Source organism: Thermaerobacter nagasakiensis, assembly GCF_055396825.1.
This window is the reverse complement of the sequence record NZ_AP043740.1, coordinates 1,672,049-2,594,794: the sequence shown is the minus strand read 5'-3', so window position 1 is coordinate 2,594,794 and position 922,746 is coordinate 1,672,049. Positions and strand designations below refer to the sequence as shown.

757 protein-coding genes, 8 tRNA genes, 1 other RNA gene, 12 pseudogenes and 4 riboswitches (2 of these 782 only partly in view) are annotated in these 922,746 nt (G+C 72.8%); of the genes and pseudogenes, 474 read left to right on the top strand and 304 right to left on the bottom strand.

Annotated features, from left to right (window positions below; translation table 11 throughout):
• Nucleotides 1-779: the final stretch of an asparagine synthase (glutamine-hydrolyzing) gene (gene asnB, locus ACZ5T9_RS10985; RefSeq protein WP_464833118.1), read on the top strand. 1,069 nt of this gene lie to the left of the window's left edge; 779 of the gene's 1,848 nt are visible here — the last part of the coding sequence; the start codon falls outside the window, past its left edge; it ends in the stop codon at nt 777-779.
• A gap of 339 nt (nt 780-1,118) precedes the next feature.
• On the opposite strand, the gene ACZ5T9_RS10980 is transcribed toward asnB, so the two are convergent.
• Nucleotides 1,119-1,685, bottom strand: coding sequence for a YceI family protein (locus ACZ5T9_RS10980; RefSeq protein WP_464833116.1), 567 nt, complete (start codon nt 1,683-1,685; stop codon nt 1,119-1,121).
• A 438-nt stretch (nt 1,686-2,123) separates the two neighbouring features.
• Here ACZ5T9_RS10980 and ACZ5T9_RS10975 point away from each other — a divergent pair.
• Together ACZ5T9_RS10975 and ACZ5T9_RS10970 are read left to right on the top strand one after the other, a co-directional pair.
• Nucleotides 2,124-2,426: pseudogene (locus tag ACZ5T9_RS10975) on the top strand (winged helix-turn-helix transcriptional regulator); the annotation flags it as partial.
• Between the two features lie 465 nt (nt 2,427-2,891).
• On the top strand, nt 2,892-4,415 hold the full coding sequence (locus tag ACZ5T9_RS10970) for a carboxylesterase/lipase family protein (RefSeq protein ID WP_464833115.1): 1,524 nt from the start codon (nt 2,892-2,894) through the stop codon (nt 4,413-4,415).
• A gap of 171 nt (nt 4,416-4,586) precedes the next feature.
• On the opposite strand, the gene ACZ5T9_RS10965 is transcribed toward ACZ5T9_RS10970, so the two are convergent.
• Both ACZ5T9_RS10965 and ACZ5T9_RS10960 read right to left on the bottom strand, forming a co-directional pair.
• Nucleotides 4,587-9,539, bottom strand: a complete 4,953-nt coding sequence (locus tag ACZ5T9_RS10965; RefSeq protein WP_464833113.1) for a glutamate synthase-related protein — start codon at nt 9,537-9,539, stop codon at nt 4,587-4,589.
• An 858-nt stretch (nt 9,540-10,397) separates the two neighbouring features.
• The gene (locus tag ACZ5T9_RS10960; protein WP_464833112.1) at nt 10,398-12,416 is read right to left on the bottom strand and encodes a spore coat protein; all 2,019 of its coding nucleotides are present in this window, start codon (nt 12,414-12,416) and stop codon (nt 10,398-10,400) included.
• A 578-nt stretch (nt 12,417-12,994) separates the two neighbouring features.
• On the opposite strand from ACZ5T9_RS10960, the gene ACZ5T9_RS10955 reads away from it, so the two are divergent.
• The 13 genes and pseudogenes from ACZ5T9_RS10955 to ACZ5T9_RS10895 all read left to right on the top strand — a co-directional run bounded on the left by ACZ5T9_RS10955 (nt 12,995) and on the right by ACZ5T9_RS10895 (nt 30,290).
• On the top strand, nt 12,995-14,290 hold the full coding sequence (locus ACZ5T9_RS10955; RefSeq protein ID WP_464833110.1) for an MFS transporter: 1,296 nt from the start codon (nt 12,995-12,997) through the stop codon (nt 14,288-14,290).
• 396 nt (nt 14,291-14,686) lie between these two features.
• A complete protein-coding gene (locus ACZ5T9_RS10950; RefSeq protein WP_464833108.1) occupies nt 14,687-16,294 on the top strand; it encodes a nucleotide sugar dehydrogenase in 1,608 nt (535 codons plus the stop codon).
• Nucleotides 16,295-16,387: 93 nt separating this feature from the next.
• A complete protein-coding gene (locus ACZ5T9_RS10945) occupies nt 16,388-17,668 on the top strand; it encodes a glycosyltransferase (RefSeq protein ID WP_464833107.1) in 1,281 nt (426 codons plus the stop codon).
• A 29-nt stretch (nt 17,669-17,697) separates the two neighbouring features.
• On the top strand, nt 17,698-18,471 hold the full coding sequence (locus ACZ5T9_RS10940) for a WecB/TagA/CpsF family glycosyltransferase (RefSeq protein WP_464833106.1): 774 nt from the start codon (nt 17,698-17,700) through the stop codon (nt 18,469-18,471).
• Between the two features lie 836 nt (nt 18,472-19,307).
• Nucleotides 19,308-21,002: an N-acetylmuramoyl-L-alanine amidase gene (locus ACZ5T9_RS10935; protein ID WP_464833105.1), complete on the top strand. Its 1,695-nt coding sequence runs from the start codon at nt 19,308-19,310 to the stop codon at nt 21,000-21,002.
• A gap of 102 nt (nt 21,003-21,104) precedes the next feature.
• Nucleotides 21,105-23,054 carry a polysaccharide pyruvyl transferase family protein gene (locus tag ACZ5T9_RS10930; protein WP_464833103.1) on the top strand — a complete coding sequence of 650 codons (1,950 nt, stop codon included), beginning with the start codon at nt 21,105-21,107 and terminating at the stop codon, nt 23,052-23,054.
• Nucleotides 23,055-23,858: 804 nt separating this feature from the next.
• Nucleotides 23,859-24,158, top strand: coding sequence for a helix-turn-helix domain-containing protein (locus ACZ5T9_RS10925; RefSeq protein WP_464833101.1), 300 nt, complete (start codon nt 23,859-23,861; stop codon nt 24,156-24,158).
• Nucleotides 24,159-24,321: 163 nt separating this feature from the next.
• Complete coding sequence (locus ACZ5T9_RS10920) at nt 24,322-25,539, top strand: S-layer homology domain-containing protein (protein WP_464833099.1); 1,218 nt, start codon at nt 24,322-24,324, stop codon at nt 25,537-25,539.
• Between the two features lie 38 nt (nt 25,540-25,577).
• Complete coding sequence (locus ACZ5T9_RS10915) at nt 25,578-25,868, top strand: hypothetical protein (RefSeq protein ID WP_464833098.1); 291 nt, start codon at nt 25,578-25,580, stop codon at nt 25,866-25,868.
• Nucleotides 25,869-25,884: 16 nt separating this feature from the next.
• Nucleotides 25,885-26,844, top strand: a complete 960-nt coding sequence (locus tag ACZ5T9_RS10910; protein WP_464833097.1) for an Ig-like domain-containing protein — start codon at nt 25,885-25,887, stop codon at nt 26,842-26,844.
• A 585-nt stretch (nt 26,845-27,429) separates the two neighbouring features.
• Nucleotides 27,430-28,585: pseudogene (locus ACZ5T9_RS10905) on the top strand (IS110 family RNA-guided transposase).
• 286 nt (nt 28,586-28,871) lie between these two features.
• The gene (locus ACZ5T9_RS10900; protein ID WP_464833095.1) at nt 28,872-29,282 is read left to right on the top strand and encodes a hypothetical protein; all 411 of its coding nucleotides are present in this window, start codon (nt 28,872-28,874) and stop codon (nt 29,280-29,282) included.
• 807 nt (nt 29,283-30,089) lie between these two features.
• The gene (locus ACZ5T9_RS10895) at nt 30,090-30,290 is read left to right on the top strand and encodes an ATP-binding protein (protein WP_464833093.1); all 201 of its coding nucleotides are present in this window, start codon (nt 30,090-30,092) and stop codon (nt 30,288-30,290) included.
• Between the two features lie 147 nt (nt 30,291-30,437).
• Here the strand turns inward: ACZ5T9_RS10895 and ACZ5T9_RS10890 are convergent, their stop codons facing one another.
• A complete protein-coding gene (locus ACZ5T9_RS10890) occupies nt 30,438-30,911 on the bottom strand; it encodes a hypothetical protein (protein ID WP_464833092.1) in 474 nt (157 codons plus the stop codon).
• Between the two features lie 485 nt (nt 30,912-31,396).
• Here ACZ5T9_RS10890 and ACZ5T9_RS10885 point away from each other — a divergent pair, with 485 nt between their 5' ends.
• From ACZ5T9_RS10885 to ACZ5T9_RS10840, 10 genes are all read left to right on the top strand, one after another.
• Nucleotides 31,397-31,678 (top strand): hypothetical protein, encoded by a 282-nt coding sequence (locus ACZ5T9_RS10885; RefSeq protein WP_464833091.1) that lies wholly within the window; start codon nt 31,397-31,399, stop codon nt 31,676-31,678.
• A gap of 625 nt (nt 31,679-32,303) precedes the next feature.
• The gene (locus tag ACZ5T9_RS10880; RefSeq protein ID WP_464833090.1) at nt 32,304-34,616 is read left to right on the top strand and encodes a SpoIID/LytB domain-containing protein; all 2,313 of its coding nucleotides are present in this window, start codon (nt 32,304-32,306) and stop codon (nt 34,614-34,616) included.
• A 276-nt stretch (nt 34,617-34,892) separates the two neighbouring features.
• Nucleotides 34,893-36,173 (top strand): glycosyltransferase family 4 protein, encoded by a 1,281-nt coding sequence (locus ACZ5T9_RS10875; RefSeq protein WP_464833088.1) that lies wholly within the window; start codon nt 34,893-34,895, stop codon nt 36,171-36,173.
• A 122-nt stretch (nt 36,174-36,295) separates the two neighbouring features.
• A complete protein-coding gene (locus ACZ5T9_RS10870) occupies nt 36,296-36,754 on the top strand; it encodes a DUF4330 domain-containing protein (protein ID WP_464833087.1) in 459 nt (152 codons plus the stop codon).
• Between the two features lie 21 nt (nt 36,755-36,775).
• On the top strand, nt 36,776-38,509 hold the full coding sequence (locus ACZ5T9_RS10865; RefSeq protein ID WP_464833086.1) for an O-antigen ligase family protein: 1,734 nt from the start codon (nt 36,776-36,778) through the stop codon (nt 38,507-38,509).
• Between the two features lie 50 nt (nt 38,510-38,559).
• Nucleotides 38,560-40,017 carry a glycosyltransferase gene (locus ACZ5T9_RS10860; protein WP_464833085.1) on the top strand — a complete coding sequence of 486 codons (1,458 nt, stop codon included), beginning with the start codon at nt 38,560-38,562 and terminating at the stop codon, nt 40,015-40,017.
• A gap of 87 nt (nt 40,018-40,104) precedes the next feature.
• On the top strand, nt 40,105-41,715 hold the full coding sequence (murJ, locus tag ACZ5T9_RS10855) for a murein biosynthesis integral membrane protein MurJ (protein ID WP_464833083.1): 1,611 nt from the start codon (nt 40,105-40,107) through the stop codon (nt 41,713-41,715).
• Nucleotides 41,716-41,766: 51 nt separating this feature from the next.
• Nucleotides 41,767-42,942 (top strand): glycosyltransferase family 4 protein, encoded by a 1,176-nt coding sequence (locus ACZ5T9_RS10850; RefSeq protein WP_464833081.1) that lies wholly within the window; start codon nt 41,767-41,769, stop codon nt 42,940-42,942.
• A gap of 182 nt (nt 42,943-43,124) precedes the next feature.
• Nucleotides 43,125-44,270 (top strand): NAD(P)/FAD-dependent oxidoreductase, encoded by a 1,146-nt coding sequence (locus tag ACZ5T9_RS10845; protein WP_464833080.1) that lies wholly within the window; start codon nt 43,125-43,127, stop codon nt 44,268-44,270.
• A 33-nt stretch (nt 44,271-44,303) separates the two neighbouring features.
• The gene (locus ACZ5T9_RS10840; protein ID WP_464833079.1) at nt 44,304-44,843 is read left to right on the top strand and encodes an NUDIX hydrolase; all 540 of its coding nucleotides are present in this window, start codon (nt 44,304-44,306) and stop codon (nt 44,841-44,843) included.
• 111 nt (nt 44,844-44,954) lie between these two features.
• Here ACZ5T9_RS10840 and ACZ5T9_RS10835 read toward each other — a convergent pair whose 3' ends face one another.
• The 5 genes from ACZ5T9_RS10835 to ACZ5T9_RS10815 form a co-directional block, all read right to left on the bottom strand.
• Nucleotides 44,955-45,668, bottom strand: coding sequence for an ABC transporter ATP-binding protein (locus ACZ5T9_RS10835; protein WP_006904176.1), 714 nt, complete (start codon nt 45,666-45,668; stop codon nt 44,955-44,957).
• The gene (locus tag ACZ5T9_RS10830; RefSeq protein ID WP_464833078.1) at nt 45,668-46,435 is read right to left on the bottom strand and encodes an ABC transporter ATP-binding protein; all 768 of its coding nucleotides are present in this window, start codon (nt 46,433-46,435) and stop codon (nt 45,668-45,670) included. Before ACZ5T9_RS10830 ends, ACZ5T9_RS10835 begins: the two co-directional genes overlap by 1 nt.
• Nucleotides 46,435-47,475, bottom strand: coding sequence for a branched-chain amino acid ABC transporter permease (locus ACZ5T9_RS10825; RefSeq protein WP_464833077.1), 1,041 nt, complete (start codon nt 47,473-47,475; stop codon nt 46,435-46,437). Before ACZ5T9_RS10825 ends, ACZ5T9_RS10830 begins: the two co-directional genes overlap by 1 nt.
• An 18-nt stretch (nt 47,476-47,493) precedes the next feature.
• Nucleotides 47,494-48,372 carry a branched-chain amino acid ABC transporter permease gene (locus ACZ5T9_RS10820; RefSeq protein WP_006904173.1) on the bottom strand — a complete coding sequence of 293 codons (879 nt, stop codon included), beginning with the start codon at nt 48,370-48,372 and terminating at the stop codon, nt 47,494-47,496.
• Between the two features lie 357 nt (nt 48,373-48,729).
• On the bottom strand, nt 48,730-49,932 hold the full coding sequence (locus ACZ5T9_RS10815; protein WP_464834443.1) for an ABC transporter substrate-binding protein: 1,203 nt from the start codon (nt 49,930-49,932) through the stop codon (nt 48,730-48,732).
• 347 nt (nt 49,933-50,279) lie between these two features.
• Here ACZ5T9_RS10815 and hutU point away from each other — a divergent pair, with 347 nt between their 5' ends.
• Nucleotides 50,280-51,974 (top strand): urocanate hydratase, encoded by a 1,695-nt coding sequence (hutU, locus tag ACZ5T9_RS10810; protein ID WP_464833075.1) that lies wholly within the window; start codon nt 50,280-50,282, stop codon nt 51,972-51,974.
• A gap of 47 nt (nt 51,975-52,021) precedes the next feature.
• Nucleotides 52,022-53,662, top strand: coding sequence for an imidazolonepropionase (locus tag ACZ5T9_RS10805; protein ID WP_464833074.1), 1,641 nt, complete (start codon nt 52,022-52,024; stop codon nt 53,660-53,662).
• A gap of 44 nt (nt 53,663-53,706) precedes the next feature.
• Here ACZ5T9_RS10805 and ACZ5T9_RS10800 read toward each other — a convergent pair whose 3' ends face one another.
• Entirely contained in the window at nt 53,707-54,183 is a 477-nt protein-coding gene (locus tag ACZ5T9_RS10800; RefSeq protein ID WP_464833072.1) for a PIN domain-containing protein, read from the bottom strand.
• A 3-nt stretch (nt 54,184-54,186) separates the two neighbouring features.
• Nucleotides 54,187-54,486, bottom strand: a complete 300-nt coding sequence (locus tag ACZ5T9_RS10795; protein ID WP_242823280.1) for an AbrB/MazE/SpoVT family DNA-binding domain-containing protein — start codon at nt 54,484-54,486, stop codon at nt 54,187-54,189.
• 160 nt (nt 54,487-54,646) lie between these two features.
• On the opposite strand from ACZ5T9_RS10795, the gene ACZ5T9_RS10790 reads away from it, so the two are divergent.
• From ACZ5T9_RS10790 to ACZ5T9_RS10780, 3 genes are all read left to right on the top strand, one after another.
• Nucleotides 54,647-55,948: an arginase family protein gene (locus ACZ5T9_RS10790; RefSeq protein WP_464833071.1), complete on the top strand. Its 1,302-nt coding sequence runs from the start codon at nt 54,647-54,649 to the stop codon at nt 55,946-55,948.
• Nucleotides 55,949-56,076: 128 nt separating this feature from the next.
• Nucleotides 56,077-56,865: an SIR2 family NAD-dependent protein deacylase gene (locus ACZ5T9_RS10785; RefSeq protein ID WP_464833070.1), complete on the top strand. Its 789-nt coding sequence runs from the start codon at nt 56,077-56,079 to the stop codon at nt 56,863-56,865.
• On the top strand, nt 56,862-57,368 hold the full coding sequence (locus ACZ5T9_RS10780; protein WP_464833069.1) for a DinB family protein: 507 nt from the start codon (nt 56,862-56,864) through the stop codon (nt 57,366-57,368). Before ACZ5T9_RS10785 ends, ACZ5T9_RS10780 begins: the two co-directional genes overlap by 4 nt.
• A 394-nt stretch (nt 57,369-57,762) precedes the next feature.
• Here the strand turns inward: ACZ5T9_RS10780 and tnpB are convergent, their stop codons facing one another.
• Nucleotides 57,763-59,031: an IS607 family element RNA-guided endonuclease TnpB gene (gene tnpB / locus ACZ5T9_RS10775; protein ID WP_464833068.1), complete on the bottom strand. Its 1,269-nt coding sequence runs from the start codon at nt 59,029-59,031 to the stop codon at nt 57,763-57,765.
• Nucleotides 59,032-59,174: 143 nt separating this feature from the next.
• Nucleotides 59,175-60,068, bottom strand: coding sequence for a polysaccharide deacetylase family protein (locus ACZ5T9_RS10770; RefSeq protein WP_464833066.1), 894 nt, complete (start codon nt 60,066-60,068; stop codon nt 59,175-59,177).
• A 202-nt stretch (nt 60,069-60,270) separates the two neighbouring features.
• On the opposite strand from ACZ5T9_RS10770, the gene ACZ5T9_RS10765 reads away from it, so the two are divergent.
• The 17 genes from ACZ5T9_RS10765 (at nt 60,271) to ACZ5T9_RS10685 (ending at nt 78,978) form a co-directional block, all read left to right on the top strand.
• Entirely contained in the window at nt 60,271-60,528 is a 258-nt protein-coding gene (locus ACZ5T9_RS10765) for a MoaD/ThiS family protein (protein WP_464833065.1), read from the top strand.
• Nucleotides 60,529-60,557: 29 nt separating this feature from the next.
• A complete protein-coding gene (locus tag ACZ5T9_RS10760; RefSeq protein ID WP_464833064.1) occupies nt 60,558-61,874 on the top strand; it encodes an acetamidase/formamidase family protein in 1,317 nt (438 codons plus the stop codon).
• A gap of 419 nt (nt 61,875-62,293) precedes the next feature.
• Nucleotides 62,294-63,334: a type IV pilus twitching motility protein PilT gene (locus ACZ5T9_RS10755; RefSeq protein WP_464833063.1), complete on the top strand. Its 1,041-nt coding sequence runs from the start codon at nt 62,294-62,296 to the stop codon at nt 63,332-63,334.
• Between the two features lie 76 nt (nt 63,335-63,410).
• Entirely contained in the window at nt 63,411-64,574 is a 1,164-nt protein-coding gene (locus tag ACZ5T9_RS10750) for a prepilin peptidase (RefSeq protein WP_464833062.1), read from the top strand.
• A 27-nt stretch (nt 64,575-64,601) separates the two neighbouring features.
• Entirely contained in the window at nt 64,602-67,037 is a 2,436-nt protein-coding gene (locus tag ACZ5T9_RS10745) for a GspE/PulE family protein (RefSeq protein ID WP_464833061.1), read from the top strand.
• 82 nt (nt 67,038-67,119) lie between these two features.
• Nucleotides 67,120-68,346, top strand: a complete 1,227-nt coding sequence (locus ACZ5T9_RS10740) for a type II secretion system F family protein (RefSeq protein ID WP_464833060.1) — start codon at nt 67,120-67,122, stop codon at nt 68,344-68,346.
• A 176-nt stretch (nt 68,347-68,522) separates the two neighbouring features.
• On the top strand, nt 68,523-68,945 hold the full coding sequence (locus tag ACZ5T9_RS10735) for a type IV pilin protein (RefSeq protein ID WP_464833058.1): 423 nt from the start codon (nt 68,523-68,525) through the stop codon (nt 68,943-68,945).
• A gap of 214 nt (nt 68,946-69,159) precedes the next feature.
• A complete protein-coding gene (locus tag ACZ5T9_RS10730) occupies nt 69,160-69,600 on the top strand; it encodes a hypothetical protein (protein ID WP_464833057.1) in 441 nt (146 codons plus the stop codon).
• A 7-nt stretch (nt 69,601-69,607) separates the two neighbouring features.
• Nucleotides 69,608-70,219 (top strand): PilW family protein, encoded by a 612-nt coding sequence (locus ACZ5T9_RS10725; protein WP_464833056.1) that lies wholly within the window; start codon nt 69,608-69,610, stop codon nt 70,217-70,219.
• A gap of 141 nt (nt 70,220-70,360) precedes the next feature.
• Nucleotides 70,361-71,872 (top strand): hypothetical protein, encoded by a 1,512-nt coding sequence (locus ACZ5T9_RS10720; RefSeq protein WP_464833055.1) that lies wholly within the window; start codon nt 70,361-70,363, stop codon nt 71,870-71,872.
• Nucleotides 71,873-71,907: 35 nt separating this feature from the next.
• On the top strand, nt 71,908-73,017 hold the full coding sequence (locus ACZ5T9_RS10715) for a hypothetical protein (protein WP_464833053.1): 1,110 nt from the start codon (nt 71,908-71,910) through the stop codon (nt 73,015-73,017).
• A gap of 221 nt (nt 73,018-73,238) precedes the next feature.
• Nucleotides 73,239-73,859 carry a PilN domain-containing protein gene (locus ACZ5T9_RS10710; protein WP_464833052.1) on the top strand — a complete coding sequence of 207 codons (621 nt, stop codon included), beginning with the start codon at nt 73,239-73,241 and terminating at the stop codon, nt 73,857-73,859.
• Nucleotides 73,859-74,764 (top strand): hypothetical protein, encoded by a 906-nt coding sequence (locus ACZ5T9_RS10705; protein WP_464833051.1) that lies wholly within the window; start codon nt 73,859-73,861, stop codon nt 74,762-74,764. Before ACZ5T9_RS10710 ends, ACZ5T9_RS10705 begins: the two co-directional genes overlap by 1 nt.
• 217 nt (nt 74,765-74,981) lie before the next feature.
• The gene (locus ACZ5T9_RS10700; protein WP_464833050.1) at nt 74,982-76,136 is read left to right on the top strand and encodes a mannose-1-phosphate guanylyltransferase; all 1,155 of its coding nucleotides are present in this window, start codon (nt 74,982-74,984) and stop codon (nt 76,134-76,136) included.
• Nucleotides 76,137-76,475: 339 nt separating this feature from the next.
• On the top strand, nt 76,476-77,429 hold the full coding sequence (gene galU, locus ACZ5T9_RS10695) for a UTP--glucose-1-phosphate uridylyltransferase GalU (RefSeq protein WP_464833049.1): 954 nt from the start codon (nt 76,476-76,478) through the stop codon (nt 77,427-77,429).
• Between the two features lie 140 nt (nt 77,430-77,569).
• Nucleotides 77,570-77,791, top strand: coding sequence for a hypothetical protein (locus ACZ5T9_RS10690; RefSeq protein WP_464833048.1), 222 nt, complete (start codon nt 77,570-77,572; stop codon nt 77,789-77,791).
• A gap of 164 nt (nt 77,792-77,955) precedes the next feature.
• Entirely contained in the window at nt 77,956-78,978 is a 1,023-nt protein-coding gene (locus ACZ5T9_RS10685) for a S66 peptidase family protein (RefSeq protein ID WP_464833047.1), read from the top strand.
• Nucleotides 78,979-79,136: 158 nt separating this feature from the next.
• Here ACZ5T9_RS10685 and ACZ5T9_RS10680 read toward each other — a convergent pair whose 3' ends face one another.
• Nucleotides 79,137-80,219, bottom strand: a complete 1,083-nt coding sequence (locus tag ACZ5T9_RS10680; protein WP_464833046.1) for a pyridoxal-phosphate dependent enzyme — start codon at nt 80,217-80,219, stop codon at nt 79,137-79,139.
• A 236-nt stretch (nt 80,220-80,455) separates the two neighbouring features.
• On the opposite strand from ACZ5T9_RS10680, the pseudogene ACZ5T9_RS10675 reads away from it, so the two are divergent.
• The 4 genes and pseudogenes from ACZ5T9_RS10675 to ACZ5T9_RS10660 all read left to right on the top strand — a co-directional run.
• Nucleotides 80,456-80,557, top strand: a pseudogene (locus ACZ5T9_RS10675) (hypothetical protein); the annotation flags it as partial.
• 9 nt (nt 80,558-80,566) lie between these two features.
• Complete coding sequence (locus ACZ5T9_RS10670; protein WP_242823275.1) at nt 80,567-80,794, top strand: hypothetical protein; 228 nt, start codon at nt 80,567-80,569, stop codon at nt 80,792-80,794.
• A complete protein-coding gene (locus ACZ5T9_RS10665) occupies nt 80,791-81,198 on the top strand; it encodes a PIN domain-containing protein (protein ID WP_006904144.1) in 408 nt (135 codons plus the stop codon). The genes ACZ5T9_RS10670 and ACZ5T9_RS10665 overlap by 4 nt, the downstream gene beginning before the upstream one ends.
• A complete protein-coding gene (locus ACZ5T9_RS10660; RefSeq protein WP_464833044.1) occupies nt 81,089-81,418 on the top strand; it encodes an AbrB/MazE/SpoVT family DNA-binding domain-containing protein in 330 nt (109 codons plus the stop codon). Before ACZ5T9_RS10665 ends, ACZ5T9_RS10660 begins: the two co-directional genes overlap by 110 nt.
• On the opposite strand, the gene ACZ5T9_RS10655 is transcribed toward ACZ5T9_RS10660, so the two are convergent.
• Nucleotides 81,315-81,566 carry a tyrosine-type recombinase/integrase gene (locus ACZ5T9_RS10655; protein ID WP_464833043.1) on the bottom strand — a complete coding sequence of 84 codons (252 nt, stop codon included), beginning with the start codon at nt 81,564-81,566 and terminating at the stop codon, nt 81,315-81,317. The two genes, ACZ5T9_RS10660 and ACZ5T9_RS10655, sit on opposite strands and share 104 nt — an antisense overlap.
• Before the next feature lie 159 nt (nt 81,567-81,725).
• Between ACZ5T9_RS10655 and ACZ5T9_RS10650 the strand changes: the two are divergent.
• Nucleotides 81,726-82,286: pseudogene (locus ACZ5T9_RS10650) on the top strand (transposase); the annotation flags it as partial.
• Nucleotides 82,287-82,478: 192 nt separating this feature from the next.
• Here ACZ5T9_RS10650 and ACZ5T9_RS10645 read toward each other — a convergent pair.
• Both ACZ5T9_RS10645 and ACZ5T9_RS10640 read right to left on the bottom strand, forming a co-directional pair.
• The gene (locus tag ACZ5T9_RS10645) at nt 82,479-83,738 is read right to left on the bottom strand and encodes a dipeptidase (RefSeq protein ID WP_242823273.1); all 1,260 of its coding nucleotides are present in this window, start codon (nt 83,736-83,738) and stop codon (nt 82,479-82,481) included.
• A gap of 146 nt (nt 83,739-83,884) precedes the next feature.
• The gene (locus tag ACZ5T9_RS10640; protein WP_464833041.1) at nt 83,885-84,730 is read right to left on the bottom strand and encodes an alpha/beta fold hydrolase; all 846 of its coding nucleotides are present in this window, start codon (nt 84,728-84,730) and stop codon (nt 83,885-83,887) included.
• A gap of 281 nt (nt 84,731-85,011) precedes the next feature.
• Between ACZ5T9_RS10640 and ACZ5T9_RS10635 the strand changes: the two genes are divergently transcribed.
• From ACZ5T9_RS10635 to ACZ5T9_RS10610, 6 genes are all read left to right on the top strand, one after another.
• On the top strand, nt 85,012-85,953 hold the full coding sequence (locus ACZ5T9_RS10635) for an IclR family transcriptional regulator (RefSeq protein WP_464833040.1): 942 nt from the start codon (nt 85,012-85,014) through the stop codon (nt 85,951-85,953).
• Nucleotides 85,954-86,093: 140 nt separating this feature from the next.
• Nucleotides 86,094-87,845, top strand: coding sequence for an ABC transporter substrate-binding protein (locus ACZ5T9_RS10630; RefSeq protein WP_464833039.1), 1,752 nt, complete (start codon nt 86,094-86,096; stop codon nt 87,843-87,845).
• Nucleotides 87,846-88,071: 226 nt separating this feature from the next.
• The gene (locus ACZ5T9_RS10625; RefSeq protein ID WP_464833038.1) at nt 88,072-89,031 is read left to right on the top strand and encodes an ABC transporter permease; all 960 of its coding nucleotides are present in this window, start codon (nt 88,072-88,074) and stop codon (nt 89,029-89,031) included.
• A 12-nt stretch (nt 89,032-89,043) separates the two neighbouring features.
• Complete coding sequence (locus ACZ5T9_RS10620) at nt 89,044-90,021, top strand: ABC transporter permease (RefSeq protein ID WP_464833036.1); 978 nt, start codon at nt 89,044-89,046, stop codon at nt 90,019-90,021.
• A gap of 305 nt (nt 90,022-90,326) precedes the next feature.
• The gene (locus tag ACZ5T9_RS10615; protein ID WP_464833035.1) at nt 90,327-91,424 is read left to right on the top strand and encodes an ABC transporter ATP-binding protein; all 1,098 of its coding nucleotides are present in this window, start codon (nt 90,327-90,329) and stop codon (nt 91,422-91,424) included.
• Complete coding sequence (locus tag ACZ5T9_RS10610) at nt 91,421-92,611, top strand: ABC transporter ATP-binding protein (RefSeq protein ID WP_464833033.1); 1,191 nt, start codon at nt 91,421-91,423, stop codon at nt 92,609-92,611. Before ACZ5T9_RS10615 ends, ACZ5T9_RS10610 begins: the two co-directional genes overlap by 4 nt.
• A gap of 135 nt (nt 92,612-92,746) precedes the next feature.
• Here ACZ5T9_RS10610 and murJ (ACZ5T9_RS10605) read toward each other — a convergent pair whose 3' ends face one another.
• Nucleotides 92,747-94,429 carry a murein biosynthesis integral membrane protein MurJ gene (murJ, locus tag ACZ5T9_RS10605; protein WP_464833031.1) on the bottom strand — a complete coding sequence of 561 codons (1,683 nt, stop codon included), beginning with the start codon at nt 94,427-94,429 and terminating at the stop codon, nt 92,747-92,749.
• A gap of 187 nt (nt 94,430-94,616) precedes the next feature.
• On the opposite strand from murJ (ACZ5T9_RS10605), the gene ACZ5T9_RS10600 reads away from it, so the two are divergent.
• The 17 genes and pseudogenes from ACZ5T9_RS10600 (at nt 94,617) to ACZ5T9_RS10520 (ending at nt 117,584) form a co-directional block, all read left to right on the top strand.
• Nucleotides 94,617-95,471 (top strand): flagellar motor protein, encoded by an 855-nt coding sequence (locus tag ACZ5T9_RS10600; RefSeq protein ID WP_464833030.1) that lies wholly within the window; start codon nt 94,617-94,619, stop codon nt 95,469-95,471.
• Nucleotides 95,471-96,565, top strand: a complete 1,095-nt coding sequence (locus tag ACZ5T9_RS10595; RefSeq protein WP_464833028.1) for a flagellar motor protein MotB — start codon at nt 95,471-95,473, stop codon at nt 96,563-96,565. The genes ACZ5T9_RS10600 and ACZ5T9_RS10595 overlap by 1 nt, the downstream gene beginning before the upstream one ends.
• Before the next feature lie 250 nt (nt 96,566-96,815).
• Nucleotides 96,816-97,679, top strand: coding sequence for an HD-GYP domain-containing protein (locus ACZ5T9_RS10590; protein WP_464833027.1), 864 nt, complete (start codon nt 96,816-96,818; stop codon nt 97,677-97,679).
• A 166-nt stretch (nt 97,680-97,845) separates the two neighbouring features.
• Entirely contained in the window at nt 97,846-98,091 is a 246-nt protein-coding gene (locus ACZ5T9_RS10585; RefSeq protein ID WP_464833025.1) for a hypothetical protein, read from the top strand.
• Between the two features lie 99 nt (nt 98,092-98,190).
• Complete coding sequence (locus ACZ5T9_RS10580; protein WP_464833024.1) at nt 98,191-100,806, top strand: SpoIIE family protein phosphatase; 2,616 nt, start codon at nt 98,191-98,193, stop codon at nt 100,804-100,806.
• Nucleotides 100,745-101,596, top strand: coding sequence for an ATP-binding protein (locus ACZ5T9_RS10575; protein WP_464833023.1), 852 nt, complete (start codon nt 100,745-100,747; stop codon nt 101,594-101,596). Before ACZ5T9_RS10580 ends, ACZ5T9_RS10575 begins: the two co-directional genes overlap by 62 nt.
• Before the next feature lie 26 nt (nt 101,597-101,622).
• Entirely contained in the window at nt 101,623-101,955 is a 333-nt protein-coding gene (locus ACZ5T9_RS10570; protein WP_464833022.1) for an STAS domain-containing protein, read from the top strand.
• 116 nt (nt 101,956-102,071) lie between these two features.
• Entirely contained in the window at nt 102,072-104,501 is a 2,430-nt protein-coding gene (locus ACZ5T9_RS10565) for a flagellar assembly protein A (RefSeq protein ID WP_464833020.1), read from the top strand.
• 153 nt (nt 104,502-104,654) lie between these two features.
• Nucleotides 104,655-106,385, top strand: a complete 1,731-nt coding sequence (gene murJ, locus ACZ5T9_RS10560) for a murein biosynthesis integral membrane protein MurJ (protein ID WP_464833019.1) — start codon at nt 104,655-104,657, stop codon at nt 106,383-106,385.
• A gap of 833 nt (nt 106,386-107,218) precedes the next feature.
• Nucleotides 107,219-109,081 carry a S8 family serine peptidase gene (locus ACZ5T9_RS10555; RefSeq protein ID WP_464833018.1) on the top strand — a complete coding sequence of 621 codons (1,863 nt, stop codon included), beginning with the start codon at nt 107,219-107,221 and terminating at the stop codon, nt 109,079-109,081.
• 108 nt (nt 109,082-109,189) lie between these two features.
• Nucleotides 109,190-109,621 (top strand): hypothetical protein, encoded by a 432-nt coding sequence (locus ACZ5T9_RS10550; protein ID WP_464833017.1) that lies wholly within the window; start codon nt 109,190-109,192, stop codon nt 109,619-109,621.
• A gap of 132 nt (nt 109,622-109,753) precedes the next feature.
• On the top strand, nt 109,754-112,564 hold the full coding sequence (locus ACZ5T9_RS10545) for a MinD/ParA family ATP-binding protein (protein WP_464833016.1): 2,811 nt from the start codon (nt 109,754-109,756) through the stop codon (nt 112,562-112,564).
• A 388-nt stretch (nt 112,565-112,952) separates the two neighbouring features.
• Nucleotides 112,953-114,386, top strand: coding sequence for a glycosyltransferase (locus tag ACZ5T9_RS10540; protein ID WP_464833015.1), 1,434 nt, complete (start codon nt 112,953-112,955; stop codon nt 114,384-114,386).
• A complete protein-coding gene (locus ACZ5T9_RS10535) occupies nt 114,322-115,149 on the top strand; it encodes an ABC transporter ATP-binding protein (RefSeq protein WP_464833013.1) in 828 nt (275 codons plus the stop codon). The genes ACZ5T9_RS10540 and ACZ5T9_RS10535 overlap by 65 nt, the downstream gene beginning before the upstream one ends.
• Nucleotides 115,092-115,900: pseudogene (locus ACZ5T9_RS10530) on the top strand (ABC transporter permease). Before ACZ5T9_RS10535 ends, ACZ5T9_RS10530 begins: the two are co-directional and overlap by 58 nt.
• A gap of 209 nt (nt 115,901-116,109) precedes the next feature.
• Nucleotides 116,110-116,979 (top strand): hypothetical protein, encoded by an 870-nt coding sequence (locus tag ACZ5T9_RS10525; protein ID WP_464833012.1) that lies wholly within the window; start codon nt 116,110-116,112, stop codon nt 116,977-116,979.
• A gap of 293 nt (nt 116,980-117,272) precedes the next feature.
• Nucleotides 117,273-117,584: an AbrB/MazE/SpoVT family DNA-binding domain-containing protein gene (locus ACZ5T9_RS10520; protein WP_464833010.1), complete on the top strand. Its 312-nt coding sequence runs from the start codon at nt 117,273-117,275 to the stop codon at nt 117,582-117,584.
• Here the strand turns inward: ACZ5T9_RS10520 and ACZ5T9_RS10515 are convergent.
• Complete coding sequence (locus ACZ5T9_RS10515; RefSeq protein WP_464833009.1) at nt 117,556-118,194, bottom strand: hypothetical protein; 639 nt, start codon at nt 118,192-118,194, stop codon at nt 117,556-117,558. The two genes, ACZ5T9_RS10520 and ACZ5T9_RS10515, sit on opposite strands and share 29 nt — an antisense overlap.
• Nucleotides 118,195-118,458: 264 nt before the next feature.
• Here ACZ5T9_RS10515 and ACZ5T9_RS10510 point away from each other — a divergent pair, with 264 nt between their 5' ends.
• From ACZ5T9_RS10510 to ACZ5T9_RS10430, 17 genes are all read left to right on the top strand, one after another.
• Nucleotides 118,459-118,809, top strand: coding sequence for a hypothetical protein (locus tag ACZ5T9_RS10510; RefSeq protein WP_464833008.1), 351 nt, complete (start codon nt 118,459-118,461; stop codon nt 118,807-118,809).
• Between the two features lie 164 nt (nt 118,810-118,973).
• Nucleotides 118,974-124,058: a sugar transferase gene (locus ACZ5T9_RS10505; protein ID WP_464833007.1), complete on the top strand. Its 5,085-nt coding sequence runs from the start codon at nt 118,974-118,976 to the stop codon at nt 124,056-124,058.
• Nucleotides 124,059-124,339: 281 nt separating this feature from the next.
• Nucleotides 124,340-125,842: a glycosyltransferase family 4 protein gene (locus tag ACZ5T9_RS10500; RefSeq protein ID WP_464834442.1), complete on the top strand. Its 1,503-nt coding sequence runs from the start codon at nt 124,340-124,342 to the stop codon at nt 125,840-125,842.
• Between the two features lie 361 nt (nt 125,843-126,203).
• Nucleotides 126,204-127,721, top strand: a complete 1,518-nt coding sequence (locus ACZ5T9_RS10495) for a sugar transferase (RefSeq protein WP_464833006.1) — start codon at nt 126,204-126,206, stop codon at nt 127,719-127,721.
• Between the two features lie 161 nt (nt 127,722-127,882).
• On the top strand, nt 127,883-128,971 hold the full coding sequence (locus tag ACZ5T9_RS10490; RefSeq protein ID WP_464833004.1) for a polysialyltransferase family glycosyltransferase: 1,089 nt from the start codon (nt 127,883-127,885) through the stop codon (nt 128,969-128,971).
• A gap of 32 nt (nt 128,972-129,003) precedes the next feature.
• Nucleotides 129,004-129,621, top strand: coding sequence for an acetyltransferase (locus ACZ5T9_RS10485; protein ID WP_464833003.1), 618 nt, complete (start codon nt 129,004-129,006; stop codon nt 129,619-129,621).
• The gene (locus ACZ5T9_RS10480; RefSeq protein WP_464833002.1) at nt 129,618-130,733 is read left to right on the top strand and encodes a DegT/DnrJ/EryC1/StrS family aminotransferase; all 1,116 of its coding nucleotides are present in this window, start codon (nt 129,618-129,620) and stop codon (nt 130,731-130,733) included. Before ACZ5T9_RS10485 ends, ACZ5T9_RS10480 begins: the two co-directional genes overlap by 4 nt.
• Nucleotides 130,709-131,458 (top strand): acylneuraminate cytidylyltransferase family protein, encoded by a 750-nt coding sequence (locus tag ACZ5T9_RS10475; RefSeq protein ID WP_464833001.1) that lies wholly within the window; start codon nt 130,709-130,711, stop codon nt 131,456-131,458. The genes ACZ5T9_RS10480 and ACZ5T9_RS10475 overlap by 25 nt, the downstream gene beginning before the upstream one ends.
• 14 nt (nt 131,459-131,472) lie before the next feature.
• Nucleotides 131,473-132,531 carry an N-acetylneuraminate synthase family protein gene (locus tag ACZ5T9_RS10470; protein ID WP_464833000.1) on the top strand — a complete coding sequence of 353 codons (1,059 nt, stop codon included), beginning with the start codon at nt 131,473-131,475 and terminating at the stop codon, nt 132,529-132,531.
• A gap of 66 nt (nt 132,532-132,597) precedes the next feature.
• Nucleotides 132,598-133,695 (top strand): UDP-N-acetylglucosamine 2-epimerase, encoded by a 1,098-nt coding sequence (gene neuC / locus ACZ5T9_RS10465; RefSeq protein WP_464834441.1) that lies wholly within the window; start codon nt 132,598-132,600, stop codon nt 133,693-133,695.
• Between the two features lie 57 nt (nt 133,696-133,752).
• Nucleotides 133,753-134,814: an SDR family NAD(P)-dependent oxidoreductase gene (locus ACZ5T9_RS10460; protein ID WP_464832999.1), complete on the top strand. Its 1,062-nt coding sequence runs from the start codon at nt 133,753-133,755 to the stop codon at nt 134,812-134,814.
• 168 nt (nt 134,815-134,982) lie between these two features.
• Nucleotides 134,983-135,882 carry a glycosyltransferase family 2 protein gene (locus ACZ5T9_RS10455; protein WP_464832997.1) on the top strand — a complete coding sequence of 300 codons (900 nt, stop codon included), beginning with the start codon at nt 134,983-134,985 and terminating at the stop codon, nt 135,880-135,882.
• An 8-nt stretch (nt 135,883-135,890) separates the two neighbouring features.
• Nucleotides 135,891-137,114: an O-antigen ligase family protein gene (locus tag ACZ5T9_RS10450; protein ID WP_464832995.1), complete on the top strand. Its 1,224-nt coding sequence runs from the start codon at nt 135,891-135,893 to the stop codon at nt 137,112-137,114.
• A 112-nt stretch (nt 137,115-137,226) separates the two neighbouring features.
• Nucleotides 137,227-137,961: a glycosyltransferase gene (locus ACZ5T9_RS10445; protein WP_464832994.1), complete on the top strand. Its 735-nt coding sequence runs from the start codon at nt 137,227-137,229 to the stop codon at nt 137,959-137,961.
• Between the two features lie 200 nt (nt 137,962-138,161).
• Nucleotides 138,162-139,547 (top strand): UDP-glucose 4-epimerase GalE, encoded by a 1,386-nt coding sequence (gene galE, locus ACZ5T9_RS10440; RefSeq protein WP_464834440.1) that lies wholly within the window; start codon nt 138,162-138,164, stop codon nt 139,545-139,547.
• 131 nt (nt 139,548-139,678) lie between these two features.
• The gene (locus ACZ5T9_RS10435) at nt 139,679-140,356 is read left to right on the top strand and encodes a YveK family protein (RefSeq protein WP_464832993.1); all 678 of its coding nucleotides are present in this window, start codon (nt 139,679-139,681) and stop codon (nt 140,354-140,356) included.
• A gap of 203 nt (nt 140,357-140,559) precedes the next feature.
• Entirely contained in the window at nt 140,560-141,141 is a 582-nt protein-coding gene (locus tag ACZ5T9_RS10430; RefSeq protein ID WP_464832992.1) for a CpsD/CapB family tyrosine-protein kinase, read from the top strand.
• 177 nt (nt 141,142-141,318) lie between these two features.
• On the opposite strand, the gene ACZ5T9_RS10425 is transcribed toward ACZ5T9_RS10430, so the two are convergent.
• The gene (locus ACZ5T9_RS10425; protein ID WP_464832990.1) at nt 141,319-141,510 is read right to left on the bottom strand and encodes a hypothetical protein; all 192 of its coding nucleotides are present in this window, start codon (nt 141,508-141,510) and stop codon (nt 141,319-141,321) included.
• A gap of 184 nt (nt 141,511-141,694) precedes the next feature.
• Between ACZ5T9_RS10425 and ACZ5T9_RS10420 the strand changes: the two genes are divergently transcribed.
• The 9 genes from ACZ5T9_RS10420 (at nt 141,695) to ACZ5T9_RS10380 (ending at nt 155,446) form a co-directional block, all read left to right on the top strand.
• Nucleotides 141,695-143,410, top strand: a complete 1,716-nt coding sequence (locus tag ACZ5T9_RS10420; RefSeq protein WP_464832989.1) for a CocE/NonD family hydrolase — start codon at nt 141,695-141,697, stop codon at nt 143,408-143,410.
• Between the two features lie 272 nt (nt 143,411-143,682).
• Nucleotides 143,683-145,035 (top strand): ROK family transcriptional regulator, encoded by a 1,353-nt coding sequence (locus ACZ5T9_RS10415; protein WP_464832988.1) that lies wholly within the window; start codon nt 143,683-143,685, stop codon nt 145,033-145,035.
• Complete coding sequence (locus ACZ5T9_RS10410) at nt 145,035-146,129, top strand: extracellular solute-binding protein (protein ID WP_464834439.1); 1,095 nt, start codon at nt 145,035-145,037, stop codon at nt 146,127-146,129. Before ACZ5T9_RS10415 ends, ACZ5T9_RS10410 begins: the two co-directional genes overlap by 1 nt.
• A gap of 107 nt (nt 146,130-146,236) precedes the next feature.
• Entirely contained in the window at nt 146,237-147,346 is a 1,110-nt protein-coding gene (locus ACZ5T9_RS10405) for an ABC transporter ATP-binding protein (protein ID WP_464832987.1), read from the top strand.
• Nucleotides 147,347-147,544: 198 nt separating this feature from the next.
• On the top strand, nt 147,545-149,221 hold the full coding sequence (locus tag ACZ5T9_RS10400; RefSeq protein ID WP_464832985.1) for an ABC transporter permease: 1,677 nt from the start codon (nt 147,545-147,547) through the stop codon (nt 149,219-149,221).
• Between the two features lie 153 nt (nt 149,222-149,374).
• Complete coding sequence (locus ACZ5T9_RS10395; RefSeq protein WP_464832983.1) at nt 149,375-150,253, top strand: creatininase family protein; 879 nt, start codon at nt 149,375-149,377, stop codon at nt 150,251-150,253.
• 279 nt (nt 150,254-150,532) lie between these two features.
• Entirely contained in the window at nt 150,533-152,092 is a 1,560-nt protein-coding gene (gene argH / locus ACZ5T9_RS10390; protein WP_464832982.1) for an argininosuccinate lyase, read from the top strand.
• A gap of 541 nt (nt 152,093-152,633) precedes the next feature.
• Entirely contained in the window at nt 152,634-154,181 is a 1,548-nt protein-coding gene (locus tag ACZ5T9_RS10385) for a UDP-glucose dehydrogenase family protein (RefSeq protein ID WP_464832981.1), read from the top strand.
• Nucleotides 154,182-154,417: 236 nt separating this feature from the next.
• Nucleotides 154,418-155,446: an NAD-dependent epimerase/dehydratase family protein gene (locus ACZ5T9_RS10380; RefSeq protein WP_464832980.1), complete on the top strand. Its 1,029-nt coding sequence runs from the start codon at nt 154,418-154,420 to the stop codon at nt 155,444-155,446.
• Between the two features lie 92 nt (nt 155,447-155,538).
• Here the strand turns inward: ACZ5T9_RS10380 and ACZ5T9_RS10375 are convergent, their stop codons facing one another.
• From ACZ5T9_RS10375 to ACZ5T9_RS10350, 6 genes are all read right to left on the bottom strand, one after another.
• Complete coding sequence (locus ACZ5T9_RS10375) at nt 155,539-155,733, bottom strand: hypothetical protein (RefSeq protein WP_464832979.1); 195 nt, start codon at nt 155,731-155,733, stop codon at nt 155,539-155,541.
• Between the two features lie 296 nt (nt 155,734-156,029).
• A complete protein-coding gene (locus ACZ5T9_RS10370; protein ID WP_464832978.1) occupies nt 156,030-156,395 on the bottom strand; it encodes a hypothetical protein in 366 nt (121 codons plus the stop codon).
• Nucleotides 156,376-156,864, bottom strand: a complete 489-nt coding sequence (locus ACZ5T9_RS10365) for a type II toxin-antitoxin system HicB family antitoxin (RefSeq protein ID WP_464832976.1) — start codon at nt 156,862-156,864, stop codon at nt 156,376-156,378. Before ACZ5T9_RS10365 ends, ACZ5T9_RS10370 begins: the two co-directional genes overlap by 20 nt.
• Nucleotides 156,857-157,132: a hypothetical protein gene (locus ACZ5T9_RS10360; protein ID WP_464832974.1), complete on the bottom strand. Its 276-nt coding sequence runs from the start codon at nt 157,130-157,132 to the stop codon at nt 156,857-156,859. The genes ACZ5T9_RS10365 and ACZ5T9_RS10360 overlap by 8 nt, the downstream gene beginning before the upstream one ends.
• A 156-nt stretch (nt 157,133-157,288) precedes the next feature.
• A complete protein-coding gene (locus tag ACZ5T9_RS10355; RefSeq protein WP_464832973.1) occupies nt 157,289-157,768 on the bottom strand; it encodes an N-acetyltransferase family protein in 480 nt (159 codons plus the stop codon).
• Nucleotides 157,769-158,190: 422 nt separating this feature from the next.
• On the bottom strand, nt 158,191-159,423 hold the full coding sequence (locus ACZ5T9_RS10350) for a pyridoxal-phosphate-dependent aminotransferase family protein (RefSeq protein WP_464832972.1): 1,233 nt from the start codon (nt 159,421-159,423) through the stop codon (nt 158,191-158,193).
• Nucleotides 159,424-160,008: 585 nt separating this feature from the next.
• Between ACZ5T9_RS10350 and ACZ5T9_RS10345 the strand changes: the two genes are divergently transcribed.
• From ACZ5T9_RS10345 to ACZ5T9_RS10335, 3 genes are all read left to right on the top strand, one after another.
• Complete coding sequence (locus ACZ5T9_RS10345; protein WP_464832971.1) at nt 160,009-160,533, top strand: hypothetical protein; 525 nt, start codon at nt 160,009-160,011, stop codon at nt 160,531-160,533.
• 426 nt (nt 160,534-160,959) lie between these two features.
• Entirely contained in the window at nt 160,960-162,261 is a 1,302-nt protein-coding gene (locus ACZ5T9_RS10340; protein ID WP_464832970.1) for a hypothetical protein, read from the top strand.
• Between the two features lie 362 nt (nt 162,262-162,623).
• Nucleotides 162,624-163,784, top strand: coding sequence for an acyl-CoA dehydrogenase family protein (locus tag ACZ5T9_RS10335; protein ID WP_464832969.1), 1,161 nt, complete (start codon nt 162,624-162,626; stop codon nt 163,782-163,784).
• A gap of 106 nt (nt 163,785-163,890) precedes the next feature.
• Here ACZ5T9_RS10335 and ACZ5T9_RS10330 read toward each other — a convergent pair whose 3' ends face one another.
• Entirely contained in the window at nt 163,891-165,018 is a 1,128-nt protein-coding gene (locus ACZ5T9_RS10330) for a hypothetical protein (protein ID WP_464832968.1), read from the bottom strand.
• 467 nt (nt 165,019-165,485) lie between these two features.
• Between ACZ5T9_RS10330 and ACZ5T9_RS10325 the strand changes: the two genes are divergently transcribed.
• The 3 genes from ACZ5T9_RS10325 to ACZ5T9_RS10315 all read left to right on the top strand — a co-directional run bounded on the left by ACZ5T9_RS10325 (nt 165,486) and on the right by ACZ5T9_RS10315 (nt 169,836).
• Nucleotides 165,486-166,637 (top strand): HAD family hydrolase, encoded by a 1,152-nt coding sequence (locus tag ACZ5T9_RS10325; protein WP_464832967.1) that lies wholly within the window; start codon nt 165,486-165,488, stop codon nt 166,635-166,637.
• 492 nt (nt 166,638-167,129) lie between these two features.
• Nucleotides 167,130-168,635 (top strand): cytochrome ubiquinol oxidase subunit I, encoded by a 1,506-nt coding sequence (locus tag ACZ5T9_RS10320; protein ID WP_464832966.1) that lies wholly within the window; start codon nt 167,130-167,132, stop codon nt 168,633-168,635.
• Complete coding sequence (locus ACZ5T9_RS10315; RefSeq protein ID WP_464832965.1) at nt 168,610-169,836, top strand: cytochrome d ubiquinol oxidase subunit II; 1,227 nt, start codon at nt 168,610-168,612, stop codon at nt 169,834-169,836. Before ACZ5T9_RS10320 ends, ACZ5T9_RS10315 begins: the two co-directional genes overlap by 26 nt.
• Before the next feature lie 135 nt (nt 169,837-169,971).
• On the opposite strand, the gene ACZ5T9_RS10310 is transcribed toward ACZ5T9_RS10315, so the two are convergent.
• Entirely contained in the window at nt 169,972-171,039 is a 1,068-nt protein-coding gene (locus tag ACZ5T9_RS10310) for an LCP family protein (protein ID WP_464832964.1), read from the bottom strand.
• 474 nt (nt 171,040-171,513) lie between these two features.
• Here ACZ5T9_RS10310 and ACZ5T9_RS10305 point away from each other — a divergent pair, with 474 nt between their 5' ends.
• The 12 genes from ACZ5T9_RS10305 (at nt 171,514) to ACZ5T9_RS10250 (ending at nt 186,613) form a co-directional block, all read left to right on the top strand.
• Nucleotides 171,514-173,253: a sensor domain-containing diguanylate cyclase gene (locus ACZ5T9_RS10305; protein ID WP_464832962.1), complete on the top strand. Its 1,740-nt coding sequence runs from the start codon at nt 171,514-171,516 to the stop codon at nt 173,251-173,253.
• The gene (ytxJ, locus tag ACZ5T9_RS10300) at nt 173,250-173,813 is read left to right on the top strand and encodes a bacillithiol system redox-active protein YtxJ (protein WP_464832961.1); all 564 of its coding nucleotides are present in this window, start codon (nt 173,250-173,252) and stop codon (nt 173,811-173,813) included. The genes ACZ5T9_RS10305 and ytxJ overlap by 4 nt, the downstream gene beginning before the upstream one ends.
• 360 nt (nt 173,814-174,173) lie before the next feature.
• On the top strand, nt 174,174-174,971 hold the full coding sequence (locus ACZ5T9_RS10295; protein ID WP_464832960.1) for an SDR family oxidoreductase: 798 nt from the start codon (nt 174,174-174,176) through the stop codon (nt 174,969-174,971).
• Nucleotides 174,972-175,087: 116 nt separating this feature from the next.
• Nucleotides 175,088-175,903, top strand: coding sequence for a ZIP family metal transporter (locus tag ACZ5T9_RS10290; protein WP_464832959.1), 816 nt, complete (start codon nt 175,088-175,090; stop codon nt 175,901-175,903).
• Between the two features lie 445 nt (nt 175,904-176,348).
• Entirely contained in the window at nt 176,349-177,764 is a 1,416-nt protein-coding gene (locus ACZ5T9_RS10285) for an alanine/glycine:cation symporter family protein (RefSeq protein ID WP_464832957.1), read from the top strand.
• Nucleotides 177,765-178,457: 693 nt separating this feature from the next.
• On the top strand, nt 178,458-180,026 hold the full coding sequence (locus tag ACZ5T9_RS10280; RefSeq protein WP_464832955.1) for an acyclic terpene utilization AtuA family protein: 1,569 nt from the start codon (nt 178,458-178,460) through the stop codon (nt 180,024-180,026).
• On the top strand, nt 180,013-180,471 hold the full coding sequence (locus tag ACZ5T9_RS10275) for a DUF4387 domain-containing protein (RefSeq protein ID WP_006904074.1): 459 nt from the start codon (nt 180,013-180,015) through the stop codon (nt 180,469-180,471). The genes ACZ5T9_RS10280 and ACZ5T9_RS10275 overlap by 14 nt, the downstream gene beginning before the upstream one ends.
• Nucleotides 180,472-180,615: 144 nt before the next feature.
• The gene (locus ACZ5T9_RS10270) at nt 180,616-182,238 is read left to right on the top strand and encodes an ABC transporter substrate-binding protein (RefSeq protein WP_464832954.1); all 1,623 of its coding nucleotides are present in this window, start codon (nt 180,616-180,618) and stop codon (nt 182,236-182,238) included.
• A gap of 252 nt (nt 182,239-182,490) precedes the next feature.
• On the top strand, nt 182,491-183,510 hold the full coding sequence (locus ACZ5T9_RS10265) for an ABC transporter permease (protein WP_464832952.1): 1,020 nt from the start codon (nt 182,491-182,493) through the stop codon (nt 183,508-183,510).
• Between the two features lie 46 nt (nt 183,511-183,556).
• Entirely contained in the window at nt 183,557-184,624 is a 1,068-nt protein-coding gene (locus tag ACZ5T9_RS10260; RefSeq protein WP_464832951.1) for an ABC transporter permease, read from the top strand.
• Nucleotides 184,625-184,726: 102 nt separating this feature from the next.
• Nucleotides 184,727-185,698 (top strand): gamma-glutamyl-gamma-aminobutyrate hydrolase family protein, encoded by a 972-nt coding sequence (locus tag ACZ5T9_RS10255; RefSeq protein ID WP_464832950.1) that lies wholly within the window; start codon nt 184,727-184,729, stop codon nt 185,696-185,698.
• Between the two features lie 21 nt (nt 185,699-185,719).
• Nucleotides 185,720-186,613 (top strand): aldo/keto reductase, encoded by an 894-nt coding sequence (locus ACZ5T9_RS10250; protein WP_464832948.1) that lies wholly within the window; start codon nt 185,720-185,722, stop codon nt 186,611-186,613.
• A gap of 244 nt (nt 186,614-186,857) precedes the next feature.
• On the opposite strand, the gene ACZ5T9_RS10245 is transcribed toward ACZ5T9_RS10250, so the two are convergent.
• On the bottom strand, nt 186,858-188,783 hold the full coding sequence (locus ACZ5T9_RS10245; protein ID WP_464832947.1) for a hypothetical protein: 1,926 nt from the start codon (nt 188,781-188,783) through the stop codon (nt 186,858-186,860).
• A 563-nt stretch (nt 188,784-189,346) separates the two neighbouring features.
• Here ACZ5T9_RS10245 and ACZ5T9_RS10240 point away from each other — a divergent pair.
• From ACZ5T9_RS10240 to ACZ5T9_RS10220, 5 genes are all read left to right on the top strand, one after another.
• Nucleotides 189,347-190,510, top strand: a complete 1,164-nt coding sequence (locus ACZ5T9_RS10240; protein WP_464834438.1) for an amidohydrolase — start codon at nt 189,347-189,349, stop codon at nt 190,508-190,510.
• A 118-nt stretch (nt 190,511-190,628) separates the two neighbouring features.
• A complete protein-coding gene (locus ACZ5T9_RS10235) occupies nt 190,629-190,751 on the top strand; it encodes a hypothetical protein (RefSeq protein ID WP_464832946.1) in 123 nt (40 codons plus the stop codon).
• 492 nt (nt 190,752-191,243) lie between these two features.
• Nucleotides 191,244-191,507 (top strand): hypothetical protein, encoded by a 264-nt coding sequence (locus tag ACZ5T9_RS10230; protein ID WP_006904065.1) that lies wholly within the window; start codon nt 191,244-191,246, stop codon nt 191,505-191,507.
• A gap of 222 nt (nt 191,508-191,729) precedes the next feature.
• On the top strand, nt 191,730-193,769 hold the full coding sequence (locus ACZ5T9_RS10225; protein WP_464832945.1) for a monovalent cation:proton antiporter family protein: 2,040 nt from the start codon (nt 191,730-191,732) through the stop codon (nt 193,767-193,769).
• Between the two features lie 61 nt (nt 193,770-193,830).
• Nucleotides 193,831-194,085 (top strand): hypothetical protein, encoded by a 255-nt coding sequence (locus ACZ5T9_RS10220; protein WP_464832943.1) that lies wholly within the window; start codon nt 193,831-193,833, stop codon nt 194,083-194,085.
• Here the strand turns inward: ACZ5T9_RS10220 and ACZ5T9_RS10215 are convergent.
• Together ACZ5T9_RS10215 and ACZ5T9_RS10210 are read right to left on the bottom strand one after the other, a co-directional pair.
• Nucleotides 194,078-194,425, bottom strand: a complete 348-nt coding sequence (locus tag ACZ5T9_RS10215; RefSeq protein ID WP_464832942.1) for a hypothetical protein — start codon at nt 194,423-194,425, stop codon at nt 194,078-194,080. The genes ACZ5T9_RS10220 and ACZ5T9_RS10215 overlap by 8 nt on opposite strands.
• Entirely contained in the window at nt 194,406-194,891 is a 486-nt protein-coding gene (locus ACZ5T9_RS10210; protein WP_464834437.1) for an NADH-quinone oxidoreductase subunit B, read from the bottom strand. Before ACZ5T9_RS10210 ends, ACZ5T9_RS10215 begins: the two co-directional genes overlap by 20 nt.
• A 1,036-nt stretch (nt 194,892-195,927) precedes the next feature.
• On the opposite strand from ACZ5T9_RS10210, the gene ACZ5T9_RS10205 reads away from it, so the two are divergent.
• A complete protein-coding gene (locus tag ACZ5T9_RS10205; RefSeq protein WP_040827211.1) occupies nt 195,928-196,254 on the top strand; it encodes a YnfA family protein in 327 nt (108 codons plus the stop codon).
• A 111-nt stretch (nt 196,255-196,365) separates the two neighbouring features.
• Nucleotides 196,366-196,632: an AbrB/MazE/SpoVT family DNA-binding domain-containing protein gene (locus tag ACZ5T9_RS10200; RefSeq protein WP_156821746.1), complete on the top strand. Its 267-nt coding sequence runs from the start codon at nt 196,366-196,368 to the stop codon at nt 196,630-196,632.
• A gap of 249 nt (nt 196,633-196,881) precedes the next feature.
• Here the strand turns inward: ACZ5T9_RS10200 and ACZ5T9_RS10195 are convergent, their stop codons facing one another.
• A complete protein-coding gene (locus ACZ5T9_RS10195; RefSeq protein WP_464832941.1) occupies nt 196,882-198,033 on the bottom strand; it encodes an LLM class flavin-dependent oxidoreductase in 1,152 nt (383 codons plus the stop codon).
• Nucleotides 198,034-198,557: 524 nt separating this feature from the next.
• On the opposite strand from ACZ5T9_RS10195, the gene ACZ5T9_RS10190 reads away from it, so the two are divergent.
• The 3 genes from ACZ5T9_RS10190 to ACZ5T9_RS10180 all read left to right on the top strand — a co-directional run bounded on the left by ACZ5T9_RS10190 (nt 198,558) and on the right by ACZ5T9_RS10180 (nt 201,493).
• Entirely contained in the window at nt 198,558-199,862 is a 1,305-nt protein-coding gene (locus ACZ5T9_RS10190; protein ID WP_464832940.1) for a serine hydroxymethyltransferase, read from the top strand.
• A 304-nt stretch (nt 199,863-200,166) separates the two neighbouring features.
• On the top strand, nt 200,167-201,033 hold the full coding sequence (locus ACZ5T9_RS10185; RefSeq protein WP_464832939.1) for a tyrosine-protein phosphatase: 867 nt from the start codon (nt 200,167-200,169) through the stop codon (nt 201,031-201,033).
• 43 nt (nt 201,034-201,076) lie between these two features.
• Nucleotides 201,077-201,493 carry an EVE domain-containing protein gene (locus tag ACZ5T9_RS10180; protein ID WP_006904055.1) on the top strand — a complete coding sequence of 139 codons (417 nt, stop codon included), beginning with the start codon at nt 201,077-201,079 and terminating at the stop codon, nt 201,491-201,493.
• A gap of 267 nt (nt 201,494-201,760) precedes the next feature.
• On the opposite strand, the gene ACZ5T9_RS10175 is transcribed toward ACZ5T9_RS10180, so the two are convergent.
• Nucleotides 201,761-202,747 carry a 4-hydroxy-3-methylbut-2-enyl diphosphate reductase gene (locus tag ACZ5T9_RS10175; protein WP_464832938.1) on the bottom strand — a complete coding sequence of 329 codons (987 nt, stop codon included), beginning with the start codon at nt 202,745-202,747 and terminating at the stop codon, nt 201,761-201,763.
• A gap of 436 nt (nt 202,748-203,183) precedes the next feature.
• Between ACZ5T9_RS10175 and ACZ5T9_RS10170 the strand changes: the two genes are divergently transcribed.
• From ACZ5T9_RS10170 to hemG, 5 genes are all read left to right on the top strand, one after another.
• Nucleotides 203,184-204,536, top strand: a complete 1,353-nt coding sequence (locus ACZ5T9_RS10170; protein WP_006904053.1) for a quaternary amine ABC transporter ATP-binding protein — start codon at nt 203,184-203,186, stop codon at nt 204,534-204,536.
• Nucleotides 204,520-205,410, top strand: a complete 891-nt coding sequence (locus ACZ5T9_RS10165) for an ABC transporter permease (protein WP_464832937.1) — start codon at nt 204,520-204,522, stop codon at nt 205,408-205,410. The genes ACZ5T9_RS10170 and ACZ5T9_RS10165 overlap by 17 nt, the downstream gene beginning before the upstream one ends.
• Before the next feature lie 175 nt (nt 205,411-205,585).
• Nucleotides 205,586-206,506 carry a glycine betaine ABC transporter substrate-binding protein gene (locus ACZ5T9_RS10160; protein ID WP_464832936.1) on the top strand — a complete coding sequence of 307 codons (921 nt, stop codon included), beginning with the start codon at nt 205,586-205,588 and terminating at the stop codon, nt 206,504-206,506.
• A 270-nt stretch (nt 206,507-206,776) separates the two neighbouring features.
• Nucleotides 206,777-207,829, top strand: coding sequence for a ferrochelatase (hemH, locus tag ACZ5T9_RS10155; protein ID WP_464832935.1), 1,053 nt, complete (start codon nt 206,777-206,779; stop codon nt 207,827-207,829).
• 4 nt (nt 207,830-207,833) lie between these two features.
• Nucleotides 207,834-209,663, top strand: coding sequence for a protoporphyrinogen oxidase (gene hemG / locus ACZ5T9_RS10150; RefSeq protein ID WP_464832934.1), 1,830 nt, complete (start codon nt 207,834-207,836; stop codon nt 209,661-209,663).
• 1,043 nt (nt 209,664-210,706) lie between these two features.
• On the opposite strand, the gene ACZ5T9_RS10145 is transcribed toward hemG, so the two are convergent.
• Together ACZ5T9_RS10145 and ACZ5T9_RS10140 are read right to left on the bottom strand one after the other, a co-directional pair.
• Nucleotides 210,707-210,958 carry a recombinase family protein gene (locus ACZ5T9_RS10145; RefSeq protein WP_464832933.1) on the bottom strand — a complete coding sequence of 84 codons (252 nt, stop codon included), beginning with the start codon at nt 210,956-210,958 and terminating at the stop codon, nt 210,707-210,709.
• A gap of 34 nt (nt 210,959-210,992) precedes the next feature.
• Nucleotides 210,993-211,046: pseudogene (locus ACZ5T9_RS10140) on the bottom strand (hypothetical protein); the annotation flags it as partial.
• A gap of 279 nt (nt 211,047-211,325) precedes the next feature.
• Between ACZ5T9_RS10140 and ACZ5T9_RS10135 the strand changes: the two are divergent.
• From ACZ5T9_RS10135 to ACZ5T9_RS10115, 5 genes are all read left to right on the top strand, one after another.
• Nucleotides 211,326-212,801, top strand: coding sequence for a DNA cytosine methyltransferase (locus tag ACZ5T9_RS10135; RefSeq protein ID WP_464832931.1), 1,476 nt, complete (start codon nt 211,326-211,328; stop codon nt 212,799-212,801).
• An 8-nt stretch (nt 212,802-212,809) separates the two neighbouring features.
• Entirely contained in the window at nt 212,810-213,280 is a 471-nt protein-coding gene (locus ACZ5T9_RS10130; protein ID WP_464834436.1) for a very short patch repair endonuclease, read from the top strand.
• Nucleotides 213,277-215,346, top strand: coding sequence for a sensor histidine kinase (locus ACZ5T9_RS10125; RefSeq protein WP_464832929.1), 2,070 nt, complete (start codon nt 213,277-213,279; stop codon nt 215,344-215,346). Before ACZ5T9_RS10130 ends, ACZ5T9_RS10125 begins: the two co-directional genes overlap by 4 nt.
• The gene (locus ACZ5T9_RS10120) at nt 215,343-216,497 is read left to right on the top strand and encodes a response regulator transcription factor (RefSeq protein WP_464832928.1); all 1,155 of its coding nucleotides are present in this window, start codon (nt 215,343-215,345) and stop codon (nt 216,495-216,497) included. Before ACZ5T9_RS10125 ends, ACZ5T9_RS10120 begins: the two co-directional genes overlap by 4 nt.
• A 114-nt stretch (nt 216,498-216,611) precedes the next feature.
• Nucleotides 216,612-216,734 carry a hypothetical protein gene (locus tag ACZ5T9_RS10115; RefSeq protein WP_464832927.1) on the top strand — a complete coding sequence of 41 codons (123 nt, stop codon included), beginning with the start codon at nt 216,612-216,614 and terminating at the stop codon, nt 216,732-216,734.
• Between the two features lie 118 nt (nt 216,735-216,852).
• Here ACZ5T9_RS10115 and ACZ5T9_RS10110 read toward each other — a convergent pair whose 3' ends face one another.
• Nucleotides 216,853-216,969 carry a hypothetical protein gene (locus tag ACZ5T9_RS10110; RefSeq protein WP_464832926.1) on the bottom strand — a complete coding sequence of 39 codons (117 nt, stop codon included), beginning with the start codon at nt 216,967-216,969 and terminating at the stop codon, nt 216,853-216,855.
• Between the two features lie 379 nt (nt 216,970-217,348).
• Between ACZ5T9_RS10110 and ACZ5T9_RS10105 the strand changes: the two genes are divergently transcribed.
• The gene (locus ACZ5T9_RS10105; RefSeq protein WP_464832925.1) at nt 217,349-218,965 is read left to right on the top strand and encodes an IS1634 family transposase; all 1,617 of its coding nucleotides are present in this window, start codon (nt 217,349-217,351) and stop codon (nt 218,963-218,965) included.
• 220 nt (nt 218,966-219,185) lie between these two features.
• Here the strand turns inward: ACZ5T9_RS10105 and ACZ5T9_RS10100 are convergent, their stop codons facing one another.
• From ACZ5T9_RS10100 to ACZ5T9_RS10090, 3 genes are all read right to left on the bottom strand, one after another.
• Complete coding sequence (locus tag ACZ5T9_RS10100) at nt 219,186-219,779, bottom strand: hypothetical protein (RefSeq protein WP_464832924.1); 594 nt, start codon at nt 219,777-219,779, stop codon at nt 219,186-219,188.
• A 207-nt stretch (nt 219,780-219,986) separates the two neighbouring features.
• Entirely contained in the window at nt 219,987-221,375 is a 1,389-nt protein-coding gene (locus tag ACZ5T9_RS10095) for a PQQ-dependent sugar dehydrogenase (RefSeq protein ID WP_464832923.1), read from the bottom strand.
• A gap of 353 nt (nt 221,376-221,728) precedes the next feature.
• Nucleotides 221,729-222,310, bottom strand: a complete 582-nt coding sequence (locus ACZ5T9_RS10090) for a Fur family transcriptional regulator (protein ID WP_464832922.1) — start codon at nt 222,308-222,310, stop codon at nt 221,729-221,731.
• A gap of 444 nt (nt 222,311-222,754) precedes the next feature.
• Between ACZ5T9_RS10090 and ACZ5T9_RS10085 the strand changes: the two genes are divergently transcribed.
• The 4 genes from ACZ5T9_RS10085 (at nt 222,755) to ACZ5T9_RS10070 (ending at nt 227,251) form a co-directional block, all read left to right on the top strand.
• A complete protein-coding gene (locus ACZ5T9_RS10085; RefSeq protein ID WP_006904044.1) occupies nt 222,755-223,366 on the top strand; it encodes a DoxX family protein in 612 nt (203 codons plus the stop codon).
• 398 nt (nt 223,367-223,764) lie between these two features.
• A complete protein-coding gene (locus tag ACZ5T9_RS10080; protein ID WP_464832921.1) occupies nt 223,765-224,439 on the top strand; it encodes a response regulator transcription factor in 675 nt (224 codons plus the stop codon).
• Nucleotides 224,440-224,463: 24 nt separating this feature from the next.
• Nucleotides 224,464-225,864 (top strand): sensor histidine kinase, encoded by a 1,401-nt coding sequence (locus ACZ5T9_RS10075; RefSeq protein ID WP_464832920.1) that lies wholly within the window; start codon nt 224,464-224,466, stop codon nt 225,862-225,864.
• 226 nt (nt 225,865-226,090) lie between these two features.
• Nucleotides 226,091-227,251 carry an NAD(P)/FAD-dependent oxidoreductase gene (locus ACZ5T9_RS10070; RefSeq protein WP_464832919.1) on the top strand — a complete coding sequence of 387 codons (1,161 nt, stop codon included), beginning with the start codon at nt 226,091-226,093 and terminating at the stop codon, nt 227,249-227,251.
• A gap of 247 nt (nt 227,252-227,498) precedes the next feature.
• Here ACZ5T9_RS10070 and ACZ5T9_RS10065 read toward each other — a convergent pair whose 3' ends face one another.
• Nucleotides 227,499-228,932: an FMN-binding glutamate synthase family protein gene (locus ACZ5T9_RS10065; RefSeq protein WP_464832918.1), complete on the bottom strand. Its 1,434-nt coding sequence runs from the start codon at nt 228,930-228,932 to the stop codon at nt 227,499-227,501.
• Nucleotides 228,933-229,687: 755 nt separating this feature from the next.
• Here ACZ5T9_RS10065 and ACZ5T9_RS10060 point away from each other — a divergent pair.
• A complete protein-coding gene (locus ACZ5T9_RS10060; protein WP_464832917.1) occupies nt 229,688-230,374 on the top strand; it encodes a hypothetical protein in 687 nt (228 codons plus the stop codon).
• Between the two features lie 670 nt (nt 230,375-231,044).
• Complete coding sequence (gene nth, locus ACZ5T9_RS10055; protein ID WP_464834435.1) at nt 231,045-231,725, top strand: endonuclease III; 681 nt, start codon at nt 231,045-231,047, stop codon at nt 231,723-231,725.
• Nucleotides 231,726-231,966: 241 nt separating this feature from the next.
• Here nth and ACZ5T9_RS10050 read toward each other — a convergent pair whose 3' ends face one another.
• A complete protein-coding gene (locus ACZ5T9_RS10050) occupies nt 231,967-232,833 on the bottom strand; it encodes a helix-turn-helix transcriptional regulator (RefSeq protein WP_464832915.1) in 867 nt (288 codons plus the stop codon).
• 455 nt (nt 232,834-233,288) lie between these two features.
• Between ACZ5T9_RS10050 and ACZ5T9_RS10045 the strand changes: the two genes are divergently transcribed.
• From ACZ5T9_RS10045 to ACZ5T9_RS10025, 5 genes are all read left to right on the top strand, one after another.
• On the top strand, nt 233,289-234,284 hold the full coding sequence (locus ACZ5T9_RS10045) for a hemerythrin domain-containing protein (protein WP_464832914.1): 996 nt from the start codon (nt 233,289-233,291) through the stop codon (nt 234,282-234,284).
• A 257-nt stretch (nt 234,285-234,541) separates the two neighbouring features.
• Nucleotides 234,542-235,702: a tripartite tricarboxylate transporter substrate binding protein gene (locus ACZ5T9_RS10040; RefSeq protein ID WP_464832913.1), complete on the top strand. Its 1,161-nt coding sequence runs from the start codon at nt 234,542-234,544 to the stop codon at nt 235,700-235,702.
• Nucleotides 235,703-235,891: 189 nt separating this feature from the next.
• Nucleotides 235,892-236,614 carry a tripartite tricarboxylate transporter TctB family protein gene (locus ACZ5T9_RS10035; protein WP_464832912.1) on the top strand — a complete coding sequence of 241 codons (723 nt, stop codon included), beginning with the start codon at nt 235,892-235,894 and terminating at the stop codon, nt 236,612-236,614.
• Nucleotides 236,611-238,128, top strand: coding sequence for a tripartite tricarboxylate transporter permease (locus tag ACZ5T9_RS10030; RefSeq protein WP_464832911.1), 1,518 nt, complete (start codon nt 236,611-236,613; stop codon nt 238,126-238,128). The genes ACZ5T9_RS10035 and ACZ5T9_RS10030 overlap by 4 nt, the downstream gene beginning before the upstream one ends.
• A 460-nt stretch (nt 238,129-238,588) precedes the next feature.
• The gene (locus ACZ5T9_RS10025; RefSeq protein ID WP_464832910.1) at nt 238,589-239,437 is read left to right on the top strand and encodes an inositol monophosphatase family protein; all 849 of its coding nucleotides are present in this window, start codon (nt 238,589-238,591) and stop codon (nt 239,435-239,437) included.
• A gap of 50 nt (nt 239,438-239,487) precedes the next feature.
• Here the strand turns inward: ACZ5T9_RS10025 and ACZ5T9_RS10020 are convergent, their stop codons facing one another.
• Nucleotides 239,488-239,943 carry an NUDIX hydrolase gene (locus ACZ5T9_RS10020; protein WP_278199612.1) on the bottom strand — a complete coding sequence of 152 codons (456 nt, stop codon included), beginning with the start codon at nt 239,941-239,943 and terminating at the stop codon, nt 239,488-239,490.
• A 400-nt stretch (nt 239,944-240,343) separates the two neighbouring features.
• Between ACZ5T9_RS10020 and ACZ5T9_RS10015 the strand changes: the two genes are divergently transcribed.
• From ACZ5T9_RS10015 to ACZ5T9_RS09980, 8 genes are all read left to right on the top strand, one after another.
• Nucleotides 240,344-241,303, top strand: a complete 960-nt coding sequence (locus ACZ5T9_RS10015) for a hypothetical protein (protein WP_464832909.1) — start codon at nt 240,344-240,346, stop codon at nt 241,301-241,303.
• 538 nt (nt 241,304-241,841) lie between these two features.
• Nucleotides 241,842-243,308: a hemolysin family protein gene (locus tag ACZ5T9_RS10010; protein WP_464832907.1), complete on the top strand. Its 1,467-nt coding sequence runs from the start codon at nt 241,842-241,844 to the stop codon at nt 243,306-243,308.
• Between the two features lie 108 nt (nt 243,309-243,416).
• A complete protein-coding gene (locus ACZ5T9_RS10005; RefSeq protein WP_464832906.1) occupies nt 243,417-244,031 on the top strand; it encodes a glycerol-3-phosphate acyltransferase in 615 nt (204 codons plus the stop codon).
• 262 nt (nt 244,032-244,293) lie between these two features.
• On the top strand, nt 244,294-245,433 hold the full coding sequence (locus ACZ5T9_RS10000; RefSeq protein WP_464832905.1) for a metallophosphoesterase family protein: 1,140 nt from the start codon (nt 244,294-244,296) through the stop codon (nt 245,431-245,433).
• A complete protein-coding gene (locus ACZ5T9_RS09995; protein ID WP_464832904.1) occupies nt 245,430-249,155 on the top strand; it encodes an AAA family ATPase in 3,726 nt (1,241 codons plus the stop codon). The genes ACZ5T9_RS10000 and ACZ5T9_RS09995 overlap by 4 nt, the downstream gene beginning before the upstream one ends.
• The gene (locus ACZ5T9_RS09990) at nt 249,152-252,805 is read left to right on the top strand and encodes a PD-(D/E)XK nuclease family protein (protein WP_464832902.1); all 3,654 of its coding nucleotides are present in this window, start codon (nt 249,152-249,154) and stop codon (nt 252,803-252,805) included. Before ACZ5T9_RS09995 ends, ACZ5T9_RS09990 begins: the two co-directional genes overlap by 4 nt.
• Nucleotides 252,802-257,268: a UvrD-helicase domain-containing protein gene (locus tag ACZ5T9_RS09985; protein ID WP_464832901.1), complete on the top strand. Its 4,467-nt coding sequence runs from the start codon at nt 252,802-252,804 to the stop codon at nt 257,266-257,268. Before ACZ5T9_RS09990 ends, ACZ5T9_RS09985 begins: the two co-directional genes overlap by 4 nt.
• Before the next feature lie 119 nt (nt 257,269-257,387).
• Nucleotides 257,388-257,738 (top strand): hypothetical protein, encoded by a 351-nt coding sequence (locus ACZ5T9_RS09980; RefSeq protein ID WP_464832899.1) that lies wholly within the window; start codon nt 257,388-257,390, stop codon nt 257,736-257,738.
• Between the two features lie 233 nt (nt 257,739-257,971).
• Here the strand turns inward: ACZ5T9_RS09980 and ACZ5T9_RS09975 are convergent, their stop codons facing one another.
• The gene (locus tag ACZ5T9_RS09975; protein WP_464832898.1) at nt 257,972-259,597 is read right to left on the bottom strand and encodes a hypothetical protein; all 1,626 of its coding nucleotides are present in this window, start codon (nt 259,595-259,597) and stop codon (nt 257,972-257,974) included.
• Nucleotides 259,598-260,272: 675 nt separating this feature from the next.
• Between ACZ5T9_RS09975 and ACZ5T9_RS09970 the strand changes: the two genes are divergently transcribed.
• Together ACZ5T9_RS09970 and ACZ5T9_RS09965 are read left to right on the top strand one after the other, a co-directional pair.
• A complete protein-coding gene (locus tag ACZ5T9_RS09970) occupies nt 260,273-260,995 on the top strand; it encodes an SDR family oxidoreductase (RefSeq protein WP_464832897.1) in 723 nt (240 codons plus the stop codon).
• Between the two features lie 43 nt (nt 260,996-261,038).
• On the top strand, nt 261,039-262,229 hold the full coding sequence (locus ACZ5T9_RS09965; protein WP_464832896.1) for an NAD(P)-binding domain-containing protein: 1,191 nt from the start codon (nt 261,039-261,041) through the stop codon (nt 262,227-262,229).
• 12 nt (nt 262,230-262,241) lie between these two features.
• Here ACZ5T9_RS09965 and ACZ5T9_RS09960 read toward each other — a convergent pair whose 3' ends face one another.
• Nucleotides 262,242-262,589 carry an ASCH domain-containing protein gene (locus tag ACZ5T9_RS09960; RefSeq protein WP_006904018.1) on the bottom strand — a complete coding sequence of 116 codons (348 nt, stop codon included), beginning with the start codon at nt 262,587-262,589 and terminating at the stop codon, nt 262,242-262,244.
• Between the two features lie 566 nt (nt 262,590-263,155).
• Nucleotides 263,156-263,401 carry an alpha/beta-type small acid-soluble spore protein gene (locus ACZ5T9_RS09955; protein ID WP_006904017.1) on the bottom strand — a complete coding sequence of 82 codons (246 nt, stop codon included), beginning with the start codon at nt 263,399-263,401 and terminating at the stop codon, nt 263,156-263,158.
• A gap of 869 nt (nt 263,402-264,270) precedes the next feature.
• Between ACZ5T9_RS09955 and ACZ5T9_RS09950 the strand changes: the two genes are divergently transcribed.
• On the top strand, nt 264,271-265,683 hold the full coding sequence (locus ACZ5T9_RS09950; RefSeq protein ID WP_464832895.1) for an NCS2 family permease: 1,413 nt from the start codon (nt 264,271-264,273) through the stop codon (nt 265,681-265,683).
• 317 nt (nt 265,684-266,000) lie between these two features.
• Here ACZ5T9_RS09950 and ACZ5T9_RS09945 read toward each other — a convergent pair whose 3' ends face one another.
• Nucleotides 266,001-266,561, bottom strand: a complete 561-nt coding sequence (locus tag ACZ5T9_RS09945; protein ID WP_464832894.1) for a gamma carbonic anhydrase family protein — start codon at nt 266,559-266,561, stop codon at nt 266,001-266,003.
• Nucleotides 266,562-266,725: 164 nt separating this feature from the next.
• Between ACZ5T9_RS09945 and ACZ5T9_RS09940 the strand changes: the two genes are divergently transcribed.
• From ACZ5T9_RS09940 to ACZ5T9_RS09885, 12 genes are all read left to right on the top strand, one after another.
• Entirely contained in the window at nt 266,726-267,205 is a 480-nt protein-coding gene (locus tag ACZ5T9_RS09940; protein ID WP_464832892.1) for a GNAT family N-acetyltransferase, read from the top strand.
• A gap of 104 nt (nt 267,206-267,309) precedes the next feature.
• On the top strand, nt 267,310-268,359 hold the full coding sequence (selD, locus tag ACZ5T9_RS09935; RefSeq protein WP_464832891.1) for a selenide, water dikinase SelD: 1,050 nt from the start codon (nt 267,310-267,312) through the stop codon (nt 268,357-268,359).
• A gap of 388 nt (nt 268,360-268,747) precedes the next feature.
• Nucleotides 268,748-269,701 carry a hypothetical protein gene (locus tag ACZ5T9_RS09930; RefSeq protein ID WP_464832890.1) on the top strand — a complete coding sequence of 318 codons (954 nt, stop codon included), beginning with the start codon at nt 268,748-268,750 and terminating at the stop codon, nt 269,699-269,701.
• Nucleotides 269,702-269,966: 265 nt separating this feature from the next.
• Nucleotides 269,967-270,635, top strand: a complete 669-nt coding sequence (locus ACZ5T9_RS09925) for a response regulator transcription factor (protein WP_464832889.1) — start codon at nt 269,967-269,969, stop codon at nt 270,633-270,635.
• 267 nt (nt 270,636-270,902) lie between these two features.
• Nucleotides 270,903-272,462: a Y-family DNA polymerase gene (locus ACZ5T9_RS09920; RefSeq protein WP_464832888.1), complete on the top strand. Its 1,560-nt coding sequence runs from the start codon at nt 270,903-270,905 to the stop codon at nt 272,460-272,462.
• Nucleotides 272,463-272,561: 99 nt separating this feature from the next.
• Nucleotides 272,562-272,804, top strand: a complete 243-nt coding sequence (locus ACZ5T9_RS09915; protein WP_006904008.1) for a DUF6504 family protein — start codon at nt 272,562-272,564, stop codon at nt 272,802-272,804.
• A 174-nt stretch (nt 272,805-272,978) separates the two neighbouring features.
• The gene (locus ACZ5T9_RS09910; RefSeq protein ID WP_464832887.1) at nt 272,979-276,467 is read left to right on the top strand and encodes a DNA polymerase III subunit alpha; all 3,489 of its coding nucleotides are present in this window, start codon (nt 272,979-272,981) and stop codon (nt 276,465-276,467) included.
• A complete protein-coding gene (locus ACZ5T9_RS09905; protein WP_464832886.1) occupies nt 276,383-277,078 on the top strand; it encodes a thiol-disulfide oxidoreductase DCC family protein in 696 nt (231 codons plus the stop codon). The genes ACZ5T9_RS09910 and ACZ5T9_RS09905 overlap by 85 nt, the downstream gene beginning before the upstream one ends.
• 10 nt (nt 277,079-277,088) lie before the next feature.
• Nucleotides 277,089-277,550, top strand: a complete 462-nt coding sequence (locus tag ACZ5T9_RS09900; protein ID WP_464832885.1) for a tRNA (cytidine(34)-2'-O)-methyltransferase — start codon at nt 277,089-277,091, stop codon at nt 277,548-277,550.
• 50 nt (nt 277,551-277,600) lie between these two features.
• Nucleotides 277,601-279,325: a carbon-nitrogen hydrolase family protein gene (locus ACZ5T9_RS09895; RefSeq protein ID WP_464832884.1), complete on the top strand. Its 1,725-nt coding sequence runs from the start codon at nt 277,601-277,603 to the stop codon at nt 279,323-279,325.
• 3 nt (nt 279,326-279,328) lie between these two features.
• The gene (locus tag ACZ5T9_RS09890) at nt 279,329-280,447 is read left to right on the top strand and encodes a nitrilase-related carbon-nitrogen hydrolase (protein ID WP_464832883.1); all 1,119 of its coding nucleotides are present in this window, start codon (nt 279,329-279,331) and stop codon (nt 280,445-280,447) included.
• A gap of 530 nt (nt 280,448-280,977) precedes the next feature.
• Nucleotides 280,978-281,511, top strand: coding sequence for a hypothetical protein (locus tag ACZ5T9_RS09885; RefSeq protein WP_006904001.1), 534 nt, complete (start codon nt 280,978-280,980; stop codon nt 281,509-281,511).
• Between the two features lie 153 nt (nt 281,512-281,664).
• Here the strand turns inward: ACZ5T9_RS09885 and ACZ5T9_RS09880 are convergent, their stop codons facing one another.
• Both ACZ5T9_RS09880 and ACZ5T9_RS09875 read right to left on the bottom strand, forming a co-directional pair.
• Nucleotides 281,665-282,213 (bottom strand): cell division protein FtsI, encoded by a 549-nt coding sequence (locus ACZ5T9_RS09880; protein ID WP_464832882.1) that lies wholly within the window; start codon nt 282,211-282,213, stop codon nt 281,665-281,667.
• Between the two features lie 297 nt (nt 282,214-282,510).
• The gene (locus ACZ5T9_RS09875) at nt 282,511-282,831 is read right to left on the bottom strand and encodes an acylphosphatase (RefSeq protein WP_006903999.1); all 321 of its coding nucleotides are present in this window, start codon (nt 282,829-282,831) and stop codon (nt 282,511-282,513) included.
• A 250-nt stretch (nt 282,832-283,081) separates the two neighbouring features.
• Between ACZ5T9_RS09875 and ACZ5T9_RS09870 the strand changes: the two genes are divergently transcribed.
• On the top strand, nt 283,082-283,480 hold the full coding sequence (locus tag ACZ5T9_RS09870) for a sulfite exporter TauE/SafE family protein (protein WP_242823264.1): 399 nt from the start codon (nt 283,082-283,084) through the stop codon (nt 283,478-283,480).
• A 3-nt stretch (nt 283,481-283,483) separates the two neighbouring features.
• A pseudogene (locus ACZ5T9_RS09865) lies at nt 283,484-283,918 on the top strand (TSUP family transporter); the annotation flags it as partial.
• Between the two features lie 165 nt (nt 283,919-284,083).
• Here the strand turns inward: ACZ5T9_RS09865 and ACZ5T9_RS09860 are convergent.
• On the bottom strand, nt 284,084-284,554 hold the full coding sequence (locus tag ACZ5T9_RS09860; protein WP_464832881.1) for a DUF441 domain-containing protein: 471 nt from the start codon (nt 284,552-284,554) through the stop codon (nt 284,084-284,086).
• A 366-nt stretch (nt 284,555-284,920) separates the two neighbouring features.
• Nucleotides 284,921-285,526 carry a hypothetical protein gene (locus tag ACZ5T9_RS09855; RefSeq protein ID WP_464832880.1) on the bottom strand — a complete coding sequence of 202 codons (606 nt, stop codon included), beginning with the start codon at nt 285,524-285,526 and terminating at the stop codon, nt 284,921-284,923.
• A gap of 301 nt (nt 285,527-285,827) precedes the next feature.
• Here ACZ5T9_RS09855 and ACZ5T9_RS09850 point away from each other — a divergent pair, with 301 nt between their 5' ends.
• From ACZ5T9_RS09850 to ACZ5T9_RS09825, 6 genes are all read left to right on the top strand, one after another.
• Nucleotides 285,828-286,049, top strand: a complete 222-nt coding sequence (locus tag ACZ5T9_RS09850; RefSeq protein WP_006903995.1) for a NifU family protein — start codon at nt 285,828-285,830, stop codon at nt 286,047-286,049.
• A gap of 28 nt (nt 286,050-286,077) precedes the next feature.
• Nucleotides 286,078-286,776, top strand: a complete 699-nt coding sequence (locus ACZ5T9_RS09845; protein ID WP_464832878.1) for a hypothetical protein — start codon at nt 286,078-286,080, stop codon at nt 286,774-286,776.
• An 89-nt stretch (nt 286,777-286,865) separates the two neighbouring features.
• Entirely contained in the window at nt 286,866-287,297 is a 432-nt protein-coding gene (locus ACZ5T9_RS09840; RefSeq protein WP_464832877.1) for a PPC domain-containing DNA-binding protein, read from the top strand.
• A 287-nt stretch (nt 287,298-287,584) separates the two neighbouring features.
• Nucleotides 287,585-287,656 (top strand) — tRNA-Val (locus ACZ5T9_RS09835).
• Nucleotides 287,657-287,840: 184 nt separating this feature from the next.
• A tRNA-Phe gene (locus ACZ5T9_RS09830) sits at nt 287,841-287,913 on the top strand.
• Between the two features lie 341 nt (nt 287,914-288,254).
• On the top strand, nt 288,255-288,482 hold the full coding sequence (locus ACZ5T9_RS09825; RefSeq protein ID WP_006903992.1) for a DUF1540 domain-containing protein: 228 nt from the start codon (nt 288,255-288,257) through the stop codon (nt 288,480-288,482).
• A gap of 93 nt (nt 288,483-288,575) precedes the next feature.
• Here the strand turns inward: ACZ5T9_RS09825 and ACZ5T9_RS09820 are convergent, their stop codons facing one another.
• Complete coding sequence (locus tag ACZ5T9_RS09820; protein ID WP_464832876.1) at nt 288,576-290,381, bottom strand: M3 family oligoendopeptidase; 1,806 nt, start codon at nt 290,379-290,381, stop codon at nt 288,576-288,578.
• A gap of 367 nt (nt 290,382-290,748) precedes the next feature.
• Between ACZ5T9_RS09820 and ACZ5T9_RS09815 the strand changes: the two genes are divergently transcribed.
• From ACZ5T9_RS09815 to ACZ5T9_RS09730, 18 genes are all read left to right on the top strand, one after another.
• Nucleotides 290,749-290,820, top strand: a tRNA-Gly gene (locus tag ACZ5T9_RS09815).
• A 363-nt stretch (nt 290,821-291,183) separates the two neighbouring features.
• Nucleotides 291,184-291,255: transfer RNA gene (locus ACZ5T9_RS09810), tRNA-Cys, on the top strand.
• 228 nt (nt 291,256-291,483) lie between these two features.
• Nucleotides 291,484-291,556 (top strand) — tRNA-Val (locus tag ACZ5T9_RS09805).
• Between the two features lie 305 nt (nt 291,557-291,861).
• Nucleotides 291,862-292,830 carry a S1C family serine protease gene (locus ACZ5T9_RS09800; RefSeq protein WP_006903989.1) on the top strand — a complete coding sequence of 323 codons (969 nt, stop codon included), beginning with the start codon at nt 291,862-291,864 and terminating at the stop codon, nt 292,828-292,830.
• A gap of 337 nt (nt 292,831-293,167) precedes the next feature.
• Nucleotides 293,168-293,707, top strand: a complete 540-nt coding sequence (locus tag ACZ5T9_RS09795; RefSeq protein WP_464832875.1) for a YwhD family protein — start codon at nt 293,168-293,170, stop codon at nt 293,705-293,707.
• A 449-nt stretch (nt 293,708-294,156) separates the two neighbouring features.
• Nucleotides 294,157-295,701, top strand: a complete 1,545-nt coding sequence (ytxC, locus tag ACZ5T9_RS09790) for a sporulation protein YtxC (RefSeq protein ID WP_464832874.1) — start codon at nt 294,157-294,159, stop codon at nt 295,699-295,701.
• A gap of 100 nt (nt 295,702-295,801) precedes the next feature.
• Entirely contained in the window at nt 295,802-296,401 is a 600-nt protein-coding gene (locus tag ACZ5T9_RS09785) for a DUF445 domain-containing protein (RefSeq protein WP_040826344.1), read from the top strand.
• Between the two features lie 757 nt (nt 296,402-297,158).
• Entirely contained in the window at nt 297,159-299,075 is a 1,917-nt protein-coding gene (thrS, locus tag ACZ5T9_RS09780; RefSeq protein ID WP_464834434.1) for a threonine--tRNA ligase, read from the top strand.
• 151 nt (nt 299,076-299,226) lie between these two features.
• The gene (locus ACZ5T9_RS09775; protein WP_464832873.1) at nt 299,227-300,876 is read left to right on the top strand and encodes an ABC transporter substrate-binding protein; all 1,650 of its coding nucleotides are present in this window, start codon (nt 299,227-299,229) and stop codon (nt 300,874-300,876) included.
• A gap of 233 nt (nt 300,877-301,109) precedes the next feature.
• Nucleotides 301,110-302,120 (top strand): ABC transporter permease, encoded by a 1,011-nt coding sequence (locus ACZ5T9_RS09770; protein WP_006903984.1) that lies wholly within the window; start codon nt 301,110-301,112, stop codon nt 302,118-302,120.
• A 39-nt stretch (nt 302,121-302,159) separates the two neighbouring features.
• Nucleotides 302,160-303,062, top strand: coding sequence for a nickel transporter permease (gene nikC, locus ACZ5T9_RS09765; RefSeq protein ID WP_006903983.1), 903 nt, complete (start codon nt 302,160-302,162; stop codon nt 303,060-303,062).
• Between the two features lie 452 nt (nt 303,063-303,514).
• Nucleotides 303,515-304,081: a translation initiation factor IF-3 gene (gene infC, locus ACZ5T9_RS09760; protein WP_464832872.1), complete on the top strand. Its 567-nt coding sequence runs from the start codon at nt 303,515-303,517 to the stop codon at nt 304,079-304,081.
• A gap of 166 nt (nt 304,082-304,247) precedes the next feature.
• Nucleotides 304,248-304,445, top strand: a complete 198-nt coding sequence (gene rpmI, locus ACZ5T9_RS09755) for a 50S ribosomal protein L35 (protein WP_006903981.1) — start codon at nt 304,248-304,250, stop codon at nt 304,443-304,445.
• Nucleotides 304,446-304,604: 159 nt separating this feature from the next.
• Nucleotides 304,605-304,964 (top strand): 50S ribosomal protein L20, encoded by a 360-nt coding sequence (gene rplT, locus ACZ5T9_RS09750; protein ID WP_006903980.1) that lies wholly within the window; start codon nt 304,605-304,607, stop codon nt 304,962-304,964.
• Between the two features lie 608 nt (nt 304,965-305,572).
• Nucleotides 305,573-306,865, top strand: a complete 1,293-nt coding sequence (gene ltrA / locus ACZ5T9_RS09745) for a group II intron reverse transcriptase/maturase (RefSeq protein WP_464834381.1) — start codon at nt 305,573-305,575, stop codon at nt 306,863-306,865.
• An 83-nt stretch (nt 306,866-306,948) separates the two neighbouring features.
• Nucleotides 306,949-308,379 carry a TrkH family potassium uptake protein gene (locus ACZ5T9_RS09740; RefSeq protein WP_464832870.1) on the top strand — a complete coding sequence of 477 codons (1,431 nt, stop codon included), beginning with the start codon at nt 306,949-306,951 and terminating at the stop codon, nt 308,377-308,379.
• Between the two features lie 130 nt (nt 308,380-308,509).
• A complete protein-coding gene (locus ACZ5T9_RS09735) occupies nt 308,510-309,169 on the top strand; it encodes a potassium channel family protein (RefSeq protein WP_006903978.1) in 660 nt (219 codons plus the stop codon).
• A 117-nt stretch (nt 309,170-309,286) separates the two neighbouring features.
• Complete coding sequence (locus ACZ5T9_RS09730) at nt 309,287-310,147, top strand: TrmH family RNA methyltransferase (RefSeq protein ID WP_464832869.1); 861 nt, start codon at nt 309,287-309,289, stop codon at nt 310,145-310,147.
• Nucleotides 310,148-310,210: 63 nt separating this feature from the next.
• On the opposite strand, the gene ACZ5T9_RS09725 is transcribed toward ACZ5T9_RS09730, so the two are convergent.
• On the bottom strand, nt 310,211-310,486 hold the full coding sequence (locus ACZ5T9_RS09725; protein ID WP_006903976.1) for a TFIIB-type zinc ribbon-containing protein: 276 nt from the start codon (nt 310,484-310,486) through the stop codon (nt 310,211-310,213).
• A 990-nt stretch (nt 310,487-311,476) separates the two neighbouring features.
• On the opposite strand from ACZ5T9_RS09725, the gene pheS reads away from it, so the two are divergent.
• From pheS to ACZ5T9_RS09695, 6 genes are all read left to right on the top strand, one after another.
• A complete protein-coding gene (pheS, locus tag ACZ5T9_RS09720) occupies nt 311,477-312,601 on the top strand; it encodes a phenylalanine--tRNA ligase subunit alpha (protein ID WP_464832868.1) in 1,125 nt (374 codons plus the stop codon).
• A gap of 209 nt (nt 312,602-312,810) precedes the next feature.
• Nucleotides 312,811-315,378, top strand: a complete 2,568-nt coding sequence (pheT, locus tag ACZ5T9_RS09715) for a phenylalanine--tRNA ligase subunit beta (RefSeq protein WP_464832867.1) — start codon at nt 312,811-312,813, stop codon at nt 315,376-315,378.
• A 270-nt stretch (nt 315,379-315,648) separates the two neighbouring features.
• Complete coding sequence (locus ACZ5T9_RS09710; RefSeq protein ID WP_006903968.1) at nt 315,649-316,179, top strand: cell division protein ZapA; 531 nt, start codon at nt 315,649-315,651, stop codon at nt 316,177-316,179.
• 155 nt (nt 316,180-316,334) lie between these two features.
• The gene (locus ACZ5T9_RS09705) at nt 316,335-318,209 is read left to right on the top strand and encodes a PHP domain-containing protein (RefSeq protein WP_464832865.1); all 1,875 of its coding nucleotides are present in this window, start codon (nt 316,335-316,337) and stop codon (nt 318,207-318,209) included.
• Nucleotides 318,210-318,345: 136 nt separating this feature from the next.
• Nucleotides 318,346-318,984, top strand: coding sequence for an FMN-binding negative transcriptional regulator (locus ACZ5T9_RS09700; protein ID WP_464832864.1), 639 nt, complete (start codon nt 318,346-318,348; stop codon nt 318,982-318,984).
• Nucleotides 318,985-319,407: 423 nt separating this feature from the next.
• A complete protein-coding gene (locus tag ACZ5T9_RS09695) occupies nt 319,408-322,053 on the top strand; it encodes an endonuclease MutS2 (protein ID WP_464832863.1) in 2,646 nt (881 codons plus the stop codon).
• 194 nt (nt 322,054-322,247) lie between these two features.
• Here ACZ5T9_RS09695 and ACZ5T9_RS09690 read toward each other — a convergent pair whose 3' ends face one another.
• The gene (locus tag ACZ5T9_RS09690) at nt 322,248-325,466 is read right to left on the bottom strand and encodes a transglycosylase domain-containing protein (RefSeq protein WP_464832862.1); all 3,219 of its coding nucleotides are present in this window, start codon (nt 325,464-325,466) and stop codon (nt 322,248-322,250) included.
• Between the two features lie 236 nt (nt 325,467-325,702).
• Between ACZ5T9_RS09690 and tyrS the strand changes: the two genes are divergently transcribed.
• The 53 genes from tyrS to pyrR all read left to right on the top strand — a co-directional run bounded on the left by tyrS (nt 325,703) and on the right by pyrR (nt 385,113).
• Nucleotides 325,703-326,941 (top strand): tyrosine--tRNA ligase, encoded by a 1,239-nt coding sequence (tyrS, locus tag ACZ5T9_RS09685; protein ID WP_203530711.1) that lies wholly within the window; start codon nt 325,703-325,705, stop codon nt 326,939-326,941.
• 217 nt (nt 326,942-327,158) lie between these two features.
• Complete coding sequence (gene yunB, locus ACZ5T9_RS09680) at nt 327,159-327,842, top strand: sporulation protein YunB (RefSeq protein ID WP_464834433.1); 684 nt, start codon at nt 327,159-327,161, stop codon at nt 327,840-327,842.
• Between the two features lie 239 nt (nt 327,843-328,081).
• Entirely contained in the window at nt 328,082-329,047 is a 966-nt protein-coding gene (gene cysK / locus ACZ5T9_RS09675; RefSeq protein WP_464832861.1) for a cysteine synthase A, read from the top strand.
• Nucleotides 329,048-329,292: 245 nt separating this feature from the next.
• Nucleotides 329,293-330,039 (top strand): YebC/PmpR family DNA-binding transcriptional regulator, encoded by a 747-nt coding sequence (locus ACZ5T9_RS09670; RefSeq protein ID WP_464832859.1) that lies wholly within the window; start codon nt 329,293-329,295, stop codon nt 330,037-330,039.
• A gap of 208 nt (nt 330,040-330,247) precedes the next feature.
• Nucleotides 330,248-330,832 (top strand): hypothetical protein, encoded by a 585-nt coding sequence (locus ACZ5T9_RS09665; protein ID WP_464832857.1) that lies wholly within the window; start codon nt 330,248-330,250, stop codon nt 330,830-330,832.
• 455 nt (nt 330,833-331,287) lie between these two features.
• Complete coding sequence (ruvC, locus tag ACZ5T9_RS09660; protein WP_464832855.1) at nt 331,288-331,851, top strand: crossover junction endodeoxyribonuclease RuvC; 564 nt, start codon at nt 331,288-331,290, stop codon at nt 331,849-331,851.
• Nucleotides 331,848-332,513 carry a Holliday junction branch migration protein RuvA gene (ruvA, locus tag ACZ5T9_RS09655; RefSeq protein WP_464832854.1) on the top strand — a complete coding sequence of 222 codons (666 nt, stop codon included), beginning with the start codon at nt 331,848-331,850 and terminating at the stop codon, nt 332,511-332,513. Before ruvC ends, ruvA begins: the two co-directional genes overlap by 4 nt.
• Entirely contained in the window at nt 332,510-333,652 is a 1,143-nt protein-coding gene (gene ruvB, locus ACZ5T9_RS09650; RefSeq protein ID WP_464832853.1) for a Holliday junction branch migration DNA helicase RuvB, read from the top strand. The genes ruvA and ruvB overlap by 4 nt, the downstream gene beginning before the upstream one ends.
• An 88-nt stretch (nt 333,653-333,740) precedes the next feature.
• Nucleotides 333,741-333,971 carry a DUF2905 family protein gene (locus ACZ5T9_RS09645; protein ID WP_006903953.1) on the top strand — a complete coding sequence of 77 codons (231 nt, stop codon included), beginning with the start codon at nt 333,741-333,743 and terminating at the stop codon, nt 333,969-333,971.
• A gap of 192 nt (nt 333,972-334,163) precedes the next feature.
• The gene (sigI, locus tag ACZ5T9_RS09640) at nt 334,164-334,886 is read left to right on the top strand and encodes an RNA polymerase sigma factor SigI (RefSeq protein ID WP_464832852.1); all 723 of its coding nucleotides are present in this window, start codon (nt 334,164-334,166) and stop codon (nt 334,884-334,886) included.
• Nucleotides 334,887-335,026: 140 nt separating this feature from the next.
• Entirely contained in the window at nt 335,027-336,862 is a 1,836-nt protein-coding gene (locus tag ACZ5T9_RS09635; RefSeq protein WP_464832850.1) for an anti-sigma factor domain-containing protein, read from the top strand.
• A 281-nt stretch (nt 336,863-337,143) separates the two neighbouring features.
• Entirely contained in the window at nt 337,144-338,220 is a 1,077-nt protein-coding gene (gene queA, locus ACZ5T9_RS09630; RefSeq protein ID WP_464832848.1) for a tRNA preQ1(34) S-adenosylmethionine ribosyltransferase-isomerase QueA, read from the top strand.
• 125 nt (nt 338,221-338,345) lie between these two features.
• Complete coding sequence (tgt, locus tag ACZ5T9_RS09625; RefSeq protein ID WP_464832846.1) at nt 338,346-339,521, top strand: tRNA guanosine(34) transglycosylase Tgt; 1,176 nt, start codon at nt 338,346-338,348, stop codon at nt 339,519-339,521.
• Between the two features lie 141 nt (nt 339,522-339,662).
• Complete coding sequence (yajC, locus tag ACZ5T9_RS09620; protein ID WP_464832844.1) at nt 339,663-339,944, top strand: preprotein translocase subunit YajC; 282 nt, start codon at nt 339,663-339,665, stop codon at nt 339,942-339,944.
• A 317-nt stretch (nt 339,945-340,261) separates the two neighbouring features.
• Nucleotides 340,262-341,935, top strand: coding sequence for a Glu/Leu/Phe/Val family dehydrogenase (locus ACZ5T9_RS09615; protein ID WP_464832842.1), 1,674 nt, complete (start codon nt 340,262-340,264; stop codon nt 341,933-341,935).
• 410 nt (nt 341,936-342,345) lie between these two features.
• The gene (locus ACZ5T9_RS09610; RefSeq protein ID WP_464834432.1) at nt 342,346-343,890 is read left to right on the top strand and encodes an acyl-CoA carboxylase subunit beta; all 1,545 of its coding nucleotides are present in this window, start codon (nt 342,346-342,348) and stop codon (nt 343,888-343,890) included.
• A gap of 146 nt (nt 343,891-344,036) precedes the next feature.
• A complete protein-coding gene (locus ACZ5T9_RS09605) occupies nt 344,037-344,411 on the top strand; it encodes a hypothetical protein (RefSeq protein WP_464832840.1) in 375 nt (124 codons plus the stop codon).
• Nucleotides 344,408-345,232: an acyl-CoA carboxylase biotin carboxyl carrier protein subunit gene (locus tag ACZ5T9_RS09600; protein ID WP_464832838.1), complete on the top strand. Its 825-nt coding sequence runs from the start codon at nt 344,408-344,410 to the stop codon at nt 345,230-345,232. Before ACZ5T9_RS09605 ends, ACZ5T9_RS09600 begins: the two co-directional genes overlap by 4 nt.
• Nucleotides 345,233-345,238: 6 nt before the next feature.
• Nucleotides 345,239-345,982 carry a 5-formyltetrahydrofolate cyclo-ligase gene (locus ACZ5T9_RS09595; RefSeq protein ID WP_464832836.1) on the top strand — a complete coding sequence of 248 codons (744 nt, stop codon included), beginning with the start codon at nt 345,239-345,241 and terminating at the stop codon, nt 345,980-345,982.
• A gap of 257 nt (nt 345,983-346,239) precedes the next feature.
• A tRNA-Ala gene (locus tag ACZ5T9_RS09590) sits at nt 346,240-346,315 on the top strand.
• 358 nt (nt 346,316-346,673) lie between these two features.
• Nucleotides 346,674-347,105, top strand: a complete 432-nt coding sequence (mraZ, locus tag ACZ5T9_RS09585; RefSeq protein WP_464832834.1) for a division/cell wall cluster transcriptional repressor MraZ — start codon at nt 346,674-346,676, stop codon at nt 347,103-347,105.
• Nucleotides 347,106-347,140: 35 nt separating this feature from the next.
• Nucleotides 347,141-348,292 (top strand): 16S rRNA (cytosine(1402)-N(4))-methyltransferase RsmH, encoded by a 1,152-nt coding sequence (rsmH, locus tag ACZ5T9_RS09580; protein WP_464832832.1) that lies wholly within the window; start codon nt 347,141-347,143, stop codon nt 348,290-348,292.
• A gap of 28 nt (nt 348,293-348,320) precedes the next feature.
• On the top strand, nt 348,321-349,019 hold the full coding sequence (locus ACZ5T9_RS09575) for a septum formation initiator (RefSeq protein WP_464832830.1): 699 nt from the start codon (nt 348,321-348,323) through the stop codon (nt 349,017-349,019).
• Nucleotides 349,020-349,360: 341 nt separating this feature from the next.
• Nucleotides 349,361-351,517, top strand: a complete 2,157-nt coding sequence (locus ACZ5T9_RS09570; protein ID WP_464832828.1) for a penicillin-binding transpeptidase domain-containing protein — start codon at nt 349,361-349,363, stop codon at nt 351,515-351,517.
• A gap of 344 nt (nt 351,518-351,861) precedes the next feature.
• On the top strand, nt 351,862-353,364 hold the full coding sequence (locus ACZ5T9_RS09565) for a UDP-N-acetylmuramoyl-L-alanyl-D-glutamate--2,6-diaminopimelate ligase (RefSeq protein WP_464832826.1): 1,503 nt from the start codon (nt 351,862-351,864) through the stop codon (nt 353,362-353,364).
• A 26-nt stretch (nt 353,365-353,390) separates the two neighbouring features.
• Complete coding sequence (locus ACZ5T9_RS09560) at nt 353,391-354,818, top strand: UDP-N-acetylmuramoyl-tripeptide--D-alanyl-D-alanine ligase (protein WP_464832824.1); 1,428 nt, start codon at nt 353,391-353,393, stop codon at nt 354,816-354,818.
• 34 nt (nt 354,819-354,852) lie between these two features.
• The gene (gene mraY / locus ACZ5T9_RS09555) at nt 354,853-355,848 is read left to right on the top strand and encodes a phospho-N-acetylmuramoyl-pentapeptide-transferase (RefSeq protein ID WP_464832822.1); all 996 of its coding nucleotides are present in this window, start codon (nt 354,853-354,855) and stop codon (nt 355,846-355,848) included.
• Nucleotides 355,845-356,999 carry a putative lipid II flippase FtsW gene (gene ftsW, locus ACZ5T9_RS09550; RefSeq protein ID WP_464832820.1) on the top strand — a complete coding sequence of 385 codons (1,155 nt, stop codon included), beginning with the start codon at nt 355,845-355,847 and terminating at the stop codon, nt 356,997-356,999. Before mraY ends, ftsW begins: the two co-directional genes overlap by 4 nt.
• Before the next feature lie 155 nt (nt 357,000-357,154).
• Nucleotides 357,155-358,288, top strand: coding sequence for an undecaprenyldiphospho-muramoylpentapeptide beta-N-acetylglucosaminyltransferase (murG, locus tag ACZ5T9_RS09545; RefSeq protein ID WP_464832818.1), 1,134 nt, complete (start codon nt 357,155-357,157; stop codon nt 358,286-358,288).
• A 362-nt stretch (nt 358,289-358,650) separates the two neighbouring features.
• Nucleotides 358,651-359,622, top strand: a complete 972-nt coding sequence (gene murB, locus ACZ5T9_RS09540) for a UDP-N-acetylmuramate dehydrogenase (RefSeq protein WP_156821739.1) — start codon at nt 358,651-358,653, stop codon at nt 359,620-359,622.
• Between the two features lie 40 nt (nt 359,623-359,662).
• On the top strand, nt 359,663-360,592 hold the full coding sequence (locus tag ACZ5T9_RS09535; RefSeq protein ID WP_464832816.1) for a cell division protein FtsQ/DivIB: 930 nt from the start codon (nt 359,663-359,665) through the stop codon (nt 360,590-360,592).
• 191 nt (nt 360,593-360,783) lie between these two features.
• Nucleotides 360,784-361,845 carry a cell division protein FtsZ gene (gene ftsZ / locus ACZ5T9_RS09530; protein WP_006903930.1) on the top strand — a complete coding sequence of 354 codons (1,062 nt, stop codon included), beginning with the start codon at nt 360,784-360,786 and terminating at the stop codon, nt 361,843-361,845.
• Between the two features lie 186 nt (nt 361,846-362,031).
• A complete protein-coding gene (locus ACZ5T9_RS09525; protein ID WP_464832814.1) occupies nt 362,032-363,243 on the top strand; it encodes a sigma-E processing peptidase SpoIIGA in 1,212 nt (403 codons plus the stop codon).
• Between the two features lie 28 nt (nt 363,244-363,271).
• Complete coding sequence (gene sigE, locus ACZ5T9_RS09520) at nt 363,272-364,006, top strand: RNA polymerase sporulation sigma factor SigE (RefSeq protein WP_006903928.1); 735 nt, start codon at nt 363,272-363,274, stop codon at nt 364,004-364,006.
• Between the two features lie 122 nt (nt 364,007-364,128).
• Nucleotides 364,129-364,467: a hypothetical protein gene (locus ACZ5T9_RS09515; protein ID WP_006903927.1), complete on the top strand. Its 339-nt coding sequence runs from the start codon at nt 364,129-364,131 to the stop codon at nt 364,465-364,467.
• A gap of 613 nt (nt 364,468-365,080) precedes the next feature.
• Nucleotides 365,081-366,334 carry a group II intron reverse transcriptase/maturase gene (gene ltrA, locus ACZ5T9_RS09510; RefSeq protein WP_464834431.1) on the top strand — a complete coding sequence of 418 codons (1,254 nt, stop codon included), beginning with the start codon at nt 365,081-365,083 and terminating at the stop codon, nt 366,332-366,334.
• 380 nt (nt 366,335-366,714) lie between these two features.
• On the top strand, nt 366,715-367,494 hold the full coding sequence (gene sigG / locus ACZ5T9_RS09505; RefSeq protein WP_242823362.1) for an RNA polymerase sporulation sigma factor SigG: 780 nt from the start codon (nt 366,715-366,717) through the stop codon (nt 367,492-367,494).
• A gap of 169 nt (nt 367,495-367,663) precedes the next feature.
• Nucleotides 367,664-368,575: a stage II sporulation protein R gene (locus tag ACZ5T9_RS09500; RefSeq protein WP_464832811.1), complete on the top strand. Its 912-nt coding sequence runs from the start codon at nt 367,664-367,666 to the stop codon at nt 368,573-368,575.
• Nucleotides 368,576-368,843: 268 nt separating this feature from the next.
• A complete protein-coding gene (locus ACZ5T9_RS09495) occupies nt 368,844-369,140 on the top strand; it encodes a YlmC/YmxH family sporulation protein (protein WP_006903924.1) in 297 nt (98 codons plus the stop codon).
• A 178-nt stretch (nt 369,141-369,318) separates the two neighbouring features.
• The gene (pgeF, locus tag ACZ5T9_RS09490; protein ID WP_464832809.1) at nt 369,319-370,191 is read left to right on the top strand and encodes a peptidoglycan editing factor PgeF; all 873 of its coding nucleotides are present in this window, start codon (nt 369,319-369,321) and stop codon (nt 370,189-370,191) included.
• A gap of 531 nt (nt 370,192-370,722) precedes the next feature.
• Nucleotides 370,723-371,415, top strand: a complete 693-nt coding sequence (locus tag ACZ5T9_RS09485; RefSeq protein ID WP_006903922.1) for a YggS family pyridoxal phosphate-dependent enzyme — start codon at nt 370,723-370,725, stop codon at nt 371,413-371,415.
• A 12-nt stretch (nt 371,416-371,427) separates the two neighbouring features.
• On the top strand, nt 371,428-371,883 hold the full coding sequence (locus ACZ5T9_RS09480) for a cell division protein SepF (protein ID WP_464832807.1): 456 nt from the start codon (nt 371,428-371,430) through the stop codon (nt 371,881-371,883).
• A gap of 63 nt (nt 371,884-371,946) precedes the next feature.
• Nucleotides 371,947-372,240, top strand: a complete 294-nt coding sequence (locus ACZ5T9_RS09475; RefSeq protein WP_464832805.1) for a YggT family protein — start codon at nt 371,947-371,949, stop codon at nt 372,238-372,240.
• Between the two features lie 64 nt (nt 372,241-372,304).
• Complete coding sequence (locus ACZ5T9_RS09470) at nt 372,305-372,997, top strand: DivIVA domain-containing protein (RefSeq protein WP_464832803.1); 693 nt, start codon at nt 372,305-372,307, stop codon at nt 372,995-372,997.
• 637 nt (nt 372,998-373,634) lie between these two features.
• Nucleotides 373,635-376,454: an isoleucine--tRNA ligase gene (gene ileS / locus ACZ5T9_RS09465; protein ID WP_464832802.1), complete on the top strand. Its 2,820-nt coding sequence runs from the start codon at nt 373,635-373,637 to the stop codon at nt 376,452-376,454.
• A 345-nt stretch (nt 376,455-376,799) separates the two neighbouring features.
• On the top strand, nt 376,800-377,729 hold the full coding sequence (gene cuyB / locus ACZ5T9_RS09460) for a cysteate racemase (RefSeq protein ID WP_464832801.1): 930 nt from the start codon (nt 376,800-376,802) through the stop codon (nt 377,727-377,729).
• A 48-nt stretch (nt 377,730-377,777) separates the two neighbouring features.
• The gene (locus ACZ5T9_RS09455; RefSeq protein ID WP_464832799.1) at nt 377,778-379,448 is read left to right on the top strand and encodes an amidohydrolase; all 1,671 of its coding nucleotides are present in this window, start codon (nt 377,778-377,780) and stop codon (nt 379,446-379,448) included.
• A 239-nt stretch (nt 379,449-379,687) separates the two neighbouring features.
• Nucleotides 379,688-380,800, top strand: coding sequence for a fructose-1,6-bisphosphate aldolase/phosphatase (fbp, locus tag ACZ5T9_RS09450; RefSeq protein WP_464832798.1), 1,113 nt, complete (start codon nt 379,688-379,690; stop codon nt 380,798-380,800).
• Between the two features lie 683 nt (nt 380,801-381,483).
• Nucleotides 381,484-381,960: a DUF5665 domain-containing protein gene (locus ACZ5T9_RS09445; protein WP_464832797.1), complete on the top strand. Its 477-nt coding sequence runs from the start codon at nt 381,484-381,486 to the stop codon at nt 381,958-381,960.
• 32 nt (nt 381,961-381,992) lie between these two features.
• Complete coding sequence (locus ACZ5T9_RS09440; RefSeq protein WP_464832796.1) at nt 381,993-382,739, top strand: TraR/DksA C4-type zinc finger protein; 747 nt, start codon at nt 381,993-381,995, stop codon at nt 382,737-382,739.
• A gap of 255 nt (nt 382,740-382,994) precedes the next feature.
• Nucleotides 382,995-383,486 (top strand): signal peptidase II, encoded by a 492-nt coding sequence (gene lspA, locus ACZ5T9_RS09435; protein WP_006903912.1) that lies wholly within the window; start codon nt 382,995-382,997, stop codon nt 383,484-383,486.
• Nucleotides 383,487-383,492: 6 nt separating this feature from the next.
• Entirely contained in the window at nt 383,493-384,458 is a 966-nt protein-coding gene (locus tag ACZ5T9_RS09430; RefSeq protein WP_006903911.1) for an RluA family pseudouridine synthase, read from the top strand.
• A gap of 103 nt (nt 384,459-384,561) precedes the next feature.
• Nucleotides 384,562-385,113 carry a bifunctional pyr operon transcriptional regulator/uracil phosphoribosyltransferase PyrR gene (gene pyrR / locus ACZ5T9_RS09425; RefSeq protein ID WP_006903910.1) on the top strand — a complete coding sequence of 184 codons (552 nt, stop codon included), beginning with the start codon at nt 384,562-384,564 and terminating at the stop codon, nt 385,111-385,113.
• 178 nt (nt 385,114-385,291) lie between these two features.
• On the opposite strand, the gene ACZ5T9_RS09420 is transcribed toward pyrR, so the two are convergent.
• Entirely contained in the window at nt 385,292-386,542 is a 1,251-nt protein-coding gene (locus ACZ5T9_RS09420; RefSeq protein WP_464832793.1) for a glycerate kinase, read from the bottom strand.
• Nucleotides 386,543-386,696: 154 nt separating this feature from the next.
• Nucleotides 386,697-388,787, bottom strand: coding sequence for an Rqc2 family fibronectin-binding protein (locus tag ACZ5T9_RS09415; protein ID WP_464832792.1), 2,091 nt, complete (start codon nt 388,785-388,787; stop codon nt 386,697-386,699).
• 342 nt (nt 388,788-389,129) lie between these two features.
• On the opposite strand from ACZ5T9_RS09415, the gene ACZ5T9_RS09410 reads away from it, so the two are divergent.
• The 4 genes from ACZ5T9_RS09410 to ACZ5T9_RS09395 all read left to right on the top strand — a co-directional run bounded on the left by ACZ5T9_RS09410 (nt 389,130) and on the right by ACZ5T9_RS09395 (nt 396,094).
• Nucleotides 389,130-391,532, top strand: coding sequence for a 3-hydroxyacyl-CoA dehydrogenase/enoyl-CoA hydratase family protein (locus tag ACZ5T9_RS09410; RefSeq protein ID WP_464832790.1), 2,403 nt, complete (start codon nt 389,130-389,132; stop codon nt 391,530-391,532).
• A gap of 28 nt (nt 391,533-391,560) precedes the next feature.
• The gene (locus tag ACZ5T9_RS09405) at nt 391,561-392,739 is read left to right on the top strand and encodes a thiolase family protein (protein ID WP_464832789.1); all 1,179 of its coding nucleotides are present in this window, start codon (nt 391,561-391,563) and stop codon (nt 392,737-392,739) included.
• A 55-nt stretch (nt 392,740-392,794) separates the two neighbouring features.
• The gene (locus ACZ5T9_RS09400; protein ID WP_464832788.1) at nt 392,795-394,609 is read left to right on the top strand and encodes an acyl-CoA dehydrogenase family protein; all 1,815 of its coding nucleotides are present in this window, start codon (nt 392,795-392,797) and stop codon (nt 394,607-394,609) included.
• Between the two features lie 432 nt (nt 394,610-395,041).
• Nucleotides 395,042-396,094 (top strand): MBL fold metallo-hydrolase, encoded by a 1,053-nt coding sequence (locus tag ACZ5T9_RS09395; RefSeq protein ID WP_464832787.1) that lies wholly within the window; start codon nt 395,042-395,044, stop codon nt 396,092-396,094.
• A gap of 42 nt (nt 396,095-396,136) precedes the next feature.
• On the opposite strand, the gene ACZ5T9_RS09390 is transcribed toward ACZ5T9_RS09395, so the two are convergent.
• From ACZ5T9_RS09390 to ACZ5T9_RS09380, 3 genes are all read right to left on the bottom strand, one after another.
• Complete coding sequence (locus ACZ5T9_RS09390) at nt 396,137-399,115, bottom strand: bifunctional acetate--CoA ligase family protein/GNAT family N-acetyltransferase (RefSeq protein WP_006905048.1); 2,979 nt, start codon at nt 399,113-399,115, stop codon at nt 396,137-396,139.
• A gap of 257 nt (nt 399,116-399,372) precedes the next feature.
• Complete coding sequence (locus ACZ5T9_RS09385) at nt 399,373-400,575, bottom strand: hypothetical protein (protein ID WP_464832786.1); 1,203 nt, start codon at nt 400,573-400,575, stop codon at nt 399,373-399,375.
• Nucleotides 400,576-402,505: 1,930 nt separating this feature from the next.
• A complete protein-coding gene (locus tag ACZ5T9_RS09380) occupies nt 402,506-402,775 on the bottom strand; it encodes a hypothetical protein (RefSeq protein WP_156821940.1) in 270 nt (89 codons plus the stop codon).
• Between the two features lie 549 nt (nt 402,776-403,324).
• On the opposite strand from ACZ5T9_RS09380, the gene ACZ5T9_RS09375 reads away from it, so the two are divergent.
• The 3 genes from ACZ5T9_RS09375 (at nt 403,325) to ACZ5T9_RS09365 (ending at nt 407,453) form a co-directional block, all read left to right on the top strand.
• Nucleotides 403,325-403,828 carry a hypothetical protein gene (locus ACZ5T9_RS09375; protein WP_464832785.1) on the top strand — a complete coding sequence of 168 codons (504 nt, stop codon included), beginning with the start codon at nt 403,325-403,327 and terminating at the stop codon, nt 403,826-403,828.
• Nucleotides 403,829-404,555: 727 nt separating this feature from the next.
• Nucleotides 404,556-405,662 (top strand): NAD/NADP octopine/nopaline dehydrogenase family protein, encoded by a 1,107-nt coding sequence (locus tag ACZ5T9_RS09370; protein ID WP_006905045.1) that lies wholly within the window; start codon nt 404,556-404,558, stop codon nt 405,660-405,662.
• A gap of 108 nt (nt 405,663-405,770) precedes the next feature.
• The gene (locus ACZ5T9_RS09365) at nt 405,771-407,453 is read left to right on the top strand and encodes a methionine synthase (protein WP_464832784.1); all 1,683 of its coding nucleotides are present in this window, start codon (nt 405,771-405,773) and stop codon (nt 407,451-407,453) included.
• A gap of 135 nt (nt 407,454-407,588) precedes the next feature.
• Here the strand turns inward: ACZ5T9_RS09365 and ACZ5T9_RS09360 are convergent, their stop codons facing one another.
• Nucleotides 407,589-408,143 carry a hypothetical protein gene (locus ACZ5T9_RS09360; RefSeq protein WP_006905043.1) on the bottom strand — a complete coding sequence of 185 codons (555 nt, stop codon included), beginning with the start codon at nt 408,141-408,143 and terminating at the stop codon, nt 407,589-407,591.
• Nucleotides 408,144-408,393: 250 nt separating this feature from the next.
• On the opposite strand from ACZ5T9_RS09360, the gene ACZ5T9_RS09355 reads away from it, so the two are divergent.
• The 19 genes from ACZ5T9_RS09355 to hslO all read left to right on the top strand — a co-directional run bounded on the left by ACZ5T9_RS09355 (nt 408,394) and on the right by hslO (nt 433,580).
• A complete protein-coding gene (locus tag ACZ5T9_RS09355; RefSeq protein WP_464832783.1) occupies nt 408,394-411,438 on the top strand; it encodes a cation-translocating P-type ATPase in 3,045 nt (1,014 codons plus the stop codon).
• Between the two features lie 429 nt (nt 411,439-411,867).
• Nucleotides 411,868-412,731, top strand: coding sequence for a diaminopimelate epimerase (gene dapF, locus ACZ5T9_RS09350; protein WP_464834430.1), 864 nt, complete (start codon nt 411,868-411,870; stop codon nt 412,729-412,731).
• 27 nt (nt 412,732-412,758) lie between these two features.
• Complete coding sequence (locus ACZ5T9_RS09345; protein WP_464832782.1) at nt 412,759-413,928, top strand: LL-diaminopimelate aminotransferase; 1,170 nt, start codon at nt 412,759-412,761, stop codon at nt 413,926-413,928.
• Between the two features lie 47 nt (nt 413,929-413,975).
• The gene (locus tag ACZ5T9_RS09340; protein WP_464832780.1) at nt 413,976-414,896 is read left to right on the top strand and encodes a ribonuclease FAU-1 family protein; all 921 of its coding nucleotides are present in this window, start codon (nt 413,976-413,978) and stop codon (nt 414,894-414,896) included.
• A 30-nt stretch (nt 414,897-414,926) separates the two neighbouring features.
• The gene (locus ACZ5T9_RS09335) at nt 414,927-415,802 is read left to right on the top strand and encodes a YicC/YloC family endoribonuclease (RefSeq protein ID WP_006905038.1); all 876 of its coding nucleotides are present in this window, start codon (nt 414,927-414,929) and stop codon (nt 415,800-415,802) included.
• 82 nt (nt 415,803-415,884) lie between these two features.
• Entirely contained in the window at nt 415,885-416,139 is a 255-nt protein-coding gene (gene remA, locus ACZ5T9_RS09330; protein WP_006905037.1) for an extracellular matrix/biofilm regulator RemA, read from the top strand.
• Between the two features lie 8 nt (nt 416,140-416,147).
• Nucleotides 416,148-416,837, top strand: coding sequence for a guanylate kinase (gmk, locus tag ACZ5T9_RS09325; protein WP_006905036.1), 690 nt, complete (start codon nt 416,148-416,150; stop codon nt 416,835-416,837).
• A 47-nt stretch (nt 416,838-416,884) separates the two neighbouring features.
• A complete protein-coding gene (gene rpoZ, locus ACZ5T9_RS09320) occupies nt 416,885-417,115 on the top strand; it encodes a DNA-directed RNA polymerase subunit omega (RefSeq protein ID WP_006905035.1) in 231 nt (76 codons plus the stop codon).
• 1 nt (nt 417,116) lies between these two features.
• Nucleotides 417,117-418,508: a bifunctional phosphopantothenoylcysteine decarboxylase/phosphopantothenate--cysteine ligase CoaBC gene (gene coaBC, locus ACZ5T9_RS09315; RefSeq protein ID WP_006905034.1), complete on the top strand. Its 1,392-nt coding sequence runs from the start codon at nt 417,117-417,119 to the stop codon at nt 418,506-418,508.
• Nucleotides 418,505-421,051, top strand: coding sequence for a replication restart helicase PriA (priA, locus tag ACZ5T9_RS09310; protein WP_464832778.1), 2,547 nt, complete (start codon nt 418,505-418,507; stop codon nt 421,049-421,051). The genes coaBC and priA overlap by 4 nt, the downstream gene beginning before the upstream one ends.
• Nucleotides 421,052-421,309: 258 nt before the next feature.
• Entirely contained in the window at nt 421,310-422,932 is a 1,623-nt protein-coding gene (gene fmt / locus ACZ5T9_RS09305) for a methionyl-tRNA formyltransferase (RefSeq protein WP_464832776.1), read from the top strand.
• 131 nt (nt 422,933-423,063) lie between these two features.
• Nucleotides 423,064-423,747, top strand: a complete 684-nt coding sequence (locus tag ACZ5T9_RS09300) for a zinc metallopeptidase (RefSeq protein WP_464832775.1) — start codon at nt 423,064-423,066, stop codon at nt 423,745-423,747.
• A 57-nt stretch (nt 423,748-423,804) separates the two neighbouring features.
• Complete coding sequence (gene rsmB, locus ACZ5T9_RS09295) at nt 423,805-425,217, top strand: 16S rRNA (cytosine(967)-C(5))-methyltransferase RsmB (protein ID WP_464832774.1); 1,413 nt, start codon at nt 423,805-423,807, stop codon at nt 425,215-425,217.
• A gap of 20 nt (nt 425,218-425,237) precedes the next feature.
• On the top strand, nt 425,238-426,299 hold the full coding sequence (gene rlmN / locus ACZ5T9_RS09290; protein ID WP_464832773.1) for a dual-specificity RNA methyltransferase RlmN: 1,062 nt from the start codon (nt 425,238-425,240) through the stop codon (nt 426,297-426,299).
• 377 nt (nt 426,300-426,676) lie between these two features.
• Nucleotides 426,677-427,411, top strand: coding sequence for a Stp1/IreP family PP2C-type Ser/Thr phosphatase (locus ACZ5T9_RS09285; RefSeq protein ID WP_464832772.1), 735 nt, complete (start codon nt 426,677-426,679; stop codon nt 427,409-427,411).
• The gene (locus tag ACZ5T9_RS09280; RefSeq protein WP_464832770.1) at nt 427,408-430,140 is read left to right on the top strand and encodes a protein kinase domain-containing protein; all 2,733 of its coding nucleotides are present in this window, start codon (nt 427,408-427,410) and stop codon (nt 430,138-430,140) included. The genes ACZ5T9_RS09285 and ACZ5T9_RS09280 overlap by 4 nt, the downstream gene beginning before the upstream one ends.
• Before the next feature lie 36 nt (nt 430,141-430,176).
• The gene (gene rsgA, locus ACZ5T9_RS09275) at nt 430,177-431,091 is read left to right on the top strand and encodes a ribosome small subunit-dependent GTPase A (protein WP_464832768.1); all 915 of its coding nucleotides are present in this window, start codon (nt 430,177-430,179) and stop codon (nt 431,089-431,091) included.
• A gap of 152 nt (nt 431,092-431,243) precedes the next feature.
• Nucleotides 431,244-432,104 carry a ribulose-phosphate 3-epimerase gene (rpe, locus tag ACZ5T9_RS09270; protein ID WP_464832766.1) on the top strand — a complete coding sequence of 287 codons (861 nt, stop codon included), beginning with the start codon at nt 431,244-431,246 and terminating at the stop codon, nt 432,102-432,104.
• Nucleotides 432,105-432,578: 474 nt separating this feature from the next.
• Nucleotides 432,579-433,580: an Hsp33 family molecular chaperone HslO gene (hslO, locus tag ACZ5T9_RS09265; protein WP_464832764.1), complete on the top strand. Its 1,002-nt coding sequence runs from the start codon at nt 432,579-432,581 to the stop codon at nt 433,578-433,580.
• A 148-nt stretch (nt 433,581-433,728) separates the two neighbouring features.
• On the opposite strand, the gene rpmB is transcribed toward hslO, so the two are convergent.
• Nucleotides 433,729-433,920 (bottom strand): 50S ribosomal protein L28, encoded by a 192-nt coding sequence (rpmB, locus tag ACZ5T9_RS09260; protein ID WP_116901576.1) that lies wholly within the window; start codon nt 433,918-433,920, stop codon nt 433,729-433,731.
• A gap of 391 nt (nt 433,921-434,311) precedes the next feature.
• Between rpmB and ACZ5T9_RS09255 the strand changes: the two genes are divergently transcribed.
• Entirely contained in the window at nt 434,312-434,797 is a 486-nt protein-coding gene (locus ACZ5T9_RS09255; protein WP_464832763.1) for an Asp23/Gls24 family envelope stress response protein, read from the top strand.
• Between the two features lie 292 nt (nt 434,798-435,089).
• Nucleotides 435,090-437,675: an ATP-dependent DNA helicase RecG gene (gene recG / locus ACZ5T9_RS09250; RefSeq protein ID WP_464834429.1), complete on the top strand. Its 2,586-nt coding sequence runs from the start codon at nt 435,090-435,092 to the stop codon at nt 437,673-437,675.
• Nucleotides 437,676-437,718: 43 nt separating this feature from the next.
• On the opposite strand, the gene ACZ5T9_RS09245 is transcribed toward recG, so the two are convergent.
• Both ACZ5T9_RS09245 and gpr read right to left on the bottom strand, forming a co-directional pair.
• A complete protein-coding gene (locus tag ACZ5T9_RS09245) occupies nt 437,719-439,149 on the bottom strand; it encodes an MFS transporter (RefSeq protein ID WP_464832761.1) in 1,431 nt (476 codons plus the stop codon).
• Nucleotides 439,150-439,360: 211 nt separating this feature from the next.
• Complete coding sequence (gpr, locus tag ACZ5T9_RS09240; protein WP_464832759.1) at nt 439,361-440,566, bottom strand: GPR endopeptidase; 1,206 nt, start codon at nt 440,564-440,566, stop codon at nt 439,361-439,363.
• Between the two features lie 593 nt (nt 440,567-441,159).
• Here gpr and ACZ5T9_RS09235 point away from each other — a divergent pair.
• The 6 genes from ACZ5T9_RS09235 (at nt 441,160) to ACZ5T9_RS09210 (ending at nt 445,417) form a co-directional block, all read left to right on the top strand.
• Entirely contained in the window at nt 441,160-442,746 is a 1,587-nt protein-coding gene (locus tag ACZ5T9_RS09235; RefSeq protein ID WP_464832757.1) for an MFS transporter, read from the top strand.
• A gap of 53 nt (nt 442,747-442,799) precedes the next feature.
• Nucleotides 442,800-442,934, top strand: coding sequence for a hypothetical protein (locus ACZ5T9_RS09230; RefSeq protein WP_464832755.1), 135 nt, complete (start codon nt 442,800-442,802; stop codon nt 442,932-442,934).
• 33 nt (nt 442,935-442,967) lie between these two features.
• Entirely contained in the window at nt 442,968-443,417 is a 450-nt protein-coding gene (locus ACZ5T9_RS09225) for a spore coat protein (RefSeq protein WP_464832753.1), read from the top strand.
• Between the two features lie 347 nt (nt 443,418-443,764).
• Complete coding sequence (gene rsmD, locus ACZ5T9_RS09220; RefSeq protein WP_464832752.1) at nt 443,765-444,364, top strand: 16S rRNA (guanine(966)-N(2))-methyltransferase RsmD; 600 nt, start codon at nt 443,765-443,767, stop codon at nt 444,362-444,364.
• Nucleotides 444,333-444,824: a pantetheine-phosphate adenylyltransferase gene (coaD, locus tag ACZ5T9_RS09215; protein WP_464832750.1), complete on the top strand. Its 492-nt coding sequence runs from the start codon at nt 444,333-444,335 to the stop codon at nt 444,822-444,824. Before rsmD ends, coaD begins: the two co-directional genes overlap by 32 nt.
• On the top strand, nt 444,821-445,417 hold the full coding sequence (locus ACZ5T9_RS09210) for an ATP synthase subunit B family protein (protein WP_464832748.1): 597 nt from the start codon (nt 444,821-444,823) through the stop codon (nt 445,415-445,417). The genes coaD and ACZ5T9_RS09210 overlap by 4 nt, the downstream gene beginning before the upstream one ends.
• Nucleotides 445,418-445,520: 103 nt before the next feature.
• On the opposite strand, the gene ylbJ is transcribed toward ACZ5T9_RS09210, so the two are convergent.
• Entirely contained in the window at nt 445,521-446,738 is a 1,218-nt protein-coding gene (gene ylbJ, locus ACZ5T9_RS09205) for a sporulation integral membrane protein YlbJ (RefSeq protein ID WP_464832746.1), read from the bottom strand.
• Between the two features lie 534 nt (nt 446,739-447,272).
• Here ylbJ and ACZ5T9_RS09200 point away from each other — a divergent pair.
• The 25 genes from ACZ5T9_RS09200 (at nt 447,273) to ACZ5T9_RS09080 (ending at nt 470,203) form a co-directional block, all read left to right on the top strand.
• Nucleotides 447,273-448,001, top strand: coding sequence for a S16 family serine protease (locus ACZ5T9_RS09200; protein ID WP_006905009.1), 729 nt, complete (start codon nt 447,273-447,275; stop codon nt 447,999-448,001).
• A 158-nt stretch (nt 448,002-448,159) separates the two neighbouring features.
• Nucleotides 448,160-448,744 (top strand): YceD family protein, encoded by a 585-nt coding sequence (locus tag ACZ5T9_RS09195; protein WP_006905008.1) that lies wholly within the window; start codon nt 448,160-448,162, stop codon nt 448,742-448,744.
• Complete coding sequence (rpmF, locus tag ACZ5T9_RS09190; protein WP_006905007.1) at nt 448,725-448,904, top strand: 50S ribosomal protein L32; 180 nt, start codon at nt 448,725-448,727, stop codon at nt 448,902-448,904. The genes ACZ5T9_RS09195 and rpmF overlap by 20 nt, the downstream gene beginning before the upstream one ends.
• Nucleotides 448,905-449,326: 422 nt before the next feature.
• Nucleotides 449,327-449,944: a transcription factor FapR gene (gene fapR / locus ACZ5T9_RS09185; protein ID WP_242823410.1), complete on the top strand. Its 618-nt coding sequence runs from the start codon at nt 449,327-449,329 to the stop codon at nt 449,942-449,944.
• Nucleotides 449,941-450,996 (top strand): phosphate acyltransferase PlsX, encoded by a 1,056-nt coding sequence (gene plsX / locus ACZ5T9_RS09180; RefSeq protein ID WP_464832743.1) that lies wholly within the window; start codon nt 449,941-449,943, stop codon nt 450,994-450,996. The genes fapR and plsX overlap by 4 nt, the downstream gene beginning before the upstream one ends.
• Nucleotides 450,971-452,206: a beta-ketoacyl-ACP synthase III gene (locus ACZ5T9_RS09175; protein ID WP_464832741.1), complete on the top strand. Its 1,236-nt coding sequence runs from the start codon at nt 450,971-450,973 to the stop codon at nt 452,204-452,206. Before plsX ends, ACZ5T9_RS09175 begins: the two co-directional genes overlap by 26 nt.
• Nucleotides 452,203-453,156, top strand: coding sequence for an ACP S-malonyltransferase (gene fabD, locus ACZ5T9_RS09170; protein ID WP_464832739.1), 954 nt, complete (start codon nt 452,203-452,205; stop codon nt 453,154-453,156). Before ACZ5T9_RS09175 ends, fabD begins: the two co-directional genes overlap by 4 nt.
• On the top strand, nt 453,153-453,902 hold the full coding sequence (gene fabG, locus ACZ5T9_RS09165) for a 3-oxoacyl-[acyl-carrier-protein] reductase (RefSeq protein ID WP_464832737.1): 750 nt from the start codon (nt 453,153-453,155) through the stop codon (nt 453,900-453,902). The genes fabD and fabG overlap by 4 nt, the downstream gene beginning before the upstream one ends.
• A gap of 112 nt (nt 453,903-454,014) precedes the next feature.
• A complete protein-coding gene (gene acpP, locus ACZ5T9_RS09160; protein WP_006905001.1) occupies nt 454,015-454,254 on the top strand; it encodes an acyl carrier protein in 240 nt (79 codons plus the stop codon).
• Nucleotides 454,255-454,344: 90 nt separating this feature from the next.
• Nucleotides 454,345-455,607, top strand: coding sequence for a beta-ketoacyl-ACP synthase II (gene fabF / locus ACZ5T9_RS09155; RefSeq protein WP_006905000.1), 1,263 nt, complete (start codon nt 454,345-454,347; stop codon nt 455,605-455,607).
• Nucleotides 455,597-456,481 carry a ribonuclease III gene (gene rnc, locus ACZ5T9_RS09150; RefSeq protein ID WP_464832734.1) on the top strand — a complete coding sequence of 295 codons (885 nt, stop codon included), beginning with the start codon at nt 455,597-455,599 and terminating at the stop codon, nt 456,479-456,481. Before fabF ends, rnc begins: the two co-directional genes overlap by 11 nt.
• 279 nt (nt 456,482-456,760) lie before the next feature.
• Nucleotides 456,761-457,021: a stage V sporulation protein S gene (locus tag ACZ5T9_RS09145; protein ID WP_040827856.1), complete on the top strand. Its 261-nt coding sequence runs from the start codon at nt 456,761-456,763 to the stop codon at nt 457,019-457,021.
• 103 nt (nt 457,022-457,124) lie between these two features.
• On the top strand, nt 457,125-460,853 hold the full coding sequence (smc, locus tag ACZ5T9_RS09140; RefSeq protein WP_464832732.1) for a chromosome segregation protein SMC: 3,729 nt from the start codon (nt 457,125-457,127) through the stop codon (nt 460,851-460,853).
• 28 nt (nt 460,854-460,881) lie between these two features.
• A complete protein-coding gene (gene ftsY / locus ACZ5T9_RS09135; RefSeq protein WP_006904996.1) occupies nt 460,882-461,817 on the top strand; it encodes a signal recognition particle-docking protein FtsY in 936 nt (311 codons plus the stop codon).
• Between the two features lie 236 nt (nt 461,818-462,053).
• Nucleotides 462,054-462,671, top strand: coding sequence for a sigma factor-like helix-turn-helix DNA-binding protein (locus ACZ5T9_RS09130; protein WP_464832729.1), 618 nt, complete (start codon nt 462,054-462,056; stop codon nt 462,669-462,671).
• 9 nt (nt 462,672-462,680) lie between these two features.
• Entirely contained in the window at nt 462,681-464,018 is a 1,338-nt protein-coding gene (gene ffh, locus ACZ5T9_RS09125) for a signal recognition particle protein (protein WP_464832727.1), read from the top strand.
• A gap of 157 nt (nt 464,019-464,175) precedes the next feature.
• Nucleotides 464,176-464,448: a 30S ribosomal protein S16 gene (gene rpsP / locus ACZ5T9_RS09120; RefSeq protein WP_006904993.1), complete on the top strand. Its 273-nt coding sequence runs from the start codon at nt 464,176-464,178 to the stop codon at nt 464,446-464,448.
• Between the two features lie 118 nt (nt 464,449-464,566).
• Nucleotides 464,567-464,824 carry a KH domain-containing protein gene (locus tag ACZ5T9_RS09115; RefSeq protein ID WP_006904992.1) on the top strand — a complete coding sequence of 86 codons (258 nt, stop codon included), beginning with the start codon at nt 464,567-464,569 and terminating at the stop codon, nt 464,822-464,824.
• A 2-nt stretch (nt 464,825-464,826) separates the two neighbouring features.
• On the top strand, nt 464,827-465,324 hold the full coding sequence (rimM, locus tag ACZ5T9_RS09110; protein WP_040827851.1) for a ribosome maturation factor RimM: 498 nt from the start codon (nt 464,827-464,829) through the stop codon (nt 465,322-465,324).
• 44 nt (nt 465,325-465,368) lie between these two features.
• A complete protein-coding gene (gene trmD / locus ACZ5T9_RS09105; RefSeq protein ID WP_464832724.1) occupies nt 465,369-466,136 on the top strand; it encodes a tRNA (guanosine(37)-N1)-methyltransferase TrmD in 768 nt (255 codons plus the stop codon).
• Nucleotides 466,137-466,234: 98 nt separating this feature from the next.
• Nucleotides 466,235-466,576 carry a 50S ribosomal protein L19 gene (rplS, locus tag ACZ5T9_RS09100; RefSeq protein WP_006904989.1) on the top strand — a complete coding sequence of 114 codons (342 nt, stop codon included), beginning with the start codon at nt 466,235-466,237 and terminating at the stop codon, nt 466,574-466,576.
• Between the two features lie 123 nt (nt 466,577-466,699).
• Nucleotides 466,700-467,221, top strand: a complete 522-nt coding sequence (gene lepB, locus ACZ5T9_RS09095) for a signal peptidase I (protein ID WP_006904988.1) — start codon at nt 466,700-466,702, stop codon at nt 467,219-467,221.
• A 289-nt stretch (nt 467,222-467,510) separates the two neighbouring features.
• The gene (locus ACZ5T9_RS09090) at nt 467,511-468,494 is read left to right on the top strand and encodes a YlqF/YawG family GTPase (protein WP_464832721.1); all 984 of its coding nucleotides are present in this window, start codon (nt 467,511-467,513) and stop codon (nt 468,492-468,494) included.
• Nucleotides 468,495-468,743: 249 nt separating this feature from the next.
• The gene (locus ACZ5T9_RS09085; RefSeq protein ID WP_464832719.1) at nt 468,744-469,559 is read left to right on the top strand and encodes a ribonuclease HII; all 816 of its coding nucleotides are present in this window, start codon (nt 468,744-468,746) and stop codon (nt 469,557-469,559) included.
• 242 nt (nt 469,560-469,801) lie between these two features.
• The gene (locus tag ACZ5T9_RS09080; RefSeq protein WP_464832717.1) at nt 469,802-470,203 is read left to right on the top strand and encodes a YraN family protein; all 402 of its coding nucleotides are present in this window, start codon (nt 469,802-469,804) and stop codon (nt 470,201-470,203) included.
• Between the two features lie 148 nt (nt 470,204-470,351).
• Here the strand turns inward: ACZ5T9_RS09080 and ACZ5T9_RS09075 are convergent, their stop codons facing one another.
• A complete protein-coding gene (locus ACZ5T9_RS09075) occupies nt 470,352-471,989 on the bottom strand; it encodes a YifB family Mg chelatase-like AAA ATPase (RefSeq protein ID WP_464832715.1) in 1,638 nt (545 codons plus the stop codon).
• Nucleotides 471,990-472,141: 152 nt separating this feature from the next.
• On the opposite strand from ACZ5T9_RS09075, the gene ACZ5T9_RS09070 reads away from it, so the two are divergent.
• From ACZ5T9_RS09070 to ACZ5T9_RS08695, 76 genes and pseudogenes are all read left to right on the top strand, one after another.
• Nucleotides 472,142-473,737, top strand: coding sequence for an ABC transporter substrate-binding protein (locus tag ACZ5T9_RS09070; RefSeq protein ID WP_464832713.1), 1,596 nt, complete (start codon nt 472,142-472,144; stop codon nt 473,735-473,737).
• Between the two features lie 133 nt (nt 473,738-473,870).
• Entirely contained in the window at nt 473,871-474,785 is a 915-nt protein-coding gene (dprA, locus tag ACZ5T9_RS09065) for a DNA-processing protein DprA (RefSeq protein ID WP_464832712.1), read from the top strand.
• A 95-nt stretch (nt 474,786-474,880) separates the two neighbouring features.
• Entirely contained in the window at nt 474,881-477,013 is a 2,133-nt protein-coding gene (topA, locus tag ACZ5T9_RS09060) for a type I DNA topoisomerase (protein WP_464832711.1), read from the top strand.
• A gap of 2 nt (nt 477,014-477,015) precedes the next feature.
• Nucleotides 477,016-478,389 (top strand): FADH(2)-oxidizing methylenetetrahydrofolate--tRNA-(uracil(54)-C(5))-methyltransferase TrmFO, encoded by a 1,374-nt coding sequence (gene trmFO, locus ACZ5T9_RS09055; protein WP_006904980.1) that lies wholly within the window; start codon nt 477,016-477,018, stop codon nt 478,387-478,389.
• A 4-nt stretch (nt 478,390-478,393) separates the two neighbouring features.
• A complete protein-coding gene (locus ACZ5T9_RS09050) occupies nt 478,394-479,503 on the top strand; it encodes a tyrosine recombinase (protein ID WP_464832709.1) in 1,110 nt (369 codons plus the stop codon).
• A gap of 153 nt (nt 479,504-479,656) precedes the next feature.
• Nucleotides 479,657-480,205, top strand: coding sequence for an ATP-dependent protease subunit HslV (gene hslV / locus ACZ5T9_RS09045; protein WP_464832707.1), 549 nt, complete (start codon nt 479,657-479,659; stop codon nt 480,203-480,205).
• Between the two features lie 118 nt (nt 480,206-480,323).
• Nucleotides 480,324-481,766 carry an ATP-dependent protease ATPase subunit HslU gene (gene hslU, locus ACZ5T9_RS09040; RefSeq protein ID WP_116901551.1) on the top strand — a complete coding sequence of 481 codons (1,443 nt, stop codon included), beginning with the start codon at nt 480,324-480,326 and terminating at the stop codon, nt 481,764-481,766.
• Nucleotides 481,767-482,114: 348 nt separating this feature from the next.
• Nucleotides 482,115-482,207: riboswitch (cyclic di-GMP riboswitch) on the top strand.
• A gap of 97 nt (nt 482,208-482,304) precedes the next feature.
• Nucleotides 482,305-482,868 carry a flagellar basal body rod protein FlgB gene (locus ACZ5T9_RS09035; protein WP_464832705.1) on the top strand — a complete coding sequence of 188 codons (564 nt, stop codon included), beginning with the start codon at nt 482,305-482,307 and terminating at the stop codon, nt 482,866-482,868.
• Nucleotides 482,869-482,871: 3 nt separating this feature from the next.
• Nucleotides 482,872-483,438 carry a flagellar basal body rod protein FlgC gene (gene flgC / locus ACZ5T9_RS09030; protein WP_464832704.1) on the top strand — a complete coding sequence of 189 codons (567 nt, stop codon included), beginning with the start codon at nt 482,872-482,874 and terminating at the stop codon, nt 483,436-483,438.
• An 80-nt stretch (nt 483,439-483,518) separates the two neighbouring features.
• Nucleotides 483,519-483,896, top strand: coding sequence for a flagellar hook-basal body complex protein FliE (gene fliE / locus ACZ5T9_RS09025; RefSeq protein WP_006904974.1), 378 nt, complete (start codon nt 483,519-483,521; stop codon nt 483,894-483,896).
• Nucleotides 483,897-483,985: 89 nt separating this feature from the next.
• Nucleotides 483,986-485,641, top strand: a complete 1,656-nt coding sequence (gene fliF, locus ACZ5T9_RS09020; protein ID WP_464832703.1) for a flagellar basal-body MS-ring/collar protein FliF — start codon at nt 483,986-483,988, stop codon at nt 485,639-485,641.
• 302 nt (nt 485,642-485,943) lie between these two features.
• On the top strand, nt 485,944-486,909 hold the full coding sequence (gene fliG / locus ACZ5T9_RS09015) for a flagellar motor switch protein FliG (RefSeq protein WP_464834428.1): 966 nt from the start codon (nt 485,944-485,946) through the stop codon (nt 486,907-486,909).
• On the top strand, nt 486,893-487,777 hold the full coding sequence (locus ACZ5T9_RS09010; protein ID WP_464832702.1) for a FliH/SctL family protein: 885 nt from the start codon (nt 486,893-486,895) through the stop codon (nt 487,775-487,777). The genes fliG and ACZ5T9_RS09010 overlap by 17 nt, the downstream gene beginning before the upstream one ends.
• Entirely contained in the window at nt 487,774-489,204 is a 1,431-nt protein-coding gene (locus ACZ5T9_RS09005) for a FliI/YscN family ATPase (protein ID WP_464832701.1), read from the top strand. Before ACZ5T9_RS09010 ends, ACZ5T9_RS09005 begins: the two co-directional genes overlap by 4 nt.
• A 35-nt stretch (nt 489,205-489,239) precedes the next feature.
• On the top strand, nt 489,240-489,704 hold the full coding sequence (locus tag ACZ5T9_RS09000; protein WP_464834427.1) for a flagellar FliJ family protein: 465 nt from the start codon (nt 489,240-489,242) through the stop codon (nt 489,702-489,704).
• A 1,297-nt stretch (nt 489,705-491,001) separates the two neighbouring features.
• Nucleotides 491,002-491,718 carry a flagellar hook-length control protein FliK gene (locus tag ACZ5T9_RS08995; RefSeq protein ID WP_464832700.1) on the top strand — a complete coding sequence of 239 codons (717 nt, stop codon included), beginning with the start codon at nt 491,002-491,004 and terminating at the stop codon, nt 491,716-491,718.
• Nucleotides 491,719-491,746: 28 nt separating this feature from the next.
• Nucleotides 491,747-492,217 carry a flagellar hook capping FlgD N-terminal domain-containing protein gene (locus ACZ5T9_RS08990; RefSeq protein WP_464834426.1) on the top strand — a complete coding sequence of 157 codons (471 nt, stop codon included), beginning with the start codon at nt 491,747-491,749 and terminating at the stop codon, nt 492,215-492,217.
• Between the two features lie 150 nt (nt 492,218-492,367).
• Nucleotides 492,368-493,588 carry a flagellar hook protein FlgE gene (locus tag ACZ5T9_RS08985; protein ID WP_464832699.1) on the top strand — a complete coding sequence of 407 codons (1,221 nt, stop codon included), beginning with the start codon at nt 492,368-492,370 and terminating at the stop codon, nt 493,586-493,588.
• Nucleotides 493,589-493,671: 83 nt separating this feature from the next.
• Complete coding sequence (locus tag ACZ5T9_RS08980) at nt 493,672-493,950, top strand: flagellar FlbD family protein (RefSeq protein WP_464832698.1); 279 nt, start codon at nt 493,672-493,674, stop codon at nt 493,948-493,950.
• On the top strand, nt 493,947-494,441 hold the full coding sequence (locus ACZ5T9_RS08975; RefSeq protein ID WP_464832696.1) for a flagellar basal body-associated FliL family protein: 495 nt from the start codon (nt 493,947-493,949) through the stop codon (nt 494,439-494,441). Before ACZ5T9_RS08980 ends, ACZ5T9_RS08975 begins: the two co-directional genes overlap by 4 nt.
• 36 nt (nt 494,442-494,477) lie before the next feature.
• Complete coding sequence (gene fliM, locus ACZ5T9_RS08970) at nt 494,478-495,443, top strand: flagellar motor switch protein FliM (protein ID WP_464832694.1); 966 nt, start codon at nt 494,478-494,480, stop codon at nt 495,441-495,443.
• Between the two features lie 511 nt (nt 495,444-495,954).
• Nucleotides 495,955-496,209: pseudogene (gene fliN / locus ACZ5T9_RS08965) on the top strand (flagellar motor switch protein FliN); the annotation flags it as partial.
• Nucleotides 496,210-496,252: 43 nt separating this feature from the next.
• Nucleotides 496,253-496,750, top strand: coding sequence for a DNA-binding transcriptional response regulator (locus tag ACZ5T9_RS08960; RefSeq protein ID WP_006904962.1), 498 nt, complete (start codon nt 496,253-496,255; stop codon nt 496,748-496,750).
• Nucleotides 496,735-496,995 carry a FliO/MopB family protein gene (locus ACZ5T9_RS08955; protein ID WP_158556089.1) on the top strand — a complete coding sequence of 87 codons (261 nt, stop codon included), beginning with the start codon at nt 496,735-496,737 and terminating at the stop codon, nt 496,993-496,995. The genes ACZ5T9_RS08960 and ACZ5T9_RS08955 overlap by 16 nt, the downstream gene beginning before the upstream one ends.
• A complete protein-coding gene (fliP, locus tag ACZ5T9_RS08950) occupies nt 496,992-497,675 on the top strand; it encodes a flagellar type III secretion system pore protein FliP (protein ID WP_006904960.1) in 684 nt (227 codons plus the stop codon). Before ACZ5T9_RS08955 ends, fliP begins: the two co-directional genes overlap by 4 nt.
• Before the next feature lie 109 nt (nt 497,676-497,784).
• On the top strand, nt 497,785-498,057 hold the full coding sequence (fliQ, locus tag ACZ5T9_RS08945) for a flagellar biosynthesis protein FliQ (protein WP_006904959.1): 273 nt from the start codon (nt 497,785-497,787) through the stop codon (nt 498,055-498,057).
• Nucleotides 498,058-498,215: 158 nt separating this feature from the next.
• Nucleotides 498,216-498,989, top strand: a complete 774-nt coding sequence (gene fliR / locus ACZ5T9_RS08940; RefSeq protein ID WP_006904958.1) for a flagellar biosynthetic protein FliR — start codon at nt 498,216-498,218, stop codon at nt 498,987-498,989.
• A complete protein-coding gene (locus ACZ5T9_RS08935; RefSeq protein ID WP_464832692.1) occupies nt 498,986-500,434 on the top strand; it encodes an EscU/YscU/HrcU family type III secretion system export apparatus switch protein in 1,449 nt (482 codons plus the stop codon). Before fliR ends, ACZ5T9_RS08935 begins: the two co-directional genes overlap by 4 nt.
• 1 nt (nt 500,435) lies before the next feature.
• Nucleotides 500,436-502,520 (top strand): flagellar biosynthesis protein FlhA, encoded by a 2,085-nt coding sequence (gene flhA, locus ACZ5T9_RS08930; RefSeq protein ID WP_464832691.1) that lies wholly within the window; start codon nt 500,436-500,438, stop codon nt 502,518-502,520.
• On the top strand, nt 502,517-503,899 hold the full coding sequence (locus tag ACZ5T9_RS08925; RefSeq protein WP_464832689.1) for a flagellar biosynthesis protein FlhF: 1,383 nt from the start codon (nt 502,517-502,519) through the stop codon (nt 503,897-503,899). Before flhA ends, ACZ5T9_RS08925 begins: the two co-directional genes overlap by 4 nt.
• Nucleotides 503,871-504,740 carry a MinD/ParA family protein gene (locus ACZ5T9_RS08920; RefSeq protein WP_464832688.1) on the top strand — a complete coding sequence of 290 codons (870 nt, stop codon included), beginning with the start codon at nt 503,871-503,873 and terminating at the stop codon, nt 504,738-504,740. Before ACZ5T9_RS08925 ends, ACZ5T9_RS08920 begins: the two co-directional genes overlap by 29 nt.
• Before the next feature lie 53 nt (nt 504,741-504,793).
• Complete coding sequence (locus ACZ5T9_RS08915) at nt 504,794-505,456, top strand: flagellar brake protein (protein WP_464832687.1); 663 nt, start codon at nt 504,794-504,796, stop codon at nt 505,454-505,456.
• Between the two features lie 65 nt (nt 505,457-505,521).
• A complete protein-coding gene (locus ACZ5T9_RS08910) occupies nt 505,522-506,298 on the top strand; it encodes a FliA/WhiG family RNA polymerase sigma factor (protein WP_006904952.1) in 777 nt (258 codons plus the stop codon).
• Between the two features lie 4 nt (nt 506,299-506,302).
• The gene (locus ACZ5T9_RS08905) at nt 506,303-506,833 is read left to right on the top strand and encodes a hypothetical protein (RefSeq protein ID WP_006904951.1); all 531 of its coding nucleotides are present in this window, start codon (nt 506,303-506,305) and stop codon (nt 506,831-506,833) included.
• Nucleotides 506,834-506,987: 154 nt separating this feature from the next.
• The gene (locus ACZ5T9_RS08900; protein ID WP_006904950.1) at nt 506,988-507,722 is read left to right on the top strand and encodes a hypothetical protein; all 735 of its coding nucleotides are present in this window, start codon (nt 506,988-506,990) and stop codon (nt 507,720-507,722) included.
• 251 nt (nt 507,723-507,973) lie between these two features.
• Entirely contained in the window at nt 507,974-508,675 is a 702-nt protein-coding gene (gene rpsB / locus ACZ5T9_RS08895; protein WP_006904949.1) for a 30S ribosomal protein S2, read from the top strand.
• A gap of 237 nt (nt 508,676-508,912) precedes the next feature.
• Nucleotides 508,913-509,509 carry a translation elongation factor Ts gene (gene tsf, locus ACZ5T9_RS08890; protein ID WP_006904948.1) on the top strand — a complete coding sequence of 199 codons (597 nt, stop codon included), beginning with the start codon at nt 508,913-508,915 and terminating at the stop codon, nt 509,507-509,509.
• Between the two features lie 197 nt (nt 509,510-509,706).
• Nucleotides 509,707-510,429 (top strand): UMP kinase, encoded by a 723-nt coding sequence (pyrH, locus tag ACZ5T9_RS08885; protein ID WP_464834425.1) that lies wholly within the window; start codon nt 509,707-509,709, stop codon nt 510,427-510,429.
• A complete protein-coding gene (frr, locus tag ACZ5T9_RS08880) occupies nt 510,426-510,980 on the top strand; it encodes a ribosome recycling factor (RefSeq protein ID WP_464832686.1) in 555 nt (184 codons plus the stop codon). Before pyrH ends, frr begins: the two co-directional genes overlap by 4 nt.
• Nucleotides 510,977-511,513, top strand: a complete 537-nt coding sequence (locus ACZ5T9_RS08875) for a PASTA domain-containing protein (RefSeq protein ID WP_464832685.1) — start codon at nt 510,977-510,979, stop codon at nt 511,511-511,513. Before frr ends, ACZ5T9_RS08875 begins: the two co-directional genes overlap by 4 nt.
• Nucleotides 511,497-512,696: an isoprenyl transferase gene (locus tag ACZ5T9_RS08870; protein WP_464832684.1), complete on the top strand. Its 1,200-nt coding sequence runs from the start codon at nt 511,497-511,499 to the stop codon at nt 512,694-512,696. Before ACZ5T9_RS08875 ends, ACZ5T9_RS08870 begins: the two co-directional genes overlap by 17 nt.
• Nucleotides 512,690-513,637, top strand: a complete 948-nt coding sequence (locus tag ACZ5T9_RS08865) for a phosphatidate cytidylyltransferase (protein WP_464832683.1) — start codon at nt 512,690-512,692, stop codon at nt 513,635-513,637. Before ACZ5T9_RS08870 ends, ACZ5T9_RS08865 begins: the two co-directional genes overlap by 7 nt.
• 462 nt (nt 513,638-514,099) lie before the next feature.
• Entirely contained in the window at nt 514,100-515,266 is a 1,167-nt protein-coding gene (locus tag ACZ5T9_RS08860) for a 1-deoxy-D-xylulose-5-phosphate reductoisomerase (RefSeq protein ID WP_464834424.1), read from the top strand.
• Nucleotides 515,267-515,365: 99 nt separating this feature from the next.
• A complete protein-coding gene (rseP, locus tag ACZ5T9_RS08855; RefSeq protein WP_464834423.1) occupies nt 515,366-516,397 on the top strand; it encodes an RIP metalloprotease RseP in 1,032 nt (343 codons plus the stop codon).
• A 191-nt stretch (nt 516,398-516,588) separates the two neighbouring features.
• Nucleotides 516,589-517,995, top strand: a complete 1,407-nt coding sequence (gene ispG, locus ACZ5T9_RS08850) for a flavodoxin-dependent (E)-4-hydroxy-3-methylbut-2-enyl-diphosphate synthase (RefSeq protein WP_464832682.1) — start codon at nt 516,589-516,591, stop codon at nt 517,993-517,995.
• A 367-nt stretch (nt 517,996-518,362) separates the two neighbouring features.
• The gene (locus ACZ5T9_RS08845; protein WP_464832681.1) at nt 518,363-520,123 is read left to right on the top strand and encodes a proline--tRNA ligase; all 1,761 of its coding nucleotides are present in this window, start codon (nt 518,363-518,365) and stop codon (nt 520,121-520,123) included.
• A gap of 88 nt (nt 520,124-520,211) precedes the next feature.
• Nucleotides 520,212-521,483, top strand: coding sequence for an MgtC/SapB family protein (locus ACZ5T9_RS08840; RefSeq protein ID WP_006904938.1), 1,272 nt, complete (start codon nt 520,212-520,214; stop codon nt 521,481-521,483).
• A gap of 530 nt (nt 521,484-522,013) precedes the next feature.
• Nucleotides 522,014-522,475 carry a ribosome maturation factor RimP gene (locus tag ACZ5T9_RS08835; protein ID WP_464832679.1) on the top strand — a complete coding sequence of 154 codons (462 nt, stop codon included), beginning with the start codon at nt 522,014-522,016 and terminating at the stop codon, nt 522,473-522,475.
• 80 nt (nt 522,476-522,555) lie between these two features.
• Entirely contained in the window at nt 522,556-523,977 is a 1,422-nt protein-coding gene (gene nusA, locus ACZ5T9_RS08830; protein WP_464832678.1) for a transcription termination factor NusA, read from the top strand.
• Nucleotides 523,978-523,983: 6 nt separating this feature from the next.
• Nucleotides 523,984-524,277: an RNase P modulator RnpM gene (rnpM, locus tag ACZ5T9_RS08825; protein ID WP_006904935.1), complete on the top strand. Its 294-nt coding sequence runs from the start codon at nt 523,984-523,986 to the stop codon at nt 524,275-524,277.
• Nucleotides 524,264-524,638, top strand: a complete 375-nt coding sequence (locus ACZ5T9_RS08820) for a L7Ae/L30e/S12e/Gadd45 family ribosomal protein (RefSeq protein WP_006904934.1) — start codon at nt 524,264-524,266, stop codon at nt 524,636-524,638. Before rnpM ends, ACZ5T9_RS08820 begins: the two co-directional genes overlap by 14 nt.
• Nucleotides 524,604-524,705: pseudogene (locus tag ACZ5T9_RS08815) on the top strand (translation initiation factor IF-2 N-terminal domain-containing protein); the annotation flags it as partial. The gene ACZ5T9_RS08820 and the pseudogene ACZ5T9_RS08815, both read left to right, overlap by 35 nt.
• A gap of 870 nt (nt 524,706-525,575) precedes the next feature.
• Nucleotides 525,576-527,903, top strand: a complete 2,328-nt coding sequence (infB, locus tag ACZ5T9_RS08810) for a translation initiation factor IF-2 (RefSeq protein ID WP_464834422.1) — start codon at nt 525,576-525,578, stop codon at nt 527,901-527,903.
• A gap of 79 nt (nt 527,904-527,982) precedes the next feature.
• Complete coding sequence (locus ACZ5T9_RS08805) at nt 527,983-528,270, top strand: DUF503 domain-containing protein (RefSeq protein ID WP_006904932.1); 288 nt, start codon at nt 527,983-527,985, stop codon at nt 528,268-528,270.
• Nucleotides 528,271-528,418: 148 nt separating this feature from the next.
• On the top strand, nt 528,419-528,826 hold the full coding sequence (rbfA, locus tag ACZ5T9_RS08800) for a 30S ribosome-binding factor RbfA (RefSeq protein ID WP_156821958.1): 408 nt from the start codon (nt 528,419-528,421) through the stop codon (nt 528,824-528,826).
• The gene (locus tag ACZ5T9_RS08795) at nt 528,826-529,929 is read left to right on the top strand and encodes a DHH family phosphoesterase (RefSeq protein ID WP_006904930.1); all 1,104 of its coding nucleotides are present in this window, start codon (nt 528,826-528,828) and stop codon (nt 529,927-529,929) included. Before rbfA ends, ACZ5T9_RS08795 begins: the two co-directional genes overlap by 1 nt.
• Nucleotides 529,926-531,173, top strand: a complete 1,248-nt coding sequence (truB, locus tag ACZ5T9_RS08790; RefSeq protein ID WP_464832675.1) for a tRNA pseudouridine(55) synthase TruB — start codon at nt 529,926-529,928, stop codon at nt 531,171-531,173. The genes ACZ5T9_RS08795 and truB overlap by 4 nt, the downstream gene beginning before the upstream one ends.
• A gap of 132 nt (nt 531,174-531,305) precedes the next feature.
• Nucleotides 531,306-532,310 (top strand): bifunctional riboflavin kinase/FAD synthetase, encoded by a 1,005-nt coding sequence (locus ACZ5T9_RS08785; protein ID WP_464832673.1) that lies wholly within the window; start codon nt 531,306-531,308, stop codon nt 532,308-532,310.
• Between the two features lie 216 nt (nt 532,311-532,526).
• Nucleotides 532,527-532,796 (top strand): 30S ribosomal protein S15, encoded by a 270-nt coding sequence (gene rpsO / locus ACZ5T9_RS08780; RefSeq protein WP_006904927.1) that lies wholly within the window; start codon nt 532,527-532,529, stop codon nt 532,794-532,796.
• 70 nt (nt 532,797-532,866) lie between these two features.
• Nucleotides 532,867-535,149 carry a polyribonucleotide nucleotidyltransferase gene (locus tag ACZ5T9_RS08775; RefSeq protein WP_464834421.1) on the top strand — a complete coding sequence of 761 codons (2,283 nt, stop codon included), beginning with the start codon at nt 532,867-532,869 and terminating at the stop codon, nt 535,147-535,149.
• 120 nt (nt 535,150-535,269) lie between these two features.
• A complete protein-coding gene (locus ACZ5T9_RS08770; protein ID WP_006904925.1) occupies nt 535,270-536,568 on the top strand; it encodes a M16 family metallopeptidase in 1,299 nt (432 codons plus the stop codon).
• Nucleotides 536,565-537,041, top strand: coding sequence for a dUTP diphosphatase (gene dut / locus ACZ5T9_RS08765; protein WP_464832672.1), 477 nt, complete (start codon nt 536,565-536,567; stop codon nt 537,039-537,041). The genes ACZ5T9_RS08770 and dut overlap by 4 nt, the downstream gene beginning before the upstream one ends.
• Nucleotides 537,042-537,080: 39 nt before the next feature.
• Complete coding sequence (locus tag ACZ5T9_RS08760; protein ID WP_040827807.1) at nt 537,081-537,359, top strand: YlmC/YmxH family sporulation protein; 279 nt, start codon at nt 537,081-537,083, stop codon at nt 537,357-537,359.
• Between the two features lie 66 nt (nt 537,360-537,425).
• Nucleotides 537,426-537,920 (top strand): DUF1269 domain-containing protein, encoded by a 495-nt coding sequence (locus tag ACZ5T9_RS08755; protein WP_006904922.1) that lies wholly within the window; start codon nt 537,426-537,428, stop codon nt 537,918-537,920.
• Nucleotides 537,921-538,138: 218 nt separating this feature from the next.
• Nucleotides 538,139-538,924 (top strand): 4-hydroxy-tetrahydrodipicolinate reductase, encoded by a 786-nt coding sequence (gene dapB / locus ACZ5T9_RS08750; RefSeq protein ID WP_464832670.1) that lies wholly within the window; start codon nt 538,139-538,141, stop codon nt 538,922-538,924.
• A 20-nt stretch (nt 538,925-538,944) separates the two neighbouring features.
• On the top strand, nt 538,945-539,787 hold the full coding sequence (locus tag ACZ5T9_RS08745; protein ID WP_464832669.1) for an NAD(P)-dependent oxidoreductase: 843 nt from the start codon (nt 538,945-538,947) through the stop codon (nt 539,785-539,787).
• Nucleotides 539,788-539,912: 125 nt separating this feature from the next.
• Nucleotides 539,913-540,497 (top strand): dipicolinate synthase subunit B, encoded by a 585-nt coding sequence (locus tag ACZ5T9_RS08740; protein WP_006904919.1) that lies wholly within the window; start codon nt 539,913-539,915, stop codon nt 540,495-540,497.
• 91 nt (nt 540,498-540,588) lie between these two features.
• Nucleotides 540,589-541,608, top strand: coding sequence for an aspartate-semialdehyde dehydrogenase (locus tag ACZ5T9_RS08735; protein ID WP_006904918.1), 1,020 nt, complete (start codon nt 540,589-540,591; stop codon nt 541,606-541,608).
• A gap of 96 nt (nt 541,609-541,704) precedes the next feature.
• Entirely contained in the window at nt 541,705-543,042 is a 1,338-nt protein-coding gene (gene dapG / locus ACZ5T9_RS08730; protein WP_464832668.1) for an aspartate kinase, read from the top strand.
• A gap of 40 nt (nt 543,043-543,082) precedes the next feature.
• Nucleotides 543,083-543,973, top strand: a complete 891-nt coding sequence (gene dapA / locus ACZ5T9_RS08725) for a 4-hydroxy-tetrahydrodipicolinate synthase (RefSeq protein ID WP_006904916.1) — start codon at nt 543,083-543,085, stop codon at nt 543,971-543,973.
• A 315-nt stretch (nt 543,974-544,288) separates the two neighbouring features.
• On the top strand, nt 544,289-545,929 hold the full coding sequence (locus tag ACZ5T9_RS08720; protein ID WP_464832666.1) for a ribonuclease J: 1,641 nt from the start codon (nt 544,289-544,291) through the stop codon (nt 545,927-545,929).
• A 359-nt stretch (nt 545,930-546,288) separates the two neighbouring features.
• Nucleotides 546,289-546,936 (top strand): annotated as a pseudogene (locus ACZ5T9_RS08715) (ClpP family protease); the annotation flags it as partial.
• A 516-nt stretch (nt 546,937-547,452) separates the two neighbouring features.
• Nucleotides 547,453-547,674: a YlzJ-like family protein gene (locus ACZ5T9_RS08710; protein ID WP_006904913.1), complete on the top strand. Its 222-nt coding sequence runs from the start codon at nt 547,453-547,455 to the stop codon at nt 547,672-547,674.
• Nucleotides 547,675-547,730: 56 nt separating this feature from the next.
• Nucleotides 547,731-548,582, top strand: coding sequence for an undecaprenyl-diphosphate phosphatase (locus ACZ5T9_RS08705; protein ID WP_006904912.1), 852 nt, complete (start codon nt 547,731-547,733; stop codon nt 548,580-548,582).
• A 99-nt stretch (nt 548,583-548,681) separates the two neighbouring features.
• Nucleotides 548,682-551,417 (top strand): DNA translocase FtsK, encoded by a 2,736-nt coding sequence (locus tag ACZ5T9_RS08700; RefSeq protein WP_464832665.1) that lies wholly within the window; start codon nt 548,682-548,684, stop codon nt 551,415-551,417.
• Between the two features lie 207 nt (nt 551,418-551,624).
• Nucleotides 551,625-552,857: a glycosyl hydrolase family 18 protein gene (locus tag ACZ5T9_RS08695; RefSeq protein WP_464832664.1), complete on the top strand. Its 1,233-nt coding sequence runs from the start codon at nt 551,625-551,627 to the stop codon at nt 552,855-552,857.
• A gap of 90 nt (nt 552,858-552,947) precedes the next feature.
• On the opposite strand, the gene ACZ5T9_RS08690 is transcribed toward ACZ5T9_RS08695, so the two are convergent.
• The 3 genes from ACZ5T9_RS08690 to comA are packed head-to-tail and all read right to left on the bottom strand — an operon-like array spanning nt 552,948 to nt 554,960.
• The gene (locus ACZ5T9_RS08690; protein WP_158556088.1) at nt 552,948-553,091 is read right to left on the bottom strand and encodes a hypothetical protein; all 144 of its coding nucleotides are present in this window, start codon (nt 553,089-553,091) and stop codon (nt 552,948-552,950) included.
• A 1-nt stretch (nt 553,092) separates the two neighbouring features.
• Nucleotides 553,093-554,121, bottom strand: coding sequence for a hydroxyacid dehydrogenase (locus tag ACZ5T9_RS08685; protein ID WP_464832662.1), 1,029 nt, complete (start codon nt 554,119-554,121; stop codon nt 553,093-553,095).
• A 5-nt stretch (nt 554,122-554,126) separates the two neighbouring features.
• Complete coding sequence (gene comA / locus ACZ5T9_RS08680) at nt 554,127-554,960, bottom strand: phosphosulfolactate synthase (protein WP_464832660.1); 834 nt, start codon at nt 554,958-554,960, stop codon at nt 554,127-554,129.
• Nucleotides 554,961-555,128: 168 nt separating this feature from the next.
• Between comA and ACZ5T9_RS08675 the strand changes: the two genes are divergently transcribed.
• The 9 genes from ACZ5T9_RS08675 (at nt 555,129) to ACZ5T9_RS08635 (ending at nt 566,917) form a co-directional block, all read left to right on the top strand.
• Nucleotides 555,129-555,971 carry an SDH family Clp fold serine proteinase gene (locus ACZ5T9_RS08675; RefSeq protein ID WP_464832659.1) on the top strand — a complete coding sequence of 281 codons (843 nt, stop codon included), beginning with the start codon at nt 555,129-555,131 and terminating at the stop codon, nt 555,969-555,971.
• A gap of 78 nt (nt 555,972-556,049) precedes the next feature.
• Nucleotides 556,050-557,588, top strand: a complete 1,539-nt coding sequence (locus ACZ5T9_RS08670; RefSeq protein WP_464832657.1) for a glycosyl hydrolase family 18 protein — start codon at nt 556,050-556,052, stop codon at nt 557,586-557,588.
• A 222-nt stretch (nt 557,589-557,810) separates the two neighbouring features.
• Nucleotides 557,811-558,950, top strand: coding sequence for an acyl-CoA dehydrogenase (locus ACZ5T9_RS08665; RefSeq protein WP_464834420.1), 1,140 nt, complete (start codon nt 557,811-557,813; stop codon nt 558,948-558,950).
• 87 nt (nt 558,951-559,037) lie between these two features.
• The gene (locus tag ACZ5T9_RS08660) at nt 559,038-559,988 is read left to right on the top strand and encodes a hydroxymethylglutaryl-CoA lyase (protein WP_464832656.1); all 951 of its coding nucleotides are present in this window, start codon (nt 559,038-559,040) and stop codon (nt 559,986-559,988) included.
• Nucleotides 559,989-560,086: 98 nt separating this feature from the next.
• Entirely contained in the window at nt 560,087-561,364 is a 1,278-nt protein-coding gene (locus tag ACZ5T9_RS08655) for a D-alanyl-D-alanine carboxypeptidase family protein (RefSeq protein WP_464832655.1), read from the top strand.
• A gap of 78 nt (nt 561,365-561,442) precedes the next feature.
• Entirely contained in the window at nt 561,443-562,741 is a 1,299-nt protein-coding gene (gene asnS, locus ACZ5T9_RS08650) for an asparagine--tRNA ligase (protein WP_464832654.1), read from the top strand.
• 197 nt (nt 562,742-562,938) lie between these two features.
• On the top strand, nt 562,939-564,231 hold the full coding sequence (locus ACZ5T9_RS08645; RefSeq protein ID WP_464832653.1) for a helix-turn-helix domain-containing protein: 1,293 nt from the start codon (nt 562,939-562,941) through the stop codon (nt 564,229-564,231).
• A gap of 162 nt (nt 564,232-564,393) precedes the next feature.
• Nucleotides 564,394-565,995: a D-alanyl-D-alanine carboxypeptidase family protein gene (locus ACZ5T9_RS08640; RefSeq protein WP_464832652.1), complete on the top strand. Its 1,602-nt coding sequence runs from the start codon at nt 564,394-564,396 to the stop codon at nt 565,993-565,995.
• Between the two features lie 73 nt (nt 565,996-566,068).
• The gene (locus ACZ5T9_RS08635; protein WP_464832651.1) at nt 566,069-566,917 is read left to right on the top strand and encodes a polysaccharide deacetylase family protein; all 849 of its coding nucleotides are present in this window, start codon (nt 566,069-566,071) and stop codon (nt 566,915-566,917) included.
• A 22-nt stretch (nt 566,918-566,939) separates the two neighbouring features.
• Here the strand turns inward: ACZ5T9_RS08635 and ACZ5T9_RS08630 are convergent, their stop codons facing one another.
• Both ACZ5T9_RS08630 and ACZ5T9_RS08625 read right to left on the bottom strand, forming a co-directional pair.
• Nucleotides 566,940-568,640, bottom strand: coding sequence for a ribonuclease H-like domain-containing protein (locus tag ACZ5T9_RS08630; protein WP_464832650.1), 1,701 nt, complete (start codon nt 568,638-568,640; stop codon nt 566,940-566,942).
• Nucleotides 568,637-570,904 (bottom strand): DEAD/DEAH box helicase, encoded by a 2,268-nt coding sequence (locus ACZ5T9_RS08625; RefSeq protein WP_464832649.1) that lies wholly within the window; start codon nt 570,902-570,904, stop codon nt 568,637-568,639. Before ACZ5T9_RS08625 ends, ACZ5T9_RS08630 begins: the two co-directional genes overlap by 4 nt.
• A 201-nt stretch (nt 570,905-571,105) precedes the next feature.
• On the opposite strand from ACZ5T9_RS08625, the gene bshC reads away from it, so the two are divergent.
• From bshC to ACZ5T9_RS08545, 16 genes are all read left to right on the top strand, one after another.
• Nucleotides 571,106-573,022 (top strand): bacillithiol biosynthesis cysteine-adding enzyme BshC, encoded by a 1,917-nt coding sequence (bshC, locus tag ACZ5T9_RS08620; protein WP_464832647.1) that lies wholly within the window; start codon nt 571,106-571,108, stop codon nt 573,020-573,022.
• Nucleotides 573,019-573,720: an IMPACT family protein gene (locus ACZ5T9_RS08615; protein ID WP_464832646.1), complete on the top strand. Its 702-nt coding sequence runs from the start codon at nt 573,019-573,021 to the stop codon at nt 573,718-573,720. The genes bshC and ACZ5T9_RS08615 overlap by 4 nt, the downstream gene beginning before the upstream one ends.
• Nucleotides 573,721-574,226: 506 nt before the next feature.
• Complete coding sequence (locus ACZ5T9_RS08610; RefSeq protein ID WP_464832644.1) at nt 574,227-574,778, top strand: hypothetical protein; 552 nt, start codon at nt 574,227-574,229, stop codon at nt 574,776-574,778.
• Nucleotides 574,775-576,448, top strand: a complete 1,674-nt coding sequence (locus ACZ5T9_RS08605) for an AAA family ATPase (RefSeq protein WP_464832642.1) — start codon at nt 574,775-574,777, stop codon at nt 576,446-576,448. Before ACZ5T9_RS08610 ends, ACZ5T9_RS08605 begins: the two co-directional genes overlap by 4 nt.
• A 67-nt stretch (nt 576,449-576,515) precedes the next feature.
• Nucleotides 576,516-577,970, top strand: coding sequence for a competence/damage-inducible protein A (locus ACZ5T9_RS08600; protein ID WP_464832641.1), 1,455 nt, complete (start codon nt 576,516-576,518; stop codon nt 577,968-577,970).
• Between the two features lie 232 nt (nt 577,971-578,202).
• Nucleotides 578,203-578,601: a zinc ribbon domain-containing protein gene (locus ACZ5T9_RS08595; protein ID WP_464834419.1), complete on the top strand. Its 399-nt coding sequence runs from the start codon at nt 578,203-578,205 to the stop codon at nt 578,599-578,601.
• A 335-nt stretch (nt 578,602-578,936) separates the two neighbouring features.
• Nucleotides 578,937-580,457, top strand: a complete 1,521-nt coding sequence (locus tag ACZ5T9_RS08590) for a metallophosphoesterase family protein (RefSeq protein WP_464832639.1) — start codon at nt 578,937-578,939, stop codon at nt 580,455-580,457.
• 171 nt (nt 580,458-580,628) lie between these two features.
• Entirely contained in the window at nt 580,629-581,444 is an 816-nt protein-coding gene (gene thpR / locus ACZ5T9_RS08585; RefSeq protein WP_464832638.1) for an RNA 2',3'-cyclic phosphodiesterase, read from the top strand.
• A gap of 82 nt (nt 581,445-581,526) precedes the next feature.
• Complete coding sequence (gene recA, locus ACZ5T9_RS08580; RefSeq protein ID WP_006904887.1) at nt 581,527-582,549, top strand: recombinase RecA; 1,023 nt, start codon at nt 581,527-581,529, stop codon at nt 582,547-582,549.
• 64 nt (nt 582,550-582,613) lie between these two features.
• Nucleotides 582,614-583,309, top strand: a complete 696-nt coding sequence (locus ACZ5T9_RS08575; protein ID WP_464832637.1) for a regulatory protein RecX — start codon at nt 582,614-582,616, stop codon at nt 583,307-583,309.
• 571 nt (nt 583,310-583,880) lie between these two features.
• Nucleotides 583,881-585,425, top strand: a complete 1,545-nt coding sequence (gene rny, locus ACZ5T9_RS08570) for a ribonuclease Y (protein WP_116901476.1) — start codon at nt 583,881-583,883, stop codon at nt 585,423-585,425.
• A gap of 149 nt (nt 585,426-585,574) precedes the next feature.
• Nucleotides 585,575-586,363, top strand: a complete 789-nt coding sequence (locus ACZ5T9_RS08565; RefSeq protein ID WP_464832634.1) for a TIGR00282 family metallophosphoesterase — start codon at nt 585,575-585,577, stop codon at nt 586,361-586,363.
• 317 nt (nt 586,364-586,680) lie between these two features.
• On the top strand, nt 586,681-587,694 hold the full coding sequence (locus ACZ5T9_RS08560; RefSeq protein WP_006904883.1) for a dipeptidase: 1,014 nt from the start codon (nt 586,681-586,683) through the stop codon (nt 587,692-587,694).
• A gap of 47 nt (nt 587,695-587,741) precedes the next feature.
• On the top strand, nt 587,742-589,541 hold the full coding sequence (locus ACZ5T9_RS08555) for a leucyl aminopeptidase family protein (protein WP_464832633.1): 1,800 nt from the start codon (nt 587,742-587,744) through the stop codon (nt 589,539-589,541).
• Nucleotides 589,538-590,404, top strand: coding sequence for a PHP domain-containing protein (locus tag ACZ5T9_RS08550; RefSeq protein WP_464832632.1), 867 nt, complete (start codon nt 589,538-589,540; stop codon nt 590,402-590,404). Before ACZ5T9_RS08555 ends, ACZ5T9_RS08550 begins: the two co-directional genes overlap by 4 nt.
• A gap of 205 nt (nt 590,405-590,609) precedes the next feature.
• The gene (locus tag ACZ5T9_RS08545; protein WP_006904880.1) at nt 590,610-591,056 is read left to right on the top strand and encodes a hypothetical protein; all 447 of its coding nucleotides are present in this window, start codon (nt 590,610-590,612) and stop codon (nt 591,054-591,056) included.
• Here the strand turns inward: ACZ5T9_RS08545 and ACZ5T9_RS08540 are convergent.
• Nucleotides 590,995-591,426, bottom strand: coding sequence for an acyl transferase (locus tag ACZ5T9_RS08540; protein WP_464832630.1), 432 nt, complete (start codon nt 591,424-591,426; stop codon nt 590,995-590,997). The two genes, ACZ5T9_RS08545 and ACZ5T9_RS08540, sit on opposite strands and share 62 nt — an antisense overlap.
• Before the next feature lie 254 nt (nt 591,427-591,680).
• Between ACZ5T9_RS08540 and miaB the strand changes: the two genes are divergently transcribed.
• From miaB to miaA, 4 genes are all read left to right on the top strand, one after another.
• A complete protein-coding gene (miaB, locus tag ACZ5T9_RS08535) occupies nt 591,681-593,237 on the top strand; it encodes a tRNA (N6-isopentenyl adenosine(37)-C2)-methylthiotransferase MiaB (RefSeq protein WP_464832629.1) in 1,557 nt (518 codons plus the stop codon).
• 226 nt (nt 593,238-593,463) lie between these two features.
• Entirely contained in the window at nt 593,464-596,577 is a 3,114-nt protein-coding gene (gene mutS / locus ACZ5T9_RS08530) for a DNA mismatch repair protein MutS (protein ID WP_464832628.1), read from the top strand.
• 10 nt (nt 596,578-596,587) lie between these two features.
• The gene (gene mutL, locus ACZ5T9_RS08525; RefSeq protein WP_464832627.1) at nt 596,588-598,726 is read left to right on the top strand and encodes a DNA mismatch repair endonuclease MutL; all 2,139 of its coding nucleotides are present in this window, start codon (nt 596,588-596,590) and stop codon (nt 598,724-598,726) included.
• Nucleotides 598,727-598,732: 6 nt separating this feature from the next.
• Nucleotides 598,733-599,728 (top strand): tRNA (adenosine(37)-N6)-dimethylallyltransferase MiaA, encoded by a 996-nt coding sequence (gene miaA / locus ACZ5T9_RS08520; protein WP_464832625.1) that lies wholly within the window; start codon nt 598,733-598,735, stop codon nt 599,726-599,728.
• Here miaA and ACZ5T9_RS08515 read toward each other — a convergent pair.
• Genes ACZ5T9_RS08515 through ACZ5T9_RS08500 form a run of 4 tightly spaced genes read right to left on the bottom strand, consistent with a single transcriptional unit; the run spans nt 599,712 to nt 602,410 of the window.
• Complete coding sequence (locus tag ACZ5T9_RS08515; protein ID WP_464832624.1) at nt 599,712-599,981, bottom strand: hypothetical protein; 270 nt, start codon at nt 599,979-599,981, stop codon at nt 599,712-599,714. The two genes, miaA and ACZ5T9_RS08515, sit on opposite strands and share 17 nt — an antisense overlap.
• Nucleotides 599,978-600,796 carry a hypothetical protein gene (locus tag ACZ5T9_RS08510; protein WP_464832623.1) on the bottom strand — a complete coding sequence of 273 codons (819 nt, stop codon included), beginning with the start codon at nt 600,794-600,796 and terminating at the stop codon, nt 599,978-599,980. The genes ACZ5T9_RS08515 and ACZ5T9_RS08510 overlap by 4 nt, the downstream gene beginning before the upstream one ends.
• Entirely contained in the window at nt 600,777-601,382 is a 606-nt protein-coding gene (locus tag ACZ5T9_RS08505) for a GTPase domain-containing protein (protein WP_006904872.1), read from the bottom strand. The genes ACZ5T9_RS08510 and ACZ5T9_RS08505 overlap by 20 nt, the downstream gene beginning before the upstream one ends.
• On the bottom strand, nt 601,379-602,410 hold the full coding sequence (locus ACZ5T9_RS08500) for an AAA family ATPase (RefSeq protein ID WP_464832622.1): 1,032 nt from the start codon (nt 602,408-602,410) through the stop codon (nt 601,379-601,381). The genes ACZ5T9_RS08505 and ACZ5T9_RS08500 overlap by 4 nt, the downstream gene beginning before the upstream one ends.
• Nucleotides 602,411-602,616: 206 nt before the next feature.
• Here ACZ5T9_RS08500 and hflX point away from each other — a divergent pair, with 206 nt between their 5' ends.
• Both hflX and ACZ5T9_RS08490 read left to right on the top strand, forming a co-directional pair.
• Nucleotides 602,617-604,200, top strand: coding sequence for a GTPase HflX (hflX, locus tag ACZ5T9_RS08495; RefSeq protein WP_464832620.1), 1,584 nt, complete (start codon nt 602,617-602,619; stop codon nt 604,198-604,200).
• Between the two features lie 72 nt (nt 604,201-604,272).
• A complete protein-coding gene (locus ACZ5T9_RS08490; protein ID WP_464832619.1) occupies nt 604,273-604,794 on the top strand; it encodes a DUF456 domain-containing protein in 522 nt (173 codons plus the stop codon).
• A 71-nt stretch (nt 604,795-604,865) separates the two neighbouring features.
• On the opposite strand, the gene lexA is transcribed toward ACZ5T9_RS08490, so the two are convergent.
• On the bottom strand, nt 604,866-605,471 hold the full coding sequence (gene lexA / locus ACZ5T9_RS08485) for a transcriptional repressor LexA (protein WP_006904868.1): 606 nt from the start codon (nt 605,469-605,471) through the stop codon (nt 604,866-604,868).
• A 659-nt stretch (nt 605,472-606,130) separates the two neighbouring features.
• Here lexA and ACZ5T9_RS08480 point away from each other — a divergent pair.
• Entirely contained in the window at nt 606,131-606,313 is a 183-nt protein-coding gene (locus tag ACZ5T9_RS08480; RefSeq protein ID WP_464832618.1) for a LysM peptidoglycan-binding domain-containing protein, read from the top strand.
• A gap of 880 nt (nt 606,314-607,193) precedes the next feature.
• On the opposite strand, the gene ACZ5T9_RS08475 is transcribed toward ACZ5T9_RS08480, so the two are convergent.
• Both ACZ5T9_RS08475 and ACZ5T9_RS08470 read right to left on the bottom strand, forming a co-directional pair.
• Nucleotides 607,194-608,009 carry an enoyl-CoA hydratase/isomerase family protein gene (locus ACZ5T9_RS08475; protein ID WP_464832617.1) on the bottom strand — a complete coding sequence of 272 codons (816 nt, stop codon included), beginning with the start codon at nt 608,007-608,009 and terminating at the stop codon, nt 607,194-607,196.
• 217 nt (nt 608,010-608,226) lie between these two features.
• Nucleotides 608,227-609,222, bottom strand: a complete 996-nt coding sequence (locus ACZ5T9_RS08470) for a zinc-dependent alcohol dehydrogenase family protein (RefSeq protein ID WP_464832615.1) — start codon at nt 609,220-609,222, stop codon at nt 608,227-608,229.
• Nucleotides 609,223-609,512: 290 nt separating this feature from the next.
• On the opposite strand from ACZ5T9_RS08470, the gene ACZ5T9_RS08465 reads away from it, so the two are divergent.
• Together ACZ5T9_RS08465 and ACZ5T9_RS08460 are read left to right on the top strand one after the other, a co-directional pair.
• Nucleotides 609,513-611,216: an MFS transporter gene (locus ACZ5T9_RS08465; RefSeq protein ID WP_464832614.1), complete on the top strand. Its 1,704-nt coding sequence runs from the start codon at nt 609,513-609,515 to the stop codon at nt 611,214-611,216.
• 70 nt (nt 611,217-611,286) lie between these two features.
• Nucleotides 611,287-612,111, top strand: coding sequence for a metallophosphoesterase family protein (locus ACZ5T9_RS08460; protein ID WP_006904862.1), 825 nt, complete (start codon nt 611,287-611,289; stop codon nt 612,109-612,111).
• Nucleotides 612,112-612,235: 124 nt separating this feature from the next.
• On the opposite strand, the gene ACZ5T9_RS08455 is transcribed toward ACZ5T9_RS08460, so the two are convergent.
• From ACZ5T9_RS08455 to ACZ5T9_RS08430, 6 genes are all read right to left on the bottom strand, one after another.
• Nucleotides 612,236-613,726: an aldehyde dehydrogenase family protein gene (locus ACZ5T9_RS08455; RefSeq protein ID WP_006904861.1), complete on the bottom strand. Its 1,491-nt coding sequence runs from the start codon at nt 613,724-613,726 to the stop codon at nt 612,236-612,238.
• 112 nt (nt 613,727-613,838) lie between these two features.
• The gene (locus ACZ5T9_RS08450) at nt 613,839-614,939 is read right to left on the bottom strand and encodes a polysaccharide deacetylase family protein (protein ID WP_464832613.1); all 1,101 of its coding nucleotides are present in this window, start codon (nt 614,937-614,939) and stop codon (nt 613,839-613,841) included.
• An 815-nt stretch (nt 614,940-615,754) separates the two neighbouring features.
• Nucleotides 615,755-616,159 (bottom strand): TIGR04086 family membrane protein, encoded by a 405-nt coding sequence (locus tag ACZ5T9_RS08445; RefSeq protein WP_006904859.1) that lies wholly within the window; start codon nt 616,157-616,159, stop codon nt 615,755-615,757.
• 524 nt (nt 616,160-616,683) lie between these two features.
• Nucleotides 616,684-617,517 (bottom strand): 5'/3'-nucleotidase SurE, encoded by an 834-nt coding sequence (surE, locus tag ACZ5T9_RS08440; protein ID WP_464832612.1) that lies wholly within the window; start codon nt 617,515-617,517, stop codon nt 616,684-616,686.
• A 307-nt stretch (nt 617,518-617,824) separates the two neighbouring features.
• Nucleotides 617,825-620,413 carry an ATP-dependent DNA helicase gene (locus tag ACZ5T9_RS08435; RefSeq protein WP_464832611.1) on the bottom strand — a complete coding sequence of 863 codons (2,589 nt, stop codon included), beginning with the start codon at nt 620,411-620,413 and terminating at the stop codon, nt 617,825-617,827.
• A gap of 48 nt (nt 620,414-620,461) precedes the next feature.
• Nucleotides 620,462-621,109, bottom strand: coding sequence for a histidine phosphatase family protein (locus ACZ5T9_RS08430; protein ID WP_006904856.1), 648 nt, complete (start codon nt 621,107-621,109; stop codon nt 620,462-620,464).
• Between the two features lie 255 nt (nt 621,110-621,364).
• On the opposite strand from ACZ5T9_RS08430, the gene ACZ5T9_RS08425 reads away from it, so the two are divergent.
• Nucleotides 621,365-622,324 (top strand): D-2-hydroxyacid dehydrogenase, encoded by a 960-nt coding sequence (locus ACZ5T9_RS08425; RefSeq protein WP_464834418.1) that lies wholly within the window; start codon nt 621,365-621,367, stop codon nt 622,322-622,324.
• Between the two features lie 6 nt (nt 622,325-622,330).
• Here ACZ5T9_RS08425 and ACZ5T9_RS08420 read toward each other — a convergent pair whose 3' ends face one another.
• From ACZ5T9_RS08420 to ACZ5T9_RS08385, 8 genes and pseudogenes are all read right to left on the bottom strand, one after another.
• Complete coding sequence (locus tag ACZ5T9_RS08420; protein ID WP_464832610.1) at nt 622,331-623,731, bottom strand: amidohydrolase; 1,401 nt, start codon at nt 623,729-623,731, stop codon at nt 622,331-622,333.
• A 36-nt stretch (nt 623,732-623,767) separates the two neighbouring features.
• Nucleotides 623,768-625,039 carry an adenosylhomocysteinase gene (locus ACZ5T9_RS08415; RefSeq protein ID WP_464832609.1) on the bottom strand — a complete coding sequence of 424 codons (1,272 nt, stop codon included), beginning with the start codon at nt 625,037-625,039 and terminating at the stop codon, nt 623,768-623,770.
• Nucleotides 625,036-625,854 (bottom strand): S-methyl-5'-thioadenosine phosphorylase, encoded by an 819-nt coding sequence (gene mtnP, locus ACZ5T9_RS08410; protein ID WP_051009345.1) that lies wholly within the window; start codon nt 625,852-625,854, stop codon nt 625,036-625,038. The genes ACZ5T9_RS08415 and mtnP overlap by 4 nt, the downstream gene beginning before the upstream one ends.
• 396 nt (nt 625,855-626,250) lie before the next feature.
• Nucleotides 626,251-626,328: pseudogene (locus ACZ5T9_RS08405) on the bottom strand (MarR family transcriptional regulator); the annotation flags it as partial.
• A 267-nt stretch (nt 626,329-626,595) separates the two neighbouring features.
• Entirely contained in the window at nt 626,596-627,051 is a 456-nt protein-coding gene (gene ndk / locus ACZ5T9_RS08400; RefSeq protein ID WP_006904851.1) for a nucleoside-diphosphate kinase, read from the bottom strand.
• Between the two features lie 236 nt (nt 627,052-627,287).
• Nucleotides 627,288-627,692, bottom strand: coding sequence for an adenosylmethionine decarboxylase (speD, locus tag ACZ5T9_RS08395; protein WP_006904850.1), 405 nt, complete (start codon nt 627,690-627,692; stop codon nt 627,288-627,290).
• 315 nt (nt 627,693-628,007) lie between these two features.
• Nucleotides 628,008-630,827: a hypothetical protein gene (locus ACZ5T9_RS08390; RefSeq protein WP_464832608.1), complete on the bottom strand. Its 2,820-nt coding sequence runs from the start codon at nt 630,825-630,827 to the stop codon at nt 628,008-628,010.
• A 173-nt stretch (nt 630,828-631,000) separates the two neighbouring features.
• The gene (locus ACZ5T9_RS08385) at nt 631,001-632,143 is read right to left on the bottom strand and encodes a glycosyltransferase (protein WP_464832607.1); all 1,143 of its coding nucleotides are present in this window, start codon (nt 632,141-632,143) and stop codon (nt 631,001-631,003) included.
• A gap of 306 nt (nt 632,144-632,449) precedes the next feature.
• Here ACZ5T9_RS08385 and ACZ5T9_RS08380 point away from each other — a divergent pair.
• From ACZ5T9_RS08380 to ACZ5T9_RS08370, 3 genes are all read left to right on the top strand, one after another.
• Nucleotides 632,450-632,524, top strand: a tRNA-Pro gene (locus tag ACZ5T9_RS08380).
• 148 nt (nt 632,525-632,672) lie between these two features.
• On the top strand, nt 632,673-634,322 hold the full coding sequence (moeB, locus tag ACZ5T9_RS08375) for a molybdopterin-synthase adenylyltransferase MoeB (protein ID WP_464834417.1): 1,650 nt from the start codon (nt 632,673-632,675) through the stop codon (nt 634,320-634,322).
• Nucleotides 634,319-634,801 (top strand): M67 family metallopeptidase, encoded by a 483-nt coding sequence (locus tag ACZ5T9_RS08370; RefSeq protein ID WP_464832606.1) that lies wholly within the window; start codon nt 634,319-634,321, stop codon nt 634,799-634,801. The genes moeB and ACZ5T9_RS08370 overlap by 4 nt, the downstream gene beginning before the upstream one ends.
• A gap of 60 nt (nt 634,802-634,861) precedes the next feature.
• Here ACZ5T9_RS08370 and ACZ5T9_RS08365 read toward each other — a convergent pair whose 3' ends face one another.
• The 31 genes from ACZ5T9_RS08365 to ACZ5T9_RS08215 all read right to left on the bottom strand — a co-directional run bounded on the left by ACZ5T9_RS08365 (nt 634,862) and on the right by ACZ5T9_RS08215 (nt 666,216).
• On the bottom strand, nt 634,862-635,116 hold the full coding sequence (locus ACZ5T9_RS08365; RefSeq protein WP_242823405.1) for a hypothetical protein: 255 nt from the start codon (nt 635,114-635,116) through the stop codon (nt 634,862-634,864).
• 23 nt (nt 635,117-635,139) lie between these two features.
• The gene (gene spoIVA, locus ACZ5T9_RS08360; protein WP_464832605.1) at nt 635,140-636,618 is read right to left on the bottom strand and encodes a stage IV sporulation protein A; all 1,479 of its coding nucleotides are present in this window, start codon (nt 636,616-636,618) and stop codon (nt 635,140-635,142) included.
• Nucleotides 636,619-636,938: 320 nt separating this feature from the next.
• Nucleotides 636,939-638,138: a ketopantoate reductase family protein gene (locus ACZ5T9_RS08355; RefSeq protein ID WP_464832604.1), complete on the bottom strand. Its 1,200-nt coding sequence runs from the start codon at nt 638,136-638,138 to the stop codon at nt 636,939-636,941.
• Between the two features lies 1 nt (nt 638,139).
• Nucleotides 638,140-638,730 carry a glycerol-3-phosphate 1-O-acyltransferase PlsY gene (gene plsY, locus ACZ5T9_RS08350; RefSeq protein ID WP_207635465.1) on the bottom strand — a complete coding sequence of 197 codons (591 nt, stop codon included), beginning with the start codon at nt 638,728-638,730 and terminating at the stop codon, nt 638,140-638,142.
• 100 nt (nt 638,731-638,830) lie between these two features.
• Entirely contained in the window at nt 638,831-640,195 is a 1,365-nt protein-coding gene (gene der, locus ACZ5T9_RS08345) for a ribosome biogenesis GTPase Der (protein ID WP_464832602.1), read from the bottom strand.
• 170 nt (nt 640,196-640,365) lie between these two features.
• Entirely contained in the window at nt 640,366-641,628 is a 1,263-nt protein-coding gene (locus ACZ5T9_RS08340) for a DUF3189 family protein (RefSeq protein ID WP_464832600.1), read from the bottom strand.
• Complete coding sequence (locus ACZ5T9_RS08335; protein WP_464832599.1) at nt 641,625-642,275, bottom strand: hypothetical protein; 651 nt, start codon at nt 642,273-642,275, stop codon at nt 641,625-641,627. Before ACZ5T9_RS08335 ends, ACZ5T9_RS08340 begins: the two co-directional genes overlap by 4 nt.
• A 195-nt stretch (nt 642,276-642,470) precedes the next feature.
• A complete protein-coding gene (gene rpsA, locus ACZ5T9_RS08330) occupies nt 642,471-644,147 on the bottom strand; it encodes a 30S ribosomal protein S1 (protein WP_464832598.1) in 1,677 nt (558 codons plus the stop codon).
• A 31-nt stretch (nt 644,148-644,178) separates the two neighbouring features.
• Nucleotides 644,179-644,781, bottom strand: a complete 603-nt coding sequence (locus ACZ5T9_RS08325; protein WP_464832596.1) for a lysophospholipid acyltransferase family protein — start codon at nt 644,779-644,781, stop codon at nt 644,179-644,181.
• A complete protein-coding gene (cmk, locus tag ACZ5T9_RS08320; protein WP_464832595.1) occupies nt 644,782-645,450 on the bottom strand; it encodes a (d)CMP kinase in 669 nt (222 codons plus the stop codon).
• Between the two features lie 191 nt (nt 645,451-645,641).
• Nucleotides 645,642-646,193, bottom strand: coding sequence for a hypothetical protein (locus ACZ5T9_RS08315; protein ID WP_464832594.1), 552 nt, complete (start codon nt 646,191-646,193; stop codon nt 645,642-645,644).
• A 420-nt stretch (nt 646,194-646,613) separates the two neighbouring features.
• Nucleotides 646,614-646,967, bottom strand: coding sequence for a gamma-glutamylcyclotransferase family protein (locus ACZ5T9_RS08310; protein WP_464832592.1), 354 nt, complete (start codon nt 646,965-646,967; stop codon nt 646,614-646,616).
• Complete coding sequence (locus ACZ5T9_RS08305) at nt 646,964-647,842, bottom strand: hypothetical protein (RefSeq protein WP_464832590.1); 879 nt, start codon at nt 647,840-647,842, stop codon at nt 646,964-646,966. Before ACZ5T9_RS08305 ends, ACZ5T9_RS08310 begins: the two co-directional genes overlap by 4 nt.
• 179 nt (nt 647,843-648,021) lie before the next feature.
• Nucleotides 648,022-648,303: a ferredoxin family protein gene (locus tag ACZ5T9_RS08300; protein ID WP_464834416.1), complete on the bottom strand. Its 282-nt coding sequence runs from the start codon at nt 648,301-648,303 to the stop codon at nt 648,022-648,024.
• A gap of 89 nt (nt 648,304-648,392) precedes the next feature.
• Nucleotides 648,393-649,691 (bottom strand): FAD-dependent oxidoreductase, encoded by a 1,299-nt coding sequence (locus tag ACZ5T9_RS08295; RefSeq protein ID WP_464832589.1) that lies wholly within the window; start codon nt 649,689-649,691, stop codon nt 648,393-648,395.
• Nucleotides 649,692-649,704: 13 nt separating this feature from the next.
• Complete coding sequence (locus ACZ5T9_RS08290; RefSeq protein ID WP_464832587.1) at nt 649,705-651,009, bottom strand: electron transfer flavoprotein subunit alpha/FixB family protein; 1,305 nt, start codon at nt 651,007-651,009, stop codon at nt 649,705-649,707.
• Between the two features lie 28 nt (nt 651,010-651,037).
• Entirely contained in the window at nt 651,038-651,940 is a 903-nt protein-coding gene (locus ACZ5T9_RS08285) for an electron transfer flavoprotein subunit beta/FixA family protein (protein WP_040827649.1), read from the bottom strand.
• A 577-nt stretch (nt 651,941-652,517) separates the two neighbouring features.
• Complete coding sequence (locus ACZ5T9_RS08280) at nt 652,518-653,747, bottom strand: nicotinate phosphoribosyltransferase (protein WP_006904827.1); 1,230 nt, start codon at nt 653,745-653,747, stop codon at nt 652,518-652,520.
• On the bottom strand, nt 653,737-654,720 hold the full coding sequence (locus ACZ5T9_RS08275) for a pseudouridine synthase (RefSeq protein WP_464832586.1): 984 nt from the start codon (nt 654,718-654,720) through the stop codon (nt 653,737-653,739). The genes ACZ5T9_RS08280 and ACZ5T9_RS08275 overlap by 11 nt, the downstream gene beginning before the upstream one ends.
• Before the next feature lie 3 nt (nt 654,721-654,723).
• A complete protein-coding gene (locus tag ACZ5T9_RS08270) occupies nt 654,724-655,185 on the bottom strand; it encodes a RidA family protein (protein ID WP_464832585.1) in 462 nt (153 codons plus the stop codon).
• A 126-nt stretch (nt 655,186-655,311) separates the two neighbouring features.
• Nucleotides 655,312-655,848 carry a spore maturation protein gene (locus ACZ5T9_RS08265; protein WP_006904824.1) on the bottom strand — a complete coding sequence of 179 codons (537 nt, stop codon included), beginning with the start codon at nt 655,846-655,848 and terminating at the stop codon, nt 655,312-655,314.
• A gap of 25 nt (nt 655,849-655,873) precedes the next feature.
• Nucleotides 655,874-656,698 carry a nucleoside recognition domain-containing protein gene (locus ACZ5T9_RS08260; protein WP_464832584.1) on the bottom strand — a complete coding sequence of 275 codons (825 nt, stop codon included), beginning with the start codon at nt 656,696-656,698 and terminating at the stop codon, nt 655,874-655,876.
• 171 nt (nt 656,699-656,869) lie between these two features.
• Nucleotides 656,870-658,453, bottom strand: coding sequence for a DEAD/DEAH box helicase (locus ACZ5T9_RS08255; protein WP_464832583.1), 1,584 nt, complete (start codon nt 658,451-658,453; stop codon nt 656,870-656,872).
• 31 nt (nt 658,454-658,484) lie between these two features.
• Nucleotides 658,485-659,501: a non-homologous end-joining DNA ligase gene (gene ligD, locus ACZ5T9_RS08250; protein WP_464832582.1), complete on the bottom strand. Its 1,017-nt coding sequence runs from the start codon at nt 659,499-659,501 to the stop codon at nt 658,485-658,487.
• Between the two features lie 27 nt (nt 659,502-659,528).
• On the bottom strand, nt 659,529-660,830 hold the full coding sequence (locus ACZ5T9_RS08245; protein WP_464832581.1) for an ATP-dependent DNA ligase: 1,302 nt from the start codon (nt 660,828-660,830) through the stop codon (nt 659,529-659,531).
• 23 nt (nt 660,831-660,853) lie between these two features.
• Entirely contained in the window at nt 660,854-662,026 is a 1,173-nt protein-coding gene (ku, locus tag ACZ5T9_RS08240; RefSeq protein ID WP_464832580.1) for a non-homologous end joining protein Ku, read from the bottom strand.
• An 80-nt stretch (nt 662,027-662,106) separates the two neighbouring features.
• Complete coding sequence (ytfJ, locus tag ACZ5T9_RS08235) at nt 662,107-662,724, bottom strand: GerW family sporulation protein (RefSeq protein ID WP_464832579.1); 618 nt, start codon at nt 662,722-662,724, stop codon at nt 662,107-662,109.
• Between the two features lie 15 nt (nt 662,725-662,739).
• Entirely contained in the window at nt 662,740-663,648 is a 909-nt protein-coding gene (locus tag ACZ5T9_RS08230) for a hypothetical protein (RefSeq protein ID WP_464832577.1), read from the bottom strand.
• 298 nt (nt 663,649-663,946) lie between these two features.
• A complete protein-coding gene (gene scpB / locus ACZ5T9_RS08225; RefSeq protein ID WP_464832576.1) occupies nt 663,947-664,579 on the bottom strand; it encodes an SMC-Scp complex subunit ScpB in 633 nt (210 codons plus the stop codon).
• Nucleotides 664,576-665,388, bottom strand: a complete 813-nt coding sequence (locus ACZ5T9_RS08220) for a segregation and condensation protein A (protein WP_464832575.1) — start codon at nt 665,386-665,388, stop codon at nt 664,576-664,578. Before ACZ5T9_RS08220 ends, scpB begins: the two co-directional genes overlap by 4 nt.
• 207 nt (nt 665,389-665,595) lie before the next feature.
• Nucleotides 665,596-666,216 carry a site-2 protease family protein gene (locus ACZ5T9_RS08215; RefSeq protein WP_006904814.1) on the bottom strand — a complete coding sequence of 207 codons (621 nt, stop codon included), beginning with the start codon at nt 666,214-666,216 and terminating at the stop codon, nt 665,596-665,598.
• A 577-nt stretch (nt 666,217-666,793) separates the two neighbouring features.
• On the opposite strand from ACZ5T9_RS08215, the gene ACZ5T9_RS08210 reads away from it, so the two are divergent.
• On the top strand, nt 666,794-667,024 hold the full coding sequence (locus tag ACZ5T9_RS08210) for a hypothetical protein (protein WP_464832574.1): 231 nt from the start codon (nt 666,794-666,796) through the stop codon (nt 667,022-667,024).
• A gap of 230 nt (nt 667,025-667,254) precedes the next feature.
• Here ACZ5T9_RS08210 and ACZ5T9_RS08205 read toward each other — a convergent pair whose 3' ends face one another.
• The 57 genes and pseudogenes from ACZ5T9_RS08205 to ACZ5T9_RS07925 all read right to left on the bottom strand — a co-directional run bounded on the left by ACZ5T9_RS08205 (nt 667,255) and on the right by ACZ5T9_RS07925 (nt 724,927).
• Nucleotides 667,255-668,841, bottom strand: a complete 1,587-nt coding sequence (locus tag ACZ5T9_RS08205) for a spore germination protein (RefSeq protein ID WP_464832572.1) — start codon at nt 668,839-668,841, stop codon at nt 667,255-667,257.
• A 208-nt stretch (nt 668,842-669,049) separates the two neighbouring features.
• A complete protein-coding gene (locus ACZ5T9_RS08200; RefSeq protein WP_006904811.1) occupies nt 669,050-669,403 on the bottom strand; it encodes a SpoVA/SpoVAEb family sporulation membrane protein in 354 nt (117 codons plus the stop codon).
• Nucleotides 669,400-670,770 (bottom strand): stage V sporulation protein AD, encoded by a 1,371-nt coding sequence (locus ACZ5T9_RS08195; RefSeq protein WP_464832571.1) that lies wholly within the window; start codon nt 670,768-670,770, stop codon nt 669,400-669,402. Before ACZ5T9_RS08195 ends, ACZ5T9_RS08200 begins: the two co-directional genes overlap by 4 nt.
• Nucleotides 670,771-670,941: 171 nt before the next feature.
• Entirely contained in the window at nt 670,942-671,418 is a 477-nt protein-coding gene (locus ACZ5T9_RS08190; RefSeq protein ID WP_006904809.1) for a SpoVA/SpoVAEb family sporulation membrane protein, read from the bottom strand.
• Between the two features lie 32 nt (nt 671,419-671,450).
• Nucleotides 671,451-671,672: a dodecin family protein gene (locus tag ACZ5T9_RS08185; protein ID WP_006904808.1), complete on the bottom strand. Its 222-nt coding sequence runs from the start codon at nt 671,670-671,672 to the stop codon at nt 671,451-671,453.
• Nucleotides 671,673-672,123: 451 nt separating this feature from the next.
• Complete coding sequence (locus ACZ5T9_RS08180; RefSeq protein ID WP_464832570.1) at nt 672,124-672,879, bottom strand: sigma-70 family RNA polymerase sigma factor; 756 nt, start codon at nt 672,877-672,879, stop codon at nt 672,124-672,126.
• A 180-nt stretch (nt 672,880-673,059) separates the two neighbouring features.
• A pseudogene (spoIIAB, locus tag ACZ5T9_RS08175) lies at nt 673,060-673,479 on the bottom strand (anti-sigma F factor); the annotation flags it as partial.
• 71 nt (nt 673,480-673,550) lie between these two features.
• Nucleotides 673,551-673,904 carry an STAS domain-containing protein gene (locus tag ACZ5T9_RS08170; protein ID WP_006904805.1) on the bottom strand — a complete coding sequence of 118 codons (354 nt, stop codon included), beginning with the start codon at nt 673,902-673,904 and terminating at the stop codon, nt 673,551-673,553.
• Nucleotides 673,905-674,020: 116 nt separating this feature from the next.
• Nucleotides 674,021-675,334 (bottom strand): D-alanyl-D-alanine carboxypeptidase family protein, encoded by a 1,314-nt coding sequence (locus tag ACZ5T9_RS08165; RefSeq protein WP_464832569.1) that lies wholly within the window; start codon nt 675,332-675,334, stop codon nt 674,021-674,023.
• 62 nt (nt 675,335-675,396) lie between these two features.
• Nucleotides 675,397-676,827, bottom strand: coding sequence for an L-seryl-tRNA(Sec) selenium transferase (selA, locus tag ACZ5T9_RS08160; protein ID WP_464832567.1), 1,431 nt, complete (start codon nt 676,825-676,827; stop codon nt 675,397-675,399).
• Nucleotides 676,827-677,792 (bottom strand): site-specific tyrosine recombinase XerD, encoded by a 966-nt coding sequence (gene xerD, locus ACZ5T9_RS08155; protein ID WP_464832566.1) that lies wholly within the window; start codon nt 677,790-677,792, stop codon nt 676,827-676,829. Before xerD ends, selA begins: the two co-directional genes overlap by 1 nt.
• Before the next feature lie 62 nt (nt 677,793-677,854).
• On the bottom strand, nt 677,855-679,009 hold the full coding sequence (gene ald / locus ACZ5T9_RS08150; protein WP_006904801.1) for an alanine dehydrogenase: 1,155 nt from the start codon (nt 679,007-679,009) through the stop codon (nt 677,855-677,857).
• Between the two features lie 478 nt (nt 679,010-679,487).
• Entirely contained in the window at nt 679,488-680,195 is a 708-nt protein-coding gene (locus ACZ5T9_RS08145; protein WP_006904800.1) for a stage II sporulation protein M, read from the bottom strand.
• A gap of 216 nt (nt 680,196-680,411) precedes the next feature.
• On the bottom strand, nt 680,412-680,963 hold the full coding sequence (locus tag ACZ5T9_RS08140) for an NUDIX hydrolase (RefSeq protein ID WP_006904799.1): 552 nt from the start codon (nt 680,961-680,963) through the stop codon (nt 680,412-680,414).
• Nucleotides 680,914-682,053 (bottom strand): DUF3866 family protein, encoded by a 1,140-nt coding sequence (locus ACZ5T9_RS08135; RefSeq protein ID WP_006904798.1) that lies wholly within the window; start codon nt 682,051-682,053, stop codon nt 680,914-680,916. The genes ACZ5T9_RS08140 and ACZ5T9_RS08135 overlap by 50 nt, the downstream gene beginning before the upstream one ends.
• A gap of 269 nt (nt 682,054-682,322) precedes the next feature.
• Nucleotides 682,323-683,387: a hypothetical protein gene (locus ACZ5T9_RS08130; protein WP_464832564.1), complete on the bottom strand. Its 1,065-nt coding sequence runs from the start codon at nt 683,385-683,387 to the stop codon at nt 682,323-682,325.
• A gap of 147 nt (nt 683,388-683,534) precedes the next feature.
• Nucleotides 683,535-684,611, bottom strand: a complete 1,077-nt coding sequence (locus ACZ5T9_RS08125) for a Glu/Leu/Phe/Val dehydrogenase dimerization domain-containing protein (protein WP_006904796.1) — start codon at nt 684,609-684,611, stop codon at nt 683,535-683,537.
• 25 nt (nt 684,612-684,636) lie between these two features.
• Nucleotides 684,637-685,758, bottom strand: coding sequence for a Leu/Phe/Val dehydrogenase (locus ACZ5T9_RS08120; RefSeq protein WP_464832563.1), 1,122 nt, complete (start codon nt 685,756-685,758; stop codon nt 684,637-684,639).
• A gap of 245 nt (nt 685,759-686,003) precedes the next feature.
• Complete coding sequence (locus ACZ5T9_RS08115) at nt 686,004-687,071, bottom strand: hypothetical protein (protein ID WP_051009335.1); 1,068 nt, start codon at nt 687,069-687,071, stop codon at nt 686,004-686,006.
• Nucleotides 687,068-687,808, bottom strand: a complete 741-nt coding sequence (locus tag ACZ5T9_RS08110) for a glycosyltransferase family 2 protein (protein ID WP_006904793.1) — start codon at nt 687,806-687,808, stop codon at nt 687,068-687,070. Before ACZ5T9_RS08110 ends, ACZ5T9_RS08115 begins: the two co-directional genes overlap by 4 nt.
• Entirely contained in the window at nt 687,805-688,674 is an 870-nt protein-coding gene (locus ACZ5T9_RS08105; protein WP_464832562.1) for a copper transporter, read from the bottom strand. Before ACZ5T9_RS08105 ends, ACZ5T9_RS08110 begins: the two co-directional genes overlap by 4 nt.
• 92 nt (nt 688,675-688,766) lie before the next feature.
• Nucleotides 688,767-689,888: a putative cytokinetic ring protein SteA gene (gene steA / locus ACZ5T9_RS08100; protein WP_006904791.1), complete on the bottom strand. Its 1,122-nt coding sequence runs from the start codon at nt 689,886-689,888 to the stop codon at nt 688,767-688,769.
• 174 nt (nt 689,889-690,062) lie between these two features.
• Nucleotides 690,063-690,875, bottom strand: coding sequence for a sporulation transcription factor Spo0A (spo0A, locus tag ACZ5T9_RS08095; protein WP_006904790.1), 813 nt, complete (start codon nt 690,873-690,875; stop codon nt 690,063-690,065).
• Between the two features lie 17 nt (nt 690,876-690,892).
• A complete protein-coding gene (gene spoIVB / locus ACZ5T9_RS08090) occupies nt 690,893-692,575 on the bottom strand; it encodes a SpoIVB peptidase (RefSeq protein WP_464832561.1) in 1,683 nt (560 codons plus the stop codon).
• Nucleotides 692,576-693,287: 712 nt separating this feature from the next.
• The gene (gene recN, locus ACZ5T9_RS08085) at nt 693,288-695,018 is read right to left on the bottom strand and encodes a DNA repair protein RecN (RefSeq protein ID WP_464832559.1); all 1,731 of its coding nucleotides are present in this window, start codon (nt 695,016-695,018) and stop codon (nt 693,288-693,290) included.
• A gap of 45 nt (nt 695,019-695,063) precedes the next feature.
• Nucleotides 695,064-695,510, bottom strand: coding sequence for an arginine repressor (gene argR / locus ACZ5T9_RS08080; protein ID WP_006904787.1), 447 nt, complete (start codon nt 695,508-695,510; stop codon nt 695,064-695,066).
• Complete coding sequence (locus tag ACZ5T9_RS08075; protein WP_006904786.1) at nt 695,507-696,367, bottom strand: NAD(+)/NADH kinase; 861 nt, start codon at nt 696,365-696,367, stop codon at nt 695,507-695,509. Before ACZ5T9_RS08075 ends, argR begins: the two co-directional genes overlap by 4 nt.
• Complete coding sequence (locus ACZ5T9_RS08070; protein ID WP_464832557.1) at nt 696,364-697,845, bottom strand: M20 family metallopeptidase; 1,482 nt, start codon at nt 697,843-697,845, stop codon at nt 696,364-696,366. Before ACZ5T9_RS08070 ends, ACZ5T9_RS08075 begins: the two co-directional genes overlap by 4 nt.
• A gap of 62 nt (nt 697,846-697,907) precedes the next feature.
• Nucleotides 697,908-698,804 (bottom strand): dihydrodipicolinate synthase family protein, encoded by an 897-nt coding sequence (locus tag ACZ5T9_RS08065; RefSeq protein ID WP_006904784.1) that lies wholly within the window; start codon nt 698,802-698,804, stop codon nt 697,908-697,910.
• 237 nt (nt 698,805-699,041) lie between these two features.
• Nucleotides 699,042-699,968 (bottom strand): TlyA family RNA methyltransferase, encoded by a 927-nt coding sequence (locus tag ACZ5T9_RS08060; RefSeq protein WP_464832556.1) that lies wholly within the window; start codon nt 699,966-699,968, stop codon nt 699,042-699,044.
• A gap of 40 nt (nt 699,969-700,008) precedes the next feature.
• On the bottom strand, nt 700,009-701,868 hold the full coding sequence (gene dxs, locus ACZ5T9_RS08055; RefSeq protein WP_051009334.1) for a 1-deoxy-D-xylulose-5-phosphate synthase: 1,860 nt from the start codon (nt 701,866-701,868) through the stop codon (nt 700,009-700,011).
• Nucleotides 701,869-701,922: 54 nt separating this feature from the next.
• Nucleotides 701,923-702,591 (bottom strand): hypothetical protein, encoded by a 669-nt coding sequence (locus tag ACZ5T9_RS08050; protein WP_464832555.1) that lies wholly within the window; start codon nt 702,589-702,591, stop codon nt 701,923-701,925.
• A 1,072-nt stretch (nt 702,592-703,663) separates the two neighbouring features.
• Nucleotides 703,664-704,650, bottom strand: a complete 987-nt coding sequence (locus ACZ5T9_RS08045; protein WP_464832554.1) for a polyprenyl synthetase family protein — start codon at nt 704,648-704,650, stop codon at nt 703,664-703,666.
• Nucleotides 704,650-705,195 carry an exodeoxyribonuclease VII small subunit gene (gene xseB, locus ACZ5T9_RS08040; RefSeq protein ID WP_464832553.1) on the bottom strand — a complete coding sequence of 182 codons (546 nt, stop codon included), beginning with the start codon at nt 705,193-705,195 and terminating at the stop codon, nt 704,650-704,652. Before xseB ends, ACZ5T9_RS08045 begins: the two co-directional genes overlap by 1 nt.
• On the bottom strand, nt 705,195-706,694 hold the full coding sequence (xseA, locus tag ACZ5T9_RS08035) for an exodeoxyribonuclease VII large subunit (RefSeq protein ID WP_464832552.1): 1,500 nt from the start codon (nt 706,692-706,694) through the stop codon (nt 705,195-705,197). The genes xseB and xseA overlap by 1 nt, the downstream gene beginning before the upstream one ends.
• Nucleotides 706,691-707,599: a bifunctional methylenetetrahydrofolate dehydrogenase/methenyltetrahydrofolate cyclohydrolase FolD gene (gene folD / locus ACZ5T9_RS08030; protein ID WP_006904776.1), complete on the bottom strand. Its 909-nt coding sequence runs from the start codon at nt 707,597-707,599 to the stop codon at nt 706,691-706,693. Before folD ends, xseA begins: the two co-directional genes overlap by 4 nt.
• The gene (gene nusB, locus ACZ5T9_RS08025; RefSeq protein WP_242823400.1) at nt 707,596-708,252 is read right to left on the bottom strand and encodes a transcription antitermination factor NusB; all 657 of its coding nucleotides are present in this window, start codon (nt 708,250-708,252) and stop codon (nt 707,596-707,598) included. The genes folD and nusB overlap by 4 nt, the downstream gene beginning before the upstream one ends.
• 52 nt (nt 708,253-708,304) lie before the next feature.
• Complete coding sequence (locus ACZ5T9_RS08020; RefSeq protein WP_006904774.1) at nt 708,305-708,532, bottom strand: DUF2273 domain-containing protein; 228 nt, start codon at nt 708,530-708,532, stop codon at nt 708,305-708,307.
• 67 nt (nt 708,533-708,599) lie between these two features.
• A complete protein-coding gene (gene amaP, locus ACZ5T9_RS08015) occupies nt 708,600-709,142 on the bottom strand; it encodes an alkaline shock response membrane anchor protein AmaP (protein ID WP_464832551.1) in 543 nt (180 codons plus the stop codon).
• A 215-nt stretch (nt 709,143-709,357) separates the two neighbouring features.
• Nucleotides 709,358-709,765 (bottom strand): Asp23/Gls24 family envelope stress response protein, encoded by a 408-nt coding sequence (locus tag ACZ5T9_RS08010; protein WP_006904772.1) that lies wholly within the window; start codon nt 709,763-709,765, stop codon nt 709,358-709,360.
• Between the two features lie 200 nt (nt 709,766-709,965).
• Entirely contained in the window at nt 709,966-710,592 is a 627-nt protein-coding gene (locus ACZ5T9_RS08005) for a SpoIIIAH-like family protein (protein WP_464832549.1), read from the bottom strand.
• A gap of 13 nt (nt 710,593-710,605) precedes the next feature.
• Entirely contained in the window at nt 710,606-711,229 is a 624-nt protein-coding gene (locus ACZ5T9_RS08000; RefSeq protein WP_464832547.1) for a stage III sporulation protein AG, read from the bottom strand.
• Nucleotides 711,210-712,064, bottom strand: coding sequence for a stage III sporulation protein AF (locus ACZ5T9_RS07995; RefSeq protein WP_464832546.1), 855 nt, complete (start codon nt 712,062-712,064; stop codon nt 711,210-711,212). Before ACZ5T9_RS07995 ends, ACZ5T9_RS08000 begins: the two co-directional genes overlap by 20 nt.
• Before the next feature lie 10 nt (nt 712,065-712,074).
• Nucleotides 712,075-713,667 (bottom strand): stage III sporulation protein AE, encoded by a 1,593-nt coding sequence (spoIIIAE, locus tag ACZ5T9_RS07990; protein WP_464832545.1) that lies wholly within the window; start codon nt 713,665-713,667, stop codon nt 712,075-712,077.
• 27 nt (nt 713,668-713,694) lie between these two features.
• Nucleotides 713,695-714,084, bottom strand: coding sequence for a stage III sporulation protein AD (gene spoIIIAD / locus ACZ5T9_RS07985; protein ID WP_464832544.1), 390 nt, complete (start codon nt 714,082-714,084; stop codon nt 713,695-713,697).
• 5 nt (nt 714,085-714,089) lie between these two features.
• The gene (gene spoIIIAC / locus ACZ5T9_RS07980) at nt 714,090-714,290 is read right to left on the bottom strand and encodes a stage III sporulation protein AC (protein WP_006904766.1); all 201 of its coding nucleotides are present in this window, start codon (nt 714,288-714,290) and stop codon (nt 714,090-714,092) included.
• Between the two features lie 25 nt (nt 714,291-714,315).
• Complete coding sequence (locus ACZ5T9_RS07975) at nt 714,316-714,831, bottom strand: stage III sporulation protein AB (protein ID WP_464832543.1); 516 nt, start codon at nt 714,829-714,831, stop codon at nt 714,316-714,318.
• A gap of 5 nt (nt 714,832-714,836) precedes the next feature.
• Nucleotides 714,837-716,069 carry an AAA family ATPase gene (locus ACZ5T9_RS07970; RefSeq protein ID WP_464832542.1) on the bottom strand — a complete coding sequence of 411 codons (1,233 nt, stop codon included), beginning with the start codon at nt 716,067-716,069 and terminating at the stop codon, nt 714,837-714,839.
• 158 nt (nt 716,070-716,227) lie between these two features.
• The gene (locus ACZ5T9_RS07965; protein ID WP_464832540.1) at nt 716,228-717,004 is read right to left on the bottom strand and encodes a CD1247 N-terminal domain-containing protein; all 777 of its coding nucleotides are present in this window, start codon (nt 717,002-717,004) and stop codon (nt 716,228-716,230) included.
• Between the two features lie 94 nt (nt 717,005-717,098).
• Nucleotides 717,099-717,659 carry an elongation factor P gene (gene efp / locus ACZ5T9_RS07960; protein WP_464832539.1) on the bottom strand — a complete coding sequence of 187 codons (561 nt, stop codon included), beginning with the start codon at nt 717,657-717,659 and terminating at the stop codon, nt 717,099-717,101.
• A gap of 45 nt (nt 717,660-717,704) precedes the next feature.
• Nucleotides 717,705-718,823 carry a M24 family metallopeptidase gene (locus ACZ5T9_RS07955; RefSeq protein WP_006904761.1) on the bottom strand — a complete coding sequence of 373 codons (1,119 nt, stop codon included), beginning with the start codon at nt 718,821-718,823 and terminating at the stop codon, nt 717,705-717,707.
• Between the two features lie 117 nt (nt 718,824-718,940).
• A complete protein-coding gene (locus ACZ5T9_RS07950; protein ID WP_040827726.1) occupies nt 718,941-719,459 on the bottom strand; it encodes an adenine phosphoribosyltransferase in 519 nt (172 codons plus the stop codon).
• 128 nt (nt 719,460-719,587) lie between these two features.
• Nucleotides 719,588-721,114, bottom strand: coding sequence for an aminomethyl-transferring glycine dehydrogenase subunit GcvPB (gcvPB, locus tag ACZ5T9_RS07945; protein WP_464834415.1), 1,527 nt, complete (start codon nt 721,112-721,114; stop codon nt 719,588-719,590).
• Nucleotides 721,115-721,257: 143 nt separating this feature from the next.
• Nucleotides 721,258-722,610 (bottom strand): aminomethyl-transferring glycine dehydrogenase subunit GcvPA, encoded by a 1,353-nt coding sequence (gene gcvPA / locus ACZ5T9_RS07940; RefSeq protein ID WP_464832538.1) that lies wholly within the window; start codon nt 722,608-722,610, stop codon nt 721,258-721,260.
• A 16-nt stretch (nt 722,611-722,626) separates the two neighbouring features.
• Nucleotides 722,627-723,010: a glycine cleavage system protein GcvH gene (gene gcvH / locus ACZ5T9_RS07935; protein WP_006904757.1), complete on the bottom strand. Its 384-nt coding sequence runs from the start codon at nt 723,008-723,010 to the stop codon at nt 722,627-722,629.
• Between the two features lie 5 nt (nt 723,011-723,015).
• On the bottom strand, nt 723,016-724,134 hold the full coding sequence (gene gcvT, locus ACZ5T9_RS07930) for a glycine cleavage system aminomethyltransferase GcvT (RefSeq protein ID WP_464832537.1): 1,119 nt from the start codon (nt 724,132-724,134) through the stop codon (nt 723,016-723,018).
• A gap of 289 nt (nt 724,135-724,423) precedes the next feature.
• The gene (locus tag ACZ5T9_RS07925) at nt 724,424-724,927 is read right to left on the bottom strand and encodes an NUDIX hydrolase (protein ID WP_006904755.1); all 504 of its coding nucleotides are present in this window, start codon (nt 724,925-724,927) and stop codon (nt 724,424-724,426) included.
• A 55-nt stretch (nt 724,928-724,982) separates the two neighbouring features.
• Here ACZ5T9_RS07925 and ACZ5T9_RS07920 point away from each other — a divergent pair, with 55 nt between their 5' ends.
• Nucleotides 724,983-725,549, top strand: a complete 567-nt coding sequence (locus ACZ5T9_RS07920) for a hypothetical protein (RefSeq protein WP_464832535.1) — start codon at nt 724,983-724,985, stop codon at nt 725,547-725,549.
• Between the two features lie 288 nt (nt 725,550-725,837).
• Here the strand turns inward: ACZ5T9_RS07920 and ACZ5T9_RS07915 are convergent, their stop codons facing one another.
• The 10 genes from ACZ5T9_RS07915 to cpaB (ACZ5T9_RS07870) form a co-directional block, all read right to left on the bottom strand.
• Nucleotides 725,838-727,034, bottom strand: a complete 1,197-nt coding sequence (locus ACZ5T9_RS07915) for a glycosyltransferase (RefSeq protein WP_464832534.1) — start codon at nt 727,032-727,034, stop codon at nt 725,838-725,840.
• Nucleotides 727,035-727,679: 645 nt separating this feature from the next.
• Entirely contained in the window at nt 727,680-728,078 is a 399-nt protein-coding gene (locus tag ACZ5T9_RS07910; RefSeq protein WP_464832532.1) for a hypothetical protein, read from the bottom strand.
• A gap of 973 nt (nt 728,079-729,051) precedes the next feature.
• Nucleotides 729,052-729,564, bottom strand: a complete 513-nt coding sequence (locus tag ACZ5T9_RS07905) for a Tad domain-containing protein (RefSeq protein WP_006904751.1) — start codon at nt 729,562-729,564, stop codon at nt 729,052-729,054.
• Between the two features lie 335 nt (nt 729,565-729,899).
• Nucleotides 729,900-730,331, bottom strand: a complete 432-nt coding sequence (locus ACZ5T9_RS07900) for a TadE/TadG family type IV pilus assembly protein (RefSeq protein WP_464832530.1) — start codon at nt 730,329-730,331, stop codon at nt 729,900-729,902.
• Between the two features lie 17 nt (nt 730,332-730,348).
• Nucleotides 730,349-730,567 (bottom strand): Flp family type IVb pilin, encoded by a 219-nt coding sequence (locus ACZ5T9_RS07895; protein ID WP_464834414.1) that lies wholly within the window; start codon nt 730,565-730,567, stop codon nt 730,349-730,351.
• A gap of 275 nt (nt 730,568-730,842) precedes the next feature.
• The gene (locus tag ACZ5T9_RS07890) at nt 730,843-731,745 is read right to left on the bottom strand and encodes a type II secretion system F family protein (protein WP_464832529.1); all 903 of its coding nucleotides are present in this window, start codon (nt 731,743-731,745) and stop codon (nt 730,843-730,845) included.
• 4 nt (nt 731,746-731,749) lie between these two features.
• Nucleotides 731,750-732,532, bottom strand: a complete 783-nt coding sequence (locus ACZ5T9_RS07885) for a type II secretion system F family protein (RefSeq protein WP_464832528.1) — start codon at nt 732,530-732,532, stop codon at nt 731,750-731,752.
• Nucleotides 732,513-733,772 (bottom strand): CpaF family protein, encoded by a 1,260-nt coding sequence (locus tag ACZ5T9_RS07880; RefSeq protein ID WP_464832527.1) that lies wholly within the window; start codon nt 733,770-733,772, stop codon nt 732,513-732,515. The genes ACZ5T9_RS07885 and ACZ5T9_RS07880 overlap by 20 nt, the downstream gene beginning before the upstream one ends.
• Nucleotides 733,762-735,423, bottom strand: coding sequence for an AAA family ATPase (locus ACZ5T9_RS07875; protein ID WP_464832525.1), 1,662 nt, complete (start codon nt 735,421-735,423; stop codon nt 733,762-733,764). The genes ACZ5T9_RS07880 and ACZ5T9_RS07875 overlap by 11 nt, the downstream gene beginning before the upstream one ends.
• Nucleotides 735,420-736,319, bottom strand: coding sequence for a Flp pilus assembly protein CpaB (cpaB, locus tag ACZ5T9_RS07870; protein WP_464834413.1), 900 nt, complete (start codon nt 736,317-736,319; stop codon nt 735,420-735,422). The genes ACZ5T9_RS07875 and cpaB (ACZ5T9_RS07870) overlap by 4 nt, the downstream gene beginning before the upstream one ends.
• A gap of 456 nt (nt 736,320-736,775) precedes the next feature.
• Here cpaB (ACZ5T9_RS07870) and ACZ5T9_RS07865 point away from each other — a divergent pair, with 456 nt between their 5' ends.
• The gene (locus ACZ5T9_RS07865) at nt 736,776-738,209 is read left to right on the top strand and encodes an S-layer homology domain-containing protein (protein ID WP_464832524.1); all 1,434 of its coding nucleotides are present in this window, start codon (nt 736,776-736,778) and stop codon (nt 738,207-738,209) included.
• Nucleotides 738,210-738,315: 106 nt separating this feature from the next.
• On the opposite strand, the gene ACZ5T9_RS07860 is transcribed toward ACZ5T9_RS07865, so the two are convergent.
• The 15 genes from ACZ5T9_RS07860 to ACZ5T9_RS07790 form a co-directional block, all read right to left on the bottom strand.
• Entirely contained in the window at nt 738,316-739,296 is a 981-nt protein-coding gene (locus ACZ5T9_RS07860) for a type II secretion system F family protein (protein WP_006904742.1), read from the bottom strand.
• Between the two features lie 29 nt (nt 739,297-739,325).
• The gene (locus ACZ5T9_RS07855) at nt 739,326-740,429 is read right to left on the bottom strand and encodes a type II secretion system F family protein (RefSeq protein WP_464832523.1); all 1,104 of its coding nucleotides are present in this window, start codon (nt 740,427-740,429) and stop codon (nt 739,326-739,328) included.
• Between the two features lie 74 nt (nt 740,430-740,503).
• Entirely contained in the window at nt 740,504-741,880 is a 1,377-nt protein-coding gene (locus tag ACZ5T9_RS07850) for a CpaF family protein (RefSeq protein WP_464832522.1), read from the bottom strand.
• 57 nt (nt 741,881-741,937) lie between these two features.
• Nucleotides 741,938-743,344 carry a response regulator gene (locus ACZ5T9_RS07845; protein WP_464832521.1) on the bottom strand — a complete coding sequence of 469 codons (1,407 nt, stop codon included), beginning with the start codon at nt 743,342-743,344 and terminating at the stop codon, nt 741,938-741,940.
• A gap of 144 nt (nt 743,345-743,488) precedes the next feature.
• Complete coding sequence (gene cpaB / locus ACZ5T9_RS07840; protein ID WP_116901341.1) at nt 743,489-744,199, bottom strand: Flp pilus assembly protein CpaB; 711 nt, start codon at nt 744,197-744,199, stop codon at nt 743,489-743,491.
• A 232-nt stretch (nt 744,200-744,431) separates the two neighbouring features.
• Nucleotides 744,432-745,358, bottom strand: coding sequence for a pilus assembly protein TadG-related protein (locus ACZ5T9_RS07835; protein WP_464832520.1), 927 nt, complete (start codon nt 745,356-745,358; stop codon nt 744,432-744,434).
• A gap of 77 nt (nt 745,359-745,435) precedes the next feature.
• Nucleotides 745,436-745,789 (bottom strand): TadE family protein, encoded by a 354-nt coding sequence (locus tag ACZ5T9_RS07830; protein ID WP_464832519.1) that lies wholly within the window; start codon nt 745,787-745,789, stop codon nt 745,436-745,438.
• Between the two features lie 244 nt (nt 745,790-746,033).
• Nucleotides 746,034-746,291: a Flp family type IVb pilin gene (locus tag ACZ5T9_RS07825; protein ID WP_464832518.1), complete on the bottom strand. Its 258-nt coding sequence runs from the start codon at nt 746,289-746,291 to the stop codon at nt 746,034-746,036.
• A gap of 298 nt (nt 746,292-746,589) precedes the next feature.
• On the bottom strand, nt 746,590-747,246 hold the full coding sequence (locus tag ACZ5T9_RS07820; RefSeq protein WP_464832517.1) for a response regulator: 657 nt from the start codon (nt 747,244-747,246) through the stop codon (nt 746,590-746,592).
• On the bottom strand, nt 747,221-748,405 hold the full coding sequence (locus ACZ5T9_RS07815; protein ID WP_464832516.1) for a sensor histidine kinase: 1,185 nt from the start codon (nt 748,403-748,405) through the stop codon (nt 747,221-747,223). The genes ACZ5T9_RS07820 and ACZ5T9_RS07815 overlap by 26 nt, the downstream gene beginning before the upstream one ends.
• A 138-nt stretch (nt 748,406-748,543) precedes the next feature.
• Complete coding sequence (locus ACZ5T9_RS07810; RefSeq protein WP_006904731.1) at nt 748,544-749,062, bottom strand: YqeG family HAD IIIA-type phosphatase; 519 nt, start codon at nt 749,060-749,062, stop codon at nt 748,544-748,546.
• A gap of 45 nt (nt 749,063-749,107) precedes the next feature.
• Nucleotides 749,108-749,851, bottom strand: a complete 744-nt coding sequence (sigK, locus tag ACZ5T9_RS07805; protein ID WP_464832515.1) for an RNA polymerase sporulation sigma factor SigK — start codon at nt 749,849-749,851, stop codon at nt 749,108-749,110.
• Nucleotides 749,852-750,035: 184 nt separating this feature from the next.
• Nucleotides 750,036-751,142, bottom strand: coding sequence for an endolytic transglycosylase MltG (gene mltG, locus ACZ5T9_RS07800; protein WP_464832514.1), 1,107 nt, complete (start codon nt 751,140-751,142; stop codon nt 750,036-750,038).
• A gap of 175 nt (nt 751,143-751,317) precedes the next feature.
• Entirely contained in the window at nt 751,318-752,310 is a 993-nt protein-coding gene (gene ruvX / locus ACZ5T9_RS07795; protein WP_464832513.1) for a Holliday junction resolvase RuvX, read from the bottom strand.
• A 32-nt stretch (nt 752,311-752,342) separates the two neighbouring features.
• Nucleotides 752,343-753,038 (bottom strand): rhomboid family intramembrane serine protease, encoded by a 696-nt coding sequence (locus ACZ5T9_RS07790; protein ID WP_006904727.1) that lies wholly within the window; start codon nt 753,036-753,038, stop codon nt 752,343-752,345.
• A 285-nt stretch (nt 753,039-753,323) separates the two neighbouring features.
• Between ACZ5T9_RS07790 and ACZ5T9_RS07785 the strand changes: the two genes are divergently transcribed.
• Nucleotides 753,324-753,500, top strand: coding sequence for a hypothetical protein (locus ACZ5T9_RS07785; RefSeq protein WP_242823397.1), 177 nt, complete (start codon nt 753,324-753,326; stop codon nt 753,498-753,500).
• A 75-nt stretch (nt 753,501-753,575) separates the two neighbouring features.
• Here the strand turns inward: ACZ5T9_RS07785 and ACZ5T9_RS07780 are convergent, their stop codons facing one another.
• Both ACZ5T9_RS07780 and alaS read right to left on the bottom strand, forming a co-directional pair.
• On the bottom strand, nt 753,576-753,851 hold the full coding sequence (locus ACZ5T9_RS07780) for an IreB family regulatory phosphoprotein (RefSeq protein WP_051009342.1): 276 nt from the start codon (nt 753,849-753,851) through the stop codon (nt 753,576-753,578).
• Nucleotides 753,852-754,005: 154 nt separating this feature from the next.
• Nucleotides 754,006-756,678 (bottom strand): alanine--tRNA ligase, encoded by a 2,673-nt coding sequence (gene alaS / locus ACZ5T9_RS07775; RefSeq protein ID WP_464834412.1) that lies wholly within the window; start codon nt 756,676-756,678, stop codon nt 754,006-754,008.
• 646 nt (nt 756,679-757,324) lie between these two features.
• On the opposite strand from alaS, the gene ACZ5T9_RS07770 reads away from it, so the two are divergent.
• The gene (locus tag ACZ5T9_RS07770) at nt 757,325-757,756 is read left to right on the top strand and encodes a thioesterase family protein (RefSeq protein ID WP_464834411.1); all 432 of its coding nucleotides are present in this window, start codon (nt 757,325-757,327) and stop codon (nt 757,754-757,756) included.
• Nucleotides 757,757-757,909: 153 nt separating this feature from the next.
• Here the strand turns inward: ACZ5T9_RS07770 and ACZ5T9_RS07765 are convergent, their stop codons facing one another.
• The 22 genes from ACZ5T9_RS07765 to secD form a co-directional block, all read right to left on the bottom strand.
• A complete protein-coding gene (locus tag ACZ5T9_RS07765) occupies nt 757,910-759,178 on the bottom strand; it encodes an AI-2E family transporter (protein WP_464832512.1) in 1,269 nt (422 codons plus the stop codon).
• A gap of 9 nt (nt 759,179-759,187) precedes the next feature.
• A complete protein-coding gene (locus ACZ5T9_RS07760; protein WP_464832511.1) occupies nt 759,188-759,400 on the bottom strand; it encodes a hypothetical protein in 213 nt (70 codons plus the stop codon).
• A 5-nt stretch (nt 759,401-759,405) separates the two neighbouring features.
• Nucleotides 759,406-759,597, bottom strand: a complete 192-nt coding sequence (locus ACZ5T9_RS07755) for a hypothetical protein (protein ID WP_006904720.1) — start codon at nt 759,595-759,597, stop codon at nt 759,406-759,408.
• A 208-nt stretch (nt 759,598-759,805) separates the two neighbouring features.
• Nucleotides 759,806-761,020 (bottom strand): tRNA 2-thiouridine(34) synthase MnmA, encoded by a 1,215-nt coding sequence (gene mnmA, locus ACZ5T9_RS07750; protein ID WP_464832510.1) that lies wholly within the window; start codon nt 761,018-761,020, stop codon nt 759,806-759,808.
• 94 nt (nt 761,021-761,114) lie between these two features.
• Entirely contained in the window at nt 761,115-762,287 is a 1,173-nt protein-coding gene (locus tag ACZ5T9_RS07745) for a cysteine desulfurase family protein (protein WP_464832509.1), read from the bottom strand.
• 64 nt (nt 762,288-762,351) lie between these two features.
• Nucleotides 762,352-762,777 carry an RrF2 family transcriptional regulator gene (locus tag ACZ5T9_RS07740; protein ID WP_006904717.1) on the bottom strand — a complete coding sequence of 142 codons (426 nt, stop codon included), beginning with the start codon at nt 762,775-762,777 and terminating at the stop codon, nt 762,352-762,354.
• A 328-nt stretch (nt 762,778-763,105) separates the two neighbouring features.
• A complete protein-coding gene (locus ACZ5T9_RS07735; protein ID WP_464832508.1) occupies nt 763,106-764,992 on the bottom strand; it encodes a pyrimidine-nucleoside phosphorylase in 1,887 nt (628 codons plus the stop codon).
• A 96-nt stretch (nt 764,993-765,088) separates the two neighbouring features.
• On the bottom strand, nt 765,089-765,811 hold the full coding sequence (deoC, locus tag ACZ5T9_RS07730) for a deoxyribose-phosphate aldolase (RefSeq protein WP_464832506.1): 723 nt from the start codon (nt 765,809-765,811) through the stop codon (nt 765,089-765,091).
• A 151-nt stretch (nt 765,812-765,962) separates the two neighbouring features.
• The gene (locus ACZ5T9_RS07725; RefSeq protein WP_464832505.1) at nt 765,963-766,613 is read right to left on the bottom strand and encodes a thymidine kinase; all 651 of its coding nucleotides are present in this window, start codon (nt 766,611-766,613) and stop codon (nt 765,963-765,965) included.
• 67 nt (nt 766,614-766,680) lie between these two features.
• The gene (locus ACZ5T9_RS07720; RefSeq protein ID WP_464832504.1) at nt 766,681-768,222 is read right to left on the bottom strand and encodes a replication-associated recombination protein A; all 1,542 of its coding nucleotides are present in this window, start codon (nt 768,220-768,222) and stop codon (nt 766,681-766,683) included.
• Between the two features lie 47 nt (nt 768,223-768,269).
• Nucleotides 768,270-769,310 carry a threonine aldolase family protein gene (locus ACZ5T9_RS07715; RefSeq protein WP_464832503.1) on the bottom strand — a complete coding sequence of 347 codons (1,041 nt, stop codon included), beginning with the start codon at nt 769,308-769,310 and terminating at the stop codon, nt 768,270-768,272.
• Between the two features lie 431 nt (nt 769,311-769,741).
• Nucleotides 769,742-770,071, bottom strand: coding sequence for a thioredoxin (gene trxA / locus ACZ5T9_RS07710; protein ID WP_006904711.1), 330 nt, complete (start codon nt 770,069-770,071; stop codon nt 769,742-769,744).
• Nucleotides 770,072-770,379: 308 nt separating this feature from the next.
• A non-coding RNA gene (gene ssrS, locus ACZ5T9_RS07705) (6S RNA) lies at nt 770,380-770,566 on the bottom strand.
• 94 nt (nt 770,567-770,660) lie between these two features.
• On the bottom strand, nt 770,661-772,508 hold the full coding sequence (gene aspS, locus ACZ5T9_RS07700) for an aspartate--tRNA ligase (protein ID WP_464832502.1): 1,848 nt from the start codon (nt 772,506-772,508) through the stop codon (nt 770,661-770,663).
• A complete protein-coding gene (hisS, locus tag ACZ5T9_RS07695) occupies nt 772,505-773,818 on the bottom strand; it encodes a histidine--tRNA ligase (protein ID WP_464832501.1) in 1,314 nt (437 codons plus the stop codon). Before hisS ends, aspS begins: the two co-directional genes overlap by 4 nt.
• 66 nt (nt 773,819-773,884) lie before the next feature.
• Nucleotides 773,885-774,340, bottom strand: a complete 456-nt coding sequence (gene dtd, locus ACZ5T9_RS07690; protein ID WP_464832500.1) for a D-aminoacyl-tRNA deacylase — start codon at nt 774,338-774,340, stop codon at nt 773,885-773,887.
• Between the two features lie 61 nt (nt 774,341-774,401).
• The gene (locus ACZ5T9_RS07685) at nt 774,402-776,600 is read right to left on the bottom strand and encodes a RelA/SpoT family protein (RefSeq protein WP_464832499.1); all 2,199 of its coding nucleotides are present in this window, start codon (nt 776,598-776,600) and stop codon (nt 774,402-774,404) included.
• 61 nt (nt 776,601-776,661) lie between these two features.
• Nucleotides 776,662-779,028 (bottom strand): single-stranded-DNA-specific exonuclease RecJ, encoded by a 2,367-nt coding sequence (recJ, locus tag ACZ5T9_RS07680; protein WP_464832498.1) that lies wholly within the window; start codon nt 779,026-779,028, stop codon nt 776,662-776,664.
• A 212-nt stretch (nt 779,029-779,240) separates the two neighbouring features.
• A complete protein-coding gene (locus tag ACZ5T9_RS07675) occupies nt 779,241-781,928 on the bottom strand; it encodes a vWA domain-containing protein (RefSeq protein WP_464832496.1) in 2,688 nt (895 codons plus the stop codon).
• Nucleotides 781,925-784,138 (bottom strand): AAA family ATPase, encoded by a 2,214-nt coding sequence (locus ACZ5T9_RS07670; RefSeq protein WP_464832495.1) that lies wholly within the window; start codon nt 784,136-784,138, stop codon nt 781,925-781,927. The genes ACZ5T9_RS07675 and ACZ5T9_RS07670 overlap by 4 nt, the downstream gene beginning before the upstream one ends.
• Before the next feature lie 538 nt (nt 784,139-784,676).
• Nucleotides 784,677-785,564 carry a protein translocase subunit SecF gene (gene secF, locus ACZ5T9_RS07665; protein ID WP_464832494.1) on the bottom strand — a complete coding sequence of 296 codons (888 nt, stop codon included), beginning with the start codon at nt 785,562-785,564 and terminating at the stop codon, nt 784,677-784,679.
• Nucleotides 785,561-786,808: a protein translocase subunit SecD gene (gene secD / locus ACZ5T9_RS07660; RefSeq protein ID WP_464832493.1), complete on the bottom strand. Its 1,248-nt coding sequence runs from the start codon at nt 786,806-786,808 to the stop codon at nt 785,561-785,563. The genes secF and secD overlap by 4 nt, the downstream gene beginning before the upstream one ends.
• Before the next feature lie 629 nt (nt 786,809-787,437).
• Between secD and ACZ5T9_RS07655 the strand changes: the two genes are divergently transcribed.
• Entirely contained in the window at nt 787,438-787,875 is a 438-nt protein-coding gene (locus ACZ5T9_RS07655) for a hypothetical protein (protein ID WP_464832492.1), read from the top strand.
• 30 nt (nt 787,876-787,905) lie between these two features.
• Here ACZ5T9_RS07655 and ACZ5T9_RS07650 read toward each other — a convergent pair whose 3' ends face one another.
• A complete protein-coding gene (locus tag ACZ5T9_RS07650; RefSeq protein ID WP_242823263.1) occupies nt 787,906-789,180 on the bottom strand; it encodes an MFS transporter in 1,275 nt (424 codons plus the stop codon).
• Nucleotides 789,181-789,277: 97 nt separating this feature from the next.
• Nucleotides 789,278-791,320 (bottom strand): selenocysteine-specific translation elongation factor, encoded by a 2,043-nt coding sequence (gene selB, locus ACZ5T9_RS07645; RefSeq protein ID WP_464832491.1) that lies wholly within the window; start codon nt 791,318-791,320, stop codon nt 789,278-789,280.
• Between the two features lie 119 nt (nt 791,321-791,439).
• On the opposite strand from selB, the gene ACZ5T9_RS07640 reads away from it, so the two are divergent.
• Nucleotides 791,440-791,514, top strand: a tRNA-Pro gene (locus ACZ5T9_RS07640).
• A 188-nt stretch (nt 791,515-791,702) separates the two neighbouring features.
• Here the strand turns inward: ACZ5T9_RS07640 and ACZ5T9_RS07635 are convergent.
• On the bottom strand, nt 791,703-792,524 hold the full coding sequence (locus ACZ5T9_RS07635) for an NUDIX hydrolase (RefSeq protein WP_464832489.1): 822 nt from the start codon (nt 792,522-792,524) through the stop codon (nt 791,703-791,705).
• Nucleotides 792,525-792,627: 103 nt separating this feature from the next.
• On the opposite strand from ACZ5T9_RS07635, the gene ACZ5T9_RS07630 reads away from it, so the two are divergent.
• Complete coding sequence (locus ACZ5T9_RS07630) at nt 792,628-793,278, top strand: helix-turn-helix domain-containing protein (RefSeq protein WP_006903896.1); 651 nt, start codon at nt 792,628-792,630, stop codon at nt 793,276-793,278.
• Here ACZ5T9_RS07630 and ACZ5T9_RS07625 read toward each other — a convergent pair.
• From ACZ5T9_RS07625 to ACZ5T9_RS07510, 24 genes are all read right to left on the bottom strand, one after another.
• Nucleotides 793,217-794,122, bottom strand: coding sequence for a TetR/AcrR family transcriptional regulator (locus tag ACZ5T9_RS07625; RefSeq protein WP_464832488.1), 906 nt, complete (start codon nt 794,120-794,122; stop codon nt 793,217-793,219). The two genes, ACZ5T9_RS07630 and ACZ5T9_RS07625, sit on opposite strands and share 62 nt — an antisense overlap.
• Nucleotides 794,119-795,309, bottom strand: a complete 1,191-nt coding sequence (locus tag ACZ5T9_RS07620; RefSeq protein WP_464832487.1) for an acyl-CoA dehydrogenase — start codon at nt 795,307-795,309, stop codon at nt 794,119-794,121. The genes ACZ5T9_RS07625 and ACZ5T9_RS07620 overlap by 4 nt, the downstream gene beginning before the upstream one ends.
• Nucleotides 795,310-795,321: 12 nt before the next feature.
• Nucleotides 795,322-796,338, bottom strand: a complete 1,017-nt coding sequence (gene meaB, locus ACZ5T9_RS07615) for a methylmalonyl Co-A mutase-associated GTPase MeaB (RefSeq protein WP_464832486.1) — start codon at nt 796,336-796,338, stop codon at nt 795,322-795,324.
• A complete protein-coding gene (locus ACZ5T9_RS07610) occupies nt 796,335-796,787 on the bottom strand; it encodes a cobalamin B12-binding domain-containing protein (protein WP_464834410.1) in 453 nt (150 codons plus the stop codon). The genes meaB and ACZ5T9_RS07610 overlap by 4 nt, the downstream gene beginning before the upstream one ends.
• Nucleotides 796,788-796,804: 17 nt before the next feature.
• Nucleotides 796,805-798,448, bottom strand: coding sequence for an acyl-CoA mutase large subunit family protein (locus ACZ5T9_RS07605; protein WP_464832485.1), 1,644 nt, complete (start codon nt 798,446-798,448; stop codon nt 796,805-796,807).
• 258 nt (nt 798,449-798,706) lie between these two features.
• Nucleotides 798,707-799,681 (bottom strand): porphobilinogen synthase, encoded by a 975-nt coding sequence (gene hemB / locus ACZ5T9_RS07600; RefSeq protein WP_464832484.1) that lies wholly within the window; start codon nt 799,679-799,681, stop codon nt 798,707-798,709.
• Between the two features lie 131 nt (nt 799,682-799,812).
• The gene (locus ACZ5T9_RS07595; RefSeq protein WP_464832483.1) at nt 799,813-801,417 is read right to left on the bottom strand and encodes a uroporphyrinogen-III synthase; all 1,605 of its coding nucleotides are present in this window, start codon (nt 801,415-801,417) and stop codon (nt 799,813-799,815) included.
• The gene (gene hemC, locus ACZ5T9_RS07590; protein ID WP_464832482.1) at nt 801,398-802,486 is read right to left on the bottom strand and encodes a hydroxymethylbilane synthase; all 1,089 of its coding nucleotides are present in this window, start codon (nt 802,484-802,486) and stop codon (nt 801,398-801,400) included. Before hemC ends, ACZ5T9_RS07595 begins: the two co-directional genes overlap by 20 nt.
• Before the next feature lie 40 nt (nt 802,487-802,526).
• A complete protein-coding gene (locus ACZ5T9_RS07585) occupies nt 802,527-803,450 on the bottom strand; it encodes a cytochrome C assembly family protein (protein WP_464832480.1) in 924 nt (307 codons plus the stop codon).
• A 17-nt stretch (nt 803,451-803,467) separates the two neighbouring features.
• Complete coding sequence (gene hemA / locus ACZ5T9_RS07580) at nt 803,468-804,970, bottom strand: glutamyl-tRNA reductase (protein ID WP_464832479.1); 1,503 nt, start codon at nt 804,968-804,970, stop codon at nt 803,468-803,470.
• On the bottom strand, nt 804,970-805,725 hold the full coding sequence (locus ACZ5T9_RS07575) for a class I SAM-dependent methyltransferase (protein ID WP_464832478.1): 756 nt from the start codon (nt 805,723-805,725) through the stop codon (nt 804,970-804,972). Before ACZ5T9_RS07575 ends, hemA begins: the two co-directional genes overlap by 1 nt.
• Nucleotides 805,726-805,780: 55 nt before the next feature.
• Entirely contained in the window at nt 805,781-806,647 is an 867-nt protein-coding gene (sucD, locus tag ACZ5T9_RS07570; RefSeq protein ID WP_464832477.1) for a succinate--CoA ligase subunit alpha, read from the bottom strand.
• Complete coding sequence (gene sucC, locus ACZ5T9_RS07565; RefSeq protein ID WP_006903882.1) at nt 806,648-807,769, bottom strand: ADP-forming succinate--CoA ligase subunit beta; 1,122 nt, start codon at nt 807,767-807,769, stop codon at nt 806,648-806,650.
• A 6-nt stretch (nt 807,770-807,775) separates the two neighbouring features.
• Complete coding sequence (locus tag ACZ5T9_RS07560) at nt 807,776-809,080, bottom strand: NAD(P)-dependent malic enzyme (protein ID WP_464832475.1); 1,305 nt, start codon at nt 809,078-809,080, stop codon at nt 807,776-807,778.
• A gap of 102 nt (nt 809,081-809,182) precedes the next feature.
• Nucleotides 809,183-810,112, bottom strand: coding sequence for a malate dehydrogenase (gene mdh / locus ACZ5T9_RS07555; RefSeq protein WP_006903880.1), 930 nt, complete (start codon nt 810,110-810,112; stop codon nt 809,183-809,185).
• A 115-nt stretch (nt 810,113-810,227) separates the two neighbouring features.
• Complete coding sequence (locus ACZ5T9_RS07550) at nt 810,228-810,428, bottom strand: CcmD family protein (protein WP_006903879.1); 201 nt, start codon at nt 810,426-810,428, stop codon at nt 810,228-810,230.
• A gap of 1 nt (nt 810,429) precedes the next feature.
• Nucleotides 810,430-811,104 carry a cytochrome c biogenesis protein gene (locus tag ACZ5T9_RS07545; RefSeq protein WP_006903878.1) on the bottom strand — a complete coding sequence of 225 codons (675 nt, stop codon included), beginning with the start codon at nt 811,102-811,104 and terminating at the stop codon, nt 810,430-810,432.
• A gap of 10 nt (nt 811,105-811,114) precedes the next feature.
• A complete protein-coding gene (gene ccmA, locus ACZ5T9_RS07540) occupies nt 811,115-812,794 on the bottom strand; it encodes a heme ABC exporter ATP-binding protein CcmA (RefSeq protein ID WP_464832473.1) in 1,680 nt (559 codons plus the stop codon).
• Nucleotides 812,791-814,062, bottom strand: coding sequence for a hypothetical protein (locus ACZ5T9_RS07535; RefSeq protein WP_156821736.1), 1,272 nt, complete (start codon nt 814,060-814,062; stop codon nt 812,791-812,793). The genes ccmA and ACZ5T9_RS07535 overlap by 4 nt, the downstream gene beginning before the upstream one ends.
• Nucleotides 814,063-814,151: 89 nt before the next feature.
• Complete coding sequence (locus tag ACZ5T9_RS07530) at nt 814,152-814,559, bottom strand: cytochrome c maturation protein CcmE (RefSeq protein ID WP_464832472.1); 408 nt, start codon at nt 814,557-814,559, stop codon at nt 814,152-814,154.
• Nucleotides 814,560-814,723: 164 nt separating this feature from the next.
• Nucleotides 814,724-816,172 (bottom strand): PKD domain-containing protein, encoded by a 1,449-nt coding sequence (locus ACZ5T9_RS07525; protein WP_464832471.1) that lies wholly within the window; start codon nt 816,170-816,172, stop codon nt 814,724-814,726.
• A gap of 638 nt (nt 816,173-816,810) precedes the next feature.
• Complete coding sequence (locus tag ACZ5T9_RS07520; protein ID WP_464832470.1) at nt 816,811-817,371, bottom strand: stage V sporulation T C-terminal domain-containing protein; 561 nt, start codon at nt 817,369-817,371, stop codon at nt 816,811-816,813.
• Nucleotides 817,372-817,846: 475 nt separating this feature from the next.
• Nucleotides 817,847-818,332 (bottom strand): IreB family regulatory phosphoprotein, encoded by a 486-nt coding sequence (locus tag ACZ5T9_RS07515; RefSeq protein ID WP_464832468.1) that lies wholly within the window; start codon nt 818,330-818,332, stop codon nt 817,847-817,849.
• A 41-nt stretch (nt 818,333-818,373) separates the two neighbouring features.
• Nucleotides 818,374-818,964 (bottom strand): hypothetical protein, encoded by a 591-nt coding sequence (locus ACZ5T9_RS07510; protein WP_006903870.1) that lies wholly within the window; start codon nt 818,962-818,964, stop codon nt 818,374-818,376.
• A gap of 145 nt (nt 818,965-819,109) precedes the next feature.
• Here ACZ5T9_RS07510 and ACZ5T9_RS07505 point away from each other — a divergent pair, with 145 nt between their 5' ends.
• Nucleotides 819,110-820,309, top strand: a complete 1,200-nt coding sequence (locus tag ACZ5T9_RS07505; RefSeq protein WP_464832466.1) for a cysteine desulfurase family protein — start codon at nt 819,110-819,112, stop codon at nt 820,307-820,309.
• Nucleotides 820,310-820,348: 39 nt separating this feature from the next.
• On the top strand, nt 820,349-821,563 hold the full coding sequence (thiI, locus tag ACZ5T9_RS07500) for a tRNA uracil 4-sulfurtransferase ThiI (protein WP_464832465.1): 1,215 nt from the start codon (nt 820,349-820,351) through the stop codon (nt 821,561-821,563).
• A gap of 84 nt (nt 821,564-821,647) precedes the next feature.
• Here thiI and ACZ5T9_RS07495 read toward each other — a convergent pair whose 3' ends face one another.
• The 4 genes from ACZ5T9_RS07495 to ACZ5T9_RS07480 all read right to left on the bottom strand — a co-directional run bounded on the left by ACZ5T9_RS07495 (nt 821,648) and on the right by ACZ5T9_RS07480 (nt 825,755).
• Entirely contained in the window at nt 821,648-822,184 is a 537-nt protein-coding gene (locus ACZ5T9_RS07495) for a hypothetical protein (protein WP_243149653.1), read from the bottom strand.
• A gap of 375 nt (nt 822,185-822,559) precedes the next feature.
• Nucleotides 822,560-823,786 carry a tRNA epoxyqueuosine(34) reductase QueG gene (gene queG, locus ACZ5T9_RS07490; protein ID WP_464832464.1) on the bottom strand — a complete coding sequence of 409 codons (1,227 nt, stop codon included), beginning with the start codon at nt 823,784-823,786 and terminating at the stop codon, nt 822,560-822,562.
• Between the two features lie 133 nt (nt 823,787-823,919).
• The gene (locus ACZ5T9_RS07485; RefSeq protein ID WP_006903865.1) at nt 823,920-824,273 is read right to left on the bottom strand and encodes an alpha/beta-type small acid-soluble spore protein; all 354 of its coding nucleotides are present in this window, start codon (nt 824,271-824,273) and stop codon (nt 823,920-823,922) included.
• A 156-nt stretch (nt 824,274-824,429) separates the two neighbouring features.
• Nucleotides 824,430-825,755 (bottom strand): D-alanyl-D-alanine carboxypeptidase family protein, encoded by a 1,326-nt coding sequence (locus tag ACZ5T9_RS07480; RefSeq protein ID WP_464832462.1) that lies wholly within the window; start codon nt 825,753-825,755, stop codon nt 824,430-824,432.
• Nucleotides 825,756-826,491: 736 nt separating this feature from the next.
• Here ACZ5T9_RS07480 and ACZ5T9_RS07475 point away from each other — a divergent pair.
• Complete coding sequence (locus ACZ5T9_RS07475; protein WP_006903863.1) at nt 826,492-827,244, top strand: hypothetical protein; 753 nt, start codon at nt 826,492-826,494, stop codon at nt 827,242-827,244.
• Between the two features lie 219 nt (nt 827,245-827,463).
• Here ACZ5T9_RS07475 and ACZ5T9_RS07470 read toward each other — a convergent pair whose 3' ends face one another.
• From ACZ5T9_RS07470 to ACZ5T9_RS07455, 4 genes are all read right to left on the bottom strand, one after another.
• A complete protein-coding gene (locus ACZ5T9_RS07470; RefSeq protein ID WP_006903862.1) occupies nt 827,464-827,898 on the bottom strand; it encodes a hypothetical protein in 435 nt (144 codons plus the stop codon).
• A 56-nt stretch (nt 827,899-827,954) separates the two neighbouring features.
• Nucleotides 827,955-829,082, bottom strand: a complete 1,128-nt coding sequence (locus ACZ5T9_RS07465) for a homoserine dehydrogenase (protein WP_464832460.1) — start codon at nt 829,080-829,082, stop codon at nt 827,955-827,957.
• A complete protein-coding gene (gene metX / locus ACZ5T9_RS07460; RefSeq protein ID WP_006903860.1) occupies nt 829,079-830,269 on the bottom strand; it encodes a homoserine O-acetyltransferase MetX in 1,191 nt (396 codons plus the stop codon). Before metX ends, ACZ5T9_RS07465 begins: the two co-directional genes overlap by 4 nt.
• Nucleotides 830,270-830,364: 95 nt before the next feature.
• Nucleotides 830,365-830,483: riboswitch (SAM riboswitch) on the bottom strand.
• A gap of 102 nt (nt 830,484-830,585) precedes the next feature.
• Nucleotides 830,586-831,542 (bottom strand): YgjP family zinc-dependent metalloprotease, encoded by a 957-nt coding sequence (locus ACZ5T9_RS07455; protein WP_464832458.1) that lies wholly within the window; start codon nt 831,540-831,542, stop codon nt 830,586-830,588.
• A gap of 309 nt (nt 831,543-831,851) precedes the next feature.
• On the opposite strand from ACZ5T9_RS07455, the gene ACZ5T9_RS07450 reads away from it, so the two are divergent.
• Genes ACZ5T9_RS07450 through sfsA form a run of 3 tightly spaced genes read left to right on the top strand, consistent with a single transcriptional unit; the run spans nt 831,852 to nt 834,426 of the window.
• The gene (locus tag ACZ5T9_RS07450) at nt 831,852-832,289 is read left to right on the top strand and encodes a cupredoxin domain-containing protein (protein WP_006903858.1); all 438 of its coding nucleotides are present in this window, start codon (nt 831,852-831,854) and stop codon (nt 832,287-832,289) included.
• A gap of 59 nt (nt 832,290-832,348) precedes the next feature.
• On the top strand, nt 832,349-833,407 hold the full coding sequence (locus ACZ5T9_RS07445) for a biotin--[acetyl-CoA-carboxylase] ligase (protein WP_464832457.1): 1,059 nt from the start codon (nt 832,349-832,351) through the stop codon (nt 833,405-833,407).
• A gap of 8 nt (nt 833,408-833,415) precedes the next feature.
• Nucleotides 833,416-834,426 (top strand): DNA/RNA nuclease SfsA, encoded by a 1,011-nt coding sequence (gene sfsA / locus ACZ5T9_RS07440; protein ID WP_464832456.1) that lies wholly within the window; start codon nt 833,416-833,418, stop codon nt 834,424-834,426.
• 109 nt (nt 834,427-834,535) lie between these two features.
• On the opposite strand, the gene ACZ5T9_RS07435 is transcribed toward sfsA, so the two are convergent.
• The 3 genes from ACZ5T9_RS07435 to ACZ5T9_RS07425 all read right to left on the bottom strand — a co-directional run bounded on the left by ACZ5T9_RS07435 (nt 834,536) and on the right by ACZ5T9_RS07425 (nt 839,132).
• The gene (locus ACZ5T9_RS07435) at nt 834,536-835,444 is read right to left on the bottom strand and encodes a MurR/RpiR family transcriptional regulator (RefSeq protein WP_006903855.1); all 909 of its coding nucleotides are present in this window, start codon (nt 835,442-835,444) and stop codon (nt 834,536-834,538) included.
• A gap of 75 nt (nt 835,445-835,519) precedes the next feature.
• Nucleotides 835,520-836,854, bottom strand: coding sequence for a Glu/Leu/Phe/Val family dehydrogenase (locus tag ACZ5T9_RS07430; RefSeq protein WP_006903854.1), 1,335 nt, complete (start codon nt 836,852-836,854; stop codon nt 835,520-835,522).
• A gap of 190 nt (nt 836,855-837,044) precedes the next feature.
• Complete coding sequence (locus ACZ5T9_RS07425; RefSeq protein ID WP_464832455.1) at nt 837,045-839,132, bottom strand: ABC-F family ATP-binding cassette domain-containing protein; 2,088 nt, start codon at nt 839,130-839,132, stop codon at nt 837,045-837,047.
• Nucleotides 839,133-839,267: 135 nt separating this feature from the next.
• Between ACZ5T9_RS07425 and ACZ5T9_RS07420 the strand changes: the two genes are divergently transcribed.
• Entirely contained in the window at nt 839,268-840,959 is a 1,692-nt protein-coding gene (locus tag ACZ5T9_RS07420) for an acyl-CoA synthetase (protein ID WP_464832454.1), read from the top strand.
• Nucleotides 840,960-841,094: 135 nt separating this feature from the next.
• Here ACZ5T9_RS07420 and ACZ5T9_RS07415 read toward each other — a convergent pair whose 3' ends face one another.
• Complete coding sequence (locus ACZ5T9_RS07415) at nt 841,095-842,063, bottom strand: patatin-like phospholipase family protein (protein ID WP_464832452.1); 969 nt, start codon at nt 842,061-842,063, stop codon at nt 841,095-841,097.
• 288 nt (nt 842,064-842,351) lie between these two features.
• Here ACZ5T9_RS07415 and ACZ5T9_RS07410 point away from each other — a divergent pair, with 288 nt between their 5' ends.
• The 5 genes from ACZ5T9_RS07410 to ACZ5T9_RS07390 all read left to right on the top strand — a co-directional run bounded on the left by ACZ5T9_RS07410 (nt 842,352) and on the right by ACZ5T9_RS07390 (nt 849,860).
• The gene (locus tag ACZ5T9_RS07410) at nt 842,352-844,394 is read left to right on the top strand and encodes a spore germination protein (RefSeq protein ID WP_464832451.1); all 2,043 of its coding nucleotides are present in this window, start codon (nt 842,352-842,354) and stop codon (nt 844,392-844,394) included.
• 60 nt (nt 844,395-844,454) lie between these two features.
• The gene (locus tag ACZ5T9_RS07405; protein ID WP_464832450.1) at nt 844,455-845,681 is read left to right on the top strand and encodes a GerAB/ArcD/ProY family transporter; all 1,227 of its coding nucleotides are present in this window, start codon (nt 844,455-844,457) and stop codon (nt 845,679-845,681) included.
• Nucleotides 845,678-846,802, top strand: a complete 1,125-nt coding sequence (locus tag ACZ5T9_RS07400) for a Ger(x)C family spore germination protein (protein WP_464832448.1) — start codon at nt 845,678-845,680, stop codon at nt 846,800-846,802. Before ACZ5T9_RS07405 ends, ACZ5T9_RS07400 begins: the two co-directional genes overlap by 4 nt.
• A gap of 175 nt (nt 846,803-846,977) precedes the next feature.
• Nucleotides 846,978-848,396 (top strand): MFS transporter, encoded by a 1,419-nt coding sequence (locus tag ACZ5T9_RS07395; protein WP_464832447.1) that lies wholly within the window; start codon nt 846,978-846,980, stop codon nt 848,394-848,396.
• A 339-nt stretch (nt 848,397-848,735) separates the two neighbouring features.
• On the top strand, nt 848,736-849,860 hold the full coding sequence (locus ACZ5T9_RS07390) for a citrate synthase (protein WP_006903846.1): 1,125 nt from the start codon (nt 848,736-848,738) through the stop codon (nt 849,858-849,860).
• A 105-nt stretch (nt 849,861-849,965) separates the two neighbouring features.
• Here the strand turns inward: ACZ5T9_RS07390 and ACZ5T9_RS07385 are convergent, their stop codons facing one another.
• The 4 genes from ACZ5T9_RS07385 to ACZ5T9_RS07370 all read right to left on the bottom strand — a co-directional run bounded on the left by ACZ5T9_RS07385 (nt 849,966) and on the right by ACZ5T9_RS07370 (nt 855,045).
• Complete coding sequence (locus tag ACZ5T9_RS07385; protein ID WP_464832446.1) at nt 849,966-850,814, bottom strand: ABC transporter ATP-binding protein; 849 nt, start codon at nt 850,812-850,814, stop codon at nt 849,966-849,968.
• Nucleotides 850,815-850,836: 22 nt separating this feature from the next.
• Nucleotides 850,837-851,934: a FecCD family ABC transporter permease gene (locus ACZ5T9_RS07380; RefSeq protein ID WP_464832444.1), complete on the bottom strand. Its 1,098-nt coding sequence runs from the start codon at nt 851,932-851,934 to the stop codon at nt 850,837-850,839.
• Between the two features lie 404 nt (nt 851,935-852,338).
• Nucleotides 852,339-853,388, bottom strand: a complete 1,050-nt coding sequence (locus ACZ5T9_RS07375; protein ID WP_464832443.1) for an ABC transporter substrate-binding protein — start codon at nt 853,386-853,388, stop codon at nt 852,339-852,341.
• Between the two features lie 130 nt (nt 853,389-853,518).
• Nucleotides 853,519-853,726, bottom strand: a riboswitch (cobalamin riboswitch).
• Nucleotides 853,727-854,001: 275 nt separating this feature from the next.
• Nucleotides 854,002-855,045 carry an NADH:flavin oxidoreductase/NADH oxidase gene (locus ACZ5T9_RS07370; RefSeq protein WP_464832442.1) on the bottom strand — a complete coding sequence of 348 codons (1,044 nt, stop codon included), beginning with the start codon at nt 855,043-855,045 and terminating at the stop codon, nt 854,002-854,004.
• 146 nt (nt 855,046-855,191) lie between these two features.
• On the opposite strand from ACZ5T9_RS07370, the gene ACZ5T9_RS07365 reads away from it, so the two are divergent.
• Entirely contained in the window at nt 855,192-856,436 is a 1,245-nt protein-coding gene (locus ACZ5T9_RS07365; protein WP_464832441.1) for a M24 family metallopeptidase, read from the top strand.
• An 18-nt stretch (nt 856,437-856,454) separates the two neighbouring features.
• Nucleotides 856,455-857,252 carry an enoyl-ACP reductase FabI gene (locus ACZ5T9_RS07360; protein WP_464832439.1) on the top strand — a complete coding sequence of 266 codons (798 nt, stop codon included), beginning with the start codon at nt 856,455-856,457 and terminating at the stop codon, nt 857,250-857,252.
• 268 nt (nt 857,253-857,520) lie between these two features.
• Here ACZ5T9_RS07360 and ACZ5T9_RS07355 read toward each other — a convergent pair whose 3' ends face one another.
• From ACZ5T9_RS07355 to ACZ5T9_RS07340, 4 genes are all read right to left on the bottom strand, one after another.
• The gene (locus ACZ5T9_RS07355) at nt 857,521-860,646 is read right to left on the bottom strand and encodes an efflux RND transporter permease subunit (protein WP_464832438.1); all 3,126 of its coding nucleotides are present in this window, start codon (nt 860,644-860,646) and stop codon (nt 857,521-857,523) included.
• A complete protein-coding gene (locus ACZ5T9_RS07350) occupies nt 860,643-862,073 on the bottom strand; it encodes an efflux RND transporter periplasmic adaptor subunit (RefSeq protein ID WP_464832437.1) in 1,431 nt (476 codons plus the stop codon). Before ACZ5T9_RS07350 ends, ACZ5T9_RS07355 begins: the two co-directional genes overlap by 4 nt.
• Nucleotides 862,074-862,384: 311 nt before the next feature.
• The gene (locus tag ACZ5T9_RS07345) at nt 862,385-863,119 is read right to left on the bottom strand and encodes a TetR/AcrR family transcriptional regulator (protein ID WP_464832436.1); all 735 of its coding nucleotides are present in this window, start codon (nt 863,117-863,119) and stop codon (nt 862,385-862,387) included.
• A gap of 373 nt (nt 863,120-863,492) precedes the next feature.
• Complete coding sequence (locus tag ACZ5T9_RS07340) at nt 863,493-864,704, bottom strand: NADH-quinone oxidoreductase subunit D (protein WP_464832435.1); 1,212 nt, start codon at nt 864,702-864,704, stop codon at nt 863,493-863,495.
• 322 nt (nt 864,705-865,026) lie between these two features.
• Between ACZ5T9_RS07340 and ACZ5T9_RS07335 the strand changes: the two genes are divergently transcribed.
• From ACZ5T9_RS07335 to ACZ5T9_RS07300, 8 genes are all read left to right on the top strand, one after another.
• Nucleotides 865,027-865,659: a DNA-3-methyladenine glycosylase gene (locus tag ACZ5T9_RS07335; protein WP_006903835.1), complete on the top strand. Its 633-nt coding sequence runs from the start codon at nt 865,027-865,029 to the stop codon at nt 865,657-865,659.
• A gap of 316 nt (nt 865,660-865,975) precedes the next feature.
• Nucleotides 865,976-867,052 (top strand): BMP family lipoprotein, encoded by a 1,077-nt coding sequence (locus tag ACZ5T9_RS07330; protein ID WP_464832434.1) that lies wholly within the window; start codon nt 865,976-865,978, stop codon nt 867,050-867,052.
• A gap of 141 nt (nt 867,053-867,193) precedes the next feature.
• Nucleotides 867,194-868,723, top strand: a complete 1,530-nt coding sequence (locus ACZ5T9_RS07325; RefSeq protein ID WP_006903833.1) for an ABC transporter ATP-binding protein — start codon at nt 867,194-867,196, stop codon at nt 868,721-868,723.
• A complete protein-coding gene (locus ACZ5T9_RS07320; RefSeq protein ID WP_464832432.1) occupies nt 868,720-869,964 on the top strand; it encodes an ABC transporter permease in 1,245 nt (414 codons plus the stop codon). Before ACZ5T9_RS07325 ends, ACZ5T9_RS07320 begins: the two co-directional genes overlap by 4 nt.
• Nucleotides 869,951-870,865, top strand: coding sequence for an ABC transporter permease (locus tag ACZ5T9_RS07315; protein ID WP_006903831.1), 915 nt, complete (start codon nt 869,951-869,953; stop codon nt 870,863-870,865). The genes ACZ5T9_RS07320 and ACZ5T9_RS07315 overlap by 14 nt, the downstream gene beginning before the upstream one ends.
• A gap of 368 nt (nt 870,866-871,233) precedes the next feature.
• Nucleotides 871,234-872,985, top strand: coding sequence for an ABC transporter ATP-binding protein (locus tag ACZ5T9_RS07310; protein WP_464832431.1), 1,752 nt, complete (start codon nt 871,234-871,236; stop codon nt 872,983-872,985).
• A gap of 118 nt (nt 872,986-873,103) precedes the next feature.
• Nucleotides 873,104-875,287, top strand: coding sequence for an ABC transporter ATP-binding protein (locus ACZ5T9_RS07305; RefSeq protein WP_464832430.1), 2,184 nt, complete (start codon nt 873,104-873,106; stop codon nt 875,285-875,287).
• 18 nt (nt 875,288-875,305) lie between these two features.
• Nucleotides 875,306-875,980: a TIGR00725 family protein gene (locus ACZ5T9_RS07300; RefSeq protein ID WP_464832429.1), complete on the top strand. Its 675-nt coding sequence runs from the start codon at nt 875,306-875,308 to the stop codon at nt 875,978-875,980.
• A 225-nt stretch (nt 875,981-876,205) separates the two neighbouring features.
• Here the strand turns inward: ACZ5T9_RS07300 and ACZ5T9_RS07295 are convergent, their stop codons facing one another.
• A complete protein-coding gene (locus ACZ5T9_RS07295) occupies nt 876,206-876,544 on the bottom strand; it encodes a hypothetical protein (RefSeq protein ID WP_006903827.1) in 339 nt (112 codons plus the stop codon).
• Between the two features lie 188 nt (nt 876,545-876,732).
• Between ACZ5T9_RS07295 and ACZ5T9_RS07290 the strand changes: the two genes are divergently transcribed.
• Complete coding sequence (locus ACZ5T9_RS07290; RefSeq protein ID WP_464832428.1) at nt 876,733-877,536, top strand: methylated-DNA--[protein]-cysteine S-methyltransferase; 804 nt, start codon at nt 876,733-876,735, stop codon at nt 877,534-877,536.
• Nucleotides 877,533-878,666, top strand: coding sequence for a metallophosphoesterase (locus ACZ5T9_RS07285; protein ID WP_464832427.1), 1,134 nt, complete (start codon nt 877,533-877,535; stop codon nt 878,664-878,666). Before ACZ5T9_RS07290 ends, ACZ5T9_RS07285 begins: the two co-directional genes overlap by 4 nt.
• A 90-nt stretch (nt 878,667-878,756) precedes the next feature.
• Here the strand turns inward: ACZ5T9_RS07285 and ACZ5T9_RS07280 are convergent, their stop codons facing one another.
• The 4 genes from ACZ5T9_RS07280 to ACZ5T9_RS07265 form a co-directional block, all read right to left on the bottom strand.
• Nucleotides 878,757-879,410, bottom strand: a complete 654-nt coding sequence (locus ACZ5T9_RS07280; RefSeq protein WP_207635421.1) for a TenA family protein — start codon at nt 879,408-879,410, stop codon at nt 878,757-878,759.
• Nucleotides 879,411-879,549: 139 nt separating this feature from the next.
• On the bottom strand, nt 879,550-882,345 hold the full coding sequence (locus ACZ5T9_RS07275; protein WP_464832425.1) for an ATP-binding cassette domain-containing protein: 2,796 nt from the start codon (nt 882,343-882,345) through the stop codon (nt 879,550-879,552).
• A 1-nt stretch (nt 882,346) separates the two neighbouring features.
• A complete protein-coding gene (locus ACZ5T9_RS07270) occupies nt 882,347-882,943 on the bottom strand; it encodes an ECF transporter S component (RefSeq protein ID WP_006903822.1) in 597 nt (198 codons plus the stop codon).
• A 166-nt stretch (nt 882,944-883,109) separates the two neighbouring features.
• Nucleotides 883,110-883,229: riboswitch (TPP riboswitch) on the bottom strand.
• A 268-nt stretch (nt 883,230-883,497) separates the two neighbouring features.
• Entirely contained in the window at nt 883,498-884,274 is a 777-nt protein-coding gene (locus ACZ5T9_RS07265; RefSeq protein WP_006903821.1) for an SDR family oxidoreductase, read from the bottom strand.
• A gap of 177 nt (nt 884,275-884,451) precedes the next feature.
• Here ACZ5T9_RS07265 and ACZ5T9_RS07260 point away from each other — a divergent pair, with 177 nt between their 5' ends.
• The 3 genes from ACZ5T9_RS07260 to ACZ5T9_RS07250 all read left to right on the top strand — a co-directional run bounded on the left by ACZ5T9_RS07260 (nt 884,452) and on the right by ACZ5T9_RS07250 (nt 887,348).
• Nucleotides 884,452-885,645, top strand: a complete 1,194-nt coding sequence (locus tag ACZ5T9_RS07260; RefSeq protein WP_464834409.1) for an acyl-CoA dehydrogenase family protein — start codon at nt 884,452-884,454, stop codon at nt 885,643-885,645.
• The gene (locus ACZ5T9_RS07255; RefSeq protein ID WP_464832424.1) at nt 885,642-886,760 is read left to right on the top strand and encodes a phosphotransferase family protein; all 1,119 of its coding nucleotides are present in this window, start codon (nt 885,642-885,644) and stop codon (nt 886,758-886,760) included. Before ACZ5T9_RS07260 ends, ACZ5T9_RS07255 begins: the two co-directional genes overlap by 4 nt.
• Nucleotides 886,761-886,847: 87 nt before the next feature.
• On the top strand, nt 886,848-887,348 hold the full coding sequence (locus ACZ5T9_RS07250; RefSeq protein WP_464832422.1) for a DinB family protein: 501 nt from the start codon (nt 886,848-886,850) through the stop codon (nt 887,346-887,348).
• A gap of 52 nt (nt 887,349-887,400) precedes the next feature.
• On the opposite strand, the gene ACZ5T9_RS07245 is transcribed toward ACZ5T9_RS07250, so the two are convergent.
• From ACZ5T9_RS07245 to ACZ5T9_RS07170, 16 genes are all read right to left on the bottom strand, one after another.
• Nucleotides 887,401-888,432, bottom strand: coding sequence for a 5-oxoprolinase subunit C family protein (locus tag ACZ5T9_RS07245; RefSeq protein WP_464832421.1), 1,032 nt, complete (start codon nt 888,430-888,432; stop codon nt 887,401-887,403).
• Nucleotides 888,429-889,232: a 5-oxoprolinase subunit PxpB gene (pxpB, locus tag ACZ5T9_RS07240; protein WP_464832420.1), complete on the bottom strand. Its 804-nt coding sequence runs from the start codon at nt 889,230-889,232 to the stop codon at nt 888,429-888,431. The genes ACZ5T9_RS07245 and pxpB overlap by 4 nt, the downstream gene beginning before the upstream one ends.
• 81 nt (nt 889,233-889,313) lie before the next feature.
• Entirely contained in the window at nt 889,314-890,096 is a 783-nt protein-coding gene (locus ACZ5T9_RS07235; RefSeq protein ID WP_006903815.1) for a LamB/YcsF family protein, read from the bottom strand.
• Nucleotides 890,093-893,791 carry a M14 family zinc carboxypeptidase gene (locus ACZ5T9_RS07230; protein WP_464832419.1) on the bottom strand — a complete coding sequence of 1,233 codons (3,699 nt, stop codon included), beginning with the start codon at nt 893,789-893,791 and terminating at the stop codon, nt 890,093-890,095. Before ACZ5T9_RS07230 ends, ACZ5T9_RS07235 begins: the two co-directional genes overlap by 4 nt.
• A gap of 111 nt (nt 893,792-893,902) precedes the next feature.
• Nucleotides 893,903-894,802 (bottom strand): ABC transporter permease, encoded by a 900-nt coding sequence (locus ACZ5T9_RS07225; protein WP_464832418.1) that lies wholly within the window; start codon nt 894,800-894,802, stop codon nt 893,903-893,905.
• Nucleotides 894,799-895,737 (bottom strand): nickel ABC transporter permease, encoded by a 939-nt coding sequence (gene nikB / locus ACZ5T9_RS07220; protein WP_464832417.1) that lies wholly within the window; start codon nt 895,735-895,737, stop codon nt 894,799-894,801. The genes ACZ5T9_RS07225 and nikB overlap by 4 nt, the downstream gene beginning before the upstream one ends.
• A 99-nt stretch (nt 895,738-895,836) precedes the next feature.
• Nucleotides 895,837-897,267: an ABC transporter substrate-binding protein gene (locus tag ACZ5T9_RS07215; protein WP_464832416.1), complete on the bottom strand. Its 1,431-nt coding sequence runs from the start codon at nt 897,265-897,267 to the stop codon at nt 895,837-895,839.
• A gap of 303 nt (nt 897,268-897,570) precedes the next feature.
• Nucleotides 897,571-898,602, bottom strand: coding sequence for an ABC transporter ATP-binding protein (locus ACZ5T9_RS07210; protein WP_464832415.1), 1,032 nt, complete (start codon nt 898,600-898,602; stop codon nt 897,571-897,573).
• Entirely contained in the window at nt 898,599-899,585 is a 987-nt protein-coding gene (locus ACZ5T9_RS07205) for an ABC transporter ATP-binding protein (protein WP_464832414.1), read from the bottom strand. Before ACZ5T9_RS07205 ends, ACZ5T9_RS07210 begins: the two co-directional genes overlap by 4 nt.
• Nucleotides 899,560-900,456: an IclR family transcriptional regulator gene (locus tag ACZ5T9_RS07200; protein WP_464832413.1), complete on the bottom strand. Its 897-nt coding sequence runs from the start codon at nt 900,454-900,456 to the stop codon at nt 899,560-899,562. The genes ACZ5T9_RS07205 and ACZ5T9_RS07200 overlap by 26 nt, the downstream gene beginning before the upstream one ends.
• Before the next feature lie 245 nt (nt 900,457-900,701).
• Entirely contained in the window at nt 900,702-902,345 is a 1,644-nt protein-coding gene (locus ACZ5T9_RS07195) for a thiamine pyrophosphate-binding protein (protein WP_464832412.1), read from the bottom strand.
• Nucleotides 902,346-902,438: 93 nt separating this feature from the next.
• Entirely contained in the window at nt 902,439-904,100 is a 1,662-nt protein-coding gene (locus tag ACZ5T9_RS07190; RefSeq protein WP_464832411.1) for a long-chain-fatty-acid--CoA ligase, read from the bottom strand.
• Nucleotides 904,101-904,187: 87 nt separating this feature from the next.
• Nucleotides 904,188-904,994: a coenzyme F420-0:L-glutamate ligase gene (locus ACZ5T9_RS07185; protein ID WP_464832410.1), complete on the bottom strand. Its 807-nt coding sequence runs from the start codon at nt 904,992-904,994 to the stop codon at nt 904,188-904,190.
• Nucleotides 904,982-905,794: a hypothetical protein gene (locus ACZ5T9_RS07180; protein WP_006903804.1), complete on the bottom strand. Its 813-nt coding sequence runs from the start codon at nt 905,792-905,794 to the stop codon at nt 904,982-904,984. Before ACZ5T9_RS07180 ends, ACZ5T9_RS07185 begins: the two co-directional genes overlap by 13 nt.
• Nucleotides 905,795-906,005: 211 nt before the next feature.
• A complete protein-coding gene (locus ACZ5T9_RS07175; RefSeq protein WP_464832409.1) occupies nt 906,006-906,668 on the bottom strand; it encodes an N-acetylmuramoyl-L-alanine amidase family protein in 663 nt (220 codons plus the stop codon).
• A 680-nt stretch (nt 906,669-907,348) separates the two neighbouring features.
• Entirely contained in the window at nt 907,349-907,816 is a 468-nt protein-coding gene (locus tag ACZ5T9_RS07170; RefSeq protein ID WP_006903802.1) for a pyruvoyl-dependent arginine decarboxylase, read from the bottom strand.
• A 596-nt stretch (nt 907,817-908,412) separates the two neighbouring features.
• On the opposite strand from ACZ5T9_RS07170, the gene ACZ5T9_RS07165 reads away from it, so the two are divergent.
• The 3 genes from ACZ5T9_RS07165 to ACZ5T9_RS07155 all read left to right on the top strand — a co-directional run bounded on the left by ACZ5T9_RS07165 (nt 908,413) and on the right by ACZ5T9_RS07155 (nt 911,757).
• A complete protein-coding gene (locus tag ACZ5T9_RS07165) occupies nt 908,413-908,643 on the top strand; it encodes a Spo0E family sporulation regulatory protein-aspartic acid phosphatase (protein WP_464832407.1) in 231 nt (76 codons plus the stop codon).
• Nucleotides 908,644-908,719: 76 nt separating this feature from the next.
• Nucleotides 908,720-909,604 carry a Cof-type HAD-IIB family hydrolase gene (locus tag ACZ5T9_RS07160; RefSeq protein ID WP_464832406.1) on the top strand — a complete coding sequence of 295 codons (885 nt, stop codon included), beginning with the start codon at nt 908,720-908,722 and terminating at the stop codon, nt 909,602-909,604.
• 65 nt (nt 909,605-909,669) lie between these two features.
• Nucleotides 909,670-911,757, top strand: a complete 2,088-nt coding sequence (locus ACZ5T9_RS07155) for an adenine deaminase C-terminal domain-containing protein (RefSeq protein ID WP_464832405.1) — start codon at nt 909,670-909,672, stop codon at nt 911,755-911,757.
• Here ACZ5T9_RS07155 and ACZ5T9_RS07150 read toward each other — a convergent pair.
• The 3 genes from ACZ5T9_RS07150 to ACZ5T9_RS07140 form a co-directional block, all read right to left on the bottom strand.
• Nucleotides 911,717-912,694 (bottom strand): ketopantoate reductase family protein, encoded by a 978-nt coding sequence (locus ACZ5T9_RS07150; RefSeq protein ID WP_464832404.1) that lies wholly within the window; start codon nt 912,692-912,694, stop codon nt 911,717-911,719. The genes ACZ5T9_RS07155 and ACZ5T9_RS07150 overlap by 41 nt on opposite strands.
• A 169-nt stretch (nt 912,695-912,863) precedes the next feature.
• Nucleotides 912,864-913,802 carry a fumarylacetoacetate hydrolase family protein gene (locus tag ACZ5T9_RS07145; RefSeq protein WP_006903797.1) on the bottom strand — a complete coding sequence of 313 codons (939 nt, stop codon included), beginning with the start codon at nt 913,800-913,802 and terminating at the stop codon, nt 912,864-912,866.
• A 329-nt stretch (nt 913,803-914,131) separates the two neighbouring features.
• A complete protein-coding gene (locus tag ACZ5T9_RS07140; RefSeq protein ID WP_464832403.1) occupies nt 914,132-915,739 on the bottom strand; it encodes a hypothetical protein in 1,608 nt (535 codons plus the stop codon).
• 429 nt (nt 915,740-916,168) lie between these two features.
• On the opposite strand from ACZ5T9_RS07140, the gene ACZ5T9_RS07135 reads away from it, so the two are divergent.
• Nucleotides 916,169-917,362 carry a YeeE/YedE family protein gene (locus tag ACZ5T9_RS07135; protein ID WP_006903795.1) on the top strand — a complete coding sequence of 398 codons (1,194 nt, stop codon included), beginning with the start codon at nt 916,169-916,171 and terminating at the stop codon, nt 917,360-917,362.
• 32 nt (nt 917,363-917,394) lie between these two features.
• Nucleotides 917,395-917,727, top strand: coding sequence for a sulfurtransferase TusA family protein (locus ACZ5T9_RS07130; RefSeq protein WP_006903794.1), 333 nt, complete (start codon nt 917,395-917,397; stop codon nt 917,725-917,727).
• 342 nt (nt 917,728-918,069) lie between these two features.
• Here ACZ5T9_RS07130 and ACZ5T9_RS07125 read toward each other — a convergent pair whose 3' ends face one another.
• From ACZ5T9_RS07125 to ACZ5T9_RS07115, 3 genes are read right to left on the bottom strand one after another with little or no spacing between them, the layout of a single operon-like run.
• Entirely contained in the window at nt 918,070-919,635 is a 1,566-nt protein-coding gene (locus ACZ5T9_RS07125) for a sensor histidine kinase (RefSeq protein ID WP_464832401.1), read from the bottom strand.
• 1 nt (nt 919,636) lies between these two features.
• Nucleotides 919,637-920,335, bottom strand: coding sequence for a winged helix-turn-helix domain-containing protein (locus ACZ5T9_RS07120; RefSeq protein WP_464832400.1), 699 nt, complete (start codon nt 920,333-920,335; stop codon nt 919,637-919,639).
• A 60-nt stretch (nt 920,336-920,395) separates the two neighbouring features.
• A complete protein-coding gene (locus ACZ5T9_RS07115; protein ID WP_464832399.1) occupies nt 920,396-920,899 on the bottom strand; it encodes a molybdopterin-dependent oxidoreductase in 504 nt (167 codons plus the stop codon).
• Between the two features lie 244 nt (nt 920,900-921,143).
• On the opposite strand from ACZ5T9_RS07115, the gene ACZ5T9_RS07110 reads away from it, so the two are divergent.
• On the top strand, nt 921,144-921,932 hold the full coding sequence (locus ACZ5T9_RS07110) for a CBS domain-containing protein (RefSeq protein WP_464832397.1): 789 nt from the start codon (nt 921,144-921,146) through the stop codon (nt 921,930-921,932).
• Between the two features lie 147 nt (nt 921,933-922,079).
• Here ACZ5T9_RS07110 and ACZ5T9_RS07105 read toward each other — a convergent pair whose 3' ends face one another.
• A complete protein-coding gene (locus ACZ5T9_RS07105) occupies nt 922,080-922,385 on the bottom strand; it encodes a hypothetical protein (protein ID WP_006903789.1) in 306 nt (101 codons plus the stop codon).
• Nucleotides 922,386-922,435: 50 nt separating this feature from the next.
• Nucleotides 922,436-922,746, bottom strand: the final stretch of a protein-coding gene (locus ACZ5T9_RS07100) for an ABC1 kinase family protein (RefSeq protein WP_464832395.1). The gene runs 1,552 nt beyond the window's last position; the window shows 311 of its 1,863 coding nt (coding positions 1,553-1,863); its start codon lies beyond the right edge, outside the window; the stop codon is at nt 922,436-922,438.

Sequence of the window (922,746 nt, the reverse complement as noted above, 5' to 3'; positions counted from 1 at the left end):
ACATCGACGCCTCGCTGCTGCTCTTCTGCCAGGAGATCAAGCGCGACGTCACCGTCGCCCTCTCGGGGGAGTGCGCCGACGAGGTGTTCTGCGGGTATCCCTGGTTCTACCGCCAGGACGCGCTGGAGGCCGGGACCTTCCCCTGGTCCCTGAAGGTGAACGCCCGCCTGCAGGTGCTGAACCCGGAGCTGCGGACCCGGCTCCGCCCCGAGGAGTACCTGGCCGAACGGTACCGGGAGGCCCTGGCGGAGGTGCCGCGCCTGGAGGGGGAAGAACCGGCCGCCGCCCGCCGCCGGGAGATCGCCTACCTGACCCTCACCCGCTGGATGCCGGTGCTGCTCGACCGCAACGACCGGATGAGCATGGCCGTGGGCCTGGAGGTGCGGGTACCCTTCTGCGATCCCCGCCTGGTGGAGTACGTTTGGAACGTGCCTTGGGAACTCAAGACGATGAGTGGCCGCGAGAAGGGGCTGCTGCGACACGCCCTGGAGGGGATCCTGCCGCCGGAGGTGCTCTGGCGCAAGAAGAGCCCGTACCCCAAGACCTTCAACCCCGCCTACCTGGCGGCCATGCAGGCCTGGATGCGCTCCGTCCTGGACGATTCTGCCTCGCCCCTGCGGCCGCTGATCGATGAGGCGGCGGTGCGGCAGCTGGTGGAGGCGGAAGGGGAGTTCGACATCCCCTGGTTCGGCCAGCTGATGCGCCGGCCGCAGATGCTGGCCTACCTGGCCCAGGTGGACCTGTGGCTCCGCAAGTACAAGGTCCGGATCGAGGTCTGAGCGCGGGGCGGTGGCCATGCGGCTGCCACGGCGGTGGTGTGAGGGCGGGTCGGACGGCCGTGGCGGGCAGAGGACTCCTTCTCAGGCGGCCGGACGGGCTACAACGGCCGGGTCGATCCTGGCGGCCGGATCGACCGCAGCGGCGCGGCCGGCAGGAGCGACGGCGTGCGGCCCGGTAGGCAGGGCGAACATGGACCCCGGAGCGCGAAGGGGAAGGACGGCGGGAGAGGCTCAAGGCGCGAGGGATGACGATAGGGCGGCCCGGGATGTCCCGGGTCGCCCTATCGTGGTTCGGGTTCCGGTTCGACTTCCGCTTGGTGCTCCTCTTGGGCTGCGACCTCAGCCCTGGTTCGCGCCCTGCTGGACCAGCTCGACGTCCACCGACACGCGGACCTCGTCGCCCACCAGGACGCCGCCCGACTCCAGCAGCATGTTCCACTGCAGGCCGAAGTCCTTGCGGTTGACCTTGGTCTCGGCGTGGAAGGCCACCCGCTGGTTGCCCCACGGGTCCTTGCCGCCGCCTTCGTAGGTCAGGTCCCAGGTGACCTCCTTGGTCACGCCGCGGATGGAGAGGTCGCCCGTGACCTTGTAGCGGTTCTCGCCGGTCTTCTCGATGCGGGTGCTGCGGAACTCGATATGCGGATAGTTGGCCACGTCGAAGAAGTCCGCCGAACGCAGGTGCTCGTCCCGCTGGGGCTCGCGGGTGTCCACGGTGGAGGCGTCGATGCGCACCTCCAGCCGGGCGCCCTGGCTCAGGTCGTTGATGTCCGGCGCGTCGAGGTAGCCCTCGATCTTGCCGAAGTGCCCCTTCACCGTGGAGATCATCATGTGCCGGACGGCGAACTCCACGGTGCTGTGGGAAGCGTCGATGGTCCACCGCGTGGCGGTGGCTGCAGCTTCGGCCACGATCCCGACCTCCTGTCGTCCCTGGGCCGGGTTCGTCCGCAAGGGATAGTAACGAACCGGACGGCCCATTACTTATTTTAATGAAGCAACTCTATCCTATAGTGTCGCTTCCCAGGTCGTCAATGGGAGTGCTACGATGGAGATGGCCGTGACACCGGTCATCCCTGTTTCCCGGCGCCACCGGGTCGCCCAGGATGATGCCGGTCCCCCGGCAGGTCCCGGGGCAGCCTACCGGCAGGGGCCGGCCCTTATCGGCGTCCGCTACCGGGTGGTCCGGTGCAGGGTGGCCTGGAGGGCGTCCTGCGCCGCCCCCGGGGCAAGCCGCCGGCCGGACGGATCCGGAAGACCGGGCGGATCCGGAAGAGGTGCCGCGCGCCCGCCAGGCCAGCGAGGCCATCGTGCGCGAGGCGGCCCAGCGAAAGGAGGTGGCCACCGCCCGTGGATCCCGTCAAAGTGTGCCCGCGCTACGAGCAGGCCGTGCAGATCCTGGGCAAGAAGTGGACGGGCCTGATCCTGCGCATCCTCCTCAACGGGAAGAAGCGCTTCTGCGACTTCAAGGCCAGCCTGCCCGAGATGAGCGACCGCATGCTCTCGGAGCGGCTCAAGGAACTGGAGGAAGCCGGGATCGTCGCCCGCCACGTGCGGGACACGCGGCCCGTGCTGATCGAGTACGAGCTGACCGAGAAGGGGCGGGCCTTGGAGCCGGTGGTGGCCGCGATCCAGGCCTGGGCCGACCGGTGGTGCGACGGGGTGACCGCCGAACCCGCTGACGTACAGACGGGTGAGGGGGGTGGTGGCGACGGCGGCGGCGGGGACGGGGACGCCGCTCCCGCCGGGCACGGACAGGCCGGTCCGGACCCCGGCCGCGGTGGCGGCTCCGGCTCCGAGTGAAGGCGGCGGCATGAAGGGCTACCTGCCCCCCGGTGCTCCTTGCCAGGCCCGCCGGCGGCAGGTCTTGCCATGGATCCCCCCATCCGGCAGTGATCTGAGATGCCGTTCCTGCCTTCGGCAGCGAGCCTCCCCCGGCCACCGCGCGGGACACTCCTGCCCCGCGTGCAACCGGGCGTGGAACCGCGCGCCGGCCCTGCCAGCCCCCCCTAGCGCACACGCCGGGCGATATCGATGCAGGCAGGCCTTTCCCGACCGGCTGCCGAAGGAAACCCCGCCTGTCAACACCTGCCGCCCACGACGAGGGGGGAGAGGCCCGTGACCGGTGCCCATGGGCTCCAGGAGGTCATCGTCGAGACCCGCTACGGCGCCCTGCGGGGCCAGACCGACGGCACGGTGTGCGTGTGGAAGGGCGTTCCCTTTGCCCGGCCGCCGGTGGGCGAGCTGCGCTTCCGGCCGCCGGAGCCGCCCGAACCCTGGCAGGGCGTGCGCGACGCCACCCGCTTCGGCCCCGCCGCCGTCCAGCCCGACGACCGCCTGATCAGCAACATCACCGGCGGCGGCACCCTGCCCCAGGATGAAGACTGCCTCTACCTCAACATCTGGTCTCCTTCGCCCCAGGGCCGGCGGCCCGTGCTGGTGTGGATCCACGGCGGCGCCTACCTGACGGGGGCCGGGTTCATCCCCTGGTATGACGGCAGTTCCTTCGCCCGGGAAGGCGACGTGGTGGTGGTCACCATTAACTACCGCCTGGGCGCCCTGGGCTTCTTGTACCTGGAGGAGGCCTTCGGCCCCGATTTCGCCGGCTCGGGCAACCTGGGCATCCTGGACCAGGTGGCCGCCCTGCGCTGGGTGAAGGAGAACATCGCCGCCTTCGGCGGGGATCCCGACCGGGTGACCATCTTCGGCGAGTCGGCGGGGGCGGGCAGCGTGGGGGTGCTGATGGCGGTGCCCGCGGCCCGCGGCCTGTTCCACCGGGCCATCCTGCAGAGCGGCTCGGGCGCCCTGGGGGTGCGTAGCCCCGAATCGGCCGCCCGGGTGGCGGCCCGGGTGCTGCAAAATGCCGGGGTCGAACCCGGCCGGCGGGAGGCCCTCTACACCCTGCCCGCCCGCGCCTGGGTCGACGCCCTGGCGGCTCTGGGGCCGGGCCTGCCCGTGGGGCCGGTGATCGACGGCACGGTGCTGCCCGAGCACCCGCTGGCCGCCCTGGCGCGCGGGGCGGCGCGGGACGTGGCCACCCTGATCGGCGTCAACCGGGACGAGTACAACCTGTTCGCCCTGATGGACCCCGTGTGGCTGGGGGATGACGAAGCCGCCCTGCGCCGGCAGGTGGAGGCCGTGGTGGGCGCCGCCGCCGGGCCGCTGATGGATTTTTACCGGAGCCGCGGGGAGGGGCCCCTGGGCCGGCGGCTGCTGCCCCTCATGAGCTACGCCGTGTTCGTCCGCGGGATGCTGGCCACCGCCGATGCCCAGGCGCGGGTGGGGGCGCCCGTCTGGGCATACCGGTTCGACTACGCCACGCCGATCCTGGGCGGCGTCCTGGGCGCCTGCCACGCCCTGGAGATTCCCTTCGTGTTCAACACCCTGGACCGGGCCGGCGCCGACCGCTTCACCGGCACGGCGCCCGAGCGGCATGCCATCGCCCAGACCATGCACCGGGCCTGGATCGCCTTTGCCCGGGACGGCAACCCCCAGCACGAGGGCCTGCCTTCCTGGCCGCCCTACGACCTGGAAGACCGGGCGGTCATGGTCTTCGGGCCGGGGCCGGAGGCCCACGTGGAGCGCGATCCCTGGCGGGCGGAACGCCAGGTCTGGGCGGAGGTGGCGGGGGCGGCGTCGTGAGCGGGCCACCCCACCGCGTGCCGGCATCGTGCCATGTCTGGCACCGTACCGCGAGGTGCCCCGTCGGGCGGTGGGGCCGCAGGAGAGCGCTGTCCAACGGCAGCGGGCCGGGGACGAACCCGGCCCGCTGCCGTGCATCGGGGGGTGTGGCGTGCCCGTAAGCAGGCCGCCTCAGTCCAGGCCGGCGGCCACCGCCGGCAGGACCAATGCTGTCTCTTCCAGGATCCGCTCTCGCGAGGCCCGGGGGACCACCCACCAGAAGTGGGGAAGAACCCGGTCCCACTGGGCCAGCAGCTCCCGGGCCCGGGCGCTGCCGGTGCGGCGGGCGTGGAGCACCACCAGGCCGTGCAGGGTTTCCCGGGCCGCCTCCAGGGCGGCGGGGCTGGGCACCTCGGGCAGCCGGAACAGCTCCACCGACGGGGCGTGGTGGCGCGTGGCCAGGGCGCCGTGGGGATCGTAGACGAAGGCGGTGCCCCCCGTCATGCCGGCGCCCAGGTTGCGGCCGGTGGGGCCCAGGATCACCACCGTGCCGCCCGTCATGTACTCGCAGGCGTGATCGCCCGCCCCCTCCACCACGGCCACGGCGCCGCTGTTGCGCACTGCCAGCCGCTCGCCCGCCGCCCCGGCGCAGAAGAGGGCGCCGCCCGTGGCCCCGTAGAGCACGGTGTTGCCCACCACCACGTTGCGGGCGGGGTCGGCGGGGGTGCCGGGTTCCGGCCGGATGACGATCTCGCCGCCCGCCATGCCCTTGCCCACGTAGTCGTTGGCCAGGCCCGTCAGCTCCAGGTGCAGGCCGCTGATGCAGAAGGCGCCGAAGGACTGGCCCGCCACGCCCCGGAAGGACAGGTGCAGCGTGCCGGGCGGCAGCCCCTGGTCGCCGTAGCGGCGGGCGATGGCCCAGGCCACGGTGGCACCCACCGTGCGGTCCGTGTTGCGGATGGTGTAGCTGCGCCGGACCGGGCGCCGCCGCTCGATGTAGGGTTCCAGTTCCGCGGCGATGCGGCGGCCCAGGTTGTCGTCCTCCGGCAGGGGGTTCCGCAGCTGGAGCCGCCGCAGCGCGGGAGCCGGTTCGTCCGCGGCCGCGGTCCCCGGAGCACCGGCCGGCCGTGCCGGCGCGGATGTACCCGCGGCCGGTGCCGCCCCCGCGGCCCCGTTGGCTGCCGCCACCGGCGCTGCCGGCACCAGCAGCCCCGACAGGTCGATCCGCTCCGCCCGGGGCAGGGAAGCTGGCTTCTGCACCAGCAGGTCCGCCCGGCCGATCACCTCGTCCAGGGACCGGTACCCGAGCCCCGCCAAAAGTTCGCGCACCTCCTGGGCCATGTAGAGGAAGTAGTTCATCACGTGCTCCGGCGTGCCGGGGAACCGCTGGCGCAGCCGCTCCGCCTGGGTGGCGATGCCCACCGGGCAGGTGTTGGTGTGGCAGGCCCGGGCCATGACGCAGCCCTCGGCCACCAGCGCCGACGTGCCGAAGGAGTACTCGTCGGCCCCCAGCAGCGCCGCCACCAGCACGTCCCGGCCCGTCTTCAGGCCCCCGTCGACCCGCACCGTCACCCGGCTCCGCAGGCCGCTGGCCACCAGCATCCGCTGGGTCTCGACCAGTCCCAGCTCCCACGGCAGGCCGGCGTGCTTGATCGAGCTCAGGGGGGACGAGCCGGTCCCGCCGCTGTGCCCGCTGATGACGATGATGTCCGCGTACCCCTTGGCCACACCGGCGGCGATGATGCCCACGCCCGTCTCCGCCACCAACTTGACCGAGATCAGGGCCTCGGGGTTGGCCTGCTTGAGGTCGTAGATCAGCTGGGCCAAGTCTTCGATGGAATAGATGTCGTGGTGCGGCGGCGGGGAGATCAGGGGCACCCCCGGCACCGTGTGCCGCAAGCGGGCGATGAGCTCCGTGACCTTGTGGCCGGGGATCTGCCCGCCCTCGCCGGGCTTGGAGCCCTGGGCCATCTTGATCTGGATCTCCACCGCCGACGCCAGGTAGGCGGGGGTGACGCCGAAGCGCCCCGAGGCCACCTGCTTCACCGCGCTGTTGCGCTCCGTGCCGTAGCGGGCCGGGTCCTCGCCCCCCTCGCCGGAGTTGGAGCGGCCGCCCAGGCGGTTCATGGCGATGGCCAGGTTCTCGTGGGCCTCGGGCGAGAGGGCGCCCACCGACATGGCGCCCGTGGAGAACCGGCGCACGATGGCCTCCACCGGCTCCACCTCATCCAGAGGAACCGGCGGCCGGTCCGGGCGCAACTCCAGCAGGTCCCGCAGCTGGCTGGGCGGCCGGTCGTGGACCAGCCGGCTGAAGCGGCGGTAGTGCTCGTAGGAGGCCAGGAAGTCGCCGTCCAGCACCCCTGGCCGGGGCTTGGCCGCCGCCCGCACCGCCTCGTGCAGGGCGCGGACCACCTCCGGGTTGAACTCGTGAAATTCGCCATCCTTCTTGAACTTGAAGAACCCGTACCCGTCGGCGGTGGTGGCGGCCAGCTCGTGGCCGCGGGCGGTCTCGCCCGGGGCGGCCCCGGGCGGCGACCCTGCACCTGGCTGGGCCTCGGTGCCTGCCCGGGACCCGCCCGCCTTCCGGACCCCGGCGCCTGCCTGGGCCCCGCTCGCGGCCTGGATCCCGGCGCCTTCCTCAAGCCCGCCTGCGGCGGTGGCCTGGGCCCCGGCGGCCGGGTACCCCTGCCGGTGCCAGTAGAGCACGTCCTCCGCCAGCTCCCTGAGCCCGTTGCCACCCACCGCGCAAGGCGTGCCGGTGAAGCAGCGTTCGACCACCGCCCGGTCCAAGCCGATGGCCTCGAAAATCTGGGCCCCCTGGTAGGCGTCCAGGGTGGAGATGCCCATCTTGGACATGACCTTCTTGAGGCCGGCCTCCACCGCCCGGATGAACCGCAGGGCGCCCTCGTCGCCTCCCATCTCCCGGGCCACGGCCAGCGCCAGGTACGGGTGGACCGCCGAGGCCCCGTACCCGACCAGGGCGGCGAAGTGGTGGACGTCCCGCGGCTCGCCGCTTTCCACCACCAGGGAGGCCAGGGCCCGCTTGCCCGCCCGCAGCAGGTGATGGTGGACCGCCCCCACGGCCAGCAGGGCGGGGATGGGCGCCTGGTCCGGCCCCACGCCCCGGTCCGTCAGGATCAGGATGGACGAACCGGCGTCCACCGCCGCCTCGGCCTGGCGGCAGAGGGCGTCCAGGGCCGGCTCCAGGGCCGCCGGGCCGGTGGCGGGGAAGAGCATGGAAAGCTCGGCCATCCGGAACCCTCCCGCGCCGGGGGCCAGGGAGCCCACCTGCCGCAGCCAGGCCATCTGGGACTCGGTCAGCACGGGCCCGGGCAGCTCGATGACCCGCGCCTGGGCCGGTTCCTCCACTAGGAGGTTGGGGTGGCGGCCCAGCCGCACCGCCAGGGAGAAAACCAGCTCCTCCCGCAGGTGGTCGATGGGCGGGTTGGTCACCTGGGCGAAGCGCTGGCGGAAGTAGTGGTGGAGCGGCCGGTGCACCAGGGAGAGGACGGCGTGGGGCGTGTCGTCGCCCATGGAGCCGTCGGGCTCCTTGCCGGTCTCCACCATGGGCCGGACGACCACCGTCAGCTCCTCCCGCGTCCAGCCGAAGGCGGCCAGGGGCGGCAGGGGAGCGGGGGACGGGTCGCCGGGAGCCGCGGCCGCCGCGGGTGCGGGGGCGAGGGCCGGGGTCGCGCCGGGGACCGGAGCTGGGGCCGCCCCGGGTGCCCGATCCGGGCTGGCCCCGGCCGGGGCCAGCCCGGGCACCGGAGCCGCTCCGGCCGCGGGAGCCGCCGCCGGCGCCGTCACGATCTGCTCCGTCCAGCGCCCGTAGGGGCGGCGGGCGGCCACCTCCGCCTTGACCTCCTCATCGCGGAGGAACCGGCCCGTCACCAGGTCGACGGCGATGATCTGGCCGGGCCCCAGCTTGCCGTGTTCGTCCACGTCCGCCGGGTCGGCGTCCAGCACCCCCGCCTCGGAAGCCGCCACCACCAGCCCGCTCTTCAGCACGGTGTAGCGCATGGGCCGCAGCCCGTTACGGTCGAGCCGCGCCCCCACCCAGCGGCCGTCACTGAACACCAGCGCCGCCGGTCCGTCCCACGGCTCGGTCAGGCAGGCGTGGAACCGGTAGAAGTCCCGCAGCACGGGGGACAGGTCGCCCACCTTCTCCCAGGCCTCGGGGACCAGCATCATCAGGGCGTGGCGGGCGTCGCGGCCGGCCAGGACCAAAAGCTCCAGCACGTTGTCCAGCATGGCCGAGTCCGAGCCCGAGGGGTCGATCACCGGCGCCACCGCCTCCGGCGCTAGTTCCGGCCAATCCGGCACCGCCAGCCACGGCTCCCGGGCCGCGATGCCGTTGACGTTGCCCTGGAGGGTGTTGATCTCCCCGTTGTGCCCCAGCAGGCGGAAGGGCTGGGCCCGCTCCCAGGTGGGGGTGGTGTTGGTGCTGTAGCGCTGGTGGAAGATCACGAACCGCGTGGCGAAGTCCGGATCCTGCAGGTCCAGGTAGAACCGGTCCAGGTCGGAAGCCATCAGGAGCCCCTTGTACACCACGGTCCGCGAAGACATCGAGGCCACGTACGGCCGCGGATCGAACCCGGCCACCCTGCGCTCGAAGGCGCGCCGGGCCAGGTACAGGGCCCGGTCGAAGGGGAGGCCCGGAGCCACGCCCCGGCCGGGCACGATCACCGCGTGCCAGATGGACGGCTGGCTGGCGGCGGCGATGGGTCCCAGCACCCGGGGGTTCACCGGCACGGCACGCCAGGTCAGGACCTCCAGGCCCTGGTCGCGGCAGCTGGCCTCCAGCAGCGACCGGGCTCGTGCCGCCGCCGCGGGGTCCCGGGGGAGGAAGCAGGCGGCCAGGGCGAAGAGGTCGCCGGCCGGAAGGCGCAGGCCCCGCCCGGCCAGCTCCCGGGCCAGCAGGCGGCGGGGGATCTCCGTCATCACGCCCGCCCCGTCGCCGGTGATGCCGTCGGCGGCCACGCCGCCCCGGTGCCGCAGCCGGTGGAGCGCCTCGAGGCCCAGCTTTACCAGGGACGGCTCCGGGCGGCCGGACAGGGTGGCGATGAAACCGACGCCGCAGGCGTCGTGCTCGGGCAGCCTGGGCCGGGCCGGGTGGGGGGTCGGATCGGGCGGTTGCCGGTGCATCGGGATCCCTCCTTTGCCCGCCGGTCCGCCGGAAGGGCAGGCCCGCCGGCCGGGGGACGGTGCATGTTGCAAGTTTTCTTTCGCGGATCTTGCGGACGAACCGCGCCATGGCGCGGGGACTCACCCGGACCCTTTCACCGGTTATACACCCTATTGTATGAACCCTGTGGCCCGGGCGGGTCCAATCGTTCAGGATAAGCGCCCACGTTATGCCGGGTGTGTCCGCATGTTTTGGGATGAGTCGTCCGGCACTGCGGGGCGGGTCCACGAAGCGATTCGCTCGGTGAAGATTGGAAACGAATATTTAGGCATGATTATACGGGGCGCGGGGACCCCGTCAAGGGATCGTTAAGAAAGTTTATGATGTGGAACTTGCAGATTGCGCCCGCGGCTGGCGGAAGAGTTGCCCCGGGCCGGCCAGCGGCCGGTGGGGCGGGGTGAACAGCAGCGAGTCGCGGTGAACGGTGACCGGCGGTGAAGGGTTGCCGCGGTGAAGGGTTGCTGGCGGTGAGCGGTGACCGGTGGTGAACGGTTACCGGCGGTGAACCGGGGGTTACAGGATGCGGCCCGCAACCCATCGCGGGCGGCGGCACCACACCAGGGGATCCCGGTACCGCATCCCCGCCGGCGCCCGCGCAGGGTGCCCGACGGCGCCCGTGCACGGTGCCCGCCGGTGCCCGTGTAGGGTGCCGGTAGGCAAGGCGGGCCGTTCCGGTACGCACCGTACCGGAACGGCCCGCCGTTCGAACGGCCGCACGGCCGCACGCGCCAACGGCCCAGCGCCAGGGCCCGCCGCGCACGAAGGGCTCGCTGCGATGGGCCCACCGCGAACGGCCCACCGGTGCCCCATGCCTCCGGCTAGTTGCGGATCTGCTGGCCGCCGAAGGCTCCCTTCAGGCCGCCCGAAGGATAACCGGCCAGGCTGGTGTTGACGGCGCCCCCGGGCGTACCGTGGGCCATGGTGCCAAGGGCCCCGTCGCCGGTGGTGCCGTCCATGGCCGGCGCCACCTTGAGGGCCTCTTCGGTCCGCCGGATGTCGTCCTCCAGGTGGCGGATCAGTTCGACGGGCGCAGGGGGCACGGTGTAGAGTCCCCGCCGCCGCAGCCACTCGTAGTGCTGTCCCGCCATCTCCAGGTGCTGGCCTGCCATCTGGTACAAGGTCCGGCGCAGGTGCCGGTCGGCCGCCTCGGTGGCGGCGATCATCATCCGGACGGCCATGTGCTTGCAATCCTGCAGGCAGTCCGCCACGGCCAGGGCATCGGGATCGGCCAGGCGGACGCCGGCGGCCTGAGCCGGCCCCTGCTGCGCCGCCTCCGGCATCCAGGCGGATGGGGGCGCGGTGTAGCCCACGACCTGCTGGGGGCCGTGGCCCGGCCGGGCATCTAGGTGCGCCGGGGTCGAACCGGCCGCCGGGCCGCTCCATGGGGCGGCTGCCCAGTCGGGCGCAAACTCCACCCGGGGCGAGTCGAAGCGGATCCCTGCGGTGCCGGTGCCGCCCTCCGGCCCACCCTGGGCCGTCCAGTGACCGCGGAAGCCGGGCCCTGCCTCGGCCACCGGGACTGGACTGCCGGCCACCTGGGCCGCGGCCCCGGGGCCATACCCCACGGGCCGCACGGCGGTGAAGGCCTCGGCTTCGGGGGCGCCGGCGGCCCGAGCCCCACCCGGGCGCAGGCCGGCATCATCCCGCCCGGCGCCGCCCGCCTCCGCGGCCCTGCGGGCGGCCGGCCCGCCGAGGGAGCCAGCCTCCATCCGGGCGCCGCCCGCGGCGTCACCGTGGGCACCCAGGGCGCCGTCGTAGCCGCCCGCAGGGCCGCCGTAGCCGCCTGCGACACCACGGTAGCCGCGCGCGGCGCCACTGAAGCCGCCCCCGTCGCCGTAGCCGCCCACCCCGGGCTCCCGGGCTCCCGCCAGCCCGGCCCGCCAGTAAGCCGCCTGGCCCAGGGCCTCCGCCCGGCCGGCGCCCGGACGGTCGAAGGCGGTGACGCTCCCCGGCGCCACAGGGGCGCTGACGCTCCCCGGCGCCACGGGCGCCACGGATGCCTGGGCCCGGGTCACGGTACCGCCGCCACTTGCCCCTGCCCGGGCCTCCAGGCCCGCCGGTTCCCGCCGCGCTCCGGCCTGCCAGCCCTCGTTGTTGCCGGCCCCGGGTTCCCAGCCCACCAGCTCAGGCCGGTGCCGCAGGGCTTGGTGGGTCGTGCGGGCGCCCTCCCCCTGGGGGCCCAGCTCCGGGCTGCCGCCGCGGATGGGCCGCAGGCCGTCGCCGGCCGGGTCGCCCGCCCGGTAGCGGTGATCAGGGGTCGCCGCGGCGGGCCGGTAGCTGTAGGTACCCGGACCGGTGGGCGGGTAACCCGGCGCACCGCCGGCCTCCGCCGGATGAACGGGCCGCGGGGCCGCCCCCGGACCGCCGGCCGGACCGCTCACCGGTACGGCGCCCGGACCGGCAGAGCCGTACGCCCCGGTTCCCGGGCCCGCCCCGAAGGGGGCCGTCCCTGGCCCCGCGCCGAAGCCTGCAGCCGCCTCGGGGCTCCCCGGGGCACCGAAGACCCCCATGGCGGGGCCACCCCGGCCACTGGCATCTCCCGGGTCGCCGCCGAAAGCCTCCGGGCCGAAGGCGGCCGTCGCCGGGCCCGTAGCCGGCGCCGCGAAGCCGGTTCCACCGTCGCGGGCGGTCCCTAGCCCGTACAGCCCGCCCTCGCCGGCCAGCGCCTGCTTGAGCTGCTGGCACTGCTGTCGGAAGGTCCGCTGGTGCGCCCCCAGCATCTGGACCACGTCGGCGTCCCGGGCCGTGCTGGCGGCGTGGAGCAGCTTGTTGGCCGCCGCATCGCAGGCGACGATCAGGTCCCGCAGCTCCAGGACCTCGTGGACGGTGCGCTGCACCCTTCCCCCTCCTTGCGTGCCGCCCCAGGTGGCCTTGCGTGCTGCCCCGGACGGCGTTGGCTGCGTGATATCAGGCGCTGCGGCATGATGCCATTCAAGAGGAAGCGTGTTCGCGGCCGCGGGCGGCTAGAATAGCAGTTTCTGGTATCCGGGTGGGGCCGGTTGTCTCCCCGGGAAACCGGCGTTCGGCAGGGGAAACCGGCTCCGAGCAGGGGAAACGGCAGGGGAAGCGGGAGGGGAAACGGGAGGGGAAACAGGAGGCGAAAGGGACGTCACCCAGGGGGAACCGAACCATTGCCGGGGAAATAATCCCATCGATACACGGGCGAGCCAGGGCGGGTCCTGCCGAAGACGGCCGCTTACGGTGTCGAACCGGCCCCCGGCGCCGGGCGAAGCGGCAGCCAGCGGCCGCCGGCGTCGAGGACGAGGGGCCCCGGGGCCGAATCGGCCCGCGATGCCGAACCGGCCCATGATGCCGGTGATGCCGTTGATACCGAACCAGCGGCCCTCGCCGGCATCCCGCCGGCGGGCGGGGCCGGGGATTCGCCCGGATCGCGGGGAAGGGGAGAGGGGTCGCGGTGGCTGCCAACCCGGCGTACACGGCGGGCCGCACCGGCAGCCCGGGGGACGAGCCCTGGGCCGGCTGGTGGCGAGTGGTGGTACTGGGAACCGGCTACCTGGGCATCCAGGTGGTCTGGACCCTCTACAACGCGTACCTGCCCAACTTCTACGGGCAGTACCTGGCCAGCAACTTCCTCATCGGCCTGATCATGATCCTGGACAACGTGGCCGCCGCCACGATCCAGCCCTACTTCGGCGCGCTGAGCGACCGGGTGTCCACCCGCCTGGGCCGGCGCATGCCCTTCATATTTATAGGCGTTCCCCTGACGGCCCTGGGGCTCGTCCTGATCCCCCGGGAGCACAGCCTGGCCTTCCTGCTGCTGGCCACGGTGATCATGAACGTGGGCATCAGCGTCTACTCCAGCCCCGCCGTCGCCCTGATGCCCGACGTCACCCCGCCGGACAAGCGGGCCCGGGCCAACGGGATCATCATGCTGATGGGTGGGCTGGGGGCCATCCTGGCCATCTTCGTCCTCTCGCCCAGCTTCGACCGGGGCCGGACCCTGCCCTTCGACCAGGCGGCCCTGGTGGTGCTGGCGTCGCTGGCCCTGGTGGCCCTTCTGGTGCCCGAGCGGCGCCTGGCCCGGTTCGCCGGCAGCCAGGGGGACGAACCGGCCGCCGCGCCGGCGGGGGACGGCGCCCCGGCCCAGCGCGGCCATTTGCTGGTGGCCCTGCGGGCGGTGGCCCGCTCGGACGACCGCCGGGCCTTCTGGCTTCTTCTTGCGGCCCTGGCCTGGGTGGCCGCCGTCAACGGCGCCCAGAACATGTTCACCCGCTACGGCACCGAGGCCCTGGGCCTGAGCCAGGTGCAGGCCACCTTCATGCTGGGCTACTTCGCCGGGCCCTTCATCCTGCTCTCGATCCCCGCCGGCATCCTGGGCGACCGCATCGGCCGGCTGCGGGCCACCCGCCTGGGCAGCGTGGGCATCGTCCTGGCCTTCTTGGCCCTGGCCCTGCAGCCGCCGGGCGCCCTGGTCCCGGTGCTCTTCGCCCTGGCGGGCCTGTGCTGGGCGCTGCTGATGACCAATTCCTATCCGATCCTGATCAACCTGGCGCCGCCCGGCACCCTGGGCACCTACACGGGGCTCTGGAACCTGGCCATCGCCGTGGCGGGGCTCATCTCGCCGCCCCCCTACGGCGCCGTGGTCGACCTTCTGGGCTGGGCGGCCTTCTTCCCTGTGGGGCTGGTCTTCCTGGTGCTGGGGACGTGGTTCATCCTGCGGGTGCGAGCGACGGCCGGGACCGCCTCGTGAAGGGGGTGGCCGCGGGGAGCGGGGGTGGGATACGGCGGTGGGGTACGGGGTGCCGCCGGGTCGGGCGGGTGGCGCCCGAGGGCACCCGGGGTTCGGCTGCAGCATACCGGCCCCGCCGGAGCGATCGGATGCCGTCGCGGGCAGGTGGGTGACGCCCTGGTCCTCCGGGGGTTGTGGTGGCGGGGTGCGGGGTGCCGCGGTGTCCGGATGGCGCCGGGGGATGCGGGCTCAGGGCGCGGCATGCGGGGCGCGCCGCGGCATGGGGGCCCCGCCCACACGCCCCCACCGGCCCCTTGCCGCCGGGCCGCCCGTGTGCAAGGAATTAATAAGGTTTGGACCGTGCGGCCGTTTCCGGCACCGCGCATCCGTAACCCTATGGCCAGGGAGGACGATGAGATGCCCGAACGGATTGCCGTCATCGGCCTGGGGTACGTGGGCCTGCCCACGGCGCTGCTCTTCGCCGGCGCCGGGGTCGACGTGCTGGGCGTCGACATCAACCCGGAGCTGGTGGCGGCCCTGAACGCTGGCCAATGCCCTGTGGAAGAACCCGGCCTGCCCGAGCTGCTCCAGGAGGTCCGCGCCACGGGCCGCTTTCGCGTGACCCGGCAGCTGGAGAGCCGGGACGTGTACATCATCACCGTGCCGACGCCCCTGGACCGGGAGACGGGCGGTTCCGACCTGACGGCGGTACGCAAGGCCGCCGAGGCGGTGGCCGAGGTGGCGCAGCCGGGCCAGATGGTGATCCTGGAGTCCACGGTGCCGCCGGGGACGCTGGAGCGGCTGGTTCGTCCCATCATCGAGAGCCGGGTGGAAGGGCTGGATTACGTCTTCTCGCCCGAGCGGGTCCTGCCGGGCCGGATCCTGATCGAGCTGCCGGGCAACCCGCGCCTTATCGGGGCCGCCTCGCCCCGGGCCGCCGAGCGCGCCCGGGTCCTCTACGCCACCTTCGTCCGAGGCGAGATCCGCATCACCGACCCCACCACCGCCGAGCTGGTCAAGCTGATGGAGAACACCTACCGGGACGTGAACATCGCCCTGGCCAACGAGTTCGCCCTGGCCGCCGAGCGGGTGGGCGTCAACGTCTGGGAGGCCATCGAGCTGGCCAACCTGCACCCGCGGGTGAACATCCACCGGCCGGGGCCGGGGGTGGGCGGCCACTGCATCGCCGTCGACCCCTGGTTCATCGTGGAACGGGCGCCCCTGGCCACCGCCCTGATCCGCCAGGCCCGCACCACCAACGACCGGATGCCCGTGGTGGTGGCCGAGCGGGTGGAGGAGCTGACGGTGGGCCGGGGGCCGGGTCGCGGTCCCGCAGGGGGCGAAGCCGGCGACGAGTTCCGGGCGGCGGCCGGTGACGGGTTCCGCGCTGCGGCTGGCCACGGGGCCGGCGACGGCGCGGGCAACGCTGGGGCTGCCCCCGGCGGGGAAGCGGGGCTAGCACCCGCTGCAGCCGCCGCTGCCTACGGCGCCCCCGGCGCTGCCAACGGTGCCCCGGGCGCCCTGCGCTCGGGCGGGATCCGGCCCAGTAGCATCAAGGTGGGCCTGCTGGGCCTGGCCTACAAGGGCAACTCCGACGACAGCCGGGAATCGCCGGCCTACGTGCTGGCCCGGATCCTGCGCAGCCGCGGCTTCGACGTGGTGGCCTACGATCCCCTGGTGCGGCGGGGCCCGCTGCCCAGCGCCACCCTGGAGGAGGCGGCCCGCGGCGCCCACATCCTGGTGCTGGTCACCGACCACGACCGGTTCCGGGAGATCGACCCGGCGGCCGTCCGGGAGCTGGTGGCCCGGCCCGTGCTGCTGGACACCCGCAACCACCTGGATCACCAGCGCTGGCGAGCCGCCGGCTTCGAGGTCCATGTGCTGGGCGACGGCAAGGCGCGGTGGGCCTGGGCCGAGGCCGCTGGCGCCGCCGGCCCTGCGGCCGCCGGTGCCGGGGTCGCCGGTGCCGCCGGCCGCCTGGCCGGGACGGACAGCCCGGGCAGCGGCACGCTGCACCGCGGGTGAGGACCCATGGCCGGCAGCCCGCCGCCCGCACCGGCGCCCGCACCGCGGCCTGTACCGGCGTCCGCCGCTACCCCCGCACCGGCACTGACACCAGTGCCCAAGCCGGGGCGCACGCCGGCTGAGGAGGCGCCGCCCGCCACCGGCCAGGGCGCCGGCGAAGGGGAAGGCCGCCGGTCCCGCCCGGACCTGGCCCGCCGGGACCCGCCCGGCCCGGACCCGGCCCGCCCGGACTCAGCCGGTCCCGGCTCGGATCGTCACCCCCGGTCCGCCGGGCGCCCCCTGCGCGTCCTCGTCATCACCAACATGTACCCCAACCCGGACGAACCGGCCTTCGGCCTCTTCGTCCACGGCCAGGTGGAGGCCCTGCGGGCGGCCGGGGCGGAGGTCGACGTGCTGGCCATGCCCCGCCGTGGCCGGGGCCTGCGGGGCCGGCTGGCCTACGCCGGCTGGTTCCTCCGGGGCCTGGCGCGGCTGCCCCGCCGCTACGACGCCGTCCACGCCCATTACGCCGTGCCCAGCGGCGTGGTGGGGATGTTGTTCCGGCGCTGGGCGCGGCGGCCGCTGGTGGTGACGGTCCACGGCTCGGACGTGCTGGTCCTTCCCGAGCGGTACCCGCGGCTGGAGCCCGTGGTCCGGCGGGTGCTGCAGGGGGCCGACCATGTCATCGCCGTCTCCCGCTTCCTGCGCGACCGGGTGGTCCACCACTTCGGCGTGCCGCCCGAGCGGGTGATGGTGCAAAGTGCGGGCATCGATACCCGGGTTTTTCGGCCCGAGGCGCCGGGATGGGAGGCGGTCCGCGCCCGTTACGGCCAGGAGCCCCTGGTGCTGTTCACCGGGAACCTGATCCCTCGCAAGGGCGTCGACCAGCTGGTGCAGGCCTTCGCCCGGGTACGGGAGCGCAAGGGGGCCGGCCACCTGCTGCTGGTGGGGCCGGCCGTCGACCCGCCCTACCGGGAGCTCCTGGAGGCCCGGATCGCCGCCCTGGGGATCCAGGACCACGTCACCTTCACCGGCGCCCAGCCGCCGGAGCAGGTGGCCGCCGCCATGGCCGCCGCCGACGTGTTCGTCCTGCCGTCCCTGGAGGAAGGGCTCGGCCTGGTGGTGCTGGAGGCCCTGGCCTGCGGGACCCCGGTGGTGGCCAGCCGGGCCGGCGGGATCCCGGAGGTGGTCCAGGACGGCGACTACGGGCTGCTGGTGCCGTCGGGGGACGTGACCGCCCTGGCCGCCGCCGTCCGCCGCGTGCTGGACGAACCCCGCTTCCGCGAGCGGGCCCGCCGCTACGGCCCCCAGCTGGCCGCCCGGCACGACCGCTGGCGCCAGGCGGCGGAACTGGTGGTGCTGTACCGGTCCCTGAGCCAGCGGGCCGGCCGATGACCGGTGACCGATTCCGTCCGTTGGGGAGGGTGCCTTCCCTGCGCATCGAGCTGCTTGGGCTGCCCCTGGATGCGCTGACCTTCGACGAGACGGTGCGGCTCATCGTCGACCGCATCGCCCGGGGCGAGCCCACCCTCCAGGTTTCCCTCAACGCCGCCAAGTACGTCCGGGCGGCGGAAGACCCCTTGCTGCGCGGCTTCATCCGCCGCGCCCACGTGGTCAGCCCCGACGGGGCCGGCCCCCTCTGGGCGGCCCGCCGCCTGGGCCTGGAGGTTCCCGAGCGGGTCCCGGGGGTCGACCTGATGCTGGCCCTCCTGCCTGAGGCCGCCCGCCACGGCTGGCCGGTCTTCCTGCTGGGCGCCCGCCCGGAGGTGGTGGAACGGGCCGCCGCCGAGGCGACCCGCCGCTGGCCGGGCCTGCAGGTGGCGGGCACCCACCACGGCTACTTCCGCGCCGATGAGGAGGCGGCGGTGGTGGAGCAGGTCCGCCAGAGCGGGGCACGGCTGCTCTTCGTCGCCCTGGGCAGCCCCCGTCAGGAGCGGTTCCTCGACCGGTGGTTTGCGAAAACGGGCGTGACCTACGCCCAGGGTGTGGGGGGCGGGTTCGACGTGCTGGCCGGTGTCGCCCGCCGGGCCCCGGAGTGGATCCAGCGGGCCGGCTTGGAGGGGGTCTACCGGATGATGCTGGAGCCCCGCAAGCGCTGGCGGCGGGTGGTGGTCGACAACGCTCGCTTCATCGCCCTGGTCCTGCGGGCCGTTCGGCGCCATGGGGGCGGTGGCACCCGGCCGGGGCCGGTCCCGTGATGAGAGCAGGATGAGCCGGTCCCGTGAGGGGGCCGGTCCAGAGGGGAGCCGGCAAGCCCGCCGATCCCGGCCGCCCCGCTTCCCTGTCTCCCGGGAGCGGTGACCGTCGACGGGAGCGGTGACCGTCGACCTGATGGTGGCCCACGACCGTTGTCGTTCGGCCACCGGCACCCTGGCAATCGCGGGTACCCGGCCATCCTAGCCACCTGCGACCAGCGCAATTTATCTCCACCCCTCGCCGCCGTTCCTGCCCTTTCGCCACCTTCCAGCCCAATTCCATGCCATGTCAGGGCGCCGCTGCCAGAATCCCCCTGGGGACGGGCAGGACATGCCGCTCCGGGGACGAACCAACCTGTCCGTGTGACAAATTTGTCAAATCGATGACACCCCCTGGCCGCGGCGCCACCGCCGTTCGACAACCGGGGGAGAGGGCCGGTGGAGCCGTTGGCGCCGGGACGATGGGGTCCTGTGCCGCCGGCGAGAGGTGCCGGCTGAGCGGGACTGGCGGGTTCGACCCCTGGCAGGGGCCGGTCCCGGCCTGTGCGGCGGCTTGAAAGTGGAGGTGGAGGGAGATGGTCGCAAGGGAGCCGGAGGGAGCAACCCCAACGCAGAGAGACTCGCGGGAGGCGGAGCCATCGGGCGGCGGGCCCTGGGCAAGCGGGTCCGCCGAGGGGCGAGGGAAAGGCATGGCTTGCGAGCGGTCAGCCGCCGGCGGGAGCCCGGGACGGTCCGGAAGCCGCCGCCGATCCGGCTGGGGACGCTGGCGCCCCCACTGGCGCCCCAATTGGCGCCCCCTTCGCCGCCGTGCCCTGTCCATCCTGGCCGTGGCGTCGCTCATGGTACTGGTGGCGGGGGCCGGCGCCGGCCTGCGGCCGGCCGAGGCGGCGGGCCCGGTCCCGGCGCGGGCCATCGTCACCGGTACGCTGCTCAACGTGCGGTCGGGGCCCGGCACGGGGTTTGACGTCATCGACCGGCTGCCCGAAGGCACCGTGGTGACCCTGCGGACCAAGCAGGGCGGCTGGTTCGAGGTCCAGGCGCCCAGCGGTACCGTGGGCTGGGTGGCGGGCGATTACATCACCGCCGACCTGACGGGCGTGCGGATCGTGGTCGACCCCGGCCACGGCGGCATCGACGGGGGCGCCTATGCCAATGGCGTGGTGGAGCGGGAGGCAAACCTGGCCATCGCCCTGCCCCTCCGCGACATCCTGGTGGCCCGGGGCGCGGAGGTGCGCATGACCCGGGAGGCGCGGGAGCCCAATCTGCCCCTCTGGAACCGGGACAATCCGTACGATCCTGGCACCCGCACCGGCATGGCCAACAGCTGGCCGGCGGACATGCTGATCAGCGTCCACAACAACGCCAGCGCCAACACCGGCACCCGCGGCCTCATGGCCATCTGGGGCAACGCCCCCGAATCGCAGATCCTGGCCCAGGCCATCCACGACCGGACCCTCTACTGGACCGCCACCCGCCAGGGCTTCGACCACCGGAGCGCGGGCCAGGGGGTGTACCGGGATACCGCCATCCGCGGCCACACCCTGGCCATCACCAACCGGTCCCTGGTGCCCGCCGTCATCGTCGAAGTGGCCTTCGTCACCAATAAGGACGACGCGGCCCTGCTGAAGGACGCGAGCTTCCTGCGGGCGGCCGCCAGGGGCATCGCCGACGGCGCGGGCGCGTTCCTCCTGGCCCGGCTGCCCGACGGGCCCGTGGTCCCCGGCCGCCAGCCGGCGGACGGTGGCACCGGAAACCCCGCGAACCCGGGCGGCGATCCCTCGGCACCCGGCGACGGAGGAACCCAGCCTCCGGGCGACGGCACCGGCGGAAGCCCTGCCCCGGGCACCGGCGACGGTACCTCCCCGGCCCCCGGCTCACCGGGTGACGGCAGCGGCAGCACCCCGGACACCCCCGGTGGGACGCCCGGTTCCGAGGATCCGGGAGGGGCTCCGGTGCCTGCTCCCAACCCGCCGGCACCCCAGGCTCCGCCGGTGGCGGGTCCGCCCTTCCGGGACGTCAGCGGCACCCTGGCCGGCGAGGTCGAGCAGGCCCGCCAGCTGGGGCTGGTGAAGGGCTATGACGGCAACCTGTTCCGGCCCAGGGAGCCCGTGTCCCGGGCAGAATTCGCGGCCATGGTGGTCCGGGCCGTGGAGGCGGCCCGGGGCCAGCAGTTGCCGCTGCCCGAGGGCAAGGGCTTCCCGGACGTGTCGCCGCGCCAGGCGCTCTATGAATACGTGCTCAAGGCGGCCGGGCAAGGGTACATCCGGGGAACGCCGGCCGGCACCTTCGAACCCGACCGGCCCATCCGCCGGGAAGAAGCGGCGGCCATCGTGTGGCGGGCGGGGCAGCTGCAGCCCGCAGGTGTCCGCTTCCCCGACGTTCCTCGGGACAGTGCCTTTTCGGACGCCATCGGTGCGGTTGCCGCAGCGCAGATCATGGTAGGCTACTCGGAGGAGCGCTTCGGATACGGTCAAGCTATCCAGCGGGATCAGGCCGCAGCTACCGTGGTCCGGTTGTATGAGTACCTGCGATAGTTCGCTCAGCGGTCACGCCGTATCCGTACCCTTGCGCGGGTGGCGCTGCGGTGGTCAAACCTGAGTTGCAGAGGGTGTAGCACGCCAGAGGATGGTTACGTCGTGAGGCTTCGAGCAGACCTACAGGGTTCGCGGAAGGGCAGCTTCCGGAACCGATGGTTCGCCGATTCGATCAACCTGGTGGAAGCGGCGGTGGTCCTGGTGACCGCCGCCGCTTTATGGGCACGTCTCTCCGGGCGGCCGCTGCATATTGAGCCGGGGCTGGCGGGCTGGGTCGTATATGCCCTGCTGCGCCGGTGGCGTCCCCAAGCACCCGGGTCTCCCCAGGAGCCCGTACCCGCCCCCTCACCCTGGTTGGGGGCCGGTGCCACGGGTGTTATGATGCTGTGCCTCCTGCTGGTTCTGGTGGCTGCCGCTGCGCCGGTGTGGGAGGTGGGGGTGGGAGTCTCGCCGGACCCGGGCAACGTGGCCGCTCTCACCTATGGCGCACTCCCGGCCGCCGCCGGCCAGGACCAGCAGGTGGTTGCGCCGGTTTTACGCTGGGGGATGGCCTGGCCTCTCGCCGGGGCTACAGCCCTGGCTCTCTGGCAAATGGCCCGCCGGGACGGCCGGTTGCGGCCTGCCGCCTGGCGGCTGCTCCTGGCCACCTTCTTTCTGGTGATCGCCGGAGTCCTGAGGGAACAGCGCACCGGTGGTGAATGGCACGACGCCAGTCTAGGGCAATGGTTCGACTTTGGGGTTCTTGTTGCCCTGTGGGGTTACCAGCTCACCCTGGCCCGCCTCTCCGCCTATGCCTCTGCCCGCTGGCGGCTCGAACCGGCGGCCGTCCACCGCGCCGGCCCGGAGGTTCCTCCCCGACCGGGGTGCCGGCCGCCGGTGGTTCTTTCCGGCTTCTACGGGGCGGGCAACGCAGGGGATGAGGCGATTCTGACCGCGGTCCTGGGGCAGCTGCGCCAGCGGGGTTATGAGGATATCACGGTCTTCTCCATCCGCCCGGAAGAAACAGCTCGTACCCACGGAGTGAAGAGTGCGTACCGGGGCTGGCGAAGGGATCTCCTGGCCAAGGCACGGGCACTAGCCCGGGCGGGCGTGTTCATCTCGGGCGGCGGCGGCCTTTTGCAGGATACCACCCGCACCTTCCTGCTGCGCGGTCCCGTTCCTTACTACTTAATGATTGCCACCTGGGCGCGCTTGGCAGGTTGCTGGGTGCTGTTCCTGGGGCATGGCGTCGGGCCGTTGCGGGGCCGCTGGGCTCGTTTGTTGACCCGCTGGCTGGCGTCCCAGGCTGATGTCATCACCACCCGGGACGAGGGCTCCCTCCACCTTCTCGAGCAGGTGGGGGTCCGCCGCCCGGTGCGGGAGCTGCTGGCGGACTGCGTCTTCAGCCTGCCGCGGCCCGGGGCGGGCGCGAAGCCCTTCTCCCAAACCTTCGATCAACCCTTCGATGCGGCCGAACCCCGCCGGGGGGCGGGGCCTGCCAGGCGCCTGATCACCGTGTCGGTGCGCAGCTGGCCCGGCCAGGATCGCTTCTTCCCCGAGCTGGCGGCCTTCCTGGGCCACGTGCTGGCCACCCGCCCGGATGTGGAGGTGGTCCTGGTGCCCATGGAAGGCCGGCTCGATCACGAGGCCTCCCAGCGCCTGGCTGACCTGATCGAAGAAGGCGCTACACGTGGCCATGGCCCTCGCGTCGGCATCCTGCCTGCCACCCTGACTCCGGCTGAGATTGAGGCGGTTGTCGCCCGCTCATGGCTGGCCGTGGGCATGCGGCTGCATTTCTTGATCTTCGCCGTCCGGGCGGGCGTGCCCGTCCTGGCCTTGAACTACGATCCCAAGGTGGCGGGCGTTCTGGGCCGGCTGGGGCTGGACAGGTACGTGTATGACCTGGAGACCGTGACCGCGAAGGATCTGGAGGCCGGCCTGGAGGCGGTCGAAGCCGGGTACGACGACCTCCGCCGCCAGATCGCCGAAGCCACCCGCCCCATGGCTATCCTGGCATCTGCCCATCTGGACTACGCCGACGCCGCCAGTCGCCGCTGGTCCGGGGAGCTCTGAAAACCCAGGCCCTGCTTTCCGGATGTCCCCTCTTCAGCCCCACACAAATCAGGTCGGGTCCAAGGGCCCGGAACCCCGCCGGGCCCTTCGACGCCCGTTCCGCGTCTTGCCGTGGTACGTCCCTTCCATGGAAAATGGACGAGGGCGATTGGAAGAGCGAGAGCGAGCTGCGGCAGGAAAGTTGCTAGAAGAAGCCAATTATACCGGTGTCATACGGTTTGAAGCATCCCAACAAAGTTGCCGAAAATACAGCTTGGGCGTCTTTAGCCGGGTTGGACAATTCTAACGTAGGACAGGAGGAATGGACGAATCGGCGGAGAAAACACCATGCTGCAAGCCGATTCGACACTCTTCGAACCCTACAAATTAGCTTTCCTATAAGGATTGTTCAATTCAGACTGTATGCAAGAAGTAGCCATTGATCCCACACAACACAAATTGGTCAGTTTGAACAGTTTGGACGTTTATTCAGTTTTGCCGGGTGCATCCATGGAAACGTCCCTTGGGCGCTGGTAAGGCGGCTGGGAATCCCGAAGGGCCAACGGGATGCCCCGGAACCCGGCAAGGGGGGTGACAGGGCCGCCGGCCCGTCGGACGGTGGGATGGGCGGGGCGGCAGGAAGGGGTTGGACCACGCGCCGATCCAGCCGTCAGCGAGCGGCTGGCCCTTCCGGTACCCCAAGGGGTGTCGGATCCCGGTGCGCGGCCCGCAAAGGGTCGCCCCGCGGCCGAGGAGGCCCGTTCCCCAGCGGAACAGGTCGAAGGCCGCTGAGCCAAGGCGCACCGCCGGATGGAGGGGGGGGAGGTGAGTGAGTATCTAACCAGCTCGCAGGCGGCACGCCTCCTCGGCGTATCACGCAGTACCTTTCTGAACTGGCAATCATCCGGCAAGCTGGCGGAGTACGGTGTGCATCCGATCCAGACGCTGGGTGGCCAGTACAGGTACAGGCGCGACGAGATAGAGGAGCTCCTGCGGATGCTGACTGCCGGTGGTCACCCGGAAGGGGTGCCGCGCGGCAACGGCCGCCCGGCCGGCTCGGTTCCGGACGAACCGGATCCGGACGAGCCGGATCCCGAAGGGGATGACGCGGCGGATTCGCTTTAGCGCCGCGGGGACCACGGAAGGCCGATACATACGGGTCCCGTTGGCCGTCCCGGCGCGATACCCGCGGAAGCCACCGATCCTTTCGGGGCCCGGTGGATGCCGCGGGCGTGGGTGCAGAGCCCACAAGTCCCCGTCCATTAGGGACAGAGGAGGAGGTCCGGAGTTGAGTACCGCTTATTTGCAGTACTCGCGCAAGACGGCGGCCATCCTGGTGGTGCTGGCCATGGTGCTGGCGCTGTTCCCGATGGCCGCGTTTGCCGGCCACGGCCAGTTCCCGGACGTGAGCGGCACGCTGGCGGACGAGATCCTGGCGGCCCACAATGCGGGTCTCGTGGACGGTTACGAAGACGGCTCCTTCCGGCCCAATGAGAATGTGACTCGGGCTGCCTTCGCCAAGATGGTGGTCCTGGCACTGGAGAAGGCTTCAGGCCAGGAGCTGCAGGGCGGTAGCGAACCCTTCAGCGACGTCAACTCCAGCCAGGCCCTGTACAGCTACGTGGTGAAGGCCTACAACGCGAATCTGATCAACGGTTACGCCGATGGGACATTCGGCTACGACAAGCCGATCAACCGCCAGGAGGCCGCGGCCATCCTGCAGCGGGCCCTGAATCTGGCCGATGCCGCAGAGAACTTCGCCGACGTCCCCGACAACAGCGCCTTCGCTAAGGCCATCGGTGCCGTGGCCGCTGCCGGCATCATGAACGGCTACAACAGCACCACCTTTGGCCCGGCGGACAACATCACCCGTGGCCAGGCGGCCGCGACGGCGCACCGGGCTCACACCCATCTGGCGAACCAGCCGTTGTCGGTCAAGTCCATGACTGCTCTGAACCTCAAGCAGCTGCAGATTGTGTTTAGTAAGGCGGTTGATAAGACGACCGCAGAAGATGAGACTAAGTACCTTGAAAATGGCACGCCCATTGGCACGAATGCGACTGCTGCCCTCGTGAACGACCGCACAGTTGTCCTAACGTTCCAGACTGAGAAGCCTCAAAACTCGACTTACGGCTACAAGGTTGCGGGCGTCAAGGACAAGAGCGGCGCGGAGACGGTCAACAGTGAAAGCTTCTCTGTTACCTTCTCGGACAACACGCCTCCCACGGTCGCTAAGGTCGAGTACGATGCGGCCAACACGAAGGTGGTTGTCACGTTCTCGGAGCCGCTTAAGACGGCGCCGACGGTCGCGCGGTTTAATGGTGCTCCAGTCACGTTAGACACCTTCACCGCGGCGACACCCAGGTCCGTTTCTCCGCTCAACTGGCCGCGAACACATCGGCGACCGTCTATTTGGCGGGTGCTACGGACTACGCCGGCCTTGAGATGCCGCTGTTTAACGGGACCGTTACGGCTCCCCCGGCCGATACGAACAAGCCGTACCTGACGTCCGCAGTGCAGGCCGCCCACAATCAGATTCGACTGGTGTTCAGCGAGCCGACACCGTCGAACCAACTGGATGCCTCCGAGGTCAAGGTGGTCAAGGGCGCTGCTGTATATGACAACAACAACGGTGTTGCGGTGGCGGCCGACGCCGGTACCGAAGAGAACGACTACATCGTAACTCTTAATCTGGGCAGCGCGCCGAACTACGGCATTTACGATGACTCAGGTGCCAGCCAGGTCCTCACGGTGCTCATTCCGCGCGGCGCCGTGGCGGATGCTGCGGGCAATGTCAATGATGATATCTTCAGTTACTGTAACCATGACTCCTGACAGGACGGGGCCTGCGTTGGCTTCCGCGGCCGTTAAGTCGGACAAGAGCGGGTTCGAGTTAACCTTCTCGGAGGACCTGGGTGCCACCGTCGATGTGAATCAAATTGTGGTTACGAATGCCGATGGCGTCCGCTACACCGTCGCTAATAGTCCATCCGTCAATGGCAAGGTCCTTACGATTGCGTTGCAGGGTGTGAATCCGATCCCGAACGGGTCGTACACCATTAAGGTGAATGCTGGCGCGGTTACGGACGCTCTAGGTAACGCCAATAGCGCTACGAGCGTTACTGTTACCGTCGGGGATCCGTCCGATACCACAAAGCCGACCGTCACAATTGGTAACAAGGCCGGTGCCAAGAACGTGTTCCAAGTTACCTTCAGTGAAGAGGTCACGTCGGGCACTGCCTTGAACCTGGCGAACTATAGCCTGGATGGTAAGTCGCTGCCGAGCGGTACCGACATCTACTTTACGGACGCGACGAAGACCGTGGTGGAGATTGTACTGCCAGCCAACTCCATCAACATTGGTGACCAGACCAACGGTGCGCCGGCGATCCTTCGCGTGAGCGGCGTCAGCGATAAGGCCGGCAACGTGATCGATCCTACCTCCGCCACGGTTCAGGTGTACGATAACACGGCGGCGGTTCTGCAGAGCGCACGGCTTCTGGGAGATACCCTGGCGCTCACATTCGACGAGGCATTGGGTTCGGTTGCGGTCGACATCAACACGTTGGTAAACAACTTCGTGATCGTCGGGGATGGCACGGCCTTCAACGCAGCACCGGACACCAGTGCGACCGGTCAGGTTGATGGGAAGACCATCATATTTACGATCACGGGTGGCTCGAGCAATTGGAACGCCGTCAAGCAGGCGAGCAACCTTACCGTCGAAACGAAGGGTGGCCCTGCCGCAACCCTAAAGGATGCTAACGGTTACCCGGTGAAGGCTGGGGTTAAGGTCTCCGTTAGCCGGTAATTCGCGGCCGCTAATCCAAGACAAGACAGAGGGGGGATCCGACGGGATCCCCCCTCTGTCTTTAACATTGCCATGACTGGTCCGCCGGTTCCGAAAATGGATGAATCGCCACGGGTGATCCAGTCAATGTTCGATTCCTTCCTCTTTCAGCCGGTTAATTCTAGTGCTCTTGGTTGTTGACGCGCATTTCAACGCCCATTTCACAGCTGGCGGTATGGTAAAGAATGGGCGTATACCCGCCAGGGCGACACGTATTGATCGCAGTGCGTATGGTCGGCGCTTGGGGATCTGTGTCAAGGCCGGTTGAATATTGTCGGCATGATCGAAGTACAAGCCCCCAGCGGGCGGCAGTACAAGCGAGGCCGCCTCGGTAAGGGGGTGTCCAGATCCGTAGGCGGCGTCTTGGCGGGGCGTAGGCAGGGGGGCGGCCGTAGTGGGTCGTGGGCCTTGAGCTCCAAATTTTGTCTGGTCAGCCGCCTCCTGCGAACCGCCTCCATAGGCGCGGCTTCGGCCGATAGCCCGGACAGGTGAGTGCGCTGCGATCGCCGTCTGCCGCCATAAGCCCGGGACAGGGGGAACAACACCGTGCCCCGGTATTTCGGGCTGGATCTTCAGAAACGGTACATTCGCGGCTGCAAATGGAAGGTGGACCAACAAGTGGACCAACAAGAGGGAAGGCATTTCCGGTTCCCCAATACCGATGCAGGGTGGGCGACCTTCGTGGAGCACCTGCGTGCGGATGACGAGATCACCCTCGAGGTCACCGGGAACGCCTTCGACGTGCACGATGTGCTTTCATATACCGGAAAGGTCCTGCTGGCCAACCCTTTGGAGCTGAAGCGCCTGGGTGCCGGTCGGCACACGGATCGCGTGGATGCCGAACGGCTGGCCAAGATGCTGGCCCTGGGGATGGTGCCGGCCGTGTGGGTACCACCGCCGGCGGTACGCGAGGTTCTGTACCTGTTGTAATACCGGGACCGGTTGGTCCGGAACCGGCGGCGGTACCTGATCCAGGCCAAGTCCGTGCTCCAGCGACACGGGCTGCCCATCCCGCGGAAGGTGAACCCCCGGAAGTGCCTGGACCGAGAAGCCCTGAGTCAGTTGCCGCAGGCCGAACGCGTCATCCTCCTCAGCACGCTCCGGCAGCTGGAGGGGGTGGACGCCGACCTCCAGGCCGTGAAAGCGGAGATCGCGCGGCAGGTGGCCGACCAGCCGGCCGTTCAGCTTTTGCTGGTGATCACCGGGGTGGGCCTTATCACCGCCGCGCCGACCTGGGCGTCCCTTGGGGATCCAACCCACTTTCGTACGGCCAAGCAGGTGACGCGGTACGCCGGCCTCGATGCGTCAGTCCACCAGTCCGGCGAGCAGGACCACCGGGGACGGATCAGCCGGAATGGATGCAAACTTTTGCGCACCGTCCTCGTCGAGGCCGCTCTCGCGGTGGCGTGTCACGATCAGGGCCCCCTTAGGTGCGTTCTGCCACCGGAAGCAGCAGCAAATCGGGCATCCCAAGGCGGTCGTGGCCTTGGCCCGGAAGCTCCTCATCGTCGCCTGACGCATGCTCCTTTCGGGCCAGCCCTACGAAGCAGCGAAGCCCAAGCTTATGGCGCAAAAGCAGCGGCGCCTCGTTGAGGTCGCCCAAGCCGTGACCGACTGGGGCGGGGTCGCCGAGGTCCTTTGGCCTGACATCCATGAGGAACCCCACTGTCGTCGAAGAGTGGCTCGATTGCTGGGGGCTTGAATTCGATCACAGGTGCCCACCGGAGGCCTCTGTGCTAACTGAAAAGTTATCCACCCCGAGACCTACCCCCTGTAGGCTGGGAGGGTGTCCAGACCTTCCAGGGACAGGAGGCCGACGGAGTGCTCGGGATGGTTGATATCGAGTTTATCCGACAGCGCCACTGCGTCGATGGCTGGTCCATCCGGAAGATCAGCCGGCAGCTCGCCCTTGCCGGCCAGACGATTCGCAAGGCCCTGGCGAGTGCCGCCCCCCTCGGTACCGGCTCAAGTCGCTGCGCCCTAGCCCCGTGCTCGACCCCTACCGGGACGTTATCCTGACGTGGCTGGAGCAGGATGCCCCGGCGCCACGCAAGCAATGCTACACCGCCCGCCGGATCGATCAGTGGTTTGTTGAAGAGTACGAGTTTCAAGGCGCCCAGTCCACGGTGCGACGGTTCGTCGCCCAGGTACACGGCCAGTACCCTGAACCGTTCCGCCCTCTGGCGGCCGCGTGGGGCCAGACGGCCCAGGTCGACTGGGGCGAAGCGTTGGTGGTGCTCGGAGGCCGCCGCACGGTCGCCCACCTGTTCGTCCTTCGCCTGCGGGCCAGCGGCGTGATCTTCGCCTGGGCGTCGCCAACGGAGCGGCTTGAGACCTTCCTGGAAGGCCTGCCGGGCCTTTGCCTGGCTCGGTGGCGTCCCCCACGAATGCATCTTTGACAACGCCAAGACGGCGGTCACGAAGATCCTTGCCGGCAAGGCCCGCGAAGAACACACCTTCTTTGGCAGCCTCCGTGCGCACCAGCTGTTCGACAGCGCCGTCTGCCGCCCCGGGGAGGCCCACGAGAAGGGGGCGGTTCCCGACTGGGAGGCGCTGAACGCCACTTGCTCGCCCGATGTGAGCGGAAGCGCCAGCGGCAGTGGGAGGAATGAGAACAAGAGCGGGCGGCGCTGCGGCCCCTGCCGGACTGGCCCTTCAGCGCCGCCCGCCCCCTCGTCGCGGTCGACAAGCTGAGCCTCGTGACCTTGGCTTTGGAGGAGGCCGCATCCCAGGGGCTGCTGGCGGCGCAACCCATTCGCCAGCTGATCCTCAACAGTCTGGCCCGTCCTGCACCGGAGCGGGTGCCCGTTCCGGACCGGTCAGCCGCCCATCGGGTCCGGGCTTCCGATCCGGCCTGTTATGACACCCTGCCGGGAGGGAATCGCCGATGAGCGCCGCTAAGGCGACCCAGGAAGCGCTCATCGACCTCTATGCCCGGGAGTTACCGCTCCCGGTGCTCCGCAAAGCCTACCACGACTGGCCAGGGACGCCGCCCCGATCAGCCAGGACCACCCGGCCTACCTGGCCGCCTGCCTCACGGCCGGAGTCGAGTCACGGCGCCAGAGCCGCCTGAACCACCGGTTGGTGATGGCCCGGTTTCGCGCCTGAAAACGCTGGAGTCTTTCGACTTCACGGCCCTTCCCGACCTGCCCAAGGCCCGGGCGCTTGAGCTGGCGTAAGGGAGCCTCGTCAAGGCTCGGGAGAACGTGGCCTGCCTGGGTCCGACGGGAACGGCGACGACCCACACGGCCATCGCCCTCGGGATGGCCGCCATCCATGCCGGCTGGCGGGTCCGGTTGACCACGGCCGTGTCGCTGGGACTAGAGCTACTCCCAGGCCCACACCGAGGTCCGCCTGCCCAAAGCCCTCAAGGGGCAAGCCGTACTCGGGTACCCAGGGGCTGCTAAGGCTCCCCCAGTCCTGGCACGACCTTCGCCGTGCTTACGAACCACCTGGTGCGGACCCCTGCGCCGCGCGGGGATAGAGGAGGGCTCTTCACCGCCCCCCTTACGCAATTCCGCCGGTTTGTTCATCAACCATCGTACAGCAAGAATCTATTCCTTCAGTTCTAAATATGCTATTTGGAACAACAAAGAAGTAATTAGGCTTATGACAACTCCTGTAAGAATTGTTGCGACAACAATTGCCGTATGCATCAAATTTTCTGATACACCTATAGCGGCATCGATTCCTAAAGTAAAAAGGCACACCAGTGAGACGAGCATACCAAAGGGAACGAATGCCACTGTGGTGAAGATCCTCAGAATCCCTCGCACTCTTCGATCCAATGCCCGGCCCTTCTTACCTTCACCCCAATTGACCGTCAAGGCAGTCACTGCAAGAGGTGTGATCCAACCTGTTAATTGGGCAGTGAATGTAAGGAACATGCGTCCCTGTGTCAGATTGGTGTTTGGTTCAAACATCCAGAATATGATGCTTGGACATATAACACTAATAGCAACGAATCCTAGCGACAGTGCCATCGCCCAATCAACTCGTTGCTTAACTGATTTAGGCTTCATGGCCATCACCTCCATATCACATCATCGGTCGCAGGCGTGCGTTTGTTTACCCTCAGAAACAGAGGGTTGAAGTAATACGAGTTGCCCCATGGTGGTGTGTTCGGGGGTTTGCTTGTCTATCAAATATGACTGAGGTGGTTTTATCGCTATCTACGGCAAGGTGCAGACTGCTGTACATTCTATTGTTGGATCGGTTCCCGGAATCCCATCGGGTTCCTCCACACCTACGATTACGGCCGGTTGCCCTGGAGTGTGATGGCCGGGCCGGCCGCCGGTACGTGTCCCGGGAGCGGGTGCACCGGTACGGCGGGGGCCATGAGAGCCGCCTGCAGGGACTGTTGGAAGCGCGCAAGGGCCTGGGCATCGGGAGCGACGGGCAGCGGGTGCGCCTCGCAATCCCGTTCTCGGCTCCGTGCGGAGCCCTTGCTGAGCACGGGTTGGTGGTGGCCCGGGAGGCGTTGTTCCGGGATCGGCAGTGTTGGGCGCCTGGGATGGATCAGTCCATCGAGGAAGACCTAACCACCAACAAGTGGTATACGCCCGACGGCACCCTGACCAAGCTGCCCTGGTTCGTGGAGCCCTTCACCCGCAGGCTACGGCGGGCGCCTCGTGGACTCGCAAGAAGAGCGGACCCTGAAGAGAAGGCCCTAGAGCGGTACGCCGAAACCAGGGAACGCCACTTCCATGACCTGTTCCTGAATGCCGTGGCCGTCCTCCACGCGAGTCGGGACCCCGACCTGGGGCTCTTGGCGTGGTGGCCGCCGTCTCCATGACGGTGCAGCATCACCGGCGCGGCCCACCCGGATCCACGACCCCGAGTCATGGAGCGCACCACACCACGGTGGCCTTCGCCAGCTGCTCGGAGGTCTGCCATCGCCGGAAACTCCGTGACACCGTGATTTCCCTCTTACGGAGGGTCTCGGATCGTCCTGGGATGCAGGCGGAGATGACAGCGCACTTGCCTGTCCGGGCATGCCCCAGGACGCTCCGAGAGCCCCCGTATGTTCGTAATGCGGCAGGACCTTCTTGTCGAAGGGTGGAAAGAAAGGAGGAACAGTGCTGGGCAGGCGCACTGGGTGCGCCGGAACGGGTCACGGAGGGTATAGGATGAGCGTTGTGCAGACAAGGCGGCACGGCCCGCTGGGCTCCCAGCGGCAACGTCCTTCGGGCGGAAGGCTTGCCTGGCTTGCGTCTGCAGTCTCGGTGTCCCTCATGCTCAGTTTCGGTCCTCTCGCGGCCGCCAGCTCGAATGGTTCCCTAACTTTCGCCAAGGTATCCCCGAAGGCGGTGGGTGGGCCCGTCAGCCAAGCCGACGGATTGGTGTGGACGGGGCAGTCCTGGGAACTTACGGCCCCCGAGGGCCGCATGAGGGTGGCCCTGCCTGAGGGGGCGCAGGCTATGCGGTTCGTGGTTCCGCAGGGTGGGCCCGTTCTTCAGGCACCACAGGGGGCCGAGGTTCGGATCGTGGATGTGGTGCCGGGCGGGCTGGTACATGAGGTGGCCGTGCCGCCCGGGACGGCGGAGGTCACCTTGACCTTCGAAGAAGTACCCGGCGAAACGAGCCAGCCTCGGGTCGGGCCGGTCGTGGTGGGGACCGCCGGGGGTTCCTCGGCGAAGGCCGCCGGTTTTACCCTTCAGGCGAGCGGCGACTTCCAGGTCACGGGCACCAATGGGGATGCGGCGTCGAGCAGCGGTGGCAGTGATTCCGGGACAAATCTGGATAGTGGCGGGGACGCGGCGGCCGGTTCGGGGACCACCGCAGAATTGGGTACCACTGCCGATTCGGGTACCACCGCCGCGGGTGCATCGGGCGAGGCGGCGGGTGTAACGGCCACGGGGAGTGACGCATCGGCGGCTGGGGCGTCCGCCACGGCGACGTCGACCCAGCCGAATCCCATTACCGACTGGGTCCGGTTCTTCGGCGGGGGGTACGGCCACCGGACCGGGATGTCTCAGCGGGGGGCCGAAGGGCTGGGCCGGCTGGGTGTGCCCTACCGTGACATCCTGGCCCACTACTACCCGGGTGCACAGCTGGTGAAGCGGGGTACGGCTGACACCGGCCAGCAGGTCCGGGTGGGACTCTCCCTGGATGAAAACGGCGTTCAGAACAGTGCCCCCCAGCCCCGCCTGATGTGGGTGGTCGACGTACCCGACGGCGCGGTGCTGGAGGGGGCCACCACACAATCGTTGCCGGCGGGCAGCTACCGGGTGACCTTCGACACCACCGTAGGGTTCCGCTGGCAGTCGCTGACTACCGGCGGGCCGGTGATCGAAGTTCATGGCAAGCCCACGGCCGCCGGTTCGACCACCGAACAGCTGGATCTGGTGATCCCTCAGGGGAAGACGGCTCAGTTGCATTATCCCCAGACCACCTGCGATCCCAGTTCCGACCATGCCTTCCGTGGCTGCCGGGACTACGAAGGGCGCCTGGAGTTCGAGGCGCCAAAGGCGATTGCGGGAAGCAACGCGGGCATCACCGTGAGGAACAAGGTAAACCTCTTCGACTACCTGGTCGGGGTGGTACCCCACGAATCGCCGGCGTCCTGGTCCGTCGAGGCCCTGAAGGCGCAGGCGGTGGCGGCCCGTACGTACGCCGCCCGGCAGAACTTCGGCCTGACCACGAACCTGGTCGATTCTACCTATGATCAGGTGTTTTATGGCCGGTACAGCGACAAGACCTACCGGCCGAAGATCGAACAGGTCGTGAAGGCCACCGACGCCCAGGTGCTGATGTACAACGGGGTGCTGATCTCCGCCAACTTCACGGCGGGCAACGGTGGGTACGTGGCGTCGAACAGGGAGGCCTTCGCCGATGGGACGGGAGAGCCCGAGCCCTACCTGCGCGGCCGGGAGGACCGGTTCGTGCTGCGCGACGGAACCGCCATCACGCCGGAGTTCTATGACTACAACGGGACGCGCTACGAGGACACCTACTTCCGCTGGCGCCGGGACGTCTCCCGCACGGTCATTGAAAAGCTGTGGCCTGAGATTGGTACGCTCCAGTCCATCGAGGCGGTGGAACGAAACCCTGACAGCATGACGCCGAGGGTTATCCGGATCAGCGGTACGGCGGGGCAAGTGGACGTCTTGGCGCGGGTCTTCCGCTCGCGGGTGGGCCTGCCTTCGGCCTTCCTTTTGCCGGACAAGCTCTACCCCCGGCAGTTCCCCGACGTGACCACGGGGGACCTGGCGCAGGATGTCAACCGCGCCTACCAGGCGGGCCTGGTGGACGGTGACCTGTGGGCGCGGTTCTATCCCAACGAGACCCTGACCCGTGGCGCATTTGCCAAGATGATCGTGGAAGCACTGGAGCGGCTGAAGGGAGGGCCCCTGGCTGCGGACCAGGTCCCCGCGTTCCCCGACGTGAAGCCCGATCAGGCGTTCTATCTTTACATTGTCAAGGCTTACACCGCGGGGATCATCAGCGGCTATCCCGACGGGACCTTCGGGTACGAGAAGCCCATCAAGCGCCAGGAAGCAGCGCTCATCCTGCAGCGGGCCTTCAAGCTACCAAGCCAGCCGGAGACCTTCCCCGATGTGCCCGACAACAGCGACTTTGCCGGGGCCATCGGTGCCGTGTCGGCGGCCGGGATCATGAAGGGGATCAGCACCACCCGCTTTGCACCGGGTGACCCGATGACGCGGGCCATGGCGGCCGCGGTGGCGGTACGAGGTTTTGAGTACTGCTGGGCGGGTAACTGTCAGCCGTAACGGGATGCGGCCGCGAGGTTCGCTCCGGACCGCCGTCTGAGAAGAGGCGCTGTTGACAAGGGAGGCCGGGTGCGGCCTCCCTTTGTGCGGATTGAAACCGCCGTATAATGGGGAAGGGTTGTCCGCCCCGAGTGCCTTGCGGGTTGCCGCGCCGGGGCGCGGTGCGCCGGCAGGACACCAGTGGCGTGCACCCGATGCCCGCCCGGTGCGGGACGAGAGGGTGCCGATCACGCCGGTCGACCGGACGCAGGGGCCGGCTGGTGGGAGGAACATGGCTTGCGCATCTTGCTGGTCACGGGGAACCGGTTCCCCCACGCCGGCGGGCTCTCGACCCACATGGACCTGCTGCGCAGGGGGCTGGAAGCGCTGGGACATGCCGTGCGCATCCGCTCCTTTGCCGATTTCAGCCCTGCAGCCAAGGTTCTGACCCGCGGCCCGTCCTGGGCCCTCAACCGGGTCCGGTGGGGTTGGGGGGCCATGTGGACGGCCACCATGCGGGTGCATTTTCTGAGCCGGACCCTGCGGGTCGAGGCGCCGTGGGTTCAGGCCCTCAACGTGGAGGACCCCATGGCCGCCGCCGCGGCCCAGCGAGCGGGGCTGCCTTACGTCTACACCGCCCACGGCTATCCCACCGATGAGCACGTGGCCGCCGGCCGGGTTCGGCCCGGGACCGCGGCCCACCGCTGGTTGCTGGAGCTGGAGCGGCGGGGGCTGGCGGGGGCGCGCCATGTGGTGGCCGTGGACTCTCGCATTGCAGCCCATGTGCGGCGGCTGGCAGGCCATGACCGGGTGACGGTGGTCCAGAACTTCATCGACCTGGACTGGCCGGGACGGGTTCCGTCTCGGGCCGCGGCGCGTACCGCCCTGGGCATCCCGCAGGACGCCTTCGTCATCCTGTGCCCGCGGCGACTGACCGCCAAGAACGGCGTGCTGTACGCCATCCAGGCCCTGGAGGGCCTGATCCGGCCGGAGCGGGGCATGGGAGGAGCGGTCGGTGGAGCGGGGGTCGTCGCCGGACCGGTGGTCCAGGAGCTGGCGGCCGGCGCGGAAACCCTTCGCCCGTTGCTGGTCATTGTCGGGAGCGGAGAGCAGGATGCGCTGGTCCGCCGGTTCGTCCGGGAAAGGGGCCTCGAGCCCTACTGCCGAATTGAGGGCGAGCGGCCCCATGCCGCCATGGGGCAGTATCTCAGGGCGGCCGATGTCGTGGTCGTCCCCTCGGTGCACGAGGCCGGGGTCGAAGAGGCGACCTCCATCAGTGCCCTGGAGGCCATGGCCTTCCGCGTGCCCCTGGTGGCGTCGGCGATCGGCGGGCTGCGCGAGATCGTTCGGGATGGGGAAACCGGCCTGCTCGTTCCCCAGCGCGACCCGGAGGCGCTGGCCCGGGCGCTGTGGAAGGTGGCATTGGACCGCCCGCTGGCCGAGCGCATGGCCGAATCAGCCTACCAGTACGTGCTCCAGCACCACTCCCACCTGGCGGCGGCCCGCCGGTTCCTCCAGATTTATCAAGAGCACCTGGTGGTCAAACCGGCACGGGCGGGGTCAACCGGTACGCGCTGACCAGTGAGCGAGTGCCAGGGGCCGCTAGGTGAAGCCGGAACCGGGAAAGGCTGTCGCCGGCGCGACAAGACGGCCGGAGCTGGCAGGGGAGCGGGCAGGGACAGAGGGGAGAGCCGGATCGGATGGAGAAGCGCTTTCGCTTCAATCTTCTGGACTTGCTGGTCATCGTGGTGTTGCTGGCGGTGGGGTTCGTGGTGTATACGCGCATCGGGCCGGAGAGCGCGGAGCGGGCCGAGGCGCGGGACGTCACCTTCACCGTGCTGGTCAGCAGGGTGCCTGAAGTGCAGGCCCGCAACATGTTCAGCGTCGGCGATGTCCTTTACAGTCCCAGCGCCCAGCCGGCGGCGGAAATCGTGGACGTGACCCTGCGGCCGAGCCCCATCGTGCTGGAAAACGGCGGATTCTTGCGGGAGGGCGAGTCGCGTTATTTTCAGGACGTGCTGGTGACGGCGCGCGGCCGCGCCGTGAAGGTGCAGAACCATTACGAGCTGCGTGGCCAATCGCTGCAGATCGGGCGCGAATTTTCTCTGGCGACGCCGCGCACGGTGGTCAGGGGCACGGTGGTCGACGTTCGCTGGTAACGCGGGGAAGGAGGAGTGGGCTTGCTGGAGGCCATCCGCCGGGCATGGGGAGAGAGCTGGATCGCGGCCTTCTGGAGGGGGCTCAAGCGGGCCTGGCGTGACCTGCTCAGCGGCAGCTTCCTCTGGCGGTGGCTGACGTCCCCTCTGCCCGTCCCCCGCGATTGGTGGGGGGCCTCGGCCCTCGGGTGGCTGGTTGCGAGCGCCCGGAACCGGCTCGCGGCCGCGTGGGCGGCGGTCGATCCGCGCGGGGCCGTGCCCCGGGCGGCCGGTGGGGCGGCGGCCTGGGGCCTGGTGGTGATCGCCTTTCTGGTGGCCCTCGTCCCATTCCGGCGCCAGGTCGGCCCCATTCCGGTCACCGTGGAGGTGCTCCTGATCCCCCTGGTCGCCGTGGCGTGGCTTGTCCACTGGGCTCTCCGCCCGGCCCCGGACCCTGCGGCGCCGGGCCGCGAGCGGCCGGCCAGGTCCCTCACGGGCCTACCCCTGACGGCCTTCGATCTGCCCTTTGTCCTTTACCTCACGATCCTGGCCGTGTCTCTGCTCAACGCCCGGTCCCTGGTCGAAGGATTGCAGACCCTGGCGCGCCAGGCCTCGTTCTTCGTGTTGTTCTACATGACGGTCGACCTGGTGCGGGGGCGCCGGCGCCTGGGCCACTGGATCGTCGACGCCATACTGGCCGGTGGGCTTTTGGTGGCCTTGATCGGCCTGGTCCAGTACGCCCTGGGCGTCGACCTGACGGTGTCGGGGTTGGCCGGTGCCGGGGCCGGAGCCATTCGCGGCCGCGTGGGCTCGACCCAGGAGAACCCCAACTTTCTTTCGGAGTATCTCATCCTGCTCATCCCCGTGGCCCTGGGGCGCCTGTTGGGAACCCTGCGCGGATCGGTAGGCGGGCAGCAGCCCCGTGGCGCAGCAGGCGCAGAGCGGGAGCAAGGCACGGGTGGAGGCGTGGGCGGGGAGGCTGCCGCTCAGGGCGCGCCGGCGGCGCCCCGGCCGTGGCACCGCGCCTTCTATGTCACCGCCATCGTTGCCATGCTGGCGGCAGAGTTCTTGACCTACACCCGGGGTGGGTGGCTCGGGCTCGCCCTGGCGGTGGCGGTGTTCGTCCTGCTTGTTGATTCCCGCTACCTGGTGGTGGCGGCTGCTGCGGGGGCCGCGGCCGTGTTCGTGATCCCGGGGATGCTGGAGCGCCTGGCTGGGCTTCTGGACTTTTCCGAGGGGTCCGGGGCATTCCGCCTGAATCTCTACCGGGCGGCCCTGCTGATGTGGAGCCGGTCGCCCTGGCTCGGGGTCGGGGCCGGGAACTACCTGGCCTACTACCCCGACGTCATTCGCGATTACCCCTTGCTGGACCAGCGGTTTGCCACGTATTCGTCCCACAACGCTTTCCTGACCGTGGCAGCCGAGACCGGGCTGCTGGGGCTTCTAGTGTTCCTGGTCATCGTGCTGCTGGCGCTGCGGGCTGCTTTTGCCGGCTGGCGGCACTGTGCCGGGCCCGGCGACCGGCTGCTGTTCCTGGGTGCCGGTTGTGGTATGATTGCGTTCCTGGTGCAGAGCCTGTCCAACATCACCTTTTTCCACCCGCGGGTGGTGCTGTACTACTGGTTGCTCCTGGCGGTGCTGGTGGGCCTGTCGCCGGCTCCCGCACCCCGCGGCCCGCTGCCGCCGGCCTGTGAGGGCCGGGCACAGACCCGCAGAGGCACCAGGGGCGAGGTGGCGGGGGCCGGCGAGTCCAGGGAGGTCCGCATCGGCGCGCTATGAGCCAGGTAACGAGCAACCGTCCCGGAGGGCCCATGCCTCCGGCAGGGCGCATGGCGTCCGGCCCTGCCGGCCTCCAGCACGGCAACGGGCTGAAGAACCTCTTGATGGTCGCCTGCTACTTCCCGCCCATCGGCGGTGGTGGGGTGCAGCGAGCCCTCAAGATGGCGAAATACCTCCCGCAGTTCGGCTGGCGACCTTTAGTGCTGGCCATGGATCCGGTCTGGCACGTGTCGCTGGATCCCACCCTGCTGGACCAGCTTCCTCCGGAAGTGGTGGTGCACCGGGTCCGCGAGTGGCGGCCGCGGGTGCTGGCCGGTCCTATGGCGGCAGCAGCGCCGCAGGCCGGCCGGCCGGGGACCGCATCCCCCGGGACGGGGCGCCCCGGAGCCACGGCCGCGGCGGCCCCGGCCGCAGGAGAACGGGGGGGCGGTCGCTCGCTGGCTTCAGGCGGGGAGCCCGGAGGCTGGCGGCGCCGGTTCGTCCAGTGGATGAAGCGGGCGCGGATGTACGTGCTGATTCCCGACGACCGCATCCTCTGGTACGTGCCGGCGGTGCGGGAAGGGCGGCGGATGCTGGCCCGGTACGGCGCGCAAGCGCTGCTTTCGACGTCGGGACCGTACACCGATCACCTGGTGGGCCTGGCGCTGCACCGGCAGGTGGGCCTTCCCTGGGTGGCCGACTTCCGGGATCCCTGGACCCAGAACGTGCACCGCAGCGGGATCGGCTGGCGCGACGCGCTGGAGGAGCGGATGGAGCGGGCGGTGATGCGGGAAGCCGACGTGGTGCTGACGGTGACCCGTTCCTTTGCCGAGGGTTTCCGGTCCAAGTACGGGGATGTGATTCGCCGGCTCGAGGTGATCCACAACGGGTTTGACGCCGCCGACTTCGCGGGGATCGAGCCCGAGCGGGTGGAAGGGCGCTGTACCTTCGTCTATACGGGGATCTTCTACAAGGAGCGGAACCCGCGCCGCCTGCTGCGTGCTGTTCGGCGCCTGATCGACCGGGGGGCCGTGGACCCGACGCGGCTGCGCCTGCGCTTTGCGGGCGTGTTCGACTACCCCGGGTACTCCGAGAATGCCCGGGCCGTGCGGGACCTGGGGCTGGGCGACGTGGTGGAGGTGCTTGGTCATGTGCCGCACCGCCGGGCCGTGGCCCTCTTGAAGGGTGCCGATGTGCTCCTGCTGATCAACGACGTCGACCCTGTTTTCGGCGGCACCTTCATCCCCGGCAAGCTGTTCGAATACATGGCCGCCCAGCGCCCCATCCTGGCCCTCAGCATGCCCGGTGAGGCTGCTGCCGTGGTAGAGCGGTTCGGACTGGGAGAGGTGGTCGCTCCCGAGGACGATGCGGCCATCGAGGCGGCGGTGCTGCGCTTCTACCGCCGGTGGGAGCGGGGGGAGCTGGCCGGACCGCAAGCTCTTCCACCGGAGGCGTACCGCCGCTACGAGCGCCGGGAACAGGCCCGGGCTCTGGCGGAGCTTCTGGACGAACTGGTGGCGGGCCGGTAAGCGGCATGACGGGGACGATCCGGCGGAGATGATCCAGCGGGCATGATGCAGGGGGGAGGCCGGCAGCGGCACAAGGGGGCAGGGGGAGTGGGCGCTCGCCTGGCCCGATCGGCGGCAGCCGTTTTCTTGCTGGCGGTCGCCAGCCGGGTGCTGGGGTTCGTCCGGGAGATGGTGCTGGCGGCCGTGTTCGGCGCCGGCCGGGTGACCGACGCATATACCATCACCTTCGCCATCCCCTCGGTGCTGTTTCAGGCGGTGGGCAGCGCCATCACCACCATCGTCATCCCCATGCTCACCCGCTACCGCGCCACCGGGCGGGACGAGGACTTCCGCGAGGTGGCGTGGACCCTGTTCCACGGGCTGTTGCTGGCGCTGCTGGCGATCCTGGCCGCGGCCATGATCCTGGTCGATCCCCTGGTCCGGCTGTTTGCTCCAGGGTTTGCCGGCGAACAGCTTGAGCTCGCCCGGCGCCTGGCCCTGATCATGCTCCCAGGGATTGTCTTCATGGGGATCAATGGCTGGATGCAGGGCGTGCTCAACAGCTGCGGCAACGTGGTGACGCCCGCGGCGGTGGGCATCCCGCAAAACCTGGTGCTCATTGCCGGAACGTATTTTCTCGGCCGGGCCTACGGTATCGAGGCGGTCGCCTGGGCGTCCCTGGTGGCGCTGGCCGCCCAGGTGATTCTCCAGTGGAGCGCCCTCCGGCGTGTGGGCTTGCCGTATCGCCCGGTGTTCCGGTGGAACCACCCGGACCTGCGGGCCGCCCTGCGCCGGACGGGCCCGGTGGTGGCGGCCACGGGCACGGGCCAGATCAGCCAGACGGTGGAACGGGCCCTGGCTTCGGGTTTGCCCGAAGGGAGCGCGGCGTCGCTGTCCTTTGCACAGCGGATCACGGGGTTGCCCCAGGGCCTGCTGATGTACCCGGTTTCCACGGTGCTCTATCCGGAGCTGACGCGCCGGATCAGTCAGGGCGACCGGACAGGCTTCCTGGCCCTGCTCCGCCGGGGGTTACGCCTGCATCTGTTTCTCATGTTGCCCATCACCGCCGGGATGCTGGCGCTCCGGTCGGAGCTGGTGCGCCTGGTGTTCGAGCGCGGCCGGTTCGACGCCCACGACACGCAGATGACGGCCTTTGCCCTGGCCTTTCTCTGCCTGGGGCTCACGGGATTTGCCTGGCGGGACCTGATGAGCAGGGCGATGTACAGTACGGGTGACACCTGGACACCCGCCAGCACCGGGATCGTGGCGCTGACCATGCACATCGTGCTCAGCCTCCTGCTGGTGCGTTACCTGGCCCACGGCGGAATTGCCCTGTCCTGGTCCATCTCCTTGTGGTGGAGCGCCCTGGTCCTGCTGGTGAGGCTTCGGCGGCGGCTCGGGCGGGTGGGAGGCCGGTCGCTGCTCGGGGGTGCGGTGCAGGCGGCGGTGGCCTCGGTCGTGATGGTGGTGGTGGTTGAAGTATTGCGCCGGGGGCCTCTGGCGTCGCTGGTGGCTCCCGATGCTCGGACGGTCGCTCAGGCGGCCGGCTTGCTCCTGCTGGTGGCCGCTGGGGCCGCCGTGTACGGGGCCGTGCTGGCCCTGTTCCGGGTGGAGGAACTGGCCCTCTTGCGTGGCCTGGCCCGGAAAGCCCTGGCCCGCCTGGGGGGCGCCGGACGGAACGGGAAGGGTCCGGCCGAGCGCAACGCCGGCCAAGCATGATCCCTGAGGCGCGGGGCCCGGATGGGGCCGGGGCCCGGTGGAGGGTGCGGGATGAACCAGCTGAACCAGCCGGTAATGAGTGGGGGCGGGCCAGGCCTGCGGGTCTGGATGCTGCCCGACTACAGTTCGAGCAACCCCTACCAGCGGCTGCTGGCCGATGCCCTGACGAGCCTGGGTGTGCAGGTCACCCTGGCCAGGCGCCTGGCCGATGTGCCGCCGGCGGCCGTCGCCCGGCGGTCCGGGGATGATGCGGCTGTGATCCACCTGCACTGGACCCACGGGTACATGCTCGACCGCCGGGCATGGATGACGGCGGTCAAGGGGATGCGGCTTCTCGCCTGGCTTCGGGCCATGCGCCGGCGCGGTGCTGCCCTGGTCTGGACGGTCCACAACCTCCACGATCACGACCGGCGCCAGCCTCAGCTGGAGCGTTTCTTTCACCGCCGGCTGGTCAGGCTCTGTGACGCCCTCATCGTGCATTGCGACTATGCCCGCCAGGCGACGGCCGGCGCCTTCGCCGTCCCGGAGCGCCTGCGCCGCCGGATCTTCGTCATGCCCCACGGTCACTACTTGGGGGTGTACGGTGAGCCCTGGGACCGGCAGCAAGCCCGGTCCCGGCTGGACATCGACCCGGACGCCGTCACGTTCCTCTATCTTGGGGCCATTCGGCCGTACAAAGGCGTTCCCCGGCTGGTCCGGGCCTTCCGGGAACTTCCGGAGGAAGGGGTTCGCCTAGTGGTCGCCGGGCAACCCGCCACGGACGCTCTGCGGGACGAGATCGAGGCGGCCGCGGCCGGTGATAGGCGGATCCGGCTGGTGCTGGAGCGGGTACCGGACGAGGACATCCCCCTCTTCATGGGCGCGGCGGACGCCGTGGTCATGCCCTATGAGGACATTTTCACGTCCGGCACCGTGATCCTCGCCATGTCCTTCGGGCGCCCGGTCGTTGCTCCGCGTTGCGGTTGCCTGACTGAAGTGGTGGATGACCAGGGCGGGTTCCTCTACCCGCCTGACGCTCCTGCGGGTCTGGTACAAGCTTTGCGCGAGGCCTTGGCCCGCCGCCACCGGCTGGCGGACATGGGACGGCACAACCGGCGGCGGGTGGAGGTCTGGACGTGGCAGGCTGTGGCGCTTGAGACCCGGCGGGCGTACGAAGCTGCGGTGGCCGCGAGGCACCGGGGTGCAGCCGGGCCTGACCCGGCGGGACCGGACCGAGGCACGTCCTGACGTGGATAAGGGGTCTTACCGCAGCGCTGCGTCCGGTGGCGGAAAACCCAGGATGGGCAAACTGGTCAACGTAACGAACAGATTCACCGGCAGGCTTCCATGCCGGCTGCACTGGCACCCAAGGGGGCGGCGAAGAGTCAGCGGTTCTGACACAGCGGAAACTGTGCCGGGGAGTTGAGGGTGTGAACCTGTACGACGTGGTCGTGGTGGGTGCCGGGCTGGCGGGGCTGCAGAGCGCCCGCTTGCTGGCGGGTCGAGGCCTCAAGGTCCTGCTGGTCGACTGCAAACCCCGGGTGGACCGGTTCGTCCACACCACAGGCATTTTCGTGCGGAAGACGCTGGAGAGCTTTGACCTGCCCGCCGATTGCCTCGGGCCGGTGGTGCGGGACGTGGTGCTGTATTCCCCGGCGGGGCGGGCCCTTCACCTGTCGAGTCCCCACGACGAGTTCCGCGTGGGCCGGCTGCGGCGCCTCTACGCCCGGTGGCTCGACGAGGCGGTGGCGGCCGGCGCCCACTGGGCCGGCGGTACCAGGTTTCTGGGCTCCGAACCGGGTCGAACCAGCCGGGTCTACCTGGAGACGGGAGGGCGCCGCTGGGCGGTGCAGGCCCAGTTTCTCATTGGCGCCGACGGCTGCCAGTCGGCGGTGGCCCGGGACCTGGGGCTTGACGTGAACCGGGAGTGGATCGTGGGCGCGGAGGAAGTCTACCGGGGCGTACCGCTGGACGGCCCGCCCGCTTTCCACTGCTACCTCGACCCGCGGCTGGCGCCCGGGTACCTGGCCTGGGTGGTCCACGACGGGGAGGAGGTCCACGTGGGCACGGGGGGCTATCCCGACCGGTTCCACGTCACCACCGCCCTGGCCGCCTTCAAACAGCGGGTGGCCTCGCGTTTCGGTCTCCAGCGGGGGCGGCTGGTGGAGCGGCGGGGCGGCCGCATCCCCGTGGGCGGCGTTTTGCGGCGCATCGCCTGCCCCCGGGGGCTTCTGGTGGGCGATGCCGCCGGTGCCGTGTCGCCCCTGACGGCCGGCGGTCTCGATCCGTGCCTGCGGCTTTCCGACCTGGCGTCCCACGTGGTGGCTGCTTACCTCGACCGGGGCGACCCCCGCATCCTGGAGCACTACCGCGGCGGTGCCTTCCAGCCCCGCTTCCTCTCCCGGCGCTGGATGCGGCGGGCCCTGGCGGCCTTCCGGCATCCCCTGTGGTATGAACTGGCCTGCGCTGCCTTCCGTGGCACGCCTTTGCGCCGGCTGGCCTGGCAGGTGTTCTTCGGCCGCGGTTCGTTCCCCGATGTGGAGCCGGTGAAGGCGGCGCTGGGGGTAGGGGTGTGAGGCTCGGGGATGGCGATGCAGGAGGCGAGGGTGATGGAGAAGAACCGGCAAGCCATTGTCGCCGTTTCAGCCTACATTACGAATGACAAGGGAGAGGTTTTGCTCGTAAAAAGTCATGCCCGCTCAGGCACGTGGGAGTTGCCGGGCGGGCAAGTCGAGGCGGGGGAGGCGCTCGACCAGGCCATTCAACGCGAGGTGCTTGAAGAGACTGGGGTTGACATCCGCCTCATCGGGATCAGCGGTGTATACTACAACGAGACCAAAAATATCATCAACATTGTATTCCGAGCGAAATATGTCAACGGGAGCATTTGTCCCCAGCCCGATGAGGTTCAAACGTCACGGTTTGTGCTGCTCGACGAGTCAAACGTTGAAGAATATGTCACATGGCCGCACTTGAAATCGCGGGTGCTCGATGCAATGAACGGTGCATGGGTCGTTCCGTACGAAACGTGGGCCATGGAGCCGAGCCGCCGCCTCGCGAGAGTGGAGCGGTGGAGCGGTAACCAGCGCCAGACCCCACCACCAGTCCACAGCACCGGCTCACAGTACCCGCCCACTGCACCAGCTTAGGGGCCCTTGCTGCCAACGACACCGCCTGCCGGCGGGACCGGACCGATCTTACCGCCGGACCAACCTCACCGTTGCAAGGGCGCCGGAGGCCGGTCACGCTCCTTCCGGTCGTCACCCCGCCTTGCCGCCCAGGTACGCCGCCCGGATCGCCTCGCTCTGGCGAAGTTCGTCCGCCGGTCCGGCCAGCACGATGCGGCCCGTCTCCAGCACGTAGGCGCGGTGGGCGATGGACAGGGCCATGTGGGCGTTCTGCTCGACCAGCAGGATCGTGGTACCCTGGCTGTTGATCTCCCGGATCACGTCGAAGATGGTCCGCACCAGCAGGGGCGCCAGGCCGAGGGAGGGCTCGTCCAGCAGCAGGAGGCGGGGCCGGGCCATGAGGGCGCGGCCGATGGCCAGCATCTGCTGCTCGCCGCCGGAGAGGGTCCCGGCGACCTGGTGAAGTCGCTCCTTGAGCCGGGGGAACAGGTCGAAGACCCGCTCCAGGTCCCGGGCCTGCTCGGCCCGGTCCCGGCGCAGGAAGGCACCCAGTTCCAGGTTCTCCTGGACCGTGAGGTTGGCGAAGATGCGGCGGCCCTCGGGCACGTGGGAGATGCCCAGGCGGACGATGTCTTCGGGCAGTTGCCGCAAAAGGGAGCGGCCCTGGAAGGTGATGTCCCCCCGGCGGGCGGGCGCCAGCCCGGAGATGGCCCGCAGCAGGGTGGTCTTGCCGGCCCCGTTGGCCCCGATCAGCGTGACGATCTCGCCCTCGTTGACGGACAGGGAGATGCCCTTGAGGGCGTGGATGGGACCGTAATAGACGTGCAGGTCGCGGACTTCCAGCATCACGATGCCTCCTCCCCCAGGTAGGCCTCGATCACCCGAGGGTTGCGGCGGATCTCCGCCGGGGTCCCGGTGGCAATGAGCACGCCGTGGTCGAGGACATAGATCCGCTCGCAGATGCCCATCACCACCGACATGTCGTGCTCGATCAGAAGCACCGTCAGGTCGAAGTCCCGCCGCACGGCGGCGATCAGCTCCATGAGCTGGCGGGACTCCTGGGGGTTCATGCCGGCGGCCGGTTCGTCCAGAAGGAGGAGCCGGGGCTTGAGGGCCAGGGCCCGGGCGATCTCCAGGCGCCGCTGCAGGCCGTAGGGCAGGTTGCGGGCCAGCTCGTCCTTGTGGGCCAGGAGGCCCAGGCGCCCGAGCAGCTCCAGGCTCTCCTCGGCCATGCGGCTCTCTTCCGCAAAGAAGCGGGGCAGCCGCAGGATGGAGTCCAGCGGCGTGTGGCGGGTGTTGACCTGGTAGGCCACCCGCACGTTATCGAAGACCGTCAGGTTGGGGAACAGCCGGATGTTCTGGAAGGTCCGGGCGATGCCCAGCCGGGCCAGAACGTGGGGCTTGAGCCCGTTGATGCGCCGGCCGGCGTAGGTGATGGTCCCCTCGGTGGGCGTGTAGACGCCCGTCAGCAGGTTGAACACGGTGGTCTTGCCCGCGCCGTTGGGGCCGATCAGGCCCACCAACTCGCCGGGTTCGACCGCCAGATCGAGCCCGTCCACGGCCTTGAGGCCGCCGAAGCGGATTCCCACCTTCTCCATCTGCAGCAGCGGCATCAGCGGGCACCTCCCTGGCCGGGGGTCGAACCGGTCCCGATCCCGGTCCCCAGCCCGACCCCGGCCCCCGCAGCGGCCTCCGCCGCGGTTTCCTCCGTGGCTCCGTCGTCCTCGCCGCGGAACCCGGGGAAGAACCCGGTAATGGACCGGGTCCCCCAAAGCCCCTGGGGCCGGAACAGCATGACCAGGATCAGCACCAGGCTGTAGAGGATCATCCGCACCTCGGGGTACGCCTGCAGGCCGATGGAGACCAGGGTGAGGAAGGTGGCCGCCAGGATTGCCCCGGGCAGGCTGCCGATGCCGCCCAGGACCACGAACACCAGGATCTCGAAGGACTTGAGGAACCCGAAGTTGCTGGGCTGGATGACGTAGAAGTTGTGGGCGTGCAGCCCCCCTGCCAGCCCGCCGAAGAAGGCGCTCAGGGCAAAGGCCATGACCTTGTAGGTCGTGGTGTTGACGCCCATGGCCGCGGCGGCGATCTCGTCTTCCCGCAGGGCCAGGGTGGCCCGGCCGTGGGCGGAGCGGGTGAAGTGGACGGTGACCAGGATGGCGGCCACCACGCTGGCGTACAGGGCCGTCCAGCTGGTCAGGTGGGAGACCCGCATGCCCGCGGCGCCCCCCACGTACTCCACGTTGAGCAGGATGATGCGGACGATCTCGGCAAAGCCCAGGGTGACGATGGCCAGGTAGTCGCCCCGCAGCCGCAGGGACGGGATGCCGACCACCAGGCCCACCAGCAGGGCGGCCAGGGCCCCCGCCAGCAGGGCCACGGCGAAGGGCATGTCCAGCTTCTGGGTCAGCACCGCCGAGGTGTACGCCCCCACGGCTAGGAAGCCCGCATGGCCGATGGAGAACTGCCCGGCCAGGCCCAGCACGATGTGCAGGCTGACGGCCGCCAGCACGTTGATGCCGATGTTCATCAACACGTTCTCGTAGAACCGGTCCAGGATGCGCGCCGTGAGCAGGAACTGCACCACGGCGTAGATCAGGATCAGGCCGGCCGCCACGGCAGCCGCCCGCCGGGGTTGGGGTTTGACCATGCTGCCCCTCCTTGCCGCTCAGACCTTTTCCGTGGTGTGCCGCCCGAAGAGGCCCTCCGGCCGGAACAGCAGGATGAGGATCAGGATGAGGAACGCGGCGGCGTCACGGAACAGGGAGAGGCCGGCTGCGCTGACCAGGGTTTCGACCATGCCGATGACCAGGCCCCCCACCATGGCCCCCGGGATGGAGCCGATGCCGCCCACCACGGCGGCCACGAAGGCCTTGAGTCCCGGCAGCACGCCCATCAGGGGGTCGATGCGGGTGTAGTAGAGCCCATAGACCACCCCCGCCGCACCACCCAGCGCCGAGCCGATGGCGAAAGTGATGGAGATGGTGCGGTTCACCGGAATGCCCATGAGCCGGGCCGCCTCCAGGTCGAAGCTGACCGCCCGCATCGCCTTGCCGGTGCGGGTCTTCTGCACGATGAACTGGAGGATGGCCATCAGCGCCACGGACACGGCCAGGATCACCAGGGCGTCCAGGTTGATGCCCGCGCCCAGGATCTCCAGCCGCCGGTTGGGGAAGAGGCTGGGATAAGCCTCCGACTGGGCCCCCCGCAGGTAGATCGTGGTGTACTGGATGAACAGGGAGACGCCGATGGCGGTGGTCAGGGCCGCCAGCCGGGGAAAGTTGCGCAGCCGCCGGTAGGCCACCCGCTCGATGGTGACCCCCAGCAGGGCCGAGACCCCCATGGCCAGGAGCAGGGCGGGAATGAAACCGAGCCCCCAGGCGGTGAGGGCGTAGTACCCGGTGAAGGCCCCGATCATGAAGACCTCCCCGTGGGCGAAGTTGATGAGCTTGATGATGCCGTAGACCATGGTGTAGCCCAGGGCGATCAGGGCGTAGATGGTGCCCACGGAAAGGCCGATCAAAAGCTGCTGGAGCCAGATGTCCATGGCTGTGGTATCCCCTTGTGGTGGCCGGTGCCGCCTGGGCGCCGCCTCAAGGTTGCCCGGCGTGCCGGAGCCGCCCCGGCGGCCGGCGATAGGCCTTGGAGGACGGCTCTTACGGCAAGCGGTCGCGGCTGGAGGTGCCGGCGGCGCCTCATGCCATGGCCGGCCGCGGCAGGAGGGCAGAACCTCCTCCTGCCGCGGGACCGGCTGGTATCGGGCTGTTCTTCAACGCTCGCCGGGTGGTAACTTGGCGGTGTCTTGGTTACGGTCTTGACGCCCCGGGCCCGGGTCGCTGAGCGGGCTTGGCAGCCGGGTGATCCGTGCGGCTCGCGCCGGGCCGCCCGCGCTGACGGCCGGGCTTTACGGGTTCACCTTGGTCCGGAAGACCTGCTGGCCGTCCTTGAACTCGATGACCACGGCGGCCTTGACCGGGTTGTGCTGCTCGTTGATCGAGATGGTGCCCGTGACCAGCTGGACGTCCTTCGACTGCTCCAGGGCGTCCTTGATGGCCACCGGGTCGGACGAACCGGCCCGCTTGATGGCGTCCGCCAGGAGCATCACGGCATCGTAGCCCAGGGCGGCGAAGCCGTCGGGCACCTTGTTGTACTCGGCCTGGAAGGCCTTGATGAACTCCTGGATCTTGGGGTCGGGGTCGCCGGCGGAGTAGTGGTTGGTGAAGAAGGTGTTGTTCAAGTTCTCCGCACCGGCCAGTTCGACCATCTTGGGCGAATCCCAACCGTCGCCGCCCATCATCGGGATGGTGAGGCCCGCGTCTTCCCGGGCCTGCTTGACGATCAGGCCGACCTCCTCATAGTAGCCGGGGATGAACAGGAAGTCGGGGTTGGCCGCCTTGATCCGGGTGAGCTGGGCCTTGAAGTCGGTGTCGTCCTTGACGTAGGACTCTTCCGCCACGATCTGGCCGCCGCCGGCGGTGAACGCCTCCTTGAAGGCCGCAGCCAGGCCCTTGGCGTAGTCGCTGGACGAATCGGCGAAGATGGCCGCCCGCTGGGCGCCGAGTTCTTCCAGCGCGAACTTGGCCGCCACCTGGCCCTGGAACGGGTCGATGAAGCACACGCGGAAGATGAATTCGTGGGTCTCACCGGTCTCCGGATCGACGGTCACGAGGGGGCTGGTGGCTGTGGGCGCGATGACGGGGATCTGGTTCTCGTTGGCCAGGTCGACCATGGCCAGGGTGTTGCCCGAGGTGGCGGCGCCGATGATGGCCACCACCTGGTCCTGGGTCATCAGCTTGAGGGCGGCGTTGGTCGACTCCGCGGCGTCGGACTTGTTGTCAGCCTTGACGAACTCGATCTTCCGACCGTCCAGCAGCCCGCCTTCCTCGTTGATCTTGGCGGCGGCCAGCTCCGCACCCTGGACGAAGGACTGGCCGTAGGAGGCCACATCGCCGGAGAGCTCGGCGTTGATGCCCACCTTGATGACCCCGCCGTCACCGCCCCCGGTGCCGGAGCCGGCGCCCGAGCCGGTGCCGGCGGGCCCACAGGCAGACAGCGACAGGCCGAGAATCAGAAGAAGGGAAGCAAAAACTGATTTGGAACGAAACACGGCCATACCTCCTCTTGCGATACTGGCTGAATGCGCCAGGTAGCTCCTATTCTAACGCCTTGTTTGGGGATGTCCAGGTAGTTTTGTGCCCTTGTGTAGAAGAATTCGTACGGGGTTGGAAAAGAGGGATCGGTTGACAATTGAGATTCGATACCAGATTGGAGCGGGATAGGCGTTGCCCGGGCGGTTGACGCCCCCGCCCCGTGGGGCTGGATCGGGAAGGCCGTGGGGAACGCTCGTTGTGAATACTTGTTTACGAAGGAAGTGCCGGTGTGCCTTGCGAAGCCACAGCCCGTGGACGGATCTACAGGCCGGAGCCCGGCCGAGCCCCCTGGGGAGGTGCCGCCATGTCCGCCGTCCGCACGGTCCGTGCCCCCCGCGGCACGACGCTGTCCTGCCGGGGCTGGCAGCAAGAGGCCGCCCTGCGCATGCTGATGAACAACCTCGACCCCGAGGTGGCGGAGAACCCCGACCAGCTCATCGTCTACGGTGGAACCGGCAAGGCCGCCCGCAACTGGGAGGCCTTCGAGTGGATCGTGGAAACCCTCAAGGTCCTGCGGGACGATGAGACCTTGCTGGTGCAGTCGGGCAAGCCGGTGGCGGTCTTCGAAACCCACGAGAAGGCGCCCCGGGTGCTGATCGCCAACTCGCTGCTGGTGCCCAAGTGGGCGACCTGGGAGCACTTCTGGGAGCTGGAGGGCAAGGGGCTCATCATGTTCGGCCAGATGACCGCCGGCTCGTGGATCTACATCGGCTCCCAGGGCATCATCCAGGGCACCTACGAGACCCTGGCCGCCGTGGCCCGCCAGCACTTCGGCGGCTCCCTGGAGGGCCGGGTCGTCCTGACCGGGGGCCTGGGCGGCATGGGCGGGGCCCAGCCGCTGGCCATCACCATGAACGGCGGCGTGGGGCTGATCATCGAGGTCGACGAGCGGCGCATCCGCCGCCGGGTCGAGATGGGCTACTGCGACCGCTGGACGGCGGACCTGGACGAGGCCCTGCGCTGGGTCGAAGAGGCCCGGCGCAAGAAGGAGCCGCTGTCCGTGGCCCTGCTGGGCAACTGCGCCGAGGTGGAACCGGAGCTGGTCCGCCGCGGGTGGATCCCCGACGTGGTGACGGACCAGACCTCCGCCCACGACCCGCTGGGGGGCTACGTGCCGGCGGGGCTGACCGTGGCCGAGGCGGAGCGGCTGCGTTCGTCCGACCCGGAGGAGTACGTGCGCCGGTCCATGGCCAGCATGGCGGCCCACTGCGAGGCCATGGTGGCGTTCCAGAAGGCGGGGGCCGTGGTCTTCGACTACGGGAACAACCTGCGGGGCCAGGCGAAGGCGGCCGGGTTCGCCGAGGCCTTCAGCTATCCCGGGTTCGTCCCGGCGTACATCCGGCCCCTGTTCGAGGAGGGCAAGGGACCCTCCCGCTGGGTCGCCCTCTCGGGGGACCCCGAGGACATCTACAAGACGGACCGGGTGATCCTGGAGGAGTTCGGGCGCGAAAACGAGGGCCTGGCGCGGTGGCTGCGGCTGGCGGGGGAGAAGATCCCCTTCCAGGGGCTGCCGGCGCGGATCTGCTGGCTGGGCTACGGCGAGCGGGACCGGGCGGGGCTCCTGTTCAACCATATGGTGAAGAAGGGCGAGCTCAAGGCGCCCATCGTGATCGGCCGCGACCATCTGGACGCGGGGTCCGTCGCCTCGCCCTACCGGGAGACCGAGGGGATGAAGGACGGCTCCGATGCCATCGCCGACTGGCCGATCCTGAACGCCCTGCTGAACACGGCGGCGGGGGCCTCCTGGGTGTCGGTCCACCACGGCGGTGGGGTGGGCATCGGCTACTCCATCCACGCCGGGCAGGCGGTGGTGGCCGACGGCAGCGAGAACGCCGAATGGCGCCTGGCCCACGTGCTGCGGACGGACCCGGGGATGGGCGTGGTGCGGCACGCCGACGCGGGTTACGAGCGGGCCCAGCAGGTGGCCCGGGAGCGGGGCATCAAGATGCCGGCGCTGGGGACCGGCATGGACGCCGGCAATGGGCGCCAGGGCGGCTGACGGGGCCTGCAAGGGAAACGGCAGCAAGCGATGGAGGGGCTCTGATCGTGCATGGATCGCGGGAAGCTGTCGACCTGCTGATTGGACCGGCGGCCCAGGTGGCGACGCCCCGGGCGGCCGAGCGGCCGCCGGCCGGACCCGAGCAGGGTCGCCTGCAGGTGATCCCGGAGGGCGCCGTGGCCGTCCGGGACGGGCGGATCGTGGCCGTGGGGCCTTACGCCGACCTGGCGCGGCGATTCGACCCGGCCGAGGTGCTGGACGCATCGGGCTGCACCGTGTTGCCGGGGTTCGTCGACCCCCACACCCACCTCTGCTTTGCCGGCTGGCGGGCGGAGGAGTTCGAGCGGCGCCTGGCCGGGGCCAGCTACCAAGAGATCCTGGCGGCGGGGGGCGGCATCCTCGACACGGTGCGAAAGACCCGGACCGCGTCGGAGGTCGAGCTCGCCGTCGCCCTGCGCCGGCGGCTCCTCGAGGTGCTTCGGATGGGCACGACGACCGTGGAAGTCAAGAGCGGCTACGGCCTGACCACCGCCGACGAGCTGAAGATGCTGCGGGCCATCCGCCGGGCCGCCGATCCGGCCGACGACCTGGACGGCACCTGGCCCCTGGGGGCCGGGGCAGGCGAGCCTGCTCATGGCCCGCGGCTCCGAACGAACCGGCCCGGCGCCACAGGAAGCGGGGGGCCGGGTAGGGGCAGCGACGTTCACGCCGGCGACGGCGCGGCTGGCGCTGGATTCACTGGTGGCGGAACTGCTGGTCGCGGGGCAGCTGCCGGCACGGCCGCTGCGGCCGCAACCTGGACCGCTGCCGGTCCGGGCCATGCCCGACCGACTACCGGCACCCCCCGGGCACGTGCGGCTGCCGGATCTGCCGCCCCCGTAGCCGCTCCTGCCGCTGGACCCGTGGCCGCCGGACCGGCTGCCGCCCGGGTGCCCGGTACCGGCTGCGCCGGGGGGCTGGTTCTTCCCGAGGTGGTGGCCACCTTCCTGGGGGCCCACGCGGTGCCCCCGGAGTACCGGGGCCGTCCGGACGAGTACGTCGACCGGATCGTGGAGGAGATGCTGCCCGCGGTGGCGCGGGAAGGCCTGGCCGAGTATGCCGACGTCTTCTGCGAGCAGGGCGTGTTCGACCTGGAACAGACCCGGCGGATCGTGGAGGCTGCCCGGCGGCTGGGCTTCCGCATCCGCCTCCACGTGGATGAGCTCACACCCTTGGGCGGAGCGGGGCTTGCGGCCGAAGTGGGGGCGGTATCGGCGGACCACCTGCTTCACGTGCGGGACGAGGACATCCCCCGGCTGCGGGAGGCGGGGACGGTGGCCACCCTGCTGCCGGGTACGGCTTTCTTTTTGCGGGAGCCGTACGCCCCCGCCCGCAAGCTCATCGAGGCGGGCGTTCCCGTCGCCCTGGCCACGGACTACAATCCGGGCAGCCACCCGGCCGGCAGCATGCCTCTGGTGATGGCCATCGCCTGCGTGGGGATGGGGATGACCCCTGCCGAGGCCCTGGTGGCATCGACCCTGGGCGGCGCCTGGGCGGTGGAACGGGCCCAGCGCCTGGGAAGCCTGGAGCCCGGGAAGCAGGCCGACCTGGTGGTGATCGAGGCGTCGTCGTACCAGCACCTGGCCTACCGGCTGGGGACGGTGCCGGTGGTGGCGGTGGTCAAGGCGGGGCGGGTGGTGGGGGTGTAGTGGCAGGGACGGGCCGGATGCCAAGGCGGGGTGGAAGTAGGCCCCTACCCACCGATCAATTCTCGCAGGAGGACGGACTTTTGCCCCATCGCCTCGTGCAGCCGCCGATCGTTGGTCAACAGGTGCACTTCGTCCTCCTGCGTACGGCAGGCGAGATAGGCGTCGGGGAACGGCTCCTCGCCGGAGGCCTGGCGCCCCAGGGCGACCACGATGCACTCCCGTTCCTCGCACTCAAGCTCTCGGGCTTGCACCAGTGCGAGAACGGCTTGTGCAGCCTCCTGAGCCTGAAGCCCGAAGACTTCGGAGTACTGCAAGACGTTCAGCGTCTCCTGGATGACCACAGGGGTCAGGACGAACCGGTCCCCGGCGGCAAGCCGGTCTGCGATGAATTGATCAAGGGCAGTGTAAAGAGCACGCAGGTGGGCTTCTGCCTCGGACCCGCGTCGGCGCGCCTTCTCAAGCTGATCTTGGCGGGTGAGGAGATATAGCACGATGTTGGTATCAAGCAACCAAGTCGCCATGACCTATGAGGACGGCTCCTGCGGGCCCGTCGAAGACAACTTCACTCGGGCACGGTCGTGGCCGGCTCCCCGCCGGCCCTCCTCGATAGCCCGGCGCACGACGCCGTCATCCAGCAGCCGCTGCGCGCGGACGAGTTGGCCGACGTCGAGGAGGGTGGTGCGCCTGGGAAGCGCACGAAGACGCACTTCCCGGTCGTCCACGATTTCGAGGAGGACGTGGTCGCCTTTGGCGATGCCCAGCCGATCCCGGACCATCTTCGGCAGGGTAATCTGTCCCTTCGGGAGGACTTTGACGAGGGCCACCCGAGAGCCACCTCCTGGCTTCATGGTACCCTCCTCCTTCTCGAGTTGTCGAGTCCTACGACTCACAGGCAGTAGGAGACTATGCTTAGCGTGTTACCACCATACGCTACGCAGCCCGGCGGTAGCGGGGTGAGGGCAAGCAGAGGAGGGGGGAGCGGCGATGCAGGTGCCGCAGCAGCCAAGGGCCGGAATGCCCTTCACCGGCATTGCCACCTTTGCCCGGGCGCCCTACGTGCCCCCCGAGGCGCTGCAAGCCGGCCAGGTCGATTTTGCCGTCATCGGAGTCCCCTTCGACGCGGCCGTAGGCTTCCGCCCGGGCCAGCGGCTGGCGCCCCGGGCCATCCGCGATCTTTCCACCCGTTACGCCCTCCCCTGGGGGCCGGACAACCCCGGCTACTGGGACATCCAGGACGACCGCTGGTATCTTGAGGGCTGCCGGTTGGTCGACCTGGGTGACTGCGATCCGCTCTACACCGACCTGGAGCACCTGGACCGCAGCGTCGCCGCCCTGGTGGGGGCTGCCCTGCGGGCCGGCGCCGTCCCGGTGGTGCTGGGGGGTGACCATTCCATCACCTATCCGGTGTTGCGGGCGTACGGCGAGCTGCTGCAGGCTTCGGCCGGTCCGGGGTCGGCGGCGCGGTACGGGGATGAAGGGGGCGGCCTGGGGAGCAGCCAAGGGAACGGCGGGGGACGGCTGCACATCCTCCAGATTGATGCTCACCTGGATTTCTCCGCCGATGTGGCCGGGTTCCTCCGGTCCAACTCGAGCCCCTTCCGCCGGGCGGCCGAACTGCCGTACGTGGGGACCATCACCGTCATCGGCGTCCGCGGCATCCGCACCAGCCCCGAGGCGTATGCTGCCGCCGCCCGGCGGGGCAACCGCATCGTGACCATGGGGGAGTGGCGGGCGGCGTGGGCCCGGCGAGCGGCCATCCCCGCGGGGGTGGGGCCGAGTGGTGGGCCGCACCCGGGTACCGCGGCGGACTCTGGCGCCGGGGCGAGGGTGGGCGGAGCGACAGGCTCTGGCGCCGGGGCCGGCCCGGCCGGAGGGACAGGGTCACACGGCCGGACCAGCCCGGGCGGAGGGGAGCCGGCCGGCAGCCGGCTGGGTCGGCCACCCGCACCAGGCGACGACGCGAACCCGCTGATGCCCTTCCTGGCGGCCATTCCCCCCGGCGAGCCGCTCTACATCAGCCTGGACATCGACGGCCTGGATCCGGCGGTCGCCCCGGGCACGTCAAGCCCCGAACCGGGCGGCTTGACCTATGAAGAGGTCCGCGAGATCCTGCGCCTGGCGGCGAGCCGCGCCCGGGTGGTGGGCATCGACATCGTGGAGGTCAACCCGTACCTGGACCCTGGGGGCATGACGGCTCTCCTGGCGGCTCGCCTGGCCATCGAAGCCATGGCGTTCAGCCATGGTGCGCTGGCGTCACCGGGGTCCTGGGTTTTCCCCCACGGGTGACCAGGCCGGGGTCGAGCCGCCCGGACGGGATTCCGGACGGGGGTAGGGGGCGTGCGGTGGGAGGCGGTGGGCGGATGGACGGAGGCAACGGGGCAGCGTGCGGGTCTGGGCACAGCGGAGGGCAGGCCGTGGCTTCTTCCGGTGACATCCAGCGCCTGGCGACCCTCGTCCGGAGGGCGCGCTACATGGTGGCCTTCACCGGCGCCGGGGCCAGCACCGAATCGGGCCTGCCCGACTTCCGCTCTTCGCAGGGCCTGTGGCGGCGGGTTCCCCAGCACATGGCCAGCCTGGCGTTCATGGAACGCCACTTCGACGAGTTTGCCGCCTTTTACCGCCAGCGGATCGAGGCCCTGAAGGGGGTGCAACCCAGCCGGGTCCACCGGATTCTGGCCCGCTGGGAGGCGGCCGGATGGCTGAAGGCGGTGATCACCCAGAACGTCGACGGCCTCCACCAGCAGGCCGGATCGCGCCGGGTGCTGCCGCTGCACGGCGACCTGCGGACGTGCCGCTGCCAGCGCTGCGGACGAACCCAGCCCTCGGAGGCCTTCCTCAGCCGGCCCTACTGCGAATGCGGGGGGCGTGTGCGGCCCAACGTGGTGCTTTTCGGCGAGTCCCTGCCGGCGGCGGTGTGGCAGCAGGCCCGCGACGAGGCGCTTCGCTGCGACTTGATGCTGGTGGTGGGTTCGTCCCTTGAGGTTTATCCCGCCGCGTCGCTGCCCGAGCTGGTGGTACGCCGGGCGGCCGCCGGCGAGGCTCTGCTGGCCATCGTCAACCGCGACCCGACGCCCCTGGATGAGCAGGCGGGACTCGTCCTCCGCGGAGTGGCCGGGGACATTCTGGAACAGGTCGACCAGGAACTGGCCCGCCTGCGGTCGAACGACGAAGCGGGTGAATCAGGAAGGGAGTGGAACTCGTGACGGGAGCAGGCCAGGACGACCGCCGTAACAACGGAACCCTGCTTGATCCTGCTGGCTTTCTTGACATTCTGGAGAGCAACCGCCGCCTCACCCTGCGGGTCATCCAGGCGTTCCCCGAGGATGCCCTCTTTCATTACAAGCCCGTGGAGATCCTGCGCCCCTTTGGCGAGATGGTCCAGGAGATCCTCAACATTGAAGACGATTACATCCGCGGGATCGCCCTGGGCGAGTGGTCCTTCGGCAAGGTGGCGGACAACACCCGCACGAAGGCCGATCTCCTGGCCGTTTGCGAGCAGGTCCGCGCCCGAACGCGGGAACTGTGGCCCAGCATCACGACCGAGCGCCTCTTGCAGGTCGAACCGGATCCCTTCTTCGGTGGCCCGCCCCAGAGCCACTTTGAGCGGCTGGTGTATGCCCTGGAGAACGAGATCCACCACCGCGGGCAGGGGTACGTGTATTTGCGGGAGCTGGGCATTGAGCCGCCGCTGTTTTATGAGCGCTAAAGGCGGACGACCAGCCAGGGTACGTACCAGGATGTGTTTATTACTACGGACGGAGCCGGGTTGCCGACCTGTTGTTACAGGTACCCCGGCTCCGTCTCGCCCCGTACCCGTCTGCCTGACGTTTACCTCGACGGAACGATGTACTTGATGCCGATCCGCAGCCAGCGCCTGGCCAGTTCGACGGCACGCGCTTGTGACGGAATCTTACCCGTCTGGACCCAGTATTGGGTCTTTATTTGGGGATGGGGGCTGACGTACATCCGGTAGCCCGTCCGGCGGGTGAACCGCTGGGCGGCTTTCAGGGCCTCGGCCTTGGACCGGTAGAGACCGCCGTTACCTGAAACATCGTCATCTGTTTCGGGCAGCCGATCCTTGCGGATCGGCGGTGCCGGTCTTACCCGGCCATGCGCCGGTGCCGGCTTCCCGCTTCCTTCGGGATCGCCTGCCTTGCGGCAGGTCTTCCATCCCGTCCACGGGCGTTTTCCGTCTCCGGGCCACTCCCGGCGACGGCGGCCGCCAGGGCCGCGAGATTGCGGGCGGCGTTCTCGTCCCGGTCGAGCACGAGCCCGCATTCCTCACAGCAGAAAACGCGCTGCGAAAGCGGCAGCGACGGCTTGACCGCACCGCACCGCGAGCAGCGCTTGCTGCTGGGATCGAAGGGCGGCGCTTCGACCAGAACCGCCCCGTGCCAGGGACACTTATACCTGAGCTGGCGGCGGATCTCCGCCAGGGCCGCATCGGCCAGCACCCGGGCCAGCCGCCGGTTCTTCAGCATGCCCGCCACGTGCAGTTGTTCAACCACCACCACGCCGTAGGTGCTCGCGAGGTGGTGTGTCAGCTTGTGAAGGGCATCCTGGCGGAGGTTGCGGGCCCGCGCATGGAGCCGGGCCAGCCGGCGGCGGGCCTTTTGCCACCCCCGGCTGCCCTTCTGGCGGCGGGCCAGGGCGCGGTTCCACCGGGCGATCTTTCGGAGCGCTTTTTCAAGGGACCGGGGGTTCGGCCACTTCTCGCCCGTCGAAAGGACCGCCAGGTGCTTGACGCCCGCATCGACGCCGACGACCTTCCAGGGTAACCGGGGCCGGCCCGGCGGCCGCTCCACCTCGCAGGTGAAGCTGACGAACCACCGGCCCCCTTCCCGTGACACCGTGGCGGACAGGATGCGGGCCGTTCCCGCTTCGATGCGCCGGAGCAGGGCCGTGGCCGGCTCATGGGTCTTCACCCGCCCGATCCGGGGCAGGACGACGTGGCTTTGGTCGTCCACCCGGATCGCGCCGGTAGTGAACCGCACCGACTCCCGCCCTCGGCCCTTTTTCCGGAACCGGGGGAACCCCACCCGGCGCCCCTTGCGTTCACCCTTGCGGCTTTTGGACCAGTTCTGCAGGGCCCGGGCCAGCCCGTCCAGCCCGGAGGAATAGGCTTCCTTCGAGTTCTCCCGCCACCAGGGGGCGACGAGGTGCTTTTGCCGGTTCCACTCCCGCCGCAGGGCCGGAAGGGTCCATGGCACCTCCACATCCTCGCCCTGGTCGCGGGCTTCCAGGCGCTCCTTCACCAGCGCCAGACCCCAGTTGAAGGCGAAGCGGCGGGCGCCTACGTGGGAGGCCAGCGCCCGTTCCTGGCGGGGTGTGGGGTCGAGGGCGAAGCGGTACGCCTGCAACACACGCACGGGCAGGCCCCCCCAAAATCATCCAAGGACAGCATATCAGAACATATGTTCCGTGTCAAAGAGTGCGGCCGAGGAGCGGAGGGAGGAGATGCGAAGATTTGATGACGTTGGGCGAGAAATGATAAGAAACGCATTAGCTGTTCTCAGCCCCCGACGACATAGCGGCTCGGTTTGGGTTGTTGGGTGGTGGGAGCGGCCGGGGCCGGTGCATAACGCCGGAGAAGGTCCACCACCTGCTTTCCCGTCATGCCTCGAACCCCCGCGTTGAAGCGTGGAATTTCCATGTCGGGGGTTATTCGGGAGACAAGCCCGGTGCGGGTGGTGAAACCGAACCGGATGCCCTCCGACCGGGCGGCTTGCATGAGCGTGGCATTGTATGACCCGTACGGATAGGCCAGCATGTCGGGCTCATTGGCGAGGATCTCCTGGTGGCGCTGGCGGGCCTGGGCCATGTCCAAGCGGACGGCCGCCTCGTCCATGACCCACAGGACCGCGACGTCGGCACCGTCCCCGGCACGGATCACGCGATGATGCATGTTGTAGGTGTGGGACTGGACCTCCAGGCCCCCTGCGACCAGTTCTTCCACAGCGCCGCTGCTCAGGGTGTTGGGATCCAGGTCGATGCGGCGGTAGACGACGAAGGCCACCGCCGGCACCTCGTACTTTTGCAAGAGGGGCAAGGCCACCGAATGGACTTCCTTCAAGCCGTCGTCAATGGTGAGCAACACGGCATTGGCGGGAACAGACCCCTTACCGGATTTCCACTGGCGGAACTGCTCTGCGGAGATGAACCGGAAGCCCGCTTCCGCCAAGGACCGCAGGTGCTCTTCGAATTGCTGGGCGGTCACCGTGATCGAGCCGCCTTGTGGATGCTCGAAACCGTGATACATCAGGACGGCAACCCGGTCGGTGTAGTACGCCGGCACCGAGCCGGCCAATGCGGGTCCCGCGGGCAATGCTGCAAGCGACGTCAGGACCGCCAGCCAAGCGCTGAGACCCACCCTCAACAGCCGCCATTGCACGATCCGCAACCGCACCGTCAGAGACTCCTTCCCGCTGGTGGCCGCCCGGTAGGCGTTGCCGGTCCCTGGTTCCCCGATGCTTCCAGGCACCGTTCCGATATTAACCACAAGCGACGGCAGCCAGCGAGTGGAAGGTTCAGCCTACAGGATGTCCCGCGGGCCGCGCCGAACATCACCCTCGCTGGCCAGAGCGAGGGCCGGTACGAGGAGGGATGCCATGCAGATCCGGGTGCGCCTAGGCCCCGACCTGGCCAGGGCGGCCGGGGTGCCGTTGGCGGTCGTCGAAACGCCCATGGAGGTCACCGTTGAACAGCTCCTGCTGCGGTTGGGCGAGGACTATCCGGCCCTGCGGGAGGCCCTGTCGACGGCTTTGCTGGTTGCCGGCGGGCGCGTGTTGAGCCGCCGGGAAGTGGTGCCGGCGGGGGTTGACCTGGCCCTGCTCCAGCCCATGGCGGGCGGGCAGGGCGAAAGGTAGCCTGCAACATCCAACAGGGGGCGAGACCCATGGCGTTGCCCTTGCGTACCGCGGACGAGACCGTGTTCGTCGACCGCTTTACCGATGGTGTGCTGGACCCCGAGCAGCCCATGCTGGGCCCGGTCCGCGACGGCGGGCACATCGTCGCCAACACCGCACCCGGCTGCTGGGGTCCCATGATCACGCCCCACCTCAAGGGCGGCCACGAGGTGACGGTGCCCGTGGCCGTGGAGGGGGCGGAAGTCGGGGACGCCGTCGCCATCCGGATCAAGGACATCACGGTGACCTCCATCGCCACGGCCTCGGGCAACGACCGCCCCATGGAGGGGCGTTTCGTCGACGATCCCTACTGCGCCGCCCGCTGTCCCCAATGCGGCACGATGTACCCGGCGACGCGGCTCGAGGGCATCGGCCAGCAGTCGGTCCGCTGCGCCAACTGCGGTGCCGATGCGACGCCCTTCACCTTCACCCACGGCTACACCATCGTCTTCGATCCCACACGGCGGGTGGGGGTCACCCTTCACCGGGAGGCGGCCGAGGCCATCGCCCGGGATGCGGCCCGCTACGCCGCCCTGCCGGCCCGTTCGACCCAGAACCCGATCCTGCGCTTCGCTCCCCACGACCTGGTGGGGGTGGTGGCTCGGCTGCGCCCCTTCCTGGGCCAACTGGGTACCGTACCGGCCATTCGCATGCCCGACTCGCATAACGCCGGCGACTTCGGCTCGGCCCTGATCGGCAAGCGGCACGAGTTCGCCCTGACGCCGGAGGAACTGGCCCACCGCACCGACGGGCACATGGACTGCGATGCGGTGCGGGCCGGGGCCATCGTCATTGCGCCGGTCAAGGTGCCGGGGGCCGGGGTCTACCTGGGCGACATGCATGCTCTGCAGGGCGACGGGGAGATCGCCGGCCACACCTGCGACGTCTCGGGCACGGTCACCCTGCAGGTCGAGGTCATCAAGGGCCTGAACATCGACGGCCCGATCCTGCTGCCGGTGCCGGAAGACCTTCCCTACCTGGCCCGGCCTTTCACCGAGGAAGAACTGGCCCGGGCGCGGGCGCTGGCGGAGCAGTGGGGGCTGCGGGACCTGGAGCGGACGGCCCCCATCTCGGTGATCGGCACCGGGCCCGACCTCAACGCGGCCACCGACAACGGCCTGGAGCGGGCGGCTCGCCTGCTGGGCATGAGCGTCCCCGAGGTGAAGAACCGGGCCACCATCACGGGGGCCATCGAGATCGCCCGGCATCCCGGGGTGGTGCAGGTGACCTTCCTGGCGCCGGTCGACCGCCTGGCCCGCATCGGCCTTGGGCCCTACATCGAGGCCCAGTACGGGATCCGGGTCTGAAAGGGCAGGGCGCAGCACCGGGCGGGGAGCAACACGCCGGCGCCTGCGAAGCCCACTGCGAGAGGTCAAGGGGGAAGCGGTCCCGCGGGGGAAGCGGGTCCCGCCGGGGCGGTCGCCGGGCCGGCCCGCGCGGGCCTGCTTCCCCCGTTGTCTCACCGCCGTCTCCCGCCCGTGCATTCTGGGTGCTCCCTGGCAGGGCGCACATGCCCCGGCTTGCCCGGCAACAAGGGACTCGCAGGCTTGCCGCGCAACAGCCAGGCCCGCTACAAATCCTTCCATTAAGGCACTGCCGGTGCCGCGTTATGGCGTGCCGGCAAGGGCCGGGGAGCCGGGACTTACCCGATTCGACAGGAATCCCCTCGGCCGCGGGCGAACTGGTAACCGCTAGATTCGCTGGCGGCACGCTGGGGTGAGGCATGGTGCAGGAACCCGAACTGGCCCTGTGGTTGCGTCAGGCCGCCGAATACGGTGCCTCGGACCTCCACCTGACCGTGGAGTCGCCGCCCGTGCTGCGCGTCCACGGCGAGCTGCACGACCTGCCCGGCCCGCGGCTGCGGCCGGAGCAGATCGAGGCGCTGGTTCTTCCGATCCTGGACGGGCGGTTGCAGGAGCGCCTGGCCCGCGAGGGGCAGGTGGACTTCGCCTACAGCCTGCCCGGCGTCGGCCGCTTCCGGGCGAACATCTACCGCCAGCGGGGCAGCCTGGCGGCCGCCTTCCGGCTCATCCCCATGTCGGTTCCCGATCTGGACGAACTCGGCCTGCCGCCGGCGGTGGCCGGTCTCTGCGAGCTCTCCCAGGGGCTGGTCCTGGTGACGGGGCCGACGGGGAGCGGCAAGTCGACCACCCTGGCGGCCATGATCGACCGGATCAACCGCACCCGGCGGGTCCACATCGTGACCCTGGAGGATCCCATCGAGTACCTGCACCGCCACCGCCTGAGCCTGGTCAACCAGCGGGAGGTGGGGCTCGACGTGCCCACCTTCGCCACCGGGCTGCGGGCGGCGCTGCGGGAAGACCCCGACGTCATCATGGTCGGGGAGATGCGGGACCTGGAGACCATCGCCACCGCCCTGACGGCCGCGGAGACGGGGCACCTGGTGCTGGCCACGCTGCACACCCCCAACGCCCCCCAGGCCGTCGACCGGATCATCGACGTCTTCCCCGCGGAGCAGCAGAACCAGGTGCGGGTCCAGCTGGCCGGGGTGCTGGAAGGGGTGATCGCCCAGCGGCTGGTCCCGGCCGCCGACGGGCGGGGCCGGTTGGTCGTGGCGGAGTTGCTGGTGGGGACCGCGGCGGTGCGGAACCTGATCCGGGAGGGCAAGACGGCCCAGCTGGTGGCGGTGATGGAGACCTCCCGCCAGTACGGCATGGTCACCCTGCGGGAGAGTGCGGGCCAGTTGCTCTCCCGGGGGCTGGTGACGCGGGAGACGCTGCTGCGGGTGGGTGTCGGGGTGCGGTAGGGGGCCGCACGGCCTGCGGGGGAAGGGCCGTCGTTTCCGGGCGCCGCCAGGGCGCCGCGCAGGGGTGGGAGCAGGGTTGGGACCAGCCGTCGCCGTGGTGGCCGGGCTTGCCGGCCTGGCGGTGGGGAGTTTTCTTAATACCTTCATCGACCGGTGGCCGCGGGAAGAACCGGTCACCTTCCCGCCGTCCCGCTGCGAGCACTGCGGCCGGCGCCTTGCCCTCTGGGAGATGGTGCCCGTGGCCAGCTGGGTGGCCCTGCGGGGCCGGTGCCGGACCTGCGGCGGGGCCATCGGCTGGCAGGCGCCCCTGGTCGAGGCCGTCACCGGCCTGCTCTTCGCCGCCGTGGCCGCCGTGGCGGGAACGCCGGCCCAGCTCCTGCTCGGCCTCGGCTTCGTTTCCGTTCTGGTGGCCGTCACCGGGGTCGACCTGCGCTGCCAGCTCATCCCTAACGTGGCCTTGCTGACGGGGCTGGGGTGGGCGGCGCTGGTGGTCGCCGGGGTGGTGGTGCCGGGGCCGTGGGCGTCCTGGCTGGTGACACCGGCCGGGCCGGCTGCGGCCCCGACGGCCGCTGCGGACCCATCCGGACCGGCAGGGGCCCTGGTGGGGCCTGCGGACCAGGGTGGTCCGGCAACGGTACCGGTAGGGCCTGCGGACCCGCAGGGGCCGGCAGGGTCCCCGGTGGGTCCTGCGGACCCGGGTGGGGCGGCAGGGTTCCCGGCGGGTGCTGCGGACCGGGGTGGGTCGGCAGGGGCCCCGCCGCATGCTGCGGACCGCGGTGGGGCGGCAGGGTCCCCGGCACCTGCTGAGGGCCCGGGTGGACCGGCAAGTCCCCCGTTGGGCCCGGCTGGCTTGCACGGACCCCCGGTTGCCTTGCACGGACCGGGGCTCGCTCGCCCGCCGGCGGCCGGACCGGGATGGGGGTTCCTGGCGGGGTCCCTGGCGGCTGCCGCAGCTGGAGGCCTGGTCTTCCAGCTCCTGCGCTGGGGCTCCCGGGGCGGCCTTGGTTTCGGCGACGTCAAGCTGGCGGCCTGGCTCGGGTTTTACCTGGGCCCGCGGGCCCTGGCGGTGGCCCTCTTCACCGCCGCCCTGGCGGGCGGGCTGGTGGCCGCCTTCCTGCTGCTTTCTGGCCGGCGGGACCGCCGGGACTTGATCCCCTTCGGGCCCTTCCTGGCAGCGGGGGGGCTGGTGGGCTGGTTTTTCGGCGAAGGCCTGTGGGCGCTTTACCTCGGGTTGTTGTGAGGGTGGGGAGGGGAAGGGGGGAGGACCATGGCCCGCTGGCTCTATCGCGGCCAGCTGGGTGATTACCTGGTCGAACACGGGTGGATCAGCCCGTCCCAGCTCGAAGCGGCCCTCAGGGAGCAGCGGCAGACGGGCCAGCGGCTGGGCCAGATCCTGTTGCGCCACGGCTGGATCACCCGCGCCCAGCTCCAGGAGGCCCTGGCTGCCCAGCTGGCCGTGCGGGTCTGGGATCTTCGCCGTTTTCCGCCGGACCCGGCGGTAGCCCGCCGGATTCCCGACTGGGTGGCCCGCCGTTACCAGGTGTTGCCTGTGGCCGATGACGGCCGCCGCCTGCTGGTGGCCATGGCGGATCCCACGGATCTTGAGGCCCTGGACCAGGTTCGGCTGGTCACGGGCAGGGAGATCGAACCGGTCCTGGCCGACGAGGACGACCTCAAGGCCGCGGTGGGCGGGATCTTCGGGTTGTTGGAGGTCGCCGAGCGGGCCCTGCGGGCAGCCCGGGGGGCCGGAGCCGGGGCCGGCGGGCCGGGATCCGGCCCTTTAGGGGATGAGCCGGCCGGAGCGGCCGGCGTAACTGGCGGCGTCGCGTTCCACGCTGGTGCCGGTGCGGCCGGTGGCCTTGTGGCGGGGGCTGTCGCCGGCCCCGCCACAGGCGGCGCCTCCGGTGGCGCTTATGGCGTTGCTCCCGGTGACACGGTGGGCGGTACCGCTGGCGATGCAGCCGGTGATGCTACTGGCTCTGCCGCGGGGACTGTCGATGGCCCCACAGCGGGTGGTGTCGCCGGCGGCCCAACCGGCGTTGCCCCTGGCACCGCAGCCGGTTCCACCGCCGGTGGTGCCGCCGGCCCCGCCCCCGGTGCTGTGGCCGGCCCTGCTCCCGGTGTTGGGGCCCGCCATGCTGCCGGTGTTACCGCTGACCCTGCTGCCGGTGCGGCCGCCGGTCCTGCTGCGGGTTCCGGCGCCGCCTCCGGTCCGGCCGCGGCCACCTCGGCCACCGCGGCCCCCGGGGGCAGGGGAGCCGTCCCTACGGTGCCTGCGGGGCCTGCCGCCGCAACCCCCGGCCGCCGGCCGAGCGGCCTTGCCGTACCCACCACAGCCCCCTCCCTTGGACCGGCCGTCCCCGGCACGGCGGTCCTGGCCGGGACGGCCCCCCAGCCCGGCGTGATGGTGGCCGGCGCCCCGGCGGGTCCCGGGGGGCCGGTTCGTCCGGAAAAGGGTGGCCTCGACCGGGGCGGCGTGGCCGAGGCCCAGGCGCCCGTGGTGGAGTTCGTCCAGAACCTGCTGGAGCAGGCGGTGCGGCAGAAGGCCTCGGACGTCCACCTGGAGCCCGGGGACGGCACCTTCACCATCCGCTTCCGCATCGACGGCACCCTCCATACGGCGATGAACCCGCCGGTCGCGCTCCACGGGGCGGTGATCACCCGCCTGAAGGTGATGGCGGGGATGGACATCGCCGAGCGGCGCCTGCCCCAAGACGGCCGGTTCCGCCTGTTCGTCGAGGGCCGGGAGTTCGACTGTCGCTGCTCGTCCATGCCCACGGTCCACGGGGAGAAGATGGTGATCCGCCTGCTGGACAAGGCCATGGGCGGGGCACAGCTGGACGCCCTGGGGCTGCCCGCGCCGATGGTGGCCCAGCTGCGGGAGCTGGTGCACCGGCCTTATGGGCTGGTGCTGGTGACGGGGCCCACGGGCAGCGGCAAGTCGACCACCCTGGCCGCCCTGCTGCGGGAGGTCGACCGCAGCCGCCTCAACGTGGTGACCATCGAGGACCCCGTAGAGTACGAGATCCCGGGCGCCAGCCAGAGCCAGGTGAACCTGCGGGCGGGCCTGACCTTCGAGGTGGCCCTGCGGCACTTCCTGCGGCAGGATCCCGACGTGATCATGGTCGGCGAGATCCGGGACCGGGAGAAGGCGGACACGGCGGTGCGGGCGGCCCTGACGGGACACCTGATCTTGAGCACCCTGCACACCAACGACGCGCCCTCCAGCGTGACCCGGCTGGTCGACATGGGGATCGAGCCCTTCCTGCTGGGCTCCTCGCTGCTGGCCGTGCTGGCCCAGCGGCTGGTGCGGGTGCTGTGCCCCCACTGCCGGCAGCCTTACGAGGCCGGGGAGGGCGTGCGGGCCGTGTTCGCCGCGGCGGGGATCGACCTGCCGTCCGGGGCGGTGCTGTACCGGCCGGGCGGGTGCCCCGAGTGCCGGGGCGGTTACGCCGGCCGCCGGGCCATCGCCGAGCTCATGGTGACGAACCCCGCCCTGCGGGAGGCCATCACCGCCGGCGCCACCGCCGCCGAGCTCGGCCGGCGGGCCGTGGAGGCCGGGATGCGCACCCTCCGCCAGGCAGGCCTGGACCTGGCCCTGGCCGGCGAGACCTCGGTTGAGGAGGTCCTGCGGGTGACCGAAGCCCCGGGCTGGGAGCGGGAGGAGCCGGCGGGGCGGGGAGTGGCGGTGGGGGTGGGCTAGTCCGGGGGGCTGAGCCCGGGACGGGCCGGCCCGCCGTGCCGCGTCGGGGCGCTACGCAGCGTGGTAGGCAGGGGGATGGGGCGTGACCTTTGTCTACATCGCCCGCAACGCGGCCACCGGTCGCCGCGTGACGGGGCGGATGGAAGGGGAGTCTGTCCGCGACGTCCTCGCCCGGTTGAGCGAGGCCGGGTACGTCACCCTGTCGGTCCGCCCGGCTACGCCCTGGCGGGATCAGGACGTCCGGGAACTGCTGGGGATGGGCCGCCGGGGTCTGGCCGCGAAAGACCGGGCCCTCTTCTTCCGGCAGATGGCGGCCCTCCTGAAGGCGGGCATCTCGCTGACGGCCGCGCTGGAGTCGCTGGCAGGGCAGAGCCGGGGGCGGCTGCGGGAGGTCACCGAGGGTCTGTCCAGGTCCATCGACAGCGGCCGCAGCCTCCACGAGGCCATGGCGTATCACGGCGCGGCGTTCCACCCGGTCCACCTGGCCCTGGTCCGGGCGGCGGAGCTGTCGGGGACCCTGGATGAGGTGATGGAGCGCCTGGCCGCGGACGAGGAACGGCGGGTGCGCATCGAGGCCAAGCTGCGCTCGGCCATGAGCTACCCGGCCTTTGTCCTTATGGTCACCCTGGCGGTGGTGATGGTGATGGTGACCTTCATCGTCCCCACTTTCGCGGGGATCTTCACCCAGTTTGACCTGCCCCTGCCGTGGCCGACGCGAATGTGGCTGGCGGTGGCGTCGAGCCGGTATGTGCTAATGGGTTTGGCCGGGACGGGAGTTGCCTTCCTCCTGGCGTTCTGGCTCTGGGTGCGATCCCCCGGCGGCCGGACCCGGTGGGATGCCCTCAAACTCCGGCTGCCGGTCCTGGGGCCGCTTTTGCAGACGCTGATTCTGGCCCGGGTGACCAGGGCGCTGGCCACCATGTACCGGTCCGGATTGCCCATGCTCGAAGCTCTCGAGGCGGCGGCCGCTTTGTCGGGGAACGGCGTCTTCCGTACGGCGCTCGCGGAGGCCCGGGCCGGCCTGGAACAGGGGGCGGGCCTGGCCCCTTCCCTGGGGATGACGGGCGCCTTTCCCGCCGTTCTGGTCGATATGGTGGCCGTGGGGGAAGCCACCGGGGCCCTGGACGACCTGCTGGATCGAGCGGCCGGTTTCTACGAGGACGATGCGGAGCACCGGCTGGGCAGCTTGACCTCGCTGGTTGAACCGATCCTGGTGGTGCTGATGGGGGGGCTCATCGGCTTCATTGCGGTATCCGTCTTTCTGCCCATCTTTTCGCTGATTTCCGGCGTGTCCGCCTTGGGGGGGTGATGGCCGGGCGACACCATGGCGGGGGCACGTGACGCCGGGTGGCATCATGGTTCGCCACCGGCCTCTAGGGGAGCAGGAAAGAGCTCCGGGCCTACGAATATGCTTCCGCAACCATCCGCCCGGCTGATCTTAGGGGGAGGAGCCGGGCAGGGGGAGACCTTGGGGGAGGGACAGGAATGTTCCGCATTCGCACGAGCCGCAGCGACCGCCGACGGCGCCAGCGCGGCTTCACGCTGATCGAGCTGGGCGTTGTCCTGGCGATCCTGGCCATCCTGGTGGCCATTGCAGTGCCTACTTATGCCGCCATGGTGCGGCGGGCGCGGGAAGCCGAGGCACGGCAGGCCTGGACCATGGTGAAGACGGAACTGTGGTCATATTACCTTGAACATAATCAGTTTCCAGCCCCGATCCAAAACGGTGAAGGGTGGGACGGAATCGACGCCATACCCCAGAGTAACTATTGGACTTACGTGGCCAGTACAGGCCAGAACAAGGACAGTGCCACATTGACGGCTACGGGGTCCGATCCGGACCACACGATCTGCTGGACGCTTCACGATGACGGCACCGTAGACGAAGAACGAGGCACGTGTCAGTGACCTTTCCACCATCACCGGGTCCTTCGACGGGTGACTGAGGTGTTGACCGGTGGGACGCCCGCACGATAGCGGTGCCGCACCTCAAGGGAAAGAGGGGCCGGATGCCAGGGCGCGTCCTCCGGCGGGTCCGGGAGCGGCGCGGCCGGTTCCCGGACCAGGCGCGGCACGCCATGGGGGGGCAGCCCGTTCCGAATCCGGGCTCGGCACGCTGGAGGTGGCCGTCGCCCTGGTCATCCTGGCGTTCCTCACCGTGGCCCTGCTGGCCACCATCGGGGCGTCCTGGGCCGGTGTGATCGAACAGGGGCACCGCCAGCTGGCCGTCGGCTGTGCGCCCCAGGTCCTGGAGCAATATCGGGCGGCGCTGCTGGCGGGGGACGGGATGGCCCCCGAAGGTCCCTGCCCGGCGGCGCCGCCCCGCGGCCTGTGGTACCGGCTCCAGGCGCAACCCGACGAGGGGACCGCTCCGGAAGGTGGGGGGAATGGGCCTTCAGGCTCGGGCGGAGGCGGAGGCATTCCAGCAGGTCCCGTGCGGGTTGCGGTCGCCGTCTACCCCGGTTCGCCCGGGACGCCGGCAGCCGCCGTCTACACGGTATCGACCGTATTCTGGCCGCTGGCCGGCGACCAGGGCATCCCCCCCGCCGGGCCCGGGTCATGAACCGCCGGTGGGGGAGGCCGGCGACCGGCAGCGGGGCGGACTGCTGGTCGAGGTGGCCGTCGCCCTGGTCATTGCGGGCTTGATCGCCGCGGCGACGGCTTCCGTCATCGCATGGGCCATGTCCCGGCAGGCCCAGGCGGTTCGTACCTACGATGCCATCGAAGCGGGGCAGCTGGCCCTTGAAGGGATCGGGCGGCTGATCCGCAATGCCGGATGGGGTGACGGACCGGCGCTGCTGGAGGTGGCCGGGGACCGTCTGACCCTCTGCGGCGTGGGCTGGCGCGGTGGGGTGTTCCGCGGCCAGCTCCGCGTCGATGCCCAGGGCCACCTGGTGTGGACCCCCGTTTCCCTGCCACCCCAGCGACGCAGCCAGTGCCCCGGTCAGGATCTGCCCGAAGCGGTCCGTCTGGTGCCGGGAGCCGCCTTTGAGCAGGTGTCCTTCTCGACCACGCCGTGGGATGCGGCCTCTTCCCCGGGGCGGTGCGGGATGGGAGGCCCATTGGCCGGCTGCGACGGCGTGGCCGGCCTGTTCGTCCGGGTTGAACCGGCCGGTGCCGCGGGCGAAGGGCGGCCCGTGGCCGAAGGTTACGTGGCGTTGCGCAACACGGGCGCCCCTTGAGCTGGAAGGATGCGTTGCCGGTCGTCGCACAGGACTTCGCCCGCCGCCCGGCTCCTGCAGGGGACGAACCTGGGGCCGTGGCGCAGGGGCTTGGCCCCGCCATATGGGGGTGGGGCGGCAGGGCACCGGAGGCGTGAAGGGATGGCGCCGGCCCGCAACCGTACAAACGCAAGGTCGTCCGCACGGTCATCGAGCCCGAACGAGGGACGGGCCCGGCGGCTGCGGCGGCATGCCGAGGCAGGGCAGGCCCTGCTGTGGGCCCTGGTCGCCATGCTGGTGACCGCCCTCCTGGTGGCGGTCTTCGCGACCTTGTGGGTGCGGGGCACCGTCCGGGCCCGGTCCTATGGCGACATGACGGCGGCGCGGTATGCGGCGGAAGCGGGGATCTCCCGCGCCCTGGCCGAGCTGGCCGCGGGGGCGTTACACCCGCCCGCCAGCCTGTCCGGTTCAGTGGAACCGGCCGCCGGTCCGGCCACCTACCAGGTGGTGGTGACACCCGACGGGCCCGGGCGCTGGGTCCTGAACAGCACGGGGGTGCAGCGAAGGGCGCGGTATACCGTCGAGGTGGCTGTGGTGGCGCCCTTCACCATGCCGGTCTATGCCGGGGGCACCCTGACCCTGCACGTGGTTCCCAGCGGCGGAAGGGTGGATTTTTCCATGTCACCCGGATTCGGACGACAAGGCGGGGCCCAGGGGTCCGGAAGCGTGACACCGGCGCCGGTGAAGATGCAGCTGCCGCTCCCTGATTTCTCCTTCGCGACCTTCGCCGCGCTGGCGGGGACGCCGCCGGCGCAGCGCCAGTCGCTGGCCGCCAGCGGCGGCGTCTTACTCGACGGTGCGTGGTTCGACGGCGGCCCGTGCGGGGACAGGAACAAGGGCCGGGGGGCGTCCCTGACCGTCCCGGCGGGGGCTACGGTGGGGGTGCTGGGCGACCTGAGATGCCCCGCCGTCACCCTGGAGGCGGGTTCGACCCTGGTGGTCACAGGGGCCCTCGCCGCCGAGCAGCTTGCGTTGCACGACGGAGCGCGGCTGGTGGTCGGGACGGACGCCGACCCGCAGGACATCGCCGTCTACGCCACTTCGGGGCAACCCCGGCCGGTGCTGCTGGTGGTGGGCGGTTCCCTGGACGTCAAAGGCGCCCTGGCCGGTGAAGGGGGCGGAATGGCCGATGTACCCCTGGCCATTCTGGCCCTGGACCGCCGGGGTTGCACCTTGCCGGCCTGTGGCGATGACGTCGCGAACCGCATCGCCATCACGGACCTTCAGGCCACCGAGTTCCTTCTCTATTCCGAGCCGAAGCCGGCGGGGGCGTCGAGCGTGTGCGTGGAGATCGGGGCACCGGGTGGAAACACCAGCAACCGGTGCCACGGCCAGGGCCATGGGGGCGGCACGAGCGGGGGAGGATCTGGCGCCGGCGGCGCCAACCAAGGTCAGAACGGCAACCAGGAAACCGGGGGCGGTTCCGGCGCCGAAGGTGGCGCCGGCCGCCTGCCCCTGGTTCAGGTTCGAGGTGCCGTCCTGGCAGGGGGCGATGTGACGGTCATCGCTCGCCACGTGCAGCTGGAGTGGAGCGTGGGTTTTGACCTTCTTGCCCGGTACCTCGGTGTCTTACCCGGCCAGGCCTTCTACACCCTGGCCGGATGGCGAGAGTAGGAGCGCCGGTCGAGGCGAAAGGCGGCCTAAGCTGAATGGCATGGATGAGGACGACCCTTGGCGTTGACGCAGGGACCACGGGCACCCGGTGGGTGCTCTTCCAGCCCCGGGCCAGGATGCTGATTCCCCTCGACCGCCCCCGGCGGGGGCGGGTGGTGGCGGCCCTGCCGGCCGATCAGGCGGTATTCCGCACCGTGGAACTTCCCCGCCTGGGACGCCGGGAACGCCTGGCGGCCCTGCGCTGGGAGTTGCAACGGATCCTGCCCGTGGCGGTGGACGACGCCGTGTTCGACTACATCGAGCTGGGCGAGGACGCCGGGGGGGTCGCTTCGGCTCTCAGGGCAGCACGATCCCAGCCTGCGGAGACCGTGTCTCGGCAGACGGGCGGCGTCCGCTATGTGGTGAGCGGGGCTCCGGTGGCCACGGTCGACCAGCGGCTGGAAGAACTGCGCCGTCAGGGCATCCACCCGGCCGTGCTGGAGCCCGAGTGGGTGACCCTGTGGCGCTGTGCCGCGCTGCTCGGACAGGGGCGCCCGGAACCGGCGGGAACGGCCGTCATCGATTTTGGGGCCACGGCGACACGGCTGGTGGTGGTTGACGCCCAGTGCCGACCCGTGGCCTTTCACCGGTCGCCGGTGGGCGGTCAGGTTCTCGAAGAGGACCTGGCCCGGAGCCTGGGCGCGGACCTCGCGGAAGTGCGGTCCCTGATCCCCACCGAATTAGCCCACGACTTCGGTCCTCTCCAGCGCAGCCAGGCGGCGATCGGCCTGCTGGGCGACCTTGCCCGGGCGCTTCGCCGGGTGCGAGCGGAGCGTCTGGTGAAGGGCAGTCTGGAACTTTGGGCCATTGGTGGCGGCGCGGCCTGGCCGGCCTTGCGGGCCGCGGTGGCGGAGGCTCTCGGGGAGCCGTTACGGGTGACTGGAGACGCCTCTGTGCAAGCGGCGGGAGGGACAAGCCCGTTGCTGGGTCTTGCGCCCCGCTGGGTTCTCGCCGGTGCCCTGGCCCTGTGGTCCGCGGGTGCGGCCGGATGGTTGCGGGCGGCGGTGGTGGTGGAAGCCGGCCCCGGCGAGTCCGCCCAAGCCCCGGCCGAGGAGCTCGACGCGGTTTCGATCCATGGGGAGGAAAGGGGGGCATCGCCGGCGTGACCCCCTTCGGCGATGCGGAACAGCCGGCCGGCCCGTCCTGGGACGGCGGGGCGGCAGGGTACCAGGGCAGGATCCATCCGGCTCCTTCTCCGGTCGTACAAGGGACCGGGCGGCCGGCAACGAGGCAGGGCTCCGGGCGGCGGCCTGTCACGGCACGCGCCGGCCGCCTCGTACCCCGGATGAACCTGCTGGCACCCCGGATGCCGGCCCGGCGGGTCCGGGTGGCGGCGCGATGGACGGCGGCGCTGCTGGTCCTTGCGTTGCTGGACCTGGTCGCCGGGCTCGGGTGGCTGGGGGTCAACGGGCTGGCGTCCCGGGCCGAAAGGGCCCTGCGCCAGGCCGAAGCCCGGCGGCTGGCCGCCGAGGCCGCGGTGGCCCCCCTGGTACCGGCGGCACGGGAGAAGGCTGCGCTGCAGCGGCGGTGGGAAGCGCTGCAAGCCATCGGCGATCCACCCTGGGAGGCGGCGGCTGTCCTGGCAGCGGCCCGGGCGTCTCTGCCGGGCGGTGTCACCTTGAGCCGGATGGACGTCGAAGGCGGCGGAGCCGTCCACCTGTCGGGAATGGCTCCCTCGTATGCGGCCGTTGACCAGTATGCCCGGGCGCTGGCCGCCGCCGGCTTCTTCAGGGGGGTGTGGGTCCGGCAAATGGCCGTTGTGGGGGCCGCCGCTCCTGCGCCATCTCCTGGGACAGGAGGTCCGGTCACCGGATCGGTACCCGGTTCGGCATCGGAATGGGGCGGTTCGGTCCCGGATGGGGAGCAGGTGGCTTTCGACATCGACGCCTGGCTTGCCGTTGCGGGCAGCGAGCCGTCCAACGCGACGCAGCAAGGGGGGCAGCCGTGATGCCCTGGGAGCGGTCCGCGGGCCGGCCCTCCAGGCAAGAAAGGGAAGCCACGGCGGCGGCGGATGGGCGGGGCGCCCGGCGGGACGGACGGGCCGGTGCCCGGAACCCCGGCGGGCTTCTCCTGCTGCGGGGGTACGCCCGGCGCTCGCCCCTGGTGCGGCTGGTGCCGTTCTTGCTGCTTGCCGCCTGCGTCTTTCTTGTCGGTTTCGGCGGCCTGGTACTCGTCCCCGATGTCCAGCGGCTCATGGAACTGCGGGCCCAGGTCGCGGTCGCCACGGAGGAAGCGGCTGCCCAGGAGGCGATGTTGGATACCGTCCAGGCAGCCGCAGCCCAGCGGGACGAGCTGCGCCGCCAGGTGGAGGCAGCCGAGGCGCGCCTTTTGCCGGTCACCAGCCTGCCCGGGCTTGGGGTCCGGCTCGACGGGTATGCCCGGAACACCGGTGCCACCTTGCTGGCGGTGCAGTTCGGGGCCTATGAGGCCCTGACCCCCCCGGCCGGCGGGGGCGAAGCTGGGGTCGAGGTCACGAGGAACCCCGGCTCGGCTGCGGGCGGGGTGGCCGAACCGGCCCCGTCCGCACCACCGGCCGCCGGCGCGCCGCCCGCACCCCCTGCCCCGGACTTGAACCAAGGTTCCGCGTCCGCCCTGCCGGCCGCTGCGGGAGCCGGTGATCCTGCATCCTATGGGGCCGTGGCCGTCACGGTGGAACTCGGGGGTACGTGGAATGCCATTGAGGGGTGGCTCAGGCGCGTCGCGCAGGCCGAACCGGCCCTCTGGGTGGAACGGGTCTCCCTGGCCGAGACGGGTGCGGGCCTCTACGAGGCGCGCCTGAGCGGCCGCGTGTGGGTGAAGGGGGCCCCGCCGGGCGGCGGGCCGGGTCTGGCCGGGCGGGGTTCGTCCCGGTAGGGCCGGATGGCAGCGGCTTCTGCCGTCGCCCCTCGCCTCCCACCACCGCAGTGACATGACGTTGTTTGTCATCCCAGGAACCGGTACCCTGGAATACGACGAAGAGGCGTCCAGGGTGTTTCCCTACCCATCAGCTTCAGGCCCGCCGGCTTCAAGCCTGCTGGCGTGACGCCGGAAGGGCAACCCCGCCACCCGAGTGCCGGAAGGGAGAGGAACCATGCCCGTCCTGCCGCGCATCGCCGTCATCCTGGCCGGCGGCGAGGGGCGCCGGCTCTGGCCGGCCAGCACGCCGCAACGGCCCAAGCAGTTTCTCCGCCTTTTCGGCGGGCGCACCCTGCTGGAGGCGACCTGGGAGCGGGCGCGGGCCGTGCCGGGGCTCAGCGACGTCTGGGTGGTGACCGGGGCGGCCTACGCCGAGGCCACGCGCCGGGTCCTGCCGGACCTTCCCGCGGGGCAGCTGGTCATCGAGCCGTCGGGGAAGAACACGGCTCCCGCCCTGGCCCTGGCCGCCGGTCACATCGCCCGGCGCTATGGGGATGCGGCGGTGCTGGTTCTTCCCGCGGACCATCACATCCCCGACGTGCCGGCCTTTGCCCGGGCGGCAGATCAGGCCCTGGCCGTGGCGGCTTCCGCCGGCGCCCTGGTGACCTTCGGCATCGAGCCGACCCGCCCCGAGACCCAGTACGGGTACATTGAATTGGAAGACGAACTGGAAGACCCCGACCGCCGGGATCGTGTCCCGGCTGCGCCCTCGCATGACCACGCCACCCCCGTGCGCCGGTTCGTCGAGAAGCCGGGGCCGGAACAGGCGGCGGCCTTCCTGGCGGCGGGGCGCTACCTGTGGAACAGCGGGATGTTTGCCTGGCGGAATTCCGTCTTCCGCGGGGAACTCGAGCGGTCGGCGCCGGAGCTGGCACGCCTGGCGGCGCGGGTGGCGGCGGGCGAGCCGCGGCCCGCCTGGGAAGGCGCCTGGCAGTCCCTCCCGTCCATCTCCGTCGACTACGCCGTGCTGGAGCGGGCCCGGCACATCCTGTGCATCCGGGCGGGTTTCGCCTGGGACGATCTGGGCTCCTGGCTGGCCGTGGAGCGGCACGGGACCGCGGACGAACACGGCAACGTGGTGCTGGGCGGCGCACCGGCGGTGGTGCAGGGTTCGTCCGGCGTGACGGTGCTCAGCGAGGAGCTGCCCGCGGTGGTCATGGGCGTGCGGGATCTGGTGCTGGCGGCCACCCGGGACGGCATCCTGGTGGCGGGCAAGGAGAGCATCGAGGGGCTGCGGCAGGCGCTGAACGTGCTGGAAGCCCGCCTGCAGCAGCTGGCCCTGGCTGGCCGGTCAACAGCCGCAGCCGCTGCCTCGCCCAGGGAACGTTGAAGGGCTAGAGCGCCGGACCCCGGCGAGGGGGCGCGGAGTGCCGGAACCGGCCCGGGCCGAAGTCCGAAGCCGGCGGCTCGCGGCACTGGCGCCGAAGGGTCTGGCGCCGGGAGGAATGGCGGCCCGCGGCCCCGAAAGCCTGGAATGAAACTGGAGAAGTAAGAAAAAGGATGGGCGTCGAGGGGATGCGCCCGTCCGGCCCTGGCGATACAGCTGGGGTTCATCGCCGTTCGCCAGTCCATGGCGGCTTACCCGTCCATTCCATCCCTGACCGGCGGCAGGCGCGTCATTTCTGATCGGTATACGCGGATCCGGGATGAGCCGAAGGAGGTTTGTACATTGCCACGGACCGTTCGCAAGGCCGTGATCCCGGCGGCGGGCCTCGGAACCCGCTTCCTGCCGGCGACCAAAGCCCAGCCCAAGGAAATGCTGCCCGTGGTCGACAAGCCCATCATCCAGTATGTGGTGGAGGAGGCCGTGGCCGCCGGCATCGACGACATCCTGATCGTCACGGGTCGCGGCAAGCGTGCCATCGAAGACCACTTCGACCGCTCCATCGAGCTGGAGTGGCACCTGGAGCGGGGCAACAAGGACGAGATGCTGGAGTGGGTGCGCCACATCGCCGACCTGGCCGACGTCCACTTCGTCCGGCAGAAGGAGCCGCTGGGACTGGGCCACGCGGTGCTGCAGGCCCGCCGCCACGTGGGCGACGAGCCCTTCGCCGTGCTCCTGGGCGATGAGATCTTCATCGGGGACGAACCGGCCCTGGCGGAGCTGATGGCCCGCTACCGCGAGACGGGCGCCAGCGTGGTGGCCGTGCGGGAGGTGCCGCGGGAGCAGGTGCGGCGCTACGGCGTGGTGGCGGGGGAGCCGGTGGGGGAGGGCCTCTACCGCGTCCGGGACATGGTGGAAAAGCCCGACCCCGCCGAAGCGCCCTCCAATTTGGCCATCGTCGGCCGGTACATCATCGAGCCCGAGATCTTCGACCTGCTGGAGCGGGTGGGCCGCGGCAAGAACGACGAGATCCAGCTGACCGACGCCCTGCGGATGCTGGCCCGGGACCAGGCGGTCTACGCCTACCAGACCCGGTCCCGGCGCTATGACGTGGGGGAGAAGCTGGGCTTCCTGCAGGCCACGGTGGAGTTTGCCCTGATGCGGCCGGAGCTGGCCCCCGACTTCCGCCACTACCTGTTCAACCTGGTGGACGAGCTCAGGACCGGCCGCTGGCCGGGGGCCGAACAGGCCGCAGCCACGCGCCAGGCCCAGCCGGCGCCGCTCAAGCGGCAGCGGTAATGCGGGCAACGGGCGACGCAGTGACCGACTGGGCTAACCGCGTCCGTAAAGGCCGGTGAGTGGGGGGCGCACATCGATCGCCAGGCGAATGGGCTCGCCCCGATCCCGCTCGGCGCAGCAGCAAGGCAGGGGGCCGTTCCATGCACCGCATCGAAGTGGTGGGCGCCGTCAACCTCTTGTGGCTGGCCGCCTTTTTGCTGATCCGGTACCTAGCCGAAGAGGGACCGGCAGCCATCGGTGCACCCGCCGTGAGTCCCACGGCCAGGTTCTTCGGCTGGGTCCTGCCCATGGGCCTGGTGGTGTTCCTGGTAGCCTGGGGCGGCTATGCCGTCGGCCGGGCGGCGGCCCGACGGGAGCGGTAACCATCCAGTGAAATCGGTCACGGCCGGACCCGAACGCCGGTAGCGGCCGCACTGGCCATTCAGGCCGGTGTGCGACTCCGTGAGCAGGGTTGGCCGTATGGCCGGCAAAGGTTAGGGCAGGGCTAGAGGAGCCTACCGGAGGTCGGAGGAGGCGCGTCGAGACAGTGAGGTGGGCGCTGCGCAAGCCCGCACGGTTACGGCCCGGCGATACCGTGGGCGTCGTGTCTCTTTCCGCTCCGGTGGCCGCCGAGTGCCCGCGGCGCTATCAGCGCGGCCTCGCGGAACTCGAACGGCGGGGTTTCCGTCCCCGGCCGGCTCGTCACGCCACGGCCCGGCATGGGCACACCGCCGGGACGCCCGAGCAGCGGCTGGCCGATCTCCACGAACTCTGGCGGGACCCTGACGTCAAAGCCATCCTCAACACCATCGGCGGCTACAACTGCCACCACCTGCTGGAAGACCTGGACTACGAATACATCGCCCGCCATCCCAAGCTTTTCATCGGTTACAGCGACATCACGGCCCTGCACGTGGCCTTGCACGCCCGCACCGGGCTGGTGACCATCCTGGGCCCCGCCCTGATGCCCCAGTTCGGCGAATACGGCGGCATCCACCCTTACACGTGGGAGCACCTGTGCCGGGTCACCATGGAGGCCGTTCCGCCGGGGGAACTGGCACCTTCCCCCGAATGGACGACGGAACGCCTGCGCTGGGACGTGGAGGACGACCGGCCCCGGCGCTACGTACCCAACCCGGGACCGCGCACCCTGCGCCCGGGCCGGGCCGAGGGCCCGATCCTGGCTGGCAACGCCGGCACGCTGCTTCTGCTGGCGGGGACGCCCTGGTGGCCGCAGGTCGACGGCGTGATCCTCTGCCTGGAGGACGACGAGGCGGAGCAACCCGCCACCGTCGATCGCATGTTGACGCAGCTCCGCCACATGGGCGTGTTCGCCCGTATCGCCGGCCTGGTGCTGGGGCGCTATCCGCCCCAGGCGGGCTTTTCCGAGGACGACCCCCTGGACGGGATCGTTCTGCGGGCGGTGCGCGGCTACGACTTTCCTGTGGCCGTCGACTTCGACTTCGGCCACACCGATCCCATGTTCACCCTGCCGCTGGGTGTCCGGGCCCGGCTGGAGGCAGATCCGAAGAAGCCCCGCCTCTTCCTCCTTGAGGCCGCGGTCACCTGAAAGGCCGGCCGGGGTGATTAGGGGCCGTCGAACAATCGGGAGCCGGTCAGTGAACAATCGGGGATTCCTCGTTGAACAATCGGGGACCCCTGCATCTTGAGGCATCTTGAGGCTGCGGCGAGGGCCGCGCTCCGTCCCGGCACGGGGCGCCGGGGACATCAGCCGCCGAGCACCCGCCGCGGATCCACGTTGCGGCCCGTGACCACCACCACGATGCGGCGGGGAACGGGCAGGGGGCCCCCGGGCCGCCAGGGGAAGACCCCCCTCAGGGAGGTCAAGGGGTTGCGGCCTGCAGCCGCGTCGGGCCGGCCGGTTCCGGTTGGCGGGGCGGCCTCCAGCAGGGCGGCGATGGCGGTGGCGGCGCCGCCTTCCACCAGGAGGCCGTGTTCTTCCAGCATGAAGGTCATGGCCCGGGCGATGGCTTCTTCCGAGACCAGCACGGCGTCGGTCGCCAGGCGGCCCACCAGGCGGAAGGTCCAGCGGTTGTCTAGGCCGATGCCGCCCACCAGGCTGTCGGCCAGGCTGGGTTCCTCGGGCAGGGTGACGGGGTGGCCGGCCCGGAGGCTGTGGAACATCACCGGCCCCCGTTCCATGGACACGCCGATGAGCTGCACGGGGCGGGGCGGTCCGAAGTGCCGCAGGGCCAGGCCCACACCGGACAGCAGGCCACCGCCGGAGAGCGGAACGATCACCGCCTCCACCTCGGGCAGATCGTCCAGGATTTCCAGGCCGAGGGTGCCCTGGCCGGCGATGATGTCGGGGTCGTCGAAGGGATGAACCACGACCAGCCCCTGCTCGGTAGCGAGGCGGGCGCAGAGGGCTTCCGCGTCGTCCTGGGTGGGGGCCATGGCCAGTTCGGCCCCTAGCCGGCGGATGGCCTCCAGCTTGACGGGCGGCACGCCCTCCGAGACGCACACCACGGCCCGGAGTCCCAGCCGCCGGGCCACGTAGGCCACGGCCCGCCCGTGGTTACCCGTGGAGAAGGTGACCACACCGGGCGGTGATCCGAGGCTGGGTGCCGATTCGGCGAGCCGGACCAGCTTGTTGGCGGCGCCCCGGAGCTTGAAGGAACCCGTGGGCTGAAGCGTTTCGAGCTTCAGGTACACGCCGGTTCCCAGCCGCTCCGACAGCGCGGGAGAGGGGATCAGGGGCGTCCGGGCGGCGATCCGGGCGACGCGCCCCCTGGCTGCGGCGAGTTCGGCACTCCAGCACCCGGCACTCCAGAATCCATCGTCCGGCAAGGTCTCACATCCCATCCCCTGCAACGCTACAGGCGTAGCGGCACGACGTCAACGGGCCTTAACGGGGAGCCGCAATCGCTTGCAGCCACCGCGGTGGTATGCTGGAAGTAGGCACGCCTGTATGGTCTTTCGCCTTCCCTGAATAGAATGCGCCATAAAGGCCCACCATTCCGCATAAGAGTAATCAAACCGGAAGCCAGTGGGTCAGATTGACATCTAGGGGGAGGTAACGGACAATGAGGGCGCGAGGTGAGGGGCTTATGGCAATCCTCCGCGTTGGTGGCCGAGGACAGGTCACCCTGCCGGTCGGAATCCGGGAAGCCCTTGGCATTACCGAAGGGCGAAAGATGGTCTGCTACGTGACTGAGGGCGGCGACATCGTCCTGCACCCGCTTCCAGCACCCCGGTCTATCGAGGAGGTGGCGGGGGCGCTGACGGGCAAGGTGGGCCGGTCCCTGACCGAAGCCCTTGAGCGGGCCGCCGGCGATTACGCCGAAGCCTGGCGCGAGAGCCAGCCCAAGCCGCACGCGGATGCGGTGTGGCGGGAAGCGGCGCCGGCGAGGGACGCATCGTGACGGAGCGGTGGTTGCTGGACACCAACCTGATTATCTACTTGCTCGCGCCAGACCAGGCTCCGGACAACGACGTCCGGGACCGGGTGCGGGCCCTCTTTGAGCGGGCCGCTCGGGGCGCGGTGACCCTGGTGGTAACGCCCATCGTGGTCTTTGAAACGTTGCTTGTGCTTTCAGGCTTCGGCCTGCATCCCCGCGAAGCGGCCGGCCTTGTCGAGCGGGTGCTTGCCTTACCCGGGGTGGAGTGTGAGGACGACGAGCACATTCTCTACGCCCTCAGCCGGTACTCGAAAAAACTTGATTTCGTGGACGGCTATTTGGCCTCCCGGTCGCAGGCCGAGCCTTACCGGGTCGCCTCCAACGACCGCGACCTCAGGCGCCTGGCGGCGCGGCTGGCGGAATGGTGAGGGGGAAGGAGATCGGGCCGTAGCCATCGCGATCCTGCAACGAGGACAAGTGACCCTCGCCAAGGCGATCCGGGAGCGGGTGGACCTTGCGGAAGGCGACGAGGTGCTCGTTGACGTCAACGGCAACGGGGAGATCGTACAGACTCCCTTGGCCGCCGCTGGGCCACATGCGCGTAAATCGGGGTCGTCGCCACCGTCGCGTGGCCGAGCAGGTCCTTGATGACAAGCAGGTCGACGCCCGCCTCAGGCAGCCGCGTCCCAAAGGTGTGGCGGAGCTTGTGGGCGCTGGCCCGCCACAGGGCGCTGCCACGGCCGCGGAGTCTCAAGGAGCTGCGCAGCGTGCTGAAGGTCGATCGGCCCGTGGACACGGGGGAGGCCCGGGAAGCGATCCGTACATCCCGTGCTCGGCGGTGGGCCGAAAAGATGGCCTGAACGAGGCGGGCGCACAGGCGCTGGCGCAGGCGGCCGCGCGCCGGGAACCGGCCGGGGACCGGGTGAGGGAATAGCTCGTGGTGAGGGAATAGCTCGTGAGCACGTGGTTGCTCGACGCCAGACCGTGGACAGGGCTGATCGGGGACGTTTTACCGTCATTCGGACCTCCTGCCCTCTCGCCGAGTTCTTTGCCCGGTACCAGGTGGAGGGGCTTAGAACAGCTAACGCGCTTCTTAGTCATTTGTTTCCGGAATAAGGGCCGTGGCCGGGAGTCGGTGCGGTTCACCACGGGTGCGATCCGGGTGGACGACAAGAGCCGCGTCGTGCTGCCCCGGATCGGGTGGGTGAAGACCCACGAGCCGGCCACGGCCCTCCTTCGGCGCATTCAGGCGGGAACGGCCCGCATCCTCGCGGCCACGGTGTCACGGGAGGGGGGCCGGTGGTTCGTCAGCTTCACCTGCGAGGTGGAGCGGCCGCCAGGCCGCCCTTGGTTCCCCTGGAAGGTCGTCGGCGTCGATGCGGGCGTCAAGCACCTGGCGGTCCTTTCGACAGGTGAGAAGGGGCCGAATCCTCGGCCCCTTGAAAAAGCGCTCCGAAAGATCGCCCGGTCCAGCCGCGCCCTGGCCCGCCGCCAAAAGGGCAGCCGGGGGTGGCAACAGGCCCGCCGCCGGCTGGCCCGGCTCCATGCGCGGGCCCGGGATGTCCGCCAGGATGTGGCGTGGTGGTCGTCGAACAGTTGCACGTGGCGGCCACCTCAAAGGCCATCCCCAATGGCCATCCCCAATGGCCATCCTCAAAGACCGTCTTCGGACCGGCAGGCTGCGCGGCCGCCATCCGTCCCCCTACACCTACCCGTGCCAGACCTCCCGCAGCACCCGCAGCGTATTGCCGCCGATCACCTTCTTGATCTCGTCGTCGGAGTAGTTGTGCTTGACGAGCCAGCGGACGATGTTGGGCCATGCCTCGGCGATGTTCTCCAGGCCCCGCACATAGGGCACATGGGGATGGTCCTCGCCCGACGCCTTGCTGGCGCCGATGGACAGGTGGGCGGCAAAGGCCTTGTGCAGGGCCACGTGGTCGCCGAAGAGCAGATCGGGCCCGAAGGTCACGTGGTCGATGCCCACCAGTTCCACGCAGTATTCGAAGTGCTCCATCACCGACTCGATGCTGTGCTCGGGGTGGTTGCGGGTCAGGGTGGTGTGGGGCGCCGCCTCGATGCCGATCACGCCGCCCCGCTCGGCGCAGGCCTTGATCACCTCGTCGGGCTTGAGGCGCCGGCTGGGCCACAGGGCGCGGGCCCCGGCGTGGGTGATGAAGACCGGCTTCTTGCTGAACCGGATCGTATCCAGGGCCGTCTGGTCGCCCGAGTGGGACACGTCGATGGCGATCCCCAGCTTGTTCATCCGCTCCACGGCCTGCCGGCCGAAGACCGTCAGCCCGCCGTCCCGCGGCTCCCGCAGGCCGCAGCCCAGGGCGTTCCCCTCGCTGTAGGCGATGCCCATCATCCGGATCCCCAGGCCGTACAGCACGTCGAGCCGGTCCAGCTCGTTCTCGATGGGCGTTGCCGCCTCCAGGCTGGGGATCAGGGCGACCCGGCCCTCGGCGTGGGCGCGCAGGATGTCGTCGACCCGCTCCGCCCGGATGACGAAGTCCTGGTGGGCCAGGTCGGCGAACCGCATGCCGATGTCGTGGATGATGTCGGTCCACTTCCACCCCATCTTGGAGGTGATGGTGGCGGCGCCGTTGAGGAAGTTCTCGCACACGGCATCGAGCCCCGAAGCCGCCAGGCCCTCGTAGCCCGTGAAGATCCGGCCCTCGCGGATGTAGTCGAAGACCTGTCCCACGTCCTCGGGGATCACCATCAGGTGCTCGTGGAGGGAGATCACCACGTTCTCCGCCAGGAGCCGCTGGACCCGCTGCTCCTGGGCGTCGGACACCTCCACCACGTAGGGGGAGACCCGGCCGATCTCCCTGGCCAGCTGGAAGGGCCGGTAGTCGACCCCCGGCTCAAGGAACTGGAAGGAACGGTAGCCGTCGTACTTCTTCCTCTTGGCGGTCGAACCCGCCGCGGCGGCACCCGCCGCGGGTTCGGGCATGCTGTTGCTCACGGGCAACTTCCTTTCTCCAGGCGCTGTCAAGCCTTTCAAGCTCCACGCGTCCGGTCCGCTCGCCGGGCTTGCGCCCGCCGCGGCTGCTCCGCAGCGGGGTGGGACCCGCCGCCCGCCGCAGCCACCCTCCGCCCCCGGAAGCCAGGCTAGCCCTTGAGCCCGGGCACGACCTCCAGCAGGAACTCCCGCACCACCCGGCGGAACTTTTCCGGCTCCTCCACCTGGGGCGAGTGACCGCTGTGGTCGAACACCACCAGCCGTGCCCTGGGCATGAGCCGGGCGATCTCCTCCGAGGCCTCCAGGGGCGTGATCCAGTCGTGGCGGCCGCAGAGGACCAGGGTGGGCACCTGGATCTCGTGCAGCCGGTTCGTCAGGTCATATTGGGGCTGGTTGCGGGAGAAGGCCCAGTTGTGGGTCTCGTGGCGGAAGCGGATCCGCTCCAGCTTGGCCCGGGCCCGCTCAGGATCGAAGTTGACCTCGTAAAGGGGCATGATCGCCTCGTAGCAGGCGCGGAAGTCCTCGTCATCGTAGACCTGGCCGGCGAAGAGCCTGGCCAGCATGGCGCGGTCCACCCCGGGCAGGTTGCGGGCCAGGGCCGCCTGCACCGCCTTCTCCTGGTAGCGGTTGCTGGCGGCGGTGTCCCGCAGGATCAGCGCGTAGAGGTTCTCCGGGTAGCGCAGGGCGTACTCCAGGGCCAAGTGGCCGCCGTAGGAGCCGCCGGCCAGGACCATCTTGCCCAGGCCCAGGTGCTGCCGGAGCCCTTCGATATCCGCCACCCACTGCTCGTGGCTGTACGGGGGCGCTCCTTCCGACTCGCCGGAACCCCGCTGGTCGAAGCACACCAGCTGGAGCCCCAGCTCCGTGAAGGGCATGAACGCCTCCCGGTCGCCGGCCCGGCTGCCCAGCCCGGGACCACCGTGCAGGGTGAGCAGGGGGATCCCCTCGCCGAACACCTCGTAGACCAGCTCGACCCCGTTGATCCGGGCGCGCATGCCGCCTCACCTCCTTTATTTGACTAAATCAAACAATTTGACTGAGCGATGTGCCTCGGATTCGGCGTGGGGATGCCGGCTCCTCCTGCTGGTCGTCGCCTGAGGCAAAAAATTTTTCGAAATCCTCCGGGCGGCTAGCAGGAACCGGCGAAGGTGAGGCGAATCGGTAGCGACTAATCCGGCGGTTGACTGGACCGCGGTGGTTGAACAGATCAACCGATGCGGTTCAGCCTCACGCAAGCCCTTGCGGCAAGCCCTTATGGAAAGGAGGTCTGGTGCCCATGGCGGGGGAGCAGGGCGCCCGGCCGGCGTCCCGGGCGGCGCAGCGGCCCGTATCCCAGCCGCTACCCCAGCCCGCGCCCCGGCCGGCACCCCAGCCGGTGTCCAAGCCGGCCCGGCCGGCACCCCAGTCACCGGCGGGGCCGGGCCACGGCTACGTGATCCAGGCGGTCATCAAGGCCCTGGACGTGCTCTTCGCCTTCCGGGAACCGCCCCACGAGCACAGCCTGGCCGAGCTGGCCCGGATCACCGGGCTGGGGAAGAACCAGTGCTTCCGCTGCCTCAAGACGCTGGAGGCCTATGGCCTGATCCGGCTGGGGGAGCACGGGCGCTATGTGCTGACTCCCATGCTGCTGAGCCTGGCGGTGCTGGCGGCGGAAGAGCGCTCCCTGATCCGGCTGGCCCAGCCGATCCTGGACCGGCTGGCGGCGGAGACGGGGGAGACGGTGCACCTGATCGCCCTGGTCGACGGCATGGCGGTGGTCATCGACCGGCGGGATGGCCCGGCGGGCCTGCGCCTGGCCACGCCCCTGGGGGCGCGCAGCCCCCTGCACGCGGGAGCCGTGCCCAAGGCCATGCTGGCCTTCCTGCCCGAAGCCGAGCAGGCGCGGGTGCTGGACATGCTGCCCTTCCTCCCCCGTTACACGCCCAAGACGGTGGTCGACCCCCAGCAGCTGCGGGCCGAGCTGGCCGAGATCCGGCGGCGCGGCTACGCCATCAGCGACGAGGACATCGAGGCCGGGGCACGGGGCGTGGGGGCGCCCATCTTCGATGCCCGGGGTCGCGTGGTGGCGGGGGTGAGCGCCGGCGGGCCGTCGCTGCGCATTCCTCCCGAGCGGCTTGAGCATCTGGGCGAGCTGGTGCGGCTGGCGGCCCGGGACATCTCCCGGCAGCTGGGCTATGCCGGGGCGGTCAGCGCGGCGGGCCCGGGGGCCAGGAGCTGAGGGGGCCAGGGCGCGCCCAGGTCCCCGGGGGCGGGGGCCGGCGCCCGGCCTTGACACGAGACGATCCAGGGGTATGGGTTCGACGCGACGGGTTCTTCACCACGCGACGGGTTCTTCACCAGACGAAAGGGGCATGCATCATGGCGGTTCGATGGGATGAAGCCGGCGGCCGGCCGGCCGGGTCCACCGCGGGGCGTGGATCCGGAGGCGCCGCCGGGCCATACCGGAGCAGGCGGCGTTCCCTGGCCCGGATCGCGGCGGCCCTGCTGGTGGCCGCTGCCACCCTGCTGGCGGCCTGCGGCAGCGGCGGGGGCGGCGGCGCGGGAGGAACCGGCAGCGGCGGCGCCGGGGGCAGCGCGGGCAGCGGAGGCGGCGAAGGTGGCGAGGCCTACGATCCCAACGCCACGGTCACCCTGGTGACCCCGGCGGACCCGACCTTCAACCCGTGGCACCCCAACGCCTATGCGGAATCCAACATCATCAACGAGATGATCTTGCCCGGCCTCACCCGGTGGGACGAGCACATGAAGCCGGTGCCCCACCTGGCCACCGAGTGGAGCGTCTCCGGCGACGGCCTGGTGTGGACCTTCAAGCTGCGGGAAGGCGTGAAGTGGTCCGACGGCCAGCCCTTCACCGCCGACGACGTGGCCTTCACCTTCAACGAGATCGTCCTGAACCCGGACCTGGGCGCCAACCACAGCAGCGAGTACAAGGCGGTGGAGAAGGTGGTGGCGGTCGACCCGCACACCGTCGAATTCCACCTCAAGGAGCCCTTCGCCTCGCTGCCCTCGTACCTGGCGTACTACGCCGGCATCCTGCCCAAGCACGTCTTCGAGGGCGTCGAGGACCCGTGGAGCCTGAACGAGTTCAACAAGAAGAACCCCGTCGGCACGGGACCCTTCACGGTGGCCGAGTACGTCTCCGGCTCCCACGTGCGCCTGGTGCCCAACCCGCACTACTGGGGCGAGAAGCCCAAGGTCAAGGACGTGGTCTTCCGCATCGTCCCGGACGTCAACGCCCAGGTGGCCCAGCTGCTGGCGGGCGAGGTGGACATGCTGTCCATCGACGACCCGACCCTGCTGGACAAGCTCCAGAACAACCCCAACCTGCAGCTGGAGCGGGTGCTGACCAACGTCTACTATTTCGTCGCCCTCAACCAGGACGACCCCCGCTTCCAGGACAAGCGGGTGCGCCAGGCGCTCTCGTACGCCATCGACAAGGAAGCGATGATCGAGAACCTGATCAAGGGCTACGGCCAGGTGGCCACGGGCCCCATCCCGCCCCTGCAGGCCGAGTACTACAACGGCGACGTGGCCCGTTATCCGTACGATCCTGAGAAGGCGAAGGCCCTGCTGGCCGAGGCCGGCTGGACGCCGGGGCCCGACGGCATCCTGCAGAAGGACGGCAAGCCCTTCCACATCACGATGACCGCGGCCCAGATGCGCCAGCTGGTGCCCGCCACCCTGCTGGTCCAGCAGTGGTGGAAGGACCTGGGCATCCAGGTGGACGTGGACGTCCTCGACTGGAACAGCTACATCGAAAAGGCCATCGTCAACCGGGACTACGAGGCGACTTTGGCCTGGTGGTCCACGCCGGCGGACCCCGACGTCTACCCGTACTATGCCTCGGAGGCGGCGGGCCGGGGGAACAACATCCCCAACTACCGCAACCCCGCCCTGGACGACCTGCTGCGCCGCGGGCGCGCCGCCACCAGCGAGGAGGAGCGCAAGGCCATCTACGCCGAGGCCCAGAAGCTGATGGCCGAGGAACTGCCCTACCTCTACCTGTGGTGGCCCGAGAGCATCGTGGTCTACAACAAGGCGCTGCACGTGCCGCCCGGCAGCTACGCCGTCAAGGGCCTGTACGTGGACGAGTGGTACAAGACCCGCTGAGCCGGGCCCGCATCGCGTCGCCATCCGGAGGAACCGGCCCGCCGGCCGGTTCCTCCGGGGGAGGCGTTCCTCGGCCGGTTCCACGCGGCTTTCGCCTTGGCCGGGTCCCAAGCATCCGCCGGGTTCCGCGGGTTCGCCGGGTCCGTCTCCGTCTGGCCCAGGTTCCCCGGCGGCATGGAACCCCATCGTGGCCCGCCGCATCCGGGCGGGGGGAGGTGCGATCAGCATGGCATCCCTGCGCTACGCCGGCCGGCGCCTGCTGCAGGGGCTCGTGGTCCTGTGGGTGATCACCGTGGTGACCTTCCTTCTGGTCAACCTGGCCCCTGGCGGGCCTGGCGCCGTCATGCGCATGGAGACCACGGCCGAGCAGCGGGAGGCCCTGATGCGCCAGCTGGGCCTCGACCAGCCCCTGCCGGTCCGCTACGTGCGCTGGCTGGGGGACGCCCTGCAGGGCGACTTCGGCCAGTCCATGAACAGCCGCGAGCCGGTGATGCCCCTGGTGCTGGAGCGCTTGGGCAACACCGCGGTCCTGGCGGCCGCCACCCTGGCGCTCTCCCTCGCCGTGGGGCTGGCGCTGGGCATCGCCGCCGCCCTCCGCCGGGGGTCGTGGATCGACCACGCGGCCACGCTGATTTCCACCCTGGGCGTGTCGGTGCCGGACTTCTGGTTCGGCATCCTGCTGATCATGGCCCTGTCGGTGCGGTGGAACCTGCTCCCCAGCGGCGGCATGGCCACGGTGGGCGCGGAGTTCTCCCTGGCCGACCGGCTGGCGCACCTCGTCATGCCGTCCTTCGTCCTGATGCTGGTGATCCTTCCCAACATCCTGCGCTTCGTGCGGTCGTCGCTGCTGGAGGTCCTGCACCAGGACTTCATCCGCACGGCGCGGGCCAAGGGCGCGGGGCCGGTCCGGGTGATGGTGGTCCACGCCCTGCGCAACGCGCTGATCCCGGTGCTGACCATGCTGGGTTTGCTGATCCCGGCCCTTCTGGGCGGCTCGGTGATCGCCGAGAGCGTGTTCGCCTGGCCGGGCATGGGCCGGCTGGCGGTGGAGGCGGCCATGGGCCGGGACTACCCGGTGATCATGGCGGTGACGGTGGTGGCTGGCGTGGTGGTGGTGATCACTAACCTGGTGGTCGACCTGGCCTACTCCCTGGTCGATCCGCGCATCCGCCACGCCGCCGGGTAAGGAGGGAAGACGATGACCGTTTCGGTTCCCGAGCCGCGCCCCGCCCCCCGCGTCGCACCGCGGGCCGGCGCCGGTCCCGCCGGGTCGCCGCCACCGGGCGCCGGCGCCACCGGCGGGCTGGCGCCCGGCGAGCCCGGTGCCGCCGAGGCCCTGCAGCCCGACGCCGAGGGGTTCGTCGCCCGGGTCCGCCGCCGCCCCGCCCTGCTGGCCGCCGCCGCCGTGCTGCTTCTGCTCTACATCCTGGTGTGGGCCCTGCCGCCCCTCCTGGGGCTTGACCCCGACGCCACGGACCCCGCGGCCAGCCTGGCGCCACCCGGCCCCGGCCACTGGCTCGGCACCGACGAGCTGGGCCGCGACATGCTGGCCCGCATGCTGGCGGGCGGCCGCATCACCCTGACCGTGGCCGCCCTGGCCGCCGCCATCGCCCTGGGGGCCGGCACCCTGGTGGGGGCCCTGGCCGGGTTCTACCGCGGGTGGGTCGAGACGGTGCTCATGCGCCTGGTCGACGCCATGATGGCGATCCCCTCGTACTTCCTCATCGTCGCCGAGCTGGCGGTGTTCGGGGATTCGCCGGCGGTGGTGGTGGCGGTGATCGGGCTGAACTACTGGATGCCCGTGGCGCGGCTGGTGTACGCCGAGTTCCTCAAGTGGCGGGAGCGGGAGTTCATCGAGGCGGAGGTGGCCCTGGGCGCCTCGCCGGCCCGCATCATCTGGCGGCACCTGTTTCCCCAGGTGGTCCCCTCGCTGCTGGCCCTGCTGTCGCTGGCGGTGGGGTGGGCGGTGCTGGCGGAAAGCGGCCTGAGCTACCTGGGCCTGGGCATCCAGCCGCCCGACGCCTCGTGGGGCAACATGCTGAAGAACGCCCAGGTGTACATGTGGACCCAGCCCATGCTGGCCATCTACCCGGGCGCCGCCATCCTGCTCACCGTGCTCTGCTTCAACGTGCTGGGCAACGGCCTGCGCGACGTGCTGGACCCGCGGGATGCGTAGGCGCCGGCAGGGGGCCGGCCCGGCGCGCAAGACGCCGGAAGGTACGGTCCGGCGCCCGGCCGCCCTGGGCGCCGCTGCCCGCCCCGGCGCCGGTTACGGGCCGCGGCCCCGTCGCCGCGGCTCCGGGGCCCTCGTCCGGTCCCGGCCGTCCCGCCCCGGGCGCCGTCCTGCCCGTGGCGGCCGCGATGCGGTCCGGCCCGTTGCGGCCGTGGCGCGCTTCGGGCCGGGCCGCCGCGGGCCGGTCCCGGCCGGCCGGATCGCCAGGCCCCGCACCCCCAAGGTCCGGCACGGGAGGTGAACGACCCTTGGTGGTTCTCGAAGTACGTGGCCTGGAAGTGACCTTTCCCACCCCGGCCGGCCCCGCCCGGGCCGTCGGGGGGATCGACTTCGACCTCTACGCCGGCGAGGTCCTGGGGCTGGTGGGGGAGTCGGGCAGCGGCAAGAGCGTCACCGCCCTGGCCCTCATGGGCCTGCTGCCGCCGGGGGCCCAGGTGCGGGGCGAGGTCCTCCTCAACGGGAAGAACCTGCTCGCCCAGCCCGAGTCCCACTGGCGGCGGGTTCGGGGCCAGGAGATGGCGATGATCTTCCAGGAGCCGATGACCTCCCTGAACCCCGTGATGACCGTGGGCGCCCAGATCGCCGAGGCCCTGATCCTCCACGGGACGCCGGCCGGTGCCGCCCGCCGCCGCGCGGTGGAGCTCCTGGAACGGGCCGGCATCCCCGAGCCGGAGCGCCGGGCCCGCCAGTACCCCCACCAGCTCTCGGGCGGCATGCGGCAGCGGGTGATGATCGCCATGGCCATGGCCTGCCGCCCGCGGGTGCTGATCGCCGACGAGCCGACCACCGCCCTGGACGTCACCGTCCAGGCCCAGATCCTCGACCTGATGAAGGCCCTGCAGGAAGAGACGGGCACCGCCATCCTGCTCATCACCCACGACCTGGGCGTGGTGGCGGAGATGTGCCACCGGGTGGCGGTGATGTACGCCGGCCGCATCGTGGAGAAGGCGACGGTGGCGGACCTCTTCGACCGGCCGGGCCACCCCTACACCGAGGGCCTGCTGCAGTCCCTGCCGCTGGCGGCAGCGCCCAAGACGCCCCTGCGGGCCATGGCGGGGGCGGTACCCCACCCGGCCCAGCTGCCGCCCGGCTGCGCCTTCGCCCCCCGCTGCCCCTACGCGGTCGAACGCTGCCACCGGGAGCTGCCTGTGCTGGCCGGGGGCGTAGCCTGCCACCGGGCGGGCGAGCTGCGCCTTGAGGGCGTGGTGCGCGAAGGCGCGGCCGGGGGGCCAGGAGGGGCTTCCCCGTGGGACGGCCTGGCAGCCGGCGAGGGCGTGGACGGCGGGTTCTCCGCTTCCGCCCCGCGGGGACCGGCCGCGACGCCTGATGGAGGTGGTCACCGGTGAACCGAAGGGAAAGTGCCGTCCGCCACGACCCCGCCCGGGTGCCCTCTGAGGCTGCAGCCGCCGCGGTGCCCGGCGAGGCTCCCGCCCGGGCGCCCGCCGGAGCTGCAGCCGCCCCGGCACCAGGCGAGGCCCCCGCCCGGCTGCCCGCGGAAAGTGCGGCGGCCGCGGTGCCCGCAGCGGTCCCGGCGCCCGCCGCAGCCCCGGAGGCCGGGGCACCCCCGGCTGGTGAACCCCTGGTAAGGGCCGTGAACCTGCGCAAGGAGTTCCCCCTGGCCGGGGGCCTGCTGGGCCGGCGGCTCAGCGTCCGCGCCGTCGACGGGGTGAGTTTTTCCATCCACCGCGGCGAGGTCTTCAGCCTGGTGGGCGAGTCGGGCTGCGGCAAGTCGACCACCGGCCGGCTGGTCCTGCGCCTGCAGGAGCCGACGGAGGGGGAGGTCTGGTTCGCGGGGGAAAACCTGGCTCGCCTGCCGGCACCCCGGCTGCGCCGGCTGCGGCGCCGGATGCAGATCGTCTTCCAGGACCCCTTCGCCTCCCTGAACCCCCGGATGACCGTGGGGGAGCTCATCGGCGAGCCCCTGTTGATCCACGGCCTGGGGTCGAAGGCGGACCGCCGGCGGCGGGTGGGCGAGTTGCTGGAGCTGGTGGGCCTCAGCCCCCAGCACGCCACCCGCTACCCGCATCACTTCTCCGGCGGCCAGCGGCAGCGGATCGGCATCGCCCGGGCCTTGGCGCCGGAGCCCGAGTTTCTGGTGTGCGACGAGGCCGTCTCGGCCCTGGACGTGTCGGTGCGGGCTCAGATCCTCAACCTGCTCCTGGAGCTGCAGCAGCGACTGGGGCTGACCTACCTTTTCATCTCCCACGACCTTGGGGTGGTGCGGCACATCAGCGACCGCGTGGGGGTCATGTATCTGGGCAAGCTGGTGGAGGTGGCGCCCGCCGGCGAGCTCTTCCGTCGGCCCCTGCACCCGTACACCCGGGCCCTGCTGGCCGCCATCCCGCGGCCCCACCCGCTGGCGCCGGCGCGGGAGCGCATCGAGCTCCGGGGCGAGCTGCCCAGCCCGGTGAACCCGCCCCGGGGCTGCCGGTTCCACACCCGCTGCCCGCTGGCCACCGCGCGCTGCCGGGCGGAAGAACCGGCCCTGGTCGAGCAGGCGCCGGGCCACTGGGCGGCCTGCCATTACGTGTAACGGGGCCGGCGGCGGCGACCAAGCGGGGACCGGGCGCCGGCCCGCTGGCGGCCGGGCGTGCCGGTGGAGGGCCCGTGACCCGTACCCCTGGGCACCACCCCGCGTCAGGGCGCGGCGCGCGGGCGTTCAACAGTATCACCGTACCAGGCTGATCCGTCCCAGGAGGCGCCGCCCCGCCCCATAGAGCTCGCCGATCTCGGGCGCCCGCAGCAGCAGCAGCACGGCCAGGTACGCCAGGCAACCGGCGGCCCCGGGCAGGGCGACCAGGGCCAGTTCGACCACGGCCCCTGCCGTCCCCGCCCCCAGGGCGGCCACCGGAACCTCCCACCGCGCCAGCAGCAGCCGGTAGGCCGCCTGCATCACCCCAGCGCTCGCCACCGCCGCCACCGCCACCCGGCCGGCCCGGGCCAGCAGGTCCGCCAGGTCCAGCGCCCGCTGGCGGTGGTGCAGGTGTCCCAGCAGAAGCACCAGCCCCGTGGTGAAGGACAGGGTGGTGGCCAGGGCCAGTCCCGTGATCCCCAGCCAGCGGCCCAGCACCACGTCGCCCGCCACGTTGACCGCCATGGCCGCCACCGCCACCAGGGCGGGGGTGCGGCTGTCCCGGCGGGCGTAGAGGGCGCGCGTGGCCAGGTCCCGCAGGGCCATGGGCACCAGGCCGAGGCCATAGGCCGCCAGGGCCAGGGCGGTCAGGGCCGCGTCGCGGGCGTCGAAGCTGCCGCGCCCGTACACGAAGGCCACGATGGGATCCCGCAGGACCAGAAGGGCCACGGTCATGGGCGCCAGGACCACCATCAGCATGCCCATGCCCTGCTGGAGCAGCCGCCGGAAGGCGGCCTCGTTGCCGGTCCCGGGTGCCGCCACGGCGCCCAGGGAAGGGTACAGCGCCTGCACCAGGGCCATGGCCAGCAGGCCGTGGGGGAGGGTGACCACCCGGAACGCATAGTTGAGGGCGGAGATGATCCCCTCGCCCAGGGTCGACCCCACCATCCGGTCGACGAACACGTTGACCTCGCTGACCGCGGCACTGAGGAAGAGGGGGGGCAGGAGCGCGGCGATGGCCCGCAGGCCGGGATCGTCCAGGTTGACTTCCCACCGCTGGCGGAAGCCGACTCCCCGGGCCTCGGGCAGCTGCACCAGCACCCGCAGCAGGGAGCCCACGGTGAAGCCCACTGCCAGGGCCCAGGGGCCGTACCGGGCGCCGAAAAGGACGGCGGCGGCGATCATCACCAGGTTGAAGGGGATCCCGGTGAAGGCCGGCCCGGTGAACCGCCGGTGGGCGTGCAAAAGCCCGGTCAGCAGGTTCATCCCCGTTACAAATAAGGAAGCGATGAGCAGGATGCGGGTGAGCCCGGCGGCCAGGCGCACCTGGTGGGGGCCGAACCCCGGCGCCATCACCCGCACCACGGGCTCGGCCAGCACGCCCAGAAGCACGAGCCCGGGCACCACCACCAGCAGCACCATGGTGGCCAGCCGGCTGAAGGTGCGCCCGGCCTGGTCCCGCTGCCCGGAGGCGACCAGGCCCGCCAGCACCGGCGTGGCGGCGGTGGCGATGGCGGTGGAAACCAGCCCCAGAATCAGGTTGGGCACGCCCTGGGCCACCAGGAAGGCGTCCAGCTCCGGGCTGGCACCGAAAACCGAGGCATAGACGGCCTCCCGCAAGAACCCCAGCACCCGGCTGGCGGCGGTCAAAAGGGCAATGATGAGGGTCGCCGCCGCCACGCCCTGGGCGGCCAGTCCCCGGCCGCGCCGGCCGGCCTTACCGGCGGCCTGCGGGCCGGTGAAGAGGATGTCGTCGCTGGTGGTGTGACTTCGGGCCACCGGGTGCCCTCCCCGGAATGGGACTTCGCCGGGCGCCGGACCGGCGCCTGCCGCCCCTTGGACCCGGACCGGTCCCGCGGGCCTGTCCGGTACCTGCCTGCTATCATCTGGCAGCCGCGTCAACCGGTCAACTCCTGCCGCTCCCTACCGATAACCGGGACTGATCGGACGAACGGGGGAGTGGCCTGTGGATCTGGGAACCGTCATCGGGCTCATCGCCGGCATCGCGGTGGTCCTCATCGCCAACGTGATGGAAGGCGGCCATCTGGACCAGTTGCTCAACCCGTCGGCCAGCCTGCTGGTCTTCGGCGGTACCCTGGCCGCCACCCTGGCCAGCGCCGGGCTGCACAACGTCCTGCTGGTCCCCGGGGCCATCGCCTACGCCCTGCGGGCGCCCAAGCTGCAGCCTGGCGCCCTGATCGAGAAGCTGGTCTCCCTGGCCCAGCAGGCCCGCCGGGAAGGCCTGCTTTCGCTGGAAGAAGAGCGCAAGAACCTGGACGACCCCTTCTTCGCCAAGGGGCTGCAGTTCGTCATCGACGGGGCCGACCCCGAGATGGTGGAAGAGGTCATGGAAAACGCCCTCCAGGCCGAGCAGCGCCATTACCTGGTGGCGGCGGGGGTCCTGGAGACGGCGGGCGGCTACGCCCCCACCATGGGGATCATCGGCACCGTCCTGGGCCTGATCCACGTCCTGGGAAACCTTGAAGACACCTCGTCCCTGGGTCCCGCCATCGCCGTCGCCTTCATGGCCACCTTCTACGGCATCGCCAGCGCCAACCTGCTCTGGCTGCCGCTGGCCAGCAAGATCAAGGCCAACGTCCAGGCCGAGGCCGAGCTGCGGCGCATGGTGGTGGAAGGCATCCTCTCCATCCAGAACGGGGACAACCCCATGATCGTCCGCGAAAAGCTGGAGGCCTTCCTGGCCGCCGGCGCCGGGGGCAAGGAAGGCAAGGGCGGGACCGGTACCGCCGCCGAAGGGGCCTCCGGGCGGAGCGGCACCGGGGGCGAGGCGGGCGCCCGGATGGCCGGGGTGGGTGACTGATGAGCGGGGGAGTCCGCAGCGGGGGTCTGGCATCCAGCGGGCTGGGGTCGAGCGGCCTGGGATCCGGCGGAGGAACCGGCCCCGCCGGCGGGCGGGAGGGCCGGGGCGGCGCCCGCCGGGTCCGGGGTCGCGCCGGCGGCGGCCGCGGTCACGGGGCCGGGAGCGGTCCCGGGGACGGCCACGGCGGCGGGGGAGGCGGCCACGACGGGGCCGGTTCCACGCGCTGGCTGCTCACCTATGCCGACCTCATCACCCTCCTTCTGGCCTTCTTCGTGGTGATGTACGCCATGTCCGAGGTCAACGCCGCCCGCTACCAGGCCCTGGCCGCCTCCCTGCGGGCCGCCTTTGCCACGGCCGGCGAGACCCTGATCGATACGGAGGGGATTTCGCCCGACGCCCGCAAAGTGCTGGACGGCCTCAACCGCGATACGGGCCAGCCCTACCCGCCCGCCCTTCCACCTGCCGGCTCCCCGGAAGCACCCGGCGAAGGTTCCGGTGAACCGTCCGGGGAATGGCCCGACCTTCCCGGCCTGCCGTCCCCCGGCCAGGGAGCCGGTACCGCGGTGCCGCCCATGTCCGCGGAGGAGCGGGAACGGATGGAGGGGCTGGTGGAACAGGTCAACGAGGCGCTGCGGGAGGCGGGCCTGGGCGGCCGGGCGTCGGCCCGGCTGACCGAACGGGGCGTCGCCATCATCTTCGACGACCAGGTCTTCTTCGACCTGGGCCGGGCCGAACTGCGACCGGAGGGGCGGGACCTCCTGCGCCGCCTGGCGCCGATCCTGGCCCAGGTGCCGGGAACCATCCTGGTGGAAGGGCACACCGACAACCTGCCCATCCGCAGCGGCCGCTACCCCTCCAACTGGGAGCTGTCGACGGCGCGAGCCACCACGGTGGTGCGCTACCTGGCCGAGCAAGCCGGGCTCGACCCGCGGCGCTTGGCGGCCGCCGGTTACGGCGAGTGGCGCCCCCGCTACCCCAACACAAGCGCCGCCAACCGCGCCCGGAACCGGCGGGTCGAGATCGTGCTCCTGCGTCCCAGCCTGGATCCCACGGCGCGGATCGGTGAGGGCGCAGGCGGGGGGACCGGGCCGTGAGCCCGGCCCGCGCCAGGTCCGGCGCCCTGGCCTGGGACCCGTGACGCATCTTCCGCCCGAAAAACAGGTCCCAGGTCCCAGGACAATTCCGTTGATGTTCCCAGGGGACCCCCTTAATGTGGTTTACAAATGATGGGTCTGCAGCCGGCGGGCGGGGCCAGATGCCGTCAGGAGCGGCGCAGTGGAACTGGGGGACGCGGCGTTCCGAGCCCCCGGCTCCCCGCACCCCGCCGGGATGGGAGGGGACGAGGTGGTCCGTCGAGGAGGCGGTTCCGGCGAAGCGGCACACCCTGAGCACCGGGGTTCATCCTGGCATCCCCACCCGCGGAGGGATCCAGCCGGTTCGTCCCGGGGAGAAGGGGATACGCCCGGCGCGCAGGCCGCCGCCGTCGAGGATACGGTCTTCATGGTCCGCGAGTCGGCGGCGACCCTGGCCGAGGCGGCGGCGGCGGGCCGGTTCGACCTCCTGGACGAACCGGCCGCCCTGGAGTCCTACACCGTCCGCACCTTCGGGGACAGCCTGCGCCGGACGGGGCCCGCGGCCATCCGGCAGCTCCTCACCGTCCTGGCCCTGTACGATGACCCGACCTACCGGCACAGCCGGCGGGTGGCCGCCCTGGCCTGCCGCCTGGCCCGGCGGGTGGGCTGGCAGGGGGAGTCCCTGCGGCTCCTCAACCTGGCCGGTATCCTCCACGACACCGGCAAGCTGGCGGTGGATCCGCGGATCCTCCACAAGCCGGGCCGGCTCAACGCGGAGGAGTGGGAGCTGATCCGGCGCCACCCCCTGGTCAGCGAGCAGCTGAGCCGGCGGGTGGCCGGGGTCCCCACGGTGGCGGCCTGGGTCCGTTCCCACCACGAGCGGTGGGACGGGGGCGGTTACCCCGACGGCCTGGCAGGCCCTGCCATCCCGCCGGCCGCCCGCATCCTGGCGGTGGCCGACGCCTTCGACGCCATGGTGGGCGGGCGCCCCTACCACCGGCAGGTGATCACCGTCGACATGGCCGTGGCGGAGATCGAGCGCAACGCCGGGCGCCAGTTCGACCCCTACCTGGCGGAGGTGTTCGTCGGCATGATGGCGACCGCCCGCGATGCCGCGGCGGGGCTCGAGCCGTAGCGGGCCGGGCCGAACGGGGCAGGGGGGAGGCCCGGTGGCCGCAAGGGGGGGCGAACCGGCCCCGCGGCGACCGGCGATCCGCCCCCATGGCGTCCGGTGAAGGACGGCACGAGGCGCCGTGAACGCCCGGAGCGGTTCGGCGGCGGGAGAGAAAGGGGGGATACCGGTGAAGCGGCTGGTGAAGTGGCTGGTTGGTGCCGGCGTGGCGGCGTTCCTGCTGGCCGGTACGGGCGGGACGAGCGAGGCGAAGATGATGGCTAGCCCCTGGCGGCCTTCCTTCGCGAGCCCGGCCGACTTCTACGACATTCAGGTCGATTGGGGTACGCCGGCGGCGCCCGTGGTGAAGCCGATTCACGATCGCCAGGAGGCGATCTGGCCTGACGCGGCAGACAACGCCGGCCCCAAGAAGTAAGGGGAAGGGGAGCATGGGGGTGGGCGGTCGGGAGCACGAACCCGGCCGCTCCGCCCATTCCCGCGCGGCCCGTCACCTGATGTCGCGGAGGGCATGATTGTGGGGAGGCGTCATCCAGGCACGATCCCGACCGCTGACGTCAACGCCGACAGGGCTCTTCACGCGGCCTCCATGCGCCGGCTTGTCGAGCGCGGCCTCCAGGCCATGGATGAGCGGGACGGCCTGACCGCCTTGAACTGCTTTCAACGGGCCAGCGACATGGCGTTCAAGTACCGCCTCGGTGCCGAGGCACAGGCAGGAACGCAGCTGAACCTGGCCCTAGCGTACCGGCTCATCGGCGACCTTGAGGGGGCTGCTTCGGTCCTGCAGCGTCTCCTGCAGGGCGACGACCTGGTCCCAGACCAGCGGGCCATGGTTTGGAACATCCTCGGCACCGTCCATTTCGCGTCCGGGCGGTACCGGCCCGCGGCCCACGCCTTGTTGCGAGCATGGCGCTTGATGAGGAACCGCCGCTACGTTTCGGAACTTCGGGTCGAGGTGGCAGGAAACCTGGCTACGGTGTATCTGGAGCTGCGCCGTCCCGCCAGGGCCTTGACCTGGGCCTCCCGCGCCGCCTGGCAGGCCCGCCACGCCGGTACGCCCCACCGCCAGTTTGCCACCCTCCAGCTCATCGCCGCCCGCCTGGCCCTAGGCCAAACGGAGCGGGCCGCCAGGGGCATTGCCCGCCTCGAGCGGTCGATCCTGCCCGAGCACGCCAGCCTCTTCTGGCGGCTCTACGCAGACCACGCTTTGCGCACCGGTGACCCACGGCGGGCTATGGCCCTAGCAGCCCGGTCCCTTGATGCAGCCGTATGCGACCTCAGCGCCGAAGACATCACCGCCGCCGCCCGGGCCTTGGCCCGGCACAAGGGCTGTGATGCCGCCCCACATGCGGCCGAGACCCTGATCGCCTATTCCCGCACATACCGCTCCTGGATCACCGCCTTTGCCACGGCCTGTCAGAAGTTGGAGCTGGCCCGCGAAAAGCAGGTCGTGGCCTTACTGGTGGCGGCCGATGGACTGATCCTCACCCGGGCGGGAGGCGAGGAAATTCTTCACAAGCTCACTCTGCAGGGGTACCATGCGGGCGGTCGAATGGATGCCATGCCCGGCGCCGGTCTTTCCTTTGATGAAGCCCAAGCGGACTTATCCACCGGGAGTAACGGGATGTGGGGCTGGGCGCAGATCATAGCAGACCACCACACCGATGGTGTTGCTCCTGCCGGTGGTGGGACCAGCACCCGGGGTCCGACCGCGTTCCGCACGGAGCGGAGGGCCTCGGGAGATTCGCCGCCTGCCCCCTCCGCCTGGGTGTTCGTCTGGCCACCGCAACCCGCCATGGCCAGGGCGATCGCCACTCTGTCCGCCCACATTCGGCAGGTTACCGAAAAGGAGCAGCAACACCACGAAGAGGCCCAGGCCCTGGCCAAGCTTACTGCGTTCCACCGTGCGGCGGTCGCCCTTGGTGGACCTCTGCCGACACCGGAACTCATCGGACGGCTCCTGGCCCTGACCCAGCAGCTCAGCCGCTCCGACGGGGTGGCACTGCTCTTCACCGAGCGCGACCGTGGGATCTGGGCTGACGGCTTGGACGGCCGGAAGTTGTGGCGCAGCCGGGTGACTAGGCGGGTGGCCGCCACGGGCCGTCCCGGCCGGCTCTCGGTGCACCGGCCCCGGGACCGGGAAGAACTCGGCCGCCTCGGTCTCTCGTCGCTTCTGCTCGTCCCCGTGTTCTTCGGTGGCGACTCGTGCTCCGCCGTCCTGGCCGCAGGCCGCCTGGCCGGGCCCGAATATACCGAGGCGGAATTGGAGTTGGTAACCTTCATCAGCCGGCAGTTCGGTCTCGCCCTGGAAAATGCGGCCCTGCGCGACGACCTGAGCCAGCGACTGGATACCCTTACCCGGGATCTGCAGTTGGCTCGGCGGTTGCAGGAGGCATTCCTCCCCCCGCCGGTTCTGCGTCACGACGGAATTGAGGTGGCCGGCCAGAGCTTGCCGGCCAAGTGCGTCGGGGGCGATCTCTATGACTACGTACGATTCCCCGGCGGAGGGTGGGCGCTGGTCTTGGGGGACGTCATGGGGAAAGGTGTGGCCGCGGCCATGTTGGCTTCCATGCTTCTCTCTCTGGTCAGGGAGGTATGGGCTCGCCAGGCGGTCGGTGAGGAAGTCATCCGCCGCCTCGACCTGCGTTTCGCGCCGGACCTCCATCGGGCACGTGCCTTGGCGACCTTGGTCATGGCCCATCTTGACCCCGGCGATGGAACCCTTCGGGCTTGGCTCGCCGGCCACGACGGCCCGATCCTCTGGCACCACGAAGGATGGCGTCCCTTGAGCCGGGGAGGGGGTACCGCCCTGGGACTTCAGGCGGGGATCGGGTCCGTAGTCCAGATCGAGACGCGGCTTGAACCTGGGGACGTGGTGCTGTTCTACTCGGATGGCCTTGGTGAACTGCTGCTTGGGCGCCGTGGCGCCGGCCGGTCCCACGATGTGGCGGGTGTACTGAACCGATTAGGGCTAAAGCCGCAACCGGAGCGCCTGCAGGCGTTGCTTGGCAAGATTCGTTCACTGGCCGTCCACCGTACGTTGCAAGACGATGTGACGGTGGTGATGATCAGTGTCGCACAAAGTGTTTCTCGAAGAGTCTCAAGCTGTGCTGACGGCGTGTTGCTGGTATGACGGCGACCGCCTGACGTGGATATCTTTCCGGGACGATGTGGTATCCGGCGGGCCAGGAACCCGCGGTAACGATCCTCCCGCCACTGGTTCGCCGAGGGCCGTTTCCTGTGGCGAGGCGGATGCGGCGGATCTCCAATTCATCGTCTTGGGCACCCGGCACCGGCTTGGCCTGCTCTGGGGGCCGGCGGGGGTGCCCCTTTCCGACGCCCAGCGCCAGATCATTCGCCTCCTGGCCCAAGGACGGCTCGAAGTTGCCGGCGACGCGTTGGCACCGCCCCCCTGGGGTCCGGTGAGAAGTGTCTCGTGCAGAACAGAGCACGGCGATGTTGAGGAAAAAACTGTTAACGGGGGGGGGGGGGGGGGGGGTAATTTCTCCCACTCCCAGGCGATAACCTCTCGGATCTACCGGGCCCGGTTTCGCAAGCCATCGGGTGTCGCGACCGCTCGACGCCGTCTGCAACAACGGCTGCTGGAGCTGGGTTATCCATCCACCTGCATTCAACGGGTCGTCGTCGCTACGGCGGAGGCGATGATCAACGCCGTTCGCTACGCCGGCGGTGGGGAGCTTAACGTGGTCTCCTCCGATTCCCGATTACATGCCGTCATCACAGACTCCGGCCCTGGTATCGCCTTTGACCGGCTCGCCCAGGCCCTCCTGCGGCCCCGAAACCGGTGGAACCTGGGACGGGGTCACGGGTACTGGCTCATGGTCAGTATGGCGTCCCATTGCCGGGTCACGTCGACTCCCGGAAGAACCCGCGTTGAGCTGGTTTTCGATGTTGGTACCTAAGCCGATCCTGACACGGGGGGAATCCCATGGACGACGTCGTGCAACTGCCTGCGGGTTCGGGTCACCGCCTTCTCCTCAACGGCGACCTGGACTTCGAGCGGGCCGAGCGGATTGCAGCCGCGTTGCAGCGTTACGCCGGCGGCCCGGTGGTCCTCGATCTCAGCCGGTGCCAGTTCATCGACTCGACGGGCATCGGGGTCCTCGTCGATGCCCTCCGCTCCTACGCCGCCCGCGGCATCGAGGTGGCGGCGGTGCGAGTGCGGCCGGCGGTGTTCGAGGTGCTGGAGATCGTGGGGGCCGTCGACGTCTTCGGCCGCGGCCTGTTCGAGATCGTGCTCGATGAGGGGGAAGACGCGTAGATGGAGGCGGACGACGCCTAGAGGGTGCGCCCTCCGTCGTTCACCACCCTCCATGACCATCCCACCTGACGACGGCCGGTTGCCAACGCGGCGGTAGCGGGAGGAGGCGGTATCCGGTGCCGGGCACGACGAGCGGCAGCAGTCAGATCATGGAAGAACTGGCCTTCGCGGTCCCGGCCCGCAACGCCGTCGAGGCCTTCGCCCGCGCCATAGAACGCTCCGGTTATCCCCCCGAGCGCCTCGTGCCCCGCCGGGCGGAGGTGGTCCGGCCCGGCCGGCGGCTCGCCTGGTGGTGGATCCGGCCCCCGCTGATGCGGGTGGTCCTGGCGGTTCGGCCGGTTCCACCGGCCGAGGGTGCCCAGCCCGAGCAGGATCCGCCGGCTCCGGGTACCCCCGGCCCGGTCCAAACCCCGACCATGGCCCGGGTCCGCCACGGCCGTCTCGAGATCCTGCCCGGTTCCCCGGACGAACCCGCCATCCTCGTACCCGGCCCCGGGGTGCGGCTGAACGTCAACGGCAGGGACGTGGACGAGGCCGTGGCGGTCACGGCGGCGGACCGGGCGGAAGCCCAGGTCGCATCCGGCGCCGGTTGGGCCGCCGGTTCTGCTACAGATTCCATTACCCACCCCGATGCAGACTCCGTTACCGAAACTGTTACCGGCGCCGGTTCCGCCGCCGCGCCCATCGAGGTCCGGCTTGCCCCTGACGGGCTGCAGGCCAGCGTACGGGTGCCCCTGGTTCGTCTCCGGGTGCTGAAGGAGGCGGGGCCCACCCGGGTGCTCCACCTGGAGACGGCGACCCTGCAGCGGCCGCCGGCCGGTCTGACGGTCGAGGCGATCATGGATGCCCTGGCCGAGGCCGGCGTCACCGAGGGCATCGACAGCGAAGCGGTGGTCCAGGTGGCGACGGAGGGGGCGCCGCTGCCGGTGACGGTGGCCCGCGGGCGACCACCCCGGGACGGTCGGGACGGGAAGCTGGTCGCGGTGGTGGGGGCCTGGGGCTCGGCGAGCCGCAAGACGGCAGCCGAGGCCGGTCCCTGGCCCGCGACGGGGGTCGCCGGGACCGAAGAAGACGGAGCAGCAGGTGGCATGCACGAAGACGGCGCGTCCGCTGGCGCCGCCGATCCCCTGGCGATCGCCGTACCGAAGGCGGATCCCGTGGAGCCCGGGGGTCCGACGCACCCCGACCCCTTCGGCCTGTCGGGCCCGGCGGGCCGGGCCGGTCAGACCGAGCCATCTCCGCGGCCCGTTCGGGACGGCCGTGCTCGCAGTTCGGGCCGGGCCGTGCTTTCGATCCCCGAAGGCAGCCTGGTGGGCTATATCGTGCCCCCGGAGCCGGGGCAGCCCGGGCGGGGCGTCGACGGCCGGGTTCTTCCGGCGAGGGACGGGCGGCCGGCCCAGGTGCGCTGCGGGCAAGGGGTCGTCGCGGTCAAGGGGCCTGGCGGGCGCCAGGAGCTTCGCGCCCTGCGCCAGGGCCGGCCCGTGGTGCAGCGGGTGGGGCGGCTCGCCTGGTACGTCGATGTGGTGCCTCTGCTGGTCCACGACGGCGACCTGACGGCGGCGACGGGGTCGGTACGCTTCGAAGGTGACGTCATCATCACGGGCAGCGTCAGCGAGGGGGCTGCGGTGGTGGCCGGCGGGCGGATCCACGTCTACGGCGGGGTCGACCACGGCCTGCTGGAAGCCGCCTGGGACGTGACGGTGGAGGGTGCCGTGGTGCAGGGGCGGGTGGTGGCCGGGGCCCGGGCGCGCCTTTACCAGCAGCTGCGGGGGCGCCTGGAGTCCCTCGCCGAAGGTTGCCGGCGGATCGAAGCGGCCATGCGGCTGGTGGAAGGGGCCGCTTCGTTCCAGCACCGGGACATCGCCCGGTTTGGCCCTGGGCGGCTGGTCCGGTTGCTGGTCGAAATGAAGTTCCGCGACGTGCAGGAACGGGCACGGGCCGTCCACCGCCTGCTGGCGGCCCACCGGGGTCCCCTGGACGCGCCGGTGGAGGCCCTGCGGCAGCCCCTGGCCGAGCTGGCCGGCACCGTCGGCGACGGGTTCGACCTGCCCGGGCTCATCGCCGCCCTGGGGGAGGCGGCAGCGTTCCTCCAGGGGTTCGAGACGCCGGCTCCAGCGACGGCCACGGTGGGGTACGTGCACAACGGCGTCGTCGAGGCGACGGGGGCGATCCGGGTCGGGCCTGCGGGGACCTATCACGCCCGGCTGTGGGCGGGGGAGCGGGTGTCGGTCCAGGGGCCGGTGGTGGGCGGGACGGTGGAAGCCGGCCGGGCGGTCCACGTCCTGGAGGCCGGGTCGGTGGCCCTCCCCGCCACCGTGCTGGCGGTGGGGGAAGGCGGGATCATCCGCGCCGGGTTCGCCCACGAGAACGTGTGGCTGCGGGTGGGCGAGCGGCAGCGGCGCCTGGCCGAGCCCCGGGCCGACCTCAGGGTGGGCAGCGGGACGAACCGGCCACCGGGCCCCGTCAAGGACCGTCCGGCCAAGGCCTACCCGGACCCGGATACCACGATGGCAAGCCCTCTTTCGGGGCACGGCACCGCGGGGTGAAACCACCTGGGACGGTGTTGTGGGTCGCTGAGGACCCTGGCCTGGGGGTCCCGGGGTAACGCCGGGTGCTGCGGCTCTTGCACCACGAGCTGAGCGCGCCCCGCCGATGGCGCCCCGCCGATGGTATAAAAGGAGGTGTTGGGGGGCGAGGCCTTGTCGTCGTCGCGGCTGGCCAAATCCGTCGCCATCATCTTCATCATCGGCGTCATCAGCCGCGTCCTCGGGTTCTTCCGGGAGATGGTGCTGGCGGCGGTGTTCGGGGCCAGCCCGGTGACGGACGCCTACACCATCACCCTGTCCATCCCCTATGTGGTCTTCGCCGCCTTCGGCTCGGCCATCACCACGGTGGTCCTGCCGCTGCTCGCCCACTACCGCGCCAGGGGCCAGATGGCCGACCTGGAGCGGGTGGCCTGGACCCTGTTCCACGCCCTCTTGCTGCTGCTGGTCGTGTTCCTGGCCCTGCTCATGGCGGGGGTCGACGTGGTGCTGCGCGTCTTCGCCCCCGGCTTCACCGGCGAGACCTTCCTGCTGGCGCGGGAACTGGCGCTGATCCTGCTGCCCGGCATCCTCTTCATGGGGATCAACGGCTGGCTGCAGGCGGTGCACAACAGCGCCCGCAGCTTCACCGCGCCGGCCGCCGTGGGCATCCCCCTCAACTTCATCATGATGGCGGGGACCTACTTCTTCGGCCGCTGGTACGGCATCGAGGCGGTGGCCTGGGCGTCCCTGGTGGCCATGGCCTCCCAGGTGCTGGTCCTCTGGCCGGGCCTCAAGCGGCTGGGGCTTACGTACCGGCCCGTGCTGGACTGGCGCCACCCCGACCTCCGGCTGGTGCTGAAGCGCACCGGGCCGGTGCTGCTGGGCACGGGGGCCGTGCAGCTCAGCCAGATCGTCGACAAGGCGCTGGCCTCGGGCCTTCCCGCCGGCAGCGCTGCCGCCCTGACCTTCGCCCAGCGGCTGCACGGCCTGCCCCTGGGCCTGATCACCTTTCCGATTATTCAGGTGGTGTATCCGGAGCTGGCCACCCGCATCGCCCGGGGCGAGCGCCAGGGCTTCGGCGCCGCCCTGAACCGTAGCCTGCGGGTGCTGATCTTCGTCCTGGCGCCCGTCAGCGCGGGGATGATCCTCCTGCGCATCGAGGTCACCCGGCTGGTCTTCGAGCGGGGGGCCTTCGACTTCCACGACACCCAGCTGACCGCCTTCGCCCTGCTGTTTTACATGCTGGGGCTGGCCGGCTACGCCTGGCGCGAGCTCCTCAGCCGGGCCATGTACAGCATGGGGGACACGTGGACCCCGGCCTCCACCGCCGCCGTGGCCATGGGGCTCAACATCGCCCTCAACCTGGTCCTGGTGCGGTTCCTGGCCCAGGGCGGCATCGCCCTGGCGGCGTCGGTGGCCATGTGGTGGGGTGCCGTGGTGCTGATGGTGCGGATCCGCCGGCGCATGGGGCAGATCAGCTACCGGGCGGTGGGGAAGGGCACGCTGCAGGCCCTGGCGGCCACGGCCGTCATGGCCCTGGCGGTCGAACTGGCCCGCCGGCTGATCTTCGGCGACCTGGCCCGGGCGGCCCTGGCCGGCGAGCCCGTGGGGTTCGTCCCCCTGGCCCTGGAGGTCCTGGTCCTCACGGTCCTGGGCGGGGCGGTCTACGCCGCGGTCCTGAGGGCCATGGGGGTGGAGGAATGGCAGCTGGTGCAGGACCTGGCCGGCCGGGCCGCCGTCCAGGCGGGACGGATCCTGGCGCCGGTTCTGCCCCGGGGACGGCCAGGGGCGGTGGAGGCGCGGGAGTCCAGCGGGAAAGCGGGTGCAGGCGCAGGTGAGGTGTCAGGGCAGGGCCGGGGCGGGCTCAAGTCCCCCTCGGAGGGTGGTTCGCCGTCGGAAGGCTAGGATAGCGGCTAGGACGGCCGGCCCGGCACGGCGAGTGGGCCCGCCAGGGAGGACCGGCCGGCTTCAGCGGGCCGGGCCACCGCGTAGGGACGGACCCAGTGGGCCAAGCCGCCACGGAGGGCTGGCCCCAGTGAGCCAGCCTACCCCGCAGGCCGGGGCACGCCAGTGGGCCAAGTCGCCACGGAGGGCCAGCCAGCCCCAGCGAGCCAGCCCACCGCGGTCGGCCAGCCGCTCCACCGAGCCCGGCCGCCACTACGGTTCCACCCCAGCCGTCGCGCCACGGCCGTCGTGCCACCCCAGCCGGCATCGTCCTGCACAAACCCTGCAGCCCCAGGGACCACGTCCCCCCGGTTCCGCCCGATGCCCTCCGCGGTCGTGTGATCCCCCGAAAACCCCATCCGACAAGTCCAGCCAGCCAAGGCACCTGCGCCCCGGTGCATGCGACGCGCCCGGCCCCTCACGCCACCCCCGCCAACGCCTAAGCCCATGCGCCCCGCGGTCTCGCGCCGGGGTCGTGCTGCGAGGTCGCGCTACGACGGTCCTGCGACTAAGGATTTGTTCCTTGCTGTCGAATACCGGGAAGGAAGGCAAAAAGGTCCGAACGGGCTAAGCGGCAGGAGGGACCGGTGGCATGGGTCTTGGGCGGATTCGGGTAATGGGCAGCGGCACACCAGGGGTCCAACGGGCGCAAATCCAGGTCGCCGGGCAGCGGCCACAGGCCCAGGGGTTGACCCCCGCCGGTGCCGGGATCCGGATCCCCACGGGGACCTCCGGGAGGCCGGGACGGGGGGAAGACCGCCGTCCGCATCGGCGCCGCCCTTGTGGGCGCGGCGATGACGCTGGGGGTGCTGGTGTCGCCATGGGCCCCGGTCTTCGCCGCACCGCCGGGCGGCTCCGCCCTCCCTTCCGCCGCACCGCCGGGCGTACCGGCCTTCCCGTCCGCGCCACCGCCGGCGGAGGCCCCGGGGCCGCAGCCCGCCGGCCACACCGTGCCCACCGGCCACACCGTGCCCGCCGCCCACGCCGTGCCCGCCGCCCCGCGAACCTACCACCTGGCCGCCCTGCCCGACGACCCCGGCTTCCCCCTCCAGTGGGGCCTGCGCAACGACGGCCAGGCCATCAGCGGCCAGACGGGCACCCCCGGGGCCGACGTGGGCGCCGAGGCCGCCTGGGTCCTCAGCCGGGGCGAGGGGGTCCGGGTGGCCGTGATCGACACCGGTGTCCAGCTGGACCATCCCGACCTGGCGGGCGCCTTCTGGACCAATACGGCCGAGGCCACCGGCCGGCCGGGCCACGACGACGACGGCAACGGCTACGTCGACGACGTCCACGGCTACGATTTCGTCCACCGCGACGCCACCGTCTTCGACCCCGCCGACGGGGAAGAGCACGGCACCCACGTGGCCGGCATCATCGCCGCCCGCACCGGCAACGGCGAGGGCGTGGCGGGCCTGGCCCCCGGCGTCAAGCTCATGGTGCTCAAGGTGTTCGACGGCGAGGGGCAGAGCGACACCGCCACGGTGATCGAGGCCATTCGCTACGCCCGGCGCATGGGCGCCCGGATCGTCAACATGTCCTGGGGCGCGCCCGGCCCGGCGGACTCCCGGCTTTGCCAGGTCATCGCCGAATCGCCCATGCTGTTCGTCGCCGCCGCGGGCAACGAGGCCCAGGATCTGGACACCACCCCGTTCTACCCCGCCTCGTGCGACGCCCCCAACCTGATCGCGGTGGCCGCGGCGGACAACCGGGGGCAGCTGCCGGTCTTCTCCAACTACGGGCGGCAGGCCGTCGACCTGGCGGCGCCAGGCTGGTTCGTCCTGAACACCGTGCCGGTGCGGGACGAACCGGCCGCCGCCGTCCTGCCGGGGCCCGGCCCCCTGGAGCCCGGCCTGGGCCGGGGCAGCTACGCCTGGCTGAGCGGCACCTCCATGGCCACGCCCTTCGTCACGGCCACCGCGGCCCTGGTGGCCAGCCGCTATCCCTGGCTGACCCCGGTCCAGCTGGCCCAGCAGGTGCTCTCCACCGTACAACCCCTGCCCGGCCTGAGCGGCTGGGTCGCCACGGGCGGGATGGTCTCGGCCCGCGGGGCGGTGTGGGCCGAGGCCGTGGCCCCGCCGCCCTTCGCCGACGTGAGCCCCAACATGGCGCTGGCTGCGGAGATCCTGCGGGCCGCGCGGCTCGGCCTTGCCCAGGGGTACACGGCGGAGCGCTTTGCCCCCAACGAGCCCGTGACCCGGCACCAGTTCGCCAAGCTGCTGGTCGGTGCGGTGGAACGGGCCACGGGCGAGCCCTTGCCCGACCGCCCGGCGGACGGCAGCCCGCCGCCCGATTTCCCCGATGTGAACGAGGAGGACGGCAACCTGGGGCCTTACGTGCGCAAGGCGGCCGTGGCGGGGTTCATCCAGGGGTATTCCGACGGCACCTTCCGGCCGGCCGAGCCCATCAAGCGGATCGAGGCCGCCCTGATGGTGGCCCGCGCCCTGGGCCTGTCCCAGGACGCCCCGAACCCCTTTGCCGATGTCTCGGGCGCCCTGGCCGGCACCGCCGGGGCGGTGGCCCGGGCGAAGATCATGGTCGGCACACCGGCCAAGGACGGCAGTGCGGTGTACTTCTTCCCCGCCCGGTCCATCACCCGGGCCGAGGCGGCAGCGGTGGCGCTGCGCGCCCACGATGCGGTAGTGCGGGAGGCGCCGTAAGGGTGCCGCCAGGCATGGGTATTCTCAAGGAAGGATTTGGTATACCGTTGTAGAACCGTAAGGCACCAGCAGTTCGGACCTTGCTGTAAATTGGGACGGGTGGCTGTGATGGCCCAAGGTACGGTGACAGTCAGCCGGAGGCAATTGTTAAGGGCGGCGAAGCTCCACAAATACGCTTATGAACGCATGATGGGAGCTGCCCGCCGTGAACGCAGGCGTCATCTCAAGGCAAGCGCCTACCTCCTGTTGTTTTACGCGGTGGAATGCGCCATCAAGGCGAAATTGTTGGAGCAAAGAGGTTGCGAATCGTATGATCATCTACAACCTCACGAGCAAATTTCGCATCAGCTCAACCGAGGGCTGGCGTTGCTCCGGGTGAACGTCAGTATCCCGTCGGCATGCTTGGAGGATAGGCCGGGCCGCTTACGTGACCATGAGCTGCATCAGGCATGGCGTTACGGTTGTCCTTTGCGTGAGCAGGACGAGCAGCATGTGGTGAAAGCCTTAGAAAGAGCAATGAATATTCTGCTCCAACTGTAATCCATGCTGGGAATCGGCGATAGCCACAAGCTTGGTAGGTAGAGCACCGAAGGCTGAACCTTCATGTGAGGGTGTTGTACCATGGGCCGACCGGGCATCGGGCCTTTGTACACCTGGATTGATGTAGCCGATGTGGTTACGCGGGCACAGTTTGCCGGCCTGTGGCCCCGTGGGGTGGCTTACGACGTCACTCATGCGGGGATGTACGTGGAGGTTGCCGGACCCACCGAAGCCAAGGCCGCCATCGACGCCCTCAAAGAATGGTTCGGGGCCCGGTTCGTCCAGGATCCGCAACCGGCCATTGCCCTCGAACCCGCGGGTGATCGACAGCGTCACCTCCTGGTCACGGTGGAGGAGACGGACGAAGCCGGCCTGCCGCTGCGGTGCATTCCCAGCTTCCGGCACGTCGTTTTGCTCCCCGACGACCCGGAGCCTGGGTTGTTGCCGGGGCCGGAGCCGTTGCCACCGGGTTCTCCCGTCCTCGCGGCGCTCTATTCGTTCAAGGGAGGGGTTGGCCGGTCAACCCACGCTCTGGCCCTGGCCCGAGCGGCTACAGAACGTGCCGGAACCGCAGGTCCTGCCGTGTTGCTGGTGGACGCCGATCTGGAGGCACCCGGGTTGACCTGGTGGATGCGGGACGTGGCCGGCGAGTGGCGCGTCTCCTTCCTCGACCTCCTGGCGCTGGCCCAGTACGACGAGACGGATCACCACCGCGACATGCGCTTCCTTGTCACCCAGGGACTACGCCAGCAAATGGTCAGTCTGGAAACGCGGGACGGCCGGGTCCGCTTGTTCTTCCTGCCCGCTTTTCGGTCGGAGGAACAGGCCCTACGGATGCGCGTGCGACCTGAACATGTGGTTCGCATTCCGGGGCAGGCGTGGCTGCTGACGGACCTGCTGGCGGCTGTCGGACAGGATCTGGGAGTCCAAATGGTGGTCGTGGACCTGCGGGCGGGATTCAGCGAGGTGGCAAGCCCCTTTATCTTCGACCCGAGGGTGCGGCGGATCCTGGTGACCACACCGGCCCAACCGTCGGTCCAAGGGACCAGTGCCGTCCTGCGTCAGGTTCGTAAAGTGATGCCAGGCCGCATGGGACCGGACACGGCTGATCAAACCGCGTGGGATCCCGTGGTGATCCTGTCGATGGTCACTTCGCACGGGGAGAAAGCAGTGGCCGATGTGGAAACGCGGCTGTTGGAGGCTTACCCCGCCGGTGGGGAGCGAAACAGCCCGGCGTCGCAACCTGAACCTCTCGGCGAGTGGGTCGTCCGGGAACAGCCGGAAGGGGCGGCAGCCCTCAGCACCCGTGAGGGCGAACAGGAAGCCGATCCCTTCTTGCCACCGGCCCTGCGCATCGAGCGGACGGCCTTTGTGGAAGACCTCCTGCACCTGGGGGATGCCGTCACCGCCTGGGATGCGCTGAAGGGCACATCCGTGCTGAGCGTCATGTGGGAGCTGGCGGAAGAGTGGCTGGCGGAGCCGGAACCGGAGCGCCCGAAGGCGCACGCGCCGAGTCCCGACCGGCAAGAGTTGCGAGCCGCCCTCCAGCAGAAGGCGGAAAGCTGGGTCTTCGCAGAACACTCCGATGCCAGCGATTTTCTGCGCACTGGTGCCTGGGAACAGCTGGCCCGGCGCTACTCGTCCCAGCTGCCTCTGGCCGTGGTCCTGGGCGCGAAGGGTGCCGGCAAGACCTTCTTGTTCCTCCAGTTGCTGCGGCTTCAGACCTGGCAGAAGTTCCTGCAGGCTGTCCAGGTGGATCCGGCGTTGCCGGGGAAGACGCCGGTGGCTGTTGTGCCCATGCTGTACCCGTCCGAGGTCGCCCAGGCGGACATGGCGAGCAGGCGGTTGGCAAGTTGCCGGGACCGGGCCCAAACCCTGCTCGGCCGCCCGCTCCGGTTGGGTCGAGGGGAAGTGGTCGCCCGGATCCAAGACTGGTTAGGACAGCCGGCCCACCTCGTCGAGTGGTCCAACCGGTGGATCGAGCTGGTTGGTATGATGCTGGGCATCGACCTGGCCGGAGGGTCCCCTCTGATCCGCTTGCAGGAGACGTTGCGCAGCTTGAATGCGCGTGTGGTCGTCACCATTGACGGGCTGGAACAGGTTTTTGACCAGATCAACCATGATCACCACCAGCAGACGGCCTTGCGAGCCCTCTGTCAGGAACTCCCGGCCGCTCTGGCCGAAATCCCTGACCGACGCCTTGGACTTGTGGCTTTCGTACGTAAGGATCTGGCCCGGGCGGCGATCCAGCAGAACTACGGCCAGTTCGAAAAGCAACACCAGCCCTACCAGCTGCGCTGGAATCCCGAGGAAGCGCTGCGGCTGGCCGTCTGGCTTTGCAAGGCGGCAGGCATTGCCGAACCGCTGGGCATGCGGCTGGAGGGGCGGCTGGAGGAGGCGCCGCGCCGGGTTCTCGAGCAGGCCATGATCCCCGTGTGGGGCTACCGCCTCGGTCGCATGACGTCGACGGAAGCGATCACGGCGAACTGGGTGATCGCGGCCCTTTCCGACCTCACGGGACAGCTGCAGCCCCGTGACGTGGTGCGGTTCTTCCAGTACGCCGCAAGGCGGGCGCTGGAAGTGACCGAATACGACAGCCTCTACCAGGACCGGCTCCTGCCGCCCGCCGCCGTGCGCTACGCCATCGGCCCGTGCAGCACCGAGAAGGTCAACGAAGTACTGGAGGAAGCTGGCTGGCTCAAGGGGATCATTGACAAGCTGCGCAGCAAGGAAGACCGGCGGATTCCCTTCCGCCCGGAGGAATTTCGCCTTACCGCCGAAGAAGTGCGGCTGCTCAAAGAAATGGGGATGGTCCTGGAGGACGAAAACCAGCTCTACATGCCGGAGATTTACCGCCATGGACTGGGTTTCCGTCTCGGACGTGGTGCCCGGCCGCGGGTCCTGACCCTGATGCGCCGGGCAGCCTTTGGAACCCGCCCCTAAATCTTTCTCCAGTAAATTTCGATACCAGGAGCAGGAAGGTTCGCCGCCCGGACGAATCCCTAGCATTGACGGGCAGGTTCTGAAGGGCATGGGCTGCGTCGAAGGGGCCAGCCGGCCCGGGGGTGGGCAGGACCCCGGGCGGACCCCCTGGTACGGGGGCATGGGCTAACGCGGGCCGAGGACTTGCCCGCTCATACCGGGGCGGACCTTCGCCATGAAGGTCCGCCCCGGGCTGTTCATGGGAAGCCACTGGCAGGGCTCGGGGCGGTGGGAGGGCCGATCCGTGTCCCTTCCCCGGTGGCTGCTCCGCCACGCAGGCCGGCCCATGTCCGTGCAGATCCGGCCGCCTGGCCGGCCTGAGGCTGCTCTCCTCCGTCGTGGCGTGACCATGGTGGTTACCCGCGCCGACCGAACCGGCGGCGCCCAGGTGCACGTGCTCCACCTGGCGCGGGGCCTCAAGGACCGGGACGTGCCGGTCCTGGTGGTCACCGGCCCACCGGGTCCTTTCACCGAGGCCCTGGAACAGGCCGGCATCCCGTACCGGTCCTTGCCGCAGCTGGTTCGTCCCATCCGGCCGGTGGCCGACCTGCGAGCCCTGCTGGCCCTGCGCCGCACCCTCCGGCAGGCCAACCCCGCCCTGGTGGCTGCCCACTCCACCAAAGCAACCTGGCTTGCCCGGCTGGCGGCCGCGACCCTGAGGATTCCGTGCGTGATCACCGTCCACGGCTGGCCCTGGGCGACGGGCCAACCCCGGGCCCGGTCGAGCGGGCGCAAGGGGGCGGGAGGTGCCGGCGGGCTGTCTCCCGGGGAAAGGGCCGTCCTGTCCCTGGCCCGGTGGGGCGAGCGCCTGCTGGCCCGGCTGGCTGCGGCTGCGGCGACCATCACCGTCTGCCACCACGACTACCAGGAGGGCCTTCGCCACGGCTTGCTGGACCACCGGCGGGCGGTGGTGATCCCCAACGGCGTAGCCGACCCGGCCCGGGCCGCCCCTGCCAATCCGGCGCCGGCTCCCCCTACCGGTTCGGGGTCGGTCGCCGCTGCCTATGCGGGCGCGATCGCTGCTGCCGGCCGAGCCCAGGCCACCGCTGCCGGTGCGGTCCGCGTTGGCCCTACCGCTCCGCCCTGGACGGACCCTGCCGGTCCGGCCCCCGCGACCCCGCTGCGGATCGTCATGGTCGCCCGCTTCGAACCACCCAAGGATCACCCCACCCTGCTGCAGGCCGTGGCGCTGCTGGAGCGGCAGGGGCCCCAGGCCCCCGGCCGGAGAGCCGGCTGGGTGGTCGAACTGGCCGGCGACGGACCGCTGCTGCCCGCCGCCAGGGAGCTGGCGGCCAGCCTGGGCATCGGCCACCGGGTGCGGTTCCTTGGGGCCCAGCCCGAGGGTGCCGCCGTGGTCCAGGGAGCGGCCGTGGCCGTGCTGTGCTCCCGCCGGGAGGGGTTGCCGCTGGCCATCCTGGAGGCCATGTCTGCCGGGGTTCCCGTTGTAGCGACCGCCGCCGGCGGCATCCCCGAAGCCGTCGAGCCCGGCGTCACCGGGTTTCTCGTCCCCCCGGGCGATGCGGTGGCCACCGCCCGTTGCCTCGGCCGGCTGCTGGCCGATCCCAGCCTGCGCCGGCGGATGGGCGCGGCCGGCCGCGCCCGGTACGAAGCTCATTTCACCGTGGAGCGGATGGTCGCCGCGACGGCGGCCGTCTACCGCCAGGTGTGCGGTGACTGGATCCCCTCGCCAGCCCGCGATACCATGGTCGGCGGAGGCGATGGCGCTGAGCAACCTGCTGCTGCGAGCCGCCGGCCTCGGCCGGCGCCTGCCGGGCACGGGTGACCAGCCCGCCCGGTGGGTGTGGCGCGGGGTGAACCTCACCCTGGCGGAAGGCGAGAGCGTGGCCGTCACGGGCCCGTCGGGCACCGGGAAGACCCTGCTTCTCCGCGCCCTGGCCGGCCTTGATCCAGTGGACGAGGGCACCGTGTTCCTCGAAGGCCGGCCCCAGGCGGACTGGCCCGCACCGCTGTACCGGAGCCGGGTGGTCTACGTCGCCCAGCGCCCGGCCCTGTTCGACGGCACGGTGGAAGACAACCTGGCCCGCCCCTTCACCCTGGCCGTGCGGCAGCGGGTGTACCGCGGCCGCCGGTGGAAACGGCCCGCAACGGGTGGCGATCACCCCGGCGCCCAGCGCCCCGGCAGCGCCGCGGGCGCCGGGTTCGACCGGCAACAGGCCCTTGACCTGCTGGCTGCTCTGGGCCGGGATCCCAGCTTCCTTGAGCGCCCGGCGACGGCCCTTTCGGGCGGCGAGGCGCAGATCACCGCCCTGGTCCGGGCCCTGCTGGTGGAACCGGCCGTCCTCCTGCTGGACGAACCCACCGCCTCCCTGGACGAGGCCACCGCCCGGGAAGCGGAGGCTCTGATCGCCCGCTGGCGGGCAGCGGCTCCCGGCCGGGCGTGTCTGTGGACCAGCCACGACCGGGACCAGCTGGCGCGGGTGGCGGACCGGGAGGTCGCCCTGGCAAAACCGGTGGGGGAGGCACGGCCGTGGATGTGGGCTACATCCAGCTCGGTTACGGAGAAGTCGCCCTGGCGGCGGGCCTGATCCTGATCAATGGCGCCCTCTCCCTGGCCCTGGGGCTCGGCCTGGAGCGGCGGCTGCTGGTGGCGTCGGTGCGGACCGTCGTCCAGCTCTTGCTCATCGGCTACGTGTTGAGGTTCATCTTCGGGCTCCGGCACCCCCTCTGGGTGGTCCTGCTGGCCCTGGCGATGGCCACCCTGGCGGGCCAGGCGGCGGTGGGGCGGGTGAGCGGCCGGTTCCGGGGATCTACGCCGGAAGCACCCTCTCGGTGCTGGCGTCGGCCTTCCTGGTGACGGGCCTGGCAGTTGCCGCCATCGTGCGGCCGCAGCCCTGGTACGAGCCCCAGTACGTGATCCCCCTGCTGGGCATGGTGCTGGGGAACGCCCTCAACGGCGTGTCCCTGGGCCTGGACCGGTTCCTGGAGGGGCTGGCCCGCCGCCGCGACCAGGTGGAGGGCCTGCTGGCCCTGGGGGCCACGCGGTGGGAGGCCTGCCGCGACGTGATCCGGGATGCGGTCCGGACGGGCATGGTGCCGACCCTGAACAGCATGGCCGTGGTGGGGATCGTCAGCCTGCCCGGCATGATGACCGGCCAGGTCCTGGCCGGCGCCGACCCGGCCGACGCCGTCCGCTACCAGATCGTGATCATGTTCATGATCGCCGCGGCCACAGCCCTGGGCACTCTCGGGGCGGTGGCGTATGCGTACCAAAGGCTAACGGATGGGTTTCATCGCCTGCGCTTAGATCGGCTCGAGCGGAGGAACGAGGGAGGGTAGAACGAAGTCGTCTGTGTTCGGACTACATGGGTTACCCTAATTGAAGCGTCCCACGGTGATCGTCAATCACGTGATCAGAGGAGGAAACGGGGTGAATGGATATACCGTCGGAATATCGGCAAGGGCTCGTTCCTCCTGATAAAGTAACACACGTTATTGTTTGTTATCCACTTCCGTATGCACTATACGTTCAACAGAGATATTTTGTCGTGGTTATCGATGGTAAGCCAGCGTATGTAACGCTGAACCTTGTTACTTCAGAGGAGATTCGGGGCCTGCCACCAGGCATTCGGGTGCCTTATCCTTCAAGACTAACGTTTGACAGGTGGGGTAGACTTGGTTTTACGATGGTTTCAATTTCGATTCCTAGGCATTCATGGCCATCGAATTATATCCCAGATCTCAACCATGATGATGACTTTGCATTGTTATCGATGTCCTACTGTAACAAACTAATAAGACTTTACCGGTTCGTTTGTGAGGAATATCTATGTGATGAGATATGTGAACGGGATATCCATTACTACCGGTTTATTCTTGTAAATGCTGTCGAAAAGGTCTTCGATGTGGCAGACAAATTCTTTTCTTTTGGAACTTCTCTTCACGCTGGGCCAGCTGTAACTTTCCATGGCAAGGACAAGGCGAACGCTATTGCTCAATTGGCCGAGTCTGGTCAGGATACGGACGCCTTTGATGAGTTGATTGTTCAGGCTAATTCATATTTTCTAAAGGGAAATTATTCTCTAGCCGTATTCTTTGCTGCTTTGAGTTTTGAGTTTTATTGCAAAAAGGTGATTCGTGATGGATATCTCACGTCCGGTAAGGGCGTGAATTCTAATTTGGAAGAGTTGCTTGAGAACACGAATCTTAAGACCCTAATTAAGCATCATCTTCCGTCCGCCACAGGATATGACTTCAGTCGCACAAAGGAATTTGTAAAATGGGATACCATTGTTAGGCCGGCTAGGAATGCGATAGCGCATGGATCCATTTTCTATGTGTCGAAAAGTGAAGCAATTCAAGCCATGAGAGTTGTCCATGATTGTATTGAGAATCTCCGTGTAAACATCCGTCCGTGATGTGTGCTTCCTACGCCCTCTATCCCGGTCCGCAAGGGGCAGAAGGGATGGGACTTGCCGCAGGCGACTGAGGGAACAGCAACGATCCTTCGGCGCAGAATGCCTTACTCGCCCTGTGGTTGCTAGAGGACCAAACGAAAGTTATTCAAGTCTGTCTTTGACTGACGTTGACATATCTCGGGAGCCGGCCCGGAGGGATGTACCATCGCCTGTTTGTGCGATGTTCGGCATGATGCGGGACGAGCGTAAGTCGCACTGGTACCGTCAAGTTACCAGCAGCCGGGGGGATCCACATGGAGCTTCTGCGCGTACGCGAGCGGGGACAGATCACCATCTCTAAAGCCCTCAGGGAACAATTGGGGATTAGGGAAAACTCCACTCTTTTGGCTTACGTCCAAGATGGGAGGCTCACCTTGGAACCCGTGCCGGAGCCCAAGGCGGACCTGATGGGTGTAATCGGTTTACTGCCAGCTCGGGGAATGGTGGATGCCAGCAAGATACGGCGGGAGGCGCAGCGTCACCGGGCCGAAAGGCGGTCGCAGCAGCACGGTGGCATCCCTCAGAACGAGCCTATCTCTAATGCTGATCCAGACTTTTCAAAATAGCTCCGGCTTGATCGTTCGGCACGTTGATGGTCAGCATGGCGATACCCAATCCATAGCGGGACACTGATCCCCGGCAGAAGGATTTCGCCCACGAAGGGTTCGGAAGATCGACGGGGGCCGGCTTCTTGGTGTCGCAACGGAGCGGCTCTACGATGTGTACGGCTTGATCCCTGCGAGGGATGTTGCCTGTAGACTCCAGGAGAATGAATTCCCGGGAATACGGCGCAACCCACGCCGCGGCGACCCGTTGGAAATCAGCCCCTTCATTGACGGACAGGGAATAGCCTAAAAAGTGGAACCGTTCCGGCAGCGGGGGTTCCAAAAATGTATCGGGTCCGTAGACGTGCTCGATGTCTTCGCGCGAGATATCGACGGCATCAGGTTGCCCAAGCTTGTATTCGTCTTTCACCTCCCGGACCCAGGCTGCTTCCTCGCCCGAAAGGGTCGTCCCATCCGGGAAGATATACACCTGCTCCTCCTCGTCTTCGATGATGGGCACATCATCTTCGTCCTGCCCCTGCGGGCCGCAGCCGGCGAGAAGGAAGATCGCAATGGCCGTCACCACTCCCACCAATTCGAAAGCCCGTCGCCCTGGCTGAACCCGGTACACGGCGTGACCTCCCTGGCATGGAGCGGGTGCGCCACCGCGTGCCATCCCGCCGTGGAGTTGCTGGCCCTCCATGCTGTTACGGTGCACTGGCCTCTTCGCTGCCGGTGCCCTGGAATCCTGGGCCGTCCGCAACGGCCGGTCACCCAGGACCTCTGACCTCTACGCTGCCCGCGGGATGCACCCCCCTTGCCAGTCTGGCAATGTGGGAGTGTACCGTCACGGGAGTGGACCATCGAAATACACGAGCCAAGGGAGGGTTATTCCGTGCTCGACTACATGGTTTCCATGGAGGTCCAGATCCGGGCCGACGACTTCCACGACGACATCGCCCTCGAACTGATCGAGGCGCTGGAGGAGGACGAGCGGGCGCTCGGACCAATCACGTCTTCTAACGAGAAGAAGCACCGTGTGGGTGCCGTCTTGGGCGTCTGGGCGGATGGCGTTCTCGAAGCCTTCGTGCTCGCTCGTAGCATCGTGCTGGAGGCGCTTGAACGGGTCGGAGCCCAGCAGCCCATGGAGGTGGTGGGAGTGCAGATCGTGGCCTATGAGGACCTGGGCGACTGGGGCCTTGACCCGTTTCAGGATGACTCGCCTAACGATTCCCCGTGTTCTTAGGCGGCCAAGTGCCAGCCGCTGTGACCTCCAGTGGCGAAACCTGCGCGGCTGGCCATCCGGCTCCGGCATATTTTAGAACCCCCAGCTCCCTGTTCGTTTCCCCCCGGTCCCCCGATCTCCAGGATATCCCGGCCGCACCAGCTTTTCTGGAAGGAGGACCCGGGGTGTCCCATCCTGCCGCCCTCGCCGGCCCCGGTGCCACGGTGCTCCTGGCTCTGGCGCACCTGGCCCTGGTCGCCGCCGCCTTCGTCTCCATCCGCCGCACCCTCTGCACCCGCCGCACCCGCCGGCCCCGCCGCAGCGGCCTGCGCCCGCCCGGCCTGCACCCACTGTTCACCGGTTTTCACGTGTTCCTGGGGCTTCAAGCCGTCACCTATGGGCTGCGCCCGCTGCTCAACCTCCTGACGGGGCGCTACCTGCTCTACGGGACCCCGGCCGCCCTCCTCCCCGGGGGTGCGGCCGCCTCCTTTGTGCCTCCTGCCGCGGTCGAACCGGCCGCCTGGGCGGCCTACAACCGCGGCCTGGCCCTGCAGCTGCTCTTCGCCGGCGCCGTGGTGGCGGGCTACGCTCTGGCAAGCCGCCGCCTCGCCGGCGACCCGGCCCCCAAGCTCGCGCTGGCAGCGCCACCGGACCCCGAGCCAGCCAGGGGGGTAGAGGAACGAGGGGAGGGGGCCGGGCAAGGGCGATGGGAAGATCACCCCGGGGTCCCGGACCCGGACCGCACCCTCATCGTGGCGTGGGGGCTCTCGCTCCTCGCCGGCACCGTGGCGGCCGGTGCCATGCACTTCCTTTCCGGCGGGGCCTGGCTTCCCGGCCACCGGGGCGGCACCACGGTCACCGCCGCCGTCCCGTACGGCAAGCTGCTCTTCCCCCTGGCGGTGATCCCCCTGACGGCCTCCTTGCCCCTGGCCCGGGCGGTGGCCGCCCGCCGCCGATCCTTCCGCCGGCCCTCGCCCCACCGCCGGTGCTCCCCAGGCCCCGGGACCGGCTTCCACCTGCTCCTGGGCGCCGGCAGCCTGTGGGCTGTGGCACTTCTCCTCCTTCTTTACCAGCGGGGCTACCTGCTGACCGCCCTTCTCGCCACCGCCTTCGTCGACGACTGGATCCGCCCCTGGACCGCCCGCCGCCTGGCGGTTCTGGTGGCCGCTGGGTTCATCATCCTGGGGGGCGCCCGGCCCCTGGCGACGGCCTTGGCCGGGGTGGTGCCCGTCCCGGTCGCCAGCTTGCCGGGCGCTGCCGGCCCCGCGGGGCGGGGGGAGGCTGCGGAGGGGGTTCCCCGGGCGGTCCGGCCCCCCGCGGGTGGGGCATCCGACCCCGCCCCCGCACCGGTCATGCCCGCCTGTGCCCTGCCGTGGACCACGCCCCCGGCCACCCTGCCCGCCTCGTCAGGGCCGGCCGCACCTGGTGCCTCCCGGCCCCCGGCCAGCGCCCTGTCCGGCGCCCTTCCGCCGCCCGTGATCAAGGTCCTGCACTTCCTGGCCCGCAGCGCCAATTTCGACGGCCCCGACGTCTGGGTGCTGGCGCAGGGCTTCACCCGCCAGCACGGCCACCTGGGCGGCCGGACCCTGGCCGCCGTGCCCGCCCGCGTCCTGACCCCCGCCGCCCGGGGCCAGCACTGCCTGCTCACGGCCGCCGACGTGCTCAACACGTACCGCTGGCGCCAGTTCTACTGGCAGACGCGCTTCGGCTTCAACGTCTCCCTGGCCCAGGAGGCGTACCTGAACTTCGGCGCCCCGGCCCTGCCCGTGGCGGGGGCCCTGGCCGGTCTCCTGGCGGCGGCAGGGGATCGGGCCATCACCGGCCGCCGGCACCCCGCCCACCGCGGTGCCCCGCTGCCATCAAGCCTGCTCCAGCCCCCATCCCTCCGGCCCCTATCCCTCCGGCCCCGGCCCCCGCACCGCCTGCCGGCCGCCTTGTCCCTGCCCCGGCAGCAGCTCCCGTCGCCCCTGCAGATCTACGCCGCCTGCGCCATCCTGGCCGCCGCCGCCTTCACCAAGGAACCGGCCGCCACCTTGCAGTGGACGGCCGCTTACCTGCTGGCGGGCGCCGGCCTGCAGGTCCTAAGCCAAGCGGTGGCAAGGCCCCGCCCGACCGGCGGGACCGGCCGGACCGAGCGCCCCCAGCGCACCAGCCGGATCCAACGAACCCCCCGGCATCACCAAACCAACGAAATCCACCGGATTCACCGGACGCACCTAAATCAGCGAACAAACCGATTTGACCGAACCCTCCTAACCCCCTTAATCCACCTGGCCCACCTCGCTCGCCTCGCCGGCCAGCCCGACCCGAGCCGGCCCGGCCCGACGGGAACCCCTGGTCCGGCCGGACAAAACGAACCCCGGGCCCGTTCCGTCCCAGGGGACAGACCCGGCCCCGCCACAACGGGCCGGGCTCCCCAGCGTCCCACCCTCATCGCCCGCACCATCGCCGCCAAGAGCCCCACCACCAGCCCCACCACCACCGCCGCCACCGCCACCACCACCACCACCACCGTCGCCGCCGCCACCCCGGCCACCGTCCCGGCGGACCCCACGGCCATGCGCCCATCGGTGAGCGGCGGCGGTCCCTGCCCGCGACCCGCCCCGCCGCCGGGCCCCACGGCCACGCACCCATCCCCCACGGCAAGCTCTGCCACCGTCCCGGCCCGCCGCCCGGTCCGGGTGGTGATCTGCCGGTCCAACCCCGTGGACCCCGACCCCCGGGTGGAGCGGGTGGCCCGCACCCTGGCCGGGGCAGGGTACCAGGTCACCGTGGTGGGGGGGAACCGGACCGTCTTCGGCCACGGCCTGGCCAACCTGCCGGCCTGGCTCGGGTGGCAGCTGCGGCTTTTGGTGTGGCTGGTGCGCCACGCCCGGGCCACCGACGTGATCCACGCCTGCGATTTTGATACCCTGATTCCCGCCCTGGTGGTGAAGGGGCTCTCGGTGCGGTGGCGATTCGACCGCCCCCGCGGATTCGCCGTCAGGCCCGGCGCCTACCGGCGCTTTTTAGCCGCCTGCCTCCGCGGACCCGGCCACAAGTCCGGCGCCCGCCGCCGCGGCTTCACTACCCGCTCCCGCGCATCCGCCCCCAGCTCCGGTGCCCACCGCTCCTGCTTCGGCACCCGCCCCCGCGGATCTACCCGCAGCCCCGGCGCCCACCACCCCTGCTCTGGCGCCGGCCGCCACTGCCTCGCCGCCCGTCCCCGCCGCTCCACCGCCTTCCGTGCCACCGCCCGGATCGCCGTGGTGTACGACATCTTCGACTGGTACGCGGACACCGTCACCGGCCTGCCCGATCCCGCCCGGCACCTCCTGGCCGCCCTCGACCGGCGCCTGCTCACCCTGGCCGACGCCGTGATCCTGGCGGACGAAGGCCGGCTGCCCCAGCTGGGCCCCGCCCGCCCCCGCCGGCTCGAGGTGATCTACAACAGCCCCGACTGGACGGACCCCGGCGGGACGGGCGAGCAGGGGGCGGGGGAGCCCCGGCCGGCGCCACGCCTCCGCCTCAAGCTCGCCCACGTAGGAACCCTCCAGCCCGGCCGGGGCCTGCGAGAGCTGCTGGCCGTCCTCCGGCGGCATCCCGACTGGCACCTGGACCTGGCCGGCTTCGGACCGGACGAACCCGCCCTCCGCCAGGCCGCCCAGAGCATGCCCAACGTGCGGTTCCACGGCCGGGTCGACCACGCCACCTGCCGGGACCTCTACGCCCGGGCGGACGTGATCCCCGCCCTCTACGACCCGGCCGTCCCCAACCACCGCTACGCCAGCCCCAGCAAGGTGCTGGAAGCGCTGGCCCTGGGCAAGCCGGTGATCGTGGCCCAGGGGACCGGCATCGACCGGCGTATCCGGCAATACCGCCTGGGATGGGTGGTCCCGTACGGGGACGAACACGCCCTGGAATCGGCCCTGGCCGCCGCCGCGGCATGGAACACAGCCGCCCGCCAGGCCTTTGCCCGCCGGAGCCGGAACCGATACCAGACGTACTGGGCCTGGCCCCGGATGGAAAAGCGGCTCTTGCGACTGTACCGGGACCTGGTGGCGTTGAAGAAAGACCCGCCTGCTTTGACGAATTCGAAGAAAGAGCCGGGCGGTTCAACGGGTGGTTCGGGCGCTGTTTTGGGCGTACAAGGCGGCAGTGGCACCCGCGGTGTTCCCACCGGAATCCGCAACACCAAATCAGTCCGGCATCGCCGGCCAGCCCCCGGCGGTCCCGAGGGCGGTCCCGGTTCCGGCTGCAGCCGCGGGCCACGGGTCTCGACGTGGCGGTCCGGTCTCGCCCTTGGCGCCGGTGCCCCTGGCGCAGGTAAGGCGACAGCCCTTCTCAAGGCACTTCTTGGAGCACGGAAGCTGGTGGCGCCCGGCGCGGTACCCTGGAGGCGCAATTCCGCACCCCGGGTCCTGATCGGCCGCCACGTCCCACCCCATCTTCGCCGTGAGATCACCCTAAGGGCCTTGGCCCACGGCATGGCCGTCGACCTCATCCCCGACCCCTACGAGGTGCTGGTCGCTAGCGCCCGGTGGAGCCGCCTGGGGGACGCACCCCTCCTGCGCATCGGCCCCCTCGAGCCGTCGCCGCTGGCCCGCCTGGCCAAACGCCTCTTGGACGTGGTGGGGAGCCTGGTGCTGCTGGTCCTCTTCGCCTGGGTCTTCGCCCTGATCCCCCTGCTGATCTGGCTGTACGACCGCGGCCCCGTCCTCTACCGCCAGACGCGCCTGGGCCTCCACGGCCGCCCCTTCACCATCCTGAAGTTCCGGACCATGGTGGTCGACGCCGAACGCGCCACCGGACCCGTCTGGGCCCGGCAGGACGATCCAAGGGTGACGCGAATTGGACGACTGTTGCGGGCAACCCATCTCGACGAATTGCCCCAACTGGTCAATGTGCTGCGGGGCGAGGTGAGCCTGGTGGGCCCCCGGCCCGAGCGCCCGGAGCTGGCGGCCCGGTTCTCCCTGGACGAACCGGCCTTCCGGCTCCGCGAGGCCGTCAAGCCGGGGCTCACCGGCCTGGCCCAGGTCGAAGGGGTGTACCAAACGTCGCCTACCGTGAAGCTTCTTTGGGATCTCCGGTATATGGCCGGGTGGCGACTGTTTCGGGACATCATGGTGCTGCTACGCACGGTGGGGAGGATCCTATTCCGGGTATGGGGCCCCTCCGCAGGGGCGCCACCTTCGACCACGCCGACGTCTGGGTCCTGGCCCAGGGCTATGTGGCGGAGAACGGGTTCCGCCGCGGGTCGACCCTGGCCGCCATCCCGGCCCGGTTCCTGACTCCTCCCGCCCGGCAGGCTACCCGCTGGCGGACGGCCGCCGATCTCCTCAACGAGTACCGGTGGAAGCACTTCTACTGGCAGACCCGCTTCGGTTTCAACGTGACCCTGCCCCAGGAGGTCTACCTGAACTTCGGGCCCTGGCCCTTGCCCGTGGCGGGGGTCCTGGCGGGGCTGCTGGCGGCCGGGGGCGACCGGTGGCTCTGGCGCCGCGGGGCCAGGAGAAGTTGTCCCTCCGGCGGGCCGCCGGGACAGCACCGACATCAGCACTGGGTCCGCGGCATGCCCGGCGTAGCCCGGCCCCCTGCGACCAGCCGGATTGAGGGAGGCGTTTCCCAAGGCTCCAACCCCAGCGCTCGCCTGGCCGTGGCCTGTGCGAGTCTCCTGCACTCCAGCGGCCCGCCTGTGCTGTCTGGTGGTCCCGGCTGGGTCTACGGGGCCTGTGCCCTATTCGCCGCAGGCGGCTTCGTCAAGGAGCCCGGGGCGACGTTGCAGTGGACCCTGGCGTACCTGATGCTCGGCGGGGCGGTGGGCCTCGTTGCCCGGGCCGTGACCCGGACGGCCGCCCCCCGAACGAAGGGGGTGGTGATCCTGAGATCCAATCCCGTGGCCCCGGACCCGCGGGTGGAACGGGTTGCCCGCACCCTGGCCCGGGCGGGGTTCCGGGTGACGGTGGTGGCGTGGGACAGGGAGGGAGTCTTTCACGATTGGGAGAAGGCAACCTTCGGCCGGATCATCCGGCTACGGGCAGGCATCGGTGCTGGCGGGGCGGGGAACGGGCATGGGGATCGCCGGCGAACTGGCGACAGCCCGGGTGGGGAGCAACCCCACCGCCCCGGGAGCCGCTACGGGACAGGCCTGCGCAACCTGCCCGCCTTTCTTCACTGGCAGTGGCAGCTGCTGGGCTGGCTGCTGCGCCACCGGAACCGGTACGCCATCATTCATGCCTGCGATTTCGATACGTTGACACCCGCTGTCATCCTGAAGTTGGTATATAGGAAGAGGGTCGTCTACGACATCTTCGACTGGTACGCTGATACGGTCCGCGGGCTACCCCCCGTCCTGCGCCCGGGACTGGCCCGCCTGGACTGCTGGCTCCTTGAAAAGGTAGACGCCGTGATTCTGGCGGACGAGAGCCGCCTGCCCCAGCTGGGGAAGGCCCGTCCCCGCCGCCTGGAGATCGTCTACAATACCCCGGACTGGGATCCGGGCGACGTGATCCGCGGGCTGCCGTCCCGGCGGGGGCTGCGCGTGGCCTACATCGGCCTGCTGCAGGCGGACCGGGGACTGCTCCAGCTCATCGAGGTCATGCGTCGGCACGCGGAGTGGGAGCTGGACCTGGGCGGGTTCGGGGCGGAGGAAGAACGGATCCAACAAGCTGCGGCGGCTCTGCCGAACGTCCGCTTCCACGGACGCGTCCCCTACCATCGATGCCTGGAGATCTGCACCACCGCCGATGTGCTGGTAGCAACCTACGACCCGTCTATCCCCAACCATCGCTACTCCAGCCCCAGCAAGCTGTTTGAGGCAATGCGCCTTGGTAAACCCATCGTGGTGGCGGCAGGCACCGGGGTCGACTGCCGGGTCCAAGCGTGGAAACTGGGATACGTGGTACCGTACGGCGACACTAGACGGCTTGAGGAGGCGCTGCGGGACGTGGCGGAGTGGACACCGAAGGAGAGGCGGGACTTCGTGGTGCGAGTGCGCCGCCTGCACGACGCGCACTTCGCTTGGTGGATCATGCACCAGCGGTTGTCGCGCTTATATTACGACCTGACCGTATGACGGCGGATAGTTGACGGACTTGTCTGGGTGACCCGGATGGGCGGGAGCGACGGGGGTAGGTGGAATGAGAAACGGTGAGACACGTTGGCTCCATTGTTGCGTAATCCGTAGGAGGGATGACCGACGGTTTGCATGAATAGTAACAAACGTCCAAAGGGTTTGTGGCACGGGGCCATAAGGCCTAATCCCAATGCTCTTACAGGCCTCGCCACGTAAGGCCGCCAGTTTAGACCGACTGACCATAAATCAATGTCGATCCACATGCGATGGTCTCCGTGTCGCTTATAAAGACAGCGACAGACAACGATTCCATGAGGCTTCTGACGGCCCATTGTGACCCGTTGCACAGGAAGCAAGGGCCATGTCGGAGGAGAGACGTAGCATGCCGAGCACTGGCGAGGACGGGGGCCGGGTAACTCGCAATGGAGCTTTGGCACTGCTTGGGGAAGCCGACACGCGTGTTCAAAACACCAGTTTAACAGAATTATCATTAGGGGCCTTTACCCGCAACGAGCCTGTGACATTGCGGCGGGTGTTACAATCTCGAACGCACCCGCTATTGCTCTTTGTGGGTGACTTGGTCATTGTTGCGGTTACGCAGGCTGTCGTCCATGGGCTGGCTAGTGATAAGGAGGGGATGGAAGCGCTGCTAGCGCGGGAGGTGGTGTCGCCAGAGGCTTTCGCCGCTAGAGTTTGTGCAGTTACTACGATAGTTCTACTTGCCCTATACAGGGGCTACCGCGACCTGCACCGTCCCTATATGGAGCTAGCTCGCGACGTTATGACCGCTGGGCTATGGTCGATTTTCCTCCCCATGGCCGCCATGTACCTCTACGGATCGGATCCCGGTGTAGAAAGAGAGGCGACTGTGCTCGCGGGCGTTCTTGCCGCTACTTTGCTCTGTCTCTGGCGCATTCCATTCGTACGCCGAGCCAAAGACGCATATTGCAGGCACGAGGTCACATTGGTGTCTGTCGAACCGCGTAGGTGGCAAGTTCGGATGGAAGGATATGTATCGATTCATCATGCACTGACGCCCGCTGATTTCCTGAATGCGCCGCCCGCTACGGACCGGGTGCTGATCGCGCCTGATGTTCCCGTTGAATACCGGGAACAGATCGTTAACTGGGCAGTAGGCCGGCAAGTCGACCTCTATGTGGTGCCTAACACTTACGAGATCATGCTGGCATCGGGACGCCTGACGCAGATCAACGACGTCCCCGTCCTGACGGTAACTCGGATAGAGCTATCCATTGAGCTGCGGGCCATTAAGCGGTTGGTGGATGTGGTTGGCGCCCTTGTCCTGTTTGCGGTTTTTCTACCCGTGTTTATCATAGTGCCGGTGCTTATTTGGATCGAAGATCGAGGTCCTGTATTTTATCGACAAGTTCGCGTCGGTAGAGACGGGCGGCTGTTTCATATAATCAAGTTCCGGACCATGATACAGGACGCAGAAAAGAATACTGGCCCTGTATGGGCCCGCGAGAATGACCCGCGAGTAACACGTATTGGAAGGTGGTTACGAGGTACTCGCCTCGATGAACTGCCGCAGATCTTCAACGTCTTACGGGGCGAAATGAGTCTGGTCGGACCACGTCCTGAGCGTCCAGAGCTGGTCATAGAGTTTGCGGCGCACAATCCACTGTTTCGGGCGCGTGAGGCGTTGAAGCCCGGAATTACGGGCTTGGCTCAGGTCCTCGGACCATACGATCTCGATCCAGAATTTAAACTGAAATACGACTTGCTGTATATTGCGGGTTGGCGGGCGATGTTGGATCTGATAGTGCTTATGTGGACGATTCCTGTAATGCTTTTCCCTCAGAACATCGGCCGCACTGTAGGACGCGTGGTTCAATTCCTTAATCAACGACGTGTATAACTGTTCGTGCGGCTTCAAACATTGGTGCATGAACGGCATTGAACATAGTGAAATTGGCAGGCGCTGTATGGTGCACGGCAGTTGGTTCTACATAGGAAGTTTGCGCATTTTGCCTTGGCATTGTTGACTCGCTTGTGAGACTGTTTTTGGGGCGTGAGTTCATGAACCCGAAGGTGGATAACGTATTTCTAACGATGACGCCATACCATCTCCTTCTGTCCTACGGCATAGCCTCAACTGAGTGTCGAGGTGCCCGGAACTGGCTTATAGTGATTGCAGATTTTCCGAACGTGGATGTATGCTTGGACATAATTGAGAATTCAAACGATAGTCCTTTTGATCGAATTTTGGTCTACAGAGGGATGTACCACGTTTACAACAAATACCGGCGAAGCCTACGTGTGCTTCTTAATGTGCGTTCGATAGAAGAGCTTGTACGATCGTTGCGAATGGAGCAGGTGTTTGTAGCGAACGACATGAGGCCAGAGGGTCAGGCTCTGGTTCATTTTGCGAAAACGCTGTGGGGCGCGACATGTGTTTATGTTGAAGATGGAGCTGCAATCTACTCATCTGTGCTTCGTGGCCGTCCAAACCGGCTTGTTCGATACCTTAAGTCGTTGCTTTATGGCGTTTGGTGGGAGGATATACGTGTGCAAGGCACTTCACGGGCAATCGACGAGGTGCGAGCCATTTTCCCGGAGGCTGTACGACCTGAGTTGCAGCGGCTTCCGGTAAAGAAGCTCGACAGCTGGCTAATTTCACGGATTAGAATCGAGCGACAGAAGGTCAACAGGTTCTTGTTCCAGGATGGCAAGGGGGTTGAAGTCGATGATCTTAATGTCATTATATTGCTTCCACATTCTCACACGATTACCAAGCAGCGAACTCTGGCAGAATGTCTAGATAATGCGCTGCGGTGGTTCAGACGAAAAGGGTTGTTACTTGCGCTTAAATACCATCCTCGCGAGGAGCGACATTATTTGAGTTCACTGTCGAGCGAAATTGTTGAGAACGCTGTAATCATTCCCCAAGAGCTGCCGATCGAGTTCCTTTATGCGTTGCAACCCGCGAATCTTCGTTACGTTTGTGGAGACTGGTCGACCGGCCTTTTGACTGCCCGGTGGTTATTGCGAAATGTTGCCGTCCTGCGAACCGACCTTTGGGTTCATGAGGACGAAGGCTTGCTTCGGACCTTTGATGTGTTGAAAATAAGGCCTATCAGTTCGGTGGTATCAGGAGGACAACGTTGACCTCGTTGTTGCAGCAAAGCGGGTGAACGAGTGTGCGGGATGTAATCGTAATTGGGGGCGGCGGACACGCGAAGGTTATCGTTGCTGCACTGTTAGAATCGGGTTATACCGTCCGGTGCATCTACGACGATGCGCGTGAGAAATGGGGCAAGAGAATATTTGGTGTGCCGGTGTGTGGCCCGGTCGGGGAGATTAGGGGACGCCCACGTGCTGTTATCGCGGTCGGCGATAATGTTGCTAGGCGGGCGATTGCGGAGCAACTAGAATTGGAGTGGCTGTCGGTTGTTCATCCCAGAGCATATGTTCATTCCAGCGTATCTATCGGGCCGGGTACGGTCGTGTTAGCGGGTGCGGTAATTCAACCCGATACATCCTTAGGGGCGCATGTTATTGTGAATACGAGCGCTAGCATAGACCACGATTGCACGATCGGAGACTATGCGCACATTGCCCCGGGGGCACATTTGGCGGGTTCCGTATGTATTGGGACAGGCACCCTTGTTGGGATTGGCAGTTGCGTCTTGCCCGGGATCCGTATAGGCGCATGGTCAGTCGTAGGCGGTGGAAGCGTGGTTACTACGCACCTCCCTAACAAGCAGGTGGCATTTGGTGTGCCGGCCAAACCGCAAAGGAGGGTGTTCGGCGGATGAGAGCGGTTTCGATGTCAGCGCCGGAAATCGACGAGGAAGACATCGCAGCGGTCGAAGAGGTGCTTAGGTCAGGTAGACTCGCGCTTGGACCAGCTGCAGAGGCGTTCGAACGGGACATGGCTGAGTACGTAGGCGTCCGACATGCGATTGCCGTGAGTTCTGGAACCGCAGCTCTTCATTTAGCCCTTAGAGCTTTAGGTGTAGGACCCGGTGATGAGGTTATTGTACCGTCGTTTACATTCGCAGCAACCGTTAACGCAGTTTTGTACGTAGGTGCAAAACCGGTATTCGTCGATATCGAAAAGGATACTTTCAATATTGATCCAGACGATGTCAAGAGAAAGATTTCTTCGCGAACACGGGCGATACTAGCTGTAGACGTATTCGGTCATCCAGTTGAGTGGGACGAAATCTTAGCGATTGCGGAGCGATATGGGTTGGCGGTAGTTGACGATGCGTGTGAAGCTCTTGGTGCTGAGTATCGCGGGCGGAAGGTGGGCCAGTTTGGAAATGCCGCAACTTTTGCGTTCTATCCCAATAAGCAGATCACGACTGGCGAGGGTGGAATGATTGTTACTAACGATGAGAATGTTGCCCGTCTGTGTCGTAGTTTGAGGAATCAGGGCAGATCGGAGCACGGGTCGTGGTTGGTTCATCACTACCTTGGATATAACCACAGGATGGATGAGATGTCAGCTGCACTCGGCAGGTCTCAGTTGCGTAAAATTGAACTGTTTTTGCGAAAACGCCAACGAGTGGCTGACTTGTATACGAGGCGCATTAGCGGTCTTCCGTTTGTTCGGCCTCCAGTAATACGGTCAAATGTTCGAATGAGTTGGTTTGTTTATGTCATTACATTAACTGTTGATATTGATCGAACGGTGCTTATGAGGTGTATGCAAAACCATGGGGTGCCAACTCGCAGCTATTTCGAGCCTATTCATACCCAACCGTATATTCGCCAAATGGGACTCAATAGTGGCACACCACCGGTTACGGATTGGGCTGCGAAACGGACCATAGCGCTTCCATTCCATAACAATCTGAGTTCGGACGATGTTGATTACGTCGTGAATGTATTGGCCAAATGCGTGGAGTCGCTGGTGAAGTAAACAGGCGGGCGGGAGCGTCTATGGAGGTAGTTGCGATAATACCTGCGCGGGCCGGATCGAAGGAATTGCCACGGAAGAACGTGCGGGAACTTTTGGGTAAACCGTTGCTTGCGTATAGCATTGAGGCAGCTCTCGCAAGCTGCAGTATCACACGGACGGTCGTGTCTACGGATTCAGAGGAGATAGCGTCTGTAGCGCGGCGATTTGGAGCCGAAGTTCCGTTTCTTCGGCCACCGGAATTGGCTGCGGATGACACGCCGATGGTCGATGTGATTGATCACGCGCTGAAAGCGTTGTATCCGGCCTCTCGTGACGGCGGGAGCGGACCGGATTGGGTTATCATACTACAACCCACATCTCCCCTGCGAACACATGAACATATCGACGTCGCCTTTAAGCGACTTCTCGAGATGAAGGGCGATAGTCTCGTGAGTGTTTGCACGGTGAGTGAGTCTCCATACTGGATGTTTGGGGTAGACCGCTTCGGTTTTTTACGGCCGATATTACGTAGGCGGGTTTCTCGACGGCAGGAGTTACCAGCGGTTTTTCGGCTAAACGGTGCCATCTATGTCACTCAGCCGGGACTCGTTACAAGGGGACGACTATTGGGTGAGCGGGTTGTGCCATTCGTTATGAGTCGGGACGAATCGATAGACATCGATAGCGAGGATGACCTGCGAGCGGCGGAGCATGTGTTAAGGCGGAAGGGGAATCTGAATAGCTAGTTGGGAGGTGGAGTATGCAGTTGACGATTCGAATTGGTGAACGGGTAGTGGGTGACGAACAAAGGGTCTACATCATTGCAGAGATAGGGGTAAATCATAATGGTCGCGAAGAGTTGGCTATGGAACTGATTGATGCTGCGGTGGATGCTGGGGCAGACGCTGTAAAGTTCCAAACGTTCGATGCTGACAAGCTAGTTGTGAAGGACGCGGAAGCGGCGGGCTATCAAAGACGTAGCACCGGTCAGCGCTCCCAACGCGATGTCATTATGGGGCTGTCTCTGCGCCCAGAGTCGTTCCGTCGACTTGCGAAATATGCGCGTTCGCGGGGTGTGGATTTTTTGTCAACGCCGTTTGATGTCGAAAGCGTGGGATTCTTGGTTGAACTAGGTGTGCCAGCGATTAAGATTTCCTCCGGTGACTTGACCTATCTTCCGTTGCTACGAGCTGTCGCGTGTACCGGGTTACCGATCATATTATCAACGGGAATGGCAACTCTTGGGGAAATTGAGGTCGCGCTTAAAACGATAGGTCGGAGCGACGTTGTATTGCTCCATTGCGTCAGCAGCTATCCGTCTCCCTTGGAAGAAGTGAACTTGAAGGCAGTAGATACGCTCAGGCGCGCTTTCGGACGGGTGGTTGGGTATTCAGACCATACTACTTCTGTAGCGGTCCCCGCTATGGCTGTTATTGCGGGCGCAGCGGTTATCGAAAAGCATTTGACGTTGGATCGTGAGTTGGTAGGGCCGGACCATGCCGCGTCACTCGAGCCTGATGAGTTTGCGACTATGGTGCGCTATGTTCGCGAAGCTGAGGTGGCCAGAGGAACGGGGCAGAAAGCGGTTGCTCCAAGCGAAGAGGAGCTTAGGTGTTTGGCTCGAAGGGGGGCCGTCGCGGCTCGCGATTTGCCGGCTGGCACCGTGCTCGGTGTGACGGATATTAACTATAAGCGTCCGGCTCGTGGTGTTAGTCCCATGGAAGCTGAGAGGCTACTTGTTGGGCGGCGCCTAGTCAGGGATTTGTGTAAAGATGATCCCATTACACTCGATGACGTTGTGACAAATCGTGGGTGCTGACAGGAGGCATTTTTGACAGTGCCGAGGGCGGTTTACGTGTCAGGTACGCGCGCTGATTATGGGTTGATGCGGGCCACCCTTCGGGCGCTTGCTGCTCAGCCAGGCTGGCATGTGTCCATCATCGCGGTTGGTATGCATTTGTCGCCCTATCATGGCAAGACGGCGGATCTTATCCATTCCGATGGTTTTGATATTGCCGCTGCCATTCCTACACTTCTCGAAAGCGATTCAGGGTATGCTTATGCTGCCTCAGTGGGTCTTACAACGATAGCGGTTGCAAGAGAATTGCAGCGACTTATGCCAGACGTGGTCATACTTCTCGGTGATCGAGGAGAGATGCTTGCAGCTGCCCTTGCTGCATCTGCGCAAAATATGTTGATTGCTCACGTGAGTGGTGGCGACCGCACGCATTCTATTGATGAGCCAATCCGTCACGCTATTACACAGTTTGCTCATCTGCATTTTGTGGCCACAGAGGAGGCGGCTGCCGTTGTGCGTAGGCTGGGAGCACCTTCGAGGTATATTTTTGTCGTGGGTGCTCCTGGTGTCGACGAGGCGCGGGAGATAGCTGTCAAGGTGAGCAAACAAGAGGCTAGGAAGATGTTGAAGTTGGAGTCGGATAATATCGTGGCCATTGTTGCGTACCACCCGACGACTACGGAAGCCTCCGCCGGGCCGTCACATTTACAAGAAATCCTGTTTACTTTGCGCGAAATAGGGGCCCATGGTATTACACTGTTGCCAAACGCGGATCCTGGGTACAGTAGTCTCCGACAAACTGTCGCGCGTTTCGCGTGGCCAGGCATGAAGGTTGTTGATCACATTGAGCGATCTCGGTTCCTATTGCTGATGCGAGCGGCGGACGTAATGATTGGGAATTCAAGTGCTGGCATTATTGAAGGTCCAACACTAGCACTTCCATTTGTCCATGTAGGAAATCGCCAATGCGGTAGAGTGCGCGGCGCTAATGTGATTGATGTCCCAAAGCCAAACCGCGGGGCGTTGAAGGCTGCAATCGTACGTGCCTTATCAAATGAGTTTAGGAAGGAAATTGAGAACAGCAGTAACCCGTATGGAGATGGTCAGGCGGGTCTTCGTATTGCTCGTATATTGGCGGGATTGGATTTTAGTGGTGTTTCTCGGCAAAGGCAATTCGAATGGTAGATTTGGAGACGTCGGTAGAGCTCGTCGATGCCTGGGTGAATCCCCGGCGGATTAAACGTGAGGGGAGCGTACGGACCATTGCTGAAGGGAAAGCGTGTTCTGGTAACGGGAGGTACAGGCTCGATAGGTCGGGAAATCGTCAGACAGGCCCTCAGATATGACCCGGCGGTTGTTCGAATCTTGAGCCGTGATGATTCGAAGCAGGCCCTCATGGCACAATCAATCAATGGCGCAAATATTCGTTACCTTTTGGGGGATGTCCGGGACATACGGCGGGTTCGGCGGGCTATGGAGGGTATTGACATTGTGTTTCACTGTGCAGCGCTGAAGCATGTGCCGGCTTGTGAGTTCAATCCGTTTGAAGCGGTTGCAACCAATATACAAGGGACGCAAAACGTCATCGATGCGGCTTTGGAAGTCGGAGCGGAAAAGGTGGTTTTAGTAAGTACGGATAAGGCTGTGAATCCCACTAACGTAATGGGTGCAACGAAGTTGGTGGCCGAGCGCCTTATGATAGCGGCAAATAACTATCGAGGCCAACGGATTACAAGGTTTTCATGTGTGAGATTCGGCAACGTGTTGGGTTCACGAGGATCAGTTGTTCACATTATTTTGTCTCAGTTGGTACGCGGTGGCCCCGTTACGGTTACGGATCCAAACATGACACGATATATGATGGCTGTGCAGGATGCTGTTGAACTCGTGTTTGCAGCGGTGGCGATGATGAGAGGTGGTGAAATTTTTGTCCTGAAGATGCCACGGGTGAGGGTGATGGGTTTAGTAGAAGTTTTGATTGAAGAAATGGCTCCCAAATATGGCTACGACCCAAGGGATATTCCGATTGAGGTCATCGGTAGGCGTCCTGGAGAAAAGGTGGATGAGGAATTGGTTACAGATGAGGAAAGAGGGCGGCTTGTTGAATTCGGGCGCATCTTTGTTATTCCTGCAGAAGGGAAGGATCCAGATTGCTATCGCGTGATAGGTCATACGCTGGGGAGTCGTGCTACGGAGGAATTTGAACACGGAGAGTTACTGTCGAAGGAAGCGATACGTCGATTGCTGCGGCGAAGTGGTATGGCGAATGGTGTGCTTGGATCCATATCGGATGTCATGGCGTAAGTTGTTGGTGCGAGTGTGTTACGTGGTAGGCTCAATAGGCTGAGTGTCACCGGTGGAATGCACGTGGTAGAGGGTTGCGTAGGGTTGGGTTCGTGGAATTCGGGAATTAGCAATTGAATAACGGAAATAGTAATTTACTACTGTCGGGCGATATAGTATTTCTGCCTCATGTCATCAGAAGAGCGTATGTCTGAAAGGCAATGTGTGGTGATGTGGGTGACCAAAGTGGACGGCAGCTTTTCTTTAATCGTTGCTACTCGCGGAAGAACTGCAGAATTAGATCGACTATTCTATACCATAACCAGGCAAGGTATAGACAGTGTTGAGGTAATAGTAGTGGACCAAAACGAGGACAGTAGAATTGTCCCTTTGGTCCAACGATACAGCGACGTGCTCCACGTGATCCATCTTCGTTCCAATCCCGGTTTGTCGAAAGCGCGGAATGTCGGTCTGCGGTACGCCACTGGCAGCATCATTTCCTTTCCTGATGACGATTGCTGGTATCCCGATAATCTTTTGCGATCGGTGGGGGGCGTTCTAAGTTCGACTAATGAATGGGACGGAGTCGCAGTTAGACCTCATTACGAGAGTGCGAAAGCCTGGTCGCGACCTAGGTCGCTGATAGCGGGATCGTTAACCCGGTGGACGGTGTTTCGGTGTGTAGCTGGATGGTCCGTCTTCCTTCGGCGACACGTGTGTGAACGGGTTGGTTTCTTCGACGAGTCATTGGGGGTAGGTGCACCAACTCCTTGGGGTGCTGGAGAGGACTTCGACTATATCATCCGAGCTTTGGATGCTGGTTTTAAGATCCAATATTTGCCGGAGTTTGAAGTCAGGCATCCAAGGGCGAAAAGAAATGCGCGTCGTGCGCGCCAGTACGGTCGTGGAGAAGGTAGGGTACTAAGAAAACACCGTTATCCTCTATGGTACTGTGTGTACGAGCTCTGCAGGCCTTTGGTGGCGTGCGGTCTGTTCGGAATTTCCGGGAAGTGGTCCGAGGCGTCCTATTTTTGGAATGGCTTTTGGGGACGTTGGGAAGGGCTGAAAAGTTGCCGTGATGCTCGGTGATAGTCGAGATGACGAGCCTAGGTATTGTCATAGCATTCGTTTCGTCGATGATTCGGGAATCGCAGGTTGTAAGCATATACGATAGGCAAGTAGTTAACGCTTTTAGTGCAGTGGGGATTGTTATCGGTGGTCTGATGACTTTGACCGGTCGGTCCGAGCGTCGGGAACTGCTTCGGTCTGGCAAGCGCACTCTATATATGGTTGCCGTCATTGTCGCCATCATTCTTGCGGAGGTCAACGCTGTCCGGGCGGGCTTATCAACTGTTCCCAACGCATTTAAGGCTGCCGGTTATGTAGTTCTCTTGCCAGTATGTTACGTCCTTTTGTCAAATGGCATGTATGTCCAGCGTGATCGGCCATGGCTTGCGGTAGGTGGCGTGATCACTTTGACATCTTTTCTGGGTATTGTAGGGGCCTTTGGCGTGATTTCTCTTGGTGCAGTTACGAACGAACCGCTGCCGTTTGCAAGACTGTATAGTAGCCAGTCCATCTTCAACGACTCGAATTACTTTGCGGTGACGTGCACATTGGGTATGTGTATTGCCTGGTACGGTCGTCGCCTCGCCCGACGTAGGAGGGCGAGGATACTATGGACGATATCGTGGGCCATTAATGTGGTGGGTTTGTTTGTCTCGTGGTCTAGGACGGGTTACGTAATTATGGCTATTATGTCGTTATTGTGGATTGCTTCATCCAGAACGTCGCTGGAACTAAAGATTCTCGCTGCATTTGGGGTTCTGGTAATTCAGGCAACTGGCCTTGTCGTACTGCTGGGTTCTGAACTGGGCAGAGAGTTTCTTCAAATTGATTACGGCATGTCCGGGCGTGAGTTGTTGTGGCGGCTGGCCATAGATCTAATAAAGGAACGGCCATGGTCCGGCTGGGGACTCGAAAACATCGGCTCGCTCTTTCATGAAGATACACGTTGGTTTAGTTCACACAATAGCGTTTTGGACTTTTTTGTTATGACTGGCGTTCCAGGTGGGGCGAGCCTGATTGCTATGATTCTTGCGGGTTTCTGGTCCGTTGCGAGACATCGCTCGTCTGCACAAAAGCAATTTCTGTTGATGACTTTACTGAGCCTTAGCCTCTTTGCTCAGTTCATCACATTTTTGCCCGGCAGTACCGGTGTCGGTGGAGTAGCCTGGAGTACGGTGCTCGGTGAATGCACATTGCTGGCGCCTCGCTCAGGAGAGAGAATGCAAGGGCGTTCGGGAAAGATAGTCTTGTAGCCTTGTGGGGATAGCGCGTTCGACACTCATTTGCGGAAAGCATGTGGGGTGGTCATAGGTGACCAGATATTGTCTGAGTGTTGTAATTCTGACGTTTAACTCGGAGAAGTACGTGGAGCAGTGCATTCGTAGTGTAGTTATGCACACGAAGAGATCTTTTGAGCTGGTCATTGTTGACAACGGATCTGTAGATGGGTCGGTTCATGTCGGTCGCCAACTTCTAGAGGAATATGCAATTCCCTATGTTTTCATCCAAAACAAAGTTAATCGTGGTGTTGCATTTGCGCGAAACCAAGGCATTCAGGTTGCGCAGGGACAGTACGTAGCCCTCTTAGACGTTGATACGCAGCTTCAAAATAGCGCGTTGGACATCTTGGTTGAGGTGCTTGAATTGAATGCCGATTTTGGAATCGTCGGACCGCGTCTTATTGATCCAAATGGTAACGTTCAACATAGCGCACGGCGTTTTCCTACGGTGGTTACAAAGCTTAAGCGCGGGATTGGGTTAAACGGGAATGATCTGTATGTTGGCCTTGATTCGTGGGACAATGTAACGATTGTCGACTACGTCATTGGTGCGTGTCAGGTCTTTCCGAGGGGCATCGTAGATGAAATAGGCCCACTTGATGACCATATCTTCTACGGTCCAGAGGATGTGGATTTCTGTTTACGCTGCTGGGAAATGGGCAAGAAGGTTGCCTATGTTCCGTACGCATATATCGTTCATCATGAGCAGCGTGTTACACATCGTCGCCCAGTGTCGCGACTTACATGGAGACATGCCACAGGACTTGCCCGATACTTTTTCAAGCACAAGTATTTATTTTCACCTCCGCGGTTTAATTAGCGGATCGGAAATCTGCTTTGGATCGTACTCTGGTTTGCTACATCGTTCATACGCCGTGGGACGAATCGGTGGTGGAAGCTTTTGAACTGTCCGTATCCGTGCGGCACAGGGGTACTGCGCTGGATAACGCTGAGTGCATAGGCTGTGATAGTCAGGACTTTCCACGGAGAGAGAGCAGGGAGTTCGGGACGTTGTGGTACGTGATGAGTTTACGATTCGTGTGTGAGGTCGATCTGTATGGCGGTGATACTAAAAAGGGACCGGCACTGTGTGAGGCGTTTGAGGTGAATTTAGGGAAAGGCGTCTGGGAGGCTATGTTTCCCATGCAGAAGGGGGTACTGATGAACCATGGCGTAGTGTTGGTGCTGCCCCGACCCGCTCCGTGCCTGCTGCAGATGGATGCGACGAGAAAGCCCTCTGAACGTTGGGGAAAAGCGATGGGTTTGTTTCCAGGGGCAGTGTCAACTGGCTGGTATGCGTTCTACCAGTTCCGTGAGAGGGTGACACCCATGCCAAGCGTTTTGGTGGCCGGCGGCGCCGGGTACATTGGTTGCCATACGACAAAGCTCTTACTGGAATCTGGTTACCACATCGTAGTGTTGGATAATTTACAGTCTGGTCATCGTTGGGTGATCGATCGATTGCGTCGATGCGTCGGCTCGGGTTCGTCGCGGTTTGTATTCGTTCAAGGCGATGTGGCCGATACCGCTCTAGTTGTTCGGATAGTCAAGGAATATGACATAGACGCCACAATTCACTTTGCTGCGGTTAGTCTAGTGGAAGAGTCGATGCATCGTCCCGAGCGTTATTTTGCGAATAACGTCGCAAAAGGAATTGCGTTCTTTAACGCACTCGTGGCGGCGGGCGTCAGGTACGTGGTATTCTCATCGACGGCAGCAGTCTATGGAATTCCAGACCAAATTCCCATTCCGGAACCCAGTGCGACCAATCGGGTGAATCCATATGGTGCTTCCAAGCGAATGCTCGAGGATGTATTGCGTTGGTTGGGGGAGGCACATCCACTGCTATCCATTTCGCTACGCTATTTCAATGCTGCCGGCGCGGACGCCGACGGATGGTTCGGCGAAGCCCACGATCCCGAAACACATCTCATCCCACTTACGATTCGATCCGTATTGCGTCCCTCGGAAGACCGGGTTGCGAAATTGCTCGGCTATGCACCAATTATCGACGATTCTACTGATCGGAAGCCGTTACGTCTTTTCGGAACGGACTATCCCACCCCAGACGGTACCTGCATCCGCGACTACGTGCACGTGTCTGATTTGGCTCAAGCACATGTCGTTGCCCTGGAATCTCTATTTGATGGGCATCCGAGCGATTGTTGGAACGTGGGAACCGGCCAGGGGTATAGCGTTCGGCAGGTGATTGAAACAGTCGAGCGGGTCACAGGTCGCACGGTTCCCGTGGTGGAGGAACAGCGCCGCCCGGGGGACCCACCCGTTCTTGTGGCCGACGCTAAGAAATTGCCCCGCCTGGGATGGAAGCCGAAGTTTACATCTCTAGAAACCATTGTGAACACGGCGTGGCGTTGGCACAATGTGGAGTTTGGATCCTGTGCTTAGCCGACAAGTGTATAGTTGTATAACACCCGAACAGCTGGTCGAAATTGTGCACCTTGTTTGCTGTCGTGATAGATTTGCACTGGCGGCGGGACTGGTTACTTGGATGGATTCGAGTGGTGGGAGGCGATCCAATGAGTCCGGAGCTTCCGGAGGCGGAGGTTTCCCTCGCTGATCTGGTGGGACCAGTGGTACGCCGCTGGCGAACCGTTGCGTTGATAATGTTTTTGGGCTTCTGTTTGGCCGTGATCCGGATGCTGCTCGTCGCGCCGCAGTATGAAGCTCGGGCCCGTCTCATTGTGTTGGCTCCCAACCAGGCAGTGACGGACCTTCAGACCTTGCAACTTTACCGCAACTTAGTTCCAGCCTATCGCGAGATTCTCTCAAGCCGCCGAGTGATGGAAGTCATTGTCAACGAGATGGATTTGAGCTGGTCTCCAGACGAATTCCGGAACCGGGTGCGGATTAAGGGGAACGAGCAATCTCAAACATTGGATGTCGTGGTCCGGGCCAGTTCTCCGGCGGAAGCAGCTCGCATTGCGACCGGCGCGGCAGAGATAATGACTCGTGTTGCGGCGGACGTCATGCAGGAAGAGCGCCTTGTGCTGCTCGATCCGGCGGCACCGCCGGAGAAGCCTGTTAGCCCGCGCCCCGTGTTGGAGATCGTGTTGGCTGCTCTGCTCGGTCTGATGGCGGGTACTGGAGTTGCCTTTGCGGTGGAGATGTTCGATCGCCGCATCCGAGACGAGGCCACTGTCGAGCGCCGTCTGGGCTTGCCCGTGCTGGGCGTGGTCCCTCATATTGAGCTGTAGAAGAGAAGGGAGGCAGTCCGTTGGCGGAGTCGTACGAAACCGAATTCCGCGACACAGAATCTCCCCGCTTCCGGGGGGACCAACTTCGGCGATTTCGCGGTGGGGGGCACGAGCAAGAGGCGACGATTTTAGGGGGGCTCCAGGCCCACGCGCCCGCGGTCGAGGCCTATCGGCTTATCCGCACCAACTTGCAGTACCTGGCCGTGGACAAGCCCCTACGTAGTATTCTCATTACCAGCGGCCTGCCCGGTGAGGGCAAGTCCTTGACCGCCGCGAACCTGGCCCTGAGCTTTGCCAACGCGGGCAAGGCCACAGTGCTCGTTGATGCTGACCTGCGACGGCCGGTCCAGTCGGTGATGTTCGGTCTGCCTAACGTGTACGGCCTGTCGGCGATACTGGCCGGCTCCTGTACCCTGGAGGAGGCGCTGCAGGCAGTACCCCGGGCCAAGAATCTCTGGGTTCTCCCCGCGGGCCCCACGCCGCCCAACCCCGCTGAGCTGCTGGGATCGCGCCGGGCCCAGGAACTCTTCGCCGCGCTGGCGGCGGATTACGAGGTAGTGATTTACGACACACCGCCGCCGCTCATGGTGGCGGACCCCCTGGTGCTGGCGCCCCACGTGGACGGCGTCATCCTGGTCGTCAGCGCCGAAAACTCCGACTACGTGCAGTCCCAGAAGGCCAAGGAGGCCCTGGAGAAGGTGGGGGCGCGTCTACTGGGGGTGGTCCTCAACGACGTGCCTCTCAAGCAGATGGGCTATTACGCCCGATACTACCGGCGGCGGTAGCCGACGTTGAGCAGGGAGCGGCGGCTGGAGGAGTGACGGCTTAGGAGACTCGTGGGCCAAGGTGCCGGTGCGTCGTACCGAGTTAGCGTGAAGTAAAGTAGGTTACGCACCGCTGCGTAGGTTTCGCAACGGTGCGTAAAAAAGGGGGCCCCAAAGGGCCCTATTGGAACTGGATGTTTATGGGCGTGTGCTTCCCTCAAGCAGCCACCACACGCAGAGCATGAGACCCACCAATGTGATCCCCGCCGCCACCAGCAGCGTTTCCCGCAGCAGGGCTTTCTCCGAATTGGAGAGAACGTCTTCCGGCGTGGGCCGGTCGATACGGTGCTGCCGGAGGGCCTTCATAAGGACGCGCCAGAACCTGGACAACGCGGTTGCCTCCCGTTTCCTGGCGAAAGCATGTCGAAAGACGTCATTTCGTGCTTGCAACCTGGTTTCCTGTAGACGGGGCGGCTTCGCTGCGTAAATTGCGCCGCAGGTCCTACCGGTCTTGGGACCGGAGTCCCACCGATGCCTTGGACCGGCAGGGCCGCTCCCGAGAGGAGGGACTTTCTTGGCCTGGCTGGGCGACACTCCTACCCCCGTTGATCGGGGTTCGGCGGCGGGTGTTTATAACGTCCGCTACGAGTTCAACGTCCGCGTCCCCATGCGGGACGGGATCACCCTCTCCGCGGACATCTACCGTCCCGACGCCCCGGGCCGGTTCCCCGTGGTGCTGGCCCGGACGCCCTACAACAAGAATTCGCAGCGGGCCTGGCAATATGGGAATTTCTTCGCGAAGCACGGCTACGTCTTCGTCTGGATGGACGTGCGGGGGCGGGGGGATTCGGAGGGGGAGTTCGTCCCCTACCGCAACGACGCGAAGGACGGCTACGACGCCATCGAGTGGCTGGCCCGCCAGCCCTGGTCCACCGGGGACGTGGCCACCTGGGGCGGGTCGTACCTGGGGCGCATCCAGTGGCTGACCGCCCTCGAGAAGCCGCCGCACCTGAAGGCCATGATCGTCCACGTCACGCCGTCGGACCCCTACGTGGAGTGGCCCACGGGCACGCCGGGGCCCATGCACGTGTGCTGGAACCGGATGACCGACGGGCGGGTTCTTCAGTACGTGAAGGACGTCGACTGGATGAAGGTCTACGAGCACCTGCCGCTGCTGACCATGGATGAGGCGGCGGGGTTCGTCAGCCGGCACTGGCGGGAGGACTGCGCCCACCCCACCCTGGACGAGTGGTGGGAGCCCCTGCGCTACCAGCACCGGTTCCACGAGATCGACCTGCCGGTGCTGCACGTCTCGGGCTGGTACGATGATGAGCAGATCGGCACGCCCCTCAACTTCGCCGGCATGGTGCGGCACGCCCCCAGCGAGCGGGCCCGCCGCGGCCAGAAGCTGATCATGGGGCCCTGGGGGCACCAGGTCAACGCCGGCCGCAAGCTGGGAGAGGTGGACTTCGGGCCCGACGCGGTCATCGACCTGGACGGGTACGAGGTCCGCTGGCTGGACTACTGGCTCAAGGGCATCGATAACGGCATCGGCGACGAGCCGCCGGTGCGCCTGTTCATCATGGGGGCGAACCGCTGGCGGGACGAGCACGAGTGGCCCCTGGCCCGGACCCGGTGGACCAAGTTCTACCTGCACAGCGGCGGCCGGGCCAACAGCCGCTTCGGCGACGGCGTGCTGTCCACCGAGCCGCCGGCCAGCGACGAGCCGCCGGATGTCTACCTCTATGACCCGGCCCGGCCGGTGCCCTTCATCACCGATCCCCTGTCCAGCCAGATCGGCGGGCCCGACGACTACTCCGCCATCGAGACCCGGGGCGACGTGCTGGTCTACTCGACGCCGCCCCTGGAGCGGGACGTGGAGGTCACGGGGCCGGTGAAGCTGGTGCTGTACGCCTCGTCGTCGGCGGTGGATACCGACTTCATGGCCAAGCTGGTGGACGTGCATCCCAATGGGTTCTGCCAGCGGCTCTGCGACGGCATGGTCCGGACCCGCTTCCGGGAGGGCATGGATAAGGAGGTCTTCATGGAGCCGGGCAAGGTGTACCGCTTCGAGATCGACCTCTGGAACACCGCCCAGGTGTTCAAGCGCGGGCACCGCATCCGGCTGGAGATCACCTCCAGCGCCTTCCCGAAGTATGACCGGAACCTGAACACCGGCGAGCCCCTGGCCACCTCCACGCGCATGGTGGTGGCGGAGAACCGGGTCTGGCACACGCCGGCGTGGCCGTCGCATTTGATCTTGCCGGTGATTCCGGAGCCGGCGGAGTGAGGGACCGGAGCAGGGGTTGAGTCACAAGGCCTGGTTTCGGGCGGCGCCCCGCGGGGGATGGAACCGCGGGGCGCCGCTGTTTTGGCCCGAGGGGCGAGCTGCACCCTCGTCCGCTGGATGTTCGTTCCGGAAGGATTCGCCCGCCCGAGGACGAAAACCACGCCCTAGCAAAGTTCGTTTCGTCATTAACAAAAGTTAGTCGCCAGTTCGTGGCAACTTCGCCGCTCTGGTCAGTTTCTCGCCGGGTTGCCGGCTGGAAGAGGGTGCGTCGGGTGGCAGGTGCGGCCGGGCGGTTTCCCGCCCAACGGTTCCCATCGTCTCCTTCCGGGCATCGCTGGGCCATTCTCCACCTGCTGCGCCAGCATGGACCCCTGTCCCGCAAGGATCTGGCCCGCCGCACGGGGCTGAGCCAGCCCCGGGTGTCGGCCCTGGTCCGGGAATTGCTGGACGAGGAGCTGGTCCAGGAGGTGGGGACGGGCCGGTCGTCGGGCGGGCGGCGTCCCGTCCTGCTGAACCTCAACCCGGCGGCCTACTGGGTGCTGGCGGCCATGGTGGAGGCGGATCGCTGCGACGTGGCCATGGCCGACCTCAGCGGCCGCCTGGTGCGGGTCGAGACGGTGGACCTGCAGCTGGCGGCCGGGCGGCCCGGCAACGGCCAGGAGGCCCTCGACCGGCTGGCTGAAGCGCTGAAGGGGGTGGTCAAGCGCGCCGGCCTGCCCCCCGATCGCTGGCTGGGAACGGCCGTCGGGGTGCCGGGCATCGTGGACCCGGACACGGGCAGGGTGCGCCGGGCGCCGGGGGTTGGATGGTGGCAGGATGCCGCCGTCCGGGAAGGACTGGAGAGCCGGCTGCCCGGGCCGGTGCTGGTGGAGAACGACGTGAACTTGATGGCCTTGGGCGAGTATGCCCGCGGCGCGGGGCAGGGCGCCCGGTGCCTGGTGCTGATGTACGTGGGCACGGGCATCGGCGCCGCAGTGGTGGCCGGCGGGCGCCTGTTCCGCGGCGCCACCAGCGCGGCGGGCGAGATCGGCTATCTCCCGGTGGGCCTTGTGCCCGATGCCGTGGAGGCCGGGGAGGCCGTTGACGCCAAGGAGGCCGTTGACGCCGAGAGGGCCGTTGGCGCCGGGGACGCTGGGGACGCCCGGGATGCTGGGGATACCGGGGAAGGTTCGGTCCAGCCGGGCTTCGGTTGCTTCGAAGCGCGCTACTCGGCCCGGGCGGTCGCCCGGTACCTGGAAGGCCGGGGGATCGCCCCGGACGGCAGGCCGGTGGCGGTCCTGGCCGAGCTGGCGCAGCGGGACGCGGAAGCGCGCCGGTTCTTCCGCCGGCTCATCGCCCACTGGGGGCTGGCGGTGGCGAGCCTGGTGGCTGTGATCGACCCCGACCGGGTGCTTCTGGGCGGAGAGGCCCAGGCCATCGGCCCGGAAGGGCTGGCCGAGCTGCGCCGCGTGGCGGCCCGGTACGTGCCGGACCTCCCGCCCATCGCCTTTGCGGCCCTGGGGGCCCGGGCAGGCCTCGAGGGCGCGGTGTACCAGGTGTTGAACAGCGCGGGCCCCGGGATGGGGCATGGGGCCCGCCCTGCCAGTACGGGAGCTGCCAGTACGGGAACAGGAGGGACGCCGTGATGCGTCTTTGGGGCAAGAAGGCCGCGGCCGCGCTGGTCCTGGCCGGGACCCTGGCCTTGACCGCCTGCGGTGGCGGCGGCTCGGCGCCGGCCGGGGAGCAGGGCGGCGCCGGCAGCGGCGGCGGTGAGGAGAACAAGCTGGTGATCTACACCGCCCGCGACAAGGCGGTTTTCGAGTACGTGATTCCCAAGTTCGAAGAGAAGTACCCCGAGTACAAGGGCAACGTGCAGGTCGTCAACATGGGCGCCCAGGAGATCCTGGAGCGGGTGCGGGCCGAGAAGAGCAACCCGCAGGCCGACTTCTGGTGGGGCGGCACCCAGCAGGCCCTGGACCTGGCGGCCCAGGAGGGCCTGCTGGATCCGGCGCCGGAGTCGGTGACGGCCAAGGTGCCCGCCCAGTACCGGCACCCCGAGGGTCTGTGGGTCGGCGAGATCCTGCTGCCCGAGGTGATCATGTACAACACCGACGCCCTGAAGCCGGAAGAGGCGCCCCAGGACTGGGACGACCTGCTCAAGCCCGAGTGGAAGGACAAGATCATCATCCGCGCGGTGCCGGCGTCGGGGACCATGCGGACCATCTACTCGGCCATGATCTACCGCCAGTACAAGGCGACGGGGTCGGTCGAAGCCGGCTACGACTGGCTGCGGCAGCTGGATGCCAACACCAAGGAGTACGCCGCCGACCCGACCACCCTGTACCTGAAGCTGGCCCGCCAGGAAGGCCTGGTCAGCCTCTGGAACCTGCAGGACATCCTGATCCAGGCCGAGACCAAGGACATGCCCTTCGGCTACGTCATGCCAAAGAGCGGCGCCCCCATCCTGGTGGACGGTGTGGCCATCGTCAAGGGAGCCCGGCACCCCGAGGCGGCGCGCAAGTTCATGGAGTTCCTCTTCGACGAGAGCCTGCGCCTGGAGCTGGCGTCCAACCTGTTCCAGATTCCGACCCTGGAGGACCTGGATCCCGCCCAGATGCCGGAGTGGCTGGCCGGCCTGGAGCTGAAGCCCATGGATCTGGACTGGGCCATGCTGGCCGAGAAGGAGCAGGAGTGGATCCAGTACTGGGACCAGAACATCAAGGGCAAGGGCGGCCAGTGACGTGAAGACCGGCCGGTGACGTGCGGACCGGCCGGTGGTGTGAGGGCCGGGGCGCCGGTGCGGGACCGCCCGCCCGGCGCCCCCACCCCGCCGGGGGGAGGGGAACGGTGAAGGCGCTAACGCTGGACCGCGTGTCCAAGGCCTTTGGCGACAACCTGGTGGTCCAGGACGTGAGCCTGCGGGTGGAGCCGGGGGAGCTCTTCACCCTGCTGGGGCCGTCCGGCTGCGGCAAGACCACCCTGCTGCGCATGGTGGCCGGGTTCTACTACCCCACCCGGGGCCGGATCCTCTTCGGCGACCGCGACCTGACCACGGTCCCGCCCCACCGGCGCGGGGTCGGGATGGTCTTCCAGAATTACGCGCTGTTCCCCCACATGACGGTGTTCGAGAACGTGGCCTTCGGCCTGCGGTTGCGGCGGGTGCCGCGGGACGAGCTGGCCCGGCGGGTGCGCCGGGCGCTGGCGCAGGTCCAGCTGGAGGGCTACGAGGGGCGCCGGATCGACCAGCTCTCGGGCGGGCAGCAGCAGCGGGTGGCCCTGGCCCGGGCCCTGGTGATCCAGCCCGACCTTCTCCTGCTGGACGAGCCCCTGTCGAACCTGGACGCCAAGCTGCGGGAAGACACCCGCTCCGAGATCCGGCGGCTGCAGCTCTCGGCGGGGATCACCACCCTCTACGTGACCCACGACCAGGCCGAGGCCATGGCCATGTCGGACCGCATCGCCGTGTTGAACCAGGGGCGGGTCCTGCAGGTGGGCACGCCGGAGGACATCTACCACCGCCCGGCCAGCCGCTTCGTGGCCGGGTTCATCGGCAAGAGCAACCTGGTCGACGCCACGGTGGTGCAGCGGCGGGCGGACGGTGCGGTCCAGGTGCGGGCGGGGGACGTGCTGCTCTGGTGCGAGGCGGGGCGCAGCAACCCGGGCGTGGCTGCCGGCGAGGGACGAACGGTCACCCTCTGCATCCGCCCGGAGGCTTTCCAGCCGGCGGCGGCCGGGGCGGCGAACGTGCTGCGCGGCCGGGTCCTGGTGGCGGAGTATGCAGGGTCGCACACCCGTTACCGCCTGGAGGCCGGGGGTCTGGAATGGCTGGTCGACCTGCCGGCGGGAAGCGGTGCCGCGGTGCGGCCGGGCGGGGAACTGGAGGTGGCCGTGGCGCCGGCGCAGATTTTCATCGTCGAAGCGGCTGGCGCCCAGGCGGGCGGTGCGCCGGCCGCTTGAGCAGGCCCGGGGAAAGGGGGGAGACCGGTGGGCAACGGAGGGCGCAGCGGGGGGCCGGGCGCTCATGGAGCGCCGGCTATCAGGTCAAGGCAGGAGGCCAAGGCCGCCCCGGGCGGCGGGCACCGTGCAGGGAGCGCAGGGGCCTGGGCAGGATCGCCGGGGCCGGCCACGGCCGGTGCGGCGGTCCCACACCGCCGCTTGCGGCGGCTGGTGCCGTACCTGGCGGTGCTGCCGCTGGCGCTCATCCTGGGCGGTTACGTGATCTATCCTTTGTGGGCGACCTTCGTCACCAGCCTCCAGGCCGGGGGCCGGTTCAGCCTGGACCACTACCGGGCCTTCTTCGACCGCCAGTACACGGCGCCCATGGAGGCCCTGGTCACCAGCCTGGGGATCTCCCTGCTCAGCGTGCTGCTGGCAGGGGTCGTCGGGGTCAGCCTGGCTTTCCTGCTCAACCGCCTGGAATTTCCGGGGCGGCGGCTGCTGCAGACCCTGGTGCTGGTCCCCATCTCCCTGCCGCCGCTGGTGGGCGTTCTCTCCTTCATGTTCCTCTACGGCGAAAGCGGGATCGTGCCGCGGGCGCTGCAGCATCTTCTGGGCCTGGAGCAGGTGCCCTTCGCCCTGCGGGGGATTGCGGGCGTGCTGGCCGTGCACACCTTTACGATGTATCCCTTTTTCTACATGACCACCGCCACGGCGCTGCAGGGGCTGGACCCGTCCCTGGAGGAGGCGGCGCGCAGCCTGGGGGCCACGGGCTGGCAGGTGTGGCGGCGGGTCACCATGCCCATGCTGACCCCGGCCCTGGTGGCGGGGTCGCTGCTGGTGTTCATGCAGTCCATGGCGTCGTACACCGCGCCGCTGCTCTTCGGCGTCGACCGCACCCTGACCATGCAGATCTACGTGGCCCGGACCAACGGCGACCTGGCCATGGCGTCGGCCTTCTCGTCGGTGCTGTCCATGGTGTCCATCGCCTTCCTGTTCTTGATGCGCTGGTACCAGGACCGGCGGGTGTACCGGAGCCTCTCCAAGGGGGTGGCCCACCACCGGACCGAGGTCCGCAGCCCGCTACTGCGGTGGGCGGCCATGGTGCTGTCGGTGCTGGGCACGGTGCTGGTGCTGTTGCCGGTGTTCGTCCTGGTGCTGATCTCCTTCTCTGTCAATACCCGGTGGACGGTGCAGGTGCTGCCGCCGGAGTACACGCTGGAGAATTACGCGGCCATCTTCAGCGACCCGCGTTTCTGGGAGCCGGTGCGGACGAGCCTGGAGACCAGCTTCCTGGCCACGGTGGCGGCGGCCCTGTTCAGCGTGGCGGCGGCTTACGTGGTCCTGCGCCTGCCCATCCGCGGGCGCGGGCTGCTGGACGCGGCCATCATGCTGCCGTGGGCCCTGCCGGGCACGGTGGTGGCCATCAACCTGATCGCGGCCTTCAACCAGCCGGGGCCCCTCACCCTGGGCCAGGTCCTGGTGGGGACCTTCTGGATCCTGCCCCTGGCCTACTTCGTCCGCCTGATGCCCCTGGTATTCCGGTCGACCGCGGCCGCCCTGGCCCAGCAGGACCCGTCGCTGGAAGAAGCGGCCCGGAGCCTGGGGGCCACCTGGCTCTACAGCTTCCGCCGGGTGGTGCTGCCGCTGATGATGCCGGGGGTGCTGGGCGGCGCGCTGCTGGCCTTCGTGGAGGGGATCGGCGAGTTCGTGGCGTCGATCCTGCTCTACACGCCGGACAACGTGCCCATCTCGGTGGAGATCTTCCGGCGGATGTACTCCTTCGAGTTCGGTACCGCCACGGCCTACGGGGTGCTGCAGATCGTGCTGATCCTGATCGTGCTGGGCATCAGCAACCGGCTGCACGGCGGCGGGCGGGCGCCGGCGGTGATCTAGGCCGGAGGTGCTGCGGGCGGGCGGGAGCGGGTGCGTTAGCGCGGGGGCCAGTGGGTCGGTCCGCTCCCGGCAGAGGCGGGCAGCTGGCCGGGTGGCCGTGGGGCCCGCGATGGCGGGGAGCCCGCGGTACGGGCTGGCGGAGGAGGCACGGTGATGCAGGACAAGCAACGCGAGATGGGACCGGAGTCGCCGGCTGCGCCGTCCTGGGCGCCGCCGGAGGAGCCCGCGGGCGTGGTGCCCATCCACCGCATCCCGGGCGGTCACCTGGAGGCCTGGATCGCCAGGGCGGACTTTGCCCTGCTGCCCCTGGCCAGCCTGGAGTGGCACGGGCCCCACATGCCCCTGGGCACCGACCTGATCCTGGCCGAGGGGCTGGCCAGGCGGTTGCGGGGCGACTTCACCGCGCTGCTCTACCCGCCCTTCACCTACACCGCCTGCCCCGGCAAGACCCGCCACTACCCGGGCACGGTGGCCCTGCGGGCGGAGGTGGCCCTGGCGGCCCTGTGCGATGTGCTGCGGGGGATCCTGGGGGCCGGGTTCGTCCGGGTGATGATGCTCAACGCCCACGACGCCAACATGGCCATTGGCCGGGCGGCGGCGGAGGCCGTTTCGGGCGAGTTCCGGGCCAGCATCCTCCTGGTCAACTGGTGGCAGATGGTCACCACCGAGGAGACGGCGGGGATGTTTCGGGCGGAGCCGGGGGATGGGCGGCCCGGGCGGGGCCACGGCGGGCCCTTCGAGGCGGCGGCCACGGCGGCGCTGGAACCGGGCTCGGTCGACCCGGCCCTGGCGGCCGAGCTCCCGCCCCGGCGCCCGCCGGCGGCGGAGCGGCCCTTCGTGCTGGTGGAGAGCCACCCGTCGCCCTGGGCGGGGTACGCGGGGTTCGTGCGGGATGCGACGGAGGCCAAGGGCCGGGTCATCGTGGAGCGGGCGACCCGCCACCTGGAAGACCTGGTGGCCGCCTGGCTGCGGGCGCCGCTGCCGGACGAGCCCGGGCCCCGGCGCGGGGGGCCGGCGGGGGCCGGCGGGTAGCGCCTGGCAAAGCGGGACAGGGCCGGCCCGGTGCGGAAGCCGCGGGCCTGGCGGCTGCGGCCCTGGTAGCCCCGGGCATGGCGGGCGCGGGCGTGCGGCCACAGGGAAGCGAGCCGAGGGTGGAGCGGCCCGGCCCGGTGCGCAAGCGCCGCGGGGCGGGCGCGGCGGCGGGTTGCTCTGGTGCGGCGGCGAGGTGACGGGACGAGGCGAGCCGGGCCGGTGCACGCCGGCCGGTTCGACCGGTGAAAGAGGGCAAGGGAAGTGGGGAAGGGCATGGGGATGTCCATGGAAAGGGAAGAACGGCGGCCCTGCTTGCGGGAAGCGATTCTGGCCCAGGATGGGCGCCGGTTCCCAGGAAAGAGCTACGCCGATGCCGTGCTGGTGCCCATCTTCGAGCAGGCCAAGCGGTATCTGCTGCAGCCCATGCTGGCCATCCACCGGGCGCACCTGGTGATGCTGGTGGAGCAGGGGCTGCTGGAGGCGGACGCGGGACGGCGCATCCTGGCCGCCCTGGATGGCATCGACCCCGCCGAGGTGGCCGCCCGGTCGTACGACGGGCGCTTCGAGGATCTTTTCTTTTACATTGAACAGTTGCTGATCGAGCGGGCGGGGGAGGTGGCGGGGAACCTGCACATCGCCCGCAGCCGCAACGACATGGGTGTGGCGATGTACCGCATGGTCCTGCGGCGGCAGATCCTCCAGGTGGCGGAGGCGATGCTGGCCCTCTACCGCACCCTGGCCGAGCTGGCCGCCGAGCACGTGGACACCCTGACCCTGGCCTACACCCACACCCAGCCGGCCCAGCCCACCACCCTGGCCCACTACCTGGTGGCGGCGGCCGACGTGCTGGGCCGCGACCTGGCCCGCCTGCAGCGGGCTTACGACCTGGTGAACCGCTCGCCCCTGGGCGCGGCAGCCCTGACCACGTCGGGCTTTCCGGTCGACCGCCTCCGGGTGGCGGAGCTCCTGGGCTTCGACGGGCTGGTGGAAAACTCCTACGACGCCATCGCTTCCGTCGACTACCTGACGGAGACGGCGGCGGCCCTGCAGCTGGCTTTCGTGCACACGGGCCGGTTCGTCCAGGACCTCCTGGTCTGGTGCACCCACGAATTCGGGGCCCTGAAGCTGGCTGACGCCTACGTCCAGTGCAGCAGCATCATGCCCCAGAAGCGGAACCCCGTGGGTCTCGAGCACGCCCGGGCGCTCCTGAGCAGCGGGGCGGCCAGCGCCGCGGCGGTCATCGCCATGCTGCACAACACGCCCTTCGGGGACATCGTCGACTCCGAGGACGACCTGCAGCCCCATCTCTGGCAGGCGGCCGAGGTGGGTGCCCGCGTGTTCCGGCTGCTGGCCAACATCACCGGGACGGTGGAGGTGAACCGCCCCCTGCTGGAGCAGCGGGCCCGCGCCAGCTTCGCCACGGTGACGGAGCTGGCCGATGCCCTGGTGCGGGAGAAGGGGCTGGATTTCCGGTCGGCCCACGGGGTGGTCAGCCGGGCGGTGCGCCGGGCGGAAGAACACGGCCGCCAGGCGGCGGGCATCACTGCCGCGGACGTGGCCGCCGCGGCCCGGGAGGTCCTGGGGCGCGACCTGCCGGTGGACGACGACCTGGTGCGGCGGGCGCTGGATCCGGCGGTGTTCGTGGCGGTGCGCCGGGTCACCGGCGGCCCGGCGCCGGACGAGGTGCGGCGGATGCTGGCGGAGCGGGAGGCCACGGCGGACCGGCTGGCCGGCTGGCTGGAGGCCCGGGAGCGGTCGCTGGCGGCCGCCCGGCAGCGGCTGGAGGAGGCGTGCCGGGCGGTTCGCGGGGAGAGGGGGGCCCCGACTTTTCGAGATTGACGGGTGTCTTTTGGCTGGGATAACGTGGTAGCTACAGGGGAGGAGGTGCGCCCGTGTCCGTGTATCCGGCTCCCGGCCGGGCAAGGCCGCTCGGGGGCGCAGAGTTGTCCTCCGGCGCCCTTGAGGTTGCTGCGACGCGGTCCGGGGACGATTCGTCCGGGGACGATTCCGAGGCGGAGCTCATTACCTCTCTAGCGACCGCAGATTTCCGTATGTTGCGCAACGACGACAACGTCGATATTCTTCCATTCGATGGGTGAAAGGAGCGGCAGCCGGACACATTCGAGAAGGGGATCCCGTTGCCCTCCATTCGTGCCCTCACCATCTCGACAGGATGCCATGTGCCCCGGTATGGGAGTCCAGGTTTCCCCGTATAGCGGTGCTTGTCCAACCTGGCGCTAAGGAAACGAAGAGTGTGTTAAACCGCTCCAGCCTGTCCACCGCCGTCAGGCGGTAGCGCAAGGCGGGGTATCGCTTTTTCTTGCTGTCATCCCCGCCGTGGCAGGCAGCGGCACGCAGCGCCAACAGGGGGTTCGGTTCGGTGCGCATCACGGTGCTGGGCATGGGGTATGTGGGCGCGGTGGCGGCCGCAGGTCTGGCCCGCGACGGCCACCAGGTGCTGGGCATCGACGTGGATCCGGCCAAGGTGGAACGGTACCGGCGGGCGGAGGTCCCATTCTACGAGCCCGGCCTGGACGAGCTGGTCCGGGAGGGGGTCGCGTCCGGCCGCCTGCAGTTCGCCCTTCCCGCGGAGGTCGAACCCGGCCGGCTGGGCGACCTGGTCTTCGTGGCCGTGGGGACGCCGTCGCGCGCCAGCGGGGCCGCGGACCTCAGCCAGGTGGAGGCGGCCGTCGCCTGGGTGGCCGAGCAACTCCAGAAGGTGAAGGCGGTGGCGGCCGGCCCGGCCGCAAGCATCGGCGGCGATCCGGCCGGCTCCGATGGCCTGCCCGAGGGCGGGCCCGTGGTGGTGATGAAGAGCACGGTGCCGCCGGGGACGGGCCGCCGCCTGCGCCACCGCTACCTGGAACCCGCGGGGATCGCCTACGTTTCGAACCCCGAGTTCTTGCGGGAGGGTAGCGCCGTCCACGACTGGTTCCACCCCGACCGGGTGGTGGTGGGCAGCGAATCGCCGGCAGCCGCCCAGCGGGTGGCCGGCCTGTTCCAGCACTACGGTGCCCCGGTGGTGGTCACGGACACCGCCACGGCCGAGATGATCAAGTACGGCGCCAACGCCTTCCTGGCGACCAAGATTTCTTTCATTAATGAACTTGCCAACATGTGCGATCGGGTGGGCGCCGACGTGGAAGAGGTGGCCCGGGGCATCGGCCTCGACCCGCGCATCGGCAGCCAGTTCCTCCGCGCGGGTCTCGGCTACGGCGGCTCCTGCTTCCCCAAGGACGTGGCCGCTCTGGATCATCTGGCCCGGGTGTACGACTACCCCTTCGAGCTGTTGCGGGCGGTGATCGCGGTGAACGCCCGGCAGCGGCTGCTGCCGCTCTATGCCTTGCGGGAGGCCTTCGGGTCGCTGGCGGGCGTGCGGGTGGCCGTGCTGGGCCTGGCCTTCAAGCCCAAGACCGACGACGTCCGGGAGGCCCCGGCGCTGGACCTGATCCCCTTGCTGGTGGAGGAAGGAGCGGAGGTGCGGGCGGCCGACCCCCAGGCGGTGGAACGGGCCCGGCCCCTGCTGCCGGCCGCCGTGCATCTCACCCCGTCGGCTCTGGAAGCCCTGGAGGGCGCCCAGGCCGTGGTGCTGGCAACGGAATGGGACGAGTTCGTGCGGCTGGATTGGGAAGAGGCGGCCCGGCGGATGGCGGAGCCGCGGCTGGTGTTCGACGGGCGCAACGCCCTCGACCCGGAGCGCATGGCGGCCCTGGGCTTTCGCTACCGGGGCGTGGGCCGCGGGCGGTTCACCTCGCCGTGGGCGGCTGCGGTGCCGGCCGGACAGCCTGCGGTGGATGGGTTCGGCCGGGACGGTAAAGCGGCGGCTAGGGGCGGGGTGCCGGGAGCGGCGGTGCCCGGCGCCGTGGCGGGTGGATCGGCGCCCAGCGCGGCGGCCGTCGACGTGGCGGCGGCCCGCGACCGGGATTGAGTTGGGGAGCGCGGGGGAGGGCGATCCGGCTCGTGCGGGTGCTGGTGACGGGTGCGGCGGGATTCATTGGTTCCCATGTGGTGCACCACCTGGTGACCGGAATGGCGGCTGGCGGTACGGTAGGGGGCTCAGCGGCTGGGGGTGCGGCCGGGCCCGCCGCGGCCATGGGTGGGGCCGCCGCCTCCGCAGCCGGGGGTGGGGCTGGCCCGGCGGAGCCCGGGGGTGGATCCGGCCCGGTGGCCGGAGCAGCCGCTGGCGCGGCAGCGGCCGGCGGAGAAGCCGGGTCCCCGGGCACCGGGGCTCCCCACGCCGGTAGGGAAGTGGCCTCCGCCGGCGAGGCGAGGGCGGCAACGGCGGCCGGTGACGGAGCGAGGCTGGGCGGCGAAGCCGAACCTGTCGAAGTGCTGGCCGTCGACGACTTCTCCGCAGGCACGGTCCGGTCCGTTGCCGGCGTGACGGTGGAGCGGCTGGACATCACCCAGGCCGGCCAGGTGGCGGCGGTCTTCCGCGACTTCCGGCCGGAGGCGGTGATCCACCTGGCCGCCCAGGTCAGCGTGGAACGATCCCTGGAGCGGCCGGACCACGACGTGGACGTCAACGTATACGGCACCCTGAACCTGGTGCGGGAGGCGGTGGCCGCCGGGACGCGCCGGGTGGTGTTCGCCTCGTCGGCGGCAGTGTACGGCGATCCGCAGCGACTGCCCGTTGACGAAGACCACCCGCTCAAGCCCCTGTCCGTCTACGGCCGCTCCAAGCTGGTGGCCGAGTGGCTGATCCAACAGTACGCCCAGGGGGCGGGGCTGGAGGCCGTGATCCTCCGCCTGGGGAACGTGTACGGGCCGGGCCAGCGGCCCGAGACGGGGCCCGTGGTGGCGCGGTTCTTCCTGGATGCCTTGAGCGGCCGGGGGCCGGTGATCCACGGCGACGGCCAGCAGACCCGGGATTTCGTGTACGTGGGCGATGTGGCCCGGGCCTTTGTCCTGGCCCTGGCGGGGCCTGCCGGCGTGGTGGCGAACATCGCCGGCGGCCGGGCCACGGCCATCGGCGAGCTGGCCCAGCGCATCGGCCGGCTGGTGGCGGGCTCGCCGGCGCCCCGCTACGGCCCGCCGCGGCCTGGGGACATTCGCCACAGCGTCCTGTCCAGCGACCGGGCCCGCCGGCTGCTGGGCTGGACGCCGCGGGTCGGTCTGGAGGAGGGCCTGGCCGCCACGTATCAGTGGTACCGGCGGCAGGTGGCGAAGGCCGTGGAACCGGTGGCGGGGTAGGGTGTATGTCGGCCTCACGGGCCTCACGGCTCCGGACTGAGGGTTTCGGCCTTCGCTGTTCACAGCACCCTACAAACCGTTGACCGCCACCTTCAAATGCGACCGGTGTACCAGGCCACGACGAAGCCGAGCACAGCGAGCGCCAGGCCGAGGAACAGGATCAGGGTTTCGCGCATCAGTTGCCGGTTCTCGGGGTTGATGGCCGCCTCCCCGGGGGAATCGGGCGGCTCACCCACCAGGAAAACCTTCGTAAGGGACTCCACGATCACGCGCCAGACCTTCTTCATGCTCGCTCTCCTCACCATGGGGGCTCCAGGATTCGACCCGCCGCCGGACCCGTGCTGTCATCTTTTGTCGAACCCCGTCGATGGAAGACACTTCGGTGTCCAGAAGTGGATCCCTGTAGCCGTAGCGGCTACAAAGCCCCGGCCCGTTGGAAGATTCCGCAGGCTGGATGAGGCGGGCTCTGGCGGCCAGCGGCGAGGCTGGCCGCATGGTGAGGACAGCGGCATCGTGAGGACAGTGGCAAACCGTGGCAACGGGGTCTGGGCTCGCAGGCCCACAAAAGAGGGACGGCGCCCCTTCAGGCCCGTCCCTCGAATTGGGTGCCGTCTGTTTCTTGCAAGGCCTGCCGGGCTCTCTCAGCGCTTTGCTGCAACCACTCGCCAATGGCCCGAGCAGGTTCTGCCGGCAGGAACACTCGTGCAACGACGGTACGCCGCAGGCGGTCGGGTTTCTGCGTTTGCTCCCTTGCCGTTCCGTCTTCGTAGATCGTCACGGTTCCCTCGGTCGGCTGCGCCCAGCTTTCGACGTAGAAATTGACCACCACTTCCCCGCGCGGGCCCACCCCGCCGTAGGCGCCGTGGGCATAGATGACTGGTGCAAGGCCCTCGTTTTCCACAACGAATTTGAGTTCAGCTACCTTTCTCTCACGAGCGGATTCGGCCACTGTATATCACGCCTCCATGTCCATAGTCCGTAATACTTTGCGTCCGAAAGTAAACAGGCCGGCTAGATGTAGTTTCTGGTGTCGATTCGAAGTGAATATACGTTCGCGGCGCAGAGTCCCGACCGATGTTATAATGTAGCGCGTTTACGATCTGAGAGTTCAGGCTAATCCGGTTTCGCTTCGCCATAAGCGCCAAACGACGATGCAGTGTCGGCGGCATTCGCAGCAGGACTTTTCCGCTATAGTTTTCGACGGTGCTCGGCTCGGGAATCTCCTGCCCACGCTGTTTGGCGGATTCGATCCAGGCGTCAATCATTTCGGCCAGCGTTTCGACCAGTTCGTCGAGGGTTTCACCCGCCGCAGCGCATCCAGGGAGGTCGGGCACTTCCGCTTCCCAATACACGCTACCGTCCTCTTCTTCCACCTGTTCCACAATGAACGGATAGCGTATACGGATTTGCTTACTCATCAACCGTCCCTCCCCATTCCTCGAGCCATTCTTGTGGAATTAAATCGTAGATAAGTTCGACAAACTGTCGAACATAAACTCTCTTGATTTGCCTGGTTGTTGGAATCGTCACCTCGCCGAACCGGTTCGGACGGTAAAAAGCCATTGCATGTTTTGATAACTCACGGTACTGAACTTCGGGCGCGAAATGGTTTGCCACGGCGACAAGCTCCTCAAGCCGGGTGATGGCCTGAGGGTTCCGAAGCATCTTGAGGACCAGCTTCTTCACCCTCATGGGGGCCACCCCGCAACCCTAGTATAGTGCACCAGTATCATATGTGATACCACGGCTGGCCTGGTTCTCCTTCCCACAGCAGCCCCGCGCATTCTCGAGTCGTAACCCACAGGGCGCGCACAATGGGTCCCCAAGACCGCAGCCACCGCGTCAGAAATGCAGCCGGAAGAACAAGCCCTCGTCCCGCATCCCCACCGCGCGGTAGAGCTGGTGGGCCACCTTGCGGTGATGGCCGGATTCCAGGGTGATGCTCCAGCAGTTGCGCTCCCGGGCCAGTTCGATGCCGCGCTGGAGCAGGGCTTTGCCGATGCCCAGGCCGCGGGCCGATTCCGTGACGATCAGGTCGGGAATCCAGGCCTGGGGTCGCAGCTGGTTCAGCCGCTCGCGGAACTCCAGGGACATGAAGCCGGCCACCCGGCCGTCCAGTTCGGCCACCAGGGAGGCCGTGTCGGGGCGGCGCAGGTGGCGCAGGTAGACCTCCCGCGCCGCCGCCTCGGCCTCGGGGGGCACGGCGGGGCGGCCGAGTTCTTCCAGCAGGCGGGTGACGGCCTCAAAGTCACGGGGCTCGGCCGGGCGGATGGTCACCCGGGCGCCCTGCGGCGGGTTCGACGGTATCGAATCGATGGCCATGTTACCATCCCTCCGTTGTTCTCTGGGCCCGGCATCGCGGGGGCGCCCCACCAGCGGGGGCGCTCCGCCGGTATGCCTGCGGCACGCGTCCGAGCCGCCGGCGGCTGCCCGCGCCTGCGGTATTCCTCCGCCGTGAGCTGCCCGGACGTGCACCGTTCACCCGCCATCCGCAGCCCGGACCTGCGCCATCCATCCGCCACCCGCAGCCCGGCGCTGCGCCATCCGTCCGCCAGCAGCTGCTGGTGCCCCCAGCCTTCCTCCGCCGCCAGCCACCCGCACCTGGGGGCCTTCATCCGCGGCCGGCTACCCCTGCCGCGGCATCGGCCCACCGGCAGCTGCCACCCTGCTGCTCGGGCCTGCGGCGTTCAACCATCGCCGGCCGCCACGCGCCTAGGGGATTCATCCGCCTTCGAGCCTGCGCCTCAACTGCTTCTCCCGCCGCCCTCGCCGGTAAGGGCGGGACCGTCGCCGGCTAAGGCGGCCCGGTACGCTTCCACCGGATCGCCGGGCAGATTCCACCCAAAGTGCCGCAGGGTGGCCGCCAGGGCCCGGACGAAGCGCTCGCCCTTCTCGGGCCGGGCGTTCTCGCCCATGTGGCCGGCACGCCAGATGCGGCCGGCGGCGTCGCCCCAGCTGCCGGCCATGAGGACGCCGTGTTCTTCCCACATGAAGCGGCGGATCGCCTGTTCCCGCGGGCGCAGGGCGCCGGGGATGAGCCAGGCGGTGACGGAGCGGGCGGCGGCCTGCGGCGCGGGGTACAGCTCGAGGCCGGCCGCCTCCCCGGCGGCCCGGATGGCGCGGGCCAGCCGCTGGTGCCGGGCCAAGCGTGCCGCCTCGCCTTCTTCCAGGGCCGCGGCGACGGCCGCGTAGAGGGCGTAGACATCGGAGGTCGAGGGGGTGTAGGGGAACTCGCCCTTGTCCAGCCAGAGGTCCTTCCACAGCCGCAGGTTCAGGTAGACGCCGCGGATGGGCGTCCGGCGGCGGGCCATGGCCTCCCAGGCGGCGGGGCTCACGCTCAGGAACGCCAGGCCGGGCGGCGCGGAGAGGGCCTTCTGCGAGCCGCCCAGGACCACGTCGGCGTGCCAGGCGTCGGCCTCCAGGGGCTCGGCGGCGATGGCGGAGACGCTGTCCACCACCGTCAGGATGCCGTGCTCGTGGAGCACGGGCAGGATCCGGTCCACGGGGTTGGTGAGCCCGGTGGGCGTCTCGCAGTGGACCAGCGTGGCCACCTTGAAGGGCTTCTGGTCCCGGAGGAACCGGCGCAGGGCGTCCGGATCCAGGGGCTGGCGGTCGGGGGCCTCGAAGACGGTGACCTCGGCGCCGTAGTCCCGGGCGAAATCGGCGAAGCCGTGGCCGTAGAGGCCGTTGGCCAGGGCGAGCACGCGGTCGCCGGGTTCGACCAGCGAGGCGATGGCGGCTTCGAGGCCCAGCAGGCCCTCGCCGGCCAGGATCAGCACGTCGCTCCGGGTGTGCAGGAGCTCCTGCAGCCCGGCGCAGGTGGCGCGGTAGAGGGCGGCGAAGTCCGGGTCGAGGTCCGAGTTGGCCACGGGCAGGGCCATGGCCTCCCGGACGCGGGGCGAGACCTCCGTGGGGCCGGGGGTGAAGACGAGCCGCTCGTCCAGGCGGCGGGCGAAGGCGAGCAAGTTCGGGTCCATGGCGAGTCCTCCTTGTCCTGGCGCCGGCGGGGCCGGAGAGGATCCGCCCCCCGGGCCGGTCCGGTGGTCCCCATCGAACCCATGTTAGCGCAGAAGCAGGGTTGCGAGGGGCATGGGCGCCGGAGCGCGGGGGACTGGCCGCGGGGGCTTGGGGGCGGCGACGTGCCGGGCCCGTTCCAGGACGTGCCCGGTCCGATCAGGAGGTGCCGGGCCGGCTCAAGGACATGTCCGGTCTGCTCAGGGACTTGTCCGGTCCGATCAAGGGCCCGTCTGACCTGCCCGGTCCCTGCGGGTGGCCCGGCTCGTTCGGTCGCGGGGGAGGTGAAGCGGATGCGTCGCTGGCTGGCGTGCGAGCGCGGGTGGTACTGGCTTTACGCGGCCGCGGGGGCGGCGGTCATCCTGCTGCTGTCCTAACATGCGGCGTTCCTGCACCATGGGGTGTTCCGCGCGCTGCGGGGTCAAGGGGAAGGGGGGCACCGGGGAGCCGGGAGATCTCGGGTCCGTGATCCAACCGGGTCCAGGGCGCCGGCGGCCGGTTCGTCCTCGATCCCGCGGCCCTGTGACGGTGAGAGGGGTGGTGCAGCGGTGACAACCTTTGACCGGCTGGCATCCCGGGTGTTCGAGCTTTACGAGTGCGGGCAATACCGCGAGGCCCTGGATCTTCTGGAGAGGGAAGGGTCCGGTCACCCCGAACAGGCCTGGCACATCGGGTATTGGCGGGTTTGTCTGCTGACGCGCCTGGGCGACGGGGAGGCCGCGTTGACCCATTTCGAGCAACTGCTCGACCAGGGCCTGTGGATTCCCGTGACATGGTTGCGCACCGACCCCGACCTGGCCGGGCTTCAGGGCCACCCGCGCTTCGAGCGGGCGGTGGCGGTGTGCGACCAACGTCAGATCGAAGCGCAACGAATGGTCGTGCCGCGGCGCGTCCTCCTGTGCCCCGAGGGGACCGCCCTACGTCCCGAAGATGCCGCGCTGAGCCAGGGCAGCGGGTCCGCCCCGCCGGGCCGGAGTTCCGCATGGAAGGACTTCTGGTGCCAAGCCCTCGCAACCCAGGCCTCCGGGCCTACTTCTGGGCCGGGTCTCGGGACGAACGGGCTGTCCGCATGATTGAGGACGTGGCCAGGTGGATGGAGGCGGCGGGCCTCACGGTACAGGTCGAGGTCGTCCAGGGGGGCGGGCACTTCTATCCATCCGACCTCGAGGCGCGCATCGCACCGCTGCTCGCCACATGGCGGTGATCCACTTTGGGGCAATCTAGGGACGGTCTGCATTATTTATCGATCTGTCACCCGCAGGTACGTCGACCGGCCACGGATCTCGGGTAGCCGCAGCAAGTTGAAAGGACGCCCCATGACGGAAGGACCACCGCACCCAACTGCTCAGGCATCGCCCGCAGCGCCCCGCAGGAGGGGGCGCCGTGCGGCACCGCCGCCCCAGGCGCCGGCGGGGGAGGGGCCGGATCCGGCCGGCGGGACGGGCCCCATTCCCCCGGAGGACCGCCATGGGGCGCCCGCGGCCTCGGGTGCGGGCACGGTGGCGGTGGATGCTGCCTCGGGCATCTCGGCGGCGATGCCTGGCGCCGCCATCGCGGCGGAGGGTCCTGACGCCGGCGTCGCGGGGGCGGGTCCCCGTTCCGGCATTCTTCGGGGTGCGACCGTCCAGGTGGGCGGCGTGTGGCTTCACCTGGGTTTCGTCGCCATTTGCCTTTCGGAACGGGACTGCTCGCCCGCCGGGTCCATGACGGTGACGGCGGCGTCGCGCCTCGCCCCCGAAGCGCGGCGCTACCGGTTGCGGGAGATCGCCCGACGCAATCTGGAGAACACCCTGCGGATCCTGTTCTTCGCCCGGGCCCACGGCATCCGCCTCTACAGGATCTCGGCGAACATGATTCCCCTGGCAACCCACCCCCTCACCGGCGACTGGCGATGGTGGGACGAACCGGACCTTCAGGCCACGGGCGCCCGCATCGGCCGGGTGGCCCGGGAGGCGGGCATCCGGCTGAGCTCGCACCTGCCCGAAGTCTGCGGCTTGGGCAGCGCGAGCCAGTTCCGCTGGCTGCAGGCGTATCTGGCTTACCACCGCCGCCTGTTCGACCTTTTGGGTCTGGATGAACAGGCCCGCATCGTGATCCACGTGGGCGGGCGCCGGGAGCGCAGCCGGCGTCAGGCCGGAGACGGCACCCCAGGGAAGGGAGATGGCACCGAGCCGGGCGAGGGCGGGCAGAGTGAGGGTGGCCAGGAGGATCGGGGCAACAGCGGGGACGGTGGCCCTGGGGTGAGGGATCGCGAGCATACGGCCCTCCCGGCCGGGGGCCGCGCGCCGGTGAGCTGCCCAGCCGCGGGTCGGGAAGGAGGGCAGCCGGTCCTCGACGTGGCGGGGCGGCACCTGGGGCAACTAGACGGCTGGGCGCGTTCCCGGCTGGTCCTGGAGAACGACGACCGGACCGCGGACATCGCCACCACCCTGGAACTGGCGGAACGTTTCGACCTCCCCGTGGCCTTCGACTGGCATCACCACGTCTGCTGCCCGCCGCCCGGCTTCCCGGACCCTGTGAGCCCCGAGGGACTGTCCGCCCTGGAGCCGCTCCTGGCACGGGCCTTTCGCCTGTGGCGGGACCGGCCGCCCAAGATCCACCTCTCCAGTCCCCGGGACGGCGCCAGCCTGCGGGCCCATGCCGACTACGTGGACCCGGCCTTCGTCAAGCCGCTGCTGGCGATCCTCCCCCGCCTGGGCGTCCCGGAGGTCGACGGGATGGTGGAGGCGAAGAAAAAAGACCTGGCCCTTTTCCGGCTGGCACGGGACCTGGGGACAGGGACCGCGCCCCCAGGCCCGTGAGCCGGCCACCTCAAGGAGTGCAGGCGCCCCCGAGCATGGACAGGAACAGCAACGGGAACCCGAACCGGGAAGCCCTTGCGGCCGAGCGCCCCGCCGGCCCGCGGATCCCTGGGCCCAGCCCGGTGGGATACCTGCGGCGGCACGGAGCCGCCCCGGACTGCGTGGCCCGGATGTTGCGGGAGCCGCTGCCGGAGGAGGTTCGGCGGGAACTGGAGTCCCTCCTGGACAGCCCGCGCGACACGCCGTAAGCCCGGGGAAGGGGCGCCCGGTGAAGGCAACGAATCGTACCGGGAGATGCAATCTTCGACCTAGTGCAGCGGGCCGCGGGGCGCTCCCTGCCGGCCCGCGAGGAGGTATTCCCCTTGGCAGGCCTGGACTACTACCGCGTCGCCGACCTCTTCTCCCCCGAAGAGCGCCTGATCCAGGAGGAGGCCCGCCGCTTCCTGGAGGCCGAGGCGGCGCCCCACATCGCCCGCTGGTGGGAGGAGGGGACCTTCCCGCGCCACCTGATCCCCCGCTTCGGGGAGCTCGGGTTCCTCGGGTCGAACCTGCCTGAAGAGTACGGCGGTGCCGGGGCCGGCAACGTGGCCTACGGCCTCATCATGTACGAGCTGGAGCGCATCGACTCGGGCCTGCGCAGTTTCGTCAGCGTGCAGAGCTCGCTGGTGATGTACCCCATCTACCGCTACGGCTCCGAGGAACAGAAGCGGGAGTACCTGCCCCGGCTGGCCCGGGGCGAGATCGTCGGCTGCTTCGGCCTGACGGAGCCCGACGGCGGCTCGGACCCCGGCTCCATGAAGACCCGGGCGCGGAGGGACGGTTCGTCCTACGTGATCACCGGGCGGAAGATGTGGATCACCAACGGCAACATCGCCGACATCGCCGTGGTCTGGGCCCGAGACGACGAGGGCGTGATCCGCGGCTTCATCGTGCCCACGGACACCCCGGGCTTCCGGGCGCGGGAGATCCAGCACAAGATGAGCCTCCGAGCTTCCGTGACCTCGGAGCTCATTCTCGATGAGGTACGGGTCGACGCCGCCCAGATGCTGCCCGAGGCCCGCGGCCTGGGCGCCGCCCTCAGCTGCCTGACCCAGGCGCGGTACGGGATCACCTGGGGGGCGGCGGGGGTGATCGACGCCGTCTTCCACGAGGCGCTGGAGTTCGCCCGGCACCGCATCACCTTCGGCCGGCCCATCGCCGAGCGGCAGCTGGTGCAGGCCAAGCTGGTGGAGATGGTCCAGGCCCACACCCAGGCGCTGCTGATGTCCTGGCGGCTGGGCAAGCTCAAGGACGAGGACAAGCTGACCTACGGCCAGGTCTCCCTGGCCAAGCGCAGCAACGTGCGGGCGGCGCTGCAGGCGGCCCGGTCGGCCCGCGAGATCCTGGGCGGCAGCGGCATCACCCTGGAGTACGCGGCGATCCGCCACATGTTGAACCTGGAGACGGTGGACACCTACGAGGGCACCTACGACATCCACACGCTCATCGTGGGGCGCGACGTGACGGGCCTGGGGGCCTTCTGAGGCTGGGCCTTCTGAGGCTGGATGGAAGGGCGAGCTGCCGGTGATGGCCCGGCAGGGCGGGGACGCGGTGGTCACCAACGCGGCGGCGGCAACGCGCCGGCGGCGGTCACTCGTCCCCGAGAAGCCCGAAGCTGCCTTCCCAGCGCCGGATCAGGCCGATGGGGCAGCGGCGGTCGCCCTGGCCCAGGGGGTTGTCCCGCAGGATGGCCAGCAGGAGCCGCCAGGGGAAGGGGTGGGAGCTGGCCCGGATGGTGCCGCCGTTGTCGTTGATGTCCACGATGTGCACCGGCGCGCCCAGGGCTGCGGCCAGCTCGCGGGCGATGGCCAGCGCCTCGGCCCGGCGCAGGGGGGGCAGGACGTAGCCCTCGTAGGGGCTCCCCGCCCGCATGCCGTCCAGGGAACGGGCCCCGGTGCCCGCCACGTGGTAGAACACGCCCCGGACGCCCAGGGGGCGGGTGAGGGCCGCCGCCGCGGCCGCCGCCAGGATGCGGAGCCGGCCCGTCTCCTCGATGGCCACCTGCATCTTGTGGGGGATGGAGAGGCCCTGGCCCCACCCGGTGGGGCGGACGTACCGGGCCAGCAGGGTGGCCAGCCTGCCGGGTTGGACCTGGTGGGCCGGGACCATCCGGCCGCGCACGGCAATAACGGCCGTCTCGCTGATGATGGCGTGATCGCCCGGCCGCAGGTGCGGTGCCAGGTAGCGGCGCAGGGTGGCGGCCAGGTCTTCCCCGCGCTCGAACCAGTGGGTCCGGATCACCACCCGCTCGAAGGCGTGGGGACCGACCCGCACCCGGGTGATGAACACTTCGCCCGGGGCGGCGGCCAGGGGCCCGGTCCCCCCAGGGCCGGCTCCGGCGTGCCCCGCGGGCGCGGGTTCTTCCCGGGCACCGGCAGGGCCGCCGGTACCGGCGGTTTCCCGCTCGCGGCCGGGATCCCGCACGGGCTGGGCCGGCGTTTCCGGCTCAGGGCGCGGGTACACCGCCGGTTCGACCACTTCCGTGGGTGCCACGATAGTGTCGGGCTCCTCCCGCGGCCAGCGGTCGGGTTCCACGTCGGGCCGCGGCAGGGTGGCGGGCTCGTGCCCCGGGAAGGTGAAGGGTTCGCCGGGGAGGCGGCTCTGGGGGACGGTCGCGGTGCCCCTGGCCGCGATGGGGGCGCCGGGACCGCCGGCAGCCGGACGCCTGCCGGGTTCATCCATTGTACGGGCCGTGTTACCCGTGGGTTCGCTGCGCAAGCTCGTTGACCTCCCCCGCCGGTGGCGAAGACCTCCTGCCGGGGGCGCGAGGGGGTGCCCGTCGCGCCGTCCCGGGACCGTGTGGCGCCCTTCGTGCCCGTGGCGCCCGTGGCGCCCCTTGGGCGCTCCGTTTCCCGGTCGTTGGCCTGGGTCGTGTTTTCCTGGCAGTAGTCTGGGCAGCGTTGCCGGCGGGCATTCGGCCGGGCGCGGGCCGGGACCGGGTGGGGCGCGACGGCCTGGGGGGTGCGGGTGCGGGAGCCCGAGGATGCCGGCAGGCATGAGCCGTGCGGGGTGAGGCACAACTCCCGCAGGGCCCAGGGAGGGCACAGGGCACACGGGGCGCGGGGTGGAGGGCCCGAGCTGCAGGCCGGAAGGGTGGGGGCCCTCCCGGACGGAGGCATGGGCTATACTGGCAGGAAGAGGTTACCGTTCCGAACCGGACCTTGGAACGAAAGGAGGACAGGCTCTTGGCCGACGTCGACCCCGTGGTGCGGCCGGCAGGGCCGGTCCGGGCCCGGGCGGACGCCGTCCGGGCGGCGGGCGCGCCCCTGACCCCGGCGGACCCGGCCCCGGATCCGGAGGACCCGGGCCGACGAGAGGTAGTCGGCGCCCGGGCGGGGGTTGGCTCGCGTCCGCCCTTGGGGGAGGCTCCGCCGGTGGCGGGGGCGGCCCGGGATCCGGCGGGTGCGGCCCGGGACCCCATGGGCGCGGCCCGCGGCCCCGCGGGCACGACCGGGGAACCCGCGGCCGCGACGGGCGATCCAGCGGGCGCAGCCGGGGAGGAGGCCCTGGCGGCCCAGATCCTCCAGGGCCCGGGCGGTCCCATCGAGGCGGTGCTGTTCGACCTGGACGGCACGCTCCTGGAACTGGACATGGACCGCTTCCTCCCGGTCTACCTGCAGCGGCTGGCGGCCTGGGTGGCGGACCTGTTCGACCCGGAAGACTTCCTGCGCCAGCTGGTGCGCGCCACCACCGCGGTGATGCAGAACCGGGACCGCTCGCAGCGCAACCAGGACCTGCTCTGGGAGGTGCTGTGGGCCGGGCTCGACCCGGCGCGCCATCCGGGGGCGCGGCCGGAACGGCGGGACGAGGCCCTGGCGCGTTTCGAGCAGTTCTACCGGGAGCAGTTTCCCCAGCTGCAGTTCATGGCGCGGAGGCGGCCCGAGGCGGCTGCGGTGGTCGAAGCGGCCCGCGCCCGCGGGTGGAAGGTGGTCCTGGCCACCAGCCCCATCTTCCCAATGGTGGCCATCGCCGAGCGCCTGCGCTGGGCAGGGCTCAGCGCGGACCGGTTCGACCTGGTGACGGTGCTGGAGAACATGCACAGCTGCAAGCCCCAGCCGGACTACTATCTGGAGGTGGCACGGCGCATCGGGGTCGAACCCGGCCGCTGCCTGATGGTGGGCAACGACCTGCGGGACGACATCGCGCCCGCGCGGGTGGCGGGCATGGCCGTGTACGTGGTGGAAGGGCTCGTCCTTCACGAGGGCGAGCCGGGGGCCGCGGGCGCGCCCCGGGGCACCCTGGCCCAGCTGCTGCAATTGTTTGTCAAAAACGGAGCAAACGGTAACATTTTTGCAAAGCCCGAGACCTTGCACGGCAACAACGCCGCACTAGAGTAGGAATTGGCCTCGATCCTGACCAGGTGAACGCCACGGTGCGGCGGTCGGAACCCCCGCCGCGCGGCGCGCGGGCCGGACATGAGCGGAACTGCCCATCCGCTGCCCTCCCCGGGAACCCACCCGGCCCGCCGCACACCCGCCCTCCCCGGAACCCACCGGTGTGCGGCGCCGCGAGTGACCGTCGGCACCTGGTACGAAAGCCCCGCGGGATCCCGCGGGGCTTTTCTCTTCTCGCGTCATTCTTTCCGCCCGGGGAGAATCCTAGGACCAGTACCGGATCGCGGCACCGGACACCGGCTCCGGCGGGCCGGCGCCCACCCGGGCTGTTCCGGGCGCACGGCCGGGCCTCTCTCCCTGCCCCCTGGCTCGCCACCCGATGGCGGGGATGGGGCTCCCTGGATACGGTAGAGGGGAGGGGACCCGGGCTCCGGCGAGCCCGGTCCGGTGGGCCCGGGAACATGCCGTGACCCGGGATCGAAAGGGGGCCGGATGGTGGATTCCCTGCTGGCTGCCCGCCTGCAGATGGCCATCTCCCTGGGGTTCCACATGATCTTCGCGTCCCTGGCCCTGGGCATGCCGGTGCTCATGCTCATGGCGGAGGGGTTGTACCTGCGGCGGGGCGACCCGCGCTACCTGGAGCTGGCGCGCACCTGGGCCAAGGTGACGGCCATCACCTTTGCCATCGGGGCCGTGAGCGGCACCGCCCTGTCCTTCGAGCTGGGCCTGCTCTGGCCGCGCTTCATGGAACTGGCCGGACCGGCCACGGGCCCGGCCTTCACCCTGGAAGGCTTCGCCTTCTTCACCGAGGCGATCTTCCTGGGCCTGTACCTCTACGGGTGGAACCGGCTCTCGCCCCGGGCCCACTGGCTGGCGGGCATCCCCGTGGCGCTGAGCAGCGCCGCCTCCAGCGTGATGGTGGTGGCGTCCAACGCCTGGATGCAGAACCCGGTGGGTGTCCAAACCCTGCTGGAAGAACCCCACCGCTTCGATCCGGTGGCGGCCCTCTTCGGCAACCCCGCCTGGCCGGTGATGGCGCTGCATTCCACCCTGGCCTGCTATGCGGCGACGGCCTTCATGGTGGCCGCCGTGTATGCCTGGGCGGCCCTGAAAGGCTACCGGGACCCCATGCGGCGCAGCGCCCTGCGCATGGCCATGGCCATGGGCACCGTGGCCGCGCTGTTGATGCCCGTCACCGGCGACGTCAGCGCCAAGTTCGTCGCCCAGAACCAGCCCGTCAAGCTGGCGGCCATGGAGGCCCAGTTCGAGACGGAGGCCGGGGCGCCTCTGCGCATCGGCGGCCTGCCCGATCCGGAGACGGGCCGGGTGGCGTATGCCCTGGAGATTCCCGGCATGCTCAGCTGGCTGGCCTACGGGGACACGGGGGCCGTGGTGGAGGGGCTCGACCGGGTGCCCCGCGACCGCTGGCCCAACGTGCCCCTGACCCACATCGCCTTTCAGGTCATGGTGGTGGCCGGGATCCTGATGGTGCTGGTTTCGGCCTGGTACTGGTGGGCCGTCTGGCGCCACGAACGCGGGGCCCGGGCCGGGACCGCCGTCCGGCCCGGCGCGGCCCGCGGCGGCGCGACGGCAGCCGGCTCCGGAGCAGCGGCAGGGGTGCTGGCCGACCGGCGCCTCATGCGAGGCCTGGTGGCGGCCGGGCCCCTGGGCATCGTGGCCCTGGAGGCCGGGTGGATCGTCACCGAGGTGGGCCGGCAGCCCTGGATCATCCGGGACGTGATGCTCACGGCGGACGCGGTGACGCCGGCCCCGGGGGTGGTGACCACCCTGGTGGCCTTCACGCTGCTCTATGTGCTGTTGAGCGTTACCCTGGTCTGGCTGCTGCGCCGGATCGGCCACAAGGACGTCCCCGGGGAGACGGCCGGGACCCACCCGGCCGGCGCCGGCGATCCGGCCCATCCCGCCGGCCCGGGCGGTCCGGGCGGCGGCCGGCCGGCCACTGCGGAGGCAGGTGGTGCGGGTGCCGGCGGCGGCAGGTGATCCCTTGCCCGAAACGGTGGTGGCGGTGGTCCTGATGCTGGCGCTGACGGCCTACGCGGTCCTGGGCGGGGCCGACTTCGGCGGCGGCGTCTGGGACCTTTTGGCCCGGGGACCGCGGGCGGAGGCCCAGCGCCAGGCCATCGCCCGGGCCATGGGGCCGGTGTGGGAAGCGAACCACGTGTGGCTGATTTTTGCCCTGGTGCTGCTGTTCACCGCCTTCCCCCGAGCGTACAGCAGCCTGGGGGTGGCTCTCTTCGTCCCCTTCCACCTGGTGCTGGCCGGCATCGTGTTGCGGGGCGCCGCCTTCGTCTTCCGGGCGCCCGCGGCCACGGCGGCCGGCCCCCAGCGGGCCTGGGCCAGCGTCTTCGGTGCAGCCAGCACCATCACGCCCTTTCTCCTGGGCGCCACTCTGGCGGCCGTCTCCTCGGGCGGCATTCGGGTGGCGCCCGACGGCAGCGTGTCGACCAATGCCCTCCACGCCTGGTTCAGCCCTTTCTCGCTGCTGGTGGGGGCGCTGGCGGTGGCCCTGTTCGCCTATCTGGCCGCGGTCTACCTGGCGGTGGAGACCCGGGGTGCGCTCCAGGAAGATTTCCGCCGGCGCGCCCTCGGGGCCGGCATCGCCGTGGCCGTCCTGGCCGGCGCCCTGCTGCCCCTGGCGCCCCGGACGGCCCCCCACCTCTGGGAGTTGGTCTCCGAGCGGGGCCGGGTGCTGGTGGCGACGGGTGCGGCCCTGGCGTTACTCTCGGGCTGGCTCGTGTGGCGGCGCTACTTCCTGCTGGCGCGGGTGACCGCGGTGGCGGAGGTGGTGGTGCTGCTCTGGGGCTGGGCCCTGGGCCAGTGGCCGTATCTGATCTATCCCGATGTGACGGTGTTCAACGCGGCGGCGCCCGACCCCATCCTGCGCTTCGCCCTGTGGGCCACGCCCGCCGGCCTCCTCATCCTGATCCCGTCCCTGTGGCTCCTGTTTGCCGTCTTCAAGGGGGAGAACCCGCAGGCGGGCGAGCCGCCGGGGGCCTTGGACCCGCGGACGAACCCCGCCCGGCCTGGGGCAGGAATCGCGGCGGGGAGCTCCGCGGCCGGGCAAGCCACCGCCGGCCCCGTCGAGGGGGATGCCGGCGGCAGGGATCGCCCGGCGGGCCCTGCTGGCCCCAGGCGCCTTGGGCAGGACGGGGGGCCTGATGACGGCGCGCGGGGAACCTGAGCGCAGGGGGCGGGACGAGCGGAGCCCTGCTGCTTAGGGCCCCGCTGCTTGCCGGTGGAACGGCGCCTGGCCGCTGGCCCCGTACGATGCGGGCGGCCCCCGCTCGGCCGCTCCGGGGCGGCCTGGGGCCGGTGGCTACGGCCCGGCCGGCGCGCCGGGGGCGGTGCCGGCGGCGTCCCGGGCCTCCCGGGACGGGCCCGAACCCGGGTTCGGGGCCGGGTTCGTCCCGCCGGGCAGGGAGCCTGGGGCGGTGGCCCGGGCCGTGGTCTCCGCGGGCTCTTTGATGCCCAGCTCGTACAGGACCTGGTTCGTGGCGGGCCAGTCCACCTCGTAGTAATAGATCCCCTTCAGCATGATGCCGTGCCCTTTGACCATCCCCCGGCGGATGCCGTCCAGGTCGGTGTTCCAGGCCAGCCGTGCCAGGGCGACGGCGTCGCGCAGGCCCATGTCCGTCTCCACGTACCGGTTGATGATGGCCAGGGTCCGGGGCACGTCCAGCAGGGTCATGCGCGCCTTCAGCTGCCTGGCCACGTCGATCAGGAACTGCTGCTGGCGGTCGGCCCGGCCGAAGTCCCCGTCGGGGTCGTTGTACCGTTCCCGCAGGTAGGCCAGGGCCAGCCGGCTGTCCATGGTGTGGCGCCCCTTCTCGAGGAACGTCCCGTCTTGCAGGCGGAGATCGTAAGGGACGTCGACCTCCACGGGGCCCAGCACGTCGATGAGCTGCAGGAAGCCCGGCATGTCGATCCGGGCCCAGTGATGGACGGGGATGCCGAAGTTCTCCGCCACGGTGCGGGTGGCCAGCTCCACCCCGCCGAAGGCATGGGCGTGGGTGATCTTGTCCAGGCCCCGGCCCGGGATTTCCACCCGGCTGTCGCGGGGGATGGAGAGCATGGCCACCTCCCGGGTGTCCGGGTCGATGGAGACCAGGATCATCGTGTCGGAGCGGGTCTGGGCGCCCTGTTCGCGGGCGTCGATGCCCAGGAGCAGGATGTTGATCCGCTCCGAACGGGCCGGCCGGCTCGGGGCCGGCTCGCCGGCCGGCGAGGCCGGTGCCGGAGCCGCCGGCTCGGCGGGAGCGGTCAATTCGTAGCCGGCCAGGTAAGCGGCGGCCAGAGCGACGGCCAGCAAGCCGGCGCCGGCCACCCAGGCCAGCAGGCGCCATCCCCGGCGCCGCCGGGTTCTTCCAGGACGAACCATAACCATCCCTCGCTGCCGGCCCTGCAGGAAGCCGGAACCGGCGTCACGAATCTATTCCGGACACTTTTCCCGTCGCAGGCGTTGCAGACGTCCATGGACTTTCGCATTCCTGTGCCTTCCAAACGCCCGGCGGGCATCACAACGGGCTCCGCTGCCTGTCCCGTTGCGCTCCGTTTTCGATTGTAACCCATCCAGGCCGCAGTGCGGGTTTGTGCCGGCGGAAGGACGCGCCGGGTGAGCATGTCCAGCGGTTGAGAAGGCGGACCGGAGGCAGCCGGAGGTGCCGGCGGCCGGCGGGTGGGGGGCCTGCCGCCGCGGCGGTTCCGGCAGGGCGGGGCCCGCCTGCGGGCGGGTGGGGAAGCCGCACGGCAAGTGCTGCGCGGGATTCTGGATGTCGGGGGAGTCGCTGCAAGGGGTGGGGTGGCCGGTCAGGGGTCGGACCGGCCGCGCCACCCGACGGCCGGTGGGGAGTTGGGGGGCATGAGGCTGCAAGGCGGGGGGATGGGACCGCGGGGGGATGGTCCCGTCGTCACCCCGGCGGGTGACCGGCAGCGGCCCTGGCAGGGGCCGGTCTGGCCGGCGTTGATTCTCGTTTGGCTGGCTGCGGTGCTGGCGGTGTATGCCGCGGCCGGATGGGTGGAGGTGTGGGTTCTAGCGCCCGTGGCCGGTGTGGCGGCGGCGCGCCGCTGGGGGATAAGGCGGGGAGGTGCGGTGGCGGCGGCGGGCCTTTTGCTGATGGCGGTGGCGCTGCTGGCCCGGCCCGCGGGAGCCACCGGCTGGCGCCTGCTGGCAGCCGAGGCGGCGGCCCTGGCCGGTGCCTGCCTGGTGGCGGCCCGTGGCCGGCCTGCGCCGGCGGTGGCGGCGGTGTCCTGCGGAAGGCCGGCGGCCTGGAGGGAGGCGGCGGCCGCGGAGGCGCTCCTGGGGGAAGCGGTCCCAGGTGACCGGGCGGACCCGGCGGCGCCCACTCCCGGCGCCGCCGCGACGGAGTCCGCCCTGACCGAATCCGAGCTGCAGGCGCTGTACGCCTGCACCCATACCCTGAACAAGGTCACCAGCCTGGACGATCTCATCCGGGAGTTCAACAGCCTGCTCTCGGCCCGCCTGGGCTATCCGTACCTAGCCCTGTTGCTGGTGCAGCCCGACGGGTCTCTGCAGCTGGCCTCGGCGCCCCTGTATCCGCCCGAGGTGCAGGGGGTGGTTCTGCCGGCGGGCAAGGGCATTTGCAGCGCCGTCGTGGAGACGGGGGAACCGGTGATCGTCGACGACGTGACCCGGGACCCGCGCTATTACCCCGGCCTCAACGAAGCGCGGTCGCAGATCGCCGTGCCCGTCCTGCACGGGGACCGGGTGGTGGGTGTCCTCAGCGTGGAATCGCCCCTGCCGGCCGCCTTCACGCGCCGGGACCTGCGCCTTCTTCAGGCCATCGCCGACGAGGTGGCCGTTGCCCTGGAGCGGGCCTGGCTGATGGAGCGGGTGGAGCAGCAGGCCATCACCGATCCCCTCACCGGCCTCTACAACAGAAGCTGCCTGGTCCAGCGCCTGCGGGAGGAGGGCGAGCGGGCCGCGCGTTACGGTCGCCCGCTGTCCCTGCTCTTCATTGACCTGGACGATCTCAAGCTGGTCAACGACCGGTTCGGCCACGAAGCGGGCGATCAGGTGCTGGTCTGGGTGGCCCGGGTGCTCAAGGAGGCCTGCCGGAGCGTCGACTACGCGGCCCGCTACGGGGGCGACGAGTTCGTGGTGGTCCTGCCGGAAACGGGGCCGGAGGGGGCCAGGGCCGTGGCCGCCCGGATCCAGCAGCGCCTGCTGGACGAACCCGGCCCGGCCGGCTGGGCCTGGGGCGGGCTGGGGGTAGGGGCGAGCATCGGCATTGCCGCGTATCCTGCCCATGCCCGGGACTGGACCGATCTGCTGCGCCTGGCCGACCAGGCGATGTACGGCGCCAAGCGCCGGGCCAAGGCCCGGCGAGGCACGGCCGGTGACGCACCCGGCCAGGACCGCGGAGGCGGGGGCCCGGCAGGCCGGAGGGCCGGTGCGGAGCCGGCGGGAGACGCCGCATCCCAAGGGGCCGGGGACGCCGGGACAGTCCGGCCGGGGCAGGGGCCCCGGCCGGACTCCGAGGCGGAGCGGTACCGGGGCATCGAAACGGCCATCGAAACGGCCGAGGAGGGCGATCCGGGGGATCCCCTGGCCGGCGATGAGGAGGAGGTGGGCCCATGATCGTGGCCCTGCAGTCGATGGCGGAGCTCGAACAGGCGCTGCGCGGTCCCGCGCCCGTGCTGATCTTCAAGCACAGCACTGCCTGTCCCATCAGCGCCGCTGCCTACCAGGCCTTTCAGCGGTTCGTGGCCGCGCACCCTGCCGGAGCCCGCTACTACCTGGTGAAGGTGATCGAGCAGCGGGCCCTTTCAGGCGAGATCGCCCGGAGGCTGGGGGTGCCTCACGCCTCCCCCCAGGCGCTGCTCTGGCACCGGGGCGGAGTGCGGTGGCATGCCTCCCACTGGGCCATCACGGAACAGTCGCTGGCTGCAGCCCTGGCGGGATTGCGGGTGGGAGGCCGGGAGCCTGCCGCGGCGCCGGGGGCCCGCGCGGCGGGAACTCCAACGGCCGGGGCCACTTCCTCGGCGAGGCCTGCCGCGCGATGGGGCGGCCGCCCGGCCGCCCATCTGGAGGCCCTCGGTGGCGGCCGCGCGCCGGCGGACGCCACCGGCCGCCCGGAGGCGGGCCGCGGTGCCCCGGGTGGCCCGGGGAACTGGGGCGCTTCCGGGGCGGGGAGCTGACAAGCCACGCCCGAGGGCTCCGGCGGTGCCGGCGCCTGACCTCGCGGGCACCGCGGCTCTCACCTGGGCCTTGACCTCACCGGGGCCTTGAAAGGATATAAGCCCGCTCAGGGCGAAGGCGGGCTTATATCGGAACCATACGGTGGTGGCCAGCGGCCGGTGCAGAGCACCTTGAGGGGCGTGGCCGCCTTTGCACCGCCCGCATGGTGGGGCAGTTATTGAAAGCAATTGGACGGGCGGGGACCAATCCCTGCCGTCCGGCGGAAATATTCTCAAACTTCCAGCCGACCCCGGGGGGCCTGGGCCAGCGCAGGCCGGCCCGGCCGGGGCGGCCGGAAGCCTGGCGCGGGGGTGGGGCCTTTGGAGCTGGGCTTGCAGGGCAAGGTGGCGCTGGTGACGGCGGCCAGCCAGGGGCTGGGCCGGGCCATCGCCGGGCGTCTGGCCGAAGAGGGGATGCACGTGGGCCTCTGCAGCCGCTCGGCGGAGCGGGTCCGGGAGGCCGCCGAGGAGGTGGCCCGCCGCGGCGCCGGCCGCGATGTGCGGGTGGAGGCCTGGGAGGCCGACGTGGCCGTACCCGAGCAGGTGCTGGCCCTTTCCCGTCAGGTGGAACAGGCCTTCGGCCGTCTGGACGTGCTGGTGTGCAACGCCGGCGGCCCGCCGCCGGGCGATTTCTTCGACGTGGAGGAAGCGGACTGGGAGAAGGCGTTCCAGCAGAACCTGATGTCCGTGGTCCGGCTGGTGCGCGCCTGCACGCCGCTGATGGAGCGGTCGGGCGGCGGCACCATCGTGACCATCACCTCGACCTCCATCAAGGTGCCGCTGCCGCGGCTGATCCTCTCCAACGTCATGCGGGCGGGCGTCTACGCCCTGGTGAAGAGCTTGGTCCCCGAGCTGGCGGCCCGCAACATCCGGATCCACACGGTGGCGCCGGGGCGCATCGACACCGGGCGGGTACGCAGCCTGGACCAGGACCTGGCCCGGCACACGGGGCGCAGCGTGGAGGAGGTCCGGGAGAGCTTCTACCGCCAGATCCCCCTGGGCCGGTACGGCGACCCGGAGGAGTTCGCACAGGTGGTGGCCTTCCTGGTGTCCGATGCCGCCCGCTACCTGACCGGCCAGGCGGTGTTCGTCGACGGCGGGATGATGCGGGCCCTGTGAGGTCCCGGGCGGGCAGGCCATCCTGATAAGGGGGCCTGGACCCGCTGCCGCCCGGCGGCAGCGGGCGGCCCTCCGGCGGGTGCCGGGTCTTGGCGGGTGCCGGGAGGGATGGCGGCTTGACCTGGCCGGGCTGGGCCGAAGCGGCCCTCTGGGCGCTGGTGGCATCCAGCAGCGGGCTGTGCGGTTGCCTGGGTGGCCTGTTCGTCCCCCTGGGGCGCAGGGTGCTGGCGGCGGTGATGGCCTTCGGCGCCGGCGCCCTCCTGGGCGCCGTGGCCTTCGACGTGCTGCCGGCCGCCCGGGACCGGGGCGGGCCGGGGCCGGCGGTGGCGGGTTTTCTGGCCGGCGCCCTGATCTTCACCGTCATCGACTTTCTCCTGGACCGGCGCGGTGCCGTGGGGCGCAAGCACAGCGGCGACCCGGACGAACCGGCCGGACGCGGGCCGGAGCCGGGAAGCGGTGCGGCGGCACCACGGCGCCCGGCTTCCCGCGGCCCCCGGCCGGGGGCGGCCTGGGCGATCCTGGCGGGAGCCGTCCTGGACGGCGTGCCCGAAGCCTTCGCGCTGGGGGTCGACCTCTTTGCCGGCCACGGGCTGAGCTGGGCGCTGGTGGCCGGGATCTTCCTCAGCACCCTGCCGGAAGGCCTCTCCGGTTCCGTGGGCCTGAAGCGGGCCGGGTATCGCCGTGCCTTCATCGTGCTGCTGTGGGCCGCGGTGGCTGGGGTGGCCGCACCGGCCGCGGCGGCCGGGTTCCTCCTGGCGGAACGGCTGGCCGGCGTGACCGAGGCGGTCATCCTGGCCCTGGCCGGCGGGGCCGTGGTGGCCATGGCGGCCGACACCCTGACCCCCGAGGCATACCGCGAGGGCGGCAACCTGGTCGGCCTGATCACCGCCCTGGGGATGATCCTGACTTTTATCCTGGCCGTCGAGGTCTGATCCCGCCACGGCGGGGGAAGGGCCTGCTGGCGGGCCCGCCCCGGCTCCTGGATTGGGCAGGCAATCGCCCCCATGAAATGCAGCCCAAGGAAAACTTCCGAATTTACAACGAAAAGGTGCAGGAATTGCGAGCCCTCTGAAAGAAAACAACCAGCACGACGGGATTCCTTCTGGTAAGGCCTGTCCCTGGCCCGCCGCCTTGCGTGTCTCGGTGGAGTTCAAGCGTGGCACGCCCGTTCCCGGCCCCGAACCTGCCGGGAGTCCAGCTCCAGTTTCGTGGGTGCGGGCCGCCTTGTGTGCGGGCCGCCTCATGTGCGGATTGCCTCGTGTGCGGGCCGCCGTCCGGCGCCGCCGGCCGGCAGCGGCGGCCGGTTGGCCGGGGGTTGCCTTGCCCCCGGCCCAGGGCCCCGCGCGCCGGCCCCCCTTTGCTGGGGAGGGATGGTGATTGCAGGGTTTCGTTGACGGCCTGGCGGCCCTGCTCGGTGCCGCCAGCGACATCGTCTGGGGTCCTCCCATGCTGGTCCTCATCGTGGGCACCGGCCTGTTCCTCACCATCCGGCTGCGGGGACTCCAGTTCCGCGAGCTGGGATATGCCCTGCGCCTGGCCTTCAGCCGGCGGCAGGATCAGACTTCCGAAGGCGACGTCAACCACTTCCAGGCTCTCATGACGGCCCTGGCGGCGACCGTCGGTACCGGCAACATTGCCGGTGTGGCGGCGGCCGTGACCCTGGGCGGCCCCGGCGCGGTCTTCTGGATGTGGGTGACGGCGCTGTTCGGGATGGCCACCAAGTACGCGGAGGCCATCCTGGCGGTGACCTACCGGGTGCGCAACGCCCGGGGCGAGATGGCCGGCGGCCCGATGTACGTGCTGGAACGGGGGCTCGGCCAGAAGTGGCTGGCCGTTCTGTTCGCCGTTTTCGGCGCCGCGGCCGGTTTTGGCATCGGCAACACCGTCCAGGCGTACGAGGTCTCCAACAACATCCAGCAGTACTGGGGCGTGCCCAGCTGGATCGTGGGGCTGGTCCTGGCCTCTTTGACGGGCCTGGTGATCCTGGGGGGCATCAAGTCCATCGGGCGGGTGACCGCCTTCCTGGTGCCGTTCATGGCCTTGTTCTACGTGATCGGGGGGCTCGTCATCCTGGGCCGGCACATCGAGGCGGTGCCCGGCGCCGTCGCCCTGATCCTCAGCCACGCCCTGACAGGCGAAGCCCTGGGTGGCGGGATCGCCGGCGCGGGCGTGCGGGAGGCCATCCGCTGGGGCGTGGCGCGGGGCGTGTTCTCCAACGAGGCCGGCCTGGGCAGCGCGCCCATCGCCGCCGCGGCAGCCCGCACGGACCTGCCGGCGCGGCAGGCGCTGGTCTCCATGACCGGTACCTTCATCGACACCGTCGTGGTGTGCTCCATCACGGGGCTGGTGATCGTCGCCACAGGGATGTGGCAGCAGGCGGATCCCGAGACCCTGACGGGGGCGCAGCTGACGACCCGGGCCTTCGAAGCGGGGCTCCCCGGGCCGGGCGGCATGATCGTGGTGATCGGCCTGATTCTCTCCGCCTACTCGACCATCCTGGGCTGGGCGTATTACGGCGAGAAGTGTTTCGAGTACCTCTTCGGTACCCGGGCCGTCACCCTGTACCGGGCTTTGTGGACCGTGGCCGTCTTTGCCGGGTCGGTGGCCACCTTCGGGATCGTCTGGGACTTTGCCGACGTGATGAACGGGCTGATGGCGGTACCCAACCTCATCAGCCTGCTGGCCCTCAGCGGCGTGGTGGTGCGGGAGACCCGGCGCTTCTTCGCCGAGGGGCGCCAGCTCCAGCCGCCCGCGGCGCGGCGGGCGGCGGCCGGCAGCGCCCCGGCCGGCTGAGCCGGCCCGTCTCGGGCTCCGGCCCGTCGCGGCCGTTACGGCCTGCGGGCCGGGACGGCCCGGTCGGGGACGGGGCTCCTGAAGGGAGTCCGGCGGTGTACCGCAGGGAACCCACCGGTGTACCTTGGCAACCGAGCGGCCCCGCCTTTCGGGCCGTGACCGCGGGTGATCGCCCCCTTCCGGCGGGCAACTTTCCCCGCCGGCGGCGTATCGATGGAATGAGGCCGGGGCGGCCTTGGGGAGCCAGGCCGCCCCGGCCGGTCCGGGCACGGCCGCACGCCGACGGTGGTTGGAGGGGGTGGCCCGGATGGCGGCGGCAACGGCCACGGAGCCGTCAAGTACGGGGTTCGCCGGCACCTGGGCCCCTGGCCGGCGCGGGAAGGGGCCGGTCAGGGGGACCAGCCTGCTTGCTAAGCCGCCGGCCGCGCCGGTGGCCGCGCCGGGCAGCCTTCCGTCCTGCCGGCCGGCCAGGAAGGAGGTGGAGGGTTCTTCGGCCGGTGACCGGCCGGTGGGGGCGCCGGGAGCCGGCGGCACGTTCCGGTCCCGGCTGCGCAAGCTGTCCAGTCCCGGCCGTCCAGAATCATCCTGCCCCGTCCCGGCGTCTCCGGACGGGGTTTGTCGTTTCTGGGGCGGGGCGGCCATCGCCCAAGGCGGCGGCTGCCGGACCAACGCGCACCTGAGGGGTGACCTGCGATGACCACCGGCACCGGTGTGCGCCGGAGAGAGGGGCGGCTGCGGGGAGAGGTGCGGCTGCTGGCGCCCACCGGGCACCTGGGGTTTACGCCCCTGGAGAAGGAGAGCTTCCTGGCGGGGCTCGAGCGGGACCCGGACTTCGTGGTGGCCGATTCCGGGAGCTGCGACATCGGCCCCTACCCGCTGGGCGCCGACGAGCCGGCCAGCCCGCCGGCCTGGCAGTACCACGACCTGGAGATCCTGCTGGTGGAAACCCGCCGGCGAGGGATCCCGCTGATCATCGGCTCGGCGTCGGATACGGGCACCCGGCGCGGGGTCGACCAGTTCGCCGGGATGGTGGAAGACATCGCGGCCCGGCATGGCCTGCCGCCCTTCCGGCTGGCGCGGATCTATTCGGACGTTCCCCTGGAACGGTTGCGCCGTCTCCTGGAACAGGGCGTTGCCATCCGCGGGCTGGACGGCCGGCCCGACCTGGCCCCGGCCGATCTGGACCGGACCTCCCGGGCGGTCGCGGTCATGGGGGCGGAGCCCATCGTCGCGGCCCTGGACGCGGGGGCCGACGTGGTGATTTGCGGCCGGTCCAGCGATGCGGCCATCTTCGCGGCGGCCGCCCTCTGGTGCGGCATGCCCCCGGCCACCGCCTACTACGCCGGCAAGGTGCTGGAATGCGCCTCCTTCTGCGCCGAGCCCTTCATGGCCAAGGAGTCCGTGCTGGGCACCCTGCGCCCCGGCGAGGTGGTGGTGGAGCCCATGCACCCGGATCAGCGGTGCACGCCGGCCTCGCTGGCCGGGCATGCCCTGTACGAGCGGGCCACGCCCTTCTTCGAGCACGTGCCCGCAGGCGTCCTGGACATGCGCGGGTGCGTCTACCAGGCGCTGGACGACCGCCGCACCCGGGTCACCGGCTTCCGGTTCCGGCCTGCCGGCACCTATGCCGTGAAGATCGAGGGGGCGGGCCCGGCCGGCGCCCGCTTCCTCGCCCTGGCCGGCTTGCGCGATCCCGAGCTGGTGGCCCGGGTGGACGAGGCCATCGCCTGGGCGCGGCGCAAGGTGGCGGAGCGTTACGGAACCGCCGGTTACGAACTGTTCTACCACGTGTACGGCCGCAACGGCGTCATGGGGGAGCTGGAGCCCCACCCCCGCCCCGGGCACGAGCTGGGGCTGGTGGTCGAGGTGGTCTGTCCCGACCGGCACCGGGGCCGCGAGATCTGCACCATGGCGGCCCGCCAGCTCTTCTACGCCCGCATCGGGGGCCGGACCGGGACCGCCGGCCGGGCCGCCCTGATGACCGACGAGGTCCTGGAGGCCCGGCCCGCCTACCGCTGGACGCTGAACCACGTGGTGCCCGTGGACGATCCCCTGAGCTGGTTCCCCACGGTGCTGGAGCAGGTGGGGCTCAGCGGCCCCGACCCCCACCCCGTCCCCGGTCCGCTGGCGACTCCCGCCGGTGGGCGGGAACCCGTGGGGGCGGGAGCGGCAAGCCGCCCGGCCGCGGCCGGGCGCCCGGGAGCCCGCCCGGGGCACCGGCCGGCGGGCCGGAGGGAGGGATCCGGCCATGCGCCTGCGTGAGCTGGCCAGCACCATCCGGAGCAAGAATGCCGGCGTCGACCTGATCACCTTCGACATCCTCTTCCCGTCGGAGGAGGCGTACCGGCGGGCCTGCCGGAGCCCCGGGCTGACCCCGGAGGCCCTCTGCCGGTTGCTGGGCATCGGCCCCGACCGCCTGTACTGTTTCGTCCATTTTGACCCCGCCCGGGCCATCAAGTTCACGGTCCGGCGGCGCCGCCCGGCGGGAAGCCCGGGAGAGACCGATGTCTTCGGCACCCAGCAGTACGGGCCTCTGCTGGATCTGGAGGTCGAACCGGCTGGGGCGCCGCCCGCGGCGGTGCGGGAGGTGACACCCCCGGCTCCGGTGGAAGGGGCGGCTCCGGCGGCGGTGCGGCCCCTGGGCGGCGGAGTCCGGGCCGGCCGCGGCGGGAGTGCCGCTGGTGACAACCCTTCCGGTGGGCCGTGACGGTGGGAGAGGCAAGGCAAAGGGAAACCGGTCCGGGGGCGGGCGGCGCCCGCCCCCGGGGAAAGGGGGAGGCGTATGGACGGCGGGTGCAGGCCGGCGGGCCGGCGGGGCCGGCGGCCGGAGACACTGGTGCTGGGAGGCGGGATGGGGGGTGTGTTCCGGAGGGGGCCCAGGCGGCGGGCCGCTCCCCACCGCCTGGGCCGGCTGGTCCCGCTGGCGGTGGCCCTGGTCCTGCTCCTGGCCGCCGCGGGTTGCACCGGCGGCGGCCAGGAGCAGGCGGGCGGCGAGGCCGGTTCGTCCCAGGGGCAGGTGCTGAGCATCACCCTGGACGGGGCGAAGAACCGCGAGGCGGAGCTGCAGGTCGTCGCCCAGTACCTCAAGCAGGTGGGCATCGACGCCCAGGTGCGGGTGTGGGAGTACCAGACCCTGGTGGCCGAGGCCCAGAAGGGCACCCGGCAGGCCTACGCCACCGACTGGGGCAGCGCCACCTTCACCCCGGTGGACCTGGCGGTGCCCAAGCTGGAGACGGGCGGTCGCGGCAACTACTCCTTCTACTCCAACCCGGAGGTGGACGCCCTCTTCAAGGAGGCGGCGGCCGCCACCGACGAGGCGAAGGCGCTGGAGGCCTATAAGAAGGCGCAGGCCATCCTTTACGAAGACGCCCCCTGGATCTTCGGCTACTACCTGGACGCCATCGAGGCGGCCTCGGCCCGGGTGAAGAACTGGCAGCCCTCCATGGACAGCCGGATCAACCTGCACGACGTGGAGCTGGAGGGCGGCGACACCCTGGTGGTGGGGTTGCGGGCCGACCGGATCCTGTCCCTGGACCCCGCCGCCTACCGGGACCGGGACACGGAGACGGTGATCCGGAACATCTACGACGGCCTGGTGACCCGCACCCCCGACGGCCGGGTGGTGCCCGAGATCGCCGAGTCGTGGGAGCAGCCCGACCCGACCACGTACGTGTTCAAGCTCCGGCGGGGCATCAAGTTCCACAACGGCGAGGACCTGACGGCCGACGACGTGGTCTTCACCTTCGAGCGGATCCTGGCCGAGGACGGCCTGGACGGCCAGCCGTCGCCGCGCAAGGGGCTGTTGGAGCCGCTGGAGTCCATCGAGAAGGTCGACGATTACACGGTGCGGATGAAGCTGGCCAACCCGTCGGCGGCGTTCCTCCAGCTGCTGGTGCACACGCAGATCGTGCCCAAGGACTACGTTGAGGAAGTGGGCAGTGCCGGCCTGTCGCAGAAGCCCGTGGGGGCGGGGCCCTTCCGCTTCGTGGAGGGCAGCCTGGACGGGCAGATCGTCCTGGAGCGGTTCGACGACTACTACGGCGGCTCGCCGGACCTGCCGCCCGTGGGGCCGGCCAAGCTCCAGCGGGTGGTCTTCCGCATGATGCCCGAGCCGGCCACCCGCATCGCCGCCCTGCAGAACGGCGAGGTCCACATCATCCAGGAGGTGCCGCCGGACCTGGTGGCCCAGCTGGAGAAGGACCCCAGCGTGCAGGTCAAGGTGACCCAGGGCACGCGGCTTTACATGATCGAGCTGAACAACAAGGTGTTCACCGATCCCCGGGTGCGGCAGGCGCTGAACTACGCCATCGACTGGGACACGATCCTCAAGGAGCTCTACAAGGGCCACGCCCACCGGGTGGCCACGGCCCTGCTGCCCAGCGGCTTCGGCTACGACGAGAGCCTCCAGCCCTACCCCTACGATCCCGAGAAGGCGAAGCAGCTGCTGCGGGAGGCGGGGTACAACGTCGATTGACGGGCGGGGGGCCGGCGCCGGGCCGCGGCCTGTCCTGCGGCACGTGCGCGGGCCCGGGGCGCGTGGGGAAGAACCGGCGAGCCCGGGCGGTGCAGGGGCAGGCACGGGAAGGGCCCGGGGGCGGCGCAGGACGGGGTCCCGGCCGGCGGTTGCCGTTGCCAGGATGGGGGCGGCTGGCGGGCGACGGCCGGCGGGCTTGGTGGCCCGGGAGCGCGGTGGCCGCAGGCCGTGACGGGACGGGGAGGTGACCGGATGCGCGGCGGGTGGGTGTTGCGCAGGGTGCTGATGGCCCTGCCGCTGGCGGTGGGGATCGTGCTGGTGAGCTTCGTCCTCCTGCGGATAATGCCCGGCGATCCCGTGGACATCATGCTGCGGGGCGGGGGCACCTCCAGCGAGGCGGAGGCCCGGGCCCTGGCCCGCCAGCTGGGCCTGGACCAGCCCCTGCCCGTCCAGCTGGCCCGGTTCGTGGGCGATCTGGCCCGGGGCGACCTGGGCGAGTCCATCCGCAGCCGCGAGCCCGTGGGCCAGGTGCTGCTGGCCACCTTGCCGGCCACGGTGGAACTGGCCCTGGCCGCGCTGGCCTTCGCCGTGGCGGCGGGGGTGGCGCTGGGGGTCCTGGCCGCCACCCGCCGCGGCTCCTGGCTCGACCGGGCGGTCATGGCCACCGCCTCCCTGGGGATCTCCATGCCGGCCTTCTGGCTCGGCATCGTGCTGATCCTGCTGCTGGCCGTGGGGACGGGATGGCTGCCCACCTCGGGCCGCATCGCCTCCCAGTATGCCGGCACGGTGCCCTGGCACACCGGCTTCCTGCTGGTGGACACCCTGCTGGCCAAGAACCTGGCGGCCTTCCGCTCGGCGCTGGCCCACCTGGTGCTGCCGGCGGTCACCCTGGGGGCCGAGCTGGCGGCGGTGGTGGCCCGGGTCACCCGCTCCAGCATGCTGGAGGTGATGGGGGCCGAGTTCGTCCGCACGGCCCGGGCCAAGGGCCTCCCCGAAGGGCGGGTGGTCCTGCGCCACGCCCTGCGCAACGCCCTGATCCCCACCGCCAGCGTGGTCGGCCTGCAGGCCGGCGTGCTGCTGGGCGGCAACATGATCGTGGAGACGGTGTTCGGCTGGCCGGGTCTGGGCCGCCTGGTGGTCGAGGCGATCTTCGCCCGGGACTACCCGGTGGTCCAGGGGGCGGTGATGGTCTACGCCCTGACCTTCCTGGTGATGAACCTCCTGGTCGACCTGGCCTACACCTGGCTGGACCCGCGGATCCGGGAGGCCTAGGCGCTCCGGGCGGGGCCGGCGGCCTGCGTGCAAAGGAGGGGAGCGGATGCACGGTGCGTGGAAAAGGCGGCCCGCACTGCGGTGGGTCGAACCGGCGGCGGCCCGGGAGCCCGAGGCCGTTCCCGGTCGCGCTGCGCCCGGGTCGCCCGCCCGGCCGGGCCTCGGGCCCGGGCTCGATCCCGGGGCCGGCCCGGGGACGGGGCGAGGGGCAGGGGAGGGGGCGCCGGGCCTCGACGCTGGTGCCGCAGCCGCTCCCCTGCCCGGCACCGCGGACCCCTGGCGACGGGCATTGCGCCACCCGCAGGTGGCCGCGGGCCTGGCGGTGGTGGCCCTGTTCGTCCTGGTGGCGGTGGCCGCCCCGTGGCTGGCGCCCTACGACCCCGACGACTTCACCTTGAGCGCCCGCCTGGCCCCGCCGGCCTTCCTGCCGGGAGGCCACCCCGAGCACCTCCTGGGCACCGACCGGGTGGGGCGCGACCTTCTCACCCGGCTGCTCTACGGTGCCCGGGTGTCCTTGCTGGTCGGTGCCACGGCGGTCACCGTGGCGGGGGTGGCGGGGTCGGTGCTGGGGGCCGTGGCGGGCTACGCGGGAGGCCTGGTGGACCAGGTGCTCTCCCGGGCGGCCGACCTCTTGATGGCCTTCCCGTACCTGCTCTTCACCATCCTGATGATGGGCATCCTGGGACCGGGCATCGGCAACCTGATCCTGGCCCTGACCTTCAAGGCCTGGGTGGAGTTCTACCGCGTGGCCCGGGGCCAGGTCCTGGCGGAGAAGGCGAAACCCTACGTGGAGGCGGCCCGGGCCATCGGCCGCAGCCACGCCGGCATCCTGGCGCGGGAGATCCTGCCCAACATCCTGCACGCCCTGCTGGTGGTGGCCACCCTGCGGGCCGGGCACATGATCCTGATGGAGGCGTCCCTGAGCTTCCTGGGCATCGGGGTGCCGCCCGACGTACCGGCCTGGGGGTCCATGGTGGCCGAGGGCCGGGACTACCTGAGCACCGCCTGGTGGGTGTCGACCCTGCCGGGGCTGGCGGTGCTGGTGCTGGTGCTGGCGATCAACACCCTGGGCGACGGGCTCAGGGAGCTCTTGGACCCGCGGCTGCGGGTGTAAGGCCGGGCTGTGAGGCCGGGCGGCCCATCCGCAGGGTGGCGCCGTCCGGCCGTCCCGTCCGCAGGGTGAGGCGGACCGGTCATCCTGGGAGATGATGCAGCCATGGCGAGGCCCGTCATCGGCATCGCGGCCTCGGTGGACTTCATGGCCCCCGCCCGTTCCGGCGGGGGCATGCTGCCTTCGGGACCTGGCGCAGGGGGGCACGGTCCCTGCGGGACCGGGGAGCCGCCCCCGCGGCTGGTGGCCGTCCTGCCCATGACGTACGTGGAGGCCGTGGCCGCCGCGGGCGGCCTCCCGGTGATCCTGCCGGTGGCGCGGCCGGGCGAGGCGGTGGACCCCTGGCTGGAGTCCATCGACGCCCTGGTGGTGCCCGGGAACTATCCGTACCTTCCTGCCGGGCTGCGGGCGCTGCCGGGGCTGCGCGAGCAGGCCCCCTACCGCTATGATTCCGATGTGGTCTGGCTCCGGGGTGCCCTGGGGCGGGCCATGCCCGTGCTGGCCATCTGCCGCGGCATGCAGACGCTCAACGAGCTCCTGGGCGGGACCCTGACGCGCCGGGTCCACCCGCCGGGGTCCCACCTGCAGGTGGAACCGGGCGCCGGGCGAGGCCACGGCCTTTGGGTCGAACCCGGCTCCCGGCTGGCCGCCTGCCTGGGGGGCCGCACCCGGGTGCACGTCAACAGCTTCCACGTGGCGGCGGTGCGCCAGCCCGGCCGGGGGCTGCGGGTCAGCGGCCGGGCCCAGGACGGGGTGGTGGAGGCCGTGGAGGGCGAAGGGGAGGCCTTCATCTTAGGCGTCCAGTTCCACCCCGAGCTGCTGTGGCGGGACGAACCGGCCCTGGCGGGGATCTTCACCGGGCTCGTCGAGGCGGCCTGGGTCTACCGGCAAGGCCGCGCCGGCCGGACGGTCACCCCGGCGGCCGTCACCGCAGCAGCGGCGGGCGAGGGGGCCGGTGCGGGCGCGGATGCGGGCGCGGGCGGTTCCGCGCCGCCTGGGGCGGCCCCGGCGGGGGCCGCGGCGAAGGTCGAGCCGGGGCCCGCGGCCGTCCAGGGCTGTGATCCTTTGATGCGGTGACCAAGGAAAGGGAGCGGATTCGTGACCCCTGCAACGCCCGTCATCACGCTGAACAACGGCGTCACCATGCCGCTCTTGGGGCTCGGCGTCTACCTCACGCCACCTGACCAGGCGGCTGCCGCAGTCGCGGCGGCCGTCGCCTGCGGCTACCGGCTGATCGATACCGCGGCCGCCTACAACAACGAGCGGCAGGTCGGCGAGGGGATCCGCCGCAGCGGAATCGACCGGTCCGCCATCTTCCTCACCACCAAGCTGTGGATCGCCGACTACGGCTACGACTCGGCCCTGCGGGCCATTGAAGCCAGCCTGCGCAGGCTGGGGGTGGACTACGTCGACCTGTACCTCTTGCACTGGCCGGTGCCCATGCGGTTCGATGACACGGTCGCCGCTTACCGCGCGGCCATCCGCCTGCTGGAGGAGGGGCGGGTGCGGGCCATCGGGGTGAGCAACTTCGGCCCCCGGCACCTGGAGGAGCTGATCGCCCGCACGGGCGTGGTCCCGGCGGTGAACCAGGTGGAGCTGCATCCCTTCTTCACCCAGGTGGAACTGCGCCGGTTTCACGACCGGCTGGGCATCGTCACCCAGGCGTGGTCGCCCATCGGCGGCGTCCTGCGGCGAAGGGGTGAGGGCGGCGGGGGCGACGTGCTGGATCATCCCGTGGTCGCCGGCCTGGCCCGCAAGTACGGCAAGACCCCCGCCCAGGTGGTGCTGCGTTGGCACCTGGAACACGGCATTGCGGTGATCCCGAAGTCGGTGCGGCCGGAGCGCATCCGGGAGAACATCGACATCTTCGACTTCCGGCTGGCGCCGGAAGAGGTGGCGGCCATCGACGCCCTGGACCGGGGCGTCCGGGCGGGGCGCGACCCGGAGACGGCGGACGCGGCCGACTTCAGCATCCGGGTCGAGGACGACTGAAAGGACGGAAACAGGACGGAAGGACCGCCGGCGGGGCCGGACCGTCCGCGCCAGGGCGCCCGGCGCCGGGACGCTCCGCGCCGGCCCAAGGTCACGCTGGACTCGCTGGATCTGCTTACCAGCGGAGCAGTTGGCGGCTCACGAGCCGGGGGCCGGAGCACAGGCCGGAGCCGGCTTACGGGCCGGCGGCGCGTGCTCGGGAGCCGGGGGCGACAGGCCGCTCAGGAAGCGGCCGGCGAGCCGCTCAGGAAGCGGCCGGCGGGCCGCTCCCCCGGCGCAGGCGGGACAGGGCCGCCAGCACCGCCGGAGCGGCGGTGCCGGCCATCACGGCCGCCAGCGCCGCGGGCCAGGTCAGGCCGGCGTGGGCCAGCAGGTCGTCGCCCGCCCAGCCGGGAGAACCCGTCACGCCGGCTGTATCGCCGGCAGCACCTGCGCTCCCCGGCGCGATGCCGCCGCTCGCTGCACCACCCACCTTCCCGTAGCCACCACTCGCCTTCCCGTAGCCTGAGGGAAGACCGCCGGCGGCGGGCGGCGAAGGTTCGACCCACCAGGCACCCGGCCAGTGGCCGGGGAAACTGGTGCCGGGCGGCAGCCCGGCCTCCTGGGTCGGGCTGCCTGCCGCAACGCCCGGCGGGGAGGGGAGCCGGCCGGCATCCGGAGCGGGGGTCCGGCCGGGATCCGGAGCGGCCGGGGCTTCGGCGGCCGGCCGGCTTCCAGGAAGCCATGCGGCGGCAGCGTAGCCCGTGGTGGCAAGCCACAGGCTGCCCAGGCCGAACTCCAAAAGGAAGGCAACCACCCCGGCCGCCAGGGTGGTGCGGGCGCCCGCTGCCAGGATCGCCGCCCAGCCCAGCTTGTCGACCAGTGCGCCCGTCAGGGCCAGGCCGGTACCGGCGGCCAGCCACAGGCCCAGTTCGGGAACGCTCAGCCCGCCCAGGGAGCCGCCGGCCACGCCGGCGCCGCCCCAGAGGACGGCGGCCGCCGCAGCCGCCCGGGCCAGGGCGCGGCCGAGGGCCGGCACGGGCACCGGGGCGGGCCGCGGCACGGCCTGAGCTTCCGCTGGCCGGCGGCCGGTCAGCAGCAGGGGCACCGCCCGCCAGGCCACCGCCGCCATGATCAGAAGCCCTAGATACCCCACCAGCGGGTAGACCCGCGTCACCAGGTTGGCGAACCCCACGAAGCTGGCGGCAAAAGCCACTGCCCCGAGCACCACCACCACCGTGCCGTAGCCGGCCTTCTGGGGGGAGCGCAGCCGGGCCGCCACGCCGTAGAGGGAGGTCACGGCGGTGGTGTACACCTCGAGCCACAGGATCGCTGCGTAGACCAACCCCAGCACCGGACCGAAGCCGCGGGCCAGCACCAGCATGGGCACCTCGAACCGGGCGGTGGCGGGCAAGCCGGCCCACACGGCCAGGTGCAGGGCCAGGGCGGCCAGCCCCAGGCCGGCGCCACCCAAAAGCCCGCCGGCATTGAGGGTGGCGGGCCGCTGCACCTCCGCGCCCAGGGGTGCCAGTACCGGCAGGGCCAGCACCAGGTTGAAGCTGGTGTAGAGCAGCGCGGCCAGGGGCCAGAAGGGCGCCGCGCCGGCCACGCCGGTGCCGCCCGGCGGGGTGGCGGGCCAGCCCTCGCGCCAGAGCACCCCGGCGCTGACGCCCAGGGCGCCCACCACCAGGACCGGCGCCACCAGGGAGGTGACGGCCGTCACCCCGCGCAGCCGGAAGAGCACGGTGACCGTGGCGGCAGTGGCCATCACCAGCCCGCCCAGCCAGCCCGGCCAGCCCAGCTGCTCCCGGAAGATGGCGCTGGAACCGGCGATCATCACGGCCGTGCCTGCGAAAAGGAATCCCGTGATCACCCAGTCGGCCAGGGTGCCCAGCCACCGCCCGCCCACGGCCCGGACCAGTTCCCGGTGGGATTCGGCGCCCGTCGCCGCCCCCAGCCGCATCACGGCCACGCCGAAGGCCGCCAGCAGGGCCGTCACGCCCAGCAGGCCCAGGGTGCCCCAGCCGTCGAACGCGGTAAAGAAGCGCAGGATCTCCTGGCCCGAGGCAAACCCGGCGCCCACCACGGTGCCGATGTAGGTCGCCGCCACCCGCCAGGGGCCCAGGGCCGCAGCCGGCCGCGTTCGTCCGGACGAACCGGCTTCGCCCCGCTGCTGGACCTTCCCCACCATGGACCCGCCCCCCAACCTGCACTGTCCCACCAGGATGATCGCCCGCCGGCGGTGAAATCAGAGCTCCGAGACCGTGATGGCACGGGCGCACGGGCCGGAGGCGGCATGGGTCACCGCACGGGAAGGGTGCCCGTCCGGGCCCGGCAGCCCACGAGCCAAGCACGGCCAAGCGTTTGACGGGCCCGGCACTGCAACCCGGGGCGGCCCATTCGGGTACCACCACGGCGCCCGCATGGTCCCCGGCGGCTTGGCGCCAGCTGCGCCATATCCCCGGCTGGACCGGGGCCAGCCGTTCAGAGGGTGGGGAGTGCGGCCTGCCACGGCCGCCGGCGCCATGCCTCGAGGATGCCGCCAGGCGGTGGGCCGTACCGCCACGCCGTGGGCCGGGCCGCAACGCCGTGGGCCGGGCCGCCTCGTTGCGGGCTGCGCCGGGGCCGGGCCGGCACGCCTCACCGGCGGGGCGCGGTCCCACAGGCCGTGCCGCTCACCCCGTCCAAGGAGGGAGTACCGTGGCGGAGTTGCCCGCCCCGTGGGGCCCGCGCCTTAAAGCCCTGTTCGGCACTATGGTGGCCTGGCGGCGCCATCTCCATCAGCATCCCGAGCTGTCCTTCCAGGAGGTGGAGACGCCGCGCTTCATCGCCGAACGGCTGAAGGAGGCGGGCATCCCCGCCCGCACCGGCGTCGGCGGGCGGGGGGTGGTGGGGGTGGTCGAGGGCGCCCGGCCGGGCCCGGCGGTGGCCTTGCGGGCCGACTTCGATGCCCTGCCCATCCAGGACGAGAAGGACGTGCCCTACCGCTCCCAGGTGCCTGGGGTCATGCATGCCTGCGGTCACGACGCCCATACGGCGACTTTGCTGGCGGTGGGACGGGTCTTGATGGAAGAGCGCCACCGCCTCCGGGGCCGCGTGGTGTTGATCCACCAGTTCGCCGAGGAGGTGGCGCCGGGCGGCGCCAAGCCCATGATCGACGACGGGTGCCTGGACGGGGTTGACGTGATCTTCGGCACCCACCTCTGGACCCCGCTGCCCGTGGGGCGGGTCGGCTACTGCCCCGGCTACGCCATGGCGGCCGCCGACCGGTTCGAGATCGAGATCCTGGGGCAGGGCTGCCACGCCGCCGCCCCCCACCAGGGGGTCGACCCCATCCTGGTGGCGGCCCAGGTGGTCACCCAGCTGCAGCAGGTGGTGGGGCGGATGGTCGACCCCCTGGAGCCGGCGGTGGTGTCGGTGGGGACGCTGCACGCCGGCACGGCCTTCAACGTGATCCCCGAGACGGCCACCCTGACCGGCACCGTCCGGACCCTGAGCCCGGCGGTGCGGGACCGGATGGAGGTCCTCCTGGAGCGGCTGGTGCGGGGAACCTGCGAGGCCCACGGGGCCGGTTACCGGTTCCGCTACGAGCGGGGCTACCCGGCCCTGTTCAACCACGAGGACATGACGGCCTTCGCCGCCGAGGCCATCGGGCGCTACGCCGGCGCGGAGGCGGTGGAGCGGGTGGCGCCGGTGATGGGCGGCGAGGACTTCGCCTACTACCTGCAGAAGGTGCCGGGCTGCTTCTTCTTCACCGGGGCGGGCAACCCGGAGGTGGGGGCGTCGTACCCCCACCATCACCCGCGCTTTGACATCGACGAGCGGGCCATGCTGGTGGCGGGCCGGGCGCTCTTGGCGGTGACGCTGCGGTACCTTCTGGGGGATGAGGAGCTGGAGCGGGGGATGGCCACCGGCTAGCCCGCGGGGCCTGGGAGCACCGTAGCCTCGCGCTGCAGCGGGCCGGAACGGAGTCGTGATTGCCCGCTCCGCAAGCGGCATTGACCCACGGCGGGATCACCGAAGGACATGTTCCCTGTTGAACAGGGATCGCATGGTCCTGTCCATCGTCTTCGGAGCCTTCGGCCTTTTCCGCCGTCAGGTGGTGGTGGAGCTGGGGGCTTTTCTTACCACACCGTCGCCGAGGACATGGAGATGGTGATGCGCCTCACCGCCACTTCCTGTTCCTCCTGGGGCGCCCGGCGCACAGGCAAGCTTCGTCCCCGGTCCGGGACGAGTTCGTCCGGCTTAGACCGGCGGAGATGCGGGCCAAGGCGGGCTTACGAGCCGACGATCGGTTTTCGGTTGCATTGGCGCAGACGGGAGAGTTGATCTTTCGGCCGTTGCCGCGGGACTGCACCGCGGGCGTGTGCACGTCACCGGATGGGCCGCAACATCACGCGGGGAAAGGTGCACGGGGCCCCGGTCCGGGGCGCCGACCGTCGCCGTTGGAAGAACGGGCAGCAAGAGCCTCCGTGGGACCGGTGTCCGCGTTCGGCGAGGGCTGCGCTACAATTGGGGCCGGAGGCGGTACCGAGCTGGGGACACGGGGTCACAGGTCGCGATTGCCATAAACTGGCTGATGCGTTACCCTAGGCGTAGGCCTTTTCGCCCGGTTCCTCTCTTTTCCTGTTCACCGTAGGGGGTGATGGCGGTGACAGAGGTCGCGGCCACCCGGGATCCCGGGCCGCCGTCGGAGTCCTGGCTCATCCTGCAGAGGCTCGAGGACCTGAGTGCCCAGGTCAAAGACCTCCGGCAGGACATGAAGGATCTTCGCCAGGACACGCGGCAGGAGCTCGATAAGATGTCCCGCAGCCTGGAGATCTACCGCCGTGACAACCGCGTTGTTCTTCTGGCCATCCTGGGCACGTGGGTGACGCTCTTCGGCACCATCGTGGGGCTGTTTTTTCGCGTGTGAGGTTTCCATCCGCGTGGCCAGCCCCCGCAGGTGATCTTGCGCCGGTCACGTCGCGGTCTCTCCTTCACTTTTTCCCCACCAGCACCTACTGAAACTTTAGGCAGTCACGGCCGGGTCAACGGGGCGGGGGCGGTGGGACGGGCCAACGAGCCGAGCCGGTCCCCGGGCCGGCGATCCGGGCTGGTGAAGGGAACGCGTAAGGACGAGTGGAACACATAAAGAATGGAACAAGCCCACGATTTCACATCTCTGCTGATCATCACGCTGCTGGCTTTCGCCGTGCCCCTGGTGGCGGGCCGGATCCGGCTGGTCCGCGTGCCCGCGGTGGTGGCGGAGATCCTGGCCGGCATCGTCATCGGGCGCAGCGGCCTGCAATGGGTGCAGCCCGAGCCGTGGCTCGATTTTTTGAGCACCCTCGGGTTTGCTTACCTCATGTTCCTTTCGGGGCTCGAGATCGACTTCAGCCAGCTCAGCCGCGTCCGGCCGGTGACAGGCGGGCGTCGCGGGCGGGGGTGGCGGGACGGTGGTGTGCCTGGAGCCGTGCCGCCGGGGGCCGCTGGTCTCGGAAGCGGGCCGGTGCCCCGCCCATCGGCAGCCGGTGAGCCGGCGGCCGGCGAGGGCGAGTGCGACGCCCGAAAGGGCGGTGGCGCCCATGGCCGGGCGGTCGGCCGCGTCCCCCTGGTGCTGGGTCTTGTCACCTTCGCCCTCACGGTGCTCCTGGCGCTGGGCGTCAGCTTTGTCCTGTTCCGGCTGGGGTTCGTCCGCAACCCGTACCTGATGGCGCTGGTGCTGTCGACCACCTCCGTCGGTATCGTGGTCCCGGTGCTCAAGGAGTACGGGCTGACGGGCACGGACTACGGCCAGACCATCCTGGTGAGCGCCGTGATCGCCGACTTCGCCACCATGCTGCTGATCACGGCCATGGTGGTGCTGATGACGGGCAGCGCGGCGGCCGACCTGCTCCTGATCCTGGTCCTGTTCGCCGCCGTGTTCCTGTTCTACCGCCTGGGTGCGGCCGTGGTCCACTGGCGCCTGTTGGAGGAGCTGCCCCAGGCCACGGCCCAGATGGGGGTGCGCGGCGCCTTCGCTCTGATCCTGGTCTTCATCGCCCTGTCCGAGGCGCTAGGCGTCGAGGTCATCCTGGGGGCCTTCCTGGCCGGCGTCATCATCTCGTTGCTGACCGGCTCGCAGGGTTCGTCCTTGCATGCCAAGCTGGACGCCATCGGCTACGGGTTCCTGGTGCCCATTTTCTTCATCAACGTGGGCGCCCAATTCGACCTGAGGGCCGTCACGGGTTCGGACCGGGCCCTCTGGCTGGTGCCCTTGCTGCTGGCCGGCGCCTACCTGGTCAAGATGGTGCCGGCCCTGGCCTTCCGCTGGCGCTATTCCTGGCGCCAGGCCCTGGCGGCAGGGACGCTGCTCAGCGCCCGCCTCAGCCTCATCATCGCGGCGGCCAGCATCGGGGTGCGGCTGGGCGTCATCGAGGAGGCGGTGAGCAACGCCGTCGTGCTGGTGGCCATCGTGACGGCCACGTTCTCGCCGCTGCTCTTCGAGCGGCTGACCGGCCGCGCGGAGGCACCGCCGCCCGCGCGCCTCGTGGTCCTGGTCGGCGGCGGGGAGCGGGCGCTGGTGCTGGCGGACCGGCTGCGGTCCTACGGGCGGCGGGTGCACCTGGTGGACACGCCGGGGTGGCGGCAGCGGGCGCTCGACCGCGGTTACGGTTATACGCCCGTACCGGGCTGGGACGGTGAGGTCATCGCCGGTGTGGAGCGGGTGGTGGAAGAGTTGGGACCGGAGCGGATCCGTACGCTGGCCGCCCTCAGCCGCGAGCCGGAGCTCAACGTCGCCTTGGCCGCTCGGGCATGCCAGCGGGGCGTCGGTCGGGCCGTGGCCTTCATCCAGGGCTCGCCCGAGCTGGCGCGGCGGGCCCGGGAGCTCGGGGTGGAGGTGGTCTCGCCCGCGCTGGCCGAGGTGGCCATGCTGGAGATGCTGCTGGAGCATCCCAGTACCTGGCGACTTCTGGCGGGGGAGGACCGCGACTACGCGCTGGAGGAACTGGAGGTGCGCAACCCGCGGCTGCACGGGCGCCCGTTGCGCCGGGTGCGCCTACCCGGCGACTGCCTGGTCCTGAACGTGATGCGGGGCGAGGAGCGGCTGATTCCCCACGGAGACACGCGGCTGCGCCTGGGTGACCAGTTGACGGTGATCGGCAGCCACGCCGACGTGGCGGAGGCGCGGTTGCTCCTCTCGGGCGAGGACTGATGGAGGCCTGCGGCCCTCGCGGCGGTCCAGCGAGACATGCCGGTGACGGGGGCGGGCCACGATGGCGTCGATGAAGGTACCGGCCATGGATACCAGCGCCTGCCGGGCGGGCTGGTTGATCGTGCCCTCGGCCCCGTGGCAGCAGGCGGATGCCGAAACCTTGAAAGGGGCACCGTTGACCACGGCGGCCTTCGAGGCCGCGCTGGGGAGGCCGGGCGCCATCATCGTCGTGGTGGGCCGGATCCTGTTCGCTTACTCGACCATCCTGGGCTGGGTTCCTCCGCCAGGGGCCCTGCGGGCGACCGGAGTCATTTGAGTTGCTCTTTCGGTCCAGGCCCGCCCTCCTGCAGGAACAGCGCGTGGGGGCAGAGGGCAGCCTCCATGACGCCCACCGGAGCCGGTTCCACCCGGTCGAACTGGCAGACCCATTCCCGGTTGTAGTAGCAGGCCCGCGTGCGGCAGAGGGGGCGGTAGGGGCCGGCGGCCCCGGCCAGGCCGGGAGCAGCTTCCCCGGCGGCCGGCGGGAGCCGCCGCCGGAACAGCTCCACGTACCGCTGCCAGGGATGAACCCAGCCCACCGGCCCTTCGGGTATGGACTCCTCAAAAGGCTGGCCGGTCCGGGACCGCTGTGGGGAATCAGATTCCGGCCGGGACATGGACCTTCCGCACCTTGTCCTGGAGCTTCAAGATGGCGTGGACCAGGGCCTCCGGCCGCGGCGGGCAGCCGGCCACGTAGACGTCCACCGGAATGATCTTGTCCACGCCGTCGACCACGTTGTAGCCCTGGTAGTACGGCCCCCCGTTGGTGGCGCAGGCGCCCATGGAGATGACGAACTTGGGCTCGGCCATCTGGTCGTAGAGGGTCTTGACCACCGGCGCCATCTTCTCCGTGACGGTGCCGGAGACGATCATCAGGTCCGCCTGGCGGGGCGAGGCGCGGAAGACCGAGCCGATCCGGTCCAGGTCGGTGCGGGTGGCGCCGGCGGCCATCATCTCGATGGCGCAGCAGGCCAGTCCGAAGAGCAGATACCACAGGGAATTGGCCCGCCCCCAGTTGACCAGCTCCTGCAGGCGGGCGGTGACGATGCCGGGCAGCCACTGCCACACCCCGGGGATGCGCATGGAGGGGTGGGCGTCCAGGCGGCGGACCACGTCGGGCTCCAGCTCGTCCTCCTGGGAGAAGCGGGGCCCTTCGCCGGCGGGGGCTCCCGTCACCTCGGGCTCGGGGCTCTGGGCGGTGATGGCCCGCGCCCGCGCCTGGCGCTCGCGGGCTTCCTCCGTCGCCGCGGGCTGGGCGCCCTGGCCGCTGACGGGCGTGGGGTAGGGCTTGGCCTGGGCGCGGCGCACGGCGGCCCGGAGGTCGCCGGCGCTGCGGTCCCCTTCGCTCGCTTGGGAACTGGCACTGGGGCCGGTGGCCCGTGCACCCGTGCCAGAGCCGGCGCCGCCGGCGAGGGTAGAACCGCTGCCGCGCGCCCGGGTGCCGTGGTCGACGGTGGAACGAGTCGTGGGTTCCTGGATGCCGCGACCGGCTGGGGAACTGGCTGTGGTCGCCCCGGATCCGCCCTTGGCGCCGGTGCCCGCTGCGGTCCCAGGGCCGGGACCCGTCGCTGTGGGGCCTGCACGGTAGCGGTCCCCGCCGTCTCTCGCATTCCTGGCAGCCTCCGAAGTACGGTCGCCGTCTTGGGGCATCGGATCACCCCGCAGTCCAACAGAGTGGTGACGAATACGGCTCCGCGTACGGCTCCGCGCCTGTCCCGTAGCGGCGCTGCGTCCGGTGCCCGCGACTGCGGCTGCGGCCGCGGGGCGGGTGGGGTGCCCAGCAGTCCCCGTCCCAGGCCTGTCCCAGGCTTTTTACGGGCCCAGGCGCGGGGAGCAGACGGGACCTGCCCTCGCTTCCGAAGTATGATCAGAATGGGACAAGGCGTTGCGCGAACGAGGTGCTGAACGGGTCGAATCGGACGAACCGGCTGCACCGCCACGACGCAGCCCGCCGGGTGCGGTAGAGCCCGTCCGATGTGTCGCGGCCCGGAATCTCGCGGCCCTGGTGGTCGCAGCCGGGAGTGGCCCGGAGACGTGAAGCACCCGTGGAAACCACCGAGAGCTCACGGGAACCACAACGGGAGAATGCCTTATCGGGAGGGAGCGTAGGGTGACGGCACTGGTCAGCCTGGCCCTCTTCGTCCTGGCGGGCCTGGCCGAGATCGGCGGCGGATGGCTGGTGTGGCAGTCCCTGCGGGAGGGCAAGGGGGTCGGGTGGCTGGTCGTCGGGGCGGCGATCCTCTTTCTGTACGGCGTCATCCCCACCCTGCAGCCGATCCCGCACTTCGGGCGGGTGTACGCCGCCTACGGCGCCTTCTTCATCGTGCTGAGCCTGGCCTGGGGCCGCTGGGTGGACGGATGGATGCCCGACCGCTGGGATCTGGTCGGGGCTGCCGTCGCCGTGGCCGGGGCCGTGCTCATGATCTGGGGGCCGCGGGACACCTAAACCGAGTGGTTCAACAGGGAGAGGATGACTTTGATCTTGCGGAGAGAGAAGCGGAGAGAGAATGGGTTTGATCTTGCGGAGGTGCCGCTGATGCGTAAGGAGGGACCGATCGTGGCCGTTGCCAGGATGACGGAAAAAGGCCAAGTTACCATTCCCGGCGAGATTCGTGAGCGGCTCGGAATCCGTGAAGGGGATGCGGTTTTGTTTGAACAGGTGGGTCAGACGGTGACGATGATCCCGATCAAGCGCCGCAATCCGCTGGAATTGATCGGCATCCTGCCGTCCACCCGGCCCTATCCGGGGACGGATGCCATCCGGCGCGAGGTTCGGGCACAGCTCGTCTCCGCGACCGGCCTCGACGAGGCCCCGCATGAGTGAGAAGGTTTCCGTCGACGCCAACGTCGTCCTGCGGCTTTCTTCCACCCCGCGCGACCGCCGGACCGGTCGCCCGCTGCCGTTGGACGGAGGTGGCCCGCCGCTTCGGCCGGACGGCCCGTGCCGAGAAGCAGTAGGAGGCCCTGACGGCCGGCACTCCGGTGGACCGGCTCTGCGATCCGCCGGATCCGGGCCGTCTTCCTCCTGCGGCAACCCGCGTCCTGGTGGAACACCCGGCGCCCGCCCGTTGGGTCACCGCCCCGTGGCAGGAGGCGTCCCCACCGCCGTGCTCGTTGCCGCAGCATCCTTCTGGCCGTCGCGGCCCCGGCCGCCACCGCTGTTGCCCCCGTCACCGCTGCCCCTACGGTCCTCCCGATCCTTCCCCAGCGCTTTCCGCACCGCCGGCGCCACTTTGGTGCCCAAAAGCTCGATGGCCCGCAGGACCTTCTTGTGCGGCAGGGTGCCCACCGTCAGCTGTAACAGGAACCGGTCGTGGCCGAACAGCTCGTGCTGGTAGAGGATCTTCTCGATGACCTCCTCCGGGTTGCCGACGAAGTCGGCGCCGTGCAGCGACCGGGACCACTCGAACTGCTCCCGGGTCAGCGGCCCCCAGCCCCGCTCGCGGCCGAGGCGATCCATGACCTCCTTGAAGGCGGGAAAGGCGGTGTCCGCCGCCTCCTTGGAGGTGTCCGCGATGAACCCGTGGGAGTTGATGCTCAGCCGCGGCACGGGATGCCCCGCCTCCCGCGCCGCCTGGCGGAAGATCTCCACCAGCGGCCGGAACCGCGCCGGGATGCCCCCGATGATCCCCAGCGCCATGGGGAGACCCATCCGCCCCGCCCGCACGGCCGACTCGGGGGTGCCGCCCACGGCGATCCACACCGGGATGGGGTTCTGGATGGGCCGCGGGTAGACGCCCCGGTCCCGGATGGGCGGCCGGAACTTCCCCGACCAGGTCACCCGCTCCGACTCCCGCAGTTTGAGCAAGAGGTCCAGCTTCTCCTCGAACAGCGCGTCGTAGTCGCGGAGGTCGTAGCCGAAGAGCGGGAAGGACTCGATGAAGGAGCCGCGCCCCACCATGATCTCCGCCCGCCCCCCGGAGATCAGGTCCAGGGTGGCGAACTGCTGGAACACGCGCACCGGGTCGTCGGAGCTGAGGACGTTGACGGCGCTGGTGAGGCGGATGCGCCGGGTGCGGGCCGCGGCGGCCGCCAGGACGACGGCCGGCGCCGAGACCACGTAGTCGGGGCGGTGGTGCTCGCCGACGCCGAAGACGTCGAGGCCTACCTGGTCGGCCAACTCGATCTCCTCAAGGAGGCGCCGGATGCGCTCGGCCGGGCTGATCAGCTGCCCGGTCTCGGGGTCGGTGTTGCGATCGCCGAAGCTGTAGATGCCGATCTCCAAGGGTGGCCCTCCTCGCCGGGGCTCTGGGTCCAGTGTGTCCCGGCGCTATGGTCTTCTGAACATCAAGTTACTTTAAAAACGTAAGTCAGGCAACGCTCACCTGCCGGCGGGGCGGCCAGGTCCCGCCGCCGGTGCTTGAGACCCGCCGTCGCTGCTTGCGGCGCGGTGTCGCTGCTTGAGACCGCCGCTGCTGCTTGCGGCGGGCCGTGGCTGCTTAGAGCGCGGGGTCGTGCGCCACGCCGCGGTCCAGCGGTGCCGTGGTGCCGCCGGGTGCCAGGGCACGCAGCCCGCCAGAAGCCGAGCCACCGTCAGGTCCCGGACGAACCGGCCGGCAGCGTCCCAGCAGCTCGCCTTGCCGGCCTACAGCTCCAGTTCCAGTGCCCCGGCCCCTGCGCCCGGCCTGCCCGCACCGCTGCGCCGGTTCCTCCGGTGTCGTATCCTGCAGGTGACGGCCGCCGGCCTGCGAACACTTGGTAAGGCAGGGCCGGGCGCTGCCCGGCTACGGCCGAGAGGAGGAGTGCAGGGTGAACAGCCCCCTGGCCGCCACGGACCCCGAAATCCTGCGCTGGATCCGGGAAGAACACCGCCGCCAGCGCGAGACCCTGGAGCTCATCGCCTCCGAGAACTTCACCAGCGGCGCCGTGCTGGAGGCCATGGGCTCCGCCCTGACCAACAAGTACGCCGAGGGATACCCGGGCCGCCGCTACTACGGCGGCTGCCAGTTCGTCGACCAGGTGGAGGAACTGGCCCGCCAGCGGGCCTGTGCCCTCTTCGGTGCCGAGCATGCCAACGTGCAGCCCCATTCCGGCGCCCAGGCCAACATGGCCGTCTACTTCGCCACTCTCCAGCCAGGCGACACGATCCTGGGGATGAACCTGGCCCATGGCGGCCACCTGACCCACGGCAGCCCGGTGAACTTCTCCGGGCAGCTCTACAAGGTGGTCGCCTACGGCGTCGACCCCGAGACCGAGCAAATCGACTACGACCAGGTGGCCCGGCTGGCCCGGGAGCACCGCCCCAAGCTGATCGTGGTGGGGGCGTCGGCCTACCCCCGGATCATCGACTTCGCCCGCTTCCGCGCCATCGCCGGCGAGGTGGGGGCGAAAGTCATGGTCGACATGGCCCACATCGCGGGCCTGGTGGCGGGCGGCCAGCATCCCAACCCGGTGCCCCATGCGGAGTTCGTCACCTCCACCACCCACAAGACCCTGCGCGGGCCGCGGGGCGGGTTCGTCCTCTGCCGGTCCTCCGAGGCCAGGGCGCTGGACAAGGCGGTGTTCCCCGGCATGCAGGGCGGGCCCCTGATGCACGTGATCGCGGCCAAGGCCGTGTGCTTTCACGAGGCGGCCCAGCCCGCCTTCCGGGAGTACGCCCGGCAGGTGGTGGCCAACGCCCGGGCCCTGGCCGAAACCCTGGCGGCGGAGGGGCTGCGCCTGGTCAGCGGCGGCACCGACAACCACCTCATGCTGGTCGACCTGCGGCCCCTGGGGGTGACGGGCCGCGAGGCCGAGCAGGTGCTGGAGCAGGTGGGCATCACGGTCAACAAGAACGCCATCCCCTTCGACCCCCAGCCGCCCATGGTGACCAGCGGCATCCGCCTGGGCACCCCGGCCCTGACGACCCGCGGCATGAGGGAAGCGGAGATGCGGGAGATCGGCCGGCTGATCGCCGCGGCCCTGCGTCACCGGGACGAACGGGCGGAGCTGGAGCGCATCGCGGGGCGGGTCAAAGAACTCTCCGCCGCTTTTCCCCACCCCTCGGGCGCCACGGCGGTCGAACCGGCCGCAGCGGGCGCCGGCGCGGCCGCCGGGGGGACCGCGGGGGCTTGACGCACCAGGGGGGCCAGGGGCAGCTGGCCGGCGGGTCCGTGGGGCGGCTGGCGGGCGGGCCTGGGGGGCGAAGAGCGCGCGGCGGGCGCAGGCGGTGCGCCGGCGCCGCCCTCGCCTGGTGGGCCGGGCGGCCGGGCCGCCCTCCCCAGGCGAGCCCGGCGGACGGGGCCGCATAAGGGGCGGCCGAGGCTTCACGGCCACGGCCTCCGCCCCGGGGCCGGAGGCGGATGCGGGGCCGGAGGCGGATGACAGGGTCCCGGCGGCCCGGCCGGGCGACGGCAGGTTCGACGGACGGAGGGACATGGTGAAACCGGAAGGGATGGAGCGGGGCCGGTCCCAGGGACAAGCCGTGCCGGGGCTCGAGCCCTGGGTGGCGCCTGCCCCCGGTGCCGGCGAGGCGCCCTGGGGCCGGGTCGACGTGCACAGCCACCTCCTGCCGGGGCTCGACGACGGCGCCGCGGACTGGGACGAGTCCCTGGCCCTGGCCCGGGAGGCGGTGGCCGACGGCACTGCGGAGATCATCGTGACGCCCCATATCTACCCCGAGGTCTACGACAACCGGCCGGACACCATCTACGCCTTGGCCGGGGAACTCCAGCGCCGGCTGGACGGCGCGGCCATCCCGTTGCGGGTGCGGCCGGGAAGCGAGGTCTTTCTCCTGCCGGACACCGCCCTGCGCTGGCGCCGGGGCGGGGTGGTGCCCCTGGGCGGCGAGGGACCTCACGTGCTGGTGGAGTGGAACCTGATGGCGGTGCCACCCTACGCCGAGGGGGTGCTGTTCGACCTCCAGGCCGCGGGGGCGGTGCCGGTGATCGCCCACCCGGAGCGGTACCTGCCGGTGCAGCGGCGCCCCGAGTGGCTGGTGCCCCTGGTGGAGCGGGGGGTGTGGCTGCAGATCACGGCCTCCAGCCTGCTGCGCCCGCGCCGGGATCCTGCCCGCAAGGTGGCCGAGTGGCTGGTGCGCCGGGGGATGGTGCACCTCATCGGATCCGACGCCCACGGTGCCCGGCGGCCGCCCCGCCTGGCCGAGGCCTACCGGGTGCTGGAGCGGCTGCCCGGCGGCGCCGAAACCCTGGCGGTGGTCGAACAGGCCACCGCGGCCCTGCGGGCCGGCGAGCGCACCGGCCTGCCGCGGCCCGCGGCGCGGAGGCGGCGGCGATTCTGGCTCTGATGGCGCTGCTTACGGCATTCGACCCAAGGAGGGCCAGCCGGTCATGGCTTACTGGCTTCTCAAGACCGAGCCTTCGGTCTACAGCTACGCCGATCTGGAGCAGGCGGGGACGGACTACTGGGACGGGGTGCGGAACAACCTGGCCCAGAAGTACATGAAGCAGATGCAACCCGGCGACCTGGTCCTGATCTACCACACGGGCAGTGAAAAGCAGGCGGTGGGGGTGGCCGAGGTGGTGCGCGGCGCCTACCCGGACCCGACGGACCCCACCGGGCGGTGGGTGGCGGTGGACGTGAAGGCGCGCCTGCGCCTGCCGCGGCCGGTGACCCTGGTGGAGATCAAGGCCGACCCGGCCTTCAAGGACTGGGAGCTGGTGCGCAACGCCCGGCTGTCAGCCATGCCGGTGCCCGAGCCCCTCTGGGAGCGCATCATGCGCATGGCGGGGCTGGGAACGGTGTAGAGTACGGCCATAGCCCTTCTCCCAGGGCCAGCTCCCGGCCGCCAGCCATGCGCCTGCAACCCACCTCCGGGCGGGCCCACCATAGAGTGGCCAAGAGAGCGGCCAAGGAGCAGAAGGGAGGGGAATTTCAAACCCCGCGCCGGCAGCCCACCGCCTGCCCAGCCCCTCGGGGCAGGGGCGGCCGCCGGCGCTGGTGCCACTGCGGCCACTGCAGCAGTAGCGCAGTCGGACTTCGCCGGTGCAACCGGTTCAACACGCGGGGGCCAATCAGCCGGCGTGTCCGGGCACCGCGGATTGCGCCGCCACGGCCCCACGCGCCGTACCGGCGCCCGGAGCCCGTCCCTCCGAAGAGGCCGGTTCGCCGGAGGCCGGTTCGTCCGGCTCGTAGGCTTCCAGCCACTCGATCACCTTGCGGGTGATCTGGCTCGGCGTGGACGAACCGGCGGTCACGCCGACCCGCCGCGCGCCCCTGAGCCAGGCGGGGTCGATCTGCTCCACGCTGTCGACCAGGTACGCCGGCCGGCGGGCGATCTCCCGTACCACCTGGACCAGGCGGTTGGAGTTGTTGCTCCGCCGGTCGCCCACCACGATGACCACGTCGGCTTCCCGCGCCTGGCGTACCGCCGCTTCCTGCCGCAGCTGGGTGGCCAGGCAGATCTCGTTGTGCACCTCGGCGTGGGGGTAGCGCTTCAGCACCTCGCGGATCAGGGCCTCGGTGTCCCACTTGCTCAGGGTGGTCTGGGTCACCACGGCCACCTTGGGCGTGCGGGCGGGGTCCAGGGGCAGGGTGTCCAGGTCGTCGGCCGTCTCGATCAGGTGGACGTGGCCCGGTGCCTCACCCATGGCGCCCTCGGGCTCGGGGTGGCCCTTCTTGCCGATGTAGATGATCTCGAACCCCTTGGCCACGCGGTCCTTGATCAGCTCGTGGGTCCGGGTCACATCCGGGCAGGTGGCGTCGATCCAGGTCAGCCCCTTTTCGATGGCCCGGCGGCGCACCTGGGGGGAGATGCCGTGGGCGGTGAAGATCACCGTGCCGCCATCGACCTTCTCCAGCAGGGAGAGCCGGTCCTCGCCGTCCAGGGTGTGAATGCCTTCCCGCGCCAGCTCTTCGACCACGTGATGGTTGTGGACGATCATGCCGAGGATGTAGATCGGCCGGGGGAGGGTGGGGTCGGTCGCTGCCCGGCGGGCCAGGGCGATGGCGTCCACCACGCCGTAGCAGTAGCCGCGGGGCGAGATCTTGATGACTTCCACGGTGCTGGCCTCCTCTGGAGCCGGCCGGCGCCCGGCGCCCTGGCGGGGACAGGGTGCCGCCGGCCTTTTGACACCCGTCCCTCACCGGGGATCGGCGGGCCCGCCCGGCATCCGCTTCCGCCCCCAGTATAGAGGAACGAACCGGCAGCCGATAGGCGATCCGGAGTGAATGGTCGATCCAGACTGGAAAGCACGCCGCGTGGGGCCATTAGCGACGCCGGGCTGACATAATATGGAGCGGAAAAACCGCTTTGCCTTGAATTGAACGAAAAATTGTGATATCAACAAGAAGGATGCAGTTCCCAAATTAACGGCTGCTGGCTGACAACCGGACCGGCTCCCGCGACAGGCCGGTTTTTTGTTTCCCTCGCGCAGCCCGCATCGGGTCCCCGCTTGACGGGAAGCTGTTGAGCGTGAAAGGGAGGTGAGGACGCGCGTGGCTCGTCTCGTCGTCGACGACGTTTACAAGATTTTTGGCCCGCGGCCCCGGGAGGCGCTGGAGCTGGCCCGCGCCGGCCGATCCAAGGACGAGATCCTGAAGCGCTCCGGCCACACCCTGGCCGTGGCCGGCGCCAGCCTGACGGTCGAGGCCGGTGAGATCTTCGTCATCATGGGCCTCTCGGGCAGCGGCAAGTCCACCCTGCTGCGGTGTCTCAACCGCCTGGTGGAACCTACCGCCGGCCGCATCCTTCTCGACGGCCAGGACATCACCGGCCTGGGCCCGCGGGAGCTCCTGCAGGTACGCCGCCAGCGCTTCGCCATGGTCTTCCAGCACTTCGCCCTGCTGCCCCACCGCACCGTGTTGGGCAACGTGGAATACGGTCTGGAGATCCGCGGCGTCGATCCGGCCCAGCGGCGCCGGCGCGCCCTGGAGGCCCTCGAGACGGTGGGCCTTGCCCAGTGGGCGTCCAGCTACCCCGGGGAGCTTTCCGGCGGCATGCAGCAGCGCGTGGGCCTGGCCCGCGCCCTGGCCACCGACGCGGACATCCTGCTGATGGACGAGGCCTTCAGCGCCCTGGATCCCCTGATCCGGCGGGAGATGCAGGATGAGCTGCTGCAGCTGCAGGCCGAGCTTCACCGCACCATCATCTTCATCACCCATGACCTGAGCGAGGCGCTGAAGCTGGGCGACCGCATCGCCATCATGCGCGACGGCCGGATCGTCCAGGTGGACACGCCGGAGGGCATCCTGGCCCGGCCGGCCGACGACTACGTGGCGTCCTTCACGGAGGACGTGGACCGCAGCAAGGTCTTCACCGCGCGGAACGTCATGCGGCGCCCGGAGACGGTGCGGGAAACCGACGGCCCCCGGGTGGCCCTGCGCAAGATGGAAGAGCTGCAGCTTTCCTCGGTGTTCGTGGTCGACCGCGAGCGCCGGTTGCGGGGCCTGGTGACCGCCGACGACGCCCTGGCGGCGGCGCGGCGGGGCGACCGGACCCTGGCGGGGGTGGTCCGCCCGGAGGTGCCCACCTGCCAGCCCGACACCACCCTGCACGAGCTGATCCCCACCATTGCCCGGAGCCCCTGGCCCGTGGCCGTGACGGACGATCGTGGCCGCCTGGTGGGGCTGGTGGCCCGGGTCCAGGTCCTGGCCGGGATGGCCGGCCACGTACGGGTGGAGGACCGCGGGACCGGTGACGGGGCCGCGGCCGGCGGCGCTCCCGAGGATCCGGGCCGCCCGGTCCCGGCTCCCGGCCCCGCGGCTGCGGCCGGTCAGAACCGGACCGGCCCGCCGGATGCGGAAGCGGCGGTGGAAGGAGGTGAGCTGTCCGTTGCCGGGGATGGTTGAGATCGACATTCCCCTGGGAGAAGGAGCCGAAGCGCTGATCTACTGGTTGCTCCGGGCCTTCGACCCCCTCTGGGACGGCCTGGCGGCCGGCGTGTCCGCTCTCGTCGAGGCCGTTACGGCGCTCTTGCTGGCGGGCCCGGCGCTGGCCGTGATGGCCGTCCTGGTGGCGCTGGCCTGGTGGTTGCGGGGCCGGGGATTCGGGCTCTTCGCGGCGGCCGCGTTCGTCCTGGTCTGGGCCATGGGCGAGTGGGAACCGGCCATGCAGACCCTGGCCCTGGTGCTGGCGGCGACGGTGATCGCGGTGGGCGTCGGCATCCCCCTGGGGATCGCCGCCAGCCGGTCGGCCATGCTGCGGGCCGTGCTGCGGCCGGTGCTGGACCTGATGCAGACCCTGCCGGCCTTCGTCCACCTGCTGCCGGCGGTGCTGTTCTTCGGCGCGGGGGTGGTGCCCGGGCTGCTGGCCACGGTGGTCTTCGCGGTGCCGCCGGCCATCCGGCTGACCGACCTGGGCATCCGCCAGGTGCCCGCCGATGTGGTCGAAGCCGGCCGCGCCTTCGGTTCGACCCCCAACCAGATCCTGCGCAAGATCCAGCTGCCGCTGGCCCTGCCCACCATCATGGCGGGTGTCAACCAGGTGATCATGCTGGCGCTGTCCATGGTGGTCATCGCCGGCATGGCCGGCGCGCCCGGCCTGGGCGCCGAGGTGGTCCGTGGCCTGACGGCCCTGGACATCCCGCTGGGGGTTGAATCGGGCCTCGCGGTGGTGTTGCTGGCGGTATACCTGGACCGGGTGACCGAGGGCCTGGCCGGCCGGGTCTCCCGGCGGCGCCCCCGGTCCCGGGAAGGGGCGGGCAGCGCGGCCCAGGCGGCGTGACGGCCCACGCGGGGTGATACGGGCCTGGTGGAACCCGCCAGGCAAGGGCGCAGCCAGGTCGCCGCAGGACGGATACCGGGCCTGGGCCGGTGGGCGCCGCCCCGCACCGGAAGTGAATCGGGAATGAAGCGAACCAGGAATCTCATGCGGAGGAATTTCATACGGAGGTGAAGGCATGGGCAAGGGAGCGGCCCGCGGGCGAGGACTGCACAAGGTGGTGGCGGTGCTCGCCACCCTGTCGGCGCTGGTGCTGGCGGCATGCGGCGGCGCCGGAGGGACGGGCGCAGGGAACGGCAACAGCAGTGGGGACAAGGGGTCCATCGAGATCGGCTACATCCCCTGGGACGAGGACATCGCCGTCTCCTACCTGTGGAAGCAGCTGCTGGAGGAAGAAGGTTACCGGGTGACCCTGACGCAGGTGGAGGTGGCGCCGCTCTTCGCGGCGGTGGCCAACGGCAGCATCGACCTGTTCATGGACGTGTGGATGCCGTCGACCCACGGCCAGTACATGGACCGGTTCGGGGACCAGGTGGAGGTCCTGGGCACCTGGTACGACCAGGCGGACCTGGGGCTGGCCGTGCCGGACTACGTGGAGGCGCGGAGCATCGAAGACCTGAAGCAGTATGCCGACCGCTTCGGCAAGCGGATCGTCGGCATCGAGGCGGGCGCCGGCCTGATGCGGGTGACCCGGGAGAGCGCCATCCCGGGCTACGGGCTCGACGACTGGGAGCTGGTGCAGAGCAGCACGCCGACCATGCTGGCCGAGCTGGACCGGGCGATCCAGAACCGGGAGTGGATCGTCGTCACCCTGTGGCGGCCCCACTGGGCCTTTGCGAAGTATGACATCCGCTACCTGGAGGACCCCAAGGGCCTGATGAACCCCACGGGGGCCGAGGAGATTCAGATCATCGGCCGGGAGGGCTTCAGCGAGGACTTTGCCGACGTGGCGAAGTGGCTCGGCAACTTCAAGCTGACGGATGAGCAGCTGGCCCAGCTGGAGGCGACCATCCAGGACCACGGCGCGGACCAGCCGGAAAAGGGCGTGCAGGCCTGGCTGGAGGAAAACCGCGACGTCGTGGAGGCGTGGCTCAAGTAAGGCGAGGGCGGCGGAGCGCCAGAAGAACCGTGACGCCCGGTGGGCCGAGGCCGCGGCCCACGGGTGAGGCCGGGATCTTCAGCACGATGCTGGCCCCTTCAGGGCGGCGGCGGGGTCTTCCCGCCGCTCGCTCGTTGTTCCGTCCTTTGGCGCCTTTTCCGTCCGTCGACGCCGGACTGACGCCGGACGCCCCGGCTGGGGTCCCGGTTGCGTACCCGAGGCAAGCCCCCTGCCGGTTATGCTAACGTGGCCTGGGAGGCGGGAACAGACATGGACCAAAACCTCAGCCAGAAGCCCAGCCATTCCGACCCGGGGCAGGGCGCGCCGGCGGCCGGCCCTGGACGGAAAGACCTGGTGGCCTTGCTGGTCATGGCCTACGGCACACCCCAGAGCCTGGACCAGGTGGAACCCTACTACACCCACATCCGGCACGGGCGGCCGCCCACGCCCGAGCTCCTGCAGGAGCTGATCGACCGCTACAAGGCCATCGGCGGCAAGTCGCCCCTGCACGAGATCACGGAAGAACAGGCACGCCAGGTGGCGGCGATGGTGGCCGAGCGCCTGGGGCGGCCCGTGCAACCCTTTGTCGGCTACCTGCACATCGCGCCCTTCATCGCCGAGGCGGTGGAACGCCTGGTGGCGGCCCGGCCCCAGGAGGCCGTGGGGCTGGTGCTGGCGCCCCAGTATTCCGCGGCCAGCGTGGCCCTGTATCACCGGGCCGCCCAGGAGGCCCTGGCCCGGCATCCCGGGGCGCCGGCGGTCCATTTCATCGACCACTTCCACAGCCATCCAGGGTTCATCGCCGCCCTGGCCCGGCGGGTCGAGCGGGCCCTGGCGGAGCTGCCCGCGGGCTTGCGGGAGGGTGCCGTGGTCATCTTCACCGCCCACAGCATCCCCCAGCCGGTGGTGGACCGCGGCGACCCGTACCCGCGCCACGTGGAGGAGACGGCGGCCAAGGTGGCGGCGGCGGCGGGCCTGTCCCGCTGGCGCGTGGCGTATCAGAGCGCGGGCCGGACGGCCGATCCCTGGCTGGGACCGGACGTGACCGAGGTGATCCGCCGGCTGCCCGGCGAGGGCGCGCGGGCGGTGGTGGTCTGCCCCGCGGGGTTCGTGGCCGACCACCTGGAGGTTTTGTATGACCTGGACATCGAGGCGCGGCAGGTGGCGGAGGAAGTGGGGCTGGCCTTTGCCCGCACGCCCTCCCTCAATGCCGACGCCGACTTCATCGAGGTCCTGGCGGACCTGGTGCTTGACCGTCTCGGGGCGACCCGGCACGAGGCGGCCGCCTCGGGCGCCCGGCCCGAGGACCCCCAGGTGGGATGAGCCCATGGCGCGTCCGGTTCCTGCGGGTGTCGCCGCGCCGCGGGTGGCGGTGGTAGGGGGCGGCATCGCCGGTCTGGCGGCCGCCCTTCGCCTGCTGGAGCTGGCCCGCGGGCACGGTGTGGCCCTGGAGGTCGTCCTGATCGAAGCGGGGGAGCGCCTGGGGGGCAAGGTGCAGACGGAGCGCGCGGGTTCCTTTGTGATCGAGCAGGGGCCCGATTCTCTGGTAGCCTCCAAGCCCCACGGCATTCAGCTGGCCCGGCGCCTGGGTCTTGGAGAAGACCTGATGGGCCCCGGCCCGGCGGCGGGGCGGACCTTCATCGTCCGGGAGGGGCGGCTGGAGCCCATGCCCGAGGGGTTTGCCCTGGGCGTGCCCGTGGGGGCCCGGGCCTTGTGGGCCTCACCGCTCTTCAGCTTGTCGGGCAAGTTGCGCGCCAGCCTGGAACCGCTGATCCCGCCGCGGCGCGACGGGGCCGACGAATCGGTGGCGGCGTTCCTCCGGCGCCGGTTGGGCCGCCAGGTGACGGAACGCCTGGCGGCGCCGCTGCTGGCGGGGATCGCCAGCGGCGATCCCGAAAGGCTCAGCATTCGGGCCACCTTCCCGCAGCTGGTGCAGCTTGAACGGGAGTTCGGCAGCCTGGTGCGGGGCATGGCGCGCCAGCGCCGGGCGCGGGCGGCGGCGGCGCGACCCGCGGGTGCGGAGGCCGGTGCGGCCAGCGGGACCGGGACGTCCGCAGCGGCCGCGGCGGCGGGGGCGCCGGCCCGCCCGGCCGGGGGCGGGCCGGGCTCGGCGGGAGCCCAGGCCCAGGCCTGGACGGACGATTCCCAGCAGGGACCGGAGCCCGCGCCGGAATGGGGGCATGCACCGGCGCCGGAGCGCGGCCCCGCACCGGGACCGGGGCGCGGGCAGGCGCCGGACCCAGGGCGCGGGCGGGCGCCCGGACCCAGTCGGGGACCGGGGGGAAGATCCCCCTTCGTCACGCTGCGCGGGGGGCTCGGCCGGCTGCCGCAGGCAGCGGCACGGCGCATTGAGGAACTGGGCGGCCGCATCGTCACCGGTGCCCCCGTGGTCGCCCTCGAACCGGTGTTCACCCGTCCCGACCTGGGGACCGGCTCCGGGACCGCCGCGCCAAGCGGCACGGCGGAGGGCACCTGGGGCGACCGGGGCCGGGGAGGCCGGGCGCCCGGCTATCGCCTCACGGTGCGGGACGGCGGCGCCGAAACGGTCGACGCCGTGGTGCTGGCGGTGCCGGCCTGGCAGGCAGCATCGTTGCTCGAGCCTTTTCTGGCGGACGTGGCCGAGCAGCTGGCGGCCATTCCCTACAAGCCGACGGCGGTGGTGGCCCTGGCCTATCCGGAAGAGCGGGCCGGTCTGTTGGAGGGCAGCGGCTTCATCGTGCCCCCGGAAGAACGGCGGTTCATCACCGCCTGCACCTGGGTCTCCAGCAAGTGGCCCGGCACGGCGCCGCCGGGCATGGCCTTGCTGCGCGCCTTTGCCGGGCGGCTCGGCGAGGATCCGCTGGTTCTTCCCGACGACGAGCTGGTGGCCCGGGTCCGGGCGGACCTGGCGGAACTGGCGGGGGTGGATGGGGAGCCGGAGCTGGTGAGGGTGTACCGCTGGCCCCGGGCCATGCCCCAGTACGAGGTGGGCCACCTGGACCGGATGGCGGCGGTCCGGGCCGGACTGCAGGAACACCCGCGGCTGGCCCTGGCGGGGGCGGGCTACTTCGGCGTCGGGGTGCCCGATTGCATCCGCCAGGGCGAGGCCGCCGCGGAGGCCGTCTGGGCCGCCCTGGGCGGTGCGGCAGGCGCATCGCCGGCGGTAGAGGCCCGCTAACACGGCTCACAGAGAGCTGGGCGACTGTCGCCGGAGAGGGTGCTTCCGGAACGGCGCCGGGGTTCGGAGGTACTGGGGTTACACGACGAACCCGATGTTGGGGGCGGCTGAGCGGTGCGGTTCGTCGCTTTACTCGACGCCAATGTGCTCTACGCCGCGGCGCTTCGTGACACACTGCTCAGCCCGGTGGACGCCGGCCTATGCCAGATCCGCTGTGGAGACGAGGTTTTGCTGGCGCCGCCGGACCGAGATGAGCTCGGGTAGCGGCCGTCGCAGGCGGCGCTTGGTCTTCAGCCTCGGGTTCCACGTTCGGCGGAAGGGCTGCGGCGAGCTCTTGCGGTGCCGGTACGAGTTGCCGGATGCGGTTCAGGATCTCGGCCTCGACACGCTTCTTGCGGACTCCCCAGTTCCGGCACGTTCGGAGGCGACCCTCCATCGTGCCGCCTTACCTGCACACGTAGTCGGCGTAACGGGTCGCCCGCGTCCGCGTTGTTCGCTCCGGACGTTTTCGGCCCCGCGGTCAGCGGCTCTGGCTGAAGCCACACATTAGCGAGCCGCAGGCTCCACTGTAGACGAGCCCACTCAGGATGTACGGGGGTGTCTGAGGACGAGGGCCGTGGACCTGACGTCTGGCGTCTTTCGAATATCGCTTGCACCTGGTGCCAGCGGTCGGGCTCGATGAAAGTCTCGTGCCGGACGGGGGAGGGGGTACCGTTCAGGGGTGGTGGAGCCCGCATAGATGCGGTTCTTCAGGATCCAGCGCATGCTGTCGGCCAGGTTCGCCACGCTGCGGTGACCAAACTCGCGCTGGAACTCGTGCCCCGGCAGTGCGAGCACGCCTTCTCTAAGCGTCATGGCGATCCTCATGCAACCCACGGCGCGAAGGTACTGGTCGTGGTTCCAACGGAGGACCGCAGCCTCGCGCTCGTAGGTCTGCCAGACCGCGCCGTCGCCCCAAGAGGACGTAGCCCAGCGCCTTCGGGCGCCCGCGGATGTCCCGGCATCGAGTCGTTGGTAGGTGCCCTGCGCGGCCCGTTCCCGGATCAACTTCGCTCGAACTCCGCGAACACGGCCAGCATCTGGCGGAAGGCTCGGCCGGCCACGTGGCTGGCGCCAAAGGGTTTGGTGACCGCCCGGAAAGCGCAGCCGTGCCGGTCGAGCTCCTCAACGAGTTGGGGAAGGTGGGAGACCCGCCGGGAGAGGCGGTCTACCTTCCGGACGAGGACTAGGTTTACGCGGCCGGACCGTACGTCCTCGCGGAGTCGGGTAAGCTGGGGGCCGGTCGAGCGTAGCACCGGAGTGGCCTTCGTCGGCGTAGATGCCGGCGACGTCCCACCCCTGGGCGCGGCAGAGGGCGAGGAGGCGCTCGCGCTGGACGGGGATGGATTAGCCTTCACGGGGTTGCTCGTCTGCGGAGACACGAATAGCTACACTTTCCATGGGTCCTCTCGTTGAGATCTAGCGGACGCCTCTCGGTTCGGGCAAGCACGTCATTGTCGAGAATCGCCGGTGGCGGTGGTCCTTACCGCCGAACTGCCGTGGCTTTAATCGCTTGATACAGCGTGCCTTTCCCTGTGGAAGGGCCCGAACGGCCTGCAACAGAAAATATTTCTAGGATCATTTATAGGATCCCCCAAGTGATCCTTGGAGGGCGGTTCAAGAGTGTCGGTGATCGGGGTCAAACTCGAACGCCTGCGACACGGATGGCAGCCTCGCGTCGTTGACCTGTTTGGAGGTTGCGGAGGCTTATCCCTCGGGTTTGAGGCAGCGGGCTTCGAGGCGTTCGGGGCGGTCGAAAACGATCCGTACGCAGCCGCTTCGTACGCATGGAACTTCCATCGTCGTCGCGATGGAAGTCCAGACCCGGTCCACGCCGTGCCCAGAGACATCAGGACGGTGGACCCTCTGGCCTATGTCGCCGAATTGGATGCAGATCGGCCACCGGAATTGGTCGTCGACGTAATCGTCGGTGGTCCCCCATGCCAGGCCTATGCGAGGGTGGGAAGGGCTAAGCTACGGGATGTGAAGGGCTCGCCCGACGCCTACCGGTTGGACGAGAGGGGATACTTGTTCCACACGTTCCTCGAGTGGGTCGAGGCGCTGCGGCCAGTAGTCGTCGTGATGGAAAATGTGCCGGACATGCTCAACTACGGCGGGGAGAACCTTGCCCGTACCGTCTGCGAGAGGCTTCAGAATCTCGGGTACGAGGCGAGGTATGGGCTGCTCAACGCTGTCCATTACGGGGTTCCGCAGCTGCGGGAACGGGTGTTTGTGGTTGCCATTTCAGGAGAGGCCGGCGTCGTCCCTGACCTGCCGGTCCCGAGGTGTCGTTACGAGCTCCCGGAGGGCTATCGCCAGATCCGTGAGGCGGTTCGGACCCGTTGCGGCGGAAGGGACCCGTACTGGGTCGAGACCACGACGGAGCCGCCCTTGCCCCAGAGCGCCGTGACCGCACGCGAGGCGATCGGCGATCTGCCCCCCGTGTATCCCGCCCACACTCCTGCTCCCCGCAGGGGACGCGCAAGGATGGACGAACTTTGGCCGTACCCGGAAGGCGTGGCAATATCCCGATATGCACGGCTCATGCGGGAGTGGCCGGGGCACGAAGGCAAAGGAGGGGTTCGGGACCACGTGACCCGCCGGCACCCACGCGACTACCCCATTTTCGGACGCATGGCTCCCGGTGCCGAATACCCCGAGGCCCATGCCATCTCGGAGTCCCGGTTCAAGGAACTGGCCGCGGAGTTGATTGCCTCGGGGGTTGCCTGCTTTCCGGGGACGGAGGAGTATGAGCGGCTACGCCGGGCAACCGTGCTCCCCTACGATCCCACGAAGTTCCCGAACAAGTGGTGGAAGATCGACCCGGACCGTCCTGTCCGTACCCTCACGGCGCATCTGGGGAAGGACACCTACAGCCACATCCACTACGACGACAGCCAGGCGCGCACGATCACAGTGCGCGAAGCAGCCCGTCTCCAATCCTTCCCGGACGGGTTCCGGTTCGCGGGCACGATGAACCACGCGTTTCGTCAGATCGGAAACGCCGTTCCGCCGCTCCTGGCTTATGCCGTCGCCCGGTCGATCCGGTCCCAGCTGGCAGTCGCGGTCCGGGACGCTTTCGGTGGTGTGGTCCTGTGACAGATGTCATGTCACCTCAGGCACGTTCCCGACTTATGTCGCGGATCCGTGGCAAGGACACGGGTCCCGAACGGCGCCTCCGTTCCGTGCTCCATGCCCGCGGCCTCCGGTTCCGGAAGCATGTCCGGGAACTGCCGGGAACTCCCGACATCGTGTTCACCAGGGCACGCGTGGTGGTCTTCGTAGACGGGGACTTCTGGCACGGATGGCGCTTCCCGCTTTGGGAACACAAGTTGTCTCCGTTCTGGGCTGAGAAGATCAGGAGGAACCGGCAACGTGACAGGAGAAACTTCGCCAAGCTACGGCGCATGGGCTGGAAGGTGATCCGCGTTTGGGAGCACCAAATAGATAAGGACGTGGATTCCGTCGCAGACAGGATCCAGCGGACCGTCGTGGCCAGGACCAGTGGGAACCCCGGTACGCGCCGATCGCGTCAAGAAGGCGTGCTGCAAAGCGGGAAGGGATCGCGACGGGTATGACCAAGAGGCTGTCGTGGAGACCCAAGGCCCGTCTCATCGCGGCGATCGGTGCCGAGCTCGTCAGCAGCCCCAAAGTGGCACTTATCGAGCTTGTGAAGAACGCTTACGATGCGGACGCGACCGAGGTCGTGATCAGACTCTCGGGCCGCGACAAGGATGAGGTTTTGGAGATCATCGACAACGGGACCGGGATGTCGGCCGAGACCGTACTAAACGAGTGGCTCGTGCCGGCGACTCCGGCGAAGCGTCACAAGACAAGGACAAGCCGCGGTCGCAGGGTCCTCGGGGAAAAAGGGATCGGGCGCTTCGCTGCGGCAACGCTCGGTAGCCACCTTGAGCTCGTCACGCGTCGTGAAGGGGCGGACGAGGTGGTTGTCCGCGTAGATTGGGATGCCTTCCAGGATGAGGAGGCCTTCCTTGACGAGGTTACAGTGGAATACGATACGCGGCAGCCCCTCGTATTCAACGGGCGCGGCGAAGGTCCGGAACATGGTACGCTGTTGTGTATCTCGAACCTTAAATTCGCGTGGAACGAGGCTTTTGAAGGGGACATACGAACAGCTCTTGCCAGGCTCGTTTCACCCTTTGCTCAAGCAGTCGATTTCCGGATAGTGTTGGAAGTCGGCGGCCGGCGGGAGGAAATCGAGCCGGCGGGGATTCTGTCAAGACCCCTTTACCGCCTTAAAGGTGAGGTCGGGCCTGACAGGTCGTACCAAGTCCAGATTGCTACCCCTGATGGGGAGTCACCCGAGACGGGGGTACTGAAAAAGAGCCGTATGCGTTGCGGCCCATTCCGGATCGAGCTCCGGGTCTGGGACCGGGATCGTGCCAGTCTCGAGCCGCTTGCCAAGGCACTCAACCGGACTGTCACAGATGTACGTCGTGACCTCGATGCCGCTTACGGGGTCAGCATCTACCGCGACGGTTTCCGCGTGTTCCCATATGGCGAACAGGGTAACGACTGGCTGGGGCTCGATCTCCGCAGCCGGCTCAAGCCTGGGCAAAATATTGCCAACAACCAGGTCGTCGGCATCGTTGAGATCGGAGCCGATACAAACCCCCTCCTCGTGGACCAGAGCAACCGGGAAGGGATCAGGGAATCGGATGCATTCGAGGACCTTAAGCAAGCCGTACTGGAATTGATAATTCTCATTGAGAACGAGAGGCATCGCTACAAGAATCCGCGCTTTGAGGAACGAAGGAGCAAGCATAAAGAAGACCCACTGGATCCATTCAGGCTGTCGACAATCAAGACGGCCCTCAAGGAGGCGTATCCAGAAGCAACCAGCCTCGCGCGAATGATTGCCGACCAGGAGAAACGGATCCTTAAGGAGGTGGCCCGTTACCGTGAGACACAGGTCCAATTCGCCCGGATGGCCACCCTCGGCGGGCTTGTGGACCGACTGCTCCACGAAGGACGCAGACCCCTCGCGTTGTTGAGGGACAAGGCCCAGAACGGGGCCCGGCGTGCAGCACGCTGGCCGGATCCTTACGGTCCTGACGCCCAGAAGACCTTTCGTGAGATCGATCAATACGGAGCGGACCTCGCATACCACTTCAAGCGCCTTGAGCCCTTCGCCGCGCGTGGCCGGGGAAAGGCCGTCGAAGTCGTGATCGAGGACTTGGTCCGGGAGGCTGCCCGGGTCCTGGAGAAGGAGATGGAGCAACTCGGAATCCGACTGGAGGTGTCTTCGGAGGGGACGGCAGCCACCGTGGTTCCGGAAGAAGTCCGCTCCGTCTTCCTCAACCTCCTAGATAACAGCGTCTACTGGCTTGCAAAGAGTCCGCCGCCCCGGAGGATCCTTGTTTCCGCCGAACGTGATCGGCGGGGCACTGTGACGGTCTTGTTTTCGGATAGCGGCCCCGGGGTACCAGAAAAGGACCGCCCCTACATCTTCGATCCGTACTACTCCACCAAACCGGATGGGACCGGTCTGGGGCTTTCCATTGCCGGCCTGCTAGTGGAGGACTACTATGCCGGAACACTGGCCTTGGTGGAAAGGGGGCCTTTGCCCGGGGCAACCTTTAAGATCACCCTGAGGCAGAGGGCAGGTGGATCGCTTTGAACGAGGCGCAATGGCAGATCCTTGTTGTAGATGACGACGATGAGGCGCTTGAAGAAGTGAAGGACTACCTGTCGGATATGTTGTACGAGGGAATGCGGTGCAGTTGCATTCCCTGCCGGGACTTCGAGGAAGCGCGGAGGAACCTGGAGACTCGGTTCGTGGACCTCGTCGTCTTGGACATTCGTGTGGGCTCGAAAGACATGCACGTTGCCAAGGGAGAAGAGGCAGGGATCCGGGCTTATCAAGAAATTAGAGCCTATCAGTTCGTTCCCGTAATCTTCCGCTCCAACGTCAGCTATCAAGCTTCCGATCTAGAAAGAAGGCCGTGGGTTTCGGTGGTTAACAAGTCCGACGGGCTTAAGGCTCTCGATGAGTGTATCCGAGAGGTAATGGCATCCCACGTCCCCCGCCTTCAGCGCGGGATAAAGGACTATATCCGGAGCGTTCTCCGCGATACCTTGTGGTACTGGGCGGACGGGACGGAACCAGGAATACCTGACAATGAGGCCGATTCGGCTTACTTCTTGATCCGTCATCTCGGTCGTTCGTTGGAGCGGGAAATGCTCGGGCAATTTTTTCAGACCTTGGGGATTACGTGGGATACCACGAAGGCGCACCCTATTCAATATTACCTTAAACCACCCGTGGGTAAGCTTCCAATGTCGGGGGATCTCTTCACCCCTCCAGATGAGATGCGCCGAGACGGGGTGGATTATTGCGTCCTGGTAACGCCAACGTGCGATATTTTCCAGAAAAAGCTCGAATTTTATACGTTCTTGCCTGCCTACGATGCCGTAAGATTTGCCGAGAATAAGATTTTTAAGGGCAAGGAAGTATCCAACAACCTTCGGGGCGATCTCAGTCGACATGTTAAGAATGCGGTGGCGAGATATTTTTACCTGCCGGGGGCACTCGGGATTCCTGCACTTTTCGTAGATATGCAACGCCCCTTGGCAGTGGATCGCTCGGAGGTTGATGAGGGTCCCGACTGGGAGAGAGTGGCGTCAATCGATAGTCCTTTTGCGCAGACGTTAGTTGTCCATTTCTCAAGGTATTTTGGACGCCTGGGCATACCAGATCTGGATTTCGAATCGGCTGTCAATCAAATAGTGGCTACCGTTGATACACGCCGTGAAGCTGCGACTTCCTAGATTGCAAAAAACGTCTCGGGAGGTTTAGCTCTTTAGTGTCTTCCAGCGTTTGGTTAGCTTGTTCTGTTCCACAAGCCCTTCGCGTTCCAGTAATGCCAGGATGGTCCGCGAGATGTGACCCTCGTGTCCAACGTGCCCCTTGTATATCCCGAGGGCCTTTCCGATCTCCGCGTTGGTCATCCCTTCGGTCCCAGCGTGGGCGGTCAAGGGTTCAAGGACTGCAAGCTTGAGTTCTGAAATGGCAGCTTGGGGACGTTGACACGGATTCATGCGACTCTCCCCCTCAGCTCTAGCACAACGTTCCATCTCATGAGCACGGATGTTCGTTTCCCCCGCCAGGGGACTCTCTGCGAAATCATATGTCCCTTGTAGCTGCCGGCTCGAACGTCACCTGGGTGACCCAGCCCACGATCCGAACCTCACCCGGGCGGAGCACCACCGGCGGGTAGGACGGGTTATCAGCCGTCAACACGACGTGTCCGCCGGTCTTCCGGACCCGGGGGAGGACCGCCTCGTCCCTCGCCGGGGAGGAAGGCCGGTGACCTAGCCGTCCTCAACCTCCGGCTGGATGCGGACCAGGACCCGGTAGCCCTCACGGATCGGGGCGGGACCGCCGTCCATGGAGTCGCCATGAGGACGAAGTATGCACCGTCTCGGACGTTGTCCTCCGCATTCCATTCAAACTCGGGTTTGACAGTTGACGGCCCTTCTCGGTGCCACGCCGCCCCAAGAACCCGCATGAATCAGGGGGTTTCCATGGGGCGGCGGTTCTTTGGGGTCAAAAGTGTAGTGCCACGTGTATTCGTGAAACACTTGTATGGTAAGCGCGAACATGCTATGATGGTTGTGCCATGTTCATCCGCCAGAAGGCCTTCAAGAACAAAGACGGCTCCACCCGCACCTACCTCCAGCTCGTCGAGAGCGTGCGCCAGGGCGGCCGCGTCCGCCAGCAGGTGGTCGCCACCCTGGGCCGGCTGGAGGATCTCCAGGACGGCCGGCTCGATGCCCTCATCGAGAACCTGGCCCGCTTCTCCCAGAGCACCTGGCGTCGGCTGGAGGAACAAGCCGAGCGCCTGAACGTCCGCTGGTCCAAGCAGTGGGGGCCGGCGCTGATCTTCGAACGACTGTGGCGAGAGGCCGAACTGGACAAGGCCTTCGAGGCCCTCTTAGAGGATCGTCAGCTGGCCTTCGACGTGGCCGAGGCCGTCTTCACCATGGTGCTCAACCGCCTCACCGACCCCTGCTCCAAGCGGGGCCTCGTGCGCCAGTGGCTGCAGGGCGTCTACCGGCCCCAGGCCGAGCAGCTGGATCTGCACCACTACGACCGGGCCCTGGATGTGTTGGCCGAGCACAAGGAGGCGATCGAGGATCGCCTCTTCGCCCGAGCCCGCGACCGGTTCTGGACCGAGGTCGACGTGGTGATATGGGACTGTACATCCAGCTACTTCGAGGGCCGGGGTCCCGAGGGGTTGGCGGCGTACGGGGATTCCCGGGACCAGCGCTCGGACCGGCCCCAGCTGGTGGTGGGCGTGCTCATGACCCGGGACGGCTACCCCATCGCCCACGAGGTCTTCCCGGGCGATACCGCCGACCGTGCGACGGTGGAGAGCGTGCTGGATGCCCTCAAGCGGCGCTTTCACCTGCGCCGGGTGATCTTCGTGGCCGACCGGGGGATGGTCAGCCGCCGGATCCTGCGTGCCATCGAGGAAGCGGGGATGGAGTACATCGTGGGCATGCCCTTGCGGCGTCACCGGGAGGCCGAGGCCGTCCTGAGCCAGCCGGGGCGTTATCGGGTGATCGACGAGCAGCTCCGCATCAAGCAGGTGATCCACCAGGGCCAGCGCTACATCCTCTGCTACAACCCCCTGCAGGCCGAGCACGACCGCCAGGTCCGGGAGGCGGTCCTCGCGCACCTGAAGCAGCGGATCGAGCGCGGCCAAGCCAAGGATCTCCTGCGGAACCGCCTCGTGGCTCGTTCCCTCAAGGCCCTGCCCCAGGGTGCGTTGGTGGTTGACGCGGACGCTGTGAAACGGGCCGCCCGCTACGATGGGAAGTACCTGCTGCGCACCAACACCGACCTCGACCCCGAGGCCGTGGTGCGGGCCTACAAGGATCTCTGGCGGGTCGAACGGGCCTTCCGGACCCTCAAGTCCGCCCTGGACTTGCGGCCGATGTTCCACTGGACGGAGCGGCGGGTGCGGGGGCACGTCGTGGTCTGCTTCCTGGCGCTGGTCCTGGAGAGCCTCTTGTTGCGCAAGCTCCGCCAGCAGAACCCCGATGTGAGCTACGAGGACGTGCTCCACGACCTCTCGCAGCTGCACGCCGTGGCGGTGGAGCTGGACGGCGAGGCCTACCTCACCCGGACCGGGCTGGTGGGGCAGGCCTACGAGGCCTTCAAGGCCGTGGGCCTGCGGCCGCCCGTTCGGGTCCAGACGCTGCCACGTCCCGCCACGACCCCCGCCGGGTAGTGTAGTGGTACGCGGCCCCCGTGTGCCCAAGAAAGCCTTGTGTTGCAAGGGTTTTCAAGGATCACGGTGTCAAAGTCGAGTCAAGGCGAAGACCACCGAGGCGCTGGAGGAGAAGGCCCGTAAGGCGGGCTTCGAGGTCTGGATCCACGAGGTCAACGTTGAGCAAGGGAGGCGTTTGCTATGAAGACTCTGGGGCGTCCGGGGCAAAGCACTGTTACCATTACTTGGGCGGTCGGATGGAGGCAACCAACAAGTGACGACTGGTCTCCATATCAGACGATGTCACGCCGAATTGGATCTTCCAACCGTCTATGAGATATTCGCCACGGCACAGGTGGTCAAGCAAAGGTTGGAGAGGCGTGCCGGCCTCGGTTTCTGTCACGCAATGGGGCGTAAGTGTCCACCCACGGCCTGGGTATCCTGGTTGCCAAGCGTTTAATAGGAACAGCCACTGTTGCTCCGGGTTGACGTAGATCGCACGTGTCACCTGGCCGTTCGTTATGGCCTTTGCAAGGCGGAATCCTGAGGGAACTGATACATACTTCAGAAACCCTATTTCTTTTTCCTTAACATCGACTTCTTCCCAAGTGGTCGGAGATGAAGCAACGAACTGCACCACCTCTTTGATCCACTCGGCCTGCGTCCCAACGACTTGGGTTCCATCCGGGAAGATGTAAACCTGATCCTTTTCGTCCTCGACAATCTGCACGTCCTCTGTGTCCTGCGCCTGTGGGCCGCAGCCGGCGACCAGGAAGACCGCGACGGCCGTGATCACACCCGTCAGTGCGAAAGGGAGTCGCCGAACCCAGTTCATCGCGTCGCCCCCTAAATCTGGCGTAGCATGGCAAGTTTACCACGGCTTCCTGTTCTGCCGCTGGCCTGCCCGTTACAATCATGTTACGGAATGCTCGAACGGATCGCTCAGGTTCTCGCGAAGGCTCGCTTCCGAGGGATCTCGATCCTGCCGCCCGCTCGGGCCCGCAGGATGTCAAGGGCTACCGTGACGTTCCGGGCCCCCTCCTCAATCCGAGCCGGCCTGCGGGCACAGGCGCAGGATGCGGTCGTCCAGAGGGTCCGGCTCGCCCCGCCCGTCCCGGTTGCTGGTGCCAAAGTAGAGGCAGCCGCCCGGCCCCGTCTGGACGGCCCGGATCCGGCCGAACTGGCCCTTGAAGAGGATTTCTTCTTCCACCACCCGGGTGCCCGAGGCGTCCAGGCGAAGACGGTGCAGGTGCCGGCCCGGGCTGTCGGGCTGAAAGCCCAGGGTTCCGAAGAACAAGCTCCCGTCCCAGGCGCGGATCGGGCCGCGGTAAAAGGCCGCCCCGGCCGGCGCGATGATGGGGTCGTAGCTGCGCAGGGCGGGGGTGAAGCGCCCCCGGTGCTCGCCGGGTGCCACCGCCACCGGCCAGCCGTAGTTGGCGCCCGCCTCGATGCGGTTGACTTCATCCCAGGCGTCGGGGCCGTGCTCCACCGCGTAGAGGCGCCCCGAGGCGGCGTCGAAGGCCAGGCCCTCGGGATTGCGGTGGCCGTAGGACAACACGGGGTTTCCGGGGCCCAGGGGGTTGTCCGGCGGAACCGAACCGTCGGGGTTGAGGCGGAGGATCTTCCCGTGCAGGCTCTCCGGGTCCTGGGCGCGCTCGGGCTGGCGGGCGTCGCCCGTGGTGGCGTACAGCTTGCCGTCGGGGCCGAACTCCAGCTGGCCGCCGTCGTGAATGGCCGCAGCGGGAATCCCATCAAAAACCACCTGCCGCCCCGCCAGCCGGGGCGCCGCACCCGCCGCCCCTGAGCCGCCGCCCTCTTCCACGCTGAACCGCAGGATGCGGTTGCGCAGCTGGCCGCCCCGGGTGCGGTACGTCTGGTAAACGTAGAGGTACGGCGGGTCAGGAAAGCCGGGGTGGAGGGCGATGCCCAGCAGCCCGCTCTCGCCGGTGGCCACGGTGTCCGGCAGGGTGGCCAGGGTGACCATCCGGCCTCCGTCCAGCAGGTTGATCCGCCCGGGCCGCTCGGTGAAGAAGAGCCGTCCCCGCCGGTCGAAGGCCATATCCCAGGGAACCTCAAGACCGGTGGCCACCGTCTCCAGGCGCCAGGTCGCCCCGGCCCCGGACGAACCGGCGTTCCCGCCCGGGGCGCCGCCGTCCTGCCCGCCGGCGCTGCCTGGGGCGGGCGGCGGCGGGCTCTCCGGACCGGGGGCCGGTTCATCCTCCCCGGGGTGCTTCCCGTTCCCGGCGTCTCCGGGAGCGGGGCGGGGAGGGGCCGGGTCTGGGACCTCGCCGGGGAAAGGGGCCGGCCCCAGGGCTCGCCAGGCCATCACCCCGGCCACCAGCAGCAAGACCAGGGCGACGGCGACGAGGCCCGCCGGTCCGGGCCGGTAAGAGCCGCCGTGGAGGTGGGCTTGTGAGCGGCGCCGTGGCATGGACAACCCTCCACCGGCTAGTTCGTTGCCCGGTGCCGGGTTCCTGGCAACGATGTGGCCTGCAGGAGGGTTCGGCATGGTGCTGCGCGGTGCGGGCGGGTGCCGGCGGCCGGCTGGGGCTGCGCCGGGCAAGGGCGGTCGGGCTGAAGGGCGGCGAACCAGGCAGGGAAAGGTCATGCAGGAAGCGCTGACGAGGGCCCGGCCGCCTGGCGCGGCACGGCCGGGCTGCGCGTGGCCTCAAGCGGTCGCGGCCGGGGTGCAGCGGAATCCAGCGGCCTCCGGCGGCTTCCCCCGGCGGGGTTCCTCCGGCGGTTTCCGGCGGCTTACGTGGCCGCTGGCAGTTCCAACCGGTTTCAGGCGGTTTCGGGCGGCTTCCGACGGGCGGGCGCGCCAGCCCGGGCGAGGTGGCCCCCGATGCGGGCCAGGTCGCCTTTCGCCCGCTGGCAGTCCGGGCAGAGCCCCGTAAAGACCAGGGACTGTCCCGTGACGACGAAGCCCGTCCGGGAGACGACCTCCTCTTCCAGCCGCTCCAGCTGGGGGAAGGGAAGGTCTTCCACCCGCCCGCATTGGCGGCAGTGGACGTGCACGTGCAGGTGGGGGTCGCCGTCGAAATGCTCCGCCTCGCCGGGCAACGTGACCCGGCGCGCCAGGCCGAGTTCCACCAGCAGGTCCAGGGTGCGCCGGACCGTGGCGGCGCTGGCCAGGGGCAGGACCCCGGCCAGGGCCTGGTGGACCTCTTCCACCGTGGGATGGTGGTGCCGGGCGGCGAACTCCTGCAGGCAGCGGTAGACAGCCAGGCGCTGGGGCGTCAGGCGCAGGCCCTCGTCCCGCAGCCGCCGGGCCAGCCTCGGGGCGGGGTCGGCCAGGCTCTGCTCCGGGGTGGGGTCGCCCACCGGGCCGGGCCGGTCCTGGCTGGCCCTCGATGTACCCTCCATGGCCATGCCTCCCTTCGTCCCGACCGGGTTGGGGACGAACCGGCCGGCCGGCCATGAGGCCCGTCCGGCACGGTCTCCTCCTGCATCATGCACCTGCCGGCTGATCGAACCCTGAAGAGCAGCTGAGTGCGACCTTAAGGCCCGCCAGAAGGCCCACCGGGTGGCGAACGGCCTGCCACCGGCCGCCCGGCGCCCGGGACAGCCAGGACCGCCCCTGGCGGCGCTTGAGGGTCTGGCACCCGGCTTCCCCCCGCCACGACCGGCGGAAGGCATCACGCCGGCCAAGCCCGGTGCCAGGCGCTGGGCCCTGGCGCGATGCCCGGCGCGGCGCCACCCACGGCGCGTCGCGACCCGCCCGGCCCGTTTCTCAGCCTGCCTTCAGATGCCTTTTATTTGGCTTTCAGCCTCGCCCTGCATGCTGGAGCCAGAAGGAGGCGATGGGCCATGGCGACGACGGGAGGCGCGAGCGCCATGACGCAGGCCCGGCCCGTAGAGGGCATCAAACAGCGGCACGGCGTCTTTACCGAGCCGCCCTTCGCGCGGTGGTTGTTCAGCGACACCCGCTCGGCCTGGATCTGGCTGGTGTTGCGGGTGTGGCTGGGGTGGCAGTGGCTGGAGGCCGGGTTGCAGAAGATCGGCAACCCCGCGTGGACCGGCGACAAGGCCGGTGCGGCGGTGGCAGGGTTCCTCAAGGGGGCGCTGGCCAAGACGACCGGCGAGCACCCGGACGTGCCGGGCTGGTACGCCTGGTTCATCGACCGCGTGGCGCTGCCCAATGCTCCGCTCTTCGGCCACCTGGTGGCGTACGGCGAGGTGTTGATCGGCACCGCGCTCATCCTGGGGCTCTTCACCGGCATCGCGGCCTTCGCCGGCAGCTTCATGAACGCCAACTTCCTCTTCGCCGGTACGGTGAGCAGCAACCCGGTGATGTTCATCGTGGCCACCTGGATCGTGCTGGCCTGGCGGGTGGCGGGCTGGTACGGCCTGGACCGCTGGGCGCTGCCCGCCCTGGGCACGCCGTGGCAGCCGGGAGCCGTCTTCGAGCGCAAGCACTGACCGGGACGGCAGACCGGCTCCCGGCGATGCCGGCTCGGAGGCTGCGCGGTTCGGGGTTCGCGAGCGGTTCCGGGTTCGCGGAAGGCGACCCGGGCGGCATCCAGAGCTGGGGAGGGCACGCGACGGAAGGCACGCGACGGCGCCGGCGGCAGCCGGCGCCGTCGCGCCCGGTCGAGGAGGCGATGGCCATGGCGGTATCCTCATCACCGGACGGGCCCGTACCCCCGGCGGGCGCCCAGCGCGCGGAAGCCCCCGCGCCTGCCGCCGCCGGCACCGCCAGGCGCCGGGGCGCGGGGGTGCCGGCTCTTCCCGCATTGACCGGGATCCGCCCGCCCGGCGACAATGGGAGGCGGAACCGGCCGCGGCGCCAGCGCGGCCTGCGCCCGGGGGGAGACCGCGTGGAGCGAATCCTGGTGGTTGACGATGATCCCGCCGTCACCAGCCTGCTCAAGCGGGGTCTAGCCTACGAAGGTTTTGCCGTCGATACCGCCTCGTCGGGGGAAGAGGCGCTGCGGATCGCCCGGGAGCAGCCGCCTGACCTCGTCATCCTGGACATCATGATGCCGGGCATGGATGGGCTGGAGGTCCTCCAGCGCCTTCGGGCGGCGGACCCCGAACTGCCCGTCCTCTTCCTGACGGCGCGGGATGCGCCCGCCGATCAGGTGCAGGGACTGGAGGCCGGCGCCGACGACTATGTGGTCAAGCCCTTCACCTTCGAGGTGCTGGTGGCCCGGGTGCGGGCCCTCTTGCGCCGCCACCAGGCCGAGCGGCCCCAGGTGCTGCGCTTCGCCGACCTGGTGCTGGACACGGGTACCTACACGGCCCGGCGCGGCCAGCGGGAGATCAACCTGACGGCGCTGGAGTTCAAGCTTCTGCACGAGTTCATGCTCCATCCCCGGCAGGTCCTGAACAAGGACCAGCTGCTGGAGCGGGTCTGGGGCTACGACTTCGGCGGTAACGCCAACGTCCTCGAGGTGTACGTCAAGCAGCTCCGCCAGAAGCTGGAGGCGGAGGGCGAGCCGCGGCTGATCCACACCGTGCGGGGCGTCGGCTACGTCCTGCGGGAGGGATGAGCGCTGCCCCTGCGCTGGCGCCTGGTGGTGTGGTTCGGTGCGGTGATGGCCGTGGTGGTGCTGGTGGGCTCCATGGCCAGCTACGCCTTTCACGCCCGCGCCCACTACGAGGCCATCGACCGCGCGCTGATCACCGCTGCCGCGGTCACGGCGGCCGACCCGGCCGCCTCGGCCCACCTGGGGCACCTGGCCGGCCAGCAGGGGGTGGCCCTGGCCCTGCGGCTCTACGCCCGTGACGGCCAGCTGCTGCAGCGCTCGCCCGACGACGTGGCACCCCCGGTGAACCCGCAGGCCGTCCTGGACCGGCCCGAGGGACCGGCCTACGGCTTCGTCCCGGCCCTGGCGCCGTCCATCGTGGAGGTCCCCCGGAGCACGGCAGGTGCCTTTGCCACCATCCACGACGGCCGCCAGCGCTGGCGGGTCTTCGTCCACCCGGTGGAGCGGGGGGGCGACCCCACCGGGGCCGGGCCGGGGTTCGTGGTCACCCTCTCTCCCCTGGGGGGCCTGGACGCGTCCATGGCCGACTTCCGCGTCCTGCTGACCGGCCTGGGCGCCCTGGGCTTGGTGGTGGCCGGGGTGGGCAGCTGGGCGGTGGCCGGCAGCGCCCTTCGCCCGGTGGCCCGGCTGACGGAGACCGCCCGCGCCATCGCCAGCTCCCGGGACCTGTCGCGGCGGGTCCAGGCCACCGGGCGGGACGAGCTGGCCATGCTGGCTTCCACCTTCAACCAGATGCTCGACAGCATCGAAACCGCCTACCGCCTGCAGCAGCGCTTCGTGGCCGACGCCTCCCACGAGCTGCGGGCGCCCCTGACGGCCATCCTGGGCAACCTGGACCTTTTGCGGCGCCGGCCCGGCCTGCCGCCGGAAGAACAGGCCCAGGCCCTGGAGGAAGCACGCAGCGAGGCCGAGCGCCTGAGCCGGCTGGTGGCCGATTTGCTCTCCCTGGCCCGGGCCGACGCGGGCGTTCCCCTGGTGATCAAACCCGTGGACGTGGACGCCGTGGTCCTGGAAGCCTTTCAGGAGGCCCGGCGGCTGGCGCGGGGGCAGGAGCTGGTGCTGGATCCTCTGGAGCCCGTGCGCGTGCCCGGAGACCGCGACCGGATCAAGCAGCTCTTGCTGATCCTGCTGGACAACGCCATCAAGTACACCCCCGCCGGCGGCCGGATCACCCTGGGCCTTCGGGCCGCGGGGGACGGCGGGGCCATCCTCACGGTGGCCGACACCGGCGTGGGCATCCCTCCGGCCGACCTGCCCCACGTCTTCGAGCGGTTCTACCGGGCCGACCCCGCCCGCAGCCGCGACCCCGGCGGCACGGGGCTCGGCCTGCCCATCGCCCGCTGGATCGTGGAACAGCACCAGGGCCACATCACCATCGACAGCGCCCCGGGCCGCGGCACCACGGTGACCGTCCGCCTGCCCGGCTGAGCGGCTCCGCACCCGGGAGACCACCGGAAATCAGCCCATCCTCAGGTTGCCCTCAGGTTCCTCCGCTACACTGGTTCTTCTGGAAGAACCGGCATGCCGTGCTGCTCCGGAGGGCCGGCGGGGGCAGCCGCCGTCACGGCGGGAGGCGATCCGCCCGCGGGCGGGTCGCCGGCCCTGCGGCCGGCCGGGGACGGGCGGCGGGCCGGGGACGGGAGGCGGAGGAACGGTGGGAGCGGAGAACCGGAACGGCAACGGGGACCGGCTGGCGGCGGCTCGGAACGGGGTGGTGGAAGGGACCGGGACATCCGGGGCGCCGGCGCCGTCCGCGGGGCCCGAGGCGCCCCTCTACGACGTGGCCATCATCGGGGGCGGGCCCGCGGGCCTGTTTGCGGCCTTTTATGCAGGCCTGCGCGGCATGCGGGCGGTGATCCTCGAGGCGGCAGGCCAGCTGGGCGGCCAGCCCGCCCTGGTCTATCCGGAGAAGTGGATCTACGACGTGGCGGGCTTCCCGCGGGTGCGGGCCCGGGAGCTGGCCGAGCGGCTGATCGAGCAAGGCCTGCGCTTCGGCGCCGACGTGCGGCTCAACACCCGGGCGGAGACCCTCATCCCCGAGGTGGCCGGGAGCGAGACGGGGGAGCCGGCCTGGCCGGAGCGGGCTACCGGCGGGGCCGGGCCGGAAGACCTGGTGGCCTACCGCATCGGCCTCTCGGGAGGCGGGTTCGTCCGGGCCCGGGGCGTGGTGGTGGCGGCGGGGCTGGGTGCCTTCGAGCCCAAGCGGCTGCCGGCCCGGGGGCTTGACCGCTGGGAGGGGCGCGGCCTGATGTACGGCGTCCAGCGGCTGGAAGACCTGCGGGGCAAGCGGGTGGTCATCGTGGGCGGCGGCGATGCGGCCGTCGACTGGGCGCTCATGGCCCTGGAGGTGGCGGAGTCCGTCACGCTGGTCCACCGCCGCCGCCAGTTCCGCGCCGTGGAGGAGAGCGTCCGCGCCCTCCAGGCCAGCCCGGCCCGGCTGGAACTGGATGCCGAGGTGGTCGGCGCGGGCGGCGACCAGCAGCTGGAGTGGGTGCGGGTGGCCCGCAAGGACACCGGCACCACGGTGGACCTGCCCTGCGACGTGCTGGTTCCCTGCCTGGGCTTCAAGGCGGACCTGGGCAGCCTGGCCGGCTGGGGCTTTGAGGTGCAGGGCCACGAGATCGTGACGGGCCCCGGTGGCGCCACCTCCCTGCCCAGGGTGTACGCCGTCGGCGACGTGGCCACCTATCCGGGCAAGATCAAGCTCATTGCCGTGGGTTTCGCCGAGGCGGCCATGGCCATCAGCCAGCTGAAGACCCGGCTGGACCCGGAGGCCTCGCTGCAGCCGGCCCACAGCAGCGACCTGCGGCTCTAGGCGCCCACCCGGTCGCCGGTTGGGGTGGCGCAGTTGGGCGCCCACCACAATGGCTTATCAGCGCAGGGGCGCAAGGGGGGGCCCCGCCCGCGCGCCCGGGCGGGCCGGAAGCGACGCGGTCCGACCCGGGCGCCCGGCAGGGCGGGAAGCAGGCCGGCCATGCCCATGCGCTCCCTAGGGCCGCGAGCGGCGCGGCGATCTGCTCGGCGATGCTCTTTGCGACATGGCGCGGGTGCCCACGGGTTCCCTAGGACCGTGAGCGGGGCGGCCGCCAGGCCGGGGGAAGCCCCAGGAGGTCGGCCGCCTCCGGCGTGCGGGCCACCAGGTCCGAGCGGTCGACGGCCCGCAGGCTGTCGCGGCCCAGGGCCCGGGCGGCCTCGGCCATCTCCAGGGTGCAGGCCTTCAGGAAGTTGGCCACCGTCCGTGCACCCTGGCCGGGGTCGAACCGGCCGGCCAGCTGGCCGCTGGCCCACGCCAGCTGGGTGATGGGCTCGAAGGGGATCGCCTTGCTGAGCTGGCCGTGGGTGGCCGCCATGATCACCGCTGTGCCCAGGTACACGGCGTCGGCGCCCATGGCCAGGGCCTTCAAGAACTCGCCCGGCGTCCGCAGGCCGCCGCCGGCCAGCAGGCTGACCCGTTGCCGGACGCCTGCGGCCTCCAGCAGGGCGGCGGCCCGGACCAGGGCGTAGAGGGTCGGGATGCCGAAGTCGTCGGCCAGGATGGGCGGGGTTTCGCTGGTCCCGCCCTCCGAGCCGTCGATGGCGATCACGTCAACCCCCGCCTCCAGGACCCACAGGAGGTCGTGCTCCAGGTGGTGGGTGGCCACCAGCTTGACGCCCACCGGGGCCCCGCCCGTCAACTGGCGAAGGCGGTCGACCAGTTCCCGGAAGGTCCGCAGGTTTTCGGTTTCAGGCAGGGGGGCCTCAAGTATCAGCCACTTGTGCCCGGCCGCCCCCATGCGCCGGCGGGCCTCCTCCGGGAGTCGATCCGGGCGGATCCGGCGGCCCAGGGCGCCCCGGGCGCCGTGACCCAGCCGGATCTCCACCATGGCCGCCCGGGCCAGTTGGTCCGGGACCTGGTTCCACGGGCCTCCCGTGTACTGGAGGATCACCGGGCCCCCGGCTTCCAGGATCTCGGGCAGCACGGGCCCGGATCCCGCGTTATATGCCGTTCCGGCCTGGTGGGCGCCCCGGGCCAGGGCGAGGGCCACCGCCTTGCTGACCCCGATGCCGTATCCCATGGCGCTGACCAGCAGCGGCGTCGCCAGGTGAAGGGGACGCGCCGCCCGGGGACCCAGGGCGGCCGACGTGTCGACCTGCGCCCCGGGGGGCAGGGGCCGGCGGGCCAGCTGGGCCGGGTTGAAGGCGATGTCCTCCCAGCGGCTGTAGCGGCGGAGCCCGCCCAGGGGGCGTTCCAGCAGTTCGCCCTTGTCGGCCCGCAGCTCCAGTTCCAGGAGCAGCGGCGGCGGGATCCGCTGCATCCCGACGGCCAGATCCCACAGGTTCTCCCGGTAGGGGTCTTTGAGGAACCGGCGGACCACCCGGTCGGCGAGGCGGTCCAGCAGCAGGCCCCGGGCCAGCCAGAGCACGGCCGCTGCCACGCCCAGCGACACCAGCACGGCGATCATGACGATGATGAACAGCCGCCCATCCCCGGGCGAGAGGGCCGGTGCGGGGGGCATGCCATCCCTCCTTCCACCGGGAGCCGGGGGATCCAAACTTCGGGATCTTCCCTGGTCGCGGGATCCGCGAGATCCCAGGATGGCGGGATCTTAGGACCCCAGAGCCTCAAGACCTCAGGGCCTCAGGGCCCAGGGCCCCGGAAGCCTTGCCCCAACCCTGAAGCCCCGGTGCGGCGCCGCAAGGAAGGCGCCCGTTCGCCGTGGACCGTGGTTAGCTTCTCCCCTCAAGCCTTGCCACCGCGCAGGGGAAGAACGGCCGCCGGGCCGCGCGAGTCGCTGCCGCCGTGGCCAGGCGGGCCTACCGGCCCGCAGGGTGCAGGGGAGGCGGCCCTTGGCCCCTCAAGTGCCGCTGCGGGTTGCCCTGCGGTTTGACCTCGTGCCGCGGGCCACGGGGCATCCCCGGGCCATGCGGCAGCGCGGGCGGCCGGTTCGTCCGGCCGGGCCCGGGGCCTGATGGTGGCTCGGCCTCAGGCCGGCCGCATGCTCCACCATCCGTCCCGCCGGCCGCGAGGGCGCTGGGTTCCCGGTACAATGCCATTGAGAGGGCGCGCCAGGTACCCGGCGAGCCCGAGGAGGGACCTGCCCGGCCAGAGCCAAGCGGGCGTTGGCCCGCGCCGGGTGGCCCGCCGGCGAGACCCAGCCTGCGCGGCTGGCCCCGGCGGTCGAGGCCGCGGTTTCCGGTCACCCGCGCCGGTTGGCCCGCCGGTTCGCCAGGCGGCTCGCCAGGGCGCTCGCCGGCCCAAGGAGGGACCACCGTGACCCCAGAGCACCCGAATCCCGCTCCCGAGGTGGACGAACCCGCCCTGGCCGCAGCCCGGACCGCCCTGGCGGACCGGCGGCAGGGGATCCGCCCGCCCGGGGGCTTCGACGCCTGGCTGCACCTGCTGGCCGCCCCGGTGCCGCTTCCGCCGGGAGCCGGCGGGGCGCGGGAGGGGGCGGTGCGGGTAGCCACCGCCAGCCTCACGGCTCCCAACGACCCGGAGGATCCCCTGCCCCTGTTCTTCATCGCCCCGGCCCGGGTGGAGGCGCTCCTCCGCCGGTGGCTGGAGGAGCTGGCGGCGGAGGGGGGTGGGGCCGGCCATGGGGATGGCAAGCCGGCCGGTGGCCGCGGCCTGGCGGGCCGGCGCCCCCCGGCTGGGCGGCCCGTGCCGGCGGCCGGGACCGCACCGGCGCTCGGGCCCGCACCGGAAGGCCCCCTTCAGCCGGCGGTGGGGGGCCCCCGGGGATGGCTCTTGCAGGTGGGTGCCAGCGGGATGCAGCTCCGGACCTTCGCTGAGCCCCCGGCCGGGTTCGTCCCCCGGTACCGGCTGCCCCACCGGGACGGGCCGGAACCGGTCTGGGCGCCGGGCGAGCCCCTCTGGTGCCCCCAGCCGCAGCTGGCGGCCGCCCCGGGCGAGGCGGCCCGGCGGCTGGCGGAGGCGCTGGTGGCGCAGCTGGGCTGAGCGGGACCCGGCGCAAGGGCCAGCTGGGCACCCCCTGGCGGCCACCGGTGGCGTGGTGGCGGCGCCTGAACGTGCCGGCCCGGAATCTCGCGGCCCGGTTCGCCACGTCGCCGGGAGAGGTGCGAAGACGTACAACACCCGCGGGCGGGATGCAAGACCTGCCGCCGGGCGGGCCGTCCCCGAGGCCTCGGGCAACCGGCCCCCGCCTCTGGACGGGTGAGACCGGGACCGCCGCTCCAGGCGGGCCGGCCGCCGGAACCGGCCACGACGTTTCGGGTGACGGCTACCGCCGCCCGCGGCGCCATGGTAGGCTAGGCAGCGGTGAAAGCCCGTGAACCCTTCCTCTGCTTCGCCCCGCCGCTCAGGCCCGCAGGATCCGAGCGGCAGGAAAGGACGGCGCCGGCGGGACGAACCGGCCCGCCCCGTGGCGAGCCCGCGACGCCCTGCCCATGGCACGGCCGCGGCACCGGAGACGCAGGGTGGACCCGTCGGTAAAAAGGCACCGGCCCAGGCCACTGCCGGACCGGTCCGGCCGGCGACCGCCGGTGTCCGGGCCCCGGATCCGGCCCGTGAGGTGCTGGCGACCGCGCCCGAGGCCGGGCCCGAGGACGGGGATGCCGCAGCGGCCGAGGCGGGCCGCATCGCCCGGATCCGCGCCACCCTGGCCCGCATGTACCCTCAGGCGACCACGGCCCTGAACTGGAGCACGCCCTTTGAGCTCCTGGTGGCGACCATCCTCTCGGCCCAGACCACCGACGCCGCGGTCAACCAGGTGACCCCGGCCCTCTTTGCCCGTTGCCCCACCCCCGAGGCGATGCTGGAGCTCAGCGAAGACGAGCTGGGGGCCATGATCCGCACCATCGGCCTGTGGCGGAACAAGGCCCGCAACCTGCTGGCGGCCTGCCGCATCCTGGTCGAGCGGCACGGCGGCCAGGTGCCCCGGACGCGGGAAGAGCTGATGCAACTGCCCGGTGTCGGCCGCAAGACGGCCAACGTGGTGCTGAGCAACGCCTTCGGGATCCCCGCCATCGCCGTCGACACCCACGTCTTCCGGGTGGCCCGGCGGCTGGGGCTGGCCACGGGGACCACCCCCGAGCGGGTCGAGCAGGAGCTCATGGAGAAGTTTCCTGAAGCCGAGTGGTCCCGGGCCCACCACTGGCTGATCTGGCACGGGCGGCGAATCTGCCATGCTCGCAACCCGCGGTGCCAGGCTTGCGCCTTGCGGCCCGACTGCCCGGAGGGCCGGGGGCGGGCAGGGGGCGCGTCCCTGGAGGCGGCAGCGGAGGTCGAGCCCGGCCGGCGGCCGGCCGGCGAGGCGGACGGTGCCGGCCGCCGTTCATCCCGGGAATAAGGACGGCAAAGGACGGCCGGCCCGGTCACCCCGGAGGGTGCCGGGCCGGCCGGTTCCACCCCAGGCCCGCCGCCAGCCGGCGTACGGGTCAGGCCGCCAGGCGGCGGCGCGCTGTCGGGTGACAGCTGCTGCGCTGCTGCTGGCCGGTTCTTCAGGCAACGGCCGCGGCGGCGGCGCAGGCGGGCCGGTTGCCGCGGGCCGCGGATCCTAGCGGGCCACGGCTTCTGGCGGGCCGCGGATCCTAGCGGTGGTCGTCCTGGTCCTCGCCGGCCTCGCAGACGAAGCACCTCACCCGGAAGGGCCGCTCGCCCGCTGCGCCCACGAAGCTGGTGATCCCCTCCAGATAACTGGCCAGGGTCGTGCCGGTGAACTCCCCCTCCAGGGTGAGGGCCAGCCGCGGCCGGCCTTCCCCGGCTTCGAAGGGGACGACCGGGTCGGACGGCTCCACCCCCCGCATCCGGATGGGTTCCAGGTGAACGTTGCCACCCCGGTCCTTCTTGATCCCCAGGCGGTAGCGCAGGTTGCGCACCTGCCACTGGCTCAGGCCGAACATCTCACCGATTTCCTCGTCGTTGCGGCCGTCCCGCACCAGTTCCAGCAAAGCCTGGCGTTGCTCCTGCGGGCTCAACCGGTGGAAGTCGACCCGCCCGGGAGCGGCCCCGGCCGGGCCGGGCGAGCCGGCTCCCTGGGCGCCGCCGGGCATCGAGCCGGCGGCCACCGCCGTCGCCGGGTGACCACCGGGCGCGGCATAAGGGGGCGTACCGGTGTGGGTCACGGGTTCCTGCATGCGTCCTCCTCCTCCCGCAGCATGGAATCCTGAATCGGCAGCCGGGCGGACCCGATGGGCGTGGCGGGCTTGCGCCGTCCCTACCGTCCCCGCCTGCACCTGGGCATGGCCGGCCGGGCGTGGGCTGCCCGGTTCCTTGCCGCCCGCCGGGGGCCCCGCGGGCGGGTCCGCCGGCGTGCCGGCGGCCGGTGGGGCCGCCGCCAGGGCCTGGTCGTCGAGGCGGTAATGGATGACGGGGCCCGATCGCGGCCTGCTGGGTCCGGCCTGGCCCACCAGATCGGACGGCATGATGACGCGACGCGGCCTGATCTTGCCGACCAAGCTGCTTCCTCCTTCTGGTGCCCGGGCACGTTCCAGTATGGCCTGTACGCTGGCGGCTCATACATGCCCGATACACGCCCCAGGCCGCAGCCGCGGCTCATCTTTCCGTTGCATTCCGTCAGCAGCCGGTGCCTAGCCGCCCGCGGCGGCGAGCGGGGAGGGTGCCGCGGCAGCTGCGGGCCGGTGGCAGCGACCAGGAAGGGACGGGCGCCGAGCCGCGGGGTGCGGGAAGGACGCAGCGGCGGCTGCGAGGCCGGCAGGCGGCAGGCCTGGCGGTGGGGGACCATGGGGCCCGCCTGGGAACGCTGCGGACCGGGCGCCGGGCCGGGAGCCGGCCGGTCGCGACGACCAGCGCCCCGCGGGAGCCGCCGGCAGGGTGGCGCAAACTAGGGCCGCAGGCCATTGCAGAGGGGGCGACGACCGTGGACCAGAGGATGGAGGAGGTTGCCTCCAGGATGGGGGAGGTCGCCGGAGGCCGCAGGGACCGCCCGCAAACCGGTACGGGGATCCCCGCGGGTCCCGGCGGGGACGCAGACACCGTCGCCGGCCCCGGGACGGGATCCGGCACCGGCCCCGGTGGTGGGACCGGCCGGCGGGCCCTGGAGATCCTTCGTGATCAGCACCGGCGGCTGTCATCCCTGCTGGACGACCTCCGCCGTGGGGACCTGCGCGGGGACCGCCAGGCCCCCGACCCTGGCCTGGTGACCCGCTTGCTGGATGAGCTGGACGCCCACCGCCGGCTGGAACAGGAGGTGTTCTATCCCGCCCTGCGCCTCCACGGCGGCCACGACCTGGCCGGGACCCTGCAATCTCGCGTGGCGGAACACCGCCGCCTGGACGAACTGGCCCAGCGCCTGGGCAACGCCCTGGAAAGGATGCAAGGGCTGGAGGGGGAATCGCCGCCGTCCTCCGATGGCAATCCCGGCGCCGCCCGCCTGGCCATGGCGGCCGGCGGGCTGGCGACTCCCGCTCCTGCCGGGGCGGGGGGCCGGTACGCGGCGGGCGGTGGCCCCGGGGACGAAGGCACACCGGCTCCGGCAGTGCCCGCGGAGGTTCACGGGCCGTGGGCAGGGACCCAGCCCGGGGGGGATGCTGGCGCCGCAGGTGACGCCACGATGGCGGGCGTCGCAGCGGGTGGTGCGGCGGCGGCAGACGGCACAACGGGCGACGCCAGGGCGGGGGCGCCCGGGCTGCAGCGGCTGGTGGCCGAGCTGGCGGCCGCCTTCGAGCGCCACCGGCAGGCGGAGGAGGGCGAGCTCCATCCGCTGGCCGGGCAGCGACTGCACAGCCACCTGGGTGGCGTGGCGGCGGAACTGGTGCGGGGCATGGAGGAGTTCCGCTTCGACTACGACGACGTGGTCGAAGGGACCTTCCCCGCCAGCGATCCCCCCGCCACCATGGCCGCTCCGCGGGTACGAACGCCCAGGCTCTACGCCCGCAGCCGCCACTGAGCCCGCTGAGGCCCTTGGAGCATGGCCCGGTACGGGACCGCGCGCCCCTGCACTCACGTCGCCGGGCCGGAGGGCATAGAGTACGCCTAGCCCGGCGGGATGAACGCCCAGGCAATCCGGGCCGGTGACCCGATGGGCCGGCCGGCCCGCGACGGCCCTTAGGGGCTGCCCGTCGCCCAGGGGCCAGGGGCCGGCCTGCGGGCCCCGGCTGCGAATGGCACCGGACAGGTGCCCCGCCGGGCGGGGAGGAAGGCACCATGGGAAGCGGGATCCGGACACAGCCGCCCGCCTGGGGGGCCGGGCCGGCGTCCATGGGACCGGCGCTCCCTCCGGCAGGAGAGCACCGTCGCCGGTGGCGGCGTGCGGGGTGGCGGAGGCTGGCCGGGCTGGCGGTGCTGGGCCTGATCCTGGCCCTGGCGGGCTGCAGCGCTGCCGGCGGAACGGGCGGTGCGGCCCCGGGTGGAGGAGCCGCCGCAGCCGGTTCGTCCCCGGGCGGCGGGGGCGCCGGTTCGGGCGGTGAGGCCGCGGGCGGTGCCGGAGCGGGCGGCGCCCGCGGGCCCCTTACCTATCTGGTCTGCTTCGATCCCGGCGGCCAGTCGGACATCGAGGCGCGGCGCCAGCAGCCTCACCTGGAGCGGCTGCTGGGACGCCAGGTGGCCATCGAGTACAAGGTGGGCGGCGGCGGTGCCCTGTGCTGGAGCGAGCTGGTCCGCAGCCGGCCCGACGGGTCGGTGGTGGCCGGGATCAACCTGCCTCACATCATCCTGCAGCCCCTGCAGCAGCAGACGGGCTACCGCACCGAGCAGATCGAGCCCGTGGTCCTGTTCCAGTCGACCCCACTGGGTCTGGCGGTACCGGCCTCCAGCCCCTACCGGACCCTGGACGAGTTCATCGCCGCGGCCAAGGCGAACCCGGGGGCCATCACAGTAGGGGGATCGGGCACCTTCTCCGGCCACCACGTGGCCACGGTGCGGCTGGAGAAGCTGGCCGGGATCGACCTGACCTACGTGCCCTTCAGCGGGGCGGCGCCCCAGATCACGGCCTTCCTGGGCGGCCACGTGGCGGCGGTCTTCGCCAACTCCAACGACCTGGTGAAGTACCGCGACCGCATCCGCGTGCTGGGCATCGCGGCGGACGAGCGGTTTCCCGGGCTGCCCGGTGCACCCACCTTCAGGGAGCAGGGCATCGACCTGGTGGAGCGCATCGACCGGGGCGTGGGGGTGCCGGCGGGAACGCCGCCCCAGGTGATCGCCGAGCTGGAGAAGGCGTTCTTGACCATCGCCCGCGACCCCGCCATCCGGGCCCAGATGGAGGAACAGGGCTTCGTGCCCCTGGCCATGGGCCACGCCGAGAGCAAGGCGTACATCGAACAGGTGACCGCGACGTACAAGGCGCTGGTCCAGGATCTTCAGCAGTGAGCAAGGTGATCGCCGGCACTGAGCGCGGCCGTCGCCGGCAGGGGGCAAGGTGGCCGTGCCCCTGACCCCCGGCCCCCCCGCCCCTCCGCCACCCGCCCGCGGGGCGGACCATGAGAGGCTGGGACCGGCGGGCCGGGGCCGGGGGCCGGGCGGCGGCCACGGTCCGTTGGCGGGAAGGAGGAACGGGCGATGAAGCGGGATGGGGCGGCGGGGATCGTCCTGGCCCTGCTGGGGCTGGTGGCTCTGGCCGGCGCACCTTCCCGGGAACCGGTGGCCGGTGTGATGGGGCCCGGTGTGCTGCCGTCCCTGGTGGCTCTGGGGCTGGTGCTTACCGGCCTGGGGCTGGTGCTGGTCACCGCGGTTCAAGGCCGGGCCCGTTCCCGGGCGGGAGGGGCTCGCGGCCCCGCCCAGGCGGCGGCGATGCCGGCGGCGGTCACCAGTACCCCGGCCGGCCCCAGGGCCGCGGCGGGCCCCTGCCCCGGGGCACCGCAGTCTGCGGCGGCCGGGGTGAGGGTGGGTGCTACGGCCGGGGCGCCGGCGGCTGCGGCCGCCGGGGCTCGGGCGGATGTCATAGCCAAGGATCCGGCGGCGGACGGCCTGGAAGCGGCGGGCCGGGGTTCGTCCACGGTGGGGGCGGGTTCGCCCGCGAGGGCTTCCCCCGCGGCGGCTGCCCGGGAGGGGAGGGTGCGGCTGCTGGTGACCATCGGGGCCCTGGGCGCCTACACCGTGGCGCTGCCGGTGCTGGGCTTCCCCGTGGCCAGTGCGGTGCTGGTTTCTGGACTCACGTGGTATCTGGGCGAGCGGCGGCCGCTGGCGGCTCTCCTCTGGGGTGTGCTGCTGGCGGCGGCCCTGTGGGCCGGGTTCGTCCGGGGGTTGGGAGTGCCCCTGCCCATGGGGGTGCTGGGCCGTTGACATCCTTCGAATGGCTGGTCCGCGGGCTCGATCTGGCCCTGGACCCCCAGACCCTGCTCTGGGGGCTGGTGGGTTGCCTTTTGGGGACCCTGGTCGGGGTCCTGCCGGGGATCGGTCCGACTTCGGCCATCGCCATGCTGCTGCCGCTGACGGTGGTGCTGCCGCCGGGGCCCGCCCTGGTGATGATGGCGGCCATCTACTACGGCGCCATGTACGGCGGGTCGACCACGGCCATCGTGGTCAACATCCCCGGGGAGGCCTCATCGGTGCCCACGGCCCTGGACGGGTTCCAGCTGGCCCGGCAGGGCCGGGCGGGCCCGGCCCTGGGCATGGCGGCCCTGGCGTCCTTCGTGGCGGGCACCCTGAGCCTGGTGGGGCTGACCTTCTTCGCCCCGGCGCTGGCGGAGGTGGCGCTGGCCTTCGGGCCGCCCGAGTACTTCACCCTCACCGTGCTGGCGGGCGCGCTGGTGGCCAGCCTCTCGGGCGGGCACGGGCTGAAGGGCGTCGCGGCGGCCTTGCTCGGGCTGCTGGTGGCCATGGTGGGCCTGGATCCGGTGACGGGAGCGGCCCGCTGGACCTTCGGCTGGCTGCCCCTCATGGCCGGCTTCCCCTTCGTGGCGGTGATCATCGGGCTCTTCGCCGTCAGCGAGGTCCTGCTGGCGGCGGAAGAGCGGGTGACCCACCTGTACGGGACGCGGATCCGGGGCCTTTTGCCCACCCGGCAGGACCTCCGGGCGGCGACCCCGGCCATGCTCCGGTCCAGCGTGATCGGCTTTTTGCTCGGGCTTTTGCCGGGATGCAGTCCCTCGGTCACCACCTTCGTGGCCTACGATGCCGAGCGGCGGCTGAGCCGGCACCCCGAGCGGTTCGGGCGGGGTGCCATCGAGGGCGTGGCGGCGGCCGAGGCGGCCAACAACGCCACCTCCACGGGCGGGTTCGTCCCCCTGTTCTCGCTGGGGTTGCCGTCCGGGCCCGTGCCGGCGGTTCTGCTCGGCGGGCTCATGATGTACGGCCTGGACCCCGGGCCGGGGCTCTTCCAGGAGCACCCCGACCTGGTCTGGACCATCATCGCCAGCATGTACGTGGGCAACGTCATCCTGCTGGTGCTGAACCTGCCCCTCATCGGCCTGTGGGTGCGGGTGGCCCGGATCCCCTTCGCGCTGCTGGGGCCGGCCATCCTGGTGCTCTCGGCGCTGGGGGCCTACAGCCTGCGGTACTCGCTCTTCGACGTGGGGGTCGCCATGGTCTTCGGCCTGGTGGGCTACGGGCTCCGCAAGCTGGATTTCCCCATGGCGCCCCTGGTGCTGGCCAACGTGCTGGAGCCCATGCTGGAGGAGTCCTTCCGCCAGTCCCTGACCATGGCGGGCGGCTCGGCGGCCATCTTCGTGACCCGGCCGCTGGCGGCGACCTTCCTGGTGCTGGCCGCGGCGGTGCTGGCCCTGGGCATCCTGCGCCGGCCGGCGGCGCCGGCCGGCCGGGCGCAAGCAGTAGGGCAGGATGCGGTGGCCGGATAGGGCGGCTGGAGCCTGGGGATGCAGGCCAGGGCCTGCAGACCGGGGAGCAGGTCCTGCGGCTGGCGGGCCGCGGTTTGGGCGGAAGGACGCCGTCCGCAGGCGGGGCGCCGTCCGCAGGCGGGACGCGGTCTGCAGGGACGGGGCCCGCAGGCGGGACGCAGTCCGCAAGCGGGACGCGGTTCGCAAGCGGGACGCCGGTGCCGGACCCTTGAGGGCCGGCACCGGGCGGTCCCTGGTCCCGGCCAGGGCCCCGCGGGCCGGGGGTCGATCTCCGGCAGCCGCCCGGCGGGAACTGGGCCTTGGCCGCCACCGTGGCAGGGGGCGAGGGAGTCTGCAACAATGGTAGGTGTGTCCCGCCGGGCCGGCGCCGGGCCGGCGGGCGGGGCGCCCTCCGGTCACCCGCGCCGGGCGGCGCGGGTTCTTACTGGGCGCGGGGTCCGGATGAACAGGAGGGTCCGGCATGCTGGATGCGGAGTCGTTGCGCAACGCGGTGGTCGACGTGGCCCTGCGGGGTGGGGAGATGTTGCGGCACCACTTCGGCGCCGCCCGGGGCGTGCGGGCGAAGACCTCCCGGTATGACCTGGTCACCGAGGCCGATGAGGCCATCGAGGCCGAGCTGGCCCGCTACATCCAGCGCCAGTTCCCGGGGCACGCGGTGGTGGGCGAGGAGGACATCTCCCGCCGTGTGCTCTCGGGGCAGGCGGGCTCGCGGGAAGGGGCCGTGGCCCAGGCCGCGGGGGAGCGGGAGTGGGAATGGCTGATCGACCCCATCGACGGGACCACCAACTTCATCCACGGCCTTCCCATCGTGGCCACCTCGGTGGCGGTGATGTACCGCAATGAGGTGCTGGCCGGGGCCGTGTTCAACCCCATGCAGGACGAGCTCTACGTGGCCGTGCGCCGGCATGGCGCCGCCCTCAACGGCAGGCCGTTGCGGGTGTCGGCGGAGGACGAGCTGGCCCAAAGCCTCCTGGCGACAGGCTTCCAGTACGACGCCGTGGAGGGCAAGCGGGTGAACCTGGATCTGTTCCGGGCCGTGCTGGCCGAGGCGCGGAACGTGCGGGCCATCGGTTCGGCGGCCCTGTCGCTGTGCTACGTGGGGGCCGGCCGGCTGTCGGGCTTCTGGGAGCTCCGCCTGGGGCCGTGGGACCTGGCGGCGGGGACCCTGGTGGTCCGGGAGGCGGGAGGTCGCGTGACCCGCCTCGACGGCGGCGCCTTCGACGTGTGGCAGCCCTCGGTGGTGGCCACCAACGGGCGGATTCACGACGCCCTGGTCGCCCTTCTCAAGGAAGCCGGCCGCGGGCTGTGACGCCGGGCTGGCGGCGCCCGGGCTGCACCGGCCGGCGGTGAGGGCCCGTTCTACCGGGCGAACCCCGCCTCCTGGGCGGCCCGCCACGCCGCCAGCACCTGGCGGGTGCCTGGGACCAGCCGGAAGCGGTCGACCTCCTCCCACGGCACCCAGGCCGCCTCCGCGGCGTCGTCGGCCGCCTGGAGGGTGCCGCCCACGGGACGGGCTGCGAAGAACAGGATGACGTAATGGAAGCGGATGCGCTGGGCCTCGTCGCGGTTGACCGCATCCTTGTAGGTCAGCAGTCCCTGCACCTCGACCTCGAGCCCCGTCTCCTCCCGCACCTCCCGGCGGAGGGCCTCCTCCACCGTCTCGCCCAGCTCCACCGCACCGCCGGGCAGCCCCCACCACCCGCGGAAGGGCTCGCCGCCCCGCCGGACCAGGACGACCCGCCGGCCGTCGCTGACCACCGCGTGGCACGAGGGCCTGGGGTGGCTGGGATACTGGAAGGTCGCCAACCGGTCCACCTCCCGGGTCGGGCTTGCCTTGCCTGGGTGTAGCATACGCCCCCAGCTCGGGAACGGCAAATCACTCAATACGGCGCGAGATTTCGCGAAATGCGGTGATTCCTGACGACAATCCGCGGACAAGCCCCAAAACAACCTCTAGTGAGTCGAAACTCTGTCACGGGTGGGGGAAGAACCGGCCCCGCGGCCCTGGCGGGCGCGGGCCGGCCGGCCGGGATCCTCCGGCCGGGCCGCCGGCACCGGCCCCGGCCTCGCCGCGATCCGGGGAGGGGGCGGCAGGTGGGGGCCGGTGCTGGGTGGTGGGTTGCGAGGGCAGCGGGGGATTCGGGCCGGGGAGGGACAGACAGGAGGTGGGTTCCAGCGGATGCGTCTCCGGCCGAAGGCGAAGGGATCCTCGATCTTGTTGACGGTGGCGCTGGTGCTGGCTGGCGCCCTTGTGGCGACGCCCCTGCTGGCTGCGCCGGGAACCGGTACAGCGGCGGGGACCCAGGGGCAGGTGGCCCCCCGCGCCCAAGTGCTGGCCGAAGCGGCCGCCGTCTTCACAAGCCAGGGCGTCGAAGCCGCAGCGGAGGGGAGCGGGGAAGCCCAGGTTACGGCGACAGGCGCCGGTTCGGGGTCACCAGCCTTTGCCGGCGGGGTGCTCCAAGGGGAGGGGCGCCTGGCCGCGACCGCCGGAGAGGGTGCTGCCGGGCAAGGTGGCCCTGGACCGGTGGCCGGGATCTGGCAGGCCGTGCGCGGCTGGTTGACCTCCCTCTGGCAGCGGGTCGAAAGGGTGCTGGCCCCGGGCTCCGGTGGGGCGGAGGGGACTGCCGGCCGGGCTGGACAGGTGCTGGGAGCGGCTGCTGGTACCGGGAGCGGGCACGTCGCCGGGCGGGCGGCCGGCAATGCGTCGGCGGCCGTGGCGGGCCAGGGGCAGGCGGCCGCCACGGCGGTGAGCGCCGGCGGCCACGGCGGGGGCCGGGCTGCCGAAGGGGGCGGTGGCTCCTCGGAGCCGGTGGACCTGCCGCCGGAGCTGGGCGGCAAGGCGAACCTGCTCCTTGAGGGGACCTTGCTGGAGAGTCCGGGGCTCGAAGCGCTGCTGGCCTCGCTGGAAGGCTTCGCCGGGGCCGGTGCAGGTGCCGAGGGCGAAGCCGACGCCGGCGGTTCGAGCCGGGCGGCCGGCCGGGCGGGGGGCAAGGTCCAGCTGCACTTGCGGCTGGATGACGGCCGGGTGGTGACCTTGCCCGTCGACCCGCGCCACCTGGTGCTCCAAGGAGGCAACGGGCTCTTCCTGGGCATCGACCTGGCGGGCCTGCTGGGCCAGCGGGTCGAAGTGGTGGTCCAGGGCGGGTCGATAACGGAGATCCGGCCCGGATCCTGAGGCATCCTGAGGCCCTCCCCAGGGGCCGGCGGGCGGCCGGGCCGGCCCGTTCGAAGGCCGGGCCGGGGATCGACCGGCTGTGCGGCCGGCGGTGTGGTTTGGCGGTCGGTTCAGCGGGCGGTTCCGGCGGAGCGGGCGGCCCGGCCCGTTGCGAGCCGCATCGGAAGCCACCGGGGCGGGCGGCGTCGACGCCGCCCGCCCCGCCCTTACTGGGGTACCTGCCGTCGCTGGGATCCCGCCCCGGCCTGGGGCACCTTCCGCAGCCGGGCCCCCCGGCCCGAGGCACCTTCCCGTCCTCGGGTACCTGCAGCCGGGTCCTCCGCCTGAGGAGCCCTCTTGGCCTGGACCCCGCCCCCACCTGGGCCCCTTACCTGCGACACCGGCCGGCAGGATATATTCGCAGTAGAATGACCTTTCACCAGCGGGCGGTTCGCCGGGGGACCGCGGGACCCTGGTGGCCGGGGATCACCGGCCCCCCTCACGGTCCCAGGCAGGTGGGCGTCCCGACCGCCCCGCGGGAAGAAGGAGGCAGGCGCCCTTGGCGGAGATCCTGCCGGAGCTGCTGTGGATCGCCGTCCTGGTGCTGGTCAACGCCTTCTTCGCCGCCAGCGAGATCGCGGTGATCGCCGCCCGGGATGCGCGCATCCACCAGCTGGCGGAGGAGGGGCACCGGGGCGCCCGGGTCGCCCAGCGCCTGATGGCCGACCCCAGCCGGTTCCTGGCCACCATCCAGGTCGGCATCACCCTGGCCGGGTTCCTGGCCAGCGCCTCGGCGGCCGTCACCCTGGCCCAGCCTGTGGCCGCCTGGCTGCGGACCCTGGGACTGGCGCCGGGGGTCGCCACTTCCGTGGCGGTCACCCTGGTCACCGTGGTGATCTCCTACGTCACCCTGGTGCTGGGCGAGCTGGCGCCCAAGCGGCTGGCGTTGCAGAACCCGGAGGGCCTGGCCCTGAGGGTGGCCCGGCCCATCGCCATGCTTGCCCGGCTGGCGGCGCCCTTCACGGCGCTGCTGGCCCGTTCGACGAACCTGGTGGTGCGGGCCCTGGGGGGCCGTGCCGACGTGCAGGAGCGGGGGCTGACGGAGGAGGAGATCCGCTTCTACGTGGCCGAGCACCAGGACCTGCGGTCGGAGGAGAAGCAGCTGATCGAAGGCGTGTTCGACTTCGGCGACCGCATCGTCCGCCAGGTCATGGTGCCCCGGCCCGAGATGCACACGCTGCCGCGGCACCTGCCCCTTTCCCAGGCGGTGGAACGGGCCCTGAGGGCGGGGTTCGAGCATTACCCGGTGACGGGGGAAGGGCCCGACGACATCGTCGGTCAGGTGAGCACCCACGACCTCCTGCGGGCCATGGTGGAAGGGGATGGCCCTGACACCGTGGAAGGCTTGCTGCAACCGGTCCGCTTCGTCCCGGAGACCAAACCGGCCCTGGATCTGCTCAAGGAAATGAAGCGGGACCGGTTTCGGCTGGCCGTGGTGGTCGACGAGTACGGCGGGGTGGCGGGACTCGTCACCCTGGACGACCTGCTGGACGAGATCGTGGGCGAGATGGCCGGCGGGTTGCCGGGCAGCCGGCAGGTGACGGCCAGCGAATGGGTGCTGGAAGGGGACACGTCCATCGAAGACGCCAACGAGCGCCTGGATCTGGACATCCCGGCCAGCCCCCACTACGAGACGGTGGCCGGGTTCCTCCTGTACAACCTGGGCCGGCTGCCCGAACCCGGGGAGGGATTCGAGCACCGGGGCTGGTACCTGTCGGTGGAACGCCGCGAAGGCCTGCGCATCGCCGCCGTGCGGGTGCGGAAGCTGGCGGGGCCCTTGCCGGCTTCCGGGGGGCCCGCGGCCGCGTCCGGAACGGGAGGTGCTGGAGAGGCCGCTCCGGTCCCAGGGAGCGGCGAGGGGGCCGGGACGGGATCCGGGGGTGCCGGTGACGGGGGGCCGGGCGCCGGCGGGCCGTTCGGCTGGCAGACCACGGGGCCGGCCGCACCGGGCCCGGCGGACCATTGAGGGCAAGGGACCTGCCACCGGAGGAGGGGTTCCCGGGCGAAGGGGTTCCCGGAGGAGCAGGCGAGGCGGCCGGTGGCGGAGGGGAAGGGGAAGGGGAAGGGGAGAGGCATGGGCCGGGGGTTCGCCATGGCCTGGCCGGCCGAACCGGCCGTGCCGGCGTGGATCTGGGTCGTCCCCCTGCTGGGGTATCTCCTGGGCGGGGTGCTGCCCGCGGAGTACCTGGTGCGGTGTCGCCGGGGCGCCTCGCCTCGGGAACTGGGGGACGAACCCGGCACCGCGGGCACCTGGCGCCAGGCCGGCCCGGCAGCGGGGCTGGCGGTATTCGCCTTCGATTTCGCCAAGGGGTTGCTGCCCGTGGCGCTGGTCGACCACCTGGCCGGGGAGGGATGGTGGCTGGTGGCTGCGGCGGCGGCTCCGGTGGCCGGCCACAACTGGCCGCTGCAGCGGTGCCTGCGGCCGGGGGGCCGGGGCCTGGCCAGTGCCATCGGCGCCACCGTGTACCTGGCACCCGGCGCCCTGATCCCCGCCCTGCTGGCCGGCTGCGTGGTGGCCTTGTGGCGCCGGCGGACGCCGTGGGTCGGCATCGTCGGCTTTCCCCTGGGCCTGGCGTTCATGCTGGCCGGCCGGTTGCCAGGGTGGAGGGTGCTGGCCGCGGTGGCGGCCATGGTGACCGTGGGGCTGCGCTACCGGCAATGGACCCGGCAACGGGGCCGCTGGATCTAGCCGGAGGGAGCCAGGTGCCGCTTCCTGGGAGGCGCCCAGGCTGTGGTTCCGCAACCGGCCGGCGACGGCTTGAGAAGGGCGGCAGTGGGACCGGCGGCGCCGCCTTGGTCACATCGGGGCTTGACCACGGAACACGTGTTCTGTAACCTATATCCAGTTGATCGATCTACGGGCCGGCGCTCATGACACCGCCGGCCGGCCTCGTGCGCGCACGGCCGGTGGGAACCTGAGACCTGCGTTTGCCCGCTGGGGGGGACAAGCCTTGTTTCGCATCCTGCACCTGGCGGATCTCCACCTGGGATGGGAACCGCGTTTCATGGCGCCGGACCGGGCCGCCGAGCGCCGGCGCCGCCGGGATCGGCTGCTGGCCCGGGCGGTGGATTACGCCCTTGAGACCAGCCATCAAGTGGGTCTGGTGCTCATCGCCGGGGACCTGTTCGAAACCCACCGGCCGCCGGAGTCGCTGGTGCAGGAGGTCATCGGCCAGCTGCGGCGGCTGGAGGCCGCTGGGGTCCCCGTGGTGACCGTGCCCGGCAACCACGACGAGATCACCTACCATGACTCGGTGTACCGGCGCTTTGCCGCCGCCTGGCCGGGCGTGCTGGTCCAGAACCCCCTGCCGGAGCCCGTGGCGACCCTGGCCGTAGCCGGCTTTCCCGTCCACATCTACAGTCTTGCCTACACGGGCGGGGTCACACCGGCGGGAAGTCCCTTGACGGCTTTCCCTCGGCTGGACGAACCGGGCCTCCACGTGGCCGTGTTCCACGGCACCCTGGGGCACTGGGGCGGCGACCGCAGCCTGCCCCTGGACCGGGAGGCCCTGGCCCGGGCGGGGTACGACTTCGTGGCCCTCGGCCACATCCACCAGGCCCTCGAGGAACGCCTGGGACGGACCCCCGCGGTGTATGCCGGGGCTGTGGAGGGCAAGGGGTTTGACGACCCTGGGACGGGGGCCTTCACCCTGGTGGAGGTGGAGCCGGGGCGGGGAGTGGTGGCCGTCCGGCGGGAGCCGGTCCCGGTGCAGCCGGTGGAGACCCTGCGCATCGACGCCGGTACCTTCGGCAGTGCCGCCGAACTGGGTTCCTACCTGGCCAGCCTGGCCGCGCCCGACCGGATCCTGCGTCTCGAGTTGCATGGCACACCGGCCTTCGCCGTCGACGGGCCCGCGCTGCAGGCCGAACACGCCACCCGGTTCTTCCACCTGGAGATCCACGATGCCACCGAACCCGTCCGCTGGGACGACCTTCTGCAATGGTCCCGGGAACCGACCATCACCGGGCTGTTCGTGCGGCGTTTGCTGGATCAGCTGGAGGGCGAAACCGAACCCCGGCGGCGCCGGGTGGTGGAGCGGGCCTTGCGCCTGGGGGTCCAGGCGCTGATGCGGGAGGGACAGGCACGGTGAGCCAGGTCTTTGAGCTGCCGGCCGGAGCCGGTCCGGAAGGCCACCGGCCCCTGGAGCAAGGGTCCCCTGGGGAATCCGGCCCCGGTGGGCAGGGGGGGGACCCGGCGGCGGGCCGGGCGGAGGCTGCGGAGGTGCCCGGGGCGGGCCCCGGCAACGGGCATCCGGTTCGCTGGCACCGCCTGGTGCTGCGTGGCTTCGGACCCTTCCGCGACGAGGTGGAGTTCCGCTTCCCGGAGGGCCTGTCCCACTGGGTGGCGCCCAACGAATCGGGCAAGTCGACCCTTCTGGCAGGCCTGGTGGCGGTGCTCTTCGGGCTTCCGGGCTCCAACGACCCCACCCGGTACGGCCAGGCCCGCTACCGGCACTGGGCGGGAGCCCGCCGCTTCGAGGGCGAACTGGAGTTCACGGCCGCCGATGGCCACCGGTACCGCGTCGTACGGGATTTCGAGCGCCACCGGGTCCGCCTGCTGCACCTCGACGGCGGGCGGGCGGTCGAGGTATGGACTGGCACCCACAACCCGGCGGCCAGCCGGCCGGCCGAGGGGTACGAGCAGGCCCTGCGGCGGCTTTTGGGGGTAGCGTCCCGCCACGTGCTGCTCCAGGTCTACTGCCTGGAGCAGCCGCTGCCCGCACCGGAAGGCCAGGGGCAGCGCCCCGGCCTGGCCCAGGAAGTGCAGGAGATGCTGGCCGGCGCCGGGACCCGCTCGCCGTCGGCCGCTCTGACCTGGCTGCTCGAAAGCATCAAGGGGCTGACCCGGGCCACCCGGGACCTCGGCATCACGACCCACAACCAGCGGCAGGACCGGGCCATCGAACAGCTCGACGCCCAGATCCGCCAGCTGGAGGAGGCCATTCGCCGTGACCGGCTGGCGGCCGACGACCTGGAACAGGTGCGGCAGCAACTGGCGGAGCTGGAGCAGCGCCGCCAGGGGCTCCGGGACGAGCTGAACCGCTGCCGGCGACGCCAGGAGGCCTGGAGGGAGTGGCAGCGGCGGGTTGACCGCTACCGCAACCGCCTGGAGCGACGGTTGCAGATGGAACAGGCGGCTCAACAGGCCGGGCGGCTGCAGGCCGACATCGCCCTGCTGGAACGGGAGGAGAGCCGCCGCTGGCCCGGCTGGGATGCGTTGGACCGCGACGGGGACGGGAATCCCCTCTCGGGCCTGGATCGCCTCCAGGAGACGGAAAGGCAGTTGGCGGCCCTCCGGCAGCAGCAGCAGCAGGCCAGGGCCCGCCAGCGCCAGGCGGCGGCCCGCTCGCTGCTGGCGGCCTGGCATCGCCATCACTTCCTGACCCAGGTCGGCCAGGCAGTGGCCCGCCTTGCCGGCCGGGTACCCCGCCTGGCCGCGGCCCCGGCGGCCGACCTGGAGCGACTGCGGGACCTGCCCCGCCAGGAGGCGGAGCTGCAGCGCCAGATCGCGGTGTTCGAGGCGGAGGAGCGGGCACGGCGAGAGGCGCTGGACGCACTGGAGGCCGATGAGGCGGCCGTCGCCGATGCCTACGCCGACGTGCGGGGGTGGAACGCCGGCGTGGCCGCCGCAGCGCTGGAAATGCTCCAGCTGAAGGCGGAGGAGCAGCGCCGGCAGGCCGAGGCGGAGCGCCTGCAGGCGGAAGCGCGGCGGCGACGAGGCCTGGGGATTCGGGTTGGTCTTCTGGCGGCCGCCGTGACGGGAATGCTGGCGGCGGTGGCCGGTGCAAGGAGCAACCTCCCAGGCGGGGCCGTAGCGGCCGTGGCCGTGGTGGTGGCCCTGGCCGCCGGGGCTCTCGCCTGGCGGCTGGTGGCGGGTGGCCGGCCGCCTGCCAACCCGGCCGGTGAGGAAGCTTTTCGCCGCCGTCTCGAGGAGGTCGGCGCCCGGCTGGGCGTCTGGGCCGGCCTGCCGCCGGAAGAGCTGGCGAGGCTGGAGCGGCGCTACCGGGAATGGGAGGCCCGGCGCGAAGAGCTGGCCAGGCGCCGCGCCCAGCTGGCGATGCGCCAGCCCGGCGAGGTGAGCCGGCAGCTGGAAGAAGCTCGGGCCCGCCTGGATGCCATGCACCGGTGGGCAACCCCCTTCCTGGCAGGTCGCCCCTTGGCCGATCTACCCCGGGTGCTGGCCTGGTGGGAGGCGGTGAGCCGGCTGGGCCGCCAGGCGGAAGGCGAGGCCCGGACCCTGGCCGGCCGGTTGTGGGGCCGGGAGGGGGGGCCGGGTGGCCCGGACGGCGTTGGAACCGGGCCGGCTGGTTCAGGCAGGCCGGGAGCGTGGTGGCGGCTGGCGGCCACGGTTGCCGCCCCCGGCGGCGGCGAGGCGGCGGGCCAGGTGGCGGCCGGGCTGGCCGCGCCCCTCCCGCCCGGTCGCCCGGCGGCCGCCACGGTCCAGGCGGGAAGCGGCCCGGCCGGGTCCGCGGAGGGGGCCGGGACCGGGCCCGAAGCCGGCCCTGGTACGGGAGCCGGGGCGGAGCCGGTTCCTCCCGAGAGCGCCCGGATCCTGGTGGAATGGCTCACTGGCTGGGACCCCCTGTTCTGGGAGGAGCCGGCCCTGGAGGCTGCCCGCTGGCGCCGCATCAATGAGCGGATGGCGGAATGGCTGGCCGTTCTCGAGGCCAGCTGGGATGCCGGGGAAGGGCCCGATCCTGCGGCCGTGCCAGCCTGGCCGCCCGCCGTGGTGGAGCAACTGGAGCGACTGGAGTCCGAGGGCGAGCAGGAGGCGCTGGCGGCCGGGGGCAGGGCGGAGCGCCTGGGCCAGGACCTGGAGGCGGTCGAGGCGGAGGTCGGCCGCCTGCGACAGCAGTGGCGCGTTCTCCTGGAGCCTGCGGGCGGGGATCCCGGGCGGGCCCGGGAGGAGTGGCTGGAGTATACGCGCCACCGGAGCCGGCGGCGGGAGAGGGAAAAGGAGCTGGAAGGGCTTCTCTCCGCCTGGGAGGTGCCCAATGAAGAGGCCCTCCGGGTGCGGGCGGCCGAGGAGCGGGATGCCGCCCTCCTCGATCTGAAGGCCATCGAGGAGCTGGCGCGGCAGGATCCCGACCTGGAACTGAAGGACCTTGACCCGGACCGGGCCAGGGAGGCCCTGGCCCGGCTGGCGGCCGAAGAAGCCAGGCTGGAGGCGGCGCTGGAAGCGGCGGACGGCACGTACCGCGACCTGGCCTCCAGGGAGCAGTCTTACCTGCGGGACGAGCCCATCAACATCGCCCAGGCGGAACTTGAGCTGGCGGAACTGCGCCGGCAGCGGGAAGCCCTTCAGGACGAGCTGGATGCCCTGGTACTTGCCTATCGCCACCTGGAGGCCGCGGTGGAGGCGTATCACGGGGCCTACCGCCAGCGGCTTGAGGATGCAGCGAGCCGCTACTTCAGCCGGCTGACCGGCCGGCCGGGCCGCCGGGTGGTCCTCGACGGGGGATTCCGGGTCTCCGTCCAGGAACCCGACGGTACACCGGTGGTGCCCGAGCAGCTCAGCCAGGGAGCCCGCGACCAGCTCTACTGGTCCTTGAGGGTGGCCGTTGCCGATCTGCTCGCGGGCGACGTGAACATTCCCTTCATCCTGGACGACCCCTTCGTCCACTGGGACGACGGGCGCCTCGGTGAAGCCCGCGGGATCATGGACGCTCTCGCTGCGGACCGCCAGGTGATCCTGCTCTCCCACCGCCAGATCCTGGCCACCTGGGGCAAGGCCGTCGAGGTCCGCGGCGGGGCGATGGGACGGGACGGCGGGGTCGACACCGCAACAGGCAGGGGAGGGTCGGGCCAGTGAGCCTGCGGCTGGTCCTGGGCCGGGCGGGGTCCGGGAAGACCCACTACTGCCTGGAAGCGGTGGCTGCAGCCGAAGGCGGGCATGTTTCCGGACCCGCCCTTGTGCTGCTGGTGCCCGAACAGGCCACCTTTCAGATGGAGCAGGCCCTGCTGGCCGCGGTGCGTCACCGGACAGGACGCGCCGGCTTCGCACGGGCGCGGGTCGCCAGCTTCCAGCGCCTGGCCTGGTGGGTTCAGCAGGAGACGGGCGGTGCCACACGCCCGGCCGTCAGCGAGCTGGGCAAGCGCTTGATCCTGCGGGCCCTTCTCTCCCGCGAGGCGCACCGCCTGCAGTTGTTTCACCGGGTAGCCGACCGTCCGGGCTTCATCGACCGCATGGTCACCACCCTGGCCGAACTGGCCGCCTTCGGTATCGACGCCGAAGCGCTGCGCCGGCAACGGGAAGCCTGGCTGGCGGAGGGCCGGGAGGGCCTGCTGGCCGTGAAGCTGCACGACCTGGCTCTCCTGTTGGAGGCGTATCAGGGCTACCTGGAGGACAAGGGGCTGGCCGATCCCGTCCATGCCTTGGACAGCGTGGCCCGGCGACTTGGCGACTGCACCTGGTTGCGGGGGGCCCGGATTTGGGTCGACGGGTTCACGGGCTTCACACCGGGTGAGCTGCGGGTCCTGGGGGCCTTGCTCGCGGTCGCGGACCGGGTCGAGGTGACCCTTTGCCTGGACCCGGCAGAGGCAGCGTGGGCGGTCAGGGGGCAGCCGCCGGGGGGACCCGGTGCGGGCGCGACGCCGCATGGAAGCCATGACCCGGATGCGGCGACCCTGTTCCACCCCACCTGGCAGACGGCCCGCCAGCTGCTAGAACTGGCGCGCCGCCAGCGGGTGACCGTCGAGCCGGCCGTGACGTTGCCGCCGGAGGGCGCGGGCCAGAGGCTGCCCCGCTTTCGCAACCCGGCCCTGGCCCACCTGGAGCGGGAACTCTTCCGGTTCCCGGGACGCCGTTTTACCGGTGCACCGGATGGGATCACGGTGGTGGCGGCGCCGGACCGGCGGTCCGAGGTGGCGGCGGCGGCCCGGGAGATGCTGCGCCTGGCCCGGGAAGAGGGGTACCGGTTCCGGGACATGGTGGTCATCGTCCGGGACCTGGACGCTTACCACGATCTGATCAGTGCGGCTTGCGCCGAGCACGGCATACCCCTTTTCATCGATCGCCGGCGGCCGGTCGGCCATCATCCCCTGGTCGAACTGGTCCGGGCGGCGGTGGAGGTCGTGGCCGCGGACTGGCCCTACGAGGCGGTGTTCCGCTACCTCAAGACGGACCTGGTTCCCGTGGCCCGGGGTGCGGTGGACCGCCTGGAGAACTACGTCCTGGCCTTCGGGATTCGCGGTTCGCTCTGGTACCGCGGCCAGCCGTGGCGCTGGCGCCGCCGCTTCGCCCTGGACGAGGAGGAGGCGGACGATCCGGCCTGGCAGGCGGAACTCGAGGCGATCAACCGGATCCGGGAAGAGGCCACCGCGGCCCTGCGCAACTTCCACCACCGCGTCGCCGCGGCCCGGCGCCAGCCCGTGCCGGTGAAGACCCTGGCGGAGGCGGTTCACCAGCTGCTGCTGGACCTGGACGTGCCCGGCCAGATCCTGCGCTGGAGCGAGGAGGCGGAACGAGCAGGTGATCTGGAGGCCGCCCAGGAGCACCTGCAGGTCTGGAACGGGATCGGCGACCTGCTGGAGCAGGCGGCCACCAGCCTTCCCGATCTCCCCCTGACCCTGGCGGACTTTCTGCGCGTCCTGGAGGCCGGCATGGAGGGGTTACGGGTGGGCTTGATCCCTCCCGGCCTGGACCAGGTGGTGGCCGGCAGCGTGGAACGGTCGCGCCACCCCAGTGCCCGGGTCGCCTTCTTGCTGGGCGCCACCGACGACGCCTTTCCGCGGCGGATCGACGACGACGCCATCTTCACCGACGGGGAGAGGGAGGAGCTGGCCCAGGCCGGCCTGGAGCTCAATCCCCCGGGCCGCATCCGGGCCCTGCACGAGCAGTACCACGCCTACGTCGCCCTGACCCGGGCAAGGGACCGGCTCTGGGTCAGCTATCCCCTGGGTGACGAGGAGGGGCGGGCCATCACGCCGGCCTGGCTGACCCGCCGCCTGCGGGTGTTGTTCCCCGCCCTCGCGGTGACGCCGGCGGTAGTGGAGGGGCCCGAGGGTGTGGCCACGGCCTCCCAGGCCGTTGACCAGCTGGTGCGGATGCTGGGACGCCAAGCCGGTTCGCCCGCAGCCGGCGAGCCGGCCGCAGCGGGGTGGCGAATCCTCTACCAGTGGGCGGTGACCGAGCCGGAGGCCCGCCCTCGGGCTTTGCAGGCCCTCCAGTCCCTGGTCCATTCCAACCAGGTGGAACCGCTGGGCCAGGATCTGGCCCGCCAGCTCTATGCGCGGCCCCGGGGCCCGGAATGGGAGGTCCGGACCAGCGTCAGCCGCCTGGAGCGGCTGGCCGCCTGTCCCTTTCAGCACTTTGCCGCCCACGGCCTGGGGCTGAAGGAGCGGGAGATCAGCCGCCTGGACGCGCCGCAACTGGGCCGGATCTACCACGCCGCCCTGAGCCTGCTGGCGCGGCGGGTGTGGGAACGGGGTCTGGACTGGGCTGACCTGGATGAGGCGGCGCTGGAACAGCTGGTGGGAGAGGCAGTGGAAGCCCTCCGGCCCCGCCTGGCGGAAGAGCTGGCCACCAGCACCGCCTACCAGAAGCACCTGCTGGCCACCGCCCGGCGGATTCTGGTCAAGACGGCCTCGCGCCTGGCCCACCATGCGCGCCAGGGTCGCTTCCGGCCGGTGGCCGTGGAGGTGGATTTCGGGCCCGAGAGTCCCGTGCTGCCGGCCGCGCCGTGGAGGGTAGGACCCGGCGAGCACCTGGCGCTGCGGGGCCGGATCGACCGGATCGACGCGGCCTCCAGCCCGTCGGGGCGCTGGTTCCTCCGCGTCATCGATTACAAGAGCAGTTCCCGCGACCTGCCCCTGGACCGGGTCTACTACGGCCTGTCCCTGCAGCTGCCCTTGTACCTGCTGGTGGCCACCCGGGCCGGGCGGCGCCTGCTGAGCAACATGCCGGGCGGGTGCGGCCCCACCGCCGGTGGGCCGGCCTCCGACCCCGAGCCGGCGGGGCTGCTCTTCTTCCCCGTCCATGACCCGTACCTGGACGTCAAGGGCCCCCTCGACGCCGGGGAGATCGCCCGGCTCCGGGCCGTCAAGCAGTTGCGGCCCCAGGGGTGGGTGCTGGACGACGACGAGGTCATCGATGCCCTGGGGCCCCGGGATCAGCTCGATACCCTGGTGCCGGTCCGGTTCCGCAAGGACGGGCGCCCCGATGCCCGTTCCCGGGTGCTGGGCCCCGAGCGGCTTGAGGCCCTCTTCCGGCACGTGGAGGGCCGGGTGCGGGCCATGGCCGGCGCGATGCTGGCGGGGCGGGCGGATGTGGCTCCCTACCGTCTCCGGGACGAATCGCCCTGCAGCACCTGCCGCTTCCGGGCCGTGTGCCAGTTCGACCCGAGGGTCCCCGGAAACCACTACCGGACCATCCGGCCCCTGAGCGCCCGGGACGTCTGGGAACGCCTCGAGGGGGCCGGCGGCACGGAGAGGGACGGCCGGGAAGGAGGGGAAGGTGGATGAGTCCGGCGGCCGGTCAGGCGGCTTCCCGCCGCCGCTGGACGGATGCCCAGCTGCAAGCCATCTCCCTGCGGGGACGGAACCTGCTGGTCAGCGCGGCGGCGGGTTCCGGCAAGACGTCCGTCCTGGTCGAGCGCATCCTTCGCCGGTTGCTGGACCCCGCCAGCCCGGTGGAGATCGACCGGTTGCTGGTGGTGACCTTCACCGAGGCGGCCGCCGCGGAGATGAAGGAGCGGATCCGGAACCGGCTCGAGCAAGCCCTGGCCGAACATCCCGACGACGCCCGGCTGAGGCGGCAACTGGCCTTGCTGGGGCGCGCCAGCATCTCCACCGTCCACTCCTTCTGCCTGCGGATCACGCGGCAGTACTTCTACCGCCTGGGGCTTGACCCCGCGACCCGGGTGGCCGGTGAGCACGAGGCCCAGCTGCTGCGCTTCGAGGTCCTGGACGAGGTGTTCGAGCGGAGGTATGCCCAGGCCGCTCCCGATTTCCTGGCGCTGGTCGAGGCGTACGGCGGCGGCCGCGGCGACGAGTCGGTGCGGAAGCTGGTCCTCGACCTGTACGATAGCGCCTATGCCCGGCCGTGGCCCGAGGCGTGGCTGGACGGGTTGGCCCGGATGTACCGGGACGGCGCCTCCGCCCTGGAGCAGAGCACCTGGTTTGCCGTGGCCCGGCAGGGGCTGGTGAGGGCCTTCCAGCGCCACGCCCGCCGCCTGGCGGGCCTGGCCGCCCAGTGCCGGCAGCCCGGCGGCCCGGCGGTGTGGGCCGAAACCCTGGAGGACGATGCCCGGCGCCTGGAGGCCCTGGCGCGGGAACTGGAGGGGGCCGGCTGGGAGGCGGCCGGTCGGCTGGTGGCCCAGGCGGCCGGGGACTGGCCGCGCTTGCCCCGCAACCCCCAATCCCAGGATCCGATGCATGCTCGCATCCAGAAGGGACGCAACCAGGTCAAGGACCAGGTCCGGGATCTGGCCCAGGGAATGTGGAGCCGCGCTCCCGCGGAGGTGGCCGCCGACCTGGCGCGGCTGCAGTCCTACGTCCGGACCCTGGTGGACCTGTGCCGGGATTTTGCCCGGTCCCTGCGGGCCGCCAAGCGCGACCGGGGTCTCATGGACTTCGCCGACATGGAGCACTATGCCCTCCAGGTCCTGGCGGATCCGGAGGCGCCCGCCGGCGTCCTCCGCCCGTCGCCCGTGGCCCGGGAGCTGCGCCGGTTCTTCCAGGAGGTCCTGGTGGACGAGTACCAGGACATCAACCCGCTGCAGGACGCCATCCTCCAGCTGGTGGCCGGTGATGGCGAGGAGGTTCCCTTCAACCTCTTCATGGTGGGGGACGTCAAGCAGAGCATTTACGCATTTCGCCAGGCCGAGCCGGCCATCTTCCTGGCCCGCTACCGGGCGTACCCGCCGGCGCCGGGGCCGGGCGATGCCGCCGGAGGCGGTGCCAGCGGAGGCGGAGCGGCCCCGGCCCGCGGTCCGGAAACGGCCGGCGGGGCGGCCGGGGTGGAACCGCCTGGCGCCGGGGACCCGGAAGCGGCCTCGGGCCGTGGCTGGCGCATCGACCTCAACGCCAATTTCCGCAGCCGGCCGGCGGTCCTGGCGGCGGTCAACGACCTCTTCCGCCGCATCATGGTGCCGGAACTGGGCGGCCTGGCCTACGACGAGGAAGCCCGGCTCAACCCCGGTGTCCCGTACCCGGACCTGCCTCCGGGGGCCTCCGGCGGGGAGGCGCCCGTTGAGGTCTACCTTCTCGAGCGGAAGCCCGAGGCCCTGGATGAGGACTGGCCGGACCGCCTCGAGGGAGGGGCCGGTTTCGACCCTGCCGGGTCCCTGTCGCCCGGCACCGCCGGCGCCAGGACCGGCGGCACCGGGACCCGCAGGGCCGACCCGGAGGAAACCCCGGCCGAGCCGCCGGCCGGGGACGAGGATGACGGCCTGAGCGTCGAGGAAGCGGCGGACCTGACGGCCCTGGAACGGGAAGCCCGGCTGGTGGCGTGGCGGATTCGGGAGCTGGTCGAAGGCACCGGCCGGCAGCCGCCGCTGCTCATCTGGGATCCCGAACAGAATGCCTATCGCCCGGTCCGGTATCGGGACGTGGTGGTCCTGTTGCGCAGTGCCCGCCTGCGGGCCTCGACTTTCGTCGAGGTGCTGGACCGGGAGGGTGTACCGGTCTATTCCCGCTCCCGCACGGGTTACCTGGTGGCTCCCGAGGTCGAAGTCATGCTGGCCCTGCTGCAGGTGCTGGACAACCCGCGGCAGGACATTGCCCTGGCGGCCGTCCTGCGCTCGCCGGTGGTGGGACTTGGCGCCCGTGATCTGGCCCGCATCCGCCTGGCTGGACCCGGCCTGTCCTTTTATGAAGCAGCTTGCCGGGTGGCCGGATGGGATCCCGAAGCCGAGGCTCCGGTGGGCGCGGCGGGGCAGGACATGGAGGGCCTCTCCCCGTCGCAGGACGCCGGCAGTGCAGCCCACGGCTGCAGTGCCGCTGGGGTCGACGCCGGTGCAAGCGCCACGGTCCGGGAGGCGGGCGGGGATGGGGAAGCGGCTCAGGACCCGCTGGCCGCCCGCCTGCGGCGGTTCCTGGCCGACCTTTCCCGGTGGCGATCGGCTGCCCGGCGGTACCCGCTCTCCCGGGTCATCCAGCAGCTGTACGACGAGACGGGCATCCTGGCCTACGTGTCGGGCCTGCCCGCAGGGGAGCAGCGGCGGGCCAACCTGGAGGCGCTGCGGGATCGGGCTCGCCAGTTCGACCAGTTCGCGCGGCAGGGCCTCTTCCGCTTCCTGCGGTTCATCGACCGGCTGCGGGAACGGGGGGACGACCTGGGTACCGCACCGGCCCTGGGCGAAAACGACGACGTGGTCCGCGTCATGACCATCCACCAGAGCAAGGGGCTGGAGTTCCCCGTGGTGGTCGTGGCGGACCTGGGCGTCGAGTTCCAGTTCGACCGCGGCCACGCCCTGATCCACCGGGACCTGGGGCTCGGCCTGAAAGTGGCCGACCCGGACCTGCGCATCCGCTACCCCAGCCTGGCCTATGAGGCGGTGCGGACCCAGCAGCGGCTGGACACCCTGGCGGAAGAACTCCGCATCCTCTATGTCGCCCTGACCCGGGCCCGGGAACGGCTCATCCTGGTGGGGTCCGCCCGGGACCTGCCCGCGTCGGCCGCACGGTGGTGGGCCGCTGCGGGCGGCGCACTGGCCGGTGGCGACCGGCCCCTGCCGGCGGAGGCGGTCGAAGGGGCTACCCGCTACCTGGACTGGCTGGGTCCGGCCCTGATCCCGCACCCCGATGCCGCGCCCCTGCGACAGCTGGCCATGGCCCCCAGCCCGCTCGAGCCGGCTGCCGGCAGCGAGGGGCAGGCCGGGGAGGGGTGGACCTCGCGCTGGCGCTGGACCGTCTGGCTGCGTCCACCGGCGACGCCCGGCGCGGCGGCGGGCCCCTCGGCGGTTCCCGGCCCCCAGGACCCGGAGTCGATTCACGCGGAGAGACCGGCGGACGGGCAACGGGACGAACCGGTGGCGCCGGCGCCACCGGGCACCGGGCAGAGGACCGGTGGCACCCCGGCCCCCGGCTGGCTGGAGCCGCTGGTCCGCGGGCAGCCCCTGCCCGCCGGCGCCGTCGACGGGCAAGCGGTCGAGGCCCTGCGCCGGCGGTTGCGCTGGCGGTATCCATACGCGCCTCTGGCCAACCGGTTCGCCAAGCGCTCGGTCAGCGAGCTGAAGGGGCAGGACGATCCGGAATGGCAGGCATATCCGCTCCCTGCCGACCTGCGGCGGGGCCTGCGCCAGCCCCGCTTCCATTGGAATGGAACGCCCCCGGGGGCGGAGCCCGCCCGGCCGGACGAACCGGCGACGGCTGCCGCGGTGACGGGGGCCGCCCGGGGCACCGCCACCCACCGGGTCCTGCAGCACCTCGACCTGGCCGGCCCGATGGACCTGCGGTCCATCGAACGGCAAATCGAGAGCCTGGTCGCCCGCCGGCTGCTGGCGCCGGCGGAAGCCGCTGCCGTCGACGTCGCAGCCCTGGCGCGGTTCTTTGCCGGCCCGCTGGGCCGGCGCCTCCTGCACCGTCCGGACCGGGTCTACCGCGAGTGGATGTTCACCCTGGGCGTGCCGGCGGTGGAGATGTACCCGGATCTGGTGCCGGCCCTGGAGGCGGCCGCGCAGGAGGCCGGTGTGCAGGAGGCGGGTGCAGAGAAGGCCGGCAGGATGTCCGCAAGGCCGGTCCCTGCGGGCGATCTGGTGGTGGTCCAGGGCATTGTGGACTGCTTTGTCGACGAGGAGGACGGCCTGCTCCTCCTGGACTTCAAGACCGACGAGCCACGGAAACGGTCCATCGAACAGCTGGCGGCCTTTTATGCCGGTCAGGTGCGCTTCTACCGGCGGGCGCTGGCGGAGATCACAGGCCGTCCCGTCAAGGAGGCTTACCTTTATTTCCTGGCCACGGGGGATGCTATGCCCGTCGGGTGAACGGCCTCCGGCGGGGACGGTTTGCGGCGGCCTCGGAGGGCGGCTGCGGTGGCGGTGCTGGCCGGCCGGGGCGGCAGCGACCGGCCGCCTGGGAGCCATACTAGGCCGGGGGTGAAACCATGCCCGCAGCGCCTCAGGAGCGGGAGTCGCCGCCGGCCGCACCGGCCCGTCCGGACCGTCGCCGGAACCATTCGCCAGACCGCCCCCAGGCCAGGGGGCAGGGGCAGGGAGGCCAGGGGATCGAGCAGGGGCAAGGCGGTCCCGTGGTCCCTGTGGACGGCGGCGTCCCGGGACCGCAATCGGCCGCTGCCGCCCGGCTGTGGGGAGCAACCTACGGGCCGGCGCCGGGCGGCCGCACGGGCGATGAAGCGACCCGCCAGTCCACGGAAGCCCTCCGCCGCGCCCACCGGATCGCCCGGGGACCCGGCAACCCGCGCCGGGAAGGACAAGATCGCCGGCCGGGTCCGTGATCTTGGGGATCCCGGGACGGACGGGGCCGCCGGAGGTGCCGGCGGCGGGCCTCGCCTGCCGGCAGCTCCACCGGGGACGCGCCCCGGGAGGGTCCCACGCACACAGACGGAACCGAAAACGGAAGCGCATGCTGCAACAGGTCGCTCTCCGGGCGGGCGTGGGCACCCGTAGCGTAGCGCGTGCTTCCTGCTTGGCTTGACGGGTGGCCGCATGGTGGTCGTGACACGTGGCTTCACGCGGGCGCGCCGTGTCGCAGGGGAGCAGGGGCGCGAGCCACCATGGCCGTGCCTGCGGCCAGGACGGCCCATTCGGCCCCATAAGCGGCAAGCAGGGCCACGGCGGCGATCACGGTGCCCGGCAGGGCCGGGGCCAGGAGCCGGACCAGGAACGCCGTGGCCGTCAGTACGCCCACGTTGGCCAGGGCGGCCAGGTGGATGAAAACGGTCCGCCGGGTGCGGACCAGCCGCCCGGCCTCGCAGGAGGCAAGAGCCACGACCAGGGGAACGGGGATCATCGCCAGGAGACCCCAGCGCGCCGCTGCGGCGACCTCCCCGGAAACGGCCACCACGCCGGCCAGATACGCCCCGGCCGCCGGCGTGGCGCTCAGCAGGGCCATGACCAGCGCCCCACCCAGCCCGGTCCGCCAGGCAAAGCCCCGGACGGCCCGCCACGCGCCGTCTTCGCCGTGGGCGATGGCCACCTGCTCCACGGTGCGCATGGGGAGCATGAAGAGCAGCACCGTGCTCCAGGTCACGGGCCAAGCGGCCAGGGCCACGGTGGCATCGGCGGCCCGGGCCAGGAGGCCGGTGAGCACGGGGCGGGCGGCGAAAGTCGTCACGCTGGTAAGGGCCAGGGGGATGTAAAAGCCCAACAGGCCTCGCCAGCTCAGCCCTCCGGCCTCGCCGGCCGGGTGGCCGCCTGCCCGGACGGCCTCTCCGGGGGCGGCGTCCTGTTCGCCCGTGTTCTCCGCTCCCGTACCCTCGTAGGCTTCCCTGACGCCGCCTGGCGGCCAGTGGCGCCGAAGCCAGCTCCGGGCGCAGGCATGCACGTATGCGGCCTCGGCGGTCACGGCCGCGGCCAGGCCAGAACACCCGGCCAGAGCGCCCGGCATGCCCAAGGAACCGCCGGCAGCCAGGACGGTCCCCAGGGTGGCCAGCCGGATCACGGTGCCCCGGCTGGCCACGGCGGTGTGGCCGTGGCGAATCAAAAGCCCCTGATGGAGCCGCCGCCAGGCGATGGCCGCCGTCCAGGGCAGCATCACCGTGAAGGCCGGTCGCACCAGGGCCAGCAGCTCGCCGTCCAAGCCCAGGGTCCGCCCAAAGTACAGGTCGAACAGGCCCGTGAAGGCCAGGGCCCCGTGGAGGAGCGTCAGGGCCCCTGCCAGCAGCAGGGTGAACCGGCGGAGCCGCCAGAGCGCCTGGGGATGGGTGGCGAGGGCATTGCCGGCATGAAGCAGCATGATCACCGGGCTTTCGATGAGCAGGCACGTGGCGATCACGGCGCCGTAGGCCGCCAGGGAGAGGTCCGGCGCGGCCAGGCGGGCGATGCCGGCGTTGACCGCCGTCTCGGAAGCGCCCATGAGCAGGTCGCTGGCAGCCAGGGGCAGGTAGAACCGCCAGAACCGGCGGAACCCGCCGGCCGGCTCATCCTGGCCTCCGCGGGCTGCCGCCGGCCGGCGGCCCGCAGCGGCTTGCTGGCCGCGGGGCCCGGTTCCTCCGGGACGGGTGCCCTGGGCGCTCCCGGTGTCTCCGGCGGCGGTGCGGCCGCCGGCGCTCGGACCTGCTGCCTCCTGGGGCAAGGGGAGCGTCACCGTTTCGTGCGGCTTGGAATGGGTTGCCGGCTCCTGCCCGTCCGTCACACCGCGTCGCCGTCCTTTGCCCGGGCCGCCGCTTCTCGGCCCGGATCGACTGCCTCGACCCGTTCCACTGCCCGGGATTGACGGCTCCAACATTAGCACCGCGATCCCTCCCGCCACAAGCCCGGGCGGCGGCGCAGGGATCCAGGGGGCCCCAGGCCGGCAGCAACCGGGGCCCTTGCGGCCCGCCTGATCCTTCCGTCCTGCGGTAAGATGGAACCGCACAGCCGTATGCTTGGGATCGCACATGGCCAGCAGGCCCGGGTCGCCGGGCGGTGGCAGGGTCCAGCCCCGGCCGGTGCACGCTGACGCCAGGCGCCTGGCGGGGCACGCCGGGGGTGCACCCTGGCCGGCTCGGCTTCACGCCACCCATCGACCGGAGCGGGGTGGCGGGCGCGGCTCGCCGGCCTGCGCGTCGCCGGCGCACGCTCGCCGGGGCGCGGTGGCGGGCGCGGCTTGCCGGCCCGCGCGTCGCCGGCGCACGCTCGCCGGGGCGCGGTGGCGGGCGCGCCTTGCCGGCCCGCGCGTCTCGCCGGCGCCCTCTGGCCGGCATCTTCTTGCTGGTAGCTGGCGGGGTGTGCGTTTCCCCTGCGGCCCGCGGCGGGACGCGGGCCGGGGCCCGCCACGGCAAAGGACGGAGGACCTTTTGCGGCATCTTTTACGGCGGGAGGGGCATCCATGCCAGGACGACTGCAGGACAAGGTGGCCATCGTGACAGGGGCCAGCCGAGGGATCGGGGAGGCCATCAGCCGCGGGTTTGTCGCCGAGGGGGCCAGGGTCGTGGGCGTCGCCCGGTCGGCCGGCGCCCTTGAGGCCCTTGCGCGGGATCTGGCGGCGGCCGGCGCCGGGGGCCGGTTCGTCCCGCGGGTGGCCGACGTCACCTCGGCGGCGGCCGCCCGGGAGGTGGTGCGGGAGACCCTGGAGCGCTGGGGCCGCATCGACATCCTGGTGAACAACGCCGGGGTGGGCCATTTCGCGCCGGTGGCCGAGCTGGACGAAGCGGCCTGGGACGAGATGATGGCCGTCAACCTCAAGGCGCCCTTCCTCTGGAGCCAGGCGGTGCTGCCCCATATGATGGAGCGGCGGGACGGTCACATCATCATGATCTCGTCGGTGGCCGGGACCACCACCTTCGTCAACGGCGCCGGGTACTGCGCGTCCAAGTGGGGCCTGATGGCGCTGGCCGATACGCTGCGCCAGGAGGTGCGTCCCTACGAGCTGCGGGTGACCGCCGTCTGCCCGGGTTCGGTGCAGACCCACTTCGGCGGCACGCCGCCCCGGGATTACTCCCTGCGCCCGGAGGACGTGGCCCACACCGTCCTGGAAGTGGCCGCGGCCCCGCGCCGGGTGGTCTACGGCACGGTGATCGTGCGGCCCCTGGTCCCGGCGGACCGCCAGTGACGACCCGGGCGGGGAGCCAACATCGAGGTAACATGGAGGTCACATGGTGAACACGGAGGAACCGGCGATCGGCAGCGGAAGCCCGGCACCGGCGGGAGCCCCCTATGATCTGGTGATCATCGGCGCCGGCCCCTGCGGGCTGGCCTGCGCGGCGGCGGCCCAGAAGGCGGGCCTGCGTTACCGCGTGCTGGAGAAGGGGGCCATCGTCAACTCCCTGGTCCACTTCCCGCTGCAGATGAACTTCTTCAGCACCAGCGACAACCTGGCCATTGCGGGCATTCCCTTCGTCACCGAGCGGGCGAATCCCACCCGCCGGGAGGCGCTGGACTACTACCGGGCGGTGGTCCAGCACCTGGGCCTGCAGGTCGACACCTTCACCGAGGTCGTCGACGCCCGGCGCGAGGCGGACGGCACGTTCCTGGTAACCGCCCGGCCCGCCCCTCGCCTGGTGGCCGCCTGGCCGCCTCTGGAGCCGGAGGCGTCGGGCTCCCTGGAGGCCGTGCAGGAGGGCGGGCCGGAGCCGGCGCCCGCCCAGGGCCGGGAGGGCGGCCAAAGCGGAGAGGGCCGCGGGGCCGCCCGGCGGGGAGGCCCCCTGTGGACCTTGCGGGCCCGGAACGTAGTGCTGGCCACGGGCTATTACGATCGCCCCAACCGCCTGGGCATCCCCGGGGAAGACCTGCCCCACGTCAGCCACTACTACCGCGAAGGCCACGCGTTTTACGGGCGGCGGGTGCTGGTGGTCGGCGGGCAGAACTCGGCCGTGGAGGCGGCGCTGGACCTGCACCGCTGCGGAGCCCAGGTGACCCTGGCCCACCGGGGGCCGGCCCTGTCCGAGCGCATCAAGCCCTGGGTGCTGCCGCCCTTCCGCAGCCTGGTGGACAAGGGGCGCATCACGGTGCTTTACAACACGGAGGTGCAGGCCATCGAGCCCGGCCGGGTGCGGGTGGCGGTGGCGGGCGAGCCGCGGCAGCTGGAAGCCGATTTCGTCTTCCTGCTGGTCGGCTACCGTCCCAACCACACCCTGGTGCACCGGCTGGGGATCCCGGTGGACCCGGCCACGGGCGAGCCCCGACACGACCCGGAGACCATGGCCACGCCTGTGCCCGGGGTCTACCTGGCCGGGGTGGTGGCCGCCGGCTACGACGCCAACAAGATCTTCATCGAGAACGGCCGCTGGCACGGGGAGCGGGTGGTCCGGCACATCCTGGCCCAGCGGCGCGGAGCAGCAGGTTGAAACTGAGAATGGTCATTCCAGGACACGGGAGAAGAAGACGGCGCTGACGGTTTCGTCCAGGGAGACCGGGCGGTCGTAGATCCGTTCCAGGAAGCCCGCCAGTTCCCCGGGGCTTTTCAGGTTGGGGTCTTCCGCCGCCAGCTCCGCCGCCGTCAGCTGCCCCAGGGGCTTGACCACCACCCGGTCGATCACCGCCGTGAAAAGCTTCTGGCGGGGTTCGAAGCGGTTGCCGTAGGTCACCCAGACCAGATCGCCTTCCCGGTACTTGTCGCGCTTGTCGCCCAGGCGGATGGTGCAGCGCTTTTCCGCCGCCAGCAGATTGGCCTGGTAGACCGTGGAGTAGAAATTCAGTGCCTTCAAGGCAAGCCCTCCCGTACTCATGCTCCGGCGCGGCTTCAGGCCGGCGGGGTGCGGCTCCGGGGCGGCGCACCCCGCCGGGGGCGCTACGGCGCGCACCCGGCACCCGGGCGGTACGGCCCGCTGCGGCGCGGCGCGCGCCAGGTCGGTCCGGCGCGCTCCAGGAGGTGCGGTTGCAGCGCCGTCCGGCGCGGCTCCGGTTCCCCGCGCCGCCCCCGGCGGGCCGTCGCCTGGCGCCGGCCCCGCCCGTAACCGCCCGCCCGTCGCCGCCCGCCCGAGCTCTTTGCCGCCGGATCGAGGTTTGATTACCCGCTATTCGTCCAGGCTTCCGGGTATTCCTTCCGAAAAGCGCAGCGTTGTACCAGGATTCAGCAGGTTTTCGGGCAGCGGGGGTGACGGCTCTCCGGCACCCGCGGCGGGCGGGCTTTCGGCAGGTGGGCAGGTCCGAGCGGGTCTGGATCGAGGGCGGGCGGCGGGGGGTGACGGGACCGGGGCAAACGAGGGGGCGCACCCGCCTGGGGTGCGCCCGTCCGGTTCTTGGCGTCGCTTGTGGCCTCGCGGGCGACGGCTTACTTCTTCGGGTCCGGCGGCAGCGCCTGGCCACTGGCCAGCGCCTGCTCGGCCAGGGCGATCATCCGCCGCACCATGTGGCCGCCGACGGCACCCGCCTGGCGGGCGGGAATATCACCCCAGTAGTCTTCGGAACCCTGGTGAACGGGCAAGCCCAGCTCGGCCGCAATCTCGTACTTCAGGTTGTCCAGGGCCGGGTGCGCTTCCTTGATCAGCAGCCGGTTGGTCTTCTGACCCAACGCCATGGGAATCACCTCGGTGGTCGAACTCGGCCCCGCACGCCCGCTGCTCCGGTACGTCCTGCGCGGCCGCCGCCACCGGCCAGCCCATGCCCGGTACCCCGGCCCGACGGTTCACCCGGCCGGGTTCGCCGGCCCGCTGTGCCGTCCTGCCGTACCGCCGGCCGGCTTTTGCCTGCCTGAACCCGGCTGGTTTTTGCCTTTCCGGTCGACCTCGTCGACCTCGCGTCGCGTCCCGCACCGGTCCTGGAAGCGGTTGCACCAGGCGCTCCACCCGCCCGGGACCGTCACTCCCGCCGGTCCGTACCCCGTGGAGAGGGCTGCCATGGCGGCACAGGCGCTCGTCCCGAGGCCGCACAGCGGGTACGCGGCAGGTGGCGTTCCCGATCATAATCTGCACGGCCGCAGGACCTTTCAGGCTTGCAGTTTCGGGGCGGAGAGTGAATCCCGGGGGGCGGTGTGAATACCCGGCGGCGCCGCCGGCCACCGGCATGGCTGGACGGCGAGTCGAAGCGCGCGCGCCGCGGCTGGCGGCCACCCGTCGCGCCGGCCGAGCCGCGCTCCTTCTCATTGCCATCACCCCGGGTGGCGCCGCAGCCGCACCTAAGGTGCAGGCCGCATGGCAGCGAGAAGCCGGCCAGTCAACGTTTCTAAACAATAAGAAAAATATCCTTTCATTCGTTCGAGATAATACGAACAACCTTTGTTGATTCGCATGCAACGATATGATATCCCGGAGTTGCAGGCCTCGCCGGGGCGGGAGCCGGAGTTCCCCACGATCTCTCCGGGACCCGGCCGCCCGCGACAGCGGCTGCAGAGGCCGGAGCCGGCCCGCCGGGCGACCGGCCGGGTTCATCCAGAAGGGGGTTCACGATATGTCGGTGGCGGTGCGCCAGCAGGTGCAACCCGCGCCGGTGCCGCGCCGCAGCGGCGGCTGGCTGGACCGGTTCTTTGCCATCCAGGCCAGCGGGTCCGACCTGCGGACGGAGATCCTGGCCGGGGTGACCACCTTTGTCACCATGGCCTACATCCTGTTCGTCAACCCACAGATCCTGGGGGCGGCGGGGCTCGATCCCAATGCCGTGCTCATGGCCACGGCCCTGTCGTCGGGCTTCGCCACGCTGCTCATGGGCCTGTTCGCCCGCATGCCCTTCGCCCTGGCGCCGGGCATGGGGCTCAACGCCTACTTCGCCTACACCGTGGTCCTGGGGCAGGGCATCCCGTGGCAGACGGTGCTGGGTGCGGTCTTCATGGACGGCGTCATCTTCCTGCTCATCAGCCTGCTGCCCATCCGGGAGCGGATCCTGCGCGACATCCCGCTCAACATCCGCCTGGCCACCAGCACGGCCATCGGACTCTTCATCGCCTTCATCGGGCTGCGCTCGGCCCGGCTGATCGTGGCCAACGAGGCGACCCTGGTGTCGCTGGGCGACGTGCGCTCGGGGCCGGCGGTGCTGGCCCTGCTGGGGCTGGTCATCACGGCACTCCTGATGGCCCGGCGCGTCAAGGGCGCCATCCTCTGGGGCGTGCTGCTGACCACGCTGCTGGGAGCCTTCTTCCACGCCCCGGACGCCAGCGGCGCCATGCAGCCGCTGACCCGGCTGCCCCACAGCCTGGCCGACGTGGTGCGCGCGCCGGACTTCGGCGTCCTGGCCCAGGTGGCGGGCCAGCTGGACGTCCGCAGCGCGCTGCAGCTGGGCCTGCTGACGGTGATCTTCACCTTCACCTTCGTCAACATGTTCGACACCGCGGGCACCCTGGTGGGCCTGGGCACCAAGATGGGCGTGATCGACGAGAGGACCGGGACCTTCCCGCGGGTCGGGCGGGTGCTGGTCAGCGACGCCCTGGCGACCATCATCGGCGCGGGCCTGGGCACCTCCACCGTCACCACCTACGTGGAGAGCGCCGCCGGCATCGGCCAGGGCGGTCGAACGGGCCTGACGGCCGTGGTCACGGGCCTCCTGTTCCTGCTGGCCGTGTTCTTCTGGCCGCTGGCGGGCGTGATCCCGGCCGCGGCCACGGCGCCGGCGCTGGTCATCGTGGGCCTGCTGATGATGGAGCCGATCCGCAAGCTCGACCTGGACGACATCACCGAGGCCCTGCCGGCCTTCCTCACCGTGCTCGGCATCCCGCTGACCTTCAGCATCGCCACGGGCATGGTGCTGGGGATCGTGTCCTATGTGGTGCTCAAGCTGGTGACGGGCCGCATCCGCGAGGTCTCGGTGACCATGTGGATCCTGGCGGCGATCTTCATCGCCCACTACGCCTTCATGGGCTCCGGGGCGTGAGGCCCGGTCCGGTGCGTGAGACCCGGTCGTGAGACCCGGTCCGGTACGCGAGACGGGGTCTGGTGCGTGACCCGGCAGGCCCCGGAAAGCCTGGTGTGGGTGGCGGATCAGGGACGGACGAAACCGGCGCAACGAGCCGGCGGGGCGGGCGTCAGGGCGCCTGCCCCGCGCTGTTTTGCGGGGCCCGCGGGCGCTGTCCGGGGCCCAGGCCGAGGCACGGCCGGTTCGCGGGCGGTCGCAGGCCGGACCGGCGGCCGGTCCACCACCCGGCGGCGGTGGGATGGCCGGCGCGGGTGAATGGCCGGCGAGCCGGCCGGTCAGGAGCCCGGCTGCCCTCCCGGCCCGGCGGGCGGGACCGGAAGGAGCTCGAGGCCGCGTGCGAAGCGCCGCGCGTTCTCCCGGTAACGGGCCGCCGCGGCGCGGATTTCGGCCTGTTCTTCCGGCGTCAGGGAGCGGACCACCCGGGCCGGCACGCCCAGCACCAGGCTCCCCGGCGGGACCACCTTGCCCTCGGGAACCAGGGCGCCTGCTCCCACCAGGCTTCCGCGGCCGATGCGGGCACGGCTCAGCACCACGGCCCCCATGCCGATGAGGCACTCGTCCTCCACGGTGCAGCCGTGGACGATGGCGCCGTGGCCGATGGTCACGTCCCGGCCGATGCGGCAGGGCTCCCCGGCGTTGACGTGGAGAACGGCGTTGTCCTGCACGTTGCTGCCCGCACCCACGTGGATGAGGTCGAGATCGGCGCGCAGGACGGCGCCGAACCAGACGCTGCTGTGCTCGTCCAGGACCACGCGGCCGATCACCCGGGCACCCGGCGCCACATAGGCGGTGGGGGCCACGTGCGGCACCTGGTCACCAAGCCGGTACAGGCTCATGGCGATCCCTCCCCGGTGCGGGCGGGCCCGTCCCTGGGCATCCTTGGATCCCGCCACGGCGTTTCGATACAATCGTAACGTGTCGTCGACAATGGTGGCGTGTCGCGGCACCGGGTGCAGCGCGGTGCCCGGCCAACCCGGAGGGGAAGGGGTGGGGTGGAGCCGTGTGGAGCGTTGAACCCGCCGCGCCGGCCGACGCCGTCCAGGTGCTGGAGGTCACCCGCAGGGCCTTCCGGCGGTACGAGGGCAAGTACCCGGTGGCCCCCGAGCCGCTGCAGGATGACCTGGCGCGGGTCCAGGACGACATCGGCCGGGGCCGGGTGTGGGTGGCGCGCAACGGCGGGCGGGTGATCGGGGTGGTGCGGGCCCGGCCCCTGGCGGGCCGGCAGGAGGCCTGGGAGATCTACGGGCTGGCGGTGGACCCCGAGTACTCCCATCTGGACGTCGGCACCTCCCTGGTCCGCGCGGTGGAAGACCGGCTCCGCCCGCAGGGGGTCCGGGCCCTGCACCTGCAGACGGGATTGCGCGACGCGCCGGCCATCGAGTTCTGGTACCAGGTCGGGTACCGCCCGTACCGGCTCGATGCCGATCCGGATCCCGCCGGCGGGTACGACCGGGTCTGGTTTGCCAAGGAATTCGCCTAGATGCCTGTGCTCGGGCCTCGCGGGCGCGGGGGTCCGGTGCGCTCGCCCGGACCGGCCTGCCCGCAGTGGGAGCGCGCCGGGCCTGGTGGGAGGGGGGAGATGCCGTGGAGGCGCTGCGGCTGACGCAGCTCACCGGCAAGGCCGGCTGAGGGTGCAAGCTCGGCCCGGCCGAGCTGGCGCAGGTCCTGCGCCACCTATCCCCCGAGCAGGTCGACGATCCCCACCTGCTGGTGGGGCTGGAGAGCGGCGACGACGCCGGGGTGTACCGGCTCTCCGACCGGATCGCCCTGGTCCAGACGGTGGACTTCTTCACGCCCATCGTCGATGATCCCGTGCTCTTCGGCGAGATCGCCGCCGCCAACGCCCTGAGCGACGTCTACGCCATGGGCGGCCGCCCGCTGACGGCCCTGAACCTGGTGGGCTTTTCCGTGAGCCGCTACGGGGCGGACACCCTGGCGGCCATCCTGAGGGGTGGCGCCGCCAAGGTGCGCGAGGCAGGGGCGGTGATCGTCGGCGGGCACACCATCGACGACGCGGAACCCAAGTACGGCCTGGCCGTCACCGGCGTGGTCGACCCGGACCAGGTGTGGACGAACAAGGGCGCCCGTCCCGGCGACGTGCTGATCCTGACCAAGCCCATCGGCACGGGCGTCTTGAGCACCGCCCTGAAGCGCGACCTGGCGCCCCCGGCGGCGGTGGAGGCCATGGTGGAGACGATGCGCACCCTGAACCGGGCCGCCGCCGAGGCCGGGCAGGCGGTGGGCGGCATCCATGCCGCCACCGACGTGACGGGCTTCGGGCTTTTGGGGCATGCCAGCCACATCGCCCGGGAAAGCGGCGTGGCGCTGGTCATCGAGGCCGAGGCGGTGCCGGTGCTGCCGGGCGCCCGCGAGCTGGCGGAGCGGGACGTCTTCCCCGGCGGCAGCCGGGCCAACCGCCAGCATTACGGCAGCGTGGTGGAGTTCCGGCGGGCCCTTCCCCAGTGGGAGCAGGGGCTGCTCTTCGACGCCGTCACCTCGGGCGGCCTCCTGCTGGTGGTCGAACCGGCCCGCGCCGGTGCCCTGCTGGAGGAACTCCACCGCCGGGGGGTCCGTGCGGCCCGGCGCATCGGCCGGGTGGAAGGGGAACCCGCCGGGCGGGTCGTGGTGGAGTAGCCGGCGCGGCACCGGCAGGGGCCCGGGCGGGAAGGCGCCGCGGTGGCGAAGGAGCAGAAGGTGCCTGAAGGCGCCGCGATGGCGGAGGAGCGGCGGGTGCCTGAGGGCGCCGCGACTTGCGAAGCAGAAGGCGCTTGAGGATGGCGGAGGAGCAGCCGGCGCTAGAGCCGCGGCGATGCCGCAGGAGCGGCAAGCGCTTGCTCCGAGGCGATTTTCGCTGGAGCGGCCGGCCCTTGCGCCGCGGCGGTGTTCGCAGGAGCAGCCGGGGTTTGCTCCGTGGTGATGTTCGCAGGACCAGCCGGCGCGGGTCACGGCAGGCGCCCGGGCGGGAAGGCAGGCGACGGGAATGGGCAAGACCGGAGGGCGCGCGGGGCACCGGCGGGGGCCGGTGCCCCGTGCGCTGGCCTGGGCCGTGCTGGCCGGGGGGCTGGCGCTGGCCTGGGTGGGCATGCAGCGGCAGGCACCCCCGGTGGCCGCCACGGCGGAGGCCGTGGCGGCCACCGGGGCGCTGCTGGAGGCCTGGCGGGCGGGCGAAGCCGCGGCCGCCGGGGCCTGGGTGGCCCCGGCGGCCGCGGGGCCGGGGGGTGCCTGGCTGGCCGGGCTCTCCGCAGGCCTGGAGGGCGGCGTACCGGCCCCGGCCGCGGAGCCGGAGGGCCTGCCGCCGGCGGGTTCCTCCGCCGGGGAAGGGACCGCCGGGTTTCTCCAGGTGCCGGTCACCCACTATACCCTGGGGGCGGCCCGTCCCGATGCCCTGGGCCGCGTCCACGTGGCGGCGGCGGTCGACGTGGCCGGCCCGGCGGACGGCGGCGCGGAAGGGTACGCGGCCCGCCTGGTGCAGGACTTCTTCTGGCGCCGGCTGCTGGAAGGACCGCGCCTGGTCGGGGCGCCGGCCCGGGTGGTGCTGGAGGTGGCGGTCGCGGGGGATCGCCTGGTCTGGCGCCGGGACGGCGGCGCCTGGCAGCCGGGGCTGGGCCTGGCCGACCTGCCCTCGCGGGCGGCTCCCCCGGGGGGCCCGCCGGGGGTGGAGGTCGAGGTCTCCCGCGAGGGCTTCGGCCCGCTGGCCCTGGCCGGGGAGCGGGGCGTCCTGCTGGTGACCCGGGGACCCCGTCCCCTGGTGGCCCTCTGGCGCTGGTCCCTGGACGACCCGGCCGAGGAGCCCGGCCGGGACGTGCTGGTGCTGGACGTGCTCTACCACGCCCGCGGCCTGGGGTGGCAGGCCGGCGCCGCCGGACGGCGGGCGACCCTGATGGTGGAGGCCGAAGACGGGTCCCGCCTTCCCGTGGTGTACGACCTGGAGGCCGGCCGGCCGGCGGATATCGCGTCCCCGGGCGGCGGCGAGTGACCGCTGCCCACCACCTGCCAGGGACTCGGGCCGCCCGGGCCTCCGGGGTGCTCACCACGGGCCTGGGGCCCCGGGCGTCCACCCGCATCCACCCTCTGCGGCCCGGCCGGTTCCGCCAGGCCGGGGATCCCGGCCGTTGCTCCCCGTGACGGGTTTCGCTACTTGGGCGCCTGCCGCCGGTCCCCCCTGCGGCCGACTTTCGTAGGATGGGATGACATCACCCGGGTGGCCTGCAACCTGCCCGGGCAATGCAGGGGAGAGGCCGATGTTGAAGATCCTCGTTGCAACGGGCCGGCCGCTGGTCCGGGAAGGCCTGCAGCGCATCCTGGAGGGCGCCCCCGGGCTGCAGGTGGTGGGGCACGCCGCCGGACCTGAGCCGCTGCTCGACCGGGTGCGCGAGCTGGTCCCCGATGTGGTGCTGCTGGATTTGAGCCTGGCCGCCGGCGACGCGCGGGAGCTGGTGGGGCGGATCGGGCGCATGCCCGGTTCGCCCGTGGTGGTGGGCATCACGGACCGGGCCGACCCCCACTCGCTGCTGGGGCTGGTGCAGGCCGGTCTGGGCGGCTACCTGCTGGCCAACCGGGAAGCGGCCGGCCTGCCCGAGGCCATTCGCGCCTGCACGGCCGGGATCTTCGTGATCGATGCCGAGATCATGTCCGAGCTGGCCAGCGACTCGCCCCTCTACCGTTATGTTCCCGCCCCCGAAGAAGTGGAGCGGGCGCGGCTTTTGAGCCAGCGGGAGCTGGAGGTGCTGAGCCGCATCGCCCGCGGCAAGACCACCACCCAGGTGGCTCGCGAGCTCTTCATCAGCCCCAAGACGGTGCGGAACCACCTGAGCCACATCATGCAGAAGCTGGGGGTGCGCGACCGGACCCAGGCGGTGCTGTTCGCCCTGCGGGTGGGACTGATCCGCCGCCACGACCTTCTGGGATAGTGCCGGACCGCGGTGGCGGGCGGTTCCGCCAGGCGAGGCGCGGAGGCCGGGATCTCCCGGCCTCCGCCTTTCTGGAGGCCGGCTTCCCCCGGGGGCGCTTGTCCCCGCTGCCGGTTGCCGGAGGATGCTCCAGAAATTTTCTCTTCAGGGCAGTCGTTCCTCTTGACGGCCGGTGTCGTCCCCTCCTACAATGGCCTCACCATGGGGAACACACGTTCGGTATCGATCCCGTGGATGGCTTATGCCCGCCTCGAGGGGGCGTGGGCGGTGGCGGCCGGCGTGCAGGACCGGCCGGCGGTGGTGGCCGACGGCCCGGTCGTGGCCGACGTGTCGCTGCCGGCCAGGGCGGCGGGCCTGCGCCCTGGCATCCGGGTCCAGAGCGCCCGGCGGCTCCTCGGCAGCCTGGAGGTGGTGCCGCGGGATGCCATCGACCCCATGGCGGCCCTGGAACCCTTCTATGAGGCGCTGCTGTCCCTCTCGCCCCGGGTGGAGCCGGTGGTTGACCAGCTGGCGGCCTTTTGCGAGCTGGATCCCCGGCAAACGGTGGACGGCGTGGTGGCCATCTTGCAGGCGGCAGGCCTGGGGCGCTACGGCCACCGCCTGGTGCTGGGCCTCGGCCACGGCCGGCTGGTGGCGCGGATGGCCGCCCGGGTGGCGGCGCGGTCCCCGACCGGCGGCGGCGCAGGGGCCACCGGCCGGCAAGCTTGCGGTTCCGGTCCCGCATCGTCCCGCACCGGCCCCTCACCGGTCACCCGGCCCCCGGCCGGCCCTGCAAAAGGGGCGGCCAGGGTTCCCCGGTTCCGGGATGGCAGCCGGCCGTGGCCCGGGAGAGGGGCGTGGCGGGATGCGGAGGCGATGGGCAGGGATGCAGCGGCGCAGCCGGGCCCGCAAGCCGGCTTCCCGGCGGGACGGGGCGGGGCGGCGGGCGGGCACCCGTCCCGTGCCCGGCCGCCCCGGGAAGCCTGTGGCGCAGCGGGGCTGGCGGTGGTCAGCTGCTGCGTTCCGCCCGGCCAGGAAGCGGGCTTTCTAGCCCCCCTGCCCGTGGCCGCCCTGCAGGAAGAGGTGCCGCCGGCGGCTCGCCGCCAGCTGCAGCGCCTGGGCCTGTACACCTTGGGGGATGTGGCCGCGGCGCCGCGGCAGGTGGTGGCCCGGGCGGTGGGCGACCAGGCTCCCCTCCTGCAGGCGTGGTGCCGGGGGGACGACCGCCGCCCTCTCAAGCCGGGCTACCCGCCGCCGGGGGTCACCGCCACCCTGACCGCGCCTCCCGAACTGGGGGAGGAGCTCCGCGCCGGCTGGTGGCCGGCCCAGCTGCCCCGCCTGGCCCGGGAGGTGGCCGCCCGGCTGGCCGCTGCCGGGCAGGCGGGCCGCCTGGTGATCCTGCAGGGGGAACGGTCCCGGGTGGGGCGCTACCTGCCCGTGGCCGCCGCCGGGCAGGACGTCCTGGCCCGCGCCGCCCTGGCCCTGTATCACCGCCTCGTACCGGCCGAACCGGCCCCGGCCCGGCTGGACCTGACGGTGACGGCCCTGGAGCCGGCGGCCCGGCAACTGGCCCTGCCGGCAGCCTTTGACCCCGGTGCCGGCCCCGGCGGCCGGCGAGCCGTCCCCGGTGGTGAACGGCCCGGCACCGGCCGCCAGCGGACGGGCCGTGCCCCGTTCCCGGCCGGGCAAGAGGTCGCCGGCCCGGAGCTGCCGGTTCTCCTGGATGAGCTGGCCCGCCGCTATCCGGGGCGGATCTTCTGGGGCCGGGAACGGCCCGCCACCCGGCGGGAACGCCAGCTGGCCTACTGGGATCCCTGGCGCGGGGCACCCGGCCAGCCGGGCAGGTGAAGCGGTCCGGACGTCCCGGCTGCCGCCCGGATCCGGCCCAGGAGCGGCTGGCCTTGAGGCAACGGTTACTTGAGGCAGCGGTCGCGGAGGCACGGGAGCATGGCCCTGATCGGCAAGCCGGTGCCGGTGGAGGTCGACGCCAGCGGGCGGCCCAGCCGGTTCTTCTGGCGCCGCTGGCACCGGGTGACCGGCATCCTCGACGAGTGGCGGGAAGCAGGGGCCTGGTGGGACGGGGAAGAGGAGCGGCGGGTGGTGCGGGTCCTGGTGGAAGGGGGCGGGGTCTTCGAGCTGGAGCGGGTGGCGGGAAGCTCCCGGTGGGTGCTCTACAAGGTCTATGACTGACACCGCCGGGTGCCGCCGGCAGCCGGCCTGGCCGGTCGCCGCGCAGCGAGCGGCCCGGCAGCGAGCGGCCCGGTGCACCGGCTCGCAGGCCGGGTTGGGCCTCCGGCCGGTCCCGCTTGTCTTGCCGGAGGTCGTGGCAGGGCAGGCCTGACCAGGGTAGAGGGGGGCCGTGGCATGTTCGTCCACCTGCATTGCCATTCCGCCTATTCCTTTCTTGACGGGGCAAGCCCGGTGCAGGCGCTGGTGGAACGGGCCGCAGCGCTGGGCATGCCCGCCCTGGCCCTGACGGATCACGACAACGTGGCGGGCGCCGTGGAGTTCGACCGGGCGGCCCGGGCCGCGGGGATCAAGCCCATCCAGGGGGCCGAGGTCACCCTCCTCCTGGACGAACCGGCCGGGCCGGCCGGCGTCAGGCCCGCCCGTCCCAGGCCGGCCGCCGGCGCCGGGCCCGGCGGCGCCAGGCCCGCCGGTGGCGGGCTCGGGACCGGTGGCAAGCCCGGAGGCGGCGGTCCGGGTGGTCCTGGGGACGCCGCCCCCCGGCCGGCCGCGGAGGGCAGGCCGGAGCCGGTGACGGCCCATCTGGTCCTCCTGGCCACCGGCCCCCAGGGCTATGCCCGCCTCTGCCGGCTCCTGACCCGGGCCCACCTGGACCGCCCCCGGGGCAGTCCGGCCCTTCCCTGGACGGTGCTGCTGGAGGAGGTGGCGCCCGGCGGCGAGCCGCTGGCCGGCCACGGGCTGATCGCCCTGTCCGGCTGCCGCCAGGGACCGGTGCTGCAGGCGCTGCTGCGGGGCGACCGGGCCACGGCGCTGGAGCGGGCCCGGCAGCTGCGGGACGCCTTTGGCCGGGAGAACTTCTTCCTTGAGCTGCAGGGCGGCTGGCTTCCCGGCAACCGCGCCCTCAACCGGGCCCTGGCCGATCTGGCGGAGCACCTGGGGGTCGGGCTGGTGGCGACCAACGACGTCCACTACGCCACCCGCGACCGCTTCGCCGTCCACGACCTGCTGGCCTGCGTCCGCCTGGGGATCCCGGTGGACGAACCCCATCCCCAGCGGCACCTGAACGCCGACAACGACCTCAAGTCCCCCCGGGCCATGGCCCGGATGTTCGCCGGTTACCCTCAGGCGCTTGAGGCCACGCTGGCCATCGCCGAGCGCTGCGCCCCTGCGCTGCCCGAGGGGGGCGTGCCCCGCCCGGCTTTCCCCCTGCCGCCGGGAGTCCGGGCCGAAGCCTACCTGCGGGAGCAGGTGGAGCGGGGCGCCCTCTGGCGCTACGGCCGCATCACCCCCCGCATCCGGCAGCGGCTGGAGCACGAGCTTTCCATCATCGAGAAGCTGCAACTGGCGGACTACTTCCTGCTGGTCTGGGATGTGGCCCGCTATGCGCGCCAGCAGGGCATCCGCTGTGCCGGTCGCGGCTCGGCGGCCGACTCGGCGGTGGCCTACTGCCTGGGCATCACCGACGTGGACGCCATCGAGCGCGGCCTGCTCTTTGAACGCTTCCTCAGCCTGGAGCGGGCGGAACAGCCGGACATCGACATCGACTTCGACGCCCGCTACCGCGACCAGGTGGCGGATTACGTCGAGCAGCGCTACGGCCCCGAGCACGTGGCCACCGTCTGCACCTACCAGACCTACCATGCCCGCGGCGCCCTGCGGGACTTCGGCAAGGTGCTGGGTTTTCCGGAGGCGGTGATCGACCGCATCGCCAAGCGCGTGCCGTACTACCTGTCCCGGCAGCTGGGGCGGGCCCTGGCGGAGGTACCGGAGCTGCGCGACCTTGACCTGCCCCGGGAGCGGTTGAAGCGGCTGGTGGCCCTGTGCGAAGCGGCCGCGGGGCTGCCCCGGCACATGGGGACCCATCTGGGCGGCCTGGTGATCAGCCGCCGGCCGCTTTCGGACCTCTCCCCGCTGCAGCGATCGGCCAAGGGACGCCGGATCCTCCAGTTCGACAAGCGGGGCGTCGAAGAGCTGGGCCTGGTCAAGCTGGATCTCCTACCCCTGCGCACCCTGGGCGCGGTGGAGGAGGCGGTGCAGGTCATCCGCCGGCGCAACCCCTCCTTCGACTACGACCACATCCCCCTGGACGACCGGGCCACCTACCGGCTGCTGGGGACGGGGGAGACCGTGGGGGCCTTCCAGCTGGAGTCCCCGGCCCAGCGGGCGCTGCAGCCGCGGCTCCGGCCCGAGAACCTGGAGGACGTGGTGGCCAGCGTAGCCATCATCCGGCCCGGCCCCATCAAGGGGGACATGGTGGAGCCCTTCCTGGCCCGGCGCCGGGGGCAGGAGCCCGTCACTTACCTGCATCCCAAGCTGGAGCCCATCCTGCGCAAGACCTGGGGCGTGGTGCTCTTCCAGGAGCAGGTGATCGAGATCGCCACCGCCATCGCCGGTTTCACCCCGGGCGAGGCCGACCGCCTGCGCCGGGTCATGACCCACGCCCGCTCCCCGGAGGAGATGGAGGACATCGGCCGGCACTTCCTGCGCCGGGCCCGGCAGCAGGGCGTCGGCGAGGAGGTGGCCCAGGCCATCTTCCGCATGATCCAGGGTTATGCCAGCTACGGCTTCTGCGAGGCCCACGCCGCTGCCTTCGGCGTCACGGCCTACAAGACCGCCTACCTGCTGGCCCACTACCCGGCGGAGTGGTATGCGGCCCTGCTCAGCCTCCAGCCCATGGGATACTACCCGCCCAACACCCTGGGCGTGGAGGCGGCGCGGCGGGGAATCCAGATCCTTCCATTAGACATCAACACCAGCCAGGTGGCCTTCACCGCCACCCCCGGCACCATCCGCATCGGCCTGCGGGCCGTCAAGGGCCTGGGGGACGAACCCGCCGCCGCCATCGTGGCGGAACGGGAGCGGGGCGGCCCCTTCCGCCATCTCATGGACTTCCTGCTGCGGCTGGCGGCCCGCGGCGGTACGGCGGCCGGCCCGGTCCTCGACCGGGAGCAGGTGGCCGCCCTGATCCGGGCCGGGGCCTTCGACGGCCTGCACGCCAACCGCCGCGCCCTGCTCTGGGGGCTGGACGAGGCCCTGGCCACGGCCCGGCAGGCCGCCGGCGGTGGCGACCTGGCCCAAGGACTGGCGGCGGCCTGGTCGCCGCCTGTTGTGGCCGACTTCCCCGATCTGGAGAAGTGGGCCATGGAGCGGGAGGTCCTGGGCATCGACGTCCACCGTCGGCACCTGCTGGCCATGCTCCGGGAGGTGCTGGAGGCCCGGGGCTACCGGCCGGCGGCGGCCCTCCGCGGGTTGCCGCCGGGTGTGCCGGTGCGGGCGGCGGGAATCCCCGTCCGGCCCCACCGCCCGCCCACCCGCAGCGGCCGGGTGATCGTGTTCCTGACCCTGGAAGACGAGACCGGGCTGGTGGACGTGACCGTCTTCGAGGAGGTATACCAGCGTTACGGGCGGTGGATCTTCACCGACCCGCCCGTGCCCCTGGCGGTCGAAGGTGTACTGCAGGACCGGGACGGAGCCCGGGCCCTGCTGGCGCGGCGGGTGGTCCCCCTGGCCGCCGCCCTGGTGGAAGGGGGGCCACAGGCCAGGGACCGCAGCGCCGGCAGGCGGGAAGGAGCGGTGGCGCGGTGGAGCGCCTCAGCGTCTATTACGACGGCTGGTGCCCCTGGTGCCGCCGGGCCGCCCGGTGGTGCCGGCGGCTCGACTGGCTGAACCGCCTTGACCTGTGTTCCTTCCGCCCGCACGATGCCATCCCGGAGGCCACGGGCGCCGGCGGGGAACCGGCAGGCCGTCCGGCGGCCGGCTCGCCGGTGCGGCACCCTCCGCCGGCCGGGGGGCCGGAGGGGCCGGAAGCGTGCCCGCCCCTCAGCCCGCAACAAGCGGCCCGGGCGGAACAGGCCCTGCTGGCCCGGGGCCGGGACTCGGGCCGGTGGTACCAGGGCTTTGCCGCCGTCCAGGCCGTCACCCTGCGGCTCCCCCTGCTCTGGCCCGCGGTGCCGGTCCTGGCACTGCTGGGCCGTCTGGGAGCCGGACCCGCCCTCTACCGGGTGCTGGCCCGGCACCGGCCGGTCCTGCTCCCCGTACCGGGTCCGTGCCCGCTGCCTCCATCCCGGCCGGCACCAGGCGCCTCCTTTCCTGCCGGGCTTGCCCGTGGCCGGGTCGGGAGGGCCGCCGCGCCGCCCTCGCGACCCGGGCCGCCCGCGCCGGGCACCACCCCGGACCACCAGGGCCGGCGACAAGCCCGGCGACAAGGACCTGCTTGCTTTCTGGCGAAGAGGGCACGTGTTTCCACGGTGCCCTGCCGCCGTTCCGGCAGGAGGTAGCGGGATTCGCATGTTCGATGTCGTCCTGGTGGCGCCCGAGATCGCTCCCAACACCGGCAATGTGGCCCGTACCTGCGCCGTCACCGGCGCCAGGCTCCACCTGGTGCGGCCCCTGGGGTTCCGGTTGAGCGACCGGCTGCTCAAGCGGGCGGGTCTGGACTACTGGGCTCACGTGGCATGGCAGGTCCACGATACCTGGGATGATCTGCTGGCTGCCCTGCCCGGTGCCCGGTTCTGCTATCTGGACCCCCGTGGCAGCCTGTGGTATAGCCAGATCGATTTTGCTCCGGGAGACGTCCTGGTCTTCGGCAGCGAGTCGCGGGGCCTGCCGCCCGGCCTCATGGAAGAGCGGCCGGGCCCGGTCCTGCGGGTGCCCATGCGCCCGGGGCTCCGCTCTCTCAACCTGGCCAGCACGGTGGCCCTGGTGCTGTACGAGGCCTACCGGCAGCAGGGCTTCCCCGGGATGACGTAAGCTCCCCTGGAACGGGAATGCAAGGACCAGCGCTGCAAGGGGGAGGGCCCATGCGGGGATTGCGGGTGGTGGCCGTACCCATCCGGGTCGAACCGGTACCCCATCTGGAGGCTGCGCGGGAGCGGCTCCTTTCGGCCCTGCTGGCCGGCTACCGGAAGCTGGCCGCCGCCGGGGCGGTGCGGCCCCACCCGCCGCGCCTGCTCCACGGTGCCTCCACGTCCCCGCCGGCCGGCGCCGGCGTTTCCCGCACCTCCCGGGATGCCGCTGCTGCCGGTGCGGCCCGAACCACCGCCAGGCGGGCGGGCACCGGCGCCGCGGGAGCGCGGCTCCGTTCGACGCCGCGGCCGGCGGGACTGGTGGTCCTTTCCGGCCTGGGCGGGCTTTTGCCCCTAAGCGCCCTGGCGGGGGAGCCGCCCCGCTGGGATGGGCGGCTGGCCGCCCTGGCCCGCCGGTTCGGTGACGCCGCGGCGGAGGTCTGGTCCGAGTGGGCGGCCCAGGCCGCCCGGACCCTGGGGATCTACCTGTGCCCGGGGACGGTGGTGGTTCCCCAGGGCGAGGGTTTTGAGCACGTGGCCCTGTGCTTCGGACCCGACGGCCGGCTCCTGGCGCGCCAGGCCCAGCTGCACGCCACGCCCGAGGAAGCGGCCCTGGGGCTTGTACCCGGCGACGACTGGACACCCTTCACCCTCGGCGGCTGGACGGCCTCGCTGGTGGTCGGCCGGGACGGGTGGATCCCCGAGGTGGGGCGCTGGGCAAGCCTGGAGGGGGTGCGGCTGGTCGTCCACCCGGGCTACGCCCTGGATGCCGCCGGCCGGTGGGACCTGGTGGCAGGTCCCTGGCAGGTGGTCCAGCAGACCCAGGTGTACTGGGTGCACGCGGCGCCGTCGGGGCAGGCGGGCACGCGCGACCTGGCGCCCCAGGCGGCCATCTTCGCGCCTTGCGAGATCACCCCCGCGGGACGCGGCTGGCTGGCCTGGGAAGACGGGAGCGAGCCGGCGGCTGCCACCCTGGAGGCGGCGGCCCTGGCGGCGGTGCGGGAACAGTACCCCCTGGACCGCTACCTCCACCCCGCGCTCTACCTGCGCCAGCTCCTGCCGGCCTACCGCCGGCTGGCCGGAGCCGGAGGATGGGGAATGGCAAATGTGGCAAATGCGGGACAGGCTGCGCCGGGTAAGGGGGACGGGAAGCCGGCAGCGCCGCCTCCAGCCCTCCCGGGCCTTGCCTCCGTCCCGGCGGCGGGCGAGCCAGGACCGGGGGATGCCGGGCGGGCCCGCCCGCGACCGGCGGGCAGGCGGCGCCGGCGGGCCCGCAAGGGGGGTGCCGCCGGTCTCCCTCAGCAGGCCGGAGATGCCGGGCGCACGGCCGTGACCGGCGCCCCGCCCGCCGATGCGGCGGCCGCCTGCGAACCCGGCGTAACGGCCGCCGTTGCCGCGCCACCGCCAGCGGCCCGGTCCGGGGAGGCGGGGCCGGCTTCCACCAGGGACCCCGGGCCCGGCCCGTCGCCCTGCAACGGGCGGGAAGGAGGCGGCGGGCCACCGGCGTTTGGCCGCGCCGCTGCCGGGCCGGCGGCTGCACCGGGGGGCGGGCCTGCGGCTGCACCGGCGGGAAGGAAGCGGCGGCGCAGGAAGCGGCGCCCCAGGGCGGCGCCAGCGCCCCACGGGACGGGGCCCGGCAACGGAGGCGACGGCAACCCGCCGGGTGCGAAGCAAGGAGGGAGCCCGGCTTCCAGCCGCGGAGCCCAGCCCGCGGGCGGTGACGGGACCGGGGGAGCGTGAACCATGCCCGGCGGCATCTGGCAGGCGCTGCAGCAACAGGCCTTCCGGTTGATCCTGCGCTGGACGGCGCGGGGCGGTCCCCTGCGGCGGGCGGTGGCGGCCATGGGCATCCGGCGCAGCCCCAACCTGCACCGGTTGGATCCGGCCCGGGTGCGGGTGGCGGCGGTGCAGCTGGAGCTGGACACCTTCCGCCGCCCGGAGGACTTCGCCCTCTGGGTGGCGCGGCCGCTGGGCGACGCCGTGGCCCGGGGTGCCCAGCTGGTCGCCTTTCCCGAGGACGTGGGGCTGGCGCTCCTTGGCCTGCTTCCCGGCTTCGGGCGGCTGGCCGCGGCCCCCTCACCCCAGGCGGCCCTGGCGGGCCTGGGAGACGTGGCGGTGGCCGACGTCTTCCGCTTCCTGGGCCCGGCGGTGGGCCGGATCTACCACACGACCTTTTCGGCGCTGGCCCGCGCCCATGGCGTTTTCGTTCACGGCGGCAGCGTCATGCTCCCCCGGGGCCGCAACCTCTACAACTTCGGGTTCCTTTACGGGCCCGACGGGCGCTTGGTCGGGCGCCATGCCAAGGCCCACCTGCTTCCCATGGAGGCGGAGTGGGGCGTATGCCCCGGCGATTCCTTCGACGTGTACGACACGGTGCTCGGCCGGATCGGCATTCCCGTGTGCATGGACGCCACTTATTTCGAGACCTTCCGCCTGCTGGCCCTGGCGGGCGCGGAAATGGTGGTCGTCCCCATCGCCAACCCGGAGCCGTACAACGAGTGGCATGCCCGGCGCGGGACCTGGGCCCGGGTCCAGGAGACGCCCGTCTACGGCGTCGTCCCTGCCCTCGTGGGGCGGATCCTGGGCATCGAGCTGACGGGGCGGGCGGCCGTCTATGCACCCCTGGCGCTGACCCCGGCCGGCGATGGGGTGCTGGCGCAGGCGCGCACCTGGAACCGGGCCGAGGTGGTGGTGGCCGACCTGGATCTGGTGCGCTTGCGGGAATACCGCCGGCGCGCCGGTTTCCCGGGGTATCTGCGACCGGACCTCTACGAGCGCTACCTGGAGCCGGCCTACCGGCGCCTGCGGGACCGGCGGGCGGCGGAATCCCCCTCCGGTCCACAGGGCGAGGCAGCCGGCTAGCGGGACGAACCCGGCCCGTCCGCCGGGCCAGGCCCCTGGGGCGCTGGCCGTGCCGCCACCCCGGGGCGCGCCCCGCGGCGCCGGCGAGCGCCCCGGGGCGGCCCAGGTGGGGGCCGCGCCAAGCTGCGGCCGGCGGCCCGGCGACGCAGGGATCCGGCGGCGCCGGCCGGCCCAGGCGCTCGGGCAGGCGGCAGGCTGCAGCAGGCCGTTCCCGCGCGTTCCCCGCCCGCCAGGCCGGGGCGGGCAATCTTCCCCACGGCACGCGGCGCATACTTTCCCCCGCCGGAGAAAGGTTAGAACCGGTTCAGTCTGGTCACCGGCAACCCACGGACACGGGGTGGGACCCAGGCGGCCGGGCCAGCGCGGTGAGGGGGGACGAACCCGCCGTGAGGGCAGGGGCAAGGACGGCTTCGCGCAGCGGGGGACGGACATGGGACCGAAAGGCCTGTCGCCGGGGTGGGCTCGCCGGGCCAGGGGGCGGGCCGGCCGGTCGCGAGGGCGGCAACGGGTCGGGGAACGGGCAGGTCCTGGTGCGGCGCATCCCCCCGCCGGGCAGCTTCCCGGCCTCCCGGCGCCGGGCCACGGCGGCGGCCCTCCTCATTGCCGGCGGGCTGTGGCTCGGCGGCTGCGCCATGGGGGGCGGGGGCGGTGGCGGGGGCCAGGCCAAGCCGTCCCCCGAAGAGGTCCGCTATGCCGTCCGCCAGGAACTTCAGAGCCCGGAGATGCAGGCCCAGATTCAGCAGATCATCACCCAGCAGGTCCAGATGCTGGCGGCTCAGCAGGTGCTGCTGACGCCTGAGGGCCAGAAGCAGCTGGTCCAGCAGTTGAAGACAGTGGCCAGCTCGCCCCAGGGCCAGATGGCGATGCAGACGGGCGTGCAGGAGTTCCTCCGCTCCCCCCAGGGCCAGCAGATGATCCGGCAGGCCGTCACCATGCAGCTGCAGCAAATGCTGAGCGGTGCCGGTGGCGGCGGCGGTGGCGGCGGCGCCGGCGGTGGAGGCGGCGCCGGCGGCGGTGGCGGGGGCGGGATGGGCGGAGGCAGCGGTGGGGGCGGCGGGGGCTGAACGGCTCACGCAACCCTCCAAAAATCCGCTGCAGCCGTTCCGCAAGCCGCTCGTGGCGAAGACGGCGCTCGTGGCGGAAGCGGCGCAGGAGGGCGCAGGAGAAGGGAGAACAAGGGCCGGCTCCACCGTCGCGGAGCCGGCCTGATGCTCTTTTCATGCCCCGCCTCGGGAATCCCCGCCGTCAGGACCCTGGCGAGCCCGGTTGCGGCCCCCTGCGGCATCCCGCCGCCGGGCGGCATCCCGGCCGTTTCCTTCGCCGCCGGGGCGGCCTTGGAGCGGCTGCGGAGCAGGCGGGGTCGTCAGCGACGGTGTCACCACCCCAGCCCCGGGCGGGTCGTTCTGCACCGCTTGGGGCGCCGACTGGAACTCCTCCGGGTGGGTCGCGAACTGCTGGAACCCCACGCTGTTCGACAGCGGATTGTAAGGTGCGGGGGTGTCGACCCCCTCGCCCTCGCCGGTGTGGACCCAGGCGGGTCCAAAGTGGCCGGCCGCCGCGGTGGTCAGGGGGTTGAGCCCGTCGCCGGCGGCCGGGTTGGCCTGGGCGTCCCCAGGGCCGCGGGTGCCCTGCGGGGGACCGGACCTCCCCTGGCCCGGCTGCCGGCGGGTGCCCGCCGGGCCTCCCGGCGCCGGGCCTTCCTGCCCGGGGAGAACATCCTGGGGCGTGGTGCCGGCCGGTTCGTCCCGGTGCTCGTGCTGGGACACAGGATCACCTCCTGCCCCTAGGCTTCCCGGGAACCGGTCCGGTCCGGCGGCCTCTTTCCCGGTGTCCTGAGCCCAGGCGGTGACGCTCCCGCCCCGGGCCGGCGCCGCCCGGGACGGCCCGGGGCGGCCCCACCCGGCATGACCCCGGCCCCACGGCTTCGGGAGGGGCTGGGCCGGCTCCCGGGCCTGCGGGTCCGGGATCACCACCCGGGCGGTGCCCGGCCGGCGGCTCCGGGAGGCGCTGCGCCGGCTCCGGGCCTGCGCCGGCCCGCGGGGCGGTGGGTTGAACCCGGCGCCTCAGCCGATGCCGAAGCCCGGTCCCAGGCCCCGGGGAGCGGACCAGTGAACTTCCAGGCCGTCGACCCGGCCCGCGGGCGGCCCCTGGCGCAGCGCTTCCACCAGGCGCTGGAGGGCCCCGGGTGCTCCCTCCGCCACCACGGTGACGGTGCCGTCGGCGTTGTTCCGGGCGAAGCCGCGCAAGCCCAGGTCCAGGGCGCGGGACCTGGCGAAGGCCCGGTAGCCCACGCCCTGGACCCGGCCGTGCACCGTGACCTCCAGGCGGGCCGCAGCTCCTGCGGGTGCCCCGGCCCGCCCGCCCACGGGATGGACAGGATCCATGTTCACCACCTCGCCTTCCCTTCGCCTCCACTTTGCCATAGCGCGCCACCACGCGCCCCCGGTGGGCCCGCGGCCGCCCCCGAGACCCCTTGCCGCGACGCCATCGCCGACACGGGCATGCCCGGCGGGCGCTCCGGGAGGGCCGGAAAGGGCGGGAGGGCGGATGGGGCTGCCCGGGCCGGCGGCTAACGGCCGGGCGGCGGGGGACACCCTAGGGACGGGCGCGGGACTCGCAGGGAGGGGGAACTGCGTGGACCAACAGGACAGCGCCCGGCGGCCGGCGTGGCGCCGCCTGGAAGGCTGGGCGCCCGTTATCGCCGGAGTCCTGACCGGCGGGGTGAACGGCCTGCTGGGGGTGGGCGGTGGAACGCTGCTGGTCCCGGCCCTGGTCTACTGGTTCGGGGTGCCGGATCACCGGGCCCACGGTACGTCCATCCTGGTGGTGGGGCTCACCTCCATCATCAGCGCCGCGGTCTACGCGGCGCGGGGGCTGGTCGACGTCCAACTGGCGTGGCAGGTGGCCGCCGGTGGGATGGTGGGCGCGGCCGTGGGCGCGCGGTGGATGGAGCGGCTCCAGCCCCGGGGGCTGCGGCGGCTGTACGGCTGGTTCCTCCTGCTTCTGGGCCTGCGGATGATGGTGCTCGGCTGACGGGTGGTGAACGGGGCGGGCCGCCTCGGCCCACCGCGGTCTTCTGCGGCCGCCCGTGGCCACCGCCGGGCACCGGCGGCGGGGCGCCCGCTCCGCACCGCCACGTTCCGCGCGGTCCTCGACAGGCGAGCGCGAGAGGGGCCGGAGGGAGGTGAAGCGGGCGTGACCTTTCCCTGGGCCGCTCTGGTGGCGGTGGCGACGGGTATCCTCAGCGGCCTGTCCATCGGCGGCGGATCCTTGCTGGTTCCGGCCCTGGTGCTGCTCCTGGGCGTTCCCCAGGCCGTGGCCCAGGGGGTGGTGCTGGCCACCTTTCCCGCCGTGGCCCTGGTGGCCGCCTGGGTCCACTGGCGCCAGGGGTTCTTGCGCTGGCAGCTGGCCTTGCGGGTGACCGCCGGCAGCGCGGTGGGAGCCTGGGCGGGGGCCCAGCTGGGGACACGGGTACCCGAAGATCTCCTGCGGCGGCTGTTCGGCCTGTACCTGGTGACCATCGGGGCCTATGCCCTCTACCGCAGCCGGCGGGGAGGGTCCGGCCCTGCCCGGACCGCCCCCGAAGCCGCCGCAGCCGGAACGGCACCAGGGCCCTCGGCCGAGCCGCCGCCGGCGCTAAAAGCCGCGCCGCAAGAGACTCAGCAGTTCCATCAGGACGGCGGCAAACCCTGCCGCCGTCAGGGGGCCCACGGGAATCCCTTGAAAGAAGGCCACGCCCACCAGCGTCCCGAAGATCAAGCCGATGATCACGTGGGGGTTCTGCTCCAGCAGCACGATGCCCCGGGCGCCCAGCACGGCGGCCACGAATCCCGCCACCAGCCCCGCATAGCCCGCCAGCCCGCCGCGGGTGAAGGACTGGACCGTTTGCTGCAGCGTCACCTGCCCGTCGGCGAAGGGGATGAGCACCGCCACGATGAGGAGCACGAGCCCCAGGGACATGGCGTGTTGCTCCAGGACCGGAAGGAGCGAGGCCAGGCCGAGCAGGCGCAGCAGCAGCAGGATCCCTGCGGCCGCGGTCACCAGCGGGTTGCGGCCCAGGGCGCCCAGGCCGAGGATCGCTAGAAGCACCAGGTCCGGTTGACCCAAGCTGTGACGACCTCCCGCCCACCCGCCTTACCATACGCACCCGCGGGCGGGGATAGACGGCGCGGGGGCGGCATGGACGGGACGGGACGCGACCGCGGTGCGGTGCCGGCGGCGCTGCGCCGGCGCCAGCCGCGGAGGCGGGAGCGGCGCCGGGAACGAAGGGGTCCCCGGAACGCACAGGTGTGGGGCCTGGCCGGACCTCCGGGGGATCCGGGGCCGCCGGCGGGTGCCGGTGGCCACGGCACCGGTCAGGGGACAAGGCACCAGGAGGGCTGACACGCCGAAGGAAGGCCCGGGCACGAGGCCGGGGGACCGGCGGCCGGCGGCCGGCCCGGTCCCCCGCAACGATCGCGCCCTGGCCACCTCCTAGACCGGCCAGGGACCGCCGGCCCTTGCCGCCGCCGCCGTTGTCACGACGGCCGCGGCGGGAACCATGGGTCCGGGCTGCCTGGCCCGCCAGGGCTGGGGAGGTGCCAGGTGCCCGGCGGCCGGGGAACCGCCCGCCGCGGCCGGGTTCGTCCCCAACCGCGCCGGTGCCCCGGCGGCTGCCCTGGGATCCGGGAACCCGGGTGCAGGAAAGGGGGCGACGGCCGGTTGCGGCGCCGGCGACCGGTCCCCTGGGGCGGAGGGCTGGGCGGGTGCGGGGTGGGCGGGCCCGGGGCGTGCTGCGGCCGTGGCATGCCCGAACCACGGCCCGGGCCAGGGCGACGGGTTCTGGACGAACGGCGGCACTTGCGGTGAGAGGGCGTGCGGAGCCGGGCCGGGCCCCTGCTGCCGCATCACCGGCGCGTCCGGGCACCCCTCCTGCTGGGCCAGCAGGGCCTCGGCTCGCAGCACCGCCTGCTGGACCAGGCGGCCGCACTCCCGAGCCGGCACGGCACCCCAGCCGTGGCGGGCGGCCAGCTCGTACACGCCCAGCTCGCGGGCCAGGTCTTCCCGCAGGGCTTCCGACATCAGGCGGCGTCTTGCCATGGTGGATCCCCCCGATCCCGCCCGGGCGGGTCGACCGGGCGGGTCCAACCGTAGTGTGCCGGCCTGCCGGCGCCGGGCAACCTGGCAAGGCGTGGAACGGGTCCCCGCCATGGCCGCGGCTCGCCCGGTCTTCTATAATGAGGTCGAGACCATGAAGGCCGGGGCGGCGACGGGAAGCGCCTCGGCCGGCAGCCCGCCACCGGCGGTGCCCGCTTGCCGGGCCCGAGGTGACGGTGCTTCACCGCCCCCGGGCAGAGGACCGCCCGCGCCGCGCGGCGCGGGCCGATGGGAGGGCCCGATCATGCGCGAGCAGGTGGAACAGGCGCTGGAATCCATCCGCCCCGCCATCCAGATGGACGGTGGGGACATCGAGCTGGTGGACGTGGACGAGAACGGTGTGGTGCGGGTGCGCCTCATCGGTGCCTGCGTCGGCTGCCCCATGTCCATCATGACGCTCAAGGCCGGCATCGAGCGCATCCTGCGCGAGCGGGTTCCGGGCGTCACCGACGTCGAGGCGGTGTGACGCGGCGGGCCGGGATAGGAGGGCCACCGTGACCTGGTTGACGGCGGGCCTTCACGCCGCCGGCGGCCTCCTGGCGCTGGTTTTCGCCGGGGAGGTCGGACGCAGCTTCTTGCGGCGGCGCGCGCCCAGTTCCCTGTGCTGGTTCGTCGCCCTGGTGCTCTTCGCGGCCAGTGCCCTGGCCGACGCCGTCGCCTCCCTCGCGGGCTGGAGCCCCTGGCTGTACCGCCTGTGGTACGTGGCGGCGGCCTGGCTGGTGGCGGCCTTCGGGGCGGGGACCGCCTATCTGGTCTTCCGCCGGGCGTGGGCCCATGCCATCCTGGTGGTGCTGGCCGTCATCGGCATGGCCATGCTGGTGGCGGCGGCCCGTACCCCGGTCGACCTGGCGGCCCTGTCGGGCGGCGGGCCCGTGGGCGGCGAGGGGTGGGCGGACCCCGGCGTCCGCGCCTACTCGCCCCTGCTAACCATCCCCGGTGCCCTGCTGCTCCTGGGCGGCGCCGTTGCCTCCTGGTGGAGGGTGCGGCATCCCTACGCTCTGTGGCTGCTGGCCGGGACCCTGGTTCTCTCATCGGGCGGCGCCCTCACCCGGTTCGGGGTGCCGGCGGTGCTGCCGGTAGCCAACCTCATCGGCGTCTGGATGCTGTATCGCGGCCATCGCCTGTCCCGGGAAGCCCACCGTGCCCACCGGGACGAACCGGCCGCCGGCGGGCCGGCCCGCGGCCTGGCCTGACGGCCCGCCGGCGGGTCCACACAAGGCATGCCGGCGGCAGGCATGCCGGCGGTCTGGCGGTGGCCCGCCGCGGAGAGGGGGAGCGCCCGTTGCCGGAATTCAACCTGAACCGGGTCATCGTGGGACGGCTGCGCCGGGGTGACGACATCCTGGCGGCCCTGGCCGCCCTGGCCCGCCAGCACCGGATCGTCACGGGCTGGGTCCAGCTGCTGGGCGCGGTGGAGCGGGCGCGCCTGGCCTTCTACGACCAGGCGGAGCAGCGCTATCTCGACTTCCAGCTGGACGAACCGGCCGAGATCCTGGCCGGCACCGGAAACATCAGCCGGCTGCGCGGCGAAGCGGAGCCTTTCGTCCACCTGCATCTGACCCTGGGCGACGCCCAGGGGCGGGCGTGGGGCGGGCACGTGCTGGAGGGGACGCAGGTCTTCGCCTGCGAGTACGCCATCTGGGTGCTGGACGGGCCGGCTTTGGAGCGGGCACCCGACGGGGAGACGGGCTTGAAACTGTGGCCGCCGGCCTGAAGGCCGGAAACCCTGCGGCGCTCCGGCTGCCCGAGGGCCGGGCGGCTTGACCCCCGTGGCGCCCGGGTTCCCCGAGGCCGCCGGCGCCTTTACCCCCGCGGGTTGCGGGTGGTATACTGGGCAGCGGCCGCCACCGGTGGGCCCGTGCAGCGCTGAGCCGTCGGGCTGGGCTTGGGCGGCAGGCCCGCCGGGCCCGGGCAACCCGGGACGGGGAAGCGCCTCCGGGCAGCTCCGGTGATGGCGCTCGGCAGCCTCCCGTGCTGGGGCGGCATCCTCTTTTGGCCGATGGGCGAATAGCTCAGCGGTAGAGCACTCGCCTTACAAGCGAGGGGTCCCAGGTTCGATTCCTGGTTCGCCCACACCGCCCTGCTCCAGTTGTTGTCTTGCAGCGACGGTTGGGGTTGCAGTATAGTAGGGGTCGGTCGCGGCGCCGGTCGTGCTGGAAGAAGCCGGCGCACGCAAGGACCCGTCCGGAAGGAGAGCCGGCAACAAGGCCGTCCCTCCGGCGCGGGCAGTGCGATCGACACGCCAAATGGACCATGGGGCCCGGTAGCTCAGTAGGTAGAGCAGGGGACTGAAAATCCCCGTGTCGGCGGTTCGATTCCGCCCTGGGCCACAAGCAAGAAACCCGCGAGGCACAAGGCTTCGCGGGTTTTCTGTTGGCGGTCCCAAACGCTGGCCCTGGGGGTGGCCATGGGTCTCGCCAGCCCGTCCCGGCACCGCGGCCAGCGGCTGTCCCTGGGGACCGGCCGCCACGGCGCCGTGCACCGGGCGGGTCCCCGTCGGCCGGGCGGCGGAGGCCGCCACACCTGGACCTGGATAAGAGTCGCCCGGCCGGGCCATGCTTTTCCAGTGGAACCCGGGCAGGCGCCTCGGCGCCTGGGCCGGGGGCGCAGGCGCCGAGGCGCCGGTCGAGGTGTTCCAGGCGCCGCCCGGGCAAGCAAGGAGGGGAGCGCGGTGCTCGTCGGGGTGCGCTGCACGGTGGCCGACTGCCACTACTGGCGGGAAGGGAACTACTGCGACGCCGAGCAGATCCTCATCACCCACGACTGGGTCAGCGACCGGTTTCCCAACCGGTTCGATGCGGCCGAAATCCAGGAGCTGTCGAGCCGGGTGGGTGGAACGCCGGCGCGCCAGGCTACTGACACCTGCTGCAAGACCTTCGAGCCGCGGCGGCGGTCGTGAAAGAAGGGGGTGGAGCGCCCGCTGGACGGGCCTCCACCCCCTGGCCGGTTCGTCCCCGGGGACGGCATCGCCTGCCGGGCCTGGATCTCGGGGTTACTTGCCGCTGCCCGCCGCCCTCGCCAGCTGCAGGAACTCGTCCAGGGGCGCCAGCGCGGTGTCCAGGGCCTCTTCCCAGAAGGCGGGCCCGGTCAGGTCCACGCCCAGGTGCCGGCGGGCCAGGTCTTCCACCGTCATGCGGCCGGTGTCCTGGAGCAGCGCGGCATAGCGGCGGGCGAACGACGGTCCTTCGGCCCGGGCCCGGGCGTACAGGCCGGAGCTGAAGAGGAAGCCGAAGGTGTAGGGGAAGTTGTAAAACGGCGCGTCGGTGGCGTAGAAGTGCAGCTTGGACGCCCAGAAGTACGGGTGGTACCGGTCCAGGCTGTCGTGGTAGGCACGGCGCTGGGCGTCTTCCATCAGGCCGTTGAGGTCCGCCACGCTCAGGGGACCCTGGCGGCGCGCCTCGTAGAAGGCCGTCTCGAACAGGAAGCGGGCGTGGATGTTCATGCAGAAGGCGACCCCGTCCAGCACCTGCTGCTCCAGGAAGGCCAGGCGCGTGTCCGTGTCGGGCGCATGCCGGATGGCGGCGTCGGTGACCACCCGCTCCGCGAAGGTGGAGGCCGTTTCGGCCAGGCTCATGGGGTAGTCCCGGGCCAGCACGGGCAGGTCGTCCATCAACCACTGATGGTAGGCGTGTCCCAGCTCGTGGGCCAGGGTACCCACGTTGGACGCCGTTCCGCCGAAGGTCATGAAGATCCGGGACTGCCGGCTCAGCGGGAATCCCGTGCAGAACCCGCCGGCCCGCTTGTTGGGGCGGTCTTCGGCTTCGATCCAGCGCTCGCTGAAGGCGCGCCGGGCCAGCCCCGCCAGCTCGTCGCTGAAGCGGGCAAACTGCTCGATGACGAAGTCCGCTGCCTCGTCGTACGTCACCTTGCCCTGGGCCTGGTAGACGGGCACATGGGCGTCGAACCAGGCCAGCCGCTGGACTCCAAGCCGTTCGGCCTTCCAGCGGAAGTACTCCAGCAGGGCGCCCCGCTTGCGGGCGACGGCATCCCACATGGCTTCCAGGGTGGCCCGTTGCATCCGGTTCTCGTCCAAGGGCTCCTTCAGGATGTCGTCCCAGCCGCGGCGCCGGTACCACTGCCAGCGGAACCCCGCCAGGTGGTTGAGGGCGGCGGCGATGACCTCGGCCTCCTGGCCCCACGCCGCCTCCCAGCGGTCGAACACGGCCGCGCGGACGGCCCGGTCGGGATCCTCCAGGCGATTGGCCGCCTGACCGACGGAGAGGTGGACGGTGCGATCCCCTTCCTGCACGGGAACCCGGATGCGGCCGGCCACCAGCTCATAGAGGTCGCCCCAGGCATGATAGCCGTCGACCGCCAGCGAGCCGGCCAGGGATTCCAGCTCGGGGCTCATGCGCTCCCGGGCCCGGCGGCGGCGTTCGTCCAGGGCGAAGGCCACTTCCCGCAGGCCGGGGTGCTCCAGGAGGGCCTGCCAGGCGGGATCGGACACCGCCAGCAGGTGCCGGTCCAGGTCGGTCCACAGGTTGTTGTAGGTGGCGCGCAGCTCGCCCACGCGGGTGAGCAACAGCCGCGCCCGCTCGTCGGTGGTGTCCTGGGAGACCAGGCAGTAGGTGAAGGCGCCCGCCTGCCCCAGCCGCGCGCCGGCGTCCTGCAGGCCGTTGACCAGGTTTTCCCAGTGTGCCGCCGGAGCGCCGGGGTCGAGCCGGCGCACCTCCTGCCGCAGGCGGTCCAGGTCCTGGGCCAGGGAAGCCAGGAAGGATTCAAACTGGGGCGATGCGCTGCCACCGGGGAAGAAGGTTTCCAGATCCCAGGTGGGGTTGTAGCGAGAACTCACGGCCACCGAAGCTCCACCGTCCTTTCGTGCCGGAACCCGTTTCTTGTTTTTCGCACCCGAAGGGAAGGATGCCTGCCGCTCCGGAACCTGCCGCGGCAGAGGGACGTTGGGGCCGGGGCGGGCAAGGCGGGGCTATGCGACCCCGGGAGCGGCAGGCCGGCGGTGGGGCAGCGGCCTCGCGCTGCGGGCGGCGGCTGCCGGACCGGGGCCTCACGGCTGGCAACGGGTGGTGTGGACAGGATACGGAGGGGTTGCTAAAATGAACGCCGCCGGGCCGCCCGGGCATGACGGCCCGGCACGCATCCGGTGCCGGGCGCGGGTCGCGGTCCTCCGCGCTGGTTCCGGTCGCAAAGACCCTGCCATGGGGTCTCATGCGGGAGTAGCTCAGGGGTAGAGCGTCTGCTTGCCATGCAGAAGGCCGCGGGTTCGAATCCCGTCTCCCGCTCACGGCTCCGCTCCGGGACAGGTGCGGCAGGGACCTGTCCCGGTTCCTTTTGTGTTGTGGCGCCCTTTTGTGGCGCCTTGGGGCGGCGCCGGGCACCCCGGTGGCGGCGAAGGTCAGCTTAGGGAGCGTTTCGCCCCTTTTCACGGCGTGCCTCCCGATCCTGCGGTCCAGGGCGGCTTTGCAGCGCACACCCGGCAAGGTATAATCGGAGGGCGGATCAATCGGCCCGGCTCGCGGGCTTCCAGGCATAGGGGCTGCCGGCGGCAATGCCCACGCTCCCGTCGGCCAAGGCCGGGCCGCCGGCGGGGTCGCGCCGGTGAAGCAAAGCCGCGCCGTGAAAGCAGGGTCGCGTCGGTGAAGCAAGGCCGCGTAGCCAAGTGGTAAGGCAGGGGCCTGCAAAGCCCTTACTCGCCGGTTCGAATCCGGCCGCGGCCTCAGGAGCGGTCCTTCGGCGGAACGTTCACCGGCGGAGGACCGCCGGCGGGAGGTCCGGATCGACCTCCCCATCTGGATCTGCAGCGCACCTGCAGCTGCAAGAGGGGCGAGGGAAGTGGCTCCCCGGATGCTCCCGGGTCCCGGGAGGGAGCCGGGGCCTGCAGAAGGCCGGGTTGACAGGCCAGCCGCGCGGCTCCTATAATCCGTCCTGCAGCGCAGGGGTTGAGCGGGCGGTTAGCTCAGTTGGTAGAGCACGTCGTTGACGTCGACGGGGTCAGTGGTTCGAGTCCACTACCGCCCACGACGGGCACCGGAGAGCAGGGCCGGTGCCCGTTTTTGTTCCCGGCGGCCCCTTCCGCTACCGGTTCCCCTGCCGGCGGCGGTTCATTGACCGTCCGGGAGCCGGAGGCGTAGAATGAAAACGAACGTCAGTGATAGTCAAAGTCATCCTGCGAAGGATCCGCATGCCGCGGAGGCGAAAGGCGCCTCCATGGCGTGCGGCGCCACGGCGCGACCCGCACCTGCGCGGGGCGCGCTCGCCGGCCGGGAGCGTGGGCCGGTGGCCCGCGCTCCCGGCCTTCCTCAAGGGAGAGAGGAGGCTTCGGAGTGACCGAGCCCTGGATGGACCCCCTGTCCCAGTGGATCACCCGCGCGGTGGAGGCCGTGAGCCCGTCGGTGGTGCAGATCGCGCGGCAGCACCGGCGCGGCGGGCGGCGCCTCATCGACGCCGTGGGTTCCGGCCTGATCTGGCGCTCCGAGCCGGGCCGCAGCCTGATCTTGACCAATGCCCACGTGGTCGGTCGCGCGGCGGAGGTCACGGTCCTCCTACCTTCGGGCAAGCGGGTCACCGGGACGGTGGCCGGCCGCGACCGCCTGTACGACGTGGCCGTGGTGGAGATCGCCAGCGGCCCCCTGCCGGCAGCGACGCTGGGCGATTCGCGCAGCCTGAAGCCCGGCCAGGCGGTGATCGCCGTGGGCAACCCCTTCGGCCTGGGCACCACGGTGACCATGGGGATCATCTCCGCGGTGGACCGGTCGCTTCCTACCCCGCAGGGTACGCCGCTGGACGGGCTGATCCAGACGGACGCGCCCATCAACCCGGGCAACTCGGGCGGGCCCCTGGCCCTGCTCGACGGCCGGGTCATCGGGCTCACCACGGTCAAGCTGGAGGGCCATGGCCTGGGGTTTGCCGTGCCGGTCCACCTGGTGGAGGCCATTGCCGGCCAGATCCTGCAGGAGGGGGCCGTGCGGCACCTGTGGCTGGGTATCCAGGGGTACGCCGAGGTGATCGACGACAACTGGGTGCGCACCTTCGAACTGCCGGCCGACCGGGGCATCGTCATCACCCGGGTGATGCCCTCCAGTCCGGCGGAGAAGGCCGGCCTGCAGGTCTTCGACATGATCGTGGCGGTGCAGGGGGAACATGTGGACACCATCGGCGACGTCCGCAAGCGGCTGGTGGGCCGCCGGCCCGGCGACCAGCTGGAGGTGACGGTGCTGCGCGGCGCCGAGCTGTTCCGCGTGCCCGTCCGCCTGGAGGAGATGCCCGCCCGCCGGCCGACCCGGGACAGTTGAGGGCGGGGCCGGTATTCCCGGCCCGTCCGGCGCGCCCGACCGGCCGGTCCCGCCGGCATGCCCGCCGGCGGCGTGCCCGGCGGGCGCTGCGGGCAGGTTCGTCCGGAAACCGGACGGAGCACGGGCGGAGCCGCCGCGGGCGGGCCTTGACGCCCTGGAAGCGAGTCTTCACCCGGAGCGGGCCTTGACCCGGCCTCGACCCATGGAGGGATGGCGCGTGGTACCCTCAGGCGAAACGCTTCCGCCAGTGCGTTCCCCGGGCGGCCAGGGCAGTCCGGCGCCTTCATCCGGCGGTGCGTCCGGCGGTGGGGGCAGCGCCGGTGGGGGCGGCGGGGCCGTGCGGCTGCAGCTGGTAGGAACCCGGTCGGGACCCCACAGCCATCTGGGGGGCCTGGCCGCCATCCTGGTGGACGGCGACCGGGCCACGGTGTCGCCGGGTGCCCTGCACGCCAAATCGCCGGTCGAGCAGGGGGTACGCTGGGTGGACGATCCGGCCCAGGTGCCCGGGGCCCGCCAGTACTGGGTGGTCTGGATCGCCCAGGGCGGCGCCGGCGGGCGCGGGGTGCGGGGCGCCGTGGCCAGTCCTATGTGGATCGACCGGCAGGCCATGGTGGGGTACAAGCACCTGGCGCGTCACGTCAACGACATGTCCCGGGCCCTTAAAGGGGTGATCGACCTGGAGGGGCTTTCGGACGCCCAGCGGCGGGCGGTGGGGGAGGCCATCCGCGCCCGGGCGCCCCAGGTTTGGGAGGCGACGGACCCCGCCGTCCGGGCCGCTCTTGGCGGTGAGCCGGCTGGCACGGTGGGGCCGGCTGAAGGCGGCCCGACCAGCCGGGACGGTGCCGGCCCCGGGGACCGTGACGCCGCCACCTCCTGACCGCGGCCACCGGGCCGACCCCGGGACTGCCGGACGCGGTGCCGCGCCGGCCCCCGCTTTCGCCCCCTGTCTCGCCTTCGCCCTGCGCCTCGGGCTTCCGCTAGCCGGTTCCGCCCTTCACCTGGCCCGGAGCTGTTATCGGAACCCGGCCCCACCCGGCGGCCGGGTCTTCTGCTTTTGCGGCGGCCGGTCGCGCCGGCGGTCGTTAATCCGGTCGTTCAGGTGGCCGTTCGAGTGACCGTTCAGGTGATCGCCCTGGGCCCGCTGCTGGCAGGCCGGACATGGGTGCCTTGATCGCCGCCGCACCGCCGCTGCATCGCGCGGCCGCCCACGCTGACCCGGCATGTCCTCCCTCGCCCGGCCATATCGGTGACATGGGGCCGGGCGGTTGACCCCCCGCCCCCGTGCTCACACTACGGGGGAAGGCGGCGGGGAAGGGAGCGATGGGAATGTCCGACCTGCTGGTCATCGGCACCGCCCAACCGCCGGATTCCTTGCGCCAGCGGCTGGAGCAGGAGGTGGCCGCCTTTACCCCCCTGGCGGCGGCCTGCGGGCTCGAGCCGCCCCAGCTGAGCGAATACCAGTGCGGCAATTGGTTCTTCCTGGCCGTCCAGGGCCCCGCCTTGCCGGGACGGCGCCGGAACGGGCCGTTGCGGGGCGGCAGCCGGACCCCGGCCGGTCCGGCGGCGGTCCCGGGCGGGGGTCCCGGCGGCACTGGCGGGACCTGGGAGGAACCCGGCCGGGCCGGAAGCGCGCGGCCGGGTTCTCCGGGTCCGGCCGCATCCTGGAGCCGGATGGCCGCGGAGCTGCGGTACGACTTCGGCGGCCTGTTCCTGGGAGGGCCGGGGTGGATTTCAGGGGCCCTGGGCACAACCGCCGGCGCGGCCGCCCGCGGGGCCCCGTCCCGCCGGCGCGATGCCGCCCCGGGGGCGGCCGGTTCCTCCCTGCGCTCCACGCCGGCCCCGGCAGCGCATCCCGGCACCGCCGGCATCGGAGGCGCCGCCACCCCCGGAGGCCTGCCGGGCAGAACGCGCGGCGGCTCAGGGGAAGCGGGGCGGCCCGGGGCCGGTGCCGAGCCCGGGGTGCACGGCACCCGCCCTGCCGGCGCGGGGGGCGGGAACGGCGCCGCCGGGGCCCCGAGCCGGCCCGGCGGCGACCCGAACGGGGTGGCCGCGGCGGAATCGGTGACCACGCCGCCCGCAGGTACCGGTGCCGGCCCCGCCGGAAGGGGCGAGGCGGTGCCCGCGTCGGAGGCCGATCCCTTGTTCCGCGACTGGCGCGCCCGGGTGGTGCGGGCCATCGTGGCCTTCATCCACGACGAGCACCGCTGGCACCTGATGCAGCGGCTGGTCGCCCGCCGCTACGCCCATCTGGCTCCCGACGAGCGGCACCAGGCCCTGGCCTACGCCCGCCGGCACCTGGCCGCCGCACCGGCCCGGGACGGGCAGCTCCGCTACCAGTTGAGCCGCCAGGTGGCGGCGTACGTGGAGGGCGCCGGTTTGCTCCTGGTCGACGGGTTCCTGCGGTTCCGGTGCCGGGACTACGTGGAGGCCCTGGAGCTGGCCGTGGACCGGGCGGTGGACGAGTACCTGCTGGACCGGGAGTACCGGGACTTCGTGCGGCTGCTGCGGCAGTTCGTCGACCTGCAGGTGCCGCGGCTGGATGTGGTCCATGTGGTGGTGGAACCGTCGGGCGCCTTCACCATGACCGATGAGCAGGGGCGGGCCGTGTCCCTGCCACCGGGAGAGGCCTGGGTGGCCGGCCCGGGGGAGGGGGTGGCGCCGGATCCCGGCGACGCCCTGGTCAGTGCCCTGGTGACGGTGGCCGCCCGCCGGTTCGTGGTGCACCTGCGCCGCCGCAATCAGGGGCTGGGCGGTGACACCCGGGACATGCTGGAGCAGGTCTTCGGCAACCGTGTGGAGGTCTGCACGGGTTGCACCCGCTGCCGCCCGCGGCAGCGGCGCCCGGCGGCTCCGGCCCCGCCGATCCGGTGACCTTGCCGGGCCGGCGCCGGCAAGCCACCGCCGGCTCGCAGGTGGGGAGGCGCCCGGCGTTCCCGCCGCCGTGGTATAGTGGCGGCCGGGAGGGACGCCCGTGGACACGGCGTGGTTCACCCTGCCCCTGACGGGCGGGCTCATCGGTTGGGCCACCAACCGGGTGGCCATCTGGGCCCTGTTCCGGCCCATCCGGCCCTGGCGGGTGCCGGGGGTGGGATGGACCTTGCAGGGCCTTTTGCCACGCCGCCAGGCCGACCTGGCCCGCGCCCTGGCCGAGGCGGTGGAACGGGACCTGCTGACGGCGGCCGATGTGCGGGAACACCTGCGCCGGCTGCCGCTGGACCGGGCGGCGGCCGACGCGGTGGCCCGGATGGTGCGGGAGGCGGTGCTGGCCCGCCTGCCGGCGCTGGTTCCTCGCGCCTGGTCCCTGCAGCTGGCCGATCGCATCGCCCAGGAGGCGCGCTACGAGGTGGCGCGCCGCTTTCCCGAGCTGGCCGAGGGCCTCTGGGCCGCCGCGGGCGAGGGTCTGCGCCTGGGTCCGGTGGTGGAACGGAAGCTGCTGGCCCTCGACCCGGCAGGCGTTGAAGATCTGGTCTTGCGGCTGGCCGGGAAGGAATTGCGCTTCGTCGAGTGGTCGGGGGCGGTGCTGGGATTCCTGGTCGGTCTGTTCCAGGCGCTCCTGGTGACCGTCGCCTGAAGCGAAGCCTTGGCCGCAGGCGCGGGAGCGGCGGCCGCTGGGGCACCCCAGGCGGCGGCCGGCCGGACCTCGCCGGGGGCGGCCGCCTGCCGCGCCGGGACATGGCGGCCGGTGACGGCGCCTCGATGGCTGCGCGCAGGATCCCCTTTGCCCCGGCACCAGGGTTGGCTATAATTTCGGCCAAACCGGTGCCCGGAGGATCCGGGCACGCCGGCGACGATGAAGGGGACACGACCGGAGGAGCGGCCCCGCCAGAGAGGGCGGGTCCCCCGCTGCGGCCAGCCCGGGGTGGAGTGTAGCCGGGAACCGCGGGCGGGGGGCTGGGAGCCTGCCCCGGAAGGCCACCGCCGGTTACCACCCCGGAGTTGCCGGTCCCAGGTGCGAGCGCAGGGCCCCGGCGGCGGGGTTCGACCGGCCGGCGGCGCCGCCGCCCCGGAACAGCGGCACCCCCGCCGGGGGCCGGGAGCGGGCGGGCAGCTGTTGCCGGCGCGGCGGCGACCGGAGCCGCGGCCCGCGGAGGCTGCACGAGCCTCCCTGCAGCACCGAAGACCGGCCGGTAGCCCCCGTTACCGGGCAGAAAGAGGGTGCCAAGCGGGAGGGGGCTGGCTCCCGCCCCGGGTGGCACCAAAAAGGGTGGAACCGCGAGGCCGGCGGGCCTCGTCCCTTTGGGACGGGGCCCTTTTCATTTGCCCGCTGCAGATTCCTGGAAGGACGGTGAGGGACGTTGGACGAACCGGCACGCAGGGAAACCGGGACCATGATCGTGGTCGAGCTGCCCGGCGGCAGCCGTCGGGAACTGCCCCGGGGCATCACGCCCCTGGAGGTGGCCCAGCAGATCGGCCCGCGCCTGGCCCGGGACGCGGTGGCGGCCCGCTGGAACGGGCAGGTCATCGACCTGAACCGGCCCCTCGAAGAGGACGGCCGGCTGGAGATTCTCACCTTCGCCGACGAGGCGGGGCGGGAGGTCTACCGCCACAGCACGGCCCACCTGATGGCCCAGGCGGTGAAGCGCCTCTGGCCGGAAGCCCAGCTGGCCGTGGGGCCGCCGCTGGAGGACGGGTTCTTCTACGACATCCAGACCCCCCGGCCCCTCTCCACGGACGATCTGGAAGCCATCGAGCAGGAGATGGCCCGGATCGTACAGGAAGACCTGCCCATCCGCCGGCGGCCGGTCAGCCGGCAGGAGGCCCTGGATCTCTTCCGGCAGCGGGGGGAGCGGTACAAGGTCGAGATCATCGAGTCCATCCCGGAGGACGAGCCGCTGACGGTCTACGAGCAGGGGGAGTTCGTCGACCTCTGCCGGGGGCCTCACCTGCCGTCCACGGGGCGGATCAAGGCCTTCAAGCTCACCGGCGTGGCGGGCGCTTATTGGAAGGGCGACGAGAAGGGGCCGATGCTGACCCGCATCTACGGCACCGCCTTCCCCTCCGCCCGGGAGCTGGAGGAGCACCTCCAGCGGCTGGAGGAGGCCAGGCGCCGCGACCACCGCAAGCTGGGCCCCGAGCTCGACCTTTTCCACTTCGAGGAGGTGGCGCCGGGGTACGCCTTCTGGCATCCCAAGGGGGCCACGGTGTACGGGCTCCTGGAACAGTTCTCCCGGGAGCTGCAGGCGCGCTACGGCTACCAGGAGGTCCGCACCCCCGAGATCCTGAAGGTCGACCTGTGGCATCGCTCGGGCCACTGGGAGCACTATCGCGACAACATGTTCCTGATCGAGCGGGAGGATGCCCTGTTCGGCGTCAAGCCGATGAACTGCCCGGGGCACTGCCTGCTCTACCGCAGCCGGATCCGCTCCTACCGGGACCTGCCCCTCCGCCTGGCGGAATACGGCCGGCTGGCCCGCTTCGAGCGCTCCGGCACGCTGCACGGGCTCTTGCGGGTACGAGGCTTCGAGCAGGACGACGCCCACCTGTTCGTCCGGGAGGACCAGATCGAAGAGGAGATCGGCCGCGTCCTGGAGCTGGTCGACACCATCTACGGCACCTTCGGCATGCCCTACGAGATCAAGCTGGCCACGCGGCCGGAGAAGTTCATGGGCGATCCGGCCTTGTGGGAGCGGGCGGAGGCGGCCCTGGCGCGGGCCCTGGAGGCGGCGGGCCGGGACTACACCCTGGCGCCCGGCGACGGCGCCTTCTACGGCCCCAAGCTGGACTTCTACGTGATCGACTCCCTGGGGCGGAAGTGGCAGACGGCCACGGTGCAGCTGGACTTCCAGATGCCCATCCGGTTCGACCTGACCTACGTGGACGCCGCGGGCCAGGAGCAGCGGCCGGTGATGATCCACCGGGCCATCATGGGGTCCCTGGAGCGCTTCATCGGCATCCTGATCGAGCACTACGCCGGTGCCTTCCCCGTCTGGCTCGCCCCGGTGCAGGTGCGGGTGCTGCCCGTCAGCGACCGGGACCACGACTACGCGCGCCGGGTGGAAGAACGGTTGCGGGCGGCGGGCCTGCGGGTCGAGGTCGATGCCCGGGACGAGAAGCTCGGGTACAAGATCCGCCAGGCCCAGGTGGAAAAGGTGCCCTACATGCTGGTGGTCGGCGATCGGGAGGCCCAGGAGGGCCAGGTCGCCGTGCGCAGCCGGGACCGGGGTGATCTGGGCAGCCAGTCCCTGGAAGACTTCGTGCGCCTCATCACCGAGAAGGTGGCACAGCGGCAGGGGAACCCGGCTTGACCAGTTTGACCATTTTTTGGGGAGGAACCTCGTCCAGCGCGGCGAAATCCACCCCAACACGGACCCGGAACCGTGCCGCCGGCGCGCCTTGCGCCCGCGGGCGGCAGGGCGGTGTAGATCACTCCCGGGCCGAAGGGTGAGGGGGGCTGTGATGGTGAAGACGTGGCGGCGGCGCCTGCAGGCGCTGGCGCTGGTGGCCGTCCTGGCGGTCCTGGCCACGGCGTGCGGCGCGCCGGCCCAGCCTTCGGGTGAGGGTGGCGGGGGCAGCGGCGGCGGGGAGGCCGGCCTGCCGGCGGACACCCTGGTCTGGGGGCGCGGCGGCGATTCGGTGTCCCTGGATCCGGCCAACGTCACCGACGGCGAGTCCATGAAGGTCACCCACCAGATCTTCGACACGCTGGTGGAGTTCAAGGAGGGCAAGACGGAGGTCGAGCCGTGGCTGGCCACCGATTGGGAGGTCAGCGACGACGGCAAGGTCTGGACCTTCCACCTGCGCCAGGGCGTCACCTTCCACGACGGCACGCCCTTCAACGCCGAGGCCGTGGTCTTCAACTTCGAGCGCTGGATGAAGACGGACAACCCCTACCGGCACGAGGGCGAGAACTTCGAATACTTCGCCTACATGTTCGGCGGGTTCGACGAGGAGTCGGTGATCGAGAAGGTCGAAGCGGTGGACGAGTACACCGTCCGCTTCACCTTGCGGGAGCCGCTGGCGCCCTTCCTGCAGAACCTGGCGATGCCGAGCTTCGCCATCGCCAGCCCCGAGGCGATCAAGAAGTACGGCGCCGACTTCGGCCGCAATCCGGTGGGCACCGGACCCTACAAGTTCGTGGAATGGGTCCCGGACCAGCAGATCGTGCTGGAGGCCTACGACCAGTGGTGGGGCGAGCCGAAACCCAAGATGAAGCGGATCGTCTACAAGGCGATCAAGGACAACTCGGCGCGGCTGGCCGAGCTGATGGCGGGGACCATCGACGTGATGGAAGACCCGAACCCGGCCGACCTGCCCACCATCGACACCGGCCAGTTTGACATCCTCTACCGCGATGCGAACAACGTCGGCTATCTGGCGCTCAACAACGACAAGGAGCCCTTCAACGACGTGCGGGTGCGCCAGGCCATCGCCCACGCCATCAACAAGGAGGAACTGGTCAAGGCCTTCTGGGGCGATCTGGGCCAGGTGGCCAAGAACCCCATGCCGCCCGCCATGTGGGGCTACAACGATGACATCCAGGACTACGAGTACGATCCCGAGCGGGCGAAGCAGCTTCTGGCGGAGGCCGGCTACCCCGACGGGTTCCAGACGGAGCTCTGGACCATGCCCGTGCCGCGGCCTTACATGCCCCAGCCCGAGCAGATCGCCGAGGCCATCCAGCAGCAGCTGGCGGCCGTGGGCATCCAGGCGGAGATCGTCCGCCACGAGTGGGACGTCTATCTGGAGAAGACGGGCAACGGGGAGCATCCCATGGCCCTGCTGGGCTGGATCGGCGACAACGGCGACCCCGACAACTTCCTGTACGTGCTCCTGGACAAGGACAACGCCCGCACGCCCGGTGCCGGCAACATCTCCTTCTACCGCAGCGAGGAGGTCCACCAGCTGCTGGTGCGGGCGCAGCGCACCCCGGACCAGGGCCAGCGGGAGCAGCTCTACCGGCAGGCGCAGGAGATCATCCACCGGGATGTGCCGATGATCCCCCTGGCCCACGCCCGCTCGCCCATCATCGTGCGCAAGGGCGTGGAGGGGCTGGTCCCGAGCCCGCTGGGCAGCGAGAAGCTGCACAAGGTGTCGGTCACCCGCTAAGGCCCGCCAAGTCGCGGGTGCAGGCCCGGAGGTTCGCCGGGTGCTACCGGCGGCCAGGTGCCGGCCGGGCAGCAGGTGGCGAAGGGGAACGGAAGGGGCGCAGGCCGGGGCGGGGACCCCGTCCCGGCCTGCGCCTTGCCCGGGACCCAAGGCCGCCGGAGGCACCCCGGTGGCACCCGGCAGCAGGTGCGGGCGCGGGGCGGGCCAGCGGCCGGAGATAGCGAGGCGAGAGCGTGCTGCGGTACGTGATCAAACGGTTGTTGCTGCTCATTCCGACCCTGTTCGGCATCTCGGTGGCCGTCTTCGGTTTCTTGTACCTGATCCCCGGCGATCCGGCCCAGGCCATCCTGGGGGAACGGGCCACGCCGGAGATGCTGGCCCGGCTGCGGGAGGAGATGGGGCTCAACGATCCCTTCTGGGTGCAATACGGGCGCTTCGCCGGCCAGTTGTTGCGGGGGGAACTGGGGCGCTCCCTGCGCAGCGGCCTGCCCGTCAGCCGGGACATTGCCGTCCGCTTGCCGGCGACCATCGAGTTGACCTTTGCCGCCATGCTGGTGGCGATCCCCCTGGGGGTGCTGGCCGGCGTCATCGCCGCCGTACGGCGCCGCACCATCCTTGACTACGGCGTGATGGCGGGATCCATGGTCGGCGTCTCGATGCCCATCTTCTGGCTGGGGCTCGTGATGATGTACTACCTGGCCGTCGACCTGAAGTGGCTGCCGCCGTCGGGCCGGCTGTCGGTGCAGTACGAGGCCCAGGTCCCCTTCATCACCGGCATGTACCTTGTGGACACCCTGCTGGTGGGCAACCTGCCTGCCTTCGTCGATGCCGCCCGGCACCTGGTCATGCCCGCCCTGGCCCTGGCCACCATCCCGGCCGCCTTCATCGCGCGCATGACCCGCTCCAGCCTGCTGGAGGTGCTTCGGCAGGATTACGTGCGCACGGCCCGGGCCAAGGGCCTTCTGGAGCGCATCGTCACGCTGCGGCACGCCCTGCCCAATGCCATGCTGCCCGTTCTGACGGTGACGGGCCTCCAGGTGGGCAGCCTGCTGGGCGGCGCGGTGCTGACGGAGACCATCTTTTCCCTGAACGGCGTGGGACGGTACATCGTCGATTCCATCGGCTACCGCGACTATCCCGCCGTGCAGGGTGCCGTGTTCTTCGTGGCCACCCTGTTCGTGCTGACCAACCTGGTGGTCGACCTGCTCTACGCCCTGGTGGACCCGCGCATCCGCTACGACTGATCACCGGCTGGTGCCCGGGAACCGCACGGAGGGAGATGCATGGCAGCCCTGTCCCGCCAAGTGGAATCCGCAGCCTCTCTGCCGCCGGCCGCTCCGCTGCCGCTGGGCCACGGATTCTGGCGCCGCTTTCTTGGCCACCGCTCGGCGGTCCTGGGTGGGGGTATCGTCCTGGCCTTCGTCCTGGTCGCCCTGCTGGCCCCGCTTTTGGCACCCTACCATCCCACGGACGACGCGAACCTGCTGCAACGCCTCCAGCCGCCCTCGGCCGAGCACTGGCTGGGCACGGACCACCAGGGCCGCGACGTCCTGAGCCGCATCATCTACGGGGCCCGGATCTCCCTGCGGGTGGGCGTGGTGTCGATGCTGATGGCGGCCGTGGCGGGCACCGTGTGGGGGGCCCTGGCGGGGTACTACGGCGGCTGGTTCGACATGGTCTCCGGGCGGCTGGTCGACCTGATGCTGGCTTTCCCCAGCATCCTGCTGGCCATCGCCTTTGCCGCCTTCCTGGGACCCAGCCTGGAGAACACCATGTACGCCGTCGCGCTGGTCGCGGTGCCCCAGTACATGCGGCTGATGCGCGGCCAGGTGCTCTCGCTCCGGGAGCAGGACTACGTGGCGGCGGCGCGCGCCCTGGGCTTTTCCGATGCGCGGATCATCGTCCGCCACATCCTTCCCAACGCCCTGGCGCCGCTGATCGTTCAGGGCACCCTGGGCGTGGGGACGGCGGTCCTGGATGCGGCGGCCCTGAGCTTTCTCGGGCTGGGCGCGGTGCCGCCCCAGCCGGAGTGGGGGCGAATGCTCAACGATGCCCGGACGGTCTTCCGCGTGGCACCCTGGAACATGACCTTTCCCGGGCTGGCCATCATGCTGGTGGTTCTGGGCTTCAACCTCCTGGGTGACGGCTTGCGGGACCTCCTGGATCCCCGGGCCCGGGACGATTGACGTCACGGGCCGATCGCGGCTCCGGCGCCGCCGGCACGGCACCCCGGCGGCGATTGACGGGCTCTGGCACCGGTGCTACAATGCCTCAGGCTAGTCGCATCCTGCGACGGGCTGGCATTTTTGTCTCAACCGGCAGGCAAGCGGAAGCACGAGCTTCCCACCTCAGCGCGTCCAAACTGCGACTGGGGTTTCGGGCCGGGCGGCCCGGTGGCGATCCTGGCGCGCCGCGGGCACCTGCACACGGGGTGCCGGCGGCAGGGGCAGGGTGCCGTGGAGCCGCCCGGGGGATGAGCGGGCGCCGCTTGCGCCCGTTTGCTGTTTTTGCGGTCGTACGGCAGGTCATGGGACGGGTACCTCCACCCGGGCGGCAAGGGCGGGTGGTGGGGTGCCGGCCAAACTTCCGGAGGTGACGCGCAATCGTCAGGGACCTGCGCGTGAACGAGCAGATTCGCGTGCGCGAGGTCAGGGTCATCTCGCCCGAGGGCGAGCAGCTGGGCATCTTCCCGACCCACGAAGCCCTGCGCATGGCCTACGAGCGGAACATGGACCTGGTGGAGGTGGCACCGCAGGCCCGGCCGCCCGTGTGCCGCATCATGGACTACGGCAAGTTTAAATACGAGCAGGCGAAACGGGATCGGGAAGCGCGCAAGCGGCAAAAGATTGTGGATATCAAAGAGGTCAAGATGCGGCCGCGCATCGACCAGCATGACTTCGAGGTCAAGCTGCGCAATGCCCGGCGGTTCCTCGAGGACGGCGACAAGGTCAAGGCCACCATCATGTTCCGGGGGCGGGAGATCGTCCATGCCGACCTGGGGCGCCAGGTGCTGGAGCGCCTGGCCAGGGCGGTGGAGGACATCGCCACCATCGAGCGCCGCCCCGTGGTGGAAGGCCGGAACATGACCATGGTCCTGGCGCCACGCCCCCAGGTGGTGGGTGCGGCCCGCGCCGAGGCCCGGCCGGCGGCCGGGGAGGGCGAGGGGGCCGCGGGTCCTGCGGGCGAGGAATCGCGCGCCACATGACATCCGGTTCGTCCCATGACCGGTGACGGGGCCTGGCCGCAACCCGGTGGCCGCCGCGGGGCGGCCACCCGGCGGTGAGTCCCGGCATCCGTGCAAGCCGCCAGCAGCGGCTAGCTTGTCTGACAATGTGCCAATTCTCCAACGTTGACCGAAGGAGGCGGGCCCCATGCCCAAGATGAAGACCCACCGCGGTGCGGCCAAGCGGTTCCGCCGGACGGCGCGGGGGCGCTTCAAGCACCAGCGCAGCAACCGCGGGCACCTGAACGAGAAGAAGACGGGCAAGCGCATGCGGCGCCTGCGCCAGCCCGCGGTGCTGGGTAAGGCCGACACCAGGACCGTGCGCAAGCTGCTGCCGTACCAGTAAGGCCGCTACGGTCCAGGCGGCCATGGCCGCCCGAGGACCAGCGGCAGGCCCCGGCGGGAAGCAGCGACGGTCCCGCCGCGGCGCGCGGTGGCAGTCGACGGGGCATCATGCCATCCGCCAGCAAGGCGTCGCCAGCAAGGCGTAAGGAGGAAGGTTTTCATGCCACGGGTCAAGGGCGGTCCCCGGACACGCCGCCGGCACAAGAAGATCCTGAAGCTCGCCCGCGGCTATTACGGCCGGCGGAGCAAGACGTTCCGTGCTGCCAACGAACAGGTGCTGCACTCCCTCTGGTACGCTTACCGGGACCGGCGGGCACGCAAGCGGGACTTCCGCCGGCTCTGGATCCAGCGGATCAACGCGGCCGCACGGCAGTACGGGCTGTCCTACAGCCGGCTGATGAGCGGCCTGCGCAAGGCCGGCGTGGGGCTCAACCGGAAGGTGCTGGCCGACCTGGCCGTCCGGGACGGAGCGGCCTTCCGGGCGGTGGTGGAACGCGCCCGCCAGGCCCTGGGCACCTGACGCCGGGCCGGCGGCGCGGGGCGGCTCGCCACGGCGGGCCGCCCCGCTTGTGTGCGCCCGGCATGGGCGAGTGCTAAGGGGTGAAAGTCCCCTGCGGAGGGTGGCCCCGTACAACCGCTAGCCGAAGGCAAGGGTGCCCGCGGCGACGCGGGATCCGAAGGAAGCCGGAGGCAAAGTCGCGACCCGACGACCAGGAACCGCGGGCGAGGCGGCGCCGTCTGGGCGAGCTGGCACAACACAGCGAAGCCCGAGATGGGCCGAAGGGCGGCGCTGTAAACGCGGCGGGTGTGCGACGAAAGTGCTCGCTCTTACCCGGGGAGGCCTGCCGGTAGGCCAGCGGAGCTGGCAACCCGCGACCGCAAGGCGCGGCTGAGCCGGCAGGAGTCAGCAGAGGCCGTAGTACCGCCGGCCGGGCCGGCAGGAAGGGCCGAACGTCGAGTCCGGGAGGGTGTTGGCGCGTTCGCGCCGGGTGCGAGGAGAGCAGCCAACCCGAGAGGGCCTCGCCCAGGAAGCGGTGGTGAATCCCACCGGGGCCTGGGTGAGAGCGGAGCACCCGGCCGGGACAGACCGGCGCCCCTCCCCGCGGAGGACGTGGTGGCGTGGACCTGATGGAGCAGGTGGTGGCCCGGGAGAACATGGGGGCCGCCCTACGACGGGTGGAGCAGAACCGGGGCGCGCCGGGTATCGACGGCATGACCGTCGAACAACTGCGGGGTTTTCTGCGGGAGCGGTGGCCGCAGGTACGCGCCCAGCTGCTGGCGGGAACCTACCAGCCGCAGCCCGTCCGCCGGGTGGCGATCCCCAAACCCGGGGGCGGCACGCGCCTACTGGGTATCCCGACCGTCCTGGACCGCCTGATCCAGCAGGCTTTGCTGCAGGTGCTGACGCCGATCTTCGACCCCGACTTTTCGGAGCACAGTTACGGCTTTCGGCCGGGACGCTCCGCGCACCAGGCAGTCGAAGCGGCGCGGCGGCACGTCGAGGAAGGGTACGCCTGGGTGGTCGACCTGGACCTCGAACAGTTCTTTGACCGGGTGAACCATGACGTCCTGATGGCCCGGGTGATGCGGAAGGTCGCGGACAAGCGCGTCCGCATGCTGATCCGCCGCTACCTGCAGGCCGGCGTGATGGTCGGTGGGGTGAAGGTGCGGACGGAAGAAGGGACGCCCCAGGGCGGCCCCCTCAGCCCGCTCTTGGCCAACATCCTTCTCGACGACCTGGACAAAGAGCTGGAACGGCGGGGACACCGCTTTGTCCGTTATGCGGACGATTGCAACATCTACGTCCGCTCGGAACGGGCAGGGCACCGGGTCATGGCAGGCGTACGGCGCTTCCTCGAGCAGCGGCTTCGGCTCAAGGTCAACGAACAAAAGAGCGCGGTTGATCGGCCGTGGCGACGCAAGTTCCTCGGCTTCAGCATGTATCACGGCCGGGACGGCGTCCGCCTGCGGGTGGCCCCCCAAACGGTGCAGCGGCTCAAAGACCGGCTTCGCACCCTGACCAGCCGGACGTGGTCCGTTTCCATGACCGAGCGGATCCGCCGGATCAACACTTACCTGCGGGGCTGGCTTGCGTACTTCCGGATTGCGGACATGGCAAGCCTCCTCGATACCGTGGAAGGTTGGCTCCGGCGACGCTTGCAGGCGTGCCTTTGGAAGCAATGGAAACGGCCCCGCACCCGTTTGCGGGAACTCCGCGCCCTGGGACATCCCGAGTGGAAGGCCCGGCAGTGGGCCTTTTCGCGCCGGGGTTATTGGGCCATGGCTGGCGGCCCGCTCAACAGCGCCCTGGGCAAGCGCTACTGGCTTGCCCAGGGGCTGCTGAGCCTGACCCAGTACTACCACCAACTTCGCCATGCTCGACGAACCGCCCGGTGCGGACCCGCATGCCGGGTGGTGTGAGAGGACGGGGCCGTGACCGGCCCCTCCTACTCGATTCTTCCGTTCCAATTGATGGGCCTTCATCAGGAGGAACCCGCTACGCGATGTCCCGATCCGCCGGTTCAACAGGCAACGGCCCTGGCCCGGAGGAACCCGGCACCCGGTGGGCTGCCGGCGAAGGCCGGAACGGTCCGGTCCGCGAGCCCAACCCGGCCCGGGTACTGGCCCTGGGGTTTGCCGGGGTCATCCTGCTGGGCGGCCTGCTGCTGAGCCTGCCCTTCGCCTGGGAGCCCGGCCACCGGGTGAGCTTCCTGGACGCCCTTTTCACGGCCACGTCGGCGGTGTGCGTCACGGGGCTCGTGGTGGTGAACACCGCCGAGACCTTCTCCACGGCGGGCGAGCTCATCATCCTGGCGCTGATCCAGGTGGGCGGCCTGGGCATCATGACCATGTCGACCCTCTTCGCCATCCTGGTGGGCAAGCGCATCACCTTCCGGGAGCGCCTGCTGATCCAGGAATCCCTGGGCCAGCTCTCGCCGGCGGGCATGGTCCGGCTGGTGCTGTACGTGGCGGCCGTCACCGCAGGATTTGAAGTGGTGGGGGCGACCCTGCTCACCCTGTACTGGTGGCTGGCCTACGACATGCCCTTCGGCCTGGCGGCCTATCGCGGCCTCTTCCACGCCGTTTCCGCCTTCAACAACGCCGGGTTCGACGTCTTTGACAGCCGCCGGCCCAGCCTGGAGCGGTTCGCCGGTGACCCGGTCATCACCCTGACCATCGGCGGGCTGATCGTGGCCGGAGGCCTGGGCTTCACCGTGCTGGCGGACCTGGGCCGGCGTCTCCGCCATCCGCGGCACCGGCTGTCCCTGCACACGCGCCTGGTGCTGTGGACCACGGCGGCCCTGCTGGTGCTGGGCACGGTGCTGGTGGCGGCCGGCGAGTGGTCGAACCCGGCCACCATGGGCCGGCTCTCCCCGGGGGGCCGGTTCTGGGCCGCCCTCTTCCACTCCATCACGCCGCGCACGGCCGGCTTCAACATGCTGCCCATGGCCGAGCTGACCAACCTCACGGTCCTCGCCACCATCCTGCTCATGTTCGTCGGCGGCTCGCCGGCAGGCACGGCCGGCGGCATCAAGACCACCACCCTGGCCCTGCTTCTGGCCACGGTGCGGGCCACCGTCCGCGGCGAGGACGAGCTGGTGCTGATGGAGCGGCGCATCCCCACGCTGGTCGTGGCCAAGGCCCTGGCCCTGGCGGTGATGGCCGCGGGCCTGGTGCTGGCGGTGACCGTGGGCATGCTGCTCTGGGACGGTCATTCCCTGGAGGCGACGGTCTTTGAGGTGGTCAGCGCCTTTGGCACCGTCGGCCTGAGCCTGGGCATCACGCCGGAGCTGACGGCGGCGGGCAAGGTGCTGATTCTGCTTACCATGTATGCTGGGCGGGTCGGGCCCCTGACGGTGGCCGTCGCCCTGACCCGGCGCGGCCGGCGCCCGCGGGCGGTGCGGTACCCCGAAGAGCGGGTGCTGGTGGGATAGGCTGCAGGCCGTGGCGGCACGCCAGGCCGCGGCAGCTCCGGCCCGGGGAGGCCGCCGCGGCGGCCGCGACGATCCTTGCCGGGGGCGCCCCGGCAAGGGCCCAGGAAGAGCTCGAGGAGGGGAAGGGCGGATGCCCGTCCGGGAGTTTGCCGTCATCGGGCTCGGCCGGTTCGGCCGGGCGGTGGCGACCACCCTGTACGAGATGGGGTTCAGCGTGCTGGGGATCGACTCCGACGAGCAGGTGGTGCAGGACATGGTCCAGCACGCCACCCACGTGGTGACCGCCGACGCCACCGACGAGGACGTCTTGCGGTCCTTGGGCCTGCGCAACTTCGACGTGGTGGTGGTGGCCATCGGCGACCTGGAGGCCAGCGTCCTGGTGACCCTCATGCTGAAGGAGATGGGGGTCCGGCGGGTGGTGGCCAAGGCCGTCAGCGAGCATCACGGCCGGGTGCTGCAGCGCATCGGCGCCGACCGGGTGGTCTTCCCCGAGCGGGACATGGGCATTCGCCTGGCCCAGCGCATGGTATCGGCCCACTTCCTGGACTACATCGAGGTCTCGCCGGACATCAGCGTGGTCGAACTTCAGGCCGGCGGGGACATGGTGGGCAAGACGCTGGAGCAGCTGCGGCTGCGCAACCGCTTCCGGGTGACGGTCATCGCCCTCCGGCGCGGGGACGAGGTGATCGTGGCCCCGGGCGCCGGGGCCACCATCCAGGCGGGGGACCTGGTGGTGGTCATCGGCAGCAACGAGAACATCCGCCGCATGCAGGAAGAACTCGGCCTCTAGCCGCCCGGTACCGGCCGTGACCCTGCCCTCCGGCATGGCCCCGCCCGCCGGCGGGACCAGCGGGCGGCCTGCCACCGGGCGTGCAACCGGGCAGGGGAGGGACCGCAGGCCAGCGCCATGCTCATCACATCGCCCCACAACCCGCGGATCAAGCGGCTGCGCCAGCTCCAGGAGCGTCGCCACCGCCGGCGCCTGGGCGCCACCCTGGTGGAGGGGCGTCGCTTCGTGGCCGAGGCGCTGGCGGCCGGCCGGACCGTCCGCCAGGCCGTGTACACCGCCGCCTTTGCATCCTCGGCGGCAGGAGCGGCTCTGCTGCGCGACCTGGCCGCGGCCGGCTGCCAGCTGGCGGAGGTGCCGGACCGGCTGCTGGCGGAGGTGGCCCTGACCGAAACGCCCCAGGGGATCGTGGCGGAGGTGGCTGTGGACGAACCCGGCCCCGCCGGTCCCAGCTGGTGGCAGGGAGTGGCAGCGGCCTCCCTGCCCCTGGCCCTGCTGCCCGATGGCGTGCAGGACCCGGGCAACCTGGGGACCCTGTTGCGGGCGGCCGAGGGGCTCGGGGCGGCGGGAGCCGTGATGGTACCGGGTACCGTCGATCCCTTTCACCCTCGGGCCGTGCGGGCGTCGGCCGGCGCCTGCCTGCGGCTCGCGCTGGCCCGGGCGGGCGACGCGGCGGAGGCCGCCCGCGCCGCCCGGGCGGCGGGCCTGGCGGTGTGGGTGGCCGAGGCCGGTGCGGCCACCGCCTGCTGGGATGTGGACTGGCGCCGCCCCGCCCTGCTCGTGGTGGGCAACGAAGGGGCCGGCGTCAGCCCCGCGGTGGCCGGGCAGGCCACGGGCCGGGTGGCCATCCCGCTGGCGGGGGGCATCGGGTCCCTTAACGTGGCCATGGCCGGGACCATCCTGCTCTACGAGGCGGCCCGGCAGGCTGCGAATTCCGGTTCCGGGCCCGGGACCGGCCAGGGGGCGGGGGCCCTCTCCTGAGCGGCGGCCCTCCGGCCGAATCGGGTGGCCGCAGCCCGTCCCGAGAAGCCCGGTCGCCCAGGTTCAGTCGCCGAAGAAGGGCAGGTCGAAATCGAACAGATCGTCGAGAAAGTGCTTGCGCCGCTTGCGGCCGTAGGGGTGACGCGTGTACGGGACCTCATGGCCGGTCTCCCCGCGGTGCCGGAAGTCTTCCTCCTCCCAGCGCTCGGCGCCGGCCAGGAGCTTCTCCAGCTCGCCCCGGTCGAGCCACACGCCGCGGCACTCGGGACACACGTCGATGGTCACGCCGCGACGCTGGACCTCGCGCATGGGCACCTCGCACAACGGGCAGCGGATCATGATCCCACCTCCCAGCCCATGGTAGCCCAGGGGGCCGGGCGGAGCCAGCCAGACCCGCAGGGCAGGGCCGGTGGAAAAGGCCCGCACCGGGCCCGGGGCGGGGCTTGGGATGGCCGTGCCCTGGCGCTGGTTGTGGGATTTCCCGGAGCCATGCTATAATGCCCGCAACTGGCAGGCGGCCGCCAGGCAGGGAGAGGTGCGGAGATGGGTCCGCTGACGGCCGACGTCTTCTGGCAGCTGTTCGAGCGCACCGGGTCGGTGGTGGCGTTTCTGCTGTACCGGTTGTTCCTGGGCGCCGACGGCTGACGGGCGCCGGCAGCGGCGGCAGCCGGTGGGTGCCATGGCAACCGGATCCGTACCGTCACCGCCCTCAACGGCATGTCCCAGGGGCCGGTTCGACAACCGCCCCATCGGCGGCGGGCGCAGGCCGATCCCAGGCGGCGCCTCCCATCAGCGTAGCCAGCGACAGCCAGGCGATCTTCCAGCAGATCTGCGAGGAACGGGTCGAGTAGTCCGGAGACGGCCCTGCAGAGAGGGCGGGCCGGAGGCTGCAAGCCCGCCCGGGCGACGGCCGGATGAAGTTCCCCCGGGAGCAGGCGGCTGAACGGGCGAGATGCGGCGGCCAAGCCGGTGTGCGGTGGAAGCTGGTTCGTCCCAGTAGGCCGTTCCGGGAGGGGCCCGTTATCGCCCCAGCGGTCGGTCACGGTGTCGGGGCCCAGGGGCGTGGCGCCCGGCGTGGCGCCCGGCGCCGTCGCAGCGGCCCGGGCCCGGGTTGTGCCGTGCCGACCCGCCGAGGCGCCGTGCCGCGAGGCCGGCGCGAACCAGGGTGGTACCGCGGAGCTCGTCCGCCCCCGGAGGGGGCGGCTTTTTTGTTGGCTGCAAACCCGTCGAGGGGACGTCCCCATGGATGTGCACGGCCCCATCGAGGCACGGCCAACCCGTAACGCGCAGGGCCGGCCGAGCAGGGGTTAGGGAAAGAGGTGGCACGTGGTGACCCAGGGTGCGATGGAACCCCAGCAGGGGAGACAGGCACCGCCGGTGCGCGGCGAGGATCCCGGCGCCGGCAGGGGTACGTCCGGCCCGGCTCCCGATCCGGAGGGCATCGCCCAGCTGCAGCACCAGGCGGAGGCCGCCATCGCCGCAGCCGAAAGCCTGGCGGACCTGGAACGGTTGCGGGTCGAGTGGCTGGGCAAGAAGGGCCGCATCAGCCAGCTGCTGCGGCAGATGGGAAGCCTCCCGCCCGACCGGCGGCCGGCCTTCGGCCAGCGGGCCAATGCGGCCCGGCAGGCGGTGGAGGAGGCCCTGTCGCGGCGTCGCCGGGAGCTGGAGGCCCAGGAAGAGCGGCGCCGCCTGGCGGCGGAACGGATCGACGTCACATTGCCCGGGCGCCCGGTGCTGCGGGGGCGGCGGCATCCCCTGCGCCGGGTGGAGCTGGAGATCATCGCCATCTTCCGGGGGCTGGGGTTCACCGTGGCCGAAGGGCCGGAAGTGGAGCGGGATTACTACAACTTCGAGGCCTTGAACATCCCGGCGGACCATCCGGCCCGCGACATGCACGACACCTTCTACCTGACGGGCGACATCCTGCTGCGCACCCACACCTCCCCGGTCCAGGTGCGCTACATGCAGGCCAGGGCGCCCCAGCTGCCGGTGCGGATCATCGCCCCGGGGCGGGTGTACCGGCGGGACGACGATGCGACCCACTCGCCCATGTTCCACCAGGTGGAGGGCCTGCTGGTGGACCGGGGGGTCAGCTTTGCCCACCTGAAGGGCACCCTGGCCGAGTTCGCCCGGCGCATGTTCGGCCCCCAGACCCGCTACCGGTTCCGGCCGAGCTACTTCCCCTTCACCGAGCCCAGCGCCGAGATGGACGTCTCCTGTCCCCTGTGCGGGGGCAGCGGCTGCCGCACCTGCGGCGGCAGCGGCTGGATCGAGATCCTCGGCTCGGGCCTGGTCCACCCGGCGGTGCTGCGGGCGGGGGGGTACGACCCGGAGCAGGTTTCGGGTTTCGCCTTCGGCATGGGCATCGAGCGCATTGCCATGATCAAGTACGACATCGACGATCTGCGCCTGTTCTTCCAGAACGATCTGCGGTTTCTCGGCCAGTTCCGCTGAAGGCCGGGGTGGGGCGCGGTGCCCCAGGCCGCGGGGCGTGCCGGCCCCTGAGGACGGGCCGGTTTCGGCGACCGGGCCCCCTGGCGGGCCGGACGGCCTGGCGGGCGGTGGCCCGGCGGTGCCCCGCGGACCCGCCCGGTCGCCAGGCCGCCCGGTCGGCAGGGTGGGACAGGGGATAAGGTGTTGCGCTGACGGGGAGGAAGGCCAAGGTGCGCGTGCCGGTGGAGTGGTTGCGGGACTTCATCGACGTGGAAGAGGATGCCCGGACCCTGGCGGAGCGGCTCACCGCCCTGGGCCTGGAGGTGGAGGCCGTGGCGGTGGTGGCGCCCGAGGCCCGGGGTGTGGTGTCGGCCCGGGTGGAGACGGTGGAAGCCCACCCCGAGGCAGCGGGTCTCAAGGTCTGCCGGGTGGCGGCGGGACCCGCCGGCCGGTTCACGGTGGTCACGGGGGCACCCAACGTGCGCCCCGGCATGGCGGTGGCCATGGCCCTTCCGGGGGCGGTGCTGCCCGGGGGGATGAACATCGGCGTGCGGGACGTGCGGGGCGTGGCGTCGGAAGGTATGCTGTGCTCCATCGCCGAGCTGGGTCTGGGGGACCGACCGGCCGACCGGGCCGGGCTGGCCGACCTGGAGGACCTGGCCGGGGGCGACCCCGCGGAGGTGCCCGCGGCGGGGGCGGACCTGGCTCCCTGGCTCGGCTGGAGCGAACCGGTGCTGGAGCTCAGCCTGACGCCCAACTACGCCGCCCATTGTCAGAGCATCCTGGGCATCGCCCGGGAGCTGGCGGCCGCCACGGGCCGTTCCTGGCGCTTTCCCTGGGACCGGCAGGGGGAAGGGGGATCCGGCAGGCAGGCCGCCGCGGGTGTCCCGGCCGCGGGCGCCCCGGGGCCGGAGGCGCCGGGCGGGTCCGGCGGCGGCGAACCCGGGCGGCGAGAGGCTTCTTCAGGGCCGGCGGAGGCGTTCCTGGGAGGCGACTGGCCTGTAAGGGTCCGCATCGCCGACCCTGAGGGGTGCGGCCTGTACGTGGCCCGGATCCTCCTGGATGTGCGGCCGGGCGGCTCGCCCCTCTGGCTGCGCCGGCGCCTGGTGGCGGCCGGCATGCGGCCCATCGACCGCATCGTCGACGTGACCAACTACGTGATGCTGGAGCTGGGCCAGCCCCTGCACGCCTTCGATGCGGAGGCCGTCGGCGGGGGGACGGTGGTGGTCCGCTCGGCGGCGCCGGGGGAGGCGCTGGAGACCCTGGACGGCCGCCGGCGTACCCTGGCGAAGGACGACCTGGTCATCGCCGACGCCTCCCGGCCCATCGGCCTGGCGGGGGTGATGGGCGGCGGCAATTCGGAGATCACCCCGTCCACCCGGGTGGTCCTGCTGGAGTCGGCCTGGTTCGAGCCGCGGCGGGTGCGGCGCACCGCGCGGCGGCACGGCCTGCTGACCGAAGCGGCCCAGCGCTTCGAGAAGGGGGTTGACCCCCAGGGCGTGGTGCGGGCCGCGGACCGGGCCATGGACCTGTTCCAGCAGGCCGGCGCCGGCCGGGCGGTGCCGGGTGCCGCGGTCGCCCGGGCGCGGGCCTTTCCCGAGCGTCGGCTGCCCTGGCGTCCCCAGCGGCTCCGCCAGTGGCTCGGGGTCGACCTGGACGACAGGACCATGGCGGGTCAGCTGGAGCGGCTGGGGTTTGCCGTGGACCCCCAGGCGGGGCAGGTCCGGGTGCCCTCCTACCGCACCGACATCGAGGGGGAGGTGGACCTGGCCGAGGAGGTGGGCCGGGTCTACGGCCTGGACCGGATCCCCGCCCTGTTGCCGGGCGGGATCCCGGCGCCCGACCAGGTCTCGCCCCTCCTGGCGCTGACCTGGCAGGTGCGGGAGGCCCTGGCCCGGGCCGGGGCCCAGGAGGTGGTCAGCTGGGCCTTCACCCGGCCGGCGGTGTGGGACGGGCTGCGGCTCCCGCCGGACCACCCCTGGCGGCGGGCCATCCCCCTGCTCCACCCCTTGGCGGAAGAACACAGCCTCTTGCGCACCACCCTGTTGCCCGGCCTGCTGGACGTCCTGGCCTACAACGCCCGCCGGCAACAGGCGGGGGCGCTGGTGTACGAGGCGGGGGCTGTGTTCGTCCCCCAGTCTCTGCCGCTGGAAGAGTTGCCGGCGGAGCCCGTCCGGGTGGGCCTGGCGGGTTTCGGCGAGCTGGGCGGCCTGCACTGGGCGGCGACGCCGGTCCCCATGGACTTCTTCACCCTGAAGGGCGTGCTGGAGGCGCTGCTGGACGAGCTGGGCATCCCGGCGGCGGCCTGCCGCTGGGAGCCGGTGGAGGAGCCGTGGCTTCACCCGGGCCGGGCGGCCGGGCTCTGGCTGGAGGGGCGGCGGGTGGGCTGGCTGGGCGAGCTGCATCCCCAGGTGGCGGCGGCCTGGGACCTGGCGGGCCGGCCCGTGGCGGCGGAACTGGACCTGGAGGCCCTGCTGCCCGCGGTGCAGCCCGTACCCGCCTACCGGCCGGTGCCCCGGTTCCCGGCGGTGCGCCGCGACATCGCGGTGCTGGCTCCCCAGGAGATGCCCGCGGCGGCCATCACCCAGCGCATCCGCCAGGTGGCGGGCCCGCTGCTGGAAGCCGTTCACCTGTTCGACCGGTACACGGGGCAGCCGGTGCCCGAAGGGCAGGTCAGCCTGGCCTTCGCGCTGGTCTACCGGGCGGCGGACCGCACCCTGACCGATGAGGAGGTCGACGGGGTCCACGGCCGGGTGCGGCAGGCCCTGGCGGACATGGGGCTGACCCCCCGGTCCTAGGGCGACTTGCCGGGGCGCTCGCCCGGCGGGCTGGGCCTTCCCGCCAGGGGGCGCCGGGGTGCCGCGTCCCGGACCGGCCCTGGGTTCCCCAGCCGGCGGGCGCGGCGGTCCGCAGGCCGGCTGGGGCGACCGCCGGAGGTGGCGGCCGGGGGCGGGAGGGCCCGCACCCGCGGGGGTGACGGGAGAAGGGCTCTCCCGGGGCTCCGTTTCCGAAAGCGGCAGGAAACGGCGGGTGCTATCCGAAAGCACTATCGCGGGAGGGGCCCGGACATGCGTGATGTGCCTCCGGCCGGGGGTCAGGACGAGGGGACAACCCACCGGGTCACGGTGCGGATCTTCGGGGAGGAGTACGTCCTCCGGGGTGAGGCGCGCCCGGCGTACATGGAACGCCTGGCCGACATGGTCGACCGGCGCATGAACGAGATCGCCAAGCGCCACCCGCGCCTGGGCATCACCCGGATCGCCGTCCTGGCCGCCATCAACCTGGCCGATGAGCTCACCAAGCTGGAAGAGCAGTACCAGCGCGTGCTCGGCATGCTGGAGCGGGAATGGGACCGGCGCAAGCGGGAACTCAACGGCCGTTCGTCCGGGCAGGGCGCGCGCACGGCCGCACCCGGTGCCACGGGCGGGAGCGGCGGGGTACCGGCGGGACCGGGCAGCGGCGGCGCGCCGGGGAGCACGGCCGCGGCCGGGCAGGGGCTTCCGGCGGGAGGATCTGCGGCAGGGCCCGGCGGACCGGCCACGGGGCGGCCTGATGGCTCCTGGTCCGGCGGGGCGTCCCCGGCCGGGGATGACCGGTGAGCCCGCAAGAAGGCACCCGCCGTAGCCCGCGCCCTGGCGCCGCCGGCGGGTCCGGGAGTTCTGCCGGACCGGCGGGCGGCGGCCGTTCCCCCCGCCCGGAGCCCGCGGGCGGGACCGGTGGCGACCCGCCCGGCGGGGCCGCTTCGGTACCCGCCATGACCAACAAGCGGGTCGCCGCCCTCCTGGAAGAGATCGCCGACCTGGTGGAGATCGACGGCACCGACGCCCGCAAGGCCGGCGCCTACCGCCGGGCCGCCCGCACCGTGTCCGCCCTGCGGGACGACCTGCGCCAGTACCTGGAAGGCGACCGCCTGCTTTCCCTGCCGGGGATCGGCCCCGCCATCGCCGCCAAGATCCGCGACTTCTACGCCACCGGTTCCACCCGCCTGCTGGACGAGCTGCGTGCCCGGGTGCCGGCGGGAGTGCAGGCCCTGCTGGCCGTTCCCGGCCTGGGCCCGCGGACGGCGGCGCGGCTCTTCCACGAGCTGGGCATCGACTCCCCCGCCGCCCTGAGGGAAGCCCTGGAGGATGGGCGGGTGGCCGCCCTGCCGGGCATGGGGGAGGCTCGGGCCCGCAAGCTGCGGGAGGCCCTGGACCGGCTGGACCGGGAGGGCCGGCGGCTCAACCTGGGGGAAGCCCTGGCGGTGGCGGCCGCCGTGGCGGAAGAACTGGGCCGGCAACCCGGTGTGGTCGAGGCGCTGCCGGTAGGCGCCGCCCGGCGCGGGGTGGAGCAGGTGGAGGCGGCGGAGGTGCTGGTCCTGGCGGAGGAACCGGCGGTGGCGGCCGCTGCGGTGGCCGCCTGGCTCGGACCGCAGGACGGAACGGCAGCTGCCTCCGGCGGCCTTGATGCCCCGGCGGGGGCAGGGGCCGGTAACCGGGATGCCCCGGCGGGGGCCGGCGGCAAGGGCGCTCCGGTGGGGCCCGATAGGGACGGCAGCCTGCGGGTTCTGGCCGGGACCACCGGCGAGGGCTGGCCGGTGCGGGTCACGGTGGCGCCCCTGGCTGCGCGGGCCGCAGCCCTCCTCTACACCACGGGCAGCCAGGCCCACTGGCGCCAGTTGCAGCAGCGGGCCCGGCAGCGGGGATGGGAACTGGAGCCGGCGGGGTTGCGGTCCCCGGGGCGTGGCCGTGAAGGAGCAAGCGGCGAGGAAGCGTCCCTCTACCGGTGCCTGGGTCTGGAGCCCGTTCCTCCCGAACTGCGGGAAGGGCAGGGTGAGGTGGAGGCCGCCGCCGCGGGCCGGCTGCCCCGGGTGGTGGCCGTGGCCCAACTGCGGGGCGATTTGCATGTCCACAGCCGCTGGAGCGACGGCGCCGCGTCCATCGCCGAGATGGCCGCGGCGGCCCGGGCACGGGGTTACCGGTACCTGGCCATCTGCGACCACAGCCGCTCCCTCAAGGTGGCCCACGGGCTGGAGATCGCGGAACTGGAGGCCCAGTGGGCCGAGATCGACCGCCTGAACGGCGAGCTGAAGGCGGAGGGGGTCGATTTCCAAATCCTGAAGGGGGCGGAGGTGGACATCCTCAAGGACGGGCGCCTGGACTACCCGGACGAGATCCTGGCCCGCCTCGATGTGGTGGTGGCGTCGGTCCACACCCACCTGCAGCTGGACCGGCAGGCCATGACCGAGCGCCTGCTGGCGGCGGCCGAACACCCCCACGTGGACATCATCGGCCACCCCACGGGACGCCGGCTGGGTTTCCGGGACCCCTACGACGCCGACCTGGAGGCGGTGATCGCCGCCGCCGCGCGTTACGGCACCGCCCTGGAGATCAACGCCTCGCCCGAGCGCCTGGACTTGCCTGCCGTCTGGGCCCGTCGCGCTGCGGAAGCGGGGGTCTGGCTGGTCATCGACACCGATGCCCACGCGCCGGAACAGCTCGAGCAGGTGGTCCTGGGCGTCAAGGTGGCCCGCCGCGCCTGGGTCGAACCCGGCCAGGTCCTCAACACGCTGGACCGGGACGCCCTGCTGGCGTGGCTGGAGGCGCCCAAGGGCCGGCGGCCCGGGCCGCCAGGGACTGCTGGCGCCTGAAGGGCGGCAGGGTGATTCGGCCCGAACGGCCCCCAAGACGACAGTTCGGGGCGCCGTGCGGCTCCGGCCGCCGGGAGCCGGCCAGCCGGCCCGTGCGGGTAACCCGGCCGCCGGCTCCAATAGGAGGTACGGCTCGGTGTACGTTCCCCGCCATTTTCAAATGGACCCGGCGGAAGCCGTCGCCTTCATGCGGGCCCATCCCTTTGCCATCCTGGTCACCGCGGCCGGTGGCACGCCGGTGGCGACCCACCTTCCCGTTCAGGTGCATGAGCAGGGTGAGCGAATCGGGATCACGGGGCACATCGCTGCCGCCAACGAGCAGAAGGAGACCTTTGCCGGCGGAACCACGGCCTTGCTGATCTTTCACGGTCCCCACGCCTACATCTCCTCCAGCTGGTATACGGTGGCCGAGGTTCCTACATGGAATTACCTGGCGATCCACGCCTACGGGACCCTGCGTACCCTGTCGGAGGAAGAGCTCGAAGCGGACCTCAAGGACCTGCTGCTCCAATACGAGGGGCACCGGGAGAACGGGCGCCTGTGGGACACTCTGCCCCCCGAATTGCTGGCTCGTCAGATGAAGGGTATCGTGGGGTTTCGGGTGGACGTGACGCGCCTGGAAGCCAAAGCGAAGATGAGCCAGAACCGGAAGGACATCGACTACAAGCGCATTGTGGAGCGGCTGGAAGAGTCCCCCGACCCCATGGACCATGCCGTGGCCGCCTGGATGCGGGCCCACCGGCAGCATCTGTTCAAGGGACCGGCCCAGGGATAGGTTCACCGGTGGGAGCAATCGAGCCGGAGGGACAACCCGAAGCGACCCGGCGGCGGCCTGCCGGCTGGCGCCACGGGCAACCCGGCACCGGCCCCCGGGCTGCGCCACCGGCCGGAGCCACCGGCCGGCGAGCCACCCATCGCAGCCACCGGCTGCTTCGGCCGGCTGGCGGTCCGCCGGTCGAAGCCACTCGACGTCGTGCCCGGCGCCGGCCCTCCGATGCAGACCCTCCGGCACAAGTCACCGGCTCACCCCGCCCGCAGCCCGCTCCGGCTTGCATCACCGTTGCCATCCGCCGGGCCCCTGGACTATGGTCGGAGAGGAGAAGGGTCGCGGGGCCATGGATCCGCCGCAGGCCGGCCGCCGCCGGGCAGCGGCGGGGGCCGGGCATCGCCCGGCGGCACGGGACCCAGGGAGGCCACCATGGATCCACGCAGTCTGGACCGGCTGGAGTATGCCAAGATCCTGGAGCTTCTGGCCGCGCAGGCCAGTTTTTCTTTGGGGGCGGAGCGTTGCTGCGCCCTGGAACCCTTGACGGACCCTGAGGCCGTCCGGGAGCGCCAGGCGGAGACGGAGGAGGCGGCCCGCCTGCTGGAGCGGGAAGGGGAGATCCCCCTGGGCGGCCTGGCCGACATCCGCCGTTCTCTGCAGAGGGCGGCCAAGGGGGGCATGCTGGCGCCGGACGAACTCCTGGCGGTGGCGGGTACGGCCCGGGGCGCCCGGCGCCTGAAGAGCTTCCTCGCCCAGCGGGAAGCCACCTGCCCGCGGCTGGCGGCCCGGGCGGCGCGGCTGACCCCACAGCCGGCCCTGGAGGAAGCGGTGGCGGCCGCCATCGGCGAGGACGGCCGGGTGCGGGACGAGGCCAGCCCGCGGCTGGCGAGCCTGCGGCGGCGCCTGGCCGACCTGGAAGAGGCCATCCGCCGCCGGCTGGAGGAGATGATCCGCTCGCCCCAGTGGGCGGCGGCCCTCCAGGAGCCCCTGGTCACCCAGCGGCGGGGCCGGTTCGTCCTTCCTGTCAAGGCCGAGGCCCGGGCCCAGGTGCCCGGGGTGGTCCACGACCAGTCGGCCAGCGGCGCCACCCTGTTCATCGAACCCATGGCGGTGGTGGAACTGGGCAACCGCCTGCGGGAGGCCGAGGCGGAAGAACAGGAAGAAGTGGAGCGGATCCTGGCCGAACTCACCCGCCTGGTGGCTGCGGCAGGCGACGAGCTGGCGGCCACCCTGGAGGAGCTGGCGGAACTGGACGCCATCGTGGCCCGGGGCCGGCTGGCCTTGGCCATGCGGGCGGAGCGGCCCGAGACCCTGGACCGGCCCCGGGTCGACCTGAAGCGAGCCCGCCACCCCCTGCTGGGACCGGGTGCGGTGGCCATCGACGTGTGGCTCGGGGAAGGGGCCGGGTTCGACACCCTGGTGATCACGGGACCCAACACGGGCGGCAAGACGGTGACCCTGAAGACCGTGGGCCTCCTGGCGCTGATGCACCAGGCGGGCCTCCACATCCCGGCGGCGCCCGGCAGCGCCCTGGGCGTGTTCCCGCAGATCTTCTGCGACGTGGGGGACGAGCAGAGCATCGAGCAGAGCCTGAGCACCTTCTCGTCCCACATGAGCGCCATCGTCGGGTTTGCCCGGGCCGCCCGGCCGGGCGCCCTGGTGCTGCTGGACGAGATCGGCGCCGGCACGGACCCCGACGAGGGGGCCGCCCTGGCGGTGGCCCTGATCGAGCACTTCCGCTCCCGCGGCTGCCTGGTGGTGGCCACCACCCACTACAGCGCCCTCAAGGCGTACGCCTACCAGCAGCCCGGAGTGGAGAACGCCAGCGTGGAGTTCGACCCGGAAACCCTGCGCCCCACCTACCGGTTGTGGATCGGCCTGCCCGGCAAGAGCATGGCCCTGACCATCGCCCAGCGGCTGGGCCTGCCCGAGCCCATCGTCCAGCGGGCGCGGCAGGTGATGGGAGCCGGTGCCCACCGGGTGGAGGAACTCATCGCCGCCATGGAGGCGGACCGGCGGGAGATCGCCGCCCTCCGCGCCGAGGCGGAGACCCGTCGCCGGGAGGCCGAGGCCCTGCGTCACCAGCGCCTCCGGGAGATGGAGGAGCAGCGCCAGGAGCACCGGGCGCGGCTGGAAGCCCTGGAGCGGGAGATGGCCACAGCCCTGCAGGAGGCCCGGCGGCAGACGGAGGGCCTCGTGGCCCGCCTGCGGGCGGCCATGGGGCGTCTGGAAGGGGCGCTGGAGGAACTGGCCCGCGCCCGCCAGGCCCTGGTGGAAGGGGATGCCTTGGACGCGGGAGAGGGGCCGGCGGCCGCCGTCGCGGCCGTGGAAGCCCGGGCCGCCGAGGCCCTGGCTGCGGCCCGGGCGGTCCTGGAGGAGACCCGCCAGGGTCTGGGCGATCTGGAGGGTCGGGCGGCCGCGGTCCGGCAGCAGGCCGAGGAAGCCCGGCGCCGGGCGCGGGAAGGGGCCGCGGCGGCGCTGGCGGCCGCCTTGCGGCCGGGCGCTCGGGTGGAGGTGCTCAGCCTGCGCCAGGAGGGCGAGGTGCTGGAGGTGCCCGCCGACCCCGGCGAGCCGGTCACCGTCCAGGCCGGCATCCTGCGCCTGCGGGTGCCGCGGTCAGACCTGCGCCTTCTGGACGAACCGGCCGCCGCCGGGCCGGGGGGCCGGGCGGCAGGACCGGGCGCTGGCACCGCCGGAGCGGCGGCCACCGGCAGGCGCTCGGGCCGGGGGCGCCGGGCGGGCGAGCCCGCTCCCGCCACGCCGGAGGGCACGGCCCCGACGGGGGCCCTGGAGAGGGCGCGGCTGTTGCAAGCCAAGGCGCGGGACTTCGAGCCGGAGATCCACCTGCGCCAGCTGACGGTGGACGAGGCTCTAGCTCGCCTTGACAAGTACCTGGACGACGCCATCCTGGCCGGGGTCCCCCAGGTGCGCATCATCCACGGCAAGGGGACGGGGGCGCTGCGCCGGGCCGTTCACGACTACCTGCGCAAGCACCCGGCCGTGGCCTCCTACCGGCTGGGAGCACCCAATGAGGGCGGTGCGGGGGCTACGGTGGCGGTGCTGAAGGACAGCCTGTAGACCGTCTCGCGACGGAGCGGGCCCGGTACCTTGAGCGGCGAGGGCAACGACCGGTGGCTCGGCCGCCGGCGGCGGCGCCCGGCGCCCGGCGGAGTTCATCCTGACAGTCGATGCAAGCCCACACAGCAGGGGGCCCGGCTGCAGCCGGGCCCCCTGCTCACCTGGATCCTGCCGCCCGTTCCCGGCGTGCGCCCTCACGCCGCCCGGCCCGTCAGGGCCGCCCACCAGCGATCCCAGTCGACCCGGAACACCCCGGGCCCGATGGGCAGGATGGCCTGCCCGCCATCGTCACCATCGTCGCCACCCTCGCCACCCTGGCTCCCGCCGTTTTCCGCCGCCACCACCTCGACCACGATGGTGATGTGCTCCGCCGGATGGTTCGGGTGGGAAATGTCGATCAGGTGTCGCTCCGGCTGGTCGAAGGTGAAGGCGAGCCGGACCGCCCCGTTGGCCCGCACCTTGACCGGCCGCATCGGCCGGCCATCGACCAAGATCACCACGTTGTCGTGATCCTGGCCGATACCATCCTCAATCGTAAGCTCAAGCGGCTGGCCGGCCCCCACCTGCACGGGCGCCGCGGGACCGGTGGCGCCTGCGTCGCCCAGCAGCCGGACGGTCACCGTGGCGCCTTGGTCACCACGGCCCCCGCCGTTGCCACCGTTCCCGCCACCCTGGCCGGGTGCCGCCCCCTGGACGGTGACCAGCAGGCGGACCACCAGGGTGGTCTTCCCGCCGTCGGGGGCGGTGGACGTGGCGGTGATCCGGTACTCCTTCTGGCCCGGCTCTGCGGGCAGGGTCAGCGGGACCTCCACGCTTTGCAGGGCGCCCACCTGGATCTGCCGGTCCGGCAAGGGCACGCTGACCTGATGGTCACGGCCGGCCACGTCCGTGAGGCGGACGGTCACGGTGGCGCCCGGGGCCCCGGTCACCGCCATCTCGCCGGGGACCGCGCCCTGGGGGCTGAGCCAGATCTCGTTGGGACCTCTGTCCCGCTGGAACACCGGCGACGCGGCGCACGACGCCTTCTCCGGATCGGGCGGCATCAGGGCGTAGTCCTTGGGTTCGGGCGCGTTCTCCGGCAGATTCGCCAGGGGCCGGTTGAAGAAGGCCTTCTCCTGCGGTGTGCACGCGCAGTTGGGCGCGTAGAGGAACTCGGGGTTCTCCGCGCAGACGGGCATCTTCACCCACAGGTTTTCGGCCTCGGAGGGCTGGGTGCCGGCGATGAAGACCTCCCGGTACTGGAATTCCTCCGGGCAGTTGGGCCCGGGCAAGAGCCCCGTGTTGGCGCAGACGGTGGCGGTCACGATGCCCCGGGGCGGGTCGAACCAGCGCACGGGCTTGCCCTCGTGGGCCGCGGCCATGATGCGGCCCCAGATGGGGCCGGGGACGCCGGCGCCCGACGCACCGCGCGGCAGGCTGCGGACCTTGTCGTTGTACTCGTCATAGCCCACCCATACCGCCGCGGCGTACTGGGGCGTGAAGCCGACGAACCAGACGTCCCGGTCCTGATGGGTGCCCGTCTTGCCGGCGGCCGGACGGCGGAAGTAGTTGTTGTGCACGCTGTAGCCGGTGCCCGACGACGGCTGGTAGAGCGGGATGCCGGCGGGGAAGCGGTGGGGTTCCATCACGTCGCGCATCATGTCGGCCAAGAGGTAGGCCACCTTCTCGTCCACCACGGCCTCCTTGTGGCTCTGGTGGCGGTACAGCACCCGGCCCTGGGCGTCCCGGATCTCCGACACGATGTAGGCGGGTTCCCGCACGCCCCCGCGGGCCAGGGTGGCGTAAGCGTCGGCCACCTCCAGCGGGGTGACCCCGTTGGTGAACCCCCCGAGGGCCAGGGGGGAAATATCCCGGTCCTTCTCGACCAGATTCAGCCCCAGCCGCCGGCCGAACTCCCAGGCCTGGTCAACGCCCACCAGCTGGACGGCCTGGATGGCCACGGTGTTGATGGACCGCTTCAGACCGAAGCGGAAGGGCGTGAAGCCGAAGTACCGGTCGTCGTAGTTGCCGATGGGTTTGGTGGAACCGCCCGAGGGCACCACCTGGATCACATCGTCCACGGCGGTGGCGGGCGTGTAGCCCGCGGCCAGCGCCGGGCCGTAGGCGGTCAGGGGCTTGGTGGCCGACCCCAGGCTGCGCCGGGCCGTGGTGGCCCGGTTGAAGTTGCGGGCGCCCAGGGGGCCGTCGTAGGAGCGCCCGCCCACCAGGGCCACCACCTGGGCCTGTTCCACATCGATGAGGACGGCGGCCGCCTGGGGCCCGCGCAACCGGTCCTCCGGGGTCGGCATGGGGTAGCCCAGCCGGCGCAGGTGCTCATGCTGGGCGCGGTACGCTGCCCGCTGGAGTTCGGGATCGACCGTGGAATAGATGCGCAGGCCGCCCTGGTAGAGCATGCTTTCGGCCCGCTGCTGGGCCTCCGACGGGCTGAGCCCGCGGGTTGCCGCCAGCTGTTCGGCCAGGATGCGCTGGGTTTCCTCGATGACGTAATCCACCACGTGGCCGAAGACGTTCTGGTCCCGCTGGGGATTGTTCGGTGCGGTCTTCGGCCGGTTGCCCAGGACGTCTTCCTCCAGCGCCGCGCGGTACTGCTCTTCGGTAATGAAGCCCAGTTCCCGCATCTTGGTCAGGACCAGGCGCTGGCGCTCCTTCCAGCGGCCGTTTTCGGCCCGCTGCTGGTCCTCCGGCGACGGTTCGTCCCCCGGTTCCGGGATGGGCGGCGGAGGGTAGGCCGAGGGGTTCTTAGGGATGCCCGCCAGCACCGCCGCTTCGGCGATGGTGAGTTCCTCCACCGGCTTGCCGAAGTAGGTGTACGACGCCGCCTGGATGCCGTAGGCCCCGTTCCCGAAGTAGATCTGGTTGAGGTACATCTCCAGGATCTCGTCCTTGGTGAAGCGGCGTTCCAGCTCGATGGCCAGGATGGCCTCCTGGACCTTGCGCCGCCAGGTCCGGTCCTGGGTCAGGAAGGCGCTGCGGGCCAGCTGCTGGGTGATGGTGCTGGCACCCTGCAGGTAGCCGCCCCGCAGGTTGTTGATCAGGGCCCGCGCGATGCCGATGGGATCGACCCCGAAGTGATCGTAGAAACGCTCGTCCTCGATGGCGATGAAGGCCTGCCGGACGTGTTCGGGGATTTGCTCCAGGGGAACGACGATGCGGTTCTCGGGTCCGTGGATCTCGGTCAGCAGCTCGCCGTGGCGGTCATAAATGAAGGACGTTTGGGCCACCTGGGGGCGCAGGGCGGTGATGGGCCCCATGGCCCGCACCGCGCCCATCATGAAACCGGCCGCCAGCACGGTGCCGCTGATTCCGAACAGGAAGACCAGGAACAGGAAGAGCCGCATCCAGCGAATGCGGCGCCACCATGGCTTGCGCCGCCGCGGGCCACCGCCCGCGGGTGCATGGGGATAACCGGCCACGCAGGTCCCTCCCCCTGTGGATGCTCTCCCTCCGGGGAACCTTGCCCGCCCGTCCCGCGCCAGCAGCGGAAGGCGTGCGGCCGGCGGCGGTGGGGGCCGGTTCGTCCTGCCGATTATACCACGGGCATATTTCGCCGCCCGGCCGCGCCGTCCCCCCGGAGCGCGCCTTGTCAGTCCATGCCGGTTATATTACCTTCGTTCCAGTCCGTCGAAGGAAGGGGAACGGTGCAACGGCCATGGCCCAACCGGGTGGCCCGGCACTCCCGGCCCGCGAGCAGCTGGAGCTGCTCCGCCGCGGAGCCGCGGAGATCGTTTCGGAAGAGGAGCTCTTGCAGAAGCTGCAGCGGTCCGTGGAAACGGGCCGGCCTCTGCGGGTGAAGCTGGGGCTTGATCCCACCGCTCCCGACCTGCACATCGGCCATACGGTGGTGCTGCGCAAGCTGCGGCAGTTCCAGGACCTTGGGCACCAGGTGGTCCTGATCATCGGCGATTTCACCGGCCGCATCGGCGACCCGACAGGCAAGTCGGTGACCCGCCCGCAGCTTACGGAGGAACAGGTCCGGGCCAACGCCCGCACCTACGCCGAGCAGCTGGGGCGCATCCTGGACATGGAGCGGACGGAGCTCACCTTCAACGCCCGGTGGCTCGGGCCCATGACCTTCGCCGACGTGATCCGCCTGGCGGCCCGGTATACCGTGGCCCGGATGCTGGAGCGGGACGACTTCGCCCAGCGCTATCGGGAAGGGCGGCCCATCGCCATCCACGAGTTCCTCTACCCGCTGGCCCAGGCCTACGACTCGGTGGCGGTGCGCGCCGACGTGGAGCTGGGCGGGACGGATCAGAAGTTCAATCTTCTGGTCGGCCGGGAGATCCAGCGCGAGTACGGCCAGGAGGCCCAGGTGGCCCTGCTGATGCCCCTCTTGGAGGGCACCGACGGCAAGGACAAGATGTCCAAGTCCCTGGGGAACTACATCGCCATCGCCGACCCGCCGGGCGAGATGTTCGGCAAGACCATGTCCATCCCCGACGAGCTGATCGTCAAGTACATGGTGCTGGCCACGGATCTGGACATGGGCGAGATCCGCCGGCTGGAGCAGGGTATGGCCTCCGGTCAGGTGAACCCGCGGGATGCCAAGCTCCGCCTGGCCCACGCCCTGGTGCGGATGTACCACGGCCGGGCGGCGGCCGATGCGGCCCAGGAGGAGTTCCTGCGGGTCTTCAGCCGGCACGAGCTGCCGGCCGAGATGCCCGAGGTGGTGCTGCCGGCCCCGCGCCTGGATGCCGTGCGGCTGCTGCGCGCGGCCGGCATGGCGCCGTCCAACAGCGAGGCCCGCCGCCTGATCGAGCAGGGCGCCGTGCGCCTGGACGGCCAGCGGGTGGCTTCCCCCCAGGACGAACTGGCCCCCGCGGACGGGGCCGTCCTTCAGGTGGGCAAGCGGCGGTTCGCGCGGCTGCGGTTGCCGGGTTCCCGCTAGGTGAATCGAGGGACGGCCCGGGGCCGGGGCAGGGGCGGCCCCACCCGGTGCAGCGGCGGGTCCCCGGTGCCCCGCTGCCGCCGGGGCCGGCGGCCGGCCCGCCGGTGGGTGTGCGCCGGCTCCGGTGGCCTCCTCCGTTCAGGCGTTGTTCACGCCCGCATACACATACCCCGGGACCGGCTCGGCCGGTCCCGGGGCGGTGACAGCATTGGCCTACGTGCGCCGCAGGACCCGCCGGCGGTCCGGGGTGGGGTGGCCGCCCCGGCTGCGCCTGGGGCCGCGCGGGGTGTTGGTGCTGGCCCTGCTCGTCCTCGCGGGGATCGGCTGGGCGGCGGACCGCGCTCTGGCGCCGGCCCTCATGGCCGTTGCCCGGCGGGAAGCGGAGATCCGGGCGGTGGAGGCCATCGGTGCCGCCGTGGAAGCGGAGATCGCCGGCCGGTACCAGCCCGAGGACGTGATCCGGGTGCGGTACGACGGCGGCCGGCCGGTGTTCGTCCAGGTGAACACCCCGCTGATCGTCGACGTCCAGGCCCGGGTGATGCGGGCCGTACAGGACCGGCTCAACCACCTCCGGTCGGTGCCTGTGGTGATCCCCCTGGGGGCGGCCCTGGGGAATCCCCTGGTGGCCGGCTGGGGTCCCGGTGTGCCCGTACGCATCCTGCCCCTGGGCCGGGTGGACGTGGACGTTCAGAGCCGGTTCGACGGAGCGGGCATCAACCAGGTGCGCCACCGGGTGGTGCTGGTGATCCGCACCTCCGTGCGCGTGGCCATCCCCCTGTACGGCGATACCGTCCCGGTGGAGGTCCCGGTCCCCCTGGTGGAGACGGTGATACCGGGCGAGGTGCCGCCCTGGGTGGTCCCGTGGCCGGGCGGCGCGCCGGGGTCGGGTGGCCCACCGTAGGACGCTCCCCATGAGAGGCCCTCACCATAGGCTGGGAGCCTGCTGCGCCGGGCGCGGACGGGCCCGCGGATCGCCCCCGCAGCCGCCGGCGCCCTGGCCGCCTCGCCAGGGATCGGGGCCGTGCGGCCCCGTTTCCAAGTTTGCCGATCATGGTATGCTGGATTTGGGCGGGAGCCCTTCCCGCCGGTCCCAGCTTTCGGGGTCGTCATTCTGGCATCTGGAAACGGGAGGTCGCGGCCTTGGCCGACGTCAAGCAGCAGGCGGGTCGCGTGGCGACCGACGTCCTGCAACTGGTGGGCGGGACGCCGGTGGTGCGCCTCAACAAGGTGATCCCCCGCGACAGCGCCGAGGTCTGGGTCAAGCTGGAGTCGTACAACCCCGCCGGGTCCGTGAAGGACCGCATCGCCCTGAGCATGATCGAAGCCGCCGAGCGGGATGGCCGCCTCAAGCCGGGCTACACCATCGTGGAGCCCACCAGCGGCAACACCGGCATCGGCCTGGCCATGGTGGCCGCGGTCAAAGGGTACCGCCTGCTGCTGGTGATGCCCGAGACCATGTCCCTGGAGCGCCGGGCGCTGCTACGGGCCTACGGCGCCGAGCTGGTCCTCACGCCCGGGACCGAGGGCATGGCGGGCGCCATCCGCAGGGCGCAGGAGCTGGTGGCGGAGCATCCGACGTACTTCATGCCGATGCAGTTCGACAACCCCGCCAACCCCGAGATCCACCGCCGGACCACCGCCCGGGAGGTCCTGGAGCAGATGGACGGGCAGCTGGATGCCTTCGTCGCCGGGGTGGGGACGGGCGGCACCCTGACGGGGGTGGGGGAGGTGCTCAAGGAGCAGCTGCCCGGGTGCCTGGTGGTGGCGGTCGAACCGGCCGGTTCGGCCGTGCTCTCGGGCGGGGAGCCGGGGCCCCACCGCATCCAGGGCATCGGGGCCGGGTTCGTCCCGCGGGTGCTGAACCGGCAGGTGATCGACCGCATCATCCCCGTTCGGGATGAGGACGCGGTGATCATGATGCGCCGCCTTGCCCGGGAGGAAGGACTTCTGGCCGGCATCTCGTCGGGCGCGGCGGCATGGGCCGCGCGGCAGGTGGCGCGGGAACTGGGTCCGGGCCGGCGGGTGCTGGCGGTGCTGCCCGACACCGGGGAGCGCTACCTCTCCATGATGGAAGACCTGGCCGCCTTCGTCCGCGACGAGGAGTAAGCCGCGCCGCGGGCAGGCAGGGGATGCCCTGCTCCCCCTCCGTCCCGCGAGCCGGCCCCGCCGGCCGGCGGCCCCGGGGGACCTGCCGCCGGGAGGGGGGCCGCCCGGCAGGATGCCGCGGCCCCGGAGGGCCGTGCTACAATAGGGCGCGACGACAAGGCGCGGCCCCGGCTGCGGCTGGCCATGGTGCCGGCCGCAGCGCGCATTCATCCTGCATTCGGCACGTCACGGGAGGATGAAGGAGCATGGCCGGGCACTCCAAGTGGGCCAACCGCAAGCACCGCAAGGCTCGGCAGGACGCGAAGAAGGGGAAGATCTTCTCCAAGCTGGCCCGGGAGATCATCACCGCCGTGCGGCAGGGCGGCGGGGATCCGGAGGCCAATCCCCGCCTGCGCCTGGCGCTGGAACGGGCGCGCCAGTTCAGCATGCCGGCGGAGAACATCGAGCGGGCCATCAAGCGCGGTCTGGGCGCGTCCGAGGCGGAGAGCTACGAAGAACTCATCTACGAAGGCTACGGCCCCGGCGGTGTGGCCCTCATGCTGGAGATCCTGACCGACAACCGCAACCGCAGCGCCGGCGAGATCCGGCACATCTTCGCCAAGCACGGCGGCAACCTGGGCGAGAGCGGGTGCGTGGCCTGGATGTTCGACCGCAAGGGCGTGATCACCGTCCCTGCCCAGGGAGCGCCCGCGGAAGACGACCTGCTGCTCCTGGCCGTGGAGGCGGGGGCCGAGGACCTGAAGGCCGAGGACGGCAGCTTCATGATCTACACCGATCCCGACGACCTTCACCGGGTCCGGGAGGCGCTGGAAAAGGCCGGCGTGCCGGTGGAGGATGCCGGGCTGCGCATGGTCCCCAAGACCGAGGTGAAGGTGGAGGGCAAGGAGGCGGAGCAGCTGCTGCGCCTGCTGGATGCCCTGGAGGACCACGACGACGTGCAGGAGATCTACGGCAACTTCGAGCTGCCCGACGAGCTGCTGGTGGAATCCTGAACGGCCCCCGCCCGGGAAAGGCGGCCCGCTGCGGCCCGCGACGGCATTTGTGCGGCATCGGGAGCCGGGAGCAGGTGAGGGGACGCGGCCATGGCCACCGGGCATCGGGGTGGTCCGGGGCGTGGTATAGGGCAAGGCCCCTCCGGGCATCCTCGCCTTCCAGAAGAAGTGCCCGCCGCGGAGCGGGTACGGTTCGGGAGGCGGGCCCGTGGCACTGGGGCGCAAGCAGGCCGTAACGGCCACGCTGGTGGCGGTGGCCATCCTGGGCGGGGTGGCCGCCGGCGCCTACTGGTGGCGGCTGGACGCCGGGCGGGACGAACGGGCGCCGGCCGCCCGCAAGCCCGCGCCGCCCGCGCGGGCCGCCACCCTGACGGCGGAGACCCGGCTGGTCGAGCGAACCCGGTACCCGGCTTGCCGCGGCGTGGTGCTGGAGACGGAACGGCCGCCCACCGCCCTGGAAACGGGCTGGCGCGTGGCCGACCTCTTGCGCAGCCGCGACACCTGGCGGCTGGTGGAGGCTACGCCCGACCGCGTGGTCCTGGAGCGGGAGGTCTCGGAGCCGTGCCCGCCCCAGGCCTGGCTGCGGTACCGCACGGTGGGCCTGCACCAGGGGCGGGTGGCGGTGTTCTACGGCCGGCCCGGCGAGCAGGGCGATGGTCTGGGGCCGCTGCGCCTGCTCACCACTGTGCCCGAGGAGCGCCTCCTGCCCGGCGACCGGCGTCGGCTGGAGCGAGGCCTGGTGGTGGAAGGCGAGGTCGAGGCCTGGCACGTGCTGGAGAGCCTGACGCCGTAGCTGCGACCCGTCGCCGGCGGCCGCGAGCGGGCTGGAGCCCCTCGCCGGAGCCCGCGGGCGACATCCCGTTCCGGAGGCCGCCGTCCCGCTGAACCGGATGAGGTTCGGCCAGGGAGCGCCCGCTCCCGTTCCGGCGCCCTTCCGTCGTTGGCCACACCCTTTCCGTGCTGCCTTCCAGGCCGCTTCCCATGCCGCTGCGCAGGCGTCCTGCCCCGCCCCGACGGGACCCGGGCCGTGACCGGCCGCCCGGGACAGGCAGGCCCTCCCATGGGCTGGCCGGGGCCCGGCGCGCCCGGTGGGGCTGGGTCTTGCCGGTCATGCCGCCGCGGTGGGCCACCCCGGCTCCGCCGCCACGGGGTCCGATGCCCCGCGGTCCTCGGCGCGGCCCTTGGCTTTCCACAAGGAACCACCCTGGCGCCTGTCGAACCCCCACCGGATGAACGGAGGGATGAGCGTTGCAGGTGCTGGGCATCGACCCGGGGACGGCGACCATGGGCTTCGGCGTCGTGGCGGTGGCCGGTACCACCCTGGTGCCCGTGACCTACGGCGTGATCCGTACCCCGGCCAGCCAGCCCCCGGCTCAGCGCCTGGCCGCCATCTACCGGGATCTCCAGGAGCTCCTCCGCCGCTACCAGCCCCAGGCGATGGCGGTGGAGCGCCTGTTCCTCCAGAAGAACCGGTCCAGCGCCCTGCACGTGGGGCAGGCCCGGGGTGTCGCCCTGCTGGCAGCGGCCCAGGCGGGGCTTCCCGTCCACGAGTACGCGCCCCACGAGGTCAAGCAGGCGGTGGTGGGGTACGGCCGCGCCTCCAAGGTCCAGGTGCAGCGCATGGTCCAGGCGCTGCTCGGGCTCGCCCGGCCGCCCGTTCCGGACGATGCCGCCGATGCCCTGGCGGTGGCCGTGTGTTGCCTGCATGCCCAGACCTCGGCTTGGGGCGGGACCGGGGCTCCGGGGCGGGGCGGATCGCGGGGCCTCCCCGACGCCGGTGCGGCACCGTTCCAGAGGGGGGCGGTCCGGTGATCGCCTTCTTGCGCGGCGAGCTGACCGGTTTCCACGGTGACGAAGCCTGGATCGACGTGGGCGGGGTGGGCTTCCGGGTCGCGGTCTCCCGCCAGACCCAGCGCCGGCTGCCGCCGGTGGGTGAGCCCGTGCGGCTCCTCACCCGGCTGGTGGTCCGGGAAGACCAGTGGTCCCTCTACGGTTTTGCCACGGCCGACGAGCAGGCGGCCTTCGACGCCCTGGTGGCCGTGTCGGGGGTCGGCCCGCGGGTGGCCCTCTCGGTGCTGTCGGTCCTGACCCCCGAAGACCTGCGGCGGGCCGTGGTCCTCCAGGATCCCGCCCTGCTGACCCGGGTGCCTGGGGTCGGGCCCAAGCTGGCCCGGCGGCTGCTGACGGAATTGCGCGACCGGCTGGGGCAGCCGCTGGCGGAGGACGGTGCCGCGGGCGGCCCGGCCGCCACGGGCACGGCGGGGGCGGTCCCTTCGCCGGGTACCGGCGAAGCCTCGCCCCGGGACGATGCCCTGGCGGCCCTGGAGGCCCTGGGTTACAGCCGCGCTGAGGCCGAGGGTGCCCTGGCGGCGGTGGCCGGCCAGGTCGAACCGGGCGCCCCGGCAGCGGCCTGGGTGCGGGCCGCCCTGCGGGCCCTGGCCGGCGCCCGAGCGGCGGGAGGTGCGGCCCGGTGATCGAGGAAGAACGCGTGGTCTCCAGCCGCCTGCAGGCCGGCGATGCACCGCTGGAGGCGGGGCTGCGGCCCCAGTCCCTGGACGACTTCCCGGGCCAGGAAAGGGTCAAGGAGAAGCTTTCCATCTATATTCAGGCGGCCCGCGAGCGGGGCGACGCCCTGGACCACGTGCTGCTGTACGGTCCCCCCGGCCTGGGTAAGACGTCCCTGGCCCAGGTCATCGCCCGGGAGCTGGGCGTGGGCTTCCGGATGACCTCCGGTCCTGCCATCGAGCGGGCCGGTGACCTGGCCGCGCTCCTGACCAACCTGAACGACCGGGACGTCTTGTTCATCGACGAGATCCACCGGCTGCCGCGACCGGTCGAGGAGATCCTCTACCCGGCCATGGAGGATTTCGCCCTGGACCTGATCATCGGCAAGGGCCCGGCCGCCCGGTCCCTGCGCATCGACCTGCCCCGCTTCACCCTGGTGGGTGCGACCACCCGGGCGGGACGGCTGACGGGTCCCCTGCGGGACCGCTTTGGCGTGCTGCTGCGCCTGGAGTACTACCGGCCGGAGGAGCTGACCCGGATCGTGTTGCGGGCCGCCGGCATCCTGGGGGTGGCCATCGACCCCGAAGGTGCCGCGGAGGTGGCCCGGCGGGCGCGAGGCACGCCGCGGGTGGCGAACCGGTTGCTGCGCCGGTTGCGCGATTACGCCCAGGTGCGGGCGGAGGGCGTCATCACCGCGGAGGTGGCCCGGGCGGGCCTGGATCTGATGGAGGTCGACCCGCTGGGCCTGGACCGGGCCGACCGGCGGCTGCTGGCGGTCATGGCCCAGCATTACGGCGGCGGGCCGGTGGGGCTGGAGACCCTGGCCGCGGCCATCGGCGAGGAACCCGAAACCATCGAGGACGTCTACGAGCCCTACCTCATGCAAATGGGTTTCCTCCAGCGCACGCCCCGCGGGCGGGTCCTGGCGCGCCGCGCCTACGAGCATCTGGGGCTGCCCGTGCCGGCCTGGCTGGATGCTGAAAGCCCCGAAACGGGGGTGCGGCCCGGCGGGGCCCGGGCGGGCTCCGGCCCGGCCCGCGGCGGTTCGGGCTCGTCCCGGGACGAAACCGGCAGCGCCCAGCAGGAACTGCCCGGGCTGGGCTTGTAATCATTTCGTCATGTTATTGTAAACTTTGTAGGAGACGTGGGATGGGCCGGGAACAGGGAAACAAGACGGGAGATCACCGGAAGGCCGGGTGAGGACCGTGGGGCTGACGGACATCGGACGCTGGCTGGTGTTCATGGGCCTGGGCCTGGCGGCCCTGGGGCTCCTTCTCTGGCTCGCCGGCCGGGCCGGCTTCGGCGGCCTGCCTGGGGATATCGTCATCCGGCGCGGAAACTTCACCTTCTTTTTTCCTCTCGCCAGCTCGCTGCTGTTGAGCTTGCTCTTGACCCTGGTGCTGAATCTGCTGTTCCGCGGGCGCTAGCCGCCTGCGGGGCCGGTGCTGCGGGTTCCCGGCCGCCGGGCGGGTCCGGCGGCCGGTCACCGGTCCCGCACCGGCGGCCGCCTTCCCGGGGCGGTGGCCGGCGATGGTGAAGGGCGGGGGAGGGGCCGGTGGATCCGGTGGTGGCCCGCCGGACGGGTGGCCGGCGACGGGACTTGCCGACGGGGTGGAGCCATGCATCCGAGCCCCCTGGGGACGGACCAGTTGATCGTCCAGGCCAAGGCCGGGGATGAGCATGCCCGCAACGAGTTGATCCGGGCGTACACCCCCTTTGTGCTCAAGGTGGCCTCCCGCGTGTGCGGCCGTTACCTGCACGCCGGCCAGGACGAGGAGATCAGCATCGGCCTTTTGGCCTTCAACGAGGCCATCGACCGCTTCGACGACACCCGGGGCAACAACTTCATCGCCTTCGCCGAGACGGTGATCAAGCGCCGGCTCATCGACCACTTCCGCAAGCAGTCGGCGGCGCGGGCCGTGGTCCCCTTCAGCGACCTGGAGACCGAAGACGAGGAGGGCCACCCCGTCAACCAGGTGGACGTCCAGGCTGCCCTGGACCAGCACGCCCTGGCGGAGGAAGCCTGGGAACGCCGCCAGGAGATCCTGCGCTTCCAGCAGGAGCTGGCCCGCTTCGGCATCCGCTTCAGCGATCTGGTGGAGAACTGCCCCAAGCACAAGGATGCGCGGGACCGGGCCATCCAGGTGGCCCGGCGCCTGGCGTCGGTGCCGGCATACCGGGAGGCGCTGCTGAAGAACCGGACCCTGCCCTTGCGGGAACTGGCGGCCGACCCCGAGGCGCAGGCGTCCCGCAAGACGCTGGAGCGCCAGCGCAAGTACATCGTCGCCGTTGCCCTGATCCTCATCGGCGATTATGTATTCCTCCAGGAATACCTGGCGTGAGGAACACGGGCGGAGGCGCGCGGGGCGGATTTTCGGGGGCGGAGGCGACATTCACCCCAGAACCGAACCGGTTCTTTGCGTAAGGACTAACGGAGGCCGGATTGTGATGGACGGACCGGCCGGGGGAGGCGTGCAGGGCCGTGACGACAAAGGCGGTCGTGCTGGAAATCGACGGAGATCGTGCCGTCGTCCTGCGGGAGGGGGGCCAGTTCCTGCGGGTGCCCCTGCGCGGTCGCCGCTGGTATGTGGGCCAGGAGGTTCATCTGGACCTGGTGGCCCGGCGCCCCTCCTGGCGACCGCTGCTGGCCTGGGCGGCCGCGGCGGCCCTGCTGGTGGCCGTCTTCAGCGGCTTCCTGGTGACCCCGGCGGCGGCGGGCCCGGCAAGCTACGTCACCGTCGACCTGGATCCGGCCAGCGTCGGGCTGGTGACGGACCCCTGGGCGGCCGTGCTGGGGGTCGAACCCTTGACCGAGGCGGCGGCGGCCCTGGTCGACCCGGCGGCCTGGGTCGGCCTGCCGGTGGACCGGGTGGTGGTCCTGTTGGTGGAACGGGCCGCCCGGCAGGAAAGCCTCCTGCCTGGAGTGGTGGTGATCGCTGCCGCACCGCTGGATGAAGGCCGGCGCCTGCCACCGGCGGTACGGCAGGCGGTGGCCCGCGCCCAGCGGGGTGCGGCCGTGGTGCTGCGCCAGCGGCCGGAGGCGGTGGCCGCCGCGGAGGTGGCGGTGGACGAGCCGCACCTGGGGCCCCGGCTGGCCCGGCTGGCGCGGCAGACGGGGCTTTCGGTGTTCAAGACGGCGGCGGTCCTGGGGGCTGAGGTGGAGGCCCTCGACCGGCAGGGGACGGGGACGGCCCTGGAGCCCGCGGTGGTCGGCGACCTGCTGGCCCGGCTGGCCAGCCTGCCACCGGAGCAGGTGCGACGGGGATGGACCGGCACCGGCCGGCCGGGGCAAGGAGGAACCGGCGGGCCGGTGGCAGGTTCCGGTGGCGTGGCGCCCGGACCGGACCGCGGCGTGGAGGGACCCGCTGCCGGCGCGGGGAACGGGGGCACGGACCAGGGGAACCCCGGCGGCGGGCATGCCGCGCCCGGTGGCGGGAACGCCGGCAACGGGCGTGACCGGGATGCGGGGGGCGCGGGCGGTGCCGGAGCCGCAGACGTGCTGGCCGGCCTGGAACGGGTGAGCACCCTCCGCCAGGTGCTGCAGGACGGCATCCTGCAGGTCATCCTGCCCGTGAACCTCCTCGGCTCGCCGGACGGCGGGGCGGAACGGGAGCCGCAGGGCAAGGGCAAGGCCAGGGGACATGGCGGCGATCAGGACGGCAAGGGCGGTGCGGCGGGCAAGGCCGGAGGCCGCCAGGCAGGCCAGGGCGGCGGTGCGGGCGGGGAGTCCGGCCCGGGAGCCGGCGGCCCGGGGAAGAAGGCCGGCACCGGCCGCAAGACCAAGGAGAAGACGGGTTCCGGTGCCCCTGGTACCCAGGTTCGGCCCGGGCGGCCGGGCTCGTCCCCGGTTCCCTCCGTGCCCGGGTGGCCGCGGGCCTTGCCCGGCGGGAACGGCGGCAGCAAAGGCACCGGGAACGGCGATTCGGGGGCGGGTTCTGGGAGCGGCGGGCAAGGGGATGGCAGCGTTCGCCTGCCCCTCCCCCTGCCCGGCACCGGCCTGGGCGGGTCCACCCGCCCCGCTGCGGGAGGCGGCTCCGGCACCACCGGGACCGCGGCGGGCTCCACCGGCGCCGGCACGGGGAGCGGAGCCACCGGCGGGGATGGAGGGGGTGGCGGCTCGACCGCGGGCACCGGCACGCGCGGCGGAACGGGCAGCGAAGCGGGGTCGCCGGGATCGACGGCCGGCGATACCGGCACGGGCCCGGCGGGTGGCGGGATGCTGCTGGACGACCTGGAGGGGCTGGTGACCTGCCAGGACGGGGGCGGGCTCCTGGGCTCCCTGGTGGGCGGCATCACCGATCCCTTGCTGTGTCGCTGAGGCGGCGTGAGAGCAGGGAAGGATGGCCGGGCCCAGGCGGCAACGCGGCAGCGGGCATCACGGCCGGCCGGATATCCGGCCCCGGGGTGGCGAGCCCCCGGGGTTTTTTGTGTCATAATTCCCCACGTGACCCGGCGAGGCGGCTGCGGTCTTCAGGGCCGGTCCGGGCCACCGCCACGCCCCGGGCGCACCACCCTGCAGCCCGGGACCCCGCCCGGCGCGCCCGGGGCAAGAGGGTACGAGGTCGCCAGGGAGAACGCGGAGCCAGAAGGAGAAGGGGCATGCGCGTTGACGAGTTCGATTACGATCTGCCGCCGGAGCTGATCGCCCAGCAGCCGCTGGCCCGGCGGGACGCCTCCCGCCTGATGGTGGTCGACCGCGACACGGGGCGCTGGCTGCACGCCCGCTTCGGCGACCTGCCGCGGTTCTTGCGCGCCGGCGACTGCCTGGTGCTCAACGACACCCGGGTGCGGCCGGCCCGCCTCTACGGGCGCCGGCCCACCGGCGGGCAGGTGGAGTTTCTCCTGCTGCAGCCCTTGGACGGAGGCCGCTGGCTGGCCCTGGCCCGGCCCGGCCGGCGGGTGCGCCCGGGCACGGAGGTGGTGTGCGGCGAGGAGCGGCCCCTGCGGGTGTACGTCGAGGAAGCCCGGGACAGCGGGGAACGGGTCATCCGCGTGGAGCCGCCGCCGGGGGAGACGGTGGACGAAACCCTGCACCGCCTGGGCCGGGTCCCCCTGCCGCCGTACATTCGCGCCGAGCTGGAGGACCCCGAGCGGTACCAGACGGTCTACGCCCGGGAAGAGGGCTCGGTGGCGGCGCCCACGGCGGGCCTGCACTTCACCCCGGAGCTGCTGAAGCGGCTCCAGGACCAGGGCGTCCGCATCGCCTACCTCACCCTCCACGTGGGGGTGGGCACCTTCCGGCCCGTCACCGCCGAGAGGGTCGAGGAACATCAGATGCACGCCGAGTTCTACCGGGTCGAACCGGCCGCGGCGGAGGCGATCAACGCCGCCCGCGCCGCCGGCGGCCGGGTGATCGCCGTCGGCACCACCGTGACCCGCACCCTGGAGACGGTGGCGGCGGCCGGCGGGACCGTCCGGCCGGGCAGCGGCTGGACGGACCTGTTCATCTACCCCGGCTACCGCTTCAAGGCCATCGACGGGTTGATCACCAACTTTCACCTGCCCCGGTCGACCCTGATCATGCTGGTGGCGGCACTGCTGGGCAAGGAGCAGACCCTGGCCGCCTATCGGGAGGCGGTGGCCCGGCGCTACCGGTTCTTCAGCTTCGGTGACGCCATGCTGATCCTGCCCGGGGCGGTGCCGGCGGGGAGGGAGGAGCCGGCCCTGCCGGAGTAAGGGCGGCCCCCGGCCGGGTGACGGGGATCGCCGGGACGGGCGACGGGCCGTCGTGGCCGTGCCGGCAGGGCGGGAGAGCCGGAGGGCGGCCGGGCACGGACCTGAGGGTGGGAGGGACGGGATCGTTGGGCCGCTGGGACGGCTGGTTCACCGTGGAACACCACGAAGTCCACAGCCACGCCCGGGCGGGGCGGCTCCACACGCCCCACGGGGTGGTGGAGACGCCGGTGTTCATGCCCGTGGGCACCCAGGCCGCGGTGAAGACCTTGAGCCCCCACGAGCTGCACCAGGTGGGGGCGCAGATCATCCTGAGCAACACCTACCACCTGTACCTGCGACCCGGGTCCCAGGTGGTGGCGGAGGCCGGCGGCCTGCACCGCTTCATGGCCTGGGACCGGCCCATCCTGACCGACAGCGGCGGATTCCAGGTGTTCAGCCTGGCCGCACTGCGCCAGGTCACCGGCGACGGCGTCCGCTTCCGGTCCCACCTGGACGGCTCCGAGCACTTCTTCACCCCCGAGCTGTCCATGGCCGTCCAGCGGGACCTGGGGGCGGACATCATCATGTGCTTCGACGAGTGCCTGGCGTATCCGGCCCGCCGGGACGAGGTGGAGGCCAGCGTGGAACGGACCACCCGCTGGGCCCGCCGCTGCCACCGCGCCTGGCAGGAAGACGGGGACCCCGACCGGCAGGCCCTCTTCGGCATCGTGCAGGGGGGAACCTATCCCGACCTGCGCCGCCGCTCGGCGGAGGAACTGGTGGAGCTGGACTTCCCCGGCTATGCCGTGGGCGGCCTGAGCGTCGGCGAGCCCGCCGGGGTCACCGTGGCCGTGCTGGACGTGACGGTACCTCTCTTGCCGGCCGGCCGGCCCCGCTACCTGATGGGCGTGGGGACGCCCGATTTGATCCTGGAGGCCGTGTGGCGCGGGATCGACATGATGGACTGCGTCCTGCCCACCCGGATGGCCCGCCACGGAACGGTGTACACCTCCCAGGGACGGATCACCGTGCGCAACGCCGCCTACGCCCGGGACTTCGGCCCTCTGGATCCGGCCTGCGACTGCTACGCCTGCCGCCACTTCTCCCGGGCCTACATCCGGCACCTGCTCAAGGTCAACGAGACCCTGGGCATGCGCCTCACCACCATCCACAACCTGCGGTACCTCCAGCGCTTCATGGAGCGCCTGCGCCAGGCGGTGCGGGAGGACCGCCTGCCGGAGTTCCGGGCGGCGTTCTACCGGGAAGAAGGCGCGGTGCTGGGCTTCCGCCCGCCGGAGCCGGAACCGCTGCCGGCGGGATGACGGGCTCAGACGACACGGCTCCAAGGCGATGGGGCACAGGTCCCGCGCGGTCCCCGGCGGGTCCGGCCCCGGGGGCAGGAGGCCCGGGCCTCCCGGCGAAGCCGTGAAGGGTACACTCTTGGAGGAAAGCGAGGTGGCGCTGTGCCCGAACAGGGGAATGCCCTGCTTTCAAACCTGCTGATCTTCGCCGTGTTCTTCGGCCTCATGTGGTTCATGCTGATCCGGCCCCAGCAGCAGCAGCAGAAGCGGCGCCGGGAGATGCTGGCACGGCTGAAGGCCGGCGACAAGGTGGTCACCATCGGCGGCATCTTCGGCACCCTGACCAGGGTCGACGAAGACACGGTGCGCCTGCGCATCGCCGACAAGGTGGAGATCCGCCTGAGCCGGGACGCCGTTGCCCGGGTGCTGGGGCAGGACGAGTAGCGCGCCGTCCCCGGAGGAAGGGTAACCTGTTGGGTTTTTGCGCGGGGCACGCATCCGCCCCACGCATCCGCCCCCGGTTTCCGATGGGAAACTGGGGCGACGGCCGGCAGCCGGTTGGCCAGGGGACGAACCGGCCGGGGACCGGCGGGCCTAGCGCGGGAGAGGGGTCACGGGGAGGAATCCCGGCCGGGCCTCTGGTCGCCGTGCGCCGGAGGCCCGCAGGACACGGGGCCGGCCGCCGGCCCGCGGGGGAGGTAGCGACCTTCCCGGGGGCGCGGGGCCTGCCGCGACCACCTGCCGTGGAAGGGGGCCTCACGATGACAGGGTACGGTGCGAGCGGGAGGCCGGAGCAGGCCGAGCAGGAGCGGCCCGCGCCGGTGCGGCTGGATCCGGGGCGGCCCGGGGAGCCTGCCGGGAAACCTGCCGGGAACCAGGGGCCCCCGCCCTCCCCGGCGGCTGCCGGGCCGCGCCCGGGGGCGACGGCCATGGAGGTGGCGGCACCCCTGGCTCCGCCCGTTCCCGCCCCGGCGGAGGCGCCGGCGGAGCCGGCCGGGGGACGGGAGGCGGCGGGCGAGACGGCAGCCCAGCCAGCCCGGCCCGAGGGGCCGGCGGCCCGGCAGGGCACCGGAACCACCCTTGCGCCGCAACCCGGGCCGGCCCGGGAGACCGGCGGTCCGGCCGGGGCCGGAGCCGGGGACGGCAAGGTGGAGACGGGTGCCGACCTGCCCAACCCCTACGAGGTGGCCAAGCAGGAGATTGCCCGCGCCTGCCAGGTGCTGGGCCTGGACCCCGCCGTCTACCGGATCCTGGCGCGGCCGCTGCGTTTCATCGAGGTGGCGATCCCCGTCCGGATGGACGACGGGCGCACCGAGGTCTTCGTGGGCTACCGCTCCCAGCACAACGACGCCCTGGGGCCGACCAAGGGCGGGATCCGCTTCCACCCCCAGGTCACCCCTGATGAGGTCAAGGCCCTGTCCATGTGGATGACCCTCAAGTGCGCCCTGCTGGAGATTCCCTTCGGCGGCGGCAAGGGCGGGGTGGTCTGCGATCCCAAGCGGATGTCGGCGCGGGAACTGGAGGGGTTGAGCCGCGGCTATATCCAGGCCATGGCCCAGGTGATGGGGGAGGAGAAGGACATCCCGGCCCCCGACGTCTACACCACGGCCCAGGTGATGGCCTGGATTGCCGACGAGTTCAGCCAGATCCGCCAGCAGAACGCCTTCGGCATCGTGACCGGCAAGCCCCTGGTGATCGGCGGCTCCTTAGGCCGCCACGAAGCCACCGCCCGGGGTGCCGTCACCGTGGTCCGGGAAGCGGCCCAGGCCATGGGCCTGGACATCCGCCACGCCACGGTGGCGATCCAGGGGTACGGCAACGCGGGCAGCATCGCCCACCGGCTGCTGTACGACATGGGGGTCCGGGTCATCGCCGTCAGCGACTCGGGGGGCGCCATCGTCAACGAAGGGGGCCTGGAACCCGAGGCGGTGGCCGCCCACAAGGAGGCCACCGGCAGCGTGTCCGGCTTCCCGGGCGCCCGCACCATCACCAACGAAGACTTGCTTACCCTGCCTTGTGATATCCTTTTGCCGGCCGCCCTGGAAAACCAGATCACCGCTGCCAACGCGGGCCGGATCCAGGCGCGGCTCGTCGGCGAGATCGCCAACGGCCCCACCACCCCCGAGGCCCACCGCATCCTGGTGGAGCGGGGCGTGGTGGTGTTGCCCGACATCCTGACCAATGCCGGGGGCGTGACCGTCAGCTACTTCGAGTGGGTCCAGAACCAGTGCCACTGGTACTGGTCGGAGGACGAGGTCAACCAGCGGCTGGAGGAGCGGATGGTGCGGGCCTTCCACCGGGTCTGGGAGGCGGGGCAGCGGCTCCCGACCCGGGATCTGCGGCTGGCCGCCTACACCGTGGCGGTGGCCCGGGTGGCCGAGGCCATGCGGGTGAGGGGCTGGATCCACCGTACCGACAGCAGCTTCCGCTCCTAGACCCGGGGCCCAGGCCCGCGGCCGTACCGGGCCGGCGGCCGGATCCGGTGGACCGGCGCGCGGGCGGCTTCCGGTCGGGTGCCCGGGCCGGCGAGCGGGATCCCGGCGGCATCCCGCGTCAAGGCCCGGGTCCTGGGCCGGTCCCGGGCCCGGTCCACGGTGCCCGAGCCGGGTTCCGGGCCGGGCCGCGGGCCAGCAAGGCGTGGCGAAACCGGGCGAGAAACCGGAGGACCGAAGGGACCATGACCAGCGACGGCAAGGCGAAACGGGACGAACAGGCGGTTCCCGCCCCCGCCAGGGCGGCCGGGGCGGGCCAGGCGCCCGGCGGCCGGGCGGCGAGCAGCCCCGCGGGCACCGGGCAGGACAACGGGCGGGGGGAGCCGCCGTCCGGTGCAGCGGGACCTGCGTCCATGGCCGAGAAGGTGGCCGAACTGCGGTCCCGCCGGCAGCGGCTGGAGCAGGGGGGCGGGACCCAGCGCATCGCCCAGCAGCACGCCAAGGGCAAGCTCACCGCCCGGGAGCGCCTCGCCCTCCTGCTTGACCCCGGCAGCTTCCAGGAGCTGGACCTGTTCGTCCAGCACCGGGCGCGGGAATTCGGCATGGAGGGCAAGGAGGCGCCGGGCGACGGCGTGATCACGGGATTCGGCTGCATCGACGGGCGGCTGGTGTACGTCTTCGCCCAGGACTTCACCGTCATCGGCGGCACTCTGGGGGAGATGCACGCGGCGAAGATCGTCAAGGTGATGGACCTGGCCCTCAAGGCGGGGGCGCCCTTGATCGGCATCAACGACTCCGGGGGTGCCCGCATCCAGGAGGGCGTCGCCTCCCTGGACGGCTTCGCCCGGATCTTTGCCCGCAACACCTGGGCCTCGGGGGTCATCCCCCAGATCTCCGTGATCATGGGCCCCTGTGCCGGGGGTGCCGTCTACTCGCCCGCCATCACCGACTTCGTCTTCATGGTGGAAGGCACCAGCCAGATGTTCATCACCGGGCCCGACGTGATCAAGACGGTGACGGGCGAGGAGATCAGCTTCGAAGAGCTGGGCGGTGCGGCGACCCACACCACCCGCAGCGGCGTGGCCCACTTCTACGCCCGGGACGAGCGCGAGTGCCTGGGCCTGATCAGGCACCTTCTGAGCTATTTGCCCTCCAATAATCTGGAGGAACCGCCCCTTCTTGACACCGGCGACCCGCCCGGACGGCCCGCGCCGGAACTGGAGCAGGTGGTGCCGACGGATCCCAACAAGCCCTACGACGTGCGCCGGGTCATCGAAGGACTGGTGGACCGGGGGACCTTCTTCGAGGTTCACCAGCGCTTTGCCCAGAGCGCCGTGGTGGGCTTCGCCCGGCTAGGCGGGCGGGTGGTGGGCGTGGTGGCCAACCAGCCCCGGGTGCTGGCCGGGTGCCTCGACATCGACTCGTCCGACAAGATCGCCCGCTTCGTGCGCTTTTGCGACGCCTTCAACATTCCCCTGATCACCCTGGTGGACACGCCGGGCTACCTGCCGGGCCGGGCCCAGGAGCACGGCGGCATCATCCGCCACGGGGCCAAGGTGCTGTATGCCTACGCCGAGGCGACGGTGCCCAAGATCTCGGTGGTGCTGCGCAAGGCCTACGGCGGCGCCTACATCGCCATGTGCTGCCGCGGCCTGGGGGCCGACTACGCCTTTGCCTGGCCGACGGCGGAGATCGCCGTCATGGGTCCGGAGGGGGCCTGCAACATCGTCTTCCGGCGGGAGATCGCCGAGGCGGACGACCCCGCCGCCATGCGGGCGGCCAAGGTGCGGGAGTACCGGGACGTCTTCGCCAGCCCCTACGTGGCGGCAGCCCGGGGGTATGTGGACGACGTCATCGAGCCGGCCCTGACCCGGGCGCGGGTGGCGGCAGCCCTGGAGAGCCTGGCCGGCAAGCGAGAGCAGCGCCCCGCCCGCAAGCACGGCAACATCCCCCTGTGAACCCGGTGCCCCAGAGCGGTGGGGGGCTGGAGGCGGGAGGGGCGGTTGCGGGGGTCCTCCCGCTGCCCGGAGCCCGGAGGGAGGAACCCCCGAGGCGGGCCCTGCGCAGTTTCGGGTGCAACCCGGTGTGGGAGGAGGATGGGAGGGTGATTCCTCCGGCGGTGGTGGCCGCCATCATGGCGGCCGTGGAGGCAGAGGCGGGGCAGCCGGTCAGGGTGCTCCGGATCGAACCCCTTGGGCCTGCGCCGGCGAGCCCTTCATGGGCCGGCGGCGGGGCGGCGGGAATCCTTGGGCGCAACCCCATCGCGGGCTCGCCTGCCCTGCCCACGGCGGGTGGCGGGTGGCCGCAGCCCTGGGCCCTGGCCGGCAGGCAAGAGCTGATGGCCGCCGGCACGGCCATGCAGGCGCGCCCCCGCCGGCCCCATCCCCCCGCCGCCCAGCGGCCGGACCGCCGGCAGCAGGCGCCGGCCCAGGACGCCTCCACCCGGCAGGGCCGTAAGGACGGGAGGACACGAGGATGAAACGCTATCGGGTGACGGTCAACGGCTGGGTCTTTGACGTCTGGGTCGAACCGGTGGAGGCGGGCACGGCGGGCCCCGGCGGTACGGCGGGCGCCACCGGGCCGGCGGCGTTTCCCGGCGCCGGTTGGGCCGGGGCGTGGAGCGGGCCGGCGGGACCGGGCTGGCCGGCCGCCGGGCCCGGTGCCGGCCTCTGGCCGGCGGCCGCCATGGGCTGGCCCTGGGCGGCGGGCGGGGTGCTGGGGGCCGGTGGCCCCCTCGGCCCCCTGGGCCCGGCCGGTGGTGGCCCGGGCGGGACCCATCCTGGGGCCTGGGCAGGCTTCGGCCCGGCGTTGCCGGGCACCGCCCCGGCGGTGCCCGGCAACGCGGCGGCGGGCCTTGCGGCGGCGCCGGGGCTATCCCCAGGGGCGCCGCCCGGGGTTGCCGGCGACGCGACGGCGGCGGGGACGGCGCCGCCGCCGGGCCCGGCCGCGGGCGCGGCGCCTGCCGGCGCCGCGCCCGCGGGGGAGGCCGCACAGGGCCGGGGCGGCACCGCCCCCCGGGGGGGCGGTGCCGCCCCGGAGGCCGCAGCACCTGCGGGCCCCAACGGCACCGCCGGCAAGGGGACGCCGGTGACGGCGCCGCTGCCGGGGGTGCTCCTGGACGTGCGGGTTCGTCCCGGGGACCGGGTGGAAGCAGGCCAGGTGGTGGCCATCCTGGAGGCCATGAAGATGGAAAACGAGCTGGCTGCTCCCTGTGCCGGCCGGGTGACCGCGGTGCCCCACACCCGGGGCCAGACGCTCAACCAGGGCGACGCCGTGGCCTGGATCGATCCCGAGGGGTAAGACGCCATGGCCAGTGCTCCCCAGGCGGGGCCACGGGAACGGGTGCCCAGCGCTGGGGCCGGCCCGCCGGGCCCCGGGGCTGCTTCCACCCCCCGCGACGGCGGCAAGGAGGCCTGGCGGCGGCGGCTCCGGGAGGCGTGGCGGGCCTGGTCCCGCACGGAGCGCGGTCCTGTGTCGGCGGCCATCTGCGCCCGGCTGCAGGCCCTCTTGCTGGGACAGGAGCCCTGGCCCGCGGCCGGTGCCGGCAGCGCCCTGCAGCGGCCGGCCGGTGCCGGCGGCGCCCGGAAGCAGCCGGCCGTCGCCGCTGTCATGCTGTACGCGCCCCTGGCGACGGAGGTCGATGTGGCGCCCCTCCTGCCGTGGGCGCGCCGCCAGGGACTGGCGGTGCTGCTGCCGCGGGTCGACCCCGTCCGCCAGGTCATGGAGGCGCGGCAGGTGAGCAGCTGGGACGACACCGAGGAAGGGCCGTGGGGACTCCGGCAGCCCCGGGCCCGCTGCCCTACCCATACGGTGGACGGGAGCACCCTGATCGTGGTGCCGGGCCTGGGCTTTGACCGCCAGGGCTGGCGCCTGGGCCGCGGCGGCGGGTTCTATGACCGGTTCCTCGACCGCCACCCGGCCGCCTGGCGCGCAGGCGTGGTGCCCGCGGCGATGCTGCTGGCCTCGGTACCACGGGATGAGCACGACCGGCGCATGGACCTGGTGGTCAGCGAGGCCGGCGTGCTGGGGCCGTGGTGGGGCATCCGCTGAAGGAGCCGGATCGAGCAGGCGGGGGCGCGTTCGGGTGGCGGGCCTGCCGGTGGCCGCCCGCCGCCTGTGGCCACCCGCCCGCGAAGGGTCCCGCGCCCGGCGTTGCGGTCGGCGGCCGGGCCGGGCCGCTGGACGGGCCGGCGGCCTGGTGCGTGCGGGCGGCACCGGGCGGAGACGCTTCCGGCAGGTGGGGCTCCCGGCCCGGGGGCGGACGGTTGACGCTGCCGGTGGCCGCCTGTAGAATGGGGTTTGTCGGCGGGGCGGTAGCTCAGTTGGGAGAGCGCTGCGTTCGCATCGCAGAGGTCGTGGGTTCGAGTCCCATCCGCTCCACCACCGCCCGTCCACGCGCCGCATCCTGACGCGCCGCAGGATGCGGCGCGTTTCGTTTTTCTTCGACAAGATGGCGGTCCCGCGAAAGGCGCCGGTGCGTCCCACCGGCGCCTTTCGCCATGTTGCGGCGCGCCTGCCGAAGACCGGCGGTTGTTGCGGCGCGCGCCCGTCGCCACCCGTCAAAAAATTGGGACCGCTGGGGGCAGGAGTTGTCCCCGCCGCCCCGAATACACGGGGCCAGTGGTTCAAAGTGGGGTAAAGTGGGGGACAGTGGAGCCCCGGCCCGGCAGCCGGGGCCCCCGGTGGAGAGACCGCCGGCACCGGCGGCGGGGGAACGGCGGGAAGCGAGGCGCGCGCGGGCATGCTGATCGGCGAGTACCGCCACACGGTGGACGACAAGGGGCGCCTGTTCGTCCCCGCCCGGTTGCGGGACGAGCTGGGCGAGCCCCTGGTCATGACCCGCGGCCTCGACCAGTGCCTGTTCGTCTTCCCCCCCGCGGAGTGGCGGAACCTGGAGGCCAAGCTGCGGGCTTTGCCCCTTGCCCAGTCCAGCGCCCGCGCCTTCGTCCGGATGCTGCTCTCGGGCGCCTGCGAGTGCGTGCCGGACAAGCAGGGCCGCATCCTCTTGCCCCAGACCCTGCGCGAGTACGCCGGTATCGACCGGGAGGCGGTGCTGATCGGGGTGGGCAACCGGGTGGAAATCTGGTCCGCGGAGCGCTGGACACGCTACGTGGAAGAGGCGTCGGAGGCCTACTCCCGGATCGCCGAGCAGATCGTCGACCTGGGGATCTGACAGGGGTCCTAAAGGGCCAGCGGGGAGTCACCACGATGGCCAGCGCGCGGCACGACAACCAACGAGGCGCCCTAACCGAACCTGGCGTGCCAGTCCCCCTGGCCGGACCGGGGGCCGGTGACGGCACCCCTGCGCAAGCTTCCGGGACCGCTGCCGGGACACCTGCCGGGGCCCCTGGGGCTGCTTCCGGGGCCACGGGGACCCCTCCTGGGGCCGCCGGGACCCCGCGCCACATCCCCGTCCTGCTGGCGGAGGTCCTGGCCTACCTGCAACCGGAGCGGGGAGGCCGGTTCGTCGACGGGACGGTGGGGGCGGGCGGCCACGCCGCCGCCATCCTGGAGGCGGCGGGGGAGGCCGGGCGGTTGCTGGGCATCGACCGCGACCCGCAGGCGCTGGCCCTGGCCGCGGCGCGGCTGGCGCCCTTCGGGGACCGGGTGCGCCTGGTCCAGGGCAACTTTCGCGACCTGGGCCGCCACCTGGCCGCCGCGGGCTGGAAGGCCGTGGACGGCATCCTCCTGGACCTGGGGGTTTCCTCGATGCAACTGGACGATCCGGCCCGCGGGTTCAGCTACCAGGTGGACGCGCCCCTGGACATGCGCATGGATCCGAGCCAGCCGGTGACGGCCGCGGATCTGGTGAACACCGCCAGCCGTGACCAGCTGGCCCGGTGGATCGCCGAGTACGGGGAAGAGCGCTGGGCCGGCCGCATCGCCGACTTCATCGTGGCGGCGCGCCAGCGCCGGCCCATCACCACCACCCTGCAGCTGGTGGAGGTCATCAAGGACGCCGTTCCGGCCCGGGCCCGGCGCCGGGGCGGGCACCCTGCCCGGAGGACCTTCCAGGCCCTGCGCATCGCCGTGAACAACGAGCTGGAGGGCCTGGAGGCCTTCCTTCAGGAGGCGGCGGGTTACCTGCGTCCCGGAGGACGGCTGGTAGTCATCAGCTTTCATTCGCTGGAAGACCGGGCGGTGAAACGGGCCTTCCGCGCCCTGGCCGCCCGGAAGGCGGCGGGCGAGGAGGGGGCCGCCTTCCAGATCCTCACCCGCCGGCCCGTGACCCCGGGGGACGAGGAGGAGCGCCGGAACCCGCGCGCCCGCAGCGCGAAGCTTCGGGCCCTGGAGCGCAGCACCGGCGGTCCGGAACCCCTGGAAACGGCTCCGGACATAGACGGAAGCGGGGGCGAATAGCACTATGGTACGAGCCGGAAACACCGCTGTGGCACCGCGCTGGCCCGCGGATTCCACCGCACCCTGGCTGGACCCGGATGGGGGACGCCCCGGGGAGCTCCCGCGCCCGTCCCGGCGCTACCGGGTGCGCCGCAGGCTGCGCCTGCGGCCCGAGGCGCGGCTGGTGGCCGCGGTGGGCACGCTGTTCCTCCTGGCCGTGCTGGTCGTCAGCCGGTATGCGGTCCTGTACGAGATGAACCGGGCCATTCTGCAGCGCCAGCAGGAGCTGGCCGCACTCCAGCGGGCCACCGAGCGGCTGGAGATCGAGGTGGCGGGGCTGGATTCCCTGGAGCGGCTGGAGAGCGCCGCCCGTCAACGGGGTTATGAAGAACCCGCCTCGGTGCGGGCGGTGCGGGTGCCGGCCCCCGCCGTCCAGGCGGCGGACCCGGGGGCTCCGGCCGGGTCCCCGGCGGCGAGGGCCGGAGCCACCGGCCGGCCCGTGCAGGAGGCGGTGATCGCACTGGAGCCCGCTACGGCCGCCGGCCCGTCCCCGGCCCGGCCCGCCGCCGGGCCCGGGAAGACCGCGGCCGCGGAGGCGGCTGCCGCCGGAGGCACGGCCGGATCGCCCGGCGCGATGGGTGCCCAGGGCGCCGGGGCCGGCCCAGCGCCAGACAACCAGGGGACAACGGAAGGCCCGGCAGCGGCCGGCTGGCTGCTCGGACTCTGGCGGCACTGGCTGGGCGGATGAAGGCCCTGGCCTGGCCAATCAAGGGCCCGCCGGCGCCGGGCGGCCGCCACGGCCGGCGGGCAGGCCCGCGACTCCCCCCCCCCGCGATGGCCGGGGAAGCCCCGGGTCGCCCGGCGGCCCGGGATGGCACCCGCGGAGTACCGGCTAAAAGGTCAATCGCGGGTGGTACCGGAACGGCCGGGTGGTACCGGAACGGCGGCGGGCGGCGGCCGCGTGGGACGGCGGGAGATCCCGGACCCGGCGACTCCCGGGCCGCCGGCGGGCCCGGGTACGGCTCCTTCCGGCCGGCTTGAAGGTGCCCTGGGAACGACGGCTTGGTACGAAGCAGGAGGCGGTTCGGGATGGGCCGGACGGCGCCAGGCTTTCCGGCCGTTCGTATGCCCGGGATGGGGCTGCGGCGGCGGATCCTGCTGGTCTTTCTCGTGTTCACCCTGGCGCTGGCCGTACTGGCCGGCCGGCTGGTGACCATCCAGGTGGTCCGGGGCGAGGCGTTGCGACAAAAGGCGCTGGACATGCGGCTCTGGCAGGTGCCCGTGCAGGCCCGCCGGGGCGACATCGTCGACCGCAACGGGCGGCCGCTGGCCACCAGCACCGACGTGGACACCGTCTACGTGGCGCCGGCCGAGCTGCAGGAAGCGGCCCGCAAGGGCCAGGTCGACATCGAGCAGGCCGCCCGGGACCTGGCCCGCGTGCTCCACATGGACCCCCAGGAAGTCTACGAGAGGCTGACGGTGCCCCACGCCTTCTGGTACGTCAAGCGGCGGGTCACCGACGCCGAATCCCGGGCCGTGCGCCAGCTCGACATCCCCGGCGTGCACATCACCCAGGAGGCGCGCCGGTTCTACCCCAAGGGCGAGCTGGCCGCCCACGTCCTGGGCTTTGCCGGTGTCGACAACCAGGGCCTGGAGGGCATCGAGGCCTACTACGACGACAAGCTGTCGGGCAAGGACGGCTACATCGCCACCGAGTACGACGCCCTGGGCCGGCCCATCCGGCTGCCCACGGTCCAGGCCCGCTACGTGCGGCCGGCGCCCGGCCTGACCCTGCGCCTGACCATCGACGAGACCATCCAGTACATCGCCGAGCGGGAGCTGGAGCGGGCGGTGATCCAGCACGGGGCCAGGGGCGGGGTCATCGTGGTGATGGACCCGCGCACGGGCGGCATCCTGGCCCTGGCCTCCCGGCCCACCTACGACCCCAACCGGTTTGCCGACTTCCCCCGCCAGAACTGGCGGATCAAGCCGGTGGCCGATGCCTTCCCGCCGGGGTCGATCTTCAAGATCATCACCGGCTCGGCGGCCGTGGACGCGGGCAGGGTCACCCCCGACACCATCGTGGACGACCCCGGCTTCCTCACCGTCGGCGGCGAGACGATCTCCAACTGGAACCAGGCGGGCCTGGGTTCCGTGCCCTTTCGCGAGGGGTTCGCCCACTCGTCCAACGTGGTGTTCGGCAAGATGGCCCTGGCCCTGGGCAAGCCGCTCTTCTACCAGTACCTGGACCGGTTTCACATCGGCCAGCTGACGGGGATCGACCTGCCCGGCGAGGCCACGGGCATCGTGCCGCCCATGGACCAGGCGACGCTCCTTGACCTGGCCATCATGGGCTTCGGCCAGACCCTGACCACCACCCCCATCCAGATGGCGGCGGCGGTGGCCGCGGTCGCCAACGACGGGGTGTGGCAGACGCCCCACCTGGCCCAGGCGTGGCTGGATCCCGAGGGGCAGGTGGTGGAGGAGGTGCAGCCCGCCGAGCGCCGCCAGGTGATCAAGCCCGAGACGGCCCGCACCATCCGGGAGCTGATGCGCGGGGTGGTGGAACAGGGTACCGGCAGCCGGGCCCGGATCCCCGGCTACGACGTGGGCGGCAAGACGGGCACGGCCAACAAGGTGGAAGAGGGCCGGGTGGTCCAGAAGTACATCGGCTCCTTCGCGGGGCTGGTGCCCGTGGAGGAACCGCGCCTGGCCATCGTGGTGTCCATCGACGAGCCGTCGGGAATCTATTACGGCGGCTACGTGGCGGCGCCGGTCTTCCAGGCGGTGGCCCGGGACGTGCTGCGCTATCTGGGCGTGCCCCCCACCCGGGAAGAACGGGCCGACCCCAAGCGCCTGCGGCAGGTGCCCAACCTGATGAACCTGACCCGCCAGGAAGCCCGCCAGCGGGCCCACGCGGCCGGTTTCGAGGTGACCTTCGAGGGCGGCGGCCCGCGGGTGGTGGGCCAGTTCCCCGCCGCCGGCGCGCAATTGGAACAGGGCAGCACGATCATCCTCTATACCGAGGCGGCCTTCCGGCAGGATGAGGAAGGCCGGGTGACGGTGCCCGACCTGCGCGGGCTGGACTATGCGGCCGCCGCCGAGCGGCTGGCGGCGGCGGGCCTGCAGATGGAGGCGCGGGGCGACCGGGAGGGCGTGGTGGCGGGGCAGCAGCCGCGAGCCGGCACCCGGGTTCCCATCGGGTCGGTGGTGACGGTGATCTTCCAGGCGCCGGCATCGCGGTAGAACCGGGCCCGGGGGCCGGGCCGGCGGCGGGCCACCGGCCCGGCCGGCGGACCCGCCCGCTCGGGGCGCCGGGCCGGTCCCGGCAGGCCACCGGGGTGTCATGGCCAGGGAGAGTTGCTATACTTCGGTCCGGCCCCCAAGGGGCGTTCCCCCGCGGCCGTTCCGCCCGGGCGAGTCCGCCCCGGCACCGGCGGCCGGCGGGACCCGGGCCGGCTGGGCCCCGGGAGCCCAGGCGGGCCGCCGGGGCTCGGGCCGCCGGGGCCGGGCGCCTCGGGGGGGCGGCTCGGCCGCCGGTTCGCCCCAAGGCAGCGAGCCTTCAAACCGCAGGGTAAGGAGACGGGCCCATGGTGAACCTCCAAGACCTGATCGCCGTGCTGCCCGACAAGACCGTGACCGGTCCCGCCGGCCGGCCGATCCAGGGCATCACCTACGACTCCCGGCGCGTCGAGCCGGGATTCCTGTTCGTGGCCATCCGCGGCCTGCGTTACGACGGCCACTCCTTCATCGCCGAGGCCGTGGCCCGGGGAGCCGCCGCGGTGGTGGGCGAGCGCCCCCTGGCGCTGGAGGGCGTGCCCTACGTCCAGGTCCCCTCCAGCCGCCTGGCCCTCGGGCTCCTGGCCTCGGCCTTCTACGGCCACCCCAGCGCCAGCCTGGTCATGGTGGGAGTCACGGGGACCAACGGCAAGACGACCACCACCCACCTGATCCGCTGGGTGCTGGAAGCGGGCGGCCACCCCACGGGCCTCATCGGCACGGTGCACAACATCATCGCCGGCCGCTCCCTGCCGGTGGAACGCACCACCCCCGAGGCGGCGGACCTGCAGAAGCTGCTGGCCGCCATGCGGGACGAGGGGATGACCCACGCGGTGATGGAGGTCTCGTCCCACGCCCTGGCGCTGCAGCGGGTGGCGGGGTGCGCCTTCGATGTCGGCGTTTTCACGAACCTCACCCAGGACCACCTGGATTTCCATGCCTCCATGGAGGACTACGCGGCCGCCAAGGCCCGCCTGTTTGCGCGCCTGGGCCGCAACGAGATCCCGGGTACCACCAAGCCCGGCCCCAAGGCGGCGGTGATCAACGCCGACGACCCCTGGGGCGAGTTCATGGCGGCCCGCAGCAACGCGCCGGTGGTGACCTACGGCCTGCACCGGCCGGCGGACGTCACGGCCCGCCAGGTGGAGGTCGAACCCGGCGGGATCCGCTTCATCCTGGTGAGCCGGCAGGGGGAGGCCCCGGTCCGGCTGCGCCTGACCGGCCGGTTCAACGTGTACAACGCCCTGGCCGCGGCCGGTGCCGGTCTGGCCCTGGGGCTGGATCCGGCCACGGTGGCCCGGGGCCTGGAGAGCCTCCAGGCGGTTCCGGGGCGCCTGGAGCGCATCGACCGCGGCCAGCCCTTCGCGGTGATCGTGGACTACGCCCACACGCCCGACGGGCTCGATAATGTGCTCCGGAGCGTGCGCGAGCTGGCCGGCCAGGGCCGGGTCATCTGCGTCTTCGGCTGCGGCGGCGACCGCGACCGGGGCAAGCGGCCCCAGATGGGTGCCATCAGCGCCAGGCTGGCCGACTACACCGTGCTGACCTCCGACAACCCGCGCAGCGAAGACCCGGAGGCGATCCTGGACGACATCGAGGCCGGGGTCCGGCGGGTGCCGGGCGCGGCCTACGAGCGGGTGACGGACCGGGCAGCGGCCATCCGGCGGGCCCTGGAGCTGGCCCGGCCCGGCGACGTGGTGGTCATCGCGGGCAAGGGGCACGAGGACTACCAGATCTTCGCCGACCGGACCATCCACTTCGACGACCGGGAGGTGGCGGCGGAAGCCCTGGCCGCCCTGGGTTACCGGGGCTGAGGCGGGTCCACGGAGGGGGTGAGGGCATGCGGCTCGCCATGGCGGAGGTCGCGGAGGCCACCGGCGGGCGCCTGGTGGCCGGCGACGGCGGCGTGACCGTGGCCGGCGGTGCGGTCGACAGCCGGCGGGTCGAGGCGGGGAACCTGTTCTTCGCGCTGCCGGGACAGCGGGTCGACGGGCACCAGTTCGTCGGGCAGGCGCTGGCGGCGGGGGCCCGGGGAGCGGTGATCGCCCGCCCCCTGGCGGAGGTGCTGCCCGGCGGGCCTCCGCCGGGCACGGCGGTGGTGGAGGTGGCCGATACCCGCCAGGCCCTGGCCAGCCTGGCCCGCTGGGTGCGCCGCCGGCGGCCCGGCCTGCGGGTGGTGGGGATCACGGGCAGCGTGGGCAAGACCACCACCAAGGAAATGACCGCCGCGGTCCTGGAGCAGCGTTTCGCCGTGCTGAAGACGGCGGGCAACTACAACACGGACATCGGCCTGCCCCTCACCCTGCTGGACCTGGAGGACCACCACCAGGTGGCGGTGCTGGAGATGGCCATGCGGGGGCTCGGGGAGATCGCCCGGCTGGCCTCCATTGCCGAGCCCGACATCGGCGTGGTGACGGTGGTGGCCGAATCCCACCTGGAGTTCCTCGGCAGCCTGGAGAAGATCGCCCAGGCCAAGGGCGAGCTGGTGGAGGCGCTGCCTGCGGATGGCGTGGCGATCCTCAATGCCGGCGACCCCCGGGTGCGGGCCATGGCCGCCCGGACCCGGGCCCGGGTGCTCACCTTCGGGGTCGAGGGCGGCGCCGACGTGAGGGCGGTGGCGGTGGAGAGCCGGGGTCCCGGCACCCGGTTCCGGCTGGAGATCCCGGGTGGCGACGCCGCCACCGTCGAACTGGCCCTGCCGGGGCCAGCGGCCGTGACCTGTGCCCTGGCGGCAGCGGCGGTGGGCGTGGTGCTGGGGCTGGATCCGGACGCCATCGCGGCGGGCCTGGGCCGGGCGCGGCCCGCGTCCCTGCGCAGCGAGATCCGGCAGGCCGGTTCGTGGACCCTCTTCATCGATTGTTATAATGCCTCGCCGACCTCGACGGCTGCGGCCCTGCAAGCCTTGCGGCAGGTCGCCGGGGACCGGCGGGCGGTGGCCATCCTGGGCGACATGTTCGAACTGGGGGACTGGGCGGAAGAGGGGCATCGCCGGACGGGACAGGCGGCCGCCCGCAGCGTCGATGTGCTGCTGGCCGTAGGCCGCTGGGCGCCGGCCCTGGTGGAAGGCTGGCGCCAGGCCGGCGGCGCGGCCGGGGCTGCCGCGGCGTATCCGGACAAGGCCGCCCTGCTGGCGGATCTGGACCGGTGGCTCCATCCGGGCGACGCCATCCTCATCAAAGGGTCCCGGGGCATGGCCATGGAAGAGGTGGCCGGCGCCCTGTTGGCCCGGGCGGGTGCTGCCGGTTCCGCCCCCGGGGCGGAGGGATGAGGCGAAGGCTGGAACGGAAAGGAACGGGCCTTTCATGACGATGGATCTCTGGCCGGTGCCGGTCCTGGCCCGGCTGGGCCTGGCGGCGGTGCTGTCGGCGGGGATGGCCCTGGTGCTGGGGCCGGTGGTCATCCCCTGGCTGGAACGGTTGCGCTTCGGGCAGACGGTGCGCGAGCAGGGACCGGCCCGGCACCGGGTCAAGCAGGGCACGCCCACCATGGGCGGGGTGATCTTCCTGGTCCCGGCCCTGCTGGTGACGGGCTGGCTGGCACCGCCCACCCCTGCCACCCTCCTGGTGCTGGGTGTGACCCTGGCCTTTGGTGCCGTGGGCCTGGTCGACGACTATCTCAAGGTCGCCCTGCGGCGTTCCCTGGGGCTGCGGGCGCGGGCCAAGCTGTTCTGGCAGGTGGCCGGGGCCGCCCTGCTGGTCTACCTGGCCCAGGTGTGGCTGGGGCGGGGGACCGCGGTGTGGGTGCCCTTCGGTGCGGGCTGGTGGGATCTGGGTGGCTGGTACTACCCCCTGGCCGTGCTGGCGGTGGTGGCCAGCGCCAACGCCGTCAACGAGACCGACGGCCTGGACGGGCTGGCCGCCGGGTCCACCCTGATCGCGCTCTCGGTGTTCTTCTACGCGGCCGCCCGCTCGGGACGGTATGACCTGGCGATCTTCATCGTATCCTTGGGCGCGGCCCTGGCCGGGTTTCTCTGGTTCAACCTGCACCCGGCCCGGGTGTTCATGGGCGATACGGGGTCGCTGGCCCTGGGCGCCGCCCTGGGGGGGCTGGCCGTGCTGACGGGGACCGAGCTGGTGCTGCCGGTGGCAGGGATGCTGTTCGTGCTGGAGACCCTTTCGGTGATCGTGCAGGTGGCCAGCTTCCGGCTGACGGGCCGGCGCATCCTGCGCATGAGCCCGCTCCACCACCACTTCGAGCTCAGCGGCTGGACCGAGGCCCAGGTGGTGTATCGCTTCTGGGCCGCCGGCCTGGGCTTTGCCCTGGCGGGCTTCCTGGCCCTGGGAGGTTTTCCGGGATGAACTCGGCCGCCGGCCGCGGTCACCGGCCCGGGGTCCGCTGGGGCCTGGCGACGGCCCCTGCCGGCCGGGCAGGGGAGATGGACCGGACGATCTTCGCCGTCACGGTGATCCTGCTGGCCCTGGGCATCGCCATGGTCTTCAGCGCCAGCTTCGCCAAGGCCATCGACGACGCCGGCGATCCCTTCTATTTCTTGAAGAGGCAGCTGCTCTGGGCGCTGATCGGGGTGCCGGTGATGTGGGCCTTCTCCCACATCGAGTACGGCTACTGGCGGCAACTGGCCCGCCCGGCCCTGTACAGCACCCTGCTGTTCCTGGTGGCGGTGCTGCTGGTGGGCGCCGCGCGGGGCGGCGCCGAGCGGTGGATCGATTTCGGCTTTTTCAGCTTCCAGCCCTCGGAATGGGCGAAGTTTGCGCTGTGCATCTTCTTTGCTGACTATTTCGCCCGCACCGGGTCGCGGGTGCAGGACTTCTGGCGCGGGCTCGGCCCGTGGCTCCTGGTGGTCGGCCTGGTGGCAGGGCTGATCATGCTCCAGCCCGACCTGGGCACCACCCTGGCCATCGGGGGCATGGCGGTGCTGATGGCCTTCCTGGCGGGAGCCCGCCTGGGGCACCTGGTGGGGCTGGCCGCGGCGGCCGTTCCTTTGCTGATCGTGGCCGTGACCCAGTCGGAGTACCGCTGGAAGCGCATCACCGCCTTCATCGACCCCTGGGCCGACCCCCAGGGCACCGGTTACCACCTGATCCAGGGCCTTCTGGCCCTGGGCTCGGGCGGCTGGTTCGGGCTCGGCTTCGGCCTCAGCCGGCAGAAGATCTGGTACCTGCCCGAGCAGCACACCGACTTCATCTTCGCCGTCCTGGGGGAGGAACTGGGCCTCTTGGGCACCCTGACGGTGCTGGCCCTCTACGCGGTGCTGATCTGGCGCGGGTTCCGTACCGCGGCCACGGCGCCCGACACCTTCGGCGCCCTGCTGGCGGCCGGCATCACCTCGATCATCGCCATCCAGGTGGTGGTGAACGTGGGGGTGGTGACGGCCACGCTGCCCATCACCGGGATCACCCTGCCGCTGCTGAGCTACGGAGGTTCATCCCTGGTGGTGACCCTGGCGGCCATCGGCATCCTGATCAACATTTCCCGGCATTGCCCGCCGTAGCGCTCGGGGCCTGGTGCCTGGGCCCGCGTCCACGGGGCGGGACCCGGCGGGACCGGCAAGAACGGGGCGGGACCGCCGCGCCCTGGTGACGGGCCGGCGCATGCGCCCAGGACGCACCGGGCGGGCCAGGGGGATTGGGGGAAGCAGGCTTGCGCGTGCTTCTGACAGGGGGAGGAACGGGGGGCCACATCTATCCGGCCCTGGCCATCGCCGCCGAGCTGAAGCGGCGGGTGCCCGGCTGCGAGATGCTCTATGTCGGCACCCGCGAGGGGCTGGAAAGCCGCATCGTGCCCCGGGCAGGCCTGCCCTTCGTCACCGTCAGTGCCCGCGGGCTCATGCGCAAGGGCCCGCGGGAGGTGCTGGCCGGGATCCTGTCCCTCACCCGGGGCCTCTGGCAGGCCGACCGCATCGTGGCCCGCTTCCGGCCCGACGTGCTGGTGGGCACCGGCGGGTACGTGGCCGCGCCCGTGGCCCTGGCGGCGGTGCGCAGGGGGGTCCCCCTGGTGATCCAGGAGCAGAACGCCGTGCCCGGGGCGACGAACCGGCTCCTGGCGCGGTGGGCGCAGGCCGTCTGCGTTCCCTTTGCGGAGGCGGGCCGGTTCTTCCCCGAGGGAGCCCGGGTGGTGGTGACGGGCAACCCCGTGCGGCCGGAGATCCTCTCCGCCCGGCGGGACGAGGCCCGGGCCCGGCTGGGGCTGGACGGATCGGAGCCCGTGGTGCTGGTGACGGGCGGAAGCCGCGGCGCCGAACGGATCAACGCCGCGGCCCTGGAGCTGGCCGTGGCCGTGGCGGGTTGGGCCCGCGGCGTGCTGCTGTGGGCCTGCGGCGAGCGCTACCACGGGGAGATGGCCACCGGCCTGGCCCGGCGGCTGGCGGAGGCCGGGCGCGATCCGGGCCCGCGGGTGCGCCTCTTCCCCTACATCGACGACATGCCCACGGCCTACGCGGCGGCGGACCTGTACATCGGGCGGGCGGGGGCCACCACCCTGGCGGAGATCACGGCGCGCGGCCTGCCCGCGGTGCTGATCCCCTCGCCCCACGTGGCCCACCACGAGCAGGACGCCAACGCCCGGGTGCTGGAGCAGGCAGGGGCGGCGGTGGTGATCGCCGACGCCGAGCTGACGGGAGCCCGGCTGGTGGACGTGGTGACCGGACTCCTCGCAGCACCCGAGCGCCTGGCCGCCATGGCGCGGGCCAGCCGCCAGCTGGGGCGGCCTGATGCCACGGCGGCCATCGCCGACCGGGTGCTGGCGGCGGCGGGCGTGCCGGTCGCCGCCGGGGGGAGCTAGGGCCCGGGCGGCGGGTGCCGGGGCCGTGGGCGCCGGCCGTGCCCGCCCGGCAGGGGGCACCCGCCGTACGGCCAAAACGTACATAGGGTGTGAAGCGGCGGAAACGTGGAGGGGCGGGAAGACCGGGGGCGGAGGGTGGCACCCCGGCAACCTGGTCGGGCGAGAAAGCGCCCCAGAGGATCGCCCCCAAGGGCCGGTCACACGCCGGCAGAGGGGCTCGGCGGCAGGGACCTGCGGCGCCGGGGACGCCTTTTCCAGGCGCCTGCGGACCGCCCGGGGGGCAAGGGACTGCACGTTGGCATGACGGGAGGGCGCCGGCACGCCGCCGGCGACAGGGGTCGATGGCGGTGGATCGGGAGGCCATGGCAAGGGAGCTGCAGGGCTTGGTCCAGGGCGCGGTGCGGGTTGCCGAGCCCCTGGCCCGCTACACCACCTTTCGCATCGGCGGGCCGGCGGAGCTCCTGGTGGAACCGGCAGCCGAGGACGACCTGGCGCGGACCTTGACCTGGGCCCGGGAGCGCGGGCTGCCCGTCACCCTGCTGGGCGGGGGGAGCAACGTGCTGGTGCCCGATGAGGGGTTGCCGGGGGTTGTGGTGCGGATCGGGCTGGACGGCATCCGCTGGGAGCCGCCCGATCCGCAGGGCCGCCGCGGGGTGGTGGTGGGGGCCGGCACGGTGCTGGCCCGCCTGGTGCACGAGGCGGCCCGGCGGGGCTTCCGGGGACTGGAGCCCTGCGCAGGGATCCCCGGCACCGTGGGCGGTGCCCTGGTGATGAACGCGGGCACCCGCCACGGCAGCATCGGCCAGGTGGTGGACTGGGTCCGGGTGGTCGAACCCGCCGGCCGGGTGGCCCGGTGGTCCCGGGAGGAATGCGGTTTCGCCTACCGGTCCAGCCGCATGCAGAAGGAGGCCGTGCCGGTGGTGGCCGCCCGGCTCGTCCTGGAGCCGGGCGACCCCCGGGTGATCCTGGAGGAGATCCGCCGCCACACCGCCTACCGCCAGCGGACCCAGCCCCTGCGCTACCCCAACTGCGGCAGCGTGTTCAAGAACCCGCCGGGGGACGCCTCGGGGCGCCTGATCGAGGCCTGCGGGCTCAAGGGGCTGCGGCACGGCCAGGCCCAGATCAGCGAGCAGCATGCCAACTTCATCATCAACCTGGGCGGTGCCCGGGCCGAGGACGTGCTGGCGCTGATGACCACCGCCTGGCGCTGCGTGCGCGACCGGTTCGGCATCACGCTGGAGCCGGAGGTGCGCCTGCTGGGATCGCTGGCCCGCCGCTGGCCACCCGAGGCACCCGAACGGGATGCCGCTTCCGGGGCCACGGAACCGGCCTGAGGCCCCGGGGCCGGGCGGGGGAGAACGGGGGAGACCGCAGGTGCTGGGCGAAGGGACAAGCCTCTGGGCACGGGAGATGCGGCAAAGGCGGCTGCGGGTGCGGCGCGTGGCGCTGCTGGCCGTGCTGGCGGCAGCACTGCTGGGGCTCTACCTCTTCATGCGCTCGCCCTACTTCGCCCTGGACCACCTGCGGATCCGCGGCTACCAGCGGCTGGATCCGGTCACCATCCGCGACTGGGCCGGCATTCCCCCCGGCACCCTGATCTGGCGGGTCGATCCCGGCGCCGTGGCCCGGCGCCTCGAAGCCCACCCGCGGGTGGCGGGCGCGGAGGTGCGGCGGGAGTGGCCCCGGGGGCTTGTCATCGAGATCCAGGAACGGCCCGCCGTGGCCGTGCTGGTCGACCCGGCGGGCCGGCACTGGGCCGAGCTGGACGCCCAGGGCCGCATCCTCGGCGCCGGCCGGGGCACGCCCGCTCCGCCGGCGGCGGTGGAGGCGGGCGCCACCCCGGCGGCCGGGGACGGGAAGGGGGGCACGGGCGAGGGAGAGGCCGGCTCCCAGCCCGGTGCACCCCTTCCCCTCCTGACGTGGGCGGAAGAAGGCGGGGCGGGCGGCGCCGGGGTGGCGCCCCTGCACCTGGCAACCCCTCTGGTCTGGGAGCCGGGCCGGTTCGTCCCCGCACCCCTGACCCAGGCCGCCGGCGTGGCCGCGGTGCTGGCCCAGGCCGGCCTGCCGGACCCGCCCCGGCGGCTGGTGGTGGGGCAGGGGCCCGTCCTGGTGATCCAGTTGTCCAGCGGGATCCCCGTGCGCTGGGGCATGCTGGATGGCGAGGTGGTTCCCAGGGTCCGGGCGCTGGCGGCGGCCCTGGTGGCCCTGCAGGGGGAGGCCGGGCCGGAGGCTCCGGCTTACATCGACGTGACCGATCCCGACCGGCCCGTTCTGGGGCCACGCCGGGCGGACCCCGGTGACTGACCCGGCGGGCGGCCGGCAGGGAACCGGGCGGCTCTGTGGAACTCAAGCTAGAAGTTTGTCCCGCGGTTCAACCGAACGAGGCATCGCAACGATATAGGGATCGAAGAACCCTTGTCCCGGGATCGCAAACCCCAGGGGGACCGGGCGATCCGGGAGGGTGCCGGCCCACCGGCACCGGGGAGGTTTGGAACGTGCTTGAGTTTGATATGGAAAACCAGCCCTTTGCCGTGATCAAGGTGGTGGGGGTCGGGGGTGGGGGCAACAACGCGGTCAACCGCATGATCGAAGCGGGCCTGCGGGGCGTGGAGTTCCTGGCGGTGAACACCGACGCCCAGGCCCTTTCCGCATCCCTGGCCTCGGAGAAGATCCAGATCGGCCGCCAGGTCACCCGCGGCCTGGGTGCCGGTGCCGATCCGGAGATCGGCCAGAAGGCGGCGGAAGAGAGCCGCGAGGAGATCAAGGAGCGCCTCAAAGGCGCCGACATGGTCTTCATCACGGCCGGCATGGGCGGTGGCACGGGCACCGGCGCTTCTCCCGTCATCGCGGAGATCGCCACGGAGGTCGGCGCCTTGACGGTGGGCGTGGTCACGCGGCCCTTCTCCTTCGAGGGGCGCAAGCGGGCGGCCCAGGCGGAGATGGGGATCAACAACCTCAAGGCCAAGGTGGACACCCTGATCACCATCCCCAACGACCGCCTCCTGCAGGTGGTCGACAAGAAGACCTCCATCCTCCAGGCCTTCCGGGTGGCCGACGACGTGCTCCGCCAGGGCGTGCAGGGCATCTCCGACCTGATCGCGGTGCCGGGGCTCATCAACCTGGACTTCGCCGACGTCCGCACCATCATGATGAACACGGGCTCCGCCCTGATGGGGATCGGCGTGGGGCGGGGCGAGACCCGGGCCGTGGACGCGGCCCGGGCGGCCATCTCCAGCCCCCTCCTGGAGGCGTCCATCGAGGGCGCCAAGGGCGTGCTGCTGAGCATCACCGGCGGCACCGACCTGGGCCTGTACGAGGTCAACGAGGCTGCGGAGATCATCGCCCAGGCGGCCGATCCCGACGCCAACATCATCTTCGGCGCGGTGATCGACGAGAACCTGGAGGACGAGATCCGGGTGACGGTCATCGCGACGGGGTTCGACCCCAAACCCGCAACGCCCGGGCCCGAACTGGACGACCTGCCCATCAAGCCCTTCACCGGGGACGACCTGGACATCCCCCACTTCCTGCGCCGCCGGCCGCGGCCGGCCCGCTGAACCGGGACGCGGCCACATCTCGACATGTTTCCCAGTCCACGGGGCGTATAATCAGACCGCCGGCAGCGGGGCTGCCGGCGGTCTTCGCCTCCAGGGCGGCTTGCCGCCCCGCCCGGGGCCCGTTCTACCGCCCGGGGGACCGGCATAGGCATGCCATTGTGGCGATGCGCAGCGGGGGCGAGGCGGGTGCCGTACGTCTACCTGGACCTGTTCGTCCTGGTCAACGCGGTGGTCGACTACGCCCTCCTGGCCGCCACGGCCCAGGCCACCCAGGCCCGCACCAGCCGCGGGCGCCTCGCGCTGGCCACGGCCTGGGGGACGGCCTTCGCCTGTGCCGTGACCCTGCTGCCCCCCGGTCCCTGGCGCAGCCTGCCCGCGGTGCTGCTGGCCTCGGTCCTGATGCTGCTGCTGGCCTTCTGGCCCGTTACGCCCCGGCGCCTGCTGGCCCTGGCCGCCTGGTTCTACGGCCTGGCGTGCTTCGTGGCCGGAGGCGCCCTGGCCGTGCTCTCGCTGGCGGCGGGCGGCGACGGGCCGGGGACGGTTCCCCGGGTGTCGCCCGCCCTGGCCCTGGTGCCGGCGGTAGGGGCCGCCGTGGCGGCCGGCCGGTTCTTCTGGCAGGCCTGGCGCCGGCGGTCCCTGCCGGGACCGCTGTACGTCACCCTGCGGGTGGCCTGCGAAGGGCGCTGGCTGGACCTGCCCGCCCTGGTGGACACGGGCAACCAGCTGCGGGACCCTCTGACGGGCCTGCCGGTGGTGGTGGTGGAAGAACAGGCCGTGGCGCCCCTGCTGCCCCCGGCCCTGCGGCAGGCGGTGGCGGCCGGGGACGACATCGCCGCCTGGGCCCGGGCGGCCGCCGGTGCGGGCTGGGCGGAGCGGTTGCGCATCGTGCCCTTTGCCTCCATCGGCCGGGAGCGGGGCTTTCTGGCCGGGTTCCGCCCCGACGCCCTCTGGCTGGCCGTGCCGGGCGGGGACGAAGACCGGCAGCGCCGGGAACGGGGCGCCGGCACCGGGCTGCCGGCAGCACCGGCCCTATCCCCGGACGGGCCGCCTGCGCCGCGGCTGCCCGCGGGGGAGCCGGTCCTGGCCGCCCCGGCGGCGAGCCGGCTCGCCGCCGGTCCACCTGCGGAGCCCGGCCGGGATTGGGCCGCGGCCGCCACCACCGACCCGGGGGCGGAAACGCCCGGCGAGCCGGGCGGTGGCGGCGGGACGACGGCGGCGCCAGAGGCGGCGGATCACTCCGTGGAGCCCCCGCCGGCCCCGTGGCGCCCGCTGGGACCGGCGGTGGTGGCCGTCTTCCCCGGCCGCTTCACCGGGGATCAGCATTATGTGGCCCTTCTGCCCATCGCGTTGCTGGAGGCCCCGCCCGCCGGCCGGCAGGCGGCGGCGCGGGTGTCCTAGACCTGTCGGGAGGGAGGACCGGCCAGAGATGCGGCATCAGTGGCTCCGGTTGAAGTGGTCCGTGCGGCTGGCCATCCTGCGCTGGCTGTTGCGCAGCGGTGCGGCGTGGCTGCCCGTGCACTACATCGGCGGCAGCCAGGCCCTGCCGCCGCCGCTGACGGCCGACGAGGAAGAACTGTTGCTGGACCGCCTGGACGAGGACGATCCGGCGGTTCGCCACACCCTGATCGAGCGCAACCTGCGCCTGGTGGTCTACATCGCCCGCAAGTTCGACAACACGGGCATTCCCATCGAGGATCTGGTGTCCATCGGCACCATCGGCCTGATCAAGGCCGTGAACACCTTTGATCCCTCCAAGCGGATCAAGCTGGCCACTTATGCATCGAAGTGCATCGAGAACGAGATCCTCATGCACCTGCGCCGCACCAGCCGGACCCGCTACGAGGTGTCCCTGGACGAACCGCTGAACGTGGACTGGGAAGGCAACGAACTGCTGCTTTCCGACGTGATCCCCGCCACCGACGGGGACGTGATCTACCGCGACCTGGAGGCCAAGGTGGACCGGCACCTGCTCCACCGCGCCCTGGCGCGGCTCACCCCGCGGGAGCGGCTGATCATGGAACTGCGGTTCGGCCTGGTGGACGGCATCGAGCGCACCCAGAAGCAGGTGGCCGACCATCTGGGGATCTCCCAGTCCTACATCTCCCGGCTGGAGAAACGGATCATCAACCGCCTGCGCCGGGAGATCCGCAAGATGGAGTAGCTGGGGGAAGCAAGGGGCCGCCATCCGGACGGGATCCTGTTGATAATCTTTTTCAAATTGGTGACGGCGGTTACAGGCGGCCCGCCGCGGCCGGTGCATCCTGAAACCGGGAGGTGGTCCCGATGCCAGGGACACCGGCGGTCACGGTGGCGCTGTCCGGGCGGGAGATGGCCCTCCTGCGGAACGTTGCCGACTTTGCCGGTTTCGGCTGCGACATCCATGCCGTGGAGGTCGAACCGGCGGTCGAACCGCAGGAGCTGGAGGAACTGGTCGATATCCTGGATGCGGCCATGGAGGCCGGGGAGGCGCCGGTGCTGACGCGCCGGCAGCTGGAGGTGGCCTTCGGGCTGCTGGACTACCAGCAGTGGCAGTGCCCGCTGGCCACCTGGTGCGAAGTGGACGGCGCGACCCAGGACGAGCTGGACGCCTTGCGGGAGAAGATCCAGGAAGCCCTCCCTTGATCCGCGCAGTATGGTTTGCGCAAAAGCCCCGCAGCCTGTGCTGCGGGGCTTTTGCTGTGCGCCCGGCATGGGCGAGTGCTAAGGGGTGAAAGTCCCCTGCGGAGGGTGGCCCCGTACAACCGCTAGCCGAAGGCAAGGGTGCCCGCGGCGACGCGGGATCCGAAGGAAGCCGGAGGCAAAGTCGCGACCCGACGACCAGGAACCGCGGGCGAGGCAGTGCCGACTGGGCGAGCCGGCAGCACACGGCGAAGCCCGAGATGGGCCGAAGGGCGGCGCTGTAAACGCGGCGGGTGTGCGACGAAAGTGCTCGCTCTTACCCGGGGAGGCCTGCCGGTAGGCCAGCATGGCTGGCAACCCGCGACCGCAAGGCGCGGCTGAGCCGGCAGGAGTCAGCAGAGGCCGTAGTACCGCCGGCCGGGCCGGCGGGAAGGGCCGAACGTCGAGTCCGGGAGGGTGTTGGCGCGTTCGCGCCGGGCGCAAGGAGCGCAGCCAACCTGAGAGGGCCTCGCCCAGGAGGCGGCGGTGAATTCCGTTGGAGCCTGGGCGAGAGCGGAGCGCCCGGCCGGGACAGACCGGCGCCCCTCCCCGCGGAGGACGTGGTGGCGTGGACCTGATGGAGCAGGTGGTGGTCCGGGAGAACATGTGGGCCGCCCTGCGACGGGTGGAGCAGAACCGGGGCGCACCGGGCGTCGACGGGATGACCGTCGAGCAGTTGCGCGGCTTTCTGCGGGAGCGGTGGCCGCAGGTGCGTGCCCAACTGCTGGCCGGAACCTACAAGCCGCAGCCGGTCCGTCGGGTGGAGATTCCCAAGCCCGGGGGCGGCACGCGCTTGTTGGGCATCCCGACCGTCCTGGACCGCCTGATCCAGCAGGCTTTGCTGCAAGTGCTGACGCCGATCTTCGACCCCGATTTTTCGGAGCACAGCTACGGCTTTCGGCCGGGGCGCTCCGCCCATCAGGCGGTCGAAGCCTCGCGCCGGCACGTCGAGGAAGGCTACACCTGGGTGGTGGACCTGGATGTCGAGAAGTTCTTCGACCGGGTCCACCACGACGTCCTCATGGCCCGGGTGATGCGGAAGGTTGCGGACAAGCGCGTCCGGATGCTCATCCGCCGCTACCTGCAGGCCGGTGTGATGGTCGGCGGGGTGAAGGTGCGGACGGAGGAGGGCACGCCCCAAGGCGGCCCCCTGAGCCCGCTTTTGGCCAACATCCTGCTGGACGAGCTGGACAAGGAGCTGGAGCGGCGGGGACACCGCTTCGTTCGCTACGCGGACGACTGCAACATCTACGTTCGCTCGGAACGGGCGGGGCACCGGGTCATGGCGGGAGTGCGACGCTTCCTCGAAAAGCGGCTGAGGCTCAAGATCAACGAGCCAAAGAGCGCGGTGGACCGGCCCTGGCGACGCAAGTTCCTCGGCTTCAGCATGTACCGCGGCCGGGAAGGCATCCGCCTGCGCGTGGCCCCGCAAACGGTGCAGCGGCTCAAAGACCGCATCCGCGGCCTGACGAGCCGGACCTGGCCGGTTTCCATGCCCGAGCGCATCCGCCGGATCAATGTCTATTTGCGCGGTTGGCTCGCTTACTTCCGCATCGCGGACATGGCGGACCTGCTCCGCAACGTGGAAGGTTGGCTCCGGCGACGCTTGCAGGCGTGCCTTTGGAAGCAGTGGAAACGGCCGCGCACCCGGTTGCGGGAACTGCGGGCCCTGGGCCACCCCGAGTGGCGAGCCCGGCAGTGGGCCATGGCGCGACGCGGGTACTGGGCCATGGCCGGTGGCCCGCTCAACAGCGCCCTGGGCAAGCCGTACTGGCTTACCCAGGGGCTGCTGAGCCTCACTCGATGCTACCACGAACTTCGCCGTGCTTGACGAACCGCCCGGTGCGGACCCGCATGCCGGGTGGTGTGAGGGGACGGGGCCTTCACCGGCCCCTCCTACTCGATTTCTTCCCTGCCCGGTTTGATTGCAGACTTGTCACCTCCTTGTCACCCATCGATGGCCGGTTCATCCCTGCCGTGGTGCGGACCCGCAGGTCACCGGTGCGGCCCGTTCCGCTGCGGCGGAATGGGACCCTCCAATGCATGCCCAGCGGCGCGCCGGGGAACGTTATGACGAATGGTCCGGGCGTGGCCGGTGAATAACGGCTTCCAGCCACGCGCATACTCCCCGTTGCAGGACGAGCCCGGGCTGTGCGCACACAGCCTGCCGGCAAAGGCAGCGTCCGGCAGGCGGGAGGGAACCGCGTGCCCATGAGCCGCATGATCAACAAGGTGGAGATCTGCGGGGTCAATACGGCCGAACTGCCGGTGCTGTCCAACGAGCAGATGAGGGTCCTGTTTCGCCGCATGCGCGAGGGCGACGAAGAGGCCCGCCAGCAACTGGTGCAGGGCAATCTAAGGCTGGTTTTGAGCGTCATTCAACGTTTCAATCACCGGGGCGAACCGGTGGACGATCTGTTTCAGGTGGGATGCATCGGCTTGATGAAGGCCATCGACAACTTCGACCTGGAACAGAACGTCCGCTTTTCCACCTATGCCGTGCCGATGATCATCGGCGAGATTCGCCGGTACCTGCGCGACAACACCCCCATCCGGGTCAGCCGTTCCCTGCGTGACGTGGCCTACAAGGCCTTGCAGGTGCGGGACCAGCTGACCCACCGGCACGGGCGCGAACCCACCCTGGAAGAGATCGCCCAGGAGCTGGGCCAGCCGCGGGAAGAGGTGGTCCACGCCCTGGACGCCATCCAGGACCCGGTGTCGCTGTTCGAGCCCATCTACCAGGACGGCGGCGATCCCATCTTCGTGGTCGACCAGGTCAGCGACGACAAGCAGCGCGACGAGCGGTGGCTCGAGACCATCGCCGTGCGCGAGGCCATGTCGCGCCTGGATGAGCGCGAGCAGCTGATCATCACCAAGCGCTTCTACCAGGGCAAGACCCAGATGGAGGTGGCCAACGAGATCGGGATCTCCCAGGCGCAGGTGTCGCGCCTGGAAAAGGCCGCCCTGCAGCGGATGCGCAAGTACATGTGAAAGGGCGAGGGGCATGGGCTTTGGAGACTGGCTGAATCCGCCGGCCGGGGGCCGGGGATCCGGGCCGGCGGGCGAGGGTGGGCCCGGTGTCCATGGCTGCATCGTCGTGCCGGCCGACGGCGGTATGGTGATGGCAACCCTCCGGTGCACATGGGGGCGCTGGCTCAGGATGCTGGGATGGCTGGCCCTGGCCACGGTGGTGGCCGCCGGCCTGGGGCCCCGCCTGGCGGGGCACGGGCCCGCGGGGGCAAGTCCTGCCCGGCCCGCCGGGGTTGCAACGCCGGCCGGGGCGGCCGCCTCCATGGCGGCGGCACCCGCGCAACCTGTGCCGCCCATCCTGAGGCTGCACATCGTTGCCAACAGCGACGATCCCGAGGATCAGGCCGTCAAGCTCCAGGTGCGGGATGCGCTGCTTCCCGTTCTGGCTCAGGTGGTGGCGGGAGCCACCACCCCGGACGATGCCCTGGCCCGGGTGGACCGGCAGGCGGAACGGCTTGAGGCGCGGGCCCAGGCCGTCTTGCGGTCGGCGGGCTTCCACTACGGCGCGCGGGTGGAGACGGGCCGCTTTCCGTATGCGGCGCGGCGCCTGGGAGAAACGGTCTATCCTGCGGGCGTCTATCCCGCCGTGCGGGTCGTCCTGGGCGAGGGGGCGGGGCACAACTTCTGGTGCGTCCTCTTTCCGGGGCTCTGCTGGCTGGGCGACGGCGGCTCCGCCCAAGCCGGCACCCTCGCAGGTTCGGCCCAGGATCGGGGCGGTGCCCTCCCCGCGCCGGAGGCGGTGGCCCCTGCCACACCCGGGGGTGGGGAAGGAGCCGGCGTGACGCCCGCACCGGCAGGAAGGGATGGTACGGCCGGGGTGCCACACCCTGCGGGCGGTTCGGGCGCTGCGGAGGTTGCAGGGGCCCTGGCGGCTCCCGGGGCGGCTGCGCCCTCCTGGTCCCCGGTTCCGGCGGGCGGCGGCGGGACGGCCTGGCAGGCGGCGCCGGCCCCGCGCTGGTTCCTCCTGGAATGGTGGCAGGCCCGCATCGGCCGCTGGTGGGCGTCCCTGGGATGGGCCCAGCGGGCCTCCGCATCCCATTAGGCTCGCCCGGGGCGCCGGTTCAAGGGACGCGCCACCTCTGCCGCACGCGCCGGCCGCCGCGGATCGCCCCCGGTTCACCGGCCGCCAGGGGACGGCGGGACAGCCCGTTCCCGCCCGGCGACGCGGGCATGCTCGATGCGGGCATGCTCAAGGCGCCGGGGCGTGCCGCGCCATCCCGGACAAGGCCGGTGGGCAGACCTCGGGGGACACGGGCGCCCGTCCCGGCATACCCTGATCGCGGGCGGCATGAGCTGCGGGGGTGAGCGCCGTGCTGAAGACCTCCGACCTGCGCACCCGCGACGTGATCAACATCGTGGACGGGCGGCGGCTGGGCTGGGTGGGGGATGTGGAGATCGACCTCCAGACCGGGCGCATCCAGGCCATCGTGGTGCCCGGGCCTGCCCGCTGGTTCGGCCTGTTCGGGCGCGACCGGGACTACGTGATCCCGTGGGAGCAGATCGTCCGCTTCGGCCAGGACGTGATCCTGGTCAACGTGCCGGGTTTCGTCGACATGGAAGGGGCCGCGGGTTCCGGCCGCGAAGGGATGCAGGCGAGCGCCGGTTGAGGGGTGCCGGGCGGCCCTACGAGGACGGCCCGGCGGCTGCGGCGAAGGGGCTGCGGCCGGGCGGGCGGGCCGATCCGCGGAAGGCGACCGGCCGGGCGGGCCGGCCCGTTCGCGGCAAGGCACCGCCCCGGTGCCCGCGTCCGGCGCAGCATGATTGTGCCGGCGGGGAGGGAGCAGCGTGGCCCCTGAAGGCGCGGTCCCGGAGGCCGGGCGGCAGGCCGGGGCCGTCATGCAGCGGCAGCGGGTGGACGGGGTGGAGTGGCTCGTTCCTTCCGGTGCGCCGTCCTGGCTTTTCTTGGCCTTCACCACCCGCCGGGGAGGCGTCAGCCGGGGCCCCTGGGCGGAACTCAACCTGGGCCGCTCCACCGCGGACGAACCGGCCCGCGTCGAGGCCAACCGGCAGCGGGTGCTGGCCGCCGCCGGTCCGGAGTGGCAGTGGGTCGCCATGCCGCGCATGGTCCACGGCGCAGCGGTGGCCGTGGCCCGGGCCGGCGAGCCCTGGGCGCCCGGCCGGGGGCCGGAAGCCGATGCGCTGGTCACCACCGACCCCGGCGTCCTCCTGTGGGCGACCTTCGCCGACTGCGTGCCCGTCTTCCTCTGGGGCAGCGCCACGGCATCCCGCAGGGGCGTGGCGCTGGCCCACGCCGGCTGGCGCGGCACCCTGGCGGGGGTGGCGCCGGCGGCGGCCCGGGCGCTGGCCGAGGCCTTGGGGACCGGGCCGGAGCGCCTGCACGCGTTGATCGGACCCTCCATCGGCCCCTGCTGCTTCGAGGTGGACGAGCCTGTCCTGGAGTCCCTGGACCGCCGGCTGTCCTGGGCGGAGGAAGTGCTGTCCCCTTCCCCCCGGGGAGCCGGTTACCGGCACTGGGACCTGTGGGAGACCAACCGGCGGCTGCTGGTGGAGGCGGGCCTGGATCCGCGGCACGTCGCCGTTGCGGGGCTGTGTACCGCCTGCGACACCGAGACGTTCTTCTCCCACCGGGCCAGCGGCGGCCGCACAGGGCGGATGGCGGGCCTGATCGGCATCCGCCCCGGGGCCTCCGCCAGCTGAAGCGCCCCGGGGCCGCCGGGGCCCTTTCGCGCCGCGCCCGCGGCCCAGGGGCTAGGGCAGCGCCGGGGGCGACGGGAGCAAGACCGCAGCGCGAGCCATGGACCCGGTGCGGGGAGCGGCCGGCCCCGTCGCCGGCGCAGGGCCGCGGTAGGGCCCGCGGCTCCCTGCAGGCTCCGGCCCTGCATGCCGCGCCGCCCGCCCCCGCGCCATGCCCCCACACCCCGTCACGCCCATGTCACGCTGCCAGCGCCGGTCACGCCATCGCCCGCCAAGGATGTCGAAACCGGCAGGAGACGCGCCGCCCGGTATGGAATCGCCCTGCTACACTGGAAGGCTGGCGGCGCGTTGCGCGGCCCGCGGCCGGGCGGGCCCGCCCCAGGTGCCGGGGCCGGCCCGTGCCGGATCGCCCGCAGCAGAGTTGCTTGCCCGCGCAGCGGGGCGGAAGGCGGCACCGGCCGGCCCGCCGCCCGGTGCCGGGTCCTTTCAGGGCGCGGCCCGGCCGCCGGCATCATCCGGGGAGCGACAGCATCCATGACCATTGCCGAGCGGGTGGCGGCCGTGCGGGACCGCATCGCCGCCGCGGCGGCCCGGGCCGGGCGGGATCCCGGTGAGGTGACCCTGGTGGCCGTGAGCAAGACGGTGCCCGTGGCGGCCATGCGGGAGGCGTACGCCGCCGGCATCCGCGATTTCGGAGAGAACCGGGCCCAGGAGGCCCGGGACAAGTTTCCGGCCTTCGGCGAGGACGTCCGCTGGCACTTCGTCGGCCGCCTGCAGACCAATAAGGTCAAGTACATCGCCCGGCACTGCCACCTGCTCCACTCCCTCGACCGCCTGGCCCTGGCCCAGGAGGTCGACCGGCGGGCGGGCCGCTGCGGCCGGGTCCTCCCGTGTCTGGTGGAGGTCAACGTGGCCGGGGAGCCCACCAAGGCCGGCCTGCCGCCGGAGAAGGTGGTCCCCTTTCTCCAGCAGGTGGCCGGAATGAAGGGTTTGCAGGTGGTGGGGCTCATGACCGTGGCGCCCCCGACCGATGATCCGGAAAGGGTGAGGCCCGTCTTCCGGCAGTTGCGCCAGCTGGCGGAGGAGGCCGCCCGGCAGTGCCGCGGCCTGCCGGGCATCGAGCTGCGCCACCTGTCCATGGGGATGACCGACGACTTCGAGGTGGCGGTGGAGGAAGGCGCCACCATCGTGCGCATCGGCCGGGCCATCTTCGGCGAGCGTGGATGAGGAGGAATGCCCATGGGGTGGATGGACCGGCTGCTGTCCCTGATCGGCTTCGAGGTGGAGGAGGAAGTGGTGGAGGCGCCGGCGGGGGAGGAACCGCAGGGTGCGCAGGCGGCCCCGCGGCGCCGGGACGGCCGCCACCGGGAGCGGGGGGAGGGCGGCCCGGGACCCCGGCCGGGCCAGCTGGTTCCCCTGGCGGCGGGGGGGCGCTCCCAGAGGGTGGTGATCGCCCGCCCGCGGTCCTTCGACGAGGTCCAGGAGATCGCCGAGCACCTGAAGAACCGGCGGCCGCTGATCCTCAACCTGGAGGACACCGACAAGGAGACGGCCCAGCGCATCCTCAACTTCCTGAGCGGCACGATCTATGCCTTGAACGGGGAGATGCACCGCATCGCCAACGGGGTGGTGTTCTTCGCCCCCCAGAACGTGGAGACCCTGGTCGACCGGCCGGACTTCCTCACCCGGGATTGAGGGCCAGCCTCGGGGGGAAGGGCCCGGGACCGGATCCGGCGCCCAGCCGTAGGAGGGTACGCGGTGACCGGTTTGCTCGTCGAGTTTCTCGTGCGGCTCATCCACGGGCTTGCGACGGCGTTCTTCTGGCTCCTGCTGATCCGGGTGATCATGTCGTGGTTCATCCAGGGTAACTACAACCGGACCTTTCACGATATCTACCGTGTACTGGTGCAGTTGACGGAACCGGTCCTGGCGCCCATCCGGCGGGTGATGCCCGATACCGGGCCCCTGGATCTGTCGCCGCTGGTCGCCCTCCTGCTGGTCCAGCTGGTGGAGCGGCTGCTGGTATCCCTGCTGTACAGGTTGTTCGGATGAACCCGCCGCGGCGCCCCGGCCGCCGGCCGGGGCGCCGCGGTCACCGATCCCGGGAGGTGGGAGCATGGCCCTGACGCCGCTGGACATCCACAACAAGCAGTTTTCCCGCTCTTTCCGCGGCTACAACGAGACCCAGGTGGACGAGTTCCTCGAGCAGGTGGGCCGGGAGTTCGACCAGGTGCTGCGGGACAACGCGGCCCTGCGCGAGCAGGTGGAGGCGCTGAACGCCAAGCTGGAGCAGTACCGCCAGCTGGAGGACACCCTGCACAACACCCTGGTGGTGGCCCAGGAGACGGCGGAGGAGGTCAAGGCCAGCGCCCAGAAGCAGGCCGAGCTGACCATCAATCAGGCCCGGCTGGAGGCGGACCAGATCATCCAGGCGGCCCGGGCGAAGGCGGAGGAGATGGAGCGCCGCTACCAGGAGCTGGTGAACAGCATCAAGGTGGCCCGGGCGCGGATGCGGGCCATGCTGATGGCCCACCTGCAGCTGCTGGACGAAGAACCCGGCCTGGGTGGAGAGGAGACCCGGGAGGCTGCCGAAGAGGGCGCCCGGGAGGAAACGGAAGGCGATGAAGGGCCGGCCGGAGCACAGGGGCCGGCCGGCGGGCCTGGCGACGCCTCCCCGCACCGGACCGGCGCCCGCCCCGGGGCAGGCGAAGGAGAGGGCGTGCGGCCGGCCGTCATGCACCGGGGCTCGGGGAGCTGGGGTGCCGCCCGGGAGGTGGCGGCCGGCCGGGATCGGATGCCGGGTTTCTAGCCGGGGCGGGATTCCTTGACGGCCTGCGCCGGGATCACTAGACTATTCCCTAATCATGCCATGCTTCGACAGGGCGGGCGCCGCCGGGTAGCGGGCTGCCACCGGCTCCCGGCGCCGCCCGCCGCCGGGATACGGCGATGAGGGGGCCAGTAGGGCCGGCACCCCGCCGGCTGCAGAGAGCCCGGGCCGGCGGCTGTGAGCCCGGGCGCCGGTTGCCGCCCGAAGATCCCCCCCGAGCCGCCCACCGAACCGGCCCCCGGCCCGCGGCGGTCCCTGCCTCGGGCCGGGGGGCAGCGCAGTAGGCTGGGCCGCCTGGCCCCCGTTAACGGGCCGCAAGAGTGCCCGGGCCGACAGGACTTGCACCGCCGGGGTGCGGTCATGCCCGCGCCCGTGGGTGGCGCCGCCGTTCAGGGCCCGGCCGGGTCCTCCCGCGGTCCGGCGATACCGCCGGGGGCGGCCCAGGGAGGACCGGCCCCTGCCTGGCCGGCGGTGGGCCGGACGGCAACCGGCAGCCCGGGAACAAAGGTGGTACCGCGAGGGAACCCCCTTCGCCCTTTGGCGACGGGGGTTTTTCTTTTCAGGCCGCCCTTGCCCAGGCCGTCCATCCAGACCGTCCATATCGATGAGGAGGAGGAGCATGGACTACCGCGAGACCCTCAACCTGCCGCAGACGGACTTCCCCATGCGGGCGAACCTGCCCCAGCGGGAGCCCGAGATCCAGCGCCGCTGGGACGAGATGGACCTCTACCGGCGGCTCCGCCAGGCGCGCCGCGGGCGGCCGCGGTTCGTCTTGCACGACGGACCGCCCTACGCCAACGGCGACATCCACGTGGGCACGGCCCTCAACAAGATCCTCAAGGACGTGGTGGTGCGCCACGCCTCCATGGCGGGCTACGACGCGCCCTACGTGCCCGGCTGGGATACCCACGGCCTGCCCATCGAACGCCGGGCCCTGGAGGTGCTGGGCGTCGACCGGCGGGCCATCTCGCCCGTCGAGTTGCGCAACCGCTGCCGCGACTATGCCCTGGACCAGATGAACCGGCAGCGCCAGCAGTTCCGCCGCCTGGGCGTGCTGGGGGACTGGGAGCGCCCCTACCTCACCCTGGAGCCGGAGTACGAGGCGAAGCAGATCGAGGTCTTCGGCGAGATGGCCCGGCGGGGCTACATCTACCGCAACCTCTACTCGGTCTACTGGTGCCCCGTGGACGAGACGGCCCTGGCGGAGGCCGAGATCGAGTACCGGGAGAAGACGTCGCCCTCCATCTACGTCGCCTTTCCCGTGGTGGACGGCCGCGGCCGGCTGCCCGGGGGCGCGCGGCTGGTGATCTGGACCACCACCCCCTGGACGATCCCGGCCAACCTGGCCATCGCCGTCCACCCCGAGGCCCGTTACGTGGCGGTCGAGACCGGCCGCGGGCTGCTGGTGGTGGCCGAGCCGCTGGTGGAAAGGGTGCTGGCGGCCGCCGGGCTGGAGGAGCGCGGCCGCTCCGGCCCCTGGACCGGAGCCGAGCTGGAGGGGGTCACCTACCGGCATCCCCTGTTCGACCGCACCTCGCCGGTGGTGCTGGCCGAGCACGTGAGCATGGAGGAGGGCACCGGCCTGGTGCACACCGCCCCGGGCCACGGCCAGGAAGACTTCGAGGTGGGCCGCCGCTACGGCCTGCCCGTGCTGAGCCCGGTGGACGCCGGCGGCCGCTTCACCGGCGAGGCCGGGCCCTTCGCGGGCCTGTTCTACGCCGATGCGAACCCCCACATCACCCGCGCCCTGGAGGAAGCGGGAGCCCTGCTGGCCCAGGGCACCATCCGGCACCAGTACGCCCACTGCTGGCGCTGCCGCCAGCCGGTGATCTTCCGGGCGACCACCCAGTGGTTCGCCTCGGTGGAGGGCTTCCGCCGGCAGGCCCTGGAGGCCATCGACGGGGTGCGCTGGATCCCCGAATGGGGCCGGGAGCGGATCCACAACATGGTGGCCGACCGGGGCGACTGGTGCATCTCCCGCCAGCGGGCATGGGGGGTGCCGATCCCGGTGTTCTACTGCGAGGCCTGCCAGGAGCCGGTCATCACCGAGGAGAGCATCCGGGCGGTGGCCGAGCTCTTCCGGCGGGAGGGGTCCAACGCCTGGTTCCTGCGGGAGGCGGCCCAGATCCTGCCCGAGGGCTTCGCCTGCCCCCACTGCGGCAGCCGCCAGGGCTTCCGCAAGGAGACCGACATCATGGACGTGTGGTTCGACTCGGGGTCGAGCCACGCCGCCGTACTGGAGACCCGGGAGGAGCTGACCTGGCCGGCCGATCTCTACCTGGAGGGGTCGGACCAGCACCGGGGCTGGTTCCAGTCGTCCCTGCTGACGGCGGTGGCCACCCGCGGCCGGGCGCCCTACCGGGCGGTGCTGACCCACGGCTTCGTGGTCGACGGCGAGGGCCGCAAGATGTCCAAATCCCTGGGCAACGTGGTCGACCCCAACGACGTGATCCGGCGCTACGGGGCCGACGTGCTGCGCCTGTGGGCGGTCTCGTCGGACTACCGGGGGGACGTGCGGATCTCGGAGGACATCCTCAAGCAGATGGCCGAGGTCTACCGCAAGATCCGCAACACCCTGCGCTTTTTGCTGGCCAACCTGGGGGACTTCGACCCGGCCCGGGACGCCGTGCCGTACGGGGAGCTGGGTGAGCTGGACCGCTGGGCGCTGGCCCGGCTGGCCCAGGTGACGGAACGGGTGCGGCGGGCCTACGAGGAATACCAGTATCACCTGGTCTACCACGCCGTGCACAACTTCTGCGTCACCGACCTCAGCGCCTTTTACCTGGACGTGCTCAAGGACCGGCTCTACGCTTCCCTGCCCGCCGACCCTCGGCGCCGGGCGGCCCAGACGGTGCTCTACCAGCTGGCGCGCCATCTGACCCTGCTGCTGGCCCCGGTGCTCTGCCACACGGCGGAAGAGGTCTGGGGCCACCTGCCCCGGCTGGAGGGCGATCCGGAGAGCGTCCACCTGGCCCTCTTGCCCGAGCCTGACGCCGCCTGGCGGGACGAGGAGCTGCTGCGCCGCTACGAAGTGCTGTTCGAGGTGCGGGAAGCGGTCTACCGCGCTCTGGAGCAGGCGCGCCAGGAGAAGGTGATCGACGTGCCCGCCGAGGCCCGGGTGGTCATCGCGGGAGCCCGGGAGGAGGCGGCCCGGGTCCTGGAGGCGCTGTCCCGGGACCTGCCGGAGCTGTTCCTGGTGGCCGAGGTGGTGGTCGAACCCGGCCCGGCGGCCGGTACCGCGGGGGAAGGGGCCGGGGGCCCGGGGCAGGCCGCGGGCCAGCCGGCCCGGGATCCTGCGGTACGGGTGGAGCGCACGGCCCTGGCCCGCTGCGCCCGTTGCTGGCGGCACGTGCCCGGCGTCGGCGGCGATGCCGCCCATCCCGACTTGTGCCCGCGTTGCGCGGCCGTGGTCCACCAGCTGGAGGCGGCGGGCGCCTGAGGGGAGGCCGGCCGGACGGCGGGACGGGGGCTGGCAGGCGAAGGGGACCGGGCGGGCCGCGTCCTGGGCACCTGTCCCGCCGCCGGTGCATAGACCGTCGGTGCGGCGACCCTGCCGAACCCGGCTGGCGTCCCGACTTGCCCGCCCCGGGGTGAGCAGCCCCGGGTCCCTGGCCCCCTGGTGCGTGCACCCGGGGGCCCGCTGGCAAGGCCCGGGCGGGCCCCGGGCAGGAGGGCCCGCCGGCCCGTCGAAGCAACAGGTCATTCTGCCGGCGGCCCCTGCCCTGGAGGGAGGGACCCGGACAGGGCGGGTCCGGGCCGCTGGCCGCCGGAGGCCCGATGGACGATGACGAAGCCTTCACAGAGGATCTCCATCAACGGTCTTGCGCCCAACGGTGTCCCTTCGCACCAGGCGGACCGTCCCGGGGCCGGCCCCTGCGCAGCCCGCTCGGGGCCGGCAAGGGACGGAGGATCCTGCGGGACGGGACCCGGCGACGAGTACGCCGTGCGGGCGGCGGAGGCCGGCCGGTCCGGCGACCCGGGGCCGGCCATCGGCATCCTGGGCGGCATGGGGCCCGAGGCCACCGTCGACCTCTTCGCCAAGATCGTCCGCGCCACCCCGGCGCGGGTCGACCAGGACCACGTGCGCATCGTCATCGACAACAACCCCAAGATCCCCGACCGGACGGCCTTCTTGCGCGGCGCGGGGCCCGATCCGGTGCCGGCCATGGTGGCCTCGATCCAGGGGCTGGTGTCCCTGGGGGCCAGCCTGATCCTCATCCCCTGCAATACGGCCCACGTCTACTTTGACCGCCTGCAGGCCGCCAGCCCCGTGCCCATCCTCCACATCATGCGGGAGGTGGCCCGGGCCCTGGTGGCCGGCGGGGTACCCGGCCTGCCGCCGGCCGGCGGCCCGGCCGGCCTGCTGGCCACGGAGCTCACGGTGGAGAGCGGCCTCTATCACCGGGCCCTGGCGGAGGTGGGGCTGGAGGTGGTGGTCCCGGCGCCCGAATACCAGGCCGAGGTGACGCGGGCCATCTTCGGCGCCGACGGAATCAAGGCCGGCGTCTATGAGCCGGCCCGCCAGCGGCTGCTGGAGGCCGGGACCCACCTGGTGGAGCGGGGTGCCCGGGTGCTGATCGCCGGCTGTACGGAGCTGCCGCTGGTGCTACGGCCCGGGGACTTTCCCGTGCCCTGGGTCGACCCGGCGGAGATCCTGGCGCGGGCGGCCCTCCAGCGGCTGCTGGGGGCACCGGCGGAAGCCGCCCGCCGCTGAGGGGCGGCCACGTACCGGCGGGCGGGGTGTTCCGGAGGAGGTTTCGTCGTGCCTGTGGGTGCTTCCGGTGAGGTGGCGGGGGGAGGGGGCCAAGGGGCTGCCGCCGCTGCTGCCTGTCGGGTTCTGGTGGGGCGCATCGTCCCCGCACCCGGCAGCGGGGTGCGGCCGGCGGAGGCCGTGTTCTTCCACGGAGGGCGGGTGGAGGCCCTTGGTTCCGAGGCGGCGGTGCGGGCGGTGGCGGGACCCCGGGCGGAGGTGGAGGTGCTGCCCCGGGACGCGGTGGTCCTGCCCGGGTTCGTGGACGGGCACTGCCACCTGCTCTGGTGCGGGCAGGTGGCCACCCAGCTGGATCTCCGGGACGTGACCTCCCTGGACGAGCTGGAGCGGCGGGTGGCGCGGCGAGCCGCCCAGCTGCCGCCCGGCACCTGGATCGAGGGCTACGGCTGGGACCAGAGCCGGTTCGACCCGCCGGCCTGGCCGGACCGGGCTTTGCTGGACCGGGCGGCACCGCAGCATCCCGTGCTGCTGCGCCGCGTCTGCCGGCACGTCGCCGTGGCCAGCAGCCTGGCGCTGGCGGCCGCCGGGGTCCACCGGGACACCCCCGACCCCGCCGGCGGGCGTTTCGGCCACGACCCGGTCACGGGGGAACTGACGGGTTTGCTCGAGGAGACCGCCATCGAACGGGTGGCCGCCGCCCGGCCGGCACCCGGCCTGGAGGAGCGGCTGGCCGGTCTGCTGGAGGTGATCCGCTCGGCCCATGCCGCGGGGATCACCGCCGTCCACAGCCACGACGTCCACCAGCCGGGCGAGCTCGGGGACGTGCTGGCCCTCTACCGGGCCGCCCGGGAGCGGGGGCGGCCCCTGCGGGTCGCGCTGGACGTGGGCTGGGAGGCCCTGGACGACGCCCGCGCCTGGCTGCCTTCGGGCCACGGGGACGCCTGGCTGCGCATGGGGTCGATCAAGTTCTTTGCCGACGGGTCCCTGGGCGGGCGGACGGCGGCCCTGCGGGACCCGTACGCCGACGGGGACGGCCGGGAGCGGGGACTGCTGCGCCACAGCCCGGAGGAACTGGCTTCGCTGGTTGCCGAAGCAGCGGCGGCCGGCTACCAGGTGGCCATCCACTGCATCGGCGACCGGGCGGTGGACGCGGCCCTGGCAGCGGTGGAGGCGGCCCGGCGCCGGGCCGGTCCGGGGCGGCACCGGCTGATCCACGTGCAGGTCATGGCGCCCGAGCACCCCGCACAGCTGGCGGCGGCCGGGGTGGTGGCCGAGATCCAGCCCCGGTTCCTGGCCTCGGACCTGGCCTTCGTGGAGGAGCGGCTGGGGCCGGGGCGGAGCCGCTGGGCCTACGCCTGGCGCAGCCTGCGGGAAGCCGGGGTACCGCTCTCGGCAGGATCCGACGCCCCCATCGAGCCGCTGGCGCCCCTGGAGGGGATCCAGGCGGCGGTGACCCGGGACGACCTGCAGGGAGACCCGCCGGGCGGCTGGCATCCCGAAGAGCGGTTGAGCGTGGGGGAGGTCCTGCAGGCCTACACGGCCGGTGCCGCCTGCGGGGCCCTGGCGGAAGGACTGTGGGGCAGCCTGCTGCCCGGCGCCATGGCCGATGCGGTGGTGCTGGGGGCCGATCCGTGGCGGGTGGCCCCCCACGAGCTCCGCCACATCCCCGTGCTGGCGACCTACGTGGGCGGCGAGCCCGTTTACCGCCGCCCGGCCGGCTGATGCCGGCCGGGCGCAGGCCGCGGCGCGCTCCCGGGCCGCTCCCGGCTCCCCGGCAAGCCCGCCGGCCCCTTGGCGGCCTGCGGGGTCCTTGCAGCCCGTTTCCCCAGGACCTCGGATGCCCCGGGACCTCCCTGCAATGTAGGAATCTGCCACGCCCCTGTTGAATTGGCTGGCGGGAAGGCCGTTCAACACCGGCCGCGATGCGCACCTGGCGTCGCGGTCCGATGGGGGTTTGCGCCATGGAGGTCACGGTCAGCGTCATCAAGGCCGACGTGGGCAGCGTAGGCGGCCACACCCGCCCCAGCGACGAGCTGCTGGCGGCGGTGCAGCAGCGGGTGGAGGCCGAGAGGGGCGGCCTGCTGCTGGACGCCCGGGTGTTCTACTGCGGCGACGACATCTCCATCCTCATGACCCACCAGCGCGGGCCCGGCGACGAGGCGATCCACGGGCTGGCGTGGGAGGCCTTCCGGGCCGGTACGGAGGTGGCCCAGCGCCAGGGGCTCTACGGGGCGGGCCAGGATCTGTTGAAGGACGCCTTCTCGGGCAACGTGCGCGGCCTGGGGCCCCAGGTGGCGGAGCTGACCCTGCGCGAGCGGCCCAATGAGGCGCTGATGATCCTGGCGGCCGACAAGACGGAGCCGGGCGCCTTCAACCTGCCGCTTTACCTGGCCTTCGCCGACCCCATGTACTCCCCCGGGTTGCTGCTTTCCGAGGAACTGCATGCCGGTTTCCGGTTCGTCATCATGGACGTCGAGCACACCGAGGGCGACCGGTCGATCACCCTGGATGCCCCGGAGCGGCTCTACGACATCGCCGCCCTGCTGCGCGACACCCACCGCTACGTCATCGCCGGCATCTGGTCGCGCAAGTACCCGGACGAACAGGCTGCCGCCGTCAGCACCACCCGCCTGCGGCAGATCGCCGGCCGTTATGTGGGCAAGGACGACCCCGTGGCCATCGTGCGGGTGCAGAAGATCTTCCCGGCCACCGAGGAGTTCGGCCCGCCCTTCGCCCTGGGCGCCTTCGTGGCCGGCGATACCCGGGGCAGCCACAACCTGCCCCTGCTGCCGGTTCCCGTCAACACCCCGGCCAGCACCTTCTTCTGCCACCCCATGGTGACGGCCCTGGGCTTCTCCATGCACGAGGGGCGGCTGACGGGTCCGGTCGACCTGTTTGCCGACCCGGTGTGGGAGCCCATCCGCCACCGCATCGTGGCGAAGGCGGTGGCCATGCGCCAGCAGGGCTTCTTCCAGCCGGCCATGCTGCCCATCTCCGAGCTCGAGTACGGCGGCATCACCGCCCGGCTGCAGCGCCTGGACGCCGAGTTCCGGGTCGAAGCAACGGGGGACTGAGCCTGGCCGGCACCGATGCGGCGAGCCGGCCCACCGGCGAGGGGATCCTGCGGCGCGCATTGCGGCGCCCCGCGATCGAGCGGGGCGCCGCAATGCTTCCATGCCCCGCCTCCGGCGCCGGGGTACCCCCAGCGGGAATCCAGCGTTGCTTGGGGATGGCCGGGACAGGCTAGAGAAGGCGAGGGCGTCCCGGCGTCCTGGGTCCGGCGGGGCGGGTGGCGCCCGGTCCTGCCTCCGCGGGCGCGGGAAGGCCGGTGCCGCCTGCCCCTTCCCGCCAAGACCTGGGAGGGCGCGCCGCCCCTTTCAGGCCGGGGGCCTGGGGAGGCCGGGCGCCGCGGGGGCCGGCGGCGCGCGCCGGCCGGACGGGCACGCCGGCGACGCAAGGGAGGTCGGCAGCCGTGGTGGCGGGTGGGGACGATGCCGCCGGGCCGGAAAAGCCCGGCCGCGCCGTGGGGTCCGGGCCGGCAACTGTCGAGAGCGGGCGGCCCGCAGCGGGCGGGCTCCCGCCGGCCCGTGTCCCTGCCCGCCGACCCCGGACCGGCGAGGGAGCGCCCCGGAGTGCCCCTCGGGGGGCCAAGGGGCGGGGCGACCGCCGTCCCCAGGAAGGTGCCCACCGGGCATCCCGCTCCTTCCGCCCGGGCGAGCCGGGGCCGGCTCCCGTCAGCCGGCGCAGCGCCGCCGGGGTGGCCATTCAGCGGGTGCCGGCCACCATCCCGCATTCCCCCGGCCCGGTCCCGGCCTTCCCGGACCGGTGGCGCCTTCCGGGGGCGGGGGCGGGTGCGGGGTCAGGACCGCGCGCCGGCGGCGGCAGGCGCACCGGGCGCCCCGGGCCGCCCCCGCGTACACTGCTGGCCGGCATCCTCCACCGGCTGGACGAGCTCACCTGGCGGTGGGAGCGGATCAGCATCGGCGAGTACCTGGCCCTGTTTCGCGACCCGGGCCGGCTCTTCTGGATGAACTTTCTGGCCGGGGTGGCCCGGGGGCTGGGGGCGGCGGTGGGGTTCACGCTGCTGGGCGCCCTGGTCCTTCTGGCCCTGCAGCGCGCGGTGGAACTGAACCTGCCGTACATCGGCAGCCTGGTGGCCGACCTCTTGCGCATCGTCCGCACCGAGCTGGACGGTGGCACGCCGGGGCCGGGCGGCGCCCCGCCCGGTCCCTGAGGGCGGCCGCCGGCGGAGAGGGGGAATGGTCCATGCGACCGGAAGTCCGCGAGCACTTCCGCAGGCGCCTTCTGGAGGAGCGGCGCCGCCTTGCCGGGGACCTGCGCTACAACAGCGACATCGGCCGGCTTTCCCAGCGGGAGTCCATCAGCGAGCTTTCCACCTACGACAACCATCCCGGCGACGTGGGCACGGAAACCTTCGAGATGGCCAAGGACATCGGCCGCCGGCGGGACATCCAGCAGGCCCTGCACGACATCGACGCCGCCCTGGCGCGGCTGGACGACGGAACCTACGGCTACTGCCAGCGCTGCGGGCGGCCCATCCCGCGGGAACGGCTGGAGGTGCTCCCGGCCACGCCCTTCTGCGCCGGCTGCGCCACCGCCATGGCCGAACGGGAGAAGAAGGTGCGGGGCACCGCCCGGCCCGTGGAAGAGGAGGTCCTCTCGCCGCCTTTCGCCCGCTCGTGGCGCGACGATACCGGCGAGATCGACTTCGACGGGGAAGACGCCTGGCAGTCGGTGGCCCAGTACGGCAGTTCCGACACGCCCCAGGACGTGTGGGAACCGGCCACTTATCCCGACGTCTACGAAGACGCGGGGGACGACAGCGGGCTGGTGGAAGACACCGACCGGCTGCTGGACCGGCGCTTCGAGTCGGCAGAGGACATCGCCGTCGCTCAGGAGTCCGTCAAGGCCCATCGCCGCCAGAACACCGGGGGGGACGGGGAATTCGGCCGGAGCCCCGGCGGCCAGGGGAACGGAGCGGGCCCGGCGTAGGCCGCTGGCCGGAGGCCGGCCCCGGCGGAAGGAGGAACCGGACCGGACGCAGCGGTCCGGGCCCGTCCGGACCCGGGCCGCTGCCCCTGGCCCGGGCCGGTCCCACGGCCCGAGGAGGCCGCCGGTCCCGGTTCCGGCGGGTCCGAGTCGCGGGCGGGCCGGCAGGGATGACGGCAGGCATGGGGAATGTGATGGAGGAGAGCAGCCCGAAAGATCCCCGGCAGCCGCCAGGCAACCGCTACAGGAGGCAACGGCTTGCTACCCATCTGGACCGCCCTCTTGGTACTGGCCGCCGACCAGGCGACCAAGGCCTGGGTCTTGGCCCGGATCGCGCCCTGGGGCACCGTGCCGGTCCTTCCCGGTGTGGTGCAGTGGACCTACGTCCAGAACCGGGGCGCAGCCTTTGGTCTCCTGCAGAACCAGACCCTCTTCTTCATCGTGGTGGCCGTGGTGGTCATCGCCGCCATCCTCTACTGGCTGCCCCGGCTGCCCGGCCGGGCGGGGTCGGCCCGGCTGGCCCTGGGCCTGCAGCTGGGAGGCGCCGTTGGCAACCTGATCGACCGGTTGCGCTGGGGATACGTGGTCGACTTCGTCGACCTGGAGTTCTGGCCGCTGCACCGCTGGCCGGTCTTCAACGTGGCCGATGCCGCCATCGTCACCGGCACCGCCCTCCTGGTCCTCTGGCTGCTGGCAGACCGTGACGCGGCGCCGGATCCGGTGCAGGGGCCGGGGGGAGGGGGGAACTGAGCGCCTATGGCCGATGACCCACCCGTAGCCGGGCGTGCGCCCCGCACAGCGGTGTTCGTCGTCCCCGGCTCGGCGGCCGGGGAGCGGCTGGACGTCTTCCTGGCCGAGCAGGACGGCCTCGACCTGACCCGGTCGGCCATTCAACGGCTGATCCGCAGCCACCGGGTCTGGGTCAACGGCCGCACCGCCCGGCCCAGCCGGCGGCTGGAACCCGGAGAAGAGGTGGTCATCGAGCTGCCGGAACCCGCGCCCTCGGGTGTGGTGCCCGAGGCGCTGCCCCTGGACGTGGTCTACGAGGACCCTGACGTGGTGGTGCTGAACAAGCCGCGGGGCTGGGTGGTCCACCCGGCGCCGGGCCACCCCCAGGGTACCCTGGCCAACGCCCTTCTGGCCCGGTATCCCGAGATGGAGGGGGTCGGGGGCCCGGGACGGCCTGGAATCGTCCACCGCCTGGACCGCGACACCACGGGGCTCTTGGTGGTGGCCCGCAGCCCCCTTGCGTACCGGGAGCTGGTACGGCAGATCAAAGAACGGCGGGTCCACCGCGAGTACCTGGCCCTGGTGCGGGGCTGGCCCGAGGTGCGGGAGGGCACGGTGGAGGCGCCCATCGGCCGCCATCCGGCCGATCGGACCCGGATGACCGTGCTGACCACCGGAGGTCGGCCGGCGCGCACCCACTTTGCCGTGGTGGAACAGGTGGGCCGGTACACCTTGTTGCGCTGCTGGCTGGACACCGGCCGGACCCACCAGATCCGGGTCCACCTGGCCTTCATCGGCCTGCCGGTGGCGGGGGATCCGGTCTATGGCGGCCGCCGCGCCCAGGGCGAGCTGGGTCTCGAGGGGCAGGCCCTGCATGCGACCCGCCTGGCCTTTGCCCACCCGCGGGACGGCCGGCCCATGGACTTCACGGTGCCGCCGCCGGCCGACTTCCTCGCGGCCCTGGAGCGGGCCCGGGCGGGCGCAGAGGGTTGACGGACCGGCGGGCCGGGGCCGGTCGGCGCCTGCGAGCCGGCGGGTACGCCGCCCACGCCGGGCACCCGGCCCGGCGCCGAGCACCCCAACGGGAGGGAAGTCCATGGCAGGAGGACTGAAAGAAAAGGCGCGCATCATGGACAAGGAGGCCCTGCGCCGCGCCCTGGTGCGCATCGCCCATGAGATCGTGGAGCGGAACCGCGATCTGGACCAGGTGGTCTTCATCGGCATCCGCCGCCGTGGCGTGCCCATCGCCCAGCGGCTGGCGCGGGCCATTGCCGAGTTCGAAGGCAAGGAGCTGCCGGTGGGCATCCTGGACATCACCCTGTACCGCGACGACCTGTCGCGCCTCAGCGAGAAGCCGACGGTGAACAACACCGACGTTCCCTTCTCCATCGAGGGCAAGCACATCATCCTCTGTGACGACGTCCTCTACACCGGCCGCACCATCCGGGCGGCTCTGGACGCCCTGGTGGACCTGGGCCGCCCCGCTACGGTCCAGCTGGCGGTGCTGGTCGACCGCGGCCACCGGGAGATCCCCATCCGCGCCGACTACGTGGGGAAGAACGTGCCTACCTCCCGGCGGGAGGTCATCGAGTGCCGCCTGGAGGAGGTGGACGGCGTCGACGAGGTCTGGATCATGGAACAGCCCTAGGTGCCCGCACAGCGGCAAGGGCGGGGGCCCGGGTGGGGCGCGGGCAAGGGCCCGGCCTGGGCTCGGGCAGCGGCCGGTCCGGTGGCAGGGCCCGGGCGCAGGGCCGGGCAGCAGGGCTGGGAGCAGGGAAAAGGCACAGTAGGGGAGCAGGGAAGAGGCGCAGGAAGCGGTCTGGGGCTCATGCCCGGGGTGGCTCCGCCCGGGCAAGCCCCGCCCCGAGGCGCAGCAGCGCCAGGGCCGTGGCCGCCGCCGCCTCCACGTTGCGGCCGGCCTGGGCGATGGCCTGCCGCACCGGCACGGGCCCGGGGGTCGCCGCCAGAAGGGCGGCGACCCCCGCTTCCTTCAGGGCCGGTTCCACCGCCGGGTCGACGGCGCCGGAGATCACCACCACGGGGCGCCCGTACCGGCGGGCCCGGGCAGCCACCCGGGCCACCAGCTTGCCCGCCAGGGTCTGGGAATCGGTGCGGCCTTCCCCCGTCAGCACCAGGTCGGCGTCTTCCAGGTGACGGTCGAAGCCGGCGGCGTCCATCACCAGCTCGGCACCGGGCCGGAGCCGGGCGTCCAGGAAAGCGACCAGGGCGAAGCCCAGGCCGCCTGCGGCGCCGGCGCCGGGTTCGTCCCGCCGGTCATGGCCCAGGGTGCGGGCCGCCACGTCTGCCAGGCGTACCAGTCCCGACTCCAGGATCTCCACCTGCTCGGGGGTGGCACCCTTCTGGGGGGCGTACACGCGGGCGGCGCCGCGAGGGCCCGTCAGGGGATTGTCCACATCGCACGCCATCTGGATGGCGACCTTGCGCAGCCGCGGATCCAGGCCGTCAAGGTCGATCCGTTCCAGGCGGGTCAAGGCGCCGCCCCCGGGCGGGAGCGGCCGCCCGGCGCCGTCCAGGAACCGGGCTCCCAGGGCCGCCAGCATGCCCGTGCCGCCGTCGGTGGTGGCGCTGCCGCCGATGGCAACCAGGAGCCGGCGGCAGCCATGGTCCAGGGCGTCCCGGATCAGCTCCCCCGTGCCGGTGGTGGTGGCCTCCAGGGGCCGGCGCTTGCCGGGGGGCACCAGGAGCAGCCCCGAGGCGGCGGCCATCTCCACCACCGCCGTCTGGCCGTCACCGAGAAGACCCCACCGGGCCTCCACGGGTTCCCCCAGGGGCCCCGTCACCCGGCACCGGATCCAGCGGCCGCCCGTGGCGCGAACCAGTACCGCCGCGGTGCCCTCGCCCCCGTCAGCCAGCGGCAGCTGGGTGGCCGCCGCCCCGGGCCAGCCGCGGGCCACGCCGCGGGCCATGGCGGCCGCGGCCTCCTCCGCCGTGAGGCTGCCCTTGAAGGAGTCCGGCGCCACCAGCACCCGCGGGGGCACCGGGCCCGCGGCCCCGCCCAGCCTTACGGATTCGGATGCGGTTGCCTGGACCATGATCGATTCGGTTGCCTGCACCATGGTCCACCCTCCCCCGCCCGTGGCTGTCCCGATCCCGCTGCCTTCCGGTGCCCGCCCCCGGCCGGGTCCCCGCCGCTTCCTGCCGCGCCGCCAAGACCCCCGGCCGCTGGTGCAGGGCCGTCGCGGCAGGGTGGGGCCGCCGCGGGTGGCACGGTCATCCTTGCCGCCTCCGCCCAGCGGCCGCGGGCCCTCCGCCCCCTTCCAGGGCCGTGGCGGGGGACGGGGCCCCGTCACCGCCGGGCTTCTCCGGGCCGTCGCCGTCCCCGGCGCCCCCTGCTCCGGGCTCCCCGCCGCGGTCAGCAGCGGACGCCCCATCCAGCCGGGGAGGAAGACCCTCCGGATCGGGGGACACGAACAAGGTGCGGGCGTGCTCGTAGCGGACGAAGCCGGGCCGGGCGCCCTTGGGCTTGCGCACGTGGCGCGCTTCGGTGTAGTCCACGGCCACCCGGCCCGAGCTCCGGGCCCTGCTGTGGTAGGCCGCCACCCGCGCCGCCGCCTCCAGCGCCTCCGGCGACGGCTCCGCCTCCCGGTGGGCCAGCCGCAAAAGCACGTGGGAACCCGGCACCTGCCGGGCATGCAGCCAGATGTCCCAAGGGTTGGCGACCCGGGTGACAAGGGCGTCGTTCTGCCGGTTATTGCGTCCCGCCAGGATGAGCTCACCCCCCGGCCCGCGGTAGCGGAGGAACCCGGCCCCTCCGTCGCCGGCACGCCGGGCCCGGGAGAGCGGGACTCCCGTGGTCGCCGCGGCCGCAGGACCGGCCGGGCCCCGGTCCCGGCCGCGCCCGGGATCCGCACCCCGGGGGCTTGACCCCTTCCCTGCCGGGAGAGGCTGGGCGGCCAGGTTCGCAAAGGCCGGGGCGTAGCCCTGCTCCGCCAGTTCGGCGGCGATGGCCTCCAGGTCGCCGGCGGAGACGGCCTCGGCCAGGGCCTGTTCCACCGACTCCAGGTACGCCACCTCCTCCCGGGCGGCCTCCAGCAGGGCCGCCGCCTGTTCCCGGCCGCGCCGGGCCTTCTGGTACAGGCGGAAGTAGCGCTGGGCGTTCTCCTGAGGGCTCAGGGCCGGGTCCAGGGGAATGGTCACGGTGGCGCCCTGCGGGTCGTAGTAGTTGGGCAGGGTCACCTCCCTGGCGCCCCGGGGCACCTGGCTGGCGAAGGCCGTCAGGAGCTCACCGTAGATACGGTAGGGCTCGGCCTGCTCGGTGCGCTCGAAGTCTTCTTCCCGCGCCTCCAGGCGCCGCCGGGCCCGGCCGAGGGCCTCCCGCAGCAGCTGCTCCAGCTGCTGGCGCAGGCGCTGGCGGGTCAGGGCGTCCAGGCGCTCCCGGTAGAAGACGTCGCACAGGGGCCAGAGGGCACCTTGCGGCCTTTCCAGCCGGGCCCCGGGCGGCGGGGTGACCGGAAAGGCGGTCAGAGCGACGGCAACGCCCTCCGGGTTCCGCACCAGCACCGGGTCGAACCGGCCCTGCCGGGCCGCAGCCAGCCAGCCCAGCACCACCCTGGCCAGGGTCTCCCCCCGCCCTGCCCCCTCCGGGACAGCGGTCGCCTCCGCGGGAAGGGGCTTGCCGGTGGCCGGGTCCAGCCCCGCCCGGTGGAGGGCCTCCTGCGCGAGTTCCCGGCCCAGCACCGGCACCTGCTCCAGCAGCCTGCGCCATGCGGGCCGGGACCCGCGGGAGCGGCCGGCGGCTGCCTCGGGGCCCGGTGCCGTGACGGCCTCCAGCCAGGTTCGGCCAAGGGAGCCGGCGTCCCCGTCGGGAAGAGGCGTGGGAGCCGGCGGCGGCTGGTACCGGCTCCCCGGCACCAGGGAGCGCGAGGCGGTGTCGGGCGTGCGCCGCAGGGCATCGAGGATGCGGCCCTCGCCGTCCGTGAGGACCACGTTGGCCCGCCGCTCCAAAAGCTCGACGATCAGGTACCGGCGCCGGGCCGGTTCGTCCGGGCCGGGGGCAACAAAGGCCAGTTGAACCCAGCGGTCGAAGGCCGGCCCCTGGTGGGCCGCCACCAGGCGCAGCGACTCCAGGTGCTTGCGCAGGAGCATGCAAAAGGCCGGCGGCGCCGGCGGGTTGGCCGGCGGCCGGGCCGTCAGGTGCAGCCGTGGCAGGCTGGGATCGGCTCCGATCAGCAGGTGCACCTCCCGCCCGGCGTACAGCCGCAGCACCAGCAGGTGGGGTTCGGGCTGGTAGATCCGTTCCACCCGGGCGGGCAGCAAGCTGCTCAACTCCTGCAGGACGGCGGCCAGGACCAGGCCGTTCAAGGGTGTCCCTCCCGTGATTTCTGCTGTTGGACCCGATACCAGGTGCGGTTCAACCCGATGCCAGGTCGGAGTAGAGCCCCTTTCACCACTATAGCGCGGCGGCCTGCTACACCGGGGCGGTCCGCGGATGGCGCTGGTCGAAAACTCCGCCCGGCCCCGCGAAGGGATTTACCCGGCGCCGTCGAAGTCATCCATGACTCGACCGACCGGTCGGTCGGCGCCAGGCCCCCGGCCTCCAGCCACCGCCGCGGCCGGTGGCTGGAGGCCGGCCTGGGGCCGGGGCGCTGCTACCGCCGGGCGGCGGCCGGAACGGGCGGCCGGACCACGATGGGAGGGGACGCGATGCCGAAGGTCTTTCGCCGGGTTGCGGTGCTGGGGGCCGGCACCATGGGCGCCCAGATTGCCGCCCACCTGGCCAACCAGGGCATTCCCGTCGACCTGTTCGACCTCAGCCGGGAACTGGTGGAGAAGGCCAGGCAGCGCCTGGCGGAGCTCAAGCCTTCGCCGATCTACACCCGGGACGTGCTGGACCTCATCTCGCCGGCCTCCTTCCAGGACGAGGGGGATCTGGCGCGCCTGCGCGACGCCGAATGGGTCGTCGAGGCAGTGCTTGAGCAACTGCCCGTCAAGCAGCAGCTGTGGCAACGGGTGGCCCCCTTCCTGCGGCCGGGGGGCATCTACAGCACCAACACCTCGGGCCTGTCCATCCGGGCCATCGCCAGCGCGCTGCCGGAAGAGGCCCGGCGGCGGTTCCTGGGGACCCACTTCTTCAACCCGCCTCGTTACCTGCACCTGCTGGAGCTGATCCCGACCCCCGACACCGACCCGGCCGTGGTCGAAGCCATGCGCGATTTCGCCACGCGGATCCTGGGCAAGGGGGTCGTGCTGGCCAAGGACACGCCCAACTTCATCGCCAACCGCATCGGCTGCTACGGGCTCATGGTGACGGTCCGGGCGATGCAGGAGTTCGGCCTCGGCCCCGACGAGGTGGACGAGATCACCGGCGAGAACATGGGCCGGCCCAAGAGCGCCACCTTCCGCACCCTGGACGTGGTCGGCATCGACGTGATGAAGGACGTGGCGGACAACACCCGCGCCGCCGTGCAGGATCCGGAAGAACAGGCGGCCTTCACCCTCCCCGAGTTCATGCGCCAGCTGGTGGAACGGGGCTGGACGGGCGAGAAGGCCGGCCAGGGCTTCTACAAGCGGGTCAAGCAGCCCGACGGCAGCCGGGAGATCCTGGTGCTCGATCCTGCCACCATGGAATACCGGCCGCGCCGGCGGCTGAACGCGCCGTCCCTGCAGGCGGTGCGGGCCATCGAAGACCCGCTGCAGCGGATCAAGACCCTGCTGGCGGCGGACGACGTGGCGGGGTGCTTCGCCTGGGAGGTCACCCGGCGCAGCCTGGCCTACGCCGCCAACAAGCTGGGCGAGATCGCCGACGACGTGGCCAGCATCGACCGGGCCATCAAATGGGGCTTCGGCTGGAACGCGGGGCCCTTCGAGCTGTGGGACGCCCTGGGCGCGGCGGCGGTCCTGGAGCGCATGGAGCGGGACGGCGAGCGCCTGCCCGGCTGGCTTGTGGAGGCCATCAAGACCGGGCCGGGCCGGTTCTACGTGGAGAAGGACGGTCGCACGCTGGCCTTGGCGGCGGGCGGCGAGTACGTCCCGGTGGGGCCGGACCCGCGCGCCATCGACGTTCCCCTGCTCTTGAAGCGGAACCGGGTGGTCGACCGCAACACCGGGGCGACCCTGGTCGATCTGGGCGACGAGGTCCTGCTTCTGGACTTCCACGGGCCCAAGCAGGCCATCGGCCCCGACTTCATCCAGATGGTGGAGAAGGCGGTGGCCGAGGTGGAGGCCAACTGGCGCGGCCTGGTGATCTCCAGCCACGTCAAGCCCAACTTCTCGGTGGGCGCCAACCTCATGCTGATGCTGCTGGCGGCGCAGATGGGCGAGTGGGACGAGATCGATGCCATGGTGCGCCGGTTCCAGTACGCCAACATGAAGCTCAAGTACGCCGCCCGCCCGGTGGTGGTGGCGCCGTACGGCATCACCGTGGGCGGCGGCTGCGAGGTGGCCCTGCACGGCGCGCAGGTGGTGGCGTCGGCCGAGACCTACATCGGCCTGGTGGAGGTGGGCGCCGGGGTCATCCCGGGCGGCGGCGGCACCAAGGAGATGCTGCTGAGGGCCATCGAGAACGTGCCGGAGGTCTTCTCGGGCAAGTACGGCCAGACGCCCGGGCCGGCCACCACCGACGTGATGGGCCGGGTCAACCTGCAGGTGCTGGTCAACCGGGTCTTCGAGCTGATCGCCACGGCGCGGGTGGCCCTGTCGGCGGCCGAGGCGCGGCAGCTGGGGTTCTTCCGGAACACCGACCGCATCGTGGTGAACCCGGACCACCTGATCCACGAGGCCAAGCAGGCGGTGCTGGCCCTCGACGAGGCGGGCTACCGGCCGCCGGTGCGCCGGCGCATCCCCGTGGTGGGCGACAGCGGGCGGGCCCTGCTGGAGCTGGCGGCCATCAGCATGCACTGGAGCGGCTACGCCAGCGAGCACGATCTCAAGATCGCCCGCAAGCTGGCCCACGTGCTGGCCGGGGGTGACGTGCCGCCGGGCACCGAGGTGGACGAAGAGTACCTGCTGGACCTGGAGCGGGAAGCCTTCCTCAGCCTGGTGGGCGAGCCCAAGACCCAGGCGCGGATGCAGCACCTGCTCAAGACGGGCAAGCCCCTGCGCAACTGACACCACCCTCGGAAGCGAGGTGAGCGGCATGCGTGAAGCGGTGATCGTAGCCGGTGCCCGGACGGCCATCGGCCGCGCCCAGAAGGGCGCCCTGAAGGACATGCGGGCCGACGACCTGGCTGCCCTGGTGATCAAGGCGGCTCTGGAGCGGGCGCCGGGCATCGAGCCGGGCGAGATCGACGACGTCATCCTGGGTTGCGCCTTGCCCGAGGGCGAGCAGGGGCTCAACATCGCGCGCATTGCGGCCATCCGGGCGGGCCTGCCGACCAGCGTGCCGGGCTTCACCGTCAACCGGTTCTGCTCGTCGGGCCTCCAGGCCATCGCCATCGCGGCGGAGCGGGTGATGGTGGGAGGGGCCGACATCGTCATCGCCGGCGGCGTGGAGACCATGAGCCGGGTGCCCATGATGGGGCACAACCCCTCCCTGAACCCGGCGCTGGTGGCGGAGTATCCCCAGGTCTACATGGGCATGGGCCACACGGCGGAGGAGGTGGCCCGGCGCTTCGGCGTCAGCCGGGAGGACCAGGACCGCTGGGCCCTGGAGAGCCACCGCAAGGCTGCGGCCGCCATCGACGCGGGCCGCTTCAAGGAGGAGATCGTGCCCGTCACCGTGCGCCGGGTGCGGGTGGAACAGGGCAAGCGGCTGGAGGAGACCTTCACCTTCGACACGGACGAGTGCGTGCGCCGGGACACCACCCTGGAGCGCCTGGCCCAGCTCAAGCCGGCCTTCCGCCGGGACGGGTCGGTGACGGCGGGCAACTCCTCGCCCACCAACGACGGCGCGGCGGCGGTGATCGTCATGTCGGCCGAGGAGGCCCGGCGCCGCGGGCTGCCGGTCAAGGCCATCTTCCGGAGCTTCGCCGTGGGCGGTGTGGATCCCGACATCATGGGCGTGGGTCCCGTGGTGGCCGTTCCCAAGGCCCTCAAGATGGCCGGGGTGCGGCTGCAGGACGTGGATCTCATCGAGCTCAACGAGGCCTTTGCCGCCCAGGTGATCCAGGTGGTGCGCCAGCTGGAGCTGGATCCCGCCCGGGTGAACGTCAACGGCGGCGCCATCGCCCTGGGCCATCCCCTGGGCTGCACGGGGGCGCGGCAGGTGGTCACCCTGATGCACGAGGCGCCCCGGCGCAAGGCCCGCTACGGCGTGGTGACCATGTGCATCGGCGGCGGCATGGGTGCGGCGGGCGTCTTCGAATTCGCCAGCTGACCCGGGGACCCCGGAGACCTTGGAACCGGCAAGAGCCTTGGGAGGGATGAGGAGCATGGCGGATGCGCAGCCCATGCCGGCGGGCGGCGAGGCCCGCGGGCGCAAGCCGCTGGGCGCGGGCTTCCTCGTGGAAGCCACGGCACCGGGAGACATCTTCACGGCGGAGGACCTGAACGAGGAGCAGAAGATGATCGGCCAGGTGGCCCGGGACTTCGCATGGCAGGAAGTCCGGCCCCTGATCGACGAGCTGGAGCACGGGCACCACGAGCACTCGGTCGCCCTGCTGCGGCGGGCCGGCGAGCTGGGGCTGCTGGCCGTGGAGATCCCGGCCGCCTATGAGGGCCTGGGCCTCGACAAGGCGACGGCCACCCTGGTGGTGGAGAAGCTGGCGCCGGCGGGCTCCTTCGGCGTCACCTTCGGCGCCCACACGGGCATCGGCACGCTGCCCATCGTCTACTTCGGCAACCCGGAGCAGAAGCGCCGCTACCTGCCCAAGCTGGCGACCGGCGAGTGGATCGCCGCCTACGCCCTGACGGAGCCCGACGCGGGTTCCGACGCCCTGGGCGGCAAGACCCGGGCCGTGCTCTCGCCCGACGGCAAGCACTACATCCTGAACGGGCAGAAGCAGTGGATCACCAACTCCGGCTTCGCCGACGTGTTCGTCGTCTACGCCAAGGTCGACGGCGACAAGATGACCGCCTTCATCGTGGAGCGCAGCTTCCCCGGCGTGTCGGTGTCGGAGGAAGTGCGCAAGATGGGCATCAAGGGCTCGTCCACCCGGACCCTGTACCTCAACGACGTGCCCGTGCCGGTGGAGAACGTGCTCCATGAGGTGGGCAAGGGGCATCACATCGCCTTCAACATCCTCAACATCGGCCGCTGGAAGCTGGCCGCGGGCAACCTGGGCGCCTGCAAGGAACTGATCGCCCTGGCTACCCAGTACGCCCAGGGCCGCAAGCAGTTCGGCCAGCCCATCGCCAGCTTCCCCCTGATCCAGCAGAAGCTGGCCGCCATGGCTGCCCGGACCTACGCCCTGGAGGCCATGGTCTACCGCACCGCGGGCGCCTTCGACGCCAGCCTGAGCGAGATCGACCAGGATGCCCCCGATGCGGGCCGGCAGGCCATCACCGCCATCTCGGAGTACGCCGTGGAGGCGTCCATCAACAAGGTCTTCGGGTCGGAGACCCTGGACTTCGTGGTGGACGAGGCCGTGCAGATCCACGGCGGTTACGGCTACATGCAGGAATACGAGGTGGAGCGGGCCTACCGGGATGCGCGCATCAACCGCATCTTCGAGGGGACCAACGAGATCAACCGCCTGCTGATCCCCCGCGAGCTGATGCGGCGGACCATGAAGGGCCAGCTGCCCCTGATGCAGGCCCTGTCCCGGGTGCAGAAGGAGCTGGCCGAGATGTCGCCCCTGGGACCGGCCGGCGAGGCGGCCTCAGGCCCCCTGGCGGAAGAACAGGCCCTCGTCGCCAACACCCGGCGCCTGGGCCTGATGGTGGCCGGCCTGGCGGTGCAGAAGTACATGCAGCAGCTGGAGCACGAGCAGGAGCTGCTGGCCGCCATCGCCGACCTCGCCATCGAGCTGTACGCCATGGAGAGCGCCGTGCTGCGGGCCCTCAAGGCCGGCGGCTCCGGCATCCACGCCGACCTGGCGCGGCTGTTCGTGGCCGGCAGCCTGGACCGGGTGGAGATCATCGCCCGCAACGCCCTGGCGGCCATCGAGAGCGGCGACACCCTCCAGGTCCAGCTGGGCATCGTGCGGCGCCTGCTGCGGCGGGAACCCGTGAACCAGGTGGCCCTGGGACGGCAGGTGGCCCGGGCGGTGCTGGAGGCCGGCGGCTACCCCCTGGCGGCCCGCTGAGAGCGGACCGGGCCGGCGGCGTCACCGGGCGCAGGGCGCGGGAGGCCGCACGCGGGCGCAGGCCCACCACCCCGGGGCCGGCCCCACCGGAGCGGCGCGAACGGCCTGCCCGCGGCCCCGGCGGTGCCCCGGTGGCGAGGAGGCCGTAGCGCCAGGACGGCGGTTTTGTGGCGAGCGGGCCGCCGGGGGCCGCCCGAGCCCCGGCGAGGGCGGGCGGGAGCCCGGAGGCTCCCGCCCGCCCCCATTCCCGGGCGGCTCCCGGCCGGGCCTCTGCGCGCACCCGGCGCCGCCGCAGGGGGCATCGCCGGCCCCGGTGGTGAGAGCTGGCGGTCGAGGGGGAATGCCGGCCGCTTCCACCCCTGCGGCGGCACCATGGTGCCCGGCCCGCGGGGACGCGACGCACCCGGACCTCGAAGCAAGGAGGCAGGAGCCATGGCAACCCCGGGCAAGGGTGCCGGGGCCCCGGCGGCCGGAGTCCCGGCCCGGGTCCGCCGGGTCGACGACCAGGTGCTGTGCATCACCGTGCCGACGCCTTTTGCGGTGGGAGACGTCAACGTCTACGTCATCCTGGGGCGGGTGCCCACCCTGGTGGACGTGGGGCCGGGCGGCCGGCAGGGATGGGAGGCTCTGGAGGCGGGACTGGTCGCGGCCGGCATGGGGTGGGACGACCTGGCCCAGGTGGTCATCACCCATACCCACGCCGACCACTTCGGGCTCCTGCGCCGGTGGCCGGGGCGCACCCTGCCGCCGGTCCTGGCCCACCGCTGGGGTGCCCGCCACTTCCGGGGCGGGCAGGATCCCGAGCGGGAGGCGTTCTTCCGGGACTTCGGGCGCGCGGCGGGGGTGCCCGCGGACCTGGCGGGCGGCATGCTGCAGGGCCTGCACCTTCTGATGGCGGCGGAACCCGCCGTGCCCGTGGCCGGCTGGCTGGAAGACGGCGACACGGTGGAGATGGGCGACGACCTCTGGCTGGTCCTGCACACCCCGGGCCACGCCCAGTCCCAGGTTTGTCTCTACCGGGAGAAGGACGGGCTTCTGATCAGCAGCGACCACCTGCTGCCGGCCATCTCGTCCAACGCCATGCCGGAACCCTCGCCCCTGGACGAGCACGGCCGCCCGGTGCGCCCGGAACCGCCCCGCAGCCTGGTGGACTACCGGCGGTCCCTGCGCCGGATCCGGCCCCTGCCCGTGCGCCTTTGCCTGCCCGGCCACGGCGAGCCCTTCGCGGGCCACCAGGACCTGATCGACCGGCGCCTGCAGGGCATGGAAGAACGGGCTGGGCAGATTCTCCGGGGGGTCGAGGCCCGGGGAGGGCGCGCCACCCTCTACCAGCTGGCCGTCGACCTCTTTGGCCGCGGGGATCCCGGCCACGTGCTGCTGGCCCTGTCCGAGGTCCACGGCCACGTGGAGTGGATGGAGGCGGAGGGCCGGCTGCGCCGGGAACCGGAGCCCGGCGGCAGCGGCGTGCTGATGGTGACGGTGTGAGGCCCGGGGGCCGGGGGCGCGGCCCCGGCCCCCGGTGCGACCTCACGCGTCACCGGGATCGGGGGCGCTGCGCTGCCGGCTGCCCGGCTCTTCCGGTTCCACCCGGATCCGGGCGTCGATCACGTAGCAGCCGCGGCCGGGCTCGTAGGCCTTGAGCGGGTTGATGTCCAGTTCGGCGATCTCCGGCACCTCTTCCACCAGCCGCGAGACCCGCAGGAGCACGTCCTGGATGGCTTCCTGATCCGCCGGCGGATGGCCGCGGTAACCCTCCAGCAGCCGGTAGCCCCGGATGCTGCGGACCATCTCCGCGGCGTCCACGTCGGTCAGGGGCGTGATGCGGAAGACCACGTCCTGGAGGATCTCCACGTGGACCCCGCCCAGGCCGAAGGCCACCAGCGGGCCGAAGAGGGGATCTTCCGTCACGCCGACCACCAGCTCGGTGCCGCCGGGCAGCATGGGCTGGACCACGAACCCGTCCAGTTCCCCGGCCCGGCCGGCCGCCGCCAGGCGGTCGCGGATCCCCCGGCAGGCCGCCCGCACCGCGCCGGCATCTTCCAGGTTCAGCTGGACGCCGTCCCACTCGGTCTTGTGGACCAGGGTGCGGGAGGCCATCTTCACCACCACGGGGTAGCCCAGCTCCTCCGCAGCCTGCACGGCCGCCTCCTCGTCCCGGACGAAACGCGAGGGGACGCGGGGCAGGCCGAAGGCTTCGAGCACCCCGTCGACTTCTTCCGCCGGCAGCCAGCCGCCGCCCCGGGCCGCCGCCTCCCGGCAGATGGCCCGGGCCCGGTCGATGTCCAGGTCGGGGTGGGCGGGGATCCGGCCCAGGGGCCGCCGGCGCCAGCGGGCATACTCGTACGCCTTGGCCAGCGCCCGGGCCGCCGACTCGGGGAACCGGTAGGAGGGGATCCGCTCGTCGCCGACCGCCAGGGGCTGGCGCAGGCCCCGGGTGCTCATGAAGCACGCCAGCACCGGCTTGTGGTGCCCTGCCTCCCGGGCCTCCGCCACCGCGTCCCGGACGGCCGCCGCCACACCGTCCACGTCGGCCAAGCCCACGGGGATGAAGATCACCAGCGCCGCGTCGAAGGTGGGATCGGCCAGCACCGCCCGCAGCGTCTGGCGGTAATCCTCCGCGGTGGCAGAGGCGATCATGTCGATGGGATTGCCCAGGCTGGCCGCCGGCGGGAGGAACCGGCGCAGCGCCTCCCGGGTGGCCGGGGACGGCTCGGGCACCTCCAGGCCTGCCGCGGCCAGGGCATCGGTGGCGAGGATGCCCGGCCCGCCGGCGTTGGTCACCACCGCCACCCGCGGTCCCGCGGGCAGCGGCTGGTTGGCCAGCAGGGCGGCGATGTCGAACATGTCTTCCAGAGTGTCGGCCCGGATGACCCCGGCCTGGCGGAACAGGGCTTCCACGGCGGTGTCGCTGGCCGCCAGGGCGGCCGTGTGGGAGCCGGCGGCCTTGGTTCCCGCCGCCGTCCGCCCTGCCTTGACGGCCAGGATCGGCTTCTTGCGTCCCACCCGCCGGGCCAGGCGGGCGAACCGCCGCGGGTTACCGAAGGACTCCAGGTAGAGCAGGATCAGATCGGTGTCCTCGTCGTCCTCCCAGTACTGGATCAGGTCGTTGCCCGAGACGTCGGCCTTGTTGCCCACGCTGACGAAGGTGGAGAGGCCGAGCCCCAGGTCCCGGGCGTACTCCAGGATGGCCAGCCCCAGGGCCCCGCTCTGGGACGACATGGCCACCCGCCCGTGGGGCGGGAACACCGGCGAGAAGCTGGCGTTCATCCGCACGTCGGGGGCGGTGTTGATCAGCCCCAGGCAGTTGGGGCCGACCATGCGCATGCCGTAGCCCCGCACCTTGGCCACCAGGCGTTCCTGCAGCTCCCGGCCCTCGGCCCCGGTCTCCGCGAAGCCGGCGGTGATCACCACCAGCCCGCGCACCCCCTTGGCCCCGCACTGGTCGACCACGTCGAGCACCGCGTCCCGGGGCACGGCGATGACGGCCAGGTCCACGGGACCGGGGATGTCCAGCACCGAACGGTAGGCCGGGATCGACCCCACCACGCCGGCTTTCGGGTTGACGGGGTAGACGGGACCCTGGTAGCGGTTCATCACCAGGGCTTCTAGAATCCGGTAACCGATGCTGCCGGGATCCCGGGAGGCGCCCACCACGGCGATGCCCCGGGGCCGGAAGAGGGGCCGCAGGGAGGCCACCGTGGCGATGCGGTCCCGCATCTCGCTGCGTTCCACGCTCTCCGGGCTGGGCTGGACATCCAGGCTGACCACGACGTAACCGTCCCGGTGGTGCTGTTCCGCTTCGAAGCCGCTGGCGCGCAGAACCTCCAGCATGCGGCGGTTGTCCGGCTGGGTCCAGGCGATGAAACGGCGGATCCCGTGGCGGGCGGCGATCAGGGCCAGCCGTTCCAGCAGCAGGGTGCCGAGTCCCCGGCCCTGGTACGCGTCTTCCACGAGGAAGGCCACTTCCGCCGCGTCGGGGTCCCGCTCGTCCCGGACGTACGTGCCGCTGGCCACGATGCGCGGGTGGTCGGGGTCTCCCACCAGCACCAGCAGGGTGTAGCGCTCGTCCGGTGGCCCCACCTGGAGCAGGCTTTCCACCGCCGCCTCGCGGGACTCGCCGGCGAAGAAGCGGCGCATGAGGGACTGGTCCGAGACCCGCCCAAGGAACTCGGCCACGAGGGGGCGGTCCCGGTCCCGGGCGGGGCGCAGGGTGGCGGCGGTGCCGTCGCGCAGCAGCACGCGCCCGGCTTCCAGCCCGTCCTGGGGGATGGGTGCCGGATAGAGGGCCGGCAGGGTGGCCAGGCCGGCGCGGCGAGGTGTCCCTCCGGTGCGGTGGTGGCCGCCGTCGCCGGCGGCGGGCCCGGCGGCCTGATTCTGGCCCGTGCCGCGGCCCGCCGTCGCCGGGCCGCGGGAGCCATCCCCGGCGGGCTGGGCGGGGGATGGAGGCGGGGGAACGGTGGGCGGGGAACCGGCGGTCTGATCGCCATGGGGCGGCCGGCTGTTCATGGGCTTGACCTCCTTGCCGGGGCCGGAGCCGCGGGGGCCCGTCCCGGAGCGGGTTGCAGTGTTTTCCTTAGTTTGCTGCGGGGGTGTCTCCTGCCAGGGCAACTCCCCGCCTGCCAGTGAACCCCACGATGCTGATGATCCCCTGAGACGGGGCTGAGACTTTCGGGTCCCGCACCAGGGGGACCGCCGTTGGGTCCTGACCGGGGCGGTGGTCCTGGGCGCAGGTCGGGCGCCGGGGCGACCCCGTGGCCGGTAGGCTAGCGCCGCGGCGCACCGGGCGCGGCAGGGCCGGGTGCGGCCGGAGAGTCCGATTCAGGGGGGAGCAGGCGGGCCACGTCGGAGGCGACCACCGTCCAGAACCCGTCCTGGCGGGTCATGGCCCAGGTCAGATCCAGCGCCACCGGCGGCGGATCACCGGCGTAGTAGACGGTTCCCCGGACCCGGACCCGGGCCTGCGGGCCTTGTACCGCCAGGGTCGTGGCCTGGTCGATCTCCACGAACTGCATCCGCGTGGCCAGCCGGCGCGCCAGAAGATTCCAGGCCGGGTCGCGGGGGTCCGCCACCATGTGGGCGGCCGTGGCCACGTCCCCGTTGGCCAGGGCCACCCACAACCAGGTGGCCGCCACGTGGGGCGGCGCAGCCTGCAGGTGGGCGGCCAGCTGGCCACTGCTCTTGAGGACCATCAGGTGGTGACCGGGGTCGACCCGGTCGCCCACATGGGTCGTGGAGGCCAGGGTGTGCACGCAGAAATGCCCGTCGAACCCGTTGCCGACCACAACCTGGTCGCCGTGGGGCATGCCGTTGATGGAGGCCGCGATCTTCCGGCCTGCGACCTCCAGGACCACGGCGCGGCGGCGCCAGCTCCAGCTGCCGCCGTAGAGGGAGCGGAGGACGGCGGTGTCTTCCCGGGTCAGCGGCTCGGCGTCGGCGTGCTGGTAGCCGCCGTAGCGGCTCACCCGCAAGGTCCGGCCCGTCTCCAGGTCCCGCAGCTGGGCGACGGCGTCCCAGGGCCACAGCCGGTCGACCTCGGCCCACGGCAGCGGCTCGCCGAAGAGGTCCGCCGCCAGGCGGCGCGTGACCGGCTCCAGAGCGGCCCAGAGGGGACCGGTCCGGTCCAGGTACCCCTGTTGGGGGTCGTAGAAGCGCCCATCCAGGGAGACCAGCAGCCGGTGGGGGCGCCCGGTCCTGCCGGTCCAGTCCAGCTGCCAGTAGGCGAAATGGGGCCCCGGCGGCGGGGCGCCGCGCCCCCCCGGCGCCCGCCGGGTGCGGGCCAGGGCGCGGGCCAGGTCCTGGCGTTCGGACGCGGTGAGCACGGCGCGGCCCGGGTATTCGGGCCAGGCGAAGGACAGCTCGGCCCGGACCACGGCGCGCCCGGGGACGAGCCGGCCCGCCGGCCCCGTGCCGCCGGCCGGCCCCCTGAGCAGGACCCACCCGGCCAGCAAGGCCAGGGCCAGCAGCACAAGCCGGGGGGCGTTCCGGAAGAGCCGGTCGCGCCAGGGGGGAGGGCGGTCCGGAAAGCGGCCGCTGGTGCCAGATCCGGGACGGCGGCCGGTGACCCTGGAGCCGCCGGGGCCGGAGGGATCCGGACCGGCCGGCGGCAGGGAGGGGACGGGGGCACCCGTGGACCGCTCCCCGGAGATCGCGGGCGGTTCCACCGTGCGGCGGGTGCCTGGCCGGTTGTTCCGCCCGGCGGGGCCGGCCGGCGGCTGGCCAGCGGGGACCATGGCGGGTGCTCCCTCCGGATTGGGTCGCGGGTGGAGCCGGTCCGGTCTCGAACCTGGGGCCACGGACAAGTTCGGGTCGAGACCCGGCCCCGGCCCTGGCCCATGGATATGCGGGCCGGTCCGGGGTATGCCGCGGCGGCAGCCGGGGCCCTCCCCGCCTCCCCCGTGTCCTGTGGCGCGGGTCCGGCTACGGTCCGGGCCGGCCGGGAAGAATACCGGCCGGAACCAGGGGGCGACGGGAGGGCGGGGTGTGGCACGCTGGGTTCGACGGCGCCGCCCCGGCGCGCATCTCCAGGGCGGATCGGCGGCAGGGCCCGCGCCGGGAGGCCCGGACGCGGCACGGGGTGCGCGGGCGGCGGGGAGGAAGCCGTTTCCCGGACCGGAGACCGGTTCCGGCCCCGGAGGGTTGACCTCTGACCCTTTGGTGCCCGGGACGCGGGGCGCCGTGCCCCTGGCCGGACCCCTAGTGGCCGGGAGCCGGGGGGCGGAGACGGGACGGGTCCCCGGGCCCCGGGCCCGCCTGCGGCCCAGTCCCCGGGTGGCCCTGGCTTCGCCCCTGGCTCCTGAGCGGGAGCAGGCGGTCGAGGCCCGGGGACCCCAGGCCCGCACCGGCGGCAAGGCAGGCGGGGCTGGGCCGGCGCCCAGGGACCAGCGCGGAAGCCGTTCCAGTACCGGCACGGGCAGCTCCACCGCGGGGGGCCAGCGGCACCGGGATGCAGGACCGCTGGTCGAAGCCCGGCGCTGGTTGCAGGAACAGTTCGAGGCCGTCACCGGTCGCGGGGACGACGGGGCCGGGGACCGGGGGCAGCCCGGCGGGAGCGGCGGGCAGGAAGTCCACGGCCCGCCCGGTACCGGCCGGGGGATGCCGGCTGCGACCGCCGGGCCTCAGGGGCAAGGAATGGAGGGCGGGCCGGGCACCGCGGCCGGGGCAGCCGCCGGCCCGCCTGCCCGCGGCGACGGGCCCCGGGGGCGGCAGGACCGCCCCGGGACCCTGGACGGTCAGGACGACCATCAGCGGCGGGGCGACGGTACCCGCCACAGGACGGGTGATCCCGGGATGGCGATGAGGGGTGGCATGGAGACGGGCCAGGGGGGAGCGATGGGGCCCGGAGGGTGGCCGCCGGCGGGGCCGGCCGGGATGGCCTCGGTACCACCGCCTGGGGGCGCGCTGCCGGTCCAGGGGTTGCCCCCGGCATCGTTCCCGTGGCCTGCCGTTCCCGCGAACCTCCTGGGGCCGGTGGGCCGGGGCAAGGAGGAGGCGGGCGGCGGGAACCCGGCAGCTATGGCCGGGCCGGGGGCCGTTGCGCCGGCCGCCGGCCCGGCCTACGCCTCCGTCCTGCCAGCCGGCTGGCCCGTGACGGTGCCGTTGCCTGGCGGCCCGGGCGGAGTATGGGGACCCGGGTTCTGGCCCGGTGCTCCGGGAGCAGCATCGCTGGCGGCAGCAGGCATGGCCGGGGCCACCGGGGAGGGCGGCGCCGGTGAAGGGGCGCAGGGAGGAGGCGCCGGCGTCCAGCGGGCGGCCGCAGGCCGGGAGAGCCCTGGAGCCCCCCGCCGGGTGCGCCGCCTCGGCGGGGCCTTGGCCGATCACGGCGACCGGGGGGCGCGGGGTCGCAGGCAGGATACCGGCCCGGCGCCTGCGGGCCAGGCCGGCGGCCGTTCGGAGGGCTCAGGGGCCGGCCGGCAGGGCGTCGACCAGGGGGGAATGGAGGGTCTGGCGGCCCTGGCCGGTATGGCCGGCCAGGGCGGCGGTCGCGACGGCGAGGAACAAGGGGGTGGCCGCCAGGGCGGGAGCCGGGAGCGCTCCCGCCAGGCCGAGGGTGCCCGGCGGCGTCAGGGGTGGCCGGGAGGTTGGGGCGCCGGCTTCCCTGATGGCGGACTGGCGGCCGGTTCCGCCGTGGCAGCGGGTACGGCTGGGACCACCGGTTGGATGGCGCAAGGGGTGGCGCCCCTTTTCCCCGGTCAGGCCGGCGGGCCCGCTGCACCCGGGCTGTTCGGGTTTCCCGGCGCTGCCGCGCCGCTGTGGGCGTCCCGGATGGACGGGGCGGGCGGATCGCCCGGCCTGATGCCCCACGGCCCCTGGGCAGGGCCGGCGGGAACGCCGGGCTGGCCCGCCGGCCCGGGGGGCGGGCAGGCCGCCCTGATGCCCTGGGGTCCGGGCGTCCTGCCGCCAGGCTGGCCGTTCACGGGACCGGGAGCGGCCCGGCCCCCCGGCGCCGGGGAATCCCGGGACGGCGGTGAAAACGCCCAGGACCAGCACGGTCACGGGACGGTCCCTGCAGGGTACGTTGCGGCAGGGCCCACCGGAGCTCCGGTACCGGGCGCCGGGGGCTGGCCGGGCGGCAGCCCGTGGCCGTTCGGGCTCATGCCGGGCGGCTGGGGCTGGCCCGGCGGGCCTGTGGGAGCCGCCGGCACGGCCGGGCCGGTTCTTCCGGGGGCCATGGTGCCTTCGGGGTGGACAGCCCTTCCGCCCGGGCCGGGAACCGCAATGCTTTCCGCGGCCGGGCCGGCCCACCCGGCGGGCGACGATGCGGCCTCCGCCGGGGGAGCCGGCACCGGCAGGGAGGGAGCCGGCGACGGCGGGCAGCAGCAAGGGGAGGGCGGCGAGGCGCCCGGCGGTCCTGGCGGCCGCAATCCGGCTCTCAGCCTGGTCAGCGCCCACCTGCAGCTGCGCCAGGACATGGAAAACAACCTCCGCAAGTTGCGTCAGGTCATCAGCGAGAGCCAGGCCATCGCCCAGCAGATGGAGCAGCTTCTGGAGGCGACCTCCCAGTGGGGCGGCGGCGACAGCGGCCGCGCCCAAGGGGGACAGGGCGGGGATGGTGGCCAGGGCGGCGGAAGCGGCCTGGGCGGTGGTGCCGGGCACGGCACCGGCTCCCGCCAGGGTAACGGCGGCCGCCAGGCCCGGGGCGCGGCAGGCGGGGGGCCGGAACAGCAGGGAGGAGGGGGTTACGCCGGCGGATCCCGCCGCGAGTCCGGTCTTCAGGCCTAACATCCAGCGTGTCGAGGGATCGCGGGTGAAGCCATTCCGGGTGAAGGCGTTCCGGGTTCGAGCCGGGCCCTTCTTCCCCCGGCCCTTCCCGCTGATCGCCCTTGACAGCGTTTCCTCAACTTGCATACAATACCATCGGGTTTCCCACGCTTCCCCGATCCCGCCGCCGGGCTTGCGGAACACCACGCCAGTGCCAGCCACCGCCATCCTGGGACGGGGTCAAACGCCGGGTGTCGACCGGTCCGTGGTTGGTTTCCGAATTCTCCCTTGATTCAAGGGCAGGCATCGCTGGCTACCCCGTGGCAGGTGGAGTGGCCGGGTCGGGGTGCCATCATGGGTACGCCCGGGCGAGCGTGCCCGGGCCCCTTGCAGGTGCCTGCCGCGGTCCTGTCCCGTCGACCCCCCGTGCAGGTATGGCCAGCATAGGGGTGGCCCGCAGAAAGAGGCGATCCGCCTGCGGCCACGGCGGGGAAGGCTTGCCGCCGGGCGAAGCCCCCGGGCCGCCTTCAGCCGGCGCCTCCGGCCGCCGCGCCTTGCCGGATGAATCCCTGCGGGCCTGAGGGGCCCCGGGGTGGGTGCTGGCCCCATCGAGATGGCGCCGGGACCGGGCTGCCCGCGGGTCGCCGGGCAGGCGCCCGCTGGTCCCGCGGCGCGGGCTGGTGCCCGGGCCGCAGGTCACCGGTAGCAGAGCCGCAGGTCAGGAGATGCCAGGAAGGAGGGACCTCGCGTGCGGGTGCGACGCGTCGCCGTCATCGGTGCCGGTCACGGCGGCCAGGCCATGGCCGCGTATCTCGGGTTGCTGGGTTTCCGGGTGGCCCTCTACAACCGGTCCGCCGCACCGCTGGAACCCATCGCCGCGGCGGGCGGGATCTTCCTCGAAGGAGAGGTGGGGGGCTTCGGGCCGGTGGAACGCGTCGCCTGCACCATCGGCCCCGAGCTGCGCCGCTACCGCCTGGTCATGGTGGTGGTCCCGGCAACCGCCCACCGCCAGGTGGCCCGCTGGTGCGCCCCCTTCCTGGGGGACGGCCAGGTGGTGGTCCTGCACCCCGGGCGAACCGGCGGGGCCCTGGCCTTCCATACCGCCCTCCGGGAGGCCGGCAACCGGGCCGACGTCCTGGTGGGCGAGGCGCAGACGCTGCTCTTCGCCAGCCGGGTGACGGGACCCGCCCGGGTGCGGATCTACGGATTCAAGCGCCAGGTGCGGGCCGCCGCCCTGCCAGCCGCCCGCAACGCGGAGCTGCTGGCGACCTTGCGGGAGGTCCTGCCCCTCTTCACCGCCGCCGACAGCGTGCTGGAGACCAGCCTGGACAACATCGGGGCCGTCTTCCATCCGGCCCCGCTGCTGCTCAACGCCGCCCGGGTGGAATCGGGCGAGCCCTTCGAGTACTATCGCCAGGGCATCTCCCCCGCCGTGGCGCGGGTCGTCGAGGCCCTGGACGCCGAGCGCCTGGCGGTGGCCCGGGCCCTGGGGCTGCGCCTGCGCAGCGCCCGGCAGTGGCTGGCGGAGGCGTACGGGGCCTGGGGGGCCGGCCTCTACGAAGCCATCCAGGCCAATCCGGCCTACCGCGGCATCGGCGCGCCCCTTTCGGTGGAACACCGCTACCTCGACGAGGACGTGCCGGCCAGCCTGGTGCCCATGGCGGCCCTGGGACGCCGCCTGGGCGTGCCGACGCCGGTGATGGACGGCATCATCCACCTGGCCGGCGCCCTGCGGGGAACCGACTACTGGCGGTGCGGCCGCAGTTTGGCGGAGATGGGCCTTGAGGGGATGAGCGCGGAGCAGATCCAGCGCTGGGTCACCCTGGGCGAGATGGACGAGGCCATGGTCGTCTGAAGGGCACGATGCGGGCCGAGCCGTCGCGGCGGGCGCCGGCGGGCCCGGCGAAGAAGCGGGACGGCGGCCGGCCCTTGCCAGGGCCTGTTGACGCAGGAGGTGAGGCGTTTGGAACGGAAGCCGAAGATCCTCGGAGCGGCGGTGGGCGACTGCGTCCACGTGGCCGGGGTGGTGAACTTCCTGCACCTGGCGGAGGCTCAGGGGTACGAAACCTTCTGCCTGGGCCCGGCGGTGCCTGTGGACGAGCTGCTGGGCGCGGCCCTGGAAGATGATCCCGACATCATCGCCGTGGGCTACCGCCTGACCCCTGAGACGGGAGCCCGGGTCCTGGCGGAGCTGAAGGAAAAGGCCGAGCGCATGGGCCTGGCCGGCAAGCGCTTCATCTTCGGCGGTGTGGGGGCCGTGTGCGATCATGCCCGGCGTCTCGGCCTGTTCGAAGCCGTGTTCGATGCCGACACCACCGTCGACGAGATCATCGCCTACCTGCGGGGGGGACCGGCGCGGCAGGATGCCGCGGACTACCCGCAGACCCTGGTGGAGCGGATCGAGTTCAAGCACCCCTATCCCATCCTGCGCCACCACTTCGGCCTGCCGTCGGTGGAGGCCACCATCCGCGGGGTCGAAGCCATCGCCGAGGCCCGCTGCCTGGACGTGATCTCCCTGGGCACCGACCAGAATGCGCAGGAGCACTTCTTCCGGCCCGAGGAGATGGATCCCGACGAACACGGCGCCGGCGGCGTGCCCGTCCGCAGCCCTGACGACCTGCGGGCCATCTACCAGGCTTCCCGGCGGGGCAACTACCCCCTGATGCGGTGCTACAGCGGAACGCGGGACACGCTGAAGTGGGCGGAGATGCTGAGGGACACCATCAACAACGCCTGGTGCGCGGTGCCTCTCTTCTGGTACAGCCAGCTGGACGGGCGCAGCCGGCGGCCGCTGGACGAGTCCATCGCCGAGGCCCAGGCGCTCATGCGCTGGCACGCCCGCCACGGCATTCCGGTGGAGATGAACGAATCGCACCACTGGAGCCTGCGGGATGCCCCCGACACGGTGGCCGTGGCCGCCGCCTTCCTGGCGGCGTACAACGCCTACCGCTGCGGGGTGAAGACCTACGTGCAGCAGCTGATGTTCAACAACCCGCCGGGCACCTCGATCCAGATGGACCTGGCCAAGATGCTGGCCAAGCTGGAGCTGGTGGGCGAACTGGAAGGGGACGGTTTCCGCGTGCTGCGGGAGACCCGGACCGGCCTCTCCAGCTACCCGGCGGACCTGGACCGGGCCAAGGGCCAGATCGCCTCCTCGGTGCTGGTGCAGATGGCGCTGAAGCCCCACATCGTGCACGTGGTGGCCTACACCGAGGCCAGCCACGCCGCCACCGCGGAGGACGTCATCGCCTCCTGCCGCATCGCCGAGCAGGCCATCCGCAACGCGGTGTTCGGCCTGCCCGACATGCTGCGGGACCCCGTCATCCAGGAGCGGAAGAACCAGCTGGTGGCCGAAGCCCGCCAGCTGCTGGAGGCGATCCGTTCCCTGGCTCCGGCTGGAGTCTCCGATCCCTGGACGGACCCCGGTACCCTGAAGCTGGCGGTGGAGATGGGGCTCATGGATGCGCCCCACCTCATGGGGAACCGGGCCGCCTGCGGCAAGGTGCGCACCCGCATCGTCAACGGGGCCTGCGTCGCCGTCGAGCCGGCGACCGGGAAGCCTTTGCGGGAGGAAGAGCGCATCGCCCGGGTCTTTGCCGACTACGAGCGGGCGGTGGCCGGTACCGCCCCGGCGACCCCGGCCTGAGCCCGGCCCCGACGCGGGCCCCGGGGCCGTCCCGTACCAGCCCGGGGCCGCCCCCCTGGCCGGGGAGCGGCCCCGCCTGCTGCCTGCAAGGTCGTGGAGGCCGGACCGGCGGCGAAGCGGCGGCCCGGCCCGCGACTACGGTGCCACCCGCACGGTCACCGAGGCGGCTGCCGGGCCGCCGCCCTGGTGGTAGAAGTGGACCTCCAGGACGTACTCGCCCGGTTCCTCCGGCGCGGGGATGGGACCCAGCTGGATTGACTGGCCGGCGGGCACCGGCACCAGGGCGCCGGTTTCCATCATGCCGTGTTCCCAGGGCCGCCGCTGTCCCCCGTCGACCCGCCAGGCCTTGAGGCCGCCCAGGCCGCCCGTCAGCTGGATCTCGGCCCCGCTGTCGTTGCGCACCGTGAGGGTGATGGCCTCTCCCGGGCGGTAGCTTTCCCGGTCGGCCGCCAGGCTGACGCCCGCCACCTCCGACGCTCCCTTCGCTGCCTGCGCCCCACCGGCCCCCTCGCCACCGGAGCCGGCACCCGGATGCTCGCCGGCCTGCGGAGCCTGCGCCCCCAGGGCGGCGCACCCGGCCAGGAGCGCCGCCACCGCCACCACCGCCAGGATGGCGGAAGCGTATCGCTGCGCCCCTGGCCGCCACCGCTTCGGGCCCATCCCCCGCCCGTGTCCCTTGCCACGTTCCATCGCAACCCCTCCTCCGGGGTGATCCTGCCGGTTGGCCGTCCATTGGACGCCTGCAGGGCGGTGCCGGTTCCCGCCCCGGCGGCCCTTGGCGGGTGAGCCTGGGGAAAGCACGCCGGCCCGTCCGGACATGCCCTTCGAGTCCTGTCCCTCATAGCCGCCCGGGCCTGTGCATAGGCATGGTGGCGCGGCACCGGGCGCCCGCTCGCCGCAGGCCGGGGGCGGGCGCCCCGCCAGCGGGAGGAGGTAGGCCGTGGTTCGTCCAGGAAAGGACCGCGCCAGCCGCCGGCCGGATCGGGTATCCTCCGCACCGGCCCCCGCCGGGCGGGCGGGCGGATTTGTGCCGGAACCCGGTTCCCGCAGCTCCCGGCCCGGCGACCCGGGGAGGCTCCGGGGGACCCGTTCGACCCCATCAGTTTCCCCGCGGCCGGGCGGGAACCCTGCCGGGGGCGGGGCCCTCCGGCCCGGGGGAGGAGGCCATCGCGGCCGGGAGCGGGGTGAGGCCCGGCAGGTAGCATGGCATGCCCTTCCGCCCCACGAGTGCCTGGCGCTGCTCGGCACCGGGCCCGAGGAGGGTCTCCCGGCCGCCGAGGCGGCCCGGCGCCTGCGGCGCTACGGGCCCAACCGGTTGCGGGAGGCCCGCCGGGATCCGCTCTGGCGGAAGCTGGCCGTGCAGTTCCAGGACGCGCTGGTCCTCGTCCTGGTGGGAGCGGCGGCTTTGTCGGCAGCGCTGGGCGAGCAGGCCGACGCCATCACCATCCTGGTCATCGTCATCATCAACGCGTTGCTGGGCTTCCTGCACGAGCACAAGGCGGAGCAGGCCCTCGAGGCGCTGAAGGCGCTGGCGGCCCCTCAGGCCCGGGTGATCCGCGACGGCCACCGCCAGGTGGTGGCGGCGGCCGACCTGGTGCCCGGCGACCTTATTTTGCTGGAGGCGGGCGACCGCGTCCCTGCCGATGCGCGGCTCCTGGAGTCCCACAGCCTGGGCGTGGAAGAGGCGGCCCTGACGGGGGAGTCCCGGCCGGTCGGCAAGTCGGCCGCCGCTACCTGCTCGCCGGAGGCTCCCCTGGCCGAGCGGCCCACCATGGTCTACCAGGGGACCACGGTGGTCCGCGGCCGGGCCCGGGCGGTGGTGGTGGCCACGGGCATGGCGACGGAGATGGGCCGGATCGCCGGGCTTCTGGAGGCGGCGGAAGCCGAGCCCACGCCCCTGCAGCAGCGGCTGGCCCACCTGGGGCGGGTTCTGGTCAGTGCGGCCCTGGCCGTGTGCTCCGTGGTGGTGGTCCTGGGGGTGATCCAGGGCGAGCGCCTGGCGTCCATGTTCCTGGCCGGCGTCAGCCTGGCGGTGGCGGCGGTGCCGGAGGGCCTTCCGGCCGTGGTCACCATCGTCCTGGCCCTGGGCGTCCAGCGGATGGTGCAGGCCAATGCCATCATCCGCCGGTTGCCGGCGGTGGAGACCCTGGGGTGCGCCACGGTGATCTGCTCCGACAAGACGGGGACCCTGACGGAAAACCGCATGACGGCCCGGCGGGCGATCACCGCCAGCGGCCGGTTCGCCCGCACCGCCGAAGGGGAACCCTGGAGGCCCGAGGCCGGCGGGGAAGAGGGGGAGGCGGGGGGGCCGGGGCGGCCGGTGGCCGGTGCCCGGACGGCGGCCCCGGCAGCGGGGGCCGGAGCCGGGGCCGGGCGGGCCGGTGGGCCGGGGGGCGGCCCGGCCGCGGAACTGCAGTTGCTTCTGGAAGCGGTGGCTTTGTGCAACAACGCGGTGCCCGTCACGGCCGGTGACGATCCCACGGGGGATCCCACGGAGGTTGGCCTGGTCAAGGCCGCCTGGGCCGGGGGCATCGACGCCCGGCGACTGCAACGGGAGCGTCCCCGGCTGGCCGAGCACCCCTTCTCCTCGGAACGGCGCCGCATGGCCGTGGTCTGCCGCGACGCCCAGGGCCGGGCCGTGAGCTACGTCAAGGGTGCGCCCGAGGTGGTGCTGGAGCGGTGCCGGTTCCTCTGGCGGGACGGGCGGGCCGTTCCCCTGGGCGAGGGGGACCGGCACCGGATGGCCGCCGCGGCGGCGGCCATGGCCGAACAGGCCCTGCGGGTCCTGGCGGTGGCCGTCCGGGTGCTGGGGCCCGGGGACGACCCTGAGGACGAGGCGGTGGCGGAAGGGGACCTGGTGCTGGCCGGCCTGATCGGTCTGATGGACCCGCCCCGCCCCGAGGTGCCCGCGGCCATCGCCCGGTGCCGGCAGGCCGGCATCCGGCCGGTGATGGTCACCGGCGACCACGCCCGCACGGCGGCGGCCATCGGCCGGGAGCTGGGCCTCCTGGCCGGTGGCGACCCGGTGCTGGAGGGGCGGGACCTGGACGCGATGGATGACGAGCAGCTGGCCCGCAGGGTGGGTCAGGTGGCCGTCTTCGCCCGGGTGGCGCCGGAACACAAGCTGCGGATCGTCCGCGCCCTCAAGCGCCAGGGCGAGGTGGTGGGCATGACGGGGGACGGGGTGAACGACGCCCCCGCCCTCAAGGAGGCCCACATCGGCATCGCCATGGGCCGCACGGGCACCGACGTGACCCGGGAGGCGGCGGACATGATCCTGACCGACGACAACTTCGCCTCCATCGTCGGCGCCGTGGAGCAGGGCCGGGCCATCTACGACAACATCCGCAAGTTCATCCGCTACCTCCTGGCGTGCAACACCGGGGAGATCCTGGTGATGTTCCTCGCCCTGCTGGCGGGCTTGCCCTTGCCGCTGCGCCCGATCCACATCCTGCTGGTCAACCTGGTCACCGACGGCCTGCCGGCCGTGGCCCTGGGCCTGGAACCGGCGGAACCCGACGTGATGAACCGGCCCCCGCGGCACCCCCGGGAAAGCCTCTTCGCGGGCGGCCTGGGACGGCGGGTGCTGATCCGGGGGGCCGTCATCGGCGTCACCACCCTGGCCCTGTTCGTCCTGGGGTCGGCGAGCGGCGACCTGGAGCGGGGCCGGACCATGGCCCTGGCGGGGCTGGTCCTGAGCCAGATGATCCACGTCTTCGATTGCCGGTCCGAACGGCGATCCGCCTTCGACGTGCCCCTCTCCGCCAACCCCGCCCTGGTGGCGGCTGTGGCCTCGTCGGTGGCCGTGCTGCTGGCGGTGGTCTACTGGGAGCCCCTGGCCCGACATTTCTATACGGTGCCCCTGCGCCCGGGGGACTGGGTCATGGTGCTGGGCGGGGTCTTGCTGCCCTGGGTGGCGCTGCTGGTGCGCCGGTCGCTGGTGGGAAGCCGGCCCCAGGCGGCCGTGGGGTCGAGCCGGGCCTAGCGGGGAGCTGGCCGGGAGGCGGCAGGGCGCGGGCGCCCCGAGACGCCTGCGCCCCCTGAGGAGGCTCCGGAGGGGAGGGAGGGCCGCCAGGCCCGGCGAGCCGGTGGCCTGTGGCCGCCGCTTGGCCGGGGGCGGCCCCTTGCGTTCCCGCTCGGTGAAGCCAGAGTATGTTAACATGAGGTGGGTGCGACCGCGCCGCGGCCCGGCCCCGTCGCGGCCGGGCCGCGGGCCCCAGGCAGCCGGCCCGTCCCCTGGATCCCGGGGCACGGGCTCCCCGCCTGCCGGCGACTTCCCCCGGCCCGCACGCGCCGGGCAAGAACCCGGGGCGGAGCCCGGCTGGAGCGGCGGGCCGGCTCCGGCGGCGGCGCTGGCGGCCGCCTTTTTATTTGCTTCGCGGGGGAGGTGGCCGTGGTGACGGAACGCCGGCCGATCCGGCTGACCAAGATGCACGGCCTGGGCAACAACTACCTGTTCCTGGACGGGCTGGCCGAGCCCGTTCCTCCCGACGACGACCTGCCGGCTCTGGCCCGGGCGGTCAGCGACCGCAACTTCGGCATCGGCAGCGACGGGCTCATCCTGGTGCTGCCGCCCCGGGATCCCGGGGCCCGGTTCCGGATGCGCATCTTCAACGCCGACGGTTCGGAAGGCGAGATGTGCGGCAACGGCATCCGGTGCCTGGCCCGGCTGGTCTACGACCGGGGCTACACGCGGGAGACGGAGTTCGTGGTCGAGACGGGGGCGGGGCCCATCCGGCCCCGGCTGCACCTGGACGGAAACCGGGTCACGGGCGTCACCGTGGACATGGGCGTGCCCCGGCTGGAGCGGGGGACGATCCCCATGGCGGGACCGGCCGGGGAGCAGGCCGTAGAGGTGCCCCTGGAGGTGGAAGCCGGCGGGGAGCGGAGCGTGTTCACCGTCACCGCCCTCTCCATGGGCAATCCCCATTGCGTGGTCTTCGTCGACGACCTGGAGGCCGTGGACCTGGAGCGCCTGGGGCCTGCCTTCGAGCACCATCCCGCCTTCCCCCAGCGGGTCAACACCCACTTCACCCGGGTCCTGAACCCCGAGCGGGTACGGGTCCGGGTGTGGGAGCGGGGTTCCGGGCCCACCCTGGCCTGTGGGACGGGCGCCTGCGCCGTCGCGGTGGCCGGCGCCCTGACCGGCCGTACCGGCCGCCGGGTCACGGTGGAACTGCCCGGCGGGTCCCTGGAGGTCGAATGGGCCGGGGACGGCCACGTCTACATGACGGGACCCGCCGCCTACATCGGGGACGTGGTCTACGATCCCCACTGAAGCACGGGCCACAGGAGGTGCAGCCCCATGGTGCAGCCGGCACGGCGGCTGGAGCGCATCCCACCCTACCTGTTCGCCGAGCTGGACCGCCTGCAGGCGGAAGCGGCGGCTCGCGGTGTGGACGTGATCAGCCTGGGCATCGGGGATCCCGACCAGCCCACGCCGCCCCACATCGTGGAAGCCTTGCAGAAGGCCGCGGCCGATCCTGCCAACCACCCCTACCCGAGCTACGCGGGCTCCCGGCGCTTTCGCCAGGCGGTGGCCCGCTGGTTCGAAGGCCGCTTCGGGGTTCGCCTGGACCCCGAGGGCGAGGTGCTGGCCCTGATCGGATCCAAGGAAGGGCTGGCCCACGTGATCTGGGCTTACGTGGACCCGGGCGACGTGGTGCTGGTGCCCGATCCGGGGTACCCCGTGTACAAGGCCCACACCCTGCTGGCGGGCGGCGAGCCTTACGTCCTGCCCTTGCGGGAAGAACGGGGCTGGCTGCCCGACCTGGAACAGGTTCCTCCGGACGTGGCGCGGCGGGCCAAGCTGCTCTTCCTCAACTACCCCAACAATCCCACCGGCGCGGTGGCCACCCTGGAGTTCTACCGCCAGGTGGTGGAGTTCGCCCGCACCTACGACCTGCTGGTGATCCAGGATGCGGCCTACACGGAGGTCGGCGAGCCGGGTTACCGGGCCCCCAGCATCCTGCAGGCCGAAGGGGCGCGGGACGTGGCCCTGGAGTTCCACAGCCTGTCGAAGCCCTTCAACATGACGGGCTGGCGCATCGGCTTTGCCGTGGGCCAGGCCGGCCTGCTGCGGCCCCTGGCCACGCTGAAGACCAATACCGACTCCGGCCAGTTCACCGCCATCCAGGAGGCGGCCGTGGTCGCCCTGGAACAGACCCCGCCCACCTGGTTCCAGCGCCTGGCGCAGCTGTACGAGGCCCGCAAGGAGCTGGTGCTCAGGACCCTGCACGAGGTGGGCATCGCCGCCACGCGCCCCCGGGCCACCTTCTATATCTGGGCGAGGGTGCCCGAGCGGTTCCCCAGCGACGGCGACTTCGCCGCCTTTCTGTTGCGGGAGGCGGGCGTGGTGGTCTCTCCGGGTTCGGCCTACGGCGACCACGGGGCGGGGTACTTCCGCATCTCCCTCACGGTGCCGGACGACCGCCTGGCCGAGGCCATGGACCGCCTGCGGCGGGTACTGGCCTGACGCGCTGGCGCCCGCCGGCGCGGCGGGCGTGATGGGCGGGGTGGGGGATGAACGGGCCTGCAGGGCCCGGCACGAGGGGCGGCGGCGCACCGGCGCCGGGCCCTCTCGTAGGGCAGGGCGGCCGGGTACCGGGACGAACCCGGCGGGTGCGGGTCGAGGCCTGGCTGGCTACAGGCCGGCTGAAGGCCACCTGGGACGGGGTGCTGGCCGCGGGGCCGGGATGGTGGGCCGTCGCGGCCCTGTGGTCCCGGGGACCGGTGGCCGCCGGGCCCCTGACCTTCGCGCCGGGCGACCGGCTCTTGGAGATTTACTGGGCCGACCGCTGGTACAACGTGTTCCGGGTTCTGGCGCCGCCCGCCCCGCCGGCGGTTGCCCGGGAGGGGCACCCGCCGGCGGGGCGGGCCGGGGAGGGGGAGGCCGGTGCCGCGGGAGAAGAGGCGGGCGGCGCCGGCCGCCTGCCGGGGCAGCCCGGTGGACCGCACCCCCGGGCCGGGTCCCGGGCCGGGCACCCGGCGGGGTATTGCCTGAAGGGGTATTACGTCAACCTGTCGACCCCGGCCCGGATCCTGGATGACGACGGCCTGGCCCGCGGCCGGGAAGGGGAGGAAGGGGAGGCGGGCGCGGCGCGGGTCTCCCGGCCCGTTCGCCTGGCCTACGTGGACGGCGTGCTGGATGCGGTGGTCCTGCCCGACGGCAGCTGGCAGTGGCTGGATCAGGCGGAGTTCCGGCGGATGGTGCAGGGGGCGGGCCGGGGGTCCGGGAGCCGGGGGCCTGCCGGCCCGGGTCGGATGGGGGAGGGGGAAGGGGCCGGTGCCCCCCTGCCGCTGCCCGGGCCGGCCGCGTGGCGGCAGGCGGCGCGCCACCTGGCAGCGGGCCTGGCGGCGGGGGCGGGCCCCTTCGTGGAGAACCTGGTCCCCTGGGATGACCTCGAAAGGATGCTGTTCCCGGCCCCGGCCGGCGAGGGCTAGCCGGCACACCGCGTAGCGGGGAGGATGGGCGTGGTCCGCAGCATGACGGGATTCGGGCACGCCGGTGCCCAGTCGGCCGAACACCGGCTGGCGGTGGAGGTCCGCACGGTCAACCACCGGTTTCTCGACGTGGCGGTGCGGCTGCCGCGGGAATACGGCGCCCTTGAAGATCGGATCCGGCGTGCGGTAACGCAGCACATCGAACGGGGGCGTGTGGACGTCACCGTTCGTATAGATCGGCTTACATCGCCCGTCAGGGGCGTTCACGTTGACACCCATCTGGCCCACGCGTATTATGAGGCGTTGAAAGAATTGCGCCGGGTTCTGCGCCTGCCGGGCAGCATCGACGTGGACATGCTGCTCGATCTCCCCGACGTGCTGCGGGTGGAACAGGCCGAGGAGGACCTGGACGCCCTGTGGGCGGCGCTGGCGCCGCTCCTGGATGCGGCTCTCCGCCAGGTGGTGGCCATGCGGGAGGCGGAAGGGGCCGCCTTGGCCCAGGACCTGGCCCAGCGGGCCGCCCGTGTCGAAGCCCAGGTGGAGGCCGTCGCCGGCCGGGCGCCGGAGGTGGTCCAGGCCTACCGGCGGCGGCTGGAGGGCCGGCTGGCGGAATGGGGGGACCTGGCGGTCGACCCCCAGCGGGTGGCGGCGGAAGTGGCCCTGATGGCGGAGCGCAGCGACATCAGCGAGGAATGCGTGCGCCTGCGCAGCCACTGCCGCCAGTTCCGGGAACTGCTGGCCCAGGGCGGGCCGGTGGGGCGGCGGCTGGACTTCTTGCTGCAGGAGATGCACCGCGAGATCAACACCATCGGCGCCAAGGCGGCCGACCTGGACATCGCCGGCCGGGTGGTGGAGGTCAAGGCCGAGCTGGAAAAGATGCGGGAGCAGGTGCAGAACGTGGAGTAGGCATGGCGGCCCCCCGGCTCCGTGGCGGGTGGGGAAGCCGGCCCGCCGGGGCGGGCAGGGCTGCCGGGAAGGGGCGGGTTCCGTGGACATCAAGCTGGTGAACATCGGGTTCGGCAACATCGTCTCTGCCCACCGGATCGTGGCCATCGTCAGTCCCGAGTCGGCCCCCATCAAGCGGATGATCAGCGAGGCCCGGGACGACGGGCGCCTGATCGATGCCACATACGGCCGCAGGACGCGGGCGGTCATCATCGCCGACAGCAACCACATCATCCTGTCGGCCGTCCAGCCCGAAACGGTGGCCCACCGCCTGCTCAGCACGCGGGAGGGCGAGTGAGGGATCCCATGGAAGCTGGACAACCCGATGCCGCCCGCACCGCTGCCGAGCGCCGGCCGGTTCCGGCGGATTCCCGGTCATGGCCGGGCCTGATGATCGTGCTCTCCGCTCCCTCGGGAGCCGGCAAGGGGACCATCCGGGAGCGCCTCCAGAAGCGGCTGCCGGGTCTGGTGTACGCCGTCTCCGTCACCACCCGTCCCCGGCGCCCCCACGAGGTGGACGGCGTGGACTACCACTTCGTCTCTCCCGAGGAGTTCCAGCGCCGGGTGGAGGCGGGGGAACTGGTGGAGTGGGCCCGCGTGTACGGGAACTATTACGGAACCCCCCGGGAGCCCATGGAGACGTGGTTGCGGGAAGGCCGCGACGTGATCTGCGAGAAGGACGTACAGGGTGCCCTCAAGCTGATGGACATCTACCCCGATGCCGTGTATATCTTTGCCATGCCGCCTTCCCTGGAAGAGCTCGAGCGGCGGCTGGAGCGGCGCGGCACCGAATCGGAGGAGGCGCGCCGCCAGCGGCTGGCCAGCGCCGACTTCGAGATGGCCTGTGTCGACCGCTATGATTACGTGGTGGTGAACGACGACCCGGACCGGGCGGCCGACGACATCGTCGCCATCATCCGGGCGGAAAAGCTCCGGGCCCGCCGCCGCCGCCACCTGGTCGAACGGGTGCGCGCCGGCGGGCGCATCGGCGGCTGACGGCCGGCCGGTCCCGCCACGGGGAGAGGCACGAGGGGGCGATGGGCATGGAGAAGCAGAGGAAGGCCGAAGCGCCGCGGGTCACCCTGGACGTGCTGCTGGACAAGGTGGACAGCAAGTACACCCTGGTGGTCCTGGCGGCCCGCCGCGCCCGCCAGCTGGTGGACGGCGCCGAGCCGGTGATCGAGCCGCGGGCGGCCAAGCCCGTCACCGTGGCGCTGGAAGAACTGGCGGCCGGCAAGCTGTCCTACGTGCCCGGCAAGGCGGGCATCAAGTGAGATGACGCCGGGTGCCGTGGAGCCGGGCACGGCTCGTCCCCTTGAGGGGCGCACCGTGATCCTGGGGGTGTCCGGCGGCATCGCCGCCTACAAGGCGGCCGAACTGGCCCGCCGCCTGGGGGAGCGGGGGGCCCGGGTGGTCACCATCCTGACCGCCGGGGCCGCCCGCTTCGTCACGCCCCTGACCTTCGCCGCCCTGACCCACCAGCCCGTCTACACGGCCGGCGATCTGTGGGCGCCCCGGGCCGGCGTCGAGCACATCCGCCTGGCCGATTCCGCCGACCTGGTGGTGCTGGCACCGGCCACGGCCCACCTGCTGGCCCAGCTGGCAGCAGGCCTGGCGGGCGACCTCCTGACCACCGTGGTGCTGGCCGCCGGCACCCGGGTGCCCGTGCTGGTGGCTCCCGCCATGAACACCCACATGTGGCGCCACCCCGCGACCCAGGCCAACGTCCAGCGACTGCGGGCCTGGGGCTACCACGTCATGGAGCCCGAGGCCGGACCCCTGGCGGAAGGGTATTCCGGCGTGGGCCGCCTTCCCGAGCCGGAAACCATCGCCGCCCGGGCCGCGGCGCTGCTGGCGGGGCGGCGGAGCCTGGAAGGCGTGACCGTGCTGGTCACCGCCGGCCCCACCCGGGAACCCCTTGATCCCATCCGGTTCCTCAGCAACCGCTCCTCGGGGAAGATGGGCTACGCCCTGGCCGAAGCGGCCCGGGACCGGGGGGCGCGGGTGGTCCTGGTGAGCGGTCCCGTCCACCTGCCCGACCCGCCCGGCGTGGAGGTCGTCCGCGTGGAGACGGCGGCGGAGATGCTGGAGGCCGTCCTGCAACGGGCCGCCACCGCCCAGGTGGTCATCAAGGCGGCGGCGGTGGCCGATTTCCGGCCGGCCCGGCCGGCGGCCCACAAGATCAAGAAGGACACCGCGGCGCCCCTGGTGGAACTGGCACCCACCGTGGACATCCTGCGCGAACTGGGCCGGCGCAAGCGGCCGGGACAGGTGCTGGTGGGTTTCGCCGCGGAAACCCACGACCTGCTGGACAACGCCCAGCGCAAGATCCGGGAGAAGAACCTGGACTTCATCGTCCTCAACGACGTCACCCAGCCCGGTGCCGGCTTCGAAGTCGACACCAACATCGTCACCCTGGTCTATCCCGATGGGCGCCGCGAATCTCTGCCGGCCATGTCCAAGCGGGCGGTGGCCGAGGCCATCCTCGACCGCCTGCCCCTGGAGCGCGAACCCGAGACCGGGCAGAACCGGCGCCCCGCCGGCATGCTGCCCGGGGCCGGGGGAACGGGGCACGGCCCGGAGCCGGCGCCCGGGCCCCGGGACGCCGGGCCCGCTTCCCGTGGTAACGGGGGAGGTCCCATGCCCGGCGGGGGAGAGGTCCGGTGACGAGGAAGCGCCCCGCAGGTCCTGGCGGCGGCGAAGCCCCCGGTACGGCGGTGGACGGTCCGGAGGCGGGCGGGGCGCCGGTCCGGGACGGAGGCGAGGCTGCGGCCCCTGCCCAGCCTCCGTGCCGGGACCCGGTGGCGGAGGTCGTGGTCGACATCGCCGCCCAGGACGTGGACCGGGTCTTTCACTTCCTGGTTCCCCCGGAGCTGGCCGGCCGGCTGCAGGTGGGACACCGGGTGACCGTTCCCTTCGGCCCCCGCCGGGTGGAGGGGACCGTGGTGGGGTTTGCCCCCGTCCCCGAGGTGCCGCCCGAGCGGCTGCGTCCCATCCTGGCCGTGCGCGACCCCATTCCCGTCCTGACCCCGCCGCTGATCGAACTGGCCCGCTGGATGGAGGAGCGCTACCTCTGCCTGTTCGTCCAGGCCTTGAGGGCCATGCTGCCGCCGGGTGCCCGCGGCGACCGGGTGAGCCCGGCGCCTCGCCGCTGGGTTCGCCTGGCCGTCGACCCGGCCGAGGCCCGGGCCCGCGCCCGGGACCTGGCCGGCCGGGCGCCCCGCCAGGCGGCCGTTCTCGAGCAGCTGGCCCGGTCCGGCGCCGGCGGGCTGCCCCAGGCCTTCTTGCTGCAGCAGGCCGCCGCAGGCCCCGAGGTCATCAAGGCCCTGGAACGGAAGGGCTGGGTGGTGGTGGAGGAGCGGGTACCGGTCCTGGACGAACCGGCCGCGGCGGCGGAGCCGGCCGGCCCGCCGCCTCCCCTGACGCCCGAGCAGGCGGCGGTGTGGCGGAAGCTGGAGCCGGCCCTCCGGGCCGCCGGAAGCGGGGACGACCCCCGTGCCGGCGGGACGGCGCCCGCCAGGCCGCAGGAGGGGGACCAGGGCTCCCCGGCCTCCACCCGGGCGGGGGAGCCGGCGGGCGCCCCGCCGCCCCGGTGTGGGGCCGGGGTCCCGGCCCCGGCCGGCGGCGGAGCCGCTCCGCAGGCCTTCTTGGTCCACGGCGTGACGGGAAGCGGCAAGACGGAGATCTACCTGCGGGCCATCGCCGCGGTCCTGGCCCGGGGGCAGGGTGCCATCTGCCTGGTGCCCGAGATCGCCCTGACGCCCCAGACGGTGGCCCGCTTCCGCGCCCGGTTCGGCAACCGGGTGGCCGTGCTGCACAGCGCCATGACGCCGGCCCAGCGGCTGGCCACCTGGCGGGCCATTCGCACGGGGACGAAGCCGGTGGTGGTGGGGGCCCGCTCGGCGATCTTCGCGCCGGTGCCGCGCCTGGGTCTGATCGTGGTGGACGAGGAGCACGAGACCAGCTACAAGCAGGAGGAGACGCCCCGCTACCACGCCCGGGAGGTGGCCCTGGCCCGGGCCCGGCTGGAAGGGGCGGTGGTGATTCTGGGCAGCGCCACCCCCTCGGTGGAGACCTACCACCGGGCGCTGGCGGGTGAGCTCGGCCTGCTGGAGCTCAGCCGGCGGGTAGGGGAGCGCCCGCTGCCTGCCGTCGAGCTGGTGGACATGCGGGAGGAGTTCGAGGCGGGCCACCGCTCCATCTTCAGCCGGCGGCTCCTGGAGCTCATGCGGCAGCGGCTGGAGGCGGGCCAGCAGGTGCTGCTGTTCCTCAACCGCCGCGGGTACCACACCGTGCTCCTCTGCCGGGAGTGCGGGTTCGTCCTGCGCTGTCCCCACTGCGACGTGTCCCTGACCTTTCACCAGCTGGCCTCGGGGCGCCTGGTCTGCCGCTGCCATTACTGCGAGCACCGGCAGGTCCCGCCCGCCACCTGCCCGCGCTGCGGCGGGGTCGCCCTGCACCCCTTCGGCCTGGGCACCCAGAAGGTCGAGGAGGCCGCGCGCCAGCTGTTCCCCGGCGCCCGCATCCAGCGGATGGACGCCGACGTGACCGCCCGCCGGGGGGCCCATGAGGCCATCTACCGCCAGTTCGCCGCCGGGCGCATTGACATCCTGATCGGGACCCAGATGATCGCCAAGGGCTGGGACGTGCCCGGGGTGACCCTGGTGGGGGTGGTTTCCGCCGACACCGCCCTGCACATGCCCGACTTCCGCCGCCAGGAGCGGACCTTCCAGCTCCTGGAGCAGGTGGCCGGGCGGGCCGGCCGCGGGTCCGACCCCGGGCAGGTGGTGATCCAGACCTACAGCCCCGACCACCCCTGCCTGCAGGCCGTGGCGGATCACGACTACCGCGCCCTCTTCGACCTCGAGTCGGCGGCGCGCCGCGAGCTGGGCTTTCCGCCCTTCGGCCACCTGATCCGGGCGGTGGTGGCGGGAGCCGAGCGCCCGCCGGTGGAACGGGCGGCCGCCCGGCTGGCGGCAGCCTGGCGCGCGGCCCTGGCGGAAGCCGGGGTGGAGGGCGGCTCCGTCACCCCCGCCGCGCCGGCGCCCATCGAGCGCCTGCGGGGCCGCTGGCGATGGCACGTGCTGGCGCGCGCCGCCGACGGGCCTGCCTTGCGGGAGGCCACCCGGGCGGCCCTGGCCTCCTTGCGCCCCCACTGGCCCCGGGACGTGCTGGTGCAGGTGGATGTCGACCCCTACAGCATGCTGTAGGCCGGCTCTGCACCGCCCGGATACACGGCCGCGGCGCGCCGGCACGCTCGCTGCCCGCCGGGCCTCCATTCCGGGCCGGCGGGCGGCGGTCATGTCGCTGCCACGGGGTGGTGGTGCCATGCCCATGCCGCGGCCGCGCCGGGCCCGGCGGCGGGCGATCCGCCGGGCCGGGTGGATCGCCCCGCCAGGCCGCCGGCCCCTGCTGCCCCCTTGCCCGCGCCCAGGTAAAATGAGATCAGAACGACGGGAGGGATGCCCATGGCCGGGAGCCCGCGGCGGCGGGGCCGGCAGGACCGGGCGCGCCGGGCCCGGCCGCAGGCGGAGCCGCTGCCCATCGTCAAGGGGGCGGACGAACCGGTCCTGCGCACGCCGGCCCAGCCCGTGGCCCGGGTGACCCGGGAAATCCGCCAGCTGCTGGACCGGATGGCGGCCACCATGTACGCCGCCGATGGGATCGGCCTGGCGGCTCCCCAGGTGGGCGTGTCGAAACGCGTCATCGTCGTCGACGTGGGCGACGGGCTGATCGAACTGATCAATCCGGAGATCGTCCGGCGGGGTGAGGAGGTGGAGGCTGCGTACGAGGGCTGCCTCTCCCTGCCCCGCCTGCTGGCCGAGGTGGAGCGGCCCACCTCGGTGCAGGTCACCGGCCTAGACCGCCGCGGCCGGCGCATCTGGATCGAGGGCGAGGGCGTGCTGGCCCGCTGCCTGCAGCACGAGATCGACCATCTGGACGGGGTGCTGATCACCGACCGGGCGCGCAAGGTGGTCGAGCTGCCGCCGGAGAGCGACCTGCGGGTGGTCTTCATGGGCACCCCGGCCTTTGCTGTGCCCAGCCTGGAGGAACTGCTGCAGCGCCAGGTGCGGGTCGTGGGCGTGGTGACCCAGCCCGACCGGCCCCAGGGGCGCGGCCTGGCGCCGGTGGCCCCGCCCGTCAAGGCGCTGGCCCAGGAGTACGGCATCCCCGTGCTCCAGCCCGAGAGGCTGGACGAGCAGGTGGTGGAGCAGCTTCAGGCCTGGCGGCCCGACCTGCTGGTGGTGGTCGCCTACGGCAAGATCCTGCCCCCGGCGGTGCTGGCGGTACCACGCCTGGGGGCGATCAACCTTCACGCCTCCCTGCTTCCGCGCCACCGCGGGGCGGCGCCGATCCAGCACGCCATCCTGGCCGGGGACACCGTCACGGGTGTCACCACCATGTGGATGGACGAGGGGCTGGACACGGGTGACATCATCTTGCAGCGAGAGGTCCCGCTGGATGACCAGATCACCGCCGGCCAGCTCCATGACCGGCTGGCGCGGCTGGGGGCCCAGCTGCTGGGCGAAACCCTGCGCCTGGTGGCCGAGGGCAAGGCGCCGAGACAGCCCCAGGACGGGGCCCGGGCCACCATGGCGCCCAAGCTTCGCCCTGAGGACGAGTGGGTGAACTGGGCGGACGATGCGACCCGGGTGGCCCGCCGCATCCGGGCGCTGGACCCGCGGCCCGGCGCCCGGACCACCTGGCGCGGGCAGGTGCTCAAGCTCTTCGGTGCGGGCACCGTCCCGCCCCAGGCCGCCGGCCCGGACCTCCCCCACCAGGAGGAACCGGCCCCCGGCGGAGGGGGCGGGGAGGGCAGCCTGCCCCCCGGCGAGGAGGGCGGCGCGCCGGTGCCCCCGGGCACCGTGGTGGCCATCACCCCCCAGGCCGTGGCCGTCCGCTGCGGCTCGGGCCTGGTGTGGATTCGCCGGCTGCAGCCCGCGGGCCGGCGACCCATGACGCCGCTGGAGATGGTCAACGGCTACCGCCTGGAGGTAGGCGAGCGACTGGGCGACCCCCCGGCCGGCACCTCCGCTGCGCCGGCCGGGGATGGCGCAGGCGCACCGCAAGGCCAGCGGGCACAAGCCTGAACGAGCGGCCCCGCCGCGGACCGCGGGCCCGGCGGGCCCCGCGGGCTCCGGCTGCCGGCAGGTGCGCAGGCGGGGCACGGCCCGCAAAGGCGGAGCAACCACCATTCGGAGGGGAAAGGAGGGCGACGGCGGTGTTCTACTTCGATCCGCTGTACTTTCTCTTTGTCGGCCCGGCCCTGCTGCTGGCCCTCTGGGCCCAGAGCAAGGTGAGTTCGGCCTACGAGACCTACTCCCGGGTGCGGGCCTCCAACGGCCTGACCGGCGCCGATCTGGCGCGGCAGCTGCTGCGGCAGGCGGGCCTGGATGACGTGCGGGTCGAGCCCATCGGCGGCCGGCTGACGGACCACTACGACCCCCGCAGCAAGGTGGTCCGCCTGTCCGAGGGCGTCTATTACGGCTCGACGGTGGCGGCCCAGGGGGTGGCGGCCCACGAGGTGGGTCACGCCCTTCAGCATGCCACGGGCTACGTGTGGCTGGGGCTGCGCAACGCCATCATCCCCGTCACCCAGTTCGGGTCCCAGCTGGCGTTCCCGCTGTTCTTCCTGGGCCTGATCATGAACCTCGCCTCCCTGCAGAATCTGGGCATCCTGCTCTTTAGCCTGGCCGTGCTGTTCCAGGTCATCACGCTGCCCGTGGAGTTCAACGCGTCCAGCCGCGCCCTGGCCACTCTGGCGGGCGGCGGCTACCTCCGAGGGGAGGAGGTGCAGGGCGCCCGGAACGTCCTGCAGGCGGCAGCGCTGACGTACGTGGCCGCCATGGTGATGGCGGTGATGCAGCTGCTCTACCTGCTGGCCTTGCGCGGGCGCCGCGACTGAACCATGGCGAAAACCGGCGAGGGTGACCGGGGGGCGCCGCGCCGGCGCCCCCTTGCCGTGCCGGTGCGGCGGGCGGGAGGCCGCAGCGGCGGGCGGCGGGCCGGCGGCATCCGCCCGGCGGGAGGCCGGGAGGCGGCCTTCCTGGCCCTGCTGGCTGCGGAAATCGGACCCGTGTACGTCGACCAGGCCCTGGCCCGGCTGCTGGAAGGCAGCGGCCTGCCCGCCCGGGAACGGGCCCTGGCCACGGAGCTGGCTTACGGGGTGGCCCGGCGCCAGGGGAGCCTGGACTGGGCCCTGGCCCGGTGGGCCCGGCGGCCACCCGAGCGGCTGGACCCGCCGGTGCGGGTGGCGCTGCGGCTGGGCGCCTACCAGCTGTGGCACCTGGACCGGATCCCCGACCACGCCGCCGTGGCGGAGTCGGTGGAACTGGTCCGGCGCCACGGCCCCGGCTACGCCGCCGGGTTCGTCAACGCCGTCCTGCGCCGGGCGGCGCGCCACGGCTTCCCCCACGAGGTCGTGCCCGCCGCCGCGGAGGATCTGGAGGCGCACCTGGCGCTGACCCTGGCTCATCCCCGCTGGCTGGTGCGGCGGTGGCTGGAGCGCCTCGGCCCCGAGGAGACACGCCGGCTCCTGGAGGCCAACAACCGCATTCCGCCCCTTTCCGCCCGGGTCAACATGCTTCGGGCCGATCCCCGGTCCCTGGCGGCCGCCCTGGCCGCCCAGGGGGTGGCGGTGGAGCCGGGCCGGTTCCTCCCGGAAGCCCTGCGCCTGGGCCATGGGGTGAGCCCGGCGGAGCTGGAGGCCTTCCAGCAGGGGGCCTTGACCTGGCAGGACGAGAGCTCCATGCTGGCGGTGCACGTGCTGGACCCCCAGCCCGGCCAGCTGGTGCTGGACGTGGCCGCCGCCCCCGGCGGCAAGTCGACCCACATGGCCGAGCGCATGGGCGACCGGGGGCGGGTGGTCGCCTGCGATGTCGACCCGGGCCGGCTGGAGAAGGTGCGGGCGGCGGCGCGGCGGCTGGGCCTGCAGTCGGTCGAGCCCCTGGCCCTGGACGGCCGGCTGCTGCCCCAACGCTTCGCCGGTCAGGCCGACCGGGTGCTGGCCGACGTCCCCTGCAGCGGCCTGGGGGTCATCGCCCGGCGGCCCGACCTGCGCTGGCGCAAGACGCCGGACGACCTCAAGGCGCTGGCCGCCCTACAGGGCGAGCTCCTGCGCGCCGCGGCGGCCTGCCTCAAGCCGGGCGGCGTGCTGGTCTACAGCACCTGCACCACCGAGCCGGAGGAGAACCAGCAGGTGGTGGAGGGGTTCCTCCGCGAAGCGGGGGACCGCTTCGCGGCCGTCGACCTGCGGCCCCGCCTGCCGGCCCCTCTCCGGGACGAGCCGGGCACCGGGCGGGGCTGGCTGCAGCTCTGGCCCCATCGCCATGGAGTCGACGGTTTCTTCATCGCCTGCCTCCAGCGGCGGCGGTGAGGGCGAGGGAGGTGAGGGCCGTGTCCACCCGGGACTGGGTCGGGCTCTTGCCGGAGGAACTGGCTCGCGAGCTGGAAGCCTGGGGCCAACCGGCCTACCGCGGGCGCCAGATCTTTGCCTGGTTCCACCGGCGGGGGGTGACCCGCTTTTCCGCCATGACGGACCTGCCCCGCGAGCTGCGGGAGCGGCTGGCGGAGCAAGGCGATCCGGCCGTGCCCGCCGTGCGGAGGCTGCAGGTCGACCCGGAGGACGGCACCCGCAAGTACCTGCTGGAGCTGGCCGACGGCCAGCTGATCGAGACGGTGCTGATGCGCCACCGCTACGGCCTGAGCCTGTGCGTGTCCAGCCAGGTAGGCTGTGCCATGGGCTGCCGCTTCTGTGCCTCCACCCTGGGCGGGCTGGTGCGCAACCTGACCGCGGCGGAGATGGCGGGCCAGCTGCTGGTGGTCAACCGGGACCTGGCCGAGCGGGGCGAGCGGGTCAGCCACCTGGTGGTCATGGGCATCGGCGAGCCCCTGCAGAACCTGGATGCCACCCTGCAGTTCCTGCGGGTGGCCCACCATCCCCTGGGTGCGGGAATCAGCTACCGGCACATGACGGTGTCCACCTCGGGGCTGGTGCCGCGCATCCGCCAGCTGGCCCGGGAGGGCCTGCCCATCACCCTGGCCGTCTCCTTGCACGCGCCCAACGACGCCCTGCGCAGCTGGCTCATGCCCGTCAACCGGCGCTGGCCCATCGCCGAGCTGATGGCGGCCTGCCGGGAGTACGTGGAGGAGACGGGCCGCCGCATCACCTTCGAATACGTTCTGATCGAGGACGTCAACGACCGCCCGGAGCACGCCCGGGAGCTGGCCCAGCTGGTGGCGCCCCTGCACGCCCACGTCAACCTGATCCCGTGGAACCCGGTCAGCGAGCGGCCCTTCAAGGCCCCGTCCCCCGAACGGGTGCAGGCCTTCGCCGCCGAGCTGCGCCGGCAGGGCGTCAACGTCACCGTCCGGCGGGAGCTGGGCCAGCGGATCGAGGCGGCCTGCGGGCAGCTGCGCCGCCGTGCCCTGGAGGAGGCCGGAGCCGCCCGCCCCTAGGGGTGGGGGACGGGAGGCCGTCCCCGGGGAGCGGGGAGGGCACCTGCCGCCTGCACCGCCGCACCGGGACCGGTGGCGGGGATCCGGGGGCCGGAGCGGCGGTCCCGGGTTCCCGCCGGCCGGGGCGCTGCTGGATTCGCCGGCTGGGCCGGCCCCGGGCGGGGGTGCCCCCGGGCCCGGCCTCCGGTCCCGCAAAGGTGCCAGGGAAACCGGCTGGAGCCGGCGAAGTGTATCTTGTTCAGGAGCCCAGCGCCGTTCACCGGCAGGCCGCCCGCCCCGCCCGGAGCCCGCCACCCGTTTCCGGGGAACGGCCGGGTGGGCGCGGGGGCGGCGGCCACGGGCCCGGGTCCCAGCGCCCGGGCGGGGGGAGAGGAACCATGCCGGTCTTGCGCCTTGCCGCCCGCACCCATCCAGGCTGGGTGCGGGAGAACAACGAGGATGCCTACCTGGCTGAAGCGTTGCCCGGCGACGGGGGCTGGCTTCTGGCCGTCGCCGACGGCATGGGGGGCCACCGGGCGGGCGAGGTGGCCAGCTGGCTTGCCCTGCGCACCCTCCGGGAGTGCGTGGTGGCGGGGCTGCCCCTGGCCCAGGCGGTGGTGGCCGCCAACCAGGAGGTGTTCCGGCGGCAGGCCGGCGACCCCGACCTGAGCGGCATGGGAACGACCCTGACGGTGGCCGTCATCGGCCGGGGCGGGGCGGTGGAACTCTGCCACGTGGGGGATTCGCGGGCCTACCTCCTGCGCCAGGGCCACCTGGAGCGCCTCACCCAGGACCACTCCCTGGTGGAAGAGTTCGTGCGCAACGGGGCCCTGACGGAACAGGAGGCCCGCCGGCATCCCCAGCGCAACCTCTTGACCCGCGCCATCGGCACCGACGTCTCGGTGCCCGTGGACGAGACCACCGTCCAGCTGGAGCCGGCGGACGTGCTGCTGCTTTGCAGCGACGGGCTGAGCGAGGCCTTGCCCTACAGCCGCCTGGCGGCTCTGCTGGCCGCCGCCGGACCCGGCGACGTGGCCCTCCAGGTCGAGGCACTGGTCGAGGCCGCCCTGGCCGCAGGCGGGTCGGACAACATCACCGCCGTGCTGGCCTGGTGGGACGGTGACGCCCCGTGATCGGCACCGTGCTGGCGGGACGCTACCGGGTCACCGGCCTTTTGGGCGGCGGCGGCATGGCGGTGGTTTACAAGGCCACCGACCAGGTGACCGGCGACACGGTGGCCGTCAAGGCGCTGCGTTCGGAATACGTGGCCGACGGCGCCTTCCTGCGCCGCTTGCGGCGGGAAGCGGAAGCGGTGCGGCGGCTGTCCCACCCCGGCGTGGTGGCCGTGCTGGACGTGGGAGAGGACGCCGGGCAGCCCTTTCTGGTCCTGGAGTACGTCGAGGGGGTCACCCTCAAGCAGTACATCCGGGAGAGAGCACCGCTACCGCTCAAGGAAGCGGTCCACATCGCCTGCCGGGTGCTGTCGGTGCTCCAGCACGCCCACGAGAACGGCGTGATCCACCGGGACGTCAAGCCGCAGAACATCCTGATCACCCCCGACGCCCGGGTCATGGTGACGGACTTCGGCATCGCCCGGGCCAGCGGCACCACCACCACCGTGGTCGACCAGGGCGCCATGGTGGGCACGGCCCAGTACTTCGCCCCCGAGCAGGCCCGGGGCATGCCGGCCAGCGAGCGGTCCGATGTCTATGCGGTGGGGATCATCCTGTTCGAGATGCTGACGGGCCGGCTGCCCTTCGACGGGGGCACGCCGGTGGCCGTCGCCATGCAGCACCTGGGCCAGGAGCCGCCCCTGCCGTCGGCCCTCAATCCCCGGGTGCCGCGGGTCCTGGAAGCCATCGTGCTCAAGGCCCTGGAGAAGAACCCCGACCGGCGCTACCCTTCGGCGGGGGCCATGCTGGACGACCTGGAGAACTTCCTGGCCGGGCGGCCCGTGGCGGCCCTGGCCCGGCCGCCGCTGGAGGACACCCTGGTGGCGGGCCCGTGGAACGGGATGGGCGGCGGCGGGCGCGGCGCGGGCCGGGGGCGGGGCCGCACCCGTTCCGGGGACCGGGTGACCGTCCCCGGAGGAGGAACCGGCGCCCCAGGCGGTACGCCCGCTGCGGCTTCCCCGGGCGGCGCCCCGCCCCTGCCCGCCGGTCCGGTGGAGGGCGACGGCACCGCGGCGGGCGGGACGGCGCGGCCGGATGAAGGGGCCGGAGGGCGGGCGGGCGCGCAGGAGCGGGCCGCGGCCGCCGTTTCCGGTCCCGCCGCCGGCGCCGGAGCCGGTGCCGGGTGGGGGAGCGCTCCGCCCGCCGGGGAACGGGGGGTGGCCGGAGGGCATGGCCGCGGGGGCGGCGAGACCGGAGCCGGTTCCCCCCGGGGCGGAGGGAATGATGCCGGTCCCGGCGGCGACGGGCTGACGGCGGCCGGCGGGCCCCGGCGGGGGCGCCTGCCGGCACCGGCGGGGCCGGCAGAGGCGGCTCCCCGGCCCGCCGCGACCCGTCAGGAGGGGGCCCGGCAGGCCCGGGAGGCACGCTCCCGCCCGGAGGCCGGTGAACTGGAGCCGCTGGTGCTGGCCGGCGCGGTGGCCGTGCCCGCCCCGGCCGATCCGGGCCCGGGGGGCCCGGATCGGCCGGCGGCCGGGCCGCCCTCCCCCGGCCGCCGGCGCGGCCGGGGGAGGGCTCGCCCCGGGGCGTCCGGGGCGCCGGGGGGCGGCGCCCCGGACGCCCCGGCAAGCCCCGCGGGCGGCAACCAGGGCTGGCGGGCGGGAGAGGCCGGGGCGAGGCCCGCGGGGGCGGGCTCCCCGGCCGCCGCAAAAGCCGGCGCCCGGCGGCGCCGGCTTTTGCGGGTGGCGCTGGCCGTGGTCCTCCTGCTGGTCCTGGCCGTGGGGGCGGGCGCGGCCACCCGGTGGTGGCTGCAGCCGCCGGTGGTGACGGTGCCCGCGGTAGAGGGCCTGCCGCTGATCGAGGCCCAGAGCCGGCTCGAGCAGGCGGGCCTGCAGTGGGAGATCCTCGAGGAGCGGCACGACAACAGCGAGGTCAACACGGTGATCGAGCAGCGGCCCGCGGGCGGCGAGCAGGTGCGCATGGGACAGACGGTGCAGCTGGTGGTCTCCAAGGGACCCCGGTGGCTTTCCGTGCCTGACGTGCGCGGGCTGGAGGAGCGGGACGCCCGCCTGCGCCTGGAGAACCAGGGGCTGGTGGTGGAGCTGCGCTACCGGCACGCCGGCGAGGCCGAGGGTACGGTGATCGACCAGGATCCGGGGCCGGGCAGCCCCATCCAGGCCGGCATGACCGTCTACCTCACCGTTTCCCAGGGCCCGGAGAGCCGGCCCGTGACGGTGCCGTCCCTCTTCGGCCTGAGCGTGGCCGATGCCCGGGCCGAACTGGAGGCGGCGGGACTGGTGGCCGGGCAGGTGACCGAACAGTACAGCCCCTATCCCGCGGGAACGGTGATCGGCCAGGATCCGGCGGCTGCGGCGGCGGTGGAGAAGGGAACGGCGGTGAACCTGGTGGTGAGCCGGGGGCCGGAGCCGGCCGTCACGGGGGACCACCAGGCCACGCTGGTGGTCGACCTGCAGGGGGACGGCCAGCACGTGCTGCGGGTCGAGGTGCAGGACCAGGCAGGACGGCGGGTGGTCTACGAGCAGACCCACCAGGGCGGCGAGCGGGTGGAGGTTCCCGTCATCTGGCAGGGCGACCGGGCGCGGGCCTTCATCTACGTCGACGGCCGGCTGGCCGGCGAGCAGGAGCTCAAGGCGCCGGGCGGCCGCGGCAAGGACAAGGGCGGGTCCGGCGAAGGCGGCGCCGGCAGCGGCAGCCCGGGCGGCGGGGAAAGCCAGGACGGGAACGGCGATTGACCTTGCTCCAGCGGCCGGAGGTGAGAACCTACGCCCATGGTGTCGCTACGCACGGGAACCGTGGTCAAGGCGCAGACGAACCTCTACGAGGTCCGCCTGGACGGCGAAGAGCAGGTGATCCTGTGCGCCCTGCGGGGCCGCCTGCGGCGGCAGGCGGGCGATGTCCTGACCGGCGACCGGGTGGAGGTCGCCCTTCAGGACGGCGGGGCTGCCATCGAGCGGGTCTTGCCCCGGCGCAACCGCCTGGTGCGGCCGCCCATCGCCAACGTGGACCGGGTGCTGCTGGTCCAATCCCTGCAGGAGCCCGATCCCGTGCCCATCCTGATGGACCGGGTGATCGTCCAGGCCGAGGCCATGGATTTGCCCGTGGTGATCGCCTTCACCAAGCTGGACCGGGTGGTCCGTGCTCCGGAGGACCCCCTGCCGGGCTGGGCGGCCCGGCTGGTGGAAGGCTATCGCCTGGCGGGCTACCCGGTTCACCTGCTGGCGGCGCCGCGGGGCTGGGGCGTGGAAGGCCTGGCCGCGGCGCTGCGGGAAGGCGTCACCGTGGTGGCGGGCCCCAGCGGGGCAGGGAAGTCGACCCTGCTCAACGCCCTGCAGCCGGGCCTCAACCTGGCCACGGGCGAGGTGAGCCGCAAGCTGGGCCGCGGGCGCCACACCACCCGGTTCGTCGAGCTCCTGCCCCTGGCGGGAGGGGGATGGGTGGCCGACACCCCCGGCTTCAGTAAGCTGGAACTGCCCGAGCTGGAGCCGGAGGAGCTGGGCGACCTCTGGCCGGAGATCCGGCGGGCGGCGCCCGGGTGCCGGTTTCGAGGCTGCCTGCACCGGAGCGAGCCGGGCTGCGCCGTCCGGGCGGCCCGGGATCAGGGCCAGATCGCCTCCTGGCGGTACCAGAACTACCTGGTGCTCCTGTCGGAAGTGGAGGAGCGCCTGGCCGAACGCTACCGTTGATGGGCCGCGAGCGTTGAATGATGGGCCGCGAGCCTTGAAGGCCCGCCGGCGTCGAAGGGCCGGCATGCGTCCCAGGGCCGGCGCCCGACCCAGGGCCGCCGCCCGGCCCGGCACGACACCAGGCACGACTCTACAAAGGGGAAGGGGAGGCCATGGCCGGCGGTCACCACGGAAACCAGCGCGGCGGCACCGCGGACCTCGCCGCCCGGGGGGAGAACCCGGCCGGGCCGGCGGCCGGCGGCACCGCCGCGGCACCGGACGGTACGCCAGGGGAACCCGCGCCCCGCGCCCTGGGCTGGCCGGAACCCGGTGCAGGAGCGGTGGTTCTACCGTCCCTGCTGTCCGCCGATTTCACCCGCCTGGCGGAGGAGGTCCGGGCGGCCGAGGCCGGCGGGGCTGCCGGGCTGCACCTCGATGTGATGGACGGCCGGTTCGTCCCCAACCTGACCTTCGGGCCGATGATTGTGGCGGCGGTGCGCAGGCTGACCCGCCTGCCCCTGGACGTGCACCTCATGGTGGAGCGGCCCGAAGCCCTGCTGCCGGCGGTGGCCCAGGCGGGGGCCGACGTGATCACCGTCCACGTGGAGGCCACGCCCCACGTGCACCGGACCGTCCAGATGATCCGCGCCCTGGGCTGCCGGGCGGGCGTGGCCCTGAACCCCGGCACGCCGGCGGTGGCAGTGGAGCCGCTGCTGGGTGAGGTCGACCTCATCCTGGTGATGAGCGTCAACCCCGGCTTCGGCGGCCAGGCTTTCCTGCCCTTAGCCCTGGACAAGCTGCGGGCGTTGCGGGCCATGCTGCCCGCCGCCGGCCCGCGGCCGTGGCTGGAGGTCGACGGCGGTATCGACCCCGCGACGGCGCCTTTGGCCGCCGCCGCCGGGGCCGACCTGCTGGTGGCCGGGTCCGCGGTGTACAACGGGCAGGCGCCCGTGGGGACGAACCTGCACCGCCTCCGCCAGGCGCTGGCTGCCGCCCCGCCGCCTCCCGCGGCCCCCGAACGCCCGGCCCCTTGATGGCCAGGCACCCGGCCGGGCTTCCGCCGAATAGCCTGGGGCGGGAGGGAATGCCCATGGCTGTTCGGGTCATCGTGGTGCGCCTGCCCGGCCTTCTGGGCCGGATCTTCCGCCGGGGGCGGCGCGGCAACGCCTGAAGGACTTGGGGATTCTTGACGCAGGAGGGGCGCGCCGGCCCGGAACTGGCCGGCGCCACGCTTTTCAGCCGCCTGCCAGGGGTCCTTGCCGCAGGGCCAGGGTGCACGGCGCCGCCCTTCAGCCCGTCCTGGCGGCGGCTCCCAGCCGTAGCGGGAGGGGGCCGCGGCCCCTGCTGCCGTGCCGGGGCGTTTGTGGCAACATGATGAGCGCGATGGACTCGATGCCGCCGCGCCCTCCGGCGCCCCGGGGCCACCGGGCGGTGGGGCGCCGGGTGGTGAGCCAGCCTGCTCCCGCGCCGGCGACCCCGGTGCCGGGGGCCGCATGGGATGGTGAAGGATGGAACGGGGACGGGAACAGGAACACCAGCGGGACCACGATGCCGCCGGTCTTGCCGGCGGGAACGGCGATTACCTGGTGCGGGCGGTGGCCGGCGATGGCCTGGTGCGCGCCCTGGCCTGCCGGACCACCCGCCTGGTGGAAGAGGCCCGGCGGCGGCACGACACCTGGCCCACGGCCACGGCGGCCCTGGGCCGGGTGCTGACCGCCACGGCCCTGCTGGCCGCCCAGCTCAAGGATGACGCCACCGTCACCGTCCGGGTGGCGGGAAGCGGCCCCCTGGGGGTCATCCTGGCCACCGGCGAGGCGGCCGGGACGGTGCGCGGCTACGTCCGCAACCCCCACGTGGACCTGCCCTTGCGGCCCGACGGCAAGCTGGACGTGGGGGGTGCCGTGGGGCTGCCGGGGTTCCTGCACGTGACCCGCGACCTGGGCCTGGGCACGCCGTACACCGGAAGCGTGCCGCTGGTTTCCGGGGAGATCGGCGACGACGTGACCGCCTTCCTGGTCCAGTCGGACCAGACGCCCTCGGTGGTGGGACTGGGGGTGCTGGTCGGCCCTGGGGGTAGCGTGCGGGCTGCGGGCGGGTTCATGCTGCAGCTGCTGCCGGGTCATCCGGAGGGGTGGGCCGAGCGGCTGGAACAAAACCTGCAGCAGCTGCAGGGCATCAGCCGCCTGATCGATGCGGGTCTGACCCCCGAAGCGATGATCGAGCGCGGCCTGGCCGGCCTGGCGCCCCGCATCCTGGACCGCCAGCCCCTGGCCTTCCGCTGCCGCTGCGACCGGCAGCGGGTGGAGCGGGCGCTGATCAGTCTCGGTCCCGAGGAACTGGAGACCATCCTGCGGGAAGACGGCGGCGCCGAGCTGCGCTGTCACTTCTGCGGCACCACCTACCACCTGAGCGGCGAGGAGCTGGAGGCGCTGGTGGCCGCCGCCCGGCAGGGCCGCCCGGACCGCCGGGCCGGGCAGGAGGGGGAGTCCCGCCAGGGCGGATCGACCTAAAACAAAGGCCGGCCCCTGGCCGGCACTTCGCCATCACGATGCAGGTGCTGGGAGGACGGCCGCCGGTGGCGGCCGGCGCGGGCCGGTGCCGGCCCGCGATGCCGGTGGCCCCGGTGGCGGAGGCCCCCGTGGCCCGGCGGTACAGGTCTCAGACGGCGCGCGCCACCCGGCCCGACTTCAGGCAGGTGGTGCACACGCGGATGCGGCGCACGCCCTGGGGCGTCACGGCGCGCACCCGCTGCAGGTTGGGGACCCAGATGCGCCGCGACTTGCGGTTGGAGTGGCTGACCTGGTTGCCGTAGTCCACGCCCTTGCCGCAGATCTCACAACGACGGGCCATATCGATTCTCCTTCCACTGTCCGCGGCCCATGGGGCGCCGGGCCGGCCGCCCCCGCCCCGGCCGGCGGGACGTGCCGCCGTAGCGCGGAGCGGGCCTCCCGGCCGCTGGACACGCCGCGGGCGCCGTCCTGTGGCCCCCGGGGCCGGGTGCCGCGACCTCCGGGCCGGCCCGGGCCGCGGGTGAACGATCAAGCCATGCCGCCGGCTCCCGCCGCGGGGACGGCCTCCACGGCGCCGGCATCGGGGGCGCTCATGGAACGTCCCTTGCATGGAGCCTGAATCACGCAGCCGATTCTACCACAGGCCCCACAGGGCGGCAAGGAATGGGGCGGCCACCGGCGAAGGGGAATGTCCGAGACCCGGCACGGGCCGGAACGGGGAAGCGGGGGGCATGGGGTTGCTGGAATTCCAGACCGATCACGGCCGGATTGCCATCAGCGACGAGGTGGTCGCCGGCATCGCCGGCACGGCCCTGGCCCAGTGCGAGGGCGTGGTGGGCACGGTCCCCCGGGGCTGGCGCCAGGGGCTGGCCGGCCTGCTGGGGACGGAGGCCCACGGGCGCGGTGTCGAGGTGTCCGCGGGCGACGGCGGCCTGGAGCTGACGGTGCGGATCGTCGTCGCGTACGGCGTGCCCATTCCCGAAGTCGCCCGCACGGTGATGCGGCGGGTGGGGGAGGCCGTGCGCCGGGCCGTGGGAGAAGAGTGGGTGCGGGTGAACGTCCACGTGGCCGGCGTGCGGGTGCCGCAAGGCCCGTTGCCCGGCCCCTCCGGGCCGGCGGCGCCCGGGGCCGCCGGCGCCCCGGGCGTGGCAGGGCCGGACGGGCCCGGCGGGCTGCGGGCGGGCCCGGAGGACCGGGGCACGAGCTTGCGCGGGTGAGGCGATGGTTGGCATGAGGGCCGGTGCGGGGGAGGACAGGGGGGCCCGGCAGGGGGGAGGCCCCCCGGAGCCCTGGCCGCAGGGAATGCCTGGCGCGGCCGGCGGCGCCGGGTGCGGCCCCGACCTCCAGCCCGCGACCGCGCGGGCAGGAAGAGGGCATGCCCGCCCGGAGCGGCTGGCGGGGGCAGGGGAGCAAGGAGCCCCACGGCGAGGGGCGCCCGGGTCCGGCCAGCCTGCGGGTGCCTGGGCCGAGCTGGCGGCGGCTCTGCAGCGGGCCGGCGACTTGCCGCCCGTGCTGCCTGCCGCCGGCGCGGCCGCCGAGGTGCAGAGGGCCCTGGAAGCCGCTGCCCGGACCCTGCCCCCGGACCAGAGGGGACCCTTGCGGGAGGCCTACCGCCTGTTCCGCGACTTTGACCGGCTGCCACCCGGCCAGCGGGCGGAGCGGGTCGCCCGCGCCGTGGACCTGGTGGCCCGGGCCGCCGCGCCGGCGGCGGGGGAGTCCCCTGGGCGCCGGATCCCGCTCGGCGGGGAACCGGCGCCCGCTGGGGCGCCTTCGCAGGGCCGGACGGTTCCTCCGGGCGGGCCACCGGCTCCGGTCCCGGTGGCCCCTGCCGGCGGCCCTTCCGCAGCCGCCGGCACGGCTCCCGCGCCGGCCGCAGGGGCCGGGGCCTCCGGGCCCTCGGGACGGCGGTCGCCCCTGGCCGGCAGCGGTGCAGGGGAGATCACGCCGGCCACGCCCCTGGGCCGCCTGCCCGGCGTGGGCCGCCGGCAGGCCCAGCGCCTGGCCCGGCTCGGCCTTCACACCGCCGGGGACCTGCTCTGGCACCTGCCCCGGCGTTATGAAGACCGCTCCACCTGGAAGCCCATCGCCCGGCTGGTGCCCGGTGAGGTGGCCACCGTCCAGGGCGTGGTGGTGGCCGCCCAGCGTGTGCCCACCCGCACCCGGCGGGTCGTGGTGCGGGTGACGATAAGCGACGGCAGCGGCCGGCTGGACGCCGTGTTCTTCAACCAGCCCTTCCGGCTCCAGCAGCTGCCCCCCGGCCGCGCGGTGCGGCTGAGCGGGCGGGTGGAGGCGGGCTACCGGGGCTGGCAGATGGACCACCCGGAGGTGGAGTTGCTGGAAGGCGAGGGCGACGAGCCGGTGCACACCGCGCGGATCGTCCCCGTCTATCCCGCCACCGAGGGATTGCACCAGCGCTGGCTGCGCCAGCTGGCCTGGCAGGTGGTGGGCGCCCTGGCCGGGCGGGTGCCCGAGATCCTGCCCGAGGAGCTGCGGCGGCAGCTGAACCTGGTGGAACGGGCCCAGGCCCTGCGGGACATCCACTTCCCGCCCGACGCCGAGGCGTGGCAGGCCGCCCGCCGGCGCCTGGCCTTCGAGGAATGGTTCGTCATGCAGGTGGCCCTGGCCCGGGTGCGCAGCCAGCAGCAGCAAGAGCCCGGCCGGGCCCACCGGCCCGACGGTCCCCGGGTGGCCCGCTTCCTGGCGGGCCTGCCCTTCGAGCTCACCCCGGCCCAGCGCCGCGTGCTGGACGAGATCCGGGCCGACATGGAAGCGCCGCGGCCCATGCGGCGGCTGGTCCAGGGCGACGTGGGCTCGGGCAAGACGGTGATCGCGGCCTGGGCCATGGTGAAGGCGGTGGAGAGCGGTGCCCAGGCGGCCTTGATGGCTCCCACGGAGATCCTGGCCGAGCAGCACGCCCGGCGGCTGCAGCAGCTGCTGGCCCCGGCGGGGATTCCTGTGGTGCTGCTGGTGGGCAGCCAGCCGGCCGCCGACCGCGAGCGGGTGCTCCAGGGGCTGGCCACGGGCCAGTGGCCGGTGGTGGTGGGCACCCACGCCTTGATCCAGGAGAACGTCCGCTTCCGCGACCTGGGCCTGGTGATCATCGACGAGCAGCACCGCTTTGGCGTCCGCCAGCGGGCCCTGCTCCAGGACAAGGGCCGGCGGCCGGACCTGCTGGTCATGACGGCCACGCCCATTCCGCGGACGCTGGCCCTGACCCTCTACGGCGATCTGGACGTGTCGGTCATCGACCAGTTGCCGCCGGGTCGCCAGCCCGTCCGCACCGTGTGGCTGCGGGGCCGGCAGCGCCGCAAGGCGTACGACCTTCTGGCGGCCCGGGTGGCGGCCGGCGAGCAGGGGTACGTGGTTTGCCCCCTGGTGGACGATCCTGCCGCCGGGCCGGCAGGCGACGGCCCGGGCTCCGGCGGCCAGGCGGCCGGCGGGGAGGGGCCGGCGCCAGGACCCGGAGGGGCTCCGGAGGATGCAGAGCACAAGGCGGTCACCACCTGGGCCGAGTACGTGGCTCGGCGCTATCCCCGGCTGCGCGTGGGGATCCTCCACGGCCGGATGCCGGGGCCCGAGAAGGAACGGGTCATGCGGGCCTTCGAGCGGCGGGCGCTGGACGTGCTGGTGGCCACCACGGTCATCGAGGTGGGGGTCGACGTCCCCAACGCGACGGTCATGATCATCGAGGGGGCCGACCGCTTCGGGCTGGCCCAGCTGCACCAGCTGCGCGGCCGGGTGGGGCGGGGATCCAAGGAGTCCCTGTGCATCCTGGTGGCCGACCCGGCCAGCGCCGAGGGCCGGATGCGGCTCGAGGCCCTCTGCCGCAGCCAGAGCGGCTTCGACATCGCCGAGTTCGACCTCCAGCTGCGGGGGCCGGGCGACTTCTTCGGCACCCGCCAGCACGGCCTGCCCGCCCTGCGCATCGCCGACCCGGTGAAGGACGCGGGCCTGCTGCGCCTGGCCCGGGAGGCCGCCCGCCGCCTGCTGGAGCGGGACCCGGGTCTGGATGCGCCGGCCCACCGCTCCCTGCGGGAGGAAGTGGTGGCCCGCTACGGGGAGTTTCTGGCCGAGGCCCGGGCCCTCTGGAGCTAGGCCCGTCCAGGGGGATCCAGGGAAGGCGGGTGCCGGCCGGGCGTCAGGGCCGGCCGGCGGCCCGGGGCCCGGGCCGCCGGGCCAGGAGGGCCGTGACCATGCCCAGGATCCCGGCGCCGGCCAGCACCCCGTACATCACGGAAAAGGACCAGGTCTCCAGGATCCAGCCCAGCACCGCCAGCCCGGCGCCGACCCCCAGGTCGATGGCATTGGCCAGCCACCCCGCCGCCAGGCCGCGGCGGTGGGCCGGAGCCCCGCCCACCGCCGCGGCCACCAGCGCCGTGTGGGCGACGCCGTAGCCCGCCGCCAGGACCGCCGCGGCGCCGTAGACCGCCGTCACCGGCGCAGCCGCGGCCAGCGCCCCTTCGCCCGCTGCCATCAGGCCGAAGCCCAGGACCAGCAGCCGGTGGGCCAGGGACGGGGCGGCAGCTTCCAATCCGCCGCCGGCCCGCCGGTCGAGCCAGCTGCCGGCAGCGTAGCGCGCCCCCATGGCCACCAGGGCGAAAAGGGCCAGCCAGCCGCCCGCCCAGAATCCGGCCCCCTGGGCATGGAGCACGGTCAGGTTCAGGGCGGCGCCGAAGATCATGCCCGTCAGGGTACCCAGCACGAGAAAGGACCGGGGCAGCGGCAGCCGCCCGGCGCGGTGGGGTGCCCCGCCGGTGGCGACCTCCTGGGCGGTGGCGGGAACCGCCGGTGCCCCCCGGGGGTCCCTGGTGGAGGCGGGCCCGGCCATGGCGGCCGGATGCGCGGTGCCGGCAGCCGGGGACGGGGGCCCCTCCGGTCCGGCGCCGGCGTTGGCTTCGGGGGCGGGTTGAGCCCGAGGGGAAGGGCCTGCCCCGCCTACGGCCGGAACGGGCGGCCCCCCGGCGGCGGCCGCCCCGTGGCCCGGGCGGCGCGCCGCCGGGTTCCCGGGCTCCCGCCGGGTGCGGGCGGGCCCGGCCAGCGCCAGCGCCAGGGCCAGGGCCACGACCGCTGCCGTGCCGGCGAACAGGCCCGTTCGTCCCAGGTGATGCCACGCCCACTCGCCCAGGTTGGTCCCGGCCAGGACGCCGCCGGTGTCGGCCAGCCCCTGCAGGGCCAGGGCCCGGGCCCGCTGGGCCGGTGGGGCCAGCGCCGCCATCAGGGCCTGGCTGGAGACCACCAGGCCCGCCAGGGAGGTACCCTGGAGGGTGCGGGCGGCGAGTTCGGCGGCGGGGTTGCGGGAGACGGCGAAGAGAAGGGCGCCGGCTAGCCCTGCCCCCAGGCTGGCCACGAGCAGCGGCCGGTGACCGCGGCGATCGCCCCAGGCGGCCAGGAAGGGCCGCTGGAGCATGGCGGACAGGCCCATCCATCCCACCAGGAAGCCGATCCAGCCTTCGCCGGCCCCGCCGGCGGCCAGGGCCAGGGGCAGGCCGGTGGCGAGCATGTCCAGGGAGATGAAATACAGCCAGGCGACGGCGGCAATGACGTAGACGGCTGCTGGCAAGAGGGCCACCTCCGGCAAACATCCGCCCACGTTCGCTCCCGCCGTGCCGGGTTCCTGCCGGAGGCCGGGGCGGCCCGGTGGGGGGCGGCCCCGCGGCCAGGGCCGGTCCGGGTTCGGCAAGCCGGGAAAGGCAGGCGGGCGCCTCCGTGCCGGCCGGTCCAGCGGGTCGTGGCGGGGGCCGCGTCCCGGAGGCAGGCTCAGCCGCCTCCTGCCGGTGTGCTCAGGCGAAGACGGGGGAGAGGTCGATCTCGTCGATCCGCGGGTGCAGGGCGGCGTTGAGGCCGCTGGCCACCACCGTGGCCATCTCCTCGACGAAGACGTCGATTTCCTTGGGGGTCACCATCAGGTCGCCCACGGCCGGTCCCAGCACCTCTTCGATCAGCCGCCGCTTGTCGGCCTCGGGCATCTGCCCCAGGGTGCGGAAGAGGGTGGACTGGGATTGCAGGGACCGGGTCAGGGCGTCCAGGGTGTCGTAGGCGATGGTGTGGGCATGGACCACCGTAGGCACCCCAATGGCGATGACCGGGATGCCCAGGGTTTCCCTGGTCACCGCCGCCCGGTGGTTGCCCACCCCCGAACCGGGGTGGATGCCCGTATCGGCGATCTGGATGGTGGTCATGATCCGCTCGATGTTGCGGGCGGCCAGGGCGTCCACGGCGATGACCATGTCGGGCCGGATCTGCTGCACGATGCCCCGGATGACGTCACCCGTCTCGATGCCCGTCAGCCCCAGCACGCCGGGAGCCAGGGCGGCCACGGAGCGCAGGCCGCCCTTGAGGTCTTCCGGCACGTACTCCTGCAGGTGGCGGGTGACCAGCAGGCGGTGGACCACCTCAGGCCCCAGGGAATCGGGCGTGGCGTTCCAGTTGCCCAGGCCGACCACGAAGAAGGAGGCGTCGGGCCGGTCGGGCAGCATGGCCGCTAGCTCCCGGGCCAGCACGTTGGCGACCCGCTCCTGCAGTTCCCGGTCCCGCTTGCGAAAGCCCGGCGATTCGATGGTGACGTAGCGGCCGGGGGGCTTGCCCAGGTGGCGTGCCGCCTCCGGGCTCGTGACCGTGACTCGCGTGACCAGGTAGCCCTGGCCGCGCTCTTCCTCCACCTGGACCCCGGGCATGGGATGGGAGGTGCCGATGGCCTCCAGGGCCAGGTCGGTGCGGACGAACCCGGCCGGGTTGCCCCCGGCCAGGTTGCCGGGACCGCCGGCGGCAAGGGACGGGGCCGCCGGCGGCGCATCCCCGGCCTGCGCGGCGGCGGCCGGGGGGGCTGGCCGGTCCGGGCCTGCCGCCATCCCTGGGCCGCTGCCACCCCAGGGTGCCCCGCCCAGCCCCCGGCGGGCCGCATTCCAGCCCGCACCGCGCCGGCGTTCAGCCATCCGCTCCAGGTTGCCGCGTTCCCCCTGGACCCTTCTGTCCCGCGGTCCCGTCACCGGGCCATCCCTCCGTTTCCGCCTTTTTAAGGTCTCCCGGGGTCACGGGCCCTTATCCCGGCCCGTCCTGGTTGGGCCCCGCGTCGCTGGGCACGGGGCGCCGGCCGGGCGGCGCCAAGCCGGCCCCGGGGGAGGAAGACGGCGCCCCAGGGGCCACGGCGCGCGGCGGCCTGCTGCGGGCTCGCCGCCCCGCGCCCCGGATGCCCCGCCTGCAGGCCGAGGGGCCGCATGGAGCGCGGGCGCGCCGCCTTGCAGCGGACCCGCCGCCGGGGCACGAGCGTGCCGTGCGGGGCGAGGGCGCCAGGCCCGATCGGCTCCCCACGTTCCCGCTGTGGGCCCTGCGGTCTCCCGCTATGGGACTGTACCCGCGGTCTGGACGCCGTGCCAGAGGGTGGCGTGCCACCCGCCAGAACCGCCGGGCAGACTATGCCCGTTGATGGGCGGTCGCCACCGGCCGCTTCTTGTTGCGGGCAGCCTGCCCGCAGCCTCTGGCGGGGAGCCTGCCCGCCAGCCGCGCCCCTGGCGGGCGGCAAGCCAGCGGCCGTGACGGCGGCGGCCGCCGCCGGCCGTGACCGGGAAGGGAGGTGAGACCCGTGCAGAAGCGCTTGGGCCTGGCCTTTGCCGTCCTGTGCAGCGTGCCCTTCGTCATGGTCCTCAGCAATTCCATGCTGATCCCCGTGCTGCCCATGATGCGCGAGGCCATGGACCGGAGCCTGTTCCAGATTGGGCTCATCATCACCGCCTTCTCCGTGCCGGCGGGGCTGTTCATCCCCATCGGCGGCTACCTTTCGGACCGGTGGGGCCGCAAGACGGTGATGATCCCCGGCCTGGTGGGGTTCGGCCTGGGTGGCCTGGCAGCCGGCCTGGCGCCCTTCTTCACCCGCGATCCCTACGGGTGGATCCTGGCGGGCCGGGTGCTGCAGGGCCTTTCGGCCGGGGGGATGTATCAGGTGGCGCTGGCGGCGGCGGGCGACATGTTCCAAGGGGGTGCCCGTACCCGGGCCATGGGCATCATGGAGGCCAGCAACGGGCTGGGCAAGATCGCCAGCCCCATTCTGGGGTCGGCCCTGGCGCTGCTGGCCTGGTATGCTCCCTTCTTCGCCTACCCGTCCCTGGCCGCCCTCTCCGCCCTGGGCCTGTGGTGGCTGGTGCCCGAACCGCAGCGCCCGGCGGAAGCGCCGGCGCCGGGGCCCTACCTGCGGCGCATGGGCCGGATCTTCCAGGCCAAGGGTGCCTCCCTGGCCGTCTCCTTTCTAGCGGGCTTCACCGCGCTGTTCATGCTCTTCGGCTTGCTCAGCGTGTATTCCGACTTGCTGGAGCGGCCCTTCGGCATCCAGGGATTCGTCAAGGGCCTGGTGGTGGCGATCCCCGTGGCGGTGGCGACCATCACCGCCTACGTCAGCGGCATCGTCCTCCAGGAAAGGTTGTCCCGGTACCTCAAGGCGGTGGTGGTGACGGGGCTGGCGATCCTGGCCCTGGGGACGGCCGCCCTCTTCCTGACCCGCCAGCTGGTTCCCATGGTGGCGGCCATCAGCGTCATGGGCCTGGGGTACGGCCTGGCGCTACCCGCCCTCAACACCCTGATCACCAGTTCGGTTGAGTCGGCCGAGCGCGGGGGGGTGACCGCCCTCTACGGCACCGTTCGCTTCTTCGGGGCCGCTCTGGGCCCGCCCGCCTTCGGCTTGCTGCTCCCTCTGGGCCGGGCGGCCATGTACCTGGGGAGTGCTGCCGCCGTCGCCGCCGTGCTGGGGCTGGTGGCCGCGTTCTTGCGCCAGGACGTGCTGCTGCAGCCGTTGCCGGCCCGGGCAGGAGACGGGCCCGCAGAGGCCCGAGCCCGGGATGGGGCCCTGCAGCCTCGGGCGGGAAGGCCCCCCCTGGGGGACGGCCGGCCGGCGGTCCGCCCGGGCGGCGTCGGGCCCGGGGTGATGTCCCGGCCCGCCGTGTCTCCGGCCCGCCATGGGCCTGACCCCGCCTCTGGTGCTGGTGCGGCGGCGGTGTCCGGACGCGACGGCCTGGCCACGGCCGCGGCCCCCGGCGACGGGGGGACAGGCCACGCGGTACCATCAGGGGTCCCACGCCGCGGGACGGGACGGGGCGGGATCCCGCTCATCCCCCTGGGGCCATGGAGCCGGGTACGCAGCTCCTTTCCGCCCCGGGAGGGGATGAGCCCCGCTTCATGACGCGTGCGCGGCACCCGTCACCCAGACCAAACCACGGTGGAGGAGGAAGGCCCGTGCTCAGCCAGAAGGAGCTTCTCAACCTGCCTGAGCTGCTGAATGCTCACGCGGCCATGATCGAGAAGGCGGAAGCGGAGCAGGCCATGTGCCAGGACGAGCAGCTGCGCCAGATCCTGCAGCGCCACAGCTAGGTCTACCGGCGGCACTACGGGCAGCTCCAGTGGATGCTGGACCGGGCCCGGGGCCAGGGCGCGGCCCAACCCCCCGCCGGCCACTACCACGGCGATGCCCGCTGGGTCCACGGCAACGGTCAGGCGACCCAGGGCTTTCCGTCCTTCGAACCGTACCGGCCGCCGGCGCCCCAGGGCCACCGGGTCAGCGACCGCACCCTGGCGGTGGGTTGCCTGGAGATGAACAAGCACGCCTGCCTGGCCACCACATGGACGGCCCTGGAGGCCGCCCACCCCGAGGCCCGGCGGGCCCTGCTGGACATCGCCCGGGACCACGCCGAGATGGCCTTCGAGCTCTTCCGGTATCTCCAGCAGCGCAACTGGTACGCGGTCCCCCAGGCCCCGGTGGAGATGGCGCGCCAGGTGGCCCAGGGCTTCCCGGGGGGCTATGCGGGTGCCGCTGCGCCGGGGGCCCCCCGCCCGGCGGGTGCCTGGGCGCGCTAGGCGGCGAAGGGCTGCGGCTATGGCTGTGCCCGGCCGGCCGCCATCCCGCCCGTGGCCAGGAGGCTGCCGCGACAGGCGGCAGCCTCTGTCCTGGCCCGTCGGTCCTGTTCCGACCCACTGGACCGGGGGCCGGCCGGGTCGGGGCCGCTGGACACAAAGCAAGCGGCGGGGCGCTGGCGCGTCCCCGCCGCTTGCCGGGAGAGGAGAAACCGGAGGAAGAGCCTTGGGGAGGATCCGTGACGGATTGGCCTCCGCAGCTCTTGCAGTCGATAATATGGAGGAGCCGGGCGGCCCTTATTCACCGCAGGACGGGCACCGGCCCATGGCAATTTCAGGGAGGACGGGTGGTGCGCGTCACGGGAGGCCGCTGGCGCGGCCGGCTCCTCAAGGTCCCGGCCGGGCGGCAGGTTCGTCCCACCACGGACCGGGTGCGCCAGGCGCTGTTCAACATCCTGGGGCCGGCGGTGGAAGGGGCCCGGGTCCTCGATCTCTTTGCGGGGACCGGCAGCCTGGCCATCGAAGCCCTGAGCCGGGGGGCACGGGAGGCTCTGTGCATCGAGTCCGATCCCCGGGTGGTGGCCGTCCTCAAAGCGAACCTGCACGCCGTGGGCGCGGGCGCCGGCGCCGCCGTCTGGCGGCAGGATGTCTTCGCCGCCGTTGCGAAACTTGCGGGCGGTTCCCGGGTCTTCGATCTGATCCTGGCCGACCCGCCCTATCGCCAGGGACTGGCGGCCCGGGTGGTGGCCGCCGTCGGGGATGGACGGCTGCTGGCGCCCGGCGGCCGGCTGGTGGTGGAGCACGATCCCCGGGAAGTCCTGCCGGACGGGGTCGCCGGGCTGGAGTGCGCCGACCGGCGCCGGTACGGCGACACGGCCCTGAGCTTTTACGTTTTGCCTGCCAGGAAAGGAGAGTCCCATGACCATCGCCCTCTGCCCGGGGAGCTTTGACCCGATCACCAACGGGCATCTGGACATCATCGAGCGGGCCAGCCGCCTGTTCGACCAGGTGCTGGTCACCGTGTTCATCAACTCGTCCAAGCAGCCCTGGTTCACGCCGGAGGAGCGGGTCGAGCTGGCCCGCCAGGCGACGGCCCACCTGCCCAACGTCTCCGTCGATGCCTATGACGGGCTGCTGGTGGAGTACGCCCGCCGCAAGGGCGCGCGGGTGATCGTCAAGGGGCTGCGGGCGGTCTCGGATTTCGAGTACGAGTTCCAGATGGCGCAGATCAACAAGCAGCTGGCCGGGGAGCTGGAGACGTTGTTCATGATGACCCGGCCGGAGAACGCCTACCTGAGTTCCAGCATCGTCAAGGAACTGGCCCGTTACGGGGTGGATCCGGTGGGCCTGGTCCCTGACGTGGTGCGGCCGGCCCTGGCCGCCCGGGCCGCCGAGCGGAGGAGGCGATGACGGTGGCGGATCACGAGCCCGCCCCGGAACGGGACCTGTACGTGCTCATCCGCGACTTCGAGCAGTTCGTCCATCATGCCAGCCGCGTGCCCCTGACGGGCAAGGTGATCCTGGATGAGGACGACGTCTACTCGTTCCTCGACCACCTGCGGCGCCTGGTGCCGGAGGAGATCGACCGGGCCCGCCGGCTGCTGGCCGACCGGGACCGGCTGCTGGAGCAGGCCCGGGCCGAGGCGGAGGCCATGGTGAAGCAGGCCAGCAGCTACGTGGAGCGCATGGCCCGGGAATCGGAGATCACCCGCAAGGCGGAAGAACAGGCCCGGCGGATGCTGGCCCAGGCGGAGGCCCGCTCGCGGGAGGTGCGGGCCTCTGCCAATGCCTACGCCGCCGACGTCCTGGACCGCCTGGAAGGGATCCTGCGCAAGGCGCTGGCCGCCGTGGCCGAGGGCCGGCAAGAACTGCAGGCCACCCTGCGGTCCGCCTCCCACCCTTGCGGGACGGCGGCCCGGGAAGCGGCTCCCACCCGGGAGGAGGAAGGGGTGGAGGATCCGGACGGCCAAGGGGCCGGCTGGGACGAGGAGGGCGGCGACTAGGGCGGCGGCTGGGCGGCCACGCCGGTGCAGCCATGGCGCATTCGCCGTACCGGCGCGGCCGTGGCCGGAGGGGGCCGGCGGGGCTCCCTGCGGCCCCCGGTCGTCAGCGCAAGCCCGACGCGGCGCGGGCGCGCAACAGCTGGGTCACCGCTGCCACGGCAGCCAGGGCGCCCACCGCCACCAGGAAGTGGAAGGCTCCCGCCACCAGCCGGCCCAGCCACGGCAGGGGGCCCGGCGCCGCCCAGGCCAGGGCCGGCAGGAAGGCGGGCGCGGCCACGGGAAACCAGGCCATCCACAAGGCGGTCAGGGCCCCGGCGGCGACGGCATGGAAGGCCCGCGCCGCGATGTAGGGGCCGATGCTCAAGCCGGTGCCCTGGATGATGGCCGCCACCTGGGCGTGGACGGAAAGCCCGCTCCAGGCGATGACGGCGCCGGCGATGACCAGGCGGTCGAAGAGGGGAGCCGGGGCCTGGGCGGCGGCCTGGGTGCCCAGGGTCAATTCGAACAGGCCGCTGATCAGGGACCGGGTCAGGGAAGGATCCAGGCCCAGGGGGTGCAGGACCAGGAGGAACAGGCCGCCGACGGCGGTCAGGATGCCGGCCCGGTCCAGCACCTGGATCACCACCGACATCAGGATGATCAGCCCGCCCACAAGAAGCAGCGTATTGATGGAATCGCGGACCGCGTCCCCCAGCACCTGGCCGAAGGGGCGGCCGTCTTCCCGGCGGGCGCGGACCATGGCGCGCCAGGCCCGGGCCAGCAGCCACCCTTCCTCCCCGTCCAGGGCTTCGCTGCGGTCGCCGCCGCCGCGCCAGAAGCGCAGGGCCAGGCCGGTGGCCAGCGCGCCCAGATAGTGGCCCGCCATGATGGGGCCCGCCACGGACGCCGTGCCGAACATGCCCACGGCCACGGCCCCTGCCATGAACAGCGGGTCGGCGGTGTTGCTGAAGCTCATGAGCCGCTCGGCCTCGGTCTTGCTGAGCAGCCCCTGCCGGCGCATCCGGGCGGTGATCACCGCACCCAGGGGATAGCCGCTGGCCAGGCCGACGGCCACCACGAAGGCCCCCGTGCCGGGGACGTTGAACAGGGGGCGCATGAAGGGCTCCATCAGGACGCCCATGAAGTGGACCACGCCAAGGGCCATGAGGATCTGGGTGCCGATGAAGAAGGGCAGCAGGGCCGGGAAGACCACGTCCCACCAGACCTTGAGTCCGGCCACGGCGGCCGCGAAGGCCGTCTCGGGATACACCACCATGGCGAGCACCAGGCCCACCACGGCGGCCACCAGCAAATGGGTAAGGGGTGACTCGCGCACGGGCATTCCCCCGCACCGGACCCGCCCCACTCCCCGGCGCCCGGGCACCGGGACGCAACCGCCGCCGCGGTACCTCCGGGAGGGCGGCGCACCGGCACGGCGGCCGGGGTGCCGCGGGTTCCTCCGGCAAGAGGCCCGGGCATGCCACGGGGTGGGGCGCACCAGCATGTATATGGACGGCCCGGAGGCGGTATACCGGGGTGCCCCGGGCCCGGGGCGGGACCGGCCCGGATGGCGCATACGGGCGGAACAGAGGCGGCGGCTGCAGAGGGAGGCGACGCGAGGGTGGACGGGAGGCCGTGGCCAAGGGGCCGAACCCCGGCCAGGCCCGGCCGGCAACGGGAGGGCAGCGGCCGGGAGCCCGGCGGGCGTGCCGGGCCGCCTGGCGTCTCCGGCCCGGGGGCAGGCGGTGGTGGCGCGAGGCCGGCCGGTCCCGGGGGCGGGCAGGGCCGTGCCGGTGGGGGAGGGGGCGTCGCCGGCGGCCCGGCAGGCCACCCGCGGCCGGCGCCGGCGGGGCCCGGCCCGGCGGGACCCGCGCCGGTGCCGCGGCCCGTCCCCAGGCTGGGGCGGTTTCTGGCCGTCCTGGTCGCGGCGGGGTTGCTGGGGTTTGGGGCGGCACGCCTGCCCACCCCCTGGCTTGTGGTGGAGCCTGGCCTGGCCGTGCCGGTGCCCGTGCAAGTGGTGCGCCCCCCAGGCACGCGCCCGGTGGTGACGACCCCCTTCTGGCTGGTCACCGTGGCGGCCCGCCCCGCCCGGCTGGGCGACGCCTGGACGGTGCTGCGCGATCCCGCGCGCAGCCTGGTCACGGCCCGGGCCCTGGGCGGGGATTCCCTGGACGAGGTGATGGCCGCCCAGCGCGCCGCCCTGGCCGCCAGCAAGGAGGCGGCCGCCGCTGCGGCCGCGGGGCTCATGGGGGTGGAACCCGGTACGGTGGCCGGGTTCCCCCTCCCCCCGGCCATTGCCGGTCCCTCCGGGGGCCTGGCCCTGGGCCTGGCGGCGGTGGACGCCCTTGCTCCCGGGGACCTGGCCGGCGGGCGCCGGGTGGGCGCCACGGGCACCCTATCTCCCGACGGCCGGGTAGGGCCCGTGGAAGGGGTGGAGCAGAAGTGGCGGGCGGCGGCCAGGGCGGGCCTGGACGTGCTGTTCGTGCCGGCTCGGGCGCCCGGCCCGGCACCGGGCAGCGCGCCCATGGTGGTGCGGGTATCGACCCTGGCGGCCGCCGTGGCCTGGCTTTGCCAGCAGGGGGGCCAGGGCCCGCCGTGTGACTGAAGGGCCAGCGCAACGCGATGAAGGGGGAACCGGCAGGGCCTGCCTCCGCCCCGGGAACCGCCGGCCCTGGGGACCGGCAGTACCGGGCGGAGCGGTCTTTTGACACCCCTGCCGCGCCTTTCTATAATGATCCCGTTGTGTAGCGAGGGACGAGGAACATGGCCGATCCGCTGGTCATCGACGTGGAAGCCCTGACCCGGCAGCGCGGGCTGCAGTCGACGGGCACCGTGGTGGCGCCCATCGAGCCCATTTCCGTGCCGGGCGGCGACATCGCCGCCCATGGGCCCATCCGGTTGCATTACCGGCTGACCCACACGGGCGAGGGCCGCATCTGGCTGGAAGCGGACCTGGCCGCCCGGGCCCGGCTGACCTGCGATCGCTGTCTCGACTCCTTCGAGGCGAACCTGCACACCCGCTACGAGGAGGAGTTCCTGCCCCGGCCGCCGGGTGCCGGCGCCGGGGACGAGCCCGAGGATGCGGGCGACACGCGGGTGGCCTACTACGACAACCACCAGGTGGACCTGCGGGAGGGGATCCGCCAGAACCTGATCCTGGCGGTGCCCGCCAAGCAGCTTTGCCGGTGGGGGTGCCGCGGCCTCTGTCCCCGCTGCGGCAAGAACCTGAACGAAGGGCCCTGCGACTGCCGGGACGAGGACCTGGACCCCCGGCTGGCGGCCCTGGACCAGTGGTTGCGCGAGCACGGCAAGGGGGAGGAAGGGGATCATGGCGGTTCCGAAGCATAAGACGTCCAAGTCCCGCCGGGACAAGCGGCGGACCCACTGGAAGCTGTCGGCCCCGGCGGTGGTGGAGTGCCCGCAGTGCCACCAGCCCAAGCGGCCGCACCGGGTGTGCCCCAACTGCGGCTACTACGACGGCCGGGTGGCGGTGCAGAAGGAATCCTGACGAGGCATCCTGACGCCGGACGGGCCCAGGATCGTGGCCGGTGCCGCGGGCGGCCTGGGCCCCGGTTGCGAGGGTGAAGCCGGATGGGCCGGTGGGGCCATCCGGTTTTTGTTTTCGCGTGGGGTGGCCGCGCCCGCGTGGCCGAGCCCGGGTTGCCATGGGGGCGCGGCCTGGAAGCCATTTCCCGGCTTGGCACGGCGGGTGGCCTCGCGTATACTGGCGGTAGTTTTGTCCGGGTTATAAGGGCAGGTCTTAACACCGGAGGTTATGACCAGGTGGGAAATACGCGACCGCCCCTGAACTTGACCGTGCCCTCCGGTCCGTCCGGGTCGCCGCCGGAGACCCCGGCCGGGTCCCCGCGTCGCGGGCTGCCCGGATCCGCCGGCGGTCGCGACTCCCGCGCCACGCGGCAGGCCCGGCTGGTGCAGGTTCTCCAGGAGAACCCCTTCCTGACCGACGAGGAACTGGCCGAGCGCTTTCACGTCAGCGTGGCCACCATCCGCCTGGACCGCATGCGCCTGGGGATTCCGGCGGTGCGGGAGCGGGTGCGGGCTGTGGCGGAACGGGTCCACGGCCGCGTCCGCGCCCTGCCCCTCCAGGAGATCGTGGGCGAGCTGGTCGACCTGGAGCTGGGCAAGTTCGGCATCTCCATCCTCGAGACCACCCCCGAGATGGCCTTCGCCCGCACCCGCCTGGTCCGCAGCCAGTACATCCTGGCCCAGGCCGACTCCCTGGCCCTGGCCGTGGTGGATGCCGAGCTGGCCTGCATCTCCGTCGCCAACATCAAATACAAGAAGCCCGTCCAGGTCGGGCAGCGCCTGGTCGCCAGGGCGGTGGTGCTGCGCCACCGGCGGGACGGGGAACCGGTGGTGCTGGTGCAGACCCGGGCCGGCGACGAGACGGTCTTCCGGGGCAAGTTCGTCGTCCAGGTGCTGGCAGGTCCGGGGGCAGGACCCCGCGCGGCCGGGCCCCGGAAGTCTGGGGCGGAAGCTGCGGGCGGCGCCGGCTCCGGTGACGGGCGAGGGGAGGTGGAGCCGTGACGGGGACGGATCCGGGGATGCCGCGCCGGTGGCGGGTGGCCGTGGACGTCATGGGCGGCGACGGCGCGCCCTCGGTGCCCGTGGCGGCCGGCCTGGCCGCCGCGGCCCGGTGGCCGGTGGACATCCTCTGGCTGGGCCCCCAGGAGCGGGTGGCGGCGGAACTGCGCCGCCAGGGTGCAGGCTCGCCGCCGCCCGGCCGGATCGTCCACGCCTCCCAGGTGATCGAGGCCGGCGATTCGCCGGTGGCGGCCCTGCGGCGCAAGCAGGACTCGTCCATCGCCGTGGGCATGCGCCTGCTGCGGGAGGGGGAGGCCGACGCCTTCGTCTCGGCGGGCAGCACCGGTGCCCTGATGGCCGCCGGCAAGCTCATGCTGGGGACCCTGCCGGGGGTGGCCCGCCCGGCCCTGGCCGCCGTGCTGCCCACCCTGGACGGCCGCGGTTTCCTCATGCTGGATCTGGGCGCCAGTGCGGAAGCCGATCCCGAGCAGCTGGTCCAGTACGCCGTCATGGGTGCCGTCTATGCGCGGGAGGTGCTGGAGCGGCCCTCCCCGCGGGTGGCCCTGCTGAACATCGGCAGCGAGGCCGGCAAGGGGAACCGGCTCTACCGCGAGACCTATGAGCGCCTGGCCTCCAGCGGGCTCCCCTTCGCCGGCAACGTGGAGGCCCGCGAGCTCTTCGCCGGCAAGGCGGATGTGGTGGTTTGCGACGGTTTTACCGGCAACGTCGCCCTCAAGGCCATGGAGGGTACAGGAGAGGCCTGCTGGAAGCTGCTCAAGGCCGAGGTGGCGCGCCGGCCTCTCGCCCGGGTCGCCGCCCTGCTGCTGCGCCCCGTCCTCCTGGGCGTGCGGCGGCGGCTGGATTACGGCGAGTACGGCGCGGCGCTCTTCCTGGGCCTTGACGGCCTGGTGTTCAAGTGTCATGGCTCGTCGGACGCCCGGGCCCTGGCCAACGGCATCGGGGTGGCGGTGAAGGCGTGCCAGGGACGCCTGCTCCACCGCATCGGCGAGTCCATCGGCAAGGAGGACGGTGAAGCCCTTGGTCGCGGCCGGTAGAGGGGTGACCATCGCCGGCATCGGCGCCTGCGTGCCGCCGGTGGTGGTGACCAACGACCACCTGGCTGAGGTGGTGGAGACGGACGACGAATGGATCCGCACCCGCACGGGGATCCGCCAGCGGCGGGTGGCCGATCCGGACACCGCCACGTCCGACCTGGCGGAGGTGGCAGCCCGGCGGGCCCTGGAGGAGGCCCAGGTCCGCCCGGAGCAGGTGGACCTGATCATCGTCGCCACGGTGACGCCGGACATGCCCTTCCCGTCGACGGCCTGCCTGCTGCAGGACCGCCTGGGCGCCACGCGCGCGGCCGGGTTCGACCTGGAAGCGGCCTGCTCGGGATTCGTTTATGCCCTGGCGGCGGGAGCCCAGTTCGTGGCGGCGGGCCTCTACGACACCGTGCTGGTGGTGGGGGCCGAGACCCTGTCCAAGATCATCGACTGGAGCGACCGGCGCACCTGTGTGCTGCTGGGTGACGGCGCGGGCGCGGCGGTCTTGCGCCCGGCGGCTCCCGGCGAGGGCATCCTGGGCCTCTACCTGGGCGCCGACGGCTCGGGGGGAGACCTGCTCAAGCAGCCGGCCGGCGGGTCGCGCCTCCCGGCGTCGCCCGAGACCGTGGCCCGGGGCCTCCACTACGTGCAGATGAACGGCCGGGAGGTCTTCAAGTTCGCGGTCAAGACCATGGGGGACGCCGCCCAGGCCGCCCTGGCCCAGGCCGGCCTGCGCTTTGAGGACGTGGACCTGTACATACCCCACCAGGCCAACTACCGCATCATCGAATCGTCGGCCCGGCGGTTCGACCTTCCCCTGGACCGGGTGGTGGTGAACATCGACCGCTACGGCAACACCTCGGCGGCTTCCATCCCCGTGGCCCTGGACGAGGCCCTGTCCGCAGGCCGCGTGCGCGCAGGGCAGACGGTGCTGCTGGTCGCCTTCGGCGGCGGCCTGACCTGGGGGGCCGCCGTCGTCCGCTGGGGCTATGACCGGCTCGCGGCCCGGCCGCTGGAGATGCCGGGCCGGCAGCCCGAGTACGGCCTGCCCGCCTGGATTCGCGAGCAGGCGGCCCGGGGCCGGGCGCGGCTGGACGGGACGAACCCGGCCCGGCCGGCCGGCGCTCCACCCGCAGCCCGGGCCGCCCTGGATCCGGCGGCGGTGGCCGCGGCCGGCGGGGCCGGGGGCGGACCGGCCCCGGGGGGTGAGCAGGCGCCATGAGCGGCACCGCCGTGGTGTTCCCCGGCCAGGGCGCCCAGTACGTGGGCATGGGCAAGGACCTCTACGAGCAGTTCCCCGAGGCCCGGGAGGTCTTCGCGGAGGCTTCGGCCGCCGCCGGCTTCGACGTGGCCCGTCTCTGCTTCGAAGGCCCGGAGGACCAGCTGCAGCTGACCGAGTTCCAGCAGCCCGCCTTGCTGGCGGTGGGCGTTGCCTGCTGGCGGGTGCTGGCCGCCCGCGGGCTGGAGCCCGCCATGGCGGCAGGCCTCTCCCTGGGCGAGTACGGGGCCCTGGTGGCGGCGGGGGTGCTGGAGCTGGCCGATGCGGCCCGGGTGGTGCGGTTGCGGGGCAAGTTCATGCAGGAGGCGGTCCCGCCGGGCGAAGGGGCCATGGCCGCCCTGCTGGGCCTGGAGGCCGGCACCGTGGAGGACATCTGCCGCCAGGTGATGGACGCGGGCGCCGGGGTGGTGGAACCCGCCAACTACAATTGTCCCGGCCAGATCGTGGTGGCCGGCCAGCGGGCCGCCGTGGAGGCGGCGGTGGAGCGGGCCCGGGCGGCCGGGGCCCGCCGGGCGGTGCTCCTGCCCGTCAGCGCGCCCTTCCACTGCCGGCTGATGGAACCGGCCGCCCGGCGGCTGGCCGGCGTCCTGGCGGAGGTGCCCTTCCGGCCGGCCCGCATCCCGGTGGTGGCCAACGTGACGGCCGAGCCGGTGACGGACCCGGAGCGGATCCGGGAGCTTTTGGTCCAGCAGGTTGACCACCCCGTGCGCTGGGAGCAGTCGGTGCGCCGGATGCAGCGGGAAGGGATCACGCGGCTGGTGGAGATGGGGCCCGGCAAGACCCTCACGGGTTTCGCCCGGCGCATCGACAAGCACCTGGAGGCCGTCGCCGCCAGCACTGCGGAGGAAATCCTGGCGCTGGTTGCCCGTCCGGAAGGGGGTTTGCTAGCATGAACCTTGATCGCCGGACGGCCCTGGTGACGGGTGGCTCCCGCGGCATCGGGCGGGCCATCGCGGAGGCGCTGGCCGCGGCGGGGGCCCGGGTCGCCCTCAACTACCGGTCCTCGGCGGCCGCCGCCGAGGAGGTGGTCGCCGCGATCCGAGAGCGGGGCGGCGAAGCCGTGGCCTTCCAGGCGGACGTGGCCGACGGGGATCAGGCCACGCGCCTGGTGGAGCAGGCGGCCGATGCCTTCGGCGGGCGCCTGGACATCCTGGTCAACAACGCCGGCATCACCCGGGACGGCCTGATCCTGCGGATGAAGCCGGAACAGTGGGACGAGGTGCTGAACACCAACCTGCGCAGCCTGTTCTTCACCTGCAAGGCGGCGGCGCGGGTCATGCTGCGGCAGCGCTCGGGGCGGATCATCAACATCACGTCGGTGGTGGGCCTGACCGGCAACGCCGGCCAGGCCAATTACGTGGCGGCCAAGGCGGGGGTCGTGGGCCTGACCAAGGCCCTGGCCCGGGAGCTGGGGTCCCGCGGCATCACCGTCAACGCCATCGCCCCGGGCCTGATCGCCACCGACATGACGGGCGAGCTGGCGCCGGAGTACCGGGACGCCCTCGCCCAGCGCATCGCCCTGGGGCGGCTGGGCACGCCGGAAGACGTCGCTCACGCCGCCGTTTTTCTGGCTTCCGATGCGGCCGCCTACATCACCGGACAGGTGCTGGTGGTGGACGGCGGCCTGTCCCTGGGGTGAGCCGGCCGGGAGCCCGGCCCCGCGCACCGCGGCGCCGGCAGCGGCGCCCGTCCGGGCCGGCCCGCCGGGCTGCGGTGCCCCCGGCACCGGGGAGGGGAAAGGAGGTGGCAACATGGCGGACGAGGCCCTTTTCCAGCGGGTCAAGGCCATCATCGTGGAGCAGCTGGGGGTCGATGAAGCCAGCGTGACGCCCGAAGCCCGGTTCATCGAGGATCTGGGCGCGGACTCGCTGGACATCGTGGAGCTGATCATGGCCCTCGAAGAGGAGTTCGACCTGGAGATCCCCGACGAGGATGCAGAGAAGATCGCCACCGTAGGGGATGCGATCCAGTACATCGAGTCCCACAAGTGACCGCGCCGGGTCGCATTCCCGCGGCGGCCGGAGCGCCCCGCCCCGCGCGGGCGGGGCGCCCGCCGGCCGGAAAGGAGTGGAGGAGCCTTTATGCGGCACCGCGTGGTGATCACCGGTGTCGGGGCCGTCACGCCCCTGGGCGTCGGCGTGGAGGCCCTGTGGGAGGGGGTCCTGGCCGGCCGCTCCGGGATCCGGCGCATCAGCCGGTTCGACCCGTCTCCCTTCCCATCCCAGATTGCGGGCGAGGTGCCCGACTTCGATCCCACCGCCTTCATCGACCGCAAGGAAGCCCGGCGCATGGACCGCTTCACCCAGTTCGCCATGGCCAGTGTGGCCATGGCCCTGGCGGACGCCGGCATCGACCCGGCAGCCATGGACGGGCGGCGGCTGGGCGTGGTGATGGGGACGGGCATCGGCGGCATCGAGACCTTCGTGGAACAGGCCGCGGTGATGGCCGAGCGGGGCCCGGACCGGGTCAGCCCCTTCTTCATCCCCATGATGATCGCCAACATGGCGGCCGGCCAGGTGGCCATCCGCTACGGTGCCCGCGGGCCCAACAGCACCCTGGTGACGGCCTGTGCGGCCTCGGCCCACGCCGTGGGCGAGGCTTTCCGGATCCTCCAGCGGGGCGAGGCCGACGTGATGATCACCGGCGGTGCCGAGGCGGCCATCGTGCCCCTGGGACTGGCCGGGTTCTGCGCCATGAAGGCCCTCTCCACCCGCAACGATGCGCCGGAGGCCGCGTCCCGGCCCTTTGATCGCGGCCGCGACGGGTTCGTCATGGCGGAGGGGGCGGGGGCCCTGATCCTGGAAACCCTGGAGCATGCCCGGAAGCGGGGCGCCCGCATCTATGCCGAGATCATCGGCTACGGCACGACGGCCGACGCCCACCACATCACCCAGCCCGCCCCGGGCGGGGAAGGCGGGGCGCGGGCCATGGAGGCGGCCATGGCCGACGCCGGCGTCGACCCGGGGGACGTGGACTACATCAACGCCCACGGGACCTCCACGCCCCAGGGGGACGTGGCGGAGACCCAGGCCATCAAGCGGGTCTTTGGGGATCACGCCTACCGGCTGGCGGTCAGCTCCACCAAGTCCATGACGGGCCACCTTCTGGGCGCGGCGGGAGCGGTGGAGTCCATCCTCACCGTCCTGGCCCTGCGGGACGGCGTGCTGCCGCCCACCATCAACCTGGACGATCCCGACCCGGAGTGCGACCTGGACTACGTGCCCAACCGGGCCCGGCCCCGGGCCATCCGCGTGGCGCTGTCCAACTCCTTCGGCTTCGGGGGCCAGAACGCGTGCCTGGCCTTCCGGCGCTACGAGGCGGGGGCGGAGGAACGTGGCGCTTGATCGCCCGCAGGATGGGTCCACCGCCCCGGCCGGGCCGGCGCTGGCCGGCGAGCCCTTCCCTGGGGGAGGGCAGGCGCCCCCCGCGGGGGCGGCGCGGGCGGACGGCAGAGAGACCCGGTTCCCGCGGGCAGGGGACCCGGGCTGGGTGGAGGCCGTGGCCGCCTTGACGGGGGTGGCGCCGGCCCGGCCCGAGCCCTTCCTGGAGGCGCTGACCCACGCCTCCTACCGGGCCGAGCATCCCGATACGGCCGGGCCCGACAACGAGCGGCTGGAATTCCTGGGGGACGCCGTGCTCAATCTTTGCGTGACGGACTACATCTTCCGCACCTACCCCCAGCGGCCGGAAGGGGAGCTCAGCAAGCTGCGGGCGGCGGTGGTCCGGGCCGAGACCCTGGCCGCCACGGCGCAGCGCCTGGGCCTGGGGGAACTGTTGCGCCTGGGGCGGGGCGAGGAGGCCACGGGAGGCCGGCAGCGGCCCTCGGTGCTGGCCGACGCCTACGAGGCCATGGTGGCCGCGGTCTACCTGCAGGAGGGGCTGGAGGGCGCCCGGGCCTTCATCCTGCGCACCCTGGGCGACGACATCCGGCGCCTGGCGGAGAGCTCAGGGGCTTGTGACGACCCCAAGACGGCCCTGCAGGAGCTGTCCCGCCGCCTGGGCCTGGGGGAGCCCACCTACCGGGTCGTCGGTGCGGCCGGCCCCGAGCACGACCCGCGCTACACCGTGGAAGTGCGGGTGGGCGGCCGGCCCCTGGCCCAGGCCGTCGGGCGGAGCAAGAAGGTGGCCGAGCGGGAAGCGGCCCGCATGGCCCTGGCCGGGCTGGAAGAGCCGGCCGGCCCCGGGGCCGCCGCCCCGGAGCGGGAGGGGACCGCCTGACCTGGAGCCGGCACCTCCGCTCCGGCACCGGGCACCGGCCCTCGCCCCGCCGGCGGGCCCTGCAGCCCGCTGCCGGCCCCGAACCACCGGCGTCCGGTGCCGGGCCGGACCCGGTACGGTGCAGCGCCTTTCGGTCCGCTGCCGCCGGAGCGGCGGAAGGAACCCCCTCCCATCCCGCCGAAACATCCTCCGAGACCTGCCTGCGACGAGGGTCGCCTGCGTTGCATCCGTTCAAGCACAGCCGTTTCCATGGCTCACTCTGGGGGAGGAGTCGCCGTGGTGCAGGTGCTGAGGGTCTCGGCCAACTCGCGGCCCAAGGCGGTTGCCGGGGCGCTGGCGGCGGTGCTGCGGGAAGACGGCGCCGCGGAGGTGCAGGCTATCGGGGCGGGGGCCGTCAACCAGGCGGTCAAGGCCATCGCCATCACCCGGGGGTACGTGGCGCCCAACGGCATCGACCTCGTGGTGATCCCGGCCTTTGCCGACATCGAGATCGACGGCCAGCAGCGTACGGCCATCAAGTTCATCATCGAGCCCCGCTAGCCATCGCCCGGTGCCCCGGGGGCGCGCCCGGGGCCGGGTTCGTCCTACGACCTGCCCGTTGGACCCGGTGCCACGGCAGGTTTTTTTCTGTCGGGAGGCGGCCATGTACCTGAAACGGCTGGAGCTTTACGGGTTCAAGTCCTTCGCCGACCGCACGCGGCTGGAGTTCGGCCCGGGGATCACGGCCATCGTCGGCCCCAACGGCAGCGGCAAGAGCAACCTGGTCGACGCCGTGCGCTGGGTCCTGGGGGAGCAGAGCGCCCGCCAGCTGCGCGGCAGCAGGATGGAGGACGTGATCTTCGCCGGTACGGCCACCCGCAAGGGAGTGGGGCTGGCCGAGGTGGTGCTGGTCCTGGACAACGAGGACGGCCGGCTGCCCATCGACTACACCGAGGTGACGGTGGCGCGGCGGGTCGACCGGGCCGGGGGCAGCGACTACCTGCTCAACGGGCAGCGGGTGCGCCTGCGGGACGTGCAGGAACTGCTCTACGACACCGCCATCGGCCGGGAAGCCTACTCGGTGGTGGGGCAGGGCAAGATCGACGAGATCCTCAGCGCCCGGGACGAGGACCGCCGCGGGCTGCTGGAGGAGGCGGCGGGCATCACCCGCTTCAAGGTGCGCAAGAAGGAGGCGCTGCGCCGGCTGGAAGACGCCGAGCACCGCCTGCTCCGCCTGGGGGACATCCTGCGCGAGCTGGAAGACCGCCTGGACGGCCTGACGGAGCAGGCCCGCCGGGCCCACCTCTACCGGCAGTGGCGGGACGAGCTGGTCGACCTGGAGGCCCGCATGGTCACGGCGCAGGCCGTCCAGGCCCAGCGGCGCCTGGCGGACCATGCCCGGCGGCTTGAGGCCGTGCGGCAGCAGGTGGCCGCCGCCCGCCGCCGGCTGGAGGAGGCCGGGGCGGCCCGGGACGACCTGCGCGCCCAGGTCCGGCACCAGGAGCAGCAGGTGGAGGCGGCCCAGGCGGCCCTGGCCGAGGCCGAGCGGGCCCTGGAGGCGGTGCGCACCCGCCTGGCGGTGCTGGATGAGCGGGCCGCCCAGCTGGCGAGCCGGGAGCAGGAGCTGGGCCGGCGGGCAGAGGAACTGGCGGCCCAGCGCCAGGCCGGGACCGCGGGTGCCGAGGAGGCTGCCCGCCGTCACCAGGCCCTGCTGGCCGAGCTGGAGGCGACACGGCAGGCGGAGCAGGAAGCCCGGTCCGCGGTGGCGGAAGCGGGGGCGGCCGTGGCCCGGGCGGAAGAGGCGCTGGCCGCGGCCCGAGAGGCGCACCTGGAGGCCTTGCAGGAACTCAGCCGGCTGCGCAACGAGCAGCAGGCCCGCCAGCGGGAGCAGGCCCAGGCCGCCCAGCGGGCCGAGCGCCTGCGCCAGCGCCTGGAGGGGCTCGAAGCCGAGGCCCGGCGCCTGGCCGAGGAGGAGGCCGCCGTCGAGGCGGAGCTGGAGCGCCTGGCGGCGGCCGCCGCGGAGGCCGCCCGCCGGGAGGAGGCGGCGCGCCGCGCCCTGGAGGCGGCCCAGGCGGAGGCCCGGGCTGCGGGCCGGGAGGCCCAGCAGCTGCGCCAGCAGGCGGGGGAGGCCTCGTCCCGGCTGCGGGTGCTGGAGGAGATGGAACGGGAGCACGAGGGCTTCTTTGCCGGCGTCCGGGCCGTGCTGGCCGGCCGGGATGGGGGCGATCCGGCGTACCGGGAGGTCATCGGCGCCGTCGCGGAACTGATCCAGGTGGAGCCGCGCCTGGAGCGGGCGGTGGAGGTCGCCTTGGGGCCGGCCCTGCAGCACCTGATCACGCGGACGGCGGCGGGGGCCGAGGCGGCCATCGAGGCGCTGAAGCGTGCCCGGGCCGGGCGGGCCACCTTCCTGCCCCTGGACACCATCCGTCCCTCGGCCCCGGCCGATGCCGATCGCCGTCTGGACCGCCAGCCGGGCGCTGTGGCCTGGGGCATCGACGCGGTCCGGTTCGATCCCGCCCTGCGGCCCGCCCTGGCCAACCTGCTGGGCCGGATCCTGATCGCGGAAGACCTGCCCGCAGCCCGCCGGCTGGCGGCGGCCAGCGGCTACCGGTACCGGATCGTCACCCTGGAAGGCGACGTGATCCATCCCGGCGGCGCCATGACCGGCGGCCATGACAGCCGCCGGCAGGAGTCCGCCGGCCTTCTGGCCCGGCGGCGCCAGGTGGAGGCCCTGCGGCAGCGGGTCCAGCAGCTGGCCGGGGCCCTGGAGCAGGTGGAAGACCGCCGCCGCAGGGCGGAGGACGCGGCCGCCCGGGCCGCTGCGGATTTGGAGGCCGCGCGCCAGCAGCGGCAGCAGGGGGCGGTGAGCCGGGCCCGGCTGGAGCAGCAGCGCCAGGCCGCCGCCCAGCAACGTCAGCGGCTGGGGCGCACCATGGCCGACGTGCAGTCCGAGCTGGAGGAACTGGCGGTCCCGGCCAGGGACGGCGGCGGGCCGGCGCCGGACCAGGTGGAAGCGGCCGAGGCCCGGGCCCGGGAGGCCGCCGCGGCGGTGGCTGCAGCGGAAACGGCCCTTCAGCAGGCCCGGGCCCGGCGGGACCAGGTGACCGGCGACCTGGCTCGGGCCACGGCCCGGGTGGAGGGCCTCACCCGGGAGGGGAGGCTTCTGGCCGAGCAGCTGGAGCGGGCGCGCCAGGAGGCCCGGCGCCTGGAACTGGACGAAGACCGGCGCCGGGAGGAGGCGGCCCAGCTGGCCCGGGAACAGGCGGAGGTGGCCGCCCAGCGGCAGCGGCTCCAGGAGGCGGTGGCCGAGGGCGAGGCCCGGGTGGCCGCCTGCCGCCAGGCGCTGGCCGAAGCCCGGGAGGCCCGGGCCCGGCTGGCGGCCCGGCTGGACGCGGTGGAAGGGGAGTCGGTGGCCGCCCGGGCCGAGCTGGACCGGCTGTCGGACGAGCTGCGGCGGCTGGAGGTGGAGGCGGCCCGGCTGGAGAGCGAGCGGGACCGGCTGGTCGCCCGGCTGGCCGAGGACTTCGGCGTCCAGGAGGTGCCCGACGAACCCCCGGCAGGCTGGCAGGAGGGGGAGCGGCGGGTGGCCGAGCTGCGGCGGCGCATGGCGGCCCTGGGCGAGGTCAACCTGGCGGCGGTGGAGGAACACGAGCGGGTTTGCCAGCGGTACGCCTTCCTGGAGCGCCAGTACCGCGACCTGCAGCAGGCCCGCGAGGCGCTGCGCGCCGTCCTGGCCGAGATGGACCGGGAGATGGAGCGCATCTTCCGGGTGACCTACGAGCGGCTGCGGGCGGAGTTCCGCCAGGTGTTCCGGGAGCTCTTCGGCGGTGGCCACGCCGACCTGATCCTGGGCGAGGGGGATGCCCTGGAGGCCGGGGTCCAGGTGGTGGCGCAGCCGCCGGGCAAGAAGCTGCAGCACCTCTCGCTGCTCTCGGGCGGCGAGCGGGCCCTGACCGCCATCGCCCTCCTGCTGGCGCTGATCCGGGTGAAGCCCACGCCCTTCTGCCTGCTGGACGAGATCGACGCCGCCCTGGACGACCGCAACGTGGAGCGGTTCGCCCGTTACCTGCGGCGGTTCAGCGGCACGCAGTTCATCGTGATCACCCACCAGAAGGGGACCATGGCCGCTGCGGATACCCTCTACGGGGTGACCATGCCCGAGTCGGGGGTGTCGCGGGTGGTGTCGGTGCGCCTGGCCGAGGTGGCCGCCGCGGGCGAGGGCGAAGGGCGCGGGACGGTCCCCGGTGCGGCCGGGAGCGAGAGGGAAGCCCGCCGGCCGGCCGGTGCCGAGGAGCAGGCCGGCGGGACCGCCCCCGGCCGGGAGGAGGCGGGTCGAGGCCCGAGCCCCGCGGGTGCGACCCGCCAGGGAGCCATGGAGGTCGCGGGGGATTGAACGCCTCTTCAGAGAGGAAGGTCGGACCGTGATCTGGAGCAAGCTCAAGGCGGGCCTGGCCCGGACCCGGGAGCAGCTGGCCGGCCGGATCCGGGCCGTGGTCCAGGGCGCGGCCCTGGATGAAGCCCTGTTTGAAGAGCTGGAGGCCGTGCTGATCACCGCCGACGTGGGGGTGGCCACCACCCAGCGGCTGCTGGAGCGGCTGCGGGAGCGGGTGCGGGCGGAGGGGGTGCGGGATGCCGCCGCCGTGCCGGGACTCCTGGCCGAGGAGATGCGGGGCATGCTGGAAGCGGTGGCCGCGCCGCCCGCGGCGCCGGGCCGGGGCCCCGGTCCCCTGGTGATCCTGGTGGTCGGGGTCAACGGCAGCGGCAAGACCACCACCGTGGGCAAGCTGGCGGCCCGGTATCGCCAGGAGGGGTGGAAGGTGGTGGTGGGGGCGGCCGACACCTTCCGCGCCGCGGCCATCGACCAGCTGGAGCGCTGGTGCCAGCGGGCGGGGGCCGACCTGGTGCGCCAGCACCCGGGAGCCGATCCGGCGGCGGTGGCCTTCGACGCCCTGCAGGCGGCCCAGGCCCGGGGTGCCGACGTGCTGCTGGTCGACACGGCCGGCCGGCTGCATACCCGGGTCAACCTGATGGAAGAACTCCGCAAGACGCAACGGGTCCTGCAGCGCCTGGATCCCACGGCGCCCCATGAGGTGCTGCTGGTGCTGGACGCCACCACGGGCCAGAACGCCCTGGCCCAGGCACGGCACTTCACCGAGGCCGTGGGCGTGACCGGCATCGTCCTGACCAAGCTGGACGGAACGGCGCGGGGCGGCATGGTGGTGGCCATCGCCGACCAGTTGCGGCTGCCGGTGAAGTGGGTGGGTACCGGCGAGGGGGCCGACGACCTGGCGCCCTTCGACCCGGGCGAGTTCACCCGGGCCCTCTTCGAGGGCACGCCGGCCGGCGCGGGGGCCTGAGGGCTCGAGGAAAGAAACCTGGCTGCCGGCGCGGCCCCGCACCCGACGGGCGGCGCCCGGTGCGGTCCGGCGCCCTTTATTCCGGCGGGGGCGGCCTCACGGCCTCACGGCTCTTTCAGGCCTGCCACCTGCCGGGGATGTGTCAAGGATTTTTGCTTGACACGCTGCCCGGGGTGGCGTACCATGGCGGGCGGTGCAGCCACCGGATCGGCCCAGGTCGACGAGGAGGCGCGATCATGCCCGACGCCAGGGCTCCGGGCCGCAGGCCCCGATCCACCGGCGGGACGAACCCGGCGGCCGCCGGGGGCGCCGGACCGGCGGAGCCGGCACCGCCGGCGGCGGGCCCGGCACGGGCAGGCGCCGGGGAAGGGGCCGGCGGCGGCAGGCCGGGACCGGGCGAAGGGGCGGCCGCTGCGCTGGAGCCCCTGGAGCGGACCTTGCGCCTGCACCGCCTCTACGACCTCTACCGGGGGCTGCTCACACCCCGCCAGCAGGATGTCTTCGAGCTGTACCACTGGCAGGACCTCTCCCTGGGGGAGGTGGCCGAGCACCTGGGCATCTCCCGCCAGGCGGTGCACGACCTGTTGCGGCGCAGCGAGGCCTTGCTGGAGGAAACGGAAGGCGTCCTGGGGCTGGGGGCGTGGCGGCAGCGGGCGGCCGGCCACCTGGACCGCCTGGAGGCCGCTCTGGGTGCTGCCGCGGCGGCGGCCGGGACGGGTGGCCCGGCCGGGAGGCCTCTTCAAGAGGCGCTGGCCATCGTGCAGGTGCTGCGCCGCGAGCTGGAGGCGGGGCCCGTTCCTCCCGGTGCGAACCCGGGCGGGGCGGAACGGGCCAGGCCGGCACCGGCGAGGTGAGGTGTGAGCATGGCCTTCGAGGGCCTGGCGGAAAAGCTGCAGGCGGTCTTCAAACGGCTGCGCGGAAAGGGGAAGCTGACCGAGGCCGACGTGGAGGCGGCCCTGCGGGAGGTACGCCTCGCCCTGCTGGAGGCCGACGTCAACTTCAAGGTGGTCAAGGACTTCATCGCCCGGGTGCGGGAACGGGCGGTGGGCCAGGAGGTCCTGGAAAGCCTGACCCCGGCCCAGCAGGTCATCAAGATCGTCCACGACGAGCTGACCCAGCTGATGGGTGGCCATTATGCCCGGCTCGACCTGGGCGGCGAGCTGCCGGCCGTGGTGATGCTGGTCGGATTGCAGGGGTCGGGCAAGACGACCACCGCCGCCAAGCTGGCCCGGCTCCTCACCCGCCAGGGACGCCAGCCGCTGCTGGTGGCCGCCGACGTCTACCGTCCTGCGGCGGTGGAGCAGCTGGTCACTCTGGGCCAGCAGGTCCAGGTGCCCGTCTACGCGCCGGGCACCGATCGCGATCCGGTGGACATCGCCCGGGAGGGGGTGGCCGAGGCCCGGCGCCGGGGCCGGGATGTGGTGCTGATCGATACCGCCGGCCGGCTGCACATCGACGACGCCCTGATGGAGGAGCTGGAGCGCATCCGGCAGGCGGTGGCACCGCGGGAGATCCTGCTGGTGGTCGACGCCATGACCGGCCAGGACGCCGTCAACGTGGCCGAGACCTTCCACCGGCGCCTGGGCATCGACGGCGTCATCCTGACCAAGCTGGACGGCGACGCCCGGGGCGGTGCGGCCCTGTCGGTGCGGGCGGTGACGGGGCGGCCGATCAAGTTCGCCGGGCTGGGGGAGCGGGTCGACCAGCTCGAACCCTTCCACCCGGAGCGCATGGCCTCCCGCATCCTGGGCATGGGCGACGTGCTCTCGCTGATCGAGAAGGCCCAGGCGGCCTTCGACGCCCAGCAGGCCCAGCGGCTGGAGCGCAAGCTGCGGGAGCAGGCCTTCGACCTGGAGGACTTTCTCGAGCAGCTGCGCCAGGTGCGCAAGATGGGGCCGCTGGACCAGCTGCTGGCCATGATCCCGGGGCTGGGCGGCCGGCTCAAGGACGTGACGGTGGACGAGCGGGAGCTGCGCCGGATCGAGGCCATCATCCAGTCCATGACCCCCGAGGAGCGGCGGCGGCCCGAGATCATCAACGCCAGCCGCCGCCGGCGGATCGCCATGGGCAGCGGTACCCGGGTGCAGGACGTCAACCGCCTGCTCAAGCAGTTCGCCGAGACCCAGCGCCTGATGAAACAGGTGGCGGGAGCCGCCCGGCGGGGCCGGCGCGGCCTGGGCAACCTGCCCTTCCCCCGCTAGCGGGCTCCGTACCGCCGGGACCGGGGGCCGGGTCCATGGCCGGTCGAGGCCACGGCCGGTCGGGCGGGCGACGGCGGGCTGCCGGCAGCTCCCGTCCAGCCGGCCCTCCGGGTGACGGGGCGGGCCGAATCCAAGCGTCTTCGTGAGGTGATGCTGCGTGGCGCTGCGCATGCGCCTGCGCCGGATGGGCGCCAAGAACAATCCCTTCTACCGCGTGGTGGTGGCCGACGCCCGCTCGCCGCGGGACGGCCGGTTCGTCGACGAGATCGGGTACTACAACCCCACCACCGATCCGGCCACCATCAAGATCAACGAGGAGAAGGCCATCGAGTGGCTGCGCAAGGGGGCCCAGCCCACGGACATGGTCCGGGTGCTCCTGAAGCGCACGGGCGTGCTGGAGAAGTGGCAGCAGCGGCGGGCCGGTGCTTGACAGGCGGATGCCGCCGGGCCGGCCGCGGGGCGCGGGCGCTGCGGGTGAGCTCCGGCAGCAGGGTCTTTCTCCTGCGGCGGGGCGGCCAGGGCCCGGGAGGCGATCGAGGTGACGCAGGATGAAGGAACTGGTGGAGTTTCTCGTCCGCTCCCTGGTGGACGATCCCGACCAGGTGCGGGTCAACGAGGTGGCGGGCGAGCAGACGGTGATCCTCGAGGTGCGGGTGGCCCCGGAGGACGTGGGCAAGATCATCGGCAAGCAGGGCCGCATCGCCCGCGCCATCCGCACGGTGGCCCGGGCCGTGGGCGCCCGCGCCGGCAAGCGGGTGGAAGTGGAGATCCTGGACGGGGACGGGCGGGGCACGGCCGCCCGGTAACCCTGGCTGCCGTCCTGGCGCCCTGGGGCATCCGTGGCGAGGTCAAGGTCGACCTGCTGAGCGACGACCCCCGGCGCCTGCAGCCCGGTCTGGAGGTGCTGGTGGCGCCGCCGGACGGCGGGCCCCTGCGAGCCGACCGGGTGGAATGGGCACGGCCCCACGGCCGGTTCTGGCGGGTGAAGCTGGCCGGCTGTCCCGACCGGACGGCGGCAGAGGCGTTGCGGGGCGGGCGGTTGCAGGTGCCGGAGGACCAGGTGCCGCCCCTTCCGCCCGGCCGATATTACGTCTTCCAGCTGGTGGGGCTCGACGTGGTGGACTCCGGCGGCCGGAAGGTGGGCCAGGTGCGGGATGTGCTGCGCTATCCGGCCAACGACGTCATCGTGGTGGAGGGGGACGGGGGACGGGAGTTTCTGATCCCCGCCATCCGCCAGGCCGTGGAGGCCGTCGACCTGGAGCGCGGGCGCCTGGTCCTGGGCGACTTGCCCGGCCTGCTGGACTAGCGAGGATCCCGGCCCCGCGGCCCGGTACGGCAAGGAGGAGTGGCGTGCGCATCGACGTGCTGACCCTGTTCCCGGAGATGGTGCGGGCGCCCCTGGAGACCAGCATGATGCGCAAGGCCCGGGAGCGGGGCGCGGTGCGCCTGTTCGTCCATGACCTGCGGGACTGGGCGGAGGGCAAGCACCACGTCGCCGACGACCGGCCCTTCGGGGGCGGCCCGGGGATGGTGCTGAAGCCCGAGCCCATCTTCCGGGCGGTGGACGAGCTGCTGGGTCCCGGAGGGGCCCGCAGCCGCGGGCCGGGAGTGGAGTTCATCCTGCTGGCCCCCCAGGGCCGGACCCTGACCCAGCAGGTGGCGGCCGACCTGGCCCGCCGGCACTGGCTGGTCCTGCTCTGCGGCCACTACGAGGGCGTGGACGAGCGGGTGCGCCAGGCCCTGGTCACCGACGAGATCTCCATCGGCGACTACGTCCTGACCGGGGGCGAGCTGGCGGCGCTGGTGCTGATCGACGCCGTGGTCCGGCTGCTGCCCGGGGTGCTGGCGGAGGGTGCCGCGGAGCAGGACTCCTTCGCCAGCGGGCTGCTGGAGGGCCCCCAGTACACCCGCCCGCGGGTGTACCGGGGCATGGCGGTGCCCGAGATCCTGCTGTCGGGGGACCACGGGGCCGTGGCCCGCTGGCGGCGGGAGCAGGCGCTGCTGCGGACCCTGGAGCGCCGGCCCGACCTGCTGCAAAGGGCCCAACTCACCCCCGAGGACCGGCGGTTTCTCGCCCAGGCGGCCGCGCGGCTGGGGAGGAACCGGCTGCCGGTGTGATATAATCCCGCCGTGATCGGCGCCGCCGGGCCGGCCTTGGGGCGGCAGGTCCGCGGACGGGGTGGCAGGTTCACAAGCGGGTGAAGGAGCGAGACAGGATGGACCTGATCAAGAGCCTGCAGCAGGAGTACATGAAGCAGGACGTGCCCGATTTCGGTCCGGGCGATACGGTGCGGGTGCACTTGAAGGTGAAGGAAGGCGGCCGCGAGCGGATCCAGGTCTTCGAGGGCACGGTGATCGCCCGGCGCGGGGGTGGGCTGGACGAGACCTTCACCGTCCGGCGCATTGCCTCCGGGGTCGGCGTGGAGCGGGTGTTCCCCCTGCACTCGCCGGCCATCGAGCGGATCGAGGTGACCCGGCGCGGCAAGGTGCGGCGGGCGCGGCTCAACTACCTGCGCCAGCTGCGGGGCAAGGCGGCGCGGATCAAGGAGAAGCGGTAACGGTCGCCGCGGCGGCCGGTTCATCCAGGGACTGGGTATCCAGTCCTTTTCTCGTTTTGGCCGTCCAGTCCTGGCATCCCCCGGTGCAGGGCCGGGGGCGGGCGGAGAGGAGTGACCCCCCAGGTGGCGTCGCGGGGAGGCGCCGCCCGCGAGGTCGTGCAGACCTTGCTGGTGGCGCTGGTGCTGGCGCTGGTCATTCGCGGGTTCGTCATCGAATCCTTTCTGGTGGACGGCATCTCCATGGAGCCTACCCTGCACGACGGCGAGCGCCTGCTGGTGGACAAGTTGACCTACCGCTGGCACCCGCCCCAGCGCTTTGACATCGTCGTCTTCCGCTATCCTCTGGATCCGGCCCGGGATTTCGTCAAGCGGGTGATCGGCCTGCCGGGCGAGACGGTGGAGATCCGCCAGGGACAGGTCTACGTCGACGGACGCCCGCTGGAGGAACCCTATCTGAAACAGGCGGGCGAGGACTTCTACCCGCCCACCACGGTGCCGCCGGGCCACGTCTTCGTGCTGGGGGACAACCGCCCCCACTCCGATGACAGCCGCAGCGGGTGGACGGTGCCCATGCGGGACATCATCGGCAAGGCCTGGCTGGTGTACTGGCCGCCGGCGGAGGCGGGGCTGGTTCCCCACCCCTGAAGCGGGTGCCCGGCCCCGGGGCGCGGAGCGGCCGATCTCCGGGCCGTAAGGCCCCGGGCCCGGCGGGGTCACGGCCCCCGCGATACGGGCCGCGCCGGCCGGCGGGGCACCGGCCCGGGCATGGGGTCCCCTCCGGGCACGGGGTGTGTTCCCGGCACGGGCGCGGGGTGCGCTGGACCGGCGAGGGGCGCCCAGAGGGGGCAAGCCGCCGCCGGGACGGTGTTCGGACCCGAAGACGGGAGGGAGCCCCAGGGGCGCTTCCTCCGGTCCCGGGAAGGGGGGGGTTGGGGTGGCCGAGGGCGGTGCACTGAAGGGGCATATGGCCCGGGCGCTGCGCCAGGTACGGCGCTACCTGGAGGCGGTGGACGCCGTGGTCGAAGTGGCGGATGCCCGGGCCCCCTTTACCTCCCGTTCCCCCCAGCTGGCCGCCCTCATGGAGGGCCGGCTGCACCTGCTGGTCCTGTCCCGGGGTGACCTGGCCGATCCCGCCACCACCCGGGCCTGGGTCGACTGGTTTTCGTCCCAGGGCATCGAGCCCTACGTGGGCGAGGGACCGGGCGACGCCCGGCTGGTGAGCCGGCTGCGGCGGCGGCTGGCCCGGGCGCCGGCGGCCTTCAAGCCGCGGGTGCTGGTGGCGGGCCTGCCCAACGTGGGCAAGTCGACCCTGCTGAACAGCCTGGCGGGGCGGCGGCGGGCGCGGGTGGGCGCCCAGCCGGGGGTGACCCGCGGCAAGCAATGGGTCGACCTGGGATCCTTCTGGCTGATGGACACGCCCGGCGTGCTGCCGCCCCGCCTGGGCGGCACCCGGCGGCTGGTGCTGGGCGCCCTGGGGCTGGTCGGCCCCGAGCTGGCGGGGCCGGAAGAGATCGCCGCCTTCTTGCTTAAGCGGCTGGGCGGCGCGCCGGCGTTCCGGCAGGCCCTGGGCCGCTGGGGGGTCGAGGGTCCCCGGCTGCCGGCTGGCGTGCCGGGGCAGGAACCACCCGGCCCGGGTCAGGGGGGGGAGCCTCCCGCCGCCGCGCACGGGCCGGGTCCTGGGCAGCCCGCGGCCGGGCGTCCCCCGGCCGGTGGCGGGGCGGCGGGCGCCGATGGACGGGCGCTGGCCCAGGTGGTCCTGGAGCAGGTGGCGCGGCAGCGGGGCCTGCTGGGGCCGGGCGGGCAGCCCGATATCCACTGCGCCGCCGCGGTGATGGTTGCGGCCTTTCGCGCCGGGGAGCTGGGCCGGTTCTCCCTGGAGCACCCCAGGATGCTGGCCGGTCCGGGACAGGGCGCGTGACGGCCGGCCTCCGGGAACCGAAAGGACCGGAGCCCGGTGCACGGCGGGCAGCCGGGCGCCTCAAGCCGCGCTCCCTGCCGCCGGGCCGGGCCGGGCGGCAGGACTGAGCCATTGTTTGTATAAAATGGTTACATATGGCTGAAGTGCTTTCACAGAAGGAGACGGCCATGGCCTGGGGACGGCCATGCAGCGAACATGGGTCCGGCGGGTCGTGACGGGAGGCGGGGCGATGGGGAGGGCAAGCCCGGCGTGAGAGCTGGCAGCCAGGACCGCAGGCCGGCGCGGGATCCGGGGGCTGGCGAAGGCAGGTTGCCCCTGGCCCGGCTGGCGGCGCGGCTGGACGAAGCCGACGATGAGCAGTTGCCCGCCCTGATCCGCCAGCTGGAGTCCGACCCCCGGGCGGGAGCCCGGATCCTGCTGCAGCGGGCCCGGCGACGGTGGCTGCGCTGGCAGCAGGCGCGGGCAAGGTGGGCCGAGCTGGCGGCGGCCCAGGACCAGGTGGCCGGCGACCTGCAGGTGGCGGGCGTCGACGAGGTGGGGCGCGGCTGCCTGGCGGGCCCGGTGGTGGCCGCCGCCGTGATCCTGCCTGCCGGTGCCCACCTGCTGGGACTGGATGACTCCAAGCGCCTGACCCCCGCCGCCCGGGAGCAACTGGCCGCCCGCATCCGCCAGCAGGCCGTGGCCTGGGCCGTCGGGCTGGCGACGCCCCAGGAGATCGATGCCCTCAACATCTGGCATGCCACCCGCCTGGCCATGCGCCGGGCGCTGGACGCCCTGGCGGTGATGCCCCAGCGGGTGCTAGTCGACGGCCGCCCGCCGGGGGACCTGGGGTATCCCCTGGACGCCCTGGTCGACGGCGACGCCCGGTATGCGGCCATCGCCGCCGCCTCGGTGGTGGCCAAGGTTTACCGTGACGCCTGGATGAGCCGGCTCGACCGGGAGTATCCCGCCTACGGGTTCGCCCAGCACAAGGGCTATGCCACCGCCGCCCACCGCCGGGCCCTGGCACGATACGGCCCGTGTCCCGAACACCGCCGCAGCTTTCTGGGGGCGGCGGGACGATGACGGGGCCGGTTCGTCCGCCGGAGATGGGCGGGGTGCCGGGAAGGGACCGGGATCCCGGGGAAGCCGGCGGCCGTGGGGCCGTGGGGATGCCCGGGGAGGGCGGGGGGCCGGAAGGCCCGCCAAGGCCCGGGGCCGGCGGGCCGTGGCGCCCGGAAGGCGAAGCCGCGGCCCCGGACCTGGGGGCCGGCTGCGGGCGGCCCGTCCGGGGGCAGGCGCCGGGTGCGGCGCCTGGCGGCCGCCCGGTGCGGGACAACCGCGGGGAACTGGGGCGCCGGGCCGAAGAGCTGGCGGCCCGGCACCTGGCCGCCCTGGGCTACCGGATCGTCGCCCGCAACGTGCGCTGCCCGGCGGGCGAGGCGGATCTGGTCTGCCGGGAAGGGGGCGAGTGGGTGGTGGTGGAGGTACGATCCCGCCGCCATCCGGCCCGGGGCGAGCCGTCCTTCGGCACGCCGGCCCAATCGGTGGACGGCCGCAAGTTCCGCCGGCTGGTCACGGCCGGCCAGTGGTTCCTGGCCCGGGCCGGCGTGCCCGACGCACCTTGGCGGATCGACCTGGTGGCCGTGACCTGGCCGAGCACGCCGCAAGCCGGGGAAGTTCCGGAGATCACCGTGTTCCGCCGGCTGGAGGGCGGCGCCCAGCGCTGATGCCCCCGCGGGTCCGGGAGGGTTCCGGGCGGGCCCCTGATCCCGCGGATGCCCCCAGCTGGCGGGGCGGGGGCCGGTTCTGTCTTCCGGAGACGCCGGGCTGCCGGGCTACGGGCACAGGGACCGCGGGAGTGGGCGGGGCCGGTCTTCACCATCCCGGTGGAAAGCGGAACTCCGCCGCCAGTTCGATATCATCCACCGTCACCTCGTCGCGGCCTTCCAGGTCCGCCGCGGTGCGGGCCACGCGGAGCACCTTGACCAGCCCCCGGCTGGAGAGGCCAAGGCTCGCATCCCGGTAGAGGGTGTCCAGCAGGCGCCGGGCCGCAGGCCCCATGGGGGCCCAGCGCGCCGCGTCGCCCGCTTCCAGCCAGCGGTTGACGGGCGGCTGTCCCCGCGGGTGGCTCAGGCCCAGCCGGTGGAACCGGAGGGCCTGGAGCTGCCGTGCCGCCTCGACCCGCTCCCGCACGGTCCGGGAGTCCTCCCTCGGGGCGGCGGCCGTGGGGGGCAGGGCGGCACGCCGGACCCGGACCTGCAGGTCGATGCGGTCCAGCAGGGGGCCCGACAGGGCCTGCCGGTACCGGGCCACCTGCCGCTCCGAGCAGTGGCAGCGGCCACCGGGCTGGCCACAAGGGCAGGGGTTGGCCGTAGCGACCAGCTGGAAGGCGGCGGGGAAGCGCTCGGCGCCGGCCAGCCGCGCCACGGTGACATGGCCCGCCTCCAGCGGCTCCCGCAGAGCCTCGAGGGTCTCCCGGCGGAATTCGGCCAGTTCGTCTAGAAGCAGCACGCCCCGGTGGGCCAGGCTGGCTTCGCCGGGCCGGGGGACCTTGCCCCCGCCCACCATGGCGGCCACCGGAGTGGCATGATGGGGTGCGCGCAGCGGCGGGCGCTGGATCAGGCCGGCGCCGGGCGGGAGCTGGCCGGCCACCGAGTGGATGGCCGTCACCTCGATGGCCGCCTCGCCGTCCAGCGGCGGCAGCAGGCCGGGCAGGCACGAGGCCAGCAGCGTCTTGCCGGCCCCAGGCGGGCCCAGCAGCAGCAGGTGATGCCCGCCGGCGGCGGCCAGTTCCAGGGCCCGGCGGGCCCAGGGCTGGCCGCGCACGGACGCCAGGTCGGGCAGGGGCGCCGGGGGGCCTGGAGCGCCGGGGTCGCCAGCGGCTTCCGGCAGCGGTACCGGCGGAGGCAGGACGGGTCCCGCCAGCCAGTCCAGCAGGTCGTCCAGGCGCCGGGCGGGCAGCGGCCGGATCCCGGGCAAGAGGGCCACCTCCCTCGCGTTGGCGGCGGGGCAGACCAGGTGGGTCACTCCCTGCTGGCGGGCCGCCACGGCCATGGACAGGGCGCCCCGCACCGGCCGCACCGATCCGTCCAGCCCCAGCTCGCCGAAGACGGCCCACCCCGGCGGGGGCGCCGGGGCCTGACCGCTGGCCGCCAGCAGTCCCAAGGCGACGGCCAGGTCCAGGGACGTGCCTTCCTTGGGCAGGTCGGCGGGGCTCAGGCTGACGGTGATGCGGTGGAGGGGGAAGCGCCGGCCCGACGCGCGGACGGCAGCCCGGACCCTCTCTCTCGCCTCCCGCACCGCCGTCGAGGGCAACCCCACGACGACAAAGTGGGGAAGGCCGCGGTCGACCACGGTCTCGACCAGCACGGGCATGGCGCGCCAGCCGGTGCAGGCCAGGCCCAGGATGGTGGATGCGCCAAAGGCCCAAGGCGGAGGGCCGCCGCCCTCTCCGGCCTCCCACGCCCCCCGGCTCTCCGGGGCGGGGAGCACCGCCTCCTCCGTATCCGGCACGGGCCTCACCTCCCCCTTGACCACGGTGCTCGCGTGATGTAATTATATGGTATAAAGGTAAACAATGGCAACCCCCGGCGCGGTGGCAGGGGGCCGGGGCATGGGGCGGTAGGGGAGGGCGTATACATGCCCCGGCGGCGGAGGTGGGATCCATGGCGCCGGGGCGCTGGCGGTGGACGCTGGTCGTCGCGGTGGTACTGCTCTTTGCCCTGGCCTGGTGGGGCGGGGGCCCGGCCCAGCCCACAGGCCAGCGGCCGCCCGGGCAGCCTGGCGGCCGCTGGGTGGAGAGCGTGCCCGCTCTGCCCGCCTCCCTCGATCCGGCCCGCGCCCGGTCCGAGGTGGAGGTCCGGGTGGCCTCCCTGCTCTATGAGGGCCTGGTCCGCCTGGGCCCCGACGGGAAGATCCGGCCGGCCCTGGCGCGGCGCTGGGAAGTGGGCGACGGCGGCCGGCGGTACGTCTTCTGGCTTCGCCCCGGCCTGCGCTTCCACAACGGGAGACCGCTGACGGCGGCGGATGTGGTCTTCAGCCTGACACGGCTGGCCGATCCGCGGCATCCTGCACCGCGGGCCTGGGTCCTGGAAGGGGTGGAGGGCGTTTCTGAATACCGGCTGGGACAGGCTCCCGCCATCCGCGGCATCCGGGCGCTGGGGCCCGATCGGGTGGAAATCCGCCTCAGCGGGCCCCGGCCGGCCTTTATGTACCGCCTGGCCACGCCGGGGGCCGCCGTCCTGGATGCCGAGACGGTCCGGGCGTCCGGCAGCGGTGCCTTCCCAGCGGTGGGGCTGGGCCCCTTCCGGCTGGTGGCGCAGGAGGGCCGGGAGCTGCGGCTGGCGGCCTTTCCGGACTACTACAGGGGCCGGCCGTACCTGGACGAGGTACGGCTGGTGGCCGGCGGTCCCCGTTCCCAGGTCCTCGGCGCCTTTGCCGCCGGCCGGCTCTCCGCCATCCGGCTGCTGCCCCACGAGGTGCGGGAGCTGGCGGCCCGGGGGTGGGCGGGACCCCAGTGGCCGGCAGACCTGCCGGCCACGGTCTGGATCGACGTCAACGGGGCCCGGCCGCCCCTGGACCGGCCCGCTGTGCGGCAGGCCCTGGCTTACGCCACCGACCGCGAGACCCTGATCGCCGGCCTGGCGCCCGGCGGCTACCGCCTGGCCGAGGGCTGGCTGCCGCCCGGCTGGCCGGGCTTCCGGCGCACGCCGGTGCTTCCGCCCTATCGGGTTCTGGAGGCCCGGGCCGCCCTGGAGCGGGCCGGCCTGAAGCCCGGTACCACGCTGCGCTGGCTCCAGCCCGGCGATCCCTTCTGGGCGGCGGTGTCGGGGCGCCTGGACTACCTGCTGGGCCGGGCCGGCCTGGAACTGGATGTGGCCACCGTGGCCTACGCCGACTTTCCCCCGGCCGCAGGCCGGCGGGCGCCCTATCACCTGGCACCCCGGACCCTGTGGGCCGAGTATCCCGACCCGGAGGCCGTCTTCCTGCCCTGGCTGGGCGGGGCGGACGGCGGGCCGGCCGCGGCGCAGGATCCGGCGGTCCGGCAGGCCCTGGGTGAGCTGCTGACGGCTTCGGGACGCCGGCGGGGCGAAGCGGCTGCACGGCTCGACCGCACCCTGCTGGAGGCGATAGCGGGCCTGCCCCTCTACCACCCCGTGGCGGTCTGGGCGGTGCAGCCGGGAGTGCGCGGGTTCGTCCCCTCGCCCTTCCCCCAGGGGGCCGACCTCTGGGCCGTGTCCCTGGAAGAACCGGCCCGGTAGACCGAACGCACGCACCGGCGCCGGGGCGCAGGCCGCCGGGGCGCAGGCCGGCCGCGGGGACAAGTCCCACGACACCCTGGCCGAAAAGATCCGCCAATCCGGCACGATCCGCCAACCCTAGGAGGAATGGCCCGTGGACCCTGCCCACGCGTGGATGGGCCTGCTCGCCCTGCCGGGTCTCGGCCGGCAGCGAGCCCGGCAGCTCGCTGCAGCGCTGGGCGGCCCGGTACCGGCCTGGGAGGCCCCCGATTCCGCCTGGCGCGAGGTGGGCGCCGCGCCGGCAGGCGTGCTGGAGCGGGCCCTGGAGGCCCGCCGGCGCACCGATCCCGCGGTGCTGGCCGGAAGGGCGCGAGCCGTTGGCGTTCACTGGCTGAGCTGGGAAGATCCCGCCTACCCGCGGCGGCTGCGCGAGGTGGCCGATCCGCCGCTCATCCTTTATTACAGGGGGCGGTTGCCCTCCCAGGCGGTGCCCTGGGTGGCCGTGGTGGGTTCGCGCAAGGCCTCGGCGTACGGGACCCAGGTGGCCTTCCGGCTGGCCGCCGACATGGCGGCGGCGGGCTGGGTGGTGGTGTCGGGCCTGGCCGTGGGCATCGACGGCGCCGCCCACCGGGGGGCCCTGTCCGGCGGCGGGGTGACGGTGGCCGTCCTGGGCCACGGGCCCGACCGGGTCTATCCCGAGGAGCACCGCCCGCTGGCGGCCCAGGTGGCGGCCCGGGGCTGGCTGGTGTCGGAGTACCCGCCGGGGACGCCGGCGGAGGCCTTCCGCTTCCCCGAGCGGAACCGCATCCTGGCCGGCCTGTGCGACGGCGTGGTGGTAGTGGAGGCCGCCCCGCGCAGCGGGGCTCTGGTGACCGCCGATCTGGCCCTCGATGCCGGCAGGGCGGTGATGGCGGTGCCGGGTCCCGTGACGCGGCGCCAGGGTCAGGGGATCCTGGAGCTGTTGCGGGCAGGGGCACCGCCGGTGGCCGGGCTGGAGGACGTGAAGGCGGTGCTGGCCGGACAAGGCTGGCCGGACTCGCCCTGGACCGGGGCTGCCGGCTCGTCCTGAAGGCGTCACCAGGAAATGCCACTGCGCGTTGCCGCCCCTCCCGTGCCAGTGCTACACTAAGTTGCAACGCGCCATGGCGCCGGAGTGTGATCCCATTGCCCAGGACGCTGATCATCGTCGAGTCGCCGGCCAAGGCGAAGACGATCAAGAAGTTTGTCGGGCGCGACTATGCCGTCGAGGCCTCCATGGGCCATGTGCGGGACCTTCCCAAGAGCCAGCTCGGGGTGGACATTGACGACCACTTCACGCCCCACTACATCACCATCCGCGGCAAGGGCAAGCTCATCGAGCGGCTGCGGCAGCAGGCGCGCCAGGTGGACCGGGTCCTCCTGGCCACCGACCCCGACCGGGAAGGCGAGGCCATCTCCTGGCATCTCTGCCAGCTTCTTGACATCGACGAGAGCTCCCCGTGCCGGATCGTGTTCCATGAGATCACCCGGGAGGCGGTGCGCCGCGCCCTGAAGGAGCCGCGCCCCATCGACGAGAACCTGGTGGACGCCCAGCAGGCGCGGCGGGTGCTGGACCGCTTGGTGGGCTACAAGTTGAGCCCGCTGCTGTGGCGGAAGGTGCGGCGCGGCCTCTCCGCCGGCCGGGTCCAGTCGGTGGCCGTGCGCCTCATCGTCGACCGGGAGGAAGAGATCGAGGCCTTCACGCCCCAGGAGTACTGGACCCTGGAGGCCGATCTGGAGCGGCTGCCGGGCGGGGAGACCTTCACCGCCCGCTATTACGGCGACGCCGAGGGAAAGAAGGAGTTACCTGACCGGGCCACCGTCGACCGCCTGCTGGCCGACCTGGAGGGGCGGCCCTTCTCCGTCCTGGGCGTCGAACGCAAGGAACGGAAGCGCAACCCGGCGCCGCCTTTCACCACCTCGACCCTGCAGCAGGAAGCGGCCCGGAAGCTGGGGTTCACCGTGCGCCGCACCATGCGCATCGCCCAGGAACTGTACGAAGGGATCGAACTGCGGGGCGAGGGCGCCGTGGGTCTGGTGACCTACATCCGTACGGACTCGACCCGCATCGCCGACCAGGCCCTGGACGAGGCGGCCGCCTACATCGCCGCGCGCTTTGGCGCCGAGTTCTCGGCGCCCCGCAAGCAGGCGGGGCGGCGGGCAGCACAGGCCCAGGATGCCCATGAGGCCATCCGCCCCACGTCGGTGGCCCGGGAACCCGACGCCATCAAGGACGATCTGACGCCCGACCAGTACAAGCTCTACCGGCTGATCTGGGAGCGGTTCGTCGCCAGCCAGATGGCCCCGGCGGTGCTGGATACCGTCACCGTGGAGATCGGGGCCGGTCCCCACCGCTTCCGGGCGACCGGTTCGACCGTCAAGTTCCCGGGCTTCATGAAGCTCTACGTGGAGGGCCGGGACGAGGGGGGCGAAGGGGAGGGCGACGAGGCGGAGGGCATGCTCCCCGACCTTGCAGAGGGCGATGCCCTGGCGCTCAAGCAGCTGCGGCCGGAGCAGCACTTCACCCAGCCGCCCCCGCGCTACACCGAGGCCATGCTGGTCCGGGCCCTGGAGGAAAAGGGCATCGGCCGGCCCAGCACCTATGCGCCCATCATCGAAACCATCCAGGAGCGGGGCTACGTGGTGAAGGAAGACCGGCGCTTCCGGCCCACCGAGCTGGGCCGGGTGGTCACCGCGTTGCTGAAGGAGCACTTTCCCGACATCGTGGACGTGGAGTTCACCGCCCGCATGGAGGCCGACCTGGACCGCATCGAAGAGGGCCAGCGGGAATGGGAGGATGTGGTCCGGGATTTCTACGAGCCCTTCAGCGCCACCCTGGCCCGGGCGGAAAGGGAGATCCAGCGCGTTGCCCTGCCCGTGGAGGAGACGGACGAGATCTGCGAGAAGTGCGGCCGGCGCATGGTGATCAAGCACGGGCGCTACGGACGCTTCCTGGCCTGCCCGGGCTTTCCCGAGTGCCGCAATACCCGGCCCCTGGTGGAGAAGACCGGCGCCCGCTGCCCGCGCTGCGGCGGGGAGATGGTGCAGCGCCGGTCCCGCAAGGGCCGGGTCTTCTACGGGTGCAGCAACTATCCGGAGTGCGACTTCACCACCTGGGACCGGCCCACGGCGGAAACCTGCCCCGAGTGCGGCACCTTCCTGGTGGAGAAGCGGTCCCGCCAGGGGGTGCGCCTGGTCTGCGCCAACCCCCAGTGCACCTACCAGCGGGAAGGGGCCGCCGAGACCGCCGGCGCCGGTGCCGGGGCGGGGAGGCGTTGAGCATGGCGGAACGAGTCACGGTCATCGGCGGCGGCCTGGCGGGCAGCGAAGCCGCTTGGCAGGTCGCCCGCCGGGGCATTCCGGTGCGGCTTTACGAAATGCGGCCGGTGAAATCCACCCCGGCCCACCACACGGGCCAGCTGGCCGAGCTGGTCTGCAGCAACTCCCTGCGGGGGAACCAGCTAGACCAGGCGCCGGGGTTATTAAAGGAAGAGATGCGGCGGCTGGGCAGCCTGATCATGGCGGCGGCCGACGCCAGCGCCATTCCGGCAGGAAGCGCCCTGGCCGTCGACCGGGAGGAGTTCGCCCGGCGCGTCACGGAGGCCATCACCGCCCACCCGCTGATCGAGGTGGTGCGGGAAGAGGTGACGGAGCCGCCCGCGGAAGGTCCCGTGATCATCGCCACCGGACCCCTGACCTCCGACGCCCTCTCCAAGTGGATCCGGTCCTTCACCGGCGAGGAGTACCTGGCGTTCTTCGATGCCGCCGCGCCCATCGTCACCTACGAGTCGTTGGATCTGTCCAAGCTGTTCCGCGCGTCCCGCTACGACAAGGGCAGCGGCGACGACTACCTGAACAGCCCCATGACCCGGCAGGAGTACGAGGCCTTCTGGCAGGCCCTGGTCGAAGCGGAAAAGCACGTGCCCCACGACTTCGAACAGGGCCTGTTCTTCGAAGGCTGCCTGCCCATCGAGGAGATGGCCCGCCGGGGTCCGGACACCCTCCGCTACGGGCCCTTGAAGCCCGTGGGCCTGGTCGACCCCCGCACGGGCAAGGAGCCCTACGCCGTGGTCCAGCTGCGCCGGGACAACCGCTACGGCACCCTGTACAACCTGGTGGGCTTTCAGACGAGCCTCAAGTGGGGCGAGCAGAAGCGGGTCTTCCGCATGATCCCGGGCCTGGAGAACGCCGAGTTCGCCCGGTACGGGGTGATGCACCGCAACACCTTCATCTGCTCGCCCAAGGTGCTCAAGCCCACCATGCAGGCGCGGAAGCGCCCCGACCTGTTCTTCGCCGGCCAGATCACCGGCGTGGAAGGGTACATCGAATCGGCCGCCACGGGCATCGTGGCGGGCATCAACGCGGCCCGGCTGGTGCGCGGGGAAGAACCCGTCGCCTTTCCGGCCGAGACGGCCCATGGGGCCCTGACCCGGTACATCACCGAAGCGCATCCCGACCACTTCCAGCCGATGAACATCGCCTTCGGCCTGTTGCCGCCCCTGGAGCGGCGGGTGCGGGACCCGCGGCGCCGCAAGCTGCTCATGGCCGAGAGGGCCCTGGCCGCGCTGGAGCGGTTTGCCCCCGCCCGGCTCCCCGAGACCGTGCCGGGGCCGGCGGTCCCGGGCGGTGACCCGGCGCCTGTGCCCGGGCGGTGAGACCGTGACCCGGATCCCTGCCGGTTCCCGCCCGGCTGCCGACGTGGTGGAGGCCTACCTGGATCACCTGCGCCTGGAGCGGGGTCTTTCCCCCCGCACGGTGGAGGCGTACGCGGGGGATCTGGCAGGCTGGCTCGATTTCCTGGGCCTGGAGCCGCCCGTCGGGGCGGCGGCCCTGGCGGGCGTCAGCGGCCGTGACCTGCGCCGCTGGCTGGCCCATCTGGAAGAACGCGGCCTGGCCCGGGCGTCCGTCGCCCGCAAGCTGGCGGCGGTGCGGGGCCTTTTCCGCTACGCCGTGCGGGAGGGCTGGCTGTCGGCCAGTCCCGCCGCCCGCCTGGCCACGCCGCGGCTCCGGCGGCGGCTGCCGCGGGTGTACACCCCGGAGGAAGCCCAGGCCCTGCTGGAGGCGGCGGCCTCGGGCCAGGGTCCGGCGGCCTTGCGGGACCGGGCCATCTTGGAACTCCTCTACGGCTGCGGCCTGCGGGTGGCCGAGCTCAGCGGGCTCGACCTGGACGACGTGGACCTGGAGGGCGGCTGGCTGCGGGTGTACGGCAAGGGCCGAAAGGAGCGGATCCTGCCGCTGGCCGGTCCGGTGGCGGCAGCCCTCCGGGCGTACCTGGAGGAAGGGCGCCCCGGGTTCCTGGAAGGCCGGCGGCACCGTCCCTGCCGGCCGGCCGATGCCCAGGCCGTGTTCCTCAACCGGTGGGGCGGCCGGCTCTCGCCCCGCGGCATCCAGGCCATCGTGCGGCGGGTGGGGGCGGTGGTGGCGCGGCTGCAGGCCCACCCCCACCTGCTGCGCCACACCTTCGCCACCCACCTGCTGGACGGCGGCGCGGGGCTCAGGGCGGTCCAGGAGCTGCTCGGCCACGCCAGCCTGGCCGCAACCCAGGTGTACACCCACGTGTCCCGGGCACGGCTCTGGGCGGTCTACCAGCAGGCCCATCCCCGGGCCCGCCCTGCCCCGGCTGCGGCCATCCCCGCACCGGGGGCTGCGGCGCCGGAGCCGGAGGGCCTGGGCGCCCCGCCCTCGGCAGGCGCACCCGGTTCGCCCGCCGGGTACGGGCCGGCAGGGGGGCGCCAGGGGCTGCAGCCGGGATCGTCGCCGTCCGGGTAGTCCCCGCCGCCGGGGTTCCCGGCGCCGCCCGGGCGGGGTGGTCGCCGCCCGCGGCGGGCAACGGATCCGCGCCCTTCGGCAGGGCGGACCGGCACCGTCACCAGGCCCCAGCACGAGCCGGAAGGCCGGCGGGCCAGAGCGAGGGATCAGCGCATGGGCGAGGGGCAACCCCGCTTTCACGGCACCACCATCCTGGCCGTGCGCCGCAACGGCCGGGTGGCCATGGCCGGCGACGGCCAGGTGACCCTGCAGCAGCACATGGTGATGAAGCACCGGGCCCGCAAGGTGCGGCGGCTCTACCACGGGCGGGTGCTGGCCGGGTTCGCGGGCAGCGTGGCCGACGCCGTGGCCTTGATGGAGCGCTTCGAGGGGAAACTGGAGGAACACGGCGGCCAGCTGGTCCGGGCGGCGGTGGAACTGGCCAAGGACTGGCGCACCGACCGGCTGCTGCGCCGCCTGGAAGCCCTGCTGGTGGTGGCCGACGCCGACCACCTGCTGCTGGTGTCGGGGTCGGGGGAAGTGCTCGAGCCCGACGACGGGATCGTGGCGGTGGGGTCGGGCGGCGGTTTCGCCCTGGCGGCGGCCCGGGCCCTGGCCCGGCACACGGAACTGGATGCCGCCGCCATCTGCCGGGAGGCGATGCGCATCGCCGCCGAGCTCTGCGTCTACACCAACGACCAGCTGGTGATCGAGGAGCTCTAGCCGTGCTCTCGCCGTACTCTCGCCGTACTCCAGCCGCACGGGCCTGGGCCGGGAGCAACGGGCCCGGGCCGGGGGCCGGCCCGATCGGGGCGGCCACCCGCCAGGGGGAGGGACGACCGTGGAACGGGGAGCCGTCCAGGGCGCCGCGTGGGAACCCGACCGGCTGACCCCCCGCCAGATCGTGGCGGAGCTGGACCGGTACATCGTCGGCCAGGCGGAGGCCAAGCGGGCGGTGGCCATCGCCCTGCGCAACCGCTGGCGGCGGCAGCAGCTGCCGCCGCACCTGCGGGACGAGGTGGCGCCGAAGAACATCCTGATGATCGGCCCCACCGGGGTGGGCAAGACGGAGATCGCCCGGCGGCTGGCCCGGCTGACGGGAGCTCCCTTCATCAAGGTCGAGGCGACCAAGTTCACCGAAGTGGGCTATGTGGGCCGCGACGTGGAGTCCATCATCCGGGACCTCTTGGAGACGGCCATCCGCATGGTCAAGGCGGAGCGGGTGGCCGCCGTCGAGGACCGGGCCCGGGCCGCGGCCGACGACCGCCTGCTGGACGTGCTGGTTCCGCCGCCCCGGCGGCGCCCCCAGCGCGCCGGGTCGCCCTGGGAGATGCTGCTGGGGTCCCTGGGGGCCGGGATGCCGGGTCCGGCCGAGCCCGCCCGGCCCGAGGAAGAGGAGGACTGGCGCCGGCGCCGCCAGGAGGCGGCTGCGCGGCTGCGCAGCGGGCAGCTGGAGGACCAGGTGGTCGAGATCGAGGTGGAAGACCAGGCGCCGCCCATGGTCGACATCCTGGGCGGGCCGGGCCTGGAAGAGGTCACCCTGAACGTGCAGGACCTGCTCAAGGACTGGCTGCCCCGGCGCAAGCGCCGGCGCCGCCTGCCGGTGCGGGAGGCCCGGGAGGTGCTGGCCCAGGAAGAGGCCCAGAAGCTGATCGACATGGACCAGGTGGTGGCCGAGGCCATCCGGCGCACGGAGCAGGCGGGCATCGTCTTCATCGACGAGATCGACAAGATCGCCGGCCGGGAGCGGGGCCACGGGCCCGACGTCTCCCGGGAAGGGGTGCAGCGGGACATCCTGCCCATCGTCGAGGGCTCCACGGTGATGACCCGGCACGGCCCGGTGCGCACGGACCACATCCTCTTCATCGCGGCGGGAGCCTTCCACATCGCCAGGCCCTCGGACCTGATCCCCGAGCTGCAGGGCCGGTTCCCCATCCGGGTGGAGCTGCAGCCCCTCACCCGGGACGACTTCAAGCGCATCCTGACCGAGCCGGACAATGCCCTGCTGCGCCAGTACCAGGCCTTGCTGGCCACCGACGGGGTGGAGCTGGAGTTCACCCCGGACGCGGTGGAGGCCCTGGCGGACATGGCGGCCCGGGCCAACCAGCAGGCGGAGAACATCGGAGCCCGGCGCCTGCACACCCTGCTGGAACGGCTGCTGGAGCCGGTGGCCTTCGACGCCCCGGACGCCCTCCAGGGCAAGGTGGTGGTGGATGCTGCGTTCGTCCGCCAGCGGCTGGAGGGAGTCCTCCAGGATCAGGATCTGAGCCGGTACATCCTCTGAGGGCCCTGCCCCCTGGTGGCGGCGCCGGGAGTCCGGGGCCGGCCGGGGAGCCGGCGGCGAGCCCCAGGCGGCCTGCGCGGGCGAAATCCTGACCGGCCGCCCCCCGGGGGCAAGCGAAGGAGCCAGGGCAAGCGATCCTGGCTGGCAAAACCCACCCTGTCGCAAGAGGGACCCAAAACCAGGACCCGGGTCCCAAATTTTTTGTCGCGGATAGAAGGAATGACCAGTTCGGTGCAGAATCATGTCGACCAGTGCCGGCTGGAAAGCCGCTACAACTGAATAAGCTTCGGGGGTGAGCCGCGGTTTCTGTCCCGGTTGCACAGGCCGGGGCGCGGCCACCCCCCGCGGCAGCGACAAAGGCACCCCTGTCGAAAGGCAGGTTCGCAAAGTCACGGGTCTAAGGTCCCGCCAGCACGGGACTATGACGGCCGGACTGCCGAACGCCGCGCGGTGGACCCTTGGCAATCCTCTCGTCCGCCCGTGGTGCCTGGCGCGCCGCGGGCGGCTTTCTTTTCCAGCGGCGGGAGGGGATGGACCCGTGTGGGGGCGCGTCAACGATGAACTGGCTGCCGGGCTGGAGGTCCTGGCCCTCCGCCAGCGACTGCTGGCCCAGAACGTGGCCAACGCCGAGACGCCCGGCTACAAGCGGTATGACCTGGACTTCGCCCGGGCTCTGGAGGCGGCGCTGGCCGGTCGCGGGCCGGCGGGAGGCCAGGCCGCGGGGTGGGCAGCCGGGGCCGCCGGCACCGCCGGGACCGGAGGGGCCGAACCGGCCGTGGCGGCCGCACCAGCCACCGGGGCCGGGGGCGCGGGGGCAGCCGGCGCGGGCGGGGTGGCGGCAGGGCCTGCCGTACCCGGTGGCCCGCCGTCCCTGTCCCTCACCCACCCAGGCCACCTGCCGGGCCGGTGGGCGCCGGGGGATCCGGCGGTAGCGGTATACCGGGAGACCGGTTCCTCCCTGCGCAACGACGGCAACAACGTCGACCTGGACGCGGAGATGGCGCGGCTGGCGGAAAACGGCGTCCACTATCAGGCCCTGGTGCGGCAGCTGTCCGATCGCATCGCCCTGCTGCGCACGGTCATCGCCGAGGGGAGGCGGTAAGCGGTGGCGGGCGGGATGTTCAGCACCTTCGACATCGCGGCCAGCGGCATGACGGCCCAGCGGCTGCGCCTGGACCTGATCGCCAGCAACCTGGCCAACGTGGACTCCACCCGTACCCCCCAGGGCGGGCCCTACCGCCGGCTGGTGCCGGTCTTCGAGGAACGCGCGACGCCCTTCGCCCGGATCCTCCGGGAACGGGGTGCGGTGCCGGGGCCGGTGCCGGCGGCGGGTGCCGCGGCCGGCTGGGCACGCCCCCCCCTGGCGGGCGTAGCGGGTGGGCCGGTGCCGCCCGTAGCCGGTCCGGGAGCGGCGGGTCCGGGCGGGACCGGAGCCGCCCCCGGCGGGGTCCAGGTGGCGGCCGTGGTCGCCGATCCCTCGCCGCCCCGGCTGGTATACGACCCGGCCCATCCCGACGCGGGCGCGGATGGTTATGTGGCGTACCCCAACGTGGACCCGCTGGCGGAGATGGTCAACCTGCTGGCGGCGACCCGGGCCTACGAGGCCAATGTGGCGGTCTTCGCCGCGGCCCGTACCCTGGCCCTGCGGGCGCTGGACATTGGCCGCGGCTGAACGGCCCTGCGGCTGCGGGATGCCCCTGGGACCGCCAGGGTCCCGGCAGCGGTGCGGCTGCAACGGAGGAGGTCTGAGCCATGAACCCATGGGGTGTCCAAGCCCCCGGCAACGTCGCCTGGCCCGGTTCTTCCCCGGCGACCGGCCTGGGCGGGACCTTCGGACCGTCCGGAAGGGCGGCGGCTGCGGCCGCGGGCGACGGCCCGGCGGCCGGTTCCACCGGGCCCGGTGGCGTGGGACCCAGCTTCCTGCAGGAACTGGCCCGCGCCCTCCAGCAGCTGGAGGGCGCGGCCGGCGAGGCCGACGCCATGGCCCGGCGCCTGGTGACGGGCCAGGTCCAGGACCTGTCCCAGGTCATGGTGGCCAGCGAGAAAGCGCGGCTGGCCATCGAACTGGCGGTACAGCTGCGGAACAAGGCGCTGGAGGCTTACCAGGAGATCATGCGCATGCCCGTGTGACGGGTGCGGCCCTGCGGCGGCCGGCGGGATGAGCGGCACGGGGCCGGAAGGCAGGGTCGCGGTCGGTCGAGGAGGCGGCGGAATCCTCCATGCCCCTGGCACAGGTGCGGCAGCTTCCCCAGCAATTCATGGCCTGGTTCCGGAAGCTCAGGCCGGCGGCCCGGTGGGTGGTGGTCTCGGCGGCGGCTCTGGCCCTGGCCGGTTTGGTGGCGCTGGCCCTGGCAGGGCGCAGCGGGCCCCAGTGGGCCCCCCTGTTCACCCAGCTGGACCCCACCGACGCCGCGGCCATCGCCGACCAGCTGGAGGAGCAAGGCATCCCCTTCCAGCTGGCCCAGGGGGGGCAGGCCATTCTGGTGCCCGCGGAACAGGTCGACCGGCTGCGCCTGGACCTGGCCGCCCAGGGCCTGCCGCGCCAGGGGACGGTGGGCCTGGAGCTTCTGGAGAACATGCCGATGGGTGCCACGGAGTTCGAGCGGCAGGTGCAGTACCTGCGGGGGCTCCAGGGCGAGCTGGCCCGTACCATCGGCCGGCTGGAGGGGGTCGAGGCGGCGCGGGTCCACGTAGTGCGGCCCGAGCGCAGCCCCTTTGTCAGCCAGCAGCGGCCTGCCACGGCGGCGGTGCTGGTCCAGCTGAAACCAGGGGCGGAGCTCGAGCCCGAGCAGGTGCGGTCCATCATGCACCTGGTCGCGTCGGCGGTGGAAGGCCTGAAGCCCGAAGACGTGACGGTGGTGGATACCACCGGCCGCCTGCTCTCGGCCGGAGTGGAGCTGGCCCAGGAAGGGACCGCCGTGGTGCCGGGTGACCGCTTCGAGGTGGAACGCCGCTTCGAGGCGGAGCTGCAGCGCAGCCTCCAGACCCTGCTGGAGCAGGTCCTGGGCCCGGGCAACGTCATCGCCCGGGTCAATGCGGAGCTCAACTTCGACCAGCAGGTGGTGGAGCGGCACCTTTTCGAGCCCCCGGCCGACGGCGGCCAGGGCATCCTGCGGTCCATCCAGGAGCTGCAGGAGACCTTCACCGGCCAGCCCGCACCGGGCGGGGTGCCGGGGGACAGCAACATCCCCACCTATCCCCAGGTGGGCGGCGGCACCGGTGACTACCAGCGCAGCGAGCGGACGGCCAACTACGAGGTCAACCAGGTGGTCGACCGGGTGCAGGTGGCCCCGGGTGCGGTCCGGCGCCTGTCGGTGGCCGTGGTGGTCAACGGCGATCTCACTCCCGAGCGGCGGCAGGCCCTCCAGCAGGCGGTGGCCGCGGCCATCGGCAGCGACCCCCAGCGCCAGGACCAGGTCGAGGTGGTGGCCATGCCCTTCGACACCACGGTGGCCGACCGCCTGCAGCAGTCCCTGGAGGAGGAGCGGCAGGCCCGGGAAGCGACCCGGCGGGTGGCCCTGCTGGCCGGCGCGGGGGGGCTGGCGCTGCTGGCCCTGGTCCTCCTGGTGGCCGCCTGGCGGCGCCGGCGGCTCGCCCGCCGGCTCCTGGAAGCACAAGCCGCCGGTCACGGGTTACCCGCCGTGCCGGGGAGCACCGGCGGCACGGTGGCGGCCGGTCCGGCCGGGCGGGGCACCGCGGCCGTACCCGGCCCCGGCGGACCCGTTCCGGGACCGGCCGGGGCCGCGGCGACGGGTGCCAACGGCAAGGCGGCGGAGGCCACGGTCCTCGAGCAGGTCAGCGAGCTGGTGAAGAACCAGCCGGAGCACGTGGCCCAGGTGATCCGCAGCTGGCTGGCCGAGCGGTCCGCCAACTGACGGCGGCGGTCAGGACGGCCTGAGCAGGATCAGGACGGCCAGGCCCGGCGCGGGCGGGGGAGGAGGCGATGGCCATGGCGACAAGGCAGGTTGCGGTGGCAAGGGCCGGCACGGCGGTGGCCGGGGGTACGCCCCGGGGTGGGATCAGGGCCCCGGCGGCGCCGGTCGCCGCGGAGGTGGCCGAGGGTCCGGAGGGCGGCATCGCGGCGGAGCCGGGGGCCGGTGCGGCGGCCGCCGGTGGCCGGCCTGCCCTCCGGGAGGCGGCCCGCGACCTGTCGCCGCGGCGCAAGGCCGCGATCCTGATGATCTCCCTGGGGCCGGAGCTGGCCGCCCGGGTCTTCCGCTACCTGCGGGAGGAGGAGATCGAACAGCTCACCCTGGAGATCGCCAACACCGACCGGGTCGCTCCCGAACAGCGGCTGGCGGTGCTGGAGGAGTGCCGGGATCTGGCCCTGGCCCACGCCTACATCGCCCAGGGCGGCATCGACTATGCCAGGGAGCTGCTGGTGCAGGCCTTGGGCCACCAGCGGGCGGCGGAGGTGATCAACCGCCTCACCGCGACCCTGCAGGTCCGGCCCTTCGAGTTCGTGCGCCGGGCCGACCCGCTGCAGATCCTGAACTTCATCCAGCAGGAGCACCCCCAGACCATCGCCCTGATCCTCGCCTACCTCCATCCGGAACAGGCCGCCGTCGTCCTCAGCGGCCTGCCGCCCGAGCGCCGGGCCGACGTGGCCCGCCGCCTGGCCCTGATGGAGCGCACCTCGCCCGAGCTGATCCGGGAGGTGGAGCGGGTCCTGGAACGCAAGCTGTCGTCGGTCCTGGGCGAGGAGGGCACCGTCGCGGGGGGGCTGCAGGCCGTGGTCCAGGTGCTGAACAACGTGGACCGCGGCACCGAGCGCAGCATCATGGAGGTCCTGGAGGTCACCGACCCCGAGCTGGCCGAGGAGATCAAGAAGCGGATGTTCGTCTTCGAGGACATCGTGCTGCTGGACGACCGGTCCCTGCAGCGGGTGCTCCGGGAGGTCGACCTCAACGAGGATCTGCCCCTGGCCCTCAAGGCCGTCAGCGAGGATGTCAAGCAGAAGATCTTCCGCAACCTGTCCCAGCGGGCCGTGGAGATCCTCCAGGAAAACCTCTCCTACCTCGGGCCCGTGCGCCTCCGCGACGTGGAAGAGGCCCAGCAGAAGATCGTCAACATCATCCGCCGCCTGGAAGAAGAGGGCGAGATCGTCATCGCGCGGGGTGGCCAGGATGAAGTGGTCGTCTAGGGTGGGAGACGCCCGGCGGCCGGTTCCCGCCCGCTGGCCGGTGCTGGGGTCCCTGCCCGGCGCAGGCGCGGCGGCCCCCGGGCACCGGCCGGTGAACTGGCAGTCCGTGGGCCCGGCGGGCGGGACGGTGGCCCCTGCCCCTGCGGGCGAGGCCGCTGCCCCGACGGAGGCCGGCCCGGCTGCCGGCCCGTTGCCGGCAGCTGCCCAGGCGGCGGCCGGCCGGCGGGTCCGCCGCTGGCTCCGGAGGGCCAGGCGGGCGGCGGCCGCCCACCTGGAGAAGGCCCGACGCGAGGCGGACGCCCTGTGCCGCCAGGCGCGGGAGGAGGGCTTCCGCCGGGGCGAGCAGGAAGGCCGGGCGCGGTGGGAGGCGGCCTGCCGGCAACTGGAGGAACAGGCGGCCCGCCAGCGGGAGGAACTGGCCGCCGCCTACCGGCGGCTGGTCGAGGCGTCCGCAGGGCCCGTGCTGGAGCTGGTCCTGGTCCTGGCCCGCCGGGTGGCGGGCGAGGCCCTGGCGGTCGATGCTACCGCCCTGCGCCGCCAGATCGAGGCGGCCCTGGCCCGGCTGGGGAGCGAGGGGGCCCGGGTGCTGGTGCATCCCGAGAGCCTGGCCCGGCTGGAGGAGGCGTCGCCCCTGCCCGCTGGCGTGGAGCTGGTGGCCGATTTGACCCTGGCGCCCGGCGACTACCGGGTGGAGACGCCCCGGGGGCTCATCGACGGCCGGGTGGAGGCCCAGATGCAGCGCCTCGGTCGGGCCCTTCGGGAGGCCGGACCCGGGGGCGGGGCGGACTCCGAGCCGGATGTCATCGCCGACGAGGAGGCGGCCAGGGTCCGGGCCGGTGCCGCCCCGGAGGGGAGGGAAGGAGCATGACGGTGCCGGCCGCCGCCACCCGGCCCGGTCTCCCGGGCGGGCCCGGAGCCGGGGCTGCGCCGGGCCCCGACCTTCAAGAGGCGCAGGGGTCCGGTGGGCTCCTGGACTGGGGCCGGCTGAAGGAGGCCGTGCAGGCGGCCGAACCACGGCCCTGCCAGGGCTGGGTGGAACAGGTGGTCGGCCTGGCGGTCGAGGCCCGGGGCCCCGTGAGCTCCCTGGGGGAGCTTTGCTGGATCGACCGGCCGGGACGGCCGCCGGTGCCGGCCGAAGTGGTGGGGTTTCGCGGTGCCCGCACCCTGCTGATGCCCCTGGGTGATGCCCGGGCCATCCGGCCGGGCAGCCGGGTGGAGGCCACAGGCCAGGGGTTCCGGGTGGCCGTGGGCGAGGGCCTGCTGGGCCGGGTGCTGGACGGGCTCGGCCGGCCCCTGGACGGCCAGGGTCCGGTGGCGGCGGAAGCCTGGTACCCGGCGGAAGCCGACCCCCCGCCGCCCCTGGCCCGCCGGCCCATCCGGGAGCCCTTGCCCGTGGGGGTTCGCGCCATCGACGCCCTGCTGACCTGCGGCCGGGGCCAGCGGGTGGGCATCTTCGCCGGCAGCGGCGTGGGGAAGAGCACCCTCCTGGCCATGATGACCCGGCACACGGCGGCGGACGTGGTGGTGGTGGCCCTGATCGGCGAGCGGAACCGGGAGGTGCGGGACTTCGTCGACCACCACCTGGCCGGCAGCCGGCGGCGCACGGTGGTGGTGGCGGCCACCGCCGACCGGCCGGCCCTGGTGCGCATCAAGGCGGCCCAGGTGGCCACGGCCATTGCCGAGTTCTTCCGTGACCGGGGCCGCCACGTGCTGCTGGTGATGGACTCGGTGACCCGCTACGCCATGGCCCTGCGGGAGGTGGGCCTGGCCGTGGGCGAGCCGCCGGCCACCCGCGGCTACCCGCCGTCGGTCTTCGCCGCCCTGCCGCGGCTGCTGGAGCGGGCGGGGACCGGGGACCGGGGCAGCATCACCGGCTTCTACACGGTGCTGGTGGATGGGGACGACTTCAACGAGCCCGTCGCCGACGCGGTGCGGGGAACTCTGGACGGCCACATCGTCCTTTCCCGCCAGCTGGCCGAGGAGGGTCAGTTCCCCGCGGTGGACGTGCTGGCCAGCGTCAGCCGCCTGATGCCGGAGCTGGTCGATGCGGCCCACTGGGCGGCGGCCCAGCGGCTGCGGAGGTGGCTGGGCGCCTACCGGGAGGCCCGCGACCTGGTGGAGATCGGCGCCTACCAGCGGGGCACCAACCCCGACGTCGACCGGGCCCTGGAGCGCATGCCGGCCATCCGGGCCTTTCTCGCCCAGGGGCGCGACGAGGCGGCTTCCTTTGCCGATACGGTGGCCCGGCTCCAGGAGGTGGCCGGCGGGGAGGCCGCCGGCGAGCAGCGGGCCTGAGGATCCAGGAGGAGCAGCAGGGGTGGGGGGTGGCCATGGCAAGCCGGGAGCCGTTCCGCTTGCAACGGGTATGGGACGTACGCCGCCTGGAGGCCCTGGCCCGGCTGGGGGAGTGGGGTCGCTGGCAGGCCCGCGCCCAGCAGGCGCAAGAGGAAGCGACCCTGCTGGAGGCCCAGCGGCGGCAGGCGGCGGGCCAGCTGGCGGCCGTGGGGCCGGCCCGGCCGGCCTTGGAGATGGTGGCCCGCTGGCGGGAACTGGAGCATCTGGGGCTCCGCTGCCAGGCGGCGGCCGGGCGAGCCCAGGTCCTGCGGCGCGAGGCCGAAACCCGCCAGCAGGCGGCCGTCGCGGCCCGGCGGGAGGAACAGGCCTGCGAGCGGCTCTACGACCGCCACCAGCGGCGGCAGCGCCTGGAGGCGGCGCGGCGGGAGCAGGCCCATCTGGACGAGGTGGCGGGTCGCCGGGCGGCGAGGGAGGAGGCGACGGGCCATGACCCGTGGTGATGGGCCGGTGGCGGCGCCGGTGCGATGGGGGCCAGCGACCGCCGGCGCCGCGGGAACGGGGGCGGCGGTTCCGGGCGGCACCCGCGACGCCGGGGGCCCCCAGGTGCCGGCGGCGGGACGGCGGCCGGGAGAGGTCTTCGCCGAGCTGCTGGACCAGGCTCGGACCGGGCGGGCCAGTTCCCCTGGTCCGGCGGGCGGCATGGCCCCCGCCGGCTCCGCCAGTGCGGGATCTGGAGAGGACGGCGGCCGTGACGCCCGCCGTGTCGCCGGCGGAGAGGTCATGGGGCTGGTCGCGGCCCTGTTTCCCCTGGGTTTCATGCCGGCTCCCGGCGGCCAGGCTGGGGCCGGCCTCCAATCCCGTGCCCGGGGTCGCGAGACCGGGGCGGTTGCGGTGGAAGGGGGGGGCGGCACCCGTGAAGGGGCCGGGCCGCGGCCGGCAGGGCTACCGGCGCGGGGGGGTGCAGCGGGCGGATTCGAACCCCGGGAGGCTGCCGCCAGGTCCGGTACGGCGCCGGAGGCCGGGACGGCAAGCGAAGGCGGCAGCCGGCTGAAGGTCGGCGAGGCGCAGGACGGCGGACCCGGGGCCGCGCCCGGCGGAGCCCCCGGTGGGGCACCAGGGCCGGGAGGGGCCGAAGGAGCGGGCCGGGATGCCCTGGCGACCGGGTCACCCGATCCCGCTGCCGCCGGCGGCACGGCGGGAGGCCGGAGCCTTTCCCCGGCCCGCGAGGCCGGCAGCGCCTCCCAGGGCAAGGCCGGCCCGGCGGAATCCGCAGGACCCGCGGGCGGCCACGCCCGGCCCGCGGCGGGGACCATAGGGGCAGCCGCCACCGCCCCTTCCGGCGCCGGAACGACCCCAGGCCCCACCGGCCCGGCTGCCGGCCCGGTGCCAGGAGCCGGGGCGATGGGTGGGGCAGGGGGGTCCCTTGAGCCGCCGGGACACGGAACGCCGGTTCCGGCGGCGGGGGGGGCGGACGCGGCCACCGGACCGGACGCTGCCGCCGGCGGTGCCGCCGGACCCGGCGGCGTCCCCGGCGGCGGCCGGCCGGAGACGCCGGCCCCGGCCCCGGTCTCGTGGCCCGGGCAACCCGGTGCCGGGCTCCCGGCCGGAGGCGGCGGACCGGCGGCAGGGGACGGCAAGGCCGGGGCCACCCCGCTGGCGATGACGGGTGCGATGGCTGCCGCGGCGAGCGGCCCACCGGCCCCGGCCCCAGCGGCCGCGGGGCCGGTGGCCGGGGTGGAAGCTTACGGCCCAGGGTGGCCTGGGCCGGCCTCCGGCCATGCGGCGGCGGCCGCCGGCATGGCGAGCCTGCCTGCGGGCCAGGCTGGGCCGCTGCTGCCGGGGGCGGCCGGGGTCGTGGTGCCGGTCTCCCAGGGGACCGGCATCCCCGGCGGCCCGGCCGCGGCGCAAGCGGCCGGCGCGGGCCGGCCGCTTGCGCCGCCGGGAAGAGGTGAAGGGGAGCCCCTGGCACCGGCGGCTGCCGCGGCCCCGGGGATGGCCTCGCCGGCGGCGGCGGGGCTGCCGGGTGCGGCGGGCGGCGGCCCCGTGGACGCCGGCCGGTGGGCGGCGGCGGTGGCCCGCTGGATCGAAGGGCTCGATTGGCACCGGACAGGCGACCGGCACCGGTTGCGACTGGAACTGGCTCCGGCCCACCTGGGACCCCTGCACGTGGAGGTCGCGGGGGACGGCAGCGTGCTGGCGGCCCGCCTCACGGTGTTCCACCCCGACACCCTGGCCCTGGTCCAGCGTCACCTGGACGAACTCCGCCAGGCCCTGACCGCCCGCGGCTACCAGATTCAGGGTCTCGAAGTGGGGCTGGCAGCCGGCGGGGCGCCCGGCCAGGCCGGGCAGCAGGGGCCGGGCGGCCAGGGTGGCCCGGGCACGGTCTGGGCCTGGGCCGCAGGCGGGGTCCCAAGCGCGGCCGGCCCCGGCCCCGAGGGGGATGTTCCTTCTGCCCGCCCCGGCACGGCGGCCTTACCGGGAGGGGGCCGCGGGCGGCTGGACGTCCGGATCTAGGAAGTGGGGAGGTGGGGAGGTGGCCGGGATGGCCATAACCAGCAGTACGGTACAAGCGACGACCGCGGTGGCGGGTTCCGGCCCAGGTGGCACCGGCGGCGCGGCCGGCCCGTCCGGCCCGGGCGGTCCGGGCGGGCTGGCACCCGACGCCTTCTTTCGGTTGCTGGCGGCCCAGCTGCGCTATCAGGACCCGCTGCAACCCATGCAGGACACCGCCTTTGTGGCCCAGCTGGCCCAGCTCACCCAGCTGGAGGAGACCCGGGCCCTGCGGGCGGCCCTCAGCGGGCTTTCGGCCCTGCCCCTGCTGGGCCGGACGGTGGAGATCACCACCGCCCAGGGGACCCGGACCGGCACGGTCACGGGGGTGCGGATGGATCCTGCCGCACCGGGCCTGATGATCGACGGCCAGCCCGTGGCCTGGGCCGACGTGCTGGCCCTGCGTCTGGCGGGTGAGGCGGAGCCCGCGGGCGGGCCGCCGGGGCGCCCGGTGACGGCGTGAGGCGGCGGGCACCGGCGGGAGAGCGGTGAGGAACGGGCCCGCCTGGGGCCGCCGGAGGCCCCGGCGGGAACCGGGGCCGGCCACGGGGCCGGGCCGGTCGCGTGGGGGAAGGCCCGGCAGGGGAATGACCTTGAGGGAGGGTGAGGCGCCATGATGCGCTCGCTGTACGCCGGCATCTCGGGGCTTCAGAACCACCAGCTCCGGATGGATGTGGTCGGCAACAACATCGCCAACGTCAACACCGTGGGCTACAAGTCGAGCCGCGTGACCTTCAAGGAGCTGTTCAACCAGACCCTGCGGGGGGCCTCGGCGCCCGCCGGGCCGGCCCGGGGCGGGACCAACCCGATCCAGATCGGCCTGGGCACGGCCCTGGGCGGGATCGACGTGATCCACCAGGCCGGCAACCCCCAGGTGACGGGCGTGGTCACGGACATGGCCATCCAGGGCGACGGGTTCTTCGTGCTGCAGGACGCCACGGGCGGCTACGCCTACACCCGGGCCGGCGACTTCCGGCTGGATGCCGAGGGGTACCTGGTGAATGCCGATGGCCTGCGGGTCCTGGGCTGGCAGGCCCAGGGCGGTGTGCTGCCGGCCCGGGACGCCCTCAACCTGGGCGCCGTCCGCGTTCCCGTGGACCTGGCCGTACCGGCCCAGGCCAGCACCCGGGTGACGTGGTCCAGCAACCTGGATGCCACGGCACCCACGTCCAGTCCCCTGACCCAGGCCATCGACGTCTACGACTCGCTGGGGAATCCCCATACGCTGATCTTCACCTTCACCCGTACCGGGCCGAACCAGTGGTCGTGGGACGCCGCCGCGGCCGCCGACCCGGCCACCTCCCTCGGCTCGGGCACCCTGACCTTCAGCAGCGCGGGGCTTCTCACGGCCGGCAGCCCGGGCACCGTGGATTTCAACCCGCCCGGCGCCGACCCCATGACCCTGACCGTCGACTTTGCCGGCTTGACCCAGTACGCCGGGCCGTTCACCGCCGAGGCCACGGCCGACGGTTATCCCGCCGGGGAGCTGACGTCCTTCAGCGTCGATGCATCGGGCACCATCACCGGCACCTTCTCCAACGGGATGACCCAGCCCATCGCCCAGGTGGCCCTGGCCGCCTTCGCCAATCCGGCCGGCCTGCTGCGCGACGGCAACCTCTACTGGGAATCCAACAACTCCGGGGTGGCCCGGATCGGGGAGGCGGGCACCGGCGGGCGCGGCTCCGTCACCCCGGGGGCCCTGGAGATGTCCAACGTCGACCTGTCCCGGGAGTTCGTCGACATGATCGTGACCCAGCGGGGCTTCCAGGCCAACTCCCGGGTCATCACCACCTCCGACGAGATGCTGCAGGAGCTGGTCAACCTCAAGCGGTAAGCCGGCCGGCTGAGAGCCCGGCCCGCCGGATGCCGCGGCGGGGACCCGGCCTCAGCGGCCGCAGGTGACGGGAGGGAGCCCCGGTGGTGCCGGTGACCCGCCTGGACGGCCGGGAAGTGGTGGTCAACGCGGAGCTGATCGAGACCCTGGAGGCCACGCCCGATACGGTGATCACGCTGACCACGGGCCGGCGCCTGGTGGTGCGGGAACCCGTGGAACGGGTGATCGAGCGGGTGGTGGCCTACCGGCGGCGCATCCTGGCGTCGGCCGGGGGACCGGGAGGGGCAGGGGCGTCCTGCGCCCCGGCCTCGCCCGCCCTGGCCGCCGGGTCCACCGGGCACGAGGACGGTGACCCCAGGTGAAAGGCAAAGTCCGGTTGCTGTTGATCGTGGTGGTGACGGCGGTGGCCGCCGCGGCGGGCACCTGGTGGGCCGCCACCCGGGCGGGGGCGGGGGAGCCCCCGCCCCCGCCGGAGCCGGTGGACGTGGCCCTGGAGCCCTTTACCACCAACCTGCGGGATGGTCGGGTGGTCCAGGTGGCCCTGGTCCTCCGGGTGGCAGGGGAGGAGGCGGCCAAGGCGCTGGAGCACGGCGGCATGGCCGAGGTGCGCCATCAGGTCTACCGGGTCCTGCGCGGGATGACCGCGGCCGACCTGGCCGGAGCCGGCGGCATGGACCGGCTGCAGCAGGCGCTGCGGGCCGTCCTGGCCGGACAGGGCGGCGGCTCCGGCCACGGCCAGGGTAACCCGGGGGCGGGGTCCGGCCTTCCTGCCGGATCTGGAACCGGTGGACATGCCCCCGGGAGCGGGTTGCCCATTCAGGACGTGCTGATCACGGACCTGATCGTCCAGTAGGGGCCTGCAGAGCACGGGCGGGAGGAGGGCTGCTGCTTGAACCAGGGCGTGCGCCGCAAGGGCGTCCGGAGGGCTCCGGTGGTCCGGCTCTACGACTTCCGGCGCCCGGACAAGTTCTCCAAGGAGCAGTTGCGCACCCTGGCCATGGTCCACGAGAACGTGGCCCGGCTGGCGACGGGCTTCTTGTCGGGCCAGCTGCGCACGGTGGTCGAGGTGGCGGTGCTGGAGGTGGAGGAGACGACCTACGGTGAGTTCATCACCGGCCTCTCCAACCCTACGGTGCTGGCGGTCTTCAACCTGCCGCCCCTGGAGAGCAGCGCCGTCATGGACGTGGAGCCCTCCATCGCCTTTCCCATGGTGGACCGCCTGTTCGGCGGTCCGGGCACGGGCTCGGCCACCGGCCGCGGCCTGACGGAGATCGAGACGGTGGTCATGCGGGCAATCCTGCAGGGGCTGCTGGGATCCGTCGCCGAGGGGTGGAGCCAGCTCGTCCAGGTGCAGGGCGAGCTGGTCACGGTGGCCGCCAACCCCCTGTTCGTCCAGGTCCAGGCGCCCAACGAGATCGTCGTGCGGGTGGTGCTCTCGGTCCGGTTCGGCCAGCAGGAGGGAGCCTGGCGGATCTGCTTGCCTTATCCCCTGCTGGAGCCCCTGCTGCCGCGGCTGGCCGTGCACCAGTACTACGCCCGGGAGACCCGCAGCCAGGCGCGGTCCCGGGAGCAGTGGGAAGAAGGCCTGCGCCAGGTGCCGCTGCCGGTGCAGGTGGTCCTGGGGCGGGCCCAGCTGACGGTCCGGCAGCTGCTGGACCTGGCGCCGGGGCACGTGCTGCCGCTGGATACCCGGGCCGGCAGCCTGGTCGACATCCTGGTGGGCGGCCGGCTCAAGTTCCGGGGTCTTCCCGGCCAGCACAGGCAACGGCTGGCGGTGCAGGTGGTGGAACGGGTAGAGGAGGAACGCGGCCATGGGCACGGGCGAGTGGGAGATGCTGTCGCAGGAGGAAATTGATGCCCTGGTGCGCAGCCTGGCCGAGGAGGGGAGCGGGGCCGGCCCCGCCGGCGGGGACGACCCGGCCCGGGGCGCCCCGGCCGGTACGGGAGGCGCGGCCGGAGGTGCTGCCGGATCCGACGGCCCTCCCCCCGCAGCTGCCGGATCCGCCGGCGGGGCATCGGGGTCCGCCGGGCCCCAGGAGGCCTCCCCCGTCGCGACGGGCCCCTCCGCCGGAGCCGGGGAAGCCACGGGCAGGCGCCCCTCCGCTCTGCCGGCCGCGACCCCGCCTGCCGCCTTCCAGGAGGAGGCCAGCCCGGCGGGCGGGCCGGGCGCGGAGGGACCGACCGGTGCCGGCCGGGGCAGCGGCCCGGCCCAGGCGGCGGCCGCAGCCGAGCCGGCCCCGGCGGGCATCGCGGGGGCCGGTAGCCGCCCGGCGGCCGGGTTCTACCCCCTGCACGGCGGTCCCGAGGCCGGCGAGGGCTGGCCGCCGGAAGGGGAAGGCGGCGCCGGGCCCGCCGCGGGCCGGGGAACCTTGGATCTCCTGCTGGATGTCCCCCTGCAACTGACGGTGGAGCTGGGCCAGACCCAGCGCACGGTGCGGGAACTGCTGGAGATGGCGCCGGGCACGGTGGTGGAACTGGACCGGCTGGCGGGCGAGCCGGTGGACCTGCTGGTGAACGGCCGCCTAATCGCCCGGGGCGAGGTGGTGGTGATCGATGAGAACTTCGGCATCCGCATCACCGACATCGTCAGCCCCGGCGAGCGCCTCCGCCGCCTCCGTTGAGGGGGTACCGGGGGAGGGCGTTCGGGGGGGACCGGCGCCCGCGGTGGTGGTCATCGACCCTGCCGCCTTTGCCCGGCGCCAGGTCCGGGCGCAACTGACTCCCCTGGGGTGCGTGGTGCTGGAGCTTTCCGGATCCGAACCCGAGCCCGTGATCCGCCGCCAGCTCCAGCGGGCCCGGGTGGTCCTGGCCGAACCGGCTCCGTGGGGCCGGGACGCGGGCCGCTGGCTGGCTGTCCTGAAGGCGATGAATCCCGGCGCCACCCTGGTGGTGTGCACGGCCCTGACCACCCGGGCGGCCGTGGTGGCCTACCGGCAGGCGGGAGCGGCCGACGTGGTGGCCAAACCGTGGCAGCCTGCCCGCCTGCAGGCGGCGGTCCGGCGCGCCCTGGCGGCCCGGGGGCCGGCGGGAGGGCTGGATCCCCGCGCCGGCCGGGGCGCCGCAACGTCGCCGGGCGGGGAGTCGCCGGGCCGGGCCTGCCTGGAGGCGGGGCCGGTCCAGGGGGAGACCGGGGGGACGGAGGAACCTTGTGGACAGGCCTGATCCAGTTTCTCGTTGCTTCGCTGCTGGTGATCGCAGCGGCCGCGTGGGGGAGCCGGGCCCTGGCCCGGTGGTTGAAGCCTGCCCAGGGCGGGCGTGATCTGGAAATCCGGTCCGTGGTGTCCCTGGGCGGCCGGCGGGTCCTGTGCGTGGTGCGCTGGCACGGGGACGAGCTCCTGCTCGGGGTGACCGACCAGGGCGTGAGCCTGCTGGACCGGCGGGCGGCCCGGGAGGATGAGCCGGCATGATGCCCCAGGTGAACGTCACCCTCCAGCCGGCCACGGGCCCGGAAGGCCTGGGTGCCGCCCTGCAGATCCTGCTTCTGCTCACCGTGCTGTCCCTGGCGCCGGCGCTGCTGGTGATGATGACGGGCTTCACCCGCATCGTGGTCGCCCTGTCCTTCCTGCGCGGCGCCCTGGGTACCCAGCAGGCCCCGCCCAACCAGGTGCTGGTGGGGCTGGCCCTGTTCCTGACCGTGTTCGTCATGGCACCGGTCTGGCAGCAGGTCTACCAGGACGCCTGGATACCCTACCGGGACGGCCGGATCGGCCAGGTCGAGGCCCTGCAGCGGGCGCAGGAACCGGTGCGGGAGTTCATGTTCCGCTATACCCGGGAACGGGACTTGGCCCTGTTCCTGGAACTGTCGGGGCGGGGGCCGGTGGCGTCGCCCGACCAGGTCCCGACCTACGTGCTGATTCCTGCCTTTGCCATCAGCGAGCTCAAGACGGCCTTCCAGATCGGTTTCATCCTTTACGTACCCTTTCTGGTCATCGACATGGTGGTGGCCAGCACCCTGATGTCCATGGGCATGTTGATGGTTCCGCCCATGCTGGTGTCGCTGCCGTTCAAGATCCTGCTGTTCGTGCTGGTCGACGGCTGGAACCTGGTGGTCCGGTCCCTGCTGGCGTCCTTCGGCATGCCGGGCTAGGGGCCGGGCTGGAGACCGGGCCCACGGCCCGTGTCCCCCGGGCCGGCGGTTGGGCCGGAGAGGGGCCGGGGGAGCCGCCGGCCGGGTCCGGTAGACGAGGGGGAAAGGGATGATGACCGACGCCATGGTGCTTACGGTGGGGCGGGAAGCCCTGTGGACGGGCCTTCTGGTGGCCGCCCCCGTGCTCCTCCTGACGGTGGCCGTCGGGGTGGCGATCAGCATTCTGCAGGCGGCCACCCAGGTGACGGAGCAGACCCTGGTCTTCGTTCCCAAGATCCTGGCGGCAGCGGCGGCCCTCCTGCTCTTCGGGCCGTGGATGCTGGCGACCCTGGTGCGCTACACGGTGCAGCTGTACGAATCCATCCCCGGCGTCCTGGGATGATCCCGGCCGGGGACCGGGGATGCGGGGGAGGGGCCGTGCCCCGCGGCCGTGGCGGCGGCCCGGCCGGCCCCGGCCCAGGAGCCGGGGCCGGTGACCGGCGGCGCCTGCCCGTAGCCCGGGGGTGCGCGGCGCATAGGACCGGCGGCGGAGGTGATCCGGTGGACCTGGCGGCCATCGCCACCACAGAACTCAACCGGTTCCTGCTCTGCCTGGGCCGGACCAGCGGCCTGGTGGTCGCCTCGCCGGCCTTCGGCGGGGGCCTGGTGCCGGCGCCTGCGCGGGCGCTGCTGGCGGTGCTTCTGGCCCTGGTGGTATACCCGGTGATGCCGCCCGCCCGGCCGCCCGCCACGGCCCTGGGTTACGGGGCCGCCCTGCTGGCCGAGGTGGCCGCGGGGCTTGCCCTGGGGCTGGTCACCGCCCTGGTCTTCGCCGCCGTCCAGCTGGCGGGCCAGCTGCTCGACCTGTCGGCGGGCTTCGGCCTGAGCGGGGTCATCGATCCCGTCTCGAGCCAGTCCATGCCCGTCCTGGGGCACTTTCTCTACCTGGTCATGTGGGTTCTGCTGCTGGCCACCGACGGCCACCACCTGATCCTGCGGGCTCTGGCTGACAGCTACCGCCACCTGCCACCGGGGGGAGCCGGCCTGGCCGGCGGTGCCCCGGTGCTGCTCGACCTGGCGGGCTGGATGTTCGCCACCGGCCTCCTGTTGAGCCTCCCCGTCCTGGCCGTGCTGGTGGCCGTGATGGTGGCGCTGGGCCTGGTGTCCCGGGCGGTGCCCCAGCTCAACGTGTTCATCACGGGCCTGCCGGTGCAGGTGGCCGTGGCCCTGGTCGCCCTGCTGGCCGCCCTGCCGGCGCTGGCCGGAGCCCTGGCCGGCCTGGCCCGGCCTCTGGGCGAGTTCCTGGCCCGGCTGCTGGAGGCGATGGGCCCATGACCCCGCCTGCCCTCGTGCGCCCGGCGGGCCCGGCGGTCCCGGCCGGTGTTTCCGCGGCGGCCCGCCTCCATCCCAGGGCGGCCGGGCGGGCCGGCCGGGAGAGCGGCGGGACCGCCTGGCCAGCCCGAGGGGCAGCCGCCGGGGCAGGGGCCCCCCTCCGAAGGATCCAGCTCCAGCTCTTTGCCGGCGAGCGGGTGCTGCCCCCGTCCCCCCGGCGGCTCAGGCAGGCCCGCCGCCGGGGCCAGGTGGCCCGCAGCGCGGACCTGCCGGCAGCCCTGGTGCTGCTGGCGCTGGCGGTCCTGGCCAGCACGCTGGTGCCCCTGGCCGCCCGGCAGGTGGCGGGGCTGGCGCGGCGGCTGTGGGCGCCATCCCCGGCCCCGCTGCCGGCGGACTGGACGGTGGCCCAGGCGGCGGATCTGGGGCGGGTGGTGCTGCTGGGAACCCTGGCCGCCGCCGGCCCCCTGGCCCTGGCGGGCTGGGTGGTCGCGGCGGCGGCCGGGTTCGTCCAGGCAGGGGGGCTGTTTCAACCGGGTCTTGCCGCTCCCCGCTGGGAGCGGGTGAACCCCCTGGCCGGCCTGCAGCGGCTGGTGTCCCGCCGCGCCCTGGTGGAGCTGCTGAAGGCGCCGGTCAAGCTGGCGGTGATGGCCGCCGCCCTGGGACCCGCCTTGCTGGGTGCCGGGATGCAGCTGATCACGGCCACGGGAGCGCCGCTGCCGGCGATGCTGGGCCTGGCGGGCCGGTCCCTGCAGGGGTTGCTCTGGCGAGGGGCCCTGGCCTACCTGGTGGTGGCCCTGGCTGATTACGCCTACCAGTGGTGGGAGCACCAGCAGTCCCTGCGGATGACGGTCCAGGAGTGGAAGCAGGACCAGAAGGAAGCCGAAGGCGACCCGGTGCTACGCCAGCGGATCCGCCAGCGGCAGCGGCACCTGGCCCGCCGCCGCATGCTCCAGGAAGTACCCCGGGCCGACGTGGTGGTGACCAACCCGACCCACGTGGCCGTGGCCCTGCGCTACGACCCGGCCCGCATGGGGGCGCCGGTCGTTGTGGCCAAGGGGGTGGACTTCCTGGCCCTGCGCATCCGAGCCCTGGCCGAGCAGCACGGCGTGCCCGTGATGGAGGAACCGGCCCTGGCCCGGGCCCTCTACCGGGCGGTGGAGGTGGGGCGCGAGATCCCCGCTGCCTTCTACGTGGCCGTGGCGGAAGTGCTGGCCTTCGTGTGGCGGCTGCGCGGCCGGGCGGGGCCGGCCGGCGGTCAGGACACCGCGGGGCCGGGCCCGTGGCCCGGTCCCGCGGTCCCGGCCGGGGGGCCCGCCCCGGCAGGCAGGGGGAGCGAGGAGGAAGCCCGGCTGGCGGCCTCCCCAGGCGGGTGGGGCTCCGGCGAGCCGGGCGCCGGGGAGGCGGGCCGCCGGCCGCCGGTTCGTCCCGGCCGAGGGGAGGTGAGGTGAGATGGCCCGCCCTTTGACGGGCAGGGCAGGAGGCCTGGCGGCCGCCGGGCAGTGGCTGGCCGGTTCCGCCGACGCGGTGGTGGCGGGACTGGTGGTCACCATCGTGGTGATGATGGTGGTGCCCCTGCCCACGGCGCTGCTGGATCTGCTGATCGCGGCCAACCTGACCTTTGCCCTGGTGGTCCTCCTGATGACCATGTACACCCAGGAGCCGCTGGAGATCGCCGTCTTCCCGTCGTTGCTGCTCCTGGCCACCCTCTTCCGCCTGGCGCTGAACGTCTCGTCCACGCGGCTCATCCTGCTGCAGGGCGACGCGGGGGCCATCATCCGCCAGTTCGGGCACTTCGTGGTGGGAGGCGACCTGGTGGTCGGCCTGGTGGTCTTCCTCATCCTGGTGGTGATCCAGTTCGTCGTCATCACCCGCGGGGCCGAGCGGGTGGCGGAGGTGGCGGCCCGGTTCACCCTGGATGCCCTGCCGGGCAAGCAGATGAGCATCGACGCCGACCTGTCGGCGGGTCTGATCGACGAGCAGGAGGCCCGCCGCCGCCGGCAGCAGGTGGCCCGGGAGGCGGACTTCTACGGCGCCATGGACGGTGCCAGCAAGTTCGTCAAGGGCGACGCCATCGCCGGGCTCATCATCACCGTGATCAACCTGGTGGGGGGCGTGCTGATCGGCGTCCTGCGGGACGGCCGGCCGGCGGCCGAGGCCTTGCAGGTCTACTCCCTGCTGACGGTGGGCGACGGGCTGGTCTCCCAGATCCCCGCCCTCCTCCTCTCGACCGCCACCGGCATCGTGGTGACCCGGGCGGCAGGGGACGACCACCTGGGGGGCGAGCTGCGCCGCCAGGTGTTCTCCAATCCCCGGGTGCTGGCCGTGGCGGCCGTCTTCCTGGTGCTGCTGGGGCTGGTGCCGGGGCTGCCCAGGGTGCCCTTCTTCGTCCTGGCCGGCATCGCCGCCGCCGGGGCCCGGGGGCTGCAGCTCCAGGCCCGTCGCCAGGCGGAGGAGGAGGCCGCCCGGGCGCGAGCGGAAGCAGCGGCCGCCCGGGCGGAGCCGGAGCCCGTCACCGCCGTGCCCGTCGACCCCATCGAAATCGAGCTGGGCTACGGTCTTCTGGCCCTGGCGGACGAGGCCCGGGGCGGCGACCTCCTGGCCCGCATCGCCGCCATCCGCCGGCAGATGGCCCAGGAGCTGGGCGTGGTGGTGCCCCTGGTGCGGGTCCGGGACAACGTGCTGCTGGAAAGCCACACCTATGTCATCCGCCTGCGGGGGGCCGAGGTGGGGCGGGGCCGGCTGCTGCCCGACCACTACCTGGCCATGGCCACGGGGCTGGAAACGGAAACGGTGGAGGGCATCGAGACCACCGAGCCGGCCTTTGGCCTGCCGGCCCTGTGGGTGGCGGCCGAAAACCGCCAGCGGGCCGAGCTGGCGGGTTACACGGTGGTCGACCCGGCCTCGGTGCTGGCCACCCACCTGTCGGAGCTCTTGCGGCAGAACGCCTACCGGCTGCTCACCCGGCAGGACACCCGCCAGCTGCTGGACGGGCTGCGCCAAGTGGCCCCGGCCCTGGTGGACGAGCTGCAGCAGCACCTGAGCCTGGGCGAGATCCAGAAGGTCCTGCAGAACCTGCTGCGGGAGGGCGTGGCCATCCGCGACCTGGTCACCATCGGCGAGGCCCTGGCCGACCAGGCGCCCGCCACCCGGGACACCGACCTCCTGACGGAGTTCGTCCGGCACCGCCTGGCGGCCCAGATCTCCGAGTCCCTGCCGGTGCGGGACGGCCGGCTGCGGGTCCTGGCCCTGGACCCCGCCGCCGAGCAGGTGATCCGGGAGGCCCTGCAGCAGGCACCCGGCGGCACCCATCCCGCCGTGCCCGCCGACTGGCTGGGACGGTTGCTGCGGGCGGCCCAGGCCGAGGTCCGGCGGGTGGCCGCCCAGGGGGTCGAACCGGTGGTGCTGTGCGCCCCCGTCATCCGCCTGCACCTCTACCGCATGCTGGAGGCGGCGGTACCCCAGCTGGTGGTGGTCTCCTATAACGAGCTGGTGCCCCATCTCCAGGTGGAGACGGTGGGGGTGATCCGGCCGTGAAGATCAAGCGCTTCCGGGCTCCCGACATGCGCACGGCCCTTGAGCAGGTGCGGGCCGAAATGGGGCGCGACGCCGTGATCCTGCAGTCCCGGTCCGTCCGGGGGCGGGGGATCTGGGCGTGGCTGGGGCGGGGCCGGCGCTGGGTGGAGGTGACCGCCGCCTGGGACGGGCCGGATCCAGGGTCCGGGCGGGAGGCACCCACGGGTGCCGGCTCGTCCGGCCCGGCCCTGGCTTCGGCTCCGGCCCGGGCCCCGGTCCCGGCCCGTTCCCCGGTCCCACAGGCCGCGGTGGGCGACAGCCCCGTGCCGCCTGGTGGCCTCCGCATCGACGTGGCGGTAGGGGAGGGGCCCCTGGTGCCTCCCCCAGGCGGGGCGCCGGCCCCCGCCGGCCACCCCAGGGCCGTCCAAGGACCAAGGCCGGAGCCGGTAGCCGGGACGGCGCAGCTGGAAGGGGCCAGACGGCCGCAGGCGGTGCATGCCGCCCAGGGGCCCGCGCCCCTTCGTGACGGGCCGCCAGCCTCGGCGGTCGGGCCCTTGCGGTTCCCTCCCGCGGGGCGGCCCCTGGCGGGAGTGGTCGCCGTCCTGGGACCCACGGGAGCCGGCAAGACCACCACCGTCGCCAAGCTGGCTGCCCGGGCCGTGCTGGACGAGGGCCGGGACGTGGCCCTGCTGGCGGCCGACACCTACCGTCTGGGAGCCACCCGCTCCCTGGCGGCCTACGCCGAGCTCTTGGGCTTGCCGCTGGCTGTGGCCTACTCCCCCGGCGAGGCGGCGGCCTGGGTTGCGGGCCTGCCCTGGGAGGAACCCGGCGGCGGACTCGCCCGGGCGGCGGCAGCGCCGGTGGTGGCGGCGAGCCGCGGCATCGCCGGGACCACGGCCGGGGACGAGGCGCCGGAGCCGCACGCGGGGGACCGTGGTCCGGCCGGCCCCAGGGCCCAGCCCGTTCTTCCGTCCGGGGGAGCGGGGGGCGGCCCGCTGGCGCTGGTGGATACGGCCGGGCGCAACCTGCTCCTGCCCGAGGTGGCCGCCGAGCTGGCCACCCTGCTGTCGGCGGTGCGCCCCTGGCGGGTGCTGCTGGTCCTGCCGGCCACGCTGGCACCGGCCGAGGCGGCCGCACTGGTGGCAGTGGGGCGGCAGCTGGGGGCAACGGATCTGGTGCTGACCAAGCTGGACGAGTGCCTCGACCCGGCCGCCGCGCTGAGCCGGGCCGCCCGCTGGGGCCTGCCCCTGGCCCTGGTGGGCTGCGGGCAGCGGGTGCCCGACGACCTCTTGCCCGGCACCCAACAGGTTCTGGCGTCGTGGCTGGGCGCCCGCCCAGGACAGGTGGCGGGGACAGGGGGAGGGTCAGGCCATGGCTTCAGCGGCACCGGGGCCGGCTGAACAAGCGCGGGCGGTACTGGTGGCCAGCGGCAAGGGTGGGGTCGGCAAGAGCAACCTCAGCCTCAACCTGGCCATCGCCGCCCGCCGGCTGGAACGGAGGGTGCTGCTCCTGGACGCCGACGTGGGCCTGGGCAATGCGGAGATCCTGGCCGGGGTGTCGGCACCCCTGCACCTGGGCGACGTGCTGGCGGGCCGGTGCACCCTGGAGCAGGCGGTGGTGGGCGGCCCCGGGGGCGTCGACCTCCTGGCAGGGGGCCACGGGCTGGGCGAGCTGCCGCCGGTGGACGGGCTGCGGTGGCGGCATGTGCTGGGCCAGCTGGCGGGCCGCCGCTGGGACCTGGTGGTGATCGACGGCGGTGCGGGGGTGGGAGGTCCCGTGCGGCCCCAGCTGCTGGCGGCGCGGGAGCTTTTGGTGGTGACCACGCCCGAGCCCACCGCCCTGGCCGACGCCTACGCCGTGATCAAGCTGGTGGCGGCCGGGGGGCAGGGTCTCCCGCCCCGCCTCTGGGTAGCCGTCAACCAGGTGCAGCGGGCGGCGGAGGGGCAGGCGGCCTTCGCCCGGCTGGCCAGCGTGTGCCGGCGGTTCTTGGGCGTAGAGCCGCACCTGCTCGGCCTGGTGCCTCATGATCCCCGGGTGCGGGAGGCCGTGCAGCGGCAGGTGCCCCTCCTGCTGGCGGCGCCCCACAGTCCTGCTGCCCGCGCTGTGGAAGCCATGGCCCGCCACCTGCTGGGGTGCCCTCCGCCCGCCGCCGGAGGCTTGCTGGCCTACCTGGCCCGGCTCTGGCCGGGCCGCGGGGCGCCTCCCGGCCGGGAAGCCGCCGGCGGGCCGGTCGCGGGCTAGCCCGGGCCGGTGCTGCCGGACGGCGAGGCGGGGCAAGGAGTGGGGGGAGTGGGATGGACCGGGTGGAGCCTTTGCCGCTGGAGACCAACCATCCGGTGGAGGTGACCTTCGTCGGCGAAGCGCCGCCGGGCCACGGTCTGGGGCCCTACCGCACCCACGTCCTGGGGACGGCGGCGGAGGGGCTGGTCCTGGCCCTGCCCATGGCCCGGCAGCGCTGGGTGCTGCCCCGGCCCGGCCAGGCGGTCAAGGTGGTGTACCGGGACCCCCAGGACCGGGAGGCGGCCCGGGGCCTCTTCGGCTTCGTCAGCGCCGTGGCCGGCGCCCGGGTGGAACCGGAGCCGGAGCTGGTGGTGGCCTGGCCCCGGCGGGTAGAGCGGGTGCAGCGGCGGCAGTGGGTCCGGATCGACCTGCGCCTCCCGGTGCGCATCGAGCGGCGCGGCGATCCGGCCCAGGTCGTGGAAGGCCGGACCCTGGACGTCAGCGGCGGCGGTTGCCGGGCCCAGCTGTCCCGGCCCGTGCCCCCGGGCGAACTGGTGCGGGTCGACCTGGCCTTCCCCGGCTGGGCCGCCCAGGCCACGGCCCGGGTCGTGCGGGTGGAACCCGGCGACGGGCCGGTGGTGGGCCTGGAGTTTGTGGAGATCGACCCGCGGGTGCAGGACCGGATCGCCGGGTTCATCCTGGCGGAGCAGGCCCGGCGGCGCCGGGTGCTGGGCTGAGCCCCGGCGCCGGAGCGGCCCGGGGCCCGGACCGGCCGGGGGAGGAAGCCGGAGGGGGGAGCAGGGTGTCCGCGGAGTTGAAACAGCGGCAGGAGCGGGCGGAACTGTGGCGGCGGTACCGGACGGCGGCGGATCCCGAGAGCTGGGAAGCCCTGATCCGGGAGCACCTGCCTCTGGTCCGCTACCTGGCGGGGCGGTTGGTCGTCCACCTGCCCCCCCAGGTGGAGCTGGACGATCTCATCAGCTACGGCATCTTCGGCCTGATGGAGGCCATCAAGCGCTACGACCCTTCCCGGGGGGTGAAGTTCGAAACCTACGCCTACACCCGGATCCGCGGCGCCATGCTGGACGGCCTGCGGGCCATGGACTGGGTACCCCAGGGCCTGCGCCGGCGGGCCCGGGAGGTAGAGGCCTGCTACCGGCGGCTGGAGAACCGGCTGGGCCGGCCTGCCGAGGATGCCGAGGTGGCGGCGGAACTGGGGCTGACACCTGATGAATTCGGCGAGCTCCTCAAGGACCTGGCCCGCACCACCGTGATCTCCCTGGACGACGTGCTGCGCAGCGAGTCCGACGACCCGGCGGCGGTGCTGGACCGGCTGGCCGATCCCGGGGCGGCCGACCCCTTGGCGGCCGCCACCCTGGCCGACCTGCGCCAGCGCCTGGCCCAGGCCCTGGCGGTCCTGCCCGAGCGGGAGCGGCTGGTGATCACCCTTTACTATTATGAAGGCTTGACCGTCAAGGAGATCGCCGAGGTCATGGGGGTCAGCCCGTCACGGGTTTCCCAGCTGCACACCCGGGCCATCCTGCGCTTGCGGGCCCGCCTGGGCGGGGACGGGGGGTGATGGGGTGAGCATCGGCGGGCTGGACGGGCCCCACGCCATCCAGTCGGCGGCCGAGGCCCAGCGGCTGCAGCGCCAGCCGGCCGAGGCCGGACGCGGGGAGGAACAGGCCCAGCGCTTTGCCGCAACCCTGGACGAGGCCCGGCGGCGCCGCCAGGTGAGCGGGGCCGGCGCCGGGGAGGCGGCAGGGCGGGCCGGGCACGAACCCGGATCCGGCGGCTCCGGGGCGGCCGGCGCCGGTGGCCGGCCCCGGCGTCCCGGGGAGGGTGGGGGCGGGCGCTCGGGAACGGGTCACCGGGGGAATGGCCGGCGGTCCGGCGGCAGGGGCCGGCCGGCCCCGGACCCGGACGAGGGGGAGGCTCCGGGCGGAGCCGAGGGCGGGGCGGCCATCCCGGCTCCCACCGGTCCGGTGCCCGGCGCCAGGGCCGAGCCGGCGGCCGCCGGCGGAGGAGCTCCGGCGCCCGCAGCGGCCCGGGGGAAGCGCCCGGTGCCCGAGGATCTTCCACGGAAGGGCCTGAAGCTGGATCGCACGGTGTGATCCCGAGCCGGGGCGGGCCTCCACGACCCTGCCCCCGCCGCCCGTTCCCTGCCCGTCGCCGGCCACCGGGCCCTCCCGGCCGGGTCGACCTGCCTGGGCCGGCCGCATAGGCCGGGACAAGGCTGGCATACTATGCCAGGCAGGGGGTGAGGGGATGCGCGGCTTCTGGCTGGGCTTCACCTGCGGCCTGCTGGTGGCCGCCCTGGTGACGGCGGCCGGGATCCAGCACCTGGTACGCCGGGGCCTGACGGTGGAGGTGGAAGCCGGGCCCCTGGCCGCAGCGGCCGAGGCGGCGGTGCAGGAGGCCGTCCGCCGCCAGCTGCCGGCCGTGATGAACCCCCTCAAGGAGCAGCTGCCTGCCGCCATCGCCGCCCAGCTGGCTTCCCGGCTGCGGGAGGCCGGCATCATCGTCTACGGGGTGCGGCTGGAGCTGCCGCCTGAAGCGGCGGCCGCCCTGGAGCGCCACCTGGAGGAGGAGCTGCGCCGGCAGCTCGGCGCCCAGCTGGATCCGCAGCAGCTGGCCGCCTGGTCCGGGCCGTGGAGCCGCCAGCTGGGGCGCCAGCTGGTGGACGGCCTGGCGACCCGCCTGGCCCAGCAGCCGGTGCCCGTTCGTCCGGTGAACCGGCTGCCCCTGGCCATCCCCGTTTACATCCGCCTGAACACCGGCTCCCCGCCGCCGGCCTACGGTGGGGCGGAGCCCGCGGCTCCCGCCGGCCGCCGGTCCCCAGGCGACACCCGGGTCCGGGAGGCGTCGCCTGCCCCGCCGGCCTCCCGGCCGTGGTCCTCCTGGTCCTGGTCACTCGCCCCCGGTTCCACCCCGCAGGGCGGGACGCCCGCCCTGATGGTCGGGGCGGCGGCGCCCGCCGGCGGTCCCCAGCCCCTGCGCTAGCCCCTTCGTTGGCGCACCGGAAACCCTGTGATATACTACCGAACGGCTTGCGCCCGGACACCGCCGTGGCGGCAGCAGCCCCGCAGTGCCTGCCGGGGCTGGTGGACCGCACCGGGAGGCCGGTGAACCGGTGGCAGGCACATCACACGCCCCCGGAGGGGTGCGGCGGTGCCGGCTGGCGGCGCAGCGGCGCGCCGGTTCCGCACTCCGGCGAGGGGGGCGGAGGAACCAACCGCGAGGAGGTGAGGCCGGTGCCGGTCGTGGCCATGAAGCAACTGCTGGAAGCGGGTGTGCACTTCGGCCATCAGACCCGCCGGTGGAATCCCAAGATGCGCCCCTACATCTTCATGGAGCGCAACGGGATCTACATCATCGATCTGCAGAAGACGGTGCGCCTCCTGGACGAGGCGTACCACTTCGTCCGCGAGCTGGTCGCCCAGGGCGGCCGCATTCTTTTTGTGGGGACGAAGAAGCAGGCGCGCGAGGCCATCGCCGAGGAGGCCACGCGCTGCGGCGAGTTCTACATCAACGAGCGCTGGCTGGGCGGCACCCTGACCAACTTCGCCACCATCCGCACCCGCATCGACCGGCTGGCGGAGCTGGAGCAGATGGAGGCCGAGGGCCACTTCGACCGGCTGCCCAAGAAGGAAGTGGCGCGCCTGTTGCGGGAGAAGGAGAAGCTGGAGAAGTACCTGGGCGGTATCAAGGGCATGAAGGACCTGCCCGACGCCGTCTACGTGGTCGACCCCCGCAAGGAGAAGATCGCCGTCTCCGAGGCGCGCAAGCTGGGCATCCCCGTGGTGGCCATCGTGGACACCAACTGCGATCCCGAAGAGGTCGACTACGTGATCCCCGGCAACGACGACGCCATCCGCGCCGTCCGGCTGATCACGGGCAAGATCGCCGACGCGGTGCTGGAGGGCAAGCAGGGCGTCCAGGTGGTCGAGGCCTGACCCCGGGCGGCCGGCCACCCCGGGCCTGCCGCCGGCGGCGGGGTCCCGGTGGGGCCGGGCCGGCACGGCGACGGGACGGGTTGCGCCGGCCGGCAGCAGGGCGCTCACGGCTCGTGAGGCAAGCGGACCCGGCCGGAGGAACCGGCGGGCCGGAACCGGCGGAGGCACGCCGCCACGGCTGTGCCCCGGTTCCGGCCCCCCGCCCGGCAGGGGAGCAGGGGAGGAAGGAGGCCATCCATGGCGGTCAGCGCAAAGCAGGTGGCGGAACTGCGGGCGCGCACCGGCGCCGGCATGATGGACTGCAAGAAGGCCCTGGAAGAGGCGGGCGGTGATCTGGACAAGGCGGCCCAGCTGCTGCGCGAGTGGGGGATGGCGGCCGCCGCCAAGAAGGCCGGCCGGGAGACGGCGGAAGGCCTGGTCCACGCCTACATCCACGGCCAGGGCCGCATCGGCGTGCTGATCGAGGTGAACTGCGAGACGGACTTCGTGGCGGCCACCGACGACTTCCGGCAACTGGTCCACGAGCTGGCCATGCAGGTGGCGGCCACGGCGCCCCAGTACGTGCGGCGCGACGACGTGCCGGCCGAGGTGGTGGAGCAGGAGCGGGAGGTTTTGCGCCGCCAGGCCGAGGCCGAGGGCAAGCCGGCCCACATCGTCGACAAGATCGTCGAGGGGCGGCTGGACAAGTTCTTCAGCCAGGTCTGCCTGGAGGAGCAGCCCTACATCCGCGACGACTCCATCACCGTGGGGGACCTGATCAAGCAGGCGATCGCCAAGCTGGGTGAGAACATCCGGGTGCGGCGGTTCGTCCGCTTCGAGCTGGGCGGCGCCTGAGGCGGGCCGGCCTGCCCGGCGGGCTCGTCCCGTTCCGGGTGGCCCGGCGGCGGTGGGAGAAAGGTCGGGGAGCCGTGGAGCGCAGCCAGACCGAGGGACAGCCATCCCGCCCGGCGGGGAGCGGCGCGGCCGGGCCGGTCCAGGCCCGCGGGGAGGGCCGCCCGGAGGGCCGCCCGGACAGCCGGCCGGACAACGGCATGCCGCGCCCCCGCTATCGGCGGATCATGCTGAAGCTGTCAGGTGAGATGCTGGCCGGCGGCGGGTTCGGCATCGACCCCGATGTCGTCGACTCCATCGCCCGCCAGGTGCGGGAAGTGGTCGACCTGGGCGTGCAGGTGGCCATCGTGGTGGGCGGTGGCAACATCTGGCGCGGCGTACAGGGCAGCGCCAAGGGCATCGACCGGGCCACCTCCGACTACATGGGGATGCTGGCCACGGTGATCAATGCCCTGGCGCTGCAGGACGCGCTGGAGAAGCACGGTGTCGACACCCGGGTCCAGACGGCCATCGAGATGAAGGAGGTGGCCGAGCCCTACATCCGGCGGCGGGCCATCCGCCACTTGGAGAAGGGGCGGGTGGTGATCTTCGCCGCCGGGACGGGGAACCCGTACTTCTCCACCGATACCACGGCGGCGCTGCGGGCCGCCGAGATCGAGGCGGAGATCTTCTTCAAGGCGACCAAGGAAGACGGCATCTACGACGCGGACCCGCGCCTCGACCCCAACGCGCGCAAGATCGACGAGATCGACTACCTGGAGATGCTCAACCGCGGCCTGCGGGTGATGGATTCGACGGCCACGTCCCTGTGCATGGAGAACAACATCCCCATCCGGGTGTTTGATCTCAGCGTCCCGGGCAACGTGCGCCGGGCCGTTCTGGGCGAGAACATCGGTACATACGTCAGGGGGGAGCCCCGGTGATCGAGGACATCCTCCGGGAGACCCGGGAACGGATGGAGGCGCGGGTGGAGAACTTCCGCCGGGAACTGGCCGGGGTCCGGGCGGGCCGGGCGACGCCGGCCCTGCTGGAGAAGATCCGGGTCGACTACTACGGCACGCCGATGCCCATCCACCAGCTGGCCACCATCACCGCACCGGAGCCGCGGATGCTGGTGGTCCAGCCCTGGGACAAGGGTGTGATGGGCGAGATCGAGCGGGCCATCGCCAAGTCGGACCTGGGGGTGAACCCCTCCAGCGACGGCCAGGTCATCCGCATCGTGCTGCCGCCGCTGACGGAGGAAACCCGCAACGAGCTGGTCAAGCGGGTACGCAAGATGGCGGAGGAAGAGCGGGTGGCCGTGCGCAACCTGCGCCGCCAGGCCAATGAGGACCTCAAGGACCTGGAGGACGAGGGCGTTTCCGAGGACGAGATCCGCCGCGCCCAGGAAAAGGTGCAGGAGCTGACGGACCGGATCATCGCCCGCATCGACCAGCTGCTGGCCGCCAAGGAGAAGGAGATCCGCGAGGTGTGACGCCGTTGCAGGACCTGGTGGGCCTGCCCCTGGCGGAAGCGCGCCGGCGCCTGGCAGGGGCAGGTCTTTCCGTTACCGTCACGGTGACCGCCGCGCCGGAGGAACCGGCCCGGCGCCGGGCCCGCCAGGTGGGCCCGCGGCTGACCCTGTGGCGGGTGGTGCGGGCGGAGGCGGGCGAGGCGCCCGGCCAGGTGCGCCTCCTGGTGGCGGCCTTTCCCCTCCCGCCCCTGCCGCGGGCGGACCTGGAGGCCGCCCTGGGCCAGGCGGCCGCCGGGAGCTGGGGGCCGCCCAGCGGGGGTTCGCCGGAAGCCGGTGCGCCCGGCGGGGCGGGTGCCGCCAGAGTGGACGGGGGCCCAGGCCCGGTCAAGGCGGGCCCCGCGGAGACGGCCGCCCCGCGGCCGGGTGGAGCCGGCACCGGCCCCGGGGCGCCGCGCTCCGGTCGGGGCGGGGCGAGGGCCGCAGAGCAAGGGAGCGGGACCGGGCGGGACGCAGCCGGGAGAGAAGGAGAGGGAGCCGGTGACCGATCCCGTTGAGCGGCAAGGCCGGGCAGCGCCCCGGCCGGAGGAGGTGGAACTGCACCGCCGGATCGACCGGGTGCGGGCGCTGGGCCGGATGCCGCGGCACGTGGCCATCATCATGGACGGCAACGGTCGCTGGGCCCAGCGCCGGGGCTGGCCGCGGGTGGCCGGCCACCGGGCCGGAGTCGAGAGCGTGCGGGAGATCGTGCGCTTCGCCGGGGACATCGGCCTGGAGGTCCTGACCCTCTACGCCTTCTCCACGGAGAACTGGCGGCGGCCGCCGGCCGAGGTCCGCGCCCTGATGGGCCTCCTGGTGGAGCACATCCGCCGGGACCTCAACGAGCTTCACCGCAACGGCGTGCAGATCCGGGTGATCGGCGACCCCGCGGGGCTGCCGGCGCTGCCGCGGCGGGAGGTCTTGCGGGCGGTGGAGACCACCCGCCACAACCGCCGCATGGTGCTGGTGCTGGCCCTCAACTACGGCGCCCGCTGGGAGCTGGCCCGGGCTGCCCGGCTGGTGGCCGAGCGCGCCGCCCGGGGCGAGATCGATCCTGCGGCCATCGACGAGACGGTCCTGGCGGCCCACCTGCAAACGGCGGACCTGCCCGACCCCGACCTCTTGATCCGGCCCAGCGGCGAGTGGCGCATCTCCAACTTCCTGCTCTGGCAGATCGCCTACAGCGAGCTCTGGTTCACCCCCGTGGCCTGGCCCGATTTCCGCCCCGTGCACCTGGTGGAGGCCATCGAGGACTTCGCGCGGCGGGAGCGGCGCTTCGGGGGCCTGGGTCCCGGGGCGGACGCCCGGACCCGGGGCGGGGCGCAGCCCGGCCTGGCCGGTGACCTGGCCGGCGAGGGGGAGCATTCCTCCGGCCGGCCGGCGGCGCCCGGCGCGGCAGGTACGGCGGACGCTGCGGGGCCGCAGGGGGCAGGTCCGGCGGCGGGCCCGGCTGGCCCCGCGGCGCCGCAGCGGGCAGCGGGCCCGGCGGCGGGGCCGGACGCGGCTGCCGGGGAGCGGGCGGTGCCCGGTGGGGACGGTGCGGTGCTGCAGGCCGGCCGCCCCGCAGCGGGCAACGGTGACGGCGCCGTGTCGGCCGGCGCCGGCGCCGGCAGCCGGGCGGCGAGGGGCGGGAGCTCCCGGCCGGGAAGCGGTGGGGGTTCCCGGCCCGCAAGCGGCGGGGGCGCAGCCGCTCCATGCTGAAGGCGCGGGTCGTCACCGCCGTCCTGCTGTTGCCGCCGGTGCTGTGGGCCGTCGCCCGGGGCGGGCCGGCCCTGGCTGCCCTGCTGGCCGTGGTGGGCCTGCTGGCGGGCTGGGAGGCCGCGGGCCTGCTGGCGGCAGGGACGACCGGCGGGCGGCGGGCCGCACCGGCGGAGCGGTGGCCGCCGGCCCGCCACCGGGCTGCCCGGCCGGCCGCGGCGGTGCGCGGTGCCTGTGCCCTGGGCGGGGCCCTGCCGAGCGTAAGCCTGGCCCTGCTGTCCGGTCCGGCTGTGGCCGCCATGGCAGCGGGCGGGGCTGGGGCGGTCATGGCGGCCGCCCTGGCGGCCGCCATGACCGCCGGGTTCCACCGCGCGGGACCTGGGTCCGGCGGGACCAGGCCGGGGCCCGGCGGGGGCCTGCCGGGGATGGGGAATCCCGGGCAGGGCGGCTCCGTCTTTGCCGCCTCAGCCCGGGCCGCCCTGCTGGCAGCGGCCGTCACCCTCTGGGTTGGGGTGCCCCTGGCCCATGCCCTCTGGCTGCGCCGGGCGGGGGTGGCCTGGTTGCTGGTGCCGCTGGTGATCCTGTGGGTCCAGGACATCGCCGCCTTCTTCGTCGGCCGGGCGGTGGGCCGCCACCGCATGGCGCCGCGCATCTCCCCCGGCAAGACCTGGGAGGGGGCAGCGGGTGGCCTGGCGGCCGGTCTGCTGGTGGCCATCGCCCTGGCCGGCCTTCTGGACGTGGACCCCGCCGGCCTGGTGCCGGCGGCCGCGGCCGTGGCCGCCGCAGGCCAGGCGGGTGACCTCTTCGAATCCTACTGGAAGCGGCGGGCTGGCCTGAAGGACTCGGGAGCGCTGCTGCCGGGGCACGGCGGCATGCTGGACCGGATCGACAGCCTGCTGCCGGCTTTGCTCCTCTTCAACTGGTGGATGCAGCCGTGGCGGTAGCCGGGGCGGAGACCGTCGCGGCCACCCGATTCCTGCCGGAGGCCCCGTCCGGGACGGGGGTGGGAGACCGCCGCGAGGATCGGGGGAGTCCGGCGGGAGGACCCCCTGCGCGGGGGTTCGGAGCGGCCGCCCGCCGGTGTCCGGTGGCAACCGGCTCCGGCAAGTGGCGGGCGACGGAGCCCCGGGATCCGGGGCGGCGGCGGCTGGCGGGAGCATCCAGAGCCTGGCGGGGAACCCAGGGGGGAGGCGGAAGGACCGTTGAAGAGCGGAAGGCCGGTGGTGGCGGCGGGCCGGGGGGCGACGGAACCGGCCGCGGCGCCCGCTGCGGGCACCGCCCAGCCGCCCCTGTCGGAACCGGTTTGGGGTGATGCAGGGCCGTCCGGCTCCGGTGGAGGAGGCAGGCCCCTTGCGGGCCGGCGGCGGGACCGCGGCACGCCGGACGAAGCCGGCGCCGAGACGGGCGTGGTGATCCTGGGCAGCACCGGGTCCATCGGCCGGCAGGCGGCCGACGTCATCGCCCGGATGCCGGGCCGGCTGCGGGCCGTGGGCCTGGCCGCGGGGCGCGACGGGGCCCGCCTGCTGGAACAGGTGCGCCGCCTCAAGCCCGAGGTGGTGGCCCTGGAGGACCCGGAGGCCGGTCGCCGCTGGAAGCCGGTTCTCGAGCGGGAAGGGGTCCGGGTCCTGGTCGGACCGGGCTCGGCCGAGGTCCTGGCCACCTGGCCGGGCGCCCGGCGCGTCCTTTCCGCCATCACCGGCGCCGCCGGCCTGCGCCCTACCCTGGCGGCCCTGGAGGCGGGCCGGGACGTGGCCCTGGCCAACAAGGAGTCCCTGGTGGCGGCAGGCAGCCTGGTCACCCGGCTGGCCGCCGCCCGCGGCGCCCGCCTGCTGCCGGTGGACAGCGAGCACTCGGCCCTCTTCCAGTGCCTGCAGGGTCGCCGGCCCGAGGAGGTGGAGCGGCTCATCCTCACGGCCTCGGGCGGCCCCTTCCGCGGCTGGAGCCGGGAGGCCCTGGCCCGGGTGACCCCTGCGGAGGCGGTCCGCCACCCCAACTGGGCCATGGGGGCCAAGATCAGCGTGGACTCGGCCACCTTGATGAACAAGGGCCTGGAGGTCATCGAGGCCCACTGGCTCTTCGGCCTGCCCGCCGACCGTATCGCTGTGGTGATCCACCCCCAGAGCATCGTCCACGGCCTGGTCGAACTGGTGGACGGGGCGGCCGTGGCCGTTCTGGCGCGGCCCGACATGCGCCAGCCGATCCAGTACGCCCTGTGTTATCCTGAACGTGGACCCCGGCTGGTGGAGCGCTTGGATCTGGCCGCCGCGGGCATGCTGACCTTTGAAGAGCCGGACACCGGGAGCTTCCCCTGCCTGGCCCTGGCCTACCAGGCCCTGGAGGCAGGGGGAACGGCACCGGCCGTGCTCAACGCTGCCAACGAGGAGGCGGTGGCCGCGTTCCTTGCGGGGAAGCTGCCCTTTCCGGGCATCGCCGAGACGGTGGCGGCGGTGCTGGACCGGCACCGGCCCCGGCCGGTGACCGGCCTGGACGACGTACTGGAAGCCGACGCCTGGGCCCGGGCGGAGGCGCGGGCCCTGCTGGCAGGGGCATGGGAAGCGGGGCGGGCGGAATAAGAACGGGCCGGGGCGCCTTCCGCTCCCCGGGGCAGGGCCGGAGCAGGCCTCCGGCGGGCGGGGACCCAACGGGTGAGGGCAGGTGAGACCCCCTTGACGGTGATCTGGACGATCGCCGTCTTCGCGCTGCTCATCGTGATCCACGAGCTGGGCCACTTCTGGGCGGCCAAGCGAAGCGGCGTGCTGGTCCACGAGTTCGCCCTGGGTTTCGGGCCCCGGCTGGCCTTTGTGCGCCGGGGCGAGACGGAGTACAGCCTGCGGCTCCTGCCGCTGGGCGGGTTCGTCCGCATGGCGGGGATGCAGCCCGACGAGGAAGGGCTGGAGGACGTCCCGCCCGAGCGGCGCTTCCTCGGCCGGCCCCTGGGCGATCGGGTGAAGATCATCGCCGCGGGGCCGCTGATGAACGTGGCCCTGGCCATCGTGCTGTTCGCCCTGGTCTTTGCCGTCATCGGCGTCCCCGTGGCGCGGCCCGTGGTGGGGGAAGTGGTGCCGGGCTACCCCGCGGCGGAGGCGGGCCTGCAGCCCGGAGACCGCATCGTGGCCATTGACGGCCGGCCGGTCGAGTCCTGGGACCAGGTGGTGGCCGCCGTCCAGGGGGCGGCCGGCCGGCCCGTCCAGCTCACCATCCAGCGCCAGGGCCGGGAACTGGCGGTCCAGGTGACGCCCCGCTCCGATCCCCGGCGCCCGGGAACCGGTGTGGTCGGCATCCGTCCCCTGGTGGAGACGGTGCGCACCGGGGTAGTGGAAGCCGTCAGCCGCGGCGCCCAGGCGACCTGGCGGGTGGCGGCGGGGTTCGTCACGGCGCTGGTCCACATGCTGACGGGGCGCGGCGGGTTCGACGTGATCGGCCCCGTGGGCATCGGGCAGCAGATCGGCGAGGCGGCCCAGGTGGGACTGAGCCAGGTGGTGTTGCTGGCGGCCATCCTTTCGGCCAACCTGGCGCTGGTCAACCTGCTGCCCGTCCCGGCCCTGGACGGGGGCCGTCTGGTGTTCCTTGTCGTGGAGGCGGTCCGCGGGCGGCCGGTGGATCCGGAGCAGGAGAACTTGATCCACTTCGTCGGCTTTGCCCTGCTGATGCTGCTGGCCATCGTGATCACCTACCGCGATCTCTTGCGACTGAACGCGTCGTGACCGCTCGGGGGTGGCCCCCAGAACGCCGGCGGGCCGGCCCCGCGCCCCGCAGCAGGCGGCCGGGGCCCGGCGGCGGGCGGCCCCAGCGGGCGGCCGCACCCGCCGCCCCGGCAGGGTGCCCCCCGGCGGGTGATCGCAGACCGGCGGCCCGGCCGGGCGGGCGCGCTGGTTTGACCGGAGGAAGGAGCCCCATGATGGAACTCGGCCCCAAGCCGCGCCGGCGAACGCCCACCGTCTGGGTGGGCCCGGTGCCCATCGGCAGCGACCACCCGGTGGTCGTCCAGTCGATGACCAACACCGACACCGCCGATGCCGAGGCCACCGCCGCCCAGGTCATCGAGCTGGCCCGGGCGGGCAGCGAGGTGGTCCGGATCACCGTCAACCGGGAGGAAGCGGCCGCGGCGGTGCCCCGCATCGTGGAGCGGGTGCGGGCGGCAGGGTATGCCACGCCCCTGGTGGGCGACTTCCACTACAACGGCCACGTGCTGCTCACCCGCTACCCCGAATGCGCCCGCGCCTTGGACAAATACCGGATCAACCCGGGCAACGTGGGCACCCGGCAGAAGGATCGCAACTTTGCCCAGATCATCGAGGTCGCCCTGAAGTATGGGAAACCGGTGCGCATCGGGGTGAACTGGGGTTCCCTGGATCAAGACCTGCTGACGGAGCTGATGGATGCCAATGCCCGCCGGCCCGACCCCCGCAGCGCCCGGGAAGTGCTGCTGGAGGCCATGGTGGAGAGCGCCCTACGCTCGGCCCGGTTGGCGGAGGAACTGGGCATGCCCCATGACCGCATCATCCTCAGCGCCAAGGTCTCCAAGGTCCAGGACCTGATCGCCGTCTACCGCACCCTGGCGGCCCGCTGCGACTACCCCCTGCACCTGGGCCTTACCGAGGCCGGCATGGGCATGAAGGGCATCGTGGCCAGCACGGCGGGCCTGGCGGTGCTGCTGCAGGAGGGGATCGGGGACACCATCCGCATCTCCCTGACGCCCACGCCGGGCGGCGACCGGGCGGAGGAGGTGCGGGTGGCCCAGCAGATCCTCCAGTCCCTGGGCCTGCGGACCTTCGTGCCCCAGGTCAGTTCGTGCCCGGGCTGTGGCCGCACCACCAGCACCTTCTTCCAGGAGATGGCCCGGGACGTGCAGGCCTACATCCAGCGGCGCCTGCCCGAGTGGCGCCGGCGCTACCCCGGCGTGGAGACCCTGAAGGTGGCGGTCATGGGCTGCGTGGTGAACGGCCCCGGGGAGAGCCGCCACGCCGACATCGGCATCTCCCTGCCGGGCACCTTCGAAGAACCCACCGCTCCGGTCTTCATCGACGGCGAGAAGTACACCACCCTGCGGGGCGACGACATCGTGCCGCGGTTTCTCCAGATCCTGGAGGACTACGTCGCCCGCCGCTTCGGCCGTGACGGGGAAGGAAAGGGGGCGGTCGCTGCGGCCGGCCGGGAAGCGGCGGCTCCGGCCCGCCGCGGCGAGGAGGACGCCGGCGGAGAGGCCGCAGGACCCGCAGACCGCAGCGGGGGAGGACGCCCCGGCAGGCCCGCCGCCGGTACCCCGGCGGGCCGCGCCGGTGGCCGCGCCGCCGGCACGTAGGCCGGCCGAAACGGCGGCTCCGCCGCCGGCCGAATCTTGTTCGGCCCCCAGGGACATGGTAGGAATAAGAGGAGAAAGGTGGCAGGACAGGCCCTGGGGCGCTGGGCCGGAGGGGCTCCCAGGCCGAACCCGGCCGTTGCCGTTCCGGGTCACAGGTGCCGGCCTTTCGTCCGATGCGGGCGAAAGGCCTTTTTGGCGCCCGGGTGCCGGCGGGGCGGCGGGTGTCGCGGGAAAGCCCCGGACCGGGACCCGTGCCCTGGGAACGACCCCCAGGGCCGGGGCCAGGGCGCCCTGGGCGGCCCCGGCCGCCCAGCCTGCAGCCAAGCCTGCAACCAGGAGCCGCGATGCAAGACGGGAGGCGGAGCCCATGCGGTGGACCCGGCTGCTGATTCCCACCCTGCGGGACGACCCGGCCGAAGCGGAGATCGCCAGCCACCGCCTGATGTTGCGGGCGGGATTGATCCGGCGGGTGACGGCCGGCATCTACGAGTGGCTGCCCCTGGGCCGGCGGGCGGTGGTCAAGGTGGAGACCATCGTCCGGGAGGAGATGAACCGGAAGGGCGGCCTGGAGGTCGGCCTGCCCATCGTCCAGCCGGCGGAGCTCTGGCGGGAGACGGGCCGCTGGGCCCAGTACGGCGAGGAGATGTGGCGCCTCAAGGACCGGCACGGCCGCGAGTACTGCCTGGGGCCGACCCATGAGGAGATCATCACCGACCTGGTGCGGGCCACGGTCAGCTCCTACCGGCAGCTGCCCCTGTTGCTCTACCAGATCCAGAACAAGTACCGGGACGAGATCCGGCCCCGCTTCGGCGTGATGCGCGCCCGGGAGTTCATCATGAAGGACGCCTACTCCTTCGACGTCGATGCCGAGGGGCTGGAGCGCAGCTACCAGGCCATGGACGACGCCTACCGGCGCATCTTCAGCCGCTGCGGCCTGGTCTTCCGGCCGGTGGCGGCCGATCCGGGCGCCATCGGCGGCTCGGGCACCCACGAGTTCATGGCCCTGGCGGACTACGGGGAGGCCCTGATCGTATACTGCGATGCGTGCGGTTACGCGGCCAACGTGGAGAAGGCCACCAGCCGCCTGGCCCCGCCCGTCGACGAGGCGCCCCGGCCCCTGGAGAAGCGGGCCACGCCGGGCGTCCGCACCATCGCCCAGCTGGCCGAGGCGGAGGGCATCCCGCCCCAGCGCCAGATCAAGATCCTGTTCTACTGGGCGATCTACGACGGGCGGGATCCTCAGCTGGTGGCGGCCCTGGTGCGCGGGGACCGCGAGCTCAACGAGGTGAAGTTGAAGAACGCCACCGGCGCCCTGGACGTGCGGATGGCCTCCCGGGAGGAGGTGCTGGAGGTGGCCGGGGCCCCCACGGGGTCGGCGGGGCCGGTGGGCCTCAAGGGCGTGCCCGTGCTGGCCGACGAGGAAGTGATGGCCCTGCGCAACACCGCCTGCGGCGCCAACGAGGAAGGCTACCACTTCTTCAACGTCAACCCGGGCCGGGACTTCACCCCCGACCGGGTGACGGACCTGCGCCTGGTGGGCGCGGGCGACGCGTGTCCCGAGTGCGGCACGCCCATGGCCGCGGCCCGGGGGATCGAGGTGGGCCAGATCTTCAAGCTGTGGACCAAGTACAGCGAGGCCCTGGGCTGCACCTTCAAGGACGCCGACGGCCAGGAGCGGCCCATGGTGATGGGCTGCTACGGCATCGGCATCACGCGGACGGTGGCGGCGGTCATCGAGCAGCACCACGACGAGAAGGGCATCATCTGGCCCATGTCCGTGGCGCCGTACCACGTGGTGGTGGTGCCGGTCAACTATGCCGAACCCGACCAGCGCCAGGCCGCCGAGCGGGTCTACGGCCAGCTGCTCGAGGCGGGCGTGGAGGCGGTGCTGGACGACCGGGACGAGCGGCCCGGCGTCAAGTTCAACGACGCCGACCTGATCGGGTTCCCCCTGCGGGTCACCGTGGGGCCGCGCGGCCTGGCGGAGGGCAAGGTCGAGGTGGTGGAACGGGCGACCGGCCGGGCCACGCCGGTGCCGGTGGACCAGGCGGCGGCCGAGGTGGCTCGCCGGGTGCGGCAGGCCCTGGATGAGCTGAACCGGCGGGACGGCTCGGTGGGCAAGCGTTAAGGAGGCCCGCACCGGAGAGCGGAGGGAGACGGCAGGCCCTGGGCCGGGGCGGGCGGCCGCCGGGTCCGGGAGGCGAAGGAGGGCGGCCATGCGGCCGGAAGCAAGCTGGGTCGACCTGCAAAGCCTGGCCCTGTCCCTGGCCCTGGGCCTCCTGGTAGGCCTGGAGCGGCACCGGGCGGGCAAGGAACTGGGCATGCGCACCTTCGCCTTCACCGCCCTGGCCGGGACCCTGGCGGCCTCCACCGAACCGCCCTACCGGTTGCCCTTCATGCTGGCCGTCCTGGCCTTCACCGCCCTGGTGGTGCTGATCAACAGCTGGCAGAACCTGCGCGCCCACGAAAGCGTCGAGATCACCACCTCCGTGGCCCTCCTGCTCACCGCCCTGAACGGCATCCTGGTGGGCCGCGGCCAGATCTTCACGCCCGTGGCGGCCACCATCCTGATGCTGCTCCTGCTTTCCTGGAAGGAGGAGCTGGTGGGCTGGACGGCCCTGATCTCCCGGGACGAGGTCCACGCGGCCATCTACCTGGGGGTGATCTCCTTTGTCATCCTGCCCGTCCTGCCGGACGAGCCCGTCGACCCCTGGGGCCTGTTCGACCTGCGCCGGGTGTGGCTCATGGTGGTGCTGATCTCGGCCATCGGGTTCGCCAACTACGTGCTCCTGCGGGTCTACGGCGCGCGGGGCGTCACCTACACGGGCTTCCTGGGCGGGCTGGTCAACAGCACCGCCACCGTGGCCGAGATGGCCCTCAAGGTCGGTGCGAACCCGCCGCTGGAGCGGTTTGCCTTCCGCGGCGTGATGCTGGCCAAGGCGGCGATGTTCATCCGCAACGGCCTGGTCCTGGGCCTGTTCGCTCCCGTGGCCCTGCCCTACGGCCTCCTGCCCGTGGGGCTCATGCTGGTCCTCGCCCTGGTGCTGGCCGCCCGGGCCCGGGTGCCGGCCGGGGAAGAAGCGCCGGAGGTCCGGCTGACCTCGCCCTTTTCGGTGCGGGCGGCCCTGGAGTTCGGGCTGGTGTTTCTGGTGCTGAACGTCATCGCCACCCTGGGCCAGCGGTACCTGGGCACCGCCGGGTTCTACGGCGTGAGCTTCCTCGGCGGTCTGGTGTCCAGCGCCTCCAGCGCCGCCACCGCCGCCAACCTGGCCGCCCAGGGCCGGATCGCACCGTCCCAGGCCGCCTACGGCACCGTTCTGGCCTCCCTGGCCAGCGCCGTCATCCTGGTGCCCATCGTCCAGCGGGCGGCCCGGGGCACGGCCCTGGGCCGCCAGCTCCTGATCACCATCGTAGGGATGGTGGTGGCGGGGGGGCTGGGCTTGCTGCTGAACCCCCTCTTCCTGGCGGCCACCGGCCTGGCGCCGTAGCGGGCCGGCCCGTGGGGCGGGGCTTGCCGCGGCATGATCAGGTCCCGGCCCCCGGCGACGCCTTCGGCGGCCTCGCGCAGACGCACGACCGCAGGCTGGGCTGACGTCGGCCGGAGCTTGGTGCGGGCCCGGGCCCGGCTGCCCGGGGGAGCCGGTCGCCGGAGCCTCCAGCCCCGGACCGCAGCTTGGTTGCCGGCCCCTGGGGCCTGTGGTATACTCGCCCCAAGGTAGCGCCCTCAGGGCGCTGGTCTTGCTTCTGGGCAGGTGCGCCCGGCCCCGTGGCCGGCGCGGGCGCCCGTTGCGGGGTCCGGCGGTAGGCCGGAAGGTGGCTGGTTCGTCCCCGCCGGGCCATGCCGCCAACCAGCGATGGTCCCGGAAGAGTGGGTTCTGCGCCCACTCTTTTCGATCGTTATGGGGCGGTGTCGTGTAAGCCGGGTGGCGGGACCGGCCCGCCCGCAGGGGAACGCCCGGGGGACGCCGGGCGGACGGGGCAGCCCGGTCCGGCGGGCCACCCGCGGGGAGGCGACAGGGTGAGCAACCGCAAGGTGGAGGCGGCCGTCGCCCAGCTGGCGGAGCCCCTGGCCGAGCAGCGGGGGCTGGTCCTGCTGGACGTGGAGTACCGCCGGGAGGGCGGGCGCTGGTTCCTCCAGTGCGTGGTGGACCGGGAGGGCGGCGTGACCATGGAGGAGTGCGCCGCCTTCAGCGAGGCGCTGGATCCGGTGCTGGAGGGTGTGGACGGCCTGGCCGAGGACGTGGTGGTGGAGGTCATGTCCCCGGGCCTCGACCGCACCCTGCGCAACGATCGGGAGTTTGCCTGGTTCCGGGGGCGCGAGGTGGAGGTGACCACCTACCGCCCCGTGGACGGCCGGCGGCGATTCCAGGGTCGCCTGGAGGGACTGGAAGACGGGCACGTGGTGGTCGCCGGCCGGGAGGGGATCCACCGCATTCCCCGCGACGCGGTGGCCAAGACCCAGCTGCAGGTGCGGATCTAGGCCGTGGACGCGGAACGCGTCGCGGTCCCCGGCCAGGGCGACGGGTCCGGTGTCAGGGGAAAGGAGGCGCCTGGCCGCCCATGAATGCGGAATTCATTGAGGCGTTGGAGGATCTGGAGCGGCAGAAGGGCATCGACAAGGATACGCTGCTGGAGGCGATCGAAGCGGCGCTGGTGGCGGCCTTCCGCCGCCATTTCGGCACGGCCCAGAACGTGGCCGTGCGCATCGACCGGGAGACGGGCGAGATCCGGGTGGTGGCCCGCCGCGACGTGGTGGAGGAGGTGGAGGATCCCTCGACCCAGATCAGCGTGGCCGAAGCCCGCGAGATCGACCCCCGCTACAAGCCCGGCGACGTGGTGGAACAGGAGGTCACGCCGCGGGACTTCGGTCGCATCGCCGCCCAGACCGCCAAGCAGGTCGTCCTGCAGCGGATCCGCGAGGCCGAGCGCGACCTCATTTATGAAGAGTTCATCGCCCGCGAGGGCGACATCGTCACCGGCGTGGTGCAGCGGGTGCAGGGGCGCAACGTCTTCGTCGACCTGGGCCGGACCGAGACGGTGCTGTTCCCGTCGGAACAGATTCCCGGCGAGCGCTACCGGCCGGGCGACCGGATCAAGGTGTACATCGTGGAGGTGCGCAAGACCCCCAAGGGGCCGCAGATCCTCATCTCCCGCAGCCATCCCAACCTGATCAAGCGCCTCTTCGAGCTGGAGGTGCCGGAGATCCACGACGGCATCGTGGAGATCAAGGAGGCGGTGCGGGAACCCGGCGTCCGGGCCAAGGTGGCCGTGGACACCCGGGACGAGCGGGTCGACCCCGTGGGGGCCTGCGTCGGGCCCCGGGGCGCCCGGGTCCAGGCGGTGGTGGCGGAGCTGCGGGGCGAGCGCATCGACGTGATCCGCTGGGCGGAGGAACCCGAGCAGTTCGTGGCCAACGCCCTGTCCCCGGCCAAGGTGACCCGGGTGATCCTGGAACCCGAGACGCGGGTGGCCCGGGTGATCGTGCCCGACCACCAGTTGTCCCTGGCCATCGGCAAGGAAGGCCAGAATGCCCGCCTGGCCGCCCGGCTGACGGGCTGGAAGATCGACATCCACGCCGAGTCCCAGGCGGCCGAGTGGCTGGCCCGGGAGGACGACTGGGACATCGACGCCGTGCTGGCCGGATCCGGCGGGGAGGGTCGGGAAGGCAACGCCGGTGACGACGACCTGGACGAGCTGTTCGGCGGCGAGGCCTTCGGCGACGCCGGCGACGGCGGCGGTGCGGGCGGCGAGAACTGGGACTGGTGGTCTGGCGACGGGGACCGCGGGGATGATCACGGCGCCGGGGCCGCTGAGGAATGGGCCGGGGAGGATGGCTCCGGCGGTTGGGATGCGGCCGGCGACGGCGGCGACGGCCGCTGGGAGGAAGGCGACGGGACGGCAGGCGACTGGGACGGCGAGGGGCCGGCGGAGGACCAGGATGGCAGCCCGCGCGCGGGCACGCCCGGCCCGGAATCGAGGTGACGGCCCGTGCCAAGGCACATTCCGCAGCGGACCTGCATCGGCTGCCGGGCAGTGCGGCCCAAGCGGGAGTTGCTCCGGGTGGTGCGCACCCCGGAGGGTGAGGTGGTCTTCGACCCCACGGGCCGGCGGGCCGGGCGGGGAGCGTACCTCTGTCCCGACCCGGCGTGCCTGGACCGGGCCCTGAGGGCTCGGGAGCTGGGACGGGCGCTGAAGATCGATCTGGACGCCGCCGCGGTGGAGGCCTTGCGGCGCCAGCTGGCGGAACTGGTGACGGGAGCGGATGCCGGTGCCGGGCGGTAGGGGTGATCCGCGGGGACTCATCGGGCTGGCCCGCCGCGCCGGCCGGTTGGCGGCGGGGGATCACGCCGTCCGTCACGCCTTCCAGCAGGGGCGGGCGGCGCTGGTGGTGGTGGCGGCCGATGCAGGGGCTGCATGCCACCGCCGCTTCGCGCGGCTGGCGGCCCGGGATGCCGTGCCCCTGGTGGTGTGGGGCGGGAAGGGCGAGCTGGGTGCGCTAGCCGGCCGGCCCCAGTGCGCGGTGCTGGCCGTGACGGACAAGGGACTGGCCGCAGCCCTGCGGGAACGGCTAACGGCCGGGGCCGGAGGAACGGGCGCAGAATCGGGGGGTGAGCCGTTTGTCACGCAGCATTCGCATCTATGAACTGGCTCGCAAGCTGGGTGTGCAGAGCAAGGAGATCCTGCGCATCCTGCACGACGAGCTGAACATCGACATCCAGAACCACATGAGCACCATCAACGACCAGGTGGCGCGCCGGATCACCCAGATTCTGCGCGGCGACTCCGGGCCTGCAGGCCAGGGATCGCAGAACGGGGGCACGCCGAGGTCCGGCGCCGCACCGGCCGGGGGACCTGGAAGATCCGGCAGCGGGACCGGCGGGGCGGCCGCGGGCCGGGGCACGCCACCAGCACCGGCCGGCAACGGCGGGCGGGCTCCGGCCGCGGCCCAGGGATCCCGGCCGGGTACGCCGCCGGCCTCCCGGCCGGGCGGGCCGGCAGCGGGTTCGGGCCCCCGGCCTGCCGGCGCAGCTGCCGGCGGCGCGCCGGGGGCCGGCAGGCCAAGCGGGATGCCGAACCCGGCGACAGCAGGCCGGCCGCCCGCCGGCGGGCGGCCGGGTGATGCCCGTGCCCAGGGGGCCGCGCCCGGGGCAGCGGCGGGAACGGGCCGGCCGGCCGGCCCGCAGCACGCTGCCGGGAGGGCGGGTGCGCCCGGCGGGGCGGGCAACGGCATGAGCACCCGGCCTGCGGCTCCCTACCGGCCCGGCGGGGGGCCGGGAGCGCCGGCTACCCCGGCGGGCCCGGGCTCTGGCGCAGCGCGCCCCGGTGCACCGGGGGCGCCCGGGGGGCCCGTGGCGCCCAGGCAGGGGGCCGGGCCGGGCGGTGCACAAGCCGCCGGCGGGCGTCCGGCCGCGCCGGCCGGAGGGCGTCCGGGAGCCGGTGCGCTCCCCGGGGCGGCGGCCGGGGCGGCCGGTGCCGGAGGGGTGCCACCCGCCGGCCCGGCCCGGGGCGGGCCGCAAGGATCCGCCGCCGCGGGGACTGCCGGCTCGCGCCCCCAGTCTCCAGGAGGCCCGGCCGGGTCCATGCCGGGACGGGGGCCGCAGCCGGCGGGAGCCCAGGGCCGGGGCGCTCCCAGGGGAGGGCCGGCGCGGGGCGAGCGCCGGGATGACCGCCGGGGCGACCGGCCCGGGCGGCCCGGCCGCCCCGGCGAGGGCCGCCCGGGCGATGCCCGTGCCGGCGGGCCCGGCGGAGGCGGCGGCCGTCCGGCCGGTGGGGGCCGGCCGGACGGCCGCCCGGGCCCGGCTCAAGGCCGCCCGGCCGGGGCCGGCGGGCCGCGGGGTGGTACCGCCGGCCGCCCGGGCGGGGGGAGGCCCGGCGGCCCCCGGCCCGGCGGTGGCCGCCCGGGCGGCGGGTTTGCGGCGCCGCGGCCCGGTGGCGGGCGGCCGGGTGCGGCCGGCAGGCCTGGCGCCGGCCGGCCGGCAGCCGGTGCCCGGCGTGGAGCCAAGCGCAAGGAATACGAGCGGGATGAGCGGGAGTTCCTGGACGACGAGGACGACGGGCGTCTCTTCGGCGGCCGTAAGGAGGAGCGGCGCCGGCGCCGGGCCCAGGACGATGCCACCCACGAGATCCGCCACGGCTCCCGGGTGGGCGGCGAGGTGACGCTGACCGGTGCCGTGACCGTGGGCGCCTTTGCGGAGCTGCTGGGCCTGACCCCCGCCCAGGTGATCCAGACCCTGATCGGCATGGGCGTCATGGCGGCGATCAACCAGGAGATCGATGCCTCCGTGGCGGCCAGGGTAGCCGAGAAGTTCGGCTTCACGGTGAAGATCCAGGAGCCCGAGCCGGAGCTGGCCAGGAAGGCCGACCCGGCGGCCGCCGAGGAGGATCCGGAGCGGCTCAAGCCGCGCTGGCCCGTGGTGACGGTGCTGGGCCACGTGGACCACGGCAAGACGTCCCTGCTGGACCGAATCCGGAGCACCCGGGTCACGGCCCAGGAGGCGGGCGGCATCACCCAGCACATCGGCGCCTCGGTGGTGGAGGTGGGCGAGAAGAAGATCGTCTTCCTCGACACCCCGGGCCACGAGGCCTTCACCGCCCTGCGGGCCCGCGGCGCCCAGGTGACGGACATCGCCGTGCTGGTGGTGGCTGCCGACGACGGCGTCATGCCCCAGACCGTCGAGGCCATCAACCATGCCCGGGCGGCGGGCGTGCCTATCGTGGTGGCCATCACCAAGATCGACAAGCCGGAGGCCAACCCCGACCGGGTCCGGCAGCAGCTGGTGGAATACAACCTGGTGCCCGAGGAATGGGCCGGCGACACGGTCATGGTCGAGGTGTCGGCCCACACCGGCCAGGGCATCGCCGAGCTGCTGGAGATGATCCTGCTGGTGGCCGAACTGCAGGAGCTCAAGGCCAACCCCGACCGGCCCGCGGTGGGTACCGTGATCGAGGCCAAGCTGGACCGCGGCCGCGGCCCGGTGGCGACGGTCCTGGTCCAGACGGGCACCCTGCGGGTGGGCGACGCCTTCGTCTGCGGCACGACCTACGGCCGGGTCCGCGCCCTGTTCGACGACCGCGGCCGGCCGGTGGAGGAGGCGGGCCCCTCCACGCCGGTGGAGGTGCTGGGGGCCTCGGAGGTGCCGGAAGCCGGCGACCGGCTGGAAGTGGTGGCCGACGAGCGGGAGGCGCGGGAGATCGCCACCCGGCGCCAGGAGGAACGGCGCCAGGAGGAGATGCGGGCCGCCCGCGGCCTGACCCTGGAGCAGTTCTCCCAGCAGGCCGGCGGCGACGCGGGCGAGCGGGAGCTGCGCCTGATCGTCAAGGCCGACGTGCAGGGCTCGCTGGACGCCCTGATCCCGGCCCTGGAGCGCCTCTCCACCGACGAGGTCTACGTCCGGGCGCTGCACACCGGCCTGGGCGCCATCAGCGAATCCGACGTGATGCTGGCCGCCGCCTCGCGGGCCGTCGTGGTCGGGTTCAACGTCCGGCCCGATGCCAACGCCCGGCGGGCGGCGGACCAGGAGAACGTGGAGATCCGGACGTACCGGGTCATCTACGAGCTGCTGGACGACGTCAAGAAGGCCCTGCAGGGCCTGCTCAAGCCGGAGATCCGGGAGGTCGTCCTGGGGCAGGCGGAAGTCCGCGCCACCTTCAAGGTGCCCGGGGTAGGAACGGTGGCCGGTTGTTACGTCACCGACGGCAAGATCGCCCGCAACGCCCGGGTCCGGGTGATCCGCGACGGGACGGTGATCTACGAGGGCCGCATCGCCTCCCTCAAGCGGTTCCAGGACGACGTGCGCGAGGTGGCCCAGGGCTACGAGTGCGGCGTGGGCATCGAGCGTTTCAACGACATCAAGGAGGGCGACGTCCTGGAGGTGTTCCAGGAGCAGGAGGTGGCCCGGGCCCTCTGATGCCCCGCCGGCCAGGCAAGGTGCCTGGATCGTCCGTCCTGGGCCCCGGGTCCCGGGGCCGGGGCCGGGAGGTGGCGGCATGGCGGCCTTCGTAGGCCTGTGCCAGGTGACCCTGACGGTTCCGGGCAGCACGTCCCTCAAGGACAAACGCCGGGTGCTGCGCAGCATCGTGGACCGGTTGCGGCAGCGGTACGCCCTGGCCGTGGCGGAAGTGGGCTCCCAGGACGCCTGGCAGCGGGCGGACATCGCCTTTGCCTGCGTGAGCGCAGAGCCGTCCCGCTGCGAGGCCATCCTGGCGGAGTGCGTCCGCTGGCTGGAGACCCGGTCCGACATCGAGCTGGTGCACGTGGAGACCGAAATCCTTTGACGCCCCGGCCGGCTCGTCCGGGCTGCGAGGGCCCGCCGGATGGAACATGCCGCCGGGCCGGAGTCCAGGGGAGCCGGGAAACCTGTCCCGCCGCAGGCCGGCCGGCTTACCGGCCCTGCGGGGGGCGGCGCGGGGCTTGGGGCAGGTGATGGGCGTGTCGGCGAAGCGCCACCAGCGGGTGGCCGATGCCATCCAGGAGGCCCTGGCGGAGATCCTGCGCCGGGTCAAGGATCCGCGGGTGGGGATGGCCGCGGTGACGGGTGTCGAGCTGTCCCCCGACCTGCGCCACGCCCGGGTCCGTATCAGCGTCATCGGCGACGAGGCGGAGCGCCAGCGGACCATGGAAGGGCTTGAACACGCCCGCGGTTTCATCCGTTCCGAGCTGGGCCGGGCGGTGCGCCTGCGCCACGTGCCGGAGCTGGACTTCCGCCTGGACGATTCGGCCGCGTACAGCGTCCGGATCGCTCAGATCCTGCGGGAGATTCGTCCGTCCGACGACGTCTCCGCTCCCGGTCCGGACCGGGCGGAGGCGTCCCGCGAGGAGGATGCCCATTGATGGCCGGCGTGGTGGACGGCCCGGCGGGGCCGGAGGAACCCGGCGCGGCGGGCGAGCCTGCCGGCGCCGCGCTGGGGCAGGTGGTGGAGGCGCTACGGGCGGGGCGGCGCTTTGCCCTGTTCCTCCACCTCTCACCCGACGGAGACAGCATCGGCTCGACCCTGGCCCTGGGGCTGGCCCTGGAGCGCCTGGGCAAGCGCACGGTCTGGGTGGGGGCGGACCTGCCCGGCGACGCCTACCGTTTCCTTCCGGGAAGCGAGCGGTTCCGTCTCTGGAACGAGGTGGAGGAGGACTGGTCCCAGTACGATGCGGCGGTCCTGCTGGACTGCGCCGACCTGGATCGGGTGGGGCCGGCCCGCTCGGCCATCGAGCGCATCGGCCGGGTGATCAACGTCGACCATCACCCGTCCAACCGGCGGTACGGCGACATCAACTACATCGAACCCGGGGCGGCGGCCGTGGGGGAGATCACCGCGCGGCTGATCGACGCCCTGGGCGTGCCGCTGGACGCCGCCATGGCCTACGGGCTCTATACGGCCATCCTGACCGACACCGGCTCGTTCCAGTACGAGAACACGCGGCCGGAGACCCTGCGCTTGGCCGCCCGCCTGCTGGAGCTGGGCGTCGAGCCCCAGCGGGTGTCCCAGTCGGTCTTCGAGCAGCGGCCCCTGCGTGTCCTGCGGCTGCTCCGGGAGGCTCTGGGTACCCTGGAGGTGGGTGCCGGCGGCCGCCTGGCCTGGATGACCGTCTCCCGGGCCATGCTGGACCGGGCCGGCGCCCAGCGGGGGGACACGGAGGGGTTCGTCAACTACCCGCGCTCGCTGGCGGGGGTGGAGGTCGCCCTCCTCTTCCTGGAGGAGCCGGACGGCCGGGTGCGGGTCAGCTGGCGTTCCAACCGGGAGGTCGATGTCAGCCAGCTGGCAGCCCGCTTCGGCGGCGGCGGTCACGCCCGGGCGGCGGGGTGCACCCTGGCCGGACCGCTGGACCGGGCCCGGGTGCAGGTGCTGCAGGAGGTCGCCCGCTACCTGGAAGAACAGGCCGCCGGGACCCGCGACGAGGGGACCCGGGGCCGGGCGGCCCCGGGCGGGGAGGGGCGCCTGTGACCGGCGCCGGCCGCAGCCGGCGCGCCGCCGGTTCGTCCGGTGGGGTCGTGCCGGTGCTCAAGCCGCCGGGCATGACCTCCCACGACGTGGTGGACTGGTGCCGCCGCCTTTTCGGCCTCCGCCGGGTGGGCCACGCCGGTACCCTGGACCCGGCCGCCGCGGGCGTGCTGGTGATCTGCCTCGGGCCGGCCACCCGGCTGGCGGAGTATTTGAGCGAGGCTCCCAAGGCATACAGGGCGGAGATCTGGCTCGGGGTGACCACCGACAGCCTGGACAGCGAGGGGCAGCGGGTGGAACCGCCCGGGCCGCCATCCCGGCCGGCGGCTGCGCTGGACGAGGGCACGGTGCGGCGAGCGCTGGCCATGCTCAGCGGCCCCCAGCTGCAGGTGCCGCCGGCGGTGAGCGCCGTCCGGCAGGACGGCCGGCGAGCCTACCACCGCCACCGTGAGGGTGAGGCGGTCCAACTGGAGGCGCGGCCGGTGACCGTCTACCGGTTCGAGCTGCTGGCGTGGTGGCCCGGTCCGGTGCCACGCCTGCTGGCCGATGTGGTGTGCAGCAAGGGCACCTATGTGCGGGCCCTGGCGCGGGATCTGGGCCGGGCCCTGGGCGTGCCCGCCCTCCTGGGGGCGCTGGTGCGTACGGCCCAGGGTGCCTTCCGCCTGGAGCAGGCCGTGACCCTGGAAGACCTGGCCGCGGCGGCGGGGGAGGGGCCCGCCCTGGTGGCCGGGGCCGGCGCCCGCGGTCCCGTCGTGCCGCCGGCCCAGGCCCTTGCCTTCCTGCCGGCCTGGGTGCTGGACCCGGGCGAGGCACGGCGGGTGGTCCAGGGCGGGCGGCCCCGGGTGCGCAGCCGGCTGTGGGACCGGCCGCCGGAGGCGGGCATGGCCATGGCGGGGGACGCCGGCGCCGGCGAAGGCGCCGCCACTGGCGACGGCGCCGCCACCGGCGCCCCGGCCGGGGCCTGCGTTCCCCGGCCGGAAGGCGGCAGGGCCGGGGCCCCGCCGCCGGTGACGCCGCTCCCCCAAAGGACCCCGACCCCTCCGGTCCCGCAGGTTCCACCGGTTCCGGCCGGGGCCGGGACCCGGCGGGAACCGGGGGCGGGCGGCGGGGCCGCCGCGCCCCGGGTGCGCCTCCTGGACGAGGAGGGGCACCTCCTGGCGGTGGCCCGGCTCCAGCGGGCCGGACCGGGCTGGGCGGCGGTGCCGGAGAAGGTTTTCCCTCAGGAGCTCCGGCAGGAGCTCGGATAGCGGCGCCGGGAGGGGACGAACCGGCGCCGGCCGGACGGCGGCACCGGCCGGCCGGCGGTCCTTCAGGTGAGCGGGCGGCCGGTCCCTGCCCGTGGCCGGTGGAACGGATCCTGACGAGCTAGGAGAGTCGGCATGGAGGTCATCCACGGAATCGCCAACTGGCGGGAGGCGCAACCCACCTGCGTCGCCATCGGAACCTTCGACGGCGTCCACCGCGGCCATCAGGCCCTGCTGCGCGGCGCCGTGGCCGCTGCCCGGGCGCAGCAGGCGGTGGCGGTGGCCCTGACCTTCGACCCGCACCCGCTGGCCGTGCTGGCGCCCGACCGGCTGCCGCCGCTTCTGGGGACCCTGGACGACAGGCTGGCCCTGTTCGCGTCCCTGGGCATCGACCGGACGCTGGTGGCCCGGTTCGACCACGCCCTGTCGCAAACGACGGCCGAGGACTTCGCCCGGGAGGTGCTGGCGGGGAAGCTTCAGGCCCGGGCCGTGTTCGTCGGATACAATTTCCGGTTCGGCCGGGGTGGCCAGGGTACGCCGGCCGACCTGGAGCGCTGGGGAAGCCAGTGGGGGTTCTGGACCCACACGGTGCCGCCGGTGCGGGTCGGCGCCCAGCTGGTGTCCAGCAGCTGGGTGCGCAGCCTGCTGGAGATGGGACAGGTGGAGATCGCGGCCACCGCCCTGGGACGGCTTTATTCCGTGGCCGGGCGGGTGGTGCGGGGGGAGGGCCGCGGTGCCGGCCTGGGCTTTCCCACGGCCAACCTGGAGCTGGCGCCGGGGCTGGCCCTGCCGGCGGCCGGCGTCTACGCCGTGTGGGTGCGCACGCCCGGCGGCCTGAAGCCGGGGGTGGCCAACCTGGGCCGGCGCCCCACCTTCGGCGGCGGCGCCTTGCGCCTGGAGGTCCACCTGCTGGATGGGGCAAGGGACCTCTACGGCCAGGTCCTGCGGGTGGGCTTCGCCCGCCGCCTGCGGGAAGAGCGCCGGTTTTCGGGTCCTGAGGAGCTGGCCCGGCAGATTGCCCGAGACGTGGCGGCGGCCCGGGAGGCGCTGGGCACGCCGCCCGAGGGAGATCCCCTGCTGGGGGCGGTGCCGCCGCAGGGCGCCACGCCCGCGCCGGGGCCGGAGGAGCCGCCCCGCTAGCGGCGGCGGGCCGGACGGGACGGGGCCGTTTGCCAACCCGAGGCGCCGTTGTTACAATCTTTTCGACCTTGCATGCGGCCGGGCGCGCACCCGCAAGCCGGGTGCCGGGAGCCGGCGCGGGTCCCGGGCGGCGATCCTCCGGCGAGGCCGGCCGTTCCTCCGGCGGCGGCCTGGCCGGGCGGGGATGCCCGGGCCCAGGGAAAAGGAGGAACCCCGATGGCCCTGAGCCAGGAGCGGAAGCAGCAGCTGATCAAGGAGTTCGCCCAGCACGAGCAGGACACCGGTTCCCCCGAGGTCCAGGTGGCGATCCTGACCGAGCGCATCAACGAGCTGACCGAGCACCTGCGCCGCCACAAGAAGGACCACCATTCCCGCCGGGGGCTGCTCAAGATGGTGGGCAAGCGCCGCCGCCTGCTGCAGTACCTGAAGAGTCGCGATGCAGAGCGGTATCAGGCCGTCATCACACGCCTCGGCCTGAGGCGGTAGGTTTGCCGGCAAGAGCGGGCACCCGCCCGCTCTTGCCCTTTCCTGGAGGGGAGGGCCCGACGACTTGACAATGGAGACCATGGAGACCCAGGCAGGCGACTCGAAAAAGGTCTTCCGCACCGAGCTGGCCGGCCGGCCGCTGGTGGTGGAGATCGGCCAGCTGGCCCAGCAGGCCAACGGCAGCGCCCTGGTGCGTTACGGCGACACGGTGATCCTGGCCACGGCCACGGCTTCCAAGGAGCCTCGCCAGGGCATCGACTTCTTTCCCCTGCGGGTGGACTGGGAGGAGCGCCTGTATGCGGCCGGGCGCATCCCCGGTTCCTTCTTCCGCCGGGAGGGCAAGCCCAGCGAGCGCGCCATCCTTTCGGGGCGGCTGACGGACCGGCCCCTGCGCCCGCTGTTCCCCAAGGGGTACCGCAACGACGTGCAGATCATCGTCACCACCCTTTCCTACGACGACGACTGCTCTCCCGAGATCGCCGGCATCATCGGCGCCTCGGTGGCCCTGGGGATCTCCGACATCCCGTGGAACGGGCCGGTGGGGGCCGTGGAGGTGGGCCTGCTGGACGGCGAGCTGGTGATCAACCCCACCGCCGCCCAGCGGGAGCACAGCCGTCTCGACCTGACGGTGGCGGGCACCCGCGACGCCATCAACATGGTGGAAGCCGGGGCCCACGAGGTGCCCGAGGCGACCATCCTGGATGCGATCTTCCGGGGCCACGAGGAGATCCGGCGCCTGGTGGAGTTCCAGGAGGCCATCATCGCCCAGTGCGGCAAGCCCAAGGCGGAGCCCGCGCTCTACGAGCCCGACCCCAACGTGGCGGTGGCGGTGCGCGCCCGGTATACCGAACGGTTGCGGGCGGCCATCAACCATCCGGACAAGCAGGCCCGGGAACAGGCCGTGGACGAGGTCAAGAAGACCGCCCTGGAGGAGCTGCTGGCCGAGTTCCCCGAGGCCGAGCTGGACATCAAGCACGTGCTGGATGACGTCCTCAAGGAGATCGTGCGGCGCCAGATCCTGGACGAGGGGATCCGGCCCGACGGCCGCCGCCCCGACGAGATCCGGCCCATCCACGTGGAGGTGGGGCTTCTGCCCCGGGCCCACGGCTCGGGCCTGTTCCAGCGGGGCCAGACCCAGGTGCTGACGGTGGCCTCCCTGGGCGCCCCGGGCGACCGGCAGATGCTGGACACCCTGGGCCAGATCGAAGAGTTCAAGCGCTACATGCACCACTACAACTTCCCGCCCTACAGCACGGGCGAGGTGGCGCCCCTGCGGGCGCCCAGCCGGCGGGAGATCGGCCACGGCGCCCTGGCCGAGCGCGCCCTGGTGCCGGTTCTTCCCGACGAGCTGGACTTCCCCTACACCATCCGCCTGGTGTCGGAGGTGTTGAGCTCGAACGGCTCCACCTCCATGGCCAGCACCTGCGGCAGCACCCTGGCCCTGATGGATGCCGGCGTGCCCATCAAGGCGCCGGTGGCCGGCGTGGCCATGGGCCTGATCAAGGAGGGCGACCGCTTCGCCGTCCTGACGGACATCCAGGGCATCGAAGACCATCTGGGCGACATGGACTTCAAGGTGGCCGGCACCCGGGAGGGCGTCACGGCGATCCAAATGGACATCAAGATCGCCGGCGTGGACCGGGCGGTGCTGGAGACGGCCCTGGAGCAGGCGCGGGCGGGCCGGCTGTTCATCCTCGAGAAGATGCTGGCCGTCATCGACAAGCCGCGACCGGAACTGTCGCCCTACGCGCCGCGGATCATCATCATGCAGATCCCGGTGGAGAAGATCCGCGAGGTCATCGGCCCCGGCGGCCGCATGGTGAACCGCATCGCCGACGAGTGCGGGGTCAAGATCGACATCGAGGACGACGGCAAGGTCTACATCGCCGCCCAGACCCAGCAGGGCGGCCAGAAGGCGAAGGAGTGGATCGAGCAGATCGTCGCCGACGTGGAGGTGGGCAGCGTCTACCTGGGCAAGGTGACGCGGCTCATGACCTTCGGCGCCTTCGTGGAGATCCTGCCGGGCAAGGAGGGGCTGGTCCACGTCTCGCGCCTGGCGCCCCAACGGGTGCCCAAGGTGGAGGACATGGTCCGCCCCGGCGACACGGTGCTGGTCAAGGTGGTGGAGATCGACGACCTGGGCCGGGTCAACCTCTCGCGCAAGGACGCCATCGAGGAGCAGCCCGAGAAGAAGCACATGGAGCAGCTCAGCGGCCCGCGGGCCCACGACTTCGACGAGCCGGTGACCGTGGCCGGGCCGGGCGAGCGGCGAGGTCCTGCCGGCCGCAACGGGCGGCCCGGAGGCGGGCCGGGGGGCGGCATGGGCGGACCCCGGGGGCGCCGGCGCCGGTGATGGCCGGCCGGGGAGGCCGGCTCCGGCGGCGCGGGCCCAACCCGATGAAGCTTCCCCGTGGCGGGAAGCTTTTTCTTTGACCGCACGCGCCCCCGCCGGGGGAGGGGAAGGAGGTCGGGGATGAACGGAGGGCACGGCGTGCCGGCGGCCGCTGCCTGGACCGGCACGCCCTACCGCATCACCACACTGCCCAGCGGCCTGCGGGTGGTCACCGAGACGGTGCCCGGGGTGCGCTCGGTGACGCTGGGCATCTGGTTCCGCACCGGGTCCCGGTTCGAGCCGGAGGAGCAGGCCGGGATCGCCCACCTGCTGGAGCACATGGCCTTCAAAGGAACCGAATCCCGCAGCGCCCGGGAACTGGCCGAGGCGGTGGACCGGGTGGGCGGGCAGATGAACGCATATACGTCGAAGGAGGATACGTCCTTCTACATCAAGGTGCTGGATGAGCACTTCGGCCTGGGCATGGAGATCCTGGCGGACATGCTCCTGCACTCGCGGCTGGACGGCGAGGAGCTGGAGAAGGAGAAGCGGGTCATCCTGGAAGAGATCAAGATGTATGAAGATGACCCGGAGGACGTGGTCCACGACCTGGCGGTGCGGACCCTGTGGCCGGGTCATCCCCTGGGCCGACCCGTGATCGGGTTCGAAAGCACGGTGGGCGCCGTGGACCGTGAGGCCCTGGTGGATTTCTGGCGCCGGCACTACGAGCCCGGCCGCACCGTCATCGCCGCCGCCGGCCACATAAGCCACCAGCAGGTGTTGGAGGAGGTCCAGCGCTGGTTCGGCAGCTGGGCCCGGACCGGGGAGCGGGCCCGCCAAACGCCTCCCGTGCCCCAGGCGGCCGAGGCCTGGCGACAGAAGCCCGTCGAGCAGGTGCACCTGTGCGTGGTGGCGCCGGCAGCCGCCTACGGGAGCGACGAGATCTACCCGGAGATGGTGCTGTCCAGCATCCTGGGCGGTGCCTCCAGCTCGCGCCTCTTCCAGGTGATCCGGGAGGACCACGGCCTGGCCTACTCGGTGTACACCTATCATGTCAGTTACTCCGATGCGGGCGTCTTCGGCCTCTACGCTGCCACCAGCCCCGATACGGCGGCGCGGGTGCTGGAGCTGGTGGGCCGGGAATGCCGCAAGGTGCGCCGGGAGGGTGTGACCGCCGCGGAGCTGGCCCGGACCCGCGACCAGATCAAGGCCAACCTGCTGATGGGGCTGGAGAGCACGGGCAGCCGGATGAACCGGCTGGGCCGCACGCTGCTGATGCTGGACCGGGTGGTGACGGTAGAGGAAGTGGTTCGCCGGGTCGAAGCGGTCACCGCCGAGCAGGTGGCCGCCGCGGCGGAACGGCTCCTGGATCCGGACCGCTGGGTCGTGGCAGGTGTGGGGCCGGCGGAATCTTTGCCCTTGCGGGAGTGGCTGGCATGACGGGCGGCAGCCACCAGCCGGCCGCTGCCGCGGGGGGAGTGCCCGTGGCGGTGCGCCGCGTCCACCCCCGAGCAGAGTTGCCCCGCTATGCCACCGAGCTGGCGGCGGGTTGCGACCTGGTGGCGGCGCTGGATGAACCGGTCAGCATCCCGCCCGGGGGCACCTGCCGGGTGCCCACGGGCCTGGCCATCGCCCTCCCGCCCGGCTACGAGGCCCAGGTCCGGCCGCGCAGCGGCTGGGCCGCGCGCCATGGCCTCACCGTGCTCAACGCCCCCGGCACCATCGACGCTGACTACCGGGGCGAGATCCAGGTACTGCTGGTCAACCTGGGCCGGGAGCCCGTGACCATCGCGCCGGGCGACCGCATCGCCCAGCTGGTGGTGGCGCCGGTGGCGCGCGCGTACTTCGTCGAGGTGGAGAGCCTTCCCCCGACCCCCCGCGGGGAGGGGGGCTTCGGCAGCACGGGACGGTGAGGGCGGCGGGGCACCGTGGGTTCCGGGGGGCGGGGCGCCGTGCGCTGGACGCAGCTGGCGGGCAAGGAGATCATCGACATCACCCACGCCCGGCGCCTGGGGCGGGTGGCCGACGCCGACCTGGTGTTCGACCCGGCCACGGGCCAGGTGGTGGAGCTGCGCCTGGCCGGGCCACCCCGCCCCTTCTGGCGCGGCGGGCGGCGGGTCCTGGTGATCCCGTGGCCGGCCATCCGCCGCATCGGCGAAGATCTGGTTCTGGTGGAATTGCCAGCCGCAGCAGACCCTGAGACCGGCGTGCGCGAGGGCGGTGCGCATTAGCCCGGGAATCGGGGTGCAGGCTACCACCGGGTGCCCTGCACCGGGCACCGGAAGGGGGTAGCACGGTTGGCCAAGACGGTCATTGGTTCCTTTGACAAGCGGCAGCAGGCGGAAGCGGCGGTGGAGGCCCTCAAGGCGCGGGGCGTGAAGGAGCAGGAGATCTCCCTGGTCTCCCGGCGGGAGGGCGGCCGGGATGCCGGCAATGGCGATCCGTCCTTCACCAACCAGTCGCTGAGCGAGGGCACGGCGTGGGGCGCCGGTCTGGGCGCGGGCGCCGGCCTCCTGGCTTCGGCCGGCGCGCTGGCCATCCCCGGCATCGGTCCCCTGGTGGCGGCCGGGCCTCTGGCGGCCACCCTCTCGGGCGCGGCGGCCGGCGGCCTGGCGGGTGGCCTGGTGGACTGGGGCATTCCCGAGGCCGAGGCCCGGGAGTTCGAGAACAAGGTGAAGCAGGGCAAGACCCTGTGTGCCGTGCGCTGCGAGGACGCCCAGGTCAACGACGTGGCCCAGGTGCTCCGCCAGCACGGCGCCGCCGACGTCAAGACCCATCCTGCTGCCCGCTGACCCGCGAGCAGGCGCACGGAGCCCGGCCGTGGCCCAAGGCCGGCCCTGCCGCACCCTTGAACAGCCCGCGGCGTTCCGGGGTTTCCCGCCCCGGAACGCCGCGTTGCGTATAATGGAGGAGATTGGGACGGAGCCGCCGGCGCGCCCTGGGGTGATGCCGCGCCTTGCCCTGGACGGCCGGATCCCCTGGCGCCGCGGCTGCGGAGGGATGGGTATTGGTGCGCGTGATCGTGTGCGGCGCCACCGGGCAGACGGGCAGCGCCATCACCCGCGGGCTCCTGGCTGAACCCGACGTCCAGCTGGTCGGGGCCGTGGCCTCCCACGGCGCCCCGGACGTGGGCGTCGAGGTGGGCGCCGGCCCGGCTGGCGTCCCCCTGGACACCGACCTGGCCGCCGTGCTGGCCCGCACGGAGGCCGACGTCCTGGTGGACTTCACCGTGGCGCCGGTGGCGGAGCGGCACCTGCGCCTGGCGGTGGAACACGGCGTGGCCCCGGTGGTGGGCACCACCGGCCTGTCCGCCGAGGTGCTGTCGGCCCTGGAGGAAGCCTGCCGCCAGCGGGGACTGGGCGCGGCCGTCATCGCCAACTTCTCCCTCGGGGCCATGCTGCTGGCCCAGCTGGCCGCCCTGGCGGCGGAGCTGCTGCCGGACCTGGAGATCATCGAACTGCATCACGACCGCAAGCGGGACCGGCCTTCGGGGACGGCCCTGCGCCTGCGGCAGCGCCTGGAGGCGGTGACGGGCCGGCCGGCACCCGTCCACAGCGTGCGCCTGCCCGGCCTGGTGGCGCATCACCGGGTGATCCTGGGGGGGCGCGGCGAGGTGCTGACCATCGCCCACGACAGCCTGAGCCGCGACTCCTTCGTGCCCGGCGTCCTGGTGGCCGTCCGGCACGTGCGCCAGCTGGCGGGCCGGGTGGTCTACGACCTGGAGGAACTGGTGGCCTTGCCGGCGCGCCGGGGCGGCGAGCCGGGCCGTGGTGCGGTCCGGCGGCGGCGGGGGTGACGGGGGTGGAGGCAGCGGCGATGCCAGTGGCCGCGGTGATCACCACCGACGAGCGGCAGGTGGCCTGTGCCCGGGAACTGGCCGCCCGGGGATGGGCGGTGCGCTGGTGGGGACAGCCCGTGGAGGGCCTGCCCGGCGGGGCCGGCGCGGAGGCGCTGGCCGGGGCGGCGGTGGTGGTCGGGCCCGTGACGGGCGGTCCTACCGTGGGCCTGATGAACACGGTGGGCGCCGCCTGGCTCGAGCCGGCGCGCTGGCCGCTGGCGCCCGGTGTCCTCTACGTGGGCGGGCGGCCCGGGCCCGCCGCCGAGGCGGCGGTGGCTGCCGCGGGCGGCCGCGTGTACGATATCCTGACCGATGCCGCCTTTGCCGAGGCCAACGCCTGGCCGACGGCCGAGGGGGCCGTCCTGCGCGCCCAGCAGCTGGACCGGCAGGTGGTGGGCGGCCGGACCGCGGTGGTGGTGGGCTACGGGCGCTGCGGGCGGGCCCTGGCCCGGCTGCTGCACGGCTTCGGCTGCCGGGTGACGGTGGTGGCCCGGCGGGAAGAGTCGCGGGCCCGGGCAGCGGCCGGCGGGGCGGCGGCGGTGGCGTTTGACGAGCTGGCCGCTACCATCCGGGATGCCGAGCTGGTCTTCAACACCGTCCCCGCCCCGGTGCTGGACGCGGCCGCCCTGGAAGCCCTCCCGCCCGGCGCCCTGGTGATCGACATCGCCTCCCATCCCGGCGGCGTGGACTGGGAAGCGGCTCGCCACCGGCAGATCCGTGCCTACCTGGAGCTGGGCCTGCCGGCCCGGTTCTTCCCCGTGACGGCCGGCCGCATCCTGGCGGAACGGGTCATGGCGGTGGCGTCAGGTCAGCAAACCTGACGCGAACGAGCCCAATTCCACCCGGCCGGGGTGACCTCCTTGCCCGGGACGCCATAGGGTGCCCATGAGGGGCCCGGACACGGGTCCCAAGCGGAAGAGGCCCGCGGGCGGGGAGGGATCGGGCAGTGCTCGAGGGACGGCGCGTGGGTTTCGCGCTGTGCGCTTCCCATCACAATCTGGACACGGTCCTGGGGTGGGTGGAGCGGTTCGTGGCCGAGGGGGCCGATGTGTACCCAATCGTGTCCCACTCGGTGGCCACGGTAGCCACCCGCCACGGGACGCCGGAGCGGTGGCTGGCCAGGCTGGAAGCCGTCACGGGCCGCTCGCCCTGGCGGGCCATTCCCGAGGTCGAACCCATCGGGCCGGGGCGCCTGCTGGACGTGCTGGTGATCGCACCCTGCACGGGCACCACCCTGGCCAAGCTGGCCAACGGCTTCAGCGACTCGGCGGTGCTGATGGCGGCCAAGGCCCAGTTGCGCAACCAGCGGCCCGTGGTCCTGGCCATCTCGACCAACGACGGCCTGGGGCTCAACGCCCGGAACCTGGCCACGCTACTCAACACCAGGAACGTCTACTTCGTTCCCTTTGGCCAGGATAATCCCGGCGAGAAACCGAACTCTCTGACGGCACGCTTCGACCTGTTGCCCCAGACGGTGGCCGCGGCGCTGGAGGGGCGCCAGCTCCAGCCCTTGCTGGTGACGCCTTGGTAGGCGCCGGCGGAAGGTGCCGCGGGGCGAAACCCGGGGACCCGGCGCACCGGCGGGGCGTGGGGGACCATGACGGAGGAGGGTGGAGCAGGATATGGGCTTTCGGGTTGCTGTGGTGGGGGCCACGGGGCTGGTCGGCCAGCAGGTGCTGCGGGTACTGGAGGAGCGCCGCTTCCCGGTGGAGGAGCTGCGGCCCCTGGCCACCTCCCGCTCGGCCGGGCGCACGGTGGAGTTCGGCGGCACCACCTGGGAGGTGGGCGAGGCCACGGCCGGCGCGCTGGCCGGTGTCGATTTCGCCTTCTTTGCGGCCAGCGGCGACGTCAGCAAGGAGCTGGCACCCGTGGCGGCCCGGGCGGGCGCCGTGGTGATCGACAAGTCCAACACCTTCCGCATGGATCCGGAGGTTCCCCTGGTGGTGCCTGAGGTCAACGGTCACGCCCTGGCCCGCCACCGCAACCTGATCGCCAGCCCCAACTGCTCCACCATCCAGCTGGTGGTGGCGCTCAAGCCCATCCTCGACCGCTTTGGCCTGGAACAGGTGGTGGTGTCGACCTACCAGGCCGTCTCGGGCACGGGCGCCGCCGCCCTGGACGAGCTGGAGGCGGAGGTCCGGGCCGGCGTGGAGGGCCGCGTCCACGGGCCCCAGGTCTATCCCCAGCCCATCGCCTTCAACGTCCTGCCCCATTGCGACCGTTTCGAGGCGGAAGGCTACACCCTGGAGGAATGGAAGCTGGTGCGCGAGACCCGCAAGATCCTGGAGCAGCCCGGCCTGGCGGTGACGGCCACCGCCGTGCGGGTGCCGGTGCGGGTGGGGCACAGCGAGGCCGTATGGCTGAGAACCCGGGAGGAGGCCACCGTGGACGACCTGCGGTCGGCTCTCCAGGCGGCGCCCGGGGTGGTGGTGGTGGACGATCCCGGCGCCGGCGCCTATCCCACGCCCCTGCAGGTGGCAGGCCGCGACGAGGTGTACGTCGGCCGGCTGCGCCACGATCCCGCCGTGCCCCGCGCCTTCTGGCTCTGGATCGTGGCCGACAACCTGCGCAAAGGCGCCGCCACCAATGCCGTGCAGATCGCCGAGGCCCTGGTCGCCGCCGGGGCCCCCTCGAGGCACTAGGGGCCGGTGGGGTAAGGAGCCGGCACCGCCCCCAGGGCGCGGCGGCCGGCACCCTGCCACGGTTCACCATTCCACGGTCAAAGGAACGGGACCACCGTGCGCACCATCGTCCAGAAATTCGGCGGCACGTCCCTACGCGGCCCGCAGGAACGGGCGGCGGCCGCGCGCCATGTGGTCGCCGCCGTCCAGGACGGCCTCAAGCCGGTGGTGGTGGTGTCCGCCATGGGCCGGCGGGGCGATCCCTACGCCACCGACACCCTGCTGGAGCTGGCCCGCGGCGTGCACCCGCGGCTGGCCGAGCGGGAACAGGACCTGCTGATGGTTTGCGGCGAGATCATTTCGGCCGTGGTCTTCGTCCAGGAACTGCGGGCCCGGGGCATCCAGTCCGTAGCCCTGACGGGCGGCCAGGCGGGCATCGTCACCGACGGCCAGTTCGGCGATGCCCGCATCCTGCGGGTTGACCCAGCCCCCCTGCGCCGCCTGCTGGAGCGCGGCCTGGTCCCGGTGGTCGCCGGGTTTCAGGGCATGACCGAGGACGGTCGCGAGTTCACCACCCTGGGCCGGGGCGGCAGCGACACCACCGCCGCGGCCCTGGGCGTGGCCCTGCGGGCCGAGGTGGTGGAGATCTACACCGACGTGGACGGCATCAAGACGGCCGATCCGCGCCTGGTGCCCGAGGCCCGCACCCTGAGCACGGCGACCTACGACGAGATCGTGCAGATGGCCCACGAAGGGGCACGGGTGGTGCATCCCCGGGCGGTGGAGCTGGCCATGCGGGGCAACGTGCCCCTGCGCATCCGCAGCACCTTCAGCGACGACCCGGGCACGCTGATCACCCGGCACTGGGAGGTCGACCAGGTCTGGCCCGACCTGCGCCAGTCCCGGGCGGTGACGGGCATCACCCACATCCCCGGGCTGACCCAGATCACCCTCCACGCTGACGCCGAGGACGACCAGGCGCTCAACGTGCGGCTCTTCCGCAGCCTGGCGGACCGGGGGATCAGCGTCGACATGATCAACGTGTCGCCCCGGCGCAAGTCCTTCGTGGTGCGGGACGAACGGGCCGGGGAGGCCCGCGCCGCCTTGGAGGAACTGGGGCTGGAACCCGAGCTGCGCCCGGGGTGCGCCAAGGTGACGGTGGTGGGCGCCGGGATGCACGGGGTCCCCGGGGTCATGGCCCGGGTGGTGGAAGCCCTCAAGGCCGCCGGGGTGTCCATCCTGCTGACCGTCGACTCCCACATGACCATCTCCTGCCTGGTGGACGGCGATGACGTGGGCCGGGCCGTGCGCGCCCTGCACGAGCACTTCGGCCTGGGATCGGTCGAGCCGCTTTTGGACGGGCCCGAACGGGCGCCGCGGGAACAGGCGCCGACGGCGGCCCGGGGCGAGCGGGACCGGGCCCCCGGCGCCGCGGGGGGCGAAGGCGGAGCGTAGGTCGTTCCAGATGGTCATTCAGGGAAGGGAGGGACCGCGGGTGGCCGATTACGGCTCGGTGATCACCGCCATGGTCACGCCCTTCGACAGCGAGGGGCGGCTCGACGTCGCCCGGGCGGGCGCCCTGGCCCGCCGCCTGGTGGACGCCGGCTCGGACGGCATCGTGGTGGCGGGCACCACCGGCGAATCGCCCACGTTGACCGAAGACGAGCGGGCGGCCTTGCTGGCGGCGGTGCTGGATGCCGTGGGCGACCGGGTCTTCGTCTGGATGGGGACCGGCACCAACGACACCGCCACCAGCATCCGCTTGACACGGGCGGCGGAGCATCAGGGCGCCCACGGGGTCATGCTGGTGGCGCCGTATTACAACAAGCCGCCCCAGGCAGGCATGCTGGCCCACTTCCGGGCGGTGGCCGAGGCGACGTCCCTGCCGGTGATGATCTACAACGTGCCGGGGCGCACCGCTTCCAACCTGGAGCCGGCGACCCTGGCCCGGCTGGTGGAACAGGCGCCCAACGTGGTGGCGGTGAAGGAGGCCAGCGGCAACCTGGACCAGGTGGGTGAGGTACGCCGCCTGCTGCCGCGCCCCTTCCGGGTGTATTCGGGCGACGACAGCCTGCTGCTGCCCATCCTGGCGGTGGGCGGGGATGGGGTGGTCAGCGTGGCCTCCCACCTGGTCGCGCGGGAGCTGAGGCAGCTGGTCGATGCTTTCCGGGCCGGCCGGGTCGACCAGGCCGCCGCCATCCACCTGCGGCTGCTGCCCCTGTTCAAGGGCCTGTTCTGGACGGCCAACCCGATCCCGGTGAAGACGGCCCTTCGCTGGATGGGCTTCGATGCCGGAGGGTTCCGGCCGCCGCTGGTGGAGATGCCGGAAGAGTTGGCGGGTCGCCTGCGCCGGCTGCTGGTGGAGCTGGAGCTCTTGCCTGCCTGAACGGTCGAACCGGCGCCGCCGCCGCGGCACCGCCCGGGCGGTGGCCCGGTCCGGACCCGGGCGGACCCCGCGCCGCCGGCCGCCGGACGAGCGCGGCGCCCGCCCCGGTACCCTGGCGCCCCTTGCCGGGGCCGGGTATAATAGCGGCAGCGGATTCGGGTTCGGGATGCCACCGCGCCGTGGCGCGGGGCATTTCTTGCTGAATCGCGAAGTATCCCCGCTGCCCGTCCTGCGGGCCGCCGCGCAGGGCGGGGCGGGGCCTGGCGCAGGAGGTGGACGAGCATCGCGGCACAAGGTAAGGGATCCGCGGTCACGATGGTGCCGCTGGGCGGGCTGGGCGAGATCGGCAAGAACATGATGGTGCTCGAGACCGAGCAGGACCTGATCGTCATCGACGCGGGTCTGGCCTTCCCCGGCGACGACATGCCCGGCGTCGACGTCGTGATCCCGGACTACACCTATCTCATTGAACGCCGGCAGAAGCTTCGCGGTATCTTCCTCACCCACGGGCACGAGGACCACATCGGCGGGATCCCGTACCTGCTGAAGGAGATCCAGGCGCCCATCTACGCCACGCGCCTCACCCTGGGCCTGGTGGAGCGCAAGCTGGAGGAGGACAAGCGGGCCCTGCCCCCCCGGTCGCGGGCCATCCGGCCGGGCGAGAGGGTCAAGGCCGGCGCCTTCACCGTCGAGCCCTTCCTGGTGAACCATAGTATCCCCGACTCCGTGGGCTTTGCCATCCGCACGCCGGTGGGCCTTTTCATCCATACGGGGGACTTCAAGTTCGACCAGACGCCCATCGACGGGCGGGTAGCCGATTACCAGCGGCTGGCGGCCTACGGGGCCGAAGGCGTTCACGTGCTCATGATGGACAGCACCAACGCCGAGCGCCCCGGGGTCACGGGTTCGGAGCGGCAGGTGGGCGAAGCCCTGGCGAACGTCTTCCGGCAGGCGCGGGGGCGCATCCTCATCGCCAGCTTCGCCAGCCACCTGCACCGCTTGCAGCAGGTCTTCGACCTGGCGGCCCAGTTCAAGCGGCGCCTGGCCGTGATCGGGCGCAGCATGGAGAACGCCGTGGAGGTGGCGATGAAGCTGGGGTACCTGCGGGACACCGGCGGCGTCCTGACCCCGTCGGAGAAGATCGGCGAGCTGGCGCCCGAGCGGGTGGTGGTGCTGATGACGGGCAGCCAGGGCGAGCCCCTGTCCGCCCTGGCGCGCGCCGCCACCGGCGAGTTGCGCAAGCTCGAGCTGATCCCGGGCGACACGGTGGTCATCGCGGCCAACCCCATCCCCGGCAACGAGAAACTGGTGCAGCGCACCGTCGACCACCTGTTCCGGCGCGGCTGCCAGGTGGTATACGGTCCCCACGCCGGGGTGCACGTGTCCGGTCACGGGTCCCGGGAGGAGCTGCGGCTGATGCTCAACCTGACCCGGCCGCGGTTCTTCATCCCCGTCCACGGCGAGTACCGGCACCTGCTGCACAACGCGGAGCTGGCGCGCTCGGTGGGGATCCCGGACAACCACATCCTGATCGGCGAGAACGGCAGCGTCTTCGAGGTCACGGCCAGCACCGCCCGGGTGCGGGGCAAGGTGGCGGCGGGCGCCGTCATGGTCGACGGCCTGGGCGTGGGCGACGTGGGCAACGTGGTGCTGCGCGACCGGCGCCAGCTGGCCCAGGACGGCGTGCTGATCGTGGCCATGGTGCTCAGCCGGGAACAGCGCAAGGTGGTGTCGGGTCCGGACCTCATCACCCGCGGCTTCGTCTACATGCGCGAATCGGAAGACCTCTTGTCGGAGGCGCGGGAGCGGGCCGTCAAGGCCCTCAACGGCATCGACGAGCAGGACATCACCGAATGGTCCACCATCAAGGCCGCGGTGCGCGACGCCCTGGGGAAGTTCCTTTATGAGCGCACGGGCCGGCGGCCGGTGATCCTGCCCATCGTGCTGGAGGTGTAAGGGCCGTCCCGCCGCGGGCGGCACCAGCGGCAGCCGGCCCCAGCGGCAGCCGGCGGCGTGCGACGTTGCCGGGTCTTCCGCCGGGCCGGGCGGCCGGAAGGAACTCGACGGGTGAGACAAGGGTCCCACAGGCGGCGGGGTCGACCCGCCGCCTGTGCCTTTGCCGGGGGCTTGTGGACCAGCGCGGCGGCCATACTACACGCCGAGGAGGGATACCCTTGCCTGGACCGGAGCAGCGCTTCCGGGCGACCCAGCCGGGGCCGCCCACCACGGTGCCGTACACCCCCGTGCCGGGGCCCGCCCCTACCCCCGGCCGGGGCCCGGGAGGCGACGGAGGGACCGGCCCCGCCCAGCCGCCCATGGACGAGGCGGCGGCCAACATCAAGGAAATGGGCACGGACCGGGTACCCCAGTCGCCGCCGGACATCCACGTGCTGACCATCGTCGGGCAGGTGGAGGGGCACCTGCAGCTGCCCGCCCAGAACAAGACCACCAAGTATGAGCACATCATCCCCCAGCTGGTGGCCGTGGAGCAGAATCCCGCCATCAAGGGGCTGCTGGTGATCCTCAACACCGTGGGCGGCGACGTGGAGGCGGGGCTCGCCCTGGCGGAGCTGATCCGGTCGCTGTCCAAGCCCAAGGTCTCCATCGTGCTGGGCGGCGGCCACTCCATCGGCGTGCCCATCGCCGTGGCGGCGGACGTCAGCTTCATCGCGCCGACGGCCACCATGACCATCCACCCCATCCGGCTGACGGGCCTGGTCATCGGCGTCCCCCAGAGCTACGAGTACCTGGACAAGATGCAGGAGCGCATCATCCGCTTCGTGGTGGAGAACTCCCGCATCAGCCGCGACCGTTTCCGCGAGCTCATGTTCCGTACGGGCGAGCTGGCCCGGGACATCGGGACGGTGCTGGTGGGCGAGGACGCCGTCCGGGAGGGCCTCATCGACGAGGTGGGGGGCCTGGCCCAGGCCGTTCAGCGGCTCAACCAGCTGATCGCGCAGAGGAGCGCCGGCCGCGCCGGCGAGCCGGCAGCGGCGGGTGGAGTCCCGGCGGCGGGGGCCGGCGGTACGGCCGACGGGATCGGGCCGGGCGGTCCGGGCCCCGCGGGGCCGGGCGCCTGGCCGGCTCCGCCGGCACCGGCCCCGGCGCCCGCCTGGGGTGGGGGAGCCCCGGCGGCGTGGGGCACGGGAACCCAGCCGGCGGGGAGCCCGGGGTGGAGCCCGCCCGGTGTGCCAAGCGGGCGGCCCCAGGGTACGCCCTGGGGCCCGGCGGCCCCAGCGGCCGGGCGCCGGCACGGGCGGTAGCGTCCTCCGCCAGGCGGGGGGAGCGGCCGGCAAAGCCCGGGCGGGCCGCTGCCGAGCCCGGAGGGCGGCCGCCGCCGTGGCGGAAGCATACGGGCCCGCGCCACCGCTCGGGTCGGACGCGGGCCCGGGCCCCGGCAACAACGCCCTCACGGGTTAGGCTGAATCCCCCGGCCACCGTTCATTCCGGCGGCGGTGCGCCCGAAAGGAGGATGGCCGTTGCTGCTCTACACCGTCGTTCCCCTCCACCAGGTGCTGGAGGGCTGGGATGCTCCCCGGCCGGAGCCGGTGGAGCTCCAGATCAACGGCCGCACGGTGCTGGTCGAACCCGACTCGCCCTACGGCGGCCGGATCGTCCGGCTCCTGTCCTGCGACCCCAACGACTTCCTGGATCCCGCGTACCAGCCCGGACGCCGCGTCTTGTGGTGGGGGCCCCGCTGACGGCGGGGCCCCTGGCTTTTAAAATGGGGGAAGCGCCACCGCGGGGAGGAGTGGACGTGGAGCTTTCCCTCTGGAACGCCGTCCTGCTGGGCGTGGTACAGGGTTTGACCGAGTTCTTGCCGGTCTCCAGCAGTGGCCACCTGGCGGTGGCCGAAGATCTCCTGGGGCTGCAGCTGCCGGGGCTGGCCTTCGAAGTGATGGTGCATCTCGGCACCCTGGCGGCGGTCCTGGTGGTGTACGGGGCGGACCTGCGGGCTGCCCTGGCCGGGTTTGTGCGCACCGGCGGGGGGTTGGCCGGGGGCCGCCGGCCAGGGAGCCTGCAGTGGTGGGAGGGGCTGGATCCCGGCACCCGGCTCGGCTGGCTCGTCATCGCCGGGACGATCCCGGCGGCCGTCGCCGGCCTGGCCTTCGAAGGCTTGATTGAAGCGGCTTTCGAGTCCCCCGTGGTGGTGGCCGCCTTCTGGATCTTCACCGGCGCGCTGCTCTGGTGGGCCGGGCGCAGGCCACCGGGCGGTCGGCCCCTCGCCCGGGCGACCCTGGCCGACGCGGTGGTGGTCGGCCTGTTCCAGGCGCTGGCGCTGTTTCCCGGCGTCTCGCGCTCCGGCAGCACGCTGGTGGGCGGCCTGCTGCGGGGGCTGGAGCGGGAGGAGGCGGCCCGCCTGTCCTTTCTGCTCTCGGTGCCGGCCATCCTGGGCGCGGCGGTCCTGCAGCTGCCCGACCTGGCGGCCGCCGGCGGCGGCACCGGCTGGGCGCCCCTGCTGGCCGGGGCGGTGGCGGCCGGCGTCACCGGCTACATGGCCATCCGCTGGCTCCTGCGCTGGCTCATCGCCGGCCGGTTGCCATGGTTTGCATATTACCTGTGGACCGTCGCCATTCTTCTCTTGTTCTACAGCGGCTGGCGGGGCTGAGCCGGCGGCGGGGTGGGCTCCGGACGAGGCCGGCGCCCCGAGCGGGCGTAGGAAAAACCCGGCTGCGGCCGAAATGCCTGTCCAGGAGGGGGGAGGCGGATGGCACGGCGCAGGGCGCGGCGCAAGGCGGCATCCGGCGAAGCCGGTCCCCTGCGGGCGGAAGTCGGGGGCATCGTGCTCCTGGTGGCGGCGGCCGCCACGGCCCTGGCCCTAGGGGGCGGCCCGGCGGCCGGCGGCGTGGTGGGAAGCCAGCTGGCGGCAGGCCTGCGCTGGTTCCTGGGCCGGGCGGCCTGGGTCCTGCCGCCCCTGATGGCCTGGCGGGCCCTGGCGGCCCTGCTGGCCGCGCCGGCGCTGCGGGCCCGCTCCCGGCAAGCGGGCCTGCTGCTGGCCGTGGTGCTGGTGGCGGTCGCCGTGGCCGAACCCTGCGCGGACCTCTGGTCCAGCCGCTGCTACCGCTCCGGCGGCGGCCTGGTGGGTACCGCCGCCGGCTGGCTCCTGGCCCGGGCCTTCGGCGCCACCGGCGCCCTGGTGGCGTGGGCGGCCCTGGCGGTGCTGGCCTTCCGGCTGATCAGCGGCGTGCCCCTGGCCACCTGGGCCGCCCTGGCCGGCCGGGGCCTGGCGGCGGTGGCCCTGCAGGTGCGGGAATGGGCGGCGGGCGCCTTCTTCAGCCCCGACGGGGATGAACCCGGGCAGGCGGCGGCCGTGGCGCCCGGGACGGCCGCCGGGCGGATGGCGGCGGCCGCCCGGGACCCCGAGACGGGCACCGCCGGCCTGCGCCCGGTGGACGACCTGGCCGGGGCGGCGGCTTCCGCCCCGGGGGCGGGCCGGTCGCGCTCCGCAGCGGCCGCAAACGGCCCTGCTGCCGCCCCGCCCGGCGACGGCATCCGGGGCGGGCGGGCTCCCTGGTGGCACCTGCGGCGCTGGTGGGCCGGGGGGCGCGCCAGGCCATCACAAGGCGATGGGCGGGTCGCCTCCTTGCCTCCGGCCACCGGGCCGCAGGGCGCCGTCGCCGAGGAGCCCGCCGTGCTGCTGCCGGGACTGGAACGGCTTGTCGAGCGGGCTTTCCAGGACGGAGCCGGCGTGCTGGAGGAGGCCTCCGGCGCCGGCACCGTGCCGGAGGGTGCCGGCGGGGCGGGAGCCGGGCACGACGGCGGCGCTTCCGGCCCGTCGCCCCGTTGGGGACCCGGCGAAGGGCGGCTTGCGCAGGCCGGCGGCCGGGACGAGGCGGGCGAAACCGGCCCCGGCGGCGGCTCCGGCGGGGGAGGCGGCCCGCACCGGCCGGGTGCGGGCAAGGCACCGGCGGGCGGGGAGACCGGTTCCTCCGCTGCACCGGACCCGGCGGGTGGTCCCTCGACCGCACCGGATCCGGCGGTGCCCCAGTCCTTCCGCCTGCCGCCCCTGGAGCTGTTGAGCCGGGGCCGGCAGGGGGCCACCGCCCGCAGGCAGCGGGAAATCCTGGAGAAGGCGGCCACCTTGCAGGAGACCCTGGCCAGTTTCGGCGTGCAGGCACGGATCGTCGACGTGGCCGTGGGGCCGGCGGTCACCCGCTTCGAGGTGGAACCGGCCCGGGGCGTCAAGGTCAGCAAGATCCAGGCCCTGGCCAGCGACATCGCCCTGAGCCTGGCGGCGCCGGACGTGCGGATCGAGGCGCCCATTCCGGGCAAGGCGGCGGTGGGGATCGAGGTGCCTAACCGGGAGATCGTGGCGGTCCAGCTGCGCGACGTGCTGGAGACCCCCGAGTTCGCCCGGTCGCGGTCAAAGCTCACCGTAGCCCTGGGCCAGGACATCGCGGGGCAACCCGTGGTGACCTCGCTGGACAGGCTGGTGCACGTCCTCATCGCCGGTGCCACGGGCTCGGGCAAGAGCGTGTGCATCAACGCCCTGATCGCCAGCCTGCTCTTCAAGGCGCGGCCGGACGAGGTCAAGCTGCTCCTGATCGACCCCAAGGTGGTCGAGCTGAGCGGGTACAACGGGATCCCCCACCTGATCGCGCCGGTGATCACCGACGCGCGCAAGGCGGCGGGAGCCCTGCAGTGGGCCGTGCGGGAGATGGAGCGCCGGTACGAGCTCTTTGCCCGCACGGGCGTCAGGGACGTGACCCGCTACAACCTGCGCGCAGCCCAGGAAGGGGAAGAGCCGCTGCCCCTGATGGTGGTGGTGATCGACGAGCTGGCGGACCTGATGATGGTGGCCCCCGTGGAGGTGGAGGACGCCATCCAGCGGCTGGCGCAGATGGCGCGGGCCGCGGGGATCCACCTGGTGGTGGCGACCCAGCGGCCGTCGGTGGACGTCATCACCGGCGTCATCAAGGCCAACATCCCGTCGCGCATCGCCTTTGCCGTCTCGTCCCAGACCGACTCCCGGGTCATCCTGGACCTGGCCGGGGCGGAGAAGCTGGTGGGGCGCGGGGACATGCTCTTCATGCCCGTGGGGGCGACCAAGCCCGTCCGGGTGCAGGGCGCCTACATCTCCGAAAAGGACCTGGAGGCCGTTCTGGCCTTCCTGCGGCGCCAGGCCCAGCCGGCCTACGACCAGGAGGTCCTGCGCGCGGAGGTGCAGGCGGGCGACAACCCGGCAACGGAGGAAGACGACGACCTGTTCGTCCAGGCGGTACGGGTGGTTCTGGAAGCGGGCCAGGCATCGGTCTCCCTGATCCAGCGCCGCCTGCGCGTCGGCTATACCCGGGCCGGGCGCCTCATCGACATGATGGAGGAACGCGGCTACATCGGCCCCCACCAGGGGGCCCGGCCCCGCGACGTGCTGATCACCTGGGAGGAGTTCCGCCGCCGCCACGGCGATGCCGGCCTGCCGCCGGGGATGCCGGCCGGCGGCTAGCCGGCCGGGCCGGTTCGCGGCGCCGGGGAAGGTCTCCTGCGGTGGCGGCCGGCGGGGGTGATGCCGGCCGGGGAGGGATGGCCCGGCGGCATGGGCGCGGCACCCGGCGGCGTTCCCTTCCATTCTTACGAGACAATGCCGGGCGGCACCCGGCTCGGCGGCCCGAGCCTCGCGGCCATACTACGGCCGGAAAGCGAGGTGAGGGTCATGCGGAATCGCGCCTGGGTCTGGGTGCTGGTGACCGTGCTGGTGGGCGCCGGCATCTGGATGGCGGCCGGCGGCGATCGCAACCCGGTGGCCAAGCCGCGGGCCGACCGGAGCAACGACAACCTGCAGGTGCCCGCCAAGCCGGCGCCGCGGGCCAAGGTGCCGGGCCAGCTCTTCATCCTTGGCTTTTACGACGAGACCGAGGAGGCCCGGGGCGAGGACATCCTGGCCACCCTGCGCCGGCACCGCAACCAGATCGAATACCTGTCGCCCTTCTGGTACAGCGTGCGGGCCGACGGCTCCATCGTCGACCGCAGCGACCGGGACCTGCGGGACTTCGCTGCGCGGGAAAACATCAAGCTGATGCCCCTCTTCAACAACCATGAGGGGACCGACGCCTTCCTGCACGACGCCGGTGCCCGGCGCCGGGCCGTGACCAGCATCGTCCGTCTGGTGCGCCAGCATGGCTACGGCGGCGTCCAGATCGACTTCCAACTGCTGGAGCCTCGCAGCCGCCAGGAGCTGACGACCTTCCTGAGGGAACTGCGGCAGGCCCTGCCCGAAGACAAGGCCATCACCGTGTCCGTCATCCCCCATCGCCACCAGGAGGACAGCACGCAGCACAGTAAGGACGCCTACAGCTACAAGGGCCTGGCCCAATACGCCCGCATCGTCCTGATGGCCTACGACCGGCACGGCGAGCTGACCGGTCCCGGGCCCGTCGCACCCCTGGACTGGGTGGGGGAGGTGGTGGCCGCCGCGCGGGAGGACGGCGTCCCGGCCGACAAGATCTGGCTGGGGATTCCCGCCTACGGCTACGACTGGGCGGAGAATCGCGACCGGGCCACGCCCGTTCCCCTGCGGGAGGTGCGGGCCCTGACCCGGCAGCGGGACATCCAGGTGCAGCGCAACGAAGACGGGATCCCCCACTTCACCTACGTGGACGAGCAGGGGGTCCGCCACACCGTCTGGTACGAGGACGAGGTCTCCGTGGCCCGCAAGGTGCGCCTGGCCCGCCGCCACAACCTGTACGGCGTGGCCATCTGGCGCCTGGGCTACGAGGATGAACCCTACTGGCGCATGCTGCTGCGGGAGACCGGCCGCACCGGCATGGACATGACGCCGGACCGGAACCGGCAGCGGGAAAGCGAGAACAAGGATCCCGACGCGGATCCCGGGGAGATCCAGGAGGGGCATCCGGGCAACGATCCGGACGGCAACGGCGGGACCTAGGCCCCACCGCTCCCCGCACCCGAAGGGAAAGGGCCAGGGGCGGAGCGCCGGGCTCCGCCCCTGTTGCGGCCGCTGCGCGGGAACCGCTTCTCACCATGAGCGCCGGGGTGGCCGGGTCACGCTCCACAGCCAGTAGCCGACGAACAGCACGAACCCCCACGGCAGAATCCAGTTGCTCAGGATCGAAAGCAGGGTGACCATGGCGGGCCTCCCGTCTTCAGGGTTCGCCCCCATTCTAGCCTTGCGGCGGCCCCTGCCGCAACGCACCCGCGGTGGCCGGCAGGAAGGCCGGCTGCAGCGGCGGGAGGCCGCGCAGCACGCGCAGCACGTCTTCGGCCACCGAACGGGCGATGCGCTCCTGGGCCTGGACGGTCAACCCTGCCACGTGGGGTGTCAACACCACGTTGGGCAGTTCCCGCAGGGGATCACAGGGACCCGGTGGCTCCAGGGCCCTCACGTCCAGGGCCGCCCCGGCCAGATGGCCGCTGCGCAGCAGGTCCGCCAGGGCCGCCTCGTCCACCACGCCGCCCCGGCCGGTGACCACCAGCCGGGCTCCCGGCTTGAGGGACGCCAGCAGGGACCGGTCCAGCAGGCCCCGGGTGCCGGCGCGCAGCGGCAGGAGGACGACCAGGTAATCGGACCAGGCCAGCAGGTCCTCCAGGGGCCGCCAGTGGATGCCCAGCTCTCGCCATTCGGGATCCTCGGGCCCCCGCCGGGGGTGAAAGGTGGCCACGGCCCCCACCAGGGGCCGGAGCAGGGGCACCAGGGCCCGGCCGATCCGGCCAAGGCCCAGGATGCCGACCCGGGTCCCGGCCAGCTCGTCCCCCAGCAGGGACTGGCGGGCCCAGCGGCCCGAGGCTCCCATGGCCGCGGCGGCAGGCAGCCGCCGGGCCAGGGCCAGCATCTGGGCCAGGACGAACTCGGCCACGGCCCGGGCGTTGCCGCCGGGGGCGTAGACCACCGTCACCCCATGGCGCGCCGCCGCCTCGCCGTCAATGTTGTCCAGGCCCGCACCCAGGCGCCCCACCACCCGCAAGCGTGGTGCGGCCTCGAGCAGCGCGTCGTCGACCCGGAGCTGGTTGCGGACCACCAGGCCGGTGGCGTGCGGCAGCAGGCGCAGCAGGCGCGCCGGGTCGCGGGCCAGCCCAGGGTCGTAGACCACCCGGCACCCTGCCTGCTGGAGGATCTCCACCGCCGACCCGGGACAGAACTCGGCCACCACCACCGGTCCCGCCAGGGGTTCCGGCACCGGCACGCTGGCCACGGCTCTCACCCCTGGGGAAACCGGACGGAGCGCAGGTCGGGCCGCCCGAGCAGGGCGGCGCGCAGGGTGTCGCCGCGCAGGCCGTGGCGCAAGGCCTCCAGGGCCAGGACGTCCGCAGGCTGCACGTTGCCCAGGTTGACGCCGGGCCCGAAGCGCAGGATCAGGTCCTGTTGCTGGTGGACCTGCGGCGCCTCGAAGACCAGCACGTAGGGGTCGGGCAGCCCGCGCACCAGGGCCTCCAGTTCGTCTTCATCCACCCGGCCCTGCGCGTCGTAGATCACGATGCCCTTGCCCGACTCCCGTGCCTCCACGATGACCTTCTCCACCCCCGCCTCCAGGTCGTCCAGCACCTGCTGGTGCAGGCGCAGGGTGGAGACCCGATCGGCGGGATGCTTCTTGCCGACCTCGCTCACCACCCCCAGGCCCTCCGCCAGCAGGGCGCGGATCAAGTCGCGGCGCACCTCTGGGGCGATGTCCACCGTGCCGTCGGACACCTCCACGTGGGTGAAGCCCACCTCCCGCACGGCCTCGAGAAAGGCCCGGAAGCGTCCCTGCACCAGGGCCACCTCCAGGAACGTGCCGCCCGGGTAGACGGCGATGCCGGCCGCGCGGATCCGTTCCACCTTGGCCTTGAGCACCGCCGGGGGGTAGCAGGCGGGGGTGCCGAAGGCCAGCTTCCAGTAATCGATGCAGTGCCCGGCCACTTCGATGAGATCCGCCGTCGCGCGGGGCCCCAGCCCCTTGTCGAGGATCATGGTCAAACCGCGCCGGCGGGGCTTGGGAGGGCGTCCCGCCAGGGGCGGCGAGACCACGCCGTTCCAGGGCGCAGGCAAGCTCATGGGTTTTCCTCCTCCGCCGCCCGGGCCGGTGTCCCGGACGGCCACGGCCTTTGCCACGCCCATCCTATGGCGGCGCCGGCCGCGCCGTGACGCCGCCCGGCCGTTAGAACGGGGCCGCCCCGCACACACTACTGCCGGCGGGCCCAGGGGCGGCCGGCCGGTGAACCGATGGACGTCAACCTGGGGGCACTGTTCAGCAACCTGTTCTGGTTCGTCCTGATCCTCTGGTCCCTGCTGCCCCTGCTGCGGCAACGGCGCATTGCCGACCGCCGCCTGCAGGTGATCCGCCAGCTGGAACGGGAGCGGGGCTCGCGGGTCATCACCCTGATCCACCGCCAGGAGTCCCTGAGCCTTCTCGGCATCCCCCTGACCCGGTACATCACCGTCGACGATTCGGAGCAGGTTCTGCGGGCCATCCGCTACACGCCGCCCAACATGCCCATCGACCTCATCGTCCACACGCCGGGCGGCCTGGTGCTGGCGGCCGAGCAGATCGCCGAGGCCATCCGGCGGCATCGGGGCCGGGTGACCGTGATGGTGCCCCACTACGCCATGAGCGGCGGCACCCTGATCGCCCTGGCGGCGGACGCCATCTGGATGGACGAGAACGCCGTGCTGGGTCCCGTGGACCCCCAGCTGGGCGGCTACCCCGCGGCCAGCATCCTGGCCGCCATCCGCCAGAAGGGGCCCGAAAAGGTGGACGACAAGACCTTGATGCTGGGCGATCTGGCCGAAAAGGCCATCGCCCAGGTCCGCCAGACCGTCCAGCGGCTGCTTCAGGAGCGCCTGCCGGCCGAGGACGCGCGGCGCATCGCCGAAGCGCTGACGGAAGGCCGCTGGACCCACGACTTTCCTATCGGCTGCGACGAGCTGCGGGCGCTGGGGCTGGAGGTGCGCTGCGAGCTGCCGGACCTGGTCTACCGGTTGATGGAACTCTATCCCCAGCCCGACGGGCGGCGCCCTTCGGTCCAGTTCATCCCGGTGCCCTACGCCGAGCGGCCTACGCGGTAAGGATCGCCGGAGCCCGCAGCAGGGGTCCACCGCGGGAGGCGGCTGCGGGGGCCGGTTCAAAAGAGGGGAGGCGATGAGGTGAACAGCGAGGGACCGGAACACCGCCGCGGGCCGGAGCCGCACTCCGGGAGGGCAGGCCGTGCCGCCGGGCAAGGAAGCCAACCGGCCGCAGGGCCGGGTGCTCCGGCGGGCGAAACCGGCGCCGGGCAGCCCGGCTGGCCGGCAGTGGCCTTCGACCGCGGCGCGGCGGCCGGTGACGGTGGAGGTCCGGAGGGCCGGGAAGCGCCGGCAGGACACGCCCCCGTCCAGTGGGATGCCCCTGGCAGGCCGGACGGTGGCGACCAGGGGGGCGGCCCCGCAAAAGACGGGCCGTCCGGGGGTGGCGGTGCCGCCGGCCCCGGGGGCACGGGGCGCGGGGGCACGCCACCGGGCGGTGGCGGCGGCGACTGGGGCGGTGGCGGCGGGCGCGGCCGAGGCTGGTGGGCGAGCCTGGGCGGGTGGAACGGGATCTGGGACAAGCTGCGCACGGACCGGCGCTGGCAGGTGGGCGCCGTGGCGGCGGGCCTGTTCCTCCTGATCCTGGCGACCCTGCCGGGGGAGCCCGGACCCCAGGGGCAGCCGCCGCTGCGCAAGCCGGCGGGGGTGGCACGTCCCGAGGTGCTGGGCTTCTTCGAGAACGGGTGGTCCCCCGTCTTCGGCGATTCCTTCCCTTCAGTGAAGAAGCGGCCCGATCTCATCGACAGCATCAGCCCCTTCTGGTACTCCATCCGGTCCGACGGGAGCCTCTGGCCCCAGGAGATCCGCCAGGAGGTCATCGATTTTGCCAGGTCGCAAGACATCTTGCTGATCCCGCTGTTCAACCTGCTGCAGAGCGGGGGCAACGAGGCCGGGTTCCTGGTCGACCCGGCGGCCCGCTCCCGGGCCGTGCAGGCCATCGTGCGCGAGGTCCGGGAGCGGGGCTACGACGGCGTCAACATCGACTTCGAGCTGCTGCCGCCCGACGCGGAGCCTCTGATGTCGGACTTCATCCGGGAGCTGGACGCGGCGCTGCCGGAGGACAAGCGGCTGGACATCGCCGCCTTCCCCAAGGTGGACGTGGATCCCTCGGTGCACGGGGGGCACAACTGGCAGGTGTTTGCCCGCCACGCGGACCAGGTGATCCTCATGGCCTACGACCGCCACTACCTGGGCAGCCAGCCGGGTCCCGTGTCGCCGGCCGGCTGGGTCGAGGCCAACATCAAGGAGATGCTCAACGCCGGGATCGCAGGGAACAAGATCCTGCTCGGCGTGGGGGCCTACGGGTACGACTGGCCGGCCGGGGCCGGGCCCGGCAACGAGGCCAGTTCCACCCCCGTGCCCCTCTGGCAGGTCAAGCAGATCATCGACCGCCACGGCGTGCGGCCGCAGTGGGACCGGGAGAGCCAGAACCCCCACTTCACCTATACCGGCGAGGGGGGCCAGGCGCGCGAGATCTGGTACCTGGACGAGCGGGTGCTGGAGCAGCGTATCGATCTCGTCCGGAAGTACAGTCTGGGCGGCATCGCCATCTGGCGGTTGGGGTACGAGGACGACGCCTTCTGGAACGTGATCGAGCGGGCGTACGGCCCGCGCCGCTAGCGCCGTGGGGAGAAGCGCCGCCAGGAGGACACCGTCGCTTCCGGCCCTCCAGGCCCTGCCGTACCCGCCGCCCTCCGGCGCCGCAGGGCCCGGCCTCCCGCCCGGCGGCACCCCAGGACGGCAGGACACCCCCGGCCCTTTCCGAAAGTAGGTATCGAACGGGCACGCCGGCGGGCCTTCGGGCCCGCCCGGCGTGTTGCGATGCCCACGGGGGTGGCGCCGTTGGACTTCGAGCTGTCGGAGCAGCAGCGGCTGGTGCGGGAGATGGTCCGCGACTACGCGGCGCGGCGCATCGCGCCGGGGGCGGCGGAGCGCGACCGGACGGGGACCTTTCCGGCGGAGCAGTTCCGGGAGCTGGGCGAGCTGGGGGTTCTGGGCCTGCCCTTTCCCGAAGAGGTGGGCGGCTCCGGCGGTGACACCCTCTCCTTTGCCATCGCCGTCGAGGAGATCGCCCGGGCCTGTGCTTCCACGGCCCTGACGGTGGCGGCCCACGTCTCCCTGGGCTGCACGCCCCTCTACCTGTTCGGCAGCGAGGAGCTGAAGGCCCGCTGGCTGGCGCCGGCGCTGCGCGGCGAGAAGATCGCGGCCTTCGGGCTCACCGAACCGGAGGCCGGCTCCAACACGGCGGCCATCCGCACCCGGGCGCGGCAGGAAGGCGACCGGTGGGTCATCGAGGGCACCAAGATCTTCATCACCAACGGCAGCCATGCCGATTTCGTGGTGGTGGCGGCCGTCACCGACCCCGAGGCCGGGCGCGACGGCATCAGCAACATCCTGGTGCCGCGGGAGGCGCCGGGCTGGCGGGCGGTGCGCCGGTACGAGAAGCTGGGCCTGCACGCGTCCGACACGGCGGAGCTGGTCTTCGACGGTTGCCGCGTTCCCCTGGACCACTTGGTAGGGGAGCGGGGCAAGGGGCACCAGCAGTTCCTGCAAACCCTGGACGGCGGCCGCATCGGCATCGGCGCCCTGTCGGTGGGCATCGCCCAGGCTTGCCTGGACGCCGCCCTGGAGTACGCCCGCCATCGCCGCCAGTTCGGCCGGCCCATCAGCAAGTTCCAGGCCATCCAGTTCAAGCTGGCGGACATGGCGACCCAGCTGGAAGCCGCCCGCTGGCTGGTCTACCGCGCCGCCTGGCTGCGGGACCGGGGCCGTCCCTACCGGCGGGAGGCCGCCATGGCCAAGCTGTTCGCGTCCGAACTGGCGGTGCGGGCCGCCCTGGAGGCCATTCAGATCCACGGCGGTGCCGGCTACACCCGGGACTTTCCCGTGGAACGCTACCTGAGGGATGCGAAGCTGATGGAGATCGGCGAGGGCACGTCCGAGATCCAGCGCCTGGTCATCGCCCGGGAGCTGGGCTGCTAGGGCACCGGTAGGGAAGGGGCCCTGGCCGGGGCCTCCTGCCGGCAGGCGCGCCCTGTCCAGGAACTGCCGGGGAAGGGGAGGAACGGGATGGACTGGCCGGCGCAGGTGACCGTGCGGGAGGTGGGGCCCCGGGACGGCCTGCAGGCCGAGGCCCGGATCCTGTCCACGGAGGAAAAGGTCCGGCTGATCGATGCCCTGACGGAGGCCGGCTTCGGCCGCATCGAGGTGACGTCCTTCGTCCACCCGGGGGCCGTCCCCCAGCTGGCCGACGCCGAGGCGGTGCTGGCCCGCATCCGGCGCCGTCCCGGGGTGATCTACAGCGCCCTGGTGCCCAACCGGCGGGGTGCGGAGCGGGCCCTGGCCTGCGGCGTGGACGAGATCAGCCTCTTCGTCTCGGCCAGCGAGACCCACAACCGGCACAACGTCCGCCGTTCCATCGCCGAGTCCCTGGCCGGCTTCGTCCCGGTGGCGGAGCTGGCTGCGGCGGCGGGGGTGCGCCTCTCGGGCTACGTGGTGACAGCCTTTGGCTGCCCCTACGAGGGGGATGTGCCGGAAGAGCAGGTGGAGCGCATCGTGGGGGCGTACCGGGACCTGGGGGTGGCGGCCGTCTATCTGGGGGACACCACGGGGATGGCCAACCCGGCCCAGGTCGACCGCCTTTGCCGCCGGTTGAAGCAGCGCTTCCCCGATCTGGAGCTGGGGCTTCATTTCCACAACACCCGCGGTGCGGCGCTGGCCAACGTGGTGGCCGGGCTGCAGGCCGGCATCACCGTGTATGATGGGGCCGTCGGGGGCCTGGGCGGCTGCCCCTATGCGCCGGGGGCCACGGGCAACGTGGCCACCGAAGACCTGGTGCACATGCTGCACGAGATGGGGATCGCCACGGGGGTCGACCTGGATCGCCTGCTGGCGGCGGCCCGGCTGGCCCAGGAGCTGATGGGCCGGGAGCTGCCGGGATTCGTCCTCAAGGCCGGCAAGCGGAGCGATCTGGTGCGGTCGGTCCAGGCCCGCCAGGCGGCCCGGGAGGCGGAGGGGTAGCAGGGCGGCGCCGGCCGCCGAGGCCTGGCGCGGCGCTCCCCAGGGCTCCTGCGCGCCCTGGAACATCGCCGCGGGCAGAAGGAGGCGAAAGGGTTCCCATGGGGTTGGCTGAATCCCGGCGCGCCCGCCGGGGGCGGCTGTGGAGGGCCGCGGCCGGGGTGGTGATGCTGGCGGCGAGCGTGGCGACGGTGCTGGGAGCTGGGACGGGCTTCCCCGTAGCCTGGGCCCAGGCCGGTGCACCTCAAGGCAGCCCGCCTGCGACCGGTGCAGGCGGCGAGGGCGGTCTCGAGATCCAGGCCCGTTCCGCCCTGCTGGTGGACGCGACCACCGGCCAGGAACTTTTTGCCCAGAATGCGGACGAGCCCATCCCGCCGGCCAGCCTGGCCAAGATCATGACCCTGGATCTGGTGTTCCACGCCCTGGAACAGGGGCAGATCACGCTGGACCAGGAGGTGCCCGTCAGCGAGGCCGCCTGGCGGCTTTCGGTACAGGCCGGCCTGGGCGGGCCGTCGGCCATGTTCCTGGAGGTGGGGGAGCGGGTCCGCATCGAGGACCTGATCCGGGGCGTGGCCATCGCCTCGGGCAACGATGCCAGCACGGTGCTGGCGGAGGCGGTGGCGGGCAGCGAGGAGGCCTTCGTCCAGCGGATGAACCAGCACGCCGCCGAGCTCGGCATGAAGGACTCGGTGTTCAGCAACAGCCACGGCCTGCCGGGGGGCGAGCAGCACGTGACCGCGCGGGACATGGCGCGGCTGGCCCTGCATGTCCTCAAGGAGCATCCCGGCATCCTCAAGTACACCAGCATGAAGTATTTCGAGTGGAAGGACTTCGCTGCCCAGCCCAACTACAACCGGCTGCTCTTCCGCGACCCGCGGGTGGATGGCCTCAAGACCGGCCACCTGTCGGAGGCGGGGTATCACCTGGTGGCGACGGCCCGGGAGGGTGACCGGCGCCTGGTGTCAGTGGTCATGGGGGCGGCCAGCGACGCCTTGCGGGTCGGCGAGAGCCAGCGGCTCCTGGACTACGGGTTCCAGCAGTTCACCAACACCCGGGTGGCCTTTGGCGAGAACGGGCGGCAGGTGGTTCCGGTCTTCAAGGGCGCCCAGCCCCAGGTGACGGTGCAGCCGGCGGAGGACCCGGTGGTGACCGTGCCCAAGACGGCCGCCGGGGAGGTGCGCAGCCGGGTGGAGTTGAAGGAGCCCCTGGTGGCGCCTCTGGAGCGAGGGCAGCGGGTGGGGACCCTGACCATCGAGGATGCAGGGGGCCGGGTGCTGCGCCAGCTGCCCCTGGTGACGGCCGACGCCGTGCCCCGGGGCGGGTTCTTCCGGGTCTTGTGGGACAGCGTGCGCCTGCTCTTCCGCAACCTGTTCGGCTGAGAGCGGCGGTCCGGGCGGGGGCCGGGGCGAAGGGGCGCATGCGGAAAGCGGAAGCAGGGAGACGGTGAAGGCGGAGGGATGGTCGTGACGGTCACCGTGGCCCAGGTGGGCCGGTTGGAGGGCCAGGAGGTGGAACTGGCCGGCTGGGTGTACAACCGCCGGTCCAGCGGGCGTATCGCCTTTCTGTTGCTGCGCGACGGCACGGGCGTCATCCAGTGCGTGATCACCCGCGACAGGGCGGGAGAGCAGGGGCTGGAGACCTTCGCGTCCCTGACCCAGGAGTCGTCCTGCCGCGTGTGGGGCGTGGTGCGGGCCGACCGCCGGGCGCCGGGAGGGTACGAGCTGGACGTCACCCGCCTGGAGCCGGTGCACGTGGCGGAAGACTATCCCATCAAGCTCAAGGAACACGGCGTCGACTTCCTCATGGACCACCGCCACCTGTGGATCCGCACGCCGCGGCAGAATGCCGTCCTGCGGGTGCGGGCGGCGGTGATGCAGGCCGCGGCCGAAGTGCTGGCCGAGGAGGGGTTCGTCCGGGTCGATGCGCCCATCCTGACCCCCTCGGCGCCCGAGGGGACCACCAACCTGTTCGAAACCGACTACTTCGGCGAGAAGGCGTACCTCTCCCAGAGCGGCCAGCTCTACATGGAGGCGGCCTGCATGGCGCTGGGCAAGGTCTACTGCCTGGGCCCCACCTTCCGGGCCGAGCAGTCCAAGACGCGCCGGCACCTGCTGGAGTTCTGGATGCTGGAGCCCGAGGCCGCCTTCTTTACCCACGAAGACAACGTGGCGCTGCAGGAGCGGCTGGTGCGGGCGATCGTGCTGCGCGTGCTGGACCAGTGCGCGCGGGAACTGGAAACCCTGGGCCGTGACCCCGAGACCCTGCGCCGGGAGGTCGAAGCGCCTTTCGTCCGGATCAGCTACGACGACGCCCTGCGCATCCTGGACCGGCAGGGCCTGGGCCTGCCCTGGGGAGAGGACTTCGGCGCTCCCCATGAGACGGCGCTGAGCGAGCACTTCGGGCGGCCCGTATTCGTCGAACGGTTTCCCGCCCAGGTGAAGGCCTTCTACATGGAGCCCGATCCGGAGCGGCCGGAGGTGGCCCTCTGCGCCGACCTGCTGGCTCCGGAAGGCTACGGGGAGATCATCGGCGGCAGCCAGCGCATCAGCGACCTGGACCTGCTGCTGCGCCGCATCGACGAGCACGGCTTGAGCCGCCAGGCTCTGGCCTGGTACATCGACCTGCGCCGCTACGGCTCGGTTCCCCACTCCGGGTTTGGCCTGGGCATCGAGCGGACGGTGGCCTGGATCTGCGGCCTGGAGCACGTCCGGGAGGCCATTCCTTTCCCGCGCCTGCTCAACCGGCTCTATCCTTGACGGGATGGGGCCTTGAGGGGTCCGGGGGTCCGGGTGGCCCATGGGGCGGGGCGGCGGGCCCCGCCGCCGCCCCGCCCCGAGGCCCGCCGCGGCGGTGGAAGCGAGGAAGCGCTGGACGCCCGGGAGCCGGCGGGCCGCGCGTTGGGCGAGGCGGGCTCCATCGCGTCTCCGGCCGAATCCGGCCGGCGGCGGGGGGCGTGCGGGCGCGAGTTGACGGCGTTGCCAGCGTCGGACAGCGGGCGGCAGGGCACGGGGGTGAGGGAGTGACCCTGGAGGAGATCGGGCGGCAGCTGCGGGAGGCCCGGGAGCGCAAGGGGTTGACCCTGCACGATGTGCAGGTGGCCACCAAGATCCGGCGCAAGTACCTGGAGGCGCTGGAACGGGGGGACGATGCGGAGTTGCCCCCGGAGGTGTACACCCGCGGATTCATCCGGGCCTACGCCAGCCTGGTCGACCTGGACGGGATGGAACTGGCCCGGGCCTACAGCCGCTGGAAGCAGGCCCGGGGCACGGCCGGCGGCCAGGAAGGGGAGGCGGGTGGGCCGGCGCCTGCCTGGATGGCCGGAAGCCCGGGTGAAGGGGCCCAAGTCCCGGACCGCCCGGCGGATCCCGCCGAGGAACCCGGCGATCCCTCCGGCCGCATCCAGGAACGGGGCGAGGAAGGGCGGCGGTCCCCCGGGGCAGTGGACACCGGCGGCCGGCGGCGGCCTCCATTGCCTCCCGCCGCGCCCTCCCGGCGGCCTGTTGCCGATCCGCCCGAGGCCTGGGCCCCACCCCCGCTGGTGACGCCCGGGCCCCGGCGGAAGGCGGCGGCCGGGGGCCGCGGGCGGGGAAGGGGCACGGGTCCCCGGGCGCTGGCCACGGCATCCCGCGCACCGCGCCCGTGGGGGCGATGGCTGGCCGGCCTGGCGGCCCTGGCGGCCGTGGTGGCCGTGGTGCTCTACATGGCCGGTGCGCCCGACACGCCCGGGGGCCCCCGGCCGCCGGCAAGCCCTGGCCAGCCGGGCCAGGCTCCGGATGGCCAGGCGGCCGCCCCCGGCGGCGACGGCGGTGGGGCGGCGGCCCCGGGGGGCGGGGGGGCCGGGCCCCAGACCCCCGTGGAGCCGCCGGCGTCCCAGCCGCCCGCGCCCCAGGTCATGGTGCGGCGGGACGGGAACGACGTCTACTTCGCGATCCGCCTGGCGGAGCCGGGCGGCGGGGCCCCGCCGCCCGGGGGGGCCGGGTCCCCCGGCGCCGAACCGGCGGGGGAGAGGCCGCAGGTCACCCTGACGGCCCTGGACCGGGTCTGGGTGCGGGTGCGGGATGCCGGTGGCCAGGTGGTCTTCGAGCAGCTGATGCAGGCCGGGCAGCGCCACGCGGTGCCGCTGGGTGAGGGCCTGGTCATCCGGGTGGGGTATCCCCGGGGGCTGGCGCTGCACCTGGGCGACACGGAGCTGGATGTTCCCGACGAGCAGTCGCCGCTGAACCTGCACCTGGAGCCGGCCCCGTAAGAGCACCTGGCGGGGCAGGCCAACCACGGGCGGGTGCCCGCGGGGCGGTGGAACCACCGCCCCGGGCCAGGACGACGGGCGCGGGCGGGCGGCGACCGGTCTAGCCGGCTGCGGCTTGCCATACCCATGGGGCGGGAGCAACCCCCCGGGGAGGCAGGCACCGTGAGGCACGCCGGTGTTTCGTCGCCGCCCGGCTCGGACATCCCGGGCCCGATCCCTTCCGCACCTGTGGGGGCGGCCGGTGGGGCGCGCCGGCCGGCGATCCGGACCCCGCAGGGGCTGCGCCGCCGCCGGCCCGCGGCCGGGCTCCGGCGACCGGATGCCGGCCGGCCGGTGGTGCTGTGGCGGGGGCTGCGGGCGCTTCGGGTCCTCCTTACCCTGCTCACCCTGCTGCTGGTGGGAACCGTGTCCGCGCTGCCCGCGCCGGCCCGGGCCTCCGACCTGTGGCCGGGCCGGCCGGCCGTGGCTCCCGTGGAGCCCGAGCCGGCCCTGGGCGCCGTGGCTCCCGTGGAGCCCGAGCCGGCCCTGGGTGCCGTGGCTCCCGTGGAGCCCGAACCGGCCCTGGGCACCGTGGCGGGCGGGCCCGGGACGGCGATCGGGCCCGCCACCGTGCCGGCCGCGGGCGGGAGCGGGAGCCGGTCCCCCCGGCGGGCGGCGGTCGCGGACGCGCTGCAGGGGTCGCCCTCCCCGGTGCCGGAGGGCGTGGCACCCCTGTGGCGCGGCGTGGTGGCGCCACCGCCGTCCATCGACGCGGCGGCTGCCGTGCTGATGGATCAAGCCAGCGGCCAGGTCCTCTTCGCCCGCAACCCCCACCAGCGCCGGGCACCGGCCAGCACCACCAAGATCCTCACCGCCATCGTGGCCCTGGAGTTCGGCAACCTGGACGACGTGGTCACGGTCAGCGAGCACGCCGCCGCCACTGAAGGGTCGACCATGGACCTTGTGGCCGGCGAGCGGTACAGCCTGCGGGAACTCCTGTGGGGCTTGATGCTGGAGTCCGGTAACGACGCCGCGGTGGCCATTGCGGAGCACATCGCGGGCAGCGAGGCGGCCTTCGCCCGCCTGATGAACGAGACGGCCCTGCGCCTGGGCCTGCGGGACACCCACTTCACGAACCCCCACGGCCTTCACGACCCGGCCCACTTCACCTCCGCCTACGACCTGGCCGTGATGACGCGCTACGCCCTGGCCAACGACTACTTCGCCCGCCTGGTCTGCCAGCCCGAGAAGGTCCTCTGCCGCGGCGACGGTGACTGGGTCCGCATCCTCTCGTCGACCAACCGGCTGCTCTGGTATCACGAGTGGATCCGCGGGGTGAAGACCGGGACGACCGGCGCGGCCGGACCGTGCCTGGTCAGCTCGGGAGAGCTTGAGGGGCGCCGCCTGATCGCCGTCGTGCTGGATTCGGGGGATCGCTGGGCGGACAGCCGGGCCCTGCTTGAGTGGGGTTTTGACCAGTTCGCACCGGCCCAGGGCGGCCGCGCCGGCGACGGGGTGGGGCAGGTGGCCGTGGCGCGCGGGCGCCAGCCGGCGGTGGAAGCCCGCCTGGAGGGCGATCTGACGGCCCTGGTGCCGCCGGGCCTTGTGCCCCGGGTCCGGCGGGTCCTTGAGCTGGCCCGGCAGGTGGAAGCGCCCGTGGCGGCCGGGCAACGCCTGGGCACCGCGTCCCTGGTGCTCGACGGGGTGCCCCTGGCCCGTACCGCGGTGGTGGCGGCGGCCGGCGTGGATCCTGCACCGTGGTGGCGCCGCTGGTGGCCCTGGTAAGGCGGCGCCCGGGCCTGGAACGGAACCGCGGCCCGGGGCCGGAACGGAACCACGGTACGAGGGGGGACGCGGGGTGTTCATCACCCTGGGCCGTTCAGGCCGCACGTGGCTCCTTTTCCTGGCGGGTCTGGCGACGGTCCTCGGACTGGCGCGGCTTACCCTTCCCTGGGAACGGCCACCCCTTGACGGCATGGACGCGGGTCCGGGCCGGCCCGTGGCGGCACCCGCCGGCGGGGAGAGGGCGGCCCTCACCCGGGGCTCGGGGGAGGGACGGCAGGTGGCCCTCACCTTCGACGTGCTGGAGGGCGAGAGGGTGGTCCTGCAGGTGCTGGACACCCTGGCCTGGCGGCGCACCCCGGCGACCTTCTTCGTCACCGGGCTGTGGGCGCAGGGGCATCCCGACCTGGTGCGGCAGATGGTGGCGGCGGGTCACGAGGTGGCGCTGCGCGAGCCGCTCCGGCCCGGGGCGGCTCTGGAGGGCGGCCCGCCCGGTCCCGGCCCCGGCCGGAGGAGCGGCCGCCCGGGAGCGGGCGGCGCCGATCCGGGGCTGCAGGAAGAAGCGGCCCGGCTGGCCCGGCTCGCCGGGCAGCCCGTCCGCTACGTGCGACCGGCCCAGGTGGGGCTGCTGGAACCGGCCGGTGCCCCCGGCCCGGCCGGCGGGCCCGCCGGCCGGGCCCCGCAGGGGGTGCGGCCGGTGCTCTGGAGTCTTGACCTGCAGGACTGGATGAACCCCGGCACCGACTACATCGCCTACCGGGCCGGGCAGGCCCGCCCCGGCGACATCCTGCTGCTTCAGGCCAGCGACTTTGCCCGCCAGACGCCACGGGCGCTGCCCCGGGTCCTGGACCAGCTGGCCCAGCGAGGCCTCCGGCCGGTGACCCTGAGCACGCTGCTGGGGAAGGCCGGCCCGGCGGCGCCCTGAAGACCGGCCACAAGCGGGCCGCTCAGAGGGCCCGCGCCTGGTCCTGACCGCCGCCGGCCAGCTGCTGCCGCAGCCGCTCCAGCCGGTGACCCAGGGGGCCCGCGGGCAGGCCGGGGCGGGACGAGCCGGCTTGTCCCCGCCACAAGCGTTGCCGCCGTTGCCAGAGCCGCTCCGCCTGGGCCAGGTACCGGGCCGCCTGGGGGAGGTCCCGCAACCGCAGCCAGAGCTCCGCCAGGTCGACCCAGGGGTCCAGCGGAGCCAGCGGGTGTTGCGGGTCGCAGAGGGCGGCCAGCAGGGCCGCGGCCTCGGCCAGGCGGCGCTGGCGCCGGTAGAGGGGCACCAGCCGCCGCGCGACGGCCGTCACGGCCGCCCGGCCGGGGGCCAGGGCCAGGGCACGTTCGTACCAGGTCGTGGCCGTGGCCGCATCGATCCGCTCCCACTCCCGGCCTCCGGCCAGGGCCTCGTCCCACCGCTCCAGCGTGGCGGCTCCCACCGCGAGCCAGGCGCCGATCCAGGCGGCTAGACCCACCAGGGACAGCAGGTCCAGCCGGTTGTGCTGGAGGACGGGGGTGAGCAGGTCCACGGGGCCGCCGCCCCGCAAGAACTGGCCGTACCGCCCCGGAATCTCGGCCCCCGGGATGTCGCCCGTGCGGAGGAAGCCCAGCAGGCGGTGCTCCAGGGCCCGCAGGTTGACCCGGGATCCCGGGCCGGCCCACAGGCGGCGAGCGGGGTAGAGCAGGTCGAAGTGGGCCTTGAGGGGCGGAGCCGGGCGGCGGTGCCATTGCCACCGGGTCTCCAGCATGGGCCAGTCGAAACCCCGGCCGTTGAAGGTGACCAGCCAGGGCCGTTCCTCCACCCGGCGGGCCAGGGCAGCCAGCCATGCCGCTTCCGTCTCCGGCTCCAGGTCAGGGACCAGGTACTGCTCGAGGTAGAGAGCGTAACCGGCCGCGGCCGGGGTGCCGCCGGCGGGCACCGGGTCTGGGCGGCGGGGGGCCGCGGCGGCTGCCCCGGCCCGTCCTTCGGTGCCGGCCCGGTACGCCGCCGGCGAAGGTTCGCCGCCGTCCGCGGCGGCCGGGGCCGGACCAAACCAGGCCAGCCCGGCCAGGAAGGGCCTGTGGCCGGCGGCCACGGCAAGGCCCGTGGTCTCCAGGTCCAGGAACAGCAGCTGGCCGGGACCGGGAGGGGCGGCCTGGCGCCGCCCGGCGGGGCCCGCCACGGCGGCCAGCACCTCCAGGGACCGGCCAAGGTCCGCAAACCATGCCGCGGGATGACCGTGGCCGTGGCGGTGGTGGGCCGGGTACACCACCTGCCAGCGCCAGACCGTACCGTGCCCGCCCTCGATGGCCTGCAGGCCGGCCGCTTCGGGAGCGGGGCCGCCGGATCCAGGCGGAGGATCCGGCGCCTCCCGGCAGCTTGTCCTGCTGCCGTCCAGGTCCCTGGTGCGGCCGCCGGCCGGCGCCGCCGGACGGCCACCGGCGCCGGGATCGGCTGGCCCACTCCCGGCGGGGCGGCCGGCTTGCTGCGGGTCGCCCGTGCCGCCGGTCCCGGCCGGGCCGGCGGCACCGCCCCCATCGGCAGCCCGCCGCCCGCCGGCCGCGCCGCCTGCCGGCCCTTCCTCCGCGTCCGCTCCCTCTCCCGCGCCCGCGGGCGCAGCCTGGGGCTGGGCCTTCAGCACCAGCCGGCCCGCGGCCCGCAGGGCCCGCAACTGCTCCAGCCGGCTCACGGCCGCACCGCCTCCCCGGCCAGGCGGGCCAGCAGCCGGCGGGCCGCGGCCTTGGCGCCCGGCCCGCTCTCGGTCTCCGGCCCCACGCAGGCGGGGCAGCCTTCCTGGCAGGGGCAGGCGTCCACGGCCTCCAGGGCCGCTTGCCAGAGCAGGGGCAGGATGTCATACGCCTTGTCGGCCAGGCCGACCCCGCCGGGATAGCTGTCGTAGAGGAACAGGGTGGGGCGGCCGGTGAAGGGCGAGCGCAGCTGGGCCACGGTGCCCAGGTCGCGCCGGTCGCAGAGCAGGTAAAGGGGCGCCAGGTGACCCAGCAGGTGGGCGATGCCCTGCAGGCCGGCCTGCAGGGCGGCCGGATCCAGGCCGGCCGGTTCGTCCTCCAGGGCCAGCCAGCAGGCGGTGGTGTGCATCTCCAGCTCCGGCAGGTGGATCCGGCCCCAACCCACGTTCTCGTGGGTGAAGAGCTTGATCTTCTTGAACAGGGTGGCCCGGGCGATGACGGCCACCTCCCCCCGGGCGGCGGTCCCGCCGGGAGCCGGGCGGCTGGCGAAGGTGTCCAGCACCTTGAGGTCGACGGCCAGGTGGGCATCGGTGTAGTAGTCGACCTGGACGGGCCGGACGTAGGCCTTGTTTTCGGCGAAGTCCAGGCGCTCCACCTGGTACTGCTGCCCCTCGTGGATGTAGATGGCCTGCTCGTGGACCAGCAGCGGCGCCGAGAAGCGGTCGACCTCCCCGATGACCCGGGCTCCCCGGCTGGTGTCGATGATCACCACGTTTTCCTCCGCCGCCGAGCGCAGGCTGATCTCGTGGGCGGGGAAGGTGTCGCTGATCCAGTGCCAGCGGTCGCCCGCCCGGTGGACCAGTCCCTGCTCTTCCAGGAAGGTCAGGACGTCGTCCACGGGCTGGTCGCCGAAGCGTTCGCCCGCCCGGAAGGGCAGCTCGAAGGCCGCGCACTGGATGTGGCTGACCAGGATGTAGAGGTTGTCGGGATGGATGAACGCCGCCTCCACGGGCCGGTCCAGCAAAAAGCGCGGGTGGCGGGCGATGTACTGGTCCAGGGGGCTGGAGGAGGCCACCAGCACCGCCACCGCCCCGCCGTGCCGCCGGCCGGCGCGCCCCGCCTGCTGCCAGAAGCTGGCCACGCTGCCGGGGTAGCCCGCCAGGACCGCCGCCTGCAGGGACCCGATGTCGATACCCAGCTCCAGGGCGCTGGTGGCCACCACCCCCAGCACCTCCCCCGAGCGCAGCCCCCGCTCGATCTCCCGCCGCTGGTTGGGCAGATAGCCGCCGCGGTAGCCCCGCACCCGGTGGCCCTGCTCGCCCATGGCCCGGCGCAGGTAGGTGAGCAGCACCTCCACCGACAGCCGGCTGCGGGTGAACACGATGGTGGCGATGCCGTTCTTCAGAAACCGCTCGGCCCAGCGGCGCGCCTCCTGCAGCACGCTGCGCCGGATGCCCAGCTGGGCGTTGACCACCGGCGGGTTGTACACGATCACGTGCCGCTCCCCGCGGGGGGCGCCGCTTTCGCCGATCACCCGCACGGGCCGCCCCAAGAGCCGGGTGGCGTGGTCGCCGGGGTTCCCGATGGTGGCCGAGCAGGCGATGATCCGCGGCCGGGATCCGTAGAAGGCGCAGACGCGGAAGAGCCGGCGCAGGACGTTGGCCACGTGGCTGCCGAACACGCCGCGGTAATGGTGGAGCTCGTCCACCACCACGTACTCCAGGTTCTCAAAGAGGTTGACCCAGCGTGTATGGTAAGGAAGGATGCCCGCGTGCAGCATGTCCGGGTTGGTGATCACCACCTGCCCCGCAGCCCGGATGGCGCGCCGCGCCGCTTCGGGCGTGTCGCCGTCGTAGGTGTAGGCCTTGAGGTCGAGGCCCAGCTGGTCGATGGCCTCCTGCAGGGCCGCATACTGGTCCTGGGCCAGGGCCTTGGTGGGGAACAGGAACAGCGCCCGGGCCGACGGCCGTTCCAGCATGCGCTGGAGCACGGGCAGGGTGTAGCACAGGGTCTTGCCGGAGGCGGTGGGCGTCACCACGACCACGTCCTCGCCGGCCAGGCTGGCGGCGACGGCTTCTGCCTGGTGGCTGTAGAGCTGTGCGATGCCGCGCCGGTCCAGCCAGTCCACCAGCCGCGGGTCCAGGGCCTCCGGCGGCGGTGCGAAGCGGCCCGGGCAGGCCGGTTCCACCTCCCAGGCCTGGATCCCCGCGACCCAGGCGGGGTCGGTGCGCAGCTGGTCCAGCACCTGGCTCAGGTTCAAGGGCACGGAGGCCACCTCCAGCGAATATCCGTTCGCTGCCGGGAGCGCCTTCCCTGCCGCCGTGGCGCCCAGGGCACCCCGCAGCCGGCCCCCGGGGCCGGTCACGGCCGGCGGGCAGGCTTCCCCCCGCCCCCGGCGAAGAAGGGGAAGGCGGCCCCCCAAGACCGGCGGGGGCGACCAATGTTGACGAGGGGAAGGGACCGGCCGGTGCAGATTCAGCCCCTGGAACAGCTGGAATGGGTATATCCCGATTTCTTCGTTCATTATCAGCGGGATTTCGAGCGGGTTCGTCCCTTCTTTCACTACAACCCCCAGGACGAGTCGGCCTTCGCCCGCCGGGCCCAGGTCCTGGAGCGGCTTCCCCACCGGCCGCCTCGGGAGGCGGTGGCCCAGGCGCTGGCGGCCTACAACGCGGCCCTGGATGCGGAAGAACCGGCCCTCGAGGCCGCCCGCCGGCTGGCCGATCCGCGGGCCCTGGTGGTGGTGGGGGGCCAGCAGCCGGGCCTGGCCACGGGGCCGCTTTACACGGTGTACAAGGCGCTGGGCATCATCCGGTGGGCGCAACGGCTGGCCGGCGCCCTCAACCGGCCGGTGGTCCCCGTGTTCTGGCTGGCCACCGAGGACCACGACCTGGCCGAGTGCAACCAGCTCCACATGCTGGACGACCGCGGCCGGCTCCACCGGCTGGCGCTGCCCTTTCCGGCCGCCCGCGCCGGCGGCCAGCCGCCGGTAGGCACCCTGCCGCTGGTGCCGGCCGCCCGCGCCCTGATCGCGGAGATGGCACGCCTGGCGGGCGTTCCCGCGGGCCACCCGGTGGTCCAGGTGCTGGAAGACGCGCGCCAGCGCTCGCAGAACCTGGGCCAGTGGGTGGGCCGCCTGCTGGCGCGCCTGTTCTCCCGGGACGGGCTGGTGATCCTGGATCCCATGGATCCGGTCCTGCGGCGCCTGAGCCGGCCCCTGTTCCAGCGCGCGGTGGTGCGGCGGGAGGCGATCCACCGGGAGCTGGCGGCGGCAGCCCAGCGGCTCCAGCGGCGGGGCTACCGGCCCGGTCTGGACGTGGATCCCGCCCATGCCAACCTGTTCTACTTCGATGGGCGGCGCCGGGCCGCCCTGCTCTGGCAGGACGGCCGCTTCGCCGACCGGCACGGCCGGCTGGCCTTCAGCCCGGCGGACCTGGCGCGGGAACTGGAGCGCCGGCCCGAGGCCTTCAGCCCCAACGTGGTGCTGCGTCCCCTGGTGCAGGACTGGCTCCTGCCGGTGGTGGGCTTCGTGGTCGGACCCGGCGAGGCGCTCTACCTGGCCCAGCTGCGCGATGTCTACCCCCTGTTCGGCCTGGAGATGCCGGTGGTGCTGCCCCGGCCCGGCTTCACCCTGGTCGAGCCGGCGGCGGTGGAACGGCTGGGACGGTACCGGGCCACCGTGGGCGAGGTGCTGGCCGATCCGGCGGGCCTGCGCCGGCGGGTGCTGCAGGAGCTGGATCCGGTGGGCATCGACCACCGGTTCGCCTCCCTCAGGCAACAATTCAAGGACCTCTACGCCGCCCTGCTGGACGATCTGGAGCGGGTGCGGCCCGAGCTGCGCTCCCTGGGCCAGGACAACCTGGGCCGGATCCTGATGCAGGTCGACTACCTGCACCGCAAGACCTGGCAACATCACCGGCGGCGCCAGCGGGAGGCGGGCCGCGACCTGGACTGGCTGGAGGGCAGCCTGCGCCCTGCCGGCCAGCCCCAGGAGAGGGTGCACAACGTCTTCCCCTATCTGATGCGCTACGGCGAGCGCTGGCTGCGATCCCTCCTGCGGGCGCCCTGGCCGGGAGGGCACCAGCTGGTGTTCCTCGATCCCCCCGGGGACGAACCCGGCACCCTGCCGGCGATCCCTGCGTCGGCCCATGCTCCGGGCATGCCGCCGGAACGGGCAGCGGGCGCAGGCCGTCACGCCGGCGCGCCGGACGCCGGCTGCATCGACGCCTCCGGCGCGGGCCGCATCGGCGCTTCCGGCGCCGGTCGTACCGCCAGCCCGGTGCCAGCCGCCCCCCGGGCATGGGCGGCGGAAGGCAGCCCTGCCGCCGGCCGGGAGCCGGGTGCAGCGCCGGCACCGGGACCGGCAGGGGGCTCCGGGCGGTGACAGGGCGCGGGGCGGCGGTGCCGGGCCCGGGCGGCACGCCCACCTGGCCGGCCACGGCGGCGGATCCGCCCGCCTTCCGCTCGGTGACCCGGGAGGCCGAGGTGGAGCTGGAGATCCGGCGCTCCCGGTTCATCGCCCGGGTGGCCCCGGTGGCGGGCCGGGAAGGGGCCGAGGCCTGGCTGGAAGAGGTTCGGGCCCGTCACCCCCGGGCAACCCACAACGTGCCCGCCTTCATCGCGGGGTTCCGGGGCGAGTGGCGGTGGTGCAGCGACGCCGGTGAGCCTTCCGGCACCGCCGGCCGTCCCGTGCTGGATGTCCTGGAGCGGGCGGGCCTGGTCCAGGTGGCCGTGCTCGTCACCCGCTACTTCGGCGGGGTGAAGCTGGGGGCTGCAGGGCTGGTGCGGGCCTATGCCGGTGCCTGCGCCGCCGCCGTCCAGGCGGCCGGGCCCGTCACCTACCGGCGGGGCCGGCGCGGGCGGTTGGAATTGCCTTATGCGGCCTACGGCCCGGTCCGGGCCTGGCTGGAGGAACAGGCCATCGCCATCCTCGACGAGTCCTTCGGCACCGGCGTCTCCCTGGACTTGTGGGTGCCGGAGGATCTGGAGGCCCAGGTTCCCGCCCAGGCGCGGGAACGGTCTGCCGGACAGGCCTCCTGGCAGCCCGGGCCGTGGGAGTACCGTGCGGTCGAACCCGCGTAGGGCGGCTCCGCGGGGGGCAGGGTGTCGCCGGTCCGGGACCGCCGCAGGTGCCCCTAGGGGGAGGTCGCCTACCGTCCCCGCCGGGCGTCCGCTGCGGCACCCGCCGGGCACGGGCCCGAGCACCCCCGCGACACCCGCCGCCCCAGGCATGCCCTCTGCCGATGTCGGACCCAGGAGCCCGCACCCGATGCCCCCGACGCCACGCAGCCCGTCGCCCTGCATGGCGGCAGGGTGGCAGGCGGTCCCGGTGATGCCGGAGTTTGTGCCGGCCGCCGCGGCGCCGGCCACCGGGCCAGGCGCCCCACAGGTGGTATAATGGAACCTGCCTGTTGACGGTTTGTTGACCTCTCTTCGTGCCTTTTACGCTGCTTGACCGCGATCCAGCGCCGCTTCTCGTACCCGGTGCGGCGGCCTTCGCCGCTTCTGAATCGATGCACCCCGGTGGGAACGGGATGTTCCCCGGTTCGTTGATCACGGCATCGCCCAGAGCGGCTGCTGGGGCGACGATGGGGTTGAAGCGCATGTTTGGACGACCGCTGGAAATCCGCTGGGTGGCCCTGACCGCGGCCATCACCCTGGGGGTCCTCCTGCTGGCCAGCCTGTTCTACCAGGAACAGGCCAAGGCAGCGCCCCTGGAGCGGGATCTGGCCGGCGTGCCCGGGGTGGCGGCGGTGGCGGTGGAACGGGATGCCGGCCGCTGGCACGTGCGCGTCCAGCTGGGCAGCGTGGACCTTTTCCCCGCCACCTACCGGGAACTGCGGGAGCGGGCTGACCGGCGCCTGGGTCCCGGCCAGTACGACTTGGAGCTGGCCGACCGCCGGACGCCCGAGCTGGAGCAGGCGTTCTACGAGGTGAGCTACTACGTAGAGGAAGGGCGCAGCCGGGGCGACTATGCCGAAGCCGCCCGCCAGGTGGAAGCCGCCGGCCGGCGCCTGGGCCTCGACCGCGCGCGGCTGTACGTCGACGCCGAGTTCCTCTACCTGGAGCTGGCTCGCGGCGACGGTGTCCTGTATTCCGTCATGCCCCTGCGGCCGGAGCAGGAGGTGACGGCCCGGTGAAGGAGCGCTGGCTGGAGATCGCCGTCGGCGTGGGGGCCGGGGTGCTGGCCTTCTTCCTCCTGCGGCTGCCCCTGGCCCAGTGGCTGCCCCTGCTGGTGCTGGCCGGCGTGCTGCTCTACGTGTTCCGGTCGGGCCTGTTGCCGGCAACGGGGCGCGGGCCGGCGGCGCGGGCCGTCGAGTCCACGGGCGTCACCTTCGACGACATCGGCGGGCAGGCGGCGGCCAAGCAGGAGCTGAAGGAGGCCCTGGAGTTCCTGCGCCGGCCCAAGGAGGCGCAGCGCTTCGGCATCCGGCCCATCAAGGGCATCCTGCTGGCGGGACCGCCGGGCACCGGCAAGACCCTGCTGGCCAAGGCGGCGGCCACCTACACCGACTCGGCCTTCCTGGCCACCTCGGGTTCGGCCTTCGTCGAGGTGTACGCGGGGGTCGGCGCCCAGCGGGTGCGGGAGGTCTTCGCGGAGGTGCGGCGGCTGGCGCGGCGCCAGGGCAAGCAGAGCGCCATCCTGTTCATCGACGAGATCGAGGTGCTGGCGGGGAAGCGGGGCCGGCACACCTCGCACCTGGAGTACGACCAGACCCTGAACCAGCTGCTGGTGGAGCTGGACGGCATCGGGTCCGATGACGACGTGCAGGTGCTGGTCATGGCGGCGACCAACCGGGTCGACTTGATGGACGATGCCCTCTTGCGGCCCGGCCGGTTCGACCGCATCGTGCGGGTCGAGCTGCCCGACCGGGAGGCGCGGGAGCAGGTGCTGCGCATCCACATGCGCGGCAAGCCCCTGGCCGCGGACGTCGACCTGGGCCAGGTGGCCCAGGAGACCTTCGGCTTCTCCGGCGCCCACCTGGAGAGCGTGTGCAACGAGGCCGCCATCCTGGCCATGCGGGCGGGAGCGCCGGCCATCACCATGGAGCACCTGCGCGAGGCCATCGAAAAGGTGATGATGGGCGAGCGCCTGGACCGGCGGCCCGGGGAGGAGGAGCGGCGGCGGATCGCCGTGCACGAGTGCGGCCACGCCCTGGTGGCCGAGCTCTTGCGCCCCGGTTCGGTGGCCAGCGTGACCATCGCCTCGCGGGGGCAGGCGCTGGGCTACGAGCGCCAGCGCCCCGACGAGGACCGGTTCCTCCAGACCCAGGACCAGATGGAGGACACCATCTGCATCGCCCTGGCCGGTTCGCAAGCCGAGAGGCTGCTTTTGGGGCGGCCCAGCACCGGCGCCGCCGCCGACTTCCAGCAGGCGGTGGAACTGGCCCGGCGCATGGTGGAAGACGGCATGACACCCCTGGGGGTGGTGGCCCGGGACGTGTTGCCGCCCGCGGCGCTGCACCGGGCGGTGAGCCGGGTGCTGCGGCGCCAGGAACTGCGGGCCCGGGCGCTTTTGGGCGAGTTCAGCGACGGGCTGCGGGCGGCGGCCGAGGCCCTGCTCGAGCGCGAGCGGCTGACCTCGGCCGAGTTCCGGCGGCTGGTGGGCCTGCCGCCCCTGCCGGGCGGCGCCGCGGGCCGCACCGCGGAGGAAGCCGCCGGCGGCGGCCCGGGCCCGCGGGACGGCGGACCGGCGGGTGGCGGCCCGCGGCCGGAGGGGTCCGGCGGGCCGCAGGACGGCAGTTCCGGCCGGGACGAACCCGGCCCCCGGGGCCGGCGCAGCGCGCCGCAGGACACGGCCGGCGATTGAAGGGACGGTCCCAAGGGCAGAGCGCCGCGGGGGCGGGCCGGTCACCGGGATGGGCAGGGGGCGACGGATGGACATGGACGGGCCAGCGCGGGACGGCACGGGCACCGGCACGGGCGGGGCCGGCGCCGGGGGGACCGGGGCCGGCCTCAACGCTGAGATCGTCTGCGTGGGCACGGAACTGCTGCTGGGCGAAACCCTCAACACCCACGCCGCCTTTCTTTCCCAGCGGCTGGCGGAGTACGGCATCGACGTCTACCACCATGTCACCGTGGGCGACAACCCCGCCCGGCTGGAGGCGGCCCTGCGCCAGGCCGCCGGCCGGGCGGGCGTCGTCATCGTCACCGGCGGCCTAGGCCCCACCGGCGACGACCTCACGCGGGAGGCCATCGCCCGGGTGACGGGCCGTCCCCTGGTCCTGGACGCCGGTGTGCTGGAGGGGATCGAGCGCTACTTCGCCGCCCGGGGCCGGTCCATGGCCCCGGGCAACCGCAAGCAGGCGCTCTTCCCGGCGGGCAGCGCCATCCTTCCCAACCCCAACGGCACCGCCCCGGGATTCGTCCTGGAGTGGGAGGGTGGCCGCTGGTTCGTCGCGTTGCCCGGGCCGCCCCGGGAGCTGCGCCCCATGGTGGACGGCCCGCTGGTCCCCTACCTGGAGCGGTGGAGCCGCCGGGCGGGAGGCATGCGCCTGGTGCGGCGGGTGCTCCGGGTCGCGGGGCTCGGGGAGAGCGAGGTGGAGCACCGGCTGGCGGACCTGTTCGCCCGGCAGCAGCGGGTGACCCTGGCCACCTACGCCAGGGACGGGGAGGTCCACGTGCGGCTGGCGGCCAAGGTGCCCCTTCCTCCCGGGGCAGAACCCGGCGGCGCGCCGGGGCGGGACCCCGGGGCGCCCGCCGCCAGCGCGGGCGCGTCGCCCTCACCGGAGGCGGCCGCCGCCTCCGCCCTGGCCGAGCTGGAGGCGGTGGCCGCGGCCATCCGCCAGCGCCTGGGCATCCACGTCTACGGCGAGGATGACCAGACCCTGGAGGCGGTGGTGGGGGAGCTGCTGAGGCGGCGGGCCGAAACGGTGGCGGTGGCGGAGTCCTGCACCGCCGGGCGGGTGGCCGACCGCCTCACCGCCGTGCCGGGAAGCTCCGCCTACTTCCTGGCCGGCGTGGTGGCGTACGCCAATGCCGCCAAGGTGCTGGCCCTGGGGGTCAGCCCCCACGACCTGGCGGCCCACGGCGCGGTGAGCGAGGTGGTGGCCCGGGCCATGGCGGCGGGCGTGCGGCGCATGTTCGGAGCCCACTGGGGCGTGGCCACCACGGGCATCGCCGGTCCGGGCGGCGGTACGCCGGAAAAGCCGGTGGGCACCGTCTACGTGGCCGTCGCCGGCCCGGGAGGAAGCCGGGTGGAACGCCACCGCTTCCTGGGCGACCGTGACACCGTCAAGACCCGCTCGGCCCAGGCGGCCCTGCTGCTGCTCTACCGGGCCCTGGTGGAAGGCCTGGAGGCCGGGAACGCCGGGGCCGGGGGCCCGGCCTGACGGGCCCCGCGCCCCGGCGTCCCGCCGGGGGTCCATTGCCGGACCGGCCCGCGCGGCCCACCGTGCATCCCTCCCGCGGCTTCCCCACAAACCCTTCCCGGACGTCCCCGGCCCGCCGGGCCGGACGGAGCCGCCATCCCCCGACGATCCCGGCGGTGTCGGGACCCCGCTGCCGGCCCTTCCACCCGTCCCCGGTGCGGCCCTCCCTAACCAGGTGCGGCCACCGGTGTCAATGGGTGCCGGGGCGGGCATGCTGAAGAACCGGCGGCGGGCCCGGGTGCTGGCCGATGCGGCCCTGGCGGAGATCCGCCGCCAGCTCAGCTACAAGTGTCCCTGGCTCGGGGCGGTCCTGGTCGAAGCGCCGCCCTTCGATCCCAGCAGCAAGCGTTGCTCGCGGTGCGGTGCGGTCAAGCCGTCGCTGCCGCTTTCGCAGCGCGTTTTCCGCTGTGAGGAATGCGGGCTCGTGCTCGACCGGGACGAAAACGCAGCCCGCAATCTCGCGGCCCTGGCGGCCGCCGTCGCCGGGAGTGGTCCGGAGACGGAAAACGCCCGTGGACGGGATGGAAGACCTGCCGCAAGGCAGGCGATCCCGGAGGAAGCGGGAAGCCGGCACCGGCGCATGGCCGGGTAAGACCGGCACCGCCGATCCGCAAGAATCGGCTGCCTGAAGCAGATGATGATGTTTCAGGTAACGGTCACGGTAAGCATGGCACGGTGCCAGAGTCGAAGGAAGGGCGCCCGGCCCGCCAGGTCGGACCCTCCCGCTCCGCGGCCGGCGGGTACCGGCCCGGCCTCGCGACCCGGTGAGGAGCGGCCGCCGGAAGGCTGGCGGGGGCCGCCGGCACGTCCGGCGATCCTGCCGGGCGGGTGCTGCGGGATGGCTGTGGCCTGGGGCGTTCGGGTGGGCGGGGGTGCCACCCACCGGCCGGCCGGAGCGGCGGGGCGCCCGTGAGGGGAGGAGCGGGCTTGCCGGGCAGGCAAGGGAATTCCCCGCGGCCTGCGCCATCGCGGGTCTTGCGCCTGTGGCAGCGGCGCCTGGTCGTGATCCTGGCGGCTGCCGCCGGGGCCTACCTGGCCATGGTGGCCGGTTCGGCCGCCCGGGTCAGCTTGGGCCCCTTCGGCGTGGCCGTGGCGGCCCGTCCGGCATGGCAGGGGCTGACCGAAGTGGCCATCCCGCCCCTGGGCCGGGTGCGCGCAGCCACCCACGCCGCTCCCCTGGAGCTCGAGGTGCGGCTGGAGACCGTCGATATCCCGACCCTGGGCCGGCTGCTGGAGCACCGGGGCACCCGCGGCCTGGTGGACAGCCTGCGCCAGCAGGTCGGCAGTGTGGCGCGCCGGTTTGCCCTGCGCCTGGTCCTGCTGGGTGTCCTGGGCGGCGGGCTGGCCGGGTTCGTCCTGGCTCGGCGGCGCTGGCGCCGGATCGGCGTGGGGGCGGCGGTGGGCCTGCTGGTCGGTGGCGGCCTGGTGGTGGCCACGCAGCAGACCTACGATCCGGGCGCCTTCCGCCAGGCGGAGTACAGCGGCGCCATCACCGCGGCGCCCTGGCTGCTGGACGTGTTCACCCGCACCCCGGCCAAGGTGGAGGCCTTCAGCCGCCAGATGGAGGTGCTGGTGGGCCGGTTGAACGACCTCTACCAGGGGATCGAGGTCCAGCAGGCGGTGGTGCCCCAGGACGAGAGCCTGCGGGTGCTCGTCGTCTCGGACCTGCACAACAACCCGGCAGGGGTCCGGCTGATCCGGGAGATGGCCGCCAGCTTCCGTCCCGACCTGATCCTGGATGCGGGCGACGTGGCGGACTGGGGCACCGCGCCGGAAGCCCGCCTGGTGGCCGAGCTGGCCGATCTGGAGGTTCCTTACTACCTGGTGCCGGGGAACCACGACTCTCCCCAGTCGCTCGGCGCCCTGGCAACCCAGACCGGTGTCCAGATCCTGGAGGACGGCCTGGTCACCCTGCCCGGCGGGCTGCTCCTGGCCGCCAGCCGGGATCCGGCCAGTCACCGCGTGTCCCCCGCCATGGGCCGGCCGGCGGAGATCGAAGCCCAGGTGGGGGCGCTGGAGAGCCTCCTCCAGACGGCGCCGCGGCGCCCGGACATCCTGGTGGTCCACAACCCCGTGGTGGCGGGCCGGTTCCGGGGACGGGTCCCCGTCCTGGTCAGCGGCCACACCCACGTCCAGCGGGTGGACGACACCCCGCAGGGCCTGTTCCTCAACCCGGGTTCCACGGGGGCCGCCGGCCTGCGCGGCCTCACCGCGCCGCGGGAGATCCCGTACGGCCTGCTCTTGCTGACCCTGGTGCCGGCGCCGGGCGACGCTCCGGGCTGGGTGCCCATCGCCGTCGACGCTGTCGAGGTCTTTCGCCTGGCGTCCACGGGCTTCACCCTGCAGCGCTACGTGGTGGACGGCCGGCCGGATGCTCCCGTCTCCTTCCGGGAACGGCCTTCCCTGCCCCTGGAGGAGTTGCCCGCGGGCGGCGGCGACGGCCCCTGACGACGCCCGGACCGCCCGCCGGACCGGCCTCCGGCCGGCCGCCTAGCCTCCGCTGCCCCGCACCCCGCCGCCCCGGAGCGCCACGGGATGCAGGTTGCCTCCGGCGCAGGATTCGACGCCGGCATGTCAAACTATTGTTCGGTGCCGGGCCCGCCGGGGAGGTGCGCGGTCTTGCCGCAGGGTCGCTCGCCGGCCCCGCCAGCCCGAGCCCGTCTGGAGGTGGCGGCCATCGACAGGAACCGGCAGTCCCTGCCGGCGGAGGGGACGAACGCGGCCGCCCCGCGACCGGTCGCGGCCGCTCGGGCGGACGGCGGGTCCCGGCCTGTGCCGGCCCGCATCCCCATGCCGGCCCGCATCGCGGCCGGCGGGGACGGCGAAGACCACTGGCGGCTGTTCATCGCCGTGCCCGTGACGGGCCCGGTGGCCGGGGCGCTGCAGGCCTGGATGGCCGCGGCCCGCCGCCAGCGGCCCGGGCTCAAGTGGGTCCGCCCCGGGGACCTGCACATCACCTTGCGGTTTCTGGGGAACCGCCCCGCGGCCAGCATTCCCTCCCTGGTGGCAGCCGGGGCGAGGGCGGCGCGGGAGGCGGCCCCGCTGGACGTGGAGGTACGAGGGGTCGGCGGCTTTCCCGCTGCCGGCCGGGCCCGCACGTTGTGGGCCGGAGTGGGTGAGGGAGCCGCCGCGCTGGCCGCCCTGGCGGCCAGCCTGGAGACGCAGCTGCTGGCGGTGGCGCCCGACCTGGATCCGGTGCAACAGCCCTTCCAGGCCCACATCACCCTGGCCCGGGTCCGTGGCGGCTGGATCGACCTCGACCACTGGCCCCATGCCGCGGCGGTGCGGCAACAGGACTGGGGCCGGCTGCCCGTGCGGGCCATGGTCCTGTTCCGCAGCCAGCTGCATCCTGGCGGGCCGGTGTACACGCCGCTGCACCGCTGGCCCTTGGGGGAGGCGGCCGCCGGCCTTGACGAGCCCCCTGCCCCACGGTAAGGTAGAAACTGGAAATCCATGGCGGGATTCGGCAGGCCGTGACCTGCGGGCTCGGGTGCGGCCGGAGACGGAGGCGACGCCCATGATCGAGCGGGAGCGGGCCCTGGAGATGGCCCTCAACCAGATCGAGAAGCAGTTCGGCAAGGGCTCCATCATGCGCATGGGAGAAGCCTCGGCGCGCCTGAACGTCGAGGTCATCCCGACCGGCTCCCTGGCTCTTGACATCGCCCTGGGAGTCGGCGGCATGCCCCGGGGCCGGATCATCGAGATCTTCGGGCCGGAGGCGTCGGGCAAGACCACCGTGGCCCTCCACGTGGTGGCGTCCGCCCAGCGGTCCGGAGGGGTGGCCGCGTTCATCGACGCCGAGCATGCCCTGGACCCGGTCTACGCGGAAAATCTCGGGGTCGACATCAACAACCTGCTGATCTCCCAGCCGGACACGGGCGAACAGGCCCTGGAGATCGCCGAAGCCCTGGTGCGCAGCGGCGCGGTGGACGTGATCGTCATCGACTCGGTGGCCGCCCTGGTGCCCCGAGCGGAGATCGAAGGGGAGATGGGCGACGCCCACGTGGGCCTCCAGGCCCGGCTCATGTCCCAGGCCCTGCGCAAGCTCACCGGAGCCATCGCCAAGTCCAGGACCTGCCTGATCTTCATCAACCAGATCCGGGAGAAGGTGGGGGTGATGTTCGGCAATCCCGAGGTGACGCCCGGCGGGCGGGCCCTGAAGTTCTACGCCTCGGTTCGGCTGGATGTACGCCGGGTGGAGACGCTCAAGCAGGGCGGGGAGATGATCGGGATTCGCGCCCGGGCCAAGGTGGTGAAGAACAAGGTCGCCCCACCCTTCCGCCAGGCGGAGTTCGACCTGCTCTACGGCAAGGGCATCTCCCGGGAGGGCGACCTGCTGGACATCGCCACCCAGCACGGCATCATCGAGAAGGCGGGCGCCTGGTATTCCTACGGGGACACCCGCATCGGCCAGGGCCGGGAGAACGCGCGGGAGTACCTGGTGCAGCACCCCGAGGTGGCCGATGCCATCGAACGGCGGCTGCGGGAGCTGCTGAGCCTGGGCGGCATCCGGGCCGCCACGGCCAACGAGGACGAGTGAAGGCACCTGAGAAGGGCCTCACGGCGAGCGGCCTCGTAGGCGCCCGGCAAGGGGAGGGACCGCATTGGCCGGTGCGAGACCGGGATCCGGGGGCGCGGGGGAGGCTGGAGAGGAGCCGGCCGGGAGGGCTCGAGCGGGCGGGGGCGCCAGGTGGAACCGGCCGGCGGGGGGCGCCGGCGATGGCGGAAGCGAGGAACTGGGCCTGGACCAGGCCCTCGCCCTGGCCCTGCGCTGGTTGGGCTTCCGGGCGCGTACGGCCAGGGAGATCGCCCGGCGGCTGCAGGACCGGGGCTTCCCGGAGCCGGTGGTGGCGGCCGTCCTGGATCGCCTGCAGGGTTGGGGCTACATCGATGACCGGCGGCTGGCCCGGGACCAGGTGGAAGGGGCGCGGGTTCGGCATATCGGACCCCTCCGCCTGCGGGCCGAACTGCTGCGCCGCGGGATCGCGCCGCCCCTGGCCGACCAGGTCCTGGCCGAAGGATGGCCGGAAGGGGCCGAGCTGGAGCAGGCGCGCCAGCTGGCCCGCCAGCGCTGGGCGCAACTGAAGGGGAGCCCGGCCCGCAGCCAGGGTGCGGAGGCCCGCCTGCATCCCGGGGACCGGCCCGGCAGCGACCCGCGCCGGCGGGCTGCGGGGCGGCTGTACCGGTACCTTCTGGGCCGGGGATTCCATGCCCATGTGGCGGAGAAGGTGGTGCGCGAGCTCGTCGGTGACCTTCAGGACGGGGCGGGCGGGGGGACCGGCTCCCACCGGTCCATGTAGGCCCGGGGCACCGCCCAGGCCCGCGCCGAACCCTGACGCGGGTGCCCGGGAGCGGCGGCCGGGAGGCGGGCCCGGTGGCAGGTGGCCGGAGGTCACCGGTGCAGCGCTGGATGGGGGGCGATCCGCGCGGCCTTGCCGCTGCGGGTCTTTTTTATCGGCTCCTGCAGCTTTATCGGCTCCGGCAGCGAGCCCGCCCGGCCCCCGGCCGCCGGCTGCGGAGGGGACGGCCGGCGGCACCCGCCCGGTCAGGGAGCGGCAGGGAGGCCTGGCCGCGGTTCCCTTGACATGGCTTTCCCGCAGCCCCTAGAATGAATTATCGGGATGACTCGAAAACGCGACCACGCATCCGCCTTTTGACGAAAATCGGCGATAATCATGAAATATGTCCGAAACCTGGGCGTAACAAGGAACGGATTGCCGGTCCCCGTCCCGGCCCCCACGGGGTTCGGGGCGTGCGTCGGAGTGGTCAGCGCGCCGAGCCGGGTCCCCGAACTCGGCTTTTTTGTTACAGGGACCCCAGCGCCGGCGGGGACCGGGGGACTGCTGGTCGTGGCCCGAGGGAGTGAAAGGGATGGTGTCGACAGCCATCGTCGTCCTGATCGTGCTCGTCACCGTCGTCATCGCCGGGGCGGCGGGCTACGTGATCCGGAAGCTGGTGGCCGAAAGCCGGATCGGGTCTGCCGAGGCTCTGGCCCGACAGCTGGTGGAGGAAGGGCGTAAGGAAGGCGAGGCGCGCAAGCGCGAGGCCCTGCTGGAGGCGAAGGAAGAGGTTCACAGGCTGCGGACCGACTTCGAGCGCGAAACCCGGGAGCGGCGCCAGGAACTGCAGCAGCTGGAGCGCCGCCTCCTCCAGAGGGAGGAGGCGCTGGACCGCCGGGCCCGGCAGCTGGACGAGCGGGAAGAGCTCATGCGGGCCCGGGAGCGGGACCTGGACCGGGCGGAGGAGCTGGTGGAAGAGCTCCGCCTGCGCCAGATGACGGAGCTGGAGCGCATCGCCGGGCTGAGCCGGGAGGAGGCGCGGGAGTACCTGCTGGCTCAGGTCCAGCAGGAAATGCGCCATGACCTGGCCGTGATGATCCGCGAGATGGAGGAAGAAGCCCGGGCGGAAGCCGACCGGCGGGCCCGGGAGATCATCGCCACCGCCGTCCAGCGCCTGGCGGCGGAGTACGTGCCGGAGCTGACCGTCTCGGTGGTGGAGCTGCCGGGAGATGAGATGAAGGGGCGGATCATCGGCCGGGAGGGCCGCAACATCCGCCACTTTGAGGCGCTTACCGGCGTCGACCTGATCATCGACGACACGCCGGAAGCGGTGGTGATCTCCTGCTTCGACCCCATCCGGCGGGAGATCGCACGGATGACCCTGGAGAAGCTCATCGCCGACGGCCGCATCCACCCCGCCAAGATCGAGGAGATGTACGCCAAGGCCGTCCAGGAGATGGACCAGCGCATCCAGGAGGAAGGCGAGCGCGCCTGTTACGAGGTGGGCGTGCACAACCTGCACCCCGAGCTGGTCAAGCTCCTCGGCCGGCTGGCCTTCCGCACCAGCTACGGCCAGAACATCCTGCAGCACTCCATCGAAGTGGCCCACCTGTGCGGCCTCATGGCGTACGAACTGGGGGCCGACGTCAACGTGGCCCGGCGCGCCGGCTTGCTGCACGACATCGGCAAGGCCCTGGACCACGAGATGGAGGGCACCCACCTGACCATTGGCATGGAGATCCTGCAGAAGTATCATGAGTCCGAAGAGGTCATCCATGCCATGTCCTGCCATCACGGCGACTTCGAGCCCAGGACCATCGAGGCGGTGATCGTGACGGCGGCCGACGCCCTGTCGGCGGCCCGGCCGGGTGCCCGGCGGGAGACCCTGGAGGCTTACATCCGGCGGTTGCGGCAGCTGGAGGAGATCGCCAGCAGCTTCGAGGGCGTGGCCAAGGCCTACGCCATCCAGGCCGGGCGGGAGGTCCGGATCATGGTCCACCCGGACAAGGTGGATGACGCCGAGGCCTATCTGCTGGCGCGGCAGATCGCCAAGCGGATCGAGCAGGAGCTGCAGTACCCGGGCCAGATCAAGGTGACGCTGATCCGGGAGACGAGGGTGACGGAGTACGCGCGTTGAGGCAAGGCGGCCCAATGGGCGGCCGGGGGCCGCCCATTGGGCCGCGCAGGCAGCCGGGGTGTGACAGGGCGCGCCGAAACGGCGGGCGGGGCCCGCCGTTTCGGCGCGCCGCGGCTTTTCAACCCAGAGCCAGGATAGGGGGCACGGGCGTGCGGCTACTGTTCATCGGCGATGTGGTGGGCCGGGCGGGGCGGCGCATGCTGCGGGACCACCTGGAGACCCTGATCGAACAGCATGCCATCGAGCTGACGGTGGTTAACGGCGAGAATGCCGCCGGCGGGTGGGGCCTGACCCCGGACACCGCCGAGGAGATCTTCGCCGCGGGGGCCGACGTCATCACCCTCGGCAACCACTGGGCCGATCGCAAGGAGATCCTGCCCTACCTGGACCGCCACCCGCGGGTGCTGCGCCCCCTGAACTGGCCCGGTCGCCCGCCGGGCCGGGGGCTGGCCGTGGTGGAGGGGCGCAGCGGCTGCCCGGTGGCGGTGGTGTGCCTCATGGGCCGGGTCTTCGCGGACAGCCTTCTGGACGACCCCTTCGCCGCGGCCGATCAGGCCCTGGCCGAGCTGGCCGGCCAGGCCACGGCCATCCTGGTGGACTTCCACGGCGACGCCACGTCGGAGAAGCAGGCCATGGCCTGGTACCTGGACGGGCGGGTCTCGGCGGTGCTGGGCACCCACACCCACACGGCCACGGCCGACGAGCGGGTGCTGCCAGGGGGCACGGCCGCCATCACCGACGTGGGGATGACGGGACCTCGGGATTCCGTCATCGGCTTCCGGCCCGACCTGGTGATCCAGCGGCTGCGCACCCAGCTCCACGTGACCCTGGAGGTGGCGCCCGGCCCGCGCATGCTGTGCGGCGTCATCGTGGACGTGGACCGCGACACCGGCCGGGCTGTGGCCATCGAGCGCATCCGGCTGGAGGATTCCGGCTGAGGGCGCGGGCCGCCCCCGGTCCGCCTCCGGCCGGACCGTTCCCCGGAGCGCGGCCACGCTGGGGCCGCCGCCCCGTCAGGGGCTGCGACCACCGCCGCCGCGGTGCCGGGGAGGCCCGTCCGGCAGGATGGGGCCGGCCCCGGTCCGACGCTTGCCCGGCACACCGGCATGGTGGCGGAAGGGAGGCCTCCCGCTGGAGCCGGCCCCTGCCGCCCCTGCCGCCCGGCTACCCTGGCTCGCCCCCAGCCGGCCCCGCCGGCCGGGGCGAGGCCCGCCGCTTGCCTGCGGTGCGACCCACCCATCAGGAGGCGAAAGCCATGCCCTATACGCCCTACGGCCCCATCGTGGATGCCCATGTCGACACCGTCCTGGATCTGGCCGCCGGTCGCCGGCGGCTGGGCGAGCGTTCCCACCAGGGCCATGTGGACCTGCCCCGCCTGGAAGAGGCCGGCGTCGGCGTGCAGGTCTTCGCCCACTATATCGAACCCGTTTACAAGCCCCATGCCGCCCTGGTCCGCTTCATGGAGCTTTACGACGTGTTCCTCAGGGAGGTGGCCCGCCACCCCGACCGGATCACCGTGGTGACCACCGTCGCCGAGCTGGATCGCGCCCTGGCGGCGGGGAAGGTGGCTGCCGTCATCGGCATCGAGGGGGGCGAGGCCCTGCAGGGCCGGCTGGGCATCCTGCGCCTGCTCCAGCGCCTGGGGGTTCGCTTGATCGGCCTGACCTGGAACGAGCGCAACGACCTGGCCGACGGAGCCGGTGACGCCCGCAGCGGGGGCGGCCTTTCCCAGCTGGGGGAGCAGGTGGTGCGGGAGATGAACCGCCTGGGCATGGTGGTGGACGTGAGCCACCTCTCCGATGCCGGCTTCTACGACGTCCTGGCCGTATCAAGCCAGCCCGTGGTGGCCTCCCACTCCAACTGCCGGGCCCTTTGCCCCCACCCGCGCAACCTGACCGACGACCAGATCCGCGCCCTGGCCGCCCGGGGGGGTGTGATGGGGATGAACTTCTTCGCCCGGTTCCTCCGGTCCGAGGGCCCCGCCACCATCGACGACGTGGTTCGACATATCGAACATATCGCCGCCCTGGTGGGCCCCGCCCATATCGGCCTGGGTTCCGATTTCGACGGCATCAGCGAGACGCCCCAGGGGCTGGAAGACGTCACCCGCCTGCCACGGCTGGTCGAGGCGCTGCTGCGACGCAACTGGAAGGAAGAACACCTGCGCTGGATCCTGGGTGAGAATTTCCTCCGGGTCTTCCGCCAGGTGTGGTCGGCGGGTGAGCCGGCCTACCCGGTGCCGGAGGACCCGGCCGGCGGAGCCCGCTGAGGGGAATCTTGACCCGGGGAGGGGATGGCATGTTGGGAGGGAATGGCATGCGCACGCCGGAGGTCGCCTTTCGCGTGGCGCCGGTGACGGAGGTGGCCGCCGACGCCGTGGTGGTCAACCTGTTTGAAGGGGTCACGGTGCCGGGCGGCGCCACGGGGGCGGTGGATCAGGCGCTCCACGGCGCGATTCAGGAAGCCATCGCCGCCGGAGCCCTGCGCGGCCGGCTGGGGGAGGTGCTGGTGCTGCCCACCCTGGGCCGGCTCCCGGCCCGCTGGGTGGTGGTGGCGGGCCTGGGCCCGCGGGAGGAGTTCGGCCGCGTGGCAGTCCGGACGGCCTCCGCCGCCGCGCTGCGGGCAGCGAAGAAGCACGGCTGCCGCTCGGTGGCCACCATCGCCCACGGCGCCGGCATCGGCGGTCTGGACCCGCAGCTGGCTGCCCTGGCCACGGTGGAGGGTGCCCTCCTGGGCCTGTACCGCTACCGGCCCGAGGGGCCCGGAGGGCAGTCCGGAGCAGGCGGCGAGGCAGCGGGTGGCGGCAGGGGCGCGGCCGGTATGGGCGGCGCCCTGGCCCATGGGGACAGCGGGGAAGGGGCCGCCGGGTCCTGGGCCGGATCCGCCGCCCGCCAGGCGGGGTCCGGCGCCCCGGCCGGGGCAGGCCCGGAGACGGCTCCCGAAACGAGCCACGCCCTGGGCCTTCTGGGGGCGGCCGTCGACCCCACGGGGCGCCGCGGCGGCCGGCCCCTGGGACGGCGCGGCCGCGCCGCCGACGAAGGCGACGGGCCCGGCGTCGAGCAGATCTGGCTGGTCGACCGCACCGGAGCGCAGCAGCAGGCGCTGGAGCGCGGCCTGCAGGAAGGGCGCATCCTCGCCGAAGCCGTCATCACCGCTCGCCAGCTGGGCAACCGGCCGGCCAACGACCTGACGCCGGCCGGCCTCGCCCAGGCGGCCGCGCGCCTGGAGGATTTGCCCGGCGTGCAGGTGGCCGTCCTGGACGAGGAGGAGCTGCGGCGGCGCGGCTTCGGGGCGATCCTGGCCGTGGGCCAGGGCAGCGCCCAGCCGCCGCGGCTCATCGCCATCGACTACGTGGGGCCGGGGCGGGATGGGTCGGAACCGCCCGACGCCGCTTTCGTCGGCAAGGGCGTCACCTTCGACACGGGCGGCATCTCCCTCAAGCCCCGGGACGGCATGGAGGACATGAAGTTCGACATGATGGGCGCGGCGGCCGTCATCGGGGCGCTGGAGGCCGTGGCCCGGCTGGCCCTGCCCGCCCGGCTGCTGGGCGTGGTGGCCGCGGTGGAGAACATGCCCGGCGGCCGCGCCTTCAAGCCCGGTGACGTGATCACCACCTACGACGGCACCACCGTGGAGGTGAACAACACCGACGCGGAGGGGCGCCTGATCCTGGCCGATGCCCTGGCCTACGCCCGCGAGCGGGGCGCCCGCCGGCTGATCGACCTGGCGACCCTGACCGGTGCCATGGTCATCGCCCTGGGGCACCACGTGGCGGGGCTGTTTGCCAACGACGATGCCTGGGCAGCGCGGGTGCTGCGGGCCGCGGGCGCCGCCGGCGAGCCCCTGTGGCGGCTGCCTCTGGTCGCGTCGTATCGCGAGCGGCTGCGCAGCGAGTATGCCGACCTGCGCAACACCGGCGGCCGGCCCGCCGGGTCCATCACCGCGGCCCTGTTCCTCCAGACCTTTGCCGGCGACACGCCCTGGGCGCACCTGGACATCGCCGGGGTGGCCTGGTCCGACCGGGTCGAGGGCGATCACGGCAAGGGGGCCACGGGCTACGGCGTCCGCACCCTGGTGGAACTGGCCCGCAACCTGGCGGCGGGGGGACGGGCATGACGCCGGAGCGGGGTGGGGCCGACCTGCACACCCACACCACCGCCTCCGACGGCACCGTCACTCCCCGGGAGCGCATCCGCATGGCCCGGGAGGCGGAGCTCGAGTTCGTCGGCATCACGGACCACGACACCCTGGCCGGCCTGCCGGCGGCCCGGGAAGCGGCGCGGGAGGCCGGGGTGGTTCTGGTGCCGGGGGTCGAACTCAGCACCGACGTCGACCTGGGGAGCCGCCGGGTGGGCGTGCACATCCTGGGGTACTGGGTCGACGAGGCCGCCGAGCCCCTGGTGCAGCTTTTGGCGCGCCGGAGGGCCTCGCGGGAGCAGCGGCTGGCCCGCATGTTGCAGCGCCTGGCGGAGGCCGGGATCGTCCTGGATGAGGAGCGGATCCGGGCCATGGCCCAAGGGGGCGCCATCGGGCGCCCCCACGTGGCCCGGGCCCTGGTGGAGGCCGGGGTGGTGGCCACGGTGGCCGAGGCCTTTGAGCGGTACCTGACGCCGGGCAAGCCGGGCTACGTGCCCCGCGCGCCCCTGGCGCCGGAAGAGGCCATCGCGGCCATCCGGGCCGCGGGGGGCGTGCCCGTCCTGGCCCATCCGGGCCTCCTGCCCAGCCGCCTGCAGGGGCTGTGGCCGGCCTGGAAGCGGATGGGCCTCGCAGGCGTCGAGGTCTATCATTCCAAGCACAGTCCCGGGCAGGCCGCGGACTTCCTGGCGCGGGCGCGCGAGCTGGACCTGGTTCCCACCGGAGGGTCCGACTGCCACGGGCCCCAGCCGGGACAGCCTGCTCTGATGGGGCGGGTGCGGGTTCCGCGGGAGTGGGTGGAGCGGCTGGCCGCCCGGGCGGCCGATCCCGAGCATACGTTCTAGAGATCCTGGAGGTGTCCGGCGGGTCCGGCCGCACCTTCTCGACCCACCTTTCCGGCACCGGGAGCGCGCTCCCGGGCGCCCTCCCGGCCGGCGGCCGAGGCAGGCCCGGGGCCGGGGCCAGGGCAACCCTCCACGCCGGGTCCAGGACGCCCAATGCATGGACCCGCCGCCCCCCGCATAATCCTCCCCCTGGGAGGTAAGGCCCGTGAAGCGTGAGGCCCGATGGTCCAAGCCCCCGGGCGGGCCGCGGAGCGCGCCACCGGCGTCCCGGCCCGGCGGAGGGGGCCAGTGGCCCGCTGCCGGGGACCCGCCCCCGGCATCCCGGCCGGCGGAACGGGTTCCGGTACCCGCCCCGCAAGAACCGGTCCCGGCGGGCGCCGGGCAGGCGGGTGCGCCGGCGGGGCCGGCCGGTGCCGGGGACTGGCAGGTCCGGATCCTCTTGCTGGAGCGGCGGGTCGTGACCCTGCGCCGCAGCCGCCGGGTGCTGCTCGAGCTGCTGGCGACCCAGCAGGCCCGTTACGAGGCGGAGGTCAGCCGGCTGCGCCGCCGGGTGGACGAGCTGGAGCGGCAACGGCAGCGGCTGCTGGCCTTCATCCGCCGGCGGCGGGTCCTGCCTGGAAAGGCGGCGGCAAGCGGCGGGCCGCCGCGGTGAACATGGACTCCGGACCCGCGAAGCCGCAAAGTTCGCACCGCACCGTCAGGTCCGGCTCCCCGCCGGCCGCGGTGGCCAGCGCCGGTCCTGCCCGCCACTCCTCCACCTGCCCCGTGTGGGCGTTCTTCCGCACGGACCAGGTCAGCGGCCACAGCAGGGTGAAGGAGGCCCGGTTGCCGGTGCAGCGCGGGCACGCGTAAGGCGGCCGCCGGGTCAGGGCGGGCAGGGCCGCCTGCCAGGCGGCGGTGTCGCCGGCCGCCACCGCAGCGCCAGGCTCCGTTCCGGCCGCCGGAGGCGTCCCGCCGGCGTGGGCGGCCGGGGAAAGCCCCCCTTCGGGCATTGTGCCGGTTTCCACCCCAACCACCTCCATCCCGGATCGTCCATCGCCTAGAATGCCCCTGGATCGCCCAGCCAAGCCGGCCGGGCAACCGGCGCCGGCCGAGGGCCACGGCAGCACCGGAGCTTCCCTGGCCAGGGTTCGGTCCGCAACGGCGGGCAGGCCTGCCACGGCCTGCAGCGCCTGCGACGGCCCTGCAACGGCCTGCATGCCGTACCAGCCGCTGCATTGCCCACGGGTGCCCGCAGCGCCCATAATGAACGAAGGTACAAAGGAGGAAACGAGCCATGGAGACCCTGCCCCTGATCCCGCGGCCGGGGGCGGCAGGCACCCAGGACTACCGGGTGCTGCAGGCCCAGTGGGCCACCCGCTACGGCGCCTACCGGGACGAGCAGAACGTCTGGCGCCTGGCCGACGGCCGCACCCTGGCCGAGTCGATCTTCGGCAAGCCCCACCCTGCGTACAAGATCCTGACCTGGGGCTGCCAGATGAACGAGCGCGACAGCGAGATCCTGGCCGGCCAGCTGGAAGAGATGGGCATGGTCCCGGCCGGCCTCCTGGACGACGCGGACCTGATCCTGCTCAACACCTGCGCCGTGCGGGAGACGGCGGAGGAGAAGGTCTTCGGCACCATCGGCTACCTGAAGGTGCTCAAGCAGAAGAACCCGGACCTGATCCTGGGCCTGTGCGGCTGCATGGCCCAGGAGGAGGCCACCATTCGCCGCATCCAGCGGTACTATCCCCACGTGGACCTGGTGTTCGGCACCCACAACGTCCACCAGCTGCCCCAGCTGATCGAGCGGGTGCGGCGGGAAGAGGGGATGGTGGTCGACGTCTGGCAGGCGGCGGAGGGCGTGGTCGAACACCTGCCCTCGCGGCGGGCCGGGGGCGTCAAGGCGTGGGTCAACATCATCTATGGTTGCGACAAGTTCTGCACCTTCTGCATCGTGCCCACCACCCGCGGGCGCGAGCGCAGCCGCCGCCCGGAAGACGTCATCGCCGAGGTGGAGTACCTGGCCGCCGAGGGATACAAGGAGGTCACCCTGCTGGGCCAGAACGTCAACTCCTACGGCAAGGACTTGGGCATCGGGTTCGATTTCGCGGACCTGCTGGCCCGGCTGGACCAGGTTCCGGGAATCCGCTGGATCCGGTACACCACCTCCCACCCCCGGGACTTCAGCGACAAGCTGATCCGGACCATCGCGGAGTCCGACAAGGTGACGGAGCACTTCCACCTGCCGGTGCAGTCCGGTTCGAACCAGGTGCTGCGCTGGATGAACCGGCGCTACACCCGGGAGCACTACCTGCGCCTGATCGAGAAGATCCGGGAGGCGGTGCCCGACGCCTGCATCACCACGGACATCATCGTCGGGTTCCCCAAGGAGACCGAGGAAGACTTTCGCCAGACCCTGGACCTGGTGCGGCAGGTGGAGTACGACAACGCCTTCACCTTCATCTACTCGCCCCGGGAGGGGACGCCGGCCGCCCGCTGGCCCCAGCTGCCGCGGGAGGTCAAGCAGGAGCGGCTGGAGCGGCTGATGGAGGTGCAGTACGAGATCAACCTGCGGAAGAACAAGCGCCTGGTGGGCCAGAGGGCCGTGGTCCTCATCGACGGGCCCAGCAAGAAGAACCCGCAGGTCCTCAGTGCCCGCACCCGCACGAACAAGCTGGTGCTGGTGCCGGGCGACGCCGCCTGGGCCGGCCGCTTCGCCCGGGTGGAGATCACCCGGGCCCAGACCTTCACCCTGGAGGGGCGGCTGCTGGAACTCCTTCCGGACGACGCGCCCGAAATCGGGCGGCACGGGCAGTTCTCGCCCTACAGCGCTGCGGCCCGGGGGGCCTGACCCGGTCGGGGCGCGGCGGGCAGTGCGGCCGTCCGGGGAGCTGTGGTAACAGCCGGTTCCGGCTCCGGGAACGGTGCGCGGACCGCGGCGGGCTCCGGGCCGATCCCGGGCAGGCAAGGGGCGCCGCTGGGCGGGAGGGGAAGCGCTGCGGCGGGGGTGGCAGGCTGCAATCATGGCGCAGGCTGACGAGCCTCAGCAGGGCAGGTCGGGCCGGGAAACCCCGATGATGCGTCAGTACCGGGAGTGGAAGGAGCGCTACCCGGACTGCATCCTGTTCTTCCGCCTGGGCGACTTCTACGAGATGTTCGGCGACGACGCCCGCCTGGCCGCCAGGATCCTGGACATCACCCTGACCTCCCGGGAGACGGCCAAGGGCGAGCGGGTGCCCATGTGCGGCGTGCCCTACCACGCCGTCGACCAGTACCTGCCGCGCCTGGTGGAAGCGGGCTACCGGGTCGCCATCTGCGAGCAGGTGGAGGATCCGCGGCTGGCCCGGGGGCTGGTGCGCCGGGAGGTGGTGCGGGTCGTCACCCCCGGCACCCTCTGGTCGGCGGCGGGACGGGACGAGAGCCGGTACGTGGCCGCCCTGGCCCTCGACCCGGATCCGGCCACCCGGCCCGCGGGTAATGGCCGGGTCCCGGCTCCGCAGCCGGCAGGCAGCGGCCTTGAGACCGGCAGCGCCGCGGGGGCACCGCGGGTTCTGGGGCTCGCCTACGCCGACGTGTCCACGGGCGAGTTCACCATCGCCCAGCTGGCCGGGGACGACCCCCTGCGCCTGGCCCTGGACGAGCTGGCCCGGCTGCAGGCGGCCGAGTGCCTGCTGGGACCGGGGCTGGAGGGACCTGGCGCCGCCGGGCTGGAGCAGACCCTGCGGGAGCGAGGCTGCACGCTCACCCGCACCGAGGCCGGTCCCTGGCGCCTCCGGGAAGCCGCCGCCGCCCTGGCGGCCCAGTTCGGCCGGCCGGCGGTCGACCAGGCCCGGGCGGAGACCGGGGCCGCCGCCTTGAGCGCGGGCGGCGGGCTCCTGGCCTACCTCCGGGCCACGCAGAAGGTGGACCTGGAGCACCTGCGCCGGCTGCGGACCGATGCCCTGGGACAGTGGCTGGCCATCGACGCCAACAGCCGCCGGAACCTGGAGCTGGTGCGCCGGCTGCGGGACGGCTCCCGCCAGGGCACCCTGCTGGACGTGCTGGACCTGACGGAAACGGCGATGGGCCGGCGACTCTTGCGCCAGTGGATCGAGCGTCCCCTGGTGGACCCTGCGGCCATCTCCGCCCGGCTCGATGCGGTGGAGGCCCTGGTGCGCGACCCCTTCCTGCGGGCCGGGCTGCGGCAGCAACTGGCCGGCATGCAGGACCTGCCGCGTCTTTTGGGCCGGGTGGGCTACCAGCAGGCCAACGCCCGCGACCTGCTGGGCATCGCCCGCGCCCTGGAGCGGCTGCCGGAGCTGGCAGCGCAGCTGGAGGGAGCCGCCGGGGCCGGCCCCCTGGGCCGGCTGGAGGCCGTCCGCCAGGCCCTGGATCCCCAACTGGCGCGCCTGGCCGCCCGGTTGCGAGGGGCGCTGGTGGACGATCCGCCCACCGGCATCACCGAGGGCGGGCTGATCCGGGACGGGTTCCACCCCGAAGTGGATGCCCTGCGCCAGGCCATGGCCCAGGGCCGCCACTGGATCGCGGCCCTGGAGGCCCGGGAGCGGGAGCGCACGGGCATCAAATCCCTGAAGGTGGGCTTCAACAAGGTCTTCGGGTACTTCATCGAGGTGACCCGGGCCAACCGCCACCTGGTGCCTCCCGACTACGAGCGGCGGCAGACGCTGGCAGGGGCCGAGCGTTTCGTCACCCCGGAGCTCAAGGCGATGGAGAGCCGGATCCTGGGGGCGGAGGAACGCCTGGCGGCCCTGGAGCACCAGCTGTTCCTCGAACTGCGGCAGGAGGTGGCCGCAGCCATCCCCCAGCTGCAGGCCACCGCCGACGCCCTGGCCGAGCTGGACGTGCTGGCCGCCCTGGCCGAGGCCGCGGCCCGGTACGGGTACGTGCGCCCCAAGCTGGCCGCCGACCGCCGGCTGCGCATCAAGGCAGGGCGGCACCCCGTGCTGGACCGGACGCTGGAGGGCCGGTTCGTCCCCAACGACATCGACCTGGACGGCGAAGAGGAACGGGTCATGCTGATCACCGGCCCCAACATGGCCGGCAAGAGCACCTTCATGCGCCAGGTGGCCCTCATCGTCATCATGGCCCAGATGGGCAGCTTCGTGCCGGCCGCCGAGGCGGAGATCGGCCTGGTTGACCGGATCTTCTGCCGGGTAGGGGCCAGCGACGACCTGGCCTCGGGCCAGTCCACCTTCATGGTGGAGGTGGCGGAGACGGCCCTGGCCGTGCACCACGCCACCCCCCGCAGCCTGATCCTGCTGGACGAGATCGGCCGCGGCACCAGCACTTTCGACGGCATCGCCATCGCCCGGGCGGTGATCGAGTACATCCACGACCGCATCGGGGCCCGCACCCTGGTGTCGACCCACTACCACGAGCTGACGGGCCTGGCGGCCACGCGCCCCGGGATCCGCAACTACCACGCCCGGGTGGTGGAGGAAGGGGACGGCATCCGCTTCCTCTGGCGCATCGCGCCCGGCGGCGCCGATCGCAGCTACGGCATCAATGTAGCCCGGCTGGCGGGGTTGCCGGTGGAGATCGTGGAGCGGGCCAAGGCCATCCTGGCGGAACTGGACCGGCGGGCCGGGCCGCGGCAGATCTCCCTGGCCGACCTGATGGCGCAGCCCGTGGGGGCTCCGCCGTCCCGGTACGAACCCGGCACCGGCGCCGCCGGAGCGGCGCCGCCGGCTGGGGTCCCCGGCTCCGGCGGCGGCAGCCCGCCCGGCGCGCCGCAACCGGGCGCCGCAGCGGGGGAGACCGGCGGGAGGGCCACCACCGGGCGGGCCGGCGGCGAGGCGGCGGGGACCGCGGGCCTCGGGCCGGGCTCGCCGGCAGGGGCGCCGGGTACCGCCGGGGCGCTGCCGGGCTGGTCCCAGGCTGCCGCTGCCCGGGAGCCCGGTACGGGGGAGCCTCCCGGCCCGGCCGGGGTCTTGGGGACGGGGCCCGGGGCCCCCGGTGCGGTCCCCGCACCTGCCGCCCCGCCCGCCACCGCCCCCGGCGCGGGGGACGGGGCGCCGGCCGCCGGGGGGACGGCGGCCTCCGCCGCCCCGCCCGCAGGGGAGCGCCTGGCGAGGGCCTGGCTCGAGCAGCTGGCCCGGCTGGATCTGGTCCGCCTGACGCCGCTGGATGCCATGAACCTGCTCTACGCCTGGCAGCGGCGGCTGAAGCGGCTCGCGGAGGGCGGCGAATAGGAGGAGGCCCATGGGCAGGATCCGGCGCCTGGATCCCCAGGTGATCAACCAGATCGCCGCCGGCGAGGTGGTGGAACGGCCCGCCTCGGTGGTCAAGGAGCTGGTGGAGAACAGCCTGGATGCCGGCGCCCGCCGCATCCGCGTCGACGTGGCGGAGGGCGGCCTGCGCTCCATCACCGTGTCCGACGACGGCTGCGGCATGGACCCCGACGATGCCCTGCTGGCCGTGGAGCGCCACGCCACCAGCAAGATCAGCCGCCTGGACGATCTGGCCCGCGCCGGTACCCTGGGCTTCCGGGGCGAGGCCCTGGCGGCCATGGCCTCGGTGGCCCGCCTGGAGCTGGTCACCCGGCCGCCGGCGGCGGAGGGCGGCTTCCGCGTGGTGGTCGAAGGCGGCGCCCAGCGCAGCGCCGGGCCCTGGGCCAGCCCGCCCGGCACCCGGGTCACCGTGCGGGACCTGTTCTTCAACACGCCGGCCCGGCGCAAGCACCTCAAGGGGCCCGTGGCCGAGTTCGGCCGCATCGCCGACGTGGTCACCGCCCACGCCCTGGCCCGGCCCGACGTGCGCTTCGAGCTCTGGCACAACGGCCGGGAGGTGCTGCGCACCTCCGGCAGCGGCGACCCGGCGGTGGCGGTGCTGGAGTGCTTCGGGCCCGACGTGGCCGCCGGCCTGATCCCGGTGACGGCCGCCGGCGACGCCTGCCGGATCGAGGGTTACGTGGGGGCCCCGCGCATCGCCCGGGCCAGCCGGGCCTGGCAGTTCTTCAGCATCAACCGCCGGCCCGTCCAGGTGCCGAGCCTGCGCTTCAGCCTGGAGAACGCCTACCGCCACCTGCTGCCCGCCCGCCGCTACCCCGTGGCCGTGCTGGCGCTGACGGTGCCGGGGGAGGAGGTCGACGTCAACGTCCACCCCGCCAAGCTGGAGGTGCGCCTGGTGCGGGAACGGGCGGTGGCGTCCCTGCTCTACCGGGCGGTGGAGAGCGCCCTGGCCGAGCGGGACCTGCTGCGTCCTGCGGCGCCGGGCCCCTTCTATGCACCCTCTCCTGGAGACCCCGGCGAGCGGTTCACGCCCCCCAAGGGGCCCTGGGGCAATGGGGAAGGCCCCTGGCGCCCGGGGTCGCCCCGGTGGGTGCGGGGGGCGTCGTGGGCGGTGCGGCCGGGGAGCGGTCGAGCTCCCGAAGTGGCGTCCGGAGGGGCGGCGGGAGGGACGGCGGAGGCCGCGGCGGAAGCGGCGGCAGCCTATGAGGGGGCCACGGCCGCCTGGCTGGAGGTCTTCCGCCGGGGGGAAGAACCCCACGGGACCAGGGCGGCGCGCGGGCCACGAGCGGGACAGGCCGGTACTCCCGGGGAGACGTTCGAGCCCGCGCCGCAGCCGCCCGGCGAGGGGTGGGGGAGTCCGGGCGCCCGGAGGGACGACCCCGCCGGTGGAACGGGCAGCCCGGCGGCCGGGACCGGGCCCCTTGCCCGGGAGGAGGAGGTGCCCGACGGAGCGCGGCAGCCGGGCGTGGGGCCCGCGGGCCCCACACAGGACGCCCGGGATCTGCTGCTGCGCCTGGAGCCCCTCGGCCAGGTGGCGGGGACCTACCTGGCCTGTGCGGGACCCGACGGCCTGTACCTGGTCGACCAGCATGCCGCCCACGAGCGGATCTACTTCGAGCGGTTCCTGGCCCAGGGAGCCGGCCAGGCCGGCGTGCCCGCCCAGCTGCTGGCCGTCCCCGTGGTGCTGGACCTGCCGGCATCGGAATACGCGCTGCTGCTCGAGCAGGCGGCCGCCGTGGCCCGCATGGGCTTTCAGATCGAGCCCTTCGGGCCCCGCTCCGTCGCCGTGCGGGCGGTGCCGGCCGCCCTGGCCGACCGGCCGGCGCCGTCCCTGCTGGCCGACCTCCTGGCCCGGCTGCTGGCCGAGGCGGTCCGCGGCGGGGGGGAGGAGGCGCCGGTCCTGGACACCGACCGGGCGGCCCGGATCCTGGCGGCCTGCAAGGCGGCCATCAAGGCGGGGGACCGGCTTCACCCCCAGGAGATGGCCCAGCTCCTGGCCGACCTGGCGCGCTGCCGGCAACCCTATGCCTGTCCCCACGGCCGGCCCACGGTGATCCGCGTGGGGGTCGACGAGCTGGAGCGCCGGTTCGGCCGGCGGGGCGGGGGGTGAGGCGGCGTGCTCATCGTGATCGTGGGACCCACGGCGGTGGGCAAGACCGAACTCTCCCTGCTGCTGGCCGATCTCTTGCCCGTCGAAGTGGTTTCCGCCGATTCCACCCAGGTCTACCGGGGCCTGGACATCGGCACCGACAAGGTCGATCCTGCCGTCCGGCGCCGCATCCCCCACCACCTGATCGACATCCGTGACCCCGATGAGCCGTACAGCGTGGCCGATTTCCGGCGGGACGCCACGGCGGCCATCCAGGCCATCTGCCGGCGGGGGCGGTACCCGGTGCTGGTGGGAGGGACGGGCTACTACGTCACCGCCCTGCTGCGGGGCTTTGACTTCGAGCCCGTTCCTCCCGACCCGGACCTGCGGCGGCGGCTGGAAGAAGAGTACGAGAAGCTGGGCCCGGAGGCCCTCCACCGGCGGCTGGCCGCCGTCGACCCCCAGCGGGCCGCGGTCATCCACCCCCGCGATCGCAAGCGGCTGGTCCGGGCCCTGGAGATCTGGTACCAGACCGGCCGGCCGCCCAGCCAGTTCGCGCCGCCGCGCTCGGGGCCCCTCGCCTTTGATGCCCGCTGCTACGGCCTGACGGCACCGCGGGATGACGTCTACCGCGCCATCGCCCGGCGGGTCGACCGCCAGCTGGCCCGGGGCCTGGTGGAGGAGGTGCGGCGGCTGCTGGAGGCGGGGTACGACCCCCGGCTGCCGGCGCTGCAGGCCCTGGGCTACAAGGAGATCGCGGGATACCTGCGGGGCGAGTACGACCTGGCCGAGGCCCGGCGGCGGCTCATTCGCAACACGCGGCACTATGCCAAGCGGCAGTGGACCTGGTTCCGCCACCAGCTGCCGGAGGTCCGGTGGTTCGACCGCCGGGAGTGGACCCTGCCCCAGGTGGCCCGCTTCATCGCGGCGGAGGCGGAGGCGGGGATGCCGTCCGGGAAGGTGGGGGCTCCGGCGGCACCGGCCAGGGACGATCCGGGACCGGCGCCTACCCCGGGCCGTTGAGGCCGGGCGGGGCCGGGTTGCGGGGGTCGCGGCGGGCGCGGTGGTCGCAGACGGGACAGCTGCCCCGCACCAGGGCCTCGGCCCGCAGGGCCAGGGGCGCCTCGGCGCAACCCAGCCGGTATCCTTCCCGGCGGCCCCGCCGCCGGCCGGCGGCATACCCGGCGGCCAGCGCCAGGACGAGCAGGGCGGCCCCGGCCAGCACCGCCGCCACCCCCGTTGCGGCCAGCGCCGGCACGGACGCCCCCGGGCTCACGGCACACCCTCCCCGCCGGCCGGAGGGCCGGCCGGGGATCCACCGCGTTGTGGGGGTGCCCCGGAGGCCACGGCGCCGTTGCCGGCCTGGGGATCCCGCGCCGGGTGCGTCCGGCCCCGCCTCCCCGGGACCAGCGGCCCGCGACCGGCCAGCCCGGCCCCGGCGGCTGCGGCCCAGGCGGCCACCGCCCGCAGGGGGTCCCAGGCTGCGGCCGCCAGAGCCAGCCCGAGCCCGGTCAGCAGCGCCTCTTGCGGGCCGAGCCGCGCCGCCCAGTTGCGGGCGGGCCCGGCCCCGGGCACCGGCCCAAGCGGGTCGTCCCCTGAGGTCCGGGCTTGCTCCCGCCGCAGGTCGATCCAGTCGTCCACCAGTTGTACCGAGCCCACGAGGGCCAGGGCGGCCAGGGTGTCCGGCAGGCCCGCGGCGGCCACCGAAAGGGCCACCGTGAGCGCCGTCTCCTGCCAGGCGCGCAGCCCCAGGGGCAGCCGGGTGCCGCTGCCGTGGGCCATCCCCCAGGCGTAGCTGGCCCAAAAGAGAAGCAGCGCGTCCCGCAGGGAGAGGGCGGCAGCGGCAGCCAGGGCAGCCAGGGCATAGGCGGTGGCGGCGGGTCCCAGCCGGACGGCGGCGTTGGGCCGGCCCGTCCAGGCATCCTCCTCCCGGTCCAGGACGTCGTCCATCAGCTTCACCGCCACGCCCACCAGCAGCACCGCCAGGACCCGCAGCCCCTCGGCAGGACCGGCGGGCGGCAGCCATCCGGCCGCCAGCCCCTCCCGCCAGCGGGCCAGCAGGGGAAGGAGATCAGACGTAGCGGGCCACAAAGCGCCGCACCTCCCGGAAACCGGTCCGCTGCAGGGCCGAGACCGGCAGCACCGGCCGGCCGCTGAAGACCCGCCGGATGGTGGCCAGCCCGCCGGGCGCGGCGGGCAGGTCCATCTTGTTGGCCAGGACGGCGTAGGGTGCCCGCAGGGGCAGGTAGCGGGCGATCTGGACCTCGACCTCGGCGATGGCGCTCCGGCCCTGCCGCCCCACCCGGTCGGCATCGATCACGTGCAGCACGGCATCGGCCAGCCGGAGGGCCCGCAGGGTCTGGGCCACCGCCAGCCGGACCTGGCGGTCCTCGTCGATGCCGTCCAGAAGGCCGGTGGAGTCGGTGAGCACCACCACCCGGGCCCGCTTGCGGCCCGGCACGGACACCGTCAGCGACTGCAGGCAGCGGGTGGTGTGGGGCTCGTCCCCCACCAGCAGCGGGCGGTCCCGTTCCAGGTGGCAGGGCCGGGTGAAGGTGCCGCCCTCGGCCGCCTGGACGGTCATCTCCGCCCGTTCGATCCCCAGGTAGCGCGCGAAGTTGAGCAGGAACAGGGTCTTGCCCGCGTTGGCCTGCCCAATGATCAGCGCCGTCTTCACGGCCACCCCTCCCCGGGGCCGGGGGCCGGGTCGAAATCGGCCGCGGTGAGGCGCATGAGCTCCTCCCGGCCGGCCCCGGGCCGGTCCAGCAAGCGGACGGCCTGCCGGCGGATGGCCCGCTCGATCAGGTTGCGGACCGTGCGGGCGTTGCCGGACCGCTCGCCATAGCCGGGAGGCAGGGACAGGAGGATCTCCCGCAGCCTCTGCTCGGCGCCGGGATCCAGCCGGTATTGCCGCTGTCCGGCCAGCTGGTGGGCGATGGCCACCAGTTCGTCCACGGTATAGTCGGGAAAGGTCAGGTGGATGGGGAACCGGGAGCGCAGGCCCGGGTTCACCTGGAGGAACCAGGCCATCTCCTGCCGGTACCCCGCCAGGATGACCACCAGCCGCTGCCGGTGGTCTTCCATCTGCTTGACCAGGGTGTCGATGGCTTCCTTGCCGAAGTCCTTCTCGCCGCCCCGAGCCAGGGAGTACGCCTCATCGATGAACAGCACCCCGCCCAGGGCCTGGTGGATGACCTGGCGCGTTTTCTGGGCCGTGTGGCCGATGTACTCGCCCACCAGGTCGGCCCGCTCGACCTCCACCAGGTGGCCCTTTTCCAGCACGCCCAGGGCCCGGAAGAGCCGGGCCAGGATGCGGGCCACGGTGGTCTTGCCGGTGCCCGGGTTGCCGGTAAAGACCATATGCAGGGTCAGGGGCTCGTTGATCAGGCCGGCCCGGGCCCGGCGCTCCCGCACGGTGACGTAGGCCCGGATCTCCCGGACCACCCGCTTGACGTGGTGCAGGCCGATCAGCGCGTCCAGCTCGGCCAGGGCCGCTTCGATTTCCCGCTCTCGCTGCCGCTGGTCCTCCGTGGTGTCCGGTGCCGGTTCCCGCTCCAGCCGGTGCAGGTAGACCACCGCCTGGGGCGGGGCGATGCGGCCGTCCTCGATCCAGCGCAGCACCTCGTCGGGGGAGGACGGCTGGGGCGGTTGCGGGGACGGCACCCGGCCGCCCGCGGGCGGGCGGGTGACGACGACGCGTTCCATGAAACCACCTCCGGCCCGGCATCGTTCCAGTGTATTCGGGGCGCCGGGGCGCCGTGTTCGTCCGGCGCCGGGGGATAGGAGGCGGGGGTCCAGGCGAGGTCCCTCCGCCCCCAGTGACGCCGCGGACGTCGCGGGGGTGTCTGATAGAATTCGGGTAGATGCGGCGGGGAGGGCCGGGGGGCAGGCGGGAGGAAGGAGGAACCGGCTTGACGGGCGACAGCGCCGGCGGAAGTCCCCGCCGGCGGCCGGAAAGGGCGCTGCTGGTGGGCGTCAGCTGGGAGCGGGGCGGGCGCCTCTCGCCCGAGGAGCGGCTGGCCGAGCTGAGGGAACTGGCCCGCTCCGCGGGGGCGGAGGTGGTGGGGGAGATCCGCCAGCGGCGGGACCGGCCGGAGCCCGCCACCCTGATCGGGCCGGGCAAGGTCCAGGAGGTGGCGGAGGCCCGCCGGCGGCTCGAAGCCGACGTGGTGATCTTCGATCGGGACCTGACCCCGGCCCAGCAGCGGAACCTGGAGCGGGCCATCGGCGGCAAGGTGATCGACCGCACCCAGCTGATCCTCGACATCTTCGCGTCCCGGGCCCGGACCAGGGAGGGCCAGCTGCAGGTCGAACTGGCCCAGCTGCAGTACCTGCTGCCCCGCCTGGCCGGCATGGGCGAAGCCCTCTCCCGCCTGGGCGGCGGGATCGGCACCCGGGGCCCTGGCGAGACCCGCCTGGAGGTCGACCGCCGCCGCATCCGCCTCCGGATCGCGGGCCTGCGCCGGCTGCTCGCCGAAGTCCGCCGCCAGCGCCAGACCCAGCGCAAGGGGCGGCGCCGGGCGGGGCTGCCCGTGGTGGCGCTGGTGGGCTACACCAACGCCGGCAAGACCACCCTGCACGCCGCGCTGGTCCGGCGGTTCGGGGCCGTCCCGGCCGGTGCCGTGGTGGCGGGCCGCGACCGGCTGTTCGACACCCTGGACCCCGCGGTGCGGCGGGTCGAGTGGCCCGGTCTGGGGCCCGTTCTGGTGGCCGACACCGTGGGGTTCATCCACGACCTGCCGCCCCACCTGATCGCCGCCTTCCGCGCCACCCTCGAAGAGGTCCTGGAAGCGGACCTGCTGCTCCACGTGGTCGACGTTTCCCAGCCGCGGTGGCCCGTGGATGTGGACACGGTGGAGGAGATCCTCGATGACCTGGGCGCCGTCCAGCCCCGCCTGCTGGTGCTGAACAAGATCGACCGGGGGGAGGCCGGGGGAGAGGGGGCGAGGGGAGAGGCGGCCGGCGGCGAGGAGACCCGAGGACACGATGCGGAGTGCAAGGGCGGGGAGGCCGGCGGCGGCGAGGCCTGGGGAAGGGAATCCGGAGACGGGAGCAGGGACCCCAGGGGAGAAGGCAGGCCGCCCGAGGCCATCCCGACGGCGCATCCCCTGCCGGCGGCCCCCTTGAGCGGCGAAAATGCGGCCCCTGCTGGTATTGGCGGCCGGGCCGTGCGGGTTTCCGCGCTGACGGGCCAGGGACTGGACCGGCTGGCGGTTGCGGTGGCGGAACTGCTGGGTCGGGATCGCCTCCGGGTGCGGGTGGAGGTGCCCTACCACCGGAGCGACCTGCGGTCCCGGATTCATGCCGGGGGCCCCGTCCTGGCGGAAGAACCGGTCCCGGCGGGCTGGAGCCTGGTGGCCCTCCTGCCGCAGGCCGAGATCGGGCGGCTCCGGCGGGCCGGGTGCCGCATCGAGGACGCGGCACGTATCGAGGACGCGGCAATCGAGGACGCCGCGGAAGATGGTGCAAGGAGGCTGGACGGGAGCCGGCCTTGAACCGGGCGTGGCGGGCCGGGCCGGCCGCTGCAACGGGCGGAACGGCGCCGCAGACGGGAGGGATCAGGGATCATGCCGGTCCTGCCGGGAATTGCGGCTGAGGCTGGAGGAGGCCCGTGGTGGCTCGCCCTGCTGGCGTCCATCGGCATTGCCGCTGGCCTGGTGGGAACCGTCCTCCCCGCTCTCCCGGGGATCCCGCTGGTCTTCCTGTCCATCGCCGGTTACGCGGTCGCCACGGGCTTTCGGGAAATCTCCGGCACGGCCCTGCTGGTCATGTTGGCGGCCACCGTGACCGGCATGGCCCTGGAATACGGCCTGGGGCCGGCAGCGGCCCGGCGCCGCGGCGCCAGCCGGGCCGCCTTCTGGGGTGCCATTGCAGGTGGACTGGCCGGCACCTTCATCCTGGGCCCCCTGGGCATCTTGCTGGGGCCGCTGGCCGGGGCCGTGGTGGGTGAACTGGCCAGCGGCCGGACATGGCAACAGGCGTTGTCCACCGGCTGGACGACAGCGGTGGGACTGGTGGCCGGCCTGGCACTTGAGCTGCTCATCGGCCTCGCCATGGCGGTCTACTTCTGGATACGGGTCCTCGCATGAGGCCGCGCCGCGGGTCAGGTGCCGCGGTCCGGGGCATTCCTGGCCTTGAATCGGCCTTGATCACCCCGGTCTCAAATCATCCGGCGCAGAAGGGCCACCACCTTCCCGAGGATACGGGCCGTCCGCACGCGGATGGGTTCCATGGCCGGATTCTCCGGCTGCAACCGGATGCCGTCGCGCTCCCGGTAGAACCGCTTCACCGTCGCTTCATCGTCGATCAGGGCGACCACGATGTCCCCGTTGTCGGCCGTTTCCTGCCGGCGGACGATGACGTAGTCACCGTCCAGGATGCCCGCCCCGATCATGCTGTCGCCGCGGATGCGCAGGGCGAACACCTCCCCCTCGGGCACCAGCTCCGTCGGGAGGGGGAGGACGTCCTCGATGTTCTCGACCGCCAGGATCGGCTGGCCCGCGGTCACCTGCCCCACCAGGGGGACCGGCACCGTCCGCGTCCGCAGGCCGGATTCCTCCAGGACCTCGATGGCCCGCGGCTTGGTGGGATCGCGGCGGATGTAGCCCTTTCGCTCCAGCCTCGCCAGATATGTGTGGACGGTGGATGTGCTCTTCAGGCCCACCGCTTCCCCGATTTCCCGTACCGAAGGGGGATAGCCTCGCTCGCGGATCGACGCCTTGATGTAATCGAGAATCTGCCGCTGCCTGCGGGTCAGCTCTTCCAAGTCGGCACCTCCCACCGCCGCGGGCCCTTTTCCCGCTGCTTAGGCCGCCCCGGTTCCTAACCCGGTGGATCGGCCTTTTCCACCACCTTGGCGCCGTGACGCCGGCGCTGCCGGCTTCGGGCGCCGGCGGACCGCCCTGCACCCGCCCTGCACCCATTGTACGGATCGAAAGCAGGTTCCACAAACAGTTGTTCGGACCCCGCGTGGGAATTCCTGCATGATGGGACGCACCGTCGCCAGATTTTTGCCCCTTGACACCGAACGGATGTTCCATGGTATGATGGGACCCGAACATATGTTTCGGTGCCGGGGGGATCACCGTGGCAGTACGGGTTCAGTGCCGGGGTGCTAGACCTTTTGGCGACGGTAGGGGCCGAAGCGGCCGGCCGGCGGCGGGCGCTTTCAGGCGCCGCCGGTACCGATGGGGCCGGCCTGGGCGGACCGTGGCCGCGCTGGTTCTTGTGACAGGGGTGATCCTGGGCGTAGCCTGGGGCGGCGGGCTCTGGCCGGCACGGGCGGTGGCTTCGGACGAGGGTGCGGCCAAGCCGCCGGTTCAAAAGGTGGCCCGTCATCCAGGGGGCGCGGATCCGGCGGCACGGGCCGGGAGGTCACCGCAAGCGTCGACCGCAAATGGCGATGGCGCTGGGGAGGCTGCCTTATTGCAGGGGAACCAGGTGGTCGTCCGGCGGGGCGATCGCATCTGGGCCATTGTGGAGCGGTATGGGCGCAGCGACCGGGATCCCCGGGATCTGGTGGCGGCCGTGATGGAGGCCAACGGCCTGACATCCCCGGCACTACGGCCCGGTATGATCCTGGTCCTGCCACCCGAGGTTCTCCGGTAGGCGGAGCACCGCGGACCCCAGACATCCGGTGCAGGGCGGCCCGCTGCCGGCCGCCGCACCGCCCATGGTATACGGCCATCCTCCCGGCCTTTTCTTACGGATGTCTTGTGAGCGATTCATTCCTTGTGTTTGCCGGAAGGCATCCTGCGGGCCCGCTGCTCGGCAGCGGTACACCGGGTGAGCATGCAACCGTCCGCCGATCGGGATTTTTCGGGCGGGTGGCGGGCAGCCACATTGCGGCGGAGCCGTACCTGGGCGGAGGAACCGGTACCGGTTGCAGCGCAGCCGGTGGATGCGATGGGCAGGCTTACCGCCGCTCTGGGTCGCTTCGTCCAGATTCGCAGATTTCTCTGGAGAAGCCATGAGCGACCACCTTCCGTGGCCACCGCCAGGGCTGGAGGGCCGGCGGGCAGCGGGACACCGGGGTTCTGGTGAGACCCCGGGACCTGGCTTCAGGACGTCGTCCTGTACTTCGTATAAGTAACATTATGTTAAGTAAGTTAAGTAAGCACGGGGCACCCCACGGCCCCCAGCCCCTCTCGCTCCCGCGACACGACCAGCCCGGCGGCGGGTTCGACCGTACAAGCGACGAGGAGGCTCCCTGCAGGCGGAAGTCGCCGACCCGCCTGCAGGGATTCGCCCCAGCCGAAGGGTGCCGGGGGACGGCGGGCGTCGCCGGGTGACGCGGACCCGGCCGCGTTCCCCCAAGCATGTTGCCCGGAATCGGGGCCCGCCGCGAAGGGGCACCTACGCACCGAGCGGCCCCACCCGTGTGGCGGCGAGCCCGGCCCCCGCTCCAGGGCGGGTCCCCCTCCGCCGGCGTGGGTTGGAGGTGGGGGCTGCAGGCGGGGTCTATCCCTACCGAAGGTGCGCCCGTGCCTCAAAGCGGCGAGCTGGGCTCGAACTGGGGCGGCCGCTTGCTGCGTAGCGAAGCCAGGCCCTCGGCGGCATCCGGCAAGGTGAAACCCAGGAACTCCAGCGCCGTCGAGGTGTCGAAGATCGGACCCGCGGCCCGCAGCCAGTTGTTGAGGGCGTACTTGGTCCAGCGGATCGCCGTCGGGCTGCCCTGGGCCAGCCGGCGGGCAATGTTCAGGGCAGCCTCCCGGGCCTCGCCGTCGTCCACGCAGAGGGCGACGAGCCCGATCCGGGCGGCTTCCTCGCCGCTCACGGGCTCGTTCAGCAGGAGGTGATACTTGGCCCGGGCCATGCCCACCAGTAGAGGCCAGATGATGGCGGCGTGATCGCCGGCGGCCACGCCCAGGCGAACGTGCCCATCCAGCAGGCGGGCGTTCCGGGCGGCCACGGCGATGTCGGCCAGCAGCGCCACGGCCAGTCCGGCGCCGACGGCGGGGCCTTCGATGGCGGAGACCACGGGCTTGGAACAATTGATGAGGTTGTACACCAGGTCGCGGGCTTCTTTCCAGACCCGCACCCGGACCTGGGGATCCTGCATGATGGCTTCGACCAGGCGGAAATCGCCGCCGGCCGAAAAGGCCTTCCCTGCGCCCCGTACCAGCACGACCCGAACTCCGGCGTCGCCGTCGATGTCCCTCCAGATGCGGGTAAGCTCGGTATGGGTCTCGGCGTCCACCGCGTTGAGCGTCTCCGGCTGCTCCAGGACCAGCTCCAGGATCCCGGGTTCCGCCCAGGACAGCTGCAGCCGCCGGTATTGGTGCCACCAGGACGACACGGGCATTCCCTGCCTTCCTCCGGGAGGGTTCCAGGTGCAATGAAGAGACGTCCGGCCCCGAGTGAACCCGAGGGAGACGGAGTTCGGCCGGGGGGACCCCGAACTCCTGCCGAGACTTTTGCCGAGCTCCTGCACGGGTCTCTCTCCTGCCGTCTCGGCTGCGGTCGCCGTTGGCGGGGCCGGCCCGCACCGGGCTCCCGGCTCCCGCGGGTCCGGTTCCGGCTCAGAAGCCGCCGGGGGAACCGGCGGGTCGAACCCGCAGGGCGATCTTGCCGCGCACGCCGCCCTCCTCCAGGCGGCTGTGGGCTTCGGCCACCTGGTCCAGGGGCAGGATGCCGTCCAGGGCCGGGCGCAGCTTGCCGCCTTCGATCAGGGTCCGGAGGGCATCCAGCTTGTACCGGGCCCGCTCCAGGAAGAGCCCGTGCAGTGTCAGGTTCTTCCGCGACAGGGGGCCCAGGTTGACCTGGCCGCCCAGGATGGTCACCACCCGTCCGTGGGGCCGCACCACCTCAAGACTCCGGGTGAGGACCTCCCCTCCCACCGTGTCCAGGACCAGGTCCACGCCCTGGCCGCCGGTCTCGCGCCGGATGACCTCCACGAAATCCTGGGTCCGGTACTCGATCACCCGGTAGGCGCCCAGGGACTTGACGAATTCCATGTTGTCGGCCCGGGCGGTCGCGTAGACGAAAGCACCGGCCGCCTTGGCGATCTGGACGGCGAAGTGGCCGACACCACCGGCCGCGCCGTGGATCAACACCGTTTCGCCCACCTTTAGCCCACCACGGGTGATCAGGCCGTCCCACGCCGTTCCCCCGGCCAGGGGCACCACGGCCGCTTCGGTGTGGGACAGGTTCTCCGGCTTGCGGGCGACGATCTCCTGGCGCGCCACGTGATACTGCGCGTAGCTGCCCGGCCGGCCACCGAAGATCTCGGGGGTGTAGTAGACCTCATCGCCCGGCTGGAAATCCGTCACTCCCGGTCCCACCGCCACCACCACGCCCGACACGTCGTAGCCGATGATGGCAGGAGGCACCACACCGGCCCAGGTGCCGTTGCGGCGAATCTTGTAATCCACCGGGTTGACGGAACTGGCGTGAACCTCGACCAGCACCTCGCCCGGGCCGGGCTCGGGTACCGGTACCTCCCGGGCTTCAAAGACCTCAGGCCCTCCGAAGGTCCGGATGACCATGGCCCTCATGGTCTTCGCCGTCTTCGCCATGGGACTCCCCCCACCCGTGGGATCTGGACCCAGTTAACGGGTAAACCCATTACCGGGATAAGCCAATGCTTACAGCCTCGTCAAGGCGGCCTGCGCCCCGGCGCTACCGGGAGGAAGGCGGCGCCGCCCAGCACGGGCGGCTTGCCGGCCGGCGGCGGCACCGGCGGGCCCCGGGCGAGCCGGGTGGCAGCCCGCGCTCCCCGGCTGCCCGGCAGGAGCTACCGCCGGTGCTGCCCAAACCTCTTCAGGGATGGCCAGGACCCCGGCGTCCCGGCCCGGCAGGAGGGACGATGCCTACGCGTACCGACAACCATCCAAGGGCGGGTTCCGCTCCCGATCCCGGGACACCCGCCCCGGTCCCCGGCTCGCCTCCCCGTTCCCACGGGCAGGGGCAGGTGGCGGAGATGCCGGCCGGCCTGCCGCCGCAAGGCCCGCCGGAGGACCCACGGCGGCCTGGCCTCCCGGGCGGCCCTGCTGCGGCCACGGCGGCCGGCGCCGCCGTAGCGGCCGGGCCGCCGGGCCCGGCGGCAGGGGCCAGGCAGCCCGCCGGGGCCGGCGCGGCGGGGCAGGCCGTAGCGGCCGGGCAGGCTCTGCCCCGGCGCTGGTTTCTCCTGGCGCTGGCCACCCTGCAACAGGCGGGGCTCACCGGCATCCGCTTCGGGATCCCCGTACTGGCCCCGTTCATCCGGGCGGACCTGGGCCTGTCCCTGACGGCCACCGGACTCGTCCTGGGTGCCTTCGACCTGGGGGCGCTGGCGACCTTTTACCTGACCGGGCGCCTGACGGACCGCTACGGTGATCGCCGGGTCATGGCGGCCGGTGCCGTCCTGGCGGGCCTGGTCTCTCTGGCCGCGGCCCTGGATGGGGCGGGGCTGGGCATGCTGCTGGGCCTGCTGGTGATGGCGGGGACGGGTTTCCCGTCCAGCCAGGTGGCCGGCAGCCACGCCGTCATCGGCTGGTTTCCCCCCAGGGAGCGCGGCCTCGCCATGGGGATCCGCCAGGCGGGCTTGCCGGCGGGCGGGTTTGCGGCCGCATGGCTCCTCCCCGGCCTGGCCAGTGCCTGGGGCTGGCGGGCGGCCCTGGCAGGGGCGGCGGTGGCCTGCATCGCCAGCGGGGTGCTGGTGGGACTGGTCCTCCCGCGGGACGAGCCCGGGCCGGTCCCACGGCCCCGGGAGACGGGAACCGGACCCGGGTCCGGACAACGCGGCCGCGTTGCCGGGGCGCGTTGCGCGAAATGCGGGCCGGCGGAGGTCCACGGGGCGCGGTCGGGGCGGGCCCAGGACCCGCGGGCGGCCCGGGCGGCGCAGGGGCGGGATGCCGGCGCCCTGGCGGTGGCGGCCTGGTTCTTCCGCCAGCCCACGCTGGTCCTGGTCACCGTCGTAGCGTGCGTGCTGGCAGCGGTCCAGTTCAGCCTGACGGGGTACTTGCCCCTGTTCATGGAAGACGTGTTCGGCTGGTCCCCGGACGCGGCCGGGCGCCTTCTGCTGGTGGTCCATCTGGGGGGCATGCTGGGGCGGCTGGCCTGGGGCTGGGCCTCCGACCGGCTGTTTGGCGGCCAGCGGGCGCAGCCCATGGCCGGTGCGGCCTTGGGGGGGATGCTGGCGGCGGCGGGCCTGGTGGCCGCCGCCCTCCTGGGCGGCACCAGCGGGCACGGTCCGGTAGGATCCGCGGCCATGGTGCTCCTGGCGGCCCTGGCAGGGTTCAGTTGTCTCGGGTGGAACGGGCTCTACACCACGGTGGTGGCGGAAAACGCGGGATCCCGGTCGGCGCCGGCTTTGGGCCTGAGCATGACGGTGCTGTACGTCTTCACCATGCTGGCGCCGCCCCTCTTCGGGCGGGTGGTGGACGCAGTGGGCCACTACGCGGCCGCCTGGGGCCTGGCGGTACTCTTGCAACTGGCGGGCCTGGTTCTCATCGGCCGGCTTCACCGCCGGCTGGCGGGCGGCGCTGAAGGACTGGCCCGGGGGATCCGGCCGCTGGCGGGTTCGTCCTGAGGGGGCGGACCAGGCACGGGCAGGGTCGGGGGCGGGGCCCGGTGAGGGACGCGTGCGAGGAGGTGCTACCGTGAGGGTCGCGGTGATCAGCGACATCCACGGCAACGGGCCGGCCCTGGACGCCGTCCTGGCCGACATCGCCGCCCGGGCCGTGGACGCCATCTACTGCCTGGGTGACGTGGCGTTCCAGGGGCCCCACGCGGCCTACTGCGTGGACGTCTTGCGGGAGCGGCACATCCCCACGGTGCGGGGGAACACCGACCGGTACCTGGCGGGAGGCGGCCGGCCGCCAGGGATGCCGTCCGGGCGGGCCGACGCCTTGCTGCGCCCCTGGCGGGAAGCCCTGGGGCCGGAGCGGCTGGCCTGGCTGGGGGCTCTGCCCGAGCGGCTCGAGGTTACGTGGGGTGGCGCCCCAGGGCTTCTGGTGCACGGTTCGCCCCGCTCGGACGAAGAGCCCCTGCTTCCCAGGCTGCCGGGCACCGGCCCGGCCGGCGCTCCCGGCACGGGACCCGGCACTGGGAGCCCGCCCGGCGCCGGCAGCCCGGAAGATGGCGATCCCCTGGCGGGCGTGGACGCCCAGCTGGTGCTCTTCGGTCACCACCACCTGCAACTGGCCTGGCGCCAGGGTGGGACCGGCCCCTGGATGGTGGGGCCGGGCAGCGTGGGCATGCCTTTCGACGGAGATCCGCGGGCTGCCTACGCCCTGATCACCGTGGAGGAGGACAGGGACGCCCCCCGTGTCGGTGCACCGCGGATGGCGGTGACCCTGGTGCGGGTCCCTTATGACGTGGAGGCCGTCATCGCTGCCCACCGGCAGGCAGGGCTCATGGACTACAATCCCCTGTTCCCCGCCCAGCTGCGCCAGGCGCGCATGCATCCGGCCCCCCAGGGGTGAACCCCGAACCCCGGGGTGAACCCCGAACCCCGGGTGGAACGGCACCAGGGGAGGGCTCGCCCCTGCCCTCCCCCGGCCTTCCCTGGGATCGTGCGGTCCAGGAACCGTCAGGCGTCACGGGGCCCTAGTCGATCTTCACCTCGTCGATCTGGGCCCGCTGCAGCCGGCCGCTGAAGTCCACGTAGATCGCCTTCCACTCCGTGTAGACCTCCAGCGCCGCCTGGCCGGCCTCCCGGTGTCCGTTGCCCGTCGCCCGCATGCCGCCGAAGGGCAGGTGGATCTCGGCCCCGATGGTGCCGTGGTTGACGTAGCAGATGCCCGTCGCCAGATCCCGCATGGCGACGAAGGCATTGCGCACGTTCTGGGTGAAGATCGAGCTGGAGAGGCCGTACTGGACCGAGTTGTTGATCTCGATGGCCTCCTCCAGGCTGCGGATCTTGATGATGGACAGCACCGGGCCGAAGATCTCCTCGTTGGCGATGCGCATGTCCGGGGTGACGTCGGCGAAGATGGTCGGCTGGAAGAAGAAGCCCCGGGCCAGCTCGCCCTCGGTGGCCGGCTGGCCGCCCACCACCAGGCGGGCGCCCTCCTCGCGGCCCACGTTGACGTAGTACGCCACCTTCTCCACCGCGCGGCCGTTGATGAGGGGGCCCACGTCCGTCTGGGGATCCAGGCCGTTGCCCAGGCGCAAGCGGGCCGCCCGGGCGGCCAGCCGCTCCACCACCTCGTCGTAGACGGCCTCGTGCACCAGCAGGCGGCTGGTCGCGGTGCAGCGCTGGCCGGTGGTGCCGAAGGCGCTCCAGATCACCGCCTGTTCCACCAGGTCCAGGTCGGCGTCGTCCATGACGATGACGGCATTCTTGCCCCCCAGCTCCAGGTGCACCCGCTTGAGCTGGGCGCCCGCCACCTGGTTGACGTGCTTGCCCGACTCCACCGACCCCGTGAAGGAGATCAGGTGGACGTCGGGATGGTGCAGCAGCGCCTCGCCCACGGTGCCACCCGGGCCGTAGACCAGGTTGAGCACGCCCGGCGGCAGCCCGGCCTCCTCGAAGATCCGCACCAGCTCGTAGGCCAGCCAGGGCGTGTCGGTGGCGGGCTTGAAGACCACCGTGTTGCCGGCCACCAGGGCGGGCATGATCTTCCACGTGGGGATGGCCAGCGGGAAGTTCCACGGGGTGATGGCCGCCACCACGCCGATGGGCTCCCGTACCGCCATGGCGAACTTGTCGGGCATTTCCGCCGGGGTGGTGTGGCCCAGCAGGCGCCGACCCTCGCCCGCCATGTAGTAGGCCATGTCGATGCCTTCCTGGACGTCGCCCCGCGCCTCGGGCAGGACCTTGCCCATCTCCTGGGTCATCTTGCGGGCCAGGTCTTCCTTGCGCTCCCGCAGGAGCTCGCCCGCCCGGTAGAGGATCTCGGCCCGGCGCGGCGCCGGGACCTTGCGCCACCTGGCGAAGGCCGCCTTGGCCGCGGCCACCGCTTCGGCCACGTCCTCCTCGGTGCCCAGGGCCGCCCGGCCCAGGACCTCCCCCGTGGCAGGGTTGATGTTGTCGACGTATTTCCCCGAACGGGGTTCGGTCCAGCGGCCGTTGATGTAGTTCAGGTAGACGGTCACGCCGCTCCCCCCTTCCCCCCTTGGTTCGCGAGGGGCCCGGACCAATCCTGCGGGCGGGACGGTCTCCTCCGACGGTGGCCGGAACGGGGCCGGATGGATCCCCTCCCTCCTGTCACCCCGACCCGCCGGTGGAAGGCGGCGTGGAGACGGGTCCGGCGGCGTCTCCGGCGGCGCCCGGGCCGGTAGCGGGCGCGGCCTCGCCCTGAGGGGTGGCGGCCTGCAAGGCGTCCAGCAGCTGGTCGACCGTCACGGGGCGCAGGGCCCTGGCCTCAAGGCGCTGCAGAAGCAGGGGCAGGGCCTCGATGGTGGCCCGTTGGGTGGCGTGGAGCATCAGGACGGCCCCGTTGTAGGCGCTGGCGGCGACCCGGGCCGCCAGCTGGTCCGGTGGCAGGGGCGGCACGTCCTGGGCGCCGATGTTGGTCCACAGCAGGACGCGGTGGCCTTCTTCCCGCGCCCAGCGGAAGACGGCCGGGTCGCGCAGGTCACCGGCCGGCCGGTAATACAGGGGGGGCCGGCCAGCCAGCCGTGCCAGCAAGGCCGCGGTCCTGCGGATCTCGGCCCGGGTCGCCGCCTCCCCCAGCTCGTGGGGACTACGGTGGCTCCAGCCGTGGTTTTCCACCTGGTGGCCCCGCCGCGCCAGCTCCTGCACCAGCTGGGGGTGTTGCTGCGACCGGGCACCTTCCAGGAAGAAGGTCGCCTTGACGTCATGCTCCTCCAGCACCGCCAGCAGGGCGGGCCAGGTGGCGGGATCGGGGCCGTCGTTGAAGGTCAGGGCCACCAGGCCGCCTTCCGCGGCGTTGCCGCCGCCCCCCAGTCTGGTTTCCTTCGTCGAACCCGAGGGGTCCTCGCCCCCCGCCCGCACCCCGCCCTCTCCGGTTCCCGGACCGGATGCCCCACCGGGGCCCGTTCCCGGCCGGCCGGAACCGGGTGAATTGCTTCCGGGCGCGGCGCCCGGATCCCGGCTTGCAGCCGTTCCCGGGCCGGATGCCGCGCCGGGACCCGCGTCCGGGGCTTGCCCCGCCGCCGTGAAGCCGGCCGCGCCGGGGATGCGCAGGCGCTGGCCCGCCTCGATGCGGGCCGGGTCTGTGAGCCCGTTGTACCGGGCCAGCTCCTCCACCGGTACGCCGTAGCGGCGAGCAATGCGGTACAAGGTCTCCCCCTTTTGCACCACGTGCACCCGCGGTTCGGCGGCCAGAACGGTTTGGGCCTGCAACCCCAACGGGCCCGCCCCTGCCGCGGCGTGGCCCGGCCGGAGGTCCGGCGTTCCCTCCGGGACGCCGGCGCCCGAGGGGTTTGAAATGGCAACCCCCTCGGTCCAGACCTTGCCCACACCCCAGCCGGCCAGGGCCGCGACCAGGCAGGCTACCAGCAGCGGCAGCCAGTGCCAGGGCGGAGGGGTTGCGGTCCTTTGCCCCGCCTGGGCACGGGACGAGCCCGCCCGGGAGGATGGGCCACCCGCTGTCTCACCGGGCGCGACCCGGCGCGCGCGGCCCAGGAACCCCGGGTTCCCGCTGCCGCCTTCCCCCGGGGCGGGACCGCGGCGGCACGGCGAGGACGGACCTGCCGCGGGGAGCACGGAGGCGGCCGGGGACAGGCTGGCCGAGGTTCTCCGGGACGGGCGCGGGGCCCCACCCGCCCCGGCGCTTCGCCGGCCGGGGCGGACCACCCCGACGGCCGCCAGCGGAGCCGGAGCGGGTGGCACCAGCGCGGCCGCAGGTCCGGTGGTACGGAGCTTTCGGCCTCCCGTCCCGGGGCAGGGCCGGCGAACCTCCAGTTCCGGGGCGAGCCCCGGGTCGGTCCCGTGGCTCGAGGGCATGTCCGGGTCGGGGGCAGGGATTCCCTGCATGGAACGTTCCTTCACCACCGTCTGGCCTCCAGGGGTCCCGTCCTGGGTACCCGCCAGGTGGAAGGGCGCGGGCCGGAAGGGGGCCCTGGCCCGGTGGGGCCAGGGGCCGGCGCCGGGGTACCGTCGGACACCGGTGCCGCCGCGGGCTGCGGCGGTCTGATGGCGGCCGGGGAGGCCACGGGCTAGAGCAGCATCCCCACGGCCCCGCCGATGGCGCCGAGGATGAACCCCAGCAACATGCGGGGCCCCAGCTGGGCCAGGGGCGTGGGTTCCGCGGGAAAGAGCCAGTGGCCCAGGGCGCTGCCGATCAGCACGTACAGCAGGCCGGCGGCTCCACCGTGCAGCCAGCCCTTGTGGTCGGCGGCGCGGGCCGCCACCAGCCCGCCGGCAGCGGTCGCCAGCATCCCGAGGTAGTAAAGAAAGGCGTTGAGCTGGTACTCGTTAAGTGCCGTGAAGTACACCGCCAGGGCCAGAACCCCCGACGCCAGGACCACCAGCACCAGGGACACGGCCGCGCCCACCAGCACGGCGCGGGCGTGGAACGGCGGCGGGGTGCGGAAACGCTCCCGGGCGTCGGCTCCCTGCACGGTCCGATCCCCCCTTCCGGGCTCCCCGCGCGACGCGCGCGGGCCCGTACGGGAGATCCCTATGTCGGGCGCAGGAGGGTTAGAACGCTGCCGGAGGGACGCCAGGGCATCTTCGGGGGCCCGTGCCGCGGCTCCGGGCCACGGGCGTACCCCGGCGCGGCGACCCCGGACCAAGCCGCGGGCCGGTGCGCGCGCAGCGCACCGGCCCGGTAGGCCGTGGCCCGGGGATCGGAGGCATGGGGCGATCGGCGTACGACCGCGACGACGGGGTCCGTGGCCGCGGGCCGGTCGAACCGGCCGGGGTGCTGGATCCGGCCGGTTCGTTCCGGGAACCGCGGCCCGTTCCTATCGTGGCCGCCAGGGCGGGATGGTACCCTAGCAAAAACCGGCCCCGTCTTCCGCGAGCCGGTGGCTTGGAGGCCCCGCGCGCCCCAGCACAGGCGCCCCGCGAAAAGGTAAGGCCGCGCGCGCGGCGGGTTCAACCGGCGTTCAACCGGCAGGGAAAAGGACTCCTGCCGCGGGCTTCAGGCTTCCGGCCGGACCCGGGCCCGGCCTGCGGCGTCCTGGCCCCGTGCGGTGCCCAGGCCGGCTTCCAGCTGCGGCCGCCAGGCCTCCAGTCGCGCCATGGTCTGGTGGTCCGACAGCTGCAGGTGGAGGGCGGTGACGGAGATGTAACCCGCCCGTACGGCCCCCACGTCCGTTTCCACCGAGGGCGGTTCCTGCACCGGCTCCCCGGCCAGCCAGTAATACGGGCGGCCGCGGGGATCCAGGCGCTTCTCGAAACGGTCCCGGTACATCCGGCGGCTGAGCACCGTCAGGGCCACGCCCGCCATCCGCTCCGCCGGCAGGGGCGGGACGTTGACGTTCAGCAGGACGCCCGGCGGCAGTCCTTCCCTTGCCACCAGCTCCGCCAGGCGGGCCGTGAACTCGGCCGCAGGCCCGTAATCGGGGTCTTCCCAGGCCGCCAGGCTGACGGCAATGGCCGGGACGCCCATGATGACGCCTTCGATGGCCGCCGACACGGTGCCCGAGTACAGCACGTCGAAGCCCAGGTTCCCTCCGCGGTTGATGCCGGAGATCACCAGGTCGCACGGGCCCGGCAGGACCGCCAGCAGCCCGATCTTGGTGCAGTCGGCCGGCGTGCCGCTTACCGCGTAGACCGGCGAGCGGGCGCCGGGGATCTCCACGGGGTCCAGGTACAGGGGCTTGTGCAGGGTGATGGCATGGCCGGAGGCGCTGCGCTGGCGATCGGGGGCCACCACGTAGACCTCCCAACCCGTCCGCTCCTCCAGCGTGGCCCGCAGCGTCTGGATCCCCTGGCTGTACACCCCGTCGTCGTTGACCAGTAGAACGCGCAACGCTCGTGCCTCCTGAAATAGGGTCCGTCGGGACGGCGCCGGGCGGCCCGGATCGACCCTGCGAGCAGCGCCCGGCACCAGGATTATTGGGATGGTACCACGAACCAGCTGCACCGGCCAGCCCGCCCCGCTGCGGCCGGGCCGCCCGGATGTCCGGCCAGGGCGCCCGAGGGGACCGGTCGCCGGCCTGCCGGGCGTCGCCGCGGCGGCCCCCGAGGGCCGTTGCGATGCGCAAGGCGGGGCACGCCGGGGCCGAGTCCCCGGCGCCGGCGGACACGCGCCGGGACACAGCCCTCCCCCAGGCTGTTCAACCCGGGCCGTGGTCGCCGTCACCCGCCCGCCCCGCCCGGGTGAACCAGCGACCCACCACCTGGACGGCCTCGGACGCCGGCCCCACCCAGCGAGCGGCCGGAGGCAGGCTGTCCAGCAGCAGGGTCGCGTACCGGGAGGAACCCGGCGCCAGGCGCGGGTCCAGGACCACCACCACGCCCCGGTCCGCCGGGCCTCGGATCAAGCGTCCAAAGCCCTGCTTTAATCTGACGGCTGCGCGCGGCAGCTGATACTGGAAGAAGGCCGAGCCCCCGGCGGCGGCGATGACGTCGCAGCGGGCTGCCGTCAGGGGGTCTCCCGGCGGGTCGAAAGGCAGGCGGGTGAGGATCACCCCCTCCAGCCGCCGGCCGGGGACGTCGATTCCCTCCCAGAGGCTGTCGACCCCCATCAGCACGTCCACCCGGCCGCCCGCCAGGGCCGCCACCAGCCGGCCGCGGGGCCCGTCGCGGTCCTGCAGCGCGGGCCGCCGGCCCAGGGCGCGGAGGGCCGGCCGCAGCTGCTCCCCTACGGCTTCAAGGGCCCACCGGGCCGTGAACAGGACCAGCACGCCGCCGGGGATGGCGGCAATCAGGGGCAGCAGCTGGCGGGCCAGCTCCCCGGCGTAGACTTCGTCGCGGTGGCTGGGCGGGCGCGGCGCGTCGGTCACCACCACCAGCAGCGCCTGGCGGGGGAAGTCGAAGGGTGACGGGATGAACCGGCGGCGGGCCCCCGCGATGCCCAGGCGCCGGAGCCAGTGGTCGTCCCGGGGCAGGGTAGCCGAGGTCAGGACCGCCGGGACACTGGCAAACAGGGGCTCCAGATCCGCGGCAGCCACCACAGGGGCCGCACTCAACCGGGGGCCGGCAGGATGGGCTTCCACCCAGGCGCACAGCCCGTCCGCCTCCTGCAGCCGCGCCACGGCCGCCACGGCCTCCTGAACCCGCTGCCGCAGGCGCCGGAAGGCCAGATAGGCGCGCTCTTCCACGGGCGGGGGCTGGCGGTCCAGGGCTTCGGCCAGGGCGGGCAGGCTCTCTGCCGCCTCCGCCAGGGCCCGGGCCAGCTGCCGGTGAAGGGGCGAGCCCCGCCCCTCCCTCCAATCCTGCGGCAGCCGGGCCGCACCGCCACCGGCGGTGGCGGCCGCCGCCTCCAGCGCCGTGGCCAGCCCTTCCAGCGCGGCGCGGGCGCGGGCAACCCGTGCGGGAAGGTCGTGGCCGCCGCTGGTGGAGGGCGGGACCCCCTGGCCACCCGCCGCCGGACCGCCCTGATCCGCGGAGAACGGGCCGCCGGGCGCCTCCCGCCGCGGCCTCCCGTCCCCGGCGCCCGCTGGGACGAAGCCCGCCGCAGGACGCCGGGACGGGGCTGCGGTTCCCAGCACGCGAAGCAGCTCGGCGGGGTTCAGCCGGCAGCCCAGCTGCTGGGCGGCCACGTCCTCCAGGTGGTGGGCTTCATCCAGGATCAGGGCGTCGCAGGCGGGGAGGAGGCGGCCCCCGGCCGCCCAGTCGGCCAGGAGCAGGGCGTGGTTGGTGACGATGAGGGCGGCCTTCTGCGCGTTCTCCCGGGCCAGCAGGGGGAAGCAGCTCCGGGCCGCCGGGCAGGCTGCACCCAGGCAGGAGCCGGCGTCCACGCCGAGGCGCGGGGCCAGGCGGCCCAGGACGGGATGGGCCAGTTCGGACAGCTCGCCGGTGGCGGTGGACTCAAGCCAGTGGGCCAGGGCGCGGGCGGGATCGCCCGCGGCGGTCGCCGCGAGGGCTTCGGGGACGATGCCCGGGTCCGTGACCTCGGGGTCCGGCGCCGCGCCGCCGGCCGCCGTTCCTGGACCGGCGCTGCCCACCTCCCTCTCGTCCGGGGTACCGCGTCCCCCGGCGGCGGACCACAGCACCGGGCGGCTGGCGGCCAGTTCGTCCAGAACCGCCGCGGCCTGCAGGCGGCAGGCATACTGGCCAAAGCCCTTGAGCACGGCGGTCGTAACGGGCACCAGCCGCTCCACCACCGGCAGGTCGCGCGCCCGCAGCTGGTCCTGAAGGGCCACGGTATGGGTGGCGATCACCACCCGGGTGCGGTGGCGGTGGGCCCAGAGGGCGGCAGGGATCAGGTAGGCCAGGCTCTTGCCGATGCCCGTCGCCGCCTCCACCGCCAGGTGGCGTCCCTCCTCCAGGGCGGCGGCCACCTCCAGCGCCATCTCCACCTGGCCAGGGCGGTACTGGTAGCCCGGTACCAGCCGCTCCAGCAGGCCGCCGGGGCGGAAGGCCGCATCCACCAGGGCGGCCAGGGACGGGGACCCGCCGCCCGGGGGTGAACCCGGCGCGGATGGAGAAGCCCCGGGACCTGCAGGTCCCTCGGGTTCCTCATCGGGCGGAGAGGTGCCCGGGGGCTGACCGGCCCGGGTTCCGGGTCCTGGTGCCGCCTCCGGGCCCGGGCCCGCTTCCGGCCCACCCGCCGGCGCTCCCGCCGCGCGGGTGACGGGGAGAGCCCCGGCGAGCCCCGCCTGGTGGGTGCCGCTGCCTGGTTGCGCGCTCTCCGCCGGGCGGGTGCCACCCGCCGGGCAGGATTCCTCCTCAAGGCCCGGAGCCGGGCTGGTGCCGTCCAAGGCGCCCCCTCCCCTTCCGCCCCGATGCGGCGCGACCCGCCTCCCGCCCTAGGCTTCTTCCGGCCGCAAGGAGCCGGGGCGGCGCAGGTGACAGGTATCGTTGAGATACCGCAGCAGGGGGGGCCGCCCCTCCCGCAGCTCGACCGCCGTCACGCCGGTGTTGTCGATCAGCATCCGGGTCCGCATGGCCGGCGGCAGCTCCAGCAGGCGGCAGAGCAGCGCCTTGACGGTACCCCCGTGGGCCACCACGGCCAGCCGCCGGAGACCAGGGCGCCGGAGACGCTCGTCCACGGCGTCCCAGGCCCGCTCGCCCAGCTCCCGGAAGGTTTCGCCACCGGTGGGGCGCCCTTCGAAGGGATCGGCCTGATACGCGGCATAGTCGTCGGCGTAACGGGCGCGGATCTCGGCCGCCGCCAGCCCTTCCCAGGCGCCGAAGTTCATCTCCCGCAGGCGCGGGTCCGTCTCCAGAGGAACGGGCGGCCGGCGGCTGCCGGCCACGGCCCGGGCGGTTTCGACCGCCCGTTTCAGGTCGCTGGCCAGCACCAGGTCCAGGGGGTGGTGGGCGAAGCGCCGCCCCAGGGCGCGGGCCTGCTGGCGCCCCCGCGGGGAGAGGGCGGTATCCTTCTGGCCCTGGTAGACGCCGGCCCGGTTCCAGTCCGTTTCACCATGGCGGATCAGGTAGAGGGTGATGCCCATTCCCGGCCTCCTTCGTCGCCCCTGGGCCACGGGCCTCCCTTCCTGGGCCACGGGCCGCAGCCTGCCGGCCTGGACCGCGGCGGATGGCGCCCGCCGCCGCGGTGGGGTGGCGGGGGGCGCCGGCCTTCCCCGCCCAGCCCGGCCGGTCGCAGGGATCCCGAGACCCCGGTGCGGCCGGCAACGAGGAACCGGCCGGGCCGTGGGGAATCACCAGGGCGGAACCCCGCGGCTGTGGGAGGTCGATCTGCCGTGACCATGGAGATTCTATGTACCGTGCCCCTGACCCCCGCCCAGGCCCAGCGGCTGGCCGCAGAGGTCCCCGAGGCCCGGCTCCGCCTCCTCGCCGGCCGGGTTCCTCCGGAAGAGCTCGACCGGGCTTTTGCCGTGGCCAGCGTGGCGTTCCTCTTCGGGCGGGAGCTGACGCCGGAACGGCTGGCCGCGGCGCGCAACCTGCGCTGGATCCAGTGTGCCTACGCGGGGGTCGACGCCATGCTGGCGGCCGTGCCCCAGCTGCGGGACCACCCGGTGATCCTGACCAACGCCCGGGGGATGCATGCCGCCACCATCGCCGACCACGTCTTCATGTTCATGCTGGCGTGGGCCCGGAACCTGCCCGGCTACCTGGACCAGCAGCGGCGGGCCCAGTGGCGCCGCCTGCCTACCCGGGAGCTGGCGGGCGAGACCCTGGCCGTGGTCGGCCTGGGAGCCATCGGCCGGGAGGTGGCCCGCCGCGCCAGGGCCTTTGGCATGCGCGTGCTGGCCTGCCGCCGCAACCCCGAGCCCGAGGAAGGCATCGAGCTGGTGGTGGGACCGGGCGAGATCCGGCGCATCCTGGAGCCGGCCCAGTGGGTGGTGGTCAGCGCGGCGCTGACGGCCGAGACCCGCCACCTGATCGGCCGGGACGAACTGGCCGCCATGCGGCCCGACGCGTTCCTCATCAACATCGCCCGGGGCGCCGTGGTGGACGAGGAGGCCCTGGTGGAGGCGCTGCGGGCGCGGCGGATCGCCGGGGCCGGCCTGGACGTCTTCGCCGAGGAGCCGCTGCCGCCCCATCACCCGCTCTGGGGGCTGGACAACGTCCTCATCACCCCCCACAACGCCGGCGCCATGCGGGATTACACCGGGGCGGCGCTGGAGCTCTTCCTCGACAACCTGCGGCGGTTCCGCCAGGGCCGGCCCCTGCGCAACGTGGTCGACAAGGCCCGCGGCTACTGACCACGGTCACTGCGCGGCACCGCCCCGGGGTGACGGGTCCGCCGCCTCCCCGGCTGGCGCGGGCGGGTTCTCGTCGGCCGGGCCCGTCCGGGCGGCCCGCCCGAGGCGGGCCAGCCGCTCGGCCCGCTGCTGGGTCTCGTGTTCCACCCGTTCCAGGTCGATGGTGAGCAGCTCGCCGCCGTCCACCAGCACCTTGCCGTGGACCAGCACCGTGTCCACGTCGGCGGCCTTGGCCGAGTACACCACCAGGCTGGTCAGATCGTGCCGCGGCCACAGGTGGGGCGCCCGCAGGTCGAGGATCACGATGTCGGCCAGGTAACCCGGCGCCAGGCAGCCCAGGCGATCGAAGCCCAGCGCCCGGGCGCCGCCCACGGTGGCCAGGCGCAGCACCTGCCAGGCCGGCAGGGCCGTGGCGTCGTAGCGGCTCACCTTTTGCAGGTTGGCGGCCAGGCGCATCTCTTCGAACAGGTCCAGGTGGTTGGTGCTGGCGGCTCCGTCGGAGGCCAGGCCCACCGTCACCCCCGCCGCCAGCAGCTCCGGTACCGGGGCGATGCCGCTGGCCAGCTTGCAGTTGGAGATGGGGTTGTGGGCGACGCCCACCCGGTGTTCCGCCAGCAGGGCGATGTCGGCCTCGTCCAGGTGGACGCAGTGGGCCGCCAGGGTCTCGTGCTGGAACACGCCCAGCTCGGCGAAGTGCTGGATCGGGCTCTTGCCGTACTGGGCGCGGATCTGCTCGACCTCCGCCCGGGTCTCGGCCAGGTGGGTGTGGATGGGGCAGCCCAGGGCCGCCGCGGCCTCCAGCACCCGCGCCACGTAGGGCGGCGGGCAGGTGTAGGGCGCATGGGGTGCCAGGGCGCAGCGGATGCGGCCGTCCCCCGCGCCATGGAAGCCGCTGACCAGCGCCTTGCCTTCCTCCAGGGCCCGGTCCGACCCCGGCGCGACGCCGATCAGGCCGCGGGAGAGGTGGGCCCGCACCCCCGTCTCCAGCACCGCCTGCGCCACCCGGTCCATGAAGAAATACATGTCGGCGAAGGTGGTGACACCGGCCAGCAGCGACTCGGCGATGGCCAGCAGGGTGCCCCAGTAGACGTCGTCGCCGGTCAGGTGGGCTTCGGCCGGCCAGATGTGTTCCTCCAGCCAGGGCATGAGGGGCACGTCGTCGGCGTACCCCCTCAACAGGGACATGGCGTGGTGGGTGTGGGCGTTCACCAGGCCCGGCAGGACGATCTTCCCCCGCGCGTCGATACGCCGGGTGGGCTGCCAGCTGGGATCCAGGCCCGAGGCCGGTCCGGCGTAGATGATGCGCTCGCCCTCCACGGCCACGACCCCGTCAGCGACAATGTCGAAGGGCCCGCTCCCCTCGCCCGCGAACACCCAGCCGCCCTCGATCAGCACCCGTGACGGCATCGCCCGTCCTCCTTTCGCCGCTCGGCTGTCCCCGGCCTAGGCGGTGCCCTCCCGCCAGCCGGCCAGGTAGGCCGCCTGTTCCGGCCGCAGGGTGTCGATGGCGATCCCCAGGGCCTGCAGCCGCAGGGCGGCCACTTCCCGGTCCAGCTCGTCGGGCAGGGCAAAGACCCCTGGCCCCAGCCGCTCGGCTTCCCGGTCGATCCAGGCCAGGGCGAGGAGCTGCAGGCCGAAGGACAGGTCCATGATCTCGGCCGGGTGGCCGTCCCCACCCGCCAGGTTGACCAGTCGCCCGTCGGCCAGCAGGTGAAGGCGGCGACCGCCGGGCAGCACGTAGGTCCGGACGCCGGGCCGCGCCTCCTCCACCCGCTGGGCCAGCGCCTCCAGATCGGCCTTGGCGATCTCTACATCGAAGTGACCCGCATTGGCCAGGAGCGCCCCGTCCTTCATGCGCCGGAAGTGGCGTTCCACCAGCACGTCGCGGCACCCGGTGACGGTGACGAACACGTCCCCCAGCGCCGCCGCCTCGTCCGACGGCATCACCTGGTGGCCGTCCATCAGGGCCTCGTTGGCCCGGATGGGGTCCACCTCGCAGACCACCACCCGGGCGCCCAGTCCCCGGGCCCGCTCCGCCACGCCCTTGCCGCACCACCCGTAGCCGCAGACCACCACGGTCTTGCCCGCCACCACCAGGTTGGTCAGGCGCATGATGCCGTCCCAGACCGACTGCCCGGTTCCGTACCGGTTGTCGAACCGGTGCTTCATGGCGGCGTGGTTGGTGGCCGCCATGGGAAACCGCAACACGCCGTCCCGGGCCATGGCGCGCAGGCGCAGGACGCCGGTGGTGGTCTCCTCGGCGCCGCCCCGCACGCCCTCAAGCCACTCCCGGCGCCGGGTGTGCAGGTGGGCCACCAGATCCCCGCCGTCGTCCAGCACCAGGTGGGGGCGGAAGGCCAGGGTCTGGTCGATGAATTCCACGTACTCCTCCGGCGTGGCGCCGTGCCAGGCGTACACCGCCACCCCGGCCCCGGCCAGGGCGGCGGCCACGTCGTCCTGGGTGGAGAGGGGATTGGAACCGCAGATGGCCACCCGGGCGCCGGCCCGCTGCAGCGCCAGGGCCATGCGCGCCGTCTTGGCCTCCAGGTGCAGGCAGATGGCGACCCGGCGGCCCGCCAGGGTCGCCTCTTCCGCCAGGCGGCGTTCCAGCGCCGCCACCACGGGCATGCGGGGCTCGACCCAGCGGATCTTCTGCCAGCCGGATGCCGCCAGCCCGGGATCCCGGATCCGGCTCGGCGGGACGGGCGGCGTCACGGCCGGGGTTCCTCCTCCCCGCCGGTGGCCGCCGCCACCTTGAGGGGGGCAGGGCGCGCCACGCACGGGCAGGCCGGTTCGGCGGCCAGGCGGGGCAGGGCCTCCAGGATCAGCCGCCGCAGGTTGGTTCCGTTGGCCGCCATGATCTCCAGCACCTCTTCGTGGGTCAGGGGCTGGCCCGAGATGCCGGCGGCGTAGTTGGTCACCATGGCGATGGTGGCGTAGCACAGGCCCGCCTCCCGGGCCAGCACCACCTCCGGCACGCTGGTCATGCCCACCAGGTCGCCGCCCAGGCGCTCGAACATGCGGATCTCCGCGGGCGTCTCAAAGCGCGGCCCCTCGGTGCAGACGTACACGCCACCGTTGGTCACGGGCAGGCCCAGGGCCTTGCCGGCCGCCTCCAGGTGGCTGCGGATCTCCGGGCAGTAGGGCTCGGTGACGTCGATGTGGACGACCCCGGCCTCCCCGCCCTCGAAGAAGGTGGAGACGCGGTTCTTAGTAAAATCGAGGAACTGGTCGACCAGGACGAAGTGGCCCGGCCCGAAGGCCTGGCGCAGGGAGCCCACGGCGGCGGTGGCGATGACCCGGCGGACCCCCAGCGCAGCCAGGGCATAGATGTTGGCCCGGTAGTTGATCTTGTGGGGTGGTACCGTGTGCCCGGCGCCGTGCCGGGCCAGGAAGACCACCTCCAGGCCGCGGAACTTGCCGATGCGCACGGTGGCCCGCCCGTAGGGCGTGACCACCGTCTCCTCGCGCACGTCGTCCAGGATCTCCGGATCGTATACGCCCGTTCCTCCGATGATGGCCAGTCGCACGGGCCCGCTCCTCCCTTCCCCGCCCCCGCGGCCCTTCCGGCCGGGGACGGGATCCTGCTCCGGGGCCTCGGCTGCGGCCTCGCCCTCCCCGGCCGGATCGGCCGTCCCGCCCCACCCTTGCGGCCGGGGGCCCGGGGAGACGGGGCTGCCGGCCAGGGCGGGAAGCTGGCCGTTGCTCTCCCTCTGGATCGCGTCCACCAGGCGCTCCAGGGAACGCAGCAACACCCGCCGGTCCACGGGATCCAGGTGGGCCAGCACCCGGGCCAGGTAGGCGCGCCGCGCCTCCAGCACCGCGTCCAGCAGTTCCCGGGCGCGGGGAAGGAGCCGCAGCCGGATCACCCGGCGGTCGGCCGGATCCCGGACCCGCTGCACCAGCTGCTGTCGCTCCAGCCGGTCGACCAGGTCGGTGACGGTGCTGGACGCCAGGTAGAGGTGCTGGCAGAGCTCCCCCATGGTGAGGTCGGGATGCCGCATGAGCACGAGCAGGGCATCGAATTGGGGCGGCGTGATGTCAAACTGTCCCAGGATGGCCCGCCCGTGGTGGCGGATCAGGGTGGCCACCGCCCGCAGGTGCTGCTCGGCGGTCGCCACCACCAGCCGGTCGCCTTGTGGTTCCAGACCCCGGGTCATGGACGGCCTCCGTCGCACCCGGCAGCGCAGGCCCGGCCGGGCCGGTTCGGCCCCGCAAGGACACCGTGATGAACCGGCCCGGATCCCCGGCACCCCGCTGCCGGCGATGGCTCAGCTGCGGTCGTACAGCCAGGCCTCCCTATGATTTTCCCAGTCGATGAGTTCATCCTGCCGGAACCAGAGCTCGATCTCCTGCCGGGCGCTCTCGAGGGAGTCGCTGCCGTGCACCAGGTTGAAGCCGATGTCGTTGGCCAGGTCGCCGCGGATGGTGCCGGGCGCGGCCTTGGCCCCGTCGGTGGGACCCATGAGATTGCGCACCACGTTGACGGCCTCCCGGCCCTCCCAGACCATGGCCACCACCGGTGCCGAGGTGATGAAGCGGATCAGCCCCGGGAAGAAGGGCTTTCCCTCATGGGCCGCGTAGTGGCGGCGGGCCAGTTCCTCACTGACCTGGACCATCTTGAGCCCAACCAGCTTGAGGCCCTTGCGCTCCAGCCGCGCGATGATCTCGCCCACCAGGCCGCGCTGGACGCCGTCGGGCTTGACCATGACGAAGGTGCGTTCCACGGCCACTCCTCCTTACAGGCTGTGTGCTTGCAGGCTTGGCGGTCCACCGGGCCCGCCCCAGGCGCGGCCCGGCCGGCCCTTGGATGCGGACCGGCACCGGCCGGCGGCACGGCCGCCGCCCGGCCCTGGCAAGGCCGGCTGAAGGGGTACCAGTTTCAGGATGCCCTGGAGGGCAAAAAAAGAAGTGCGGGGAACCCGCACTTCTGCCGCCCCGCCCGGGGTGTGGCGGTCACCAGTCAACCCGCCGCGTCCCGGCGCAGGGCCACCGGCTGCAGCCTCGGGCTGTCCTGTTCGTCCAGAATGCCCCGCTGGGTTTCCGATGCCGCGACGCGCCCCGCCCGCAGGTGCTCGAAGATGTAGTGGCACGCGTCCCACGGATCGACGTGGTCCCCGCAGGTGAAGACGTCGATGGCGGCGTAACCCAACTCCGGCCACGTGTGGATCGTCAGGTGGGACTCCGAGATCACCACGACCCCACTGACGCCCTGGGGGGCGAACTTGTGGAAGGCGACCTGACGAATCTCGGCCCCGGCGGCCAGTGCCGCCTCTACCATGATCGACTCCACCAGATTCACGTCATCCAGCACCGCCGGGTCGCAATCGTATGCCTCGGCCAAGATGTGCCGCCCGAGCGCCCGCATGCGCCTCGCCCCCTTTTCGTGACCGAATTTCACAACCTTTCCGCCGCCTGACGGCGTCAGTTTCGGGAACCCGCCTGAAAAAGCGGATTCCCCGGCCCGGTCCATGAGAACCAGGATTCATTGTAGCAACCTGCCCCGCCGTGTCAACAACATGGCGGCACCGATCTTCACCGGTGGCGGGGGATCCGGGGCGTCAACGCCGGGGGTGCCGGTTGCCGGCCGTTGTCCTTGTCGGCGGGCGGCGACCGGCAGGCGCCGTGGAGGGATTGCTGGTGGGACTGCCGTCCTGGGGCGCCGGTGGACGGCGGGCCGGGATTACCGCCCGGGATCGGGGGCGACGCCGCGGCTGCCCGGTGCCTGGCCCCGGCCGGACGCCGCCGGCCCCTGGGATCCTGCGGGAAGGGCCGGCCGCGGGGCCGCGCCCGTTTCGGGCGGGCCGGCGGACAAGGGCGCCGTGCCGGGGCTCTCCAGGCCGGCGGCCAGGGCCAGCAGCAGGGTGGCCCCGTAGACCAGGGTGGTGGCGGCCGCCACGATGCCGCTGTCGTTCAGGAGCAGGGCCGCCAGGCTGCCTGCCGCCACGGCCGCCAGCCCCCGCACGGCTTCGGGCGCGCTTCGCTCCAGCCGGCGTACCACCGCCGCGCGCCGGTAGATGACGAAGGCATAGGCGAAGACCAGCATGACAAATAGGTAGCTCCAGTTGGTGTAGCGCATCAGCCGCAGGTTCATGCCGATCTTGCGCACCACCACGTCCGCCAGGGCGCCGGGTCCCACGCTCTCCACCTGCTCCCAGGTGGCCAGGACGTGGGTCGCCCCCGCACCCAGCTGGCGGTCCCACAGGGCCATCAGCAGCCCGGCTGCCACCGGCGCCCCCAGGAGGAGGAACCCGGCAGCCGCCCGCCGGCGCAAGCGCTGCCGGCGGGCGGCCAGGGCCGACGCCAGGGCGGGCCCGCAGGCCGCCACGGCGGCCGACAGGGCGCCGCCGAAGTTGCTGCCCAGCCGGGGGCTGGCGAGGACGGCGGCGACGGCCCCCAGGGTCAGCGGAACCCCCAGTGCCGCGGGCAGCCGCCACCAGGTGGCGAGTCTCTTCGGGGCCGCCAGCCACACCGCCGCGGCGCCTGCCGACGGGCGGCCTGACCTGCCGGCGGGCGGCTGGCCGGGCATGGGCGGCCGGGCCGGTTGCCACCCGGGCCGCCGGCGGTGACCGGGCGCCGCCGCGGCCGCCCGCCGGCGCATCTCCGCCCAGGCGGCAGCGGCCACCGCCGCCGAGCCGATCAGCACCCCCATGTACTCGTTGCCGATGCCGTAGAAGCGCGCGCCACCGATGGGCGAATAGCCGAAGGGCGTCAGCTGGGCCAGCCAGGCCCCGGCCAGGGCGTCGGCCACCGTCACCACCGCCGTCCAGAACCCTACGGCGCCGAAGGCCCCCAGGGTCGACCCCGCCAGGCGCCGGGCCAGGGCCGCCAGGGCGACGGCCAAAAGCGCCGCCAGCAACACCGACGGCGTCCCGGACCACCAGCTCCACCCCGGTCCGGCAGGCCAGGCCGGCAACAGGAGGTTGGCCAGGGGGAAGGCGGCCAGGGCCAGGAGGGGCTGCACCCAGCGGCCCAGCCGGCGGCTGCGGCGCCACAGGCCGAGCAGCGGGCCGGCCGTCAACACCAGGCCCGCTCCCACGAACAGGCGGATGAAGGCGGCTCGCCGCTGGTAGTTGACCACCAGGCCGGCATCGAGCCGGTGGAGGCCGGCCAGCGCCTCGGCCCCCGGCGGCCCTTCGCCGGGCACCACCAGCCAGGGCCGCCCTACCCAGGCGGGGTGGGGCGGCGCCGCCAGGTGGGCCGCGATCATGGGCGCCAGGTCGGTGTTGGCCACCACGCCGGCCCGGCGCGTGGACGGGCTGGCCAGCAGGCCGGAGCCCGCCCCCCAGGTGATGACGGGCATCAGGGTCTCGCCCGTGGCCCGGGCCTCGCTGCCGGGGGCCGGGTTCAGCAGGATCAGCCGGTCTTCGGGGCCCAGGCCCGCTCGCATGACCGCCAGCGCCCGTCCCAGCCGGCGGGCCGCCTCCCACCGGGCCGTTTCCAGGGTGCCGGCGGGCAGGAGCGGCGCCAGGTCCTCCAGCCGGGCCAGGTCCCCTTCCTCTACCACCACCAGGGCGGCCTGCCGGCGCGCCAGCGCCCAGGCGTCCAGAACCGTGTCCCACCGGGTCCGCCAGCCGCCGGGGAAAGAAGGATCGGGTTCGAGGGCGCGGCCGTCGACCAGGCCGAGGTCGACCCGGCCGCGGCCGTCAGCCGCCAGCAGCGCGGCGCCGGGGCGGGCCGAGGCCCAGGGACCCGAGGGCAGGTCGGCGTTGCCCAGGGCGGCCACCTTCAGGCCCGCTGCGTGCAAGGCGGCGGCCAGGGACCCCAGGGGCACGGGGTGATCCAGATCCTGGTTGGCACGCTGCAGGGCGTGCCAGCCCCAGTGCACCACAGGTGGCAGCCCGGGAAGACCCGTGCTCGCTGCCGCCTCGCCCGCGGCCCCTTCGCCTGCGGCCTCCACCCCGGCCTCCGGCCCACCGGCCGCCTGCGCTCCGCCGTTCCTTCCCGGCGCGCCCCGGACCCCGGCCGCCGCGGGGGCTGGGGCCGGGCTGCCGGCCAGGGCAGGTTCCGCCCCGGACGGCGCGCTCCCGGGCCATGACGCCGGTGCAGCAGGCGGCGTGCCCGAGGGGCCGGGCCACCAGCGGTCGAACAGGCTGGCGGCCGTCCCCGGCGCCAGCACCTGGTCGCCAGGGAGCACCCAGCCGGCCGTGGGGCCGCTGACGGCCCGCGCCCCGGCCCCCAGGGTCAGGTACGCCGCCTCGCGCCCGTAATAACCCCCGGTGTGGGCTGTCATGAGGCCTATGGCGGCCCCCTGGAGCAGGCTCTGCCACGTGGGGTCGGTGGCCGCCAGGCGGTGGAGCAGGGCCAGGTCGAGGCCGGGGGCCGTCACCAGGGTCACCACGCGGCGCTGCGTACCCTGGCCGGGCGGCGCGGCGGGCGCGACCCACGGGCGGCCTTCATCCAGGACCAGCCTCCCGGCCCCGTCCAGGGTACCTTGCAGCTGGCGCGCGGTCAGCCCCGTTCCCGCGGCCAGCAGCCCCGCCACCAGGAGCACGGCTGCCACCCGCCGGGCCGCCGGCGGGGTCCGCGGGTCGCCGGCCCTCGCCCGCGACCGGGGCCCGGGGGCCGCGCGGCCGGGGGCACCTGGGGGGAACAGGCCGGGGCTCGAGGAGGAACCCGCCGCGGCGCCTGGCCGGGAGCCGGCACCGGAAGCCGTGCGCGCGGAAGGGGCCACGGTCACCGCCTCTCCTCCGCCGGATGGAGCCGGCCGGTGCGGCGGGCCGCGGCCGGCGGGGTCGCCAGCTGACCGTACAGCTGCAGGTGCTGCCGGGCAACCTGCGCTGCGTCAGGCCAACGGCTCGCCCTGGCGGCTGCCGCCCGGGCCAGGCGCTGCCGCGCCGCCTCGTCGCGCAGGAGGCCGAACAGGACCCGGGCCAGCACCACGGGATCACCGGGGGGTACCAGGCGGCCGTCGATGCCGTCGCGGACCAGATCCTCCAGGCCACCGGTCCGGCTGACCACCACCGGGCAGGCCGCCGCCATGGCTTCCGCCGCCGCCAGGCCGTATGCCTCCTGGCGGGACGGCTGGACGTAGACGTCCACGGCCCGCAGCCAGCGGGCCGCCTCCTGGCGGTGGCCGGCCCAGCGCACCCAGGCGCCGATGCCCAGCCGCCCGGCCAGCCGGCGCAGGGCCGGTTCGTCAGGCCCCGCACCGATGACCAGGCAGGTCACGGGCAACCCGTGACGGTGGACCAGGGCCACGGCGCGCAGCAGCACGTCGACGCCCTTTTCCCGGCTGAGGCGCGCGATGGTGCCCACCACCGGGCCCACGTCGGGCAGGGCTAGTTCCCGGCGCGCCCGCTGGCGCGGCAGGAGCGCCGTCCCAACGCGTTGCAGGGGCGGGACCAGGACGTGGACCTGGGCCGGCCGGCCGGGGGCCGCGGCCGGGACGATCCCCGCCACGGCGGCCCAGGTGGCCAGCGCCCGGGAGACGGCCACCACGGCCCGGCAGCGGTGCGCCACCCAGCGGGCCAGCTGCCGCTGCCACCAGCCGGTGGGAAAGGTATGAAGGGTCATGACCAGTGGCACCCGGGGGCACGCCAGGGAGGCGGCCAGGGCCGCCTTCAGGCCGTGGGCATGGATCAGGCGGGGCGAGCCGGCCTGGTGGCGCAGCTGGGCACCCAGGGTGCGCAGGGCGCCCCAGGCCATGGACCCGCCGGCCGGCACGGTGATCAGGCGGCAGTTGGCGCCGGCCGCGGCCAGCTGCCGCCCCACCGCCTCCACGTAGGTCCCGACCCCGCCGGCCGCGGGGCCGGCCAGCCACCAGATGGTGCCGCCCGGGGGCGAAGACGGTTCATCCGGGCAAGGGTGCCGGTGCATGCGCTGGACCTCCCTGCCAGAAGATGCCCCCGGCCGGGCGGCTCTATGCAGCGCCCGGGCGCCGCCCCTGGCCGGGACCTGGCCGGCCGGGGACCGGGCCCGCCGGCTCCGCCGGCCGGCTCCCGCGAGGTTCCACCCGGCGCGCCGTGGCGGCCGGGACCGCCCCTGTGCCGGGCGGCCGCCCCGGCGCGGCGGCGACCCGGGCTGCCCGGTACCTGCCGGCGCCGGTCGCCGGCGGGTGGCGGGGTGGCAGGGACCGTGTTGCGGGATCGGGAAGCCCGTGCTAGAATGGCGTCGAGTTCGTGGCGGGCTGTGGCGCAGCTTGGTTAGCGCGCTACCTTGGGGTGGTAGAGGTCCCCGGTTCAAATCCGGGCAGCCCGACCGCAAAACCCCGCGGGTCCATCCCGCGGGGTTTTGCTATACCTTCCTCATCGCCGCCAATTCCATGTATAGTAGTCAGTGAGATTGCATTTGGGTGGCTTCGGGCGGCGCCGCCGCCGTCGACCCCCAGGAGGGCGAGGTGTTGCGCGTGGTCGAGGTGTACATTCCCACGCCGTACCGGTCCATTACCGGGGAGGCGCGCTTGCAGGTCGAGGCGACCACCGTCCGGGAGCTCCTCGAGCAACTGGCCCAGCGGTATCCCGACCTGCGCCCGCGGCTCTTCGAGGGCGAGGCCATTGCCCACCATCTCAACGTCTACGTCAACAAGCGGGAGATCCGGACCCTGCAGGGCGCCGACACCCCGTTGCAGGACGGCGACGAGGTGGCCCTGATTCCGGCCATGGCGGGCGGCTCGGGCGAGCCGGCCGCCGGGCCTCTCCTCACCGAGCAGCAGATGGAGCGCTACTCCCGCCACGTCCGCCTGCCCGAGGTGGGCGTCGAGGGCCAGCGCAAGCTGCTGGACAGCAAGGTGGCCATCGTGGGGGCCGGCGCCCTGGGCTCGCCGGCGGCCATCTACCTGGCCGCGGCCGGCGTGGGCACCATCGGCATCATCGACGGCGACCGGGTGGAGGTCTCCAACCTCCACCGGCAGATCCTCTACTTCGACCACGACCAGGGGCGGCCCAAGACCCAGGCGGCCCGGCGCCACCTGGAGGACATCAACCCCGACGTGCGGGTGGTCGAGCACCGCACCTTCCTTAACTCCCAGAACGCGCTGGAGATCCTGAAGGATTACGATGTGGTGATCAACGGCAGCGACAACTTCGCCACCCGTTACCTGGTGAACGACGCCTGCGTGCTGCTGGGCAAGCCCCTGGTGGATGCCAGCATCCTGCGCTTCGAGGCGCAGGCCACGGTGTTCATGCCCGGGCGGGGCTGCTACCGCTGCCTCTTCCCCGCCCCGCCGCCGCCCGGTATGGTGCCCAGCTGCGCGGAGGCGGGGGTGCTGGGCGCCCTGGCCGGTCACATGGGGACGCTCCAGGCGCTGGAGGCCATCAAGATCCTGCTGGGCATCGGTGAGACCCTGGCAGAGAGGCTTCTCATCTACGACGCCCTCAGCGCCAGCTACCAGATCCTGCACTGGCAGCGCAACCCCGGCTGCCCGGTGTGCGGGGATCACCCCACCATCACCCAGCTGATCGACTACGAGGCCTTCTGCGGCGTGCCCCTGCCGGGCAGCACGGCGCAGCGGGCCAGCGGGCGCCTGGCCGCCCCGGCCGCGCCGGCGGCGACGCACGCCACCGGTGGCCGGCCGGGCGCAACGGGCGCGAGCCGGCCGCAGGACGAACCGGTCCCCGCTGCCGCTCAGGCGGCGGGCCAGGCGCGGCCGGCGGCAGCGGGCGCGCCCGGGGCGCGTGCGGCACAGGGGGAATCGGCCGCGGACGGGGTCGCCGCCCTGCCCGGCACCGGCCAGGGGCCGGAGGAGCTCTCGCCGGTGGAGGCGCGGCGCCTGGTGGAGGCGGGCCGGGTGCAGATCATCGACGTGCGGGACCCGTGGGAGTACGAGCGCGATCACATTCCGGGCGCCCGGCTCCTGCCCCTGTCCCAGCTGGGGGCCCGGCTGGAGGAGATCGATCCGGAGCGGCCGCTGCTCATGGTCTGCGAGGTGGGGGAGCGCAGCCGCCTGGCGGCCGAGTTCCTCCACGAAGCGGGGTTCCCGGCGGTGTACAACCTCAAGGGCGGCATGATCGCCTGGCGGAATCACCGGCTGCCCGTGGAGGCGGGATCGGGGCGGTGAGCGGGAAACCCGGGCGGCCGGGGCGCGGCGGGCTGGAGGCGGGGGCGGGGGACACTCCCCCGCTGGTCCTTCCCCCTGCGCTGGTGGCGGCCATGCTGGACCATGCTCGGGCCGAGGCGCCGCTGGAGGCTTGCGGCATCGTGGGCGGGCGCCAGGGACAACCCGTGGCCTACTACCCCGCGCGGAACGCCGACCGCTCCCCCGTCCGCTACACGGTGGATCCGGAGGACCAGCTGCGGATCTTCACCACCATGGAGGAGCGCGGCGAGGAACTGTGGGCCATCTTCCACAGCCACCCCCGCTCGCCCGCTTACCCCTCGGCCACCGACGTGCGCTACGCCTACTACCCCGAGGCGTACTACCTGATCGCCTCCCTGGCTTCGGAACCGCCGGTCTTGCGGGCCTTCCGCATCGTGGAGGGCACCATCACCGAGTACCCGCTGGCGGTCGGGGGGGACCAGGTGCCGCCCCAGGCATGACGATCCGGCGGCCCCGTGCCGCCGGGTTCCTCCCGCTGCCGGGAAGGAGACCGCCGGCCCTCATTCCCGGGGCCGGCGGTAGTACTTGACCCCGCTGTAGAGGCCCATGCTGCCCAGCCCCAGGGCCAGCCCCTGGATCAGTGCCTCGAACCAGAGGGTCTGGCCGGCCACCGCGTAGCCCAGGGACAGCGCCGTGCCCAAAAGCAGCGCCACGGGCGGCGCCCACCGGGTGGGCATGCCCTGGCGCTTGAGGAGTTCCACCAGGCCGGCGATGAGGGGCACGGCGACCGCAATGCCGGTGGAATGGGGGTCCACCTGCCCCACCCCCTCTGGCGGCATCAGATGATGATGCAGATCAGGTTGCCGCTGCCCTCGTTGGCGATGCGCTCGAGGGCTTCGCGGATCTTCCCCTGGGCGTTTTCAGGCATGGAGCGGATCTTGTCCTCGATGCCTTCCTTGAGCAGTTCGTCCAGGGACTTGCCGAAGATGTCGGACTCCCAGATCTTGCGCGGGTCGTCCTCGAACTTCTCCATCAGGTAGTTGACCAGCTGCTGCGACTGCTTCTCGGAGCCGATCATGGGCGCCACCTCGGTGCTGACCACGGTGCGGAACAGGTGCAGGGTGGGCGCGCTGGCCCGCAGCCGGACGCCGAACTGGCCGCCCTTGCGCACCAGCTCCGGCTCCTCGAAGACCAGGTCGTCCAGGGAGGGCATCACCACGGCGTAGCCGCGCTCGTCGGCCTCTTCCAGGCTGCGGCCGATGCGGTCGTAGACGGCCTTGGCCTGGCTGAGCTCGCGGATCAGGCGCACCAGGGTCTCCTTGCCGCGGATCTCCATGCCGCTGATCTCGCCCAGCACCTGCCAGAAGAGTTCCTCGGGAACCGTCACGTCCACCGTGGCCACCCCGGTGCCCAGATCCAGCTCCTGCAGCTCGACCTTCTCGATGTGCTGGTACTCGCCCAGCTGGTCGATGGCCCGCTCCACGTCCCGCAGGCGCTCCACGTTCTGGACCGTGGCCTGGATGGCCTCGGCGTAGTGGCGGCGCAGCCAGAAGTCCGGGTCCAACTCCTCCACCCAGGCGGGCAGCCGCACCACCAGCTCCCGCACCGGGAACTCCAAGAGCAGCTGCTCCAGCACCACCAAAAGGTCCCGCTCGCCCACCCGGTTCAGGGCGATGGGGATCACCTGCACGTCATAGTCGAAGGCCAGGGTTTCGGCCAGCTGGGCCGTCTCCGGCGACAGGGGGTCCGCGGTGTTGAGGAGCACCACAAAGGGCTTCCCCAGCTCCTTCAGCTCGCGGATGACCTGTTGCTCCGCCTCGACGAAATTCTCCCGCGGGATCTCGCCGAAGCTGCCGTCGGTGGTCACCACGATGCCCAGGGTGGAGTGCTCGTTGATGATCTTGCGGGTGCCGACCACGGCGGCCTCTTCGAAGGGGATGTCCTGCTCGAACCAGGGGGTGGTCACCATGCGGGGCCCGTCGGCCTCGGTGTAGCCGATGGCCCCGGGGACGGGGAAGCCGACGGAATCCACCAGCCGCACCCGAACCGTCAGGCCCTCTTTGACCTGGATCTCCACCGCCTCGTCGGGGATGAACTTGGGCTCCGCCGTCATGATGGTGCGGCCGGCCCCGCTCTGGGGAATGGCATCCTGGGTGCGCTGCCGGTCGTGCTCGTTGGCGATGTTGGGCAGGACCAGCAGCTCCACGAACTTCTTCACGAAGGTGGACTTCCCCGCCCGCACCGGACCGACCACGCCTATGTAGAGGTCGCCGCCGGTGCGCTCGGCAATGTCCTGAAAGATGTCGTAACGCTCCACGCGCCTTCCCTCCCGATGCTGCCGCCGTGCCCGCGGCTCCGGCTGGTCGGTCAGACAGCGGCCAGCCCCTGTCCGAGGCCAGTACCATGTATATGAGGGGTGGGAGGGGATATGTCGCGGGGTGGGACGAACCGGCCGGCCCGGGGCGGCCGGGACCTCCGGCCCGGGGCCCCGGGAAGCCCCTGCCGACGGGTACGAGTTGCGGTCCGGGAGGTTGGCCGCCGCCGTCCGCGGCGTGCCTTGGTCCAGCCCGATGGGTCCGGGGCCGCCGGGCGGGCTGCCCGGCAGGCGGCCGGTTCGGCAGGCTCCTGCGGCCGCCCTCAGGCAGGCCAGGCCCCTTCCTGGCGCAGGGCGGCCAGCAGTTGATCGGGCCGGTCGCGGAAACGGGCCCGCTCGGCCGGGTCGGCAGCCGCCCGGTCCACCAGCCGGGCCAGGGCTGCGCAGAGGGGCGCCTCGCCTCCCCAGGAGGCCGCCGTCCGGGCCACCGCCCCGTGCAGCGCCTGGATTTCCGTGGGATGCCGGCCGGCGGCCACATCCAGGGCCACGGAGGGCAGCTTGCCGCCCCGCCCGCCGGCGGCCCGGGGCCCGACCACCGTGCGGAACAGGGGTGGGGGCAGCCACTGGACGCAACGGGCAAACAAGCGCACCGGATAACCCGGCAGGTCGACCAGCCGGGGGGCGGCCCGGCGGGCCACGGCCACCGCCTCGCGCAGGCTCCGCACCTCGACGGCCGCCGCCAGCGGGTGGCGGAAGACCCGGTCCACGTCCCACTGCAGCAGCGCACCGACGGCGTTGCCCACCAGGTTGAGCAAAAGCTTGGACCACTTCAGGCTGGCGGCGTCGCGGGCCGTGATCACGGGTACAGGCAGGGTGGCTTGCCACCGCGCGGCCAGGGCGCGGCAGGCCAGGATCGCCTCCCGGTCCGGCCCCCCGGCGGCCGGGCCCGCGGGCCGCCGGGCTGCGGGGGCGGGCACGGGAGCCAGGCCGATGCCGCCCCGGCGGGCATTGTAGATGTGGACGCGGTGGCCTTCCAGGGCGGCGCTCAGGGTGACGGTGCCCGCGATGACGCGGCCGGCGCCCAGAAGGCGTGCGGCCTGTTCTTCCGCGCCGATGCCGTTCTGGAAGGTGACCACCCGAGGAGGGCGGGAGGAGGCTGCGGGCGGCCAGGCAGCGGCCACCTGGGCCAGGACCTGGGGCAGGGCCGGCATCTTCACCGTGACCAGCACGGCGTCCGGAGCGGGGCCGCGGGCGGCCTCCCACACCGACGGGACCACGGCCACCGGCCAGGGGCCCGCCCCGGGAGCCACGCCGGCCATCCCCGGACCGTCCCGGCCCGCTCCCGCCCCCGGTCCCGGTGGGTTACCTGGGGAGCCGGGTAGCGGGTCCAGCACCAGCCCGTGGCGGGCCACCGCCTCCAGGCGGCCGGGCCGGCCTACCAGGATCACCTCGTGCCCCCCGGCCGCCAGGAGGCCACCCAGGAGGCAGCCGATGGCCCCGGCGCCGGCCACCACCACCCGCATGCTATTCCCTCCGCGGGTCGATCTTCAGCGTGATGGGCAACTCTTCGCCCCGCAGCAGGCGGCGGATGTTGGCTCGGTGCCGCACCAGCACCACCAGGGCCGCGGCGACCCCGAAGACCAGGTGGGCCGCGGGGGCATGCCAGAGGATCATCCAGAGGGGCACGCTGGCGGCGGCGCTGATGGAGCCCAGGGACGAGTAGCGGCTCAGCGCCACCACGCCGATCCAGACGCCGAAGGCGGCCAGGGCCACCCGCGGGTCCAGCCCCAGCAGCACGCCCAGCCCCGTGGCGACCCCCTTGCCGCCCTTGCCGCCCAGCCAGATGGACCAGCTGTGCCCGGCCATGGCGGCCACGCCGGCCAGCACCGCCGCCGGTTCGCCCAGGCCCGCTGCCCGGGCCAGGACCACGGGCAACCAGCCCTTGGCGGCATCGGCCAGCAGGACCAGGGCGGCCACCCGCGGTCCGGCCACCCGCAGCACGTTGGTGGTGCCGATGTTGCCGCTGCCGTAGCGGCGGATGTCAACCCCCCGCGTGGCCCGCACGAGCCAGAGGCCGAAGGGCAGGGAGCCCAGCAAATAGCCCAGGACGGCCATCCCCCACCATCCCATACCCGCCAAAAAAACCATGGATGGAGCGCTCTCCCCTCTTCCACCCCTGACGCCGGCTCCTGCCCCCCTCGCCGGCCGCCCGGGATCAATCGTCGGCGGCTGCTCCCTTGCCCCGCGCAGGTGCCCGGAAGATCAGCCGGACCGGCGTTCCCGTGAAGTCGAAGGCCTGGCGCAGGACGTTCTCGAGGAACCGTTCGAAGGAAAAGTGGACGATCTCGGGGTCGTTGACCAGGAACAGGAAGGTCGGCGGCCGTTCCGCCACCTGGCGCACCCGGTGGATGCGCAGGCGCCGGCCCTTGCGGGAGGGAGGCTCGTGGACCAGCAGGGCGTCATCCAGCACCTTGCGCAACACAGGTTCGGGCACCCGGCGCCGGTGGTTCTCCGCGGCGGCGGCCAGCACCTCCACCAGGCGGTCCACCCGCTGCCCCGTCAGCGCCGAGAGGAACACGACGGGAGCAAACTGCAGGAAGTCGTACTCCCGGTACAGGGCCTCCCGGTACCGGTCGGCGGTATCGGGCCCCTTGGCCACCAGGTCCCACTTGTTCACCGCCAGCACGCAGGCCTTGCCTTCTTCCAGGATCATGCCGGCGATGCGCTTGTCCTGTTCGGTGGCCGGGTCCCGGGCGTCCAGCACCAGGCAGGCCACGTCGGCGCGGGCCAGGGCGCGCTGGGTCCGGAGGGTGCTGTAGAACTCCACGTCGTCCTTCACCCGGCTCTTGCGCCTCAGGCCGGCGGTGTCGATGAACCGGAACACCCGCTCGCCGCGGCGCCAGAGCACGTCCACCGCGTCCCGGGTGGTCCCGGGGATGTCGCTGACCACCACCCGCTCCTCGCCCAGCAGCCGGTTGACCAGCGACGACTTGCCCACGTTGGGCCGCCCCACGATGGCGACGGCGATCTCTCCCGTCTCGCCCCAGGGGCCGCGGTCTCCGGCGTCGCCGGGTTCGTCCGCCGGAGGAGCGGGCAGCCCGCGCACCACGGCATCCAGCAGGTCGCCCACGTTGCGCCCCGGGCCTGCGGCCACCGGGATCGGCTCGCCCAGGCCGAGGCGGAAGAAGTCGTACTGGACGCCGTCCCAGCGGGCGTCGTCCACCTTGTTCACGGCCAGGATGGTGGGCTTGCGGGACTGGCGGAGAAGGCGGGCGACCTCTTCGTCGGCGGGGGTGACGCCGGCCTGGCCGTCCACCACCATGATCAGCAGGTCGGCCTCCCGGACGGCCGCTTCCACCTGGCGCCGAACCTGCACGGTCAGCGGGTCGTCCCCTTCGGCCAGGCCGCCGGTGTCCACCAGGGTGAACTCCCGGCCCGCCCAGTCCGTGTCGGCGTAGAGGCGGTCGCGGGTGACCCCGGGCACGTCGTCCTCGATGGCCAGGCGACGCTCGATGATGCGGTTGAACAGGGTCGACTTGCCCACGTTGGGCCGCCCGACGATGGCCACCACGGGTTTCACGCCTGTCCTCCCCTCCCCGGCCTGCCCGTATCATCATGCCAGGGGCCGCGCGACAGCGTCAACGCGAAGCATGGCGATGCCGGGGCGCCCTGGGGGAGGATACGGTCCGCGCCGGGTGCGAGCCGCGCCCCCGGTCCGGCGGCCGGGGATCCTGGGGCCCTGCCGCCCGGTCAGGGCGCCCGGCGGGCCGATTCAACCAGTTCGACCAGCCGCTGCCAGTGGCGGGTCCAAGCCCGCACCTGCCAGCGCCACCGCCAGCCGCCACCGGCCGTCCCTGGCGGCGCCGGCCGGGGTTTGCCGCCGCGAACGGGCGGGGTGCCGCCGCCGAACCCGGCCCCGGCGGGCCTGGCCAGCCACGGCTTCTCCCACCAGGCCAGGCTGTCTCCCACGGGAACGAACCGCCAGGCCGGCAGGGGCCCCCGGTCCATGGCACCAGGAGGCTGCGGCGCCCCGCGGCCGCCCAGGTACCCCAGGGCGCGGAGCGAGCCGGCAGCGCGGACGGCCAGGTGATCCGGCCCGCCGGCCCCCGCCGCCAGAACCTGGCGCCCGCAAGAATCGGTTCCTACCCGGAAGATGCGCCCTGCTTCCGCCGCTTCGGGTACGGCCAGCAGGGGCAGGCCGGCCACCTCTCCGGGGCGCGGCGCCCGCCGCGGGTCGAGCCGGCCCAGGTGCAGGTAGGCTGCCAGGAGGGCCCGGTGGGCCGTTCCTCCCGCCACGTAGAACACCGCCCGGTCGCCCGGGCCGGCCGGTGCCGGGTCCACCGCGCGGCCGGGTCCGGCCGGCGGTCCGGGGGAGCGGCCCGCCGGCCCGGCAACCCCGTCGTGCCGCCGGCCGGGTGCCGTGGCGGGGTGATGCCCCGGGTACAGGATACCGGCCTGGCCCCGGGCCGCCGCCCGCCGCGCCCCCTCCACCCGCCGGACCAGGTGGGGAAAGGCCGCCCGCACCCCCTGGATCAGCAGGGGTCGCGCTAGCCGGGGCCAGCCCAGCCGCCGGGAGACGAACCCGGCGACCTTCATGGCCAGGTTGACCTCCGAGAGCACGTTGACGAACAGCCAGCGGTGGGGGTCCCCGGCCAGGGCCAGAAGGCCAAGGCACCAGCGGGCCAGGGCATCGCCGGCGCCCTCGGCGCCCAGCACGAACACGCCGTCGGCGCCGCTGCCGTGGCCCATGGGCAGCAGGCGCCCGTGTTCCTCCCGCTCGTTGCGGTCGAAGAAGTCGAGCCGCAGGAGCTCGGCCGTCTCGGGGGGGCGGCGCGGGTCAAGCAGGCCCAGGTGCAGGGCCGCCGACACCACCGATGCGTGGGTGCCCCCGTAACAGTAGTAGACCACCAGCGGCAGGCTGCCGGCAGGCGGGCCGCCCCCGTCCCCCTTCCATGCTCCTTCCTCCGCCGCGGCCGGAAGGCGGTTGCCGACACCACCTGGGCCTCCGGTCACGGGCGACCGGCCTCCTGGTCTCCTTCCTCCCCTGGCGGCGGGAGGTCACCACCCAGGATGGTCATGGCGCCGGCGGTGAGGGCCGCAGCGGCCAGGGCGTCATAGGCCTCGCCCCCCGCCACGGTGAAGTGCACGGGAACGGCCGCGGCGGCGGGCAGCCCGCCGCCCGCCAGGGAAACGGCCAGGACGGCGGCCAGACCGCCCTGGCCCAGCACCATGCCGGCCGTGGCCAGGATCAGGCTGCCCGGGGCCGGCAGGGGGATCAGGGAGGCCAGCACGCCGGTGATGACCCCCGCTGCCCAGGCCGGGGAGACCCACCCCGGCAAGCTGGTGGGAAGAACCCGCATCAGCGCGTACCCAAGACCGGCCACCAGCGCCAGGCCGGACAGCCCCCGGCGACGCTCCCGGGCAGGCAGGCGGGCCAGCCACCAGGCCGCGGCCACCAGGGGCAAGGCGGCGCCACCAGGGCTGATGCCCAGCCAGCCGGGGCCCGTCGCCAGCGGCCAAGTGGCGGCCCAGGCGGCGGCGATCCAGGCCAGCCCCCAGGCGGCCAACCGCACCGGTGGCACGCCCAGGCGGTGGGTGCCGGGAACGACCTCGAGGGCCAGCAACACCGCGGCCAGCGCCAGCATCCCCGTTCCGGTCAAGGTCACCACCTCGCCATAAGCATTCCCCACGCTGCACCGCGGGGTCCCCGGCCTGGTCCCGGGCCTGCCCGGACGGCGACAAAGCCGGGAGGGGGCGCGCCCACGGGGACACGCCCCCTCCCGGTCGACACGTGCGGTTTTTGCGACCGCCTCAAAGGGCCGGGCGGCAGCCGCACCGGCCCCGCACTGGGCTGGTCATTCCCCTTCGCCTGCCAGCCGGTCGCGGGTCTCCTCCAGCAGATCGCCGAACATCTCGCCGATGGTGATCCCGCCCGCGTCACCGGCCGGGGTCGATTCCTGCGCCTGGGCCTGGGGACGTTCGGGTGACCGCCGCGGCCGCTCGGTCCGGGGCCGCCGCGGCTCGGCCGGCGACCGCATGCTCAGGCTGATGCGCCGCTCCTCCGGCTGGACCCGCAGCACCCGCACCTCCACTTCCTGACCCTCGTGGACCACCTCGTCGGGCGACTCCACCCGGTGGTCGGCCAGCTGGGAGATGTGGACCAGGCCTTCCACCCCGGGCTCCAGCCGCACGAAGGCGCCGAAGGGGACCAGGCGGACCACAGTACCCTTGACCGTCGCCCCCACGGGGTAGCGCCGCTCCACGTCGCTCCAGGGGTCGGGCATGAGCTCCTTCAGGCTGAGGGAGATGCGGCCCCGTTCCCGGTCGACCTTGAGCACCTTGACCTGGATGGTGTCGCCTTCCTTCAGCAGGTCCCGGGGATGGTCGATGCGGCCCCAGTGCATCTCCGAGACGTGGAGCAGCCCGTCCACCCCGCCCAGGTCGATGAAGGCGCCGAAGTCGGTGAGGCCCTTGACCACGCCGGTGCGCACCTGGCCTTCCTCCAGGCTGGCCAGGGTCTCCTCCGCCCGGCGCCGGGCCTCCTCCTCCAGCAGCTCCTTGCGGGAGAGGATCACCCGCCGCTTGTTGCGGTCGAACTCGATGATCTTGGCCCGTACCGTGGTGCCCACGTAATGGCTGAGGTCGGCCACGTAGCCCCGCTCCACGTGGGAGGCGGGCATGAAGGCACGGACCCCGGCGTCGCAGACCAGGCCGCCCTTCACCTGTTCGACCACCGGCACCTCGATGGGCTCGCCAGCCTCGTAAGCCCGTCGCAGGGAGTCCCAGGCCTCCCGCTCCACCGCCCGCCGGTGGGAGAGCAGCAGGCCCCCTTCCCCCTTGTCGGTGAAGCCCAGGACGACCACGGGGATCTCCTGGCCCACCTGGTAGACCTCTTCGGGTTGCTTGCCGCCCAGCAGCCGCAGCTCGTTCCGGGGGATCGTGCCGTCGGACTTGTGACCCACGTCCACCAGGACGTGATCGTCGGCCACCTGCACTACCGTGCCCGTCACCACCTGCCCGCGGCTCAGGCGGGTTGGCGCCAGCTGCTCGTCCATGGTTCCGCGGGCCGCTCCAGCCGTGTCCGCGCCCGGACCCTCGGCGGGTGAGGTCGCCGCCTCCCGCTCTCCCTCGCCGGCCGCGGCCGCCCCTTCCCCTGCCGCGGCGGCCGGCGTGTCGCCCGCGCCCTCGCCCTGGGGACCCGGGCTTGCGGGGGCGGCACCGCCCGGCTCGCCGGCTGCAGCGGCGGGTGCCTCATCCGGCGACTGGGCGTCGCCGGGCTCGCCCTCGGGCTGGCCCGCCGGCCGGTCGGCGCCCTCGGTCTCGGCCACGCCGGCCTCCCGCTCAGCGGCGGCCTCGGCGGATTCCTCGGCCTCCTGCTTCAGCTGCGCCAGGGCTTCCGTCGCCCCGGCGGCGGCCTCCTCCGCCGCCGGGCTCAGGTGCGGCTCCGGGCTGGCGGGCGTCACCCCCTGTTCCGGCGCGGCGCCGGGAGTCCCGTCCCGGTCCGCCGCCTGTGGATCGCGGATCTGGTCCATCCTCGACACGACCCCCTTCGAACGGCTTAACCTACAGGGATGCGGCGTCGTGGCGACCCGCCGGAGCGGGTTCATCCAGCAGCGCCGCAATGGCCTCGCGCATCCTTTCTGCCACCGCCTCGATGGTCCCCTCCCCTCCGGCCCGGTCCACCCGGAAGGGACGCCCGATGCGGACCCGGACCCGGCGGCCCAGCCGGTAGGGGCCGGTGATGGCCACCGGCAGCACCGGCGCACCGGACTTCACCGCCAGCAGGGCGGCGCCCGGTTCGAAGGGCCGCAGGGGGCCCCGGCTGCGGGTCCCTTCCGGGAAGAGGCCGACCACCTTGCCCTGGCCGAGCAGGGTCAGGGCGTGGCGCAGGGCCCAGCGGTCGGGCTGGCCCCGGCGCACCGGGAAGGCGCCCAGGCGCCGCAGGACCCAGGCGGCCACCGGGCTGTGGAACAGTTCCTGCTTGGCCATAAAATGCACCTTTCGCGGCAACACCGTACCCACCAGCGGCGGGTCGAGCCAGCTGAAGTGGTTGGCGATCACCAGCAACGGTCCCCGGGCCGGTACGTGCTCCAGCCCGCGCACATCCCAGCGGTACCCCAGGGCGAAGAGCAGCCAGAACAGTCCCTTGGCGAACCGGTACAGCACCTACTCGCCCTCCCGGCAGTACCGCAGGATCTCTTCCACCACGGCGTCGATGGTGCGCCCCGTAGTGTCGATCTCGATGGCGTCCGCAGCCCGCTGCAGCGGCGCGGCCGGGCGGGTCATGTCCTGCCGGTCCCGCTGCCGCAGCGCCTCTTCGACCTGCTCCAGGGTCACCGGATGGCCTGCCGCCACCAGCTCAAGGTACCGGCGCCGGGCCCGTTCGTCCGGCGATGCCGTGAGGAAGATCTTGAGATCGGCCTCCGGTGCCACATGGGTCCCGGTGTCCCGGCCTTCCAGGACGACCCGGCCCCGGCGGGCCAGTTCCCGCTGGACCTCCAGCAGGCGCTGCCGCACCTCGGGGATGGCGGCCACCACGGACACCGCCTGATCGACCCCCGGCTCCCGCAGGTAGGCCGTGACATCGACCCCGTCGAGAACGACCTGCGGGGCCCCCTCGGGCCCCGTTGCCAGCGCAATGTCCGTTTCGCGGGCCAGCTGGGCCACCCGCTGGCGGTCTCTTGGATCGATGCCATGCCGGAGCACCTTCAGCGTCATGGCCCGGTACATGGCACCGGTATCGACGTACAGGTAACCCAGGGCCGTGGCCACCCGCCGGGCGACGGTGCTCTTGCCGGCTCCCGCCGGGCCATCGATGGCGATCACGCGTTTCAACGACGCCGGTTCCCTCCGCTTCTTCGACACCGCCCGCCGGATTCCTTGTATCTGGATTGGCGCCTCGGGATCGCCAAGGCCGCCTCCGGGTTCTGCGGCGGGTGGCGCCATTCCAATCGCCCGCAATTATACCACGGAAAGGTGCGGGCCGGCGGTCCGGTCCCGCCGGCCGTGACCCCGCCGGGCCCTGCTCACTGCCAGGCCACGGGCAGGGGCGTGCCCTGGGGGAGAGCCTGCCAGCGCGTATGCGGCCAGGGCCGGTGCAGGGGGCCTGCCACGTGGACCACCTCCACCAGGGCTGCCGCACGAGCTGCGGAACGGAGGACCAGCCGGTCGCCGGGCCGGACGACCACGGGGCGGGTCTGACCCGGCTCCAGGTGGGCCACCGGCACCCCGTTGATCAGGACCAGGACCATTCCCGGCCCGTGCCCCGTCAGGGTGAGGACGGCCTGCCCATGGCCGGGCCCGGCGCCCGGGGCGGCAGGCTCGAGGCCCGCCGCGACCGGGAGGTATCCCCAGTCCTCCAGCACCCGGCCGTAGGTGTCCAGCGCCAGGTGCCCCTGGCCTGCCATCAGGGACTGGATCACCACCAGCAACACCAGTCCGGCCACCGCAGCTCGCACCAGTCCATCCTCCACCGCCGCCAGCCAGCGCGGCCAGCCCGGTGGCAGGGGGCTGCGCCCGGCCCGCGGCGGTTCCGCCTCCCCATGATGGGACGGGTCGTGCATCGTGCGGCCCGCCATGTCCCCACCTCCCTGCCGGTCCGGCCCGGCGGGACCGGCTCCGGGGCAGTGTATGCGGGATGGCGGCCGGCCTTGTGCGCGGGTGCACGGCGGGAAGGGGCCACCTGGCGGTCAAGGCGCAGCGCGAAGCAGCAGCGGCTACGGAGGCTTGGTACGCTCAGCGGACCCGGGCCCGGCTCGCCGCCTCCCTTCTGGCGGTGCCGGCCGGGACGGAACGCCAGGCCCTGGAGGAAGAGGCCCGCTGCCGGGCGCCGCGGGCGGCGGCCGCCGGTCGGGGGGCCGGGGACGGGGATGGGCACGCCGGGCCCCGAGCTGGGGAGACGGCTCCCGCGGGCTCCACGTGGGGCCATAAGCGCAAAAACCCCCGGCGGCCTCCGCCGCCGGGCCGGCCGGTTTCTTGCGGTGCGCAGTGCGGCCCGTTCAGTACGCCTCCAGCGGCACCAGGCGGTCGAAGACCGCCGGGTTGCCGACGTAAACCACCGCCTGCACCGGCCGTCCCGCCACCTGCACCTGGACCATGCGCCGGTAGTAGTAGGGCGGGTCCTCGTCGGCCCCCTCGTAGTGGTCGAGGTAGCCCAGGTCGGCTTCGTCGATGGTCCACACCACCCCCTGCACCCGGTGGCCCGGCTCGGGCAGGATCACCGGGTAGCCGCGGCCGGTATCGTAGAGGCGGTAGCCCTCCAGCACCGCCGGCACCGGCTCGTCCAGCCGGCGGCCGACCAGGGCTTCGATCCGCCCGCGGCGCCGCAGGGTCCCATAGGCGAAGAGCTTCACGGGGTCTCCTCCCTGGTGTCGTCCCTCGGTTCGTCCCGCTCGTCCAGCAGCCCCCGCTGGCGCAGGGCGGCGGCCAGCAGGCCGTGGAGCCGGGCGATGGTCCCGTAAAGCCGGTTCTCCTTCGGATCGTAGCTTCCTCCCAGGGTGGCGATCTCGCCGAGGCCGGAGAAGAGGGCGTAGAGATCGGCCCGGCACTGGCGCCCCAGGGAGGTGCGCATGGCCGCCTGCAGGAGCCACTTGCGGTCGACGGGCGGCTCGCCGTCGGCGTAGCGGCACAGCAACAGGAAATGCTCGAGCCACTGGACGAACCCGGCCAGGAAGGCGAAGGCCTGGCCCCGGCGCAGGTTCCAGGCCATGGAGGCGGTGCGCCGCCGCAGGGCGCGATAACGCCGGGCCGCCTGCTGCCGGTACCAGTCCGGCGGCAGCTGCCGCAACGGGGCCAGGTGGGCTGCCAGCCGGCCCCCGGGGTCCAGCAGGGGCTCGGCGGCGCCCAGCAGGATCACCGTGGCCTCATCGGGCCGGCGGGCGGCGGCGGCCAGCTCCTCCCAGGCCAGAAGGGCCAGGTGGCCACCGCCGGCCCAGGCGGGCAGCCGGTGGAGGGAGCCGGGTCCTCCGGGCTCCCCGTGGGGCGCCAGGCGGTTGCGCAGCCGTTGCACGGCCTCCGCCGGGCCGGCGGCCACCAGGTCGAGGCGTGAGACCGTGTCCCGGAAGCCCGTGGCGCCGGAGCCGGCCAGCGCCAGCGCCCAGCCGGAATCCTCCCCGGGCTGCCCCTCACCTCCCGCTCCGCTCCCCGCCTCCTTCTCCAGCCATTCCTCCTGCACCCGCCGGGCCAGCTCCCGGGCCCGGCGGGCCAGTTCTGCCCGCGTGATGGCCATGGCGAACCTCCTGTGGGACGTGCTGGGCCGGGCCGGGCGGCCCGTTCTTCCCCACCCGCCGGCCCCCCCCCTGGCGCCCCCGCCGCGATCCACCGGGCGGCAAGCCCGGCGGCCGGCCTGGGAGAACCCGCCGGCGCGGCCGGTCCGCGCGGCCTGTCCCCAGCGGACCGGCCCGGCCCTCAGCCCTGGCGATACTGGACCCCGTAGCCGCCCCGGGGGTTGAGCCACTTGATGTTGCGGAAGGGGCAGCCGATGCGGCAGGTGCCGCACTCCACGCACCCCTCGTAACCGACCAGGATCTTCTGCGCCTCGTCGTCCCACTCGTAGACGTCGGCCGGGCAGAACTTGGTGCAGTACTGCTCCGGGCACTTGTTCAGGCACACGTCCGGGTCGATGATGAACAGGTGCGACTGCTTGTCGGCGTTGAAGCGGTCCAGGTACAGCTTATCCTGAATCGTCATCGGCCGCACGCCGGCCGGCGCCTGCCCGCCGGCGGCCTCGGGGGCTTCCGTGTCCATGGGGGCCGCCGCAGCGGCCGCAGCCCGCGCGCTCATCCGATCGCCCTCCACATGGAATAGAGGTCATAGGCGATGCGCCACAGCGGGCGCTGGCGGCGCACCATGCGCAGGATCTTGGCCTGCTTATCCCACTTGGGCGTGCTGTCGACGGTGAAGAACTCCCGCATCACCTGGCTCAGCAGCTCGGGATATTGCCGCAGGAACTGCGGGTTCTCGTCGAAGAACTCGTTGGCGTAGTTGTACTTCCGCAGGTCCTTGAGGACGTAGGTCTCTTCCAGCCGCTGCTGGTACCGGCAGAGGACCCGGGTGGAACTGTCGCCCTCCGCCAGGGCCTCCAGGGCCACCTCGCCGGCGATGCGGCCGGAGGTCATGGCCAGGTTGGAGCCCTCGCGGTGGATGGCGTTGGTCAGCCCGGCCGCGTCCCCGACCACCATCAGGCCGTCCTTGAACAGGCGGGGGATGGCCTTGTAGCCGCCCTCGGGGATCAGCTTGGCCGAGTACTCGATCACCTTGCCGCCTTCGATCAGCTTGCGGACCTTGGGGTGCTGCTTGAGCCGCTCCAGCAGCTGGTTGGGGTTCATCTGACTGTAGACCAGGTGCTTGACCAGCACGCCGAGGCCGAAGGACACCGATTCCTTGTTTGTATAGAGAAAGCCCATCCCCAGCATGCCGGCCGTGGCGTCGCCCAGCATCTCCACCGTGGCGCCCTGCCCGGGTTCCAGGCCGAAGCGGTCCTCGATCTTCTCCCGGGGCAGTTCGATGACTTCCTTGACCGCCAGCGCGGCCTCGTTCATCGCCCAGTCGTCGTGAAGACCGGCCTTCTGGGTCAGCAGGTTGTTGACGCCTTCCGCCAGGATCACCACGTCGGCGTACACTTCGCCCTCCGGGCGGCCGGCCACCACGCCCACCACCCGGCCGCGGTCATCGTGGATCAGGTCGACCACGGTGGTCCGGGTGATGAGGGTGGCACCCGCTTCCTCCACCTTCTTCGCAAACCAGGGGTCGAGCTTGGCCCTCAGCACGGTGAAGTTGTTGGGCGGATCGTCCGCCCAGCGGGGCGTGCGGTAGCCGAAGGTCACCGCCGAGTCCGGCGTGAGCAGCCAGTAGTTCTGCTCGACGATGGTGCGCTCGACGGGCGCCTCCCGCCAGGCTCCGGGCAGGAGCTCGTCCAGCTGGTGCCGGTAGAGCACGCCGCCCATGACGTTCTTGGATCCGGGGTACTCCCCCCGCTCCAGGATCAGCACCCGGGCGCCGCCCCGGGCCAGCACCAGGCCCGCCGACAGGCCGGCGGGACCGGCGCCCACGATCACGACGTCAAAGCGCTCTGCCACAGCCATCCCTCCGTCAGGCGCCGGCCCGGGCTGCCGCCGCCGCGCCCTGGCTTTCCCCGTCTTCCTGGCCGCCGGTCGAGCCACCGGCCTCGGGTTCCTCCGCCAGCAGGGCATCCAGGCGGCGGGCCAGCTCCGCCTGAAGGGCAGGGACGACGGCGAAGAGGTCTCCCACCACGCCCAGGTCGGCCACCTTGAAGATCGGCGCGTCCGGGTCCTTGTTCACGGCGACGATGAGCTCGGAGTTCTCCATGCCGACGGTATGCTGGATGGCGCCCGAGATGCCGAAGGCGAAGTAGACCTTGGGCCGGACGGTCAGGCCCGTCTGGCCCACCTGGTGCTCGCGGCCGATCCAGCCGGCGTCCACGATGGCCCGGGAGGCGCCCACCACGCCGCCCACCACCTGGGCGAAGTCGAAGAGCAGCTTGAGGTTCTTGGGGTCCTGCAGGCCGCGGCCGCCGGCGACCACCACATCCGCCCGCTCCAGCTGGGCCTGCGGGTCGGGCTCGTCGATGACGCCCAGGACGCGGGTGCGCAGGGTACTCTCGTCCAGGTCGACCGGTACCCTGACGATCTCCCCCTGGCGGCCGGGCTGGCGCGGTGCCGGCTCCATCATCTTGGGCCGCACGGTGGCCATCTGGGGCCGGTGCTTCTTGCAGAGGATCACCGCCAGCTGCTTCTCCAGGAAGGCCGGCCGGATGGCATCCAAAAGGCGCGTCTCGGGGTCTACGTCCAGCTGGGTGCAGTCCGCCGTCAGCCCCGTCTGGAGGGTGGTGGCGATGGTGCCGGCCAGGTCGCGGCCGGTGGTGGTGGCGCCCAGCAGGAAGATCTCGGGTTTCACCTCCCGGATCACCGGCGTGAGCACCCGGGCGTAGGCCTCGTTGCGGTAGACCCCCAGGGCGGGGTGGTCCATGACGAGAACCCGGTCGCAGCCGCGTTCCACCGCCTCCTGGGCCACCGCCTCCACCTGGTGGCCGGCCACGAAGCCGATGAGTTCCACGCCCAGCTTATCCGCCAGCTTGCGCCCGATGCCGGCCAGTTCCCAGGCGACCGGCGCGGCCTGGCCGCCGTGCTGCTCGATGAAGATGCCCACCCCGCGGTAGGACTCCAAGTCGGGTGTCTCGCCGGCACCCCGGGCCGCGGCGGCCTTCTTCCGGGCGGATGCGGCAGGGCTGCCGTCCCGCCCCGCCGCCGCCTCGGCGGCGGCGCCACCGGCGCCCTCCAGGACGGCCCCGCCCGGCCGGGCCCCGGCCTGCCCGCCGCCCGCGGCGACCCCCTGGCCGCCGGTCCCTTCCTGCTTCAGCAAGGCTTCCTCGCTCACGGTCGTCCTCCCCTCCCTGGCGCGGCCGTCACTGTCCCCGGGACGAACCGGCACCGGCACCCGTCCCGGCCGCCATGGCCTCCGCCATCCTGGCGGTGCGCCGCGCGTCGACCACCGCCTTGCGGAAGGTGGGGTGCGCCAGCAGCCGGTCGGCCAGCTCCCGGGCGGCCCGCTCCGGGTCGCTACCGTCGATCAGCACCGTCTCGCGCTTCCGTTCGGGCGGCGTGAAGGACCGGGCCACGATGGTGGGGGAGCCCAGCAGGCCGACCTCGGTCCGCTCCAGCCCCAGGGTCTCCCGGTTCCACACGATGGGCTTGTGCCGGGCGGCGCGGAGCATGCCCGGAAGCGAGGCGTAGCGCAGCTCGTTGAGCTCCTTCTCGACCGTCAGCAGGGCGGGCAGGGCGGAACGGACCACCTGCCGGCCGCCCTCCACCTTGCGCTCCACCACGATGTACCGGCCCTCGGGGTTCACCTCGCGGATCCGGATGACGTAGGTGAGCACGGGGATGTCCAGGCGGGCAGCGATGCCCGGCCCCACCTGGCCCGTGTCGCCGTCGATGGTCTGCCGCCCGCAGAAGATCAGGTCGACCGGGCCGAACTCCTGCTCGATGCGCCGGATCGCCTCGGCCAGCACCCGGCTGGTGGCGAAGGTGTCCGCGCCGGCCATGGCGCGGTCGCTGACCAGCACCGTACGGTCCGCCCCGACGGCGACGGCCTCCTTGAGGGACTGCTCGAAGAAGGGCGGTCCCATGCTGACCACCGTGACCTGGCCGCCCCACTGGTCCTTGATCTGCAACGCCGCCTCCAGGGCGTGGACGTCATACGGGTTGATGATCGAGGTCACGCCCTGGCGCACCAGCGTGCCGGTCTTCGGGTTGATGCGCATCTCCGAACTGTCGGGCACCTGCTTGAGGCAGACCACCATGTGCATGCTTCCACCATCCTTCCCGCGCCGGCTGGCCTCGGGGCGGCACGGCGCGCGGGGCTTCGCTTCCGGCCGGCCGGCCGCTGCAGGAGCGGCCCGGGGACGGCCGCTACTTTGTGACATCGTTCACATACGGGCTCATGATGAACCCGCGAACTCCCGCCAACCGCGGTACCACGGATCGTTCCGGCGAACCGTCCCCACCGGGAGGAAGGTTCCGCATGGACGCGGCCAATGCCTGCTTCTCGCCGGCCCGCACCCGGGCCATTTTGTACCCCGGCTGCCAGGCCTGGCGCAGCCATCGACCTGCGGGACAACAGCCGCCCTGCGCGAGATCCGGCTTCGCGAGGGGTTGCGCCTTCTGCTTCTTCAGACTGGGCTTCCCCGTCGCCGGGCATCGCCGCCGGGGCTGGGGACCGGTCTCCGGTCCGGACCGGTTCCACCCGGTGGTCAGCTGCTGGATCCTGCAAACGGGCGCTGCGTACGGGATCCAACTTCACTATCCAACTTCACTATCCAACTTCACTGTATGCCTCTTGGGCCAGGGTTTCAATGCGGCCGCGGGACCGGAATCGGCCGCGGGTCAGAGGCGCCGGCGCAGCCGCGGATCGGGTGCGGCGCCGGGGATGCGGCCCCGCTTGGCCACGGGCCGGCCCGCCACCTCTTTGATGTCCATGGTCATGTCCACCGGAGGGGCCGCGGACACGTAACTTCCCACGCCGAAGGCATCGGCCCCGGCCTCCCGCAGGGGCGGGATGCGGTCGGGGGTGATGCCTCCGGATACGATGACCTGGACGTGGCCGAACCCCGCCTGGGCCAGGCGGGCCTTCACCTCGCGCACCAGACCCGGCGTCACACCGCCGCGTTCCGAGGGCGTGTCCAGCCGGACCGCCGCCAGGCGCCGGCCCAGGGCCGCGGCCACCCGCACCGCTTCCACCGCCTCGTCCTGGAAGGTGTCCACCAGCACCACTCGCCGCTCCTCGGGCGGGAAGACCCGGTCGGCGGCCTGGGCCACCACCAGGGTGTCGCCTGCGATCAGCATGACGGCGTGGGGCAGGGTCCCGGCCGGGTCCCTGCCGGCCAGGCGGGCCCCCAGGATGCAGCTGGCGCCGTCCATGCCGCCCACCAGGGCCGCTCGTTCCATCACCGGAGCGACGGCGGGATGCACGTGGCGCGCACCGAAGCAGATCACAGGGGCATCGCCGGCCACGTCCTTGATGCGGCGGGCGGCGGTGGCCCAGCCGGTGGCCGACGCCAGCATGCCGAGCAGCGCCGTCTCATAGAGGCCGAAGGCGCCGTATGGCCCCTGGATCCGCATCACCACCTGGCCGGCCTCCACGGGGCGCCCCTCGTCCACGGCCCAGACCGCCACCGGCAACCCTTGCAACAGCTGCAGGGCCTCCTCCACCCCGCAGAGGATGCCGGGCCGGTTCGCGAAGATGTCCGCCGTGACGGGGGTGTCGAGCGCGCCCAGGTGCCGCAGGACCTCGTAGGTCTTGACGAAGTACACGTCGGTGGTGGCGCCGCTGCGGATCTCCTCGTGGGTCGCCGAGTGGAGCCGGTCCGGTGCGGGCCGTACCGCCTGAAGGGCCCGGAAGGAATCCACCAGGAAGGCACCCGGGGCCGCCCCCGGGGTCGCCGGGTCGCCACCGGCCGCGGGCCGCCCGGCCGCCGGCCCAGGTGCGGCCCCGGGCCGCCCTCCGTCGCCGGCGGCCGGCCACGGGGCCCCGGCGCCCAGTCCCCCGCCGTGGTGGCCGTCCTGGCCGGGAAGGGCCCCCTCCGGCCTCCCGGGCAGCCGCTCGCTATCCCTCATGGTTCGCCTTCCTCCTCCTGTTGCGCCCTGACGGGGGCCGGGACACCCTGCCCCGCGGACCCTGTCCCTGCAGGGCAGGTCCTTCGGAGATGCGTCGGGCAGCGGCCCCGGGCCGGGCGGGCCCAGGGGGTCGCCCCGCCAGGCCGGCGGGCACCCTTCGCCCCCACGCCGGCCCGCGGGCCGGCCGCCCTTCCCCTGCTTGCCGGTGGCGGGGAGCCGGTTCGTCCGGCCGGGGCGGCAGCCCCGCCGCCACGCGCAGGGACTCCACCTCCTGCCGCGACAGGGGACGCCACGCCCCCGCCGCCAGGCGGCCCAGCCGCAGGGGGCCCACGGCCACCCGCACCAGCCGCACCACCTGCCAGCCCACCGCCTGGCACATGCGCCGCACCTGCCGCTTGCGCCCCTCCCGCAGGACCACCTCGACCCAGCCGCCGCCGGGGCGGGGGCGCAGCACGCGGGCGATACGGGCGCGGGCGGGGCCGTCGTCCAGCAGCACCCCGTCGCGCAGCCGGCGCAGGCGGGCAGGGTCCAGGTCGCCGCGCACCAGTACGTGGTAGACCTTGTCCACCTCATGGCGCGGGTGGGTCAAGGCGAAGGTGAGCTCGCCGTCGTCGGTGAGCAGCAGCAGGCCCTCGCTGTCGAAGTCCAGCCGGCCCACGGGGTGCAAGCCCTGAAGCCCGTGACGCCGGCAGAAGTCGCCCACGTTGGGCCGGCCCTGGGGATCCCGCAGGGTGGTCACCATACCCCGCGGCTTGTGAAAGAGGACGTAGCGCTTGCGGGCCAGGCGCTCTGCCAGGCCGGCCAGTGGGCGGCCGTCCAGGGCGATGACGTCCCGGGCCGGGTCGGCGCGGGTACCCAGGACGGCCGGCCGGCCGTTGACGGTGAGGCGACCGGCGGCAATCCACGCCTCCACCTGCCGCCGCGAGGCGACGCCCGCCCGGGACAGGAGCTTCTGCAACCGCTCGGCGGGCACGGATCAGCCCTCCACGCGGAAGATGGCTTCGACTTCCACGGCGGCATCCAGGGGGAGTTCCGCCACGCCCACGGCGGAGCGGGCATGGCGCCCCTGCTCGCCGAAGACCTGGCCCAACAGCTCGGAGGCGCCGTTCACCACCTGGGGCTGGCCCGCGAACCCGGGCGCGCTGTTGACGAAGCCGACCACCTTCACCACCTGGCGGACCCGGTCCAGGGAACCCGTGACCGACCGGACCACCGCCAGGATGTTGAGCGCACACAGGCGGGCCGCCTGATAGCCGTCTTCCGGGCTGACCTCGCGCCCCACCTTGCCGCGATACACCACCTGCCCCTCCTTCAGGGGCAGTTGTCCGGAGACGTAGAGCCAGCCGTCCTGCAGAACCCCCGGGACGTAGGCGGCCACCGGCGGGGCCACCGGGGGGAGCTGGAGGCCCAGTTCTTCCAGCCGCCGTTCGAAGGACACGAAGGACCCTCCTTCCGCTCTCCCCTTTATATTGGCCCGGTTTGCCAGGGTCGTCCACGGTGGCGAGGCGCCGGGCCGGGTCCCGGGTGGAGGAGCCCGGCCCCGGCCGGCGGCCCGGTCCGGGCACTAGGCGAACAGGGCGCGGACCAGCAGGACGGAGGCGAGGATCCCCGCGGCGTCGGCGATCAGGCCGACGGGCAGGGCGTGGCGGGAGGCGCGGATGCCCACGGAGCCGAAGTACACCGTGAGGATGTAGAAGGTGGTGTCGGTGCTGCCCTGCATCACCGTCGCCATGCGGCCGACGAGGGAATCGGGGCCGTGCTGGCGCACCAGGTCGGCCATCACCCCGAAGGCCCCGCCGCCGGAAAGGGGCCGGATCAGCGCCAGGGGCAGCACCTCGCCGGGCATTCCCAGGGGGCGCAGCACGGGCTCGGCCAACCCCACCAGGAGGTCCATGGCGCCCGATTCGCGGAAGGCGGTGATGGCCGCCAGGATCGCCACTAGGTAGGGGATGATCTGCACGCCGATCCAGAACCCGTCCTTGGCGCCTTCCACGAAGGCCTCGTAGACCCGCACCCCGCGCAGGTAGCCATAGGCGGGGATGCCCACCAGCATGGCGGGAATCGACCAAATGGAGATGAACTGCAGGGCGTCCCAGAACATGCCCTTCCCTCCGGCGTCCCCGGGCTCAGCCGGCCCGCCGGCCGGGCGGATTGGCGCCGGGCCGCGCAGGCCGGCTCCCCCGCCGCCGGGGCGGCTCGGATACCCGCCCCCGTTCCCGGGCGCCCGGTGCCGCGGTGCCCGGTGACCGGTGGCCTGCCGGGGCGGCGCCGGTACCCGCGGGGCCGGCCGCGGCCTCCGGGCCGTGACCTGGTGCAGCGGGCGGCTCCTGGGGCGGCCCGGCCGGTTCCTCCGGGCCGGGCGGCGGGGGCGGCACGGGCGCCAGGGGGCGCAGCAGGCGGTCGGCCAGCAGCGCCACACAGGTGGCCACCGTGCTGGCCACCAGGGTCGGCCCGACGATCTCCGCGGGGTGGGCCGAGCCGGCGGCGGCCCGCACGGCGATGACCGTGGCCGGGATCAGGGTGATGCCTGAGGTGGTCATGGCCAGGAAGGTGACCATGGCGTCGGAGGCGGCGTGCTTGTGGGGGTTGATCCGCTGCAGCTCCTGCATCGCCTTCAGGCCCAGGGGGGTGGCGGCCGGGCCCACGCCCAGGATGTTGGCGCTGATGCTCATCACCACGGCGCCCAGGGCCGGGTCGCCGGCGGGGATGCCGGGGAAGAGCCGGCGCAGCAGGGGCTCCAGCCACCGCGCCAGGGCGGCCACCAGCCCGGCCTCTTCGGCGATCTTCATGACGCCGAGCCAGAGGGAGGTGATGCCAAGGAAGCCGATCACCGTCTCCACGGCCACCTGGGAGGAGGACATCACGGCTTCGGTCACCTGGTCGACCCGGCCGGTGGCCGCCGCCACGGCCAGCCCCACCACCAGCAGGCCGAGCCAGATCAGGTCGATCACGCCGCTCCCCCCTCGCCCGTGACGCCCTTGCCGGGGCCGGCCGCTTGCGCCCGGGAACGTGCCCCTTGCTGACCGGGGAACGCGCCGCCGGTGCCCGGGGGCGCGCCGGGACCATACCAGCACCGTCACGCCAATCCATATGCGGGCCGGGGGGACCTCATCCCAGCGGGGTCAGCCCGAACCCATCCAGGCCAGGGTGCGGTGCCGCACCCGCTCCATGAAGGCGGCCAGCTCGTTGCCGAAGCGCTCGAAGCGCTCGGCCATCTCAACGTCGTCGCGGGAGGTGAGGGTGATCTCGGCGATGCGGGCCTCGATGGACTTCTCGCGGTCCAGGCTGCGCAGGATCAGGTCGATCTCGCCGATGACCTGGCGGAAGAGGTTGATCTTCTCGTCCAGCAGGCGCAGGATGTACTCCTCGATGGTGCGGCGGGCATAGAGGTTGAAGACCCGCACCGTCTCCGCCTCCTGGCCCAGGCGGTGGACCCGGCCGATGCGCTGCTCGACCCGCATGGGGTTCCAGGGCAGGTCGTAGTTCACCACGTTCCGGCAGAACTGCAGGTTCAGGCCCTGACCGCCGCACTCGGTGCTGATCAGGACGCGGGCTCCCTTGCGGAAGCGGGCCTTGGCCGCATCCCGCTCGCAGGCGCCCATGGCGCCGTGGTAGACCACCGTCTCGACGCCCGCCCGGCGCAGGCGGCGGGCCAGGTAGTCCTGGGTCGCCCGGAACTCGGTGAACACCACCACCGGCTCGTCCAGCTTCTCGACCAGGCGCTCCAGCATCAGCGCCTTGTGGTTTTCCTCCACCTGGCGGGCCAGCTCCCGGACCCGCGCCCAGGCCAGCGACTGCCACCCCTCGCTGCCGGCCAGCCGGTCCAGGGTGGCCCGCAGGGCGTGGGAGCTGGAGCAGACCTCCCGCTGGAGCATCAGGAGGGGCAGCACGGTCCCGTTGTAAAGCCGCCGCTCCGCATACTCCTCCCGCACGGCCCGCAGCACCGCCTGGTAGAGCTCCCGTTCCTCGGGGAAGGGCTCCAGGCCCACCAGCTCCACTTCCCGGGCCGGGAAGGGCAGGTCCAGCTCGGCCCGGCGGTTCCGGATCATCACCTGCCCCAGCACCTGCTTGAGCTGCTGGGGATCCTTGGGCGTCCGCTTGTCCAGAAGAAAGTTCCGCCAGAACTCGCTGTAGGAACCGAACAGGTCCGGCCGGACTAGGCTGACCAGGCTGTAGAGCTCCGTGAGGTCGTTCTGCAGGGGTGTGGCCGACAGCAGGAGCAGGTACTTCGCCTCCAGCCCCCTGACGAAGGCGTGGACCTGGGTGTTCCGGTTCTTCAGCTTGTGGGCCTCGTCGACGATGACCAGGTCCCAGGACCGGGCCTGCAGCACCCGGCGCTGCTCGTCGCGCTTGGCCAGGTCGATGGAGATCACCAGGCGCTCCGCCTGGCGCAGGGCGGCCCCCCTCGGGTTGGCGGCCAGTTTGAGGTCGAACTTGTCCCGGAACTCGGCGGCCCACTGGCTGACCAGCGGGGTCGGGACCAGCACCAGCACGGTCCGGACGCCGTGGCGGGCCATCAGCTCCCGGGTCACCAGACCGGCCTCGACGGTCTTGCCCAGGCCGACCTCGTCGGCCAGGATGGCGCGCCCCTGGAGGTCTTCCACCACACGCCGGGCCGCTTCCACCTGGTAACCCAGGTAGTGGACACCCTTCCGCTCCCACAACCGGCGCAGCTCGGGCCAGCATCGCAGGGCCAAGGCCGTCACCTCCTTCCGGGGGCTTCACCGGGCCGGGGGTTTACCTGGGCCTGGTGCCGACGGGACCCACGGGATCCGGTACGGGGCCGGGATCCCGTACGGGGCGGCCTCCCGCTTCGCCCATGCCCAGCCGCCGGCAGGCGGCGGCCAGCGACCGCCGGCGGGCCGCCGCGGCCGCCCACAGGTCGCCCACCCGGGCCAGGCGGGCGGGGGTCGTACGGACGTTCCACGCCGCCGGATCGACCCCCCGCTCCAGCTCCGCCCAGGTCACCGGCACGGACACCGGGGCCCCGGGCCGTGGCCGGGGCCCGTAGACCGTCACCAGGGTCTTGCCCAGGCCGTTCTGCAAAAAGTCCAGATACACCGCCGCCGGCGGCCGGCGCGCCACGGCGCGGACGGTGGTGACCCGGTCGGGCCGCATCCGCTCCACCAGGACCGCCACCCGCCGGGCGAACTCCGTCACCACGGGATAAGGATGCTCCGGAAGGATGGGGACGAACACGTGCAGCCCGGTGGCACCCGAGGTTTTGGGAAAGCCCTCCAGGTCGAGCGCCTCCAGCACCCGGCGCACCCAGAAGGCCACCTCCACCGCCAGGTCGAAGGAGGCTTGCGGCCCGGGATCCAGGTCGAACACCACCCAGTCGGGGCGGTCGGGATGGCGGATGGTGGACAGCCAGGGGTGGATCTCGATGGCCGCCTGCTGGCCGAGCCAGGCCAGGGTCGCCGGTTCGTCCGCCAGGAGGAACCGGATGACCCGGCCTTCCCGCGTCCGGTAGGGCCAGGTGCGCACCCAGGACGGTGTACCGGGCGGGGCGTCCTTCTGATAGAACCCCGCCCCCGCCGCGCCGTCCGGGTAGCGGGTGCAGACCAGCGGGCGGTCCCGCAGGTGGGGCAGCAGGTGCGGTGCCACCTGCACCAGGTAGGCAATCAGGTCCGCCTTGGTCAGCCCGTCCTCGGGCCAGAGCAGCCGGTCCAGATGGGACAGTTCCAACTCCCGGCCCGCCACCCGGACCCGGAGCCGCTCCTCAGCCCGCGGGCGCTCGCCGGGCAACCCCATCCCTCCTCCGCTCAACCCGGTCGAGGCTCAACCCGGCCGGGGCCCCTCGTCCCCGCCGGGGGCGCCGGCCGCACCGGCCGCGGCGCATGGCCCGGCCGTTTGGCGGTCCGCGCCCTGGCCCGGCGAGTCCGCAGCCCGTGGCCTGTTCCCGTGCCCGGGCCGGTCCCCATCCCGTGGCCGGGAACCCGGCGCGGGGGAACCGCCGCCATCTCCATCTCCGCGGCCGCCGGCTCCGGGGCCGCCGGCTTCGCCCTGACCGCCCCCGCCGGCAGGGCCGGGGCCTGCGGCGGCCGCCGGCACGTGCTCGGGCCCGGCGGCCATCCGGGCGGGGTGGTGGCCGGGGAGGCGGCACCGGGAGGCGGGCACGTCGTCCCGCCAGCGCCGGAAGACGGGGTGCCGCAGGTGGCCCTGGGGGGTCCACTCCAGGTAGCCCACCTGGCAGACCAGGGCCGGTTCGGCCCAGACCACCGGCTGGCCCCGGGCCCGCTCGGGGATGCGGGCGAAGGGGCAGGTCGCCCGGGGTCGCAGGCGGGCCAGAAGCCATCGGCCCTCCCCGCTGCCCAGACCCGTGCTGACATGGCCCACGTAATGCAGCGCGTCGCCGGGGCCGAACAGGCCCAGCAGCAGCGTGCCGACCCCGGCGGCGCGGCCGCCGGGGACCACGCCCCCCACCACCGCCTCCAGCTCCCGCTCGGCCTTGATCTTCTGCCAGTAGGCGGTGCGCCATCCCGGCAAATACGGGCTGTCCAGCCGCTTGGCCACCACCCCCTCCAGGCCCTGGGCCCGCACCCGGGCGAAGAATGCCTCGCCCGCCTCGTCCACGCCCTGGGAGAGCACCAGGCCCGGGGCGGCACCGCCGGGAACGAGCCGGGCCAGCCGCAGGAGCCGCTCGGCCAGGGGCTCCCGCAGCCGGACCTGGCCGCCGTCCCCCAAGAGGTCGAAGGCCACCAGCAGGGCGGGCAGGGGACCCGGCGGCCGCCGGCTGCCGGCCGGGCGGCCCAGGCGCCGTTGCAGCGCGGCGAAGGACGGCAGGCCGCCGGCCAGGGCCACGATCTCGCCGTCCAGCACGGCAGGGGCGGCCAGCAGCCGGTGCAGCCCGGCCAGCTCGGGGAAGAAGGGCGTCAGGTCGTAGCCGTGACGGGACTGCAGGAAGGTGGTGCCGGACCGCGGATCGGCAAACACCAGACACCGGTAGCCATCCCACTTGATCTCGAACCGGAAGGCGGGCGAGGAGAAGGGTCCGGGTGCCCGGCGGGCCAGCATGGGCGCGATGCGGCCGGGCTGCCACAGCTCGTCCCAGCTGCGGGGAATGGGCGGTCCCGCCGCCACCCGCACTCCCTCCTCCGCGGCGATCAGCGGCCGGACCCGGCATCTTTCGCCCCGGGATCCCCCGGCCCGTAGCCGGGCCACGGTACCGGGCCGCGGGAGCGGCCGGCGGCGGCCACGGCACCGGGGCCGCCGGGGCTGCCGTCGCCGCCCGGCACGGCCGGTTCCCCAGCGGGAGCGCCCCGGAGCGGGTCAGGCCGGTCCTCCCGGCCGTTTCCGCCACCCCGGGCTTCCACCTGCGCCAGGCTGGCCCGCAGGGCTTCCATCAGATCGAGGACGGGCGCCGGTTCGGGCGGTGCCACCACCTCTTCCCGGCCGGCCAGCTTGCGCTCGACCACGGCCAGGAGGGCCTCGCGGTAGCGGTCGCGGTATCGCCCCGGGTCGAAGGGGGCCGTCAAGCGGTCGATCAGGTGGAGGGCCAGCTCCAGCTCCCGGTCCGCCACCGGCTCTCCCGCCGGCCGGGTGCCGTCACCCGGGGTTCCGGCACCGGCGGCTCCGTCCGGGGAACCGGGCAGGGCCAGGGCGGCGCCGTCCCCGTACGCCCGAGGCAGGCTGTTGCCCGCACGGCCGTGAACCGGCCCGCCGCCGGTCACCGGGCGGCCCGTCCCCGCCCACTGGCCATCGCCCCCCGCGGCCAGCGGCTCCGGAGCGCCCAGGGCCGCGAAGGCCGGCAGCGCCTCCAGAGGCCGGATCTCGTCGGGGTAGGCCATGGCCACCAGGGCCAGAGCCTGGTGGCGGTAGGTGCGCAGGCAGGCCAGGGTTTCCTTGTTGCGCAGGGCGACCCGCGCCACCGCCACGCAGCGGCGCAGGTCCATGGCCCGCCGGAGAAGGCGGTAGGCCTTCTCGCCGCCCTCCGCAGGCTCCAGGTAGTACGTCCGCTGGAAGTAGATGGGGTCGATGTCCTCGCCGTGGACGAAATCCAGGATCTCCACGGCCCGCGCCGTCGGCAAGGGCAGGCCCGCCAGGTCCTCGTCGGTGATCAGGACGAACCGGTCGGGGGCGTACTCGTAGCCCCTGGCCAGCTCCTCCGGCTGCACCTCCACGTCGCAACGCGGGCACCAGCGGCGGTAGCGGATGGGGGTCCCGCAGAGGCGGTGCAGCTGCCGGAAGTGGACGGCCCGTTCCTCCACCGCCAGGTACATGCGCACGGGGATGTTGACCAGGCCGAAGCTGATCACACCCCGCCAGAGGCTGCGCATCGGCCGTCCCTCCCTTCCTGGTGGGCGCTGGCGGCGCCGGGCGCTGGCGGCGCCGGGCGCTGGCGCCGCCGGGCGGCGGGCTAGTCCAGCACCCCGCTCTCGTCGCCGATGGCATCGGCGGACCACGGGGACCGGCTGGCGGCTCCGGTTCCGCCCGTGGCGGTGCCAGGCCCGCCCGTGCCGGCGGCTCCCGCCGTTCCCACCACCCCCGGCTGCCCCACGGCGCCGCCATTCCCCCAGGTGCCACCGCCACCGGCAGCGGTCCGGGGCGCCCCGGCGCCACCCGCCTGTCCGACCGTCCCGCCGGCCATGCCGTCCCGGGCCGCCCAGAATCGGCGCACCCGCTCCAGCACCTCGGGTGCCGCGTCGATGATGCGGTCCAGGAAGGCCCCCTCGGCCACGGGCAGCAGGCGCACCCGGCCCTGCCCCACCACCAGGAAGCCCACGGGCTGGACGCTCACGCCCGCCCCGCTGCCGCCCGCGAAGGGCCAGGCGGCGCCGCCGGCCTCGGTGCGCCGGGGTTCGCGGCCGTACTCGCCGCCGCCCGCCACGAACCCGACCGAGACCCGGGACACGGGCACGATCACCGTGCCGTCCTTGGCCTCCACGGCATCGCCCACCACCGTGTTGACGTCGACCATCTGCTTGAGGCTTTCCATTGCCGTCTGCATCAAGCCCTGGATGGGATGCTGGCTCACTCCGCCGTTCCTCCCTCATCGCCCCAGGGGCCCCTGCAGGATGGCGCGAGCGCCCCGGGCTGCGGATGATCCGGTCTGGGCCGGTCCCGCCGCGCCCCCAGGGCGCGGCGGGACCGGTGGCGCCCCAGGTCCCGGGCCCTCAGCGCACCGGGCCGCACCAGTGCCGCCCGGTCCGGCCGCTCCGGCGCCCGGCGCCCCATTGCGGGCCCGGCGCCGGACCCCCAGAAGGGCGCGGGCGGCGCTCATAGCCTCCCATGGGGCGACCAGGGCTATGCAGTCCAGATCCACAGCCCACTCGGGCCTGCCGAAGGCGGGTTCCACCCGGATGTCGGGAGCGGAGGGCGCGCGCCGGGGGGCCGCCCCTGCCGCCGCGGCAGAGGCGGCCGCTGCCAGGGCCCACAGGGTTCCGGCCAGCCAGGCCGTTTGGGCCGCATCGGCCAGGCCGGCCCGGGCCTTGACCATCAGGCGCCGCAGCTGCCACCGGCCCGCCGTGACGAGCCGCACGAACTGGCGGGCCGGCGTCGCCTCCGGCAAAGGCCAGGGCCACGCGGGCCGGGGCATGAGGCGGCGCCGGTACAGCACCACCCGGCGGCGGGGCAGCACCGGCGGCAGGCGCAGGGACCGGCGGAGCTGAAGGGGGCCGGGTGGCCTCCAGGCCAGGTGATAGCGGAAGGCAAGCCATGACCAGCCCACCTGGAGGGTCAGGGTGAGGCGGCCACCATGCCAGCGCCCCCGCAGGCGGACGGGCAGGACCGGGCGGCGCAACAGCATGACCAGAAGGCTGGCCGCCAGCGCCAGCCCGGCCAGGGTCACCAGCAGTCGCCCGTGGAGCCCGTCCGGAACGGCGGGCGCGCGGGCAGTCCCGGGCAGCCAGCCGGTCCCGGCCGCCGCCGCGCCGCCGGCTGCGTGCGCCAGCAGAAGCACGGGGGCAGCCGGGTTCCTCCGCCGCGGGGTGGGCCGGGGAGCGGGGGCGAAAGGGCTGGCAGGGGGCGGCAGGGACCGCCCCGGATACGGTGTGCCGGATCCAGGCGCCGGTGGGCACGGCGGGCAGCTGCCCAGCGGGGGCACGGGACGCACCTCCGCCCCTAGGGTGCCCGGATCCCGGATGGGCTACCAGGGTCCGGCAACGGGCGGTGTCCGGCCGGAACCCGCGGGCCGGCCACAGGCCGGGGCCGCGGACGCTGCACCTGGCAACCCGCCCGCCGTGGCGACCACGGGCCGCCTAGGAAGCCGCCCGGGGAGCCGGTGGCGTATCCGGCTGGGGCTCGGCATCCGGTGGGGAGCCGGAAGGCGTGGCCACGTGCCCGCCGCCGGCGGGCTGCTCCGGCTCCGGGCTGGCGCCCGCTGCGAAGGTGCCGGGCGGCGGCAGCTCGCTCAGGTCGCGCAAGCCAAACTGCTGGAGGAACAGCGGCGTGGTGCCGTAGAGGATGGGCCGGCCGGGGGCCTCCTTGCGCCCCACCTCACGCACCAGCCCCCGTTCCAGCAGGGCGCGCAGGCCGGCATCGGACTGGACACCGCGAATGGCCTCGATTTCCGCCCGGGTGACGGGCTGGCGGTAGGCGATGATGGCCAGGGTCTCCAGGGCGGCCCGGGAAAGGGCCTGGCGCCGCGGCTGCAGCAGCTCCTCCACGGCGCGGCTGTACTCGGGCCGGGTCACCAGCTGCCAGCCGCCCGCCACCTCCACCAGCTCGATGCCCCGCCCGGGCGCGCGGCAGGCCTGGGCCAGTTCTTCCAGGGCCTCCCGTACCACGGCTTCGCTGACGCCCAGGATGCGGGCCATGCGGCTGGCAGGGAGCGGTTCCCCCGCCACGAAGAGCAGGGCCTCCACCGCTCCCCGGACCGGACCGGTGCTCATGCCGGCGTCCCCCCCGGCGCGCCGCCATGGGCCGGGTTGGTGCCCGGCGCCGCAGGCTCCCGTTCCGGATCAAGGGGCTGGCCGGCGGCCGGCCCGGGGTACAGGACGATCTCGCCGAAGGCCCGGTCCTGGCGGACCCGGACCCGGCCGAGGCGAATGAGCTCCAGCAGGGCCAGGAAGGTGACCACCACCTCGATGCGGCGGGCGCGGCCGGAAAAGCAGGCCCGGAAGGTCACGGGACCCGCGGTGGCTGCGACCAGTTCCATGATCGCCTCCATCTGCTGGGCCACCGTGACCTCCTCCCGCTCCACCACCACCTCGGGCGATTCGCGGATGGACGCCAGGATGCGGGCGAAGGCCTGGACCAGGTCGTCCAGGGTCACCCCTTCCAGACCCTGCAGGTCCCCCGCCAGGGGAGCCACGGCCTCCGCCAGGCGCGGGTAGCGGCCCCCGTAGCTTTCGGCCAGCTGGCTCAGGTACTGGGCCGCTTCCTTGTACCGGCGGTACTCCAGCAAGCGCCGGACCAGTTCTTCCCGGGGGTCTTCCTCGACGGCCTCCTCGCCGTCCCCGTCCCGCGGCTCCGGCGGCAGCAGCATGCGCGCCTTGATGTCGATGAGCTGGGCGGCTAGCACCACGAACTCGCTGGTGACCTCCAGGTCCAGCTGGCGCATGGCGTCCAGGTGGGCCAGGTACTGCTCTGTGATCCGGGCGATGGGGATGTCGTGGATGTCGATCTCCTGTTTTTCGATGAGCTGAAGCAACAGGTCCAGCGGCCCCTCGAACTGGTCAAGCCGCACCGTATAAGCCATGGATGGATCCTCCCGGGACGAACAGGCCGCCAGGCGGCACCGCCTGGAAGAGGCGCCCGGCCGCGGGATCGTCCAGCGGCCGGGCAAGGGAATCGACCACCCGCCCGCGGTTCCGCTCACCCGCGGGACGTCCTGCCCGCGGACCGCGCCCGGCCCGGTCCCTGCCGGTCCGGGGCCGGACCTGGGGGGCGGCCGGCTCCGGGCATCTCAACGGGCCCCTGTGATGGTGCCGGCGGCCTGGGATAGCCCCGCCAGCACTACGGTGGCGGCCGGATGGAGCACGGCGCCCAGCACGCCGGTGGCCACCAGCAGGATCACCAGCAGCCACCCGTAGGACTCCAGGGCGTCCAGCCAGTGCCCGCCGCGGCCGAGCACGGCCCGCAGGACCCGGGACCCGTCCAGCGGCGGGATGGGGATGAGGTTGAACACCGCCAGGTAGACGTTGATCACGGCGATGTGGGTCACGGCTTCCCCCACCAGTCCCGCAGGCTGCCAGAGATACCAGGCCACCAGGGTGAGGTAGGCCAGGACCAGGTTGGTCAGCGGGCCCGCGGCCGCCACCAGGGCCATGCCGGCCAGCGGGTTGCGGAAGTGCCACGGGTTGACGGGGACGGGTCGCGCCCACCCGAAGCCGAAGACCACCAGCAACAGGGTGCCCACCGGGTCCAGGTGGGCCAGAGGATCCAGGGTCAGGCGGCCCATGGCCCGCGGCGTGGGATCGCCCAGCTGGTGGGCCACCCGGGCATGGGCGTATTCGTGCAGGACCAGCGCCAGCAAAAGCCCCGGCGCCGCCACCAGCATTCCGATCGGGTCGAAGAGCCCCGGCACGGGCAACGCTCCTTGCAGCGGGCCGGCGCCGGCGGTTCGCGGCGGCGCCCGCTGCCCGGCGGGGCAAGGCCCCGGGACGCCCGCTACCGCCCTCCCCGGCTGGTCGGGTGTCCGCCGGAATCTGCCAGATCCGGCATGCCAGCCCGGCAATCTGGCTCGAGTCTAGCCAAGGGGCGCCCGCCGGGTCAAGGACGGGGGGGTGGAACCGGCGCCGCCGCGGCAGCCCGCCCGCAGCAAGGCCGTCAGCGCCGGCCGGTCCCGTGGCATGGCGGGCCGGGCGGGAGCGGGTGGGAGGCGCGGCCCCCCGATGGGCAGCACACGGCGACGCGTTTGGCCGCCCTGTCCCCGGGCCCCGCTTCCCCTGCCCCCTGCCGGCCGGCCCGTTCCGTCCGGTCCGAGCTCACGCCGGTGCGTGGCGGGCACGGCGTGTTCCGCCTCCTGGGGCTCACCATGGACATGCCGGGACCCCTCCCCTGGCGGCACGGCAGGGGGAGGCCGGGGACCGACGCGTCCCACCGGGCCGGAAGGGAACGCCTTTGGGCGGCGGTCCCATCCAGGCGGCAGGGGAGGTGGACCGGTGCTCCAGGCCCAGACCGGAACCGGCGGCGACTGCTGGTGCCGGATTGCATCGGTGGTCCTGGAAGCGTTGCTGGTCGCGGTGTTGCGACACGGTGTCCGGATCGGCCGGCCCACCCGCAGGCGGCGCCCCCTCACGGCGCGCCGCCTGCGGCGCGGGACCCGAACCGGCGGCCGCCCCGGGCGGGACAACCTGCGGCGGCTGCTCCGGCACCGGCGAGGAACGGCCTGAGGGGCGGGGCCGCCGCCCCAGGTTGCCGGGCTGGCGTGGAGGCGGCGCAGGGGCTGGTTTTAGGGCGCAGGGGCTTGGTTCTATGTGGACCGGCGGGTCCTGTTATTGAACTGGCACAAGAGGCCGGCGCCCAACGGGGGCGGCCGGCCAGGAGGGGGCCGCGGCGGCGCAGGGTTTTGGGGCGGCCGGACCGGGCGGCGGCATCTTGACCGCACCGGCGGCCCACCCGTTCAGGCCGGCTGCGGCCCGCCGGCTTCTTCCGCCTCCCCGGCGGGCCGGGGGAAGGTTCGGTCCCGGGCCACCCGGACCGTCATGGGCTGTCTCAGCAGCATGCGCGCCAGGACCCGGCCGTCGAAGGGGACCAGCGGCCACAGGTAGGGCACCCCGAAGGAACGCGTGCCGAGCAGCAGCACCAGGGACAGCAGCAGGCCGATCAGGAAGCCCGGGATGCCCAGGGCGCCGGCCAGGACCAGCAGGCCGACCCGCAGCAGCCGGAAGGCCTGGGCCAGCTCCACGCTGGGCGTCGCGAAGGTCCCCAGGGCCGCCAGGGCGATGTACAGGATGGCCTCGTTGGTGAACATGCCCACCTCCACCGCCAGCTGGCCGATGAGGACGGCGCCGATGATGCCCAGGGACGTGGACAGGGCCTCCGGGGTATGGATCAGCGCCAGCCGGATCAGCTCGATGCCCACCTCGCCCAGGATGAATTGCCACTCCAGCCCGATACCGGCCGGTTTGCGGGGGCCCAGGATGGAGACCAGCTGGTCGGGCAGGCCCTGCAACTGGCCCTTGTCCAGCACCAGGGCCACCCAGAGGGGCGGCCCCAGCCACGAGAGGAGCACCCCCGCGTACCGGATCAGCCGGGCCCATGTGCCGGCGGTGGCGTTCTCGTGGAACTCCTCGGCATGCTGCAGGTGGTGGAACAGGGTGGTCGGCAGGATGATGGCCGAGGGGCTCGTGTCCACCAGGATGAGAACGTGGCCCTCGATCAGGTGGACCGCGGCCACGTCAGGCCGCTCGGTGAACCGCACCAGGGGGAAGGGGTTCCACCACCGGCGCGGTCCCGCCAGGTGCTCCACCACCGCCGACTCGGCCATGGGGATGGCGTCCGTCTCGATGGCCTTAAGGCGCTCCCGAACCAGCTTCACCAGCTCCGGATTGGCCACGTCCTTCAGGTAGACCATGGCCACGTCGGTCTTGGAGCGCCGCCCGATGCGCAGGACCTCCGCCCGGAACTGGGGGTCCCGCAGGCGCCGGCGGATCAGGGCCGTGTTGTGGACCAGGGTCTCGGTGAACCCGTCATGGGGCCCGCGCAGCACTTTCTCCAGGGCCGGCTCGGCGATCCCCCGCCCGGGGTAGGTCCGGACGTCGATGATGAAGGCGTGGTCCAGGCCGTCCACCAGCAGGGCCACGGGCCCCATCAGCACCTTGTCGATCACGTCGTCCAGGGTTTCCGCCGGGTCGACCTCGATGAAGCCGATGCCTTCCACGAAGACCTGGGTGAACCAGAGGCGCTCGTCCTCCTGGGCCGGTTCGTCGGGCTCGAAGACGGCCAGGGCCTGCATGATGCGCAGCAGCACGTCGGTCTTGACCAGGCCGTCGATGCCCACCAGCACGGCGTCGCGCCCTGCGAAACGGGAGGGCTTGATCAAGACGTCAAAGGTCTCGCCCGCTCCCAGGGTCCGGCGGATGTACTCCAGGTTGGCTTCCAGCTCTCGCCGGATCCGGTGCTTCTGCTCCTGGTGGTGGACGGTCCGGGTGATGGATGCCGCCGTCTGGCCGGCACCCCGTCCGGGCGAACCCGCCCGCTGCGTCATGGCACCGCCCTCCCTTCCGCGCCGGCCGGTGGTGATGCCGCCCCCGTGCGGCGACCTGGCGCGGGTGTCCCGGCGGCCTGGGGCCTCTCGATCCCGGCGGCGCGGTGGTCTCAAAGGGCGCCCTGAAGGGCGCTCGCCGCCGGGCGCCGGACCTCGCCTTCCGGCAGGCGCCAAGCCCCTGCCACCGGGCGCACACCCCCTTGGTCGATCAACCCTTGGGATTGAACAGCAGGGCCGTGAGCAGGCCGCCCAGCACCGCCACCGTCAGGCCCAGGGCCGTCGCCGCCAGGCCGCCGGCCAGGATCCCGGCCAGACCCTGCCCCGCGCCCTTGAGGGCACCTTCCACCAGGGCGAAGCCGAAACCCGGCAGAGGGATGGTGGCGCCGGCTCCCGCCAGCTCGACCAGGGGCCGGTACAGGCCCAAACCGCCGGCGATGGCGCCCAGCACCACGAAGAGGACCATCACATGCCCCTGGGTGAAGCGGGGCGGGGTCAGGTCCAGGACCAGCTGGGCCAGGGTGCAAAGGGCCCCGCCCACCACGAAGGCCCAGAAGTAGCTCATTGGCCGTCCCTCCCGCCGCCTGTGCCCCCGCCGGTCCCGCCGCGGGGACCGTCCTGCGGGCTGGTGCCCGGCGGGACGCGGTCCACCTCCAGGGCCACGGCGTGGGCCACCGTGGGCAGGCTGTCGCCCTGCTTGTAGGTCGTGGTGCTGTGCAGGCAGCCGGTGCACACCAGGAGGATCCGGTCAAGATCGCCCTGCTCCATGCGCCGCAAAAGGTAGCCGGCGCTGACCATGCCCGAACAGGCGGTGCCGCTGCCGCCGGCGTAGACTCCCTGGGAGGCGTCGTACAGCATCAGGCCGCAGTCGGCCAGCACCCCTTCGGCGTCATACCCCTGCTCGCGCAGCAGTTCCACCAGCAGCCGGTGGCCGTAGCGCGCCAGATCGCCCGTCACGATCAGGTCGTAATCACCAGGACGCCGCCCCGTGTCCTGCAGGTGCTGGCGGATGGTGTCGGCCGCCGCCGGCGCCATGGCCGAGCCCATGTCGAAGGGGTCCGTAAGCCCCATGTCGATGACCCGGCCAAAGGTGGCGTGGGTGATCACCACGGGCAGGCCGCCGCCGGGCCGGCCGTGGCCCGCGCCCCTTGCCGCCGCGCCTCCGGCCGGCCGGTCCGCCCCCGCACCCGCCCCGACCCAGTTCCGTGGGCCGGGTTCCCCGGCACCGCCGGTGGCGCGGCCGGCGTCAGGGGGTGACGTGCCTCGTGCCTCCGAGGGATTCTCCCCGGCGGTCCATCCCTCCGGCAGGGGGCGGGCCTCCCCCACCAGCACGGCCGCTGCCGCCCCCGTGGCCGTCCATTGGGCCGTGGCCGGCCGCTGGTTGCCCAGCTCCGTGGGGAACCGGTACTGGCGTTCCGCGGTGTCGTGGTGACTGGAGGTGGTGCAGAGGACCCGGGAGGCATACCCCGCGTCGGTCAGCAGGGCCCCCAGGCCCAGGGCGGCGGCCCAGGTGGCGCAGGCGGCAAACAGGCCCAGATAGGGGATATCCAGCTCGGCTGCCGTGAAGCTGGCACACGTCAGCTGGTTCATCAGATCCCCGGCCAGGTGGAGATCGATGTCCGCCGGCTCCAGCCCGGCCTTTTCCAGGGCCAGCACCGCCGCGTCGAGGGACATCCGCCGCTCCGCCCGCTCCCAGGACCGCTGCCCCAGCAGCCGGTCGGGGTAGGTGCGGTCCCAGTAGGCGCCCAGGGGACCTTCCGCTTCCTTGGGCCCGGCCACGGCAGCAGCGGCGGCGATGCGCGGGCGGTTGTGGAACACCAGGGTCTGCTGGCCGGCCCGGCGGCCCTGGCCCTGCCGCCGGGCCGGGCCCAGGTGCGCGCTCCGCCCCTTTTCCAGCAAGCTCGCAATAGCCGTCAGCGAAGCCACCCCCATCCCCCCCCTGACCCCACCTCGATCCTCGATCCTGTCGCCTTGGTGCCTGGAGGCTGCCCGATCACCGCGGGGCTGCCGTCGCCCCCACCGGGTGCGGGGCTGCCGTCGCCCCCACCGGGTGCCGGGCGCCAGGTAACGGACGCGCAAGGTACCGGACGCCGCCTCGCCGCGTCAGGGCCCGCCCAGGGCGGCCCGGGTGCCGCCCAGCAGGGTCAGCAAGCCCGCCATCACCGTGGCGGCGGCGACGCCGTAGACGATGACCGGGCCGGCGATCTGGAACATGCGGGCCCCCAGCCCCAGCACCCAGCCCTCGCGCTTGAACTCCATGGCCGCCGAGCCGATGGAGTTCGCAAAGCCCGTGATGGGCAGGAAGGCCCCCATGCCACCCACCCGGCCCAGGTCGTCGTACACCCCCAGCCCCGTCAGGAAAAGCCCGATCAGGATGAAGGCCGCCGCGGTCCAGGAAGCGGCGTCGGTGGCCGGCAGGCCGGCGTTCTTCAGCAGGTTGAGGACCACCTGCCCGGCCGTGCAGATGCTGCCGCCGACAAGAAAGGCCATCAACGCGTTGCGGGCGATGGGCTTGGGGGGCAGGATGCGCTGGACCGCCTTCTGGTACGCCTGGGTCTGCTCCTTGCTTGCCCTTGCCATGGACGTTCCCCGCGACGACCGGCGCGGCGCCCTCAGACGCCGCGCCGGCTGTTGTCGACCTTGAAGGCCACCTTGACGTTGGCCTTCCACTCGACAATCCGGCCGTTGTCCACGTTCGCCGTCAGGTTGGCGACCTCCACGCCGGAGACGTTGTCGATGGTCTTGCAGGCTTCCGCCACCGCGTTGCTGACGGCATCGGTCCAGTCCTTGGTGGACTCGCCGACCAGCTCGATGACCTTCACCACGTCAGGCACGGCGCACCCTCCTCCACGTGGGTCGCCGGGAAGCGCCGCGGGCCGGACGAACCCGGCCGCCGGGCGCGGCCCGGCCGGTATAGGCCTTGGAGCGTTCCGCTGCTAGCCTTCCCGGCCCCCCGGAGCCCTATGCTGCGCCCGCCCGGCGCCCCAGGGTACACCGCCTCGCAGCACCCGGCGCCCAAACGACAGGGGGCCTCAAGGGAGGCCCCCTGCCTGCACATCCAGCAAGACCGAAAGATCGACAAAGGCCCCACGATCAAGGCCCGTAGCCCCAGCACGCTGCACCGGTGGCGCGGTGCACCGTCACGCCCCTGGTGGGGTCCGGCGCCCCGCCTGCGGCATGCTGGGCGCGGTCCGGCGCCCGCCCCGGCGGCGGCCCGGTCCTTCGCTTTCCCCGGAGGACCTGCGGATTGGCGCCACGCTCCCCCAGGACCTGCGGGCCCGGGCGTCAGCAAGGCCCGCCCCGCACGGCGTCACCCGTGGCGGCGGCGGCCACCCCCTCACCCGCCAGCAAGCTGCGCAACCGGGCCAGGGCCATCTTCTCCAGCCGCGACACCTGGGGCTGGGAAAGACCGACCGCCGCAGCGACCTCCGCCTGGGTCAGGTCGCGGAAGAAGCGCAGGGCGATGATGGTGCGCAGCCGCGGAGGCAACTGGGCCAGGGCGGCCCGTACGGCCATGGTGTCGCTCCAGTCCGGATCCCCCGGCGCCGGCAGCCGGTCGCCGCGGCAGGCGGCGTCGGGTTCGGCGGACAGGGGCTCGTCCAGGGACACGGGGCTCTGGGCCGCTTCCAGGGCGAAGGTGACATCGGCCACATCGCAGCCCAGCCGCTGGGCGACGGCGGCCGCCGGCGGCCGCCGTCCCAGTTCCTGCTCCATGGCGTCCGCCACCCTGCGGATCTCGGCGACCCGCGCGCGCATGGCGCGGCTCAACCCCGCCGGGTCGCTGGCCCGCAGCCAGCGGCGGATCTCCCCCAGGATCACGGGCACGGCGTAGGTGGAGAACTGGTAACCGCGGGACGGGTCAAAGCCGTCGATGGCCTGCAGCAGGCCGATGGTCCCGGCCTGGATCAGGTCGTCCAGGTCGTGGCCGAAGCTGGCGAAACGGCGGGCCACATGGCGTACCAGGGGCATGTGCAGGGCCACCAGGCGCTCCCGGGCCTCCCCGTCGCCCTGGCGCGCCCGCTCCCATAACCGATCCTCCACGGCCCCCGCCCCCTAGCGGCCGGCAGCGGGGCCTGCAGGGCCGGGTTCCTCCACCCGGCCTGCGGCCGCTTCCGCCTGGGACGGCGGCGCTCCGGTGGATGGCAGGGCTGCGGGGCCGGGCCCGGCGACGGCCGGGCGGGCCGGCTCTCCGGGCGTCCCGCTGCCCTCCTGGGGCCGGGGCCGCTTGTACATGCGGACCGTGGTTCCGGCGCCGGGCACCGACTCCACGTCCACCTGGTCCATGAAGGCCTCCATGAACGCGAAGCCCATGCCCATGCGCTCGGGGTCGGTGGAGAAGGCGGGCTGGCGCGCCTGCTCGATGTCCGCAATGCCGCGGCCGCTGTCGGCCACCTCGACCCAGAGGCGGCGGCCGTCGTGCCCGGCGCGGACGGTCACCACGCCATGGTCGTGGCCGTAACCGTGGACGACGGCATTGGTCACCGCCTCGGAGACGGCCACCTTGATCTCTTCCAGCTCGCTCAAGGTGAAGGGCAGCTGGGCGGCGAAGGCGGCCACGGCCACCCGCGCCACCCCCACGTTTTCCGCCTGGCTGGACAGGCGCAGCTCCAGCCAGCGAGGTGCGGTGGCGCGGCGGGACATGGCCCGGCCCTCCTTCCCAGGCTGGGGTGCGGCGGCACGAGGCAAGGCATGCACGGGCTCGGCACGGCGACTCATCCCTGAACCACCCCCCGGCCCGCACCCAGCGCGGTGGGCTCGTCGTCGTAAAGGGGAATCCACTGCAGGATCCCCGCCATCTGCAGCACCGCCCGCACGTGGGGCGGTGCGCTGACCATGCTCACCCGGGCGCCGTCTTCCCGGGCCCGCCGGTACCGGCCCAGCAGGGCGCCCAGGCCGGAGCTGTCGATGAAGTGGACCTTCTGGAGGTTCACCACCAGATGGTCGTAGGCGCGCCGGCGGACGGCGCGCTCGATCTCCAGGCGGAAGACCTCGGCCCCATGCTCGTCGAAATCTCCCGCCAGCCGGGCGACGAGGGTGCGTCCCGTCCAGTCCAGCTGGACCTGCAACGCCAACGCCTCCTATCGCCCTCTCTCCCCGATTTCCCCGGACAACAGTTCGCCGCCGGGCCGGGGATCCCTGCCGGCGGCGGCTTGCCGGGGACGACGGATGGCAGGCGGCGGTCCTAGCGCATGGGCCAGGTCCAGCCGAAGAGGCGGGCCAGCAAGGTGGGCGGGCCGGCCCGTTCCACCGCCTGGGCGGCCACCACGGGGGCCGAGGCCAGCTCCCGCTGGCCGTCCCGGGCGACGATGCGCCCGACGCGCTGCCCCGGTGCCACCGGGGCCGGGACGGGCTCCGTCACCTCCAGGTCCCAGCGGACCCGGCCCCCCTCACCCCGGGGGACGGTGACCCCGAAGACCTCTTCCACCGTGACGGGCACCTTGAGCTGGCGCCCCTCGGCGACGCGCACCGCCCGCAGGGGCTGGCCGGGCCGGGCGACGGGCACCGAATCGAAGGAGGCAAAGGCCCAGTCCAGAAGGCGGCTGGCTTCCCGCCAGCGGGTGTTGCTGTCCGGCGCGCCCAGCACCACCACGATGAAGCGGTCGTCGCCCTTGCGGGCCGTGACCACCACCGACGGCCCCGACTCGTCGGTCAGGCCGGTCTTCAGGCCGTCGACCCCCTCGTACCAGGCCACCAGCTTGTTGGTGTTGGTCAGCCAGAACTCCCGGTCGGTCCCCTTGCGCAGCCAGTCCTCCCAGATGGAGGTGTAGTGCAGGATCTCCGGGTGGTGGTTGATCAGGTAGCGGCTCAGGAGGGCCACGTCCCGGGCGCTCATGCGGTTGCCCGGCTGGTCGGTCAGGCCGTGGGGGTCCACGAAGCGGGTGCGGGTCAGGCCCAGTTCGGCCGCCCGCTGGTTCATCCGCTGGACGAACCGGTCCACGTCGCCGCTGATGTACTCCGCCAGCGCCACGCAGGCGTCGTTGGCGGAAGCGACGGCCACGGCCTTGATCAGGTCTTCGACGGTGATCCGCTCGCCGGCCTCCAGAAAGGCCGTGCTCCCCGGCGTGCCCTGGGCGCGGGGGCTCACCGTCACCTGGTCCTGCAGGCGGATCTGGCCGGCATCGATGGCCTCCAGGGTGAGCAGGAGGGTCATGAGCTTGCTGATGCTGGCCGGATGGCGGGGCTCGTCGCCGTTCTTCTCCCAGAGGATCTGGCCGCTGGCGGGGTCCATGACCAGCAGGGCGGCGGACCGGGTTGGGAAGCCGGGACCTCCTGCCTCCCCGGCATTCCCCGCCGGTGGCCGCTCGCCCGGCCCGGGGGCCGGGGCCGCCGCCGCCGGGGCGGCCGGGGCGATGGCCAGCACGCTGCCGATCACCCCCGCCGTCACCGCCAGGGCGACGATGCCGCGCTTCCACCCTGCAAGCCCTTCTGGCCGTCGCTCCGGCCGTCGCTGCCCCCCGGATCGGCCCCCGCCGGGCCGCCGACGCGGCTCGGGCACCCCACATCCCTCCTCGCGGATCACGCCTTCGCTGGGAGGTAGGTTTTCCCGGGGCAGGCCCCCTATGCGCCCGGCCCCAGGCGATCCAGGGCAGCGACTACGGTGTCGACGAGCACCCGCTCGTCCCCGGGGAGCAGGGTGCGGGGGTCGAGCCACAGGACCTGGTCCTGGACCCGCGCAACCACCGGCGGCTCCCCCTGGCGCAGCGCCGCCGCCAGGGCGGCCGCGGGAAGACCGGGCGCTTCGATGCCCACCAGGGTGGTGGGCCAGGGGACCTCGGGCAGGCTCCCCCCACCGGCCTGGGACTCGCCGGCGGCCAGCCGGATGCGGGCCCGGGGGCCCAGGGCGCGGCGCAGGCGGGCCGCCAGCCGCCGGGCCGCTCGGGCCAGTTCCTCCGGCGACCGGGACAGCATGGCCAGCACCGGCACCTGGCGGCGGGCCGCTTCGGGGTCGAGGTAAAGGCGCAGGGTGGCTTCGAGGGCGGCCAGCACCAGCTTGTCGCAGCGCAGGGCCCGCATCAGCGGGTGCCGGCGCAGGCGGGCGATCAGGTCGGCCCGGCCGGCGATGATGCCCGCCTGGGGTCCTCCCAGCAGCTTGTCGCCGCTGAAGGTCACCAGATCGGCGCCCTGGGCCACGCTGTCCCGAACGGCCGGCTCGCTGGCCAGCCCTGCTGCCTCCGGCCCGGCGGGCGGGAGCAGCAGGCCGCTGCCCAGGTCGTCCACCACCGGCAGGGCGTGCCGCCGGCCCAGGGCCACCAGGTCGGACAGGGGGACGCTGGCGGTGAAGCCGATGATGCGGTAGTTGCTGGTGTGGACCCGCAGGAGCAGCGCCGTGTCGGGACCGATGGCGGCCTCGTAGTCCGACAGGCGGGTCTTGTTGGTGGTCCCCACCTCCACCAGCCGGGCACCGCTGGCGGCCAAAATCTCGGGGATGCGGAAGGAACCGCCGATCTCCACCAGCTGGCCGCGGGACACCACCACCTCCCGGCCGGAGGCGAGGGCCGCCAGCACCAGGAACACGGCCGCGGCGTTGTTGTTGACCACCAGGGCGTCTTCTGCGCCGGTCAGCCGCCGCAGCAGGTGGCGCACGTGCTCGAGCCGCGAGCCGCGGCCTCCCGACCCGGTATCGTATTCCAGGGTGGAGTAGCCGCCGGCCACGGCGGCCGCGGCCTCCACCGCCTCCCGGGCCAGGGGGGCCCGGCCCAGGTTGGTGTGCAGAACCACTCCGGTGGCGTTGATGACGGGCCGCAGCGAGGGGCGCGTCAAGGCTTGCAGCTGCCGGGCGGCAAGGGCCGCCAGCTCGTCCGCCGTGCGGGGTTCCTCTCCCTGCCGGCGGCGCCGGCGCTCGTCCTCGAGCACCTCCCGGACGACGGCCGTCGCCCAGCCTGCGGCAGGACCCGCGGCGGCCGCCCGCACGGCCGGGTGCCCCAGCAGGCGGTGCACCGCCGGGAGGCCGCGCAGGCCCTCCGCCGGACCGGACCGTCCGGATTCCATCACGTCCTTCCCCCTGCTCCGGACCCGGGACGGCCGCCGCCCGGCGCCATCCGGGGGTGGGCCCGGAGATAGGCTTCCAGCAGGTGGTGCCGTGTCAGATGGGTGTAGATCTGGGTGGTGGAGATGTCCGCGTGGCCCAGCAGTTCCTGCACGGCCCGCAGGTCGGCACCGCCCGCCAGCAGATGGGTCGCGAAGGAGTGGCGCAGGGTGTGGGGGCTCACGGCCCGGGGCACACCCGCCCGCCGGGCCGCCCGGCGCAAGAGGTGCCAGACCCACTGCCGGCTGAGGCGCCCGCCCCGCTGGTTGAGGAACAGCGCCCGCTGACCCGGGCGGCGGGCCAGGGCGGGCCGCCCCCGTGCCAGGTACTGGCGGGTGGCTTCCACCGCCGGCGCGGCCACGGGAACCACCCGCTCCTTGCCCCCCTTCCCCCGGCAGCGCAGGAGGCCGTGATCCAGAAGCAGGTCGTCCAGATCGAGGCCGACCAGTTCCGAGACCCGCAGGCCGGTGGCATAGAGCAGCTCGAGCACCGCCCGGTCCCGCAGGCCCGCCGGAGAAGCCGGTTGCGGCAGCTCCAGCACCCGTTCCACCTCGTCCACCGCCAGGACCCGGGGCAGGGGGCGGCCGCCGCGGGGCGTGGCCATGCCCTCGGCGGGATCGTGCTCCACCTTCCCCTCGCTGGCCAGGTAGCGGAAGAAGCCGCGCAGGGCCGCCAGCCGGCGGGCCGCCGTGGCCCGGGACCGCTCGGCCCGCTCGAGCTGGTGCAGGTAGGCCAGGATCAGCGGGCGGGTGACGCCCGCAGGCTCCACCTGCCGGGCGGCGGCGAAGGCGGCGAAGTCGGCCAGGTCCCGGCGGTATGCTGCCAGGGTGTGGGCGGCCAGGCCGCGTTCGACCCGCAGGATCTCCAGGTAGTCGGCCGTCGCTTCCTGCCAGGCCCGGGTCGCGGCGCTGTCCTCCTGTGCCGGCATGCCAGTGGCCTCCCCCCAGGTCCCGGTACGGGCGGCGCCACCCCGAGGCACCGGGCGCCGGCTCACCGCGTGCCCGCGGCGCCTGCTGCAGGTTCCAGGCCGGCTTCGGCCAGGGGGGTGTAGGGCAGCTGGTGGGCCTCCGCCACCGCCCGGTAGGTGAGGTGCCCCCGGTAGGTGTTCACCCCGCGGGCCAGGGCAGGATCCCGGCGTACGGCCTCCTCCACCCCCAGCCGGGCCAGGTCCAGGACGTAAGGCAGGGTGACGTTGGTCAGCGCCAGGGTAGACGTCCGGGGCACCGCCCCGGGCATGTTGGCCACGGCGTAGTGGACGACCCCGAACTTTTCGTACGTGGGGTGGTCGTGGGTGGTGACCCGGTCGATGGTGGCGATGGAACCGCCCTGGTCGACGGCCACGTCGATGATCACCGACCCCGGCTTCATGGACCGGACCATTTCCTCCGAAACCAGGCGCGGTGCCCGGGCCCCCGGGATCAGCACGGCCCCGATCAGCAGGTCGGCCCGCCGCACGGCCTGGGCCACGTTGTACTCGTTGGACATCAGGGTGGTGATGCGGCCGCCGTAGATGTCGTCAAACCAGCGCAGCACCTCCGCCCGGACGTCCAGCACGGTGACCCGGGCTCCCAGCCCCAGGGCGATGCGGGCGGCGTTGCGCCCCACGGTGCCGCCGCCGATGATCACCACGTCGGCCGGCGGCACGCCGGGCACCCCGCCCAGCAACACGCCCCGGCCGCCGTGCACCTTCTCGAGGAAGTGGGCCCCCACCTGCGGTGCCATGCGGCCGGCCACCTCGCTCATGGGGGTCAAAAGCGGCAGCGAGCCGTCGGGCCGCTGCACCGTCTCGTACGCGATGGCCGTCACGCCGCGGTCCAGCAGGGCCCGGGTCAGGGGCTCGTCCGCCGCCAGGTGCAGGTAGGTGAAGAGGGTCAGTCCGGGCCGGAAGAACCGGTATTCCTCGGGCAGGGGCTCCTTGACCTTGAGGATCAGGCTTGCATTCTCCCAAACCGCTTCGGGCTCGGGGGCCAGCCGGGCTCCGGCGCGGGCGTAGTCGTCGTCGGAGAAGCCGCTGCCCTCGCCCGCACCCCGTTCCACCCAGACCGTGTGGCCCTCCCGGACCAGGGCGTGGACGCCGGCCGGCGTCAGGGCCACCCGGTTCTCGTTGCTCTTGATTTCCCGCGGTACGCCAATCACGACGGGCATGCTGCTGCGCCTCCCGCTGGACCGGGTTTCCGGCCCGCCGCGCCCCTGTCCGGGCGGCGGCAGGAACCCGCCTTTGACCTGCGGACGAACCCGGCCCACCCGGCAGGGAAGCCGCCGGACCCGGCCAGGACCCTGCCCCGGGACCCTGCCCCCAGCGCCGGTGATCCCGCGGCCGGGCGGTCAGGCCCGTCCACGGCCTGACTGCGACGCGATGGTAGCACAGCCAGGTGCTGCCGGCAAGGTAAAGGCCGGCAGGCGGACCCGGCCCGCCTGCGGCGGGGTGAGGTCCACCCGGGCGATACCGGGCGGTGAAGGGGTGGCCGCTTGCCCGGCCGGACCGGGCCAGGGTGCAGCCGGCGTCTTCCCCTGACCCGCCCGCCGGGCAGGGGCCCCTCTCCGCGGGTGGCCAGGGGGCGCGGCAGGGCCGGGAGGCCGGCCTGCGGGCCGCTTGGGCGGGTCGCGAGGCCGGACGACGGGGTCAGAAGGCCAGGCGCTGGGCCAAGGCCAGCAGGCGGGGGGCTAGGTAAGCTTCCACGAGCCCGGAGCCGGTGGCCAGGACGACCGCCACCAGGCCAAGGGCCACATAGGGCGACCAGGGGGAATCCAGGGCCGGCAGGGCCCGGCGCCAGCGGCTGGCGGCCACCTGCACCGCCAGGCGGGTGGCGGCGGCGGCCACCACCAGGAGAGCAGGGACCTGCAACAGGTTGGGTGGGAAGATGCCGGCCAGGGCGATGACCAGGCCCCGCCATTGCCAGTGGGCGGCCAGGGCCCCGACGGCAAAGCCCAGGCTGTACCCGTGCAGGAAGAGCATGCCCAGGGTCACGGGCAGGCCGAGCACCAGGCAGCCCGCCCCCCAGGCCAGGACCACCTGGCGCAGGTTGCTGCCCGCCGCCTGCCACGGCAGGGAGGAACCCGGCCAGGCCCTGGCGGTCGGGCTGCCCCCTCCCGGCCCGGCAGGGCCGGGGGCGGCGCCGGCCCCCGACCCTCCGTCCGCGGGGCCTGCGGCCGCCGTCGCCAGCAGGTAGTCCAGGTACTGGCCTACCTGGGCCTGCTGCCCCGCGTCCAGCTGGGCCACGTGCAGGGCACCGGTGACGATGCCCACCACCAGGATCAGCGCCGCCAGGACCAGTGCCGCCTGGTGCTGCCGCAGGGTGAGGGCCAGAGCTCGGGGCAGGTACTGCAGCATGGGATGCCGCCCTCCCGCAGCCGGACGTCCCCGGCCGGTCCCTATCACCCTATGCGCCGGGCGTCCTGTCCATGTGACCCGGTCTGGCAGGCGGGAGGGCCCGGCTGGCGGGGGGCGGGGGGCCGGACCGGCCCGTAGCCTCGACGGCCCCCGGGACCTGGCCGGCCACGCCGGGCCGTCCCGCGCCGGAACGGCCGCTCCCGCCCATTTCGGCCCTCACGGCTGCTCCGGGGCGGATTCGGCCAGAAGGCCGCCCCGCTCCAGGAGCAGCAGGCCGATCAAGGTCTTGGCATCGGCGATCTCCCCGCGCTCTGCCATGGCGAGGGCCTCGGCCAGAGGCACCGCCCGGACCGCAATCTCCTCGTCGGGATCGGGGTGGCGGTGGCCCGGCTCCAGGTCCTGGGCCAGAAACAGCCACTTGTACTCGCTGCTGTACCCCGGCGAGGCGTAGAACCGGGCCAGCAGGCGCCAGGTCCGGGCGCGGAGGCCCGTCTCCTCTTCCAGCTCCCGCCGGGCTCCCGCCAGGGGGTCTTCCCCGGGTTCCCGGCGGCCGGCCGGCAGCTCCCAGAGTTCCTGCCCGGCGGGCAGGCGGTACTGCCGCACCAGGAGGACCTCCCGGCGCGCCGTCACGGCTGCCACCACCACGCTGCCCGGATGGTCGATCCAGTCCCGAAGGGCCTCCTGGCCGCCTTCCAGGCGGACCCGGCTGCGCCGCACCTCAAAGATCCTGCCGTTCCAGACGGTTTCCGTCTCCAGGGGTGTCTCCACAGGCCGCCTCCTCTCCTGGGTGGTGGGCGGGCCGGGCCGGACCGCCGCCCTCTCGCTGCCGTGCCAGCCAGGCGGCCAGGATCCCGGCCGCCAGCCCGGCGTGGAAGAAGGCGGGGTCCTGGCCGGGACCCCGGCCCATGCTGGTGACGCTGGCGCCCTGAGCCCGCCACCAGGCGGCGGCCGGCGCGGTGAAGACCTCGACCGGTGTCACGGCGGCCCCGGCCGCCAGCTGCCCCAGCCGGCGGGCGGCCTCCCGTGGCAGGGGCCGCGGGAGGGCAAGCCAGGCCGGAGCCGCCAGGACCCCCAAAACGCCCGCCGTGTGGTGGCTGAGGCCCCGGTGCCGCGGCCGGCGGTCGGCCTGGCTGAGCCGCGGGACCAGAACCGGTTGGCCGCCCAGGGCGGCGGCCAGACCCAGGATCCAGGCCTGGTCCAGCCCCGAATGGCCCAGGGTCTCCCCCGTCCCCAGGATGCCCGGCCCCATCCCCGCCACCACCAGGGCGGCTCCCCGTGCCCGGGCCACCAGCAGGGCGGAGGCCAGGTGCACGGCCTCGTCGTCCCCGCCGAAGGCCTGTCCGGCGGTGACCACCCGCGCCAGCCACCGCCGCTCCCGCAAATCCTCCAGCAGCCGGCTGAAAGCCGCCGGCAGGGCACCGCCGTCGGTCATGACGTAGACCGCGCCGCCCTGTCCTCCCGCCCACCGCCATCCCGCCAGCACGGCCGGCAGCTGGCTGTGCAACTCCGCGGCCACCACGGGCAAGCCACCCAGGCCGCCGGGAAGGGGGCCCAGCCGCTCTTCCGCGGCCTCCACCCGCACCTGCAGGGGGGTGTATCGCAGTTTCATGGCCTCGCCCGTGCCGGGCGGAGGGCGCCGCCCGGGAATGGCGATGACCAGGTCGTAGCCGCCCGTGCCCAGTCCCAGGTCCACCGCGGTGGTGTTGAGCCAGACCCGGTCGCCGGGCTCGGCCTTGCCGACCAGGTCGGGGAAGGCGATGGCCCGCCGCCATTCCTCGCCGGCCCGCACCAGGAGCTCCTGGCGCCTGGGCGTGGAGGCCAGTACCCGTTCCACCGTACCCCAGAGGGTGTGCAGCAAGGGCGCCGCTCCCTCCCTCCCCGTCCCGCCCAAAGACACGGCCCCGGGAGGGGTCCCGGAGCCGGGTGCGAGAGACCGGCGAGGTGGCGGGCTCCGGCCCGCGCCTGGTGCAGGGGCCGGACCGAGGCGGGCACCGGAAGGCCGGGAGGGGCTCTTGACTCCAGGTCGCGCCTCGTGCCGGCCGCCCGTGGCGCCCCAGGCCAGGTGCCACCACGGCGGGGCGCCTCCCGGCCCCGGCCCGGGGCCGGTCAGCCGGAGCCGCCATCCGGCTAGCGGTCCTCCCCTTGCTCTTCCTCCCCGCCCTGTTCCAGATGCAGCTCGGGGTCGCCGTCGTCCGCGTCCGCTGTGACCGCCGCCTCGGCGGTGGCCTCCAGGTTCAGGGGTTCATCGTCCCCTTCCCCGGCCGCCGGGAACGGGGGAGCGGCCTGCCCCGGGGTCCCCTGGTCCGCCGCATACCCGGCGGGCGCTTCTCCCTCGCCGCCGGGCTCCCCAGCTGCGGTCCCCCGGGCCGCTGCCCGTTCTGCGGCCATCTGGGCCCGCATCTGGCGCCCCAGCTCCAGCAGGCGGTAGACCGGCGACTGGCGTACCCGCCGGTCCCGCATCTCCAGCAACTGCTCATACACCTCAAGGAAGACCCGCGCCGCGGCCTCCACCACGCCGCCCGCCAGGGGGGCCGCCCCCGCCAGGTGGGTCGCCTCGCCCGTCCGGGCATTGGGCAGGGCATACAGGCCCACCAGCAGTTCCTGGCCGGCCAGGGTCAAAAGCTCGCAGTCCACCAGTTCCAGGTCCCGCTCGGGGGCCAGCAGCAGCGGGCGCAGGGCGTCCAGCACCGCCAGCAAGGCGGTGTGCGCCTGTTGCTTGCGCCGCGACCCGCCCGTGGCAGCGCCGTCCCAGCGGGCCGTTTCATCCCGGGGATCGCGGAAGGTGACCTCGATGCGGGTCTTGCCCGTCACCGCATCGGACTGGGTGACGAACCCGGCCAGCTCGGGCCGCACGGGCTCCCGCAGCGGCCCCAGGCCACGCACCTGGGCCACGCTGACCTTCTTGTGGTCGAGCCGCAGGCCGAACCGGGCCTGCAAGGCGCTTTCGATGTCGCGAACGATCTGCTTGGCGCTCCGGTCCACCGTGGCCAGCACGTGGACGGTCTGGATGGCGCCCCAATCGTTCACCGAGAGGCGGACCGCCAGGACGCCCGGCAGGCGCGAGAGCAGGTCTTCAATGTCGGAGCGGCGGACCGCCGGGCGGATCGCCGGCCCCCGCCCGACCCGGCTGGCCGGCCCGGGCCGGCCGCCGGCCGCCCGGGTTCCGCCGCGCGATGGTGGCTCTGCTGCCATCCCCACGTCTCCTCCCTGGGTCCCCGTCGCTTTCGCCGGGGAGGTGCCGCGTTCCTCCCGCCGGAGCCGGCCCCTCCGGAGTCGCAGGCCGGGGCCTGCCCGGTGCCTTCCCGGCAGCCGGCCCCGTCAAGGCGGCCGGAGCCCGGCTCAGCGCGGCCCGCGACCGGGCATGTGCAGCCGGCGCAGCCGGGCGATGGCGTGGATGCGCTGCTCCGCCAGCCGGTCGGCGGCTTCCGCCGTGGTGATGCCCTGTTCCCGGGCCATGGTGAGGATCGCCTTCACCTTGTCGTAGATGGTCGCCACCCGGGCGTAGGCCCGGTCCCGGTCGTAGCCGCCGGGGGTGTACTCGTCGGCCACGTGGATCACGCCGCCGCCGTTGATCACGTAATCGGGCGCGTAGAGGATGCCTCGCCGGGCCAGCTCTTCCCCGTGACGGGGTTCCGCCAGCTGGTTGTTGGCGGACCCGGCCACGATCCGGCAGCGCAAGCGGGGGATGGTCTGGTCGTTGAGGATGGCGCCCAGGGCGCAGGGGGCGAAGACGTCGCACTCCACGCCGTAGATGGCGTCGGGTTCCACCACCTCGGCGCCGAATTCGCGGGCGGCCTGCTGGGCGCGCTGGGGATCGATGTCCGTGACCACGAGCCGGGCGCCGGCCTCATGGAGAAGCCGGGCCAGGTGGTAGCCCACGTGGCCCATTCCCTGGATCGCCACCACCCGGCCCTGGAAGGATTCGTCGCCGAAGGCCTCTCCCAGGCAGGCCTTCATGCCCCGGAAGACCCCGTAGGCGGTGGCCGGCGAGGGGTCGCCCGAACGGCCGGGCAGGCCCACCACGTGCCGCGTCTCCATGGCCACGTAGGCCATGTCCTCGGTGCCCGTGCCCACGTCTTCCGCGGTAATGTACCGGCCGCCCAGGGACTCGACGAACTGGCCGAAGGCGCGGAACAGCATCTCCGACTTGTCCCGCCGGGGATCGCCGATGACGACGCTCTTGCCGCCGCCGAAGTTGAGCCCCATGGCCGCGTTCTTGTAGGTCATGCCGCGGGCCAGGCGCAGGGCGTCGACGATGGCCTCCTCCTCGCTGGCGTAGGGCCACATGCGGCAGCCGCCCAGGGCGGGACCCAAGGTGGTGTCGTGGATGGCGATGATCGCCTTGAGCCCCGTGGCCCGGTCGTAGCAGAACACCACCTGCTCGTGGCCCATGGTTTCCAGCTTGTCGAACACCAAGGCTCTCGCTCCTTTCCGGCCGGACTCAGCGGGGCGCCTCGCCGCCCGCCGGGGGCGGGCCGCCGGGCTCCGGGCCGTCCCCCGGCCGGTAGAACGTGCGCAGGGCAGCGGCCCCCGCCAGCCGCCGCCGGACCATCCATTCCGCGGCCTCCAGGGTGGTGATGGAGCGTTCCCGGGCGATCCGGAAGATGGCCCGCAGCATGGGGCCGATGGCAGCGGTCTTGCGCATGACCCGGTCCCGGTCGTAACCGTCCAGCTCGTCGGCCACCTGGATCAGGCCGCCCGCGTTGACCACGTAATCCGGCGCGTAGAGGATCTGCCGGTCCTGCAGGGCCGCCGCATGGCGCGGCTCGGCCAGCTGGTTGTTGGCCGCCCCCGCCACCACCCGGCAGCGAAGGCGGGGGATGGTCTGGTCGTTGATCACCCCGCCCAGGGCGCAAGGTGCGAAGACGTCGCAAGGCACGTCGTAGATGGCGCCGGGTTCCACCACCCGGGCACCATGCCGCCGCGCCACCGCCCGGGCCCGCTCCCCGTCGACGTCGGTGACGGTGACCTCCGCCCCCGCCTCGGCCAGCCGGCGCACCAGCTTGCCGCCGACCTTGCCGCAGCCCTGGACCGCGACACGACGCCCCCTCAGATCGCCGTCGCCGTATACCTCTTCCAGGCAGGCCCGGATGCCCACGAACACCCCGTACGCGGTGGTCTCCGAGCTGTCCCCGCTTCCTCCGTAGGCAGGCGGCAGGCCGACCAGGTACGGGGTTTCCCAGTGAGCGGCGACGAAGTCTTCGGGGTTCGTGCCGGCGTCGGTGCCGGTGATCACCAGCCCGCCCAGGGTCTGGACGAACCGGCCCAGCGCCCGGAACAGGGCCTCGCTCTTGTCCCGTCCCGGGTCGCCCCAGATGACCACCTTGGCGCCGCCGTAGTTCACCCCGGCCAGGGCGGATTTGGCGGTCATCCCCTGGCTCAGGCGCAGGGCGTCCTCCATCGCCTCCTCCTCGCCGGCATAGGGCCACATGCGGCAGCCGCCGAGGCCGGGGCCTAGCGTGGTATCGTGGACGGCCATGATCGCCCGCAACCCGGCCGCCGGGTCATAACAGAAGACCAGTTGCCGGTGGCCGCCAGCCGCCATGGCCTCGAAGACGGACACGCGCATCCCCCCGTGACGTCATCCCCCTGAGTGGTTCCCTCCCAGCATATGGGCCGGCATCCTGGGCCGGTGACCCGCGGTCCCGGGCTGCCGCCGCGGCAGGCGGCGGGCACGGCGGGCACAAGGAAGGGCCGTCCCGGGACGGGTACCCGCCGCCGTCCAGCGGCGCCGGGCTCGCGGTTCGGGACGGCCTCCAGGCCTCCGACCCCTTTCGTCAAGCGGCGCGTACCGTATCCCCAGCAAGATTACTCTTTCGGCCAGGAAGATCCTTGTGGGGTTGGGGACGAAAGGGACTGGGTGCCCAGCCGGTCGGCCCAGCGCAGGGGCGGCAGGGCGTCGATCAGGCGGCTGAGGGAATGGAATTCACCGGCCAGATGCAGAGCCGCCAGCCCCACCAGCATCCCGGCCTGGGTGCCGGCCGGCGCGAGGGCGGCCAGCGCCCAGCCCAGGGCAGCCCCCAGGGCGTTGCTGCCGGCGTCGCCCAGCATGGCCCGCTCGCCCAGGTCCAGGGGAAGGAGAACCAGGGCCGCCACGGCCACGGGCAACAGGACGAGGGCGGCGGCAGGCAGGGAAGCGGCCAGGGCCAGCCAGGCTGCAAAGAAGGCCTTGAGGGCCCGCCCCGGGCGCCGGTCCAGCAGGTTCATCCCGTTGGCGCTGGCCGCCACCAGGGCCGCCGCCAGCGCGCGCCCGGGCAGGTCCGGAGCCGGGGGCAGCAGGGTCCAGGCCAGCAGGGGGAGGATCAGCAGTTTGAGGCGCCCTCCCGTCAGGGCTTTGCCGGCGCCCAGGTGTCCTCGCCAGCCGCGCACCGGCTCATCCAGCAGGTCGTCCACCAGGCCGACCAGGGCGGTGGCGGCGACCAGGCCCAGCAGGGAGGGACCCGATGCCAGGAGGAGGGCCAGGGGGCCGGCGGGATCCGCCGCCATCTCCCCGGGGGCGGCGGCGGGCGCACTGCCGCCGGCGGCGGCCTCGCCCCGCCGTTCCGGGCCAGCGGGACCAGGGGACGAGGGGATGCCGCCGGGCGCAGGAACTCCTACCGAGGCGGCCGGCAGGGATGCGGAGGCGGGCAGGTCCGGGCCGGGCCGGGAACCGGGCGTCGCCGCCCACGCGGTGACGGCCGCGGCCACGGCCAGCGCAGCCAGGGGACCAGCCACCAGGGCTACCCCCAGCCCCGTTACCACCGGCCGGCCACGATAGTTGGGACGAACCAGCCCGGCCCGGGCCAGGCGCTCCAGGAGGGCCAGGGCCAGCACCGCGGTCCCCGCCGCAGCCGCCGGTACGGCCAGGATCCAGCCCAGCTCGGCGGGGGTCATCACGGGGCCGCCACCCCTCCCCGGCGCCGGGCTGCCGGGTGCTGCCAGGCGCAAGCCGCCAGGGTCCAGGCGATGTGCACCAGCTGGTGGCCACGGTGCAGGAAGCCGGCCAGGTCCATGCGGGTGACCCGGTGGGCGATGGGGACGGGCACCTCGACCACCGAGAGGCCGGCCCGCAGCGCCGCCAGGGTGAGGGCCACCTCGATGCCCCAGCCCCGAGGGAGGGGCTGGACCAGCTCGAGGAGGGTGCGGCGCAGGATGCGCTGGCCCGACAGGGGGGCCTCCAGCACCCGGCCGCCCAGACGGGCCAGCCCCCAGCGGGCCAGGCCTACGGCAGCCCCCAGGCCGTGGCGTCCGGGCCGCCGCGGCGGGGCGGCGATGAGCATGTCGGCCTGGCCCGCCAGGGCCCGTTCCACCAGCACGGCCAGGCGAGCAGCCGAGGGGCCCAGGTCGGCGTCGGCAAACAGCAGCCACGGCGCCCGGGTGCGGGCGGCTCCGGCCAGCAGGGCCTGGGCCTTGCCCCGGCGGCGCCCGAGCCGGAGGACCCGGGCGCCCGCCGCCGCGGCCCGGGCGACCGTGGAGTCGGTGGAGCCGTCGTCCACCACCCAGACGGTACCCACGGCAGGACAGCGGGCCAGGGCCTGAACCGTCTCCGCCACCGTGGTTTCTTCGTTGTAGGCGGGCACCACCGCTTCCACCGCCGGCTCCTGGCGCGCCAGCTCCGGGCGGGCCGTACTCACCGGCCCACCCCCAGACCCTCCAGCCGGTCCTGCTGGCCGGCCAGGGTGAGGATCAGGGTGACCCGGGCTGCGGCCGAGCCGGCTTCCACCAGCGGGACCCCGGCACCAGCGTACACGGCGGCCCGCTGGCCGCCGGGGGCCGCCAGGCCGGCCACGGTGAGCCCTTCCCCTTGCAGGGCTTCCAGCAAGGGCCCCAGGATGGCTTCCGGTTCGTGACCCGCCGCGTGCACGATGACCACCCCGTCCGGCCGGGCCGGCCCGTCGCCGGGGGCCGGTTGCCAGGTCAGGCCGCCCACGGCCGCCAGCCCGGCCACCCCTGCAGGTGGCTCGGCCTTCGGACCCTGGACCAGCGCTTCCGCCAGGGCGCCGGCTACACCCTGGACCAGGCGCTGCCGGCCCGCCCCCGGGGTACCCAGGGCAGCCGCCGCCACCTCGGGCCAGCGGCCGGCCAGCTGCGCCAGGCCGGGGTCGACCACCAGCCGGGCACCCGGGCGGGCCGCTGCAGCCTGGAGCAGTTGGGCCGCCTCCTGGGCCAGGGGCGCCTCGGCCTCGCCCAGCACCACCAGGGCGATCCTCCGGCCCGTGAGCCGGCCCTCCACCGCCAGGGAGGCCAGGGCCTGCTCGGCCTGACCGTAGCGGGCCAGCTCGCTGCTCAGGCGCCGGTTCTCGCTGCGCAGGAGGGCGGTGTCCCGGCGCAGGGCGGCGAAGTCCTCTTCCAGGGAACGGATGAGGGCCTGCTGGCGCTCCAGCAGGGTCCGGTCGTCCAGCATCCCCGCGCCGATGAAGATTCCCACGCCCAGGGCGAGGAACACGGCCATCAACGTGAGCAGGTGATATCGCAGTCCCAGGGGACCCGGTCGTCCCACGACGCTTCCTCCCTTGGTCAACGCGGCGGTCGACGCGCCATGCCGGCGCCAGATGCGGGCCGGGGCCCCGTCCCTTGGGGGCTTGTGGCCCCTCACCACCCCAGGGCCACCCGCGCCTGCAGCCAGACCAGTTCCAGCCAGGTGCGCAGCCAGGGGGAGACGGCCACCATGGCCGCGACGGGAACCAGGGCCGCCACCACCAGGTGGGCCAGGTGCCGGCCGGTCAGCCGCGAGCGGTAGATCCGGCTGACGCCCTTGGCATCCACCAGGTGGGTCCCCACCTTCAGCCGCACGAGCAGGGTGCTGGCCATTCCCTCCCGCCCCTTGTCCAGGAAGTCCACCAGGTTGGTGTGGGTGCCCACCGCCACCATCAGGTCGGCCCCCGCCTGGTAGGCCAGCAGCATGGCCGCGTCCTCGCTGGTTCCGGGCGCGGCGAAGCGCACGGCAGGGAGCCCCAGGGAACGAAGCCGCTCCGCCCCCGGGGCCCGCCCGTCGGGGTAGGCGTGGACCACCAGCTCCGCCCCGCAGCAGAGGGCCCGGTCGGAGACGCTGTCCATGTCGCCGATGATCAGGTCCGGGCGGTAGCCTTCCGCCAGCAGGGCGTCGGCGCCGCCGTCGATGCCGATCAGCACCGGCCGCACCTCTTCGATGTAGGGCCGGATGGCGGCCAGGTCTTCCCGGTAGGCTGGCCCCCGCGCCACCAGCAGCACCTGCCGCCCCTCGAGCCGGGTGCGCAGGGGCGGCAGTTCCCAGCGCTCCAGCACCAGGTCCCGCTCGCGGCGCGCCCGCTCCAGGGTGTTTTCCAGGAACCGCGCCAGCTCCAGGTCCAGGTTGGCCCGGGCCCGGGCCATGCGTTCCTCCACGTACCGGCGGGTCAGAGGTGTGCCGCGGCCCAGGTACCGGTCGCCGCACCAGACGGTGGCCTCCTCCACCCGCAGGGGGTCGCCGTCGCGGATGCTGTTCAAAAGGGCCTCCCCCAGGCCGTCCAGGACCGGAATGCCGGCCGCCAGCAGGACGGCGGCCCCGGTGGCGGGGTACCGGCCCGTCAGGGTTTCTTCGGCGTTGAGGACGGCACGGACACCGGCGTCCACCAGCGAGCGGGCGGCCACCTCGTCCATGTCCCGGTGGGCCACTACGGCGATGTCGCCCGGGCGGAGGCGCCGCACCAGCCGCTTGGTCCGCCGGTCGACCCGCGCCGGACCGGTCACCCGCATGGGATGCCCTCCCCGTACCGGTTCCGCCACTGAATATTTCCAAATCCACCGGCGGTTATCGCAGGCCTGGGGGGTGCCGGGAACGACGAGGGAAAGAAAAGGGCAGGGCCCCCGCCGGGAGGGGGTGCCCTGCCTTTCCTTGGCCGGCCGTGCTCTGGCGGGCTACTTGGCGGGCTACTTCATGTTCATCCGCAGGCGGTCCGCCACCATGGCGATGAATTCCGAATTGGTCGGCTTCCCCCGGTCGGCATGCACCGTATGTCCGAAGAGCCGGTTCACCACGTCCATGTTGCCGCGGTTCCACGCCACTTCGATGGCATGCCGGATCGCCCGCTCGACACGGCTGGGCGTGGTGTCGTACTTGACGGCGATGGAAGGATAGAGCTCCTTGGTCACGGCCCCGAGCAGCTCGACCCGGTGGACCACGCGCAGGATGGCCTCCCGGAGGTAAAGATACCCCTTGATGTGGGCCGGGATCCCGATCTGGTGGAGCAGGTTCGTCACTTCGACTTCCAGGTTGCGGTCCCGGGCCGGCGCAGGCGCCCGGCGTGCAGGCTGCCGCCCGGCTCCCGCGACCTGGCGGATGCGGTCCGCCAGGACGTCCAGGTCGAAGGGCTTCAAAACAAAATAGCTGGCACCCAGCTCCGCCACCCGCCGGCTGACGGACTCCTGCCCGAAGGCCGTCAGCATCACGACCTGGGGACGGCGTGGCAGCTCCATGGCCGCCAGGGTCTCCAGAACCCCGATGCCGTCCAGGTGGGGCATGATGACGTCCAGCAGGACCACATCGGGTGCGGAGGACTGGATCCGCTCCACCACGTCCTGGCCATCATGAGCGATGCCCACCAGTTCCATGTCCGGCTGCTGTTCCAGGTAGGTGGCCAGGAGCTCGCAAAACTCCCGGTTGTCATCGGCGATCAGGACGCGAATCGGCTCCGCCGGCAGGGCGGGCGCCGGCTGTGCCATAGCGGTTGCGGCCTGCACCATGCCTCCGTCTGCCTCCTTCAGGATCCCCGGGGTCCTTCATCGTGTTTGTCAGCCGCCCTGGCAACTCCTGCCGGAATGACAACAAAACTTGTCGACGAAATCCGACATGACACCGCGCCGGTTCGACTTAAAGCATGCGTTACGGATAACCTTCGCCGGGGTCCCGGGAGTTTGTGGGGCCAGGGCCCGCTTCCCCCCAGGCCGGCGGCCCCGGCCCCAAACGGCGGGTGGAATGAAAAGCCGGAAAGCCGGGACCCCTTGAGGGACCCCGGCCCCGGCGCCATCGCCAGGCCGTTCGGTACCGGTTCCTCCACCGCCCTGGCCGCGGGCACCGCGCCTGTCGCCGGTCCCCACCGCACCCCCGCGGGCACCGCCTGCGCGCCGCCCGGTGCCGGCAGCTCGCCCTGGGCGGTGAGGGCTGCAGCCGGCCCTGCCAGGCCGGCCGGCTCCAGCATTCGCTCCGCCAGCACCCCGTAGCCGCGGGTGGCATCGTTGACGAAGACATGGGTCACCGCCCCCACCAGGCGCCCGTCCTGGAGAATGGGGCTGCCGCTCATGCCCTGGACGATACCCCCCGTCCGGGCCAGCAGTTCGGGATCGGTCACCCGGATCACCAGGTCGCGGCCGTCTCCGGCGCCGGTGACCCGCTGGATCTCCACCTGGAAGGCCCGCGGCTGCTCCCCGTCCAGAACGGTCAAGATCTGGGCGGGCCCGGGATGGACCTCGCCGGCCGTGGCCACCGGGATCGGGTGGCGGACGGGTCCCGGGCGCGGTTCGGCCAGCAGCCGGCCGGCGATGCCGACGGGCGTGTTGCGGTCGATGGTTCCCAGGGCCGTGGCCCCGGGCGGCACCACGCCGATCTTCTCCCCCGGATCGCCCCGCCGTGACGGCTCGATGGCCGTGATCCGGGCGGGCAGGATCTGGCCGTCACCCACGGGCAGGGGGACCTGGGTTTCCGGGTCCGCCACCACGTGACCCAGGGCGGCGTAACGACCGGTGCCCGGATGGTAGAAAGTCAAGGTTCCCACCCCGGCCACCCGGTCGCGTACCCAGACGCCGATGGCAAAGCGTTGCTGGTCCCGGTTGTAAACCGGGTCGATGCGGCGGGTAAGCACCTGGTCCCCGCGCCGCACCTCCACCTCCACCGGTTCGCCCTGCCGGCCCGCCCGGTCGATCAGCCGGACGGCTTCGGCATCGCTGTCCACCGGTTCGCCGTTGATGCGGGTGATCAGATCCCCCGGTTTCAGCCCGGCCTGCCGTGCCGGCTCCGCCGTGCCGCCACCGTCCAGGGGCACCGGCGCGTAGTCCACCACCAGCACGCCACGGGCCTGCACCATCACGCCCACCGCCTGGCCCCCCGGAACCACCTCGACCCGGGGCACCACCTCCACGGTGACGGGCCGCAGGGGCATCCACCCGAAGAGGCTCATCTCCAGGCGGGCCACGCCGGGCCGCTGGGCCGCCAGCGACAGGGGAAGGCGGGTGGTGCCGCCGGTTCCCCCGCCCACGTCCAGCACACCGGGCGGTTCGGCCCGCACCGAGATGGGGATGGGAAGGCCAGGCCCGAGCTTCTGCACCGAATCCGGCGTGAGCCGGACGTGACCGGGAATCGCCACCTGCCAGCGGGCCAGCAGTACCAGGAGGAACGCGGCCGCCGCCGCGCCCCACACCCCGGCCCTCCGGACTCGCGCTGGGCGCAAGGGCATCCCCTCCTTTTCTGGAGGGACCCCGTCCCCGCGCGCGGCCGGGTCGTGCCCCGTGGCCTCCTGCCGGGACCTTCGCTGCATCCTGCTACGCCCGGGGGAAAGAGCGGGCGACGCAGGAAACGGCCGGTTGTTCCGCTTGTCAAGGAACGGCCGGCGGCTGCGGCGCTCCCCAAGGAGCAGGACGCCGCCCAGGGGTAGTGTCGGGCGAAGGGCACGGGCGGATGTTACGGAAAGGTTGCAAGGGGTGGAAGCCGGCGCCCCGGGCTACCACCCCCAGGCCGGGCCGCCACCGCGGCCGGATCCGGGCGAGGGCCGGCGTGGGGCGGGGCGGCACGGGGGCGGCACGGCTCGCGGCACGACGCCCGGGAAGCCCTGGCCTCGACGTCCCGGCCGGTGCACAGGGCAGAACGTGCCCGGCACCGTGCGCGCAGGCCTTCGTTGGACGCGCGGGCGCGCCTTAGTTTCGCGCGCGGGCGCTCTGGGCGGCCCGCTTGGGGATCAAAGGGCTTGCGCCGGCGTGAAGGGGCGGGCGCGGCGGGGGCCGTGGCGGGGGAGCCGGAAGCCGGGTGGCCGGGCCGTCCGGGCCGGGCGCCTTGTCGGGCACCCCTGGGGCAGGCCCGGGCGCGGCGTTGAGGGCGCGGGTCCGCGCCGCGCGGGACCGTTCCCGCCGCGCAGGGTCGCGCCGCGCCGGACCCCGGCCGGCGGCTCATCCAGCCTGGCGAAGCTTCCGGGCGCGCTCCAGCAGCAGGCGCGCCGCCCCGGTTCCCTCCTGGCCCGAACCCGTGCCCAGCATGCGGGCCAGCTCTTGCAGCCGCTCTTCTCCTGCCAGGGTGCGGATCGTGGTGCGGGTCCGCCCGCCGCGGGTCTCCTTGCGGACCGCCAGGTGCCGGTCGGCAAGGGCGGTGATGGGTGCCAGGTGGGTGACGCAGAGGACCTGGCGAGCCCGTGCCAGGGCCGCCAGGCGCTGGCCCACGGCCCACGCCGTCTCGCCGCCCACGCCGGTGTCGACCTCGTCGAAGATCACCGTAGGCACCTCTCCGGCTGTCACGTGCAGGCTGCGCAAGGCCAGCATCACCCGCGACCGCTCGCCGCCGGAAGCGGCGCGCGCCAGGGGCCTGGGCGGCTCGCCCGGGTTGGGCGCCAGCAAAAACTCCACCCGGTCGACGCCCCTTTCGGTCAGGCGGACCGTGCCGCCCTCCCAGGGGACACCAGCCGGGTCGGGGACCGTCTGGAAGGCGACCGACAAGCCGGCTCCCGGCATGCCCAGGGCGGCCAGGATGGGTCGCAGCTGGCGGCTCAGCCGGCCGGCCGCCTCCCGGCGCGCCTGGTGGAGCTGGCGCGCCAGGCCGGCCGCCTCGGCCAGGATCCGCTGCCGTTCCGCTTCCAGCATGGCCACCCGCTCGGCCGCGCCCTCCAGCTCGGCGATGCGCTCCGCCACCTGGCGCCGGTAGGCCAGGATCTCCTCGATGGAATCGCCGTACTTGCGCTTGAGGTCCTGAAGGCGGGCCAGGCGTTCCTCCACCTGGGCCAGAGCGTCGGGATCATACTCGACGGCCGCCGCCCTTGACCGGACGTCCCGGGCCGCCTCTTCCACCTCGTACTCCAGACCCCGCACCCGCTGGGCCAGGCCGGCCAGGGCGGGATCGATGGCGCTGGCTTCCTCCAGGGCCCGGGCTGCTTCGCCCAGCCGGTCGGCGGCGGAGGAGCCGGCGGCGTACAGGGCCTCGTAGGCCTCGCCCAGGTGGCGGGCCAGCCGCTCCGCCCCAGCCAGCAGCCGCCGGCGGGCCGCCAGCTCGTCCTCCTCGCCGGGCACCAGCTGGGCGGCGTCGATCTCGTCGCGCTGAAAGCGCAGCAGGTCGAGCTCGCGCTCCCGCTCCCGCGGGTCCGCGGCCAGGTGCCGCAGGCGGGCGGCCAGTTCCCGCAGCCGCGCGACCCTGTCGGCCAGCTGCGCGCGCAGGGCCGCCACTTCGCCGCCCCCCAGGGCATCCAGCCACTCCAGCTGCTGGTCGGGATCCAGCAGGGCCTGGTTGTCGCCCTGGCCGTGAACCTCCACCAGCAGCGCTCCCACCTGGCGCAGCAGGGCTGTGGTGACCGGCCGGCCGTTGATGCGCGCCGTGCTGCGCCCGGCCCGGCTGACCTCCCGCGTCAGGATCAGCCGGCCGTCCTCGTCGGGCTGCAGTCCCGCCTCCTCCAGGACCGCCGCCAGCCGGGGGCCCGGGGCCCGTCCGATGTGAAAGACGGCGTCCACCCGGCCGGATTCCGCACCCTCGCGGACCCGGTCGGGGCTGGCCCGGTCCCCCAGGGCGAGGCCCAGGGCGTCGATCAGGATGGACTTGCCCGCCCCCGTCTCGCCGGTCAACAGGTTGAGGCCGGGACCGAATTCCACGTGGGCGGTATCGATCAACGCGATGTTCTCGATCACCAGCTCCGCCAGCACCCGGCTCCCTCCCGTCGACGCCCGGCGGCTCTCGGCGGCTCCGCCCTACCGGGCCAGCTCCCGGAACCGCTCGGCCACCGCCGGCGCCAGTTCCCGCGAGCGGACCACCACCAGCACCGTATTGTCTCCGGCCACCGTGCCCACGATCTCGGTCCAGCCCAGCTGGTCAATGGCCTCGCCCGCCGCGGCGGCGGTGCCGCGAAGGGTCTTCACCACCACCAGGTTCTCGCTGACGTCGATGTCCAGCAGCGACTCGCGGAAGAGCCGCCGCAGGCGCTCGCGCCCGCCGGGTGCCGCCTCCGGCAAAGCGTAACAGTAGCGGCCGTCGCCCGTGGGCGACTTGACCAGCCCCAGCTCCTTGATGTCGCGGGAGACGGTGGCCTGGGTAGCCGGGAATCCCCGCCGTTCCAGTTCCCGGACCAGTTCTTCCTGGGTTTCGATGGGCATGGTCTGGATGATCTCCAGGATCAGGCGCTGGCGCCTGGACTTCACCGGCGCCCCCCTCCTTCGGGCGTGGTAAAGAGCTTGGCCCGCAGGACCTCATAGAAAGGCCACGGGCTCCGCCGTACCAGTCGCAGGGTGCGGCGGCCCAGCCGGGCCACGAGCTGCTGCCCGGCGGCCAGCGGGCGGCTCTCCTGGCCGTCGGCCGTCACCAGCGCATCGCCTTCCACCAGTTCCACCGTCACCGCCCGTTGCGGGGCCACCAGAAACGGCCGCACCCCCAGGCTGAAGGAATTGAGGGGCACCACCACCAGGCATTCCAGGTCCGGCGGCACCGCCGGGCCGCCCGCCGCCAGCCCGTAGGCCGTCGACCCGGTGGCGGTCGCCAGCACCACGCCGTCACCGGCCATCTCCGCCGCCAGCTGGCCGTCCACCGTCAGGCGCAGGCGCAGGAGGCGCGCGGTGGCCCCGCTGCGCACCACCAGGTCGTTCACCGCCCAGAGGTCCTGGCCGCCCGCCGTCCCCTCCAGGAGGCGGCGCTCGTCCAGGACGAACCGGCCCTCCAGCACCGCGGGCAGCATGTCCCAGACCTCGGCGGGCGACACCTCGGCCAGAAAGCCCACCCGGCCCAGGTTGACGCCCAGCAGCGGCACCGCCGCCGGCACCACCCGCGCCGCCCGCAACAAGGTGCCGTCGCCTCCCAACGAGACGACCACGCCCGCCTCTGCCGGCCACCCCCGGGTTTCCCGCGGCCCGTCGACCCCCGCCGCCGGCAGGTGCACCACCGCCACGCCGCGGCGGTCAAGCCAGGGGGCGAGCCGGGCAGCCATTTCCTGACCGGCCGGTTTCGTCGCGAACAGTCCCACCCAGCGCAGTGGCCCGCGAGATCCAGTATATTCCATCGTCATCGGGTCCCGTCCTGCCCTGAACCGGCGCCGGCGTCCAAGGGGCGCTCCCCCAGGTCCAGGATCAGGCCCGCCACCAGCGCCGCGCGCCGCGGCATCGCGTCCAGATCCACGTGCTCATCCTGGGAGTGGGCGCCGTCGCCCGTGGCACCGAGCCCGTCCAGAGTGGGTACGCCCAGGGCGGAAGTGAAGTTGCCGTCGCTGGCGCCGCCCACGGCGGTGCCTTCCACGTCCATCCCCAGCCGGTGTCCCACCGCTTGGGCCCGCCGGAACAGGGCCTGGTTGCCCGGCGTGAACTCCATGGGCGGCCGCTCGAAAGCGCCTAGCAACTGCACCCGCGCTCCCGGGAGAACCGCCTCCCACCGGCGGAAGAGATCCTCAATGCGCCGGGCTTCGTCCAGGGTGGCAACCCGCACGTCGACGGCCGCTTCGGCGCAGCCGGCCACCACGTTGGGGCGCAGGCCGCCGCGCACCACGCCCACGTTGACCGTGGTGCCCCGGCCCGGATCGGTCAAGGCGTGCAGGCGCAGGATCTGCCGGGCCAGTTCCTCCACGGCGCTGACGCCTCGGTCCGGATCGTTGCCTGCGTGGGCTTCCCGGCCCTCCACCACCAGCCGGAAATCGCCCACTCCCTTGCGGGCCGTCTTCAGCCGCCCCGCCGCGGCCGGCTCCAGCACCAGCACCGCCTGGTGCTGCCGGGCCAGTTCCTCGATCAGTGTCCGGGAGGTGCGGCTCCCCGTCTCCTCGTCGGAAGTGAGGAGGAAGGTCACGGGCGGGGGCTCCAAGGCCCCATCCGCACCTGCTGCCCCGCAGAGCGCCGCCAGCGCCTCCAGGGCGGCCAGGCCGATGACGATCCCGGCCTTCATGTCGAAGACACCGGGCCCGTAGCCCCGCCCGCCCTCCCGGCGGAAGGGCCGCCGCGCCGCTTCCCCCGGGGGCCATACGGTGTCGTAGTGGGCCAGGAGCAGGACGCCCCTCCGGCGGTGGCTCCCCGGGCCGGGCGAACCGGCCGCCATGGCCGCCTCCCCTCCTGGCCCGGCGGCTCCGCGGGTCCCGGCGTCCGGGAAGAGCCGGGCCACCAGGTGGTCGCCGGCCTGTTCCTGGCGGATCCGCCGCACCCGGGCTCCCCTGCGGATCAGTTCCTCCTGGAGCCGGCCGGCCAGCCGGTCCAGCAGGGGCTTGTGGTCGCTGGGGGAGTCGTGGTTCACCAGGTCCGCCAGCAGCTCCTCCATGGCCGGGCGCGCCTCCTCGGTGAGGCGAGCCAGGCGGGCTGCCAGCCGGGCCACGGCCGGAGCCGGCCCGGCGGCGCCGGCCCCGGGCTTGTACCGGCCCGGACCGGCCGCCGGCCCGGGGACAGACGCCGCACCGCCCCCGGCCCGCGGCGCCGGCCCGCCGGACGTGCGCCCGCTGCCGCCCTGCCCGTACCCGGCACCAGGCCCTTGCCCGGAGCCCCTTGCTCCACCCGCTGGTTCTCCGTTCACCTTGCCTGCCTCCACGCTTTCCTTGCCGGCGGCCAGCGTTCCGTCGCGCTGCCCCCCCGGCCTCAGCATCCCAGAAGCCGCTGCTCCCGCAAGAGCAGGCGCAGCGGGTCCAGCTGGGGCTCATCGGGACGCACCAGCGGGCGGCGGGGATGGCCGCCCCGATAACCCAGCATGTCCAGCACCGCCTTCAGGGCACCCAATCCCATGCCGGCCACCATCTCGTCCACGGCCGCCACCCGGCGGTAGATCTCCGCCGCTTCGGCCCAGCGACCCGCCCGGGCGTGGTCGTACACCTCACAGCATTCATAGGGAGCCAGGTTGGCGGCCGCCAGGATGCCGCCGGCAGCCCCGGCGGCCAGGCCGGCCAGGAGGGCCGTGGTCGACCCCACGAACACCCGGAAGCGGGGCCCGCCCTCGCGCAGGAAGGCGATGGTCTGGGCGGGCTGGCCACTGCTGTCCTTGATGCCCGCGATGTTGGGATGGGCCGCCAGCTCGCCGACCACCGCCGGCGACAGGTTGACCCCGGTGTTCTGCGGGATGTGGTAGAGGATGACCGGCACCGGCGAGGCGTCGGCCACGGCGGCGAAGTAGTCGATCAAGGCCTCGGCCTGCATCCGGGCCTTGTAGTAGAACGGCGGCCAGACCAGCAGGGCTGCCGCCCCGGCGTCGGCTGCCCGTCGCGCCTGCTCGATGGCCACCCGGGTGGCGTGGCCGCCCACCCCCGCGATCACCGGCCGGCCATCGGCCCGCGCGGCCCGCACCACCGTCTCGATCACCTGGCCCCGCTCCTCGTCGCTCAGGTGGACGAACTCGCCCGTGGTACCCAGGGCCACGTAGCCCCGCAGGGGCGTCTGGCCGTAGAGCTGCACGTTGAACGCCAGCGCCTCCAGGTCCAGCGCCTCATCCTCCGCGAAGGGGGTCACCAGCGGAGCCCAGATGCCGTCAAGCTCCAGCGCCACCCTCCCCACCTCCTGCCCCTGGCGCTTGGGGCGGCTCCGGCGGCCCGCTGCCTCGCGGCGGCCGGGGACCGAGCCCCGGCGCCATCCCCGGAGGCCGTGGCCCGGCGGCCCCGGCGGCCGGGCGTGCGGGCGCCAGGCCGCGCCGTCGCGCATATGTCTTCCCTGTCGAGTCCTCCCGTCCCTGTCGGTCCGCCGGGTCCGCCCGTCCCTGTCGGCCCGCCGGTTCGCCGGGCGGGCTCACGGGGCCAGCTCGCCGATGCGCCGGCGGCGGGCTTCCCCGGCCAGCTCGGCACGTCCGGCCAGCGCCCTGACCAGCGCCGAGCCGGGCTCCCGGGGGACCGGGCCGGCGACCCTCACCCCCGCAGCGGCGGCCGGGCCGTCCGGGGGCACGACGGCTTGCGGCGCCGCATCACTGCCCGCGGGGGCCCGCCACAGGGCCAAAAACTCGCGGTTGCCGTCGGCTCCCAGGATGGGCGAGGCGGCAAGACCCAGCAGGGTGAACCCGAGCTGGTCGGCCGCCGCGGCAACCTCCGCCAGGACCCGCCGGTGGACCGCCGGGTCCCGGACGATCCCGCCCTTGCCCACGTCGCCGGGGCCTGCCTCGAACTGGGGCTTGACGAGGGCGATCACCCCGCCCCCCGGCACCAGAATGCCCCGGACGGCGGGCAGGATCAGGCGCAAGGAGATGAAGGACACGTCCACGGTGACCAGGTCCACGAGCTCCGGCAGGGCGCCGGGCGACAGGTAGCGGGCATTGACCCGCTCCATCACCACCACGCGGGGATCCTGGCGCAACCGCCAGGCCAGCTGGCCGTACCCCACGTCGATGGCGTAGACCCGGCGGGCGCCATGCTGGAGCAAGCAATCGGTGAACCCCCCGGTCGAGGCGCCGATGTCGGCGGCCACCACCCCTGCCACCGCCGCCTCCAGGTCGAAGGCGCGCAGGGCATGCTCCAGCTTGAGCCCGCCCCGGCTGACGTAGGGGATGGGATCGCCCGCCACCTCGATCCGGGCATCGGGCGACACCGCCGCCCCCGCCTTGTCCACCACTTGGCCCTCGACCCGCACGCGCCCGGCCAGGATGGCGGCCCGAGCCCGGTTCCGGGTCGGAAAGTAACCGCGTTCCACCAGGAGCTGATCGAGCCGTATCCCTCGCGGGCTCACCCCGGCCGGCCTCCCCTGGCGCGGTGGTCCCGGCCCGCGGTCATCCGCCGGCCCGGCGCCGCCTGGGGGCGGCGGCGCCCACCAGCTCCCGGGCGGCCCTGGCAATGCCCTCTGGCGTAAGGCCGAAGAGGGTGCGGAAGTGCGCCGGGTCGCCGTGTTCGACCACCCGGTCCGGCACGCCCAGGCACCGGATGCGTGCATCCAGGCCGTGCCGGGCCGCCATCTCCAGGACGGCGCTGCCGAACCCGCCGGCCAGCACGTGCTCCTCGATGGTGACGGCGCAGCGGGTCGTGGCCAGCAGGTCGCAGAGCAACGCCTCGTCCAGGGGCTTGGCAAACCGCGCGTTGACCACCGCCGCCTGGATTCCCTCCTGGGCCAGCTGGCCGGCGGCCTTCAGGGCGGCATGGGCCAGGGGTCCATAGGCGATGAGGGCCACGTCCCGGCCGGAGCGCAGCAGTTCCGCCCGACCGATGGGAAGAACCCGCGGCTCCTCCAGCGGGACGCCCACCCCGCTGCCCCGTGGCCAGCGGATCGCCACCGGACCGGCCTCGTAGGCCACGGCGGTCTTGAGCATGTGCTGCAGCTCGTTCTCGTCCCGGGGCGCCATGAGCACGAACCCGGGCAGCGGGCGCAGGTAGGCGATGTCGTAAAGCCCCTGGTGGGTCTCGCCGTCGGCGCCCACGATGCCCGCCCGGTCGATGGCGAAGATCACCGGCAGGCGCTGCAGCCCCACGTCATGGACCACCTGGTCGAAGGCCCGCTGCAAGAAGGTGGAGTAGATGGCCACCACCGGCCGGAGCCCGCCCAGGGCAAGCCCGGCCGCAAAGGTCACCGCGTGCTGCTCGGCGATGCCCACGTCAAAGGCACGTTCCGGAAAGGCCCGGGCAAAGGTGGCGACCCCCGTCCCGTCGGGCATGGCGGCGGTGATGGCCACCAGGCGCGGCTCGTTCCGGGCCAGTTCCACCAGGGTCCGGGCGAAGACGCTGGTGTACGAGGGCGGCTCGCCCGGCCGGGCCGGCTCCATCTTGCCGGTGGCGGGGTTGAAGGGCCTCGGCCCGTGCCACGTCCACGGATCGCCCTCCGCCGGCGCGTAGCCCTTGCCCTTCTGGGTGATGACGTGGACCAGGACGGGCCCCCGCATGGACCGCGTGCTTTCCAGGACCCGGATGAGATCCCGCAGCCGGTAGCCGTCCACCGGGCCGATGTAGCGGAAGCCCAGCGCCTCGAAGAGCATGCCGGGTACCACCAGGTACTTGAGGCTGTCCTTGAAGCGCTGGAGCCAGCGCACCGCCTGGCTGCCGACCCGGGGCAGCTGCTCCAGCACCCGTTCCAGTTCCGCGCGCATGCGCTCGTAGGCGGGATCGGTGCGAATCTGGGTGAGGTAGCGGGCCAGGCCTCCCACGTTGGGGGCGATGGACATGGAGTTGTCGTTGAGGACGATGAGCAGGTCGGTGCCCAGGTGCCCGGCATGGTTCAGCGCCTCGAAGGCCATGCCGGCGGTCAGCGCGCCGTCGCCGATGACCGCCACCACGTGATGCTTCTCCCCGCGCAGGTCCCGGGCCCGGGCCAGGCCCACGGCGTGGGAGATGGAGGTGCCCGCATGGCCTGCCTCGACGATGTCGTGGGGGCTCTCGTCCCGTTTCAGGAAGCCGCTGAGACCGCCGGTCTGGCGCAGGGTGGCGAACCGGTGGAACCGGCCGGTCACCAGCTTGTGGGGATAGGCCTGGTGGCCGGTGTCCCAGATGATCCGATCCTTTGGGCTGTCGAAGACCCGGTGCAGGGCCAGGGTGAGCTCCACCACGCCCAGGCTGGCCCCCAGGTGGCCGCCCTGCCGGGCTACGGTGTCGATGATGACCCGCCGGATCTCCGCCGCCAGTTGCGTGAGCTGGGCCTCATCCATCGCCTTGAGGTCCTGCGGCCCTTGCAGCCGCGGGAGGATCTCGGCCAGCGTGGCTCACCCCTTCTCCTGCGCGATGGCCTGCGACCGGCCACCCTTTCGCTTCCTCCGCGGCCCGGCCAGTTCCCGCGCCCGCCGGCGCGTGCGGCGGGGGGCCGGGTACAACCGGATCCGGGCCAGCCGCTCGATGCCCTCCAGCAGGGTTCCCAGGGTCAGCAGGATCCGCTGGTGCTCGCGCAGGGCAAAGCCCTTGCCGGCCGCCTTGCTTCCCACCATGATCCCTGCCACCAGAGCCAGCACCAGCGGCCCCACCACCAGGTGCGTCCCCAGGCCGTCCAGCCACTGGCCCAGCCGCAGCGCCACCGCGGCACCGGCGGCACCCGACAGGGTCCCCGCCACGTCGCCCACCACGTCGTTGGCAAAGGCCGCGACCCGGTCGGCGTGCCGCACCAGGCCCAGCGCCGCCCGGGCACCCGGCCTGCGCTTGGCCGCCATGGCGTGGAAGGGGGCCTCGCCTGCGGCGGTGGCCGCCACGCCGATGATATCGAACACCACGCCCAGGGCGACGATCACCACCACGATGAGGACGGCCAGCGGCAGGTTGAGGGCCCGAACCGCCGACTCCGACAAGGGTGAGGTCACGAGGGCGATCACAAAGGTGAGCAGACCGAGCCCCACGCCCCGCTTCCATCCCGGGGTGTAGCGTGAGGCCTGACCGCGCGCCAACCGGCCATCCCTCCATCAACCCGTTCCCGTCCGGCCCGCACCGGAAGCGCCGGAAGCGGCGCGAAGCGACGCTCCCATGGAGCACATAGAAACAAACGGCCCAGGCGGATCGCATCCACTGGGCCAGAAAGGCTGCGCTGGCCACGAGGCCAAAAGCACTGCGGGTGGCAGCACGCTGAGTAAACGTTGCGGCTTGAGGTCTAGCAGGCTTTCCCACTGGCCGACCGGGCCGTCGCCGGCCCGGCGGTTTCCCTTTGCGCGGCCAGCCTGCCGCGTCGCCGCCGGCAGGGCTAGATTGCCACTTAGCGCGCACTGTAATCCCCAGCGTGCCTTCCCGTGCGGGAAACAGCCTAGGGGTTTTCCCCGGCGGCTCCCCGGTGCTTCCTAGCCCGTTTAGCAGGCCGGGTTTCAGAGCAAGCCTCCCGGCCCGGGGGCCCTCCGGAACCGGAGGCCGTCCTGCTTCCTCCACCCGGCCCACGCAGGGCGGGCTACGCTGCACACGGTCATCCCGCATGCAGGTTCATACCCCATGCCGTAGCGGCGCGTGCAAGTCGAACCGGCCACGGCCATGGGCCTCCGCGGGGTCAGGGTCAACGCCTGCATGCCATTGCAGATCGCCCCGGCCCCTTAACCCCCAGCAGCGACCCCCGACTGGGCGTCGGCAGCCGCCACCAGGAACTTCATCGATGTGCCCGTATGGCGGATTTTTAGGCCCGCCTTCAGAAGCACGGGTGCCGACTAGGATACTGCGCCACCCGCAGACAAAAGTTGTCAAAGATGAATCCTGCAAAACCTGGTCGTGCCGGCCTGTTTTGCAGTGCAAGGCCTGTTCAAAGCCTATTGTATCGCAATCACCGCCGACGGCCACCGGTCCCGTCCGGGGGCGATGCCCCGCGCCGCGCCCGATCACGCCGCGCCGCAGGTCGCTTACGATATCATGGCCGCGCCGCCGCCGCAAGGACCTTTCGCCGCCGGCGACACCATTCCCTTCCAGGTGCGGCGGTCCGTGCTTCCCCGGTGCGGCGGCCGCGCCGCACCGGGGACCTCGCAGTGTCCACGCCGGCGCCTGCCGTCAGCGCCGGCGCTCCAGCAGGTCCCGGGCCAGCCAGGCCAGCAGGCCGGCGCGGTCGCCCAGGGGCTCGAGGCTGGCCACGGCGCGCTCCGTCGCCGCCGCCGCCAGCCGCCGGGCCGCCTCCAGACCCACCAGGCCGGGCACCGTGACCTTGCCCTGGCGCGCGTCGCTTCCCACGGGCTTGCCCAGCTCCGCCTCGTTTCCGGTGACGTCCAGGATGTCGTCCACGATCTGGAAGGCTTCGCCGAAGGCGGTGGCGAACGCGGTCAGGGCGTCCAGTTCCGCAGCCGTTGCGCCGGCCAGGCGGGCGCCCATGCGCACGCAGGCACGGAACAGGGCGCCCGTCTTCCGGCGGTGGATGGACTGCAGTCCCGCGAGATCCAGGCCCGCCGCCGTGGTAGCGGCCAGGTCGTCCACCTGGCCGCCGATCAGCCCGGCCGTCCCTGCCGCCACGGCCAGTTCCTCCACCACCGCCAGGGCGACCGCCGGATCGGCGCCCCAGCGGGGCAAGCCGGCCAGCACCTCGAAGGCCAGGGTCAGCAGGGCGTCCCCCGCCAGGATGGCCATGGCCTCGCCGAAGACCACATGGTTGGCCGGCTGCCCCCGGCGCATGTCGTCATCGTCCATGGCCGGCAGGTCATCGTGGATCAGCGAGTAGGTGTGGACCAGCTCCACGGCGGCCGCCGCCCGTTCCGCCGCCGGGGTGACGGCCTGGGGACCGCCCACGCAGCGCGCGGCGGCCATCAGCAGGACGGGGCGCAGGGCCTTGCCGCCCGCCAGCGTGCTGTAGCGCATGGCCTCGTGGATGCGCGACGGCGGCGCGGTGACCGGGGGGAGCACCTGGTCCAGGGCACGGCGCGCGCGCAGCACCAGCTGGTCCACTTCCCGGCGCCAGGACGCCGCGCCCGGCGGCGCGCCAGCCGGCTCCCGGGCGGCGCTCTGCACGGGCGGTAGAGCTGCGCGGCGTTCTTCACGTCCTTCCGCCATCAGTGGCCCTCGCCTTCTGCGGCTGCCGGCTCCAGCTCCGGGGCCTCGCGGGTCACGACGGTCCCCGCCGCGTCTTCCAGCAGCCACTGGATCTTGCGTTCCATGGCATCGAGGAGCTGGTTGCACCGGCGAACCAGGCCGATGCCCCGCTGGAACAGCGCCAGCGCCCGGTCCAGGGGCTCGTCGCCGGACTCGAGCCGCGTCACGATCGCCTCAAGCTCGGCCAGCATTTCTTCAAACGAGGCTTCACCAGGAGAGCCCCCGCCGTCCGGGGCCGCGGAGGCCCCGGCTCCCTGGTCCCCGGGCCTGCCGGCGGGCTCGACCGTCCGGGTCCCGGCCCGAGCCGCCGCCGAGGGCCCGCCGGTCCCCGCAGCCGGCGGGTTCCCCACCGCCGGCGGGTCCCCTGCGGGCGCACCGGCCGGCGCCTCCGTCGAACCCGGGGACACCGCGTCGCCCGCCAGAATCACCGGTTCCGGGCCGGACGCCGGCCCGGCCTGCTGCGAGCCGCGATCCCGGCTTTCGTTGATGTTCCTCCGACGAGGCATCACCGTTCCTCCTCGCCCCCATCACCGCCGGGCAAAGGGGTCCCTTCACCGGGCCAGCTGGCCAGCACCTGGGCATCCAGCCGGCCCCGGGCCAGGAGCACTTCCACCCGGTCGCCGGGCCGTACCTGCCCCGCCCGGGTGACCACGCGCCCGTCCCGGGTCCGGGTGATGCTGTAGCCCCGGCCCAGGACCGACAGGGGGCTCAGCGCTTCCAGCCGGCCCGTGGCGCTCGCCAGGCGCTGGCGCCCCCCGGCCACCCGCCAGCCGGCGGCCCGGGCCAGATCCTGCCGGAGCCGCTCCAGGCGCTGGCGCCACGCGGCCACCTGCTGGGCCGGGTGGCGCAGGCCGGGACGGCCGGCCAGTTCCTCCAGGCGCCGGCGAGCCCGCTCCAGCCGGCGCCGGACACCGCCCTCCAGGCGGCCCGCGAGCTCGGCCAGCCGCCGCTCCATGGGCGCCAGCTCGGGCGCCACCACCTCCGCGGCCGCCGAGGGCGTGGGCGCCCGCACGTCCGCCGCCAGGTCGCACAAGGTGACGTCGACCTCGTGGCCCACGGCGGAAACGACGGGAATCCGGCTGGCGGCAACGGCCCGGACTACCTCTTCCTCGTTGAAGGCCCACAGATCTTCCCGGGCGCCCCCTCCCCGCCCGACGATCAGCACGTCGGCCCGGCCCCAGCGGTTGAAGCGCCGGATCGCCTCGGCGATGGCCTGGGCCGCGCCTTCCCCCTGTACGGGCACGGGAGCCACCACCACCTGGAGGCGGGGATTGCGCCGCAGGGCCACCTTCAGGATGTCCCGCAGGGCGGCGCCGTCGGCCGAGGTGATGACGCCGATGCACCGCGGCCAGGCCGGCAGGGGCCGCTTGCGGGCGGGGTCGAACAGCCCCTCCCGGGCCAGCCGCTGCCGGCGCTGCTCCAGGGCCAGGTACAGAGCGCCCAAACCGGCCGGTTCCAGCGTCTCCACGTAGAGCTGGTAGGTGCCGGCGGGCTCGTACACCCCCACCCGGCCCAGGGCCAGCACTTCCATCCCGTCCTCGGGCGTGAAGCCCAGGTGCCGGGCGGCACTGCGGAACATGACACAGCGCAGGGTGGCCCCCTCATCCTGCAGGGAGAAGTACAGGTGCCCCGAGGAGTGGCGCTTGCAGCTGCTTAGCTCGCCCCGCACCCAGACCTGCCGCAGCCGGGCGTCGGACTCCAGCCGCAGGCGGATGCGGGCCGTGAGCTCCGATACCGTCAGGACCCCGGCCGGTACCCCGCCTGAAACCAGGGCGCCTCCCGGCCAGGGCGCCGGCGGGTCTGCAGGCCGGACGCCCCCCGGGACACCGGCATCCGGCTCCCACACCGGCCAGCCCGCTCCCCCGGAGGCCAGGGGCCGGGCTGCGGCGGCCGGTTCGCTCCCCGGAGCCGGGCGGCGCCAGGCCAGGGGCCGGGCTGCGGCGGCCGGTTCGCTCCCCGGAGCCGGGCGGCGCCAGGCCAGGGGCCGGGGTTCAGGGCTCCTCATGACCAGGCCTCCCCCAGCCGGCCCCAAGCGGCCAGGCTGTCGGGCGGGCGCCCTTCTGCCCGCGCCCGGGCAGCCTCCACCGTGTTCGCCAGCAACATGGCCACCGTCATGGGCCCGACGCCGCCGGGTACCGGGGTGACGCCCGCCGCCACCCGGGCCACCTCCGCGGTGCGCACGTCGCCGGTCACCCGGCCGTCGACCCGGTTGATCCCCACATCGATCACCGCCGCCCCCGGCCGCACGTGCCCGGCCCCGATCAGTCCGGGCCGACCCACCGCCACCACCAGGATGTCCGCCGCCCGCGTGGCCTCTTCCAGCTGGGGCGTGCGCGAGTGGCAGATGGTGACCGTGGCGTCTTCCATCAAAAGCAGGCCCGCCAGGGGGCGGCCCACGATGGGGCTGCGGCCGGCGATGACCGCCCGCCGGCCGCGGGGAGAGATCCCGTAGGCGCGGAGGAGCAGCAGGATGCCCAGGGGGGTACAGGGCACCAGCCGGGGCCGGCCTCGCCAGAGGGCGCCGGTGTTCACCGGGTGGAACCCGTCCACGTCCCGGCCGGGATCGATCTCCGCCAGCACGGCCTCGTAATCGATCCCGGCGGGCACGGGCCACTGAACCAGGATGCCGTCGATGTCCGGGCGCCCGTTGAGCCACCGGACCAGGTCCACCAGCTGGGCTTGCGGCGTTCCCGCGGGCAGGTGGTGAACCTCGGAGTAAAGTCCCGCCTCCCGGCAGGCCCGGGCCTTGTTGGCCACATACAGCCGGGAGGCCGGGTCATCCCCCACCAGGATGGCGGCAAGCCCCGGCGGGCGGCCGGCCTGCCTGCGGAAAGCAGCGGCGCGGGCGGCCACCTCCGCCCGCACCCTCGCCGCGACGGGCCGGCCGTCCCAAAGATGTCCCGCCGTCAACCCCCGGTTCCCTCCCCCGGTTGCCGGATTAAACCGCCCAGCTGGCCCGAGCCCGGCACGGTACCTGGGGCCGGGGCGGGGCGTGCGCCGGCGGTCATCGGGGCAGAAGGTGCCGCCCCGCTCCCGCCCTCACCGGCGGGCGCCCCGCCTGCCGACTCACCCTGTCCCGCGGCGGCCGGCGCTGCGGGCCGGCCCTCACCCGCCAGTCCCCGGTCCCGGGCCAGCTGGCCCAGGATCCCGTTGATGAAGCGGGCGGCGTCCTCGCTGCTGTACCGCTTCGCCAGTTCCACCGCTTCGTTGATGGCGACCGGCGGCGGGACGTCGGGACGGCCGGCATAGAGCAGCTCGTAGATCCCCAGACGCAGGATGTTCCGATCGACCCGGGCCAGGCGCTCCAGGTCCCAGTCGCGGGCGTAGCGGGCGATGAGCCCGTCGATATCCAGCCGGTGGCGGGTGACACCGCCGGCCAGGTCCGCGGCAAAGGCCAGGACCTCCTCCCCCGGGTTGTACTCGCCGGCCGCCCATTGCAGGCCGGCCTCCAGGGGGTGGCCCGCCGCCTCCCACTGGAACAGCACCTGCAGGGCGATTTCACGCCCTCTCCGCCGGGGCCCGCCGGCCGGTCCACCGCTTCCCGCCGCCAAAGATGCCCTCACCTCCCGGCGGCCCCCCGCCCCGGTCGCATTCCGGGACCGGAGGAACCGCCTTTTACGCCCGCTTGCTCCACCGGTTCCAGAGCCGCTCCCAGGCCTCGGGCCATTCCCAGTCGCCCTCGTCGATGCGGCTTCCCACCTGGAGGCCCAGCCACGCCAGGGCCAAGCCGAGCAGGGTCCATCCGAGGCCGATCCACTTGACCAGCAGGGCGACGAGGAAGCCCGCTGCCGCCCCGGCCATCTTGCCGGCATGGCGCTGCCAGAACCCCCGGTCGTCCTCCACATCCCCACCGCCTTCCGGCCCGCCGGGTCCCCTCAACGCCGGCAAGGCGCCACCCGGAGCGCCGGCTTCACTCGGCCCGGCGGCGCCGTTCTGCAGCGATCCGCTCGACCACCACGCGGACCTCCGCGACCCGGGCACCCACGATGGTCTCCACCGCCTCCCGCAGCCGCGCCTGAAGCTGCGGTGCCACATCGGGAATGGGATGATCCGGCAGGACCTCCGCCCGGACCCGGAGCCGGATGCCATCCCGTCCGGCCTGGACCCGCGGCCGGATGTCCCGCACCCCGGGGACCTGCAGCCCGGTGCGGCGGGCCAGCTCCTCCACCGCCGCCAGGGCGGTGCGGACCTCCCCCAGCTCCGTAGCCGCCGACACCGCGTCCCGGCGGCGGGGCCGCAAGGCGTGGTAGGTCACATGCAGCCCGCTGAGGACGAACGCCAAGCCCACGATAGCGACCAGCCACCCGCCGGGTGCGGGCGGTCCGGGCAACCAGGCGGGCGGCAGGGTGCCCGGAGGCAGCCAGCCCGCCAGGCCAGCCGCCAGCAAGACCCCGCCCACGCCTGCCAGGAGCAGGGAGTTCACTACCGCCAGTGCTGCGTTCCACGGGGCCATCGGCTGCCCCCCTCCGGGTGTGGGACCCCGCCGTCCCGGCAGGGCACGGCCGAACGGGCCGCAGGGCCTGTCCACCGCCGCCCCGGCGGGGAAGACCCGGAACCGGGAGGGCACCGGGTTCATCCCAGCCCCAGGGGCCTGGGGGCCGGCCCGGGATCCTGCCCCTGCCGGCGCCGGCCGGGGGCCGCAGCCGCAGGCCCCCGGCCTGGCAGGCCCTACCTGGCCCGGGCCTCCTGCTCCCGCTGGGCCTCCGGAAAGGCCACACCCTGAATATGAATGTTGACGCCGCGCACCCGCAGCCCGGTCATGGTTTCGACGGCCCGCTTGACGTTATCCTGCACCCGCTCGGCCACCTGCGGGATGCGCACCCCGTAGTGGACGATCATGAAGAGGTCGATGGTGCACTCCCGCTCGCCCACCTCGACCTTGACGCCCTTGCCGAGGTTCTTCCAACCCAGCATCTCCGACAGGCCGCCCACCAGGCCGCCGCTGGCCATCCCCGCGACGCCGTCGATCTCCATGGCGGCGATCCCGGCGATGACGCTGACCACCTCGCTGGCGATGCGAACGTGGCCTCCCTCATCCTCGCCCGGAAGGGGAAGAAATTCGCCCTGCTCCTCCATCCGCGCCACCTCCCGCGCCCCGGGGGCCGGCTCCCGGAACCGCCGCAGCGCTGTCATTATACAGCGGCCGCGGCAACCGCGGCCAGCCGCGGTTGCCGCGGCCGCGCACGCCCGGGGCGGCGCCCCGGGGCGGGGCGCCGCCCCGCCAGCGCCGGGTCCGGCCCGGAAGGGCGGCCCGCGCGGCAGCATGCCGGCCCTTCTCAGCTGTTCCGCGTGACGATGCGGATGCCCTCATACCCGATGCCCGTGACCTGGCGGACGATGTCGGCGATGCGGGCGGCGTCCGCCTGGGCGAACCGGTCGGCCTTGACCACCACGATGGCGGCCTGGTCGTAGACGAATACCACCGCGTCCTCATAGCCCTTGCTCTTGATCAGCTGCTCGATCTGCTGCTCGACCCCCTGGCGCTGGGTGAGCTGCACCAGGGCCTGCTGGGCCTGCTCGCGGGCGCTGGCGCTGGCGTTGGGGTCGCTGGCGATGGCCTGCAGCTGTTCGATCTGCCGGTCATAGATCGCCGTGCGCTGGACCCGCAGCTCGGCGAAGCTGCCCGCCTCCACGTCGGGCACGGCACCGGCCTGGCTCCCGGTGGCGCCCGCACCCGCCTCGCCGCCCGGCAACCCGGTGGAGCCGGGTTCACCGGAGGTGCCGGTCAGATCCGCGGTCCCCGTTCCCTGCTGGTCCCAGCTGGCCACACCCGAGCTGCCGTCGTACAGGGCGCTCTGGTGGTTGAAGTCGTCCCACTTGGCGGCGATGTATGCAAAGACCACTGCCACCACCACCAGGAAGACGAGAAACCGTGCCGGCGATGCCGCCTGAGCCTTGGTCATGCCCGTTCCCTCCTCATGGGCTGGGTTGCCCTGCCAGCACCATCACCCGGTGCAGGGGCAGGTGCAGGTACGTCGCCACCGCCTGGGTCAGGGCGGCGCGGACATCGGGGTCGGCGGCGCCTTCGGCGACCACCAGGACCCCTGCGATCTCCACCGCGTCCACCTCGCTGATCAGTGCCCTTTCGTCCCCCCCTCCTCTCAAGAGCTGGCGCTCGTCGCGCTGCTCGGTGGTCGTCCGGCGGCCCCCGCCGGAATCCTGTTCCTCGATGCGGCGTTCGGTGGCCACCTGGTTGGCCGCATATTCGTAGCGAGGTCCCCGGGCCAGGTGCACCTCCACCTGGACCCGGCCCGCCCCCTGGACGCCGGAGAGGATCGCCTCCAGCCGCGCCGCCAGATCCGCGGCCATGGGCTGAAGCGGGTCCGTCGTCGCAGCGGGGGCGGAAGCGGTCCCGGTCCCAGCCGGTGCCACCGCCGGCGCCGGGCCTGCACCCCCCTGGCGCCACTGGCCTGCCACCAGAAGGCCCACGCCCACCATCAGGGCGGCGGCGAGCAGCAGTTGCTGTCGCCGGCGGGGATCCCGCCAGTCCAGGGCCAGCGCCAGGGCGGGGCGCCGGCCGTCACCCTGGGCCACCGCCATCACCTCCCTCCACGGCTTCCACCCACACCACCCCCACGGCCGCCGGATCCAGGCCGAGGCGTGAGGCCAGGGCCTGCTGGAGGCGCTGGGCCAGCGCCCGGCGCTCCGCTGCGGGGAGCGGCCCGCCGCCGGACGCGAGGTCAGGACCCGCCGGCCGCCCTCCCCGACCCTGCGGCGCGCCGCCCGGGGCAGGCGGCCCGCTGCTCCCTGACGGAACCACCGGCGGGATGCGGACGGGTTCCACCGGGCGGACGGCGCTGCCCGGCCCGGGAGGACCCTGGTCCGGTGCGGAGTCGCCGGGGGCGGGCGGGCCGCTGGACGGGTCCGGGGAAGCACCGGGCGGGAAGCCCCCCGGCGCGGGCGCCGGCCGGCGGGCGGGCAGGTGGACGGTCAGGCCGGTCACCGCTCCCCAGCGGGGCGAACCGGGGTCGGTGACCAGGTCCAGGTCGATGGCCAGGGGCTCCGTGCCCACCACCGCCCGGACCTCATCCCGGATCAGCGCCACCAGCCGCTGCCGGTGCAGGTCCAGGGCCAGGCTGCGGGTCCGGTCCCGGGCCGCCTGGAGGTCTTGGGGACCCACGGCCCCCGCCGGGCCGCCTGCCCGGCCCGGCCCGGCGCTCATGCCCTCTAAGACCTGTTGCCAGGCCGGCACCAGGGTCGCCGGCTCGCTGCCCAGCCAGGCCAGCACCGGACGCACGATGGCCAGCAGCACCAGCAGCCCCAGCACCACCTGGACGTACCGGCGCAGGGCCCCGGTGGGCAGCGCCAGCTCCACCACCCCGGTGAGGACGAGGACCATGACCACCTGGCGAACCCAGTCGCTGAGCGCCCCCATGCCGGCCCTCCTAGCGCATCATCACGGCGGCGTTGCCCGCCGCCAGCATGACCGCCATGACGATGAAGAACATCAGCCCCACCACGGCCGTGGCCGCCCCCACCAGCACCAGGTGGTCGCCCATGGACTGCAGGGCCCCGGCGACGTGCCCCGGCCCCACGGGCTGGATCGCCGCCGCCACCAGGCGGTAGACGAAGACCAGGGCCACCAGCTTGAGCAGGGGCCAGGCCACCAGGGCGAAGACCGCCAGCATGCCCAGCAGGTTGACGGCGTTCTTCAGCAGCAGGGAGGACGTCACCACCAGTTCCACCGAGTCCGACAGCATGCCGCCCACCACCGGGATGAACGTCCCCACCAGGTACTTGGCCGTCCGGAGGGCGATGCCGTCGGCCACGCTGCCCGCGGCGCCCTGGATGGCCACCACCGTCAGGAACACCGTGCCGGCCAGGCCGAGGATCACCAGCGCCGCCTGGCGCAGCAGCCGGGACAGGCCGGAGAGGGAGTTTCCTACCGGGAAGTGCCCTGCGATGTCCACCACCGCCGCCAGGAAGATCAGGGGCAGGACCCACTGGCCCACGATGACGCTCACCGTGTGGGCGGTGGCCACCACCAGCGGGTGGAGGATCCCGGCCGTGGCCAGGGCACCGGTGCTCGCCATGAGGGTCAGCAGCACCGGCAGGCTGGCCAGGAGGAAGTCCACCAGGCCGCGGATGGCCTGCTGGCTGATGGTGAGGGCATCGCGAAAGCTGACCAGGGCCAGGGCGATGAGCGCCAGATAGGTCACCGCATACGCGGCCCGGGCCACCGCTTCGTTGTCGAAGGCGTTCTCGATGGCCTGCAGGACCGCCAGGAGCACCGCCAGCACCAGCAGGCGCAGCAGCAGGCCCCCGTTGGTCAGCACCTCGCCGGCCAGTGCCCGGAGCAGGGCCCCCAGCAGGTCGCCGGCGCTCCAGGGCAGCTCGCCGCGCCGCAGGGCGTCCAGGGTGTGCTCCCAGTCCAGGCCGGGGATGGCCTCCCCCACCTGCTGGCGCACCCGGTCCAGGGCCTCCAGGAAACCGGTGGCGCCTTCGGTCTCCTCCCACTGCTCCCGGGCCAGCTGCTCCACGTCCACGGCAGCGGGCGGGGCGGCCGCCGCCGGGCCGGGGCCGGCCGCGGTCCCTCCGGCAGGGCTGGCCGCGATCCCCCCGGACCCCGGGCCTCCACTCCCCGCCGGTGCGGCCGGCAGAGCACCGGCCCGGGGGCTCTCGACCGGTACGGCACCGGCCGCCAGGCCGGCGGTCCAGGGGAGGGGTTGCCCCGCTCCCCGGCCCGCCCCCGCCGGTGCGCCCTCATCGGCCGGGCTCGGGCTCGGGCCGGTATCCGGGGCCGGGGCGGCGGCCCCGGCCAGCAGGGCCGTCCCGGGTAGGAAGGGCAGCACCAGCAGCACGAGGAGGGCTAGGGCACCGCGGGCCCAGAGGCCCAGGACCGGGCCGGCGGCGGGTCCGCTGCCGGCCCGGGGTGGGACCGGCCATCCCCGGGATGGAGGCTGCAAGCCCCGGCGCCAGTGCACCGCAGGCCTCGCGGCCTTCACCTGCAGCCCTTGCCCCCGCGCCTCTCTTGCCACGGTCTGCCACCTCCCCTCTGGCCCGCGTCAGTCCGGCAGAAGGCCGACCAGGAGCTCCAGCACCGCCATGAGAATGGGCACGGCCAGCAGCAGGATCACGACCTTGCCCGCCAGTTCGACCTTGGCGGCCAGGGCCGATTCGCCGGCGTCCCGGCAAAGCTGGGCGCCGAACTCGGCCAGGTAGGCCACGCCGACGATCTTCAGCAGGGTGGCGGTGTAGCGGGCGTCCAGATCGGCCCGGTCCGCCACCTGCTGGAGGACGCGGATCACCGCTGCGATGTCGTCCACCAGCAGGAGGAACACGGCCACGGCGGTGACGATGCTCAGCAGCAGCGCCCACTCCGGCCGCGCCTGCCGCAGCAGCACCAGCAGAACGCTGGCCACCAGGGCGATGCCGACCACCTGGGCGACGGTCATGGCTCTCAGCCCAGATCGAAGAGGTTCTGGATGGTCTCGAACAGCTCGACGATGACCTGGACCGTCATCCAGAGCACCACCGCCAGTCCCGCCAGCAGGACGGTGAAGGCGTACTCCTCCCGTCCCGCGGTCTTCAGCAAGGTGTAGACCACGGTGACGATGATGCCGATGCCGGCCAGCCGCAGGATCAGGTTGGGGTCGATCACCGCCGCGCCTCCTCCCCTCGCGCCGCTACAGCAGAAGCAGCCCGATGAAGGCCCCCGCCAGCACGCCGCCGTAGCGGTACAGCCGCCCCCACCGCTGGTCCAGGTCCCGGGCCAGGGTCTCGGCCGCCTCCAGCCGGGCCATGGCCAGCCGCAGGTGACGGACCTGGTCGTCCCGGCCCGTGGCCCCCAGGTAGGGGGCCAGGGCCCGCAGGATGCCACCATCCTCGCGGGTCAGGGCGCTCGTGCGGGCCAGGGCGTCCACCGCCCCCTCCCAGGCAGCCGCCGCGGTCTGGGACCGGGGCGGCGCCAGCAGGGCGGCCGCCTGCCGGAACAAGGTCGCGGCCGGTTCGGGGTAGAGCCGGGCGATGCGCCCGAAGGCCTCGGGCAGCGGCGTCACCCCGAAGGCAATCTCGCTTTCAAGGGCCTGCAGGGCGCTGCGCAGGATCCTCAGCTCCCCGGGTCGCCGGGCCAGCTCGGCTGCCCGCTGCCACCCCCAGGCCGAACAGGCCAGCAGCACCAGGGCAAAACCCAGCCACCCCATGCCCGTCACCCCCTCCCGCCGGATGTCAGGGCGATCCAGCGTCCGCCCGGACCCCGGGCGTAGACGGCTTCCACCGTCCCGGGCCGGGGGTGGCGGGTCAGCTGGACCAGACGGCGGAAGGCGCCGGTTGCTTCCAGGGCCCGCAGCTGCCGCCGGGCCTCCAGGTCGGCCACACTGCCCGCGTGGGCCGTGGCCACCACCGTGACCCCGGCGTGGACCGCTTCCGCCACGGCTGCGGCATCGTGGGGTCCCCCCAGCTCGTCGGTGACCAGCACCTCCGGGGAGAGGGCGCGCAGGGCCAGCGGGATGCCGGCCTCCTTGGGGCAGTGCTCGAGGACCGCCGTCCGGGGTCCCAGGTCGAAGGCACCGCCGGCGGCCAGCTCTCCCCGCTCGTCCACCACCGCCACCCGCCGGCCCGCCAGGGTCCCGGGCACGCCCGCGCTGGCCAGCCGGGCCAGATCCCGCAGCAGGGTGGTCTTGCCGCTGGCGGGCGCGCCGATCAGCAGGGTGCTGGCCAGGCACGGGCCCGGGCGGGCGGGTTCGACCAGGTAGGGGAGCAGGGGGGTCGCGCACCCGCTGACCGGGCGCGCCCGGCGAATGACCAGGCCGCGCACCCGGCGGAACCGCTCCACCCGACCCCCTTCCACCTGGACCTCTCCGGCCAGCCCCACCCGGTGCCCGCCGGGAAGGGTGAGAAACCCCTGCCGGGCCTGTTCCTGCACCGCGTACCAGGAACTGGCCGTCATTCGTTCCAGGCATTCCGCCACCTCCGCCGGGGTCACCGCCGGGGCCTGGCCGGGGACGGGGACCAGCCGCCCGGCAGCGTCCACGAAACCCTCGCCCCCGGCCAGCAGCAGCCAGACGGGGGACCCGGCCACCACCCGGACCTCGTCGACCTGCCGGTGGACCTGGGGCGGCACTCGCCGGAGCCGCTCCGTCAGGGCGGGCGCCAGGGACTCGAGCAGCGACGCCCACGTGGCTTCCGCCCCCGGGGAGGCGGCATCCGGACCGGGGGCGGCTCCCCCGCCCGGAGCGGCGGTGGCTCTTGCGCCCGAAGCGGCGCCGGGGCCGCCCGGAATCGCGCCGGGGCCGCCCGGAATCGCGCCGGGGCCGCCGGTGGCGGCCGCTCCCCTTCCTTCCCGAGGAGCCGCGACCACCGCCCTCGCCGCTTCCGCACCCGGCCGGGTCCGGGTGGCGAAGACGGGCCGCCAGGCCGTGGCGTGCCGGTCCGTGGCCATGGGCTTGCCCCCCCTGTCCAACCTCGTTCCCAGGTATATGAGGGGCTTGACCCCTTTAACACAGGCCGCCGGGGGGCAGCAAAAAAACGCAGCCCGGAGCACCTCCGGGCTGCGGCCAGGGGAACGGGATCGGCATCGAGGGGAAGCGGATGGGTGGGCTAGAAGGGGGCCACCGGCGTGGCGCCACCGGCGGTGGCGGCCGCCGTGCCGGCACCGGCTGGCGCCACCGGGGCCGGGCTCGTCCCGGATTCCCGGCGCCCGGGCGGGGCCCCGGCGGCGGCGCCGTCGCCCGCAGGCCGCTCCATGGCTGCGGTCTGGCGGGGGCCCGCCTCCAGCGGGTCGTCGCTGTCGTCGGGGTCGGCATCGGGCAGAAAGTCGTGGACCACCTCCCCGCAGTGGGGGCAGACCCATTCGAACTCGTTCTCGTCTTCTTCCGGCTCCCGGTCGAACTCCAGCTCGTCCATGGCGACGGCATACTGCGTGCCGCAGTGGGGACATTCCAGCAAAAGCCCGTCCACCAGCTGCCCGTCCCCCTGCCGCGTTCGTCCGGGCCCGGTGCCGTCCTCGCGGTGGCGGGTGGGGATCCCGGCGTCAAAGACCAGGGCCCCCTCAAAGTCCCCCGGGGCCGCCTCTTCGTCCTGGTCGCCGGCCTCGCCGTCCGCCGCCTCCGGAAGGTCCTCTTCGTCCCACAGGTCGCCGTCGCCCGTCCCTTCGCCGCTAACGGCCTCTTCCAGGTCGAACAGGTCCTGGTCCAGCTCGCCCAGGTATTCCGCCAGCTCGCCCAACCGCCCGTCGAGCCGTTCCATTTCCTCGGCCATGGCATCCAGGACCTCGATGATGCCGGCCAGCACCCGGCCTTCGGCCGACTGGGCGGACAAGTTCAGTCCCGCGGCCAGCCCGTTCAGGTAGGCTACCCGCTGGCGCAAGCGGGCCATGGCGTCGCCCCCCTTCTCATAAAAAATGTGCCCGGCAGGCGGGCGCCATAGTCGCGCCTCCTGCCGGGTCTGGCCGCGGGGAAGCGGGCGGCTCTCAGGAAACCCGTTCCACGTACTCGCCCGTCCGGGTGTCCACCCGGATCACGTCACCGGCGTTGACGAAGAGGGGGACCTGCACGACGGCTCCGGTCTCCAGCCGGGCCGGCTTGGAGCCGCCCTGGGCGGTATCGCCCCGGACCCCGGGTTCCGTCTCCACCACCTTGAGGTCGACGGCCGTGGGCAACTCCACGCCCAGGGTCTTCTCGCCCGTCTGCAGGACCTTCACCACCATGCCTTCCTTGAGGAAGTTGACCGCGTCCCCCAGCTGGGCGGCGCTCAGGCCCACCTGGTCGTAGGTTTCCGTGTCCATGAAGAAGTACTGGCCGTCGGCATCGTACAGGTATTGCATCTCCCGCTTCTCGATGGGCGCCGGCGGGAAGCGCTCGTCCGGCCGGAAGGTGCGGTTCACCGTGGCCCCCGTCTCCAGGTTGCGGATCTTGGCCCGCACGAAGGCCTGGCCGCGACCGGGCTTGACATGCTGGAACTCCAGCACCTGGTGCACCTGGCCGTCGATGATCACGGTCATCCCGTTCTTGAAATCCCCTGCCTGGATCATGCCTCCAGCCTCCTTCCGGGCACGCCTGCAGGCCCCGGCCTGCCTTCAGGCCACGCCCACCTCCAGCAGCTCCTTGCTGACCCGGGTCAGGATCTCGCCGCCGTCGGCGGTGACGACCACCAGGTCCTCGATGCGCACGCCGCCCCACCCCGGAATGTAGATGCCGGGCTCCACCGTCACCACCATGCCCGGTTCCAGCCGGTCCTCCTCGGCCAGGGCCGAGAGGCGGGGACCCTCGTGGACCTCCAGGCCCACGCCGTGGCCCGTGGCATGGCCGAACCGGTCGCCGTAGCCGGCCTCTTCGATCACCTGGCGGGCGGCCCGGTCCACCTCCGCCCCGCTGACCCCGGGCCGGATGGCGGCCACGGCGCGGCGCTGGGCCTCCAGCACCACCTGGTAGATTTCCCTGTGCCGGGGCGTGGCCCGCCCGGCCACCACCGTCCGGGTGCAGTCGGAACAGTACCCGCCCACCACGGCCCCATAATCCAGGGTGACGAACTGGCCGGCTTCGATGGCATGGTCCCCCGGCTGCCCGTGGGGCAGGGCCGAGCGCGGGCCCGAGACCACGATCAGGTCGAAGGCCGCCGCCGTCGCCCCGCGCCGGCGCATGGCGAACTCCAGCTCCAGCGCCAGCTGGCGCTCCGTGACCCCCGGCCGCAGCCCCGCCAGGACCTCCAGGAGCGCCTCGTCGGCCAGGCGCGCGGCCTCGCGAATGAGGGCCAGTTCCACCTCATCCTTCACCCGGCGCAGTTGCTCGACCCAGCCGCTGATGCCCACCAGCTCGACCTCTTCCGGCAGGGCCGCCCGCAGGCGCTGCCAGTCGCCGTAGCGCACGTGCTCGGCCTCGAAGCCGAGCCGGCGGACCCCCACCTCCTGCAGGTGCCGGGCCAGGTGGGCGTACACCTGCGCCTCGTGGCGCACCACCTCATAGCCCGGGGCCTCCTGGGCCGCCTGCTCCAGGTAGCGGAAGTCCGTCCACAGCTGGGCGCCGGTGGCGGTGATGAGCAGCCACCCCGAGCTGCCCGAAAAGCCGCTCAGGTAACGGCGGTTGGCCGGGCTGCCGATCCAGACCGCTTCCAGTCCCTCTGCCGCCATCCGCTCCCGCAGCCGTGCCAGGCGCTGGGCCGTCTGGGTTGCGCGATCGGCGGGCACCGTCAAGGCCATCATGCTTCGCCTCCCCTGGCATGGAATCCTCCGGCCCCTGGCCCGGGGGCATGGAATGGCCCGGCCCCCGGGCCGGGGCCGGGCCGCGGGCCCGTGCCCGCCCGGCCGATCCGCTCCTCAGGAGGGCAGGACGACCCGCACCGGGCGATCTCCCAGGCGCCGGCGGCCCCCCAGGGCAACGATCTCGATGAGGTAGGCGAATCCGGCCACCCGGCCGCCCAGCTGTTCCACCAGGGCGGCGGCAGCGGCGCTGGTTCCTCCGGTGGCCAGGACGTCGTCGACGATCAGGATCCGGTCGCCGGGCCGGATGGCGTCCTGGTGGACTTCGATGGCCGCCTGGCCATACTCCAGCTGGTATTCCTGGCGGGCCACCTCCAGGGGCAGCTTGCCCGGCTTGCGGGCGGGGATGAAGCCCTTGCCCAGGCGCACCGCCAGCGGTGCCCCCAGGATGAACCCGCGGGCCTCGATACCCAGCACCCGGTCGAATTCGATCCCCGCCACGGCCGCGGCCAGGGCCTCCACCGCCTGGCCCAGGGCCGCCCCGTCGGCCAGGAGCGGGGTGATGTCAAGGAAGGTCACCCCCGGGACCGGATAGCCGGGCACTTGCCGGATCCGCGCCCGCAACGACGCCTCCACCGCACCGCCGCCCGGACGCGAGCCGGGCTCGGGTCCGGGCGCAGGGCGGCGGGCCTCTCCCTCCCGGACTCCCTGACCGGCCTCGCCGGCGCGGTCCTGGGCGCCCGGCACCCGTTCCTCCCCGCGGCTCATCGCGCGTCCTCCCCTTCAGGCCGCCAGCGCAACACGGGCCGCCGCGCCGCCAGGGCCTCGTCCAGGCGGCTGACCGGCGTGGTGTGGGGCGCCTGCCGGACCACCTCGGGTTCCTCCTGGGCCTCCCGTACGATCCGGCGCATGACGGCCACGAAGCGGTCGAGGGTCTCCTTGCTCTCGGTCTCCGTGGGCTCGATCATCAGCGCCTCTTCCACGATGAGCGGGAAGTAGATGGTCGGCGGGTGGATCCCGAAGTCCAGCAGCCGCTTGGCCACGTCCAGGGCCCGTACCCCCGTGCGCTCCTTGAGGTTGGCGGCCGAGAGGACGAACTCGTGCATGCAGGTGCGGTCGTAGGGCAGCCGGAACAGGCCGGCCAGCTGCCGCATGACGTAGTTGGCATTGAGCACCGCGTCCTCGCTGACCCGGCGCAGGCCCTCGGCCCCCAGCGCCCGGATGTAGGTGTAGGCCCGGACCAGGATCGCAAAGTTGCCGTAGAAGGAACGCATCCGCCCGATGGCCTGGGGCCGTTCGTAGTCCAGGTAGAACCGGCCCGTGGCCGGGTCCCGCTCCACCAGGGGCGCCGGCAGGAAGGGCACCAGCTCCTCCTTCACGCCGACCGGGCCCGACCCGGGCCCGCCGCCGCCGTGGGGCGTGGAGAAGGTCTTGTGCAGGTTGAAGTGGACCACGTCGAAGCCCATGTCCCCCGGGCGCGAGATGCCCAGGATGGCGTTGGCGTTGGCGCCGTCGTAGTAGAGAAGCCCGCCCGCGGCGTGGACCATCTCCGCGATGCGGTGGATGTTCTCGTCGAAGAGCCCCAGGGTGTTGGGGTTGGTCAGCATGAGGGCGGCCACGTCGTCGTCCAGCACGGCCTCCAGGGCGCCGAGGTCGACCCCGCCCCGGGCGTCGGAGGGCACCTCCACCACCCGGTAGCCGGCCATGGCGGCCGTGGCCGGGTTGGTCCCGTGGGCGGAATCGGGCACGATGACCTTGTGGCGGTGGCCCTGGCCCCGGGCGCGGTGATACGCCCGGATCAGCAGGATGCCCGTCAGTTCCCCGTGGGCCCCGGCCGCCGGCTGCAAGGTGGCCCGGGCCATGCCGCCCATCTCGCAGAGCGCCCGTTCCAGCTCCCACATGAGCCGAAGCGCCCCTTGAGCCAGCTCGTCGGGCACGTACGGGTGCAGGCCGGCAAAGCCGGGCAAGGCCGCCACCCGCTCGTTCACCTTGGGGTTGTACTTCATGGTGCACGAGCCCAGCGGGTAGAACCCGGTGTCCACGGCGTGGTTCATCTGGCTCAGGCGGGTATAGTGCCGGACCAGGTCGACCTCGGCCACCTCCGGCAGGGCGGGGGCCTCCTGGCGCAGCAGTTCGGCCGGCACCCGTTCCTCCACAGGCCGCACCGGGACGTCGGGCTCGGGCCAGACCATGCCTCCGCGGCCGGGCCGGCTGTAGCTGAAGATCAGCGGCTCCGGCTCGGCCCCCACGGGGGCGGGTTCGGCCTGCCCGGGCGCCGTTCCGGCCGCCATGGCGGCCGGCGCCGGCGAGCCCCGGTCCGCCACCGGTCCCCGGTTCTGGGGCCCGGCCGGCACGCCCTCCGCCGCCTGGGCACCCGCAGGCACCCCGGCGGCCGCCTGGGGTCCGCCAGGACGCTGCGGCTGGTCGTGGTCCATCATTCCCTCACCCCCCAGGCCGCCAGGAGGCCGTCCATCTCCTGGCGGGTGCGGCGCTCCGTGACCGCCACCAGCAGCTGTCCCCGCCGCTCGGGCTCCCAGCGGCCCAGGTCGGGTCCCACCAGGTAGCCGGCCGCCAGGGCGGCGGCGGCGGGGTCGAAGTCCGGCCGCTCACAAGCCACGGCGAACTCCTTGAAGAAGGGGGCCTGGAACACGCGGCGGAACCCGGGGAGTCCTTCGATCCGCTCCGCCAGGTAGTGGGCCTTGTGCAGGCAGATCTCGGCCAGCCGCCGCAGGCCCCGCGGGCCCAGGGCCGCCAGGTGGATCGTGGCGGTCAACGCCATCAGGCTGTGGTTCGTGCAGATGTTCGACGTGGCGCGGTCCCGCCGGATGTGCTGCTCGCGGGTCTGGAGGGTGAGCACGTACCCTTCCCGCCCGTCGCGGTCGAGGGTCCGCCCGACGATGCGCCCCGGCAGGCGCCGGACGTACTCGCCCCGGCAGGCGAGATACCCGAAGTGGGGTCCTCCGTAGGCCATGGGCAAGCCCAGGCTCTGGCCGTCGCCGACCACGATGTCGGCACCGTAGCGGCCGGGCGCCTCGAGAAGCCCCAGGCTGACGGGATCGGCGCTGACCACCACCAGGGCGCCTGCCGCCTTGGCCCGGCGCGCGATTTCGGGCGCCGGCTCCAGGCACCCGTAGAAGTTGGGCTGCTGCAGGAGCACACAGGCGCTGTCGCCCGCGGCCAGCACCTCATCCAGGGCCTTGAGGTCCGTGGTACCGAGACCGGGGTCCACGGGCACCACCGTGACGGGAAGGTCCTGCCCGCCGGCGTAGGTCTCGACCACCTGGCGCGCCTCAGGATGCACGCCGCCCAGCACCACGATCCGCTCCCGCCGGGCGATGTTGACGGCCATGAAGGCGGCCTCGGCCAGTGCCGTCGCTCCGTCGTACATGGACGCGTTGGCCACGTCGAGCCCGGCCAGCTCGGCGATCATGGTCTGAAACTCGAAGATGGCCCGCAGGGTGCCCTGGCTGACCTCGGGCTGGTAGGGCGTGTAGGCGGTGGCGAACTCTCCCCGGCCGGCCAGGTAGGGGACCACCGACGGGATGAAGTGATCGTAGACGCCGCCCCCCAGGAAGCAGACCTTGGCCGCCCCGGTGTTGGCGGCGGCCAGTCCTTCCAGGTGGGCCACCAGCTCGGGTTCGCTGAGGGCGGGCGGCAGGGCCAGGGGCCGCTGCAGCCGGAGATCCGGTGGAATGTCCGCAAACAGCTCTTCCACCGACCGGATGCCCAGGGCGGCCAGCATGGCCTGCCGGTCCTCGCCGGTGTGGGGTATGTAGCTGATCGCCATGATGGCTTTCCCTACCTTAGCTGGTGCGCTGGCGGTAGGTCGCGGCATCCAGGAGCCCGGCCAGTTCGTCCCGGTTGAGAATCTGGATGCGGACGAGCCAGCCCTCGCCGTAAGGATCCTGATTGACCAGTTCGGGCCGGTCGGCCAGCGCTCCGTTGACGGCCACCACCCGCCCCGAAACGGGCATGTACACGTCGGAGACGGTCTTCACCGACTCCACGACGCCGAAGGCCTCCTTGGCCCGGTACTCGGCGCCCACCTGGGGCAGTTCGACGAAGACCACATCCCCCAGCTGGTCCTGGGCGTAGGCCGTGATGCCGACCACGCCCTCCTCGCCCTCCACCCGCAGCCACTCGTGCTCCTCGGTGTAGTACAGGCCTTCCGGCACCTCGTGAGCCACCCTCATCAACCTCCCCGCCGCCGGCGATAGAAGGGAGTCTCGACCACCTGAGCCGCCACGGCCCGGCCGCGGATGCCCACCGCCAGGCGCCGGCCCGGCACCGCCAGGGACGGCGGCACGTAGGCCAGGGCCAGGCTGGCCCCCAGCGTCGGCGCCACCGTGCCGCTGGTCACCCGGCCCACCTCCCGCCCCTCGTCGTCCAGGACCGGGTAGCCGGTGCGGGCCACCCCCGGCTCCAGCAGCCGCAGACCCACCAGCTTCTTGCGCAGGCCCTGCTCCCGCTGGCGCAGCAGCGCCTCGCGGCCGATGAACGGCCCCTTGTCCCATTTCACGACAAAATCCAGCCCGGCCTCAAGCGGGCTGGTCTCCCGGTCCAGCTCCTGGCCGTACAGGGGAAGGCAGGCCTCGAAGCGCAGGGTGTCCCGGGCGCCCAGGCCCGCCGGCACCAGCCCCTCGTCCTGGCCGGCCGCCAGGATTCCGCGCCAGATGGCGGGGGCGCCTTCCCAGCTGAGGAAGATCTCGAAACCGTCTTCCCCGGTGTAGCCGGTGCGCGAGATCATGCCCTCCCAGCCGCCCACGAAATGGAAGGGGCGGAGGGACTCCAGGTCGATGCCGTCGGTCACCCGGGCCAGGATGGCCTGGGCCCGCGGCCCCTGCAGGGCGATCAGGGCCGTCTCCAGGCTGCGGTCGGCCACGGTCACCTCAGGACCGGCCACGTGCTCCCGCACCCAGTCCAGGTCGGAGGCGGTGTTGGCCGCATTGACCACCAGCATGTAGCGCTGCTCGGCCACCTGGTAGACCAGCAGGTCGTCGACGATGCCCCCCTCGGGGGTGCACATCACCGTGTACAGGGCGCGGCCGGGAGCCAGCCGCTCGACGTCGTTGGTCACCAGGCGCTGGAGCGCCTGGCGGGCGCCAGGCCCCGAGATCTCGATCTCGCCCATGTGGCTTACGTCGAAGAGTCCCGCGGCCTGGCGGACGGCGCGATGTTCCTCCATGATGCCGGTATACTGCAGCGGCATGGCCCAGCCGGCAAAGGGGACCATGCGCGCTCCCAGCGCCAGGTGCTCGTCGTACAGGGGGGTGCGGCGCAACCCGCCCGCCGCGGTGCGATCCCCACTCAAAGGACGCCCTCCTTCCTGGCCTCCGGCGGCTGCGGGCGGCGGTGGGGCCCGCTCCGGACCGGCCGGAACGGCACTGCCATTCGACAGCCCGGGGCGGTTCCCTGCCCGGGGCCAACCCTCTCGGACGGTCCCTCGGCGGCCCCACCGGTGCGCCCCCGCGGCGGGCGGCTCCTCCAGCAGCCCGGGACGGGCTCGCGCCCGGCGCCGGCCCTTCCTGGAGCTCGCAGCCGGGCCGACCGGCGGAGGCGTCCCGCCCCGCCCCGCCACCCCGGCGTCCTGGCGGTGTCCCTCACCGCCGGCCCGCGGCCCTGCGGACGGCCTTCTCCAGGATCTCCCGATCCCCTGGGGCGAAGGCGTCGGCCGGCGCCATGGCCAGATCCACCCAGGAGACCTCCGTCACCTCGCCGGGCTGCGGGGTGAAGGTGGCACCCGCGGGAACCCGGACCAGGTAGTAGAACCGCAGGGAGTGGAACGGGTGGTTGAAAAAGGCAAAGAAGTTCTCGGTGAAGTGGAAGAGCTCGATGGGCTCGGGTTCGACCCCGGTTTCCTCCCGGAACTCGCGGCGCAGGGCCTGCTCCAGCGACTCCCAAGGTTCCACGGCGCCGCCCGGAATGTCCAGCCGGCCGGTGAAGGCGGATCGTCCCAGCAGCACCCGGCCTCCATCCACCGCCACGCCGTAGACGGCCGGGCGAAACCGCACCTGCTCGGCGGGATAGCGGCGCCGCTGGCCATGAAGGGTCCAGCACTCAACCTCCACCGGTGGAACCGGGCCCGCCGTTCCGGGTCCTGCCATGCCGGGTCCCCCTTTCCCCTTCGCGGTGTACACTTAGATTCAGGAGGCGAGGGAGATGGAGCGGCAACGGGAGAAGATGATCGCCCTGATGAACCTCTCGCGGATGCTCCCCCAGCACCCCGGCCTCATGATGCTGCTGGGCTTTCTGGCCGCGCGCCTGGATCGCCTCCACTTCGTCGCCGCCGCCGAAGGGGCCGACCCGGCCGCAGCGCGCATCGTCCTGGCCACCCCCCATGCCCGCATCTGGACGGGGCGCTGGTTCCGGGCCTGGGTCGGCACCACCGAGGTGGCCGACCCGGTGCTGCTGATCTCGGTCCTGGCGGAGCGGGACATCGACATCTACCTGGCCCTGGATACCGGCCCGCGACCCCCGTGGCTGGAGGCGGTCCTGGACCCGCACGAGCCGGCGGCCACCTCCAGTCCCCGGGAGCGGCTGGAGGAACTGCGGGAGCGGGTCGACCGTGCCCTTGACATCTACAACGAGTGCCGCCGCCAGCTGGAGCAGGGTGACCCGCAGCGCCGCGAGGAGCTGGAATTCTTCCTCGACCTGGCCCGCCGCGAGGTGGAGGAACTCGGACAGGAGCTTCAGCGGCTGAAGGAAACCCTGCCCGGTACCGAGTGACCTGCAGCGGCTGCTCGCCCCGGCCACTCCGTGCGGCGGTGCCGCCGCGCGTGGCAACCGGGTCCCGGGCGGCGCCTCCGGCTCACGCCCGCGCCGCGCCGGCCGCCCCGGGGCCGGCAGCGCCCCCGGAGACGGGGTACCGGCCACCCGATCTCGGGCGGCCGGCGGACCGCGGCGCCCGGGCCGCCAGCCCACGGCACGCGAGGGCGGGTCTACGGCACCCGGCCGCGGGCCCAGGCCGCGGCACGGTACCTGCCGGTCCGCGGTGCCATGGCCGAGGCCCGTCATTCACGGCACGGCGGCAGGTCGCCGGTGGGGCACCGCCAGAAGCTCCTGGTACAGCTTCAGGATGCGCGCCAGGATGACATCGCTATCGTATGCCTGGGCCGCCTGCTGGGCGGCCCGGCCCATTCTGGCGCGCAGGGCGGGGTCGTCCACCAGGCGCCGGCAAGCGGCGGCCAGCTCGCCCGCCTCTTCTGCCACCACCAGTCCCGCTTTCCCTGCCGCCACCACCTCGTGGGACACCTCGCTGGCCACCGCGACCACGGGCAAGCCCGCGGCCATGGCTTCGATCACCACAAGCCCCTGGGTCTCGGTCACCGACGGGAACACGTAGACATCGGCGGCGCGGTAGAACGCGGCGATCCGCTCAGGCGGTACGGCCCCTGGAAGCCGGACCCGGCCCGACAGGCCCCAGGCGGCCACCGCCCGCTCCATGCTCTCCCGCAGGGGGCCGTCGCCGACCAGCACCAGGCGTGCCTGCGGCCGCTCGGCCGCCAGCAACCGGAAAGCCTGCAGGAGCAGGGGCAGGTTCTTCTCGCGGCTTAGCCGTCCCGTGTAAAGCAAGACGACGTCCTGGCTGGCGAACCCCAGCTGGCAACGCACCCGCATCCGTTCGGCGGGGTCGACCCCCGCGAACCGTCCCACGGGGATGCCCGTGGGCACGACCTCGATGGGCGCCTGGACCCCCAGGCCGGCCACCTCCCGGGCGATGGCCCGGGTGGGCGCAATCACCAGTTGGCACGCATTGCAGAAGCGGCGCACGTAGGCGTTCAGCGCCGGGGCCAGAACGGAGCCCGCGCCGGGAGCATAGTGGCGGAGGTAGACGTCATAGCGGGTGTGGAAGGTGAAGCAGAGGGGCCGGTTCAGCGTGCGCGCCGCATCCAGGGCCATGCGCCCCATGACGAAGGGCGTGTGAGTATGCAGGATGTCGAGGCCCAGGCGTGCCACCGCCTCCCGCACCCGGCTCTGGCGCGGGACAGGGATGCGAAACTGGGGATACAGGGGTGCGGCTACCGAGGGGAAGCGGACCACCCGCGATTCCTCCTGGGGGTCGCCCGGACCGCCCAGGGCCGCCGGATAGCGCGGGCCAAACACGTACACCTCGTGGCCCGCCCTTTCCATCCCCTGTCGCAGGGTCTGGATGGAGCGCACCACGCCGCTGATGTACGGCGTGTAGCTGTCGCTGAACATCCCGATTCGCATAAAGGTGGTTGCCGCCCTCCTTGCCGCCGGTGCCTGGCGGGGCCGGGGGTGCGCCGCCGGGCTGCGGTGCGGTCCCCGGCCTGCCGCGCTTCCCCGGCGCTGCCGGCGTTTTGTGCAACCCGACGGCACCACCGGGTGGACCGGCATCGTCCCGTGGCAGCGGCCGAACCGGGCCCCGCACCAGGGCGCGCAGCGGCTTCCGGCCCCCGGCGCCCAGGGTGCGGCGCGGGCCCAACGGGCCACCAGCAGCCCTGCCTGAACCAGGTGCCACACCCCGCACCGGGTGTCAGCTTCCCGGCCCCGCGCCAGATCCAGGATATCATACCACCACGGAGGGGCCGCCCCACCACCGCCGGAGGAGGCCGGCGGTACCCCGATGCGGCATGGGGCTAGGCCTCGCCAGGTGCCATCCTCGCCAGCCGCCCACCCGGTGAAACGGGGCGACGCGCACCCGCCCGCGGTTTTGAGAGCATGGAGGACCGCGCGGCGAGGCGGGTAGCGAGCATCAAGCATCACCGCAGCGGTCCTCCACGTTCAACGTAGACGGGTGATTGAACTCCGGGGTCTAAGCGCCACTGCTGGCCGGCCGGGGCCCTCCCGGGCCCTGCACGCCAGGGTTCCGGAGTCCCGGCCAGGTCCCCGCGGTTACGCGCTCGCCCGGGCGGTGCGGCGCCGGCGGGGCGTGATGGCCTGGGCCTCCACGGAGAGATAGCACTTGGCCCGCTTGTTCCATTCCATAATGTAGCGGCCCTGGCCGAAGCCCTTCTCCGCCAGCAGGGCAAGCAACTTCTTGTTGTGGGTGCGTCCTGTCTTGGGGTTGAAGTACCACGCATCCCGATCGTCGGGCTCGGCCTTCACCAGGGCCAGCTTCTGGCCCTTGACGCCGAACAGCACATAGACGCCGGGCTTCTTTCCGTTAGTCGACATGAGTGCTTCCCGCAGGCTGGCCGAAAGGCTCACCGCGTTGGGAAGAATGTGAACAGCCAGCGCACCCGCATTGCGGGTTTCCCGCTCGTCCGACTTCCGGATCCATTCAATGGCCACGTACCATCACGCTCCCGAAGGATATTGGACCCGCTGCGTATATTATACGTGACGTTCAAGGTTAACAAGGGGTATGGCATCACCCATGCAAAAGGCCATGACGAAGTCTGGGAACTTGGCGGGCTCACTTCAGTCCCGGATTGTCCCCCTACGTTGGTTCCAAGGATCCGATCTTCGGAACCTGGGGCACAACACGGCCGGAAAGCGGGTTTTCGTCGATGTCCCACGACGCCGGGATACATGTCCTGTGCAAATCCTGCCCATCCGGTTGCCGCACGACCGCCGCAGCAAGGCAGAACACGGCTGGACGAGCCCTTCGCTGGGCCGTCCCGCCCGCAGGCTGAAAGGGCGGTGTCTTGCTGGTCAGGAAATGGGCGCGGCGGTCAAATGGGATTTGATGGCGGGATCAGGGCACGTTTTGTGGCTGCCATGTGCATCGGGTCACCGGACTCCCATGATGCGGGCCTTTGGGGAAGGCTACCACCGTGTCCCCGCGGTGGTGACGGTTTCCGGCCGCGCTTCTCGAGGGGTCGGGAGGCCGTCGTCCTGGCGTTCCCGTGTATAGATCGTTCTGCAAATGTTTCCCCTACAATGGCCCCCTGGGTTCATATGTCCCATCGTACGACATGCCGTCGCGTAGGACCCTCAAACCGGTCCCGTATCACCCGAAATCCAATGCTACTGTCTCGACGGTTTCGGCTGTTTCGTTCCTCCCATTTGTGCCTTAGACGGTCGAGGTCGATTCAAGTCCATCGTCACCATGCCGTGGCAGTCATGGCAAGGTATTGTACGGGCCCGCCCTGGCCACAGGGGCCAAGAAAGATGGCGCTGCGAACCGGCAGCGCACCGGCGGCGGGGTGGGAAGTGCCGCCCCATGGATGCCGCTGCCTTTCGCCCCGCTCTACCCGGCCCTACCCGGCCCGGCTCTGCCCTCCCGCCTGGACTGAAAGACCTCGTGCCGCCGCCCTCACGATCAAGGCGCCCGGGCCACGCTGGCGTCTGCCGCCACCGTGAGGCGCACGGCACCGGCCGCTGGACGCCAGGCCAGTGCCACCGGAACGACCAGCCGCACGCCCACGGTGGGTTCCTCCACCCTGCGTCCCGACCAGGGATGCCGGCGGGGTTGGGAGGGCGAGCCGTTGATAACCACCACCTCGATCACCGCCCGCCGAGCCACTTCCTCTCCAAATGCCCGCCGCAACCCGCTTTCCGCCCAAAGGCGCGCGGTGGCCGCCGCTGCCCCCGCCCGCAAGGCCGGCTCGCCGCGGGCCAGGGCCTCTTCGTCGACCTCCTGTACCCCGGCCAGGCTGGCGAAGTCGGCCACCGCCTGGGCGTGGGCCCGGGTCAGTACCAGCCGGCTCCCGTCCAACACCAGACCAAGGGCAGCCAGAATCACCGGCAATAGGAGCAGGAAGGCCGCGCCCACCGCCCCACCCTGCGGGTCCCGCCCGGCGGTGGTCCGGCACCGCCCTCCAGGTGGTTCCATGGCCGATCCCCCCGTGGGAGGCCTCTTCCGGTCTCCTCAGCCCTCGCTTCGCGGCCGGCCGGCAGCGGCGAAGGGGCACGTCCCGCAGCCCTCGTCGCCGGGCCGCCGTCGGCACGGGCCTGCAGCCGGCACGAAGCGCCGCTCTATCTGGCACCCGTCGCCCCAAGACGTCTCCGGCCCGCCGGTGGGTCCCGGCCGGTTCGAAGAACCGGCCGGGACGTCGTACCGGCTGGGGGCGCTCCTCTTCTGCCGCCGCGGTCCTCCCCTGAGGTCTGACGGCCGCCCCGGGCCTGTCCCGCCCGGGCCCCCTCGGGCCGGGTGGGCGACCCGGGGGTTCATGTCCCCGGCGGCCGGATGCGTTCGTTGCGCCCGTCCATCTCGACCTGCAGGGGTACACCACTCTGCAGGAACCGGCGCAGGACGGGCGTGACCGGACGAACCGTCAGCTGCAGCCGGACCGTCAAGGGGCTACCATAAGCCGGGCGCCGCGGTTCGATGGCCACCGCCACGGCGGCGGGGTCGATTCCGCCCGCGCGCAGTTGCCGGGCAATGACCTCGCGCACTTCCGGCGTGTCGCCACCCTCCACCATGGCGCGGCGGACACCTTCCCGCGCCGCCTGAACCAGCACGATTTGCCGGTTGAGAAGGACCGTCAGGTCGAAGAGGCCGAACACCAGCAGCGCCAGCAGGCCGGCCACCAGGGCAAACTCTGCAGCGGCGGCCCCCCGTTCCGCCCGGCGCCGCACGATGCCGCGATCGTGGACCACCCGGCCCGGTCGGGTTGTCAGCCGCCCGCGCCGGTCAGGGCATCGGTAATCCCCTCTAGGCGGGCCTGAATTGCACTTCCCAGGTCCGTGAGGGCCGTGATGAGCACGATGACCACCAGGGCCAGCAGAAGGGCGTACTCGGCCGAGGCGGCACCCTCCTGGCCGCCCCGGCGGGTCCCAGGCTTGCGCCGCCACCGGATCCGGCCCAACCAGGCCGGCAAGGTTCGCATCGCCATCCATGCCACCGGTTCCTACCTCCTCCGTGCAAGGGTGATCGGTGGCCACCGTCTAGGCCGCCCACCACCCGGCCGCGGGGGCCACCCGGCCGCGGCCGGGGTTCGGTTGAGGGCTGGGCCTGCATCACCCCCTTTCCCGCCCTGAAGAACCCTTCGGTCCCCAGCCGGGCGATGGTCGTGACCGGTGGTCACACCCAAGAGCTGCCCCCTCCGGCAGGGGCCTGGCTCGTCCCGCCGCGCTCCTCAGGACCAGGTGACCAGCCTCTACGGTTCAGCTAGTGGTAGAGCCGAAGGAACTGGATCACGTTGGGCAGCAGGACCACAACCAGGACCGGGGGCAACAACAGCCCCATGGTGACCACCGTGAGCCAGAACGGAAGGCTGTCGGCCTGGCGCTGCCAGCGCCGGGCCAGGAGGGCCCGCATCAGGCGCACATGTTCGTCCAAGGTCTGGGGCAAGGGAAGGCCACGGACCTCGGCCTCCACCAGGGTGCGCAGGGCTACGGTGACCTCGGGATGGGGGTAGAGCTGGGCCAGTTCCAGCAGAGGCTGGCGCAGGGGCTGACCGGCGCGAATGCGGGCGAAGGCATCCCGGGCGTCGTCGACCAGCGGCCCCTCCCCCACGTCGTTGGCCACCTCGATGGACTGGCGCAGGCTGAGGCCGCCCCGGGCGGCCAGGGCGATGTCCTCTAGCCACCCGGGCAAACCCACCCGAACCCGGGTGGCTCGCCGACGGCCGGCCGCAGCCAGCAGGACGAGCAGGCACCGGCGGCCGGCCAGATAACCTGCAGCCGGCAAGAGCCCGGCCGCCGGGCCGAACCCGCCGCTCGCCAGGACACCGAGAGCCACCAGCCCTCCCGCCAGAGCACCCGACCAGGCGGCCGCCCCCAGGGCGCGGCAGGCCCAGGCCAGCGGGTCGTCCCCGGCCCAGCGGTGCCAGCCGGCGCGACGAAGCAACAGCACCAGGTCCGCGCCGGCTGGCGGGCGCGACGGCCAAGGCCAACGCTCGGCCCACAGCGCCACCTTGGGCCGGGCGGCCGGGCCTGGCAGCCACCTCCCGGGCCCCATCCTCAAGACGCGGCGCCACCGCTGCCGGGCGTCCGCTCCCCACCCTGAGAGCCACCAGGAGGACGTTCCGCCCGCCAGGGCGGCCAAGATCGCCAGAAGATAACCGGTCACGGGATCATTCCTCCCCCGCGCCGTTCAGGGCAGCGGTGAGCCGGCGCAGCAGGTAGAGACCGGCCAGCCATGATACGACGGCATACAGCAGGCCCCCACGGCCCAGCGGATCTTCCCACAGCGGGCCCAGGAAGGCCGGGTCCATGGCCAGCGCGTACGCCGCCACCGCCACCGGCAGCAGGGCCAGCAGGCGGGCGGACAGGCGAGCTTCCGCCGTCCGCGCCGCTACCTCAGCCCAGGCCAGGCGCTGCTCGCGCAGGCTTTGGATGACCGCCAGGGTCGGACCGGTCACGTCGCCACCGGTACGGCGGTGCGCCGAGGCAACGGCCTGGCACCGGCGCAGGGCCCGCAGGCCGGTCTGGCCGTGCCATAGACCCAGCGCCTCTTCCAGGGGCAGGCCTGCTCCCAGGGCCGCCAGGAATTCGCCCTTGGCCGGTTCCAGCACGGGTGCCGCCACCTCCCGGGCCGCCTCAATCCACGCCTGGCGTAGAGGGCGGCCGGCCTGCAGGTGGGCGATGACCGTCACCAGCAATCCCTCCAGCGCTTCGGCGGCCCGCTCGGTTCCGCGCCCCGACGGGCGGCCCCGCGCCGGGTTCAGGATGGTGAACCGGCCGGGGACGATCCGCCAGGGCCGGTGCAGCCTGCCCCGCCAGGCCTGGAAGGCACCGCTCCCCCGTTGCCGGACCGCCGCCTGCAGTTCGGGCCATGCCCCGGCGGCAAGCCAGGCTGCAAGCCCCACCGACAGGGCACAGGCCAGGGCGCCCATGCTAACCGGAACGGGACTCACCCGATGTCCCTCCTCCCTGCCGAACCTCGGCAGATACACCCCCTGATTGCGGCAGAACCGCCCGGGCTCGGGCTGGGAGCGCGGCCGGCAGCACGGGCTCGACGCTTCCTTCAGGACGAACCCTGACGATCTCGGCCACCACGCGCCGGCCCGAAGACAGCCGCACCTGATGGACCACCAGGTGGATCGCCCGGTAAACTTGCTCCCGCACCAGTTCCGGCGGCCAGTTCTCCCCCGCCATGAGCACCAGTTGTTCAAGGCGGCGCAGGGCGTCCAGGCTGCTGTTGGCGTGGATGGTCGAAACCGAACCCAGATGACCCGTGTTGAGGGCCTGCATGAGATCGGCGGCCTCCTCGCCGCGGACCTCCCCCACCACCAGCCGGTCCGGCCGCATGCGCAGCGCGTTGCGCAGCAGGGTGCGCAGGGGCACGGCACCGTGTCCATCCAGGCCCGGGGGCCGCGCCTCCAGGCGCACCACGTGCCGGTCCGGGCCCAGGTCGATCTCCGCCGCTTCCTCCAGTACGATGATGCGTTCCAGCGGGTGGGTCGCAGCCCGGAGCAGGGCGATGAGGGTGGTGGTCTTGCCGGAGCTGGTGGCTCCTGCGATCAGGACGTTGCGGCGGCTGCGCACGGCGCCGGCCAGGTATCGCGCCGCTGCGTCCGGCAGCGTTCCTATCCGGACCAGTTCCTCAAGGGCGGGGCGCTCCCGCCGGAAACGGCGAATGGTGAGAACCGGACCGTCGACCGCCAGGGGCGGCACGATGGCGTGAACGCGGTCGCCCGATGGCAGGCGGGCGTCAACAAAAGGATGGGCGGGGTCGACCCGGCGCCCCAGGGGAGCCACGATGCGGTTGATGGTCTCCACCAGGTGGTCGGCGTTACGGAAGCGGCCGGCGAAAGGTTCGATCCGTCCCTCCCGCTCCACGAAGATGCGATGCGGGCCGTTGACCATGATCTCCGTGACGGCGTCGTCATCCAGCAGCCGGTCGATGGGCCCCAGCCCCACCATTTCGGCCGCGACTGCCCGCACCAGGCCAGGCGTCACCAGGGATGCGGGCAGGCCCCCGGGTCGGGCCAGGACCTGGGTGATGAACGCCTCAAGCCGCCGCCGCAGGTCGGGCCCAGGCGGTTCGCGGAGCAACTGGGGGCGCTCCCGCAGCAGGCGCTCCCGAACGGCTTCCACCAGCTGGAGAAACCGCCTTTCGTCCCAGGTGGTGATCGGCTGCGGCTCAGCCGGCATGGGCCGTCACCCCCTCCCCGGTGACAGCCCCCGCCTGCCGGCCCCCTGCCCGCCAGCGCCGCCACAGCCGGGCCAGCCTCCCGGGGCGGGGTCCGGGAAGGGGTTGCCCCAGCAGCTGGGCCAGGAGCGCGCCCACGGCCCGGGCCGCGGGGTGGCCGGGCTCCGCCAGCACGAGGGGCAGGCCTGCGGCCGCCGCCTGCTGAACCCCTCCCGGGTCGTCCGGTATCCAGGCCGTGACGGGTACACCCAGGTAGCCTTCGGTGTCCTGGCGGGATCCATGGGAACCGGACCAGCGGTTGACCACCACGCACCAGCTCCAATCGGCCTTTCCGGCCAGGGCCGCTTCCTCCAGCCAGAGGCGGGTCCGGCGCAGGGCCGCCGCCTCCGGTGTGGTGACCAGGATCCCCGAAGCCGGGCAGCCGTGAAGGCCCGCGTCCTCCAGCCAGGCTGGAGCGGCCGGCGTGTCGACCACCACCAGGTCGAAGCATCCCAGCGCCCGCCGGATGACCCGCACCAGGGTCTGGGTTTCCACCAACCCCGCCAGGTCCGGCCGGGGAGGTCCAGCCAGGACCCGCAGGCCGGATCGAGGATGAACCAGCCACTGGTCCAGCCACGCCTCTTCCGGGCCGTCCAGCAAGGGCTGCAGGTCGAGCACGGTTGGGCCGGCCGGCAGGTCCAGTACCACCGCCGCATCGGCCGCCGCCCAGTGGGCGTCGATCAGGGCCGCCCGCAGCCCACGGGCGGCGGCGGCCACCGCCAGCTCGCAGGCGAGCCACGTCCGGCCGGCGCCACCCTTGGCACCGGCCACCGCGACCAGCACCCCGGAAGCGGTTCCGCTAAGGCCGGCGGCGGGAGGCACGGCGCCCGGGTCCGGGGACGCGGGGGCTGCGGGCGGCCGGCGGGCTGCCGGCGATTCGCTGCCGGCAGCGCCCCTGGCGGCATGGTCCGCCTGCCCAGGGCCCTCGGCCGGTGGCAGGTTCCGGGGGGATGCCGATGGCTCCGGCGGACGGGCAGGCCGTTCGGCCAGACCGGAATCCGGCACCGGGAGACGCTGTCCGGATGCCGGCCCTGCGACCCAACGGCGGTTCCCGGGCGTGGCCGCCTCTCCGGTGCGTCCCTCCGGCAGGCCGTCCAAACGGGTTGTCCCGATCTCCGGGCGGCTTGTCTCGGCGGGCACCCTGTACGTGGCCTCGGGACCGCAAGGCGCTGGACCTGAGGGATGCCCGTCACGGCCCGCCGCCTGGGGGTGGTGTACCGCTCCCCGGCCGGTGATGCCCGGTGCCATGCCGGCGAGCAGGCTGGGTTCGGCCAGCGCCTGGTCCAGCGAGGTGACGACCCGGACCGACGGCTCGCTGCCCAGCAGGGCGGCGGCTGCCGCCTGCCAGACGTCGGCCGGGGCCTCCGGCGGGGGCAGGAGCCACAGGGAACCTTCCCGGTGGCGGCTGCGGACCAGCCGGCCGCAGCGCAACGCTTCCGCCAGGTCCGGCGCCTGCAGCAGCCATACATCCACCGGCTCCCGCGGGGCGGCCACCGTGTCGGCAGCTCGGGCCAAGCCAGCAGGTTCCCAGCCCGGGTGGCGGGCCAGCCGCTCGATTTGGCCGGGCCGGAGGCCGATGCCGTACCAGAAAACGGTGCCGTTGTTCCCCGTCATGGCCCATCCGCTCCTTCCTCCATCCACTGGGGGTCCACCAGGGGGATCGCAGGTTCCGGGCCGCTGGCCTCGGCGGAGCCCTCGCCGGGCTCCAACGGCGGGGTTTCGGCAGGCCCGGCACCCGGCGGGGGAACGGCACCCTGGGGTGGCGGAACCGGACGGGCGGGAGGAGCCGGCGGGGAGCCCGCCGCCGGCCCGGTGGCCGGTGTCGCAGCGGACCCTGTACTTTTGAGGTCATCGGGGAAGAGGAACAGGTTGTCCCAGGTGACGCCCGATCCGCCCCCTGCCGCGCCGCCGGCAGGAGCCAGGGCAAGATAGACCCGCCCGTAGGTCAGGGCGTACGCAAGCCGTTCTGCCTCGGCCGGGGTGACACCCACCAGCACGCCCAGGGGACGGCCGTCCTCATAACGCCGGCCTTCCTCATCCCGCACCTGCAGCACCGGGAGGTTTTCCAGCAGCGTGCGCGCCACCGCGCCAGGACCTTCCCCGCCGACAAAGATCACGTCCACCCGGTCGCCGGGTTCGACGGCGCCGCCCAATCCCTGTTCGAGCCGGGTGGGGATGAAGAAGGCCTGCTGGTACTCTTCGAGAAAGGCGGAAAGACCTGCCCCTTCGCCCGCCACCACGTCGGCCTCCAGCAGCGGCTCGCCGGCCTCCACGTCCCGGCGCAGGACGTGGCCGATGACGCGGGATGGATCCCCCACGGCCCGGGGATGAACCGCCGCGGCAGGCAACGGCACCACGGACACCATGTCCGCCTCCACCTTGAGGGGTGCCCGGAGCGGGCGGGTAGCCACCACCACGGGCAAGGATGCGGTGGCGTCCAGGTAGATCAGGTAGGCGGTGGTTCCGGCCAGAAGGGCCACCCCAAGGCTGGCTGCAGCCCGCCACGACATTCGCGGCACGCCCTCACCCCCCTTCCACTAATTGGCGTAACCGGACACAGTATACCATACCCCAACCATATCAGTCAACACTTTCCAATTCAACCGTAGTATGGTAGACTCCTTTCGTCAGGAGGTGATGCGGGCATGCCGCGGCCGGACGAAGCGGGCAATCGGGGCAGCGGGAGACGCCTGGGGGGCGAGAGAGCGGGCCGGCGCGTGACGGCGGGCAGGCCTGGCTCGGCGGCGGTCGCCGTCGCGACAAGGATCGATTTGCCGGAAGAAGGAGGAGCGCTCGCGGGCCGCCGGTGCACCGAGGGTGGTTCGCCTGGCAGCCCACGCCGCCGGCCCCGGTGCTACCGTCTCCTCGTTCCCTTCCTTTTTCTGTTGTCGCTGGCCCTCCCGGCCGAGGCGGCCGATCCGTGGTACGCGGACCTCAAGGGGCACTGGGCCGAGGACGAGGTCCGCGTGCTGTGGGAGGAAGGGGTCACCGACGGCTACCCGCGGGAAGATGCCCTCGGACGCTGGCAGTGGCTTTTCCTGCCCAACGCCTTCATGGAGCGGGCCCAGTTTGCCGTACTTCTGGCGAAGGTCATGGGCCTGGCCCCCGATCCCCAGGGGCCGCCCGTCTACCGGGATGTACCGCCGGAGTACGTGGCAGGCGGTGGCCTTGAGGCCTTTCCCTGGATCCAGGCCGGTGGCCGGGCCGGCATCTTCTCCAATGAACCTGGCGGGCGCTTTCGCCCGGGCGAAGGGATCCGCCGGGATGAAGCGGCGGCCATGCTGGTTCATGCCCTGGACCTGGGCTGGTACGCCGACAGCCTTACGGAGGACCGGTTGCAGGGGTTGCTGGGAAGGTACGCCGACGCCCAGCGGATCCGGCCGGAACTGCGGCGGGCCGTAGCGGCCGCCCTCGACCTGGCCATCATGGTGGGTTACGGCGATGGTTACCTGCGCCCCGATCGCCCTTTGACCCGGGCCGAGGGCGCAACGCTCATCTACAAGTCCGCGCTGATGCGGGTAGGAGCCGAGCCACCCGTCTTTTCGCCCGACGGCGACGGCCAGGATGAGCAGACCACCCTTGAGGCCCAGGCCCTCCTCAACCGGAACCAGGTGTCCTGGCAGGTTGAGCTGCTGGACATCCATGGGACGGTGCGCTATCGCTGGGCAGGCACCCGCCTGCCGGCACGCTGGTCGTGGGACGGGCACGACGAGCAGGGGCGGCCCTTGCCCGCCGGACTCTACCTCCTGCGTGGCGTTCTGACCGCCCGCCAGGGAGCTCGCTTCCTATCTGCCGTCGAGCCCGTACAACTGGTCTACCACCGCCTGGCCGCCACGGCCTCTCCCGTGGTGGTGGAACCCGGCGAGCCCGTTCGCGTCACGGCCCTCACCGAAGGTCCCGTCCAGCAGGTCGCCCTGGAGCCACCGGGCACCGGGGCCCGGCCCATGATCCCTGTGGCGCCCGGCCGGTGGGAGGCGGCCTGGACGGTCCCCGCGGCCCTGCCCCCTGGAACCTACCCGCTGGTGGTCCGGGCTGCCTTTCCGCCGGTCCACCGGGAGCAAACCCTCTACGTCCAGGTTTTGCCCACCCTCTGGATCCGGGGTTGGGCGGAACCCAACCCCGCGGCCCCGGGCTCCCCGGTCACCGTACGCGCCGAAACACCGGCCGGCGCCACCCGGGTCCTCCTTCACGCGCCGGGGGAGGCTCGCCCCATGGACCTCGCACCGGACGGCCCAGGGCGCTGGATCATCCGCTGGACCGTACCGGCGGGAGTACCGCCCGGGAGCATCCTGGGACTGGGGCTTGAGGCCCGCCGCGGCAGCGCCACGGCCCGGACGAGCCTGCGCCTGGAGATCGGCGGCATCCCTCGCGGCGAGCCCGTCTTCCATCTGTCCCAGTGAGGGCCGCAACCCGGGGCCGGCGGCCTGCGCGATTTCCCGCGGCCAGCCCGCCTTCCCGCCCCGGGGCCTCCGGAGCGCATCCCGGGGACGGTGACCGCCGGGGGTCCTAGCGTGCGAAGGCGCTCAGGATCTGGATCAGCGCCGGGCCCAACAGCACGATGAACAGCGTGGGAAAAATGAACAGGACCAGCGGCAGCAGCATCTTGATGGGCGTCTTCATCGCCTGTTCTTCCGCCCGTTGCTTGCGCTGGAAGCGGAGCTGTTCCGCCTGGACCCGCAGGACGCGGGCCAGGCTCACGCCCAGGCGGTCCGCCTGGATGACGGCGGCGGCAAAGCTGCGCAACTCCGGCAGCTCTGCCCGGTCGGCCAGCGAGCGCAGGGCCTCCTCCCGGCTCACCCCGAGCCGCAGTTCCTTGAGGTACTGGCGAAACTCGGTGCTCACCGGTGCGGGAAACTTTTCCGTCACCTTCTGTACCGCGCCGTCGAGGCCAAGACCGGCCTCGACGGCGACGCTGAGAAGATCCATCACGTCGGGCAGGGCCCGGGCCAGCTGCCGCTTGCGGCGGGTGGCCCGGGCCTTGAGGGCGGCGTCCGGGAGGATCCAGCCCGTGGCGGCTCCCAGCGCCGCCACAACCGGCTGGAAGGCCGCTCCGGCCGCGCCGGCCCCCGACATCCCGGCGGCCAGCCATCCCCCGGCCACCCACCCCGGAACCAGTCCCGCCGCGGCCCCGGCCGCCTTGAGGAAGGCCAGGGTCCCGAGCCCCAGGGGCCGGCCGGCCGCAGCCAGCAGGCGTTCCCAGCGGGCCGCCACCCCCTGCGGAGTCCACCGCTCCGCCGCTTCGACCATCCGCTCCCAGGCCGGCCGGAGGACTCGCTGGCTGAAGGGCCGGGCCAGTTCCTCCTGCTCGGCCTGGTCGGGTGGTACACCCCGCAGGCGCAGATCCCGGAGCCGCTTCCGGGCGATGTGCTCCGCTTCCGAGGGAGCCAGCAGGGCCAGGGTCGTCAGGGCCACGATCATGAAGACAAGCCAGAGGAGCACAGGCTCCACCCAGCCATGGGCCGCCAGCCCGCTCCATCCGCCTGCCACGGCGATCCCCCCTCCGCCGCCCACGGGCGTCAGACGTCGACCCGAATCAGGGCCCGGATCACCAGCACGCCCGCGGCCTCCATCACCACCCCGGCCCCCAGCAAGGTCCAGCCCAGCGGGGTGGCCAGGAGCGGCTGCAAGTAAGCCGGGTTCATGGCACTGAGCAGCACCAGCAGGGCCACCGGCAAGGCACCAACGATCCAGCCCGACAGCCGTCCCTGGGCCGTCAGGGTGCGGATCTGCCCCTGCAGGCGGACCCGCTCCCGGATGGTCTCGGCCGTCCGTTCCAGGACCCCTGCCAGGTTGCCGCCCACCTGCTTCTGGATCAGGACCGCCGTGACCACCAGGTCCAGGTCGGCGCTGGGCACCCGGTCCAGCAGGTTGGCCAGGGCGTCCTCCAGGGGGATGTTGACCCGGGTCTCCTTGACCAGCCAGGCGAACTCGTCCGCGATGGGAGGCGGCATCTCCCGCGCCACCACGTCGGCGGCTTGAAGAAAGGAGTAACCCGACTTGAGGGCATTGGCCATCAAGGTCAGGGCGTCGGGCAGCTGGCCATCGAAGGCGCGCAGCCGCTGCTGGTAACGCCGGGCCAGGTAGGCGTCGGGCAGAAGGATGCCCGCGACGGTCGCCGCTAGGGCCAGCGGCCACCGGCCTCCCATGGCCAGGCCCAGGAGCCCCCCGGCCAGGCCGGCACCCGCCTGCAGGGCCACGAACTCCACGGCCCGCCAGCGCAGCCGGGCACGGTTCAACTTGCGCTGCACGCCGTCCAGCCAGCGGGTGCCCCGGAGGCGGGCTTCGGCCCGCTCCACCAGCTGCTGCCGCCACGATCGGGCTTCCCGGGCCGCCGGGGCGACATCCTCCATGGCCAGCATGGGTGCCAGGCGGAGGCCCCGCTGCCGGCTGTGGCGGTGCACCGCTTCCAGCCTTCGCGCCACCCGGGCCCCGCGCCAGCCGTCCCATGCCTGCAGAAGCCCCCACACCAGGTAGGTCGACCCCAGAAACACCCCGAGCAGAAGCCAAAAGCCCCAGTCCCCCGCCAACACCAGCGCCTGCCAGGCCGCCTCCAGGCCGTCCCTGGCCGCGGCCCCCAGGTCGCCTAGCATCGGGGCGAGCTCCTGCCAGAAGCCCCGCATGATACCCTCTCCCTTCCGCCGAGGCCGTTCCCTGAAAGCCCCCGCCCGTCCGGCGGCCCCGCCCCCGCACCGGTTCAGTCGAAAAGCCCCGGCGGCAGGACGATTCCCGCCGCTTCCAGCCGCTCCTGGCATCGGGGCCGGATGCCCGTGGCGACGAACTCGCCCATCACCCGGCCGTTGGCGTCCACCCCGTACGCCTGGAACAGGAAGAGGTCCTGCAGGACGATGACGTCTCCCTCCATGCCCTGGACCTCGGTGATGTGGGTGATCTTGCGCGTGCCGTCCTTGAACCGGCTCTGGTGGACGATGAGGTCGATGGCCGACGCGATCTGCTCCCGGATGGCCCGCACCGGCAGGTCGATTCCGGCCATCAGCACCATGGTCTCGAGGCGCGACAGCAGGTCCCGCGGGCTGTTGGCGTGGGCCGTGGTCAGGCTGCCGTCGTGGCCGGTGTTCATGGCCTGCAGCATGTCCAGCGCCTCGCCCGACCGCACCTCACCCACCACGATCCGGTCGGGGCGCATGCGCAGGCTGTTGCGGACCAGCTGCCGGATGGTCACCTCACCCCGGCCCTCGATGTTGGGCGGGCGGGTCTCCAGGGACACCACGTGCTCCTGGCGGAGCTGCAGCTCGGCGGCGTCCTCGATGGTGATGATCCGCTCGTCCGGCGGGATGAAGGACGAGAGCACGTTGAGGGTCGTGGTCTTGCCCGAGCCGGTTCCGCCGGAGACGATGATGTTCAGCCGGCCGCGGACCGCCGCCTCCAGGAACACGGCCATCCGGGGACTGAGGGTGCCAAACCGGATCAGGTCGTCCACCTGCAGCGGGTCGCGGCTGAACTTGCGGATGGTCAGGCACGGCCCGCGCAGGGCCAGGGGCTGGATGATGGCGTTGACCCGGGACCCGTCGGGTAGCCGGGCATCCACCATGGGGCTCGCCTCATCGATCCGCCGTCCCAGGGGGGCGACGATCTTTTCAATCAGGTGCAGGATCTGCCGGTCGTCCTCGAACTGGACCGGCGCCCGTTCCAGCCGGCCCCGCCGCTCGACGTAGACCTGGTCCCGGGCGTTGATCATGATCTCGCTGATCTCCGGGTCCTGCAGCAGCGGTTCCAGCGGCCCGTAGCCCAGGATCTCCGCCATGAGGGTCTCGGCCAGGCTCTCCCGCTCCAGGGGCGAGACGGACTCTTCCTCCGCCAGGTACTCGAGGATCTTGGCGCGGATGGCCGCCCGCTGTTCCTCGCTGGGACCTTCCGGACGAACCAGCGCCCGGGCGTCCACCTCGTCGATGAGCCGCAACTGGATTCGGTTTTTCAACGCCCGGTGGGGATCGTCCGCCGCCGGCCCGTCGCCGCGGCCACCGTCCCGGCTCCGGGACGAGCGCTCCGCCTCCAGCTCCACCGGCGGCTCCCAGGGCTTGTCCTTAAGGCGCTGGTAGAGGCTGGAACCCACAGGCATTCCCCCCCTTGGCCGGCCTGAACCGGCGCCCCGAACATTCCACGCCCGGGACTAGAACAATCCCAGCAGCGAAAGGCGGCGCCCCGCGGGCCGGACCGGCGCGCCCAGGCCCGAAGGGGCCAGCTTCTCGGCCAGGCCCTCGACGGCATCCCCCAGCGGCGAGCGGGTCCGGCGGGCGCAAAAGGGGACCCCCGCGTTGGCCGCCTGCACCGCCACCGGATCCCGGGGCAACACGTGGGCCACCGGGAAGTTGAGGCCGTGGGCCACCTCATCGGGCGTCAGACCCGAGGGTTCATGCAGGTTCAGGACGACCCGGACCTTCTCCTCGGGGTACTCCAGCTTCTGGATCAGCAGGTCGAGGCACTTGGCGGTGTTGGCTACCGCCGGAATGTCGCTGGTCGTCACCACCACCAGGAGGTCCGACATGTCGAACGCCGTCAGGTTGGAATCCCGGTAGTTGGCCGCCGTGTCCACCACGACGAAATCGTGGGTTGACCGCAGGGCTTCCAGCACCTCCGCCGTGTAGTTGCGGGCGGGATCCCGCCGGCCCTCGCCCTCGATCTCAGCCGCCTCGTGGGGAAAGAGGGGTGCGGGCAGCAGGGACAGGCGGAACCCGCTGACGGGATGCAGGGCGGGCGCCACGGCCTGCGGGTCCAGAGCACCCTCCCGGCGGCAGAGATCGGCCAGGGTGGCCCGCGGCCGGATCCCCAGCAGCATGGCGGCGCTGCCCAGCTCCAGGTCCAGGTCGACCAGGACCGTGCGCCGGTCGGGCCGCTTGGCCAGGGCCACCGCCAGGTTGACCGCCAGGGTGCTCTTCCCCACGCCGCCCTTGGCGGAGAAGACGGTGATCAGCCGGCCACGGCCTCCCTGCGGGGTGACCAGGGCCGGTTCCCCGGCAGGGGGCACCGCCCGCCGTACGGCTTCCGCCAGGGCATCGGGGGAGAAGGGCTTGACCAGGAAATCGCAGGCGCCCGCCTGCATCGCCCGCCGGAAGTACTCCGGCCCGTTCTCCACGGACACCATGACGATGCGGGTATCCAGTTGCCGCAGGATCCGCTCCGCCGCCGCCAGCCCATCCAGGCGCGGCAGGTTGATGTCCATCAGGATGACGTGGGGACGCAGGTCCGCCGCCATGGCGGCCGCCGCTTCCCCGTCGGCGGCCTCCCCGACCACGTGGAAGTCGGGTTCCATCTCCAGCATCTCCACCAGGCTGCGGCGCACGGGTTCGGCGTCCTCCACCACCAGGACACGGATCCGCTCCGGCCGCGGGGCAGGTACCGGCCCCGCCCCTGCCCCGCCCCCCGGTATGGCGCCGGGCGCCTTGCCCGGCCCGGGCACCGGCTCCCTGGCGGCCCCCTCGGCCGGAACCGGTCGTTCAGGGTGGTGGCGATCCGCAGGTCCGGCCGCTCCTCTTCCGGCCTCCCGGCCGTTCGACCCGAGGCCCATCCATCCCACCATCCCGCTTTCCCTCCCCTCCCTGCGCAGGCATTGAACTCGGCCCCCCACCTCGCCGCCGGGCCGGCTCTCACGGCGGCGGCGCGGGGGAACCGGCGCGGCACCCCCGCTTTTCGCTCCGCCGGGCACGCCCTGGTCGGGCACGCCCTAGCGGACCAGGTCGGCCAGGCGGGCCGTGACGGCTCCGGCGGGCCGGCCGTCCCCGGCGGGACGCAGCAGGAGCCGCAAGCGGCCCTCCTGCTCGGCCAGGACGATGGCGGCGGCGTGGGCCGGCGCCACGGCCAGCGTCAGGTGGGTCAGCCCGTCCCCGGCCGGTTCCCCCTCGGCGGCCGTGTCCTGCTGCACGGCCAGGACCAGCACGTTCTCCACCAGGATCCGGGCTTCCGGCTGTTCGACCCCCGGCTTCCCGCCGGGCAGGCCGATCAGCACGTCCACCCGGTCTCCAGGCTGGACGAACCCGCCCACCGCCAGGACCGGATCGGCGGCAATGGTGAGGGCCCGGGTCCCCTCGGGCAGGCGGTAGGCCAGGCCATCGCTGCCATCGCCGCGCGCCAGCTTGCTGGTCAGGACGAACTCGCCTTCGGCCAGGGGCACCTTGGTCACCTTGCCGGCGGCCTCTTCGATCCGGCTGACGGCACCCCGGCCCACCACATCGGCCGGCACCTGGCGCACGGCCAGCATGTCGGCCTGCAGGGGGGTCTGGGCGGGAACGGGCCGGGTGGCCACCACCACGGGCACCCTCGGCTCCTCCCCCGCCTCCCCTGCCGGCACCCGGACGTAGAAGGCCACCAGGATGGTCACCGCCAGCCCGGCCAGCACGGGCAGCAGCAGGTAGCGCACCATTCGTCCACGGCTCACGATGCTCCGTCTCCTTCCCGCGGGACCGCGCCTTGCCCCCAGGCTGCGGTCCACCCCTGTCGCCCGGCCGCGGCCCGAACCGGCAGCCGGACCGCCACCCTGCCCCGGGCCGGCGGGCCGCCCCCGCGCCCCCGCCGGCAGGACCGGACCCCCTCGGGTTCGGGCCGGTTCGACCCCCGGACCGGCGGCGGCACCGGGAAAGCGGGCGGCACGCCCCGCCCGCCCACCCCGGCTAATCGACCAGGCGAACCACCCGCACCCCCGCGTCCTCCGGATCGCCCCCGGCCTCACCCTCCACCCACAGGCGGATGAAGCGGCCCACCACCTGGCCCTCGGCTTCCCGAGCCTCCTCCAGGAAGAACGCAGCAAAACCGGTCACGGTGACCCGGTCGCGCCCCGTGGCGGCGCCGAACCCGCGAATCACGGGAACGATCACCACCCGCGGCGAGTCGGCGCGGAAGTTTTCGTAGGTGCTGTAGGGATCGGCCTCCAGGCGTTCCCGGTAGGCGGCCACGGCACCCGTATTGCGCCCGGGTTCGGTCTCGAGCTCATCGCCGGCCCGCACCCAGCCGGGGTAACCGTGGCGGATGTTGTCCCGTACCGTGTCGGCCCCGCGGCCCCCCAGCGCCAGCAGGTGAAAGTTGCCGGGGGAGTCCGGGCGGTCGAGCACCAGGGTGTACCGGTGGCCGGGCAGGAACTCCTGCTCGTCCACACCGTAGGGCTGCACCCCCCGCACCGCCCGGGCGGCGGCCACTGCCGCCGTGGCGGCCGCCTGCACGGGCACGGCCTCGGGACCCAGAACCCGGGCCAGGCCGAGGGGAACCGTGGCCGCCGCCTCCACCCTCAGGGTGCGGCCGCCGGGCCCGATCTGGATCCGCGCGCCGCCGGCATCGACCCCGTTGCGGCGGAGGTACTCCTCCGCCAGGTTCCGGGCCCGTGCCGGTTCCTCCGGGAGGGCGGCAGCCCCCGCCAGGGCGGCGGCGTCGGCGGCCGCCTGCAGGCGGGTGCGCTCGGCGTAGAGGCGGCCTCCGTCCACGGCCAGGCCGGCCATCCCCAGGAGGACCGCCAGGCTGATGGCCACCAGGACCGCCACGCCGCCCTGCTGGGAACGGCTCCCGTCGCCGGCCCCGGGGAAGCCCACTCGGCGATGACATCTCATCCCCCTGCGGCCTCCCCTCGCCCCGGGATGGGGAAACCCGGTCCGGATACGGACGGGTCCCGCCCCGGCCCCCGGGGTCACTCGATGCGGACCACCACGGCCGCCTGAAGGAGGTGCTCCTCTCCCACCAGGCCGGCCAGCGGCGTGATGAACTGGAACGGGTAGCGAACCAGGACGGTCAGGGCCTCCCCCACCCTGCGTTGCGCAGGCTGCGGATCCACCTGGACCACCAGGCGACCGGCATCGAGGCCGGTGGCGGCGGCCTCGACCCGCTGGCGAATCGCCGCGTCGTCCCCGGGGTGGACCGCGCCGTAGCGGGCGCCCTCCCGCGCAGCATGGCGCACGGTGAGGCCCGTGTAGAAGTAGCGCCCGAAATCCAGAACCCCCATGAGGATCAGCAAGAGGACGGGCAACAGCACGGCCAGCTCCACGAGGGACTGGCCCTCCTGGCGGCGGTCCAGGCGACGCCCCCCTGGCCGGTGGCTATGGCACCTTGGTTGGCAACGAGCCGCCCGGAACGGCACGGTGATCCGAACCTCCCTGGATAGGGAGCGCGGCGGCGGGGCGCGGGCCTCAGGCCGCGGCCCCGCCGCCGCGCGGGGGGAGTCCTATGATGGGGTGGGGGGAAAACTGGGTTGTAGCTTTCTCCGTCGCGGCGCCGGTGAGACCGCTGCCTCAGTTGCCAGTGGCACCCTGAGGGTTGTTCAGCGTATTGGCCACGCCGTTGAAAATCTTGCTCAAGCCGCCCTGCATGGCCACCAGCGCACCGATCAGGACCACCGCAATGAGCGCAATGATCAGCCCGTACTCCACCATGCCCTGTCCCGCCTCATCCCGCAGGCGGAACTTCACACCCTCCCACCAGGCCATGAGCCGCAGCATGGCACCGCCCTCCTTTCCCCGCCGGCGGACCACCGGGCTTGCTGGTGCCACCCGTCCTCCCGGCACCCGCGCGGCGTGTCCTGCTGATTCCAGCCTACGGGGCGGGCCGGGGGCGGCCAATGGCCTGAAGGTCGCGTTTCCGCGGTCCCCCGGTCCCAATGGGGGGCCGGGACCCGGGTCCCAGGGGGCCACCCGCGCGGGCCATGCCGGGTGGCTTCCAGGCGGTTCCCGCGGCAGGGGCACGGACGGTAGCGGAGAGGGGGGGTCGCCCAAAGCAGCCGGGCGGCCGGCCCCCTCCGGGCCGGCCGCCCCCACCCAGCCGGTTCGTCTCCCCGTTCACCGCGCTCCGCTAGACCTTGACCCAGCCCTCCCGGATGGCGTGGATCACCGCCTGGGTGCGGTCGGCCACGCCCAGCTTGCGGAAGATCGAGGTGATGTGGTTCTTCACCGTCTTTTCGCTGATGAAGAGCCGCTGGCCGATCTCCCGGTTCGAAACGCCCTCCGCCACCAGCTGCAGCACCTCGAACTCCCGGCGGGTCAGGGGCTCGGGGATGCCCCCGCCCAGGGGGGTCCACCGCTCCCGGCGCCGCGTGCCCAAGTTGAGGACACGAGCCGACAGGGTGGGGTGGACGTAACCCTCGCCCCGGCAACACAGGCGCACCGCCTCCACCAGCGTGCGCGGCTCCACGTCCTTCAGGACGAACCCGCTGGCACCGGCGGCGATGGCCTCCAGCAGGTACTCCTCCTGGTCGTGGATGGTCAGCACCAGCACCTGGGTCGAGGCGGAGGCCGCCCGGATCTGCCGGGTCGCCTCGATGCCCGACATGTCGGGCAGGTTGATGTCCATCACCACCAGGTCGGGCCGCAACCGGGCGGCCTGGCGGACGGCCTCGGCCCCGTTGCGCGCCTCGCCCACCACCTCGATGTCCGGTTCCAGGTGGAGCACCTGGCGCAAGCCCTCCCGCAGGAGGGCGTGGTCGTCAGCGATCAGGACCCGGATCGGCATGGCCGTCTTCTTCCCTCCCCAGCGGGATCTCAAGGCGCACCCGCGTGCCCTGCCCCGGGCGGCTCTGGATGTCGATGCGGCCGCCCACCATGGCCACCCGCTCCTGCATGTTGGCCAGACCAAAGCGATCGGCGCCGCGGGGCGCTGCGGGGTCGAACCCGCAGCCGTCGTCGGCTACCTCCGCCCACAGCCGCCGTGCGGCGAACTCCACCCGCATGACCACCCGGCTGGCGCCGGCATGCTTCCACACGTTGTTCAGCGCTTCCTGAAGGACGCGGTAGACCGTGATCTCCACGGCGGGGTCGAGCCGGCGGGCCGCCCCGCGGGTCACCAGATCCACCTCGAGTCCGGTCTTGTCGATAAAGCCCGCCACATACTGCCGGAGGGCCGGAATCAGTCCCAGGTCGTCCAGGGCCATGGGCCGCAGGTCGAAGATGATCTTGCGCACGTCCTGCAGGCTCTCCCGGGTCAGGGCCTTGAGGCGCTCCAGTTCCTCCCGGGCACGGCCCACGTCCTCGTCCAGAAGCCGCTGGCAGACCTCGACCCGCAACACCACGTTGGCCAGCATCTGGGCAGGGCCGTCGTGGATGTCCCGGGCCAGCCGGCGCCGCTCTTCCTCCTGGGCCTGGAGCAGCATCAGGCCCACCTGCAGCCGCCGCTGGAGGTCCGCCGCCTGGCCCAAAAGCTGCCCCAGCTTGCCCGACAGCAGCTCCAGCGCCAGGCGGATGTGACCGGCCAGCTCCTCCGCCCGCCGCACCGTCTCGCCCAGGCGGCGCAACCGCCGTTCCAGCTCGTCCCGGCGATGGCGCAGCTGGGCTTCCCGCTCCTGGGCCCGTACCCACTCCTCGTGGAGCCGCATCGCCTCCTCGTAGGCTTCGCGGTAGGCTTCCTCGCCGTAGCGCTGGAAGTGGCGGGAGATCTCCACCAGCCGCAGCCGGGCCTGCTGCTGCCGGCGGGCCAGGCCGTCCACCTGGGCGATGAGCTCTGCCACCTGCGCCCGGACCTCGTCGAGCTCGCGGGCCGCTTCCCGGTATTCCTCCCGGGCCTGCTCGGCGATGAAGAAGACCTGTTCCCGCCCGCGCTCCACGGCCGTCAGGGTCTCGCGCAGGACCCGGTCCAGCGCCACGGGGTCGAGGGAACCCGGGACCGCCGCCTCCACCCGCACCACCGCCGGCCGGCACCGGACGCCGGCGGGCGCCGGTGCCCCGTTCTTCCCGGATGATCGGGATTCTGCCCGGATTATCGGGGCGAAGGGGAAAGCCATTAAGGGCAGGCCAAGGCCACCGCCGGCCCCCGATCATGCCGGGGGACCGCCCGGCGGGACCAGCCGCCGGAGGACCCACCGCTCCACCAGCCGCACCAGGCGGGTGCCGATGAACTCGCGACCGGGCAGGGGCGTGACCAGCACCGTGACCATTCCCAGGCGATTGCCGCCCAGGACGTCGGTGAAGATCTGGTCGCCGATCACCGCCGCCTGGGCAGGCTCGGTGCCGATGGTCTGGAGGGCGCGGAGGAAGGCGCGCCGGCGGGGCTTGGTGGCCGAGTGGACCGCGGGGACGCCGCAGGCCCGGGCGAAGCGCTGCACCCGCTGTTCCAGGTTGTTGGAGAGGATGCACACGGCGAAGCCCTGCTGCCGGGCCTCGTCCAGCCAGCGGCGCAGGGCCTCGTCGGGCAGGGGCTGATCGCGACGGGCCAGGGTGTTGTCCAGGTCGAGGATCAGGCCCCGCACCCCGCGGGCGCGCAACGCATCCCAGCGGATGGCATAGATCGAGGGGGCCACCAGATCCGGCGTCAAGAGCCGCCACAACCGCCGCACAGCAGGGGCTCCTTTCCCACCATCCCGCCCCATTATACGGCGATTCTAGGGCTCGTCACCCTCGCCGGCAGGCTCGGGCAAGGGGCCGGGTTCGTCCAGCACGTGGCGGGTCAGCTTGCGCACCGCCCGCTTCTCGATGCGGGAGACGTAGGACCGGGAGATGCCCAGCACCCGTGCCACCTCCCGCTGGGTGTAGCGGCGCCGGCCGTCCAGGCCGAAGCGGAGCTCGAGCACCCGGCGTTCCCGCGGACCCAGCTCTCGGACCGCCTCGCGGATCCTCCGGGCCAGGAGGCGGCGGCCCACCGTCTCCTCCACGGCGTCATCGTCGGCGGGCAACATGTCCATCAGGGTCACCTCGTTGCCTTCCCGGTCGACGCCGATGGGGTTCTGCAGGAACACCTCCCGGCGGTTGCGGCGGGTGGCCCGCAGGTGCATCAGGATCTCGTTCTCGATGCAGCGGGCGGCGTAGGTAGCCAGCCGCGTGCCCTTGGAGGGGTCGTAGGTGTCCACCCCCTTGATCAGGCCGACGGTGCCGATGCTGATCAGGTCCTCGGGATCCTCGCCGGTTTCGTCGAACTTCTTGGCGATGTGGGCCACCAGCCGGAGGTTGCGTTCGATCAGCACATCCCGTGCCCTCTCGTCACCGCAGCGCATGCGCTCCAGGTAGTGAGCCTCTTCCTCGGGGGAAAGGGGCTGGGGGAAACTGCGACCGGTCTGCAGGTAGCCGACCAGGTAGAGCAGGCCGCGCACCAGCGCAGCCCCCAGGAGCAGCAGCCATCCGGGTCCCATGGCAGCGCCTCCTTGTACGGATAAGGCCCCCGGTTCCCGGTCGCGCCGGCCGGGGGTGCCGGCTGTTCCCGTTCGCTGGACGAACCGGCCGGCTGCGCGCCGCCGGCCAGCAGGCGGGGCACTGCCACGCTATGCATGCCGGGATGCCGCTGTACCTGTCCCGGGGCGGATTTGGGCGGTGGCCTCAGCGGTCCGGGTTCCGGTCCTGGCCCGCCGGCGGGTCCTGCTCCTGGAGGGACTGGCGGTAGGCACGGACGTTGCGGTTGTGCTCCGCCAGGGTGCGGGCGAACTGGTGCCGCCCCGAACCGTCCGGGCGCAGGACGAAGTACAGGTAGTCCACGTCGGCCGGGTGGAGAACGGCGCGGATGGCGGCCTCCCCCGGGGCACCGATGGGGCCCGGCGGCAGGCCGGGGTAGCGGTAGGTGTTGTAGGGTGAATCGACCCGCAGGTCGGCGTAGGTGAGCCGGCCGGAGGTCCGGCCCAGGGCGTACAGCACGGTGGGGTCGGCATCCAGCGTCATGTTGCGCTCCAGCCGGTTGAGGTACACGCCGGCGATGAGCGGCCGTTCCTCCGCCACCCGGGCCTCCCGCTCCACGATGGAGGCCAGGGTGATGACCTGGTGTACGCTCAAGCCCATCTGCCGGGCCCGGGCCTCCTCCTCCGGACCCACCACCTGCCGGAACCGGTCCAGCATGAGCCGCACCACCAGGGCCGGATCGGCACGGCCGTGCTCGTCCACGGGCACCCGGTAGGTATCGGGGAAGAGGTACCCTTCCAGGGGCTCCTTCAGGGCGTTGCGGGTGCCGGCATCCCGGGGCAGGTAGGGCCAGTCCGCGGCCGCCCGGTCCAGGGCGGCGCGAAAGCTTTCCCGGGTCACCAGGCCCTCGGCCGCCAGGTGTTCGACAACCTGGGCCACCGTCCACCCTTCGGGAATGGTGAAGCGGGCGGTGAGGATGTCGCCGCGCGCCAGCTTGTCCAGCACGGCTTGGGCCGGCATGGCGGGACTCAAGCGGTAGACCCCGGCCCGCAGGCGCCCGTCGTACCCTTGCAGCCGGACCAGGACGCGGAAGGCAAGCGGATCCCGGATCAATCCCTGCCGGTGGAGGAGGCCGGCGATCTCCGCGGTGGACGCCCCTCGGGGGACCCGCACCACCGTGGTGACGGGCGACCCCGGCCGGGGTGGCTCCAGGGCGTTGACATACCGGTGGTAGAGCCAGCCGGCCGTCCCGGCGGCCAGCACCAGCGCCGCCGCCAGGACCGCCCCCACGACCCGCCAGATGGTGCGCCGCACCGCTCGCCCTCCTCACCTCCCGCAAGGTTCGTGACAGGCGCCGGGCCTCCTGCCGGGGCGCCCCGGCAGGAGGCCCGGCGCCGCCGCTGCCGCACCGCCCCGGCACGCGGGGAACGGCAAGGCCCCGCGGGCTCCCCGCGGGGCCGGTATGCGGTCGCCCCGCCCTGGGGCGTGGTCAAGGCCGCCGCCCGGAAGGGCCGCCTCCGTCCTCGTCGTCGCCGTCCTCATCCTCGGCCGGCTCCTCGTCGTCCTCCTCGTCCAGGCCGTCCAGCTCCTCCAGGTCGTCCAGGTCCTCGTCGTCCAGGACGTCGTCGTCCAGGTCCTCCTCGTCCCAGTCCTCTTCCTCCCACTCATCCTCGTCGGGACCGAGGACCTCGTCGGCATAGGCTTCGTCTTCTTCCTCGGCCACCATGTCTTCCCACGCCTCGGCGACGGCGTCCCACTCCTCGTCGTCCTCGATCTCGACCAGGACCGGCGTGCCGTCATCCTCGTGGAGCAGGCGGAAGATGAAGGCCTCCTCCTCGTCGTCGGGGTCGGCGACGATGGCATACTTGCGGTCGTTCATTTCCACCAGGTCGATGACCACGAACTGCTGCTCCTCGCCGTTCTCGTCCCGGAAGGTGACGATCCGGCGTTCCTCCGGCAGGTCCATCACTGCCCCACCACCTTCCTCCACAGGCTGCTGGCTGAGACATTCACCGCCGCCGGGGCGTTGCCTGCGTGCCCCGCGGGGAGATTCGCCACCGGTTGCCCGTTGCCTGCGCTGGGCTTCGAGAAAGGCCTGCAGGATCACCGTAGCCGCCATGCGGTCGATGATCGCCTTGCGCCGGCGCCGGGAGAGGTCGGCGTCGATCAGCACCCGCTCCGCCTGGACGGTCGACAGCCGCTCGTCCCATAGGGTTACCCGGGAAACGCCGGCCGCCTGCAGCCCGGCGGCGAACGCCTCGGCCGCCTCCGCCTCCGGGCCGCGCCGGCCGTCCAGCCGCCGGGGCCAGCCGACCACGATGCCTTCGGCGCCGTGTTGGCGGGCCAGTTCGACCACCCTGGCGATGTCCCGGTCATCGCCCTGCCGGGGCAGGCTTGCCAGCGGGCGGGCCAGGATCCCCTCGGGGTCGCTGATGGCCACACCGATGACGCGGCTGCCCAGATCGAGCCCCAACCAGCGCATGACCGTTCACCCGCTTGCGGCCGGCCGGCCCCTCACAGCCAGCGCGGCTCCCGCCGGCGGGGCGCCAGCAGAAGCCAGCCGGCAGCCCCGGCCACGAAGCCCGCCACGTGGGCCCACCAGGCCACCAGGGTCACATTGGGAGCGCCCAGAGCGGCCAGCCCGTTCAGGACCTGAAGCCCGAACCAGACCAGCAGGAAGACCCAGGCGGGCACTTCCGCTACCGTAATGAAGATGAAGAGAAAAATCAAGGTGACGATGCGCGAGCGCGGGAAGGCGAGGAAATACGCCCCCAGCACGCCGGCCACCGCGCCGCTGGCACCGATGGTCGGGATGGTGGAACCGGGGTTGGCCGCCACGTGGGCGTAGTTCCCCAGGAAGCCCGCAAGCAGGTAGAACAGGAGATAGCGGCCCCGGCCCAGCCGGTCTTCCACGTTGTCGCCGAACACCCAGAGGAACAACATGTTGCCCAGCAAGTGGACCAGGCTGCCGTGCAGGAACATGGCCGTGACGAGGGGGAGGTAAGGCTCCAGGCCCACCTGGGGCAGCAGGGCCAGGGGCGGGATGCGGGCGGGAACGACCCCGAACCTCTCCGCCAGGAGGCCGATCCCCGCCTCCGGCGTGGGGCCGGTGGTCCATTCCACGTAAAACACATAGACATTGAGGGCGATGATCAGTACGGTGATCCACGGGAAGCGCCGCGAGCGAATGGTGTCGCGTAACGGGATCATGGCTTGCTCCTTCCTGCCGGTCCGCGCGGAACTGGGGCGGCGGAACGAACCGACCCGGGAGAGCACTTGTCACCGCACCGGTACGAACCCCTTTGACGGGAACGCCCGATGCCGGCCCGCGTCCGATCCTTGCGCCGGATGCTTTCCGCGCAAAGCGAGGTGAACCCCGTGACCCAGCCGATGGTTCCCGCGCCCAGCTCCCGCCCGCCCCGGCTGCGCCGCAGGCGCCGGCCGGGCCGGCCAGGGCGGCGCGAATACGGAAGCGCCGGCACGCATGGGGCCCCGATGCCCCCGGAGCCCCGCCCTGGAACCGGCTGGTGGGAGCGATTCAAAGCCGAGCTGGCCTACGTGGCCAGCCTCAAGACCCTGTGGCTGGCAGTGGCCCTGGGCAGCCTGGCGGCGGGGTTTCTTCTCGGGACCTGGTTCGGTCACCAGCTGGCCGCCGCCGCCCACCTGCGTTGACCCCGGGGCCGCCGGCCGGCTCTCGGGGCCCCACGGCTCCAGGCCGTGTCTCTCCCGCCGCGGGGTGGCCCGCCCTCAGGCTTCGCGCCGGGCCGCCCGGGCCCGCAGGCCGGCCACGTAGGTGCGGACCAGTTCCGCCAGCAGCTGATCCCGTTCGATGCGCGACACCAGCGCCCGGGCACCCCGGTGGCTGGTGATGTACGCCGGGTCGCCCGAGAGCAGGTAACCGGCCAGCTGCCGCACGGGATCGTAGCCGCGCTCCTCCAGCGCCTCGTAGACAGCGGCCAGGATGGCCGCCGGGTCGGCCGGTCGGCCGGAGCCGGATGCGGCCAGGGGCAGGCCCCCGTACATGGTGGGCTGGCCGTCCGTCACCGGCCGGGCCGGTTCCGCTCCTTGGTGCACGCCTTTCGCCTCCGCTCCTGGCTTCGACCTCCGGCTGCGCCCCCGCCGGCGCCCCGGCGCCTGGGGAGGGCGCGGCGCCCACGGTGCCCGCAGGCAACCGGGCTCAGCTGGGGCCGGCGCCCGTCGTTCCTCCGGCCAGCTGTTCCATCCACAGGCGCCGGCCGTGTTCCAGCGCCTCCGGCAGCCGGCCGGGATCACGGCCGCCCGCCTGGGCCAGGTCGGGACGCCCGCCACCGCCACCGCCCAGCCGCCGGGCCACCTCGCCCACCAGGCGTCCAGCGTGCAGGCCCCGCTCTTGGGCGCCCGCCGTCACCGCCGCCACCAGCAGCGCCCGCCCGCCAGCCCGGGCTCCCAGCAGGACGGCGGCCTCCCCGGCCCGCTGTCGCAGGTAGTCGGCCGTTTCACGCAACACCTCGGCATCGTCCACTGGTAGTTCGCCCGCGATCACCCGGACACCTGCCAGCTGGGGCGCGGCTTCCAGGAGGCCGTCCGCCGCCTGGCGGGCCAGCCGGCTGCGCAGCTGGCGCAGCTGGCGTTCCAGCTCCCGGTGGCTCTCCACCAGGGCCTCCAGGCGGGCGGGCAGGTCGTCCACCGGCACCCGCAGGGTACCGGCCAGCCGGTCCAGGACCGCCTCCTGCCGCCGCAGGTACTCCAGGCTGCCCCAGCCCGTCACCGCCTCCACCCGGCGCACGCCGGCAGCCACGCTGCCCTCGGCGGTGAACTTGAACAGGCCGATGTCGCTGGTCGAGGCCACGTGGGTGCCGCCGCACAGCTCCAGGCTGTAGTCGCCGATCTGGACCACCCGCACTTCGTTCCCGTACTTTTCCCCGAACAGCGCCATGGCACCCGCCTCGAGGGCCTCCTCCAGGCTGGTCCAGTACCAGCGCACCGGAATGCCCCGCAGGATCTGCTGGTTGATCTCGTCCTCGATGGCCCGCAGCTGGCCGGCCGTCGGCGCCTCGAAATGGGTGAAGTCGAAGCGCAGGCGATCGGGCGCCACCAGCGAACCCGCCTGGTTGACGTGGTCGCCCAGCACCCGCTTCAGGGCCGCATGCAGCAGGTGGGTGGCGGTGTGGTTGCGCATGATGGCCGCCCGGCGGGCGGCGTCGACCCGGGCCCGCACCCGGTCGCCCACCTGGACCGCACCCTCCACCACCCGCGCCTTGTGGAGGATCCGGCCGCCCGGCAAGGGCTGGGTGTCCAGCACCTCCAGGCGCGCTCGCGGTGTCTCGAGCCAGCCGGTGTCCCCCACCTGGCCGCCCCGCTCGGCGTAGAAGGGCGTCCGGTCCAGGATCACCCCGACCTCCTCGCCGGCGTCCGCCCGGTCGGCCGGTTCGTCCCGGCGCACCAGCAGCCGCACGGTGCCCTCGTCCTCCAGGCGCTCGTAGCCGGTGAACTCCGTGGCCGGTTCGTCCGCCAGGGCCCGGGCCAGGGGGGAGCCGGGATCCCAGCCCTCCTCCACTTCCCGCGCCGCCCGGGCCCGCTGGCGCTGGACGGCCATGGCCCGCTCGAAGCCCTCCCGGTCGACGCGCAGGCCGGCTTCCTCGGCGGCGTCCTCCGTCAGGTCCAGGGGAAATCCGTAGGTGTCGTAGAGGACGAAGGCTTCCTCGCCGTGGATCAGGCCGTCCCCCCGCTGCCGGGCGCGCTCGATCACCTCGGCCAGGATCGCCATCCCCTGGTCCAGGGTGCGGAAGAACCGCTCCTCCTCGCCGCGGATCACCCGGCGCACATAGTCCGCCCGCTGGCGCACCTCGGGATAGGCGTCGCCCATCACCTCGCCCACCGTGTCCACCAGCCGGTAGAGGAAGGGTTCCTCCAGACCCAGGATCCGCCCGAAGCGCACGGCCCGGCGCAGGATGCGGCGCAGGACGTGGCCGCGGCCCTCGTTGCTGGGCAGCACGCCGTCGGCGATGAGGAAGGTGCAGGCCCGGGCGTGGTCGGCGATGACGCGGAAGGGGAAGCCGGCCTCACCCCCGTCGTAGGGCCGGCCCGTCAGGTCCTCCACCGCCCGCAGCAGCGGCCGGAAGAGATCGGTGTCGAAGTTGGAGCCCACACCCTGCATGACGGAGGCGATGCGCTCCAGGCCCATCCCCGTGTCGATGGAGGGCCGGGGCAGCGGCTCCAGGCGGCCGCTCTCGTCCCGGTTGAACTGCATGAAGACCAGGTTCCAGATCTCCAGCCAGCGGTCGCAGTCGCAGGCGCCGATGCCGCACACCTCGGCATCGCAGCGGAACTCCTCGCCGCGGTCGTAGACGATCTCGCTGCAAGGACCGCAAGGGCCGGTATCGCCCATGGCCCAGAAGTTGTCCTTCTCGCCCAGGCGGACGATGCGCTCGGCGGGAATGCCCGTGACCTCCTGCCAGAGCCCGAAGGCCTCGTCGTCGTCCCGGAAGATGGTGGCCCAGAGCCGCTCGCGGGGGAGGCCCAGTTCCTCCGTCAGGAAGGTCCAGGCGAAGTGGATGGCCTCCCGCTTGAAGTAGTCGCCGAACGAGAAGTTGCCCAGCATCTCGAAGAAGGTGTGGTGACGGGCGGTCTTGCCGACGTTCTCCAGGTCGTTGTGCTTCCCCCCGGCCCGCATGCACTTCTGGGCCGTGGTCGCCCGCTTGTACGGGACCTTCTCCTTGCCGGTGAACACGTCCTTGAACTGCACCATGCCGGCATTGGTGAACAGGAGCGTCGGATCGTCCTTGGGAACCAGGGACGAGCTCGGCACGATGGTGTGGCCATGGCGCTCGAAGAAGCGCAGGAAGCGCTCGCGGATCTCCGCGGCCGGCATCCCCGCAGGATGCGGGCGGCAGGCCGGTGTCACGGTCGCCGCCACAGGCTGGCACCTCCCCTCAGGATCCCGCTGTCTTGGCAAAGAAAAAACCGCCGCCGGCCCTGGGCCGGGGCGGGCGTGCCGCGGTACCACCCGGATTCGCCCCGCCCTCGCGGGCGGGGCCTCGGTGGGTCGGCGGGCGCGGGCCGGGCTGGAGCAGGCCACGGGCCCTGCCGATCCGCGCGGTAACGGCGCGCCGCCGGGTGCACTTTGGGAAGCCGGGTTCCGCACCGGCCGGCGACCGGGGGCCGGGACCCGGCCCCATGGGGCGGGCCGGCCCCACGTGGCGGGGCCCGGACCGGCTGGGCGCGCCCGGCCGTCGCGGGATCCCTTTCCTTGGTGCACCGGGCTCCGGGATGGCGTGCTCGCCTCCGCCCGGGAGCCTCGCAGCCTGGGGCTCCCTCTCTGCAGGGCGGGCGGGCGGCTTGGTCCCCTCATCGCCGGGGGCCGCCGCCTGAAGGGCAGCAACCCCATGGAATCACCGGCATTTTGCCATTTCCGGAGGGGCTCGTCAACTCGGCCCGGGCGGCGCCCCGCCCCGAGGTCCGGCGCCTGGCCCACCGGCAGGGGCTCCGGACCCGGCGGCGAAGGGGTGTGCGAGGTGATGCCGGTGAAACCCGGGTTCGTTCCCGGCCTGCGGGCCGAGGTGGAGGCCACCGTCGACGCCGGCATGCAGGCCGCCTTCGACGGGCGGGTGATCCACCCCCTCTACTCCACCTGGTCGCTGGTGCACCACCTGGAGCACGCAGCGCGGCGGGTGCTGGAGCCGTATCTCGAGCCCCATGAGGAAGGGGTGGGCTACGCCGTGGAGGTGCGGCACCTGGCCCCGACCCCCGTGGGCGCCAGGGTGCGGGCCGTGGCCGTCCTCGAGGCGGTGGAGGGCAACCGGGTGATCTGCCGGGTCGAAGCCTACAATGATCTGGAGAAGATCGCCGAGGGCCGGCAGGTGCAGGTGGTGCTGGAACGGGACGCCTTCCGCCGCCGCATCGAAGCGCTGCAGCAGCGCCTGGCCCCCCAGGATTCGCCCGCCCCCTGAGGGCGGCCGGGGGAGGCGGGCAGCCGGCCCCGGGCGGGCCGTCCCGGCCGGAGGGCGCTGCGGGCAGGCCGGACCGGTCGGCGACCCGTCGCGCCACGTCCCCTCCGCGGCGGCCGGGGGGCCAGGGGCCCCCGGCCGCCCCTTCCCGCAGCCTTATTTGGGGGCGGGCTCCCGGTGGCGGCGCCGGAGGCCCAGGAGGCGGCGGAAACCGGCCGCATCCGGCGTCGCCGGACCTGCAACAGGAGGCGGGCCGGCAAGCCGCCCCGCACCGCGACCGGCCCCAGCGGACCGCCCGGGTTTGCCGTGGTGGCTGGGGGCCGGGCCAGAGGAAGGGCCTTCGCCGTGTGCTGCGGGCAGGGGACCGGGGTCCGGATCCCGGCGAACCAGCCGGTCGAGCCCGCCCACCCAGTCCGGCGAGGCGAAGGCCAGCAGAACGTGGGCCAGCCCGGCCACGGGCACCGCGAACAGAAGGCCCGCCAGGCCGAAGTGGTGACCCCCCACCAGCAGGGCACTGATCACCACCAGGGGGTGGACCCCCACCCGCTGTCCCAGGATGCGCGGCGACAGCACGCTGTTTTCCACCCACTGGACCATCACCAGGGCGACGGCCACCTTGATGGCGGTGGCCGGGGAGTGCAGGGCCGCCATGGCCAGGACCGGCACCGCGCCGATGATGGGACCGAAATAGGGGATCAGGTCGGCCAGGGCCGCCAGCGCCCCCAGCAGCACGGCAAAGCGCAAGCCGAAGAAGGTGGCCACGGCCGTGACCATCAGGCCCACGAAGCCGGCCACCAGCAGCTGGCCCCGGATGAACCCGCCCACCACCTGGTCGACGGCCCGCACCAGCTCAAGCCACCGGCGGCGGTGCCCCCGCCCCAGCCGGTCCTGCGCCCAGCGGCGGAGCCGCGGCAGGTCGTCGAGCAGGTAGAAGGCCAGTACCGGAGCCAGCAGCAGCGGGGCGGCCCCCAGGAGCCCCTCCACCAGGCCGCCGGTCAGGTCGGCCAGCCGGGCCGTCACCCATCCCTCGGTGCGGTCGATCTGCTGCAGCAGCGCCTGGCGCACCGTCGCCGGAAGGGTGGCCCGGGCCGCATCCTGGCGCACCCCCTCCACCAGCAGCCGCAACCGGCGGGCGTATCCCGGCAACTGCGTCCCCAGGCGGTTCAGCTCGTCCAGAAACCCGGGCAGAAGGTAGACCAGCGCCACGGCAGCGGCCAGGGTGATGAGCAGGTAGAGCAGGAGGATGGCCGTGGCCCGCCGTAACCCCTGGGCTTCCAGGAAATCCACGGCCGGCGCCAGCAGGTAGGTCAGGACCAGGGCCAGGACGAAGGGCGGCCAGGTGCCCCGCAGCAGGTAAAGCAGGCCCAGGCCCGCGGCGATCAGGGCAGCCCCGCCCAGGATCCTCCGCCAGGACACCGCCGGCATCGGGCCGGCCTAGCGCGCGCCGGCCCTGGCCAGCAGCCGCTGGGCCCGCGGCCTGACCCACCGGACCAGGCGGCGGCGCTGCCGCGGTACCTGGACCTCCAGCCACTGCTGGCTCCACCGCCCGGCCCGCGCCAGCCAGCGGCCCGGCCGCACCCCCGCCCACTCCAGGGCCGCCATCGCCAGGCTGCCCACCACCACGCCCGCCCAGAAGCGGCCGCCCATCCTTCTCACCCCTCCACGGGCTCGGCCGCCGCCGGAGCCCCGGCCGCCAGCCGCACCCGGTTCCCCTCTGAATCGAGGACGAAGCAGTCGACCCGTCCCGCCCCCAGATCCTGAAACTCGATGCAGCAGTCCCAGCAGTACCACTCGTTCTGGCCGATGCGCCCGGTGGCATTGCCCGCGCAGACCGGACAGCGCATGGTGCCGTCCCCCCTCGGCTTCCTCCTTAATCTGCGCGGGCAGGGGAAGGGCCATGCGGCGCCGGAGCCCCGGATCGGGGGGATCCGGGGCTCCGGCGCCGCATCGGGCAAGGCCTGGTGGGGGGTCTGGAAGCCCGTTCGACCCTGGGCTCGGCCTCGGGTGCGACCTCGGGCTCGACCTTCCCCCCGGCCTCGGCTTGGGCTGGTTCTACGCCGTCGCACCCCGCCCGGCCGCCACGGCCTGGGCGCCGTCCGGCCGCTCGCAGGTCTCGGCGGCGAAGGCCGGCCCGGTGTCATCCAGGTCGCCGGGTGCCACGGGATCCAGCACCTCGGCGATCACACCGCCGCCGGCCACCCGGTCCCCGTCGTAGAAGACCACCGCCTGCCCGGGGGTGATGGCCCGCTGGGGCTCCTCGAACCAGACCTCCACCGCATCCTGGCGGCCTACCAGGGGCCGCACCACCGCCGGCGCCTCGGGCGACTTGTACCGGACCCGGGCGGTGACCCGCGCCTCGCCCGCAAGGCCGGGCCAGGACACCCAGTTGACCTCCACCGCCCGCAGGCCCCGGGCATAGGTGGCCGTATCCGGGCCCACGATCAGCGCGTTCTTCTCCGGCAGGATGCGGACCACGTACATGGGCCGGTCGCTCTGGATGCCCAGGCCCCGGCGCTGGCCCACGGTGTAGTAGGCCAGGCCGCGGTGGGTCCCCACCCGCCGGCCCCGGGTGTCGTAGATGGGCCCGGGCCGGATGCGGTCGCCGGCCCGTTCTTCCAGAAAACGGCGGTGGTCGTTGTCCTTGACGAAGCAGATCTCCTGGCTCTCGGGCTTGCGCGCCGTCACCAGGCCGTAGGCCTCGGCCAGCTGCCGGACCTGGCTCTTCTCGAAACGCCCGATGGGCAACAGGGTGCGCGCCAGCTGCTCCTGGGTGAAGTTGTAGAGCACGTACGTCTGGTCCTTGCGCCGGTCCGCCGACTTGCGCAGGATGAACCGCCCCAGCGCCTCGTCGTACTCCACGATGGCGTAATGCCCTGTGGCGACGTAATCGCAACCCAGGGCCTCGGCCCGGCGCAGGAACTCGTCCAACTTGATGTAGCGGTTGCAGGCGATGCACGGGTTGGGCGTGCGGCCCTGCAGGTACTCGGCGACGAAGTAGTCGATCACCTTCTCCTCGAAATCCTGGCGCATGTTCATGACGTAATAGGGGATGCCGAGCCGCTCCGCCACCCGGCGGGCGTCGTCGACGGCGCTCAAGGAGCAGCAGCCCCCGTAGCGGGCCTCGTCCTCGGGCTCCATGGCGGGCCACGTCTGCATGGTGACCCCGATGACCTCGTAGCCCTGGTCCCGCAGCAGGGCCGCCATCACCGAACTGTCGACCCCGCCGCTCATGGCCGCCAGCACGCGCCCCTTCCTTCCCTGGCTCACGCCGCCACCCCCTTCCCTTCCGCGTCGCGTTCCTGGCGTTTGCCGGCGGGCGCCGGGCAAATCCGGTCGCACCGCCACCCCGTCCGCGAAACCTCTAGCGGCCGGCCACCAGCCCCAGGCCCTGGGCGCGGCGCGCCCGCTCCACCACCCGGGGCAGGACCTCCAGGACCCGGTCCACGTCCTCCTCGCTGGTCCCGTCGCCCAGGGAAAGGCGAATGGCACTGAAGGCTTCCCGCTCCGGCAGGCCCATGGCCTGGAGCACGTGGGAGGGCTCGGGCGTGCCCGCGCTGCAGGCGGCGCCGCTGGACGCGGCGATGCCCTCCAGATCCAGCTGGATCAGCACCGTGTCGGCCGTCACCCCGGGCAGCCCGATGCTGCTGATATGGGGCGCCCGCGGCGCCCCTGCGCCGTGGATGCGCGCGCCGGGGATGCGGGCCACGATGCCCTCCTCCAGGCGCCGCTGCAGCGCCGCCAGCCGCGCCGCCTTGCCCTCCCGCTCCCGGGCGGCCAGCTCCGCCGCCAGGCCGAAGCCCGCGATGGCCGCGGTGTTCTCGGTGCCTGCCCGCAGGCGGCGCTCCTGCCCGCCGCCGTCCAGCAAGGGCAGCAGCTGGGTGCCGGCCCGGACATACAGGGCGCCGGCGCCCTTGGGCCCGCCGATCTTGTGGGCCGAGAGGCTCAGCAGGTCGACCCCCAAAGCCTCCACGTCCAGCGGCAGCACCCCCGCCGCCTGGACGGCGTCGGTGTGGACCAGCACCCCGCGCGCCCGCGCGGCCCGGGCGATCTCGGCCACGGGCTGGATCGTCCCCACCTCGTTGTTGACCAGCATGACGGAGACCAGGATGGTGTCGGGTCGCAGGGCGGCCAGCACCTGCTCAGGGTCGACCCGGCCCTGGTCATCCACCGGAACATACGTGACGGCAAAGCCCTGCCGCTCCAGGGCCGCACAGGCGTGCAGCACCGCATGGTGCTCGATGGCGGTGGTGACGATGTGCCGCCCGCGCCCGGCGTGGGCCAGGGCCACGCCCTTCAAGGCCAGGTTGTCGGCCTCGGTGCCGCCCGAGGTGAAGATGATCTCCCGCGGCCGGCAGTGGAGCAGACTGGCCACCTGGGCCCGCGCCTCGTCCAGCACGGCCCGGGCCGCCCGCCCGGCGTAATGGAGGCTCGACGGGTTGCCCCAGGCCTCCGCCAGGACTTCGAACATGCGCTGCTGGACTTCCGGCCGCACGGGCGTGGTGGCGGCATGGTCCATGTAGACGCGGCGGGTCACCGTCACCACCTCCTTCCCCCCACCATGGGTTCCACTGTTTTCCCCCAGCAATGGGCTGTAACCACTAAATGTAAAACATGTAGCCCCGGCGCTGGCGCTCTTCCGCCTGGCGGCACAGATCCGCCAGGGTGGTGCCCTCCAGGACCCCGGTGATGGCGCGCCGGACCTCTTCCCAGACCGGGTCCGCCACCGAGGGGGTTCCCGTGGCCTCCTGGTCCGTCTCCGGGCCGATGGGGCCGTCCAGCAGGCGGACGATATCGGCTACGGTGATCTGGGCGGGATCCCGCGCCAGCACGTAGCCGCCCTGGGCGCCACGCACGCTCTGCACCAGCCCGCCCTTGCGCAGCGGCGCCATCAGCTGCTCCAGATAGTTCTCCGGCAGTTGCTGGGCGTCGGCCACTTCCCGCAGGGGCACCGGCCCCTGTCCGTAGCGGCGGGCCAGCTCGTACATCGCCCGCACGCCGTAGCGACCCCGCGTGGAAAGTTGCATGACCTGACCCTCGCAGTCGTGCACAGCGCGCGCCCGGCCGGAAGCACCGGCCGGGCGTGCCAATTCCCACTGATTCACTGGGTTTTCTCACGGCCATGCTAGCATGCCGCGGCGGGCCCTGTCAAAGGCCCGCCGCCGGGGCCGCCGCCGGGATGCCGCAGGACTGCGGCCGGTGCGGCCCTTTCCCTCAGCGCCCGCGCAGGATGTAGTGGACCGTCAGGGTGCCGCCATCGGACTGCGGCCCGGTCAGGTAACCGCCGGCCACCACGCGGGAGGCATCGCCCGCCGCGCGTGCTGGCCCCTCCGCCCCGGCCGGCCCTGCCACGGTTCAGCGCTGGAGGCGGAAGCCGTGGGGCAACAGGGTCTCGATGGGCTGGGGCGCCGGCTGGCCGTCGACCCACACCGCCAGGCCCGGCGCGTATTCGAACAGCAGCTGCCGGCAGGCGCCGCAGGGGAAGGCGGGCTCGGGGCCGTCGGCGGTGATGACGATGCGCCGGAACTGGCGCACCCCCTCGGACAGCGCCTTGAACAGGGCCACCCGCTCCGCGCACATGGTCAGCCCGAAGCTGGCGTTTTCGATGTTGGCGCCGGTGAAGATCCGGCCGTCCGCCGCCTCCAGTGCCGCCCCCACCCGGTAGCGGGAGAAGGGGGCGATGGCCGAATGCCGGGCGGCCCGGGCCAGCTGCACCAGGGGCTCCCAGCCGGAAGGTGGGGAGGCGGCACCCGTTGCGCCGGCCCCGGCCCCTGCCCCGACCGGAGCGGACGACCCGGCCGGCCGGGCGACCTCCGGCACCCGGATCTCCGCCGGCGAGGCACCCGTCACCCCGGCCGCCGCGCCGGCCCGGGAAACCCCGCCGGACCCCGCGGCCGCGGTCGATTCCGGCGCCGCCGGGGTCCCCGGCGCCAGCTCTGCACCGACCACGGCATGGATCAGGGGCGGCACGGGAGCCGGTTCGTCCGCAAGGGTGAAGGCCCGCTCCAGCCAGCGGCGGGCCGCCTCCAGCCGCGCGGGATCGTTGAAGTGCAGCTCCACCAGCGGCTCGCCCGCCTCCACCCGATCTCCCAGCCGCTTGAGCATGACCAGGCCGGCGGCCAGGTCGATGACGTCGTCCTTGCGGGCGCGGCCGGCCCCCAGGACCATGGCGGCCGTCCCGACCGCCTGGGCGTCCATGGCGGTCAGGTACCCGCTGCGCGGGGCGGTGAACACCTGGCGGTAACGGGCCTGGGGCAGCCGCTCGGGGTCGTCGACGGCCCGGGGGTCGCCCCCCTGGGCCTCCACCAGCCGGCGCAGCATGGCCAAGCCGTCGCCCGCCTCCAGGTGCCGGGCCAGGAGCCGGCGCCCCGCCTCGGGATCCGGTACCTTGCCGGCCAGCCAGGCCATGGTGCCGCCCACGGCCAGGCAGAGTTCCACCAGCTCCGCCGGCCCCTGGCCCCGCAGGGTGGCGATGGCCTCCCGCACCTCCAGGGCGTTGCCCACGGCGCGCCCCAGGGGCTGGTTCATGTCCGTCACCAGGGCGACCACGCGGCGGCCCAGGTGGCGGCCGATGTCGACCATCAACCGGGCCAGCTCCAGGGCGCCGTCCAGGGATTTCATCAAGGCGCCGGAGCCCGTCTTGACGTCGAGGACGATGGCGTCAGCGCCGCCGGCGATCTTCTTGGACATGATGCTGGCGGCGATCAGCGGGATGCTGTCGACCGTTGCCGTCACGTCCCGAAGGGCGTAGAGCCGCTTGTCCGCTGGCACCAGGTCGGCCGTCTGGCCCGCCACGGCGATGCCCAGCTCGCGAACCTGGCGGGCGAACTCGTCCCGGCTCAGTTCCACCCGGAAGCCCGGGAAGGATTCCAGCTTGTCCAGCGTGCCGCCCGTGTGGCCCAGGCCGCGCCCCGACAGCTTGGCCACCGGGATGCCCGCCGCCGCCACCAGCGGCGCCAGCACCAGGGTGGTGGTGTCACCTACGCCGCCCGTGCTGTGCTTGTCGACCTTGACGCCGGGGATGTCGCTGAGGTCGACGGTCTCGCCGGATAAGGCCATGGCCCGGGTCAGGTCCGCCGTCTCCCGGGCATCCATGCCGCGGAAGAACACGGCCATGGCCCACGCCGCCACCTGCTCGTCGGGGATGGTGCGGCGGGCGATGCCGTCCACCCACCACTCGATCTCCTCCCGGGTCAGGGTGCCGCCGTCGCGCTTCTTCAGGATCAGGTCGTAGGCTCGCAACCGCCCCGCCTCCCTCGCCGCTCTCGGGCGCGCCCGCACCTGGGGCCGGGCCGGGCACCGCCCTGCCGGCACCGCCCGCCCCGGCGGGTGGCAGCTTCAGGCAGGTTCGTCGGGCGCTCCGGCCAGGATGGCCAGGCTGGCGCTGGCACCGATGCGGTTCGCACCGGCCGCCACCATCCGGCAGGCCGCCTCATAGTCCCGAATGCCGCCCGACGCCTTGACGCCCTTGCCGGGCCCCACCGCCGCCCGCATCCGGCGCACCGCCTCCTCGGTGGCCCCGCCCGGCCCGAAGCCGGTGGACGTCTTGACGAAGTCGGCCCCCGCCTCCAGGGCCAGCCGGCAGGCCAGGTCGATCTCCTCGGGACGCAGCAGGCCCGTTTCCAGGATCACCTTGACCAGCGCTCCCGCCGGCCGGGCCACCGCCACCACGCCGTGCAGGTGGGCCACCACCTCCCGGTGGCGCCCGGCCTTGAGGAGGCCGACGGGCTGGACCACGTCCAGTTCCCGCGCCCCGGCGGCCAGGGCCGCCTCTGCCTGGCGGGCCTTGTCGGCGGCCGACCCGGCACCCAAGGGAAAGTCGATCACGGTGCACACCACCGGCCCCGCCCCAGCCAGGAGCTCCGCGGCCAGGGGGACGTACACCGGGTTGATGCACACCGAGGCGAAGCCGTGTTCCACCGCCTCCCGGCAGAGCTGCTCCACCTGCTGGGGCGTGGCCTCGGGCTTGAGCAGGGTGTGGTCGATCAGGCCCGCCAGCTGCCGCCGGCCGAGGGCCGGCGGCGTCGCGCCCGCCGGTGCACCCGAACCCCGGTCCTCCATAGGCGCCCTCCTCTCAACCCTTCTCCCCGCGCCCGCCGCGCGGCGCCGTCCCCCCTGCCGCCGCCAGGCGGACACGCCCGCGGGCTCGGGGGTCCACCGCGGGCGGCAAGGGCCGTCGCTCCCGCCCTGGCCCGCGCCGGTGGGCTCCGGTCTACGGAGACCGGAGCCCACCGGCGTCATCCGCCGGCCCCCGGTCCCGGGCCGGGGCGGCCTGCCGGCCGGCGGCCGCTTGGGGCTCGCCCAGCTGGTGGTGGCGCCGGCACCGGGGCTCGTACGACTCGTGGCCGCCGATCAGGATCACCGGGTCGTCAGGGGCCGCGGGCCGGCCGCCGATGAGCCGCTGGGTGAAGGTGGCGGGCTCCCCGCAGACCACGCAGATGGCCTTCAGCTTGAGTACCTCGTCCGCCAGGGCCATCAGCTCGGGCATGGGGCCGAACGGGCGGCGGGCGAAGTCCATGTCGAGCCCCGAGACGATGACCCGCAGGCCGGCGGCGACCATGTCCAGCACGGCCTGGACGATGGGCGGTGCGAAGAACTGGGCCTCGTCGATGCCCACCACCTCCGCCGCCGACCGGGCCGCCAGCACGGGGATCTCCTCGGGGCGGCCGGCGGGCACCACCACGGCCTCGAGGTCGCGCCCGTCGTGGGAGGCGACGGCGTCCCGCCGGTAGCGGTGGTCCAGGTCGGGCTTGCACAGGAAGACCCGCCGCCGGGCGATGCGCGCCCGCTGGACCCGGCGCAGCAGCTCCTCCGTCTTGCCCGAGAACATGCCGCCGGTGATCACCTCGAGATAGCCTGCCATCGCGATCGCCGATGCGCTCCTTCCCCGGCCGGGGCTGCTGCTCGCCGGGCGGGCCCCGGCCGCCGGGCTACTCTTCGCGGGGCGTGACGGGCGTTCCTCCGCCCTCAGGTTCCCCGTCCGTGGAGGGTGCCTGCGCCCCTCGAGGTTGCCCGGCCCGCGACCTCCCCTGGCGGGACGGCCGATCGACATCATCGGGCCGGCCCGGCTCCCTCGCCGGCCGGCCTCGCCGCGGTCCAGGCGGTCCGGCCGGTCCCCGCCGGGCCTCGATGACGGGCGCCAGGCGGCCCTCGTACCCCTGGTCGCTGGGGACGTAGAAGCGGGCGCCCAGGAGCTCGTCCGGCAGGTATTGCTGCCGCACGAAATGGCCCGGGAAGTCGTGGGGGTAGCGGTAGCCCTGGCCGTGCCCCAGGGCCCGGGCGCCCCGGTAGTGGGCATCCCGCAGGTGCCGGGGGACCCCGGCGATGGCCTGTTCTTCCACGGCTCTCCAGGCCGCGTCGATGGCCCGGATCACCGAATTGCTCTTGGGTGCCGTGGCCAGGTAGAGCACGGCTTCCGCCAGGGGGATACGGGCCTCGGGCATGCCCACCTGCTCCGCCGCCGCGGCCGCCGCGGCGGCCACCTGCAGGGCCCGCGGGTCGGCCAGCCCCACGTCCTCCGCCGCATGGACCAGCAGGCGCCGGGCGATGGTGCGGGGATCCTCGCCCGCGTAGAGCATCCGGGCCAGCCAGTAGACGGCGGCATCGGGGTCGGAGCCGCGGATGCTCTTGATCAGGGCCGACATGTGGTCGTAGTGCTCGTCGCCCGCGGGGTCGTAGGCCAGGGCCCGCCGCTGGATGGACTCCTCGGCCGCCGCCAGGGTGATGCGCCGCACCCCGTCCGCCCCCGGCGGCGTGGTGAGCACGGCCAGCTCCAGGGCGTTCAGGGCCGTGCGGGCGTCCCCGCCGGCCACCCTCACCAGGTGCTCCAGGGCGGCCGGGTCCACCTCTGCGCGGTACCTTCCCAGGCCCCGCTCGGGATCGGCCAGGGCACGCAGCAGGAGCTGCCGCATGTCGTCATCGGAAAGGGGCTCCAAGCGGAAGATCCGGGCCCGCGAAACCAGGGGCGGGACGCAGGCGAAGTAGGGGTTCTCCGTGGTGGCGCCGATCAGGGCCACCAGGCCGCTCTCCAGGTGGGGCAGCAGGGCGTCCTGCTGGGCCCGGTTCCAGCGGTGGACCTCGTCGACGAAGAGCACCGTCGAGCGGCCCTCCAGGGCCCACCGCTCCCGGGCCTCCTCCACCACCCGCCGCAGGTCGCCCACCCCCGCGGTGACGGCGTTGAGGGGCTCGAAGTGGGCCCGGGTGGTGCGGGCGATGATCCGGGCCAGGGTCGTCTTGCCCGAGCCCGGCGGGCCCCAGAGGATGATCGACCCCAGGCGGTCCGCTTCGATGGCCCGCCGCAGCAGCCGCCCCGGGCCCACCAGGTGCTGCTGGCCCACGAACTCCTCCAGGGTCCGGGGCCGCATGCGCTCGGCCAGGGGCGCTTGCTGCCGGGCCCGTTCCTCCGCCGCCCTGGCGAAGAGGTCTTGTTCCGGCTTGTCCTTGCCGGCTCCAGGCGTGCCCTTCGGCACCACCCTCGCCCCGCTCCTTCCGGGCGGCCTTCCCGGCCGGGCCGCCCGCGTCAGCCTTGGGTCAGGATCCGGTGGAAGATGGCCAGCGCCCGGTCCGCGTCGGCCGGTCCCACGTCCTTGTGGGTGACCCAGCGCAGCCGGTGGGCGTCCACGGCGTTGACCTTGACCCCGGCGGCCGCCAGCTCCCCGGCCAGCTGGTAGGCCGTCCGGCCCGTGCCGCTGACGTCGACCATCACCATGTTGGTCTGGACCGTCTCCATGTCCACCCGGACCCCCGGCAGGCCGGCCAGGCCCTCGGCCAGGCGGCGCGCCAGGGCGTGGTCTTCCGCCAGGCGGTCGATCATCTCGTCCAGGGCCACCAGGCCCGCCGCCGCCAGGATGCCCGCCTGCCGCATGCCGCCACCCAGGGCTTTGCGGTAGCGGCGCGCCTCGGCGATGAACTCCCGGTCACCCACCAGCACGGAGCCCACGGGGCAGCCCAGTCCCTTCGACAGGCTGAACATCACCGAATCGGCCGGGGCGGCCAGGCGGCCGGCCGGCACCCCCAGGGCCACCGCCGCGTTGAAGATGCGAGCCCCGTCCAGGTGGACCTTGAGGCCGTGGCGGTGGGCCACCTCGGCCACCGCGGCCGTCTCTTCCGCCGTCATCACCGTGCCGCCCCAGCGGTTGTGGGTGTTCTCCAGGCAAAGGAGCCGCGGCGGCGGGAAGTGGATGTTGGCGGGCCGGATGGCGGCCTCGACCACCGCCGGATCCAGCACCCCGCGTCGGGACGGAAGGGGCCGCACCTGGCAGCCCGCCAGCAAGGCCACGCCGCCCACCTCGTAGTAATAGATGTGGGATTCTTCCTCCAGCAGCACCTCGTCGCCGCGGCGCGTGTGGGCCAGCACCGCCGCCTGGTTCGCCATGGTACCGCTGGGGAAGAACAGGCCGGCCGCCTTGCCCAGCCGCTCGGCCGCCACCTCTTCCAGGCGCCGGACCGTGGGATCCTCGCCGTAGACGTCGTCGCCCACCTCCGCCTGGGCCATGGCCCGGCGCATGGCGGGCGTGGGCTGGGTGACGGTGTCGCTGCGGAAGTCGATGATGTCCGCCACGGCTGCTTCTCCTCTCCCGACCGCCTCCCGGGCGGTCAGCAATCCTGTCCTCAGGTGGGGTGGAACCCGCACCGGGGGCAGAGCCATCCCCAGGGCCGGCGCGCCAGCTGCGCTCCGCAGGCGGGACAAGGCAATGCGCCCGCCGGCGACGGCGAGGCCGCCGGCGCCGAGGGCGCGGCGGGGCCGCCGGCACCGGCCGGGGACGGGCCGGACCGGTGCAACGGAAAGCCGCTGGGGCCGGACCGGCTCCCCGGCGGCCCGTCTCCCGCGGCGGGCGGTGGCCCCGCCCCTCCCTCCCGGTGGTGCCCGTCCATGGCCCAGCCTCCCGCTCCGGCCCACGCCCCCGGGTTCCCAGGATCCCCGCTGGCCCGGAATACACGGGCGGGGCTGCGGCCCTGGCGGCCGCAGCCCCGCGGCGGGGCCGGTTCTTCTCAACCGATGGCCTTGAGGATCTCCTGCTCCAGCTCTTCCTTGGGACGGAAGCCCACGATGCGGGCCACGGGCTGGCCGCCCTTGAAGACCAGGAGGGTGGGAATGGACATGACGCCGTAGCGGCCGGCGATGACGCCGTGGTCGTCCACGTTCAGCTTGGCGACCTTCAGCCGGCCGGCATACTCCTGCGCGATCTCCTCCACGATGGGAGCGATCATGCGGCACGGGCCGCACCAGGGCGCCCAGAAGTCCACCAGCACCGGCTGGTCGGACTGCAGCACTTCCGCGTCGAACTGTTCGGCGGTGAGATCCAGAATGCCCGCTGCCATGCCTGCGCCTCCTTCTTCCTGACCCTGGGGCCGCCGGCGAGCCATGGCGGCACCGGCGCCCGGACCGCGAGGCCCCGGCCCCGGCACCGGCGGCCGCCCCCGCAGCGGGAGGTCCCGGCGCCGGGTCCCGAGGCCGGCGCCGGTCCTGCCGGCGGGTCTGGGTACAGCACCATCTTAAACCACAACGGCCGGGCCGGGACAACGGTCCGCCACCGGCGCCACCGGGCACCCGCCAGGGCACCGCGGCGGCACGCCGCACAGAATACAAAACCGGCCGGGTCCCTGCCCGGCCGGATGCCTGTCAAAAGGCCCACCCCGCGTGTGCCGTGGCGCCAGAGTCTTTGAACCCGCTCCCCCACAGGTGGGTGCCCTCCCACGACCGTCTTGCCCGTCCCCTGACCGTGGGGGCATGGACGCAGGCCGCGGAGAGCCGGGCTCCCTTTGTCTTGGTGTTGGATCAAGACTTCTTGCGCACCACGCGCACCGCAGGGTGGCTCGTTCCGCTCCGCTCGCGCGCCTTCATCGTAGCACGGGCCCCCGACCCCTTCAACGGTGAAAGGCTGGAGATGGCCGGCGCCGCGGACCGGGCTTACCGCTGCTGGATGCGCAGGTGCAGCTCCTCCAGCTGGCCGGGGTCGACCTCCGCCGGGGCGCCGGTCAGCGGGTCGACCGCGCGGGCCGTCTTGGGGAAGGCGATGACGTCCCGGATGCTGGACGCGCCCGCCGCCAGCATCACGATGCGGTCGAAGCCGAAGGCGATGCCGCCGTGGGGCGGCGGGCCGTAGTCAAAGGCTTCCAGGAGGAAGCCGAAGCGCTCCCGGGCCTTCTCCGGGGGCAGGCCGATGGCCCGGAACACCCGCTCCTGCACGTCCCGCCGGTGGATCCGGATGCTGCCGCCGCCGATCTCGTAGCCGTTGAGCACCAGGTCGTACGCCCTGGCGCGCACGCCGGCCGGATCCGACTCCAGGCGGTCCAGATCCTCGTCCCGGGGCGAGGTGAAGGGGTGATGGCGCGCCACGTAGCGCTGCTCTTCCTCGTCCCACTCCAGCAGGGGGAAGTCCACCACCCAGGCGAAGGCCCATTCCTTGACCCGCGGCCACGCCAGCCGCTCCGCCAGCTGCAGGCGCAGCTTGCCCAGCACCACCGAGGCCCGCTCGGGCTCGTCCGCCGCCAGCAGGACCAGGTCGCCCGCCTTGAGCTCCAGCCGGCCGGCCAGGGCGGCTCGTTCCTCCGGCGTGAAGAACTTCACCACCGGACCCCGCCAGGCCTCGGGATCGGGTTCCGGCACCGCGATCCAGGCCACGCCCGGGCTGCCCGCGGCGCGGGCCGTCTCGTTGAGGGCGTCCAGCTCCTTGCGGGACAGGGCCGCGCCGCCCGGAGCGCGCAGGGCCCTCACCGCCCCGCCGGACGCCAGGGCCGCCTGGAACCCGCGGAAGCCGGTCTGGACGAACACGTCGCTGACGTCCACCACGACGGGCTCGTAGCGCAGGTCCGGCTTGTCGCTGCCATACCGGGCCATGGCCTCGGCATAGGTCAGCCGCGGCAAGGGCAGGGGGACCTGGACGCCCAAGAGCTCCTGCCACAGCTCGGCCATCATGCCCTCCGCCATGGCCAGCACGTCGTCCACGTCGACGAAGCTCATCTCCACGTCGATCTGGGTGAACTCGGGCTGCCGGTCGGCGCGCAGGTCCTCGTCCCGGAAGCAGCGCACGATCTGGAAGTAGCGCTCGATGCCTCCCACCATCAGAAGCTGCTTGAACAGCTGGGGCGATTGGGGCAGTGCGTAGAAGCGCCCGGGATGCAGGCGGCTGGGCACCAGGTAGTCGCGGGCTCCCTCGGGCGTGCTCCGGGTGAGCATGGGGGTCTCCACCTCGAGGAAGCCGTTGCGGTCGAAGTACCGGCGCACCACCTGATAGGCCCGGTGGCGCAGCCACAGGTTGCGGAACATGGCCGGCCGCCGCAGGTCCAGGTAGCGGTAGCGCAGCCGCAGGCCCTCGTCCACCTCGGCGGCGGCATCGAGCTCAAAGGGCGGCGTCTTGCTGGTCGCCAGGATCCAGAGCTGGGCGGGCACCAGTTCCACCTCGCCCGTTGCCAGCCGCGGGTTCACCGCCTCGGGCGCCCGGCGGCGCACGGTGCCCCGGGCGGCGACGACGAACTCGGCCCGCAGCCCTTCCGCCGCCTGCACCACCTCCGGCGGCGCTTCCGCCCGGTTGATCACCAGCTGCAGGCGCCCCGTGCGGTCGCGCACCTCCACGAAGCGCAGCCCGCCCAGGTCCCGCACCCGGTGGACCCAGCCGGCCACCGTCAGGGTCCGGCCCACGTGCTCCGGCCGCACCTCGCCGCATCCCAGGTCCCGGCCCATGCGATCCCCCTGCCAGGAACTGAGGGCCGGTGCCAGGGTCGCCCCTTCCCGGCCGGATTCGTCCATCGCCCTCATGCCCGGTCCACCTCCGCCGATCCCCTCGTCTCCGCCGCGGCGGCCGCCCCAGCAGGCCGCAGGACCGCGGCCAGCTCCCCCAGGGGCACCCGTCGCTGCTGGCCCGACGCCAGCTCCCGCACCGCCGCCTCGCCGCGGGCCCACTCGTCATCCCCCAGGATGACGGCATAGCGCACCGGGAGCCGCCCGGCCGCCCGCAGCTGGGCCTTGAGGCTGCGGCCCACATGGTCCATGTCCACGGCCAGGCCCTGGCGGCGCAACGCCTGCACCAGGGCCAGGACCCGCGTCCGCGGTACCTGGCCCGTCACCGCCACGTAGGCGTCCAGGGGCCGGCGGGCCCCCGGCGGGCGACCTGCCGCCTCCAGGGTGAGCAGGAGGCGCTCCAGGCCCATGCCGAAGCCCACGCCGGGCGTGGGCGGCCCGCCCAAAAGCTCGATCAGGCCATCGTAGCGGCCGCCGCCGCACACGGTGTCCTGGGCCCCCAGGCCGCCGTACTTGATCTCGAAGACGGTCCGGGTGTAGTAGTCCAGCCCGCGCACCAGGCCGGGGTCCAGCCGGTAGGCGATCCCCAGGGCGTCCAGCGCCGACTGCAGCTGGTCAAAGCGGGCCCGGCAGTCCTGGCACAGGTAGTCCACCGTGCGGGGCGCCCCGGCCTTGTGGGGCTGGTCCGCCGGCACCTTGCAGTCCAGCAGGCGCAGCGGGTTGGTCTCCAGCCGCGCCCGGCAGTCGGCGCACAGCTCCGCCGCCCGGGGACGGTAATACTCCAGCAGGGCCTGCCGGTAGCGGGGCCGGCAGGCAGGGCAGCCGATGCTGTTGAGGTGCACCTCCAGGCCCTCCAGCCCCAGCTCCGCGAAGAGGGTCATGGCCAGTGCGATGATCTCCGCATCGGCCGTCGCCTCCCCCGCCCCGAAGATCTCGGCGCCGAACTGGACGTGCTGGCGGTAGCGCCCCGCCTGGGGCCGCTCGTGGCGGAACATGGGCTGGATGTAGAAGAGCTTGACCGGCTGGGGGCCGTTGTGCAGCCCGTTTTCCAGGTAGGCCCGCACCGCCGCCGCCGTGCCCTCCGGCCGCAAGACCAGCTGGCGGTCGCTGCCCGGCGGGGTCAGCACGTACATCTCCTTCTGGACGATGTCCGTCGTCTCGCCCACCGTGCGCTGGAACAGCTCCCGCGCCTCGATGACGGGCGTGCGCAGCTCGCCGAAGCCGAAGCGGGCGGCCACGTGGCGGATGCGGGCCTCCAGGGCCTGCCACCGCGGCGCCTCTTCCGGGGTCACGTCATAGGTGCCTCGGGGTCGCTGGATGCGCTCCAAACCTTTCCCTCCTCGGGCCCGCCGGCCCTGCCGGCCGGCGGGCCGGCCATCGCCCTGCTGCCGGCCCTACGCCCGGCTGTCGAGCCATAAGGTCACCGGCCCGTCGTTGACCAGCTCCACCTGCATGTCGGCACCGAACCAGCCCGTCTGGACGAACAGGCCCCGCGCCGCCAGGGTCTCGGCCACCGCCCGGTAGAGGGGCTCGGCCTGCCCGGGGGGCGCGGCGGCGCTGAAGGAAGGCCGCCGCCCCCGCCGGCAATCCCCCAGCAGGGTGAACTGGGACACCACAAGGACGTGGCCCTCCGTCTCCTGGAGGGACCGTTCGAAGTGCTTCCCGGCCGCCGCGCCCTCGCCGGGAAAGATGCGCAGGTTGGCGATCTTCTCGGTCATCCACTGCACGTCGGCCGGACCGTCGTCCCGCTGCACCCCCAGCAAAACAACGACCCCTCGACCGATGGTGCGAGGGGCTTGTCCGGCGGTGTGCACCGAGGCCCGGGCCACCCGCTGGATCACGGCCCGCATACCCGACCTCCGTTCCCACTGCGGGTCCCCGCGGTCCGGCAGCCGCCCCGGCCCGCGGCCCTTACCGGTTGACCACCCGCTCCACCCGGATCACGTCCCGCACCCGCTCCAGCTGCCGGCGCAGGTGGTCGAACTGCTCCAGGTTCTGGACCTCCACCACCAGGTCGATGGTGGCCGTGCCGTCCCGGTGGGTGCGGGTGCGCGCCGCCAGGATGTTGCGCCGCGTATCGGCCACCACCGCCGCGATGTCGGACAGCAGCCCCACCCGGTCGTAGCAGTCGATCTCCACCGCCACCGGGAAGGCCTGCCCCGCCACCTGGTCCCAGCCGACGTCGATCAGCCGCTGGCCGGCCTCGGGGCTCGCCTTGAGCATATTGCAATCGGCCCGGTGGATCGAGACCCCCCGGCCCCGGGTCACGTAGCCCACGATGGGGTCGCCGGGAACCGGGTTGCAGCAGCGGGAGAAGCGCACCAGGACATGGTCCAGGCCGCCTACCCGCACCCCTGCGCCGCGCACCGGCGCGGGCCGGGCGCGCCGCACCTCCTCGGGCACGGCCGGGACGGCCTCGCCCCCTTCCCGCGCGGCCCCCTGGCGGCGGTACAGGTCCCGCAGGCGGCCCGCCACCTGGCCCGCCGCCACCCCGCCGTAGCCGATGCATACCAGCAGCTCCTCGCCGTCCGGCAGGTTGTAGCGGGCGGCCACCTCATCCAGCCAGTCCTTGCGCCAGACCTCCTTCACCGGCAGGCCGTGGGCCCTGAGCTCGTGCTCCAGCATGAGGCGCCCGCGCTCCAGGTTCTCGTCCCGCCGCTGCTTCTTGAGCCACTGGCGGATCCGGCTGCGGGCCGTGGAGGTGCGCACGAACTGGAGCCAGTCGGCGCTGGGACCGCTGGATTGCTTGCTGGTCAGGATCTCGACGATGTCCCCGTTCTTCAGCCGGTAGTCCAGCGGCACGATGCGGCCGTTGACCTTGGCGCCCACGCAGCGGTGGCCGATCTCCGTGTGGATCCGGAAGGCGAAGTCCACCGGGGTGGAACCCGCCGGCAGGTCGATCACGTCCCCCTTGGGCGTGAAGACGAAGACCTCGTCGGAAAAGACGTCGATCTTCAGGGACTCCATGAACTCCCGGGCGTCGCCCAGGTCGTTCTGCCACTCCAGCACCTGGCGCAGCCAGGCCAGCTTGGCGTCGAAGTCCTTGTCGGTGCGCCCCCGCTCCTTGTACCGCCAGTGGGCGGCGATGCCGTACTCGGCGGTGCGGTGCATGTCCCAGGTGCGGATCTGGATCTCGAAGGGCTCGCCCTGGGGCCCGATCACCGTGGTGTGCAGGGACTGGTACATGTTGGACTTGGGGGTGGCGATGTAGTCCTTGAAGCGGCCGGGCAGCGGCCGCCAGATGGTGTGGACCACGCCCAGCGCCCCGTAGCAGTCCTTCACCGTATCCACGATGACCCGCACGGCGATCAGGTCGTAGATCTGGGACAGGTCCTTGCCCTGCTCGTACATCTTGCGGTAGATGCTGTAGAAGTGCTTCGCCCGCCCCTGGATGTCCGCCCGGATGCCGGCCTCGGCCAGCTTGGCGCGCAGGGTGCGGATGATCACCTGGGCCAGCTCTTCCCGCTCCGCCCGCTTGCGGGGGATGCGCTCGGAGAGCTCCCGGTAGCGCTCGGGCTCCAGGTAGCGCAGGGCCAGGTCTTCCAGTTCCCACTGGATCTGGGACATGCCGAGGCGGTGGGCCAGGGGCGCGAAGATCTCCAGGGTCTCCCGCGACTTGGCGATCTGCTTCTCCCTCGGCACCACGGCCAGGGTGCGCATGTTGTGCAGGCGGTCGGCCAGCTTGATCAGCACGACCCGGATATCCCGGGCCATGGCCAGGAACATCTTGCGCAGGTTCTCCGCCTGCTCTTCCAGGCGGGTGCGCCATTCGATCTGGTTGAGCTTCGTCACCCCGTCCACCAAAAGGGCCACCTCGGAGCCGAACTCCCGCTCCACCTGTTCCAGGGTGACCGCGGTGTCTTCCACGGTGTCGTGGAGCAGGGCCGCCACCAGGGTGGCGGCATCCAGCTCCAGGTCGGCCAGGATGAGGGCCACCGCCAGGGGGTGCTCGATGAAGTCCTGGCCCGAGGCCCGCTTCTGCCCCTGATGGGCCGCCTTCCCGAACTCGAAGGCGCGGCGCAGCCAGTCCAGGTCCTCCGGGCCGAGATACCGCCCGGCCCGGCGGATCAGCTCATCGGGTGTGACGGAAGGCTGCAGCTCCACGGCCACGGGCCCGCACCCCCTTTCCTCCGGCCGGATCGCCCGTCCGGCCCTTCCGGCGCCCGCAGGCTCAGCGGCCGCCCGGCGCCTCTTGTCCCCCGGGACCGTCCCGGCTCCCTGCGCCCGGCCCGTTGATCCTTCCCTGCTGCCCGTTGGCGTTTCTTATCAGTTCATTGTATCCCAGAGGGAGCGGTACAGCCAGAGGCTGGGCCAGCACCTCTTCGGCTTCGCCCCAGCGGCCTGCCGCCAGCGCAGCGGCCACCCGGTCCAGCACCTGGCGGCGCAGGGTGCCGGTGCGGTAGCGGGGGCTGCGGTTGAGGTCGAAGGCCTTCTGTCCCCGCGGGGCCAGCACCCACGCCCCGCCGGCGACCGCCGCTGCCTCCGGCCCGGCACCCGGCGGCAGCGCCGGCGGGGGGCCGCCTGCAGGCCCGCCGGGTGGCCGTCCCGGCCCGCCGCCGCCCGCCGGTGCCAGGACCCCGGCTTCCCGCAGGATCTCCAGGGCCGCCTGCAGGGTGTGGCGCGGCCACCGGGGCAGCCGGGCGGCCAGGGCGTCCAAGAGGGCCCGAGGGCCCGCGGGCAGGAGCCAGCCCCCTGAGGTTGGCACCGCCAACCCTTCCCTTCCGCGGGCGACCTCCTCCAGGGCGGTATAGACCTGCACCAGGGCCGCGCGGTCAGGGTAGAGCTCGGCCGTCCACCGCCGCCGCCGCTCCAGCTCGGCCGCCAGCCACGTCGCCCGGGCAGGCTCGGCGGGGCGCAGGTCCTGGACCCGGAGATCGACCCGCAGGTTGCCGCGGTAAGCGTCGACCCGCGGCCGCACGGCCACCTCCACCTGGGGCACCTGGGCCAGCTGCCGGGCCAGCTCCCCCAGGCCGAAGGCCACCGCCGACCAGCCCCCCGGCCATTCCAGCCGCAGGTGCTCGCCGCCCCCCACCGCCCGGGCCACGGCGGGCGGCAGATCCGCCAGGGCGATCACAGGCTCGGGGTTGCCTTCCCCGAAGGGGGCCAGCCGCTCCAGCTGGCGGACGGCCTCTACCGTCAGTTCCTCCGGGCGGGCCACGGCGTCCACCTCCACCACCGGCACCCGCTGGGCCGGGGTCAGGGACCGGCGCGCCTCTGCCGCCAGCCGCTCCCCCAGCTCGCGCCACCGGGCGGCCGGCAAGGTGAACCCCGCCGCCTGGGCATGGCCGCCGAAGCGGGCAAAGAGCCCGGCGCAAGACGCCAGCGCCCGGAACAGGTGGAACCCGGCGATGCTGCGCCCCGAACCGGTGATCCATTCGGCCTGCTGGCGGCCCACCAGGGCCGGGCGGTGGAACAGGTCGACCAGGCGGGACGCCACGATCCCCAGCACCCCCTGGTGCCAGCCCGGGTGGGCCAGGGCGATCACCTCGTCGCCGTACAGCCCCTCGCCCCGCTCCAGGCGCTGGAGGGCCTGCCCGAGGGCCAGGTCTTCCTGCTGCCGGCGCAACCGGTTGAGCTGGTCGACGGCCAGGGCCAGGGCCCGGGCCCGTTCCCGCTGGTCGGTGGCCAGCAGCTCCCACGCCTGGTAGGCGGAGCCCATGCGGCCGGCCGCATTGAGGCGCGGCGCCAGGATGAAGGCCACCCCGTGGGCGTCGAGGCGCGTGTCCCCCAGGCCCGCCACCTCCGCCAGTGCCGCCAGCCCCGGCAGGGGCGCTGCGGCCAGCTCCGCCAGGCCCCGCTGCACCAGGGTGCGGTTCTCGTCCTGGAGGGGGACCACGTCGGCCACGGTGGCCAGGGCGGCCAGCTGCCACCAGACGGGGGAAGCCGGTTCGTCCCCCAGCAGGGCCTGCAGCAGCTTGAAGACCACGCCGGTGCCGCAGAGGCCGCGCCAGGGGTAGCGGCTGTCCGAACGGTGGGGGTTGATCACGGCCAGGGCCGGCGGCAACTCCCCCTGCGGCTGGTGGTGATCGGTGACGATGACGTCCAGCCCCCGCCGCGCCGCCTCGCCCAGCGGCCCGTGGGCCGCGATGCCGTTGTCCACGGTGATGAGCAGGGTCGCGCCCATGGCCTGGGCGGCCTCCAGCGCCCCCGGCGGGACGCCGTAGCCCTCCCCGTGCCGGTCGGGGATGTAGACCTGGACCCGGGCACCGGGCTCGAAATCCTGCAGGCCGCGGTAGAGCAGTGCCGCCGCCGCCACCCCGTCCACGTCGTAGTCGCCCACGATCAGGATCCCCTCGTCCCGGGCCAGGGCGGTCCGGATCCGCGCCACCGCCGCCTCCATGCCGGGCAGCAGGAAGGGGTCGTGCAGCAGGGGATGGCCGTCCAGCAGGCGGCGGGCCGCCGCCACGTCCGTCCAGCCGCGGGCGGCCAGCACACGGGCCGTCAGGGGTGTCACCCCCAGGGCCCGGGCCAGCCGCTGGGCGGCGGCCGGATCGGCCGGGCGCACCTGCCAGCGGCGGCCCACCAGGGGAACCCTCACCGGCCCCGTCCCCCGCGGCGGGGGCCACGGCGCCGGTCTTGACGCGGATCTCGAGCCCTTCCTGCTTGAACCCTTCCTGCCGGGCTTGGGGTGCCAGAAAATGGCACGGACATCGCCTCCACAGGGAGGCGGTCTTCGACAGGCAGGGGGGTGTTCCTGCGCCGGGCCCCTGGCGGGTGTGCCGGATCGCCCCGGGCCGCGTTCGACAGAGATCAGGGCCGGGCGCGTTCCTTCCGCTGGGCCCTTTCCCGGTGGACGATGGAGATCAACGTCTCCCGCTCCAGCTCGTCGACCACATAGAGGCGCCCACCGGCCGCCCGCACCAGTTCCCGCAGGTACCGCTCGTTGGGCTGAAGGCCGATGCAGGTGAAACCCACCCGGCCGAATCGCCCCGCGCCCAGCTGCCGGGCCACCTGCACCGCGTCCTCCAGCGGGTTCGCCGTCCGGTAGGGGACGGTGGGGATGCCGTCGGTGACGAGCACCAGCAGGGGGTTGCGTGCCCGGCTCTGGGCGAGGTAGAGCAGCGCCACCTCCAGGCCCTGGGCCAGGGGGGTCAGGCCGTAGGGCTGGATCTGGCTGAGGCCGCGTTCGACCCGGCTGGTGTTGCGGGTGAGGGGGACCTGGACCTGCACCACCCGCTCCTGGAAGGTGATGACCGCCACCCGGTCGCGGGTGGAGACCAGAAGCTGCTGGGCCAGGTCCTTGGCGGCCCGGATACGGTTTCCCGCCATGCTGGCGCTGGCGTCCAGCACCAGGCAGACGTCCACGGGGTGCCGGCGCAGGCGGCGGTACAGCCGCAGGTCCTGGGGCTGGACGCGCAGGGGCAGGCCCCCCCGGGCCAGGGCCGCCATCACCGACTCGGCCACGGCCAAGCCGTCGCCCCCGGCACCCGGTTCCCAGGGGCGCACCACCCGCCGGTTGGCCTGCCGGCCCCGCTCGTCGTCGTACACCGTGACCGGGCTGTTGCCAGGTCGCGGGTCGGGCCGGGCCGGCCTCACCCGCAACAGGCGCCGGAGGGCGGTGCGCACGGTGCCCGGCTCCTCCAGCAGGTAGGCCATGAGTTCCCACCCCTGGGGGTTCAGGCGGTAGCGCTCCCCGTCCCGTTCCACCAGCCCCGCCTCGCGCAGGTCGTTGAGCCAGCGGCGCAGGTCCTCGTAGCTGGCACCGGGAAGCTGCAGGTCCCGCATGGTGGCGCCCGGCCCCAGCCGTTCCAGCAGGGCGGCGCCCAGGTCGACCCCCGTCTCCCGCAGCCAGTTCAGGGATCGCGCCAAAAGGCGCTGGCGGCGGGCCAGCCCGCCGGGGCTCGCAGAGGCTCCGGGCTTTGGGCCCCCCGCGCCGGAGACCGCTGCCCCACCGGACGAACCGGCCGCCGCCCCGGCGCCGGGCTCCGCCGAGCCGGGTCCGGAGGCGGCCCCTTCCCCGTGCGCCGGGCCTGCTCCGGTGCCGGTGCCCTCCTGCGGCCGCGGCCCGTCCCCCGCCGGCGGGTGGGCGGCGCCCCGCCGGAGACTCCCCTCCGGGGAGGCGGAAGCGCCGCCCTCTCCCGGTATCCGGTGCCGTCCGGGCACCCCCCGGACCAGCGGGGCTTGGGACCCCCACGGGTCCGGGTACCCCTCCGGCCCGGTCCCCGGGCCCGGCTCCCCGACCGCCGGCAGGAACCCCTCGGGGAGGCCGCCGGTGGAGGCCGGATGGCCGGGCCGGCCCCGCGCCGGGCCGGCGGCGGAACCTGTACCGGCGCGGCCTTCCTCCGCCGGGCCGCGCCGCCAGGCGCGCCAGAGGACCCGCCAGGACCCTGGGCCCTCCCGGCCTCTCCCGCTGCGGCCGTCCCGGAGCCGCCCGCTGCTCCCCCAGCCCCCGTCCGGGCCACCGACGGGGACTTCCCGCCAGGAACCGGCGCCCCGCAGGCCGGGCGCCCGGTGCCGGGAGGCGCCTCCGTCCCCCGGCTCCGAGGGATCACCGGTGCCCGCACGGCCCGGCCAGGGCGCGGGACCGCGCAGGATGACTTCCTCCCCCGGCGGAGCCCACCCGCCGGGCCCGCCACCGCCCGGGCTCCCCCCGGTCGCGCCGCCGCGCCCACCGGCCCCACCGGCCTCCCCTTCCCCGCCGCCCGCGGCGGCACCACCCCATCCCGGCGCCCCGGGGGCCCCCTGGGCGCCCCGGGGCGGGGAGCCGCCGCGCGGCTCACCCCAGGCCCCGCCCCACGGCCCGCTGCCCGCCCCCGGCCGGGGCCGTCGCTCCTCCCGGAGGAACGAGTCGGATGCCGTCTCGTAGTCGCTGAGGTCCAGGGGCGCCCCGCCGCGGCCGCACACCAGCTCCACCGCGTCGACCCGGCGCAGCTCCAGGCCGGTCTGCAGCACCGCTTCCTCCACGGCAGCCACGGCGTACACGGCAAACCCCCAGAGGGCGCGGGGCAGGCCGATGGCCAGGTGGACGTGGTTGCGGTGGGCCAGGCGCAGGGACAGCCGGCGACCATAGATCAGCGACCCCGACGCCCGCCCGCCGCCGGTACCGGTCTGCAGGTCGATGTAGTCGGGGATCTGTTCCACGGGCAGGCCGGCGACGCGGTAGGAACCGGCGTCCCGGGCGAAGACGCGGGCGGCCCGGCCGAGCTGCCGGGCGACCAGGCGGTGGTCCACCTCCCCCTCGGCGTGGAAGATGTCGATGTGCAGGATCTGGCCGGGGTGGGAGCGGCCGTAGAAGACCCGGCCGGCATCGGCGTCCTCCAGCACCTGGACGACCCCCGGGCGGCCCGCCACCAGCAGGTGCACGCAGGTGCTGGCCACGGCCGCCTCGCCGATGCTGGCCGCGCCCCGGGGAAGGGCCTGCATCAGGCGGGCCGTCAGGTCGGATTGCCGGCCCAGGCGCTCCGTCAGCCGCTCCAGGCCGGCCACCAGGGGCGTCACGGGTGGCTCCAGGACCGGATGGCCCGGTCCCGCGTCAGCTCCACCAGCGGCCGGGCCCGGTGGGGCGGCGTGGTGCCCTCCCGGGCGCCGGGCCGGACGGGCCCGGCGCCCGGGCCGCTGCCGGGGCCCCCGCTGCCGGCGGGGTGGGCCGCCAGGAGGCCGGCGGAGGCGCCCGCGCCGGAGCCGGGGGCGCCGGGGGCGCCCCCGGCTCCGGCCGCGCTGCCGCGGATTCCGCCGCCGGGGGCGGCGGAATCCGCGGCGGGCCAGGCCCCGGCGGCGCCGCCCCGGCCGGCAGGGCCCGCCGCGGCCGGCGCCGCCGGGCTCCCCGGGCCGCCGGCCCCCTGGCCGGCGGCCCGGGAGAGCATCTCCCGCAGGCGGCTCCAGACGCCCCCGGGGCCGGTATCGCCTCCGGCGCCCCCTGGAGCGCCCGCCCTCCACGGGGTCCCTCCCTGCGCGGCCGGCAGCCCGGCCTCGTCCAGATCTTCGCCCCGCGCCCACCCGGCTCCGCCGGGCATCCCGGCCACCGCACCGCCGCCGGGCACCGCCTGCCAGGGCAAGCCGGCGTGACCCGGGCCTGCACCCGGGACCGGATGACCCTCGCCGCCCGGCAGCTCGCCGGCGTGGTGCCCGGCGGTGCCGTCGTGGCGGGCCCCCCCGTCCTCCGCGGCGCGGGCCAGGTACTCGAGGATCTCGCTCAGGACCCCGGCTTCCACCCGGTGACGCAACACGGCGGGCGCGATCTCCAGGACATCGGCCCGCAGCACCTGCCGGCGCCCGGCCCGGGCTGCGTAAAGGGCGGCCCCGTGACGCCAGGCTTCCAGCGCCCGCAGGCTTTCCAGCCGGAACTGGACGTAGATCTCCGCCAAAAGCTCCAGCAGGGACTCGGGAAACTCCGGCCGCCGGGCGGCTGCTTCCCGCCAGCGCCGGTCCCAGGGGTCGTCCATCGCCCCGGCGCCGGCAGGCTCCCGCTCCCCTCGCTCCCCTGCCGCCAGGGACCGGGCTGCCGGGGGCGCCTCCTGCACGGCCGCGGCCGCCGCCTCCCCGGCGTCAAACGCCCCCCCGGCCGGACCGCGCCGCACCTCGGTCATGCCGGTTCCCAGAGCGTTCCATCGTCCCTCGCGTTCCGCGCCGGTGAGCCCGGTACCCAGCGGAGCAGCAGGATCGGGTGGGGGCGCGATCCCGGCGGCCCCGGAGGCCCCGTCCGGCTCCCGGCGCGGGCCGGTCCCCGCACCGGACGGCGCCGCGGGCCGCTCTCCCTCCAGCCGGGCGGTGGATTCCGCCTCCTGCCCCCTGGTACCCGGCCCGCCGTCCGCCTGCACCGCGGCCTCCTGCGCCCCGCCCGCGGCGGCCCCTTCGGGGAGCGCGGGGGCACCACGCCCCTCCTGCCCGGGCAGCACGGCGGGCCGCGCCTCGCGCGCCGGGAGCCCAGCCGGCCGGTTCGCCCCGGTACCCGCCCAGCCGGCCCGGGCCGCTTCGGCCAGCGCCCGGGTGCGGGCCTCGCCCAGGAGCAGGATGCGCTTGACCAGCCACGGCTCTCCCGGCCGCCGCACGTCCAGCACCAGGTCGAAGCGGTCGGACAGCTGGCGGCGGATCTCCTCCAGGGGACCCGGTTCCTCGTCGGGGTTCGACGCAGCCCAGACCGCCACCCGCACGGGGATCTCCACGGGCGGCAGCCCCGTCTCCTCGATCTGCAGGCGGCCGGGCTTGGTACCCATCACGTCCAGCAGGCAGTCGGCCAGTTCGGGCGCCACGTCGGCCAGGCGGTTGATCTCGTCCACCAGCACGATGCCCCGGTGGGCCTGGGCCAGGGTACCGGGCAGGAGGGCCGCCTCGGGGCGGGCGGGGTCGGTGAGCCGTCCCAGGTCCAGGCTGCCCGTCACCGTCCCCACCTTGGCGGAGGGCGAGATCTCCCGGAAGGGCATGGGGATCCACTCGGTGCCGTGGGCGGCGATCCGGTCCGGGGTCCAGTGGGCGTGAAGCGGGCAGTGGGGGGCCTGAGGATCGCAGTTGTAAGGACAGCCGCGGATGCGCTCGATGCGCGGCAGGATCCGCCGGGCCGCGCGCAGGATGGTGGTCTTGCCCGTCCCCCGCACGCCCTCGGCGTGCAGGTGGAGGGGTTCGCCCCACAGCTGGGCGATGATGGACATCTCCACCGCTTCGAAGAGCTGGCGATTGCCCTCGTGCCGGATGAGGGACGCGTAATCCTGCATGCAGCCACACCCCCGCCCGCCGTGATCGGCATCCCCGAACGGCGGCTCGCCGGGACCTTCGTGCCCGGACGAACCCGCCCGGTCCGCCCGCCTCGCCGCCGGGCCACCGGGCGCCGAACACCCGCCCGGAGCCGGACGTGCGGCCTGCCTCCCCGCCCGGCCACCGGGCGTTGACCGCTCACCCAGGGCCGGCCGGACCGCCCGCCCGCCGGCCCGTCCCAGGGAGGCCCCGCCGTCCGGGTCCCCTTGGGCGGCAACGGCTGCGGGTTGCCCCGGTACGCAGCCTGCGGGGCCACCAGGCCGGAACGGCGGATGCCGGCGGCGCAGGTTAGTCTGGCCGCGCCCTCAAGAAAAAAACCACCGGACCGGAAGGCCCGGTGGTGGCCACGTTTTTCCGTTGTCCGGACGCCGCCCCGCGGCCCGGCGGCCGGTGGGCCCGGGTGCCGGGCCGCCCGGCCGGCAGGCCCCTAGCCGTAGGCCGCCAGGGGCCCGGAACGGCACTGGCAGCCCCGGCCGGTCCGGCCGGTCCGGCCGGTCCCTACCCCGCCGCCCGCGCCTGGGCCTGCCGCCGGGCCGCGCGCTGGCGCAGGACATACCAGAGGGGGCTCGCCACGAAGATGGACGAGTAGGTGCCGAACAGGATGCCGAAGAACATGGCGCCCGCGAAGGCCCGAATCGTCTCGCCGCCGAAGGCGAAGACGGCGGCCAGGGCCATCAGGGTGGTGGTGCCGGTCAAGAGCGAGCGGCGCAGCACCTGCCGGATCGACCGGTCGACCAGCTCCTCGAGGGGCTCCTTCCGCCGCAGCCGCAGGTTCTCGCGGATCCGGTCGAAGACCACCACGGTGTCGTTGATCGAGTAACCGAACACCGTCAGGATCGCAGCGATGAAGGAGGAGTCGACCTGCCACTGCAGGAGGGCGAAGAGGCCGACCACCATGAACACGTCGTGGAGCATGGCCAGGATGGCCGCCACCGCGAACCAGAACTCGAAGCGCACCGTCATGTAGACGATCATCCCGACGGTGGCCAGCCCCAGGGCCAGCAGGCCCTTTTCCTTGATCTCGCGGCCGATCACCGGGCTGATGCTGTCGAACTGCTCCAGCTGGACCGGGGCCACCTGCTTGCCCAGGGCCTCCAGCACCTTCTGCTGGGTGGCCTGGTCCACGTGGGGGGTGCGGACCAGGGCGACCTTGCCGCCCTCGGCCAGCTGGACGATGGCGTCGTCCAGGCCCTGTTCCTCCAGCACCGACCGCACCGGGCCCGCTTCCACCGGCCGCTCGAAGCGCAGGGTCCAGGCCGCGCCGCCGGTGAACTCCACGTTGTAGTTCAGCCCGCGCACCGCCCAGGCGATCATGCCGGCGGCCAGCAAGAGCAGGCTCAGGGCAAAGGCCACGCCCCGGGTGCGCACGAAGGAGAAGCCCTTCACCGCGCCTCACCCCTCACGCCGAACAGCCGGGCGGGCTGCCGGAAGAGCTCCGAGTCCACCAGGTTCCGCAGGAAGAACCGGGTCAGGGTGATGGCGGTGAACATGCTGGCCACCACGCCGACGGCCAGGGTGACGGCAAAGCCGCGCACCGGTCCGGTGCCCAGGCCGTAGAGGACGGCGGCGGCGATCAGGGTGGTCAGGTTGGAGTCCAGGATGGCCGAGAAGGCGTTGCGGAAACCGGCTTCCAGGGCCGCCCGGATGGTCTTGCCGGCCCTGAGCTCGTCCTTGATGCGCTCGTAGATCAGCACGTTGGCGTCCACGGCCATGCCCAGCGACATGACGAACCCGGCGATGCCGGGCAGGGTCAGGGTGGCGTTGAGCCCGTAGAGGGCGCCGGCGGTGATCAGCATGTAGACGGCCAGCGCCACCACCGCCCAGAAGCCGGGGATCCGGTAGATCACCAGCATGAAGGCTGCCACCGCAGCCGCGCCGACGATCATCGCCTCGACGCTGCGCTGGAGGGAATCGCTGCCCAGGGTGGCCGACACGGTGCGGTTCTCCACCACCTGCAGGTCGACGGGCAGGGCGCCGTAGCGCAGGGCCACGGCCAGGCGCTGGGCCTCCTCGAAGGTGGGGATGCCGGTGATCTCCGCCCGGCCGTTGGTGATCACGGCCTCCACCGTGGGCGAGGAGATCACCTGCTCGTCCAGCACGATGAAGATGGGTTGGCGGTAGAACTTGCGGGTCGCCTCGGCGAACTTCTCCGTGCCCTCGGCGTTGAACTGCAGTTGCACCACGGGGCGGCCGGCCTGGTCGGCCGCCACCTGGATGCCCCCGGCCACCAGCTGGTCGCCGGTCACCACCACGCTGCCGTCGGGACCGAGGAATTCCAGGCGCGCCGTGCGCCCGATGGTCTCGATGGCCTTCTGGGGATCGTCCACGCCGGCCAGCTCCACCACGATGCGGTCCTCGCCCTGGCGCTGGATCACCGGTTCGGCCACCCCCAGGGCGTCCACCCGGTTGCGGATGATCTCCACCGCGTCGTCGATCTTCTCGCGGGTCACGGGGTTGCCGGGCTTGTCCACGCCCTGCAGCACGACCCGCACCCCGCCGGCCAGATCCAGGCCGCGGTTGATGCGGTTCTGCAGCTTGAAGTCCAGCAGCGTCCACGCGGCGATACCGCCCAGGACCGCCAGGCTGGCGACCAGGGCCAGTACCGCCCGCCACCTGCGGCGCGCTCGCATGCGGCCGCCCCCTCCCTGCAACGACTTGGACCCGAAGCCGCCCCAAGGCGGCCCCGGCTCGCAGCCATACCCGCCGGCACAAAAAAGCGGCCCCGGCCGGGGTCTCCGGTGGCCGCGTCCCCCATGCGCCCCGCCCCGTCTCGCCGGGGCCCGGGTCCGGCTGGACGCCACCCCCGGGCCGCCTGCGGCCGGACCGGTCCGCCTTCGGGCCGGGCCTGGGTTCGGGCCGGGGCCCCAGGCGGGGCGCCCGCCCCGGGAACCCGGCGCGCCCAGGGTGGGACCCTCGCGGCGCTCCACGGGCGGCCGCTGCGGAAGGCGGCGGCCGGTGCCGGCGGCCGTCCCCCGCGAGCTGCCGCACGGCGGCCGGCGCCACCGCGGCCGGCGACGGCCGGCGGAAAAACCAGGGGCCGCAAGATCCGAAGCCGATTATAACACCGCACCCCGGCCCCTTGAAGCCGTGGTTTCCCAGGGGGTCCCCAGGGAACCTTGTGACCAGCGGAGGCCTCCCGGGGTCCACGCCCCCGGCAGGCCCTCGCCCCGCCGGCCGGCGCCCTCCTTCCAGGCGGCGCGCGCCGGCCCGGAGCCCGGCGCCGTCCCGGCGGAGAAGCTGCCACCAGGAGGATGGAACCATGAAGTCACCCGATCGGCCTGAAAGCCCCGCGCAGCAGGGCCCGGCCGGCGAGGCCCCCATCCCGAAGCCCGGCGCCCTGCGCCGGGAGCCCCACTTCCAGCAACCGGCCGTCCTGGCAAGCTTCCGCGACCCGGATGGCGCCCAGCGCGCGGCCGAGGCGCTGAAGGCCGCCGGCTACCGGCACGTGCAGATCGACCGGCTGCAGCCGGTCCGGGAAGAACGGGGAAACCAGTGGGACCAGCCCGTACCGGACACCCTGACGGGCGCCATGGACCGGGACCGGCGGGCCCTGGCCGCCATGTCCCCTACGGTCAGCGGCTGGTCGGACGATGAGCTGGTGGGGGACGTGCCCTACCTGCTCACCGTACCCCTGGAGCCCGGACAAAGCCGGGACCAGGCGGCCGCCATCGTGCGGCAGCACGGCGGCCGGGTCTAGAGCAGGGCGCCTTGGGCCGGGCGCAGCCCGTCAAGCCCCGCTGGCCGCACGGGCCGGCACCGGCGCGGGCGGCTGCCGCAGGGCGGGGTGCACGAAGGAGAGGACCGCCGGTACCAGGAAGAGCACCGAGATCCCCCACATGGCGCCCGGCAGGGAGCCCAGGGCCTGCTCCAGCCAGCCCGCCAGCAGCGGGCTGGCCGTCATGCCCACGTAGATCAGGGCGTTGCGCGTGGCCTCGACCCGCCCCAGGTAGGCCGGGTCGGTGGCCTCCTGCACCCAGGCCACCTGGGGGGCCAGGAAGGCGGCGTTGCTCACGCCCATCAGGACGTAGGCCACCATGGCGACCTCGAAATCCCGGGTCCCCGCCAGGATCACCAGGGCCAGCCAGGCCCCCAGGTAGCCCGTGCCGATGATGACGCGGCGCGGCCAGACCTTGCCGCGCCGGGCCACCACGGCATTCCCGGCGATCATGCCGGCACCCATGGCGGCCAGCAGCACCCCCCAGCGCTCGGGAGGCACCTGGAGCAGGGCCGGCACGGCTTTCTGCATCAGGGCGTTGGCACCGTTGGCGCCCCAGGCGAAGCTGCCCATCAGCAGCAGCAGGGCCCACACCGTCCGGTTCTGGCGGTGGTAGCGCAGTCCCGCCACCACGTCCTGCCAGACGCCGGCCGCCCCCCGGGCCGGAGCCCGCCCGGCTCGGGCCCTCTCATCCAGGGCCAGGCCGGCCAGCTGCCACGCCGAGATGAGGTACGACAGGCTGTCCAGCCAGAAGGCCGGCGCCATGTACAGCACGGGATGAAGGGCGCGCCCCGCCGCAATCAGAGCCGTGGCGCCCACCGGCGCCAGGATGTCCACGAAGGAGCGGGTCGCCGAATGGTAGGCGTTGGCCTCCAAGAGCGCGTCGCGGCTGACCACCGCGGGCAACGTGCTGCGCCAGGCCGGGAAGAAGAAGGTGCTGGCCGTGCCCAGGGCCAGGGCGGCCAGATACACCTGCCACAGCTGGTCTGCAAAGGGCACCAGGAGCACCACGGCGGCGCGCACCAGGTCGCTGGCCACCATGACCCGCCGGCGCGGCCAGCGGTCGGCCAGGGCGCCCGCCAGCAAGCCGAAGACCGCCTGGGGCAAGTGCTGCATCATCAGCACGATGCCGATGGCCATGGGCTGGTGCGGAAAGCGGTCCAGCACCAGCGTGGCCAGGGCCACGGCGCTGAACCGGTCGCCCGCCCAGGACACGGCCATGGCCAGCCAGTAGCGGCGGTAGGCGTGGAACCGCTGGAGCATCTCAAAGAAACCGTACGACTTCACGCCATCTGGCGAATCCCCCGCTCGACCCAACGGACCGTCCTCCCCAATGTCTCTTGGTGCTGACCGCCATGGGATTCGGTGTCGGCAGTGACACTTCCTACCTGTTCAGGCCCCGATTTGGGGAGGGATCCCGCTGGCCTCCCGTCCCTGGCGGCACCCGCGCCGGGACCGGGCCGCCTCCGTCCTCGTCGGCGGGCCCGACCAGCAGCTGGCGGAGGTCGCCGTCCCTCCGGGTCCAGCGCCGCCGGTCGAAGTACTCCAGCAGCGGCAATGCCCACTTGCGGGTCACGCCCAGGGCATCCCGCGCCTCCGCCACGGTGAACGGGCCCACCCGCTGCTGCAGATCCGCCAGGCGGTTCCGGGCATCGGCAAGGGCCGCGGGCGTGAGCCAGAGTCCGGGCGCCACGCGCACCAGCCGGCCGCGGTGCTCCAGCAGGGCCAGCAGGGCCGCCACCTCTTGCTCCGGAAGCCCCGCGGCGGCCGCCGCGGCCTCCGGCCGGTCAGGCGGCGCCAGGTGCGCCTCGCGGTACACGGCCTCCAGGCGCTCCAGCCGGGCTTCTACGCCGGGGTCGCCACCGGGTCGCCAGCCGGGCCGGTGGAACCGGTCCTCGTCGAGGGCCAGGCGGCCCTCCGCCAGCCAGTGTTCCAGCAGCGCCTGGCCGGCAGCGGGATCGCCTCCGGCCTGCAGGGCGTGGAGCAGGGCATCCCGCCGCATGCCCCGGTCCAGGGGATGCTCCTGGTGATAGGCATGCAGCACCTCCGCCAGCCGGCCCGCCAGGCGGTCCAGGGCGGCCGGGTCGATCCAGACCCCCTGCCCCAGGGAGCGCGCGTCGCCGGCCCGCCGGGCGGCCTGCAGCCAGGCTTCCACCCGGGGTACCGGCTGGCCGGTTTCGCGGGCCAGGCCCGCCACCGTCACGGGGCGCCCGGCCCAGGCCAGCCGGGCGGCCAGGGCGCGGGCCGGTTCGTCCGCAAGAAAGGCCTCGAGCCAGCGGGCCGGGCGCTGGCGCCGGGTCCAGGGCCGGCCGGTGTCGGCCACGATGCCGCCGCCCGCGGTGTGCGGGGGAGAGTAGGTGCGCAGGAGGAAGCGGTCGCCGGGGGCCACCACCAGGGGCGCCTCCAGCCGGATCGCCACCCAGCCTTCCTCGCCCGGCGCCCACGGACGGGCGGGCTCCAGCAGGCGCACGCGGCCCAGGACCTCGGCTGCACCGGCGTGGACCCGTACCCGTTCCTGGTGGCGCAGGGGCCAGGGTGCCCGGGGCAGCCACCGGGCGCGCCCCGCCAGCCATGTGGTGGCGGCCAGCGTACCGGGTTGCAGGACCACCTGGCCGCGCTGCAGGTGGTGGTGGTCGACCCCGGCCAGGTTGACGGCCACCCGCTGCCCGGCCACGGCCCGTTCCACCGTCCGGCCGTGCACCTGCAGCTGGCGGATGCGCGCCTCCCGGCCGCCCGGTTCGATGACCACCCGCTGGCCGGCCTCCAAGGTGCCGGAGACCAGCGTGCCCGTGACCACCGTCCCGAAGCCGGTCACGGTGAAGACCCGGTCGATGGGAAGGCGCGGCAAGCCGCCGGCATCCCGGACGGGAACGCGGGCCGCCGCCTCCTCCAGCACCGCCAGGAGCCGGTCCAGGCCGGTGCCGGCCGGCGGCGCGACCCGCACCAGCGGTGCCCCCTCCAGGAACGTCCCCCGCAGGGCCGCCCGGATGTCCTCCTCCACCAGGTCGAGCCAGGCAGGGTCGTCCACGGTGTCAACCTTCGTCATGGCGATGAGCCCGTGGCGCACGCCCAGGAGTTCGAGGATGTCCAGGTGCTCGACGGTCTGGGGCATGACCCCCTCGTCGGCGGCCACCACCAGCAGCACCAGGTCCATGCCGTGCACGCCGGCCACCATGTTGTGGATGAAGCGCTCATGGCCGGGCACGTCGACGATGGCCGCAGGCCGGCCGCCGGGCAACCGGAAGGGCGCGAAGCCCAGATCGATGGAAATGCCGCGCCGCTTCTCCTCCTGGAGGCGGTCGGTGTCCACCCCGGTGAGGGCGCGGACCAGGGTGGTCTTGCCGTGGTCCACGTGGCCGGCCGTGCCGATGACGAAGGGCAACAGCCCGCCGGACGGCCCGGCGTGGGGTTCAGCGGTCGGGATCATGAATGCCATCCTTCCTCGCCAGGGCTGGTGTTTCGCGCACCGGTCTTCGTTGACACGGTGCGGCGCCGCCTCTATAATGCCAGTTGCGGTTGCACGCCGCCTTGTGTTTTTTGGAACCGCGGGCCGTAGCGCAGCTTGGTTAGCGCGCCACGTTCGGGACGTGGAGGTCGCCGGTTCAAATCCGGCCGGCCCGACCGCTCGACACGGCCGGACACGAGGCCAGGAGGCCGGACCCCGTCGGGGTCCGGCCTCCTGGCCTTCAGGCGCCCGGCCTGGTGGACCCGCCCGGTCCCCCCGGCCGTTCCCCTGCGGCCGCCTTGCGCCAGCGCCCACAAAAGAACGCCCGGAACAGGCCGCCCAGCGCCACCGTGCAGCCCGCCGTCTATCCCTGGAGCCCGCTGCCCGGAAGGGCGGCACCGCCCGCTCCCACCTGCTCGCTCTCGCCGCCGCCCGCGGCGGCCGGTCCGGTGCCGGTCCTGGCCGCAGGCAAGCCTTCCGGTGCGGCAGGTCCTTCCGCGGAGCCTCCTCCGGCGCCCGCCCCCGCCGTCTCGGCATCCGCCGGCGCGCCGGATCCTGCCTGGCGGTCCCCCTGGGTGCCTTCCTCGGGGGAGAGGGCCGCGGCCTCCGGCGGAGCCCCGGCCGCAGCCGCGCCTGCAGGGGCATCCGCCGGGCCGGGCGCCTTCACCCGGGCCGGCGCCTCCGGTTCCGACGGGCGCGCGCTCAGCTCCCGGCGCGCCGCCTCCAGGGTGGGCACCAGGTTTTCGTAGGTGCAGCGGCGGATGGCCTCGTCCAGCGGCAGCCACTGGGCGTCCCGCAGTTCCTCCCGCTGCACCCGGATGCCGTGGTTCAGCGCCCTCACGAGAAAGTAGTGGACCGTCTTGTCCACTTCCTCATCGCCGTCGCGGAAGCGATAGCGCACCGGCGGCAGGCGCGTCTCCAGGGCCCCGACGATTCCCGTTTCCTCCCGGATCTCCCGCAAGGCGGCCGCTTCCGGTGTCTCGCCCGCTTCGATGCCGCCCTTGGGCAAGGCCCAGTGACCGTAAGCGTCGAGGATCATGAGGACCTCTACGGCCGGCTCGGGTCGGCGGTCCCTTTCACCGGACGAACCCGGTCCGGGCGCATCCGGCCCCGGCGCTCCGCCGGCGCCTGCGGGGGCACCGGCACGCCGGTACACCACGCCGCCGGCGGCCTGCCGTTCGATCATCGCCCATCCCTCCCACCGGGCGGCTGGCCCGCCAAAGGATGGATATGCCTCATGCTATAATGGTAAACGAACCCGCCGGCTGGCAACCGCCGAGGTGAGCCCCGTGGAGGTTGGCAAGCGGATCCGGGATCTGCGCCGGCAACGCGGGATCAGCCTGCGCGACCTGGCACGCCGCTCCGGGGTGTCCAAGGCCTACCTGTCCCAGCTGGAGAACGACCCTGCCCGCAAGCCTTCCGTCGACGTGGTGCTGCGCATCGCCGCCGCCCTTGAGGTGGATCTGGCGGAGCTGGTAGGACCCGCCACCGTTGGCGATGGCGCCGGTGAGCAGGCGCCCGGGGCTGGTGGACCCCCTCCGGGCGAAGCCGGCCCCCCGCCGCCATGGGAAGGGGCGGCCCGGGCAGAAGTGGCGGCGGCCGGGGATCGCACCCTGGCGCCGCTTTCCCCGGCTCCGGGTTCGTCCGGTGCTCCGCCCGCGACCGGATCCCGTGCGCCGCGGCCAGCCTCCGGGTTCGCGCCCGGCCCCCCGCAGGCCGGCCACAGGGTCCCGGAGCGAACGCCGACCCCGGAGGGAACTCCGAGGGCCCTGGATCAGCTTCCCTGGGCGCTGCGGGTCTTCTGGCAGGAACACCCCGAGGTGCCCGAGGAAGAAATCCGGTCCCTGGCCACCATCACCTGGAAAGGCAGGCGCCCCTTCACGCCCACGGACTACTGGGTCCTTCACCAGGTCCTGACGGGAATGACACGGGGACTCTAGGTGCGGCGGCCGCCGGCTCCCCCGCCGGAGGCCGCCCCAGCCCGTACCAGAGCCAGTCCAGGTCCCCGGCACAGCCCGCCTGCCAGAGCCCGACCGCTGCCGCCACGACCGCTCGGGCCGTCGCCGTGGCGGCAGCCCCACCCTGGGCGACGGTGCCGCCCCCTGTACCCGGCCGGCCCGGCCGCAGGCCCCCGGCCCCCCGCGAGGGAGCGGCTGGGAGTCCGCCGCCGCCCGGGACGGTCGGTTCAGGCCTGCCGGGCTCTCCGCTCCCGGATCCGCACGGGCCGGCTCCGGGCCCGGGCACCCCGCCTTCCTGCAGCAGCCGCGCCTCGCCGCGCCGGGCGCCCTCGTCCAGCAAGCGGGCCAGTCCCTGGACCAGAAGGGCCGTCACCGGCCAGCCGGCCGACAGGCCCCCGGCGGCGGCCGTCTGCCGACCCGCCGCGCGGCCCGCGGCCCGGGTTTCGACGGCCGCTTCCGCCTCGCAGGCCAGCCAGGGCAGGGCCTCCGCCAGCACCTGCCGGAAGGCCGCCCAGCGCTCCCCGGCGGGAAGGCCCGGGGTCAGGTGGACCCGTGCCAGCTGGCGCCCCAGGCGGGTGGCCTGTTCCTCCAGAACGGCCCGCAGCAGGGAAGGCTTGTCCGGGAAGTGGGCGTACACCGTGCCCACGGCCACCCCGGCGGCCGCCGCCACCTGGCGCAGGCCCGTGGCGTGGTAGCCCTGCTCCAGGAAGAGGCCGGCCGCCGCCCGCCGGATGCGTCCGGCGGCACCGGCCCCCGAAGCGGCATCCCGATGCACCTGGGAAGGGATCCCCCGGACCCGGGCGCCGCCCTCTCCGGCCGCGCTCATGCCAGGGCTTCCACCGCCTGGCCCGCTTCCGCCAGGAGGGCCCGGGCGATGACCATGCGCTGGACCTCGGAGGTCCCCTCGTAGATCTGGGTGATCTTGGCGTCCCGCATCAGGCGCTCGACCTCGAAGTCCTGCAGATAGCCGTAGCCGCCGTGGATCTGGACCGCCTCGGTGGTCACCTTCATGGCCACCTCCGAGGCGAACAGCTTCGCCATGGCGATCTCCTTGCTGGCCCGCCGGCCCGTGCGCACGCTCTGGTCGTAGAGCACCGCTGCCCGGTAGACCAGCAGCCGGGCCGCCTCCACCTGGGTCGCCATGTCGGCCAGCTTGAACTGGATGCCCTGGAAGCTGCCGATGGGACGTCCGAACTGGCGCCGCTGGCCGGCGTAGGCCACCGCCCGGTCCAGGGCCGCCTGGGCGATGCCCACCGCCTGGGCACCAATGCCCACCCGGCCGTTGTCCAGGGTGGCCAGGGCGATCTTGTACCCCTGCCCCTCGCGGCCGATCAGGTTCTCGGCGGGCACCCGGACCTGCTCCAGGATCACGTCGGTGGTGGCCGAGGCGCGGATGCCCATCTTCTTGAAAGGCTTGCCGAAGGAGAGGCCGGGCGTGCCCTTCTCCACCAGGAAGGCACTGATGCCCCGGGAGCCGGCCGCCGGGTCGGTGACGGCAAAGACCACGTACAGGCCCGCCACGCCGCCGTTGGAGATGAAGGTCTTGCGCCCGTTCAGCACGTAGTGCTCCCCGTCCCGGACCGCCGTGGTCTTGAGGGCGGCGGCGTCCGACCCCGCGTCGGGCTCCGTCAGGCAGAAGGCTCCCAGCCGTTCGGCCCGGGCCAGGACGGGCAGCCAGCGGGCCTTCATCGCCTCGCCGGCCCAGCGGTTGATCAGCTCGCCCACCAGGCTGTTGTGGACGTCCATCACCACGGCCGTCGCCGCACAGGCCCGCGCCACCTCCTCCAGGCAGATGGCGTGGGCCAGGGTGTCCATGCCCCCGCCCCCATAGGCCTCGGGGATCATCATGCCGAGATAGCCATGCTCCGCCAGCCGGCGCACGTTTTCCCACGGAAACTCGCCGGACTCGTCGTAGGCGGCGGCCCGGGGCGCCAGCTCCCGCTGGGCGAACTCCCGTACCGCGGCGCGGATCTCCTCATAGGTCGGATCCAGCAGAAAAGGAGGGCTCCCCATCTCCCTGCCTCCTCAGGTGCCGTGGAACCGAAGGGCGTCGGGTGTCGCTCCCGGAGGTGCCGGCTCCGGGCGGGCCGGTTCCTGGCGAAGGAATGCCAGCAGCCGTTCCGCGGCCTCCCCCGGGCTCAGCTGCCGCCCGGCCACGGCGCGGGCCAGCTCGTCCCAGCGGCCGCCGGCCTTGAGGCGCTCCCACAGCCGGGCCAGCACCTGCTGCCGCAGCGCTTCTTCCGCCTGCCAGCGATGGCGCAAAGCGCCCGCTGCCGTGCTTTCCAGGTGCTCCCGGTGCCGCCGCAGGGTCTGCACCAGCTCGTCCACACCCGTCCCGGCGGTCGCCGCCGCCTCCAGCACCGGCGGTTTCCACCCGGGATCCCGGGGCGCTCCCAGGTCCAGCATCTGGCGCAACTCCTGCATCGTGCGGGACGCGCCGGGCTGGTCCGCCTTGTTGACCACCAGGATGTCGCCCGCCTCCAGGATGCCGGCCTTGGCGGCCTGGACGTCGTCCCCCAGGCCGGGGGCCAGCACCACCACCACCGTGTGGGCGTAGCGCATGATCTCCACTTCCGACTGGCCGGCTCCCACCGTCTCCACCAGCACCGTGTCCATGCCGGCGGCATCCAGCAGGTGGATGACGTCTCCCGTGGCCCGGGAGAGGCCCCCCACCTGCCCCCGGGAGGCCAGGCTGCGGAAGAACACGCCGTCATCCACGGGCCCGTGGCTGAAGCGGATGCGGTCGCCCAGCAGGGCGCCGCCGGTGAAAGGGCTGGAGGGATCGACCGCCACCAGCCCCACCCGCTGGCCGGTGTCCCGCAGGTGCCGCGCCAGGGCGGCGGCCAGGGTGCTCTTCCCCACCCCTGGCGCGCCCGTCAGCCCCACCACATGGGCCCGGCCCGTGTGGGGATAAACGCGCCGCAGCAGCTCGTCGGCGCCGGGGTGGCGGTTCTCGACCCAGGTGATGGCCCGGGCCAGGGCGCGCCGGTCCCCCGCCAGCACCCCCTCGGCCAGCTGATCGGGTCGTGCCGCCCGGCTCACATGGCCTCCCCCCGCCGGCGGGCCACGGCGGCCCGGGTGAAGGCCACGATCTCCTCGGTGCTGGAACCCGGACCGAAAACCCGCTCCACGCCGGCCTCCAGCAGCCGGGGCACGTCCTCGGCGGGGATCACCCCGCCCACCAGCACCACCACGTCATCCCGCCCCACGTCCCGCAGGGCCTGGCAGACCCGGGGGATCAGGGTGTTGTGGGCGCCGGAAAGGATGCTCAGCGCCACCACATCCACGTCTTCTTCCACCGCCGCCCGAGCGATCTGCGCCGGCGACTGGTGGAGGCCGGTGTAGATGACCTCCATCCCCGCGTCCCGGTACGCCCGGGCGATCACCTTGGCACCCCGGTCGTGGCGGTCCATGCCGGGCTTGGCCACCAGCACGCGGATGGGGCCGTGGGCGCCCGGCGCCTCGTTCACCGTCACCGGTGTGGTTTCCATGGCCTCTCCCGCCTCGCTCAAAAGATCGCCCGCTCGCGATACTCGCCGAAGATCTCTCGCAAGGTGTCGCACATCTCGCCCAGGGTGGCGTAGGCCCGGGCGCACTCCAGCAGGCGCGGCATCAGGTTCTCGCCGCTCCGCGCCGCCGCCTTGAGATCCCGCAGGGCCTGGCTGACCCGCCGGTTGTCCCGGGTGCGGCGGATGTCCCGCAGCCGCTGGACCTGCCGCTGCTGGACCTCGTCGGGCACCCGCAGGATCTCGGGCTGCTCTTCATCTTCCAGGACGTACTTGTTGACCCCCACCACGGTGATCTCCCCGGACTCCACCTGCTGCTGGTAGCGGTAGGAAGCGTCCGCGATCTCCTTCTGGAAGAACCCGGCCTCGATGGCGGGGATCACGCCGCCCAGCTCGTCGATGCGGCGGAAGTAGTCCCGGGCCCGCCGCTCCATCTCGTCGGTCAGCCACTCCACGAAGTACGAGCCGCCCAGGGGATCGACGGTGCTGGTCACGCCGCTCTCCTCGGCGATGATCTGCTGGGTCCGCAGGGCGATGCGCACCGCCTTCTCCGTCGGCAGGGCCAGGGCCTCGTCGAAGGAGTTGGTGTGGAGCGACTGGGCGCCCCCCAGCACCGCGGCCAGCGCCTGCAGGGTGACCCGGACGATGTTGATCTCGGGCTGCTGGGCTGTCAGCGTGCACCCCGCCGTCTGGCAGTGGAACCGCATCTTCCAGGAGCGTGGGTCCTTGGCCCCGAAGCGCTCCCGCATCTCGACGGCCCAGATGCGCCGCGCCGCCCGCAGCTTGGCGATCTCCTCGAAGAAGTCGTTGTGCACGTTGAAGAAGAAGGAGAGCCGGGGCGCGAAGCGGTCCACGTCCAGCCCGGCCTCGATGCCCGCCCGCACGTACTCGAAGCCGTTGGCCAAGGTGAAGGCCAGCTCCTGCACCGCCGTCGACCCGGCCTCGCGGATGTGGTAGCCCGAGATGCTGACCGTGTTCCACTGGGGAACGTGGTCGGCGCAGAAGGCGAAGATGTCGGTGATGATGCGCATGGAGGGGCGCGGCGGGAAGATGTAGGTGTTCTGGGCGATGTATTCCTTGAGGATGTCGTTCTGGATGGTCCCCCGCAGCCGGTCGAAGGGCACCCCCTGCTTCTCGGCCGCCGCCAGGTACATGGCGAAGATCATCGCCGCCGGCCCGTTGATGGTCATGGACGTGGACACCTGGTCCAGGGGGATGCCGTCGAACAGCACCTCCATGTCCGCCAGGGTGTCCACGGCCACCCCCAGCTTGCCCACCTCGCCCTCGGACATGGGGTGGTCGGAGTCATACCCCAGCAGGGTGGGGAAGTCGAAGGCCACGCTCAGCCCCGTCTGGCCCTCCCTGAGCAGGTACTTGAACCGCCGGTTCGTCTGCTCGGCGGTGCCGAAGCCGGCAAACTGGCGCATGGTCCACAGCCGGCCGCGGTACATGGTGTCGTGGATGCCGCGGGTGTACGGCCACTGGCCCGGCACGCCCAGCCGCCGGGCGGCCGCCGCGCCCGGCACGTCCTCGGGCCCGTAGCAGCGCTTGACCTCGATCCCCGACAAGGTCTCAAAACGCGGCCGCCGCTCCCGCCCCGGGGCCGCGGCCCCCGCCGGGGCGCCCGCTGCCGGTTCCTTCACCATCCCGGTTCACCCCTCTCCCAGCCTCCGGGCTCCGGGACCGGGTGGATCCCCGACCCCGTCGCCCCTGCCGCCGCTGCCCGGGCGGGACCGGGACGGTCCGCGCCCGGACCCCGCGCCGTGCAGGCCGGCCAGGCGGTGGCCGCCCGCACCGCCCCGCAGCCTTCCCGGCCACCTGCGGCCCAGGTCGCGCCGCCCGCCCCCGCATGGCCCCCTTCGCCGCGGCCGGCGGGGCCAGCCGCCATCACCCTCCGCCAGAAGCTAAGCCAGCCAGCGGGCCACCTCGGGCGCATGATACGTGATGATGGCATCCGCTCCCGCCCGGCGCATGGCCGTCAGGGTCTCCAGCACCACGGCCCGCTCGTCGACCCAGCCCTGGGCCGCCGCCGCCTTGATCAGGCTGTACTCGCCACTGACATTGTACGCCACCACCGGGACCGGGAACTGCTGGCGCACGGCGCGGATCACGTCCAGGTAGGCCAGGGCGGGCTTCACCATCACCAGGTCGGCCCCCTCCTCCAGGTCCAGGGCCACCTCCCGCAGGGCCTCCCGGACGTTGGCCGGGTCCATCTGGTGGGTCCGCCGGTCGCCGAAGGCCGGCGCCGAGTGGGCCGCCTCGCGGAAAGGCCCGTAGAAGGCGGACGCATACTTGACGGCGTACGAAAGGATGGCCGTGTCCTGGAAGCCGTTCTCGTCCAGCACCCTGCGCACGGCCCCCACGCGACCGTCCATCATGTCCGACGGGGCGACCCAGTCGGCGCCCGCCCGGGCGTGGGACAGGGCGACCTGGGCCAGCTGCTCCAGGGTGGCGTCGTTGTCGATGCGGCCGTCGGGGGTCAGGATGCCGCAGTGGCCGTGGCTGGTGTACGCGCAGAGGCACACATCGGTGATGACCAGCAGGTCCGGCAAGGCCTCCTTGAGGGCGGCAACGGCCTGCTGCACTGCGCCGTCCGGGTCGGCGGCCTCGCTGCCGCGGTCATCCTTCTGCCGGGGGAGTCCGAACAGCAGCACCGCCCGGATCCCCAAATCATAGACCTCCCGGGCCCGCTCCACCGCCCGGTCCACGGAACGGTGCTCGACCCCCGGCATGGAAAGCACGGGTTCCACCACGTCCCTGCCGGGAACCACAAACATGGGGTAGATCAGCCGGTCGGCGGTGAGGTCCGTCTCGCGCACCAGGCTGCGGACCACGGGGGTGGCGCGCAGCCGGCGCGGCCGGTGTACGGGGAACGCCATGGAAGTCACCTCGGATCCGCGTCCGGCCCCGGCCGGGCCGGTCCGTGTGCAGCCCCCGCCGCAGCGGCCAGGGCCGGGCATCCCGCCGGGAGCCGGGATCTGGCCGGCCGGGACTCCGCCCCTTGGGCGTTCTAAGCCTTTCCGCCAGCCGTTTTCAGTTCGAGGAGCGCTGCCACGAGTCCTGCCGCCGTGTAGCGGCGCGGCACGCCGTCCACCGGCAGCCCCAGGGCGGCCGCCCGTTGGGCCGTGCGGGGGCCGATGCACACCACCCGGGGCCGGCCCGCCCCATCCCCTTGGCCATCACCGCGGAAGAACCGGCCCGGCCCCCCGGGGCCCGCTGCCCCGGCCAGCGCCTCGGCGGCGGAGGGGCTGGCCAGGGTCACCACGTCCACCTGCCGGTTCGCCAGCAGCTCCACCAGCACCGCCGCCTGATCATGCCGCAGCACCGTCCGGTAGACCACCGGAGCCCGCAGGTCGCCGCCGGCCGCCTCCACCGGCCGGGCGGCCGCCAGGGCGGCCCGGTCGCCCCGGGGCCAGACCACCCTCTGCCCCGGGGTGATGCGGCGGGCCAGTTCGTCCCACAACCGGGCGCCGGTGAACTCCGCCGGCATCAGATCGGGCCGGAGCCCCAAAGCCTCCCGCACGAAGCGGCGGGTTGCCTCCCCCACCACCGCCACCCGGGCGCCCGCCAGGGCGCGCGCATCCCGGCCCAGGGCGTCCAGCCGGCGGGCCAGAGCGGCGGCGCCGTTGCCGCTGGTCAGGACCCACCAGCTGCCTGAGGCAGACTCCAGCTCCCGGTCGAGCTCCCTCTCGCCGGCGGCGGGCTCGACGCCGATCAGGGGGATTTCCACCACCGTGGCCCCCAGCTGCCGCAAGAGCTCGGCCAGGCCCGCGGCCTGTTCGGGAGCGCGGGTGACCGCCACCCGCCATCCGGCCAGCGGCGGGGCCGCCCAGCCGGCCACCGCGGCTGGCGCCCCGGTGCCGGAAGGCACCTCCCCGCTCCCCGCGCCGGCGACCGCGCCTGCCGCCCCGGATCCGGCGGGCCCGGGCAACGGCGGAGCCGCGGCGGCCGCCGCCCCACCCGGCCCACCCGGTGCCGGGGCCTCCCCGGGGGCAGGTCCGCCGCCGGGCGCGGCCAGCCGACCGGGCCAGGGCACGGGAATGAGGCCCACTCCCGCGGCAACCAGGGCTTCCATCTCCCCGCCCGGGAGACCGCCCCGAACCAGCCGGACCACCCGCAGCCCGGCGCGTGCCCACCGGGCCAGGCGCTGGGGAAGGTGCTGGGGCGGCAGCCGGCCCGCCGCCTGCAGGTGTAAAGGAAGGGGCACGGAGGCGGAAACGGCCGCCGCCGGCGATGGCACCACCCACAGGGCGGCCGTGGGGGACCGCCACGCCTCGACCACCGCCTCCAGGCCGGGATCGGCCACCACCACCTCCGCCGCCTGCAGGATCCGGCTGGCCCGTACCGTCACCAGCCCGGGATCGCCCGGTCCCCCGTCCACGATGTAGATCCAGCCCGGGGGCGCCCACAGGTCGGGGGCGCCGTCGTCCCCACCCCCTGCCATGGCGGAGGGCAGGACCGCCTCCTTTCCCTGCACCGGGCCCTGGTCCGGCGCAGGGGCCTGCACCCGCGGCCAGGCCGCCTCCGGGGGCACCCCGGCCCCGGCCGGCTCCCGGGACCCGGCGGGGCCGGCCGGATCCTTCCTGCGGTGCCCCTCATCCCCCGTCACCGTCACCGCCACCCGCTCCCCTTTCCCGGGGGGCCGGCCCCCCGGGGCCGCCCGCTCCGGCCGCCGGCCGCGACGCGGCCTCCACCATGACCCCCGCCTGGGCCAGGACGCCGGCAGCCCCTTTGGCCAGCAGCTGTTCCGCCAAGCGGCGCCCCGTGCCCTCCGGATCGGAAAGGGGCCCTTCGCCGCGACCGGTGAGCCAGGGGCTTCCCGCGGGACCCGCCACCATGCCGTCGATGACGATCCGGCCGCCCTCCACCCGTGCCCAGGCCCCCAGGGGCACCCGGCACGTGCCTCCCAGTTCGGCCAGGAAGGCCCGTTCCGCCCGCACCGCCCGGCTGACCTCGGGCCGGTCGAGCACCTGGACCCGGCGGCGCACCGCCTCATCCCCGGCCCGGATCTCCACGGCCAGGGCCCCCTGGCCGGGGGCCGGCAGCAGTTCCAGGGGCGGCACCAGCGCGGAGATGCGCGCGGCGAAGCCCAGGCGGCGGAGACCGGCGGCGGCCAGCAGCAGGGCATCCCAGTGGCCTTCGTCCAGGCGGCGCAGGCGGGTGTCCAGGTTGCCGCGGGCCGGCTCGACCTCCAGGTCCGGGCGGCGGGCCCGCAGCCAGGCTTGGCGGCGCAGGCTGCTGGTGCCCACGCGAGCGCCCGGCGGCAGGGCCGCCAGCAGGTCACGGGCCTCGCTGCCCGGCGGCTCCTCTCCGCCGGGACCCCTCACCGAGAGGCGGCCCGTCGCCGGCCGGGGGATCACCAGGGCGTCGGCCGGGTCTTCCCGCTGGGGAAAGGCCGCCAGCTCCAGGCCCTCGGGCAGCCGGGTGGGGACGTCCTTGGCGCTGTGCACGGCCAGGTCGATGCGCCCCTCCAGCAGCGCCTCCTCCAGTTCCTTGACGAAAGCGCCGGGGCTGCTGAGGGCGTACAGGGGCCGCGACCGGTTGCGGTCGCCCAGCGTCGTCACGGGCACCAGCTCGACCCGGAGGCCGGGATGGTGGGTTTCCAGTTGGCGGGCCACCCACTGAGCCTGGATGCGTGCCAGGGCGCTGGCCCGGGTGCCGATGCGCAGGACCGCTGCTGTCAACCTCGTCCCTCCCCCCGCGGCTCCGGGCCGCCGGGCCGGGTCAGAACACGTGGCGTGCCGACCAGTGCGGCCCCACCACCAGGTAGTTCACCAGGATGACGGCAAAGCCCAGCAGGGACAGGTAAGCCAGCCGCCGGCCGCGCCAGCCGGCCCATGCCCGCAGGGCCAGGCAGGCGGCGTAGAACAGCCAGACGCCGGCGCTGGCAAGGACCTTCCCGTCACGGGCCCAGGGCCCCTCCCAGAGGCGGCCGGCCTGCAGGGTGCCGCTGGCCAGGGCCAGGGTGAGCAGGGCGAAGCCGCTGCCCACCAGCCACCAGCAGGCCCGGTCCATCTCCTCCAGGGCGGGCAGGTGGCGGTAGAGCCGGCTGAAGGCCTTGACCCGCAGCTGCCGCTCCTGGAGCAGGTACATGGCCGCCAGGGCCGAGGCCAGGCCGAAGGCTCCGTAGCTCAGAAGGGCGATGGTGGCGTGGAGCCAGACCCATGGACCGGCGCCAAGCAGCGGCGACCCGGCGGTGCCGGGTGCTGGCGCTGCCTGCACCTGCCCCGGAGCGGGCCCAGGCCCCGGTACCCCGGCGCCGGCTGCGGCACCGGCCGGCAGGCCGTCGGCGAGGCCGCCGCCGGGGAGCAGCGGGGCGCCCGCCGCCATCAGCACCAGCAACACCACCACGGGGGGCAGCATGAAGGCCCCCAGGGGTCGCAAGGGCAGCAGCGCCTCCAGCACGATGCCGTTAAGGATCCATGCCCAGCTCAGGAAGAACACCGATCCCTGGGGACTGGTGAAGGGGATGTGGCCGGTCGCCAGCGCCCCGCCCAGCAGCGCGGTGTGGGCGGACCAGGTCGCCCAGACAAGCCACCGGGCCGGGCCGTCCCGGGCAAAACCGGCCAGGACCCAGGCGTGCCAGGCCGCGGCCCCCAGGTAGCCCAAGGTGATGCCCACGTACCCCCACGCGAGCCAGCCCTGCACCCGGCCTCACCTGCCGCTCATGCCCGGCCGCTGCCGCTTTCCCCGGCCCGGCGGAGGGGCAGGGCCAGCACCGGGTCACCGGGCGCCGAACCGGCCGGGCCCGCGGCACCGGTGCCCCCTTCCGGTGCGGGCTCCGCGCCGTCTGCGGCGGCGGCCTGTCCCCGCCCGGCCCGGCGGCCCGCCGTGCCCTCCGGCCCGCCGGCAGCCGGCTCCGCCCCGGCCTGCCGCGCCGGCCGGCGTTCAGCGCGGCCGGGTTCGTCCAGGGCGAAGAGCTCGGTGAAAGCTTCGTCCAGGTAGACGGGGCCGCGCCCTCCGGCCACCGCCTCCTTCAGGCGCACCATGGGATCGTTCAGCAGCTTGTTGACGATCAGCCGGGTCAGGCCGTCGATGACCTGCCGGTCCCGCTCCGACAGGTGGGGAAGCTTGCGCAGGGCGCGGGCCAGCTCTTCCTGCCGCATGGCCTCGGCCTTGGCCCGCAAGGAGCGGATCAGAGGCACCACGTCCAGGCTGTGCAGCCACCCCTCAAAGCCCCGGACCTCTTCGTCGATCATGGCCTCGACCCGCGCCGCCTCCTCGCGCCGCAGCCGGAGGTTGGCTTCCACCACCGCCTGCAGGTCGTCGATGTCGTACAGGAACACCCCGTCCAACCGGCCCGCCGCCGGTTCGATGTCGCGGGGCACGGCGATATCCACAAGCAAGAGGGGCCGGCCCCGCCGGCGGCGCATGGCCTCCCGCACCATGGCGGCGGTGATCAGGGGCCGCCCGGCGCCGGTGGAACTGATCACCACGTCGCAGCGGTCCAGGGTCGCCGGTAGGTCGCCCAGGGACACCGCCTCACCGCCGTAAGCGGCGGCCAGTTGCCGGCCCCGCTCCAGGGTCCGGTTGGCCACCACCAGCCGGCAGCCACCCTCCTCGGCCAGGCTGCGGGCAGCCAGTTCCGCCGTCTCGCCGGCGCCCACCAGCAGCACCCGCCGCCCGTCCAGCTGGCCGAAGACCTTGCGGGCCAGTTCCACCGCCACGTAGCTGACGGACACCGCGTGCTGGCTGATGGCCGTCTCCGTCCGGGCCCGCTTCCCGACCGCCAGGGCCTGCTGGAAGAGACCGTGCAGCACCTTGCCACAGGTTCCCGCGGCGGCAGCCCCGTGGTAGGCTTCCCGTACCTGACCCAGGATCTGGCTCTCGCCCAGGACCATGGAGTCCAGGCCCGCCGCCACGCGGAACAGGTGCCGCGCCGCCGCGGCATCTTCCCGGGCATAGAGATAGGTCTCCAACCGGTCCGGGTCCATGCCGGCCCAGCGCGCCAGCACGTCCCGCACCTGGCGCCGGCCCTGGCCATGGTGGGAGGCCGCCGCGTACACCTCCACCCGGTTGCAGGTGGAGAGCAGCACCACCTCGTCGACGGCCGGGCAGGCTGCCAGCTCCGCCAGGGCCGCCGGCAGGTCCTCCCCCGCCACCGCCAGGCGCTCCCGCACCGCGACCGGCGCCGTGCGGTGGTTCATGCCCAGCACCATCACGCCCATCAGGGTCGCCGCCCCTCATGCAAGCAGACGATGCCCGCCGACATGCGCCAGAAGCGGACGCCTTCCAGGCCGGCCGCCGCCATGAGGCGGGCCAGTTCCTCCGCCCCGGGAAACCCCTGCACCGACAGGGGCAGCCAGGCGTAGGGATCGGGACCCGGCCCCCGCCAGCGGCGGGCGGCCCACCGCCCCATGGCGGGGACCACCCGCTCGAAGTACCAGCGGAAGGGCACCCGGACCCAGGGCCAGGGACTGTGGGACAGCTCCAGGATCAGCACCCGGCCGCCGGGGCGGGTGACCCTGGCCATCTCGGCCAGGGCCCGGTCGAGGCCGGCCACGTTGCGCAAGGCGAAGCCCATGGTCACCAGGTCGAACTCGCCCGTCGCAAAGGGCATGTCCAGGGCGTCCCCCTGCACCAGCTCGACCCGGCCGGAGAGGCCCAGCGCCTCGAGCCGGTGCCGGGCAACGGCCAACATGCCCGGGGAGAAATCCAGGCCGGTGACCCGGCCGGCAGGCCCCACCCGCCGGGCCAGCATGGCCGTGATCTCGCCGGTGCCGCAGGCCACGTCCAGGACCCGCGCCCCGTCCAGGGGCAGCTCCTCCAGCCGCCGGCGCAGCCGCCACTGCCAGTAGCGCCACTGCCCCAGGGTCATCAGCAGGTTCATCCGGTCGTAGCCGGGCGCAATGGTGTCGAAGAGCTCCCGGATGTACGTGGCCTTGTCGGCGCCCCGGCCCGGGGCCGGGCTCTGAGCCCCCATGCACGTCCCTTCCTCTTATCGCAGCGCCTCTTATCGCAGCGCCTCCCGGCGCCTCTTATCGCAGCGCCTCCCGCACCAGGTCGGCCACCTGCCAGGGCAGGGCGGCCACCCGGGCTCCCGCGGCCTCCAGGGCCTCGACCTTGCTCTGGTACGTGCCGCGGCCGCGCTCGATGATGGCCCCCGCGTGGCCCATGCGCTTGCCGGGCGGGGCATGCTTGCCCGCCAGGTAGGCCACCACGGGCTTGTTCATCCCCTTGATGTACTCCGCCGCTTCCTCTTCCGCGGTACCGCCGATCTCCCCCACCAGGACCACGGCCTCGGTCTCCCGGTCCTGCTCGAACATCTTGAGCACGTCGATGAAGGAGAGGCCCACCACCCGGTCGCCGCCCATGCCCACCACGGTGGACTGGCCGAAGCCGGCCTGGCTCAGCGACGCGGCGATCTCATAGGAAAGGGTACCACTGCGGGCCACGATGCCCACCCGGCCGGGGGTGTAGATCTGATTGGGCATGATCCCGATCTTGCTCTTCCCCGGCGAGATCACCCCGAAGGTGTTGGGGCCGATGATGGTCGCGCCCTTCAGCCGGGCCCGGGCCATGATCTCCATGGCATCGTGCAGGGGGACGTGCTCGGTGATGACCACCACCAGCTTGATCCCCGCCTCCAGGGCCTCCAGCACGGCGTCCTTGGTGAAGGGAGCGGGGACGAAGATGACGGAGGCCGTGGCCCCGTGCTTCTCCACCGCCGCTTCCACGGTGTCGTAGACGGGGACGCCCTTGACCTCCTGGCCCTCCTTGCCCGGCGAGACGCCCGCCACCACGCGGGTGCCGTACTCGATCATCTGGCCGGTGTGGAAACTGCCCTGGTGGCCCGTGATGCCCTGGACCACCACCCGGGTACGCTCATCGATCAGGATGGCCATTCACCGCTCCCCTCCCTGCCGGGCCAGCTCGACCGCCTTGCGGGCGGCCTCGCCCATGTCCCGGAAGGCCTCGATGCCGTGCTCGCGCAGGATCGCCACGCCCTTGTCCTCGTTGGTGCCCACCAGGCGCACCACCAGGGGCACGGGGATGCCCTGCTGCTGCTTGACGGTGACGATGGCGTTGGCCACGTCGTCGCAGCGGGTGATGCCGCCGAAGATGTTGACGAAGATGGCCTTGGGGTTGGTCGAAACCAGCACCGCCATGGCCTTCGCCATGGGCTCGACGGCCGCTCCGCCGCCCGCGTCCAGGAAGTTCATGGCCCGGCCGCCGTACTCGGCCAGCACGTCGATGGTGGCCATGGTGATCCCTGCGCCGTTGGCCATCACGGCGATGTCGCCGTCCAGCTCCACGTAGGACAGCCCGATCTCCCGCACCCGCTGCTCCAGTTCGGTGGCCTCGCTGACCTCGGGCAGGTCCTCATGGCGGAAGCGGCTGTCGTCGTCGATGTTCAGGCGCCCGTCGGCGGCAATCAGGCGGTCGCCGGAGATCACCAGGGGGTTGATCTCCACCAGCTCGGCGTCGTAGTCCCGGAAGATGCGGTAGAGGCGGGTGAGCAGGTCCGCGAACTGGCGGGCGACGGCACCCTCCAGGCCCAGCCGCCGGGCGATCCCCCGGGCGAAGTACGGGTAGAGGCCCAGGGTGATGTCCACCGGGCGCTTGACGATGTCCTTCTCGGGGACCTCCTCGATGTTCACGCCGCCGTGGACCGAGGCGATGACCAGCGGCAGCTTGCGGCCGGTGTCGACGGCGATGCCCAGGTACAGCTCCCGGTCGATGCGCAGCTTCTCCTCCACCAGCACCCGCTCGACCCGGTAGCCCCGCACCTCCTGCCCCAGCAGGTCCGCCGCCACCTGCCGGGCCTGGTCGGGCGTGTCGGCGAAGCGGATGCCGCCAGCCTTGCCCCGGCCCCCGGCCAGGACCTGGGACTTCACCGCCACCGGCCCGCCGACCTCGGCGGCCACCCGGGCGGCCTCCTCGGGCGTCGCCGCCACCCGGCCCCGGGGCGTGGGAATGCCCCGCTCCCGGAAGACCTCCTTGGCCATGTACTCGAAGAACTTCAACCGATCTCACCTCGCAGGGAGGTTGTTGGACGAACCGGCCGCCAGGCGCGCCCGGACGGCTTCCACCCGGGCGGCCGTCTCCCGGCCCACCTCGCCGGGATCCCGGGGGATCCGGGCCACCCCCGTGGCCACCGCGGCCTCCGCCACCGCGGCCGCCACTGCCGGTGCCACCCGCGGGTCCCCGGCTTCCGGGATGATGTAGCCCGCCGACAGGCGGTCCGGCTCCACCAGGGCGGCGATGGCCCGGGCCGCCGCCAGCTTCATCGCCTCGTTGATCTCCCGGGCCCGGACGTCCAGGGCACCCCGGAACACCCCGGGGAACGCCAGCACGTTGTTGATCTGGTTGGGGAAGTCCGAGCGGCCCGTGCAGACCACCTGCGCCCCCGCCGCCGCCGCCTCGTCCGGGAAGATCTCCGGCGTGGGGTTCGCCATGGCCATGACGATCGCCCCCGGCGCCATGCTGCGCACCATCTCCGGAGTGACGGCCCCCGCCCGGGAGAGGCCGATGAACACGTCGGCCCCAGCCAGCACGCTGGCCAGGTCGCCCCGCAGGCCTGCGGGGTTGCTGCGCTCGGCCACCCGCTGCTTGTACGGGTTCATCCCGTAGGGCCGGCCGGGATAGATGGCCCCCCGGCTGTCACACAGCACCAGGTCCCGGGCGCCCATGTCCAGCAAAAGCTGGCTGGTGGCGATCCCCGCCGCCCCGGCCCCGTTCACCACGATGCGGACCCGGTCCAGTTGCTTCCCCACCACCCGCAGGGCGTTCAAGAGCGCGGCGGCGGTGACGATGGCCGTGCCGTGCTGGTCGTCGTGGAAGACGGGAATGTCCAGCTCCGCCCGCAGCCGGGCCTCGACCTCGAAGCAGCGGGGGGCTGCGATGTCTTCCAGGTTGATCCCGCCGAAGCTGGGAGCCAGGGCCGCCACCAGTTCCACCAGGCGGCCCACCTCCCGCGCCTGGACGCAGAGGGGCACCGCGTCCACCGCGGCGTAGAGCTTGAACAGGATCGCCTTGCCCTCCATCACGGGCAAGGCGGCCGCGGGGCCGATGTCCCCCAGCCCCAGCACGGCCGATCCGTCGGACACCACCGCCACCAGGTTGCCCCGTGCCGTCAGCTCGAAGGCCTCGTCGGGGTTGGCGGCGATGAGGCGGCAAGGCTCCGCCACCCCGGGCGTGTAGGCCAGGCTGAGATCCCGGCCATCCCGCAGGGGCACCTTGCTGGCGATCTCGATCTTCCCCCGGGCCTGGCGGTGCAGCGCCACCGCCTGGGCCCGCAGGCGCTCGTCATGATCGTGGGCAACCGGTCCGGCCAATGCCGTGCATCCCCTCTTGGCCGCCTGGCCCGTCCCGCCCGCCCGGCCACCGGGCTGCCCGGTCGCCGGCCCGCCCCGCTGCCGGGCCGCCGGGCCGGCGGGCTACAGTTCCAGCCTGGACAGGGTCTCCCGCACGTCCGCCGCCGAGCGGGCGAAGGCCTGGCGTTCTTCCTCGGTCAACTCGATCTCCAGGATCCTCTCGATGCCGCCGCCCCCCAGCACCACGGGCACGCCCATGAAGATCCCCGACTCGCCGTATTCTCCCTCGAGATAGGCCGAAACCGGCAGGACGCGCTTGCGGTCGCGAAGGATGGCCTCCACCATCTCGGCCATGGCGGCACCGGGGGCGAAGAAGGCCGAACCCGTCTTCAGCAGGCGCACGATCTCGGCACCGCCGTCCCGCGTCCGCTGCACCAGCTCGTCGATCTTCTCCTTGGGGAGCAGCTGGGTCACGGGGATGCCGCCCACGTGGGTATAGCGCGGCAGGGGCACCATGGAGTCGCCGTGGCCGCCCAGCACCAGGGCGTGGACGTCTTCGAAGGAGACGTTGAGCTCCCGGGCGATGAAGGTGCGGAAGCGGGCGGAATCCAGGATGCCCGACTGGCCCATCACCCGGTGCTTGGGGAAGCCGCTGACCTTGTAGGCCACGTAGCACATGACGTCCAGCGGGTTCGTCAGCACGATCAAGTAGGCGTCGGGCGAGTACCGGGCCACCTGGGCGGTGATGTCGCGGACGATGCCCGTGTTGATGTTCACCAGGTCGTCCCGGCTCATGCCCGGCTTGCGCGCAGCCCCGGCGGTGATCACCACCACGTCGGAGCCCGCCGTGTCGGCATAGTCGTTGGACCCGGTGAGGATGGTGTCAAAGGCTTCCACGGGGGCCGCCTGCATCAGGTCGAGGGCCTTCCCCTGCGGCATGCCCTCGACCACGTCCACCAGGACGATATCGGCCACCTGCTTGATGGCCAGCCAGTGGGCCAGAGCGGCGCCCGTGTTCCCGGCGCCGACGATGCTGACCTTGGGTCGCTTCAACCTAGCCTCCCCCTCTGCGACGGAACTGCGGGTGGAACCGGCCGGACCCGCCGCGGCTCAGCGGCCCCCGGCGCGGGCCGCCGGCCGGGCAGCGGGCCGTTGCATCCGCCGGGCGCTAGGCGCCGGCACCCGTACCGGGTGCCCGCGGGGCCGGTCGTGAACCCGGGGCCTGCAGGCGGCCCAGCTCCCGCTCCAGCTCGCCCAGCCGGCGCACCAGGCGCCAGACATAGGCGAAGAGCAGGCCGAACGCCACCGTGTAGGCCCAAAACAAATAAACCAGAAGTTGTTGATCCAGTTCCGGGGTGATGGGCGGCACCTTACCCCTCCTCCGTCCCGGCCCGGGCTTGCCGCACGCCATCGGCCAGGCGGGCAAGCCGCAGCCTCTGGTTGAGCAGCAGGAAGAACAGCAGGGTGAAGGCTGCCACCGCCGCCTGCAGGGCCAGGCGCATGGCCGGGTCCAGGTTCATGTCGCCGCCGCCCCGCAGGACGGGATGGATGGAGGTCCACCACACCGACGACATGTAGACGATGGGCACGTTGAGGAACCCGGCGATGCCCAGGACCGCCGAATACCGGCCCCGGGCGGCCGGATCGTCCACCGCCGCCCGGATGAGCAGATAACCGGCGTAGAGGAACCAGAGGATCAGCGTGGTGGTGAGCTTGGGATCCCAGGTCCACCAGACGCCCCAGACGGCGCGCGCCCAGAGGGAGCCCATGATCAGGGTGATGGTGGTGAAGAGGACCCCCAGCTCGGCAGCCGACTCTGCCAGCCGGTCCCAGCGCCGCTGCGGGCCCCGCAGGTACGCGATGGAGGCCGCGAAGACGATGGCGAAGGCCAGGAAGCCGACCCAGGCCGCCGCCACGTGGAAATAGAAGATGCGCTGGACGTTGCCCATCACCCGTTCGGGCGGTGCGTAGCGAAACGCCATGTAGAGGGCCCCGACCAGCGCGCCGTAGGTTGTCACCGTCCAAGCTGCCGCCAGGCGTGACATGGCTCGCCTCCTAGCGGGCTACCACATAGTCGAACAGCAGGGCGCCGGCGACCAGGAACATGGTATCATACACCGCCAGCACCCGAAACCAAAGGGCCGCCTGTTCGGGGGCCCCGGACAGGGCGGCGCCGGCGACCTGCACCGACGCCAGCAGCACCGGTGCCGTCAGGGGGAACAACAGCACGGGCAGAAGCGCCTCCCGCCCCCGCACGGCGGCCGTCAAGGCGCCCAGCAGGGTGCCTACCGCCGCCAGCCCCGCCGTCCCCAGCCCCAGGACCAGGAGGAAGCCGTCCCAGCGCACCGGTCCCTGGAACCCCAGCCAGGCCATGACCACCGGTCCCAGCACGAGCTCCAGGGCCAGCAGTTGAACGCCCTGGGACACCACCCGGGCCAGGTAGAGGGCGCTGCGGTCGGCCGGTGCCAGCAGCAGGCCGTCCAGGGTGCCCCGGTCCGCGTCCCGGGCAAACCCCCGGCCGAAGAGAAGGACGGCGGCGAAGTAGAATGCCACCCAGACCAGACCCCCCATGAGGGGCGACAGGTCATGGCGGCCGGGATCCAGGGCGAAGGCCAAAGCCAGCCCCACCAGCAGGACGAAGGTGGCCAGGTTGGCCAGGCCCTCCCGCCGGCGCCATTCCTGGCGGAGATCAAGCTCCACCAGGGTCCTCAGGACGGTCCCCACCGGCGTCGGGGCCGGCTCGGGCGGCTGCGCCGCGCCCGCTGCCATCGGAGCCGGGGCCCCCGGCGGCAGCGGGCGCGGATCCGGCGCCGGCAGCCCCGCCGGCACGGACCGCGGTGGGCCCGCCTCGGGCCCGCCGCCGGAGCCGGAGCTGCTCGCCGCGGGTGCCCCCCGGGAACCCGGCGCGCCGGCCGGCGAAACCAGGCCGCCGGCGGGGCCGCCAGCGGCCCGCCCCGGCGCATGGGCTGCCCACGCCAGCCAGGCCTCCAGGTCCGCCGTCCCGACGCCTGCCGCCGGGACGTCGTGACCGGACCCCCCCGCCAGCAGGAGCAGCCGGCCGGCCAGGCGCAGCGCCCGGTCCGGCTCGTGCAGGACGACCACGGCCGTCCCGCCGGCCGCCGCATGCTCCTCTACCAGGTTTTCCAGCAACCGGGCAGCACCGGCGTCCAGGCCGGTGAAGGGCTCGTCCCACAGCCACAGAAGCGGCCGGTGCATCATGGCCCGGGCCACTTCCAGCCGCTGGGCCAGCCCACGGGAGAGGTGCGCCGCCGGCCGGGCGGCGACGGCGTCCAGGTTAAGCCGGTCCAGGAGCTCCCGGGCCCGCTCCTCGGCCTCCTGGCGGGACAATCCGTAAAGGCGGCCGAAGAAGATCAGGTTCTCCCAGGCCGACAGCTCGGGAAAGGCCAGCGGACGATGCCCCACGTAGCCCACCCGGCGCCGCCAGGCGGGCTCCGCCGGCCGGGCGGGGGCACCGGCCACCCGCACCGTGCCCGCACTGGGCCAGAGCAGGCCGGCCACCACCTGCAGCAGGGTGGTCTTGCCGGCACCGTTGGGCCCCATGACGGCGCCCACTTCGCCCGGGCCGAGCCTCCAGTGAAGGGACCGGAAGACCACCTGGTCACCGTGGGCCCGTTCCAGGCCCGCCAGCTCCAGCACCGGTGCGCCGCGTCCGGGCCGGGAGCCGGGCGCCAGGTCACCGGCCGGTATGACCGGCCGGGGCGCCCCCTGCGTCACCGGACCGGCGCCTCCCCTCGAGGGGCTTCCGCCGCGACCGCCTCGCCGGCTCCCGGAAGGCGGGGGCCACCGGCCGTCCACGCCCGCCGGGTGGCCGCCACCGCCGCCTCCACCAGGCGCCGGCGCTCCTCCCGGTAGAGGGCCTCCGGCACCTCACCGGCGGCATGGGCCCGGTCCAGGTCGACGATGGCCTCGATCAAGAGCCGGCGGCGCAGCCACCAGCGGCGCGGGCCCCGCCGCCAGCGGGCGGCGCCCGCCAGCGCCAGGGCCACCACCGCTCCGGCGGCCATCGCGGCGGCGACCCCCGCCCCGCCGCCGGTACCGGCCCCGCCTGCAACGGTGGCCCCCCGGGCCCTCAAGTCACCCTGGCCCGGGAGGAGGTCGCTCCCCGGCGCGCTCCCCGGGCTGCCCGTTCCCGGTGCCGTCCCGCCACCCTCACCGGTCCCGGACTGGGGCGAGCCGCCCGCCTGCCCCGCGGCAACTCCCGGCGGCATGAGAAGGATCGTGTAGGTGCCCGCCTCCAACGGACCTGCCCGCCACACCGCCAGGTCGTTGCCCGGCATGCCCAGGTCCGTTCCCGGCACGGTGCCGGCGGGCTGCAGCCCGTTGCCGGCTGCCTCCAGCGTTCCGGCCACCGTCATCACCAGCAGCTGGTCCACGGCCGCGGGCAGGTCCACCACCAGCCGCCCCCGGCTGGCCCGGGTATCGGCAATGAAGGCATACGCGTAGTCGCGGCTTTCGCCCGGCGGGGGCGGCGACGCGTCCTCCAGCGTCTCCCCCGTCCAGCGGAGGCCTTCGGGCAGCGGCCGGGAAGGCTGGGCCAGCCGGAGCGACGGCAAGGTCAGGGCCCCGTCGGCACCGGCGCCCGGTCCCTCCTGGCCGGGCCAGCGGGCCAGCACCAGCACGGCCATGCCTTGGCCGGCGGGCTCGGGGTGGACCACCAGGGCGACCCGCTCCCAGGTCCCCGGCGTCACCGCTTCAGCCCCTGCCTCTTGCCCCCGGGGGGTGCCGGCCCCGGGACCAGCCGGCACCTGGCCGTCGCGCGGTGGGGCCCCTTCCGCCGCCGCGGCGGGGCGGGTTCCTCCTCCGGCCAGGGCCAAGGCAATCCCCAGCACGAAGACCACCACCAGCACGGTGGCGGTCCAGGCCTGCGTGCGGCGATCCCATGGCTTTCTTCCCGCCACCCCGGCGGAGGGGCGCTCCAGGCACCCCGGGCTGGGGTGCCGGCTGCCCCGGGCGGCGGCCGTCTCCTTACCAGATCTTCGCATTCCGCCGTTCCAGCCCCTAGCGTTCACGCCCTTGCCCGGGCCGTCCGGCCGGGACCGGTCCCGCCATGCGGACGGTCCCGGGCGCCTGATCACCGGGCCGCCTGGGTCCCCGCCGCCTCGTACTTGGACGGGCATTTCACCATCACCCGGTCGGCCACCAGGGTCGCGCCCTGCAGGCGCCCCTCCACCACCACGTCCACGCCGTCCTGAAGCAGGTCGGGCTTCACGCCCTTGTAGACCACGGGCAGGGTCCGGCCCGAATCCCCGGTCATGGCAAACCGGAGGGTCACCTGCTGCACGGCCCAGTCCACCGTTCCCGGTTCCACCTTGCCCTGGACCCGGACGAACCGGTCGCCCAGACCGGCAGCCTGGTCCAGGGCCTGGTCCACGGAGAGATAGTAGGTCTTGGCGCTCTGAAAACCCATCAAGGAGAGGTAGGCGATACCCGCCACCACCACCAGCACGGCCGCAGCCACCTTCACACGGATGGACAACACCGTCACCGCCCTTGCAGGTCTAGGCACGGTCACCCGATTATAGGCGCAGCCGGGATGCCCGTACAACCGGGCGCGGGCCCGAGGCCCGCGCCTGCACCCTCGCCGGGGCGCAGCCGGCACCGGCCGGCCGCCGGCCGGTGTGCCCCGGGTGGCGGCGCGTCCTCCTACTCCTCCAGGTGCAGGGCATGCACCTCCACCTGCCGGCGGGTGCGGTAGACGTGGCTCAGGGCCAGAGCCTGGCCGTAGATGCGGTAGTAGACCCGCACCCGGACCGCACCGTCGACGGTGTAGGTCCCCGGACGCCGCCAGCGCACCGAGAACGCGGGGGCCGGGTCGTAGTCCACCTGCACCCGCTCCGTGAAAGGCGGATTCTGGATGTCCGCCTGCAGGCGAAACACGGCGGGCCGGCCGGTCACCCAGTCCTGGGGCCCCTCCAGGCGGAGGGTCACCCGGGGTGCCTGGGGTGCGGCGGCATTGAAAAGCCGCCACAAGGCCATTTCCTGGGCCGCCGCCAGCACGGCGTCGTCCACCATCCCCGGCACCGCCGCTCCTACGGCCCGCGCCACCGCCTCCGCCGGAGGGATCACCACCCGCCACCGGTGACGGATCAGCGCCCGGCCCGTGACGTCGTAGGAGACGGCCTCCACCTGATACGTACCCGCCCTGGGAAACCGGTGGGGCTGGCGGACGATGGCATGGGCGGGCAGGGGATCCACCCAGGACGAACCGTCGCCGAAGGACCAGCGCCATAGGACATGGCCCCGCTCCAGGGGCTTCCAGTGGGTGGTCTGGAAGGTGGGCAGGGTGACCTCGAAGGCGGGCATGCCGGCCGGCAGGTCCAGCACTCCCTGGCCGGGGAGCGGCGGGATCGCCGGGGACCGGTGGACGCGCCGCTCCCCGCGCCCACCCGCCTCCGGGCCCCGCCGGGGAGCCCTCGGGAAGGGTGGGGCCGGAGGCGACCACCGCGGCCGTTCCACCGCCTCCGGGTCCAGGCCGGGACCGGCCAGCCAGGGATCGGCCGCGCCGCCGGCCGGTCCCGGATCCGGCCCGGTGCCCCCGGGCCCGGCCCATTCCGGCGCCGGCGGAAGAACCCGGCCCGCGGGGCTTCCCGGTCCCGCGGCGCCTTCGTCTTGCCAGCTGACCCGCCACGCCAGGGCGGGGGACGCCGCCCCTGCGTCGGGATCGCCGGGCTCCGCGGGACCGCCCGGACCGGCAGCGCCGGGGCCGGACCGGGCGCCGAAACGCACCTGGGTGTAACCTGCGTCCCCGGGAACCCGGAAGACCCAAGCGTCCCCTTCCCGCTGCCCCTCCAGGAACAGCCACCGGCCGGAGGCGTCCCGGCCCGCCGCCCAGGCCACCTCCAGGCTCCCGCCGCCGGCGGCCCGCAGCTCCAGGCGCCAGTAGCCGCGCAGCAGGGGCAAGCCAGCCACCGCCCCCGCCGCCGCCGGGCCGCCTCCCGGAGCGGCCTGCAGGACCGGTGCCGCCAGCCCCGCGCCACGTGGAGGCCCACCGTCCCAGACCACCGGCGCGGCCTGGGCCACCCCCGCCACCACGAGGGCGACGGCCGCCGCCCCGGCAAGCCGGAGGGCCGCACCGTACCGCCTCCCCATCATGCCTTCCCCCTCACCGGTTCCGCCCCGGGCCCGCCGGGCCGGAGAGGCCACGCCCCGGACCGGCCGCCCGCTGGCATCGGGCCCGGCCGCGCGCCGGTCCCGCCGCTGGACGGGCCGCTCCCGGCCCGGCCTTGCCCGCGGCGGGCGGCCCCCGCCGCCACCGCCACCCCTCCCGCCCTGGTGGGTCCGGCCGGCGGGCATCCCCATCAACCATATTATGCCTCTGTCATCCATAATTTAGCAAGGCATATTACACCTGTTACGTTCAAAGCCCACCTGTGGAGCGGGGATCGGCGTACGGGATCGGTGGTCGCCGTGGCGGCGGTCCCCGGCCGCGGGCGCCCGTCGCCGCAGCGGGAGACGGGAGCGGGCGGGCCTTCACGTTAAAGAGGCCGGACCCGTCCTTTCCTGGTCTGATCTGGGGAAAGGCCGGCAGCGCAAGGCCCTCCGCTGAACAGGCCGGCCACCTCTGGGCATGCGGAAACAAGAAGGCCCCCGCGCCGCGGGCCGCGGGGGCGTAGGATCCGGGAGCGCTGCCTGGCCGCCGGCTCCGGCCGGGCGGCGAGGCCGCCCGCCGCGACCGGGGCATGCCAGGCACCCGCCCGGCAGAGGACTTGGACCTTGGCAGCGCAGCAGGGCTATTCCTCCAGGTGGCGGGCGATGAAGCCGGCCGCCGTCTCCGCCAGCTTCAGCTCCAGCGTCCCCGTGTCCCGCCCCTGTTCCCGGGAGGCGATGATCACCGCGCCCACGGGGTCGCCCCCGACCACGATGGGGGCGATCACCTCGCTGGCAAAGGGGCACGGCTTGTCCTCGTCGGCCCCGATGAGCGGCCCGGGGTGGCGGTGCCGGTCGGATGTGAAGTGCAGCACCTGGCGCTGTTCCATGGCCTGGTAGACCACGGAACCGATGGGCTTGCCGGCGAACTCCCGCGGTGCGGCGCCGGCCACGGTCACCACCTGGTCCCGGTCCGTCACCATGGCGACCAGGCCCGAGGCATCGGCCAGGGACTGGGCGATACCGCTGACCATCTCCTCCAGGTCGGCGATGGCCGAGTACTTCTTGAGAATGACCTCGCCGCCCTTGTCAACAAAGATCTCCAGGGGATCACCGTCGCGGATGTTCATGCTCCGGCGGATCTCGATGGGAATCACGATCCGCCCCAGGTCGTCGATGCGCCGAACCACCCCAGTGGCCTTCATGGCGTCACCTCTTCTGCCGTGGTGTGGAAGAACCGGCCCGGCGCCCAGGCCGCGGTGCTTCCGTGGCAGCCCCATGGGCCAGGGCCAGCCGCCTGGGGCCCGCGCCACCTGGCGGCAACCGCCACGGAGCCCGGCACCGGAACGCCGGCCCGGTGCCACCGGGGCCGGCAACGAGGCGTGACCGGCCCGCCAGCATGCGGCCTTCGGGCCATGGGCACTGGTGGGGTTAGTATGCAGTCACGTCCTGGCCGCTTATTCGACAGGCCAGCCAGAGATGGGAGAAGATGTCAGAAGGACAAAAACAGGGGAGGCGGCTTGACCGCCTCCCCCGGCGGGGTCACAAGCGCCTCGGCACCCGATCCGGATAGGGAACTTGTGACCCGCGCAGGCATACCTTGTCCCGCCGGGCGGCGCCCCACACAGCCACATCCTGCCATGGCCGGCGGTGGCCGGGATGCGGGCTGCCCGGCGGCTTCTACCGCCCCGGCGGCCCGAACCCGCTGTCGAGATGGGCCCGCACCAGGGCCTCGACCACCCGCACGCGGTCCAGCTTCTGAATCAGCACCCGCGCGCCGCGGTGGGCGGTGATGTACGCCGGCTCGCCGGTCACCAGGAAGTGGGCCAGCTGCCGCGCGGGGTCGTATCCCCGCTCCCCGAGGGCAGCCAGCACCTGGGCCAGCACCTGCCGCTCCTCCTCTTCCAGGGCGGTGCCGCCGCCCGGGGAAAGGAGGGGAAGGCGCCGGGTTCCCTCGCTGCCCACGGCGGGGATCCAGGCCGTCCCGGGCCCAGGGACAGGCGGCACCGCCGGCTCGCGGGCCGCCGCCTGCTCGTCCCCGGCAGCGGCCGGGCCACCGCCGCGCGGGTCACGGCCCCCGCCGGGGCCGGCGCAACCCGCCGGCCCCGGCGACGGGGCCGGGTGCCGGTTCACCGGTTCGTCCCCGGTGTCCCGCTTGTGTTCCATGACGGTACGCCTCCCGCCGGTGGCCGCGCCCGTGCCCGGCGCTAGAGCAGCATCTCGCCGGACTTGGGAAAGTAACCCGAGCCGATCAACGCCTCCATGATGCGGTGGACCTCCGCGAACATCGGCTCCACGTCGGGCTCCTCGCTGCAGTCCACCTGCCAGACGTACACGGCGTACGCCTCGTGCACTGCCACCCGGCCGTCGGGAAGCACCGAGATGACGAACTTCACCTCGGGGATGTTGTCGTGCTCGATGTGTTCGAACAGGATCTGCTTGATGGAGTTGGCCAGCGGCGGCACCTGCTCGGCCGACGGCACGTCGAACACGTAGCGGATCTCCACGTCGACGGTGAGGTCCGGCTGCCCCTCCTTGTGGGTGCAGTCGTCCTCTTCTGCATGATACAGGCCGCAACTGCCCCCGTAGACCGTCTCCGCCGTCAGCACCGAGTCCCAGGTGAAGCTGATCTCCGCCCGGACCCGGTGGGGCGGCTCGTCCCCTTCCGGGACGCACACGAACAGGCAGTGGCGGTCCATGGTCTGGGTCTCCACGTGGTGCTCGACGCGCCGGATCTCCAGGCCGGCGGCTTCCGCCGCGTCGAAGAGCACGTCGCACAGGTCTTCGTAACGCAACATCAGGCGGTGCCCCTTCCGGAGTGAACCACTCCCTAAGGCGTGGAGCGCCGGGACCTTTCGCCCCGGGCTCCGTCAGAGGAAAAGTATAATACTTTTGCCGGAAGGGGGGGCCGGTTTTGCCGCCCTTCCGCCGAGGAGGGTTGCTATGGCCACCCAGCCTGCGCCGGGGACGAGCCCCGGCGTCTACCTGGACAACGCCGCCACCACCCGGGCACGCCCCGAGGTGGTCGAGGCCATGGTCGACGCCCTGCAGAACCGCTTCGGCAACCCCGCCTCCCTGCACACGGCGGGGCTGGAGGCCGAGCGGCTGGTCAAGGAGGCCCGGGCGGTGCTGGCCCGTGCCCTGGACGTTCCGGCCGACGACCTCTACTTCACCTCCGGCGGCACCGAGGCCAACAACTGGGCTCTGCGGGGGGTGCTGGCCGCCTACCCGCGGCGGGGGCGCCACCTGGTGACCACCGCCATCGAGCACTCGTCCATCCTGACCACGGCGCGCTGCCTGGAGCAGGAAGGCTACCGGCTCACCGTGGTGCCCGCCGACGGCCGGGGCCGGGTCGACCCCGAGCGGGTGGCCGCGGCCGTCGCGCCCGACACCGTGCTGGTCAGCGTCATGCTGGTCAACAACGAGATCGGGTCGATCCAGCCCATCGCCGACATCGTCCAGGCGGTGCGCCGCCGGCAGCCGGAAGTGCTGGTCCACGTGGACGCCGTGCAGGCCTTCGGCAAGATGCCGGTGCGCCCCCGGGCCTGGGGCGTGGACCTGCTGACGGTGAGCGCCCACAAGATCCACGGGCCCAAGGGCACCGGCGCCCTGTACGTACGCCGCGGCGTGCGCATCCAGCCCCTGCTGACGGGCGGCGAGCAGGAGGGCGGCCTGCGGCCCGGCACCCACAACGTGCCGGGCATCGCCGGCTTCGGCGTGGCGGCCCGGCTGATCCTGGCCGAGCAGCCCGAGCTGGGCCGCCGGCTGCAGGCGCTCAAGGAGCGGCTGGTGGAGCGGGTCCAGGCGGAGATCCCTGAGGTGTATGTCAACGGGCCCGACCCGGCGGAGGGTGCGCCCCACATCGTCAACCTCTCGGTGGTGGGGGCCCGGGGCGAGGTCCTGGTCCACGCCCTGGCCCAGCGGGGCGTGTACGTGTCCACCGGATCGGCCTGTACCTCGCGGCGCACGGCCCCCAGCCACGTTCTGCAGGCCCTGGGGCTTCCGCCGGCCCGGCTGGATTCGGCCCTGCGCGTGAGCCTGAGCCGGGAGACTACCGAGGACCATGTGGAGCGCTTCGTCGCGGCCCTGCGGGAGGCAGCCGCCGAGGTGCGGGCGGTGGCGTCGGTGCGCGCCCGCCACTAACCGGCCGATTCGTCCCGGCCGGTCCGGAGGAGGCACACCTTGGATTCCGTCCTGCTTGTCCGCTATGGCGAGATCGGTCTAAAGGGGAAGAACCGTCCCCAGTTCGAGCAGGCCCTGGTTCGCCAGATCCGGCGGGCCCTGGCCGCCTGGCCCGGGGTCGCCGTCTACCGCACGCCGGGCCGGGTCTGGGTGGAGCCGCCGCCCGGCACCGATCCGGAACCCCTGCTGGAGAGCCTGCAACGGGTCTTCGGCATCGTGGCCGTGGCGCCGGCCGAGCGGGTGGACCTCCACCTGGAGGCCATCGCCGCGGCGGCCGCCCGGGTTCTGGAGGCCGCCCTGGCCGCTGGAGCCGGGGCCGCCGGGGTCGGCGCCGGCGGCGCGCCGACCTTCAAGGTGGAAGCCCGGCGCTCCAACAAGCGGTTCCCCCTGACGTCGCTGGATCTGAACCGCGAGCTGGGCAGCCGGCTGCTGGCGGCCCGTCCGGAGCTGAAGGTTGACGTCCAGCGTCCCCAGATCACGGTGCACGTGGAGGTGCGCCACGACGGGGCTTATGTGTATGCCCGGTCCGTGCCGGGACCCGGCGGCCTGCCCGTCGGGGTGACGGGCCGGGCCTGCGCCCTGCTCTCGGGCGGGATCGACAGCCCGGTGGCCGTGTGGATGGCCATGAAGCGGGGCCTTGTCCCCATCTGCGTCCATTTCCACAGCCCGCCCTTCACCAGCGAGCGGGCCCGGGAAAAGGTGGTCGACCTCACCCGGGTGCTGGCGCGCTGGGGTGGACCACTGCCCCTCTGGGTGGTGCACTTCACCGAAATCCAGCGGGCGCTCCAGCTGGACTGCCCGCCGGAGCTCACCATCACCCTGATGCGGCGGATGATGTTCCGCCTGGCCGAGCGCATCGCGGCTCGGGAGCGGGCCCTGGCCCTGGTCACGGGCGAGAGCCTGGGGCAGGTGGCCAGCCAGACCCTGGAAAGCATCCGCACCATTTCGGCGGTGACGACCCTGCCCGTGCTGCGGCCGCTCATCGGCATGGACAAGGCGGAGATCGTCGAGCGGGCCCGGGCCATCGGCACCTACGACATCTCCGTGCTGCCGTATGAAGACTGCTGCACCCTCTTCGTTCCGGCCCACCCCGCCACCCGGCCCCGGCCCGAGCAGGCGGAGCAGGCCGAGGCGGTGCGGGATTGGGAGCCGCTACTGGCAGAGGCCATGGAGCGCAGCGAGCGCCTGGTGGTCGAACCGGCCCAGGGGCTGTAAAGGCGCTGCCCTTAAAGAGCGGCGGGCCAGGGTCCATCCAAGGGTCCCCGGCCCGCCCCTTCCTTCTCAGGCCTGTACCGGCCGTCAGCCCGCACCGTTGGCGCTGGCCTGTCCCCCCGGGGCGCTCCCCTGGCGGCCCGCCCCGGGATGGGCGCGGTGACGCCCCCGCCGGTTTCCCCGCCGCCGGCCGCGCCGCCGCCGGCGCCCCTCCCCCCGCTGGGGATGGGTCACGCCGTTGGCCCCGGCCGCCTCCATGCCCATGGCCGGGGTGCCGGCCGGCCGCCCACCCGCCGGCTGGCCCGCCGCCAGGCTGCTGGCGGCGGGCCGCACCGTGCCGTTGGTCCCGTGGGGTGCACCGGTGGCCGCCACCTCCCCGGCGGCGGGCCGCGCCGGTCCCGGCCGGAAGCCGCCCGGCCCTTCCACCGTCAGGCGCAACCCCTCTTCCAGGACACCGCCCAGGCCCAGGCGGTTGCCGTGGCGGTCGGTCACCACCAGCTTCCCCGCCACCGTGTCCTGGTAGACGGTCTCAGAATAACGGAGCAGTGCATGGCGCACGCTGGCGCCCGGATAGACGTCCACCGGATGGTTGTTGACAAATACCCGCACGGCCGACTTCACCACCTTCCCGCGGGCCTCGCGGCCCGTGCCGTGCCCTGTCGAAATTAACCTGAACCGGTTCCCCGCCGGTATATCCACCGGCGGACCCCTTTTTGCCAGCCCCGTGCCCGTGCCGCGGGCCCCGCATGGCCACCCCGGGTCGCGTCCCGGGGTCGGGGCGGCATCCGGCCCGCCGCCGGCGGGAGCGCCGGCGCGGCGGCTGCGGGTCCGCCGGCCCAACGAGGAGCCTGTAACCCAATTGGTTCGTCAAGAAGGCCGCCGCGTCCTGCGCGTTAGGGCCGGAGCCCGGCGGGGGCGCGGCCCTCCTCGGGGCGGTCGTCGTGCCGACGCCGGGGGACCCTGCCGGAGGACCCTGACCCCCGCCCTGAACCTGCTCCCTCAGACCGGCTTCCGCGCGGGCCGAGCCCCTTCCGCCAGGGCCCTGGCCGCCGCCAGGCGGACGGCCGCATCCGGGTCTTGCGCCCGGGCCCTTTCCAGGGCCTCCCGGGCGGCATGGCCGCCGATCCGGCCCAGGGCCCACGCAGCCAGGGCGCGCAGGTCGGGCCGCGGGTCCCCCAGGAGCACGCGGGCCAGGGCCCGAACCGCAGGCCGGGCCGCGGGACCCCGGTTGCCCAGGGCGACGATGGCGTTGCGCTGCCAGGCTTTGCGGCCCCGCCATGCCCCCGTCAGGGGCCGGTATCTCGCCTGAAACGCGGCGCGGCCCATGGCCAGAAGGTCCGGCAGAAGGGGAGCCGCCGGGTCCTCGGGGTCACCGGGCCGTGGCCGCAGGGCAGGATGGCCCGGCACGGCCCGGCGATTGAACGGGCACACCGCCTGGCATGCATCGCAACCGTACAGGCTCTGGCCGAGGGCAGCCCGTTCCTCCTCGTCCAGCATGCCCGGCTTCTGGCTCAAGAAGGAGATGCAGCGCCGGGGATCCAGCTGCCGCGGCGCAAGGAAGGCGCCCGTGGGGCAAGCCCGCAGGCAGAGGTCGCAGCCGGCGCAGGCATCGGCCAGGGGCTGGTCGGGGGGAAGTTCCACGTCGGTGACCAGCTCGCCCAGGAAGACCCAGGACCCGGCCCCGGGCACGATCAGGCACGCGTTCTTGCCAATCCAGCCGATCCCCGCCTGCCGGGCCCAGGCCCGGTCCACCAGCGGCCCGGTGTCCACCTGCACGGCCCACCGGCAGCCACCCGGCACCGTGGCTTCCAGCCAGCGGCCCAGCGATTGGAGCCGCCGGGTCATGACGTGCTGGTACGAGCGGGTCCGGCCCGCCGCCGCCACATAGCCCCGCAGGGAGGGCGGCTCGCGGCGCCCACCCCGGTCGCCTGTGCCCTCCCGGGGTCCTTGCCCCTCCGCCGCCCGGCGCCGGGTGCGGGGCGGGTCGTAGGCCATGGCCACGGCCACCACCGAGCGGGCACCCGGCAACAGGCTGGAAGGGTCCGTTCGCCGGGCCGGGTCCGGATCTTCCCAGGGGGTGGCCATCCCCTGCGCCTGGCGCCGCCGCAGGAGCCTCTCCAGATCCACCTGGGGGGCGGCGGCCGCCACGCCGGCGGCCACGAAACCCAGCCGGCGCGCCTCGGCCAGGAGGGCCCGCTTGAGGCCGGCCGGATCGGTAAAAGCCATGGGCATCCCTCCCCTCGGGGCCCGGTCCCGGCGCGCCAGGGAGAACGCGCAAAAAGGCGGCCACCCGGCTGCCCGGGTCGCCGCCCGACCCCGTCTTTCCTTCATTGTACCGTCTACCGACCGGGGTGCCGACTCACCAGCTTGGACCGGTGGTGGGCGGGCCTCCCGCCCCTGCCAGCTGTTGTTCGGCCAGGGCGATCATCCGCCGGACCATCTGGCCGCCCAAGCGGCCGCCCAGGCGCCCGCCGATGGCGCCGCAATCCCGGGTCGTCATCTCCCCCCAGCCCACCTGGCGGATCCGGTCGGCCAGGCCGAGTTCCTCGGCCACCTCCCACTTCTGCCGGTCCAGGGCCGCGTCGTAGGCGTGGGGCGAGGCCGCGCCGGGCGGCAACAGGCCGATTTCCTGGGCGACTTCCATCTTCAAGCGGTCCAGCCCCGGCTGCGCGCCGGGAACCAGCAGGTCGCCGGCGCCGCGTCGTCTGGCCATGCAGGCACCACCTCGGGTTCGGTGTTCGGCCGCGAAAGACGGGCCATTTGTAGTGTGAGAAGGCCCGCCGGGCCGATACCCCCGATGCCTGGCGCCGGTGGGGCAGGCTGCCGTCCGGCAGGCGGTCGGCCCGCCGGGCGCCTGCCCGCTGACGCTTCAGTCAGCTCCCGGATCCCGCGCGCGAAAGGCGTACCACAGCGGGTCGAACGCCGCCACCCGGCGCCGCCAGCGACGCCGCGCCAGCATGGCTCGCCGCCGCCGCAGGACCGCCCAGGCCGCCGCCAGCAAGGCCAAGCCCCAGGTGTAGGGCCACGGCTGCCGCGCCTTGACCGCCCGGGCCGCGGCTTCCCAGGCCGTGAGCGGCTCGACCGCCGCGCCGCTGAGCAAGGGGATCCGGTCGACGACCTGGTCGCCCACCCGCACCACCAGGGTGCCGACCCGCGCGCCCTCGCCCACCGGCGCCTGCAAGGCCTGCTCCAGCTCCACCTGGCGCCGGACCGGCGGCGCCGGCTCGTCCCGAGGAACCAGCCACCGGACGCCGTAGGCGGCGACGGCCGCCACGCTGTCCTGCCGGCCGCCCCGTACCGGCACCTGCCCCACCCGCTCGCCGGCCTGCACCAGCGGCAGGGGCTCAAAGCGGGCAAAACCCCAGTCCATCAGGGCCGCCATGTCCCGGTACATCCCCGTGGGATGCGCCCCCAGCAGGACCCCGACCAGCTCGACGCCGCCGCGCTGCGCCGACGCCACCAGGGCTCCACGGGCGGCGCTGGTGTAGCCGTTCTTCACACCCGTGGCGCCGTCGTAGCGCCAGAGGAACCGGTTGTGGTTGTAAAGCACCCGCTCCGAGTTCTTTTCGGGCCAGGGCATCCGGTACTCCCTGGTTCCCACGACGCGCCGGAAGGTGGGATTGGCCAGGGCTACCCGGGCCAGGGTGGCCAGGTCCCGCGCCGAGGTGTAGTGGTCCCGGCTGGCGAGCCCGTGGGGATCGGCGAAGCGGGTGTGTTCCAGGCCCAGTTCCCGGGCGCGCTGGTTCATCCACTGGACGAAGGTCTCCACGGACCCGGCCAGGCCTTCGGCGATGGCCACCGCCGCGTCGTTGCCCGACTGGAGCATGAGCCCGTAGAGAAGCTCTTCCAGGGTCCGCTGCTCGCCTAGGGCCAGGTAGAGGCTGGACCCCTCGACGCCGAAGGCCCGCTGGCTGGTGGTGATGACCTGCTGCAGGTCCCCTCGCTCGATGGCCAGCAGGGCCGTCATGATCTTGGTCGTGCTGGCCATAGGCATGGTGGCGTCGGCGTTGCGCGCGTAGAGCACCTGCCCGGTGGCCGCGTCCACCAGGATGGCCGCCCGGGCGTCTTGGGATGGCGGCTGCTGGGGTGCGGACCCTTCCGCCCGGACCCGGGCCGCCGGGACCCCGGGGACCGCGCCCGCCAGGACCGCCAGCCCCAGGGCGACGGCAAGCAGCACGAACCCGCCGCGCCGCACCGCTTGTTGCCACCGCGCGCATCCCCCCGCCTGCCGGCGCCCTCCATGACCGCCCCTCCCCCACCGGCCTGCGGAGGGCCGCCGGTTGGTTGCAGCCGGCAACCTGCATGGCACCTCCTTGCTGCCGTACGCCGAAGACCGGTCTCCAGCCTTCGGGCGCCTGGTCCGGCGCCAGGCCACCAGCGGGCCTGGGCCGCAGCCCATCCGCTGCCCGGGCCGCGGCAAGTCCGGCGGCCCTGCCTTCCAGTCCGGCGGCGTCGCCGGCCTCTTGACGCGCCCGGCCGCCGCCCTGGCAGGGGACGCCCGGGCCACCGGCCCGCCGCCCGCCCGGACCCCACAGGGGCCCGGGCGACACGGTATATCCTTCAGGCTTTTGGCCAAGGACCGGGGCGGTTCCTCCCGCCGGCTCAAGACCCAGGGATGGTGAATCGTTCCACCGCCCCTGGCTTCGCAGGACCGCGCCCGGGTGTGGACGGCCCCTGGGGCCGGAGGCGGCGGGGCCCTGGGCTCGACGGAGGGGTGCGCGCCCGTCCGGTACGGGTGTCAGCCACGCCGGGCGGCGGCTGACGGAATGGAAGCGGGCGTCGCACCACCGGCAGGAGCGGGGTGGGGAGTCCGCATAGACTAAGGGATAACCAGGGCCACCTCGGTGGCGGCGCCCCGCGGGCCGGCCACCCCGCCAGGGCCGCCCGCTGGAGCCGCCGGCGGTGGCCGCGAACAGCGGGAGGTTGGCCTGATGGGCGCGCAGGGACAGCTGGCCATCTCCGTGGAGACCCACCCCTCGGAGTTCCAGCGGGTGCTGGAGCGGGAGCGGTTGGTCTATACCGTGTTCCGGTCGCGCCAGCGGTGGGTCTTTTTGACCGAATACGTGCCCCAGCCGGCGGCCCAGGCCGCGTCCCACTTCGTGCACCAGGTCCTCTTGCCGGAGATGCTGCTGGAGCACCTGGATTCCCGCTACGCGGCAGTCGACCCCGATGACCGGCTGCAGGTCTGGAAGCAGAGCCTCCCCCTGCTGGCCCAGCCGCCCCTGGCCCGCGGAACGGCGGCTCTGCTGCTGCCCGAACTGCTCCAGCACGGTCGCCTGAGCATTCTGGGCTGGCTACGCTTTCGCGGCGAGCGGTTCTTGCGCAGCCTGGTGGGCGAGCTGGCCCGGACAGGCTTGCAGCAGCTCTGGTTGGAGCGGGCCCTGGAGCAGTTCCTCGGCACCCTGCGCCCGGTAGAGGAGGGGCCCGAGGAGCTCTGGGTGGAAGGGCAGGGACGGGACCTGGTCATCCGGGAGCCCGGCGGGCCGCCCCTCTACCGCGAGTTTCTGGAGGGGCACCTGGACCCGCGGGTACCGCTGGAGCGGGAGGACCTGGCCGCCGGTCTGCTCAAGGCGCTAGGCCCCCGCCGCATCCGGCTCAGGGGGACCCGGCCCGAGCTGGCGGCCCGGCTGCGGGAGGCAGGCCTGGCCGTGGAACCCGGCGACGGTCCGGAGGAGGGCGCCTGAGGGCGCGGCCGGGCGGGAACCTCCGCTCGAGGCTCCCCATGCCCCTGGGGTTCGCCATGGCGCCGGGACCCCAGGCGTCGCCGGGCCCGCAGGTGCACCGGGGCGCAGTGGAGGGAAGCGGCCGGAAAGGGCGCGGGACGAAGCAACCGGCGGCGGGATACCCGCCGCCGGACCATGTGTACCCCGGTGCCGGTACCCAGGCCGCTTGGGTGTCGCGACCTAGGCCGCTTGATCCCGCCGGTTCCAAATCCAGGCCGCTCCTGCCAGGTATACCAGCCACTCGACCGGCCAGGAACCGGCGTCCACCTGTTCCCAGGCCACCTGCGCCGCCGCGGCCGCGGCCACCACGGCCACCAGGCGCAGGAGCTGGTGCCACCGCCGCCAGGTCCAGCGGCTCCGCCAGGACACCGGCCCGCCCCGCCGCGCTTGCCGCCAGCCCAGCGGCCAGCGCCCGCTTCGCGGGCCCGGCCGCGCAGCCCGCGGCCGGGCCGCGGGCGCGACCCCCCAGCCGTAGCGGGGATCCTTCCCCCCCGGCAACACCCGGAACCGGCGCCGCTGTTCCCGCTCGCACTCCGGGCAGTAGCGGGCCCCCCGGCGGTCGGCCTCGAAGGTGCGCCGGCAACGATAGCACTGGGCGAGATGCCTGGGGCCCATGCCGCTCCCCCCTGCCGCGGCCGCCCGGCCGCGGAGCCCGGCGGCCGGTGAGCCGTTCAACCTTCCGTCAACCTCAGTTTAACCGCCGCAGCCGCCGGATCCTGCCACTCGGTGTCGAACCCGGCACGGGGCACGGCCGCCGAGGGCTCCACGGCCACGGACCGGCCGGCCTCCAGGTCCGGCAACGGCAGGCGGTCGCCCCGCCAGATGGCGATCAGGTCCGCCAGGACGGCGCTGGCGGTGGCATCGCCGCCGGCCCCGGGCCCGGCAAACCGCACCGTGCCCACCGGATCCGCCTCGATCAGGATCATATTCTCCACCCCGGCCGCCTGCAGCAGGGGGTCGTGGGGCGGCAACATCTGCGGCTCGACGGCCAGCCGGGGGGCGGGCCCCGTCCACTCGGCGGTGGCCACCAGGCGCCAGCGGGCAGCGCCGCCGCCCTGGCGGGCCGCCTCGCCCCCGCCCCCTCCCTCCTGCAGGGCACGGCGAAAGGCGGGGTCGTCCAGCCCGCGACGGGCCACGGCGGTCCAGGCCACGGGCTCGCCCGTCACCAGGGTCGCCAGGATGGCCAGCTTGCGGGCCGCGTCGCGCCCCGACAAGTCGTCGCTGGGATCGGCTTCCGCATAGCCGGCGGCCTGGGCGGCACGAACCGCGTCCTCCAGGGTGGCGCCCTGCTCCACCTGGGTGAGGACGAAATTGCAGGTGCCATTCAGGACCGCCCGCAGGCGGCGCACCCGGTTGGCCGCCAGGCACCTCAGCAGCGGGCGAATGATGGGCACCCCGCCGGCCACCGCCCCTTCGAAGGCCAGCTCCACCCCGTGCCGGCGGGCCACCGCCGACAGGGTCGCCAGGGATTCGGCCAGAAGGGCCTTGTTGGCGGTGATCACGTGGCGGCCGGCTTCCAGGGCCCGCAGGACGTACTGGCGGGCCGGTTCGACACCGCCGATGAGCTCGATCACCACGTCGACCTCAGGATCGCCCAGCAGCTGGTCGGCATCGGTGGTGAGCAGGCTGCGGTCGACGGCCGCCGGCCGCGGCTTGCCGGGATGGCGTACCAGGATCCCCTTCAGCCGCGGCACGCCACCCAGCCGCGCCACCAGCCAGGGTGGCGGGTTGAGCAACCGGCGCGCCACCGCACTGCCCACGGTGCCCAGACCCAGCAGCGCCACCACGGGACCCTTCACGGGCGCCCCTCCCCCACCGCCGCCACCGCCCCGGCCTGCGCGGGCGCGGCGGTAGCACCGGGTTCTTCCAGCCAGTCCATCACCCGGCGGGCCACCCCCGCGGGGTCCACGAGGAAGCTGTCGTGGCCCCAGGGAGCCTTCCAGACCTGCCATGTGACATTCTTGCCCGCCCGGCGCAGGGCCTGGACCAGCCGCCGCTGCTCGTCCACGGGGTAGAGCAGGTCCGAGGTGATGCTGAGCACATACATGCGGCCCTGGACCCGGGCCGCGGCGCCCTCCAGCCCGCCCCGGCCCCGGCCTACGTCGTGGAGATCCATGGCCCGGGTCAGGGTCACGTACGTGGCGGGATCGAACCGGCGCACCAGCTTTTCCCCCTGGTAGTGCAGGTAGCTTTCGATCTGGAACCGGAAGGCCTCGGCCGGGCCCGCCGGCGCGGTGGCGTACGAGCCCAGCCGCTGGGCGACCGGGTCGGCGCCCGCCGGGACCTCTTCCCGGCCAAAGCGCGCCTCCCACTCCTCGCGACCCCGGTAGGTGGTCATGGCCAGCATCCGGGCCAGGGCCAGCCCGCGGCGGGGCGGGCGGGCGGCGGGATAGTCGCCGCCCTGCCAGGCGGGGTCTGCGAAGATCGCCTGGCGCTGCACCTCGTTCCAGGCGATGGCATGGGGCGAGGCGGCCGGCGGCGCCGCCAGGACGGCCGCCGCTCCCACCCGCTCGGGGTAGGTGACGGCCCACTCCAGCGCCTGCATGCCGCCCAGGGAACCGCCCACCACCAGGGCGAGCCGCCCGATGCCCAGCGCATCCAGGAGCCGGCGCTGGGCATGGACCATGTCCCGCACGGTGATCACGGGAAACCGCCCGCCCCAGGGCCCGTGGCCGGCCTCCTCAGGACTGGCCGGGCCTGTGGACCCGTAACAGCCTCCCAGCACGTTGCTGCAAATGACAAACCAGCGGCGGGTGTCGATGGGCCGGCCCGGACCCACCGCCGCCTCCCACCAGCCCGGGCGGTCGCCGGGATGGTGGGAGGCCACGTGGGCGTCGCCCGTCAGGGCGTGGCAGATCAGGATGGCGTTCTGGCGCTGGGGGTCCCAGCGACCCCAGGTCTCGTAGGCCAGTTCGGCCCGGGGCAGGTGGCCGCCCTGCTCCAGGGGCAAGGGCCCCACCTCGACAAGGCCGCGACAGGGGATCACCGCGTCCCCCTCCCTCCCGCGCCCGCTCCCCGAAGGGGTCCCGGATAAGAAACTACCCCTCCCGAGAGGGAAGGGCCGAAAAGATTTCCGGCGCCCTCTCATCTCTCAGGATCCGCACGGATCCTGCAGGAGTTGGCACCTTACCGGCCGTCCAGGCACGGCCGGCGGTTGCCGGGCTTCATCGGGCCAGTCCCTCCGCCACTCTGGATAAGAGAGCAGACGCGCTCTGTGATTGTTGAAAGTGATGCTATCATGCCGGCCCCTGCAGGTCAACGATCCCGGCCGCGACCCGGCCGGCCTTGCGCGCCGGCGCCCCTCACCATCGGGCATCGGCCGGGGAAGGCCCGATGGAGCGCGCCGGCCGCAGCCAGCCCGGTACATAGCTCCAGGCCGCCCGGAGCTGGCGCCGGTGTTCCGCCGCCCGGGGGTCATGCCGTTCCACCAGGGCCCAGAAGGCGGGACCGTGGTTGAGGTGGACGGTATGACAGAGTTCGTGGATCAGCACGTGTTCCACCAGTTCGGGCGGCAGGAAGAGCAGCTTCAGGCTGAGGCGCACGTGGCGCCCGGCGGAACAGCTGCCCCAGCGGGTCTTGGGGCAGCCGACGGACGAACCCGCCAGGCGAAAGCCCCGCTCCCGCGCCAGCCGTTCCAGCCAGGGCCGCAGGGTCGCCCGGGCCCGGGCGGCCAGCCAGCCCCTGAGGGGAGGCCCCCAGGCGGCAGGACCCTGCTCCCCGGCTCGGGCCGGCAGGCGGACCTGCCCGGCCAGGGGTGCGCCCGCGGGCGGCGGTTCCCCTGGATCGCCGGTGGCCCCGCCGGCGAAGAGGGTCTGCTGCGGGGTCCGGCCGGCGGCGGCCTTGCGCCCCCCGCCGGCGGCGTCGCTCAGGGTGGGCCGGCCCGCCGGTGCCACGGCCCACACCTCCCCCAGAGCCCGCAGCCACAGCCAGGCCGGAGGAGCCAGGCCGGCGGCATCCCGGCGGAGCAAGGGATCGCCCGCCCCGCCGCCGGCTGCCCGGGCCTGCTGTTCCAGGCGCTGCCGGGCCCGCTGGATCCAGGCCGCATGCTGGGCCACCACCTGGGGCACCCGCTGCAGCCGGTACCCCGGCGGAACCACCACCACCAGGCCGTCGGCCGGCGAAAGCACCAGCCGCACCCGGCGCGCCCTGGAGCTGACCCGGACGGTGTAGGGGGGCAGGCCCTGCGATCCGGCCCCGCCCTGCCCCATGCCCCCCGGTGGCCGCAGCCCCCGATCCCCGTCCCTGGACCCCTCGCCCATGCGTCGCCCTCCTTCTCCTCGCGGGCGATGGCCGGCGGCAGGCTCCGTCGGGCTCCGTTGCCGCCCGGCCGCGCCGCGTGCCCGGGCGGGCAGGCGGACCCGCCCCGGGCCGCCCCCGAAGCCCGCATCGCGGTCGCTCTGTCCTGGTTCGCCCGGCCGTTGCCCGCCCCCTTGTGGACAACCGCTGCCCGGCCCCGGCGGCCGCTGCGCATGGAGAGTCACCAGGCCGGCATACATTGGTTCCGTAAGGGCGCCCGGCCGCCGCCCCCCAACCGGCCGGGAAACGGCCCCTTGCGGGGAGGTGCCATCGTGTCCGACGGGGCTGCACCGGGGCCCGCCGCCCGCTCGGTGATCGCCCTGCTTGTGTCCGCCGCCCTGCTGGCCGGCGCCCTGGGCCTGCACCTGCGGTCGACCCGCCCCGGCGTGGCCGGCGTCACCGCACCGGGGCGGCCCGTGGCCGACCGGGTGATCCGGCTGTCCGAGTACGCCTACCAGCCGGCGGTCATCGAGGTCCGGCAGGGGACCCGGGTGCGCCTGACGCTGATCAACACGGGGCGGGAGGAACACGAGCTGGAGATCGACGGCTATGGCATCGAGGTGGCCGGCCTGCGGCCGGGAACCAGCGTCCGGCTGATCTTCAATGCCGATCTTCCAGGCCGTTTCGAGCTGGCCTGCCACATGCCCGGCCACTACGAGAAGGGGATGCGCGGCATCCTGGTGGTCCACCCGGCCGACGCCCAGCGCTGAGGCGCCGCGACACCCTGCTCCGGGCCCGGCGTGGTATGGTGTTGCCGGGAGGAAACGCCATGCCCGCAAAGGATGCCGTGAGAGGGGACGGGCCCCGGCCGCGCAGCCGGGTGCTGGCGGCCCTGCTGGCCGCCGGCGGGCAGCCGGTCTCGGGCGCGACCCTGGCGGAGGGCCTGGGCATCACCCGCGCCGCCCTCTGGAAGCACATCGAAGCTTTGCGCCGGGACGGCTGGCCTGTGGAAGGCCGCCCCCACCAGGGCTACACCCTGGATTTCGGGGCCGCCGGGCGGCTGGCAGCCCGCCGGTTCGTCCCTGAGCTGCTGGAGGCCCGCCGCGCGGGAGCGCGCCTGGGCCACACCGTCCACTGGCTCGCCGAGGTGGGGTCGACCAACGACGTGGCCCGCCGGCTGGCGGAGGCGGGCGCACCCGAGGGCACCGTGGTGGTGGCGGATCGCCAGGCGGCCGGGCGGGGGCGCCTGCGCCGGGCCTGGTGGAGCCCGCCCGGCGGCCTGTGGATGTCCCTGATCCTGCGCCCCGCCCTGCCCCCCGAGCACCTGCCCCTTTTGACGCTGGCCACCGCGGCGGCAGTGGCCGAAGCGGCGGAGGGCCTGGCCGGCCGGCCGGTCCAGGTGAAGTGGCCCAACGACGTGCTGGTCGACGACCGGAAGGTGGCCGGCATCCTGCTGGAGACGGTCAGCCACCCCCACGGTGCCGAGTACGTGGTGGCGGGCATCGGAGTCAACCTGGACGTGGAAGGCGAGCCGGTGCCCGCCGAGCTGGCCGGCCGCCTGACCTGGCTGGCCCGGGAGGCGGGCCGCCGGGTGACGCGGAACGAGCTGGCGGAAGCGATCCTCCAGCGGCTGGAGGAACGTTACGCCCAGCTGCACCAGCACGGTCCGGATCCGGTGCTGGCCGCCTGGCGCAGCCGTGCCGCCTGGCTGGGGGAGCCGGTGCGGGTGGCCCTGCCCGCCGGCGAGGTGGCCGGCATCGCCCTGGACGTGGCACCCGACGGTTCCCTGGTGGTCGAACAGGCCGGCGGCCGGCGCCAGCGCGTCCTGGCGGGCGACGTGCAGCGCCTGCGGCCCGCCGGGGCTCCTCCCGGGGCCGGGTCCCGGTGAGCGGCCCGGTGAACGTCGCCCTGCCCTGGCCTTCCCCCCTGGTGCCCGTGATCATCCTGCGGCGCCTCAACCGCTTTGCGGTGGAGGCGGTTCCGGCCAGCCCCGGCACCTCCGGCCCGGCGGGCGGCCGCGCCGCAACGGACCCGCCGCGGGGCGGGCCCTGTGAGCCGGGCCATGCCGCCGGCAGGAACGCCGCCGCAGCGGTTGGCGGGGCCGGCGACGGGACCACCGGCGAGGTCCTGCGGCTCCACCTGCCCAACTCCGGCCGCATGGCCGAGCTGCTGGTCCCCGGCACCCCCGGCCTGGCATGGATTCCCGCCGCGGCCCCGCAAACAGGGCAGCGGGCGAGCGGCACCCCCGCCGCCTCCCGCCCGCAGGCCCGCGCCCCTCTGGGCCCGCCGCAGCCTCTCCCTGGCCCGGCCGCGGCCGCAGTACGGCAGCCCCCGCCCCCTTCCGGAACCGCGGGACGGGCAAGATCCGCTGCGGCGGCGGGCCGGCGGACGGCGGGCGATCTGCTGCTGGTGTCCTTCAACGGGCGGTGGGTGTCCGTCGACGCCCGGATGCCCAACCGGCTCTTCGCCGCCGCCCTCGACCGCCGCGCCCTGCTGCCCTTCGCGGCCTACCGCCGCTGGCAGGCCGAGGTTCCCTGGGGCGCCGGCCGGCTGGACTTTCGCCTGGAGGGGGCCGGAGAGCCCCTCCGGCCCTGCCTGGTGGAGACCAAGTCGTGCAACCTGGTGGAGGACAGCACGGCCCTTTTCCCCGACGCCCCCACCGCCCGCGGCGCCCGCCACCTGGAGGAGCTGGCCCAGGCGGTCCGCCAGGGCTGGCGGGCCGCCGTGGTCTGGTTCGTCCAGCGGGACGACGCTGCCCGCCTGGCACCCCACCGCCGGGCGGACCCCCACTTTGCCGCCGCCCTGGCCCGGGCCCGGGCGGCCGGGGTCGAGGCGTACGCTTACCGCTGCCGGGTGAGCCCCGCCGGGATCAGCCTTCTGGGCCCCATTCCGGTGGTGCCGGAATAGGGGGCGAGGCGGCGCAGGGGCCGGCTGGCCCGCGCAACCGGCGCTCGGCGTCCCGGCCGGCGCCCCTGGCGGGCGGGCACGGTGGCCGGCGGGCACGGCGGGCGGCACGTCAGGACCCGGCGTCGCCGCCTGCCTCGCCGGGCCCGACGATCCGGTCGGAGCGGCGTTCTTCCTTCAGGTAGGTGCCCTGGCGGTCCCAGAGGTCTTCCAGCTCCCGCAGGGCGGCCCGCACCTTCTCGGGCTGGGCCAGGGCGACGGCGGTGATGAGGGCGTTGATGACGCTGAGCGGCGCTACCAGCGAGTCGGCGAAGGAAGGGGACTCGGAGCGGGCGGGAAGCACGATGGCGGCGTCTTCCACCAGCGGCGAGACCACGCTGTCGGTGATGAGGACGGTGCGTGCTCCCCGCCGGGCGGCCAGGCGAAAGGCCTCGGCGGTGGCCCGGGCGTAGCGGGGAAAGGTGACGGCCACCACCACGTCGGCCGGACCGGCCGCCATCAGCTCCTCCAGGGCGGTCCCCGCGTGGGTCAGGGTGCGGGCATTGCGCAGCATCAGCTGGAGGTAGTAGCCCAGGTAGTGGGCCAGCGCGGCAGCGCTGCGGTGGCCCACCACGTAGATGGCCCGGGCCCGCTGCAGGGCGCTGACGGCCTCGGCAAAGCGGTCCCGCGGCAGCGAGGCCAGGGTGGCGCGGATGTTGTCCATGTCGGTGCGGAGGACGGTGTCCAGGATGGTCTCCGCCCGCTCGCCGCGCTCCTCCGCCAGCACCAGGCGGTCGGCGGCGGACAGGCGGGCCCGAAGCTGGTCCTGCAGGTCCCGCTGCAGCTCGGGGTAGCCGCTGTAGCCCAGGGCGATGGCGAACCGCACCACCGTCGATTCGCTGACCCCTACCGCCGCCCCCAGGCGGGCGGCGGTCATGAAAGCCGCCCGGGGCTCGTTCTGCAGGATGAACTCGGCCAGCTGGCGCTGGGCCCGGCTTAACCGCCCCGCCCGCTTGCGCAGGCGCTCCGCGAAGCTTGCCATGACCGCCTCCCTGCGCGGCAAGGGCCGGCCGCGGCGGGCCGGCCCCACCCGACTTCCGCACGTTCTCCTTCCACGTTACACCGGCGTGGCGGGCTCGCGAAAGACGTCGACGGCCGCTTCCGCCGGCTCCGGCTGGGGCACGTGGTGGTAGTCGGTGGCGGGCACCCAGCCCCGGGCGATCAGCGCCTCGGCCAGGCGGTCGATGGCCACCATGTAGGCCGCCAGGCGCATGGGGACGGACTCTTCCACATGACAGCGGTAGACCGCCTTGAAGGCGCCGACCATGAGGCGCTCCAGCTGCCGCACCACCTGTTCTTCCGACCAGTAGTACTGCATCAGGTTCTGGACCCACTCGAAGTAGGAGACCGTGACGCCGCCGGCGTTGGCCAGGATGTCCGGCAGCACGAAGATGCCCCGCCGGTAGAGGATCTCGTCGGCCTCGGGAGTGGTGGGGCCGTTGGCCCCTTCGGCGATGATGCGCGCCTGGATGTGGGGCGCGTTCTCCTCGGTGATCACGTTCTCCAGGGCGGCGGGGACCAGCACGTCCACCGGCAGCCGGAACAGGGCCTCATTGTCGATGGGCTGGCCGCCGGGGAAGTCGCGCACCGTCCCGTTCTGGCGGCCGTAGGCAAAGAGCGCCTCGACGTCGAGCCCTGCCGGGTTGTAGACGCCGCCGTAGGCGTCCACCACCGCCACCACCCGGGTACCCGCGCGGTGCAGGTAGCGGGCCACCCAGCTGCCGACCTTGCCGAAGCCCTGGATGGCCGCGGTCATCTGCTGCATGTCCATGCCCAGGACCCGGGCGGCCTCCCGGATGGTAACCACCACGCCCCGCCCCGTCGCCTCGCCCCGGCCGCGGGAACCGCCCAAGACCAGCGGCTTGCCCGTGATCACCGCGGGGTTGGGGTGGCCGGTGATCCGGGAGAACTCGTCCAGCATCCAGCCCATCACCTGGTCCGACGTGTTGACGTCGGGTGCCGGGATGTCCCGGTCGGGACCGATGAACCCGGCCAGCGCGCGGATGTAGCCGCGGCTAAGTTCCTCCAGCTCCCGCCGGGAAAGCTCCCGCGGATCGCAGATCACGCCGCCCTTGGCCCCGCCGTAGGGGAGCCCCAGCAGGGCGCACTTGAAGGTCATCCAGATGGCCAGGGCCTTGACCTCGTCCAGGTCGACCCGGGGGTGGAAGCGGATGCCTCCCTTGGTGGGTCCCAGCACGTCGCAGTGCTGGGCACGATAGCCCTTGAAAAGCTTGAGCCGGCCGTTGTCCATCCGGACGGGAATGGACACCTCGATGACACGGGCCGGCTCTTTCAGCAACTCATATACGTCGGGCCCCAGCCCCAGCCGCTCGACCACGGCGGCCAGCTGCTTCTGGGCAGCCCTCAGAGGCGAGTGCTGTGCCTCCGGCATGGTGCGCTGTTCCCCCTCGCGGGCTCGTGCTGGCCACTCCGACCCGCTGCATACCGGTCAATGCGCGGTGAAGCGCGCGGAGCAAGTCTTCCGTCAGCATTATACGCCGCTGCAGGATCACCGTCATCGATCGCCGGCAGCCCGGAAGGGGCGTCCCGGGCCGTAGACCGCGCCTGTCACGGGCCTGGCGTCACTGCAGGGCGGCGGCGCCGCCGCCCTCGCGCCCCCGCCCCGGCACGGCGGCTTGTTCCAGCAGCCGGCTCAAGCTCTCCCATTCCGCCATGTGCGCCTCAAGCTCCCGGGCCAGGCTTTCCGCCCGGCGCGCCGCGGACGCCACCGCCGCGCCACCCCGGGCCAGGAAGGCCGGGTCCGAAAGCTTTTGCACCAGGCCGGCTTGCTCCTGCTCCAGCTGGGCAATCGCCTCTTCCAGCGACCGGACCTGCTGGGCCAGCCGGCGCAGCCGGTCGCGGGAGAGGTTGGCGGCCGGCGCTGGCCGGGACGGCCCGCCCCCGGCGGCTCCGCCGTGCGCTTGTCCTGCGGCGCCGGCGGCCGGCCCCCGGGGCGGCGGCTGGATCACGGTGGTACCGGCCTCCGGCCCGGCGGGTTCCGCCCCCTGGCTCAGGCGGGCCGCCAGCCACCGGCTGAGAGGCCCCGGCGCCTGCTCGACCCGGCCGTCTTCCACCCACCAGATGGTCTCTACCAGCGGCTCCAGAAAGGCGCGATCGTGGCTTGTCACCACCAGCGTCCCGGGGTAGCGGGCCAGGGCCTCCTCCAGGACCTCGCGGGTCTCCAGGTCCAGGTGGTTGGTCGGCTCGTCCAGGATCAGCACGTTGGCCCGCAGGGCGGCCAGCCGGGCCAGGATGAGGCGGCTGCGCTCGCCGCCGCTCAAGGAACCGACCGGCTGGTGGACGGCCTCCCCGCGGAAGAGGAAGCGCGCCAGGGCGTGACGGGCCTCGGCCACGGTCATGCCCGTGGCCGCCACGTACTCCTCCAGGACCGTGCGCCGGGGGTCGGTCAGGCCCAGCAGCTGGTCGAGGTAGCCCACCCGGACGCCCTCGCCGCGCACCACCTGGCCCGACACGGGTTCCAGGTCGCCCGCCAGCAGCCGCAACAGGGTCGACTTCCCGGCCCCGTTGGGACCCAGCACCCCGATGCGCTGTCCCCGCCGCACCACGGCATGGAGATCGCGGAAGAGCCACGGGCCTTCCCCGTAGCGGTGGCCCGCCCCCTCCAGGCGGAACACCACCTCGTGGGAAGGGCTGCCCGCGTCCAGGCGGATGCGGGGCAGCGGCGGCGGTGGCGGGGGCGGTGGGGGCGCCTGCCGCTCCAGGCGGTCCAGCTTCCTTTCCCGGTCCTTCGCCTGGGTGGCCCGGTTGCCGGCCCGGTAGCGGGCCACGAAGTCCTCCAGGCGGCGGCGCTCCTCCTGGTAGGCGCGGTAGGCGGCAGCCGCCTGCTGGCGGCGCAGGCTGCGCTCCCGGCGGTAGGCGTCGTAGTTGCCGTCGTACAGCTCGAGCCGCCCGTCCACCAGCTCGGCGATGCGGTTGCAGGCCCGGGCCAGCAGGCCCCGGTCGTGGGACACCAGCACCACGGCCCCGGGGTACGTGGCCAGGTGGTCCTCCAGCCAGGCAGCCGCCGCCACGTCCAGGTGGTTGGTCGGCTCGTCCAGGAGCAGCAGGGGCGGGCGGGCCACCAGGACCCGGGCCAGGCCCAGGCGCACCCGCTGGCCGCCGCTCAGGGACGCCGGCGGGCGCTCGAACTCGTCCGGGTGGAAGCCGAGCCCCAGCAGGACCTGGCGCGCCCGGGCTTCCATGGCATAGCCGTCCTGCTGCTGGAACCGCTCCTGGAGCCGCCCGTACCGGTCCAGCAGCCCCTGGAGGGGTTCGCCCTGCGGGCCCGGCGCCGCCGCGGACGGCCGGGATGCGGTCCGGGCGATGCGATCTTCCAGTTCCGCCAGCTGGCGACGCAGGACCAGCAACTCGCCGAAGCCGTCCAGGACCGCTTCCAGCACGGTGCCCCCCTGGATCGCCGCAGGATCCTGGGGCAGGTAGCCCACGGCCAGGCCCTGGGCCCGGTGGACCCGGCCGCCGTCCGGCTCCAGCACCCCGGCCAGGATGCGCAGCAGCGTGGACTTGCCGGCGCCGTTGGGACCCACCAGTCCCAGGCGGTCGCCCGCCCGCACCCGCAAATCGACGCCCCGGAGGATCTCCCGCCCGCCCAGGCTGCGGGTCACGCCCTGGACGTCCAGCAGCACGGCCCCCGGATCCCACCCGCCCGCCACGGTCCTCACCTCCTCCCTTCTTGTACAGGCTGGCCGGCGGCCTGTCGAGGTCGGGGCAGGTTCTGCCATCGCCAGGAAATCCTGCCGCCGCCGGCGAACCCCGGTGGCGGAGACCACGTCCGAGGGGGATGCGCCATGGGGACCTTTCGCATCGAGGTGCCCGAGCGGTACAACTTCGCCCGCGACACCGTCGACCGCTGGGCGGAAGATCCCGAACGGCTGGCGATGCTGTGGGTGGACGACGAGGGCGGCGGCCATCCCTATACCTTCCGCCATTTCGCCGAGCGCTCCCGCCGGGTGGCGGGCCTTCTGCGCTCGCTGGGGATCGGCCCGGGCGACCGGGTGCTGGTGGTGCTGGGCCGGGAGGTCGCCTGGTGGGAGGTCATGCTGGGACTGATAAGGCTGGGTGCGATTCCCGCCCCGGGGACCACCCTGCTCACCGCCCGGGATCTGGCCTACCGGATCCAGCGCACGGAGGCGGCGGCCATCGTGGCCGATCCCGAGGTGGCGGAGCGGGTCGACACCGTCGCCGGCCAGTGCCCTTCCTTGCGGGTTTGCATCGTCACCGGCGGCCCGCGGCCCGGCTGGATCCCCTACGAGGAGGCCGTGGCCGCCGCCGGCCCCGACGAGGGGGAGGACACCGCCACCAGCGACCCCATGCTGATCTACTTCACGTCGGGCACCACCGGCTATCCCAAGATGGTCCTGCACGAGCACAGCTATCCCCTGGGCCACCGGGTGACGGGCGAGCTCTGGTGCGGCCTGCGTCCCGGCGACCTGCACTGGAACGTCTCCGATACGGGCTGGGCCAAGGCCGCCTGGTCCAGCTTCTGCGGACCGTGGGTGGCCGGGGCGCAGGTGCTGGTCGACCACAAGCCGGGCAAGTTCGATCCGCAGCGGACCCTGCGGCTCATCGAGCGCCACCGGCCGCAAAGCCTCTGCGCGCCGCCCACGGTGTACCGCCTGCTGGTGCTGGAACCCCTGGACCGCTATGACCTCTCCAGCCTGCGCTCCTGCGTCTCGGCGGGCGAGCCCCTGAACCCCGAGGTGATCCACATCTGGGAGAAGGCCACGGGCGTCACCATCCGGGACGGCTACGGCCAGACGGAGACGGTGTGCGTGGTGGCCAACTGGCCCGGTCTGCCGGTCAAGCCGGGCTCCATGGGCAAGCCCTCGCCCCATGCCGAGGTGGCCATCATCGACCAGGAGGGACGGGTGCTGCCGCCGGGGCAGGAGGGTGACATCGCCATCCGGGTCGAGCCCCACCGCCCGGTGGGGATCTTCCGCGAGTACTGGAAGGACCCCGAGGGCACGGCCGCCCGCCGCGTCGGTCCGTGGTACATCACCGGGGACCGCGGCATTATGGACGAGGACGGCTACTTCTGGTTCGTCGGCCGGGCCGACGACGTGATCATCAGCGCCGGCTACCGCATCGGCCCCTTCGAGGTGGAAAGCGCCCTGGTGGAGCACCCTGCCGTGGCCGAGGCCGCCGTGGTGGCAAGCCCCGACCCCGTCCGCGGCAGCGTCGTCAAGGCCTTCGTGGTGCTGGCGCCGGGCTACGAGCCCAGCCCCGCCCTGGCCGCCGAGCTGCAGGAGCACGTGAAGAACACCACCGCACCCTACAAGTACCCGCGGGAGATCGAGTTCGTGCCCGACCTGCCCAAGACCATCTCCGGGAAGATCCGGCGGGTGGAGCTGCGGGAACGGGAAATGCAACGCAAGGCGGCCCAGGCGCCCGGCGCCGCCGGCAGCGGCACGGGCGGGGCGCCGGGCCCGGCAGGCCCGGCGGGCGGAACGGGGGCCGCGGGCGGGGCGGCCCGAGGCTAGCCCCGCAGGACGCCGGCGCTCCAGAGCGGCCCGCCACCACCGGGTCCTGATGACGGACCGGCCGCAGGCGCAACCGGCGGGCGGCACGCCGTGCCCAGGCTGGCCAGGCCACCGGCGGGGCCGGGGCGGTGGCGCCTACACCGCCAGCGGCCCCGCCTGGCCGCGAAAGGCCTGCTTGTAACGGCCGAAGTCCCACTGGCGGAAGAACCGGGCCGCCGCCTCCCGGCCCGCCTGGTAGAGGCGGCGCCGCATGGCCAGGTCCAGGTCGAAGTCGGTGGTCCGCACTCCCAGGGTGGGCACGGCCACGGTGCGGGCCGCAGTGTGGGCGTTGGCCAGCTCCTCCCGCGCCTCCAGGGCCGTGCTGACCAGGGCGATCAGGTAGCCCACGGGCCCGTCGAAGGGGACGGCCTGGTCCACCGGGTCGGCCAGCCGGAAGCCGAAGGTGGGCCAGGGCGGCACGCCTTCCACGTCGAAGAGCCAGACCGGGAAGTTGGCCACAAGGCCGCCGTCCACCACCAGGCTGGTCTCCGGGCCGTCCGGGCCCGGGTAGACCAGCGGGACGGGCTCGTAGAAGTACGGCAGTGCTGCGCTCATGCGCACCGCCCGGGCCACGGAGAACCCGGCGGGGTCCAGGCCGTAGTCCGGCAGGTCGCGGGGCAGCACTAGCAGGCGCCGCCGGGTGACATCGGCCGCCACCACCTGCAGCCGGTAGCGGAAGCGCGGATCGTCGCCGGCCAGGGCGGCGGGCAGCTCCAGATCGCCGAAGGTGCGGACGCCCTTGCGGGCCAGCAGGTCTTCCAGCCACGCCTCCAGGGCCCGGCCCTCGTAGAGCCCGTTCTCAAGCAGCAGGCTCAGCAGGGTGCCCGCCAGGGGCACCCGGTCCAGGGCATCCCGATCCCGGAACCGGCTGAAGTCGGTGGACTCCATCAGCTGGCGCATCTCGGCCGGCGTGTAGCCGGCCGCTCGCAGGGCGGCCACGATGGCGCCCCCCGATGTGCCGCCCAGGTTGACCCAGCGGTAGCCCCGTTCTTCCGCCACTTCCAGGGCACCGACGAGGGCGATGACCCGGACGCCGCCCCCCGACAGCACCGCATCGGCGTTCATGACCTGCCTCCCTCCCCCTTGGCGGATCCCCTGGCCGGACTCGCCGGTCCCGGTCCCTGATCGGAGCCCCTGCGGGATCCTTTGCCGGACGCCCGCCCCGGGGCGGATCCGGCGCCGGCCAACCGCGCCACCGCCGTGCCAGGATATGCAGGGCAGCGCCCCGCCGGTCCCCTGCCCGCTGCCGCCCCTGCCCGCCGGCCCCGCCGCCCCTGCCCCGTGACCCTGCCACCGCCCGGCTGAAGGGGCCACCGGTCGGAAAAGCTATCCCACGGTCAGGAGGTGGGGAGCATGGGCCGCAGGTTACCGTGGATCCACCGGTGGTGGCCGGGAAAGGACAGCACCCCGGATGCGGGGGTCCGGCCACCGCGTCCCCGGGCCCAAGCCGCCCGCCCAGCCACGGGTCCCACGGAGATCCGGCATGACGGCCCGGCCGGCTGGTGGGCCGTGGCCAACATGCTCGCACCGGCCCCTGCCGGCGGGGGCAAGCGGCACGACGCGCCGCCGGCCCGCGTCGACCCGGCCTCCCGCAGGGCGCTCAAGCTCCTGCGGCGCCATACCCGCCGGACCCTGGCGGCCATCGACACCCTCCTGGTTCACGTCCGGGAGGCCCCCGGCGGCTACCGGCGCCTCGACGCCCCTGCCCGGCGGGACCTGGAGCGGGCGCGCCGCCAGCTTGCCTATTACATCGGTCCCAGCGACGACATCGTTTACAGGCCCTTCCATTTCGCGCTGTTGCGAGGGCTGGTGGTCTACGCCGAGGGCGTGGTGGATCCCCAGTTCGTCAGCGAGGCCGTGCTGGAACCCCTGCAGCGCCTGGCCGCCGCCCGCTGGGCAGCGGGTGCGGCCGCGGCCGCCGGCGCCGCCAGCGCCGGCGGACAGCCCGGGGCCCCGCCCACCGCGCCGGGCGGCGCGGAGGCCCGCGGGCCCACGGTGCCGCCCGCCGGCCCGCGGGGAGCCCACCGGCCCGCCCGCGGGGGCGGCCGGCCGGATCCGGACCCTGCGCCCGAACGGGGACGAGTTCCGGCATCGCGCCCTCCGCAAGCCCCAACCCGCCAGCCGGCGGGGCGGCCTGCCCGCCAGCGCCAGAGCGTCCTGCCGGCCGAGCAGGCCGGCCGCCTCGGCCGGCAGCTCCAGCAGGCCCTCACCATCGCCACCGAGGTCCGGCGCACCCGGTCCTACCGCCAGGCGGCCCAGGCCGTGGTCGAGGGCAAGGCCGTCCTGGTGGTGGCGGGGGTGCCCGACATGCTGACCTTCGGCGCCGAGGGCTGGCCCAAGCGCCAGCCCGACGAGCCCGAATCGGAGCGCACCATCCGCGGGCCGCGGGAGGGGCTGGTGGAGACCCTTTCGGACAACCTGGCCCTGATCCGGCGGTTCATCCGGGACCCGTCCCTGCGGGTGCGGAAGATCAAGCTGGGCAAGCTCACCCGCACCCCGGTGGCCATGGTCTACATCGAGAACCTGGCGCCCCAGGCCACCGTGGACGAGGTGTGGGAGCGGCTGCAGAGCATCGACGCCGACGCCATCATCGAAAGCGGCACGGTGGAGGAGTACCTGACGGGCCGGAAGGGGTCCATCTTCCCGCTGGTGCACGCCACCGAACGCACCGACAAGGTGGCGGCCGCCCTGCTGGAGGGACGGGTGGTGGTCCTGGTGGACCGCAGCCCCTTTGCCCTCTTCGTGCCCACGTCCCTGGCCGAGCTCTACCAGAGCCCGGACGACTATTACGTCAACTTCTGGCAGGGCACCGCCGTGCGGCTGCTGCGCATCGTGGGCCTGTTCATCTCCCTGGCCCTGCCCGGGCTTTACATCACCCTGATAGGGTTCCACCCCGAGCTGATCCCCACCAAGCTGGCCCTGGCCAGCGCCGGCATCCGCCAGGGCACGCCCATGCCGGCAGCCGTCGAGCTCCTGGCCATGGAGCTGCTCTTCGAGCTCTTCCGGGAGGGCGGCCTGCGCCTGCCGGCGGCCGTCGGCCAGACGGTGGGCATCGCCGGCGGCGTGGTGCTGGGGACCGCCGCCGCCCAGGCCGGGTTCGTCTCGGGCATCGTGATCGTGGTGACGGCGGGGACCGCCATCGCCTCCTTTGCGATCCCCAACTACTTCCTTGGCCTGACCTGGCGCATTCTGAAGTTCGCCCTGATCGCCCTGAGCGCCACCTTCGGCCTGACGGGCCTGGTGGCCGGCATGCTGCTGGTGGCGGCCCACCTGGCCGCGGCGGAGTCCGCCGGCGCCCCCTACATGACGCCCTTCGGGCCCATGCGGCCCAAGCGGCTGCTGCGCATGGCGGTGCGGCCGCCCCACTGGGAAAAGGGGGCCACGGCCCGGCCCTGAGGCGACGCGCTGGCGGTAAGCCGGGTCTCGACGCCTGCGCAGGGAGGCGGGGTGAAAGCCATGGCCCAGCGGGAAGCAAATTCAGTGGCCACCGGCCCCCGGGCGCCAAGGGTCGCCGGCACCGCGACGGCAGCCCGCAGCGAGGTCGCCACAGCCGCCGCGCCGGAGGCGACCCGCAGCACTGGCCGGGCGGGGGCCTGGCTCTCCCGCCGTGGCCTGGTGGCCCTCTTCTTCTTCACCCTGTTCCAGTTCCAGCTGCTGGACGGGCCCATGTGGCTGGCACGGGCGGCCGGCCGGTTCGGCTGGGCGCTGGAGCTGCTGGGCGCCCTGATGGGACTGCCCCTGGTCCTAATGATGGTCGACCTGGCCTCCCGCTTTCCCGGCCAGACCGTGTACCAGTACGCCCGCGTCCTGCTGGGACGGCCGGTGGCCTTCGTCCTCAACGGCTTGAGCCTTCTCTACGGCATCATCTTCCTCGGCTACTTCCTGCGCCAGTTCGTCATCGTGGTCCAGACCTACCTGCTGCCCCGCACCCCCGTCTGGGCCATCACCGGCCTGGTGGTGGCCGGCATCGTGCTCGTGGTGAGCCTGGGGCCTCTGGCCCTGAACCGGCTGGCCCAGATGCTGTTCCTCCCCGTGGTGGGGGCCTCCGGGATCATGCTGGTCATAGCCATGCGCAACGTCGACCTTCTGCTGCTTCAGCCCCTCTGGCCCATCCCCGCCGCGGTGCTGGCCGCTGTGCCCGCGACCGGTTTCTCACCTTTCATCCCGATCAAGCACCTGCCGGTCCAGCTGGCCATGGTGCGGCAGCCCCAGGATCATTTGGGCCCCGTGTTGCTGACCTATGTGGCCGTGGCCCTGTTCAAGGTCGTCGCCACGGCAGCGACGCTGGCCATCTTTGGTCACCGCCGAGCGGCCATGCTGGCCTGGCCGGCCCTGGAGGCCCTGCGACTGGTCCAGGTGCCCCTGGCCCTGCTGGAGGAGCTGGGCCTGCCGGGCCTGGTGGTGTACCAGGTGGTACTTTTTGTCTCCAGCGCGGTCTTTTTTGTCAGCGATTACGTCGGCCTGGCGGCCTGGCTCGGGCTCGGCCCGCGGTCCATGCCCTGGCTGCTGCCGGTGCTGGCCGCGGCCGTCACCGCACTCTGCCTGGCCCCCCAGGATGAAACCCAGCTTGATCTCATGCGGCAGGTCGTGATGTACGGGGGGCTCTACAGCGCCGCCTTCTATCCCGCGCTGCTCTGGCTGGTGGCCCGCTGGCGGCGGCCGGGGGTGGGGGCGGCCTCATGAGGGGCGCCAGGGCCCGCCTGCTGGTCCTCCTGCTGCTGGTAGCCGCCGTCCTCACGGGTTGCTGGGACCTGGAGGAGATCGACCGCCGCACGGTGGTGCTGGGGCTCGCCTTCGACACGGACCCGCACGGGGGCCTCCGCATGGTGGCCTCGCTGCCCGACCCCCGCGCCCTGGTGCCCTCGGGGGGCACGGTGATCGGCCCCCAACCCCAGGAGCCCGCCTTCGTGGTGCTCGAGACCCGGGGCCGCACGGCATCGGACAACCTGGCGGCCCTCCGCGAAGTGACCAGCCGCGACCTGTTTTTGGGCCAGATCCTGGTGGTGGGGGTCTCCGAGCGCCTGGCGCGCCAGGGCGTGAGCTCCCTGCTGGCGTTTCTCATGAACAACACCGATATCCCCCGGGCCGCCTGGTTCGTGGTGGCGCAGGGCGACCCGGCCCGGGTGCTGGCGGTCAAGCCGCCCCAGCAGACCTTTCCCGAGTTCTATTTAGACGATGTCTTCCGCGCCCGCGGTAAGCCTACGGGGGCTCTGGCGATCCCCTACTGGCGGGTGTGGGTGGAGACCCTGCTGCCCGGGCGGGATGCCCTGGTGCCGGTGGTCACGCCAGGCCCCCGGCAGCAGATGCGCGTAGCCCAGGCCGCCGCCTTCCGCGGGAGCCGCCTTGCCGGTATCCTCACCGAACGGGAGACCCGCCTCCTCGCCCTGCTGCGCGATGCCCGCAGCACCCTCTGGCAGGTCGACCTCGAGGAGGGCCGCCGGCGTCTTGCCCTGCGTGCCCTGGGCACCGATGTCCGCATCGTCCCCCTCCCGCCCGGTGCCGGTGGCGCGCCCCGCTTTCGCTTCGATGTCACCCTCGACATGACGCTGGTCGAGGTGTACGGCGGCACGGCCGGTCCCACGGAAGAGCTGGAACGCGAGGCCCGCCGCGACCTCACCCGCTCCCTGACCCGGCTGGTCCGGCGACTCCAGGCCATGGGCAGCGACCCCTTGGGTTTCGGCCAGCGCTGGCGCATCGCCTTCCCGAGGCGGTTTGCGGAACAGGACTGGCACCAGCTGTGGGCGCGGGCGCGGGTGGAGGTGCGGGTGCGGCTGACCATCAGCCGCGGCGGGGCTTTCCATTGACGCTCCCTTCCCTCCACCCCGGCAATGTGGTATGCCGGTGTACGGAAATGGTTCGAGGCACGAAGGATTGGAGGCGCTCCGGCGAGCCCTGCGGCGGGTACGGTGTGCCTCGCCACCGCCGGGAAGCCGCCGGCGCCACCGGGTCGAGCCGCGGCGGAGGAGGGCCAGGGCGGTCGTGGAGACGGTGCAGAGGAGGGGTACCTGCGGGACAGGCCATCCCGGAACGGCGGGGGGCGATACCGGGTTGCCCGCCCGGCACCCGGCCCATGACGAGCCGGCCCCGCTGGCGCGCCGGCAGGTGCGCGAGACCCTGTGGCGCGTCAACCTGCTGGCCGCCCTGACCTTTGCCGTCGTCACCATGTCCCGGCCGCTGTTCTCCGTCTTCGCCGTGCAGGAGCTGGGGGCCGGGGCCACCTGGCTGGGCGTCATCGCGGGCGCCTACGCTCTGGTGCCCCTCTTCCTCTCGCTCCCCGCGGGCGGGCTGGTCAGCCGCTGGGGCGAGCGGCCCCTGATGATGGCCGGTTCCGCCGGCCTGGCCGCCGGCCTGTGGATGGCCGCCGCCAGCCCGTCGCTGCCCTGGATGGTGGCCGCCTCCCTGGTGGCGGGCATGGCCCAGATGCTGATGGTGATCTGCACCCAGACCCTGGTGACCAGCCTAGGGGAGCCCCGGGAGCGGGAACAGCACCTGGCCTGGTTCACCACCGCCACCTCCGCCGGCCAGCTGGTGGGGCCGCTGGGCGGTGGTCTCCTGGCGGACCACGCCGGTTTCCGCGCCACCTTTGCCGTGGCCGGCCTCCTGTGCCTTTCCGGCCTTTTCCTGGCGCGCCGGGTCCACGTGCCGCCCACGCCGGGGGCGGCGCCGGACTGGCGGGCCCAGGCCGGCCGGGCGCGGGAGCTGCTGGCCCTGCCGGAGATGCGACTGGCCATCCTGGCCGCCTTCTCCCTGATCTTCTCCCTGGGCGTCAACCAGTCGTTCTACTCGGTGTACGTCACCCGGGTGCTGGGATTCAGCACCGCGACCCTGGGCATGCTGCTGGCCGTACGGGCGGTGATGGCCCTGGCCGTGCGGGCGTACATGGGGCCGCTGGTGGCCCTGGCGGGTGGGCGCTTCCGGGTTCTGTTCCTGGCCATGACGGCGGGCGCCGTCGCCCTCGGCGTAACGCCGCTGCTGCGGGACGTGGCCTCCCTGACCCTGGCCGCCGCCCTGCTGGGCCTGGCCACGGGCCTGACCATGCCCCTCAGCATGCTGGCGGCGGCCAACTCGGTACCCGCCGCCGAGCGGGGCCTGGCCATGGGGGTGCGGCTGACGGGCAACCGGCTGGCGGAGCTGACCAGTCCCCTTCTGTTCGGCCCCCTGGCCGAATGGGTGGGGCTTGGACCCGCCTTTCACGGTGCGGGGCTCCTGCTGCTGGCAGCCGCCCTGCTTTCCCTGCGCTGGCGCCACGGGCTGGACGACGCCGACCGGCTGGCGGGAGAGGGCCGGCCCCCGCGGGCCGCCGGGGCCCGCCGCTTCGGCACCCCGGCGTTCCCGATGTGGCGCCGGCGGTCGAGCGCTCCCGTGCGCCAGCCGGGTGCCCACCGGGCCGGCGACTGAGGCGCCGGGCCCGTGGGAGGAGAGCCGGCCGGCAAAACCGAATTGCCTGGACGGGCGTCACCCTGCAGGTGACCCCACCCGGGCTTCCGGTGCCGGGTGCGAGGCGGCGGGCCCCCCTGCCGGTGGCCATCCTGGTGCGGCAACCCGCACCCCCCGGCCGCGGCCGCCCCGCGGTGCCGCGGCGGCCGGGCACCGGCCGGGGCCGCGGCCGCCGGCTGCGACGGCGGCCCGGCGACTCTCACCAGGCACCGCCATCCCGCCCCGGGCGCCGCCCGTGCCAGGGCTCAGCCGGTTCGTCCCCGGGGCAGGTCCATCTTCATGGCGGGAAGGGGATGTGGCATGACCCAGCCGAATCCCGCCGGTCTGGAAGATGTGGTGGCGGGCACTTCGGAGATCTGCTTCATCGACGGCAAGGAGGGGCGGCTCCTCTACCGCGGCTACGACGTCCGCGACCTGGCCGAGCACGCCTCCTTCGAAGAGGTGGTCTACCTCCTCTGGCATGGCCGGCTGCCCAACCGGGCCCAGCTGGACGCCTTCGTCCAGCAGCTGCGGTCGGTCCAGGCGCTGCCCGGCCAGGTGCTCGACCTGATCCAGCGCATCCCGCCGGCCACCCATCCCATGGCCGCCCTGCGCACGGCCGTCTCCTACCTGGGGACCCTGGACCCCGATCAGGAAGACCAGTCCCAGGAGGCGAACCTGCGCCGGGCCACGCGGCTGGTGGCCCAGTTCCCCACCCTGGTGGCGGCCATCGAGCGGGTACGGCAGGGCAAGGAACCGGTGGCGCCGCGGCGCGACCTGCCCCTGGCGGCCAACTTCCTGTACATGCTGCGGGGGGAGGAACCCAGCCCGCTGCACGCCGAGGTCATGAACGTGGCCCTGGTGCTCCACGCCGACCACGAGCTCAACGCCTCCACCTTCGCCGCCCGGGTGGTGGCCGCCACCCTGTCGGACATGTACTCGGCCATCACCGCCGCCGTCGGCGCCCTGAAGGGCCCGCTCCACGGCGGCGCCAACGAGCAGGTGATGCGCACCCTGCTGGCCATCGGTTCCCCCGACAAGGCGGAAGCTTGGGTCAAGGAGGCGCTGGCGGCCAAGAAGCGGATCATGGGCTTCGGCCACCGGGTGTACAAGACCGAAGACCCGCGGGCCACCATCCTGCGCCGGCTCTCCCGCAAGGTGGCCGAGGCGGCCGGCGACACCCGCTGGTTCGAGATCTCCCAGGCCGTGGAGAAGGTGGTGGCGGCGGAGAAGGGGCTCTATCCCAACGTCGACTTCTACAGCGCCTCCACCTACTACGTGATGGGCATCCCCTTCGAGCTGTACACGCCCATCTTCGCCGTCAGCCGCATCTCGGGCTGGACCGCCCACGTGCTGGAGCAGTTCGCCAACAACCGGCTGATCCGGCCCCGGGCCGAGTACACCGGGCCCACCCGCCGGGAGTGGGTGCCCCTGGACCAGCGCTAGCGCGGGCCCTGCCCGACCCCGGCGCGCGGGGGGCAGCGCAGGACGGCAAACAGCAAGGGCGGGCGGTGCCGGGAGGATTCGGCAACCGCCCGCCCTTTTCTTGCCTCAGGCCCCATGCGCCGCAGCCGATTCGGCCGCCGGGGACGAACCGGCCCCCGGGCCGCCCGGTCCCCCGGGCAGCAAGGCCACCTGGGGCACCCCCAGCTGGGGGTGGGGCACCACCAGCACGGAGCAGCCGTAGACCCGGCTCAGGATCTCGGGGCGCATGACCCGGGCCGGCTCGCCCGCCGCTGCCACCCGGCCGTCCTTCACCAGCACCAGGCGCTGGCAGTACAGGGCCGCCAGGTTCAGGTCATGCAGCACGGCCACCAGGGTAAGCCCCAGGTGCCGGCGCAGGCGATCCAGAAGATCCATGATCTCCACCTGGTGCCGCAGGTCCAGGTGGCTGGTGGGCTCGTCCAGCAGCAGGACCACCGGTTCCTGGGCCAGGGCCCGGGCCAGCAACGCCTTCTGCCGCTGGCCGGCGCTCAGGGTGGCCAGGGGGCGGCCCGCCAGGGCCTCGAGGCCCACCCACGCCAGAGCCCGGGTCACCGCCTCCCGGTCCCGCGCGCTTTCCCATGCCCAGAGGCCCTGCAGGTGGGGGGTCCGTCCCAGGGCCACGTACTCTTCCACCGTCAGCGACAGGGTCGAGCCGGCCTCCACCCCGGCCACCGCCAGGCGCCGCGCCCGCCGGTCCGGGCGCCAGGCGCCGAGGACCGTGCCGTCCAGCAGCACCTGCCCCGCCCAGGGTTTGAGGTACCCCGACAGGGTGCGCAGCAGCGTGGTCTTGCCCGAACCGTTGGGTCCGGCCACCCCCAGCCACTCGCCCCGCCGCACCTCCAGGGTCAGGCCGTCCAGCACGGGATCGGCGGCGTAGCCGACCCGGACCCCCCGCACCTCCAGGGCGAACCCCACGGCCCTGCACCTCCGTCCGGCGTCAATGGTCGCGGCCGGCCGCATGCCGGCGCAACAGCCAGAGAAACCACGGCGCACCCGCCAGGGCCGTCACCACCCCCACCGGCAGCTCGGCCGGCGCCACCGCGACCCGGGCCACCGTGTCGCAAAGGATCAGAACCGTGGCCCCGGCCAGAACCGCGCCCGGCAGCAGGCGCCTGTGGTCGGCGCCAACCAGCATCCGCACACCATGGGGGACGATGAGCCCGACAAACCCGATGACACCGCTGACGCTGACGGCGGTGGCGGCCAGCAGGGCTCCGGCCGCCACCAGCCGGCGCTTCACGGCCTCTACGTCGATGCCCAGGTGGTGGGCCGGTTCCTCACCCAGCCAGAGGGCGTTGAGGGCGCGCACCTGGGCCGCCAGGACGCCCAGCCCCGCCGCCATGGCCACGGCCAGCACCAGCACGTCCTGCCAGCCCGCGCCGGACAGGCTGCCCAGCAACCAGAAGACCAGGGGACGCAGGCGGTCGCCGCAGAGGAAGACCAGCAAGGAGACCAGGGCCCCCAGCAGGGAGGCCACCGCCACCCCCGCCAGCAGCAGGGTGCCCACCGCCAGGCGGCCCCCTACCCGGGCCAGCCGGCTCACCACCAGCACCGCCGCCACCGCGCCGGCGAAGGCCAAGGCCGGCACCAGGCCAAAGCCGGCGGCCCGGGACGCCGCTGCCGCCAGGCTCGAAAGCCCCCCGCCGCCCGCCGGCCAGGAGCCCACCGGACCGCCCCCTGATCCGCTGCCTGCGGCCAGCGCCAGGGCCAGGTGGGCTACCGCCGCCCCCAGCGCACCGCCGCTGGATACCCCCAGCACGTAGGGGTCCGCCATGGGGTTGCGGAAGAGGGTCTGGAAGGCGCTGCCCGCCGCCGCCAGCGAAGCGCCCACCATCCCCGCCAGGACCACCCGCGGCAAGCGGATCTGCAGCACGATGCGGTCTGCGGCCGTGCCGGCACCGGCTCCACCGTCGGGCCCGCCGGCCACCGCGCCGGCCAGCACCCCCAGCACCTGCCCGGGCGGAACATGGACGGCCCCCAGCCCGGTGGCCACCACCAGCGACACGACCAGGGCCAGCCCGAGGAGCCCCAGCACGGCGGCCCCCCGCCGGGCAGGCGAGGCCGGGGCCCCGGGCCTGGAGCTCGCGGCGGCAGGCGAAACCGGGCGCCGGTCGTCTTCCCTGCGGGGACCCGCCGTCCCAGGGTCCGGCGGCATCCCGCCCCTGCCCCGCCGCCGGGCTGCACCCGAGCCTGTCGCTTCCCCGGCCCGGCGCCGGTGGCGAGCGGCACCGGGGGACCCCCCGCCGGGGTCAAGGCGGGCAGGCCCGGCCCGGCCGGCGGCCTGGTCCGCTACCGGTGGGGCCGCAGCCGGTCCACCGGTCGCTGCCTCGCCGGCGCGCCCGCTGGCGGCCGGCCCGCCGGCAGCCGGTTCGTCCGCAGCCGGCCGGCCGGGCCGCGGGGTCTCCCAGGACGCTCCCGTCCCTCCCACAGGGTCTCCCCTCACTGGAACCAGTCGGGGTAGAACCAGCGGGCCAGCTGCTCCAGCCCCTCCACCAGGCGCGGCCCCGGCCGGCTGATCAGGTTGTCGTCGATCAGGTAGATCCGGCCCTCCTTCACCGCGGTGATGCCCTCCCAGCCCGGGCGGCTGCCCTCCTTGAGCTGGTCGTAGGAGGACTTCATCGTGGCGGGCACCACGATCACCTGGGGATCCTGCCGGACCACCTCTTCCAGGCTGATCTGCGGCCAGGCCTGGCCCGTGCCCTCGGCCACATTGACCCCGCCGGCCGCCACGATGACGTCGTGGATGAACCCGCCCGGCCCGACGGTCATGAGCGGATCGTTCCACACCTCGTAGAAGACCCGCACCCGTTCCGCCTGGGGGATCGCCGCCACCTCCTGGCGCACGGCGTCGATGCGGGCCTTCATGTCGGCCACCACCTGCCGGGCGCCCGCCTGGGCATCCACCAGCTCGCCGATGCGCTGGATGCGGTCCAGCACGTCGTCCAGGGTGGCGGGCTGGATCACGGCCACGGGAATCCCCAGCTCCTCCAGCTTCTTGACCTGCTCCTCGGTGCCCCCGATGGTCAGGGCCAGGTCAGGCTCCAGGGCGACGATCTGCTCGTAGTTGGTGTCCGTCAGACCGCCCAGCTTGGGCAGGTCCTTGACCTCGGCGGGGTAGTCGCTGAAGGAGTCGACGCCCACCACCCGGTCCCCGGCGCCGATGGCGAAGAGGATCTCGGTGTTGCTGGGCGCCAGGGAGATGATGCGCTCGGGCCGGGCCTCCAGGGTGACCTGCCGCCCGGCGTCGTCGGTGAAGGTGTAGGGATAGGTCGTGGCAGCGGCCGCTTCGTGGTCCGCCCCTGCGCCGGACGAACCGGCCTGGGCGCCGGCCTGTCCCTGCTCCGTCCCGGCGGGCGCCTGGCCGGCGCCGCCGCAGCCGGCCGCCAGCAGGGCGAGGATCAGCAGGGTGGCCAGCAGGGCCAGGCTGCGGCGACCGGCTCCCCGGGGCCGGGTTCGACCCCAAATCCCATGCAGGAAGATGCGAATCATGGCCCGATCTCCTCTCCCGGAATGGGTTGCTGCATCCATAAAAAGGAAACCCCGGCCTTGGCGTCAGCAGGCCGGGGCTCAGGTTCCTCTCCACGGGTGCACCCGGTACGTACCTCCTTTCCGCCGAAGGCGTACGTACACGGTCCAGGCAGGTCTCCTGGCTCCCGGATCATGGCCGCCGCCCGGCCTTCCCGCGCCCCCGCCCGCAGGGCGGGGGATCCGCAGTGGCACGCGAGGGGCAGCGACTACCCGGTCACAGTGGCGGGACCGCGCCGGATTCGCACCGGACTTCCCTATTCTCCCCCGTCTCCGGGGGCACCTGGACCGTCACGCAGATTCGGTTGTCCGCAACCATTCTAGCAGGGCCTGGCAGGGGGAACAACGGAAGCCGGCGCCAGGGCGCGCCGCGGCCGAGGCGGCCCCGGCTCCCGGACGGCCCGCCTCCGGCGCCCGGCACCGGGGGCACCCGCCGTGGGGCGGGTGCCCGGGGACGCCCGTGCCGCCCCTGCCGGGCCTGCCCGGGAAGGCCCACACCCAGTTCCCAGTGCCGGTGTCACCCGGGCCGGGGGCACCATGCCGGCGGCTCCAGCCCACGGCCCCCCGCCGCCCCGCCTCAGGTCCGGGCCCTCAGGTACTGGCGCGGCCAGGGCACCTCCACGCCCAGTTCCCTGGCGGCCCGCAGCGGCCAGTAGGGTTCCCGCAACAGTTGCCGGGCCAGCAGGACCACGTCGGCCTGGCCCGTGCGGATGATGTGGTCGGCCTGGGCAGGCTCGGTGATCAGCCCCACGGCCCCCGTGGCCACGCCCGCCCGCCGCCGCACCTCGGCGGCAAAGGCCGTCTGGTAGCCGGGGCCCTGGGGGATGGGCTCGGGCGGCACCACCACCCCGCCCGAACTGCAGTCCACCAGGTCGACGCCGCGCTCCCGCAGCGCCCGGGCCACGGCCACGGTGTCCTCCAGGGTGATGCCGCCGGGGGCCCAGTCCACCGCCGAGAGCCGCACCCACAAGGGCCGGTCGGCCGGCCACGCGGACCGCACGGCCTCCACCACCTCCAGCAGCAGGCGCATGCGCCCGGCCAGATCGCCGCCGTAGCCGTCGGTGCGCCGGTTGCTGAGGGGCGAGAGGAACTGGTTGAGCAGGTACCCGTGGGCGGCGTGGATCTCGATCAGGTCGAACCCGGCCCGCTGGGCCCTGCGGGCGGCCGCCACGAAGGCGTCGACGATGCGCGGAACGTCCGCGGCGGCCAGCTCCCGGGGCACCGGCCAGCCCTCGGCGAAGGGGATGGCCGAGGGCGCCACCGCCGGTTCCGGTCCCACGCCCTGGTTGGGCGACCAGGCCTTGCGCCCGGCGTGGCCCAGCTGGATGCCCACCGGCACGCCGTGGGCATGGCAGAACTCGACGATCCGCGCCAGGGGTGCCACGTGGTCATCCCGGTAAAGTCCGAGGTCGGCGTCGCTGATCCGCCCGCGGCTCTCCACCGCGGTGGCCTCCACCACGATGAGGCCGACCCCGCCCACGGCCCGGGAGCCGTAGTGCACGAAGTGCCAGTCGTTGGCCAGGGCATCGGGGCCGGCGCTGTACTGGCACATGGGCGACATGACGATGCGGTTCTTCAGGGTGAGCCCGCGGAAGGTGATGGGGTCGAACAAACCGGGCATGGCATTCACCTCGACGGCGCCATTATCCACCTGCCGGCCCCAGGCCTCAAGCCGGTGCCGCGGGGCTCCCGGGACCTCCCCGTGGCGCGGGCAGGGATTCCTGCCGGCGGAAGGAAAACTAGGGTGTCGGAAGCGAGGTGGCGTCGTTGTCCGAACCAGGGGGTGCCTGGGGGACGACAGGCACTGCGCCGTACCGGCCCGCCGGGGCGCGGGGTGCGGGGATCGACCGGCCCGTCCTGCCGCCCGAACTCTATCGCCGCCGGCAGGAGGCCCTGCGCGCCGCCGCCGCCCAGGAGGGCCTGGACGCGGTGCTGGCCGTGGGGCGGGCGTTCTACGAGCGGGGCGCCCCGGTCGCCTTCCTGTGCGGCCACCTGGCGCCCGCGCCCACGGCGGCTTCCGCGCCGGGCTACGAGGGTTGGGGCCAGTCGCTGCTTCTGGTGCCCTGCCGGGGGCCGGTGGTCCTGATCGCCGACGCGGCCCGCCCGGAGACGGTGGTGGCCGACCAGATCGAACTGACCGCCGCCCACCCGGCCGCCCTGGCCGGCTGGATCCGGCGCCTGGGGCTCGCCACGGGCCGGATCGGCGTGGCAGGATCGGATCTCTGGTCCTGGGCCGCCTTCCGGGCCGCAAGCCTGGCGGTCCCCGGAGCGGAGTGGGTGCCCGCCGACCCGCTGGTCAACCGGCCCCGCCGCCTGAAGGAACCGGAGGAGCAGGCCCTCCTGGCCCGTGCGGCCGAGGCCGCCGACGTGGGCCTGGCCGCTGCCCTGGAGGTTCTCCGGCCCGGACTCAGCGAGCAGCAGCTGGGCGCCGCCGGCACCGCCGCCGCCCTGGCGGCGGGGGCCGACTTCGTCCGCTACTTCCGCGTGCACACCGGCGCCTGGTCGCTGTTGAGCTTCCGCTGGCCCCAGGCCACGGACCGGCGGGTCCGGGCAGGCGAACCCGTCGCCCTGGACATCATCGGCGCCCGCGGCGGCTACCAGTTCGACGTGCTCCGGACTGCCCTGGTGGAGCCGGTTCCTCCGGAACTCGCGCGGCTGGCTGCGGCGGCGGAAGACTGCCTGGAAGCCGTTTTGGCCCGCTGCCGCCCAGGGGTGACCGTGGCCGAGCTGCTGGCTGCCGCGTCGGAGGCGGCGGCCCGCCACGGGCTCGGGGACGCCCTGGCACCGCTGCTGGGGCACGGCATCGGGCTGGAGACCGTGGAGGAACCGCTCCTGCTGCCCGGGGTCGACGACCGGCTGGAGGCCGGCATGGTGCTGTGCGTGGAGCCGGCCTTGCGGGTGCCCGGCCTGGGGGGTTACAGCATCGAAGAGATGATCGTGGTGGAAGAAGGGGGCCCGCGGATCCTGACGCGCACCCCGCGCCGGCCCGTGATCGGCGCAACCCCCTCGTAAGCTGGACAAGTAGAAAGGGTGACGGTTGTGGCGGCGACCATTCCTGCCCAGCTCCTGGAGGGCAAGCGCGCCCTGGTCTTCGGGGTGGCCAACAAGAACAGCATCGCCTGGGCCATCGCCCGGGTCCTGGACGCGGCCGGCGCCCAGCTGGCCATCGCCTACCAGAACGAGCGGCTGGGGGAGCGGGTCCAGAAGCTGGTCCCTGAGCTGCGCCGGGAACCGCTGCTGGTGGAGTGCGACGTCAGCTACGACGAGCAGATCGAGCGGGCCTTCGCCACCATCGCCGGCCGCTGGGACCGCCTGGACGTCCTGGTCCACAGCCTGGCCTACGCACCCAAGGAGGCCCTGGAGAATCCTTTCGTCGAAACGAGCCGGGACGACTTTCGCATCGCCCTGGACGTCAGCGCCTATTCCCTGGTGGCCCTGGCCCGGGCCGCCCGGCCGCTGATGACCGCCGGCGGGTCGATCCTGACCATGACCTACTACGGCGCGCAGAAGGCCGTGCCCAACTACAACGTGATGGGGGTGGCCAAGGCCGCCCTGGAGGCCTGCGTCCGCTACCTGGCGGCCGACCTGGGCCCCCAGGGCATCCGGGTCAACGCCATCTCCGCGGGACCCATCAACACCCTGGCCGCCCGGGGCGTCCGCAACCTGACGGACTTCATCAAGACCCATGCCGAGCGCTCGGCCCTTAAGCGCAGCATCAGCCAGGAAGACGTCGCCCATGCGGCCCTGTTCCTGGTCAGCGACCTCTCGTCCAGCATCACGGGCGAGGTGCTCTTCGTCGACGCGGGTTACAACATGATGGGCGTGTAGCCGGGGGTACGGCGGCAGGGCCACCGGGGGATGCCCTGCAGCAAGGCACCCCCGGCGGCCCTCGGGCCCGCGCGGTACCTTCAAGCCCCAGACCTCTCGGCCGCGCACCGGCCGCCCGCACGCCTCCGGCACGGCGAAGCTGCAGCCCCGGCGCCGCCGGCCGTTACGGCGCTACCGCCAGCCCCCGCCGCGGCACGAGGGCCCCGCTTCCGATAGGTTCTTGCCGCGGCGCTACGGCCCCGCTTTCACCAGCCCCGGCGCCGCGGACCTACTGGCCCGATTCCGCCAGCCCCGCACCGGTAACCGCCTCGTCCCGCCCGGCGCCCCGCCGGAAGATCCGGCCCAACCGCCGCAGGACATCGTCCAGCAGGCTGTAGGCCACGGGGACCAGCACCAGGGTCACCAGCGTGGACATCAACAGGCCGTAGATCACCACCACCGCCAGGGGCCGTAACAGCTCGGACGACGGGCCCGGCAGGTAGGCGAAGGGCACCAAGCCCAGGTTGGTGGTCAGCATGGTCATCAGGATGGGGCGCAGGCGCACCGGGCCCGCCTGCAGCAACGCCTGGTCCCGGGGCATGCCGCGCCGCCGCAGCACGTTGGTGTAGTCCACCAGCACGATGGCGTTGTTCATCACCACGCCCACCAGCATCAGGAAGCCCAGCAGGGCGGTGACCCCGATGGGCAGGCGGTGCAGGGCCATGCCCGCCACCGCCCCCACCACCGTGGGAGGGAGGCTGAACAGGATCACCAGCGGGTGGAAGAAGGATTCGAACTGGGCCGCCATGATCAGATAGACCAGCAGCACGGCCAGCACGATGGACAGGCCCAGGGAGCGGAAGGTCTCGTTCATCCGCTCGGCCTCCCCGGCCACCGTCCAGGTCATGCCGCCGGGCCAGTCCATGGACGCCAGCTCCCGCTGCAGGGCGGCGGAGACTTCGCCCAGAGGCCGGCTGCCGTCCAGGTGGACCGCCACGATCACCTGCCGGCGGCCGTCCTGGCGGGTGATGGCCAGGGGGGCCCGTTCCACCGTCACCTGGGCCACGTCGCCCAGCCGCACCACGCCACCCAGGGCGGACCGCAGGGGGAGGTCGTCCAGGGCGCCGTACCGCCGCTGCCAGTCCTGGGGCAACAGCAGGCGCACGTCCCACTGGTCGGTGCCGGTCCGCACCCGGGCCACCGTCACGCCCCCCAGGGCCGCCCGGAGGGCCACCTCGACTTCCTGGACCGTCAGGCCGGCCCGCGCCAGGGCCTCCCGGTCGGGACGGACCACCACCTCCGGCCGGGTCTGGCGCAGGCTGTTGTCCGCCGCCGCCACGCCGGGCAGGCGGCGGGCCCGGTCCACCACCTGGTCGGCCATGGCGGCCAGCAGGTCAGGGTCGTCGCCCGCCACCTGCACCTCCAGCTGCTGCAGCCCCCCTGCCATGACCGACGACGCTACCGTGGCCTGGATTTCAGCCCCCGGAATGGCCTCCAGCTCGGGCTGCAGGGCCTGCAGCACCTGGAAGACCGAGCGGTCCCGCTGCTGGACCGGGACCAGCACCGCGGTGACGGCGGCCTCGTTGGCCGCGGCGGCGCCGGTGGTGAAGGCCCCCCCTGCGGCACCCACGGTGGTGACCACCCGGTCGGCTTCGGGCAGGGCCATCAGGAGCTCTTCAACCCGCCGCGCCGCCGACGCCGTCTCTTCCAGCCGCGTGCCGGGCGGCGTGCGCACCGTCACCTGGATCTGCCCGCTGTCCGAGGGCGGCAGGAACTCGGACCCCAGCCAGGGCGCCGCCGCCAGGCTGGCCACGAAGCTCGCCAGGCCCGCCGCCATCACCAGCCCCCGCCGGCGCAGGCTGCCGGCCAGCAGCCGCCGGTAGCCCTGCTCCAGCCGCTCGATGGCCCGGTGGAACCCGGCCAGCAGCCCCGACGGCTGGTAGTGGCTCCCCAGCACCCGGGCCGCCAGCATGGGCACGAAGGTGACCGCGCCGAACAGGGCCGCCACGTGGGAGAAGATCACCGCCAGCGCCAGCGGCGTGAACAGCTCCGCCGCCAGCCCACCGGTGAGCATCATCGGGAAGAACACGGCCCCCTGGGCGATGGCCGACGCCGTCACCGCCGCCGCGACCTCCGCCGTCCCCTCCTCGGCACCCTGCAGGGGGGGCGTGCCCCGCATCCTGTAGCGGTGGATGCTCTCGATCACAACGATGGCGAAGTCGACCAGCGAGCCGATGCCGATTAGCAGGCCGCCCAGGGAGACGATGTTGAGGGTTTGGCCGGCGGCGGCCAGCATGGCGAAGGAGCCGACCACGGAGACGGGCAGCATCAGGCCCACCACCAGGGTGGTGCGCCAGTTGCCCAGGAACAGGTAGAGGACGGCCACCGCGATCAGACCGCCCAGGACGCCGTGTTCGGCCACCGTCCGCACGGATTCCTGGATGAAGTCGCCCTGGTCCAGGATGGTGCGCAGCTCCACCCCCGGCGGCAACTGGGGTGCCAGCCGCTGCAGCGCCTGCTCCACGCCCCGGGAGACGGCCAGGGTGTTCCCGTCGGTGGCCTTCAGCACCTGGAGCTGCACCACGGGCTTGCCGTCCAGGTAAGCCAGCTGCGCCGGGTCCGCCAGTGCCTCCTCCACGGTGGCGATGTCGGCGATGCGCACCGCCGCCCCGGCGGGCGTGGTCACCACGGCCTCGGCCACGTCCCGGGCGCTGGTGTACTGGGCGTCGAGCCGCACCGAGAGGGCGGCGCTGCCGCGGTCGACGGAACCCGCCGTGGCCAGGGTCGCCCCGCCCCCCAGGGCCCGCGCCACCAGGGCGGGGCTCAGGCCGTACGCCTCAAGGCGCGCGGGATCGAGGATGACCCGCACCTCCCTGTGGCGCAGGCCCACCACGCCGACGGAGGCGACGCCGTCCACCTGCTCCAGCGCCGGCGCCACCCGGTCTTCCGCCAGGGCCTGGAGCTGCCCGGCCGGCAGGTCTCCCGTGACGCCCACGGTCACCACGGGCTCCGCCGACGGATCCAGGGTCAGCACCCGCGGGCTGCCGGCATCGTCCGGCAGAAGGCCCCGCACCGCGTCGATGCGCTTCTGGACTTCCAGCACCGTGAAGTCCAGGTCGGTGCCCCAGTTCAGCTCGAGGATGACCAGGGCCGAGCCGGGCTGGGCGATGGAGCGGACCCCCTTGACCCCGTTGATGGTGCTGACCGCCTGCTCGAGGGGCTCGACCACCCGGGCCTCCAGCTCGGCGGGCGAGGCGCCGGGGTAGGAGGTGGCCACCACCACCACGGGCAGCTCCAGCTGGGGCAGGAGGTCGACGGGCATGGCGGGCAGCAGGAAGGCGCCCAGCAGCACCAGGGCGATCACCAGCACCGTGACGAAGACCGGACGGTGGACGGAAAAGCGCGCGACGCTCACCGCGGACCGCCCTCTTCCACGATCCGGACCCGCTCGCCGCCGGCCAGGCCCGCCGCGCCCCGGGTGATCACCCGGTCCCCCGGCCGCAGCCCCTCCAGGACCAGGGCCTGCCGGGAGGTGACGGCGCCGTATCGCACTTCCCGGCGGGCGGCGCGATCGCCCTCGACCACGAAGACCACGCCCTGGCCCGGCTCGTCCCCCTCCTGAAGGGCGTCCACGGGGATCACCACGCCCCGCGCCCCACCTTGAGGCGTGAACCGCAGGGTGGCCGGCTGCCCCGAAACGGGCCATTCACGCCCGTCCTGGCCCAGGAGCTCCACGGTCACGGTGTAGGTTCCGGTGCGCGGGTCGGCCACCAGGGTCTTCTCGATCACCCGGCCCTGCCAGGCGGTCGACCCGGCCGTCACCTCCACGGTGCCGCCCACCTCCACGGCGCCGTACAAACCGGCCGGCACCTGCGCCTCGACCTGCGCGGGTCCCGGGTCCACCAGCACCACCAGGGGATCCACCCCCTGGGGCGACGCCAGGGCACCCACCTGGGCATGGATCGCCGCCACCACCCCGGCCACCGGGGCGGTCACCCGGGTCAGATCGAGCTGGTGGCGCGCCAGGGCCAGGGCCGCCTCGGCCTGCTCCACCTGGGCCCGGGCGGCCGCCGCCGGATCCCCTTGCCGCGCCAGGTCCCGGGCACGCCGGGCCGCATCGAGGCGCACCCGGGCCGCCTGCAGGTTGAACTCCGCCTGGCGCACCGCCGCCTGGGCCTCCGCCAGGGAAGCGGCCAGCGACGGGCAGCCCCCTTCCCCACCGGTTCCGGGTCCGCCCGTCCCGGTGCCGCCGGCCTGCGGGGCGCTACCGGCCCAACCGGAGCTGCCGGTGCCGGCCAGCCCGCTGCCGGCCGCCGTGGCCGCCGGGCCGCTGCCGGCCGCACACTCCAGGGCCTGCCACTGGGCCTGCAAGGTTGCCAGCCTCTGCCGGGCACCGTCCAGCTGGACCCGGGCCCCTTCCCTTGCCAGCTCCGCCTGGCGCAGCTCGGCGTCGGCCTGCAGGATCTGGGCCTCCCGGGCCTGGGCGGCCTGCCGGGCGGCGGCCCGGGCGGCCGCCAGGGCCGCCTCCGCCTGATCGACCTGAGCCCGAGCCACGGTGGGATCGAGTTCGACCAGCAACTGGCCGGCCTTGACCCGGTCGCCCACCCTCACGTGGACGGCGGTGATGGCACCGGCCGCCTGGGGCCGCACGGCGACCTCGGAACGGGCCCGGACCCGGCCGGCCAGTTCCACCGGCTCTGCGACCGTGCCCTCGACCGCCGTGACCACCTCCACCGGCACCACGGCCTCCGGGCTGGCGCCACTGCCCGCCGCCTCCTCGCCCCCTTCCCCGCTGCCGCAGGCCGCCAGGAGCAGGGTCCCAGCCACCAGCAGGGCGGTCAAGCGGGGCCACCCCGGCCCTCTCCGCTTCGGGGGCCGCCGCCCCCGGCGGGACATCCCCGTCCCGGGATGCCGCAACCAAGACGGCGGCCCGCCCGCTTCCCGGGTGCCGCGGCCGGGCGGCAGGGCGGCAGCCGCCGGCCGGCGCCACGGCCGGGCGGCGCCGTGAAGGCCCGCAGGCGGTTCAGGGTGGTGCCCGGCGCGAAAGCGGTGTTCGGGCTGCGCTTGCGGTTGAGGTCCGGTCTGGGATCCAGGTTGCGGCCCCGCCTCCGGCCCAGGCTGGGGCGCGGTGTACAACTGGGGAAGCGCGTGGATCACGGCCCTCCGCTCTCCTTTCCCTTGGCCTGCGTACCTTCCGGGCCTTCAGAAGACGGCGGCGGACCCTGGCGGTTCGGGTCCGGCGGTGGGGGTGGCGGAACCGGACCCGGGCCGGCAGCGGGCCATGATCCGCCCGCCCGGCCGGCCGGCTCCTCCCGGAGGCCGGCTCCCGCCAGGTAGGTGTCGACGGCGGCCAGCAGGTGGGGCAGGAGTCCCGGCGGCGCCCCGCTGTGGTACCAGGCGGCCAGGCGGGCCAGGGCGATGCCCTCGATGTCCAGGGCCAGTTCTTCCGGCGGGCGGGAGTCTTGAAGCTCGCCCCGCGCCTGGCCGCGGGCACAGAGGTCGGTGACCAGGCGGTGGAGCAAGCGCGATGCCGGCTCGTCCGCCCCGCGGCGCAGGTTCTCGATGCACCAAAGCCAGATCACGTCCGGGTGGACCTGTTGCGTCCACTCCACCAGCCGGGACAGCAGGTGGTGCAGGGCGGCGCGCAGCGGCATCGCGCCCGCGGCCTCCAGCTCGCGGCGCAGCGCTTCCAGGCGGGGCGGCAGAGCCGCCAGGGCCAGGTCTTCCTTGGTGGCGAAGTAGTTGTAGAACGTGCCCTTGGCGACGCCGGCGGCGCTGGCGATCTGGTCCACCGTGGTGGCAGCGAAGCCCTCGCGCGCCAGAAGGCGCATCCCTTCTCGGATGAGGGCCTGGCGCACCGCCTCCCGCTGGGCCTGGCGCAGGTTCACCTCCCGGCCACCTCCGGCGGCTGTGATGACCATGGTCATAGTGTGACCGCGGTCACAACCATCGTGCCCAGCGTAGGCAGGGCAGGCACCCGTTGTCAAGGGCAGGCGGGCCGGGAGGCCAGCATGGCCAAGCTGCAGGGAAGGCCAGCGAGATGCCACGACGCGCGAGGCGGGTCCGGCCGGCAGGGTGGTGGGCCGCATGCACCGGGGCGCCGGCGGGCCGGTGGGCCTGCGGCCAGGCGGGCCGGCGGGCCCCAGCCCTCGAGGCGGCGGCGCGGGGGCGGGGCCGGGGCCTCCGGTTGCAGTTACCACCGCGCCCTCCAGGTCCTGCGGGTGGGCGCAGGACCCCGCGCCGCAGCCTGGTGCCCCTGGTCTAGCGGTCCACTTCGCACAGGACGATGTCGATGCTGCCGATGATGGCCGTCATGTCGGCCACCAGATGGCCGCGGGCCATGAGGGGGAGCAGCTGCAGGTGCACGAAGCAGGGCGAGCGCCAGTGGGCGCGATACGGCATGACGTCGCCCCCCGCCACCAGGTAGAGGCCGATGACGCCCCGGGGCGATTCGATCTCGTGGTAGATCTCCCCCGTGGGGCGGAGAGCCCGGGGCAGCTTGGCCATCACCGGCCCCCCGGGCAGCCGGCGCAGGGCCTCCCGGGCCAGGCGCACGCTCTCCAGGATCTCCTGGATCCGGACCTGGTTGCGCGCCCACACGTCGCCGCCTTCGGCCACCACGGGGCGAAAGCCCAGCTCCCGGTAGGGTACGCCCTGGTCCGAGGCCCGCAGGTCCCGCGGCACGCCGCAGCCCCGCAGCACAGGACCGCTGGCCTGCCAGGACACCGCCTGCCGGGGCGCCAGGACGCCGATGCCGCGGGTGCGGCGGACGTACATCTCGTTGTCGAACAGGAGCTGGACGTACTCCGGCCAGGCCTCCCTCTCCATGTGGTCGAGCCAGGCCAGGGCCCGCTCGACCCAACCGTCGGGGGTATCGTTGCGGAGCCCGCCGATGCGCATGAACTGGGGGAAGAGCCGGCCGCCCGAAAGCTCCTGGACCAGCATGTAGTACATCTCCCGGTCCCGCCAGGCGAACAAAAAGGGCGTCACCGCGCCCAGGTCCAGGCCCATGGTGCCCGCCCAGAGCACATGGCTGGCGATCCGCTCCATCTCGCACAGGGCCAGCCGCAGCCACCGGGCCCGCTCGGGCACCTCCACGCCCAGCAGCCGCTCGATGGCCTCGCAGATCAGCCGCTCGTTATGGAAGGGTGCGATGTAGTCGTTGCGGTCCGCAAAGGGGACGTTCATGGCGTAGGTGCGGTACTCGGCCTGCTTCTCCCAGTTGCGGTGCATGAAGCCGATGTCCGGTTCGGCATGGACGATGGTCTCGCCCTCCAGGGTCAGCACCACCCGCAGCACGCCGTGGGTGCTGGGGTGCTGGGGCCCCATGCTGAGGACCATGTGCTGGCCCTCGTCGTCCAGGTAGCGCAGCTCCACGCGGGCGTCGCCGCGCGGATCGGGCAGCGACGCCGTGTAGGCCGGGTCCCGCTCCAGCAGCGGGCTGCCCGCCCGGCCCGGCACCTTGTCCGCCATGGCGCCCCCGCCTCCTTTGCCGGGCCCCGGCCCGCCGCCCGCCTGGCAGCGCGGGCGGGCCGGCAGGTCCCACTGGGCCGGCCGGTTCCACCCCCCTAACCTGCCCTGACCTGCCACCCCTTATCCGCCCCCGACCCGCCCGGGTGGATCCCGGCTCGCCTCCGGCCGCGCCGGCCGCCGCTCGGCCGCCGGCTGCGCTACACTGTTGTCCATGGACGAGCGGCACGGCGTGCCTTCCAACCAGCGTTCAGCGCGAGGCTCGCCCCAGGGCATCCAGGGCGCCGGGAACGTCCCGGCCGGGGGACCCCGGGAGGCGGGCGGCGTGGACGCGATCCCCCTGGGTCCCGTGGTGGAGGCCTCCTTCTACCGCCGGCCTGCGGCCGAGCTGGCACCGGCCCTTCTCGGCCTTGAGCTGGTGCACGAAACGCCGGAAGGCCTGGCCAGCGGCATCATCGTGGAGACCGAGGCCTACCAGGGACCGGAAGACCGGGGCGCCCACTCCTTCGGCGGCCGCCGCACGGCCCGCACGGAGGTGATGTTCGGCCCTGCCGGCCATGCCTACGTGTTTTCCATTTACGGCATGCACCACTGCTTCAACGTGGTGGCCGCCGAGCCCGGCAAGCCGCAGGCCGTCCTGGTGCGCGCCCTGGAACCCCGGCGCGGCCTGGCCCTCATGGCCCGCCGCCGCTGCGCCGGCGGGGACCGGCTCGCGCGGCCCGGCGTCCTCACGGGCGGACCCGGCCGGCTCTGCCAGGCATTGGGCATCACCCGCGGGCAGTACGGCCTGCCCCTCTTCGATCCGGCCTCTCCCCTGCGGATACACTACCCTCGCCCGCCCTTCACGGTGGCGGCCGTGGCGCGCGGGCCAAGGATCAACATCGACTACGCGGGCGAGTGGAAGGACGTGCCCTGGCGGTTCTGGGTGGCCGGCAACCCCCACGTGTCCCGCCCGTAACCGGGTTCAAGGGGTCGGGCCCGGCGCCGGGGGCATGGGGGCCACCCTTCCGCCCGTCCCCGGCGGGGACGGGCCGCGGAGGACGGGGGCCGTCCTTTTCCTTCCGCCCCCACTTCTGTGACGGATCACCGCTCGGGGCTGTCATGGGGCGCCAGCCGTCGTATTCTCCGCCACACGCCCCAGAATGTTCTGGCGTGCGCGAACGGCATGGTGGCAGGAGTTTGGTTCGGCGCGGGGAACACGTCCATGGTTTGCGGCTTCGACATCCTTCGCGGAGCCGCGCGTCAGCATCAAAGCCTTCGACGGGGGGTTTTCTATGCGCGGGCGAGCCCGAGGCCGGACGCTAGGCCTGGCCCTCATGGTGGCGGGATCCCTCATCCTCTCCGCGTGCGGCGGGGGTGGAGGCGGCTCCCAGGACCAGGGTGGCAACGCCGGCGGCGGCGGCCAGGAAACCAAGGTGCGCGTCGGCCTGGTGTACGACGTGGGCGGCCGGGGAGACCAGTCGTTCAACGACATGGCCTACGCCGGCCTGGAAAAGGCGATCCAGGAGTTCGGCGACAAGGTCGAGGCCCAGGACGCCGAACCCGACGCCGGCGGCCAGAACCGGGAAGACCTGCTGCGGACTTTTGCAGACCAGGGCTATGACCTGGTGATCGGCGTCGGCTTCCTCTTCACCGATGCCATCACCGCCGTGGCGAAGGAATATCCGGAGGTCAAGTTCGCCATCGTCGACTCCTGCCCGGAGGAGCCCCTGGACAACGTGGCCTGCCTGACCTTCAAGGAACATGAAGGCTCCTTCCTGGTCGGCGCGGCCGCGGCCCTGAAGACCCAGACCGGCACCATCGGCTTTGTGGGCGGCATGAAGACGCCTCTGATCGAGCGGTTCGAGGCCGGCTACCGGGCCGGTGCCAAGTACATCAACCCCGACATCAAGGTCCTGTCCGACTACGCCGGCACCACCGGCGAAGCGTTCAACAATCCCACCAAGGGCCGCGAGCTGGCCCTGGCCCAGATCCAGCAGGGCGCCGACGTGATCTACCACGCGGCCGGCGGCACCGGCAAGGGCGTGTTCGAGGCCGTCAAGCAGCAGGGCAAGCTGGCCATCGGCGTCGACGCCGACCAGTCGCTGACGGCGCCGGACTACGCCGACGTGATCCTGACCTCCATGGTGAAGCGGGTCGACGTGGCCGTCTACGACGTCATCCGCTCCGTGGTGGAAGACAACTTCAAGGCCGGCCTCCACGCCTACGGCCTGAAGGAAGACGGCGTCGGCTACGCCGTCAACGACAAGAACCGCTCCCTGATCGAGGACATCACCGCCCAGCTGGACGAGCTCAAGGAGAAGATCATCAGCGGCGAGATTCAGGTGCCCGAGACGCCGGGCGACGTGTGAGCCGCGCGGCCGCTGCAGGCGTGCCGGGCACAGCGCGCTGCGGCCGGGGCAGGGAACCTCTGGCCGGATTCCACCGCAGGGGACGGCACGGGGCCGTCCCCTGCCCGTGCCCGGCGGCAGCGGCGCAGGGAGGTGCCGGTCGTGCCCGACGCGGAGTGGATGCTGGAGGTCCGCCACATCACCAAGCGCTTTCCGGGCCTGGTGGCCAACGACGACATCAGCTTTGCCGTCCGCCGCGGTGAGATCCACGCCATCGTAGGCGAAAACGGCGCCGGCAAGTCGACCCTGATGAAGATCCTGGCCGGGCTGTACGAGCCCGATGCCGGGGAGGTGCGCCTGGAGGGGCGGCCGGTACGCCTGCGCGGCCCGCGCCACGCGGCCCAGCTGGGCATCGGCATGGTCCACCAGCACTTCATGCTGGTGCCGCGCTTCACCGTGACGGAGAACGTGGTGCTCGGCAGCGAGCCGGGATCCGCGGCCCGGCTGGACCTGGCGGCCGCCCGGGCCCGGGTGGCCGAGCTCGCCCGCCGCTACCATCTGGACGTGGACCCCGATGCCCGGGTAGCCGGGCTTTCCGTGGGCCAGCAGCAGCGGGTGGAGATCCTCAAGGTGCTCTACCGGGGCGCCCAGCTGCTCATCCTTGACGAGCCCACGGCGGTGCTGGTGCCCCAGGAGGTGGAGGAGCTCTTCCGCCACCTCAGGGAGCTGCGCCAGCAGGGGAAGACGGTGCTCTTCATCAGCCACAAGCTGGACGAGGTGCTGGCCATCGCCGACCGCATCACGGTGCTGCGCCGCGGCCGGGTGATCGGGACGGTGGAGGCCCGGGAAGCCACCAAGCCCCATCTGGCCGAGATGATGGTGGGGCGCCCGGTGCTCTTCCACCTGGACCGGCCCGCGCCGCCGCCGCAGCAAGAACCGGCACCCCTCCTCTCCCTGCAGGACGTGACCTGCGTCGAGGGGTCGCGCACCGTGCTTGAGGACATCCGCATCACGGTGTACCCCGGCGAGATCTACGCCATCGCCGGGGTGGAGGGCAACGGCCAGGCGGAGCTGGTCCAGGTGGTCACCGGACTGCGCCCGGTGACCCGCGGGCGGGTCGAGATCTTCGGCCGGGACGCCTCGGGGTGGAGCGTGGCCCGGCGCCGGGCCGAGGGTGTGGCGGTGATTCCCGAAGACCGCCACCGCCAGGCGCTGGTCTTGCCCATGACCCTGTGGGAGAACGCCATGCTGGGCAGCCACCGCGACCGCACCTGGCGCCGCGGCTGGTTCTACCACCCCCGCTCCATCCGGGAGCGGGTCGCCCGGTACGTGGCCCGCTACGACGTGCGCACCCCTTCCCTCGACGTGCCCGCCGCCGCCCTCTCGGGGGGCAACCAGCAGAAGCTGATACTGGCCCGGGAGCTGGAACGGCAGCCCCGGCTGATCGTGGCGGCCCAGCCCACCCGCGGCCTGGACGTGGGTGCCATCGAGTTCGTCTGGGGGCAGTTGCTGGCCGCCCGGGCCCGCGGGCTGGGGATCCTCTTGATCTCGGCGGACCTGGAGGAGATCCTGGCCCTGGCCGATCGGGTGGGCGTGCTGGTGCGGGGCCGGCTGGCGGGCGAGCTCTCCCGGGAAGAGGCCACGGCCGAGCGGCTGGGCCGGCTCATGCTGGCGGGGGGTGAGACGGCATGAAGGTAGCCCGCACGCTGCTCTACGCCGCAGTCCCCGTGGTGGCCCTGGTGCTGGCGGGGCTCATCGGGGCCGTGGTGGTGCTGCTGACGGGCGGCCATCCCCTGGAAGTCCTCCAGGTGATGCTGACCTACAACCTCTCCAGCGCCGACAGCATCGCCGGCGTCCTGTCGCGCATGACCCCCCTGATCCTGTCGGGCCTGGCCGTCGCCCTGAGCTTCCGCGCCGGCCTGTTCAACATCGGGGTGGAAGGCCAGTACCTCATCGCCGCCTTCACCGCCTCCCTGGCCGGCATCCACCTGGCGGGCCTGCCGGCGGTGCTGCACCTGCCCCTGACCGTCCTGGCGGGCGTGGCCGGCGGGGCCCTGTGGGCCTGGCTGCCTGCGGAGCTCAAGGTGCGGCGCGGGGTGCACGAGGTCATCAGCACCATCATGCTGAACTTCATCGCCACGTCGCTGCTGCTCTGGCTGATCGGGGACGTCTTCCGCGACCCCAGCCAGGCGGGCACCACGCGCGTCCGCATGCCCGAGATCGCCGCCACGGCCCGCATCCCGCGCATCCACGGGCTGGCCGAGGCGCTGGGCATCCACCTGCGCCCGTCGGTGGCTCTGGACTGGTTCTTCCCCGTGGCCCTGGCCATGGCCCTGGTGGTCTACCTGCTCCTCTGGCGGACCCCCCTGGGCTTCGAATTGCGGTCCGTGGGACTCAACCCCGAGGCCGCCCGGGCGGCCGGGATCCCCGTGCCCGCCGTGCAGCGCCGGGCCCTCCTGCTCAGCGGCGCGCTGGCCGGCCTGGTCGGCATGTCGGACCTGCTGGGCTACTTCGGTTACCTGGACATCGACTTCCCGCGCGGTTACGGCTTCACGGGGATCGCCGTCGCCCTTTTGGGAGCGAACCACCCTGCGGGCATCGTGCTGGCGTCATTCCTCTTCGCGTTCCTGCAGCGGGGCGGCCTGGGCGTGCAGGCCCTGGCCGACGTGCCGCGCGAGGTCATCACGGTGATGGAAGGCGTCATCATCCTGACCATGCTGATCACCTCGGCCGTGGCGGGCCGCTGGCTGCGCCGCTGGGAGCGGGCTCGCATCCTGGCCGGCCAGGAACGGGGCGCCACCGGCGCGGGAGGAACCGGCTCCCCGGCCGCCGGCCCGCAGGCGGGGCGGCCCGGCGAAGCCCGGCCACGCTCCGGCGGTGAGGCCCAGGCGGCCGCCGCCACGGGAGAGGAGGGACACCATGCCGGCGCCTGACGCGTCGTCCCCGGCCCTGCTGGTGGCTCTGGTGGCCCTCATCGCCGCCACCCTGCGCCTGGCCCTGCCCGTGCTGATCACCAGCGTGGGCGCCACCTTCACCGAGCTGGGCGGCGTGGTGAACATCGGCCTCGAGGGCATGATGCTGTTCGGAGCCTTCTGCTCCGCCTGGGTGGGCATCACCGCCGGGCCGCTGGCCGGCATCGTGGCGGGCGCCCTGGCGGGCGCCGCCCTGGCCGTGGTGCACGCCGTGGCCGCCGTCCGCTTCCGCATCGACCACATCGTCAGCGGCGTGGCGATCAACCTGCTGGCCGCGGGCCTGGTGCGCATCGGCAGCTACCGGGCCTTCGGCACGGCCACCACGTCCCCCCGGGTCGAAGGGCTGCCGGCGCTGCCCGTACCCTACCTGGGGGACATCTCGCCGCTGGTCCCGGCGGGCCTGCTGTTGATCCTGCTGGTGTGGTACGTCCAGCAACGGACCCCCTTCGGCCTGCGCCTGAGGGCGTGCGGCGAGAACCCCCTGGCGGCCGACACCCTGGGGGTCAACGTGGAGGCCATGCGCATCACCGGCGTGGTGCTGAGCGGCCTGTTCGCCGGGCTGGCCGGATCCTATCTGGTGGTCGAGCTCAACCACGTGTACGTGGAGGGGATGACCCAGGGCCGGGGTTTCGTCGCCCTGGCCGCCATGATCTTCGGCAACTGGTCCCCGGTGGGCGCCGCCCTGGCCTCCCTTTTGTTCGGCGCCGCCGAGGCGCTCTCTATCCAGGCCAACGTGGCCATTCCCTACCAGTTCCTCGAGATGGTACCCTACGTGGTGACCCTGCTGGTGCTGGCCGGGGTGATGCGGCGGTCGACCCCGCCGGCGGCGGTGGGAACCCACTACAGCCGCGGCGAGGAGTAGGCCGGCCGCCGGCCCGGGCGGGCCGGCTCCCGTGCGATGCCTGCGGGGGCGCCGTCAAGGCGGGGCCCGCGGGCCGGCAGGATGCGGCACCGCCCGCGACAACCGGGGCACAACCGAGAACCATGCGCGCGAAGGGGACCGCCGCCGGCGGCCCCCTTCGCGCGAGACAGGGGGAGTACCCTGGGGGGTGGACCATCGCAGCCGATGGGCCCGGCCGGGACGACCGGCCCCGGCCGCTTACCGATAACCTTCGCAGGACCGCCGGGCAATGAGGGGGTCGCCGCCCCGAAAGGGTCCGGTTCCTGTGCTATACTCATAGCTTGCCGGAATTTTCGGGAGCCGGGAGAACGGGAAAGGATGGAGCCCCCTTGGGCAAGCGCATGACCTTCCTCCTTCGCCTCATCCGCCCCCACTGGCACCGCTATGCCCTGGGTGTGGGTGCCCTGCTGGCCACCGACGTCCTGCAGCTGGTGATTCCCCGGCTGGTGGGCCGCTTCACCGACGCCCTGGACCGCGGCGCCCTGGACATGGCGGGCGTCCTGCGCTACGCCGGGCTCATCGTCGGCCTGGCCATCGGCGTGGGAATCTTTCGCTATTTCTGGCGGATCTACGTGTTCGGGACCTCGTGGCGGATCGAGCGCGAGCTGCGGGAGCGCCTGTTCGGCCACCTGCTGGGCCTCTCCGCCAACTACTTCAATCATCACAAGACGGGCGACCTCATGGCCCACGCCACCAACGACCTCCAGGCGGTGCGAATGGCCGTGGGCCCCGGAGTGCTCATGCTGGCCGACTCGCTGATGATGAGCACCGGCACCCTGGCGGTGATGCTGCTGACCATCGACTGGCGGCTGACCCTGCTGGGCCTGGCCCCCCTGCCGCTGCTGGCCCTCTCCTCCTGGGGGCTGGGCCGGGCGATCCACGCCCGGTTCCGCCGGGTCCAGGACATCTTCAGCGACCTCACCGACCGGGTGCAGGAGAACCTCTCGGGCATCCGCGTGGTGAAAGCCTTCTCCCGCACCCAGGCGGAAGAACAGGCCTTCGAGCGGGTCAACCGGCGCTACCTGGAGGCCAACCTGCACCTCCACCGGGTGGATGCCGCCTTCGACCCCCTGATCGACTTCCTGGCCGGCCTGGGCTTCGTCATCGTGGTGGGTTACGGCGGGTCGCTGGTGCTGGACGGGATCATCAGCCTGGGCGACTTCGTCGCCTTCATCAGCTACCTGGGCATGCTGGTGTGGCCCATGCTGGCGGTGGGCTGGGTGGTCAACCTGCTGGAGCGCGGCGCCGCCTCCATGGAGCGGATCGATGCCATCCTGGCCGAGCGGCCCGAGATCACCGACGCTCCCCGGCCGGCCCCCGTGGAGCGCCTGGCCGGCCGCATCGAGATCCGCGGCCTCACCTTCCGGTACCGCCCCGAGCTGCCCCCGGCCCTGCAGGACCTGACGGTGACGGTCGAGCCCGGCCGCACCCTGGCTCTGATCGGGCGCACGGGCTCCGGCAAGACCACCCTGGCCAACCTGCTGGTCCGGGTCTACGACCCGCCCGCCGGCACGGTGTTCATCGACGGCGTCGACGTGCGCCAGATCCCGCTGGAGGTGCTGCGCCGGGACATCGGTTACGTGCCCCAGGATCACTTCCTTTTCTCGAAGACCATCGCGGAGAACATCGCCTTCGCCCCCGGCCAGTGGTCCCGGGAGGCCGTGGTGGCGGCGGCCCGCGACGCCCAGGTGGAAGAGGACATCCGCGGTTTTCCCCGGGGCTTCGACACGCCGGTGGGCGAGCGCGGGGTCACCCTCTCCGGCGGCCAGCGCCAGCGGATCAGCATCGCCCGGGCGCTGCTCAAGGACCCGCCGATCCTGATCCTGGACGACTGCCTCTCCGCCGTGGACAGCCAGACGGAGAGCCGCATCCTGCAGCGGCTGCGGGAGATCATGGCCCGCCGCACCACCATCCTGATCTCCCACCGGGTCTCGACGGTCCAGCACGCCGACGAGATCCTGGTGCTGGACGGCGGGCGGGTCATCGAACGGGGCACCCATCAGGAGCTGCTGGCCCGCCGCGGCGAGTACTACCGGCTCTACCGCCGCCAGCGGCTGGAGGAACAGATCGCCGCGGAGTGACGGCACCCGCCCCGGCGGCCTGCCGGCGCCTGGACCTGCGGCCGGTGCCGGGGCCAAAGCCGCGGGCAGGAGCCCGCCGCGGAGGGCATGGCAGCGAGAGAGGAGCCTTTGCGGCATCATGGAGGACTACCGGGAAGACGAGCATCTCGGCAAGATCTACGACGGTCGCCTGATGCGGCGCCTGCTGGGTTATGCGCGGCCGCACCTGGGGTGGATCCTGGTCAGCATCGGCCTGCTCCTTCTGGTGACGGCCGCCGACCTGGCGGGTCCGTTGCTCATCCGTACGGCCATCGACCACCACCTGCGGGCGGCCGACCGGCCGCGCATCGCCCTGGCCCCCGCGGCCCTGGAGCAGCTGCCCGAGGGCCTGCAGCGCGAGGCCGTGGCCTTCGAGGGCCGGTTCTTCCTGCGGGAAGACCGCCTGCCGGACGGCTTCCTGGGCCCCGCCCAGCGCGCCGCCGGCCGCTACCAGGTCCTGGAGGCCCAGGGCGGCCAGCACTACCTGGTCCAGGTCGGGGACGAACCGGTCACCGCACCGCCCGCCCGCCTCCAGGTAGCGGAGGCCGGCGGCCAGACGGTGATCCTCGCCCCCGCGGGGGCGGGAGACGGTCCAGGCGCGGCGCCCCGGGCCCTGCCGGCGCGGCTGCTCAGCCGGACGGAGCTGCACCAGTTCCGCCAGCCCGAACGGGCCGCCGTGGCCCGCATCGCCGGGCTCTACCTGGCGCTGGCGGCCACGGCCTTCCTGCTGGCCTACACCCAGGGCTACCTGCTGCACCGGACGGCCCAGCGGATCGTGGCCGAGATCCGCCGCCAGGTCTTCGGCCACCCGCAGCGGATGCACCTGGGCTACTTCGACCGCAACCCCGTGGGGCGGCTCGTCACCCGGGTCACCAACGACGTGGAGACCCTCAACGAGATGTACACCAGCGTGGTGGTCAACCTCTTCCGCGACCTGTTCGTGCTCTTGGGCATCGCCGGCATCATGCTGGCCTACAACGCCCGCCTGGCCCTGACCGCCTTTGCCGTGCTGCCCCTGGTGGTGGTGGCGGCGGCCGTGTTCCGCACCCAGGCGCGGGCGGCCTACCGCCAGGTGCGGGTGCGGCTGGCCCGGATCAACGCCTTCCTGTCCGAGAACATCTCGGGGATGCGGATCATCCAGGTCTTCCGCCGGGAGCGGGAGCAGTTCGCCGAGTTCGACCAGATCAACCGGTCCTACTTCCAGGCCACTATGCGCCAGGTCACCATCTTCGCCGTGTTCCGCCCGGTGATCGACTTCCTGTCGTCCCTGGCCCTGGCCCTGGTGGTGGCCTACGGCGGCGCCCAGGTGCTGGGCCGGCAGCTGGAGCTGGGCGTCCTGGTGGCCTTCATCCAGTACGTGCAGCGGTTCTTCCGGCCCATCACCGAGCTGGCCGAGAAGTTCAACATCCTCCAGTCCGCCATGGCCTCGGCGGAGCGCATCTTCGGGGTCCTGGACACGCCGCCGGCGGTGGTCGACCCCGCCCGTCCCCGGGTGCCGGCCCGGGTGCGGGGAGCCGTGGAGTTCGATCACGTCTGGTTCGCCTACCGGGACGAGGAGTGGGTGCTGCAGGACGTGTCCTTCCGGGTCGAACCCGGCGAGACGGTGGCCTTCGTCGGCCACACGGGCGCCGGCAAGACGTCGATCCTCAGCCTGATGGCCCGCTTCTACGACGTCCAGCGGGGCGCCGTGCGGGTGGACGGCATCGATGTGCGGGAATGGCCCCAGGAGGAGCTGCGCCGCCACATCGCCGTGGTCCAGCAGGACGTGTTCCTGTTCACCGGCACCATCCGCGACAACATCCGCCTCTGGAACCCGGCCATCTCCGACGCCGCCGTGGAGCGGGCCGCCCGGCTCACCAGGGCCGACGAGTTCATCCGGCGCCTGCCGCGGGGCTACGACGAGCCCGTGACGGAGCGGGGTTCGACCCTGTCGGCGGGCCAGCGCCAGCTGCTGGCCTTCGCCCGCGCCCTGGCGTACGATCCCACCATCCTGGTGCTGGACGAGGCCACGGCCAACATCGACACGGAGACGGAGCAGCTGATCCAGGAGGCGCTGCGGCAGCTGACCCGGGGCCGGACCACGCTGATCGTCGCCCACCGGCTCTCCACCATCCAGCACGCGGACCGCATCATCGTGCTGCACCGGGGACGCATCCGGGAGGTGGGCACCCACCGGGAGCTGCTGGCCCGGGGTGGCCTCTACCACCGCCTCTGGCTGCTGCAGCACGGCGAGCAGGAAGAACTGGCCGCCGGGGCCGAAGGGCGGGCCCGGCGCGACGCCTGACGGCAAGGAGGGTTGCCCGTGGATCACCCTGTGGAGTACCGGCAGGACGACCTGCCCGCCCACCTTGGAGGCATGCCCCCCGCCCAGCCGCCGCTGCGGGTGGCGGTGATCGGCGATTCGGGCGCCATCCCGGCGGACCTCCACCGGGCGGCGGTGGAGGCGGGGGCCGCCCTGGCCCGCCTGGGGGCGGTGGTGCTGAGCGGAGGGCGCGACGGGGTGATGGCCGCCGTGTCCCGGGGCGCCTGGGAAGCCGGGGGCCTGACGGTGGGCATCCTGCCGGGTGACGACCCCCGGGAGGGGAACGCCTGGCTGGCCGTTCCCCTGACCACGGGGCTCGGCATGGAGTGGCGGAGCCTGGTGCTGGTCCACAGCGCCGACGCCGTCCTCATGATGGGCGGCGGCAACGGCACCCTGGGCGAGCTGTCCGCTTCCTATCTTAACGGGCGTCCCGTGGTGGTCCTGGCCGGGACCGGCGGCTGGTCCGACCGGATCCGGACGGTGCTCACCGACGGCCGGTTCCTCGACCACCGCCGCACCATCCCGCTGGAGTTCGCCGCCACGCCGAAAGAGGCGGCCCGGCGCGCCGTGCAGCTGGCACGCCAGTTCCGCCAGCGGTACTTCCCCGGACCGGCCCGGTGGCGCGGCCTGGGCGAGGCCGGCGGCGGAGCGGGCGACGTGGTGGCGCCGGCCTGAGCACCCCGCCGGAGCATCCGGGCGGGGCCGCCTGCAGCGCCCGCGCCACCGCCCCCCTCGCCCCTTATCCCCTGCGCCGCGGCTCCGCCCCCGGCCCGCGTCCAGGACGGCCCGGCTGCTCCGGCCCGCGGGCGGGCCCTGGCCGCGCCCCCCTCGGCGGCAGCGGGGCGCCAAGGTTCCCCCACGGCGCGGGAGGGCTCCGGCCGGGACCCGGCTCCGGCTCCCTCACCGCCGGCGGAACTCGAAGGTACGCCGCATGGGGTTGTAGACAGGCCGCATGTGGGCGTAAAGTCCGGGCAGGGGCTGGGGTTCCGACATGGGCAGGACGGCACCGGCCAAAAGCAGCCGGCCCAGTTCTTCCATCCCGACCTGCCGCAGCTCGGGTCCCCCTTCCCAGAGGAAGTAGCGCCGTTCCCGGTCCTGCACGATGGTGACGTCGTTGCGGTGGAGGAACCGGTACACGGCGTAGTAGCGAGCGCGGAAAAAGGCGTCTTCCTCCGGCTCGGGCGGCAGGTACATGGCGCACCCCCAGGCGAAGAGTTTGTGCAGGATGGATTCGACCATGGCGGTGGATTCCGACCCCTCCAGGTTGTGACCCTGCGCCCAGGCGCTCGGGTTTCCGCAGGAAGGTTCGATTCCGGCAAGGCAGGTCCTGCCGCGGCCGGCCGCCTGGCGCCGGCCGCCTCCGGGCCAAGGGCCCGGGTGGCCCGGGTGGCCGGCCGCGGGGATCGCCGGGTGGGAGGGACCCTTTCATGGGCAAGAACGGCAGCCAGGCATCCCGTCCCGCGGCAGAAGGCGACTTGCGGTATACGGTGGTTTCCACCCCCGTGGGCCTTGCCCGGGTGGTCTGGTCCCCGCGGGGCTTGCGGGCCCTGGAGCTGGAGGAACCCGGCCGCCCGGCCCGCGGCGGCGGCCGTACCGGCGGGCCCGTCCAGGAACCCTCCCCGGCCGGGCAACCGGCGCCCGGACCGGCCGGTGGCAGGCCCTGCGGGGCGGCCAGGCCCGTTCCGCGCACCGATTCGGCGCGAGGCCGGTGGGCGGCCGGTGCCCGGCGGGACGACAGCCGCCGTCCCTACTGGCAAGCCTTGCTGGATGCGTGGTTTGCCGGCAAGCCCGTCCCGGTGACCCTCGATCTGGAGGGCGCGGGACTTTCTACCTTCACCCGGAAGGTCCTGGAGGAGGTGCACCGAATTCCCCGGGGGCAGGTCCGTACCTACGGCGAGATCGCCCGGGCCGTGGGGCGCCCCGGCGCCGCGCGGGCCGTGGGCAACGCCGTGGCTGCCAACCCCATCGCCCTGCTCGTCCCGTGCCACCGGGTGGTGGGCGCTGGGGGCCGGCTGGGGCAGTACTCGGGCGGAGGGCCTGCCGTGAAGGAACGCCTTCTCCGCCTGGAGGGTGCCTGGCCCCCGGAAGGCGCCCCGGGGCCAGGGCGCCCGCCCCGGGGAGAGTCCGGTCGCCTGGCGGGACGGGGAGAGGGGCCCCGTGAGGGGACGGGCGCCGGAGGGGCGAGCCTCCTGCAGGCCCCCGTCCCCGCCGGCGGGAGGAGCGCCGGGTGAGGGCACCGGGCATCCCCACCTGGGTGTCCCCGGCCTCGGCATGTCCCACCCCCGGGCTGCATCCCCGGACCGTCCCCGCCCAGGGGATCCCGGGCCTGGGCATCCACGCCCTGGCGGTACCGGCCTTCTGGGCCGGCAGCGCCTTGCCGGATCTGTTGCGGCTACTGGCCGTGTTCGTCCTGGCGGTGGTGGCGTGGGGCTATCTGGTTGAGCCCCGCTGGCTCAGGGTCCGCGCCTACCGCCTCTCCCTGGGCGCCGACGCCCGCGGCGGGCGGCCGGTACCCCTTCCGATCCCCCGGCCCCCAAAGCGGCCGGTAGGGTCCCGCAGCACACGGGCCGCTGGCCCGGCGGCCAAGGGCGCCCCTCCATCCCCTGCCGCCCGGGAGGGCGTCACCGCGTCGCCCGCCACCCTGCGGGCCGCGGCAGCGCGGCCGTCCCGGCTGCGCCTCGCCCACCTGACGGACCTCCATGCACCGGTGTACCGGGTGTCCGAGGCGGCGCTCCTCCGCTGGATCGAGGCGTGGCAACCCGATGCCGTGGTCTTCACCGGCGACCTGGCCGAGGGCAAGGGGCTCGCTGCCCGGCGGGGGGTCGAGCTCCTGCGGCGGCTGGCGCGGCGGTGGCCCGTGTACCTGGTCCCCGGCAACCACGACCACCTGTACGGGTGGAGCCGCCTGCGCCGCGAGTTGGAGGGGACGGGCGTCCACCTCCTGGTCAACCAGGGAGCCCGCCTGGAACAGGGGCCGGCCGGGGTCTATCTGGCGGGGGTGGACGACCCCCACACCGGCCGGGACGACCTGCGGGCCGCTCTGGCCGGGGCGCCGCCGGGATGGCCCGTGGTCCTGCTGGCCCACGCGCCGGCCGGGGGCATCCGCCGGGCCGCCGCCGGCCTCGCCGGGCTGGTCCTGGCGGGCCACACCCACGGCGGCCAGGTTCGCCTGCCGTTGCTGGGCGCCCTGTGGATTCCCGGGCAGGGCTGGTTCCCCACCTACGACCGGGGCTGGTTCCAGGTTGGCGGCACCTGGTGGTTCATCTCCGCAGGCCTGGGCACCCCCCGTCCCTGGATCCGGCTGCTCTGCCGGCCCGAGCTGGTGCTGCTGGAACTGGTGCTGGGCGAAGAGGGGCGGTGAGGGGCCGGCGATGGGCCCCGCTCCGCCCCACCGCCGGCCCCCCGGCGCGCCAGGCGCAGCCCGGCACCGCCCGGCCGGCCCGCCGGGCCGCTAGCCGGCGTGCCATGCCGCATCGAAGAAGGCCCGTTCCAGCTCCATGGCCGTGCGGTAGAGGGGGGCCACCCCGGCCGGGCCGCCCGCCTCACCGTGCCACCGGTTGAGAACTCCCTCCAGCTGCGCGGCCAGCGCCGCAAAATCCGGGCTGCCGTAGGTTTCCACCCATTCCCGGTACGGGTTGCCGGGTGCGACCCGGTCCAGGAGGGACCGGCCGAGGAAGGCATAGAGCCGCATGCAGGGGGTCATGGCCGCCGCGATGGCCCCCACGCCCCGGGACCAGGCCACGTCCAGCAGGAAACCGGTGTAGGCCCTGGTGGCGAGGGAGGGTTCGGGATGGAGGCCGGCTCCCCAGCGGGCGGCGTAGCCGTGGTGCAGCCGCAGCTCCTGCAGCACGCCCTCCAGCAAGCGGTGAAAGGTCGCCATGGTCTCCCGGTCCGGCGCCTTGGCGATGGCCAGGGCATAGGCGCGGGCAAAGGACTCCAGGTAGGTCGCGTCCTGGCCCACGTACCAGATGAACTTGCTGCGGGGCAGGTCGCCCCGGGCGATGCCCTGGACGAAGGGATGGTCCAGGCAGGCGGCCGCCAGGTCCTGGTTCTGGCGCCAGAGCTCGGCCGCCAGGCCTGCGGGCTCGCCGGCACCCTGCTCCACGCCGGCGCGCTCTTGCCGGCGGCCTGATGGCGGGCCCGACGGCGGCCGGTCCGGCCCCCCTCCGGGCCCCTGCCCTTTCCCTTCCTGCCCGCTGCGCCCTTTCATCAAAGCCCATCCCCCCTGTGACAAGCTCCCGTCCCTACGGCAAGCTCCCTTGCAGCCCGCGGGCGGCCATCAAGGCCGCCACACCGGCTCCCAGCAGCAGGACGGCGTACCCCGCTTCCCGCCACCCTGCCGGCAGGGTGCGATAGTACGTGCGGTGGCGGCTGCCGTCGAAGCCCCGGGCCTGGAGGGCCACGGCCACCACCTCGGCCGTGCGGATGGCGTGGACCAGCAGGGCCAGGCTATACCGATAGAGGGCCCGCAGGCGCCCGGCGGGACCCCGCTCGAGCAGGCCCCGTACCCGGAAGGCCTGGCGCACCCGGCCGAGCTCTTCCTGAAACAGCGGCACGAAGCGCAGGGCCGCCAGGAGGCCGTAAGCCCAGCGGGGGCTCAACCGCCACTGCTGGACCAGGCCCAGCACCAGGTCGCTGAGGCCGGTGGTACGGGCGTAGAGCACGCCCAGGGCACCCAGGGTGAGCAGGCGCAGGCCCACCACCAGCCCGTGTTCCAGCCCCTCGGCCGTGAACCGGTACCAGAGCACCTGCCCCACCACGTGCTCGCCTCGACCGAAGGCGCCCAGGGTCCAGATGCGGGTGGCGGCCACCAGGACGAAGGGCGCCATGGACACCAGCCAGCGCCGGAGTCCCAGCCCGCCCAGGATCCAGCCCAGCAGCAAGGGCACCGCCAGCAGCAGGGCCAGCGCCGCCGGATCGCCCGTCGCCAGCACCAGGGCGGCAGCAGCCAGGTGGGCCGCCAGCTTCCACGCCGGATGAACCCGGGCCAGCCAGGACCGCCCACCGGCCCCGGGCAGCCCGCCCGGGGTCCCTGCGCCGGCCTCCCCCGGCCCGGGTTCCGGCCGCCCCGCCGGCGGGCCCCCCGGCGAAGGCCGATCCGCCCGGGACGGGCCGGAGCCCGCCACGCGCGGCCCGTAACAGGCCGGAACCCGCCCCGGGGGCGCCACCGCGCCGCCGGGAACCGTCCCCGGGCCCGCCAGGCCCCTCAGCCCAGCGGCGGCGGCCGCCGCCGGGTCGGCCGCCAGGCCTGCCGGCGGGCCGTCATAGACGAGCCGGCCCTGGCCGAAGACCAGCACCCGGGTCGCCACGGCCAGCGCCAGCTCCAGGTCGTGGGTGGCCATGACCAGGGTGGTTCCCTGCCGGTACAGTTCCACGAGTTCCCCTACGAGGGCGGCCGCCGTGCGGGCGTCCTGGCCGAAGGTGGGTTCGTCCAGGAAAAGCAGCGGCCGCGGCACCACCAGCATGCTGGCCACGCTGAGGCGCCGCTTCTGGCCCTGGGAGAGGGTGTAGGGATGAACGGCCTCCAGCCCCTCCAGCCCGAAGCGCTGGACCAGGGCCTTCACCCGGGCTGCCAGCTCCGCCTCCGGCACGCCTGCGAGCCGCCCGGCCAGGGCGATCTCGTCGTGCACGGTGTCCGTGACGAACTGGTGCTCGGGGTTCTGGAACACGAAGCCGATCCGGGCCGTCTCGCCGCGCCGCCCCTTGAGGGCCGGCCCGTGGACGACCCGGCCGGCGGCGGGCGGGTGCAGGCCTGCGGCCACCTGCAGGAAGGTCGACTTGCCGCTGCCGTTGGCGCCCAGTACGGCCACCCACTCCCCCGGCCGGAGGGTCAGGCTGACCCCCGACCAGACGGTGCGCGAGCCGTGGGCTGCAGTGACGCCCTCCATCCGCACCAGGGGCAGGGCGGTGCGGTCCGGGGACGCGGCGGGCCCCTTCCCCGCCCCGGGGAAGCCGGCCGCCGCCCCCGCGGAGCCTTGGCCAGAGCCTGGGGAGGCTGCGCCGTCCAGACCGGAAGGCAGCGCCGCCTGCGGTGCGGCGGTGGGGGCGTCCAGGGACTGCTCGCCCGCGCCGGTCCGCTGCGTTCCCGCCGGCGCCGGGCTCGACGCCCGGCCGGAGGCGGCACCGGGCAGGGCGGCGGGCGGCTCGGCAGGCGGGGCGGACCGGCGGAACGCCTCCACCAGGGGTGCCCAGAAGGGGCCCCAGGAGCGGGGCCGCCAGATGCCGAAGGCGTCCAGGGCGGCCCGCTGCTCGGCCAGGACCCGGTCCGGAGGGCCGTCGGCCAGGAGGGTGCCCGAGGGGCCGAGCAGTACCACGCGGTCGACCCAGTCCACCACCCCGTCCAGGTTGTGCTCGACCACCAGGACGGTGACCTGCCGCCCCAGGCCGTAGAGGTTTTCCAGCACCAGGGCCCGCCCTGCCGGATCCAGCTGGGCCGTGGGCTCATCCAGGATGAGCATGTCCGGCTCCAGCGCCAGCACCGCCGCCAGGGCCAGGCGCTGCTTCTGCCCGCCCGAGAGGGCGTGGATCGGATGCCCGAAGGGAACGTCGAGGCCCGTGGCCGCCAGCGCCCGGGCCACCCGGGCCGGCATGGCCGCCGGTGGCACGCACCGGTTCTCGAGGCCGAACGCCACCTCTTCGTCCACGGTGAACAGGCAGAACTGGGCCTCGGGGTCCTGGAAGAGCACGCCGGCCTGCCGCGCCGGTTCCAGGACCCCCTTCACCTCGGCCTCCACCACGGCCGGGATCAATCCGGCCAGGGCCAGCGCCAGGGTGCTCTTGCCGGAGCCGCTGGGGCCCAGCAGCAGCACCCGTTGCCCGGCGGGTATGGACAGGCTCACGCCCCGCAGGGCCGGGTCGCGCCGGTCCGGGTAGCGGATGGTCAGATCGCGGCAGGCTGCCGCCGCCCGCGACGGCGCCGGCAGCCCCTGGCCCGGGGACGCCGGGTTCGGGGTCGAGCCGCCGGCCGCCCCAGGGGTGGCCGCCGGGGGGTTGGCCGCCGGGCCCGCCGGGGCGCCCGGCCGCACCGCATGCCGCCCCATCTCAGCCCGCCAGCCCTGCGCCCCGGTCCCGCCGGTTCCTCACCACGGCAAAGCCGTTGAGGGCCCCGGTGCGGGCCAGGCCGTCGACCAGCACCTTGGTGAAGACACCGGCCACCACGGCGCCGCTGAGCAGCCGCACGGCCACGGCGCCCGCCAGCACGCCGGGCTGCATGCCGGTGAAGTACCCCGTGACGGCGTCCAGCGGGATGCTGGCGACGGCGGCCAGGGCGCCGGACAGCGCCAGCACCGGCAGGTCGAACCGCCGGTAGCGGAGCAGGGCGAAGGCCGCCTCGGCCCCCAGCCCCTGCAGCCCACCGTACAGCAGCACCCAGAGCACGTCCGGGCTGCCCAGGACCAGCTCGCCCGCGGCCGCCGCCAGCTCCGCCACGAAGGCAACCCCCGGCTTCTGGATGATGTAGGCGGCCAGGGTGCTGGCGACGAACCAGATGCCGTAGGTGGTTTCGGCCAGGACGGGATGGACGGCCTGGGCCACCGACCACAGGGTCCAGGCGTTGATGAACACCACGGAACAGGCGGCTGCGATGAACGTGAGGATCACGATCTCGCGGAACTGCAGGTGACGGGACGAACCGGCCATGGCGAGCCCCCCTTGCGGTTCCGGGACGGAACCGGGGGCTCGCGGGGCCGGCGAGGCGCACCCCCCGGCCGGGACGGCAGGGAGAACCTGCCCGTTCCGGTCCGGCGGGAGGCAGAGGAAAGAAAACCCACCCCCGGCTGGAGGTGGGTCGCGTGAAGCCGCCCCAGGCGGTCATGCGGTACCTTCCTCACGCCGGTATGACCCGGATCGAGTCCGAAGGGTAGCGCGGTGCCGCGTCCCGGCTCCCGGCGCTTCTCAGCCCGTCAGGGCACCCCCGGTACCGACTTCCCGATGGTCTTGTTCACCCTGATCATAGGCCCGGGCACGGCGGGCGTCAATGGCGGTCAGGCTCCAGGCCGGGCCAGGAAGTGGGGGCGGGCGGTCTAAGAGCAGCCCCGGCCCTCCGGGCCCGTGTGCCTTGGCCCGTGTCCTCGCGGCAGTGGCCCTCCCGGGCGGTGCCGGCGGTGCGTGCCACCCGCCGCCGGGGACGCCGCCCGGGCCCTGCCCCGACCACCGGGCTCTCGCGGCCCGGCCGCCGCCGGCCGCCCGCGCCCTCAGACGGCCGTGATCCCCCCGTCGATGGCCAGGACCTGGCCCGTGATGTAGGACCCGGCCTCGGACGCGAACAGAAGCACCGCGCCCTGCAGGTCCCGCTCGCCGCCCAGCCGCCGCAAGGGAACGGACTGCTCGATGAGGGGCCGGTACTGGGCCAGGATGCCCCGGGTCATCTTGGTCGGGAAGAACCCGGGCGCGATGCAGTTCACCGTGATGCCGTATTCCGCCAGCTTGGCCGCCAGGTCGCGGGTGAAGTTGATCACCCCGGCCTTGGAGGTGTTGTAGGGCAGGGTCTGCATCACCCGCGGGTCGCTGCCCCGCAGGCCTGCAACCGAGGCGACGTTGATGATCCGGCCTCCCCGCCCCCGGTCCACCATCACCCGGGCCGCCTCGCGGCTCATGTAGAAGGTGCCGTGCAGGTTCGTCCGGATCACCTTGTCCCAGGCTTCCAGGGGGATCTCGAACAGGGGGGCGCCCCAGGTGGCCCCCGCGTTGTTGACCAGGATGTCCAGGCCGCCCAGGGCTTCGACCACCTGGTTGACGGTGGCCACCACCTGGTCGTAGTCGGTCACGTCGCAGCGCAGGGCCAGGCACCGGATCCCCTGGGAGCGCAGCTGTTCCTCCGCTTCGCGCAGGCCCTCCTCCTTGCGGGCCGTGATCGCCACGGCCGCCCCGGCCTCCCCCAGACCCTGGGCGATCTGAAGGCCCAGACCGCGGCTGCCTCCGGTGACCAGGGCCACTTTCCCGTCCAGCCGGAAACGATCGAGAACGCCCACGTGACGGCCGCCTCCTTCCACCCGGCCGGGCGGCCGGAGACGGGCCGCCACCCGGCCGGCGCCGGGCATGCAGGTATTTCCTTCTCGGCAGCGAAGCCAACTCCTACCGCCAGGCGGCCCGCCCGCCGGAAGGCGGCGGTTCGGGCGGGGCCCGCTGCGCGAAGCGCCACCGGGGTGATGCTCGTGTACGATTTCCGGCCGACCCCCGAGCAGGAAGCCGTCCTGGAACGCACCCGCGCCATCATGGACGAGCACGTCTACGCGGCCGAGGCCGAGTTCTTCCGGACCGGCACGCTGCCCGAAGAGCGCATGAAGGCCATCCAGCAGGCGGTGAAGGAAGCGGGGCTCTGGGCCCCCCACATGCCCAGGGAGGCCGGCGGCCTGGGCATGGGCATGGTGACCCTGGCGCTGATGAACGAGATCCTGGGGCGGAGCCCCCTGGCGCCGCGGGCCTTCGGAACCAGCGCCCCGGACACCGGCAACCAGGAGATCCTCTGGATGTTCGGCACGCCCGAGCAGAAGGAACGGTTCCTCCGGCCCAACCTGGCCGGCGAGATCTACAGCTGTTTCGCCATGACCGAGCCCGAGGTGTCGGGTTCCGATCCCACCACCATCCGGACCCGGGCGGTGCGCGACGGCGACCACTGGGTGATCAACGGCCACAAGTGGTTCATCACCAACGCCTCCCGGTCGGCCTTTGCCATCGTCATGGCCGTCACCGACCCCGGCGCGCCGCCCCACCAGCGGGCCACCATGATCATCGTGCCCACGGACACCCCCGGCTTCCGCATCGTCCGCCAGATCCCCGTGATGGACGATGGGGGTGGCCTGGGCACCCACGACGAGATCGTCCTCGAGGACTGCCGCGTGCCCGTGGAGAACACCCTGGGGCCCGTGGGAGAGGGCTTCCGCATCGCCCAGGCCCGCCTGGGCCCCGGGCGGATCACCCATGCCATGCGCTGGATCGGCGTGATGAACCGCAGCTTCGAGCTGATGGTGCGGCGGGCCCTGACCCGGGAGACCCGCGGCCAGAAGCTGGCGGAGTTCCAGACCATCCAGAACTTCGTGGCCGACTCCTACGCCGAGATCCAGGCGGCACGCCTCTTGACCCTGTATGCGGCCTGGCGCATGGATCAGGGGCTCGATTCCCGCAAGGAGATCTCGCTGATCAAGTTCTTCGGGGCCCAGGTGCTCCACCGAGTGGTGGACCGCGCCCTGCAGGTGCACGGAGCCCTGGGCTACTCCCGGGACACGCCCCTGGAGCTGTTCTACCGCGAGGCGCGGGCGGCCCGCATCTATGACGGCCCCGATGAGGTCCACCGGGTGGTGGTGGCCCGGCGGATCTTCAAGGAGCTGGGAGGCCAGCCATGAGCCAGCCGGAAAGCCGGCGCCTGGCCGGTCCGGGTGGGGGTGGGTTCCCGCCCGGCACCATTCCCGTGCGGCCGGGAGAGGAACTGGACCTGGATGCGGTGACGGCGTTCCTGGAGCGGGAGGTGCCCGCGTTTCCGGGACCTCCTGTGGAAGTGAGGCAGTTCCCCGCCGGGGCGTCCAATCTGACCTACTGGTTGCGGGCCGGGGATTGGCAGGCCGTGCTGCGCCGGCCGCCCTTCGGCCCCCTGCCGCCCCGGGCCCACGACATGGTGCGGGAGGCCACCATCCTGCGCCACCTGCACCCCGTCTTCCCCCTGGCCCCGCGGCCGCTGGCCGTCTGTCCCGACCCCTCCGTGCTGGGGGCGCCTTTTTACGTCATGGAATACCGGCCCGGCGTGGTGGTCGACGACCGGTTCCCCGGCGGCCGGACCCCGCCTCCCGAAACCTGCCGGCGCATCGCCCAGCGGGTGGTGGACACCCTGGCCGATCTCCACGCCGTGGACCACCGCCAGGCGGGGCTGGCGGGGTTGGGACGGCCGGAGGGGTTCGTCCGCCGGCAACTGGAGGGCTGGGCCGGCCGCTGGCGGCGGGTGGAGACGGAACCCATCCCCGCCCTGGAGCGCCTGCTGCCCTGGCTGGAGGAACGGGTTCCCGAGCCGGTGGGCACCTCCCTGATCCACAACGACTTCAAGTTGAACAACATGATCCTCGACCCGTCCCTGGACCGGGTGGTGGCGGTGCTGGACTGGGAGATGGCCACGGTGGGGGATCCCCTTTTCGACCTGGGGGTCAGCCTGAGCTACTGGGTCCACCCCGACGATCCCGAGGTCCTGCGCAACGGCCTGCCTGCGGTGACCACCTGTCCGGGCTTTCTGCGGCGGAGCGAGTTCGTCCACCGGTACGCCCTGCGCACCGGCCGCGACGTGAGCGGCATCGGCTGGTATCTGGTCTTCGCCTACTTCAAGCTGGCCGTCATCCTTCAGCAGATCTACTACCGGTGGAGGGCAGGGCAGACCCGGGACCCCCGCTTCGCCGGCTTCGGGTCCATGGCCCGCGGCCTCATCGAGCTGGCGGCGGAGGCGGCCGGCCGCGGGGCGGGCGCGGGGTTGCTTTGAGTCGAGTCCCGGCCCCTCCGTCCAGGCTGTCCCGGGGTCGCTCTCGGCAAGGGCAGGAAATGAGACTGTTGACCGGGGGGAGAACGCATGGCAACGGCAGCAACCACGGAGGGCCGCCCGCTCACCGCGGCGGAGCTCTTCTTGCCCAACCTGCGCGGGTGGCGTCAGGTGCTCGTGCAGTGTACCGCGGCCATGGACGACCGGCAGCTCCACTGGGTGCCGCCGGGCGGGGTCAACTCCGCCGCCTGGTGCGTCCGCCATCTGGCCCAGTCCGAGGACTGGTTCGTCAACGCGGTGATCCTTCAGAAGAACATGCAGCCCCGGCGGTCGCGGGACCTAGCCACCCGGGAGGCCCTCTTCGGCTATCTGCAGGCGGTGTGGGCCCACACCGACGCCCGGATGGCCGAGTGGGATCTGGACTACCTACTGCAGCCGCGCACCATGCCGCCGGGCTTCCGGGGCACCCCGCCGGAACACCTGACCGTGCTGTGGGTCGTCAACCAGATGATCCAGCATTTCGCCTACCACGCCGGCCAGGTGCTCATGCTGGCCCGGCTCATGGGCGTGGAGCCGGGCGGCCTGGGGTGAGGGTGAGGGGCCGGCCGGGTCACCCCGGCGCGGTCCTGACGGGGAGCGCCCGCTACGACAGCGGGGGTGGCGGGCCGGCGCCGGGCAGCCGGCCCTCCCGGCGACCGGCGTCCGGAGCCGGCCCCTGGTCACCCGTGGCAGGCCCCGGGACGATCACCCGCTGGCTGTGCAGCAGCCTCCACCAGTGGCGGTACAGTTCTTCCGCCTGCGAGCCGTCCATGGGGCGGAAGCGGATGCGGTCGCCCGGCCGCGCCTGGGCCAGCAGCGGCAGGTCCGGGGTGACCACCACTCCCAGCTTGGGGTAGCCCCCCACGGTGGCCCTGCCCGCCAGCAGCACGATGGGCTGCCCGCTGGGCGGTACCTGGATGGCACCCAGGGGCTGGCCTTCGGAGAGGACCTCCCCGGGAGGCCGGGGCACGGGGGGTCCCTCCAGCCGGATGCCCATGCGGTCCGACGCGGCGGTGACCGTATACTCGCTTTCCCAGAACACCTTCCAGGCCTCCGGCGGGAAGAACCCGGCCTGGGGGCCGGGCACCACCCGGGCCACAAAGGCGTCGGGGACGAAGGTCCACCGCACCCGCCGGCCGGCCAGGGTTTCCAGAGGCACCGCCGGCCGGCCCAGAGGAAGGCGGTCGCCCGCCTTAAGGGGCAGGCCGGGCCGTCCGGGCAGCCCGCCCAAGCGCCCCAGGGGATCCGACGAGCGGCTGCCGGCCACCGGTTCCACCGCAATGCCGCCCGCCACGCACAGCATGGCCCGGCACCCCCGGGTACCGCCACGGAAGGCCAGCACGTTGCCGCGTTCCACCAGGACCACCTGGCCGGTGGGCAGCGGCCGGCCGTCGAGGGTGGGGCCCAGGTCGGCCCCGGTGAGGGCGATGGCCGCCGGCGCGTGGAACCGGATGGACGGGCCCAGCAGGGTGATTTCGAGAGCCGCCGCGCCGGGCTCGTTGCCCACCAGGCGATTGCCCAGGATCAGGGCGGCCACGTCGGCGGCCCCCTGCACCGGTACGCCCAGGTGCTGCAGGCCGGGCCGTCCCAGGTCCTGGATGGTGGTGTACAGGCCGGGGTTCAGGATCTCCATCATGCGCCGTCGTCCCGTTCCACTTGCGGGACCTCCCGCGGAACCCACTGGGGCCGGTAGGTGCCGAGGGCCACGGCCCGCTCGATGCGGCGGTATTCTTCGGCGTCCACGGGCACGAACCGGACGAAGTGGCCCGGCCTGAGCAGGGCCGGGGGCGAGGCGGCCGGGTCAAACAGCCGCACCGGCGTGCGGCCGATCAGGTTCCACCCGCCCGGGCTCTCCACGGGGTAGACGCCCGTCTGCGCACCCGCGATGCCCACCGAACCGGCCGGAACCCGTGTCCGGGGCACCGGGCGACGGGGGGTCGCCAGCTTGGGGTCGAGGCCCCCGAGGAAGGGAAAGCCCGGGGTAAAGCCCAGAAAGTAGACGAAATAGTCGCGGCCCGCGTGCAGGCGCACCACCTCGGCGGGGGTCAGGAGGTGCTGCCGGGCCACCTCCTCCAGATCGGGCCCCCACTCGCCGCCGTACACCGTGGGCAGGAGGCAGACGCAGGCCGGCTCGGGGGGAGCTTCGCTGCGGATCTCCAATTGCTCCCGGCAGCGGCGCACCAGCTCTTCGAAGGTGACCGTCAACGGGTCGTAACGGATGTACAGGCTGGCGTAAGCCGGCACCAGGTCCACCACCCCCGGCCAGCGCCCGGACTGCACCGTCCGGGCCAGCCGGTGGACCTGCCGGTTGACGGCGGGGTCGATGACCTGGGCGAAGCTCACGTAGAGGCCGCAATCACCCGCCCGGAGAAAGCGGGGTTCTTCCGCCCGCCCGCCCGCATCCCGGGCGGGCTCCCCGCCGGTTCCTGCGGTCATCCGGTTCCCCCCAACGGCCTGGCAGGCCTCATGGAAATGCGGTTCGGCCGGCAAGGCGTCGTGACGCCCGGACCATGCCCGCTACGCCTGGTGGCCCACGATGGCCCGCAGCGGCCGGATGGCCACGCCCGCCGCCTCCAGGCGCTGGCGGACGGCCCGGGCCAGGCTGACCGAGGCGGGGTTGTCCCCGTGGATGCAGAGGCTCTGCACCGTGAGGGTCACATCCCTGCCGTCGACGGCCCGGACCTTGCCTTCCCGCACCATGCGCAGGGCGCGCGCCGCCACCTCCGCGGGGTCGTGCAGCACGGCCCCGTCCTGGCGGCGGCTGACCAGGCTGCCGTCGGGGTTGTAGCCCCGGTCGGCGAAACCTTCCAGCGCCACCGGCAGCCCCGCCGCGACGGCCGCCCGGGCCAGCTGGCTCCCCGGCGGAGCCAGGACGATGAGCCGGCGGTCGAAGGCCGCGATCCCGGCGACCACCGCCTGGGCCAGCACGGCGTCGCGGGCGGCCTGGTTGTACAGGGCGCCGTGGGGCTTGACGTGCTGCAGTTCCACGCCGAGCGCCCGGCAGAAGGCGTACAGGGCCCCGATCTGGTAGATCACGTCGGTCCGGACTTCGCCGGCCGTGGCATGGATTTCCCGCCGCCCGAAGCCCACCCGGTCGGGGTAGCCCACGTGGGCGCCGATGCCGATCCCCAGTTCCGCAGCCCGTTCCACCGTGCGCTCCATCACCCTCGGGTCGCCGCCGTGGAACCCGCAGGCGATGTTGGCGGAGGTAACCAGGGGCAGGACGGCATCGTCCATGCCGATGGTGTAGGGCCCGAAGCTCTCCCCCAGGTCGCAGTTCAGGTCGATGGCGGCGTTCATGACGTCCACCGTCCTTCGGCGGATCCACCGGCTCGCGCCGGATCCGCCGGCCCTCGGCATCCTGCTGGCCATGGGCGCCGGCGCCGGCGCTCCCGGTGGACCCTTTCGCCCCGGATTGTCACGGTTTCTTCGACGGTCACCGGTTGTCGCTTGAGCCAGGCCAGTATGGCCAGGTCCACGACCAGGTGCGCCAGGGCACAGGTTTCAAGGTAGGGGCCCGTGGCGGTCTCGTCGGCTGCCTCGGTGATGAACTCCACCCCGGTGATCTCCGGATGGCGCTGCATCGCGTAGCGGCCGCCAGGATCGGGGCGCACGGGCCAGCGGTAGCACACGAAGGCCCGAACCATCTCGACCGTGAAGACCTCCGGGAGCCAGTCGGCGGCGTACTTGCGGTAGACCGCCAGCCAGCGGCGGTTCTCGCGGGCGATGACCGGCCAGTCCTCCAGGAACCGGGCGACGAACTCGGCCATTTCGTTTTGCCTGGCGCCCCACCCGTCCCCGTCTTCCGTGGCGAACACCGGCAGGATCCCGTAGATCAGAGCTCGCGGCAGCCAGTAGGAGGTGAACTTGCGACCTCCGCCGTGGGCGCCGAAGGGCTGAACCCACTCGTGGGACGGTACCCCGTGCTCATCCACCACGACGTCGGGCAACCACCGCGACCACAGGTCGGGGAACACCCGGGTCTCGGGTGCTCGCGGCCTGTCGCCGAAGTACTCCGCCGCGTACTCCTGTCCCAAGGCATTGTACCTGGCGCTATGCAGGCTCCAACGCGGGTTTTCCTGGCTCAACCGGCGGTGGAGCGCGGCGCCGTCGGTGTTCTCCAGGGGCATCATGACGCAGTTGACCCCGGCCGTGGCATCCAGGTGCCGCTCCACCAGCGCCAGCAATGCATTGGTACTCGACACCTCGTTCGCATGGTGCCGGGCCTTGAACAGTACGGTGGGGCGGAAGAGGGTGGCCTTTGCCGGGACCACCAGGACATCCGGGTCCCGCGGATCCGCCCCCTGCCCGGGCACCGGCGCAGGGATCCCGCCGCGCCCCGGGCCGACCGTAAACACGTGGTACAAGGGTCGCCCCTCGAAGGAATGTCCCGCCACGGACCAGCGAACGGAACGATTTGCACCCCCGGCCAACCACTGCCCCAGGGATTCGTCGTCGAAGAGGGTCCGTTGCCAGGACACAGCCGCCTCCCCGCCGGCGGGAGCCGAGTCCTGGGCCACACGTGCCCCGATGGCGCGGGCTGCCCGCTGGACGGCTTCGTCGTAATCCATTTCCGTCGCGTCCGTCGGGGCGGTGCCGCCGGCACGAGCCAGCGTCGCCCGCGCCCGCCCTGCGGCCTCGACGGTCACGCCGTAGACGTTCACGCGGGGCCGGCCCCCATCGGATGAGGCGGCTTCCAGAAGCCGGGCCCCGATGCCCACACCGGTGAGGCGAACCTTGGCCGCGGTGCCCTTGCCGGGCCGGGCCTGGACGCGGGGCACCACTTTGCCCGGTGCCGTGAAGGGTGTTCCCGCCAGCTTCCTGCCCCACTCCTCGAAGAAATCCAGGGTGTTGAAATAGACATCCTCGTGCAATCCCTCGGCCAAGCTCAGGGATTCCTGCCGGACACCCAAGGGCTCGTCGGCCCGGGTATCCAGCTGGACGTCGACCTCCAGGGTCAGGAAGAAGGGCTGCTGATGGGCCCCCAGGTCCCCTCCCAGCGCCTCCTCCAGGTGCCGGGCCACGAGAGGAAGGGCCTCGGCCTGGTAGCGGTCCCAGAACAACTCGGCACCCGTGGGCAGGAGCTCCTCAAAGACCGGCTGCCGCCCTCCTCCGCTGCTGCCATCGCCCCGCTCCACACGGCAAAGACCTGTCTCCACGTAGACGTGACCCAGGTGGGGGTTCACGTCCTGGTACGGCCGCCGGCGGGCTGCCACCCGGAACTCGCCTCGCCAGACCGCCTGGCCATCCCGATCGGCGACGGTGACGCGGTAGGTGGGCCCGGACCCGCCGGAGGGCGCCATGGCCTGGAAGACAATCCGCTCCACGGGCAGGCCCGTGCGAGCCGACAGCAGTTCGTCCACGGGGTAAAGGGGCTGCAACCACCGAATGGGGAGGTCCAGATGCGGGGCACCGGCATCCGACTCCCCGCCCGCCCGTACCTGGCCCTCCTGGCCCACCCCGCTGCGGGCCTCGGGCTCGACGCGGGCAAACTCGATGATGACGGTGTGGGCCCCTGCATGCTGCGCCACGACCGGCGGCACCACTTGCAGCAGCCAGAACAGCCCCTGGCGGAACGCGGGCAAGCCGCGCACGTGCACCCGGTCCGGCGCGAAGCCAAGTTGGGTCAGGGAGCGATGGACCTCCACGGCCACTTCCTGCAGCGTATCGTCGGGCTGGTCGAGACGGAGGTCCACCCACACCTCGTCATCGGGCCGGCAGCGCGCCCGTATCGCCGGCAAGGCACGCTCGTACCACACCCTCCGGAACCGCTCTCCCTCAGGCGGGATGGCCGCCTCGAACAGAAGGCGGGGTCGCTCCCTGGCTGCGACCTCCCACCCGTGGCGGGCGGCTTCCCGCTCAAGGGCGACCACCGGGCTGTCAAGGGCAGGCCGCCGCGATCCCACCGGCCGCAGGACCTCACTGGCATGAACGGTTGCGAGCCATTGGAGGGCGCGCCCGCGGCCGGCGGCATCGCCCGTGATCCGAAGCACCGCCCCGCCCGCCCGCCGGTAAAGCCGGATGTGGCCCCGGCCGCCGGGTTCCCCACCACCATCCGGCGCCGGCGAGGCTGCCAGTTTGACGAGGAAGGGCCGGCCAAGCGACCCGGCAGCCGTCAGGGGAAAGGACATGCCCGTACTCTCAAGACCGAGCCGGAAGGCGAACATGATGAGGCCGGCCAGCTCTTCCGGATCCCAGGTCCCCGTGGCAGCATCGGGCTCGATGTGCACCGCCACCCGGTCGGGCTGCAGGCCGTCGCTGCTGCCCAGAAAGCCTCGCGGCGTCCAGAGGTCGGCGAGGGGCATGGCGGCCTCCTCAAGATCCAGGCCCTCCTCGCGGATGTCCCTGGAGTTGCCGTCGCCCCGCGGTTGCCACGGCGCCCACTCGATACCCCGCAGGGCCACCTCGGCCCGGCGCCCCGAGGCATCAAGGCGTACAGCGGCTTGCCATGGCCCCGCGTCCCCCTTCCGGCCACGACCACGGTCCGCACTGCGGTCAGCAGCCAGGTCCCGGGAACGGTCCGGGCTGCCGGCACCGCCGCACCCCGGCTCGCCGGCCGGGGCCAGGGACTCGGTCCCCACGGCAGCCAGCCAGGCCGCCAGCTTCCACAGCTCGCGAGGGCTGGCCGCAGACAAGCGCAGGCCGTACTCGGCACCGGCCAGTTGAGGGACCACCTCGACCCGCCCGTAGCCGGCGTCCGGCCCGGCCCGGCCGGACCGCCCGCTGGGGCCGCCTGCCCCGCCCGTCCCGGCCAGCAGGACGACGGGCACCGCCCCGGCGGACGGGTGCTGGCCCGGCCGGACCACGAGACGTTCCGGATCGCCGGCCTCGCACTCGTATCCCAGGCGCGCAGCCAGTTCGACCATGGCCAGCCCGGTCCATACGTCGTCCTCCCCGCTCAGGAGGAACTGGGCCCTGGGCATCCTGGCTCCTGTACCTTCGCGCCGGCCGGGGGCCAGCAACCCGCCCGGCGCAAAGAGCTCCTCGAGCTTCAACGCAGATCCCTCCGTCGGAGTGCCGCGGCGGCTCAGCCGTCCCCACCGGCTCCGGGCGGCAGTCGTCCACTCCCGGCCGCCCGGACACCGGCCGCCCGCGGCGGGCCCCGGCTAGGCGTCCAGCTTCGGATCCAGGACGTCCCGGAGCCAGTCGCCCAGCAGGTTGAATCCGAGCACGGTGAGCATGATGGCCAGCCCCGGGAAGGTGGCGAACCACCACGCCGTGGTCACGTACTCCCGGGCGGAGGCCAGCATACCGCCCCATGACGGCGTCGAGGGGTCGACCCCCAGCCCCAGGAAGGTCAGGCCGGCCTCCAGCAGGATGTTGTTGGCGATGTTCAGCGTGGCGAGCACGACGACGGAGTTCACCACGTTCGGCAGGATGTGGCGCCGGAGGATCATCCACGGCGGGGTCCCGATGCAGCGCGCGGCCTCCACGAACCCCATCTGCTTGACCACCATCACCTCGCCCCGCACCACCCGGGCATACTGGCCCCACTGGGCGATGGCCATCAGGACGATGACCTTCCACAACCCGGGACCCAGCACGGCCATGACGGTAATGGCCAGCAGGATGAAGGGGAAGGACAGCTGCACGTCGACGAACCGCATGAGCAGGTCGTCGAGGCGGCCGCCGGCATACCCGGCCACCAGGCCGAGCAAGACGCCCACCAGCACGGACAGTCCGACCGAACAGATGCCCACCAGCAGGGAGATCCGGGTCCCGTAGATGATGCGGCTCAAGAGGTCCCGCCCGACGGTGTCCGTCCCCAGCAGGAAAGGCGACGGCTCGTCCGTCGCCCACGCGGGGGCCAGCAGCCGGTTCCCCAGCTCGCCCACCTCGGGGTCGAAGGGCGCCAGGTAAGGTGCCGCCAGGGCCGCCACCACGGCCACGGTGACCAGGAAGGCGCCCAGCATCGGCATGGGGCGGACGAAGGAACGATACCAGCGTCGCTCCCGCCTCGCCGGCACCGCGACGGGGGCCGCTGCCTGCCCTTGGGCGACGCTCACGAGGAGGCACCCCCTTCGACCTTCACCCGCGGGTCAAGCAGGCCGTAGCTGAGGTCGACCAGCAGGTTGGTGAGCACCGTCACGGCGGCCAGCACCGTGACGACACCCTGCACCACGGGGTAGTCGCGGTAGCCCACGGCGTCCAGGGCCAGCTGCCCCAGGCCGGGCCAGGCGAACACCTTTTCCAGGATCACCGTCCCGCCCAGCAACGCCCCGAACTGGAGCCCGACGAAGGTGACGGTGGGGATCAGGGCGTTACGCAAGCCGTGGGCGACCACCACCCGCCATTCCGGGACGCCCTTGGCCCGCGCCGTCTCGATGTACGGCTGGCCCAGGACCTCCAGCATGCTGGAGCGCACCAGGCGAACCAGGGTGGCCGACAGGATGATGCCCAGGGTGACCGCGGGCAGCACCAGGGACCGCCAGCCGTCAAAGCCTGATGGCGGGAACCACCCCAGGCGCACGGCAAAGATCAGCATAAACATGATGGCGAGCCAGAAGTTGGGAAAGGACAACCCGAACAGGCTGAGCAGGCGGCTGAACGAGTCGACCCACTGGCCGCGCCGGAGGGCAGCGGCCACCCCCAACGGGAACGAGATCAGGATGGCGACTGCCATGGCAGAGACCGCCAGCATCACCGTGGCCGGCAACCGCTCTACGATCATCGCCCAGACCGGCTGCCCTGTCCGGAAGGATGTGCCCATGTCACCCTGCACCGCTCCGACGACGAAGTCCGTGTATTGCTGCCAGAAGGGGCGATCGATGCCGAGGGCGGCACGCATCTGGGCCAACTGGTCGGGGGTTGGTGCGGATCCGCCCTGGAACATGGCCACAGTGGGGTCGCCCGAGAGCCGTACCGCGTACGCGACAAACAGGGTGGTCAGGAACAGGACCACGACTGCCCCCGTCAGGCGCCGGAGCACGTAACGCCACATGAGGACTCCTCTCCCCTCCGGCAGGGCGGGAGGGCCCGGCCTGGCCGGCCCCTCCCGCTCCGCGCCCCTCTGCCACGTGGCTCGGCCACCGTCGGCGCATCACTGGTCCGAGGCGATGGACGTTTCGAAGAACCAGTAGCGGGTATCGGGCGGCGGTACGAAGTCCTGAACCCGCCGGTTCACCGCCCACACGGTTACGTCCTGATACAGCGGAACCGTCGGCACCAGTTCGTACAGGCGGCGGTCCAGCTGCTTGAAGATCTCCAATCGCTTGTCCTGGTCGTACGTGGAGCGCTCCGCCTCCAACAGGCGTTGCACTTCCTCGTCGTAGAAGGTGGGGTTCCAGAACTGGCCCTTTCCGTAGAGCAGGTACGCCGTATTGTCGAAGTCGAGGGTCCAGCCGCCCCAGCCCTCCTGATAGAGGTGGCCGGCCTGGGCATTGGGGATGATGTCGTTGTAGTAAGTGTTGGTCTCGTAGGTCTTCAGCTCCACCTCGAGGCCCACGTTTTTCAGGTACGACTGGACCGCCTGGGCGATCTCTCCGAAGACGGTCGCGGTCCCGATATAGCTGAGGGTGAGTTTCGTACCCGGCTGCACACCCGCTTCCTGGAGCAGCTTCTTGGCGGCCTCCGGATCATACGGATACGGCTCCAGGGACGGATCGTTGCCGAAGGAAAGGCTGCTCTGGAACGTGGAGATGCGCTTCCCGTAGCCATTCAGGATCGTGTCGATGATGGCCTGGGCGTCAATGGCCTGGGCGATGGCCCTTCGCACCCGTACGTCGTCGACCGGGTCCTTGGAGACGTCAAAGCGCAACCCGTACACGGTGGGACTGTCCGCGGTGACGATTTCCAGGAAGGCCGAGTTCTTCACATTGTCCACCTGGCTGGGGCTGATGACGGCAATGTCCACCCGGCCCGTGGTCAGTTCGGCGATCCGCGTGGCTTCCTCCGGGATGAACCGGTAGGTGATCTTCTCGATCTTCGGCTGCCCGCGCCAGTAGTCGGCGAAACGCTCGAGGGTGATGTGGTCGTCCTGCTTGTATTCGACCACCTTGTACGGGCCGGTACCCACCGGGTGCTTGTCGAAGTACTCGTCGCCGTGTTCCTTGAGGTACCGGGGCGGAACAATGACGGCACCGTACCCGGCCAGCTTGGTCAGGATGACCGGGTCCTTGGTCTTCATATGGAAGTTGACCGTGTAGTCGTCGACCTTCTCGACCCGGTCGATGCTGGCGTAGTTGCCCTGCTGCGGCCCCTTGGCACCTTCCTCCCCGAGGAGGCGCTCGAAGGTGAACACCACCGCGTCCGCGTTGAAGGGCTCTCCGTTGTGGAAGGTAACGCCCTGCCGCAGCTTAAACTGCAACGTGTCCTCGTCGATCCACTTCCACTCGGTCGCCAGGCCGGGCTGCAGCTTCAGATCGGGCCCCCGGAACACCAGCCCTTCGAAGACGTTGTTCATCACGGAAGCCCAGGCAACGAAGAACGTATCGATGGGGTCCCAATTGCCCGGGTCCTGGGCTTGCGCCACGACCAGGTGGTTACCGCGTTCGCTGGCCGGGTTCGGCCCTTGTGCGCCCGGTGTCTCGCTGCCGGCGGTCCCGCCGCCGCTTCCCGACCCGCACGCCGAGAGCAGAAGGGCGGCAACCAGCATCAATCCGACGGCGATGCGGAGGGCCGAACGGCGCGTCGAAGCCTGCTGCATCACTTGGTCCAAACCCCCTTGGGCCCAAAATGGCATCCCGGCAGTGTCGTCAACTGCACCGCGGTGGCACGTCGTACCCGGCCGCCCTGCGATGCCGCATCCTCCCGGCGGGACGTAGGACCGCCGGCGCTAGGCGACGGGCGGCGCCGCAGTCACCCCCCTCCCGGCGACCTCACCCTCGCCGGCCAGATGACAGGCCACCCAGTGCCCCGGGACAACCTCCCGCCACTCGGGCACCTCGGTCCGGCAACGATCCACCGCCAGCGGGCAGCGGGTATGGAACCTGCACCCGGCCGGCGGGCGAGCCGGACTCGGCACTTCACCGCGCAAGACGATCCGCTCGCGCCGCGCCGCACCCTCGGGGTCGGGAACGGGTACCGCGGAGATGAGGGCCCGGGTGTACGGGTGAAGCGGCCGCTCGAACAGCTCGTCCGCCCGTGCCAGTTCCACCAGGCGGCCCAGGTACATCACACCGATGCGATCGCTGATGTTCTGTACCACGGCCAGGTCGTGGGCGATGAAGATATAGGTCAGCCCGAAGCGGTCCTGCAGGTCCTGCAGAAGGTTGAGGATCTGGGCCTGCACCGAGACGTCCAAAGCGGACACGGGCTCGTCGCACACCACCAGGCGCGGCTTGAGGGCCAGCGCCCGGGCAATGACGATTCGCTGGCGCTGGCCACCCGAGAACTCGTGGGGATACCGGCGGGCATGTTCAGGCCGCAGCCCGACAGCCTCCAGCAGCTCTTCCACCTGCCGTTCCATCTGGCGCCCCCGGGCGACCCCGTGGACCAGCAGCGGCTCGCCGACGATCTCCTGCACCGTGAGACGGGGATTGAGGGAGGAATAGGGATCCTGAAAGACCATCTGCAGGTCCCGCCGCAACCTTCGCAGCTGGGAACCACCGGCGGCTACCACGTCCTGGCCGTCGAAGCGGATGGTGCCCGACGACGGTGTCAGAAGGCGCACAATGAGCCGCGCCAGGGTGGACTTGCCGCACCCCGACTCCCCCACCAGCCCCACGGTCTCCCCTGGATAGACATCGAAGCTGACACCGTCGACGGCCTTGACCGGCGGGCGGCGGCGGCCCGTGGGGAAATACTTCTTGACGTCCCGGACCTCGAGAATCGGCCGCACCATGCCGTCGCTGACGCCACCCATCATGCCACCCCCGAACCGGTGGTCTGCCCTGCCCACCAGCAAGCGACACGGTGCGTTTCCGACCGCGGTTCGAGGGGCGGAGGCTCCATGCGGCACCGCTCGTCCGCCAGCGGGCAGCGCGGGTGAAAGCGGCAGCCGCCCGGCAACGCGGCCGGATCGGGCACGGCGCCGGGAATCGGCTGCAGCCGCCCTTTGCCCTGGCCGAGCCGGGGCACGGAGTGCAACAACCCCATGGTGTAGGGATGGCCTGGGCGCCGGAATATCTCGGCCACGGTGCCTTCCTCGACCACCCTGCCGGCGTACATCACCACCACCCGCTGGACCACTTCGGCCACGACACCCAGGTCGTGGGTAATCATGAGGACGGCCATGCCGAACTCGGCCTGCAACTGGCGGATGAGTTCCAGAATCTGCGCCTGTACGGTGACGTCCAGGGCCGTGGTGGGTTCGTCCGCGATCAACAGCTGGGGACGGCACGCGAGGGCCATGGCGATCATCACCCGCTGGCGCATGCCGCCCGACAGCTGGTGAGGGTATTCGTGAACTCTGCGCTCCGGGTCGGCAATCTGGACCTTGCGCAGCAGGTCGATGGCTTCGGCCAGGGCACGGGAGCCCGTCAGGCCCCGATGGAGCCGTAAGGCCTCAACGATCTGGCGGCCCACGGTGTACACGGGGTTAAGGGACGTCATGGGCTCTTGGAACACCATGGCGATGGCGTTGCCCCGGATCCGGCGCATTTCCGCCTCGCCCAAGGACAGCAGGTCGCGTCCCTTGAAGACGATCCGGCCACCGGTGATGCGGCCCGGGGGCCGGATCAGCCGCAGGATGGACCGGGCAGTGACCGACTTGCCGCAGCCCGACTCGCCTACCAGCGCGACCGTTTCCCCGGCGCCCACGTGAAAGCTCACACCGTCGACCGCCGTGACGGCTTGCCCTCCCCTGGTGAACTGAACCTGGAGGTCACGGACTTCCAGAAGCGGCTCCACTGGCGTGGCTCCCCCCTTCCTGCCCTGCCCGTGGCGAGGGTGAATGGCCCACTGAATGCCGGCCGGCCACCGGCTCCACGTAGGGCCACGGGCCCCGGTAACCGAGGCGGCGAGACAGGTCTTCCGCCGCCGCCAGGAGCTCGTCCTTGAGCCCGGCGGCGGTGGCCGGATCACGGTAGCGCTCCTCGAAACCTGCCAGGCTCAGGGAGCCTATCACTCCCTGACCGTCGACGACCGGTGCCGCCATCTCTGCCGTGTGCTCGACCAGCTCCCCGAAGCTCACGGCATACCCTGTCCGCCGGATCTCCACCAGCCGGGCCAGGAGGTCCCTGGGGTCCGTCGGCGTGTGCGGTGTGTAGGCCACCAGCGGGCCTGCCAGGATCCGGCGGACGACCTCCTCCGGTTGCCACGCCAGCAAGAGCCGCGTCGACGCGCCGGCGTAGAGGGGAGCACGGCGGCCCCACGCGACATACAGGTGGATGGGCGCCCGCGGCGGAACCACATGGGCGTAGATGGCGGAATCCCCGCTGGCGACAACGAACTGGACCGATTCCCCGCACCGGTCTCGCAACCTCTCCATCGCGGCACGGATGATCCCGTCGGGATCCAGCGACCGGGCCGCCAGCCTCCCCAACTCCAGTAGCCTTAGACCGGGTGCATAGCGGGCACCCCGCCCGCCTTCCACTCTCCGCTTGGTCAGCAGGCCCGCGGCCACCATCTGCTCCAGCAAGCGGTACGCCGTCGCCCTGGGCATCCCCGTCGCCCGGGCCGCCTCCGCGGCGCTGATGGAGAGCCGGGACTCGTCGAAGAGGTCCAGCAAGTTGATCGCCTTGCCGACAGTCCCGCCTTGCCCGTCCCGCGGCATCGTCATCCCCCGGAAACACTTGGTCCACATATTGAAACAAACGTTCATTATTTGAGTTTGGCGGACAAGATTCGGCACCCGGCGTCAAATCCCTGCTGCCGGCGATGGGTTTGCGCACGCGGACGATCGACTTGCGCACTCGTTGGTTGTTGAAGTCCGGCGGCTTTTGAGGGATCCACAGGAGAGGAAAGCAACGAAGGCCGGCCACCGCGCTTGCGGCTGCCGGCCTTCATGCACTCGCAGGCGAGACGTCAGACCGCGATGGCACCGGCCCGGAAATCACTGACCCCCATCTTCACGTTGACCAGGGCCGGCCTGCCCGAGGCCAGGGCCCGCTCGATGGCCGGGCGGATCTCCTCCGGCCGCTCGACCCACTCGCCGTGGCCGCCCAGGGCCGCCACCACCTGGTCGTAGCGGGCATAGCTGAGTTGGGTGGCGACGGCGCGGTCGGTGCCGAAAAGCTGGACCTGGAGCCTCCGGATCTGGGTCCAGGCGGCGTCGTTGCCCACCACCGCCACGAAGGGAAGATCCTGGCGCACGGCCGCCTCGTACTCCAGCAGGTCGAGGCCTGCGGCCCCGTCCCCCAGCAGCACCACCACCGGGTCGTCCGGGCGGAGCACCCGGGCGGCCAGGGCGAAGCCCATCCCGACGCCCAAGGTGCCCAGGGGCCCGGGGTCGAGCCAGCCGGCCGGATACCGGCGGGGCCGCACGATCTTGGCCGCGGTACCGATGAAATCACCGCCGTCGCCGATGACGGTGGCGCCCGGCGGGAGGGCGGCATCGATTTCGGCGCACAGCCGCAGGGGGTCGACGGGCACCGCGTGGCTGGTCAGGCCCGCCTGCATCCGGGCCGCCCGCCGGCCTTCCTCCTCCCGCAGGCGGTCGAGCCACTGGCGGCGCTCGGCGGGTTCGTCCGGGCGGAGCCCTGCCTCAAGCAGCTGGTCCAATACGGTGGCCGTGTCGCCGGCCAGGCCCGCTTCCACGTCCCGGTTGCGGCCCAGCTCGCCGGGGTCCAGGTCGATCTGGACGATCCGGGCTTCCCGCCGGATGGCCTGGCCGTAGTCCAGGCGGAAATCCAGGGGAGTCCCCGCCACCAGGACCACGTCGGCCTCCGCCAGCGCCTGCTTGCGGCACAACTGGAAGAAGAAGGGGTCGCCCGCCGCCAGCACGCCGCGGGCCATCCCGTTGGTGAACACCGGCACCTGGGCCGCCTCGGCGAAGCGGCTTACCGCCTGGGGGTCCGGGGACCAGTGCACTTGGCTGCCCACCAGGGCCACGGGGCGGCGGGCCCGGCGCAGGACGGCGGCGGCCCGCTCCACCTCCCGGGGGTCGGCGGGCAGGGCGGAACGACCGGGCACGGGGGCCGGAAAGCGGACGCCCTCCAGATCGACCTGGGCGAAGACCACGTCCAGCGGAATCTCCACGTACACCGGCCCGGGCACCCCGTGCAGGCTGCGCCGGAAGGCCAGATTGAGGATCTCCGGCAGCCGCTTGGGGTCCTGGACCTGCACCGCCCATTTCGTGATGGGCCGCACCACGCCCAGGTGGTCCATCTCCTGCAGGCTCCCCCGGCCGGCGTGCTCCAGGGGCCCCTGCCCGCCCAGGATCACCACCGGCGACTGGGCGCGGTGGGCGTTGGCGATGGCGGTGACGGCGTTCATCACCCCCGGCCCCGCCGTCACGGCCGCCACGCCGGGCCGCCGGGTGATGCGGGCATAGGCGTCGGCGGCATAGACGGCCGCCTGCTCGTGGCGTACGTCGACCACCCGGATCCCCTCGTCCAGGCAGCCGTCATAGATCGGCATGATGTGCCCGCCGCAGAGGGTGAAGAGCGCCCTCACCCCTTCCCGGGCCAGGGCCTGGGCGATCACGCGCCCCGCATGCACATGGGCCACGGCGACTCCCCCTGGATTCTGGCGTTGACTGCTGCCGGGCGGTGTTTCCCCGGCCCGCGCCACCGGCGCCGCCTGCAGGAGGCGCCGCCGGGCTCACGAGCCGCCGGCCTGACCCCCGGCGGGCCCCCCGGCCGCCGCCAGGCGGGCCCGTTCTTCCTCCACCAGCACCCGCCGCAGGACCTTGCCGACGGCCGTCTTGGGCAGCTCGCCGCGGAACTCCACCAGCTTCGGCACCTTGTAGGCCGCCAGCCGGCCGCGGCAGAAGGCCACGATCTCGTCGGCGGTGGCGGAGGCGCCGGGCTTCAGCACGATGTACGCCTTCACCGTCTCGCCCCGGTAGGGATCGGGCACGCCCGCCACGCAACACTCGGCGACCGCGGGGTGCTCGTAGAGCACCTCCTCGACCTCCCGCGGGTACACGTTGTACCCCGAGGCGATGATCATGTCCTTCTTGCGGTCGACGATGTAGAAGTAGCCGTCTTCGTCCATGGTGGCGATGTCGCCGGTGTAGAGCCACCCGTCCCGCAGCGTCTCCGCCGTCTCTTCGGGCCGGTTCCAGTATCCCTTCATCACCTGCGGGCCGCGGATGCGCAGCTCGCCCGCCTCGCCCGGTCCCAGCACCCGGGTCCCCGTCTCCACGTCGACGATCTCCGCGTCGGTGTCGGGGTAGGGAATGCCGATGCTGCCCGCCTTGCGCAGGCCGTGGACGGGGTTGCAGTGGGTGACGGGCGAGGCCTCCGACAGCCCGTAACCCTCCAGCACCTGGGCCCCGAAACGGCGCTCGAAGGCATTCATGACCTCGACGGGCATGGCCGCGCCGCCGGAGTTGCAGAACTCGATGGCACCCACCCCGTATTCCTCCGCGTTGGGGTAGTTGTTGACCGCCACGTACATCGTGGGCACGCCGGGGAAGAAGTTGGGCCGGGTCGCCCGGATGATCTCCATGACCTCGGGCAGCTCGAAACGGGGCACCAGGATCAGCTCATATCCGGACGCCAGGCCGTAGTTCATGCACACGGTCATGCCGTAGGAGTGGAAGAGGGGCAGGATGGTCAGGATGCGGCCCTCCCCCGGCTTCTTCCGCTCCTCGGCAGGGAACCAGTGCCGGACCTGGACCACGTTGGCCACCAGGTTGAAGTGGGTCAGCATGGCGCCCTTCGAGCGGCCCGTGGTGCCGCCGGTGTACTGGAGCACCGCCACGTCGTCCCGGGGGCTTACGTCCACCGCCGGCGGCTCGCCGCCCGCCCCCGCCAGCAGTTCCTCGAAGGACCGGGCTTCGGGCCCCGGCCGGACATTGCCCAGCAGGCGCACCACCAGGATGTGTTCCAGCTCCAGGTCGGGCAGGGCCGCCTGGACCGCCGGATAGAGGGCGTCGCCCACGATCAGGACCTTGCTGCCGCTGTCCGTGACCAGGTAGGCCAGCTCGCGGGGCGTGTAGAGCGGGTTGACCTGGGCCACGATGGCCCCCAGCCGCAGCGTGGCGTAATAGCTGATGACGTACTGGGGGCAGTTGGGCAGCATGATGGCCACGCGGTCGCCCTTTTGCACCCCCAGGGAGGCCAGGGCCGCGGCGCAACGATTGACCCGCTCCCAGAGTTCGGCGTAGGTCATGCGGACCATGTAATACCGCAGGGCCGGTAAGTCCGGATGTTCCCGGACCGTCCGGGCCAGCAGCTCGTGAAGTGGTATTTCCGGATAGTCCAGGTGGGCCGGCACGTTGGCCGGGTAGTGCTTGAGCCACACCTTTTCCGCCATACTGAGGCCCCCTCCCGCACGAATGGCTCCGCACCCGCCACTCCGTTTACGGAATTCGCGGCCCGGGAGCAGAAACCTGCCCGCCTTTCATGCCCTCCCCTTCCCGGACCGGGGCGAGCTTGGGCGGCCGGGCGGCTCCCCTCCGGTCAGGGGCCCGCCCGCGGCGGCGCCGGTCTGGGCGCCGGGACCGGGCTCGTCCCGGCGGGGCCGGAGGATGGCCAGCGGCGCCTGCTGGTCCGTGTTGCCCCAGGGGTTGGAGCACATCACGGCCCGCACGGCGTCCCGGTCGACGCCCGGGCTCGCCCCCACCACCTCCGCCTTGCCCAGGTCGTTGGCATCGATGATGCAGGCGCCGATCCCGGGTCCCAGGGCCCGGGCCAGGCGGGCGGCCACCCCGTCGGGGTCCGCCGGCGGCAGGACGATGTGCTTGTCGAAGGGCGGCAGGGTGCCCATCACGTCGTCGATCACCCGGGCGTAGTAGCCGGCGATGCGGTAGAAGTCGCCGCTGCGGCGCAGCAGGAGCCGGCTCAGCCCGCCCACCAGGAAGGCCAGGGCGATCCGGAGGCGGCCCGTGTGCTCGATCACCGCCTGCAGCGAGTAGGGCGAGGAGCAACTTCCCTCCTGGTCGATGAACCGCGAGACCACCCGGGCCAGGGTCCCCGGCCGGAGATCTTCCGGACGGAGCAGGCGCCCCTGGGTGATGGACACGATCTTGGTCGAAACGGCCACCACGTCCCCCGGCCGCAGCCGGTCGCGGGTATACCGCGTCACCACCTCCTCCAGGTCGTGGCGGGGGGTGATGATCTCCGTCCGGATCACCTGGACGTCAAAGCGGGACGAACCGGCCGCCCCGGCGGCCCGGCGGCCGCCCGCCCTTCCCCTCACCGCGGCCATGGCGATCCCCTCCTCCCGGCCGCCGCAGCCCGGCCGGGCGCCACTCCGGGGCGGGCCGCGGCATCCTCCCGAGGCCATGCCGGCGGCGGGACCGGAGACCGGGCGGGCGGCACCGGGGCGGGAGCGCGGCGGGCGACCACCGTCAGGGTGGGCCGCGGCCGTCCCCGCCGGTCGCCGGGCGAGATGGCAGGCGAGGCGGCCCGTCCGGCTCCACCGGCTGGGGCAGGCGGCCGCCCGCCGGGGACCGAACCCCAGGTCGCCGGCGGCTCTTCGGCCGCCCGGAACGGCTGCGGTGCCTTCGCCACCCCGGCCCCCGCAAGGGGCAGGTGGACGTCGGTGAGATACCAGCGCAAGGGAGTCCGCCCGATCACCCCGTGGCGGACCACCAGGTCCAGCCGTTCCAGCCGGGCCAGGCGGTCCAGGACCTCCTCGGGCCCGTAGGCCGTCAGCTCGATCTCCAGGGGGACCTCCTGTCCCGGCTTGAGCAAGGTGGCGCTCCAGTACCCGGTCTCCTGCACCCCGGGCCAGAAGAAGGCGACGGACCAGCGGGCCGGAGCGGCCCATCGCCCGGGGAACTCGGGCCGCACCAGGATCTCGTAGAGCATCCCCTTCTGCCGGCCCCGGTTGACCACCGGCAGGCGGAAGCGGACTTGCCAGCGGCCCGCGTCGCGGTGGGTGTCAAGGATCGTCACGCCGCGGGCGTCGACCCGCACGTCGGCGTCGCCCTGGCGGCGGATGTAGAGGGCCAGGGCGGCCGGACCGGCGGCCAGGCCGGCCAGGGTCCATGCCAGCCAGCGCAAGGTCGTTCCTCCCCTGCACCGCGCTCGGGCCGGGACACCGGGGGAACCTGTTGGGACATTCGCCCGGCGCGGCGCATCCGCACCATATGCAGGGGCCGGGCCGGCCGTCACGAGGCTGGCACCTGCAACCGCCGGCGGGGCTGAGTCACGGGTGGCCGGTACGACCTGAGGCGGTCCTCAACGCCGGCCGATCCGGCAGGGCTCTGACCGGTCAACGATCGCGCAAATCGGGCGCCGGTTCCGGCCCCGGCTCGCCGCGGTGGTGGCGGATCACACCGCGGACGATGGCCTCGGCCAGGGCCCGTCGCCGGGAGGGGTCGTGCAGGATGGCGCGGTCGTGGGGGCTGTCCACGAAGCCGAGTTCGACCAGCACGCCGGGCATGCGGGTCAGGCGCAGCACGCGGTAACGGCCCGTCTGGATCTCCCGGTAGTTGGCGGGGTCGACCTTCTTGAGCTCGTCCTGGACCAGCAGGGCAAGGCGGCGGCTCTCCTCCCGCCCTGGGAAGTAGAAGGTCTGGGCACCGAAGCAGGTGGGATCCGGGAACCAGTTGACGTGGATGCTGAGGAAGTAGTCCGCTCCGTTGGCATTGGCGATCTCGATCCGCGGATCAAGGTCCAGGTCTTCGTCGGTGGTCCGGGTGAGCAGCACGCGGGCGCCCTGCTGCCGCAAGAGGTCGCGCAGCAGGAAGGAGAACTCCAGGTTGATCTCGCTTTCGATGGTGTTCGACGGCAGGTGGCAGGCGCCCCGGTCGATGCCGCCGTGACCGGGGTCGACCACGATCAGGGTGCCGGCCAGCGGGCCCTCTCCGGGCGAGGCGGCCACTCCGGCCACCCGTCCCAGGGCCAGGAGGAGCAGGCCGGCCAGGATGGCCACAGGGAGCCAGGGCAGGGGACGGAGCCCGTCCCGTCCCGGCCCGCTCGAGCCGGGACGGCCCTTGGCTCTCCACCGCCCGGTGGAGGGGCGGTCCCCTGCCGGGCGCCCTGCGGGTCCATGTCCCCGGGCGGGGGCTTGGGATGCCTCCCCCTGGGCCCCGGCGGCCGCAAGGGCCCGCCGCAGCCAGAGGCCCCACCCCCGGGCGCCACCCGCCAGTCCGCCCCGGGGCCAGGGGGCCGAACCGGCCGCCGGGCCGGCCCTTTGCCGCGCCGGCGGGTCTCCGGCCCAAGGCGCCTCCCTGAAGGCCACCGGGGCCGGGGATTCGGGGCATCCCCGGCCGGCCGCCGCACCCTGTCCCCCCTCCCCGCCCGGAAGCCGGGACGACAGGGCACCGGCGGCTCGCCGGCCCGGCGGCACGGGGTTCCTGGACGCGTGCCGGCGCTGCACCAGCCTGCTCCCCCCGGTAGGGAGCCCGCCCGGGGCGGGGCAGGCCGGACCATGAGCAATGCGGTCCCGCCCGCCCCCGTCACCCGGCCCGCCCGTCGCCCCGTGGCACCGCCCGTGCCGGTGCCGCCCGGTGGCGGCCACGAATCCGGGCGCCAACGACAGCGGGTGGCGGCGGGCTGCCGGTCACGCCGGCCGGGGCGGCGCTTGCCGGCGGCCGGCCCGGCCGGGAAGCGCTAGCCTCCGTACCAGAGGACACACCCGGCGAAGACGCAGCCACACCGCTCGACCACGTGCTCGACGGAACGCACCAGGATCTCCCTGGGGCGGCCCCCGCGAATGGTGAAGCTCTCCTCCACCATGCGGCGGATGGTCGCTTCCACCTCGCTGGCACTGGCATATGCCGTGTGCTCCATGATCATGCCGAACCGGCCGGGTTCGTCCCGTCCCACGGCGACGGCCGCCGCGATCCGGGTACCGGGCTCGGCGGACACCAGCCGGCCGTAGGCGATGGGAACCAGGGCGCCCGGGGGGAGGACCAGTTCGGCCAGCGGTTGGGCATGGGGCGGCAGAATGCTTGAGACCTTGATCAGGTTGACGTTGGCCACCCCGGCGTCGAGCAGCGCCGCATCGAAGGCGGTCAGGGGGGTCTCGCCCTCCGCCCGGCCCGTGACCAGGGCAAACCGGTTGGGAACCGGCAACATGCCAAACACCTCCCGGCCGTGGCGCCGGCCCCGGGACGGCCCCCGGGTCGCCGGGAGCTCGCCGGGCGAGCGGCCCAGCAGGATGGCCGGCGGGCACGAGGGACCGCCGGCAGCAGCCCGCGGCACCCGGCGGTCCCCGGCCTGCGGCCGCCCCGCCGCCCGCCCCGGCAGTTACCCCCTGGCCTGCTCCGGCCCGGCACCTCCTTTGGGCCTTTGACCCTCCCCGGGACCGGCGCGATTCACGCCCATGGTATGGCGCCGGCGGGCCGGGGGTGCCGGTCCCTGCCCGGCCGCAGGCTCGGCCCCGGCCGGTATCCCGGCCGGCATCCCCGCCCCGGTATCCACTCCCCTATCCACAAAAAGGGGCTTGTCATCCCCAGATCCGGGGCAGGTTATCCCCATCCGGGCGGCCGATATCCCCAGGAATCGACAGTTGCCCACAGCTTGTCAACAAGGAGCGACAGCAGGGCGCAAGAATGGACAGGGCGGTAGCGGCCTGCACGCCGGGCTGGAGGCGCCCAGGGGGAGGGCGGGCGGCCTCCGGCCCGGTTCTGCAGCGAGCGGGCGGTGTTCCTCGCCCGTGGGAGGTGCTTCCCGTGGCTGCTCCTCGACCCGCCGGGTCGCGGCCGCGACCCCTGCAGCCGGCGCTTGCGCACCAGGCGGAGATCGAAGCCATGCGCCGGGAACTCTACCGCCTGGCCCGGCGGCGGGGCTACGCCGACCCTCAGGTGGTCGAACTCAGCCGCCGTCTGGACGATCTGATCGTCGGCTGGCACCGGCGCTTTGGCAGGGGCCGGCCCCGGCCCGCTGCGGGCCCGCTGCCCTAGCCCGGCGGGTCCGCTGCCCTCGCCGTCCCGCGCCCCGCCGCACCCCCCGGTTCCCCCGCCGTGGTAGAATCGGGACATGAGCGACGCCCAGAACATGCCAGAGCTGCCGGCCGGCATCGACTGGAACGCCTTCCGGCTGGTGGCGGTCGACCTGGACGGCACGGCTGCCGGCCCGGACGGGCGGGTGAGCCCCGAAGGGCTGCAGGCCCTGCAGGCCGCCGAGCAGGCCGGTCTTCACCCCGTGATCGTGACGGGCCGGGCGCTGCCCGCCGCCATGGGCGTGTGGCTGCGGGCCGGGCTGACCCGGCCGGTGATCGCCTGCGGCGGGGCCGTCATCGCCTGGCCTAGTGCCGGCCGGCCGCTGTGGGAGCGCCCGCTGGCACCCCAGGTGGTCGACCGGGCCCTGGAGCTGGCCCGCCAGCTCGATCTGATCCCCTTCCTGTACGGCGCCGGAGCCATCGTGACCGGTCGCCGCCACCCCTGGCGGGACCGGCTGGCCCATCTCAACGAGATCCCCATTCCCGTCATCGCGGAGGATCCGGCGGCCGCGGCGGGCTTGGCCGCCTGGGAGCGGGGCCGGGTCTTCAAGGTGGTGCTGGCCGGCGAGCCCCAGGCTGCGGATGCCGCTCGCCCGGCGGTGGAACGCGGGCTGGAGGGACTTCCCGCCGCCGTCGTGGCCACGCTGCCCGGGCTGCTGGAGATCATCCGGCCCGACGCCACCAAGGAAGCGGCCCTGGCCGAACTCTGCCGCCTGCTGGGCACCGGGCGGGAACAGGTCATCGCCATCGGGGACGGCGAGAACGACCTGGGTATGATCCGCTGGGCGGGGCTGGGCGTGGCGGTCGCCAACGCCCGGCCCGAGGTGCGGGCGGCCGCCCGCCTGGTCATCGGCCACCACGCCGAGGAAGGGGTCGCCCGCTTCCTGCGCGCCGTGGTGGCGGCCCGGCGCCGCCGGGCCTGACCCGGGCGCCGGCCGGTATGCCCCGGCCGGTGTTCCCTTGCGCAAGTTCGAAGGAGGTGGCGCGGGTGCAAGCCGGTACCCGCCCGGCCCGCCCCGGCCGCGACTGGCGCCACGAGTCGCCGGACCTGCGGCAGGCGGCGGTGCGCGTCGCCCTGGGATACGAGCCGCCCGACGTGTGGTTCCGCGGGGGGACGATCCTGAACGTCTACACGGGCCGCTGGGAGCCGGCGGAAGTTTGGGTCGCGGGGCCGCGCATCGCCTACACGGGCCCCGACGAGCCCAAACCGGGGCCCGACACCCGCGTCGTCGACTGCCGGGGCCTCTACCTGGTACCGGGATACCTGGAGATCCACGCCCACCCCTTCCAGCTGTACTCGCCGCGGGCGCTGGGCGCGGCCATAGCGCCCCGCGGTACCACCACCCTGGTCAGCGACACCCTCCTGCTGGGCCAGATCATGGGCCCGCGCCTGGCCGAAGCCCTGGATGCCGGCCTGCTGGCGCCCGTACGGGACCTGTGGGGCCTGCGGGTCGCCCCCCAGACCATGACCCCCGGGCGGGCGGGGCCGGCCCCGGCCGCCGCGGCGGGCCCGGAGGGTGAGCCGGAGTCCCTGCCGCAGGACCAGCGCCCCACGGAGGACGGCTCCCCCGCGGGGGCCGCCGACTTCACCGCCGCCTACGGCATGACCGTGGAGCAGGGGATCGCTCTGCTGCATCATCCCCGGGTGGTGGAGATCTTCGAATGGACCAGCTGGGCGGGTACCCTCCGGCGGGGGGAACCGCTGCCTGCCCTGCTGGCCGCGGGCCTGGAGCGCGGGCTGCCCGTGGACGGCCACGCTCCCGGCGCCTCGGCCCGAACCCTGGCCGCCCTGGCCGCCGCCGGGGTCGGGGACTGCCACGAGAGCATCCGGCCGGAGGAAGTCCTGGAGCGGGTGCGGGCGGGTCTCTTCGCCGTCCTGCGCCACAGTTCCTTACGCCCCGACCTGCCGGAACTGGTGGCCGCCGCCCGCGAGGCCTTCGACCGCGGCTACGGCCACCGCCTGGCCCTGACCACCGACGGCCCCACCCCGCAGATGGTGGAGGAAGGGTTCCTCGACCTGGCGCTGCGGGTGGCCATGGAAGGGGGCCTGCCGCCGGAAGCGGCGTACCGGATGGTGACCGTCAACCCCGCCATGTACCTGGGCCTTGACCGGTACCTGGGCGCCATCGCCCCCGGGCGGCTGGCCGACATCAACCTGCTGTCCGAACCGGGTAACCCCGTCCCCGTGGAGGTGTGGATCGACGGACGGCAGGTGGCGCGGCAGGGGCGCCTGCTGGACGAACCGGCCCCCCTGGACTGGGCGGCGCTGGGGCTGGGCCCGCGGCGGCTACCGGCCGGCGAAGACCTGGCCCGCCGCATCATCCTGCGCCCTGTGACCAAGGCTCCCTCCCGGCCGCCGGGTACCGGGGCCACCGGGCCAAGCGGGCCCGCGACCCCCGGGCGACCTGCCGGGCCCGGGCGGAGCGTGGTGCCGGGTGCCGGGACCGGGGACCCCTCAGGCCGGGTCGCCCTGCCCGTGATCCGGCTGCTCAACGCGGTGATCGGCCGGCTGGAGTGGCGGGACGTGGAGCTGAACCCGCATGGGGTGCCCGTGCTGCCGCCCGGCGAGGACCTGCTCTACGCGGTGCTGTTCCACCCCGGCGCCGGAGCCCCGGCAGGCGGTACCGTGACCCGGGCATTGCTGGCGGGGTTCGGCGCGGGGATCCAAGGGCTCGCCACCACCTACACCATGTCGGGCGGGCTCCTGGTGCTGGGGCGGGATCCCGAGGCCATGGCCCGGGCCGCGGGGAGCGTGGCCGGCGGGGGCATGGCGCTGGTGGAGGGTGAGCGGATCCTGTTCCACCTGCCGCTTCCCATCGGCGGCTTTCTTTCGGACCTGGACGTGCCCCGGCTGGCCCGGCGCTGCCGGGAGCTGGCGGCCCTGTTGCGGGAGCGGGGCCATCCCTTCCACGACCCCATCTACTCCCTGCTGTTCCTCACCGCCGACCACCTGCCGGGCCCGCGGCTGACGCCCGCGGGCCTGTGGGACGTCAAGGGGCACCGGCTGCTGGTTCCGGCCGAACCGGCGGGCGATCTCATGCCTCCGCACCGGCCCGAAGCCGGATGGCAGCGGTGACGGCCCGCTGGCAAGGCGTGTCGACTCCGTAGCGCTGGCCGTAGCGGACCACGGCGCCGCACAGGGCGTCCACTTCCACCGGCCGGCGGGCGGCCAGGTCCCGCTGGAGGGATGAGGTCATGGCGGGATCCATGCCCAGGGTGGTGGCCATCACCTGCTCGAAGGCGTCGGGCGGCAGTTCGACCCCGGCCGCCCGGGCCACGGCCACGGCCTCCTGCACCATGCGCTCGTACACCGCCCGGCCGTCGGGATCGCCCAGCACGGCTCCCAGGGGCCGGTTGGCCGCCGCCGTCATGCCGCCCATGGCCGAGATGAAGATCAGCTTCATCCACATGTCGGCCAGGATGCGGTCGGAGACCCGGTGGGGGATCCCGGCGGCGGCGAAGGCGGCGGCGATGCGCTCCACCCGGGGCGTGACCCGGCCGTCCAGCTCGCCGAAGGTGATGTCGCGGCGGACGCTGGTCTGCCGGATCTTGCCGGGCTCGACCAGGGCCGTCTCGATGTGGCAGAGGCCTCCCAGCACCCGCGGGCGCCCGAACCGGCCGGCCAGGACCTCCAGGTGGTCGATCCCGTTCATCAGGGGCAGGATGGCCGTCTCGCTGCCCACCAGGGTGGCCATCTCGTCCAGCACCCCGGGCAGGCTGTAGGTCTTGACGGTGACCAGCACCAGATCGGCCCCCTGGCCGGGCGGCAGGGCCAGTTCCTCGGCCAGCCGCAGGCCCCGGTCGGTGGCCACGGGCCGGAGGCTGAAGCGCCCGTGCACGCTCTCGATGTGCAGGCCACTGCGCCGCATGACCCGCAGGTGCCGCCCGCGGGCCAGGAACCCCACCCGTGCCCCGTGCAGGGCGGTACCGGGCTCGGCCCACTGGGCGGCCCGGGCCAGGAGGGCGCCGAAATAGCCTCCCACGCCCCCGGCTCCGATCACGGCAATCCGCATGGTGTTCACCCCCGTTCACGTCGGTCGTGGCCCACCGGTGCCAGCCCGCCCGGGGCGGCGGCACGGCCCCTGGCCTCCGGCGGCGCTTCGACCCCGCCCCCAGCGAGCCCCGCAGGCCCGCCCGCCGGCAGCCGCCCAAGGGGTGCCCCTCCGGGCACCGGCCGCCGGTTCAGGCGTCACCGGGCCAGCGGTCGACCACCGGGTTGCGCAGCCTGCCCAGCCCGGCGATCTCGATCTCGACCACGTCGCCCGCCCGCAGGAAGCGGGGTGGATCAAACCCCATGCCCACACCGCTGGGCGTTCCGGTGGCGATGATGTCGCCCGGTTCCAGGGTGATGCCGGCAGAGATGGTGGCCAGCAAGGTGGGGATGTCGAAGATGAGCTGCCGGGTGTTGGCCTCCTGGCGCAGCTCGCCGTTGACCCAGGTGCGGACGTCGACCTCCACGGGCCAGCCCACCGCATCCCGGTGCACCAGGCAGGGCCCCGTGGGGCAGAAGGTGTCCAGGCTCTTTCCCAGGTGCCACTGGCTGGTCCGCCGCTGCAGGTCCCGGGCCGTGACGTCGTTCAGGATCATGTAGCCGAAGATGTGCTCCCGGGCCCGCTCCCTGGGGATGGAACGGCCCCGCCGCCCGATGACCACCGCCAGCTCGCCCTCATAGTCGACGGCCTCCGTCACCCCTGGGTGGAGGTAGATCGGGTCGCCGGGTCCCTGCACCGCCGACGCCGCCTTGGTGAACACCACGGGGTGCTGGGGTACGTCCCGGCCGCTGATCTCGAACACATGGTCCCGGTAGTTCAGGCCGATGGCGAAGACGTTCTTGGGCGGCCGGGCGATGGGTGCCAGCAGGCGCACGCCGTCGCCGGGATGCCAGAGGGAGCCGGCATCGTCCCCGGTGGTACCGGCAGCCCGCTCCCACCAGCGCCTTGCGGCGGCCACGGCTTCGTCACCCAGGGCGATCCAGGCGACCATGTCCTCAGGAACCGGCGGGCCGCCCCAGCGCGCCTGGGCCGCCCCCAGGTCGAGGACCCGCCGCAGGCGCCCCTGCTCGTCCAGCTCGGCCAGCCCGATCCGCACCTGGCCGGCCCGCTCGAACCGGACAAACCGCAAACCTCATCCCTCCAGGGCGGGCACCGGGGCCTTGCCGGGACACCGACCACATGCGACCCGTCCGGGAAGGCCGGACACCGGTGACCGGGGATTGGGCAGGTAACTCTAGGGAATTCCCTCCCTGCGGCAGCCACTCCTGCCGCCGGTGCCGCGCCCTGCGGCAGGGCCGCACCGTCCGCGCACCCCCGGCCCTGGGGCCGCCCCCCGGGCCGCCCCCCGGGCACGGCCCGCTGGAGGCTGCGCCACAAGAGCCGGGCGGCAGGATGCCCCGGCTGGGCACCCTGCCGCCCGGAAGGACGCCTTGTATGGTTCCCGGCTGTGCCGGCTTCCTAACGCCCTGCGCCGGCACCCCGGGCCGAACCGGCCCTTTCACCGTGGCGGGCCGAACCCTGGCCGCGTCCCGGCCGGTCCTCGCGCTCCCGCTGGACCGGGGCCTTTTCCCGCTCCTGTTCCTGGAGGGTGGCTGCGGCGGTCGTGGCGGCCTGCTCCTCGTCGCCGTCCTCCCGGAACTCTTCCTCGTCCTCTCCGGCGGCCGGTTCCTCCGGCTGGGACGAGCCCGGCGCCGTGACCTCCGTCTCCCCCGGACCGGGCTGCTCCTCGTCGGCGTCGCCCGGCTGCTGCTCCTCCCCGCTGTTGTCCGGCTCGGGTTCACCGGGCGCGGTGTCTTCCGGCTCCCCCTGCGCGGGCGGCTGCACGGCCGGCCGGTGGGCAGCAGAGATCCAGCGGCCGGGCTTCAGATCCCGGCGGTGGATCCCGTAGAGGGCCAGAAGCTCGTTCAGCGTCCGGCCGAAGGCCTTCACCTTCACCACCGGATTGGCGGCCACCCCCTGGGCCAGGGCCGTCCCCGCGCCGCCGGTGGCTTCCTCGCCGGTGCCGGCCGATCCTGCTCCTGCGGGTGAACCGGGTTCTCCTTCCGGGGTGCCGGCGTCGCCGTCTTCGGTGGGCGAAGGAGTCCCGTCTTCCCCAGGAACCGGTTGGGGCTCGGCCGTGTCACCCTCGCCGCCGGCCAGGGAAGCGAGCCGGGCCGCCACGTCCGCGGCCGTCACCTCCTCACCGGTGGCCTGGCGGATGGCCTGGGCGGTGGCGTACAGCAGGGCGATCTGCCCGTAACCGTAACCCTGATCCCGCAGGGCGATGATCTCGGCGGGCTCCATCATGGCCACCGAGCCGGCCACCAGCTCGGCTTCCGCCGCGGCTTCCAGGGCCTGGTCCAGGGGATCCTGGCCGCCGGTGCCCTCCGCCGCGGCCCCGGTGCCGCCCGCTTCGGCGGTGTCCCCTGCCGGGCTGCCGTCAGAGGCCGCCTGCTCCGGGACCGCCTCCCCCTCCACGGGCTCCGCGGCCAGGGACTCCTCGGCCCCGGTCCCGCCGTCGCCCTGGTCGCCGGCGGCCGGCGCCGCCTCGACGGCGCCCTGGTCACGGTCCCGGCCTGCCGCCACCCGTTGCGGCAAGGCCTCCACCCGGGCTACGGCATCCTCCAGGGCGGTGACAGCCCGGTCCGTGGCCGCGCCTTCCGCCCGCGCCTGCACCAGCCGCTCTTGGGCCAGGCGCAGGTACCCCGCGATGTCGGCGGCCAGGCGCTCGAACCAGGCCGAGGCCGGCGCCAGCTCGGCGAGGCGGCCGGCCCTCTGCGCGGCAAAGGACGCCGCCAGCGCCGCGTCGCCGGCCGGGTCACGGCTGACCCAGAGGCGCACCTGCTCGGAGGCGTAACGGGCGTAGTAGGCCACGGCAAAGAACCACCCCGGCTCCCCGGAGGATCCCGGCGCATCCGCCGGCACGCCGGCCGTGGCCTGGGAAGCCCCGGGCTGGCCGGCCACTGCACCATCACCCGACGAGGCCATGGCCAGTCCCGGCAGAGCCGTCATCGTCAGCAGCACCCAGAGCAGGGCGACGGCCACCCGCCGGCTTGCCCTGCGCGGCCATGGGTCGCGTTCCACCATCGCGCCACCTCCCAAACGCTTCTTGCCGGAGAAGGAATCGCCCCCGGCAGGACGGGCTTCAAGACCTCGGCAGGCTCGGGCCGGCGCCCGCCGGGGCCTCCTTCCCCGTTCCCTGCAATTTTTCGGACGAACCGGCGGTCTTTGCGGGGTCGTTGAGGTTCGGCGGCCGAAAATGCACCCGCAGTCCTACCCCTGTTGCCGTCCCGCAGGACTTCCGATCCAGGACCGGGGTCCTCCCGGGCCGGCGGGCGGGGAACCAAATCCCATGTTAGTTAATCGGTATTATTGACATCGCCACCGCGGCGCCGGTACAATCGCCCTGAACCTGCAGGTTCGCCTTCCGCTGTGGGGCGGTGCCACCGGCCCCTCTGGGCCCGGCTCGGGACCCTGCGCCCTGCAGCACCCTCCAGCGAAGCGGGGGAGAACGCCATGGATCTGCACGGGCCGGTCTTCTTGCTCCTGGGCGCGGCCTTCGGTCTCGCCTACGGCTTCCTGCTCCAGCGAGGCGACTTCTGCTTCACCTCGGCGTTCCGCGACCTGTACGCCTTCCGCCACACCCGGGTGCTCCAGGGCATCGTCACGGCCGTGGCGGTGACCACCCTGGGCTGGGGGATCGCCCTGTCCGCCGGCTGGGCCACGCCCGACCGGCTGTGGGTGCCGCCGGTGGGGTGGAACAGCCTGCTGGGCGGCTTCCTGTTCGGCATCGCCATGTATGTCGCCGGCGGCTGCGCATCCGGCACCCTCTACCGCGCCGGCATGGGGTACGGGCAGTTCTGGATCACCCTGCTGGGCATGGGCGCCGGCTATTACGCCTTCCTGCGCCTTTTCCCCACGGTCCTGCAACCGCACTTCTTCAAGCCGCTGCAGATCGCGGGCCCCGTGACCCTCTACCGCCTGCTGCCCTGGCCGCCGCTGCTGACGGCCCTGCTGGCCGTGGCCGTGCTGCTGGCCGGCGTGGCCCTGGTGGCCGGGCCCGGCGCCATCCGCCGCTCGCTGGCGGAACTGGCCGGGTTCTTCCGGCAGGGGCCGGGCGTGCTGCTCCGCCTGCGGTCTTGGGACACCCGGGCGGTGGGGCTGCTGCTGGGCCTGGTGTCAACGCTGCAGTTCAGCCTGTGGACCATCTGGGGCATCACCGGGCCCGAGACCCGGTGGGTGGCCGTGGCCTGGGCCGCCGTGGACGATCCGGCCCGCGTCGCGGCCAACCCGTACGTGGCGAGCCTGTTCCGCGGCTACCCCGGCCTGGTGCCCGGGCCGGAGGAAGTGCTGATCGCCGGCATCATCGCCGGCGCCGCCCTGTCGGCCCGGCTGAACGGCACCTTCCGCTGGCGCAGGCCGCGGCTGCGGCGGCTGCCCAACGCCGTGGCGGGAGGCTTCTTGCTGGCCTTCGCCTCCCGGCTCACCCCGGGGTGCAACATCGGCAACCTGCTGAGCGGCCTCCCCGCCCTCTCCCTGCACAGCCTGCTGGCTTCGGCGGGCATCGCGGCGGGCATCTACACGGCGTGGAAGATCGCCCACCTGCGGCAGGCCGCCCTGCTGAGCTCGTGCCGGGTGGAGCCGGCGACCGCCGGCACGGGGACCGGCACGCCGGCGAAGCCTGCGGCGGCACCGCCGGCGGGAATCTGAGGGCACGGGGAACGGCAAGGGAGGTGGATACCATGGCCCTGTTCAAGCGGCCCAACCTGGAGCAGGCGCGCCAGCGGCTGGCGGCCCTGGGCCAGGCCAATCTGGTGGACCGGACCGGCGCCGGCACCGCCGTCACCGCCGACCGGGAGATCGACGTCACGGGCGAGATCTGCCCCTACCCGGTGGACGCTGCCCTGGAGGCGCTGGCCCGGATGGCGCCGGGCCAGGTGCTGGCCGAGCTGACGGATCACACCATCTCCACCCACACCGTCCCCGCCGCGGTGGAGCGGTCGGGCCTGGGTGAGGTGCTGCGCATCGAGGAAAAGGAGCCGGGCCTTTACCGCATCCTGATCCGGCGGCGGTGACGGCCTCCGGGTGACAGGGGACTCCCCGCGGGCGGGAGCGCCGCGGCCCTGCCAGGGCTGCCGCGCTCCCGCCGGCCCGGAACGCTCCCCTGCTCTCCCGCTGGCCCGGGACGGTCCCCCGCCCCCCTGGGGCCGCCGGGCGGGCGGCCGGTGCTGCCGGCCGCTCGCATCGCAGGGCTCGGCAGGGTTCGGAGGGTAAGCAGGGTCCCCTGCGTTGCCCGCCACGGCGCCGGCCGCCGGGCCGGCGGGGTGGCCGGCAGCCCGCCCCGGCCCACCGCCACGGCAGGCGCCGGACCTTGTCCCCGCAGGCCATCCAGCCCAAGCTCCCGGGCCCGTCCACCTTCAGCCACCGGGGGCTCCGGCCCCATCGCCGGGGGAGCCCGTGACGGCCCCGGACTCTTCCGCCCCCACGGACCGTGCTTCCGCTCCCGGGGACCGCCCGCCCCGGGATTCCGGTGCCCGGGACCCGCCCCGGGGTTCCGGGGCCCGGGGCAGGACGAACCAGAGGCGCGTGCCCTGCCCGGGGGCGGATTCCACGCCGACCCGGCCCCCGTGGGCTTCCACCAGGGCCCGCACGATGCTGAGCCCCAGGCCCGCACCACGGCTGCGGGCCGCCTCCCGGCCCCGGTAAAAGGGCTCAAAGATCCGCGGCAGGTCCGCGGGATCGATGCCCGGGCCGTTGTCGGCCACCTCGATGCGGATCCCACCGGGCACCAGCACCGCGTCCAGCCTCACCTGGCCCTCCGGGCCGGCGTGCCGGGCGGCGTTGTCCACCAGGTTGCCCAGCACCTGGGCCAGGCGGTGGGGGTCCGCTTCCAGCCACGCCCCGGCCAGGTCCGGGTCGACCCGTACCTGCCAGCGGGCGCCCCGCTCCCGGACCAGCGCCTCCAGGGCCGTGGCCCGTTCCTCCAGCCACGGTCCCGCGGCAAAGCGCTCCAGCCGCAGGTCCAGCTGGCCCGTCTCGATCTGGGCCAGCTGGAAGAGGTCGTCGATCAGCCGGCCCAGCCGCTCGGCCTCGGCCACGATCTGCCCCGCCTGGCGGCGGGCGGCGGGTCCCGCTTCCACCAGCCCGTCCCTCAGGGCTTCCCCCAGCCCGCGGATCACCGTCACCGGGGTGCGCAGCTCATGGGAGATGGTGGCCAGCATGGCCCGCCGCAGCGCCTGGGAGCGGCGCAGCTCGCCCACCAGCCCCTCGATGCGCTCGGCCATGTGGTTGAACCCGGCCGCCAGGCCGGCGATCTCGTCCCGGCCGGCCACCCGCAGGCGCCGGGACAGGTCGCCCGCGGCCAGGGCCGCCGCCGCCTCCTGGATCGCCGCCAGCCGCCGCACCATCCGGTAGCCCACGGCCCAGCCCGCCGCCAGGGCCACGGCCACGGCCGCCCCGGTGCCCAGGGCGAGCCAGGTGCCGATCTCCCGGCGCACGCCACCCAGTTCCCGCAGGGGCCGGAAGACCACCACGGTGCCCAGGCTCCCCTGGCCGCCGGGCACGGGAATCGGGGCCACGGCCACCACTGCCGGCACGTTGGCCAGGATCTCCCGCACGCCGTAGCCGGGCGCCCGGATGCCCCGGATCACCTCGGGCGCCAGCTGCCAGCCCTCCAGATCGCCCACCAGGGTAGCGGAGTTCCAGCGGATACGCCCGGCCGGATCGACCACCAGCACTTCCCCGTCCACATAAAGGCGCGACAGCCGCACCGCCGCCAGGTCGGCCAGGTAGGTGGCGGGCAGCCCGGGGAACGCCTGCACGTCCAGAAGGGCCACCACGCTGCGGGCCTGGCGCAGCAGCACGGGCCCCAGGGCGTCCACCATGGCCCGCTCGGCCAGGGCGGGAGCGCCCACCAGAAGCAGCAGGGCCACCGCCACCAGGATGGAGGCATAAACCAGCGCCATGCGCCAGGCCAGCCGCAAGTCAGCTCGCCTCGCCCTCGGGGTCGAACCGGTACCCCACGCTCCACACCGTCTTGAGATAGCGCGGGTGCTGGGGATCGGGCTCGATCTTCCGCCGCAGCCGCTGCACGTGGACGTCCACGGTGCGGGTATCGCCGGCATAGGAGAAGTCCCAGACCCGCTCCAGCAGCTGCTGGCGGGTGAAGACCCGGTGGGGGTGGGTGACGAACAGGGCCAGAAGGTCGAATTCCTTGGGGGTGCAGGCCACCTCCCGGCCGCCCACCCAGAGCCGCCGGGCGGCCAGGTCGACGGCGCACCGGCCGAACCGCACGGTGACCGGCGCCGGCTCTTTGGCGGCCCGGGCCCGGCGCAGCACGGCCCGGACCCGGGCCACCAGCTCGCGGGGACTGAAGGGCTTGGTCACGTAATCGTCCGCGCCCAGCTCCAGGCCCAGGACCCGGTCCGTCTCGTCGGCCCGGGCGGTCAGGCAGACCACCGGAGTCCCGGCCTCCACCAGCTCCCGGCACAGGTCGAGGCCGCTGCCGTCGGGCAGCATCAGGTCCAGGACGACCAGCGCCGGCGCTTCGCCCCGCAGGGCGGCGCGGGCCCCCGCCAGGCTGGCCGCTTCCCGCACGGCGAACCCTTCCCGCTCCAGGTAGAGCCGGCAGACCTCCCGGATCCCCGGCTCGTCGTCCACCACCAGGATGCGCTCCCCCGGCACGCCCCGGCCCTCCCCGCCCTGCCGCCGTTGCGGCGGCCGGTGCCTCGTCCTTGCTCCTGCTTAAAAGAAGCCGTACCGCTGCTCCTTCCAGGGGTCGGCCTCGTTGTGGTAGCCGCGTTCCTCCCAGTAGCCCGGCCGGTCCTGGGGGAGCAGTTCGAAGCCCCGCACCCACTTGGCGCTCTTCCAGAAGTACCGGTGGGGCACCAGGAGCCGCACCGGGTAGCCGTGTTCCGGCGCCAGGGGCCGGCCGTCGAACTCGAAGGCCAGGAGCACGTCGTCGCGGTACAGGTCGGCCAGGGGCAGGTTGGTGGTGTAGTCCGGGTCGGCGTGGACCAGGACGAACCGGGCCTCCGGCTTGACCCCGGCTTCCTCCAGGACCCGGGCCGCCGGGACGCCGCGCCAGCGGGTGCCCAGCTTGCTCCAGCGGGTCACGCAGTGGATGTCCACCACCACCTCGCGGACAGGGAGGCGGCGGAACTGGTTCCAGGTCAGGGTGACGGGCCGCTCCACTTGGCCGAAGACGCGAAAGCTCCAGTCGCTCAGGTCGTCCCGGTAGCGGGGCACCTAGCCCGTGTGCAGGACCGGAAACTTCTCGGTCACCACCTGGCCGGGCGGCACCCGGTCTCGTACGCTGGTTTCGGCCAACGCCTTCACCTCCGCTGCCTAGTCTCTCCAGGCCGCCGGAGCCCGGCTCGCCGCAGGCGCCCCTGCCGGAGCCGGTCCCGCCAGGGCCGCGGGGTGCGCCAGGGCCCAGGACCGCAGGGGCCCGGCGGGGAACAATCAACCTGGCCGAAGGAGGTCGACGCCCATGCCCACGACCCTCTGGCAGGCAGGTCGCATCGCCCGCCCCGCCCTTTATGCCCGGCCCCAGGACCCCGTGGGCCGGGTGCTGGCGGCCCTCAAGCAGGCCGGCTTCAGCCGGGCGCCCGTATGGGACGGCCGGCAGGTCACCGGCGCCCTGACCGCCCGCACCTGGCAGCGCCTGCTATTCGAAGGACTCGATCCGGACCGGGTGACGGCCGCGCAGGTGCAGGAGCCGCCCCTGCCCCAGGTGACGCCCGCCGCCGGCCTGCTGGAGGTGCTGGACGGGCTCGCCCGCGCTCCCGCCGTGGTGGTGGCCGCCCCCGGCCGGCCACCCGGGATCATCACCTATGTCGACGTGGTCCGCGACGCGGCGCCCTACCTCTGGCTGCGGGAGCTGGAGCAGGTCCTGCGGGTCCTCTTGTACCGCCTCGAAGCCTCGGGCCCCCGCGGCGGCTGGCTCGCCCTGCTGCCGCCCGCCCAGGCCCGGCGGATCGAGGAGTACTGCCGCCGGGACGGCGGGTCGGACCCGCTGGATTACGTCGACCTCTACGACCTGCGCCAGCTGGTGGAAGCCGGCTGGGACCGGTGGTTCCGGTCCTGGCTGAGTCCCCTGGACCTGGGCGCGGCCCTGGACCTGCTCGACCGGCTGCGCCATGCCCGCAACGACGTGGCCCACATGCGGGACCTCTCCCCCGGCCAGCGCCAGGAGCTGGAGCAGGCCGTGCGCCGGCTCCGGGAGCCGGTGCGCCGGCGCCTGCTGGACGAACCGCCCACCCGGCCCGACCGGCGGTGAAGGCCAGCAGCTCCGGCGGCGGCCGGCGGCCCGGCGCCATACCGCCCCCCGCCGGGAACGTCCCGCCCCCGCCGCCAGCCCTTGGGAGTCGCGCCGCAGCCGGCGCCCCGGTGTCCGGGATCCCGGCACCGCCGGGAGGCCGGGGGCCTATCCCCCGGCGGGGTCCGGCCCGCCCGCCCGGCCGGGGCCCCTTCCTCCCCGGCGATCCCCCTGGCGACGCCGCTCCAGCTGCCGGCGAAGGAAGAGATAGGCCAGCCACAACACGGTGGCGTCATCCAGCCAGGAGGCGGGTGGCAGGCCCGGCAGCAGGTCCGCCGGCCAGACCAGGTACAGGGCCGCCAGCAGCACCGCCAGGCGCGAGGCGGTGCCCGCCTGGGGGTCCTTCAGCAGCCGGACGATCTCCACCCATTCCCGCCACCCCGGCCGGGGGCGGGTGCCACGCCACCGCTGCATGGATCCACGGCTCCTTCCTGCCGGCCCCGAGGCCACCCTGGTGCTGCGGCTCAAAGCCGCCCCGACCGCACGATGGCCCACAGCAGCGCCGCCGTGGCCAGGGCCAGCACCGCCACCCCCACCTCCAGGAAGGGAAAGCGCAACACCGGCTCGCTGCGGCCCAGCAAGGCGCCCGCCAACACCAGCGCCGCCATCAAGATAGTAAAGGAAAGCAGGAGCACGCTGAAGGCCAGGCGGTTGACCAGCCGGCTCAGCCCCTGGTGGAACTCCTCCCGCTCCACAACCTCCACCTTGAAGACCGGGCGCCCCGCCCGTGCCTGCACCAGCAGGGCATGGAGCTGGGCGGGCAGGTCCAGCAGGG

Coding starts and splice junctions, on each gene's coding strand:
- ACZ5T9_RS10965 (WP_464833113.1), bottom strand. CDS start 9,539: ATGCACCGGCAACCGCCCGATCCGACCCCCCACCCGGCCCGGCCCAGG.
- ACZ5T9_RS10950 (WP_464833108.1), top strand. CDS start 14,687: ATGCCCGAACGGATTGCCGTCATCGGCCTGGGGTACGTGGGCCTGCCC.
- ACZ5T9_RS10935 (WP_464833105.1), top strand. CDS start 19,308: ATGGTACTGGTGGCGGGGGCCGGCGCCGGCCTGCGGCCGGCCGAGGCG.
- ACZ5T9_RS10890 (WP_464833092.1), bottom strand. CDS start 30,911: ATGGCCATGAAGCCTAAATCAGTTAAGCAACGAGTTGATTGGGCGATG.
- ACZ5T9_RS10885 (WP_464833091.1), top strand. CDS start 31,397: ATGGATCAGTCCATCGAGGAAGACCTAACCACCAACAAGTGGTATACG.
- ACZ5T9_RS10880 (WP_464833090.1), top strand. CDS start 32,304: ATGCGGTTCGTGGTTCCGCAGGGTGGGCCCGTTCTTCAGGCACCACAG.
- ACZ5T9_RS10870 (WP_464833087.1), top strand. CDS start 36,296: ATGGAGAAGCGCTTTCGCTTCAATCTTCTGGACTTGCTGGTCATCGTG.
- ACZ5T9_RS10860 (WP_464833085.1), top strand. CDS start 38,560: ATGGCGTCCGGCCCTGCCGGCCTCCAGCACGGCAACGGGCTGAAGAAC.
- ACZ5T9_RS10850 (WP_464833081.1), top strand. CDS start 41,767: ATGAACCAGCTGAACCAGCCGGTAATGAGTGGGGGCGGGCCAGGCCTG.
- ACZ5T9_RS10840 (WP_464833079.1), top strand. CDS start 44,304: ATGGAGAAGAACCGGCAAGCCATTGTCGCCGTTTCAGCCTACATTACG.
- ACZ5T9_RS10835 (WP_006904176.1), bottom strand. CDS start 45,668: ATGCTGGAAGTCCGCGACCTGCACGTCTATTACGGTCCCATCCACGCC.
- ACZ5T9_RS10830 (WP_464833078.1), bottom strand. CDS start 46,435: ATGCCGCTGCTGCAGATGGAGAAGGTGGGAATCCGCTTCGGCGGCCTC.
- ACZ5T9_RS10825 (WP_464833077.1), bottom strand. CDS start 47,475: ATGGTCAAACCCCAACCCCGGCGGGCGGCTGCCGTGGCGGCCGGCCTG.
- ACZ5T9_RS10820 (WP_006904173.1), bottom strand. CDS start 48,372: ATGGACATCTGGCTCCAGCAGCTTTTGATCGGCCTTTCCGTGGGCACC.
- hutU (WP_464833075.1), top strand. CDS start 50,280: ATGTCCGCCGTCCGCACGGTCCGTGCCCCCCGCGGCACGACGCTGTCC.
- ACZ5T9_RS10800 (WP_464833072.1), bottom strand. CDS start 54,183: ATGGCGACTTGGTTGCTTGATACCAACATCGTGCTATATCTCCTCACC.
- ACZ5T9_RS10790 (WP_464833071.1), top strand. CDS start 54,647: ATGCAGGTGCCGCAGCAGCCAAGGGCCGGAATGCCCTTCACCGGCATT.
- ACZ5T9_RS10765 (WP_464833065.1), top strand. CDS start 60,271: ATGCAGATCCGGGTGCGCCTAGGCCCCGACCTGGCCAGGGCGGCCGGG.
- ACZ5T9_RS10760 (WP_464833064.1), top strand. CDS start 60,558: ATGGCGTTGCCCTTGCGTACCGCGGACGAGACCGTGTTCGTCGACCGC.
- ACZ5T9_RS10745 (WP_464833061.1), top strand. CDS start 64,602: ATGGCCCGCTGGCTCTATCGCGGCCAGCTGGGTGATTACCTGGTCGAA.
- ACZ5T9_RS10735 (WP_464833058.1), top strand. CDS start 68,523: ATGTTCCGCATTCGCACGAGCCGCAGCGACCGCCGACGGCGCCAGCGC.
- ACZ5T9_RS10720 (WP_464833055.1), top strand. CDS start 70,361: ATGGCGCCGGCCCGCAACCGTACAAACGCAAGGTCGTCCGCACGGTCA.
- ACZ5T9_RS10715 (WP_464833053.1), top strand. CDS start 71,908: ATGGCATGGATGAGGACGACCCTTGGCGTTGACGCAGGGACCACGGGC.
- ACZ5T9_RS10705 (WP_464833051.1), top strand. CDS start 73,859: ATGCCCTGGGAGCGGTCCGCGGGCCGGCCCTCCAGGCAAGAAAGGGAA.
- ACZ5T9_RS10700 (WP_464833050.1), top strand. CDS start 74,982: ATGCCCGTCCTGCCGCGCATCGCCGTCATCCTGGCCGGCGGCGAGGGG.
- ACZ5T9_RS10690 (WP_464833048.1), top strand. CDS start 77,570: ATGCACCGCATCGAAGTGGTGGGCGCCGTCAACCTCTTGTGGCTGGCC.
- ACZ5T9_RS10670 (WP_242823275.1), top strand. CDS start 80,567: ATGGTCTGCTACGTGACTGAGGGCGGCGACATCGTCCTGCACCCGCTT.
- ACZ5T9_RS10640 (WP_464833041.1), bottom strand. CDS start 84,730: ATGCGCGCCCGGATCAACGGGGTCGAGCTGGTCTACGAGGTGTTCGGC.
- ACZ5T9_RS10635 (WP_464833040.1), top strand. CDS start 85,012: ATGGCGGGGGAGCAGGGCGCCCGGCCGGCGTCCCGGGCGGCGCAGCGG.
- ACZ5T9_RS10630 (WP_464833039.1), top strand. CDS start 86,094: ATGGCGGTTCGATGGGATGAAGCCGGCGGCCGGCCGGCCGGGTCCACC.
- ACZ5T9_RS10625 (WP_464833038.1), top strand. CDS start 88,072: ATGGCATCCCTGCGCTACGCCGGCCGGCGCCTGCTGCAGGGGCTCGTG.
- ACZ5T9_RS10620 (WP_464833036.1), top strand. CDS start 89,044: ATGACCGTTTCGGTTCCCGAGCCGCGCCCCGCCCCCCGCGTCGCACCG.
- ACZ5T9_RS10595 (WP_464833028.1), top strand. CDS start 95,471: ATGAGCGGGGGAGTCCGCAGCGGGGGTCTGGCATCCAGCGGGCTGGGG.
- ACZ5T9_RS10570 (WP_464833022.1), top strand. CDS start 101,623: ATGGACGACGTCGTGCAACTGCCTGCGGGTTCGGGTCACCGCCTTCTC.
- ACZ5T9_RS10555 (WP_464833018.1), top strand. CDS start 107,219: ATGACGCTGGGGGTGCTGGTGTCGCCATGGGCCCCGGTCTTCGCCGCA.
- ACZ5T9_RS10550 (WP_464833017.1), top strand. CDS start 109,190: ATGGCCCAAGGTACGGTGACAGTCAGCCGGAGGCAATTGTTAAGGGCG.
- ACZ5T9_RS10540 (WP_464833015.1), top strand. CDS start 112,953: ATGGTGGTTACCCGCGCCGACCGAACCGGCGGCGCCCAGGTGCACGTG.
- ACZ5T9_RS10535 (WP_464833013.1), top strand. CDS start 114,322: ATGGCGCTGAGCAACCTGCTGCTGCGAGCCGCCGGCCTCGGCCGGCGC.
- ACZ5T9_RS10520 (WP_464833010.1), top strand. CDS start 117,273: ATGGAGCTTCTGCGCGTACGCGAGCGGGGACAGATCACCATCTCTAAA.
- ACZ5T9_RS10500 (WP_464834442.1), top strand. CDS start 124,340: ATGCCCGGCGTAGCCCGGCCCCCTGCGACCAGCCGGATTGAGGGAGGC.
- ACZ5T9_RS10495 (WP_464833006.1), top strand. CDS start 126,204: ATGTCGGAGGAGAGACGTAGCATGCCGAGCACTGGCGAGGACGGGGGC.
- ACZ5T9_RS10490 (WP_464833004.1), top strand. CDS start 127,883: ATGAACCCGAAGGTGGATAACGTATTTCTAACGATGACGCCATACCAT.
- ACZ5T9_RS10480 (WP_464833002.1), top strand. CDS start 129,618: ATGAGAGCGGTTTCGATGTCAGCGCCGGAAATCGACGAGGAAGACATC.
- ACZ5T9_RS10475 (WP_464833001.1), top strand. CDS start 130,709: ATGCGTGGAGTCGCTGGTGAAGTAAACAGGCGGGCGGGAGCGTCTATG.
- ACZ5T9_RS10470 (WP_464833000.1), top strand. CDS start 131,473: ATGCAGTTGACGATTCGAATTGGTGAACGGGTAGTGGGTGACGAACAA.
- neuC (WP_464834441.1), top strand. CDS start 132,598: ATGCGGGCCACCCTTCGGGCGCTTGCTGCTCAGCCAGGCTGGCATGTG.
- ACZ5T9_RS10455 (WP_464832997.1), top strand. CDS start 134,983: ATGTCATCAGAAGAGCGTATGTCTGAAAGGCAATGTGTGGTGATGTGG.
- ACZ5T9_RS10450 (WP_464832995.1), top strand. CDS start 135,891: ATGACGAGCCTAGGTATTGTCATAGCATTCGTTTCGTCGATGATTCGG.
- ACZ5T9_RS10435 (WP_464832993.1), top strand. CDS start 139,679: ATGAGTCCGGAGCTTCCGGAGGCGGAGGTTTCCCTCGCTGATCTGGTG.
- ACZ5T9_RS10410 (WP_464834439.1), top strand. CDS start 145,035: ATGCGTCTTTGGGGCAAGAAGGCCGCGGCCGCGCTGGTCCTGGCCGGG.
- ACZ5T9_RS10395 (WP_464832983.1), top strand. CDS start 149,375: ATGCAGGACAAGCAACGCGAGATGGGACCGGAGTCGCCGGCTGCGCCG.
- argH (WP_464832982.1), top strand. CDS start 150,533: ATGTCCATGGAAAGGGAAGAACGGCGGCCCTGCTTGCGGGAAGCGATT.
- ACZ5T9_RS10375 (WP_464832979.1), bottom strand. CDS start 155,733: ATGAAGAAGGTCTGGCGCGTGATCGTGGAGTCCCTTACGAAGGTTTTC.
- ACZ5T9_RS10365 (WP_464832976.1), bottom strand. CDS start 156,864: ATGAGTAAGCAAATCCGTATACGCTATCCGTTCATTGTGGAACAGGTG.
- ACZ5T9_RS10355 (WP_464832973.1), bottom strand. CDS start 157,768: ATGGCCATCGATTCGATACCGTCGAACCCGCCGCAGGGCGCCCGGGTG.
- ACZ5T9_RS10350 (WP_464832972.1), bottom strand. CDS start 159,423: ATGGACCCGAACTTGCTCGCCTTCGCCCGCCGCCTGGACGAGCGGCTC.
- ACZ5T9_RS10310 (WP_464832964.1), bottom strand. CDS start 171,039: ATGGTTATGGTTCGTCCTGGAAGAACCCGGCGGCGCCGGGGATGGCGC.
- ACZ5T9_RS10305 (WP_464832962.1), top strand. CDS start 171,514: ATGAGGCTGCAAGGCGGGGGGATGGGACCGCGGGGGGATGGTCCCGTC.
- ytxJ (WP_464832961.1), top strand. CDS start 173,250: ATGATCGTGGCCCTGCAGTCGATGGCGGAGCTCGAACAGGCGCTGCGC.
- ACZ5T9_RS10280 (WP_464832955.1), top strand. CDS start 178,458: ATGACCACCGGCACCGGTGTGCGCCGGAGAGAGGGGCGGCTGCGGGGA.
- ACZ5T9_RS10275 (WP_006904074.1), top strand. CDS start 180,013: ATGCGCCTGCGTGAGCTGGCCAGCACCATCCGGAGCAAGAATGCCGGC.
- ACZ5T9_RS10270 (WP_464832954.1), top strand. CDS start 180,616: ATGGGGGGTGTGTTCCGGAGGGGGCCCAGGCGGCGGGCCGCTCCCCAC.
- ACZ5T9_RS10265 (WP_464832952.1), top strand. CDS start 182,491: ATGCGCGGCGGGTGGGTGTTGCGCAGGGTGCTGATGGCCCTGCCGCTG.
- ACZ5T9_RS10260 (WP_464832951.1), top strand. CDS start 183,557: ATGCACGGTGCGTGGAAAAGGCGGCCCGCACTGCGGTGGGTCGAACCG.
- ACZ5T9_RS10255 (WP_464832950.1), top strand. CDS start 184,727: ATGGCGAGGCCCGTCATCGGCATCGCGGCCTCGGTGGACTTCATGGCC.
- ACZ5T9_RS10245 (WP_464832947.1), bottom strand. CDS start 188,783: ATGGTGGGGAAGGTCCAGCAGCGGGGCGAAGCCGGTTCGTCCGGACGA.
- ACZ5T9_RS10240 (WP_464834438.1), top strand. CDS start 189,347: ATGGTGGCCTGGCGGCGCCATCTCCATCAGCATCCCGAGCTGTCCTTC.
- ACZ5T9_RS10225 (WP_464832945.1), top strand. CDS start 191,730: ATGGAACAAGCCCACGATTTCACATCTCTGCTGATCATCACGCTGCTG.
- ACZ5T9_RS10220 (WP_464832943.1), top strand. CDS start 193,831: ATGGCGTCGATGAAGGTACCGGCCATGGATACCAGCGCCTGCCGGGCG.
- ACZ5T9_RS10215 (WP_464832942.1), bottom strand. CDS start 194,425: ATGTCCCGGCCGGAATCTGATTCCCCACAGCGGTCCCGGACCGGCCAG.
- ACZ5T9_RS10210 (WP_464834437.1), bottom strand. CDS start 194,891: ATGCGCATCCCCGGGGTGTGGCAGTGGCTGCCCGGCATCGTCACCGCC.
- ACZ5T9_RS10180 (WP_006904055.1), top strand. CDS start 201,077: ATGGCTTACTGGCTTCTCAAGACCGAGCCTTCGGTCTACAGCTACGCC.
- ACZ5T9_RS10160 (WP_464832936.1), top strand. CDS start 205,586: ATGGGCAAGGGAGCGGCCCGCGGGCGAGGACTGCACAAGGTGGTGGCG.
- hemH (WP_464832935.1), top strand. CDS start 206,777: ATGGACCAAAACCTCAGCCAGAAGCCCAGCCATTCCGACCCGGGGCAG.
- hemG (WP_464832934.1), top strand. CDS start 207,834: ATGGCGCGTCCGGTTCCTGCGGGTGTCGCCGCGCCGCGGGTGGCGGTG.
- ACZ5T9_RS10130 (WP_464834436.1), top strand. CDS start 212,810: ATGTCACCTCAGGCACGTTCCCGACTTATGTCGCGGATCCGTGGCAAG.
- ACZ5T9_RS10125 (WP_464832929.1), top strand. CDS start 213,277: ATGACCAAGAGGCTGTCGTGGAGACCCAAGGCCCGTCTCATCGCGGCG.
- ACZ5T9_RS10105 (WP_464832925.1), top strand. CDS start 217,349: ATGTTCATCCGCCAGAAGGCCTTCAAGAACAAAGACGGCTCCACCCGC.
- ACZ5T9_RS10100 (WP_464832924.1), bottom strand. CDS start 219,779: ATGAACTGGGTTCGGCGACTCCCTTTCGCACTGACGGGTGTGATCACG.
- ACZ5T9_RS10095 (WP_464832923.1), bottom strand. CDS start 221,375: ATGCCACGGCGCCGCTCACAAGCCCACCTCCACGGCGGCTCTTACCGG.
- ACZ5T9_RS10090 (WP_464832922.1), bottom strand. CDS start 222,310: ATGGAGGGTACATCGAGGGCCAGCCAGGACCGGCCCGGCCCGGTGGGC.
- ACZ5T9_RS10085 (WP_006904044.1), top strand. CDS start 222,755: ATGGCGACGACGGGAGGCGCGAGCGCCATGACGCAGGCCCGGCCCGTA.
- ACZ5T9_RS10065 (WP_464832918.1), bottom strand. CDS start 228,932: ATGCCCCCCGCACCGGCCCTCTCGCCCGGGGATGGGCGGCTGTTCATC.
- nth (WP_464834435.1), top strand. CDS start 231,045: ATGTACCCTCAGGCGACCACGGCCCTGAACTGGAGCACGCCCTTTGAG.
- ACZ5T9_RS10045 (WP_464832914.1), top strand. CDS start 233,289: ATGGGGGAGGTCGCCGGAGGCCGCAGGGACCGCCCGCAAACCGGTACG.
- ACZ5T9_RS10040 (WP_464832913.1), top strand. CDS start 234,542: ATGGGAAGCGGGATCCGGACACAGCCGCCCGCCTGGGGGGCCGGGCCG.
- ACZ5T9_RS10035 (WP_464832912.1), top strand. CDS start 235,892: ATGAAGCGGGATGGGGCGGCGGGGATCGTCCTGGCCCTGCTGGGGCTG.
- ACZ5T9_RS10025 (WP_464832910.1), top strand. CDS start 238,589: ATGCTGGATGCGGAGTCGTTGCGCAACGCGGTGGTCGACGTGGCCCTG.
- ACZ5T9_RS10005 (WP_464832906.1), top strand. CDS start 243,417: ATGGGCCGGGGGTTCGCCATGGCCTGGCCGGCCGAACCGGCCGTGCCG.
- ACZ5T9_RS09985 (WP_464832901.1), top strand. CDS start 252,802: ATGAGTCCGGCGGCCGGTCAGGCGGCTTCCCGCCGCCGCTGGACGGAT.
- ACZ5T9_RS09980 (WP_464832899.1), top strand. CDS start 257,388: ATGCCCGCAGCGCCTCAGGAGCGGGAGTCGCCGCCGGCCGCACCGGCC.
- ACZ5T9_RS09970 (WP_464832897.1), top strand. CDS start 260,273: ATGCCAGGACGACTGCAGGACAAGGTGGCCATCGTGACAGGGGCCAGC.
- ACZ5T9_RS09965 (WP_464832896.1), top strand. CDS start 261,039: ATGGTGAACACGGAGGAACCGGCGATCGGCAGCGGAAGCCCGGCACCG.
- ACZ5T9_RS09955 (WP_006904017.1), bottom strand. CDS start 263,401: ATGGCGTTGGGTCAGAAGACCAACCGGCTGCTGATCAAGGAAGCGCAC.
- ACZ5T9_RS09950 (WP_464832895.1), top strand. CDS start 264,271: ATGTCGGTGGCGGTGCGCCAGCAGGTGCAACCCGCGCCGGTGCCGCGC.
- ACZ5T9_RS09945 (WP_464832894.1), bottom strand. CDS start 266,561: ATGAGCCTGTACCGGCTTGGTGACCAGGTGCCGCACGTGGCCCCCACC.
- ACZ5T9_RS09925 (WP_464832889.1), top strand. CDS start 269,967: ATGTTGAAGATCCTCGTTGCAACGGGCCGGCCGCTGGTCCGGGAAGGC.
- ACZ5T9_RS09915 (WP_006904008.1), top strand. CDS start 272,562: ATGGCCCTGATCGGCAAGCCGGTGCCGGTGGAGGTCGACGCCAGCGGG.
- ACZ5T9_RS09910 (WP_464832887.1), top strand. CDS start 272,979: ATGTTCGTCCACCTGCATTGCCATTCCGCCTATTCCTTTCTTGACGGG.
- ACZ5T9_RS09900 (WP_464832885.1), top strand. CDS start 277,089: ATGTTCGATGTCGTCCTGGTGGCGCCCGAGATCGCTCCCAACACCGGC.
- ACZ5T9_RS09895 (WP_464832884.1), top strand. CDS start 277,601: ATGCGGGGATTGCGGGTGGTGGCCGTACCCATCCGGGTCGAACCGGTA.
- ACZ5T9_RS09890 (WP_464832883.1), top strand. CDS start 279,329: ATGCCCGGCGGCATCTGGCAGGCGCTGCAGCAACAGGCCTTCCGGTTG.
- ACZ5T9_RS09875 (WP_006903999.1), bottom strand. CDS start 282,831: ATGGATCCTGTCCATCCCGTGGGCGGGCGGGCCGGGGCACCCGCAGGA.
- ACZ5T9_RS09855 (WP_464832880.1), bottom strand. CDS start 285,526: ATGGCAAGACGCCGCCTGATGTCGGAAGCCCTGCGGGAAGACCTGGCC.
- ACZ5T9_RS09850 (WP_006903995.1), top strand. CDS start 285,828: ATGCGCGAGCAGGTGGAACAGGCGCTGGAATCCATCCGCCCCGCCATC.
- ytxC (WP_464832874.1), top strand. CDS start 294,157: ATGTCCGACCTGCTGGTCATCGGCACCGCCCAACCGCCGGATTCCTTG.
- thrS (WP_464834434.1), top strand. CDS start 297,159: ATGATCGTGGTCGAGCTGCCCGGCGGCAGCCGTCGGGAACTGCCCCGG.
- ACZ5T9_RS09775 (WP_464832873.1), top strand. CDS start 299,227: ATGGTGAAGACGTGGCGGCGGCGCCTGCAGGCGCTGGCGCTGGTGGCC.
- nikC (WP_006903983.1), top strand. CDS start 302,160: ATGGCAGCCCTGTCCCGCCAAGTGGAATCCGCAGCCTCTCTGCCGCCG.
- rpmI (WP_006903981.1), top strand. CDS start 304,248: ATGCCCAAGATGAAGACCCACCGCGGTGCGGCCAAGCGGTTCCGCCGG.
- rplT (WP_006903980.1), top strand. CDS start 304,605: ATGCCACGGGTCAAGGGCGGTCCCCGGACACGCCGCCGGCACAAGAAG.
- ltrA (WP_464834381.1), top strand. CDS start 305,573: ATGGAGCAGGTGGTGGCCCGGGAGAACATGGGGGCCGCCCTACGACGG.
- ACZ5T9_RS09740 (WP_464832870.1), top strand. CDS start 306,949: ATGTCCCGATCCGCCGGTTCAACAGGCAACGGCCCTGGCCCGGAGGAA.
- ACZ5T9_RS09735 (WP_006903978.1), top strand. CDS start 308,510: ATGCCCGTCCGGGAGTTTGCCGTCATCGGGCTCGGCCGGTTCGGCCGG.
- ACZ5T9_RS09730 (WP_464832869.1), top strand. CDS start 309,287: ATGCTCATCACATCGCCCCACAACCCGCGGATCAAGCGGCTGCGCCAG.
- ACZ5T9_RS09725 (WP_006903976.1), bottom strand. CDS start 310,486: ATGATCCGCTGCCCGTTGTGCGAGGTGCCCATGCGCGAGGTCCAGCGT.
- ACZ5T9_RS09710 (WP_006903968.1), top strand. CDS start 315,649: ATGCGTGATGTGCCTCCGGCCGGGGGTCAGGACGAGGGGACAACCCAC.
- ACZ5T9_RS09705 (WP_464832865.1), top strand. CDS start 316,335: ATGACCAACAAGCGGGTCGCCGCCCTCCTGGAAGAGATCGCCGACCTG.
- ACZ5T9_RS09695 (WP_464832863.1), top strand. CDS start 319,408: ATGGATCCACGCAGTCTGGACCGGCTGGAGTATGCCAAGATCCTGGAG.
- tyrS (WP_203530711.1), top strand. CDS start 325,703: ATGGCCCAACCGGGTGGCCCGGCACTCCCGGCCCGCGAGCAGCTGGAG.
- ACZ5T9_RS09670 (WP_464832859.1), top strand. CDS start 329,293: ATGGCCGGGCACTCCAAGTGGGCCAACCGCAAGCACCGCAAGGCTCGG.
- sigI (WP_464832852.1), top strand. CDS start 334,164: ATGCATCCGAGCCCCCTGGGGACGGACCAGTTGATCGTCCAGGCCAAG.
- queA (WP_464832848.1), top strand. CDS start 337,144: ATGCGCGTTGACGAGTTCGATTACGATCTGCCGCCGGAGCTGATCGCC.
- ACZ5T9_RS09615 (WP_464832842.1), top strand. CDS start 340,262: ATGACAGGGTACGGTGCGAGCGGGAGGCCGGAGCAGGCCGAGCAGGAG.
- ACZ5T9_RS09610 (WP_464834432.1), top strand. CDS start 342,346: ATGGCCGAGAAGGTGGCCGAACTGCGGTCCCGCCGGCAGCGGCTGGAG.
- ACZ5T9_RS09600 (WP_464832838.1), top strand. CDS start 344,408: ATGAAACGCTATCGGGTGACGGTCAACGGCTGGGTCTTTGACGTCTGG.
- ACZ5T9_RS09595 (WP_464832836.1), top strand. CDS start 345,239: ATGGCCAGTGCTCCCCAGGCGGGGCCACGGGAACGGGTGCCCAGCGCT.
- mraZ (WP_464832834.1), top strand. CDS start 346,674: ATGCTGATCGGCGAGTACCGCCACACGGTGGACGACAAGGGGCGCCTG.
- rsmH (WP_464832832.1), top strand. CDS start 347,141: ATGGCCAGCGCGCGGCACGACAACCAACGAGGCGCCCTAACCGAACCT.
- ACZ5T9_RS09570 (WP_464832828.1), top strand. CDS start 349,361: ATGGGCCGGACGGCGCCAGGCTTTCCGGCCGTTCGTATGCCCGGGATG.
- ACZ5T9_RS09565 (WP_464832826.1), top strand. CDS start 351,862: ATGGTGAACCTCCAAGACCTGATCGCCGTGCTGCCCGACAAGACCGTG.
- ACZ5T9_RS09560 (WP_464832824.1), top strand. CDS start 353,391: ATGCGGCTCGCCATGGCGGAGGTCGCGGAGGCCACCGGCGGGCGCCTG.
- mraY (WP_464832822.1), top strand. CDS start 354,853: ATGACGATGGATCTCTGGCCGGTGCCGGTCCTGGCCCGGCTGGGCCTG.
- ftsW (WP_464832820.1), top strand. CDS start 355,845: ATGAACTCGGCCGCCGGCCGCGGTCACCGGCCCGGGGTCCGCTGGGGC.
- murB (WP_156821739.1), top strand. CDS start 358,651: ATGGCAAGGGAGCTGCAGGGCTTGGTCCAGGGCGCGGTGCGGGTTGCC.
- sigE (WP_006903928.1), top strand. CDS start 363,272: ATGCGGCATCAGTGGCTCCGGTTGAAGTGGTCCGTGCGGCTGGCCATC.
- ACZ5T9_RS09515 (WP_006903927.1), top strand. CDS start 364,129: ATGCCAGGGACACCGGCGGTCACGGTGGCGCTGTCCGGGCGGGAGATG.
- ltrA (WP_464834431.1), top strand. CDS start 365,081: ATGGAGCAGGTGGTGGTCCGGGAGAACATGTGGGCCGCCCTGCGACGG.
- sigG (WP_242823362.1), top strand. CDS start 366,715: ATGAGCCGCATGATCAACAAGGTGGAGATCTGCGGGGTCAATACGGCC.
- ACZ5T9_RS09500 (WP_464832811.1), top strand. CDS start 367,664: ATGCTGGGATGGCTGGCCCTGGCCACGGTGGTGGCCGCCGGCCTGGGG.
- ACZ5T9_RS09485 (WP_006903922.1), top strand. CDS start 370,723: ATGACCATTGCCGAGCGGGTGGCGGCCGTGCGGGACCGCATCGCCGCC.
- ACZ5T9_RS09480 (WP_464832807.1), top strand. CDS start 371,428: ATGGGGTGGATGGACCGGCTGCTGTCCCTGATCGGCTTCGAGGTGGAG.
- ACZ5T9_RS09470 (WP_464832803.1), top strand. CDS start 372,305: ATGGCCCTGACGCCGCTGGACATCCACAACAAGCAGTTTTCCCGCTCT.
- ileS (WP_464832802.1), top strand. CDS start 373,635: ATGGACTACCGCGAGACCCTCAACCTGCCGCAGACGGACTTCCCCATG.
- cuyB (WP_464832801.1), top strand. CDS start 376,800: ATGACGAAGCCTTCACAGAGGATCTCCATCAACGGTCTTGCGCCCAAC.
- fbp (WP_464832798.1), top strand. CDS start 379,688: ATGGAGGTCACGGTCAGCGTCATCAAGGCCGACGTGGGCAGCGTAGGC.
- ACZ5T9_RS09440 (WP_464832796.1), top strand. CDS start 381,993: ATGCGACCGGAAGTCCGCGAGCACTTCCGCAGGCGCCTTCTGGAGGAG.
- ACZ5T9_RS09430 (WP_006903911.1), top strand. CDS start 383,493: ATGGCCGATGACCCACCCGTAGCCGGGCGTGCGCCCCGCACAGCGGTG.
- pyrR (WP_006903910.1), top strand. CDS start 384,562: ATGGCAGGAGGACTGAAAGAAAAGGCGCGCATCATGGACAAGGAGGCC.
- ACZ5T9_RS09420 (WP_464832793.1), bottom strand. CDS start 386,542: ATGGTGCAGGCAACCGAATCGATCATGGTCCAGGCAACCGCATCCGAA.
- ACZ5T9_RS09410 (WP_464832790.1), top strand. CDS start 389,130: ATGCCGAAGGTCTTTCGCCGGGTTGCGGTGCTGGGGGCCGGCACCATG.
- ACZ5T9_RS09405 (WP_464832789.1), top strand. CDS start 391,561: ATGCGTGAAGCGGTGATCGTAGCCGGTGCCCGGACGGCCATCGGCCGC.
- ACZ5T9_RS09400 (WP_464832788.1), top strand. CDS start 392,795: ATGGCGGATGCGCAGCCCATGCCGGCGGGCGGCGAGGCCCGCGGGCGC.
- ACZ5T9_RS09395 (WP_464832787.1), top strand. CDS start 395,042: ATGGCAACCCCGGGCAAGGGTGCCGGGGCCCCGGCGGCCGGAGTCCCG.
- ACZ5T9_RS09390 (WP_006905048.1), bottom strand. CDS start 399,115: ATGAACAGCCGGCCGCCCCATGGCGATCAGACCGCCGGTTCCCCGCCC.
- ACZ5T9_RS09375 (WP_464832785.1), top strand. CDS start 403,325: ATGCTTTCCGCGGCCGGGCCGGCCCACCCGGCGGGCGACGATGCGGCC.
- ACZ5T9_RS09360 (WP_006905043.1), bottom strand. CDS start 408,143: ATGGAACGTGGCAAGGGACACGGGCGGGGGATGGGCCCGAAGCGGTGG.
- ACZ5T9_RS09345 (WP_464832782.1), top strand. CDS start 412,759: ATGGTGCAGCCGGCACGGCGGCTGGAGCGCATCCCACCCTACCTGTTC.
- ACZ5T9_RS09340 (WP_464832780.1), top strand. CDS start 413,976: ATGAACGGGCCTGCAGGGCCCGGCACGAGGGGCGGCGGCGCACCGGCG.
- gmk (WP_006905036.1), top strand. CDS start 416,148: ATGGAAGCTGGACAACCCGATGCCGCCCGCACCGCTGCCGAGCGCCGG.
- rpoZ (WP_006905035.1), top strand. CDS start 416,885: ATGGAGAAGCAGAGGAAGGCCGAAGCGCCGCGGGTCACCCTGGACGTG.
- coaBC (WP_006905034.1), top strand. CDS start 417,117: ATGACGCCGGGTGCCGTGGAGCCGGGCACGGCTCGTCCCCTTGAGGGG.
- fmt (WP_464832776.1), top strand. CDS start 421,310: ATGGCCGGGAGCCCGCGGCGGCGGGGCCGGCAGGACCGGGCGCGCCGG.
- ACZ5T9_RS09285 (WP_464832772.1), top strand. CDS start 426,677: ATGCCGGTCTTGCGCCTTGCCGCCCGCACCCATCCAGGCTGGGTGCGG.
- rsgA (WP_464832768.1), top strand. CDS start 430,177: ATGGTGTCGCTACGCACGGGAACCGTGGTCAAGGCGCAGACGAACCTC.
- rpe (WP_464832766.1), top strand. CDS start 431,244: ATGGCCGGCGGTCACCACGGAAACCAGCGCGGCGGCACCGCGGACCTC.
- hslO (WP_464832764.1), top strand. CDS start 432,579: ATGGAACGGGGACGGGAACAGGAACACCAGCGGGACCACGATGCCGCC.
- rpmB (WP_116901576.1), bottom strand. CDS start 433,920: ATGGCCCGTCGTTGTGAGATCTGCGGCAAGGGCGTGGACTACGGCAAC.
- ACZ5T9_RS09255 (WP_464832763.1), top strand. CDS start 434,312: ATGGGGTTGCTGGAATTCCAGACCGATCACGGCCGGATTGCCATCAGC.
- ACZ5T9_RS09225 (WP_464832753.1), top strand. CDS start 442,968: ATGCTGGACCGGGCCCGGGGCCAGGGCGCGGCCCAACCCCCCGCCGGC.
- coaD (WP_464832750.1), top strand. CDS start 444,333: ATGACCATCGCCCTCTGCCCGGGGAGCTTTGACCCGATCACCAACGGG.
- ACZ5T9_RS09210 (WP_464832748.1), top strand. CDS start 444,821: ATGACGGTGGCGGATCACGAGCCCGCCCCGGAACGGGACCTGTACGTG.
- ylbJ (WP_464832746.1), bottom strand. CDS start 446,738: ATGCCCGTGCGCGAGTCACCCCTTACCCATTTGCTGGTGGCCGCCGTG.
- ACZ5T9_RS09195 (WP_006905008.1), top strand. CDS start 448,160: ATGGCCGATCCGCTGGTCATCGACGTGGAAGCCCTGACCCGGCAGCGC.
- rpmF (WP_006905007.1), top strand. CDS start 448,725: ATGGCGGTTCCGAAGCATAAGACGTCCAAGTCCCGCCGGGACAAGCGG.
- fabD (WP_464832739.1), top strand. CDS start 452,203: ATGAGCGGCACCGCCGTGGTGTTCCCCGGCCAGGGCGCCCAGTACGTG.
- fabG (WP_464832737.1), top strand. CDS start 453,153: ATGAACCTTGATCGCCGGACGGCCCTGGTGACGGGTGGCTCCCGCGGC.
- acpP (WP_006905001.1), top strand. CDS start 454,015: ATGGCGGACGAGGCCCTTTTCCAGCGGGTCAAGGCCATCATCGTGGAG.
- fabF (WP_006905000.1), top strand. CDS start 454,345: ATGCGGCACCGCGTGGTGATCACCGGTGTCGGGGCCGTCACGCCCCTG.
- smc (WP_464832732.1), top strand. CDS start 457,125: ATGTACCTGAAACGGCTGGAGCTTTACGGGTTCAAGTCCTTCGCCGAC.
- ACZ5T9_RS09130 (WP_464832729.1), top strand. CDS start 462,054: ATGCCCGACGCCAGGGCTCCGGGCCGCAGGCCCCGATCCACCGGCGGG.
- ffh (WP_464832727.1), top strand. CDS start 462,681: ATGGCCTTCGAGGGCCTGGCGGAAAAGCTGCAGGCGGTCTTCAAACGG.
- ACZ5T9_RS09115 (WP_006904992.1), top strand. CDS start 464,567: ATGAAGGAACTGGTGGAGTTTCTCGTCCGCTCCCTGGTGGACGATCCC.
- rplS (WP_006904989.1), top strand. CDS start 466,235: ATGGACCTGATCAAGAGCCTGCAGCAGGAGTACATGAAGCAGGACGTG.
- ACZ5T9_RS09070 (WP_464832713.1), top strand. CDS start 472,142: ATGGCGCCGGGGCGCTGGCGGTGGACGCTGGTCGTCGCGGTGGTACTG.
- trmFO (WP_006904980.1), top strand. CDS start 477,016: ATGGCGGAACGAGTCACGGTCATCGGCGGCGGCCTGGCGGGCAGCGAA.
- hslV (WP_464832707.1), top strand. CDS start 479,657: ATGGGCGAGGGGCAACCCCGCTTTCACGGCACCACCATCCTGGCCGTG.
- fliE (WP_006904974.1), top strand. CDS start 483,519: ATGAACCCATGGGGTGTCCAAGCCCCCGGCAACGTCGCCTGGCCCGGT.
- fliF (WP_464832703.1), top strand. CDS start 483,986: ATGCCCCTGGCACAGGTGCGGCAGCTTCCCCAGCAATTCATGGCCTGG.
- fliG (WP_464834428.1), top strand. CDS start 485,944: ATGATCTCCCTGGGGCCGGAGCTGGCCGCCCGGGTCTTCCGCTACCTG.
- ACZ5T9_RS09010 (WP_464832702.1), top strand. CDS start 486,893: ATGAAGTGGTCGTCTAGGGTGGGAGACGCCCGGCGGCCGGTTCCCGCC.
- ACZ5T9_RS09005 (WP_464832701.1), top strand. CDS start 487,774: ATGACGGTGCCGGCCGCCGCCACCCGGCCCGGTCTCCCGGGCGGGCCC.
- ACZ5T9_RS09000 (WP_464834427.1), top strand. CDS start 489,240: ATGGCAAGCCGGGAGCCGTTCCGCTTGCAACGGGTATGGGACGTACGC.
- ACZ5T9_RS08995 (WP_464832700.1), top strand. CDS start 491,002: ATGGCGAGCCTGCCTGCGGGCCAGGCTGGGCCGCTGCTGCCGGGGGCG.
- ACZ5T9_RS08990 (WP_464834426.1), top strand. CDS start 491,747: ATGGCCATAACCAGCAGTACGGTACAAGCGACGACCGCGGTGGCGGGT.
- ACZ5T9_RS08985 (WP_464832699.1), top strand. CDS start 492,368: ATGATGCGCTCGCTGTACGCCGGCATCTCGGGGCTTCAGAACCACCAG.
- fliP (WP_006904960.1), top strand. CDS start 496,992: ATGATGCCCCAGGTGAACGTCACCCTCCAGCCGGCCACGGGCCCGGAA.
- fliQ (WP_006904959.1), top strand. CDS start 497,785: ATGATGACCGACGCCATGGTGCTTACGGTGGGGCGGGAAGCCCTGTGG.
- ACZ5T9_RS08935 (WP_464832692.1), top strand. CDS start 498,986: ATGACCCCGCCTGCCCTCGTGCGCCCGGCGGGCCCGGCGGTCCCGGCC.
- flhA (WP_464832691.1), top strand. CDS start 500,436: ATGGCCCGCCCTTTGACGGGCAGGGCAGGAGGCCTGGCGGCCGCCGGG.
- ACZ5T9_RS08920 (WP_464832688.1), top strand. CDS start 503,871: ATGGCTTCAGCGGCACCGGGGCCGGCTGAACAAGCGCGGGCGGTACTG.
- ACZ5T9_RS08915 (WP_464832687.1), top strand. CDS start 504,794: ATGGACCGGGTGGAGCCTTTGCCGCTGGAGACCAACCATCCGGTGGAG.
- ACZ5T9_RS08900 (WP_006904950.1), top strand. CDS start 506,988: ATGCGCGGCTTCTGGCTGGGCTTCACCTGCGGCCTGCTGGTGGCCGCC.
- tsf (WP_006904948.1), top strand. CDS start 508,913: ATGGCGGTCAGCGCAAAGCAGGTGGCGGAACTGCGGGCGCGCACCGGC.
- pyrH (WP_464834425.1), top strand. CDS start 509,707: ATGCCGCGCCCCCGCTATCGGCGGATCATGCTGAAGCTGTCAGGTGAG.
- ACZ5T9_RS08865 (WP_464832683.1), top strand. CDS start 512,690: ATGCTGAAGGCGCGGGTCGTCACCGCCGTCCTGCTGTTGCCGCCGGTG.
- ispG (WP_464832682.1), top strand. CDS start 516,589: ATGATGGAACTCGGCCCCAAGCCGCGCCGGCGAACGCCCACCGTCTGG.
- ACZ5T9_RS08845 (WP_464832681.1), top strand. CDS start 518,363: ATGCGGTGGACCCGGCTGCTGATTCCCACCCTGCGGGACGACCCGGCC.
- ACZ5T9_RS08840 (WP_006904938.1), top strand. CDS start 520,212: ATGCGGCCGGAAGCAAGCTGGGTCGACCTGCAAAGCCTGGCCCTGTCC.
- nusA (WP_464832678.1), top strand. CDS start 522,556: ATGAATGCGGAATTCATTGAGGCGTTGGAGGATCTGGAGCGGCAGAAG.
- infB (WP_464834422.1), top strand. CDS start 525,576: ATGCCGGGACGGGGGCCGCAGCCGGCGGGAGCCCAGGGCCGGGGCGCT.
- ACZ5T9_RS08805 (WP_006904932.1), top strand. CDS start 527,983: ATGGCGGCCTTCGTAGGCCTGTGCCAGGTGACCCTGACGGTTCCGGGC.
- rbfA (WP_156821958.1), top strand. CDS start 528,419: ATGGGCGTGTCGGCGAAGCGCCACCAGCGGGTGGCCGATGCCATCCAG.
- ACZ5T9_RS08795 (WP_006904930.1), top strand. CDS start 528,826: ATGGCCGGCGTGGTGGACGGCCCGGCGGGGCCGGAGGAACCCGGCGCG.
- ACZ5T9_RS08785 (WP_464832673.1), top strand. CDS start 531,306: ATGGAGGTCATCCACGGAATCGCCAACTGGCGGGAGGCGCAACCCACC.
- rpsO (WP_006904927.1), top strand. CDS start 532,527: ATGGCCCTGAGCCAGGAGCGGAAGCAGCAGCTGATCAAGGAGTTCGCC.
- ACZ5T9_RS08775 (WP_464834421.1), top strand. CDS start 532,867: ATGGAGACCATGGAGACCCAGGCAGGCGACTCGAAAAAGGTCTTCCGC.
- ACZ5T9_RS08770 (WP_006904925.1), top strand. CDS start 535,270: ATGAACGGAGGGCACGGCGTGCCGGCGGCCGCTGCCTGGACCGGCACG.
- dut (WP_464832672.1), top strand. CDS start 536,565: ATGACGGGCGGCAGCCACCAGCCGGCCGCTGCCGCGGGGGGAGTGCCC.
- ACZ5T9_RS08745 (WP_464832669.1), top strand. CDS start 538,945: ATGCCAGTGGCCGCGGTGATCACCACCGACGAGCGGCAGGTGGCCTGT.
- ACZ5T9_RS08735 (WP_006904918.1), top strand. CDS start 540,589: ATGGGCTTTCGGGTTGCTGTGGTGGGGGCCACGGGGCTGGTCGGCCAG.
- ACZ5T9_RS08720 (WP_464832666.1), top strand. CDS start 544,289: ATGGTGCCGCTGGGCGGGCTGGGCGAGATCGGCAAGAACATGATGGTG.
- ACZ5T9_RS08700 (WP_464832665.1), top strand. CDS start 548,682: ATGGCACGGCGCAGGGCGCGGCGCAAGGCGGCATCCGGCGAAGCCGGT.
- ACZ5T9_RS08695 (WP_464832664.1), top strand. CDS start 551,625: ATGCGGAATCGCGCCTGGGTCTGGGTGCTGGTGACCGTGCTGGTGGGC.
- ACZ5T9_RS08690 (WP_158556088.1), bottom strand. CDS start 553,091: ATGGGGGCGAACCCTGAAGACGGGAGGCCCGCCATGGTCACCCTGCTT.
- comA (WP_464832660.1), bottom strand. CDS start 554,960: ATGAGCTTGCCTGCGCCCTGGAACGGCGTGGTCTCGCCGCCCCTGGCG.
- ACZ5T9_RS08675 (WP_464832659.1), top strand. CDS start 555,129: ATGGACGTCAACCTGGGGGCACTGTTCAGCAACCTGTTCTGGTTCGTC.
- ACZ5T9_RS08660 (WP_464832656.1), top strand. CDS start 559,038: ATGGACTGGCCGGCGCAGGTGACCGTGCGGGAGGTGGGGCCCCGGGAC.
- ACZ5T9_RS08655 (WP_464832655.1), top strand. CDS start 560,087: ATGGGGTTGGCTGAATCCCGGCGCGCCCGCCGGGGGCGGCTGTGGAGG.
- asnS (WP_464832654.1), top strand. CDS start 561,443: ATGGTCGTGACGGTCACCGTGGCCCAGGTGGGCCGGTTGGAGGGCCAG.
- ACZ5T9_RS08610 (WP_464832644.1), top strand. CDS start 574,227: ATGGGGTTGAAGCGCATGTTTGGACGACCGCTGGAAATCCGCTGGGTG.
- ACZ5T9_RS08600 (WP_464832641.1), top strand. CDS start 576,516: ATGGACATGGACGGGCCAGCGCGGGACGGCACGGGCACCGGCACGGGC.
- ACZ5T9_RS08595 (WP_464834419.1), top strand. CDS start 578,203: ATGGGTGCCGGGGCGGGCATGCTGAAGAACCGGCGGCGGGCCCGGGTG.
- recA (WP_006904887.1), top strand. CDS start 581,527: ATGATCGAGCGGGAGCGGGCCCTGGAGATGGCCCTCAACCAGATCGAG.
- rny (WP_116901476.1), top strand. CDS start 583,881: ATGGTGTCGACAGCCATCGTCGTCCTGATCGTGCTCGTCACCGTCGTC.
- ACZ5T9_RS08560 (WP_006904883.1), top strand. CDS start 586,681: ATGCCCTATACGCCCTACGGCCCCATCGTGGATGCCCATGTCGACACC.
- ACZ5T9_RS08555 (WP_464832633.1), top strand. CDS start 587,742: ATGCGCACGCCGGAGGTCGCCTTTCGCGTGGCGCCGGTGACGGAGGTG.
- ACZ5T9_RS08550 (WP_464832632.1), top strand. CDS start 589,538: ATGACGCCGGAGCGGGGTGGGGCCGACCTGCACACCCACACCACCGCC.
- ACZ5T9_RS08540 (WP_464832630.1), bottom strand. CDS start 591,426: ATGGAGGTGGTTGGGGTGGAAACCGGCACAATGCCCGAAGGGGGGCTT.
- miaB (WP_464832629.1), top strand. CDS start 591,681: ATGGAGACCCTGCCCCTGATCCCGCGGCCGGGGGCGGCAGGCACCCAG.
- mutS (WP_464832628.1), top strand. CDS start 593,464: ATGCGTCAGTACCGGGAGTGGAAGGAGCGCTACCCGGACTGCATCCTG.
- mutL (WP_464832627.1), top strand. CDS start 596,588: ATGGGCAGGATCCGGCGCCTGGATCCCCAGGTGATCAACCAGATCGCC.
- ACZ5T9_RS08500 (WP_464832622.1), bottom strand. CDS start 602,410: ATGGAACGCGTCGTCGTCACCCGCCCGCCCGCGGGCGGCCGGGTGCCG.
- ACZ5T9_RS08490 (WP_464832619.1), top strand. CDS start 604,273: ATGCCGGTCCTGCCGGGAATTGCGGCTGAGGCTGGAGGAGGCCCGTGG.
- ACZ5T9_RS08475 (WP_464832617.1), bottom strand. CDS start 608,009: ATGCCCGTGTCGTCCTGGTGGCACCAATACCGGCGGCTGCAGCTGTCC.
- ACZ5T9_RS08470 (WP_464832615.1), bottom strand. CDS start 609,222: ATGGCGAAGACGGCGAAGACCATGAGGGCCATGGTCATCCGGACCTTC.
- ACZ5T9_RS08465 (WP_464832614.1), top strand. CDS start 609,513: ATGCCTACGCGTACCGACAACCATCCAAGGGCGGGTTCCGCTCCCGAT.
- ACZ5T9_RS08430 (WP_006904856.1), bottom strand. CDS start 621,109: ATGGGCATCACCCTCTACCTGATCCGCCATGGTGAAACGGACTGGAAC.
- ACZ5T9_RS08425 (WP_464834418.1), top strand. CDS start 621,365: ATGGAGATTCTATGTACCGTGCCCCTGACCCCCGCCCAGGCCCAGCGG.
- ACZ5T9_RS08420 (WP_464832610.1), bottom strand. CDS start 623,731: ATGCCGTCACGGGTGCTGATCGAGGGCGGCTGGGTGTTCGCGGGCGAG.
- speD (WP_006904850.1), bottom strand. CDS start 627,692: ATGCGGGCGCTCGGGCGGCACATCTTGGCCGAGGCATACGATTGCGAC.
- ACZ5T9_RS08385 (WP_464832607.1), bottom strand. CDS start 632,143: ATGCACCGGCACCCTTGCCCGGATGAACCGTCTTCGCCCCCGGGCGGC.
- ACZ5T9_RS08355 (WP_464832604.1), bottom strand. CDS start 638,138: ATGCGGGTGGTGGTGGCCGGCGCCGGGGCCATCGGCTGCCTCCTGGGT.
- plsY (WP_207635465.1), bottom strand. CDS start 638,730: ATGGCCGTCCTGGGCTATTTGCTGGGCTCCCTGCCCTTCGGCCTCTGG.
- rpsA (WP_464832598.1), bottom strand. CDS start 644,147: ATGGACCAGATCCGCGATCCACAGGCGGCGGACCGGGACGGGACTCCC.
- ACZ5T9_RS08315 (WP_464832594.1), bottom strand. CDS start 646,193: ATGGCGGGCCGCACGATGCACGACCCGTCCCATCATGGGGAGGCGGAA.
- ACZ5T9_RS08305 (WP_464832590.1), bottom strand. CDS start 647,842: ATGGCCATCACGCGGGCAGAACTGGCCCGCCGGGCCCGGGAGCTGGCC.
- ACZ5T9_RS08300 (WP_464834416.1), bottom strand. CDS start 648,303: ATGACGATTCAGGATAAGCTGTACCTGGACCGCTTCAACGCCGACAAG.
- ACZ5T9_RS08285 (WP_040827649.1), bottom strand. CDS start 651,940: ATGCACATGGTGGTCTGCCTCAAGCAGGTGCCCGACAGTTCGGAGATG.
- ACZ5T9_RS08280 (WP_006904827.1), bottom strand. CDS start 653,747: ATGAGGGATAGCGAGCGGCTGCCCGGGAGGCCGGAGGGGGCCCTTCCC.
- ACZ5T9_RS08265 (WP_006904824.1), bottom strand. CDS start 655,848: ATGTTCTGGGACGCCCTGCAGTTCATCTCCATTTGGTCGATTCCCGCC.
- ligD (WP_464832582.1), bottom strand. CDS start 659,501: ATGGGGTTGCCCGGCGAGCGCCCGCGGGCTGAGGAGCGGCTCCGGGTC.
- ku (WP_464832580.1), bottom strand. CDS start 662,026: ATGCGCAGCCTCTGGCGGGGTGTGATCAGCTTCGGCCTGGTCAACATC.
- scpB (WP_464832576.1), bottom strand. CDS start 664,579: ATGAGCACCGGTCCGGTCCGGGGAGCGGTGGAGGCCCTGCTCTTCGTG.
- ACZ5T9_RS08220 (WP_464832575.1), bottom strand. CDS start 665,388: ATGGCTTATACGGTGCGGCTTGACCAGTTCGAGGGGCCGCTGGACCTG.
- ACZ5T9_RS08205 (WP_464832572.1), bottom strand. CDS start 668,841: ATGACGCAGCGGGCGGGTTCGCCCGGACGGGGTGCCGGCCAGACGGCG.
- ACZ5T9_RS08200 (WP_006904811.1), bottom strand. CDS start 669,403: ATGAGCTACTTCTGGGCCTTCGTGGTGGGCGGGGCCCTTTGCACCCTG.
- ACZ5T9_RS08195 (WP_464832571.1), bottom strand. CDS start 670,770: ATGGGGGTGGCTTCGCTGACGGCTATTGCGAGCTTGCTGGAAAAGGGG.
- ACZ5T9_RS08190 (WP_006904809.1), bottom strand. CDS start 671,418: ATGGCAAGGGCAAGCAAGGAGCAGACCCAGGCGTACCAGAAGGCGGTC.
- selA (WP_464832567.1), bottom strand. CDS start 676,827: ATGGAATCCGGACGGTCCGGTCCGGCGGAGGGCCTGCGCGGCCTCCCG.
- xerD (WP_464832566.1), bottom strand. CDS start 677,792: ATGCCGGCACAGGAGGACAGCGCCGCGACCCGGGCCTGGCAGGAAGCG.
- ald (WP_006904801.1), bottom strand. CDS start 679,009: ATGCCCGTCGTGATTGGCGTACCGCGGGAAATCAAGAGCAACGAGAAC.
- ACZ5T9_RS08145 (WP_006904800.1), bottom strand. CDS start 680,195: ATGCTGCAGTACCTGCCCCGAGCTCTGGCCCTCACCCTGCGGCAGCAC.
- ACZ5T9_RS08130 (WP_464832564.1), bottom strand. CDS start 683,387: ATGGCAGCAGAGCCACCATCGCGCGGCGGAACCCGGGCGGCCGGCGGC.
- steA (WP_006904791.1), bottom strand. CDS start 689,888: ATGCGGGTGACCGGTCCGGCGCGGGTCGACCGGCGGACCAAGCGGCTG.
- spo0A (WP_006904790.1), bottom strand. CDS start 690,875: ATGGTGCAGGCCGCAACCGCTATGGCACAGCCGGCGCCCGCCCTGCCG.
- ACZ5T9_RS08075 (WP_006904786.1), bottom strand. CDS start 696,367: ATGACGATGGAATATACTGGATCTCGCGGGCCACTGCGCTGGGTGGGA.
- dxs (WP_051009334.1), bottom strand. CDS start 701,868: ATGGATGAGGCCCAGCTCACGCAACTGGCGGCGGAGATCCGGCGGGTC.
- ACZ5T9_RS08045 (WP_464832554.1), bottom strand. CDS start 704,650: ATGGCGGAAGGACGTGAAGAACGCCGCGCAGCTCTACCGCCCGTGCAG.
- xseB (WP_464832553.1), bottom strand. CDS start 705,195: ATGCCTCGTCGGAGGAACATCAACGAAAGCCGGGATCGCGGCTCGCAG.
- xseA (WP_464832552.1), bottom strand. CDS start 706,694: ATGAGGAGCCCTGAACCCCGGCCCCTGGCCTGGCGCCGCCCGGCTCCG.
- amaP (WP_464832551.1), bottom strand. CDS start 709,142: ATGGCCCCGTGGAACGCAGCACTGGCGGTAGTGAACTCCCTGCTCCTG.
- ACZ5T9_RS08010 (WP_006904772.1), bottom strand. CDS start 709,765: ATGGAGGAGCAGGGCGAATTTCTTCCCCTTCCGGGCGAGGATGAGGGA.
- ACZ5T9_RS08005 (WP_464832549.1), bottom strand. CDS start 710,592: ATGACCAAGGCTCAGGCGGCATCGCCGGCACGGTTTCTCGTCTTCCTG.
- ACZ5T9_RS08000 (WP_464832547.1), bottom strand. CDS start 711,229: ATGGCGGTGGCCCAGGGTGACGGCCGGCGCCCCGCCCTGGCGCTGGCC.
- ACZ5T9_RS07995 (WP_464832546.1), bottom strand. CDS start 712,064: ATGGGGGCGCTCAGCGACTGGGTTCGCCAGGTGGTCATGGTCCTCGTC.
- spoIIIAD (WP_464832544.1), bottom strand. CDS start 714,084: ATGACCGTCGCCCAGGTGGTCGGCATCGCCCTGGTGGCCAGCGTTCTG.
- ACZ5T9_RS07975 (WP_464832543.1), bottom strand. CDS start 714,831: ATGGGGTGGCTGGGTTTTGCCCTGGTGCTGCTGGCCTGTTCGGCCTGG.
- ACZ5T9_RS07970 (WP_464832542.1), bottom strand. CDS start 716,069: ATGGCCACGGACCGGCACGCCACGGCCTGGCGGCCCGTCTTCGCCACC.
- ACZ5T9_RS07965 (WP_464832540.1), bottom strand. CDS start 717,004: ATGGCCCGCTTGCGCCAGCGGGTAGCCTACCTGAACGGGCTGGCCGCG.
- efp (WP_464832539.1), bottom strand. CDS start 717,659: ATGATCCAGGCAGGGGATTTCAAGAACGGGATGACCGTGATCATCGAC.
- ACZ5T9_RS07955 (WP_006904761.1), bottom strand. CDS start 718,823: ATGGCCTTGACGGTGCCCGCCGATCGCGCAACCCAGACGGCCCAGCGC.
- gcvPB (WP_464834415.1), bottom strand. CDS start 721,114: ATGGCGGCCGGAACGGCGCCCGGGCAGGCCGAACCCGCCCCCGTGGGG.
- gcvPA (WP_464832538.1), bottom strand. CDS start 722,610: ATGGCGATCAGCTACATACCCCACACCGGCGAGGACCGGCAGGCCATG.
- ACZ5T9_RS07925 (WP_006904755.1), bottom strand. CDS start 724,927: ATGGCAGGACCCGGAACGGCGGGCCCGGTTCCACCGGTGGAGGTTGAG.
- ACZ5T9_RS07920 (WP_464832535.1), top strand. CDS start 724,983: ATGGAGCGGCAACGGGAGAAGATGATCGCCCTGATGAACCTCTCGCGG.
- ACZ5T9_RS07915 (WP_464832534.1), bottom strand. CDS start 727,034: ATGCGAATCGGGATGTTCAGCGACAGCTACACGCCGTACATCAGCGGC.
- ACZ5T9_RS07905 (WP_006904751.1), bottom strand. CDS start 729,564: ATGGAACCACCTGGAGGGCGGTGCCGGACCACCGCCGGGCGGGACCCG.
- ACZ5T9_RS07895 (WP_464834414.1), bottom strand. CDS start 730,567: ATGGCGATGCGAACCTTGCCGGCCTGGTTGGGCCGGATCCGGTGGCGG.
- ACZ5T9_RS07880 (WP_464832527.1), bottom strand. CDS start 733,772: ATGCCGGCTGAGCCGCAGCCGATCACCACCTGGGACGAAAGGCGGTTT.
- ACZ5T9_RS07875 (WP_464832525.1), bottom strand. CDS start 735,423: ATGACGGGGAACAACGGCACCGTTTTCTGGTACGGCATCGGCCTCCGG.
- cpaB (WP_464834413.1), bottom strand. CDS start 736,319: ATGTCGTGGCGGGCTGCAGCCAGCCTTGGGGTGGCCCTTCTGGCCGGA.
- ACZ5T9_RS07855 (WP_464832523.1), bottom strand. CDS start 740,429: ATGCGGGGCTTCTGGCAGGAGCTCGCCCCGATGCTAGGCGACCTGGGG.
- ACZ5T9_RS07845 (WP_464832521.1), bottom strand. CDS start 743,344: ATGGTGGGATGGATGGGCCTCGGGTCGAACGGCCGGGAGGCCGGAAGA.
- ACZ5T9_RS07835 (WP_464832520.1), bottom strand. CDS start 745,358: ATGAGATGTCATCGCCGAGTGGGCTTCCCCGGGGCCGGCGACGGGAGC.
- ACZ5T9_RS07820 (WP_464832517.1), bottom strand. CDS start 747,246: ATGCCGATCCGGGTCCTGATCGCTGACGACCACGCCCTCCTGCGGGAG.
- sigK (WP_464832515.1), bottom strand. CDS start 749,851: ATGGGACCCGGATGGCTGCTGCTCCTGGGGGCTGCGCTGGTGCGCGGC.
- ruvX (WP_464832513.1), bottom strand. CDS start 752,310: ATGCGCTGGTTGGGGCTCGATCTGGGCAGCCGCGTCATCGGTGTGGCC.
- ACZ5T9_RS07790 (WP_006904727.1), bottom strand. CDS start 753,038: ATGATCCCGTTACGCGACACCATTCGCTCGCGGCGCTTCCCGTGGATC.
- ACZ5T9_RS07785 (WP_242823397.1), top strand. CDS start 753,324: ATGCCCCCGGAGCCCCGCCCTGGAACCGGCTGGTGGGAGCGATTCAAA.
- ACZ5T9_RS07780 (WP_051009342.1), bottom strand. CDS start 753,851: ATGTACGGGGGCCTGCCCCTGGCCGCATCCGGCTCCGGCCGACCGGCC.
- alaS (WP_464834412.1), bottom strand. CDS start 756,678: ATGCCGGCCGCGGAGATCCGCGAGCGCTTCCTGCGCTTCTTCGAGCGC.
- ACZ5T9_RS07770 (WP_464834411.1), top strand. CDS start 757,325: ATGCCGGTGAAACCCGGGTTCGTTCCCGGCCTGCGGGCCGAGGTGGAG.
- ACZ5T9_RS07765 (WP_464832512.1), bottom strand. CDS start 759,178: ATGCCGGCGGTGTCCTGGCGGAGGATCCTGGGCGGGGCTGCCCTGATC.
- ACZ5T9_RS07760 (WP_464832511.1), bottom strand. CDS start 759,400: ATGGGCGGCCGCTTCTGGGCGGGCGTGGTGGTGGGCAGCCTGGCGATG.
- ACZ5T9_RS07755 (WP_006904720.1), bottom strand. CDS start 759,597: ATGCGCTGTCCGGTCTGCGCGGGCAATGCCACCGGGCGCATCGGCCAG.
- ACZ5T9_RS07740 (WP_006904717.1), bottom strand. CDS start 762,777: ATGCAACTTTCCACGCGGGGTCGCTACGGCGTGCGGGCGATGTACGAG.
- deoC (WP_464832506.1), bottom strand. CDS start 765,811: ATGGAGGACCGGGGTTCGGGTGCACCGGCGGGCGCGACGCCGCCGGCC.
- ACZ5T9_RS07725 (WP_464832505.1), bottom strand. CDS start 766,613: ATGGCAGGCTATCTCGAGGTGATCACCGGCGGCATGTTCTCGGGCAAG.
- trxA (WP_006904711.1), bottom strand. CDS start 770,071: ATGGCAGCGGGCATTCTGGATCTCACCGCCGAACAGTTCGACGCGGAA.
- aspS (WP_464832502.1), bottom strand. CDS start 772,508: ATGAGGGCGATGGACGAATCCGGCCGGGAAGGGGCGACCCTGGCACCG.
- dtd (WP_464832500.1), bottom strand. CDS start 774,340: ATGCGGGCCGTGATCCAGCGGGTGGCCCGGGCCTCGGTGCACACCGCC.
- ACZ5T9_RS07670 (WP_464832495.1), bottom strand. CDS start 784,138: ATGCAGGATTACGCGTCCCTCATCCGGCACGAGGGCAATCGCCAGCTC.
- secD (WP_464832493.1), bottom strand. CDS start 786,808: ATGCGAGCGCGCCGCAGGTGGCGGGCGGTACTGGCCCTGGTCGCCAGC.
- ACZ5T9_RS07655 (WP_464832492.1), top strand. CDS start 787,438: ATGAAGTCACCCGATCGGCCTGAAAGCCCCGCGCAGCAGGGCCCGGCC.
- selB (WP_464832491.1), bottom strand. CDS start 791,320: ATGATCCCGACCGCTGAACCCCACGCCGGGCCGTCCGGCGGGCTGTTG.
- ACZ5T9_RS07635 (WP_464832489.1), bottom strand. CDS start 792,524: ATGATCGAACGGCAGGCCGCCGGCGGCGTGGTGTACCGGCGTGCCGGT.
- ACZ5T9_RS07625 (WP_464832488.1), bottom strand. CDS start 794,122: ATGAGCGCGGCCGGAGAGGGCGGCGCCCGGGTCCGGGGGATCCCTTCC.
- ACZ5T9_RS07620 (WP_464832487.1), bottom strand. CDS start 795,309: ATGGGGAGCCCTCCTTTTCTGCTGGATCCGACCTATGAGGAGATCCGC.
- ACZ5T9_RS07610 (WP_464834410.1), bottom strand. CDS start 796,787: ATGGAAACCACACCGGTGACGGTGAACGAGGCGCCGGGCGCCCACGGC.
- ACZ5T9_RS07605 (WP_464832485.1), bottom strand. CDS start 798,448: ATGGTGAAGGAACCGGCAGCGGGCGCCCCGGCGGGGGCCGCGGCCCCG.
- hemB (WP_464832484.1), bottom strand. CDS start 799,681: ATGGCGTTCCCCGTACACCGGCCGCGCCGGCTGCGCGCCACCCCCGTG.
- hemA (WP_464832479.1), bottom strand. CDS start 804,970: ATGGGCGTGATGGTGCTGGGCATGAACCACCGCACGGCGCCGGTCGCG.
- ACZ5T9_RS07575 (WP_464832478.1), bottom strand. CDS start 805,725: ATGGGGGCTCAGAGCCCGGCCCCGGGCCGGGGCGCCGACAAGGCCACG.
- sucD (WP_464832477.1), bottom strand. CDS start 806,647: ATGGCCATCCTGATCGATGAGCGTACCCGGGTGGTGGTCCAGGGCATC.
- ACZ5T9_RS07545 (WP_006903878.1), bottom strand. CDS start 811,104: ATGTCACGCCTGGCGGCAGCTTGGACGGTGACAACCTACGGCGCGCTG.
- ACZ5T9_RS07535 (WP_156821736.1), bottom strand. CDS start 814,062: ATGCGAAGATCTGGTAAGGAGACGGCCGCCGCCCGGGGCAGCCGGCAC.
- ACZ5T9_RS07525 (WP_464832471.1), bottom strand. CDS start 816,172: ATGATGGGGAGGCGGTACGGTGCGGCCCTCCGGCTTGCCGGGGCGGCG.
- ACZ5T9_RS07520 (WP_464832470.1), bottom strand. CDS start 817,371: ATGAAGGCCACTGGGGTGGTTCGGCGCATCGACGACCTGGGGCGGATC.
- ACZ5T9_RS07515 (WP_464832468.1), bottom strand. CDS start 818,332: ATGGAACACAAGCGGGACACCGGGGACGAACCGGTGAACCGGCACCCG.
- ACZ5T9_RS07510 (WP_006903870.1), bottom strand. CDS start 818,964: ATGTTGCGTTACGAAGACCTGTGCGACGTGCTCTTCGACGCGGCGGAA.
- ACZ5T9_RS07505 (WP_464832466.1), top strand. CDS start 819,110: ATGGCCACCCAGCCTGCGCCGGGGACGAGCCCCGGCGTCTACCTGGAC.
- queG (WP_464832464.1), bottom strand. CDS start 823,786: ATGGCTTTTACCGATCCGGCCGGCCTCAAGCGGGCCCTCCTGGCCGAG.
- ACZ5T9_RS07485 (WP_006903865.1), bottom strand. CDS start 824,273: ATGGCCAGACGACGCGGCGCCGGCGACCTGCTGGTTCCCGGCGCGCAG.
- ACZ5T9_RS07475 (WP_006903863.1), top strand. CDS start 826,492: ATGGGCGCGCAGGGACAGCTGGCCATCTCCGTGGAGACCCACCCCTCG.
- ACZ5T9_RS07470 (WP_006903862.1), bottom strand. CDS start 827,898: ATGGGCCCCAGGCATCTCGCCCAGTGCTATCGTTGCCGGCGCACCTTC.
- ACZ5T9_RS07455 (WP_464832458.1), bottom strand. CDS start 831,542: ATGGGCGAGGGGTCCAGGGACGGGGATCGGGGGCTGCGGCCACCGGGG.
- ACZ5T9_RS07445 (WP_464832457.1), top strand. CDS start 832,349: ATGCCCGCAAAGGATGCCGTGAGAGGGGACGGGCCCCGGCCGCGCAGC.
- ACZ5T9_RS07435 (WP_006903855.1), bottom strand. CDS start 835,444: ATGGCAAGCTTCGCGGAGCGCCTGCGCAAGCGGGCGGGGCGGTTAAGC.
- ACZ5T9_RS07430 (WP_006903854.1), bottom strand. CDS start 836,854: ATGCCGGAGGCACAGCACTCGCCTCTGAGGGCTGCCCAGAAGCAGCTG.
- ACZ5T9_RS07420 (WP_464832454.1), top strand. CDS start 839,268: ATGGGGACCTTTCGCATCGAGGTGCCCGAGCGGTACAACTTCGCCCGC.
- ACZ5T9_RS07415 (WP_464832452.1), bottom strand. CDS start 842,063: ATGAACGCCGATGCGGTGCTGTCGGGGGGCGGCGTCCGGGTCATCGCC.
- ACZ5T9_RS07410 (WP_464832451.1), top strand. CDS start 842,352: ATGGGCCGCAGGTTACCGTGGATCCACCGGTGGTGGCCGGGAAAGGAC.
- ACZ5T9_RS07405 (WP_464832450.1), top strand. CDS start 844,455: ATGGCCCAGCGGGAAGCAAATTCAGTGGCCACCGGCCCCCGGGCGCCA.
- ACZ5T9_RS07400 (WP_464832448.1), top strand. CDS start 845,678: ATGAGGGGCGCCAGGGCCCGCCTGCTGGTCCTCCTGCTGCTGGTAGCC.
- ACZ5T9_RS07390 (WP_006903846.1), top strand. CDS start 848,736: ATGACCCAGCCGAATCCCGCCGGTCTGGAAGATGTGGTGGCGGGCACT.
- ACZ5T9_RS07375 (WP_464832443.1), bottom strand. CDS start 853,388: ATGATTCGCATCTTCCTGCATGGGATTTGGGGTCGAACCCGGCCCCGG.
- ACZ5T9_RS07370 (WP_464832442.1), bottom strand. CDS start 855,045: ATGCCCGGTTTGTTCGACCCCATCACCTTCCGCGGGCTCACCCTGAAG.
- ACZ5T9_RS07340 (WP_464832435.1), bottom strand. CDS start 864,704: ATGGCGGACAAGGTGCCGGGCCGGGCGGGCAGCCCGCTGCTGGAGCGG.
- ACZ5T9_RS07330 (WP_464832434.1), top strand. CDS start 865,976: ATGCGCGGGCGAGCCCGAGGCCGGACGCTAGGCCTGGCCCTCATGGTG.
- ACZ5T9_RS07320 (WP_464832432.1), top strand. CDS start 868,720: ATGAAGGTAGCCCGCACGCTGCTCTACGCCGCAGTCCCCGTGGTGGCC.
- ACZ5T9_RS07315 (WP_006903831.1), top strand. CDS start 869,951: ATGCCGGCGCCTGACGCGTCGTCCCCGGCCCTGCTGGTGGCTCTGGTG.
- ACZ5T9_RS07305 (WP_464832430.1), top strand. CDS start 873,104: ATGGAGGACTACCGGGAAGACGAGCATCTCGGCAAGATCTACGACGGT.
- ACZ5T9_RS07295 (WP_006903827.1), bottom strand. CDS start 876,544: ATGGTCGAATCCATCCTGCACAAACTCTTCGCCTGGGGGTGCGCCATG.
- ACZ5T9_RS07290 (WP_464832428.1), top strand. CDS start 876,733: ATGGGCAAGAACGGCAGCCAGGCATCCCGTCCCGCGGCAGAAGGCGAC.
- ACZ5T9_RS07275 (WP_464832425.1), bottom strand. CDS start 882,345: ATGGGGCGGCATGCGGTGCGGCCGGGCGCCCCGGCGGGCCCGGCGGCC.
- ACZ5T9_RS07270 (WP_006903822.1), bottom strand. CDS start 882,943: ATGGCCGGTTCGTCCCGTCACCTGCAGTTCCGCGAGATCGTGATCCTC.
- ACZ5T9_RS07260 (WP_464834409.1), top strand. CDS start 884,452: ATGCTCGTGTACGATTTCCGGCCGACCCCCGAGCAGGAAGCCGTCCTG.
- ACZ5T9_RS07255 (WP_464832424.1), top strand. CDS start 885,642: ATGAGCCAGCCGGAAAGCCGGCGCCTGGCCGGTCCGGGTGGGGGTGGG.
- ACZ5T9_RS07250 (WP_464832422.1), top strand. CDS start 886,848: ATGGCAACGGCAGCAACCACGGAGGGCCGCCCGCTCACCGCGGCGGAG.
- ACZ5T9_RS07245 (WP_464832421.1), bottom strand. CDS start 888,432: ATGATGGAGATCCTGAACCCCGGCCTGTACACCACCATCCAGGACCTG.
- pxpB (WP_464832420.1), bottom strand. CDS start 889,232: ATGACCGCAGGAACCGGCGGGGAGCCCGCCCGGGATGCGGGCGGGCGG.
- ACZ5T9_RS07235 (WP_006903815.1), bottom strand. CDS start 890,096: ATGAACGCCGCCATCGACCTGAACTGCGACCTGGGGGAGAGCTTCGGG.
- nikB (WP_464832417.1), bottom strand. CDS start 895,737: ATGTGGCGTTACGTGCTCCGGCGCCTGACGGGGGCAGTCGTGGTCCTG.
- ACZ5T9_RS07210 (WP_464832415.1), bottom strand. CDS start 898,602: ATGATGGGTGGCGTCAGCGACGGCATGGTGCGGCCGATTCTCGAGGTC.
- ACZ5T9_RS07200 (WP_464832413.1), bottom strand. CDS start 900,456: ATGACGATGCCGCGGGACGGGCAAGGCGGGACTGTCGGCAAGGCGATC.
- ACZ5T9_RS07190 (WP_464832411.1), bottom strand. CDS start 904,100: ATGGCGGAAAAGGTGTGGCTCAAGCACTACCCGGCCAACGTGCCGGCC.
- ACZ5T9_RS07185 (WP_464832410.1), bottom strand. CDS start 904,994: ATGGCCGCGGTGAGGGGAAGGGCGGGCGGCCGCCGGGCCGCCGGGGCG.
- ACZ5T9_RS07170 (WP_006903802.1), bottom strand. CDS start 907,816: ATGTTGCCGGTTCCCAACCGGTTTGCCCTGGTCACGGGCCGGGCGGAG.
- ACZ5T9_RS07160 (WP_464832406.1), top strand. CDS start 908,720: ATGAGCGACGCCCAGAACATGCCAGAGCTGCCGGCCGGCATCGACTGG.
- ACZ5T9_RS07150 (WP_464832404.1), bottom strand. CDS start 912,694: ATGCGGATTGCCGTGATCGGAGCCGGGGGCGTGGGAGGCTATTTCGGC.
- ACZ5T9_RS07140 (WP_464832403.1), bottom strand. CDS start 915,739: ATGGTGGAACGCGACCCATGGCCGCGCAGGGCAAGCCGGCGGGTGGCC.
- ACZ5T9_RS07135 (WP_006903795.1), top strand. CDS start 916,169: ATGGATCTGCACGGGCCGGTCTTCTTGCTCCTGGGCGCGGCCTTCGGT.
- ACZ5T9_RS07130 (WP_006903794.1), top strand. CDS start 917,395: ATGGCCCTGTTCAAGCGGCCCAACCTGGAGCAGGCGCGCCAGCGGCTG.
- ACZ5T9_RS07110 (WP_464832397.1), top strand. CDS start 921,144: ATGCCCACGACCCTCTGGCAGGCAGGTCGCATCGCCCGCCCCGCCCTT.
- ACZ5T9_RS07105 (WP_006903789.1), bottom strand. CDS start 922,385: ATGCAGCGGTGGCGTGGCACCCGCCCCCGGCCGGGGTGGCGGGAATGG.